This window comes from Bacillus sp. R86525 (assembly GCF_042466195.1).
Classification (GTDB): domain Bacteria; phylum Bacillota; class Bacilli; order Bacillales; family Bacillaceae_G; genus Bacillus_A; species Bacillus_A nitratireducens.
On the sequence record NZ_JAXHPX010000007.1, the window covers coordinates 1553866 to 2476611 of the forward strand.

At 35.2% G+C, this 922746-nt stretch carries 874 protein-coding genes, 38 pseudogenes, 7 riboswitches and 2 other annotated features (2 of these 921 cut by a window edge); of the genes and pseudogenes, 717 read left to right on the forward strand and 195 right to left on the reverse strand.

Translation table 11 applies throughout. The features are described from left to right. The 32 genes from mraY to pyrE form a co-directional block, all read left to right on the forward strand. A protein-coding gene (gene mraY, locus SJY24_RS10715; RefSeq protein ID WP_377864614.1) for a phospho-N-acetylmuramoyl-pentapeptide-transferase crosses the window boundary here: on the forward strand, positions 1 to 526 show its 3' portion. 449 nt of this gene lie to the left of the window's left edge; only the last 526 of its 975 coding nucleotides appear in the window; its start codon lies beyond the left edge, outside the window; it ends in the stop codon at positions 524 to 526. After that, a complete protein-coding gene (gene murD, locus SJY24_RS10720; protein ID WP_377864615.1) occupies positions 527 to 1879 on the forward strand; it encodes a UDP-N-acetylmuramoyl-L-alanine--D-glutamate ligase in 1353 nt (450 codons plus the stop codon). It begins immediately after the preceding gene. A gap of 90 nt (positions 1880 to 1969) precedes the next feature. Beyond that, positions 1970 to 3061, forward strand: coding sequence for a stage V sporulation protein E (spoVE, locus tag SJY24_RS10725; protein ID WP_000753514.1), 1092 nt, complete (start codon positions 1970 to 1972; stop codon positions 3059 to 3061). 101 nt (positions 3062 to 3162) lie between these two features. Continuing rightward, positions 3163 to 4257, forward strand: coding sequence for an undecaprenyldiphospho-muramoylpentapeptide beta-N-acetylglucosaminyltransferase (gene murG / locus SJY24_RS10730; RefSeq protein ID WP_098765092.1), 1095 nt, complete (start codon positions 3163 to 3165; stop codon positions 4255 to 4257). Positions 4258 to 4318: 61 nt separating this feature from the next. Beyond that, the gene (gene murB, locus SJY24_RS10735; protein ID WP_377864616.1) at positions 4319 to 5224 is read left to right on the forward strand and encodes a UDP-N-acetylmuramate dehydrogenase; all 906 of its coding nucleotides are present in this window, start codon (positions 4319 to 4321) and stop codon (positions 5222 to 5224) included. Between the two features lie 98 nt (positions 5225 to 5322). Further along, positions 5323 to 6093: a cell division protein DivIB gene (gene divIB, locus SJY24_RS10740; RefSeq protein WP_377864617.1), complete on the forward strand. Its 771-nt coding sequence runs from the start codon at positions 5323 to 5325 to the stop codon at positions 6091 to 6093. Between the two features lie 400 nt (positions 6094 to 6493). Beyond that, positions 6494 to 7795, forward strand: a complete 1302-nt coding sequence (gene ftsA, locus SJY24_RS10745) for a cell division protein FtsA (RefSeq protein ID WP_098498903.1) — start codon at positions 6494 to 6496, stop codon at positions 7793 to 7795. Positions 7796 to 7834: 39 nt separating this feature from the next. Beyond that, on the forward strand, positions 7835 to 8989 hold the full coding sequence (ftsZ, locus tag SJY24_RS10750; RefSeq protein WP_098498904.1) for a cell division protein FtsZ: 1155 nt from the start codon (positions 7835 to 7837) through the stop codon (positions 8987 to 8989). 302 nt (positions 8990 to 9291) lie between these two features. Further along, positions 9292 to 10209, forward strand: coding sequence for a sigma-E processing peptidase SpoIIGA (spoIIGA, locus tag SJY24_RS10755; RefSeq protein WP_000261968.1), 918 nt, complete (start codon positions 9292 to 9294; stop codon positions 10207 to 10209). A gap of 19 nt (positions 10210 to 10228) precedes the next feature. Then, positions 10229 to 10948: an RNA polymerase sporulation sigma factor SigE gene (gene sigE, locus SJY24_RS10760; RefSeq protein WP_000976948.1), complete on the forward strand. Its 720-nt coding sequence runs from the start codon at positions 10229 to 10231 to the stop codon at positions 10946 to 10948. A 157-nt stretch (positions 10949 to 11105) separates the two neighbouring features. Then, positions 11106 to 11885 carry an RNA polymerase sporulation sigma factor SigG gene (gene sigG, locus SJY24_RS10765; protein ID WP_000197755.1) on the forward strand — a complete coding sequence of 260 codons (780 nt, stop codon included), beginning with the start codon at positions 11106 to 11108 and terminating at the stop codon, positions 11883 to 11885. A 295-nt stretch (positions 11886 to 12180) separates the two neighbouring features. Then, positions 12181 to 12459: a YlmC/YmxH family sporulation protein gene (locus SJY24_RS10770; protein WP_000619396.1), complete on the forward strand. Its 279-nt coding sequence runs from the start codon at positions 12181 to 12183 to the stop codon at positions 12457 to 12459. Positions 12460 to 12579: 120 nt separating this feature from the next. Continuing rightward, a complete protein-coding gene (pgeF, locus tag SJY24_RS10775; RefSeq protein WP_377864618.1) occupies positions 12580 to 13389 on the forward strand; it encodes a peptidoglycan editing factor PgeF in 810 nt (269 codons plus the stop codon). Between the two features lie 5 nt (positions 13390 to 13394). Then, positions 13395 to 14069 carry a YggS family pyridoxal phosphate-dependent enzyme gene (locus SJY24_RS10780; RefSeq protein WP_377867235.1) on the forward strand — a complete coding sequence of 225 codons (675 nt, stop codon included), beginning with the start codon at positions 13395 to 13397 and terminating at the stop codon, positions 14067 to 14069. 19 nt (positions 14070 to 14088) lie between these two features. After that, positions 14089 to 14559, forward strand: a complete 471-nt coding sequence (locus SJY24_RS10785) for a cell division protein SepF (protein ID WP_098498909.1) — start codon at positions 14089 to 14091, stop codon at positions 14557 to 14559. A 6-nt stretch (positions 14560 to 14565) separates the two neighbouring features. Beyond that, complete coding sequence (locus tag SJY24_RS10790; protein ID WP_097830920.1) at positions 14566 to 14829, forward strand: YggT family protein; 264 nt, start codon at positions 14566 to 14568, stop codon at positions 14827 to 14829. A 15-nt stretch (positions 14830 to 14844) separates the two neighbouring features. Beyond that, on the forward strand, positions 14845 to 15612 hold the full coding sequence (locus tag SJY24_RS10795; protein WP_377864619.1) for a YlmH family RNA-binding protein: 768 nt from the start codon (positions 14845 to 14847) through the stop codon (positions 15610 to 15612). 89 nt (positions 15613 to 15701) lie between these two features. Beyond that, complete coding sequence (gene divIVA, locus SJY24_RS10800; protein ID WP_001131611.1) at positions 15702 to 16208, forward strand: septum site-determining protein DivIVA; 507 nt, start codon at positions 15702 to 15704, stop codon at positions 16206 to 16208. Positions 16209 to 16259: 51 nt separating this feature from the next. Beyond that, positions 16260 to 16484: a binding site (T-box leader), on the forward strand. 71 nt (positions 16485 to 16555) lie between these two features. Continuing rightward, positions 16556 to 19321 (forward strand): isoleucine--tRNA ligase, encoded by a 2766-nt coding sequence (gene ileS2, locus SJY24_RS10805; RefSeq protein ID WP_044737812.1) that lies wholly within the window; start codon positions 16556 to 16558, stop codon positions 19319 to 19321. A gap of 167 nt (positions 19322 to 19488) precedes the next feature. Beyond that, positions 19489 to 19818, forward strand: coding sequence for a TraR/DksA C4-type zinc finger protein (locus SJY24_RS10810; protein WP_001004662.1), 330 nt, complete (start codon positions 19489 to 19491; stop codon positions 19816 to 19818). Positions 19819 to 19942: 124 nt separating this feature from the next. Beyond that, positions 19943 to 20401 (forward strand): lipoprotein signal peptidase LspA, encoded by a 459-nt coding sequence (gene lspA / locus SJY24_RS10815; protein ID WP_000642178.1) that lies wholly within the window; start codon positions 19943 to 19945, stop codon positions 20399 to 20401. Positions 20402 to 20405: 4 nt separating this feature from the next. Beyond that, positions 20406 to 21314 (forward strand): RluA family pseudouridine synthase, encoded by a 909-nt coding sequence (locus tag SJY24_RS10820; protein WP_000005850.1) that lies wholly within the window; start codon positions 20406 to 20408, stop codon positions 21312 to 21314. A gap of 203 nt (positions 21315 to 21517) precedes the next feature. After that, the gene (gene pyrR, locus SJY24_RS10825) at positions 21518 to 22060 is read left to right on the forward strand and encodes a bifunctional pyrimidine operon transcriptional regulator/uracil phosphoribosyltransferase (protein WP_001156490.1); all 543 of its coding nucleotides are present in this window, start codon (positions 21518 to 21520) and stop codon (positions 22058 to 22060) included. Between the two features lie 146 nt (positions 22061 to 22206). Then, positions 22207 to 23490 carry a uracil permease gene (uraA, locus tag SJY24_RS10830; protein ID WP_377864620.1) on the forward strand — a complete coding sequence of 428 codons (1284 nt, stop codon included), beginning with the start codon at positions 22207 to 22209 and terminating at the stop codon, positions 23488 to 23490. 148 nt (positions 23491 to 23638) lie between these two features. Continuing rightward, the gene (gene pyrB / locus SJY24_RS10835) at positions 23639 to 24553 is read left to right on the forward strand and encodes an aspartate carbamoyltransferase (protein WP_097844198.1); all 915 of its coding nucleotides are present in this window, start codon (positions 23639 to 23641) and stop codon (positions 24551 to 24553) included. Next, entirely contained in the window at positions 24537 to 25823 is a 1287-nt protein-coding gene (gene pyrC, locus SJY24_RS10840) for a dihydroorotase (RefSeq protein WP_377864621.1), read from the forward strand. Before pyrB ends, pyrC begins: the two co-directional genes overlap by 17 nt. Beyond that, on the forward strand, positions 25820 to 26917 hold the full coding sequence (locus SJY24_RS10845; RefSeq protein ID WP_377864622.1) for a carbamoyl phosphate synthase small subunit: 1098 nt from the start codon (positions 25820 to 25822) through the stop codon (positions 26915 to 26917). Before pyrC ends, SJY24_RS10845 begins: the two co-directional genes overlap by 4 nt. After that, on the forward strand, positions 26902 to 30120 hold the full coding sequence (carB, locus tag SJY24_RS10850) for a carbamoyl-phosphate synthase large subunit (protein WP_377864623.1): 3219 nt from the start codon (positions 26902 to 26904) through the stop codon (positions 30118 to 30120). Before SJY24_RS10845 ends, carB begins: the two co-directional genes overlap by 16 nt. Further along, entirely contained in the window at positions 30117 to 30896 is a 780-nt protein-coding gene (pyrK, locus tag SJY24_RS10855) for a dihydroorotate oxidase B electron transfer subunit (RefSeq protein WP_000983345.1), read from the forward strand. Before carB ends, pyrK begins: the two co-directional genes overlap by 4 nt. Beyond that, positions 30893 to 31822, forward strand: a complete 930-nt coding sequence (gene pyrD, locus SJY24_RS10860; protein ID WP_001081053.1) for a dihydroorotate oxidase B catalytic subunit — start codon at positions 30893 to 30895, stop codon at positions 31820 to 31822. The genes pyrK and pyrD overlap by 4 nt, the downstream gene beginning before the upstream one ends. After that, positions 31807 to 32523: an orotidine-5'-phosphate decarboxylase gene (pyrF, locus tag SJY24_RS10865; RefSeq protein ID WP_000083488.1), complete on the forward strand. Its 717-nt coding sequence runs from the start codon at positions 31807 to 31809 to the stop codon at positions 32521 to 32523. Before pyrD ends, pyrF begins: the two co-directional genes overlap by 16 nt. Further along, positions 32520 to 33152, forward strand: a complete 633-nt coding sequence (gene pyrE, locus SJY24_RS10870) for an orotate phosphoribosyltransferase (RefSeq protein WP_000711457.1) — start codon at positions 32520 to 32522, stop codon at positions 33150 to 33152. Before pyrF ends, pyrE begins: the two co-directional genes overlap by 4 nt. A gap of 40 nt (positions 33153 to 33192) precedes the next feature. Here pyrE and SJY24_RS10875 read toward each other — a convergent pair whose 3' ends face one another. The 3 genes from SJY24_RS10875 to SJY24_RS10885 form a co-directional block, all read right to left on the reverse strand. Then, positions 33193 to 33870, reverse strand: a complete 678-nt coding sequence (locus SJY24_RS10875) for an HAD family hydrolase (protein ID WP_377864624.1) — start codon at positions 33868 to 33870, stop codon at positions 33193 to 33195. Positions 33871 to 33892: 22 nt separating this feature from the next. Further along, positions 33893 to 34147 (reverse strand): YbeF family protein, encoded by a 255-nt coding sequence (locus SJY24_RS10880; protein ID WP_098777360.1) that lies wholly within the window; start codon positions 34145 to 34147, stop codon positions 33893 to 33895. A 164-nt stretch (positions 34148 to 34311) separates the two neighbouring features. Then, entirely contained in the window at positions 34312 to 35697 is a 1386-nt protein-coding gene (locus SJY24_RS10885; protein WP_377864625.1) for a hypothetical protein, read from the reverse strand. Positions 35698 to 35862: 165 nt separating this feature from the next. Between SJY24_RS10885 and SJY24_RS10890 the strand changes: the two genes are divergently transcribed. Together SJY24_RS10890 and SJY24_RS10895 are read left to right on the forward strand one after the other, a co-directional pair. Then, positions 35863 to 36228, forward strand: a complete 366-nt coding sequence (locus tag SJY24_RS10890; RefSeq protein ID WP_377864626.1) for a YoqO family protein — start codon at positions 35863 to 35865, stop codon at positions 36226 to 36228. Then, positions 36213 to 36518: a YoqO family protein gene (locus SJY24_RS10895; protein WP_377867236.1), complete on the forward strand. Its 306-nt coding sequence runs from the start codon at positions 36213 to 36215 to the stop codon at positions 36516 to 36518. Before SJY24_RS10890 ends, SJY24_RS10895 begins: the two co-directional genes overlap by 16 nt. A 32-nt stretch (positions 36519 to 36550) precedes the next feature. On the opposite strand, the gene SJY24_RS10900 is transcribed toward SJY24_RS10895, so the two are convergent. From SJY24_RS10900 to SJY24_RS10910, 3 genes are all read right to left on the reverse strand, one after another. Next, entirely contained in the window at positions 36551 to 37075 is a 525-nt protein-coding gene (locus SJY24_RS10900; RefSeq protein ID WP_377864627.1) for a DinB family protein, read from the reverse strand. A gap of 84 nt (positions 37076 to 37159) precedes the next feature. Beyond that, a complete protein-coding gene (locus SJY24_RS10905; RefSeq protein WP_377864628.1) occupies positions 37160 to 38230 on the reverse strand; it encodes a M24 family metallopeptidase in 1071 nt (356 codons plus the stop codon). Between the two features lie 368 nt (positions 38231 to 38598). Next, positions 38599 to 40308 (reverse strand): Rqc2 family fibronectin-binding protein, encoded by a 1710-nt coding sequence (locus SJY24_RS10910; RefSeq protein ID WP_377864629.1) that lies wholly within the window; start codon positions 40306 to 40308, stop codon positions 38599 to 38601. Between the two features lie 105 nt (positions 40309 to 40413). On the opposite strand from SJY24_RS10910, the gene SJY24_RS10915 reads away from it, so the two are divergent. From SJY24_RS10915 to spoVM, 17 genes are all read left to right on the forward strand, one after another. Then, on the forward strand, positions 40414 to 43137 hold the full coding sequence (locus SJY24_RS10915; protein WP_377864630.1) for a calcium-translocating P-type ATPase, SERCA-type: 2724 nt from the start codon (positions 40414 to 40416) through the stop codon (positions 43135 to 43137). A gap of 99 nt (positions 43138 to 43236) precedes the next feature. After that, on the forward strand, positions 43237 to 44112 hold the full coding sequence (locus tag SJY24_RS10920) for a YicC/YloC family endoribonuclease (RefSeq protein ID WP_377864631.1): 876 nt from the start codon (positions 43237 to 43239) through the stop codon (positions 44110 to 44112). Positions 44113 to 44179: 67 nt separating this feature from the next. Beyond that, on the forward strand, positions 44180 to 44443 hold the full coding sequence (gene remA / locus SJY24_RS10925; protein WP_001251456.1) for an extracellular matrix/biofilm regulator RemA: 264 nt from the start codon (positions 44180 to 44182) through the stop codon (positions 44441 to 44443). A 13-nt stretch (positions 44444 to 44456) separates the two neighbouring features. After that, a complete protein-coding gene (gene gmk, locus SJY24_RS10930; RefSeq protein ID WP_001257739.1) occupies positions 44457 to 45074 on the forward strand; it encodes a guanylate kinase in 618 nt (205 codons plus the stop codon). Between the two features lie 2 nt (positions 45075 to 45076). Beyond that, a complete protein-coding gene (gene rpoZ, locus SJY24_RS10935) occupies positions 45077 to 45289 on the forward strand; it encodes a DNA-directed RNA polymerase subunit omega (protein WP_377864632.1) in 213 nt (70 codons plus the stop codon). A gap of 196 nt (positions 45290 to 45485) precedes the next feature. Further along, the gene (gene coaBC / locus SJY24_RS10940) at positions 45486 to 46691 is read left to right on the forward strand and encodes a bifunctional phosphopantothenoylcysteine decarboxylase/phosphopantothenate--cysteine ligase CoaBC (protein WP_377864633.1); all 1206 of its coding nucleotides are present in this window, start codon (positions 45486 to 45488) and stop codon (positions 46689 to 46691) included. Then, entirely contained in the window at positions 46688 to 49093 is a 2406-nt protein-coding gene (gene priA / locus SJY24_RS10945; protein ID WP_377864634.1) for a primosomal protein N', read from the forward strand. The genes coaBC and priA overlap by 4 nt, the downstream gene beginning before the upstream one ends. A gap of 11 nt (positions 49094 to 49104) precedes the next feature. After that, positions 49105 to 49575, forward strand: coding sequence for a peptide deformylase (gene def / locus SJY24_RS10950; protein ID WP_002014496.1), 471 nt, complete (start codon positions 49105 to 49107; stop codon positions 49573 to 49575). 22 nt (positions 49576 to 49597) lie between these two features. After that, positions 49598 to 50542: a methionyl-tRNA formyltransferase gene (gene fmt / locus SJY24_RS10955; RefSeq protein ID WP_377864635.1), complete on the forward strand. Its 945-nt coding sequence runs from the start codon at positions 49598 to 49600 to the stop codon at positions 50540 to 50542. Further along, positions 50539 to 51873, forward strand: a complete 1335-nt coding sequence (gene rsmB, locus SJY24_RS10960; RefSeq protein WP_377864636.1) for a 16S rRNA (cytosine(967)-C(5))-methyltransferase RsmB — start codon at positions 50539 to 50541, stop codon at positions 51871 to 51873. The genes fmt and rsmB overlap by 4 nt, the downstream gene beginning before the upstream one ends. Before the next feature lie 4 nt (positions 51874 to 51877). After that, on the forward strand, positions 51878 to 52966 hold the full coding sequence (gene rlmN / locus SJY24_RS10965) for a dual-specificity RNA methyltransferase RlmN (protein WP_070144606.1): 1089 nt from the start codon (positions 51878 to 51880) through the stop codon (positions 52964 to 52966). Positions 52967 to 52970: 4 nt separating this feature from the next. Continuing rightward, entirely contained in the window at positions 52971 to 53723 is a 753-nt protein-coding gene (locus tag SJY24_RS10970; protein WP_000648692.1) for a Stp1/IreP family PP2C-type Ser/Thr phosphatase, read from the forward strand. Positions 53724 to 53731: 8 nt separating this feature from the next. Continuing rightward, positions 53732 to 55705 (forward strand): Stk1 family PASTA domain-containing Ser/Thr kinase, encoded by a 1974-nt coding sequence (gene pknB, locus SJY24_RS10975; protein WP_377864637.1) that lies wholly within the window; start codon positions 53732 to 53734, stop codon positions 55703 to 55705. A gap of 423 nt (positions 55706 to 56128) precedes the next feature. Continuing rightward, complete coding sequence (rsgA, locus tag SJY24_RS10980; protein WP_377864638.1) at positions 56129 to 57010, forward strand: ribosome small subunit-dependent GTPase A; 882 nt, start codon at positions 56129 to 56131, stop codon at positions 57008 to 57010. 2 nt (positions 57011 to 57012) lie between these two features. Then, positions 57013 to 57657, forward strand: a complete 645-nt coding sequence (gene rpe, locus SJY24_RS10985; protein ID WP_000589964.1) for a ribulose-phosphate 3-epimerase — start codon at positions 57013 to 57015, stop codon at positions 57655 to 57657. A 139-nt stretch (positions 57658 to 57796) separates the two neighbouring features. Next, complete coding sequence (locus SJY24_RS10990; protein WP_377864639.1) at positions 57797 to 58438, forward strand: thiamine diphosphokinase; 642 nt, start codon at positions 57797 to 57799, stop codon at positions 58436 to 58438. Between the two features lie 66 nt (positions 58439 to 58504). Then, positions 58505 to 58585, forward strand: coding sequence for a stage V sporulation protein SpoVM (gene spoVM / locus SJY24_RS10995; RefSeq protein ID WP_001213599.1), 81 nt, complete (start codon positions 58505 to 58507; stop codon positions 58583 to 58585). A 73-nt stretch (positions 58586 to 58658) separates the two neighbouring features. Here spoVM and rpmB read toward each other — a convergent pair whose 3' ends face one another. After that, positions 58659 to 58847, reverse strand: coding sequence for a 50S ribosomal protein L28 (gene rpmB / locus SJY24_RS11000; protein ID WP_000124776.1), 189 nt, complete (start codon positions 58845 to 58847; stop codon positions 58659 to 58661). A gap of 375 nt (positions 58848 to 59222) precedes the next feature. Between rpmB and SJY24_RS11005 the strand changes: the two genes are divergently transcribed. The 56 genes and pseudogenes from SJY24_RS11005 to dpaB form a co-directional block, all read left to right on the forward strand. After that, complete coding sequence (locus tag SJY24_RS11005) at positions 59223 to 59585, forward strand: Asp23/Gls24 family envelope stress response protein (protein WP_000021109.1); 363 nt, start codon at positions 59223 to 59225, stop codon at positions 59583 to 59585. A gap of 22 nt (positions 59586 to 59607) precedes the next feature. Then, a complete protein-coding gene (locus SJY24_RS11010; protein ID WP_000027116.1) occupies positions 59608 to 61284 on the forward strand; it encodes a DAK2 domain-containing protein in 1677 nt (558 codons plus the stop codon). 466 nt (positions 61285 to 61750) lie between these two features. After that, the gene (recG, locus tag SJY24_RS11015; RefSeq protein ID WP_071771507.1) at positions 61751 to 63799 is read left to right on the forward strand and encodes an ATP-dependent DNA helicase RecG; all 2049 of its coding nucleotides are present in this window, start codon (positions 61751 to 61753) and stop codon (positions 63797 to 63799) included. Between the two features lie 88 nt (positions 63800 to 63887). After that, on the forward strand, positions 63888 to 64481 hold the full coding sequence (fapR, locus tag SJY24_RS11020) for a transcription factor FapR (RefSeq protein WP_377864641.1): 594 nt from the start codon (positions 63888 to 63890) through the stop codon (positions 64479 to 64481). Next, complete coding sequence (plsX, locus tag SJY24_RS11025; protein ID WP_000684105.1) at positions 64478 to 65470, forward strand: phosphate acyltransferase PlsX; 993 nt, start codon at positions 64478 to 64480, stop codon at positions 65468 to 65470. Before fapR ends, plsX begins: the two co-directional genes overlap by 4 nt. A 14-nt stretch (positions 65471 to 65484) precedes the next feature. After that, positions 65485 to 66429 carry an ACP S-malonyltransferase gene (gene fabD / locus SJY24_RS11030; RefSeq protein WP_377864642.1) on the forward strand — a complete coding sequence of 315 codons (945 nt, stop codon included), beginning with the start codon at positions 65485 to 65487 and terminating at the stop codon, positions 66427 to 66429. Then, positions 66429 to 67169: a 3-oxoacyl-[acyl-carrier-protein] reductase gene (fabG, locus tag SJY24_RS11035; RefSeq protein WP_377864643.1), complete on the forward strand. Its 741-nt coding sequence runs from the start codon at positions 66429 to 66431 to the stop codon at positions 67167 to 67169. Before fabD ends, fabG (SJY24_RS11035) begins: the two co-directional genes overlap by 1 nt. A gap of 69 nt (positions 67170 to 67238) precedes the next feature. Continuing rightward, positions 67239 to 67472 carry an acyl carrier protein gene (gene acpP / locus SJY24_RS11040; RefSeq protein ID WP_000786062.1) on the forward strand — a complete coding sequence of 78 codons (234 nt, stop codon included), beginning with the start codon at positions 67239 to 67241 and terminating at the stop codon, positions 67470 to 67472. Positions 67473 to 67530: 58 nt separating this feature from the next. Further along, positions 67531 to 68268 (forward strand): ribonuclease III, encoded by a 738-nt coding sequence (gene rncS, locus SJY24_RS11045; protein ID WP_377864644.1) that lies wholly within the window; start codon positions 67531 to 67533, stop codon positions 68266 to 68268. A 148-nt stretch (positions 68269 to 68416) separates the two neighbouring features. Further along, entirely contained in the window at positions 68417 to 71986 is a 3570-nt protein-coding gene (gene smc / locus SJY24_RS11050) for a chromosome segregation protein SMC (protein WP_377864645.1), read from the forward strand. 14 nt (positions 71987 to 72000) lie between these two features. Then, complete coding sequence (gene ftsY, locus SJY24_RS11055; RefSeq protein ID WP_002173107.1) at positions 72001 to 72990, forward strand: signal recognition particle-docking protein FtsY; 990 nt, start codon at positions 72001 to 72003, stop codon at positions 72988 to 72990. 133 nt (positions 72991 to 73123) lie between these two features. Then, positions 73124 to 73456, forward strand: a complete 333-nt coding sequence (locus SJY24_RS11060; protein WP_000891062.1) for a putative DNA-binding protein — start codon at positions 73124 to 73126, stop codon at positions 73454 to 73456. A gap of 12 nt (positions 73457 to 73468) precedes the next feature. Beyond that, positions 73469 to 74818, forward strand: a complete 1350-nt coding sequence (gene ffh, locus SJY24_RS11065) for a signal recognition particle protein (protein ID WP_377864646.1) — start codon at positions 73469 to 73471, stop codon at positions 74816 to 74818. A 101-nt stretch (positions 74819 to 74919) separates the two neighbouring features. Continuing rightward, positions 74920 to 75192: a 30S ribosomal protein S16 gene (rpsP, locus tag SJY24_RS11070; RefSeq protein WP_000268750.1), complete on the forward strand. Its 273-nt coding sequence runs from the start codon at positions 74920 to 74922 to the stop codon at positions 75190 to 75192. A gap of 14 nt (positions 75193 to 75206) precedes the next feature. Continuing rightward, a complete protein-coding gene (locus SJY24_RS11075; protein ID WP_000737392.1) occupies positions 75207 to 75434 on the forward strand; it encodes a KH domain-containing protein in 228 nt (75 codons plus the stop codon). 121 nt (positions 75435 to 75555) lie between these two features. Next, a complete protein-coding gene (gene rimM / locus SJY24_RS11080) occupies positions 75556 to 76071 on the forward strand; it encodes a ribosome maturation factor RimM (RefSeq protein ID WP_377864647.1) in 516 nt (171 codons plus the stop codon). Beyond that, positions 76071 to 76805, forward strand: a complete 735-nt coding sequence (trmD, locus tag SJY24_RS11085) for a tRNA (guanosine(37)-N1)-methyltransferase TrmD (RefSeq protein WP_000686893.1) — start codon at positions 76071 to 76073, stop codon at positions 76803 to 76805. Before rimM ends, trmD begins: the two co-directional genes overlap by 1 nt. A 146-nt stretch (positions 76806 to 76951) precedes the next feature. Next, positions 76952 to 77296, forward strand: coding sequence for a 50S ribosomal protein L19 (gene rplS / locus SJY24_RS11090; RefSeq protein WP_001186517.1), 345 nt, complete (start codon positions 76952 to 76954; stop codon positions 77294 to 77296). Positions 77297 to 77397: 101 nt separating this feature from the next. Next, positions 77398 to 77949 (forward strand): signal peptidase I, encoded by a 552-nt coding sequence (gene lepB / locus SJY24_RS11095; RefSeq protein ID WP_000711850.1) that lies wholly within the window; start codon positions 77398 to 77400, stop codon positions 77947 to 77949. A 20-nt stretch (positions 77950 to 77969) separates the two neighbouring features. After that, entirely contained in the window at positions 77970 to 78860 is an 891-nt protein-coding gene (gene ylqF, locus SJY24_RS11100) for a ribosome biogenesis GTPase YlqF (RefSeq protein WP_001007645.1), read from the forward strand. A 56-nt stretch (positions 78861 to 78916) separates the two neighbouring features. Continuing rightward, complete coding sequence (locus SJY24_RS11105) at positions 78917 to 79684, forward strand: ribonuclease HII (RefSeq protein ID WP_098500632.1); 768 nt, start codon at positions 78917 to 78919, stop codon at positions 79682 to 79684. Positions 79685 to 79884: 200 nt separating this feature from the next. Next, positions 79885 to 81045 carry an ADP-forming succinate--CoA ligase subunit beta gene (gene sucC, locus SJY24_RS11110; protein WP_098500633.1) on the forward strand — a complete coding sequence of 387 codons (1161 nt, stop codon included), beginning with the start codon at positions 79885 to 79887 and terminating at the stop codon, positions 81043 to 81045. Positions 81046 to 81064: 19 nt separating this feature from the next. Continuing rightward, positions 81065 to 81967 (forward strand): succinate--CoA ligase subunit alpha, encoded by a 903-nt coding sequence (sucD, locus tag SJY24_RS11115; protein WP_000115185.1) that lies wholly within the window; start codon positions 81065 to 81067, stop codon positions 81965 to 81967. Between the two features lie 88 nt (positions 81968 to 82055). Continuing rightward, positions 82056 to 82925 (forward strand): DNA-processing protein DprA, encoded by an 870-nt coding sequence (gene dprA, locus SJY24_RS11120; protein WP_377864648.1) that lies wholly within the window; start codon positions 82056 to 82058, stop codon positions 82923 to 82925. A gap of 144 nt (positions 82926 to 83069) precedes the next feature. Beyond that, positions 83070 to 85148, forward strand: a complete 2079-nt coding sequence (gene topA, locus SJY24_RS11125; RefSeq protein WP_377864649.1) for a type I DNA topoisomerase — start codon at positions 83070 to 83072, stop codon at positions 85146 to 85148. Positions 85149 to 85196: 48 nt separating this feature from the next. After that, positions 85197 to 86501 (forward strand): FADH(2)-oxidizing methylenetetrahydrofolate--tRNA-(uracil(54)-C(5))-methyltransferase TrmFO, encoded by a 1305-nt coding sequence (gene trmFO, locus SJY24_RS11130; protein ID WP_377864650.1) that lies wholly within the window; start codon positions 85197 to 85199, stop codon positions 86499 to 86501. A gap of 65 nt (positions 86502 to 86566) precedes the next feature. Then, positions 86567 to 87466 carry a tyrosine recombinase XerC gene (gene xerC / locus SJY24_RS11135; protein WP_377864651.1) on the forward strand — a complete coding sequence of 300 codons (900 nt, stop codon included), beginning with the start codon at positions 86567 to 86569 and terminating at the stop codon, positions 87464 to 87466. A gap of 42 nt (positions 87467 to 87508) precedes the next feature. After that, positions 87509 to 88051, forward strand: a complete 543-nt coding sequence (hslV, locus tag SJY24_RS11140; RefSeq protein ID WP_000526270.1) for an ATP-dependent protease proteolytic subunit HslV — start codon at positions 87509 to 87511, stop codon at positions 88049 to 88051. Positions 88052 to 88073: 22 nt separating this feature from the next. Further along, positions 88074 to 89465, forward strand: coding sequence for an ATP-dependent protease ATPase subunit HslU (gene hslU / locus SJY24_RS11145; protein ID WP_000550070.1), 1392 nt, complete (start codon positions 88074 to 88076; stop codon positions 89463 to 89465). A 77-nt stretch (positions 89466 to 89542) separates the two neighbouring features. After that, a complete protein-coding gene (gene codY / locus SJY24_RS11150; protein ID WP_000421290.1) occupies positions 89543 to 90322 on the forward strand; it encodes a GTP-sensing pleiotropic transcriptional regulator CodY in 780 nt (259 codons plus the stop codon). A gap of 352 nt (positions 90323 to 90674) precedes the next feature. Beyond that, positions 90675 to 91376, forward strand: coding sequence for a 30S ribosomal protein S2 (gene rpsB / locus SJY24_RS11155; protein WP_000111485.1), 702 nt, complete (start codon positions 90675 to 90677; stop codon positions 91374 to 91376). 104 nt (positions 91377 to 91480) lie between these two features. Beyond that, positions 91481 to 92368: a translation elongation factor Ts gene (gene tsf / locus SJY24_RS11160; RefSeq protein ID WP_001018584.1), complete on the forward strand. Its 888-nt coding sequence runs from the start codon at positions 91481 to 91483 to the stop codon at positions 92366 to 92368. Between the two features lie 66 nt (positions 92369 to 92434). After that, positions 92435 to 93157 carry a UMP kinase gene (gene pyrH, locus SJY24_RS11165; protein WP_000042666.1) on the forward strand — a complete coding sequence of 241 codons (723 nt, stop codon included), beginning with the start codon at positions 92435 to 92437 and terminating at the stop codon, positions 93155 to 93157. A 2-nt stretch (positions 93158 to 93159) separates the two neighbouring features. Further along, a complete protein-coding gene (gene frr / locus SJY24_RS11170; protein WP_000531506.1) occupies positions 93160 to 93717 on the forward strand; it encodes a ribosome recycling factor in 558 nt (185 codons plus the stop codon). 85 nt (positions 93718 to 93802) lie between these two features. After that, positions 93803 to 94579: an undecaprenyl pyrophosphate synthase gene (uppS, locus tag SJY24_RS11175; RefSeq protein WP_000971311.1), complete on the forward strand. Its 777-nt coding sequence runs from the start codon at positions 93803 to 93805 to the stop codon at positions 94577 to 94579. 17 nt (positions 94580 to 94596) lie between these two features. Next, positions 94597 to 95388, forward strand: coding sequence for a phosphatidate cytidylyltransferase (gene cdsA, locus SJY24_RS11180; protein WP_076539685.1), 792 nt, complete (start codon positions 94597 to 94599; stop codon positions 95386 to 95388). 23 nt (positions 95389 to 95411) lie between these two features. Further along, on the forward strand, positions 95412 to 96554 hold the full coding sequence (dxr, locus tag SJY24_RS11185; RefSeq protein WP_377864652.1) for a 1-deoxy-D-xylulose-5-phosphate reductoisomerase: 1143 nt from the start codon (positions 95412 to 95414) through the stop codon (positions 96552 to 96554). 17 nt (positions 96555 to 96571) lie between these two features. Then, entirely contained in the window at positions 96572 to 97828 is a 1257-nt protein-coding gene (rseP, locus tag SJY24_RS11190; RefSeq protein WP_377864653.1) for an RIP metalloprotease RseP, read from the forward strand. A 109-nt stretch (positions 97829 to 97937) separates the two neighbouring features. Beyond that, positions 97938 to 99638, forward strand: a complete 1701-nt coding sequence (locus tag SJY24_RS11195) for a proline--tRNA ligase (RefSeq protein WP_377864654.1) — start codon at positions 97938 to 97940, stop codon at positions 99636 to 99638. Positions 99639 to 99762: 124 nt separating this feature from the next. Further along, positions 99763 to 104064: a PolC-type DNA polymerase III gene (locus tag SJY24_RS11200; RefSeq protein ID WP_377864655.1), complete on the forward strand. Its 4302-nt coding sequence runs from the start codon at positions 99763 to 99765 to the stop codon at positions 104062 to 104064. A gap of 333 nt (positions 104065 to 104397) precedes the next feature. Continuing rightward, positions 104398 to 104868: a ribosome maturation factor RimP gene (gene rimP, locus SJY24_RS11205; RefSeq protein ID WP_000359098.1), complete on the forward strand. Its 471-nt coding sequence runs from the start codon at positions 104398 to 104400 to the stop codon at positions 104866 to 104868. A gap of 17 nt (positions 104869 to 104885) precedes the next feature. Further along, positions 104886 to 105992 (forward strand): transcription termination factor NusA, encoded by a 1107-nt coding sequence (nusA, locus tag SJY24_RS11210; RefSeq protein ID WP_000102601.1) that lies wholly within the window; start codon positions 104886 to 104888, stop codon positions 105990 to 105992. An 11-nt stretch (positions 105993 to 106003) separates the two neighbouring features. Beyond that, positions 106004 to 106276, forward strand: a complete 273-nt coding sequence (gene rnpM / locus SJY24_RS11215) for an RNase P modulator RnpM (protein ID WP_000071123.1) — start codon at positions 106004 to 106006, stop codon at positions 106274 to 106276. Then, positions 106277 to 106588, forward strand: a complete 312-nt coding sequence (locus SJY24_RS11220; protein WP_001286519.1) for a YlxQ family RNA-binding protein — start codon at positions 106277 to 106279, stop codon at positions 106586 to 106588. Positions 106589 to 106592: 4 nt separating this feature from the next. Next, the gene (infB, locus tag SJY24_RS11225) at positions 106593 to 108662 is read left to right on the forward strand and encodes a translation initiation factor IF-2 (RefSeq protein WP_000036350.1); all 2070 of its coding nucleotides are present in this window, start codon (positions 106593 to 106595) and stop codon (positions 108660 to 108662) included. Then, entirely contained in the window at positions 108659 to 108940 is a 282-nt protein-coding gene (locus SJY24_RS11230) for a DUF503 domain-containing protein (protein ID WP_000582364.1), read from the forward strand. The genes infB and SJY24_RS11230 overlap by 4 nt, the downstream gene beginning before the upstream one ends. A gap of 15 nt (positions 108941 to 108955) precedes the next feature. After that, positions 108956 to 109312 (forward strand): 30S ribosome-binding factor RbfA, encoded by a 357-nt coding sequence (rbfA, locus tag SJY24_RS11235; protein ID WP_000776443.1) that lies wholly within the window; start codon positions 108956 to 108958, stop codon positions 109310 to 109312. An 86-nt stretch (positions 109313 to 109398) separates the two neighbouring features. Next, a complete protein-coding gene (gene truB / locus SJY24_RS11240) occupies positions 109399 to 110322 on the forward strand; it encodes a tRNA pseudouridine(55) synthase TruB (RefSeq protein WP_377864656.1) in 924 nt (307 codons plus the stop codon). 43 nt (positions 110323 to 110365) lie between these two features. Continuing rightward, positions 110366 to 111337 carry a bifunctional riboflavin kinase/FAD synthetase gene (gene ribF / locus SJY24_RS11245; RefSeq protein WP_000766725.1) on the forward strand — a complete coding sequence of 324 codons (972 nt, stop codon included), beginning with the start codon at positions 110366 to 110368 and terminating at the stop codon, positions 111335 to 111337. Positions 111338 to 111437: 100 nt separating this feature from the next. Next, a complete protein-coding gene (gene rpsO, locus SJY24_RS11250; RefSeq protein ID WP_001229392.1) occupies positions 111438 to 111707 on the forward strand; it encodes a 30S ribosomal protein S15 in 270 nt (89 codons plus the stop codon). A 161-nt stretch (positions 111708 to 111868) separates the two neighbouring features. Next, entirely contained in the window at positions 111869 to 114007 is a 2139-nt protein-coding gene (gene pnp / locus SJY24_RS11255; protein ID WP_377864657.1) for a polyribonucleotide nucleotidyltransferase, read from the forward strand. Between the two features lie 156 nt (positions 114008 to 114163). Beyond that, on the forward strand, positions 114164 to 115063 hold the full coding sequence (locus SJY24_RS11260) for a polysaccharide deacetylase family protein (RefSeq protein WP_098765023.1): 900 nt from the start codon (positions 114164 to 114166) through the stop codon (positions 115061 to 115063). An 86-nt stretch (positions 115064 to 115149) separates the two neighbouring features. Beyond that, complete coding sequence (locus tag SJY24_RS11265; RefSeq protein ID WP_000593008.1) at positions 115150 to 116391, forward strand: M16 family metallopeptidase; 1242 nt, start codon at positions 115150 to 115152, stop codon at positions 116389 to 116391. Positions 116392 to 116524: 133 nt separating this feature from the next. Further along, the gene (locus SJY24_RS11270) at positions 116525 to 116776 is read left to right on the forward strand and encodes a YlmC/YmxH family sporulation protein (RefSeq protein ID WP_001239742.1); all 252 of its coding nucleotides are present in this window, start codon (positions 116525 to 116527) and stop codon (positions 116774 to 116776) included. Positions 116777 to 116946: 170 nt separating this feature from the next. After that, positions 116947 to 117849, forward strand: a complete 903-nt coding sequence (gene dpaA, locus SJY24_RS11275) for a dipicolinic acid synthetase subunit A (protein WP_377864658.1) — start codon at positions 116947 to 116949, stop codon at positions 117847 to 117849. Then, positions 117846 to 118271 (forward strand): annotated as a pseudogene (gene dpaB, locus SJY24_RS11280) (dipicolinate synthase subunit B); the annotation flags it as partial. The gene dpaA and the pseudogene dpaB, both read left to right, overlap by 4 nt. A 32-nt stretch (positions 118272 to 118303) precedes the next feature. Here the strand turns inward: dpaB and SJY24_RS11285 are convergent. The 4 genes from SJY24_RS11285 to SJY24_RS11300 all read right to left on the reverse strand — a co-directional run bounded on the left by SJY24_RS11285 (position 118304) and on the right by SJY24_RS11300 (position 121679). Continuing rightward, positions 118304 to 119851, reverse strand: coding sequence for a recombinase family protein (locus tag SJY24_RS11285; protein WP_377864659.1), 1548 nt, complete (start codon positions 119849 to 119851; stop codon positions 118304 to 118306). 186 nt (positions 119852 to 120037) lie between these two features. After that, positions 120038 to 120781 (reverse strand): hypothetical protein, encoded by a 744-nt coding sequence (locus SJY24_RS11290; RefSeq protein WP_377864660.1) that lies wholly within the window; start codon positions 120779 to 120781, stop codon positions 120038 to 120040. A gap of 34 nt (positions 120782 to 120815) precedes the next feature. Continuing rightward, on the reverse strand, positions 120816 to 121256 hold the full coding sequence (locus SJY24_RS11295) for an ImmA/IrrE family metallo-endopeptidase (protein ID WP_377864661.1): 441 nt from the start codon (positions 121254 to 121256) through the stop codon (positions 120816 to 120818). Between the two features lie 12 nt (positions 121257 to 121268). Then, the gene (locus SJY24_RS11300; protein WP_377864663.1) at positions 121269 to 121679 is read right to left on the reverse strand and encodes a helix-turn-helix domain-containing protein; all 411 of its coding nucleotides are present in this window, start codon (positions 121677 to 121679) and stop codon (positions 121269 to 121271) included. 170 nt (positions 121680 to 121849) lie between these two features. Between SJY24_RS11300 and SJY24_RS11305 the strand changes: the two genes are divergently transcribed. From SJY24_RS11305 to SJY24_RS11325, 5 genes are all read left to right on the forward strand, one after another. Beyond that, positions 121850 to 122041, forward strand: coding sequence for a helix-turn-helix domain-containing protein (locus tag SJY24_RS11305; protein ID WP_377864664.1), 192 nt, complete (start codon positions 121850 to 121852; stop codon positions 122039 to 122041). Between the two features lie 55 nt (positions 122042 to 122096). Then, on the forward strand, positions 122097 to 122345 hold the full coding sequence (locus tag SJY24_RS11310) for a hypothetical protein (protein ID WP_377864665.1): 249 nt from the start codon (positions 122097 to 122099) through the stop codon (positions 122343 to 122345). Positions 122346 to 122435: 90 nt separating this feature from the next. Continuing rightward, complete coding sequence (locus SJY24_RS11315) at positions 122436 to 123023, forward strand: hypothetical protein (RefSeq protein ID WP_000537277.1); 588 nt, start codon at positions 122436 to 122438, stop codon at positions 123021 to 123023. Positions 123024 to 123036: 13 nt separating this feature from the next. Beyond that, entirely contained in the window at positions 123037 to 123258 is a 222-nt protein-coding gene (locus SJY24_RS11320; RefSeq protein ID WP_377864666.1) for an RNA polymerase subunit sigma, read from the forward strand. Between the two features lie 183 nt (positions 123259 to 123441). Continuing rightward, positions 123442 to 123651, forward strand: a complete 210-nt coding sequence (locus SJY24_RS11325) for a hypothetical protein (RefSeq protein ID WP_071728551.1) — start codon at positions 123442 to 123444, stop codon at positions 123649 to 123651. Here the strand turns inward: SJY24_RS11325 and SJY24_RS11330 are convergent. After that, on the reverse strand, positions 123643 to 123867 hold the full coding sequence (locus tag SJY24_RS11330) for a hypothetical protein (RefSeq protein ID WP_071728550.1): 225 nt from the start codon (positions 123865 to 123867) through the stop codon (positions 123643 to 123645). The genes SJY24_RS11325 and SJY24_RS11330 overlap by 9 nt on opposite strands. A gap of 189 nt (positions 123868 to 124056) precedes the next feature. On the opposite strand from SJY24_RS11330, the gene SJY24_RS11335 reads away from it, so the two are divergent. From SJY24_RS11335 to SJY24_RS11360, 6 genes are all read left to right on the forward strand, one after another. Continuing rightward, positions 124057 to 124341, forward strand: coding sequence for a hypothetical protein (locus SJY24_RS11335; RefSeq protein WP_043937853.1), 285 nt, complete (start codon positions 124057 to 124059; stop codon positions 124339 to 124341). Positions 124342 to 124621: 280 nt separating this feature from the next. After that, on the forward strand, positions 124622 to 125584 hold the full coding sequence (locus SJY24_RS11340) for a DnaD domain-containing protein (protein ID WP_377864667.1): 963 nt from the start codon (positions 124622 to 124624) through the stop codon (positions 125582 to 125584). After that, entirely contained in the window at positions 125581 to 126903 is a 1323-nt protein-coding gene (gene dnaB, locus SJY24_RS11345) for a replicative DNA helicase (protein WP_098520360.1), read from the forward strand. The genes SJY24_RS11340 and dnaB overlap by 4 nt, the downstream gene beginning before the upstream one ends. 2 nt (positions 126904 to 126905) lie before the next feature. After that, entirely contained in the window at positions 126906 to 127094 is a 189-nt protein-coding gene (locus SJY24_RS11350; protein ID WP_001991829.1) for a hypothetical protein, read from the forward strand. Then, positions 127069 to 127431 carry a cell division protein SepF gene (locus SJY24_RS11355; protein ID WP_098875159.1) on the forward strand — a complete coding sequence of 121 codons (363 nt, stop codon included), beginning with the start codon at positions 127069 to 127071 and terminating at the stop codon, positions 127429 to 127431. The genes SJY24_RS11350 and SJY24_RS11355 overlap by 26 nt, the downstream gene beginning before the upstream one ends. 72 nt (positions 127432 to 127503) lie before the next feature. After that, a complete protein-coding gene (locus SJY24_RS11360) occupies positions 127504 to 127695 on the forward strand; it encodes a DUF3954 domain-containing protein (RefSeq protein WP_098615122.1) in 192 nt (63 codons plus the stop codon). 2852 nt (positions 127696 to 130547) lie between these two features. Here the strand turns inward: SJY24_RS11360 and SJY24_RS11365 are convergent. Then, positions 130548 to 130850: a hypothetical protein gene (locus tag SJY24_RS11365; RefSeq protein ID WP_377867237.1), complete on the reverse strand. Its 303-nt coding sequence runs from the start codon at positions 130848 to 130850 to the stop codon at positions 130548 to 130550. A gap of 951 nt (positions 130851 to 131801) precedes the next feature. Then, entirely contained in the window at positions 131802 to 131990 is a 189-nt protein-coding gene (locus tag SJY24_RS11370; protein WP_377864668.1) for a hypothetical protein, read from the reverse strand. Between the two features lie 195 nt (positions 131991 to 132185). On the opposite strand from SJY24_RS11370, the gene SJY24_RS11375 reads away from it, so the two are divergent. From SJY24_RS11375 to SJY24_RS11470, 20 genes are all read left to right on the forward strand, one after another. Then, positions 132186 to 132524 carry a hypothetical protein gene (locus SJY24_RS11375; protein ID WP_377864669.1) on the forward strand — a complete coding sequence of 113 codons (339 nt, stop codon included), beginning with the start codon at positions 132186 to 132188 and terminating at the stop codon, positions 132522 to 132524. A 201-nt stretch (positions 132525 to 132725) separates the two neighbouring features. Beyond that, entirely contained in the window at positions 132726 to 133211 is a 486-nt protein-coding gene (locus tag SJY24_RS11380) for an ArpU family phage packaging/lysis transcriptional regulator (protein WP_377864670.1), read from the forward strand. Further along, a complete protein-coding gene (locus SJY24_RS11385) occupies positions 133208 to 133750 on the forward strand; it encodes a site-specific integrase (protein ID WP_377864671.1) in 543 nt (180 codons plus the stop codon). The genes SJY24_RS11380 and SJY24_RS11385 overlap by 4 nt, the downstream gene beginning before the upstream one ends. Positions 133751 to 133962: 212 nt before the next feature. After that, positions 133963 to 134181, forward strand: a complete 219-nt coding sequence (locus tag SJY24_RS11390) for a hypothetical protein (RefSeq protein WP_000930971.1) — start codon at positions 133963 to 133965, stop codon at positions 134179 to 134181. Positions 134182 to 134733: 552 nt separating this feature from the next. Beyond that, positions 134734 to 135561 (forward strand): DUF1835 domain-containing protein, encoded by an 828-nt coding sequence (locus SJY24_RS11395; protein ID WP_377864672.1) that lies wholly within the window; start codon positions 134734 to 134736, stop codon positions 135559 to 135561. A gap of 214 nt (positions 135562 to 135775) precedes the next feature. After that, positions 135776 to 136111, forward strand: coding sequence for an HNH endonuclease (locus SJY24_RS11400; protein WP_098871168.1), 336 nt, complete (start codon positions 135776 to 135778; stop codon positions 136109 to 136111). Between the two features lie 124 nt (positions 136112 to 136235). Next, a complete protein-coding gene (locus SJY24_RS11405) occupies positions 136236 to 136547 on the forward strand; it encodes a P27 family phage terminase small subunit (protein ID WP_144563570.1) in 312 nt (103 codons plus the stop codon). Next, entirely contained in the window at positions 136544 to 138211 is a 1668-nt protein-coding gene (locus SJY24_RS11410; protein WP_377864673.1) for a terminase TerL endonuclease subunit, read from the forward strand. The genes SJY24_RS11405 and SJY24_RS11410 overlap by 4 nt, the downstream gene beginning before the upstream one ends. 8 nt (positions 138212 to 138219) lie before the next feature. Beyond that, positions 138220 to 139365, forward strand: coding sequence for a phage portal protein (locus tag SJY24_RS11415; RefSeq protein ID WP_377864674.1), 1146 nt, complete (start codon positions 138220 to 138222; stop codon positions 139363 to 139365). Then, the gene (locus SJY24_RS11420) at positions 139365 to 140108 is read left to right on the forward strand and encodes a head maturation protease, ClpP-related (protein ID WP_377864675.1); all 744 of its coding nucleotides are present in this window, start codon (positions 139365 to 139367) and stop codon (positions 140106 to 140108) included. The genes SJY24_RS11415 and SJY24_RS11420 overlap by 1 nt, the downstream gene beginning before the upstream one ends. 3 nt (positions 140109 to 140111) lie before the next feature. Next, positions 140112 to 141269: a phage major capsid protein gene (locus tag SJY24_RS11425; protein ID WP_377864676.1), complete on the forward strand. Its 1158-nt coding sequence runs from the start codon at positions 140112 to 140114 to the stop codon at positions 141267 to 141269. A gap of 5 nt (positions 141270 to 141274) precedes the next feature. Then, the gene (locus SJY24_RS11430; protein ID WP_377864677.1) at positions 141275 to 141568 is read left to right on the forward strand and encodes a hypothetical protein; all 294 of its coding nucleotides are present in this window, start codon (positions 141275 to 141277) and stop codon (positions 141566 to 141568) included. A 1-nt stretch (position 141569) separates the two neighbouring features. Next, entirely contained in the window at positions 141570 to 141923 is a 354-nt protein-coding gene (locus SJY24_RS11435) for a phage head closure protein (protein WP_377864678.1), read from the forward strand. Between the two features lies 1 nt (position 141924). Continuing rightward, positions 141925 to 142266 carry an HK97 gp10 family phage protein gene (locus SJY24_RS11440; protein WP_377864679.1) on the forward strand — a complete coding sequence of 114 codons (342 nt, stop codon included), beginning with the start codon at positions 141925 to 141927 and terminating at the stop codon, positions 142264 to 142266. Beyond that, positions 142266 to 142595 (forward strand): hypothetical protein, encoded by a 330-nt coding sequence (locus SJY24_RS11445; protein ID WP_377864680.1) that lies wholly within the window; start codon positions 142266 to 142268, stop codon positions 142593 to 142595. The genes SJY24_RS11440 and SJY24_RS11445 overlap by 1 nt, the downstream gene beginning before the upstream one ends. Beyond that, a complete protein-coding gene (locus tag SJY24_RS11450; RefSeq protein ID WP_377864681.1) occupies positions 142596 to 143189 on the forward strand; it encodes a major tail protein in 594 nt (197 codons plus the stop codon). Between the two features lie 4 nt (positions 143190 to 143193). After that, complete coding sequence (locus tag SJY24_RS11455) at positions 143194 to 143565, forward strand: hypothetical protein (RefSeq protein WP_377864682.1); 372 nt, start codon at positions 143194 to 143196, stop codon at positions 143563 to 143565. Positions 143566 to 143782: 217 nt separating this feature from the next. Beyond that, entirely contained in the window at positions 143783 to 147424 is a 3642-nt protein-coding gene (locus tag SJY24_RS11460; RefSeq protein ID WP_377864683.1) for a phage tail protein, read from the forward strand. A gap of 41 nt (positions 147425 to 147465) precedes the next feature. Then, positions 147466 to 148953, forward strand: coding sequence for a distal tail protein Dit (locus SJY24_RS11465; RefSeq protein ID WP_377864684.1), 1488 nt, complete (start codon positions 147466 to 147468; stop codon positions 148951 to 148953). After that, the gene (locus tag SJY24_RS11470; RefSeq protein ID WP_377864685.1) at positions 148950 to 153896 is read left to right on the forward strand and encodes a phage tail spike protein; all 4947 of its coding nucleotides are present in this window, start codon (positions 148950 to 148952) and stop codon (positions 153894 to 153896) included. Before SJY24_RS11465 ends, SJY24_RS11470 begins: the two co-directional genes overlap by 4 nt. A gap of 131 nt (positions 153897 to 154027) precedes the next feature. On the opposite strand, the gene SJY24_RS11475 is transcribed toward SJY24_RS11470, so the two are convergent. Next, complete coding sequence (locus SJY24_RS11475; protein ID WP_377864686.1) at positions 154028 to 154378, reverse strand: hypothetical protein; 351 nt, start codon at positions 154376 to 154378, stop codon at positions 154028 to 154030. A gap of 251 nt (positions 154379 to 154629) precedes the next feature. Here SJY24_RS11475 and SJY24_RS11480 point away from each other — a divergent pair, with 251 nt between their 5' ends. Together SJY24_RS11480 and SJY24_RS11485 are read left to right on the forward strand one after the other, a co-directional pair. Further along, complete coding sequence (locus SJY24_RS11480) at positions 154630 to 155055, forward strand: phage holin family protein (protein ID WP_377864687.1); 426 nt, start codon at positions 154630 to 154632, stop codon at positions 155053 to 155055. After that, entirely contained in the window at positions 155055 to 155864 is an 810-nt protein-coding gene (locus tag SJY24_RS11485) for a GH25 family lysozyme (RefSeq protein ID WP_377864688.1), read from the forward strand. The genes SJY24_RS11480 and SJY24_RS11485 overlap by 1 nt, the downstream gene beginning before the upstream one ends. Before the next feature lie 334 nt (positions 155865 to 156198). Here SJY24_RS11485 and SJY24_RS11490 read toward each other — a convergent pair whose 3' ends face one another. The 3 genes from SJY24_RS11490 to SJY24_RS11500 all read right to left on the reverse strand — a co-directional run bounded on the left by SJY24_RS11490 (position 156199) and on the right by SJY24_RS11500 (position 157482). Then, a complete protein-coding gene (locus SJY24_RS11490; RefSeq protein ID WP_377864689.1) occupies positions 156199 to 156924 on the reverse strand; it encodes a hypothetical protein in 726 nt (241 codons plus the stop codon). A 64-nt stretch (positions 156925 to 156988) separates the two neighbouring features. Continuing rightward, the gene (locus SJY24_RS11495) at positions 156989 to 157261 is read right to left on the reverse strand and encodes a hypothetical protein (protein WP_377864690.1); all 273 of its coding nucleotides are present in this window, start codon (positions 157259 to 157261) and stop codon (positions 156989 to 156991) included. Beyond that, positions 157258 to 157482, reverse strand: coding sequence for a LexA family protein (locus SJY24_RS11500; RefSeq protein WP_377864691.1), 225 nt, complete (start codon positions 157480 to 157482; stop codon positions 157258 to 157260). Before SJY24_RS11500 ends, SJY24_RS11495 begins: the two co-directional genes overlap by 4 nt. A gap of 281 nt (positions 157483 to 157763) precedes the next feature. Here SJY24_RS11500 and spoVFB point away from each other — a divergent pair. The 39 genes and pseudogenes from spoVFB to SJY24_RS11695 all read left to right on the forward strand — a co-directional run. Next, positions 157764 to 157952 (forward strand): annotated as a pseudogene (spoVFB, locus tag SJY24_RS11505) (dipicolinate synthase subunit B); the annotation flags it as partial. Between the two features lie 150 nt (positions 157953 to 158102). Continuing rightward, the gene (gene asd / locus SJY24_RS11510; RefSeq protein ID WP_000414857.1) at positions 158103 to 159149 is read left to right on the forward strand and encodes an aspartate-semialdehyde dehydrogenase; all 1047 of its coding nucleotides are present in this window, start codon (positions 158103 to 158105) and stop codon (positions 159147 to 159149) included. A gap of 23 nt (positions 159150 to 159172) precedes the next feature. Next, positions 159173 to 160405, forward strand: coding sequence for an aspartate kinase (dapG, locus tag SJY24_RS11515; RefSeq protein ID WP_098500647.1), 1233 nt, complete (start codon positions 159173 to 159175; stop codon positions 160403 to 160405). A gap of 11 nt (positions 160406 to 160416) precedes the next feature. Further along, positions 160417 to 161295: a 4-hydroxy-tetrahydrodipicolinate synthase gene (dapA, locus tag SJY24_RS11520; RefSeq protein ID WP_071746768.1), complete on the forward strand. Its 879-nt coding sequence runs from the start codon at positions 160417 to 160419 to the stop codon at positions 161293 to 161295. Between the two features lie 611 nt (positions 161296 to 161906). Next, on the forward strand, positions 161907 to 163577 hold the full coding sequence (locus SJY24_RS11525) for a ribonuclease J (RefSeq protein ID WP_377864692.1): 1671 nt from the start codon (positions 161907 to 161909) through the stop codon (positions 163575 to 163577). A gap of 102 nt (positions 163578 to 163679) precedes the next feature. Next, positions 163680 to 164429 (forward strand): translocation-enhancing protein TepA, encoded by a 750-nt coding sequence (gene tepA, locus SJY24_RS11530; protein ID WP_377864694.1) that lies wholly within the window; start codon positions 163680 to 163682, stop codon positions 164427 to 164429. Further along, positions 164426 to 164629, forward strand: a complete 204-nt coding sequence (locus SJY24_RS11535; protein WP_000605032.1) for a YlzJ-like family protein — start codon at positions 164426 to 164428, stop codon at positions 164627 to 164629. The genes tepA and SJY24_RS11535 overlap by 4 nt, the downstream gene beginning before the upstream one ends. Before the next feature lie 212 nt (positions 164630 to 164841). After that, entirely contained in the window at positions 164842 to 167232 is a 2391-nt protein-coding gene (locus SJY24_RS11540) for a DNA translocase FtsK (protein WP_377864695.1), read from the forward strand. Between the two features lie 204 nt (positions 167233 to 167436). After that, positions 167437 to 167538, forward strand: a riboswitch (purine riboswitch). Positions 167539 to 167771: 233 nt separating this feature from the next. Then, positions 167772 to 168497 (forward strand): GntR family transcriptional regulator, encoded by a 726-nt coding sequence (locus SJY24_RS11545; RefSeq protein ID WP_002088063.1) that lies wholly within the window; start codon positions 167772 to 167774, stop codon positions 168495 to 168497. Positions 168498 to 168587: 90 nt separating this feature from the next. Further along, the gene (locus SJY24_RS11550; protein WP_377864696.1) at positions 168588 to 169664 is read left to right on the forward strand and encodes a BMP family lipoprotein; all 1077 of its coding nucleotides are present in this window, start codon (positions 168588 to 168590) and stop codon (positions 169662 to 169664) included. Between the two features lie 108 nt (positions 169665 to 169772). Next, positions 169773 to 171305 carry an ABC transporter ATP-binding protein gene (locus SJY24_RS11555; protein ID WP_377864697.1) on the forward strand — a complete coding sequence of 511 codons (1533 nt, stop codon included), beginning with the start codon at positions 169773 to 169775 and terminating at the stop codon, positions 171303 to 171305. Next, positions 171298 to 172356: an ABC transporter permease gene (locus SJY24_RS11560; protein ID WP_001074492.1), complete on the forward strand. Its 1059-nt coding sequence runs from the start codon at positions 171298 to 171300 to the stop codon at positions 172354 to 172356. The genes SJY24_RS11555 and SJY24_RS11560 overlap by 8 nt, the downstream gene beginning before the upstream one ends. After that, positions 172357 to 173316 (forward strand): ABC transporter permease, encoded by a 960-nt coding sequence (locus SJY24_RS11565; RefSeq protein ID WP_000008847.1) that lies wholly within the window; start codon positions 172357 to 172359, stop codon positions 173314 to 173316. A 210-nt stretch (positions 173317 to 173526) separates the two neighbouring features. Next, on the forward strand, positions 173527 to 174801 hold the full coding sequence (gene yfmF, locus SJY24_RS11570; protein ID WP_377864698.1) for an EF-P 5-aminopentanol modification-associated protein YfmF: 1275 nt from the start codon (positions 173527 to 173529) through the stop codon (positions 174799 to 174801). Continuing rightward, complete coding sequence (gene yfmH, locus SJY24_RS11575; RefSeq protein ID WP_377864699.1) at positions 174802 to 176088, forward strand: EF-P 5-aminopentanol modification-associated protein YfmH; 1287 nt, start codon at positions 174802 to 174804, stop codon at positions 176086 to 176088. A 117-nt stretch (positions 176089 to 176205) separates the two neighbouring features. Further along, entirely contained in the window at positions 176206 to 176919 is a 714-nt protein-coding gene (ymfI, locus tag SJY24_RS11580; RefSeq protein WP_377864701.1) for an elongation factor P 5-aminopentanone reductase, read from the forward strand. A 75-nt stretch (positions 176920 to 176994) separates the two neighbouring features. Then, positions 176995 to 177243, forward strand: coding sequence for a DUF3243 domain-containing protein (locus SJY24_RS11585; protein WP_000114449.1), 249 nt, complete (start codon positions 176995 to 176997; stop codon positions 177241 to 177243). Between the two features lie 139 nt (positions 177244 to 177382). Further along, the gene (locus tag SJY24_RS11590) at positions 177383 to 178168 is read left to right on the forward strand and encodes a DUF3388 domain-containing protein (RefSeq protein WP_071746759.1); all 786 of its coding nucleotides are present in this window, start codon (positions 177383 to 177385) and stop codon (positions 178166 to 178168) included. Positions 178169 to 178189: 21 nt separating this feature from the next. Further along, positions 178190 to 179101, forward strand: coding sequence for a helix-turn-helix domain-containing protein (locus SJY24_RS11595; RefSeq protein ID WP_377864702.1), 912 nt, complete (start codon positions 178190 to 178192; stop codon positions 179099 to 179101). Between the two features lie 63 nt (positions 179102 to 179164). After that, positions 179165 to 179743 carry a CDP-diacylglycerol--glycerol-3-phosphate 3-phosphatidyltransferase gene (pgsA, locus tag SJY24_RS11600; RefSeq protein WP_377864703.1) on the forward strand — a complete coding sequence of 193 codons (579 nt, stop codon included), beginning with the start codon at positions 179165 to 179167 and terminating at the stop codon, positions 179741 to 179743. Positions 179744 to 179764: 21 nt separating this feature from the next. Next, positions 179765 to 181003: a competence/damage-inducible protein A gene (locus SJY24_RS11605; RefSeq protein ID WP_377864705.1), complete on the forward strand. Its 1239-nt coding sequence runs from the start codon at positions 179765 to 179767 to the stop codon at positions 181001 to 181003. Between the two features lie 143 nt (positions 181004 to 181146). Then, complete coding sequence (recA, locus tag SJY24_RS11610; protein WP_377864706.1) at positions 181147 to 182178, forward strand: recombinase RecA; 1032 nt, start codon at positions 181147 to 181149, stop codon at positions 182176 to 182178. Positions 182179 to 182661: 483 nt separating this feature from the next. Continuing rightward, positions 182662 to 184227 (forward strand): ribonuclease Y, encoded by a 1566-nt coding sequence (gene rny / locus SJY24_RS11615; RefSeq protein ID WP_377864707.1) that lies wholly within the window; start codon positions 182662 to 182664, stop codon positions 184225 to 184227. Between the two features lie 171 nt (positions 184228 to 184398). Next, complete coding sequence (locus SJY24_RS11620; protein WP_001221088.1) at positions 184399 to 185193, forward strand: TIGR00282 family metallophosphoesterase; 795 nt, start codon at positions 184399 to 184401, stop codon at positions 185191 to 185193. Positions 185194 to 185342: 149 nt separating this feature from the next. After that, positions 185343 to 185603 carry a stage V sporulation protein SpoVS gene (gene spoVS, locus SJY24_RS11625; RefSeq protein WP_000404341.1) on the forward strand — a complete coding sequence of 87 codons (261 nt, stop codon included), beginning with the start codon at positions 185343 to 185345 and terminating at the stop codon, positions 185601 to 185603. A gap of 59 nt (positions 185604 to 185662) precedes the next feature. Then, a complete protein-coding gene (locus SJY24_RS11630) occupies positions 185663 to 186586 on the forward strand; it encodes a dipeptidase (RefSeq protein WP_377864708.1) in 924 nt (307 codons plus the stop codon). 227 nt (positions 186587 to 186813) lie between these two features. Continuing rightward, positions 186814 to 188571 (forward strand): 2-oxoacid:acceptor oxidoreductase subunit alpha, encoded by a 1758-nt coding sequence (locus SJY24_RS11635; RefSeq protein WP_377864709.1) that lies wholly within the window; start codon positions 186814 to 186816, stop codon positions 188569 to 188571. Next, on the forward strand, positions 188558 to 189424 hold the full coding sequence (locus tag SJY24_RS11640) for a 2-oxoacid:ferredoxin oxidoreductase subunit beta (protein ID WP_002088040.1): 867 nt from the start codon (positions 188558 to 188560) through the stop codon (positions 189422 to 189424). Before SJY24_RS11635 ends, SJY24_RS11640 begins: the two co-directional genes overlap by 14 nt. A 427-nt stretch (positions 189425 to 189851) precedes the next feature. Next, entirely contained in the window at positions 189852 to 191381 is a 1530-nt protein-coding gene (miaB, locus tag SJY24_RS11645; RefSeq protein ID WP_377864710.1) for a tRNA (N6-isopentenyl adenosine(37)-C2)-methylthiotransferase MiaB, read from the forward strand. Positions 191382 to 191384: 3 nt separating this feature from the next. After that, on the forward strand, positions 191385 to 191816 hold the full coding sequence (locus SJY24_RS11650) for a YlbF/YmcA family competence regulator (protein ID WP_000649386.1): 432 nt from the start codon (positions 191385 to 191387) through the stop codon (positions 191814 to 191816). A gap of 125 nt (positions 191817 to 191941) precedes the next feature. Continuing rightward, a complete protein-coding gene (cotE, locus tag SJY24_RS11655; protein ID WP_001288802.1) occupies positions 191942 to 192484 on the forward strand; it encodes an outer spore coat protein CotE in 543 nt (180 codons plus the stop codon). Positions 192485 to 192665: 181 nt separating this feature from the next. Then, positions 192666 to 195338, forward strand: coding sequence for a DNA mismatch repair protein MutS (gene mutS, locus SJY24_RS11660; RefSeq protein WP_377864711.1), 2673 nt, complete (start codon positions 192666 to 192668; stop codon positions 195336 to 195338). Positions 195339 to 195346: 8 nt separating this feature from the next. Then, positions 195347 to 197290 (forward strand): DNA mismatch repair endonuclease MutL, encoded by a 1944-nt coding sequence (mutL, locus tag SJY24_RS11665; protein WP_377864712.1) that lies wholly within the window; start codon positions 195347 to 195349, stop codon positions 197288 to 197290. 256 nt (positions 197291 to 197546) lie between these two features. Next, positions 197547 to 198251 (forward strand): lantibiotic protection ABC transporter ATP-binding protein, encoded by a 705-nt coding sequence (locus SJY24_RS11670; protein ID WP_377864713.1) that lies wholly within the window; start codon positions 197547 to 197549, stop codon positions 198249 to 198251. Between the two features lie 3 nt (positions 198252 to 198254). Beyond that, positions 198255 to 199007 (forward strand): lantibiotic immunity ABC transporter MutE/EpiE family permease subunit, encoded by a 753-nt coding sequence (locus tag SJY24_RS11675; RefSeq protein WP_377864714.1) that lies wholly within the window; start codon positions 198255 to 198257, stop codon positions 199005 to 199007. Position 199008: 1 nt separating this feature from the next. After that, positions 199009 to 199767: a lantibiotic immunity ABC transporter MutG family permease subunit gene (locus SJY24_RS11680; RefSeq protein WP_377864715.1), complete on the forward strand. Its 759-nt coding sequence runs from the start codon at positions 199009 to 199011 to the stop codon at positions 199765 to 199767. A gap of 40 nt (positions 199768 to 199807) precedes the next feature. Beyond that, positions 199808 to 200470, forward strand: coding sequence for a response regulator transcription factor (locus SJY24_RS11685; protein WP_377864716.1), 663 nt, complete (start codon positions 199808 to 199810; stop codon positions 200468 to 200470). Then, positions 200458 to 201819, forward strand: coding sequence for a sensor histidine kinase (locus SJY24_RS11690; RefSeq protein WP_377864717.1), 1362 nt, complete (start codon positions 200458 to 200460; stop codon positions 201817 to 201819). Before SJY24_RS11685 ends, SJY24_RS11690 begins: the two co-directional genes overlap by 13 nt. Before the next feature lie 207 nt (positions 201820 to 202026). Then, the gene (locus tag SJY24_RS11695; protein ID WP_377864718.1) at positions 202027 to 203013 is read left to right on the forward strand and encodes a choloylglycine hydrolase family protein; all 987 of its coding nucleotides are present in this window, start codon (positions 202027 to 202029) and stop codon (positions 203011 to 203013) included. Between the two features lie 519 nt (positions 203014 to 203532). Here the strand turns inward: SJY24_RS11695 and SJY24_RS11700 are convergent. After that, positions 203533 to 203718 (reverse strand): hypothetical protein, encoded by a 186-nt coding sequence (locus SJY24_RS11700; RefSeq protein WP_000461142.1) that lies wholly within the window; start codon positions 203716 to 203718, stop codon positions 203533 to 203535. 486 nt (positions 203719 to 204204) lie between these two features. Between SJY24_RS11700 and SJY24_RS11705 the strand changes: the two genes are divergently transcribed. Then, on the forward strand, positions 204205 to 206988 hold the full coding sequence (locus tag SJY24_RS11705; protein WP_377864719.1) for a dynamin family protein: 2784 nt from the start codon (positions 204205 to 204207) through the stop codon (positions 206986 to 206988). A 101-nt stretch (positions 206989 to 207089) separates the two neighbouring features. Here SJY24_RS11705 and SJY24_RS11710 read toward each other — a convergent pair whose 3' ends face one another. The 3 genes from SJY24_RS11710 to SJY24_RS11720 all read right to left on the reverse strand — a co-directional run bounded on the left by SJY24_RS11710 (position 207090) and on the right by SJY24_RS11720 (position 211999). Continuing rightward, a complete protein-coding gene (locus SJY24_RS11710) occupies positions 207090 to 209009 on the reverse strand; it encodes an LTA synthase family protein (RefSeq protein ID WP_377864720.1) in 1920 nt (639 codons plus the stop codon). 552 nt (positions 209010 to 209561) lie between these two features. Then, a complete protein-coding gene (locus tag SJY24_RS11715) occupies positions 209562 to 210899 on the reverse strand; it encodes an NAD(P)/FAD-dependent oxidoreductase (protein WP_377864721.1) in 1338 nt (445 codons plus the stop codon). A 302-nt stretch (positions 210900 to 211201) separates the two neighbouring features. Next, positions 211202 to 211999, reverse strand: a complete 798-nt coding sequence (locus tag SJY24_RS11720; RefSeq protein WP_377864722.1) for a cell wall hydrolase — start codon at positions 211997 to 211999, stop codon at positions 211202 to 211204. A gap of 381 nt (positions 212000 to 212380) precedes the next feature. Here SJY24_RS11720 and SJY24_RS11725 point away from each other — a divergent pair, with 381 nt between their 5' ends. The 10 genes and pseudogenes from SJY24_RS11725 to SJY24_RS11770 all read left to right on the forward strand — a co-directional run bounded on the left by SJY24_RS11725 (position 212381) and on the right by SJY24_RS11770 (position 220661). Next, positions 212381 to 213370: a phosphatidylinositol-specific phospholipase C gene (locus tag SJY24_RS11725; RefSeq protein ID WP_377864723.1), complete on the forward strand. Its 990-nt coding sequence runs from the start codon at positions 212381 to 212383 to the stop codon at positions 213368 to 213370. Between the two features lie 205 nt (positions 213371 to 213575). Next, entirely contained in the window at positions 213576 to 214985 is a 1410-nt protein-coding gene (locus SJY24_RS11730; RefSeq protein ID WP_377864724.1) for a glycoside hydrolase family 1 protein, read from the forward strand. 30 nt (positions 214986 to 215015) lie between these two features. After that, positions 215016 to 215723, forward strand: a complete 708-nt coding sequence (locus tag SJY24_RS11735; protein WP_002033710.1) for a GntR family transcriptional regulator — start codon at positions 215016 to 215018, stop codon at positions 215721 to 215723. A 193-nt stretch (positions 215724 to 215916) separates the two neighbouring features. After that, positions 215917 to 216111, forward strand: coding sequence for a hypothetical protein (locus SJY24_RS11740; RefSeq protein ID WP_002014626.1), 195 nt, complete (start codon positions 215917 to 215919; stop codon positions 216109 to 216111). Between the two features lie 32 nt (positions 216112 to 216143). After that, positions 216144 to 216824: a bacillithiol biosynthesis deacetylase BshB2 gene (gene bshB2, locus SJY24_RS11745; RefSeq protein WP_377867238.1), complete on the forward strand. Its 681-nt coding sequence runs from the start codon at positions 216144 to 216146 to the stop codon at positions 216822 to 216824. Continuing rightward, a pseudogene (locus tag SJY24_RS11750) lies at positions 216824 to 217586 on the forward strand (alpha/beta fold hydrolase). Before bshB2 (SJY24_RS11745) ends, SJY24_RS11750 begins: the two are co-directional and overlap by 1 nt. A gap of 68 nt (positions 217587 to 217654) precedes the next feature. Next, entirely contained in the window at positions 217655 to 219088 is a 1434-nt protein-coding gene (pdxR, locus tag SJY24_RS11755) for a MocR-like pyridoxine biosynthesis transcription factor PdxR (protein ID WP_377864725.1), read from the forward strand. A 39-nt stretch (positions 219089 to 219127) separates the two neighbouring features. Continuing rightward, entirely contained in the window at positions 219128 to 219484 is a 357-nt protein-coding gene (locus SJY24_RS11760) for a CidA/LrgA family holin-like protein (protein WP_377864726.1), read from the forward strand. A 23-nt stretch (positions 219485 to 219507) separates the two neighbouring features. Beyond that, the gene (locus tag SJY24_RS11765) at positions 219508 to 220179 is read left to right on the forward strand and encodes an LrgB family protein (RefSeq protein WP_377864727.1); all 672 of its coding nucleotides are present in this window, start codon (positions 219508 to 219510) and stop codon (positions 220177 to 220179) included. A gap of 56 nt (positions 220180 to 220235) precedes the next feature. After that, entirely contained in the window at positions 220236 to 220661 is a 426-nt protein-coding gene (locus SJY24_RS11770; protein WP_377864728.1) for a YfmQ family protein, read from the forward strand. Positions 220662 to 220712: 51 nt separating this feature from the next. Here SJY24_RS11770 and SJY24_RS11775 read toward each other — a convergent pair whose 3' ends face one another. Beyond that, complete coding sequence (locus tag SJY24_RS11775) at positions 220713 to 221402, reverse strand: Crp/Fnr family transcriptional regulator (protein WP_377864729.1); 690 nt, start codon at positions 221400 to 221402, stop codon at positions 220713 to 220715. Positions 221403 to 221480: 78 nt separating this feature from the next. Between SJY24_RS11775 and SJY24_RS11780 the strand changes: the two genes are divergently transcribed. Further along, positions 221481 to 222236 (forward strand): HAD-IIB family hydrolase, encoded by a 756-nt coding sequence (locus SJY24_RS11780; protein WP_377867239.1) that lies wholly within the window; start codon positions 221481 to 221483, stop codon positions 222234 to 222236. 53 nt (positions 222237 to 222289) lie between these two features. On the opposite strand, the gene SJY24_RS11785 is transcribed toward SJY24_RS11780, so the two are convergent. Both SJY24_RS11785 and SJY24_RS11790 read right to left on the reverse strand, forming a co-directional pair. Next, entirely contained in the window at positions 222290 to 222703 is a 414-nt protein-coding gene (locus SJY24_RS11785) for a CBO0543 family protein (RefSeq protein ID WP_377867240.1), read from the reverse strand. Beyond that, positions 222678 to 223856 carry a DUF2515 domain-containing protein gene (locus tag SJY24_RS11790; protein ID WP_377864730.1) on the reverse strand — a complete coding sequence of 393 codons (1179 nt, stop codon included), beginning with the start codon at positions 223854 to 223856 and terminating at the stop codon, positions 222678 to 222680. The genes SJY24_RS11785 and SJY24_RS11790 overlap by 26 nt, the downstream gene beginning before the upstream one ends. A 311-nt stretch (positions 223857 to 224167) precedes the next feature. On the opposite strand from SJY24_RS11790, the gene SJY24_RS11795 reads away from it, so the two are divergent. From SJY24_RS11795 to SJY24_RS11810, 4 genes are read left to right on the forward strand one after another with little or no spacing between them, the layout of a single operon-like run. Beyond that, positions 224168 to 225154 carry a UDP-N-acetylglucosamine 4,6-dehydratase family protein gene (locus SJY24_RS11795; RefSeq protein WP_098764941.1) on the forward strand — a complete coding sequence of 329 codons (987 nt, stop codon included), beginning with the start codon at positions 224168 to 224170 and terminating at the stop codon, positions 225152 to 225154. Continuing rightward, a complete protein-coding gene (locus SJY24_RS11800) occupies positions 225151 to 226062 on the forward strand; it encodes an SDR family oxidoreductase (protein WP_377864731.1) in 912 nt (303 codons plus the stop codon). The genes SJY24_RS11795 and SJY24_RS11800 overlap by 4 nt, the downstream gene beginning before the upstream one ends. Next, complete coding sequence (locus tag SJY24_RS11805) at positions 226059 to 226397, forward strand: DUF6572 domain-containing protein (protein WP_377864732.1); 339 nt, start codon at positions 226059 to 226061, stop codon at positions 226395 to 226397. The genes SJY24_RS11800 and SJY24_RS11805 overlap by 4 nt, the downstream gene beginning before the upstream one ends. Before the next feature lie 21 nt (positions 226398 to 226418). Further along, positions 226419 to 227483: an undecaprenyldiphospho-muramoylpentapeptide beta-N-acetylglucosaminyltransferase gene (locus SJY24_RS11810; RefSeq protein WP_377864733.1), complete on the forward strand. Its 1065-nt coding sequence runs from the start codon at positions 226419 to 226421 to the stop codon at positions 227481 to 227483. A 99-nt stretch (positions 227484 to 227582) separates the two neighbouring features. Here the strand turns inward: SJY24_RS11810 and SJY24_RS11815 are convergent, their stop codons facing one another. Continuing rightward, positions 227583 to 230303: a putative bifunctional diguanylate cyclase/phosphodiesterase gene (locus tag SJY24_RS11815; protein ID WP_377864734.1), complete on the reverse strand. Its 2721-nt coding sequence runs from the start codon at positions 230301 to 230303 to the stop codon at positions 227583 to 227585. A 435-nt stretch (positions 230304 to 230738) separates the two neighbouring features. Between SJY24_RS11815 and SJY24_RS11820 the strand changes: the two genes are divergently transcribed. The 4 genes from SJY24_RS11820 (at position 230739) to SJY24_RS11835 (ending at position 233466) form a co-directional block, all read left to right on the forward strand. Next, the gene (locus SJY24_RS11820) at positions 230739 to 231125 is read left to right on the forward strand and encodes a VOC family protein (RefSeq protein WP_377864735.1); all 387 of its coding nucleotides are present in this window, start codon (positions 230739 to 230741) and stop codon (positions 231123 to 231125) included. A gap of 213 nt (positions 231126 to 231338) precedes the next feature. Then, positions 231339 to 232154 carry an alpha/beta fold hydrolase gene (locus SJY24_RS11825; RefSeq protein WP_377864736.1) on the forward strand — a complete coding sequence of 272 codons (816 nt, stop codon included), beginning with the start codon at positions 231339 to 231341 and terminating at the stop codon, positions 232152 to 232154. Between the two features lie 94 nt (positions 232155 to 232248). Continuing rightward, the gene (locus SJY24_RS11830; protein WP_377864738.1) at positions 232249 to 232824 is read left to right on the forward strand and encodes a histidine phosphatase family protein; all 576 of its coding nucleotides are present in this window, start codon (positions 232249 to 232251) and stop codon (positions 232822 to 232824) included. A 324-nt stretch (positions 232825 to 233148) separates the two neighbouring features. After that, on the forward strand, positions 233149 to 233466 hold the full coding sequence (locus SJY24_RS11835; protein WP_377864739.1) for a hypothetical protein: 318 nt from the start codon (positions 233149 to 233151) through the stop codon (positions 233464 to 233466). Between the two features lie 135 nt (positions 233467 to 233601). Here SJY24_RS11835 and SJY24_RS11840 read toward each other — a convergent pair whose 3' ends face one another. Further along, positions 233602 to 234246: a YczE/YyaS/YitT family protein gene (locus SJY24_RS11840; protein ID WP_377864740.1), complete on the reverse strand. Its 645-nt coding sequence runs from the start codon at positions 234244 to 234246 to the stop codon at positions 233602 to 233604. A 182-nt stretch (positions 234247 to 234428) separates the two neighbouring features. Between SJY24_RS11840 and pepT the strand changes: the two genes are divergently transcribed. Both pepT and SJY24_RS11850 read left to right on the forward strand, forming a co-directional pair. Next, positions 234429 to 235661, forward strand: a complete 1233-nt coding sequence (gene pepT, locus SJY24_RS11845) for a peptidase T (protein ID WP_377864741.1) — start codon at positions 234429 to 234431, stop codon at positions 235659 to 235661. 101 nt (positions 235662 to 235762) lie between these two features. Then, the gene (locus SJY24_RS11850) at positions 235763 to 236827 is read left to right on the forward strand and encodes a lactonase family protein (protein WP_377864742.1); all 1065 of its coding nucleotides are present in this window, start codon (positions 235763 to 235765) and stop codon (positions 236825 to 236827) included. A gap of 34 nt (positions 236828 to 236861) precedes the next feature. Here SJY24_RS11850 and SJY24_RS11855 read toward each other — a convergent pair whose 3' ends face one another. The 3 genes from SJY24_RS11855 to SJY24_RS11865 are packed head-to-tail and all read right to left on the reverse strand — an operon-like array spanning position 236862 to position 238886. Next, positions 236862 to 237773 carry a DNA-3-methyladenine glycosylase 2 gene (locus SJY24_RS11855; protein WP_377864743.1) on the reverse strand — a complete coding sequence of 304 codons (912 nt, stop codon included), beginning with the start codon at positions 237771 to 237773 and terminating at the stop codon, positions 236862 to 236864. A 2-nt stretch (positions 237774 to 237775) separates the two neighbouring features. Beyond that, positions 237776 to 238300 (reverse strand): methylated-DNA--[protein]-cysteine S-methyltransferase, encoded by a 525-nt coding sequence (locus SJY24_RS11860; protein ID WP_377864744.1) that lies wholly within the window; start codon positions 238298 to 238300, stop codon positions 237776 to 237778. Beyond that, the gene (locus SJY24_RS11865) at positions 238287 to 238886 is read right to left on the reverse strand and encodes a bifunctional transcriptional activator/DNA repair enzyme AdaA (RefSeq protein ID WP_377864746.1); all 600 of its coding nucleotides are present in this window, start codon (positions 238884 to 238886) and stop codon (positions 238287 to 238289) included. Before SJY24_RS11865 ends, SJY24_RS11860 begins: the two co-directional genes overlap by 14 nt. Positions 238887 to 239040: 154 nt before the next feature. On the opposite strand from SJY24_RS11865, the gene SJY24_RS11870 reads away from it, so the two are divergent. The 6 genes from SJY24_RS11870 to SJY24_RS11895 all read left to right on the forward strand — a co-directional run bounded on the left by SJY24_RS11870 (position 239041) and on the right by SJY24_RS11895 (position 244795). After that, a complete protein-coding gene (locus tag SJY24_RS11870) occupies positions 239041 to 239799 on the forward strand; it encodes an exodeoxyribonuclease III (protein ID WP_377864747.1) in 759 nt (252 codons plus the stop codon). Between the two features lie 309 nt (positions 239800 to 240108). Next, positions 240109 to 241074, forward strand: a complete 966-nt coding sequence (locus tag SJY24_RS11875) for an iron-hydroxamate ABC transporter substrate-binding protein (RefSeq protein WP_377864748.1) — start codon at positions 240109 to 240111, stop codon at positions 241072 to 241074. Between the two features lie 27 nt (positions 241075 to 241101). Continuing rightward, complete coding sequence (locus SJY24_RS11880; protein ID WP_377864749.1) at positions 241102 to 242109, forward strand: FecCD family ABC transporter permease; 1008 nt, start codon at positions 241102 to 241104, stop codon at positions 242107 to 242109. Continuing rightward, a complete protein-coding gene (locus tag SJY24_RS11885; RefSeq protein WP_098500698.1) occupies positions 242102 to 243124 on the forward strand; it encodes a FecCD family ABC transporter permease in 1023 nt (340 codons plus the stop codon). Before SJY24_RS11880 ends, SJY24_RS11885 begins: the two co-directional genes overlap by 8 nt. Before the next feature lie 14 nt (positions 243125 to 243138). Further along, positions 243139 to 243960, forward strand: coding sequence for an ABC transporter ATP-binding protein (locus tag SJY24_RS11890; RefSeq protein ID WP_377864750.1), 822 nt, complete (start codon positions 243139 to 243141; stop codon positions 243958 to 243960). Between the two features lie 16 nt (positions 243961 to 243976). After that, positions 243977 to 244795, forward strand: coding sequence for an alpha/beta hydrolase (locus tag SJY24_RS11895; RefSeq protein WP_377864751.1), 819 nt, complete (start codon positions 243977 to 243979; stop codon positions 244793 to 244795). A gap of 44 nt (positions 244796 to 244839) precedes the next feature. On the opposite strand, the gene SJY24_RS11900 is transcribed toward SJY24_RS11895, so the two are convergent. Continuing rightward, complete coding sequence (locus SJY24_RS11900; RefSeq protein ID WP_377864752.1) at positions 244840 to 245529, reverse strand: class I SAM-dependent methyltransferase; 690 nt, start codon at positions 245527 to 245529, stop codon at positions 244840 to 244842. 88 nt (positions 245530 to 245617) lie between these two features. Between SJY24_RS11900 and SJY24_RS11905 the strand changes: the two genes are divergently transcribed. The 6 genes from SJY24_RS11905 to SJY24_RS11930 all read left to right on the forward strand — a co-directional run bounded on the left by SJY24_RS11905 (position 245618) and on the right by SJY24_RS11930 (position 251576). After that, positions 245618 to 246688 (forward strand): helix-turn-helix transcriptional regulator, encoded by a 1071-nt coding sequence (locus SJY24_RS11905; protein ID WP_377864753.1) that lies wholly within the window; start codon positions 245618 to 245620, stop codon positions 246686 to 246688. A gap of 309 nt (positions 246689 to 246997) precedes the next feature. Then, on the forward strand, positions 246998 to 247225 hold the full coding sequence (locus tag SJY24_RS11910; protein WP_377864754.1) for a hypothetical protein: 228 nt from the start codon (positions 246998 to 247000) through the stop codon (positions 247223 to 247225). A 484-nt stretch (positions 247226 to 247709) separates the two neighbouring features. Then, a complete protein-coding gene (locus SJY24_RS11915; RefSeq protein ID WP_000349636.1) occupies positions 247710 to 248012 on the forward strand; it encodes a metal-sensing transcriptional repressor in 303 nt (100 codons plus the stop codon). 203 nt (positions 248013 to 248215) lie between these two features. Further along, on the forward strand, positions 248216 to 248422 hold the full coding sequence (gene copZ / locus SJY24_RS11920) for a copper chaperone CopZ (protein WP_098500705.1): 207 nt from the start codon (positions 248216 to 248218) through the stop codon (positions 248420 to 248422). Between the two features lie 95 nt (positions 248423 to 248517). Beyond that, complete coding sequence (locus tag SJY24_RS11925) at positions 248518 to 250938, forward strand: heavy metal translocating P-type ATPase (RefSeq protein ID WP_377864756.1); 2421 nt, start codon at positions 248518 to 248520, stop codon at positions 250936 to 250938. Between the two features lie 158 nt (positions 250939 to 251096). Then, complete coding sequence (locus tag SJY24_RS11930) at positions 251097 to 251576, forward strand: GNAT family N-acetyltransferase (protein ID WP_377864757.1); 480 nt, start codon at positions 251097 to 251099, stop codon at positions 251574 to 251576. A gap of 20 nt (positions 251577 to 251596) precedes the next feature. Here the strand turns inward: SJY24_RS11930 and SJY24_RS11935 are convergent, their stop codons facing one another. Together SJY24_RS11935 and SJY24_RS11940 are read right to left on the reverse strand one after the other, a co-directional pair. Beyond that, on the reverse strand, positions 251597 to 251869 hold the full coding sequence (locus tag SJY24_RS11935; protein WP_001043904.1) for an HU family DNA-binding protein: 273 nt from the start codon (positions 251867 to 251869) through the stop codon (positions 251597 to 251599). Between the two features lie 141 nt (positions 251870 to 252010). After that, positions 252011 to 252826 (reverse strand): formate/nitrite transporter family protein, encoded by an 816-nt coding sequence (locus tag SJY24_RS11940; protein ID WP_377864758.1) that lies wholly within the window; start codon positions 252824 to 252826, stop codon positions 252011 to 252013. Between the two features lie 196 nt (positions 252827 to 253022). Between SJY24_RS11940 and SJY24_RS11945 the strand changes: the two genes are divergently transcribed. Continuing rightward, positions 253023 to 253916: a metallophosphoesterase gene (locus tag SJY24_RS11945; RefSeq protein ID WP_377864759.1), complete on the forward strand. Its 894-nt coding sequence runs from the start codon at positions 253023 to 253025 to the stop codon at positions 253914 to 253916. 113 nt (positions 253917 to 254029) lie between these two features. Then, positions 254030 to 255241, forward strand: coding sequence for a M20 metallopeptidase family protein (locus SJY24_RS11950; protein ID WP_377864760.1), 1212 nt, complete (start codon positions 254030 to 254032; stop codon positions 255239 to 255241). 54 nt (positions 255242 to 255295) lie between these two features. Here the strand turns inward: SJY24_RS11950 and SJY24_RS11955 are convergent, their stop codons facing one another. Next, positions 255296 to 256378 carry a chitinase gene (locus tag SJY24_RS11955; protein ID WP_377864761.1) on the reverse strand — a complete coding sequence of 361 codons (1083 nt, stop codon included), beginning with the start codon at positions 256376 to 256378 and terminating at the stop codon, positions 255296 to 255298. A gap of 270 nt (positions 256379 to 256648) precedes the next feature. Between SJY24_RS11955 and gabP the strand changes: the two genes are divergently transcribed. The 8 genes from gabP to entD all read left to right on the forward strand — a co-directional run bounded on the left by gabP (position 256649) and on the right by entD (position 265626). Next, complete coding sequence (gene gabP, locus SJY24_RS11960) at positions 256649 to 258043, forward strand: GABA permease (RefSeq protein ID WP_377864762.1); 1395 nt, start codon at positions 256649 to 256651, stop codon at positions 258041 to 258043. A 133-nt stretch (positions 258044 to 258176) separates the two neighbouring features. Then, a complete protein-coding gene (locus SJY24_RS11965) occupies positions 258177 to 258515 on the forward strand; it encodes a hypothetical protein (RefSeq protein ID WP_377864763.1) in 339 nt (112 codons plus the stop codon). 317 nt (positions 258516 to 258832) lie between these two features. Next, positions 258833 to 259375 (forward strand): DUF420 domain-containing protein, encoded by a 543-nt coding sequence (locus SJY24_RS11970; RefSeq protein WP_000228316.1) that lies wholly within the window; start codon positions 258833 to 258835, stop codon positions 259373 to 259375. A 117-nt stretch (positions 259376 to 259492) separates the two neighbouring features. Further along, the gene (locus SJY24_RS11975; protein ID WP_377864765.1) at positions 259493 to 260656 is read left to right on the forward strand and encodes an iron-containing alcohol dehydrogenase; all 1164 of its coding nucleotides are present in this window, start codon (positions 259493 to 259495) and stop codon (positions 260654 to 260656) included. A 157-nt stretch (positions 260657 to 260813) separates the two neighbouring features. Beyond that, on the forward strand, positions 260814 to 261566 hold the full coding sequence (locus SJY24_RS11980) for a DeoR/GlpR family DNA-binding transcription regulator (RefSeq protein ID WP_377864766.1): 753 nt from the start codon (positions 260814 to 260816) through the stop codon (positions 261564 to 261566). Beyond that, the gene (gene pfkB, locus SJY24_RS11985) at positions 261563 to 262474 is read left to right on the forward strand and encodes a 1-phosphofructokinase (protein ID WP_377864767.1); all 912 of its coding nucleotides are present in this window, start codon (positions 261563 to 261565) and stop codon (positions 262472 to 262474) included. Before SJY24_RS11980 ends, pfkB begins: the two co-directional genes overlap by 4 nt. Before the next feature lie 13 nt (positions 262475 to 262487). Further along, positions 262488 to 264347, forward strand: a complete 1860-nt coding sequence (locus SJY24_RS11990) for a PTS fructose transporter subunit IIABC (protein WP_377864768.1) — start codon at positions 262488 to 262490, stop codon at positions 264345 to 264347. A gap of 346 nt (positions 264348 to 264693) precedes the next feature. Then, a complete protein-coding gene (gene entD, locus SJY24_RS11995) occupies positions 264694 to 265626 on the forward strand; it encodes a cell wall-binding protein EntD (protein WP_377864769.1) in 933 nt (310 codons plus the stop codon). 94 nt (positions 265627 to 265720) lie between these two features. Here entD and SJY24_RS12000 read toward each other — a convergent pair whose 3' ends face one another. Beyond that, positions 265721 to 265966 (reverse strand): hypothetical protein, encoded by a 246-nt coding sequence (locus tag SJY24_RS12000; protein ID WP_071771467.1) that lies wholly within the window; start codon positions 265964 to 265966, stop codon positions 265721 to 265723. Positions 265967 to 266147: 181 nt separating this feature from the next. Here SJY24_RS12000 and miaA point away from each other — a divergent pair, with 181 nt between their 5' ends. Together miaA and hfq are read left to right on the forward strand one after the other, a co-directional pair. Then, the gene (gene miaA, locus SJY24_RS12005) at positions 266148 to 267101 is read left to right on the forward strand and encodes a tRNA (adenosine(37)-N6)-dimethylallyltransferase MiaA (protein WP_377864770.1); all 954 of its coding nucleotides are present in this window, start codon (positions 266148 to 266150) and stop codon (positions 267099 to 267101) included. Positions 267102 to 267122: 21 nt separating this feature from the next. Next, positions 267123 to 267347 (forward strand): RNA chaperone Hfq, encoded by a 225-nt coding sequence (gene hfq / locus SJY24_RS12010; RefSeq protein ID WP_000813896.1) that lies wholly within the window; start codon positions 267123 to 267125, stop codon positions 267345 to 267347. A gap of 80 nt (positions 267348 to 267427) precedes the next feature. On the opposite strand, the gene SJY24_RS12015 is transcribed toward hfq, so the two are convergent. Together SJY24_RS12015 and SJY24_RS12020 are read right to left on the reverse strand one after the other, a co-directional pair. Beyond that, the gene (locus SJY24_RS12015; protein WP_377864771.1) at positions 267428 to 270655 is read right to left on the reverse strand and encodes a Gly-Xaa-Xaa repeat protein; all 3228 of its coding nucleotides are present in this window, start codon (positions 270653 to 270655) and stop codon (positions 267428 to 267430) included. A 114-nt stretch (positions 270656 to 270769) separates the two neighbouring features. Then, positions 270770 to 271735, reverse strand: a complete 966-nt coding sequence (locus tag SJY24_RS12020) for a tyrosine-type recombinase/integrase (protein WP_377864773.1) — start codon at positions 271733 to 271735, stop codon at positions 270770 to 270772. Between the two features lie 113 nt (positions 271736 to 271848). Here SJY24_RS12020 and spoVK point away from each other — a divergent pair, with 113 nt between their 5' ends. Then, positions 271849 to 272805 carry a stage V sporulation protein K gene (gene spoVK / locus SJY24_RS12025; protein WP_098452924.1) on the forward strand — a complete coding sequence of 319 codons (957 nt, stop codon included), beginning with the start codon at positions 271849 to 271851 and terminating at the stop codon, positions 272803 to 272805. A gap of 32 nt (positions 272806 to 272837) precedes the next feature. Here the strand turns inward: spoVK and SJY24_RS12030 are convergent, their stop codons facing one another. Continuing rightward, a complete protein-coding gene (locus SJY24_RS12030; RefSeq protein ID WP_000181506.1) occupies positions 272838 to 272975 on the reverse strand; it encodes a hypothetical protein in 138 nt (45 codons plus the stop codon). Positions 272976 to 273074: 99 nt separating this feature from the next. After that, positions 273075 to 273698, reverse strand: a complete 624-nt coding sequence (locus SJY24_RS12035) for a trimeric intracellular cation channel family protein (RefSeq protein ID WP_377864774.1) — start codon at positions 273696 to 273698, stop codon at positions 273075 to 273077. Positions 273699 to 273790: 92 nt separating this feature from the next. Here SJY24_RS12035 and hflX point away from each other — a divergent pair, with 92 nt between their 5' ends. The 4 genes from hflX (at position 273791) to glnA (ending at position 278276) form a co-directional block, all read left to right on the forward strand. Further along, positions 273791 to 275065 (forward strand): GTPase HflX, encoded by a 1275-nt coding sequence (gene hflX, locus SJY24_RS12040; protein WP_377867241.1) that lies wholly within the window; start codon positions 273791 to 273793, stop codon positions 275063 to 275065. Next, complete coding sequence (locus SJY24_RS12045) at positions 275058 to 276329, forward strand: methionine gamma-lyase family protein (RefSeq protein WP_377864775.1); 1272 nt, start codon at positions 275058 to 275060, stop codon at positions 276327 to 276329. Before hflX ends, SJY24_RS12045 begins: the two co-directional genes overlap by 8 nt. 174 nt (positions 276330 to 276503) lie before the next feature. After that, complete coding sequence (gene glnR / locus SJY24_RS12050) at positions 276504 to 276893, forward strand: transcriptional repressor GlnR (RefSeq protein ID WP_002014475.1); 390 nt, start codon at positions 276504 to 276506, stop codon at positions 276891 to 276893. Between the two features lie 48 nt (positions 276894 to 276941). Continuing rightward, positions 276942 to 278276, forward strand: a complete 1335-nt coding sequence (gene glnA / locus SJY24_RS12055) for a type I glutamate--ammonia ligase (RefSeq protein WP_000135335.1) — start codon at positions 276942 to 276944, stop codon at positions 278274 to 278276. Positions 278277 to 278623: 347 nt separating this feature from the next. Here the strand turns inward: glnA and SJY24_RS12060 are convergent. Continuing rightward, a pseudogene (locus SJY24_RS12060) lies at positions 278624 to 278755 on the reverse strand (LexA family protein); the annotation flags it as partial. A gap of 377 nt (positions 278756 to 279132) precedes the next feature. Here SJY24_RS12060 and SJY24_RS12065 point away from each other — a divergent pair. The 29 genes from SJY24_RS12065 to SJY24_RS12205 all read left to right on the forward strand — a co-directional run bounded on the left by SJY24_RS12065 (position 279133) and on the right by SJY24_RS12205 (position 310997). After that, entirely contained in the window at positions 279133 to 279873 is a 741-nt protein-coding gene (locus tag SJY24_RS12065) for a YveK family protein (protein ID WP_377864776.1), read from the forward strand. Then, positions 279822 to 280484 (forward strand): CpsD/CapB family tyrosine-protein kinase, encoded by a 663-nt coding sequence (locus SJY24_RS12070; protein WP_098665706.1) that lies wholly within the window; start codon positions 279822 to 279824, stop codon positions 280482 to 280484. The genes SJY24_RS12065 and SJY24_RS12070 overlap by 52 nt, the downstream gene beginning before the upstream one ends. A gap of 305 nt (positions 280485 to 280789) precedes the next feature. After that, positions 280790 to 282616 carry a polysaccharide biosynthesis protein gene (locus SJY24_RS12075; RefSeq protein WP_377864777.1) on the forward strand — a complete coding sequence of 609 codons (1827 nt, stop codon included), beginning with the start codon at positions 280790 to 280792 and terminating at the stop codon, positions 282614 to 282616. A gap of 32 nt (positions 282617 to 282648) precedes the next feature. Further along, positions 282649 to 283806, forward strand: coding sequence for a glycosyltransferase family 4 protein (locus tag SJY24_RS12080; RefSeq protein WP_377864778.1), 1158 nt, complete (start codon positions 282649 to 282651; stop codon positions 283804 to 283806). Next, positions 283791 to 284900, forward strand: a complete 1110-nt coding sequence (locus tag SJY24_RS12085; protein WP_098870290.1) for a glycosyltransferase family 1 protein — start codon at positions 283791 to 283793, stop codon at positions 284898 to 284900. Before SJY24_RS12080 ends, SJY24_RS12085 begins: the two co-directional genes overlap by 16 nt. Positions 284901 to 284905: 5 nt before the next feature. Next, a complete protein-coding gene (locus SJY24_RS12090; RefSeq protein ID WP_377864779.1) occupies positions 284906 to 285799 on the forward strand; it encodes a glycosyltransferase family 2 protein in 894 nt (297 codons plus the stop codon). A gap of 35 nt (positions 285800 to 285834) precedes the next feature. Next, entirely contained in the window at positions 285835 to 286899 is a 1065-nt protein-coding gene (locus tag SJY24_RS12095; RefSeq protein WP_377864780.1) for an EpsG family protein, read from the forward strand. Between the two features lie 42 nt (positions 286900 to 286941). Next, the gene (locus SJY24_RS12100; RefSeq protein ID WP_377864781.1) at positions 286942 to 288090 is read left to right on the forward strand and encodes a glycosyltransferase family 1 protein; all 1149 of its coding nucleotides are present in this window, start codon (positions 286942 to 286944) and stop codon (positions 288088 to 288090) included. A 62-nt stretch (positions 288091 to 288152) separates the two neighbouring features. Next, positions 288153 to 289355, forward strand: coding sequence for a glycosyltransferase (locus tag SJY24_RS12105; protein WP_377864782.1), 1203 nt, complete (start codon positions 288153 to 288155; stop codon positions 289353 to 289355). A gap of 67 nt (positions 289356 to 289422) precedes the next feature. After that, on the forward strand, positions 289423 to 290604 hold the full coding sequence (locus tag SJY24_RS12110) for a glycosyltransferase (RefSeq protein WP_377864783.1): 1182 nt from the start codon (positions 289423 to 289425) through the stop codon (positions 290602 to 290604). Positions 290605 to 290636: 32 nt separating this feature from the next. Continuing rightward, positions 290637 to 291836: a glycosyltransferase gene (locus SJY24_RS12115; RefSeq protein ID WP_377864784.1), complete on the forward strand. Its 1200-nt coding sequence runs from the start codon at positions 290637 to 290639 to the stop codon at positions 291834 to 291836. A gap of 138 nt (positions 291837 to 291974) precedes the next feature. Then, positions 291975 to 293153 (forward strand): glycosyltransferase, encoded by a 1179-nt coding sequence (locus SJY24_RS12120; protein WP_377864785.1) that lies wholly within the window; start codon positions 291975 to 291977, stop codon positions 293151 to 293153. A gap of 22 nt (positions 293154 to 293175) precedes the next feature. Then, entirely contained in the window at positions 293176 to 294144 is a 969-nt protein-coding gene (locus tag SJY24_RS12125; protein ID WP_377864786.1) for a glycosyltransferase, read from the forward strand. 2 nt (positions 294145 to 294146) lie between these two features. Beyond that, the gene (locus SJY24_RS12130; protein WP_377864787.1) at positions 294147 to 295046 is read left to right on the forward strand and encodes an SP_1767 family glycosyltransferase; all 900 of its coding nucleotides are present in this window, start codon (positions 294147 to 294149) and stop codon (positions 295044 to 295046) included. Positions 295047 to 295107: 61 nt separating this feature from the next. Further along, positions 295108 to 296646, forward strand: coding sequence for a lipopolysaccharide biosynthesis protein (locus SJY24_RS12135; protein WP_377864788.1), 1539 nt, complete (start codon positions 295108 to 295110; stop codon positions 296644 to 296646). Between the two features lie 262 nt (positions 296647 to 296908). Further along, on the forward strand, positions 296909 to 299239 hold the full coding sequence (locus SJY24_RS12140) for a right-handed parallel beta-helix repeat-containing protein (protein WP_377864789.1): 2331 nt from the start codon (positions 296909 to 296911) through the stop codon (positions 299237 to 299239). A 238-nt stretch (positions 299240 to 299477) separates the two neighbouring features. Then, positions 299478 to 300092, forward strand: coding sequence for a sugar transferase (locus SJY24_RS12145; RefSeq protein ID WP_377864791.1), 615 nt, complete (start codon positions 299478 to 299480; stop codon positions 300090 to 300092). Beyond that, positions 300089 to 300721 carry an acetyltransferase gene (locus SJY24_RS12150; protein ID WP_377864792.1) on the forward strand — a complete coding sequence of 211 codons (633 nt, stop codon included), beginning with the start codon at positions 300089 to 300091 and terminating at the stop codon, positions 300719 to 300721. Before SJY24_RS12145 ends, SJY24_RS12150 begins: the two co-directional genes overlap by 4 nt. 16 nt (positions 300722 to 300737) lie before the next feature. Further along, positions 300738 to 301898, forward strand: a complete 1161-nt coding sequence (locus SJY24_RS12155; protein WP_113936914.1) for an aminotransferase class I/II-fold pyridoxal phosphate-dependent enzyme — start codon at positions 300738 to 300740, stop codon at positions 301896 to 301898. A 231-nt stretch (positions 301899 to 302129) separates the two neighbouring features. Further along, positions 302130 to 304070 carry a lasso peptide isopeptide bond-forming cyclase gene (locus SJY24_RS12160; protein WP_377864793.1) on the forward strand — a complete coding sequence of 647 codons (1941 nt, stop codon included), beginning with the start codon at positions 302130 to 302132 and terminating at the stop codon, positions 304068 to 304070. A 14-nt stretch (positions 304071 to 304084) separates the two neighbouring features. Further along, positions 304085 to 304219 (forward strand): paeninodin family lasso peptide, encoded by a 135-nt coding sequence (locus SJY24_RS12165; RefSeq protein WP_113936916.1) that lies wholly within the window; start codon positions 304085 to 304087, stop codon positions 304217 to 304219. Between the two features lie 136 nt (positions 304220 to 304355). Beyond that, positions 304356 to 305285: a phosphoenolpyruvate carboxykinase (ATP) gene (locus SJY24_RS12170; protein WP_377864794.1), complete on the forward strand. Its 930-nt coding sequence runs from the start codon at positions 304356 to 304358 to the stop codon at positions 305283 to 305285. After that, positions 305286 to 305582, forward strand: coding sequence for a lasso peptide biosynthesis PqqD family chaperone (locus SJY24_RS12175; RefSeq protein ID WP_181777913.1), 297 nt, complete (start codon positions 305286 to 305288; stop codon positions 305580 to 305582). Between the two features lie 47 nt (positions 305583 to 305629). Further along, positions 305630 to 306115 carry a lasso peptide biosynthesis B2 protein gene (locus SJY24_RS12180; protein WP_113936918.1) on the forward strand — a complete coding sequence of 162 codons (486 nt, stop codon included), beginning with the start codon at positions 305630 to 305632 and terminating at the stop codon, positions 306113 to 306115. Next, positions 306108 to 307295: a nucleotidyltransferase domain-containing protein gene (locus SJY24_RS12185; RefSeq protein ID WP_377864795.1), complete on the forward strand. Its 1188-nt coding sequence runs from the start codon at positions 306108 to 306110 to the stop codon at positions 307293 to 307295. Before SJY24_RS12180 ends, SJY24_RS12185 begins: the two co-directional genes overlap by 8 nt. An 11-nt stretch (positions 307296 to 307306) precedes the next feature. Further along, positions 307307 to 309106, forward strand: coding sequence for an ABC transporter ATP-binding protein (locus SJY24_RS12190; RefSeq protein WP_377864796.1), 1800 nt, complete (start codon positions 307307 to 307309; stop codon positions 309104 to 309106). Between the two features lie 228 nt (positions 309107 to 309334). Next, positions 309335 to 309658: a PadR family transcriptional regulator gene (locus tag SJY24_RS12195; protein WP_001102620.1), complete on the forward strand. Its 324-nt coding sequence runs from the start codon at positions 309335 to 309337 to the stop codon at positions 309656 to 309658. Further along, a complete protein-coding gene (locus SJY24_RS12200) occupies positions 309651 to 310193 on the forward strand; it encodes a DUF1700 domain-containing protein (RefSeq protein ID WP_377864797.1) in 543 nt (180 codons plus the stop codon). Before SJY24_RS12195 ends, SJY24_RS12200 begins: the two co-directional genes overlap by 8 nt. After that, complete coding sequence (locus SJY24_RS12205) at positions 310194 to 310997, forward strand: DUF4097 family beta strand repeat-containing protein (protein WP_377864798.1); 804 nt, start codon at positions 310194 to 310196, stop codon at positions 310995 to 310997. Positions 310998 to 311100: 103 nt separating this feature from the next. Here SJY24_RS12205 and lexA read toward each other — a convergent pair whose 3' ends face one another. Then, positions 311101 to 311721: a transcriptional repressor LexA gene (gene lexA, locus SJY24_RS12210; protein ID WP_128853760.1), complete on the reverse strand. Its 621-nt coding sequence runs from the start codon at positions 311719 to 311721 to the stop codon at positions 311101 to 311103. Positions 311722 to 311862: 141 nt separating this feature from the next. On the opposite strand from lexA, the gene SJY24_RS12215 reads away from it, so the two are divergent. Both SJY24_RS12215 and SJY24_RS12220 read left to right on the forward strand, forming a co-directional pair. After that, positions 311863 to 312519, forward strand: a complete 657-nt coding sequence (locus SJY24_RS12215; RefSeq protein WP_097829137.1) for a YneB family resolvase-like protein — start codon at positions 311863 to 311865, stop codon at positions 312517 to 312519. A gap of 45 nt (positions 312520 to 312564) precedes the next feature. Beyond that, complete coding sequence (locus SJY24_RS12220; protein ID WP_097829136.1) at positions 312565 to 312804, forward strand: DUF896 domain-containing protein; 240 nt, start codon at positions 312565 to 312567, stop codon at positions 312802 to 312804. A 41-nt stretch (positions 312805 to 312845) separates the two neighbouring features. Here the strand turns inward: SJY24_RS12220 and SJY24_RS12225 are convergent, their stop codons facing one another. Continuing rightward, positions 312846 to 314429, reverse strand: a complete 1584-nt coding sequence (locus tag SJY24_RS12225; RefSeq protein ID WP_377864799.1) for a bifunctional metallophosphatase/5'-nucleotidase — start codon at positions 314427 to 314429, stop codon at positions 312846 to 312848. Between the two features lie 185 nt (positions 314430 to 314614). On the opposite strand from SJY24_RS12225, the gene SJY24_RS12230 reads away from it, so the two are divergent. From SJY24_RS12230 to SJY24_RS12300, 15 genes are all read left to right on the forward strand, one after another. Further along, positions 314615 to 315553 carry a phosphate/phosphite/phosphonate ABC transporter substrate-binding protein gene (locus SJY24_RS12230; protein ID WP_002137777.1) on the forward strand — a complete coding sequence of 313 codons (939 nt, stop codon included), beginning with the start codon at positions 314615 to 314617 and terminating at the stop codon, positions 315551 to 315553. Between the two features lie 95 nt (positions 315554 to 315648). Further along, a complete protein-coding gene (gene phnC, locus SJY24_RS12235; RefSeq protein ID WP_002033479.1) occupies positions 315649 to 316422 on the forward strand; it encodes a phosphonate ABC transporter ATP-binding protein in 774 nt (257 codons plus the stop codon). Further along, a complete protein-coding gene (gene phnE, locus SJY24_RS12240; RefSeq protein ID WP_377864800.1) occupies positions 316419 to 317213 on the forward strand; it encodes a phosphonate ABC transporter, permease protein PhnE in 795 nt (264 codons plus the stop codon). Before phnC ends, phnE (SJY24_RS12240) begins: the two co-directional genes overlap by 4 nt. Then, positions 317213 to 318016 (forward strand): phosphonate ABC transporter, permease protein PhnE, encoded by an 804-nt coding sequence (gene phnE / locus SJY24_RS12245; protein WP_377864801.1) that lies wholly within the window; start codon positions 317213 to 317215, stop codon positions 318014 to 318016. The genes phnE (SJY24_RS12240) and phnE (SJY24_RS12245) overlap by 1 nt, the downstream gene beginning before the upstream one ends. Positions 318017 to 318319: 303 nt before the next feature. Next, a complete protein-coding gene (gene tkt, locus SJY24_RS12250; protein ID WP_377864803.1) occupies positions 318320 to 320320 on the forward strand; it encodes a transketolase in 2001 nt (666 codons plus the stop codon). A gap of 156 nt (positions 320321 to 320476) precedes the next feature. Then, positions 320477 to 320917, forward strand: coding sequence for a sporulation inhibitor of replication protein SirA (gene sirA / locus SJY24_RS12255; RefSeq protein ID WP_000860649.1), 441 nt, complete (start codon positions 320477 to 320479; stop codon positions 320915 to 320917). A gap of 78 nt (positions 320918 to 320995) precedes the next feature. Continuing rightward, positions 320996 to 321217 (forward strand): YneF family protein, encoded by a 222-nt coding sequence (locus SJY24_RS12260; protein WP_001132292.1) that lies wholly within the window; start codon positions 320996 to 320998, stop codon positions 321215 to 321217. Positions 321218 to 321341: 124 nt separating this feature from the next. Beyond that, entirely contained in the window at positions 321342 to 323093 is a 1752-nt protein-coding gene (locus tag SJY24_RS12265) for an ABC transporter transmembrane domain-containing protein (RefSeq protein WP_377864804.1), read from the forward strand. Further along, positions 323093 to 324856 (forward strand): ABC transporter ATP-binding protein, encoded by a 1764-nt coding sequence (locus SJY24_RS12270; RefSeq protein WP_377864806.1) that lies wholly within the window; start codon positions 323093 to 323095, stop codon positions 324854 to 324856. The genes SJY24_RS12265 and SJY24_RS12270 overlap by 1 nt, the downstream gene beginning before the upstream one ends. Before the next feature lie 198 nt (positions 324857 to 325054). Then, the gene (locus SJY24_RS12275; protein WP_377864807.1) at positions 325055 to 326101 is read left to right on the forward strand and encodes a GH25 family lysozyme; all 1047 of its coding nucleotides are present in this window, start codon (positions 325055 to 325057) and stop codon (positions 326099 to 326101) included. Positions 326102 to 326241: 140 nt separating this feature from the next. Beyond that, complete coding sequence (locus SJY24_RS12280) at positions 326242 to 327276, forward strand: nuclease-related domain-containing protein (RefSeq protein WP_377864809.1); 1035 nt, start codon at positions 326242 to 326244, stop codon at positions 327274 to 327276. A gap of 95 nt (positions 327277 to 327371) precedes the next feature. Further along, positions 327372 to 327941: a hypothetical protein gene (locus SJY24_RS12285; RefSeq protein ID WP_377864810.1), complete on the forward strand. Its 570-nt coding sequence runs from the start codon at positions 327372 to 327374 to the stop codon at positions 327939 to 327941. Positions 327942 to 328161: 220 nt separating this feature from the next. Then, positions 328162 to 329889, forward strand: a complete 1728-nt coding sequence (locus SJY24_RS12290) for an S-layer homology domain-containing protein (protein WP_377864811.1) — start codon at positions 328162 to 328164, stop codon at positions 329887 to 329889. A gap of 158 nt (positions 329890 to 330047) precedes the next feature. Then, entirely contained in the window at positions 330048 to 330194 is a 147-nt protein-coding gene (locus tag SJY24_RS12295; protein WP_000836278.1) for a BC1881 family protein, read from the forward strand. A 109-nt stretch (positions 330195 to 330303) separates the two neighbouring features. Further along, entirely contained in the window at positions 330304 to 331059 is a 756-nt protein-coding gene (locus SJY24_RS12300) for a sulfite exporter TauE/SafE family protein (RefSeq protein ID WP_377864812.1), read from the forward strand. 310 nt (positions 331060 to 331369) lie between these two features. Here the strand turns inward: SJY24_RS12300 and SJY24_RS12305 are convergent, their stop codons facing one another. After that, a complete protein-coding gene (locus tag SJY24_RS12305; RefSeq protein WP_377864813.1) occupies positions 331370 to 331570 on the reverse strand; it encodes a DUF3903 domain-containing protein in 201 nt (66 codons plus the stop codon). A gap of 141 nt (positions 331571 to 331711) precedes the next feature. On the opposite strand from SJY24_RS12305, the gene SJY24_RS12310 reads away from it, so the two are divergent. Then, on the forward strand, positions 331712 to 332143 hold the full coding sequence (locus tag SJY24_RS12310; protein ID WP_377864814.1) for an NUDIX hydrolase: 432 nt from the start codon (positions 331712 to 331714) through the stop codon (positions 332141 to 332143). Here the strand turns inward: SJY24_RS12310 and SJY24_RS12315 are convergent. Continuing rightward, positions 332140 to 332817: an LrgB family protein gene (locus SJY24_RS12315; RefSeq protein ID WP_377864815.1), complete on the reverse strand. Its 678-nt coding sequence runs from the start codon at positions 332815 to 332817 to the stop codon at positions 332140 to 332142. The two genes, SJY24_RS12310 and SJY24_RS12315, sit on opposite strands and share 4 nt — an antisense overlap. Further along, positions 332814 to 333179, reverse strand: coding sequence for a CidA/LrgA family holin-like protein (locus tag SJY24_RS12320; protein ID WP_000872360.1), 366 nt, complete (start codon positions 333177 to 333179; stop codon positions 332814 to 332816). Before SJY24_RS12320 ends, SJY24_RS12315 begins: the two co-directional genes overlap by 4 nt. Positions 333180 to 333331: 152 nt before the next feature. Between SJY24_RS12320 and alsR the strand changes: the two genes are divergently transcribed. The 4 genes from alsR (at position 333332) to SJY24_RS12340 (ending at position 337023) form a co-directional block, all read left to right on the forward strand. After that, a complete protein-coding gene (gene alsR, locus SJY24_RS12325) occupies positions 333332 to 334240 on the forward strand; it encodes an acetoin biosynthesis transcriptional regulator AlsR (RefSeq protein WP_377864817.1) in 909 nt (302 codons plus the stop codon). Between the two features lie 262 nt (positions 334241 to 334502). Beyond that, positions 334503 to 335078, forward strand: coding sequence for an FtsX-like permease family protein (locus tag SJY24_RS12330; RefSeq protein WP_377864818.1), 576 nt, complete (start codon positions 334503 to 334505; stop codon positions 335076 to 335078). A gap of 93 nt (positions 335079 to 335171) precedes the next feature. Beyond that, positions 335172 to 336083, forward strand: coding sequence for an ABC transporter ATP-binding protein (locus tag SJY24_RS12335; RefSeq protein WP_377864819.1), 912 nt, complete (start codon positions 335172 to 335174; stop codon positions 336081 to 336083). Continuing rightward, entirely contained in the window at positions 336076 to 337023 is a 948-nt protein-coding gene (locus SJY24_RS12340; protein ID WP_377864820.1) for an ABC transporter permease, read from the forward strand. Before SJY24_RS12335 ends, SJY24_RS12340 begins: the two co-directional genes overlap by 8 nt. Before the next feature lie 22 nt (positions 337024 to 337045). On the opposite strand, the gene SJY24_RS12345 is transcribed toward SJY24_RS12340, so the two are convergent. Both SJY24_RS12345 and SJY24_RS12350 read right to left on the reverse strand, forming a co-directional pair. Next, positions 337046 to 338206 (reverse strand): M20 peptidase aminoacylase family protein, encoded by a 1161-nt coding sequence (locus SJY24_RS12345; RefSeq protein WP_377864821.1) that lies wholly within the window; start codon positions 338204 to 338206, stop codon positions 337046 to 337048. A gap of 87 nt (positions 338207 to 338293) precedes the next feature. After that, the gene (locus SJY24_RS12350; protein WP_377864822.1) at positions 338294 to 339202 is read right to left on the reverse strand and encodes an EamA family transporter; all 909 of its coding nucleotides are present in this window, start codon (positions 339200 to 339202) and stop codon (positions 338294 to 338296) included. 322 nt (positions 339203 to 339524) lie between these two features. On the opposite strand from SJY24_RS12350, the gene SJY24_RS12355 reads away from it, so the two are divergent. From SJY24_RS12355 to SJY24_RS12365, 3 genes are all read left to right on the forward strand, one after another. Then, positions 339525 to 339674, forward strand: a complete 150-nt coding sequence (locus SJY24_RS12355) for a peptidase T (protein WP_377867242.1) — start codon at positions 339525 to 339527, stop codon at positions 339672 to 339674. Positions 339675 to 339690: 16 nt separating this feature from the next. Beyond that, positions 339691 to 340398 (forward strand): cytochrome c-type biogenesis protein CcdA, encoded by a 708-nt coding sequence (gene ccdA, locus SJY24_RS12360; RefSeq protein ID WP_071747706.1) that lies wholly within the window; start codon positions 339691 to 339693, stop codon positions 340396 to 340398. 90 nt (positions 340399 to 340488) lie between these two features. Beyond that, the gene (locus tag SJY24_RS12365; protein WP_001028439.1) at positions 340489 to 340995 is read left to right on the forward strand and encodes a CcdC family protein; all 507 of its coding nucleotides are present in this window, start codon (positions 340489 to 340491) and stop codon (positions 340993 to 340995) included. Between the two features lie 60 nt (positions 340996 to 341055). On the opposite strand, the pseudogene SJY24_RS12370 reads toward SJY24_RS12365, so the two are convergent. Continuing rightward, positions 341056 to 341724 (reverse strand): annotated as a pseudogene (locus SJY24_RS12370) (hypothetical protein); the annotation flags it as partial. Here SJY24_RS12370 and SJY24_RS12375 point away from each other — a divergent pair. Then, positions 341717 to 342070, forward strand: a pseudogene (locus tag SJY24_RS12375) (hypothetical protein); the annotation flags it as partial. The pseudogenes SJY24_RS12370 and SJY24_RS12375 overlap by 8 nt on opposite strands. Before the next feature lie 50 nt (positions 342071 to 342120). On the opposite strand, the gene SJY24_RS12380 reads toward SJY24_RS12375, so the two are convergent. Together SJY24_RS12380 and SJY24_RS12385 are read right to left on the reverse strand one after the other, a co-directional pair. Then, positions 342121 to 342561: a DUF2621 domain-containing protein gene (locus tag SJY24_RS12380; protein WP_000889392.1), complete on the reverse strand. Its 441-nt coding sequence runs from the start codon at positions 342559 to 342561 to the stop codon at positions 342121 to 342123. A gap of 103 nt (positions 342562 to 342664) precedes the next feature. Beyond that, positions 342665 to 342961: a hypothetical protein gene (locus SJY24_RS12385; protein ID WP_000262392.1), complete on the reverse strand. Its 297-nt coding sequence runs from the start codon at positions 342959 to 342961 to the stop codon at positions 342665 to 342667. 244 nt (positions 342962 to 343205) lie between these two features. Here SJY24_RS12385 and SJY24_RS12390 point away from each other — a divergent pair, with 244 nt between their 5' ends. Together SJY24_RS12390 and SJY24_RS12395 are read left to right on the forward strand one after the other, a co-directional pair. Next, positions 343206 to 343793, forward strand: coding sequence for an AAA family ATPase (locus tag SJY24_RS12390; RefSeq protein WP_377864823.1), 588 nt, complete (start codon positions 343206 to 343208; stop codon positions 343791 to 343793). Continuing rightward, positions 343790 to 344362: a DJ-1/PfpI family protein gene (locus SJY24_RS12395; RefSeq protein WP_000722209.1), complete on the forward strand. Its 573-nt coding sequence runs from the start codon at positions 343790 to 343792 to the stop codon at positions 344360 to 344362. The genes SJY24_RS12390 and SJY24_RS12395 overlap by 4 nt, the downstream gene beginning before the upstream one ends. Before the next feature lie 13 nt (positions 344363 to 344375). Here SJY24_RS12395 and SJY24_RS12400 read toward each other — a convergent pair whose 3' ends face one another. Next, positions 344376 to 345323, reverse strand: a complete 948-nt coding sequence (locus SJY24_RS12400) for a class I SAM-dependent methyltransferase (RefSeq protein WP_377864824.1) — start codon at positions 345321 to 345323, stop codon at positions 344376 to 344378. A gap of 197 nt (positions 345324 to 345520) precedes the next feature. Between SJY24_RS12400 and hutP the strand changes: the two genes are divergently transcribed. The 12 genes from hutP (at position 345521) to SJY24_RS12460 (ending at position 360274) form a co-directional block, all read left to right on the forward strand. Then, positions 345521 to 345961, forward strand: a complete 441-nt coding sequence (gene hutP / locus SJY24_RS12405) for a histidine utilization transcription antiterminator HutP (RefSeq protein WP_000926519.1) — start codon at positions 345521 to 345523, stop codon at positions 345959 to 345961. A 102-nt stretch (positions 345962 to 346063) separates the two neighbouring features. Continuing rightward, entirely contained in the window at positions 346064 to 347581 is a 1518-nt protein-coding gene (gene hutH / locus SJY24_RS12410; protein ID WP_016130081.1) for a histidine ammonia-lyase, read from the forward strand. A 23-nt stretch (positions 347582 to 347604) separates the two neighbouring features. Continuing rightward, the gene (gene hutU / locus SJY24_RS12415) at positions 347605 to 349263 is read left to right on the forward strand and encodes a urocanate hydratase (protein WP_000416940.1); all 1659 of its coding nucleotides are present in this window, start codon (positions 347605 to 347607) and stop codon (positions 349261 to 349263) included. A gap of 12 nt (positions 349264 to 349275) precedes the next feature. Further along, positions 349276 to 350547 (forward strand): imidazolonepropionase, encoded by a 1272-nt coding sequence (gene hutI / locus SJY24_RS12420; RefSeq protein WP_000887559.1) that lies wholly within the window; start codon positions 349276 to 349278, stop codon positions 350545 to 350547. Next, positions 350526 to 351497, forward strand: coding sequence for a formimidoylglutamase (gene hutG / locus SJY24_RS12425; RefSeq protein WP_377864825.1), 972 nt, complete (start codon positions 350526 to 350528; stop codon positions 351495 to 351497). The genes hutI and hutG overlap by 22 nt, the downstream gene beginning before the upstream one ends. 305 nt (positions 351498 to 351802) lie before the next feature. Then, positions 351803 to 352264 (forward strand): CarD family transcriptional regulator, encoded by a 462-nt coding sequence (locus SJY24_RS12430; protein WP_000486322.1) that lies wholly within the window; start codon positions 351803 to 351805, stop codon positions 352262 to 352264. 602 nt (positions 352265 to 352866) lie between these two features. Next, a complete protein-coding gene (locus SJY24_RS12435; RefSeq protein WP_098883629.1) occupies positions 352867 to 353994 on the forward strand; it encodes an alkene reductase in 1128 nt (375 codons plus the stop codon). A 67-nt stretch (positions 353995 to 354061) separates the two neighbouring features. Further along, positions 354062 to 355636 (forward strand): FMN-binding glutamate synthase family protein, encoded by a 1575-nt coding sequence (locus SJY24_RS12440; protein ID WP_212087691.1) that lies wholly within the window; start codon positions 354062 to 354064, stop codon positions 355634 to 355636. A gap of 319 nt (positions 355637 to 355955) precedes the next feature. Beyond that, positions 355956 to 357434 carry a sodium/proline symporter PutP gene (putP, locus tag SJY24_RS12445; protein ID WP_212087683.1) on the forward strand — a complete coding sequence of 493 codons (1479 nt, stop codon included), beginning with the start codon at positions 355956 to 355958 and terminating at the stop codon, positions 357432 to 357434. A gap of 287 nt (positions 357435 to 357721) precedes the next feature. Further along, positions 357722 to 358660: a ring-cleaving dioxygenase gene (locus tag SJY24_RS12450; protein WP_377864826.1), complete on the forward strand. Its 939-nt coding sequence runs from the start codon at positions 357722 to 357724 to the stop codon at positions 358658 to 358660. A gap of 27 nt (positions 358661 to 358687) precedes the next feature. Continuing rightward, positions 358688 to 359302, forward strand: a complete 615-nt coding sequence (locus tag SJY24_RS12455; RefSeq protein WP_377867243.1) for an alpha/beta hydrolase — start codon at positions 358688 to 358690, stop codon at positions 359300 to 359302. A gap of 177 nt (positions 359303 to 359479) precedes the next feature. After that, positions 359480 to 360274 (forward strand): phosphotransferase, encoded by a 795-nt coding sequence (locus SJY24_RS12460; RefSeq protein ID WP_377864827.1) that lies wholly within the window; start codon positions 359480 to 359482, stop codon positions 360272 to 360274. Positions 360275 to 360410: 136 nt separating this feature from the next. Here SJY24_RS12460 and SJY24_RS12465 read toward each other — a convergent pair whose 3' ends face one another. Next, a complete protein-coding gene (locus tag SJY24_RS12465) occupies positions 360411 to 361943 on the reverse strand; it encodes a BA3702 family sensor histidine kinase (protein WP_377864828.1) in 1533 nt (510 codons plus the stop codon). 235 nt (positions 361944 to 362178) lie between these two features. On the opposite strand from SJY24_RS12465, the gene SJY24_RS12470 reads away from it, so the two are divergent. Then, entirely contained in the window at positions 362179 to 362550 is a 372-nt protein-coding gene (locus tag SJY24_RS12470; protein WP_377864829.1) for a VOC family protein, read from the forward strand. A 20-nt stretch (positions 362551 to 362570) separates the two neighbouring features. Here SJY24_RS12470 and SJY24_RS12475 read toward each other — a convergent pair whose 3' ends face one another. Next, positions 362571 to 363380, reverse strand: a complete 810-nt coding sequence (locus SJY24_RS12475; protein ID WP_000251329.1) for a YitT family protein — start codon at positions 363378 to 363380, stop codon at positions 362571 to 362573. A 143-nt stretch (positions 363381 to 363523) separates the two neighbouring features. Here SJY24_RS12475 and SJY24_RS12480 point away from each other — a divergent pair, with 143 nt between their 5' ends. The 12 genes from SJY24_RS12480 to SJY24_RS12535 all read left to right on the forward strand — a co-directional run bounded on the left by SJY24_RS12480 (position 363524) and on the right by SJY24_RS12535 (position 371789). Continuing rightward, positions 363524 to 364327, forward strand: a complete 804-nt coding sequence (locus tag SJY24_RS12480; RefSeq protein ID WP_377864830.1) for a protein phosphatase 2C domain-containing protein — start codon at positions 363524 to 363526, stop codon at positions 364325 to 364327. A gap of 15 nt (positions 364328 to 364342) precedes the next feature. Continuing rightward, positions 364343 to 364795, forward strand: coding sequence for a peptidoglycan recognition protein family protein (locus tag SJY24_RS12485; RefSeq protein ID WP_002014256.1), 453 nt, complete (start codon positions 364343 to 364345; stop codon positions 364793 to 364795). Positions 364796 to 364812: 17 nt separating this feature from the next. Next, positions 364813 to 365064 carry a DUF2164 domain-containing protein gene (locus SJY24_RS12490; RefSeq protein ID WP_377864831.1) on the forward strand — a complete coding sequence of 84 codons (252 nt, stop codon included), beginning with the start codon at positions 364813 to 364815 and terminating at the stop codon, positions 365062 to 365064. A gap of 140 nt (positions 365065 to 365204) precedes the next feature. Then, positions 365205 to 365507 carry an urease subunit gamma gene (locus SJY24_RS12495; protein ID WP_377864832.1) on the forward strand — a complete coding sequence of 101 codons (303 nt, stop codon included), beginning with the start codon at positions 365205 to 365207 and terminating at the stop codon, positions 365505 to 365507. A 14-nt stretch (positions 365508 to 365521) separates the two neighbouring features. Beyond that, positions 365522 to 365851 carry an urease subunit beta gene (locus SJY24_RS12500; protein WP_000612162.1) on the forward strand — a complete coding sequence of 110 codons (330 nt, stop codon included), beginning with the start codon at positions 365522 to 365524 and terminating at the stop codon, positions 365849 to 365851. Position 365852: 1 nt separating this feature from the next. Continuing rightward, entirely contained in the window at positions 365853 to 367565 is a 1713-nt protein-coding gene (gene ureC / locus SJY24_RS12505; RefSeq protein ID WP_377864833.1) for an urease subunit alpha, read from the forward strand. An 18-nt stretch (positions 367566 to 367583) separates the two neighbouring features. After that, a complete protein-coding gene (locus SJY24_RS12510; protein ID WP_000582803.1) occupies positions 367584 to 368039 on the forward strand; it encodes an urease accessory protein UreE in 456 nt (151 codons plus the stop codon). Then, positions 368017 to 368715, forward strand: a complete 699-nt coding sequence (locus SJY24_RS12515; protein WP_377867244.1) for an urease accessory protein UreF — start codon at positions 368017 to 368019, stop codon at positions 368713 to 368715. The genes SJY24_RS12510 and SJY24_RS12515 overlap by 23 nt, the downstream gene beginning before the upstream one ends. Before the next feature lie 14 nt (positions 368716 to 368729). Further along, entirely contained in the window at positions 368730 to 369347 is a 618-nt protein-coding gene (gene ureG / locus SJY24_RS12520; RefSeq protein ID WP_000594929.1) for an urease accessory protein UreG, read from the forward strand. Next, positions 369344 to 370165 carry an urease accessory protein UreD gene (locus SJY24_RS12525; protein WP_377867245.1) on the forward strand — a complete coding sequence of 274 codons (822 nt, stop codon included), beginning with the start codon at positions 369344 to 369346 and terminating at the stop codon, positions 370163 to 370165. The genes ureG and SJY24_RS12525 overlap by 4 nt, the downstream gene beginning before the upstream one ends. Positions 370166 to 370183: 18 nt before the next feature. Then, on the forward strand, positions 370184 to 370816 hold the full coding sequence (locus SJY24_RS12530) for an AmiS/UreI family transporter (RefSeq protein WP_377864834.1): 633 nt from the start codon (positions 370184 to 370186) through the stop codon (positions 370814 to 370816). Further along, positions 370803 to 371789 carry a HoxN/HupN/NixA family nickel/cobalt transporter gene (locus tag SJY24_RS12535; RefSeq protein WP_377864835.1) on the forward strand — a complete coding sequence of 329 codons (987 nt, stop codon included), beginning with the start codon at positions 370803 to 370805 and terminating at the stop codon, positions 371787 to 371789. Before SJY24_RS12530 ends, SJY24_RS12535 begins: the two co-directional genes overlap by 14 nt. Before the next feature lie 87 nt (positions 371790 to 371876). Here SJY24_RS12535 and SJY24_RS12540 read toward each other — a convergent pair whose 3' ends face one another. Both SJY24_RS12540 and SJY24_RS12545 read right to left on the reverse strand, forming a co-directional pair. Beyond that, positions 371877 to 372080 (reverse strand): CsbD family protein, encoded by a 204-nt coding sequence (locus tag SJY24_RS12540; RefSeq protein WP_016092092.1) that lies wholly within the window; start codon positions 372078 to 372080, stop codon positions 371877 to 371879. A gap of 171 nt (positions 372081 to 372251) precedes the next feature. Next, complete coding sequence (locus tag SJY24_RS12545; RefSeq protein WP_377864836.1) at positions 372252 to 373064, reverse strand: GNAT family N-acetyltransferase; 813 nt, start codon at positions 373062 to 373064, stop codon at positions 372252 to 372254. Positions 373065 to 373216: 152 nt separating this feature from the next. Between SJY24_RS12545 and SJY24_RS12550 the strand changes: the two genes are divergently transcribed. From SJY24_RS12550 to SJY24_RS12585, 8 genes and pseudogenes are all read left to right on the forward strand, one after another. Then, a complete protein-coding gene (locus SJY24_RS12550) occupies positions 373217 to 373420 on the forward strand; it encodes a hypothetical protein (RefSeq protein WP_012261408.1) in 204 nt (67 codons plus the stop codon). Positions 373421 to 373854: 434 nt separating this feature from the next. Then, a complete protein-coding gene (locus SJY24_RS12555; protein ID WP_377864837.1) occupies positions 373855 to 374643 on the forward strand; it encodes a helix-turn-helix domain-containing protein in 789 nt (262 codons plus the stop codon). Positions 374644 to 374689: 46 nt separating this feature from the next. After that, on the forward strand, positions 374690 to 375541 hold the full coding sequence (locus SJY24_RS12560) for an ABC transporter ATP-binding protein (RefSeq protein WP_377864838.1): 852 nt from the start codon (positions 374690 to 374692) through the stop codon (positions 375539 to 375541). Next, complete coding sequence (locus SJY24_RS12565) at positions 375542 to 376192, forward strand: ABC-2 transporter permease (protein WP_377864839.1); 651 nt, start codon at positions 375542 to 375544, stop codon at positions 376190 to 376192. A 137-nt stretch (positions 376193 to 376329) separates the two neighbouring features. Then, a complete protein-coding gene (locus SJY24_RS12570; protein WP_377864840.1) occupies positions 376330 to 377943 on the forward strand; it encodes a long-chain fatty acid--CoA ligase in 1614 nt (537 codons plus the stop codon). A 123-nt stretch (positions 377944 to 378066) separates the two neighbouring features. After that, positions 378067 to 378642, forward strand: coding sequence for a biotin transporter BioY (locus tag SJY24_RS12575; protein ID WP_377864841.1), 576 nt, complete (start codon positions 378067 to 378069; stop codon positions 378640 to 378642). A 65-nt stretch (positions 378643 to 378707) separates the two neighbouring features. Continuing rightward, entirely contained in the window at positions 378708 to 380171 is a 1464-nt protein-coding gene (locus tag SJY24_RS12580) for an acyl-CoA synthetase (RefSeq protein ID WP_377864842.1), read from the forward strand. Further along, a pseudogene (locus tag SJY24_RS12585) lies at positions 380164 to 381254 on the forward strand (acetyl-CoA C-acyltransferase). The gene SJY24_RS12580 and the pseudogene SJY24_RS12585 overlap by 8 nt, the downstream one beginning before the upstream one ends. Before the next feature lie 8 nt (positions 381255 to 381262). Here SJY24_RS12585 and SJY24_RS12590 read toward each other — a convergent pair. Beyond that, positions 381263 to 381844 carry a DUF6434 domain-containing protein gene (locus SJY24_RS12590; RefSeq protein ID WP_377864843.1) on the reverse strand — a complete coding sequence of 194 codons (582 nt, stop codon included), beginning with the start codon at positions 381842 to 381844 and terminating at the stop codon, positions 381263 to 381265. Between the two features lie 104 nt (positions 381845 to 381948). Between SJY24_RS12590 and SJY24_RS12595 the strand changes: the two genes are divergently transcribed. Beyond that, positions 381949 to 382392, forward strand: a complete 444-nt coding sequence (locus tag SJY24_RS12595; protein ID WP_377864844.1) for an NUDIX domain-containing protein — start codon at positions 381949 to 381951, stop codon at positions 382390 to 382392. 234 nt (positions 382393 to 382626) lie between these two features. Here SJY24_RS12595 and SJY24_RS12600 read toward each other — a convergent pair whose 3' ends face one another. Continuing rightward, entirely contained in the window at positions 382627 to 383829 is a 1203-nt protein-coding gene (locus SJY24_RS12600) for an alanyl-tRNA editing protein (protein ID WP_377864845.1), read from the reverse strand. 134 nt (positions 383830 to 383963) lie between these two features. Between SJY24_RS12600 and SJY24_RS12605 the strand changes: the two genes are divergently transcribed. Both SJY24_RS12605 and SJY24_RS12610 read left to right on the forward strand, forming a co-directional pair. Then, complete coding sequence (locus tag SJY24_RS12605; protein WP_000119682.1) at positions 383964 to 384371, forward strand: hypothetical protein; 408 nt, start codon at positions 383964 to 383966, stop codon at positions 384369 to 384371. Between the two features lie 65 nt (positions 384372 to 384436). Further along, positions 384437 to 385675, forward strand: a complete 1239-nt coding sequence (locus tag SJY24_RS12610; RefSeq protein ID WP_098763358.1) for an MDR family MFS transporter — start codon at positions 384437 to 384439, stop codon at positions 385673 to 385675. Between the two features lie 50 nt (positions 385676 to 385725). Here the strand turns inward: SJY24_RS12610 and SJY24_RS12615 are convergent, their stop codons facing one another. Continuing rightward, complete coding sequence (locus SJY24_RS12615; protein WP_377864846.1) at positions 385726 to 386106, reverse strand: Hsp20/alpha crystallin family protein; 381 nt, start codon at positions 386104 to 386106, stop codon at positions 385726 to 385728. A 124-nt stretch (positions 386107 to 386230) separates the two neighbouring features. Beyond that, positions 386231 to 386353 (reverse strand): small acid-soluble spore protein P, encoded by a 123-nt coding sequence (locus SJY24_RS12620; RefSeq protein WP_000517651.1) that lies wholly within the window; start codon positions 386351 to 386353, stop codon positions 386231 to 386233. A gap of 121 nt (positions 386354 to 386474) precedes the next feature. On the opposite strand from SJY24_RS12620, the gene SJY24_RS12625 reads away from it, so the two are divergent. Together SJY24_RS12625 and pdaB are read left to right on the forward strand one after the other, a co-directional pair. Further along, entirely contained in the window at positions 386475 to 386738 is a 264-nt protein-coding gene (locus SJY24_RS12625; RefSeq protein ID WP_377864847.1) for a hypothetical protein, read from the forward strand. A 46-nt stretch (positions 386739 to 386784) separates the two neighbouring features. Next, a complete protein-coding gene (gene pdaB, locus SJY24_RS12630) occupies positions 386785 to 387510 on the forward strand; it encodes a polysaccharide deacetylase family sporulation protein PdaB (RefSeq protein WP_377864848.1) in 726 nt (241 codons plus the stop codon). Positions 387511 to 387547: 37 nt separating this feature from the next. Here the strand turns inward: pdaB and sspO are convergent, their stop codons facing one another. Continuing rightward, a complete protein-coding gene (gene sspO, locus SJY24_RS12635; RefSeq protein ID WP_002111139.1) occupies positions 387548 to 387697 on the reverse strand; it encodes an acid-soluble spore protein SspO in 150 nt (49 codons plus the stop codon). Between the two features lie 290 nt (positions 387698 to 387987). Here sspO and acnA point away from each other — a divergent pair, with 290 nt between their 5' ends. Both acnA and SJY24_RS12645 read left to right on the forward strand, forming a co-directional pair. Then, positions 387988 to 390711, forward strand: coding sequence for an aconitate hydratase AcnA (gene acnA, locus SJY24_RS12640; RefSeq protein ID WP_377864849.1), 2724 nt, complete (start codon positions 387988 to 387990; stop codon positions 390709 to 390711). 113 nt (positions 390712 to 390824) lie between these two features. Next, positions 390825 to 392483 (forward strand): ABC transporter ATP-binding protein, encoded by a 1659-nt coding sequence (locus SJY24_RS12645; protein ID WP_377864850.1) that lies wholly within the window; start codon positions 390825 to 390827, stop codon positions 392481 to 392483. Positions 392484 to 392505: 22 nt separating this feature from the next. Here the strand turns inward: SJY24_RS12645 and SJY24_RS12650 are convergent, their stop codons facing one another. Continuing rightward, positions 392506 to 392838: a YmzC family protein gene (locus SJY24_RS12650; RefSeq protein ID WP_098500976.1), complete on the reverse strand. Its 333-nt coding sequence runs from the start codon at positions 392836 to 392838 to the stop codon at positions 392506 to 392508. Between the two features lie 11 nt (positions 392839 to 392849). Beyond that, entirely contained in the window at positions 392850 to 393065 is a 216-nt protein-coding gene (locus SJY24_RS12655) for a hypothetical protein (RefSeq protein ID WP_128853812.1), read from the reverse strand. A gap of 481 nt (positions 393066 to 393546) precedes the next feature. On the opposite strand from SJY24_RS12655, the gene SJY24_RS12660 reads away from it, so the two are divergent. The 4 genes from SJY24_RS12660 (at position 393547) to sspN (ending at position 395651) form a co-directional block, all read left to right on the forward strand. Then, positions 393547 to 394122: a TlpA family protein disulfide reductase gene (locus SJY24_RS12660; RefSeq protein ID WP_377864851.1), complete on the forward strand. Its 576-nt coding sequence runs from the start codon at positions 393547 to 393549 to the stop codon at positions 394120 to 394122. A gap of 117 nt (positions 394123 to 394239) precedes the next feature. Beyond that, positions 394240 to 395187: a 3'-5' exonuclease gene (locus SJY24_RS12665; protein ID WP_377864852.1), complete on the forward strand. Its 948-nt coding sequence runs from the start codon at positions 394240 to 394242 to the stop codon at positions 395185 to 395187. Between the two features lie 142 nt (positions 395188 to 395329). Next, the gene (locus SJY24_RS12670) at positions 395330 to 395473 is read left to right on the forward strand and encodes an FbpB family small basic protein (RefSeq protein WP_377864854.1); all 144 of its coding nucleotides are present in this window, start codon (positions 395330 to 395332) and stop codon (positions 395471 to 395473) included. Positions 395474 to 395516: 43 nt separating this feature from the next. Then, complete coding sequence (gene sspN / locus SJY24_RS12675) at positions 395517 to 395651, forward strand: acid-soluble spore protein SspN (RefSeq protein WP_000527988.1); 135 nt, start codon at positions 395517 to 395519, stop codon at positions 395649 to 395651. An 86-nt stretch (positions 395652 to 395737) separates the two neighbouring features. Here the strand turns inward: sspN and SJY24_RS12680 are convergent, their stop codons facing one another. Next, a complete protein-coding gene (locus SJY24_RS12680; RefSeq protein WP_002066644.1) occupies positions 395738 to 397030 on the reverse strand; it encodes a glycoside hydrolase family 18 protein in 1293 nt (430 codons plus the stop codon). A gap of 109 nt (positions 397031 to 397139) precedes the next feature. Here SJY24_RS12680 and SJY24_RS12685 point away from each other — a divergent pair, with 109 nt between their 5' ends. Further along, positions 397140 to 397559, forward strand: coding sequence for an acyl-CoA thioesterase (locus SJY24_RS12685; RefSeq protein ID WP_000495819.1), 420 nt, complete (start codon positions 397140 to 397142; stop codon positions 397557 to 397559). A gap of 28 nt (positions 397560 to 397587) precedes the next feature. Here the strand turns inward: SJY24_RS12685 and SJY24_RS12690 are convergent, their stop codons facing one another. Both SJY24_RS12690 and plsY read right to left on the reverse strand, forming a co-directional pair. Next, on the reverse strand, positions 397588 to 397878 hold the full coding sequence (locus SJY24_RS12690; protein ID WP_001054449.1) for a HesB/YadR/YfhF family protein: 291 nt from the start codon (positions 397876 to 397878) through the stop codon (positions 397588 to 397590). Positions 397879 to 397986: 108 nt separating this feature from the next. Further along, a complete protein-coding gene (plsY, locus tag SJY24_RS12695; protein WP_000237189.1) occupies positions 397987 to 398583 on the reverse strand; it encodes a glycerol-3-phosphate 1-O-acyltransferase PlsY in 597 nt (198 codons plus the stop codon). 225 nt (positions 398584 to 398808) lie between these two features. On the opposite strand from plsY, the gene SJY24_RS12700 reads away from it, so the two are divergent. The 8 genes from SJY24_RS12700 to SJY24_RS12735 all read left to right on the forward strand — a co-directional run bounded on the left by SJY24_RS12700 (position 398809) and on the right by SJY24_RS12735 (position 409923). Further along, positions 398809 to 400665, forward strand: a complete 1857-nt coding sequence (locus SJY24_RS12700; RefSeq protein ID WP_377864855.1) for an anaerobic ribonucleoside triphosphate reductase — start codon at positions 398809 to 398811, stop codon at positions 400663 to 400665. Further along, positions 400662 to 401114 (forward strand): anaerobic ribonucleoside-triphosphate reductase activating protein, encoded by a 453-nt coding sequence (gene nrdG / locus SJY24_RS12705; RefSeq protein WP_377864856.1) that lies wholly within the window; start codon positions 400662 to 400664, stop codon positions 401112 to 401114. Before SJY24_RS12700 ends, nrdG begins: the two co-directional genes overlap by 4 nt. An 18-nt stretch (positions 401115 to 401132) precedes the next feature. Continuing rightward, on the forward strand, positions 401133 to 401810 hold the full coding sequence (locus SJY24_RS12710) for a response regulator transcription factor (protein WP_377864857.1): 678 nt from the start codon (positions 401133 to 401135) through the stop codon (positions 401808 to 401810). A gap of 204 nt (positions 401811 to 402014) precedes the next feature. Then, positions 402015 to 403253: a S1C family serine protease gene (locus tag SJY24_RS12715; protein WP_377864858.1), complete on the forward strand. Its 1239-nt coding sequence runs from the start codon at positions 402015 to 402017 to the stop codon at positions 403251 to 403253. Between the two features lie 79 nt (positions 403254 to 403332). After that, complete coding sequence (locus SJY24_RS12720; RefSeq protein WP_098763347.1) at positions 403333 to 403746, forward strand: CoA-binding protein; 414 nt, start codon at positions 403333 to 403335, stop codon at positions 403744 to 403746. 372 nt (positions 403747 to 404118) lie between these two features. Next, positions 404119 to 406083 (forward strand): DNA topoisomerase IV subunit B, encoded by a 1965-nt coding sequence (gene parE, locus SJY24_RS12725; protein WP_064476976.1) that lies wholly within the window; start codon positions 404119 to 404121, stop codon positions 406081 to 406083. A gap of 1 nt (position 406084) precedes the next feature. Next, positions 406085 to 408505: a DNA topoisomerase IV subunit A gene (parC, locus tag SJY24_RS12730; protein ID WP_377864859.1), complete on the forward strand. Its 2421-nt coding sequence runs from the start codon at positions 406085 to 406087 to the stop codon at positions 408503 to 408505. A 386-nt stretch (positions 408506 to 408891) separates the two neighbouring features. Further along, complete coding sequence (locus tag SJY24_RS12735; RefSeq protein WP_377864860.1) at positions 408892 to 409923, forward strand: oxidoreductase; 1032 nt, start codon at positions 408892 to 408894, stop codon at positions 409921 to 409923. Positions 409924 to 409948: 25 nt separating this feature from the next. On the opposite strand, the gene SJY24_RS12740 is transcribed toward SJY24_RS12735, so the two are convergent. Next, positions 409949 to 410542, reverse strand: coding sequence for a TetR/AcrR family transcriptional regulator (locus SJY24_RS12740; protein WP_098889673.1), 594 nt, complete (start codon positions 410540 to 410542; stop codon positions 409949 to 409951). 164 nt (positions 410543 to 410706) lie between these two features. Between SJY24_RS12740 and SJY24_RS12745 the strand changes: the two genes are divergently transcribed. From SJY24_RS12745 to SJY24_RS12775, 7 genes are all read left to right on the forward strand, one after another. Continuing rightward, a complete protein-coding gene (locus SJY24_RS12745; RefSeq protein ID WP_377864861.1) occupies positions 410707 to 411600 on the forward strand; it encodes an ABC transporter ATP-binding protein in 894 nt (297 codons plus the stop codon). After that, a complete protein-coding gene (locus tag SJY24_RS12750) occupies positions 411593 to 412399 on the forward strand; it encodes an ABC transporter permease subunit (RefSeq protein WP_377864862.1) in 807 nt (268 codons plus the stop codon). Before SJY24_RS12745 ends, SJY24_RS12750 begins: the two co-directional genes overlap by 8 nt. A 211-nt stretch (positions 412400 to 412610) precedes the next feature. Further along, entirely contained in the window at positions 412611 to 413873 is a 1263-nt protein-coding gene (locus tag SJY24_RS12755) for a dicarboxylate/amino acid:cation symporter (protein WP_377864863.1), read from the forward strand. A gap of 348 nt (positions 413874 to 414221) precedes the next feature. Beyond that, complete coding sequence (locus SJY24_RS12760) at positions 414222 to 415919, forward strand: peptide ABC transporter substrate-binding protein (RefSeq protein WP_377864864.1); 1698 nt, start codon at positions 414222 to 414224, stop codon at positions 415917 to 415919. A gap of 305 nt (positions 415920 to 416224) precedes the next feature. Then, positions 416225 to 417940 (forward strand): peptide ABC transporter substrate-binding protein, encoded by a 1716-nt coding sequence (locus tag SJY24_RS12765; RefSeq protein ID WP_377864865.1) that lies wholly within the window; start codon positions 416225 to 416227, stop codon positions 417938 to 417940. 421 nt (positions 417941 to 418361) lie between these two features. Next, positions 418362 to 420056, forward strand: a complete 1695-nt coding sequence (locus SJY24_RS12770) for a peptide ABC transporter substrate-binding protein (protein ID WP_377864866.1) — start codon at positions 418362 to 418364, stop codon at positions 420054 to 420056. 84 nt (positions 420057 to 420140) lie between these two features. Continuing rightward, on the forward strand, positions 420141 to 420860 hold the full coding sequence (locus SJY24_RS12775) for a class I SAM-dependent methyltransferase (protein ID WP_377864867.1): 720 nt from the start codon (positions 420141 to 420143) through the stop codon (positions 420858 to 420860). A 41-nt stretch (positions 420861 to 420901) separates the two neighbouring features. Here the strand turns inward: SJY24_RS12775 and SJY24_RS12780 are convergent, their stop codons facing one another. Next, positions 420902 to 421303, reverse strand: coding sequence for a hypothetical protein (locus SJY24_RS12780; protein WP_377864868.1), 402 nt, complete (start codon positions 421301 to 421303; stop codon positions 420902 to 420904). Between the two features lie 137 nt (positions 421304 to 421440). Here SJY24_RS12780 and SJY24_RS12785 point away from each other — a divergent pair, with 137 nt between their 5' ends. From SJY24_RS12785 to SJY24_RS12820, 8 genes are all read left to right on the forward strand, one after another. Further along, complete coding sequence (locus tag SJY24_RS12785) at positions 421441 to 421776, forward strand: hypothetical protein (protein ID WP_098636319.1); 336 nt, start codon at positions 421441 to 421443, stop codon at positions 421774 to 421776. 274 nt (positions 421777 to 422050) lie between these two features. After that, positions 422051 to 424147 carry a vWA domain-containing protein gene (locus SJY24_RS12790; protein WP_377864869.1) on the forward strand — a complete coding sequence of 699 codons (2097 nt, stop codon included), beginning with the start codon at positions 422051 to 422053 and terminating at the stop codon, positions 424145 to 424147. A gap of 78 nt (positions 424148 to 424225) precedes the next feature. Next, complete coding sequence (locus SJY24_RS12795; protein WP_377864870.1) at positions 424226 to 427588, forward strand: tubulin-like doman-containing protein; 3363 nt, start codon at positions 424226 to 424228, stop codon at positions 427586 to 427588. Positions 427589 to 427645: 57 nt separating this feature from the next. Continuing rightward, complete coding sequence (locus SJY24_RS12800; protein WP_001116171.1) at positions 427646 to 427780, forward strand: hypothetical protein; 135 nt, start codon at positions 427646 to 427648, stop codon at positions 427778 to 427780. 73 nt (positions 427781 to 427853) lie between these two features. Further along, entirely contained in the window at positions 427854 to 428102 is a 249-nt protein-coding gene (locus tag SJY24_RS12805) for a DUF1294 domain-containing protein (RefSeq protein ID WP_377864871.1), read from the forward strand. A 105-nt stretch (positions 428103 to 428207) separates the two neighbouring features. Next, positions 428208 to 429149 carry an EamA family transporter RarD gene (rarD, locus tag SJY24_RS12810; protein WP_377864872.1) on the forward strand — a complete coding sequence of 314 codons (942 nt, stop codon included), beginning with the start codon at positions 428208 to 428210 and terminating at the stop codon, positions 429147 to 429149. Positions 429150 to 429229: 80 nt separating this feature from the next. Continuing rightward, positions 429230 to 429655 (forward strand): divergent PAP2 family protein, encoded by a 426-nt coding sequence (locus SJY24_RS12815; RefSeq protein ID WP_002111092.1) that lies wholly within the window; start codon positions 429230 to 429232, stop codon positions 429653 to 429655. 100 nt (positions 429656 to 429755) lie between these two features. Next, the gene (locus tag SJY24_RS12820; protein ID WP_377864873.1) at positions 429756 to 431609 is read left to right on the forward strand and encodes a terpene cyclase/mutase family protein; all 1854 of its coding nucleotides are present in this window, start codon (positions 429756 to 429758) and stop codon (positions 431607 to 431609) included. Between the two features lie 73 nt (positions 431610 to 431682). On the opposite strand, the gene SJY24_RS12825 is transcribed toward SJY24_RS12820, so the two are convergent. Further along, positions 431683 to 431832 (reverse strand): YfhD family protein, encoded by a 150-nt coding sequence (locus tag SJY24_RS12825; protein WP_000792006.1) that lies wholly within the window; start codon positions 431830 to 431832, stop codon positions 431683 to 431685. A 286-nt stretch (positions 431833 to 432118) separates the two neighbouring features. On the opposite strand from SJY24_RS12825, the gene fabG (SJY24_RS12830) reads away from it, so the two are divergent. Further along, positions 432119 to 432859, forward strand: coding sequence for a 3-oxoacyl-ACP reductase FabG (gene fabG, locus SJY24_RS12830; protein WP_377864874.1), 741 nt, complete (start codon positions 432119 to 432121; stop codon positions 432857 to 432859). A 50-nt stretch (positions 432860 to 432909) separates the two neighbouring features. Here fabG (SJY24_RS12830) and dhaS read toward each other — a convergent pair whose 3' ends face one another. Continuing rightward, on the reverse strand, positions 432910 to 434394 hold the full coding sequence (dhaS, locus tag SJY24_RS12835; protein ID WP_377864875.1) for an aldehyde dehydrogenase DhaS: 1485 nt from the start codon (positions 434392 to 434394) through the stop codon (positions 432910 to 432912). A 272-nt stretch (positions 434395 to 434666) separates the two neighbouring features. Between dhaS and SJY24_RS12840 the strand changes: the two genes are divergently transcribed. From SJY24_RS12840 to SJY24_RS12865, 6 genes are all read left to right on the forward strand, one after another. Continuing rightward, positions 434667 to 434945 carry a YhdT family protein gene (locus SJY24_RS12840; RefSeq protein WP_002014357.1) on the forward strand — a complete coding sequence of 93 codons (279 nt, stop codon included), beginning with the start codon at positions 434667 to 434669 and terminating at the stop codon, positions 434943 to 434945. Between the two features lie 3 nt (positions 434946 to 434948). Continuing rightward, positions 434949 to 436388: a sodium/pantothenate symporter gene (gene panF / locus SJY24_RS12845; protein WP_377864876.1), complete on the forward strand. Its 1440-nt coding sequence runs from the start codon at positions 434949 to 434951 to the stop codon at positions 436386 to 436388. A gap of 116 nt (positions 436389 to 436504) precedes the next feature. After that, the gene (locus SJY24_RS12850) at positions 436505 to 437437 is read left to right on the forward strand and encodes a nucleoside hydrolase (protein WP_377864877.1); all 933 of its coding nucleotides are present in this window, start codon (positions 436505 to 436507) and stop codon (positions 437435 to 437437) included. Positions 437438 to 437554: 117 nt separating this feature from the next. Next, entirely contained in the window at positions 437555 to 438664 is a 1110-nt protein-coding gene (locus SJY24_RS12855; RefSeq protein WP_098270925.1) for a serine hydrolase, read from the forward strand. Positions 438665 to 438765: 101 nt separating this feature from the next. Then, positions 438766 to 440274: an argininosuccinate lyase gene (gene argH / locus SJY24_RS12860; RefSeq protein ID WP_377864878.1), complete on the forward strand. Its 1509-nt coding sequence runs from the start codon at positions 438766 to 438768 to the stop codon at positions 440272 to 440274. A gap of 66 nt (positions 440275 to 440340) precedes the next feature. After that, entirely contained in the window at positions 440341 to 441168 is an 828-nt protein-coding gene (locus SJY24_RS12865) for a GNAT family N-acetyltransferase (protein ID WP_377867246.1), read from the forward strand. A 35-nt stretch (positions 441169 to 441203) separates the two neighbouring features. On the opposite strand, the gene SJY24_RS12870 is transcribed toward SJY24_RS12865, so the two are convergent. Continuing rightward, positions 441204 to 441953: a (S)-benzoin forming benzil reductase gene (locus tag SJY24_RS12870; protein WP_377864879.1), complete on the reverse strand. Its 750-nt coding sequence runs from the start codon at positions 441951 to 441953 to the stop codon at positions 441204 to 441206. 117 nt (positions 441954 to 442070) lie between these two features. Here SJY24_RS12870 and SJY24_RS12875 point away from each other — a divergent pair. After that, positions 442071 to 449542: pseudogene (locus SJY24_RS12875) on the forward strand (DUF7507 domain-containing protein). 47 nt (positions 449543 to 449589) lie between these two features. Here the strand turns inward: SJY24_RS12875 and SJY24_RS12880 are convergent. Then, positions 449590 to 450147, reverse strand: coding sequence for a CatB-related O-acetyltransferase (locus SJY24_RS12880; protein ID WP_377864880.1), 558 nt, complete (start codon positions 450145 to 450147; stop codon positions 449590 to 449592). A 139-nt stretch (positions 450148 to 450286) separates the two neighbouring features. Between SJY24_RS12880 and SJY24_RS12885 the strand changes: the two genes are divergently transcribed. From SJY24_RS12885 to SJY24_RS12895, 3 genes are all read left to right on the forward strand, one after another. Then, the gene (locus SJY24_RS12885) at positions 450287 to 450628 is read left to right on the forward strand and encodes an ASCH domain-containing protein (protein ID WP_377864881.1); all 342 of its coding nucleotides are present in this window, start codon (positions 450287 to 450289) and stop codon (positions 450626 to 450628) included. Next, a complete protein-coding gene (locus SJY24_RS12890; RefSeq protein WP_377864882.1) occupies positions 450625 to 451020 on the forward strand; it encodes an NUDIX hydrolase in 396 nt (131 codons plus the stop codon). Before SJY24_RS12885 ends, SJY24_RS12890 begins: the two co-directional genes overlap by 4 nt. A gap of 86 nt (positions 451021 to 451106) precedes the next feature. Continuing rightward, the gene (locus tag SJY24_RS12895) at positions 451107 to 451727 is read left to right on the forward strand and encodes an acetate uptake transporter (RefSeq protein ID WP_000070943.1); all 621 of its coding nucleotides are present in this window, start codon (positions 451107 to 451109) and stop codon (positions 451725 to 451727) included. Positions 451728 to 451766: 39 nt separating this feature from the next. Here the strand turns inward: SJY24_RS12895 and SJY24_RS12900 are convergent, their stop codons facing one another. After that, a complete protein-coding gene (locus SJY24_RS12900) occupies positions 451767 to 452864 on the reverse strand; it encodes a phosphodiester glycosidase family protein (RefSeq protein ID WP_377864883.1) in 1098 nt (365 codons plus the stop codon). Positions 452865 to 453176: 312 nt separating this feature from the next. On the opposite strand from SJY24_RS12900, the gene SJY24_RS12905 reads away from it, so the two are divergent. The 6 genes from SJY24_RS12905 to SJY24_RS12930 all read left to right on the forward strand — a co-directional run bounded on the left by SJY24_RS12905 (position 453177) and on the right by SJY24_RS12930 (position 456711). Beyond that, positions 453177 to 453620 (forward strand): flavodoxin, encoded by a 444-nt coding sequence (locus tag SJY24_RS12905; protein WP_001062757.1) that lies wholly within the window; start codon positions 453177 to 453179, stop codon positions 453618 to 453620. Positions 453621 to 453636: 16 nt separating this feature from the next. Continuing rightward, on the forward strand, positions 453637 to 454536 hold the full coding sequence (locus SJY24_RS12910) for a WD40/YVTN/BNR-like repeat-containing protein (protein WP_377864884.1): 900 nt from the start codon (positions 453637 to 453639) through the stop codon (positions 454534 to 454536). Positions 454537 to 454754: 218 nt separating this feature from the next. Then, a complete protein-coding gene (gene cspB, locus SJY24_RS12915) occupies positions 454755 to 454955 on the forward strand; it encodes a cold shock-like protein CspB (RefSeq protein ID WP_001179147.1) in 201 nt (66 codons plus the stop codon). A gap of 189 nt (positions 454956 to 455144) precedes the next feature. After that, the gene (locus SJY24_RS12920; RefSeq protein WP_377864885.1) at positions 455145 to 455990 is read left to right on the forward strand and encodes an exonuclease; all 846 of its coding nucleotides are present in this window, start codon (positions 455145 to 455147) and stop codon (positions 455988 to 455990) included. Positions 455991 to 456170: 180 nt separating this feature from the next. Continuing rightward, positions 456171 to 456332, forward strand: coding sequence for a hypothetical protein (locus SJY24_RS12925; protein WP_212087582.1), 162 nt, complete (start codon positions 456171 to 456173; stop codon positions 456330 to 456332). A 31-nt stretch (positions 456333 to 456363) separates the two neighbouring features. Beyond that, positions 456364 to 456711 (forward strand): hypothetical protein, encoded by a 348-nt coding sequence (locus SJY24_RS12930; protein WP_016092044.1) that lies wholly within the window; start codon positions 456364 to 456366, stop codon positions 456709 to 456711. 348 nt (positions 456712 to 457059) lie between these two features. On the opposite strand, the pseudogene SJY24_RS12935 reads toward SJY24_RS12930, so the two are convergent. Beyond that, positions 457060 to 457185: pseudogene (locus SJY24_RS12935) on the reverse strand (DUF3898 domain-containing protein); the annotation flags it as partial. Between the two features lie 70 nt (positions 457186 to 457255). Here SJY24_RS12935 and SJY24_RS12940 point away from each other — a divergent pair. Both SJY24_RS12940 and SJY24_RS12945 read left to right on the forward strand, forming a co-directional pair. Further along, on the forward strand, positions 457256 to 457921 hold the full coding sequence (locus SJY24_RS12940) for an LbetaH domain-containing protein (protein ID WP_377864886.1): 666 nt from the start codon (positions 457256 to 457258) through the stop codon (positions 457919 to 457921). 32 nt (positions 457922 to 457953) lie between these two features. Then, entirely contained in the window at positions 457954 to 458100 is a 147-nt protein-coding gene (locus SJY24_RS12945; RefSeq protein ID WP_377864887.1) for a hypothetical protein, read from the forward strand. Between the two features lie 50 nt (positions 458101 to 458150). On the opposite strand, the gene SJY24_RS12950 is transcribed toward SJY24_RS12945, so the two are convergent. Continuing rightward, positions 458151 to 459242, reverse strand: a complete 1092-nt coding sequence (locus tag SJY24_RS12950; protein WP_377864888.1) for a DUF3900 domain-containing protein — start codon at positions 459240 to 459242, stop codon at positions 458151 to 458153. Between the two features lie 117 nt (positions 459243 to 459359). Beyond that, positions 459360 to 459686 carry a hypothetical protein gene (locus SJY24_RS12955; protein ID WP_098501387.1) on the reverse strand — a complete coding sequence of 109 codons (327 nt, stop codon included), beginning with the start codon at positions 459684 to 459686 and terminating at the stop codon, positions 459360 to 459362. A gap of 465 nt (positions 459687 to 460151) precedes the next feature. Between SJY24_RS12955 and SJY24_RS12960 the strand changes: the two genes are divergently transcribed. The 7 genes and pseudogenes from SJY24_RS12960 to SJY24_RS12990 form a co-directional block, all read left to right on the forward strand. Further along, positions 460152 to 461063, forward strand: coding sequence for a VanW family protein (locus tag SJY24_RS12960; RefSeq protein WP_377864889.1), 912 nt, complete (start codon positions 460152 to 460154; stop codon positions 461061 to 461063). Positions 461064 to 461287: 224 nt separating this feature from the next. Beyond that, positions 461288 to 461394, forward strand: a riboswitch (SAM riboswitch). A gap of 69 nt (positions 461395 to 461463) precedes the next feature. Then, on the forward strand, positions 461464 to 462132 hold the full coding sequence (locus tag SJY24_RS12965; protein WP_000667173.1) for an amino acid ABC transporter permease: 669 nt from the start codon (positions 461464 to 461466) through the stop codon (positions 462130 to 462132). Positions 462133 to 462151: 19 nt separating this feature from the next. After that, a complete protein-coding gene (locus SJY24_RS12970; protein WP_377864890.1) occupies positions 462152 to 462913 on the forward strand; it encodes an amino acid ABC transporter ATP-binding protein in 762 nt (253 codons plus the stop codon). A gap of 11 nt (positions 462914 to 462924) precedes the next feature. Next, the gene (locus SJY24_RS12975; RefSeq protein WP_098763315.1) at positions 462925 to 463716 is read left to right on the forward strand and encodes an amino acid ABC transporter substrate-binding protein; all 792 of its coding nucleotides are present in this window, start codon (positions 462925 to 462927) and stop codon (positions 463714 to 463716) included. A gap of 75 nt (positions 463717 to 463791) precedes the next feature. Further along, positions 463792 to 464700: a VOC family protein gene (locus SJY24_RS12980; RefSeq protein WP_377864891.1), complete on the forward strand. Its 909-nt coding sequence runs from the start codon at positions 463792 to 463794 to the stop codon at positions 464698 to 464700. 369 nt (positions 464701 to 465069) lie between these two features. Next, the gene (locus tag SJY24_RS12985; protein ID WP_000717620.1) at positions 465070 to 465372 is read left to right on the forward strand and encodes a hypothetical protein; all 303 of its coding nucleotides are present in this window, start codon (positions 465070 to 465072) and stop codon (positions 465370 to 465372) included. A gap of 487 nt (positions 465373 to 465859) precedes the next feature. Next, positions 465860 to 466711: pseudogene (locus SJY24_RS12990) on the forward strand (Tn3 family transposase); the annotation flags it as partial. Between the two features lie 186 nt (positions 466712 to 466897). On the opposite strand, the gene SJY24_RS12995 reads toward SJY24_RS12990, so the two are convergent. The 3 genes from SJY24_RS12995 to SJY24_RS13005 all read right to left on the reverse strand — a co-directional run bounded on the left by SJY24_RS12995 (position 466898) and on the right by SJY24_RS13005 (position 470390). Beyond that, positions 466898 to 468328: an IS4 family transposase gene (locus SJY24_RS12995; protein ID WP_377864892.1), complete on the reverse strand. Its 1431-nt coding sequence runs from the start codon at positions 468326 to 468328 to the stop codon at positions 466898 to 466900. Positions 468329 to 468434: 106 nt separating this feature from the next. Beyond that, positions 468435 to 469304 (reverse strand): PhzF family phenazine biosynthesis protein, encoded by an 870-nt coding sequence (locus SJY24_RS13000; RefSeq protein ID WP_377864893.1) that lies wholly within the window; start codon positions 469302 to 469304, stop codon positions 468435 to 468437. Between the two features lie 30 nt (positions 469305 to 469334). Further along, the gene (locus tag SJY24_RS13005) at positions 469335 to 470390 is read right to left on the reverse strand and encodes an ornithine cyclodeaminase family protein (RefSeq protein WP_377864895.1); all 1056 of its coding nucleotides are present in this window, start codon (positions 470388 to 470390) and stop codon (positions 469335 to 469337) included. Between the two features lie 131 nt (positions 470391 to 470521). Here SJY24_RS13005 and SJY24_RS13010 point away from each other — a divergent pair, with 131 nt between their 5' ends. Further along, positions 470522 to 471973, forward strand: coding sequence for an aminotransferase-like domain-containing protein (locus SJY24_RS13010; protein WP_377864896.1), 1452 nt, complete (start codon positions 470522 to 470524; stop codon positions 471971 to 471973). A gap of 661 nt (positions 471974 to 472634) precedes the next feature. On the opposite strand, the gene SJY24_RS13015 is transcribed toward SJY24_RS13010, so the two are convergent. Beyond that, positions 472635 to 473153 (reverse strand): GNAT family N-acetyltransferase, encoded by a 519-nt coding sequence (locus SJY24_RS13015; RefSeq protein ID WP_377864897.1) that lies wholly within the window; start codon positions 473151 to 473153, stop codon positions 472635 to 472637. A gap of 313 nt (positions 473154 to 473466) precedes the next feature. Here SJY24_RS13015 and SJY24_RS13020 point away from each other — a divergent pair, with 313 nt between their 5' ends. Both SJY24_RS13020 and colA read left to right on the forward strand, forming a co-directional pair. After that, a complete protein-coding gene (locus SJY24_RS13020) occupies positions 473467 to 474144 on the forward strand; it encodes an MgtC/SapB family protein (RefSeq protein ID WP_242399228.1) in 678 nt (225 codons plus the stop codon). A gap of 203 nt (positions 474145 to 474347) precedes the next feature. Then, positions 474348 to 477263, forward strand: a complete 2916-nt coding sequence (gene colA, locus SJY24_RS13025) for a collagenase ColA (RefSeq protein ID WP_377864898.1) — start codon at positions 474348 to 474350, stop codon at positions 477261 to 477263. 34 nt (positions 477264 to 477297) lie between these two features. On the opposite strand, the gene SJY24_RS13030 is transcribed toward colA, so the two are convergent. After that, on the reverse strand, positions 477298 to 477801 hold the full coding sequence (locus SJY24_RS13030) for a GNAT family N-acetyltransferase (protein ID WP_377864899.1): 504 nt from the start codon (positions 477799 to 477801) through the stop codon (positions 477298 to 477300). A gap of 255 nt (positions 477802 to 478056) precedes the next feature. Between SJY24_RS13030 and SJY24_RS13035 the strand changes: the two genes are divergently transcribed. From SJY24_RS13035 to SJY24_RS13060, 6 genes are all read left to right on the forward strand, one after another. Next, positions 478057 to 478455, forward strand: coding sequence for a DUF2871 family protein (locus SJY24_RS13035; protein WP_000737885.1), 399 nt, complete (start codon positions 478057 to 478059; stop codon positions 478453 to 478455). Between the two features lie 171 nt (positions 478456 to 478626). Further along, the gene (locus SJY24_RS13040) at positions 478627 to 480018 is read left to right on the forward strand and encodes an FAD-binding oxidoreductase (protein WP_377864900.1); all 1392 of its coding nucleotides are present in this window, start codon (positions 478627 to 478629) and stop codon (positions 480016 to 480018) included. Between the two features lie 6 nt (positions 480019 to 480024). After that, positions 480025 to 480372 (forward strand): DUF4260 domain-containing protein, encoded by a 348-nt coding sequence (locus tag SJY24_RS13045; protein ID WP_377864901.1) that lies wholly within the window; start codon positions 480025 to 480027, stop codon positions 480370 to 480372. Positions 480373 to 480396: 24 nt separating this feature from the next. Further along, positions 480397 to 480933 carry a GrpB family protein gene (locus SJY24_RS13050; RefSeq protein WP_377864902.1) on the forward strand — a complete coding sequence of 179 codons (537 nt, stop codon included), beginning with the start codon at positions 480397 to 480399 and terminating at the stop codon, positions 480931 to 480933. A 192-nt stretch (positions 480934 to 481125) separates the two neighbouring features. Next, positions 481126 to 481731 carry an FMN-binding negative transcriptional regulator gene (locus tag SJY24_RS13055; protein WP_377864903.1) on the forward strand — a complete coding sequence of 202 codons (606 nt, stop codon included), beginning with the start codon at positions 481126 to 481128 and terminating at the stop codon, positions 481729 to 481731. Positions 481732 to 482085: 354 nt separating this feature from the next. Then, on the forward strand, positions 482086 to 482295 hold the full coding sequence (locus SJY24_RS13060) for a hypothetical protein (RefSeq protein WP_377867247.1): 210 nt from the start codon (positions 482086 to 482088) through the stop codon (positions 482293 to 482295). Positions 482296 to 482341: 46 nt separating this feature from the next. Here SJY24_RS13060 and SJY24_RS13065 read toward each other — a convergent pair whose 3' ends face one another. The 5 genes from SJY24_RS13065 to SJY24_RS13085 all read right to left on the reverse strand — a co-directional run bounded on the left by SJY24_RS13065 (position 482342) and on the right by SJY24_RS13085 (position 486914). Then, positions 482342 to 482530 (reverse strand): Phr family secreted Rap phosphatase inhibitor, encoded by a 189-nt coding sequence (locus SJY24_RS13065; protein WP_377864904.1) that lies wholly within the window; start codon positions 482528 to 482530, stop codon positions 482342 to 482344. Further along, complete coding sequence (locus tag SJY24_RS13070) at positions 482527 to 483621, reverse strand: response regulator aspartate phosphatase (RefSeq protein WP_377864905.1); 1095 nt, start codon at positions 483619 to 483621, stop codon at positions 482527 to 482529. Before SJY24_RS13070 ends, SJY24_RS13065 begins: the two co-directional genes overlap by 4 nt. 276 nt (positions 483622 to 483897) lie before the next feature. Then, a complete protein-coding gene (locus SJY24_RS13075) occupies positions 483898 to 485364 on the reverse strand; it encodes a protein adenylyltransferase SelO (RefSeq protein WP_377864906.1) in 1467 nt (488 codons plus the stop codon). Between the two features lie 188 nt (positions 485365 to 485552). Beyond that, positions 485553 to 486551 carry an NADP-dependent oxidoreductase gene (locus tag SJY24_RS13080; RefSeq protein ID WP_377864907.1) on the reverse strand — a complete coding sequence of 333 codons (999 nt, stop codon included), beginning with the start codon at positions 486549 to 486551 and terminating at the stop codon, positions 485553 to 485555. Positions 486552 to 486569: 18 nt separating this feature from the next. Next, positions 486570 to 486914, reverse strand: a complete 345-nt coding sequence (locus SJY24_RS13085; protein ID WP_377864908.1) for an ArsR/SmtB family transcription factor — start codon at positions 486912 to 486914, stop codon at positions 486570 to 486572. 540 nt (positions 486915 to 487454) lie between these two features. Between SJY24_RS13085 and SJY24_RS13090 the strand changes: the two genes are divergently transcribed. The 4 genes from SJY24_RS13090 (at position 487455) to SJY24_RS13105 (ending at position 492845) form a co-directional block, all read left to right on the forward strand. Next, on the forward strand, positions 487455 to 489071 hold the full coding sequence (locus SJY24_RS13090; RefSeq protein ID WP_377864909.1) for an FAD-dependent oxidoreductase: 1617 nt from the start codon (positions 487455 to 487457) through the stop codon (positions 489069 to 489071). A 213-nt stretch (positions 489072 to 489284) separates the two neighbouring features. Next, the gene (locus tag SJY24_RS13095; RefSeq protein ID WP_377864910.1) at positions 489285 to 489869 is read left to right on the forward strand and encodes a TetR/AcrR family transcriptional regulator; all 585 of its coding nucleotides are present in this window, start codon (positions 489285 to 489287) and stop codon (positions 489867 to 489869) included. A 58-nt stretch (positions 489870 to 489927) separates the two neighbouring features. Beyond that, positions 489928 to 492249, forward strand: a complete 2322-nt coding sequence (helD, locus tag SJY24_RS13100) for an RNA polymerase recycling motor HelD (RefSeq protein WP_377864911.1) — start codon at positions 489928 to 489930, stop codon at positions 492247 to 492249. Next, positions 492249 to 492845 (forward strand): hypothetical protein, encoded by a 597-nt coding sequence (locus SJY24_RS13105; protein ID WP_377864912.1) that lies wholly within the window; start codon positions 492249 to 492251, stop codon positions 492843 to 492845. Before helD ends, SJY24_RS13105 begins: the two co-directional genes overlap by 1 nt. A gap of 235 nt (positions 492846 to 493080) precedes the next feature. Here the strand turns inward: SJY24_RS13105 and SJY24_RS13110 are convergent, their stop codons facing one another. Further along, complete coding sequence (locus SJY24_RS13110) at positions 493081 to 493308, reverse strand: hypothetical protein (protein WP_377864913.1); 228 nt, start codon at positions 493306 to 493308, stop codon at positions 493081 to 493083. Between the two features lie 262 nt (positions 493309 to 493570). On the opposite strand from SJY24_RS13110, the gene SJY24_RS13115 reads away from it, so the two are divergent. The 8 genes and pseudogenes from SJY24_RS13115 (at position 493571) to SJY24_RS13150 (ending at position 502650) form a co-directional block, all read left to right on the forward strand. Beyond that, positions 493571 to 494698 carry a serine hydrolase domain-containing protein gene (locus tag SJY24_RS13115; RefSeq protein WP_377864914.1) on the forward strand — a complete coding sequence of 376 codons (1128 nt, stop codon included), beginning with the start codon at positions 493571 to 493573 and terminating at the stop codon, positions 494696 to 494698. 299 nt (positions 494699 to 494997) lie between these two features. Beyond that, the gene (locus SJY24_RS13120) at positions 494998 to 496155 is read left to right on the forward strand and encodes an agmatine deiminase family protein (RefSeq protein ID WP_377864915.1); all 1158 of its coding nucleotides are present in this window, start codon (positions 494998 to 495000) and stop codon (positions 496153 to 496155) included. A 176-nt stretch (positions 496156 to 496331) separates the two neighbouring features. Further along, positions 496332 to 496535: pseudogene (locus SJY24_RS13125) on the forward strand (phosphate-starvation-inducible protein PsiE); the annotation flags it as partial. A gap of 133 nt (positions 496536 to 496668) precedes the next feature. Beyond that, positions 496669 to 497601 (forward strand): bestrophin family protein, encoded by a 933-nt coding sequence (locus SJY24_RS13130; RefSeq protein WP_377864916.1) that lies wholly within the window; start codon positions 496669 to 496671, stop codon positions 497599 to 497601. A 229-nt stretch (positions 497602 to 497830) separates the two neighbouring features. Continuing rightward, complete coding sequence (locus tag SJY24_RS13135; RefSeq protein ID WP_377864917.1) at positions 497831 to 498808, forward strand: agmatine deiminase family protein; 978 nt, start codon at positions 497831 to 497833, stop codon at positions 498806 to 498808. Between the two features lie 42 nt (positions 498809 to 498850). Then, a complete protein-coding gene (locus SJY24_RS13140; protein ID WP_377864918.1) occupies positions 498851 to 499672 on the forward strand; it encodes a MerR family transcriptional regulator in 822 nt (273 codons plus the stop codon). An 81-nt stretch (positions 499673 to 499753) separates the two neighbouring features. Further along, positions 499754 to 501496 carry an amidohydrolase gene (locus SJY24_RS13145; RefSeq protein WP_377864919.1) on the forward strand — a complete coding sequence of 581 codons (1743 nt, stop codon included), beginning with the start codon at positions 499754 to 499756 and terminating at the stop codon, positions 501494 to 501496. Between the two features lie 107 nt (positions 501497 to 501603). After that, positions 501604 to 502650, forward strand: coding sequence for an agmatine deiminase family protein (locus SJY24_RS13150; protein WP_377864920.1), 1047 nt, complete (start codon positions 501604 to 501606; stop codon positions 502648 to 502650). 48 nt (positions 502651 to 502698) lie between these two features. Here the strand turns inward: SJY24_RS13150 and pepF are convergent, their stop codons facing one another. Together pepF and SJY24_RS13160 are read right to left on the reverse strand one after the other, a co-directional pair. Further along, the gene (gene pepF / locus SJY24_RS13155; protein ID WP_377864921.1) at positions 502699 to 504486 is read right to left on the reverse strand and encodes an oligoendopeptidase F; all 1788 of its coding nucleotides are present in this window, start codon (positions 504484 to 504486) and stop codon (positions 502699 to 502701) included. A 117-nt stretch (positions 504487 to 504603) separates the two neighbouring features. Beyond that, a complete protein-coding gene (locus tag SJY24_RS13160; RefSeq protein WP_377864922.1) occupies positions 504604 to 505395 on the reverse strand; it encodes an arylamine N-acetyltransferase family protein in 792 nt (263 codons plus the stop codon). Positions 505396 to 505611: 216 nt separating this feature from the next. Here SJY24_RS13160 and amyS point away from each other — a divergent pair, with 216 nt between their 5' ends. Beyond that, entirely contained in the window at positions 505612 to 507153 is a 1542-nt protein-coding gene (gene amyS / locus SJY24_RS13165; RefSeq protein WP_377864923.1) for an alpha-amylase, read from the forward strand. A gap of 94 nt (positions 507154 to 507247) precedes the next feature. Here amyS and SJY24_RS13170 read toward each other — a convergent pair. After that, a pseudogene (locus SJY24_RS13170) lies at positions 507248 to 507403 on the reverse strand (exosporium leader peptide); the annotation flags it as partial. Between the two features lie 615 nt (positions 507404 to 508018). On the opposite strand from SJY24_RS13170, the gene SJY24_RS13175 reads away from it, so the two are divergent. The 4 genes from SJY24_RS13175 (at position 508019) to SJY24_RS13190 (ending at position 512526) form a co-directional block, all read left to right on the forward strand. Continuing rightward, the gene (locus SJY24_RS13175) at positions 508019 to 508735 is read left to right on the forward strand and encodes a hypothetical protein (protein WP_377864924.1); all 717 of its coding nucleotides are present in this window, start codon (positions 508019 to 508021) and stop codon (positions 508733 to 508735) included. Between the two features lie 488 nt (positions 508736 to 509223). Further along, the gene (locus SJY24_RS13180; protein WP_377864925.1) at positions 509224 to 511125 is read left to right on the forward strand and encodes an endonuclease MutS2; all 1902 of its coding nucleotides are present in this window, start codon (positions 509224 to 509226) and stop codon (positions 511123 to 511125) included. Between the two features lie 6 nt (positions 511126 to 511131). Further along, positions 511132 to 511656 carry a GNAT family N-acetyltransferase gene (locus SJY24_RS13185; RefSeq protein WP_377864926.1) on the forward strand — a complete coding sequence of 175 codons (525 nt, stop codon included), beginning with the start codon at positions 511132 to 511134 and terminating at the stop codon, positions 511654 to 511656. 159 nt (positions 511657 to 511815) lie between these two features. Beyond that, positions 511816 to 512526: a histidine phosphatase family protein gene (locus SJY24_RS13190; RefSeq protein WP_377864927.1), complete on the forward strand. Its 711-nt coding sequence runs from the start codon at positions 511816 to 511818 to the stop codon at positions 512524 to 512526. 66 nt (positions 512527 to 512592) lie between these two features. Here SJY24_RS13190 and SJY24_RS13195 read toward each other — a convergent pair whose 3' ends face one another. After that, positions 512593 to 513558 (reverse strand): quinone oxidoreductase family protein, encoded by a 966-nt coding sequence (locus tag SJY24_RS13195; RefSeq protein WP_377864928.1) that lies wholly within the window; start codon positions 513556 to 513558, stop codon positions 512593 to 512595. A 123-nt stretch (positions 513559 to 513681) separates the two neighbouring features. Here SJY24_RS13195 and SJY24_RS13200 point away from each other — a divergent pair, with 123 nt between their 5' ends. The 3 genes from SJY24_RS13200 (at position 513682) to SJY24_RS13210 (ending at position 515884) form a co-directional block, all read left to right on the forward strand. Further along, positions 513682 to 514575, forward strand: a complete 894-nt coding sequence (locus SJY24_RS13200) for a LysR family transcriptional regulator (protein ID WP_377864929.1) — start codon at positions 513682 to 513684, stop codon at positions 514573 to 514575. 302 nt (positions 514576 to 514877) lie between these two features. Then, positions 514878 to 515390, forward strand: a complete 513-nt coding sequence (locus tag SJY24_RS13205; RefSeq protein WP_328023764.1) for a DUF2690 domain-containing protein — start codon at positions 514878 to 514880, stop codon at positions 515388 to 515390. Positions 515391 to 515407: 17 nt separating this feature from the next. Further along, positions 515408 to 515884, forward strand: a complete 477-nt coding sequence (locus tag SJY24_RS13210) for a DUF2690 domain-containing protein (RefSeq protein WP_000765247.1) — start codon at positions 515408 to 515410, stop codon at positions 515882 to 515884. Between the two features lie 108 nt (positions 515885 to 515992). On the opposite strand, the gene SJY24_RS13215 is transcribed toward SJY24_RS13210, so the two are convergent. Beyond that, positions 515993 to 516529, reverse strand: coding sequence for a GNAT family N-acetyltransferase (locus tag SJY24_RS13215; RefSeq protein ID WP_377864930.1), 537 nt, complete (start codon positions 516527 to 516529; stop codon positions 515993 to 515995). 552 nt (positions 516530 to 517081) lie between these two features. On the opposite strand from SJY24_RS13215, the gene SJY24_RS13220 reads away from it, so the two are divergent. Continuing rightward, a complete protein-coding gene (locus tag SJY24_RS13220; protein ID WP_377864931.1) occupies positions 517082 to 517843 on the forward strand; it encodes a CPBP family intramembrane glutamic endopeptidase in 762 nt (253 codons plus the stop codon). Between the two features lie 215 nt (positions 517844 to 518058). Here the strand turns inward: SJY24_RS13220 and SJY24_RS13225 are convergent, their stop codons facing one another. Then, entirely contained in the window at positions 518059 to 518547 is a 489-nt protein-coding gene (locus SJY24_RS13225; protein ID WP_377864932.1) for a DinB family protein, read from the reverse strand. A 204-nt stretch (positions 518548 to 518751) separates the two neighbouring features. On the opposite strand from SJY24_RS13225, the gene SJY24_RS13230 reads away from it, so the two are divergent. Both SJY24_RS13230 and SJY24_RS13235 read left to right on the forward strand, forming a co-directional pair. After that, positions 518752 to 519207: a DinB family protein gene (locus SJY24_RS13230; protein WP_377864933.1), complete on the forward strand. Its 456-nt coding sequence runs from the start codon at positions 518752 to 518754 to the stop codon at positions 519205 to 519207. A gap of 278 nt (positions 519208 to 519485) precedes the next feature. Continuing rightward, positions 519486 to 520522 (forward strand): annotated as a pseudogene (locus SJY24_RS13235) (DUF4003 domain-containing protein). 189 nt (positions 520523 to 520711) lie between these two features. On the opposite strand, the gene SJY24_RS13240 reads toward SJY24_RS13235, so the two are convergent. Beyond that, on the reverse strand, positions 520712 to 521476 hold the full coding sequence (locus SJY24_RS13240) for a DUF817 domain-containing protein (RefSeq protein WP_377864934.1): 765 nt from the start codon (positions 521474 to 521476) through the stop codon (positions 520712 to 520714). Between the two features lie 275 nt (positions 521477 to 521751). Here SJY24_RS13240 and SJY24_RS13245 point away from each other — a divergent pair, with 275 nt between their 5' ends. From SJY24_RS13245 to SJY24_RS13265, 5 genes are all read left to right on the forward strand, one after another. Next, complete coding sequence (locus tag SJY24_RS13245; protein ID WP_377864935.1) at positions 521752 to 522786, forward strand: FecCD family ABC transporter permease; 1035 nt, start codon at positions 521752 to 521754, stop codon at positions 522784 to 522786. Then, the gene (locus SJY24_RS13250) at positions 522787 to 523803 is read left to right on the forward strand and encodes a FecCD family ABC transporter permease (protein ID WP_377864936.1); all 1017 of its coding nucleotides are present in this window, start codon (positions 522787 to 522789) and stop codon (positions 523801 to 523803) included. A 21-nt stretch (positions 523804 to 523824) separates the two neighbouring features. Further along, positions 523825 to 524733, forward strand: a complete 909-nt coding sequence (locus tag SJY24_RS13255) for an iron-hydroxamate ABC transporter substrate-binding protein (protein WP_377864938.1) — start codon at positions 523825 to 523827, stop codon at positions 524731 to 524733. Between the two features lie 225 nt (positions 524734 to 524958). After that, complete coding sequence (locus SJY24_RS13260) at positions 524959 to 525510, forward strand: GNAT family N-acetyltransferase (RefSeq protein ID WP_377864939.1); 552 nt, start codon at positions 524959 to 524961, stop codon at positions 525508 to 525510. 98 nt (positions 525511 to 525608) lie between these two features. Further along, positions 525609 to 525836, forward strand: a complete 228-nt coding sequence (locus SJY24_RS13265; RefSeq protein ID WP_001047523.1) for a coiled-coil domain-containing protein — start codon at positions 525609 to 525611, stop codon at positions 525834 to 525836. A gap of 71 nt (positions 525837 to 525907) precedes the next feature. Here the strand turns inward: SJY24_RS13265 and SJY24_RS13270 are convergent, their stop codons facing one another. Then, positions 525908 to 527233 (reverse strand): ArsB/NhaD family transporter, encoded by a 1326-nt coding sequence (locus tag SJY24_RS13270; RefSeq protein ID WP_377864940.1) that lies wholly within the window; start codon positions 527231 to 527233, stop codon positions 525908 to 525910. Positions 527234 to 527637: 404 nt separating this feature from the next. Between SJY24_RS13270 and SJY24_RS13275 the strand changes: the two genes are divergently transcribed. Further along, entirely contained in the window at positions 527638 to 527988 is a 351-nt protein-coding gene (locus SJY24_RS13275) for a YojF family protein (RefSeq protein ID WP_000407039.1), read from the forward strand. Between the two features lie 15 nt (positions 527989 to 528003). Continuing rightward, positions 528004 to 528666, forward strand: coding sequence for a bacillithiol biosynthesis deacetylase BshB2 (bshB2, locus tag SJY24_RS13280; RefSeq protein WP_377864941.1), 663 nt, complete (start codon positions 528004 to 528006; stop codon positions 528664 to 528666). A gap of 70 nt (positions 528667 to 528736) precedes the next feature. Here bshB2 (SJY24_RS13280) and SJY24_RS13285 read toward each other — a convergent pair whose 3' ends face one another. Continuing rightward, a complete protein-coding gene (locus SJY24_RS13285; protein WP_377864942.1) occupies positions 528737 to 529969 on the reverse strand; it encodes a MerR family transcriptional regulator in 1233 nt (410 codons plus the stop codon). Between the two features lie 186 nt (positions 529970 to 530155). Between SJY24_RS13285 and SJY24_RS13290 the strand changes: the two genes are divergently transcribed. From SJY24_RS13290 to SJY24_RS13330, 9 genes are all read left to right on the forward strand, one after another. After that, the gene (locus SJY24_RS13290; protein ID WP_377864943.1) at positions 530156 to 531442 is read left to right on the forward strand and encodes an NAD(P)/FAD-dependent oxidoreductase; all 1287 of its coding nucleotides are present in this window, start codon (positions 530156 to 530158) and stop codon (positions 531440 to 531442) included. A gap of 13 nt (positions 531443 to 531455) precedes the next feature. Continuing rightward, positions 531456 to 532928, forward strand: coding sequence for an aldehyde dehydrogenase family protein (locus tag SJY24_RS13295; protein ID WP_377864944.1), 1473 nt, complete (start codon positions 531456 to 531458; stop codon positions 532926 to 532928). 45 nt (positions 532929 to 532973) lie between these two features. Next, positions 532974 to 534392: an MATE family efflux transporter gene (locus SJY24_RS13300; protein WP_377864945.1), complete on the forward strand. Its 1419-nt coding sequence runs from the start codon at positions 532974 to 532976 to the stop codon at positions 534390 to 534392. Between the two features lie 44 nt (positions 534393 to 534436). Then, positions 534437 to 534718, forward strand: coding sequence for a cupin domain-containing protein (locus tag SJY24_RS13305; RefSeq protein ID WP_377864946.1), 282 nt, complete (start codon positions 534437 to 534439; stop codon positions 534716 to 534718). 185 nt (positions 534719 to 534903) lie between these two features. Next, positions 534904 to 536364 (forward strand): CoA-acylating methylmalonate-semialdehyde dehydrogenase, encoded by a 1461-nt coding sequence (locus tag SJY24_RS13310; RefSeq protein WP_377864947.1) that lies wholly within the window; start codon positions 534904 to 534906, stop codon positions 536362 to 536364. A gap of 30 nt (positions 536365 to 536394) precedes the next feature. Beyond that, positions 536395 to 537750, forward strand: a complete 1356-nt coding sequence (locus SJY24_RS13315; protein ID WP_377864948.1) for an aspartate aminotransferase family protein — start codon at positions 536395 to 536397, stop codon at positions 537748 to 537750. A gap of 107 nt (positions 537751 to 537857) precedes the next feature. After that, positions 537858 to 539477 (forward strand): amidohydrolase, encoded by a 1620-nt coding sequence (locus SJY24_RS13320; protein ID WP_377864949.1) that lies wholly within the window; start codon positions 537858 to 537860, stop codon positions 539475 to 539477. A gap of 356 nt (positions 539478 to 539833) precedes the next feature. Then, positions 539834 to 541033: a multidrug effflux MFS transporter gene (locus SJY24_RS13325; RefSeq protein WP_377864950.1), complete on the forward strand. Its 1200-nt coding sequence runs from the start codon at positions 539834 to 539836 to the stop codon at positions 541031 to 541033. A 579-nt stretch (positions 541034 to 541612) separates the two neighbouring features. Then, the gene (locus SJY24_RS13330) at positions 541613 to 543004 is read left to right on the forward strand and encodes an amino acid permease (protein ID WP_001284401.1); all 1392 of its coding nucleotides are present in this window, start codon (positions 541613 to 541615) and stop codon (positions 543002 to 543004) included. A 44-nt stretch (positions 543005 to 543048) separates the two neighbouring features. Here the strand turns inward: SJY24_RS13330 and SJY24_RS13335 are convergent, their stop codons facing one another. Then, positions 543049 to 544068, reverse strand: coding sequence for a zinc-binding alcohol dehydrogenase family protein (locus SJY24_RS13335; RefSeq protein WP_097809863.1), 1020 nt, complete (start codon positions 544066 to 544068; stop codon positions 543049 to 543051). Positions 544069 to 544375: 307 nt separating this feature from the next. Between SJY24_RS13335 and SJY24_RS13340 the strand changes: the two genes are divergently transcribed. The 4 genes from SJY24_RS13340 (at position 544376) to aiiA (ending at position 547254) form a co-directional block, all read left to right on the forward strand. Then, positions 544376 to 544705 carry a PadR family transcriptional regulator gene (locus tag SJY24_RS13340; RefSeq protein ID WP_016100924.1) on the forward strand — a complete coding sequence of 110 codons (330 nt, stop codon included), beginning with the start codon at positions 544376 to 544378 and terminating at the stop codon, positions 544703 to 544705. Beyond that, complete coding sequence (locus SJY24_RS13345; protein WP_377864951.1) at positions 544692 to 545255, forward strand: HAAS signaling domain-containing protein; 564 nt, start codon at positions 544692 to 544694, stop codon at positions 545253 to 545255. The genes SJY24_RS13340 and SJY24_RS13345 overlap by 14 nt, the downstream gene beginning before the upstream one ends. Then, the gene (locus SJY24_RS13350; RefSeq protein WP_377864952.1) at positions 545245 to 546108 is read left to right on the forward strand and encodes a DUF4097 family beta strand repeat-containing protein; all 864 of its coding nucleotides are present in this window, start codon (positions 545245 to 545247) and stop codon (positions 546106 to 546108) included. Before SJY24_RS13345 ends, SJY24_RS13350 begins: the two co-directional genes overlap by 11 nt. Positions 546109 to 546501: 393 nt before the next feature. Beyond that, positions 546502 to 547254: a quorum-quenching N-acyl homoserine lactonase AiiA gene (gene aiiA / locus SJY24_RS13355; RefSeq protein WP_377864953.1), complete on the forward strand. Its 753-nt coding sequence runs from the start codon at positions 546502 to 546504 to the stop codon at positions 547252 to 547254. Positions 547255 to 547294: 40 nt separating this feature from the next. Here the strand turns inward: aiiA and SJY24_RS13360 are convergent, their stop codons facing one another. The 3 genes from SJY24_RS13360 to SJY24_RS13370 all read right to left on the reverse strand — a co-directional run bounded on the left by SJY24_RS13360 (position 547295) and on the right by SJY24_RS13370 (position 548803). Further along, the gene (locus SJY24_RS13360) at positions 547295 to 547774 is read right to left on the reverse strand and encodes a hypothetical protein (RefSeq protein ID WP_377864955.1); all 480 of its coding nucleotides are present in this window, start codon (positions 547772 to 547774) and stop codon (positions 547295 to 547297) included. 104 nt (positions 547775 to 547878) lie between these two features. Then, positions 547879 to 548343 carry a DMT family transporter gene (locus SJY24_RS13365; RefSeq protein WP_377864956.1) on the reverse strand — a complete coding sequence of 155 codons (465 nt, stop codon included), beginning with the start codon at positions 548341 to 548343 and terminating at the stop codon, positions 547879 to 547881. A 13-nt stretch (positions 548344 to 548356) separates the two neighbouring features. After that, positions 548357 to 548803: a DMT family transporter gene (locus SJY24_RS13370; protein ID WP_377864957.1), complete on the reverse strand. Its 447-nt coding sequence runs from the start codon at positions 548801 to 548803 to the stop codon at positions 548357 to 548359. Between the two features lie 108 nt (positions 548804 to 548911). On the opposite strand from SJY24_RS13370, the gene yeiL reads away from it, so the two are divergent. From yeiL to SJY24_RS13390, 4 genes and pseudogenes are all read left to right on the forward strand, one after another. After that, positions 548912 to 549604, forward strand: a complete 693-nt coding sequence (yeiL, locus tag SJY24_RS13375; RefSeq protein WP_377864958.1) for a transcriptional regulator YeiL — start codon at positions 548912 to 548914, stop codon at positions 549602 to 549604. A 21-nt stretch (positions 549605 to 549625) separates the two neighbouring features. Then, positions 549626 to 550360 (forward strand): annotated as a pseudogene (locus SJY24_RS13380) (metallophosphoesterase family protein). 130 nt (positions 550361 to 550490) lie between these two features. Beyond that, a complete protein-coding gene (locus tag SJY24_RS13385; RefSeq protein WP_377864959.1) occupies positions 550491 to 551534 on the forward strand; it encodes a flavin-containing monooxygenase in 1044 nt (347 codons plus the stop codon). 279 nt (positions 551535 to 551813) lie between these two features. Then, positions 551814 to 552062, forward strand: coding sequence for a hypothetical protein (locus SJY24_RS13390; RefSeq protein WP_000666936.1), 249 nt, complete (start codon positions 551814 to 551816; stop codon positions 552060 to 552062). A 36-nt stretch (positions 552063 to 552098) separates the two neighbouring features. On the opposite strand, the gene SJY24_RS13395 is transcribed toward SJY24_RS13390, so the two are convergent. Together SJY24_RS13395 and SJY24_RS13400 are read right to left on the reverse strand one after the other, a co-directional pair. After that, positions 552099 to 553136, reverse strand: coding sequence for a serine hydrolase domain-containing protein (locus SJY24_RS13395; RefSeq protein ID WP_377864960.1), 1038 nt, complete (start codon positions 553134 to 553136; stop codon positions 552099 to 552101). A gap of 112 nt (positions 553137 to 553248) precedes the next feature. After that, on the reverse strand, positions 553249 to 553443 hold the full coding sequence (locus SJY24_RS13400; protein WP_377864961.1) for a hypothetical protein: 195 nt from the start codon (positions 553441 to 553443) through the stop codon (positions 553249 to 553251). Between the two features lie 134 nt (positions 553444 to 553577). On the opposite strand from SJY24_RS13400, the gene SJY24_RS13405 reads away from it, so the two are divergent. Then, positions 553578 to 553859, forward strand: coding sequence for a hypothetical protein (locus SJY24_RS13405; RefSeq protein WP_000397708.1), 282 nt, complete (start codon positions 553578 to 553580; stop codon positions 553857 to 553859). Between the two features lie 29 nt (positions 553860 to 553888). On the opposite strand, the gene SJY24_RS13410 is transcribed toward SJY24_RS13405, so the two are convergent. Beyond that, entirely contained in the window at positions 553889 to 554179 is a 291-nt protein-coding gene (locus tag SJY24_RS13410) for a DUF3784 domain-containing protein (protein ID WP_377864962.1), read from the reverse strand. A 124-nt stretch (positions 554180 to 554303) separates the two neighbouring features. Here SJY24_RS13410 and SJY24_RS13415 point away from each other — a divergent pair, with 124 nt between their 5' ends. Next, a complete protein-coding gene (locus tag SJY24_RS13415) occupies positions 554304 to 554585 on the forward strand; it encodes a MazG nucleotide pyrophosphohydrolase domain-containing protein (protein ID WP_377864963.1) in 282 nt (93 codons plus the stop codon). Positions 554586 to 554727: 142 nt separating this feature from the next. Beyond that, positions 554728 to 555506, forward strand: a pseudogene (gene bla2, locus SJY24_RS13420) (BcII family subclass B1 metallo-beta-lactamase). Positions 555507 to 555966: 460 nt separating this feature from the next. Here bla2 and SJY24_RS13425 read toward each other — a convergent pair. Further along, positions 555967 to 556998 (reverse strand): hypothetical protein, encoded by a 1032-nt coding sequence (locus tag SJY24_RS13425; RefSeq protein ID WP_377864964.1) that lies wholly within the window; start codon positions 556996 to 556998, stop codon positions 555967 to 555969. Positions 556999 to 557271: 273 nt separating this feature from the next. Here SJY24_RS13425 and hcp point away from each other — a divergent pair, with 273 nt between their 5' ends. From hcp to SJY24_RS13470, 9 genes and pseudogenes are all read left to right on the forward strand, one after another. Beyond that, on the forward strand, positions 557272 to 558558 hold the full coding sequence (gene hcp / locus SJY24_RS13430) for a hydroxylamine reductase (RefSeq protein WP_377864965.1): 1287 nt from the start codon (positions 557272 to 557274) through the stop codon (positions 558556 to 558558). Between the two features lie 494 nt (positions 558559 to 559052). Further along, complete coding sequence (locus SJY24_RS13435) at positions 559053 to 560369, forward strand: condensation domain-containing protein (RefSeq protein ID WP_377864966.1); 1317 nt, start codon at positions 559053 to 559055, stop codon at positions 560367 to 560369. A 537-nt stretch (positions 560370 to 560906) separates the two neighbouring features. Then, positions 560907 to 561227 (forward strand): PadR family transcriptional regulator, encoded by a 321-nt coding sequence (locus tag SJY24_RS13440; RefSeq protein WP_000429485.1) that lies wholly within the window; start codon positions 560907 to 560909, stop codon positions 561225 to 561227. Between the two features lie 76 nt (positions 561228 to 561303). After that, on the forward strand, positions 561304 to 561645 hold the full coding sequence (locus SJY24_RS13445) for a DUF1048 domain-containing protein (RefSeq protein ID WP_193648986.1): 342 nt from the start codon (positions 561304 to 561306) through the stop codon (positions 561643 to 561645). 168 nt (positions 561646 to 561813) lie between these two features. Beyond that, positions 561814 to 562575 (forward strand): ABC transporter ATP-binding protein, encoded by a 762-nt coding sequence (locus tag SJY24_RS13450; RefSeq protein ID WP_000063328.1) that lies wholly within the window; start codon positions 561814 to 561816, stop codon positions 562573 to 562575. Then, positions 562576 to 563325, forward strand: coding sequence for an ABC transporter permease (locus SJY24_RS13455; protein ID WP_377864967.1), 750 nt, complete (start codon positions 562576 to 562578; stop codon positions 563323 to 563325). It begins immediately after the preceding gene. 445 nt (positions 563326 to 563770) lie between these two features. Beyond that, a pseudogene (locus SJY24_RS13460) lies at positions 563771 to 563893 on the forward strand (short-chain dehydrogenase); the annotation flags it as partial. Positions 563894 to 564015: 122 nt separating this feature from the next. Next, positions 564016 to 564978, forward strand: a complete 963-nt coding sequence (locus tag SJY24_RS13465) for a tubby C-terminal domain-like protein (protein ID WP_088009960.1) — start codon at positions 564016 to 564018, stop codon at positions 564976 to 564978. Positions 564979 to 566333: 1355 nt separating this feature from the next. Further along, entirely contained in the window at positions 566334 to 567653 is a 1320-nt protein-coding gene (locus tag SJY24_RS13470; protein ID WP_377864968.1) for an aromatic amino acid transport family protein, read from the forward strand. Between the two features lie 234 nt (positions 567654 to 567887). Here the strand turns inward: SJY24_RS13470 and SJY24_RS13475 are convergent, their stop codons facing one another. Then, positions 567888 to 568850, reverse strand: a complete 963-nt coding sequence (locus tag SJY24_RS13475; RefSeq protein ID WP_377864969.1) for a helix-turn-helix transcriptional regulator — start codon at positions 568848 to 568850, stop codon at positions 567888 to 567890. Positions 568851 to 568960: 110 nt separating this feature from the next. Here SJY24_RS13475 and SJY24_RS13480 point away from each other — a divergent pair, with 110 nt between their 5' ends. The 3 genes and pseudogenes from SJY24_RS13480 (at position 568961) to SJY24_RS13490 (ending at position 570357) form a co-directional block, all read left to right on the forward strand. Next, positions 568961 to 569440, forward strand: a complete 480-nt coding sequence (locus SJY24_RS13480; RefSeq protein ID WP_000801057.1) for a GyrI-like domain-containing protein — start codon at positions 568961 to 568963, stop codon at positions 569438 to 569440. Further along, positions 569427 to 569936: a phage tail protein gene (locus SJY24_RS13485; protein WP_377864970.1), complete on the forward strand. Its 510-nt coding sequence runs from the start codon at positions 569427 to 569429 to the stop codon at positions 569934 to 569936. The genes SJY24_RS13480 and SJY24_RS13485 overlap by 14 nt, the downstream gene beginning before the upstream one ends. 212 nt (positions 569937 to 570148) lie before the next feature. Then, positions 570149 to 570357 (forward strand): annotated as a pseudogene (locus tag SJY24_RS13490) (DUF3963 domain-containing protein). Positions 570358 to 570455: 98 nt separating this feature from the next. Here SJY24_RS13490 and SJY24_RS13495 read toward each other — a convergent pair. Continuing rightward, entirely contained in the window at positions 570456 to 570680 is a 225-nt protein-coding gene (locus tag SJY24_RS13495; protein ID WP_000486795.1) for a hypothetical protein, read from the reverse strand. Positions 570681 to 571050: 370 nt separating this feature from the next. On the opposite strand from SJY24_RS13495, the gene SJY24_RS13500 reads away from it, so the two are divergent. Together SJY24_RS13500 and SJY24_RS13505 are read left to right on the forward strand one after the other, a co-directional pair. Then, on the forward strand, positions 571051 to 571650 hold the full coding sequence (locus SJY24_RS13500; RefSeq protein ID WP_377864971.1) for a TetR/AcrR family transcriptional regulator: 600 nt from the start codon (positions 571051 to 571053) through the stop codon (positions 571648 to 571650). 4 nt (positions 571651 to 571654) lie between these two features. Beyond that, positions 571655 to 572200, forward strand: coding sequence for a hypothetical protein (locus SJY24_RS13505; protein WP_377864972.1), 546 nt, complete (start codon positions 571655 to 571657; stop codon positions 572198 to 572200). Between the two features lie 269 nt (positions 572201 to 572469). Here SJY24_RS13505 and SJY24_RS13510 read toward each other — a convergent pair. Further along, positions 572470 to 573008: pseudogene (locus SJY24_RS13510) on the reverse strand (Tn3 family transposase); the annotation flags it as partial. A gap of 946 nt (positions 573009 to 573954) precedes the next feature. Between SJY24_RS13510 and SJY24_RS13515 the strand changes: the two are divergent. From SJY24_RS13515 to SJY24_RS13560, 10 genes and pseudogenes are all read left to right on the forward strand, one after another. After that, positions 573955 to 574461 carry a hypothetical protein gene (locus tag SJY24_RS13515; RefSeq protein ID WP_002185300.1) on the forward strand — a complete coding sequence of 169 codons (507 nt, stop codon included), beginning with the start codon at positions 573955 to 573957 and terminating at the stop codon, positions 574459 to 574461. Between the two features lie 239 nt (positions 574462 to 574700). After that, positions 574701 to 575858 carry a sensor histidine kinase gene (locus tag SJY24_RS13520; RefSeq protein ID WP_377864973.1) on the forward strand — a complete coding sequence of 386 codons (1158 nt, stop codon included), beginning with the start codon at positions 574701 to 574703 and terminating at the stop codon, positions 575856 to 575858. Next, positions 575855 to 576523, forward strand: a complete 669-nt coding sequence (locus SJY24_RS13525) for a response regulator (protein WP_242310313.1) — start codon at positions 575855 to 575857, stop codon at positions 576521 to 576523. Before SJY24_RS13520 ends, SJY24_RS13525 begins: the two co-directional genes overlap by 4 nt. Positions 576524 to 576623: 100 nt before the next feature. Further along, positions 576624 to 577082: a CcdC protein domain-containing protein gene (locus tag SJY24_RS13530; RefSeq protein ID WP_377864974.1), complete on the forward strand. Its 459-nt coding sequence runs from the start codon at positions 576624 to 576626 to the stop codon at positions 577080 to 577082. Positions 577083 to 577992: 910 nt separating this feature from the next. After that, positions 577993 to 578973, forward strand: a complete 981-nt coding sequence (locus tag SJY24_RS13535; protein ID WP_377864975.1) for an alpha/beta hydrolase — start codon at positions 577993 to 577995, stop codon at positions 578971 to 578973. Positions 578974 to 579265: 292 nt separating this feature from the next. Further along, positions 579266 to 579361, forward strand: a pseudogene (locus tag SJY24_RS13540) (YjcZ family sporulation protein); the annotation flags it as partial. 743 nt (positions 579362 to 580104) lie between these two features. After that, positions 580105 to 580215, forward strand: coding sequence for a YjcZ family sporulation protein (locus SJY24_RS13545; protein WP_000540371.1), 111 nt, complete (start codon positions 580105 to 580107; stop codon positions 580213 to 580215). Positions 580216 to 580527: 312 nt separating this feature from the next. Next, a complete protein-coding gene (locus SJY24_RS13550) occupies positions 580528 to 581274 on the forward strand; it encodes a CPBP family intramembrane glutamic endopeptidase (RefSeq protein WP_377864976.1) in 747 nt (248 codons plus the stop codon). A gap of 404 nt (positions 581275 to 581678) precedes the next feature. Then, on the forward strand, positions 581679 to 582209 hold the full coding sequence (locus SJY24_RS13555) for an RNA polymerase sigma factor SigX (RefSeq protein WP_002016748.1): 531 nt from the start codon (positions 581679 to 581681) through the stop codon (positions 582207 to 582209). 3 nt (positions 582210 to 582212) lie between these two features. After that, positions 582213 to 582506: pseudogene (locus SJY24_RS13560) on the forward strand (anti-sigma factor family protein); the annotation flags it as partial. Positions 582507 to 583162: 656 nt separating this feature from the next. On the opposite strand, the gene SJY24_RS13565 reads toward SJY24_RS13560, so the two are convergent. Then, entirely contained in the window at positions 583163 to 584419 is a 1257-nt protein-coding gene (locus SJY24_RS13565) for an ATP-binding protein (RefSeq protein ID WP_377864977.1), read from the reverse strand. 1006 nt (positions 584420 to 585425) lie between these two features. On the opposite strand from SJY24_RS13565, the gene SJY24_RS13570 reads away from it, so the two are divergent. Then, entirely contained in the window at positions 585426 to 588683 is a 3258-nt protein-coding gene (locus SJY24_RS13570; protein ID WP_377864978.1) for a VaFE repeat-containing surface-anchored protein, read from the forward strand. 514 nt (positions 588684 to 589197) lie between these two features. On the opposite strand, the gene SJY24_RS13575 is transcribed toward SJY24_RS13570, so the two are convergent. Continuing rightward, a complete protein-coding gene (locus SJY24_RS13575; protein ID WP_377864979.1) occupies positions 589198 to 589452 on the reverse strand; it encodes a SunI/YnzG family protein in 255 nt (84 codons plus the stop codon). Between the two features lie 244 nt (positions 589453 to 589696). Here SJY24_RS13575 and SJY24_RS13580 point away from each other — a divergent pair, with 244 nt between their 5' ends. Continuing rightward, a complete protein-coding gene (locus SJY24_RS13580) occupies positions 589697 to 590440 on the forward strand; it encodes a M15 family metallopeptidase (RefSeq protein WP_377867248.1) in 744 nt (247 codons plus the stop codon). Between the two features lie 1371 nt (positions 590441 to 591811). After that, positions 591812 to 592090 (forward strand): hypothetical protein, encoded by a 279-nt coding sequence (locus SJY24_RS13585; RefSeq protein WP_257205913.1) that lies wholly within the window; start codon positions 591812 to 591814, stop codon positions 592088 to 592090. Positions 592091 to 592158: 68 nt separating this feature from the next. Here SJY24_RS13585 and SJY24_RS13590 read toward each other — a convergent pair whose 3' ends face one another. Then, a complete protein-coding gene (locus tag SJY24_RS13590; RefSeq protein ID WP_000834521.1) occupies positions 592159 to 592365 on the reverse strand; it encodes a hypothetical protein in 207 nt (68 codons plus the stop codon). 131 nt (positions 592366 to 592496) lie between these two features. Between SJY24_RS13590 and SJY24_RS13595 the strand changes: the two genes are divergently transcribed. Continuing rightward, complete coding sequence (locus tag SJY24_RS13595) at positions 592497 to 592691, forward strand: hypothetical protein (RefSeq protein ID WP_377864980.1); 195 nt, start codon at positions 592497 to 592499, stop codon at positions 592689 to 592691. A gap of 30 nt (positions 592692 to 592721) precedes the next feature. Here SJY24_RS13595 and SJY24_RS13600 read toward each other — a convergent pair whose 3' ends face one another. From SJY24_RS13600 to SJY24_RS13610, 3 genes are read right to left on the reverse strand one after another with little or no spacing between them, the layout of a single operon-like run. Then, a complete protein-coding gene (locus tag SJY24_RS13600; RefSeq protein WP_377864981.1) occupies positions 592722 to 593054 on the reverse strand; it encodes a hypothetical protein in 333 nt (110 codons plus the stop codon). 45 nt (positions 593055 to 593099) lie between these two features. Then, a complete protein-coding gene (locus tag SJY24_RS13605) occupies positions 593100 to 593486 on the reverse strand; it encodes a hypothetical protein (RefSeq protein ID WP_377864982.1) in 387 nt (128 codons plus the stop codon). 17 nt (positions 593487 to 593503) lie between these two features. After that, complete coding sequence (locus SJY24_RS13610; RefSeq protein WP_033700006.1) at positions 593504 to 593698, reverse strand: helix-turn-helix transcriptional regulator; 195 nt, start codon at positions 593696 to 593698, stop codon at positions 593504 to 593506. A 238-nt stretch (positions 593699 to 593936) separates the two neighbouring features. On the opposite strand from SJY24_RS13610, the gene fosB reads away from it, so the two are divergent. The 5 genes from fosB to SJY24_RS13635 all read left to right on the forward strand — a co-directional run bounded on the left by fosB (position 593937) and on the right by SJY24_RS13635 (position 597672). Further along, positions 593937 to 594344 carry a metallothiol transferase FosB gene (gene fosB, locus SJY24_RS13615; RefSeq protein WP_377864983.1) on the forward strand — a complete coding sequence of 136 codons (408 nt, stop codon included), beginning with the start codon at positions 593937 to 593939 and terminating at the stop codon, positions 594342 to 594344. A gap of 478 nt (positions 594345 to 594822) precedes the next feature. Beyond that, complete coding sequence (locus tag SJY24_RS13620; protein ID WP_377864984.1) at positions 594823 to 595017, forward strand: hypothetical protein; 195 nt, start codon at positions 594823 to 594825, stop codon at positions 595015 to 595017. A gap of 98 nt (positions 595018 to 595115) precedes the next feature. Continuing rightward, entirely contained in the window at positions 595116 to 595838 is a 723-nt protein-coding gene (gene sigI / locus SJY24_RS13625) for an RNA polymerase sigma factor SigI (protein ID WP_377864985.1), read from the forward strand. Continuing rightward, a complete protein-coding gene (locus tag SJY24_RS13630) occupies positions 595831 to 597225 on the forward strand; it encodes an anti-sigma factor domain-containing protein (RefSeq protein WP_377864986.1) in 1395 nt (464 codons plus the stop codon). Before sigI ends, SJY24_RS13630 begins: the two co-directional genes overlap by 8 nt. 180 nt (positions 597226 to 597405) lie before the next feature. After that, on the forward strand, positions 597406 to 597672 hold the full coding sequence (locus SJY24_RS13635; protein ID WP_000661861.1) for an ArsR/SmtB family transcription factor: 267 nt from the start codon (positions 597406 to 597408) through the stop codon (positions 597670 to 597672). 248 nt (positions 597673 to 597920) lie between these two features. Here the strand turns inward: SJY24_RS13635 and SJY24_RS13640 are convergent, their stop codons facing one another. Continuing rightward, the gene (locus tag SJY24_RS13640; protein ID WP_001072959.1) at positions 597921 to 598244 is read right to left on the reverse strand and encodes a winged helix-turn-helix transcriptional regulator; all 324 of its coding nucleotides are present in this window, start codon (positions 598242 to 598244) and stop codon (positions 597921 to 597923) included. Positions 598245 to 598368: 124 nt separating this feature from the next. On the opposite strand from SJY24_RS13640, the gene SJY24_RS13645 reads away from it, so the two are divergent. The 5 genes and pseudogenes from SJY24_RS13645 to SJY24_RS13665 all read left to right on the forward strand — a co-directional run bounded on the left by SJY24_RS13645 (position 598369) and on the right by SJY24_RS13665 (position 602923). After that, positions 598369 to 598902, forward strand: a complete 534-nt coding sequence (locus SJY24_RS13645) for an NAD(P)H-dependent oxidoreductase (RefSeq protein ID WP_377867249.1) — start codon at positions 598369 to 598371, stop codon at positions 598900 to 598902. A gap of 133 nt (positions 598903 to 599035) precedes the next feature. Further along, a pseudogene (locus SJY24_RS13650) lies at positions 599036 to 600539 on the forward strand (class I adenylate-forming enzyme family protein). 144 nt (positions 600540 to 600683) lie between these two features. Then, positions 600684 to 601247, forward strand: a complete 564-nt coding sequence (locus SJY24_RS13655; RefSeq protein WP_377864987.1) for a GNAT family N-acetyltransferase — start codon at positions 600684 to 600686, stop codon at positions 601245 to 601247. After that, positions 601244 to 601948 (forward strand): SDR family NAD(P)-dependent oxidoreductase, encoded by a 705-nt coding sequence (locus SJY24_RS13660; RefSeq protein WP_377864988.1) that lies wholly within the window; start codon positions 601244 to 601246, stop codon positions 601946 to 601948. Before SJY24_RS13655 ends, SJY24_RS13660 begins: the two co-directional genes overlap by 4 nt. Before the next feature lie 75 nt (positions 601949 to 602023). Next, positions 602024 to 602923, forward strand: coding sequence for a PhzF family phenazine biosynthesis isomerase (locus tag SJY24_RS13665; protein WP_377864990.1), 900 nt, complete (start codon positions 602024 to 602026; stop codon positions 602921 to 602923). A gap of 35 nt (positions 602924 to 602958) precedes the next feature. Here SJY24_RS13665 and SJY24_RS13670 read toward each other — a convergent pair whose 3' ends face one another. After that, positions 602959 to 603168 (reverse strand): hypothetical protein, encoded by a 210-nt coding sequence (locus SJY24_RS13670; RefSeq protein WP_000801638.1) that lies wholly within the window; start codon positions 603166 to 603168, stop codon positions 602959 to 602961. An 84-nt stretch (positions 603169 to 603252) separates the two neighbouring features. On the opposite strand from SJY24_RS13670, the gene SJY24_RS13675 reads away from it, so the two are divergent. The 7 genes from SJY24_RS13675 (at position 603253) to SJY24_RS13705 (ending at position 608323) form a co-directional block, all read left to right on the forward strand. Then, positions 603253 to 604002 (forward strand): Nif3-like dinuclear metal center hexameric protein, encoded by a 750-nt coding sequence (locus SJY24_RS13675; protein ID WP_377864991.1) that lies wholly within the window; start codon positions 603253 to 603255, stop codon positions 604000 to 604002. Between the two features lie 5 nt (positions 604003 to 604007). Next, a complete protein-coding gene (locus SJY24_RS13680; RefSeq protein ID WP_377864992.1) occupies positions 604008 to 604499 on the forward strand; it encodes an NUDIX hydrolase in 492 nt (163 codons plus the stop codon). Positions 604500 to 604609: 110 nt separating this feature from the next. Next, complete coding sequence (locus SJY24_RS13685) at positions 604610 to 605476, forward strand: phosphotransferase (RefSeq protein ID WP_377864993.1); 867 nt, start codon at positions 604610 to 604612, stop codon at positions 605474 to 605476. 27 nt (positions 605477 to 605503) lie between these two features. Further along, positions 605504 to 606061: a DUF7010 family protein gene (locus SJY24_RS13690; RefSeq protein ID WP_377864994.1), complete on the forward strand. Its 558-nt coding sequence runs from the start codon at positions 605504 to 605506 to the stop codon at positions 606059 to 606061. A gap of 29 nt (positions 606062 to 606090) precedes the next feature. Then, positions 606091 to 606915 (forward strand): MBL fold metallo-hydrolase, encoded by an 825-nt coding sequence (locus SJY24_RS13695; RefSeq protein ID WP_377864995.1) that lies wholly within the window; start codon positions 606091 to 606093, stop codon positions 606913 to 606915. 16 nt (positions 606916 to 606931) lie between these two features. Continuing rightward, positions 606932 to 607498 carry an SGNH/GDSL hydrolase family protein gene (locus SJY24_RS13700; RefSeq protein ID WP_377864996.1) on the forward strand — a complete coding sequence of 189 codons (567 nt, stop codon included), beginning with the start codon at positions 606932 to 606934 and terminating at the stop codon, positions 607496 to 607498. Between the two features lie 348 nt (positions 607499 to 607846). Further along, on the forward strand, positions 607847 to 608323 hold the full coding sequence (locus tag SJY24_RS13705) for a heme-degrading domain-containing protein (protein WP_377864997.1): 477 nt from the start codon (positions 607847 to 607849) through the stop codon (positions 608321 to 608323). Here SJY24_RS13705 and SJY24_RS13710 read toward each other — a convergent pair. Next, positions 608261 to 608482: a winged helix-turn-helix transcriptional regulator gene (locus SJY24_RS13710; RefSeq protein WP_377867250.1), complete on the reverse strand. Its 222-nt coding sequence runs from the start codon at positions 608480 to 608482 to the stop codon at positions 608261 to 608263. The two genes, SJY24_RS13705 and SJY24_RS13710, sit on opposite strands and share 63 nt — an antisense overlap. Positions 608483 to 608956: 474 nt before the next feature. On the opposite strand from SJY24_RS13710, the pseudogene SJY24_RS13715 reads away from it, so the two are divergent. Together SJY24_RS13715 and SJY24_RS13720 are read left to right on the forward strand one after the other, a co-directional pair. Then, a pseudogene (locus SJY24_RS13715) lies at positions 608957 to 609557 on the forward strand (nitroreductase family protein). Positions 609558 to 609767: 210 nt separating this feature from the next. Then, positions 609768 to 610034, forward strand: a pseudogene (locus SJY24_RS13720) (M4 family metallopeptidase); the annotation flags it as partial. A 208-nt stretch (positions 610035 to 610242) separates the two neighbouring features. On the opposite strand, the gene SJY24_RS13725 reads toward SJY24_RS13720, so the two are convergent. After that, the gene (locus tag SJY24_RS13725) at positions 610243 to 611238 is read right to left on the reverse strand and encodes a zinc-dependent alcohol dehydrogenase family protein (RefSeq protein ID WP_377864998.1); all 996 of its coding nucleotides are present in this window, start codon (positions 611236 to 611238) and stop codon (positions 610243 to 610245) included. Positions 611239 to 611316: 78 nt separating this feature from the next. Between SJY24_RS13725 and SJY24_RS13730 the strand changes: the two are divergent. The 8 genes and pseudogenes from SJY24_RS13730 to SJY24_RS13765 all read left to right on the forward strand — a co-directional run. After that, positions 611317 to 611634: pseudogene (locus SJY24_RS13730) on the forward strand (LLM class flavin-dependent oxidoreductase); the annotation flags it as partial. 648 nt (positions 611635 to 612282) lie between these two features. After that, the gene (gene zwf, locus SJY24_RS13735) at positions 612283 to 613767 is read left to right on the forward strand and encodes a glucose-6-phosphate dehydrogenase (RefSeq protein ID WP_377864999.1); all 1485 of its coding nucleotides are present in this window, start codon (positions 612283 to 612285) and stop codon (positions 613765 to 613767) included. Positions 613768 to 613806: 39 nt separating this feature from the next. Then, positions 613807 to 615801, forward strand: coding sequence for a transketolase (gene tkt / locus SJY24_RS13740; RefSeq protein WP_377865000.1), 1995 nt, complete (start codon positions 613807 to 613809; stop codon positions 615799 to 615801). Positions 615802 to 615913: 112 nt separating this feature from the next. After that, on the forward strand, positions 615914 to 616807 hold the full coding sequence (gene gnd / locus SJY24_RS13745) for a phosphogluconate dehydrogenase (NAD(+)-dependent, decarboxylating) (RefSeq protein ID WP_046954728.1): 894 nt from the start codon (positions 615914 to 615916) through the stop codon (positions 616805 to 616807). A gap of 51 nt (positions 616808 to 616858) precedes the next feature. Continuing rightward, the gene (gene fsa / locus SJY24_RS13750) at positions 616859 to 617527 is read left to right on the forward strand and encodes a fructose-6-phosphate aldolase (RefSeq protein ID WP_377865001.1); all 669 of its coding nucleotides are present in this window, start codon (positions 616859 to 616861) and stop codon (positions 617525 to 617527) included. 368 nt (positions 617528 to 617895) lie between these two features. Further along, positions 617896 to 619221, forward strand: coding sequence for a gluconate permease GntP (gene gntP / locus SJY24_RS13755; RefSeq protein WP_377865002.1), 1326 nt, complete (start codon positions 617896 to 617898; stop codon positions 619219 to 619221). 90 nt (positions 619222 to 619311) lie between these two features. After that, positions 619312 to 620853, forward strand: a complete 1542-nt coding sequence (gntK, locus tag SJY24_RS13760; protein WP_377865003.1) for a gluconokinase — start codon at positions 619312 to 619314, stop codon at positions 620851 to 620853. Positions 620854 to 620979: 126 nt separating this feature from the next. Next, entirely contained in the window at positions 620980 to 622041 is a 1062-nt protein-coding gene (locus SJY24_RS13765) for a lactonase family protein (protein ID WP_377867251.1), read from the forward strand. 70 nt (positions 622042 to 622111) lie between these two features. Here the strand turns inward: SJY24_RS13765 and SJY24_RS13770 are convergent, their stop codons facing one another. Continuing rightward, on the reverse strand, positions 622112 to 622285 hold the full coding sequence (locus SJY24_RS13770) for a DUF1272 domain-containing protein (RefSeq protein WP_001162783.1): 174 nt from the start codon (positions 622283 to 622285) through the stop codon (positions 622112 to 622114). Positions 622286 to 622477: 192 nt separating this feature from the next. On the opposite strand from SJY24_RS13770, the gene SJY24_RS13775 reads away from it, so the two are divergent. After that, positions 622478 to 623332: a pentapeptide repeat-containing protein gene (locus SJY24_RS13775; RefSeq protein ID WP_377865004.1), complete on the forward strand. Its 855-nt coding sequence runs from the start codon at positions 622478 to 622480 to the stop codon at positions 623330 to 623332. A gap of 20 nt (positions 623333 to 623352) precedes the next feature. Then, positions 623353 to 623889: a hypothetical protein gene (locus tag SJY24_RS13780; protein ID WP_377865005.1), complete on the forward strand. Its 537-nt coding sequence runs from the start codon at positions 623353 to 623355 to the stop codon at positions 623887 to 623889. Positions 623890 to 623909: 20 nt separating this feature from the next. Here SJY24_RS13780 and SJY24_RS13785 read toward each other — a convergent pair whose 3' ends face one another. Then, the gene (locus SJY24_RS13785) at positions 623910 to 624797 is read right to left on the reverse strand and encodes a DMT family transporter (RefSeq protein WP_377865006.1); all 888 of its coding nucleotides are present in this window, start codon (positions 624795 to 624797) and stop codon (positions 623910 to 623912) included. Between the two features lie 344 nt (positions 624798 to 625141). Between SJY24_RS13785 and SJY24_RS13790 the strand changes: the two genes are divergently transcribed. Next, positions 625142 to 625927, forward strand: coding sequence for a glycosyltransferase family 2 protein (locus tag SJY24_RS13790; RefSeq protein WP_377867252.1), 786 nt, complete (start codon positions 625142 to 625144; stop codon positions 625925 to 625927). Here SJY24_RS13790 and SJY24_RS13795 read toward each other — a convergent pair. The 4 genes from SJY24_RS13795 to rfbF are packed head-to-tail and all read right to left on the reverse strand — an operon-like array spanning position 625896 to position 629876. Beyond that, positions 625896 to 626819: an NAD-dependent epimerase/dehydratase family protein gene (locus SJY24_RS13795; protein ID WP_377865007.1), complete on the reverse strand. Its 924-nt coding sequence runs from the start codon at positions 626817 to 626819 to the stop codon at positions 625896 to 625898. The genes SJY24_RS13790 and SJY24_RS13795 overlap by 32 nt on opposite strands. Next, positions 626816 to 628039: a methyltransferase domain-containing protein gene (locus SJY24_RS13800; RefSeq protein ID WP_377865008.1), complete on the reverse strand. Its 1224-nt coding sequence runs from the start codon at positions 628037 to 628039 to the stop codon at positions 626816 to 626818. Before SJY24_RS13800 ends, SJY24_RS13795 begins: the two co-directional genes overlap by 4 nt. Before the next feature lie 12 nt (positions 628040 to 628051). Further along, positions 628052 to 629107, reverse strand: coding sequence for a CDP-glucose 4,6-dehydratase (gene rfbG, locus SJY24_RS13805; protein ID WP_377865009.1), 1056 nt, complete (start codon positions 629105 to 629107; stop codon positions 628052 to 628054). Between the two features lies 1 nt (position 629108). After that, positions 629109 to 629876 carry a glucose-1-phosphate cytidylyltransferase gene (rfbF, locus tag SJY24_RS13810; RefSeq protein WP_377865010.1) on the reverse strand — a complete coding sequence of 256 codons (768 nt, stop codon included), beginning with the start codon at positions 629874 to 629876 and terminating at the stop codon, positions 629109 to 629111. 276 nt (positions 629877 to 630152) lie between these two features. Between rfbF and SJY24_RS13815 the strand changes: the two genes are divergently transcribed. From SJY24_RS13815 to SJY24_RS13830, 4 genes are all read left to right on the forward strand, one after another. Further along, positions 630153 to 630560 (forward strand): MerR family transcriptional regulator, encoded by a 408-nt coding sequence (locus SJY24_RS13815; protein ID WP_097884867.1) that lies wholly within the window; start codon positions 630153 to 630155, stop codon positions 630558 to 630560. Between the two features lie 120 nt (positions 630561 to 630680). Beyond that, positions 630681 to 632003 (forward strand): hemolysin family protein, encoded by a 1323-nt coding sequence (locus tag SJY24_RS13820; protein ID WP_377865011.1) that lies wholly within the window; start codon positions 630681 to 630683, stop codon positions 632001 to 632003. A gap of 53 nt (positions 632004 to 632056) precedes the next feature. Next, on the forward strand, positions 632057 to 632470 hold the full coding sequence (locus SJY24_RS13825) for an ATP synthase subunit I (RefSeq protein WP_377865012.1): 414 nt from the start codon (positions 632057 to 632059) through the stop codon (positions 632468 to 632470). Positions 632471 to 632689: 219 nt separating this feature from the next. Then, complete coding sequence (locus SJY24_RS13830; RefSeq protein WP_377865013.1) at positions 632690 to 633241, forward strand: DUF2179 domain-containing protein; 552 nt, start codon at positions 632690 to 632692, stop codon at positions 633239 to 633241. A 145-nt stretch (positions 633242 to 633386) separates the two neighbouring features. Here SJY24_RS13830 and SJY24_RS13835 read toward each other — a convergent pair whose 3' ends face one another. Next, positions 633387 to 633614 carry a DUF3923 family protein gene (locus SJY24_RS13835; protein WP_377865014.1) on the reverse strand — a complete coding sequence of 76 codons (228 nt, stop codon included), beginning with the start codon at positions 633612 to 633614 and terminating at the stop codon, positions 633387 to 633389. Positions 633615 to 633689: 75 nt separating this feature from the next. Next, positions 633690 to 634070: a hypothetical protein gene (locus SJY24_RS13840; RefSeq protein ID WP_377865015.1), complete on the reverse strand. Its 381-nt coding sequence runs from the start codon at positions 634068 to 634070 to the stop codon at positions 633690 to 633692. Between the two features lie 360 nt (positions 634071 to 634430). Between SJY24_RS13840 and SJY24_RS13845 the strand changes: the two genes are divergently transcribed. Next, entirely contained in the window at positions 634431 to 639998 is a 5568-nt protein-coding gene (locus SJY24_RS13845) for a DUF7507 domain-containing protein (protein ID WP_377865016.1), read from the forward strand. After that, positions 639983 to 640234, forward strand: coding sequence for a hypothetical protein (locus SJY24_RS13850; protein WP_377865017.1), 252 nt, complete (start codon positions 639983 to 639985; stop codon positions 640232 to 640234). The genes SJY24_RS13845 and SJY24_RS13850 overlap by 16 nt, the downstream gene beginning before the upstream one ends. 166 nt (positions 640235 to 640400) lie before the next feature. Here the strand turns inward: SJY24_RS13850 and SJY24_RS13855 are convergent, their stop codons facing one another. Continuing rightward, positions 640401 to 641597, reverse strand: coding sequence for an MDR family MFS transporter (locus tag SJY24_RS13855; protein ID WP_377865018.1), 1197 nt, complete (start codon positions 641595 to 641597; stop codon positions 640401 to 640403). A 112-nt stretch (positions 641598 to 641709) separates the two neighbouring features. On the opposite strand from SJY24_RS13855, the gene SJY24_RS13860 reads away from it, so the two are divergent. Genes SJY24_RS13860 through tsaA form a run of 3 tightly spaced genes read left to right on the forward strand, consistent with a single transcriptional unit; the run spans position 641710 to position 643534 of the window. Next, the gene (locus SJY24_RS13860; protein WP_377865019.1) at positions 641710 to 642252 is read left to right on the forward strand and encodes a CGNR zinc finger domain-containing protein; all 543 of its coding nucleotides are present in this window, start codon (positions 641710 to 641712) and stop codon (positions 642250 to 642252) included. A gap of 41 nt (positions 642253 to 642293) precedes the next feature. Further along, positions 642294 to 643049, forward strand: a complete 756-nt coding sequence (locus SJY24_RS13865) for a class I SAM-dependent methyltransferase (protein WP_016091815.1) — start codon at positions 642294 to 642296, stop codon at positions 643047 to 643049. A gap of 26 nt (positions 643050 to 643075) precedes the next feature. Next, complete coding sequence (tsaA, locus tag SJY24_RS13870) at positions 643076 to 643534, forward strand: tRNA (N6-threonylcarbamoyladenosine(37)-N6)-methyltransferase TrmO (protein ID WP_377865020.1); 459 nt, start codon at positions 643076 to 643078, stop codon at positions 643532 to 643534. Positions 643535 to 643608: 74 nt separating this feature from the next. On the opposite strand, the gene SJY24_RS13875 is transcribed toward tsaA, so the two are convergent. Both SJY24_RS13875 and SJY24_RS13880 read right to left on the reverse strand, forming a co-directional pair. Further along, positions 643609 to 643752, reverse strand: a complete 144-nt coding sequence (locus tag SJY24_RS13875) for a hypothetical protein (protein WP_002137343.1) — start codon at positions 643750 to 643752, stop codon at positions 643609 to 643611. A gap of 97 nt (positions 643753 to 643849) precedes the next feature. After that, positions 643850 to 643992: riboswitch (cyclic di-AMP (ydaO/yuaA leader) on the reverse strand. 38 nt (positions 643993 to 644030) lie between these two features. After that, complete coding sequence (locus SJY24_RS13880; protein ID WP_377865021.1) at positions 644031 to 644492, reverse strand: GNAT family N-acetyltransferase; 462 nt, start codon at positions 644490 to 644492, stop codon at positions 644031 to 644033. A gap of 230 nt (positions 644493 to 644722) precedes the next feature. Between SJY24_RS13880 and SJY24_RS13885 the strand changes: the two genes are divergently transcribed. Then, positions 644723 to 644971, forward strand: a complete 249-nt coding sequence (locus SJY24_RS13885; protein WP_377865022.1) for a GlsB/YeaQ/YmgE family stress response membrane protein — start codon at positions 644723 to 644725, stop codon at positions 644969 to 644971. 63 nt (positions 644972 to 645034) lie between these two features. Further along, positions 645035 to 646156 carry an AI-2E family transporter gene (locus SJY24_RS13890; RefSeq protein ID WP_377865023.1) on the forward strand — a complete coding sequence of 374 codons (1122 nt, stop codon included), beginning with the start codon at positions 645035 to 645037 and terminating at the stop codon, positions 646154 to 646156. A 28-nt stretch (positions 646157 to 646184) separates the two neighbouring features. Here the strand turns inward: SJY24_RS13890 and SJY24_RS13895 are convergent, their stop codons facing one another. Continuing rightward, positions 646185 to 647342, reverse strand: a complete 1158-nt coding sequence (locus SJY24_RS13895; RefSeq protein WP_000241776.1) for a 1-deoxy-D-xylulose-5-phosphate reductoisomerase — start codon at positions 647340 to 647342, stop codon at positions 646185 to 646187. A 137-nt stretch (positions 647343 to 647479) separates the two neighbouring features. Then, positions 647480 to 647687, forward strand: a binding site (T-box leader). A gap of 5 nt (positions 647688 to 647692) precedes the next feature. Here SJY24_RS13895 and SJY24_RS13900 point away from each other — a divergent pair. From SJY24_RS13900 to SJY24_RS13915, 4 genes are all read left to right on the forward strand, one after another. Beyond that, positions 647693 to 648736, forward strand: coding sequence for a tryptophan--tRNA ligase (locus SJY24_RS13900; RefSeq protein WP_377865024.1), 1044 nt, complete (start codon positions 647693 to 647695; stop codon positions 648734 to 648736). A gap of 77 nt (positions 648737 to 648813) precedes the next feature. Next, positions 648814 to 648963, forward strand: coding sequence for a hypothetical protein (locus SJY24_RS13905; RefSeq protein WP_377865026.1), 150 nt, complete (start codon positions 648814 to 648816; stop codon positions 648961 to 648963). Continuing rightward, complete coding sequence (locus SJY24_RS13910) at positions 648956 to 649690, forward strand: ABC transporter ATP-binding protein (RefSeq protein WP_377865027.1); 735 nt, start codon at positions 648956 to 648958, stop codon at positions 649688 to 649690. The genes SJY24_RS13905 and SJY24_RS13910 overlap by 8 nt, the downstream gene beginning before the upstream one ends. A gap of 20 nt (positions 649691 to 649710) precedes the next feature. Next, positions 649711 to 652200: an FtsX-like permease family protein gene (locus tag SJY24_RS13915; RefSeq protein WP_377865029.1), complete on the forward strand. Its 2490-nt coding sequence runs from the start codon at positions 649711 to 649713 to the stop codon at positions 652198 to 652200. 42 nt (positions 652201 to 652242) lie between these two features. Here SJY24_RS13915 and SJY24_RS13920 read toward each other — a convergent pair whose 3' ends face one another. Both SJY24_RS13920 and SJY24_RS13925 read right to left on the reverse strand, forming a co-directional pair. Beyond that, positions 652243 to 652692: an NUDIX hydrolase gene (locus tag SJY24_RS13920; protein ID WP_377865031.1), complete on the reverse strand. Its 450-nt coding sequence runs from the start codon at positions 652690 to 652692 to the stop codon at positions 652243 to 652245. A 17-nt stretch (positions 652693 to 652709) separates the two neighbouring features. After that, entirely contained in the window at positions 652710 to 653549 is an 840-nt protein-coding gene (locus SJY24_RS13925) for a DUF2785 domain-containing protein (RefSeq protein WP_377865032.1), read from the reverse strand. Between the two features lie 123 nt (positions 653550 to 653672). On the opposite strand from SJY24_RS13925, the gene SJY24_RS13930 reads away from it, so the two are divergent. The 4 genes from SJY24_RS13930 (at position 653673) to SJY24_RS13945 (ending at position 657196) form a co-directional block, all read left to right on the forward strand. After that, positions 653673 to 654395 (forward strand): GNAT family N-acetyltransferase, encoded by a 723-nt coding sequence (locus SJY24_RS13930; protein ID WP_377865034.1) that lies wholly within the window; start codon positions 653673 to 653675, stop codon positions 654393 to 654395. Between the two features lie 51 nt (positions 654396 to 654446). Then, the gene (locus SJY24_RS13935) at positions 654447 to 655286 is read left to right on the forward strand and encodes a hypothetical protein (protein WP_377865036.1); all 840 of its coding nucleotides are present in this window, start codon (positions 654447 to 654449) and stop codon (positions 655284 to 655286) included. Between the two features lie 90 nt (positions 655287 to 655376). After that, on the forward strand, positions 655377 to 656399 hold the full coding sequence (locus SJY24_RS13940) for a tyrosine-protein phosphatase (protein WP_377865037.1): 1023 nt from the start codon (positions 655377 to 655379) through the stop codon (positions 656397 to 656399). An 86-nt stretch (positions 656400 to 656485) separates the two neighbouring features. After that, a complete protein-coding gene (locus tag SJY24_RS13945; protein ID WP_377865038.1) occupies positions 656486 to 657196 on the forward strand; it encodes a YjjG family noncanonical pyrimidine nucleotidase in 711 nt (236 codons plus the stop codon). Between the two features lie 94 nt (positions 657197 to 657290). On the opposite strand, the gene SJY24_RS13950 is transcribed toward SJY24_RS13945, so the two are convergent. Next, a complete protein-coding gene (locus SJY24_RS13950) occupies positions 657291 to 657491 on the reverse strand; it encodes a helix-turn-helix transcriptional regulator (RefSeq protein WP_000896301.1) in 201 nt (66 codons plus the stop codon). Further along, positions 657479 to 657838 carry a DUF3796 domain-containing protein gene (locus tag SJY24_RS13955; protein ID WP_377865039.1) on the reverse strand — a complete coding sequence of 120 codons (360 nt, stop codon included), beginning with the start codon at positions 657836 to 657838 and terminating at the stop codon, positions 657479 to 657481. The genes SJY24_RS13950 and SJY24_RS13955 overlap by 13 nt, the downstream gene beginning before the upstream one ends. A 331-nt stretch (positions 657839 to 658169) precedes the next feature. Between SJY24_RS13955 and SJY24_RS13960 the strand changes: the two genes are divergently transcribed. The 5 genes from SJY24_RS13960 (at position 658170) to SJY24_RS13980 (ending at position 662719) form a co-directional block, all read left to right on the forward strand. Continuing rightward, positions 658170 to 658364 carry a hypothetical protein gene (locus SJY24_RS13960; protein ID WP_377865040.1) on the forward strand — a complete coding sequence of 65 codons (195 nt, stop codon included), beginning with the start codon at positions 658170 to 658172 and terminating at the stop codon, positions 658362 to 658364. Between the two features lie 89 nt (positions 658365 to 658453). After that, positions 658454 to 659179 (forward strand): ABC transporter ATP-binding protein, encoded by a 726-nt coding sequence (locus SJY24_RS13965; RefSeq protein WP_377865041.1) that lies wholly within the window; start codon positions 658454 to 658456, stop codon positions 659177 to 659179. Continuing rightward, positions 659172 to 660836 carry a putative ABC transporter permease subunit gene (locus tag SJY24_RS13970; RefSeq protein ID WP_377865042.1) on the forward strand — a complete coding sequence of 555 codons (1665 nt, stop codon included), beginning with the start codon at positions 659172 to 659174 and terminating at the stop codon, positions 660834 to 660836. Before SJY24_RS13965 ends, SJY24_RS13970 begins: the two co-directional genes overlap by 8 nt. A 57-nt stretch (positions 660837 to 660893) precedes the next feature. Then, positions 660894 to 661652 carry an SDR family oxidoreductase gene (locus SJY24_RS13975; RefSeq protein ID WP_377867253.1) on the forward strand — a complete coding sequence of 253 codons (759 nt, stop codon included), beginning with the start codon at positions 660894 to 660896 and terminating at the stop codon, positions 661650 to 661652. Between the two features lie 341 nt (positions 661653 to 661993). Next, entirely contained in the window at positions 661994 to 662719 is a 726-nt protein-coding gene (locus tag SJY24_RS13980) for a hypothetical protein (RefSeq protein ID WP_377865044.1), read from the forward strand. A gap of 83 nt (positions 662720 to 662802) precedes the next feature. On the opposite strand, the gene SJY24_RS13985 is transcribed toward SJY24_RS13980, so the two are convergent. Further along, positions 662803 to 663765: a hypothetical protein gene (locus tag SJY24_RS13985; RefSeq protein ID WP_377865045.1), complete on the reverse strand. Its 963-nt coding sequence runs from the start codon at positions 663763 to 663765 to the stop codon at positions 662803 to 662805. Between the two features lie 238 nt (positions 663766 to 664003). Between SJY24_RS13985 and SJY24_RS13990 the strand changes: the two genes are divergently transcribed. Next, on the forward strand, positions 664004 to 664231 hold the full coding sequence (locus tag SJY24_RS13990) for a DUF3947 family protein (protein ID WP_000465948.1): 228 nt from the start codon (positions 664004 to 664006) through the stop codon (positions 664229 to 664231). A gap of 210 nt (positions 664232 to 664441) precedes the next feature. Here SJY24_RS13990 and SJY24_RS13995 read toward each other — a convergent pair whose 3' ends face one another. Further along, positions 664442 to 664816 carry a winged helix-turn-helix transcriptional regulator gene (locus SJY24_RS13995; RefSeq protein ID WP_000625800.1) on the reverse strand — a complete coding sequence of 125 codons (375 nt, stop codon included), beginning with the start codon at positions 664814 to 664816 and terminating at the stop codon, positions 664442 to 664444. Positions 664817 to 664944: 128 nt separating this feature from the next. On the opposite strand from SJY24_RS13995, the gene SJY24_RS14000 reads away from it, so the two are divergent. Then, positions 664945 to 665613 (forward strand): NAD(P)H-dependent oxidoreductase, encoded by a 669-nt coding sequence (locus SJY24_RS14000; protein WP_377865046.1) that lies wholly within the window; start codon positions 664945 to 664947, stop codon positions 665611 to 665613. 85 nt (positions 665614 to 665698) lie between these two features. Here the strand turns inward: SJY24_RS14000 and SJY24_RS14005 are convergent, their stop codons facing one another. Continuing rightward, a complete protein-coding gene (locus SJY24_RS14005; RefSeq protein ID WP_377865047.1) occupies positions 665699 to 667372 on the reverse strand; it encodes an alkaline phosphatase in 1674 nt (557 codons plus the stop codon). Positions 667373 to 667639: 267 nt separating this feature from the next. On the opposite strand from SJY24_RS14005, the gene SJY24_RS14010 reads away from it, so the two are divergent. Together SJY24_RS14010 and SJY24_RS14015 are read left to right on the forward strand one after the other, a co-directional pair. Further along, positions 667640 to 668692 (forward strand): pyruvate kinase, encoded by a 1053-nt coding sequence (locus tag SJY24_RS14010; RefSeq protein ID WP_377865048.1) that lies wholly within the window; start codon positions 667640 to 667642, stop codon positions 668690 to 668692. 363 nt (positions 668693 to 669055) lie between these two features. Beyond that, entirely contained in the window at positions 669056 to 669337 is a 282-nt protein-coding gene (locus SJY24_RS14015; RefSeq protein WP_002013967.1) for a DUF1292 domain-containing protein, read from the forward strand. An 86-nt stretch (positions 669338 to 669423) separates the two neighbouring features. Here the strand turns inward: SJY24_RS14015 and SJY24_RS14020 are convergent, their stop codons facing one another. Both SJY24_RS14020 and SJY24_RS14025 read right to left on the reverse strand, forming a co-directional pair. Next, the gene (locus SJY24_RS14020; RefSeq protein ID WP_377865049.1) at positions 669424 to 669729 is read right to left on the reverse strand and encodes a hypothetical protein; all 306 of its coding nucleotides are present in this window, start codon (positions 669727 to 669729) and stop codon (positions 669424 to 669426) included. 155 nt (positions 669730 to 669884) lie between these two features. Beyond that, on the reverse strand, positions 669885 to 671177 hold the full coding sequence (locus SJY24_RS14025) for a histidine--tRNA ligase (protein WP_377865050.1): 1293 nt from the start codon (positions 671175 to 671177) through the stop codon (positions 669885 to 669887). A 345-nt stretch (positions 671178 to 671522) separates the two neighbouring features. Here SJY24_RS14025 and ybaK point away from each other — a divergent pair, with 345 nt between their 5' ends. Together ybaK and SJY24_RS14035 are read left to right on the forward strand one after the other, a co-directional pair. Beyond that, positions 671523 to 671999: a Cys-tRNA(Pro) deacylase gene (gene ybaK, locus SJY24_RS14030; RefSeq protein ID WP_377865051.1), complete on the forward strand. Its 477-nt coding sequence runs from the start codon at positions 671523 to 671525 to the stop codon at positions 671997 to 671999. A gap of 608 nt (positions 672000 to 672607) precedes the next feature. Next, positions 672608 to 672787, forward strand: coding sequence for a DUF4177 domain-containing protein (locus tag SJY24_RS14035; RefSeq protein ID WP_002171665.1), 180 nt, complete (start codon positions 672608 to 672610; stop codon positions 672785 to 672787). 319 nt (positions 672788 to 673106) lie between these two features. On the opposite strand, the pseudogene SJY24_RS14040 reads toward SJY24_RS14035, so the two are convergent. Then, positions 673107 to 673280: pseudogene (locus SJY24_RS14040) on the reverse strand (cardiolipin synthase); the annotation flags it as partial. Here SJY24_RS14040 and SJY24_RS14045 point away from each other — a divergent pair. The 8 genes and pseudogenes from SJY24_RS14045 to SJY24_RS14080 form a co-directional block, all read left to right on the forward strand. Further along, positions 673274 to 673411 (forward strand): annotated as a pseudogene (locus SJY24_RS14045) (IS6 family transposase); the annotation flags it as partial. The pseudogenes SJY24_RS14040 and SJY24_RS14045 overlap by 7 nt on opposite strands. A gap of 92 nt (positions 673412 to 673503) precedes the next feature. Next, on the forward strand, positions 673504 to 673713 hold the full coding sequence (locus SJY24_RS14050; RefSeq protein WP_000764044.1) for a glycine zipper domain-containing protein: 210 nt from the start codon (positions 673504 to 673506) through the stop codon (positions 673711 to 673713). A gap of 430 nt (positions 673714 to 674143) precedes the next feature. Beyond that, positions 674144 to 674353 (forward strand): annotated as a pseudogene (locus tag SJY24_RS14055) (hypothetical protein). A gap of 320 nt (positions 674354 to 674673) precedes the next feature. Continuing rightward, on the forward strand, positions 674674 to 674784 hold the full coding sequence (locus tag SJY24_RS14060) for a YjcZ family sporulation protein (RefSeq protein WP_000505679.1): 111 nt from the start codon (positions 674674 to 674676) through the stop codon (positions 674782 to 674784). Between the two features lie 533 nt (positions 674785 to 675317). Then, a complete protein-coding gene (locus SJY24_RS14065) occupies positions 675318 to 675734 on the forward strand; it encodes a DUF1259 domain-containing protein (protein ID WP_001061492.1) in 417 nt (138 codons plus the stop codon). 260 nt (positions 675735 to 675994) lie between these two features. After that, a complete protein-coding gene (locus tag SJY24_RS14070) occupies positions 675995 to 677119 on the forward strand; it encodes a helix-turn-helix domain-containing protein (protein ID WP_377865052.1) in 1125 nt (374 codons plus the stop codon). 16 nt (positions 677120 to 677135) lie between these two features. Continuing rightward, positions 677136 to 678161 (forward strand): alpha/beta hydrolase family protein, encoded by a 1026-nt coding sequence (locus tag SJY24_RS14075; RefSeq protein WP_377865053.1) that lies wholly within the window; start codon positions 677136 to 677138, stop codon positions 678159 to 678161. 187 nt (positions 678162 to 678348) lie between these two features. Then, positions 678349 to 678452: riboswitch (purine riboswitch) on the forward strand. A gap of 175 nt (positions 678453 to 678627) precedes the next feature. Continuing rightward, positions 678628 to 679509: a 5'-methylthioadenosine/S-adenosylhomocysteine nucleosidase gene (locus SJY24_RS14080; protein ID WP_377865054.1), complete on the forward strand. Its 882-nt coding sequence runs from the start codon at positions 678628 to 678630 to the stop codon at positions 679507 to 679509. A 164-nt stretch (positions 679510 to 679673) separates the two neighbouring features. Here the strand turns inward: SJY24_RS14080 and SJY24_RS14085 are convergent, their stop codons facing one another. Further along, complete coding sequence (locus SJY24_RS14085) at positions 679674 to 681104, reverse strand: YfcC family protein (RefSeq protein WP_071735414.1); 1431 nt, start codon at positions 681102 to 681104, stop codon at positions 679674 to 679676. A 201-nt stretch (positions 681105 to 681305) separates the two neighbouring features. On the opposite strand from SJY24_RS14085, the gene rraA reads away from it, so the two are divergent. From rraA to SJY24_RS14120, 7 genes are all read left to right on the forward strand, one after another. Further along, positions 681306 to 681791, forward strand: coding sequence for a ribonuclease E activity regulator RraA (gene rraA, locus SJY24_RS14090; protein WP_377865055.1), 486 nt, complete (start codon positions 681306 to 681308; stop codon positions 681789 to 681791). 503 nt (positions 681792 to 682294) lie between these two features. Beyond that, positions 682295 to 684073: a DUF4430 domain-containing protein gene (locus SJY24_RS14095; RefSeq protein ID WP_377865056.1), complete on the forward strand. Its 1779-nt coding sequence runs from the start codon at positions 682295 to 682297 to the stop codon at positions 684071 to 684073. Positions 684074 to 684129: 56 nt separating this feature from the next. After that, positions 684130 to 684939 (forward strand): DUF4430 domain-containing protein, encoded by an 810-nt coding sequence (locus SJY24_RS14100; RefSeq protein WP_377865057.1) that lies wholly within the window; start codon positions 684130 to 684132, stop codon positions 684937 to 684939. 28 nt (positions 684940 to 684967) lie between these two features. Continuing rightward, complete coding sequence (locus SJY24_RS14105; protein ID WP_377865058.1) at positions 684968 to 685846, forward strand: energy-coupling factor transporter transmembrane component T; 879 nt, start codon at positions 684968 to 684970, stop codon at positions 685844 to 685846. After that, positions 685819 to 687480, forward strand: a complete 1662-nt coding sequence (locus SJY24_RS14110; protein WP_377865059.1) for an ABC transporter ATP-binding protein — start codon at positions 685819 to 685821, stop codon at positions 687478 to 687480. The genes SJY24_RS14105 and SJY24_RS14110 overlap by 28 nt, the downstream gene beginning before the upstream one ends. Then, on the forward strand, positions 687453 to 688154 hold the full coding sequence (locus tag SJY24_RS14115) for an ECF transporter S component (RefSeq protein ID WP_377865060.1): 702 nt from the start codon (positions 687453 to 687455) through the stop codon (positions 688152 to 688154). The genes SJY24_RS14110 and SJY24_RS14115 overlap by 28 nt, the downstream gene beginning before the upstream one ends. Before the next feature lie 193 nt (positions 688155 to 688347). Beyond that, positions 688348 to 689070 (forward strand): YwiC-like family protein, encoded by a 723-nt coding sequence (locus SJY24_RS14120; RefSeq protein WP_377865061.1) that lies wholly within the window; start codon positions 688348 to 688350, stop codon positions 689068 to 689070. Between the two features lie 30 nt (positions 689071 to 689100). On the opposite strand, the gene SJY24_RS14125 is transcribed toward SJY24_RS14120, so the two are convergent. Continuing rightward, positions 689101 to 689292, reverse strand: coding sequence for a hypothetical protein (locus SJY24_RS14125; RefSeq protein ID WP_000284538.1), 192 nt, complete (start codon positions 689290 to 689292; stop codon positions 689101 to 689103). A gap of 123 nt (positions 689293 to 689415) precedes the next feature. Further along, a riboswitch (SAM riboswitch) is annotated at positions 689416 to 689514 on the forward strand. A gap of 38 nt (positions 689515 to 689552) precedes the next feature. On the opposite strand from SJY24_RS14125, the gene SJY24_RS14130 reads away from it, so the two are divergent. The 4 genes and pseudogenes from SJY24_RS14130 (at position 689553) to SJY24_RS14145 (ending at position 691484) form a co-directional block, all read left to right on the forward strand. Continuing rightward, positions 689553 to 689873 (forward strand): hypothetical protein, encoded by a 321-nt coding sequence (locus SJY24_RS14130; protein WP_002094492.1) that lies wholly within the window; start codon positions 689553 to 689555, stop codon positions 689871 to 689873. 264 nt (positions 689874 to 690137) lie between these two features. Then, positions 690138 to 690527: an SWIM zinc finger family protein gene (locus tag SJY24_RS14135; RefSeq protein WP_377865062.1), complete on the forward strand. Its 390-nt coding sequence runs from the start codon at positions 690138 to 690140 to the stop codon at positions 690525 to 690527. Between the two features lie 23 nt (positions 690528 to 690550). Beyond that, positions 690551 to 691125, forward strand: a pseudogene (locus tag SJY24_RS14140) (NAD(P)H-dependent oxidoreductase). Next, the gene (locus tag SJY24_RS14145; RefSeq protein WP_377865064.1) at positions 691122 to 691484 is read left to right on the forward strand and encodes a group-specific protein; all 363 of its coding nucleotides are present in this window, start codon (positions 691122 to 691124) and stop codon (positions 691482 to 691484) included. Before SJY24_RS14140 ends, SJY24_RS14145 begins: the two are co-directional and overlap by 4 nt. Before the next feature lie 178 nt (positions 691485 to 691662). On the opposite strand, the gene SJY24_RS14150 is transcribed toward SJY24_RS14145, so the two are convergent. Beyond that, a complete protein-coding gene (locus SJY24_RS14150; protein WP_377865065.1) occupies positions 691663 to 693009 on the reverse strand; it encodes a short-chain fatty acid transporter in 1347 nt (448 codons plus the stop codon). Between the two features lie 423 nt (positions 693010 to 693432). Between SJY24_RS14150 and SJY24_RS14155 the strand changes: the two genes are divergently transcribed. Beyond that, on the forward strand, positions 693433 to 694203 hold the full coding sequence (locus SJY24_RS14155; RefSeq protein ID WP_377865066.1) for a putative protein N(5)-glutamine methyltransferase: 771 nt from the start codon (positions 693433 to 693435) through the stop codon (positions 694201 to 694203). A gap of 83 nt (positions 694204 to 694286) precedes the next feature. Next, positions 694287 to 694748 carry a hypothetical protein gene (locus tag SJY24_RS14160; RefSeq protein ID WP_377865067.1) on the forward strand — a complete coding sequence of 154 codons (462 nt, stop codon included), beginning with the start codon at positions 694287 to 694289 and terminating at the stop codon, positions 694746 to 694748. 112 nt (positions 694749 to 694860) lie between these two features. Here SJY24_RS14160 and SJY24_RS14165 read toward each other — a convergent pair whose 3' ends face one another. The 3 genes from SJY24_RS14165 to SJY24_RS14175 all read right to left on the reverse strand — a co-directional run bounded on the left by SJY24_RS14165 (position 694861) and on the right by SJY24_RS14175 (position 698329). Next, the gene (locus tag SJY24_RS14165; RefSeq protein ID WP_377865068.1) at positions 694861 to 695208 is read right to left on the reverse strand and encodes a VOC family protein; all 348 of its coding nucleotides are present in this window, start codon (positions 695206 to 695208) and stop codon (positions 694861 to 694863) included. Between the two features lie 44 nt (positions 695209 to 695252). Next, positions 695253 to 696182, reverse strand: coding sequence for a phosphotransferase (locus tag SJY24_RS14170; RefSeq protein WP_377867254.1), 930 nt, complete (start codon positions 696180 to 696182; stop codon positions 695253 to 695255). A gap of 722 nt (positions 696183 to 696904) precedes the next feature. Then, positions 696905 to 698329 (reverse strand): amino acid permease, encoded by a 1425-nt coding sequence (locus SJY24_RS14175; protein WP_377865069.1) that lies wholly within the window; start codon positions 698327 to 698329, stop codon positions 696905 to 696907. Positions 698330 to 698593: 264 nt separating this feature from the next. Here SJY24_RS14175 and SJY24_RS14180 point away from each other — a divergent pair, with 264 nt between their 5' ends. The 3 genes from SJY24_RS14180 (at position 698594) to SJY24_RS14190 (ending at position 702273) form a co-directional block, all read left to right on the forward strand. Then, positions 698594 to 699343 (forward strand): IclR family transcriptional regulator, encoded by a 750-nt coding sequence (locus tag SJY24_RS14180; protein ID WP_377865070.1) that lies wholly within the window; start codon positions 698594 to 698596, stop codon positions 699341 to 699343. Between the two features lie 75 nt (positions 699344 to 699418). Next, positions 699419 to 701059 carry a M20/M25/M40 family metallo-hydrolase gene (locus SJY24_RS14185; RefSeq protein WP_377865071.1) on the forward strand — a complete coding sequence of 547 codons (1641 nt, stop codon included), beginning with the start codon at positions 699419 to 699421 and terminating at the stop codon, positions 701057 to 701059. Positions 701060 to 701613: 554 nt separating this feature from the next. Then, a complete protein-coding gene (locus SJY24_RS14190; RefSeq protein WP_377865072.1) occupies positions 701614 to 702273 on the forward strand; it encodes a protein kinase family protein in 660 nt (219 codons plus the stop codon). A 307-nt stretch (positions 702274 to 702580) separates the two neighbouring features. On the opposite strand, the gene SJY24_RS14195 is transcribed toward SJY24_RS14190, so the two are convergent. The 5 genes from SJY24_RS14195 to SJY24_RS14215 all read right to left on the reverse strand — a co-directional run bounded on the left by SJY24_RS14195 (position 702581) and on the right by SJY24_RS14215 (position 707258). Further along, positions 702581 to 703144 (reverse strand): GNAT family N-acetyltransferase, encoded by a 564-nt coding sequence (locus SJY24_RS14195; RefSeq protein WP_377865073.1) that lies wholly within the window; start codon positions 703142 to 703144, stop codon positions 702581 to 702583. A 590-nt stretch (positions 703145 to 703734) separates the two neighbouring features. Next, positions 703735 to 704106, reverse strand: a complete 372-nt coding sequence (locus SJY24_RS14200) for a cupredoxin domain-containing protein (RefSeq protein ID WP_377865074.1) — start codon at positions 704104 to 704106, stop codon at positions 703735 to 703737. 158 nt (positions 704107 to 704264) lie between these two features. Further along, positions 704265 to 705524 (reverse strand): serine hydrolase domain-containing protein, encoded by a 1260-nt coding sequence (locus SJY24_RS14205; protein WP_377865075.1) that lies wholly within the window; start codon positions 705522 to 705524, stop codon positions 704265 to 704267. Positions 705525 to 705623: 99 nt separating this feature from the next. Beyond that, positions 705624 to 706823: an MFS transporter gene (locus SJY24_RS14210; RefSeq protein ID WP_377865076.1), complete on the reverse strand. Its 1200-nt coding sequence runs from the start codon at positions 706821 to 706823 to the stop codon at positions 705624 to 705626. Positions 706824 to 706838: 15 nt separating this feature from the next. After that, the gene (locus SJY24_RS14215; RefSeq protein ID WP_000343683.1) at positions 706839 to 707258 is read right to left on the reverse strand and encodes a MarR family winged helix-turn-helix transcriptional regulator; all 420 of its coding nucleotides are present in this window, start codon (positions 707256 to 707258) and stop codon (positions 706839 to 706841) included. Between the two features lie 173 nt (positions 707259 to 707431). On the opposite strand from SJY24_RS14215, the gene phaZ reads away from it, so the two are divergent. The 5 genes and pseudogenes from phaZ (at position 707432) to SJY24_RS14240 (ending at position 710932) form a co-directional block, all read left to right on the forward strand. Continuing rightward, positions 707432 to 708349, forward strand: coding sequence for an intracellular short-chain-length polyhydroxyalkanoate depolymerase (phaZ, locus tag SJY24_RS14220; RefSeq protein WP_377865077.1), 918 nt, complete (start codon positions 707432 to 707434; stop codon positions 708347 to 708349). Between the two features lie 60 nt (positions 708350 to 708409). Then, a complete protein-coding gene (locus tag SJY24_RS14225; protein ID WP_377865078.1) occupies positions 708410 to 708643 on the forward strand; it encodes a hypothetical protein in 234 nt (77 codons plus the stop codon). A 113-nt stretch (positions 708644 to 708756) separates the two neighbouring features. Continuing rightward, positions 708757 to 709953 carry an MFS transporter gene (locus SJY24_RS14230; RefSeq protein ID WP_377865079.1) on the forward strand — a complete coding sequence of 399 codons (1197 nt, stop codon included), beginning with the start codon at positions 708757 to 708759 and terminating at the stop codon, positions 709951 to 709953. Next, positions 709937 to 710137, forward strand: a complete 201-nt coding sequence (locus SJY24_RS14235) for an NETI motif-containing protein (RefSeq protein WP_000166302.1) — start codon at positions 709937 to 709939, stop codon at positions 710135 to 710137. Before SJY24_RS14230 ends, SJY24_RS14235 begins: the two co-directional genes overlap by 17 nt. Positions 710138 to 710473: 336 nt before the next feature. Continuing rightward, a pseudogene (locus SJY24_RS14240) lies at positions 710474 to 710932 on the forward strand (VOC family protein). 103 nt (positions 710933 to 711035) lie between these two features. Here SJY24_RS14240 and SJY24_RS14245 read toward each other — a convergent pair. Next, positions 711036 to 712136, reverse strand: a complete 1101-nt coding sequence (locus SJY24_RS14245) for an S-layer homology domain-containing protein (RefSeq protein ID WP_377865080.1) — start codon at positions 712134 to 712136, stop codon at positions 711036 to 711038. 480 nt (positions 712137 to 712616) lie between these two features. Between SJY24_RS14245 and SJY24_RS14250 the strand changes: the two genes are divergently transcribed. Next, a complete protein-coding gene (locus SJY24_RS14250; RefSeq protein WP_377865081.1) occupies positions 712617 to 712946 on the forward strand; it encodes a DUF3895 domain-containing protein in 330 nt (109 codons plus the stop codon). Positions 712947 to 713047: 101 nt separating this feature from the next. Here the strand turns inward: SJY24_RS14250 and SJY24_RS14255 are convergent. Beyond that, positions 713048 to 713224 (reverse strand): annotated as a pseudogene (locus SJY24_RS14255) (DNA alkylation repair protein); the annotation flags it as partial. 17 nt (positions 713225 to 713241) lie between these two features. After that, positions 713242 to 714474 carry an MFS transporter gene (locus SJY24_RS14260; RefSeq protein ID WP_377865082.1) on the reverse strand — a complete coding sequence of 411 codons (1233 nt, stop codon included), beginning with the start codon at positions 714472 to 714474 and terminating at the stop codon, positions 713242 to 713244. A 221-nt stretch (positions 714475 to 714695) separates the two neighbouring features. On the opposite strand from SJY24_RS14260, the gene SJY24_RS14265 reads away from it, so the two are divergent. The 4 genes from SJY24_RS14265 to SJY24_RS14280 all read left to right on the forward strand — a co-directional run bounded on the left by SJY24_RS14265 (position 714696) and on the right by SJY24_RS14280 (position 722473). Beyond that, on the forward strand, positions 714696 to 715277 hold the full coding sequence (locus tag SJY24_RS14265) for a TetR/AcrR family transcriptional regulator (RefSeq protein WP_377865083.1): 582 nt from the start codon (positions 714696 to 714698) through the stop codon (positions 715275 to 715277). Positions 715278 to 715649: 372 nt separating this feature from the next. Continuing rightward, positions 715650 to 716420, forward strand: coding sequence for a DnaD domain-containing protein (locus tag SJY24_RS14270; RefSeq protein ID WP_377867255.1), 771 nt, complete (start codon positions 715650 to 715652; stop codon positions 716418 to 716420). Between the two features lie 117 nt (positions 716421 to 716537). Then, positions 716538 to 719975, forward strand: coding sequence for a DUF4132 domain-containing protein (locus tag SJY24_RS14275; protein ID WP_377865084.1), 3438 nt, complete (start codon positions 716538 to 716540; stop codon positions 719973 to 719975). A 107-nt stretch (positions 719976 to 720082) separates the two neighbouring features. Further along, positions 720083 to 722473, forward strand: a complete 2391-nt coding sequence (locus SJY24_RS14280; RefSeq protein ID WP_377867256.1) for a penicillin acylase family protein — start codon at positions 720083 to 720085, stop codon at positions 722471 to 722473. A 263-nt stretch (positions 722474 to 722736) separates the two neighbouring features. Here the strand turns inward: SJY24_RS14280 and SJY24_RS14285 are convergent, their stop codons facing one another. The 3 genes from SJY24_RS14285 to SJY24_RS14295 form a co-directional block, all read right to left on the reverse strand. Next, complete coding sequence (locus SJY24_RS14285) at positions 722737 to 724524, reverse strand: response regulator (RefSeq protein WP_377865085.1); 1788 nt, start codon at positions 724522 to 724524, stop codon at positions 722737 to 722739. A 114-nt stretch (positions 724525 to 724638) separates the two neighbouring features. Next, the gene (locus tag SJY24_RS14290; RefSeq protein WP_097882630.1) at positions 724639 to 725217 is read right to left on the reverse strand and encodes a sensor domain-containing protein; all 579 of its coding nucleotides are present in this window, start codon (positions 725215 to 725217) and stop codon (positions 724639 to 724641) included. A 201-nt stretch (positions 725218 to 725418) separates the two neighbouring features. Continuing rightward, the gene (locus tag SJY24_RS14295) at positions 725419 to 726744 is read right to left on the reverse strand and encodes an erythromycin esterase family protein (protein WP_377865086.1); all 1326 of its coding nucleotides are present in this window, start codon (positions 726742 to 726744) and stop codon (positions 725419 to 725421) included. Positions 726745 to 727104: 360 nt separating this feature from the next. Between SJY24_RS14295 and SJY24_RS14300 the strand changes: the two genes are divergently transcribed. From SJY24_RS14300 to SJY24_RS14330, 7 genes are all read left to right on the forward strand, one after another. After that, positions 727105 to 727983 (forward strand): CPBP family glutamic-type intramembrane protease, encoded by an 879-nt coding sequence (locus SJY24_RS14300; protein WP_377865087.1) that lies wholly within the window; start codon positions 727105 to 727107, stop codon positions 727981 to 727983. Positions 727984 to 728344: 361 nt separating this feature from the next. Then, a complete protein-coding gene (locus SJY24_RS14305; RefSeq protein WP_377865088.1) occupies positions 728345 to 729412 on the forward strand; it encodes a glycoside hydrolase family 113 in 1068 nt (355 codons plus the stop codon). Positions 729413 to 729500: 88 nt separating this feature from the next. Next, entirely contained in the window at positions 729501 to 729692 is a 192-nt protein-coding gene (locus tag SJY24_RS14310; protein ID WP_000670802.1) for a DUF378 domain-containing protein, read from the forward strand. A gap of 210 nt (positions 729693 to 729902) precedes the next feature. Beyond that, on the forward strand, positions 729903 to 730985 hold the full coding sequence (gene serC / locus SJY24_RS14315; protein WP_377865089.1) for a 3-phosphoserine/phosphohydroxythreonine transaminase: 1083 nt from the start codon (positions 729903 to 729905) through the stop codon (positions 730983 to 730985). A 12-nt stretch (positions 730986 to 730997) separates the two neighbouring features. Beyond that, positions 730998 to 732170, forward strand: a complete 1173-nt coding sequence (locus SJY24_RS14320; RefSeq protein WP_377865090.1) for a 3-phosphoglycerate dehydrogenase family protein — start codon at positions 730998 to 731000, stop codon at positions 732168 to 732170. A 15-nt stretch (positions 732171 to 732185) separates the two neighbouring features. Beyond that, entirely contained in the window at positions 732186 to 733433 is a 1248-nt protein-coding gene (locus tag SJY24_RS14325; RefSeq protein WP_377865091.1) for a DUF1015 domain-containing protein, read from the forward strand. A 114-nt stretch (positions 733434 to 733547) separates the two neighbouring features. Beyond that, on the forward strand, positions 733548 to 733925 hold the full coding sequence (locus SJY24_RS14330; RefSeq protein WP_377865092.1) for a hotdog family protein: 378 nt from the start codon (positions 733548 to 733550) through the stop codon (positions 733923 to 733925). 230 nt (positions 733926 to 734155) lie between these two features. On the opposite strand, the gene SJY24_RS14335 is transcribed toward SJY24_RS14330, so the two are convergent. Both SJY24_RS14335 and SJY24_RS14340 read right to left on the reverse strand, forming a co-directional pair. Further along, positions 734156 to 734551 carry a DUF3224 domain-containing protein gene (locus SJY24_RS14335; protein ID WP_377865093.1) on the reverse strand — a complete coding sequence of 132 codons (396 nt, stop codon included), beginning with the start codon at positions 734549 to 734551 and terminating at the stop codon, positions 734156 to 734158. 212 nt (positions 734552 to 734763) lie between these two features. Then, positions 734764 to 735795 carry a S66 family peptidase gene (locus SJY24_RS14340; protein WP_377865094.1) on the reverse strand — a complete coding sequence of 344 codons (1032 nt, stop codon included), beginning with the start codon at positions 735793 to 735795 and terminating at the stop codon, positions 734764 to 734766. A gap of 289 nt (positions 735796 to 736084) precedes the next feature. On the opposite strand from SJY24_RS14340, the gene SJY24_RS14345 reads away from it, so the two are divergent. From SJY24_RS14345 to SJY24_RS14370, 6 genes are all read left to right on the forward strand, one after another. Then, on the forward strand, positions 736085 to 736726 hold the full coding sequence (locus SJY24_RS14345) for a hypothetical protein (RefSeq protein WP_377865095.1): 642 nt from the start codon (positions 736085 to 736087) through the stop codon (positions 736724 to 736726). Between the two features lie 174 nt (positions 736727 to 736900). Then, on the forward strand, positions 736901 to 737170 hold the full coding sequence (locus SJY24_RS14350) for a 2TM domain-containing protein (RefSeq protein ID WP_000438998.1): 270 nt from the start codon (positions 736901 to 736903) through the stop codon (positions 737168 to 737170). A gap of 350 nt (positions 737171 to 737520) precedes the next feature. Beyond that, positions 737521 to 738360, forward strand: a complete 840-nt coding sequence (locus tag SJY24_RS14355; RefSeq protein ID WP_000747487.1) for a YitT family protein — start codon at positions 737521 to 737523, stop codon at positions 738358 to 738360. Between the two features lie 180 nt (positions 738361 to 738540). Beyond that, on the forward strand, positions 738541 to 739218 hold the full coding sequence (locus SJY24_RS14360; RefSeq protein ID WP_000781976.1) for a response regulator transcription factor: 678 nt from the start codon (positions 738541 to 738543) through the stop codon (positions 739216 to 739218). Between the two features lies 1 nt (position 739219). Further along, entirely contained in the window at positions 739220 to 740596 is a 1377-nt protein-coding gene (locus SJY24_RS14365; protein ID WP_377865096.1) for a sensor histidine kinase, read from the forward strand. Positions 740597 to 741127: 531 nt separating this feature from the next. Next, a complete protein-coding gene (locus SJY24_RS14370) occupies positions 741128 to 741628 on the forward strand; it encodes a GNAT family N-acetyltransferase (RefSeq protein WP_377865097.1) in 501 nt (166 codons plus the stop codon). 515 nt (positions 741629 to 742143) lie between these two features. On the opposite strand, the gene SJY24_RS14375 is transcribed toward SJY24_RS14370, so the two are convergent. Then, positions 742144 to 743403 carry an MFS transporter gene (locus SJY24_RS14375; RefSeq protein WP_377865098.1) on the reverse strand — a complete coding sequence of 420 codons (1260 nt, stop codon included), beginning with the start codon at positions 743401 to 743403 and terminating at the stop codon, positions 742144 to 742146. Between the two features lie 216 nt (positions 743404 to 743619). Continuing rightward, entirely contained in the window at positions 743620 to 744243 is a 624-nt protein-coding gene (locus SJY24_RS14380) for an ArsR/SmtB family transcription factor (protein ID WP_377865099.1), read from the reverse strand. A gap of 184 nt (positions 744244 to 744427) precedes the next feature. Between SJY24_RS14380 and SJY24_RS14385 the strand changes: the two genes are divergently transcribed. Both SJY24_RS14385 and SJY24_RS14390 read left to right on the forward strand, forming a co-directional pair. After that, positions 744428 to 745492, forward strand: a complete 1065-nt coding sequence (locus SJY24_RS14385; protein WP_377865100.1) for an ABC transporter permease — start codon at positions 744428 to 744430, stop codon at positions 745490 to 745492. Then, the gene (locus tag SJY24_RS14390; protein ID WP_377865101.1) at positions 745492 to 746163 is read left to right on the forward strand and encodes an ABC transporter ATP-binding protein; all 672 of its coding nucleotides are present in this window, start codon (positions 745492 to 745494) and stop codon (positions 746161 to 746163) included. Before SJY24_RS14385 ends, SJY24_RS14390 begins: the two co-directional genes overlap by 1 nt. Positions 746164 to 746235: 72 nt before the next feature. On the opposite strand, the gene SJY24_RS14395 is transcribed toward SJY24_RS14390, so the two are convergent. Then, complete coding sequence (locus SJY24_RS14395) at positions 746236 to 747366, reverse strand: LPXTG cell wall anchor domain-containing protein (protein WP_377865102.1); 1131 nt, start codon at positions 747364 to 747366, stop codon at positions 746236 to 746238. A gap of 145 nt (positions 747367 to 747511) precedes the next feature. After that, positions 747512 to 748105, reverse strand: coding sequence for an AAA family ATPase (locus tag SJY24_RS14400; RefSeq protein ID WP_377865103.1), 594 nt, complete (start codon positions 748103 to 748105; stop codon positions 747512 to 747514). 425 nt (positions 748106 to 748530) lie between these two features. Here SJY24_RS14400 and SJY24_RS14405 point away from each other — a divergent pair, with 425 nt between their 5' ends. The 3 genes from SJY24_RS14405 (at position 748531) to SJY24_RS14415 (ending at position 750318) form a co-directional block, all read left to right on the forward strand. Next, a complete protein-coding gene (locus tag SJY24_RS14405) occupies positions 748531 to 749004 on the forward strand; it encodes a DUF4188 domain-containing protein (protein WP_215552038.1) in 474 nt (157 codons plus the stop codon). A 190-nt stretch (positions 749005 to 749194) separates the two neighbouring features. Next, positions 749195 to 750115 carry a class I SAM-dependent methyltransferase gene (locus SJY24_RS14410; RefSeq protein ID WP_377865104.1) on the forward strand — a complete coding sequence of 307 codons (921 nt, stop codon included), beginning with the start codon at positions 749195 to 749197 and terminating at the stop codon, positions 750113 to 750115. A gap of 29 nt (positions 750116 to 750144) precedes the next feature. Continuing rightward, the gene (locus SJY24_RS14415) at positions 750145 to 750318 is read left to right on the forward strand and encodes a hypothetical protein (RefSeq protein WP_377865105.1); all 174 of its coding nucleotides are present in this window, start codon (positions 750145 to 750147) and stop codon (positions 750316 to 750318) included. Between the two features lie 95 nt (positions 750319 to 750413). On the opposite strand, the gene SJY24_RS14420 is transcribed toward SJY24_RS14415, so the two are convergent. Next, positions 750414 to 750851 (reverse strand): Lrp/AsnC family transcriptional regulator, encoded by a 438-nt coding sequence (locus tag SJY24_RS14420; protein ID WP_377865106.1) that lies wholly within the window; start codon positions 750849 to 750851, stop codon positions 750414 to 750416. Between the two features lie 142 nt (positions 750852 to 750993). Here SJY24_RS14420 and SJY24_RS14425 point away from each other — a divergent pair, with 142 nt between their 5' ends. From SJY24_RS14425 to SJY24_RS14455, 7 genes and pseudogenes are all read left to right on the forward strand, one after another. Beyond that, complete coding sequence (locus SJY24_RS14425) at positions 750994 to 751575, forward strand: DJ-1/PfpI family protein (RefSeq protein WP_098271866.1); 582 nt, start codon at positions 750994 to 750996, stop codon at positions 751573 to 751575. 216 nt (positions 751576 to 751791) lie between these two features. Beyond that, positions 751792 to 752426: pseudogene (locus tag SJY24_RS14430) on the forward strand (LysE family translocator). Between the two features lie 538 nt (positions 752427 to 752964). Next, a pseudogene (locus tag SJY24_RS14435) lies at positions 752965 to 753420 on the forward strand (VOC family protein); the annotation flags it as partial. A 508-nt stretch (positions 753421 to 753928) separates the two neighbouring features. Beyond that, on the forward strand, positions 753929 to 755041 hold the full coding sequence (locus tag SJY24_RS14440; protein ID WP_377865107.1) for an aminopeptidase: 1113 nt from the start codon (positions 753929 to 753931) through the stop codon (positions 755039 to 755041). A gap of 282 nt (positions 755042 to 755323) precedes the next feature. Beyond that, on the forward strand, positions 755324 to 756562 hold the full coding sequence (locus SJY24_RS14445; RefSeq protein WP_377865108.1) for a DUF4073 domain-containing protein: 1239 nt from the start codon (positions 755324 to 755326) through the stop codon (positions 756560 to 756562). A gap of 243 nt (positions 756563 to 756805) precedes the next feature. Beyond that, on the forward strand, positions 756806 to 757801 hold the full coding sequence (gene cuyA / locus SJY24_RS14450) for a D-cysteate sulfo-lyase (RefSeq protein WP_377865109.1): 996 nt from the start codon (positions 756806 to 756808) through the stop codon (positions 757799 to 757801). Between the two features lie 129 nt (positions 757802 to 757930). Next, on the forward strand, positions 757931 to 758560 hold the full coding sequence (locus SJY24_RS14455; protein WP_377865110.1) for a class I SAM-dependent methyltransferase: 630 nt from the start codon (positions 757931 to 757933) through the stop codon (positions 758558 to 758560). A 290-nt stretch (positions 758561 to 758850) separates the two neighbouring features. Here SJY24_RS14455 and SJY24_RS14460 read toward each other — a convergent pair whose 3' ends face one another. After that, complete coding sequence (locus SJY24_RS14460; protein WP_377865111.1) at positions 758851 to 759093, reverse strand: hypothetical protein; 243 nt, start codon at positions 759091 to 759093, stop codon at positions 758851 to 758853. Positions 759094 to 759169: 76 nt separating this feature from the next. Here SJY24_RS14460 and SJY24_RS14465 point away from each other — a divergent pair, with 76 nt between their 5' ends. The 3 genes from SJY24_RS14465 (at position 759170) to SJY24_RS14475 (ending at position 761789) form a co-directional block, all read left to right on the forward strand. Further along, a complete protein-coding gene (locus SJY24_RS14465; protein WP_377865112.1) occupies positions 759170 to 759592 on the forward strand; it encodes a hypothetical protein in 423 nt (140 codons plus the stop codon). 214 nt (positions 759593 to 759806) lie between these two features. Then, a complete protein-coding gene (locus SJY24_RS14470) occupies positions 759807 to 761252 on the forward strand; it encodes a L,D-transpeptidase family protein (RefSeq protein WP_377865113.1) in 1446 nt (481 codons plus the stop codon). Positions 761253 to 761573: 321 nt separating this feature from the next. After that, complete coding sequence (locus tag SJY24_RS14475; RefSeq protein WP_098501459.1) at positions 761574 to 761789, forward strand: hypothetical protein; 216 nt, start codon at positions 761574 to 761576, stop codon at positions 761787 to 761789. 192 nt (positions 761790 to 761981) lie between these two features. On the opposite strand, the gene SJY24_RS14480 is transcribed toward SJY24_RS14475, so the two are convergent. After that, positions 761982 to 763355: a sensor histidine kinase gene (locus tag SJY24_RS14480; RefSeq protein WP_377865114.1), complete on the reverse strand. Its 1374-nt coding sequence runs from the start codon at positions 763353 to 763355 to the stop codon at positions 761982 to 761984. Continuing rightward, positions 763352 to 764026 (reverse strand): response regulator transcription factor, encoded by a 675-nt coding sequence (locus SJY24_RS14485; RefSeq protein WP_377865115.1) that lies wholly within the window; start codon positions 764024 to 764026, stop codon positions 763352 to 763354. The genes SJY24_RS14480 and SJY24_RS14485 overlap by 4 nt, the downstream gene beginning before the upstream one ends. A 175-nt stretch (positions 764027 to 764201) precedes the next feature. On the opposite strand from SJY24_RS14485, the gene SJY24_RS14490 reads away from it, so the two are divergent. From SJY24_RS14490 to SJY24_RS14505, 4 genes are all read left to right on the forward strand, one after another. After that, positions 764202 to 764672 carry a hypothetical protein gene (locus SJY24_RS14490; RefSeq protein WP_377865116.1) on the forward strand — a complete coding sequence of 157 codons (471 nt, stop codon included), beginning with the start codon at positions 764202 to 764204 and terminating at the stop codon, positions 764670 to 764672. Positions 764673 to 764692: 20 nt separating this feature from the next. Then, complete coding sequence (locus SJY24_RS14495) at positions 764693 to 765016, forward strand: PepSY domain-containing protein (protein WP_377865117.1); 324 nt, start codon at positions 764693 to 764695, stop codon at positions 765014 to 765016. A gap of 394 nt (positions 765017 to 765410) precedes the next feature. Continuing rightward, on the forward strand, positions 765411 to 765572 hold the full coding sequence (locus tag SJY24_RS14500) for a hypothetical protein (RefSeq protein ID WP_000441003.1): 162 nt from the start codon (positions 765411 to 765413) through the stop codon (positions 765570 to 765572). A 319-nt stretch (positions 765573 to 765891) separates the two neighbouring features. Further along, complete coding sequence (locus SJY24_RS14505; RefSeq protein ID WP_377865118.1) at positions 765892 to 766290, forward strand: DUF1259 domain-containing protein; 399 nt, start codon at positions 765892 to 765894, stop codon at positions 766288 to 766290. 545 nt (positions 766291 to 766835) lie between these two features. Here the strand turns inward: SJY24_RS14505 and SJY24_RS14510 are convergent. Continuing rightward, the gene (locus SJY24_RS14510; protein ID WP_377865119.1) at positions 766836 to 767438 is read right to left on the reverse strand and encodes a hypothetical protein; all 603 of its coding nucleotides are present in this window, start codon (positions 767436 to 767438) and stop codon (positions 766836 to 766838) included. A gap of 526 nt (positions 767439 to 767964) precedes the next feature. Here SJY24_RS14510 and SJY24_RS14515 point away from each other — a divergent pair. The 5 genes from SJY24_RS14515 to SJY24_RS14535 all read left to right on the forward strand — a co-directional run bounded on the left by SJY24_RS14515 (position 767965) and on the right by SJY24_RS14535 (position 775525). Beyond that, positions 767965 to 769443 (forward strand): DHA2 family efflux MFS transporter permease subunit, encoded by a 1479-nt coding sequence (locus SJY24_RS14515; protein WP_377867257.1) that lies wholly within the window; start codon positions 767965 to 767967, stop codon positions 769441 to 769443. Positions 769444 to 769952: 509 nt separating this feature from the next. Then, on the forward strand, positions 769953 to 773150 hold the full coding sequence (cypD, locus tag SJY24_RS14520; RefSeq protein ID WP_377865121.1) for a bifunctional P-450/NADPH--P450 reductase: 3198 nt from the start codon (positions 769953 to 769955) through the stop codon (positions 773148 to 773150). 286 nt (positions 773151 to 773436) lie between these two features. Beyond that, positions 773437 to 774180, forward strand: coding sequence for a class I SAM-dependent methyltransferase (locus SJY24_RS14525; RefSeq protein ID WP_377865122.1), 744 nt, complete (start codon positions 773437 to 773439; stop codon positions 774178 to 774180). A gap of 419 nt (positions 774181 to 774599) precedes the next feature. Next, positions 774600 to 774905, forward strand: coding sequence for a monooxygenase (locus tag SJY24_RS14530; RefSeq protein ID WP_377865123.1), 306 nt, complete (start codon positions 774600 to 774602; stop codon positions 774903 to 774905). Between the two features lie 287 nt (positions 774906 to 775192). Further along, entirely contained in the window at positions 775193 to 775525 is a 333-nt protein-coding gene (locus SJY24_RS14535) for a DUF1904 family protein (RefSeq protein ID WP_377865124.1), read from the forward strand. 213 nt (positions 775526 to 775738) lie between these two features. On the opposite strand, the gene SJY24_RS14540 is transcribed toward SJY24_RS14535, so the two are convergent. After that, positions 775739 to 776062, reverse strand: coding sequence for a hypothetical protein (locus SJY24_RS14540; RefSeq protein ID WP_377865125.1), 324 nt, complete (start codon positions 776060 to 776062; stop codon positions 775739 to 775741). A 152-nt stretch (positions 776063 to 776214) separates the two neighbouring features. Then, the gene (locus SJY24_RS14545; protein WP_377865126.1) at positions 776215 to 776607 is read right to left on the reverse strand and encodes a VOC family protein; all 393 of its coding nucleotides are present in this window, start codon (positions 776605 to 776607) and stop codon (positions 776215 to 776217) included. Positions 776608 to 776722: 115 nt separating this feature from the next. Between SJY24_RS14545 and SJY24_RS14550 the strand changes: the two genes are divergently transcribed. Together SJY24_RS14550 and SJY24_RS14555 are read left to right on the forward strand one after the other, a co-directional pair. Then, positions 776723 to 779032: an AAA domain-containing protein gene (locus SJY24_RS14550; protein ID WP_377865127.1), complete on the forward strand. Its 2310-nt coding sequence runs from the start codon at positions 776723 to 776725 to the stop codon at positions 779030 to 779032. 75 nt (positions 779033 to 779107) lie between these two features. Then, positions 779108 to 779209, forward strand: a riboswitch (SAM riboswitch). Positions 779210 to 779297: 88 nt separating this feature from the next. Then, a complete protein-coding gene (locus SJY24_RS14555) occupies positions 779298 to 780503 on the forward strand; it encodes a M20 family metallopeptidase (RefSeq protein ID WP_377865128.1) in 1206 nt (401 codons plus the stop codon). A gap of 326 nt (positions 780504 to 780829) precedes the next feature. Here SJY24_RS14555 and SJY24_RS14560 read toward each other — a convergent pair whose 3' ends face one another. After that, the gene (locus tag SJY24_RS14560; protein ID WP_377865129.1) at positions 780830 to 782266 is read right to left on the reverse strand and encodes an IS4 family transposase; all 1437 of its coding nucleotides are present in this window, start codon (positions 782264 to 782266) and stop codon (positions 780830 to 780832) included. Positions 782267 to 782478: 212 nt separating this feature from the next. On the opposite strand from SJY24_RS14560, the gene SJY24_RS14565 reads away from it, so the two are divergent. The 27 genes and pseudogenes from SJY24_RS14565 (at position 782479) to SJY24_RS14695 (ending at position 810975) form a co-directional block, all read left to right on the forward strand. Beyond that, on the forward strand, positions 782479 to 783051 hold the full coding sequence (locus SJY24_RS14565; RefSeq protein ID WP_377867258.1) for a histidine phosphatase family protein: 573 nt from the start codon (positions 782479 to 782481) through the stop codon (positions 783049 to 783051). A 185-nt stretch (positions 783052 to 783236) separates the two neighbouring features. Beyond that, positions 783237 to 783620, forward strand: coding sequence for a hypothetical protein (locus tag SJY24_RS14570; protein WP_142344464.1), 384 nt, complete (start codon positions 783237 to 783239; stop codon positions 783618 to 783620). A gap of 548 nt (positions 783621 to 784168) precedes the next feature. After that, complete coding sequence (locus tag SJY24_RS14575; protein ID WP_377865130.1) at positions 784169 to 785542, forward strand: sigma-54 interaction domain-containing protein; 1374 nt, start codon at positions 784169 to 784171, stop codon at positions 785540 to 785542. A 276-nt stretch (positions 785543 to 785818) separates the two neighbouring features. Next, complete coding sequence (gene speB, locus SJY24_RS14580; RefSeq protein WP_000277798.1) at positions 785819 to 786775, forward strand: agmatinase; 957 nt, start codon at positions 785819 to 785821, stop codon at positions 786773 to 786775. A gap of 23 nt (positions 786776 to 786798) precedes the next feature. Beyond that, positions 786799 to 788223, forward strand: coding sequence for a sodium:solute symporter family protein (locus SJY24_RS14585; RefSeq protein WP_001098744.1), 1425 nt, complete (start codon positions 786799 to 786801; stop codon positions 788221 to 788223). A 65-nt stretch (positions 788224 to 788288) separates the two neighbouring features. Next, the gene (locus tag SJY24_RS14590) at positions 788289 to 789608 is read left to right on the forward strand and encodes an aspartate aminotransferase family protein (RefSeq protein ID WP_001095744.1); all 1320 of its coding nucleotides are present in this window, start codon (positions 788289 to 788291) and stop codon (positions 789606 to 789608) included. A gap of 146 nt (positions 789609 to 789754) precedes the next feature. After that, positions 789755 to 790739 (forward strand): annotated as a pseudogene (locus tag SJY24_RS14595) (phosphotransferase). A 51-nt stretch (positions 790740 to 790790) separates the two neighbouring features. Continuing rightward, on the forward strand, positions 790791 to 791390 hold the full coding sequence (locus tag SJY24_RS14600) for a DJ-1/PfpI family protein (RefSeq protein ID WP_377865131.1): 600 nt from the start codon (positions 790791 to 790793) through the stop codon (positions 791388 to 791390). Positions 791391 to 791757: 367 nt separating this feature from the next. Beyond that, entirely contained in the window at positions 791758 to 792507 is a 750-nt protein-coding gene (locus tag SJY24_RS14605; protein WP_377865132.1) for a metal ABC transporter ATP-binding protein, read from the forward strand. After that, positions 792504 to 793370 carry a metal ABC transporter permease gene (locus SJY24_RS14610; protein WP_002165479.1) on the forward strand — a complete coding sequence of 289 codons (867 nt, stop codon included), beginning with the start codon at positions 792504 to 792506 and terminating at the stop codon, positions 793368 to 793370. The genes SJY24_RS14605 and SJY24_RS14610 overlap by 4 nt, the downstream gene beginning before the upstream one ends. A 17-nt stretch (positions 793371 to 793387) precedes the next feature. Next, positions 793388 to 794323: a manganese ABC transporter substrate-binding protein/adhesin MntA gene (gene mntA, locus SJY24_RS14615; protein WP_377865133.1), complete on the forward strand. Its 936-nt coding sequence runs from the start codon at positions 793388 to 793390 to the stop codon at positions 794321 to 794323. A gap of 184 nt (positions 794324 to 794507) precedes the next feature. Next, positions 794508 to 794813: pseudogene (locus tag SJY24_RS14620) on the forward strand (glycosyltransferase family protein); the annotation flags it as partial. Between the two features lie 164 nt (positions 794814 to 794977). Next, positions 794978 to 795862, forward strand: coding sequence for an alpha/beta hydrolase (locus SJY24_RS14625; protein ID WP_377865134.1), 885 nt, complete (start codon positions 794978 to 794980; stop codon positions 795860 to 795862). Between the two features lie 238 nt (positions 795863 to 796100). Further along, on the forward strand, positions 796101 to 796376 hold the full coding sequence (locus SJY24_RS14630; RefSeq protein ID WP_377865135.1) for a hypothetical protein: 276 nt from the start codon (positions 796101 to 796103) through the stop codon (positions 796374 to 796376). Positions 796377 to 797406: 1030 nt separating this feature from the next. Beyond that, positions 797407 to 798537: an RNA-guided endonuclease InsQ/TnpB family protein gene (locus SJY24_RS14635; RefSeq protein WP_377865136.1), complete on the forward strand. Its 1131-nt coding sequence runs from the start codon at positions 797407 to 797409 to the stop codon at positions 798535 to 798537. Between the two features lie 158 nt (positions 798538 to 798695). Next, the gene (gene menA / locus SJY24_RS14640; RefSeq protein ID WP_377865137.1) at positions 798696 to 799607 is read left to right on the forward strand and encodes a 1,4-dihydroxy-2-naphthoate polyprenyltransferase; all 912 of its coding nucleotides are present in this window, start codon (positions 798696 to 798698) and stop codon (positions 799605 to 799607) included. Between the two features lie 287 nt (positions 799608 to 799894). Then, on the forward strand, positions 799895 to 800221 hold the full coding sequence (locus tag SJY24_RS14645; RefSeq protein WP_377865138.1) for a hypothetical protein: 327 nt from the start codon (positions 799895 to 799897) through the stop codon (positions 800219 to 800221). A 312-nt stretch (positions 800222 to 800533) separates the two neighbouring features. Next, entirely contained in the window at positions 800534 to 801220 is a 687-nt protein-coding gene (locus tag SJY24_RS14650) for a response regulator transcription factor (protein ID WP_377865139.1), read from the forward strand. Continuing rightward, positions 801217 to 803001 (forward strand): sensor histidine kinase, encoded by a 1785-nt coding sequence (locus SJY24_RS14655; protein WP_377865140.1) that lies wholly within the window; start codon positions 801217 to 801219, stop codon positions 802999 to 803001. Before SJY24_RS14650 ends, SJY24_RS14655 begins: the two co-directional genes overlap by 4 nt. 126 nt (positions 803002 to 803127) lie before the next feature. Then, complete coding sequence (locus tag SJY24_RS14660) at positions 803128 to 803811, forward strand: N-acetylmuramoyl-L-alanine amidase family protein (RefSeq protein ID WP_377865141.1); 684 nt, start codon at positions 803128 to 803130, stop codon at positions 803809 to 803811. A gap of 303 nt (positions 803812 to 804114) precedes the next feature. Beyond that, positions 804115 to 804957, forward strand: a complete 843-nt coding sequence (locus SJY24_RS14665; RefSeq protein WP_377865142.1) for a polysaccharide deacetylase family protein — start codon at positions 804115 to 804117, stop codon at positions 804955 to 804957. Positions 804958 to 805394: 437 nt separating this feature from the next. After that, entirely contained in the window at positions 805395 to 806081 is a 687-nt protein-coding gene (locus SJY24_RS14670; RefSeq protein ID WP_377865143.1) for a GDSL-type esterase/lipase family protein, read from the forward strand. 80 nt (positions 806082 to 806161) lie between these two features. Then, the gene (locus SJY24_RS14675; protein ID WP_377865144.1) at positions 806162 to 807568 is read left to right on the forward strand and encodes an MBOAT family O-acyltransferase; all 1407 of its coding nucleotides are present in this window, start codon (positions 806162 to 806164) and stop codon (positions 807566 to 807568) included. Positions 807569 to 807601: 33 nt separating this feature from the next. Beyond that, positions 807602 to 808741 (forward strand): DHHW family protein, encoded by a 1140-nt coding sequence (locus tag SJY24_RS14680; RefSeq protein ID WP_377865145.1) that lies wholly within the window; start codon positions 807602 to 807604, stop codon positions 808739 to 808741. A gap of 160 nt (positions 808742 to 808901) precedes the next feature. After that, positions 808902 to 809399, forward strand: coding sequence for a DUF4358 domain-containing protein (locus SJY24_RS14685; protein ID WP_377865146.1), 498 nt, complete (start codon positions 808902 to 808904; stop codon positions 809397 to 809399). Positions 809400 to 809783: 384 nt separating this feature from the next. Continuing rightward, complete coding sequence (locus tag SJY24_RS14690) at positions 809784 to 810149, forward strand: YxeA family protein (protein ID WP_377865147.1); 366 nt, start codon at positions 809784 to 809786, stop codon at positions 810147 to 810149. A gap of 115 nt (positions 810150 to 810264) precedes the next feature. Next, positions 810265 to 810975, forward strand: a complete 711-nt coding sequence (locus SJY24_RS14695; RefSeq protein ID WP_377865149.1) for an alpha/beta hydrolase — start codon at positions 810265 to 810267, stop codon at positions 810973 to 810975. A gap of 105 nt (positions 810976 to 811080) precedes the next feature. On the opposite strand, the gene SJY24_RS14700 is transcribed toward SJY24_RS14695, so the two are convergent. Then, positions 811081 to 811446, reverse strand: a complete 366-nt coding sequence (locus SJY24_RS14700) for a YxeA family protein (RefSeq protein WP_377865150.1) — start codon at positions 811444 to 811446, stop codon at positions 811081 to 811083. Between the two features lie 477 nt (positions 811447 to 811923). Between SJY24_RS14700 and SJY24_RS14705 the strand changes: the two genes are divergently transcribed. From SJY24_RS14705 to SJY24_RS14730, 6 genes are all read left to right on the forward strand, one after another. Continuing rightward, positions 811924 to 812691: a C39 family peptidase gene (locus SJY24_RS14705; RefSeq protein WP_377865151.1), complete on the forward strand. Its 768-nt coding sequence runs from the start codon at positions 811924 to 811926 to the stop codon at positions 812689 to 812691. 28 nt (positions 812692 to 812719) lie between these two features. Then, positions 812720 to 813400, forward strand: coding sequence for a response regulator transcription factor (locus SJY24_RS14710; RefSeq protein WP_377865152.1), 681 nt, complete (start codon positions 812720 to 812722; stop codon positions 813398 to 813400). Further along, entirely contained in the window at positions 813400 to 815244 is a 1845-nt protein-coding gene (locus SJY24_RS14715) for a sensor histidine kinase (RefSeq protein ID WP_377867259.1), read from the forward strand. Before SJY24_RS14710 ends, SJY24_RS14715 begins: the two co-directional genes overlap by 1 nt. A 224-nt stretch (positions 815245 to 815468) precedes the next feature. Next, complete coding sequence (locus SJY24_RS14720) at positions 815469 to 816278, forward strand: peptidoglycan-N-acetylglucosamine deacetylase (RefSeq protein ID WP_377865154.1); 810 nt, start codon at positions 815469 to 815471, stop codon at positions 816276 to 816278. A 67-nt stretch (positions 816279 to 816345) separates the two neighbouring features. Continuing rightward, the gene (locus SJY24_RS14725) at positions 816346 to 817062 is read left to right on the forward strand and encodes a M15 family metallopeptidase (RefSeq protein ID WP_377865155.1); all 717 of its coding nucleotides are present in this window, start codon (positions 816346 to 816348) and stop codon (positions 817060 to 817062) included. Between the two features lie 140 nt (positions 817063 to 817202). After that, positions 817203 to 817508, forward strand: coding sequence for a DUF6262 family protein (locus SJY24_RS14730; RefSeq protein ID WP_377865156.1), 306 nt, complete (start codon positions 817203 to 817205; stop codon positions 817506 to 817508). Between the two features lie 94 nt (positions 817509 to 817602). Here SJY24_RS14730 and SJY24_RS14735 read toward each other — a convergent pair whose 3' ends face one another. Both SJY24_RS14735 and SJY24_RS14740 read right to left on the reverse strand, forming a co-directional pair. Then, the gene (locus tag SJY24_RS14735; protein ID WP_377865157.1) at positions 817603 to 818394 is read right to left on the reverse strand and encodes a sulfotransferase family 2 domain-containing protein; all 792 of its coding nucleotides are present in this window, start codon (positions 818392 to 818394) and stop codon (positions 817603 to 817605) included. 41 nt (positions 818395 to 818435) lie between these two features. Then, positions 818436 to 819209 (reverse strand): sulfite exporter TauE/SafE family protein, encoded by a 774-nt coding sequence (locus SJY24_RS14740; RefSeq protein ID WP_377865158.1) that lies wholly within the window; start codon positions 819207 to 819209, stop codon positions 818436 to 818438. A 709-nt stretch (positions 819210 to 819918) separates the two neighbouring features. On the opposite strand from SJY24_RS14740, the gene SJY24_RS14745 reads away from it, so the two are divergent. From SJY24_RS14745 to ppsA, 5 genes and pseudogenes are all read left to right on the forward strand, one after another. Further along, entirely contained in the window at positions 819919 to 821313 is a 1395-nt protein-coding gene (locus tag SJY24_RS14745) for an exosporium glycoprotein BclB-related protein (RefSeq protein WP_483861732.1), read from the forward strand. A 537-nt stretch (positions 821314 to 821850) separates the two neighbouring features. Next, positions 821851 to 822135: pseudogene (locus tag SJY24_RS14750) on the forward strand (DUF6262 family protein); the annotation flags it as partial. Positions 822136 to 822326: 191 nt separating this feature from the next. Continuing rightward, entirely contained in the window at positions 822327 to 822887 is a 561-nt protein-coding gene (locus SJY24_RS14755) for a GNAT family N-acetyltransferase (RefSeq protein WP_377865160.1), read from the forward strand. A 139-nt stretch (positions 822888 to 823026) separates the two neighbouring features. Beyond that, positions 823027 to 823308, forward strand: coding sequence for a YolD-like family protein (locus SJY24_RS14760; RefSeq protein ID WP_377865161.1), 282 nt, complete (start codon positions 823027 to 823029; stop codon positions 823306 to 823308). 132 nt (positions 823309 to 823440) lie between these two features. Next, positions 823441 to 826047, forward strand: coding sequence for a phosphoenolpyruvate synthase (ppsA, locus tag SJY24_RS14765; protein WP_377865162.1), 2607 nt, complete (start codon positions 823441 to 823443; stop codon positions 826045 to 826047). Between the two features lie 55 nt (positions 826048 to 826102). Here the strand turns inward: ppsA and SJY24_RS14770 are convergent, their stop codons facing one another. Further along, entirely contained in the window at positions 826103 to 826720 is a 618-nt protein-coding gene (locus SJY24_RS14770; protein ID WP_377865164.1) for a TetR/AcrR family transcriptional regulator, read from the reverse strand. Between the two features lie 170 nt (positions 826721 to 826890). Between SJY24_RS14770 and SJY24_RS14775 the strand changes: the two genes are divergently transcribed. From SJY24_RS14775 to lepB (SJY24_RS14920), 30 genes are all read left to right on the forward strand, one after another. Then, a complete protein-coding gene (locus SJY24_RS14775) occupies positions 826891 to 828072 on the forward strand; it encodes a YhgE/Pip domain-containing protein (RefSeq protein WP_377865165.1) in 1182 nt (393 codons plus the stop codon). Between the two features lie 425 nt (positions 828073 to 828497). Beyond that, on the forward strand, positions 828498 to 829196 hold the full coding sequence (locus SJY24_RS14780) for a response regulator transcription factor (protein WP_377865166.1): 699 nt from the start codon (positions 828498 to 828500) through the stop codon (positions 829194 to 829196). Beyond that, a complete protein-coding gene (locus SJY24_RS14785) occupies positions 829189 to 830286 on the forward strand; it encodes a HAMP domain-containing sensor histidine kinase (RefSeq protein WP_377865167.1) in 1098 nt (365 codons plus the stop codon). The genes SJY24_RS14780 and SJY24_RS14785 overlap by 8 nt, the downstream gene beginning before the upstream one ends. 223 nt (positions 830287 to 830509) lie before the next feature. Continuing rightward, positions 830510 to 831610, forward strand: a complete 1101-nt coding sequence (locus SJY24_RS14790; RefSeq protein WP_377865168.1) for an efflux RND transporter periplasmic adaptor subunit — start codon at positions 830510 to 830512, stop codon at positions 831608 to 831610. Continuing rightward, positions 831607 to 832281 (forward strand): ABC transporter ATP-binding protein, encoded by a 675-nt coding sequence (locus SJY24_RS14795; RefSeq protein WP_377865169.1) that lies wholly within the window; start codon positions 831607 to 831609, stop codon positions 832279 to 832281. Before SJY24_RS14790 ends, SJY24_RS14795 begins: the two co-directional genes overlap by 4 nt. A 2-nt stretch (positions 832282 to 832283) precedes the next feature. Then, a complete protein-coding gene (locus SJY24_RS14800) occupies positions 832284 to 833468 on the forward strand; it encodes an ABC transporter permease (protein WP_377865170.1) in 1185 nt (394 codons plus the stop codon). Between the two features lie 170 nt (positions 833469 to 833638). Then, the gene (locus tag SJY24_RS14805; RefSeq protein ID WP_242309671.1) at positions 833639 to 834409 is read left to right on the forward strand and encodes an ABC transporter ATP-binding protein; all 771 of its coding nucleotides are present in this window, start codon (positions 833639 to 833641) and stop codon (positions 834407 to 834409) included. Continuing rightward, on the forward strand, positions 834396 to 836339 hold the full coding sequence (locus SJY24_RS14810) for an ABC transporter permease (protein ID WP_377865171.1): 1944 nt from the start codon (positions 834396 to 834398) through the stop codon (positions 836337 to 836339). Before SJY24_RS14805 ends, SJY24_RS14810 begins: the two co-directional genes overlap by 14 nt. A 296-nt stretch (positions 836340 to 836635) precedes the next feature. Continuing rightward, positions 836636 to 837070, forward strand: a complete 435-nt coding sequence (locus tag SJY24_RS14815; protein ID WP_242309667.1) for a ferritin-like domain-containing protein — start codon at positions 836636 to 836638, stop codon at positions 837068 to 837070. 232 nt (positions 837071 to 837302) lie between these two features. Next, positions 837303 to 837764, forward strand: a complete 462-nt coding sequence (locus SJY24_RS14820; protein WP_377865172.1) for a DUF2691 family protein — start codon at positions 837303 to 837305, stop codon at positions 837762 to 837764. Between the two features lie 23 nt (positions 837765 to 837787). After that, positions 837788 to 838666, forward strand: coding sequence for an aminoglycoside phosphotransferase family protein (locus SJY24_RS14825; protein ID WP_377865173.1), 879 nt, complete (start codon positions 837788 to 837790; stop codon positions 838664 to 838666). A 125-nt stretch (positions 838667 to 838791) separates the two neighbouring features. Continuing rightward, complete coding sequence (locus SJY24_RS14830) at positions 838792 to 840120, forward strand: YjiH family protein (protein WP_377865174.1); 1329 nt, start codon at positions 838792 to 838794, stop codon at positions 840118 to 840120. A gap of 798 nt (positions 840121 to 840918) precedes the next feature. Further along, positions 840919 to 841263 (forward strand): ArsR/SmtB family transcription factor, encoded by a 345-nt coding sequence (locus SJY24_RS14835; protein ID WP_377865176.1) that lies wholly within the window; start codon positions 840919 to 840921, stop codon positions 841261 to 841263. Positions 841264 to 841292: 29 nt separating this feature from the next. Then, positions 841293 to 841808, forward strand: a complete 516-nt coding sequence (locus SJY24_RS14840) for an SRPBCC family protein (protein ID WP_377865178.1) — start codon at positions 841293 to 841295, stop codon at positions 841806 to 841808. Between the two features lie 90 nt (positions 841809 to 841898). Further along, entirely contained in the window at positions 841899 to 842279 is a 381-nt protein-coding gene (locus tag SJY24_RS14845; protein ID WP_377865180.1) for a VOC family protein, read from the forward strand. A 159-nt stretch (positions 842280 to 842438) separates the two neighbouring features. Then, positions 842439 to 843026 (forward strand): GNAT family N-acetyltransferase, encoded by a 588-nt coding sequence (locus SJY24_RS14850; protein WP_377865182.1) that lies wholly within the window; start codon positions 842439 to 842441, stop codon positions 843024 to 843026. Positions 843027 to 843358: 332 nt separating this feature from the next. Further along, positions 843359 to 843991 carry a YdcF family protein gene (locus tag SJY24_RS14855; protein ID WP_000662234.1) on the forward strand — a complete coding sequence of 211 codons (633 nt, stop codon included), beginning with the start codon at positions 843359 to 843361 and terminating at the stop codon, positions 843989 to 843991. A gap of 154 nt (positions 843992 to 844145) precedes the next feature. Beyond that, positions 844146 to 845294 (forward strand): acyl-CoA dehydrogenase family protein, encoded by a 1149-nt coding sequence (locus tag SJY24_RS14860; protein ID WP_377865184.1) that lies wholly within the window; start codon positions 844146 to 844148, stop codon positions 845292 to 845294. Positions 845295 to 846185: 891 nt separating this feature from the next. Beyond that, on the forward strand, positions 846186 to 846863 hold the full coding sequence (locus SJY24_RS14865; RefSeq protein ID WP_377865186.1) for a copper homeostasis protein CutC: 678 nt from the start codon (positions 846186 to 846188) through the stop codon (positions 846861 to 846863). Positions 846864 to 846886: 23 nt separating this feature from the next. Beyond that, positions 846887 to 847438 carry a signal peptidase I gene (lepB, locus tag SJY24_RS14870; protein WP_002120448.1) on the forward strand — a complete coding sequence of 184 codons (552 nt, stop codon included), beginning with the start codon at positions 846887 to 846889 and terminating at the stop codon, positions 847436 to 847438. A 152-nt stretch (positions 847439 to 847590) separates the two neighbouring features. Continuing rightward, complete coding sequence (locus SJY24_RS14875; protein ID WP_377865188.1) at positions 847591 to 848343, forward strand: IclR family transcriptional regulator; 753 nt, start codon at positions 847591 to 847593, stop codon at positions 848341 to 848343. A 14-nt stretch (positions 848344 to 848357) separates the two neighbouring features. After that, positions 848358 to 849071: a 5-oxoprolinase subunit PxpB gene (gene pxpB, locus SJY24_RS14880; protein WP_377865191.1), complete on the forward strand. Its 714-nt coding sequence runs from the start codon at positions 848358 to 848360 to the stop codon at positions 849069 to 849071. Further along, complete coding sequence (locus SJY24_RS14885; protein ID WP_377865193.1) at positions 849062 to 850051, forward strand: 5-oxoprolinase subunit C family protein; 990 nt, start codon at positions 849062 to 849064, stop codon at positions 850049 to 850051. The genes pxpB and SJY24_RS14885 overlap by 10 nt, the downstream gene beginning before the upstream one ends. Positions 850052 to 850069: 18 nt before the next feature. Further along, positions 850070 to 850831, forward strand: a complete 762-nt coding sequence (gene pxpA, locus SJY24_RS14890; RefSeq protein WP_377865195.1) for a 5-oxoprolinase subunit PxpA — start codon at positions 850070 to 850072, stop codon at positions 850829 to 850831. A 172-nt stretch (positions 850832 to 851003) separates the two neighbouring features. Next, on the forward strand, positions 851004 to 851699 hold the full coding sequence (locus tag SJY24_RS14895; RefSeq protein ID WP_000593391.1) for a DUF969 domain-containing protein: 696 nt from the start codon (positions 851004 to 851006) through the stop codon (positions 851697 to 851699). Between the two features lies 1 nt (position 851700). Next, the gene (locus SJY24_RS14900; RefSeq protein ID WP_377865197.1) at positions 851701 to 852663 is read left to right on the forward strand and encodes a DUF979 domain-containing protein; all 963 of its coding nucleotides are present in this window, start codon (positions 851701 to 851703) and stop codon (positions 852661 to 852663) included. A 16-nt stretch (positions 852664 to 852679) separates the two neighbouring features. Further along, complete coding sequence (gene pcp, locus SJY24_RS14905; RefSeq protein ID WP_377865199.1) at positions 852680 to 853327, forward strand: pyroglutamyl-peptidase I; 648 nt, start codon at positions 852680 to 852682, stop codon at positions 853325 to 853327. 75 nt (positions 853328 to 853402) lie between these two features. Next, positions 853403 to 854128 carry an NAD-dependent protein deacylase gene (locus SJY24_RS14910; protein ID WP_377865201.1) on the forward strand — a complete coding sequence of 242 codons (726 nt, stop codon included), beginning with the start codon at positions 853403 to 853405 and terminating at the stop codon, positions 854126 to 854128. A gap of 225 nt (positions 854129 to 854353) precedes the next feature. Next, complete coding sequence (locus SJY24_RS14915) at positions 854354 to 856528, forward strand: peptidoglycan D,D-transpeptidase FtsI family protein (RefSeq protein WP_377865203.1); 2175 nt, start codon at positions 854354 to 854356, stop codon at positions 856526 to 856528. Positions 856529 to 856623: 95 nt separating this feature from the next. Beyond that, the gene (gene lepB / locus SJY24_RS14920) at positions 856624 to 857145 is read left to right on the forward strand and encodes a signal peptidase I (RefSeq protein WP_377865205.1); all 522 of its coding nucleotides are present in this window, start codon (positions 856624 to 856626) and stop codon (positions 857143 to 857145) included. 185 nt (positions 857146 to 857330) lie between these two features. On the opposite strand, the pseudogene SJY24_RS14925 reads toward lepB (SJY24_RS14920), so the two are convergent. After that, positions 857331 to 857952, reverse strand: a pseudogene (locus tag SJY24_RS14925) (cephalosporin hydroxylase family protein). Between the two features lie 188 nt (positions 857953 to 858140). Between SJY24_RS14925 and SJY24_RS14930 the strand changes: the two are divergent. Then, positions 858141 to 858664: pseudogene (locus SJY24_RS14930) on the forward strand (NUDIX hydrolase). 81 nt (positions 858665 to 858745) lie between these two features. Here SJY24_RS14930 and SJY24_RS14935 read toward each other — a convergent pair. Then, entirely contained in the window at positions 858746 to 859510 is a 765-nt protein-coding gene (locus SJY24_RS14935; RefSeq protein ID WP_377865207.1) for a class I SAM-dependent methyltransferase, read from the reverse strand. 196 nt (positions 859511 to 859706) lie between these two features. On the opposite strand from SJY24_RS14935, the gene SJY24_RS14940 reads away from it, so the two are divergent. Continuing rightward, complete coding sequence (locus tag SJY24_RS14940; protein ID WP_377865209.1) at positions 859707 to 860198, forward strand: DUF2716 domain-containing protein; 492 nt, start codon at positions 859707 to 859709, stop codon at positions 860196 to 860198. 64 nt (positions 860199 to 860262) lie between these two features. On the opposite strand, the gene SJY24_RS14945 is transcribed toward SJY24_RS14940, so the two are convergent. The 3 genes from SJY24_RS14945 to SJY24_RS14955 form a co-directional block, all read right to left on the reverse strand. Next, positions 860263 to 861033 carry a DNA alkylation repair protein gene (locus SJY24_RS14945; RefSeq protein WP_377865211.1) on the reverse strand — a complete coding sequence of 257 codons (771 nt, stop codon included), beginning with the start codon at positions 861031 to 861033 and terminating at the stop codon, positions 860263 to 860265. A 33-nt stretch (positions 861034 to 861066) separates the two neighbouring features. Next, a complete protein-coding gene (locus SJY24_RS14950) occupies positions 861067 to 861372 on the reverse strand; it encodes an iron-sulfur cluster biosynthesis family protein (RefSeq protein ID WP_377865213.1) in 306 nt (101 codons plus the stop codon). Between the two features lie 119 nt (positions 861373 to 861491). Further along, complete coding sequence (locus SJY24_RS14955) at positions 861492 to 862958, reverse strand: amino acid permease (protein ID WP_001083392.1); 1467 nt, start codon at positions 862956 to 862958, stop codon at positions 861492 to 861494. 112 nt (positions 862959 to 863070) lie between these two features. Next, positions 863071 to 863263, reverse strand: a riboswitch (Lysine riboswitch). Between the two features lie 384 nt (positions 863264 to 863647). On the opposite strand from SJY24_RS14955, the gene SJY24_RS14960 reads away from it, so the two are divergent. After that, positions 863648 to 864097, forward strand: coding sequence for a GNAT family N-acetyltransferase (locus SJY24_RS14960; RefSeq protein ID WP_377865214.1), 450 nt, complete (start codon positions 863648 to 863650; stop codon positions 864095 to 864097). A gap of 40 nt (positions 864098 to 864137) precedes the next feature. Here the strand turns inward: SJY24_RS14960 and SJY24_RS14965 are convergent, their stop codons facing one another. After that, positions 864138 to 865148, reverse strand: a complete 1011-nt coding sequence (locus SJY24_RS14965) for a sulfite exporter TauE/SafE family protein (RefSeq protein WP_002094532.1) — start codon at positions 865146 to 865148, stop codon at positions 864138 to 864140. 98 nt (positions 865149 to 865246) lie between these two features. On the opposite strand from SJY24_RS14965, the gene SJY24_RS14970 reads away from it, so the two are divergent. From SJY24_RS14970 to SJY24_RS15000, 7 genes are all read left to right on the forward strand, one after another. Next, a complete protein-coding gene (locus SJY24_RS14970; protein WP_377865216.1) occupies positions 865247 to 866044 on the forward strand; it encodes a VOC family protein in 798 nt (265 codons plus the stop codon). A 14-nt stretch (positions 866045 to 866058) separates the two neighbouring features. After that, positions 866059 to 866997 carry an aminoglycoside phosphotransferase family protein gene (locus tag SJY24_RS14975; RefSeq protein ID WP_377865218.1) on the forward strand — a complete coding sequence of 313 codons (939 nt, stop codon included), beginning with the start codon at positions 866059 to 866061 and terminating at the stop codon, positions 866995 to 866997. A 13-nt stretch (positions 866998 to 867010) separates the two neighbouring features. Then, positions 867011 to 867754 carry a metallophosphoesterase family protein gene (locus tag SJY24_RS14980; protein ID WP_088009365.1) on the forward strand — a complete coding sequence of 248 codons (744 nt, stop codon included), beginning with the start codon at positions 867011 to 867013 and terminating at the stop codon, positions 867752 to 867754. A 153-nt stretch (positions 867755 to 867907) separates the two neighbouring features. Next, positions 867908 to 868576 (forward strand): nucleoside/nucleotide kinase family protein, encoded by a 669-nt coding sequence (locus SJY24_RS14985; RefSeq protein WP_377865220.1) that lies wholly within the window; start codon positions 867908 to 867910, stop codon positions 868574 to 868576. 43 nt (positions 868577 to 868619) lie between these two features. Beyond that, positions 868620 to 869162, forward strand: a complete 543-nt coding sequence (locus SJY24_RS14990; protein ID WP_377865222.1) for a GrpB family protein — start codon at positions 868620 to 868622, stop codon at positions 869160 to 869162. Positions 869163 to 869439: 277 nt separating this feature from the next. Next, entirely contained in the window at positions 869440 to 870264 is an 825-nt protein-coding gene (locus SJY24_RS14995; protein WP_071734929.1) for a DUF2785 domain-containing protein, read from the forward strand. 128 nt (positions 870265 to 870392) lie between these two features. Next, complete coding sequence (locus SJY24_RS15000) at positions 870393 to 870707, forward strand: DUF3892 domain-containing protein (protein ID WP_097808087.1); 315 nt, start codon at positions 870393 to 870395, stop codon at positions 870705 to 870707. Positions 870708 to 870793: 86 nt separating this feature from the next. Here SJY24_RS15000 and SJY24_RS15005 read toward each other — a convergent pair whose 3' ends face one another. Further along, positions 870794 to 871234: a YaiI/YqxD family protein gene (locus tag SJY24_RS15005; protein WP_000708786.1), complete on the reverse strand. Its 441-nt coding sequence runs from the start codon at positions 871232 to 871234 to the stop codon at positions 870794 to 870796. A gap of 163 nt (positions 871235 to 871397) precedes the next feature. Between SJY24_RS15005 and SJY24_RS15010 the strand changes: the two genes are divergently transcribed. Continuing rightward, positions 871398 to 872171 carry a GNAT family N-acetyltransferase gene (locus SJY24_RS15010; RefSeq protein WP_377865224.1) on the forward strand — a complete coding sequence of 258 codons (774 nt, stop codon included), beginning with the start codon at positions 871398 to 871400 and terminating at the stop codon, positions 872169 to 872171. A 92-nt stretch (positions 872172 to 872263) separates the two neighbouring features. On the opposite strand, the gene pdxR (SJY24_RS15015) is transcribed toward SJY24_RS15010, so the two are convergent. Then, positions 872264 to 873706 carry a MocR-like pyridoxine biosynthesis transcription factor PdxR gene (gene pdxR / locus SJY24_RS15015; RefSeq protein ID WP_088009374.1) on the reverse strand — a complete coding sequence of 481 codons (1443 nt, stop codon included), beginning with the start codon at positions 873704 to 873706 and terminating at the stop codon, positions 872264 to 872266. A 124-nt stretch (positions 873707 to 873830) separates the two neighbouring features. Here pdxR (SJY24_RS15015) and SJY24_RS15020 point away from each other — a divergent pair, with 124 nt between their 5' ends. Further along, on the forward strand, positions 873831 to 874742 hold the full coding sequence (locus tag SJY24_RS15020; RefSeq protein WP_000832979.1) for a DMT family transporter: 912 nt from the start codon (positions 873831 to 873833) through the stop codon (positions 874740 to 874742). Positions 874743 to 874760: 18 nt separating this feature from the next. Here the strand turns inward: SJY24_RS15020 and SJY24_RS15025 are convergent, their stop codons facing one another. Further along, positions 874761 to 875228: an NUDIX hydrolase gene (locus SJY24_RS15025; RefSeq protein WP_377865226.1), complete on the reverse strand. Its 468-nt coding sequence runs from the start codon at positions 875226 to 875228 to the stop codon at positions 874761 to 874763. Positions 875229 to 875324: 96 nt separating this feature from the next. Between SJY24_RS15025 and SJY24_RS15030 the strand changes: the two genes are divergently transcribed. From SJY24_RS15030 to SJY24_RS15045, 4 genes are read left to right on the forward strand one after another with little or no spacing between them, the layout of a single operon-like run. Beyond that, a complete protein-coding gene (locus SJY24_RS15030) occupies positions 875325 to 875726 on the forward strand; it encodes a DUF3980 domain-containing protein (protein ID WP_377865227.1) in 402 nt (133 codons plus the stop codon). Between the two features lie 17 nt (positions 875727 to 875743). Next, entirely contained in the window at positions 875744 to 876214 is a 471-nt protein-coding gene (locus SJY24_RS15035; RefSeq protein WP_377865229.1) for a GNAT family N-acetyltransferase, read from the forward strand. A gap of 47 nt (positions 876215 to 876261) precedes the next feature. Further along, positions 876262 to 877152 (forward strand): AraC family transcriptional regulator, encoded by an 891-nt coding sequence (locus tag SJY24_RS15040; protein WP_377865230.1) that lies wholly within the window; start codon positions 876262 to 876264, stop codon positions 877150 to 877152. Positions 877153 to 877175: 23 nt separating this feature from the next. Continuing rightward, positions 877176 to 878132, forward strand: a complete 957-nt coding sequence (locus SJY24_RS15045) for a serine hydrolase domain-containing protein (RefSeq protein WP_377865232.1) — start codon at positions 877176 to 877178, stop codon at positions 878130 to 878132. Between the two features lie 180 nt (positions 878133 to 878312). On the opposite strand, the gene SJY24_RS15050 is transcribed toward SJY24_RS15045, so the two are convergent. Continuing rightward, positions 878313 to 879068, reverse strand: coding sequence for a CPBP family intramembrane glutamic endopeptidase (locus tag SJY24_RS15050; protein WP_215600544.1), 756 nt, complete (start codon positions 879066 to 879068; stop codon positions 878313 to 878315). Between the two features lie 162 nt (positions 879069 to 879230). Here SJY24_RS15050 and SJY24_RS15055 point away from each other — a divergent pair, with 162 nt between their 5' ends. After that, positions 879231 to 879530, forward strand: coding sequence for a hypothetical protein (locus SJY24_RS15055; protein ID WP_000361375.1), 300 nt, complete (start codon positions 879231 to 879233; stop codon positions 879528 to 879530). 293 nt (positions 879531 to 879823) lie between these two features. Next, complete coding sequence (locus tag SJY24_RS15060; protein ID WP_377865233.1) at positions 879824 to 880861, forward strand: SDR family oxidoreductase; 1038 nt, start codon at positions 879824 to 879826, stop codon at positions 880859 to 880861. Positions 880862 to 880920: 59 nt separating this feature from the next. Here SJY24_RS15060 and SJY24_RS15065 read toward each other — a convergent pair whose 3' ends face one another. Further along, positions 880921 to 881712 carry a DUF4240 domain-containing protein gene (locus SJY24_RS15065; RefSeq protein WP_377865234.1) on the reverse strand — a complete coding sequence of 264 codons (792 nt, stop codon included), beginning with the start codon at positions 881710 to 881712 and terminating at the stop codon, positions 880921 to 880923. A gap of 204 nt (positions 881713 to 881916) precedes the next feature. On the opposite strand from SJY24_RS15065, the gene SJY24_RS15070 reads away from it, so the two are divergent. Both SJY24_RS15070 and SJY24_RS15075 read left to right on the forward strand, forming a co-directional pair. After that, positions 881917 to 882384 (forward strand): NUDIX hydrolase, encoded by a 468-nt coding sequence (locus SJY24_RS15070; RefSeq protein ID WP_377865235.1) that lies wholly within the window; start codon positions 881917 to 881919, stop codon positions 882382 to 882384. A gap of 21 nt (positions 882385 to 882405) precedes the next feature. After that, entirely contained in the window at positions 882406 to 883050 is a 645-nt protein-coding gene (locus tag SJY24_RS15075; protein WP_377865236.1) for an alpha/beta hydrolase, read from the forward strand. Between the two features lie 47 nt (positions 883051 to 883097). Here SJY24_RS15075 and SJY24_RS15080 read toward each other — a convergent pair whose 3' ends face one another. Next, positions 883098 to 885041, reverse strand: coding sequence for a GTP-binding protein (locus SJY24_RS15080; protein ID WP_377865238.1), 1944 nt, complete (start codon positions 885039 to 885041; stop codon positions 883098 to 883100). Positions 885042 to 885307: 266 nt separating this feature from the next. Between SJY24_RS15080 and SJY24_RS15085 the strand changes: the two genes are divergently transcribed. From SJY24_RS15085 to SJY24_RS15145, 13 genes are all read left to right on the forward strand, one after another. Beyond that, positions 885308 to 885736: a MarR family winged helix-turn-helix transcriptional regulator gene (locus tag SJY24_RS15085; protein ID WP_000204168.1), complete on the forward strand. Its 429-nt coding sequence runs from the start codon at positions 885308 to 885310 to the stop codon at positions 885734 to 885736. A gap of 17 nt (positions 885737 to 885753) precedes the next feature. After that, the gene (locus SJY24_RS15090) at positions 885754 to 886392 is read left to right on the forward strand and encodes a nitroreductase family protein (protein ID WP_000185377.1); all 639 of its coding nucleotides are present in this window, start codon (positions 885754 to 885756) and stop codon (positions 886390 to 886392) included. Positions 886393 to 886436: 44 nt separating this feature from the next. Continuing rightward, the gene (locus SJY24_RS15095) at positions 886437 to 886730 is read left to right on the forward strand and encodes a putative quinol monooxygenase (RefSeq protein WP_377865240.1); all 294 of its coding nucleotides are present in this window, start codon (positions 886437 to 886439) and stop codon (positions 886728 to 886730) included. 140 nt (positions 886731 to 886870) lie between these two features. Continuing rightward, the gene (locus tag SJY24_RS15100; RefSeq protein WP_377865241.1) at positions 886871 to 887803 is read left to right on the forward strand and encodes an AAA family ATPase; all 933 of its coding nucleotides are present in this window, start codon (positions 886871 to 886873) and stop codon (positions 887801 to 887803) included. Then, positions 887800 to 888909 (forward strand): DUF58 domain-containing protein, encoded by a 1110-nt coding sequence (locus tag SJY24_RS15105; RefSeq protein ID WP_377865242.1) that lies wholly within the window; start codon positions 887800 to 887802, stop codon positions 888907 to 888909. Before SJY24_RS15100 ends, SJY24_RS15105 begins: the two co-directional genes overlap by 4 nt. Positions 888910 to 888924: 15 nt before the next feature. Then, positions 888925 to 889659 (forward strand): signal peptidase II, encoded by a 735-nt coding sequence (locus SJY24_RS15110; protein ID WP_377865243.1) that lies wholly within the window; start codon positions 888925 to 888927, stop codon positions 889657 to 889659. A gap of 349 nt (positions 889660 to 890008) precedes the next feature. Continuing rightward, positions 890009 to 890515 carry a DUF3902 family protein gene (locus SJY24_RS15115; RefSeq protein WP_377865244.1) on the forward strand — a complete coding sequence of 169 codons (507 nt, stop codon included), beginning with the start codon at positions 890009 to 890011 and terminating at the stop codon, positions 890513 to 890515. A gap of 222 nt (positions 890516 to 890737) precedes the next feature. After that, the gene (locus SJY24_RS15120) at positions 890738 to 891841 is read left to right on the forward strand and encodes an efflux RND transporter periplasmic adaptor subunit (protein WP_377865245.1); all 1104 of its coding nucleotides are present in this window, start codon (positions 890738 to 890740) and stop codon (positions 891839 to 891841) included. After that, a complete protein-coding gene (locus tag SJY24_RS15125) occupies positions 891838 to 892512 on the forward strand; it encodes an ABC transporter ATP-binding protein (RefSeq protein ID WP_328022143.1) in 675 nt (224 codons plus the stop codon). Before SJY24_RS15120 ends, SJY24_RS15125 begins: the two co-directional genes overlap by 4 nt. 2 nt (positions 892513 to 892514) lie before the next feature. Beyond that, on the forward strand, positions 892515 to 893693 hold the full coding sequence (locus SJY24_RS15130) for an ABC transporter permease (protein WP_377865246.1): 1179 nt from the start codon (positions 892515 to 892517) through the stop codon (positions 893691 to 893693). Between the two features lie 189 nt (positions 893694 to 893882). Further along, the gene (locus SJY24_RS15135; protein WP_377865247.1) at positions 893883 to 895049 is read left to right on the forward strand and encodes a serine hydrolase domain-containing protein; all 1167 of its coding nucleotides are present in this window, start codon (positions 893883 to 893885) and stop codon (positions 895047 to 895049) included. 366 nt (positions 895050 to 895415) lie between these two features. Continuing rightward, complete coding sequence (locus SJY24_RS15140) at positions 895416 to 897170, forward strand: adenine deaminase C-terminal domain-containing protein (RefSeq protein ID WP_377865248.1); 1755 nt, start codon at positions 895416 to 895418, stop codon at positions 897168 to 897170. A 113-nt stretch (positions 897171 to 897283) separates the two neighbouring features. Next, on the forward strand, positions 897284 to 897805 hold the full coding sequence (locus SJY24_RS15145) for a hypothetical protein (protein ID WP_377865249.1): 522 nt from the start codon (positions 897284 to 897286) through the stop codon (positions 897803 to 897805). Positions 897806 to 897928: 123 nt separating this feature from the next. Here the strand turns inward: SJY24_RS15145 and SJY24_RS15150 are convergent, their stop codons facing one another. Further along, on the reverse strand, positions 897929 to 899308 hold the full coding sequence (locus tag SJY24_RS15150; RefSeq protein ID WP_377865250.1) for a catalase: 1380 nt from the start codon (positions 899306 to 899308) through the stop codon (positions 897929 to 897931). Positions 899309 to 899597: 289 nt separating this feature from the next. Between SJY24_RS15150 and SJY24_RS15155 the strand changes: the two genes are divergently transcribed. Together SJY24_RS15155 and SJY24_RS15160 are read left to right on the forward strand one after the other, a co-directional pair. Further along, entirely contained in the window at positions 899598 to 900815 is a 1218-nt protein-coding gene (locus tag SJY24_RS15155) for an aspartate aminotransferase family protein (protein ID WP_377865252.1), read from the forward strand. Between the two features lie 302 nt (positions 900816 to 901117). Then, positions 901118 to 902569, forward strand: a complete 1452-nt coding sequence (locus SJY24_RS15160; RefSeq protein ID WP_377865253.1) for an MFS transporter — start codon at positions 901118 to 901120, stop codon at positions 902567 to 902569. A 68-nt stretch (positions 902570 to 902637) separates the two neighbouring features. Here SJY24_RS15160 and SJY24_RS15165 read toward each other — a convergent pair whose 3' ends face one another. From SJY24_RS15165 to SJY24_RS15175, 3 genes are read right to left on the reverse strand one after another with little or no spacing between them, the layout of a single operon-like run. Next, positions 902638 to 903747 (reverse strand): DUF4018 domain-containing protein, encoded by a 1110-nt coding sequence (locus SJY24_RS15165; RefSeq protein WP_377865254.1) that lies wholly within the window; start codon positions 903745 to 903747, stop codon positions 902638 to 902640. After that, positions 903722 to 904885: a DUF58 domain-containing protein gene (locus SJY24_RS15170; protein ID WP_377865255.1), complete on the reverse strand. Its 1164-nt coding sequence runs from the start codon at positions 904883 to 904885 to the stop codon at positions 903722 to 903724. Before SJY24_RS15170 ends, SJY24_RS15165 begins: the two co-directional genes overlap by 26 nt. Beyond that, positions 904882 to 905811, reverse strand: a complete 930-nt coding sequence (locus tag SJY24_RS15175) for an AAA family ATPase (RefSeq protein ID WP_377865256.1) — start codon at positions 905809 to 905811, stop codon at positions 904882 to 904884. The genes SJY24_RS15170 and SJY24_RS15175 overlap by 4 nt, the downstream gene beginning before the upstream one ends. Before the next feature lie 204 nt (positions 905812 to 906015). On the opposite strand from SJY24_RS15175, the gene SJY24_RS15180 reads away from it, so the two are divergent. The 3 genes from SJY24_RS15180 (at position 906016) to SJY24_RS15190 (ending at position 908520) form a co-directional block, all read left to right on the forward strand. Continuing rightward, on the forward strand, positions 906016 to 906333 hold the full coding sequence (locus SJY24_RS15180; protein ID WP_098767605.1) for a PadR family transcriptional regulator: 318 nt from the start codon (positions 906016 to 906018) through the stop codon (positions 906331 to 906333). Between the two features lie 7 nt (positions 906334 to 906340). Continuing rightward, entirely contained in the window at positions 906341 to 906877 is a 537-nt protein-coding gene (locus SJY24_RS15185) for a DUF2812 domain-containing protein (protein WP_098767607.1), read from the forward strand. A gap of 533 nt (positions 906878 to 907410) precedes the next feature. Then, the gene (locus SJY24_RS15190; RefSeq protein ID WP_377865257.1) at positions 907411 to 908520 is read left to right on the forward strand and encodes a lactonase family protein; all 1110 of its coding nucleotides are present in this window, start codon (positions 907411 to 907413) and stop codon (positions 908518 to 908520) included. 167 nt (positions 908521 to 908687) lie between these two features. On the opposite strand, the gene SJY24_RS15195 is transcribed toward SJY24_RS15190, so the two are convergent. After that, on the reverse strand, positions 908688 to 908936 hold the full coding sequence (locus SJY24_RS15195) for a hypothetical protein (RefSeq protein WP_000433610.1): 249 nt from the start codon (positions 908934 to 908936) through the stop codon (positions 908688 to 908690). Positions 908937 to 909217: 281 nt separating this feature from the next. Here SJY24_RS15195 and SJY24_RS15200 point away from each other — a divergent pair, with 281 nt between their 5' ends. From SJY24_RS15200 to SJY24_RS15225, 6 genes are all read left to right on the forward strand, one after another. Beyond that, on the forward strand, positions 909218 to 909601 hold the full coding sequence (locus tag SJY24_RS15200) for a VOC family protein (protein WP_377865258.1): 384 nt from the start codon (positions 909218 to 909220) through the stop codon (positions 909599 to 909601). Between the two features lie 15 nt (positions 909602 to 909616). Then, the gene (locus tag SJY24_RS15205) at positions 909617 to 910159 is read left to right on the forward strand and encodes a GNAT family N-acetyltransferase (protein WP_377865259.1); all 543 of its coding nucleotides are present in this window, start codon (positions 909617 to 909619) and stop codon (positions 910157 to 910159) included. Next, positions 910159 to 910740 (forward strand): kinase, encoded by a 582-nt coding sequence (locus SJY24_RS15210; RefSeq protein WP_377865260.1) that lies wholly within the window; start codon positions 910159 to 910161, stop codon positions 910738 to 910740. The genes SJY24_RS15205 and SJY24_RS15210 overlap by 1 nt, the downstream gene beginning before the upstream one ends. Positions 910741 to 910764: 24 nt before the next feature. After that, the gene (locus SJY24_RS15215; RefSeq protein WP_377865261.1) at positions 910765 to 911343 is read left to right on the forward strand and encodes an HAD-IA family hydrolase; all 579 of its coding nucleotides are present in this window, start codon (positions 910765 to 910767) and stop codon (positions 911341 to 911343) included. Positions 911344 to 911997: 654 nt separating this feature from the next. Then, the gene (locus SJY24_RS15220; protein WP_097808126.1) at positions 911998 to 912165 is read left to right on the forward strand and encodes a hypothetical protein; all 168 of its coding nucleotides are present in this window, start codon (positions 911998 to 912000) and stop codon (positions 912163 to 912165) included. 271 nt (positions 912166 to 912436) lie between these two features. After that, positions 912437 to 912748 carry a hypothetical protein gene (locus tag SJY24_RS15225; protein WP_377865262.1) on the forward strand — a complete coding sequence of 104 codons (312 nt, stop codon included), beginning with the start codon at positions 912437 to 912439 and terminating at the stop codon, positions 912746 to 912748. Positions 912749 to 912789: 41 nt separating this feature from the next. On the opposite strand, the gene SJY24_RS15230 is transcribed toward SJY24_RS15225, so the two are convergent. Both SJY24_RS15230 and SJY24_RS15235 read right to left on the reverse strand, forming a co-directional pair. After that, positions 912790 to 913005 carry a helix-turn-helix domain-containing protein gene (locus SJY24_RS15230; protein WP_098767623.1) on the reverse strand — a complete coding sequence of 72 codons (216 nt, stop codon included), beginning with the start codon at positions 913003 to 913005 and terminating at the stop codon, positions 912790 to 912792. Between the two features lie 10 nt (positions 913006 to 913015). Continuing rightward, positions 913016 to 913498, reverse strand: coding sequence for a DUF2975 domain-containing protein (locus SJY24_RS15235; protein WP_377865263.1), 483 nt, complete (start codon positions 913496 to 913498; stop codon positions 913016 to 913018). 162 nt (positions 913499 to 913660) lie between these two features. Here SJY24_RS15235 and SJY24_RS15240 point away from each other — a divergent pair. Together SJY24_RS15240 and desA are read left to right on the forward strand one after the other, a co-directional pair. Further along, positions 913661 to 914190 (forward strand): annotated as a pseudogene (locus SJY24_RS15240) (ATP-binding cassette domain-containing protein); the annotation flags it as partial. Positions 914191 to 914522: 332 nt separating this feature from the next. Then, the gene (gene desA, locus SJY24_RS15245) at positions 914523 to 915554 is read left to right on the forward strand and encodes a Delta(5) desaturase DesA (RefSeq protein ID WP_141527635.1); all 1032 of its coding nucleotides are present in this window, start codon (positions 914523 to 914525) and stop codon (positions 915552 to 915554) included. Positions 915555 to 915994: 440 nt separating this feature from the next. On the opposite strand, the gene SJY24_RS15250 is transcribed toward desA, so the two are convergent. Together SJY24_RS15250 and SJY24_RS15255 are read right to left on the reverse strand one after the other, a co-directional pair. Continuing rightward, positions 915995 to 916198, reverse strand: a complete 204-nt coding sequence (locus tag SJY24_RS15250; protein WP_377865264.1) for a hypothetical protein — start codon at positions 916196 to 916198, stop codon at positions 915995 to 915997. A 370-nt stretch (positions 916199 to 916568) separates the two neighbouring features. Then, positions 916569 to 917819 carry an AraC family transcriptional regulator gene (locus SJY24_RS15255; RefSeq protein WP_377865266.1) on the reverse strand — a complete coding sequence of 417 codons (1251 nt, stop codon included), beginning with the start codon at positions 917817 to 917819 and terminating at the stop codon, positions 916569 to 916571. A 154-nt stretch (positions 917820 to 917973) separates the two neighbouring features. Between SJY24_RS15255 and SJY24_RS15260 the strand changes: the two genes are divergently transcribed. Beyond that, the gene (locus tag SJY24_RS15260; protein WP_377865267.1) at positions 917974 to 918732 is read left to right on the forward strand and encodes an SDR family NAD(P)-dependent oxidoreductase; all 759 of its coding nucleotides are present in this window, start codon (positions 917974 to 917976) and stop codon (positions 918730 to 918732) included. Between the two features lie 451 nt (positions 918733 to 919183). On the opposite strand, the gene SJY24_RS15265 is transcribed toward SJY24_RS15260, so the two are convergent. Continuing rightward, the gene (locus SJY24_RS15265; RefSeq protein ID WP_377865269.1) at positions 919184 to 920416 is read right to left on the reverse strand and encodes a helix-turn-helix domain-containing protein; all 1233 of its coding nucleotides are present in this window, start codon (positions 920414 to 920416) and stop codon (positions 919184 to 919186) included. Positions 920417 to 920662: 246 nt separating this feature from the next. Here SJY24_RS15265 and SJY24_RS15270 point away from each other — a divergent pair, with 246 nt between their 5' ends. Continuing rightward, positions 920663 to 922746 carry the 5' portion of a glycoside hydrolase family 3 C-terminal domain-containing protein gene (locus tag SJY24_RS15270; protein ID WP_377865270.1) on the forward strand. It continues 208 nt past the right edge of the window, so the window shows 2084 of its 2292 coding nt (coding positions 1-2084); it begins with the start codon at positions 920663 to 920665; its stop codon lies off the right edge, out of view.

Genomic DNA, 922746 nt, shown 5'->3' on the forward strand with positions numbered 1-922746 from the left:
ATTAGGATGGGCATACTTTGTTCTTGTATTATTTATGCTTATTGGTGGATCGAATGCGGTTAACTTAACAGATGGTTTAGATGGTTTATTATCAGGGACAGCTGCTATTGCATTCGGGGCATTTAGTATTATTGCTGTGGCTCAAGAACAATTTGGTGTAGCGATTTTCTGTATGGCAGTTGTAGGAGCTGTACTTGGCTTTTTAGTATTCAATGCGAATCCAGCGAAAGTATTTATGGGCGATACAGGATCTCTAGCTTTAGGGGGAGCAATTGCAGCTGTAGCGATTTTGTTAAAACAAGAATTGTTACTCGTTATTATTGGCGGTGTATTCGTAGCAGAAACTTTATCTGTTATTATCCAAGTTATTTCGTTCAAAACAACAGGAAAGCGTGTCTTTAAAATGAGTCCATTACATCATCATTATGAATTATGTGGTTGGTCAGAATGGCGCGTTGTTGTAACGTTTTGGTCTGTAGGATTTTTACTAGCTGTGTTAGGAATTTATATCGGGGTGTGGATGTAATTGAAAACTATAACTGAATTTGAAAATAAAAATGTTCTTGTATTAGGTATTGCTAAAAGTGGTTATGCAGCAGCTACTTTATTAAAAGAATTAGGTGCAAACGTTATTGTAAATGATGGGAAACCATTAGCGGGTAACGTGCCTGCAGCTGAATTGCAAACGAAGGGTATGGATGTTGTTTGTGGTGGACATCCATTAGAATTGTTGGAAAGAAACATTTCACTTGTCGTAAAAAATCCAGGGATTCCATATTCTAATCCACTACTAGTGGCGGCGAAAGAAAAGCAAATTCCGATTGTCACTGAAGTTGAATTAGCATATCGTATTTCAGAAGCTCCATTTGTTGGAATTACGGGATCTAACGGTAAAACAACAACGACAATGCTTGCGTTTGAAATGTTAAAAGAAGGCAAGAAGCACCCTGTTATTGCGGGAAATATCGGAACAGTAGCTTGTGAAGTTGCACAAGCTGCAAAAGAGAATGAAGTTGTAGTTACAGAACTTTCATCATTCCAGTTGATGGGAGTAGAGACGTTCCAACCTAAAATTGCTGCATTTTTAAATTTATTTGAAGCGCATTTAGATTACCATGGAACGAAGGAAGAGTATGGTTTAGCAAAAGCGAATATTTTCAAAAACCAAACTGAAACAGATTATAGTGTAATTAATGCGGATGATGCAGATGTAATGACGTTATCGGCACAAAGTAAAGGACAAAAAGTACTATTTTCGACTACGAAAGAAATTGAAGATGGTGCATATATAAAAGAAAATGCTCTTTATTTTAAAGGCGAAAAAGTGGTTGAAGTAAGCGATATTGTTTTGCCTGGTAAGCACAATTTAGAAAATATTTTAGCAGCGATGAGTATTGCGAAGTTACTAGGTGTTTCTAATGAAGCAATTACTGCTGTGTTAAAAAGTTTTACAGGTGTAAAGCATCGCTTAGAATATGTAACAACGATTAATAATCGTAAGTTTTATAATGATTCAAAAGCGACGAATATGCTAGCGACAGAAAAAGCATTGTCTGCATTTAAACAACCGATTGTTTTATTAGCTGGCGGACTTGATCGCGGAAATGAATTTGACGATTTAATTCCATACTTTAAACATGTCAAAGCGATTGTAACATTTGGACAAACTGCGCCAAAATTAGTAAGAGCGGCTGAAAAAGCAGGATTAGATGTAATTGAAAGTGTCGATACTTTAGGTGAGGCAGTAGTGAAAGCTTACGCTCATTCAACGGATGGCGATGTAATTCTTCTTTCACCAGCATGTGCAAGCTGGGATCAATTTAAAACATTTGAAGAAAGAGGAGACATTTTTATACAAGCTGTGCATAAACTTATATAAAGTAAATCAAAACATCAGTAGGCTAACACCTACTGATGTTTTGTTACATAGGGCAAAAGGTTCTGCCTAAAGAGGTGGTGTTCATGGGTAATGAAGAAAACGCCTGATTTTATTCTCATCATCGTTACACTTGCGTTGTTAACAATCGGAATGATTATGGTTTATAGTGCGAGTGCGGTTTGGGCCTCTTATAAAATGGGGGATTCATTCTTTTTTGCAAAAAGACAATTGTTGTTTGCGAGTATTGGTGTAGTGGCTATGTTTTTTATAATGAAAATTGATTATTGGGTGTGGCGCACGTATTCAAAAGTAATTTTGCTAGTTTGTTTCGTTCTTCTTATTCTCGTTTTAATTCCAGGAGTAGGTCTCGTTCGTGGGGGAGCACGAAGTTGGATTGGAATCGGGGCATTCTCCATTCAACCGTCAGAGTTTATGAAATTCGCGATGATTATTTTCTTAGCAAAATTTTTAGCGGAACGACAAAAATTAATTACATCTTTTAAACGTGGATTACTACCTGCTCTAAGTTTTGTATTTCTTGCTTTTGGGATGATTATGTTACAGCCAGATCTTGGTACGGGAACGGTAATGGTTGGGACATGTATTATTATGATATTTATCTCGGGAGCAAGGGTCTTTCACTTTGCAATGTTTGGTTTGCTTGGTGCAGCGGGATTTGTAGGGTTAATTGCATCAGCACCATATCGAATGAAACGCATCACATCATATTTAGATCCGTGGTCGGATCCGCTCGGAAGTGGATTTCAAATTATTCAATCGTTACTCGCAATTGGACCTGGTGGTTTATTTGGGCTTGGACTTGGACAAAGTAGACAAAAGTTTCTTTATTTACCGGAACCACAAACAGACTTTATATTTGCAATCTTATCCGAGGAATTAGGTTTTATTGGCGGTTCATTTGTGTTATTATTATTTAGTCTATTACTATGGCGCGGGATTCGTATAGCATTAGGAGCGCCAGATTTATATGGTACGTTTTTAGCAGTAGGTATTGTGGCGATGATTGCGATTCAAGTAATGATTAATGTTGGTGTTGTAACAGGACTGATGCCTGTTACGGGTATTACTTTGCCATTTTTAAGTTATGGTGGATCAAGTTTGACCTTAATGTTAATGGCAGTAGGTGTATTATTGAATATAAGTCGCCATTCTCGCTATTAAACCCTGTTTAAAAGACAGGGTTTTTCGTATGTGTGGAAAATACAATATGTATATAGAAATAAATACGATTGAATAAGAACAGGGAAGTGGAGGAATTAGTAGTGCGAGTATTAGTAAGTGGTGGGGGTACTGGAGGACATATTTATCCAGCTCTTGCTTTAATTAGAGAAATAAAAAAATTAAATCCGGAAGCAAGGTTTTTATACATTGGTACAGAGAATGGATTAGAGAGTACCATCGTACCGAAAGCGGGTATTCCGTTCCAATCTATTGTTATAAGTGGATTTAAACGGAAAATATCTCTTGATAATGTAAAAACGGTGATGCGTTTCCTAAAAGGTGTTCAAGATAGTAAACGATATATTCGTCGTTTTAACCCCGATATTGTTATCGGTACGGGTGGATACGTATGTGGGCCAGTTGTATATGCTGCGGCTAAATTAGGTATTCCGACTATTGTGCATGAACAAAATAGTGTACCTGGTGTAACGAATAAATTTTTAAGTCGTTATGTCGATAAAGTTGCAGTTTGCTTTGAAGCAGCTGCAGAACATTTCCCACAGTCAAAAGTGGTTATGACAGGTAATCCACGTGCATCAGAAGTATTGGACCAAAATGGAATGAAAGGAAAACGTTCGGTAGGACTATCTCTTTCTAAAAAATCCGTACTTATTTTTGGTGGGAGTCGCGGGGCTAGACCGATTAATGATGCTTTCGTAGAGGCAATTGAACAGTTTGGAAATAAAAGTTACGAAATATTGTACGTAACAGGTGAAGTACATTATGACAAAGTGATGGAAGCAGTGAAGCAAAAAGGGAATCCGAATAATGTTATTATTAAACCTTTTATTCATAATATGCCAGAGGTACTGACGGGTGTAGATCTTGTTGTTTCAAGAGCGGGGGCAACAACACTTGCAGAATTAACAGCGTTAGGTAAACCAAGTGTGTTAATTCCGAGTCCTTACGTAACAAATAACCATCAGGAAAAAAATGCACGTTCTGTTGTCGATAAAGGAGCAGCAAAAATGTTGCTTGAAAAAGATTTAACATCTGAAACGCTTATTCGTGATATTGATGAAATTTTATTGGATACACAAACATTACAAAATATGAAACTGGCTGCTAAGCAACTTGGTATTCCAGATGCAGCAAATAAGCTATATGAGGTAATGAACAAGCTTATTAAAAAATAACATTAGGTGAACGCCCTGCATATTACTGTAATAAGGAGACTTAATATGGGGGAGATTGTCTATGGAACAATTAGTAAAAGAGCTTTTAGAAGCAAATGTTGGTCGCGTGTTAGTTAATGAACCGTTAGCGCGTTACACGACTATGAAAATAGGTGGACCAGCTGATATTTTAATTGTGCCAAAGCATGTTGCTGATATTGAGAAAACGCTAAAGTTAGTAAAGAAGTACAAGGCAGGGTGGACTGTAATTGGTCGTGGTTCAAATCTTCTTGTATCTGATCAAGGTATAGAAGGTGTGGTTATTCGTTTAGGAGAAGGATTAGACCACTTAGAAGTCGAAAAACATAAAGTAAGAGTTGGTGCTGGATATCCCCTTATTAAATTGTCAACTTTACTTAGTCGACAGGGATTAGCTGGCTTGGAATTCGCAAGTGGTATTCCAGGAAGTGTCGGTGGTGCAGTGTATATGAATGCAGGCGCTCATAAGTCCGACATATCGAGTGTACTGACGAAAGCTCGTATTTTGTTTGAAAATGGAACAATTAATTGGTTGACGAATGCCGAAATGGGGTTTTCTTATCGTACATCTGTATTGCAAAAAAAACGCCTTGGTATTGTTTTGGAAGCTGAATTCCAATTGGAGGTAGGCGAACGCAAGGAAATTGTAAGAAGCATGCAAAAGAATAAAGATTATCGCCGTGAAACGCAGCCTTGGAATCATCCTTGTGCAGGAAGTATATTTCGAAATCCAGTCCCATATTTTGCAGGAGATTTAATAGAAAAAGCAGGGCTTCGTGGTTATACAATAGGTGGAGCTCAAATTTCTGAAATGCATGGGAATTTTATTGTTAATACTGGTGTGGCCTCAGCGCAAGATGTATTAGACTTGATTGCATTGATAAAGCGTACAATTAAGGATAAATTTAGTGTTGATATGCATACCGAAGTAGAAATAATTGGAAGATAACGGTTATTCGTTCCGCTCATTATCATTTATGTTATAATAAGAAGATAAGAACGGCATGAGGAACATGCCGTTTTTTATGTTACATAGGGGGATCGTACATGAAAAATAGTAAAGTGATTAAACTACAAGATCGTGTACCAAAGTTAAAGAATCAAAAGAAAAAGAATAAAAAACCTGTTAATCATCGGTTAATTTTATACATATCGATTTTATTTTTATTAGTACTCTTTTTAATTTATTTTCGGTCTCCACTTAGTAATATAAAAAAGATAAGTGTGTTTGGAAATCATTATATGACAGATGAACAAGTTATGAAGGAATCAGGTGTGACATATGACACGAGTTATTTCCGAGTAACAGCACATAAAGCAGAAGAAAACTTAACGAAACGAAAAGAAATTAAAGCGGTAAATGTAAAAAAGCGTTTCCCAAACAAAATTGATGTTCATATAGAAGAATATTTAACCATCGGCTATATAAACAAAGATGGAAAATTACAACCGTTATTAGAAAATGGGAAAACACTAGATGTACTTCCGAATGGGAAACTTCCAGTTGCAGCACCAATTTTTGAACCGTTTAAAGAGGAAAAAATGAAGGAGTTAATTGCAGAACTAGAAAAATTAACGCCGACTATTTTAAGGTCTATTTCTGAAATTCGTTATACACCAACGAACGCAAATGAAGATCATCTTACTTTATATATGAATGAAGGATATGAAGTGAGCGCCACTATTCAAAATTTCGCAAAGCGAATGGAAGCTTATCCACTTATTATAAAAACAATTGAACCTGGTAAAAAGGTGTTAATTGACTTAGAAGTGGGGGCTTATACGAAGGAACTAGGTGCTGAAGAAAAGAAAGAATAGAATGATAGTTTTCACTACGTTATTACGTATAAAATGAAACAAATGTTCTTTTGTATGAATGCTAATTTGCAAGAATGCTTAATTTGATGAAAAATATGTAAAAATTATTAGATTCATACTAGGATTGGTACAAGTTTCACTTTTCTATGAGTACATCTTAGTGTAGACTTATACTTGGCGGTAATCTTTACACTTGAAATAGAATTATTTCAAGATAAGCAGTTATTCACAGTTTACTGCGATATTCTTAAATGAATGTTAAATAAAAATAAGAAAAATATAGGGTTAAAAAAGGGAAACGTATAAAGACGTTGAATATTTTTCTTATAAATAGTAAAGTTGCGATTGTTGTTCCATATATTGAGTTGTATGGTATAAATAAAGAAGGAGGTGCCAAAGAATGAACAGCAATGAAATATATGTTAGTCTTGACATCGGTACATCCAATGTTAAAGTCATCATTGGTGAAATGGTTAATGACAGCTTAAACATAATTGGTGTTGGAAATGTAAAATCAAATGGTTTAAAGAAGGGATCGATAGTCGATATAGATGAGACTGTTCGATCAATTAAAAAAGCAATTGAACAAGCTGAGCGCATGGTGGGAATCCACATTGAGCAAGTTGTAGTGGGTGTCAATGCAAACCAGGTACAGCTACTTCCTTGTCATGGTGTAGTCGCTGTTTCAAATGAAGATCGTGAAATCGGAAATGAAGATGTCTTACGCGTTCTAGATGCAGCACAAGTTGTGTCAATTGCTCCTGAACGTGAATTTATTGATGTGGTACCTCGACAGTTCATTGTAGACGGTCTTGACGAGATTAACGATCCACGCGGGATGATCGGTGTAAGATTAGAAATGGAAGGTACACTTATTACAGGCTCGAGAACTTTACTACATAACCTACTTCGTTGTGTAGAAAAAGCAGGTCTTGAAATTGTTGATATTTGTCTTCAACCTTTAGCGGCTGCAACAGTTGCTATATCTTCAGATGAAAAAAATAGAGGAGTGGCCCTTGTTGATATTGGGGGAGGCTCTACAACTTTATCTATTTTTAAAGATGGAGAGTTACAAACAACGAGCGTATTGCCATTAGGTGGAGACCATATAACGAAGGATATTGCGATTGGGCTGAAAACTTCAACTGAAAATGCAGATCAAATTAAGTTAAAATATGGACATGCTTTTTATGATACAGCATCTGAAGAAGAAATGTTTACGGTTCCTATTATGGGAAGCGATCAGACAGAACAGTATTCACAATTGGAATTATCGGATATTATCGAGGCTCGTGTAGAGGAAATTTTAATGTTTGTTCAAGATGAGGTGCATAAGTTAGGAATAAAGCAAGTTGCTTCTGGCTATGTACTAACTGGCGGAATTGCTTCTATGCCAGGTGTTCTTGATCTTGCATATGATATCTTACATGAAAATGTTCGTATAGCAACTCCTGATTATATTGGTGTGCGTGAGCCACAATATACAATCGGAGTAGGTTTAATTAAACACTCATATCAAAAAGCTAAATTACGTGGGAAAAACGTGCAGGAAAAGCAAGAGCATTTTGAACCAGTACCAGCACCAATGCCGGTACAACAGCAACCTGCAAAACAAAAAACTCGTAATCAAAACAATAATAATCAAAATGATGACCGTATGATGTCAAAAGTAAAACGTGCATTCCGTTATTTATGGGATTAAAATTGGACACGAAAAATGAGGTTCTAGGGGGATTTCGACATGTTAGAGTTTGATACTACTCAAGATCAATTAGCGAATATAAAAGTTATCGGTGTCGGCGGCGGCGGAAACAATGCTGTAAACCGTATGATTGAACACGGTGTACAAGGTGTAGACTTTATCGCTGTGAATACTGATGCACAAGCATTAAATCTATCAAAAGCTGAAACAAAAATGCAAATTGGTGGAAAATTAACGCGTGGACTTGGTGCAGGCGCAAACCCTGAAGTAGGGAAAAAAGCGGCAGAAGAAAGTAAAGAACAGATCCAAGAAGCACTTCGTGGTGCAGATATGGTATTCGTAACTGCTGGTATGGGTGGCGGAACTGGAACTGGTGCAGCTCCAGTTGTTGCTCAAGTTGCAAAAGAATTAGGTGCGTTAACAGTTGGTGTTGTAACACGTCCATTTACATTTGAAGGACGTAAGCGTGCGACGCAAGCTGCATCTGGTATTGCGGCATTTAAAGAAAATGTAGATACACTTATTGTAATTCCAAACGATCGCTTATTAGAGATTGTTGATAAAAATACGCCGATGTTAGAAGCATTCCGTGAAGCTGATAACGTATTACGCCAAGGTGTTCAAGGTATTTCTGATTTAATTGCAACACCAGGTTTAATTAACTTAGACTTTGCAGACGTAAAGACAATTATGTCTAATAGAGGTTCTGCTTTAATGGGTATTGGTTCTGGTAATGGTGAAAATCGTGCTGCTGAAGCTGCGAAGAAAGCTATTTCTAGTCCATTACTAGAAACATCTATTGATGGAGCTCAAGGTGTTATTATGAACATTACGGGCGGAGCGAACTTAAGCTTATATGAAGTACAAGAAGCAGCAGACATTGTAGCTTCAGCTTCAGATCCAGAAGTAAATATGATCTTCGGTTCTGTTATTAATGAAGGATTAAAAGATGATATTGTTGTCACTGTAATTGCAACTGGCTTTGATGATAGTGCTGCGACGCAGCCGCCAAAACCAATTATTCGTCCGACTGCGAATCATTCACAACAGCAACAACAACCAGTAGCTCAACCTACAAAACAACGTGAAGTTAAGCGTGAAATGAAACGTGAAGAGCCGGTTGTGCATGATCGTCATACAGATTCAGATGACATCGATATTCCAGCATTCTTACGTAACCGTCGTAGACGATAAAAGAAAAGGAGCTTTCATGCTCCTTTTTTGTTATTGGAATGAAAAAGATCTGCTTAGCAGGTCTTTTTTTATTTGTAGATGAAGTTGTGAGAAAGAGGATGTAAATTTGCTTACATATAATTCAATTATTATGTATATAAGTAAGAAATTCATATTATTCTATGAAAAATACACTTTTATTTTTTACCGACAGATTATGTCTAGAAATCACAAAATAACAAAAAAACCCCTCCACCAATTGACACACTTTCCTATTGGATATGCATTATACTAGTCTCAACTTAAAAAAAGAGGTGAATTGTTTGGTTGTTTACGCCGACATTGTTTGGTTGTTAAACGCCTGCATTGATTTTCTTTTACTTTTATTAACAGCCACCGTGTTAAAAAAGAGAATCAAAAGATGGAGGCTTGTGTTAGGAGCATTTATAGGTTCAACTATTGTTATTTTCGCCTTTACTCCTTTTGCTTCTATGATGACACATCCAATTATGAAACTGTTGTACTCGTTACTTATTGTGTATACAGCATTTGGGTTTTCAACATTTAGAAATTATGCACAAACTGTTTTTACTTTTTATTTTGTAACCTTTATGGTTGGTGGTGGATTAATTGGAACGCATTTCTTTTTGCAAACGAACGAAATGGTAAATGGATTAGTTCAATCTAAATCAGTTTCTTACGGTGATCCAATTAGTTGGTTGTTTGTGATTTTTGGTTTTCCAGTAATTTATTACTTTTCTAAAAAGCGTATAGAAAGCGTAGAAGTCACAAAGATACACTATGATCAAATCGTGAAAGTGAAAATTCAATTAGTTGGAGAGGAATTAGAATTAGCAGGTCTAATTGATAGTGGGAACCAACTTTATGATCCGTTAACAAAAACACCCGTTATGATTATGCATATTTCATCATTAGAGCATTGTTTGCCAGTTTGGTTAACAGAACAAATTTATTCCAAAACAGAAATTCCTCAAATACCAGAAAATGATTCCGGATGGGCGACGAAACTGCGTTTAATTCCTTTCCGAGCGGTAGGAGTAGAGAATCAATTTTTATGGGCAATTAAGCCAGATTGTGTGCAAGTTTATCATGAAGGTAGTTCGATTGTTGTAAATAAAGTATTGATTGGATTAAATACACAACAATTATCTAGCAATGGAGAGTATCAATGCATTGTACATCCGAAAATGTTGATTTCGCAAAAGATGGTAATAGCTTAATTATGAGAGGCGGGATAATATGATGAAATTAAAATTTTACTTGGTATACCTTTGGTATAAAGTATTGCTGAAACTAGGAATTAAGACCGATGAAATTTATTATATTGGTGGAAGTGAAGCGTTGCCACCACCGTTAACGAAAGAAGAAGAGGAAGTTCTTTTGAATAAATTGCCAAAGGGAGATCAAGCTGCGAGGTCACTGCTTATTGAACGTAACTTACGGCTTGTTGTATATATAGCAAGAAAGTTTGAAAATACAGGGATAAATATTGAGGATTTAATTAGTATAGGAACAATTGGTCTTATAAAAGCAGTGAATACATTTAATCCAGAAAAGAAAATTAAATTAGCAACATATGCATCTCGTTGTATAGAAAATGAGATTTTAATGCATTTGCGTCGAAATAATAAAAATCGTTCGGAAGTTTCGTTTGATGAACCTCTTAACATTGATTGGGACGGAAATGAACTGTTATTATCAGATGTTTTAGGTACAGATGATGACATTATTACAAAAGATTTAGAAGCTACAGTAGATCGTCATCTTTTAATGAAAGCATTACATCAATTAAATGATCGTGAAAAACAAATTATGGAGCTTCGGTTTGGACTCGCTGGTGGCGAAGAGAAGACACAAAAAGATGTGGCTGATATGCTTGGAATTTCACAGTCTTATATTTCTCGTTTGGAAAAAAGAATTATAAAAAGATTACGAAAAGAATTTAATAAAATGGTGTGAAGAATAAGACCAGTCGGTATTTAGACTGGTCTTATTCTTTTTTTGTGCATTAGGAAATATGATGTTTGTGAAAAATGATGGAAAAACCACATGCATAAAATCCCCTTCAAAGGAAATACTTTACACTGTACAGCAACTCCCGATAGGAGGGAACACTTTGACGAGAAACAAAGTAGAAATTTGCGGTGTTGATACAGCTAAACTTCCAGTACTAAAAAATGAAGAGATGCGTAAATTATTTCGCGAAATGCAAAGTGGAGAGATAAGCGCAAGAGAGAAATTAGTGAATGGAAACTTACGTCTTGTACTGAGCGTCATCCAAAGATTTAATAACAGAGGAGAATATGTTGATGATTTATTTCAAGTTGGCTGCATTGGACTTATGAAATCCATTGATAATTTTGATTTAGGCCAAAATGTAAAATTTTCAACGTATGCTGTGCCGATGATTATTGGGGAAATACGCAGATATTTGCGTGATAACAATCCAATTCGCGTATCTCGCTCGTTACGAGATATTGCGTATAAAGCATTACAAGTAAGAGAGAAATTGATTGCTGAAAACTCGAAAGAACCGACAGCAATGGATATTGCAAAAGTTCTTGAAGTGACGCATGAAGAAATTGTTTTTGCGTTAGATGCTATTCAAGACCCAGTTTCACTATTTGAACCGATTTATAATGATGGGGGAGATCCTATTTTTGTTATGGATCAGTTAAGTGATGAAAAACAAAAGGACGAGCAGTGGGTTGAAGAACTAGCGTTGAAAGAGGGGATGAAGCGTTTAAATGATCGTGAGAAAATGATTATTCGAAAACGTTTCTTCCAAGGAAAGACACAGATGGAAGTTGCCGAAGAAATTGGGATTTCTCAGGCGCAAGTATCACGTTTGGAGAAGTCTGCTATTAAGCAAATGAATAAGACGATTCAAGGATAAGGCCCTCACCAGTTATGGTGTGGGCTTTTTTTATGTGTAATATTTTGCGCTCATAGTAAAGTAGGTCGGTTCATATAATGAAAATAAAATGGATGTTCTATTAGTAGAAGTTAAATACTGTTTACCTGTTTTAAAATTCGGCTGAAGTAAAGAAGTTAGGTGGAAGTCCGCGGTCCGTAAAAGTCCGATTAGCATGGGGTAATAGTCAGTAGGGAGGAACAAAATCTCCACTGATTAAGGTTGCACTTTATTTGAGAGAGTACTTACAATTCATGATATAAGGGAGAGGATGAATATGATACGAATTTCGGAGTTTCAAATGAAGGATGTTGTGAATATTTCAGATGGAAAAAGGCTTGGAAATATTGGAGATATTGATTTTGATATAGACACAGGAAAGATTAGGGCAGTTATTATTTCTAAGCAGACACGAATGCTTGGACTATTTGGAAAGGAAGTAGAATTTGTAATTCCTTGGGAGAAAATTATGAAAATTGGGGAAGATGTCATACTTGTGAGAGTGGATAATATTAATTCTGTAACAGAATCAATACAAACACCAACAATTTCTTAAAGAATATTACAAATTCCTCTTTTTTTTCAGTTGTCATTATGAAAAAATAAAAGTATGGTAAAATAGACAGGAAGTACCATGCTTTTTTATGTTATTTTAATTAAAAGGAGCCGCTTTGTTATGAGAGAACCATTTAAATATGTGGACGGTATACTGTATTTACAAGCGTGGAAAGAACTTGGAAACATTACTGTTGGATTTACGACAAAAGATGGTGGAGTAAGTACAGGCTCCTTTCATGCGATGAATTTAGGATTACATGTGAATGATATCGTGGAGAATGTTCATGAAAATAGACGCATTTTAGCGAATAAGTTACAAAAACCATTAGAAAAATGGATTTGCTCTGAACAAGTTCATGACCATCATGTTGAGAAAGTAGGATTGCAAGAAAAAGGGAAAGGCGTTTATTCATATGAAGACGGTATTCCAAAAACGGATGGCATTTATACGACGAACAAAGATGTTCTCTTAACATCTTGTTACGCTGATTGTGTTCCGCTCTATTTTTATGCACCATCACATGATATGATAGGACTTGCACATGCTGGGTGGAAAGGGACTGTAACAGAGATTGCGAAAGAAATGATTCAAAAGTGGAATGCAGAAGGTGTTTCAAGTGATGAAATTCATGTCGCAATTGGGCCGGCAATCGGATCATGTTGTTATGTTGTTGATGATCGTGTATTAACAGCAGCACAGCAAGTAGTAAACGGACCTGTTCCTTATAAAGTAATTTCTGATGGTCAGTATGCAATTAATTTAAAAGAAGTTAATCGTATATTATGTGTACAAGCAGGTATAAAAGAAGAACATATTGTAATGTCATCTCTTTGTACAAGCTGTGAAGAACAATTATTTTTCTCACATCGTCGTGATCAAGGTAAGACGGGGAGAATGTTGAGTTTCATAGGTTTTAAGGGGGAGTGAAGCAAGTGACAGTGCAAGTGAATTTAGCAGCTGTAAACGAAGCAATTAAGGAATCTTGTGCACGAGCTGGACGTTCGATGAAAGATATTAAGCTCGTTGCAGTTACAAAAACTGTAGGAATTGAAAAAACAAGCGAAGTAATTGAAGCTGGAATTATTGATTTAGGTGAAAATAGAAATGAAGGTTTCTTACAAAAATACGAGCATTTCGGTTCAAAAGTGAAGTGGCATTTTATTGGCTCATTGCAAACGAGAAAAGTAAAAGAAATCATTAATGAGATTGATTATTTACATTCATTAGATCGCCTTTCGCTTGCAAAAGAAATTCAAAAACGCGCTGAAAAGAAAATTAAATGCTTTATTCAAGTGAAAACATCATCAGAAGAATCAAAGCAAGGATTAGCGATAGAAGAAGCAATTCCATTTATTCAAAGTTTGCAAGAATTGGATAAGATTGAAGTGGTTGGACTAATGACGATGGCGCCTTTTACAGCAGAAGAGGAAGACATTCGTCGCTGCTTTAAGGAATTGCGTATGCTACAAACAGAGGTGCAAGAGCTAGAATTATTACATGCACCATGTAAAGAATTATCAATGGGAATGTCAAATGATTACACGATTGCAATTGAGGAAGGCGCTACATATATTCGTCTGGGAACGGTTTTAGTAGGAAAAGCGTAAGAGGAAGGAGAAAGTTATTATGAGTTGGTCAAAAGTAAAATACTTCTTTTTTGACACACCGGAAGAAAAAGAAGCAGCTCAATATAGTTATGAAAAGGAGCAAACAGACATGAAAAAACAACAAGACCCCCCTGAAAAACAAGATGTTCCGTTTGCCAAAGTGCAACCGAAGCAAAATGTAGTGAGTATTGAAACAGCGAAGCAATCTTCAAAAGTTGTTTTGCTAGAACCACGCACATATTCGGAAGCACAAGGTATTTCGGATCACTTAAAAGGTAGACGAGCTGTTGTAATTAATTTACAAAGAATGTCTACAGATCAAGCTGTACGTATCGTTGACTTTTTAAGTGGTACTGTATACGCTATAGGCGGGGATATTCAAAAGATAGGCCCAAAAACATTTATGTGTACACCTGAAAATGTAGATATTGTTGGTGCAATTTCAGAGTTGTTCGGTGAAGAAGAAGAAACAAATATAAAGAGGTGGTAATACGCCATGGGAACAGTTTTAACAGTTTTACTTTATGCTATCGAGATTTACTCGTGGGCACTTATTATTTATATTCTCCTATCATGGTTTCCTGGTGCAAAGGAATCAACTTTTGGAGAGTTTCTTGCACGTATTTGTGAACCGTATTTAGAACCATTTCGCAGGTTTATTCCGCCGCTTGGTATGATTGACATCTCTCCAATCGTTGCGATTCTTGCGTTAAAGCTTGCTACAAATGGTTTAGTAAGTTTATTCCGCTATTTCTTATAATAAGAGGTTACTTACATGAGCATCTACGAGCATTTTAGACCTGATGAAGAGGTCTTTGTGGATAAAGTATTAGAGTGGAAACAGGCGGCTGAGTATCATCAAGTCAAGTTAACAGATTTTCTTGATCCAAGACAGCAACAAATTGTCTCTATGGTAATAGGGCAAGGAGAGGTTGCTGTATGCTTTGATGGTGCGATGCCTGAATCTGAACGAAAAAGAGCACTAATTTATCCAGACTATCTAGAATTAAATGAAGAGGAATTTCAAGTAGAAGTATTAGAAATTGACTATCCTTCCAAATTTTACACGCTAGAACACAGGCAAATATTAGGTGCATTTATGTCACTTGGTTTAACGAGAGAAAAATGTGGTGATATTTTGCTTCAAGAAAATCGTGCCCAAATTGCAGTTGCAAAAGAAGTTGTATCTTATATTGAAATGAACTTACAATCAATAGGGAAAGTGAAAATATCTCTCACGCCTGTACAAGCAGAACAAATTTTGTGTGTAGGTGAAAAGTGGGGAGAAAAATCTGGAACAGTTTCATCACTTCGTCTAGATGTTTTGCTAGCTGAAATGCTACATATATCCAGGCAGAAAGTACAGCCTCTTATAAAAGGTGGCTTAGTAAAAGTCAATTGGAAAACAGTAGAGCAAACTGCGTATGAATGTTTTCCAGGAGATGTATTCTCGGTTAGAGGATACGGAAGAAGTAAAATATTTTCTGTAGAAGGTAAAACGAAGCGCGACAAATGGAGAATTTTGTATGGTATACTAAAATGATTGGTTTTTTAGAAGGAAATCCTCCTATTTTGTCGAAGAAAAGATATAATTGAAAGAGGAAATTTAGATAACTACTTGGAGGTGGCGTTGTGCCGTTAACACCATTAGATATTCATAACAAAGAATTTGGTCGCGGATTCCGTGGCTATGATGAAGATCAAGTAAATGAGTTTCTTGATCAAATCATCAAAGATTATGAATTAGTCATTCGTGAGAAAAAAGCTTTAGAAGAAAAAGTTGCGCAATTAGAAGGGAAATTAGATCATTTCTCTAATATTGAAGATACGTTAAACAAATCTATCGTCGTTGCACAAGAAGCAGCGGAAGAAGTAAAACGTAATGCGCAAAAAGAAGCAAAATTAATCGTACGTGAAGCTGAAAAGAATGCAGACCGTATTATTAACGAAGCGTTAGTAAAATCAAGAAAAGTTGCTTTTGATATTGAAGAGCTAAAGAAACAAGCGAAAGTATTCCGCACTCGTTTCCGTATGTTATTAGAAACACAGCTTGAAATGTTAAACAACGATGATTGGGATAAACTAATTGAGTTAGAAGACGAAGTGGATGAACTGTTGAAGAAAGAAGAAACAGTGTAAGCTTGACGTTTTTCTCATTATTACATATAATTTTAAACAACATATTTATTAAGAAAAACGAAGATAGGGATAAGTACCTTTTTCATACCTTATATAGCGAACTGAGGATGGTGTAAGCTCAGGATAAGGAGATGATGGGAATATCACCCTGGAGTTCCGCGCTGAACAAATAGAGTAAGCGTAGGCGTATATTCGCGTTAAGAATATAAAGAGGATTGTATACATACGTATAGGATCTACTAGGGTGGTACCGCGGGAGACTTTCTCGTCCCTTTTTGGGATGAGAAGGTCTCTTTTTTATTCCGTTTTTTAAGTGTTTCTTTTATACATGTAAGGAGGAATTGAGCATGGAGTACAAAAATACATTACTAATGCCAAAAACAGAGTTCCCAATGCGTGGGAATTTACCAAAACGTGAGCCTGCAATGCAAGAACAGTGGGCTGAAATGAATATTTATGAAAAGGTACAAGAACATACGAAAGGTCGTCCTTTATTTGTACTGCATGATGGACCTCCATATGCGAATGGTGACATTCATATGGGACATGCATTAAATAAAGTGTTAAAAGACTTTATTGTTCGTTATAAATCAATGACGGGTTACTGCGCACCATATGTACCAGGTTGGGATACACACGGTTTACCAATTGAGCAAGCTTTAACAAATAAAGGTGTAAAGCGTAAAGAAATGACAGTTGCTGAGTTCCGTAAGTTATGTGCAGAGTATGCATATGAACAAGTAGAACGTCAACGTGAACAATTTAAGCGTTTAGGTGTACGTGCAGATTGGGATAATCCATATATTACTTTAGAGCCAGCTTATGAAGCACAACAAATTAAAGTGTTTGGTGACATGGCGAAAAAAGGTTATATCTATAAAGGACAGAAACCAGTTTACTGGTCTCCAACAAGTGAATCAGCTTTAGCAGAAGCTGAAATTGAATATCAAGATAAAAAATCAGCATCTATTTACGTAGCATTCCCTGTAAAAGACGGAAAGAACGTATTAGAAGGTGATGAGAAATACATTATCTGGACAACAACGCCTTGGACGTTACCTGCAAACTTAGGTATTTCTGTTCACCCAGAACTTGAATATGCTATTGTAAAAGTAAATGATGAGAAATATATCATCGCTTCTGAACTATTTGAGACAGTTGCAAAAACGTTAGAGTGGGAAAATGCTGAAGTGGTGAAAACGGTAAAAGGTAGCGAACTTGAGTATACAGTTGCAAAACATCCATTCTACGATCGTGACTCATTAGTTATGCTAGGAGAGCACGTAACAACAGATGCAGGTACAGGTTGTGTTCATACAGCACCAGGACACGGGGAAGATGACTTCGTTGTTGGTAAAAAGTATGGCTTAGAAGTACTTTGCCCAGTTGATGATAAAGGTGTATTAACAAATGAAGCACCTGGATTTGAAGGCTTATTCTATGATAAAGCTAACAAGCCAATTACAGAAAAATTAGAAGAAGTAGGCGCGTTACTGAAACTAACATTCATTACGCATTCATACCCACATGATTGGAGAACGAAAAAACCAATTATTTTCCGTGCGACAGCACAGTGGTTTGCATCTATTGAAGCGTTCCGTAAAGAGTTATTAGAAGCTGTTGCGGAAACAAAATGGGTACCAGCATGGGGAGAAACTCGCCTTCATAATATGGTTCGTGACCGTGGTGACTGGTGTATTTCTCGTCAGCGTGCATGGGGTGTGCCAATTCCTGTATTCTATGCAGAAAATGGTGATCCAATTATTACAGATGAAACAATTAACCATGTAGCAGATTTATTCCGTGAGCACGGTTCTAACGTATGGTTCGAGCGTGAAGCGAAAGATTTATTACCAGAAGGATTTACACATACAGGTAGCCCAAATGGTGAATTCCGTAAAGAAACAGACATCATGGATGTATGGTTCGATTCAGGTTCTTCTCACCAAGCGGTATTAGAAGAGCGCGAAGACTTACAACGTCCAGCTGATTTATATTTAGAAGGATCTGACCAGTATCGTGGTTGGTTTAACTCTTCATTATCAACAGCAGTTGCTGTAACTGGTAAAGCTCCATATAAAGGCGTACTAAGCCATGGTTTCGTACTAGATGGTGAAGGACGTAAAATGAGTAAGTCGATTGGAAACATCGTCGTACCGAAGAAAATTATGGATCAATTAGGCGGAGACATTTTACGCTTATGGGTATCTTCTGTTGACTATCAATCTGATGTACGTATCTCAGATGATATTTTAAAACAAGTAGCAGAAGTGTATCGTAAAATCCGTAATACATTCCGTTTCTTATTAGGAAACTTAGATGACTTTAATCCAAGTGAAAATACAGTAGCGGTAGCTGAACTTCGTGAAGTAGATCGTTACATGTTAGTGAAGTTAAATGACTTAATTACAAAAGTAAAAGATGCATATGAAACATATGACTTTGCTGCTGTATATCATGCAATTCACAACTTCTGTACAATTGATCTAAGTTCATTCTACTTAGACTTTGCAAAAGACATTTTATACATTGAAGGTGCAGATCACGCGGATCGTCGTGCAATTCAAACTGTATTATATGATGTTCTTGTTGCATTAACGAAACTTGTAACGCCAATCTTACCTCATACAGCTGATGAAGTATGGCCATATGTTCCTGGTGCAGAAGAAGAAAGCGTACAGTTAACTAATATGCCAGAAGCTACAGAAGTAGAAGGTTCAGAAGCGTTAAGAGCAAAATGGGATGCATTTATGACATTACGTGATGACGTTTTAAAAGCGTTAGAAGTAGCTCGTAATGAGAAAGTAATTGGTAAGTCATTAAATGCGAGCATTACGCTATATCCGACTGCAGAAATGAAGGCTATGTTAGAGTCTATTAGCGAAGACTTAAAGCAATTATTCATCGTTTCTGAGTATAAACTTGGTGGTACAATTGAAGAAGCGCCAACAGAAGCACCAAAGTATGAGCATACAGCTGTAGTTGTAGCACAGGCGACAGGTGAGACGTGTGAACGTTGTTGGGTTGTTTCAGAAACAATTGGTAAAGATGCAGAACATGAAACATTATGTGAGCGTTGTGCAACAGTTGTTAAAGAAAACTATGTAAAATAATAAAAAACTGATTGCGCGCAAGTGCAGTCAGTTTTTTTGTTTTTTTTTCGTTGATGATATATTAAAATAATTTTCACTCTCTTTCCTATGAAGGAAAAATGTGTGTGAGGTAAGCGTGAGAATTTCGGACACACTAATTGTACATTGCAGCTGGGAGGAATGTACACGTGAATGAAATGTATATGGAAATAAAAGAAGAATTGCAATTGATGAGAAAAGAATTGCAAGAGAGACTAGCTAAAGAAGTCATGCACAAATATGATACAGAGTTCAGCCAAGAACTTGGATATGAAATAAAGGAAGAGATAAAGAAAAAATTGCTATTACATGATATAAAAGAGGATTTAAAAGATGTAGAACGTGCATTGTTTAAAATGGAAATAGATATGTACGGTATTTGTGAAGAAACTGGGAGAGCAATTTCTACAAAACAAATGAAAACAATGCCGACTGCCCGTACGATTCATGAATTTTTCTATGAAAAGGTAAATGTATGAATACGCACAACGATATTATGTTACCTTTTTTTAATTTATTTTATTCTTCTATAAAGGTTCATTGTGAAAAGGTAGCAGCTATGCTAAAATTTTGAGGTACACTGTCTTTGTGGGGGAAATGAAAATGATATATTATGTAATAGCGTTATTTGTCATTGCCATCGATCAAATATCGAAGTGGCTAATTGTAAAGAACATGGAATTGGGTACAAGCATTCCGATTATCGATAATGTATTATACATAACATCACATCGAAATAGAGGAGCTGCCTGGGGTATTTTAGAAAATAAAATGTGGTTCTTCTACATTATTACAGTCGTTTTCGTAGCGTTTATCGTATTTTATATGAAAAAGTATGCGAAAACAGACAAGCTTCTAGGTATTTCATTAGGTCTAATTTTAGGCGGAGCAATTGGCAATTTTATTGATCGTGTATTTAGACAAGAAGTAGTGGATTTCATTCACGTGTATATTTTCTCGTACAACTATCCAGTATTCAATATAGCTGACTCAGCATTGTGTATTGGCGTTGTATTAATTATTATTCAAACAGTATTAGAAGGAAAGAAAACGAAGGAGTAATTGAATGAGTGAAGTAGTACAAGTAACAGTTGCAGAAGAACAAAAAAGTGAGCGAATTGATAAATTCGTTGCAGAAATAAACAGTGAATGGTCACGTTCACAAGTACAACAATGGATTAAAGATGATGTTGTTACAGTTAATGGAAAGTCAGTTAAAGTGAATTATAAAGTAAAAGGAAATGATGAAATTACAGTAACAATTCCTGACCCAGAAGAGTTAGATATTCAACCAGAAGATATGAATTTAGAAATTTATTATGAAGATGCAGATGTACTCGTTGTAAATAAGCCACGTGGTATGGTTGTGCATCCGGCACCAGGACACACAAGCGGTACGCTTGTAAACGGACTTATGCATCATTGTACAGACCTATCAGGTATTAACGGTGTAATGCGTCCTGGTATCGTGCATCGTATTGATAAAGATACATCTGGACTATTAATGGTTGCTAAAAATGATATGGCGCACGAATCACTTGTAAATCAACTTGTAGCAAAAACAGTAACAAGACGCTACAAAGCGATTGTACACGGTGTAATTCCACATGATAAAGGAACGATCGATGCGCCAATTGGTCGCGATAAGAAAGAACGTCAAAGCATGACAGTTGATGAAAATGGTAAGAATGCTGTTACGCACTTCCAAGTGTTAGAACGCTTTAAAGATTTTACACTTGTAGAATGTCGCTTAGAAACGGGACGTACGCACCAAATTCGTGTTCATATGAAATATATTGGCTATCCACTTGCAGGAGATCCGAAGTATGGTCCGAAGAAAACATTAGACATGAATGGACAAGCACTTCACGCAGGCATTTTAGGGTTTGACCATCCTCGTACTGGTGAATATATTCAGTTTGAGGCACCGATTCCAGAAGTGTTTGAAGACGCATTAAATATTTTACGGAAATAGTATTGACAAATCATAAGAAAACTGAGATACTGACAACAGTTAAATAATGATCCTTTAACACAGCCCCGTGAGGTTGAGAAGGTAACGGTTTGAAATACATAGGGTATGCTGTACCCTTTTTTCAAAAGTCCTCTCGCACACGCTGAGAGGACTTTTTTTATACCATTACTCTCACGCAAGAAAAAAGCTTGGAGGTGTAGAGCATGCAAGAGAAAGCTGTCGTTTTAGATGACCAAATGATTCGCCGCGCTTTAACACGAATTAGTCATGAAATCGTGGAACGAAATAAAGGTGTCGATAATTGTGTTCTTGTCGGAATTAAAACTCGTGGAATTTTTATTGCACAACGTTTGGCAGAACGAATTGGTCAAATTGAAGGAAAAGAAATGGAAGTTGGAGAGCTGGATATTACGTTATATCGTGATGATCTAACACTACAATCGAAAAATGAAGAACCACTTGTAAAAGGTTCTGATATCCCTGTAGATATTACGAAGAAAAAAGTTATCCTTGTGGATGATGTATTATATACAGGAAGAACAGTTCGAGCAGCAATGGATGCTCTTATGGATTTAGGTAGACCATCACAAATCCAACTGGCGGTTCTTGTTGATAGAGGTCATCGTGAACTACCAATTCGCGCTGATTATGTAGGAAAGAACATTCCTACATCAAGTGAAGAGCGTATCGAAGTTGATTTGCAAGAGACAGATCAACAAGATCGAGTAAGCATATACGATAAGTAAAGCCCTTTTAAATGTAGTCCTGTGAGGCTGCCAAAGGGTCTTGGCTTTCATATGTCAAATTTGGCATACGAAAGTGTAGGACTCTTTGTGCACAGGCACAAAGAGTTTTTTTATTGCAAAGATTTAAACTGAAGGAGGATGTAACAATGGAACAAAAGCCAGTGTTAGACGTTAATGAAGTACCGAAACCGGGAAAATGGTTATTTTTAAGTATACAACATTTGTTCGCGATGTTTGGATCAACAGTGCTTGTTCCGTTTTTAACAGGATTGAATCCGTCAGTAGCATTAATATCAAGTGGATTAGGAACGCTAGCGTTTCTTCTTATAACGAAAGGTCAAGTACCTGCCTATCTAGGATCATCATTCGCCTTTATCGCACCGATTATAACAGCGAAAACAGCAGGTGGACCTGGAGCAGCAATGCTCGGTGGTTTGTTTGCAGGACTTGTGTACATCTTAATCTCACTCGGAATTAAGAAGTCAGGATCAGAGTGGATTATGAAATTACTTCCGCCAATCGTAGTTGGTCCAGTCGTAATGGTAATCGGTCTAGCTTTAGCGCATACAGCAGTTAATATGGCGATGAACGGTGCAGATGGCAAGTATAGCATGACACACTTTTCAGTAGCATTAGTAACATTAGCAATTACAATTATCTGCTCTATATTCGGAAGAGGATTTTTCAGTATAATACCAGTACTGCTTGGCATCGTCGGCGGATATATCTTCGCTTACTTCCAAGGGCTAGTAGACTTAAAGCCGGTAGCTGAGGCAAAATGGTTTGTTGTACCAGATTTCACAGTACCATTTGTAACATATACTCCGGAGTTTTCGTGGAAGATTGTACTCTTGATGGTACCAGTTGCACTAGTAACAATTTCAGAGCATATCGGACATCAAATTGTACTTGGAAATGTTATTAAAAGAGATTTAATTGAAAAACCAGGTTTACATCGCTCAATCTTCGGTGATGGAGTAGCAACATTAATCGCATCACTAATAGGTGGACCACCGAATACAACGTACGGTGAAAACATCGGTGTGCTAGCAATTACGAGAGCATACAGTGTATACTTATTCATCGGTTCAGCAGTGTTCGCAATCATGTTTGGATTTATCGGGAAAATTTCAGCGCTGATTCATTCGATTCCAACACCGGTTATGGGTGGTGTATCAATCTTACTATTCGGTGTAATCGCATCAAGCGGATTACGCATGATGGTAGATGATAAAACAGACTTAAGTGACAAACGAAACTTAATGATTGCATCAGTAATACTAGTAATCGGTATTGGTGGAGCGGTACTCCACGTAGGAGAATCGTTCCAAGTAGAAGGAATGGCACTAGCAGCAATTGTAGGCGTACTGTTAAATCTACTACTACCGGAAACGAAACAAATAAAACAATCTAAGCAGATTGCTTCATAATAATAACCTTTTAATTCAGTCCTGTGAGACCGGAAAGGGTGGCTTCTTCCTTGCACCCTAGTCTCACATGACTAGGGTATTTTTATGCAGATGTTGTTATAAAAATACAAAAGTGGTAACATAAAAATCAGAAAGATGAGGGATGACGATGAGCCATTTGTTAACGATGAGTGAATTATCGGAAGTAGAAATTTCAGAAATCCTAAAAGACGCAGAAGATTTCGCGAATGGAAAAGAGAGCAAAACGACAGAGCAAACTTTTGTTGCGAACTTGTTCTTTGAGAATAGTACGAGAACGAGATTTAGCTTTGAAGTTGCTGAGAAGAGATTAGGACTTGATGTTTTAAATTTTTCAGCTGATGCATCTAGCGTACAAAAAGGAGAAACTTTATACGATACGATAAGAACACTAGAATCAATCGGAACAAAAGCGGTGATCGTCCGCCATGAGCAAGATCGCTACTTCGATGAACTAAAAGATCAGGTAAATATCCCAATCTTAAACGCTGGAGATGGATGTGGAAACCATCCAACGCAGTGCCTACTCGATCTTCTTACAATTAAACAAGAGTTCGGGAGATTTGAAGGATTAAAGATTGCGATAGTAGGAGATGTTCGTCATAGCCGAGTAGCACGTTCTAATGCAGAAGCATTAACGAAACTGGGTGCAACAATTTACTTTGCAAGTCCAGAAGAGTGGAAAGATGAAGACAGCACGTTTGGAACATACAAACCATTAGATGAACTTGTTCCAGAAGTGGATGTAATGATGTTACTTCGTGTACAACATGAGCGTCATGATCATTATGAAACAGACATTATGAAAGAGTATCATGAGAAACACGGATTAACAGTGGAAAGAGAAAAGCGTATGAAAGAAGGAAGCATTATTATGCATCCAGCTCCTGTAAACCGTGATGTTGAAATTGCAAGTGAACTTGTTGAGTGTGAGCGTTCACGCATATTTAAACAAATGGAAAATGGAGTTTACGTAAGAATGGCTGTACTAAAACGCGCCTTACCAAATGTATTAGGAGGAATGAAACATGAATTACTTGTTTAAAAATGGTCGTTATATGAATGAAGAAGGAAAAATCGTAGCAACAGATCTTCTCGTACAAGACGGTAAAATCGCTAAGGTAGCAGAAAATATTACGGCAGATAATGCTGAAGTAATCGATGTGAACGGAAAGTTAATCGCACCTGGATTAGTAGATGTACACGTACATCTTCGTGAACCAGGTGGTGAACATAAAGAAACAATTGAAACAGGTACACTAGCAGCGGCAAAAGGTGGATTCACTACAATTTGTGCAATGCCAAATACACGCCCAGTACCAGATTGCAGAGAACATATGGAAGACTTGCAAAATCGTATTAAAGAAAAAGCGCATGTCAACGTACTACCATACGGAGCAATTACAGTACGCCAAGCTGGTTCTGAAATGACAGATTTCGAAACATTAAAAGAACTTGGAGCATTTGCTTTCACTGATGACGGTGTAGGCGTACAAGATGCTAGCATGATGTTAGCTGCTATGAAGCGTGCAGCGAAATTAAATATGGCAGTAGTTGCGCACTGTGAAGAGAATACTCTTATTAATAAAGGTTGTGTACATGAAGGGAAGTTTTCTGAGAAACACGGATTAAACGGTATCCCATCAGTATGTGAATCTGTACATATTGCAAGGGATATACTGCTTGCTGAAGCGGCAGATTGTCACTATCACGTATGTCACGTAAGTACGAAAGGTTCTGTACGCGTAATTCGTGATGCGAAACGAGCTGGAATTAAAGTAACAGCAGAGGTAACACCTCATCACCTAGTGTTATGTGAAGATGATATCCCATCAGCTGATCCTAACTTTAAAATGAACCCACCGCTTCGTGGAAAAGACGATCATGCAGCATTAATTGAAGGATTACTAGATGGAACGATCGATATGATCGCAACTGACCATGCACCGCATACAGCGGAAGAGAAAGCACAAGGAATTGAAAGAGCACCATTCGGAATTACTGGTTTTGAAACAGCATTCCCGCTTCTATACACAAACCTTGTGAAAAAAGGAATTATTACACTAGAGCAGTTAATTCAATTCTTAACAGAAAAGCCAGCTGATACATTCGGCTTAGAAGCAGGTCGCCTAAAAGAAGGTAGAACAGCTGATATTACAATCATTGATTTAGAACAAGAAGAAGAGATTGACCCAACAACATTCTTATCAAAAGGAAAAAATACACCATTCGCAGGTTGGAAATGCCAAGGATGGCCGGTAATGACAATCGTTGGTGGTAAGATCGCATGGCAAAAGGAGAGTGCATTAGTATGAAAAGACAACTTATCTTAGAAGATGGAACAGCATTAATTGGAAAAGGTTTCGGAGGAGAAATTGAAAAGTCAGGTGAGGTTGTATTCACAACAGGAATGACTGGATATCAAGAAACATTATCTGATCCATCATATTGCGGTCAAATCGTAACATTTACGTACCCATTAATCGGAAACTACGGCATCAACCGTGACGATTTTGAATCGATTCACCCATCTGTAAATGGTTTAATCGTAAACGAAATTTGTGATCATCCATCAAACTTCCGTAATGAAATTTCGTTAAATGATTACTTAAAAGAAAGAAACATCCCAGGGTTAGCAGGAATTGATACGAGAAAATTAACGAGAAAAATTCGTCAATACGGTACATTACGCGGCCGCCTTTGTAACATGGATGCAGATGTAGAATACATCGTGAGCCAATTAAAAGCGACAGTATTTACAGATCACGTGAAACGCGTATCAACGAAAGATCCATACCCAAGCCCAGGCCGTGGACACCGAGTTGTACTTGTAGACTTCGGAATGAAACATGGTATTTTACGAGAATTAAATAAACGTGACTGTGATGTAATTGTAGTACCTTACAATACAACAGCAGAAGAAATTTTACGCCTTAGCCCAGATGGAATTATGTTAAGTAACGGACCTGGAGATCCGAAAGATGTACCAGAAGCAATTGAAATGTTAAAAGACATTATCGGTAAAGTTCCTTTATTCGGAATTTGCTTAGGACATCAACTATTCGCTCTAGCATCTGGTGCGAATACAAGTAAGTTAAAATTTGGTCACCGTGGTTTAAACCATCCAGTAAAACATCTTGCAACTGGAAAAGTAGCAATTACATCTCAAAATCATGGTTACGCAGTAGAAGAAGAATCAGTTAAAAATACAGAACTTGAAATTACACATGTTGCTTTAAATGATGGAACAGTAGAAGGTCTTCGTCATACGAAGTTCCCAGCATTTACAGTGCAATACCATCCAGAAGCTTCTGCAGGACCAGAAGATGCAAACGATTTATTCGAAGATTTCTTAGAAATGATTGAAAACTTCAAGAAAGAAGGGGAAGAGTTATGCCAAAACGCCTAGACATTAACACAATTTTAGTAATCGGATCAGGACCAATTGTAATTGGGCAAGCAGCAGAGTTTGATTACTCTGGTACACAAGCTTGTCAATCTCTTAGAGAAGAAGGTTACAAAGTAATCCTTGTTAACTCTAACCCAGCAACAATTATGACAGATACTGCAACAGCAGATAAAGTATATATAGAACCATTAACACTAGAATTCGTAAGCCGTATCATTCGTAAAGAACGTCCAGATGCAATCCTACCAACATTAGGTGGTCAAACAGGCCTGAATATGGCTGTTGAACTTGCGAAATCAGGCATACTTGAAGAGTGTGGAGTTGAAATTTTAGGAACAAAATTATCAGCAATCGAGCAAGCGGAAGATCGTGATTTATTCCGTACATTAATGCAGGAATTAAATGAACCAATTCCATCTAGTACGATTATTCATACGCTAGAAGAAGCACATGAATTTGTAAAAGAGATTGGTTATCCAGTTATTGTTCGCCCAGCATTTACAATGGGGGGAACAGGTGGCGGAATCTGTAGTAATGAAGAAGAACTAATTGAAATCGTATCAGGTGGATTAAAACATAGTCCGGTAACACAATGTTTATTAGAAAAGAGCATTGCTGGTTGTAAGGAAATTGAATATGAAGTAATGCGTGATTCAAATGATAACGCGATTGTAGTATGTAACATGGAAAATATCGATCCAGTTGGGGTTCACACAGGTGATTCTATCGTTGTAGCACCGAGCCAAACATTAAGTGACCGTGAATATCAAATGTTACGAAACACTTCATTACGAATTATTCGTGCATTAGGAATTGAAGGTGGATGTAACGTTCAGCTTGCACTTGATCCACATAGCTTCCAATACTATGTAATCGAAGTAAACCCGCGTGTAAGTCGTTCATCTGCACTAGCATCTAAAGCGACTGGATATCCAATTGCGAAGCTAGCGGCAAAAATTGCAGTCGGTTTAACATTAGATGAAATTATAAACCCAGTAACACAAAAAACATACGCTTGTTTCGAACCAGCATTAGACTATGTTGTTTCAAAAATTCCGCGCTGGCCATTTGATAAGTTTGAATCAGCGAACAGAACGCTTGGTACACAAATGAAGGCAACTGGTGAAGTTATGTCAATCGGACGTAATTTAGAGCAATCATTATTAAAAGCGATTCGTTCTTTAGAACTTGGTGTTTATCACTTAGAGTTAGAGCATTTAAAAGAGCTTGATAAAGAGACAATGAAAAAACGCATTATAAAAGCTGATGATGAGAGACTGTTTATTGTAGCGGAAGCAATTCGTCAAGGTGTAACGAAAGAAGAAATCAACGATTGGTGTGAAATGGACTTCTTCTTCTTACAAAAAGTTGAAAATATCGTAAACATGGAACGCGAAGTAAAAGCAAATGCAGGAAATATGGAAGTATTACAATCAGCGAAAGAAATGGGCTTCAGTGACCATTACATCGCCAATGCTTGGAACAAAACAGAGCGTGAAATTTACGATATACGTAAAGAAAGCAATATAACTCCTGTTTATAAAATGGTAGATACTTGTGCGGCAGAGTTTGAATCTGCAACACCATACTACTACAGCACATATGGTGACGAGAATGAATCGGTTAGAACAGATCGTAAGAGTGTTGTCGTACTAGGATCTGGTCCAATCCGTATCGGTCAAGGGGTTGAGTTTGACTATGCAACAGTTCACTCTGTATGGGCAATTAAAGAAGCTGGATATGAGGCAATTATTGTTAATAACAATCCAGAAACAGTTTCAACAGACTTCAGTATTTCTGACAAATTATACTTTGAACCATTAACAATCGAAGATGTAATGCACATTATCGATTTGGAAAAACCAGAAGGTGTTATCGTCCAATTCGGTGGACAAACGGCAATTAACTTAGCTGCTAAATTAGAGGCTCACGGTGTGAAAATCTTAGGAACATCACTTGAAGATTTAGACCGTGCAGAAGATCGTGATAAATTTGAAGCAGCTCTAACACAGCTTGGTATCCCGCAACCAGTTGGTAAAACAGCAACGACTGTAGAGCAAGCAGTAGCAATCGCTGACAAAATTGGTTACCCAGTATTAGTAAGACCATCTTACGTACTAGGTGGACGCGCGATGGAAATCGTATATCGTCAAGAAGAACTGCTGCACTACATGAAAAATGCCGTTAAAGTTCACGCAGATCACCCAGTATTAATCGATCGTTACATGGTTGGTAAAGAAATTGAAGTAGATGCAATTTCAGACGGTGAGAATGTATTCATTCCAGGTATTATGGAACATATTGAACGCGCTGGAGTTCACTCTGGTGACTCAATCGGAGTATATCCACCACAAAGCTTATCTGCAAAACTGAAAGAACAAATTATTGAACATACAATTGCACTTGGAAAAGGTTTAAACATTGTTGGATTACTAAACATTCAGTTTGTAGTATTTAAAGATGAAGTGTATGTAATTGAAGTAAATCCACGTGCGAGCCGTACAGTACCATTCTTAAGTAAAATTACAGGCGTACCGATGGCGAATGTTGCAACGAAAGTTATTTTAGGTCAAGATCTTGTAGAACAAGGATATGGAACTGGTTATCACCCAGAAGAGAAAGAAGTGTATGTAAAAGCACCGGTATTCTCATTTGCGAAGCTACGTTCAGTTGATACAACATTAGGACCTGAAATGAAATCAACAGGGGAAGTAATGGGTAAAGACTTAACACTTGAAAAAGCATTATACAAAGGGTTAGTTGCTTCAGGAATTAACATCCCAACGCACGGATCAGTAATCATCACTGTAGCGGATAAAGATAAAGAAGAAGCAATGGAAATTGCAAAACGTTTCCACGAAATCGGTTATAACTTATTAGCAACAGCTGGAACAGCACAATCGTTAGCAGAGCAAAACATTCCAGTGCAAGTTGTAAATAAAATTGATTCTGAAGAATACAACTTACTTGATATTATCCGTCAAGGAAAAGCACAGTTTGTAATCAATACATTAACAAAAGGCAAACAGCCAGCGCGTGATGGTTTCCGCATTCGCCGTGAATCAGTAGAAAATGGTGTGGCTTGCTTAACATCACTTGATACAACGAGAGCAATCTTACGAGTATTAGAATCTATGACATTCTCAGCTCATTCAATGAAAGAAATTACGCAAACGAAGCGTCACGAGGTGGTACATGCATGATGCAAAAGCAAAATATGATCGTCGTTAACCAAAAAGAAATCGCAAAAAACATTTACGAATTAGTGCTTCAAGGGGATCTTGTGCAGCAAATGAACGACCCAGGGCAGTTTGTACACATTAAGGTAGCAGAGGGCATTGCGCCCCTTCTGCGCCGCCCAATTAGTATTTGTAATGTCGATCAAGATAAGAACGAATTTACAATGCTATATCGTGCGGAAGGACAAGGAACAAAAACATTAGCAAAAAGAAAACAAGGCGAACTTGTAGATGTGCTAGGACCACTTGGACATGGTTTTCCTGTAGAAGAAGCAGAAGCTGGACAAACGGCTCTATTAGTTGGAGGGGGAATTGGTGTACCACCACTATATGAATTGTCACAGCGTCTTGTAGCAAAGGGAGTACGCGTTATTCACATCTTAGGTTTCCAAACGAAAGATGTTGTCTTCTATGAAGAGAAATTTGCAGAGCTTGGTGATACGTATGTTGCAACAGTTGATGGTACGCATGGTACAGAAGGCTTTGTAACAGATGTAATTGATAGCTATGGAATTGACTTTGACATTCTATACTCATGTGGACCTTTAGCGATGCTTCGTGCATTAGAAGGACGCTATAAAGAGAGAAAAGCCTACATTTCATTAGAAGAGCGTATGGGTTGTGGCATTGGAGCATGTTTCGCATGTGTATGCCATCTGCAAGCAGATCCGAGTGGACATTCTTACAAGAAGGTGTGTAGCGACGGACCAGTATTTCCAATCGGGGAGGTTGTACTATGAACAGATTGCAAGTTGAATTACCAGGGTTATCATTAAAAAATCCAATCATCCCAGCATCTGGTTGCTTCGGATTTGGTCGTGAGTATGCACAGTTCTATGATTTAAGTGTACTTGGATCAATTATGATTAAAGCGACGACAGAACAACCACGCTATGGAAATCCGACTCCTCGTGTTGCTGAAACACCAGGCGGAATGCTAAATGCAATCGGGCTTCAAAATCCTGGATTAGAAAAGGTAATGAATTCTGAATTACCTTTTCTCGAGCAATTTGATCTTCCGATTATTGCAAATGTTGCTGGCTCACAAGCTGAGGATTATGTAGCAGTTGCGAAGGAAATTTCAAAGGCACCTAATGTTCATGCGCTAGAATTAAATATTTCTTGTCCAAACGTAAAAACGGGTGGTATCGCTTTTGGTACGAATCCTGAAATTGCTGCTGATTTAACGAAGCGAGTAAAAGAGGTTTCTGAAGTACCGGTATATGTGAAATTGTCACCGAACGTGGCAAACATTGTGGAGATTGCAAAAGCAATTGAAAATGCGGGTGCGGACGGTTTAACGATGATTAATACATTGCTTGGTATGCGTCTAGATTTAAAAACTGCAAAACCAATTTTAGCAAACCGTACAGGCGGACTATCAGGGCCAGCGATTAAGCCAGTAGCAATTCGTATGGTACATGAAGTAAGTCAAGCGGTTAACATTCCGATTATCGGAATGGGTGGTATTGAAACTGCGGAAGATGTAATTGAATTCTTCTATGCTGGCGCAAGTGCGGTTGCAGTAGGTACAGCGAACTTCATAGACCCGTTCGTATGTCCGACAATTATTGAAGAGTTACCAGCATTACTAGATGAATTAGGATTTGATCATATTTCGGAGTGTCAAGGAAGGAGCTGGAAGCAAACATGTCACAGTCGTTAATTGTTGCACTAGATTTTCCAGGGAAACAAGATGTAGAACAATTCTTACACCACTTTGAAGGGGAAGAGTTATTTGTCAAAGTTGGTATGGAGTTATTTTACAAAGAAGGCCCTGCAATTATTACGTACTTAAAAGAAAAAGGGCATAAGATCTTCCTAGATTTAAAACTTCATGATATTCCGAATACAGTAAAAAGTGCTATGCGTAGCCTAGCTAGTCTAGATGTTGATATGGTAAATGTTCATGCTGCTGGGGGAAGCAGTATGATGAAAGCTGCGATTGAGGGATTAGAGGAAGGTAAGCAAGAAGGAAAAGAGAGACCGATTTGTATTGCAGTTACACAACTAACAAGCACTTCGGAAGCTATGATGAAAAAAGAGATCGGCATTGAGAAAACGTTAGAAGAAGCGGTTGCTCATTATGCAAAATTAACGAAAGAAAGTGGACTTGATGGAGTTGTTTGTTCAACACTTGAAGTTCCAAAATTACGTGAAGTATGCGGAAATGAATTTGTAACAGTAACACCGGGGATTCGTCTTGCAAGCGATGATGTAAATGACCAAGTGCGCGTAGCAACACCGAAACGTGCGAGGGAACTTGGTTCAAGCTACATCGTAGTTGGACGTAGTATTACAAAAGCAGAAAATCCGCTTGAAGCGTATAAAACAGTAAAACAACAGTGGGAAGGTGTAACAGTATGAAAAAAGAAATCGCATCGCATTTATTAGAAATTGGAGCAGTATTTTTACAGCCGAATGATCCATTTACTTGGTCTTCTGGTATGAAATCACCAATTTATTGTGATAATCGTTTAACTTTATCTTATCCAAAAGTACGCCAAGCGATTGCAGCTGGATTAGAAGAGTTAATTAAAGAGCACTTCCCAACTGTAGAAGTTATTGCAGGAACAGCAACTGCTGGTATTGCGCACGCTGCATGGGTAAGCGATCGTATGGATTTACCGATGTGCTACGTACGTAGTAAAGCAAAAGGTCACGGTAAAGGGAACCAAATCGAAGGAAAAGCTGAAAAAGGTCAAAAAGTAGTAGTAGTAGAAGACTTAATTTCAACTGGCGGTAGTGCAATTACATGTGTAGAAGCACTTCGCGAAGCTGGCTGTGAAGTATTAGGAATCGTATCAATCTTCACATACGAGCTAGAGTCAGGAAAAGAAAAATTAGAAGCAGCTAACGTAGCGTCATATTCTTTAAGTGATTACAGTGCATTAACTGAAGTTGCAGCAGAAAAAGGTATGATCGGACAAGCTGAAACGAAAAAATTACAAGAGTGGCGTAAAAATCCAGCTAATGAAGCTTGGATCACAGCGTAACACGAAAAAAGACGACCGCGGGGGAACGCGGTCGTTTTTTTTATATAATTGTTAAAATTTCATGTAAAGAATAGATAGTAGGAACATCACACTTGAGTTGCAAGTTATCCCGATTTAACCATATCCCTCGCATTCCAGCTGCTGTACTACTAATTGCATCTGTTTCTAATCGATCACCAATATAATAGCAATTTTTCATTTCAAGATTCGATTGTAATACAGTTCTTTGAAAAATTTCAGGGTCTGGTTTCGATATACCAATTTCACTAGAGGTAAATATGTATTTGAAATATTGTAGAATGTTTAGAGCAGTTAATTTTTCGACTTGTTGCTCATAATCACCATTGCTAATGATACCTAATGAGTGCCCTCCTTGCTGCAAGGTCTGTAATGTATAGTGTACATCTTCAAACGCGGCCCAGTTGTTCTTATATAGTTCTATATATTGATTGAATTTGTGCTGAGATTCCCCGGGTGATAAGTTTACTCCATATGTTTTAAATAAATGATACATTCGCATCCCTTGTTGTTCTTGAAAAGATAATTCTTTGGATAAAAATTTGTTGAAATATTGTTCGGATAATTCATGCCATAGTTTCGTGGCCTCTAATTCATTACCTGAAAAAATAGTATTATATATTTGAAAGAAATCTATAATACCATTTCTTTCAGCAGTCTCATAATCAAGTAAAGTTCCATCGACATCAAAGAAAATCATATTACAATCTCCTTATTAAGTATTACTTCGTGCTTTCTACAACTTCATATCCTCTCACAAACAATAGAGTCATATAAGAAACGATAAACGAGAAGATGCTGTACATGCCAACCCAAAAGAAAAATTTTGGAGTAAAGGCGATAACACCTATTATTAAAAAACTAGCAAACGTTACAATCGGCATTACGTAATACGTTTTCGTTCTACGTGTTCCAATAACAGAAACGATAAAGATAAGTAATGGACAAATTAATAAGACGAAAATCAATTCATTCATAGTTATGTCCCCTTTTCTGGTAGAAGTAATATGTTCCGTGTAAACGTTTTGAAATAATTACTCTCTTAATATAATTTCGCTACGTAATAAATAAACCCTTTTGAAGGTTAGTATATTTCAATATTTAGCCTAAAAAGGCGTAAGCAAGTATTATCTTGCTTACGTTACAGGATAAACATCGCAACGATAGTGGTGACGATTAAGCCGATAATAACTGGCAAAAAATTTCGGCGTGCGAGTTCAAATGGATCTACTTTACAAATAGCAGCGGCAGGAATAAGCGCCCAAGGAATTAAAGTCCCGCCTCCGGTCCAGATGGCAGCAATTTGCCCGAGTGCTGTTAATGTAGCTGTTCCATGCCCAAGTGCTGTTCCGAAAAGATTGGCAATCGAACCAGCAAGTGATATACCGGAAAAGCCAGATCCATCTAAGCCTGTTATGACACCAACGATAGTTAATGTTCCTGCCGATACATATTGGCTTAAAGGAACAGTTTGAGATAAGGCGATTCCTAAGTCGTTAATGATTCCATGTGAACCTTTCGGTAAATAGTCCCCGATAATTTTCACAAAGCCGCTATCTCCTAAATAAAAGAGTGCAGCAATTGGGATAACTGGACCGAAGATTTTAAATCCAAATTGGAGCCCTTCTATAAAATAATCGGTCGTTTTATTTAGCCCATTTCCTTTGTAGGCGATGAGGGAAATGATGATAATCATAATAACAGTCGTCCCGCCGATAAGTGCAGTTGCGTCGCTTCCTTGTAGGTTAAATTGAATCATGCAAAGGATATCGATGGCATATACGATCGGAATACAAATAGCGAGCCATTTTTTTGTCTGAGGAGATAATATAGTGAGCGTTTTAGAAGACTCAGTTGATGGAATAGATTCTTGTATAGATAAGCCTGTATGAAATTCTTTTCGTAAGAAGAAAAATGCGACGGAAGTTGTCACAATGCCCATAACAATTACGAGGGGAACACTGGCAGAAACAACGCTGGAAACAGGAAGACCAGCAGCGTCTGCAGTTAATTTCGGTGCACCTTGAATTACGAAGTCACCAGATAAGGCGATGCCATGTCCGAATAAGTTCATAGCAATGGCAACTCCAATTGGCGGAAGGCCGACGCGTACAGCGACAGGTAATAAAATAGCCCCCATTAAGGCAACAGCTGGAGAAGGCCAAAAAAAGAAAGAAATTGTCATCATCAAAAGGCCGATAATCCAGTAGGCGAGGGTAGGGGTACGAATCATTTTTGTAAATGGTGAAATCATCGTATCATTTATGCCAGTATGAACGAGTAGATTGCTCATTGATACGATAATGGAGATGATCAATATTGTTGGTAATAGCTCAGTAATGGCGTAAATGAAACTTTGAAAAATACCGCTAATAGCAAGAGGGATAGAACCTGTAGCGGTTAATGCTAATAAAAAGATAAAAACAATACAAATAATTGTCGTATCTTTTCGAAGAATAAAAAAGGTAATAATAGTGAGTAAACAAAGAATATAGAGAGCGTGCAACAGCGTTAATTCAACTCCCATAACATTCACATCCTTTAGGCATTCGTGTAGTTCATTGTATGAAAGCGGTGAAGGTATGTGAGTATAGGAAAAAGAAAAAGTGAAATTTCATGTACTGTAATGGTAAGAATAATAAATGGATGTTACAATACAATTAATCCTAAAAATGGAATTTGAGGAGGGCTTATGCGCAAAAAAATTGGATTTTGGGGATTCATCATATCTTGTAGTCTATTAATCATTTTAAATCTGTTTACAAGCAATGAATGGATAAGTATCATACCTGTTTTCGGGTTTGTATTTATACTTTTATATAACTGGGATGATATGAAACAATATAGTAAGAAAAGTATCGGAATTATGATAGGTATCATTGTTGTTTGCTCATTTTTCATAGGGTTTATTTTAATAGAAGGGCAGAAACAGATGGAGAAAATGTCTATTTTTCAAGAATGGATGTCTTCTGCAAAAGGTCTTTATATTGTACTTGTAGTTGTTATTTTTCTAAGAATTGTTATAAGCATAGCAAGTTACATATTAAAGGAGAAGTAGGATGGGTACCAGTTATATTATGTATAGGAGTATTGATTTTTGCTCCTATGTATCGCTGGGATGAATGGAAAGCATATAGTCGAAAAAAGAAAATTGTTTTCAGTATCGAGTTTGTTATTATAATTAGCACGATTCCGTTTTTGTTATTGAAAGGAAATGAGATAATAGATGGAATTGTAATGTTTGAAGGGTGGTTGTTTATTGCGAAATTGCTATATTTAATATGCATTTTAATTTCGGTAGCGGTAGTCGCTAAAAAAGTAAACGAAAAGTTATTCGTTAATGAATAAAAGAAAATGCCACCTTATTCGGTGGCATTTTCTTACTTTACTGAATGAGCTTTTTGCATCTTTTTAATTAAACGAATTTGTCCGCGATGGTTGATCTCATCTTCAAATACGTGAAACCACTTAAAGTAGTTATTTGCTGGTTTGTCATGCCAAAAGTCTGTCGTTTTAAATAGCCATTCATTAGGTAACGATTGAAAAGTTTCAATCGTTTTGGAACGTACTTCTTGTAACATATTTATGTAAAATTCTATTGAGTTCCCTTTTATTTGCTCACGTCCAAGATTTCCTAACTCAACAGCAGGTAACCAACGTTCTAATTCAGCCTCCGTTGGTTCACGGTCTTCAAAAGTATGAATCTGGTAGTAAAATTCAATAGCGGCCATATGGTACAATAACATGCCAATTGAATTTGCTTCCTCATCATATAAATAATCAAGTTCTTCAATTGTTAAGCCTTCGACAGCTTGCATTGTTGTATAACGAGCGTAATTCATCATGGAAACAAGTTTTGAAAACTCAACTTGTAAACCATCTATCTTATCGATTACAAAGTTCAATTAAAATTCCCCCTCTTTAAACAATTACTCCAGAGAAGGAATTCTATGTGTAAAGAAAAACTCCTGTTAAAAAGTTCATGATTTTTAACAGGGAATGACAATTAGTTCCCGATTTGCCTTTGTAATAACCTCATATCCCTCTTTTGTGATGACAATATCATCTTCAATTCTACAGCCGCCCCAGTTCGGTATGTAAATACCAGGTTCAACAGTAACAACCATACCTTCCTCTAAAGTAGCCTTACTTTCTTGGGATAGGCGAAGAGGTTCATGTATTTCTAACCCAAGACCATGACCGGTAGAGTGTCCGAAATATTGACCGTATCCATGTTCTATAATGTAATCTCTCGTTATATCATCGATACTTTTCGCAGTTTCTCCAGGTTTAATTGCTTCAGTTCCACGCTTTAATGCTTCTAATACAACATTATATATTTTTTTGAATTCTTCCGATGGTTCGCCGATCGCTACAGTACGTGTTAAATCGGAACAATATCCGTTATAAAGTGCACCGAAATCTAATGTAACGATATCGCCGTGCTCGATTATTTTATTCGATGCAACGCCATGAGGTAGAGAAGAGCGAACGCCAGAAGCTACAATAATTTGAAATGATGAGGATGTAGCCCCTTTTTTTCGCATGAAAAATTCTAATTCATCTCGGACATCAGTTTCACTTATTCCTGGTTTTAGAAATGTAAGGATGTGGTGAAATGCTTCGTCAGCAATATTAGCCGCAGTTTTCATTGTTTCTATTTCAGGTGTGTCTTTAATAATACGAATATTTTCGATGATTTCGCACACTTGCACCATTTCCACATGTATATACTTTTGTAAGTTCTTATATTGTTGTAATGTCATGTTATTTTCTTCAATCCCAAGTTTTTGAATGTTTAATTTCGATACTTGATTTGCAACTTCTTTCTCTAAATTTCCTATATGCATAACAATTTCAGCGTCTTTTATTTGTGATTTCGCTTGATCTACATAGCGAAAATCAGTTGTAAAAACCGCTTTATCCGCAGAGATTAAGACGACGCCAGCGCTGCCTGTAAATCCTGTTGCATATTGGCGATTTTCTTTTTTTGTAATAAGTAATCCGTCAATTTCATATTTTTGTAGTTGATTTTGGATTTTATTAATTCTTAAAGTCATGTTAATTTCCCCCTTTTCACAGTATTGAATAAAGCAAATAGCGTGCCAAAATGTATATTTGAAGAAAAGATAGTAGGAACTACATATGTTTTAGGGGAGATAAAAAATTAGCCCGCTATTTGTGGGAGGCGGTTTGTTCATAAAATCAAGATTACTTCAATAATCAGTGGGGGGATGAAAAAATATTGATTGGAGGTGCACTTTATATACATACTGTAAAAAAATTTATACAGATGTGAAATGACACTGTCAATTTTTTTGACAATATTGAAGGGAAGAAGGATGTTATGAATGAGTGAATGGATATATGAACTAAATTGAAACCATAAAAAAAATGCGTCGCTTGCAAGCAACGCATTTTTTAATATTTATGCTTTTAATTTCATTACAGTATCAGCATCTGGTGTTACATATACAGTTTGCTGATTGTCATATGTAACAAAGCCAAGTTTTGCACCACTCGGTTTTTTGACATGACGTATTTTCGTGAAATCAACAGGTACAGAGCTAGACTCTTTTGCTTTACTGTAATAAGCGGCGATTTTTGCAGCCTCTAGTAAAGTTTCTTCAGCGGGTTCCAAAGAACGAATGACAACATGAGAGCCAGGTATGTCTTTCGTATGTAACCAAATTTCATCACGACGGGCAAATTTCGTTGTTAAATAATCATTTTGTTTATTGTTTTTGCCGACGAAAATTTCTGTTCCATCACTAGCTAAATATTTGTCCAATACCGGTTTAGTTGGTTTCTTCTTAGCATTTTTTGCTTTGCGATTGCGCATATAACCTTCTTCGGCTAATTCCTCGCGAATTTCTTCGATATCTTTTGAAGAAGCAGCTTCCATTTGTTGAAGTAAGCTATCAAAATAAAGAATTTCTTCATTTGTTTTTTCGATTTGTTCTTCTACAACAACAACTGAATTTTTTGCTTTTTGATATTTTTGGAAATAGCGTTGTGCATTGTCGGATGGTGTTCTTAAAGGATCTAATGTGATTTTTACAGTCCCACCATTTTCATCGTAATAGTTAACGACTTCAATATCTTTATCACCTTTTTTCAAAGCATACATATTGGCTGTAAGTAGCTCTCCAAAAAGTTGATATTTATCTGCTTTCCCGGCATCTTGTAATGTTTTTTCTAGCTTAATGAGTTTTTTCTCATTTTTATTTTTTTCGTTTTGCATAAAGCGTTCTAAATCATGAGCTTGTTGTTTTACACGGTCGCGCTCCGCTTTCCCGAAGAAGAAGCGATCTAACAATTCGCTTACTGATGAGAATGTTTTTTCTGCTCCTTGCAAGTGCGTAAGAGGGAAAAGATAAAAGAATTCTTTCCCGTTTGCAGTACTCATTGTTGGTGAATATGTATGAGTTAGTAATGGCTTTTGTATGGAGAAAAATGCTTCAGATAATGCTTTTTCATTTACCATACCAGCTTTTGTCACTACTTCTTTTGCGAATAACGGTGATATTCCAGTAAAGGTACCGACAAGCTGTTTATCCATGTTTCCAGATAGAAAGTCTAGCGGTCTAATAAATTCATCATCTGTTTCAATCTGAAGCGGGTTAATTTTATGTTGTGCTGGTGGTGCAATATATTCAGCTCCAGCGTATACAGTTCGATGTCGGTTTACTGCTAAAGAAACGTGTTTTAGGCTATCTAAAATATTGTTTGTTTTTGTGTCTATTAAAATGATGTTACTATGTCGTCCCATGATTTCAATTACTAATGTCTTTAGTGATTCATCACCAATTTCATTTCTGCTGCGAACTGTAATTTGAATAATGCGCTCTAAATCAATTTGTTCAATCTTTTCAATGAAACCACCTTCTAAATGCTTGCGGAGAAGCATACAAAACATTGGTGGAAGTGCAGGTGAATCGTAATTTTGGTTTGTTAAGTGTAAACGTGCATATGTCGGATGAGCGGAGAGAATCAGTTTTTGATTCTTTCCGTTTGCGCGAATATGTAATAAAATCTCGTATTTTGAAGGTTGATATATTTTGGAAATTCTTCCCGTGTAAAGAGAATTTGCAATTTCATGTGTAATCGCTCTTGTAAATAATCCATCGAATGCCATAAATGAACACTCCTTTCTAACTAAAAGTTAATTATAGCATTTTTTTGGACGAGGCTGAATAAGCTTTCATTAGAGTATGTCTGGAATCAGGAGGTCGATGGCAGGATGAATTGGTATGAAATGCGAGCACATGAAGTGGAGGAAAGAACGAATACGAATGTGGAGGTAGGTCTTACAGAGCAAGAAGCAGAGGGGCGATTAAGGAAATTTGGTACAAATGAATTGCAAGAAGCAAAGCGGCCTTCTGCACTTATGGTGTTTTTAGCGCAATTTAAAGATTTTATGGTACTTGTTTTATTTGGTGCAACAATTATTTCAGCTTTTTTAGGAGAATATATCGATTCAATTGCAATTGTTGCAATCGTTATTATCAATGGTATCCTCGGTTTCTTTCAAGAAAGGAAAGCTGAAAAATCGTTGGAAGCTTTAAAAGAGTTGGCAGCTCCTCAAGTTACGGTACTAAGAAATGGAAAGTGGATAAAAGCACCGTCTAAAGCGCTTGTCTTAGGTGATATTATTAAGTTTTCTAGTGGTGATCGTATTGGCGCGGATGTTCGTCTTGTGGAATCTTCAAGTTTATATATCGAAGAGTCTGCTCTTACGGGGGAGTCAGTACCGGTACAAAAGAAGGTAGAAGCATTACAAGGCCAGGATGTTTCAATTGGTGATCAAAAAAACATGGCATTTATGGGGACGATGATAACGAGAGGTGCTGGAACAGGGGTAGTCATAGCGACTGGAATGAATACAGCTATGGGCCAAATTGCAAATATGTTGCAAAATGCTGAGCAAATGGAAACACCATTACAAAGAAGGTTAGAACAGCTAGGGAAAATTTTAATTATTGTCGCTCTTATTTTGACAGCTCTTGTAGTATTAGCTGGTGTATATCAGGGGAATGAAGTGTATCACATGTTTTTGGCTGGGGTTTCGCTCGCAGTTGCTGCTATTCCGGAAGGATTACCAGCTATTGTTACAGTTGCGCTATCACTTGGTGTACAGCGCATGATTAAAAAGAGAGCAATTGTGCGAAAGTTGCCAGCTGTAGAAACGTTAGGGTGTGCTTCTGTTATTTGCTCAGATAAAACAGGAACAATGACACAAAACAAAATGATGGTAACACATATGTGGTCAGGCGGAGAATTGTGGAAAGTAACAGGTCAAGGCTATGAGCCAACGGGTTCGTTTATGAAAGGTGAAGAAGTAATTGACCCTACTAAGACGAAATCACTGTATCAACTACTCACATTTGGCTGTTTATGTAATAATGCGAATGTTATTCAAAAGAAAAAGACGTATGTGTTAGATGGAGATCCAACAGAGGGAGCTCTCGTAGCTGCTGCAATGAAGGCGGGAATATCACGTGAAGCTCTCAAAGGAAAGTTTGAAGTCATTCGTGAATTTCCTTTTGATTCAACTAGAAAAATGATGAGCGTTATCGTTCGTGATCGTGAAGGGAAAAAATTTGTTATTACAAAAGGAGCGCCAGATGTTCTATTACAAATGAGCCAAACGATTTTATGGGGGAATAAACAGCAGCCTTTAAGTGAAATGTATCGAAAAGAAGTGCAGGCAGCGATTCATAGTTTAGGAAGTCAAGCTTTACGAACGATTGCGGTGGCATTTAAACCGTTAAAAGCTACAGATTCAATTGAGCATGAAAGAGAAGTAGAGCAGGATTTTATGCTTGTTGGAATACAAGGAATGATAGATCCGCCAAGACCAGAAGTGGCGCAAGCGGTGAAGGAGTGTAAGGAAGCTGGTATTAGAACGGTAATGATTACAGGAGATCATAAAGTGACAGCAATGGCAATTGCGGAACAGTTAGGGGTTTTACCAGCGGGTGGACGCGTTGTTGAAGGTGTAGAACTTGCGAATATGGATGTAGAGGCATTAGAAGATATTGTAGAAGATACGTATGTATTCGCTCGAGTGTCTCCTGAGCATAAATTGAAAATCGTTAAGGCGCTGCAAAATAAGGGGCATATAGTAGCTATGACAGGTGATGGAGTGAACGATGCTCCAGCTATTAAAACAGCTGATATAGGGATTGCGATGGGAATTACAGGAACAGATGTTGCAAAAGAAGCTTCTTCACTTGTTTTGTTAGATGATAACTTTGCTACGATTAAATCGGCGATTAAAGAAGGTAGAAACATATATGAAAATATTCGGAAGTTTATTCGATATTTGCTAGCATCTAACGTTGGTGAAATCTTAGTTATGTTATTTGCGATGTTACTTGCACTGCCATTGCCAATGGTTCCAATTCAAATTTTATGGGTGAACTTAGTTACTGACGGTTTACCAGCGATGGCATTAGGTTTGGATAAGCCTGAAGGAGATGTCATGAAGAGAACACCACGCCATCCGAAAGAAGGGGTGTTCGCTAGAGGGCTTGCGTGGAAAATTATAAGTCGTGGTTTTCTAATCGGAGCAGTGACATTAGTAGCGTTTATTATTGCATTTAACCAGCATCCAAATGAATTAAAGTATGCACAAACGGTAGCCTTCGCAACATTAGTACTTGCTCAGCTTATTCATGTATTTGATTGTCGTAGTGAACATTCTATATTTCATCGTAACCCGTTTGGAAATGTATATTTAGTAGGGGCGGTTATTATTTCTTTACTGTTAATGCTTGTAGTTATATATTATCCACCATTACAGCCGATTTTTAGCACAATGCCGATACAAGCACGAGATTGGTTGTTAATTGTAGGATTATCATCTATTCCGACTTTCTTATTAGTAGGATCTTTATTAACAAGAAAAAAGGATAAAAAGAAAAAGCCACTGTTATATAAGAAGGGATTAAACTTGAAATAGTCAATGATATGAAAATATGATATAATTTACAGAAGGTAGTAGAGCCTTGTCTCTATTACCTTTTTCATTGAGTTATTTCATGGCTTGGATGTGATAAAGATGATTTGTAGTATGACAGGATTTGGAAGGTCGAAAGTAGAAAATGATACTTTTCAAATAACAGTAGAAATGAAGTCGGTGAACCATCGCTTTTTAGAAATGAGTATTCGACTTCCGAAGCAAATGATGGTGTTTGAAGACAAAATTCGTAAAATAATTGCAGAACAAGTTCGCCGTGGACGTATTGAAGTGTCTATTAGTATAACAGGTGAAGGGCTTGTTGAAAGAAAATTAAGTGTGAATTGGGAGCTTCTCAAGCAGTACCAATCCATTATGGAAGATATAAAAGGGAAATTTCAATTACAAGATTCTATTACACTCGGGCAACTAATGGGAATGCCAGAAGTAACGGCAATTGAAGAAATAGAAAATGTAAATGAACAATTTGAAAACAGTTTATATGAGGCTGTTCGTCAAGCTGCTCATATGTTAAAAACGATGAGAGATGGCGAAGGAGAACGATTACATAAAGATATAGCGTATCGTTTGCAAGAGATTCACAATTGTGTAAATGCAATTATTCCACATGCACCAATTGTTACACAAAAATATCGTGAACGATTAGAAAATCGCTTAAAAGAATTACATAATCAAGATTTAGATGAACAAAGATTGCTAACAGAAGTTGCAATGTTTGCAGAGCGTTGTGATATTCACGAGGAGTTAGTTCGTTTACAAAGTCATTTAGATCAATTTCGTGAAACACTGCAGATTGGAGAGCCTGTTGGAAGGAAAATGGACTTCATCGTGCAAGAGATGCATAGAGAAATTAATACGATTGGTTCTAAGGCAAATGACTTAACAATTTCAAAATATGTTGTAGAAATGAAAAATAACCTTGAAAAAATTCGTGAACAAGTACAAAATATTGAGTAGCTTTCAAAAAATATATAAAGTTATACGTGGTGGAGAAATCGGATAGACTTACTAGGAGGCGCAAACTATGGCCATGCGGTTTTTAAATATTGGATACGGAAATATTGTATCTGCTCATCGAATTATTGCTATTGTAAGTCCGGAGTCAGCTCCTATTAAACGAACAGTACAGGAAGCACGTGAACATAATGCTTTGCTTGATGCTACGTATGGGAGAAAAACAAGGGCGGTTATTGTGATGGATGATGGGCATGTAGTATTAAGTCCAATTCAGCCAGAGACGATTGCACATCGTTTGAATAATAAAGAAGATTTAAGTGAGGAAGGGTAGGTTTTACATATTTATGAGAAGTAGAAGAGGATTGCTCATCGTTCTTTCAGGACCTTCTGGGGTTGGTAAAGGAACGGTTCGAAAAGAGCTGTTTAGCCATGAGGATACACGTTTTCAGTACTCTATTTCAGTAACGACGCGTAAACCGCGTGAAGGTGAAGTAGATGGTGTAGATTATTTCTTTAAAGAGAGAGAAGAATTTGAAGAAATGATTCGTAATGAAAAGTTACTTGAATGGGCTGAGTTTGTTGGTAATTATTACGGAACACCAATTGATTATGTTGAAAAAACATTACAAGAAGGAAAAGACGTGTTCCTAGAAATTGAAGTACAAGGAGCAATTCAAGTTAAGAAAGCCTTCCCTGAAGGTGTATTTATTTTCTTAGCACCTCCAAGTTTATCTGAACTAAAGAACCGAATTGTCGGTCGTGGTACAGAAACTGAAGATGTTATTGAAAATCGTTTAACTGTAGCGAAAGAAGAAATCGAAATGATGGACGCTTATGACTATGTTGTAGAAAACGATCAAGTTGAATTAGCTTGCGACAGAATTAAAGCAATTGTGGTTGGCGAACATTGCCGCCGCGAAAGAGTAGCAAAATATTATAAAGAAATGACGGAGGGTCTATAATTATGTTAAATCCATCAATTGATTCATTATTAACAAAAATCGATTCTAAATATACGCTTGTAACAGTAGCTGCAAAGCGTGCGCGTGAAATGCAACTTGCGAACAATTGTGTTCTTGAGCAACCTGTTTCTCATAAATGTGTAGGTAAATCATTAGAAGAAATCGATGCAGAAGTATTAAAATATGTACCAAGCGAAGACAAAATCATCGATTAAGACATTCTTTTCGACAAATTAAAACATAGACTTTATAATTTTCTATGTAACGGTAACAACCTATTTACAAGTAGGTTGTTATTTTTTTATGATAGGGAAGAAATAATCGTAAAAAGGTGGAACAACATATTGGTACTGACGAGCTGAAAATTCTATTTCAGTAGAATAAGTTTGAAAAAGAAAGAGGACGAGTCATATGCTAAAAGGGAAAAAGATACTTCTATGTGTAACAGGAGGCATTGCAGTTTTTAAGGCAGCTGCGTTAACGAGTAAATTGACACAAGCGGGTGCTACTGTAAAAGTAATGATGAGTGAATCGGCAATGAAGTTTGTTACACCTCTTACATTTCAAGCGCTTTCTCGCCACGATGTATATACGGATACGTTTGATGAAAAAGACTCAGCGGTTATCGCTCACATTGATTTAGCGGATTGGGCAGATGTTGTACTTGTGGCACCTGCTACAGCGAATTGCATTGGGAAGTTAGCGAATGGTATTGCGGATGATATGATAACGACTACGTTGTTGGCTACTACAGCTCCAGTTTGGATTGCGCCTGCTATGAATGTGCATATGTATGAAAATAAAATTGTTCAAAAAAATATGATGGCGTTAAAAGCGTTAGGATATACATTTATTGAGCCTGGCGAAGGCTTTTTAGCATGTGGTTATATAGCTAAGGGAAGACTGGAAGAACCTGAGGTGATTATTGGAAGGTTAGAAGAGGTTTTCTCAGAACAAAAACCATTGCAAGGAAAGCGAATATTAATAACGGCTGGTCCGACACGTGAAAAGATTGACCCAGTCCGTTTTATGACGAATTTTTCTTCTGGAAAGATGGGGTATGCGATTGCAGAAGTTGCAGCAAGCTTAGGTGCTGATGTCATACTTGTGTCAGGACCGACAGCATTAAATCCGCCATTACATGTAACAACAATACAAGTAGAATCTGCACAAGATATGTTAGAGGCAGTTCTTCAAAATTATCAGAATGTAGATGTTGTTATCAAGACAGCGGCAGTTGCAGATTATCGCCCAAAATATGTTCACGATAATAAAATGAAAAAGAAAAATGGCGATGCTGTTATTGAATTGGAAAGAACAGTAGATATTTTAAGAACATTAGGTGAGAAAAAAGAGCGACAGTTACTTATCGGATTTGCAGCTGAAACGACGAATATAGAGGAATATGCGACGAGAAAATTACGTGAGAAAAATGCAAATATGATTGTTGCGAACGATGTGAAGGCGCAAGGAGCTGGCTTTGGTACAGATACGAATATTGTAACAATGTATAGAAAAGATGGAGAGATTATTGAGTTACCACTTTTAACGAAGAAAGAAGTGGCTCGTGAAATATTAAAGCAAATCGAAATGATGTTAGAAGATGATCGTGTATGAAGTTTGCAAGTGTAGTTGTTGATGTACCTGCACGTCAAACAGATCGACCGTTTGATTATATTATCCCTAAAAAATGGGAAGATATCGTGCAAACAGGAATGCGTGTAGTAGTTCCATTCGGTCCAAGAAAATTGCAAGGTTTTATTATTGGCATAAAGGACTCGGCTGAGGTAGAAAGTAAAAAATTAAAGGCACTCCATGAAATATTAGATGTTACTCCTGTTTTAAATGAGGAATTATTAAGGCTTGGATATTGGCTTACAAGTGAAACGTTATGTTATATGATTTCAGCTTTTCAAGTGATGCTTCCGACAGCGATAAAAGCGACGTATAAAAAACGGCTACAACTTCGTAAACAAGAAGAAGTAACGCCAGAAATTCTTAGTTTATTCCATGGGAAGGAAACGATAGATTGGGAAGCTGTCGAGATGCAGCCGCATCTATATCGCACTATTCAACAAGAAATTAAAAATGGAACGATTGAAGTTGTTTATCAGGTAAAGGATAAAGTTCAGAAAAAGAAACAAAGAGTAGTACAGCCGGAGTTGCCAGAAGATAAATTAGAATTAGCGGCATTTGAACTGAAAAGTAAAAAACAGCAAGATGTACTCTATTATTTTGTGGAAAATTATAAAAGTGTACCGTTGAAAGTGATAACAGAAGAGTTGCAAATAACAGATGCTCCAATAAAAGCACTTGTTAAAAAGGGGCTAATCTCAGAAAAGTATGTGGAAGTATATCGGAATCCATATGACGATGATGATTTTGAACAAACGAAACCATTTCCCCTTACTGAGGAACAAAAGCAAGTTATTACACCGATCTTATCATCAATTGCAAATGAAACTTATAATCCATTTTTACTATATGGTGTTACAGGAAGTGGGAAGACAGAAGTATATTTACAATCTATAGCAGCGGTGTTGAAAAAGGGAAAAGAAGCTATTGTACTTGTTCCGGAAATCGCGTTAACGCCTCAGATGGTAGATCGTTTCAAAGGTAGGTTCGGTTCGCAAGTTGCGGTTCTTCATAGTGCGCTTTCAGTTGGTGAAAAATATGATGAATGGCGAAAGATTTTAAGAAAAGAAGTGAAAGTTGTAGTTGGTGCACGTTCAGCTATTTTTGCTCCTTTTGAAAATTTAGGAATTATCATTATAGATGAAGAGCATGAATCGAGTTATAAGCAAGAAGATAATCCGAGATATCATGCAAGAGATGTAGCGGTGTGGAGAGGGCAATATCATAAGTGCCCAATCGTTCTTGGAAGTGCAACCCCAACACTTGAATCATTTGCTAGAGCAAAAAAGGGTGTCTATGAGCTACTGACGATGGAGAAACGTATGAATGAACAAGCTTTGCCGACCGTAGAAATTGTAGATATGCGTGAAGAACTTCGTGATGGAAATCGCTCAATGTTTTCAAAGGCACTCCATGAGAAAATAGCAGATCGATTAGAAAAGAAAGAACAAATGGTTCTCTTTTTAAATAGAAGGGGACATTCTACGTTTGTGATGTGCCGTGATTGTGGATATGTCGTACAATGTCCGCATTGTGATATTTCGTTGACATACCACAAAATGAATCATCGTTTAAAATGTCATTATTGTAGCCATGAGGAAAATATGCCAACAGAGTGTCCGGCTTGTAATAGTACATATATTCGTTTCTTTGGTACTGGTACACAAAAGGTAGAAGAAGAAATCACAAAACTATTTCCACAGGCGCGAGTCATTCGAATGGACGTAGATACAACAAGCCGTAAAGGAATGCATGAAAAATTATTAAAGGCATTTGGGGAAGAGAAAGCAGATATATTACTGGGAACACAAATGATTGCAAAAGGACTTGATTTTCCGAAAGTGACGCTTGTAGGTGTATTAACAGCAGATACGATGCTTCACTTACCTGATTTTCGAGCGAGTGAAAAGACCTATCAGCTATTGACGCAAGTGAGTGGACGTGCTGGAAGGCATGAATTGCCAGGGGAAGTTGTAATTCAAACGTATACACCGGAACATTACAGTGTAGAATTAGCAAAGAATCAGCAATATGATGTGTTTTTTGAATATGAAATGCAAATGAGACGAACAAGACAATATCCGCCGTATTATTACGTTGTACTTGTAACCGTATCTCATCCAGAATTATTAAAGGCAGTCCAAGTGACGGAAAAAATTGTCGGTCATTTACGAACGCATTGCTCACAACAAACAATGGTGTTAGGCCCAGTTGCTTCAGCGATTCCAAGGATAAAAGATAGATATCGTTACCAATGCATGATAAAATACAAACGGGAACCAAACTTAAAGAACGTGCTCAAAATGGTAAATGAACATTATCAAGCAGAAATGCAAAAAGAGCTACAAATCTCAATTGATTTTAATCCAACAATGTTAATGTAGCGGAGGGAAATATGGCAGTTTTAGAAATTGTAAAGCATCCAAATGAAGTATTAGAAACACCATGCGAAAGAGTAATTAACTTTGATAAAAAGTTAGTGAAATTGTTAAAAGATATGCATGAAACAATGTTAATTGCAGACGGCGTTGGTCTAGCTGCGCCACAAGTAGGTGTAAGCTTACAAGTTGCTGTTGTTGATATCGGTGATGATACGGGTAAAATTGAATTAATTAATCCTGTTATTTTAGAAAAACGTGGTGAACAAGTAGGTCCCGAAGGTTGCTTAAGCTTTCCGGGACTTTATGGTGAAGTGGAGCGTGCAGATTACATTAAAGTACGTGCGCAAAATCGTCGCGGTAAAATATTTTTATTAGAAGCGGATGACTTCTTAGCGCGTGCAATTCAGCATGAAATCGATCATTTACACGGTGTTTTATTTACATCTAAAGTGAAGAGATATTATGAAGCAGGCGAATTAGAATAGGTTTAAAAGGAGCGGTTTTTGAATGATGAAAGCAGTATTTATGGGGACACCGGACTTTTCTGTGCCGGTGCTTCGTCGTCTTATCGAGGACGGATATGACGTAGTTGGTGTTGTAACGCAACCTGATCGTCCAGTTGGTAGAAAAAAGGTTTTAACACCTACTCCTGTTAAAGTAGAAGCGGAGAAACATGGTATTCCAGTATTGCAGCCGTTAAAAATTCGTGAAAAAGACGAATATGAAAAAGTATTAGCACTAGAGCCAGACTTAATTGTAACAGCGGCATTTGGACAAATCGTGCCGAATGAAATTTTAGAAGCGCCAAAGTATGGATGTATTAATGTCCACGCGTCATTACTTCCAGAACTTCGCGGTGGTGCACCAATTCATTATGCGATCATGGAAGGTAAAGAGAAAACAGGTATTACAATTATGTATATGGTAGAAAAATTAGATGCTGGTGATATATTAACGCAAGTAGAAGTAGAAATTGAAGAGCGTGAAACAACAGGTTCATTATTTGACAAGTTAAGCGAAGCAGGAGCACACCTTTTATCTAAAACGGTTCCTTTACTAATTCAGGGTAAACTAGAACCAATTAAACAAAGTGAAGCTGAAGTGACGTTTGCATATAATATTAAACGTGAGCAAGAGATAATTGATTGGACAAAAACAGGTGAAGAAGTATACAATCACATTCGCGGATTGAATCCATGGCCAGTTGCTTATACAACTTTGGCAGGACAAGTTATTAAAGTATGGTGGGGAGAGAAGGTCTCTATTACAGAGAAAGCTGAACCAGGTACAATAGTAGCTCTTGAAGAAGATGGATTTGTTGTTGCAACAGGGAATGAGACAGGTGTTAAAATCACTGAATTGCAACCGTCTGGTAAAAAGCGTATGAGTTGTTCACAATTTTTACGTGGAACAAAACCTGAAATTGGTACGAAGTTAGGAGAAAATGAATGAGACAAAATGTTCGTGAGTTAGCTCTGGATGGCTTAATTCAAGTAGAAAAAAGTGGTGCATATAGCAACCTACTTTTAAATAATCTGATTGAAAAAAATACAATTGATAGAAAAGATATTGGTTTATTAACTGAAATGGTATATGGAACGATTCAACGTCGTGACACATTAGACTACTATTTACAACCATTTTTAAAAAAGAAGGTTGAAGCATGGGTAAGAGTGCTGCTTCGCCTATCTTTATATCAAATGCTATATTTAGACCGAGTTCCAGAAAGAGCGGCTATTCATGAAGCTGTTGAGATTGCGAAGCGTCGTGGACATAAAGGGATTTCAGGCATGGTGAACGGAGTATTGCGTTCAATTCAGCGAGAAGGTGTACCTTCGTTAGAAGAAATCAATAATCCAGTAGAACGACTTGCGATTGCAACAAGTCATCCAATGTGGCTTGTACAAGAATGGGCATCCGAATATGGTTTAGAGACAGCAGAGAAAATGTGTGAAGTAAATATGTTGCCACCTGTACCAACAGCGCGTGTAAATGTTGATAAAGTAACGGTAGAAGAAGCGGTTGCGTTATTAGCTGATGAGGGTATAGAAGCAAAACGTGGCGAATTGTCAGAGGATGCAATTCAAATTGAAAGAGGAAATGTCGCACATACAGAAGCGTTCAAAAAAGGTTTCCTTTCTATTCAAGATGAAAGCTCAATGCTTGTAGCACGTGCTTTAGAACCGAATAAAGGAGATGCAGTTCTAGATAGTTGTGCTGCTCCTGGCGGAAAAACAACTCATATTGCAGAGCGTTTGGACGGAACAGGTAAGGTAATGTCGCTTGATTTACACGCACATAAAGTACGTTTAATTGAACAACAAGCAAAGAGACTTGGTTTAGAAAATGTAGAAACGATGGCTTTAGATGCTAGAAAAGTTCAAGAGCATTTTGAAAATGAAACCTTTGATAAAATATTAGTAGATGCGCCATGTTCAGGATTCGGTGTTATAAGACGTAAACCTGATATTAAGTTAGGGAAAGATAAGGGCGATAGTGAAAGATTATCAACGATTCAACTTGCGATACTAGAAAAAATAGCACCATTGTTAAAACAAGGTGGTCGCCTTGTTTATAGTACGTGCACAATTGAAAAAATAGAGAATGAACAAGTAATAAAGCAATTTTTACAAGAGCATCCTGAATTTGAATGGGATACTACGATAAAAGATCGCATGCCAGAAAAGTTAAGTCCGTACATTGATGAAGGTCAAGTACGAATTTTACCGCATTATTTTGCAACAGATGGCTTTTATATTGCTTGTTTAAGAAAGAAGGTGTAGCATCATGGAAACGACTGTAAAAAAACAAAAGAAAAATCTAGAAACAAAGAAACCATCAATTTATTCTTTACAACTTCATGAAATGCAAGATTGGTTAAAGGAACAAGGAGAACCTAAGTTCCGTGCAGGACAAATTTTTGATTGGCTATATAAAAAACGTGTAAAAAATTATGAGGATATGTCAAACCTTGCTAAAGGATTGCGCGATAAATTGTCGAATTCCTTTGATATTACTACTTTAAATACTTTAGTAAAACAAACGTCTTCGGATGGAACGATTAAATTCCTATTCCAGTTATACGATGGGTACTCTATTGAAACGGTACTAATGCGACATGAATATGGAAATTCCATTTGTGTAACAACACAAGTGGGTTGCCGCATTGGCTGTACGTTCTGTGCTTCTACACTTGGTGGGTTAAAACGAAACTTAGAGGCTGGAGAAATTGTAGCGCAAGTAGTAGAAGTTCAGCGTGCGCTTGATGAAACAGAAGAACGTGTAAGTTCTCTTGTTGTTATGGGAATCGGAGAGCCATTTGATAATTACGACAACTTAATGTCATTCTTACGCATTGTAAATCATGAAAAAGGAATTCATATTGGTGCAAGACATATGACAGTTTCAACAAGTGGAATTGTTCCAAAAATTTATAAGTTCGCTGAAGAAGATATGCAAATTAATTTTGCGATTTCATTGCATTCTGCAAATACAGAGTTACGTTCAAAATTAATGCCGATTAACCGTGCTTATAAGCTACCAGATTTAATGGAAGCTGTTAAATACTATGTAAATAGAACAGGGCGTCGTATTACGTTTGAATATGGCTTATTTGGAGGAGAAAATGACCAAGTTGAGCAAGCTGAAGAACTTGCTGCGCTCTTAAAAGGTGTAAAATGTCATGTAAACTTAATTCCGGTAAACTACGTGCCAGAACGTGATTATGTACGTACGCCACGAGAGCAAATTTTCTTATTTGAAAAGACGCTAAAAGATCGTGGAGTGAATGTAACAATTCGCCGTGAACAAGGTCATGATATTGATGCAGCCTGCGGTCAGTTGCGTGCAAAGGAGCGCAAAGAAGAGACGAGGTGACGAGATGAAAGCCGTGTTTCTATCGGATAAAGGGAAAGTTCGTCAACATAATGAAGATAGTGCAGGAGTTTTTCACAATTTAGATGGAAATATTTTAGCGGTAGTAGCAGATGGAATGGGAGGTCATCGAGCTGGCGATGTAGCTAGCTCGATGGCTATTCAATTATTCCATGATTATTGGAAGCAAACGCATAATATGAATGAGCCTAAAAAGGTAGAAAAGTGGTTACATACTAACGTTGGAATTATTAATGAGCGCATATATGCTTACTCTAAGCAGCATGTAGAATGTAATGGCATGGGAACAACGGTTATCGTAGCGATTTGTACACCTAGTTTTGTAACAATAGGTCATATAGGAGATAGTCGTTGTTATATGGTATCAGAGGGAGAAATATCGCTTATAACGGAAGATCACTCACTTGTAAATGAACTTGTTAGGCACGGTGAAATTTCAAAAGAAGATGCAGAATATCACCCGAAAAAGAATGTTCTATTAAGAGCGTTAGGTACAGAAGAAACAGTCGGATTAGATGTTAAAACATTAGTTCTCGAAGAAGATGATCAATTGCTTCTTTGCTCTGATGGATTGTCTAACAAAGTCCCTATGGCTGATATGCAACAAATTTTACAATTGAATGAACAGCTCGAGGCGAAGGGAGAGCATTTCATTCAATTAGCAAATGATCGTGGTGGAGAAGATAATATCACCCTCGTTATTATTGATTATGCGGATTCGGCAAACGAAAGTAGGTGAAGTGCAACGTGCTGATTGGAAAACGCTTAAATGACCGTTATAAGCTGCTGAAAATGATTGGCGGTGGAGGAATGGCCAATGTATATTTAGCTCATGATGAAATACTTGGCCGAGATGTAGCGGTAAAAATATTAAGACTCGACTATTCAAATAATGAAGAGTTTATTAAACGTTTCCATCGAGAAGCGCAATCTGTTACAACGTTGTCGCATCCAAATATTGTGAATATGTATGATGTTGGGGAAGAGGATGGTATATATTATCTTGTAATGGAATATGTACCTGGACGAACATTGAAACAATACATAATTGATCGAGGGATGTTACCGATAGGAGAAGCTCTTGATATAATGGAGCAGTTAACATCCGCCATGGCACACGCCCATCATTTTGAGATTGTGCATCGCGATATTAAACCGCACAATATTTTGATCCGAGATGATGGAGTGATAAAAGTCACAGACTTTGGAATTGCGACAGCTACAAGTGCAGCAACGATTACACATACAAATTCGGTGCTCGGTTCGGTGCATTATTTATCACCAGAACAAGCACGTGGTGGTATAGCGAATAAACAATCAGATATTTATTCACTTGGGATTGTTATGTTTGAATTGTTAACAGGAAGACAACCGTTTTCGGGTGAATCTGCTGTTGCAATAGCTTTAAAACATCTACAAAATGAAATACCATCTCCAAAAAGATGGAATGAAAATATTCCACAAAGTGTTGAAAATATTATATTAAAGGCAACTGCGAAAGATCCGTTCCATCGATATCAATCTGCTAACGCGATGAAACGAGATATTGAAACAGCGCTATATCCAGAAAGAATAAATGAACAACCATTTTACATACCAGAAGATATGGAAGCAACGAAAGCGATTCCAATCATTCAACAAGAACAATTATTCCAAAATGTGAGTGATGAAACAATTGTGCTAAAAGGAAGTAAAGTGGATGAACAAGCAAGAAAAGAAGAGACCGAATCAGGTAAGAAGAAAAAGCGCAGTAACAAATGGCTGAAGGTTTTAATTACAACATTTTTACTTTTAGCAATAGGGATAACATTAGCGCTTACTGTTATTCCAGGCTTCTTTATTCCGAAAGATGTGAAGGTTCCTGATGTGGCTGGTATGAAGTATACGACAGCTGTAAATACATTAGTTGAAAAAGGCTTTGAAGTTACAGAACCTAACATTGTATATACAGATAATGTTGAAGTGGGAAAAGTGATAAAAACAGATCCAATAGCCGGAAGAGTAGTGAAAGAAAGCTCTAAAATTACTATCTATCAATCAGGTGGAAAAAAGAAAAGTAAAATGAGTGATTTCACAGGAAAAGATTTCGAGAGTATAAGAGCTGAGTTAGAAGAAAAATATAAACAGGTTACCATTAATTTTATTGAAAATGATAAGCCGAAAGGTGAAATCGTAGAGCAAATACCAACGCCTGATCAAATGGTTATAGAGGCAGAACAAGAACTGAAGATTTGGGTAAGTAAAGGGCCTTATCAAATTAGGCCAGGTGATTTTTCAGGATGGACTGAAAATAGTGTAAAAGGTTACTTAAATGAAAGAAAGCTTGTTTCTGATATAAAAAGGGAGTATTCAGATACTGTTGAAAAGGGACTTGTTATTTCTCAATCTCCAAAACCTGGGACGCCTTTAAAAGAAGGAGATAAAGTAACGATTGTTATCTCTGATGGCCCGAAGCCCAAAGTGACGAAAACAGTAAAAGTGGATAATATTTCTATCCCATATGAAGCTTCTGCAACAGGTGAGAAAAAACCGCAAACAATAGAAATTTATAAAGAAGATATGCAGCAAAAAATGGATAGACCAGTTGAAACGAGAACGATTACTGAGTCAGCGACTATTTCTTTAGAATTTGTAATTCAAGAAGGTTCAAAGGGACATTATAAAATTGTTCGAGATGGAGTAACGATTATAGAAAAAGAAGTACCATATCCAGCTCAATAATAATGGATTCCATTCTTGTTTTATAGGGGATGGAATTTGTCCTGCTATCTGTTGGTAGTAAGACTCCCGCCTCAAAATTCGGCTGTAAAGCAAAGAAGGTAGGCAGGAATTGACTGCCCGTAAAAGCCCGATTGGTGAGGGTTTTTACTAATCAGAGGGGATCGATAAAACCCCAATGATTAAAGTTTCACTTTATTACTCTTGCCTGTTAGCTGTCTATATAATGGATGGTATAGCAGGCAAAAATATATGATTCAAAAGCTATAAAGGTGATATGATTGTGAATAATATTTTGAATGTGATGGTAGTTTAAATATATTAACTGGGTGTATATTTAGTTAGTTTTTAAATAATTGTTTAAAGAACTCTAGTCAATTCATTATTAATTACAGTTGCACTTTATACAAAATAAAGGAGAATTATATGCCAGAAGGAAAAATTGTAAAAGCTCTAAGTGGATTTTATTATGTGCAGCATGAAGAAGGAATTACACAATGTCGCGGGCGTGGTGTATTTAGAAAGAATAAAATTACGCCACTTGTAGGAGACCAAGTCGTTTTTCAAGCAGATAATCCGAGTGAAGGATATGTGTTAGAAGTATTTGATCGAAAAAATGAACTTGTTAGACCTCCTATTGCTAATGTTGATCAAGCGATTCTCGTTTTCTCTGCAGTAGAACCAGATTTTAATCCCGGACTGTTAGATCGATTTTTAGTACAGATTGAATATCATAATATTAAGCCGATTATTTGTATTAGTAAGATGGATTTAGTGAATGAAAAAATGAAGGAAACTGTTGAAGCTTTTGCAAATGATTATCGTGAAATCGGTTATGATGTATTATTTACTTCTATAAATACATCGGAAAGTATCGATATTTTGAAACCATTCTTAGAAGGCTGTATTTCTGTCGTTGCAGGACAATCTGGTGTTGGAAAATCTTCAATGTTAAACGTTTTACGTCCAGATTTAGAATTGAAAACAAATGATATTTCTTCACATTTAGGGCGCGGGAAACATACGACAAGACACGTGGAATTAATTACAGTTGGGAGCGGACTTGTTGCGGATACACCTGGTTTTAGTTCGCTTGATTTCATAGATATAGAGGTAGAAGATCTTACATATTGTTTTCCAGAGTTGAAAGAAGCGAGCCAATACTGTAAATTTAGAGGGTGTACACATCTTTCTGAGCCGAAATGTGCGGTGAAAGCTGCGGTTGAAGAAGGAAAGATAACCGAATATCGTTATAAGAATTACAAACAATTCGTAGAAGAAATTAGAGAGAGAAAGCCGAGGTATTAGTCATGATTAAAATTGCGCCATCGATTTTATCAGCAGATTTTTCAAAATTAGGGGAAGAAATTAAAGATGTAGAAAAAGGTGGAGCTGATTACATTCACGTCGATGTAATGGATGGACATTTCGTACCAAATATTACGATTGGACCATTAATTGTAGAAGCTATCCGTCCGATTACATCATTACCATTAGATGTACATTTAATGATTGAAAATCCTGATAACTATATCCCGACTTTCGCAAAAGCGGGAGCGGATATTATTACTGTTCACGTAGAGGCGTGTCCTCATCTACATCGTACAATTCAGTTAATTAAATCTCATGGCATTAAAGCAGGGGTTGTATTAAATCCGCATACGCCAGTATCGGTAATTGAACATGTATTAGAAGATATAGATATGGTATTACTAATGACAGTAAATCCTGGATTTGGTGGACAGAAGTTTATTCATTCTGTATTACCGAAGATTAAAGAAGTTGCAGAAATGGTTAAAGAGCGAAATCTAGAAGTAGAAATTGAAGTTGATGGTGGTGTAAACGCTGAAACGGCAAGACTTTGTGTTGAAGCAGGAGCGAATGTTCTTGTAGCAGGATCAGCAGTATACAATCAAAAAGACCGCGGTGAAGCAATTCGTATAATTCGTGGATAAAGAATGAATGGCCTTTATTCTAGTGAAGCATCTAGTTAATTAAGACTTCACTATTTTATACAGGATAGGGCGAAAAATAAGGAGAAAGGCAATCTACCGAAAGGCAGATTGCCTTTTTACAATAGAAGGGGAAGAAAAAATGATTGTTCATATTTTGGCAGGAGGACCTGTAGAATACTGCGCAGATTTTTCTCGATATGAAAATGAAGAAGTAGTGTGGGCGGCGGTTGATAGGGGAGTGTACCGTTTGTTAAAAAGTGGAATCACTCCGACTGTCGCGTTTGGGGATTACGATTCGGTTACTGAGGATGAGTTAGCATGGATGAGGCAGCAAACAAATGAGTTACATATTGTTCCGCGAGAAAAAGATCAAACAGATTTAGAAATTGCAATTAGCTGGGCTTTAGAACAAAAACCGAAATTAATTCGTATTTTTGGCGCGACTGGTGGAAGACTTGATCATGGTTTGGCAAATATACAAATGCTTTTAAAAGGTTTAGCGGCAGAGATAGAAATGTGTATTGTAGACAATAAAAATGAAATAACAGTAAAAAAAGTTGGTACACATATAATTGAAGAAAATGAAAACTTTCCTTATGTATCCTTTGTACCGGTTACTGAAACAGTTGAAGGTATTACATTACGTGGATTTAAGTACTCTCTTACTAATAAAACAATAGAGTGGGGATCGACACTTTGTATTAGTAATGAACTCATTGTGGAAAAAGGTAATTTTTCATTTACCTCTGGCATATTAATGATGATAAGAAGCACTGATTGAAGAAACAATTTTGCTCCTTGCATCATATAGTAAACAAGTGGAGTAATGGGGATTAGGAGGGAAACCATGAGATTTTATACAATTAAGTTACCTAAATTTCTTGGTGGAATTGTACGTGCGATGTTAAATACCTTCAAAAAAGACTAAAAAAAGCACCTATTACCGGTGCTTTTTCCATTGGTATAATAAAAAAAGAGCCTAGCGGCTCTTTTTTTTATTATTAAACACGTTCGATTTTGCCAGATTTTAATGCTCTAGCAGAAACGTAAACACGTTGAACTTTTCCGTCGATGCGTACGCGAACTTTTTGAAGGTTAGCGCCCCATTTACGTTTTGTAGCGTTCATTGCGTGAGAACGAGAGTTACCAGAACGAGCTTTTCTTCCAGTGATAGCACAAACACGAGCCATTTATATTTCCCTCCCTTGATACCTTACCATGCGTAATTTTTCAATGTTAGTCTTTTTTGCGATGCTAAAAACACTACTATAATTTAACACAACTAAAAAGAGAATGCAACACCGTAGAAAAAAGAAATCAAGAAAAATTACTTGACACCATATATCAATGAAGAAAAGCTGAAATCAAGAAAAATTGCTTGACATATTATAGTGGTACATGTTGTATAATAACAATGGACTATTTTGCTCATCATAGAAAAGTGTAGTATAAACATAAAATATGAGAGTGAAAAGAAAGAACGATGGAATTTTCTTTAAAAAGATTATATGATAGTAACTAAAGTAGTCTAGCTCACTTTCACCATTTATGAAGGGGGAAACGAGATGTCAATTGAAATTAAAACGAAGTACGGTCAAATTGATATTAGTACAGATGTAATTGCAACAATTGCTGGAGGTGCCGCAGTAGATTGCTACGGTATCGTAGGTATGGCATCAAAAAATCAGTTAAAAGATGGATTAACAGACATTTTACGAAAAGAAAACTTCACTAGAGGTGTTATTGTTCGTAAAGATGAAGATGAAGTACATATTGATATGTATATTATTGTGAGCTATGGTACGAAAATTTCAGAAGTAGCACATAACGTGCAGACTAAAGTGAAATATACATTAGATCAAACTGTAGGACTAGCAGTAGATTCTGTAAACATCTACGTACAAGGAGTTAAAGTAATAAACTTGTAATGTGCATTAAGGAGGAAAATCTGTGTCAATTCAAAAAATTGATGGAAAACGTTTATCACAAATGATCATTCAAGGAGCAAATAATTTAACAAATAATGTTCAGCTTGTTGATGCATTAAACGTATTTCCAGTTCCAGATGGCGATACCGGTACAAACATGAACTTATCAATGACTTCAGGCGCACGTGAAGTGAAAGAAAATCCTTCACAGCATGCTGGTAAAGTCGGCGTAAGTTTAGCCAAAGGATTATTAATGGGAGCTCGTGGTAACTCTGGGGTTATTTTGTCTCAGTTATTCCGTGGTTTTTCTAAATCCATTGAACAAAAAGAAGAATTAACAACAGTTGATTTTGCTGCAGCTTTAGAAGCTGGAGTAGAGGCAGCATATAAAGCGGTTATGAAACCAATTGAAGGAACGATTTTAACGGTTGCAAGAGAAACGGGTAAATATGCAGTGACAGTTGCGAAAAAACAGCGCGACTTTGTTTTGTTTATGGAAGACGTTGTAAAAGAAGCGAATGCATCGTTAAATCGTACGCCAGATTTATTACCTGTATTAAAACAAGTTGGCGTTGTAGATAGCGGTGGTAAAGGTCTAGTTGTTGTATATGAAGGATTTTTAGCTGACTTAAAAGGAGAAACGATTTCTTCTAATGTGCAGACGCAACCATCTATGAATGACATGGTACGCGCAGAACATCACCGTAGTGTACAAAGCCAATTGAGTACAGAAGATATTAAGTATGGATATTGTACGGAATTCATGGTGAAATTAGAGCCTGAAAAAATGAAGGAACATAATTTCTCTGAACAAAAATTCCGTGAAGATATTAGTGTGTACGGAGATTCACTACTTGTTGTATCAGATGATGAGGTTGTTAAGGTTCATATTCATGCGGAACATCCTGGAGATCCTATGAACTATGGACAACGCTACGGTAGTCTAATTAAGATCAAAGTAGAAAATATGCGTGAACAGCATACGGCTTTATTAGATGAACCTACTATGGTGCCTGAACAAACGAATCAACCAAAAGAGAAACAACCGTATGGTATTGTGACTGTAGCTATGGGATCTGGTATTAAAACTTTATTTGAGAGCATTGGCGCAACGAAAGTTATCGAAGGTGGCCAAACGATGAATCCAAGTACGGAGGATATCGTGAAGGCGATTGAAGAGGCGAATGCTGAAAAGATCATCATTTTACCAAATAACGGGAATATCGTAATGGCAGCAGAACAAGCAGCTTCAGTAGTAGATCAAGAAGTGATTGTTGTTCGTTCGAAAACAGTTCCTCAAGGTATGGCTGCAATGTTAGCATTTAATCCAGTTGGAACGTTAGAAGAGAATAAAGAAAACATGAACGAAGCTTTATCTCATGTGAAAACAGGTCAAATTACGTATGCTGTTCGTGATACGGAAATTGACGGTGTGGCAATTCAAAAAGATGATTTCATGTGTATTGCAGATGGGAAAATCGTGTCAACAAACGCTGAAAAAGTAGGAGCTGCGAAGCAATTACTAGAAGCACTAATTGATGAGGATTCTGAAATCGTAACGATTCTACAAGGTGAAGATGCAACAGACGAAGAAGTGGCTGAATTAGTCGCGTTTGTTGAAGAGAACTTTGAAGATGCAGAAGTAGAAGTACATGCAGGGAACCAACCGGTGTATTCTTTCATCTTCTCTGTAGAATAAGAAAAGATTCGTTTTAAAAATAAATGGATTACTTACTTGCTAATGGATGAAAAGTAGTGATATGAAATTTATTACTAGTTTTTATTCAAAAGGCTAGCATATTGATGATAGAAAAGAGCCTTGCTGCTAATAGTGAGGCTCTTTTCTTACGTGCTGTATATCTTTGTTTTGTCCCGCTATTTGTGGGTAGTAAAATTTCCACTCCTAAATTCGGCTGGAGCAAAGAAGTTAGGGGGAGATTAATTGCCTGTAAAAGCCCGATTGGTAAAGGCTAATAATCAGTGGGGGATGAACAAAACCCCCACTGATTATAGTTTCACTTTATATAGAGGGATTAGAGTAGTTTCTCTTAGAATGCCTATGATAGAATATATAGGGTGAAAGAGAGCGATTACGGATGTCGATGATGTTAATGGAGAATCAATAGAATGAATCGAAGAAAATAATGTGACGGAGCGTGAGAATCTTGAATGAAGTTGTACAAGTTCCTGTTACGGATGTAAAGGGAATCGGAGGAGAAACATCTGAGTTATTACACGAGATGGGGATTTATACAGTTTCTCATCTATTAGAACATTTTCCGTACCGTTATGAAGACTATGCGATGAAAGATCTTGCTGAAGTGAAGCATGATGAGCGTGTGACGGTTGAAGGGAAAGTACATAGTGCTCCTTTACTTCAATATTATGGAAAGAAAAAGTCGCGTCTTACAGTTCGTGTTCTTGTCGGGCGTTATTTAATTACAGCCGTATGTTTTAATAGACCATATTATAAACAAAAGTTAAAGCTAGATGAAACGGTAACGATTACTGGTAAATGGGATCAGCATCGTCAAACGATCGCTGTATCAGAACTTCATTTTGGACCGGTTGTGCGTCAACAAGAAGTAGAGCCAGTATATTCAGTGAAAGGGAAGTTGACAGTAAAGCAGATGCGCCGTTTTATTGCCCAGGCTTTAAAGGAATATGGAGACTCTATAATTGAAGTGTTACCTGACGGTTTGTTAAGTAGGTATAAATTATTACCACGTTATGAAGCACTTCGAGCGTTACATTTTCCAGTGGGACAGGAAGACTTAAAGCAAGCGCGGCGCCGATTTGTATATGAGGAGTTTTTCTTGTTCCAGTTGAAAATGCAAACATTGCGGAAAATGGAAAGGGAAAATTCAAAGGGCACGAAAAAAGAAATTTCGTCAGTAGAATTGCAAGAGTTTACTGATGCACTTCCGTTTCCGTTAACTGGCGCACAAAGCCGGGTTGTAGATGAAATAATGAAAGATATGACATCTCCCTATCGCATGAATCGATTATTGCAAGGGGATGTAGGCTCTGGGAAAACAGTTGTTGCTGCGATTGCCCTTTATGGAGCGAAATTAGCTCATTATCAAGGTGCTATGATGGTTCCTACGGAAATTTTAGCTGAACAACATTATCAGTCGCTCGCTGAGACGTTTTCACATTTCGGTATGAAGGTTGAACTGCTAACAAGTTCTGTTAAAGGTGCGAGACGACGAGAAATTTTGGCGAGATTAGAGCAAGGGGAAGTAGATATCCTTGTTGGGACGCACGCTTTAATTCAAGATGAAGTTATATTTCATAGGTTAGGTCTCGTTATTACTGATGAACAGCATCGATTTGGTGTAGCGCAGCGCCGGGTTTTACGTGAGAAAGGTGAAAGTCCAGATGTGTTGTTTATGACGGCGACCCCAATCCCGCGTACGTTAGCTATCACTGCATTTGGAGAGATGGACGTTTCTATTATCGATGAAATGCCAGCTGGTAGAAAGGTGATCGAAACGTATTGGGCAAAACATGATATGTTAGATCGCGTTCTCGGTTTTGTGGAGAAAGAGATAAAAAAAGGAAGACAGGCATATGTTATTTGTCCTCTAATTGAAGAGTCTGAGAAATTGGATGTACAAAATGCTATCGACTTACATAGTATGCTGACTCATCATTATCAAGGCAAATGCCAAGTTGGATTAATGCATGGGAGACTATCATCTCAAGAAAAAGAAGAGATAATGGGACAGTTTAGTGAAAATAAAGTGCAAATTCTTGTATCGACAACAGTTGTTGAAGTAGGTGTGAATGTACCGAATGCGACTGTTATGGTTATTTATGACGCGGAGCGTTTCGGTTTATCGCAGCTTCATCAGCTCAGGGGGCGCGTTGGGCGTGGTAGTGAACAATCGTATTGTTTATTAATTGCGGACCCGAAATCAGAAACGGGAAAAGAAAGAATGCGCATTATGACTGAAACAAATGATGGATTTGTATTGTCAGAAAAAGATTTAGAGTTACGAGGTCCTGGAGATTTCTTTGGAAGTAAGCAAAGTGGTCTACCAGAGTTTAAGGTTGCTGATATGGTACATGATTATCGAGCGTTAGAAACAGCGAGGCAAGATGCGGCGATACTAGTTGATTCAGAAGCGTTTTGGCACAATGATCAGTATGCTTCGTTGCGTACTTATCTTGATGGAACAGGTGTGTTCCAGGGAGAGAAGCTCGACTAAGAGTAGTCTGCAAAAGTTTTTGTTGCATTCTACTTTTAATGATTATATACTACTGTTAGTACCTAGTCATAAAAATGGATGGTGCGGTATGAAAAAAAGAAGAAGTAAAAAAGAAAGACAAGAATTATTACAACAAACAATAGAAACGAATCCTTTTATAACAGATGAAGATTTAGCGGAAAAATTTCAAGTGAGCATACAAACTGTTCGTCTTGATCGTATGGAATTATCTATTCCTGAATTAAGAGAGCGAATTAAGCATGTGGCTACAAAACAACATGAAGAAGATGTGAAATCTTTACCGTTAGAAGAGGTTGTCGGAGAAATTATCGATATAGAATTAGATAGACATGCGATTTCTATCTTTGAAGTAAAGGTAGAACATGTATTTAAAAGAAATCAAATTGCTCGTGGGCATCATTTGTTTGCGCAAGCAAACTCACTAGCTGTTGCAGTTATTGATGAAGAATTAGCTTTAACTGCAAAGTCTACCATTCGATACATTCGTCCTGTAAAATTAGGAGAGCGTGTTGTTGCAAAAGCACGTGTTGAAGATGTAGAGAATGATAAAGGACGGACGGTTGTCAAAGTGCGTAGCTATGTTGGAGAAGAACTTGTTTTTACAGGCACTTTTGAAATGTATCGATCTAGTAATTATAGTGAGGAAGGTAACAACTTATGAAAATCGCAATAGATGCAATGGGAGGCGATCATGCTCCAAAGGCTGTAGTACTAGGAGCAATGAAAGCTATTAAGGAATACTCAGATTTACATATTACGTTAGTAGGGAAAGAAGAGGAAATTCGTCAATACTTAACGAGTGAAGAGCGGATTACTATACTTCATACAGACGAAAAAATCGAATCGACAGATGAACCAGTAAGAGCGGTTCGCCGAAAAAAACAAGCTTCAATGGTACTAGCAGCAGAGCAAGTAAAGAACGGCGTAGCGGATGCTTGTATATCAGCAGGAAGTACAGGAGCTTTAATGGCAGCTGGATTGTTTGTTGTTGGTCGTATGGAAGGAATTGAACGACCAGCTTTATCACCTACAATGCCAACTGTTGATGGAGAAGGTTTTGTGATGTTAGATGTTGGAGCAAACGTTGATGCAAAACCAATTCATTTATATCAATATGCAGTAATGGGCTCTGTTTATGCAGAGAAGGTAAGAGGAATTAAAAATCCTCGCGTTGGACTTTTAAACGTTGGAACAGAGGATGGCAAAGGAAACGAGCTTTCAAAACAAGTCTTTGCTATGCTCAAGGATGCACCAATTAATTTTGTTGGAAACGTTGAATCAAGAGACTTATTGCAAGGTGTAGCAGATGTTGTTGTATGTGATGGTTTTACAGGTAACGTAGCTCTAAAATCATTAGAAGGAACAGCACTTGCATTATTCTCTATGTTAAAAGAGCAATTAATGAGTTCGTTTACGAGCAAATTAGCAGCAGCGGTATTAAAACCAAAACTTATGGTATTAAAAGATAAAATGGATTATTCGGAGTATGGAGGAGCGGCATTGTTTGGGTTAAAAGCTCCTGTCATTAAGGCTCACGGTTCTTCAAATGACCAATCGATATTTAGTGCGATTCGTCAAACAAGAGAAATGGTAGCGAAAGAAGTAATTCCTACAATTTCAAGTGTAATGGAGAAAGAGCCGCTTCAATAAGAGGAGGATTTGAAATGGGAAAACTAGCATTTCTTTTTCCGGGCCAAGGTTCACAGGCAGTTGGAATGGGTAGACAGTTAGCGGAGAATAATAACGAGGTTGCGAAAGTGTTTGCAAAAGCGGATGAGGTGCTGCAAGATTCACTTTCAGAAGTGATTTTTGAAGGGCCACAGGAAAAACTAACATTAACGACAAATGCGCAACCTGCTTTATTAACGACGAGTTTTGCAATTTTAACAGCTTTGAAGGAGTATGATATTACACCAGATTTTGTCGCGGGACATAGTTTAGGTGAATATAGCGCTCTTGTAGCAGCAGGTGCATTAACTTTTGAAGATGCTGTATATGCTGTAAGGAAACGCGGGGAATATATGGAAGAAGCAGTTCCGGGTGGGGAAGGTGCGATGGCAGCTATTTTAGGTGCTGATCCGGAAATGCTGAAACAAGTTACAGAAGAAGTAACAAGTGAAGGATATGCGGTGCAAATTGCTAATATGAATAGCACGAAGCAAATTGTTATTTCTGGAACAAATCAAGGAGTAGAACTTGCTTCTCAAAGAGCGAAAGAAAATGGTGCTAAAAGAGCAATTCCTCTTAAAGTAAGTGGACCATTTCATTCCTCACTTATGAAGCCAGCTGCTGAGAGGTTCCAAAGTGTTTTAAATGAAATTACAATTCAAGACACGAATATTCCTGTTATTGCAAATGTTACAGCGGACGTTATTACACGTGGTACAGATATTAAAGAAAAGCTGATTGAACAGCTCTATTCGCCTGTATTATGGTATCCATCCATTGAGTATATGGTGAATCAAGGGGTAGATACATTTATTGAAATCGGCCCTGGAAAAGTACTTGCTGGTCTTATGAAGTCGATTGACTCTTCTGTGAAAGCATATGCGATATATGACGAAGAGACATTAAAAGATACCATTTCAAATTTGAGAGGAGAAAACTGATGTTAAAAGGGAAAGTAGCATTAGTAACTGGCGCTTCACGTGGAATTGGTCGTGCGATTGCGATTGATTTAGCAAAACAAGGGGCAAATGTGGTAGTAAATTATGCCGGTAATGAGCAAAAGGCGAATGAAGTAGTCGATGAAATAAAGAAATTAGGTTCAGATGCTATTGCAGTAAGAGCAGATGTTGCAAATGCTGAAGATGTTACGAATATGGTGAAACAAACTGTAGATACGTTTGGACAAGTAGATATTCTTGTAAATAACGCTGGTGTAACAAAAGATAATTTATTAATGCGTATGAAAGAAGAAGAATGGGATACAGTTATTAATACAAACTTAAAAGGTGTTTTCTTATGTACGAAGGCAGTATCTCGTTATATGATGCGTCAACGTCATGGACGTATTATTAATATCGCTTCTGTTGTCGGAGTAACAGGAAACCCGGGACAAGCAAACTATGTTGCTGCTAAAGCTGGTGTAATTGGATTAACAAAAACATCAGCAAAAGAATTAGCGAGCCGAAATATTACTGTAAATGCAATTGCTCCAGGGTTTATTGCGACTGATATGACGGATGTATTAGATGAACATATAAAAGCCGAAATGTTAAAGTTAATTCCTGCTGCTCAGTTTGGTGAAGCGCAAGATATCGCAAATACTGTAACGTTTTTTGCTTCTGATCAAAGCAAATATATTACAGGACAAACGTTAAATGTTGATGGCGGAATGGTAATGTAATAAAAGAATCGATTTCACCTAGTTTTTTTGGACAATATTTTATATAATATTTGAGGGGAGGTGAATGGAATGGCAGATGTTTTAGAGCGTGTAACAAAAATCATCGTTGATCGTTTAGGTGTAGAAGAAACTGAAGTAGTACCAGCTGCGAGCTTTAAAGAAGATTTAGGCGCAGACTCCCTAGATGTAGTAGAACTTGTAATGCAATTGGAAGATGAATTCGAAATGGAAATTTCTGATGAAGATGCTGAAAAGATTGCTACTGTTGGCGATGCTGTGACTTACATAGAGAGTCATCTATAATGCTTAAGTGAAGTCCCGTTTTTTAGCGGGGCTTCTCGGCTTATATCTGGAGGGACCTATGCCGTACCGAAAACATAGAGAAAAAAAATACGAAACAAAATATCGTGAAGCGTTTAAAGTATTTCAAGAAGAGATAGGTATTACGTTTTCAGATGAAAAATTATTGATTCAAGCATTTACGCATTCATCGTATGTGAATGAGCATCGAAAAAAACCGCATGAGGACAATGAGCGTCTTGAATTTCTTGGTGATGCTGTATTGGAACTCACTGTATCACAGTATCTGTTTCAAAAATATCCGACAATGAGCGAAGGAGAGTTAACAAAACTACGTGCAGCTATTGTATGTGAGCCATCTCTTGTTCGTTTTGCAAACGAATTGTCATTTGGTAGCCTTGTTTTATTAGGGAAAGGTGAGGAAATGACGGGTGGACGTGAACGACCAGCTTTATTAGCGGATGTCTTTGAAGCGTTTATTGGTGCCCTTTATCTTGATCAAGGGCTTGAAACAGTTTGGGGATTCTTAAAAGAAGTTGTATATCCGAAAATTAATGAAGGTGCTTTTTCTCATGTGATGGATTATAAGAGTCAATTGCAAGAATTGATTCAGCGTGATGGTAGTGGCAATATTGAGTATCAAATTTTGCAAGAAAAAGGACCTGCCTATAACCGAGAATTTGTGTCACGTGTAACTTTAAATAATGAGGCATTAGGTCTTGGAAGTGGTAAGTCAAAAAAAGAGGCAGAGCAACAAGCTGCTGCAGAAGCATTGAAAAAATTAAAAGAACAATCATGAGGAATCCCCCTTTGAATGAGGGGGATTCCTTATGCATAGAATGAAACTTTCCTTTTGTTTTTAAATAAAAGGAGTGGGAAATCCGTGTAGTAACTTGTTTTCGTACAGACAATGTTTACAACAACGGAGAATAGGAGGAAGGCCTTTCGTGTTTTTAAAAAGATTAGAAATAGCAGGATTTAAATCTTTTGCTGAGCGTGTATCTGTCGATTTTGTTCCAGGTGTAACTTCTGTAGTAGGACCTAACGGGAGCGGGAAAAGTAATATTACTGATGCGATTCGCTGGGTACTTGGTGAACAATCTGCAAAGTCATTACGCGGTGCAAAAATGGAGGATATTATTTTTGCGGGTAGTGATACGAGAAGAGCGGTTAATATTGCTGAAGTAACATTAACTTTAAATAATGAAGACCAACGATTACCGATTGAATATAACGAGGTGTGTGTAACACGTCGTGTATCTCGTTCGGGTGATAGTGATTTTTATATTAATAAACAATCTTGTAGACTGAAAGATATTATTGATTTATTTATGGACTCTGGTATGGGAAGAGAAGCTTTTTCAATTATTAGCCAGGGGAAAGTCGAAGAGATTTTAAGTAGTAAATCGGAAGAACGTCGTGGTGTATTTGAGGAAGCTGCGGGTGTGCTGAAATACAAACTTCGTAAAAAGAAAGCCGAAGGGAAATTAGCAGAAACACAAGAAAACTTAAATCGTGTGCAAGATATTATACATGAATTGAGTAGTCAAGTAGAACCACTAGAAAGACAAGCTTCTATAGCGAAAGATTTTCTTGAGAAAAAAGAAGAATTAGAAAAAGTAGAAGCGGCGCTTATTGTACATGAAATTGAAGAATTACATGAAAAGTGGGAAGCGCTTCGAAATCAATTTGGGCATAATAAAGATGAAGAAGTTAAGATGTCGACGAATTTACAAAAAAGTGAAGAAGAGCTTGAGGAATTACGTGGACAATTACAAGCGGTTGATGAATCTGTAAACTCCTTACAAGAAGTTCTTCTTCTTTCTAGTAAAGAACTAGAAAAACTAGAAGGGCAGCGTGAGTTGTTAAAGGAAAGAAAGCAAAATGCGACGACACATTGTGCGCAGCTTGAAAAGCTAATTGTTGAATTGGTAGAGAAAGCTAAAAGTTATGATGGCGAAATTGAAACAAGTACCGAAGCGTTAATGCAATTTGTGAATCAAGTAAAAGAGTTGGAGAAGAAATTGCATGATAATGAGCAACTACTTGCAACTTTTGCTGTGAATCTAGAGGAACAGATTGAGAATTTAAAAGGTGATTATATCGAACTTTTAAATCAACAAGCAAGTCTTCGTAATGAATTATCTATGATTGAAGAGCAATCTAAACAGCAAAATTCTAAAAATGAACGCCTTGATGAAGAAAATGAAAAATATGTACAGATGCGTATGGAAATTACAGCGAAAAAGGCGAAACTTGTAGAAAGTTATGAACAAGTGAAGGAGAAAGTAGCTGGCATTATTTCTAACATACAGAAGACAGAAACGGCACTTGGGAAATGTAAGTCTCAGTATAGTGAAAATGAAACAAAATTGTATCAAGCGTATCAATTTGTGCAACAGGCGCGTTCACGAAAAGAAATGCTAGAAGAAATGCAAGAGGACTATTCTGGTTTCTATCAAGGGGTACGTGAAGTATTAAAGGCTAGAGAAAATAGATTACAAGGTATCGAGGGAGCTGTTGCAGAACTGCTAACGGTACCGAAAGAATATGAAATTGCAATGGAAATTGCTCTAGGTGCAGCAATGCAGCATATTGTCGTACAAACAGAAGAACATGCTCGTAATGCAATTACATTTTTAAAGCAAAATAAACATGGTCGTGCAACGTTTTTACCTCAAGCTGTTATTAAAAGTAGATCGTTATCATTTGAACAATTACGCATTGTGAATCAACATCCAGCGTTTGTCGGTGTGGCGGCAGAACTTGTGCAGTACAACAATAAATATGAGAATGTAGTTTCAAGCCTATTAGGTACTGTTGTTGTTGCGAAAGATTTACGCGGTGCAAATGAATTAGCGAAACAATTACAATATCGCTATCGTATTGTAACGCTTGAAGGTGACGTAGTGAATCCTGGTGGTTCTATGACTGGTGGAGCTGTAAAACAGGCGAAATCTTCTTTATTAGGGCGCCAGCGTGAACTTGAAGAATGGACTAAAAAGCTAGCTGATATGGAAGAAAAAACAACGAAGCTAGAAAACTTTGTTAAAGCAGTAAAGCAAGAGATTCAAGAAAAAGAAGTACAAATACGCGAACTACGCCAAGGTGTAGAAACTGAGCGTGTAGATGAACAGAAATTAAGAGGAGAAATTAATCGATTAGAATTAGAAGAACATCGAATTAACGATCGTTTATCTATATACGATTTAGAGATAGAAGGATTTTTACAAGATCAGGTGAAAATGCAAGGGCGTAAAGGAGAGTTAGAAAAGATTTTAGCAACTCTTCAAGCGGAGATTTCGGAATTAGATGGTAAAATCATCGCATTAACGAAACAAAAAAGTGAGCAACATTCTTCTAAAGAAAAAGTTCAGAAGGAAATGACTGAGCTGAAAGTACAAGCAGCTGAACAACAACAACGTTTATCTAATCAAAAAGAAAAAGTTGAACGATTAACGAAAGAAAAAGAAGAGACTGATACGACGCTTGTAAAAACGAAAGAAGATTTAGCGTTCTTAAAACAAGAAATGACGTCTAATTCAAGTGGCGAAGACCAAATTACGAATATGATAGAGAAGAAAGCGTATGATCGTAATCAAACTTCGGATTTAATTCGTTCGCGTCGTGAACAACGCGTATCATTGCAAGAGAGAGTGGAGCATTTAGAGCGCGGTGTGAAAGAAACAATAGGTAAACATAAATATATTCTTGAGATGTTGAAAGATCAAGAAGTGAAAATTAACCGACTTGATGTAGAGTTGGAAAATAGATTGCAGCATTTACGTGAAACATATACTATTTCATTTGAAGCAGCAAAACTGAAGTATACAATGACGATGCCTGCAGAAGATGCGCGTAAAAAGGTGAAATTAATTAAACTATCCATTGAAGAGTTAGGCGCAGTAAACTTAGGGGCAATTGATGAATACGAACGTGTAGCAGAACGTCACACATTCTTACTAGAGCAAAGAGATGACCTGGAAGAAGCGAAATCGACGTTACATCAACTTATTACGGAAATGGATGAAGAGATGAAAAAACGCTTTTCTACTACATTCGAAGGAATTCGAACGGAGTTTCAATCTGTATTCTCTGAATTATTCGGAGGCGGAAGAGCGGATTTAGTAATGACAAATCCAGAAGATTTATTAAATACTGGTATTGATATTGTGGCGCAACCGCCAGGGAAGAAACTACAAAACTTAGGTTTACTTTCAGGTGGAGAGCGTGCTTTGACGGCAATTGCGCTCTTATTTGGTATTTTAAAAGTACGTCCAGTCCCATTCTGTGTGCTAGATGAAGTAGAAGCGGCTCTTGATGAGGCTAATGTTGCTCGTTTTGCGCAGTATTTAAAGAAATTTAGTGATGAAACGCAGTTTATTGTAATTACACACCGAAAAGGTACAATGGAAGAGTCCGATGTATTGTACGGTGTAACAATGCAAGAATCAGGGGTATCTAAGCTTGTTTCTGTTCGTTTAGGTGATGGCGAAGAACTTGTAGCAAGTAAATAGGAAGGATGGGAAGTATGAGCTTTTTTAAAAAATTAAAAGAAAAAATTTCAAAACAAACGGATACAGTAACAGAGAAGTTTAAACAAGGATTGGAAAAAACAAGGAATTCATTTGCTGATAAAGTAAATGATTTAGTGTATCGTTACCGTAAAATAGACGAAGACTTCTTTGAGGAATTAGAAGAAATTTTAATTAGTGCAGATGTCGGAGTCTCGACAGTAATGGAATTAATTGATCAGTTGAAAGAAGAAGTGCAACGTCGTAACATTCAAGATCCAAAAGAAGTACAGGCTGTGATTTCTGAGAAGTTAGTGGGAATTTACAAAGGTGATAGCGACTTTAGTAATGAAGTTAATATACAAGAGAATCAATTAACAGTTGTTTTATTTGTGGGTGTTAATGGTGTAGGAAAAACGACGACAATTGGTAAGCTTGCGCATAAATTTAAATCGGAAGGTAAGTCTGTCCTATTGGCGGCAGGAGATACATTCCGTGCTGGAGCGATTGAACAATTAGAAGTATGGGGCGATCGTGTTGGTGTAGAAGTAATTAAACAAGGATCAGGGTCTGACCCGGCGGCTGTTATGTACGATGCTGTACAGGCAGCGAAGGCTCGTAAAGTGGATGTATTGCTATGTGATACAGCAGGGCGTCTGCAAAACAAAGTCAACTTAATGAAAGAGTTAGAGAAAGTGAAGCGTGTAATTGAGCGTGAAGTACCAGGAGCTCCTCATGAAGTATTACTTGTTATTGATGCAACAACAGGACAAAATGGTTTAAGTCAAGCGAAAACATTCCGTGAAGCAACGAATGTTACGGGTATTGTTTTAACGAAGTTAGACGGAACTGCTAAAGGTGGTATCGTATTAGCAATTCGTAACGAAATGGATGTACCGGTGAAGTTTGTTGGACTAGGAGAACAAATGGATGATCTGCAGCAGTTTGATCCAGAACAATATGTGTATGGCTTATTCGCGAACTTGGTAGAAACTGAAGAAGTGTAAGTGAAAGAAGCGGTATTTCCGCTTTTTTTTCTATAAAAAATATGTGATGTTAAGAAAAAAACTTGACACTCTTTTATACTCCATGTAAACTAATTCATGTAAAGGGAAATCACTTAACAAAGGATGATCCAACATGCTCGAAAAAACAACGAGAATGAACTATTTATTTGATTTTTATCAATCGTTGTTAACGCAAAAACAAAGAAGTTATATGTCGCTTTATTATCTAGATGATTTATCTCTTGGTGAAATTGCGGAAGAATTTGATGTAAGCCGCCAAGCCGTGTATGATAACATTAAACGGACTGAAGCGATGCTTGAAGAATATGAAGAAAAATTAGTATTACTTCAAAAGTTTCAAGAGCGACAGCGACTTGTTGCAAAGCTAAAACAGCTAATCAGCGAAGAAGAGCATGTGAATGAAGAAATGAAACAAGTTGTTGAAGCTATCGAAAAATTAGATTAGGAGGGCGGCAATATGGCATTTGAAGGATTAGCCGACCGACTTCAACAGACAATGCAAAAAATCCGCGGCAAAGGAAAAGTTTCTGAAGCCGATGTGAAAGAAATGATGAGAGAAGTTCGTCTAGCTCTTTTAGAAGCAGATGTTAACTTTAAAGTAGTAAAAGATTTTATAAAGCGTGTGTCTGAGCGTGCTGTCGGACAAGATGTAATGAAAAGTTTGACACCTGGACAACAAGTAATTAAAATCGTACAGGAAGAACTTACAGAACTTATGGGCGGAGAGCAAAGCAAAATTGCTGTTGCTAATAAGCCACCGACTGTTATTATGATGGTTGGTCTGCAAGGTGCTGGTAAAACAACGACAACTGGTAAGCTTGCGAATTTACTTCGTAAAAAGTATAATCGTAAACCGATGCTTGTTGCAGCAGATATTTACCGTCCAGCAGCGATTAAACAGCTTGAAACATTAGGGAAGCAATTGGACATGCCTGTTTTCTCTTTAGGAGATCAAGTAAGTCCAGTTGAAATTGCGAAACAAGCGATTGCAAAAGCAAAAGAAGATCATCACGATTATGTTTTAATTGATACAGCGGGTCGCCTGCATATTGATGAAGAACTAATGGATGAATTAGCGAAAGTTAAAGAAGTTGCGAAACCGGATGAAATTTTCCTTGTTGTCGATGCGATGACAGGACAAGACGCGGTAAATGTAGCACAAAGTTTCCATGAGCAGTTAGGTTTAACAGGTGTTGTATTAACGAAATTAGATGGTGACACGCGCGGTGGTGCGGCATTATCTATTAAGGCTGTAACAAACACACCGATTAAATTTGCTGGTATGGGTGAAAAGCTAGATGCGATTGAAGCGTTCCATCCAGAACGTATGGCATCCCGTATTTTAGGGATGGGTGACGTCTTAACATTAATTGAAAAAGCGCAGGCTACAGTTGATGAAGAGAAAGCAAAAGAACTTGAGCAAAAAATGCGTACGCTTGCGTTTACGCTTGACGATTTCCTAGAACAACTTGGACAAGTGCGTCAACTTGGACCGCTTGACGAATTGTTAGGAATGCTTCCTGGTGCAAATAAAATTAAAGGGCTGAAAAATGCACAAGTTGATGAAAAACAAATTGGGCATATTGAGGCAATTATTCGTTCTATGACTAAATTAGAGCGAGAACAACCGGAAATAATCAATGCTAGTCGTAAAAAACGCATTGCCAAAGGTAGCGGTACAACCGTACAAGAAATTAATCGTCTAATCAAGCAATTTGATGATATGAAAAAAATGATGAAGACGATGACTGGAATGCAAAAAGGTAAGAAAAAAGGACTAGGTGGATTGAAGTTTCCATTCATGTAAGGAAAAAAAGATGGCTCTGTTAAGAAAAAATACTTTACAAAGCAATAGTCTTTTTGCTAATATAATTATCTGTGTGAAATAAATTCGGAGGTGCTTTATAAATGGCAGTTAAAATTCGTTTAAAACGTATGGGAGCTAAAAAAACTCCTTTCTATCGTGTAGTTGTTGCAGATTCTCGTTCTCCTCGTGACGGACGTTTCATTGAGGAAATCGGTACTTACAATCCGGTTGCTCAACCAGCTGAAGTTAAGATCAACGAAGAAGCAGCATTAAAATGGTTAGGAAACGGTGCTAAACCGTCTGATACAGTTCGTAACCTATTCTCTAACCAAGGTATCATGGAGAAATTCCACTTATCTAAACAAGGTAAGTAATTGAGGCAATGACTATGAAGAAGTTAGTCGAGACGATTGTCAAGCCTCTTGTCGATCATCCTGAAGATGTAAAAGTTACACAGGAACTTTGCAACGGAGAGATAAAGTATCGATTAACTGTACATCCTGAGGATGTTGGAAAAGTCATTGGAAAGCAAGGGAAGGTTGCGAAAGCAATTCGAATGCTCTTGTATTCAGTGGGACATCATAATGATGAAAAAGTAACACTGGAAATTCAATAAACGTAAAAAGGGCGAGGAGTTAATTCCTCTCCCTTTTTTAACATTTAAAGAGAAGTTGCATGTTCCATATATGAAATGGAGATGCTTAATTTATATAGAAACCAGGGGTGACATACTATTTATGACAAAATGGTTTAACGTAGGGAAAATTGTAAATACTCATGGCGTAAAAGGAGAAATTCGTGTGATTTCTCGTACTGATTTTCCGGAAGAGCGATATAAAGTAGGAAACACGTTATACATATGTAATGAGAAAGGTACAGACTATCTTCCAGTGAAGGTAACTTCTCATCGTCAACATAAGACATTTGATTTATTAACACTTGAAGGATACAACAATGTAGATGAAGTAGAGAAGTTGAAAGGTTCTTTAATAAAAGTACCAGAAGAGCAGTTAGGCGAACTAGCTGAAGGTGAATACTACTATCATGAAATTATTGGTTGTAACGTTGTAACGGAAGAAGGAGAAGCGTTAGGAACGATCAAAGAGATCTTATCTCCTGGTGCGAATGATGTATGGGTGATTAAACGTCCAAAAGGTCAAGATCTTTTAATTCCTTATATTGATGACGTTGTGCTTCAAGTTAACATTGAGAATAAATTAGTAACCATTCATGTAATGGAAGGGTTACTATAATGAAAATTGACATTTTAACATTGTTTCCAGATATGTTTACGGGTGTGTTTGGGTCTTCAATTTTAAAGAAAGCACAAGAAAAAGAAGCGGTAGAGCTTCGTGTTGTCAATTTCCGTGATTATACAACTAGTAAGCATAATAGTGTAGATGATTATCCGTATGGTGGGGGCGCTGGGATGGTATTAACCCCTCAGCCTATCTTTGATGCGGTGGAAGAGTTAACGAAGGAAACAGACCGTAAACCGAGAATCGTCTTAATGTGTCCACAAGGAGAGCGTTTTACGCAGAGAAAAGCAGAAGAGCTTGCTGAAGAAGAGCATGTTATTTTTGTATGTGGCCATTATGAAGGGTACGATGAACGAATTCGTGAACATCTTGTAACAGATGAGATTTCTATTGGTGATTACGTGTTGACGGGTGGAGAACTAGCCTCAATGGTGATTACTGATAGTGTTGTACGTCTCCTGCCAGGAGTACTAGGGAATCAAACGTCACAAGTGGAAGATTCTTTTAGCACAGGTTTGTTAGAACACCCACATTATACACGTCCTGCTGATTTTCGTGGTATGAAGGTACCGGATGTATTAATGTCAGGAAATCATAAAAACATTGATGAATGGCGTCATAAAGAATCCTTGCGTCGTACGTATACGCGTAGACCAGATTTACTAGAAGAGCGAGAATTATCTAAGCAGGAAGAGAAATGGCTGGAGCAAATTAAAAAAGACCAATAAGGGCTTGATATATTTTCTGTTGCAACAGTCCTAGCAATATGCTATTATAACATTTGTGCTACTGAAATCAGTAGCCGTATTAACGATGTTCCGCTGTAATTTATTAAGACTTTATAAGAGCATCTGTTTAAAGGAGAGAATTTAATATGCAACAATTAATCGCAGAAATTACAAAAGGCCAATTAAAAACTGACCTTCCTTCATTCCGTCCTGGAGACACTTTACGTGTACACGTAAAAGTAGTTGAGGGAACTCGTGAAAGAATTCAGCTTTTCGAAGGTGTTGTAATCAAACGTCGTGGTGGCGGAATCAGTGAAACATTCACAGTTCGTAAGATTTCTTACGGCGTAGGTGTTGAGCGTACATTCCCAGTTCACACGCCAAGAATCGCGAACATCGAAGTACTTCGCCGTGGTAAAGTACGTCGTGCTAAGTTATACTACTTACGTAACCTTCGCGGTAAAAAAGCACGTATTAAAGAAATTCGATAAGACATGTATGGGAGCTTGTAAATGCGCAAGCTCCCTTTTTCCAATCTATATAAAATTTTGATATAATACGAGCAGCTTACATAACTGTGGAGGGGAAATGCATGAAGAAAGAAAAGAGTTCACTTTGGGAATGGATCAAAGCAATTTTGATTGCAATTGTATTAGCGGGCGTTATTAGACAGTTTTTCTTTGCGCCAATTCTCGTAGATGGTGTATCGATGTCACCAACTTTACATGACCGTGATCGAATGATTGTTAATAAAATAGGTTATCACATAGGTGATCCGAAGCGCTTTGATATTATTGTATTTCGAGCGACGGAAGAAAAAGATTATATTAAGCGTATTATCGGCCTACCAGGCGATGAAATCGAATATCGTAATGATAAACTATACGTTAATGGAAAAGCTTATGAGGAGCCGTACTTAGACAAACAGAAAAAACAAATTTCTGACGGACCGCTTACATATGATTTTACTCTGGAAGAAATGACTGGAAAGAAAACTGTCCCAGAAGGTCAATTATTTGTTTTAGGTGATAATCGCCGTTTTAGTAAAGATAGCCGGACAATTGGTACAATTTCAGTGGACCAAGTAATTGGTAATGCAAATATGTTGTATTGGCCGTTAAAAGATGCACGTATTGTGAAATAACAGAAAAAGAAGGTGGCAACATGGCAATTCAATGGTTCCCAGGACATATGGCAAAGGCTAGACGCCAAGTAACAGAAAAATTAAAGTTAATCGATGTTGTAATTGAGCTTGTAGATGCTCGATTACCTTTATCTTCTCGAAATCCGATGATTGATGAAATTATTACACATAAACCAAGGCTGGTTGTTTTAAATAAGGCGGATATGGCAGATGATCGTTTAACGAAACAATGGATCGCATATTTTAAAGAAAAGGGCCATAAGGCAATTTCAATTAATGCGCAAGCTGGACAAGGTATGAAAGAAATTGCAGCAGCTTGTAAAATCCTTGTTAAAGAAAAATTCGATAAAATGGTTGCTAAAGGTATTAGACCGAGAGCAATTCGTGCTTTAATTGTAGGTATTCCAAATGTTGGTAAATCTACTTTGATTAATAAATTAGCGAAGAAGAATATCGCGAAAACAGGAGATCGTCCTGGAGTAACTACAGCTCAGCAGTGGATTAAAGTTGGAAAAGAAATGGAGCTACTTGATACACCAGGTATTTTGTGGCCTAAATTTGAAGATCAATTAGTTGGTTTACGTCTAGCTACGACTGGTGCAATTAAAGACTCTATTTTAAATCTACAAGATGTAGCTGTTTATGCATTACGTTTTATGGAGAAACATTATCCAGAACGATTAAAAGAGCGCTATAATTTAAATGACATTCCAGAAGATATTGTGGAGTTATTTGATGCAATCGGAAAAAACAGAGGTTGCCTAATGGGTGGCGGTATGATTGATTATGATAAAACATCTGAACTTATACTTCGTGAGCTTCGTGGTGGTAAACTTGGAAAAATGACGTTTGAAACACCAGAAGAGTTTGCAGAGCAGGTAGAAGATGTGGAAAAAGTAGAAGAAGTATAAGACGTGCGTTTGTGCGTCTTTTCTTTTTGGATACGTTTAAAAAGGAGTATAGATAGATGCAAAAAATGACTATACAAGAAGCCGAATGTTTGCTACAAGAAATTATAAATGAAGAAGATGAGCGTTTTCAAATGTTAGTGAAAGACGAGAGAAAAGGTGTTCAAAAGTTAATTTTGAAGTGGTATAAACAAAAAGAGTTGGCACACAAGGAAAAAGAAAAATTTCTAGAAATGTCTAAGTATGAACATGCTTTGCGTGAAAAAGGAATCATGTACATTGCTGGCATTGATGAAGTGGGACGGGGACCGTTAGCTGGACCTGTTGTGACGGCTGCTGTTGTCCTTCCAGAAGAGTTTTATATTCCAGGGTTAAATGACTCGAAAAAGTTGAGTGAAGCGAAACGAGAGCGTTTTTATGATGAAATTAAAGAGCATGCAATTGCAATTGGAGTTGGAATTGTATCACCACAAATTATTGATGAAATCAATATTTATCAAGCAACGAAGCAAGCGATGTTAGATGCAATTGCCAATTTATCATGTACACCAGAATATTTATTAATCGATGCGATGAAGTTGCCTACATCAATTCCGCAAACATCAATCATTAAAGGTGATGCGAAAAGTATATCTATTTCAGCTGCATCTATTATTGCGAAAGTGACAAGAGATCGTATGATGAAAGAGTTAGGTAAAAAGTATCCTGCATATGGATTTGAACAACATATGGGATATGGGACGAAACAGCATTTAGAAGCGATTGAATCACATGGAGTGTTAGAGGAACATCGGAAATCATTTGCGCCAATTAAAGATATGATTTAAAAATAAGCTGTGAATATACAGCTTATTTTTTTATTTTGGTATATGAACATTATTATTTTCAAAAAAGAATAAAGCGATTTCAGTTTTCTGACACTTTATTGTAGACAGCGTGCCAATCATCTTATACAATGGCAATGTGATGTTTTTTAAACATTAAAAAACTTTTCGAGTAAAACAGGAAAACAGGGGAGGATGGGACCATGAATATCCATGAGTACCAAGGTAAGGCAGTCCTTAGAAGCTATGGGGTTAGCGTTCCGAACGGGAAGGTTGCATTTACAGTAGAAGAAGCTGTAGAAGCAGCTAAAGAATTAGGAACGGAAGTATGTGTAGTTAAAGCGCAAATTCACGCTGGTGGACGCGGCAAAGCTGGCGGAGTAAAAGTTGCGAAAAATTTAGAAGAAGTTCGTACATATGCAGAAAGCATTTTAGGAACTACACTTGTGACGCATCAAACAGGTCCTGAAGGTAAGGAAGTAAAACGCTTACTTATCGAAGAAGGTTGCGATATTAAAAAAGAATATTATGTAGGTCTTGTGTTAGATCGTGCAACTTCTCAAGTTGTTTTAATGGCATCTGAAGAAGGTGGAACAGAAATTGAAGAAGTAGCAGAAAAAACACCTGAAAAAATCTTTAAAGAATATATTGATCCAGCAGTAGGTTTACAAGGTTTCCAAGCACGTCGAATCGCGTTTAACATCAATATTCCAAAAGAGCTTGTAGGACAAGCTGTGAAGTTTATGATGGGCTTATATAGTGCGTTTATCGAAAAAGATTGCTCTATCGCTGAGATTAATCCACTTGTTACAACAGGTGACGGTAAAGTTATGGCTTTAGATGCGAAATTAAACTTCGATTCTAATGCGTTATATCGCCATAAAGACATTTTAGAACTTCGTGATCTTGAAGAAGAAGATTCAAAAGAAATTGAAGCTTCTAAATATGACTTAAACTACATTCCTTTAGATGGAAATATCGGTTGTATGGTTAATGGTGCAGGTTTAGCAATGGCTACAATGGATATCATTAAACATTACCATGGTGATCCAGCTAACTTCTTAGATGTTGGTGGCGGCGCAACAGCTGAAAAAGTTACAGAAGCATTCAAAATTATCCTTTCTGACAAAAATGTAAAAGGTATCTTCGTTAACATTTTTGGTGGCATTATGAAGTGTGATGTTATTGCAGAAGGTGTTATTGAAGCAACGAAGCAAGTGGGTCTTGAGTTACCTTTAGTTGTACGTCTTGAAGGTACAAACGTAGAGTTAGGTAAGAAGATTTTAAATGAGTCTGGCTTAAATATTGTTGCAGCAGAATCTATGGCAGACGGTGCACAAAAAATTGTTTCACTAGTGGGCTAATAGAAAGCGGGGGAGAAAAATGAGCGTATTAGTTAATAAAGATACAAAAGTTATTGTTCAAGGTATTACAGGTTCTCAAGGATTATTCCATACAAAACAAATGATTGAATACGGTACGAAAATTGTCGGTGGTGTAACGCCAGGTAAAGGTGGCACTGATATTGAAGGTGTACCAGTATTTGATACTGTAGAAGATGCAGTGAAAGCAACAGGCGCAAATGCTTCAGTTGTATACGTTCCACCCGCTTTTGCGGCTGATGCAATTATGGAAGCAGTTGATGCAAAGATTGATTTAGTAGTATGTATTACTGAAGGAATCCCTGTATTAGATATGGTAAATGTAAAGAGATATATGGCAGGTAAACATACACGTTTACTTGGACCAAACTGTCCTGGTGTCATTACACCTGATGAATGTAAAATTGGTATTATGCCAGGATATATTCATAAAAAAGGTCATGTAGGTATCGTATCTCGCTCTGGTACATTAACGTATGAAGCTGTACATCAGTTAACACAAGAAGGTATTGGCCAATCTACTGCTGTAGGTATCGGTGGGGACCCTGTTAACGGTACAGACTTTATTGATGCGTTAAAAGCATTTAATGAAGATGAAGAAACACATGCTGTAATTATGATTGGTGAAATCGGCGGTACGGCAGAAGAAGAAGCAGCTGAGTGGGTAAAAGCTAATATGACAAAACCAGTTGTCGGCTTCATTGGTGGCCAAACTGCGCCTGAAGGCAAACGTATGGGCCATGCTGGTGCAATCATTTCTGGCGGTAAAGGAACTGCTGCGGAAAAGATTAAAACAATGGAAGCTTGTGGTATTAAAGTAGCTGAAACGCCAGCTGTTATGGGTGAAACATTAATCTCTGTTTTAAAAGAAAAGGGATTATTTGAAACTTGTAAAAACTATTAATCTTTTTGAAAGACACCTTCTTGTTTGAGGGTGTCTTTTTACACTTTTCCTGTTTACATAATAAAAATTATGGGTAAGGAGAATTAAGATGAAAAGAGAACGATTATTGCACCTACATTACGTGTTGGCGGATCATTGGAAAGCGATGGAGAGGATACTATATGTTGATCCGGAATTGAATAGGATGTACACTTTTAGTGTAAAGCAATTTGAATATTACGCTGGAATATCCTCGAAAAAATCTTCAGAACTAGTAAATTTTCTTCAGAATGCAAGTCTCCCACAATATATCTCCTATTTAGAAAAAAATCGAATGTTTTATATGACTATATGGGATGAGGATTATCCAAAATTATTGCGAGAAATACAAGATCCCCCTTTTGTTTTATATGGAAAAGGGGAGAGGGATTTTCTTAGTAAAGTAAATAAATTAGCGATTGTTGGGACGAGAGATCCGTCTTTATACGGAAAGAAGAGTATGAAATTTATTTTACACCCTTTACTTGAAAAGGAATGGCTTATTGTTAGTGGGTTTGCAAGAGGGATAGATACAATTGCTCACGAAGTTACAGTAAGTCAGCATTGCCCGACTATTGCAATCTTAGGACATGGGTTATCTTATATGTATCCGAAAGAGAATAGACGTTTATATGACATGTGGAAAGACTATATATTGTTATTGACAGAGTATCCTCCGCATTATGCACCGAAAAAATGGTATTTTCCAAAAAGAAATCGAATTATTAGTGGGATAAGTAAAGGGGTTTTAGTTGTAGAAGCAAAATCGAGAAGTGGATCACTTATTACTGCAGACCTTGCATTAGAGCAAAATAGAGAGGTATTTGCCCTTCCTGGACCAATATTTATAGATAGTGCATCAGGAACGAATCATCTGATTCAACAAGGAGCAAAACTAGTAAGAAATGCAGAAGATATCTTGGAAGAGATTTTAAATTAACCTTATATTTTTATGTTTTTATTAAACAATTATTGACAAATGGTAGATAGGCGCTGTATGGTATATTCATTCTTGATTGACAAAAACAAGAGAAATCAATAAGATTGATGAAGACTTGAATCCACCTCTTAAGGAGGCACTAGCATGTCAGATTACCTCGTAATCGTGGAGTCGCCTTCTAAGGCGAAGACCATTGAGAAATATTTAGGGAAAAAATACAAAGTCGTTGCGTCCATGGGACATGTTCGCGATTTACCTAAAAGCCAAATGGGGATAGAAGTAAAGAATAACTTCACCCCGAAGTATATTACCATTCGTGGTAAAGGTCCCGTTTTAAAAGATTTAAAATCAGCGGCAAAAAAAGCAAAGAAAGTCTATCTCGCGGCCGATCCAGACCGCGAAGGGGAAGCAATTGCTTGGCATTTAGCGAATACGTTAAATGTGGACGTTGAATCAGATTGTCGAGTGGTATTTAATGAGATTACAAAAGATGCAATAAAAGAATCATTTAAACATCCTCGGGCAATTAATATGGATTTAGTAGATGCGCAACAAGCAAGGCGTATACTCGATCGTCTTGTTGGTTACAATATTAGTCCTTTATTATGGAAGAAAGTAAAAAAAGGATTAAGTGCAGGACGTGTACAATCTGTAGCAGTTCGTTTAATTATCGAACGTGAAAGAGAAATTCAAAACTTTGAACCTGAAGAGTTCTGGACAATTAAAACAGAATTTGTGAAAGGTAAAGACACATTTGAAGCAAGCTTTTACGGTGTAGATGGTGAAAAAGTTCAATTAACGAACGAAGAACAAGTGAACGAAATAATCGAAAAGATGAAAGATAATGCGTTTTCAGTTGAAAATGTAACGCGAAAAGAGCGAAAGCGTAATCCGGCATTACCGTTTACAACATCTTCCTTGCAACAAGAAGCCGCACGTAAATTAAATATGCGAGCAAAGAAAACAATGATGCTTGCGCAGCAATTGTATGAAGGGATAGATCTTGGAAAGCAAGGGACTGTAGGTCTTATTACGTATATGAGAACCGATTCAACAAGGATCTCAGAAACAGCTCAAACAGAGGCTCGTGCTTATATTACAGAGTCGTTTGGTGCGGAATACATAGGGACAGAGAAGAAGAAAGAAACGAAAAAGTCGAATGCACAAGATGCGCATGAGGCGATTCGTCCTACTTCGGTAATGAGAAAGCCAGAGGAACTAAAAAGTTTCTTAGGTCGTGATCAATTACGTTTGTATAAACTGATTTGGGAGCGATTTGTTGCAAGTCAAATGGCATCTGCTATAATGGATACTGTTACAGCGAGACTCATTAATAACAATGTTCAGTTCCGTGCAAGTGGATCGGTTGTAAAGTTCCCAGGATTTATGAAAGTGTATGTGGAGTCGAAAGATGATGGTGCGGAAGAAAAAGATAAAATGTTGCCACCTTTAGAAGTAGGGGAAACTGTATTTTCAAAAGATATAGAACCGAAGCAACATTACACACAACCTCCGCCGCGTTATACAGAGGCTCGTCTAGTAAGAACACTTGAGGAACTTGGAATTGGGAGACCATCTACATATGTACCGACACTTGAAACGATTCAAAAACGTGGATACGTTGGTTTAGATAATAAACGCTTCGTTCCGACTGAACTTGGTGGAATAGTAATCGAACTTATTTTAGAGTTTTTCCCGGAAATTATTAACATTGAATTTACTGCCAATATGGAGCAAAGCCTTGATGAAGTAGAAGAAGGAAATGCGAATTGGGTGAAAATTGTTGATGATTTCTACGTAGGATTTGAACCGCGCTTAGAGAAAGCGGAAAAAGAAATGCGTGAAGTGGAAATTAAAGATGAACCAGCTGGGGAAGACTGTGAATTATGTGAGCACCCAATGGTCTTTAAAATGGGTAAATACGGGAAGTTTATGGCATGTTCGAATTTCCCTGATTGTCGTAATACAAAGCCGATTGTGAAAGAAATCGGTGTTACTTGTCCGAAGTGTGATAAAGGGCAAATTATTGAACGCCGTAGTAATAAAAAGAAACGTCTTTTCTATGGGTGCGGTACGTATCCAGAGTGTGACTTTGTATCTTGGGATAAGCCAATTGGCCGTAAATGTCCGAAGTGCGAAGGTATGCTTGTAGAGAAGAAGTTGAAAAAAGGCGTGCAAGTACAATGTATTTCGTGTGATTATGAAGAAGAACAACAAATGTGAGCGTAACTGCTCACATTTTTTTCGGGAAGAAAAGGAAAGGTGATATATATGACAACACAAGTAGTAAACGTCATTGGCGCAGGTCTTGCAGGAAGCGAAGCAGCTTACCAAATTGCAAAACGTGGTGTCCAAGTAAGATTATATGAAATGAGACCAGTAAGGCAAACGCCAGCTCATCACACAGATAAATTTGCAGAGCTAGTATGCAGTAACTCGCTTCGCGCGAACACATTAACAAATGCTGTTGGTGTTATTAAAGAAGAGATGCGCCTAATGGACTCTGTTATTATTCGTGCAGCTGATGAGTGCTCTGTACCAGCAGGAGGAGCTTTAGCTGTAGATCGTCATGAATTTGCGGCAAAGGTAACTGAGTATGTGAAAAATCATCCAAACGTAACTGTGATGAATGAAGAAATCACTGAAATTCCAGAAGGACCAACTGTTATCGCGACAGGTCCACTTACGTCTCCTGATCTTGCTGCACAATTAAAAGAATTAACAGGTGAAGATTATTTTTATTTCTATGATGCTGCAGCACCAATTGTTGAGAAAGACAGCATTGATATGAATAAAGTATATTTAAAATCTCGTTATGATAAAGGTGAAGCTGCATATTTAAACTGTCCAATGACAGAAGAAGAGTTTAATCGCTTTTATGAAGCGTTAATTGCTGCTGAGACAGTGCCTTTAAAAGAATTTGAAAAAGAAATTTTCTTTGAAGGTTGTATGCCAGTAGAAGTTATGGCGAGTAGAGGAAGACAGACGTTAGTATTTGGACCGATGAAACCTGTTGGATTAGAAGATCCGAAAACAGGAAAAACACCATATGCAGTTGTTCAGCTACGTCAAGATGATGCAGCAGGAACGTTATACAATATTGTAGGCTTCCAAACACATTTAAAGTGGGGGCCACAAAAAGAAGTATTACAGCTAATTCCAGGACTAGAAAACGCAGAAATTGTACGTTATGGTGTAATGCATCGTAATACGTTTATTAATTCGCCTAACTTACTTCGTCCAACATATCAATATAAACAACGCGATGATTTATTCTTCGCCGGTCAAATGACTGGAGTAGAGGGATATGTTGAATCAGCAGCATCAGGATTATTGGCAGGTATTAACGCTGCTCGACTTGTAAAAGGTGAAGAGCCAGTTGTACTACCATCTGTAACGGCGATGGGAAGTATGGCAAATTATATTACAGCGACTAATGCGAAAAACTTCCAACCAATGAATGCAAACTTCGGTCTATTTGCACCGTTAGAGAAGAAAATTAAAAAGAAACAAGAGCGAAATGAAGCGTATGCTACACGCGCTTTAGAAACAATTCAAAATTTTGTAAATATTTAGTTAAATTTCTTGCAAAGGCTACTGAGTTGTGATACGATTTAGTAGCCTTTATTGAGGTGAGTTATGTGAATGTGAAGAAATTGTTACAATTATTCGTAGGATATTTACAAATTGAAAGAAATTATTCAAAATATACAATTGCAAGTTATCAAAATGATTTAGAACATTTTGTGCAATTTATGGAGCGAGAAGGCATATCCTCTTTTTTAGATGTTACATACGCGGATGTTCGTTTATACTTGACGACGTTGCACGATGAAAAGTTAGCCCGTAAATCTGTCGCAAGAAAAGTATCAAGCTTACGAAGTTTATATCGTTTTTTGATGCGTGAAGGTTATCAAAAAGATAATCCGTTTGCACTTGCGTCACTCCCCAAGAAAGAATTGTCCATCCCAAAGTTTTTATATGCTGAAGAGTTAGAGGAATTATTTGAAGTTTCTGATACAGAGACGCCACTAGGTCAAAGGAATCAAGCTTTGTTAGAGCTAATGTATGCAACTGGGATTCGTGTAAGTGAATGCGTTAACATACAGCTTACTGACATTGACTTTGCGGTAGGAACAATTTTAGTGATGGGAAAAGGGAAAAAACAAAGATATATTCCGTTCGGAAGCTATGCACAAGATGCTTTAATTACTTATATCGAGAACGGGAGAAAACAGTTAGTTCAAAAGACTGAAGAACACTCTCATATGGTATTTTTAAATGCGAAAGGTACGCCGTTAACAGATCGGGGTGTACGTTATGTTTTAAACGAACTCATTAAGAAGGCTTCGCTTACAATGCGGATAAGTCCCCATATGTTAAGGCATACATTTGCTACACATATGTTGGATGAAGGAGCGGATTTACGTACTGTACAGGAGCTATTAGGTCATGAAAATTTGTCTACGACACAAATTTATACGCATGTCTCTAAAGAAAGATTGCGTTCTGTTTACATGAAGCATCACCCACGGGCATAAATTGCTTTAAGAGCTATAAAAACATATAAAGGAGTTTTTTCTATGGGAAATTTCCACGCTACAACGATATTTGCAGTTCATCATAATGGAGAATGTGCAATGGCTGGAGATGGTCAGGTGACGATGGGAAATGCTGTTGTAATGAAGCATACAGCTCGCAAAGTTCGCAAACTTTTCCAAGGGAAAGTTTTAGCTGGTTTTGCAGGTTCAGTTGCAGATGCATTTACTCTTTTTGAAATGTTTGAAGGAAAATTAGAAGAGTACAATGGCAATTTGCAGCGTGCTGCAGTTGAGATGGCAAAACAATGGCGTGGCGACAAAATGTTACGTCAGCTAGAAGCGATGCTCATTGTCATGGATAAAACAACTATGCTTCTTGTTTCAGGTACAGGAGAAGTGATTGAACCGGATGATGGTATTTTAGCAATTGGATCTGGCGGGAATTATGCGCTTTCTGCAGGTCGTGCTTTAAAGCAATATGCAAGTGAACATTTAACAGCGAAGGAAATTGCGAAAGCGAGTTTAGACATTGCTGGCGATATTTGTGTTTATACGAACCACAATATAATTGTGGAAGAATTGTAGAATCGTAAGGGAGGCATTTTATATGCATTTACATTTTACTCCGCGTCAAATTGTGGAAAAATTAGATCAATACATTATCGGTCAAAAAGATGCGAAGAAAGCGGTTGCTGTAGCTTTAAGAAATCGATATCGTCGAAGTAAATTAGCTGAAAATCTACGTGATGAAATTGCGCCTAAAAATATTTTAATGATTGGACCGACAGGTGTTGGTAAAACAGAGGTAGCACGACGAATGGCGAAACTCGTTGGAGCACCTTTTATTAAGGTTGAAGCTACGAAATTTACAGAAGTTGGATATGTAGGTAGAGATGTAGAATCGATGGTACGTGACCTTGTGGAAACGTCAGTTCGTATCGTGAAAGAAGAAATGGTAATTAAAGTGCAAGACAAAGCAGAAGAACAAGCGAACCAACGTCTTGTTGAAATTTTAGTGCCGAGTCCGGAGAAACAATCTGGATTTAAAAATCCATTAGAAATGCTATTTGGCGGTGCTCAAAATTCGAATCAAACATCTGATGCACAGGAAGATGTTGAAATCGAAAAGAAACGTCAAGACGTGGAAAGAAAGCTTGCTGCAGGACTTCTTGAAGATGAAATTGTATCGATTGAAGTGACTGAGCAACAGTCTTCCATGTTCGATATGCTACAAGGAACTGGCATGGAACAAATGGGAATGAATTTCCAAGATGCATTAGGAAGTTTTATGCCGAAAAAAACAAAAAAACGTAAACTTTCTGTAAAAGAAGCAAGAAAACTCTTGACAAATGAGGAAGCACAGCGCTTAATTGATATGGATGAAGTTACACAAGAGGCTGTTTATCGTGCTGAACAGCTCGGGATTATTTTTATCGATGAAATTGACAAAATTGCTGGTAAGCAGTCGAATAGCGTAGATGTATCACGTGAAGGTGTGCAACGTGACATTCTGCCGATTGTAGAAGGGTCAAATGTCGCGACAAAATACGGATCAGTAAAAACGGATTATATTTTATTCGTTGCAGCTGGAGCGTTTCATATGTCTAAACCGTCGGATTTAATTCCGGAACTGCAAGGGAGATTTCCGATTCGAGTAGAATTAACAAAATTATCGACAGATGATTTTGTTAAAATATTAATCGAGCCTGACAATGCGTTAATTAAACAATATATGGCTTTATTAGCGACTGAAGGTATAGAAATTGAATTTTCAGACGAAGCTATTCGTAAGATTGCTGAGATTGCTTATCAAGTTAATCAGGATACAGATAATATTGGAGCAAGAAGACTTCATACGATTATGGAGAAGCTCCTTGAAGATTTATCGTTTGAAGCATCTGAAATAACGTTAGAGAAAATAACGATAACACCTCAATACGTTGAGGAGAAATTAGCAACGATTGCTAAAAATAAAGATGTGAGCCAGTTTATTTTGTAATTGTGTCATCAGGTGACTCGCCCTAGTTTCCAAGTGATGAAAAAATATGTGAGTAATATGTAGGAGGAACTTTTGAAATGGAATTATTAGCAAAAACAAGAAAATTAAATGCGTTATTACAGAGCGCAGCAGGAAAGCCTGTAAACTTTAGAGAAATGTCTGACACAATGTGTGAAGTAATCGAAGCGAACGTATTCGTAGTAAGTCGTCGTGGTAAATTACTAGGTTATGCAATTCACCAACAAATTGAGAATGAGCGTATGAAACAAATGCTTGCAGAGCGTCAATTCCCGGAAGAATACACACAAAGCTTATTCAACATTACAGAAACATCTTCTAACTTAGATGTAAACAGTGCTTACACAGCATTCCCAGTAGAAAATAGAGAATTATTCGGTCAAGGTTTAACTACAATCGTACCAATCGTTGGTGGCGGTGAGCGTCTAGGCACATTAGTGTTAGCTCGTCTTGGTCAAGAGTTCTTAGACGATGATTTAATCCTTGCTGAATACAGTTCAACTGTAGTAGGTATGGAAATCTTACGTGAAAAAGCAGAAGAAATCGAAGAGGAAGCACGTAGTAAAGCTGTTGTTCAAATGGCGATTAGCTCATTATCTTACAGTGAGTTAGAAGCAATCGAGCATATCTTCGAAGAATTAAATGGAACAGAAGGTTTACTTGTTGCAAGTAAAATTGCTGATCGCGTAGGAATTACTCGTTCTGTAATCGTAAATGCACTTCGTAAATTAGAAAGTGCTGGTGTTATTGAGTCTCGCTCTTTAGGTATGAAAGGAACATACATTAAAGTGCTAAACGACAAGTTTCTACAGGAACTTGCTAAATTAAAAACAAACTAATTTATATAAAAACTCTCCTCGGTTGAGGAGAGTTTTTTGTTTTTTTAAGAGAATGATTTTGCTTACGTAAGGCTTCATGACAACGTTCATTAGAAAACTATTAATTAGCCTTCACCTCCTTGCTTAAAGGAAGTGAAGGTTGGGAATACTAGAATTCGAGCGTGAAAAAAAGAAAGTTTTACATTGTTCGCATTTTCGACTTGATTGTAATATTTCAGTATGATATAGTAAGCAGTGGTGTCAGTACAAAGTACACACGTTTACTGATTTAAGTGTTGGTGCTACGTTTGTAGTTTCGCTTAGAGATGAAGTAAACGGAGGATATCAAAAACCATTTAGGAGGAACTAAATTATGTCAGTAATTTCTATGAAGCAATTGCTTGAAGCTGGTGTTCATTTCGGACATCAAACTCGTCGTTGGAACCCAAAAATGAAGCGTTACATTTTCACAGAGCGTAACGGTATCTACATCATCGACTTACAAAAAACTGTGAAAAAAGTTGAGGAAGCTTACAGAACGATGCGCGACATCGCTGCTGAAGGTGGAGACATTTTATTCGTAGGTACTAAAAAACAAGCACAAGAAGCTATTAAAGAAGAAGCAACTCGTGCTGGTATGTACTTCGTTAACCAACGTTGGTTAGGTGGAACTTTAACAAACTTCCAAACAATCCAAAAGCGTATCAAGCGTCTTAAAGACATCGAAAGAATGCAAGAAGATGGTACTTTCGAAGTACTTCCTAAGAAAGAAGTTGTTCAACTTAAAAAAGAGTTAGAGCGTCTTGAGAAATTCTTAGGCGGTATTAAAGATATGAAAGGTCTTCCAAGTGCATTATTCGTAGTAGACCCTCGTAAAGAGCGTATTGCAGTTGCTGAAGCACGCAAATTACACATTCCAATCATCGGTATCGTTGATACAAACTGTGATCCAGACGAAATCGATCACGTTATCCCAGCAAACGATGATGCAATTCGTGCTGTAAAACTTCTTACATCTAAAATGGCAGACGCGATCCTTGAAGCAAAACAAGGTGAAGAAACTGTTACTGCGTAACAAATTTGGAAAGGTGATAAGGGGTTCGGCCTTTTATCACCTTTTTTAAGGTATAAACACCTTTTTAAAAAGGTATAAATACATATTTTAGGAGGATGAAAAATATGGCAATCACTGCACAAATGGTAAAAGAACTTCGTGAAAAAACAGGCGCAGGTATGATGGACTGCAAAAAAGCGTTAACTGAAACTAATGGCGACATGGAGAAGGCAATTGACTTCTTACGTGAAAAAGGTATTGCAAAAGCTGCTAAAAAAGCAGACCGCATTGCTGCTGAAGGTTTAACTTTCATCGAAACAAACGGTAACGAAGGTTTAATCTTAGAATTAAACTCTGAAACTGATTTCGTTGCGAAAAACGAAGGTTTCCAAGCGTTAATTAAAGAATTAGCTGCTCACTTATTAGCTAACAAACCAGCTAACATTGAAGAAGCTATGGCTCAAACAATCGAAGGCGGCAAAACAGTAGAAGAGCACATCAACGAAGCAATCGCTAAAATTGGTGAAAAACTTACACTTCGTCGTTTCGAAATCGTATCAAAAACTGATGCTGATGCATTCGGCGCTTACCTACACATGGGTGGACGTATTGGTGTATTAACAGTTCTTGAAGGTTCTACTGACGAAGCTGCTGCTAAAGATGTAGCAATGCACATCGCAGCAGTTAACCCAAAATACATCGACCGCGATGCTGTAACTGCTGAAGAAGTTGAGCATGAGCGTCAAGTATTAACACAACAAGCTTTAAACGAAGGCAAGCCTGAAAAAATCGTTGCAAAAATGGTTGAAGGCCGTCTAGGCAAATTCTTCGAAGAGATTTGCTTACTTGACCAAGCATTCGTTAAAAACCCTGATATGAAAGTTCGTCAGTTCGTTGAGTCTAAAGGTGGAACATTAAAAGGATTCGTTCGCTACGCTGTTGGTGAAGGTATCGAAAAACGCGAAGACAACTTTGCTGAAGAAGTAATGAACCAAGTAAAAGGTAGCAACTAATAAAGATTAGGGAACACATTGTGTTCCCTTTTTTAAAATAAAGATGTAAGCAATTGGAGGTTCATTATGAGTAAACCGAAATATAATCGTGTCGTATTAAAGCTAAGCGGAGAAGCGTTAGCTGGCGAACAAGGATTTGGAATTAACCCATCTGTTATAAAATCAGTTGCGGAACAAGTGAAAGAAATTGCAGAACTTGATGTAGAAGTTGCTGTTGTTGTTGGTGGCGGAAACATTTGGCGTGGAAAAATCGGAAGTGAAATGGGAATGGATCGTGCTGGAGCAGATTACATGGGTATGTTAGCAACAGTTATGAACTCATTAGCTCTTCAAGATAGCTTAGAGAACATTGGAATTCAAACTCGTGTTCAAACTTCAATCGAAATGCGTCAAGTAGCAGAGCCTTACATTCGTCGTAAAGCAATTCGTCACTTAGAGAAGAAACGTGTTGTTATCTTTGCAGCGGGTACAGGTAATCCTTACTTCTCTACAGATACAACGGCAGCATTACGTGCAGCAGAAATCGAAGCTGATGTTATCTTAATGGCGAAAAACAACGTAGATGGCGTATATAATGCAGATCCATCTCTTGACCCAACAGCTACGAAATACGAAACACTTACTTACTTAGATGTATTAAAAGAAGGTTTAGGTGTAATGGATTCAACAGCTTCTTCTTTATGTATGGACAATGATATTCCATTAATTGTATTCTCGGTTATGGAAAAAGGTAACATTAAACGTGCCGTTTTAGGCGAAAATATTGGAACAGTTGTAAGGGGGAAATAAATATGGGACAACAAGTATTGAAGTCTTCAAATGAAAAAATGGAAAAAGCAGTTGCTGCTTACTCTCGTGAATTAGCAACAGTTCGCGCTGGTCGTGCAAGCTCGTCTGTATTAGATAAGGTACAAGTTGATTACTATGGTGCACCAACACCTGTTGTGCAATTAGCGAACATTACAGTTCCAGAAGCACGTTTACTTGTAATTCAACCTTATGATAAAACTTCTATCGGTGATATTGAAAAAGCAATCTTAAAAGCAGATTTAGGCTTAAATCCTTCTAATGATGGAACTGTAATTCGTATTGCATTCCCTGCATTAACAGAAGAGCGTCGTCGCGATCTTGTAAAAGTTGTGAAAAAATATGCTGAAGAAGCAAAAGTTGCTGTTCGTAACGTACGTCGTGACAGTAACGATGATCTTAAGAAGCTTGAAAAAGCTGGCGATATTACAGAAGATGATTTAAGAGGATATACTGAAGATATCCAAAAAGAAACAGATAAATATATTGCAAAAGTTGACGAAATCGCAAAAAACAAAGAAAAAGAAATCATGGAAGTGTAATAGCGATACCTTCGCAAATATGACCCTCTTCTTAAGGGGGTCTTTTTACACTTTTAGGCATACGTCTGCTTGCTGGAGGGTATGAATGATGTTTAAAAACTTTCCTTTTTTTAAAAGTAAAAAGGTCGCATCGTTTGATCATCTCGTTGAAAAAGTGAAAAAAGGATACATCCCAGAACATATTGCAATCATTATGGATGGTAATGGAAGATGGGCAAAGAGGAGAGCGATGCCTCGTATTGCGGGACATCATGAAGGCATGCAAGTTGTAAAGAAAATCACAAAATTTGCAAGCAAACTTAATGTGAAAGTATTAACTCTTTATGCTTTTTCAACTGAGAACTGGAAAAGACCGAAAAAGGAAGTTGACTATTTAATGAGGCTTCCAGAAGAATTTCTAGGTACATTTTTACCAGAATTGATTGAAGAGAACGTACAAGTCCGAGTAATAGGACAACAAGATCGTCTTCCTACGCATACACGCAGAGCGATGGAAAAGGCCATGGAAGATACGAAAGAGAATACGGGATTAATTCTTAATTTCGCGTTAAACTATGGAAGTCGAGATGAGATCGTTTCTGCTGTGCAACATATGGTGAAAGATAGTGAGGAAGGAAAAATTCGTGTTGAAGATGTAAGTGAAGAAATGCTTTCTTCTTATTTAATGACGAGTTCTTTACCTGACCCAGAGTTGTTAATCCGTACGAGCGGAGAGCTACGTATTAGTAATTTCATGTTATGGCAAATTGCATATTCGGAATTTTGGTTTACAGATGTGTATTGGCCAGATTTTACCGAGGAACATTTGCTAAATGCGATTACAGACTTTCAGCATAGAGGGCGCAGATTCGGAGGCGTGTAGAAAGAGAGGGTTTGGTAGTGAAACAGAGAATTATTACTGGAGTGGTTGCTGCCGCGCTATTCATTCCCATCGTAATTTACGGTGGCGTGCCTTTTACGGTTTTAGTGTATGCACTTGCTTCTATAGGTTTATATGAATTAATTCGTATGAATAAGCTTACGCTTATTTCAATACCAACAGTTTTAGCTGCAGTATTATTATGGATTATTTTAATTCCAAGTAGTGCATCAGAACTGTTTACGCAGATTGGATTAGGTAAATTAGAAATCACATTTGTGATTGTTTTATTACTTTTATCATATACAGTCCTTTCTAAGAATACATTTACTTTTGACAATGCTTCATTTTTACTAATGGCAACAACATATGTTGGAATGGGATTCCTATATTTGAATGAAACGAGAATATTAGGAATTAAATATGTGTTTTGTGCATTATTTGTTATATGGGCTACTGATTCAGGCGCATATTTTGTAGGAAAGGCATTAGGAAAGAGGAAATTGTGGCCAGAAATTAGTCCAAATAAAACGATTGAAGGTTCGTTAGGTGGCATCGTTTGTGGAATTGTTGTGGCACTTGTTTACAATATGTTCTTCCCAGTTGAGGCTAATGTAGGGATTTTAATTGTGTTGACAATTATCATTTCTATTTTTGGACAAATTGGTGATTTAGTACAATCTGCATTTAAACGTCATTATGGCGTAAAGGATTCAGGTACAATTTTACCTGGACATGGTGGTATATTAGATCGAACAGATAGTTGGTTATTCGTTTTACCAATTCTCTACTTCTTATTACAATACAATTAATAAATGAACGAGGGGTTGGAGTCATGAAAAACATTAGTTTATTAGGTGCAAGCGGATCAATTGGTACACAAACTTTAGATGTATTACGCTCGCACCCAGACCAATTCCGTCTCGTTGCTTTTTCTGTAGGGAAAAATATTGACTACGCAGTAAAGGTAATTCAAGAATTTTCTCCGCAAATCGTCTCTGTGCAAAGAGAGGAAGATGTTTTAAAATTACAAGCTGTCTCTGGTAATACAAAAGTTGTATATGGTAGTGAAGGGCTTTTAGAAGTAGCATTACATCCAGATGCGGAGATTGTAGTAAATGCTGTTGTAGGTAGCGTAGGGTTGTTACCAACACTTCGTGCAATTGAGGCGAAAAAAACAATTGGAATTGCAAACAAAGAAACGTTAGTAACTGCAGGGCATCTTGTAATGGAAGCGGCACGAAAACATAATGTTTCGTTACTTCCAGTAGATAGTGAACATTCAGCTATTTTTCAATGTTTGAATGGTGAAAATGAAAAAAGAATTTCTCGACTAATTATAACGGCTTCCGGTGGAAGTTTCCGTGATAAAACGAGAGATGAATTGCATCATGTGACCGTAGAAGATGCGCTTCGACATCCAAACTGGTCAATGGGTTCGAAAATTACAATTGATTCTGCTACAATGATGAATAAGGGGCTAGAAGTAATTGAAGCACATTGGCTTTTTGGTATCCCTTATGAGCAAATCGATGTTGTTTTACATAAAGAAAGTATTATCCATTCTATGGTTGAATTTGAAGATCGTAGTGTAATGGCACAGCTTGGCTCACCTGATATGCGAGTACCAATTCAATACGCACTTACATATCCTGATCGATTGCCTCTATCAGACACAAAACAGTTAAACTTATGGGAAATAGGGGCGTTGCATTTTGAGAAAATGAACCAAGAACGATTCCGTTGCCTACGTTTTGCGTATGAAGCCGGAAAAGCAGGTGGAAGTATGCCAGCTGTAATGAACGCCGCGAATGAAGTAGCTGTTGAAGCTTTTTTACAAAAGAGAATTGGTTTCTTAACAGTGGAAGACCTCATTGAAAAAGCAATGAACCATCACAATGTCATTGCACGTCCGAGCTTAGAGGAAATTCTGGAAATTGATGCAGCCACAAGACGGTTTGTGATGGAACAAATTTAGCAAAGGTGGTTATGGAATTGAATACAGCGATTGCCTTTATATTAATTTTCGGTGCACTCGTATTTTTCCATGAGCTAGGGCATCTATATTTCGCAAAAAGAGCAGGTATTTTATGCCGTGAGTTTGCGATTGGTTTTGGTCCGAAAATATTCTCATTTGAAAAGAATGAAACGGTGTATACGATTCGATTACTGCCCCTTGGTGGCTATGTAAGAATGGCTGGCGAGGATGCAGACACAGTTGAGTTAAAGCCTGGGAAAAAGGTTGGCCTTGTATTAAATGAAAAAGACGAAGTTGCAAAATTAGTTTTTGATGGATATGAAAAGTATCCAAATGTTCGTGTCATTGAAGTCGAACAAGCTGATTTAGAGCATAATTTAACAATTTCGGGCTATGAAGAATACGAGGAAGAGCTGCAAACATTCCGAGTGAATGAAAAGGCTCGTATCATTACTGCTGGTGAAGAAATTCAAATTGCTCCGTATAATAGGCAGTTTGGCTCCAAGAAATTGGGTCAACGTGCTTTAACAATCTTTGCGGGTCCTGCGATGAACTTCATTTTAGCATTTGTTATTTTTGTGATTCTAGGATTTGTACAAGGTGTTCCTGTTGACAAGCCAATGGTCGGAAAAGTGATGGAGAATAGTGCAGCACAGCAAGCTGGATTAAAAGAAAATGATACAATTCAAGCAATCAATGGGAAAAACACAAGTACATGGAAAGAAGTTGTTACCATTGTACGTGAAAACCCAAATAAAGAAATTACGTTACAAGTAAAGCGTGATAGTGAACAGTTTAATGTAAAAGTAACGCCAACGCTCGATAAAGAAGGAAAAGACGAAGTAGGTAGAATTGGTGTTTACTCTCCAGTAGAGAAAACAGTGATGGGTTCTATTAAATCAGGCTTTGAACAAACTTACGAATGGACGAAACTAATTTTTGATTCTCTTGTGAAATTAGTAACTGGTCAATTTTCTATTAATGAGTTGTCAGGTCCAGTAGGAATTTATAATCTAACAGATCAAGTTGTAGATTATGGATTTACGCGTGTACTAAGTTTAGCGGCAGTTTTAAGTATTAACCTTGGTTTATTTAATTTATTACCAGTTCCAGCTTTAGACGGTGGACGTTTGTTCTTCTTCTTAATTGAGGCATTAAGAGGGAAACCGATTGATCGTCAAAAAGAAGGAATGGTTCACTTTATTGGATTTGCATTATTAATGTTGCTTATGTTAGTTGTAACATGGAATGACATCCGTAAGTTTTTCTTGTAAAATAAGAAGAAGTTTATAATGAAATAGAGCTCGTACAATAAAATCCCTCACCTAACTCGAGGTGAGGGGTTTTGTTGCGTGTAAGAGTAAAATGAAGAGGTGCGAATAAATGAAACAAAGTATGGTATTCAGTCCTACATTACGTGAAGTTCCAGCTGATGCTGAAATTAAAAGTCATCAATTATTACTTCGCGCAGGGTTTATGCGTCAAAATGCTTCTGGTATTTATAGTTTTCTACCATTTGGTTTAAAAGTATTACACAAAGTAGAACGTATTGTTCGTGAAGAAATGGAGCGTGCAGGAGCTGTAGAATTATTAATGCCAGCTATGCAAGCTGCGGAATTATGGCAAGAGTCAGGGCGTTGGTATTCTTACGGATCTGAATTAATGCGTATGAAAGATCGTAACGCTCGTGAATTTGCATTAGGAGCTACACACGAAGAAGTAATTACTGATCTTGTACGTGATGAAGTGAAATCATATAAAAAATTACCGTTAACATTATACCAAATCCAAACAAAGTTCCGTGACGAACAAAGACCTCGTTTCGGTCTATTACGTGGAAGAGAGTTTCTAATGAAAGATGCATATTCTTTCCATGCTAAGCAAGAGAGCTTAGATGAAGTGTATGATCGCTTATACAATGCATACTCTAACATTTTTGCTCGTTGTGGCTTGAACTTCCGCGCTGTTATTGCGGACTCGGGAGCAATGGGTGGAAAAGATACACATGAATTTATGGTATTATCTGATGTTGGTGAAGATACAATTGCATACTCTGATACATCTAATTATGCAGCGAACATCGAAATGGCTCCTGTGGTAGCTACGTATACGAAAAGTGATGATGCTGAACAAGCGCTTGAAAAAGTAGCAACTCCGGATCAAAAGGCTATTGAAGAAGTATCTGCATTCTTAAATATTGCAGCGGAAAAATGCATTAAATCTATGGTGTTTAAAGTAGATGAGAAACTAGTAATTGTACTTGTTCGTGGCGATCATGAAGTAAACGATGTAAAAGTGAAGAATCTATACGGAGCTTCAGTCGTTGAGCTTGCTTCGCATGAAGAAGTAAAAGAGTTATTAAACTGTGAAGTTGGTTCTTTAGGACCGATTGGTGTAACAGGTGATATCGAAATTATTGCTGACCATGCTGTAGCATCAATTGTTAACGGATGTTCAGGAGCGAACGAAGAAGGATTCCATTATGTAAATGTAAATCCAGAACGCGACTTTAAAGTAAGTCAATATACAGATTTACGCTTCATTCAAGAAGGAGACCAGTCTCCAGACGGAAATGGAACAATTCTTTTCGCACGCGGAATTGAAGTAGGTCACGTATTCAAATTAGGAACACGTTATAGTGAAGCAATGAACGCAACATTCCTAGATGAAAACGGAAAAACACAACCACTTATTATGGGTTGTTACGGCATCGGTGTATCTCGTACAGTGGCAGCAATCGCAGAGCAGTTTAATGATGAGAACGGTTTAGTTTGGCCAAAAGCTGTAGCACCATTCCATGTGCATGTAATTCCAGTAAATATGAAATCTGATGCGCAACGTGAAATGGGTGAAAACATCTACAACTCATTACAAGAGCAAGGGTACGAAGTATTACTAGATGATCGTGCAGAACGTGCAGGTGTTAAATTTGCAGATGCAGATTTATTCGGCCTTCCAGTTCGCGTGACAGTTGGTAAAAAAGCAGACGAAGGTATTGTAGAAGTGAAAGTACGTGCTACAGGCGAGTCTGAAGAAGTGAAAGTAGAAGAACTTCAAACATATATTGCAAATATTTTAAAATAAGAAGAGGTACCTCGTAATGAGGTACCTTCTCTTTCTTTGTAAACGTATTTTGTAAAAGAAGAAGGGAGAAATCTTTCTTTGTAGTACGTTTCAATTTATAATAGCAAATGGAAGGAGAGTGCTTATGTCTTTAACAAATGAACAACAAGAGCGATTTCAAATTTTGCTCCAGCAGTTGCAAATACCAGACGACCTTATAAATCAATATTTACAAGGTGGTGGTATTGAAAGGCTCGTTATTGATAAAGCGAATAAAAGTTGGCATTTTGATTTACAAGTGCCACGTATTTTGCCTACAGAATTATATGAATTGCTAGAAACAAAGCTTAAGCAATCATTTTCTCATATTGCAAGAACAACATTTGCATTAGAAACAGAGAATAAACAATTTACAGAAGAAGAAGTGAGGGCGTATTGGCCGCTTTGTACGGAACGAATTACATTTTCACCTATGTTTGCTTACTTAAAGAAGCAGCTTCCGCAGGTGAATGGAGTGAAGTTGCTAATAAATGTGAATAATGAGCTGGAATCTACTGCTTTAAAGAAAAACGTTGCGAAACCAGTAGGGGATCAATACGAAACTTTTGGATTCCCGCGTTTTCAGTTAGACACACATATACAGCAAAATACAGAAGAAATGCAAAAGTTTCGTGAGCAAACGCAGCAAGAAGATCGTGAACGTGTTATACAAGCTATGGAAGAAATGGCGAAGAAGCAAGCTGAAGAAAGTAGCGTTGTACATGAAGGACCGATTGTACTCGGGTATCTTATTAAGCCAGACGAAGAGATTACACCGATGCGAGAAATTCAAGATGAAGAAAGAAGAAAAACGGTCCAAGGATATGTCTTCCATGTGGAAACGAAAGAGCTTCGTAGTGGACGTACGTTATTAACTTTAAAAATAACAGATTATACGGATTCTATTATGATAAAAATGTTCTCACGTGATAAAGAAGATATTCCAATGTTGCAATCCTTGAAAAAAGGAATGTGGGTGAAAGCGCGTGGTTCTGTCCAAAATGATACATTTGTTCGAGATTTAGTAATGATTGCAAATGATATTAATGAAATAACAGGACCATCTCGTAAAGATAAAGCAAATGAAGGAGAAAAACGTGTAGAGCTTCACCTTCACACTCCAATGAGCCAAATGGATGCTGTTACTCCTGTTTCTAGGCTTGTTGCTCAAGCAGGTAAATGGGGGCATGAGGCTATTGCAGTTACAGACCATGCCGTTGCTCAGTCTTTCCCAGAAGCGTATTCCGCGGGGAAAAAGGCTGGGGTTAAAGTTATATATGGTGTAGAGGCAAATTTAGTTAATGATGGTGTACCGATAGCGTATAACGAAGCACATCGTCAACTTGCAGATGAAACATATGTTGTCTTTGACGTTGAGACAACAGGGTTATCTGCTGTGTATGACACAGTCATTGAGTTAGCTGCCGTAAAGATAAAAGGCGGCGAAATCATTGATCGCTTTGAATCTTTCGCAAATCCACATCAACCATTATCTGCAACAATTATTGAATTAACAGGTATTACAGATGATATGTTAACTGATGCTCCAGAAGTGGACGAAGTGTTCAAAAAGTTTGAGGAATGGATGGGTGACCATACACTTGTTGCCCATAACGCAAGCTTTGATATGGGCTTTATTAACGTAGGTTTTAAAAAGGCCGGGATAGAAAAAACGAAAAACCCAGTTATTGATACGTTAGAACTTGCACGGTTCTTATTCCCAGAAATGAAAAATCATCGATTAAATACAATGTGTAAAAAGCTTGATATTGAATTAACGCAACATCACCGTGCGATTTATGATACAGAAGCAACGGGATATTTACTTGTGAAAATGTTAAAAGATGTGATTGAAAAGGGATTTGAATATCACGATCAACTAAACGATAGTATGGGGCAAGGGGATGCATATAAGCGTGGGCGTCCAAGTCATATGACATTACTTGCCACATCAGACGTTGGATTAAAAAATTTATATAAACTTGTTTCATATTCTCATCTGAATTACTTTTACCGCGTACCACGAGTGCCAAGGTCTTTATTAAAAAAATATCGTGAAGGCATTATAGTAGGAACGGCTTGTGATAAAGGTGAAGTGTTTGAAGCGATGATGCAAAAAGCACCTGAAGAAGTAGAAGAAATTGCCCAGTTTTATGACTATATTGAGGTTATGCCTCCAGAGGTGTTACGTCATTTAGTAGAACGTGAACTCGTTAGAGATGAAGGTCAATTAAAAACAATTATTTCTAATTTAGTAAAACTAGGTGAGACGTTAGATAAACCAGTTGTTGCTACAGGGAACGTGCATTATTTAGAGCCAGAGGATGCAATGTATCGTAAAATTTTAGTAAGTTCGCAGGGCGGAGCAAATCCGTTAAATCGACATTCTTTACCGCCTGTACATTTCCGTACAACAGATGAGATGTTAGAGTGTTTTTCATTTTTAGGTGAAGACAAAGCGAAAGAAATTGTAGTAACGAATACACAAAAGGTTGCGTCATTAATTGGTGATGTTCATCCAGTAAAAGATGATCTATACACACCGAAAATTGAGGGTGCCGATGATGAAACGCGTGATATGAGTTATAAAATGGCACGTAGCATTTATGGGGAAGAGCTACCAGAAATTGTAGAGGCTCGTTTGGAAAAAGAATTGAAAAGTATTATTGGACATGGATTCGCCGTTATTTATTTAATTTCACATAAGCTTGTGAAAAAATCGTTAGTAGACGGATATCTAGTAGGTTCGCGTGGATCGGTAGGGTCATCATTTGTTGCAACAATGATGGAAATTACAGAAGTAAACCCATTACCACCGCATTACGTATGTCCAAAGTGTAAGCAATCAGAATTCTTTAATGACGGTTCTGTAGGTTCTGGTTTTGATCTACCAGATAAAGAATGTCCAACGTGTAATGTGTCATACGTAAAAGATGGACATGATATTCCGTTCGAAACGTTCCTTGGATTTAAAGGAGATAAGGTGCCCGATATCGATTTGAACTTCTCCGGGGAATATCAACCACGTGCCCATAACTATACGAAAATATTGTTCGGTGAAGATTATGTATACCGTGCGGGAACGATAGGTACAGTTGCGGAAAAAACCGCTTATGGGTATGTAAAAGGTTATGCGAATGATCATAATTTAACGATTCGAAATGCGGAGATAGATCGGCTAGTTGCAGGTTGTACAGGGGTAAAACGTACAACTGGACAGCATCCAGGCGGTATTATTGTAGTACCAGATTACATGGACATCTTTGATTTCTCACCAATACAGTTTCCGGCGGATTCAATAGGGGCTGAGTGGAGAACAACGCACTTTGATTTCCACTCGATTCATGATAATTTATTAAAACTTGATATACTTGGACACGATGATCCGACCGTTATTCGTATGTTACAAGATTTAAGTGGTATTGATCCAAAAACAATACCAACGGATGATCCAGAAGTGATGAAAATTTTCTCTGGTCCAGAATCGTTAGGGGTAACGGAAGAACAAATCAACTGTAAAACAGGTACACTTGGTATACCAGAGTTTGGTACGAAATTCGTAAGACAAATGTTAGAAGAGACAAAACCAACGACATTCTCAGAGCTAGTCCAAATCTCTGGACTATCACATGGTACTGACGTATGGCTCGGTAATGCAAACGAGTTAATTTATAATGGTACATGTACACTGAGTGAGGTTATTGGTTGTCGTGATGACATCATGGTATATTTAATTTATCAAGGTTTAGATCCATCTTTAGCCTTCAAAATCATGGAGTCAGTTCGTAAAGGTAAAGGTGTACCGGAAGAATGGGAAGATGACATGAAAAGTAATAATGTACCAGGTTGGTATATTGATTCATGTAAGAAAATAAAGTACATGTTCCCTAAAGCCCATGCGGCCGCTTACGTACTTATGGCTGTACGTATTGCATACTTTAAAGTACATTTCGCGCTTCTATTCTATGCGGCATACTTTACAGTTCGTGCAGATGACTTTGATGTAGAAGCGATGGCGAAAGGTTCAGCATCCATACGCGTAAAAATTGACGAAATTGCTCAAAAAGGATTGGATGCAGCGCCGAAAGAGAAGAGTTTATTAACTGTACTAGAAATGACACTTGAAATGTGTGAGCGTGGATACTCATTCCAAAAGGTTGATTTATACCGCTCGCATGCAACAGAATTTATTATTGATGGAGACTCATTAATTCCTCCATTTAATGCAGTGCCTGGTCTTGGTACAAACGCAGCTTTAAGTATTGTAGAAGCACGTAAAAATGGAGACTTCCTATCAAAAGAAGACTTACAGCAGCGCAGTAAGGTTTCAAAAACAATTATTGAGTATTTAGATAGTCAAGGTTGTCTAGGAGATTTACCGGATCAAAACCAATTATCACTGTTCTAACAGGTAGGAAAAGTCTTTGCAAATCAATATTTGCTATGGTATACTATAAACCGAGATAACCATGTCATGTATATTTTGTGAAAAAGAGAGTGGGGAAACCCACTCTTTCGTGTTACTATCTACATTTTATCTATGTGGATAGTAAAGATATTTCTGTCGTATATACATATTTTGTTACAAGTTTTACTTCTTAAATTTGGTAATACTAAGACAGATATTCCCTGCTTAACGGCAGGGGCTTTTGTTAGCTAACGAGAAAGAATAAGATAGACCGTCTTAATGAACGGAATCTTTTCTTGTAAATGGTACATGGCGGCAGGAAGGAGGCTGTTTATGGATAAGAAAGTCACAGAAGTTGTAGAAGCATTTGCGCAGCCGATCGTTGAAGAGTTAAATCTTGAACTTGTAGATGTAGAGTATGTGCAAGAAGGACAAGACTGGTTCTTACGCGTATTCATCGATTCTGAAAAGGGAGTCGACATTGAAGAATGCGGTGCGGTAAGTGAACGTTTAAGCGAAGCTTTAGATAAAGAGGATCCAATTCCTCATCTTTACTTTTTGGATGTATCATCTCCTGGAGCGGAACGCCCATTAAAGAAAGAGAAAGACTTCCAGCAAGCGGTAGGGAAACAAGTGGCAATTAAAACATATGAGCCGATTGATGGTGAAAAGATGTTTGAAGGAAAGCTACTTTCCTACGACGGTACTACAATTACACTACTATTAACAATTAAAACACGTAAAAAAGAAATCCAAATTCCAATGGATAAAGTTGCCAATGCGCGACTTGCTGTTACGTTTTAGTAAGAAGGGGGATCTTCATGAGCACTGAGTTGTTAGATGCTTTGCTCGTTTTAGAGTCAGAAAAAGGTATAAGCAAAGATATTATTATTGATGCGATTGAAGCAGCATTAATCTCTGCGTATAAACGCAATTTTAACCAAGCACAAAACGTTCGTGTGAGCTTTAACCCAGAAGTGGGAACAATTCAAGTTTTAGCACGTAAAGACGTTGTTGATAATGTGTTTGATCCACGTCTTGAAATCTCTGTAGAAGAGGCAAGACAAATTAATCCAAACTACCAAGATGGCGACGTACTAGAAATTGAAGTAACGCCAAAAGATTTTGGTCGTATTGCAGCACAAACTGCAAAACAAGTTGTAACACAACGAGTTCGTGAGGCGGAACGTGGTGTTATTTATTCAGAATTTAGTGATCGTGAAGAAGACATTATGGTTGGTATTGTACAGCGCCAAGATGCTCGTTTCATCTATGTAAGCTTAGGGAAAGTAGAAGCTTTATTACCTGTAAGTGAGCAAATGCCAAATGAGCAATATAAACCACATGATCGTATTCGCGTATTTATTACAAAAGTAGAAAAAACAACGAAAGGACCACAAATTTACGTATCACGTACACATCCTGGTCTTTTAAAACGTTTATTCGAAATGGAAGTTCCAGAAATTTATGATGGAACTGTAGAAATTCGCTCTGTAGCGCGTGAAGCAGGCGATCGTTCGAAAATTTCTGTGTATGCAGAGAATATCGATGTTGATCCAGTAGGTTCTTGTGTAGGACCGAAAGGACAACGTGTACAACGCATTGTAGATGAACTAAAAGGTGAAAAAATTGACATCGTTCGCTGGTCAAATGATCCAGTTGAATATGTTGCAAATGCTTTAAGTCCATCACAAGTTGTTAAAGTACTTGTAGATGAAGAGGAAAAAGCAACAACTGTTGTTGTTCCAGACCACCAGCTTTCATTAGCAATTGGTAAGCGTGGACAAAATGCACGTCTTGCAGCTAAATTAACAGGCTGGAAAATTGATATTAAAAGTGAGTCTGATGCGAAACAACTTGGTATTGTAACAGAAGAAGATAGCGTAATCGCATTCGGATTCGATTCAGTTGAAGACGAAATCGAATAGAGGTGATGAGCATGAGCAATCGAAAAGTTCCGTTACGAAAATGTATTGCGACGCAAGAGATGAAATCAAAACGAGAGCTCGTTCGCATTGTTCGTTCCAAAGAGGGCGAAGTGTCTATTGATTTATCAGGAAAAAAATCAGGACGAGGTGCATATTTGTCAAAAGATAAAGAATGCATTATTCAAGCCCAAAAGAAAAATATTTTGGAACATCATCTAAAAGCGAAAATCGACAGTTCTCTGTACGAAGAGCTTCTTGAGCTTGTTGAGAAGGAGTCGAAGTAAGTGTCCGATTGGAAATCGTTTTTAGGACTAGCAAACCGCGCTCGAAAAATTATTTCGGGTGAAGAACTCGTTTTAAAAGAAGTACGAAGTGGCAAAGCAAAGCTAGTATTGCTTTCTGAAGATGCGTCAGCGAACACTACAAAACGTATCATTGATAAAACCACGTACTACAACATACCAATGAGAAAAGTCGAAAATCGACAACAATTAGGGCATGCGATTGGGAGAGACGAGCGAGTCGTTGTAGCTGTGTTAGATGAAGGCTTTGCGAAAAAGCTACGTAGCATGCTCGATACAAATTACCGGGGGTGAAGGTATGAGTAAAATTCGAGTACATGAATATGCAAAAAAAAATAATATCTCAAGTAAAGATCTTATGACAAAACTAAAAGAGATGAATATCGAGGTTTCGAATCATATGACAATGTTAGAAGATGAAGTAGTAAACAAATTAGATAATCAATATAACACTGGAGCAGAAAAACCTTCTGTTGCAGATGAGTTTGAAGTAGAAGAGAAAGTTGTTCGCAGTAAAAAGAACAGTAATAATAAGAAGAAGAAAAAAGGCAAAGGAAATGAAGACAAACGTCAAGATAACTTTGCTGGAAGACAACAAACACAAATAGTAGAAACACCAGATAAAATCACTTTCTCTGGAAGCCTTACAGTAGGTGACCTTGCTAAGAAGTTAAGCAAAGAGCCATCTGAAATTATTAAAAAGCTCTTCATGCTAGGAATTATGGCGACAATTAACCAAGACTTAGATAAAGATACAATTGAGTTAATTGCTACTGATTACGGTATTGAAGTAGAAGAAGAAGTAGTTGTAAGTGAAACTGAATTTGAAACATTCATCGATGAGCAAGATGATGAAGAAAACTTACAAGAACGTCCAGCTGTTGTTACAATTATGGGACACGTTGACCATGGTAAAACAACACTGCTTGACTCTATCCGTAATTCAAAAGTAACTGCTGGCGAAGCTGGTGGAATTACTCAGCATATCGGTGCATACCAAGTTGATGTAAATGATAAGAAAATTACGTTCTTAGATACACCAGGTCACGCGGCATTTACAACAATGCGTGCTCGTGGTGCACAAGTAACAGATATTACAATTCTTGTTGTTGCAGCTGATGACGGTGTTATGCCACAAACAGTTGAAGCAATTAGCCATGCGAAAGCAGCTGGAGTACCAATTATTGTTGCTGTGAATAAAATGGATAAACCAGCGGCAAATCCTGATCGTGTAATGCAAGAATTAACAGAATATGAATTAGTTCCAGAAGCTTGGGGCGGAGACACAATTTTCGTACCAATTTCTGCAATTCAAGGCGAGGGAATTGACAACTTGCTAGAAATGATTCTTCTTGTGAGTGAAGTAGAAGAATATAAAGCAAATCCAAATCGCTATGCAGCTGGTACTGTAATTGAAGCGCAGCTTGATAAAGGTAAAGGAACTATCGCGACATTACTTGTTCAAAACGGTACACTTCGAGTTGGAGATCCAATTGTTGTTGGAACATCATTCGGTCGTGTTCGTGCGATGGTAAGTGATATTGGTCGTCGTGTAAAAGTTGCTGGTCCATCAACTCCTGTTGAAATTACAGGTTTAAATGAAGTACCACAAGCGGGAGATCGTTTCATGGCATTCGCTGATGAGAAGAAAGCTCGTCAAATCGGTGAATCACGTGCACAAGAAGCGTTACTTGCTCAACGTGGTGAGAAATCTAAATTAAGCCTTGAAGATTTATTCCAACAAATCCAAGAGGGCGATGTAAAAGAAATTAACTTAATTGTGAAAGCAGACGTACAAGGTTCTGTAGAAGCAATGGCAGCATCACTTCGTAAAATTGATGTTGAAGGCGTAAAAGTGAAAATTATCCATACAGGCGTAGGTGCGATTACAGAATCTGATGTTATTTTAGCTTCTGCATCTAATGCAATTATAATTGGATTTAACGTACGCCCTGATGTGAATGCGAAGCGTACAGCTGAATTAGAGAACGTTGATGTTCGTTTACACCGTATTATCTATAAAGTAATCGAAGAAATCGAATCAGCAATGCAAGGTATGCTGGATCCAGAATTCGAAGAAAAAGTAATCGGTCAAGCGGAAGTACGTCAAACGTTCAAAGTAACAAAAGTTGGAACAATCGCAGGTTGTTACGTAATCGACGGTAAAATTACACGTGATAGTGGCGTTCGTATTATCCGTGATGGCGTAGTAGTCTTCGAAGGACAACTTGATACGTTAAAACGTTTCAAAGACGACGTAAAAGAAGTTGCACAAAACTATGAGTGTGGTATTACAATTGAGAGATATAATGATCTTAAAGAAGGGGACATCATTGAAGCGTACATTATGGAAGAAGTGAAGCGATGATTATCGCTTCACTCTCATTCGAGTGTATGATTTACGATGTGCATTCTTTAAAAGAGAAACGAGCAATTTTGCAAAGGGTGCTAACTCGTGTGAAGCAGCGTTATAACGTAGCTGTTTCAGAAGTAGGGCATCAAGATGTATGGCAACGTACAGAAATTGCAATTGTTTCCGTATCCTCAAATCGTGTTATCTGTGAAAAAGAAATGAATCGTGTACTCGAGTACATCGATTCATTTCCTGAAATTGAACGTACGATAACACAATTGGAATGGTACTGAATGAGGTGAAGAATTATGAAATTACGTGCAAACCGTGTAGGCGAGCAAATGAAAAAAGAATTAGGCGACATCATCAGTCGTAAAATTAAAGATCCACGTGTCGGATTTGTTACAGTAACAGATGTACAAGTGAGTGGAGATTTACAAATTGCTACAGTATATATTTCTGTTTTAGGTGATGAAGAACAGAAAGAAAGTACATTAAAAGGTTTAGCGAAGGCAAAAGGCTTCATTCGTTCAGAAATTGGCCAACGTATTCGTCTTCGTAAAACACCGGAAATTTCTTTTGAATTTGATGAGTCTATCGGATATGGTCATCGAATTGATACACTTTTACATGAAATTAATAAAGAAGGTAAACGTGAAGAATAATGGATAGACATATGTCTATCCATTTTTTCAATGCAAAATAAGTTTTGGATATTTATTATGAAAGAATTATGATGAGGTGAACATATATGGAAGGTGTAGTATTATTACATAAGCCAAAAGGCATGACATCACATGATTGTGTATTTAAATTAAGAAAGATTTTACGTGAGAAACGAATTGGTCATACGGGAACATTAGATCCAGATGTAACGGGCGTATTACCGATTTGTGTTGGTAAAGCAACGAAAATTGCACAATTTTTAACAAGTGAGACGAAAACGTATGAAGGTGAAGTAACATTAGGATTTTCTACGACGACTGAAGACGCTTCGGGTGAAGTTGTAGAAACGAAAAATGTGGATCGTGTTATTACACGAAAAGAAGTAGAAAATGTTCTTGCAAAGTTAACAGGAACAATTGAACAAATGCCACCGATGTTTTCAGCTGTAAAAGTAAATGGGAAAAAACTATACGAATATGCTAGAGCAGGTCAAGAGGTAGAACGTCCAGTTCGTACAATTACAATTCACGAATTTGTATTACTTGATGAACGTGAAGTTTTTGAAGGGGAAAACATTTCATTCCGTTTCCGTGTAACGTGTAGTAAAGGAACATATGTAAGAACGCTAGCAGTAATGATTGGTGAAAAACTTGGTTTTCCATCACACATGTCCTATCTTGTAAGAACAGCATCTGGTGAATTTTTATTAGAAGATTGCATATCATTTGAAGAAATTGAAGAAAACGTGCAAAATGGAACAGTAGAGTCTATCTTCATTTCAATTGATGAAGCGTTAAGTAAGTTTCCAAAAATGGTTGTAGATGAAAAGCAAGCAGAAAAAATAAAAAATGGTATGTTCTTAAAGAATGAATTAGAATTAACAGCACCATTTATTACAGTATTTGATAAAAATGATTGCTGCTTAGCGATTTATGAGCACCATCCAAAACACCCTGGTATGCTAAAGCCAATGAAAGTACTTGTGAATAATCAAGAACTAAAGCTATAATGAATTATCGGAAGGATTATTACAGAAAAAGGTGAATTCAAGCGTGAAACTTATTCATTTAACTCATCCACATGAACAAAATAAATTAGAATTACCACCTACTGTAATGGCATTAGGATTTTTTGATGGCATTCATTTAGGACATCAATGTGTGATTCGAACTGCGAAGCAAATAGCGGATGAACGGGGATATAAAAGTGCAGTTATGACATTTTATCCTCATCCATCTGTTGTTTTAGGAAAAAAGGAAGCGCATGTGGAGTATATTACACCAATGCGTGATAAAGAAAAAATAGTCGAAAGTTTAGGAATCGATATATTATATGTTATTAAATTTGATGAATCATTTGCAGGATTATTACCACAACAATTTGTAGATGATTATATTATTGATTTAAACGTAAAGCATGTAGTAGCAGGATTTGATTATTCATATGGACGTTTAGGGAAAGGGAAGATGGAGACTTTACCATTTCATGCAAGAGGGGAGTTTACACAGACCGTGATCGAAAAAGTTGAATATCAAGAAGAAAAAGTAAGTTCTACTTCATTACGAAAGTTAATTCGAAATGGAGAAATGGAGCAGATTCCATCTATTTTAGGGAGAGCTTATACGGTAGAAGGAACAGTTGTGCACGGTGATAAGCGTGGACGCCAAATTGGCTTTCCAACTGCAAATGTAGGTTTAAGTGATGAATATCTACTCCCACCTGTAGGTGTATATGCAGTGAGATTGAAAGTTCACGATGAATGGCACGATGGCGTATGTAATATTGGATATAAACCAACTTTTAAAGAGAATGAGCGCCAATTATCTATTGAAGTACATCTATTTGAATTTAATAAAGATATATACGATCAAAGTGTCACGGTGGAGTGGCATATGCGTATAAGAGAAGAAAAAAAGTTTAATGGTATTGATGAGTTAGTCGCACAAATCGCGAAAGATAAGAAAATCGCCCAAGAATATTTTTCAAGCGCAAAGAATATACTTGCTTTTTCAAATGAAAAGTAGTATTCTATGTTATGTACTTTATGACAACCATTGCTTGGCATTGCGACTCACCGACGCTTGCTAGGTAATTGGGGGTTTAATTAATAGGAGGTGAAATAGGATGGCTTTAACACAAGAGCGTAAAAATGAAATCATTGCACAATTTAGAACTCATGAGACTGATACTGGTTCTCCAGAGGTTCAAATTGCTGTCCTAACGGAGCAAATTAACACTCTAAACGAGCACTTACGTACTCACAAGAAGGATCATCATTCACGTCGTGGTCTATTAAAGATGGTTGGTAAACGTCGTAACTTACTTACTTACCTTCGTAATAGCGATATCACACGTTACCGTGAATTAATCACAAAGCTTGGCTTACGTCGATAGTCAAAGAAGCGGGAATATTCCCGCTTTTTTGTTAGGTAAAAATATATCTTCTACTCTTTATAGCTTATTAAATTTTCGGCAATACTAGAGGAAAGAATATTGTGATATACTATCCATTTACATAGAAGAATTGAATATTTTAAATTGAGAGGGGTACTTAAATGAGTCAGGAAAAGCAAGTCTTCTCGATAGATTTAGCTGGTCGTCAGCTAACAATTGAAACAAGTCAGCTTGCAAAACAAGCGAACGGAGCAGTATTAGTAAGATATGGCGACACAGCAGTTCTATCTACAGCAACTGCATCAAAAGAGCCAAAAAATGTAGATTTCTTCCCACTTACAGTAAACTATGAAGAGCGTTTATATGCAGTCGGAAAAATTCCAGGCGGCTTTATTAAGCGTGAAGGCCGTCCAAGTGAAAAAGCAATTTTGGCAAGTCGTTTAATCGACCGTCCAATTCGCCCACTTTTCGCAGATGGTTTCCGTAACGAAGTACAAGTTGTCAGCATTGTAATGAGTGTTGATCAAGATTGTTCTTCTGAAATGGCAGCTATGTTTGGTTCTTCATTAGCGTTATCGATTTCAGATATTCCATTTGAAGGCCCAATCGCTGGTGCAACAGTTGGTCGTATTAATGGCGAGTTCGTTATTAATCCAACAGTAGAACAGCAAGAACAAAGTGATATTCACCTAGTTGTAGCTGGTACGAAAGATGCAATTAACATGGTTGAAGCAGGAGCAGATCAAGTACCTGAAGAAACAATGTTAGAAGCAATTATGTTTGGTCATGACGAAATTAAACGTCTAATTGCATTCCAAGAAGAGATTGTACAAGCTGTAGGTAAAGAGAAATTAGCAGTAAAACTGTATGAAGTTGACGCTGATCTTAATCAAGCTGTACGTGAAATGTCTGAGAAGGATATGCATTCTGCAATTCAAGTACATGAGAAACATGCACGTGAAGATGCAATTAACGAAGTGAAAAAGCGTGTAATTGAACATTACGAAGCTCAGGAAGCTGACGCTGACACATTAGGACAAGTAAATGAGATTTTATATAAAATTGTAAAAGAAGAAGTACGTCGTCTTATTACAGTTGAAAAAATCCGCCCAGATGGCCGTAAAGGTGACGAAATCCGTCCATTAGCATCAGAGGTTGGCATTTTATCTCGTACACACGGTTCTGGTCTGTTCACACGTGGACAAACACAAGCATTAAGTATTTGTACGTTAGGTGCATTAGGCGATGTACAAATTTTAGATGGTCTTGGTGTAGAAGAATCAAAACGCTTTATGCACCATTACAATTTCCCATCATTTAGTGTTGGTGAAACAAGACCGATGCGTGGACCAGGTCGTCGTGAAATTGGTCACGGTGCACTAGGAGAACGTGCTCTTGAGCCTGTAATTCCATCTGAAAAAGATTTCCCATATACAGTACGTCTTGTATCTGAAGTTTTAGAATCAAATGGTTCTACTTCACAAGCAAGTATTTGTGGTAGTACTTTAGCAATGATGGATGCGGGTGTTCCACTGAAAGCTCCAGTTGCAGGTATTGCAATGGGTCTAGTTAAATCTGGTGAGCATTACACAATTTTATCTGATATTCAAGGTATGGAAGATCATTTAGGTGATATGGACTTTAAAGTAGCAGGTACAGCAAAAGGTGTAACTGCACTGCAAATGGACATTAAAATCGATGGTCTATCTCGTGAAATTTTAGAAGAGGCATTACAACAAGCGAAAATTGGTCGTGTGCACATTCTAAATCATATGTTATCTGTTATCGAGGAACCTCGTACTGAGTTATCTGCGTATGCTCCAAAGATTATTACAATGACAATTAACCCAGATAAAATCCGTGACGTTATTGGACCGAGCGGTAAACAAATTAATAAAATTATTGAAGAAACTGGAGTTAAAATTGACATCGAGCAAGATGGTACAGTATTTATTTCTTCAATAAATCAAGAAATGAATGACAAAGCTAAGAAAATTATCGAAGATATCGTTCGTGAAGTACAAGTAGGTGAAATCTACGAAGGAAAAGTGAAACGTGTTGAGAAATTCGGTGCTTTCGTTGAATTATTCAGCGGTAAAGATGGATTAGTCCACATTTCTGAACTGGCACTTGAGCGTGTAGGTAAAGTAGAAGACGTTGTGAAAATCGGTGATGTAATTACAGTTAAAGTTATCGAGATTGACAAGCAAGGTCGTGTGAACCTATCTAGAAAAGTATTGCTAAAAGAAGAGCAAGAAAAAGAAGCTGCGAAAGAAGAAAATAAACAAGAGCAGCAATAAGTAAAAGCCAGTTAAACTGGCTTTTTTTGTTATGTAAAAAACATGATTTGCATATATTTTTATGTCAGTATAGGTATAGTTTTCATCATAACGCTCAAATTAACAAAGATAAGAAGAAAATGGTTTTCTTTTTATATAGTTAATGGGAGGGTTTATATGAAAGTTCGTATATTTGCATACATATTAATATTTTCTTTATATGTTGGTTTAGGCTCTTATTCCGTTTTTGCTCAAGATAGTTTGTATGAAGAAATTCAAAAACATGCAAAACAGTATGAGGTTGTCCCACAAAATGCGGTGATTGATAAAATTTGGAAAGCGACACCAGGATATAATGGAAGACAAGTGGATGTAGAAGCATCCTACAATAATATGAAGACACTCAAGAAGTTTGATCAACAACAACTTAAATTCAAGGAAGTATCACCGAGTGTCCATCTAAAAGATTTACCACCAGCTCCCATTTATCGAGGGCACCCAAATAAAAAAATGGTGGGATTAACAATTAATGTGGCATGGGGCAATGAGTATTTACCTCGTATATTAGAGATATTGAAAAAACATGATGTGAAGGCGACTTTCTTTTTAGAAGGACGTTGGGTGAAAGAAAATTTGAGGTTTGCAAAAATGATTGTAGATGCGAATCAAGAAGTAGGAAATCATTCTTACACACACCCGAATATGAAAACGTTATCTTCGGAGGAAATACGAGAGCAATTGCAAAAAACGAATCAAATGATAGAAGTAGCTACGAATCAAAAGGTGAGATGGTTTGCTCCTCCGAGTGGAAGTTTTCGGGATGAGGTAGTAAAGATAGCAGATGATTTTCAAATGGGTACGATTATGTGGACGGTAGATACAATTGATTGGAAGCGACCAGAACCAGACGTACTATTGCAAAGAGTAATGCGAAAAATACATCCAGGTGCTATCGTGCTGATGCATCCTACTTCATCTACAACGGAAGCATTAGAAACTATGATTAAAAATTTGAAGGAACAAGGATATAAAGTGGGGAATATAACAGAATTACTGGATGAAAAACGTGTAGATTAAATACATTTGCATGACATTCATCCTTAAACTTGTTATCATTAAATAATAGCAATTATTTAGAGAAACTGGCATTAGGAGGAAAGTTTTTGATTAAAAAATATACGTGTAAAAATGGTGTAAGAATTGTTATGGAGAATATTCCAACTGTACGCTCAGTTGCGATTGGTATATGGATCCATGCAGGTTCAAGAAATGAAAATGAAAAAAACAATGGGGTTTCGCACTTTTTAGAGCACATGTTCTTTAAAGGGACAGAAACACGTAGCGCGCGAGAAATTGCAGAATCATTTGATAGCATTGGCGGACAAGTAAATGCTTTTACTTCAAAAGAATATACATGTTACTATGCAAAGGTGTTAGATGAGCATGCTAAATACGCGTTAGATGTTTTAGCAGACATGTTCTTTAATTCAACATTTGATGAGGAAGAACTGAAAAAAGAGAAGAATGTTGTATGTGAAGAAATAAAAATGTACGAAGATGCGCCAGATGATATTGTGCATGATATGTTAACGAAAGCAACATATGAAACGCATCCGCTTGGATATCCTATTTTAGGAACAGAAGAAACACTTGAAACATTTACAGGTGATACGTTACGTCAATATATAAAAGATCATTACACACCTGAAAATGTAGTTGTATCAATTGCAGGAAATATTGATGAATCATTTTTACAAATTGTAGAGCAATATTTCGGTAATTACGAAGGCACAACAAATCGTGAACAAGTACATAGCCCAATTTTCCATTTCAATAAAGTATCACGTAAGAAGGAAACAGAACAAGCTCATTTATGCTTAGGATATAAAGGCTTGCAAATGGGACACGAAGATATTTATAACTTAATTGTATTAAATAATGTTTTAGGCGGTAGTATGAGTAGCCGTTTATTCCAAGAAGTACGTGAGCAACGTGGATTGGCGTACTCAGTATTCTCTTATCACTCTTCTTATGAAGATACAGGGATGTTAACGCTTTACGGTGGAACAGGTAGCCAACAATTAGATACACTGTATGAAACAATGCAAGAGACGTTAAATACGTTGAAAAATACAGGTATTACAGAAAAAGAGCTTGTTAATAGTAAAGAGCAATTAAAAGGAAACTTAATGTTAAGTTTAGAAAGTACGAATAGTCGTATGAGCCGTAACGGTAAAAACGAATTACTTCTTCGTAAACATCGTTCTCTTGATGAAATAATTGAAAGTGTAAATACTGTAACAAAACAAAATGTAGACGAATTAATTCGTAACATGTTTACAGATGAATTCTCTGCGGCACTTATTAGTCCAGATGGAAAATTACCAAAAGGAATGAAACTTTAGTTGGTTTTATGATTCATTCCTTTTCGAGAATAATCGTATCTCATTTATATGAGGTACGGTTATTTTTTTTATATATGCAGAATAGGTACTTATTATAGGAGGCTTTTATAAAAAAGATAAGGGGGGAGATTTCATGCGTTTAAGTGAATTAAGTGGTAAAGAGATTGTGGATTTAGAAAGAGCGGAAAAAATGGGAGTTTTAGGTCACGCAGATGTAGAAATTAATGAGCGAGACGGGCGAATACAAGCTCTTATAATACCGCTTGGGAAATGGGGAGGCTTTAAAAGGGAACAACAAGAAGTGAGGGTGGAATGGAACCAAATTAAGAAAGTGGGACACGATATGGTAATTTGCGATTTTACAAATCATACAAAGTCAGAATGAAAGATGACCGTTTTGGTTGTCTTTTTTCTTATTTTTATATAGAGCAGATAAAACATGTGTGCTTTTTGTTTTTCAATCACCTCAAACTCGTACATTACATATGATGTGGAGGAAAAAGAAAAAGTAGGCATTTTTCTTATAAATGAAAGAAAAAGAAGGTGAATTAGGGGATGTTGACTGAGATGCATATCGCTGTCATAGGAGGAGATGCACGGCAGCTAGAAGTAATTCGCAAGTTAGTTGAACTAGATGCGAAACTTTCATTAATAGGGTTTGAACAGCTAGATCATGGCTTCACTGGGGCAGCAAAAGAAAGTATACAAGATTTAAATTTCGCTGCTTTAGATGCCATTATTTTGCCAGTTGCAGGGACGAATGCCAAAGGAGAAGTAGATACTATTTTTTCAAATGAAAAAGTTTCTATAACGCAAGAGCAAATTGAAAAGACACCAGAACACTTTACTATATATTCAGGTATCGGAACACCTTATTTGGAGAATCTTGTATCTGCTACGAATCGAAAACTTGTAAAATTATTTGATCGTGATGATGTTGCAATTTATAACTCTATTCCGACTGTAGAAGGTACACTAATGATGGTTATTCAACATACTGATTATACAATCCATGGATCGAATGTAATGGTTTTAGGGTTTGGTAGAACTGGTATGAGTGTAGCAAGAGCCTTTCAATCATTAGGAGCACATGTCAAAGTAGGAGCGAGACGATCGGAACATATTGCTCGTATTACAGAAATGATGTTTTCTCCTTTTCATATGCAAGACGTAGAAAAAGAAGTAGGAAATATCGATATTGTGATTAACACAATTCCGCATCTCGTTGTGACAGCGAATGTTATTTCAAAAATGCCAGCTCATACGTTAGTAATTGATTTAGCTTCGAAACCAGGCGGTACCGACTTTAGATATGCGGAAAAAAGAGGAGTCAAGGCGTTGTTAGCACCTGGTTTGCCGGGTATTGTTGCTCCGAAAACAGCCGGACAAATTTTAGCGAACGTTCTTTCTCAGTTACTAGCAGAAGGTGCAATAGCAAGAAAGGAGAATGGGGAATGAATTTAAAAGGGAAAAGAATAGGATTTGGTTTTACAGGTTCACATTGTACGTATGAGGAAGTGATGCCTCATTTAGAAAAATTAATTGCTGAGGGAGCAGAAGTACGTCCCGTTGTTTCTTACACTGTTCAATCAACAAATACTAGATTTGGAGAAGGAGAAGAGTGGATTAAAAAGATTGAAGAAATAACAGGTTTTAAGGCAATTAATTCAATCGTTGGCGCAGAACCACTAGGACCTAAAATTCCACTAGATTGCATGGTGATTGCACCACTAACAGGAAATTCTATGAGTAAATTTGCAAATGCAATGACAGACTCTCCAGTACTAATGGCAGCAAAAGCGACGCTAAGAAATGGAAAGCCTGTTGTGTTAGCTGTTTCGACGAATGATGCTTTAGGGCTTAACGGGGTTAATCTAATTACACCAACAAGGTGACGACAAAGCGCGAACGCTTATATGTCGCCATCTTGAGGGAGCTTAGGGTAAAGCACAAGTTCGAAATCATCAAGCCTTTGCCACTTTTCTTTCTTATAAACAGCCTTTTCTAAAACCGACTTTAGGAGGTTGTTTTTCTTTTTTGGATCATCTGTTTTAAAGTACAGATCAAGAACATGCTCCACTTGAGGTATTGTATCTTTCTGCACTTTTTCCTTCTTAATTTCTGTTTTTATTTCTTTCTTTAATTTTTCCATCGTGGAAGTAATTTCATTAATGCGATCAGAAACCACATTCGAACGTTCTAAAAACATATCGACAGTATAAACGCCACGCTCTAATAAATCGTGTAAATTATTTTTTTGTTTTTGGATATCCACTAATTCTTTCTCAAGCTTACGTAATGCAGCTTCATTCATTTGAATAACTTGTGTTTCTTTTAATTTGTCATCTTGCTTATGTTTTTCAAAATCAGCTTTATAATCGATATACCATTCTTTTAAAGCCTCGAGTAAACGCTTCTCGATTAATTCAGTATAGCTTGATTTGTTTTCGCAACCGCGGTGTTTACAATCCATAGTTTCCTTTCGGTTTTTCGGATAACGTTGGACCATACTATAACTACACTTAGCGCATTTAATAATACCAGCCAATGGATTCTTTATTCCGTTCGTATTGTAAGGAACGTGATACCTTGAGTTTAATTTTTCTTGCACTTGCCTAAACAAACTTTCAGGTATGATTGGTTCATGTTTACCATCAGCAATAATCCAATCTGATTTATCTTGACGTGCACAACTTCTTTTTACAGCATCAGGACGTTTTACTTCTTTTCGCTTTTGCCATGTTACTTTTCCGATGTACACATTGTTCTTTAATATATCTAAGATGCTATAAGGATTCCATTCATTCCCTAACTTACTCTTATAGCCAAGATCGTTTAACTTGTTCCTAATTGCACTCGCACCCATATCCTCATTTGCATACCAATCAAATATCATTCTTACAACAGAAGCTTCTTCTGAATTAATCGTCAAAGTACGCTCTCGCTTATTTAAACGATGGATATCATATCCGAATGGTGCATGTGTACCAAGGTAATTCCCGGCTTCTACACTAGCAACACGACCTCTTTGCATACGGCGTGTAATAATCTTTAATTCCTTACGTGCCATAAACGCTTCAAATTCACTGTATTCTTCGTCCCACTCATCATTAAGGTCATAAGTCTTCCTAGGTGTCATAATCTTCGTATTCGAGCGTTTAAACGTTTCTAAAATGATTCCTTGCTCTTTCATACCACCACGACCTAAACGGTCCATATCCATACAAAGAACAACATCATATTTGTTATCTTCAATTTCTTCAAGCAGCGCTAACATCTCAGGACGTTTCACTAAGCTCTCACCAGATACGATTTCCTCACGGACAGATAAAACATTTAAGTTCATTTCCTTGGCAATTTTCAGCAGGGTAGAGCGGTGCTTTGCTAAAGTTTCGCCTTCGCCACGAGCTTCAGCTTCGAGATCGGCGCGGGATTTTCTTAGGTAGATTGCGGTTTTCATAGCGGGAAAACCTCCTTTGTATTATTCATTATATAAAAAATCATACGAATAAATATATATTTTTTGAGTTCGGAATAAAAACATATGTTCGTTATTTGTGTAAAAATAAAAGGCGTGAGGATATCAGCCTTTTATTTTGGCATATATTAGTGATATTAGATAAGGCAAGGTTTTTTAAGGGGAATATTATTGTATAGTAACAAATTTCATAAAGAATGCCTTACGTTTTTCCTTATCATACACGTATGGATCGTTAAACTTTTTGACCCAAGATTTGTCTTCAACTTTTAAATCTTCAATTTTAAAGCCTAAGTATGTATTTAAAGATTTTCTATCTAAGTTGACACTGTATGTTTTGCCTTCAAATGGAACAGTCATTTTTACAGCATCTAAATCTGGAAATTGTCTTAGTAATCTTGCAGGCTCACTTACAAGCATTTTTTCAATAGCATCTCCAGTTGAAAAATATTCTTTATATAGTTTTTCGGGTACACCATTAGGTTTTGCAGAATTATAAGATGCAAAAGAATCATAGTATGTAATTTCTGCTTCTTTTGCATTTAATTTAATATCTTTAATAAAAGTACCGCCCTTAATGTTTTGAGCATAAGAAACAAAAGCATCTTCACTAATTTCTACCTGTTTTGGTTGTTCTTGTTGCGTTGTTTCTTTTTTCTTTGTTTCATTATCTTTATTGTTTGCAGTTGTTTTTACATTTTCAGTAGAAGTTGCTTCCTTCTTTTCCTGTGGTTTGTGAGTTGAAACTGCTGTAATAAGAAAAATGATAGCTAAAATAGAGGCAATACCAGTGAATTTGAAAAACTTTTTGGCATTTTGTTTTTTTCTAATAACAAAAACAAATGATGTGACTAGTAAAACTAGTGCAACTAAAACTGTTAATAAGAATAATGTTGAAAATAGAGCGTTCATTTTTAGTTCTCCTATCCTTAATTTATGTATTTAATTATTTTAATTTATTAAATGATTTTAAGCGAGCAAAATTTCCTGGAATTTCATAAATTTCTGCTACTTCTCGAATTGAGAGGGTAGTATTTTGATGCTCAGAAATCATTTCATCAGATAGTAGGAGTTCGACTGCAAATGTATTTGCTTCAATTTCTAATCGGTCTACAGAAAATAGAGTTTTATTTCTTAAAAATGGAGTATTTGCTTTGGGGTGTAATAGAGCATGCCCTAATTCATGAGCACAGACAAAGCGTTGAGTATTTTCGTCAATTTTATTATTAACATGAATGAATTTAAAACGTTTATATGTGTTGTAAAAACCAAGAGTATTCCCAAGGTCTTCAAACAACACTATAATATTTTTTCGTCTAGCAATTTCAAATGGATTTGTTGTTTCATGCTTTTCTGCGATTTTAAGTGCGTATTCTTTAATGTTCATTTCTCGCCCCGTTCAATCTTTTTTGTACTTGTTTGGAGTGAATTTTTGTTTTGCTAATTGCTTTGCCATGCGCATAGAGTTTTCTAGAGAAATACGAATCATTTCTTTTGTATGCTCGTCTATTGGTTCCCCGTCAAACATTAATGCTTCTTCACTATTTTCTAATTCTTCTAATGTTTTTTCTAAATCACGTGCAATATCGCGTTCTTCGTTTTTCGAAAGCTTGCTCGACCTACCCAATAATTCATCTGTAGATATTTCATATAAATCAGCTAATTTTCCTAATGTTGTTGTATCAGGGTCACGATAGTCGCGTTCATAATTTGAAAGGACAGTATTTGTAATGCCGATTTTTTCAGCGACAAACTTTTGAGACCAATTGCGTCTTTCTCTTTCTTTTTTTAATCTATAGCCTAAAGTCATAGTTTATCCTTCCATTCTTCTATTTGTCTTTTCGTTAATTATTTTAACAATATTTCACGTTATGTGAAACTTTATTCACTAAAAGTTAATTTTAATCATTGACTTTCACTTTACGTGGAATTATTATTGATACATAAGGTTCACTTTACGTGGAATGAGGTGGTGTTAAAATGGAGATTAATCAAAGGATACGAGAATTAAGAATTTCTAAAGGCATTTCACAAGTGTTTATGGCTAAAAAACTTAGTGTTTCTGTATCAGCTTATAACATGAAAGAAGCAGGGAAACGTTCGTTTAAAGTACAAGAATTAAAGTGTGTGGCAAAAGCATTAAATGAACATCCATCAATTTTTTTTGAGTAATAATTACACGTAAAGTGGAATTGGTGGTGAAACTTGTATAAAAGTAGGTGAAAAAATGCCATCAGCTAACATGGCAGTACCAACAGATTCGTCGCATAAACATATAGAAAGTACTTCAAGAGGTGACACCATGAGCCAACAAGAAGAATATGCAGCGACTTATGAATTTGGAAAAACGAAAGTCCATGTTGTGGCTCCTGAGCCAAAATCACAAAAGGATATTGATAAACTCATTCAAGCATATTATAAGGCTGGTTGGGCCATCATCAAAGAAATGCAAGTGAAAGAAAACATTGAGGAATAGCTCCTCTCTTTTTACATGAATAATAGACAAGTTAAGTATGTACTAGATTCATTGTAACCATTTGAAAACTAAATATGGAGGCGAACAGATATGGGAACAAGCATATACTGCAATTCAGCAATAGGGGAATTATTACAGAATGCTAGAGAATGTTGTGATAATGTTCAGCTGAAAACGAAGAAAGGACTATCTAAGTACCTTGGCATTACCCATGAACGCTTAACTCGTATTGAATCTGGACTTTCTAAACCAGAATTTGAGCTTGCGATGGATTGGTGTCATGCAACAGGAGCAAAGTTGAATCAACAAGCGATCAAACATATTTATGGTGTTGGTTTACCGCCTACAGATCCGCGATTAACTCAAGATGTAAATCTACAGTTAATGAACTACATTAAACAAGCCGAAGAGGGGATTGCGGCAGCAAAGGAAATCATGAACTTACAAGTTACAACAAGATCATGGAAGCATGATGAAAAGAAGAAACATGAATATGCAGTTCATGCAAAAGAAATCTTCGATACAATCCAAGCTACTCAATGTGTAGTTCAAGCTCTTGAACAAGTTCATTTTGGCATTATGGAACAAATACAAAGAAGTTGGTTGCAAAAGGCTATGGCGGAGAACGTTATTATTCAATCGGTGGATAGCTTAATGAATTTAACAAAGGTGCTGTAAAGGAGGAAGAAAAATGACAGTAGATTATAAGAAACCTAGTTTAAAAGAATATAAGGAATTAATTCGATATGACGCAAAACTAACTGGTGAAATAAAAATAGCAGAATTACTTAATGAGAATTCAAAAACAGTTGAATTAAAGCAAGAGAAGAAATTATTGGGGATTCGAATCAAAATTATTGAAGCATCATTTATTTTGAAACATAAATGGGTAAATAAAAAAGCTACCGCCTAGACAACAGTAGCTCTGAAAAATATCGTAAAGCAATTATAACATTATATAAATCATTTGGACAAGCCACTGTGCTTGTCGTTATGACCAGAAAGGGGATTGTTCCTCATACCCCTACAATGTTCCTTTCTGGTTGTAACGATGCGTGCAGCATCAGTCAAAACTGTATGGGGGAGGAAAGTGAAGATGAAAAGGATTCAATTAACAGACGGACAACCAACAAGTGTTAGGAGAGAAGATCTCAAATCAGGGGCCGTCGAGCTATTAGAGATAATTAAGACGGCATGTTTGAATAGTAGTTTGAGTTATGTGGAAGTAAATAAAGCTCTTCATGTGGTAGATGAAGAGCTTTATAAAAGGGTTATTAATAGTTCTTGTGAAAAATCATTAAATTAAACTGAGGTTATCTTCTTCTAACTCTTTTTTGTACTTGTCGTATTGCTCTTGGTTAGCACCTACAACATAAGTAGTGTTGTAGTATGCTTGTTCGTTATGGATGTCGATTAGCTTTGTACCAACATGCAATAGCGTCCAACCTTGTTCTAAATAATCATTGGCACGTGAGTTAGCTATGTCGTCATCAAATTCTAAAGTAAATACAATGTCTTTCATATGTAACACCTCCCTCTATGGGAGATTATACCAAAGTAATAGGTTTTTAGATGTTTTTAGTAATTAGACAAGCCACTGTGCTTGTCGTTATGACCAGAAAGGGATTGTTCCTCCCATACCCCTACAATGTTCCTTTCTGGTTGTAACGATGCGTACAGCATTAATTTAATTAGAAAGGAGATGTAATTCATGAACGATAAAAACAATCGTCTTCATGATCTTGTTCTTCCTGGAGATTTTTCATTTGCGAATAAACTTCGTAACTGTATGAGTGAATGTATTTATAACATGTTTAATGCAGAATCAACCGAAGAATCAAATCACTGGGAAGAAGAGCTGGAGCGATGTATAAGGGAATTTAAAATGCTTCGTGATACAAAAGAGGAACATGAGGCATCGATGAGTTATCGTGTGGTGATTAAAGATTTAAGAGCAAGAGGAGTTAACGCTTCGTTAGTAACACGTAGAAAATAAAAAAGATCTATCACTTGGCAGAGTGATAGACAAACGGTTTTGCAAAAGATCTTAGGATTAATTATATCAAATTAGCATTCGTATAACAACGGAGTGTGCTACATGCTTTTAGACAAATCGTTACATAGAGTGTTGCTGAACTCTAAAGTGTTTCAACAAGCAACATCAGAGCAACACCTAATTTACTTAGTAAAACAATATCTCAAAATAGGATACAAGAATTATCGCTTATTACGTGTAGAGGACGGATTCGCGATATGTAAACGGGAGGATGAATAATATGGCAGTTTATAGACCAGTACATGTTTCATTTTGGCAGGATTCATTTGTTTTAGATCTTACACCGGAGGAGAAGTATTTCTACTTATATTTGATGACAAACAGTAAGACGTCTCAATCAGGAATTTATGAGCTTCCACTTCGTATCATTGAAACTGATACAGGATATAACCGTGAAACTGTTATGAAGCTATTAGAACGCTTTGCAGAATACGGAAAAATTAATTACAACCAAAAAACAAAAGAGTTGTTCTTAATCAACTGGTTGAAATTCAATCCAATTAAAAATGTAAACATTGAAAAGTGTGTCTTAAAAGAGATTCAATCTGTGAAGGACCAGGATTTTTTAGTTGATTTCTATGAAACCTGTTTGCAATTAGAAAAAGAGCAAGATTTTAAAATTCCTCGTATTAAGGAGTATCTGTCAGTCCGTTTGGAGGGGCTTATAAGGGGCTTCCAAGACCCTAGCAAGGAAGAAGAAAAAGAAGAAGAAAAAGAAGAAGAAAAAGAAAAAGAACAACAACAAGAAGAACGCGCAAGCGCGGAAGAAGTTGTTGAGGTTAATCCAATTTCTTTTTACGAGCAAAACTTCGGATTCATTACACCTTTTATCGCAGATGGTATTTATGCTTGGATAGACGATTTAAATGCAGAGCTAGTTATTAAGGCTATGGAGATTGCTTTAGAGAAGAATACGAGAAACATGTCTTACGTAAATACGATTTTAAGAGATTGGCATCTTAAAGGTTTTAAAACAGTAACTGATGTTGAGGCAGCTGATAAAGCATTCCGTGCTCAACGATTAACAAAATCGCAGCAACAAACAAAAGCACCTGATCAACAAAAAGGTCTATCGGAATCTACTAAAAACGTAATACAGCAGCAACAAGCATGGGAGCAGAACATTCCAACAGAAGAAGAACTTGCAGTACTTAACCAACAGAATGCGTGGTTGGCCAAATGAGTAACGATATGATTCGCAATGTTGAAGCTGAACAAAGTGTTCTAGGTAGCATAATCCAAGAAGGTGATCTAATTAAAGATTGTCAGCTAAAGGTAAAACAGTTTTCTTTACCAACACACCAAGTAATTTTCAAGGCAATGAGAGAATTAGAGGATGCTGAGGTTCCGATAGATCTTGTTGCTCTCATTGGAAAATTCGATGAAAGCTTTATGCATCAAATTGGCGGAATCGAATTCTTTGTAAACCTGACGGAAGTTGTAACAACAACTAAGAATTTCTCATATCACGAAGGTTTAGTGATTGAAGCTTGGAAGATGAGACATGCTCAAGAGGTTGCTGGTAATTTATATAACCGGCTTCAGCAAGATAGGGATATGAGTGCTATTAGTACATCAATTGATGAATTAAGCGCCATTGAAGAAACGGGTTACTCAGATGAATTTAACTTGAAAGATACGCTTGTTGATTTGTATAAGAACATGCAAATTGATGTAGGAGATTTAACCGGTATACCAACTGGTTATGACGACTTGAACAGAATGACAGCAGGGTTGCAAGAAGGTGATTTAATCATTGTTGGTGCCCGTCCTTCAATGGGAAAAACAGCATTTGTATTAAACGTTGCTTTTCATGCAGCAAGTGCTCATACAGCAACAGGAATCTTTTCATTAGAAATGGGAGAAGAGCAGTTACTTAAACGTATGATTTCAAGTACTGGAAATATAGATGCTACGAAATTAAAGAATCCTAAGAAGCTATGTAATTTAAAGGATTGGGAAAAAATTAGTCAAGCGATGGGATTAATTAATGATTTGCCATTAGAAATTTACGATAAGGCAAATGTAACGATGCAAGAAATTTATGCAAAGGCTAGGAAATTAAAGCGTAAGTACCCTGATAAAAAGGTTTTAATTGCAATTGATTATTTGCAGCTCATTGTAGGGGATCCAAAGCATAGAGGGAACCGCATGCAAGAAATAGGTGAGATTAGTCGTAAGTTAAAACTGATGGCAAGAGAATTAAATGTATGTGTAGTTGCATTATCACAGTTAAGCCGTGCGGTAGAAAGTAGGCAAGATAAGAGACCGTTGCTATCAGATTTACGTGAGAATGGTCAAATTGAGCAGGATGCAGATTTAATAGCATTCTTATACCGTGAAGACTACTATGACCGCGAGACAGAAAATAAAAATATAACGGAAATTATTTTAGCGAAACAGAGGAACGGTCCAGTTGGTGTAGTTGAACTAGCATTTATTAAAGAATTTAGTAAGTTTGTAAATTTAGAGAGAAAGTTCATCCATCAACAGGAGGCTTAATCATATTGTTACGTCAGGAAGTAGAACGTAGAAAACTAATTATCATTCGTAAATTATTGGGATTAGGTTTAACTGAAATTAACGGACAAACATTGGATCAACTAACGTTAACGCAGCTTGAAGGAATTTTAATTGCAAGCTTGCAGGTATTGGAGGGGAAAAATAATGCCAAAGCAATTAACAATTTTTGACGTGGAGCCAGTTGTATCATTTGATCCTAAGAAAGCTCATATTCACCGTTTGAATTCAAAATTACGGTATGCAGATGTGGTTGTGCAAATACCACGTCAAGCCAAAGCGATTGATGAATTAAAACCAACCACAGCGTCTGATGAGCGTTATGAGTTGTTTGAAGAGTATACGATTGGGATTTGGCGTTATAAACGAGCGGAGGATAAACAATTTGTATGGGAAGAAGCTGAAGAAATGTGTAAGCGAGCAAGAGATGAAAAAAAGCCGATTCCAATTCGGCTCCATCTATCACTGGAACAATCATTTGTTCCGGAAAATGTTATGCAATATTTGTAGACAAATAAAAAAAGCCGAGATCACTCTCAACTTACTTCGACAAAGTAATTATAACATATGGGAGTGATTTTGGTGGGAATTAGAAAAGAAAATCTTGTTGAAATGACAGCTGAAATAGATTTGAAAACAAACGGAATATATATTGTAAAAAATGGTCAGGTTCATCTAATAGAACCACCTCAAGGTGGATTTGGTGAACAATCATTTGTATATCAAAGTGGAAAAGTAATTCGTATGGAAGAACGAAAAACACAGTTATTATAATCAAATTTGAATTTTGTACAAAAATACACAAAGTGATAAGTACAGTTCTATAAATAAAAGCTCCACTCTCAAAAGGGTGAGAGTGGAGCCTATGGATGAAATTACTGAGTTCTTGGGATGGTGAACATCATCACATAAATAATAGCATGAGTATTCAGAAAAAGCATTGAATAAATATTTCCGATTTTTCAAATTATAGTTAATTAATTTGTATTAAATAAAAGCGCTATTTTAATCGTAAATGGCAGGTAATTGACTAAGTTACCTGTCGTGTGCCTAAACAGTTCGGAGGGAAAGTCTCCGTTTTGAAAGAGTGTAGTCATGGGAAGTTGACTTGTAGTTAGTATGTGTAAGGTAAAAAAGATTATTCGTAAAGGAGAATGAAAAAAGAGTACATATCAAATATGTACTCTTGAAAAAAGGAGAACCCTATGAGAGTGATAGTACAACATATGCTTGTCCAAATAAAAGGTGAGAAGTTTTTAACAAAATAGTTATTTTATGATGAATAAATAAAAGAACCCATTTGTTATAAACGGATTCTCCCCACAAGGTTTGCAAGAAATTCAAGGTAACTAGACCGGAGCACTTATAGAATTTCTTGTGATAATACTGTATGCAAAGGAATTAATAAGGTTAATAAATTTCAAACAAAATCCTTAATTAAAAGGAAAAAGAGCGCCCGGGAAAGCACTCTTTGACCAAGACTCATATCATATTGAGATGTAATAATGTGACAGCAATATATCTTATGTATGTTTTGAGTGTATGTGCAAGTTTAAAACAAAGTTCTCATTGAGATAGTAAAAAGAAAAAGACAACGACCGGAGGGCTTGTTGTCTAAAAAAAGTGGAGTGTCATCAAAATATTAGTTGAAGACATATCAGGTTATTTAATGTATATGAATTGTGTATAAAAATATGCATTAGAAATAAAAAAGAACGCTGATCGAGAGCTCTCCTTATACCCAATCGTAATGGAGATGACGTGCTCACATTATATAGAAAAGGTAGTGATTATAATATGTACAAGTATGAGATTAGTGAATAGATGTAGAGGTAATTTGTATTTAACAACAAATACAAAGAGCGCATTTTTTTATGCACTCTTAGTAAGGTAGGTGAATGTCTCATGAGATAGAAAAATCTGTAGATTGTAATCAGATTTTCATGAGTGAATTTTTAATATTGTATGCTTTGCTTGGAGTTATGGAGCCTGTCATTAAAGGAAAGAGGCAAGGTGGAATTTTAACACAAACGATATTCCATAATAAGCGAAAAAGAGCACACATATAAGTATGCTCTTAGATAAGAAAGGTAGAACTCTATGAGCGGAGAGTCTACATACAATAGCGTATGTTTGTTTCTCTTAAATGTGCAGAAAAAAATCAACAAAATGTCAACAAAAAATCAACAAAAGCGCTATATTAGTAAACAAATGAAAAAGGACCTGCTGTGGGAGAACAGGTCCTTTACACAAAATGCTTATGAGGAAAATCAATGTCACCAATATAGTATCAATAAACGAGAATTCATTCTAGGTGCTAAGTATTGAGAAATAAAAAATATTTGGCACAACAAAGTGGTCAACTTTATTAGCTAACCACTTGTTACACAAAAGAAAATTAGGCCCTGCAAGTTAGGATGTGTAACTTAAAGTTACAACGATAGTATCAAGCGAATTTAGGAATTTTATGCAGGGAGATATAGCCTGAATTTTATTTTGTAACAAAGGGAAATAAAAAGAGCACTTGCTTACGGTGCTCAAAAGATAGGAGGTAACTAATTCTGAGAATAAAATGAACTTACTGAAAATGTATGTTGTATGTAAAAAAAGACACTGTTTAACAGTGTCAATTGGCGCTAAGAGTGTGACGGGAGTGCTCTAAGCACTTGGAACTATAGGGCTCTAAACAATTTATGAAATGAATTTTAAAAAGATGTTATTCCACATAAAAAGAGCACTTTCGCAAGTGCCCTTTAGAGGAGTGAACAACCTATAGAGTTTTAATGAGCGTTCATTAATAAATTTCGAATTTCCCCAACGGGTTATGAATAAGTAGGATCTCAAATTAAATATATGTGTTAACTAACAAAAAGTGTATGTACACAGAAAAGCAGCTAGCAAAAGCTAACTGCTTCCTTGTCCAACAAAAACATTACCACAATGTTTTGTAACTTAGAAGTTACAGTTATAGTATGAACAAAATTGAAAATGTTATGCGGGAAAAGCCTAATAAAAATTTTATTTTGTAGATCAAAATAATTAGAAAAGAGCACCATGCACAAGTGCTCTTTAGGAAAGGAGGTAACTCAGTGAACAAAGCGTCTGGATTAGAATTATATGTTGTAAAAAAGAAAAAAGAACAATGATTTTTTATTATCCCAATACAAAAGAGCAGCTAGCTAAACTAACTGCTCAAGTAGCAAGTAGATACAATTTGGGTAAGAAGCAAATTGTACTGTGAATTAGTATTACTAGAATCTTGAATTTTATTCAATTTTAATAAAACCTTTATTTGAATAGAAATAGCACCGTTAGGGCGTATGACGCTATTTGACCAAGAATTGTATTGAAAAAGGTACTTAATAAATAATTCTGAGATGATCATGATTATTGTATGTACGTTTTTAATATATGTATTTTCTTATGAAGTGTGAAAAAAGAGCACTGTATACAAGTGCTCTTAAAAAGGAAACCCCATGAGTGAAAGAAAGCTATGTTAATAATATATATGCTAGTCTAATCAAATGGTGACAAGTTAATAAAAAACTTCATATTATAGAAATTCTCCATACTCAAAATAGCACTATATAGTAATGCTTTTCAAATTAAAGACTTTATTAATAACTTTAGTACGGCGTAGGAAGTTGAGTCCCTGGTGGTCTCCACCAAGACTCAACGGTTTTCCAAGCGGCATTATAATTGTAACCTCTTCCCATCAAGTATCCTATGGCAACAGCTTCTGTTAATGCATGTCGATAGCCAAGATGCTGGGCTTCTCGTAACCCATGACTAACAGCTGGAGTTATTATAGTAAGAGTTTGTTGTTGAAGGCTATGTGATTGTGGATATAAGGCTTGCTGAGGCTCTCGATAATAATCAATAGGGGGATAAGATTGTTGATTGTTAATGTCCATATTAACACTCCTCACTTTCAATTAAAATAATTACCAATTATGGATTTTAGATACTTAATAATTTATGCGGGTATGGGTTGTTTGAGGAATGGGCAATAAACATGTGTTTTTAATTTTCAAAAATAAATTTATTAGAAGGTAAGTTATGGGATATAGCTATATTAAAATGAATTGGCTAAAAGAAGAAGACAAGAGGCGACATAATTGATATAACACTTGGTGAGGATTGGTATAAATATTTCATTTTAATATAAAGCAGAATTATTAAATGGCTTAGGCAGACAATTTATTAAATAAACTGTCCGCCAAGTGAATGAACGATTATTTGAGCTATAAAGCCCAAGTTTAGTATGGATAGAATCATGAAAATTTATTTATAAAACAGATAAATTATTTTATAGAAAACCTTCAATTAAAAAAGAGCAGTTAGCTTTTGCTAACCGCTCGGTTCTCGACCAAGAAAGCTAGAGTGGGAGAAATCGACTTTTTAAAGTCTTGTCTACAGTGTTAGACAATGTTTAGAATTTTATTCACTTAAAACATAAAAAGAGCAGCTAGCAAAAGCTAACTGCTCTCCAGAAAAACATTAAGAAGGAAGTTCAGAACTCAAGTGTATTTATAGTATGGACATAATTTGAAGATTTATTCAGAAAAAATTATAAAGAGCAACCATTTAGGTTGCTCTACAGATAGGAGGTAACTCAGTGAACAAAATGAACACGTTAAAAATGTATGTAACAAATAGAAAAATAAGAACAAAAAAGCAGCTAACAAAAGCTAACTGCTTTGGTGAATAAGAAGAACACAATGGTTATTCGTATTCAACCTTGGTGTATCTATATTGTTAACAATTTTTAGAAATTTATTCAATAAAAGAGCAGCTAGTAAAAACTAGCCGCTAAGCCCTCGGGTATGAAGGGAAATCAGAAACTGTATTTACATTATTGACGGAATATTGAATTTTATTCACGAGAGATTATATTCTAAAATTTGGATTATGATAGTCGATATTCTCCATATTGACCAGAAAAGAATTAAAAGTTCTAGTGAAATTCCAAGGGTTCTTTTCTTAGTTTTTTGAGATTCTTTTATCAAATAGCCAACAGCACTAATTGCTATAAGAATGAAAAGAATAAGTTCGAGTGTAACTGGCATTTTATCTACTCCTAAAAACAAGTTTATATATAAAGATTATAAGATGTTTTTATGATTGATAGTAAAAAATTCAACAAAATAATCCTTCGTTAAAAAGAAGAGAATGAATTGAAAGCAATCATTATTAAAAATTCGCAATTATTTAAATGTAATATACAATTATATAAATATTATTTTGTATGGAGGTTGCTTGTAGTGAATGTAGAAGTTTTTAAGGTATCAATAGAAATTGGATGGCCAGTGTTAAAAGGCTTTTTTTCAATAATTGGTTTTTACTTTATAATATGTATAGGTATGAGCCTTGTTTGGGGGAGAAAAGCATTAATAGCCAAAAAAATGTTTTTGGTATTTAAAGTGGCTTTTAGTTTAATATTATTTGCGTCTACTTTATTGTTCCAATATACCCCTGAAACGAATAAAATCTTTTTCGATTGGCCTAATGAAATAACGTTGATCCAATTTTTTTTATTACCTATTATTTTGATAGAGATTTGTTTAAGTTTGATTGAAATTTTCACTCCGGAAAAATATTGAATTTTAAATATAATTGGAAATGATTATATGGATATGAGAGAGTAAAAAACATAAGAAAATGATATAATAATATCACTTACAAATTTATTCCTACTGGAAGAACCAGCGGACACTAAACTAAAAAGAGCATTTTCGATATTGCTCTGTAGTTTGATGTCCGCTTTTTGTATTTTATTTGTAAAATAGACAAGGAGCGTTTATATGAATCAATTAACTTTCTTATCTAAAATAAACCGTCCGGCTACCCAGTCGAAATTAGAAAGTCTTCTGGAAGAAATACGCATTTATAAACAATTTGGAATGGTTCGAGAAGAAATGAAAGTAACTCCTTCATATGAAGTGAGATATCATGGTCCTACAAATATGGTAGGAAATCCATTAGAAAAGGTAGCTTTAGAAAATATAAAGCGTAGCGAACGTGAAGAGTATCTTAAAGATATGTCATTCCGTGTTAATCAGTTTTTAAGTCGTTTAGGTAATGGTCGAGCGGGAAAAATTCAGAGGGATATTATTAATAAGCGTTATTTAGAGGAAGAAGATGTATGTGATTATATGGTTTATAACGAGGTTGGAATGGCAGAACGTACTTATCGACGTTGGAAATCCAGAGCATTTTACAACTTAGCTTTTGCTCTTAGACTAGAGGTATATGAAACAGAAGAGGGTATGGGAGGGAACGAACGATGAATTTTGTCCAACCTATTCGAGATCCAGAACAAGTACAACAGATTAAGCAATATTTGAGGGAAAACAATGAACGGAATTATATTTTATTTGTAATGGGAATTAATACAGGATTACGTATTAGTGATATTCTTAAATTGAGGATAGGTGATTTGAAAGGTAGCCATATCTCAATGAGAGAAAAAAAGACAGGAAAACAAAAACGTATCCAATTAACTCCAGCGTTAAAGAGAGAATTACATTGGTACATTGAAGAACGAGATGACAGTGAGTATGTAATTAAAAGTCGCGAAGGTATTAATAGACCAATTGGACGCAGTATGGCTTATAAGATACTTAGAAGTACTGCAGAAGAGTTCGGGTTGAAGGAAATAGGAACTCATACGTTACGGAAAACATTCGGATATCATATGTACATGCAAACAAAAAATATTGCTTTACTAATGGAGATATTCAATCATTCATCAGAGAAAGTTACATTAAGATATATTGGAGTGAATCAAGATGCAATGGATAAAGCTATGACACGATTTAAAATATAGCAATTTCCTTTTTATTTTTTGATTTTAATAATTACCCATTTTTTATGCGTTGTGTAACTCGAAAGAGAAAGTGTTATGAAGCTATGAATATCAAGGGCTTTAGCGTTTGGATTAATTACACAAAATATAAGATATGGGTAAGTGGTAGTAGCAAGGAATTGCATGGTGTATATACATAAATATAAAATATAAGGGGGAGGTAATGGTGATTCATGTTAAATGAAGAACTATTAGAAGTAATAATTAGATACAAAAGGAATACTGGAAAAAATCCTGATGTGTTAAAGCTAAATCCAACTTATTTTAGAAATATTTTAGAAGAATTGAATTATCCAAAGTGGATTATTAAAAAGAAAATGACAGAAATGAAAAAAAGTATATTTGGTGTACCAGTGGAATTAACAGATGCAGTGGAAAAATTTGAACTATGAAAAGGTTGGCATAGTCGTGACCGCTTTTTGGCAGGAAATGTGTCGGTTATTTTGGAATTAACGTGTTATATTTGTATTGTGGGAAGTGGCGGGAAACACAACTCACTATGTTGTTTCTAAAATTCTAAACGGTTCGTAATGACGGCACATAAAATCCGAAACCAGCAGATGGTAGTGATTGAATGATACCGCTATTAGGGAGAGCTTTTGCTCTTCTTCTAGTTACTTAGTATTGTGCAAGCAGATTGTTGTAGCAGCATTAGGTGACTGGAAGAAGAATAAAACTTCATTTACCGTACTTAAAGTACAAAATAATAATTGATAACAAAGCATCCAGTCGGGTGTTTTTTATTTTGGAACAAGAATAAAAGAAAGAACATTACCAGAGGATTATCTATGATGAATAGTGCTGATTACCTTACAAAAGTGTAATGTAATGGCGCTAGTTATTTTTTTGTGTACCATCTATAATAAAGCTTGTAAGAGAACAGATGTACCGACTCTTACAGAAAAATAAATAGATATATTGATTTAATAAGGAGATTAAACATTATGAATGTTACACATATTACCTTCGGGGATTCGGCATATGGAAATTTAAAGTATGTTTTTCAAAAAAATAATGAATACAAAAATGAAAAAGTTATTTGTATTAATGAGGATTTTTCAATAGGTCCGATTTATAAATTAGAATCTACTAAAGGAATACAAGAAAGAAAACAATGGCTAAAAGAAGTACTAACAACAATAGGTCCAACTTCAGAAATAGATTATTTAGATTGGATTGAAACTACACTTAAACAAAATCCACAAATTGTAGAAGAAATCCCTAGTGGTAGTAAGGTAATCTTATGGCATGGGGAAAACGTATCTGATGCTATCGGTTTAAGGTTTGTGTTATCACTTCTTCAAAATAAAAATATTCATTTTGAAGAAGTGAATGTTACAGATTTTAGCCATCATATCGAATATAAAGTACAGGATTTACAAGACAAAGAGATTCCGTATGTACTAAAAAGTTTAAGAGAAATGCCTTCTGAATTAATTTTAGAAGCTCTTCAAATGAAAAAAGAATTATCTCAAGTACAAGTTCACAGTCTAATACAAGATTGGGAAAAATGGTCTCAAACTAATGGCGTATTAAGAATAATAGAAGATGGACAAATAACTACTGTATCTGAAGATTATTATGATGTGTCCATCTTAGAAAATACATCAAATGAATATCAACGTGTATCTCGAATTGTTGGAGAGGTAATGGGGAAAAATGAACAGCGTATAGGTGATACTTACTTAACTTTCCGAGTACATCAACTAATTCAACAAGGAAAATTAAATTACCAAGGTGATCAAGCGAAGATGGAGATTCAATTACCTTAAATAATCGACTATCTAGAACAGATAAAAAACACTATTTCTTTTAGAGGTTTTTAATTAAAGAAATAGTGTTTTTACTTTTGTGCGGAGAGTAAAACTTCATTTTCTATATTCATAATAAAAGTATAGCGTTTTGAGAAAGGAGCATCCAATTGGATGCTTTTTATTATATAAAAATTACAAGGATGGCGGAGAGGATGTGTGAATGTAAATACTAATGAAAGAGTTTAAAACAAAAGAACAGAAGCGTAAGTTCTATGATAGTGGAGCTTGGAAACAATTACGTGAACAAGTAAAGAAGCGAGACAATTATGAGTGCCAGGAATGTAAACGAAATGGTCGTGTTCAAACAGACACCAATGAATACAGTGAGAGTGCAAAGCGTAAGAAGATACAGCTCGTTGTCCATCATATAAAAGAACTCGAACATCATCCAGAACTTGCATTAGAAAAAGATAATCTCGAAACAGTATGTGTGGATTGCCACAATAAAGAACACGGTAGAACATTCAAAAAGAAACAGAATAAATGGGAACACGATGAAAAGTGGTAAAAATGATTCGATAATAACACCCCCCCCTTAAAATATTTCATCAAAAAATGATCTAAGGGGCACCGGAGGAGGGGGTTAACTGTCAGGTTTTTTTCGGAATTACGCACGTAAGGGGGGTGGGTAGATGGCTGTTAGTATTGTGAGGTTAAAAGAACAGCTTATGAATAGTATTGATATTACAGATTTAGTCGAAGTTGAAAAAGTAGAAAGATACATTGATTTAGTTAAAGCGTTTAGAAAAATAAATAAAACCATTAATAAAGAAGGCGAGTCTGTAACCGTAAAAAACGGTGCTCAAGTTTTTGTTAAAGCCCACCCTCTTATAGGTGAGAGGAATAAAATTAACAGTTCTTTAATTGCGTTAGGCAAAGATATAAAGTTTGTTGCTAAGGCTAACATTCCTAATGCGGGTTATAGTGAAAGTGATCTAACATGATTAAGCAAAAGTACATTGATGAATATATTGAGTTTTATCGAAGTGGAAAAGTAAAGTTCAATAAAGAAAGAGAATTGTTAATTGAATATCTAGAAAAATATGTTTTGAACAGAGACGATTTATATTTTGATGATGAAATGATTGAGAAGTGTATCCGCTTTGGTGAGAAGTGGTACTTTCCTTTACAATCTTTTCAGAAATTCTTAATAGCATTCGTCTTTTTATTTTACAAGAAAAATAGTCGCGTATTTTATCGTAAATTCCTATGGATGCTTGGACGTGGAGGTGGTAAAAACGGATTAATATCAGTCATCATTCACTTTTTAATTAGTGAAATGCATGGTATTCCGGAGTATAACATTTCCGTTGTTGCAAACAGTGAAGAGCAGGCGAAAACGAGTCCTGATGAAGTTCATAAATGCGTTAAACGAAATGAAATATTGCAACGAGCATTTAAAACCACACTAACTCAAACAGTTTCTAAAGCTACTGGAAGTATATTGAAGTTTAGAACATCAAACGGAGATACAAAAGATGGTTTGCGTGATGGTGCGGTTGTATTTGATGAAATACATCAATATGAAGGCAATAAAGATGTTCGAGTTCACATAAGCGGTTTAGGGAAAAAGAAAAACCCACGAGAATTTTACATTGGTACAGATGGATATGTCCGTGATGGCTTCTTAGATAAACAAAAAGAAAAAGCAATGAAAGTATTAAATGGTGAAGCGCGTCCTAATGCCATTTTCCCATTCATTTGTAAATTAAATGATGAAAACGAAGTTGATGATCCAGAAAATTGGGGAATGGCAAACCCTATGTTATCGCAGCCGTTAAGTGAGTATGCAGAAGGGTTACTTGAAACGATAAAGGAAGAATATGAAGATTTAGAAGATGATCCAAGTAATCGAGAAGAGTTTATGACAAAGCGTATGAACTTACCTGTTACAAACTTAGAAAGGTCTGTAGCAAAATGGGAAGAAATCGTTGCTACAAATCGTCCATTTCCTGATTTATACGGTCGAGAATGTATTGGGGCTTTAGACTTTGCGAGTATTAGAGATTTCGCAGCTTGTGGTCTTTTATTTAGAGTAGACGGTGAATACATTTTTAAAACACATTCTTTTGTACGTAAAGAGTTTGTTGATATTTATTATGGATACTCAAAAAAGGCAAATGAGTATAAAAAGGAAAAATTTGCACCTATAAAAGATTGGGAAGAACAGGGACTTCTAACAGTTGTGGACGAGCCGACTATTAATCCAACACATATTGTAAATTGGTTTGTAGAAATGCGCGAAATGTATGGATTAAAAAAAATTATAGGTGATAATTATCGATTAGAAGCTATAAAGCCATTATTAATAGATGCAGGATTTGAAGTAGAGATTATTAGAAATCCTAAAGCAATCCACGGTTTATTAGCACCACGGATTGAAATGGCATTTGCCAATCGTCAAATTGTTTTTGATGACAACCCTCTAATGCGTTGGTATACACAAAACGTCTTGGTTGTCATCAAGGGCGATGGAAACAAAATATACGAGAAAAAAGAGCCAGTTCGTAGAAAAACTGATGGATTCCAATGTTTTGTCCACGCTCTTTATAGAGCTGATGAAATACAAGAAGTAACTGACTTCGTTATAGGTGATATTAAATTCTAATAAAGGGGGTGATAACCATTGGATGGTTAGGTTCAGTATTTAAAAGAAATAAAGAACTAGGATTTATGGTGGATCTAGACATAATTGCTGATACAGCAAACAGACTTCATATGAAACGATTGGCAATTGATACATGTGTATCATTTTTGGGAAGAACAATAAGTCAATCCGAATTCAGAGTAAGACAGGGGAAAGCATTTGAGAAGAATGAACTTTATTACCGATTAAACGTTAGACCAAACAAGAATATGACAGCAAGTACCTTCTGGGAAAGGTTTATTCGCAAACTTATTTATGATAATGAGTGTTTAGTTATACAGGCTGATGATGGTGATTTACTTATTGCAGATGGATTTCAACATAATGAATATGCTGTGTTTGAGGATACTTTTACTGATGTAATAGTAAAAGATTATACGTTTAAGAGAAGTTTTAGGCAAAGTGAAGTAATTCATTTAAAGTATCGAAATGATAAACTATCTCCGCTTATTGATGGTTTATTTGCAGATTACGGGGACTTATTTGGTAGAATTCTAAGCTCTCAAAAGCGTAAAAATCAAGTTCGTGGAACAGTTGATATGGATATGACAGGAGCTAAGACGGAAGAGAATATAGCAAAATTACAAAAGTTTATTGATGATATGTATCAGGCGTTTGGTAATAAGGATATTGCTATTGTTCCACAACAAAAGGGTTTTAATTATAACGAAATATACAATGGCGTTGCGAATGGCCCCAGTGTGGAAGAAATCAATAAGGTTACAAATGGTTTCTTAAATCAGGTAGCTATGGCAATTGGTATTCCAACAGCTTTGATACATGGTGAAATGGCTGATGTAGAGAAGCAAACGAAAAACTACATGCTTTTCACAGTACGGCCGTTATTAAAAAAGCTATCTGATGAAGCGAATGTTAAATTCTTTGAAATGAATGAGTATCTTTCAGGGAAAAAGATTGAAGTTAAATCTGTTTCTTATCAGAGTATATTTGACCTTGCAACAAGTATTGATAAACTCATTTCTTCAAGTGCATTTACAGGAAATGAGATTCGTTCAGAAGTAGATTATGAAGGTTCTGATGATCCAAACTTAAATATCCATCATATTACGAAGAACTATACGAAACTAAATGAATCTGAAGGAGGTGATAAATGATGGAACATTTGAACATGAATAAGCTTTTAAATTTAAAACGAGATATTCGCTTTGAATCTAAAGGTGAGAATGAGTACAAATTAACCGTTTATGGATCAATCGGTGGATGGTTTAGTGAAAATAACGCTGAAGCTGTAAGAAGAAAAATCCAAGATGTAAAAGCAGAAAAAATTCACGTTCATATTAATTCGGGTGGAGGTTCCGCATTTGATGGTGTAGCAATTTGCAATCAGTTAAAGCAACATGATGCAGAAATCATAGTTCATATTGATGGTTGGGCCGCTAGTGCCGCGTCTGTAATTGCAATGGCTGGTGATAAAATCATTATGCCTAGTAATACTATGATGATGATTCATCAAGCGAGTACTTTTGAATATGGAAATGCAGACCTTTTTGAAAAAACCGCACGAGATTTACGAAAGATTGATTCAGCTTTAGCGGCATCTTATAAGAAACGTTTTGTTGGAACAGACGAAGAATTAAAACAGCTTTTAAAGGATGAAACTTGGCTAACAGCAGAGGAAGCAGTTGCTCTTGGTTTAGCTGATGAAATTGCTGATGAAATCGAAATAGATGATACGCAAGAAGATGAAGAAGAGGGAGTTGTGGAAAACTTCAAAGAAGATTTAGTAGCTAAGTATATGAAACAACCAAATAATCAAAATCCAAAAGAGCCTATTCAAGAGCCTGTTAATACAAAACAGAATCTGAGTACGCTCTTTTTAACTTTAGGAGGAAAATAAAATATGGTGATAAAATTTAATAATTTTGAAGAGAAGAAAATGGCATTTGCAAAAGCAACACAGGAAGGTACAGCGGAAGAACAATCAGCAGCATTAAACTCGATGATTGAAGCACTTGCAACAGATGTACGAGTAGATATTTTAAATCAAGTAAATGAATCAATGGTAGATCGCTCTATTATGCAGTCTCGTGGCGCTAATGTCCTAACAAGTGAAGAAATGAAGTTCTTTAATGCAGTTGTTGAAGAAGGTGGTTTTAAGTCTACTGAGACTTTACCTAAAACAACTCAAGAACGTATTTTTGATGATTTGGTTCAAGATCATCCTCTATTACAACATATTGGTTTAGAGAATTTAGGAGCTGTGACGGAGTTTATTTACGGAGATTCAGAGGGGGCAGCTGTATGGGGACCACTATTTGATGGTATTAAAGGGCAATTAAATGCTACATTCCATAAAGATAGCATTGCCCAGCTTAAATTAACAGCATTTATTCCATTAGCAAATGACATGCTGAAACTTGGGCCGGTATGGGTTGAACGTTATGTTCGTACAATGATTGAAGAAGCAATGAAAGTGGGATTAGAACGTGGATTTGTAGCTGGAACAGGTAAAAATGAGCCTATCGGATTATTAAAAGATCCAAGTGGAAGTGTTACGAATGGAATATATCCAGATAAAAAACCAGTGGGTACTTTAACGTTCGAACCAGGTCGTAAAACAATCAATGAATTAAAAGGTGTAGTTAAATTATTGGCTAAAAAGTTAAATGCTGATGGTAAAACGGATGCAGACAGACCAAAAAATATTGCTGGAAAAGTAGTTATGGTAACAAACCCATTTGATACTTTTGATATTCAGGCAAACGCGACAATTCAAAATGCAGCTGGAGCATATGTGACTAGCTTGCCATTTAACCCGATCCTTACGGAATCAGTGTTTGTACCACAAGGGAAAGTATTATTCTTTGTTAAAGGTCAGTATGTTGCAGCGATGGGCGGTACAGAGCCTATTAAAAAGTTTGAAGAAACACTAGCTTTAGAAGATGCAACTGTTTATATTGCTAAACAATATGCTACAGGTAAGCCAAAGGATAAATATACATCTCAAGTTTACACATTGAAGATTGAAGAAACACCAACGTCTCCAGCTCAAGGGTGATGTGAATGGATAAAGTAATTTCAGATGTAATATTACAGCAATTCAAAGATAGGATGCACTTAGGTGATGAGGAAGATGATAACCTAAAGCGCATCCTTTCTACGTCTAACAAGGCATTACTTAGGGTTTGTGGGAATTATGATTTAAATAATGACGAAGAGTTCAAGGAATTAGTCTTTGAACGTTCTCGTTATGTCTATAACGATGCATTAGAGTATTTTGACAAGAATTTTTTAAGTCAGATTAATAGTTTAGGCATCGATAAAGCATTAGAAGAAATTAAGTTGGACGGTGATTAATATGCGTCCTTTTCAGTATAAAAAACCATTGAATACTGGCGATTGTAGAAATCGAATTATCATTGAACAACCTGAAGTAATAAAAGATGAATTGAATCAAGAAGTTGAAACAGGTGATTGGCAAGAAGTTAAAAAGGCATGGGCGATGATAAAAACGGTAAAAGGTTCGGAGTATATTGAAGCTTCGGCTTCTCAGTCTACACGAATTTATCGGTTTGTAATTCCTTATACAACAGGTATTACAGAATTAATGCGAATTACTATGAAGGGTCGTATCTTTGACATTATTGAACCGCCAATGAATGATGATGAAGTGTATCAAACATTGACCATTATCGCAAAGGAGCATGTTTAGTATGAATGATTTTGCGAGTGATCTTGCTAGAGAATTACAAAGATATGCAAATGTTGTGGAAGAAGAATTGTTAACAGCACAAGAAGAAGTGGCTGATGTTGCTGTAAGTAAATTAAGACAAAGTGGTCCTAAAAAAACAGGGGCTTATCGTAAAGGGTGGCGTAAGAAAAAAGAAGGTAATGGCGTTGTCGTCCACAATATAAAAGGGCAACTAACGCATCTCTTGGAAAATGGCCATGCAAAGGCTGGTGGTGGACGTGTTCCGGCTCAAGTTCATATTCGTCCTGTTGAAGAGTATGTAATTAATGAAGTACCAAGACGGATTGAAAGGGCGCTTGAATAATGACATTAGGTGAATTAATAAAAACCCTTGAAGCTACAGGTTATCCTGTGGCTTATTCGCATTTTACAGCCACACCAACTAAGCCAGTACCAGCGCCACCTTATATTTGTATCCTTGTGGATGGATCGGCAAATTTAATGGCTGATAACAAGGTTTATCACAAGATAAACGATTTAAATATAGAGCTTTATACAACTAAAAAGGATTTAGTTGTTGAAGCCAAACTTGAAAAAGTCTTAGGCGATCATGAGATTCCTTATGATTCGTATGGGACTTTTATTGAATCTGAAAAAATGTATCAAAGAATATATGAAACGAGGTTGATGTAAATGAATGAAAACAAGGTAACATTCGGTTTGAAAAATGTACATTATGTACCATTAGATACTAAGGATTTTTTAGTTAAATTCGGGACACCAATTCCATTACCTGGTGGAGTTGAACTAACTTTTGAGCCACGCGGTGATTTAATTGAATTCTATGCAGATGACATGCTTTATTACGCGGCAAGTAATAACCAGGGTTACGATGGAACATTAAGTATTGCTACTATCTCAGAGCAATTTGCTATTGATGCACTTGGTGAGGAATTAGACGAAACGGATGGCGTATTAAATGAATTGGCTGATGCAAAAGGGAAACCATTCGCATTATTATTTGAGTTTGATGGTGATGTGAATGCAACCCGTCATGTTATGTATAACTGTTCAGCAAGTCGTCCAACGATTGCATCTAAAACAAAAACAAGTTCTGCTGAACCAAATACAAATGAACTGAAGTTTGTTTCTAGCCCAATTGTTTTAGCGCCTGGTGGAAGACCAATGGTTAAAACGAAAACGACTGCTAAAACGACACCAGCAATTTATAACGACTGGTACAAAAAAGTATATGTAAAAACACCAGCAGCACCAAAAGGAGCGTAAGCAGATGGAAAAGACGATTGCTATAGACGGTAAACAGGTTCGGTTAAAAGGTACAGCAGCAACAGTTAAAAAGTATAAAGCACAATTTAGACGTGATTTATTTGCGGATATGTTTGGATTAGGAATCATTTCACCAATTACACCTCAAGATGGTTCGCAACCTACTATCGATTTAGCAAATGCTGATTTAAGTAAAGTAGATTTTGAGGTTATTTATGATTTAGTTTGGTTATATGCAAAAACAGCAAACCCAGAAATCGCTGATCCGATTACATGGTTAGATGGATTTGATGAATTCCCTATTTCTGAAATTATTCCAGAAATCATGGATCTGATCCAAAGTACGATGGGGGCAAAAAAAAATAAAGAAAACTAATGAAGAGCAAGAGACTTTCGGTGATGAAGAGTTAACAACCGATACGTTCCTTGCTCTTTGTTATAAAGCGAAATTATCACATGGTGATTTAGAAGAAATGACTATTGGTGATTGTTTTGATTATATTGCTGAATTCGCTGAGATGGAAAATCCGGACAAAGACAAAACTCGTACAGCAAATCAAAAAGACTTCGATTCGTTCTAAGAAAGGGGTGAGATGATGGCAGGAGGAAGAATCAAAGGAATTACAATTGAAATCAACGGTAATACTCAACCGTTACAAAATGCCCTAAAAGATGTAAATAAACAAAGTGATTCTTTGGCTAAAGAGTTAAAAGATGTTGAACGGTTGCTAAAGTTTGATCCTGGTAATGTGGAAGCGTTGGCGCAAAAACAACAGTTGCTTACACAACAAATTGAAAATACAACACAAAAGCTAGATAAATTAAAGGCTGCTGAACAACAAGTCCAAGCTCAATTTCAAAACGGTAAAATTTCTGAAGAACAATATCGTGCATTTCGCCGTGAAATTGAATTTACAGAAGGATCTCTTAATGGTCTGAAAAATAAACTCGGAAACATGAAAGCAGAACAAGACAATGTAGCTAATTCCACCCGGCAATTAGAAACATTGTTTAGTGCTACAGGAAAAAGCGTTGATGATTTTGCAGGAGCATTAGGAAATCGTCTTGTGAATGCAATTAGAAGCGGAACAGCTACAAGTCGGCAGTTAGAGCAAGCGATTGGAATAATCGGTCGTGAAGCATTAGGAACTGAAGCAGATATTGAAAAATTACAGCGAGCACTCCGATCTGTGGATGCGGGGAACTCAATACAACAAGTACGAAATGAGTTAAGAGATTTACAACAAGAAGCTGGAAGAACAGAGAAAAAATTTGAAGGCTTAAAGATTGGACTAGAAAATGTCATAGGTGGTATGGCCGCTGGTGGCGGTATTGCAACTGCCGTTGAAAAAGCGATGGATATGTCAAAGTTGCAAACGAAAATTGATATAAGCTTTGATGTTCTAGAGTCCTCAAAAAAATCGGTAGAAGAAGCTATAAGGGGAGTAACTACTTATGGTGTGGATGCAGAAGAAGCCTTAGAGGGTGTTCGAAAACAATGGGCATTGAATAAGGATGCTTCTGATGAAACAAATGCTGCTGTAGTTAAAGGAGCGGCAACTATCGCTTCAAGTTATGCAGGGATTGATTTTAATGAGCTTATACAGGAAACAAATGAGATTGGTGCAACATTAGGAATTACTAATGAAGAGGCTTTAGGATTAGTTAACACTTTATTAAAAACAGGTTTTCCACCTGAACAATTAGACATTATTGCTGAATATGGTGACCAAATGGTCCAAGCCGGCTTTACAGCTAAAGAGGTCCAAGGCATAATGTCAGCTGGGGTCGATACGAAAAGTTGGAATATCGATAACCTTTTAGACGGAGTTAAAGAAGGCCGTATTAAAATGGCTGAATTCGGTGCCGGTGTAGATAAGTCCATGCAAGCGGTTTTAGATAAAACAAAGATTTCGGCAGATCAGTTTGAAAACTGGGGTCAAGCTATCGCTAAAGGTGGCGAGGGCGGACAAAAAGCGATGCTTGAAGCAACCAAAGCTTTAGCTGGTGTTGAAAATGCGACAGACAGAAATGCGCTTGGTACAAAGATGTTTGGTACCCTTTGGGAAGACCAAGGAAAGAAAATTATCGATACGATTTTGAAAGCAGAAGGGAAGCAAGTAGATCTCAAAAAAGGAGTAGAAGATTTACACGGTGCTACTTCTAAAATAGATGCAAGTCCAGCTGTTAAATTCCAAAAAGCAATGCAAGATTTACAAGTAGCTCTCAAGCCGGTTCTTAGTGTGATAGCTGATGTTGTCGCTAAAATCGCTGATTGGATTTCTAATAATCCTAAATTAGCAGCTACATTGGCAGCCATAGCGGTAGCTATCGGGGTAATTTCGGGTGCATTTATGGCTTTAGCACCAATTGTTGTTGTCATATCCACCATAGGGGCTGCAATGATGGGATGGGTAGCATTAATTGCTATTGTTGTAGCCGCAGTTGTTGCTTTAGGTATTGCCATTTATCAAAATTGGGATTCTATACAGAAATGGACTATTGATGCTTGGAATGCTATTGGAGATTTTTTAATAGGAATATGGGATGGGATAGCCCAATGGGCAAGTGAAACATGGAATAGTATTAGTGAATCTACATCAGCAGTTTGGAACTCAATTAAAAAGTTTTTAGTAGAACTATGGAATGGAATAACGGAGTACTTAACTGAAACATGGAATTCGATGGTTGAAACTACTATGGAAACATGGAATTCAATTGTTGAATATTTGACCGGTATTTGGAATGGGGTAGTTGAGACATTATCAGAAGTTTGGAATAGTATCAGTCAAACCACTTCAGAAGTGTGGACAGCGATTAGTGAGTTTTTCATTAGCACCTGGAATGGGATAGTTGCTTTTTTAACACCAATTTTACAAGGAATCGCTGATTTTTTCTCTATGATTTGGAATGGCATTTCCACAGTGATCCAATCCGTATGGAATTTCATTACTCAATATTTACAAGCGATTTGGACGGCTATTTTATACTTTGCTACTCCAATATTTGAAAGTATCAAGAATTTCATTTCTGAATGTTGGAATACCATTAGTTCTACTACAAGCTTTGTATGGGAAACGATTAAGAATTTCTTAGTTTCCTGTTGGAATGGGCTTGTAGCATTTGTTATGCCGATTTTTGAACAAATCAAGTCATGGATCATTACTGTGTGGAATACAATCAGTTCAGCAACAGTGGCTGTGTGGAATGCAGTTAGGAATTTCTTGCAAACATGCTGGAATGGATTAGTTGCTTTTGTGGTACCAATTTTTAGTTCAATAAAAGAATGGATCATAAATACATGGAACACGATTAGTTCTACAACAAGTGCGGTATGGAACGCTGTAAAAAACTACTTGTCTAGTTTATGGAGTTCAATCGCTTCTACAGCAAGTTCTATTTTTAATAACATTAAAGAAGCTATATCAACAGTTTGGAATATGATTAGTAGTACAAGCACCAGTGTGTGGAATGGTATTAAATCCACACTTTTAAATATTTGGGAAGGAATTAAATACACAGCAGCATCAGTATGGAGTGGATTAACAGATGCAATTATGACACCTGTACGTTGGGTAACAAGGGCTGTTAGTGGTGCATTCGAAGGTATGCAATCGGCTATACTCGGTGTGTGGAGTGGAATCAAAAGTGGTATAAAATCGGCTATAAATGGAATTATTAGTATGATAAATAAATTCATTTATGCTTTCAATACACCAGCTCAATTATTAAATCAAATTCCAGGAGTAAGCGCTCCTACAATTCCATATGTTCCGATGCTTGCTAAAGGTGGAAAGCCTGTAGGGGATGGCTCATTTATTACGGGTGAAGCTGGACCTGAGATGTTTACGAAAAAAGGTAATTCAATTACAGTTACTCCGTTATCTTCGAAAGAAAAATCACTTGGTATCACTGGAACTATGAATCAATTAATGGGTGATATGAGTCGTATGATGGCTAATTCTATGAGTCAGCTATCAGGATTAAAAGGTGTTATGAGTGGTGTGTATGGAAACATGTCAAATAGTAGACAAGCTATGACAAGTAGCGTCGCAAATCAAGTATTCAATTACTCTCCTGGAACATCCGGGGCTAATGGAGTAATGCCAATGCAAGGTGGCGATTTAGTAATTGAGGTTCCTGTTGTTTTAGAGGGGCGAGATGTGGCGCGCGGCACTTATCGATATACAAAAGAGTATCAAGAACGAGAAGAACAAAGAAACTCAGCCTTTTAGGTTTGGGTTTCTTTTATTTTATAAGGAAATGAGGTGTCAAAATGAGTTCTTTTACATTTAACAAGGAACGTAAAGATTTCGTTCAATTAGAAAAAGGATGGAAAAGACCCGCATGGGCGTCATTGAAGAGAAATTTATTAAGTGTTCCAGGTTATCCTGGTGCAAGATTATTAAATACGCAAACTGAAATTCGTGTTCTTTCTATTCCTGTCGGAATTATTGTTCCTGATGGTGGAAACTTAGAACTATTAAAAGAAGAAATCGCAAATTGGTTAATTACAGAGCAACCAGTAGAGCTTACTTTCGATGTAGAACCAAATAGAACATATTTAGCTGTTGTGGATGATGGTTTTGATCCAGATGAGTTTGTAACACTTGGACAAGGAGTTATTAAATTCATTTGTCCAATGCCTTATAAATTAGGGAAAACAAACACACACACCTTTACTCAAATTTGGTCTACAGAAATAACCTCTAATTTTACTAATAAAGGCAGCGTAGAAGCGCCACCAATAATTGAAATGACTGTAAAAAAACCAAGCACTTTTTTAGATGTATGGTTTGGCGTATATCCGTATGATCGAAATTACTTTCGAATTGGTTACCCATTAACTGTGGAAGAATCCACTGTACAAGAGCGAGAACGGGTCTTGTGGGATGAAATGTCATCCGTTGTAGGTTGGACTCCTGTTACGGGGGTTTTTGATGACATGAAAGGTACAGGGGAACTTAAAGTAAAAGATGGGACGGCTATTTATTGTCCGTATTACGGTGAAGAGGGCACGAAAGGATATCATGGTGGTATTTCAAAGAAAAGTATACCTGGTGGACCAATGCAAGATTTTGAAATGGAAGCCCGAGTACATTTGCAGTCTAAAAACATAGATCAAATGGGACGGGTGGAAGTTTTACTTTTGGATGAAGCGAGTAATATTGTATCTCGAATAAACATCAATGATTTATATTGGGATGCTGAAATTACAAAGGCATATATGAGAGTTGGGAATAATGGAACACCTAATAGTATTCGGAAGTTAGTTGATACAAGTGGAGCGCATCCTAATACTTTCAACAATTTTTACGGAAGGTTGCGTATTGCAAGACGTGGGAAAGAATGGTCTGTTTATGTGGCACGTTTTAAGGATGGCACGGAAATAGACGATGCTTCACTTGTTGAACGTTGGATTGACGAAACAGGGAATCCGATGACGGAAAGAAAGATTGCACAAGTCATGATTGCTATTTGTCGATACGATAGAAATACACCTGTTTATACCATGCAGATTGATGATTTAAAGATTTGGAAGATAAACAAAGTCCCTTCAAATACTAAACCTTATATTTTCGATGCAGGCGACAAAGTAATTATCGATACAGAAAGAAGCCTTGTTACGATTAATGGAAAAGATGCTATTAACATTAAAGATATATTTAGTGAGTTTCCTAAGATCATACGTGGAGATAATCGTATTGATATTATGCCGCCAGATGTAAATGCAACAATCAGTTATAGGGAGAGATACAGATGAGAACGCCAAGTGGTGAATTGCATGTTGTTGATTTTAAAACAGAACAAATCGTAGCATCCATTCAGCCTAAAGATTATTGGGATGATAAAAGACATTGGGAAATCAAAAATAACATTGATACATTAGAGTTTCGAGTATTTGATAATACAAGGCATTCATCCACACTTATGCAGCAAAACTTAGTATTAAAAGAAGTGCGTGATGGTCGTATCGTTCCTTATGTAATCACTGAAATAGAAAAAGACTCTGATGATAGATCGGTAGTTGCTTATGCATCTGGTGAATGGGTTCAACTTGCTAAAGCTGGAATTATCCCTCCACAAAAGCTAGAAGGTAAGACAGTAATTGAAATGGTGGATATAGCTCTTGCGGGCACGAAGTGGAAGAAAGGGAATTTGGAATATGCTAGTTTCCGTTCCATGACTATTGATGAATTTATTGATCCATTGACTCTCCTTAAAAAGATAGCTTCATTATTTGAATTAGAAATCCAATATCGCGCTGAAGTTGTAGGATCACAAGTCGTTGGTCGTTATGTTGACATGATTAAGAAGCGCGGTCGAGAAACAGGGAAAGAAGTAACTCTCGGCAAAGATTTGATGGGGATTAAACGGATTGAAAACTCTCAAAATATTTGTACAGCCTTATTAGGTTTCGTGAAAAAAGAAGGTGGAGAGTTTGTTACTATTACGGAAATAAATAACGGTGTCCCTTATCTTGTGGACAGTGATGCTTTCCAAAGATGGAATGAGAAAGGACAGCATAAATTCGGTTTCTATAGTCCAGAGACAGAAGACCAAGATATGAATTCGAAACGCTTAATGACTCTTATGAATACAGAGTTAAAAAAGCGTGTAAATACATCCGTTTTGTATGAAGTTCAAGCACAAAGCATCGGACGAGTATTTGGATTAGCACATGAACTAATTAATGAAGGCGATACAATCAAAATCAAAGATACAGGCTTTACGCCTAAATTGTATTTAGAAGCAAGAACAATCGCTGGTGATGAATCATTTAAAGACCCTACACAAGATAAATATGTGTACGGAGATTATCATGAAATCGTTGATCCAAATGAAGAATTAAGAAAGATTTATAATCGTATCCTTAGTTCATTAGGCAATAAGCAAGAAATGATAGATCAGTTAGATAAGTTGGTAAAAGAAGCTAACGAAACGGCTAGTAATGCACAGAAAGAATCAGAAGCGGCAAAAGCACTTGCTGAAAAGGTGCAAGAGAATATTAAAAATAATACCGCCGAAATCATTGAATCTAAGAGCCCACCGACAACAGGTCTTAAAGATAGAAAAACACTATGGCTAGATATTTCTAACGGTAAACCTGGTATTTTAAAACTTTGGAAAGATGGTATTTGGGACCCGGTTGTCCCTGATGTAGAAAAGGTGAAGAAAGAAACATTAGAGCAGGTAAATAAAGATATTGAGTCCACAAAAACAGAGTTAAATCAAAAGGTTCAAACCGTGGACAATAAAGCGCAAGAAATAGCTGGGCAAATTTCTGATGTGAAAAAAGAGGTTCAGGGAAAAGTAGACTCAAATTTTGTTAAGGAACAAATTAAAGATAAAGCCGATAAATCAGGTGTTTTCACAAAAGATGAGATTAATAATGGATTTGTCGGCAAACAAATTTATGAAACTGATAAACAAGGGAACGTGCAGAAGTTCCAAGACATTAATACATCTATTACACAAACAAATGAAACTATTGGACAAAAAGCTGAGAAGTCAGAGTTAAAAATTCTTTCTAATAATGTAGTAGAAGTCACAAAAACAGTGAATGAAACGAAACAAATGGCTGAAGGGACAAAAGAATCATTGTCTCAAGTCACATCAAAAGTTGATAACGCTAAAGTTGCAGAACGCAACGTAATTACAAATTCAAACTTTGGTACGGGTGATGCTACGGGTTGGACTATATGGGATAAACAAAGTGGGAACGGTGCTGTGGAACAAGCTACCGATATACCTGAGTTTGCATATTGCGGAAAGTTAACGCGAACAAACAATATAGCTGATTTATGGTTTATGAGAGATATTAAAGTAACACCTGGTCAATATATTATTTCAGCGTTCTTTAAGTCTAGTAATCTAACTATGGCGATGGGAGTACGTGACGGAAGCACTACACCTACGTATAAAATTGTTAATTTACCTAAGGATTTATCTGATGGGAAATGGCACCATTTTAAATTAGAAGTAGAATTTAAGACAAATGAAGCGCGGATTTATTTTGGAACGCAAAAAAATAAAGAGACTACTGGTGAAGTGTTTATTGCAGGAACAAAGTTAGCTGAAGGAACTGTTTTTTCCACATGGTCACCAGCTCCTGAAGATCAGCTAACAAACAGTGAATTTACTAAAAAAGCAGTTGAAATAGAGAAAAATATCAATGGTGTGACAACATCCGTTTCAAATATAAAAAACGAACAAGGGAAGCTAACTGAACGTATGACGAAATCAGAGCAAACCGCCGATGGATTTAAAACTTCTATTGAATCGTTAACGAAAAAAGATACTGAAATCAGTAATAAATTAAATACGGTTGAATCCACTGTAGAAGGTACAAAAAAGACTATTTCTGATGTGCAGCAAACAACAAGTGAACTTAAGAAAACAACAACTGAAATTAAAGAACAAGCAGGGAAGATCAGTGAAAAGCTTACAAGTTTAGAAACAAGGGAAGTTAATGTTCGAAACTATGCAATTAACTCGGATTTTTCGAATGATAAAAACGGATGGGTCGGAATTACAAATGCGGTTACTACCAAAATTGTCGATGTTGCAATACCAGGTGTCCCAGATATTAAGAAAGGTTTGCAATTAACAAGTAACACAGCGTTTATTACTCAGATTTTACAGAAAGAACTATTTGTGAATAAAAAAGGCGTTGCTTCTTGCTATATTAATGTAAAAACGGTGACTTCTACTAATGAATATCCACGCCTATATATGAGATTCACATATGACCAAAACGGAACAGATAAAAATTATTACGCTATTATTTCGCAAAAAGAAGTAACAGATGGATGGAAACGTATTTCAGTTTCTTTTGATACAACAAAATATACTGGTACTTTAAAAGATGTCCGTGTAAACGTAGCGACCGCTAATACTACTACTGCTGATGCAACATTCACTGGAATTTTGGTTACATTTGGTGACTTACTTGAAGCCTGGAATCTTGCTCCCGAAGATGGAGTAACACAAGGTGCATTCCAGTCTAAAACAACCGAGATTGAAAAAAGTGTGGATGGCGTTAAAACTACGGTAACAGATGTACAAAACAGCCAATCTGGATTTGAAAAGCGTATGACTACAGTAGAACAAACAGCAAGCGGATTATCTTCCACAGTTAGTAATTTAAATAATGTAGTAGATTCTCAAGGGAAAAAACTTACTGATGCAAATTCTAAAATTGAGCAACAGGCAAAAGAAATCGGGGCTAAAGTAGCAATCAAGGAAGTAGAGGATTATGTTGCTGGATTTAAGATACCTGAGTTGAAGCAGACTGTTAATAAAAATAAAGAAGATTTGCTTGGAGAATTAGCTAATAAACTTGCAACTGAACAATACAATCAAAAGATGACTCTGATCGATAACCGTTTTAGCGTTAATGAGAAAGGTATCGATTTAGCAGCAAAAAAGACAGAGGTGTATACACAAACCCAATCTGATGGTAAATTCGCTACGAATGCTTATGTAAGGGATATGGAAGGTCGTATTCAAGTTACTGAGAAAAATATTCTTAGTACCGTTAAACAAGGTGAAATCATATCATCCATAAATCAAACGGCAGAAACCATTAAAATTAAAGCGGGTAAAATAGAATTAGATGGAACAACTATAGCAAAGAATTTAGAAGCACAGGAACTTAAAGGAACCACAATACGGACAGACAATGGCGTTAATTATGTTCATATTCAAAAGCAATTTATCCGTTTAATGGAATCAAATTTAAGCAGAGTTTACCTTGGATACTATACAAATTCCGCAAACCAACTCCAACCAACGATTGTATTAGGGGGAGATTCAAGTTTTCAAGATGGTTCTGTTGTCTTCAGTCAACAACCATCGCAAGGATTTTTAGGAATAATAAACGGAAAAGATTTTAACGGAGATCCTTATTTTGTAAGTTCGCTTGCATTCAAAAGATCAGGAGATTTGACTCTGAATGCAGGTATGAATGGGAATGTAACTGTTAACTCCGGTAAAGGTATAGGTCATTATGCGAAAGGTGGTTCGTTCTGGGCAGAAGCAACAGACGGAGTCACATTAAAAGGTGGAGCTAAATCTGTATGGATGGACTGTCAGTCTTCTATTGTTTTTAACTTAAAAGGTAAAAATATGCTTGATATAGTTGCAACACCTAACTCCGAAACGGATCTTCGCTTCCAAACAGTAACTTTGCGTAACGGTAACGTTGATGGCTATAAAACACTTCAGGTTAAAGATGGAACAGGGAACGCTTTTAATGCTGTCACAGCATCGTCATTCCAAACGGCATCGAAACGGGAGTACAAAACAAATATTCGCGATGTACAGTTTAGTGCAATAGAAAAAATTATGGCACTCCAAATCCAACAATACAACTTGAAAACAGATATAGAAGACCTGTATGAGAAACGAATGAATCGTGTTGAAGGAGACCCGATTCTTACAACAAACGATATAGAAACTCACTATGGTTGGATTGCGGATGATAAAAATACTCCTGGGTGTTTCGTTACAAAAGAAAAAAATGCAGCTGAAATATATTCTTCTTTAGCAATTCAAATAAAAGCATTCCAGGAAGAAAAACATGCTAAAGATGCTGAAATTCAAGGGTTAAAAGAAGAAAATAAGCAGATGAACCGTAGAATTGAAGTGTTAGAACAATTATTAGTTCGAAAATTAATAAACGAGAAACCGGAGCAGCTATAAGCTGTTTTTATTTTGAACAAAATACGGCATCTATAACAAAACGAGGCGTGCTTATAACAGTTTTGTTATTTTGCATATAGGAGTGATTTAATAAACGCTAGGAATGGTGTTTATTAAATCACTAAGCTACATCAATCTTGTGAATCTGCATCTTCAAAGGAGTCATTATGAATCGATGAATCAGAACCGTGGTCATTACTTTCTGAGTTTTCATTAGCGCTTTTCATAGCTGCCGTAACAAATGCTGTTGTCATTACTACATTCATCCAACTTGCTTCAGCATCATTAGCATTTGTTCCTGAATCGTTATGACTGCCAGTTTCTTGTGTTGAGGAAAGATTTTTTAATTCCTTTTCAATAGATCTGGCATGTGTTTTCTTCCTTCCAAAAATTCTCATGAATACTTGTAATATAAAGCATGCAATGAATACTATTAGAAGAAAGAAAAAGAAAATTAAGGACAAATTCATTATCTCTTCCATATTTATACCTGCTTTCTAATTTAAGAGATAATGAATATCCTTAAATGAATTAGCGTTTTATGTTTTTAAATATCAGTATACCAGTCATTAAGACATATGTACTATTAAACGATAACAAAAAATTTAGTTCGATAAAACATTAAGAGGAAAATAAAGAATAGTAAAATCATTCTGAACAAAATATGGATTTTATAACAAAACGAAGTGTGCTTATAGCAGGCTTTTTTATTCTTAGAAAAGGAGAGGAAAAGATGGATCGTATTGATGTATTACTGAAAGCATTTGTAGCTACATTTGGTGGCTTTTGTGGGTATTTCTTGGGAGGATGGGATGCAACAGTGAAGATCTTAGTAACAATGGCAGTTATTGATTATTTAACTGGCATGATAGCAGCAGGATATAACGGAGAATTAAAAAGTAAAGTTGGTTTCAAAGGCATCGCCAAAAAGGTGGTGCTTTTTCTTTTGGTCGGAGCAGCTACTCAAGCAGATGCGATTGTGGGAACAAATAGCGCGATTCGTGAAGCAACAATCTTTTTCTTTGTCAGGAATGAGCTTCTTTCGCTTTTAGAAAATGCTGGTCGTATGGGGATTCCTTTACCTTCAGCGCTAACAAATGCAGTTGAGATTTTAGGCGGTAAACAAAAACAAGAAGATAGAAAAGGAGATGCTAAGTAATGGGACATATTATTGATATTTCAAAATGGAATGGTGACATTAATTGGCCTATAGCAAAGGAATACGTAGAATTCATCATCGCTCGTGTACAAGATGGTTCAAATTATGTAGATCCATTGTATAAAGGCTATGTACAAGCTATGAAGCAGCATGACGTTCCGTTTGGTAACTATGCATTCTGTCGTTTTGTTTCTGAAAACGATGCACGCGTAGAAGCCCGTGATTTCTGGAATCGTGGTGATAAGAATGCGACAGTCTGGGTGGCGGATGTTGAAGTTAAAACAATGAATGATATGCGAGCTGGTACACAAGCATTTATCAATGAATTACGCCGATTAGGTGCTAAAAAAGTTGGTTTATATGTTGGCCATCATATGTATGCTCCATTCGGAATGGCAAATGTTAATTGTGATTTCGTATGGATTCCACGCTATGGAGGGAATAAACCAGCATACCCTTGTGATATTTGGCAGTACTCTGAAACTGGTAATGTACCTGGTATCGGTAAGTGTGATTTGAATTCTCTAATTGGTAGCAAACCGTTAGCTTGGTTTACAGAAGAGAAACAGCTAGAACAAGCTGTTTCCAACGGTGGCTATCAATATGTTAAATCTGGTGGTTTTGGTATTTCATTGGTTCAGGAAGTCGTAAACGCTATGAATGAGCGTGGAACAAAAGGGAAGGTTGTCTCTGATCCATTAACTGGTTTAGCATACTTACAAACTGAAGTACTACCTAATGGCGAGCTTGATAAGATTACAGCTTGGATGGATGAAAGAAACTGGTGGTATGAGTACATTAAAAAATAAAAGAATAGTTTTATGAACAAAAATTATTATCTGGTTCTATATGTAGATAATTATATATTGATTTTCATCTTTATAAATGTTAGGGTAAATATACACCGTTTCTTATTTTTATATTTATATTCAATGTCTGTAGAATAAATAGAATAAGAGAAAGATCCCCTTGTGCACTCATATGCAGAAGGGGATCTTAATTTTTATGAGATTTAAAATTTACTTTTAGATAATGCTTTAAGAATTGGTTTTACAATTAAACCTATTAAGCGAAAACCTTTAAATACAGATCGGACAACCTTCATAATTTATCCTCCTAAAATTTAAGTGGACTATGTTAGTGTTATTTATTCATTTTACTTAAAGCTTTATCCATTTGGCGCTCATTAGCTAATGTTGCACTACTTGTTGCATTTTCCACACCGCGATAGTTGTATTTAGAGTTTTGCCAAAAATCGAAAGCGAAATCTTTTAATGGCTTTTCTGATGCGTTTTTATCGACTACTTGTGACTTGAAAAGATTAGTTAACATATATTCATGATTAGATACATCTTTAATGTAATTTTTATCTTTATATTCTTTAATAATTTCAGTACCAAAAGTGTTTACTTCATCATTAGATGGTTTGTAGCCATTAGCGTACTTACTCACTTCATCAAATTTTTCGGTTGTAGATTTATCACTTGACGCTACTTCTTTAATTTTACTTTCCCAAGTTGTTTCTACTTTAACTGTCTCTTTTGCGACTGTGTCTTCTTGTCTAGGTTGTTCTTTCTTTTGCAATAATCCAAAGTCTAAAATAACATCTACATTGCTATCGTTAAACAATATGTAAACATAACCATCTTCTTCTACACCATCTAATGCAGGATATTTATATTCAACAAGTGATGGATTGAATTGATTAACGTTTTCTTCTCCTTTTCCGCCTACAATTTTCTCGACCTCTTTCATACTCATTCCGTTTTTAATCTGTTTAAATTCTTCTTTGGAAATTTTTCCATCACCTGTGCTGCATGCTGAAAGCACAGATACTATGACGAGTAATGCTATAATTAATTTCTTCATGAATTGTTCCCCTTAATTGATATAAATAACTGTATCATTATATCAAACTTTAGAGATTTTGGGGTTATTTATCAATATTAATCTCAACTGTGTACGTCTTCGCATGCTCAAGTAGTTCTTCAACTTGGTTATATCTTTCTCTTAGTTCAGTTAAAGATATTTTTGTGATGGCAGCGTTTTGTATAAAAAAGTTTTTGTGAGAATGCCATTTATAAATAAGGTGTGCAATTTCCTGGTGGTTTTCATGCTTTAATAATAAAGCGGCAATTCCTTTTTGTTTCGAATAAATCTCCCTAATTAATTGGTCTTTTTCATATGCTACTGGATTGGTTATCATATAAGTCCTCCTTTTAAAATTTTAATTGCTCTTGGTTTCGATGGGTCACGCTGGATATATCCTTTTTCCTCTAGATGCATTAAATGACTATGTACAGTAGAAGGGGATGAAACACCTATAGCTTCTCCAATTTCACGTACAGTTGGTGGATATCCGTTTTCTATTACCTCTTGTTGCATAAAAGTTAGTACTTGAGCTTGTCTAGGAGTTAATGGTTTCATGATGTATACCTCACTTTATGTATGGAATATCTAACCATATAATAGCAAGGTATTGATAATAAATCAAACATTTGTTCGTGTTTTTCGTGGGATATTATGCTCCCATGAACTCACTATCAAAGTAGAAATTGTCCATTAAGTTATCTACAATTCCATTGAATTGGTTTATTGCGTTAAAAAAGAATGCAGTATACGTGTTTGGAAATGAAAAAAATTTACAGGCTGTGAAATGAGTATATAATAGAAGAAAAAAGAAATGTTTATATTGTCATCACCCTGTTGGCGTCAACCTAATGCGCCTAATGGCTACAAAAAACATCTACTTCGTCCCATTCGGCCAAGATGCACCAGAGAAAAAACCGAACTCAATGGTAGCTCGTATGGAGTTACTTGAAGATACAGTATTAGAAGCATTGCAAGGGAAGCAATTGCAACCTGTTGTTGTAGAAAAATTCAGATATATGAATTAAAAAACGAAAAAAAACGGACAATTTTTGATGAAACCATCATTCTTACTGTAGAATATGATAAAATTAACGTTATTAAGATTGGGAGGGGCATTTTATGCTCCTTCTAATTCTAAGTTATAGAAGGATTGGTATCTAGAAAGGGGCATAGTGATGGAAAAGCAAAAAACTTTTCATGTCGCTGTAGTTGGAGCAACCGGCGCAGTTGGTGAACAAATGTTAAATACTTTAGAGAAACGAGAATTTCCAATCGGGAAATTAACGTTACTTTCATCTAAACGATCTGCAGGTAAGAAACTTGTATTTAAAGGCGAAGAATTTACAGTTCAAGAGGCAACTCCTGAAAGTTTTGAAGGAGTAGATATCGCACTATTTAGTGCTGGTGGATCTGTATCGAAACAATTAGCGCCAGAAGCAGCAAAGCGCGGTGCGATTGTTGTTGATAATACAAGTGCATTCCGTATGACAGAAAACGTGCCACTTGTTGTACCTGAAGTAAATGAAAACGACTTAAAAGAACATAATGGTATTATTGCAAATCCGAACTGTTCTACAATTCAAATGGTAGTAGCTCTTGAGCCAGTTCGTCAGCAATATGGTTTAAAACGAGTAATCGTTTCCACATATCAAGCTGTATCAGGTGCTGGTGCGGCAGCGATTGAAGAACTTCATGAACAATCACAAGCAATCTTAAATGGCGAAGAAGTTAAGGCGAATGTTTTACCTGTATCAGGTGATAAAAAACATTACCAAATTGCTTTTAATGCGATTCCACAGATTGATAAGTTCCAAGATAATGGATTTACGTTTGAAGAAATGAAAATGATTAATGAAACGAAAAAAATTATGCATATGCCTGAATTAGAAGTAGCGGCAACATGTGTACGTTTACCAGTTGTATCAGGGCATTCTGAGTCTGTTTACATCGAAGTAGAAAAAGAAGGCGTAACAGTAGCAGAATTAAAGAGCTTACTTGCAAATGCGGAAGGTATTGTTCTGCAAGATAATCCAGAAGAGCAGTTATATCCAATGCCAGCTACTGCAGTAGGTAAAAACGAAGTATTCGTTGGAAGAATCCGTAAAGATTTAAATAACGATAAAGGATTCCATCTTTGGGTCGTATCTGATAACTTATTAAAAGGCGCTGCATGGAATTCTGTTCAAATTGCAGAGCGCTTAGTAAAATTACAATTAGTGTAAACGGCTAAGAGAAGGTGCAAAATATGAAAATAATTGTTCAAAAATTTGGTGGCACATCAGTACGTGATGAAAATGGACGTAAGCATGCGCTTCATCATATAAAAAAATCGTTAGCTGCAGGTTATAAAGTAGTTACTGTCGTATCTGCTATGGGCCGTAAAGGTGAACCGTATGCAACGGATACGTTATTAAGTCTTGTAAATCAAGAGGAATCTAATATTTCTAAACGTGAGCAAGATTTATTATTATCATGTGGAGAGTTAATCTCTGCAATTGTTTTCTCTAATATGTTGAATGAGAACGGCATTAAAGCAGCGGCATTAAATGGTGCACAAGCTGGTTTTGTAACAAATGATGACTTTACGAATGCGAAGATTATTGAAATGAATTGCGATCGTATACATGAAGAGTTACAAAGTTTAGATGTAATCGTCGTTACAGGATTCCAAGGGCAAACGAAAAAAGGTGATACGACAACACTTGGACGCGGAGGTAGCGATACTTCGGCTTCAGCATTAGGTGTTGCGCTTCATGCTGAATTTATTGATATATTCACAGATGTAGAAGGTGTTATGACTGCGGATCCTCGTATCGTGAAAGATGCACGTCATCTTCAAACTGTAACGTATAACGAAATTTGTAACATGGCATATCAAGGTGCAAAAGTCGTTCATCCACGTGCAGTTGAAATTGCGATGCATGCAAAAGTGCCGCTTCGTGTACGTTCTACGTATTCTGATAGTGAAGGTACGCTTATTTCAGCATCTGACGGGGCTACAAAAGGCCGTGATGTAGAAGAACGGCCTGTTACAGGTATCGCTCACGTATCAAATGTGACGCAAATTAAAGTGCTTGCAAAAGAAACGGCATATGATTTGCAACAGCATGTGTTTAAAGAAATGGCGAATGAAGGAATAAGTGTCGATTTAATTAACATTTCACCTACTGGAGTAGCTTATACGGTGAGTGATAATGTATCAAGTCGTGCAGTTGAATTATTAAAGAACCTTGGATATGAGCCAATTGTGACAGAGCATTGTGCAAAAGTATCTATTGTAGGAGCTGGAATGGCAGGATACCCAGGGGTTACTGCGAAAATCGTTACAGCTTTAGCGGAAAAAGGTATTCAAATTCTGCAATCAGCAGATAGTCATACGACAATCTGGGTTCTTGTAAAAGAAACCGATTTAGTGGAGGCTGTAAATGCATTACATAGTGCGTTTGAGCTTTCAAAAGAAAAGCAACTGGAACAATAAGGAGTGAGACCATGATAGATTTTGGGACAATTGCAACCGCGATGGTAACACCGTTTGATATAAACGGGAATATCGATTTTGCAAAGACAACGAAATTGGTAAATTATTTAATTGATAACGGTACAACGGCAATTGTGGTAGGAGGAACGACAGGTGAATCTCCTACACTAACATCAGAAGAAAAAGTAGCGTTATATCGCCATGTCGTATCTGTTGTCGATAAAAGGGTGCCCGTAATCGCTGGAACAGGTAGCAATAATACACATGCCTCTGTTGACTTAACTAAAAAGGCAACAGAAGTTGGTGTTGATGCAGTTATGCTAGTGGCGCCGTATTATAACAAACCGAGTCAAGAAGGAATGTATCAGCACTTTAAAACGATTGCTGAAAGCACGCCACTTCCGGTTATGCTATATAACGTTCCAGGGCGATCTATTGTACAAATCTCCGTTGATACAGTTGTTCGTTTATCAGAAATCGAAAACATTGTTGCGATTAAAGATGCAGGCGGCGATGTGTTAACAATGACAGAAATCATTGAAAAAACAGCGGACGACTTTGCAGTATACAGCGGTGATGACGGTTTAACGTTACCGGCTATGGCAGTTGGAGCGAAAGGTATCGTTTCAGTAGCATCTCATGTTATTGGAAACGAAATGCAAGAAATGATTGCAGCGTTCCAAGCAGGAGAATTTAAGAAGGCGCAAAAGTTACATCAATTACTTGTAAGAGTAACGGATTCATTATTTATGGCGCCAAGCCCAACTCCAGTAAAAACAGCGTTACAAATGGTTGGATTAGATGTAGGTTCGGTACGTTTACCACTTCTTCCATTAACAGAAGAAGAAAGAGTAACGTTACAATCTGTAATGCAATCCATTCCTCGTTAATAAAAAATGACCTAGTGTGAAACTAGGTCATTTTTATTTTTTTTAACTAATTGTAGTAACATTCCTTGGAGTTAATAGGATGTAGGGGGAAGAGGAAATAACATTTAATTAGTTATATACTGATTGCATAGTTAATATATTATGGAACATTTTTAGTGCATATAGTCTTATATTCATGCAAAGAAATCACATGAATATTTTTCCATAAAACTCTTGTGGAGTAGGAAAAGTAATAAAGATGAAATGAATTTCACCCTCGTAAATTATAACCTCATTTTAGTGTCTTCTCTTGTCTTTCGCATAATTTAACTTGTGTTCTATTTCTTGTATCAGGTATAATATGGCTAAGTAGCTTAGTACGGGTATGCTTAGCAAAATTGGGAAAAATTATGATTCAATGAAATTTTCATATCATATCGAATAAGATATTTGATTTATATAATGAAAGAGAGGTGAAACCTGGTTTAAAAAATAAACAAGGACATGATATCGCATAACGGTAAGGACATTCGTCTTGGACGGTGAATATATGGTGGTTGTAGAGTTTCCCCTGGTGTCTCTACAATTTTAGTGAAATCAGTGTTTGCAAGATTTTTAAACCAGGCAACAACATGAAGAGAAAAGAGAATGAGTCTGTTAAAGTATTTGCTCTTGGTGGAGTAGGTGAAATCGGGAAAAACATGTACTGTGTTGAAATTGATTCTGAAATCTTTATTGTAGATGCAGGATTAATGTTCCCAGGAGATGAAATGTTTGGAATTGATATCGTTATTCCTGATATTACATACTTAGTGGAAAATCAAGAGCGAGTAAAAGGTTTATTTATTACTCACGGTCATGAAGATCATATTGGTGGAATTGTTTATGTACTTCGTAAATTATCTATTCCAGTGTATGCAACGAAATTAACAGTAGGACTTATACAAGAAAAACTTGGCGAAGCGGGCATGTTAGGCCGTGTAGACTTAAAAACAATCGATTCAAATTCAACAGTAGATTTTAATACTACAACGGTGTCATTCTTTGGAACGACACATAGTATTCCGGATTCTGTTGGTGTTTGTTTCCATACATCAAAAGGTGCTGTAGTGTATACAGGGGACTTTAAATTTGATCAAACTCCAATTGGAAATAATGGAGCAGATCTTGGGAAAATGGCGCAAATCGGAAATGAAGGCGTACTTTGCTTATTATCTGATAGTACAAACGCTGAGCGTCCAGGCTACACAGGTTCGGAAAAAGAAGTTGGTGTAGAAATTTCTAAAGTGTTCTACGGTGCAGAAGGTCGTATTATCGTTGCTTCATTTGCATCGAATGTACATCGTATTCAACAAGTATTTGACGCGGCTGCTGAAACAGGAAGAAAAGTAGCGGTAGTAGGACGTAGTATGGTGAAAGTAGTAGACATTGCAAGACGTCTTGGTTATTTAGATGTTCCAGAAGGTATGGTTATTTCATTACAAGAAATAGACAATTTCCCGGAAAAAAAGGTAGCTATTTTAACGACTGGTAGTCAAGGGGAACCGATGGCAGCCCTTTCTAGAATGGCGAAGCAAGCTCATAAACAAATTTCAATTCGTAAAGGTGATACTGTTATTATTGCAGCTTCTCCAATTCCAGGAAATGAAATATCTGTATCAAAAATTATTGACTTGTTATTTAGATCTGGGGCTGAGGTTATTTATTACGGTGAAAGAAAAGTTCACGTTTCAGGTCACGGTAGCCAAGAAGAATTAAAGCTGATGATAAATTTAATGAAGCCGAAGTATTTTGTACCCGTACATGGTGAGTTCCGTATGCAAAAAGCACATGCATATTTAGCGGAAGATGTAGGTATTGCGAGAGAAAATATCTTTATTGTAGAAAAAGGCGATGTAATTGCTTTTGGCGATGAAGAAGCAAACTTAGTTGGTAAAGTGCAAGCTGGCAATGTTTTAATTGATGGATTAGGTGTTGGCGACGTTGGTAATATTGTTCTTCGAGATAGAAAGATGTTATCTCAAGATGGAATTTTAGTTGTTGTTGTGACACTTGGTAAAGATGAAAAGAAAATTATCTCTGGTCCAGAAATTATTTCACGCGGTTTCGTATATGTACGTGAATCAGAAGCATTGATCGAACGATCTACAGATATTGTACGTATGATTGTTGAACAATCTATTAAAGAATATTCAATTGAATGGTCTATGTTAAAACAAAATATTCGTGAATTATTAGGGCAGTTCTTGTACGAAGAAACGAAGAGAAAGCCAATGATTTTACCGATTATTATGGAAGTATAAAGAAGATCACCTTTACAGGTGATCTTTTTCTTTTTTAACCCCATCGAATGAAATTTATAACTTAAGAAATAATAGTTATATACGAGTGAAAGGGGATGCGATATGACAGAACGTGATCGTTATACAAATGAAGAAAAAGAAGCTGAGCCGAAAGAAATTCCGAAAGAAGCTTCTATAGTGGAGAAAATCCAACAACTTGGACAGACGAATGTCCCGCAAATGAATGAATCGCGTATTCATTGTTTAACAATTGTTGGGCAGGTTGAAGGCCATATTCAGTTGCCACCACAAAATAAAACAACAAAATATGAGCACATCATTCCGCAAATTGTCGCGATCGAACAAAATCCGAAAATTGAAGGCTTACTTTTAATATTAAATACAGTTGGAGGTGACGTTGAAGCTGGGTTAGCAATTTCTGAAATGGTGGCTTCGCTTTCAAAACCAACTGTCTCTCTTGTTTTAGGAGGAGGGCATTCAATTGGTGTACCGATTGCGGTCTCAACTGATTATTCATTTATTGCCGAAACAGCGACGATGACAATTCATCCGATTCGTTTAACAGGTCTTGTTATAGGTGTGCCGCAAACATTTGAGTATTTGGATAAAATGCAAGAAAGAGTCATTCGATTTGTGACAAAGCATTCGAAAGTAACGGAAGATCGTTTTAAAGAGCTTATGTTTGCAAAAGGGAATTTGACGCGAGATATTGGGACGAATGTAATAGGTGGAGATGCAGTGAAGTATGGTCTTATAGATGGTGTCGGCGGTATTGGTAGCGCGCTGCGGAAATTAAACGAATTAATTGATACGCGTGTGGACAATCAGACAGAAGGGACAATGCTACAATGATTTTATATACAATTATGCCAGAGCAACTTGTATATCCGGCCGATTATTCACAATGCGAAAGTCAAAAAGTTGTGAATGTAAATGGCGTGGAATTAATGGTCTCTGAGGAGGATAATCAATGTTACTCTATTGTACGTGTGCTAAGTACGAATCCGTCTCACTACCTAGAGTTTGAGCCTGGACAGAAAATTACCTTTTAGCAAAAAGAAGGATTTTGTTTAGAAGCTATGGTATAATATAAAAAACAAGACGGTTGAGCAGCCATGAGTAGGCTGCTTTCTTCTGTTTATTTAACATTTTACAAGAAGTGTAAAAATAGAAGATATAAAGACCAGAAAAATAGAGAGAAAGACATATAAGTAGAGCTTTTTTTAGGAAGTTGTACTTAATTTTTAGAACACGAGGTGAAGAAATGGCAAAACAAAAGCAAAGAGGGACGAAGGCAAAAGCAAGGCGTACGATAAAGCCAACTTTGTATTATGAAATCGTCGGGTTGACTCTTTTTGCACTTTCGATTATTACGATTTTACAGCTAGGTGTAGTAGGGAAATCGTTTGTGTTATTTTTTCGCTTCTTCTTTGGTGAGTGGTACATAATTGGTGTGTTAGGTGTAATAGCTTTATCTGTTGCTTTTGTTATAAAGCGTGGATGGCCAAACCTTTTAAATAAACGGTTAATAGGTGTTTATTTAATTGTATTAGCAATATTAATGTTTAGTCATATTACATTATTTAATCTTCTTACGAAAGATGGAGCTGTGCAAAATACTTCTGTAATTGTTAGTACAAAAGATTACTTCTTCCTTGAAATGAAAAAGGGCCCAGATAGTGTTCATTTAGGTGGTGGTATGTTCGGTGCGCTTATGTTCGCAACGTGTTATTTCTTATTTGACGAAGTAGGAGCATATATCATTGGAATTATTTTAGTTATTCTCGGGATACTGTGTATAACAAATAAGCATATTGGAGAAGTGCTGGCTCCTGTAGGGCGAATTCTTAGAAGTCAATTCGAAGTAATGCAAGGGGATTATAAAGATTGGAGATCTAAAAGGGTCGCTGAGCAAACTGAAAAGAAAAAAACAACAAGAAGTACGAGGCGTGAACGAGTTACCGAACAAGAAGAGGCTATTGAGCCAGTAGAAGAGATAGAAATCGGTCCGCCGATTATTTCAAATTTTACTGAGAATTATCCAGTAAGTGAAGAGGCGGAAAAACAGATAAAAGAAAATGAAAATGATTTAATCACTCCTCCGCTGATTGAAGAGGCAGTTCCGGCTACACCAGAAGAGCAACCTCAGAAGAAACGAGGAGAAAAAATCGTTGAATCGCTAGAAGGTGAAACGAAAACACCTCCTATGCAATTTTCTAATGTGGAAAATAAAGATTATAAGCTTCCTTCGCTTGATATATTAAAGTTTCCAAAAAATAAGCAAGTTACAAATGAAAATGCAGAAATTTATGAAAATGCTCGTAAATTGGAACGTACATTCCAAAGTTTTGGTGTGAAAGCGAAAGTAACAAAAGTACATAGAGGTCCCGCAGTTACGAAGTATGAAGTGTATCCTGATATGGGAGTAAAAGTAAGCAAAATTGTTAGTTTAAGTGATGATTTAGCGCTTGCCTTAGCAGCGAAAGACATTCGTATTGAAGCACCTATTCCCGGGAAATCAGCTGTTGGGATTGAGGTTCCGAATTCAGAAGTTTCTATGGTAACGCTTAGAGAAGTTCTTGATTCAAAGGCGAATAACCACCCAGAAGAGAAGTTATTAATTGGTCTTGGACGTGATATTACAGGAGAGGCTGTATTGGCACGTTTAAATAAAATGCCCCATTTATTAGTAGCTGGTGCGACTGGTAGCGGAAAGAGTGTATGTATTAATGGGATTATTGTAAGTATTTTAATGCGTGCGAAACCGCATGAAGTAAAATTAATGATGATTGATCCAAAAATGGTAGAGTTAAATGTATATAACGGTGTACCGCATTTATTAACGCCAGTTGTAACTGATCCGAAAAAAGCGTCACAGGCTTTGAAGAAAGTTGTGAGTGAAATGGAGCGTCGTTATGAATTATTCGCGCATAGCGGTACGCGTAACATTGAAGGGTATAACGATCATATTAAAGAGCATAATAGCCAATCGGAAGCGAAACAACCTGAATTACCATATATTGTAGTGATCGTGGACGAGCTAGCTGATTTAATGATGGTTGCATCTTCTGATGTAGAAGATGCGATTATGCGTTTAGCTCAAATGGCACGTGCTGCTGGTATTCATTTAATTATTGCGACTCAGCGTCCGTCAGTTGATGTTATTACGGGTGTTATTAAAGCGAATATTCCATCGCGTATTGCATTTGCTGTTTCTTCCCAAACAGACTCTCGAACGATTCTTGACGGTGGTGGTGCAGAGAAGCTACTGGGGCGTGGAGATATGCTGTTCATACCAATTGGTGCATCGAAACCTGTTCGTGTACAAGGAGCATTTTTATCAGATGATGAAGTTGAGAGAGTCGTAGAATATGTTGTTGCGCAACAAAAAGCGCAATATCAAGAGGATATGATTCCGCAAGATATTCCTGAAACAAAGCAGGAAGTAGAAGATGAATTATACGATGAAGCGATTCAGCTTGTAGTAGAAATGCAAACAGCATCTGTGTCTATGTTACAACGTAGATTTAGAGTAGGATATACGCGAGCAGCTCGTTTAATTGATGCCATGGAAATGAATGGTGTAGTAGGTCCTTATGAAGGTAGTAAACCGAGGGAAGTACTCATTAAAGATGTACAAGAAAAAAGTTCTTGAAAAAAAGCCTAATTGTTTTTACAATTAGGCTTTTTTATATGCTATTTTTGTTATATACTATAGTCAATATAAAAGAAAGGGCTTACATTGAAGGGTGCTCTTTAGAATACGAATGCTTATTGTTTTGGTTTTCGAAACGTTCGATATTTAATGTAGAAAAATGTTGAATTCTGTTGACACATATGGGAGCAAGTGGTAAGATTACTTCGAAAAGAATCACTGCCTCATATAATCTTGGAGATAAGGTCCATAAGTTTCTACCTGGCAACCATGAATTGCTAGACTATGAGGGGAAAAGTGTGTAACAAAGGATGTAAGGAATCTTTGTGCCGAACTTTTTCTCGATATGAGGAATGTTTATGGTGCAAAGTTTTTTTTATGGAATAAAGTGTGAAAATTTCATCTTGAAAAATTATTAATATTTATTCGATAATTACGCTTATTTTTAGTATTTAGTAATTTATACTATGTTGTAAGTTGAAAAAAGAGAGAAGAAGTCTTACATCAGAGGTCGAATAATTGAAATGCGGGGGAGTCTTATGTCAGTAAAATCCGATAGTCGTCACCTATATTTGCGGGTGATTGATCACATCAAAGGAAAAATTAAAGATGGGGCTTACAAAGAAAAACAAAAGTTACCTTCAGAGTTTGATCTAGCGAAAGAGCTTGGTGTAAGTAGGGCAACTTTAAGGGAGGCACTACGTATTTTAGAAGAAGAAAATGTTGTTATTCGTAGACATGGTGTAGGGACATTTGTAAATGCGAAGCCGTTATTTTCTTCTGGAATAGAGCAACTTTCTAGTATTACAGATATGATTTCTAGTGTGGGGAAAACACCAGGAACAATCTTTTTATCATCATCTACAACAACTTTAACAGAAGAAGAAAAAGAGAAATTTAATTGTGAAGATGCTTTTAGCGCAGTAATGATTGAACGTGTTCGTACAGCGGATGGGGAACCAGTTGTATATTGCATTGATAAACTGGCAAAAGAGATATTACCAGATTTATCGGGATACAATGAGGAATCGCTGCTTACAGTAATACATAATAATACGCACAAGCGTATCACATACGCAGTTGCTCACATTGAACCGATTGGTTATCATCCGAAAATCTCACCGATTTTAGAATGTGAACCAGAAACGGCACTGCTAGTTTTAAAACAAATGCACTATGATCAAAATGATGAGCCAATCTTATATTCTATTAATTACTTTAGGGCTGATAAGTTTAGCTTCCACGTATTAAGAAAGCGTATGTAAGGAAGTTCCTATTTAGGGAGGTGACAGCAAGAAGTAAGGGACAGCAGCGTATGAATCATTAGATAAAACATTTCAGGAGGGGTTTCTAGTATGAAGAAAAAAACAGGTCTTTTATTATCGTTAACGTTAGCAGCAAGTACAGTGTTAGGTGCATGTGGTAACTCGGATAAAGCGGATAGTGACAAAAAAGGGGATAAAGAGTTTAAGGTTGGTATGGTTACAGATGTTGGGGGCGTTGATGACAAATCATTCAACCAATCAGCTTGGGAAGGTTTAACGAAATTTGGTAAAGACAATGATTTAAAGAAAAATGAAGGATATCGTTATCTTCAATCAAGTAAAGATGCAGACTATATTCCAAACTTAACAAAATTTGCGAAAGATCATTATAGCACAACATTTGGAATTGGATTTTTAATGCAAGACTCGATTGAAAAAGTTGCAAAACAATATCCGAAAGAGCAATTTGCTATTGTAGATACTGTTGTGAAAGAACCGAATGTAACAAGTATTACATTTAAAGACCATGAAGGTTCATTCCTAGTTGGTGCTGTAGCAGCAATGACAACAAAATCAAATAAAGTTGGTTTTGTTGGTGGTGTGAAGAGCCCATTAATTACAAAGTTTGAATCAGGTTTTAAAGCGGGAGCGAAAGCAGTAAATCCAAATATCGAAATTGTAGCGCAATATGCAGATGCATTTGACAAACCAGAAAAAGGATCTGTATTAGCTTCAGCAATGTACGGTGGTGGAGTTGACGTAATTTATCATGCTTCAGGTGCAACTGGTAACGGTGTATTCACAGAAGCGAAAAACCGTAAGAAAAAAGGTGAAAACGTTTGGGTAATCGGTGTTGACCGTGACCAAAATCAAGAAGGTATGCCTGAAAACGTAACTTTAACTTCTATGGTAAAACGTGTTGATATTGCAGTAGCAAAAGTAGCACAAGAAGCGAAAAATGGTAAATTAAAAGGCGGTAAAGTAGAAGAGTTCGGATTAAAAGATGACGGTGTTGGTATTGCGAAAACTACTGACAATGTGAAAAAAGTAAATCCAGAAATCTTAACAAAAGTAGGAGAGTTTGAGAAGAAAATCACTGACGGTGAAATTAAAGTACCTGCAACTGACGAAGAATATAAAACATATGAAGCTTCTCTAAAGAAATAATAATAGAGAAATAGCAAAGGTTAGTTCTTAGAACTAACCTTTGTATATATAAAAATACCTTTAATAGACTGCAATTGGGGAGTGTTCCCTGCTAGAAGGAGGAACAAAATGGAATACGTAATTGAGATGAACAATATTACAAAAGTATTCCCAGGCATTGTAGCGAATGATGATATTACGCTGCAAGTAAAACAGGGAGAGATACACGCTTTACTTGGAGAAAATGGTGCAGGGAAATCAACATTGATGAATGTACTGTTCGGTTTGTATCAACCAGAACAGGGAGAAATTAAGATTAAAGGAAAACCTGTAAAAATTACAAATCCGAATATAGCAAATGACCTTGGTATTGGGATGGTCCATCAGCATTTTATGCTTGTTCATAATTTTACAGTTACAGAGAATATTATTCTTGGAAATGAGCCGAAGAAAAAAGGAAGAATTGCTGTTGAAGAGGCTGCGAAAGAAATTAAACAATTGTCTGAACAGTACGGTTTAGCGGTTGATCCAAATGCAAAGATTGAAGATATTTCGGTTGGGATGCAGCAAAGGGTTGAAATATTAAAAACGCTTTATCGTGGCGCGGAGATTTTAATATTTGATGAACCAACTGCGGTGTTAACTCCTCAAGAAATTCACGAGTTGATTCAAATTATGAAAAAGCTTGTGCAAGAAGGAAAATCTATCGTTCTTATTACACATAAATTGAAAGAAATTATGGAAGTTTGCGATCGTTGCACAATTATTCGTAAAGGTAAAGGAATTGGTACAGTTGACGTTGCGGAAATGAATGAACATAAACTTGCAGAATTAATGGTCGGACGTCAAGTGAATTTTAAAACAGAAAAAATAGAGGCTAAACCGAAAGAAGAGGTTCTATCTGTTTCGAATATTGTCGTTCATGATGCACGCCAATTACCTGCTGTAAAAGGCCTTGACTTAACTGTTCGTGCAGGAGAAATCGTTGGTATTGCAGGGATTGATGGAAATGGACAAAGTGAATTAATAGAGGCAATTACTGGTTTACGAAAAGTTGAGTCAGGTTCTATTGCAATTAAAGGAAAAGAAATAACAAATTGGCCTGTTCGAAGAATTACTGAGGAAGGAATTGGTCATATTCCAGAAGATCGTCATAAACACGGTCTTGTGCTTGATTTTTCTGTTAGAGATAATATAGTTTTGCAAACGTACTATAAAAATCCATTCTCAAAGAAAGGGATTTTAAACTTTAGTCAAATCACACAAAAAGCAAAAGCGCTTATTGAACAGTTTGATGTGCGTACACCTGGTGAACACACATTAACTCGTGCACTATCTGGTGGGAACCAGCAGAAGGCAATTATCGCACGTGAAGTGGATCGTAATCCAGATGTATTGATTGCAGCACAGCCAACACGTGGTTTAGATGTAGGTGCGATTGAATTTATTCATAAAAAATTAATCGAGCAAAGAGATAAGGGGAAAGCAGTATTGCTTCTATCGCTAGAACTGGATGAAATTTTAAATGTAAGTGATCGAGTTGCTGTTATATATGAAGGGAAAATTGTAGCAATTGTTGATGCGAAAGAAACAAATGAACAACAGCTTGGTTTGTTGATGGCTGGCGGAACGGAGAAAGAGAAGGTGAATACAAATGGCTAAAAAATTTTTAACGGAGCGAACAATTAATATCTTAGTTCCTGTATTATCCGTTATTTTTGGTTTACTTGTTGGTGCCATTGTAATGTTATTTAGTGGATATGATCCAATTGTTGGGTATGCAGCGCTTTGGGAAGGAATGGTTGGAAATCCACAAGCAATTGGTGAAACATTACGTACGATGATTCCGCTTGTATTAGCAGGACTTTCTGTAGCATTTGCATTCCGTACAGGCCTTTTTAACATCGGAGTAGAAGGGCAGTTATTAGTCGGGTGGCTTGCTGCTGTTTGGTTTGGATATGCAGTATCATTACCGGCAATTTTACATATTCCGTTGTCAATTTTAGTAGCGGCAATAGCTGGTGGGCTATGGGGATTTATCCCGGGATATTTGAAAGGGAAATTTAAAGTAAATGAAGTAATCGTAACGATTATGATGAATTATATTGCACTTTACGTGACGTATGATTTAATTAAGCGCTTTTTACATGAGGCGAATGAGAAGTCATATGATATAAAATCTAGTGCTTCTTTATCTTCTGAATGGTTATCTTCTTTAACAGATGGTTCTCGTTTGCACTGGGGGATTGTCGTAGCGATATTAGTAGCAATTATTATGTGGTTCTTATTGGACAGAACGACATTGGGATACGAATTGAAATCTGTTGGATTTAATCAACATGCTTCTCAGTATGCGGGGATGAAAGTTTCTCGAAATGTTGTACTATCTATGACGATTGCGGGTGCATTTGCAGGGATTGGTGGTGCTATGGAAGGGCTTGGTACATTCCAAAACATGACAGCGATGTCTTCGTTTACTGGTATCGGATTTGATGGGATTGCGGTAGCTCTACTTGGGGGGAATAATCCGTTTGGTATATTATTAGCGGCTTTACTGTTCGGTGGCTTGAAAAGTGCAGCCCCACAAATGAATTTTGAAGCAGATGTACCTTCTGAGTTAATTAACGTTATTATTGCATGTATTATTTTCTTTGTAGCGTGCAGTTATGTTTTACGCTGGGCACTTACACGCATGAGCAAGGAGGGGAAATAAATGAGCTTTTTAGATATTTTAGCCATTCTTGTGACGGGTACGTTATATACGGCAGCGCCACTTATTTTTACGGCGTTAGGTGGAGTGTTTAGTGAACGTTCTGGGGTTGTAAATATAGCGTTAGAAGGTTTAATGTTATTTGGTGCATTTACTGGTATCGTTACAACGTTATTAATGGGTGATACGTGGGGAGCGATGACTCCTTGGATAGCGCTATTATTTGCAGCGATTGGTAGTGGGTTATTTGCACTTCTTCATGCGGTAGCATCCATTACATTCCGTGCGGATCAAGTAGTGAGCGGGGTAGCGATTAATTTCTTAGCTCTTGGTTTAACAGTATTTGCGATTAAGAAAATCTTTGGCAAAGGACAAACTGATTTCATTCAATACCGTATTGAAAAAATCGATGTTCCGGGTCTTTCGGATATTCCGGTAATCGGAAAAATCTTTTTCTCAAATGTACCGTTAACATCGTATATTGCTATTATTTTAGCGTTTGTCGTTTGGTATGTCATTTATAAAACGCCGTTCGGTCTTCGTCTTCGTGCGGTTGGTGAACATCCAATGGCAGCAGATACGATGGGTATTAATGTATATAAAATGCGTTATATTGCAGTTGCTATATCTGGAATGTTTGCAGGGGTTGGTGGAGCGGTCTTCGCTATGTCGATTTCTGGTAACTTCTCAGGTGCTACAATTACTGGACAAGGTTTCTTAGCGCTAGCAGCTATGATTTTCGGTAAATGGAATCCACTCGGTGCTCTTGGAGCGGCTCTGTTCTTCGGATTTGCTCAATCACTTGGGATAACAGGTGGTACAATTCCTGTATTAAAAGAAATTCCAAGTGTATTCTTAACGATATTACCGTATGTATTTACAATATTAGCACTTGTTGGTTTTGTAGGCCGATCTGAAGCTCCGAAAGCATTAGGAACGCCTTATGAAAAAGGAAAACGATGAGTATTTAGAAAGTATAAGAAAAGCTCGCACATTAGTGCGGGCTTTTTTACATAGAATATATTTAATACGGAAATTTACTATGTTCCTTACATATTAAAGTTTTTAGAAAGACTCAAATGTAAGCATAATAAGGAAGAAAAGTTGATTTTTTATTTCTAAAAACTGTATATTGAAGAGGAATATTCCTACATACGTAAAGGAGGGCTATTAATGAAACTAATGGAACAGCAACTACATGAATTAGGTGGTTTGCGAGTACATATTATTCCGACTGATAAATATAAAACAAATACCTTTGTATTTCGTTTTAAAGCACCTTTAAATGAGGAGACGGTGACAGAGCGTGCCCTATTGCCATACGTATTGCAAAGTGCGACAGAAAAACTGCCTTCTGTAATTCGCCTTCGTCAATATTTAGAAGAATTATATGGATCTTCTTTAGCGGTAGATGTAAGTAAAAAAGGGGAAGACCATATTATCTCTATTTATGTAGACATCGCAAATGAAACATATTTACGCGATGCACCACCGTTATTTGAAAAAGCGCTTTCTATGTTATCTGATATTGTTTTACATCCAGCAACAGAAGGCGAAGGTTTTCTACCTGCTATTGTAGAAAGTGAGAAACGAGCACTCTTGCAACGAATTGAAGCTACTTATGATGATAAAATGCGTTATGCAAACGAGCGTTTAATTGAAGAAATGTGCAAAGTAGAACCATATCGTTTAAGTGTAAATGGGAAAAAAGAAAGTGTTGCTTCTATTACAAATGAAAGTTTGTATCAATATTATCAAAAAGTGTTAGCTGAAGATGAAATGGATTTATATATCATTGGTGACATTTCAGAAGATGCTGTGGAGCTTGTAAATAAGTATTTTTCGATTTCGCCTCGTGTTGTGAAAGAAAGAAATGTACTTCTTCATAAACGAAATAATGAAGAGAAAGAAATTGTTGAAAAACAAGAACTAAAGCAAAGTAAATTAAATATCGGCTATCGCACATTCATTACGTATAAAGATGAAGATTATTTTGCCCTACAATTGTTTAACGGATTATTTGGAGGATTTTCTCATTCAAAGTTATTCGTAAACGTCCGTGAAAAAAATAGTTTAGCGTACTATGCAGCATCAAGATTTGAAAGTCATAAAGGTTTGCTCTTCGTTATGTCTGGAATTGAAGCGAAGAACTTTGAAAAAGCGGTTGAAATTATTAAAGAACAGATGAAAGCAATGCAAAACGGTGATTTTTCAGAGGAAGAGATGCAACAAACGAAAAGTGTAATTCAAAATCAAATCTTAGAGGCTGTTGATACGCCACGTGGTTTTGTTGAAATGCTTTATCATGGCGTTATTTCAGAACGTACGCGTCCAGTTGAAGAGTGGCTAACAGGTATAGAAGGCGTGACGAAAGAAGAAATTGTGAAAGTTGCTAATAATATTGAATTAGATACAATTTACTTTTTACATGGAACGGAGGGAGAGTAAATGGAGAAAATTGTGTATGAGCAATTAAAAGAGACACTATATTATGAAAAACTGCCGAATGGATTAGACGTATACATTTTACCGAAGCAAGGATTCAATAAAACATTTGCGACATTTACGACGAAGTACGGTTCTGTTGATAATACGTTTGTCCCACTTGGAAAAGAAGAAATGACTCGTGTGCCAGATGGGATTGCTCATTTTCTTGAGCATAAATTGTTCGAAAAGGAGGACCATGACGCATTTCAATTGTTTAGTAAACAAGGTGCTTCAGCAAATGCTTTTACGTCCTTTACGAGAACTGCCTATCTCTTTTCTTGTACATCAAATGTAGAGCAAAATTTAAATACGTTGTTAAATTTTGTTCAAGAACCGTATTTCTCGGAAAAAACGGTTGAAAAAGAAAAAGGTATTATCGGCCAAGAAATTCAAATGTACCAAGATAATCCAGATTGGCGTTTATATTTTGGATTAATCGATAGCTTGTTTGTGAAACATCCAATTAAAATTGATATTGCAGGGACGATTGAGTCTATTAGTAAAATTACAAAAGACCTATTGTATGAATGTTATGAGACTTTTTACCATCCAAGCAATATGTTATTGTTTGTTGTTGGAGCGATTGATCCTGAAAAAACAATGGATTTAGTTCGTGAAAATCAAGCGAAAAAAGATTACGAAAATCAACCGGAAATCGTTCGTTCTTTTGAAGAGGAACCAGAAGAAGTAAATGAAAAGAAAAAGATTATTTTAATGCCTGTTCAAACTCCAAAATGTTTAGTCGGTATTAAAGCAACGAATTTACAAGAAAAAGGGCAAGCTCTTTTAAAACAAGAAATTGCGCTTACATTACTTTTAGATTATTTATTTGGAAAAGGGTCAGTTCATTATGAATCTTTATATAATGAAGGTCTTATTGATGATTCGTTCTCGTATGACTATACAGAAGAAAATAACTTCGGTTTTGCAATGGTTGGTGGAGATACGAAGCAACCTGATGAATTGGCAGATCGATTAAAAGGTATTTTACTGCAAACGAATTATGATCAGTTAGATGAGGCTGCGTTGGGACGGGTGAAGAAAAAGAAAATAGGTGGATTTTTACGATCATTGAATTCACCTGAATATATTGCAAATCAGTTTACACGATATGCGTTTAATGAATCTAGTTTATTTGATGCTCTTACAGTGTTAGAAGGATTAACTGTTCAAGACCTACAACAAGCAGCAAAAACATTATTAATTGAAGAGAAAATGAGCGTCTGCCAAGTGCTACCAAAAAAGTAAATTGATATTTGAATAAAAAACGCAGTATCTATATCCCTCATCTAAACGTTTGGTTATTGTCAAATGGTAAGATGAGGGTATTATTTATTTATACATAAAAGATAAGAGAGGGAACTTATGAAAAAATATGCATTAGTAACTGGAGGGAGCGGAGGGATTGGCTCTGCTATTTCGAAGCAGTTAATCGAGGATGGTTATACAGTCTATATTCATTACAATAAAAGCGAAGAGAAGGTAAAGGAGTTACAAAAGGAATTTGATGTAGTGATTCCTGTGCAAGCAAATTTAGCTTCTATCGATGGAGCGGAGAAATTGTGGGGACAAATCGAACATCCTATTGATGTTATTGTATACGCAGCTGGAAAGAGTATCTTTGGATTAGTAACAGATGTTACGAATAAAGAATTAGATTATATGGTGGAGCTTCAAGTGAAGAGTGTATATAGACTTCTATCGATGGCGCTTCCACCGATGATCGGGCGGAGAAGTGGTAATGTTGTCATTATTTCATCCATTTGGGGGCAAATAGGAGCGTCTTGTGAGGTGCTGTACTCAATGGTGAAAGGTGCACAAAATTCATATGTGAAAGCTTTAGCGAAAGAAGTTTCTTTAAGTGGATTGCGCGTTAATGCGGTAGCGCCAGGTGCAATCGAAACAGAAATGTTAAATGTATTTTCAGAAGATGATAAAAATGAAATTGCTGAAGATATTCCATTAGGTAGAATAGGACTACCGGAAGAGGTAGCAAAAACAGTCTCCTTCCTTGTTTCACCAGGAGCTTCTTATATTACGGGGCAGGTTATTGGAGTCAATGGCGGTTGGCATTGTTAAAAATACTTACATAAAAAACAAGAAATTGCACAAATTAAGCATGATTCTATTACTCAATAGTGAGGTGCTTAAAACATGTCAGTGTTAGATAATTTTGATCAGTGGAAGAGCTTTTTGGGAGAACGTTTAGAACAAGCGGGGGGAAAAGGGCTTGATGGTGGTGCCGTATCAGATATGGCATTTCGTGTTGGAGATTATTTAGCTAATGAAGTAGAAGCGCGCAACGATCAAGAAAAATTATTGTCTGAGCTTTGGAAAGTTGCTGATGAACAAGAGCAACATACAATCGCAAATTTAATGGTGAAGTTCGTACAACATAAGTAAAAGTAGAGAGGAGAAACTCCTCTCTACTTTTTTTGTATAATAATTAAGAGGGATAGATTATACATTTAGCTTCCCTATTAAGGTGAAATCATATAATATAGTACTTAGGTGTAAAGTAAGCGTGGGGGAGTGATCTTGGGTGATTGAATGGTATTTTGAATATGAAATACATAAAAACCGACCTGGCTTACTTGGTGACGTTTCTTCGTTAATCGGTATGCTTGGCATCAATATTGTCACAATTAATGGTGTAGATAATGCACGACGTGGACTTCTGCTTATGTGTGATAATCAAGAGCAAATCTCTAGACTTGAATCAATTCTAAATACGATGGATAATATAACGGTAACGAAATATCGTCCGCCAAAGCTTAGAGATAAGCTAGCAGTTAGACATGGTAGGTACATACAACGAGATGCAGATGATAAGAAGACATTTCGATTTGTACGTGATGAATTAGGATTACTTGTAGACTTTATGGCGGAGATAATGAAAAAAGAAGGTCATAAGCTAATTGGGATACGGGGAATGCCTCGTGTCGGAAAAACAGAATCCATTGTTGCCGCAAGTGTTTGTGCAAATAAGAGATGGCTATTCGTATCATCGACTCTTATTAAGCAAACTGTTCGTAGCCAATTGATTGAAGATGAGTATAGCGACGATAATATTTTCATACTAGATGGAATTGTATCAACAAAGCGTGCAAATGAAAGACATTGGCAGCTTGTTCGTGAAATCATGAGGTTGCCTGCAACGAAAGTTGTGGAACATCCAGATGTATTTGTGACTCAGTCGGAATACACATTGGATGATTTTGATTATATTATCGAATTGCGTAACGATTATGATGAAGAAATTCAATATAATTTAGTAGATGAAATTGAGCAAGGTACGCAAAATAATTTCTCTATGTTTGACTTTTAAAGAAATATTGAGGTGTTAGTAGTGACGGAATTAGGACAAAAGCTGACAGAAGCAAGAGAAGCGAAAGGCTTGTCTATTGATCAGCTGCATGAAATTACAAAAATTCAAAAACGCCATTTAGTAGCGATTGAAGAAGGCAATTATGATGTATTGCCAGGAGCTTTTTATGCGCGTGCATTCATTAAACAATACGCAGATGCGGTTGGATTAAATGGAGAGGAACTGCTTGTAGAATATCAGAGTACGATACCACAATCTGAAAAACACGATGTTCCACAAGTATCAACTGGACAGAAAACACAAGAAACAATGCAAAAATCTTCATCATGGCCAATTGCAGATCATATGCCAAAAATTTTGATTGCGTTATTAGTGATTGCATTTGGAGTGGTAGTCTGGTTTGTTATTCAAGCGTTAACTGGAAAAGATGATAGGCAAGTTCCAAATGCTCAAAGTGAAAAAATTGAAGTTCAAAAAGCAAAAAATTCTCCGCTAGATACGAAGAAAGATGAAGAGAAAGCGGAAGAACCAAAAAAAGAAGAACCAAAAAAAGAAGAGCCAAAGAAAGAGGAACAACCAGCACAACCGACTGGACAGCAAGAGATAAAAGTAGTTGGAACAACTGGTAAGGTATCTACTTTGGAAATTCATAATAATAAAACATTAGAACTGGAAATATCGGGTAAAGGTGCGAGTTATGTAGATGTTAAAGATGATGCGGGTAACGAAATTCTAAACACTACAGTACAAGGTGGTCAAACAGAAAAACGTGATTTATCAACAGTAAAAGAAGTGCGACTTAATATCGGAAGTGCACCGAATGTTGAAATTAAACTGAATGGCCAAGTGGTTGCTTTCCCATTGGATCCAGAAAAAGAATATCACCAAAGATTGGTGATAAAAAACCAAGGGATAGGGCAACCTGCACAATAACAGTCATCGCTTCGATGACTTTTTTCAATGAACAAATGTTTTTGATATGATGGAGGAATAGCTGTGAATTTACCAAATAAAATTACAATATCTAGAATCTTCTTAATTCCAATTTTTATGGTAATTATGTTAGCGCCCTTTGAGTGGGGCTCATTTATAATTGGTGATGTAGAGTTACCAATTCAACATTTAGTAGGGGCACTTATCTTTATTATTGCTTCGGCTACAGATTGGATTGATGGACATTATGCAAGAAAATATAATCTTGTAACGAATTTAGGGAAATTCCTTGACCCGTTAGCAGATAAATTACTTGTTTCGGCAGCACTTATCACATTGGTAGAAATGCAATATGTACCTGCTTGGATCGTTATTGTAATTATAAGCCGTGAGTTTGCAGTAACAGGTTTACGCCTTGTACTTGCTGGGACAGGGGAAGTAGTGGCAGCAAATCAGTTAGGGAAAATTAAGACATGGACACAAATTATTGCGATTGCAGCGTATTTATTACACGATGTACCTTTAAATTTAATCCATATCCCAGTTGCTGATATTTTCATATGGATTGCATTAATCTTCACTGTTATTTCAGGATGGGATTATTTCTGGAAAAATAGGGATGCTTTTGTAAACTCAAAATAGAAGTTTTATGGGGGAATTGGGATGAATGCTGAGATTATTGCGGTTGGAACTGAATTGTTACTTGGACAAATTGCAAATACAAATGCCCAGTTTTTATCTGAAAAGTTAGCTTCAATTGGAATAAATGTGTACTATCATACTGTTGTGGGTGATAATAACAAGCGATTACAAAGGGCAATTGAATTGGCTGAAGAGCGCGCTGATATGCTTATTTTTACAGGCGGATTAGGGCCGACAAAAGACGATTTGACGAAAGAAACAATAGCGTCTAGCTTAGGTGAAGAGCTTGTGTATGATGAAACAGCATTAACATCCATAAGCGATTATTTTAAGCGTACAGGCCGTGAATTTACGGAAAATAATAAAAAGCAGGCGCTCGTTCTAAGTGGTTCGACTGTATTTGCGAATGATCACGGTATGGCACCTGGCATGGGGTTAAATAAAAACGGAAAAGTTTATATTTTATTACCAGGGCCACCAAAAGAAATGAAGCCGATGTATGTAAGTTATGTAGAGCCTTTTTTACGTAACTTTACAACAGGGGAAAATATTTATTCTCGCGTTCTTCGCTTTTTCGGTATTGGGGAATCTCAATTAGAGGTAAAAGTTCAAGATTTAATTGATGGACAAACGAACCCGACCATTGCACCACTCGCAAATGATGGAGAAGTGACATTACGTTTAACTGCAAAACATCATGATGCGAATGAGGCGGAGAAACTAATTCAACATGTGGAAAATTTGATTTTAGAAAGAGTAGGAGAATTTTTCTACGGATATGACCAAGATTTTCTTCATTACAAGGCAATAGAGTTATTGAAGCAAAAAGGGTTAACTTTAGCATGTGCAGAAAGTTTAACAGGCGGTCTCTTTGGAAATCAAGTAACAGAAAATGCGGGTGTTTCGTCTATGTTTAAAGGCGGTGTCATTTGTTATCAAAATGAAGTAAAGCAACAAATTTTACATGTACCTGAAGAAGTATTACGTACTGACGGCGCGGTTAGTAAACAATGTGCTCGTTATCTTGCCGAAAATGTAAAGAAACTGTTAAAAGCAGATATCGGAATTAGTTTTACTGGGGTGGCAGGACCTGATGCTTCAGAGTATAAAGAACCAGGAACAGTATTTGTTGGATTGGCGATTAAGGATGAACCGACTGAAGTCTTCTCTCTTAATTTAAGTGGAAGTCGTCAACAAATTAGAGAACGCTCTACAAAATATGGATTTTATCATTTATACAAAAAACTAGAAGAGATATAAATTTCTTCTAGTTTTTTTGTGTGGGAAAGTCTAGTTTTATTCGATATAAAATAAAAAATCGAATAAATGTTCGATTTTTGTTGGCAAATTGAATTGAAAATAGGTATAATAAGATTAGCAGTTCAGTTAAGGAGGAATTTTGAATGAGTGATCGTCAAGCGGCATTAGATATGGCGTTAAAACAAATAGAGAAGCAATTCGGTAAAGGTTCAATTATGAAATTAGGAGAACAAGCGGAGCGTAGAATTTCTACAATTTCAAGTGGTTCTTTAGCACTAGATGTGGCACTAGGGGTAGGCGGATACCCACGTGGCCGTATTATTGAAATTTACGGACCTGAAAGTTCAGGTAAAACAACAGTTTCATTACATGCAATCGCGGAAGTACAGCGACAAGGTGGACAAGCAGCATTTATCGATGCGGAGCATGCGATGGATCCTGTTTATGCACAAAAATTAGGTGTTAACATCGATGAATTACTATTATCACAGCCTGATACAGGGGAGCAAGGACTAGAAATCGCAGAAGCACTTGTACGAAGTGGCGCGGTTGATATTATCGTAATTGACTCTGTAGCAGCTCTTGTACCGAAAGCTGAGATCGAAGGGGACATGGGTGACTCTCACGTTGGTTTACAAGCACGTTTAATGTCACAAGCACTTCGTAAACTTTCAGGTGCAATCAACAAATCAAAAACAATCGCAATCTTTATCAACCAAATTCGTGAAAAAGTTGGGGTTATGTTTGGAAACCCAGAAACAACTCCAGGTGGTCGCGCGTTGAAATTCTATTCAACTGTCCGTCTTGAAGTGCGTCGTGCTGAGCAGTTAAAACAAGGTAACGACATCGTTGGTAATAAAACGAAAGTAAAAGTAGTTAAAAATAAAGTAGCACCACCATTCCGTGTTGCTGAGGTTGATATTATGTACGGAGAAGGTATTTCAAGAGAAGGTGAAATCTTAGATATGGCTTCTGAACTTGATATCGTGCAAAAGAGTGGTGCTTGGTACTCTTATAATGAAGAACGCTTGGGACAAGGTCGTGAAAATTCGAAACAATTCTTAAAAGAGAATACGGATTTAAGAGAGGAAATTGCCTTCTTTGTTCGTGAACATCATGGAATTGGTGAAGGCTCTGGTGTTGAAGACACGGAAGATTCAACTCTTCAAGATTAAAAAATAAAAGACACGGAAGCGTGTCTTTTATTTTTTAATTCACTATGAAAGCGTTGTATATAGCTGGAGATAAAATATTTATTCTATCCAAAAGGCTATGTGTAAATAGGAATATTCATATATTTTACGTGAAGGCAATGGAATTTACTAAGGTTTTCCAGGATAATATGCTACCTACTTTTCGAATTCAGATCAGATTCAGGGCTGAAGGTAAAGAAAGTAAAAGTAGACAACGCTTGACAATGAAAATTGCGATAGATACAATGAGAATGTATATTTTTTCTTATATACGATACACTCTTCTCAAGAAGAGAAGTAATATTCGGAGTAAGACTTAAATCTTGCCGAAATAATAATATGACATTTTAATTGTGAAATGAAGAAAGTCCCTTAAAAAAGCGGGACGACGGTCTTTGCTGTACGTTGCTATTCAATGTACATGCCGACAGTCTTTTTTCATTCATAGCAAGGGGAGGTGAAATCATGAGTAGTACAGTTTGGATACTCATCTCCATTTTGCTTGCAACAACAGTCGGTGCAGTTGTTGGCTTTTTTGTTCGAAAGTCTATTGCTGAAGCGAAGATTAATGGTGCAACTAATGAAGCGAAACGTATTCTAGACGAAGCGAATCGTGAGGCAGAAGCACTTAAGAAAGAAGCGCTTTTAGAAGCAAAGGATGAAATTCATACACTTCGTACAGAAGCTGAATTAGAAATTCGTGACCGTAGAAGCGAATTACAAAAACAAGAAAATCGTTTAATGCAAAGAGAAGAGAACCTTGATCGTAAAGACGAAACGCTCGATAAGCGCGAGCAACAGTTGGAAAAGAAAGAGGATTCTCTTGTAGCGAAACAACAACAGATTGAAGAGTTGGAAAGCAAAGTGGGAGAGTTAGTTCAAAAGCAACAAACAGAATTAGAGCGCATTTCCAATCTGACACGCGAACAAGCGAAAGCAATTATTCTTGGTAAAGTAGAAAGTGAAATTTCTCATGAAATTGCCGTTATGGTAAAAGAAAGTGAAGTTCGTGCGAAAGAAGAAGCGGATAAGAAAGCAAAAGAGATTTTATCTCTTGCAATGCAAAGATGTGCAGCTGATCATGTTGCTGAAACAACCGTTTCGGTTGTAAATCTTCCAAACGACGAAATGAAGGGACGTATTATCGGACGTGAAGGTCGTAATATTCGTACGCTAGAAACGTTAACAGGTATTGACCTTATTATCGATGATACACCAGAAGCGGTAATTCTATCTGGATTCGACCCGATTCGTCGTGAAACAGCTCGTATCGCTCTTGATAAACTAGTACAGGACGGACGTATTCACCCAGCGCGTATTGAAGAGATGGTCGAAAAATCAAGACGTGAAGTGGACGAGTATATTCGTGAAGTCGGAGAGCAAACAACGTTTGAAGTGGGTGTTCATGGCTTACATCCAGATTTAATTAAGATTTTAGGTCGTTTAAAATACCGTACAAGTTATGGACAAAACGTCTTAAAACACTCTATGGAAGTTGCATATTTAACTGGACTTATGGCAGCGGAGCTTGGTGAGGATGAAAAACTAGCAAGACGTGCTGGTCTATTACATGATATCGGAAAAGCAATTGATCATGAAGTAGAAGGTAGCCACGTTGAAATTGGTGTTGAACTCGCAACGAAATATAAAGAGCATCCTGTTGTAATAAACAGTATCGCATCTCACCATGGTGACACAGAACCAACTTCTATCATTGCAGTTCTAGTTGCAGCAGCAGATGCATTATCAGCTGCAAGACCGGGAGCTCGTAGTGAAACACTTGAGAACTACATTCGTCGTCTTGAAAAGTTAGAAGAAATTTCAGAGTCTTATGAAGGCGTAGAAAAATCTTTCGCAATTCAAGCAGGACGTGAAGTTCGTATTCTGGTAAAACCAGATACAATTGATGATTTAGAAGCTCATCGTTTAGCTCGTGATATTCGAAAACGTATTGAAAATGAACTGGATTATCCAGGACATATTAAAGTTACTGTTATTCGTGAAACACGTGCAGTGGAATACGCAAAATAAAGTGGTGAAACACCACTTTATTTTTTTGTGTTGGAATTGGGTAAAATAAAATTATTTATGAGAAGTATGCAAGTGAAAGAAACTTATAATAGGTAAATTTTTAATATTATAAGGAAATTGCTTGTTAGAGTAAGAAAATAAAAAATGCAGTACATAGAAAGGGTAAGACATATGAGAATATTATTTGTTGGGGATGTAGTAGGATCTCCTGGTAGAGACATGATTCAACAGTACGTACCGGCATTAAAGAAAAAATATACACCTACAGTAACAATCATTAATGGAGAAAATGCTGCGGGTGGACGTGGAATTACGGAAAAAATATATCGAAACTTTTTGGAGTGCGGGGCACAGGCAGTTACGCTTGGAAACCATGCTTGGGATAATCGTGAAGTATTTGAATTTATTGATGATGCTAAATATCTTGCAAGACCAGCTAACTTCCCAGAAGGAACGCCAGGAAAAGGTCTTATCTTTGTGAACTGTAACGGAACAGAAGTTGCGGTTATTAACTTACAAGGACGTACTTTCCTTCCTCCAATTGATTGTCCATTCCGTAAAGTGGATGAATTAATCAATATTGCAAAAAAACGTACGAATATTATCTTTGTTGATTTTCATGCTGAAACAACAAGTGAGAAGCAGGCGTTAGGTTGGTACGTAGATGGTCGTGCTACAGCTGTAGTAGGTACACATACACACGTTCCTACAGCTGATAATCGTATTTTACCAAGCGGAACAGCTTATATTACAGATGTTGGTATGACAGGACCGTATGATGGTATTTTAGGTATGGATCGCGAAGCGGTATTGAAGAAGTTTTTAACGAACTTACCAGTACGTTTTGAAGTAACAAATGGCAGAACGCAATTAAGTGCAGTTTTAATCGATGTGGATCCAAATACAGGGAAAGCGAAGAAAATTGAACGCATTTTAATTAATGATGATCAGCCGTTTTTTGAGTAATTTTTAACGGAAAGTTAAAGAAGTCATTATATTTTAATTTTTTAGAAAAATTACAGAAATTTAGCAGGAATACGTGCCATTCCTCGTGAATATAAGTTAAAGTGAAATAATTGCTATTACTTTTTATAAAAACGAGGAGGAAACGCGGAATGGAAATATTAAAAGTTAAAGCAACGTCGGTCCCTAATTCTGTAGCTGGTGCACTTGCAGGTGTTATTCGCGAACGCGGAACAGCAGAAATTCAAGCTATTGGTGCAGGTGCATTGAACCAAGCGGTAAAGGCAGTAGCAATTGCAAGAGGATTTGTAGCGCCTAGTGGTTTGGATCTGATTTGTATCCCAGCGTTTACAGATATTATGATCGATGGTGAAGAGCGTACAGCGATAAAATTAATTGTAGAACCTCGTTAAGTTGAAACAACCTGTTTGCATGTATGCAAACAGGTTGTTTTTGTAATGGAGGAATGAAAATGAAAATTTTTGATGCTCATTGCGATGTGCTCTTTCAGTTATGGAGTGCAAAGGGAAAAAAAGACTTTCAAAACGATTCACAATTACATATTACATTTGAACAATTAAAGAAAAGAAAAGGAAGTATACAATGCTTTGCTATATATGTACCAGAAACAGTAGCGTATGAAAAGCGTTTTGAAGTTGCGCTGCAAATGATAGATATTTTTCATAATGAAATTCTATCGCTACCAGGAATGAAGTTTATTCAGACAAAAAACGATATTAACATGCTAAAACAGGACGAGATTGGAGCATTATTAACATTAGAAGGATGCGAAGCAATTGGAAAAGAAGCGATGAAATTACGTTTGTTTTATCGCTTAGGTGTACGTTCCTTTGGATTGACATGGAACTATGCCAATCTGTTAGCTGATGGAGCGCTAGAGGCACGTGGAGCAGGTTTAACTATATTTGGTAGACAAGTTGTACAAGAACTTAATACGTTACATTTATGGACCGATGTGTCGCATTTAAATGAAAGAAGCTTTTGGGATGTTATTGAAATTGCTAAAAACCCAATTGCATCTCACTCAAACTGTTATCAACTTTGTGGGCATCCACGCAATTTAACCGATGAACAAATAAGAGCCCTCATAAAGAAAAATAGCATTATTGGTATTACATTCGTACCGCAGTTTTTAACGAATGAAAGACAAGCGAATATAGCAGATATATTAAGACATGTGGAATATGTTTGTTCATTAGGTGGAGAAAAAAATATAGGATTCGGTTCTGATTTTGATGGGATTTTAGAAACTGTTGTAGGTGTAGAAGCATATAGGGATTATGAAAATATAATTAATCATCTGTGCAAAAAGTATAGTGAATCGACTGTAGATCGATTTTTGTATAAAAATTTTGTTGACTGTGTAACGTTCTAAATGTTATGTTTTAAAAATTCAGAAAAATTAAAATGAATTCACTTGAATTTATTGATTTTTTTAAGACCTAATACTAGAATGGTAAACGAAATAGCTTTATACTAAAGATTCAGGGAAATCAGAAGAGGCATAATTTGCGTCCATTGTAGTTTATTTGTATAAAAAATGCTAAACTAATACTGTAAAAAAATACACTACAATGAATGCAGCCAAAAGGGGTGTAGGAGATGATTAGTCAACTTTCATGGAAAGTTGGAGGCCAACAAGGTGAAGGAATTGAAAGTACAGGGGAAATCTTCTGTATTGCATTAAACCGATTAGGATATTACCTATACGGTTACCGCCACTTCTCATCACGTATTAAAGGCGGCCATACAAATAATAAAATTCGTGTAAGTACAACAGAAGTACGCGCGATCTCAGATGATTTAGATATTTTAATTGCTTTTGATCAAGAAACAATTGATTTTAACTTCCACGAACTACGTCCGGGCGGAATTGTAGTTGCGGATGCGAAATTTAATCCAACAATACCTGATAACACAGATGTAAATCTATATGTGATACCGTTTACAGAAATTGCTTCAGAATTAGGCACATCATTAATGAAAAACATGGTTGCTGTTGGGGCATCTAGCGCGGTATTAGGATTAGACGAAACAGCGTATTTAGAGGTTGTTGAAGAAATCTTTGGTCGTAAAGGAGAGCAAGTCGTTCAAAAGAATATGGAAGCCATTAAACGCGGCTCTCAATATATGAAAGAATTGCTTGGTGAAAAAGTAAACATGATGCAGCTTGAAAAAGCTGACGGTAAGAAACGCATGTTTATGATTGGGAACGACGCAATCGCATTTGGTGCGGTAGCTGGTGGTGCTCGCTTTATGTCTGCATATCCAATCACACCTGCATCTGAAATTATGGAATACTTAATTAAAAAGTTACCGAAAGTCGGCGGGACAGTAATCCAAACTGAGGATGAAATCGCAGCTTGTACAATGGCAATCGGTGCAAACTACGCTGGTGTTCGTACATTAACAGCATCTGCTGGTCCTGGTCTTTCTTTAATGATGGAAGCAATAGGTTTAGCAGGTATTACTGAAACACCGCTAGTTATCATTGATACACAACGTGGTGGCCCAAGTACGGGCTTACCAACAAAACAAGAGCAGTCTGACTTAATGGCTATGATTTACGGAACGCATGGTGAAATTCCAAAAATCGTAATGGCGCCAAGTACAGTTGAAGAAGCTTTCTATGATATTGTAGAAGCGTTTAACTTAGCAGAAGAATATCAAGTGCCTGTTATCTTCTTAACAGATCTACAGCTTTCTTTAGGAAAGCAAACAGTAGAACCACTTAGGTTAGATAAAGTTGAAATTCGTCGCGGTAAGCTTGATTTAGAAGTAGAATTACCAGAACGTGAAAATAAAGCATACTTTAAGCGTTATGAAGTAACAGAAGATGGAATTTCACCACGTGTTTTACCTGGTATGAAAAATGGTATTCACCATGTTACAGGTGTAGAACATGATGAAACGGGTAAACCATCTGAATCAGCGTTAAATCGTAAAGATCAAATGGACAAACGTTTCCGTAAAATGGCGAACTTGCAGTTTAATACCCCTATTTACAAAAATGCTAAGCATGATGACGCAGACGTATTGTTAGTTGGCTTTAACTCAACTCGTGGTGCGATCGAAGAGGCAATGCAGCGTTTGGAACAAGAAGGAATGAAAGTAAACCATGCCCATGTACGTTTAATTCATCCGTTCCCAACAGCTGAAATCGATCCACTTGTGAGAAAAGCGAAGCGTGTTGTAGTAGTAGAAAACAATGCAACTGGTCAGCTTGCTAACATTATGAAAATGAATCTTGGCAGTGGTGAGAAAATTTCTAGTCTTTTAAAATACGATGGAAATCCATTCTTGCCGAAAGAGATTTACAACGAATGTAAAAAAGGGGTTGTATTAAATGGCAACATTTAAGGACTTTCGTAACAGTGTAAAACCAAACTGGTGCCCAGGTTGCGGAGACTTCTCGGTGCAGGCTGCGATTCAGCGTGCGGCAGCTAACGTTGGTTTAAATCCAGATGAGCTAGCTGTTATTTCTGGTATCGGCTGTTCAGGTCGTATTTCAGGGTATATTAATTCATATGGTTTGCATAGTATTCACGGACGTGCTCTTCCGATTGCACAAGGTGTGAAAATGGCAAATCGTGATTTAACAGTTATTGCATCCGGTGGTGACGGTGATGGTTTTGCGATTGGTATGGGACATACAATCCATTCTATTCGTCGTAACATTGACATTACGTACATCGTAATGGATAACCAAATTTACGGATTAACAAAAGGTCAAACTTCACCGCGTAGTGAAGCTGGATTTAAAACGAAGAGCACACCACAAGGTTCAATTGAACCGTCACTAAATGTTATGGAAATGGCTTTAACAGCTGGTGCGACATTTGTGGCGCAAAGCTTTTCAAGTGATTTAAAAGAATTAACGCAAATTATTGAAGCTGGTATTAACCATAAAGGCTTTTCATTAATTAATGTATTTAGTCCATGTGTTACTTACAATAAAGTAAATACGTATGATTGGTTTAAAGAGAATTTAACGAAACTAAGTACAGTAGAAGGATATGATCCATCTAACCGCATGATGGCTATGCAAACATTAATGGAAAAGAACGGGTTAGTAACAGGTTTAATTTATCAAAATACAAAGCAGCCTTCTTACCAAGAGCTTGTAAAAGACTATAGTGAAAAGCCTTTAGTGCAAGCTGATTTAAATATGGATCAGAAAATGTTTGATGAGCTTGTTGCTGAATTTATGTAATGTAAGAAAAGGAGGTTGCCATTTGGCAACCTTTTTTTATGAGAAAAATATTGGGTAGTCTTGTTTACTTAGAAAATTCAGAATGGTAAAATAATATATAAATCGTTGTATGAAAATGGCGAGTTCATTGCTTATGAAATGTAAGATCAGACAGAGCCTCTTTCTTGTTAAAATTGGCGCAACGCTTCATACTATGGTAATGTTTATAGGGATAAAGCAATATGCTTTTGGATAGGACAAAAAGAAGTATGAAAAGGGAATGTCTATTTGTGTGGGGAAGACTTCATTCTTATGAATGATTAGATTGATTACTCAAGTTTCAAAGGACAAGTTATCTCTCAAGCTATCTAACCATTTTTGAGGTGAGTCAAAGCGCATTAAAATGGACTATAGAGTGTGTATAGTTAAGGGTGAAAGGAGATTACCGATGAACGAGCAACAACGATTAGCAAGTCAACAAGCAAATTCCTCTACGAAAAAAGAAGAGAAAGATTATAGTAAATACTTTGAAAGTGTATACCAACCACCTTCCTTAAAAGACGCGAAAAAACGAGGGAAAGAAGAAGTTAAAATTGAACGGGATTTTGGCTTACCTGAAGAATTTCGCAATTTTGGTACAGGAAGAAAGTTCTATATTCGTACATATGGTTGTCAAATGAATGAGCATGATACGGAAGTAATGGCGGGTATTTTCACCGCACTTGGATATGATCCAACCTTTTCAACTGAAGATGCAGATGTAGTTTTATTAAATACTTGTGCAATTCGTGAAAATGCTGAAAATAAAGTGTTCGGTGAACTAGGTCATTTAAAGTCATTAAAAAGAAGAAATCCGGACCTTTTAATTGGTGTATGTGGTTGTATGTCTCAAGAAGAATCTGTTGTAAATAAAATTATGCAAAAAAACCAGCATGTAGATATGGTGTTTGGAACGCATAATATTCATAGATTGCCGTATATTCTAAAAGATGCAATGTTCTCGAAGGAGACGGTAGTTGAAGTTTGGTCAAAAGAAGGGGATGTAATTGAAAACCTTCCGAAAGTACGCCGTGGTGATATTAAAGCTTGGGTAAATATTATGTATGGCTGTGATAAGTTCTGTACATATTGTATCGTGCCGTATACACGTGGAAAAGAGCGAAGCAGACGTCCTGAAGATATTATCCAAGAAATTCGTCATTTAGCTGCGAATGGTTATAAAGAAATTACATTACTTGGCCAGAACGTAAATGCATATGGTAAAGACTTTGAAGATTTTGAATATGGACTTGGCGATTTAATGGACGAACTCCGTAAAGTCGATATTGCCCGTATTCGTTTTACAACGAGCCATCCACGTGATTTCGATGATCACTTAATTGAAGTGCTTGGAAAAGCTGGAAACTTAGTAGAACATATTCACTTACCGGTTCAATCTGGAAGCACAGAGATGTTAAAAATTATGGCGCGTAAATATTCACGTGAGCATTATTTAGAACTTGTAAGAAAAATTAAAGAAGCAATTCCAAATGCAGTATTCACAACTGATATTATCGTTGGTTTCCCAAATGAAACAGATGAGCAATTTGAAGAAACGATGTCGTTATATCGTGAAGTAGGATTTGATACTGCCTTTACCTTTATTTATTCTCCGCGCGAAGGTACACCAGCTGCAAAAATGAAAGATAATGTACCGATGGAAGTGAAAAAAGAACGTCTTCAACGCTTAAATACACTAGTAAATACGTTGGCAATTGAAAAGAATAATCGTTACAAAGATCAAATTGTAGAAGTGTTAGTTGATGGGGAAAGTAAAAATAATCCAGAAGTACTCGCAGGTTATACTCGTACGAATAAACTTGTAAACTTCGTCGCTTCAAAATCTTTAATTGGTCAGCTTGTGAAAGTAAAAGTAACGGAAGCAAAAACTTGGTCTCTTAACGGGGAATTAGTTGAAGAGCCGATTGAGGTGGAATAATAGATGAAAGCATATTCGAAAGATGAAATTGTTGAACAAGCGAAAGAATTAGCAAAAATGATTTCTGAAACAGAAGAAGTTGATTTCTTTAAGAAAGCAGAGGCGCAAATTCATAAAAATGAAAATGTAAAGCGTGCAATTGATGAAATTAAAGCTTTGCAAAAACAAGCAGTAAACTTACAACATTATGGGAAATGGGAAGCTTTGAAAAAAGTAGAAGCTGACATTGATGCATTGCAAGATAAGTTGGATAGTATCCCAGTTGTGCAAGAATTTAAATCTTCACAAACATATGTAAATGACTTACTACAGCTAGTTGCAAGTACGATTTCTAACAACGTAACAGATGAAATATTAATTTCAACTAATGGCGATGTATTGAAGGGTGAAACGGGCGCAGCGGTAGAAAGTAAAAAAGGAAATTGTGGTTGTTAAAGAGATGTCGAATTGACATCTCTTTTTTTAGTGGGTTAAACGTAAGTTCTTCTCGAAAAAAGAATGACACATTCCGCTATTGTCACGCATATGATTAAGTGAATAGTGATTGAGGAGGGTTACGAATGTCCGAATTTAGAGAGATTATTACAAAAGCAGTGGTTGGAAAAGGACGTAAGTATACAAAGTCAACGCATACATGTGAATCGAATAATGAGCCAACAAGTATTTTAGGGTGCTGGGTAATTAACCACTCGTACGAAGCAAGAAAGAATGGAAAGCATGTGGAAATTGAAGGTTTCTATGATGTGAACACTTGGTATTCATTTGATGGTAATACAAAGACAGAAGTTGTAACAGAACGTGTGAACTACACTGATGAAGTGAGCATTGGGTATCGTGATAAAAACTTTTCTGGTGATGATTTAGAAATTATTGCTCGTGTCATTCAGCCACCAAATTGTTTAGAAGCTCTTGTATCGCCAAATGGTAATAAAATTGTTGTGACGGTAGAACGTGAATTTGTAACAGAAGTAGTTGGGGAAACGAAAATTTGTGTAAGTGTAAATCCTGAAGGTTGCGTAGAATCAGACGAGGATTTTCAAGTCGATGATGATGAGTTTGAAGAATTAGATCCGAACTTTATCGTCGATGCAGAAGAAGAGTAATAGAAAGCTAGGGAGAAGTTCTTCCTAGCTTTTTACTTTACATAAGTGATGCTTGAATGAACATGATTCATTATGAAATGTGCTATAATGAGGAAAGACTCCTGAAATAGGAGATATGGATGTCCGTGAAGTGTGACATATATGAAAATTGATTACTATGTAAGAATTATGGAGGAAAAGTATGACGCAATATACCCCTATGATACAGCAATATTTAAAGGTTAAGGCAGACTATCAAGATGCCTTTTTATTTTTCCGATTAGGTGATTTTTATGAAATGTTCTTTGAAGATGCGGTTAAAGCAGCTCATGAACTTGAAATTACATTAACGAGCCGAGATGGTGGCAGTAGTGATCGTATACCGATGTGCGGTGTACCGCATCATGCAGCTAAAAATTATATTGAACAACTTGTTGAAAAAGGATATAAAGTAGCTGTTTGTGAGCAAGTGGAAGATCCAAAAACAGCTAAAGGTGTAGTACGTCGTGAAGTCGTACAACTAATTACGCCAGGAACAATGATGGAAGGGCGTACAATAGACGAGAAAGAGAATAACTTCTTAGCAGCATTAACACATTTCGAAGATGGATCTTATGCGCTAGCTTGTAATGACTTAACGACTGGACAAAATACAGTGACGTTGTTAACAGGTTCAGTAGAAGATATTCTATTAGAAGTGTATGCAACTGGTTCAAAAGAAATTGTTGTAGATTCTACATTTTCAAAAGATGAATTAAATAAATTAACTGAAACATTAAAAATGACGATTTCGTATGAAGATGCAACAACTATTCCGGAAGGGTTAGAACATCTTGTGAAAAATGTTTCACAAGCAAAGTTAATTAAAGCAATTGGACGCTTATTTAACTATGTGATAAGAACACAAAAACGTTCGTTAGATCACTTGCAACCAGTGGAAATTTATTATACGAACCAGTTTATGAAAATTGATGTGCATTCAAAGCGAAATTTAGAACTGACAGAAACACTTCGAACAAAAGAAAAAACAGGATCATTATTATGGCTATTAGATAAAACAAAAACAGCTATGGGTGGTCGTATGTTAAAACAGTGGATGGAACGTCCACTTATTCAGAAAGAAAAAGTTGAAGAGCGTTTAGAAATGGTTGAAACGTTTGTAAATGATTACTTCTTACGTGAAGATTTAAAAGAAAAGTTAAAAGAAGTATATGATTTAGAGCGTTTAGCAGGAAAAGTTGCATTTGGTAATGTAAATGCACGGGACTTATTACAGTTAAGACGTTCTTTACTTCAAGTACCAGCTATTTTAGAAGCGATTAGCCTTTTAGATAATGCTTATGCAGCTAGATTAATTCAAGGTGCGGATCCATGTGAGAGCTTAACAGAATTGCTAGGAAGAAGTATTCAAGAAAACCCACCGCTTTCTATTAAAGATGGAGATATTATTAAAGACGGTTATAATGACAAGCTTGATCAATATCGTTACGTTAGTAAAAACGGGAAAACGTGGATCGCTGAGCTTGAAAAACGAGAGCGTGATATTACAGGGGTTAAATCATTAAAAATTGGATACAACCGTATTTTTGGCTACTACATTGAAGTGACGAAGGCGAATCTTGCAGCACTTCCAGAAGGGCGCTATGAGCGAAAACAAACACTTGCAAATGCAGAGCGTTTCATAACAGATGAACTAAAAGAAAAAGAAACATTAATCTTAGAAGCGGAAGAGAAAATTGTACAATTAGAATATGATTTATTTACAGCACTTCGCGAAGAAGTTAAAGTATTCATTCCGAAATTACAGCATTTAGCGAAAGTAATTAGTGAGTTAGATGTACTGCAAAGTTTTGCGACAGTTAGTGAAGAAGAGCAGTTTGTAAAACCTGTTTTAACAACTAAGCGCGAAATCTTTATTAAAGATGGTCGTCATCCTGTCGTTGAAAAAGTATTGAACGGGAAATTGTATGTACCTAATGATTGTATTATGCCGGAGAAGATGGATGTCTTTTTAATTACAGGACCGAACATGTCTGGTAAAAGTACGTATATGAGACAATTAGCACTTGTTACTGTTATGTCACAAATTGGTTGCTTTGTACCAGCGACAGAAGCAGTATTACCCGTCTTCGATCAAATCTTTACGAGAATTGGTGCAGCGGATGATTTAATTTCAGGTCAAAGTACATTTATGGTTGAAATGTTAGAAGCGAAAAATGCAATTGCAAATGCATCAGAAAGAAGTTTAATTTTATTCGATGAAATTGGACGCGGTACATCTACGTATGATGGTATGGCACTTGCACAAGCAATCATTGAACATATTCATGACCAAATTGGTGCGAAAACATTATTCTCTACACATTATCATGAATTAACAGTGTTAGAAGAAAGTTTAGACCAACTAAAGAATGTACATGTTTCAGCTATTGAAGAAAATGGAAAAGTAGTTTTCCTTCATAAAATTCAAGATGGAGCAGCGGATAAAAGTTATGGAATTCACGTTGCGCAACTTGCTGAGCTTCCAGATAGCTTAATCGCTCGCGCGAAAGAAGTGTTAGCACAACTAGAAGGACAGGAAGAAATTGTTATTCCAAAGCGCACAGAAGTGAAAGTGCAAGAAGTTGCTCCAGAACCTGTAGTTGTAAAAGAAGAACAAGCAGAAATACAAGAAAAGCAAGAAGAGACAGACGAAGAATCACAACTATCTTTCTTTGGAGGAGAACAGTCTTCGAAAAAACAAGACAAGCCTGTGCTCGATCAAAAAGAAACGGCAGTACTTGCACAAATTAAAAAGATTGATTTACTCGATATGACGCCTTTAGAAGCGATGAACGAACTGTATCGTTTACAAAAAAAGTTAAAGAAAGGATGAGTAAGTAGATGGGGAAAATTCGCAAACTCGATGATCAACTCTCTAACTTAATTGCGGCAGGGGAAGTAGTAGAGCGCCCTGCCTCAGTTGTAAAAGAACTCGTGGAAAATTCCATCGATGCGAATAGTACATCTATTGAAATCCACTTAGAGGAAGCTGGGTTATCGAAAATTCGCATCATTGATAATGGAGATGGCATTGCAGAAGAAGATTGTATCGTTGCATTTGAACGCCACGCAACGAGCAAAATTAAAGATGAAAATGATTTGTTTCGTATAAGAACGCTCGGTTTCCGCGGAGAGGCCCTGCCGAGTATTGCTTCTGTAAGTGAATTAGAATTAATCACAAGCACAGGTGATGCGCCTGGTACACACCTTATTATTAAAGGTGGAGACATTATAAAACAAGAGAAAACGGCGAGCCGAAAAGGAACAGATATTACAGTACAAAACTTATTCTTTAATACACCAGCGCGCCTTAAATATATGAAAACGATTCATACAGAGCTTGGGAACATTACAGATATCGTGTATCGTATTGCAATGTCTCATCCAGAAGTATCGCTAAAACTGTTTCATAATGAAAAGAAATTGCTTCATACGTCAGGAAACGGTGATGTAAGACAAGTACTTGCATCGATTTACAGCATTCAAGTTGCGAAGAAGCTTATTCCAATTGAAGCCGAATCTTTAGACTTCACAATTAAAGGGTATGTAACATTACCAGAAGTAACGAGAGCGTCTCGTAATTATATGTCAACGATCGTAAATGGTCGTTACGTTCGAAATTTCGTATTAATGAAAGCAGTTCAGCAAGGATACCATACATTACTGCCAGTTGGACGATACCCAATCGGCTTCTTATCGATTGAAATGGACCCAATGCTTGTTGACGTTAACGTACATCCAGCGAAATTAGAAGTTCGTTTTAGTAAAGAACAAGAATTGCTAAAGCTTATCGAAGAAACATTGCAAGCTGCATTCAAAAAAATACAACTCATTCCAGATGCTGGTGTAACAACGAAGAAAAAAGAAAAAGATGAAAGTGTGCAGGAACAGTTCAAGTTTGAGCATACAAAACCGAGAGAATCATCTATGCCTAACATCGTTTTACCGACTGGTATGGATGAAAAACAAGAAGAAACAACGACTGTGAAACAACCAGCACAACTTTGGCAACCGCCGAAGCAAGAATGGCAACCACCACAGTCACTAGTAAGAGAAGAGCAAAGCTGGCAGCCATCCTCTAAGCCGGTAATAGAAAAAACGGTTCGGGAGGAAAAGGAATGGACTAGCAACGATGACGATTTTGAATTAGAGGAATTGGAAGAAGAAGTTCAGGAAATAGAAGAGATTGAAATGAACGGTAATGACTTACCACCGCTTTATCCAATTGGACAAATGCACGGAACATATATTTTCGCTCAAAATGATAATGGGTTATATATGATTGATCAGCATGCAGCGCAGGAACGTATTAATTATGAATACTTCCGTGATAAAGTAGGGCGAGTTACGCAAGAAGTACAAGAACTACTTGTACCGTACCGTATCGATTTATCTCTTACCGAATTTTTACGTGTCGAAGAGCAGTTAGAAGAACTAAAAAAAGTTGGTCTATTTTTAGAGCAATTCGGCCATCAATCCTTTATCGTCCGCTCGCATCCAACGTGGTTCCCGAAAGGTCAAGAAACAGAAATTATTGATGAAATGATGGAGCAAGTCGTAAAACTAAAAAAAGTTGATATTAAAAAATTACGTGAAGAAGCAGCTATTATGATGAGCTGTAAAGCATCCATTAAAGCAAATCAATATTTAACAAACGATCAAATATTTGCTTTACTGGAAGAACTACGTACAACAACAAACCCGTACACATGCCCGCACGGAAGACCAATTCTTGTGCATCATTCTACTTATGAGTTGGAGAAGATGTTTAAGAGGGTTATGTAGGGACACTGTGATTTTATAAAAAAGAAGCGATGAAATAAATCGCTTCTTTTTTATTTGCATTTAGTTTAAAAGTTTTTCGTTCTTTAATAAATTCATTATTTGTAACCAAGTATAGAAAAATTATGTGAATACATAGTCTCATACATATCGCATTTGAAAAACATTCCCTTTCTCTCTATGTTTTTTTATTTTCCTTATAGAATCCTTATAATTGTCGTTTACTCTAGAATTACAATATACGAGGAGGAAGTTTAGGATGACTGAGATGATGTTAGAAACAAAAAATCTTTGCAAAACATTTAGAAAGCAAAGTGTGGTACAAAACATTTCGCTTTCGGTACCGAAATATGCAATCTATGGATTGTTAGGTCCTAATGGGGCGGGAAAATCAACCACTTTAAAAATGATAACAGGCATGCTTATACCTACTTCTGGTGAGATTTATTTTGATGGTCATAAATGGACGCGGCACGATTTACATTCTATTGGTGCTTTAATTGAGTCTCCTCCACTTTATGAAAATTTAACAGCAAGAGAAAATCTGCAGGTTCGTACGACTGTTTTAGGTTTGCCTAAATCAAGGATTGATGAAGTGTTGCATGTTGTGGAGCTAGAGAATACAGATCGGAAAAAAGCGAGAGAATTTTCTATGGGGATGAAGCAACGATTGGGAATTGCGATTGCATTGCTGAATCATCCGAAGTTTTTAATATTAGATGAACCGATGAATGGACTAGATCCTTTTGGGATTCAGGAATTAAGAAAACTAATCCTTTCCTTTCCTGCAAAAGGAATTACTGTCATTTTATCCAGTCATATTTTAAGCGAAGTAAGTCAAATTGCAGATCATGTTGGGATTATATCAGGCGGTGTATTGGGGTATCAGGGGAAGCTGAATAAGGATGATGACCTGGAAGATTTATTTGTACAAGTGGCTGGAAAGTATAGAAGGGAGGCATAAGAAATGAATTTATATATTGCATCTGAAAAAATTAAAATTAAACACACTTTTTTGAACAAACTTATATGGCTAGTTCCATTTGCTACAATACTAATTGCTTTTTTATTATCGGCGGATTATTTTCAATTATCTAGTTACAACTGGTGGTACGTTACGATGCTTCCAGGAATGATTTCTTTAAGTTGTGTACTTCTTGCGGAGAAAGATAAGAAAATGAATAATCGTTCCATCTTATCGTTACCAGTTTCATTAAAACGAGTGTGGATTTCTAAAGTATTATTAATTTTAGGGATTTTGAGCTTTTCATGCATACTTTTTTTCTGTGGAATCCAGTTATCTAATTTACTATTAAATAAGGAGAATTTCCGAATCATACCTACAGTAAATGCGCTATTAGGAAGTGTTTTTTTAATCGTTACTTTTATGTGGCAAATTCCGATATGCTTGTTTTTAGGTAGTAAAATAGGTCTATTTCCGACACTTCTATTGAATATAGGGGCAAATGGACTTTTGGGGGTTGTATTAGCAACAGAAAATATTTGGATGATTAGTCCATACACATATCCAAGTAGACTTATGATTCCTATTTTAAAAATATTACCAAATGGTTTATATGCAGAAACCGGAAGTGTAACGTTCAAACAAGAACTCCTTTCCTACGATGCAATTCTGCCAGGTGTGGCAATTTCTGTCGTGTTGTTCCTTTTGTTCACTTATATGACGGCAAAATGGTTTGAAAAGCAGGAGGCAAAATAATATGACAGTCTTGTCGAGAATATTAAGAGCGGACTTTATAAAAATGAAACATACGATTTTTTTTTGGATACATATAGCGATGCCAATCATCGGTATTGCTCTTTTTTTAAGTTATTATTCCTTTTCACAAGTTGATTCTATAAATAAGGTTTCAGGATATATCCAAGTATTATCAATATCTTTTCCGTTGCTAATTAGCATTGTGTGTTCTTCTGTTGTGGAACAAGAGGCTTTTGCAGGGGATTTTAAAGAACTTTTATCAACGGAATACGGAAGGCGTAAAGCATTTATTAGTAAAGTATGTTTACTTTTAATATGTGGCTTTTGTTCAACTATGTTGGCAGTCGTTGGGTTTGCGGCAGGGTTTCATTTTTGGTTAGGACAAAATGAATTTCAATTTGCTTTGTATGTTGAAATTTCCTTCATTCTTTTTGGTTGCCAAATCTTTATGTATATATGTCATCTGTTTTTAAATTTTCGCTTTAGTAAAGGTGCTTCCATTGGGGTTGGAATTATAGAAAGTTTATTGGCAGCTTTAATGCTTACAGGGATGGGAGATGTGATTTGGAAATACACGCCATGTGCGTGGGGTGTGAGATTATGCAATTATTTTTTGGAACACAAATTGAGTCCCGATTCTATTCATGTCTTACAAGTAGAGGCAAAAATTGGAGCGGTGATTTGCGTTTGTTTCACGATCATTGCATTTGTTATTTCCCTTATGTGGTTTTCCTTTTATGAAGGACGCAAAGAAATGTAAGTATATTTGTATTATAATGGAAACGAGGGGGAGATTCTATATGGCAAGAATATTAGCAATTGATGATGAGGACGGTATCCTTTATATTATAAAAAATGCTTTAGAGAAAGAAGGTCATGAGGTAACTGCCGTTAGTAATCCTCTTACAATATCAAAGGATAAATTTTGTCATTATGATTTAATTCTATTAGATGTCATGATGCCAGAAATAGATGGATTTACACTTTGTAAGGAGATACGAGATTTGGTCGATAGTCCAATTGTGTTTCTAACTGCGAAAACAATGGAGAAGGATCTGATTACAGGGCTTAGCCTCGGCGGAGATGACTATATTACAAAACCTTTTGGAATTGGAGAACTGCGTGCGAGGGTGTCCGCACATGTAAGGCGTGAGCATAGAGAAAAGCAAAATGCATTTTTTCTATCAGGTCTTACATTTCATCTATTATGTAAAGAAATATGGCATGACGATACATCTATCGCATTTACGAAAAGTGAGTACGGAATTTGTGAATATTTAGCTTTGAATCATGGGCAAGTATTTTCAAGAGAAAAGATTTACGAAAATGTTTTTGGATATGAGGGAGAAAGCGATAACCAAGTAATTGTAGAACATATTAAAAATATCCGTCAAAAATTGTGTAAACACGACATGAATCCAATAGAAACAGTATGGGGAATTGGTTATAAATGGAGAAAGTGAAAAAACAAGTCAACCTTAGCAAAATATTAATCCAGTATATCTTTGCATTTTCAATAGGGACGATTGCGTTAGTTACTTTTTTTATGATTCTATTCCAAATTGGAGTTAACGCAGAAATAATCCTTCCAGCAAATTATTATGAAAAACAGATTGAGTTGCAAAGAGACGCCATAGTTAAAGCGGAACAGGACGATGATCAAATCTTAAAACAATATAAATATGCCGTGTATGATTTTTCAGGAAACGTTATTCAAGGGAGTATAAATAAAGATTATGCGGAGCAAATATGGAATAACATACAGAATGATGAAAAAGGCGATGGTAAGTACTACTATGCAATTATAGAACGCGATAAAGATGTTTGTGTCATTCTATATACTTTACATGCTAATTTTAAAAATCCTTTTTTGCAGAAGTATTTACCGAGTCCGGAAGTTTGTGAAATTGTTCTTTTTATTCTATTATTTGTTGCTGAAGTGATATTTCTATCTCGCTATTTTGGCAAATCATTGTCAAAGGAAATGCTAATTTTGAGAAATGTAACGGATAAAATTCAAAAGGAAGATTTAGATTTTCAAGTAGAACAATCTAAAATAATAGAAGTGAATGAAGTATTAAATTCTTTAGTAAAAATGAAAGATGAATTGAATAGTTCCTTACGTACACAGTGGGATATGGAAACGAATAGAAGAGAGCAGATTGCTGCTTTGGCACATGATATTAAGACGCCATTAACGATACTGAGAGGGAATGCCGAGCTATTAAATGAATCAACGCTAGATTCAAATCAGAAGAAATGTAATGAGCATATTTTGAAAAGTGTTGATGAGATGGAACTGTATATGAAAACTTTACTCGACATTACGAAATGTGAGGAAGGTACTTCACTTCAATTTAAGCAAATAGATTTACATAACTTTATTCGTAATATTATAGAAGAAAGTGCAATTTGTGTTTTGGGCAAACAGTTAAATCTAATTAAAAATGTTCAGGATATACCAAATTTGATTCATGTTGACGAGACTGCTTTGAAAAGGGCTATTATGAATATAATGATGAATGCAATTGAATATTCTCCAACAAATGGTGACTTGATGTTTTCAGTGGAAATGATTAGTGAAAAACTGCAATTTATTGTAGAGGACTCGGGAAGAGGATTTACAGAAGAGGAAATAAATTCAGCTACAGAGCAGTTTTACAGAGGAGATAAAAGTAGAAACTCTAAAAATCATCATGGAATGGGTTTATACATTGCTAAAAACTTTGCAAAGCAGCACGGTGGAAACCTTTACTTAAGTAATTCGGAAAAGCTGCGCGGTGCAAAAGTTGTTTTGGAAATATCAGTGTAGTAGAGAGGGTACAGATTATAACAAGTCGCTCCTTTTTAATATAATTCTTTTGCAACTATATTTTAAAAATTCATTTATAAACTAGAGATAACCTATTTGTAATTTATATGTGCTTTCTCATTTTTTTGTAAGGAAAGTGGTTTTTAATTTACAGATTTATCGGAATTATGTAAAGTGTAGATAAAACCATAAAATGGGGTGTTCTTTATGTGTACTAGTTTGACATTACAGACAAAAAACGGTCAGCACCTTTTTGCAAGAACGATGGATTTTACATTAGATTTGAATCAAGAAGTAATAATCATTCCTCGACATTACCAGTGGAATAATATAACTGGTGAAATCATCAATACGAAACATGCTACGGTCGGAATGGGGATTAATCATCAAGGAAGGGTCATTATGGCGGACGGAGTAAATGAAGCAGGTATGACATGTGCAACACTCTATTTTCCAGGATTCGCTACTTATAGTAAAAGCATAGATAATAACAAAACGAATTTGGCTCCATTTGATTTTGTGACTTGGAGTCTCACACAATTCAATTCTGTCAAAGAGTTAAAGAAATCTGTAGATAGCATTACCTTTTTGGATATACCATTACCGGATTTAGGACTTACGCCGCCACTCCATTGGATTTTAGCGGATAAATGGGGAGATTGCATTGTACTGGAGCCAACAAATGAAGGATTAAAAATGTATGACAACTCACTAGGAGTGATGACTAATAGTCCGGAGTTTAGTTGGCATTTACAAAATTTAAGACAATATATTGGCCTTAAATCGCAGCCATTCGCGCCAACAGAGTGGAGTAATGTACCATTAAGTGCTTTTGGTCAGGGCTCAGGTTCAATGGGACTTCCAGGGGATTTCACCCCGCCATCAAGATTTGTGCGGGCAGCATATGGCAAACAAAACATTCAAGGTATAGATAGTGAAGAAAAGGGAGTATCGGCCCTTTTTCATATCTTATCAAATTGTGAGGTTCCTAAAGGCGGAGTAATAACGGAAGAAGGTACATTAGATAATACCATATATACAAGCGTAATGTGTATGGAGTCTGGAACATATTATTATCACACCTACGATTGTAGACAAATTATAGCTATTCATTTATTTCATGAAAATTTAGATACAGATGAGATTAAAGCCTATCCGTTTCAACGGAAACAAAAAATATTTTATGAAAACTAAGTAGCTTTGAAACCACGTTTGGAAAATTTTTAAATATATATAATAGAGCAATAATGGCCTATAAAAAGCAGGGATCCGAAGGGATATAATTGATAATCTAATACGTAACCTGAATAAATATCCCTTAAGAAAAAATAGACGTAAAATATTCAAGGTATTATATAAATTCAATCCAATGACTCCTACCAGTAAAATTCTGCTGGTAGGGGTATTGGCTAAGAAACTTATTTTTTCATTAAACTAGCTTTTATTTCTTCTAGAAGGCCCATTAAAGTGCTATTAGGTAAAATAAACATGGACGTACTACTCCATTTATAAATAGCAAAGAACAAAAAAGGTGTGGAAAATATCCATACCTTTTTTGTTCTTCTATTATCTATGTATAAAAAAGCGCCGTATATCAGCACTTTTTAAAGGTACGTAAATTGTATAATAAGGATTTCTACATTATTAAACACATAACTATGCATGGCCAAATATTGATTCTTATTTGGTTAATTGTTATAAGAATCTATACGGTTATTTATTTTTATTATTATTAATTTTTTCAGTATATAAAACCTGCTCTTTATAATGCTTTTTAATTGGGAAGTTATGTGTACCAGAGCCGTTTTTGAAAGTTTTATTGATGGGATTTTTTAGAGGGACTGTTGTAGTTTCAGTAAATTCATATGGGTAATTTATTTTAGATTTATCTTCAAACATGAAAATGCCTCCTTTTTAGGATTTCCTGAATTCTTTACTATAACATGATATGCATATAGATTTTTTTTGGACTAGTTATTTATATAGGTTAATGGAATTTAATTACGTAACTACTGAAATATTTCAAAGGAAAACAATGTGAGAAATATATTATAATGATTTCTTTTATTTATTAGCGAAGGGAGTCTTGCATATATATTCGTTATAGATTGTTTTTATAATGTAATATATATAGAGTTTTCCTGATAATATAATGTGGAATATTATAGTTTTATTAGGTTATTAGGAACATTTAATGTTGTTTCACAACTGAAAGGGAATTGAAAAAAAACTGAAACTTTTCTCATAAAAATTCAATCTTACTTGAAAAATGAAAGGAAAATGAAATTTTCCAAAAGGAATTCTTTGTTAAGATAAAAAGCATACATACAAAAAAGTATTGACATATCTCAAAAAATGTATTTTCGAGATATAGTGGGGGAAAAGATGAGATTAGAAAAACAATTAATAAAAAAGATGTATTATGAAACATTCCTAATGGAGAATGAAACGCACCCACCTCTTCAAGTACTTGGAGAAGCTTATGTAAACGAAGAAAAAAATGAGATTTCTGATGGATCTTATATTCGTTTTGCACAAGGTGAATTTTATTATCACCATCAAGATTTTGAAGCGGCTATTTTTAAATGGGAGAAAGTTAGTAATGAATTAGCGCCATGGGCACAAAAAAATATTGCGGATGCTTACTTCGAACTTAACCAATTATCAGTTGCTGAAAATGTGTATACTTCCATTACTACTGATAACAAAATACTTATGACCGAAATTGTACTGCAATTACTGTCTCTTTACATCGAGCAAAATAATTTTGAAGCAGCTTTCGCTGTTATAAAAGAAGCGGTTTCTTTAAATCCCGATTATCCAAACGTCACAACAATTGCACGTTCCTTTTATGAAGAACAGCAAGATTTTGATAGTGCAGTAGAGCTTGCTGTGAACGAGTTAATTCGAACAGAATCTTATCCGTGGTTTGAGGTTCTAAAAGAATATATCGATAAAGGATTTACTAAAAATATTTCACCAGATTATTTTTATAAAGTATTAATAACATTAAATAATGTAGATCAAGTACAATTTACGCAAATAGTTTCATCACTTTGGCGCAGCTATAAAGATGAACAAAATTACTTATTATGGCTTAACACAATAAATGAATTTTTCATACATATCGAAATACATTCGTCCGATATATGGGACGAAATTTCTTCTCTTTACGAAGAAACATACTTTGAATTAATTCAAGGTCAATATATGCTTAGACAATTACACGATATCATTCCAAATCTTTTAACAAATTGGTTAAAGGTAGTCAATCCCTCTCATGCTGTATTTCCATCTGCAGCAGTATTGGCATGGGATGAGATTTTTCCTTCTAAAATAGATTCAGCGGATATAAAAGATGCGGAAAACCTACTGTCATATTCTATTAATCATGTGAATGGCTTAGAGTATAGTTTACATCTTTTTGAATCTATTACATACTGGGCACAAGAACATGATTTAGAAATGGGTCACCGATTTAGCTGGTTAGTTGGCGAGCTTGCAGATTTAAGAACAAATTGCCTATTAGTAACGGGAACTTCAGGAAACGGAAAAGCGTCATTTATTAACTCTATTTTAGGAGAAAATATATTAGAGAACTCAATCTCAAATGTAGTTGTTTTTAAAAATGACGCTTATACAGAAATTAACGCTATAACAGATTCGGAAATTACAACAACTGAGAATTTCTCTGATTTCCATAACATGATGGCAGTGCACCGTCAAACATATAGAGATAGAGCATGTGTTGAATTTAAGTTACCATGCAGATTTTTAAGTAAAAACAAACTTACATGCGTTGTTACACCTAGCTTTAATAGGAACAATGATGCGAGAGATGAGGTGTTTGAATATTTAAATTCTGTAGATGAATTATTATTCGTATTGAATGCGGATTCACCTTTTACTGACAAAGAACGTGACATTCTATTAAGTATCCAAGAACATACACCAAATCTACAAGTTCATTTTTTATTAAATAAAATTGATAATATTTACAATGAAGCAGAAGCAAAAAGAGTTATACAAGATACGCAAGTGAGAATTAACACATATTTCCCTAATGCAAGAGTTTTCCCTTATTCTTCGTTATATACAAATAGTAAACAACTAAACGATTTAACTGAGTTTATTCATTTTAACTTTAACTATAAAAATATCGATGCAGAACGTACTGAAAAGCTATTGTTTTTCATTCGAAAAACAATTACATATCTTTTGGATAAGCGCGTCGAGAGGGAAAAAGATTTAGTGGATTCTATTAATTGGAATGAAGATATGTTAGTTAAACTTAATGGTTGTATTAATAACCTTACTGCTTTTGAGAAGGAAAAAATTCATTTAATTACAGAATCATATCGTACGATGAAAAACGAAATTACTAATGATCTTACAGAACATATTCCGAAACTATTGCAGAGTTGTTCCGATTTAATTAGTGAAGAAAGCGATTTTAGTCACATTGATATTGAACTAAACACAGCGATGAATGGAAGAGTGCAACAATATCTAGAACAAACTGTATTACCTATTCTTGCTCGCTCTATGCAAAATTGGATTGCGAACTCTAATAATGAGCTCCTTCAAAGTCAATTGTACCTAGAAGAAACTAGTGAAGGACTTAATTCTTTATTTGGAGAAAATCGAATACAGTTAGAATGTGACTTTAAAGTAATTGATGACTGGCGCAGAGATACTGATAGAATGACAACTAGAATACAAATGGAAGAAGTAAATATTTTACGCCGATTTACGCCAGCGCAATTTTTACTGAAAAGTGCCGGTAAATTATTTGGAGTTCTTCCTAAAAATAAAGCTATGCTATATAACAAATACAAACAGTATTTAGAAAATGAAGATTATACCGATGTAACGGCTTCTACTATGAAGAAGTTTTTCTTGCAATTTGAGCTGTTTGAAAACACACAAGAGCGGGATATTAATATGTTCTTTAGAAATCCATTTGGTGCGTTGGAACAAGCTGTAGAAAACACTCATTTAGAAATAAAAGAAAAACAAGATAAATTGCATAAAATGAAATCAAACCCTGAAGTTTACCATGATCCTATAAAGCTCTTTGAATTGAGATTACGTCAATGTGAAGTAATTTTAAATATAGGTGATGATAATACCTATACAGATGTAACTTTAGAAACAAGCGTAGAATAAAAGTAAAATATATCAGTTTTTTTATATGAAATTGCACCATGTGTTATAAAAAAGTAAAAAGGGAGCAACTTTTAATAAGTTGCTCCCTTCGCATATATAGATTATTTTTCAGTTTCTTTAATTTTAGTTTTTACTTCTCCAGTTTTAATTTTATTACTTTCTGAGAAACGTAATAAATCACCTTCAATAATTTTGTCAGACATTCGTAATTCATTTTGTGCACGGTTAATCATTTCTTGGGCTTCTTTTTTGGGTAAATCTACAACCTCACCTGTTTCTCGATTATAAAAAGTATGATTTGTATATGCATACTTGTCTGTAATAAAGCTACCATCACGTAAAATAACAAAACCGGTATATTGATCTGAAAACATATCATGGCCAAAACGGATATCGTTAGTAGTATCAATCCCTAATAAATTTAGAATAGTAGGTTTCATATCGATTTGTCCCGTAGGCTTTGAAATAGTTTGACCTTCTGTTTGGCCAGGGATATGAATATATAAAGGTGTGCGTTGTAAATTTAAAGTATCAAATTCTGTTATTTGATCTTTTTCTAAAAACTGTGCCATTGCGCGATTGTGTTTTTCAGAAATGCCATAATGATCACCATACAACACAATAATAGAATCATCATACATTCCCTCGGCTTTTAAACGCTCAATAAATTTTTTAATTGATTCGTCTAAGTAACGTGCTGTTACGATATAACGATCAAATACGCCATTACCAGAGTTGTATGGTTCAATGAATTTTGTATCTTCATCATACGTAAATGGATAATGGTTCGTTAAAGTAAGAAAACGAGCGTAAAATGGTTGATCAACAGTTTTTAATATATCTACTGATTGATCAAAGTATTCGATATCTTTTAATCCCCAATTTAAATTTGTTTCGGGCGTAATTTTGTAATCAAGTTCGTTATAGTAACGATCATAACCGAGAGCAGAGTACATAATGTTACGATTCCAAAATGTTGCGTTATTCGCATGGAATACAGAAGTGAAATAACCTTGCTGACGTAAAATTTCTGGAGTCGCAGTATAATCGTTGTTACCGTGCGTGAAGAATACAGCACCTCGATTTAATGGATACAACGATGTATCTATTAGAAATTCAGAATCCGATGTTTTTCCTTGACCAGTTTGGTGGAAAAAGTTATCGAAATAATAGCTTTCATTTATGAATTCATTTAAGAATGGCGTAACTTCTTGACCGTTAACTGATGCACCTATTAAAAAGGTTTGCAAAGATTCAAGAGTAACGACAATTACGTTTTTTCCTTTCGCTGCACCAAACATATTAGGATTTGGTTCACTTTGGTTTGATTTTACGTAGTTTTCAGTTTCTTGTAATTTACTACTATCTGCAAGTGCCTTTTGGGATCCAGCTTTTACTTGTAGTGTTAAATCATATACTTGATGAGTGTATAGTCCTAAATTTTTCACAAGCATTACGCGGTCGAAGGATCTCGTTAATAATTCAGGTCGTTCTTTTTCTGCAAGCTGTAGATTTGCAAAAAATACACCAATTGTTAAAAGAAAATATAATAAGCGTGCAGAATGAGTTACACGTTCTGTTTTAAAGACTATTGCTTTCTTTTTTAATAAAATAAAGAAGAAAATAATGTCTACGAATGTGAGTATAATTTTGTAGTTCAATATTTCTATAATACTGCCGCCTAATTGGCCGAAGTTTGATGTTTGTCCAAGTACTGGTAACGTAACGAAATCATTATAAAAATCATAGAACATGACATTCCCAACAAGTACGATTGTTAATAAGAGATTAATACATAGCGCTATATAATTTCTCTTTTCACCGGTTGCAAATAATGCTAATCCAACAAATGCTAACGATGCAGCGAGAGGGCTAATAAACAAAATAAGTTCTTGTGTAGAAGACTCAATTTTTAAATCAAAACTGAATCGCGTAATAAGATATGTTTTTAACCATACTGCTAAAGCAATTATTATAACAAAGCTTATATTTTGCAGTTGTAAATTTATTTTATTCTTCATTTTTACACCTTCTTTATAGAATTTATTTAACCAATGTTATATATTGTATTTTTATAACTATTAGAGTGTGGTGAACCATTTAGATTATATTTTTCTAAAGGTAATAATTTGAAGTATTCATATACATACAATGGAGAATTTTAAAGCGAAGTAACATAAATCTAATTTTTTTTTAGAAACGGAGCAAAAAAAGTCATAGTTGTAGTGAAATTGACTTATAGACATCCTAACATATTAAACACTATGATGATGTTACAAAATATCGAACAAATGAAAGTGAAAGTGAATAGATGATTTTTAAACTATTGACATTCAATTGGTTTAAATTTTTGGAAAGGCCAGTTTTAAGCGAACGGTTATATTAATTAGTAGAAAACCACATTCTATATAGAATGTAGTTTTTTCATGTGTTTTCAATATATCCCTCCCCCGCTGATTCTTTGTGGCTTAATCATCAGCGGGGGAGGGATAATAATTTCGTTAAAGCTATTATTAGATAAGTAAAGTGTTGGTGAAACTTAAAACATTTGACTGGCATCTTAATTAAAAAGTTTAAATACCTGATAAATATTTTCCAACATAGAGACCGCTTGCGGCTGCTTGAGATAATGAATGAGTGACGCCTGAACAATCTCCAATTAAAAATAGCCCATTCATACTTGTTTCAAAATGGTTATTGATTTTTATTGTAGGAGCATAGAACTTTCCATCAATTCCATATAATAAAGTATCTTGATCGATAGGTTCTTGGATAAATTGTTCTAAACGTAATAAAAATTTTTTGAGCCCTTCAATATATAATGGAGGAATTTCTTTATTCAAGTCTCCATAATCTCCGTGTAGTGTAGGCTGTATACGATTATGTTTCATGTTGTTCTCCACTGTAGGTTGTTTCTTTATTAAGTCCTCTAAACGTTGTATAACAATCCGATCTCGTCCTTGGTTAATGTTTTTAATAATTGAACTTGCGTATACATTTGCTTCTTTGAGAGTTGGAAAATAGCGCGGGATAAATAAAGTGAAATTTAAGTTAGAAGTGCCAGTTTCTTGCTCTCGGAAATTTTGACCGTCAGGCATAATCAAGCCGTCTTCGTACTTTCGAATAATGCGTCCTTTTGGATTCATACAGTAAGTAGTAGCCGTGAAAAGTTCATGCTCATAAGAGAGTTTCGTCTCAAATGTATCTTTTAATATAGAACGTAATTGGTGTTCTTTCATCTCTACTCTAATACCTAAATCTACACGAGTTTGCTCTTGAGAAATATTTAGAGAAGTGCACATTTCTTTTAGCCAATCCGCTCCGGAACGCCCAGTTGCAAATACTAGTTGCTTAGATTGAACTGTTCCTTCATTTGTCTCTATTGTAAAGTGATCTTTCTGTTTCATAATATGGTGTACATCTATATGAAATTGGATATTTATTTTCGTAAGTAAAAATTCATAGAGCTGCTGAAAAATGTCACTTGAAAGTGTAGTACCAAGATGCCTTACTTCTGTTGTTAGCATTTGTAAACCACACGTTTCAGCTATCTTATTAAGAGTTGGATTTTCTGTAGAATATTTTGAAACAGAATTTCCTCCGAACTGACATAGAATCTCATCTACTTCAGCCATAAGTTGTAAAAAGCCTTCTTTACCGACTTTTTGCTCAAGTTCTCCGCCAAATCCGTTTGTATAATTAAATTTTCCTTCAGATTTTCCTAAACCACCAAACCCGAAATATTTATCACATGTAGTACAATTACACACTTTTCCTTGGTCTAAAGGACAATGGCGATCTTCTAGCGCTTTACCTTTATCAAGAATTAAAACCTTTTTGTTACTTTTAGCTAGTGAATAAGCCATAAAAATGCTACTCACTCCAGCTCCGATAATTGTAACATCATACATATTCTTTCACCTGCTAACGAATAGTTTGTTTTTTATTTTCTTAGTGTATAACACTTTTATGAAGTTAAGAAATAGCTTTTATTAATAAAGAGGGAGTTTTTGAACTTGATGCGATTTTAATTTCTCCGAGTGGTGGAGTAAATACAAATGTTTTTATTTGAAAGAAGAAATAGTTTTAAATGATCACTATGTCATATGATTAATAAAATCTTACATATAAAAAAACAGACCTTTTAAGTGAAGAGGTCTGCTAATCATTTGAAATAGTTGTTAAGTGCATAAATTTGAAGAGAATTATAGTTTTATTTAGCGAAGACGTGGTTACCGATTACCGCTACTGTTTGACGTGTCGTAATCCATTTGTTTGTTGAAGTTTTTGGATTGTAAAAATAAAGCCAATCAGAATGTATTCCATTTGTAGAGATAGCCTCTTCTACTGCCATTTTTGCTTCTGCGCTTGCAGGCTGATTAATTCTACCATCGGTAACAGGAGTAAATGCATATCCGCGTTTAATAGGTTCATAAATAACACCTGTTATTGTATTTGGAAATCCTTTTGCATTTACTCGATTTAGGATAACTTTTGCTACAGCTACTTTTCCTTTATATGATTCGCCACCTGCCTCCGCGGTAACTAAGCGTGCCATTAAGTCTTTTTCTTTTTCGGAAATACTGGAATTAATTTTCAAATGTTGTCCTGTATAAAGCTTGTTACCGACTGTGTTGTTAATTTGTTTTATAGATTGAACGGTTACGTCGTAGCGCTTTGCTATCGTTTCTAATGAATCTCCCGGTTGTACTTGGTAAATAATTTGTCCAGAAGTGTTCGTAGTTTTTTCGTTTTGATGAACTGTAACCTCATTTGATTTCATAGATTCTGGAATATGTAACTGTTCTCCAATAAAAGCTTGATCGTTTCCTTTATTATTCGCTTGTTTAATGGCCTGTATGGAAACGCCATATTGCTTACTGATGCCCCAAAGTGTATCATTCTTTTTTACTGTATGTATGGTGGAAGCTTCAGCTGTACTTTGATTACATACGAATGTAAGTGCTACTGCAGATAAAGGAATTATATGTTTTATTTTTAATAATTTCATTGTAAATCCTCCTAATAAAAAATTAAGTTTTAGCTGTTGAATAATGTAGTTCAGAGTATATAAGGTACGTATTTATATTTTAATATAAGTATATTAGCACGTATGGAATAAATAATCATCATAAGTTTTTTATTTATATCATGTAGGACCCAAATATGAAATATTGCATATGAAAGCCCGTTGAAGTTTATGTTGTTGATTACTATAATTTATCTAGTGAAAAGGGATATTAAATTTTTTTAATGCATTGAGATGAGAATATGTGGATGTTTTTAAATTTTACTTATATGCAATATTCCATATTTATGAAATGTTATTTATTAAGTAGCTTATTCTATATTCAATAAGTGTGATATAAAATAGAAAGAGAGAGGAATAAAAATGAGCAATAAGAAGTTTATTTTGAAATTATTTATATGTAGTACTATACTTAGCACATTTGTATTTGCTTTCAATGATAAGCAAGCAGTTGCTGCTAGCGCTGGTAATGGGCTTGAAAACTGGTCAAAATGGATGCAACCTATACCCGATAACGTACCGTTAGCACGAATTTCAATTCCAGGAACACATGATAGTGGAACGTTCAAGTTGCAAAATCCGATAAAGCAAGTATGGGGAATGACGCAAGAATATAATGTTCGTTACCAAATGGATCACGGAGCTAGAATTTTTGATATTAGAGGGCGTTTAACAGATGATAATACGATAGTTCTTCATCATGGGCCATTATATCTTTATGTAACATTGCATGAATTTATAAATGAAGCGAAACAATTTTTAAAAGATAATCCAAGTGAAACGATTATTATGTCTTTAAAAAAAGAGTATGAGGATATGAAAGGGGCAGAAGATTCATTTAGTAGTACGTTTGAAAAAAATTATTTTCTTGATCCTATCTTTTTAAAAACAGAAGGGAATATAAGACTTGGAGATGCTCGAGGGAAAATTGTGCTACTAAAAAGATACAGTGGTAGTAATGAATCTGGAGGATATAATAATTTTTATTGGTCAGATAATGACACGTTTACGACAACTGTAAATCAAAATGTAAATGTAACAGTACAAGATAAATATAAAGTGAGTTATGATGAGAAAGTAACATCTATTAAAGATACTATAAATGAAACGATTAACAACAGTGAAGATTGTAATCATCTATATATTAATTTTACAAGCTTGTCTTCTGGTGGTACAGCATGGAATAGTCCATATTATTATGCGTCCTACATAAATCCTGAAATTGCAAGCTATATAAAGCAAAAGAATCCTACGAGAGTGGGCTGGGTAATTCAAGATTATATAAATGAAAAATGGTCCCCAATACTTTATCAAGAAGTTATAAGAGCGAATAAGTCACTTGTAAAAGAGTAAAGATTGTCATAGTAAGAAGCGATGAAATACGTCGCTTCTTTTTTGTTTTCTAAAAATTAACATCAAATATAGTTTTACATATCGTACGTTCATGATAGAAAAAAATCGAAACTTAAGCTATAATTACTACATATAAAATTTGTACCTATAAATTTTATATGTAGTAATGAATTTGATTTATTGTAATGAAACGGAGGTATATATTATGAAGTTTCCACATGATTTTTTATTCGGGGCTGCTTCAGCTTCTTATCAAGTAGAAGGTGCATGGAATGAGGATGGAAAAGGTGTTACGAATTGGGATGAGTTTTCAAAAATTCCTGGCAAAACATACGATGGAACAAATGGTGATGTAGCGGTTGATCATTATCATCGATATAAGGAAGATGTTCGTTTAATGGCTGAGATGGGATTGGAATCGTATCGTTTTTCGATTTCTTGGGCGAGAATATTGCCGACTGGAGATGGAGAGGTAAATGAAAAAGGAATTGAATTTTATAACAATTTAATTGATGAATGTTTAAAGTACGGGATTGTACCGTTTGCCACTTTATATCATTGGGATCTACCATTACCGTTAGAAAAAGATGGTGGGTGGACGAATAAACGAACAGCAGAGGCTTTTGTAAAGTATGCAGAAATTTGCTTTAAGGCATTTGGTGATAGAGTGAAACATTGGATTACTTTCAATGAAACAGTAATGTTTTGTGGATTAGGCTATTTAAAAGGTGCACATCCACCAGGAATACAAAATGATGTTCCAAAGTATTTTCAAGCGACTCATTATGTATTTTATGCGCATGCGAAAACAGTTGCGGTGTACAAGCAGCTGAAACAGTATGGGGAGATAGGGATTACACATGTTTTCTTACCTGCTTATAGTGTGGATGATCAAAAAGAAAATATACTAGCAGCAAATCATGCGAATGAATATGAAACGCATTGGTACTACGATCCAGTTTTAAAAGGTGAGTATCCGTCTTATGTTGTACAGCAATTAAAGGAAAAAGGATGGACTCCTAATTGGACGGGTGAAGAATTAGAAATCATTAAACAAAATGCCGGGAAAAATGATTTTATTGGCTTGAATTATTATCAACCGATACGAGTGGAAAGATACGATATGGATCTAAAGAATGAAGAACATTCTCGAGAAAACTCAACACTTGCTCCAGGTAATCCTTCTTTTGATGGTTTTTATCGAACAGTTAAAATGGATGATAAAACATATACAAAATGGGGATGGGAAATATCTCCCGAAGGTTTCTTAGATGGATTGCATATGTTGAAAGCACGTTACGGCGACATAAAGATGTATGTAACGGAAAATGGACTTGGTGATGAAGATCCAATCATTGACGGAGAAATTGTAGATGTTCCGAGAATTAAATTTATTGAAGAGCATTTAAAAGTAATGAAGCGTGCAATTCAAGAGGGAATTAATTTAAAAGGTTATTATGCATGGTCAGTTATTGATTTGTTAAGTTGGTTAAATGGATATAAAAAGCAATATGGCTTTATTTTTGTCGATCATAATGATAACTTAAAACGTAAGAAGAAACTTTCGTTTCATTGGTATAAACATGTGATCGAAACGAGAGGAGAAGAGTTATAACAGATAAAAGAGTATTTTAGGAGAAAGTGTATGAGTGCAAAGTATAAACAAATTGCAGATGTGTTAGAGCAAAACATTCGAGATGGGCTTTTTAATGAAACGAAAAAATTACCTACAGAAGAAGCGTTGATGAATCGATTTGAAGTAAGCCGTAATACGATACGTAAAGTAATTAGTCAACTTGTGAATAGAGGTTATATTTTTCAAGTGCAAGGTAGTGGGATGTTTTTACGTGAAACTTCTGTAACAGATTACATTAATTTAGGAAGTTTACGTGGATTAACGAAAAATCTCGTTTCACAAAATATTGAAACGAAAGTGCTAGAGATTGAAGTAATAGAGGCAAATGAAGAGATAGTAGAACGGATGCAATGTGAGATTGGAACTAGACTATATTTTTTGAAGCGTTTAAGAATTGTAGATGGTAAACCATTCTCTATTGAAGTAAGTTATTTCAAAAAAGATATCATCCCATATTTGAATGAAGAAATAGCATTAAGTTCTGTATACAGTTATTTCATTGAGGATTTACGATTAAATATTGGCTTTGCCGATAAAGTTATTAGTTGTGAAAAAATAAATAAAGAAAATGCAAAGCTTTTAGAACTAAATGAAGGTGATCCAGCGCTTCTTATTGAAAATACAGTTTATCTTGTAAATGGAACAATTTTCGAGCTATCTCAATCAATGTTTCATTATGAAAAGACTAAACTTTTAAATCGAATTAATTTTAATTGAAAATGAATATGAGTAGCCTTGTAAAAAAGCAACTGGTCCTAAGTGAGCAGTTGCTTTTTATTTTTAAAGTGGATGAGCAAAAAAATACAAAAGTGGTTGGTCCGTTTTTTACAAACTTCTATTATGATAAGAGAAGAAAGGTAGTATTTTATTCATGCTTTAAAATAGACTGGCCTTAGAGAGGTGGAAGACAATGAGTTTTGCGATTTCACTAGTTGTTATTATTGTAGTTGTATCACTATTTGGGACCGTACTAGTCGCACGAAATGTAGAAGAGAATTACGGTAAGTCTACAAAGAGGAATGTAAAAAACTTATCTGCTATCTATATCATTCTTCTTTTAGGGCTTCTTGTGGGAGTTACTTGGTATGCGGTCGTTATTTTATAGAGTGTGTATATGATGAAGGAGTTAATGCATTGATGAAAAATGAGCGCCATGTTTTAGTTGTTTTCCCGCATCCAGATGATGAGTCGTATTGTGTGGCTGGCACAATTTTGGCTTATACGGAGCAGAAAGTCCCTCTTACCTATGTTTGCTTAACACTTGGTGAAATGGGGAGAGCGATGGGGAATCCACCTTTTGCAACTCGTGAATCTTTATATACTATTAGGGAGAAAGAGTTAAAGCGAGCTACAAATATTTTAGGGATTGAAGATTTACGTATGATGGGATATCGTGATAAAACTCTTGAATTTGAAGAGCCTGGAAAATTAAGAAGCGTGATTCAAAACTGTATTGAAGAATTGAATCCTTCTGTAGTTATTTCTTTCTATCCTGGGTATGCAGTTCATCCGGATCACGATGCAACAGGGGAAGCGGTAGTAGAGGCCTTAGCTAATATTTCGGAAAGTAAACGACCAGCCTTTTATGCTGTAGCTTTTTCGAAAAATCATGAAGACGAAATAGGACCTCCAGATTTTAAAAATGAAGTGAAAAAATATGTTCCGAAAAAATTGGAGGCATTACGAGCACATGCATCACAATTTGCAACTAAAGTGAATGAGCTGGAAAGAGAGTATGAAGACGGTATTTCAAGCACAGTTGAGTGGTTAGAAAGAGAACCGTTTTGGATATATTCATTCAAAGATAAAAATATGTGATGCTACATCTGAAGGTGATGAATATGTATTTTGAATATAAGAATCGAAAGGTTTTTTACAATATAGAAGGATCGGGGCCTGTCATATTGTTTTTACATGGTCTTGGAGGGAATTCGAATAATTGGTTATACCAAAGAAAACACTTCAAGGAAAGATGGACAGTAATCTCACTCGATTTACCTGGACATGGGAAATCCGAAGGGATTGAAATTACTTTTAAAGAATATTCAAATGTTTTATATGAGTTATGTAATCATTTAAAGCTAAAATCAGTAATAATCTGCGGTCTTTCAAAAGGGGCTAGAGTCGGTATCGATTTTTCCATTCAATATCCAAGTTTCGTTTCTAGCTTAATTGTTGTAAATGCATTTCCCTATTTAGAACCGGCAGATCGTAAAGAACGACTTGAAGTATATGATTTACTTAGCTTGCATGATAAAGGGAAAACTTGGGCGGATACGTTATTGAGAGCGATGGGAGTAGAAGATAATGATGTAATTGTCCGAGGATTTCATCAATCCCTACAAACTATACATCCGATGCATATTCAAAGGCTATTTACTGAATTAGTTGATTACGATCAAAGACCATACCTCTCTAATATTGCATGCCCTGTATTAATAATACGAGGAGAGAATGATTATTTTGTTCCGGAAAAGTATGTGAGAGAATTTGAAAAATAGTGGGCATTTGCCTTATTTAGAACAGCCTACTAATTTTAATGTGACGGTTGAGGTATTTTTAAACCATGTGCTTGATTAATACCATTTTTACAGTGAATACTGTTGTTAATGAATTCAGGACACTAGCTTGGAGAGGGGGGGAACTAAATGGAATGGAAACCGAATCGTGCAGATAAGATACCAGTATATAAACAAATTGCTGATTACATTGAAAGAGGCATTTCTACCGGTGAATTCCCTTCTGATAGAAAATTACCTTCTGAGCGCATGTTAGCACAGAAGTTACAGGTGAACCGGAGTACGGTAGTAGCTGCTTATGAGGAATTAAAATCCCTTGGGGTAGTAGAACGACAAAAAGGAAGCGGCACCCGGGTGAATACAGACATATGGGGTGTGTCACATAAACGAATACCGAACTGGGGGAGGTATGTTGAGGATGGATCGTTCTTACCTAATGTACCACTTGTTCAACAAATTCGAACGGAAACACAAAAAGATGATTTAATCAATTTAGCGAGTGGTGAATTGTCACCAGAATTAATTCCGAGTGATAGATTTCGAACGATTTTGTCGGAGAAAACATTTATGGAAAATCTCGGTTATGACCATCCACTTGGAAATGAAATGTTGCGAAAAACAATTGCGGCACATGTTGAGCAATATAAACAAATAGAAGCAGATTCAAGCTCTATTCTGATTACATCTGGAGCTCAGCAGGCACTTAATCTTATCGTTCAATGTTTGTTAAAGCCTGGCGATGCGATTGCAATTGAGGATCCTTCATATTGTTATTCACTTCCGATGTTTAAATCAGCAGGTTTAAAAATATTCCGTTTACCAGTTGATCAGCATGGTATGAATCCAGATGACTTAATCAATTTGCACAAAAAGCATCGCATTCGTATGGTGTTTTTAAATCCGGATTATCAAAATCCAACTGGAACGGTACTTTCATTGGTAAGACGTAAAAAGGTTTTAGAACTATCTTCTGAATTTGGTATACCGATTGTAGAAGATGATCCGTATAGTTTGACTTCTTTTAATGGAGAAGTGAATCCAACATTGAAATCGATGGATCAAAATGGAAATGTTCTTTATGTAAGCTCATTATCAAAAATTGTTGCATCAGGATTACGGATTGGTTGGGTAATTGGCCCCACGCGCGTAATTGAGCGATTGGCAGATGCAAAGCAGCAAGTTGATTTCGGTCATAGTGTATTTACACAGTGGGTAGCGAACCAATTTTTAGAATCTGAGGATTTTCATACGCATATTACGATGCTCCGTGGACAACTGAAGCAAAGAAGAGATGAGCTAATTAGAAAGCTCGAAGAAATATTAGGGGATCAGGTTGAATTTTTTGTTCCTGAGGGCGGAATCCATTTATGGTGCAAAGTGCAAGGAACGTTTGATGAATATCATTTACTAGGTGAATCTATACAAAATGGTGTAGCATTTGTCCCAGGAAGCGTCCTAGGTTCGAAAAGTGAATATATCCGATTTACTTTTGGCAGAGCGAATGTAGAACAAATTCAGCTTGGAATTACAAGATTTGCAGAGACATTAAACGAGATTCAATAATAAATTGTGGGAATTTGGTATTGAAATGGGGAGTAGCAATTGAAGTTTTTGACGCTTTTACTTCAAGTAGGAGTGCTATATATGTTTAGTTTGGTTGGTGTATGGATTCAGGAAGTATTTCATCTATCTATGCCAGGAAGTTTAATAGGGATGTTAATATTGTTCCTACTCCTTTCTACTCGTATTTTGCCATTAAAGTGGTTTGAGGTAGGTGCAGAAAAGTTAATAGTATTTTTACCGTTATTTCTAATTCCTTCGACAACAGGATTAATGGAATATGGATCTTTTCTTTTAAGTAAGAGGAGTATTATATTCCTTTTAGTAGTTGCAAGTACGGTAGTAACATTGATTGTTTCAGGGTATGTAAGTCAATTATTAGTAACATCAAAAAAATAAAATCGACAAGGTGCACGATTCAAATGGTCTTAATTATTATTACTGTAGTAATTTATTTATTGGCGACAAAGTTATATAAAAAATTTACGTTTCCATTTACGTTACCGGTATTAACAGTTACAGCAATTATGATTTGTTTATTTTTGATATTTGGTATTTCTCATCATGAGTATAAGGAAAATGGGGGAGACATTCTTTCAGGCTTTTTGAGTCCTGCAATTGTAGCGTTAGCCATACCTCTATTTAAAGAGCGAAAGATACTTATGAAAAACTTTTTAGCGATACTAATCGGCGTAGTGATAGGTATAGTGGCTTTAACGAGTATGAATGTAGTGATTGGTGGAATTTTAAATATAGATAAGGAACTTATATTAACAACTTTACCACAATTAGCGACAATGCCTATTGCCATTTCATTAGCGGATCAAATTGGTGGCATTCCATCTATGACTTCTAGTTTTGTAGTTGTTGCAGGAATAACAGGTGCTATTATCGGACCGACAGTACTAAAGTTTTTCCATATAACAAGTACGATTGGAAAAGGAGTTGGAATGGGCTGTGCATCACATATTATCGGTGTGAGTCGTCTAGTGAGGGAAGGCGAGAAAGAAGCGACTATCGGTTCGGTAACGATGATTGTAACAGGAATACTCATTAGTATATTAATACCGTATGGAACGAAATTTATATTTTAAAAATTGTAATAAGAAGTATAATACTACTTATTTTAAAATGTATGGAGATGATAAAAGTGACAACATGGTTTATAGTTACATTATTTATTTTTGGTGCTCTTAAAGTACTAGTTTCTAGTATGCCTACTTCTGTTGTAGAATCAATTATTAGTAGATTTGAGTTACATCAAAAACTAGATGAGGAAAATACGACTATATCGCTAGATGGAATGAATATAGAGGGCGAGATGAAACTTCAAATTATAAACGACTTTAATGAGGCTTTATTTTTAGATAAACATTATTTTCCGCCGCACGGAGAAGGGAAGCCGATCATCATTGAAACGAAGAAAGGGAAAAGAACAATTACATTATCGATATATAGTTATGAAGAACATGTTGATGTAGTAAAGCAATATAAGAAGAAAGTCGTTGCCTATCGTTTACGCTCTAAAAGTCTTCAAACTCTTGTACCATTAGCGATAACTGAAGATTATGCTTAAGGAGAGACCGTTGTAAAAACGGTCTCTTTATTATAGGTAGGATGTATATAATTATTCATATCGTAGTCCATTGGAAAGTTCTTCAATAGCTTTCCAATCATCAACAATAATTTGTTTGTTATTTTTATGAATTATATCGTTAGCTATTAGTTTTTCAATGACTCGATTAAGATGACGGGTAGTAGTTCCGATTAATGAGGCGATTTCATGATGATCTTTAGTATGAATTTCTCGCCCAAATAAATTAGAAGGATTTCGGGCTGTACATAAATAACTAGCAAAGCGTGTCTCCACAGAAGCCAGTAAATTGATACGTGAAGCTGTTGTGCAAGTTTGAAGTTTATAAGTGACATGATGAATTAGCTCTTGAAGAAAGACTACATCGTGTAATAAGTAACTTGTTACATAATTTTTATCGATAAAAAGAAAATCAGACTGTTGTTCGGAAGTTACATGAGATTGTATGTCTACGGATTGAATTAATTCAATATCCCCCATGATAGAAACTGCAGAACAAAATCGTAGTAATAATGCTTTACCTGTAATTACACTTGAAGTTATTTTTGTACGTCCCGACATTTGAATGTAAAGGCCGTCGATAGCTGCACCTTCTTGTAATATAGTTTCTTTTGCTGCATATCTGCGAATCTCAAATGGATGATTGAATTGTTGGAATAGCTTCTTTATGTACTCATTATTTAAGTAGCTTAATAATAAGGTATTATCTGCAATCTTTTGCATAATGTTTCTCCTTTTGGGACATCTGTCCTGTCTATTATAAAATAATTCATATACATTAAAAAGAAAGGAGTGATGTATATGAAATTTATTTTTGATATTGATGGTACTATTTGTTTTAAAGGAAACGCAGTAACGAAAGAGATTATTCAAGCGCTAGACGTTTGTCATAGTATAGGACATGAGATTATATTTGCATCTGCTAGACCAATTAGAGATTTATTACCTGTTCTACCAACTCATATGCATCATTATTCAATGATTGGTGGAAATGGTGCTTTTATCGCAAAGGATAGAGAAATTGTTGAAGTTATACGTTTTGACATTGAAACAGTAAGTGCTATGCGTTCAATCATAGAAAAGTATAGCCTTTCCTATTTGGTAGATAGTCAATGGAACTATGCTTATACAGGCAGTGAGAGTCACCCTATATACAAAAACATAGACCCTAATCAATTGGCTATTAATATGAATATTGATGAAATTGGTGAAGTAGTAAAAGTGGTTTTATTTCCTGATAATATAAAAAAAGAATTAATCATAAATGCATTGGAAGAACTTCCTATAAGAATATATGAGCACGATAAAGAGGGGATTATTGATATAAGTCCGCCACATATTGATAAATGGGAAGGTTTAAAACGATTAGGTATAAAAGAAGGAGAATTCGTAGTGTTTGGTAATGATTCGAACGACTTATCAATGTTTATACATGCTAAGGAAAGTATTTGTGTTGGGAGTCATGAAGTATTAATAAATCATGCGTCCGTATGTTTAAAGATTGACGAGCAAAGTATTGTTGATAAAATTATTGAGTTAGCAGAGTCATATGCATAAAAATGTGTATGTGAAACATAATAAAAGCGGGTACTAAAAGGATTGTTAGCCTTTTAGTACCCGCTTTTATTAATAATTGACTGATAGACTTTCCATATGAAAAATAAAAACAACATATATCCAAACAAAGAATAACTATGCTGCCAATCCGCACTATGTACAAATAAGCCTAGCCTCTCAGCAACTTGCTCAAAAATGCTAGCACAAACGCCTATTGAAATAATAAATAGAGTTCTAGAAATGGTAGATAATTTCTTTGAAATTTGAATAAAAGAGGCTGTTAAAATCGGTAGTACGAGTAACGTGAAAGCTATGTTAACTGAAAATGTGGATGAGAAGGGTCTAACCGGAAAAGAATATATTTGTTTATTAACAAAGAAAGCATCTAAACAAGTTCCAATAATAGCAGAGAAAAAAACTGTAATTATTAAAGCTAGAAATTCATTCTTCCTCTCGGAGGAGGACATTTTTCTTTGCGAGAATGGCAAGTTCAATTTTTTCGAGTGTTTTGCAGTAGTCTTCTGAAATTTGTCCACTTATATTTTCCTCCTTATCAACTAAGTAATTTACAACTTGCCAATCAGTAAACCAATCTTTACTTTCATCTTCTTCATGTTTCATATCGCGCCATGCATAGATGAGTGCAGGGCTGTATATACGATATGCGCCACTACGCAACTGGCATTTTTTTATTCGGCGTTTATAAAACTCACGGGAAAAAGATTCATTTACACTTGAAAATAAATGAGGCCAGTAATCTTTCCTTGAGCCTGTGTGTGGATGATGCTCGGCCCAACTTATTATTTGAGATAAAATATGTGTATCCCGAAATAATAGTGAATACAACCTTTTTCCAATTAAGATTCGTTCATGCAAGGACGTAAAATGTTGCATTGTATCACCAAATAGTAATACTTTTTGTTTCTTATCATTTTCGTAGAATGGGAAAAGGATATGATTAAACTGAAAGAAATCAAAGAGTTTAAATCCAATACTATTTAGTACAGTCTTTTTAAAGTGTACATTTTGAATAACTCTTTTTTCTAAGTAGTTTTGTTCATTAATAATAGTTGCAATCGCTAACGTTTTTTTGTTACCTGTTTTCCAAAAATCGTTCCACATCGTTTCCATAAATGTAGAAACATTTAGGTGAGGGAGAAGGTGAAATAGCCTTTGCGATCTTTTTACACTTTGTTCATATAGTAAAAATTGAGGATATACATCTTGGAAAATAAGCCAATTTCCCCTTTCTAAAAAAGAAAAAAATGTGATTTGATCTTTCTCTGATAAAATTCTCGTATATAAATCTCCCTTTAAATCGGTCATATTCCAACCACCGTTACGTGATACCATATGCCCAAGTAGCGCCCAATGTATTTCTGGATATTGAATGTAAAATTGGTAGTATGCACGTGTTCTTGTTACATTATTTTTATTTAGTTGTTTTGTTTGTGCTTTTATGTTGTCGATGATGAGTTGCTCTTCTTTCGTTAATTTATACATGGTTCCAGAATGAATGAGTTTGCATTTTTGTTTTAACTCATTTTTTACATCAAATAGGGAGAGGGGAAGTGCTTTGGAAGCTTCATTATATGTATTATTTGAGTTGCTTTGGTACATTCCATTACCTCCCTTTTCATGAATTTAAACATGATATTGGTTATGAATCATTCTATTTATTTTATTACGAGTATATGAAATAAATGAGCGGTGTTTTTTTATAAGTAATATAGTTATCGTGCAAACGGCATGGAAAAAATCTTACTGTCAAGAGGTGGAATGAAAAACAGAAACTATGTTTAATAGTTTCTGTTTTTTTATTTTGTCAATTTAATGTAACAAACGACGATTATGATTTGAATCAATTGAAAATAATTCAATAGCTTTGGTAAGTACAATTTTTATTGAAATGTATGGTAGGAGGAAAAAGAATGCTTAATAAAATAATTTTAATTACTGGTGGCACAGGTTCGTGGGGACATGAACTTATAAAACAACTATTAGAAAAATCGCCGAAAGAAATTAGGGTTTTTTCAAGGAATGAAACGGTTCAGTTTGAAATGCAGCAACAGTTTATAAATGACGATAGATTAAAATTTATTATTGGAGATATTCGTGATAAAGACCAACTAGTCTATGCGTGCCAAGGTGTACATTATGTATTCCATCTTGCAGCTTTAAAACATGTTCCAGTATGTGAGTATTATCCTTATGAAGCTATAAAAACAAATATACATGGTACGCAAAATGTAATTGAAGCATCAATCCAGGAGCAAGTTGAGAAAGTTATATATGTTTCAACTGATAAAGCGGCCGACCCATCAAATACGTATGGGATGACAAAAGCAATTGGTGAAAAGTTAATGGTTCATGCGAATGTGCAAACGAAGAAAACAAAATTCATTTGTGTTCGTGGTGGAAATGTTTTAGGGACGAGTGGAAGTGTGGTACCGCTCTTTAAAAAGCAAATTAAAAAGTCTTCACAGGTAGGGATTACTGATGAGAATATGACTAGATTTTTCTTAACAATTGAAGATGCTGTTGGATTGTTATTTAAAGCAGCATCTGAAGGAAGAGGAGGGGAAATCTTTGTTATGAAAATGCCGGCATGTAAAATAACGGATTTAGCAAAAGTATTAATTGAAGATTCGAAAAAAGAAAACGTGAAGATAAAAGAGGTAGGGATAAGACCTGGTGAAAAATTAAGTGAAATGCTTTTATCTGAGGTAGAGAGTAAAACAAGTATTAGTTTTGATCAAAATTATTTTGTAGTACTACCAACTATTCCTATAGAAGGACTTCAAGAATATTATGCTAGTTATCCGCTTGTGGATGTGAAGAGTTTTAGTTCTCAACAAGACCTACTTGCAAAACATGAGGTGAAACAAATGTTAGAAAAAGGAGGATTCTTACTATGAAAAAAAATGCGAGCCTTTTAATAACTGGTGCAAATGGCTTTACTGGGCGCCATGCTTGCCAATATTTTTTAGAGCAGGGCTTTCATGTAATTCCTATGTTTCAAAATCGTTCACATGGAGAAAAATGCAGGAATGGAATTACTTGTAATTTAACTAATAAGGGCGAAGTAATGAAGGTAATTAAACAAATAAAGCCAGACTATGTATTGCATTTAGCAGGAAGAAATTCGGTCATAGAGTCTTGGACAGCTGCTCTTGAATACATGGAGATTAATGTGATAGGGACGTTATATTTATTAGAAGCAATTAAGCAAGAAGCACCCCATTGTAGAACATTAGTTATAGGATCTGCATTGCAAGCAGATAGTACGAAAAACATAAAATTTTCAAATCCATATAGTTTAAGTAAAACTATGCAAGTAATCGTCGCAGAGGCTTGGGGTGGGTTAATGGATTCAAATATTATCATTGCAAAGCCCTCGAACTTAATTGGTCCAGGAGTATCAAATGGTATTTGTTCTATTCTCGCAAAAAAAATGATAGATATAGAATCGGGTAAAAGTGAACCAATTATTGAAGTAAACAGTTTGAAAGATAGTAGGGATTTTCTAGATGTACGTGATGTAGTTAAAGCGTATCATGTGTTATTACGTGATGGTATAAATGGAAAAGAATATAATATTGGATCAGGAGTAAAACGATCTTTATTAGATGTACTAGAACAATATAAAGGATTAACACAGCTGAACTTTACTATAAAAGAAACAGATAATTTTGAGAGTGACTCAAATAAAAGTTTAGTGTTAGAGGATATAAAAAAGTTAGGTTGGGTCCCAAAAATCCAATTTCATCAATCATTGAAAGATGTATTTGAGTATGCGAAGCACAGTGACATTTGCATTCAATGAAAAATAAAAAAGGGTGTAAGAAGTATATGAATGGTTATGAAGCAATAGATAATCAAAGTACGCTATTTCTTTCGATTGTTGATACGCTGGATTGGAAAGATGAAGAAGCGCATGTATTGCACCTCTGTGAGGTAATAAATCAATATCGAGCGTATGTGGAAGAGAAAAAGGTTGATCGAATAAAGCCAGCACTAGAGATTAGAACTAGGCATGTGATTCAAGTTTTTGCTCAGTATGAGTGTAGTGAGTATGGAAATGATTTTTATGAACTCATCAAAGATCTTTTAGAAGATATAGGACTTGAGTTAAAGATTAATATAAAGCGAGATTTTTAATGATAAAGGTGGATATAAGTTATGAATAAAAAGATTCTCTTTACTGGGGGCGGTACAGCCGGACACGTAATGATTAATATGGTATTGATTCCTAAATTTATGGAAAAAGGATGGGGAGTTGAGTATATTGGATCTCAAAATGGAATTGAAAAATTATTAGTTCAAAATGTTAAATACAATAGTATTTCGACGGGGAAGCTTAGGAGATATTGGGATTGGGAGAACTTTAAAGATCCTTTTAAAATTATACACGGTTGTTTACAAAGTTATAAATTAATTAAGAAAATGAAGCCTGACGTTATCTTTTCAGCAGGAGGATTTGTGTCAGTCCCTGTAGTTATAGGAGCATGGTTAAATCGTGTACCTATAATAATACGTGAACCAGATAGTACGTTAGGGTTGGCAAATAAAATAGCATTACCTTTTTCTAAAAAACTATGCACAACATTTCCTCAAACAGGGGGTAATGTAAGTACTGAGAAGAAGGTTTATGTAGGGCCAATTATAAGGGAAGAAATTGAGAGAGGTAACGTATTACGAGGAAGAAGCTATTGTAAATTTCAGCAAGATAAACCGGTATTGTTAATAATGGGTGGGAGTCAAGGTGCTAAGTGGATAAATGATATGGTAAGGAAAAGTTTAGATACATTATTATTAAATTTTAATATTGTTCATATGTGTGGTAAAGGGAAGGTGGACCCAGCTATTGGAATGGAAGGTTATATGCAATTTGAATATATAGGGGAAGAGTTACCGCATATACTGAATATGGCAAGTGTTGTAGTTTCCAGAGCGGGTTCTACTGCTATTTCTGAATTGTTATTTTTGAAGAAACCGATGTTGCTTATTCCGTTAACTAATGGTTCCAGTAGAGGGGATCAAGTTTTAAATGCTGACCATTTTGCACGACAAGGATATGCGGAAGTTTTACTTCAAGATAGAGTAAACAGTAGTACATTTACACACGCAGTAAATAAGTTGTATACAAATAAGGAGAGATATATTCAAAACATGAATGGATTTAAGAAAACAAATGAGGAGGGAATTCATCAATTAATAGATATAATAAATGAAGTGGTGAAGTAATAGAAATTTAAATAGAAAAACAAAAGGAAAGAAGGTATCTTCTTTCCTTTTTACTATAGTTGTTCAAATTCATTATTACTTATACCGATTAGCTATGTACTATTGGTGAATACCGATTTCTAATAGTTCAGTAAATGCATTAGTATGAATAGGTTTACTGTAATAATAACCTTGAATAAACTGACATTTATTTTTTTGAAGGAAATTTACGTGTTCTTTCGTTTCTACACCTTCAGCAATGACAGACATTCCTAATGTATTTGCTAATGTGATGATCGTTTTAATGATTTCCATTCCATCTTCACATGTTTCAGACATTGTAATAAATTCTCTTGGGATTTTTAACGTATCGATTGGATATAAAGGTAAGTAGGCTAGGGAAGAATAGCCTGTACCAAAGTCGTCGATTGAAATGTGAATCCCTAAACTTTTTAGTGTACGCAGTTTTATCAATGTTTCTCTCTCATCCATCATTGCAATTCGTTCTGTTAATTCTAAATCAAGGGAACTTGCTGGTAAGCCTGTAGTTGCTAAAGTAGAAGAAATAGATTTTACAAAGCCTTCTTGTCCAAATTCTTTAGCAGATAAATTTACCCCTATTTTTAAATGCGAATATCCGAGTGCGTGCCAACGTTTCATTTGCTCACAAGCCTGCTGTAATGTCCATTTTCCTATTGGAATAATTTGTAGTGTTTCTTCTGCAATCGGAATAAACTCGTATGGAGAAATAACACCTAATTCAGGATGATTCCACCTGATTAAAGCTTCTGCACCGATAATTTTATTAGATTCACTATCAACTTGAGGTTGATACAAAAGGAACAATTCTTCATTTTGTATTGCGTTTGGTAAATCTTTTTCTAATCGTAATCGTCTTTCGATTTTTTTAGCGATTACATCGTCATAAATAGAGACAGAGTTAAGCTCTTTTGCCTTTGCATCATACATTGCAACATTAGCGTTTTTCAGAAGTGTAGCGGTATCGATTCCGGAATGTGGATAAATGGAGATACCGATACTCAGTGATAAAGTTAATTTATGCTCATGTATGACAAACGGCTTTTCCATGCTTTCAAATAATTGGTTACATAACTCGAATAAGGAATCTTCGTCAGTATAGTTTTCAATTAAGATTGTAAACTCATCACCACCGATTCTTGACAGATGAGTATGTGATGGAAGACATGATTGGAAACGTTTTGCTACTTCTTCTAATATGTAATCACCTGACGAATGTCCAAGTGTATCGTTAATTACTTTAAAGCGATCTAAATCTAAATATAATAATGCAAACTCACTTTGTGTTGTTTGAGCATTTTTTATAAATTTTCTTAACTTCCTATGGAAAAAGGATCGGTTCCCAATTTTCGTTACAGTATCGTGGAATGCTAAATATTTTATTTCTTCTTGTTGTTTTTTTAGTGCGGTAATATCCTTTACCATAATATAGCTTCCTGAAATTTGTCCATCTATCATAATAGGAACGATGGTAACGTATAAAAAATAAGTAAAGCCATCTTTATATTGAGAACTAAGTTGTAAGGATGCTGATTCTTGTTGTTTAACTTTTTCTAATGCAGATATCAGTTTATGTTTATCTGCATCTAAAATAATAGAAAAACATGTCTCACCAAGTAACTCGTTCGTTGGTGCTCCAAGTAGTATACTTCCTGCTTTATTTACATTTAAGAATATTCCATTTAAATCAATCGTAAAAATGGGATCAGGATGATATTCATATAATGATTTGAATTTTTGTTGTTTCTGAGATAGGGCCTCTGATTTATGGACTAAATCAGAAGTTCTTAAAGTAACTTTTTCTTCTAGTTGAGCATTAAATACTTGTAAACGTTTTGTTAGGGTGTCGTTTTGCATACGCACAATAGAATGGCGAATAAGTACGAAAACAAAAGCGATACAATTTCCTGTAATGAGAGTTGAAGACGATGTTTGTTCTTTTAATGTAAACCCGATTAGTATTGCAACAGCAAGATAGGGAAATACGACTAATACTTTTTTTCCTAGTATAGGGTTTACAATGAAATACTTTTTATGGCTATTATCATCTTCTGAAATAGACCCAGCTATTGCGATAAGCAATATAGGTATTCTATATAAAAGACGTAAAAATGTTATAGTGTCAGTTGATAAATGGGTATTTAAGTAAAAATAAATATAGTTAAAAGTTGCAGAACTAATCAATACAAAAATAAAGATATAAATTTTCCGCTTGGACTTAAAAATTGTTGGGCGGAAAAAGAGACTAACACCTAGTAGAAGAAATAATAGATCTGCAATTGGATATAGAAATGAAAGGAAAATATCTCCGAGTGAAAGTGAGAATATATTTAAATTTGGCTGATTAAATAAATACCATTCTAATGTGAATATGGAAGTAAGTACTATACATATATCACAAATAAAGAAAGCTCTTTCCCATTTAGTGCATTCTTTTAAGATCTTATAGCAAAAAGCGATAAGGCAGAAGAATAGAAAAAACATGTAAAATACATCAGAAATAGTAAAATGATGTATTGGAAGTTCGAAAAAGGTATCTTGATACGTATATACTACTTTTCCTAATAAAAAACTACCAATTGCAATTGTAATACATATCCAAAAAGGATTTGAACTAACTTTTTTAGAGTATATAGAGTAAATTAGCGATATAAATGTAATAACTTCAACGATGAATGAAGCGAAGCGTACATTGAAATTTGAAAAATTAGTAGGGAACAGAAAGAAAAACATAAAATAGATTGAATAGCATATTAATGTTGTGATTAATATACATAGCTGTAAATTTTCATTTAATTTCAAAAAAATCACCTTCTTTAAGTATGTACTATATTCGTAATATCTGTACATAATAATATTACTTAAGGATTGTATCAGATTTCCTTATAAAAAGCATGCTTATAAGAAAAAAATGAAGAATGTAATACTTCTTAAAATTGAAAAAGTATTGAGTTCAATAATTTTTCAATTTATAAGGAATACAGATAGAATTTGTATATTTAGTCATCCTTTAGAGTCTAAAGGTTTTTTAGTGATTTGCAAGCGGAGATGTAAAATTGCATATAAAGTGATGGGAACTTCTCTCTAGATGAGGGGAGTTATTCGTTATTAAAGTGTATTAAGTAAGACCTTTGTATGTACCTATTCTCATACTAATGAGGGATTAAAGAAACGTGTTGATTATATACAATAATATGTAATACAGTAATTGATTTTTAATATGGAGGGAAAATCACGATGAAATGGGTGAAGTTTAGAATAGCACGTCCAACTGATAAATTTGAAGCGGTTATTGCATTCTATGAAAAAGGGTTAGGTTTAAAACGTATAGGTGAATTCTACGATCATGAAGGCTATGATGGGATCATGTTCGGTCTACCAGATGAAGAGTATCATTTAGAATTTACAAGACATATAGATGGGAGCCCTTGTCCGGCTCCAACAAAAGACAATTTACTTGTATTTTACATGCGTGAAGATAGTGAAATGAAAAAAGTGAGTAAAAGGCTGCATGCAATGGGATACGATGAAGTAGAACCAGAAAATCCATATTGGAAAGAAAAGGGGATTACTATAGAGGACCCAGATGGTTGGAGAATTGTATTGATGCAAATAGAAGAATGAGGCTAGCGAAGTTTCGAATTTTGATAGAGTATAAGAAAATATAAAAAAGTTTCCTTGGAGGAGATACACTCATAGGGAAGCTTTTTTGTATTTATAATCTGAAAATTAAGATTTGAAATTAACTTCTGAAAAGATGTAAAATGAGAACGTGTATTCTTTTGAGTTTGAGCGGGTTGTTTTTAAAGGTGAATATAAAAATAGGGAGGTTTTTTTATGATATGCCGGATTAGTGATGCAGAAGTATACTATGAAATCATTGGAGAAGGAAAGCCAGTACTTATCATACATGGGTGTTCTCCTGACCATAGATTAATGAAGAAATGTATGGAAACAGTGTTTCAGAAGTCTATAGGATATCAACGAATTTATATTGATTTACCTGGAATGGGGAAATCGAATGCCCCAGATTGGATAAATAGTTCAGCTTGTATATTAGAACTGTTAACTGCATTTATTGAGAAAATCATCCCAACTAAAGATTTTTTACTAGTAGGAGAGTCTTACGGGGGATATTTAGCTAGCGGGATACTTTCAAAGATGTTCGATAGAGTTAATGGATTATTGTTAGTATGTCCTGTTGTTGTAGCGCAACGAGAAAAAAGACTTCTCCCAGATAAACAGGTAATTATAAGAGAGGAAGAATTTTTAAATACGCTTACTTCAACCGAAAGGGAAGAATTTTGTGAGTTAGCAGTGGTTGCGAATGAGTATACATATAAGCGTTTCAAAGAAGAAATTAAGCCAGGGCTAGATATTGCTAATGATGGGTTTATTGAAAGATTACAAAAGAATTACTCTCTTACTTTGGACTTCCAGCATAAAAAATATGAGAAACCCGTTCTTTTATTAGCTGGAAGACAAGATACATCGGTAGGTTATCAAGATATTGTAGGAATCATCGAAGATTATCCAAGAGCGACATTAGCGGTATTAGATATGGCGGGACATAATTTACAAATCGAACAGCCTGAATTATTTGAGAGTTTAGTTTCGGAGTGGGTTAGACGAACTGCTCAGCAAAGTTCATAAAAAAGAATAAATTAATATTTTGATTGTATTCAAGTTTTGATACAGAAAAGATTAAAGTAAGTAATTAACTTATAAATATTTTCAAGGAGGAATTATGAATACATATATCTATATGGTTAGGCATGGTGAATCACCAAAGTTAGAAGGAGATGAAAGAACACGTGGATTAACTGAGAAGGGAATTTTAGATGCTCATAGAGTAACTGAGATATTAGAAACAGAGGGAATTGATACTTTCATTTCAAGTCCATATAAGAGGGCTATGTTAACGATAGAAAAGTCAGCTAATTACCATGAAAAAGAAATAGTAGTATATGAAAATCTCAAAGAGTGTAGGTTTTTAAGTGAGGATAAGATTATATCAGATAAGGAAGTGTATCCACTCGTAAAGAAGATGTTCTCTAATCCAGATTTCACACTAACTGGAGGAGAATCGAATGTGGATTGTCAGAGAAGAGTAGTGAAAATACTAAAAGAAATATTAATGGATTTTCAAGGACATAAAATTGTAGTTGGTACACATGGGCTTGTAATGACATTGATGATGAACTATTTTGATAACCAATATGGGCTTGAATTTTTAATGAATACATCAAAACCAGACGTATATAAGCTAGAATTTAAAGACGAGCAATTAATAAATGTAGAGAGATTATGGAGAGAAGAATGAAATGGGGTATATGGAGTGTGTTTTAAAAGTTACTTTGTGAAACACACTCTTTTTTTGAAGAGAAAGCATCTTTATCAACTATTTTTAGAATGTTAAATCAATAAGTAATTATTCAGTTTTTGAATAGTTTATTGAGAAATTGGTTTAGGGAAACAGTTTTAAATGTGACAAAACTCCAAACGCTGGATTTATATTCAATAGGAGAAAAAGATGTAGAATTTTGTCTTGTTGTACGTGTTTACTTTTCATTTCGTTACATATAGGCTTTGTGGTGTAAGGGGGGAGAAATTGCCTTTACACTAAAATTATAAGGGGGTCATTGTGATGAAAAAAATGAAAAAATTTGCAGGAGTAGCTCTAGCGGGTTCAATTGGATTAAGTGGACTACTATTTTTAGAACCAAGTGTAAGTACTGCAGAAACGCCACAAGCGAAAGAGGAGAAGTTCAATGCTATTAATGTAGCGATGAATCAAAGTGAATCTTATTTATTGAGTGGTAGAAGTATTGATATTCTTTCAGGAGATAAAGAAGCGGTACAATTAAGTAATTATACAGTTCAGTTCAATAAACCAGGTAAGTATGTTATTAGAGTAAATGGTTGTATTTATAATGATGTATATACTTTTATTGTGAATAAGTAGTATGTGCTTTTGATGTTTAATTAAATATATATTATCGGATGAAAAAGAAACACCCTATTTGCGGTGGGAATCGTAAATAGGGTGAATTATTTGTAAGAAAGTTAATGAAAAGAGTAATTGGTATTAAGTTATGTTTTATATATTTTCATTAATTTGCTCTTTGTTTTTGTTATGTAAAATATGTAAGAGTGCTTGAAATATCTTAAATGATTGCTGAAAGATTGGACTTTGAATAAAAGTGTATAGAAAAGTTACGATGAAAACAGGACCTCCTAGCATGTATCCAATGACTAGTACAACGCATTCTACAATGATTCGAGCACGGCTAATAGACAGTCCAGTTTTGTCAGAAATAGTAAGCATGAATCCATCGCGGGGTCCAGCACCAATTCCAGCCGCAACGTACATGCCGCCCCCAATACCTGTAATTACAATACCAGAAAACAAAATGGATAAGTTTATCCATAAATAATTAGTAGCGTTTGGAAGGATGTTTGATTGTAAGAAAAAGTCCATAATAGGACCGATAAGTAGTGCATTTAAAAATGTGCCCACGTTTATATATTTTCGATCTACTAGTAAAGAGATAAGAACGAGACATAATCCACATATGACACTCCAAGTACCAATTGTCCACCCAAATCTTTGGTAGAGAGCCATATTTAAAACTTCCCAAGGGTGTAAACCGAGGAATTTAACTTTGACTGCGAGAGCATTTCCAAGTCCAAAAAAAATTAATCCTAGGAAAAAAAGAAAATAGCGAAAGAGAGTTAGCCTCATCTTTAAAACCTCCCAATATATAATGATGTATATTACATGTTTGAATTTCAATGTACAAATATTATGTCTTTTTATGATTTATTAAAAATGTAAATGGATATATATTTTCACAGTCAAAAAAGTTAAAATATTTCGTTATAAGGATTATAATAGAGAAAGAACTATAAAAGGAGTGAACGAATTTGAAACAAGAACTTATTGAAAGATTTACGAGATATGTGAAGATTGATACACAATCAAATGAAGAAAGTCATACAGTGCCAACAACACCAGGGCAAATTGAGTTTGGTAAGTTATTAGTGGAAGAGTTAAAAGAGATTGGGTTATCAGAAGTGACGATGGATGATAATGGTTATGTAATGGCAACACTGCCTGCTAATACAGATAAGGATGTTCCTGTAATCGGCTTTTTAGCTCATTTAGACACAGCAACAGATTTTACAGGGAAAAACGTAAAACCACAAATTCATGAAAACTTTGATGGTAATGCGATTACGTTAAATGAAGAATTAAATGTTGTGTTAACACCTGAACAGTTCCCGGAATTACCATCATATAAAGGACATACAATTATTACAACTGATGGTACAACACTTCTTGGAGCAGATGATAAAGCTGGTCTTACAGAAATCATGGTCGCAATGAATTATTTAATACATAATCCGCAAATTAAGCATGGGAAAATAAGAGTAGCATTCACACCGGATGAAGAGATTGGTCGTGGGCCAGCTCATTTTGATGTAGAAGCGTTTGGTGCATCGTTTGCTTATACGATGGACGGAGGTCCATTAGGCGGTTTAGAATATGAGAGTTTTAACGCTGCAAGCGCTAAATTAACTTTTAAAGGGACAAATACACATCCTGGAACAGCGAAAAATAAAATGCGTAACGCAAGTAAACTTGCTATGGAATTCGATAGACAGTTGCCAGTAGAAGAGGCGCCAGAATATACAGAGGGATATGAAGGGTTTTATCATTTACTCTCTTTAAATGGTGATGTCGAGCAAAGTAAAGCTTACTATATTATTCGAGATTTTGATCGTAATCATTTTGAAGCGCGTAAAAATAACATTAAAGATATTGTGAAAAACATGCAAGAGAAGTACGGTGAAGATGCGATTGTTTTAGAGATGAATGATCAGTACTATAACATGCTTGAAAAAATTGAACCAGTGCGAGAGATTGTTGATATTGCATATGAAGCGATGAAAAGTTTAAATATCGAACCGAACATCCATCCAATTCGTGGTGGAACAGATGGATCACAATTATCGTATATGGGATTACCAACGCCAAATATTTTCACTGGTGGTGAAAACTATCACGGTAAATTTGAGTATGTTTCAGTAGATACTATGGAAAAAGCTGTTCAAGTAATTGTAGAAATCGCAAGACGATTTGAAGAACAAGCTTAAAAAGAGAACCAAGTAGTAATGAAGTACTACTTGGTTCTTTTCTATAGTAAGAAATACAAAGTGAAACTTGTTACAAGATGTTTGTAAAAGGGGGAAATGTTATGAGTGAAAATCAGTTTCATGGTTATATAGGGACATATACAAAAGCAGAGAGTAAGGGGCTTTATAAATTTATACTTGATACGAACATCGGAAAAATTAAAGGGATCGAATTAGCAGCTCAAATAGGAAGTCTGACATATGTAACGATTAGTCATAACAACGAATACCTTTATTCTGTTGCGAAAGATAATGGGTTAGGTGGAATTGCTAGTTTTTCCATTCATAATAAATCCGGTAATCTAAATTCGATTAACATGCAAGTTTTAGAAGGGGCATCGCCGTGCTATGTAAGTGTGAATCGGGAGAATAATATAGTAGTAGCAGCTAATTATCATAAAGGAACAGTAGAATCCTATTTAGTGAAAAAGGATAATGGAAGTGTAAATGCTGCTACGGTAATTGTAGAACATAAAGGGTCAGGACCAAATAAGGAAAGACAAGAAAAGGCACATGCTCATTATATGGATTTTACTCCTGATGAAAAATATGTAGTAGCAGTTGATTTAGGAATAGACAAGGTGATTACATATAAAGAAAGTGATGGAGAACTAATAGAAGTTGCACAGTTATCTGTAAAACATGGTAGTGGTCCAAGGCATCTTATATTTCATCCAAGTGCGCAGTATGCATATGTTATGACAGAATTCAGTTCGGAAATTATTGTACTGCAATATGATGCACAGAGTGGCAGTTTTAAAGAAAAACAATACATCTCGACATTACCTGAGGAGTATAGTGAAGATAGTTATGGAAGTGCAATTTATATTTCTTCTGATGGCAAATTCGTTTACGCAGCAAACAGAGGCCATAATAGTATCGTAGTTTTTCAAGTGAATGAGCATAATGGGAAGCTCACTTTTATTGAAACGGTATCGACAGAAGGAGATTGGCCACGGGACTTTTCTTTAGATCCGACAGAAAGATTTTTAATTGCTGCGAATGAAAGATCTAATACATTGACTTTATTTACTAGGAATGAACCTACAGGCAAGTTAACGCTTGTACAGAAGGGCGTAAATGTTCCAGAACCAGTATGTGTGATGTTTTTACATGTGAAAAAATAGATAGGTTTGCCTATCTATTTTTTATTAGGAAATTTTAATATAGTACCCGCCACAAATAAAAAGTCGCGTAAGACTCCCAACTTGTCCAATTTGCAGCAAATTCTTTTATTTCGTTTTTAGTAGGTTTCTTTTCGGCACCTGTAATAAATTTGATAGCATTATGCAGGCCGACATCATCAATTGGAAAGGCTGAAGGGAATCGTAAGCAGCGCATTAAAACATAGTGAGCCGTCCATGGCCCTATACCGCGAATGCTAGTTAATTGTTTTTCAGCTTGCTTCACATCTTGTATTTGTAATAGAGATTCTTTTGAAAATTTACCTTCTGTAATGAGCTGTGCGATGTCAATTATGTATTCACATTTTCTTGTAGTCATTTTTAATATTGCGAGATCTTCTACACGTAGATTTGCTATTACTTCAGGTGAGGGGAATATCCAATGTTTTCTATCGTGCCAATCTACATAATCGCCAAAATTTTCGACTAATCTTCTTTTTAGAGTATAGGCATATGTGAGGTTGATTTGTTGACCTAGAATCCCCCAGCACAGTCCTTCAAATAAATCTGGAATACCTAAAGTGCGAAGCCCATAATACTTTTCAAGGGGTTTTTGAAGGAGCGGATCATGTGTTGCTAATTTATAAAAAGGTGCTAAATCAGTAGTTAAATCAAACCACTCTTTTACATAGTCAGCTACAGCATCGCGGACTCGTTTTTCAAAGATGTATGGTTCTTCTAAAAAACGTATTTGAATATTACTATCGGCATTCAAACTAATTTCAACGAAAGGATTTACGTCTTGAATAGGAATGACTTTATAGATTTTATTGTTTTCAATATGAAACATACATTCATTTTTAGAACGCGATAGATAGCGTAAGTTTTCTTGAAAACTAAATTCTTTTGGAACGACTAAAGACAATATTTCATTACAATCCTCTGTCATATTTACTCCTCCCGAAGCGCTTCTAATTTGAGCAATTCTTTTTTCATTTCTAAACCACCTCTAAAACCGGTAAGTTTCCCATTTTTCCCAATAACGCGGTGACAAGGAATAGTGATAAGTAGAGGATTTGCCCCAACGGCAGTCCCAACTGCACGGACAGCGTTAGGTTTTTGAATTCTTTCCGCAATCTTTGAATAAGAATGTGTCTCTCCATAAGGAATTTCACGTACCGTATTCCAAACAGCTAATTGAAATGCAGTTCCGTAAACATCGATAGGAATTGTAAAGGTTTCTAGTTTGGTTTCCAAATACTCGATAAGTTCTTTTGTATATGTTTGCAGATAATCTGGATTTTGGATGAATGTATGTTGTGGCAGTTTTCTTTTAGCCCACGTATTTAGTTCTTCAAAATTTTCGTTTTGAGATCCGATAAAGCATAATCCGTTTGAAGTGGCTGCAATATGCATACGCCAATTTTCATGAACAAGTAATGTCCAATATATAGTTTTATTTTCATATGGTTTCATAATCCGATGCCTCTTTTATTCTATTCTTTTTTCGATATTCAGTAGGGGTAAATCCTATCTTTTTTTTTAATAAAGTCGCGAAATACTCTGGGTTTTCTATTCCAACAGCAATACTAATTTCCATAATAGATTGATTTGTATGCGAAAGGTATTCTGTCGCTTTTGTAATTCTGCATTGTTGTATATATTCAATTGGACTAATCCCTACAATTTTCTTGAAAGTGCGTTGTAAATGATAAGGGCTACCATGACACATTTCTGCGAGTATATCGAGAGTTAATGCGTCACAATAATGATTTTGAATATATTCTTTAATTTGATCTATCCACTCTTCATTAGGTAAAGTAACTCCATTTGGTTTACAACGTTTGCACGGACGAAAATTTTCATGTGACGCTTGTTGTACATTAAGAAATATTTTCACATTATCTTTATTAGGTACTCGTGATTTACATGATGGACGACAAAAAATACGAGTTGATTTTACAGCATAAAAGAATTTGTCATCATAGGAAGAGTCATTATGAATAATTGCTTGCCAATACTCATCTGTTAATTCGTATCTTTGTAATTTCTCATTGTTCATAGAATGTCACCTCTGAGATTAGTATAACCTGAATAAAGTACGTATGTACGCAATTACGGATGTAAGAGCAAGATTACAAAGATGAAACTATGATAGGTTATCTATTTTGTGTTAGCATGAACTTTGAAAGTGAACATCAAGAGGAGGACTATAAGTGAAGTTAATTTCATGGAATGTAAATGGTTTGCGTGCAGTTATCGCGAAGGGTGGTTTTTTAGAATATCTTGAGGAATCCAATGCAGATATATTTTGTTTACAAGAGATTAAATTACAAGATGGGCAAATTGATTTAAATCCCGAGGGATATTATACATATTGGAATTATGCTGTGAAAAAAGGCTACTCAGGAACGGCTATTTTCACGAAAAAAGAACCGCTTTCTGTTACATACGGTTTAGGGATTGAAGAACATGATCAAGAAGGACGAGTTATTACGTTAGAATTCGAAGATTTTTATATGATAACGTTATATACACCAAATTCAAAACGTGGATTAGAACGATTAGATTACAGAATGAAATGGGAAGATGATTTCCGGGCGTATATTAAGCGGTTAGATGAGAAGAAACCAGTTGTTTTTTGCGGTGATTTAAACGTTGCTCATAAAGAAATCGATTTAAAAAATCCGAAAAGTAATCGGAAAAATCCTGGTTTTTCGGATGAAGAAAGAGAGAAGTTTACAAATATTTTAGAGAAAGGCTTTGTTGATACATATCGCTTTTTATACCCTGAGCAAGAAGGCGCATATTCATGGTGGTCATACCGTATGGGAGCAAGAGCGAAAAATATCGGGTGGCGCTTAGACTACTTTGTAACTTCTGAAAGGCTAAAACATAAAATTACCGATGCGAAAATTAATAGTGAAGTGATGGGATCGGACCATTGTCCAGTTGAATTACATATAGATTTCTAAAAAAAGAAGTATCTTCCTGAAAAAAGGAGATACTTCTTTTTTGTTCAGTTTGTTAAAATTTTTCAAATCATTCTTGAAATAATCTGATATTAAATATATACTTAATAACGATAATCATTATCATTGATAGTGATTATCGTGGGATGAGGGTTGTAAAGAATTTAATACTAGGGGAAGTGAACGAGAATGGCTCTCCATTTTACGTAGATTTATTAATGATGTGAAATATAGATGAGGATTATGTTTCATATAATTAAGTTTCATGGTTGAAATAATATATTTGAAGATTTCGAGAGGAGATATATAAAGATGAACAAGAAGTTATTTACATTAGGGATGGTTACAGTATTAAGTGTAGGATTAGCAGCGTGTAATAGTGCTGATAAAACTTCTGGGGAGCAAAAGCAACAAACAAAAGCTACGGAAACGAAAAAAGACGAAAAACGAAAAATTACATATTTAGGTAAAGAATATACAGTGCCAGCAAAAGTAGATAAAATTGCGACAGCTAGTTTAGAGTCAATGGAAGATGCGGCAGTACTTGGAATTAAACCGGTAGGTGCTATTACTGTTGGTGGTAAATTACCGAAGTATCTTGAAAAAGATTTAGAAGGTGCAAAATCTGTTGGTGAGAAGATGGAACCAAATTTTGAAACATTACTACAATTAAAACCAGATGTTATTACATCAAGTACGAAATTCCCAGCAGAAACAGCTGAGAAGTTTACGAAAGTAGCTCCGACGTTCCCAGTATCACACGTTTCAACAAATTGGGAAGATAACTTAAAATTAATGGGAGAATTAACTGGTAAAAAGGACAAAGCAGAAAAAATTATTAAAGATTACAATACAGACGCTGAAAAAGCAAAAGCAAAACTTGGAGATAAGTTAAAAAATAAAAAAGTACTTGTAATTAGATTAAGAGCAAATGACTTATTCCTATACCCAGAAGGAGTATACTTTAATCCTGTAATTTATAAAGACCTTGGACTAACTGCACCAGAACAACTAAAAACTGTAAAAGCACAAGAAAAGATTTCTTTAGAAAAACTTGCTGAAGTTAATCCTGATTATATCTTCTTACAATACGAGGCAAGCGAAAACAATAAACCAAAAGTGTTAGAAGATATTGAAAATAATCCAATTTGGCAAAGTATGAATGCTGCGAAAGAAAAGAAAGTATTTGTAAACGTTGTAGATCCAATGGCACAAGGTGGTACAGCTTGGAGTAAAACAGCATTCTTAAAAGAAGCAGTGAAAAACTTATCTAAATAATATAATAAGTAAGGTGCGTTGAATGATATGCAGAAAACAAATGCAGTACCAGTAACCATATTATGTATAGCACCCATACTCATCCTATTTACAGTTATACTTTCTATTTTGTATGGGGCGAAAAGTATTGATGCTGAAACAGTGTGGAACGCATTATTTCATTTTGATTCAAGCGATGTAAATCATAATATTATTATTACTTCACGTTTACCAAGGGTAGTTGCAGCTCTTTTAGTCGGAGCATTTCTAGCCATATCAGGAGCACTTATGCAGGGGATGACAAGAAACTATCTTGCATCCCCTTCTATTATGGGTGTGACGGATGGTGCAGCCTTTGTTATTACACTTAGTATGATTTTCCTTCCAGGAATGTCATCGATCGGTATGGTTTTATGTTCAATGATTGGATCTGCACTAGGAGCCGGTATCGTGTTTGGTTTTGGTTCGCTCCTTCAAAATGGCTTATCACCAGTTAGGTTAGCAATTATAGGAACAGTTATTGGAACATTTTTAAGCAGTGTATCGGCCGCGATGGCTTCGTATTTCCAAATTTCTCAAAATGTTAGTTTTTGGTTTAATGCAAAGTTAGATCAAGTGGATCCTAATATAATTAAAATTACGATACCTTTTGGGATAATTGGGATAATTTTAGCACTGTTCATATCAAAATCTATTACCATTCTGTCTTTAGGAGAAGAAGTTTCTATTAATCTAGGACAGCGTACAAAACTAGTTAAAGCAATGGCGATTTTATCAGTAATTTTTTTAACTGGAACGGCAGTTGCTTTAGTTGGGAAAATTGGTTTTGTAGGTTTAATTATTCCGCACATTACTCGCTTTATAATTGGGGTAGATTATAAGTGGATTTTGCCATGTGCAGGCGTTATTGGTGGAATTTTCTTAGCGTTATGTGATGTATTAAGTAGATTTGTAAACTATCCATTTGAAACGCCAATTGGAGTTGTTACATCTTTAATTGGAATTCCATTCTTCCTGTATTTAATCCGTACAAGAGGAGGAGAGAGACATGCCTAAAAGTTCAAGTCAACGTTTTGGAATGACGATGGGGATTATTATATTTTTAATTTTTAGTGCAATTTATATTAGTCTAACGAATGGTACGTTCGACATTACGATTACAGATGTATTTAAAACACTCTTTAGAATAGACCCAGTACCAGAGCATGATTTAGTTATTTTTGATTTTCGTCTTCCGCGCATTATAATTGCTGGATTAGTAGGATTAGGATTAGGCGTTGCGGGTGCCGTTATTCAAGGGATTACGAGAAATGGATTGGCAGATCCAGGTATTTTAGGAGTAAATGCCGGGGCAGGAACAGCCATCGTCATTTTTATGTTTTTCTTTCAAGGACAATTAAAGAGCACAGACTGGGTTTCTATTATGATGATGCCAATGTTTGGTTTAGTTGGTGGATTAGGTGCAGCTATCATAATCTATCTGTTTTCTTGGAAAAACGGTAAGTTAGATTCACAGCGACTTTTATTAACAGGGATTGCAATTGGATCAGGATTTGGAGCATTCTCTATGTATTTATCACTCAAAATGAAGTCAACTGATTTTGAAATGGCTGCAGTTTGGGTATCTGGAAGTATATATAGTGCAAACTGGAAGTATATTGTTGCTATGTTACCGTGGCTTATCATTTTAATTCCGCTTATACAAAAGAAAGCTTATTTATTAGATTTATTTCAATTGGAAGAAACGAGTATTACAAGTTTAGGTGTTGCAGTAGAACGAGAGAAATCCATTTTATTATTAAGTAGTATCGGACTTGTGAGTGCATGTGTTGCTGTTTCAGGAAGTATTGGTTTCATCGGATTAATGGCACCGCATATAGCGAAAAGGCTCGTCGGTATTCAGCATAAATATATAATTCCTACGTGCGGAGTAATCGGAATGTTTCTTGTAATTGCTTCAGACTTTATTGCAAAAACAGTTTTCACACCTGTAGAGTTACCAGTTGGAATTGTTATTTCTATTGTCGGTGTACCGTATTTCTTATATTTACTTTATAAGGCGAAAGCGTAAGAGGGGGAATAAAAGTGAGTATTTTAAGTGCAAAAAATTTAGAAACGAGTTATGAAAAGCTTACAGTGTTTCGCGATTTAAATGTGGAAATACAAGAAGGAAAAGTAACGACAATTATAGGACCAAACGGGTGCGGTAAATCGACATTGTTAAAAACAATGGGAAGAATTTTAAAGCAAAAGAGCGGTAAAGTATATTTGCAAGGACAGGATTTAAATACAATTCCAACGAAAGAAATTGCGAAGCAGTTAGCTTTACTTCCGCAAACTCCAATTGCGCCAGGAGAGCTTAAAGTAGAAGAATTAATTTCTTATGGACGCTATCCACATCGAAATAACGTAAATAAGTTAACTTCAAAAGATAAAGATATGATTGATTGGGCATTAGAAATAACGAAAACATCTGCTTTTCGAACGAGACAAATAGCAAATCTATCAGGTGGTCAACGACAAAAAGTATGGCTAGCGATGGCTTTAGCGCAAGAGACAGAAGTGTTACTACTAGATGAACCAACGACATATCTTGATATGTCTCATCAATTAGATGTATTACAAATTGTGGAGAAGCTAAATAAAGAACATAATTGTACGGTGGTTATGGTATTACATGATATTAACCATGCAGCAAGATTTTCAGATGAAATTATTGCAATGAAGGAAGGGGAAATCGTTACAACTGGTAGCCCAGAAGACATCATTACAAATGAAGTGTTAAAAGAAGTATTTCATATTGATGCGCGTGTCATGATTGATCCGTATAATGGGTCTCCTGTTTGTTTCGGCTACGATAGTGTTGTATCTCAAGAAGAGAAAGTAGAAATATATGTAACGAGTTAAGAAGGGGGGATATAAGATGAATACTACTATTGAAAAACAGCAGATTATTACATCTAATACAGAACAGTGGAAAATGTATTCGAAATTAGAAGGTAAGGAATATCAAATTCATATTTCAAAGCCGAAGCAACCAGCACCAGAGTCCGGATATCCTGCTATATACGTATTAGATGGCAATGCCTTTTTTCAAACATTCCATGAAGCGGTTAAAATACAATCAGTTAGAGCAGAAAAAACAGGTGTTTCACCAGCCATTATAGTCGGTATTGGTTATCCAATTGAAGGGGCATTTTCAGGAGAAGAAAGATGCTATGATTTTACGCCTAGCGTAATTTCAAAAGATGCGCCTTTAAAACCGGACGGTAAACCGTGGCCTAAAACAGGGGGAGCACATAACTTCTTTACTTTTATAGAAGAAGAACTGAAACCTCAAATCGAAAATAATTATGAGATTGATAAAAGAAAACAAACGTTATTTGGACATTCTTTAGGTGGTCTATTTGCTTTACATATACTATTCACAAACGTAAATGCCTTTCAAAATTATTTTATAAGTAGTCCATCTATTTGGTGGAATAACCAATCCGTGCTTGAAAAAGAAAAGAATCTTATAAATGAATTAAACAATGCTAAGGTTGAAACGGGAGTATTTCTTACAGTTGGGTCATTGGAACGAGAGCACATGGTTGTAGGGGCAAATGAATTATCAGAGCGCCTTCTCCTAGTAAAACACGATCAGTTTAAATTTAAATTCTATGAGGCTGAAGGGGAGAATCATGCATCTGTTGTGCCGACATCTTTAAGTAAAGGGTTAAGATTTATTAGTCACGTATAGAAGACGTATATGAAAAGAGGTAAGCAATTGCTTACCTTTTTTCATTATTGTTTAAAGGCAACGTATCCATCAATTAAAAAACTAGTGAAAAAGCGAGTAATTTGAGTAAAGCCACATTCCTCCATAATAGTTAGTAAATTAGCTTCGGAAATAGGGAATATTTCTGTTTCAAAAGAATGTTCAAATCGGTCCCAATCTTCTAATGGAATTTGATTTTGCATCATGTGGTTGCGCCAAGCATTCAATTGTGCAAAAAACATACTTGTACGGGGTACACCGTTTATTGTAGAGAGAAAGAATGGAGCACCGGGCTTTAAGCGACTACTAATTTCATTAAGTAACTCTTTTTTCTCCTTAATAGTTGGGATGAAGTGAAGGACAAGCATACAAGTAGCAGCGTCAAATAATGGATTGGTTAATAATGAATGAACAGTTCCATGTACAAAGTGAATTTGATTTTGTATGCCTTCGTTTTCAATTCTTTTTTTAGCTAACTGTAGCATGCTTTCAGATGGATCAACACCTGTAAAAGATAAGTTGCTATTTTGTTTGCCTATTGAGAGAATTTCTTGTCCACCACCAGCACCTATAACTAGTAACTTTGGATTCATATTTTCTTTAGGGAGTGTAGTAAACAAGAAATGATTCATCATTTCATATAGGTTGTAGTAGCCTGGGATTTTACATGGAATTCTTTGTTCATATGAATTTACGGTAGTATCATTCCAATTCATTTTTAACCTCCTAAGTATGTGTATTATAGGTTTATTATGGAATGAAATTATGAAGGGAAACAATCCCGTAAATCTGGGGGGGAAGAGGATGTATGAAAAAACAACGAAAGAAATTACAATGGTAGCGAATCGTATAAGTTCTATAAGGATATTTCAAGAGTCATTTCTCCACTTAATACGTAAAGTCATTGATTTTGACGCCGCTTGTTTTACAGCTATAGATCCAATTTCTTTTTTATCTACTGGGGCATTTACGGATGCAAGTGTTGAAAAGATTCATCCACAATTGTTTATGAATGAATTTCTAGAAGATGATTTTAATAAATTTAAATATTTATCAGAACACTCTCCTCATGTTGCTTCTCTTAGTATGGCGACAAATGGTGAACAAAAGAAAAGCTCTAGATACCGAAATATTTTAAAACCAGCAAGTTTTGGAGATGAATTAAGGGGCATTTGTATGAGTAAGGGGAACTGTTTTGGGCATCTTAGTTTATTTCGAGGGAGTACAAGTCCCGCTTTTCATATCGAAGATTGTAAGTACTTAGCAACGATAGTACCAATTGCTGGAGAGGCCTTAAAAAAGGCATTTCCTAAACCTTTTTCAGAAGAGAAGGTAATAGGAACAGGCACGATTATATTAAGTTATGATTTTAATTTATTATATTGGAATCAAGATGGCAGCGATTGGCTCTCAAATCTTAGAAAGTATGAACAGTTAAATATAAAAGAAATACCAAGGCCAATCCGTGCGGTTTGTTCGAAAGTAAAGGCTAACGAATATAATGTAGGTTGTATGAATAGAGAAGAAAAAGTTTGTATACCTTTAGCCTATGGATATTTTTTAATCATTCGGGCCAGTAAGTTAGAACGTACAAGTAGTTTTCATGGTGGTTATGTTGTTCTATTCGAAAGAGCAAGACCGGAAGAAATCTTTCCGCTTATTACGGAAGCGTATAGTTTTACAACACGTGAGAAGCAAGTAATACGTAAAATTCTTACAGGTATGTCGACAAAGGAGTTAGCCCATGAACTTTGTATATCTATATACACGGTACAAGATCATTTAAAATCCATTTTTGAAAAGACTGGGGTAAGTAGTAGAAATGAACTCGTGTGGGAAGTTTTTTCAAGATTTTGTTTTGATGTTGATGAATAAAAATAAAATAAGTCTACAAAAATCACATGAATTACGGTGGATGAGTTGTAGAATAGGGCTGAAAAAAGGTTATGGATGAAACATTCCATAACCCTTTTTTTATAAGTAGAATTGTCCTTTTTGAAAGTTTTGTTTCAACTTTTCGTCTAAAGAGACAAAAAGTTGTCACAATTCGGTCACAATTAGCATAAACATAAAATAGACGAAATGAACTTACTTCCAAAAGGGCTTGGTTAATTCAATTCATAATTAGTAGAGCTGAAAAAGCGCGGATTTAAAGTTCACTATATTCTCAAGGAGGTAGATCGTATGAAAACTATTCTTGCTATCGCTGGGCTTATTTGGGTTTTATCACATGGCATTCCAATTTATGAAGGAGAACAAATTCGCAGTGCTTTGAATAAAAATTTTGATGAATATCATATCATTGATCGGCAAGATAATGTTGTGACAGTTCGAGTAAATGACTGTTTTCATACGGTAACCGTTGAAGGAACTTCAGTAGTGAATGATACAAAAGTATGTGACCAGCAATAATTATATATAGGAAGAAAAAAGCCTCAATTTAAATGTGCGAAGATTGAGGCTTTTATATTTGTGGGCGAATAATAAGTGAGGAATGGACAATCCCCGCTTATTATTGTTTCATTTTATCTCGCTATTTGTGGGCAGTAGGAATCCTACCTCAAAATTCGGCATATGTAAGGAAGTTATTTGGGAGATTAACTGCCCGTAAAAGCCAAAATTGGTGAGGGCTAATAATCAGAGGGGGATGGACAAAACCCCATCTGATTAAAGTTTCACTTTATTGAGTTTTGATGGGAGATGTAATGCTTTTTTGAGAAAAAGAGAAGGGTATAATGATAATTGGGACTGAGAAGCTAATAATGTGTTAAGAATAATCATAAAGAGGAAATATACTCATATGGGGTATCATACGTAGATATTTAATGCTATAATTGGTATACTCGTAAAAGTAATTGTTTTATTGGATGAAGAGAAACTTTGAGAAGGTGATAATATGGATCATAAAGAGCATGAAGCAGTAACACATAGATCAGAAAAAGAAAAAGAACAAATTATAAATAGATTAAAGAGAATTGAAGGACAAGTCCGCGGTATTCAAAATATGATTGAAAATGATCGTTATTGCGTGGATATTTTAGTGCAAATTTCAGCAATTAATGCAGCGATGAAAAAAGTAGGAATGGGTGTATTAAAAAACCATACAAGTCATTGTGTTTCAGGTGCTATTAAAGATGGCAATGGTGATGAAGCAATTGAAGAATTAATGACAGTATTTGAACGTTTTTCAAAAGCGTAAAAACAAGCTAGTATGTAACTGGCTTGTTTTTTTGTTTACCTCTATATAGGATTTCGAGGTATTGATGTGAAAAAGTGTGTGTAAAATAAATTTTTAGAAAATAATTGAAAAATCATGATACAAAACCATTGATTACCTTAGGGGGGTATGGTAAGATGTGGTTATGATTAACAAACAATGAAGAAACAAGAGGAGGATTTTAAATGGAACAGTTAACATTACAAGTTGAAGGTATGTCTTGTGGACATTGTGTAAATTCTATCGAAGGCAGCGTGAAAGAACTAAACGGTGTTGAACAAGTGAAAGTTCAATTAGCAGAAGGAACTGTTGAAGTTACGATCGACTCATCAGTTGTAACGTTAAAAGATATCGTTGCTGTAATTGAAGATCAAGGATACGATGTTCAATAATTATTTTTAGATATGGAAATAAATCGTACTTTATAGGAAGTACGATTTATTTTGCTAATAATTATACCTCATAAGGGTATATAGAGGTGAGAGACATGAATGAGCAAAGAGAGGCCAATCTTCAAATATCAGGAATGACATGTGCGGCATGTGCAAATAGAATTGAAAAAGGCCTGAAAAAAGTAGAAGGTGTTCATGATGCAAATGTAAATTTTGCACTTGAAAAAACAAAAATAATGTATGATCCCCAAAAAACAAATCCACAACAATTTAAGGAAAAAGTTGAATCGTTAGGATATGGAATTGTAAGTGATAAAGCTGAATTTACTGTTTCAGGGATGACATGCGCAGCATGTGCGAATAGAGTAGAAAAGCGTTTAAATAAGTTAGAAGGTGTGAACGGAGCGACAGTAAATTTCGCTTTGGAATCGGCTACAGTAGATTTTAATCCTGATGAAATTAATGTAAATGAAATGAAGAGTGCAATTACGAAATTAGGATATAAATTGGAAGTGAAATCAGATGAGAAAGATGGATCAACTGATCATCGCTTACAAGAAATTGAGCGACAAAAGAAGAAGTTTATCATTTCGTTTATTTTATCATTCCCGTTATTGTGGGCAATGGTAAGTCACTTCTCATTTACATCGTTTATTTATTTACCTGATGTGCTTATGAACCCTTGGGTGCAGCTAGCTCTTGCAACTCCGGTTCAGTTTATCATTGGTGGGCAGTTTTATGTTGGGGCTTATAAAGCGTTACGTAATAAAAGCGCTAATATGGATGTTCTCGTGGCACTTGGAACGTCTGCAGCGTATTTCTACAGTGTGTATTTAAGTATTCAATCAATTGGTTCTTCGGAACATATGACAGACTTGTATTTTGAAACGAGCGCAGTACTTATTACGTTAATTATTTTAGGTAAATTATTTGAAGCAAAAGCAAAAGGACGTTCATCAGAAGCAATTAAAAAGTTGATGGGTTTACAAGCGAAGACAGCTACAGTTGTGCGAGATGGAACGGAAATGAAAATTTTAATCGAAGAAGTAGTAGCTGGTGATATCGTTTATGTAAAGCCTGGTGAAAAAATACCAGTAGATGGTGAGATTGTAGAAGGAAAGTCAGCGATTGATGAATCGATGTTGACAGGCGAGAGTATTCCAGTTGATAAAACAATTGGGGATGTAGTAATCGGTTCTACAATGAATAAAAATGGATTTTTAAAAGTTAAGGCTACTAAGGTAGGTAGAGATACTGCATTAGCTCAAATCATTAAAGTAGTAGAAGAAGCTCAAGGATCGAAAGCTCCTATTCAAAGGGTAGCGGATCAAATTTCAGGTATTTTCGTACCGGTTGTAGTTGTGATTGCTATTATCACATTTGCAGTGTGGATGCTATTTGTTACACCAGGTGATTTTGGTGGAGCGCTTGAGAAAATGATAGCCGTACTTGTTATCGCTTGTCCATGTGCATTAGGTCTTGCGACACCTACATCTATTATGGCTGGATCAGGAAGGTCAGCTGAGTATGGTATTTTATTTAAAGGTGGAGAGCATTTAGAAGCAACGCATCGATTAGATACAGTTATTCTAGATAAAACAGGTACTGTGACAAATGGGAAGCCGGTGTTAACAGATGTACTTGTAGCAGATGGATTCCACGAAGAAGAAATACTACGTTTAGTAGGTGCGGCAGAAAAAAATTCTGAACATCCACTTGCAGAAGCGATTGTAGAAGGAATTAAAGAAAAGAAAATTGATATCCCAAGTTCAGAAACGTTTGAAGCAATTCCGGGATTCGGTATCGAATCAGTTGTAGAAGGGAAACAATTATTAATTGGTACACGCCGATTAATGAAGAAATTCGATATTGATATTGAAGAAGTTTCTAAATCGATGGAAGAGCTAGAACGAGAAGGGAAAACAGCAATGCTTATTGCGATAGATAAGGACTATGCTGGAATTGTTGCTGTTGCAGATACTGTAAAAGATACTTCAAAAGCAGCTATCGCAAGACTTAAGAAAATGGGTCTAGACGTTGTTATGATTACAGGAGATAATACACAAACTGCGCAGGCAATTGCTAAGCAAGTTGGTATTGATCACGTAATTGCAGAAGTATTACCAGAAGGAAAAGCAGAAGAAGTGAAAAAACTGCAAGCGCAAGGTAAGAAAGTAGCGATGGTTGGAGATGGAATAAATGATGCTCCTGCTCTTGCTACGGCGGATATCGGTATGGCAATTGGAACAGGAACGGATGTAGCGATGGAAGCAGCGGATATTACGTTAATCCGTGGTGATTTAAATAGTATTGCTGATGCGATCTTTATGAGTAAGATGACGATAAGAAATATTAAACAAAATTTATTCTGGGCACTAGCTTATAACGGCTTAGGAATCCCGATTGCGGCGCTTGGTTTCTTAGCACCTTGGGTTGCAGGAGCGGCGATGGCATTTAGTTCTGTATCGGTCGTATTAAATGCATTACGATTGCAAAGAGTTAAATTAAAATCTTAAAAAGCTCATTAAATAATTGTATATGATTTTTACAAAAACAATACTTATTCAAAGTATTGTTTTTGTTCATATAGAAAATAAAAAGATATAATAAAGCAAAAATATTGAATTGTAGATAGTAGAAAAACTAAGTGTTAGTTTGATAAGGAGATTTACATATGTTGAAGGATATTATAATTAGAACATTCCAGAAAGAGGATTTAGACCAAGTATTACAGTTGTTCTATGAAACAGTTCATACGGTTAATGCAAAAGATTATAACGTGTTACAGCTACAGGCATGGGCACCAGATCGACTAGATAGAGAAAGATGGTTAGAGTCTTTAGAAAAGAATATTTGTTATGTTGCCGATTATAAAGGAGTAATAGTGGGATTTGGGGATTATAATGATGAGCATTACTTAGATCGCTTATTTACACATAAAGGTTATCAAGGAAAAGGCATAGCTTCTTATATACTACAGAAGTTAGAAAAAGAAGCAGTGAAATTACAGCATAAGGAGATATATACTGAGGTGAGTATTACAGCAAAACCTTTCTTTGAAAGAAACGGTTATATTTGCTTAAAGGAACAAAAAAAGCAGCATAATGGTCAAATTTTTATTAATTATGTAATGAAAAAAATAGCCTTCTCATAAACGAGAAGGCTATTTTTTCATTATTTTACAGCTTCTTTAAGCTCTTTACCAGCTTTGAAAGCAGGTACTTTAGAAGCTGCGATTTGCATTTCTTCACCAGTTTGTGGGTTACGGCCTGTACGAGCAGCTCTTTCACGAACTTCAAATGTACCGAATCCGATAAGTTGTACTTTTTCACCAGCAGCTAAAGTGTTAGTGATTGATTCTACTACAGTTTGTACAACTACAGTAGCTTCTTTTTGAGAAATCTCAGCGTTTTGTGCTACGTTTTTAATTAATTCTGTTTTATTCATGTTTTTCACCTCATATGTAAATAATGCTATTTAAGTTGTTATTATAACGTATAAAACATTCGAGAACAAGTGTACGCACATATATTCGCAAAAAAAATGAAATTTGTAATATTTTTTAGGATCACTTTATAGACATTCAATTTAAGCGGATACAGATTTTTTCTTTAATGCAGTTTGCTCTTTATTGGAAGGTAGTTTCTTATTATAAGATATGAAATAAGGTAATGCTACAAATAACATACCCCCTACTAAGTTTCCGAAGAAAACAAAAATGAAGTTTGGAAAATATTCAATCCAAGTTAAATGACCAGCAAAAATTGCAGCTGGGATGACGAACATATTGGCTACAACGTGTTGAAATCCAATCGCAACAAAAGTCATAACTGGGAACCAAATACCGACAATCTTTCCGATAAATTCTTTACTTCCCATACTGAGCCAAACAGCTAAACAAACGAGCCAATTACACCCGATTGCAGAAATGAAGGCTTGCAGTGGTGTATCTTGTAGTTTAGCTTGTGCAATAGAAACTGTTTTTGCTAAAAAAGCTCCCTCCGTTAAGCCGACGATATGACCGAAAAAATAAGCGACGAATACAGCACCTATGAAGTTGCTAAACGTAACAATAACTAAATTTCGTATGAAGTGAAATAAGTCGATTTTTTTGTGAAGCCAAGCCATTGAAACGGTCATCATATTGCCAGTTACTAATTCACCGCCTGCAAGGATAACGAGTATAAGACCGATAGGGAATACGGCAGCACCTAGAAAACTAGTAAATGATCCCCAAGATTTTGGGATTGTTCCGATAACATGGATATCAAGTAAATATCCTAATGCTATGAAAGCACCACCAAAAAAACCGAGAATTAGCATAGGGAGCAATGATAAATGAGCTTTTTTTCTTCCAGAATTAGCAGCAAGTTCCGTAATTTCTTCTGGTGTAAATACAGACATGAATAACCTCTCCTTAATAGAATGATGGAATGAATAGAAGAAACATTTTAAAGAATCTATGTATTATAAAAATATGTTATGACTTCTGTATAAATTTGTCAAAGTGAGTGTAGATAAAATTGGATATAACGAACATTGTTCATGTTGTCACATTAATGTAACAATAAGGCTTTAAAGTGATTTTAGAGGTGAAAACATGAATACGCATCATGTAAAAAAAGAACAAAAAAAATCAATCGTAAAAATATTTATTATTAGTTTCATAAGTATATTAATGATACCAGTAAGTTTGTATTTCTATGCGACAGAAATAGAAAGAAGACTAGTAACAGTTACGTGGAATGAAATAGAAGCTCCTACAATTCCTAAAGAGTTTAATAATAAAAAAATATTGCAGTTCTCAGATGTACATTTAGGACCAGATTTTACATTGAAACAACTAGAAAATTTGGTGGAGAAGATGAATGAATTACATCCAGATATAGTAGTTTTCACAGGAGATTTAATAGATAAGTTTGGATCCTATAGTGAGGAAAGAGAAGAAGCAAAGATTATTTTGCAGAAAATTAAAGCTCCCCTAGGAAAATATGCTGTGTTTGGGAATCATGATAGAGGTGGGGGCGGTAGTTTATTTTACAAAAAGTATATGGAGGAAGCTGGTTTTTCTGTGTTAGTAAATGAAGTGCAGAAAATTAAAGCGGAAAACGGCAAGTATATTACAATATCAGGTTTGGATGATTTTTTATTAGGGAAGCCACAAATAGACTCGACTTTAAAAAACTTAAGACAACAAGATTTCAATATGCTGTTAATACATGAGCCGGATGTTGTAGATAAAGTATCTCGTTATCCAGTCGATTTTCAAATGTCAGGACATAGTCATGGAGGACAAGTTCAGATTCCTTTTGTAGGTCCTTTAATTACTACAAAATTAGCTGAGAGCTATGTTGAGGGTATGTATGAGTTAGAAGGGAAGAATAAGCTGTTACATTTATACGTAAATCGTGGTATTGGGACAACCCGAACGCCTGTTAGATTTTGGAGTGTACCTGAGCTTTCAGTATTTGTGTTGAAGCAAAATAGTAACTAGACTATTACTAGAATAGTAAGAGGATTTTCAGAGAAAGTTTTCTTTTTTATTGATTAAATACAGAATATTATGTAACTTTTATTTAAAGTGTTAAAAAAGAAAGGGGCATTTCTATGATAGAAACATGGCATAAAGAATTGGAAAGTATATATAACCAAATGGTTTCGTGGCGAAGAGATTTTCATCAATACCCAGAGCTATCGTTTCAAGAAATAGAAACACCGAAAAAAATAGCTGAAATCTTAAAAAGTTTTCATATTGATGTGAAAACAGATGTTGGGGGAAGAGGGGTAATCGGCGTAATTGAAGGCGGAAGACCTGGGAAGACGATAGCGATACGTGCTGATTTTGATGCACTACCTATTCAAGATGAAAAGAAAGTTTCATATAAATCAAAGGTTCCTGGCGTAATGCACGCTTGTGGCCATGATGGACATACAGCAACACTTTTAGGAGTTGCAAAAATATTAAGTGATAACAGAGACCAACTTTCAGGAAAAATAGTCCTTATTCATCAACATGCAGAAGAGAAAGAGCCTGGCGGAGCAATTGCCATGATTGAGGATGGTTGTTTAGAAGGAGTAGATGTTGTTTTTGGGACACATTTATCTTCTCAGATGCCTTTAGGAATTGTTGGAGCGAAAGCTGGAGTAATGATGGCGGCAGCTGATACTTTTGAAGTGAAGATTCAAGGGCAAGGCGGTCACGGCGGTATGCCGCATCATACTGTTGATGCTATTATCGTTGCAACACAAGTGATTAATCAGTTGCAACTTTTAGTGAGTCGAAAAATAGATCCGCTTCAATCTGCGGTATTAACAGTTGGTACGTTCCATGCTGGTCAAGCGGATAATATTATTGCGGATACTGCTACGTTTACAGGAACCATTCGAACGTTAGATCCTGAAGTGAGAGAATATATGGAGGAGGAATTTAGACGAGTTGTTGAGGGGATTTGTCAGTCCCTTCATGCTGAAGTTAATATTCAATATAAACGAGGCTATCCAATATTAATAAATCATGTAGCTGAAACACGTCATTTTATGACGGTTGCGGAACACGATCTTGGCAAAGAAAGGGTCATGGAAGTACCACCTATTATGGGCGGAGAAGATTTTGCATACTACTTAGAACATGTTCCAGGAGCATTTTTCTTCACAGGTGCCGGTAATGAAGAAATAGGGGCAACATATCCACACCATCATCCTCAATTCGATTTTGATGAACGTGCGATGTTGGTTGGTGGGAAGTTGCTTTTAAGTCTTGTGAATAGTTATTCAAGAAATGGAAAAGAATTTCTTCATCATGTAGAGGTGAAAAAGTAATTTACATAACTAAAAAACAACAATAGGTCATATAAAACCTATTGTTGTTTTTTATTATTTTTGCAAGGAAAGACTATCAAAATATGTTCTATAGTTACTAGAGAATTCAAAGTTGTTTTTTGCATCCCAATTAATGGACCAAGACATTAAGCCGCGGAATGCAGGGTAGCCACTCTGACTTGAAAGTTTATACTTTCCTCCGAAAGGAATTCCTCTAATGATATAATCTAAAGCTTTTTTCATTTCAGTTGGAGAAATATATCCGCCACTTGGAGCGGCCGCTGGTGCTGCAGGAAGTCCGATCATGACTTGATCCGAACGAAGAGCTGGGAAAATGTTATTTGCATTACCACCTACAGGAAAACCATGTAAGAGCATATCTGCCATAGCGACCTCGTAGTCTGCAGTACCTTGATTGTAGTTATTACCGTCCATTCCAATGCCGCTGCCAGCGTTGTAGTGTTGAACGTGAATGTATGTTAGTTTGTCTTGCACTCCGTAAATAATCGGTAAATATGCACCCCATATGCTTCCATACGCGCTAAAACCGCCTTGAACATAAGCTGTTTCAGGGGCCATGCTTAATAGGAAATCTGGACCGTAATGGTCTGAAATCGTTCGAATTGCTGAGATAAGATTCACGATTTGAGGAGTTGTTGGGTTTTTAAAATTAGTGTCATTACCGTTTAAGTAAATACCTGATTCAAGGTCAATATCTATTCCATCAAAACCGTATTTATCGATTAGAGATTGTATGGAATTAATAAAACGTTGTTTAGCAGCATTGTCAGGAAGTAAAACGACCCCATTTTGTCCACCTATTGAAAGAACTACTTTTTTTCCTTTACTTTTTAAATAGGAAATATCAGATTTGAATTCTGCATCTGTACCATACACAGGGGAAAATTCAACAGTGGAACGATCACCACCAGTTTCACCGAAAGATACATTTATTACATCCCATTTTGGTGAAACATCTTTTAATTTAATAATGCCAGTACCGTTATCAAAGTTATGCCAATATCCAACGAGTAATTTTGACCCTAAATTGTTTGCTGCTTTTGTTTGGAAGGGAGCTAGCGGTAGCAGTAAGAAAATTACTAAAATACAACAAATGAATTTGAACTTGTTTAACATATCAACACTCCTATACAAAAAGTTGTCTAGATGTATAATCTTGTTCCTTTAATGATATCTAAAAATTCTTTCTTTTGTAAGGCGAGTATAATTTTCTCAACAATTGTGTATGGAAAATTATTAAACCTAATGTAATAATTTCTGTAGGAGCTTGTATTGCAATTGTTAAATTCAGAATATTTTGATATATTTTAAAGTGTAGGACAAGATTTTTCGCATAATACTCTTACATAAATTTCAAAATCAAGTTTGGAAGGGGATGTACAAGAGTTGGATAAAAATCTTAAGAAAGATCTCAAAATACGCCACATTACAATGATCTCAATTGGCGGCGTAATAGGAGCTGGTTTGTTTGTCGGAAGTGGTGCGGTTGTGCATTCAGCAGGGCCAGGTTCTATCGTTTCATATGCATTAGCAGGACTTCTAGTTATTTTCGTTATGAGAATGCTGGGGGAAATGGCAGCTATTAATCCGACAAGTGGTTCATTTGCAACATATGCAAGAGAAGCAATTGGTCCATGGGCAGGTTATACAATTGGGTGGCTATATTGGTTTTTCTGGGTAATTGTTATTGCAATAGAAGCTACAGCAGGTGCTGGTATTATTCAATACTGGATTCCAGAAATCCCGCTCTGGTTATTAAGCTTACTATTAACGATTTTATTAACGTTGACGAATGTTTTCTCGGTGAAATCATTTGGAGAATTTGAATATTGGTTTTCATTTATTAAAGTAATAAGTATTGTTTTGTTCCTATGCCTTGGTCTTGCTGTGATTTTAGGATTTGTACCAGGAACGGAAGCACCTGGCACTTCAAATTTAGTAGGGAAAGGGGGATTTATGCCAAATGGTATCAGTTCGGTGCTGCTTGGAATCACCGTCGTTATATTTTCATTTATGGGGTCAGAGATTGTTGCAGTAGCGGCTGGTGAATCTGCCGAACCTGTAAAAGCAGTAAAAACAGCAACAAATAGTGTAATTTGGCGTATTCTTGTATTTTTTATTGGATCTATCGCAGTAGTTGTTACACTTCTTCCATGGAATTCAGCAAACATATTAAAAAGTCCGTTTGTAGCGGTACTTGAACATATAGGAATACCAGCGGCAGCGCAAATTATGAATTTTATCGTTTTAACAGCTGTACTTTCTTGCTTGAATTCAGGTTTATATACAAACTCAAGAATGCTTTTTTCGATGGCAGAAAGAGGAGATGCTCCAAAGGCATTTTTAAAATTGAACAGTAGTGGTGTTCCAGTTCGGGCAGTTTTATTTGGAACGTTCTTTGCTTATATTGGAGTTGTTTTTAGTTACATATCCCCAGATAAAGTCTTTTTATTTTTAGTGAATGCATCTGGTGGGATTGCGTTACTAGTTTATCTCGTTATAGCAGTTTCACATTTAAAGATACGTAAAAAAATGGGGAAAGTAGAACAACAAAATTTGAAAGTGAAAATGTGGCTTTTCCCGTATGTAACGTATGTTACAATTGCCGCTATTATAGCAGTTTTAGTTGCAATGGTTGCAATTGAATCTTTACGTTCACAAGCACTTTTAACGATGCTTGTTACTGTTCTTATTATAGTTTCTTATTTTATTTTTAATAGAAATAGAAATAGTTCGGTTTTGAATCCTAAAAGTGAGGATAAAGAGCCCGTTCAATTCTAATTTATTGTTTTGGAAGAGAGTTACACCCAATCATTGCTATAAAAGAATCATATATAATCATAGAAACAAGTAATTACTATTGTCATAGTGAATATAAACTTTTTTCTTGACTTTTTATACGAAGGCGAGCAAAATGGTAAAAAAGGAAGGGGGGATGATGATGGAAGAGTACGTATTGGAGCTGTATAACTTTTTATATACGACAGAATGGCAAGATATTGTTTCGTTTCTAGGAATAGTATTTTGTATGAAAATTGTAATTGTATATATGGAAGAGCAAGGTATGTTCTATTCCTTCTCATCTCCGTTCGATGTGCAGCGCGAGCCGTTGCTGAACTATGCCAAGGTAAATTACGAACAATTTCCTTTTGTGATTTTCTTTATGATTCGATTTATAACAGCAATTGTAAAGAAGAAGGAAAGTGACGATGAAGAGTGCCACTCAACTTGTAATATAGCGACTGCTTTATAAGCTAAATACAAGGAGGAGATTTATATGTGGTTTCGATTTCTTATGATTGGTTTCTTTTCATTAACAGCAATTTCTTTAATGGGATATCAAGTGTCTGAAATTTTTCAAGCATATAGCAATACGTTTTTCAACAAAAACTAATTACATTGCTATTTAAATAATAAAGCGATAAAATCCTTCTTAAGAAGTTTTATTAAGAAGGATTTTTTTCTTTGCTCTGTCTTACTGTGTCAAACTATTGTCACATTTACACTGTGAATAATATGTTAAAATAGTGAGGTTACGTATACATATTTGAAGGAAGAGGAGTGACCATTTTGGTGGATCAATCAACGAATCAGAAAAGCTATGCTCCTATTGTGATAACGCTTTCTGTAATTGTAAATGCGATTATTTTATTTTTGTTCTTTGGACCTGTTGGCTATGAAGGAGAAGTACATTTTGATGTAACAATTTTACCAATGTTAAATGCAATTTTTAATAGCTTTACGTTCGTATTCTTATTAGCAGCTTTATACTCTATTATTAAGAAGAATGTGAAAATGCACCGTGGTTTCATCCTAGCAGCATTTACAACGACGTTGCTATTTTGTGTTTCTTATTTATCGTATCACTACTTGGCGCCAGCAACACATTTTGGCGGAGAAGGATTCATTAAATATGTGTATTTCATCATTTTAATTACACATATTATCCTTGCAGCAATTATTGTACCGCTTGCATTGTTTGCACTTGTATTTGGTTTTACAAATCAATTAACACGTCACCGTAAAATTGTACGTTGGACGATGCCGATTTGGTTATATGTAAGTTTATCTGGTGTTATTGTTTACTTAATGATCTCACCTTATTATCAATAAAAAAATCCCAGCCTGTAGGCTGGGATTTTTTTATTAGGCAAATATTTTTGTGAAATGAAAAAATTGTGGTATACAAAAGTATAGTTGCTTTTTATATAGAAGGGATGGTAAAGGTATATGCAAAATTTTGTATTTCGTAATCCGACAAAACTTATTTTTGGTAAAGGTCAATTAGAACAGTTAAAAGCTGAAATTCCACAGCTCGGTAAAAAGGTTCTTCTCGTATATGGGGGAGGCAGTATTAAAAGAAATGGTATTTATGATAATGTACTTTCTATTTTAAAAGATATAAATGCAGAAGTATTTGAATTGACAGGCGTTGAACCGAATCCTCGTGTATCAACTGTAAAGAAAGGGATTCAAATTTGTAAAGATAATGGTGTTGAATTTATTTTAGCAGTTGGCGGAGGAAGTGTAATCGACTGTACGAAGGCGATTGCGGCTGGTAGTAAGTACGATGGAGATGTATGGGATATTGTAACGAAAAAAGCATTTGCTAGTGAGGCATTACCATTTGGTACTGTGCTTACTCTTGCGGCAACAGGATCTGAAATGAATGCTGGTTCTGTAATTACAAACTGGAAAACGAATGAAAAATATGGCTGGGGTAGCCCGGTTACTTTCCCACAGTTTTCGATTTTAGATCCAGTTCATACTGCGTCTGTACCGAAAGATCAAACAATTTACGGTATGGTAGATATTATGTCACATGTATTAGAGCAATATTTCCATCATGGAACAAATACAGAATTACAAGATCGTTATTGTGAATCTGTTTTAAAAACAGTAATTGAGACAGCTCCTAAGCTTTTAAGTGATCTAGAAAATTATGAGCATAGAGAAACCATTTTATATTGCGGTACTATGGCGTTAAACGGCATTTTAGCGATGGGAGTAAAAGGAGACTGGGCAACTCATAATATTGAACATGCAGTTTCAGCTGTTCACGATATACCGCATGGAGGCGGTTTAGCAATTCTATTCCCGAACTGGATGAAGCATGTTGTAGACGAAAATGTAAGTCGTTTTAAACAGTTCGCTATTCGCGTATTTAATGTAGACACAGATGGAAAGACTGATCGAGAAGTAGCGTTAGAAGGAATTGAGGCGTTACGTCAATTTTGGACTTCAATTGAAGCGCCGGTAACATTAGCGGATTATGCTATTGGAGAAAATGAAATTGATTTAATGGCGGATAAAGCGATGGCTTATGGTGAATTTGGTAACTTTAAAAAATTAAATAAAGATGATGTTTTGAATATATATAAAGCTTCTTTATAAGTGAATCGAGCAAAGAAACCCATTTGATTGCTATATCAAATGGGTTTCTTTTTGTTGTTTATAACTGGTTTTGATTGTTTTTGATTATTAATGAATGTTTATGGTTGATTTTTGTGATCGTTTTCATTATACTGTAATCAAAGAAGAGGTGAATAAAATGTTAACTCCTGAACGTCATCAAATGATATTGCAACTTGTAAAAGAGCAGAAGGTTGTTAAATTACAACAATTAGTGGAAAGAACAGAAAGCTCTGAATCAACAATTCGTCGCGATTTAGCACAATTGGAAAAGCAAAGGTTACTAAAAAGAGTTCATGGTGGCGCTGCTGTTTTAACAGGAAAAGGGCAAGAGCCAACGATGGTTGAAAAATCATCCAAAAACATTCAAATAAAACAACAAATTGCGAAGTATGCAGCTAACATTGCTGAACAAGGTGATTGTATTTATTTAGATGCAGGAAGTACAACATTTGAAATGATTCCATTTTTAATAAATAAAGACGTTACAGTCGTTACGAATGGACTTATGCATATTGAAGCTTTAGTTGAAAATAATATTCGTGCGTATTTACTAGGCGGGATGATGAAGAGTAGGACGAAAGCTTTAATTGGTGCTATGGCACAGGAAAGTATGCAGAAGTATCGCTTTGATAAATGTTTTTTAGGAGCGAATGGTGTACATGAACAGCTTGGTTTTACAACTCCAGATCCAGAAGAGGCACTTTTAAAACAAATGGCATTAACATTAGCAAACGAAGGATATTTCTTAATTGATGAAAGTAAGTTTTCAGAAGTTGCGTTTGCGAAAATTGCCAATGTTGAAGAGGCAAATATTATTACAAACCATTTAGAAATTGATTTAGAAAAATATAAAAGACAAACCAATGTAATTGAGGCTGATAAACAATGATCTATACAGTTACTTTAAACCCATCTATTGATTATGTAGTACAAGTTAATTCCTTCGATTTAGGCGCAGTAAATCGAGCGGAGAAAGATATGAAGTTTCCTGGAGGAAAAGGGATTAATGTTTCTCGCGTTCTTCATCGTTTAGGTGTTGAAAATGTAGCGCTTGGATTTACTGGTGGATTTACTGGTCAATTTATTAAAGATGTATTACAGGCGGAAGGTGTAAAAACAAACTTCGTTCAAGTAGACGGAGATTCCCGAATTAATGTGAAAATAAAAGGTCAAGAAGAGACAGAATTAAACGGGCAAGGTCCTAGTGTGACAAATGAGCAATTTGAGCAATTAATGAAAAAAATTGAAAGTATTAAGCCTGGAGATAGTGTTGTATTAGCTGGAAGTGTACCTTCTTCTATTCCAAATACATTTTATGAATCAATCGCAGAGTTTGGAGCGGAAAAAGGTATTCGTGTAGTGGTAGATGCAAGCGGTAGTGCACTGCAGCATGTAATTAAAAATAAGCCGTTTTTAATAAAGCCTAATCATCATGAACTTGGTGAGTTATTCGGAGTAGAGATTTCAACAGTAGAAGATATTTTACCGTATGGAAGAAAATTAATCGAACAAGGTGTAGAGCACGTTATCGTATCAATGGCAGGAGATGGAGCTTTATTATTTACGGCGGAAGCTATATATGAAGCAACTGTTCCGAAAGGTGTTGTAATTAATTCGGTTGGGGCAGGAGATTCTCTCGTTGCAGGGTTTGTAGGTAAATACGAACAGACAAAGGATATTGAAAAGGCATTTCAATATGGTGTTGCAACAGGGAGTGCAACAGCATTCTCGGCAGATTTATGTGCGAAGGAAAAGGTAGAAGAATTATTGTCGCAAGTAATTGTAGCTAAGCGATAGGGGGAAGCAACATATGAAAATTACAGAACTATTAAAAAGGGATACAGTCATTATGAATTTGACAGCTTCAAATAAAGAAGCTGTCATAGATGAATTAGTTGAGAAATTAAATGGGGCAAATCGTTTAAATAGTAAAGACGAATTCAAAGAAGCTATTTTAAAGCGGGAGTTACAAAGTACAACTGGAATTGGTGAAGGTATTGCTATACCTCATGCGAAGACGAATGCCGTTAAGCAACCGGCGATTTGTTTTGGTAGAAGTGTAAGCGGTATCAACTATGAATCACTTGACGGACAGCCTGCACATTTATTCTTTATGATTGCTGCAAGTGAAGGCGCGAATAATACGCATTTAGAAACGTTGTCTCGTCTTTCCACATTATTAATGGATGAAGGGTTTCGTAAGCAATTATTAGAAGCAAAGGATGAAGAGGAGCTACTTCGTTTATTTGATGAAAAAGAGAATGAAAAAGAAGAAGCTGACATTGAAGTTGCAAAACCAGAAGGAAATGAACCGTACGTATTAGCAGTTACCGCATGCCCAACTGGAATCGCTCACACATATATGGCTGCGGATAGCTTGAAAGCAAAAGCAGCAGAGTTAGGAATAGCAATTAAAGTTGAGACGAACGGATCAACAGGTATAAAAAATGGTTTAACGAAAGAGGACATTGAACGAGCAACAGCTATTATCGTAGCAGCAGATAAACAAGTAGAAATGAACCGTTTTGCTGGGAAGCATGTCATTCAAGTGCCAGTCTCTGATGGAATTAGAAAAACGGAAGTACTTCTTAATCGTGCTGTAAAACAAGATGCACCAATCTTTAAAGGCGTCAAAGAGAACGGGAAGATAGAAAGTGTTGAGAAAGAAAAAGGATTAGGAATCTATAAGCATTTAATGAACGGTGTAAGTAATATGCTTCCATTCGTTGTTGGTGGAGGAATTTTAATTGCACTAGCATTTTGGGTTGGTGGTATAAAAGCAGAAGGACCATTAGCTGAATTGTTAATGTCTATTGGTGGAGGAAAAACAGGGGCGTTTTTATTCCTCGTACCAATTTTAGCTGGATTTATTGCGAGTTCTATTGCTGATCGTCCTGGTTTTATGCCTGGTGTTGTCGGTGGATTTTTAGCAGCACATGCGAATGCTGGATTTTTAGGGGGATTAATTGCTGGTTTCTTAGCTGGGTATGTTGTTTTAGGATTGAAAAGATTGTTTTCAGGATTACCAGCACAGTTAGAAGGAATTAAACCTGTATTGTTATATCCGGTCTTTGGATTGTTGATTACAGGAGTTGTTATGCAAAAAGTAGTAATTCCGCCTGTAGTAGCATTGAATGAAGTGTTAACAGGCTGGTTAAATGGTTTGAACGGTACAAATGCTATATTACTAGGTCTTATATTAGGTGGTATGATGGCAATTGATATGGGTGGTCCAATTAACAAAGCTGCATTTACATTTGGTATTGCTGCAATAGAAGCGCAGAACTTTGGCGTGCACTCTGCCGTTATGGCTGGTGGTATGGTACCACCATTAGCGATTGCATTCGCAACTACTTTCTTTAAATCAAAGTTTACTGAAGCAGAACGTAAATCTGGTTTAACAAATTATATTATGGGAGCGTCGTTTATTACAGAAGGCGCGATTCCATTTGCAGCTGCAGATCCGATTCGAGTTATTGTAAGTTGTGTTGTTGGTTCAAGTATTGCGGGTGCGTCATCTATGTTATTCCAAATTACATTACCAGCACCGCATGGTGGGTTGTTTGTTATCGCATTAGTAAATAAACCGTTGCTATATATTTTCTCTATATTAATTGGAACGATTGTTTCAGCGGTTATGATAGGTGTTTGGAAAAAGAAAGTTAAATAAATGATAAAAGGGACAGCTAATAGGAGTTGTTCCTTTTTTATTACAAAAAAGTAGGTTAATAGTTGGAGAATGATGAATTTTGGTAAAAGATGTAATGAAACGTGATTTTTTTGTAACAAAACAGTAATACTGTAATTTTTTCTGGGAAAAATTCTCATACTTTTATGTGGAAAATATATGAAAACTATTGGGGATTCTATTGGAAATGCACTTTATGAATATGGAAATTTATGTTACAGCTCATTAATCGTATATTACGAATGCTTTGTAATTGTGTGATTTCTAAAAATCCCCAAAATCTGTTGCTATAATGAAAATACGAAAACAAAGCAAATGGAGGCTATTCATGAAAAAATTATTAGGTATAGCAACAGCAGCAGTTTTTGGTCTTGGGATTTTTGCAGGTTCTGCGAAAGCGGAAACGATTGTAACAACGGATGTATTAAACGTTAGAGAAAACCCAACTGTAGAGTCAAAGCTTGTAGGTAAAATGTTAAATGGGAATAAATTAGATGTGATAAATACAGAAAACGGATGGGCAAAAATTAAGTTAGATGGCAAGGAAGCTTTTGTCAATGCTGAATTTACAAAAAGTAAGTATTATGTAACGGCGGGCGTATTAAATGTTCGCGCTGGAGCGAATACTGACTCTGAAATCTTTGGCAAACTTAATAAAGATGATGTGATTGAAACGACAAATCAAGTTCAAAATGAATGGTTACAGTTCGACTACAATGGAAAAGTCGGATATGTTCACGTGCCATTTTTAACAGGAACGGCACCTGTGATTGAAAAGAAAGAAGTGGTAACTCAAGAAGAAGCACCGGCTAGAGTAAATACGTCGGTTAAAAATAATACGGCAGTTAAGAGTAAAGAAGCTGTTAAGAGTGTAGAATCAAGTAAACCTGTAGAAAAAGCACAGCCAGCTGCGAAACCAGTTGCGAAATCTACTGAAACTAGTGCACTTGCTGGTGGGCGTGAAATAACAGTAGAAGCGACAGCATATACAGCGAATCCAAGTGAGAATGGTACGTATGGTGGACGTGTGTTAACTGCGATGGGTCATGATTTAACAGCGAATCCAAATATGAAAGTTATTGCTGTGGATCCCAAAGTAATCCCTCTTGGATCAAAAGTGTGGGTGGAAGGATATGGAGAAGCGATTGCTGGAGATACTGGTGGCGCGATTAAAGGGAACCGTATTGATGTTTTAGTTGGTTCAGATAGCAATGCTGATAGTTGGGGGCGTAAATCAGTTAAAGTGAAAGTTATAAAATAGTTTATCTTTATTAGTGTAAAAAAGCGGTTGCTTGAAAATATGTAAGCAACCGCTTTTTATCATTTTGTAATAACAATATCGCTTCAAAGAATGGTTATTGAAATGGATAAATTGTTTTACCTGTAATAATTTTATATGCGCTGCAAAATTGAGTTTGCATATACTCTGTATGTGTGTTTTCCGAGTGTAACGTTGTTTCTTGAAGAGTAGAATGAAAAGAACGTAGTAAACAATTTAAGGCGAAGTATAATTCGTCTTGTGAACAATTTTGTTCTTTTGTAGCTGTAGCCAAAATGAGGTCATTTGTAAGTGTTGAAAAATTGATAGTGGATTGTTTCATAGTCAACCCATCCTCTCCGAGCGATTTTTATCATGTATATGCAGAATTGGACAAACTATGTTCTTTTTTTATTTATAATTTCATTTACCGAAATGAAAGAACTTGCAATCATGTCGTTAAAATTGGTAAGATTGGGTATAATCAATAGATGGAGTACATTACATAAAGAGAGTTGAATGATATGGGAGAAGTGCAACGTGAAAAAGTTGCTGTCATAATTGGACCCACTGCTGTTGGGAAGACGAAGTTAAGTATCGATCTTGCAAAAGCGTTGAACGGTGAAATTATAAGTGGCGATTCCATGCAGATTTATCGCACGATGGATATTGGAACTGCAAAGGTAACAAAAGAAGAGATGGATGGAATTCCACATTATATGGTCGATATAAAAGATCCGGAAGAATCATTTTCCGTTGCGGAATTTCAAGAACGTGTTCGTAAACATATTCGAGAAATTACAAAGCGTGGTAAATTACCAATTATAGTTGGTGGAACCGGTCTTTATATACAATCTGTTTTATTCGATTATCAGTTTACAGATGATGCTGGTGATGCTACATACCGAGAACAAATGGAAAAGTTGGCTTTAGAACGCGGTGTGGAATATGTACATAAAAAATTGCAAGAAGTAGATCCAGAAAGCGCGGAGCGTATTCATGCAAATAATGTGCGACGTGTCATTCGTGCGTTAGAAATTTTCCACACGACGGGCGAAAAAATGAGTGATCAACTTGAAAAACAAGAAAACGAGTTATTATATGATGTTTCATTGATTGGCTTGACAATGGATCGAGAAATGCTATACGATCGCATTAACTTGCGAGTGGATTTAATGATGGAACAAGGTTTATTAGAAGAAGTAGAAGTGCTGTATAATAGAGGGATGCGAGATTGTCAATCTATTCAAGCGATTGGGTATAAGGAGATATATGGTTATTTTGAGAATCGTGTCTCTTTAGAAGAAGCGGTGTCACAATTAAAGACGAATTCACGCCGTTATGCCAAACGTCAATTAACATGGTTCCGCAATAAAATGGATGTCACATGGTTTGATGTTACGGATGGTGAAAAAACGTCAGAAATTTTACGATACATAGAAGGAAAGTTACAACTAAAGTCGAATAATATTAAGTAGAGAAAAAGAGGAGGATTCGACATGAAGCAATCAATCAATATTCAAGATCAGTTTTTAAATCAACTCCGTAAAGAGAATACGTTCGTTACGCTGTACTTATTAAATGGTTTCCAGCTTCGTGGATTAATTAAAGGATTTGATAATTTTACAGTCCTACTGGAAACAGAAGGTAAGCAACAGCTTATTTATAAACATGCAATTTCTACATTTGTACCACAAAAAAATGTTTCGATTGAACTAGAGTAGTAATGAATTATTGTACATAACAAAAAAAGAGCGAATTTCTCGCTCTTTTTTTATTTGCCATAAACAATAAATAGTGAAATTTAAGCGATTCTAAATACAGTAAGACGAATGTTAGTGTTTCCTGTTGCAGGGACCGTAATCTCGTTAAGAGTAGATTGGACAGAAATGTTTGCTCCAGCAGCTAATGCTTCGATTGTAGTAAATGAAAGTGAGTCGCCTATGAGATTTGAAGAGAAGTTGTCAGTAGCAACTGCTCCATTAATTGAAATTCCTACTCCAAGTGGAGCGCATCCTGGAGCAGTTGTAGAAATAGATACGCTAATTACATAAATACCAGCGTTAATAACAGTAACTGTATTTATGCCGTTAAAGATAATATTGTTTACGTTAATTGCAGTACTAAAAATAAAGTTATTAAATTGGAGTACTGTTTGTTGGATGTTGTTTGTTACAACGATTGTCGCTACTGGGAAGCTAGGTCCAGTAGGTCCGGTAACTCCTATACCAGTAGCACCCGTGTTACCTTGAACACCTTGAGGTCCAGTGGCACCCGTGTTACCTTGAACACCTTGAGGTCCAGTGGTACCAGTAGCACCTGTGTTACCTCTAGGTCCAGTAGCACCCGTGTTACCTTGAACACCTTGAGATCCAGTGGCACCAGTAGCACCTGTGTTACCTTGAACACCTTGAGGTCCAGTGGCACCCGTGTTACCTTGAACACCTTGAGGTCCAGTGGTACCAGTAGCACCTGTGTTACCTCTAGGTCCAGTAGCACCCGTGTTACCTTGAACACCTTGAGATCCAGTGGCACCCGTGTTACCTTGAATACCTTGAGGTCCAGTAGCACCCGTGTTACCTTGAACACCTTGAGGTCCAGTAGCACCCGTGTTACCTTGAACACCTTGAGGTCCGGTAGGTCCAGGAGGCCCACCAGAAGGTCCAGTAGGTCCGGTAACTCCTATACCAGTAGCACCCGTGTTACCTTGAGCGCCTTGAGGTCCAGTAGCACCCGTGTTACCTTGAGCGCCTTGAGGTCCAGTAGCACCCGTGTTACCTTGAGCGCCTTGAGGTCCAGTAGCACCCGTGTTACCTTGAGCGCCTTGAGGTCCAGTAGCACCCGTGTTACCTTGAGCGCCTTGAGATCCAGTGGCACCGGTAGCGCCCGTGTTACCTTGAGCGCCTTGAGGTCCAGTAGCACCCGTGTTACCTTGAGCGCCTTGAGATCCAGTGGCACCGGTAGCGCCCGTGTTACCTTGAACACCTTGAGGTCCAGTGGCACCCGTGTTACCTTGAACACCTTGAGATCCAGTGGCACCCGTGTTACCTTGAATACCTTGAGGTCCAGTAGCACCCGTGTTACCTTGAACACCTTGAGGTCCAGTGGCACCGGTAGCACCTGTGTTACCTCTAGGTCCAGTAGCACCCGTGTTACCTTGAACACCTTGAGATCCAGTGGCACCAGTAGCACCTGTGTTACCTCTAGGTCCGGTAGCACCCGTGTTACCTTGAACACCTTGAGATCCAGTGGCACCAGTAGCACCCGTGTTACCTTGAATACCTTGAGATCCAGTGGCACCAGTAGCACCTGTGTTACCTCTAGGTCCGGTAGCACCCGTGTTACCTTGAACACCTTGAGGTCCAGTGGCGCCGGTAGCGCCCGTGTTACCTTGAACACCTTGAGGTCCAGTAGCACCCGTGTTACCTTGAACACCTTGAGATCCAGTGGCACCAGTAGCACCCGTGTTACCTCTAGGTCCAGTGGCACCAGTAGCACCCGTGTTACCTTGAGCGCCTTGAGGTCCAGTAGCACCCGTGTTACCTTGAGCGCCTTGAGGTCCAGTAGCACCCGTGTTACCTTGAGCGCCTTGAGGTCCAGTAGCACCTGTGTTACCTCTAGGTCCAGTGGCACCTGTGTTACCTCTAGGTCCAGTGGCACCAGTAGCACCCGTGTTACCTTGAACACCTTGAGATCCAGTGGCACCAGTAGCACCTGTGTTACCTCTAGGTCCGGTAGCACCCGTGTTACCTTGAACACCTTGAGATCCAGTGGCACCAGTAGCACCTGTGTTACCTCTAGGTCCGGTAGCACCCGTGTTACCTTGAGCGCCTTGAGGTCCAGTAGCACCCGTGTTACCTTGAATACCTTGAGATCCAGTGGCACCAGTAGCACCTGTGTTACCTCTAGGTCCGGTAGCACCCGTGTTACCTTGAACACCTTGAGGTCCAGTAGCACCCGTGTTACCTTGAACACCTTGAGATCCAGTGGCACCAGTAGCACCCGTGTTACCTCTAGGTCCAGTGGCACCAGTAGCACCCGTGTTACCTTGAGCGCCTTGAGGTCCAGTAGCACCCGTGTTACCTTGAGCGCCTTGAGGTCCAGTAGCACCCGTGTTACCTTGAGCGCCTTGAGGTCCAGTAGCACCTGTGTTACCTCTAGGTCCAGTGGCACCTGTGTTACCTCTAGGTCCAGTGGCACCAGTAGCACCTGTGTTACCTCTAGGTCCAGTGGCACCTGTGTTACCTCTAGGTCCAGTGGCACCAGTAGCACCTGTGTTACCTCTAGGTCCAGTGGCACCAGTAGCACCAGTGTTACCTCTAGGTCCGGTAGCACCAGTAGCACCAGTGTTACCTCTAGGTCCGGTAGCACCAGTAGCACCAGTGTTACCTCTAGGTCCGGTAGCACCAGTAGCACCAGTGTTACCTCTAGGTCCGGTAGCACCAGTGGCGCCCGTGTTACCTCTAGGTCCGGTAGCACCAGTAGCACCCGTGTTACCTCTAGGGCCAGTGACACCAGTCACGCCCGTATTACCTTGAGGTCCAGTAGGTCCAGTAGGTCCTCTGCCGAACGAAGCTGAATTAACTAGAGTAGTTTGTAACTCTGCAATTAATTTAAGGAGTTCTTGGAGTGTACAAGAATCAATTCGGAATAACTTTGTAATGTAAAGTAAATAATTAATTAAAATTTGAAGTTCAACAAATACGGCACTTGCTACGAAGGTCGGATTTTTTAATATAGTTATTAAGTTTTTGATAATGGCGAATCCTTGTGCTTTCAGAGCAGAAGTAGCGTCTAGTGAACAAATGAATTTGCTTAGTAGGTGCAATGTATCTATTAGATCTTCTATGTTTTTTGGGGATGGATTGGCGAAAAGTTTAGGGATTATTTTTATTAAATCGTTAATGATTGCGCGGAATTTTCTAATTTGTGCTTTAGTAATTGGAATTGTTGGGGTAGTTGGAATTCGTCCGGCACTAGTTGGAAAGCATGGATTGGAGTATTTATTTTGATTGTCGTTAAAGCGAGACATTAAATCTCTCCTTTCTAATGAGAATGTGAACGAAACTCATCATAGTAGATGCAGAGAATAGTTAAATGGTCATAGTGAAATTGATTGTTTCGAAAAAAATAAAAAAAAAACGCCTTATAATAGGGCGTTTTTTTTATTTTCAGCATATTGATAATATCGTTTTAGTGAGACTTTTGATTTGAAGCCAACTAATTTTATGATCTCTGGTTCTGGGGTTTGTTTTTTTATTAGGCGTAAAATAAAAGTGTTTCGGAAGTGTTGTCCAGAAATGCCTTTACGTAAATTCGCTCTTGCTACTTCAAGTCGGATCATTTTTTGGATAGCGATTTCTGTTAATGCCTTTGGTGCGTCGTTTTCATATACCCATCTGTATGTTCCTCGGTTAAAATCGAATGCAACAAACAATGGATCGTTACTATGGTATTTAGGGCGAACTGGTTCTGGAATACTTTTATAATATGTGTACAGTTGCTTTTTATCTTCGGTTGTTAATGTGATTGATCTTTCTACTCCTGCGGTTGCTGGAATAGAAAATGTATTAGTTTCGAAATGAACGTGATGCATAGTTAGTGCTGTGAGTTCCTGTAAGGATAGTCCGTAGTCGATTAATAGACTTAAAATGGAGATATTACGATCCATTAATAATGGACGAACAGGACGTTGTTTTTCTGAAAGTCCTTCTAATGAAGTGACTATATGCTTTAATCTTTTTTCTTCATCGGATGAAATGAAATCTTCATCGCGTAATGCACGGTCTGGTTGAATAGTGATTTCCATATTCTTTAATGGGTTGGGGATATTTAGAAAATGATGCATTCTATTTAGAACAATAAATACACGATGCATCGTTTTTTCTGAGTAGTGTCGATTCTTTTTTAAGTCGGAAAAGTAATCTTCATAGTCTTTTGTACAAAGTGTTGCCCATATATTACTGGAAGGGAGCTTTTGGTTTTTTTCTAACCAATGTCCGAAATCTTCAATGTCATAAACATAACGTTTAATGGTTGAAGGCTTTCGACCTTTATTCAATAAAAAAATAGAAAAGGCTTGTATTGTATCATGGAATTCCGTTGTTTCCATAGTCCCACCACCCTAATTATTTCTTATATTATAGCAAACTTTTCTGAAAATAGGCATTTGAAAGAGAGACTGGAATAATAATATTTGGTGAGTGGATAAAATGAGGTGATTGTATGGAACAATCGATGCGTAAGAAAAATAACAATCAAATTAATATTGTATTAAACCATCGAAAAAAAATTTCGTTACCGGCATCAGAAAATAAAGCCGTAATTTCAAGTGAAACCACTACTAAACATGAAATGTTGCAGAGAATTGAAGAAGAAATGGGAAAACTTGTTGGGATGGATGAAATAAAAAAAATAATAAAAGAAATTTATGCTTGGATTTTTGTGAATAAAAAAAGGCAAGAGGTGGGGTTGAAGTCTGAGAAGCAAGTGCTTCATATGTTATTTAAGGGGAATCCCGGTACTGGGAAGACAACCGTTGCTAGAATGATAGGAAAATTGTTGTTTGAGATGAATATTTTATCGAAAGGGCATTTAGTTGAAGCTGAACGTGCTGATCTTGTAGGTGAGTACATCGGTCATACAGCACAAAAGACAAGGGATTTAATAAAGAAGGCTATGGGAGGAATTTTATTTATTGATGAGGCGTATTCATTAGCGAGGGGTGGAGAGAAGGATTTTGGGAAGGAAGCTATTGATACACTTGTGAAGCATATGGAAGATAAGCAACACGGTTTTGTATTAATTTTAGCTGGATATTCAAGAGAGATGAATCATTTTCTTTCATTAAATCCAGGATTACAATCTCGTTTTCCGTTTATTATTGAATTTGCGGATTACTCGGTAAATCAGTTGTTGGAAATTGGGAAGAGAATGTATGAAGAGCGTGAATATCAGTTGTCGAAAGAAGCAGAGTGGAAATTTAGAGATCATTTACACGCGGTAAAGTATTCGTCACAAATTACATCGTTTAGTAATGGGCGATACGTACGGAATATTGTTGAAAAATCAATTCGCACACAAGCTATGCGATTGTTACAAGAGGATACGTATGATAAATATGATTTGATTGGGATATCAAGTATGGATTTGATGCTTGAAGAGGAGACGCACAGTACATAAACTGTGCGTCTGTTTTTTGTGCATAAGTTCGTTTATTCTTTTTTTTCTTTTTCTTGGTGAGATTTATGGAAGCGTTCCATTTTAGCGCTCTTTTCGTGTGCTGAATTAGGATCGTGTCCAAATTGGTTTACTGAGCTTTTTTGAGCGCCTTTGTTAACATGGTTTGTCATTGGTATTCACCTCGCTTTAAAAATTAGTATAAACATTATGTGAAGAAAAACTCGTTAGAAAAGAAAAACCTCTTTACGATATGTAAAGAGGTTAGAGTGTTATTTATGCATTGAACGTTCCTTTGTATCAATACGTCTATGCGGTAAATGCCATTTGTAATGAATAGAAATCATGCGGAAGCAAACAATTAAAATGAATAAGGTGTATAGAGCCCAATCGCTAACGATAATTTGAGCGCCAATTAAGAAACCTGCTAAAATCGTCCAAAACGCATATACTTCAGCTCGGAGGACAAGAGGTTTTCTGCGAGCTAAAAGGTCGCGGATAATACCGCCGCCGATGCCTGTTAAAACAGCAGCTACGATTGTAGCGCTAATTGGTAAATCTAGTTTTTGAGCATAGAGTGCTCCTTGTACAGCGAATGCTGATAAGCCAATGGCGTCTGTGATGTTTTCCCACTTTTTCCAATGTCTAATTAATTTATTTGGAAAAAGAAAAATAATCGTCATTGATAAAAGTGCGATTTGGAATAACATGTCTTGTTGCCAAAATGCGACGATTGGATAACCAATCAATAAATTACGAAGGGCACCTCCCCCAAATGCGGTTGCCATTCCTAAAATATATACCCCGAAAATATCATAATCTTCTTCCATTGCAACAATGGCTCCGCTTAGTGCGAAGGCGATTGTGCCTATGATGCTAAAAATCTCCCATGCCATGAATTTTCTCCCCCGCTAACTAGATGAAATATGCTTCCTCTGCTATTATATTAGAAGGTTTAAATTTCGAAAAGGATGAGTGAACATATTTGATGGAAGAAAAAGAAAAAGTCATATTAGTTGGCTGTCAATTGTCGCAAGATGATGATGAAAAATTTATGCATTCCATGAAAGAACTTGCATCGCTAGCGAAGACTGCTCGAGCGGAAGTGTTAGTATCAACGACGCAAAAACGTCCGAAGTTCCATCCGGCGACTTATATAGGGAAAGGTAAATTAGAAGAGCTTGCAGCTTTAACTGAAGAATTAGAACCAGCTGTTATTATATTTAATAACGAGTTAACACCGAGTCAAATTCGGAATCTATCGTCAGTGTTAGATGCAAGAGTAATTGACCGAACGCAACTAATATTAGATATTTTTGCGCAACGTGCGAAATCGAGAGAAGGTAAGCTTCAAGTAGAATTAGCTCAGTTGCAATATACAATGCCGCGCCTTATGGGACAAGGTCTTGCTTTATCACGTCTTGGTGGTGGAATTGGTACAAGGGGACCGGGAGAGACGAAGCTTGAGACAGATCGTCGTCATATTCGATCTCGTATTGATGAAATAAAGAGACAACTTGCGGTTGTTGTGGAGCATCGAAAAAGATATCGTGAGAGAAGAAAAGATAATAAAGTATTTCAAATTTCGTTAATTGGGTATACAAATGCAGGGAAATCTACGTTGTTTAATAGATTAACGGAAGCTGATACGTTTGAAGAAAACTTATTGTTTGCAACGCTAGATCCGACAACAAGGAAAATGCCGTTACCTTCTGGTTATACCGTGCTTCTGACTGATACGGTTGGTTTTATACAAGATTTACCTACGTCACTAATCGCTGCTTTTCGATCTACGTTAGAAGAAGCTGGTGAAGCGGATGTTATTTTACATGTTGTTGATTCGGCAGACCCTAATTACGTAGGGCATGAACAAACGGTAAAAGAATTATTGTCAGACCTTGAAATTAATCATATTCCTATTATTACGCTTTATAATAAAAAAGATAAGTTGCATCAAAATTTCATTCCATTTCCGAAAAGTGACTTCTTAATGACTAGTGCTTTTGAAGAAAGTGACTTATTACATATAAAAGAAGCGATAGAAAAACAGATGAAGGAAGAAATGGATTGTTATCAAGTGGAAATTCCTCCGAGTGAAGGTAAGTTGTTAACGCTATTAAAGACGGAAACACTATTAACAAAGATGGAGTTTCTAGAAGATAAATTTGTATATGATTGTGCAGGTTATATTTTTGCTCATTCATCGCTTAATGGGCAATTAAAGAGATTTTTAGTGGAAAAAGGAGAAAATAAAAATGTTTGATCGATTGAAAAATGGAGAAAAAATTGCTCCAATCGTAAAAGAAGTAGAGAGCCAGATTACAGAAGTACATAAACGTGCGGATGAAGTAATTGAAAGTAATCAGTTTCGTGTATTAGAAAGTTTTCGTAAACATAAAATTAGCGATTCGCATTTTATTCCGACGACAGGTTATGGTTATGATGATATTGGCCGTGACACGCTAGAGAAAGTGTACGCTGATGTATTTGGAGCGGAAGCTGGTCTTGTTCGTCCGCAAATCATTTCAGGAACTCACGCTATTTCAACAGCTTTATTTGGTATTTTACGTCCGGGAGATGAGCTACTATACATAACGGGGAAACCGTATGATACGTTAGAAGAAATCGTTGGTGTACGCGGAAAAGGTGTAGGTTCATTTAAAGAATATAATATTGGTTATAATGCAGTTCCACTTACTGAAGAGGGGCTTGTTGATTTTGAAGCTGTTGCAGCCGCAATTCATAGTAATACGAAGATGATTGGTATTCAGCGCTCGAAAGGTTATGCTACTCGTCCGTCATTTACTGTTTCACAAATTAAAGAGATGATTGCGTTTGTGAAAGAGATTAAACCTGATGTTGTTGTATTTGTAGATAACTGTTATGGCGAGTTTATTGAAGAGCAAGAGCCATGTCATGTTGGTGCAGATTTAATGGCAGGTTCGCTTATAAAGAACCCTGGCGGTGGAATTGTTAAAACTGGTGGTTACATTGTGGGTAAAGAGCAGTATGTTGAAGCGTGTGCATATCGTTTAACATCTCCAGGAATCGGTGCGGAAGCAGGGGCATCTTTATACAGTTTGCAAGAAATGTATCAAGGTTTCTTCTTAGCGCCGCATGTAGCGGGACAAGCGCTAAAAGGTGCGGTTTTTACAGCTGCATTTTTAGAAAAGTTAGGGATGAATACATCGCCAGCTTGGAATGCGCCAAGAACAGATTTAATTCAGTCTGTTCAATTTGATGATAAAGATCGTATGGTTGCTTTCTGTCAAGCGATTCAATACGCATCTCCGATTAATTCTCATTTCACTCCGTACGCAAACTATATGCCGGGTTATGAAGATGATGTAATTATGGCTGCGGGGACGTTTATTCAAGGTGCAAGTATCGAATTGTCGGCAGATGGCCCGATTCGTCCACCTTATGTTGCTTACGTACAAGGTGGGTTAACTTATTCGCATGTAAAGATTGCGATTTGTTCTGCGATTGATGCGTTAATTGAAAAAAAACTATTAACAATTTCTTAAAGGAAAGCTGTCGATTTCGGCAGCTTTTTTCGTGTGAAAGTAATGATTTGTGCCATTAGAAAAAAGAATGAAAAAATTTACAAAAAATCATGTAAGAAAAGCTAACATCTATTGACACTAAACATAACATGGTATAAAATGAGAAACAGTTAAGGCGAAGGAGGAACTGAAACAATGAAAGAAGATAGACGTTCTGCTCCGCTGTTTCCAATTGGTATTGTAATGGATTTAACACAATTATCTGCACGTCAAATTCGCTACTATGAAGAGCATAATCTTATTTTTCCAACCCGTACAAAAGGGAATCGTAGGTTATTTTCATTTAACGATGTAGATAAATTGTTGGAAATTAAAGATTTGTTAGATCAAGGCTTAAATATGGCCGGAATTAAACAAGTATTGCAAATGAAAGAAAATCAAACAGAAGCAGTGAAAGTAAAAGAAGAAACGAAAGAAATTTCAAAATCCGAGCTTCGCAAAATACTTCGAGACGAACTACAACATACAGGTAGATTTAATCGAACTTCATTGCGACAAGGCGATATTTCAAGGTTTTTTCACTAAAGATAACTGATTCTGAAGGTGTTTAGAGGGACTAAGGAGGAATTTATAATGGCTAGGTACACAAGAGAAGATATTTTCCGTTTGGCGGAAGAAGAGAATGTAAAGTATATCCGTTTACAATTTACAGACCTTTTAGGAGTAATTAAAAACGTAGAGATTCCAGTGAGACAATTAACGAAAGCTCTTGATAACAAAATGATGTTTGATGGATCTTCTATTGAAGGTTTCGTACGTATTGAAGAATCTGATATGTATTTATATCCTGACTTAGATACTTGGGTAATTTTCCCTTGGACAGCTGAAAAAGGTAAAGTTGCTCGTCTAATTTGTGACATTTACAATGCGGATGGCACTCCATTTGATGGAGACCCACGTAACAACTTAAAACGTGTGTTAAAAGAAATGGAAGCTTTAGGATTCTCAGATTTCAATCTTGGACCAGAGCCAGAATTCTTCCTATTTAAAGTAGATGAAAAAGGAAATCCAACATTAGAATTAAACGATAACGGTGGATACTTCGACCTTGCGCCGATGGATCTAGGGGAAAACTGTCGTCGTGATATCGTTCTTGAACTAGAAGAGATGGGCTTTGAAATTGAAGCGTCTCACCATGAAGTTGCTCCAGGGCAACATGAAATTGACTTTAAATATGCAAGTGCAATTCGCTCATGTGATGATATTCAAACATTCAAACTTGTTGTAAAAACAATTGCTCGTAAACACGGTTTACACGCAACATTTATGCCAAAACCATTATACGGTGTGAACGGTTCAGGTATGCACTGTAACTTATCACTATTCAAAAATGGTGAGAACGTATTCTTCGATCAAAACGGTGACTTACAATTAAGTGATGATGCTCGTCACTTCATCGCAGGTATTTTAAAACACGCACCAGCATTTACAGCGGTAGCAAACCCAACTGTAAACTCTTACAAGCGTTTAGTGCCTGGATACGAAGCTCCTTGTTACGTAGCATGGTCTGCACAAAACCGTAGCCCATTAGTACGTATCCCTGCATCTCGTGGTATTAGTACACGCGTAGAAGTACGTAGTGTTGACCCAGCTGCAAACCCATATTTAGTAATGGCTACATTATTAGCAGCAGGTCTTGACGGAATTAAAAACAAATTAACTCCGCCAGCTGCAGTAGATCGTAACATCTATGTAATGACAAAAGAAGAGCGCGAAGAAGCAGGTATCGTTGACTTACCAGCAACATTAGCGCAAGCGTTAGTTACTTTACAATCTAATGAAATCGTATGTGGCGCATTAGGTGATCATTTACTTGAGCACTTCATTGAAGCAAAAGAAATTGAGTGGGATATTTTCCGCACGCAAGTTCACCAATGGGAACGCGATCAATATATGTCTCTATACTAAGAGAGAAAAAAGCCCTAATACTACGGTATTAGGGCTTTTTCTTTTTTATAAAGATAACTTCAAGTGGATGTAAAATGAAAAGCGGCCACAAAATAGCCACTAAAATTTTTAGTCTAAAACATTACTCATAAGCTTTTCAAATTCAGAAATAGAACCTTTACTGATTTTGTCGCTAATATGAAAATAGATATTAGAAGTTACTTCAATGGATATATGACGGAGTCTTTCTTATATTTTTCTTAAGGTGTTCTACTAAGAGTATTTTGATATTAGGATTGGTTCTTTTTTATTTAAAAAGAGTAGACTGTCGTCTACTCTTTTGATGCTAAATTTCTAGCGTTAGAAATTTAATAATTTTTTACTGCTTGTACAACGCGACCAATGATTTTTACATCTTCAGCTGAAAGGTCGTAGGTCTGTGGTTCATGGATAGGATCATTACTCAATGGTATTAAAGTAATGATGTTTCCGGATAATGAAGTTACAAGGAATCTTAAAGAGGTTGCACAAACTCTTACTGCTGTGAAAAACACACAAGGCGAAATAGATAAAACAGTTACTAAAATGAAACAGTTACTAAAATACGTTTGGCTACTAAGAAAAAAAGCCCTGATATTACGGCATCAGGGCTTTTTCGTCATTTATCTACAGCGAATTACAGTGAATTTTGTCGTAATTTTTGCGGTGTAATTAAGAAGTGATTTAACAAGAATAATTTGTATTGACTCGTTCTATATAAAGAACTAAAATGGCATTAATTAGTAATGTTTGTATATTTGAAAGAATGAAAATGTCATTGTACTGGAGTTTTTAATTTCAATTTCAAGCTCATTGGTTTTAAATGAGGAGGAGAATTATGGATAAAGAAATAAATTTGAAAAATATATTTACCATTATACGAAAAAGAATTTGGATACTTCTATTATTTACAACTTTCACAACATTAGGAGGAGCGATTTATAGTATATATGTAAAAACGCCATTATATGCCTCTTCGGCAAGAGTTATTGTCCAAGCTAACGCTGAAACTATGAATACACTGAAAGCAATGGTAAATGAGCCTGTAGTTTTAGAAAAAGTAGCCGCTGAATTGAATATTAATAGATCCGTAGGTGCATTAAGTGGACAAATAAGTACGGAAAGTGTACAAGGTTCTCAAATAATAAGGATTAATGTGGTAGATACTGATCCTCTGCTTGCGCATAAAATTGCAAATACTACTGCAACTGTTTATAAGAAGGAAGTAGCTAATATATTGAATTTTAATAATGTGAGTATATTACCAGAAGATCCGGTCCAAAAACATTCAATGCCGATCAATGTAAATCACACTAAGACGATTGCAATTGCATTCTTGGTAGGTATGGTGCTAAGTATCGGTTTTATTTTTTTATTGGATTCTCTCGATGAGACAATCAAAACGGAAAGACGCATTGAGCAATTATTAGATATCCCGGTTTTAGGTGGAATTTCTAAAATGAATAAGAAAAATAAGAAAGACAGATATAGTGAAAAGAATACGTTGCCATTGAGGGAGGAAGCGGAGTGGATTACAAAAGTAGACGAAAAACAAATAAAGCTAAAAGAGAAAGTGTAATTGTTCATACCGCTCCAAGATCAAAAATTTCAGAGCAGTATCGTTCGCTTCGAACAAATCTTCAATTATCGTCTTCTATTCATAAAAATAGAAGTATAGTTATTACTTCTCCAAGGTATGGAGAAGGAAAATCAACTATTACAGTTAATTTAGCAGCTTCGATAGCACAAAAAGGTGAAAAAGTATTGGTGATCGATGCAAATTTGCGAACACCGATTATTCATGAAATATTTGGGGTTGAGAATACAATTGGATTAACTGATATACTGAACGGGAAAATGACTTTAGAAGGCGCAGTGAAAAAAACAGAGGTGGTAAGGCTTGATGTATTAACTAGCGGACCAGTACCATTTAATCCATCTGAAGTGCTTAGTTCAAATGCAATGGATATGTTAGTTCAAAAGGCGCTGGAACGATATGATATTATTTTATTTGATTCTTCTCCTGTGCTAGAAGTAACGGATACAAGTGTATTGGCTGATAAATGTGAAGGTGTATTATTGGTGATCCGTTATAATCATACTATGAATGAAGATGCACTTGAAACGAAAAGGGCGTTAAGTTTTACGAAAAGTAGGATATTAGGTGCGATTTTGAATGGAAAAGTATAAATAACAAAAATGTACTTTAGAAAAATAAATTCAATATCCTTATATTTAGATGTTCTTTATAAAGAATTTTTTAAAGGGATACGATGTGGTGATGTCTCCTTACCGCTATCAACGGAGGCACTCGATTATGCTGTGGGTTGTGAAAACAACCTTAGATGCGAGTCATCAAGAGTGTAATGTGAGGCCGGGTTAGATGCCCATGTTTTATTAAAGTTTCTAACTATGTGTTTTTAATAAAGAGAATATAGTTAGAAACTTTAAATTTGAAAGAGTTAAGTATGGAATTGATTAAAGGAGGAACTTACATGACGTATCGGCGGAGGATATCGTTATTACTTTTAATGGATTCAATGATTGTGTTAAGTGCTATTTTTTTTAGTTATTTCTTTGTAAATGCTAGCTTTAGTGTTATCACTTTATCATCAATTATTAGCTCTATCACTTTATTAGTCAGTCATCATTTGTTTGCTTTAATGTATAAGTTGTATAACAAAGCTTGGGAATATGCAAGTATAGGAGAATTACTCATTATATGCAAAGTTGTTACATTTTCTATAATTGCTACAGCAGTTGTGCAGCAACTAATCATGCCAAAAATGTATTTTCGGCTGTTAGTTGTAACTTGGATGATTCATATTTTATTAATTGGTGGTTCACGTTTTATATGGAGAATGTATAGAGATACTTATTATGTAAAAAGGGGTGATAAAAAAAGAACGTTAATTGTTGGTGCGGGATCTGCTGGGACAATGGTTGCAAGGCAGTTGTTGAAGAATAGTGCCGCTGAATTAATGCCAGTCGCATTTATCGATGATAATGCAAAAAAACATAATCTTGATATTTGGGGTATTCCAGTAATTGGTGGTATAAATCAAATTGAGTACGTTGCTAAAAAACTGAAAATTGAAATAATTATTTTGGCAATCCCCTCATTAAACAAAAGAGAGCAAAATGTTATTTTGAAAAGATGTTTAAAAACAGAAGTGAAAACTCAAATTCTTCCGATGTTAGAAGACTTAGTAACGGGTAAAGTTTCGGTGAATGAATTTAGGGATGTTCAAGTAGAAGACTTATTAGGGCGTGATACCGTAGAACTTGATGTGGATATTATTTCAGATTATATAACTGACAAGGTTATTTTAGTTACTGGTGCAGGAGGTTCGATTGGTTCGGAAATTTGTAGACAAATTGCAAAATTTAGGCCGGAAAAGTTGGTTTTACTAGGGCATGGGGAGAACAGTATTTATTCTATAGAAATGGAATTAAACAGAAAATATGGAGATATGAAAGGCACGTTTATTCCTGAAATCGCAGATATACAAGATGAAAAGAAGATGCAATTAATTATGAGCAAACATCTTCCGAGTGTTGTATATCATGCAGCTGCACATAAACATGTACCACTAATGGAGAATAATCCTGAAGAGGCTGTTAAAAATAATTTGATTGGGACTATGAATATAGCAGAGGCAGCGAGAGCGCATGGAGTGGGAACATTTGTCATGATTTCTTCGGATAAAGCAGTGAATCCGACGAGTGTTATGGGAGCAACGAAAAAATTGGCGGAGATGGTTATTCAAAATAAAGATAAATTAAGTCATACAAAATTTGTTACTGTACGCTTTGGGAATGTCTTAGGAAGTAGAGGGAGTGTTATACCTTTATTTAAGAAGCAAATTCAAAATGGTGGACCAGTTACAGTTACTCATCCTGATATGGTTCGGTATTTTATGACAATTCCGGAAGCATCAAGACTTGTAGTGCAAGCTGGTGCTTTAGCTAAAGGTGGAGAGATTTTTGTATTGGACATGGGAGAACCAGTAAAAATTGTCGATCTTGCCAAAAATCTAATTCGATTATCAGGAAATTCTGTAGATGAAATAGGAATAGAATTTACTGGTATACGTCCAGGGGAGAAACTTTTTGAAGAATTGTTAAAAGAAGATGAAATGAATGAGAAGCAAGTTCATCCGAGAATTTACGTAGGACAAGAAATGAATGTTCGTATAGAAGAAATTGAAGAGTTCATTTCAAGTTATACAGATTTAAACGAAGTAGAATTAAGAAAACGATTGTTAAAGTTAGTAAATCAGCGTAAAACTTTAAAGCTGTTAATACCGGTATCAGGTTAAAAGAAAAAAATTATATAAGACGGGTGCGTGAGATGGTGTCTAAAAAAGTTCTGTTTTGTGCAACTGTGGATTATCATTTTAAGGCTTTTCATTTACCGTATTTGAAATGGTTTGCAGAACAAGGATGGGAAGTACATGTTGCAGCGAATGGGAATATACATCTTCCGTACGTAACTCAAAAATATAATATTCCTATTCAAAGATCACCTCTTAGCATACAAAACCTTCATGCATATAAAAAACTAAAATCAATTATTCATCAAAATAAATATCATATCATCCATTGTCATACGCCTATGGGAGGAGTGATTGCTCGTTTAGCTGCTCGAAAAGCAAGGCAGCAAGGAACAAAAGTTGCATATACAGCACATGGGTTTCATTTTTGTAAAGGGTCACCATTCATAAATTGGCTCCTATATTATCCAATTGAAAGAAGTTTAGCGATTAATACGGACTGCCTAATAACAATTAACGAAGAAGATTACAATTTAGCAGTTAAACATCGTTTTCAAGCGAAAGATATTAAACTCGTTCATGGTGTAGGAGTAGATATAGAACGATATATTCCTGTTACTGAAAGAGAAAAGGAGAAACTAAGACATAAAAATGGTTATAAGTCTAAAGATTTTTTAATGTTTTATGCAGCTGAATTTAATAAGAACAAAAATCAAAGCTTTTTAATTCGATTGTTGGCACAATTGAAAAATGAAATTCCGCATGCGAAGCTACTACTTGCTGGTGAAGGGCCTTTAATGGAAGAGTGCAAAAAAATAGCGACGCAACTAGGCGTGAGTAGTATGGTGCACTTTCTTGGTTATAGAAATGATATAGCCTCTTTGCTACAGATGTGTGATCTAGCTGTTGCATCGAGTTATCGGGAAGGTTTACCAGTTAATATTATGGAAGCTATGGCTTGTGGGCTTCCGGTTGTAGCTACTGATAACCGGGGGCATAGGGAATTGATTATTAATAATAAAAATGGTTGGATTGTAGATCGTGATGATATAAACGCAATGGCTGACAGGATAAAGGGTATTTCTATAAATCCTAAATTATTAGCTCAGATGGGGCAGTATGGATGTACTAGTATTAAAAATCAATATTCAGTAAATGAAGTGTTAAAGGAGAAACAAGAAATCTATACAACATTCATGGGTGAAATGGAGGAGTTAAGGTGGGTACTCCATTAAGAGTATTGCACGTAGTCGTAAATATGAATAGAGGCGGCGCCGAAACGCTAATTATGAATTTATATCGCAATATAGATCGTTCCAAAGTTCAATTTGATTTTTTAACATGTAAAGAAGGAGTGTTTGATGATGAGGTAGTAAAGTTGGGCGGAAAAGTTCATAGAATTCCATATGTTACGGATGTTGGTCATAGAGGCTATATAAAGGCATTAAATACCTTCTTTAGCTCTCATCCACAATATAAAATCGTTCATTCACATATGGATAAAATGAGTGGATTGGTACTTCGTTCAGCCAAGAAGGCGGGAATACCGGTTAGAATTTCACATAGCCATAGTACAAGTAGTGAAGGCGGAACTATAGCGAAGATATATAAATGGTATGCAGGAGCATTTATTGTGCCATGTGCAACACATTTTTTAGCATGTTCAATTACAGCGGCAAAATGGTTGTTTGCTGATAGGGTAAGTACAACTGAAATTTTAAAGAATGGAATTGAATGTGATAAGTTTGCATTTTCTTCAGAAATTAGAGAACAAGTAAGAAAAGAACTGAAACTTCATGAAGATGCCTTTGTGATCGGACATGTCGGAAGATTTGCATATCCTAAAAATCATACTTTTCTAATAGACATTTTTGCCCAATTAATAGAATCCCGACCGAAATCTATTCTTTTGTTAGTGGGAGATGGGCCACTTCGGGTAGAAATGGAGAAGAAAGTAGAGAAACTAAATTTAACAGATAGGGTTAAATTTTTAGGGATACGTAGTGATATTAATTGTTTATTACAAGCATTTGATACGTTTATATTCCCATCTATTTATGAAGGCTTGCCAGTTACTCTTATTGAAGCACAAGGAGCCGGTTTACCGTGTATTATATCAGACACTATTACGCAAGATGTAGATCTGGGTTTGAATTTAGTTGAACAGTGCTCTTTGTTAGAGGTAAGAGAGTGGACAGGGAAATTACAAAGTATAGCGGATAGGAAGATATCGAGGAGCATTGCACAATTTGCGTTAGCTGAAAAAGGATACGATATAAAAAATATTACTGGGTTCACTCAAAAATTCTATGTAGCAGTATCGAGGTGAGAAATTTGAAAAAACTAACGGTTTTTACCCCTACATATAATAGAGCGTATTGTCTTCAGGGGTGTTATGAAAGCTTGAAGCAGCAAACGTGTAAAGATTTTATATGGCTTATTATAGATGATGGATCTGATGATAATACAAAGGAGTTAGTGCATTCTTGGATTTCTGAAGATTATATAGACATACGGTATTATTGGCAACCAAATCAAGGGATGCACGGTGCTCATAATACAGCTTATGAAATGATTGATACAGAACTCAATGTATGTATTGATTCAGATGATTCAATGCCCAGTGATGCCGTAGAGAAAATCATTAATTTTTGGAATAAAAATGGAAATGAACAGGTAAGTGGGATAATCGCTCTTGATTTATATAAAGATGAGAAGGTAATTGGTTCAAAGTTACCATTACATCTTAACCGTTCTACACTTTTTAATCTCTACAATAAACATGGTGTAACTGGAGATAAGAAATTAGTATATCGTACAGAACTAACAAAGAAGTATCCATATCCGATTTTTAAAAATGAGAAGTATGTAGGTTTGGCATATAAATATTATATGTTGGATCAGAAATATGAGATGTTACTGATGAATGAAGCTCTTTGCTATGTTGAATATCTACCTGATGGTTCTTCGATGAATATGTTAAATCAGTATCGTCAGAATCCAAAAGGTTTTGCTTTTTATCGTAAAGAACTGATGAAGCTACCATTTACAAATAGGTTATTTAAATATAGGCAAGCTGTACATTATGTATCAAGTAGCTTTATAGCAAAAAACATAAGATTTATAAAAGAGTCACCATGCAAAGTGCTTACACTTTGCGCACTGCCATTTGGAGTTATTCTTTATAGTTATATAACAGTAAAAACAAGAGTGAAAGCAAATATATAGAAATTTATTTGGTAGTTAAATGAGAGGGAATAATAATGACTATACTTTGGATGAATCTTTTTATAGTGTTCATACTCGCATTTTTTGCAAGGTATTTTGCTATGCCGGTAACTACAGGAATTGTGATGTTAAAACCAAATCGATTATTGATTTTAATGGCGACTACCTCTCTTGTACTAGTATCTGGTTTTAGAAATAATATTGGTGATACGTATTTTTATATGCATGCTTTTAAAGTTACTGATTTCAATTGGGGGTATATTCAAAATAGTAAGGATGTTGGATTTAGTATTTTACAAATGATATTAAAAGTATATACGGATGATCCCCAAGTTCTAATTTTTATAACAGCGTTAATAACAAATATATTAATAGTAGCAGTTTTATATAAATATTCAAGAATGATTGAGTTAAGTTTATATGTATATATAGCATCGGGTATGTACTTAGTTTCAATGAATGGAGTGAGGCAGTATTTAACAGCAGCAATTATTTTTACCGCCACAAAATATATTTTAGATGGGAATTGGAAAAAATATTTTTTAATAGTCCTGTTTGCATCTACTTTTCATCAAAGTGCTCTTGTATTAATTCCTATTTATTTTGTAGTCCGAAGAAAAGCTTGGTCGACAATAACATTTATACTACTCTTTCTTGCGGTGCTTATTGTGATAGGATTTAATCAATTTGCAGAAGCGTTCTTTGCGACTATAGGAGATACTCAATATGGACATTATAAGGATTTTCAAGAAGGGGGAGCTAATATTCTTCGAGTTGCTGTGGAAGCAACCCCGCTCATCCTTGCTTTTATTGGGAGGCATAAACTAAGAGAGCTTTTTCCGAAGAGTGATTATATCGTAAATATGGCATTACTAGGTCTAGTTTTTATGATTATTTCAACTCAAAATTGGATTTTTGCTAGATTCTCCATATATTTTGGATTATACCAATTGATATTGATATCGTGGGTTATAAAGGTATTTATTGAAAAGGACCAAAAGTTAATTTATTATGCAGTAATATTATGTTACTTTATTTATTTTGTATATGAACATGTTATTACTTTAGGGATAGTTTATAAGAGTAATTTTTTGGGATGAAATGTATATTTGAAAATCATTCTTAGATGGGAGTAATTTTCAATGTGTAAACTAGAACGACCTAAAAGGGTGTTGCATATCGTTAGTGCGATGGACCGAGGTGGTGCAGAGGCGTTGCTAATGAATGTATATAGGAATGTAGATAGAGAAAAGGTACAATTTGATTTTGTTTCCCATAAAAGTGAAGAATGTGATTATGATAAGGAAATAATTGCATTGGGTGGGAAAATATATCGAATATCTAGCTTAGGACAGGCAGGCCCTCTTTCGTACATTAAAGAGCTTGTTAAGGTAATGTCTAGTAATCAATATGTGGCAGCACATGCACATACTGATTACCAAGGGGGATTTGTTGCTGTTGCTGCTAAAATAGCGGGTATAAAAATAAGGATTTGTCATTCACATAGTAATAATTGGCCGATGGGATCGGGGGTAAAAGGGAAAGTTTTATTGAGTTTTTTACGAACAATTATTACTTATGCGGGAACAAATTATTGTGCGTGCAGTGTAGAATCTGCACGTTTTTTATTTCAAAAAAACATTGATAATTCAAAGGTAAAGATAATGAAAAACGCAATAGATATTAACCAATTTGCTAATGCAAATATACAGGATGATAATGCAGTAAGGAATGAATTCAATATACCAGTTGAACAGAAAGTTATTGGTCATATTGGGCGTTTTTCTGAATCTAAAAATCATATATTTATATTGAAAGTTTTCAATGAGGTATTAAAATATGATCCTAATTTTATGCTTGTTTTAGTAGGAGATGGACCGTTAAAGAACTCTATTGAGCTAGAATCTAAAAGACTAGGTATCTATGAAAAAGTTAGATTTTTAGGAGTAAGAAAAGACATTCCAAGAATTATAAGGATGTTTGATGTTTTTCTTTTTCCGTCACTTTTTGAGGGATTTGGAATTGTTGCATTAGAAGCACAGTGTGCAGGTGTTCCGTGTGTAGTGGCAAATACAATAACTAAAAATGTTGATATGGGATTAGGGATAATATCATTTGTTAGCTTAGATGAAAATCTTAAAATATGGTCTGCAGAAATTCAAAGGGTTTTGGAAAAAGAAAAATTAAATACAGAAATAATAGCTGATACGATCTCGAAGCTCGGTTTTGATATAAAGAGTAATATTCCAGAGTGGTTATTATTGTATGGATTAGAGTATAGGGAATCATAGTTAAATGTAATTACTTTCATAAGAATAAAACTAGTAAAATAAATCGGATGAGGGAGTAAGAAATGAAAAAGAAAAAAATTCTCATTACATCATTTGATATGGCAATTGGAGGAGTAGAAAGAAGTTTAATTGGTTTATTGAATACAATCGACTATAGCAAATATGATGTAGATTTAATGTTATTTAAACATGAGGGAGAGTTTCTTTTTTTATTACCTAAACTGCCTAATTTGTTAAAGGAAGTAAAACAATATACTACTTTTAGAAAATCAATTAAACAAATATTGCAAGAAGGGCAAATTACAATTGGGATGGCAAGGACTTTAGGGAAAATTTTGGGGGATGTGCATGGGAGATATGTGAAAAGTGCAGAGGTGGGATATTTCGTTATTCAGTATGGATGGAGAATAACTTTACCATTTATACCGAAACTGGAAGAGGAGTATGATATAGCAATTAGTTTTTTATGGCCCCATTATTTTGTTGGAGATAAAGTTCGAGCGAAACGAAAGATTGGTTGGATTCATACAGATTATTCAAATATAAACCTTAATGCAAACATGGAGTATAAAATGTGGAGCAAAATGGATAACATCGTAGCAGTTTCAGAAGGATGTCGAGATTCATTTCTTAGTATTTTACCAAATGTAAATAAGGATGTTGAAATTATAGAAAATATATTATCTCCGGAGTTCGTACGTGAGCAAGCACACAGGGAAGATGTTATGAAAGAACTACAGATGAAACCAGGAAAAATAAAGCTTGTTACTGTAGGGCGGTTATCATATGCAAAAGGAATAGACGTTGCTATGCATGCCTTAAGAAAGTTATTAGATGAGGGATATGATATGGAATGGTATGTAGTTGGGTATGGAGCGCTAGAAGCTGAACTTAGAAAATTATTAGTGGAACTTAACCTGGGAAAACATTTTTTTTTATTGGGTAAAAAGACAAATCCCTATCCATATATAAAAGCATGTGATATATATGTGCAGCCATCAAGGTATGAGGGGAAAGCTGTAACAGTTCGTGAAGCACAAATTATCGGAAAGCCAGTACTTATTACTAATTTTTCAACTGCTAAAAGTCAGGTACAGGATGGAATTGATGGATTAATAACTGAGATGGGAATAAACGGGATAGTTAATGGAATAAAGAAACTTATTGAAGATAAAGAATTAAGGGAAGCACTGGTAGAAAATACTCTTAAAGGTGAATATGGAAATCGTAATGAAATCAATAAATTATACGCATTATTTTCGTAAAGGGAGAATAAGTAAATGATTTTTAATATTTTGAGCGCAATAAAAACACTTTAGGGTAGTGATAGTGATGAAGAAAAAAATTTTATTCGTTATAGATTCGCTACAAAGTGGAGGAGCTGAAAAAAGTTTGGTTTCTTTACTTTCTTTATTTGATTATACGAAATATGAAGTTGATTTGTTAATGTTCTCTGCCAGTGGATTGTATTTACCATTACTTCCAAAACAGGTAAAGGTTTTAGAAGTACCGACAATTATTAAAAGACAGGCTGAGAAATATAATTATTTAATCAAACATAAATACTTTAAAGAGTTATTTCTTAGAGTTGGGGCTTCTATATCTCTTAGAAATCCATACATAAATAAAAAATTACATGCAGCTCAAGTAGTTTGGAGATGGGTGTCTAAAGGGATGGATAGTTTAAAGGGGACATATGATGTTGCCATAGCTTATAGTCAAGGAATGCCAACATATTTTGTGGCAAATAAGGTTTACGCGTGCAAAAAAATCGCTTGGGTGAATACGGATTATAGGCTAGCTGCATATAATAAAGATTTTGACTTGAACTATTATGAGGAATTTAATGAAATAGTAGCTGTTTCCGATTGTTGTAAGGAAGTATTGATTCAAGAAATTCCCAAAATAGAGTCGAAAATTCAGGTTGTCTATGATATTATATCGCCGACGTTAATTAAATCGATGGCAAATGAGAGTAAAGGATTTAGTGATCAGTTTGAGGGATTACGAATATTAACGATTGGTAGGTTAGTCTATGAAAAAGGATATGAATTGGCCATAGAAGCTTGTTATAAATTAAAGCAAAAAGGCTATAGATTTAAGTGGTATGTAATCGGCGAAGGAAATCTTCAAAGTGAACTCGAGGATAGGATAAGTAAATATAATTTACACGATACTTTCATATTATTAGGTACATACAAGAATCCCTATCCCTTTATAAAACACAGTGATATATATGTACAACCCTCTAGGTATGAAGGATTTGGCTTGGCAATAGCAGAGGCTAGAATATTTCAAAAACCTATAGTAGTAACCGATTTTGTTACAGTTCATAATCAAATCAAACATAGAGAGAATGGTTTAATAGTGAAGATGGATTCGGAAGCAATATATGAAGGAGTGAAAGAAATTATAGAAAACGATTTGCTAAAAAAACGGTTATTTGAAAATTTAAGGAAAGAAAAGGTTGGAACGGAAGAGGAAATTGAGAAGATATATGCTTCTTTCAATTAAAGGATTTTATAAATAGAAAGAATGGGGGAACTATGAAAAAGAAAATACTTTTTATGATTATAAATATGAATATAGGTGGTACGGAGAAGGCCTTATTAAATATGGTAGCAGAAATCCCAAAAGAAAAATATGAAGTGACAATTTTAATGTCAGAGAAAAAAGGAGATTTTTTGAATTCTATTCCAAAGGAGGTTCATATTGAGTACGTAAAGGGTTACAAGGAAATGCAATATATATTGAATAAACCAACACGATTAGTTATAGCAGATTTTATAAAACAAAGAAAAATTGTAAAAGCGCTGCAACTGGCAGTGTTGTACATAATCTCTAAGATTATGAAAGAACGGAGTGTTATTTTTAAATATTGTTTACAGAATTATGAAGGTACTTATAAAAATTATGATATTGCTATCGCTTATGCTGGACCAATGGATTTTATTAGTTACTTTGTGGCAAATAAAGTAGAGGCTAGACGAAAGATTCAATGGATCCATTTCGATATTGAAAAGATATATTTTAATAAGCATTTTGTTAACAAAGTATATAAAAAATTTCAACATGTTTTTGTAGTTTCAGATTTAGGAAAGATGAAACTTACTCAAGCTGTTCCAGAATTGATAAATAAAACAGAGACCTTTTTAAATATTATTTCACCTGAAATGATATGTAAAATGGCAAATGAAGGAATTGGGTTTACGGATGATTTTGAGGGCGTAAGAATCCTTACTGTTGGTAGATTGAGTATAGAAAAGGGGCAGGATTTAACAATATCTGTGTTAGCTAAGCTTAAAGAAGCTGGCTTCAATGTTAGATGGTATTGTATAGGAGATGGGAAGGAAAGAGGAATGTATGAAAAGCTTGTGGAAAATTACGATGTCCAGGGTGATTATATATTTTTAGGAGCAGTTTCGAATCCCTATCCATTTATGAAACAATGTGATTTATATGTTCAACCGTCTCGATATGAGGGATACTGCATAACACTTGCAGAAGCTAGATGTTTTAATAACCCAATTATTAGTACAGATTTTACAGGAGCAAGTGAACAGATAATCCATAACCACAATGGATTAATAGTTCAATTTGATGAGCAGCAAATGTATGATTCTATTGTACAGATATTAAGTGATAAATTGCTGGATGAACGGTTGAGAAAAAATATAGAAAAAGAAGTGGTAGATACGAGAGAAGAGTTAAAAAAGTTATATAGAATAGCCAATTCTAATAGGTAACTTATTTTAGAAGGTATTATTATCGCATTACAGAAATATGGGCGGTTCGCTATTATAAATTATGTTTTTTGTGAAAACATCTTCGAGGGTGTTTTTTTATTTTGATATAAAACTTTTAGGTGGTAGAAGGAGATAGTTATGAAGAGAGTGCTATTTATGGTAAGTAGTATGAATATAGGTGGTGTAGAAAAATCACTTCTTTCTTTGTTATCTGTAATACCAAAAGAAAAGTATGATGTCACAGTATTGATGCTGGAGAAGCGAGGGGGATTTTTAAAACAATTACCAAGTTGGGTAAAGATAGAAGAAGTTACTTGGTTTGAAAATATAAAGCCTAAAATTATGCAACCACCAAAGAAAACGATTAAAGAGTACTTTGAAAATGCAAAGTATATAAAGGGTTTAAATTTTTTACTCACTTATGTGGTATCAAAAAATTTAAAGGATAGATATGTTTTCTATAAAGAGATTTTTAAAGATATTCCACATAATAAGAATAATTATGATATTGCAATAGCATATCAAGGTCCTACTGACATAATTGATTATTATATAGTTAATAGAGTGACTTCAGAAAAGAAAATTTCTTGGATCCATTTTGATGTTTTTCAACATCAAGTTAATACAAAATTATATGAAAAATTATATAATCAGCTGGATAATATATATGTAGTTTCTAAAGAAGCACAAAAACATTTAATAGAGAAGTTTCCTAAAGTAAAAAGTAAGACAAGTGTCTTTTTAAATATTGTACTTCCAGATTTAATAAATGAAATGGCGAAAGAAAAAGTAGAATTTGATAATGAATATAAAGGTATGAAGATAGTAACAGTAGGTAGACTTTCAAAAGAAAAAGGTCAAGACCTTGCAATTAAAGTTTTATCAATGCTACGTAAGGAGGGATACGAAGTACGATGGTACTGTATCGGAGAAGGAGAGAATAGAGAGTATTATGAGACATTAATATGTAAGTATAATTTGAAACAGGATTTTCTATTATTAGGATCAGCAATAAATCCGTATCCATATGTAAATCAATCAGATATATATGTTCAAACTTCTAGGCATGAAGGCTATTGCCTCACGTTAGCTGAGGCGAAATGTTTAAAAAAACCTATTGTAACGACTAATTTTACAGGAGCATATGAGCAAATAAAAGATGGATATAATGGTTTTGTTGCTGAATGTAATGAGGAAAGCCTATATTACAAGATTAAATATCTTTTGGATCAACCAAGAGTGCGTGAAGAGGTAACGACTAATTTGTTAAAAGAGGAATTTAACAACTTAGAAAAGGTAAATCGTTTTCTAAGTTAATTGTAAATGAAAGGATGCAATTATGAATCCTAAAATTAGTATTATTGTTCCCGTTTATAAAGTTGAGCAATATATTCATAAATGTATTGATTCTATATTAAAGCAAACGTTCAAAGAGTTTGAGTTGATACTTGTTGATGATGGATCACCTGATAGTTGTGGTGAGATTTGTGAAGGGTATGCGACTCAAGATAGTCGAATTAAAGTAATCCATAAGGAGAATGGTGGGTTATCTTCTGCAAGAAATGCTGGATTAGAAATAGCGCAGGGGGATTATATAGGATTTGTTGATAGTGATGATTGGATAGAAGTGGATATGTATGAATTGTTATATGGTATGTGTTTAGAACAGGATTGTGATATAGCTATTTGTAGTAGTGAAATTCATTACAAGGATAAAACGGTAATTTCAAGCAATCATCCGTTTGTTATTCATGATAGATATAGTGCGATGAAAGCGATGCTAGAAGGGAATTTGTATGATGAAGTTGTTTGGACTAAACTTTTCAAAAGACAGTTATTAGAGGGTATTAAATTTCCAGTAGGTATGTCATATGAAGATACAGCATTTACGTATAAAGTTATTCATAAGTGTAACAAAGTATGTTTTATAGGAGAACCTAAATATCATTATATAAAGCGTGATAATAGTATGATGGATCAGGCTGTAAAAGAGATTAAAATTGACTCAGTCTTAATTTATGATGAAATGTGTAAATTTATGGAGCGATATTATAAGGAGTTATATAACTTAGTTATATTAAAACTAGGAAATTGTTCGATGGTAGTATTAAATTTAATATCATTGAGTGGAAGACTTAATGAGCATAAGAGTAAATATTATAAGGTTATTGGTATATTGAATCGTTATTTTTATAAAACAATACGTTTAAAAGAGTATGGGAAAAGTGTAAAGTTTTTATTATTGGCGACCAAGCTACATCCATTATTATATAAAATTTTAATTAATAATTTTGCAAAAAGGGGATAGGTATGAAGAAGTCTTTGTTGAAATTATATTATTTATATATTGGAACGAAGAATAAAGTGACTATTCAATATAATAGGGTGATTACTATGAAAAGGAAGCCTCCAATAGTGAAAAGTGTTGATGAAACACTTGACTATATTATAAGTAATAATTGTTCAGTAAGTAGATTTGGTGATGGTGAATTTGCTCTTATAAATGGAGAAAATTTAATTTTTCAGCCGTATTCAAAAGAATTAAAGGATAGACTGGATGAAGTTATTAAGAGTAATAAGATGGGCCATTTAGTTTGTATTCCAAATGTTTTTGAAAATTTAAATTGGTGTACGGACAAATCAAGAGGGTATTGGGAAAAATATTTAGAGTTAAATCGTAGCAGAATTTATAAGAGTATACGTATGAATAAAGAATATTACGATGCATTAGTTACAAGGTTATATATAGATCATCAAGATAAAAGTATGGTTGGAATTCGTTTTGATAAAATGAAAGATATATGGAATGGTAGAGAAATAATCATTATTGAAGGGGCTCAAAGTAGACTAGGGGTAGGAAACGATCTTTTTAAAAATGTTAAAACAATTGATAGAATAATATGCCCATCGAAAAATGCTTTTGCGAAGTATAGGGAAATTTTAGAGCTAGCAAAGAGTCAACAAAAATCGAAATTAATATTAATTGCACTAGGCCCAACAGCTACGGTATTAGCGTATGATTTATCTTCTGCTGGATATCAAACGTTAGATATTGGTCATATTGATATAGAGTATGAATGGTTTTTGAAGAAAGCGACAGAAAAACAACCTATAAAAAATAAGTATGTTGGTGAAGTAGATGCTGGAATTAATGTGAATGCAATTAGTGACTTGGATTATGAGAGTGAAATTATTGCCAGGATAATATAACTTTATTGTTATGAGGATTCTTTCTACTTAGAGATGATCTAGTTAATGAAGGGGATTAATCATGCGAACAATGTATTCAATTAAAAACATAGCAATAAGTATATTTTCTCAAATAGTTATTGTTATTCTAGGTTTTATATCTAGGAAAGTTTTTTTGGATAGTTTAGGAATAGAGTATTTAGGGATAGATGGTTTGTTAATTAATGTATTATCCATGTTAGCGTTAATTGAAGCTGGCATAGGAGCGAGTATAGTATACAATTTGTATAAACCATTGGCAGAAAATAATCAGTATAAAATTATAGCCCTTGTTCAATTATATAAAAAAATTTATCAGATTTTAGCAATCATTATTTTAGTAATAAGTGCTATGATATATCCCTTTTTAAGTTATTTAATGAAAGATGGGGAGTCTATATCGAATGTTGCGATAATCTATTCGATATTCGTGGTGAAAAATGTCGTTACCTATTTAAATGCTCACAAGAGGTCTTTAATACAAGCTGATCAAAGAGGGTACATATTGGCTAGGGTGGATCTCTTATTCCAAGTGGTAACTACAATATTTAAAATATTTATACTAATGTACACAAAAAATTATATATTGTATTTAATTATAGAGTTGAGTATATATGTAATTCAAAATGTCGTAAACGGTAGGATTGTGAATAAGAACTATTCTTATATAAAGACAAAAAAGAAGTATTCTATAGATAATGATACGAAAGAAAAATTAATTATAAATGTAAAGGCGATGTTTTTGCATAATATTGGAGGATATATTGTATTTGGAACGGATAATATACTGATTTCATCTTTTGTAGGTCTTGCTACGGTCGGGGTATATTCGAATTATACAATGATAATAAATCAATTAGCAGCTGTAGTAAATCCTATATTAAATGGTATTGAAGCAAGTGTAGGAAATCTAATCGCAACTGAGAATAGTGACAAAAATTATGCAATATTTAAAGTGACTTATTTAGTGAATTTTTGGATTTTTTCTTTTTGTACCATATTTTTATTTAATCTGTTAGAGCCATTTATAGGGTGGTGGCTTGATAAGAAGTATTTATTAAATAACATGGTTTTTGTAGTGATACTCATAAACTTTTATTTAACAGGGATGCGAACCGCGATAGCTATTTTTAAAAATAAAGCGGGATTATTTGTACAAGATAAGTATATTCCATTAGTTGAAGCGATAATCAATTTAAGTTTATCCATTCTATTAGCTAAAATGTTAGGATTGGTAGGTATATTCATAGGAACGGCGATTAGTACAATTACTACGATACTTTGGATTCAGCCTTATATTGTATATAAAAATCTTTTTAAGAAATCAGTTTGGAAGTATTTCACAGCATATGTATTTTATATATTTTTAACTGTCGTGACAGGTTTCATTACTACAAGTATATGTAATTATTTCATAGAAGGTAGTACCTTTATTTCGTTAGTCGGAAAAGGTATGATTTGCTTATTAGTACCAAATGTAATATACATTTTAATTTTTTATAAAAGCACAGAATTTCATTATATAAGAAATATCTTTAGTGTGATGTTTTTACAAATTAAAAAGAAACGAAACGTTATTTAGGTATAAAAAGTATGGATATTATATTGGTTTGAATTATTAAGGAAGTATATTGTTGTTGAAGCCTGTTAGCATGAAATGAAACTTGATATTAATTAGAAAACGTGAATCATTAGCCCTAACATAGCATTTATATAATGCATAGTATTCTATTAAAGGGATACGTATGTAAGCAGAATATAAAATATTTGTCCCTATGCACTGGTATAAGTTTGAATTTTCTGTCAAAATTCAACTTCTATCTTAGTTGGAGGTTATATAAATCATGGCAAAATTTCAAGTGACATGTGTGTTAAAAGGGAATCTTCCTGTGTTAAGCGAGGGAGAATTTTGTTTTTGTATAGATACTTGTGAGTTATTTATTGGGACGAAAAAAGGGAATATAAAAGTATCAACGGAGAATAAGTTTGAGAGGTTAGTAAGTAAACTTAAAAGCAATACATTTGGAAGTTCTAATTCTAGAAAATCACTGATTGGAGAAACAGAATCTGCTAATGTGGTTTCGGGCACGTATTTTCTTGAGTTAGAGAGATGGAATGTTAAAAATGATGGAACGGACGCGGATAATACTTCTAAAGGGATTAATAATGCATTATTATGGGCATTTCAACAAGGATTTATAGAAGTTGTTTTACCCATGGGGACATATTTAATTGATGAAAATACACCAATTGAGCCACAAAGTTTTATGACTTTAAATTTAGGTGGATCAACTTTAAAAATAAGAAGTAATGGATTAGTTAAATATGCAATCGTACGATATCAAAGAAATCAAAAATTTTCTCGGGTTACCAATGGAAGGGTTGAAGGAGATAAAGATACACACGATTATACAACGATTCCTCATACTCATGAATGGGGATATGGGATTGAAGTAGGAAATACGACTCCTGCTGAGGGGAGTAATATGAATTATATTTCAATAGATAATATGGAAATTTTAAATTGTACTGGCGATGGGATAGCAATGGAAAGTACATGGGGGCAAATTGGAGAATATGATTTTGCCAGTACATTTGAAGTGGGGGGGATTAGTGATGTCAATGGTTCCCTAATAGTAGATGATAATAAAATTAGATCCAATTTAAAAATAGATTTACATCATAGTAGCATTATAAAATGGGGATATTTCGGTTTGTATGGAGATGGCTATGGTGGAATTGGTTCAGAAATATATACAGAATTATATGATGTGTTATTTTATAAAGCTGATAATACTTTTGTAACGGCTGCGAATAGAGTAAAGTTTTTTGAAGAAGTGAGTGTTCCAAAAGAAGCAGATTATGCGAAAATAGTTCTTCATCAAGGTACAATACCTACAGAAAACGGTTGTAAAATAACTGTTAGAATTCCAGAATTTTCCCGAAGTGTATTTATCGAAAAATGTAAAATACATGATTGTAGAAGGCTTGGGATAAGTGTATCTGGAGCGAAACAAATTTATATTAGAGATTGTGAAATTTACAAAATGAAAGGTACAGCACCTCAGGGAGCAATAGATATTGAAGATGGATATCGATTAAATCAATATATAAACATTGAGCGTAATAACATATATGATAATCAGGGATATAACGTTGTTGTAGTCGGTGGTAGATATATTAATATCATTCAAAATAAATTAGCTAATAATTCATTAGTAGTAGGTGAAAATGTAGAGAAAGTGATTATAAACAATAATCACTTAAGGGAAGTAAGTTGTGTTTTAAGCGGAGAAGTAACTTTTACGAATAATCAAATGTATGCTACTCGAGTCACGATAGATCAAGGAGATAAGGAAGCGCTTATTGGTAACTGTATTTTCCATAATAGCGCATTGTTAATGGGAAGAGATAAAGCATATTGTATTCAAGTGAACCAATGTGAATTTTTTAGTGATCGAGATTTATTTCATTCTTTTTCACAGTTGGGTTCAATAATTGGTTTTTCAGCAGAACCGCAAACTATATCAAATTGTGTTATTAAAGGAGGGGCTGTAGAGGGTACAAGTTTGACAGGCGTATCACCTGGTATGAAAAATGGATGGAGATTAAATAATATTGCTTTTATAGATACGAAACACCCGCAAGGAATCATTACGAATTTACCACCAGGAGTATATACGGGATGTAAATTTGAGAACAGCGGTACAATATCATTTGTTACAAAAACTCCTCAAGCAGAATATGAATTTAATGGATGTTCATTTAGTTGGGATGCTTATAATCTGTTTACTGTTGAGTCTTCTCAAAGGATAGCGATGCTAAAAGTGAAAAATAGTAATTTTAGAGGTGGAAGATGGGGCTCAGCATTTTTTTTATGGGACATTGGGGGAAGAATAGAATTTAATAATAATGTATTTGAATACCTTAATTCAGAATCGACAGACAGTATAATGAATTTTTGGAATGAAACATTTACGAGTGAGTTTATGTTAATAGAAAATAATATATTTAGGTCAAATAAAAGTATGATAGGCGTGAATGCAAATCAAATTTCATCCTCAATTACTTTGATTTTTAAAGATAATATTGTGGACACAGTAGTTATAAAGTTAAGGGATGAACATATAAAAAAGGATAATTATATTAATGGCGTCTTTGATCCATACATGTAAAGTTATAGAAACTAATGGAGTAACGGGTCCTTTGTAAATAAGCAGTGATATCGCATGGAAATATTCATATAGGCTAGCTATGTTTAAACTATTTGATGAGATAGAATTAATGAAAGATGACGTAATTAAACAAAACAAGGGGCAACTAACTGTAGTTGCCTTTTGTTTTGTTTAATTGCATATAAAGTTTTAAATGGTCCTAGGGGTATTAAACGTAAATGAGTAAGGAGGATAGTACATGAAAAGAATTTTTGATGTATGTATTTCTTTATTGTTATTATTTGTATGTTTGCTTCCTATTCTTGTTATAGCAATCTTAGTTAGGCTGAAAATAGGATCTCCTGTACTGTTTAAGCAACAGCGTCCAGGACTACATGGAAAACCGTTTAATGTTTATAAGTTTCGAACTATGCTAGATAAGAAGGGGAGTGATGGGGAATTACTTCCAGATCAAAATAGATTGACTACTTTTGGGGCAATTCTTAGAAAATATAGTTTAGATGAGTTACCGCAACTGATGAATGTTCTATGGGGTGATTTAAGTTTAGTAGGTCCAAGGCCATTATTGATGGAATACTTACCCCTATATTCTAGTAAACAGGCTAAAAGGCATAATGTAAAACCAGGAATTACGGGATGGGCACAAATAAATGGTAGGAATTTGATTACCTGGGAAGAAAAATTTGAATTGGATGTATGGTATGTGGAGAATCACTCTTTTTTATTAGACTTGAAAATAATTGTACTTACAATATTAAAACTATTTAAAACAGAGGGAATAAATCATGTAGGGCATGTGACAATGGAGAGATTTACTGGAGGGAAAATAGAAATAAAGGGGGAGGGAAAATGAAAATTTTAATAATAGGATGTGGTGGGCATAGCAAGGTTGTGAGGGATATAATCTTATCAAATGAAGGATATGAAATAGTCGGTTATTTAGATGATTTGTACACAGGGATAAATATTGTAGACAATCTTTATTTTGGAGCAATTGCAGATGCAAGGGAAATTATCAATAATTTTAATGATGTAAAGCTCGTGATTGCTATAGGAAATAATAAAATAAGAAGAGAAATTTCAGAAATATTAAATCAACAAAGTAGCATATATGCTACTTTAATTCATAAAACAGCCATTATAAGTTCAAATGCTAATATAGGAAACGGAACGGTAATTATGCCAAATGTGGTTGTTAATGCGGATACGTTCATCGGTAACCATACTATAATAAATACGGGCTCAATAATAGAACATGATAATATAATTGATGATTTTGTTCATATTTCACCACATGCTACACTTACAGGTTCTGTCACTATAGCAGAGGGGGCACATATAGGAGCATCAGCTACTATAATTCCAGGTGTTCAAATTGGTAAGTGGTCTATTGTTGGAGCTGGTTCTGTAGTCATAAATGATTTTCCATCTAATTGTACTGCTGCTGGTATTCCAGCAAAAGTTATTAATGTAGTAAATTAAGAGGAGATGAAGAGTGATGATAAAAAATAAGGAGAAAATCTACCTTTCCTCTCCGCACATGAGTGGAAATGAACAAAAATATATAAAAGATGCTTTTGACTCAAATTGGATTGCGCCTCTAGGCCCAAATGTAGATGGATTTGAAAGAGAGCTTGCTTCTTTTGTAGGAGTTAAAGGTGGGGCTGCGGTTAGTTCAGGTACTGCGGCCATTCATTTAGCTTTACGATTATTAAACGTTCAAGAGGGTGATACAGTGTTTTGTTCAAGTTTCACTTTTGTAGCAAGTGCGAATCCGATTGTTTATTTGGGAGCAGAACCGGTATTTATTGACTCAGAACCGGAAACATGGAATATGTCACCACAAGCTCTAGCACTTGCGTTGCATGATGCTGATAAAGCAGGGAAATTACCTAAGGCTGTCATTCTTGTTCATTTATATGGTCAGAGTGCAAAATTAGATGAAATTCTTTCGCTTTGTAATCATTATGGTGTTCCCATAATTGAGGATGCAGCAGAATCCCTAGGTTCTACATATAAAGGAAAAGCAAGTGGTACATTCGGAAGATTTGGTATTTATTCATTTAATGGAAATAAAATTATTACAACTTCGGGCGGTGGAATGTTAATTTCTGATGATGTGGAAGCGTTAGAAAGAGCGAGATTTTTAGCAACACAAGCAAAGGATCCAGCACCACATTATGAGCATAGTAAGGTAGGGTATAATTATCGAATGAGTAATATATTGGCTGGTATTGGAAGAGGACAATTAGAAGTGTTAGAAGACAGGGTGAGAGCTAGAAGATCTGTATATAAACGTTATTACGAAGAGTTATCTCTCATACCAGGATTTTATTTTATGCCTGAATTAGAAAATACTCGCTCGAATCGATGGCTTACTACATTAACAATTGATGAAAAGGAATCCGGGATCTCTGTTGGGAACTTATTGAGGGATTTAGAGGAAGCAAATATTGAAGCGCGTCCTATGTGGAAGCCATTGCATATACAATCGCTCTTTAAAAGGAAGAAGTATTATCCGCATAGCAAAAATGAAGATGTGTCGCAGTGTCTGTTTCAAAGTGGAATTTGTTTACCTTCAGGATCTAATATGTTAATCGAAGATCAACAACGGGTGATTCAGTGTGTTTTAAATGTAGTGTTAAAGAAAAGCAAATAAAACAACAAATAAGAATGAAATTAGGCATTGTAATTTGTTCTTTATAATGAAAATAAGTGCATGATAATAGTTTTGACATACCCGTAATCTACTGGTTTATAGGACCATATAATGGAGGAAGTGTGAGAATAAATGTTTTTGTTCTTTAAAAAGAATGATATAAGGGTATGTTTAACGAAATAAATATAAAAGCAGTATTTATAGAAATTCCTTATATATTAGGAGGAAAACATGAGCGCAATAACTGGTATTGTTCATCTTACTAATGAACCCGTATTAATTGAGCATGGAAGAAGGATAATGGATTGTTTATATAAATATCCTGCTAATGACATTGGAATTTTCCATAAAGAGAACACATTTTTTGGGTGTCATGCACAATGGATTACACCAGAAGCTATTGGTGAACAGTTACCTTACTATAATGAAACAGCAAAATTAGTGATTACAGCAGATGCAATTATTGATAATCGAAATGAACTATTTGATAGGTTGCAAGTAAATTATAACGAGAGAAAGGTAATACCTGATAGTAAATTAATTTTACTAGCTTATCAAAAGTGGGGAGAAGATGCTCCAAAATATTTAGTCGGTAATTTTGCTTTTATGATTTGGGATGAACGTAATCAAAAATTATTTGGAGCTAGAGATTTTTCAGGAAGTCGAACTCTGTATTATTACTATGATAAGCAACGGGTTGTTTTTTGTACGACGATAAGTCCTTTGTTAACATTACCTTATATACGAAGAGAATTAAACGAACAATGGATTGCTGAGTATTTAGCAATTTCAACAGTAGTTGATACGGTAGATACCTCAATAACACCCTATAAAAAAATAGAACAAATACCTCCAGCTCACAGCATTACAATTGACAGAGGTAAGATAAAGTTAACAAAATATTGTACTTTGGACTTGGGCCAGAAGTTAAAGCTCAAGACAGATGAAGAGTATGTAGAAGCGTTTCAAGAAGTTTTTCAACAGGCTGTAACATCTTGTACACGTACTTATCGTCAAATTGGGGCTCATTTAAGTGGTGGACTAGATTCTGGCGCAGTTGTTAGTTTCGCTGTAAAGGCGTTAAGTACAGAAAATAAACAATTGCATACATTCAGCTATATTCCTTCGGATGATTTTGAAGATTATACTCCTAAGTCTTTAATGCCAGATGAAAGGGCATTTATTCAATCAACTGTCCAATACGTAGGCGGAATTAAAGCGCATTATTTAGATTTTAAAGAGAAAAATTCTTTCTCTGAAATTGATAGTCTATTAGAAATGATGGAGATGCCGTATAAATTTTTCGAAAATTCTTTTTGGTTGAAGGGGATGTATGAGAAAGGACAAGAAGAAAAAGTTGGGGTGCTTTTAAGTGGGGCAAGAGGTAATTTAAGTATATCTTGGGGAGCTGCCTTAGATTATTATGCAATTTTACTGAAAAGAATGAAATGGTTTCGTCTTATTTATGAATTACATCAGTACAGTAAAAATGCAGGTGGGGCTAGATTAAGAAGAATACCCGTTGTTGCAAGAGTAGCATTTCCATTTATTGATCAAATATTTCCGATGGGTGAACCGTATGGAATTCCATCATTCATTAATCAAGAATTTGCAAAGAGAACAGGTGTCTACAATAAACTTGAAAATTATGGAATGGATCAGAAGGGATGGTTTGCTACTACAAATATATATGAACAAAGAATTAGGCATTTTGAAGATGGTTTCCATTGGAATGCTACTAGTACATTAGGAAGTAAATTATCTTTACATTATTCGTTATGGACACGTGACCCTACTAATGATATACGTGTAATTCGTTTTTGCTTATCCGTTCCAGAGAAACAATTTGTTCAAAATGGAATGGACCGAGCGCTTATTAGAAGAGCTACTGAAAAGTATTTACCTGATAAAGTTAGATTGAATCAACGAATTCGTGGTGTCCAAGGAGCTGATTGGCTTCATCGAATGATTCCACATTGGGATATGGTTATAGAAGAGTTACAGCAGCTTAGTGAAGATGAAAGAATTTTAGAATTTATAGATGGCAAGATAATTAAGGGAGCGTTAACTGAAGTTAGCAAAGGTGTTCGACCAGAGTATGCAACGGATCCGAATTATAAGATATTAATGCGTTGTTTAATATTATATAGATTTATGAAAAAATTTGTTTGAAAGGAGGTGATAATATGAAAAAAGAATGGAAAACACCTGTATTAGAAGTGCTTGATGTGAATATGACAATGCTTGATCCGAAAAATGGAAGACATCTTGATCATACTTATGAGGCAGGAACAGATCGAGATGATTTAACTTGGAGTTAGGTGAAAAGAGTTTTTTATTGAGTGTATTTAGTTATTCGAATCTACTTAGATTTTATATGACCGGTTGTTGTTAAAAAACCCTTATATGAAAAAATATAAGGGTTTTTAACATAAAACTAAATAGGAGGTGAAAAGGATGCTAATAATTCAGAAGGAAACGGTGTATCAAGCCTTTGGTTTGTCGGTTGTTAGTGATATTCCTCTACCAGAATTACCTTATGCGAATAATAAACTAGACAAAATAGATGTAGAAATAAAAATAGAAGATCTATCAAAAATTTGGTTTGACTTATCAGATAAACAAAGGACTTTTATAGTCGATGAAAACAGAGTTATGTTTCAGGTTCCTAATGTAGTAATTTTTTCGATACAAGGTGGAAAGACGATAACTGTTTCACCTTTGGAAAAGTATGAAGAAGATATGATTCGACTTTGGATTCTTGGAACTTGTATGGGTGCAATACTAATGCAAAGAAAGATTTTTCCATTGCATGGTAGTGCAGTGGTGATTAACGGAAAAGCATATGCATTCATAGGAGATTCAGGTGCAGGAAAGTCTACATTAGCGTCAGGGTTTATAAAAGAAGGATATCAGTTTTTAAGTGATGATGTGATTGCAGTATCTTTTTCGCAAGAAACATATGCGCCGATAGTTATCCCTTCTTATCCTCAACAGAAGTTATGGCAGGATAGTTTGACCAACTTTGGAATGGAAATAGGAAAGTATCAATCCATATGTGGTCGAGAGAAGAAATATAGTGTTCCAGTTACCTCTCAATACTTTAGTGAAATATTGCCTTTGGCAGGTATATTTGAATTGGTGAAAACGGAAAGTGAGGAAATAGAGGTCCAAAAAATTGAAAATCTGGAGCGTTTTTATGCTTTATTCCGACATACTTTTCGCAACTTTCTTATTCATGATTTAGGGCTAACGGAATGGCACTTTAACAAATCAGCAGATATTTTAAGTAAAGTTAATATGTATCAGTTGTGTAGACCGATTTCTAGATTCAGTGCACCGAAACTAGTTGATATCATAATAAATACTATAAACAAAGGAGAATGAGTGATTATGGAAAAACAAGGTATCTCATTAAATCAATTCATTACACAAGTTCAAGGGAATATAGTAAGCGATATGAACGGGGAGAAAGTAATGTTAAGTATACGGAATGGTAAATATTACAATTTAGGTGAGTTAGGAGGGGTTATATGGGGATTAATTGAGAAACCACTAGCAGTTACTCAATTGGTTAAGGAATTAACATTAGAATATGAGGTAGAACAATCGAAATGTGAGAAAGAAGTGGTATCTTATTTGGAGATTTTATTAGAGGAAGGGTTAATTGAGGTCAGTAAATAAGTTTAGTGTATTCTTTTATTTTCGAAAAGAAGTAGGAGGATATGGAAATGGAAATGTTGAGAAAAGTAGGGGCTTTTATTTCATTAGATAGGCAGGTAATGTTTTTATTTGCAGAGGCATGTGTGTATTTAGGATGGGCACGGATTTTAAAGGTAATGCCATTCTCTAAAGTTTCATCGGCCTTAGGTATTCATATGGAAGAAACACCTTTAAGTTATATAGAATTTAATAAACCAATAATCGGGAGAGTTTCTGAGGCTATACAAATTGTGAGCCAGCATACTTTATGGGACAGTATGTGTTTTGAGAAATCGATAGCCGCAATGAAAATGTTAGAGAGGCGACGAATAGAAAGTACTTTATATTTTGGAACTGCAAAGGATAAGGATGGAAAGCTGGTCGCTCATGCGTGGTTACGTAGTGGTCCTTTTTATATTACTGGAATGGAAAGTATGGATCAATTTACTGTTGTTAGTACATTTGCAAAGAAAATAGATGAGAAGAATCCAAAAAAAGGAGACTACGATGCATAAGAGTTTCTGTCTAGACACAGATGATTTTTCTAAGGAGTTAAAATTGCTTTTGGAGATTTTGAAAATGGAAGATGGTGATGATGGATTTCAAAATCGAAGTGAATGGCTGCTGGATATTGATTGGCATGAGTTTGTTGCACTTGCAATGCATCACCGTGTTTACCCAAGCATATATTCGAAATTAAAAGGCATGGGAGAAGAACGGATACCTGATTGTGTAGTGGAATTGTTGTACCAACAGTTTAAAAAGAATACTTTTCAAATGCTGTATTTGAGTGCTGAAATGGAACGGTTGAGTAAAATGTTTTTTGGAAATGAGATTCGTACACTTTTTTTAAAAGGGCCAATACTTGCGCATGATCTATATGGTGATATTTCTTTACGTACATCTTGTGATCTGGACATTCTTATTCCGATTCAACAGTTAGAAAAAGTGGAGAAACTCCTTGTGGAAGAAGGTTATGTGAAAGATGAGTACATTCAAACAATATTAAATGATTGGAAATGGAGACATCATCATGTAACATTTTTTCATCATCAGAAGCATATTAAAGTAGAAATTCATTGGAGATTACACCCTGGCCCTGGGAAAGAACCAAATTTTGAAGCGCTTTGGGAGAGGAAAAGGAAGAGCTTGCTGGGAAGTTATCCTGTTTATATGTTAGGAAGAGAGGATTTATTTTGGTTTCTTGTTTCTCATGGAGCGCGTCATGGTTGGTCTCGATTACGTTGGTTAGTTGATATTCATCAGATGTTAAAGCAAGATCTCAATCGGCCAGTTATTAAAAAGTTATTTAAAAAATATCAAAATGAGAATGTGGGAGGACAAGCGTTAATTTTAGTTAGCGAACTTTTAAATGCCATAACTACCGAGGAAATGATAGGGTTGATGAATCGGAGTCGTACGAAGCGGTTAGCGAAAGGAGCATTGTTTTATTTGAAGCAAAAGATAAACTTGCATACACCTCCTGTTCCGGATGATGTAGCAGAATATCACAGTCGACATCTATTTTTGCTAATGTCAAATAGGCAAAGGGTTGTATTTATGATAAGTCATTTTTATCCCTATCCAATTGATGCAAAGACGTTACCGTTACCAAAGTCACTTCATTTTCTATACTTTCCTTTACGACCCATTTTATGTGCTTGGAGAAAAACGAAAAAATATGTATTCTCATAGGAGGATAAAAATTGAACTACCTCTTATATTTTATGAAAAAATTACATTCTTTTGCTGGGAAAAAATTATATATAAATTTATTAGGGATGACAGTAGTGAGTCTTTTGGAAGGAATGGGGATACTTTTATTGATTCCAATGATAAGTGTAAGTGGAGTTGTAAACATGAAAAGTGATTCGAGTTCCTTTATGGAGATGTTTAGTTTTTTTCATAATATCCCTGGAACAATAAGTTTACTACTCATCTTAGGTATCTATATTTTTCTAGTAGTTTTTCAAGCGTTTCTACAACAACATTTGAGTCTTCAAAATATGAAGATTATTATTCGCTTTACAAATTATATAAGATTAGAAACGTATAGTTCTCTACTAAAAGTGAATTGGGAATTCTTTGTGAAAAAGAGAAAGTCTGACTTGATTAACTCTTTAACTGAAGAATTAGGAAGAATCATACAAGGGACAAATTTATGTTTTCAAATGTTAACCGCCTTAGTATTTACTTTCATCCAAATTGGTATTGCATTATGGCTCTCTGCAACAATAACGATTTTTGTACTATTTGCGGGTCTAATACTTGCATTTTTGTTGAGAGGTTTTATAAAAAAGTTTAGAGATTTAGGAAATAAAAAGACAGAGATATCCAAAAGTTATCTTGCTGGTATTACAGATCATTTTAACGGGATTAAAGATATTAAGAGTAATACGCTAGAAGAGTCTAGGTATGAATGGTTATATTATTGGTGTCAAAAAATAGAGAGCGAGCAATTGGGGTTTATGAGATTGAAAAATAAATCACAACTTTTTTATAGAGCTGCATCATCTGTTTTAATAGCATTGCTCGTTTTTATATCTGTTAAACTATTTCAATCGCAACCAACCCAATTATTATTAATCATTCTCATTTTTTCCAGATTGTGGCCAAGATTTATGACGATTCAATCAAATTTAGAACAACTAGCTGCAAGTATTCCTGCTTTTAAGTCATTATGGGAGTTGCAAGAGGAATGTAAGGAAGCGATTGAAATACAGGATATACATCAGCACAAACAAATAAAGCCGATTTGTATTGAACAAGGTATTGAGTGTAAGGATGTTCACTTTCGTTATAATAAGCAAGAATCTTTATACGCACTTCAAAATATTAATGTACAAATTCCAATAAATAGTATGACGGCCATTGTGGGGCATTCTGGTGCAGGAAAAAGTACATTAATTGATGTATTAATGGGATTAATCCAGCCAGAAAAAGGTCAAGTGTTAATAGATGGTACTCCCCTTACAACTGATAATTTATTGTCATTAAGGCGGGCTATTAGTTATGTACCACAAGATCCTTTCTTATTTAATGCGAGCATAAGAGATAATTTATTGATGATTGAACCGAATGCAAATGAGGAAGAAATTTGGGATGCATTAAGTTTTGCGGCCGCCGCTGAATTTGTACAAACGCTACCAAATGGGCTTGAAACACTGATTGGAGATCGTGGGGTGAGGCTTTCAGGTGGTGAACGTCAGCGACTTGTACTAGCTCGGGCTATTTTAAGAAGGCCATCGATTTTAGTATTAGATGAAGCTACGAGTGCATTAGATACTGAAAATGAAGTGAAAATCCAATCAGCAATAGAAAGGTTGAAAGGAACAATGACAATTATTGTGATTGCGCATCGTTTATCTACTATACGCAATGCAGATCAAGTCATTGTCTTAGGAAAAGGTGAAATTGTCCAAAAAGGTGAATTTAATCAATTGGCTAAAGAGAGAAAAGGTGTATTTCGAAGTTTGTTAGGGGCACAAATGGAAGTTGGTTCTTAGAAGGGAAAGAGTGAATGAATTTTTGTATTCATACAGTTCGAATCGAATAAAAGCCCGAGTAATGGTCAGTTATAACAAGATCTTATTCGGGCTTTTATTTGTACGTTTTCTACATTTAGGGAGTAAATATAAATGAGTACCTTGCAATGGATAATACTAAGTGGTATATTATGGATATAACGGGTACCGTGTATTGAACAGTACTGGAATGAGAAAGGGGGATTGACCCTGAACGTTCAGTTTAAAAAAGGCGTGTTAGAACTGTGTGTTTTGGCACTTGTGAAACGTAAAGATTGTTACGGTTATGAACTTGTTCAGCAAATCTCAAATAAATTTTTAATATCGGAAGGATCAGTGTATCCTTTATTACGTCGTTTAACGAAAGAAGGGTATTTTCAAACGTATTTAAAGGAATCTACGGAAGGACCGCCTCGTAAATATTATCAACTAACGGAGCAAGGGGAAACGCAACTGAATTTGTTAGTAACAGAGTGGCGCGATTTTGCTAAAGGCGTTCAAGAAATTATTGAAGGGGTGGAATGGGATGAGTAAAGAACGGTTTCTTAAAGAATTATCAAGTTATCTTAGGAAGTTACCAGAAGAAGAGAGACAAGATATTTTATTCGATTATGAAGAGCACTTTCAGTTTGGGATAGAAGAGGGGAAAACTGAATCAGAAATAATAAAGGGTCTTGGCTCTCCGAAAGTAATTGCGAAAGACTTACTTGCGATGTATCGATTTGATGAAATGAAAAAAGATCCGTCGACTTCAAATGTGACAAGAGCTGTCATGGCAGCGGTTGGACTTAGTTTGTTTAATTTTATTATTGTGTTAGGCCCGTTAGTTGCAATTATAGCTTTTATATTTTCCTTTTGGGTTGGTGGTATTGCTAGTGTAGTGACACCATTTTTCGTTATTTTAAAAGTGTTTATGGGTACTTTTATATGGTTGGATCTTTTCGTTAGTATAACGTTTGTTGGAGTAGGTTTATTGTTATGTATTGTAGCTTATTATAGTACGAAGTGGTTTAAAAGATTATGCGTACGTTATGTAATATGGAACTTCAAAATGATAAAAGGGGAGTAGATGATGAAAAAAATATTATTAATAGCTATCGCTTGTATCATTATTGGAGTAATAGGGATTTCACAAACATATAAAAAAGCAGTAGAAAATGTAGAGAAAGGGAATAAGGAAGAAATTGTTAAAAACGAAACGCTAAAAAACGTAGAAGTTAAGTTAGATGCTGGAGATGTTGTTGTCCGAGAATCTCCGGATTCCTCTTTTTATGTAAAGCAATCAGGTGATTTACGTAAGCAAGAGATTCATATTGCGGAGGATGGTGACACATTAAAAATTAAAGGGGAAATAGAGAAAGGTGTCTCATTTGATTTTTCATTTTTTACTTTCAATTTTCAAACGCCTACATTGACTATACTTGTGCCTGAACGTTCTTACCAAGAGATAAAAGTGAATTCATCCGCTGGACAAATAGAGATAAGTGATGTGAAAAGTGATCGCGTAAGTGTTGGAACACTCGCTGGAGAAGTAGATTTGAAACATGTAACAGCTAAGAGTGTGGAGGGATCTACAAAAGCTGGTGAGGTGAGCTTTAAAAAAGTAATAGGGAAAGTAACAGTAAAAACGGCCAGCGGGGATGTATATATTATGGATCATGATCCTAAATATGATGTAGAGGCAAGTTCAACTGCTGGAGATGTGGATATTACTTTATTGGAAAAACCACAGGATGCAGTTATAACTGGGCAAACCGCTGCCGGAGATGTGACAATTTTTAAAGAAGAAAATAAAAATGTAACGATTGGTAATGGTAGTAAAAAAATTAGCGGTAAAACAGCTGCTGGAGATGTTACTATTGAAACGCGTTGATAATTAAGGTAATGCATTCTTTTGAATGAACGGAAATCTATCAAAATATAAAAAGAAGATAATGCCCTATATAAATAAGGGGATTATCTTCTTTTTATTATTTTTAATGTAAATCACGATATACGCCAATTACTTTTCCGATAACTGACACTTGTTTTAAAATGATAGGTTCTAGAGAAGAGTTTTCCGGTTGTAGACGGAAGTGGTCTTTTTCTTTGTAGAAACGTTTAACAGTTGCTTCGTTATCTTCTGTTAAAGCAACTACAATTTCACCGTTGTATGCAGACTGTTGCTGGCGAACAACAACTAAATCACCATCAAAGATACCAGCTTCAATCATGCTATCTCCAGAAATGCGTAACATAAACACTTGATCTGCTCCAGCAACAATACTAGCTGGAAGTGGGAAGTGATCTTCTACACTTTCGACTGCTGTAATCGGTAAACCGGCAGTAACCTTTCCGACGATTGGAACTTGAATAACAGATTGTGTTTCTGTTTCCATTCGGTTGTCACCTAAAATTTCAATTGCGCGTGGTTTTGTTGGATCGCGTCGAATATATCCTTTTTCTTCTAGTCGTGATAAATGTCCGTGCACTGTAGAACTAGAAGCGAGGCCGACTGCTTGACCGATTTCACGTACGGAAGGTGGATATCCTTTTTCTTGTACTTTTAGCTTAATAAAGTCGAGAATGTCTTGCTGGCGTTTCGTTAACTTTTCCATGTTTTCTAACACCTCGTTTTCTTTCATTTTTCTTATTATTAAGTATAACATGCGAAAAAACATTCTACAAACATAAGTTCGAACGAAAGGCGAATTTATGATACACTATAAGGAAAATATAGTGAGAAAGAAGGGTTCAAAATGAATGCAATTATTTATGCACGTGTGAGCACAACAAAAGAAGCGCAGGAAACATCATTATTGCGTCAAAAAGATGAATTATTGCATTTAGCTGAGCGCTATCAAATGAATGTTACAAAGGTGATTGAGGAGCAGGCTAGCGGTTATACAATTGAACGTGATGGCATATTAGAAGTGCTAGATACAATTCGCGATGAACAAGTTGATGTACTTCTAATACAAGATGAAACACGCCTTGGTAGAGGGAATGCGAAAATTGCATTAATGCACTGTTTACATAAAGAGGGAATAAAAGTATATACGCATACGCATAATGGAGAATTAGAACTCTCTGACTCTGATTCGATGGTGCTAGATATAATAGGGATTGTTGAAGAGTATCAAAGAAAGATCCACAATTTAAAAATTAAACGTGGCATGCAAAGGGCGGTAGAGAAAGGATTTCGTCCAGAGAATAATTTGAAAAATCGTCATTTAAGTATAGGACGTGAGAAAAAAGAAGTACCAATTGAGGAAATTGTACGTTTACGCCGGAATGAATTAACTTTTGAAGAAATTGCAGCAACACTTCGTGGTTTTGGTCATGATGTTTCAAAAGCAACTGTACATCGAAGGTATGTAGAATATACAAAGCAATTGCTTGATAAAGAAGACTAACTATTGTATGATAATAATCAGTTTTGAGTAGAAGGGGGATTCGAGATGCCAAGTCAAGAACTCATTGAACGCATTAACTTCTTAGCGAAAAAAGCAAAAGCTGAAGGCTTAACTGAAGAAGAACAACGTGAGCGCCAATCGCTACGTGAACAATATTTAAAAGGATTTCGTCAAAATATGTTAAACGAATTAAAAGGAATTAAAGTCGTTAACGAAGAAGGAACGGATGTTACACCGACGAAATTAAAAGCTTTAAAAAAGCAAGATAATGCAAAATTAAATTAAAAGATGGGCGCAGCCCATCTTTTTTTTATTTGTTAAAATCGTTATTTAATAACTTTCCAGTTGTCATTTTTCGTTGCTTCTATCCTTTTATGCTTCAATATATAGTTAGCGATAAGTTCAGACATATCTGTTGGTATGTCTTTTACTATTGGTTTATTTTGAAACATAAAGAAGTTCCCGCCACCGCTTGCACGATAATTATTCATAACAACGTCATATTCTTCATTCATATTAAGAGAAGCGCCTTTATACTGTAAAGACTCTATTCTCTCCCCAATAGGTTTTGAAATGTTTAATACATACGAAATCCCTTCCCACATATCGTAATTATAGTGCGCAGGTTTTGGTTCTATGAATGCAGGATTAACAATTATATCTCCATCTTCATTTAATGTGAAATAAGTAGCAGAGAGTTCGAGAGCATCTTTTATATCTGCTCCAGTCACTCGAATAACCTGTAATGTGTTTGGATAAATATAATTGGTAACGATATCCCGCATTGTGACATGTTGCGGGAAACCTGGAGATGTATTTTGGAACAAACTTGTACAAGAAATAGAGACATTAGCTATTTCCATCTGTATTTTATTTATGAATTCAATAAAAGGATGGTCTTGCAAACGAGTTTGCATAGCATCTGAAATTCGCATGTCCCCATGAATGATTCCAATAGGTTGATCAAGCCATTTTTGTGTTTTCTCTTCATAATCAGCTACCAAGGAAAGAACATCTTTGTCTGCCTCAATTCCTTGCAAAGGCAATAATTGTGAATAACTCTCTTTCTTCACCCATTTTTGTTCCGTTTTTTCAAATGTTACTGTTACTTTTCCAACTGAATGTCCATTGCATCCGGTCTGTAAAATGGTTACACCATTAATGACTGTGTGAGCGATTTCTCGGTGTTGGTGGCCTGTTAGTAAAATATCTATGCCTTCAATTTCATGGCATATTGCATATCCTTGGTTTTCACCTGTTAAAACTTCAGTCGGTTCTCCAGTTTGTAAATCACGTTCAAATCCTCCGTGATAGGCGACGACTAGTAAATCTGGTTCTTCATGTTCGCGGATGTAAGAAACCCATTTTCTTGTAGTTTCGAATGCGTCTTCGAATAGTAAATCTTTAATGTGATGGGCTTGTTCCCAATTTGGGATGTAATGCGTTGTTACCCCTAAAATAGCAATTTTCATATTTGATCCGATATGTTTTATTATATATGGTTTCCCGAAATAAGGTTCTTTTATGTTTTTATCTAAAATGTTTGCTGCTAGGTACGGGAAGTTTGCAGTATCTACAGCATGATTTAATATATCCATTCCATAATTAAATTCATGATTGCCGATAATTGCAGTGTCATACTCTAAGTAGTTAGCTAATAAGGACATTGGATTTTTCTTATCTTTTTCGTATGTAGCGTAATGATAAGTAAATGGTGTTCCTTGTATAAAGTCACCGTTATCAATCAAAAGAACGTTTGCATTTTGAGAACGTTCTTTTTTTATGAGAGTAGAAATTTTAGCTAAACCAATTTCTGCTTTGGAGTTATCTTGGTAGTGAATTGGATACACAGTACCATGTACATCGCTTGTTAATAAAATATTTAAAGTTACAATTTGATTTTGATTCAACACCATTCACCTTTTCTCTTGTTATCTTTCAATTAATCATATCAAATATATGAAAAGAATTTTAATGTGAATGTATAGAATGTGTAAAGATTCTGTAAATAAGCAATTATTTGTAAAAAATTGTGATATATTTCTTCATGTTTATGGAAGGTTATTTTATAACAACGAAAAATGGAGGCATTAACATGTTGAAAAAAGTTTTTGCAATGAGCACAACAGTTGTACTAGCAGCGGGATTATTAAGTGGATGTGGAACGAAGGAATCAAGTGCAAGTAAAAATGAAGATACGAAAAAAGGTTATGTACCGAAGACGCTAAATGTTCAATTTGTTCCTTCTCAAAATGCAGATACGTTAGAGGCGAAGGCAAAACCATTGGAAAAGCTATTAAGTGATAAATTAAACATTCCGGTAAAAGTTAGTATTTCAACGAATTACAATACAATTGTAGAAGCGATGGCATCTAAGCAAGTAGATGTAGGCTTTTTACCTCCAACAGCGTATGTGTTAGCGCATGAGAAAAAGGCTGCAAACGTAATTTTACAGGCGCAACGTTTTGGGGTAGATGATGAAACTGGAGCTCCCACAAAGGATTTAGTAGATGTTTATAAATCAGAGTTTGTTGTTAAGAAAGATTCTAATATTAATAGTGTAAAAGATTTAAAAGGTAAAAAAATTGGCTATCAAGATGTAACATCATCAGCGGGTTATGTATGGCCTGCGGCTGTATTGTTAAAAGAGGGAATCGATCCGCTAAAGGATGTGAAACCTGTTACATTAAAAGGTCATGATCAGTCACTTATTGCTCTTTTAAATGGTGATGTAGATGCAGCTGTTGTATTCCAAGATGCTCGTAATATTGTAAAAAAAGATTATCCGAATATATTCGATCAAACAAAAATAGTAAAATTTACGGAGAAAATTCCAAACGATACGATTTCTGTACGCTCTGATTTAGATGCAGAGTGGAGCAAGAAATTACAAGATGCTTTCATTGAAATAGGAAAGAATGAGGAAGGGCACAAAATCATTAAAGAAGTATACTCACATGAAGGATATGTTAAATCTGATGATAGTAAATTTGATATCGTTCGTGAATATGGAAAGAAAGTGAAAACGCAATAATACATATGGAAATGGCGACTAACTGGAAAGTGTGTGATTTCAGTTAGTTTGCCGTTTTTCAGTTATTGATAATACATAGAAGGTAGGTAAGATGTGTGATAGAGTTTCGAAATGTTTCCAAAGTGTATCCGAATGGTACAAAAGGATTGAATAATATAAACTTGAAAATTCAAAAAGGTGAGTTTGTTGTAATGGTCGGGCTATCCGGGGCTGGAAAATCTACACTTCTCAGATCGGTAAATCGCCTTCATGAGATCACAGAAGGAGAAATCATTATTGAAGGGGAGTCTATTACTGCTGCAAAAGGAAAAGGATTACGACGCATGCGCCGAGATATTGGTATGATTTTTCAAAGCTTTAACCTTGTGAAGCGATCAACAGTACTGAAGAATGTATTAGCTGGGCGGGTTGGATATCATTCTACATTGCGTACAACGTTAGGTCTGTTTCCGAAAGAGGATGTGGAGCTTGCATTCCAGGCGTTGAATAGAGTGAATATCTCAGAAAAAGCATATGCACGAGCTGATGAATTATCAGGGGGACAACAGCAACGTGTATCAATTGCTAGAGCATTGGCACAAGAAGCAAAAATCATATTGGCAGATGAGCCTGTTGCTTCGTTAGATCCACTGACAACAAAGCAAGTAATGGATGATTTGAAGAAAATTAATGAAGATTTTGGAATTACGACAATTGTAAATTTACATTCTATTGATTTAGCGAGGCAATATGCTACTCGTATTATTGGATTACATGCTGGTGAAATTGTTTTTGATGGATTAGTAGAAGAGGCAACGGATGAAAAGTTCGCTGAAATTTATGGGGACGTAGCTCAGAAAAGCGCATTATTAGAGGTGGCAGCAAAATGAATGAAGTGACGATATATTCGAAATCGATACCGAAGCCGCCGAGTAAATTGAAACATATGTTAACGGTTATTCTAGTTATTTTACTGTTGTGGGGTAGTAGTGTACAGGTCGACGCATCATTTTCAAAACTAGTAGTTGGTTTTCCAAATATGATGGATTTATTGAAGGAAATGGTGCCACCAGATTGGAGTTATTTTCAAATTATTACAACAGCGATGTTAGATACAATACGTATGGCGATTATTGGAACGACTTTAGGGGCGATTTTAGCCATTCCACTTGCACTATTTGCGGCAAGTAATGTATTTACTAGTGCATTTTTGTACAGTCCAGCTCGATTGGTTTTAAATTTTATACGAACAATACCAGATTTATTATTAGCGGCTATTTTTGTAGCGATTTTTGGAATAGGACCACTTCCAGGTATTTTGGCTCTTACTTGTTTCTCGGTTGGACTCGTAGCGAAATTATTGTATGAGTCAATTGAATCAATTGATCCAGGTCCATTAGAAGCGATGACAGCTGTAGGAGCGAATAAGGTGCAATGGATAGTTTATGGGGTCATTCCGCAAGTGAAAGCGCACTTCGTCTCCTATGTACTTTATACATTTGAGGTGAATGTACGTGCAGCAGCTGTTCTAGGTTTAGTAGGAGCAGGTGGTATTGGATTATATTATGATCGTACACTTGGGTTTTTACAATATCAACAAACTGCTTCCATTATTATTTATACCCTTGTTGTTGTATTGCTAATTGATTATATAAGTACATTGTTGCGGGAGAAATTATAATGAGTAAAACGACGATAATCATACCAAAACCGAAGAAACTGAGTGTAAATCGCTGGATTATTTTTATAGCACTTACAGTTGTATATGTATGGGCCTTTTCAGGAGTCCCGTTAGAGGGAATAAAGAATACGGCGGGAGAAATTACAAAAGCAATTATGACAGGCGTATTGAACCCAGATTGGTCGTATGTATCTTTGCCAGATGGTGAAGATTTATTACATGGTTTAATTGATACGTTGGCAATTGCGATATTAGGTACATTTATTTCTGCTTTTTTATCTGTTCCATTTGCTTTTTGGGCGGCAACGAATATGAGTAGTGGAAAATTAACTTCAGGAACTGGGAAATTTGTACTTAGTTTTGTTCGTACATTTCCAGAATTAGTTATGGCCCTTTTATTTATAAAAGCTGTTGGTCCAGGCTCTTTTGCCGGAGTTCTAGCTTTAGGGTTACACTCTATCGGAATGTTAGGGAAACTATATTCGGAAGGAATTGAAAATATAGATAAGGGACCGACGGAAGCGTTAATTGCAACGGGTGTAAATCGGTTTCAAATACTTTGGTATGCGGTATTACCACAAGTGTTACCGGATTTTCTATCGTATACGTTATACAGGTTCGAAATTAATGTACGATCCGCTGCGATTTTAGGTGTTATTGGAGCAGGTGGTATTGGTACGCCATTAATTTTTGCACTTAGTTCACGTAATTGGTCTCGTGTGGGAATTATTTTATTAGGTATCATTTTAATGGTAATTATAATTGATTTTATTTCAAGTTCTATTCGTAAGCGAATTATTTAACTTATTTTAAAAGCGTCTAATTCAGATGCTTTTTTGTATTTTTAAGTGTTTATCAAAAAAGTTGGTATAGAATAAATTAGTGTATTTGTATAAAAATGCAGATAATTCCCTTTCTTCCTAAAATAAAAACAATAAAAAAGTATGTCATATTGAATGCCCATACATTACCGGAATCATTGATTTTTTTATAAAATATCAAAAAAACATCAACATATTTGTCGATACATGTTGTATAATCTTGCGTGGGAAGCTATCATATAAATGTATAAAACGTTTACTAACATACGCGAAGGGAAGAATAGCATGTCACATTCAATCGAACAACTTTCTATCAACACGATTCGCACATTATCCATTGATGCGATTGAAAAAGCAAACTCTGGTCACCCAGGAATGCCAATGGGTGCAGCACCAATGGCTTATACATTATGGACTCAATTTATGAAACACAATCCAAATAACCCAACGTGGTTTAACCGCGATCGTTTCGTATTATCTGCAGGTCATGGTTCAATGTTACTATACAGCCTACTTCACCTATCTGGTTATGATGTAACAATGGATGACTTAAAGAACTTCCGTCAATGGGGAAGCAAAACTCCAGGACATCCTGAGTACGGTCATACAGCAGGTGTAGACGCAACTACTGGTCCACTTGGACAAGGTATTGCAACTGCTGTAGGTATGGCAATGGCTGAAAGACATTTAGCGGCTAAATACAACCGTGATGCGTATAATGTAGTAGATCATCATACATACGCTATTTGTGGTGATGGAGATTTAATGGAAGGCGTTTCTGCTGAAGCATCTTCATTAGCTGCTCATTTACAATTAGGTCGTCTTGTTGTACTTTACGATTCAAACGATATTTCATTAGATGGCGATTTAAATCGTTCATTCTCTGAAAGTGTAGAAGATCGTTACAAAGCATACGGCTGGCAAGTAATCCGTGTTGAGGATGGAAACGATATTGAAGCAATCGCAAAAGCAATTGAAGAAGCGAAAGCTGACGAAAAACGCCCAACGCTAATTGAAGTAAGAACGACAATTGGTTTCGGTTCTCCAAACAAATCAGGAAAATCAGCTTCACATGGTTCTCCACTTGGTGTAGACGAAACAAAATTAACGAAAGAAGCATACGCTTGGACTGCTGAACAAGACTTCCATGTAGCAGAAGAAGTATATGACAACTTCCGTAAAACAGTACAAGATGTTGGTGAAACGACGCAAGCTGCGTGGAACACGATGCTCGGTGAATATGCACAAGCATATCCAGAATTAGCAAACGAACTGCAAGCAGCAATGAACGGTCTTCTTCCAGAAGGTTGGGAACAAAGCTTACCAACTTATGAATTAGGATCAAAAGCAGCAACACGTAATTCTTCAGGTGCTGTAATTAATGCAATTGCAGAGTCTGTACCATCGTTCTTCGGTGGATCTGCTGACCTTGCTGGTTCTAACAAAACATACATGAATAACGAAAAAGACTTTACAAGAGCTGATTACAGCGGAAAAAACATTTGGTACGGTGTGCGTGAGTTTGCGATGGGTGCAGCAATGAACGGTATCGCACTTCATGGCGGTTTAAAAACTTACGGTGGTACGTTCTTCGTATTCTCTGACTACTTACGTCCAGCAATTCGTCTTGCAGCATTAATGCAATTGCCTGTAACGTATGTATTTACACATGACAGTATTGCTGTTGGTGAAGATGGTCCAACACATGAACCAATCGAACAATTAGCAGCACTTCGTGCAATGCCAAACGTTTCTGTTATTCGTCCAGCAGACGGTAACGAATCAGTTGCAGCTTGGAGACTAGCTCTAGAATCAACGAAAACACCAACTGCATTAGTGTTAACTCGTCAAGATCTTCCAACATTAGAAGGTGCAAAAGACGACACTTATGAAAAAGTAGCAAAAGGTGCATATGTAGTTTCTGCAAGCAAAAAAGAAACTGCTGATGTAATCTTAATTGCAACTGGATCTGAAGTAAGCTTAGCAATTGAAGCGCAAAAAGCTCTAGCAGCAGACGGCGTTGATGCAGCTGTTGTTAGCATGCCATCTATGGATCGCTTTGAAGCTCAAACTGCTGAGTACAAAGAATCTGTACTACCAAAAGCGGTAACGAAACGTTTCGCAATTGAAATGGGTGCTACAATCGGATGGCACCGTTACGTAGGTCTTGATGGAGATGTACTAGGTATCGATACATTCGGTGCTTCTGCTCCTGGTGAGAAGATTATGGAAGAGTATGGATTTACTGTAGAGAACGTTGTTCGTAAAGTAAAAGAAATGCTTTAATGATTTTAGAAAAATCTCTCCAGCATGGGGAGATTTTTCTATGTAGTTGAGTTTTTTCGACAGAAAAAGTTTTTTCTCTCTCCGTAGTCAGACAATCATTGCAAATTTTCTCTTATATAATGTAGGGAAAAGGTTGTCCAGATTGGGAGGGGAAAAATGAAAACGTATGAATTGTATTTAATTCAAGAGGATATTGCGAAAGCTTACTTTGGTCGTGAATATTTGTTTTTTGATTTATTTGCTCGATTTTCAGAATCTGGGTCCCTTTCGGAGAAGAAAGTATTATATAAACAAATGACGTATATTACGATGCCGTTACAAGTAATGAAAATTCATCATAAATTAGAACAAGCTTTGCGTGTTCTTGGCAAATATGAAAGAACGAATTATACTCATACGCTTTATACAGGAGCTGAATACGGCGAAATAGTCGTGAAATCACAATATATTCGAATGAATACTTCTGGAAATGTATCCATGGAAACAACTTTCTTTGAGGTGCTTAGAAAGTGTGAGTTAACATTTTTAGCGATGGATTATGAAAATAAAAAGTACGGCTGGTTAAATCCTCTAAAACAAGTACGAACATATGTGTAAAAAATGTCGAATAGTATCTTGTCTTATTGAAAAGGTTTTAGTACACTGTAAGGTAGACAACATGAAGGAGGAAAAGATATGCCAATGTGGTTAGGTATTCTAGTGGGCGTAGTAGCACTAGTAGCAGGCGTGGCGTTAGGATTTTTCATTGCCCGCAAATATATGATGAATTACTTACAAAAAAATCCACCAATTAACGAACAAATGCTAAAAATGATGATGATGCAAATGGGGCAAAAACCTTCCCAAAAGAAAATCAATCAAATGATGAGCGCGATGAACAAGCAACAAACGAAATAAGCGCTAAAGGGCACTCTTACCGAGTGTCCTTTTCTTTTGGGTATAATAAGTGTTTAAAACTTTTAAAAATTCTGTGTTTTTGATAAACTGAAAACATCGCTCATTTTAAGGGAGGAGGATAAATATGAAAGTGTTTTTTAATTTAGCTTGGTTTTTTAAGCAAGAAAAACGAGCGTACATAATCGGCATTATTATGTTATTTGGTGTCGCGCTTCTTGAACTTGTAGCGCCAAGAGTACTAGGGATTGTAGTAGATGAAATTAATAATGGAACATTAACGTCTGAAAAATTGTTGAACTGGGTTATTCTATTAGTAGTTGTAGGAATTGCGATGTATATATTACGTTACTTATGGCGTATTATGATTTTTGGATCTTCTTTAAAACTAGCTCGTCAACTGCGAAAGAATCTATATGAACATTTTACTAAGATGAGCCCATCCTTTTATCAATCACGTCGCACAGGCGATTTGATGGCACATGCGACAAATGATATTCAGGCGATTCAGCAAACTGCGGGGTCAGGTGTTTTAACACTCGTTGATTCATTAGCTGTTGGAGGATGTGTACTCGTAGCGATGGGATTTACAATTAGTTGGAAGTTAACGTTATTAAGTTTAATTCCGATGCCAATTGTAGCTATTTCTACAAATTATTATGGAACTTTATTGCATAGAAGATTTCATAAGGCACAGCAATCGTTTTCTGAAATCAACGATAAAGTACAAGAAAGTATGAGTGGGATGAAGGTAATTCGCTCACTTGGACAAGAGAAAGAGGATTTACAAGCGTTTCGGAAAAAATCTGAAGATGTCGTACATAAAAATATGCTAGTTGCACGTATTGACTCGTTATTCGATCCAACGATTTCCTTAATTGTCGGATTTTCATTTTTGATCGCAATTTGTTACGGATCATTATTAGTCGTACGGGGTGAATTAACTGTAGGGGAATTGGTAACATTTACAACGTACTTAGGGACACTTGTATGGCCAATGTTAGCGTTTGGATGGCTATTTAATATTATGGAGCGTGGACGTGCTTCGTATGATCGTGTGGAGAAAATACTTTCACAAACTTCAGATGTAGTGAATAGGGACAATGCTATAAATACTATAGCAAGTGGTGATGTTTCGTTCGCTGTTGATTCGTTTTCTTATAAAAAGAATGAACTATTAAACTTAAAAGATATTTACTTTAATTTAAGAAAAGGTGAAACGTTAGGAATTGTAGGACGTACCGGTTCAGGGAAGACGACGTTGTTAAAATGTTTAATTCGAGAGTATGATCATTTTAATGGTGAATTAAAAGTTGGGGAGCGGGATATTCGAGATTTAACACTTCACGGTGTGCGTTCTGCAATTTCATATGTACCACAAGATCACTTTTTATTTTCAGCGAGTATTGGGGAGAACATTGCTTTTGGAAAGGCCGATGCTACATATAAAGAAATTAGCCGAGCTGCTGATATTGCTTGTATTCATAATGATATATTTCAATTTCCAGAAGGGTATGACACTGTAGTAGGTGAAAGGGGCGTTTCACTATCGGGAGGTCAAAAACAGAGAATCTCTATTGCGCGTGCATTATTAACGAATGCTGAAATTTTAATATTAGATGATTGTTTATCAGCCGTAGATGCAAAAACAGAAGAAACTATTTTAACTGCATTGAAACGAGAAAGGGCAGAGAAAACGACGATTATTACTGCCCATCGTTTAAGTGCTATTCAGCATGCAAATCTTATTCTTGTTATTGATGAAGGTAGGGTTATGCAGCGAGGGAAACATGAGCAATTAATGAAAGAAAATGGTTGGTATAAAGAAATGTACGAAAGCCAGCAGTTAGAGGCATTAGTAGAGAAAGGAGGCGTATGATGGCTGAGAAAAAACGGAGTGATTTAAGAAGGTTGCTTTCTTATATGAGGCCTTATAAAGGGTTATTAGCGTTAGCATTTTTATTTCTAGTTGGTGCAACTGTAACTGAAATGATGGGTCCTTTTTTAATTAAACAATTTCTTGATGAACACTTAGTGCCAGGTAACTTTGAACAATCAGCACTTGTAACCCTATTTGTAGTGTATATTATTGCTCATTTATTAAAAGTATTATTTACTTATTTAGACTTATTGTACTTTCAAAATATCGCTTTTAAGATTGTCCAAGATATGCGAGTTGAAGTGTATGAACATGTTCAAAAATTGTCATTAAGCTTCTTTGATCGTACGCCGATTGGTACGCTCGTATCCCGCATAACGAATGATACAGAAGCGATTAAGGATTTTTATGTTAGTGTACTATCAACATTCGTAAAAAATGTAGTCTTTTTAGTAGGGATTTTAGTAGCGATGTTTTTATTAGATGTAAAATTAGCGCTGTTTTCGCTCATATTAATTCCGATAATGTTTGCAATTATGGTGTTGTATCAACGGAAAAGTGCAGCTTTTTATTTAGAGGTACGTAATCAGCTGAGTATATTAAATGCAAAGTTAAATGAGTCCATTCAAGGTATGAATATTGTTCAGGTATTCCGGCAAGAAAAGCGGATGAGAAAAGAATTTGAAGAAGTGAACAATAAACATTTTAGTGCTGGACGTCGTACATTGAAATTAGATGCATTACTTTTACGTCCAGCAACAGATCTTGTTCATATTGTAGCAATTGCGTTAGTACTTGGTTTATTCGGAATCGATGCTTTAAAGAGTCCTGTTGAAGTAGGGGTTTTATATGCTTTCGTTAACTATATTCATCGTTTCTTCCAGCCGATAAATGAGATGATGATGAAACTATCTTTCTTCCAGCAAGCGCTTGTTTCATCATCGCGTGTATTTCATTTAATGGATGATAAAGATTTAGCGCCTGTTCAAATGGGGAGTGAACAGCCACGAGTAGATAATGGGGAAATTCAGTTTAAAGATGTTACTTTTTCATATGATGGAAAGCGTGACGTTTTAAAAAATGTATCTTTTCACGTAAAGCCAGGGCAAACGGTTGCTTTCGTAGGGCATACTGGTAGCGGAAAGAGTACGATTATGAATTTATTAATGAGATTTTACAATATTAAATCAGGAAACATTGTAATAGACGGAGTAGATTTAGAGAAGTTTGAAGAACAAGAAATTCGAAAGAAAATTGGTCTTGTGCTGCAAGATGCATTTTTATTTGCTGGAAATGTAAAGCAAAACATTCGTATGTATAATGAAGAGATTACGGATGAAGAGATAGAGGAAGCGGCAAAGTTTGTGCAAGCGAATACGTTTATTGAAAAATTACCAGAGCAGTATGATACAGAAGTTGTCGAAAGAGGAGCCGCATTTTCTAGTGGTCAAAGGCAATTAATTGCTTTTGCTAGAACGATAGCAACCAATCCGAAAGTATTAGTGTTAGATGAAGCGACGGCAAATATTGATACAGAAACAGAGGAGGCTATCCAAACGGCATTGCAGCAAATGCGAAAAGGTAGAACAACGATAGCGATTGCGCACAGATTGTCTACAATCCAAGATGCGGATCAAATATTTGTTATGCATGAAGGGGAAATTGTAGAAAGCGGAACACATCAAGAGTTACTTAGTAAACAAGGACTTTATTACAATATGTACTTACTGCAAAATAAAGGTAGTTTGCAAAAGGCTTTGTAATTACAAGGCCTTTTTTGCGGTGTTAAAAGTGTATTAATGGAGTTTCTGGTGTAGGGTGGTTTCAATTTCACTTTTTTCTTAAACATCTCCACAAAATAAATACATTAGAACTTTATTACTATAGCATAAAAGTCGTGTCCACTAACTGAAGTTGTACATATTGTATACGGAATAAAAAAATTTGATAGGAGCTTTTATATGCAAAATAGATCCAGTTCAAATGTTACGTTTATCGATGTGTCTCATTGGGAAGGAAACATCGATTGGAATGCTGTGAAGTCATCTGGTATTCCAGCGGCGTATGCAAAAGCGACGGAAGGTGTGAACTATATTGACCCTACTTTCGTTCAAAATGTACAAGCTGCGAGAAATGCGAATGTATTAATTGGTGCATATCATTTTGCGCACCCAGAACAAAATGATGCCATTTCAGAAGCGAAATATTTTGTGAATATATTACAGAGTAATCAGACGGACTTAATTCCTGTTTTAGATTTAGAATCGCCAACGGATACTAGCAATAGTAGTTTAACGGGTGCGACTATATCGAATTGGGCAAGAAGTTTCGTAAATTATGTGAAACAAGCTACTGGGAAAAATGTAATGTTATATACAGGAGTTTGGTATATTAATGAATTTGGAATTAGCGGGTTAAGTGACATTCCACTATGGATTTCCAGATATTCTAGTATACCGCCTGCTGATGCTGGTGGATGGACAGAGTGGACAGCATGGCAGTACACAGATTCTGGGCAAATTTCAGGTGTAGGAAATTGTGATGTATCAGCAGCTGTTTCATTAGAAGCTTTACAAGGAAATGGAGCAAGTGGTGGAGGTAATGTTCCCACGCCTAATAATGCGACTCCAGTATACGGAGTTGCTGTAATTAATGGAGATAATGTGAATTTACGAAGTGGACCATCTTTACAATCTAGTGTAATTCGCCATTTGAATCGTGGCGAATCATATGAAGTTTGGGGAGAACAAGATGGATGGCTCTGTTTAGGGACAAATCAGTGGGTATATAATGATTCAAGTTATATTCAGTATAAACATTATGTGGCAACTATTACTGGCGATAATGTGAATCTGCGAGACGCTCCATCATTAAACGGGAATGTTATAAGACAGTTACATCATGGTGAATCATATCGAGTATGGAGTAAGCAAGATGGATGGCTTTGCTTAGGGACAAATCAATGGGTATACTATGATTCAAGTTATATTCAGTATGGTGTACAATAAAGTGAACTTAAAAGGTATCTCGACTGAGGTGCCTTTTATTAAAAATATATAATTTTTACAAAGTGTATATTGAAAGCATAGTATAATATAATGGATATATTTATAAAAAATAATCGAAAATGAAATAAAGGAGTAGAAGTATGGATTATGTGCTAATAGGTGGAATTTTAATATTATTAGCTGCAGTGTTTGTACTGTTTTATAAAAATAAACAGTTAGAATCAGAGAGTCAGCAAGTAGAATTTGAAAAGAAAAAAGCGATTGAAACGTATGAAAGTGAAATTGCAGCTACGATTACAGAGCATAAAGAACAACAAAGTACTTTAAAGAATATGGAACAGAAAAAATATAATGATTTACAAGTTAGTACAGCTAGAGAACTTGAAAATATGCGTATGATGAAAAATCAACTAGCTGTTCAACATAGTAAAGAACGTAGTGAAATGCAAGATAAGCATAGTAATGAACTACATATGTTTCAAAATTTAATTGCGGATTTACGAGAGTATACCAAAAATGGTGCTGAAGTGAATACACATGAAACATTACATTATATGAAACGAGGTTTTGTTGAGCAAGGAATCATACTAGAAGATGAATTTCATATTATGCCGAACGTTTTTATGATACGCAATAAATCTAGACATAAACGTGATATAAACGAAAATCGAATCCATCACCTCATTTTATGTAAAACCGGTATTTATCTACTTGAGACGAAAAAATGGACAGGGAAATTAATCCATGGCTTAACGAGAGAAAATGCAGGTATATATTCATTTATGATTGAGGAAATTGGCAAGTATCAACATGAAATTGAAAAAGAAGAGACATTTGAATTTATTACGGATGGAACGTCATTAACTTTGCAAGTAAGAAATGAAGGAAATCCAGCGTATAAAGCAAAAATATTATCTCAAACTTTATATAATTGTTTGGAAGAAATGCAAATAGATATTGTAAAGGAAAAAATAAAACCGATTGTATATTTTGAAAATGAGAGTGGAAAAGAAGTTATTGATCTTTCTAATGAAGAATTGCCGAGATTTAAAGATAGAGAGCAAATTGTAACGTTTTTCAGAAATGAAGTTTTGACAAGTAAAGTAATATATACCGCACAAGAACTAGGAAAGATTAGAGATATGATTGGTCAGATGAATTATGTTTCGAAGTGAAACTGTAATTAGCAGAGCTATTATAGGTAGCACGACTTCCACCTAACATAGCAAGGCTTGAAGTTGTAAATAGCGGGATAAAGTAGGTGCTTTAGGTGGAGAAAGGTAAAAGCTCTATATTGTGGGGAATATTGTACATTTATTTTTGTTTGTATATATTAATGTATCTTGTGTTTATCTTTGTTATTGATATGGTTCATGTGTCATTGAGTGTAATGAGTATTTTTGTAGTAGCAATGCCTTTTATTCTACTAGTTATTATTCAAAAGGCTGTCTTACATGTATCAGCAAGACGTGATAAAGATAAGAAACAGCTGTTCACTGTAATGATGGTTGCTCTCATTCCATTGATAGTATGCACTTTACAATTAAGTTTAAATAAATACACTTCAAATTTTAATCAGGATCGGTGGTTAAATGATGAAGAAAAACGGGTATATATGATAGATGACTTATTAAAGCGGCATAAATTGATAGGGAAATCAAACGAGGAAATCATAAAATTGTTAGGGGCCCCTACGAAAACAAGCAGTTTGGAAACGGGAATTACTACACTATACTATCTTGGGAATGAACGTAGTTTCATTCCTATAGATAGTGAATGTCTTGTTTTGCAATTTGATAAAGATGGTAGAGTTATAGAGTATAAGGTACAACGAGATTGAAATAGTGAGAGGAGAAGCTATATCTTTTATAGCTTCTTTTCTATATTCCAATATAGAAAAAACAGGCAAATAGTAGTCATTCCTATCTATACGGATGAGATAGAGTTTGTTATATTGTAAAGGGTTATTTAGTTTAGAAGTTTGCTAGATAGCCTTAAATATTTTAGAGTAGGGAGGGAAGTTAACACGAATTAAGATATAAACGTGTTAAATAATTAGTATGAAAAAAGGATTTTATAATGTTTTAGCTGCATCAATTGTATTTAGTTTGGTAACGATTCCAAGTTCTTCCTATGCTGACACAGTAGAAAAGACTGTAACAATTTCAACTGACGAGCAAGCTTTAAAAAGTATTGAAACCCATATGAAAGATGAAGATGGGCGTGGAGAGGACAAAGGAATAACAAATGAAACGCAAGGAGATTTTCTTGTACATATAATAAGTTCAGCATCTTTATTTGATTCTGCTGATTTACAAAAAGCGACAGGTGTTCAGCTTTCTAATCAAGTCGTGAAAGCCGAAAAACGAAAAGGAAACGCTTACTATGTACAAACAGAATCTGGAGCTGGGTGGATACAAAGTAGTGAAGGAAATGTAGAGGTTAAGGAAGTTTATCGCTTGGCAAACGAAAAGTTAGTAATTAATGAAGAGACAGCTACATATTCCGCACCATTTAATTCATATAAAGATGAGAAAGTGTTACAACCGCAAACAATTATTGCAATTGGACAAGTTGGAGAGTGGTTCCAAGTCCAAATAGATAATGAGGTGAAATGGATTTATTCACCTTCAGCAAAATTTGAGGGTACAAAAGCATCTCTTATTCAAAGCACAACTCCAACTCGTACGAAACGTGCAGCAGTTATGTATGCAGCGCCATCAGCAGAGAAAACAACGGATATTTACGGTGTACCATTAAAGGAAATGATTGTACCAACAGGTAATGAAAATATTCGTCCAGGTTATGCGATGAAACCAAAATACATTACAATTCATGAGACAGATAATTATAGTGTTGGAGCAAATGCTAGAAACCATGCACAATATTTATACAGCCAAGCAACAGGAACGACTGATCGTTCAGCATCTTGGCATTTTACAGTAGATGATAAAGAAATTTATCAACATCTACCATTAAATGAAAATGGTTGGCATGCTGGAGATGGATCGGAAGGAACTGGTAATAGAGAATCAATTGCAATTGAAATTGCTGTCAACCAAGATGGTGATTATAATAAAGCTGTGGAAAATGCTCGCAAACTAGCAGCATATTTAATGGGGGAATTAAATATTCCTTTAGAAAATGTGAAAAAACATCAATTTTGGAGCGGAAAGAATTGTCCGGCCATTATGATAAAGAATAATGCGTGGGAGCCATTTTTACAAGGAACGAAAGCTTATTATGATGCGAATCATAAAGATGATATAACTGGTGGTTGGTATGAAGCGGATATTCGTGAATTAGATAAAAGAGGTATTATGGTTGGAGACGGAAAGGGTTCTTACTGGCCAGAACGCCTTGTAACACGTGGTGAATTTGCGAATTTAGTTTCAAGATCATTGCAATTACCAGAGGGGAAATCGAATTTCAAAGATTTAAGCACAGCTCATCCATCGCTAGTAGATGGTATTAATCGTGCAGCTAGTGCTGGGATTATAAGTGGACGAGGAAATGATATATTTGCTCCGAATGATACGATTAAACGTGATGAAGCTGTCATTATGATTGATCGTGCATTGCAATACAAAAATATAAAAGGTAATTTAGTTCCATTACCATTTACGGATCAAAATTTAGCGTATGATAAACAGGCAGTTCAGCGTGTTTATGGGCTAGGTATCGTAAAAGGGAATGAGAATAATGAGTTTATGCCAAAAGGTTCTGCAACACGTGGGGAATCCGCAGCATTTATTAATAGAATGTTAAAAGTAATAGAGAGTAAATAATGGAAAGGCATTCGCTTTGGCGAGTGCTTTTTTATTTTTCAATATGTTATAGAAAGGGGATGTGAATTTTGACTGGAATAAGGAATGAAAGTGGAGGTGATGCATATATTTAGAGGCATTGGGTAGTTTTTTGTATAAAATGAAAAGGAGGTAGGACGGTGAAATCAATACCGACTGAAGTCCTGAGTAAGGAATTGATGGAAAGAGAAGGGGTTATATCTATTACAGTGATGGAATTTGAAAAGATAGAAGTGGCCGGAGTAGTTGTTTCTGGTCCCGCTGTTATTTTGATTAATCAAGAGTAAGTACATATTATTAATATAGAAAAAGTAGAAAGAGCATCCATTTAGGATGCTTTTTGTTTGTATAGAAGTGCGTATGTGATAGATAATTGGAATATTGGAGGGGGAATATGTGGCAATTATTATAACAATGTTATTAATGGGAGTTTTATTAGGGTTTGTCGGAGCAGGAGGAGCAGGATTTATCATCGCGATACTCACGTTAGTATTCCATATCCCTATTCACGTTGCTCTTGCAACATCTTTAACTGCTATGGCATTTACGACATTATCTGGGGTAGTAAGTCATTATAGAGAAGGGAATGTTGTGCTTGTAATAGGCGGAATTGTTGGGGGATTTGGAGCGATTGGTTCCTTTATTGGTTCGAAGTTTGGTTCGCTAATACCAGCGAATCTTCTACACTGGTTTACAGCGGGAATGTTATTTTTATCTGCAATTTTTATGTTTATTCGATTAATTATATTTCAAAAAAAGGAACGGTCGTTTTTAAAAGGGCATAACGAACTTTCGAAAGATAACTTGATTAAATGTATATGTCTCGGATTAGTTACTGGAATGTTAGCTGGTTCATTTGGGATTGGTTCAGCACCCTTTATCCAACTTGGATTAATAGTTCTATTAGGATTAACAATTCAGCAATCTATAGGGACGACAATGCTTGTTATATTACCAATCGCAATTGGAGGTGGGCTTGGATATAGTTCGGAAGGGTATTTAGATTATGTATTATTAGTACAAGTTTTAATTGGAACAATGTTAGGGGCATATATAGGAGCTAAGTTTACAAATTATGCACCTCGGATGCTTTTAAGGTTTTCAATGATTATGACACCGATACTAGCTGGATGTATGTTGTTAGTAGAGTAAAGAAAACTATTAATATATTTTACGAATGAATTATGTAGGTAATTCATATTTCCCATATAAAAGGATTTGCTTTAATATAATGAGTGTAAAGTTCGAGTATTCGAAGTATTACTTGAATTATATCCCTATCCCTTTTCTAAAAAATGCGAACAAGTTTTGCCCTATTCTATTCAATAGTTTATTGTATAGAAATATATTGTTCGATGACCATTATGGAACGCACATAATGGGTAAATCCCGATCCTTAAAGAGGATGCCCCTAATCTTCATGTGAAAATATGATCGGATAAGAAAGCTGGCCAATTTATGGTCAGCTTTCTTTTTGTTCAATGAGTAATTCTTCTTTAATTTCTGTTTGCAATAATAAAGTTTTTCCGAAGCGCCGTGTGCATTCAGTTCGTACTTTTTGGATTGCTAGTAGCTGAGAAGTGGCGGGAACTGTGACGATAGCCTGCCGAGGTTTTCGATTTTCTTCACAAAAAATACATTCCACAACATATTTAGAAATCATAATTTCATCCTTCCGGTTTGAATTTCTAAGAAGGGATCGCTCATGAAGTTGTTGTAATCTTTCGTCATCGTTTTACTTTATTCCTCTTTTTTCAAGGATATATATAAAGAAAGATCGAAATTTAGTATGGGGGGAGATAGGATGAAAAGATGGATTGGTGCGGCAGCTATATGTATGAATGAAAAGAATGAATTTTTAATGGTACTACAAGGAAAAGTAGATGAAGAAAAACGATGGACTGTGCCAAGCGGGGGACAAGAAGAGGGAGAAACACTTGAGGACTGCTGTGCTCGTGAAGTGTGGGAAGAAACGGGTTATCAAGTGAAAATTATAGAAAAACTATGTGAAAAGAAAGGGATAACATATGGGGTGCCAGTTCATGTGCATTACTATATTGTAAAGTTAATAGGCGGTAACATGAAAATACAGGACCCTGATGAGCTAATACATGAAATAGCTTGGAAAGGAATTGATGAAGTAAAAGAATTATCCTTATCTTTTCCGGAGGACCAGGAGATTTTAAATAAATATATAAATAAAAAAAGCAAGTGTTTAAACACTTGCTTTTTTTAGTGTAACCAAGATAAAAAAAGCGGAACGATAACTAAACTAGCTCCAGCTGTTAAAAGCATTGATAAACTTGCAATTGTACCTTCTACAGGACCGATTTCAAATGCTTTTGATGTTCCGGTGCCATTCGCGCTAGTACCTAGCATTATACCTTTTGCGAGCGCTGTTTTAATACGACATATGCGTATGAGCGTAGGACCGAGTAACGCTCCAGTTAAGGCAGTTAATACGACGAAAACTGCTGTTAATTGTGACATGCCGCCAATCATTTCTGAAATAGCCATTGCAATAGGTGTTGTTACAATGTGCGGTGCTAAACTTTGTTCTATTGTAGAGTCAATTTGAAAAAAATTAGCTAGTAGTGCTGAAGTAATAACTGAAAGAAAAGAACCGACAATGACATTAATTAAAATAGCAGTGCCATGTTTTTTTAATAGATCAAAATACTTATAGATTGGCCACGCGAAAGCAACCGTTGCAGGCTTTAATAATTCTGTTAGCCAATGACTACCAGATTCGTAGGTTTCGTATGATGTATCTAGTCCGAGCAATAAAGCAATTAAAATGATTGGGCATACAAGCAGGGGAGAAAGTAAGCTCCAATTCCAGCGTTGATACATTTTTTTAGATACCCAATATGTGAATAGTGTTAATAGCAAACAAAGAAAGCCGATCATTGTGTTGATCCTTTCCGCTTTAATAGCAATTCGGTTAATAGTCCTGTTACGAGAGTGACACAAAGTGTACTAATCACGATAATTAAAATGAGATCGATTCCATACTGTGATAATGTATCTTTGTAACGAATGACAGCGACTGCAGAAGGGATGAAAAATAAAATAAGTTCTTTTAATAAAAAGTCTGCACCGTCTTGTATCCATTCTTTTTTCACTATGTTAAATTTTAATGAGATTAATAATAGAAAAATACCGATTATACTTCCTGGAACCGGGAGGTGTGCCTGTTTTGCAATCCATTCACCTGTCCAAGCAAAACAAAATAATAATAATATTTGTCCGCTTAACTTCCACCATTTCATACAGTAACCACCTCTTTCTTTTTTTACATAAAAATTGTAAAAAAGAATTAACAGTTTCTACTATACGTTCATTCGAAATATTTGTCTAATATATAAATTATATGTTATTAATATATTAGATGTATTAATCGAAAGTGAAAAGGGTGTCCAAAATGGAATTACGGCATTTGCAATATTTTGTTGTAGTGGCAGAGGAGTTACACTTTGGACGAGCAGCTGCTCGTTTACAAATGACACAACCACCGCTTAGTCAACAAATTCAGCAATTAGAAAAAGAAATGGGAGTTATGTTATTTTCAAGAACAAAGAGAAAGGTTGAATTAACAGAAGCAGGAGAAATGTTTTTAAAAGAAGTAAAAAAAGCGTTTGAACAAATTGAAAAAGCAGTAGAAGTCGCACAAAGTGCGCAAAGGGGAGAAGTTGGATCACTTTCAATTGGTTTTGTAGGTGCGGCGATATATGATATTTTACCGTCAATCGTCAGAGAGTATAGAAATAAATTTCCGAGAGTGTCTGTAGCATTACATGAATTGTCAACACCGGATCAGGTGCATGCACTTCATGATAATCGAATTGATATTGGATTTTTACGTCCGCCAATTCCAACGCAATTACTTGAGTTAGAACCAATTCAAAAACTTTCGTGTACGTTATGCTTACCAAAGGCACATCCGCTTGCTGAAAAGGACGAAATACATATCGAAGATTTAAGGGATGAACCGTTCGTATTTATTACGAGACCAGTATGGCCAGCGTTATATGATACAATTTTATCACTTTGCCGCGATGTAGGTTTTAGCCCGCACATTGTACAAGAAGCAACGGAGTATCAAACTGTCATGGGTCTTGTAGCAGCAGGTATTGGAATTACGGTAATACCTGTATCAGCAAATAAATTGTATAAAACAGAAGTTGTATATAAGGAACTATGCGATTCTAATTTTGTAGCAGAAATGTCGGTGGCTTACAAAAAAATGAATACTAATCCAGAGCTGTTAGAGTTTTTGAAAATTGCAAGAGAGAAAAAAAGGATTGAAGTGGAAGATGCGAAGGTTGAATAATTGATGGAGTTATAAGGCATTCATGATAATTAAGTTATATAAAGATTCACCTCATTAAACAAAAGGTGGAAATGCAATGAAAGTGCATTTCCACCTTTTGTTTCTTTTTTATGTTCAACTGTAAAGAGGTAAACATGTCCGTTCTCTAGGACTAAAGGCTTAGTAAAGATTCCGATTGAAGTGCGATGTTTAAAATGTCATATTTTTATACACTATTATTATAGAAGGAGTATGTTATGAAGTGAGGTAGGGGAAGAAATCTATGTCTTTATTTCGGTTGGCGAGAAAAAATATACAAAAATTTGCTACCAGAAGGTTAAAACAATTTATATGGATTGCTATGAATACAATGATTTGTTTTTTTATGATATCATTCCGGTTCAATGAAGCTGTAATAAGTAAAGCGGAATATACACCTATATTTGTAAAATGGTTTTATGCAATATTTCTATTTGTAGTTTTTGTGTGTATGTTCATTACTTATAAAATGACAGCCTCTCTTTTACAGAGTAGAAGAGAGGAGTTTAGATCGTATGAAGTAGTGAATATGAAGAGAAAAGAAATATTATGTTTATTATGCCAGGAGCAATTATTAACTTACGGAGGAGCGTTCGTTTTCGGATTAATTCATGGTATGTTATTTTTGAAATTATTTATTATTGTTTTTATGAAAGTAGTAGGAATCCAAGGAGCAATAAATGCACCAATTACGGTGTATGCGATAACGGTAACAGCAGTTGTTATGATAACCGTCATTATAATATCGATGTGGCAATGTTGTAGATTTATACAAAGGTTAAAGTATGAGAAGTCACATGAAACAAGGAGAAAGGCATGAGAAATCATGGCTTTTTCTTCATTTTACACATGTTATTAATCATGATACAGTGGGAAGAACTGAAAAAAGAGTTAAGAAGAAAGGTTGTATGGAATGATAAATGAGCAAGCGATCGTAAAAGTTGATCGATTAACAAAGCGAATTGGTTCAAAGACGTTAGTAGAAAATATTAGTTTTGAAGTGAAAAAAGGTGAAGTAGTTGGCTTATTAGGACCAAATGGTGCTGGAAAAACGACTTTAATGAGAATGATGGTCGGCATGATTCGTATGACAGAGGGCGAAGTTTGGATTGACGGTCAATCTGTAAAACAGCAATTTGAGAGTACTGCTGCGAAAATTGGAGCAGTAATTGAGGCACCGGAATTTTATCCTTTCTTAAGCGGCTATGAAAATTTAACATATTTCGGACGAATGAATGGCAATGTGACAGAAGAACGTATCGATGAAGTAGTTCAATTGCTAGGGATGGGACAAGTAATTGATCGCAAAGTAAAAGCATATTCACTCGGCATGAGACAACGTTTAGGAATTGCTCAAGCGCTTATTCACGATCCAGATGTATTGATATTAGATGAACCAACGAATGGATTAGACCCTAGTGGAATACATGAAATGAGAATGTACATAAAGAAAATTGCACATGAACAAGGAAAAGCGGTACTTGTATCTAGTCACTTACTTTCAGAAGTTGAATTAATGTGTGACAGAGTTATCATTATTCAGCACGGAGAATATGTCGCGACGCAAAATATTCAGCATAATCAAAGCGAAGAGATGGAGACAATCCGTATACGTGTAGATGATGCGAAGAGAGCGGCAGAAATGTTAGATCAAGATGTTTTAATAAAAGGTAATGATCTACTTATTAATGTAAAAGATGAAGAAATCCCGAATGTTATTCGTACATTGCTTGAGAAAAATATTCAAGTGTATCGTGTATATGAAGAAAGAAAAACGTTAGAAGAGCAATTTCTAGAATTAACAGGGGGAAAAGATATTGTTTAATTTAGTTTATAACGAGTTGTATAAAATATTTAAGCGAAAGCGAACGATTATTCCATTTGCAGTTATTGCAGTATTAATTATTGGATTAGGATGGGTTACGGTAAAGTATTTAGAGCCAGAAACAAAAGGGTGGAAAGCCGATTATACAGAACGAACTGTAGAAATTGAGAAAAAACTAGGCATGAAAAAAGAAGTTATTTTAGCAGAACGGTCTGGGGACGAGCTGGTAAAGGAATATCAGCTTAAGATGAAGCATTTAGATACAGATACAGCACCGGCAAGCAGCTCTCCGCTTTCTTTCATGAGAGATACAGGTTTTATCGTATTTCCAATTTTGCTTCCGTTTATTCTCGTGTATGCAAGTACAATTTTTGCGAATGAATATAACTGGGGAACATATAAATTTTTAACGATCCGTCCGGCAAATCGATTTAAAATATTAACAGCTAAATTTTTAGCGATCGTTATATTTGCAGCGTTATTGTTTATATTTAATATGATTTTCTCCGCTTTATGTGGACTTGTTATTTATAAATTCCAACAGCCTGCATGGAGTGAATTTATTTTCCAAGATGGAAATATTATAAAACAAAATATTTTTATGGAAGCAAGTAAGTATTACGTTTTATCGTGGCTACCAACTCTTGTGTATGCTGCATTTGCCTTTATGATTTCCGTTTTAACTAGATCGAGCGGGGGTGCAATCGGGATTTCTCTATTTCTCGCATTATCAGGGGGGATAGCGCTAATTCCGGCAGCAAGATATGAATGGGCGAAATATTTATTACCAGCGAATACAGATTTATATGGGCTTTCAAAGGGTGGGAGCTTTATTGATGGGGTAACATTCCCATTCGCTTCTTGTATGCTTCTTCTGTATTTAATTGTATTTCTAGGGATTTCCTATACAGTATTTATAAAACGAGATTTAACCGCATAAGCAAAAGCCGTTAAGGATTAACTTAACGGCTTTTTGTATGTGCTAATTGATGAATAGCCTTTTCGACTAATAAGGCGAAATACTCCGCGCTAATAGGTAATGCTTGTTCATCTACTGTAAAAGCTGGATGATGCCATTCATGTGTACCACTTGTTCCCATAAAGACGAATGAACCTGGTGTTTCTTGTTGGTAAAAAGAAAAATCTTCTCCGGCCATTGATGGTGTAGGAGAGATAACGTTTAGATTCATTTGCTCTGCAATTTGAATAGAAAGATTAGTGAGTGTTTTATCGTTATGAACAGCAGGAGGACCTGGGTAAAATCGGAATGTTGTTTTTACACCTAGTGCATCAGAAACCCCTTTAATAATACGCTCCATTAATGCGGGAATCTTTTCACGTGTTTCAGCTTGGAATGTACGTACAGTTCCTTCTAACGTAGCTTTTTCAGGAATAACGTTCCACGTATTTCCTGAATGGATATTTGTAACACTAACAACTGCATTATGAGATGAACTTATATTTCGACTTACAATTGTCTGCAGTGCCATAACAATTTGAGAGGATGCGACAATAGGGTCTACGCCAGCATCTGGTACAGCTGCATGTGTACCAACTCCGTGAATTTCAATTTCAAATCGATCAACTCCGGCCATTAGTGGCCCATCTTTAATACCAATTGTACCTACTGGTAAATCAGGTTTATTATGCATACCAAAGATAGCTTGTACATCCTGTAAATGTCCAGCTTCAATAACTTTGCAAGCGCCATTACCACTTTCTTCAGCTGGCTGGAATATAAAGCGGACAGTTCCGTTTAGAGAAGACTTTTTTTCCTTTAATAAATAGGCTGCACCAATAATAGCAGCTGTATGAAAATCATGCCCGCAAGCATGCATTTTACCGTGAATTTTCGAAGTGTATGGTAAATTTGTTTCTTCTTGAATAGGAAGGGCATCAATATCAGCACGAACTGCTACAACGGGCCCGTTTTTATTACCAGAAATTTCAGCGATAATTCCTGTTTCTAAATTGGAATCAATAATAGTAATGTTTGCTTCTTCTAACCAATCTTTTATCGCTTTTGTTGTTTCGAACTCTTCATACGATAGTTCTGGATACTCATGTAAATGTCGACGAATAGAAATAAGTTTTTCTGTTAATTGATTTGGAATAGATGCCACGTATTATGCCCTCTTTCTTAAACGAAGTATTTACTATAAGTATACAACAATAAAAGAGAGGATTCTCAAGTGAAAATCCTCTCTCGTTTATGCAGCTACTTTTTTATGTGTATGATGTTTTTGATAGCGTCCACGCATTGCATAGGCAATTTGCGGGATTGCGATACCGATTAAAATAAGTGATACACCGAACCATTGTGAAGATAGTACAGCTTCTTTTAAAACGAATACAGACATAATAGTTGTAACTGGTAGCTCTGCTGCACCAAGAATAGTTGCTAATCCAGAACCGATTTTTGGAATGCCAATTGTAAAGGCAATAGATGGAATAACGATACTAAATATTCCTAATCCTAAGCCATATTTCCAAAGCCCTTGAGAAATGGCACCGTTCATAATAAATGTTGGCGGGAATACGATCATTACTAAAGTTAAAGCACCAGCCATTAAAAGAACACCGCGCGGTAATGAAGGCACTTCAACAGCAACTTTTCCGCTCACGAAAATGTATGTTGCGAATGTAACGGCAGATAATAAACCTAAAATGATTCCAGTCGTATCGAAATCACCTGCTGATTTTTCTAGTAAACCACTTGATAAAAATGTACCTATAAGTAAGAAAATAACCGAAATAACTTTTTCTCTTGAAGGTAATGTTTTCGTTGCGACTGCTTCAATGATAATCCCAACCCAAACGAACTGGAATAAAAGTATAATTGCAATAGATGCTGGTACAGTTTTTAATGAAGCATAATAAAAAATTCCAGTAAAGCTTGCCGATGTTCCTGCAACGAATAAAATTAACGCTTGTTTTAATGGGACGCGATGTCTAGAAAATAGAAGTGTAATAGTAAGCAAAATAATCCAACCGAACAAATATTGGCTGCCAATTACCTCTCCAAGTGAAAATCCTTCTGCATATGCAAGTTTAACAAAAATAGCTAAAATCCCATAACTACACGCTCCTAATAGAACTAAAAGAGAATAACGAAGCATGAAAAATTCCTCCCATCTATATGAAATTGTTCCGTAACGGACATATATAACTAGAGGGAAGTATACAAAATTAAAAATAAAGGGTCAACTGAAAGAAAAGTGCGACATTTTATAGAATAATAATAAAAGTATGATATTTATGCATAATCTTGAAATTAATAATAATAAAAGTATTGTAAAATCAGTGTTGCATTGTATAAAGAGAGCATTTGAAAAAAATATTTTTTAGGTCAATATGTGTGAAGGTAATTGTAATGTGCTAAGTATTTGAGAAACTGTGAAACCTTTGTTATGTTAGTAACAAATTAGAAAGAGCTTCATAATTCAATTGAGATTGTTCTATATAATAGAAGGGAATGAAAACGTTTTATTAGAAATTGTTTGTAAGGGTAGTTTTTCTTATTATCACGTTGTTAAAGTGAGTTCACGAATTGTTCATAGTATTTTTATGTGTTTTTGCTACAATATGTAAGGAGAGGAGTGGAATCATGCAAGATATTAGTATTTTTTTAGCGTTTGGCGCTGGTTTTTTATCATTTATTTCCCCATGTTGCTTACCGCTTTACCCGGCATTTTTATCATACATAACAGGTATGTCGGTTTCTGAATTGAAAGAAGAAAATGCAATGCTTCGCAAAAGAAGTATGATACATACAGCGTTTTTCTTACTTGGTTTTTCAATTATTTTTATTGCGATTGGATTTGGTACAAGTTTTATCGGAGGCATCTTTACGGATTATAAAGATTTAATTAGACAGTTAGGTGGTATATTTATCATCGTGTTCGGTCTTATAATTGTCGGTGTGTTTAAGCCGAAGTTTTTAATGCAAGATCGTAAATTTACTTTTAAGAATCGTCCGAGTGGTTATTTTGGTTCAGTTCTAATTGGATTAGCATTTGCTGCAGGGTGGACACCATGTACTGGACCTATTTTAGTGTCTGTAATTGGATTAGCTGCAACAAATCCAGAATCGGCAATGATTTATATGATTGCTTACATACTTGGATTTGCTATCCCGTTTTTCGTACTTTCATTCTTTATTACGAAAATGTCTTGGATTAAAAGAAATAGTATGGCTTTCATGAAAATCGGAGGATACATTATGATTGTCATGGGGATATTCTTATATTTTAATTGGATGACGAAAATTATCGTATATTTCTCAAGTTTATTTGGTGGATTTACCGGTTTTTAGTATTATTCTGTGAAAATGTTGGAAATACTAACGGAAAAGCATATAATGAAAGTATATTTTGCATATAGCCACAAAAAAGGATGAGAAAATATGAACATAGTTCTTTTATCAAGTATCGTTGCTGTTTGTATGGCTGTCGGTGCGATGTTTATTCGTTTAAAAGCAGCTAAGAAACCCGCAACATTGAAAAAAATTATACTTCCACCATTTTTTATGAGTACGGGAGCATTGATGTATGTTTTTCCTGAATTTCGATTAACTCCAGCGGAAATGTTAGAAGCTATTGGCGTTGGTTTGTTTTTCTCTATTTTTCTTATTAAAACATCTAAATTTGAAATTAGAGGGCAAGAGATTTATTTGAAGCGTTCAAAAGCATTTGTTTTTATATTAATTGGATTACTTGTAGTGCGAATTGTATTTAAAACATACTTAAGCCAATCTCTTGATTTAGGACAACTTAGTGGCATGTTCTTCTTACTTGCGTTTGCGATGATTGTGTCATGGAGAATTGCGATGTACCGTTCCTTTACGAAATTACAGAAGGAAATGGAAAAAGAAGACGGTTTTTATAATGAAAAAGATATGAAGCTAACTTAAAACTGTATATGTATTAAATAAAAAGACAGCGCCAAAAACGCTGTCTTTTTATTTATATTGTTAACATCCTCTGTTCCAACCGCGACGTATAAAACGTTCCCCATTAAAGAAACAATTTAAATTTGGTGATACAAACGGACCGATAAACGGAATAATATTTGGTTCTGTAGTCTCATCGACAGGAATCAGTGGTTTAGTAGGATCAGGTCTAAGTGTATAGCGAATGCGGGCGGTATTTCGAATGAGACTGTTTCGGGGCTCTGCTGTTACTTGAACGATAAAACGGACAACAACGGATTCACCAGGATTAACAGTTCCAATAAGGATACCGATAGTTAGATTACTACCAGGACGAGATACACCGTTTACTGTTACAGAATTCGGATAGAAAGTGACTTCGGGAGGTAAAACATCAGTAATGAGTACATTATTTGCCGGTATAGTGCCATTGTTAGTAAAGGTAAGTGTATATGTTGTGAAATCACCTAGCTGAACGTTATTTATATCTGCAGTCTTAATAAATGTGTTTGGCTCATTCGGGTTTACTTCTATCGTAATTGGTGTTGTTGTTGTTGTTGTTGTTGTGACGGGTGGTCTAGTAGGATCAGGTTGAGAAGTATACGTAACTGTTGCGATATTTGTAATCATTCTATTAGCTGGAAGTGTAATAACCTGTACTTGGAATGAAATAGTTACTGATTCTGATGGATTCAAGGTTCCAACTGGAATTCATAATGGTGATACGGATGCGACTGCAGATATATTTGTTTTAAATGGTAGAGCACTTTCAGGACCTAACAATGCAAATCCTAACTTTTTTGCTTCACAAGTCAATAATTATTTAGGAAATTTAGATACAGTCGGAGGTTTTGGGGATAGAAATATGCTGATTGGAACAGTTGCAACGAATCGGCGTGCTGAATTTGATGTGACGAATGTTCCTACTAATGGTGTGTTAACAGCGGGATCAACTTCTACGACAGTTACCATTCCAAATACGTTTGATTATCTTTATGCAGGTGCTGTAGGTTTGCAAATAGAGTTAGGAGAAGCTCGCCTATCTGCTACAAAATAGGTAACGGTGAGTTAAAATAAAAAAGATTGCTATAGGCTAGCAATCTTTTTTTACGAAGGGTATTTTGTTAGTAAAGATTGATAATGAGAATAATCAATCTCTTTTTCTTGTAGTTTTTTAACTAAAAATTTATGATCACGCTTTGGTGTGGCGATGATATATCCTTTAATAATTAAATCTTGTGTAATTTTAGAGGCATTTTCTTGTAATGCTAGTTCTCCGATTTTGCCAGCAATTTTTGATTTGGCAACATCGCGAAACAGTTCTGGAACGGGACTTACGAGCTCTTCTAACAATTGTTTTTGTTCGTCATTCCATAAATGTCTCGTTTTATTTATGTAATGCTCTTCCCAATCTAAAATGGACATACCGTCTTCTTTCGGTAATCGTTTTAAAAATTTTCTGAACATAAAGTATCCACCGATAGACATAAGTCCTAATAAAATAACAGTCCATAATACAATAAACCAACTGAACCATCCTTCGAGCAAGTATATCCCCCCTTAATGATTGCGGTTTTCTTTTATTCATATTATAAACAGTGAGATTCGTAGAAAGCAAGAACGCTTGGTCAATTTGACCAAGCGTTATAGTTTAAACGAAGTATAGTTGTTCAACACATAAATTATTATTATCGTCTTCAACGTACTCAATAATAAGTGTGCCAACTTTACGATCTTTATCTTCAGTTGTGAAAATAGAGTAAGAAGTAAAACGCGCTGTTGATAGGCCGCTTATATGTGTAGGTAAAGAAATGTAGTCGTTATCGCGGAAGAATTCCATTAGTTCAATATCTTCAAATTCTTTTCGGTCAACTTGTTTGTTTGTATAGCGGCGTTGAAGTTGTTTTAAAGATGCATTCCAAGAAATTGCTTTTGTGTCGTATACCATTGTTCTATCTCCTTACTGTATGTAATTATTAAGAACATACGTTCTGATCTAGTATACTCTTTTTATAAGAAAAGGGAAAGCAAAAAATAATGTAAGCTTGGATTTCCAAGCTTACATTATTTTGCGTCCGTCATAATCTCTATTTTTTATTATAAGTTACATAAGAATAAGAAACAAGATGCTATATATTATGTTGATAGTTTTCAAAATTCTGTATATTATCAATGTATTATAAGAAAAGGGAATGAGAGGGATGGTATACGTAATTTCACTTCAAGGACCGATGGCAAGTGGAAAAACAACATTGGCCAAAAGCTTAGAGCGATGTGGGCTTTCAGTTATATATGAAAATCCTTATCCAATTGTAGAAAAGCGAAAAAAATTAAATTTGGATATGTGTACAAAAGAGGGGTTTATTACAAATCAAAAAATGTTTATTGAAGCAAAAATAAAAGAGTTTCAAAATGTGAAAAGTTCAGTCGTGATTTTTGATCGTGGGCCAGAAGATATTGAATTTTATACACTCTTTTATCCGAAAGTGATAGGGAAAGAGTGGGATATAGAAACAAAATTAAAAGATGAATTATATAAATTAAGAGAATGCCGTTCGGATGCAATTTTTTATTTAGATGTTTCGAAAGAAAATTTATATGATAGAAAAAATAATGACAGGGAAAGAAATCGAAGTACATTTGAGGAACAATTTAAATTAGTAGAAACTGAAAAAGAATGGTATAAACAATTTCCTGTAACTTATGTGGACACGAATACATTAACAGTGGATGAGTTAGAAGCATATTTTATGGGCTGGCTAAAGGAGAAAGGGCTATGAAAAAAATATTATTATTCGTATACCCAACATTTGCGGAGTTTGAAATTACAGTAGCAACAGCATTGCTGAAAAATAAATATGAGATTATTACAGCGGGTTTAACAAAAGAAATGGTTATAAGTGAAACAGGCTTGCAAGTACAGCCGCACATAGTACTAAATGAAGTGCGTGTAGAAGAGTATGAGGGGATTCTTATTCCAGGTGGAGATGAAATACATATGGAAGAGGCAGAACTGCTTTTTTCAGTTATTCGTCAATTTTCTGAGCAAGAAAAATTAGTGGCAGCGATTTGCGCTGGACCGTATGCGTTAGCAAGAGCAGGTTTATTAAAAGAAATCTCTTATACAGTCACCATAGATTATCAAAAATTAGATTGTTTTTCAGTAGAAAATTTTGTGTATACAGAAGTTGTACAGCACGCAAATATTATTACAGCACAAGGACATGCATTTGTACCATTTGGACTAGCGATTGCCTCTTATTTTGGAGTGGCGAATGAACATGATACAAATTTTTATCGTGGTAAGGGCAATATAATGATGGAGAATCTTTTACCGGAAAACGTGTAAAAGCTAGCATTTGCTAGCTTTTTTCTTTTTTACATTGATAAATCGCTATCGTTTTCGGATCGCGCCATATACCGTTGTGAAGTGATAATTCATTTTCTATTTCTTGTTTTAGCCATTTCTTCATTTCAGTGTGAAGATATATATTATCAGGTATATTCAGTGACGGAAACATGCTAGAAATATAGTTTATAATTGGAGAGGCATGATGGAAAACGAGTGCATTATGAATAATTGTTTCTTCAACAGTTGAAAAAACAGATTGTAGTATCTTTTTACCATTTTCTAAACAAAATGGAGCTACTGACGGTGATGTTTTTGGTAAATCAAATGCAATTAACATTCTGTTACACATTTCATCTATACGAGGTAATGAAACTTTAGAATTTGTTGTAGCTAAAAGTGAGCCGCCGGGACGAATTACTTTATGGAATCCTTGAATTGTTTTTTCGACATCTTTCATGTGATATAACATATGTCTTGCGACAATCCAGTCATAGCAATTAGCGTCGAAAGGAAGTTTACTAGCATCTCCCAGTTTCCATTCAATTATGTTATTCTTTATTGCAGCTTCAGAAAGCATAGTTTCCGATTGATCAAATCCGGTTAGATGTCCTTTATGACCGTTCGTTTGTAAAAGGGAAAGGAATTTTCCATTAGCGCATCCGACCTCTAATATTTTTTCTTCTCCTTGAAGTTGTAAATGTTCCATGACGACTTCATCTACATTCACTCGTTTCTCTTCAAAATGTTTATGTGTATCGATACGTGTTTGTAAATGGTTGCTTACGCTGTATTGGCGTTTTACATCATTCATTTTTTCACATTCCACCTTCGTGCAAAATTGCTGGACCGCATGTGTTAATACGTCTGTTTTATTTAAACCTTCGTAATGGAGTGCCGATTCAAATCTTTCAAGTAATTTTTCTTCAATTCGAAAATGAATATCTTTACGCTTTGCCACTGAAATCTCGCTCCTTTGCATCTGTTAGTGAGACTATAGCACGTCTGAAAAAAATCTGTAAATAAATTGTGTACACAAGTATGAGAGGGATAAAAAAATTACTTGAATACTATTTTAAACTATTGACGATTTAAACGTTTTCATATATTCTTAAATTAAGTAATATTCAAATAATTCAAAAGAAATGAGAGAGTCACATGCTTCTTCAAGGAACACATCGAATTGGTCGTATGGCCATGTTGTTGGCACTTGCGGATGAGAATGAAAGCCCTGTATTATCTATTCCAAAAGGTTGGAAATATTGTACGGGGAAAGTTGGTTCGATGAATTCGCAAAAAGTTGTAGCAGCAATGGAAACAGCGGCTAAGAGCAACCGAGTTATTGAAACAGACGTTTACAGAGAAACACATGCACTTTATCATGCAATTATGGAAGCTTTGTACGGAGTGACGAGAGGACAAATTCAGTTAGCAGACGTTCTTCGTACAGTAGGACTTCGCTTTGCGATTGTGCGCGGTACACCATACGACGGAAAGAAAGAAGGCGAATGGGTTGCTGTTGCATTATATGGAACGATTGGTGCACCTGTAAAAGGATCTGAGCATGAGGCGATTGGTTTAGGAATTAATCACATATGATTTGCCCATAGTCTATTAGTTAGAAGGGGCCTTACTTTTTTAGGACAGAAGTCTGTCTTAAAAAGATAAGGTCCCCTTTTGCCTTTATAAGGAGGAAAAAGAATGATTACGCTAACAGGACACACATTGACAGTTGAAGAAATGAAGAGGTTGTTACTTGAAGGTGAAGGTGTAACAGCTTGCCCAACTAGTATGCAAAAGGTGGCAGAATGCCGCGAAGTTGTCGAGAAAATTGTAGAGGACGGAAAAGTCGTTTACGGTATTACAACTGGTTTTGGAAAGTTTAGTGATGTGCTTATTCAAAAAGATGATGTAAAGGCACTTCAGCACAACTTAATTCAATCACATGCATGCGGTATAGGTGATCCATTCCCTGAAGAAGTATCACGCGGTATGTTAATTTTACGAGCGAACACGATGCTTAAAGGAGTATCTGGTGTTAGACCGCTTGTTGTAAATATGCTTCTTGAGTTTGTAAATCGTAAAATTCACCCAGTCGTTCCGCAACAAGGTTCACTTGGTGCGAGTGGCGATTTAGCACCTCTATCTCATCTTGCTCTTGTTTTATTAGGTGAAGGTGAAGTGTTCTATAAAGGGAAAAGAGTTCATGCGATGGTTGCTCTTACAGAAGAGGGCCTTGAGCCGATTGAACTTGAAGCAAAAGAAGGTCTTGCATTAATTAATGGCACGCAGGCGATGACAGCGCAAGGAGTACTATCTTATATAGAAGCAGAAGCAACGGCTTATCAAGCTGAATTAATTGCCTCTATGACAATTGAGGGATTACAAGGCATTATTGATGCATTTGATGAAAATGTGCATAAAGCACGCGGTTATAAAGAGCAAGTGGAAGTAGCGAGCAGAATTCGTGACATCCTTCAAGATAGTAAGTTAGTGACAAAACAAGGAGAACTTCGTGTACAGGATGCATATTCACTTCGTTGTATCCCACAAGTACACGGTGCTTCTTGGCAAGTTTTAAATTACGTGAAAGAAAAATTAGAAATTGAAATGAATGCAGCGACAGATAACCCACTTATTTTTGATGGCGGGGAAAAAGTAATTTCAGGTGGTAACTTCCACGGACAACCGATTGCATTTGCGATGGACTTCTTGAAAGTTGGAATGGCAGAACTTGCAAATATTTCAGAGCGCCGTATTGAACGCTTAGTAAATCCGCAATTAAATGACCTACCACCATTTTTAAGTCCAGAGCCAGGACTTCAGTCTGGTGCAATGATTATGCAATATGCAGCGGCTTCACTCGTTTCAGAAAATAAAACGTTAGCACATCCGGCGAGTGTAGATTCAATTCCGTCGTCAGCTAACCAAGAAGATCACGTGAGTATGGGGACAATCGCTTCACGTCACGCACATCAAATTATTCAAAATGCAAGACGCGTTCTTGCGATCGAGATGATTTGTGCGATGCAAGCAGCGGAGTATCGAGGAATCGAAAATATGAGTACAGTGACGAAGAGCTTCTACCATCAAGGTCGTCAACAAGTACCTTCTATTACAAATGACCGCATATTCTCAACGGATATTGAAAATATTACACATTGGTTAAAAACGAATTATTCGATAAAAGAAAGATTAGATGTAAACGCAGCACTATAAAACGAGAAAAGGGAGAGATTGAAATGGAAAAAGTACAACAAACAATTCGCGCGCCAAGAGGCACTGAGTTACAAACGAAAGGATGGGTTCAAGAAGCTGCACTTCGTATGTTAATGAACAATTTAGATCCTGAAGTTGCTGAAAAACCAGAAGAATTAGTTGTATATGGTGGAATTGGCCGTGCAGCTCGTAACTGGGAAAGCTACAATGCAATTGTTGATTCATTAAAAACGTTAGAGAGCGATGAAACGTTACTTGTTCAATCAGGAAAACCAGTTGCAATTTTCAAATCACATGAAGATGCACCTCGCGTTCTGTTAGCGAACTCAAACTTAGTACCAAAGTGGGCGAACTGGGATCACTTCCGTGAACTAGAGAAAAAAGGTCTTATGATGTACGGCCAAATGACAGCTGGTAGCTGGATTTACATTGGAACACAAGGGATTTTACAAGGAACATATGAAACATTTGGTGAAGCGGCACGTCAACATTTCGATGGATCATTAAAAGGTACAGTAACACTTACTGCTGGTTTAGGTGGTATGGGCGGTGCACAGCCTCTTGCTGTAACGATGAACGGCGGTGTTGTAATTGCTATTGATGTTGATAAGCGCAGCATCGATCGTCGTATTGAAAAGAGATATTGTGATCTGTATACAGAGTCTTTAGAAGAAGCATTAACTATTGCGAACGAGTATAAAGAGAAGAAAGAACCGATTTCAATCGGATTGTTAGGAAATGCAGCGGAGATTTTACCAGAACTAGTGAAGCGTAATATCACGCCAGACTTAGTTACGGATCAAACATCTGCTCATGATCCATTAAACGGTTATATTCCAGTAGGTTACACGTTAGAAGAAGCAGCGAAACTTCGTGAAGAAGATCCAGAACGTTACGTACAATTATCAAAAGAAAGTATGAAAAAACATGTGGAAGCAATGCTTGCTATGCAAGAAAAAGGCGCGATTACATTTGATTACGGAAATAACATTCGCCAAGTTGCTTTTGATGAAGGTTTGAAAAATGCATTCGATTTCCCAGGATTCGTTCCAGCATTTATCCGTCCGTTATTCTGTGAAGGAAAAGGACCGTTCCGCTGGGTAGCGCTTTCTGGTGATCCAGAAGATATTTATAAAACTGATGAAGTAATTTTACGTGAGTTTGCTGATAATGAGCATTTATGTAACTGGATTCGTATGGCTCGTCAGCAAGTTGAGTTCCAAGGTCTTCCATCACGTATTTGTTGGCTTGGTTACGGTGAGCGCGCGAAGTTTGGTCGCATCATTAATGAAATGGTGGCGAATGGTGAATTATCAGCACCAATCGTTATCGGTCGTGACCATTTAGATTGCGGATCAGTAGCATCTCCAAACCGTGAGACAGAATCGATGAAAGACGGCAGTGATGCAGTAGCAGACTGGCCAATTTTAAATGCATTAATTAACAGTGTAAACGGTGCGAGCTGGGTATCTGTTCACCACGGTGGTGGCGTTGGTATGGGTTATTCACTTCACGCTGGAATGGTTATTGTTGCAGATGGAACAGAAGCAGCAGCAAAACGTATTGAGCGCGTATTAACGTCTGACCCTGGTATGGGTGTTGTTCGTCACGTTGATGCAGGATATGACTTAGCTGTGGAAACTGCGAAAGAAAAAGGCGTTAACATTCCGATGATGAAATAAGGAGGAGAAAACATGCTGGACACTTTACTAATAAATATCGGTCAATTACTAACAATGGATCAAGAAGATGGCTTGTTAAGACGGGAAGCGATGAACACGCTTCCTGTTATTGAAAACGGTGTGGTTGGAATTGAAAACGGCGTAATTACTTTCGTTGGAACAGCGGAAGAAGCAAAAGGGCTTCAGGCGAAAGAAGTTATTGATTGCGGTGGGAAAATGGTTTCTCCTGGTCTTGTTGATCCGCATACTCATCTTGTATTTGGTGGATCTCGTGAAAATGAGATCGCGCTGAAATTACAAGGAGTTCCGTACCTAGAAATTTTAGAACAAGGCGGAGGTATTCTTTCAACTGTAAATGCAACGAAGCAGGCGACGAAAGAAGAACTTGTTCAAAAAGCAAAATTTCATTTAGACCGTATGCTATCTTTCGGTGTGACAACTGTAGAAGCTAAGAGTGGTTACGGATTAGATGATGAGACAGAATGGAAACAATTAGAGGCAACGGCGCAATTACAAAAAGAGCATCCAATCGATTTAGTTTCCACATTTTTAGGTGCTCATGCAGTTCCGAAAGAGTATAAAGGTAGATCAAAAGAATTTTTACAATGGATGTTAGACCTACTGCCAGAAATGAAAGAGAAGCAATTAGCTGAATTCGTCGATATTTTCTGCGAAACAGGTGTGTTCTCTGTAGAAGAATCAAAAGAATTTTTATTAAAAGCGAAAGAGCTTGGCTTTGACGTGAAAATCCACGCAGATGAAATTGATCCTCTTGGTGGTGCGGAAGCAGCGGCTGAAATTGGTGCAGCATCGGCGGACCATTTAGTTGGCGCTTCTGATAAAGGAATTGAAATGCTTGCAAACTCTAATACAGTAGCAACGTTATTACCAGGAACAACTTTCTATTTAAATAAAGAAAGCTTCGCTCGTGGTCGTAAAATGATTGATGAAGGTGTTGCAGTTGCGTTAGCTACAGACTTTAATCCAGGTAGCTGTCCAACTGAAAACATTCAGCTTATTATGAGCATTGCGATGCTAAAACTGAAGATGACACCAGAAGAAGTTTGGAATGCCGTAACGGTTAACTCATCTTATGCTATTAATCGAGGCGATGTAGCTGGGAAGATTAGAGTTGGTCGTAAGGCAGATTTAGTTTTATGGGATGCTTACAATTATGCTTACGTACCGTACCATTACGGCGTAAGTCATGTAAATACAGTGTGGAAGAACGGTAATATCGCATATACAAGAGGTGAACAATCGTGGAGCACGGCCACTATTTAAAGAAAAATGCAAAATTTATTGATCGTGAAGTAACGAAATGGAGTGAGATGATTAAAGATTGGGAGGAAGGCGTAGAGATATTCGGTGCAGCCTTAATTGGTGCACCCCTTTCTAAACCATCTATTAGTCATTCAGGAGCAAGTTTTGCACCGAAAACTATTCGTACGATGTTAGATGCATATAGCACGTACGCAATTACAGAAGAACACGATATGAAAGAAAGTGTTCTTCATGATTGCGGTGATATTACGATGCATGTGACAGATATAAAAGAAAGTCATAACCGGATTGCGAAAACAGTTGGTCATTTGACGAAAGTAAACCCGAAAATGATTCCAATCGTTCTTGGTGGTGACCACTCGATTAGTTTTCCGAGTATCACTGGTTTTGCAAATAGTAAAGGAAAGGTCGGTATTATTCAATTTGATGCCCATCATGATTTACGCAATTTAGATGATGGTGGTCCATCAAATGGTACACCGTTCCGTAGTTTACTAGAAAATGATGTGATTACAGGAAAACAACTCGTTCAAATCGGAATTCGTAATTTTTCAAATGCACGTACGTACCATGAGTATGCAAAAGAACATGGCGTGACAGTGTATACAATGAAAGATGTAAGAGAGCGAGAAATAAAAGATCTTATTTCAGAAAGTATTGAAGTATTAAGAAAACAAGGTGTGGCTTCTATTTATATTTCTCTTGATATGGACGTATTAGACCAAGCGTTTGCGCCAGGCTGTCCAGCAATTGGCCCTGGTGGAATGGATAGTACAACTTTACTTGATGCAATTGAATTCCTTGGTAAAGAGCCACTCGTTCAAGGGATGGATATAGTAGAAATTGATCCAACTCTTGATTTTAGGGATATGACGAGTAGAATAGCTGCGCAAGTGATTATGAGTTTTCTGTTAGCGCGAGAAACGATTAGTAAACAGGTTAGTATATAAGCTATTAATCGTGTGTGTGAAGTTTTGAAGTAACTGTTTTTGTCTTTCGTGTTGCACATTATATAAAAATACATCGCTACTTATATGTAGTGATGTATTTTTTGTTTTACAAGGTATATAAAATTGGAGGAAATGGGCGTGAAAAGGTAACAAAAATGCGGGTTTTTTAGTGTTTTTGTACAGATTGAATTTTTATGTGTAAATAAATTGACATGGAAAATAATTTTATGATATTATAAAAATTTTGCTAAAAAAATAAATGTGTGTTATGCTTGAGAAGGTTACCATATATGGAGGTGGATTATTTGTTTCAAATTGGCGATAACATTGTTTATCCAATGCACGGAGCAGGTATAATTAAAGCCATAGAAGAGAAGGAAATTTCAGGAGAAAAACAACAGTATTATGTTATAAAAATGTCGGCTAGTAATATGGAAGTAATGATTCCTATGGGGAAAATATTGAATTCAAATATACGACCAGTTACAACTCTAAAGGCATTAACACACATAATAGATGTTTTTCAACATGGAGAATCAGATAGATTACTTACGTGGAAACAAAGGTATAAATTGAACACTGATAAAATAAAAACGGGTAAAATACAAGAAGGTGCTGAAGTTGTACGTGATTTATTACGTATGCAGAAAGAAAAAGCACTTAATGCAAGCGAAAAGAAAATGTTAGATAACGCACATGAGTTTTTGATTAGTGAACTGGGATTAATTGAAGGTATCACAGAAAATCAAATAAAAAGCTTTTGTTAAGATTCATTACAAATAATGTATTACATCCCAAAAAAGAACTTGAATTTTTTGGGAGCATAATTATAGAGAATCAATCATTTCAAAGACATTCAACTCTTTCAAACCACTTTTAGAGCATTAACCTCTTTTGTTATTACTACAATCAAATCCATTTTTATTTTTTAATTTCTTTTACGAATGTTCGAAGTTTAATTAAATACTTCGATAAAATAGTTACTTGATTTTTGCAATCCTGATTCACACTGGCACGGACGAGGAGCCGTAAGGATGAAAGAGAGGTAGGGCTTTCATTGTTTTAGGTATATATAAGTTATTATTTTTAGAAGAATACTGAGCCACTTTCATTTCTATTGTTAAGAAATTTTCCATATGTGGGGAGATAATAATTGTTTATTTTCTTTATGTAAAAGAGATAAACGAATTGTTAGCCTTATATGGTCAACTAAAAAAGGTTTCCTACTTAGGAAACCTTTTTAATTTTTGTTTTTACCATTCTATTTATTTAATATTCGAATGTTAAATGGTAAAGACGTATAAATTGACGTTACTATCTAAAAGTAAGTATGATGCGATTATAGTTAGATTTTTTAGGGGGAAGAAAAATGACAAGTTCAAATAATAAAGCGGCAAGTATTTATGAAGGAACAAATATAAACGCTTGGGGGTCTTTTGAAAATATTGAAGAAACGAAGTTATTTCATCCGATTCAAATTGGATCTTGGTCTCTTCGTAATCGCATAGCGATGGCACCGATGACGAGATGTTTTGCAAATAATGAGACTGGAGTCGTTGGTGCTGACGTAGTCGAATATTACCGAAAACGTGCTGCTGATGGGATTGGACTAATTATTACAGAAGGAATTGTCATTAGTCAGAGAGCAAAAGGGAATCCAGGAGTACCAGGTATTTATACACAAGCGCAAGTCGATTCTTGGAAACCTGTTACAGAGGCAGTACATAAAGAAGGCGGAACGATTATTGCTCAAATATGGCATGTTGGACGTATGAGTCATCACGAAATAATTGGTGGTCAAATGCCGCAAGCACCTTCTGCTATTGCTGCGGAGGGGAATGTTCCGCGTTTTCGTAAACCATTTGATACACCAGAAGCAATGACAATAGAAGAAATAAATGAAGTTGTCGGTCAATATGCACAAGCTGCAAAAAACGCAATCGAAGCTGGGTTTGATGGAGTAGAAATTCATGGTGCACACGGCTATTTAATAGATCAATTTACTTATGAATTTGCGAATAAGCGTACTGATAAATACGGCGGTGACTTAAAACAAAGGTTAACGTTTATGAAAGAAGTTGTTCAGGCTGTAATTGAAGCAGTTGGAGCTGATAAAACGCTTCTTCGCTTCTCTGCCTTTAAAGGCGATAATCCTACTTATATGTGGGAACATCCTGAACTTGCAATTGAAACGTTTGTAAATATGTTTAAAGAAGTTGGATTAACGATGATTCACCCTTCAACGATGAATTATACGCAAGTTATTGCTGACGGCAAGAATTTTCATCAATTAGTAAGAAAGTATTGGGATAGTACTATCGTAGGAGTAGGTAATTTGAATCCGAAAGAGGCAGAGGAAGCACTGCAAGAAGGAACAATTGATGTAGCGGCATTCGGAAGACCATTAATCGCTAATCCGGATTTTGTTCATCGAATTAAAAATGCTGAAAGTTTAGTTGAATATGATGCGAAAGAGCATCTTGCTACGTTAATCTGAATAAGGATAAAAGGAGAACACATGAAGTGTTCTCCTTTTATTATGGAATTTCATAGGGGGAAGCGGGATGAGTGAAACTCTACTCGTTATTATTAGTATATTGCTCTTTTTGATGTTACTTTTAATTGTTTTTTTTATTATTACATTTTTTATAAAAAAACGGACGCACCATTCTATATTAAAACTGCATCCATACTTAGGAAGAATGCGCTATTTACTTGAAAAGATAGGACCGGAATTCCGGCAATACTGGTTTGATCATGACACGGATGGAAAACCTTTTTCACGTTACGATTTTCAAAGTGTTATGTTCTTAGCGAAATATCGTTCTGAAATACTTGGTTTTGGATCGAAACGAGATTTTGATGCATCTGGCTATTATATTGCTAATACATTGTTTCCGATTTTAACAGATGAATTAAGTGTAAATCTCACGAAAGAAAGTGAGGGGAAAAAGTATGTAATTCATAAAGAAGGATTATTTTCAAGAAGAGAGAAATTGACAGCGGATACAACAAATCTTTGGTTATATGAAGATGACGATGCAATTATAGTTGGTGAAAATCGTAAATACCCATGGAAGCTACATGGAATGTTTGGAGCATCAGCGACATCTTACGGTGCGATTGGAGAGAATTATATTTTAGCGAGCGGTTTTGGTGCGAAAATGGCAGGTGGATCGTGGATTAATACTGGAGAAGGGGGTGTAATTCCAGAACATTTACATACAGGTGCGAATATCGTTGCACAAATTGGTCCAGGGTTATTCGGATACCGTGATGAAGACGGGAATTTTTCAATGGAGAAATTTATGGATAAAGCGAAAGAAAGTAATATTAAGGCGTTCGAGTTAAAATTTGGGCAAGGTGCTAAAATACGTGGTGGCCATCTAGAGGGACAAAAAGTAAATGAGAAAATTGCTTCTGTTCGGAACGTACGAGAAGGGGAGACAATTAATTCACCGAATCGATTTTCATTTTTAAAAAATGCAGCGGATACACTTTACTTTATTCAAAAGTTGCAAGAAAACGGTGGTAAGCCAGTCGGGATGAAAATCGTAATTGGACAGCAGAAGCCTCTGGAAGATTTATTAAAAACAATGAGTGAATTAAATATTTATCCAGATTTTATTACAATTGATGGTTCAGAAGGTGGATCGGGTGCTACGTATAAATCGATGGCAGATAGTATGGGGCTTCCGCTTCTACCGGCATTACTTACATTTATTGATACAGCAAATCATTTTGGTGTCCGGGATAAATTAAAGGTGTTTGCCTCTGGGAAATTAGTCACACCAGATAAAGTGGCGATTGCTTTAGCTATCGGTGCGGATGCCGTAAATTCAGCACGCGGATTTATGATGGCAAGCGGTTGTATTATGGCGCTTCAATGTAATTCAGGACAATGCCCATCGGGGGTTGCAACTACGAATCCACACTACCAAAAAGCATTAGACCCGTATGAGAAAAAATGGCGAGTAATGAACTATGTTATTAGTATGAGATATAGTTTGTTTTCATTAGCGGCAGCAGCAGGGGTAAAGAGCCCACGCCACTTAACGAGGGAGCATATTGTATTTAAAGATGAGGTGGGGAGAGTAGTACCTCTTTCGGAATTGTTTCCTATAGTAAATAGAAGATAAGCTATGTTTAATAGATGAAAAAGTCATACATTTGTATGGCTTTTTTCTTTTAAAATTTGTCGGATAAATGAATGGAAATAAGGTGTAAAAAAACGGTATTTTATTTTCTGAATATTTTTATTTTAATTTATTTGGAAAACCAGGTAATCCACTGGGATAAAGGCGTTTATAAAGGTTTTTACATATAGTGAAAAGGGCTTGTTCACTTGAAAGAACAAAAAATGTTTGTTAAGGTAGGGAACCATAAGCGAAAACAAGAAAATAGAAAAAGTCATTTTTCGAAATTTTGAATGGCTTATGTAACTAAGGGAGAGATTTGGTGAAGATTGAGATTATGGTTTCGCTTGCTATTTATATGGCAGGTATGTTGTATATCGGTTATTGGTCTTATAAGAAGACATCCGATTTATCAGATTATATGTTAGGCGGAAGGGGACTCGGTCCAGCAGTTACAGCTTTATCAGCTGGTGCTTCTGATATGAGTGGTTGGATGCTAATGGGATTACCTGGTGCGATGTATGCAACAGGATTATCAAGTGTATGGATTGCGATAGGTTTATTAATAGGTGCTTATGCAAACTATTTAATTCTTGCCCCACGTTTGCGAACGTATACAGAAGTGGCAAATGATTCAATTACGATTCCGGATTTTTTAGAAAATCGGTTTAAAGATCGTACGAAAGTACTTCGTTTTGTCTCCGCTATCGTCATTTTAGTATTTTTCACATTTTATGCGTCGGCTGGTTTAGTTTCAGGTGGACGTTTGTTTGAAAATGCTTTCAACCTGGATTATAAAATTGGTTTATTTGTAACTGTGGGTGTCGTTGTTGCTTATACACTATTCGGTGGCTTTTTAGCAGTAAGTTGGACCGACTTTGTGCAAGGCTGTATTATGTTTATTGCTCTTGTATTAGTTCCAATTGTAGCTTTTACAGATGTGGGCGGTGTAACAGAAACATTCAATACAATTAAGCAAGTTGATGCATCGCATTTAGATATGTTTAAAGGGACTACAATTCTTGGGATTATTTCATTTTTAGCATGGGGTCTCGGGTATTTTGGTCAACCGCATATTATTGTCCGCTTTATGGCAATTACCTCTATTAAAGATTTAAAAACTTCTCGTAGAATCGGTATCGGTTGGATGACGATTTCAATTATAGGTGCAATGCTTACTGGTCTAGTTGGTATTGCTTATTACGCTAAAAATAATACGACATTACAAGACCCAGAAATGGTCTTTGTAACATTCTCAAATATTTTATTCCATCCGTACATTACTGGATTTTTATTATCAGCTATTTTGGCTTCGATTATGAGTAGTATTTCCTCGCAATTACTTGTTATTTCAAGTGCAGTAACGGAAGATTTCTATAAAACATTCTTCCGTCGTAACGCAAGTGACAGAGAACTTGTATTTATTGGTCGCTTGTCAGTATTAATAGTAGCTATGATTGCAGTTGTTTTAGCGTATCATCCAAGTGATACAATTTTAACACTTGTTGGATATGCTTGGGCAGGATTTGGTTCAGCATTCGGACCCGCCATTTTATTAAGCTTACATTGGAAGAGAACGAACAAATGGGGCGTTCTTGCAGGGATGATTGTAGGTGCGGTAGTTGTTATTACTTGGGTACAAATTCCAAGTTTAAAAGCGACTATGTATGAAATGGTACCTGGATTCTTCTGTAGCTTATTAGCTGTTATTGTGGTGAGTTTATTAACGAAAGAACCAGTTAAAGCAATTCATCGTGAATTTAATGAGATGGAAGCAGTGCTGGAAGAGGAAACGAAATAATTAGCGAAGAGAGTAAATGATAACTAGCATTTACTCTCTTTTGATTTAAAATGAAAATAAGGAACTTGTTGACAACTAAAAGTAAGTAACTTATAATAAATATTGAGTTCAAGATAATTTGTGTTCCGAATAAAGATTTCAGATGTAGTAAATATTTTTTTGGAAATTATCTCGAATTCGAGATAAAATTATAACGATGGATTTTACTTTGCAGTATGGACAAAATGAATAATGAATTTTAGCGAATAAATGTTTTTTGTAATGAAATAAAAAAAGAGGTGGAGAAAATGGAAAAGAAAACGATGGGAATTCATCACATTACAGCAATCGTAGGTCATCCACAAGAAAATGTAGATTTTTATGCAGGTGTATTGGGATTGCGTTTAGTGAAACAAACAGTGAATTTTGATGATCCAGGTACGTATCATCTTTATTTTGGTAATGCAGGAGGAAAGCCTGGAACAATTATTACGTTTTTCCCATGGGCAGGTGCTCGTCAAGGTATCATTGGGGACGGTCAAGTAGGCATTACGTCTTATGTCGTACCAAAAGGTGCAATGGAGTTTTGGGAAAATAGATTAGAAAAATTCGACGTACCGTATACAAAAATGACTCGGTTTGGAGAAAAGTATATAGAATTTGATGATCCACATGGTTTGCATATAGAATTAGTTGAAAGAGAAGAGGGCGAATTAAATAATTGGACTTTTGGGGAAGTTACGCCAGAAGTAGCAATTAAAGGATTTGGCGGTGCTGTTCTTTTATCGGCACAACCTCAAAAAACTGCTGAATTGTTAGAGCATGTTATGGGTCTTGAGAAAATTGGAGAAGAAGGTGAATTTATTCGATTCCGTTCTTCTGCTGATATTGGAAATATTATCGACTTGAGGTCATCAACAATCGGGCGTGGTCAGATGGGTGTTGGTACAGTCCATCATATTGCTTGGAGAGCGAGTGACGATGCTGATCAACTAGACTGGAAAGAGCATGTGTCTCGTTTTGGATATGGTGTAACGCCTGTACAAGATCGAAATTATTTTAACGCGATTTACTTTAGAGAACACGGCGAAATCTTATTTGAAATTGCAACAGACCCTCCTGGTTTTGCCCATGACGAATCTTTAGAGACGATGGGTGAGGAGTTAAAATTACCGGACCGATATGAACAACATAGAAAACAAATTGAACAGACACTCTTACCATTTGAAGTGAGAAATCTAGATTAAAGTGATTGAAAGGGGAAAAGGAATATGATGAAACATGTTTTTCAAAAAGGAAAAGATACATCAAAACCAGTATTGTTATTGCTTCATGGTACAGGAGGAAATGAATTAGATTTATTACCGCTTGCAGAAAGAATTGATCCAAAAGCTTCTGTATTAAGTGTTCGTGGAAATGTATTAGAAAATGGGATGCCTCGTTTCTTCCGCCGATTAGCAGAAGGTATTTTTGATGAAGAGGATCTTGTTTTCCGTACGAAGGAATTAAATGAATTTTTAAATGAAGCAGCAAAAACATATGAATTTGATAGAGATAATATCGTAGCTGTTGGGTATTCAAATGGAGCAAATATTGCAGCGAGTTTATTATTCCATTATGAAAATGCATTAAAAGGTGCTATTCTTCATCATCCAATGGTCCCAAGAAGAGGGATAGAACTTCCTGATTTAGTAGAGAAAGCAGTGTTTATTGCTGCTGGAACAAATGATCCAATTTGTTCACCTTCGGAGTCAGAGGAATTGAAGATGCTATTAGAAAATGCAAATGCTAGTGTAACAATGCATTGGGAAAATAGAGGACATCAATTAACGATTGGTGAAGTAGAGAAGGCAACGGAATGGTATGAAAAAATGGTTTCACAGGCATAAATGATAGACTAAAACGGGTATAAAATCATAAAGATTTTATACCCGTTTTTTGTTGTAATTTAAGGGGTTAAAAGAGAATAGGAAAACTATGTTAAAATATAAAGAAAAGTAAAGGGGTTCCTGTTTGTTAATGAGCAGGAGCGTGGATTTTTCTAATAATGAGGGGGAAACTATTAGGTGGCAAACTACGAAAATGAAGAAATGCTAACGGGAGGGAATGTTTCAAACGTATATCGTTCGAAAGATACTGTTCGACGGGAATTAAAGAAAGGCAGTACCCAAATTCATAAGCTATTAAATCATTTGGAAAACAAAGGTTTTAGTTATGCACCAAAGTTTTTAGGAATTGATGATAAAGATAGAGAGATATTATCATTTATTGAAGGGAAAGCCGGTAATTATCCTTTAAAAGAGTATATGTGGTCTAATGATGTTTTAAAAGAAATAGCGAAGATGCTTCGGCTTTATCATGATGCTGTAAGTGATTTTCCTTTATCAGATGATTGGAAACCGATGGATAATACGCCAAATAATATAGAGGTTGTATGCCACAATGATTTTGCAATATACAACATTATTTTTAATAACGAAAAACCAGTAGGTATTATTGATTTTGATGTTGCTGGTCCTGGGCCAAGACTTTGGGACATAGCCTATACTCTTTACACTTGTGTCCCATTAAGTAGAGTTTATTATAAGGAAACAGGTGAGGCGGTTTATTATAATTCATTACAGCATGCAGACCGCATAAAGCAAAGAGTTAAATTGTTTTTTGAGTCCTATAAAAGTGATGGCATCGCCGAGGATTATTTGGAGATGGTACTTCTACGATTAGAAGGATTATGTAAATACATGAAAAGAAAAGCACTAGAAGGCGATAGGAACTTCCAAAAGATGATAGATGAAGGGCATCTTGAACATTATGAAAATGATATTCAGTTTATTCGTAAACATGGAAAAGAGTGGATTTAATAAAATAAATTGTATACAAAAATAAAGCTCAGAGTCATATAGGGACTTTGAGCTTTTTAACGTATTAGTGTAGATGTTTTCCACAATAACCCGACTACTTATAACAGATGTCTTTTACTATATTAATGTAGCATAGTTAAGAGTTTGTTACAGGCTGAGCTGTAGCAATCGGTAATTGGATATCGACAGTTGTTCCTATGTTTAATTCACTGGAAATGAATAATTTTCCGTGATGCTCTTGAATGATTTTATAGCACATCATTAAGCCAAGGCCAGTTCCTTTTTCTTTCAAGCTATAAAAAGGTTCGCCAAGACGAGCCATACGCTCTTCAGGAATCCCACAACCTTCATCAATAATGCGTATTGAAACAAAATCATTTTCTAACGAAGCTGTTTGAATGAATATGTTACCACCATCGGGCATCGCCTCGATTGCATTTTTTAATATGTTAATCAAAACTTGTTTTAATTGATTACTGTCACATTGAATGTCAGAAATATAATCGAAATGATCCATGATGATATGAACGCTATGCATAATTGCTGTTGGTAAAATAAAAGTTACAACTTCTTCAATTAATGCTTGTACGTTGCATGTATGAATAGATAACACTTGTGGTTTAGACATCGCCATAAATTGGCTTGTTATAGATTCCATTTGTGAAATTTCACTCAACATAACGTCCACATACCATTTATTTTCTTCATTTATTTCTGGATGTAATAATGTTAAAAATCCTTTTAATGAAGTGAGTGGGTTTCTAATTTCATGGGCAATTCCAGCTGTCAGTTGTCCTACTACTGCAAGCTTTTCGGATTTTCGTAATAGCTTTTCAGTTTCTTTTAGTTCGGTAACGTCTCTTCCCATCACTATAAGACCTTTGCGTGAGCCATCAGGGTGGAAGAGCGGGACTTTTGAAATACTTAAAACTAGGTCGAAATCATCTCTATGTATAATAAATTCCTCTCCGTGAAGAATTTGTCCTTTTTGCCATGTTAGTTCATCAACTTCTTCACAATGCAAAAAAGATTCGCGGTACGCTTCGTTATATTGAATGAGTTCATTATCTCTTTTTCCACGATAAGGAACGTTATGGAAATTGAAACAAGAAAGCGCATAGTCATTTGCTTCAAGCCAGCGCCCTTCATGATCCTTAAAAATAACAAACGCAGGCATTGAATTCATTAATGTGCGTAATCGTTTCTCACTCTCTTGTAATACTTTCTCAATTCTTTCTGATTTTTCAAGGGGTTTCATAATGGCGTATACACCTGTTAAACGGTTTTCAACAAAAATAGGAACTAATTTTGTTACGACATCTAGTGAATATCCGTCTTTATGATAAATAGAGACGATATACTCTTTTTGATTGTCAGCTGCAGTATTTTTTATGTATTGTAGTACTTGCTCAGAAATATGTGCTTCTAAAATAGAAGTGATTATTTTTCGCTCTAATTCGCTAGAAGTATAACCTAATATTCTTTCAGCAGCGGGGTTAATATGTAAAATAACTCCTTCTAAATTCAATGAAATAATACTATCAGGATTATGTTCAAAAAGAGATGCATACATTTCTGCTAAAGAACGATTTTGTATATGGTTTCGCAAGCGTCCTGATACGTTTGGATGACGCTTTTTTTGAGTAGATGAATATTTTTTACGACTCATAATATTTCCTCCGTACAACTGGCATCTAAAAAAGATGGATCTATTAATAACTATAATATAGGTGTGATGTGTATTTCTATAAAAAATGGAAATTACCGAATAAAATTTATTTTCTTGATTTTGGTATGGGATATAAAATAAATAATAAGAGAATCTTATATTGCTTTATTAATTTTTTCTAAGTTACATGAATGTATTTTCGTTATAACATTAGAATAGAAGAGGGGGAAGGAATATGAAAAATTATATTCAAGGAATTGATCATGTACAAGTAGCGGCGCCAGTAGGATGTGAAGAAGAAGCACGAGAATTTTATGGTAATAAAATTGGTATGGAGGAAATCCCAAAGCCAGAGGAATTAAAGAAGCGTGGTGGGTGTTGGTTTAAGTGTGGAAATCAAGAGATTCATATCGGAGTTGAGCAAAATTTTAATCCAGCTAAAAAAGCGCATCCAGCCTTTTATGTTTTGAAAATTAATGAATTTAAACAAGGGTTACTAAAGCAAGGTATTGAAGTAATAGATGATCATGCGCGACCAGATATAATCAGATTTTACGTGTCAGATCCGTTTGGAAATCGAATTGAATTTATGGAAAATAAAAACTAGGTGGAGATCCACCTAGTTTTTTACACTTTTCTAAACAATCCTAATACTTCAACAGTCTCCGTAATATTAACGAATGCATGAGGATCAATTTCCGAAATCGTTAGTTTCATACTTGCCAATTCTTCACGTGAAACGACTGTCATAAGTACACGTTTTTTCTCGTTTGAATAAGCACCTTCACCATCAAGTAACGTAATTCCACGTACTACAGTTGAAAGAAGCTTTTTTTTCATTTCTTCTGCTTGATTTGTTACAATCATAAGTGTAACTTTACGATGTTTCGTATGAACGGCATCAATTACTTTACCAGTTACATAAATTGAAAGTAAGCTTGTAAGGGCAACATCCCAAGTGAAGAAAAATCCTGCAATGACAACAACAACAGTATTTAATGCAATAAGGAATCCACCAAGTTTAATATCTCGCTTACGAGATAACAACATACCGATAATATCAAATCCACCAGTTGAACCATGGCAGTTAAAGACAAGACCGATACCAGCTCCGGCGATGACACCGCCAAATACAGATGATAAAAGTGGATCTGTTGCTACGACTTTTACTGGAACATAGTATAATGCAACAGATAATACAATTACAGAAACAACCGTGTTAAAAATTACTTTTTTTCCAAGACCTATGTATCCTAAAATAAGGATAGGTAAGTTCAATACAAAGTTAATAATACCTGTGTTTACAGGGGTTACAATCCCTAAAATAATAGCAATTCCGCCAATTCCACTACTTAATATTTTATGGGGGATAAGGAAAAGATTAAAGGCAATTGCAATAATAATAGAACCAAAAATAACACCAAGAAATCTGACCATCTCTTTCCCGTCCTTCACTAAATAATCATATTATTTCAAGATTATATATGAAATTGAAAGTTTTTTGGGAAAACAGTTTATTTTGGAGAATTAGATTAATCTAAATGGTTTGAGTCTTCAGTGAATTGGGAGGGGATACAGATATGAAGATAACAACGTACCAACAGAAGAGTCCTTTAAAACAAGAGTGTGAGGATTCATTTTTTTGTAATGAAGATAAAATGATTTATGGTGTATGTGATGGAGCAACACCGTTAGTTCCATTTTGTGATGAAGAAGGGCATAATGGAGCATACATCGCTTCACATTTATTTGCAAGTCATTTTACTTCGCTACGAGAGATCAATAGTTTACAAGGTGAAGTTGCAAAGGCGAATGAATTATTGCAAAACAAGATGCTAGAGTACAAGGTTGATACGAGAAAAAAAGACCAACTGTGGTGTACATGTATTGCAGCAGTTCAAATAGAAGGCGAGAAACTTGAATATGCACAATTAGGTGATTGTATGATCGTTGCAATACTTCAGGATGGAGCGATAAGAGTATTAACGAAAGATACAGTTAAGGGAATTAGTAAACGTGCAAAAAAGAAGAGAGAAGAAGATCGTAAAAAAGGATTACCAGTCCCGGAAGAACATGCTTTTCAAGATGTTCGGGAGCAGTTGAAATACAACCGCTATCTTGCGAATGTACCAAACGGTTACTCAGTTGCAAATGGGATGAAAGAGTCAATGACTTATTTACAACATGGGGAATTACATGTAGCTGATGTAAGTGGGATCTTTATTTGTTCGGACGGATTGTTCCATCCGGAGTGGTCGTTAGAACAAATTGTGGTATATATAAGAAAGAATAGCATAAAAGAGTATGTAGCAATCATTGAAAGGCTAGAAGGAGAAAATAGAATAAGACCAGATGATAAAACAATTATTATAATTGATTTTTAAGGGGAGGAAGTTCAAATGGAAATTAAATGTGTAAATTTAACATTTCAAGATGAATTAGTTCCTTTAGAGAAAGTAAATAAACTGATTGTCCACCATACGTCAGAAGATGGATGGGATGTGTATAAAACCCACGAATTTCATCAAAAGGTAAGAGGATGGAGCGGGATTGGTTACAATTATTTTATTGAAGAAGATGGAACTGTAGTCGAAGGGCGAGGTTTACATATTGGAGCACATGCGAAAGATAATAATAGTGACACAATTGGAATATGTATGACGGGAAATTTTGATAAATATGATCCAACTACTGCACAAATGAATTCATTATATTCTTTATGTAAAATGTTTATGAAGCAGTTTGCCATAGAGAAAGGAAATATACTCGGCCATAGGGAGTTAGAAGGGGTTACAAAAACTTGTCCAGGAAATCGCTTTTCTATGGTAGAGTTAAGAAAAGTATTATCTTAAATATAGAGGAGTAACGAATGATGATGGACATAAAAATACCGAATGATAAAAAAGAAGAGCTTGTAGCACAAATTCAGCAATTTTTCGTTGAAGAAGATTTAGATGAAATTGGACGTTTCCAAGCAGAACGTTTAATAGAAGAAATGATAAAGTTAGTAGGACCATTTGCATACAATCAAGCGATTGGAGATGCAAGAAAACTTGTAACTGAAAAATTAACAAATATTGAAGAAGATTTGTATGTGTTAGAGAAGAATGAAGGGAAATAAAAAAAAAGACTAGAAATTCTAGTCTTTTTTTATTTGATTAGCAGAAAAAACATGGAGAAAACACCGAAAGGACATTGGAAGTACATCTTTTATTTTTAGAATATTCTTAGTTTTAAAATACTTCAGAAAGGAAGATTGTAATGAGATTAACGCCAAGAGAAATTGATAAACTGCTGGTAGTTGTTGCGGCTGATTTAGCTTATCGACGAAAGGAGAGGGGGCTTAAGTTAAACTATCCAGAAAGTATCGCTATTATTACGTATGAAATTTTGGAAGGAGCAAGAGATGGTAAAAATGTAGCGGAATTAATGGAGCTTGGAAAAAATATTTTAAGTGCTGAAGATGTTATGGATGGTATTACAGACATGATATCAGATATTCAGGTTGAGGCAACTTTTCCTGATGGAACAAAATTAGTAACTATTCATCAACCAATTCATTAAAGGAAGTGAATGTTATGATTCCAGGGCAATATATCCTTGCGAAAGAAGACATAGTATGTAATGGAAATAAAAAAGCAACGAAAGTTAAGGTGTTAAATCAGGGAGATAGACCGATTCAAATTGGATCTCATTACCACTTTTATGAAGTGAATGAGGCGTTAAAGTTCAATCGTAGTGTAGCAATTGGACAACATTTAAATATTCCAGCGGGTACAGCGGTAAGATTCGAGCCTGGGGATGAAAAAACGATTGAATTAGTTCCATACTCAGGGAAGCAAGAAGTATATGGATTTAAAAATAAAGTGGATGGCGATATTCAATCTTACAAAAAAAGAGGGAGATAGCATGAGTTTTAAGATGTCACGTAAACAATATGCTGATTTATATGGTCCAACAACAGGGGATTCTATTCGTTTAGCGGATACACAATTATTCGCACATATTGATCAGAATTACACCGTATATGGTGATGAAGCTGTCTTTGGTGGAGGAAAATCAATTAGGGATGGTATGGGACAAAATTCGCAACTTACAAGGGAACAGGGTGTTGTGGATGTTGTTATTACGAATGCAATTATTATTGATTATACAGGAGTATATAAAGCGGATATTGGTATAAAAGATGGAAAGATTTCAGCAATTGGTAAGAGTGGTAATCCTTCAGTTATGGATAATATTGATATCATTATTGGAACATCAACGGAAGTAATTTCTGGCGAGCGAAAAATCGTTACAGCTGGAGGTATTGATACACACGTGCATTTCATATCCCCACAACAAATTGATACAGCATTAGCTTCAGGTATAACAACTTTAATTGGTGGAGGAACTGGACCGGCAGAGGGTACTAAGGCAACTACAATAACGCCTGGATCTTGGAATTTAAGAAAAATGCTAGAGGCAGCAGAAGCTTTTCCTATAAATCTTGGGTTTTTAGGGAAAGGAAATAGTTCAAGTTTACCTGCCCTGGAAGAACAAATATTTGCAGGAGCTATTGGATTAAAAATTCATGAAGATTGGGGAGCGACTTCTTCAGCAATTAATCACTCGTTACAGATTGCTGATAAATATGATATTCAAGTTGCTATTCATACTGATACGTTAAATGAATGTGGTTTTGTGGAAGAAACGATAAAGGCTATTGATAATCGTGTTATTCATACGTACCACACTGAAGGGGCTGGTGGTGGGCATGCACCAGATATTATAAAGATTGCTGCACTGAATAATATTTTACCTTCTTCAACGAACCCGACCTTGCCATATACAGTGAATACGTTGGATGAGCATTTAGATATGCTCATGGTATGTCATCATTTAAAAGCAAATATTCCAGAAGATGTAATGTTTGCGGATTCAAGGATTCGAAAAGAAACAATTGCGGCAGAGGATATTTTGCAAGATTTAGGGGTTTTCAGCATGATTAGCTCTGACTCGCAGGCGATGGGAAGGGTTGGAGAGGTTATTATTCGCAATTGGCAAACCGCCGATAAAATGAAAAAGCAGATTGGAAGTTTAGAGGGAGATAAAGAATATAACGATAATAATAGAATTCAACGCTATATAGCTAAGTATACAATTAATCCAGCTATTACACATGGGATTTCAGAATATGTCGGCTCTATTGAAGCTGGGAAATATGCAGACCTTGTAATATGGGATCCACAATTTTTCGGTGTTAAGCCAGATATGGTTTTGAAAAACGGGATGGTAGTGATGGCATTAATGGGAGACGAGAATGCTTCGATCCCCACACCACAACCATATTATGAAAAAAAGATGTTTGGTGCATATGGAAAAGCGGTACAGTCAAGTTCGATTACATTTGTATCTAAAGTAGCTTATGAGAATAATATTAAAGAAAAATTAGGTTTAAATAAAGTTGTATTACCTGTTAGAAATACGAGAGAGATTTCTAAGCAAGATATGAAGTTGAATAATGCAACACCAGAAATTGAAGTAGATCCGCAGACATATGAAGTTAAAGTTGATGGACAAGTTATTACGTGTGAAGCAGTAGATGTATTACCTATGGCTCAAAGATATTTTTTATTTTGATATAACGGGGGAGATAAAATGATTATTGAAAAAATTAATAACAACGTATGCAATATGAATGATTTTGCAAATACAAAAAAGCATCTTGATAGAATATTGATTTCTAGTGAGCTTTTACTAAAGAGGGTTCAGAAATTATATTCAGAATCTGGTTTTGAAATTGGGGTGTCTTTAGATAATGGAGAAACATTAAAGAACGGTGATATTTTATATGAAGATGAACATCGTATTGTATATATTGAAGTGTTACCAGAAGAGGTAATTGTAATTACTCCAACGTCAATAAAAGAAATGGGAATTATTGCGCATAACTTAGGAAATAGACATTTGCCAGCACAATTCGATGAAGGGTGTATGATTTTGGCGAACGACTACTTAGTAGAAGATTTACTCAAAAAGGAAGGTGTTCCTTATCAAAAAGAAAATAGAGTATTACCCAAACCGTTCAAGCATGCTTCACACAAACATATTTAACCTACTTAACCTACTCCAAATTAGTGATTCGAACTTCCCAACAGGAAGTTTTAGTCACTCTTTTGGATTAGAAACATTTATTCAAGAGGGACAAGTTACAAATAAAGGCGAATTTTTCAAATGGATTAATCGATATGTAAAAGTGCAATTAACACACACGGACGGCTTAATTTGCAAATATACTTACGAAGCCACTAAGAATAATGATGGAAAACAAATTACATTTTTAGATGATTTAATAACAGCACAAACATTGCCTTTTGAATGTAGAAGAGCAAATAGAATGATTAGTAAAAGTACTTCTAAACTATTGTGTGAACTGTTCTCATTTGTAAATTTAAATATATACAAAGAAGATGTTATGGGTAATAAATTACAAGGTCATCCGAGTATCGTATACGGAATATTAGGGGCGGAATTGAAAATGACAATAGAAGAAACGCTCTTAGTTTTCTTATATTCAAGTGTTGGAAGCATAATTCAAAATGGTGTGAGAGCCATTCCTCTTGGACAAACAGATGGTCAAAAACTATTACAAGAATGCCATGAATTGATCTGTGAATCTATTGATAGAATTCAAATACTTTCATTAGAGAATTTTGGATTGAATGATCCTGAATTCGAAATAAATCAAATGCAACATGAAGATGTAAATGTAAGAGTCTTCATGTCATAGGGAGGAAAAATAAAATGATAAAACCTATCAAAATTGGTATTGGTGGCCCCGTAGGTGCTGGGAAAACAATGTTAGTTGAAAAGTTAACAAAATATTTAAATACAGATTATGAAATTGCAGCAATTACAAACGATATTTATACGAAAGAAGATGCAAAGATTTTATTGAAAACGGGTGTTTTACCAGAAGATAGAATTATTGGTGTAGAGACAGGAGGGTGTCCACATACAGCAATTCGAGAGGATGCTTCTATGAATTTTGAAGCAATTGAAGAGCTCATGATTAGACATAGTAATTTGGATATTATTTTTATTGAAAGTGGGGGTGATAATTTAGCTGCCACATTTAGTCCAGAGCTAGTGGATTTTTCAATTTATATTATTGATGTAGCACAAGGAGAAAAGATTCCTCGTAAAGGTGGACAAGGAATGATCAAATCTGATGTATTTGTGATTAATAAAACGGATTTGGCACCTTATGTAGGGGCTGATCTTGGAGTTATGGAGCAGGATACGAAAAATTACCGACATAATAAACCATATTTTTTTACAAATTTGAAGGATGAGGAAGGCTTACAGGGATTAATAAATTGGATGCGACAAAACATCATGTTAGAAGGATTGAAGAAATGAAAGCCCCTACAGGTGTCTTAAACATTGATGTGATGGAAAAGAGACATAAAACGGTACCTATTAAGGTTTATCATAAAGATGCCTTAAAAGTAACGCAGCCAATATATTTGGACGATTATGGTAGAGCATATTACTATATCATGAATTCTGGTGGAGGTTATTTAAAAGGAGACTTCTATTCTATAAATATAAATGTTCATGCAGATGCGAAAACATATATAACAAGCCAATCAGCAACGAAAGTTTACAAGACTCCAAATAGTTATGCTTTGCAAGAATTGAATATTTATATTGGTGAAAATGCTGTTATGGAGTATTTACCAGATCCGTTGATTATGTACAAGGATGCAGCATATAAGCAAAAAACAAATATATATATGCAAAATAATTCTACATTGATTTTATGCGATTCAGTTACGCCTGGTTGGTCTCCAAATATGGAGAAGTTCACATACCAGTATTTTGATTCGCTAACAAAAATATATATGGAAAACAAACTTGTAGTTTACGATCATCTATTGTTAAACCCTTTCAAAGAGTCGTTAGATCAAATGGGAATATTAAATCAATATTCCCATTATGGTACTTTCATAGTTATTAATGAGAACATTACAAATGATTTAATTGCAGCATTGAAAACTTCGCTTTCTAACACTAACAATATGAAGATTGGAATATCTTCTATGCCATGTAAAGGCTTTGTCATACGCATACTTAGTCATAATACAGAGGATATGGAGTCTATATTTTTTCAGTGTCATCGTTTTGTTAGAGAGAATTGTCTGCATGAAGAATTAACATCCTATCGAAAATATTAAGTAGGAGAAGGGGATACTATGACTAATGTGGGATTATTATTTGTCGGTGCAGTTCTATTTATGAATGCACTAGCAGCTTTTAAACTCATTGATAGCAAAAGTGTAGGGTACTTCAATTTATTTGTAGGGGCATTACAAACTTTGACACCATTATATTTATTATTTACAGGAAGTCAATCTGATGAGTGGACTATCCTATCTAATGGAACTATTTTTTTATTTGGTTTTACTTATTTATATGTTGGCCTTACGAATATATTAGAACTTGATTCTTCAGGTGTAGGTTACTATTCTCTTTGGGTTGCTATTATTGCAACGGTTATGGGAATAGCGAATCAATTACATGAGAGTGGAAGTCTACAAAGTACAATAATTTGGTTCTTTTGGGCGTTCCTTTGGTTTTTATTTTTCCTGCAAGATGGGTTGAAAAAGAAGATTCATATTTATGTAGGGATTGTTTGCTTCATTGAATCTTGGATTACTGCAACGATACCGGCCCTGTTAACACTTACAAATCATACAGGCATGTTAAATGATTTTGTAATTATTTTAGTGACTATTATAACGATTGTAGTTTTTATTATGGCACTTTTCTTTTTCAAGAGTATCCAATCTAAAGTAGAAAGGGTTAGTAACTATGTGGAAAAGTGAACTGAAAAAAGCAACTAATTTTTTTGTTATTATTATATTTCTTCATGTGCTTGGAATTCTCTTATTATTACCTGCACTGTATAAAGGTAATGGCATAATTGGAATGGCTATTATTGCATATTCTTTAGGATTGCGTCATGCGTTTGATAGTGATCATATTGTCGCAATTGATAATACTGTTCGGAAATTAATTGAAAAAGGTAAAAACTCACAGGGGGTGGGGTTTTACTTCTCATTAGGACACTCTACTGTAGTATTTGTGATGATCGTATTAATTGCTTTAATTGGAAAAACAGCAAAACATGGAATGGAGAGTTTTTCTACTATAGGCGGTATTATCGGCACAATTGTTTCTAGTACATTTCTTATTATTATTGGGCTTACCAATCTGTTGTATCTTATTAAAGTGTTACGAAGCGAAGAGGATAAGCAGCCAGAAAACTTAGGGTTTATATACCGTTTTACGCAGCGCTTATTTACGTTTATTGATAGTCAAAAGCAATTGTATATGATCGGTTTTTTATTTGGTCTTGGTTTTGATACAGCAAGTGAAATCGGATTAATTGCTCTTTCTACAGTAACTGCAACAAGTCAATCTATCCCGCTTGTAAGTATATTTGCTTTTCCCATTTTGTTTGCTGCAGGAATGTCGTTGATGGATACATTAGATAGTACATTCATGAATACGAATTATAAGTGGGCAATGGAAAATAGTCGAATTAGAAATTCATATAACGTATTAATTACCTCAATATCTGTTATAACGGCTTTTTTAATAGGGGGTTATCAACTATTATCTTTACTTATTGAAAGCTATAATTTACAGGGACCGTTTTGGAATCTTATTCAGGTAGTTAATTTTGATTATTTGGGTATATGTCTTGTTGTATTCTTTATTATTTCTCTTATTGTTTTTGCTGTGTGGAATAGAAATGCATTTAAAGAACCACTTACAAAGAGTATAGAGAAATAAAAATATATCGTATGATATTTGGTTGATTATGTATATAAAGTGAAATAAAAAACACGTTAGATGAAAATGCATCTAACGTGTTTTTTATTATTTATGTTCCTTATATTCATGTGCTTTTTCTTTTACATTACCAACCGTATCTTTAGCGGTGCCTTTCACCTTATCCCATTTTCCTTCAGCTTGTAATTTTTTATTGTCAGTTACTTTCCCGACAACTTCTTTTACTTCACCTTTTACTTTATCAATGGCACCTTCTACTTTTTCTTTTAAACCATGATCATGTTTAGTCATACATTTTTCCTCCTTGTAGTTTGATTAGAATTCTCTTTTCATATTGCAAGTTGAATGATGTATCTAATAATAGCGTAACGAATATAATTTGAATATTCAAGTGATTAATAGAATAGAAAAGGAATTGTCATAAAATGTATAAGATTGTAACGGAAGGAGAAAGAATGTTAATTACATGTCTTTCGCAGTCCATATTGATTTCGTATAAGCGATTTTCAAATGAGCGCGTTCCATATTATTTTGACTACCGCTACCAAACCGAGCTTGTCCAACTATTAAATTACAATTGGACTCAATAGCTGTCTCAATTCGTTTTTGAATTAATGCAGTGTGGCAGCCTATACGCTGAAATTCTGGCAAAGTAGCAGAAGCAGCTAATGATGCAATTCTCTTATTTATATACAGGACACCAATGCCCGCAGGAATATTTTGAACTTCTGCCATGAAAAAATACCAGCCTGGTTTATTGTAAAGAATTTCGTTATTTTGACGTACACCATCCTTTGTAAAGGAGGGCATATTAAATCCGCGTACATATATGTCTGCAAAAATATCAAATTCATTTTCTTTTAGTTGGCGTACTGAAATGTTAGAAGGAATAAGGGATGGATCTGCTCTCGGTATACTATATAAAGCAGTATGGAAGCTAGATTGATAAAAACCTTTTTGAGATAAATGTTGAAATAGTTCAGCTGTACCTTGCGCTGGTGTAATTTCAAAACGGCAAGGGATTTGTAGTGATTGATAATAAGAGATAATTTCATCTATCTCATCTGTATTTGTAAATGTAATACCTTTTACCGTATTAAAAGCAGGACCAGCAATTATTTTTGATGAAAAGGCAGTGGCGCTCCCAAACTTTTTCATGTGTACTTGCATTGGATTTCCGCTTGTTGCTTGTAGTAACGCTAATCTAGAAGAAAGCATATGTATTTCTGCGTTTTCTATTTCTTGTGCTGTATTGAGCGTCATAATTGTACTCATAAAATTCCTCCGCTAATTAATATATTTCATAGTACATATACGATGTTTGTTCTGAGATTCCTGTTGAAATATAAGAGAATAAGAGGTTTTTTGGAAGGGGAATGGAAGTGAACTGTCGAAGGGAGTGAAAACAGATTAAAGGTGGTGCTCTCATGAAACAGAAAGACGTGCAGACATGCTCTCATTGCGGTTCTCAAAACATAGGAGAAGGTGAGTTTATCGGTTATGCACAAATACGGAAAAAGGAAACGATGTTCACATCTTCACCAGTAGATGCTTATATTTGTACAGATTGCGGGAATATCCTTTCATTAAAGGTACGGAATTATGAAAAGTTTAAGCAGAAGCCGTTATGATCATTGAGAAGTGTTTTTATTATGGAAGTTAATAGGAGTAATATTTTACATATATATGAGTATGCGTTATATAAAGAGATGATAACTTATACTGTCGCTATATGACATACAAAAATGTATAGAAGAAATTGTGAATCAATATGAGGAAGAAAAATTAGTCCTCTTGGAATATTTTATATCGAAAACTCCTTTAAATGAATAAGGGAGTTTTTGACTTTTTCATAACAATAATTACCTTTAATTGTTATGATTGGTTATTAGGAGAGAGTGTTTTATTAACGCGATAATCACAGAAGAAAACTAGCTAAATCGTATAGAAAACCGCTATATAACACAATCGCAACCGTAAGTTGACAAAGTGCAACCGCAGGAAGATAGAGATAAGGGCAATGTTTACATACAATTTAGGTAAGAAAACAAAGGGGGACACACATATGGGATTTGGTGAAAAGCTTTTTAAATTAAGAAAGGAAAAGGGCCTTTCTCAAGAAGCATTAGCTGAAAAATTAAGCACAACAAGGCAAGCGGTTAGTAAATGGGAAAACGGTCAAGGTTTTCCTGAAACTGAAAAGTTAATAATGATTGGGAATGTATTTGAAGTATCACTCGACTATTTATTAAAAGAAACTGCTGAGCAAAGTAATGAAAATGTGGAGGGCTATTACGTAAGTCAGGAAATGGCAGAAGGGTATATAGTGTATGGGCAAAAAATTTCTAAATATATTGCGTTAGGATTTAGTTTGCTCATTTTATCGACAATACCGTATTTATTATTTAAAGAAAATGCAACAATGTCGACATTCCTTGTCATTATTATTGCTGTCCTTGGAATTGGAGCAATGATGGTACCGGCAACGATAGAAGAGAGTCGATACAATGTATTGAAAAAAGAAGAACTACTATTTGATCAAAACTTTCTAAAAGAATTGACAAAAAGATATGAAGTAATTAAGAAGAAGTATGCTGCAGTAATGATCGTTGGCTTTTGTTTTATAGCGGCAGGAGCGATACCATTTTTATTTGAGAAAAAACGAATTACTTCTGGAGAGCTCGTGCAGTATTATCCGTACTGTGTTGTACTTATTGCGATTGGAGTCTATCTTTTTGTTCGTGTTGTAGGAGTGTGGGAGATGTATCGAATTTTAGTAGAAAATAAGGAATATAGTAATCGTATTATTTTTAAACTAAAAAAGAAAGTGAGAGACAAAGTGGATAATTTTTAATAGTAGAAAACCTATTTTTATTAAAAGCTAAGATAGGAGTGAAATGATGTCAAACGTTCTAGAAATTAGAAATTTAAGTAAATCATTTGGAAACAAAGTTATTTTGAAAAATATTACATTCAATGTGCCATCAGGGTCAATAGTGGGATTCATTGGTGACAATGGGGCAGGTAAATCAACAACATTTAAAACAGTATTAGAATTAATTTCTAAAGATAGCGGTACAGTAAAAATATTAGGTGAAGAAAATATAAATAAAGATGCCAAGATTAAGGGAAAGATTGGAGTCGTATTTGATGCTATGAATCTACCGGCTCATCTTACAATAAAACAACTAAATAAGGTTTTTGAAAAGATGTTTGAATCTTGGGATAGAGAAAATTTTTACCGATTAGTTCATTCTTTCTCTTTACCTACTAATGAAAAAGTAGGTAGATTTTCCCGTGGAATGTCGATGAAACTATCTATAGCTGTTGCATTATCGCATAATGCAAAATTATTAATCCTAGATGAAGCGACGGGAGGTCTTGATCCTTCATCTAGGGAGGAGGTATTAGAGGAATTAAAAAGTTTTGTGAATAAAAGTAATGGTGGTATATTACTTTCTTCACATATTATGAGTGATGTAGAAAAAATAGCTAGTCACCTTATTGTGATAAAAGATGGAGAAATTTTATTGAATGCAGAAAAGGATAAGGTTTTGGACAATTATGCCATTGTAGATGTTGATGAGGAACAACTAACTTTAATCAACAAAGATATAGTTGTGGTGAAAAGGAATAATGGTTCTTATTTCAATGTACTTGTATCAGATGTGCATAAATTACCAAGTGGGATTGCTCATAGAACCATTTCGATAGAAGAAATAAGTGTTTTATTAACGAGGAGTGAAAAATAAATGAAAGGTTTATTATTGACAAACTATTATCTAGTGTATCGAACTTTCTTTATGTTCATGGGAATAGCGATATTAGGATCGGGATTTGTTTTTTATTTTGGTAATGCTTCAATGTACCGTTTAATTGCTACGTTCATTATCTTATTTGCTGCGATTCCTGCACTTGAAGTTATTAAATATGAGAGTAAGTCGGGGTATGAAAAATATGTACTTACTTTACCGGTTACTAGAAATAATATTGTACAAAGTCACTATCTTTTCTATTTTTTAGTTGTAATTATTGGTACGTTACTATCGTACGGCATATTTTATGTACATGGTTTAGTTTCAGATACACCAATTGATGATGGTATATTTAAGAGTGTTTCTTTAGGGACGTTCATCATTCTTAATGCCGGAGCAATAGCTTATCCGCTTCTCTATGTTTTTGGAGCAGAAAAATCTGATGCTATTACAATTGGAGGCGCATGTGGGGGACTTGTTACTTATTTTGGATTACAAAGTGTAATTGGATATCTAATAGAACAATTTCCAATATCAAATTTAAATTCATCTGTATACGTTTCAATTCTATATACAATATTTGGCGTTATCATATATATCTTTTCTTATTTCATTTCGGTATTTATATATTGTAAGAAGGAATTTTAGTATATTTTCTCTTAGTATTTTCTGAATTATTTCCAAAGAAATAATTCAGAAAATACAGAAAAATGTCGTAATTATTTATAAAAGTCTGCTATAATAAACAAAAAAATGAAAACGCTTTAAAGGGGGATATAACCAATATGATGATGAATGTACCGCTAACAATTAGTTCTATGATGGAAAGAGCAGAAAAACTGTTTTCAAAGAAAGAAATTGTTTCACGGACACATGATACAGTTACGACGTTAACGTATAAGCAGTTAGGTGAAAGGACGAGAAGGCTTGCTAGTGCATTAAAAAAATTAGGAATTAAAGAAGGCGAGCGTATAGGAACGTTAGCGTGGAATCATCATCGACATGTGGAAGCATATTTTGCTATTCCTGGTATTGCTTCTGTTTTGCACACAATTAATATTCGTTTATCTCCTCAACATATTTCATACATTATTCAGCACGCAGAAGATCGCATTCTACTTATAGATGAAGATCTCGTACCACTCGTTGAAAATATTCAATCGCAATTATCAACTGTACAAGCCTACATTATTATGACTGATAAAGATGAACTTCCAAATACTACGCTAGAACCTGTATATCATTATGAAAAGCTATTAGAAGAAGGCGATCCAACTTTCCAATTTGTAAAAGATATTGATGAAAATACACCTGCTGGTATGTGTTATACGTCAGCGACTACAGGAAGCCCAAAAGGTGTTGTATATACGCATCGTAGTACTGTATTGCATTGTATGGCACTCGGTTTAGCGGATACAGCTGCTTTATCGGAAAGTGATGCGGCGATGGCAATTGTACCGATGTTCCATGTGAACGCTTGGGGGCTTCCTTTTGCAGCTACTTGGTTTGGAACTAAACAAGTTCTGCCAGGACCAATGTTTACTCCGAAAATTTTATTAGAGATGATTCAAGCTGAAAAAGTAACGATAGCAGCAGGTGTGCCGACAATTTGGCTCGGTGTATTACAAGAGTTAGAAAATAATAGTTACGATTTATCTAGTGTAACGAGACTTCTATGCGGAGGCGCAGCTGCACCGAAAAGTGTTATTAAAGCATTTGAGCAAAAATATAATGTTCCTTTCGTACATGCATATGGTATGACTGAAACAAGCCCACTCGTAACACTTGCACGTTTAAAAAGTTATGAAACAGAATTATCATATGAAGAGCAATTAGAAATCCGCTCAAAACAAGGATATCTTGTCCCTGGTGTAGAGATGAAAGTAGTCGGTACAAACGGTGAAGTGAAGTGGGATGGTACTGAGATGGGAGAGTTATGTTTACGAGCACCTTGGATCGCTGAAAGCTATTATAACGATGATCGTACTGTCGAAGGATTCCGAGACGGTTGGTTATATACTGGTGATGTTGTTACAGTTGATGAGGAAGGCTGCGTGAAAATTGTTGATCGTACGAAAGATGTTATTAAAAGCGGGGGAGAATGGATTTCTTCAGTGGATCTTGAAAATGCTTTAATGGCACATGATGCTATATTTGAAGCGGCCGTTGTTGCAGTTCCACACCCGCAGTGGCAAGAGCGTCCAGTTGCCTGCGTTGTACAAAAGGCAAATAGCACTGTTACAAAAGAAGAACTATATGAATTTTTAAAACCACAGTTTGCGAAGTGGTGGTTACCAGACGATATTGTATTTATGCAGGAAATTCCGAAAACATCTGTTGGGAAGTTTTTAAAACAGGCGCTTCGGAAAGAACTTGAGCATTTGCATAAAGGGAAATAATTGAATTTATATTTGTAAACCTATTATGAAAATAAGTTGACAAATGCTAAATAGAAAGATAATATAACTCCTATAATATGTTATCTGAAAAACATTTTAAGTTTACAAATAGGAGAAGCAAACATGAATACAAAAAACTTAGTTTTCGTCGCGTTATTTAGTTCTATTATGGGAGTGTTAGGGTTAATACCTCCAATTGCTCTTGCTATTACACCAGTTCCGATTACATTACAATCACTCGGTGTTATGCTTGCTGGTGGGTTGTTAGGCTCACGTCTTGGTGCGTTAAGTCAGCTTATTTTCTTACTTATTGTTGGAGTTGGGGCACCATTACTTGCTGGTGGACGAGGTGGTCCAGGTGTATTTGTTGGGCCAAGCGCAGGATATTTACTTGGTTATATCGTTGGAGCGTTTGTCATTGGTTATTTAATTGAGCGTTTACGTGAAGTTTCTATAATAAAGGTATTATGTATTAATATAATTGGTGGTATTTTCGTAGTTTATGTATTTGGTATTACTGTACAAGCTTTCTTAATGGGGGTTTCCGTATGGGAAACGATGAAAGTGAGTGCTGTGTTCTTACCGGGGGATTGCATAAAAGCAATTATAGCAGCAATTCTCGTGACCAAATTACATCGTTCATTGAAACACATTATTACGCCCGCTTTAAAGAATGGAAAATATACAAATGCGGGATAAGAAAGAGAAGAAACACGTTCATTGCGTGTTTCTTTTTATTATTTTGTAGAGAAAGGACATTTCATATGGGAATTACAAAAGAATACAAAAAGTATGCCTCTTTACAACCGAATAAAGTAGCAATTAAAGAAAATGATAGAGTGTTAACATATAAAGATTGGTACGAGTCGGTTTGTAAAGTAGCAAACTGGTTGAAGGAAAGTGAATCGCAGAATAAAACGATAGCAATTTTATTAGAGAATAGTATGGAATTTTTACAACTATTTGCTGGTGCTGCTATGGCTGGATGGGTTTGTGTACCACTGGATATAAAATGGAAACGAGATGAACTTAAAGACAGACTAGTGATTAGTAAACCGGATGTTATTGTGGCGGAGCAGTATAGGCTCAATGATATATCCTGCGAAGAAGGAAGGATTATTGAGATTGAAGAATGGAAAGAAATGATTGAGAACTACCTTCCTACCTATCATTCTGTAGAAAATGTACAAGACGCTCCTTTTTATATGGGATTTACATCGGGATCAACAGGAAAGGCAAAAGCATTTTTACGTGCGCAACAGTCGTGGGTTCATAGTTTTGATTGTAATGTACATGACTTTCATATGAAAAAGGAGGATTCTATTTTAATAGCTGGGACGCTTGTTCATTCTCTTTTCTTATACGGGGCAATAAGTGCATTATTTCTAGGACAAACGGTACACTTAACGAGAAAATTTGTACCAGTTCAAGTGCTATCTAGTATAAAGATAGAGAATATTTCTGTAATGTATACAGTCCCTACAATGCTTGAGTCTTTGTATAAAGAAAATAAAGTAATTGAAAGCGAAATGAAAATTATTTCGTCAGGAGCGAAATGGGAAGCTGAAGCGAAAGAAAAGATGAAGAATATTTTGCCTTATGCAAAAAGATATGAGTTTTATGGTGCGTCTGAGCTAAGCTTTGTAACAGCATTGGTCGATGAAGAGAGCGATAGAAGGCCAAATTCAGTAGGGAAACCTTGTCATAATGTACAAGTTCGAATATGTAATGACGCAGGAGAAGAAGTACAGACAGGCGAGATAGGAACTGTGTATGTGAAAAGTGATCAGTTTTTTATGGGGTATATATCGGATGGAGATATATACCCGCAATTGACCAAAGATGGTTGGATGACAGTACAAGATGTGGGCTACCAAGATGGAGAAGGATTTATATATATTGTTGGTAGAGAGAAGAACATGATTTTATTTGGAGGAATCAATATTTACCCAGAAGAGATAGAAAGTTTGCTATATACGCATCCGGCTGTTGAAGAAATTGTTGTTGTCGGTATAAAAGATAGTTATTGGGGTGAAAGGCCTGTCGCTATCGTAAAAGGAAGTGCTACAAAGCAACAATTAAAGAGCTTTTGCCTACAACGATTATCATCTTTTAAAATACCGAAAGAATGGCATTTTGTTGATGAAATACCGTATACAAATAGCGGGAAGATTGCTCGTATCGAAGCAAAAAGTATGATTGAAAATCGGGAGAAAATATATGAATAGGGCGGTTATTGTAGAGGCGAAAAGAACACCCATCGGTAAGAAGAATGGGATGTTAAAAGATTATGAAGTTCAGCAATTAGCAGCACCACTTCTGACGTTTTTAAGTAAAGGGATTGAGAGAGAAATAGACGATGTTATATTAGGAAATGTTGTTGGGCCGGGAGGTAATGTTGCAAGATTATCTGCTTTAGAGGCAGGACTTGGCTATCATATTCCTGGTGTAACGATTGATCGGCAATGTGGTGCTGGATTGGAAGCTATTCGCACCGCATGTCATTTCATTCAAGGCGGGGCAGGTAATTGTTATATTGCAGGAGGAGTAGAGAGTACAAGTACATCACCTTTTCAAAATAGAGCGCGATTTTCACCTGAAACAATTGGTGATCCTGATATGGGACTAGCGGCTGAATATGTTGCAGAGCGTTATAATATAACGCGAGAAATGCAAGACGAATACGCTTGTCTTAGTTATAAAAGGACACTGCAAGCATTAGAGAATGGATATTTACAAGATGAAATAATGTCGTTTAATGGATCTTTAGACGAGGCTATAAAACGAGAAATAAATTATGAAAGAATGATTAAAAGAACAAAACCCGCATTTTTACAAAATGGTACAGTAACGGCAGGTAATTCGTGCGGTGTAAATGATGGAGCATGTGCCGTTCTTGTAATGGAAGAGGAGCAAGCCCGAAAATTAGGATACAAGCCTGTTCTTCGTTTCGTTCGTAGTGCTGTAGTTGGAGTAGATCCAAATTTTCCGGGGACTGGCCGATATTTGCGGTGAACAAATTATTAAACGAAATGAATGTAAAAATAGAAGACATCGATTACTTTGAAATAAATGAAGCATTCGCCTCGAAAGTTGTTGCTTGTGCAAAAGAGTTACAAATCCCATATGAAAAATTAAATATAAATGGTGGTGCAATAGCACTTGGTCATCCGTACGGTGCGTCTGGAGCTATGCTTGTAACACGCTTGTTTTATCAGGCTAAAAGAGAGCATATGAAATATGGAGTTGCGACATTAGGAATTGGTGGGGGAATTGGACTTGCTCTATTATTTGAAAAAGTAGAAGACTAGCAAGATAACTAGTTTTCTACTTTTTGAGGAACATAAACATTGCTACCAGGTTTTGCTTTTATTTCATTCCAAGCAGCGATAGCATCAGCTTTTGATTTTCCTTTATTGTATGGGTCTTCGAAAAAGTCACGAGTAAAACGATTGTATTCAAATTGTGTGCCGATGGTTGTTTTATAGGATGGGTCTTTTTTACGTTCGTTTTCTTCATACCAAAACGTTATAGCGTCTTCATATGTTTTTCCGATATTCTCTTTGAAAAACTTTTGAAGTGCTACTGTAAAGCGGAAGTTTGCTCCGATTTTTTCTTTGAAAAAAGCACGAACATCTTCGCTACAGTGGTGATTGTTAGTAATAATCGTTTGAAGAGAAAGGTCTTTATAAGAGAGGGAAGCTTTACTCACCTTTTGACCAGAGCTGTTTTTTAATATTTTACCAGTATTTAAATAATGTGAGATACGCTCGGTTATTTCGATTTTAGAGCCACTAGCTGGCAAACCATGCTTACGACAAAATGTTTGGAGTTCTGCTTTTAACCAATAATAGTTTTGGAAATCTTCAAGTGATATAGACTTTGTTAAAGGTGGACGCATGAATGTAACAACTACTTTCTTCCATAATTTTCTTTAATTATAAAACGTACGTTCTTTTAGTGGAAGAATTAATTTGTAAATATAATGGGAAGAGGAGATTACATATGGAAAATGTAATGCAAGTTCGTGTTACTGGAATTTTAATTGAAGATGAAAAGGTATTGCTAGTAAACCAAAAAGTTGCTAATCGGAATTGGTCTTTACCTGGAGGGAGGGTAGAGAACGGTGAAATGTTAGAAGAAGCGATGATTCGAGAAATGAAAGAAGAAACAGGGTTAGAAGTTAAAATTAAGAAGCTACTCTATGTTTGTGATAAACCAGATGCTAGCCCATCTTTATTACATATTACGTTTCTGCTTGAAAAGATTACAGGGGAAATCACGTTACCATCAAATGAATTTGATCATAACCCAATTCAAGATGTGCAAATGGTACCGATCAAAGAATTGAGTAGATATGGTTTTTCTGAGAAGTTCATTAAACTTGCATCTGAAAAGTTCTTGAACGCAGGAAGTTATCAAGGCTTAAAACAAAATATTGGTTTGTAAACATAAGAGGAGGCTGTTATTTTGGAACAGCCTCCTCTTACTCTATAAGTTGTGTTTATATTCGTATTTTGTCGGTAAATCGATATTTCTTATAGAATCGTTGATATATTGCGAGTTGTGATAGAGATATTTGCAGAATTGTTCATATAATTTCATTTACTGTACTACTTTGCAAGAAGCAGAAAAGAGAAGTGGATGTCACACAGTTCAATGACACCCACTTCATAAAATAATCTACACTGCAGATTGTAAAGAAGAAACAAGTTGATTTAAAAACTCGTCCCCAGTCATAATCGCTTTTCCACCGCCGCGAGCACTTTTTTTATTTCCGCCACCTTTTCCTTCAATAGAAGGAAGGGCATCTTTTAAAAGAGCATTCATATCGAGTGTCACTGCTTTACCACAAGCAAGAATACATTGTAATTTGTCTTCATTTTCAATAACGAAGTATGTAATTGCATGTTCTTGTTGTTCTGTAATAATAGCGGAAAGTTTTGCGGTTTCTTGCATAGAGCGATTTATAAATGCTTTAGAGATAAGTGTTCCAGCATGTATTTCTTCCGATTGTTGTAATAGTTCACTTGCCTCTGCAAATAATAATTTTTCATTCATTGTTTGCATTGCTTTTTCGTTTTCTTTTTGGGATGTAAGAAGTTGGGATACTTTTGCTGGAATATCAGCTTCGCTACTGTTTAATTGTTTAGAAACATCTTTCAAAATTTGTTGTTGTTGTCCCATTAATTTTAGTGTGCGCCAGCCAGCGATAAACGTTAAGCGTATACCACCTTTATTGCGATCCCATCCTAGTACTTGAATAGGCCCTACTTCACCTGTATGTTTCGGATGTGTTCCGCCACAGCCGTTATAATCGAAGTTTTCGATTATAACAACGCGTATATTTTCTGTCATAGTCGGTTCTTTGCGAAGGGGTAATGTTTTCGCTTCTTCTAAGTTCATCCACTCTATACGGATCGGATGGTTTTCAAAAACAATTTTGTTGGCAATTTGCACTGCTTTTTCAACTGTTTCTGCATGCAGATTTTCCGTTTCTAAATCAATTGTTATCGTTTCTTTTCCGAGATGGAACCCAATTGTTGGTATGTTAAAATGATCCCAAAAAGCAGCAGATAAAATGTGCTGAGCTGTATGTTGCTGCATATGATCAAAACGGCGATCCCAATCTATTTTACCCTCTACTTCGTCTGTATGTAATGGTTCTACTATGAAATGACGAATTTCTCCATCTACTTCTTCAACGTTACTTACCGGAATACCATTTAAAGTTCCAGTGTCGTTTGGTTGTCCGCCGCCTGTTGGATAAAATGCAGTTTCATTTAAGACAACATATAAGTTTCCTTCTGTACAATAATCTTGCTTTATAACTTTAGTAGTAAAGTCTTTCTTATAAGCGTCGATGTAATATAATTTTTGCTCCAATTTTCTTTCCCCCTTCGTGTTAGCTAGTTTCATTGTAAAGCAATTGAAATTAGTTTCCTAATATTTCAGAAGAAAGAAACTATTTTTAGAATTTTCTTGCTATAATAAGAAGAAAATGCGGGGGTGGAATAAATATGTCATATGAAAACGGCGTAGATAAACTGCTTAGTTTAAGCAGAAATATTTCTGAATTATATCGAGAACTAAATGAAATGACCCGGATTTTAACGGACTGTAACCGAGAAAGTGTGAAATTTGATCGGTTATATGTAAAGGAGTTACTTTGGAAGAAAGAAGATGTACTAGAAAAATATGACCAACTACTTGTACAACTTTGTATGAATGAATGCTTTGATTTAAAAAGTGTCATTACAGGAGAATATAAGTATACATACGAAGAAGTAGAAAGCATAGTTTTACAATTTAATGAAACGTATAATGTCGCAATTTTAATTAAAGATGTTTGTAAGGAATTACAGTTTACATATGGAATTGATATGGACATAACGAGAACAGCTCGGGTACAAACATCTCAAGTATAAAAAGGGAAAAGAAAGCAGATCCTTTGCTTTCTTTTTTTTGTAGGAAAAGGGAGAGTAGGTTAGAGATGAAGGGGAAGTTACAACAGATTCATCCGCTTGGAATGACAATTATAATAGGGACTCTATTTGCGAGGTTCGCCACTTCAATGAGTATTCCTTTTTTAGCAATTTATTTAACGACTGTTAAAGGGGTATCAGCTGGTATGACAGGTGCTATTATTGGAACGAGTGCACTTGTTGGGGTGTTTGCTAGTTTTATTGGGGGCAATTTATCGGATCGATTCGGCCGAAAGATGATTATAATATGGTCCATGATCGTTTGGGTGTTTGTATTTATAGGTTTTTCAGTTGCAGATCATGTTTTAAGTTTCTTTTTATTAAATGCTTTGAATGGATTATGTAGGTCCTTTTTTGAACCGACATCAAGAGCCTTATTATCAGATTTAACAAAGCCAGAGTATCGGTTGCTCGTCTATAACTTACGATATGGTGCAATAAATGTTGGGGTGGCGATTGGTCCACTTGTCGGATTACAGATTGGAAGCGCGAAATCAACAATTCCTTTTTTAGTAGCAGCTGGAGTATACATTTTATATACAGCTATATTGGCGTTCCAATTTAAGAAGTATCCACTGGAACGAAAGAAAATAAATAAAGAAAAACCTGTTACAATGTTAAATGCAATTCGTATTTTGCGAAAGGATGTAGTATTTTTAGTTGCTTTAGTCGGTATTATTTTGAGTAATTGTGGCTTTTCGCATTTAACGACGACAGTATCTCAATACTTTGCAAATGCACATATATTTCAGGATGGAGTAAAGTTGTTCTCATATATGCTAGCTTTAAATGCAATTACGGTAGTAGTTATTCAATACCCTGTTATTCAAATGTGTAAAAAGTATACGCCATTAGCGTCTATTATGGTTGGAACGTTATTTGTGAGCGGGGGATTGTTTGGATTTGGACTAGTAGAATCCATGTTAGGGGCAGCTATTTGTACAATTATTTTTACATTTGGAGAAGTTTTAATGTTTTCAATGACAGATGTATTTATTGATGAGATCGCTGATTCCAATCTGAAAGGAACATACTTCGGAGCGATGGGCTTTTCAGGAATTGGAGGAGTAATTGGTCCTTGGTTTGGGGGAGTACTTCTCGATTATTACGGGTATCAAAATGGATTTGTAGTATTTTTAGCGCTAGCTATATTTTCAACTGTAGCATTTCCTGTACTTTTAGTTACAAAAGGCTTATTGAAAAAAAGATATGATAGAAATTCTAATATAGAAATGCATGCGAAATAAAATAAGCCCCAGCAAGTTACTGGGGCTTATTTTTGTATTTATATTAACTCTCAATTTGAAAAAAGAACCTTCTTTTCATGCTTATCGGCAACTTCGCTTTTGGAAATATGAATGGCTAAAAATCCATTCTCTAAGCAGGCTAGCATCTTCTTATAAATAATATTAGCGGGTAAAGGAATGATCCGCTGTAAAGAAGTGTTTTTATGAAGTATGCATATGTTTAGGCCTGTCTCCATCTTTTTAATGATTACCTTTTGTTCGATCACATTTGGTACATCTGTTTCCAAAATATATTCTTGTTCTGTTTCACAAAGGTCAATATGAATTTGATTTGGAAAACTAAAATTACTACAAGAATCAGAACAAAATTGATCCATCCATTCTTCGAAACCATCAACATGAAAAAGACAATCCTTCTTTTTCTTGCCCATGTAAGACACCCTCCGTAAAATCTCAATTCATACTATGTTATGCATGAATGAACCAGGGGTGAAGAATAAATGGAAAAATATAAACATTGTATGTGGCAAAGGTAGCTAGTGTGAATGTTTTGTTTTACATATCATGATGCGCATGATTTTTTTGACGAGAATGATTACGGTTTTTTACCTTATGAGATCCGCTTAATGGTTCAGGTTGTCCTTTTTTTTCTTTAGATTCACGATTGTTTTTGCCCATTGTATATAACACCTCCTCTTCCTATTTAGAATGAGAGAAGTTTGCGAATTTATACGAGAATGTTTTTAGAAAAAAGGGTAAAGATAAATGGGACTAACTATTACAGAAAGGGGATCATATAATGCCATATCATAAAGATAAACAACAAGCTTTTCAAGCTGCACAGCAAGGAGTTACACAAGCAGAAAATATATTCAATAACATTGTGAAAAATGATCCAAACTACGGTCATGATTTAAAAGAGTTACGCCAAGAGGTCCAGGAAGCGTATGAACAGATTCAAAATGCGCTAGAAGTAGCTTCGGAAACACAACGTCCACAACTTGAGCAATATGAAAACAATCTCCAAAATATTATGCGAAATGTAGATCGATTAGAAAAGTAAATGAGGTTGTTGTGAATTCAACAACCTCAAAACTTTTAGAGCTAATATGAAGAAACAAAAAATTATACTACTAATTTTTTCTTTAATTTGTGCAGTACATATATTTCAAGTGGATAAAGTGGAAGCTAAAATGTTGCTCAGAAAAGAGCTAGAACCAACTGGCTATGTAACTTGGGAAGTACCTAATAATGAAAAGATTATTGCCATTACATTTGATGATGGACCAGATTCGACTTATACACCACAAGTATTGGATTTATTACGCCAATATAAAGCAGAAGCGACTTTTTTTATGATCGGATTTCGAGTTCAGCGTAATCCATATTTAGTAAAACAAGTGTTGAAAGAGGGACATGAAATTGGAAATCATACGATGAATCATTTATATGCGAATAGTTCATCAGATGAAAAATTAAAAAAAGATATTTTAGATGGAAAGAAATATTTTGAGAAATGGGTAAAGGAACCTTTGTTATTCCGTCCCCCAGGTGGTTATATTAACGATGCTGTATTTAAAACAGCAAAAGAAGCTGGTTATCAAACTGTTCTTTGGTCGTGGCATCAAGACCCTCGTGATTGGGCGAATCCAGGTACTGAATCCATTGTAAATCATGTTGTGAAAAATGCTAAAAGTGGAGATATTGTACTGTTACACGATGGGGGAAGTGATCGTAGTCAAACAGTGGCGGCATTAGCAAAAATTTTACCTGAGCTGAAAAAGCAGGGTTATCGATTTGTAACAGTTTCGGAGTTGTTACGTTATAAACATTAGAGAAAATCCCAAAAGGTATACCTTTTGGGATTTTTCGTTACTGATTCTTTTTTCTTTTCTTATTATTTTGTCGCTCTGCTGGTGTTAAAGGTTCATTTGCGAACTCTTCGTTATAACCAGCTCCTTGTCCTTGTGCGGATGCAGCATTCATTCCTGAAATAATATGATTGGCTTTTCTTTTACCCATTTTTTTCACCTCTATAATGTTTTTTTATAGACGAACCATGAGTTGTTCATAGCGTATATGAACGTAAAGTAAAACGCTGAAAGAGCGCTTTACTTTATGGTAATAGTATTCATAAAGAGCATGGACACTATTCAAATTTAGAAAGATAAAGAAAACTTATGGTAATCCATAAGTTTCTTATTATTTACTTATTTAGAAAGTTGTAATAAGATATTATCGTAAGGTATTGAAAAGTTTGTCTACATTTTATATTCAGACAACTTAGTCACGTTTAACAGGGGGGAAACATAATGGTCAAACATAATCCATTTCAATCACGTGCAACTTTCGAAGTAGATGGAAAAACGTATCATTATTATCAATTGAAAGCGCTTGAAAATACAGGGGTTGGCAACGTATCTCAATTACCATATTCTGTGAAAGTTTTACTTGAATCTGTACTTCGTCAAGTAGATGGACGCGTAATTACAGAAGAACATGTTACAAATTTAGCAAAATGGGGAACGAAAGATGTTCAAGATATCGATGTTCCATTTAAACCATCTCGTGTAATTTTACAAGATTTCACTGGCGTTCCAGCTGTTGTAGATTTGGCTTCACTTCGTAAAGCAATGGCAGACATGGGCGGAGATCCTGATAAAATTAATCCGGAAATTACTGTAGACCTTGTAATTGACCACTCTGTACAGGTTGATAGAGCGGGTACGGCAGACGCGCTTGCATTCAACATGGACTTAGAGTTTAAACGTAATGAAGAACGTTATAAATTTTTAAGCTGGGCACAAAAATCATTTGATAACTATCGTGCAGTTCCGCCAGCAACAGGTATCGTACACCAAGTAAACCTTGAGTATTTAGCACCAGTTGTTCATGCTGTGAAAAATGCTGAAGGTGACTTAGTTGCATACCCGGATTCATTAGTTGGAACAGACTCGCATACAACAATGATTAACGGTATCGGTGTTCTTGGATGGGGCGTTGGTGGTATTGAAGCAGAAGCAGGAATGCTTGGACAGCCTTCATACTTCCCAGTACCTGAAGTAATCGGTGTGAAATTAACTGGTACACTTCCAAGTGGTACTACAGCAACAGACGTTGCATTAAAAGTAACGCAAGTGTTACGTCAAAAAGGTGTAGTTGGTAAATTCGTTGAGTTCTTCGGTAATGGACTACAGAGCATGCCTTTAGCTGACCGTGCAACAATTTCAAATATGGCACCAGAATACGGCGCAACTTGTGGATTCTTCCCAATCGACGACATTTCATTAGAATACTTACGTTTAACAGGTAGAGATGAAGAGCAAATTCGCGTTGTTGAAGAATACTGTAAAACGAACGGTTTATTCTATACAGCAGACAGTAAGGATCCAATTTACACTGATCTTGTTGAAATTGATTTAAATACAATCGAATCTAACCTTTCTGGACCGAAACGCCCACAAGATTTAGTTCCACTTTCAGATATGAAAGATGCGTTCCACAAAGCTGTTGTAGCACCAGTTGGAACACAAGGACTTGGATTTAATGAGCAAGAGTTCGATAAAGAAGTGAAGGTTACATTAGAAGATAAAGAAGTAACGATGAAGACAGGTGCAATTGCAATCGCTGCAATTACAAGCTGTACAAATACATCAAACCCATACGTATTAATTGGGGCAGGTCTAGTTGCGAAGAAAGCAATTGAAAAAGGACTTGAAGTACCTGATTACGTAAAAACATCATTAGCACCAGGATCTAAAGTTGTTACAGAGTACTTAGATAAGTCTGGATTAACAACATATTTAGATCAATTAGGTTTCCAAACAGTTGGTTACGGCTGTACGACTTGTATCGGTAACTCTGGTCCATTAGCAGATGAATTAGAAGAAGCGATCGCAGCAAACGATTTATTAGTAACATCTGTTTTATCTGGTAACCGTAACTTTGAAGGTCGTATTCATCCGCTTGTAAAAGCGAACTACTTAGCATCACCACCACTTGTTGTGGCATATGCACTTGCAGGTACTGTTGATATCGACCTGAAAAATGATGAAATCGGTAAAGATGCAAATGGCAATGCTGTTTACTTCAACGATATTTGGCCATCAGCTAAAGAAATTGAAGACGTAGTTCAAAGTGTTGTTACATCTGAACTGTTCAAGAAAGAATATGCGCAAGTATTTAACAGCAATGAGCGTTGGAATGAAATCCAAACTTCAAATGAAGCTTTATATACTTGGGATAATGACTCAACATACATTCAAAACCCACCATTCTTTGAAGGTTTATCTAAAGAGCCAGGTGAAGTCGAAACATTATCAGGTTTACGCATAGTTGGTAAATTTGGTGACTCTGTAACGACAGACCACATCTCACCAGCAGGTTCAATCGGTAAGCATACACCAGCTGGACGCTACTTATTAGAAAACGGCGTACAACCAGTTGACTTCAACTCTTACGGTTCTCGTCGTGGTAACCATGAAGTTATGATGCGTGGTACATTTGCAAACATCCGTATTAAAAACCAAATCGCACCAGGAACAGAAGGCGGATATACAACATATTGGCCAACTGGTGAAGTAACATCTATCTATGATGCTGCTATGAAATATAAAGAAGATGGCACAGGTCTTCTAGTTGTTGCTGGTAAAGACTACGGTATGGGAAGTTCTCGTGACTGGGCTGCAAAAGGTACAAACTTATTAGGTATTAAAGCAGTAATCGCAGAAAGCTTCGAGCGTATTCACCGCAGTAACTTAGTATTAATGGGTGTATTACCATTACAATTTAAAGATGGCGACAGCGCTGAAACATTAGGTCTTGTTGGTGACGAGTCATTTGAAATTCAAATTGACAAAACGGTTAGACCACGCGATCTTGTAAAAGTAGTTGCAATCGATGCAGAAGGCAAAGAAAAACAATTCGAAGTAGTGGCTCGTTTCGATAGTGAAGTTGAAATTGATTACTACCGTCACGGTGGTATCCTGCAAATGGTTCTTCGTGAGAAAATTGAAGAGTCAAAAGTGTCAAACTAAATAATTGAAATGAATGATAAGGAAGCTAACGTATGTTAGCTTCCTTATTTTATGGAAAGGGATGAAACCAATTGGTTTCATCCCTTTTTTTTACTAAAAATGGAGGGAACGTCATGAAAGAGTATAAAAGAATATTGTTACCGTTACGACAAGAGAAAATATTAGTAGTAGCAGCCATATGTAGTGGAATAATTGCTGCCATTTTAAATTTATCTAGACCACTTTTAATGGGATTAATTGTTGATAATCTTATTCAGAGGGAGTTAAAAGATGCATATATGTACATTGCATTGTTTGCGGGGAGTAGATTTATGATGTGGACGAATGCACTTGTGTTTGGTTATATAAGTGCAAAAGCGAGTCAACGTATATTACAAAAGAAGCGTATAGACTTACTGCGTCACTTTTTTTCATTACCCTTTGAAGAAAGCGAGAAGGTAAAACAAGGAGAGCTAGAAACATTAGTCGTTTCTGATATCCCGAACTGGATAAGGTTATATGGATCTATATTAATCGAATATATTCATGCACTTGCGCAATTTATTGGTGCGCTCATAGCACTACAACATATAGATATACAGTTCATATGGTGGGTAGCACCGTTTTTATTTTTCAGTGCAATTGTTCCGATGCTTATGGGGAAAAAGGTAAGGAATATTGCGGGGATTGCTCAAAAAAATCAATCAAGTGTTGTAGAGATGATGTCACAGTTCGTAAAAGGTATACAAGATTTGCGCAGTTTACAAAAAGAGAGCTGGGCAATTGGCTTATTTAAGGGAGTTACAGTAACAGCTTATAAAACAGAAGTAAAGAAGACGATGTTGCAACATTGTATTGGGATAGTTGGAACGGTAATAGAAACAGGAGCATATGTAGTCGTTCTTATTATAGGTGTACAAAAAATCATGAAGGGGGAAATGGAAGTAGGTTCGCTTGTGGCGGTATTAGCTACAATTGAGATGTTATTTTTTCCTGTTCGTTATGCAAGTGATTTATTGATGATGACACAAGTTGCTATTGCTTCGGCAAATCGAGTTTTTTGTTTTTTAAATATAGGAGCTGAATACAGAAATGTAGAGAGAGCGATGGGAATGAGATTAACAAATGTTTCATTTCAAGAGAACGGTGAAGAGAGATGTAGAATTAAAAATATTCATTTGCAAATTAATCCTGGCGAACTCGTTATCATTGTGGGGGAAAGTGGTGCAGGAAAAACGACGCTTTTAAAATTAATCACGAGTTTATATAAACCATCTAATGGTAGTATTGCTTATTACGGTAATAAAGCTTGTATGACTACTATATGGCAGGAGCCTCGTTTTTTTCGAACGACAGTAAAAGAGAATATGTATTTCGGGAAAGAGTGCCTAGAAAAACAATTAGAAAAAAATATTGAACTTGTAAATGCGAAGCCGATTATCAGGGATTTACCTGAAGGGATTCAAACTGTACTACATAAAAGCGGTGAAGAGTTTTCGGGAGGAGAGAGAAAACGTCTGGCGTTATTGCGAGCGATTGTATCAAATCCCAATCTAATTGTTTTAGATGAACCGACTGCGGGATTAGATCCGAGTAATCAAGGAGTGGTTTGGAATATGCTGAAAGGGTTAGGAGGGAATGTAACGAGAATTGTGACGACACATGATGTCGAGAGGGCGATGATAGCAGATCGAGTTGTGGTCATGAAGAATGGAATTGTTGTGGAATGCGGGGATCCTAGAGAATTATTAACGTATAAGTCATTGTTTAAAGAGATGTTAATAAAAAGATAAGAGCTATATAGCGCTCTTATCTTTATTCACTCTTATTAAGTTGATACGTATAAGACTCAGTATCGTTAGTGCTAAACTCTTTGACTAGAGTAAGTTGATTTGTATCCGGATTATATTTGAAAATTTTGACCGTACGTTCGCTACTTAGTGATGGATTATATTCTTGAATAGCAAATGTATTTTCAGCAATCTGTGTCATATTACTGGTTGAAACGTTTTCTACGGCATCATGATTTGTAGAAATTTCAACGACTCTTTCACCGTTGAAAAATAAAAGAACGATTACTAAAACAACTAAACATATTCGTATATAGCGAAGTTCTTTACTAATAGGATGTTCTCCCAAAACAATCATCCTTTCTATAACTATTGTATAGTAGTGGTGGTAGTCATCGTGAAGAAACTAAGAATACCGAGACCGGCTAAAAGGATAAATGAGATTAAAGCGATAAAGAGACAAATACGCCCAACTTGCTTTTTTTCAGGATCTTTACTGAAGAGCGAGATGATCCAAGTGATAATCCCGATTGGGGAAAATATAAAACTAAGAATATATAATAGTATTTTTTCAAATAGATTCATAAAAATCCCCCTTTTTGAAAGTTCTACATGTGCAATTTTCTTCGTATTAGCGCTGCCGTTATGTAGGAAAGTACAGAATAAACAGCACTATAAACAATCCAAACGTCTAAGTTTTGTAAAGTTAGGTGTATATCAAATCCCGAGACGATGATGAAAAAAATAAGTGGAACAGTAAAAGAAATAATAATAGCAGCCCATTTGAATTTGTATAGCAAGCCGCTAAAACAAATACATAGTAACGGTAAAGTGAAGAAAACAAAAGTAAAAGGGTTGATAAGTAATTGTAAAATACATATCACCTCGCAGGTTTTGTATTTATTTCTAATTATATGATAAAAAGGTAAATATTTCATCTTAACTGAAAACATTCTAACTATTTCGAATGTGAATATTTCCAAGCTTGTCCGTATAAGCTAAAATAAGGTATATAGTATTTTGGTGATTATGTTATAAGAAGATAAACACGTTAGGGTGATATAAAATGTGGCAGAAGCTTACGATTATTGTAGTGTTACTTTGTTTAGCGGGATATGCAGCTTATGATCAGTTTGGTAAAAAGGATCAAGTGGTACAAGAAAAGCCAGCAAAAAGTGAAGCTGCTATGAAAGAGATGATCGCAAGGAATGGTATTGAAATAGGAAAGAGTGCACCAGACTTTGAATTGACAAAGTTAGATGGAGCAAAGGTAAAGTTATCGGATTTAAAAGGGAAGAAAGTTATTTTAAATTTTTGGGCAACATGGTGTGGACCTTGTCAGCAAGAAATGCCTGATATGGAGGCTTTCTATAAAGAACATAAAGAAAACGTAGAAATTTTAGCAATAAATTATACGCCTTCAGAAAAAGGTGGGGGAGAAGAAAAAGTAAGCAATTTTGCTAAAGAAAAAGGAATTACTTTTCCCATTTTATTAGACAAGAACATTGATGTGACAACAGCATATAAAGTAATTACAATCCCGACTTCGTATTTTATAGATACGAAAGGTGTCATTCAAGATAAGTTCATTGGACCGATGACGCAAAAAGAAATGGAGAAACGGATTGCTAAATTAAAATAACGGTGAAAAGGTAGAGGTGGAAAGTGGTCATTTCTGCCTTTTCTTTTTCACGTGGTGATAACAGCATGTTATGATAAAAGAAATATAAACGTTTAGAGATAAAGGAGTGTATTTGGAGTGGGGAATGTATCCTTACCGTTAGATTATGTTGTAATCGATTTTGAAACAACAGGATTTAACCCTTATAACGATAAAATTATTCAAGTAGCAGCTGTAAAATATCATAATCATGAGCTGGTTGATCAATTTGTTTCGTACGTGAATCCAGAACGTCCAATTCCGAGCCGGATAACGAGTTTAACAGGTATTACAAATTATCGTGTTTCGGATGCACCGACGATTGAAGAAGTGTTACCTTTATTTTTAGCATTTTTACATACAAATGTTATTGTCGCTCATAATGCGTCTTTTGATATGCGTTTTTTGAAAAGTAATGTAAATATGCTTGGGCTGCCTGAACCTAAAAATAAAGTAATTGATACTGTATTTTTAGCAAAGAAATATATGAAGCACGCGCCTAATCATAAACTTGAAACGTTAAAGCGAATGCTTGGAATTCGTCTAAGTTCTCATAATGCATTTGATGACTGTATTACGTGTGCTGCTGTTTATCGAAATTGTGCAGCTATTGAAGAAGAAGGGAAGCGAAAAGTAAATAAGGAAGTACTTGATGAAACTGTAGTATACGAAGCAGTAAGAGAAATACTTGTACGCAATAAACGAAATGTAGAATGGCTACGTTGTATGAACGTAGGTAGTTATCTAGATATAAAAGCTTTTTATCCAGTTATGAGATTAAAGGTAAAAGGGCGAAAGAAATACGTATTAACAGAGATATTAGAAGATGATGTAAAGGGAATATGTACGAGCTTAATATGTGAACCGACGTTAAAAAGTGAAGTTGGTAATACGCGAATTATGCTTAATAGCTTAGAGGATGTCTTGAAATTAGAAAGTTATATTTTAGAACAGTATGATTTTGTATTACAGGCGCTTCATGATTATAAAGAAAATGAAAAGAATGCAGATGAAAAACTGAAAGAGTATTTAAATGTTATGGTATAAAAAAACTCCGTGTGCAAAATATTGTACACGGAGTTTTTTTAGGAGTATTAAAACATAAAATTTTCTTACAAATCTGATTAAAGAGTTTTTCATTTGCTCATACTATGTATAGTAAGAATGCGAAGGAGAGAGGGTGAACAGGGTGAGAAGAAGTCGCCGTAAATCATTTGACGAACTTGTGAAAGAAAATAAACAACAATTATTAAGTGATCGTGATGCAATCGATCGCATTGAAGAGCGTATTGAAAAACGTTATGAAATGAGACTTTTTAAGCAGGCTGAATAATTCTTAACACTAGTACGATACTAGTGTTAAGGAGGCGATAGTAATGGGTAATCCGAAAAAGAATTCAAAAGACTTTGCACCAAATCAAATTGGAACACAATCGAAAAAAGCTGGTGGCAATAAAGGGAAGCAAATGCAAGACCAAACTGGCAAACAACCAATTGTAGATAACGGTTAGAAAAGAAGGATATTATCATTCTTCTTTTTTGTGAGGGAATTAAAGGTGTATTTTCAACAGCAATATGAAAAAAGGGCTGACATAAGTCAGCCCTTTTTCGTGATTGTGAAGTTTTCAACGAGTAAACGCCAATTTTGTGGAAATGGTAGACCAATCTTCCAGTAACTAATACCGCCAATGCCTTGTTCTTTCATTAAATTGAATTTACTTTGAATAGACCTCGAATCTTCAAACCAAACCTCGTGTTGTACGCCGTTTTCATCAAAGTAATTAAAATGTGGAGCTTGGGCTGTGAAATCATAGCGGATAGGAACATTGTATTTACGAGCAAGTGCAACAGCTGCGACAGAGCTAACTGCTTTTGCGGGTGGATTCCCTTGTTTGAAAGGAAGTTTCCAATCAAATCCATATAAATTTTGCCCCATCATAATTTTTTGTGGAGGCATTTGAGATTTTGCATATTGAAGTACTTCTTTTACAGGACCGATAGGGGAAATCGCCATCGGTGGTCCACCTTGCCAACCCCAGTCGTATGTCATAATGACGACGAAATCAACAATTTGTCCTTGTGCTTTATAATCGTGAGCCTCAAAAAATTTCCCTTTTTGATTTGAGCTCGTTTTCGGTACAAGTGTTGTACTTAATGTGTACCCGCTAGGTAAGCGTGTTTTCACATTTCGTAAAAAACGATTATACGCTTCGCGATCTTCAGGTGCCACACTCTCGAAATCGAAATGAATGTCTCGCATGCCATATTTTTCAGCTGTTTGCAAAATGTTAGTAATAAACTTGTTTTGAATTGTTGCATCGCGTAAAATAACCGAGGTCAGATCGGCACTGAAATTTCCATTTTCAATATTTGTAATAACGAGCATAGGGATGGTGTTACCTTGCGTTGCAATATTAGCGATTTTCGCTGTTTCCGTCGGTTCTTTTAAAGTGCCGTCTCTTTTTGCTTCAAAGCTGAAGTAGGCTAAATATGTTAAAAATGGATTAATAGCACGTGTAGCATTTACTAAACTTTCTTTTATCGGTATTGTTGAAGGCTGTAAATAAGCGATGGATTCTACTGCTCGTTTTGTACCTTTTGGTATATATAATTGTTGTCCGACATGGAGAATAGATTTTAATGAAAGATTATTAACTTTAGCTAAGCTAGCGAGAGGAACGTTATACGTTTGAGAAATTCGATATAAGCTGTCACCAGGCTGTACATAATAATTATTGCCTTTTGTATTAACGATAAGTGCCTGACCAACAACGAGTGTTTCAGCTGGATTTAGTCCATTGTCTTTTACAATTTCTTCAGGTGTAGATCCGTACTTTGATGCTAAACCATAAACACTATCACCGCTACGAACAGTTACAATTTGGATCATGTGCTTGCCCCTTTCAGTAAAAGATTCACTGTTTTTATTTTATTTTTGATTCCACTGTATTATGATTAAATGTATGCAAGGTAGCAGAAGTGAAAGAAGGCGAATAGAAATGTTTGTAGCAGAACATGAAGTTGAAATCCGCTATGCGGAAACAGACCAGATGGGTGTTGTTTACCATTCAAACTATTTAGTGTGGCTGGAACTTGGGCGCACTAAACTTATACAAGAATTAGGATTTTCATATGTTGAAATGGAGAAAGAGGGAATTATTTCTCCTGTATTAGACTTGCAAATTTCATATCGTAAAGCGATGCGTTACGGAGAAAAAGCGATTGTGAAAACGTGGATTGATACTGTGAGCCCACTTCGTGTTGTATATGGTTATGAAATATATAACGGTGATGGTGAGCTTTGCATTACTGCAAGTACAACGAATATTTGTGCGAAAAAAGAAGGGTTCCGCCCTGTATCATTTAAAAAATTATATCCTGAGTGGTATGCGAAATATGAGGAAATTAAAAAGAAATAAAAAAAGCGTGGCAGAAGCCACGCTTTTTTTATTTTTCATAATTAAATTGGGGGAAATCATCACCGTCGTTAAATGTAACAGATAAATTATGTCCATCGAAGAACCACTCATCATCGCCTTCAATAAAGAAGTTAATACCTTCTTCTTGAGTTTGAACAGCAGGGTGCGCAGGGTCATCTTTACGAATACCTAAAGAAAGTCCTTTTTGTACAGTACTGCAACCGCCGTATTGTACGAAAAGGCGTAGTGTTTCACCCGATTGTAAGTTTAATTCGTTTTTATACCATTGTGCTGCTTCTTTTGTTACGGAAAGATTCATGTATAGTTCCTCCAAATTATGTTGCTTTTTCTTTAGTATAAAAAATAACGCAAAAAGACGCTATTAATATGCTTCACGTTTTCTTTTTGCGTTATGTGGGTCACGATCTTATTTTTGCTTTTTTGAAAAATTTGCTTTCGGTTCAGTTTTATTTATAATTCGTCCGATATTTGCACGGTGTTTATAAATAACCATACCTGCTAATAAACACATTGCAATAATAAAGATTTTATCCCCGCTAACAATTGATGCAATAACAGCAACGACAGCTGTTACCATAGAAGAAAGTGATACGTATCTTGTTGTAAATAACAGGCTGAAAAAGACAACAGCTAATATTGCAAAAACAACTGGTGAGTAGCATAATAGCACGCCAGCAGAAGTTGCAACTGCTTTCCCCCCGCGGAATTTCGCGAAGATTGGATATACATGTCCAAGAACAGCGGCTAATCCAAACCATAGTGGGTGAACATCTAACCCGAAAATAATCGGTAGACTTGTTGCTAATGTACCTTTTAAAATGTCAGCAATTGTAACGATGAAACCTGCTTTTTTCCCTAGTGTACGGAATGTATTTGTTCCGCCTAAATTACCGCTTCCATGCTCACGAATGTCAATTCCATAGCCAATTTTTCCAACGACTAATGCAAACGGAATCGAGCCAAGTAAGTAGGCAACGATAAATAAAAGATATGTAATAACCATAAGTTCAGTCTCCTTTATACAAATGTGTTGATAAAGGGTAAAAAGAGTTTTTCCCGTATATTGTACCATACATTTGTAAAGAGCACATTTCTTTTTTACAAATGAAAAAGTCATTAATTTTTAAAAAAACTTTCACAGGAATGTTACATTTTTCACAAATACACCAGAACTATATGTTGTATGATTTTAATCAAAAGACAACAACATGTTGGTGGAGGGTTATGAATGTTGAAACAAAATGTACGTGGAGAAGAATTAATGAAAGTATTTGAGACAATTATCCACGGTAATGAACAAGATTTAATGCAGGAAAATGCAAATGTAGATGGCCGATCTCCAATGGGAGTGATGGGAACGTTCGCATCTGAGAGCGCAAAGTATTATGCTGTAGCAAATTTACTATCAGATCAAGTGAAAAAAGCAATAGATCAAAATATATTATATCCACATGATTTGGATTTTTATGCAACAGGAACGACGACTTGTTCGCAAATTCCTTTAGCACAAATGCTTGCTACCGGTTTTCATACTGGACATGGACATATGAGACAACCGCAAGACATTAAAAGTGCGTTGGCGCTTTCTTCAATTATTTTTCAAGCGAATCAAAACATGCAGCATGGTGGTCAATCGTTTGCACTCTTTGATATTGATTTAGCTCCATATGTGCGAAAAACAGTAGCGAGACATAAGAAACGATTACAGTCATATCCGCTTACGAAAGAACAAATAGAAGAATTTGCATGGAAAGAAACAGAAAATGATACGTATCAGGCGTGTGAAGCTTTCATTCATAATTCAAATAGTATGCACAGTAGGGGCGGGGGACAAGTACCGTTTATTTCTATTAATTATGGAACAGACACATCAAAAGAGGGACGGTTATTAGTTAGACAGCTTTTAAAAGCGACACAGGCTGGTCTTGGTAAAGGAGAAACACCGATTTTTCCTATTCAAATTTTCAAAATGAAAAAAGGTGTGAACTTTGAAGAGTGTGATCCGAACTATGATCTATTTGAATTAGCGTTAGAGACAACGGCTGAACGATTATTCCCTAACTTTTCATTTTTAGATGCGCCATTTAATGCAGTGCATTATGATGGAAGACCGGAAAGTGAAGTATGTTACATGGGATGCCGTACCCGTGTTATGTCTAACATACATGGAGAAGAAACAGCAATAGGAAGAGGTAATCTGTCGTTTACTTCTATTAATTTAGTGAAATTAGGGCTAATTAGTGGATCGAAAGAAGCGTTTTTTGAAGCGCTAAATTATTACTTAGATTTAGGAATTAAGCAATTATTAGAGAGATTTGAGTATCAATGTACGAAGCGAGCGAGAGATTTTCGATTTTTATATTCACAAGGTGTATGGCGCGGTGGAGAAAAGTTACAGCCTGAAGATTCTGTAGCATCCATTTTAAAACAAGGGACGTTAAGTCTTGGTTTTATCGGACTTGCGGAATGTTTAGTAGCTTTAACAGGAAAGCATCATGGAGAAGATGAAGAATCATGGAAACTCGGGTATGAAATCATTTCCTTTATGAGAGATAGAATGGATAAAGCGACAGAAGAACATGAACTGAATTTCTCAGTAATTGCAACGCCTGCCGAAGGTTTATCAGGTAAGTTTGTGAAAAAAGATAGAGAAGAATTTGGTGAGATTAGCGGTATAACGAACCATAATTACTATACGAATTCATTCCATATTCCAGTTTATTATAACATTCAAGCGATAAATAAAATTCGTTTAGAAGGGCCTTTCCATGCCCTATGTAACGGGGGACATATTACGTATATTGAACTAGACGGAGCAGCTATGCATAACAAAAAGGCATTAAAGCAAATTGTGCAAGCGATGGCAGAGAATGGCGTTGGGTACGGTTCAATAAATCATCCCGTTGATCGTTGTAAGTGCTGTAGTTATCATGGAGTTATTGGGAATGAATGTCCAAGCTGTGGAAATGAAGATGAGGCTAATATAGAAAGAATTCGCCGTATAACGGGCTATCTTGTAGGAGATATGTCGAAGTGGAATAGTGCGAAACGTAGTGAAGAGATGGATCGGGTGAAGCATAAATGAAAGTTATGAATATCATTCATGATAGTGTAGTAGATGGAGAAGGGTTGCGGACAGTCGTGTTTTTTGCGGGCTGTCCGCATCGTTGTTTCGGGTGTCATAACCCGAAATCTTGGAATGTTTGCAATGGAACTGAAATGACAGTAGAAGAAATTGTGAAAGAGATTGAAAGTAATTCATTAACTGATGTAACATTTTCAGGTGGAGATCCATTTTTCCAAGCTGCTGAAGTGAAAAAAGTAGCAAAAGCTGTGAAAGATTTGAAAAAAAATCTATGGATGTATACAGGTTATACGTTAGAAGAGATACAGAGTTCTCAAAATAATGATATGATAGAGTTGTTACATTATGGGGATGTTTTAGTCGATGGAAGATTTGAAATCGAGAAAAAAGATTTAACACTTCCATTTCGCGGAAGCTCCAATCAACGTATTATTCGATTGAAAGAGTAAAAAGGCGGGATAGATTATATGAATAAAACAGTATTACTTGTTGAAGATGAAAGAAGATTACGTGAAATCGTTAGTGATTATTTTCGTAATGAAGGCTTTGAAGTAATTGAAGCAGAAGACGGGAAAAAAGCGTTAGAATTATTTGCAGAGCATGAAATTGATTTAATTATGTTAGATATTATGTTACCAGAAATAGATGGATGGTCTGTTTGTAGACGAATTAGAAAAGAGTCAGCAGTACCAATTATTATGCTGACAGCACGTTCTGATGAGGATGATACGTTACTAGGATTTGAACTAGGTGCAGATGAGTATGTAACAAAACCTTTTAGTCCAAAAGTGTTAGTAGCTCGAGCAAAGACATTATTGAAACGTGCGGATGGTGCGGTAGGAGTAACTGAAGAAAATACTATGTCTTTAGCTGGAATAGAAGTGAATCGTCTATCTAGAACCGTTTTAGTAGACGGAGAAGAAATTATATTGACGCATAAAGAATTTGAACTTCTCGTTTATTTAATGGAGAACAAAGGAATTGTGTTGTCACGTCAACATTTATTAGATCAGTTATGGGGATATGATTACTACGGTGATGACCGAACAGTTGATACACATATTAAAAAATTGCGAAATAAGCTAGGAGATAAAGCGAAGCATATCGGTACTGTTATTCGAGTTGGTTATAAATTCGAAGAATAATCTGGAACGAATTGTGCACTTTAGCCCGGGAATGTAGCAATTTTATATCCTCTTTCTGAAGGTAGAATGTTCAAAAAATACTTTTCTTGTCTACAATGGTAGATAGGAGTATTTTTTTAATTGGATTTCACGATGAGTTCACAAGAAGGACACAAAACGTGACTATACTGAAAATACGAATTCACCAGAGAGGGGAAATAAAAAATGGGATATTACGACGGACCAAATTTGAATGAAGAGCATAGTGAAACGAGAGAAGTGAGAAAATCAGGCAGTAAAAAAGGTTATTTCTTCACGGGTTTAGTGGGAGCTGTAGTCGGGGCGGTTTCGATTAGTTTTGCAGCACCTTATATGCCATGGGTGCAAAATAATGGAGCTGCAGTTTCATCATTCAATTCTAATAAACAAGTAGAAGGTACTGTAGTTCCTGTTGTCAATAAATCAAAAAACGAAACTGATTTGCCAGGTATGGTTGAAGGTGCAAAGGATGTTGTTGTAGGTGTTATTAATATGCAACAAAGTATTGATCCGTTTGCAATGCAACCTACAGGTCAAGAGCAACAAGCTGGTTCAGGATCAGGTGTAATTTATAAAAAAGCAGGAAATAAAGCATATATCGTAACGAACAACCACGTAGTAGATGGAGCGAATAAACTTGCTGTGAAACTAAGTGATGGAAAGCAAGTTGATGCAAAACTAGTTGGTAAGGATCCTTGGTTAGACTTAGCTGTTGTTGAAATTGACGGATCTAATGTAAATAAAGTTGCAAGTCTAGGTGACTCCAGTAAACTTCGTGCTGGTGAAAAAGCGATTGCAATCGGAAACCCACTTGGATTTGATGGCAGTGTAACGGAAGGTATAATCAGTAGTAAAGAACGCGAAATTCCGGTGGATATTGATGGGGACAAACGCCCAGATTGGCAAGCACAAGTTATTCAAACAGATGCAGCGATTAACCCTGGTAATAGTGGTGGTGCATTATTTAACCAAAACGGTGAAGTAATCGGTATTAACTCAAGTAAAATTGCGCAGCAAGAAGTTGAAGGTATTGGATTTGCAATTCCGATTAATATTGCAAAACCAGTCATCGAATCGCTTGAAAAAGATGGAGTAGTGAAACGTCCAGCGCTTGGAGTAGGTGTCGTTTCATTAGAAGATGTGCAGGCTGCAGTAAACCAATTAAAAGTACCTAAAGAAGTAACAAATGGCGTTGTATTAGGTAAAATTTATCCAATATCACCGGCAGAAAAAGCTGGTTTAGAGCAATATGATGTTGTAGTAGCATTAGATAATCAAAAGGTAGAGAATGCTCTTCAATTCCGTAAATATTTATATGAAAAGAAAAAAGTAGGCGAGAAAGTAGAAGTTACATTCTATCGCAATGGTCAAAAAATGACGAAAACAGCTACATTAGCAGATAATTCAGCTACAAAGAATCAATAATCGGAATAAAAGAAAGTCTCTTTCATGTTGAAAGAGACTTTCTTTATCGGCTATACTAAAGGAATAGGAGGGATAAATTATGACAATTGAAAACCCAACTCGTACGGAAATTGGTGAAGTATTGAAGAAAAGTAAAACAATCGCAGTTGTTGGATTATCAGATAAACCAGAACGTACATCGTATATGGTTTCAAAAGCAATGCAAGACGCGGGGTACCGCATTATACCGGTAAATCCAACAGTTGATGAAGTACTTGGAGAAAAGGCAGTTCCTTCACTAAAGGATATTAAAGAACATGTTGATATCGTAAATGTATTCCGCCGTTCAGAATTTTTAATGGATGTTGCGAAAGAGTTTGTAGAGATTGATGCAGATGTTTTTTGGGCACAATTAGGAGTACAAGATGAAGATACATATAAACTTTTACAAGAAAAAGGCTATACTGTAATAATGGATCGTTGTATTAAAGTAGAGCATGCGATGACAAAGTAGTTTATGTCATGGCAACGGAAATGTTAATTTCGCCCCCTTATATATGATGGGGGAGATGGACGAGGTGTTCATCATGAGATTTTTTAAAGGCTGTTTTTGGGGATTGTTACTTGTTATCCCGTTTTGGATATTGATCATTTGGATCATGATAAAGGTTTGGAATGTGTAATCTTGGAATACATATCCATTTCTCGTTGACAAACGATTATTTTTCTGAAATAGTAGCCTAGAGGAATCCTTGTGAAAAAACAAGGATTTTTCTATTGAAAATGGTATATAAAATAGATAAGATAACTTGCCAAAACTATAGTCGAGGCGTTATTCTATAATAGAAACATATGTTCTGATTTGATTAGGAAAGGGGCAAGGAGTTTGGCAAAGCATCAGTTCCAATATAATGAAGATGCAATTCAAGTGCTAGAAGGACTTGAAGCCGTTCGAAAACGCCCGGGTATGTATATCGGGAGTACGGATAGCCGTGGATTGCATCATTTAGTATATGAAATAGTAGATAACTCCGTTGACGAAGCGCTAGCGGGATTTGGCGACGAAATTTCTGTCGTAATACATAAAGATAATAGTATTAGTGTTATTGATAAAGGGCGAGGAATGCCTACGGGAATGCATAAACTTGGGAAACCGACACCTGAAGTTATTTTAACTGTACTTCATGCTGGTGGTAAGTTTGGTCAAGGTGGCTATAAAACAAGTGGTGGTTTACACGGTGTTGGGGCATCAGTTGTAAATGCCTTGTCAGAATGGTTAGTAGTAACGATTAAACGTGACGGAAACATTTATGAACAACGCTTTGAAAATGGTGGTATTCCCGCAACGACGTTAGAGAAAATCGGGAAGACAAAAGAGTCTGGTACAACAATACATTTTAAACCAGATACAACTATTTTCAGTACAACAAATTACAATTATGAAACGTTATGTGAGAGATTACGTGAATCTGCATTCTTATTAAAAGGAATGAAAATCTCGATAAAAGATGAACGTAATGATTTAGAGGATGTATTTCATTATGAAACAGGAATTGAAGCTTTCGTTTCATACTTAAACGAAGAGAAAGATTCGATTCATCCAGTTGTATATTTTACTGGTGAACAAAACGGAATTGAAGCAGAGTTAGCATTCCAGTTTAACGATGGGTATTCAGAAAACATTCTTTCGTTTGTAAATAATGTACGTACAAAAGACGGTGGAACACACGAAGCTGGATTTAAAACAGCAATGACGCGTGTGTTTAATGAGTATGCTCGTAAAGTTTCACTATTAAAAGAAAAAGATAAAAACTTAGAAGGTACAGATATTCGTGAAGGTGTAGCGGCTATCGTTTCTGTACGTGTACCAGAAGAAGTACTTCAGTTTGAAGGGCAAACGAAAGGGAAACTAGGTACAAGTGAAGCTCGTTCTTCAATTGATGCAATTGTATCTGAGCATTTAGCTTACTTTTTAGAAGAAAATCCGGATGTTGCTACACTTCTTGTGAGAAAGGCAGTTAAAGCAGCGCAGGCACGTGAGGCGGCTCGTAAAGCGAGAGAAGAAGCGCGTACTGGTAAGAAGAAGAAAAAATCAGAAGGCACTTTAAGCGGAAAGTTAACCCCTGCGCAATCACGTAATCCGCAGAAAAATGAATTATATTTAGTAGAGGGTGACTCTGCCGGTGGTTCTGCGAAACAAGGGCGAGATCGCCGTTTTCAAGCTGTATTGCCATTACGTGGTAAAGTAATTAACACGGAAAAAGCAAAGCTTGCTGATATTTTTAAGAATGAAGAGATTAATACGATTATATACGCAATTGGCGGTGGCGTAGGGAATGAGTTCGCTGTTGAAGATATTAACTACGATAAAGTTGTTATTATGACCGATGCAGATACGGACGGAGCACATATTCAAGTGTTACTATTGACGTTCTTCTACCGCTATATGAAACCACTTATTGAAGCTGGTAAAGTATTTATCGCACTTCCACCTTTATATAAAGTAAGTAAAGGAAAAGGGAAAAGTGAAGTAATTGAATATGCATGGTCTGATGAAGAATTAGAGGGTGTAACAAAAAAGGTCGGTAAAGGCTATATGTTGCAGCGCTATAAAGGACTTGGCGAAATGAATGCCGATCAATTATGGGAGACAACGATGAATCCCGAAACACGTACGTTAATTCGTGTGAAAATTGACGATGCATCAAGAGCTGAGCGTCGAGTTACGACATTGATGGGTGATAAAGTAGAACCTCGCCGTAAATGGATCGAACGAAATGTACAATTTGGTATGCAAGAAGAGGGAAATATTTTAGAAAATGAAATGATTATGGAGACGGAGGTGGAATAACATGCAGGCAGAGAAGTTTCATGACCTCCCGCTTGAAGACGTGTTAGGTGACCGCTTTGCACGTTATAGTAAATATATTATTCAAGACCGTGCGCTTCCAGATGCGCGTGACGGTTTAAAACCGGTACAAAGACGTATTTTATATTCTATGTATGTAGAAGGAAATGTACATGATAAAGCGTTTCGTAAATCAGCTAAAACAGTAGGTAATGTTATTGGTAACTACCATCCACACGGAGATTCCTCTGTATATGAGGCGATGGTACGTTTAAGTCAAACCTGGAAAGTACGTAATGTTTTAGTTGAAATGCATGGTAATAATGGTAGTGTTGATGGCGATCCAGCAGCGGCAATGCGTTATACAGAAGCACGTTTATCACCAATCGCATCTGAGTTATTACGTGATCTTGATAAAGAAACAGTAGAATTTGTGTCAAACTTCGATGATACGAGTGAAGAACCAGTTGTATTACCGGCAATGTTCCCGAACTTATTAGTGAACGGATCGACAGGGATTTCAGCTGGTTATGCAACAGAAATTCCTCCGCATCACCTTGGAGAAGTAATTGATGCGACGATGATGCGAATTGATAAGCCGAATAGTACTGTTGATGATTTATTAACAGTCATTAAAGGGCCAGATTTCCCAACAGGTGGTATTATTCAAGGGATTGATGGTATTAAAAAAGCGTACGAAACAGGGAAAGGTAAAATTATTATTCGCGGAAAAGCAGAAGTTGAAACGATTCGTGGTGGGAAGCAACAAATCGTTATTACAGAAATTCCGTATGAAGTAAATAAAGCAAACCTTGTTAAGAAAATGGATGAATTACGTCTAGATAAAAAGCTAGATGGAATTGCTGAAGTGCGTGATGAGACGGACCGTACAGGTCTTCGTATCGTTGTAGAATTAAAAAAAGAAGTAAATGCTGAAGGTATTTTAAATTATTTATATAAGAATACAGATTTACAAATTCCATATAATTTTAATATGGTAGCGATAAATCATCGTCGTCCAACACTTATGACATTACCTAAAATTTTGGATGCATATATTGGACACCAAAAAGAAGTTGTTACGAGACGTTCACAATATGAATTACGAAAAGCAGAAAATCGTCAGCATATTGTAGAAGGTTTAAAGAAAGCATTATCAATTTTAGATGAAGTGATTGAAACAATCCGTGGGTCTAAAGATAAGCGTAATGCGAAAGATAATTTAAGTGCGAAATTTGGATTTACAGAGGCTCAGTCAGAAGCAATTGTTTCGTTGCAACTATATCGTTTAACGAATACAGATATTACAGCGCTAGAGCAAGAAGCAGCTGAACTTAGTAATAAAATTATAGAGTTACAGTCGATTTTACAAAGTGAAAAAAGACTTCTTCAAGTTATTAAAACAGATTTGAAGAGAGTAAAGAAAACATATAGTGATGATCGCCGTGCGATAATTGAAGAGGAAATTGAAGAGATTAAAATTGATGTGGAAGTTATGATTCCGCAAGAAGATGTCATCGTTACTGTAACGAAAGAAGGATATGTGAAACGAACAGGGTGGCGTTCGCATAATGCATCGAACGGGAAAGACTTCGGTATGAAAGAGGGTGACATCTTACTTGAGCGTTTCGATACAAACACGACAGAAACCGTTCTTTTATTTACGAGCAAAGGAAATTATATTTATCTTCCTGTATATGAAATGCCAGAAATTCGTTGGAAAGATTTAGGTCAACACGTTGCGAATCTTGTTACACTCGAGCGAGATGAAACGTTAATTTGGGCAACAGTCGTACCGAATTTTGAAGAAGAAAAACGATTTATCGTATTTGTTACACGAAACGGTATGATTAAGAAAACCGAATTAAACCAATATAAAGTGCAACGTTATTCAAGAGCGTTCGTCGCTGTAAACTTGAAAAAAGAAGATGAAGTTGTTGATATATTTGCGACAGATGGAACGAGTGATATTGTTCTTGCAACTCATGGTGCATATGCACTTATTTTCCATGAAGATGAAGTAAGTCCAGTTGGTGTAAGGGCCGCTGGTGTAAAAGCAATTAATTTAAAAGAAGATGATTATGTTGCTTCTGGTAAACCGTTAAATGGTGAAAAAGATCAACTTATTCTCGTGACGCAGCGAGGTGCTGTAAAACGTCTAAAAGCATCAGAAATTGAGAAATCAACGAGGGCGAAGCGAGGTCTTGTTATTTTCAAAGAGTTAAAGCGTAATCCGTACCGCATTGTCGGTATTGAAATTGTGCGAGACGATGAACTAATTTACATGAAGACAGAGAAACATATTGTAGAAGAGATTGATCCGAAAGCGTATCGAAATAAAGACCGGTATAGTAACGGTAGTTTAGTATTAGATGTTAATGATACTGGTGAAGTTGTAGAAACGTGGACGAAGAAAAGAACGTAATAAAGTGAAGCTTTAATCAGTGGGGGTTTTATCCATCCCCACTGATTATTAGCCTTCACCAATCGGGCTTTAACGGGCAGTTGGTATCCCGCCTAACTCCCCGTTAATACGGGATAAAGGAAGCATCTTGCTATGAATGATAGCAAGATGCTTTTTTATAAGCAAATCGTTATGTATATAAAAATAATCTTGTTATAATAGTGGAATGAAATCGTTCTCATAAAGTGAAACATTAATCAGTGGGGTTTTCTTCATCCCCACTGATTATTCGTTGAACCAATCGGGCTTTTACGAGCAGTTGATCCCTCACCTAACTTCTTTGTTTTCGCTGAATTTTGAGGTAGGGGTCTTACTGTCCGTTAGTGCGGGATAAATGGAGGGGCAACATGAAAAAAATAGGTGTAGGGATTGTAGGATTTGGATTTTCTAGTACAACATTTCACATCCCGTTATTACAAACGATAGAAGAATATGATATTCGTGCTATTTTATCATCAAAAGAAGAAGTAGTGAAACGAGCATTACCAAATGCTGAAGTTGTTGGCACAATTGAGGAATTAGTGAATCGTGCTGATATTGACTTAGTAGTTATTACTTCACCGAATACAACTCATTTTCCATATGTAAAAGAAGCGATTGTACATGGTAAGCATGTTGTTGTGGAAAAACCATTCGTTGTTTCAATTGAAGAAGGAGAAGAACTTATTTCATTAGCGAAGCAATATAATGTCGTTTTAAGTGTGTATCACAATCGCCGTTTTGATAATGATTTCTTAACGATAAAGAAATTGTTAGAAGAAAAAAGAATAGGGAATGTATACGCATATGAAGCGCATTTCGATCGTTTCCGCCCACATGTACGTGATCGCTGGAGAGAAAAGGATTTACCAGGATCAGGAATTTTGTATGATTTAGGCTCACATTTAATTGATCAAGCATTATCATTATTTGGGAAACCAGATGCGATACATGCTGATGTAATAAAGCAACGACCAGGTGCAGAAATTGATGACTACTTCCATGTTGTACTTCATTACGGAGTAAAGCGTGTCATTTTACATAGTAGCAGTTACGTAAAGCAAGCAGGTCCACATTTTACACTGCATGGAGATAAAGGTTCTATCGTGAAGTATGGTATGGATTCACAGGAAGAACAATTAAAAGAAGGAATGAAGCCAGGAGATAAAGGTTATGGAGTAGACTCTGAAGAGAATTTTGCTACTTTAGATACGGAAGAAAAGCTAGAGCGTATTCCGACAGAAGTTGGCTGTTATGACATGTATTATAAAGGTGTAAGAGATAGTATTGTAAATGGTGAGAAACTACCTGTAACAGCAGAAGAAGGTTTAGATGTTATTAAAGTGATTCAATTAGCTATTGAAAGTAGTGAAACGGGTAGAGTTATTCCTGTAAAATAAAAAAGACACGAAATTCGTGTCTTTTTTATTTTTGTGGAACAGAAAGACCGTAAAAAAACATAGTGACTATATCTTGTATATGTTTTTCTCGATCTCCTTCAAGAAGTTGTGCCCCGAAATCATCACCTAACTTAGTGAACATTTGAATGTAAAGTAACATCATTTCTTTTGAAAGGTGTGGATTAATTTCATTTTTTTGCTGTGCTTGTTCTAATATTTCTAAATACCAAGGCAGAATTTTTTCGTTTTGATAACTATAAATAAATTCTCTGAGCGCTTCGTCTCTTTGCATCATTTGTAGTAACATATCAGGCTGAAATAACCCGCCAGTATTCATTTTTCTTACAATCATTTTTTGCATCATATCATGAAATGGTAAGTTTTCTTCTGCAAGATCTTTATAATATTGAAATTCAGATATTATAAATTCTTGTATAAGCTCCCTAAATAACGCATCTTTACTTCCAAAATGATTATAAATTGTAACTTGAGAAACGTTTGCTTTTTTTGCAATATGTTCTATTTTCACTTCATTAAATCCACGTTCTGAAAATAATTTAAAGGCCGCATCTTTAATGGCACGTTTTTTCTTTTCTTTCACTTTTTCAAAGCCGTTCAAAGCAATCACCTCATTTAAAATATACAAGAAAAAATAATTGAAAACAATATTTTTGAAATATGGACATATAAATATTTCAAAAAGTTGTTGCGAATATGAAAGATGAGGAGTACAATAATTTTGAAATATCATACATTAAATATTTCAAAAAATGAGGTGGGCTTATGATTTCAGTTCAAAATGTCACAAAACAGTTTTCAAATGGGAAAGGCTTGTTTGATATTACATTTGAAGTGAAAGAAGGGGAAGTGTTTGGCTACTTAGGACCAAATGGTGCTGGGAAATCAACAACAATTCGAAATTTAATGGGATTTATAAAACCGACAGCTGGTAAAGCGACAATTTTCGGATTAGATTGTTGGGAAGATGCTGCGAAAATTCAAAGAGAAGTTGGCTATTTACCAGGAGAAATTTCTTTTATTGAAGGAATGAATGGATTAGAGTTTTTAAATTTGATGCAAGGAATGCGTGGGCTAAAGGAAACGAAGAGACGTGATGACTTGATAGAGCGTCTGCAATTCGATGTGAAAACACCAATTCGAAAAATGTCTAAAGGAATGAAACAAAAAGTAGGGATTGTTGCTGCATTTATGCATGATCCAGAAGTACTAATTTTAGATGAACCGACATCAGGACTAGATCCACTTATGCAGCAACTATTTATAGATTTAATATTAGAGGAAAAGCAAAGAGGGAAAACGATTCTTATGTCGTCGCATATTTTCACTGAAATTGAGAGAACTTGTGACAGAGTAGCTATTATTAAAGATGGACGTCTTGTAACGGTAGAAGATATTCATGATTTACAAGGAATGCGAAGACAAGTAATAGATGTAACAGTATCATCTCAAGAAGAAATCGAGTCTCTTAAACAATGTGATTTGCAATTTGAAGGAGTGAAAGGTAGAGAGGCGTCAATTATTGTGCAAGGAAATTATCAAACTGTTTTACAAATACTTTCAAACTATAATGTAACTGCACTACAAACGAGAGCGACGGATTTAGAACATTTATTTATGCATTATTACGATAAGAAAGAAGGGGTAAAGCATGAATAAGCAACTATTTTTAGCTAGTTTGAAAGAAACGCAAAAAAGTATTTTGAGTTATGCTACTGGTGCAGCTCTTTATTTATGGTTATTAATTTGGATATTCCCATCGATGGTTTCAGCGAAAGGGTTAAATGAATTAATAAGTGCCATGCCTGATAGTGTAAAAAAAATCGTTGGAATGGAGAGTCCAATTCAAAACGTAATGGATTTTTTAGCTGGTGAATATTATAGCCTATTGTTTATTATCATTTTAACAATTTTTTGCGTCACGGTTGCAACGCATTTAATTGCTCGTCATGTAGATAAAGGAGCGATGGCATATTTATTAGCAACACCTGTATCCAGAGTGAAAATTGCAATTACGCAAGCTACTGTTCTCATATTGGGGCTATTAATTATTGTAATTGTTACTTATGTAGCTGGTATATTAGGTGCAGAATGGTTTTTAAAAGATAATAATTTAAATAAAGAATTATTTTTAAAAATAAATGTAGTCGGAGGGCTAATATTTTTAGTAGTTAGTGCTTATTCATTTTTCTTTTCTTGTATATGTAATGACGAAAGAAAGGCACTAAGTTATTCAGCAAGTTTAACTATCTTATTTTTCGTATTAGATATGGTAGGTAAATTAAGTGATAAGTTAGAATGGATGAGAAATATATCCTTGATTACATTGTTTCGTCCGAAAGAAATTGCTGAAGGAACATATAATATATGGCCAGTAAGCTTAGGCTTAACTGTTGGGGCACTATGTATTTTTATATTAGCAATTGTAGTGTTTAGGAAGAGAGATTTGCCGTTGTAAAGTAGAAAGTCCACTTAATTAGTGGGCTTTTTTTGTTTAATAGTACATCCTTTATATTTAATTGTTATATACTATTTAAAAATTTCGCATAATAGTGTAACATAATAACAGGGGTTCAAGTTAAATAACAAGGGGGCTATCATATAAAATAAATGATTGTCATCGATAGAAATAGTATGGGAGAAATGAAAGAAACAGGGGAGTATTAAAAATGAAAATTGTAAAGAATTTAACATTCCAAGTTATTGTGGCAATTATTTGTGGTATTGCAGTAGGAGCGATTTGGCCTAGTGTTGGACAACAAATGAAGCCAATTGGTGAGACGTTCATTAATATGATAAAAATGGTCATCGCACCAATTATCTTTTTAACAATTGTGCTTGGTATTGCAAGTATGGGAAGTATGAAAAAGGTAGGACGCGTCGGTGGGAAAGCGTTATTATATTTTGAGATTGTTACAACTTTTGCTCTTGTCATTGGTATTATCGTAGCGAATGTCGTACGTCCTGGAGATGGATTAGATCCTTCAAAGTTAAAGGGCGGAGATGTTTCACAATATGTACAAAGCGGGCAAGAAATGCAATGGATGGACTTCTTTTTACATATCGTACCTTCTAATATGTTTGAGGCATTTGCAAAAGGTGATATATTACAAGTATTATTCTTCTCTATTTTATTTGGCGCAGGTTTAACGATGCTTGGGAAAAATGGACAACCTCTTATCGACTTTTTTGATAGGTTGTCGAAAGTGTTCTTTAACATATTATCAATTGTTATGAAATTGGCACCAATTGGGGCGTTTGGTGGAATGGCGTTTACAATTGGGAAATACGGTTTAAGCACATTAATACCGCTTGGTAAATTAATGATTTGCGTATATGCGACAATGGCATTATTTGTTTTTATCGTTTTAAATTTTATTTGTAAAATGTATAAGTTTAGTTTGTGGAAATATTTAGCACATATTAAAGAGGAATTACTCATTGTTTTAGGGACATCATCATCGGAATCTGTACTACCACGAATGATGACAAAGATGGAAGACTTCGGGTGTTCAAAGCCAGTAGTAGGCTTAGTTATTCCGACGGGCTACTCATTTAATTTAGATGGAACGACAATATATTTATCAATGGCAACCATATTCTTAGCGCAAGTTTTTCACATTGATCTTTCACTAGGTCAACAATTAACTATAATAGCTATTTTATTAGTTACATCGAAAGGAGCAGCAGCAGTAACAGGTGGAGGATTTATCGTATTAGCATCTACTTTATCTGCACTGAATGTTATCCCGTTAGAAGGGTTAGCACTTTTACTGGGTGTTGATCGTTTCATGTCAGAAGCAAGAGCGATTGTAAATTTAATTGGTAACGGTGTAGCGACTGTAGTTGTTGCAAAAAGTGAAAATGAATTCAATGATGAGAAGTATACGAGAGTGTTAGATGAAATGAAAAAAGAGAAAATGGCCGGATAAAAAAGTCAGCTTTGCTGACTTTTTTATTTTTGTAGGAAAAGAGTTTCTAAAAATATACATTATTTATTAACAATAATTCACAGAGATTTAATGTGTAAATATAATAAAGACTATTAAAATGGTACATTTATATGAATGAGAAATAGAATTTGAACATTATATGGAATTTTTATGAATATTACTGTAAGAAAATAATTTTTTAAAAATTTTTAATAATAATACTTTACAAATTTTAAAAAATTAGTAGAATAAGAATTAGTAAGAATCGTCTGATAAATATATAGAGAAAAACAGAATTATCAGAAAATTCTTGATTAGATATCGTTTAGAATTAGGGAGGGTACAAAAATGAAAAAGAAAAAAATGAAAAAACTAACAGCAGTTGTAGTACCGGTTTTAGCAATGAGCATGGCACTAACAGCATGTTCTACATCAGGCGGAGATAAAAAGACAAGCACAAACTCAAGTGGAGATAGCAAGTCAGAGGGGAAATTAGCGGCAAAACAAGTGTTGAATCGAACAGTAAACCAAGAGATTCCAACGATGGATTCTTCTAAATCAACAGATACAGTATCTTCACAAATACTAGGGAATACGATGGAAGGATTATATCGTCTGGATAAAGATAATAAGCCTATTCCAGCTGCAGCAGAATCTAGCACGAAAAGTGAAGATGGTAAAAAATATACATTTAAACTACGTAAAGATGCAAAATGGTCAAATGGAGATCCAGTAACGGCGAAAGATTTCGTATATGCTTGGCAACGTCTATTAGATCCAAAAACAGCTGCTGAGTATGCATTTATCGCATTTCCAATTAAAAATGCAGAAGTGGTTAATAAAGGTGAAAAACCTGTAGCTGAATTAGGAGTGAAAGCGGTAGATGATCTTACGCTTGAAGTTGAATTAGAGCAAGCGGTACCGTACTTCTTAAACTTAGTAGCATTCCCATCGTACTACCCATTAAATGAAAAATTCGTAAAAGAAAAAGGGGAGAAGTTCGGTATAGAGTCTGATACAACAGTTTATAATGGACCGTTCGTTCTTAAAGATTGGAAGCATGAACAAGGATGGCAATTAAAGAAAAATGATCAATATTGGGATAAAAAGACTGTAAAACTTGAAGAAGTTAACTTCAGTGTTGTTAAAGAACCAGCAACTCTTATCAATTTATATGATAGCGGACAAGTTGATTTCGCTTTATTAAACGGAGAGTTCGTTGACAAATATAGAAGTAAGAAAGATGAATTTGGCACATATTCACAAGTAAGTACGTACTTCATTCGTATGAACCAAAAACGTGCTGGACAAGACACACCATTAAAGAGCAAAAAATTACGTGAAGCAATTGCACTTTCAATTGATAAAAAGAATTTAGCAAACGTAATTTTAAATGATGGATCAAAAGAAGCTGACTTCTTAGTACCAAAAGGATTAGCAACTGGACCAGACGGTAAAGACTTCCAAGAAACATTTAAAAACGGTTTGAAACCAGATGCTAAAAAGGCTGCTGCAGCTTGGGAAGAAGCGAAAAAAGAGCTTGGCAAAGATCAAGTTACAATTGAATTCTTAAACTATGATACTGGTAATGCGAAAAAAGTTGGAGAATATGTAAAAGATCAAATCGAGAAAAACTTAAAAGGTGTAACAGTTAACATTAAACTTCAACCATTTAAGCAAAAACTAAAATTAGAATCTGAGCAACAATATGATATTTCGTATGGCGGATGGAATCCAGATTATGCAGATCCAATGACGTTCTTAGATATGTTTGAGACTGGACATTCTCATAACCAAATGAGCTTCTCTGACCCTAAATATGACGGCATGGTGAAAAAAGCCGGTACTGAATTAATGGGTGATGCGAAAAAACGTTGGGAAGAGTTAGGGAAAGCTGAAAAAACATTACTTGAAGAAGATGTAGCGATTGTACCTTTATATCAACGTGGAGATTCTTATGTTTTACAACCAAATGTAAAAGGTGTAGTAAAACATAATATCAGTCCAGAATTTAGCTTTAAGTGGGCATACGTGACTGAAAAATAATAGAGTTAAAAAAGCATTTTAAAGTAGCTTAGCTACTTTGAAATGCTTTTTTTAGTGAGCTAAAAATACTAATTTTTAGTTCAGTTAAATAGAGAAGAATAAGGCGCATAGTACGTACATATAGTAGATGGGGGATAAATTATACTAATTTATGAAGATAAAAATCAGAATATTTAAAATAAAACTATTTACAAACGTGAAAAAAAGAGTAGAATAACATTAGTTATAATTTTCTGAAAAATAAATCATTAACGAGGGGTCTCTCAAGGGTTGGTAATGTACATATAATTAGGGAGGGTATAAAAATGAAGAGAAAAAAGATGAAAAAGTTAACAGCGGTTGTAGTACCGGTTTTAGCAATGAGTGTTGCATTGACAGCATGCTCTGGGTCAGGTGGGGAAAAGAAGACGACTACTACATCTAATAGTGGGGAAGAAAAAAAATCTGATATTAAATATGCAGCGAAGCAAGTATTAAATCGTACGGAAAACCAAGAGATTCCGACGATGGACACTTCTAAATCTACTGATACATTAGGGGCACAAATTTTAGGGAACACGATGGAAGGGTTATACCGTCTTGATAAAGATAATAAGCCTATTCCGGCTGCTGCAGAATCTAGTACGAAAAGCGAAGATGGCAAAAAATATACGTTTAAACTGCGTAAAGATGCGAAATGGTCAAATGGAGATCCTGTAACAGCAAAAGATTTCGTGTACGGATGGCAGCGCTTACTTGATAAAAACACAGCTGCAGAATATGCATTTATTGCTTACTATATAAAAAATGCAGAAGCGATTAATAAAGGAGAAAAACCTTTAACTGAATTAGGAGCGAAGGCGGTAGATGATTACACGCTAGAAGTAGAATTAGAAAAACCGGTACCGTACTTCTTAAATTTATTAGCATTCCCGTCATACTATCCTTTAAATGAGAAATTCGTAAAAGAAAAAGGAGAGAAGTTTGGTTTGGAAGCGGATACAACGGTGTATAACGGGCCGTTCGTAATGTCTTCATGGAAACATGAACAAGGCTGGCAATTGAAGAAAAATGATAAGTATTGGGATAATAAGACTGTGAAATTAGAAGAAATTAATTACAGCGTTGTAAAAGAAGTGGCTACAAAAGTAAATTTATATGATACAGGATCGATTGACTTTACATTACTATCAGGTGAATTTGTAGATAAATATAAATCGAATAAAGATGAGTATGGTGAGTATGCAGAATCAAGTACATTCTTCTTACGCTTAAATCAAAAGCGTAACGGACAAGATACGCCGTTAAAGAGCAAAAAGCTTCGTGAAGCAATTGCGTTATCAGTTGATAAAAAAGGTTTAGCAAACGTTATTTTAAATAATGGATCAAAAGCAACAGATCAATTGGTTCCAAAAGGGCTTGCGGCAGGACCGGATGGAAAAGATTATCAAGATACATTTAAAAATGGTCTGAAATATGATCTGAAAAAAGGCGCAGCTGCTTGGGAAGAAGCGAAAAAAGAACTTGGAAAAGATCAAGTTACAATCGAATTACTAAGCTATGATGATGGAACTGCGAAAAAGATTGCTGATTATGTAAAAGATCAAATTGAGAAGAATTTAAAAGGTGTAACAATTAACACGAAAATTCAACCATTCAAACAAAAATTAAAATTAGAGACTGCACAAGATTATGAAATTTCTTATGCAGGTTGGAGTCCAGATTATGCGGATCCAATGACATTTATTGATATGTTTGAATCGAAGAGCCCATATAACCAAATGAGTTATTCAAACCCGAAATACGATGAAATGGTACAAAAAGCAGGTAATGAATTACTGTCTGATCCGAAGAAACGTTGGGAAGCGTTAGGAAAAGCAGAAAAATTATTCCTTGAAGAAGATGCTGGATTAGTTCCTTTATATCAAACAGGAAGATCATATGTAATGAAACCGAATGTCAAAGGAATTGTGAAACACAACATTAGTCCAGAATATAGCTTTAAGTGGGCGTATGTAACTGAGGATGGCGGCAAGAAATAATATGAAAGCATTTCAAAAGTGGCTAATATGCTTTTGAAATGCTTTTTTTTATGAATAGGAGAATAAGGCACATGGGAATTTTGAGGCCACTTTTAAAATTTGACTGTAGGAATAGTAGAAGGGATTCAATAAGACAGCTAGTGATATCACTTTTATAAGAAAAATCTAGAACTTAGCGATAGAGAAGAATAAGAGGAGGTATGTTTACATATAGTAGATGGGGGATAATTCATATAGTAGTAATAGTAAAATAACAAGTTACTATCATAAAAAAATAAATATTTAGAAAATTTACAAAACTACTTTACAAAACTCAAAAAAATAGTAGAATATTAATTAATAAGAATTTTCTGATAACGAAAGTTAATAGGGAATCTCTAAATGTTAATATCGTACATATAATTGGGGAGGGTACAAAAAAATGAAGAGAAAAAAGATGACAAAATTAACAGCGGTTGTAGCACCAGTTCTAGTAATGAGTATGGCATTAACAGCTTGCTCGGGATCAGGGGATAAAGATAAGGCAAGCACAACGCCGAAAAGTGGCGAAAAAGAAGGCGGGAAATTAGCTGCAAAGCAAGTACTTAATTTAACGGAGAGCCAAGAGATTCCATCTATGGATTCTTCTAAAGCGACAGACCAAGTATCGTTTCTTGCTTTAAATAACGTAATGGAAGGTTTATATCGACTCGACAAAGATAATAAAGCAGCACCAGGGGTTGCTGAATCATATAAAAAGAGTGATGATGGTAAAAAATATACATTCACATTAAATAAAAATGCAAAATGGTCAAATGGAGAACCTGTAACAGCGAAGGATTTCGTGTTTTCTTGGAAACGTGCAGTGGATAAAAATACAGCAGCGGAATATGCATACATTATGTTTGATTTAAAGAACGCAAAAGCAATTAATGAAGGAAAAGCACCACTTGATACGTTAGGAGTAAAAGCTGTAGATGATTACACATTAGAAGTAGAATTAGAAAATCCAGTTCCTTACTTTGTAGAATTAACTTCATTCGGAACATTCTATCCATTAAATGAAAAATTCGTAAAAGAAAAAGGTGAAAAATACGGTTTAGAGTCGGATACAACGTTGTATAACGGACCGTTTACATTAACAGATTGGAAACATGAAGAAGGTTGGAAATTAAAGAAAAATGCACAATACTGGGATAATAAAACAGTTAAATTAGAAGAAATCAACTTTAACGTAGTAAAAGATAGCGGTACACGTGTCAACTTATATGAAAGTGGACAAATCGATCGTGCAGCACTTGCATCTGAAATGGTTGACAAATATAAATCAAATCCAGATTTCTTTACACAAAAAACACCGTCAACGTTCTTCTTACGATTAAATCAAAAACGTGGTAATCAAGATACAGTGTTAAAGAGTAAAGATTTACGTTTAGCGATTGCAATGGCATATGATAAAAAAGGCTTAACGAATGTAATTTTAAATGACGGATCTACACCTGCAGATTACTTAGTACCAAAAGAATTTGCGAAGAGTCCAGATGGAAAAGACTTCCGTAAAGATAACGGAGATATTTTAAAAACAGATGTGAAAAAAGCAAAAGAGCATTGGGAAAAAGCGAAAAAAGAACTTGGAAAAGAGCAAGTAACTGTAGAGCTATTAAACTACGATAGCGATAATGCGAAAAAAGTAGGTGAGTTCTTAAAAGGAGAGCTTGAGAAGAACTTACCGGGCTTAACAGTGAATTTGAAAAACCAACCGTTTAAACAAAAATTAAAATTAGAATCAGATCTAGATTATGATTTATCTTACGCTGGTTGGGGGCCTGATTACTTAGATCCAATGACATTCATTGATATGTTCGTTACAAATGGACCTCATAACCAAACTGGATATTCAAATCCGAAATATGATGAAATTGTAGAAAAAGGTAAAGGCGAGCTATTAACGAAAACGAAAGAGCGTTGGGATAGCTTACTGAAAGCTGAGAAAATGTTACTTGATGATGCTGTAATTGCACCGTTATATCAACGTGGTGATGCTCTTGTTCAAAGACCGAAAGTAAAAGGTATTATTCACCATCCAGTTGGTGGAGATTACAGCTACAAATGGGCATATATTTCTGAAGATAAGTAAGAGAGAGGGCGCGAGCGATGCGCCCTTTTTTCTATGCACTTTTCTGCCTGCATGGAATATATAAAATAAAAAAGGGAGAATCCCATGAAAAGAAATTCGTACATTGATTTTTTAGCTTATTACGGAATAGGGAGTGCTCATCCTGGTGGTTTTACGTTAACGAAGCAATTGTTATCTCAATTGCCACTTAGACATGGAGCAAATGTTCTTGAGATAGGTTGCGGCACGGGGAAAACAGCGGCGTATATGACAAAAGAATTGGGTTATAAAGTGACCGCAGTTGAAAAGAATGAAATTATGATTCAAAAAGCGAAAGATAGATGGTTGTTTGATGGTTTAAATATACAATTGATTCAAGGCGATGTAGAAGGATTACCGTGTTTAAATGATTCATTTGAGCTTGTACTTGGAGAATCTATACTCGCTTTTACAAATAAAGAAAAGGTTATTTCGGAATGTTATCGTGTATTACAGAAGGATGGAAAGCTTGTTGTCATTGAAATGATTACCGAAAAACATATTGAGAAGAAAGAGGAAGAAAAGATTGGACAGTTATATGGTATGAAAGAATTATTAACTGAGAATGAGTGGATTCATTTATTTAAAGCAGCAAATTTTAAAAGAATTACAATTGCAGGTGGCGGAACTATTGCAGAAACAGTTGCAGGACATATGGAAGAGCCAGAGTGGAATGTATCACCGTTTATTCCGGAAGAATTGTATGAGGCGTGGGTGCAACACGAACAAGTACTGCTTATGTATCGACATATTTTAGGGCATCGCATTTTTATATGTGAAAAATAGAGAAAAAGAGTTGGCTAAAGATAGTCAACTCTTTATTATAGTTAGATGAAAAATAATGCAGCTAAAGTAATTCCAAAAATAAAACCAAATCCGAGTTCAAGGCCCCAGCCGCCACCAAATCCACAACCGCCGCAACCACGACGGCCGCATCCGCAGCCACCGAATCCACCACCGAATCCACCACCAGACCCACCGCCGCATCCAAATCCACAGCTGTCACATCTACTAAGGCCACCGCAAATATCACATCCACCGTTTGAATATGCGTCATAGTATCCGAATCCTGTATCAAAAGATGAGCGCTGCTGTACTGGCTCAATCCAAACAGAATCGTTTGTTACATCGATTATTTTGCCTAAGTGAATGCGACCGTCACGATCTTCAATTCGAACTACTTTTCCGAAATAACGTTGGCATGTATCATAACATTTTTGTCTATGCATGTTCTTTCCTCCTTCCCCATTACAGTAATACGATATGTAGGGGGGACAAGTGCGGCTTGTATGAATGACCTATCTATCATAATTGTTATAGGAAAGGGGAAATATATGAAAAGGATATATAGTGAGGAGGAAATGAAATGAAATCTACAGACCAATTTCAGACATACGAAGTTCCTTGGGAAGAATTTATTGAAGCATTGCGGGGAGAAATGAAGAAACAAGTAGGAGCGGATATTATAGACACAGTAGTCTGTAATTTAGAAGATGGTTTTGAAGTGTATACATATGTGCAAGGAGATTTGGATTTTGAGTATACAGAAGCTCTTGAACGAAAATACGGGAGTGACGGGAAAATCCCTAATTTGTTAACAATTATGCTGGTAGCTAGCATTTATAATACGCCGGAAGAGAATATACGTTTACATGCAGATCAGAAGGAAAATCCGATCGTTGAAGTGTATGTGAAGAAATAAAGAGTGCGCTAATTATAGCGTGCTCTTTATTTCTTGTATTGAAAAGAAAATCAAACTTTAGTGGTGGAATTTATAGCGGGAAAAGTATGAAAGCTATGTGTTATTTCAGATATATAATAAGGAAAAAACTCGAAATACAATATGTGAGTAGTTCATTTTTATTTACATAATGTACTCGTTGTGAACTGTTGTCCTAAAATACAAGTCATATATCTTGTTTCCTCTCATAAATTTAAACATAGGAATTTGTCTACAAAGGTGGCGAAGCCTCATCATGAAAATTCGAATTTGTGCCACGTTCATGCTGTTTCTATTTATATGTTTACCTTTTTCAGTTTTTGCAAAAGGAGAGGAGGCAAAGGAAAGGGTCGTTTCACTTGTATATGATGATTCGGGCAGCATGAGAAATAACGATCGCTGGAAGTATGCCAATTACGCCTTGCAAAGTTTAGTTGCGCTATTAGATGAGAAAGATAAATTTTCTTACGTTCCAATGAGTAAGCCGAATGCTCCATTAAACATTTCATTAACAAAGGATCAAAGGCAAACAGAAATTGAGGGGATTGGGGCGTGGAAAACATATTTAAATACTCCATTTAGCGCAGTAGAAACGGCGATGCAATCTATAAAAAAGGAAGCAGATATAGATGGGAAACGTGAATTTTGGCTTATTGTATTAACTGACGGGGCATTTAATGATTTGGAGAAAGATAAGATTGGCGGAAAAGAACAAATTACACAGAAGTTAGCGCAGTTTAAGAAAGAAATGGATTCGAAAAAGATCTCTTTACATCCAGTCTTAATCACGATGGAAGAGGATTTAGGACAGCAAGAAAAAGAACAGCTAAATACGTTTAAAGAAATATGGAAGAAAGAGATAAATGGTGTAACGATGCCATCTAGTGGTGAGGATGGCATTGTAAAAAGTGTAAATCAAGTGGCAGCATTAGTTGCAAATCGTGATCCGTTCTCCTCTGTTGAATCGATTGTAAAAACGAAAGTAGTAGGGAAGAAAATAGAGATTACAACACCGTTCCCATTAAAGCGTATGACACTTGTACGACAATCGCCTTCTTTGTCTAATTATCAGGTCACACAAATTTCTAAACCATTACAATTACAATCTTCTTATTCCATACATGCACCAGGAGAAGCGAAATTGTTTGGAAATATAGTTCATATAAGTACGGAAAATCAGGAAGTTATTAAACCAGGAACTTATACGATAGAAGTGGATCGAGATATTGAGAAAGAAGGACTACAAGTACTAGTTGAACCAGCGCTTAACTATACTGTTTCTACTTATGACAAAGATGATAAAGATAGAAAAAATGTTGAGAAAATGTACGAAGGAGTAACGGCTGTTATTGAAGCAAAACCTACGGAGCTACCAATTCAAATTTCTTATTTTGAAGCAGAAGTAGAAATAGACGGAAAGCAGTATCCGATGAAGTGGGATGATAAAAGACATGTGTTTTATTATGAGACAAAAGTTGGCAAAGAGTTAGTACGCGGAAAAGTTCATATGAACATAAAGGGATTTTATCGGCAGACGAAAGAATTCAAAATTGATACATCCGTAAAACCGAAATTAACACTTCAAACTGTTACAAAAGGTTACGAAGAAAAGGTAACGAATTTGGAAAATAGTAAACCATTTATTTTACAGCCGCAGTTAGATGGTAAACCGATGACAGAAGAGGCTGTAAAGAAACTATTAAAATCTACTGGTGTCACATCCAATCAATCAATCAACTATGAAGTAAAACAACATGATAATCAAATTTACGTTTATCCTCGACCTTATTACTCCGACACATTCAATTTTACAGATACAGGCACCGTAGAAGCTACCATCACGATTAATGATTCAAAATTACAAGAAGTAAAGGAAAAGATTGTACTTCACATAGAAAATGCACCATTTTTTGAGAAATATGCGCTCATTTTTCAATTTGTAATTCCTATCACTTTATTACTTTTAGTAGTAGGAATTATTATTTTAGGATGGATTGTTCGTCCGAGATTTCACCGAAAAGCGTTATTATATTATGAATGGGATCAAGAAGTAGCGAAAGATTGGCTTTATCAATCCGAACCAGAGTTACTTAAAAATAAATGGTGGAAGCACTATTTTGGTATTCCATTCCGAGCAGAAAGAAAGACGGTGCAATCTGTAACGTTAATAGCGAAAAAAGGATCGAAATCTATATTTGTAGCGAAGGAGTCACAAGTAGTTGGGATGATTATTGATGGAATGTTTATAACAGAGGATGAGGTTGGAATGGGACATAAGACACTGTATCCAAATGAACTTTTAGTAATTGATAGAGGATATGGTAAGGAGATTTACCGGTACGAATGTGAATAGTAGATAGGGAAAAGAGGAGGGGTCTTAGTGTTCTTTCCCCTCTCTTTTCAAACAAGCAAGAATAGGAAGGTGGTTCACATGACATTACAAGTTCCAACAATTTTAATTGGCTTAGGTGGAATCGGTAGTACTGTCACACATCAAATATATGAAAGATTACCTGAGGAGCGTCGTAAAAAGGTAGCGATGCATGTATTTGATACAGATGTGAATACATTGAGTAAATTTGATCATATTCGGAAGTTTAAGACGCAAACGAGCTCGAGTAAAACACCGAGAGAGTATATTGCGGGAGATCCAACGATTCCAGAGTGGTTTCCGATGGACCCGACTATACTTGATAAACCGTTAACAGAAGGGGCTGGACAGTTACGCGTCATTTCACGGTTAGCGTTACGTGCTGCGATGAAAGAAGATAAACTCACATCGTTTTGGCAAGAAATAGAGAAGATTTTTCCAGTTACAAGTGATCAGACCGAATATGGTGTACGTGTCATTATTGTAACATCACTAGCTGGCGGAACAGGTTCAGGGATGTTTTTACAAATCGCATTATATTTGCGTGAGATGCTCCGGAAGAAATTGCAGCATCATAACATTTTAATTCGCGGTGCGTTTTTAATGCCAGATGTTTTAGTGAAGACGAGAACGGTTAGTGCGAAAGAGTTTGAAACTGTGCAAGCGAATGGTTACGCATCGTTAAAAGAGTTGCACGCTATTACGCTGGGGTCGACTGGTGAATTATCAAAACGAGGCGGCGTAACGATTGAATTAGAATATCGTCCTGATCAAGTGGATGAAGATGGAAGAACGAATCATACGATAAAGCAGCATCATTTACCGTACAATTATTGCTTCTTATATGATTATGAAAATTTACATGGGCACCATTTGCACAATTTATCAGATTATATGGAGCAAATGGCAAATACAATTCATTTACAGTTATTTAGTCCAATGTCTGCAAATCATTTTGCACAAGAAGATAATCAAATTCAGCAATTGGCAGAATCGAGCGGGAAAGGTAGATATTGTGGGGCAGGAACGGCGAAACTTATTTATCCGTATGAGCACGTTTTGAAATATTGTGCTTTAAAATGGGCGGTTCAAGGTTTAGATGAGTCTTGGCTTCATTTAGATCAACTGTTTCAAGAAAAGAAGCAAAGATACGACCAAGATGTCAAACGTGGTATGCAGCGTGAAAAGCCAGAGCGCGGGAAAAGTTATTTAGAAGATTTAGAGCATCTTGCTACTCGTCCAGAGCAGGCCCATATTTTTTATAGACAAATGTTCAATGAAACGCGTGAAGGAGCAGAGGGCGGTAAGGTCGGTGTCGCAAAGTCTAAGTTGTTTTTAGAGGCTGTTGAAAGCTATGTACACCGTACAGTGCAAAAAGATGAAGAATTAAACCGCCTGCAGCATGAGTGCAAAATATCAGCTGCGAAACTTAAAATAATGGAACAAATGAAGGGTGAAGTAGCGAGAGTTGATCATGCGGTGCGTTTATATGCTTATGCGATTCCAAGTCGTGTACATGAGCATGTGACTACACTTTTATATGATATGGTCGAATCAGACCGCTTTATACCGAGTGGCTCAGAAGGACAGTCTTACCAATTAAATACATGGTTTTTAAAGAAAACGGATCCAGTTCATCCAGTTGCAGCACGTTTCATGCTGTATGAAATTCGTAAGCAGTTAGTAGAGAAGATGAATCGACTACATGAAAATAATGAACAAAAGCGTAATTTAATTCAAAACTACGATAAGAAATTTAATGTGAGTAATATTGATGGAACGGTAACAGCTGTTCGCCGAGTAGAAATCGCGCAGCAACAAGGCTGGTTTGGAAAAATGATTAATAATCAGCAGCGTTTGTTTAAAAAAGAATTTGAAGATATTGTAACGCAGTACGTACACAAATTAAGTGAGTATCGTAAAGAGATGTTGCTAGAACTCGTGTATCAATCGCTATACCAAGCAGTTGATAAAATGATTCAATATTGGGAAAGGTTTTTTGATAACTTACACGAAACACGTGAAAATTTATTGTTTGAAATTCAAAAGCGAAGCAAAGAATTTGAGGGGAAAACGAACCCGACGAATGTATACGTATTAGCTGAAGAGAAATTACAAGAAAAGATTTGGCAAGATATGCAGCAACATTTAAATTTAGGTGTATTACCGAAAGATATATCAGCAGAAATTTATATGAGCTTGTACGGGGAATATTGTCGTGATGCGAAGGCCGAAGAAATTCAGTCGAAAAAGGTTGAAGACTTCTATCGTGAACATATATTGAGTTATTGTTATGACGAACTTCAAGTGCGCTATCGTGACAAATTAGAGCTTAATATCGTTGAAGCATTGCGAAAAGAAGCAGATTTCAAGAAGCGTGATCGTGATGAATACGTTCGTGAAAAAATTGAAGATCTCTTCCATTTAGCAAGTCCGTTCGTTCCGAAAGTTTCTCATCACAGGGAATTACAATATTGGGGCGTACATCCATCTTTAAAACAAGAATTGCAAGAAGAGTTATTGCAAGAAATGTTCAAAGAAAAAGATACGGTAAACGAGACGTTTTCACCATTTGAAGTGATTTGTTATCGTGCTCATTACGGATTATCGCTACAAGATTTTCCTAAGCTTTCATCTGGGCATATTTCAAATGGTTTTATGAATGATAAAGGTGATTACTTCCAATCGTATTATCGCCGCGTGAACAAATTAAATAGTAAAAAATCTAGTTTGACGCCGCATTTAGATAAATATTGGCATTTGCCAGCCTTTATGCCAGACTTGAATGCAACGCAAACGAAGTTAGATTACGATAAATGTAATCGTGCTCTTCTATACGCGTATATGTACCGCTGGATTAGTTTAGTTGCTGTGGATGGACAATTCGTGTATCAATATAACGGTGTCGGCCGTAGCTTTTTAATCCAGTCGATGGGGAAAAATATTTCAAGCGAAAGTTATAAGTTGCACAGAGCGTTGCTTCATAATCCGTTCATTTATGAAAACATCTTGTCCAGGTTTGAAGAAGAACAAGACAAAGCGATGATACAAGGTGGACATTTATATACACATCCATTTGTATTAGGTGCTCAAGATATTAGATGGCTTCGTAAAGAGCATGTCCATAATATTTTAGATATGATTTTAATGTATGACCGTGAGGCGAAATATGACCCGACGTTAGAAGAAACATCCGACGAGTTGTTAAGATTATTCCTTGATGAAATTGAGTTGTATTTCCAAAATTACTACGGAACAGGCGCGGATATGGTTGCGAAGAAAGAAAAAGAGATGTTTATTAAGCAATTGTGGGATCGTTCGTATGCGAAAGGGTATGTAGATCCAAATAGTGCACCTTATAAAAAATGGCAAAATGTATTACATGTTCACGATGAAGAAGAAGCACCAAAAACGAATGTATAATGAGCGAAAAGGGAATCCTTAAGAATGGCAATACAACTTTAGAAAAGAGGGATTCCGATGCCGTTTTTAGGGAGTGTATATCAAATATTTGGATTATATCCAGAAATTTATTATGGAATGATTTCAGCGGAGATTGCAGAGCAACAAATGGAAGAACAAAAAGAACAAGAAAATCATGAGACTGAAGTATAAAACCATGCAGGCTACTCGCCTGCGTGGTTTTTTCGTGTTACAATAAAGCGAATTTTTTAAGGGAGAGAAAGAGATGAAATGGATTTATTTTATTATTATCAACGTTATAGCATTTAGTATGATGGGGCTTGATAAGCGAAAAGCAAAGAAAAAGCAGTGGAGAACGCCAGAAAGTACGTTATTTTTATCAGCTGTAGCTGGAGGAGCGGTTGGAGCTTGGATTGGTATGTATATGTTTCATCATAAGACACATAAAAGTAAATTTATCTTCGGTATTCCAGTGCTCGTGATTATAACAGTAGGAGTGTTTTTATACATATAAGGGATTTGTAAGAGGAATGTCGAAAGAAATGCAGATTGAATATTGGTAAAGTAAGCATGTGAGACCTTATAATGAAGAAAAAAAGAGAAGAGGAGAACAGGGAAGATGGGGAGTCAAGCAGCACAACAAAAGCAGGGGATTATATATGCGGCGGGTGCGTATACGATGTGGGGAGTCCTTCCGATTTATTGGAAATGGGTGGAGGAAGTACCGGCAGATGAAATATTAGCGCATCGCATCGTTTGGGCATTTGTTTTTATGTTGTTAGTTTTAGGAGTAACAAAGAGATTTCGTCAGTTTGGTGGGGAGTTAGTGGCCCTTTTTAAACGACCTAAATTATTAATGTCATTAACAATTGCTTCGGTACTTATTAGTGGAAACTGGTTTGTATACATATGGGCAGTAAATCATAACCATGTAATCGAAGCGAGTCTTGGGTATTATATTAATCCACTTATAAGTATTTTACTTGGTACAGTTGTTTTAAAAGAGAAGCTGAATTTTTGGCAATATGTTGCGGTCGGTTTAGCTGGATTAGGTGTTGTTATTTTAACGGTACGTTTCGGATCAATTCCATGGGTTTCTCTTTCACTTGCTTTTTCATTTGGATTATATGGATTAACGAAAAAATTATTAAATTACGACGCAACAATCGGGCTTACGATGGAAACGATGTTAGTGACGCCATTTGCACTTATATATTTGTTTATGACAGGAGTGCATGGTTTCGGTTCGTTCGGTTCTATTTCGGCAGTATCAACGTTTCTTTTAATAGGTGCGGGTATTGTTACAGCATTACCACTCTTTTATTTTGCTAAAGGGGCACAACTTATTCCGCTCTATATGATAGGATTTTTACAATACATCGCGCCGACTATTAGTTTAATTTTAGGTGTGTTCGTTTTTGGTGAACATTTCACATCTACTCATATGATTGCGTTTTTCTGTATATGGGTTGCTTTATTTGTCTTTTCAATGGCAAAAACAAAGTTTCTATTACAGAAACAACCGAAATTTATTAAAAATAAATCAGCAAAAGTATCATAATGCGTAGTATTTTCTACGCATTTTTCTTTATACTTATATTATATAGAAATTCCATTATAGTCAGTGAGGAGCTGAAAAACATGGAAACAATTTTACATAATGACCCACTTATAGCAGCTGTAATTTCTTGGTTTTTAGCACAGTTAACGAAAGTTGTTTTTAAATTAATAAAAACAGGTGAGTTTGATTTTGCTAAGTTTTTCGCTTCAGGTGGAATGCCAAGTTCGCATGCTTCGACTGTTACTGCACTTGCTACAGGTGTCGGAGTGGTGGAAGGGGTGGAGAGTCCAATATTTGCGGTTGCCGCTATTTTTGCCATTATTGTTATGTACGATGCTTCAGGAGTAAGGCTTGCGGTAAGTAAGCAAGCGAAAATATTGAATGATTTTTTTCATGGTAGACAAACAGAATATAAAAAGTTAAATGAGCTCGTTGGACATACACCGTATCAAGTTGTTGTTGGTGCACTATTAGGAATTGTTGTCGGGGTTGGGTATTGTTTGTAAGCAGAATGTGTAATACACGTTCTGCTTTTCTTTGTTTTCATACATATTTAGCTAGCTTTTCGAATATCGTATACGGACTTAGAAAGGGTGGGTGAGCGGTGTGCTACTATATGACAAAGTGCGTGAGGAGATAGAGCGGAGAACGACTGCACTTCAAACGATGCAAAGGCAAGACGGAACGTGGTCATTTTGTTTTGAAGGAGCATTGCTAACGGATTGTCACATGATTTTTTTACTCAAATTATTAGGGCGAAATGACGAAATAGAGCCGTTTGTGAAAAGGTTAGCATCTCTTCAAACAAATGAAGGGACTTGGAAATTATACGAAGATGAAAAGGGAGGGAATTTATCCGCGACGATTCAAGCATATGCTGCTTTACTTGCTTCGGAAAAATATTCGAAAGACGATATGAATATGAGGCGTGCTGAAATGTTTATTAAGGAACACGGAGGAGTTTCTCGTGCCCATTTTATGACGAAATTTTTATTAGCGATTCATGGAGAATATGAATTTCCTGCGCTTTTTCACTTTCCAACACCAATATTATTTTTACAAGATGACTCCCCCCTCAGTATATTTGGGCTAAGCAGCTCAGCACGTATACATTTAATTCCGATGATGATTTGTATGAATAAGAGATTCAGTGTAGAGAAAAAGTTATTGCCAAATTTAAATCATATTGCAGGCGGGGGTGGGCACTGGTTTCGAGAGGAGCGGTCTCCGCTGTTTCAATCGTTTTTAGGTGATGTGAAAAAGGTGATATCTTATCCATTATCGTTACATCATAAAGGATACGAAGAAGTAGAGCGCTTTATGAAGGAGCGTATAGATGAAAATGGAACATTATATAGTTACGCGAGTGCTACGTTTTATATGATTTATGCTTTGCTTGCATTAGGGCACTCTATGCAGTCTCCAATTATTGAGAAAGCTGTGATAGGATTAAAATCTTATATATGGAAGATGGACAGAGGAAGTCATTTGCAAAATTCTCCTTCTACCGTATGGGATACCGCTTTACTTAGCTATTCATTGCAAGAAGCTAATGTAATAAAAGAAAATAAGATGATTCAAAAGGCGACGGAATATTTACTACAAAGACAACAAGCTAAGAAAATGGATTGGAGTGTACACGCACCGTCCATTATAGCTGGCGGCTGGGGATTTTCAGATGTGAATACGACGATCCCTGATGTAGACGATACAACAGCTGCTCTTAGAGCGTTAGCGCGAAGTAGAGGGAATAGTAAAGTAGATGGTGCATGGGATAGAGGCGTCGGATGGATAAAAGGATTGCAAAACAATGATGGAGGCTGGGGAGCTTTTGAACGAGAGGTAACGAGCAAGTTACTAGCGAATTTACCGATTGAAAATGCGAGTGATATGATAACTGATCCGTCTACACCAGATATTACAGGTAGGGTGTTAGAGTTTTTCGGAACGTATGCGCCGAATGAATTGTCTGAAGAGAAAAAAAAGAAAGCAGTCAAATGGTTAATGGATGTACAAGAGTCGAATGGGTCATGGTATGGGAAATGGGGGATATGCTATATATACGGTACATGGGCAGCAATGACAGGCTTACGTGCATTAGGAGTGCCTTCTAATCATCCATCGTTGAAAAAAGCAGCTTCATGGCTCGAGCATTTGCAGCATGAAGACGGAGGGTGGGGAGAATCCTGTCAAAGTAGTGTAGAGAAAAAATTTATTTCTTTACCTTTTAGCACGCCGTCACAAACAGCGTGGGCGCTTGATGCACTCATTTCTTACTATGATCAAGAAACACCAATTATTCGAAAAGGAATTTCATATTTGCTTGCGCAGCCTACTATGAATGAAAAATATCCTACTGGTACAGGGTTACCGGGTGGCTTTTATATTCGGTATCATAGTTACGGACATATATATCCGTTGCTCGCTTTGGCACATTATATAAAAAAATATAAAAAATAAACCGAGAGTAGCTCTCGGTTTATTTTTCGGGTAGTAGGTCCCTGTTGAAAAGAATAAGGAACGTTGTAGTGCCTTATTTTTCTGATGACTGGCGTTTTTGACGTGCATCAGCGGCATTTGCACGTGCGTTTGCTTCTAAGTCATTGTGGTCAGCGAGCTCGCGAGAGAACTCAACATCAATGCCATCAGCAGATTTGTTTCGGTTTACATTTTTGTTTTTCATTCGACACAATCTCCTTGTGTTTTATCCCGCATAAACGGTTAGTAAAACTCCCACCTCAAAATTCAGATGGAACAAAGAAGCTAGGTGGGAGATTAACTGCCCGTAAATGCCCGATTGGTGAGGGCTAATAATCAGCGGGGGATGAACAAAATCCCCACTGATTAAAGTTTCACTTTATGCGGCGTTGCAAAGTTAGTTTGACACAAATAGACTTTTTTATACAAAGAGGATTTGGAAAGCATAGAGCCGAAATATACAGTATAGCTAATAGAAATGGGGGATAGGGATGGACTTGTTAAATGGAAAAACAGCAGTTGTAACAGGTGCTGCGCAGGGAATTGGAAAAGAAATTGCACGAGTTTTTGCAAAACTAGGGGCTAAAGTATTAATTAGTGATGTAAATGAAGAGAAGCTACAAAAAACGACACGTGAGTTATTGGATGAAGGATATGAAGTGAGCTTATATCGATGTGATGTGAGCAATCAAAATGAAGCGAAGTCGTTAATTGAATATGCGGTTCAAAAATTTGGTACACTACATATTTTAGTGAATAACGCTGGGGTTACAAGAGATGCAATGTTACATAAGATGGAGAAGTCTGCTTGGGAGCAAGTATTACAAGTTAATTTAACAGGCGTTTTTTATTGTATGCAGCCAGCACTTCTTTATATGAGGCAGCAAGGATATGGGCGTATTATTAATATATCTTCAATTAGTAGAGAAGGAAACATAGGACAAGCAAATTATGCAGCTACAAAAGCAGGTGTTGTAGGCTTAACAAAAACAGCAGCGAAAGAGGTTGGGAGTTTCGGTATTACTTGTAATGCGATTTGTCCAGGATTTATGGATACAGATATGACAAAAACGATACCAGATAAAGTAAAAGAAAAGATGGTTGGTGCGATTCCGATTGGTAGAATTGGAACGCCAGAAGATATTGCAAATGCTGCAGCCTTTTTAGCATCAGAATACGCTTCCTATATTACAGGAGAAGTGTTAAATGTAAGCGGGGGATTGCAAGTTTAAATGAATACATAATGAAAAGAACCTGACCGGATAGGTCAGGTTCTTTTTCGTTAGTTTAAGTTGAGCCAAACGCTCTTCACTTCTGTATAGTTATTTAATGCGTAAGATCCCATTTCACGGCCAAGGCCGGATTGTTTAAATCCTCCAAATGGAGATGCTGCATCAAAGACGTTATAGCAGTTTACCCATACAGTGCCAGCACGTACTTTACTTGCAACATAGTGTGCTGTTTTAACATTTTCTGTCCACACACCAGCCGCTAAGCCGAATTGTGATTTATTTGCACGTTCAATTACTTCATCAATATCGTTAAAAGGTATTGCAGAAATAACTGGACCGAAAATTTCTTCTTTTGCGATCGTCATTTCGTCATTTACGTCAGCGAATACTGTAGGAGAAACGAAGTAGCCTTGATCGAATGGATTACTTCCTCCGCAAAGTACTTCAGCGCCTTCTTCAATCCCTTTTTCAATGTAGCCCATTACACGTTTTTGTTGTTCTTCGGAAACGAGAGGACCGATTGTAGTTTCTGGACTTAGACCAGCGCCTTGATTTAATTTTTTAGAATAAAGGACGAGATCAGCCATGACATTATCGTACATTTTCTTTGGAACAAATAAGCGTGATCCAGCAGAGCATACTTGTCCTTGGTTAAACATAACACCAGAAAGTGCACCAGGAATCGCGCGAGATAAGTCGGCGTTTGGTAAAATAATGTTCGGTGATTTACCGCCAAGCTCTAAAGTAACACGTTTCAATGATTCAGATGCTTGTCGCATAATTTGTTTACCGACTGGAGTAGAGCCAGTAAATGCAATTTTATCAACGAGTGGATGAGTAACAAGAGCTTGTCCAGCTGATTCACCGAATCCAGGAACGATATTAATAACACCTTTCGGGAATCCAGCTTCTTCAATTAATTCAGCTAAGTATAGAGCGGATAGTGGAGTTTGTTCTGCAGGTTTTAAAACGATTGTACATCCTGTAGCAAGCGCTGCTCCCATTTTCCACATTGCCATAAGAAGTGGGAAGTTCCAAGGAATAATTTGACCGACGACACCAACAGCCTCATGGCGTGTATAGTTAAAGTAATTACCAGAAACAGGAATTGTTTGACCGACGATTTTCGTAGCCCAGCCAGCATAATAGCGCATATGTTCAATTGCAAGTGGTATGTCTGCTGCCATTGTTTCACGGATTGGCTTTCCGTTATCTAATGTTTCGAGCTGTGCAAGCTCTTCTTTATGTTCTTCCATTAAATCAGCTAACTTGTACATAAGACGGCTTCGCTCAGCAGTGCTCATGCGAGACCAAGGACCTTCGTCAAAAGCCATGCGAGCTGCAACAACAGCTTTATGAATATCTTCGCGACCAGCCTCAGAAACGACGGCAAGTGTTTCGCCGGTTGCTGGGTTAGGTGTTTTAAATGTTTTACCGGAAGCGCTTTCAATGAAAGATCCATTCACATATAACTTTTTTGTACCTTGAAGAAACTTTTCTACCTTTTCATGAAGATTTACAGCTAGTTGACTCATTGTATAACCCCCTTGAAAATATAATGTAAACGCAGTACAAGACGGCGTTTATTCCGAAATCAAGGATGTGGGAACTAGATGGAAAGCCTCTAATTTAAATCATAATTAATAAATACTGAAAATTCAAATTTCATTTGTGTTACAATTGTAAAAAATATGTAATGTAAGAAAATCTTCTATATGAATATAAAAAATCCTGCTTGTTTTTGCTTTCTAGTAGGAAAAACTAGAAGAACAGTGGTACAATTATACATCGTGAGAGGGGGGAGAAAATGAAGAATTATCATGATGATCCACGCTTTCGAGTTGCCCATAGAGAAGCGTTAATCGGTCTTGGATTAGCTATTATTAATTTTATAATATGGTATGGATTTGCTTATGGGCTTGGAAGTAAGGATCCGAGTGAATATACATATGTATTAGGTTTTCCAGCGTGGTTTTTTTATAGCTGTATCGTTGGATTTATCGTAATGGTTATTTTGCTTATTTTAGTTGTTCGTTTTTTATTTCAAGATATTTCACTCGATGAGGAAGAAAAAAGTGAGGAATGATAGATGAATTGGTATGTAATAATTCCAATGATAATTTCTTTTATCGTTGTGTTTTTAATCGGTGTATACGCATCAAGACGTGTACAAGCAACCGCTAATAATAAATTTTTACAAGAATATTTTCTTGGTGGACGTGAGCTCGGCGGCTTATTATTAGCTATGACAATGATTGCTACGTACGGTAGTGCAAGTAGCTTTATCGGCGGGCCTGGTATTGCTTACAATATGGGTCTTGGATGGGTGTTGTTATCAGCGATTCAAGTTGTAACAGGATATATCGTTTTAACGGTTATCGGTAAAAAGTTTGCTATTATCGCTAGGAAGATGGAAGCAATTACTCTTATTGATTATTTGAAGGGCAGATACAATAATAAAGCGGTAGTTGTTCTTTCTGCGCTATGTATTATAGTCTTTTTGTTCTCAGCAACAGTAGCCCAGTGGGTTGGCGGCGGACGATTAATTGAGTCACTAACAGGACTTTCTTATACAACGGCACTATTTTTATTTACATTTTCTGTACTAGTGTACGTGCTAATTGGTGGATTTCGTGCAGTTGCTTTATCAGATACGTTATTAGGAATCATTATGTTAGTCGGAACAACAATCATTTTAATTGCTACTGTCATTGCTGGTGGTGGAGTTGAAAAGATTATGCAGGAACTTATTCAAATTAATCCGAATTTAATTACACCATTCGGAGCAGACGGCAGTTTAACGAAATCATATGTGGCATCGTTTTGGATTTTAATTGGAATCGGAGTCGTTGGGTTACCACAAATTAGTGTGCGTGCTATGTCTTATAAAAATTCAAAAGCTATGCATCAAGCGCTTATCATTGGGACGATTGTCGTTGGTACAATTATGATTGGTATGCATTTAACTGGTGTATTTGCACGAGTAGTACTTCCTGGTATAACGGTACCAGATAAAGTGATGCCGCTACTCGCGATGGAAGTGTTACCACCTTGGCTAGCTGGAATTTTCTTAGCTGCACCAATGGCAGCGATAATGTCTACAGTAAACTCATTACTTTTACTTGTAAGTTCGTCAATTATTAAGGACATATATGTGAATTACATAAATAAAGATGCAGCAGATAGTACGATAAAGAAAGGTAGTCTATGGATTACTGGTATCGTAGGATTACTCGTATATGCTGCAGCTATTAAGCCACCAGATTTTTTAATATGGTTAAATTTATTTTCCTTCGGTGGTTTAGAAGCGGCATTCATTTGGCCGATTGTACTAGGTTTATATTGGAGAAAGGGAAATGCAACTGGAGCTCTTGCATCTATTCTAGTTGGAGTAGGCTCCTATATGTTAATTCATCTTTGCTTCCCTAATCCATTTGGTATACATACAGTTGTTTTCCCAATTTGCTTGGCGTTTATCGCTTACATCATTGGAAGTATGAGTACTGTGAAGAAAAACAGTATAAGTTAGAGGAAAAACGTAGTCCATATAGGACTACGTTTTTCTTGTGAATTTGTTCTTTTCTATTCTGTATATCCATGGCTATTCATAAATTAATAACAACTGAGGGGATGGAGTTGAGGTCGATGAAAAAAGTGTTATTTTTGGGAGACCCGGGAATTGATGACTCTTTAGCAATTATGTATGGATTGTTGCATCCTGATATTGATATCGTTGGAGTCGTAACTGGATATGGGAATGTAACGCAGGAAAAGGCGACGAGTAATGCGGCGTATTTATTGCAAATAGCTGGCAGGGAAGATATACCTGTTATTAATGGTGCTAAAATACCTTTGTCTGGTGATTTTGTGACGTATTATCCAGAAATTCACGGCGTAGATGGCTTAGGACCTATTAAACCCCCAAAAGCTTTTTCACCAAATATAAAACCCTTTTGTGCATTTTTCGATATTCTTGAAAAGTATAAAGGAGAATTAATTATTGTTGATGCTGGTAGGTCAACAACATTGGCAACAGCTTTTATTTTAGAAAAACCGATGATGAAGTATGTGAAAGAATATTATATAATGGGCGGTGCGTTCTTAATGCCTGGAAATGTTACACCAGTCGCAGAGGCGAATTTTCATGGTGATCCTATTGCGTCACAATTAGTTATGCAAAATGCGAAAAATGTGACAGTAGTGCCGCTTAACGTTACATCCGAAGCAATTATTACACCAGAGATGGTAAAATATATTACGAAACACTCTAAAACAAGTTTTAATAAGTTAATCGAACCGATATTTACGTATTATTATAAAGCTTATAAAAAGTTAAATCCCAAAATAACAGGTAATCCAGTACATGACGTTGTTACAATGATGGTAGCGGCAAATCCATCTCTTTTAGATTACGTGTATCGCCGTGTTGATGTCGATACGGTTGGAGTTGCAAAAGGAGAAAGTATCGCTGATTTTCGCCCGCAACCTGATGCGAAAGCATTGAAAAATTGGGTGAGAATTGGTTGGTCATTACATTATAAAAAGTTTCTTGAAGATTTTGTGAAAATTATGACGTAGACATAATAGGAACATACAAGTTAAAATAATGGAGATGATTATTTAAATAATCATCTCCATTATTTTGTTTTTAAGAGATAAATAGAGAAGAGTTACACAATAGGAGAGGAATGTTACTTGAAAAAAACTATAGTATGCGCAGTGATTTTGGGTATTTTTGTTTTGCTGATATCGGGTAACTTTTTAGTGAAAAAAGTGTGGAGTTCAAATAATGATGATGCGCAGTACATAGCATCCTTTATTGAAGAACATAAAGATGAAAAAAATAGTGCTCTTCTGGTAAAGAGAAATGATAAAGTTGTGTATTCTGTAAATCCAGATGTTGTATTGCCAGTTGCTAGTACGATGAAGTTAATTGTGGCGCTTGAATATACGAAACAAGTTACAGAGGGGAAAATTGATCCGTCTAGTTTCGTTTCAATTAATGATGTGAATCGTTATTATGTGCCGAGTACAGATGGTGGTGCACAAGATAGATGGCAAAATTATTTGCAAAAAAAAGAAAAGATAACTGAAGGAGCGGTTTCTTTAGAAGAAGTTGCAAAAGGAATGGTTAAGTTTAGTTCTAATGCAAATACTGAATATTTAATGGAGGTATTAGGATTAGACAATATTAATCGAAATTTACAAAGTTTAGCGCTTCCTGCACATCAACCGCTATTTCCGATTGTTTCATCTTTATACATTCCGGGATATTTGCATAAAGAATTACATGTTCCAAAATATAAAATAGAGAAAAAGTTAAAAGAAATGTCTCAAGAGCAATATCGTGAATATGCTATGATTATTCACGAACGCTTAAAAAAGAAGGGGCCATTATTACAGAAGGAAATTCCTCTTTATTTAGAGGAACGATATGATAAAATTTGGTCGGATAGATTGCCGGCTGCTTCCGCTAACGATTATATGGTACTGCTTCAAAAGGCCAATCATCAAGGTGGTCTTACAGAAGCGGAAGAAAAAGTGTGGGCGAATATCGTTGAAACAGATATGAGTGCGAAGAAATATCGTAAAACATTCAGGCATGCCGGGCAAAAGAATGGTTATACACCATGGACGGTAACTAAAGCAGTTTATGCAATGGATAAACGCGGAAACTGTACAGAAATTGTTTTCTTGGCAAATAATTTAAATGAAGATGACAGTGCTGAAATACGTAAACATTTAGCAAATTTACATTTCCAAGTGTTGCAAAGTGATAAGTATGATGCGACTTTTATTAAATAAACTCGGTGCTATAAGCACCGAGTTTATTTTTACGTACAAGCACTTTTTTTCCATCCCTGGGTATGATGGGTAGTAATACTTAGGTGAGAGGGGAAAAGGTGATGAAACAGAGTAAAGAAGAGTTTATAAAGAGTGAAGGCGCTGATTTCCCTGGGAAAACATATGTGGATTGTGTATTACAGCATGTATTTGATTTTCAACGCAATTATTTATTGAAAGATATGTTTCAAGTGCATAGGGCACATATTATTATGTTAACTGAAGAAAAGTTAATGAAAAGAGAAGAAGCGAAAGTTATATTAACAGCACTTAAAAAGGTAGGGGCAATTCCAAAGGATCAGTTGCTATATACAGAGCAACATGAAGATCTTTTTTTCTTAGTTGAACATTTACTTTCTCAAGAAGCAAAGTGTGAATTTGTCAGTAATATGCATATCGGTAGGAGTAGAAATGATATGGGTGTAACGATGTATCGCATGAGTTTGCGGCAATATGTATTACAGTTAATGGAACATCATTTATTGCTGCAAGAAAGTATGCTGGAGCTCGCTGAGGAACATATGGAAACAATTATGCCTGCGTATACACATACACAACCAGCGCAACCAACAACATTTGGTCATTATGTTTTGGCAATTTACGATACGATGCAAAGAGACTTAGAACGAACGAGAAAAGCGTATCATCTTGTAAATCATTCTCCAATGGGGGCAGCTGCCCTTTCTACAACAAGTTTTCCGATTAAGCGAGAACGAGTGGCACAGCTATTGGGATTTACAAATGTAATTGAGAACTCATATGATGCTGTCGCTGGGGCGGATTATTTATTAGAAATTAGTTCGTTGCTAATGGTTATTATGACGAACACAAGTAGATGGATTCATGATTTTTTACTATTAGCGACGAAAGAATATGATGGGATTACTGTAGCAAAGCCATATGTACAAATAAGTAGTATTATGCCGCAAAAACGAAATCCTGTTTCAATTGAACATGCCCGCGCTATTACGAGTAGTGCTTTAGGGGAAGCCTTTACTGTATTTCAAATGATTCATAATACACCATTTGGCGATATTGTCGATACGGAGGATGACTTGCAGCCGTATTTATATAAAGGAATCGAAAAGGCGATTCGTGTTTTTTGTATTATGAACGCAGTTATTCGAACGATGAAAGTAGAAGCGGAAACGTTAAAAAGCCGTTCATATAAACACGCGATTACGATTACAGATTTCGCAGATGTTTTAACAAAAAACTATGAAATACCTTTTCGACATGCACACCATGCAGCAAGTACGATTGCGAATATGTCTATGCAGCAGAAGAAAGAATTACATGAATTACATTTCAAAGAAGTAAATATGTACTTGCAAGAAAAGTTAAGAGTAAATTTATTAGAAGAAGAGTGGAAAGAAATTATATCACCAGAAGCTTTTATTCAAAAAAGAAATGTATATGGTGGTCCGAGTAAAAAAGAGATGGAGCGTATGATTCAAAAACGCAAAGAATCTTTTCGAAAAGAAGCAGAGATATTTGAGAAGGAAAAGAAGAGAGTTTTGCATGCTGAAAATGATTTGAGCACATTAGTTTCAAATATTATTGAATCGTAAAAGAAGGATTTAATGAATTAATCGCCAATACTTAATTAAAATATAAATGGAGAGAAGAGATTGTCGATGATTCATTTGCACGTATATGAAGAAATACTTCGCTTTAAAGAAGATGTTACATCATTTTTAGAAAAGAATGAGCAGGCGAATAATTTAATATTAGGCGTTTTACAAGTTGTTCAAGAACCGATATTTATGGCGGTAGCGAAACGAGGAGAAGAAATTGCAGTTGTATTTCTTCAAACTGTGGAGAAACAAATGATTGTTGCAACTTCTGAAATTGCGGAAGAGGATATAGTGGAACTTGCAAAGGAGTTAACAAAAGTGTATCCGGATATTCCTGGTTTCATTGGTAATAAGAAAGTCATACAGAAGTTAGCTGAAGAGATTGCGATATTAGAACAGAAAAAAATGGTAGTTGGAATGGAGCAAGGTGTATATGAATTAAAACGAGTAAAGAAGTGGAACAAGGATGGGGTTTTTCGTACGATAAATAGTGATGAGCTACCATTAATAGAAAAATGGATATATCAATTTTGCGAAGACGTGAAGTTACCTACTACGAAAGAGGAAGCGAAACAAACCGCGCATACATTAATAACTACCAACCGTTTATTTGGTCTGGAGATTGGCGGGAAATTAGTCTCTGTAGCTGCAAAAACAAGACCAACTACAAATAATATAACAGTTAATTTCGTATATACGCCGAAAGAAGAACGGAAAAAAGGGTACGCATCAAATTGTGTAGCTGCACTTAGTCAACGTATGTTAGATGAAGGTTACAAAACAACGACATTATATACTGACCTGGCAAATCCAATATCGAATAAAATTTATCAAGAAATCGGTTATGAACAGATTATGGAGTCTGTACTTATATTTTTAGAGAAGTAGAATGAAAAGGCACACTAGTATAGCGTGCCTTTTTGTTATTCATCAATTCTAATTACCCCACCTTGCGGGAAGTCCTCTGTTTCTAGTAAGCTACGAATTGCTTTCGCAACATATTCAGGTGACAGTAGCTTTCCTTCTTCTTTTAATGCGATGAAGCGGTCTAAATTTATGAAGTCTTCTTTATTTGTTTCGCGAATTTGTGCTTGCATATTTGTATCAACAACACCAGGTGCAAAAGCGACGATTTTTACTGGATATTCTTTTGCCTCTTCTTCAGTCGCTACGCATTGTGTAAACATATTTACACCAGCTTTCGTTGTACAATAAGCGCCCCAGCCAAAGTAAGGATTTTTTCCTGCACCAGATGAAATGTTAATAACGCGTTTATCTACTTTCCAGTCTTTCGTATGTTTCATGAACGTAGATGTAAGAATCATAGGGGCAAGTAAATTAATGTGAACGTTCGTAATGAATTGGTCGCTTTCTGCTTTTTCAATCGGCTTCATAGGTGCAACTGTACCGGCATTATTAATTAAATGAATAGAAGATACATTGTCTTCTTTAATGGATGAAATGATTTCGTTAAAGTTAGTTTCTAAATGATGTACATCTTGAAGATCTAAGGAATGGAAAATGCAATTGCTGTTATATTGTTCTGCGAGTTTAGTAAGCTCTTTATTTTCTCTTCTAGAAATAGAGATGATACTCGTGTTTTCTTCTAACAATTGCGCGGCGATTGCCTCACCTAAACCTTGTGAAGTTCCTGTTACGATAACGTAGCGCATAGTGTAATAAACTCCTCTCCATATATGTGGAATTTTGTTGGACAACGTACGTTGCATAGTTTGTCTACATTTTATAGTATAGAGCACGTTTTACTAAAAATGAAATGAGATGATTATGTGCCTTTTATGAATCGTTTTACAACAACAGTAACTGGTGCCGTCACGTTCACTGGGAACACGTTGGGACTAAGTCCTACATCACCTGCACCAAACAATAACTTCGGTACGATTGATGTGTTTACAACGATAAATACATCGCTTCAAATACCTGGATTCCCGGCAGGAACAACGAATGACTGGCCATTAAATTCTTCAAGTGCAATTTTGAACCTTCCAGCAGGGAGTAGTGTTTTATACGCAGAACTAGTATGGGCCGGCACATACCGGACCGATACAGAGGATGTTACAGCATTTTTAAATGATAATATTTCATTTACAACACCAGCAGGAACATTTTCTGTTACGCCAGATCCTGCAACGGCGCAGCAAGGTTCAGTTGGGAACCAGTTTTATTATGTTCGCTCTGCTAATGTAACGAATCTTGTTAACGCAGGTGGAGCAGGAACATATACAACGGGTGCGGTACCGGCTACAAGAACTTCTGCTGATCCAACAGTCAGTCGTTCAGCTGGTTGGACGCTTGAGGTAGTTTATCAAAATGCAAGTTTACCTCTTAGGAATTTGTCAGTGTATGCAGGTCAAGAAATTATCGATGCTTCATCGCCACCAGTTGATGCTACTATTTCAGGTTTTGCAACGCCATCTACAGGATCTGTTACAGGAAGAGTACTTGTAACTGCTCAAGAAGGTGATTCTAACATTGTTGGAGACCAACTTCGCTTTGGCCGAACGCTAATGCTACAGTTGCATTATTCGGACCGAGAAACCCCGCAAATAATTTCTTTCAGTCACAAATTTGTAATGACAGCGGGAATTTAGATACAACAGGCACATTTGGAGATTTGAATCAGCCGTTAGGAATCGCTTTAGCCGTTCGAAGACAAGGATGGGATATTACGAATGTAGATGCCTCATCATCATTAGTAAATAATCAAACGTCAGCGACAGTTCGCTTCATTACAAATGGAGATGGATATGCTGCAGCTGGTTTTGGTGTTCAAATTGATGCGACGGGGCCAATTATTAACCCTGTTAAATCGGTTGATAGAACAGTTGCAGGGGTAGGGGATATTCTCACATATACGATTACCGTTCCGAATACAGGAACAGGAAGTGCAGAAAACGTTGTATTACAAGATAATATTCCGAATGGAACAACATTTATAGCTGGTAGTGTAACAGTGGGGGGAATAACACAGCCGAGCGCAAATCCAGCTAGTGGAATAAATTTAGGTACAATCCCAAATAACGCTCAAAGAATTGTTACATTTCAAGTGAGAGTTACGTCATTCCCAAATCCAAATCCAATTTCCAATCGTGCAATGGTGTCGTACCAATTCCGTCCTTTCGTCGGAAGTCCTCCTATCACAAGTACAGCTTCTTCAAATACAGTACAGACGACGGTAAACCGTGCAAATCTTAGTTTGCAAAAATCTGTAGATCTACAGACGGCAACACTTAATGACGTATTAACGTACACAGTGAATGTCACGAACAATGGGAATGTCGCTGCAAATAATGTTATTTTTGTTGATAGTATACCTGCTGGAACAACGTTTGTAACAAATAGTGTTACGGTAAATGGAGTAGTGCGACCAGGAGCGAATCCAGCAAGTAGTATTAATCTTGGAAGTATTAATGCTTCGCAAACGACTGTAGTACGTTTTCAAGTTCGAGTAACATCTAATCCTCTTGTAAATCCAATTCCGAACCGTGCAAGTGCAACGTTTAACTTTATTCCAGTTCCTGGTCAACAACCAGTTTCAGGCCAAGCGACAAGTAATACAGTATTTACTACAATAAATATAGCCGATATAAGAACGAGAAAAACAGTAGATAGAGCTTTTGCGACAATTAATGACGTTCTTACGTATACCGTTACAATTGAAAATACAGGAAATGTACTGGCGACGAACGTTATTTTTCAAGATCCAATCCCAATTGGAACGACGTTTATACCAAATAGTGTAACTGTTGATGGAGTTTCGCAACCTGGGGCAAATCCAGCGACTGGGTTTACGGTAGCGAATATATCTCCAGGTGGGAGTAGAACGGTGACTTTTCAAGTACGAGTTACATCTACCCCATCAGGAGGCACGATTGCGAATCGCGGTAATGTATCTGCTAATTTCGTCGTTATTCCGAATCAACCGCCAGTAACGATTAATAGGCAAACGAATACCGTTGTAACACAAGTTAATACAGGTGGTTTAAATATAATAAAAGAAGTAAATACAGCTCAAGCAGCAGTAGGGGATACTTTAACGTACACGATTGCCGTTCAAAATACAGGTAACGTTCCGTTAACAAATGTATTTTTCCAAGACACTACTTCTTCAGCGGTTTCTTTCGTTGCAAACTCTGTAACAATTAATGGAACACCACAAAGTGGACTAAATCCAAATTCAGGATTTTCTCTTCCGAATATCCCTGCGGCTCAGACAGTTGTAGTTACATTTGAAGTATTAATTGAGCAGGATCCGCCAAATGAAGATATTTTAAATCAAGCAAATGTAACAGCAAGTTTTCAAGTGAATCCGAGTGAACCACCAGTAACAATTAATGTTCCTAGTAACATTGTTAACACAACTGTACAATCAGGGAATTTTGAAGTTGTGAAATCAGTCAATACGGATGTTGCAACGGTAGGTGATGTTTTAGTATATACAATCGAAATCATAAATGCAGGTAGTGTACCAGCGACCAATGTATTTTTCCAAGATTCAATTCCGCAAGGGACATTATTTATTGAAAACAGTGTATTAGTTAATGGTGTTTTACAAGAAGGGGCAGATCCAGAACTTGGATTCCCACTAAATAATTTGCCTACTGGCGCAAGTGTAATTGTTTCGTTTGAAGTATTAATTGATGAAATTCCCCAAGGAAATAATGTCGTAAATAATGCGAATGTCACTGGAGATTTCCTTGTAAATCCAACAGAGCCACCAATTACTGTAACAGTACCAAGTAATACTGTTATGACAGTTGTGAATTCTTCAGGGTTAAATGTAATGAAGAGTGTAAGTGCTAGTGAAGCCGGTGTAGGAGATACGTTAACGTATACAGTTCGTATACAAAATAGTGGAACAGTAGCAGCAACAAATGTATCATTCCTTGATCCGATTCCATCAGGAACAACGTTTGTTGCGAATAGTGTAACAATAAACGGGATATCTCAACCTGGTTTAGATCCGACAACTGGATTTCCACTTGCTAATATTCCGGTAGGTACGATGGTAACAGTTACTTTCCAAGTGTTAATTACAAGTGTACCATCAAATAGAGTTCTTCCGAATAATGCGAATGTCACTGCTGATTTCCAAGTAAGTCCTCTCCAGCCACCAATTACAATTGTAACGATTAGTAATATTGTTGTGACGCGAGTGAATGTAGGATCACTTAATGTAATGAAGAGTGTAAATACACCACAAGCAGGTATAGGAGATACGTTAACGTATACGATTCTTATTCAAAATACAGGAACTGTACCCGCAACAAATATTATTTTTCAAGATCCAATTCCATCTGGAGCTACATTTATAGCGAACAGTGTCACGATAAATGGAGTTGTTCAGCAAGGTGCTAACCCTATGATAGGTTTCTCAGTACCAAATATTCCAGTCGGGCAAACCGCTACAATTACGTTTCAAGTTACAGTGACGAGTGTTCCAAGTGGAGGGAATATAAGAAATCAATCGAACGTTACTGCAAGTTTCCTTATAAATCCGGCAGGACCTCCTATAACGACTGTTACAAATAGTAATTTTGTAGTGACACAAGTAAATACGGCACAGTTAAATATACAAAAATCTTCATCTGTACAACAAGCAGCACTTGGAGAGACTTACACGTATTCTGTTGTCATTCGAAATAATGGCACAGTACTAGCGACGAATGCTTCTTTCATTGATCCGATTGCAACAGAAACAACATTTGTCGCAAATAGTGTAACGATAAATGGAACGCCTCAACCTGGCTTCGACCCAAATGTTGGTTTCCCGCTCCCTAATATCGCAGCTGGAACATCATTGACAGTAACGTTCCAAGTTACGGTAGTTGCACCGTCTACACGTGGAGCAGTATTAAACACAGCATCTGCTACAGCCACTTTCTTATTAAATCCTTTACAACCACCTGTAACAACGACAAATTCAAGTAATACGACGGTAGTTACAATACCATTACCACCTCCTGGTGAGGTGACAGCAACAAAAACAGTAAATGTTGCTGCTGGAGCTGTTGGAGATGTATTAACGTATACCGTTCTAATAACGAATGTAGGAATTATACCTGTTACAGATGTACTCTTCCAAGATGTCATTCCAGAAGGAACAACATTTGTAGCAAATAGTGTAACGATAGGTGGAATACAGCAACTTGGTGTAAATCCTGAAATAGGATTTACAGTTACTCCGTCATTAAATGCTGGTGGAAGTATTACGGTAACATTCCAAGTGACGATTACAGAGATTCCAGATAATGAAGTCATATTAAACGATGCTGACGTTACATTTACTTCACAACCAAATCCGCAGGAACCACCGATTACGCAAACGATATTAACAAATTTAGTCGTTACGACGATTAATATAGCGTCTATTTTCCCATTAAAACTAGTAGATAAAGAGGCAGCGACGGTTGGAGAAATATTAACTTACGATGTACTAATTTTTAACTTTGGAACAGTGCCGGCAACAAATGTTCAATTTCTTGATTCTAGTACGAGTGGTGTAGCATTTGTTCCAGGAAGTGTGAGTATAAACGGAATACCAGAACCTGGATTAGATCCGTTCATAGGCTTTACAGTTCCAAATATACCTGTAGGTGATTTTGTACTTGTCACATACCAAGAGATGATAACGAGCATACCTCAAGGTGGAACAGTTGTTAACTTTGTGGATGTTACGGCTACATTTGCTGTAAGTGAAACAGAGCCGCCTATTACTGAAACAACGACAAGTAACACGACATTAACGAAAATAAATGAATCTGGTTTGAATGTTTTAAAATCAGTAAGTGAGCCGGTTGTTGCAGTAGGAGATACAATCACATATACAACAGTAGTTCAAAATACGGGAACAGTGACAGCGACGAATGCTCAATATAGTGATGTATTACCTTCCTCTATAACATTCATACCGAACAGTGTAACGATAGACGGTGTGTTACAACCTGGATTCAATCCTAATAATGGATTCTCGCTTCCAAATATAAATCCAGGGGAAAGTGTAGAAGTCACATTCCAAGTAACAGTTGTCAGTGTTCCATCAAACGGAACGATTGCCAATACAGCAAATGTGACTGGAAGCTTTATATTAGTACCAGGAGAACCACCAGTTATAGTAAACCAACCAAGCAATACAACACTCACAACTGTAAATAGAGGACGATTTAATGTTATAAAACAGGTGAACAGGGCTGCGACTCTCGTTGGCGATGTATTAACGTATACAGTGCAAATAACGAATACGGGAACAGTAACAGCTAACAATGTTCAGTTTATTGATACAATTTCAGCAGGAGCGTCATTTGTCCCAAATAGTGTAACGGTAAATGGAACTCCGCAACCTGGTTTGAATCCGATTACTGGGTTTGGAATTGGCGATATACTTGTTGGCGATACGACTATAGTGACGTTCCAAGCGACAGTGACAAATATTCCATCTTCAGGAACGATAACGAATGTTGCAAATATAACAGGAAGTTTTACTTTAGTACCAGGAGAACCACCAGTTGTAGTAACAGAGCCGAGTAATACGACAATAACAAGAGTAAATAGAGGGCGATTCAATGTTATAAAAACTGTCAACAAACAGGCGACACGATTAGGAGATACGTTAACGTATAGTGTGCAAGTTACAAATACAGGAACGGTAACAGCGACAAATGTGCAATTTATAGACGTTCCATCACCTAGTTTAGAATTCGTTCCAGGTAGTGTACAGATAAATGGAATTCCGCAAGTAGGTTTAGATCCTTTTGTAGGCTTTTCATTACCGGATCTCCCAGTAGGAGGTAGTGTACTCACAACGTTTGAAGTAACTGTAATCTCAATCCCGCCTTCTAATAGCATTATGAATTCGGCGAGTGTAACGGGTAGTTTTGAACTGATTCCAGGAGAACCACCGTTTACAATTACGAGTTCAAGTAATACGACAGTAACTCCAGTAAATAGAGGTAGTTTAGATATGCTAAAAGAAGTAGATCATCCAATTGTTGGAGTAGGAGAAACGGTAACGTATACTGTTCGTATATTAAATACTGGTACGGCTGATGCGATGAATGTTCAATTTATAGACGTGTTATCTCAGGAAGCTGATTTTGTCCCAAATAGTGTAACGATAAATGGAATACCACAGTCGGGGTTAAATCCACAGATTGGATTTACGATACCAGATATCCCAGTCGGTGAAACGGTGATTGTAACATATGAAGCTACGATTACAAGTTTTCCTGATGGTGGTACGGTAGTGAACGTTGCTGGGGCATTAGCAGAGTATATTTTAGTACCAGGAGAGCCACCAGTTACAGTGATGGACACAAGTAATACAGTTATTGTAACGGTAAATACTGCAATTTTGTTTGTTGCAAAAGGAGCGGATTTTGAAGTAGCAATGGTAGGAGATGTTGTCACTTACGGAATTGCTGTTATAAATGATAGTACAGTTCCTGTGACGAATATTATTTTAACAGACATCATTGACCCAAATACGTTATTTATAAATGGCACGGTAACAGTAAATGATGTACCTCTTCCATTTGCCAATCCGAATACTGGTATCCCTTTAGGTGATTTTCAGCCAAATGATGCAGCAATTATTAATTTCCAAGTTGTAATAACAGGAGGGCAAATAAATAATTTAGTTACAAATACAGCTACAGCAAGTGGGCTTGCAACTGTAAATCCTAATGAGCCGCCAGTAGTAGTTGAAGGCGATAGTAATACAGTTGTTATCCCGTTTATTCCTCAAAATGTTTCAACAACAGTCGTAAAAACGGCAGATCTTCAATCAGCAACGATAGGCGATGTTATTACGTTTACGACAGTTATTACGAATACGGGGGATACAGCGATACAAAATATTCGTTTTCAAGATATGTTAGATAGTAGTTTTCGATTTGTTCCTGGAAGTGTAACTGTTGATAATACGCCAGTGCCAAATGTAAGCCCAGTATCAGGGTTTCTTATAGGAAGTTTAAATCCAGGTGAAGCACGGACAGTTTCGTTCCAAGTAACAGTTCAGAGCGCGCCAAGTGGTTCAGGAAATTATATTAATCAAGCGAGTATTCGCTTCGAACATCAAGTAGGCACAGTATTGCCACCAGTTACACAAATAATAGATAGTAACATAGTTGTCATTCCATTCGTTCCAACGATAGAACAAATTTGTGAAACAAACTTTAATTGTTTAGACAAAATTCCATTTCACTGTTCTCCGTGTAATCAGTTGCGAATAAATAAAAAATAAACACAAGAAGAGCATCCTGAAAGAATAGGATGCTCTTTTTGTTTAGATCAAGTAGCTTCTTCTTCGGGAGAAGTGAAAAATTCGTTGACTTTGTTGGAGAGTAGAAATGGAATAGCTCCTTTTATAACGGAAATGTCCCAGTCCCACCATGCAAGGTTTTCTAGTTTTTCAATGATTTCTTGCGGGAAACGATATCGAACTAGTTTGGCAGGATTACCAGCGACGATTGCATATGGAGGTACGTCTTTTGTAACAACACTCTTGGCCCCGATAATGGCCCCGTTACCAATTGTAACACCAGATAAAATGCAGGTTTGATAACCAATCCATACATCATTGCCGACTACGATATCACCTTTTGAAGAAGGATGACCAGTAATGTGTGCTCCTTCTTCGAAGAGGACATTAAATGGATAAGTTGTTATCCAATCAGCACGATGTTCACCGCCAAGTACGAAAACGACTTCTTCTCCTAATGAACAAAACTTACCTATTTTTAATTTTGTTTCATCATTCCAAGAAAAAATAATAGGGCCTACTTTACTGTAAGTATAATCACCGATATCATATTTATTATATTCAGGTTTTTGATTTAAATATAACATACCAATTTTAGCATCCTCTCTAAAGAAAGTAATGGATATGGAACATTATATGCAAGGTGAAGTAAGGCGAACTATGTTGTATGAAATAGTAATGTGCAAAAATGTTAGTAGGCAAGATGAATAAAAGGGAGTGGAATGTATGAGATACGAAATGGGATTATATAATAAACCTTTTCAGTCGATTCAATCAGGAAAAAAAGTATATGAAGTACGCTTATACGATAAAAAACGTCAACGTATAAAACAAGACGATGAAATTGTATTTACGAACCTTACGACAGCAGAAACGATGGCTGTAAAAGTAACGGAGATAAAACGATACGAAAGCTTTAAAGCAATGTACGAACAAATTGATAAAAAATTATTTGATTGTGAAGAACTTAGTATAAAAGAAATGTTAGAAAGTACATACGAAATATATACGAAAGAACAAGAAAATGAATGGGGAACAGTTGCGATTGGGGTTGAGCTAATAAAGTGAGAAAAAATCGTGGTGCAGCTATTATTGTAGAGGACGGTAAAATCGCTCTTATAAAACGTGTTCGAGAAGGTGAGATGTATTTTGTTTTTCCAGGCGGGGGAATTGAAGAAGGAGAAACACCTGAAGAAGCAACGAAGCGAGAGGTCTATGAAGAATTAGGGGTACATATACAAGTGGAGCATCTGATTGCAAAGGTGGAGTATAAAGGTACGGAGTATTATTATAATGCCCATATTATAGGTGGAGTTTTCGGAAGTGGTAAAGGCGAGGAGTTCGAGCTGAAAGATAGAGGGAGTTATATTCCTTTATGGATGCCGGTAAATGAGTTGCCAAATGTAAATATAAAACCGTATGAAATCGCCCAAAGTATATTCGATTATTATAGGGAATAAGGTCTGATAACATACAAAAAAAACCATTGACATAGCCTTCTGATTTAAGTATTGTATTCGAGTATGTTTATAATCAGGAGGTTTATATGAGCAATCAAACTACTACACATCATGTGAAAATGACAACAGCAGATCCATCTGGAATCGGTCTCTTTGGATTAGCGATGGTAACACTTGTAGCATCGTCTCAAAAGTTAGGCTTAACAGATGGCGTTTCACTTGTATTACCATGGGCAATCTTTTTAGGAGGATTTGCACAAATCTTTGCATGCATTCACGATGCAAAGCACAACAATACGTTCGGTACAACAGCATTTGGTGCGTACGGCCTATTTTGGTTAGGTGTTGGAATGACTTGGTTAATTCAACTCGGAGTATTTGGCGAAAAATTAGCCCAAACTGCAGATTCAAAACAGCTTGGTGTAGCCTTTATCGGATACTTGATTTTCACGATCTTTATGACAATTGGTGCAATGGAAACACATAAAGTATTATTTATGATTTTCGTCCTTATTGATTTCTTATTTATCGGTCTTTCATTAAGTACTTTAGGTGTTATGCCGCACGCAATGCATAATTTAGCAGCGTATTCTGAACTATGTATTTCATTATTATCATTCTATGGTTCAGCAGCAGCTGTGTTAAATACACACTTCGGAAAAGTTGTATTACCAGTTGGAAAACCATTTGGTATTTTTAAAAAGTAATAAAAAAGAACGGATGATTGTATAGTCATCCGTTCTTTTTTATTTATTTATTGCTACAGCAGTAGATCCTGTCATTTCGGAAATCTTTTGAGAGCTTGCTGGGTTGCCATCTATCGTTACATGAACTTGTTGTTTAGGGTTCGTGGTAACAACCCAGGCGTTTGGTAAATAGCGTGATTTATGAGATAAGGTTGAAGGGATGTTTAAAATGTCTCCCATTGCGTACAATGTTGCTGACGAGCCCCCGTCCATTGCCATTGCATTTATGGCCCCTTTTTCATAAAGAATATCTTGGCAGTCTCTTAAAGAAGCTCCGATACTATGAGGTTGCCTTCCATCAATGATGAAAAACATAATTGATCCATCTTTTTTCTGAGCCATAATACTGCGGGGACCATAGCCCCATCCGCCATCATTTGTAATCATTTTTTCGCCATTTACAATTAGTTGAGGCATGAAGCCGGCCGCAGAAACGACATTCTTATTTAACAGTTGATTAGCAGAAAACTCTCCTGAAACCATTTGTCCATATTTTGTAAGCCCACTGACGAGAGTAGGGGTATTAATGTCTTGCGGTGTGTTTATAACTTTCCCGTTTTCAATAACAATACCGATGCCTGTTTTACCACCACCATGACCCGTTTCATCCCAAAATCCACTAGCATTTACAGCAGCAAGTGCATGGTTTCGCTTTGCCATGACATATATTTTTTCTCCAACGTCTTTCCCTTCTGAACCTTGTTGTGTAACGAGCTTTACATTTAATGGATTACTAATAGTCATTAATTTACCTTCAAAAAAATGATCATTGTATTTTTTCTTTATCGTTTCAATCGAAACGTTTAATGGTGCATTTTTTTTTCGCTCTAATTCTTGTTTTGAAAGTTTAGTATTGGCAAAATCGCTATTTTTCCATTTTGGATTTGTAATGGATTGAGAAATATCATTTAACTCGTTATCAGACAGCAATGTAATTTTTGCGTATTGCGGATGTTGAGACGTTAAAATACTTTCCGCTGCGATGACACGTAAATTATGGCCGTATGAAGTGCCAAATAGAATAATGGCACCCACTGTTAATAATAGTGCTGTCAAAAGGGATGATATTTTTAAAAGTCTAATAAAAAATTTTTTCATTATAAAGACTCCTCTTTTTGTAAGATCGAAATTGTTTGTTACCTGAAAATAATGAAATGGGTAAATGGTCTTTCGCATTATATATGCAACATATTAAATGTGAAAGGATGTATATACAATAAGTTGAGAAATCAGATTTGGCAATAGATGAATATGAATGTTAATACTCAAAATGAAAAGGTAATAGTCAGATGTACGATTTCTTTTAACATAAAAAAGGATATAGATCGGATGAAAATAATAATTGAAATTGATTCTCATTATTAATATAATGAGAATGAGAATCATTTATTGTAAGAGGGGGATGCCAAAGTGGCGAAAATTTTAATAGCGTATGCAAGTATGTCAGGGAATACAGAGAGTATTGCTGATTTAATTAAAGTAAGTTTAGATGCCTTTGATCATGAAGTAGTATTACAAGAGATGGAAGGTATGGATGCTGAAGAATTATTAGCTTATGATGGAATCATTTTAGGATCTTATACGTGGGGTGATGGTGAATTACCATTTGAAGCGGAAGATTTCCATGATGAGTTAGAAAATATAGATTTAACGGGTAAAAAAGTGGCTGTTTTTGGATCAGGTGATACGGCGTATGAGCTGTTTTGTGAAGCGGTAACGATATTTGAAGAACGTCTTGTAAAATGCGGGGCAGAACTTGTACAAGAAGGATTGAAAATTGAATTAGCTCCAGAAGATAAAGAAGACGTTGAAAAATGCAGTGATTTTGCAATTGCTTTTGCCGAGAAGTTCTAGGAATGGGAGTGTCAACGTGGAAACAGAGTTCAGTGCAACCGCTATTACAAAGTTAAGAGATGGAAAGCTTTTGTTAGCTACTACATATAATGGTTTATTCATTGAAAAAGATGGAGAATGGAAACAGATTTTAACTGGATTCCAAAAACGAATTCGAGATTTACATAGTGAAGATAACGTAGTTTACGGAGTAGGAGACGCAGGAGTTTTTATTCGTAGTATGAATGGTGGAGAAACGTGGACGATCCAGCGCTTTCCAACGAAAGCAACGAGCTGGAATGTATGTAGTAATGAAAATGGAACAGTAATTGCTCATGGAGATAAAACACTGTATCATTCTAATAATTTTGGTTCCACATGGGAGACTATTCAGCCATTTCTTGATTACGCTAGCGAGGCACCATCTATTCGATCATTATTTTTATATAAACATTACTTATTTATCGGTACGAAAATACATACTAAATATGGTGGTGTTTGGCTGTTTGATTTAGAGACACGTAAATTAAAGCGGATTAAAATAGCGATGAACCAGATGATTTCTGCGTTGACTATACATCATTCCTATTTAGTAGCGGCAAGTGGATCGTGCAGGGGAATTAGTGGGAATATTTCTTTTTGTAAAATAGATGAGAGTATTGAGAATGAAAAAATATGTTGGCATACATGTCAAAGTGAACAAAAAGCGAGTAGCTATTTAGATTTAAGTGTAGATCAACATGTGTTATATACAACGTCAACGCAAAATAAGGCGGGAATTAGCACTGTTTGCCGTGTGCTTCTTGAAGAAGGAATTGTTACAGTATGTGATTCGGTTAAAGGGCATGGTTGGCGCATTGTGAATGAAAAAGAAGACTATGTTGTAGCTGGATCAGGTGAATTAAAAGCGATGCAATGGAAGAAAAAAGCTGTATAGCTTAAAAAGACTTTACTTTTATTATATTGATATGATATAGTTACTTTAAACCATTTTACTTTTAATAATATAGAGATTTAAATGAGCTGTAACTTCCAAGGGGGTAGCAATGTTAAATCTCCTTCGGGGGGTTGCAGTTTTTTAAATTATGACGTATTATTGTAAAGTGGTTGAAAATGAATATGTACATATAGGTACATTGTAGGAGGATTTTTTAAATGCAAAACGGTAAAGTAAAATGGTTTAACGCAGAAAAAGGTTTCGGTTTCATCGAAGTTGAAGGCGGAGAAGACGTATTCGTTCATTTCTCAGCTATCCAAGGCGACGGCTTCAAATCTTTAGAAGAAGGTCAAGAAGTTACTTTCGAAGTAGAACAAGGTAACCGTGGACCTCAAGCTACAAACGTAAACAAGAAGTAATTATGAAAAAAAGAAGGGCTTGCCCTTCTTTTTTTTGCGTTCTTATTGAATATCCTCCAATGTACATATGATAATAAGACTGAATTTTTGTTTTTTTACACGAGGTATTTCATGCATAAAGTGCATTAATAAATAAATACTGAAAATAAAGTATTTGCGTGAAAAGGAATTTAGAAAGAGGTAAATAAATTGAAAAACGCTACACATTTCATTGTGTTTGATATTGAAAGGAATTTTAGGCCGTATAAATCGGAAGATCCGTCAGAAATAGTTGATATTGGAGCTGTAAAAATAGATGCGAGTACAATGAAGATTATTGGAGAATTTTCAGAGTTAGTAAAACCAAGTGCCCCATTAACTCGTCATACAACAAAATTAACTGGAATTACAAAGAAAGATTTAATTGGTGTAGAGAAGTTCCCTCAAATTATAGAGAAATTTATTAAGTTTATCGGAGAAGATTCTATATTTATTTCATGGGGAAAAGAAGATTATCGTTTTCTATCTCACGATTGTACATTACATGGTGTAGAATGCCCATGCATGGAAAAAGAGAGCAGATTTGATGTGCAAAAATTTGTTTTCCAAGCGTATGAAGAATTATTTGAGCATACACCAAGTTTACAATTTGCAGTGGAGCAGCTTAATTTAACGTGGGAAGGTAGGCAACATCGTGCTTTCGCAGATGCTGAGAATACAGCGAATATATTTCTTAAAGCATATAGTGAGAGAGATATTAATAAGCGATACAAGAGACATGGTGAGCTTGAACTTGTAAAGAACGGAAAACTAACAGAAAAAGCGAAAAAAAAGATGCGAAAATGGGCATTTAAAGAAATGAAAAAAAGTGCAGAGCGTCCTTTTGTATGGAGTGCATTTGAAAGTAGTGACACGTGGGAAAGTATAACGGAAAGATATTATATAAGTGAATCTGCAGTAGAACTTCTAAAAAAACACTTTCCTACTGCAGTGAGAAAGGCAGAGCGGCAACTTAGGTATTTGGCTGAGATGGAGGAGAATACAGAGGTTAAATGAGATTCTCCTCCATTTCTAACTACATAAATTTAATTTTATCGCTTTGACGGTGGATAAAGTCTTCATATTAAATAGAAATTAATTTGTTGTTATAATTGCTTTGAAAATAAAGGCGTAGTAAGAATTGTAAAATGTATTAATAAAATAAGAACTCATAGAAATGAAAGAGTGGACAGTAAAATGGAAGCGATCTTTAATATTTTAACCGTTTTAGTTTTTGGTGTAATATTCACGTTACTTTTAGCAGTAATTACACTTCCTCTTATAGCAAAGAAGAAGAATTGGAAAAAACTTAACATATCTTTAAACCGTGGGGTATTAACGATTAAAATAGAAGAGTAAGATAAGATTTTTATACAAGGGAGGTGTGATAGTGATAGACTTGGATATTAAAGACGTCAACGTACAGATGGAATTAAACGGAGTCTTTTGGAATGAGGATGGGATTGCTGAAATGATGGTGACTACAAAAGCGGAACATTCTCTTATTCTTCGTCTAGTAGTTGACCTAGAAAGTAAAACTATTCGTGCGATGAATGCCGAGATAGTGAGTGGGTTCTGCCCTCTATGCAAACAGAAAAAGAATGAATGTAGTGAACTTAATGACGCGCAAAATATAATGGATATTTTAGAAGAAGCCTACGATTGGGTGAGAGAGCATCCAGAATATCGTTTTCAATTATCTTTTTACGAGTACAATAAATTTGAGGTAGTGAAGTGAAATTTTAATTTTACCAACATACATAGTGACTAAAAGGACACCCAAAACTTATAGAAGGACCTTGGTCAGCTAGAAATATTGAAGTGAATATCTGTAATGGAAATACGCTTGTAGAGTAAGGAAGGGATCTACTTGACCTTACAAAAAAATTAAAAATAAGCATATTTTGTTGTAAAGCAGAGAAACCGATTCTTAGTAGAATCGGTTTTTAATATAAATGACAACTATGTTCCAAATAGCGAGCATGTAATGCTGTAAAACAAAAAGATATTAAATAGTTTGTTTATGTAAATAACGTTTAGTACATGGAAGCATTTATTCACTCCCGTTCGAATCATAAGAATACTGCTACTTCTTTTCAATCCGCTCAATTACATCCTGCAATTCATCTGGCCTCAGAAATTCGATAGGAGAGAACCCCTTCTCAAACGTAACCGAATCCATCAGCAAGTCTCTATAATACTTATTAATCTTTTAACAACTTGTCTCCAAAATAGCAGGGCGAACATAAAATGCTATATATGATTTTAAAGGAGATGTTTTCTTGACGAAAAGAAATTGTAGGAGTCATCAGCAGTCATTTGCCCCCTTTATCAGCCCAAATCCAATCACTTCATTTAATCCGATTCAACGTTATCCAAAAATTGATAAAACAGCTTTTATAAGTCCTTTTTCTAGTGTAATAGGCGATGTGAGAATAAAAGATAACGTATATGTTGCTCCTAATGTAAGCATTCGTGCGGATGAAGGAACTCCATTTTATATTAGTTCAAACACAAATCTGCAAGATGGAGTTATCTTACATGGTTTATTGAATAAATTTGTTTTTGTTGATGATAAAAAGTATTCGATTTATATTGGGAAAAAAGTAAGTGTTGCGCATGGCGCCCTCATTCACGGTCCTTGTTATATAGGAAATAAGGTGTTCGTTGGTTTTAAAGCAATTGTGTACAATGCGATTATTGGAGAAGGCACAGTTATTTCATACAATGCAGTAGTAACAAACGGTGTGCGTGTTTCGGCGAACAGATTTGTACCGCCTGGAGCCAATATAGACACACAAGAAAAAGCAGATGCGCTCATTCGAGTACCGAAAGACGAAGAGGAGTTTGCAAGAGAAGTACAACGTGTAAATCAAGAATTTCCTGCTTCTTATAACTTATTATTTGGTTCGCATCGCTGTTCTTGTGGAATGCCGTACAATCATTAAAAATCAGCAGTTTTTGAGATGAAGTGTTTATTATGCATGACAGTGGTTTAAAAGACTCGTATCCATTGAGAGATCGTGCTTCATTTGAAAAAAATGCCGGATTATACAATATAACATTAACAGATATACAAGACGGACACGTTACAGCGCATGTTCTTGATACGAAATGTTTTCGATAATAAAAAGACAATGATGGAATTTAACCCGTCATTGTCTTTTTTGCATTATTCTATTCGATTTCTCCTGGACTATAGCTATACTGTTGCTTATTCTCAATCCGCTCAATCACGTCTTGCAACTCATCCGGCTTCAGAAACTCAATGGGAGAGAAGCCTTTTTCAAACGTAAGTGTGTCAGCCTCAATCATTAATACATAGCGGTCGTTTACCTTTGCGATATGTATTAAGTCTCCGAAATCAGCAAGCAACGCCTTTACAGAGATATGATCTGCTTTTAACTTTAATTCTACTTCAGGAGCATGCTCGACGATTTGAGCGGTAGCTTCCATTACTTCTTCGGTTGAAAATTGTTCCATAATTTCGCGTTTCGGACTGGCAGCCCATACTTCCATCGCTTGGTCGAATTGTTCGCGTTCTTCAGTACCTTCTTCAAATACATCTTCAATTTGGTCGTATACCATGTCCATTACTTGTGTTTTCATAATTTCAGGCATAGAGCGTTCGTATTCGACGAATTTTAAGAAGTCTTCAAAGTAGCGGGCATGTGATGCTTGGTGAATTTTTAGCTCGCCTACTTCGACCATACCTTCTTCAGGCATGTATGGATATTGGATAGATTTCATATTCTTTGTTGTGATGGCCATTTCAACGTTACGAATAAGCGTTGATTCATCAGAAATGGAAGCAACCTTTGGTTCGAAGTCACATTTCATAACGAAAACGAATGAATCATCAAAGTATTTGCGTAGTTTTGCTTGCGCAATTAAAAATACACCACCGCGTACAGCGCTTGTGTCAAGATATGTATAAACGAGAGGTTCGCTCATATCTTTGAAGTTTTCCTTAGTTTCTGCAAAGCGAATGCGATTAAATAGGTTGTAATGAGGGTTTGAATCAAGTTCGTGTCCTTCTTCTACAATGAAGCGACCGATCTTTGTCGGAGCTTGTTCTGTTTTCGCATGACGTTCTACTTTTCGCTTTGAAATTTTTAATAATTCGCCATTCAAAAATTCTTTTAAGGAGCTATCTTCATATTCTTCAGCGTCTAATGTTTGAAAATGTTTGTAGCGTTTATCAACAGCTTCACCTTTTCCTTCTACTTGTACAACATAAAAGGAAAGATAATTTATTTCAAAATCCATATTTATCACCTTGTTTCATTTCATTAACTCTTATCAGTATAGAGATGGAAAAAACTTTCGTCAATTTATATAAGGAAGGGGGAAGTCCCTTCCTTATATATTTTTTAGTTTTCGAAATTAAAATCCATCTTCTAATGCTGAAAATGGAATGTTTAGTCTGTTTTCAACTGTACGTAAACGCTGGTTTAAGCGATTTAATCTACGCGTATGTCGCTCAACTGTGTTTTCTAGTTGTCGTACTCTTTGCTCAAGCTCATTTACTCGTCGTTCTAGTTGACGGTTTCCAGTACCGGGGAAAGAGATTGGAAGTTGAAATTGGCGATTTTGATCATATGGATTAACTTGTTCGGATTGATCTATATATTGTTGGTATTGTGCCTGTAAATCATACTGAGGTTGGTAACCATATTGGTTATATGGATCATAAGGATTGTAGGGATACATAAAAACATCCTCCATTTCTTTATAATTAGGTTGAATTCACCATAATGTATGTGCAAAAGCGGAGTAGTGGCACGGCAAATACCTATATGTGCTGAAGGAATTGATTGTTTGGATCTATAAAAATTCGGTTTCAGTTGTTTAATAATGATCATATATGAGAAATCAGCATTACGTTTTATGAAGCATGTAGGTAAATAAAGAGGTGAAATGAAAGAGTTTTACAATTGTATTCCACCCGTTAAATGGTATATACTGGATGGGGATAGGTTACATAAAAGTTACAATCTTATCAAACTCAAAAATTTATATAAATATGTATAGACATTTACAAAAGAAAAGAGTAATTTAAATAGAGTAAAAACAATTTGTAACATTTTCTAAATATATTGTAAAACGATTGTAACAAAACATACATAAAATGAAATAAAACTTAAGAAATAATGTTGGGGAAAAGGAGAGAGTATATTGTTCCGAAAAGTAAAGGGTATATTAGTAGGGGTACTATGCGTAGCTGTAGTAAGTGGCTGTGGCGCAAAAGTAAGTGATGTGGCATTAGTGAGTGATATTGGTGGGAACGTTGTTGAAGCTAAGGCTGATGTACAGGATACAATTAGCTTGGTTGATGGGCGTACTGGTACTGAAGTGAAAAAATTAGATTTATCGAGCTTAGGTTATTTTGAAGATGAAGCGAAATTCAAAAAATCGGTAACGAAGGTTGCAAGTGAAGTTGGGAAAAGCGTTGACAAAAAGATGGTTCCTTCACGTATAGCTCCTGATGGATCATGGCAAGAAGGAAAGCCTTCTTATGAATTAATGGAAAAAGAATTAGTAGACAAATTATTAAATGTAGGTATGTGGGATTCATCTTATCAGTTGCCAATTGTGGAGAAAAAACCTGTCGCAGCATTAAGTGATGGGCAAGGAAGTGGTACTGTAATTGGTAGATACGAAACAAATTTAGGTGGCTCAACAGGTGGCCGAATTGAAAATATTCGTTTGTCTGCAGCGAGCATAAACGGAGTTGTATTGGCAAAGGGAGACAGTTTCTCTTTCAATGCATTAATCGGTGATACAACGCCAGATAAAGGATATCAATTAGGAAAAGAAATTGTGGATGGTAAATTAGTAGATGGTTATGGTGGTGGTGTTTGTCAAACATCATCAACTCTATACAATGCAGCCGATCAAGCTGGTTTGAAAATGGTAGAGAGAACTACACATTCTAAAACAGTAGGTTATGTCCCGCAGGGAAGAGATGCTACAATTGCGTATCCATATTTAGATTTAGTATTTGAAAATACAAATGATGCGCCTGTTAAGCTTTATATGGGCATACAAGGCGGAAAGTTAGTTGCTGAAGTACATAAGATGAAATAAATATCATAAGTTATAAGAATAAAAGATTGGAAGCCGGTATTTCTAAGTTTGTTAGAAGTACCGGCTTTTTGTGTACGGTGTATAAAGAAGAGTAGTTTTGATGGCATATTGTTTGTATGTACGAAATAAGTATAAATTTAATTCTTAGTTTTCCTATTGACATTGTTTTAATTTAGCTGTATTCTTCATAATAACAACTTAATAAATGGAAAAATTTATTAGTTTTCTTATCAAGAGAGATGGAGGGACTGGCCCGATGAAATCTCAGCAACAGGCTACAAAAGTACTGTGCTAATTCCAGCAAACGTATGAAGCGTTTGGAAGATGGGGGGAAATGGATTAACATTCAACTCTTCTTATATGTGTAAGAAGAGTTTTTTGTTTAGAGAGGGGGGATAGAATGAAATTTGATGTAACGTATTTTTTAGAAAGTTTCCCGCAATTATTTAAGTATGTATACATAACTTTAGGGATTACTGTTGTTTCCATGATTATTTCTTTCTTTATAGGGATTGGCTTGGCAATCATAACAAAAAACAAAACAAAATTTTTATATCCAATTGCAAGGGTATATATCTCTTTTTTTAGAGGAACACCGTTATTGGTTCAATTGTTTGTGTTGTATTTTGGATTGCCACAAATATCTCCGGTTTTTACAGTACTTACAGCTATGCAAGCAACTTTAATTGGTCTCAGTTTAAATAATGCTGCTTATTTGTCAGAGATAATTCGAGGTTCATTAAATGCTGTTGAATCAGGGCAAATGGATGCTTGTTTATCAGTAGGGATGACAAAAGCACAAGCGATGCGGCAAATTATCTTTCCGCAGGCTATTCGTGTAGCAGTGCCGTCACTTGGAAATAATTTTGTTGGATTGTTAAAAGAATCTTCGTTATCTTTTGCGCTTGGGGTGGCTGAAATTTTAGCACAAGCAAAAATGCTAGCGGCGCAATCGTATCGTTATATGGAAAGTTATTTAGCGGTAGCGATTGTGTACTGGGTTATAACAATTGTAATTAGCTGGGGGCAGAAAAGGTTAGAAAAGAAACTTGATGCACCGTATTTATAGCAGAAATGAGGTGAAGTATGTGATTGAGATAAGTGATTTGTATAAATCCTACAAACATAATGAAGTGTTAAAGGGAATTTCGCTTACTGTGAAAAAGGGGGAAGTGGTAGTAATTATTGGACCTTCTGGTTCAGGGAAATCGACATTACTACGATGTTTAAATTTATTAGAACAACCGAATGATGGAAGTATTAGAATTGAAGATTTAGAGATTCATACGAAAAAAATTTATAAAAAAGAAATAATACAATTACGGCAAAAAACAGCTATGGTTTTTCAAAACTATAATTTATTTAAAAATAAAACAGCATTGCAAAATATTACAACTCCATTAACGGTTGTACAGAAAAAAAGTGAAGAAGAGGCAAAGGGAATAGCGAGAGAAATATTAAAACAAGTAGGGTTAGCTGATAAAGAAGATTTTTATCCAACGATGTTATCAGGGGGGCAACAGCAAAGGGTAGGGATTGCTAGAGCAATGGCTTTAAATCCCGCTGTATTATTGTTTGATGAACCGACTTCTGCGCTTGACCCAGAATTAGTTAATGAGGTACTGCAAGTTATTAAAGACCTGGCAAGACAGAATATAACGATGGTTATTGTTACACATGAAATGAATTTTGCAAAAGAGGTGGCTGATCGCATTATATTTATGGCGGATGGAATTATCGTAGAGCAGGGAACGCCAGAAGAGATTTTTCGAAATCCAAAAAATGGACGTACGAAAAAGTTTTTACGACAATTAAATGCATCTGAAGAAGGAAATCATTTCGTTATTTAGGAGGAAGGGTTATGAGAAAATCGTCATTGTTACTAACAATAGCATTAACACTATCAGTTGGAGCTTTGTCTGCATGTGGTTCTAACGTATCAAGTGAAAAAACGAATGAAAAAGTAGTGAAAGTTGGGACTTCAGCAGGTCGTAGTCCATTTATTTTTAAAGAGGGTGAGAAAGTAAAAGGTTTTGATGCTGAAATTATTGAAGCGGCTGCTAAAAAAGCTGGATATAAAGTAGAATGGAATGTTTCTGATTTTGAAGGATTATTTGGTTTATTAGATTCTGGTCGTATTGATACGATTGCAAATGAACTATCCGTTTCTCCGGAAAGAAAAAAGAAATATGATTTTTCGATCCCATATGTGTATTCAGGATCTGTTTTCGCGGTGAAGAAAGATAATAATACAATTAAATCGATAGAGGATCTGAAAGGGAAGACTGTAGGTGTTGGACTTGGTACAGCAGGAGAGCAAGAGTTAAAAGCTTTAAATAAAAATAATGCTTTTACGATTAAAACGTACTCAGAGGATCCGACAGCGGAATTGAATGAAGTAGGATTTGGACGCGTCGATGCTTATTATAATGATAAAGTTCAAGTGGAAACAACAATAACAAAGGCAAAACTAGATAATGTCAAAGTTGGATTTGGTCCACTTGAATGGGGAGAGATTGCATTTCCATTTGCAAAAAAGAGTGAAAAGTTAGAAGATATAAATAAGGCGTTAAAAGAATTAGAACAAGATGGAACATTAAGCGATATATCGAAAAAATGGCTAAAAGTTGATGCTACAAAAAAACAAAATTAAGGTGTATTCGTTGAATGGGCCTATTGCCTATCAACTTACATAAAAAACTAAAGGGAACTGGAGAGGAAGTTATTCATGGTACAAATTCATCCGAAAACACGTATTGGTCATGTTGCATTTAAAGTAAAAGATCTAGAGCGTCAAATTGCCTTCTATGAAAATGTAGTAGGATTAGAAGTAATTAAACAAGAGGAGAACAAAGCACACTTAGCTGGAAAGGGTGGTAAGAATACGTTACTTGTTCTTGAGCAGTTGGAAGATGCAGCGCTACAAGAACCGCGTACGACGGGTATATATCACGTTGCCTTTTTAGTTCCGACTCGTGAAGCTTTTGCTTCGGCACTATTTGGTGTTATTCGCAATAAAAAGGTAATTGATAGTCCGGCTGAGCAAGAAGGGCGTTATACATATTCAAATGAAATTTTACCAATTTCAAGGTTTAATAGCGCAAGTGATCATACGTATAGTGAGGCATTTTATTTACAAGACTTAGAGGGTAATGGTATCGAAATATATGCAGACCGTCCGAGTGATCAGTGGGGAGAAGGGCCAGGAGGAAGTACGCCACTTGATTTAAAAGAACTAGCAGTGCTCGTTGATTATGAGTTTGATGGCTTACCAGCCGAAACGGTGGTTGGACACGTACATTTACGAATAGCTGATGTGGAGAAGTCACATGAGTTTTATGTAGATACAGTAGGTTTTGAAGTACAACAGCGTGAAGATGATTGCTTATTCATTTCGGCAGGAGGCTATCATCACCATATTGGTGCAAATACGTGGAACGGGGTAAATAATCCACATCCACCAGCACATGCAACGGGACTAAAAGTGTATACGATAGTACTACCGCATAAAGAAGCGTTAGATGAAGTGAAAGAAAGATTAATAGAAAAACAACATGAAATAAATGAAACTACAAATGGATTTACTGTAGTAGATCCAAGTGGTATTACAGTGCAGTTTGAAATAGAAGCAGTATAAAGTGAAACTTTAATTAGTGGGGGTTTTGTTCATCCCCCACTGATTATTAGCCTTCACCAATCGGGTGTTTATGAGCAGTTAATCTCCCACCACTATGAGAGGTAAGTGAAGGAAACCGATACAGCTTGTGCGTATGCAGTGCATTTTGGTCTGGGTCACAGTCTTTTAACGTGGTCGAACTACAGGAGGAGTAAGCATATTCCCGATGGATCCATTTCCATACTTCCATTATCTAGGGAAATCCCCCAGTATCCAAGACTAAATTTTACCCATACATCATTTTTTTGATGTAGCTCTTGAAGATAAAAACTATTTAATTTTCAAGGAACAGTTATTAACTTAAAACCTATTATACGAGGAGGGTGTATCATGAAAAAAATATGCTTTGTATTAATTGTCGACGCTGGTATAAATTATGGTTCAATATTTTCTCTACCATTTTTAAGGAATCAGGATGATTTGAAGGGATATTTTTCTAAGTATTATGATGTTTCAATTAATTATATTAGGGATAAAAACTCAGTTGACTATTTGGTAGTTCCCAAACCGTGTCCACCTTTTGATAATGAAAATAATCTTCCAATAATTGAAGTACCAGCAATCTTATTTATGGAAAAGGATTTTGAAAAAATAAAGACTTATATAGACAATTATTTTTCTAATAACTCATAAAGAAAATAAAAGTACAGTAAAAAGAAGTCCGATAAAAAACGAGTGGCGTAGAATATTTCTATTAATCATTCGTTTTTTATTATATTTACATATATTTTTTAAAAGAGGATTATAGACGTTCTGAAAAAAATTAATTATAACAAGAACAGTGTTCGTGCTACTATCTACGGTTATTTTTTGTACTAAGTACCCCTTTAACTAACAAGACAACAAAAAATAATTAACATATTAAAGTGAATAATGTTACAAACAATGTAAGGGCTTTCTCTTTGAGTTTTAGCTCTGAATAATAAAGATAGTTAAATCACTAAATGGAGGAGCAGGTCAATTTTGTTCCTTGTATAGTAAATTGTTACCTATCTCTATTGCAGGTTGTATGGCAGGTAACAGTAGCAGTTGTAGCGAAATGCAGCATTACACAGAATATCTTCATAAATACTGTTAATAATAATTATTTTTTCAAAGTAAGATAATACAATAATATGGAGGAGCAGGTAAAGGTGCTACCATTTATCGCTTTGTGAGTGATCAATTCTCTAGCTTTTATACAAAAGTGATTAATACGAATGCTAGGGATACCGTTCATGTCATTGATGGTTTACTACATCACGAAACAGATTTACATATTGAAGAGCATTATACTGATACAGCTGGATATATAGATCAAGTATTCGGTCTTACTCATTTGCTAGGGTATCGCTTTGCCCCAAGATTAAGAGATATTTTGGACTCGAAACTCTACACATTTGAAAAGCCTGAACAATATCCTGATATGGAGAAATTGTTACGCGGAAGGATTCATAAAAAAGTCATTCAAGAGAATTACGATGATGTGTTAAGGTTAGCACATTCCGTTCGGGAAGGAACAGCGTCTGCGTCTCTTATTATGGGGAAGATTGGTTCTTATTCTAGGCAGAATAGTCTTGCAAAAGCGATAAGAGAAATGGGACGAGTTGAAAAAACTTTATTTATTTTAGACTATATTTCTAGTGAAACGTTACGCCGGCGCATTCAAAAGGGATTAAATAAAGGAGAAGCAATGAATGCCTTAGCAAGAGCTATTTTCTTTGGAAAACATGGTGAACTTCGAGAGCGTGCACTGCAAGACCAATTACAGCGTGCCAGTGCATTAAATCTTATTATAAATGCAATTAGCATTTGGAATACCGTATATTTATCCCGAGCGATTGAGCATATGATGGAAGTAGGAAAACATCAGGAGTCTTTACTTGCCCATATTTCACCTTTAGGTTGGGAGCATATAAATTTCTTAGGTCAACATAAATTCGATATTAACAGTTCCCATTCTATTCGATCATTACGCCCCCTTAGAACATAAATGAAGCCCTTGATTTTCTGCTTAGCGTATAATTTCCGCGTTTTGTCGGCAGGACCCCATGCCCATCAAGCTAAGCTTATATAAGTTTAATTTCATGTGAAATCCTTTCTTTTTTCTAAAGATCCAGTGTAAGTTCTTTAAAGACTTGCATACCAAATAAACCCTAACGGGTTTCATTTTTTTTAATTAAGCTACATGATTATGAGTAACTAAACAAGTGTATATGACACCCAATATATCAAAGACTGTTTTCTTCTCGTATCGATGAGATTTTCTTCCGTTTTTCTGCAAAAAATTAAACAAACGAAGCAAGATTTTTGATAGTTCTTGAGTATCTTTTTGTAGAGCTTGATAAAGAAGTAGAAAGTAATCTTTAATAATATAAACCGCCTTATATTCACTCAGCTCTCGTTTCTTCTTGGTGAGGAGTAATTGACGCATTTGAAACATGGTGGAGGAACAAAGAAGGATACTAATTAATTGTCCATATAAATGACATTCTAGCCGTTCTAATTTTACAGAATTACAATGATGAATATGAAAAAATGATTTCCATGTTTTAAATATCAATTCAATTTGCCATCGTAAGGAGTAAAAATCATATACTTGTTCTTTTGGTAGGTATTCCGAAGGGATATTTGTAATGTAGAAGTTGATTTCACTAAGTCGCTTACTGCGTTCTTTATAGGTGATTTGCTTCTTGTGTTCTTTAGAAGCTAAGTTCTTTTGTCTACGTTTCATTTGTGTTTCAGTTAATTTATACAGAATAAGTCTTGCAGGGAGTTTTTGATACATTCCAATATAAATCTCAGGAATCTCATATGTTTCACCAGACTGTAATTGGTCAATAAATTGCTCCATATCTAGTTGGACGTACTCAGAGTGTTTTTTTATTGTTCCATTTTGAAAGTATTTAGGCTCTCTATTCTTCTGATATATACGAGTATTGAGCTTTAATCGAGAAATAAAATAAGCACCACACTCGTCTATCGTATGCAGATCTTTCAAATCAAAATATCCTAAATCACGTATACATACATCGTGCGGTTGAAGAGACGTTAAGCAAGTAGAACCATAATTTTTATCATTGTGCTTTCCAGACCCTACATGAACATGTAAAAACTGACCACTAAGTAAATTGTACTCTAGTTGAATTTTTACACCAGCACTATGACCACTACCTCCTGAACCTTGATATGTAGAAGCAAATTTATCTGGAATCTGAAAATGTGTAGAATCCAATACACGAATACTGCGAAAATGGTTTGTATATAGAGTTGAAATCTTATTAGATGTACAGAGTTGTTGGTGGAGTAAATAGGTTAATATTTGTTGTAAAAACTGCACAGCCTGAGAATTAAATCGTTGATTGAGTCCTTCTGGACTCATAGAAACACCTGTATTCGTTTCTAAGCGACTACATAATTGTGTCAATGAAGTATGAGCTATATTTTGACTTAACCAAACACATAAAGCCACTAAATCTTGAGCACGGTATTTACTTTTTCGTTGAACAAACCCTATCTCTCTAGCTAACTGTTCTAAAACATGCGGTGACATATATCGTTGTAATTCTTTAGAAAACAATTCTAGTTCATCTAAAATCGATAAATTCATACAAAAACGCCATCCTTTCTGTATATTTCTACAAAAAGAATAACGTTTTCTGTGAATTATGGATATAAATTTATCTTAGGTTGATAGTGATGTGGCGGGACCCCAATTATATTTCAACCTCTGTTTCAGATAAATTCAATGCTTTTCCGCCTACCTTTACCTCAATAATTTCTTTCCCTTGAGTGGTTAACGCTATAACTATTTCCGAAGGTTTTTTCATAGAGTAACCTTGCTCAACAGATATATTAATAACATGTTCAGGTTTGATTTTACCATATTTATATAGATAACATGAAAGGGCACCATTGGATGTACCAGTTGCAGATTCTTCGGGAACTCCATATAAAGGTGCCAAATTTCTACAGTGAGCATTTGAACCCTTTAGTGATTCAAGGGTAAAAATATGATAACCAATGGTATTATATTTACTGCTGATATTTGTTACTTTTTCAAAATCTGGCTTTATAGAATTTAATATATCTAAGTTTTTAATCGGTACAAGTATATCCCTAAGGCCAGTAGATACAATTTGCACTGGTAGATCCCCCAACATTTCATCTATAGTAATATTTAAGGAATCTGCAATTTCCTCCTTGTCTATTATTTCATAATAGCTTGGAGCATTTTGATCCATCATAATTGATAGGTCTTCCATTACTTCTACATTTAAAATTCCAGCCTTTGTTTCTTGAGAATATTTTCCTGGTTTAATATATCCTTGGCTTGAAAGTGTATAGAACGCTGCTATCGTTGCATGGCCACAAAGATCAACCTCTTCATTAGGTGTAAAGAATCTAACCATGAAGTCAGCAAGGTCTGACTTCATGACAAAAGCAGTCTCACTAAAACCGATGATACCTGCTATTTTTTTCATGTCCTCATCTGATAGATAATCAGCGTTAAGTACCACTCCGGCAGGGTTCCCTCCCTCAATGGATTTTGCAAATGAATTCAATGTATAAACTTTTAACTTCATAATATGATCCCTCCAAATTGTATATCGATTTTATATTTTCACGATTGTCCCAACATTCATTTCTTCTGCTTTTGATACAATATATTTTGAAACTGCAAGATCCTGCAATGCTATGCCAGTATTATCAAAAATCGTAATTTCTTCATCACTTGTACGTCCTTTCGCATTTCCAAGTATGAATTGTCCGATTTCAGTCAAATTATTTTTGCCTAATATACCAGCCCTTATAGCACTTTGTGTTTCTCCGACTGTCGATGCTTGTGTAATATCATCTACATATACAGAAGCTACTTCAAAGATCTTTTCATCTATTTCCTGTTTTCCAGTCATGTCTGCCCCCACACAGCTGAAATGTATGCCTGGCTTAATCCACTCCTTAAAAATCTGTGGTTTTCGCGAAGGCGTTATCGTAATTACTGCATCGGTTTCTTCCAAAGCTTTCACTGGATTTTCTACAGCTACAAACTGAACTGACTCAATTCTTTGTTTCCAGCTCTTATTATAAGTATCGTTGATATCATTTATGATTTTTTCTAGTTCCGTCTTTATTGAATACTGGAATTTTGATGCATTTTCATATTTTACGGGGTCATATATATATACCTTGGTTATTGTCTGAACTTGAGATAGAGTGGCTGCTATTTGAAAAATCGCCTGAACTCCTGTACCAACAATCATTAGTGTTTTTGAATCTTGTTTTGACAGGTGTTTCACGCCTATTGAACCTGCTGCTCCAGTACGCATTCCTGTCAAATAACTTGCGTTGATCATTGCCTTAGGAAATCCATTCTTCAAATCAAATAACATAGTCAGCCCTGTTATAGCTGGAAGTCCTTGGTTTTTATTATCACCAAACCATGAAACGAGTTTTAATCCAAACACATCTTCTTCATTAAGTATCCCTGATTTAATATCCATTTCTGCCCTATCCTCAAAAATCACCTCAGATACCATGGAGAATAGTCTCGCCTGATTGTTGGCTTTAAGCGCATAGGCTTTTTCTACACATGCTACTGTATTCTTGATATCAAGAATGTTCTTAACATCTTTATCACTTAGAATTCTTATTGGTACTATAGTTATCATTCTCCTTTTAAATTTTAATATCTGTTAATGTAATTGTATTTGAACAACAACAAAAAGTCTCCAACCATCCTTGGTTGTTATTTAACCAACCAAATGATATGGTAAAAGTACTATGATTTTGGAGGAATTTCATGTTAGATATCAACTGGAGACCTGATAGAAATAATCCTACTCGATTGAATATACAGATTGTTAACTTCATAAAGGACAAAATAGCAACTGGAGAATGGCCGGTTGGTTTCAAATTGCCAAGTCAGCGGACACTTTCTGAAATTTTCAGTGTAAACAGAAGTACCGTAGTATCTGCCCTTGAAGAGCTGGCAGCTGAAGGCCTTATTAACGGTAACGCTGGTGGAGGTACAAAAGTAATAAACAATACATGGACATTAATGTCCATTAATCATTCACATAATTGGCTTCCCTATATATCTTCGGGATTACATCAAACAAATCAAAAGATAATGCAGCAGATCAATCAGGCTGAATTCCAACCTGATATCATCCGAATGGGGTCCTGCGAACCTTCCCCTGAATTGATACCTAACAAAATGATTCAGGGAGTACTAAAAAAACTGTCTAAGTCTATGGGATCGCTGGGTTATGAAGAACCAAACGGAAATATCCATCTAAGAAGAGAGGTATGCACATACCTTAAAACAATAGGAATAGAAGCTGATCCATCCTCAGTTTTGATTACCTCTGGTGTTTTGCAGGCACTGCAGCTTATTTCCCTTGGCCTTTTGCACACGAACTCAGTAGTATATGTTGAAAAGCCATCCTACCTATACTCTCTTAGAACCTTTCAATCCTTCGGAATGCAGCTTTCGGGAATTAAGCTGGATAAAGAAGGTATAGAAATAAAAGAATTGATTGATCGACATAGGCGGAAAAAAGGAGCAATGCTTTTTACAATACCTACTTTTCAAAATCCTACCGGAAGCGTCATGTCACTTGAAAGAAGAAAAACGCTTGTTGATGCGTGTGATAGGGAACGTTTGCCTATTATCGAGGATGATGTATATAGGGAGCTTTGGTTTGATGAACAACCTCCACAGCCAATAAAGGCATTTGATAACAATGGACTTGTATTATACATTGGTGGGATATCGAAGAATTTAAGTCCTGGTCTTAGGATTGGATGGATTGTTGGATCAGAAAAAGTCATTGAAAGATTGGCAGATATAAAAATGCAAACTGATTATGGAACCAGCTCACTCTCCCAGAATGTAACCACAGAACTATTCTCTAGTGGTCTTTATTATCAGCATAACGATATAATGAGGAAAAATGTTAAGCTCCGAAGAGATGTTGCTCTTGAAGCATTAAAGAAATATTTTACCAGCATCGGTACATGGAATATCCCTAGGGGCGGATATTTCATCTGGCTTAAGTTAAATAAAGGTATATCCATGTACCAGCTTTTTACTAAAGCCTTAAGTCGGAAAATACTTGTTCACCCTGGAGATTTGTATGAGTTTCACTCTGATCAATATTTAAGAATTTCTTATTCTTATGCATCCTTAAATGAAATTGACTACGGAATTAAAACTCTTTCAGAATTGGTAGCAGAACAAATTTTTTAAGTTTTATATAGAGATTTAAATATTGCAGATAATTATAAAAATGAGTATTGAATAACCACTGTATGAGATTCGAAAGCATCATCAACTCCTCTAGTTCCTGAAGTTTTGAATCATTAATCTTGCTAATTTTCTAAAAAATCAATTGTCTTATAACTCAAATAACCTATGCCCAGAACCCGAACTTTAACACAAATATCCATAGTTCTGCGTATTTGTTCGGCCCCCATGCCCATCAATTTAAGAACTTTATAACGCCCCGAAACAAAAGACTTGTACTTTTTCACCTGGGATGTCAATTTTCTCGTTTTGGGGTATTTGCTTTTCTTAGCTTGATGGTGATGCGGCAGGACCCCTTAAAGGGCACTATTGTTGAATAAACCTTAGATTTTTAAACGACTTTATTGTTATATTTTCGAGTACAGTGAATTATCTTATATCGAAAATTAAACAACTATATTTTAACCCCGTCCTAAATTTAGAACGGGGTTATGCTTGTTTTAGTCTTTAAAATTTAATAGCTTTATTGTCTTTTTACAGTTAATTGAAGAAGAAAGGACATAACATATTAGTTATATAAAATATGTTATGTCCTTTAATTTATCAACTTTTTTTCAATTTAGGTCTTGATAAGGGATTCACTTTCTGGCTTGTTTTTGATTATTTAGAGCTCAATCCAATACCTTCTCACAACATTCCCATCTTCTTCAGTGTAATCTTCATCCCGGAGACCGCCGTTATGTAAAATCGTTTTCTCAGAAGCCGTATTCACTTCGTCACAAACGACAAGTGCTTTCGTGATGTTTAATTCTTTCGTTTTTTCTAATGATAACTCTAGTAACTTTGTAGCATAACCTTTTCTTCTTTCAGAAGGGCGAATACCATAACCGATATGGCCTCCAGCATTAAATAGATGATCAGTTAAACTATGACGTATATTAACAACTCCTACAATTTTATTTTCATCTGTCACGAGCCAATAAGTAGAATCTGGTACCCAAGTTTCAGGAATATTTATTCCGTTATGTGCGTCGTGTAATTCTTGAATCATTGCCGTGAAATTAGAAGGATTTTTTGAAATAACCCATGGAATCATCGTTTCACCGCTATCTTTCCATTCGGTATAAAAATCTAAGTATTCTTCTTGTAAATCAGTAATAGGTGTAAGTAAAGAGACGTTCATTGTTAGTAAGCTCCTTTTATTTATGTTTTATTTCACAAAAATTATGATATAAAATGAAAGCGTTTTCTGACTTTCTCAACCTCATTTCACGCAACTCATATGCCATTTTTAACTGGAAATAAGTTAGACGTTGAACTTTAAAGTTTTTTTGTATGAGAAGTAGGTTATTTTATTTATGTTAATATTTAAAATATTAACATAAAATCACTGGGATATTAAATGTATTTTAATAAAATGCTTTTATATCGATGGATAGATGCATGTGATAATTTTTGTTTTATCTCTCTATAATGAATAAAGGGGGGAAGTGCCCGTGAGCTTACATATTGATTTAATTATACGAATCGGTGTTGCTGGTTTGTTAGGGGCGATAATCGGTATTGAAAGGGAAATTCGCTCAAAAGAAGCTGGATTAAAAACACATTTCCTAGTAGCCGTAGGGAGTGCTTTAATAATGGTCGTTTCGAAATATGCTTTTTCGGATATTGTGTTTGAAGAACATATGGCTCTTGATCCGAGCCGGATTGCAGCGCAAGTTGTTAGTGGAGTTGGATTTTTAGGTGCAGGTACAATCATTATTCAAAAGCAGGCAGTGAAAGGATTAACGACAGCGGCTGGTTTATGGGCTACAGCAGGAATAGGGTTAGCAATTGGAGCAGGTATGTATGTTGTAGGGATTGGAGCGATGATTCTCGTTTTGATTGGTTTAGAGATTGTAAGTCGTATTTTTAAGGTGCCATTTTTATTTCCGCAAAATATAACAGTGCAAATGTGTATAAATAAACAGGAAGCGGTACAACAAATAGTAGAGACGCTACAAGTGAAAGGTATTCCAATACTTTCATATGAAGTTGAAGCTTTACAGCAAGATACAGAAATAGTTTATAAGGTAGGAATACAATTGAAAAATATATCGTCAGAAGAAAAGAATGCATTTATTCAGCATATGCAAACATTGCCGGGAATTACGTTTATAAAGTTAAAATCATAGTGTTGAAATAGAGGATAGATGTAGCAGGAATTTCGCTATTATCTATCCTTTTTTGACATGAATCATATGTGAAGTCAAGTGTTAATTTCACTTTGAATGGATACATGTGTGAACGTTCCCTTCTTTTTTCTCAATACAGAATAAATAGTCAGAATAGTAAAATAATGGTGCGGGACACTAAAAAATGTAAGGTAGGGGAGAGCATGAAAGGCTATTCAAAAAAAGTTTTAGTAGGGGTAAGTTTTGCTAGTTTAATGTTAGGGAGTTTACAAGGAAGCATATTGGCGGAAGATACTAAAGGAGAGCAAGTTTCATATCGAAATGTGCTAAAAATGGAGCCGGTTGGTGTACAACTGCCAGTGGAAGAATTAGCTCATTCATCGAAAGTATTAGAAAGCAAGTCTTTTGAGAAAAGGCTACAATTTGCTGATTTATCGCAAAGACCGCCTGAAGTAAAAAAGGAAAGTAAACAATTAGCTGTAGCGAAAACTTATACAATTGCTGAATTAAATCAATTAAGCAATCAACAATTAGTAGATTTACTTGTAACAATCGATTGGGAGCAAATTACGGGGCTATTTCAGTTTAATAAGGACAGCCTTGCATTCTATCAAAATGATAGTAGGATGCAGGCGATTATTGATAAATTGAAGCAGCAAGGACAGGCTTATACGCAAGACGATTCAAAAGGGATTGAGACATTAGTGGAAGTTTTGCGATCAGGGTTTTATTTAGGGTTTTATAATACAGAATTAAGTAAACTAAATGAACGTAGCTATCATGACAAGTGCTTACCTGCATTAAAAACGATTGCGAACAATCCAAATTTCAAGCTAGGTACATTGGAACAAAATAAAGTTGTATCATCATACGGGAAATTAATAGGAAACGCTTCGAGCGATGTGGAAACGATAACATCGGCTGCAAAGATTTTTAAACAATATAATGATAATTTTTCTACATTGGTAGACAATCGTTCAGCTGGGAATGCGATTTACGATATTATGCAAGGTGTCGATTACGATATTCAATCGTATTTGTACGATACGGGAAAAGTACCGAAAGATACAGTATGGTACCAAAAAATAGATAGCTATATTAATGAATTAAGTAGATTCGCGTTAATGGGAACAGTTACAGAGAAAAATGGATGGCTTATTAATAATGGTATTTATTATACAGGTAGACTCGGCACATTCCATAGTACAGGGACAAAAGGATTACAAGTTGTAACAGATGCGATGAAAATCTATCCTTATTTAGGTGAGCAATATTTCGTAGCAGCTGAGCAAATTACGACGAATTATGGCGGAAAAGATGCAAACGGTAACGTTGTTAATTTAGATCAAATACGAGAAGATGGGAAGAAAAAGTACTTGCCGAAAACGTATACGTTTGATGATGGTGCAATTGTTTTAAAAGCCGGAGATAAAGTGACTGAGGAAAAAGTTAAACGTTTATATTGGGCAGCAAAAGAAGTGAAGGCACAATTTCATCGTACGGTTGAAAGTGATCAACCGTTAGAAAAAGGAAATCCAGATGATGTATTAACGATGGTTATTTATAATAGCCCAGCTGAATACCAATTTAACCGTCAATTGTACGGATATGAAACGAATAACGGCGGTCTTTATATAGAAGGAACAGGTACGTTCTTTACTTATGAACGTACGCCACAAGAAAGTATTTATAGTTTAGAGGAATTGTTCCGCCATGAGTTTACGCATTATTTACAAGGTAGATATGAAGTGCCAGGACTTTGGGGGCAAGGTAAGATGTATGAGAATGAGAGATTATCTTGGTTTGAAGAAGGGAATGCTGAGTTTTTTGCAGGGGCAACGAGAACAGATAATGTTGTACCGAGAAAGAGTATTATAGGAGGACTATCTTCAAATCCAGCAGAACGTTATACGGCAGAGCGAACGTTAAATGCAAAGTATGGAACGTGGGATTTCTACAATTATTCCTTTGCGTTACAATCGTATATGTACAATAAGAGATACGATATGTTTGATAAAGTTCATGATCTTATTAGGAAAAATGATGTGACAGCATATGATGCATACCGCTCTGCATTAAGTCAAGATGCGAATTTAAATAAAGAGTATCAGGACTATATGCAAATGTTAATAGATAATCGTGAGAAATATAACGTTCCATTAGTATCAGATGATTATTTAGCAACTCATGCACCGAAACCAGTTTCGGATATTGCGGCAGAAATTACAGCGGAAGCAAAATTAAGTAATGTATCAGTTAAGAAAAATAAATCACAGTTCTTTAATACATTTACACTACAAGGAACGTATACAGGTACTACTGCAAAAGGAGAATATGAAGACTGGAAAACAATTACACAAAACGTGAATGATACGTTAAAGCGTTTAAGTGCAAAAGAATGGACAGGCTATAAAACAGTAACAGCGTACTTTGTAAATTACCGTGTGAATGCATCAGGACAATTTGAATATGATGTTGTATTCCATGGTATTAATACAGAAGAAGGTGCTGTGAATAAAGCACCAGTTGCGGTAATAAATGGTCCGTATAGCGGAAATGTAAATGAAGCAATCTCGTTTAAAAGCGATGGATCAAAAGATGAAGATGGAAAAATTGTTTCTTATAAATGGGAGTTTGGCGATGGTGCTGAAAGTAGTGAACAAAATCCAACTCACGTATATACAAAAGAAGGAACATATACAGCGAAATTAACAGTAACAGATGATAAAGGAGAAGTTAATACAAATACAACGAGTGTAACAGTTCAACAGAAAGAAGATAACAGTGTAGAAAAAGAGCCAAATAATTCTTTTAAAATGGCGAATAAACTGCAGTTAAATCAATTGTTACGTGCAAGTTTAGGAAACGGTGATACAAGTGATTACTTTGAAATTAATGTGGAAACAGCTAGGAATCTCCAAATTAAAGTAACGAAGGAAAATAATATTGGAGTAAACTGGGTTCTTTATTCAGCAGCAGATTTAAATAATTATGTTACGTATGCTAAGACGCAAGGAAGTAAATTAGAGGGTAGCTACAATGCGCATCCAGGTAAGTATTATTTACATGTATATCAATATGGTGGGGGAACAGGGAATTATACGGTAGAAGTGAAATAGTAAAAGGGTCGCCGTGAATGGCGACCTTTTTTTATTATACGTTATACCCGAATAATTTTAGATCTTCTCCGGAGTCTGAAATTATTTTTTCGAATCGCAATCCTACTTTTTCTAACAGATTGCCTGAAGCAGCATTGTCTATAGAAGTAATTGCTACAATTCGTTTCAGTCCGAGCTTTTGTACACCGTATTCGATTACTGCAGAAGCTGATTCATAGCCGTACCCTTTTGAACGGAATTTTTCTAAAAAAGCAAAGCCGATATCAACATCTTCTAATGAATCTCTTTTAATAAGGCCGCACATACCAAGTGGAGTGAGATCTTCTTTTCGTTCTACTAAGTAAAGGCCGAATCCAATTTTGTTATACATATCAACGGGCCCGTTTAAGATGTATTTGGTTGCATCTTCTAAGTTTTTAATCCTTTTATCACCAATAAACTGGATCCATGCAGGATCGTTTACTAATTCTAGAATAAATGGAGCGTCTTTTATATCAAACCAGCGAAGAACGAGTCGTTCAGTTTCAAGAACTATCAATCTATTGCACCACCTTTAATAGTTATAACAATTAGTATGGATTGCGAAATACAAAAGTGCAACATATTTTAATTATGCTCTACTTGTTCACATAAAGTTCGTTTGTTTTGTATAAAAGGATATTTTATAATTAGAATTGATTGTAAAGAGTGAGATACTTATACAATGACTCCTAGGTAACTAGGAGTTTTTACTATATAACTATCATTATTACTAAATATGACGCACTACACATTCTACTTAAGGAGGTACATAATGAAGAAATTATATAATGCATCGTTTACTTATTTGATTATCGGTTTATTGTCAGGAATATTCGCTAGGGAGTATGGGAAATTTAAAGGAATACTAGGATCTACACTATTAAATCTTTTGCATACACATACGTTAGTACTTGGCTTTTTCTTCTTTTTAATTGCTTTAGGATTAGCGAAAGTATTCGCTTTTCATGAAGTGAAAGGATTTAATAAATGGTTTGTTTTACATAATATCGCATTAACTTTAATGTTAGGTTCATTGGCAGCGAGAGGGCTCCTTCAGCTAAATGGAGCGGACTTTAAAGGGTTAACTTATATTGTAGGGTTTTCTCATTCGTTGATGGCAGTTACTTTAATTTGGTTTATGTTGTTAATAAAGAAGTCATTTAAAATATAGTTTTATTGAAAAGAACTTGCACTAATTAGTGCAAGTTCTTTTTGTTTATTCGACAGTAGGAAGCGAATTTTATATATGTAAAACTTGAATTATTTAATTTTTCGGATTATTATGTATAAAATAGTTAACATATTTTGTAATTCTAATTTGTAGAAAGTAGGAGAGTGTACGATGGAAATAACGGTAGAGCGTTTAGTAAACGAATTAAAGGATGTACTTCCTGAAGATCAAGTAGTGGTAAATAAGACAGTAAGAGAGTTACATAGTAAAGATGAATCTTACCATACTAGTAGTTTACCTGATGTAGTTGTTTTTCCAACAACGACGGAAGAGGTTAGAGCAATAATGAAAGTAGCGAGTGAGCATAAAAAACCTGTCATTCCATTTGGAGTAGGTTCTAGTTTAGAAGGTCATATAATTCCTTATGAAAAGGGGATTACAGTTGATTTTTCATTAATGAACAAAATACTTGAAATAAGAGAGAAAGATTTTCTTGTGAAAGTACAACCAGGAGTGACTCGTTCTCAGCTCAATAAAGAATTGAAAAAGTACGGTTTGTTTTTTAGTGTAGATCCAGGTGCAGATGCAACGTTAGGAGGCATGGCTGCTACGAATGCAAGCGGAACGACAGCGGTGAGATATGGAGTTATGCGTGATCAAGTTCGTGATTTAGAGGTGGTACTTGCTGATGGACAAGTGATACATACTGGTAATTTAGCGGCGAAGTCATCATCAGGTTATCATTTAAATGGAATTTTCGTAGGATCAGAGGGTACGCTTGGATGCTTTACAGAGCTAACATTAAAAGTATACGGCATACCAGAACATGTTATGGCTGCGAGAGCATCGTTTCCAACTATAAATGATGCGGTAGAAGCTGTTATTAATATACTGCAAGCTGGTATTCCAATTGCGAGAATAGAACTTGTTGATGAACTATCTATGAAACAAGTAAATCATTATAACGAAACGAATTACAGAGAAGAACCAACACTGTTTTTAGAGTTTCACGGAAATGAAGTGGGATTAACGCAAGATATCGAGTTTACGAAGGAAATTGTTTTTGATCATAAATGTAAAGAAGTTGCTTTTGAAACTGAAACTGCGGCGAGAAATAAATTATGGGATGCAAGACATAACTTAGCTTACTCTTACGTTCATAGTTATCCTGGTAAAAAACTAATGAGTACGGATGCTTGTGTACCAATTTCAGAATTAGCTGGTGCAATACAGCATGCGAAAGAGACATTAGATAAAGTGGGTCTTGTTGGTGGTATTCTTGGCCATGTAGGAGATGGGAATTTCCATGTGCTATTAATGATTGATCCAAATGATAAAGATGAAGTGAGAAAAGGGGACGAAATAAACGAAAGTATTGTACTGTATGCTATTAAACGTGGTGGAACGTGCACAGGAGAGCATGGCGTTGGGATAGGGAAGCAGAAGTATCAAGAAGAAGAACATGGGGCTGCGCTTTTAGTAATGGAGAAAATAAAGAAAGCTCTTGATCCGCAAAATATTTTAAATCCGAATAAAATTTTCAAGCTCACAGATAAGGAATGATGAAGTTTGGAGAAACGAATTATACATTTTGAAGGATTGATTGTCTTATTAGCTGCAGTATATATATATGCATTATGTGGATTTAGTTGGTTATTATTTATCGTATTACTTTTTGTACCTGATTTAGCAATGGTGGCGTACGCTATTAACAAACGTGTTGGTGCACAAATTTATAATTTATTTCACACATATATCATATCAATATTACTTGTTTTAATAGGGGTCTATTTAAAGATGGATACGATTTTAATGGTTGGTTTAATATGGACAGCACATATTGGAATGGATCGAATGCTTGGGTATGGATTGAAGTATGAAACTGATTTTAAGGATACGCATATTCAGAGGTTATAAAAATGATTTGAGAAGGGTGGTCAATTGAAACAATTTATTACTGTTGAGAAATATAATGCACAATGGGAAAGTGAATTTTGTAAATTACAGACGTTGATTAATAACGTAATGAGAGAACTCATTTTTTCTATAGAGCACGTTGGGAGTACATCTGTTAAAGGCCTTGCCTCTAAACCGATATTAGATGTCGATGTTGTAATAGAAGATTATGATGTTTTTCCAAAAGTAATAAAGAGGCTTGAACAGATAGGTTATTTTCATCAAGAAGAGTGGAGTTTTAATGGGAGAGAAGCCTTTGGGAGAAAGGATCAATATGTTCCGAGGGACGGGAAGAATACAATTTGGATGGAACATCATTTATATGTATGCGATAAGAATAGTGAAGAGTTAAGAAAACATGTGGTGTTTCGTGATTACCTTCGTGGAAATCCAAACGTTGTTATTGAATATGGAAAGCTAAAGAAAGAATTAGCAGAAACGGCGGAAAACCGCTTAAATTATAGCTTAGGTAAAACGGCATTTATTGAATATGTATTAGAAAAAGCTATGAAGGATCGTTGAATAGGGGAGTTTGTATAACTGAAAAAATTGACTAGACTAAGGTGGCAGAGATTATATAATGCCACCTATTATTTTTGAAGAAGAGGTTTCACTATATGAACTGACCTTATAAAACTATTAAAATCTGCCCCTGCCCAATAATAAATTTCATAAATATAATGAGAAATAAGAAGATAAGAAAAGAGGGAGCTTATGTACATACCAAAACATTTCACTATACACGATGAAGAGAAGAAGTACGAAATTATTGAACAAAATAGCTTTGCAACTTTATTTTCTCAACATAACGGAGCACCGTACGCAACGCATTTACCGTTATTGTTAAATAGGGAAACACTTATTTTATCCAGGCATTTTGCACGTCCAAATGAGCAGTGGAAAGATAGTGGGAATCAACAAGTGTTAGCTGTTTTTCAAGGGCCACATAGCTACATCTCTCCGTCATGGTATGAAACAAATAAAGCAGTACCAACATGGAATTATGTTGCGGTGCATGTATATGGAGAGTTAGAAATTGTTGAAGATGAACAGGGATTAATAGATTCTCTTCAAGATTTAGTACATAAATATGAAAATCCAAAGAGCACCTACTCACTGAATGATGTAGATCCGAATTATATGGAAGGATTAAGTAGGGGAATAGTTGGATTTAGAATAAAGATAAATAAAATAGAAGGAAAAGCGAAGTTAAGTCAAAATCATTCTGTGGAGAGACGAGAATTAGTTGTAGAAGAACTTGAGAAAGTTGGGAGTGAGGGGAGTAGGGGGATTGCTGATTTGATGAAAGAAATAGAGTGAGAGAGAGAATTCATGTGAAATAAAGGGATGATTCTATTTTTGTAGAAATATATTTTACTTGAAAAACTGCCTCCGTAGCTCTAGAAGGGAAGAGCGCTGGAAAACAGTGTGGAACCGGGTCGCAAGGCGAAGGTTTCAGAAGCACAGAAAAGCAAATAAGCTGAGACAGTTGAAACTCCTGTCGGTGAAATTCCGTAGGGAGGCGTGTTCCCCTTAGCCTATGCTTACGAAAGGAGTGCGGGTTCAAATCCCGTCGGAGGCATATAGAAAACCGTATATTAAGAAATAGTTTGTCCTTGTTATACTCATTTAATGGTAAAATTAAAGTTAGGATATTTTATAGTGGGAAACAAAATGGAAGTGTTTTTAGTAGCCACTTTTTCAGCTATTACCATAATGATGACCGTTTTTGTTATAATAAAAGCTTGTTTTACCGGGGATAAGAGGAATGATATATCATTTCGGAAATTTATTCTTTTATCAAGTGTTTCAATTGTTATAGGCTGTTTAGTGTCATTTGTACTACCATTTGGCTATGAAAAAATATTCGATTACATTAACTAAATAAGCGTATTTAAAAAGACCTTCTTAATTGAAGGTCTTTCATTTTTTAAAGTGCCTTTTCAGCTGTTGTTGTGTTGTAATCTTTACTTACGTCAACTGATTGAACAAAGTCAGGTCTTTGTGGTGCCGGGAAATCTGCATGACTTGCTTGATATGTAAATGAACCATTTATTCCAAGGGACACAATTCCGATGACAGATAATCCTAAAATAGCAGAACTAATTTTTTTAATCATTTTAATGCTCCTTTCTCAAATGTTTTTTCTTTTGCTTGTAACGCTTTATGAAAATATTCACTAGCCTTTACATGATTATTTTCATCATAAAGTTTGACGGCGAATTTCTCTGAATATTCTTGAGTGTAGTTATATAAAGATTCTTTGTCGAAATACGTAATTCCTTCAATAATAATTTTTTCTAAGTCTTCAGTTGAATCATTATTGCTTAAAGACTTTAAAATTTTAAAGTGGAGTATATATTCCTCATTATTTAGTTCTGTACAAAGCTTTAATCCTTTTGTAATAAATTCTTCTGCAATATTTGTTTCGCCAAGTTTAGAATGTTCTCGTGCTTGTAAGAAAATCGCTTTAAAATGGGTTGGCATTTTTGTTGTTACTTCAGATAAGTGACGAATAGCTAACGTTGATAGGTTTTGATTGGCATATAGCCAACCTAAGTTATTACGTACTCTTAAAAGTAAAGATTCTTCATTTTGTTTTTGTAAAACATTTATTGCTGAATTGTAGTGTTCTTCAGCTTGTTCGTATTGTCTTAATTGTACACAGGAGGCACCTAAAACGCTGTCACATGAAGCAACAGTTTTTTCATAATCTCTATGTGTGATAAGTACTTCTCGAGCTTTATTAGCATATTGAATCGCTTCAATAGGTTTATAAAAATGTTGATTAAAGATAGCGAATCGGTAATTAAATTCTGCTTCCTCTAGTTTATCTGAAATATTGACTAATAGTTTCTCAGCCTCTTCATAATGTTCACATGCTAAGTTATAATTTGTTGTTAAAGTAGCATAAATTCCTTTAAACAAATGATAATAATAAGAAAGTTGATTGTTAGAAGAGATAGAATAAGAATCAATTTTTTCAAAACTATCTTTTGTAATGCTTAAACTATCTGTTAAAATTTTATAGCGAAAATCTAGTAAGGAATAGTATAATGCTAAATTTTCGTCTTCTTTAAAGTCTAGTTCCTTTTCCTCAATTTCATGCTTTAAATTCTTCGCCTGTGAAACATCTTGCTTTAGCATAGCTAAATACCAATCATTAAATAATTTTGTAACTTGTTCATTACCTTGTAGTTGAACGTTCATAAAATCCCCTCACTTTTTGAATATTCTTATAAAATATATTATCAAAAATAACAATATTTAGAAATGGAGTTTTATATTTCTCAATATTTGTTTGGTAGATTTACTATTAAATAAATTGGAATAAAGATAGTTTTGATATTTAGTTTAAGGAAGGAGGGAGTGGAATATAGTAAGGGTAGCTAAAGAGTGATTCAGTCTGTTTATTTGGAAGGGAAATGTATAAAAAAGGTGCGTTCACACAATTTGTATGAACACACCTTTTTACATATGAAACAATCACGTCCCACAAAAAGTACGATAAGGACGATTCGACGGCGCTGGAGGCGTGCAGTAATCCGCTTGTTCTTGAGAATATTCATAAGGATTTGCTAAAGCTTGAAGAAGTTTCTCCATTACGCTATAGTCTCTATCTTTAACAGCTGCTTCTAGTGCTTCTTCTACTCTGTGGTTTCGAGGGATGATTACTGGGTTGTTATTTTTCATCAACTTGTAGGCATCATCTTGTGATTCTTTTTGTCTTTCTAACCGAGATTGCCATAGCTCGTACCATTCTTTAAATTCAGGACTTTCAAATAAAGGTGCATTTTCTAATATATTGTCAGCTAATGCACGGAATGTATTTGTATAATCAGCTTTATATTTTTCCATTGCTTTTAAAAGTTTCTCAATAAGTGATTGATCTTGCTCTTCATTGCTAAATAGTCCTAATTTCTTCTTCATTCCGAGGAACCAATCGTTTTCGTACTGCACACTGAACTTTGAAATTTTATCTTGTGCAATTTTTAGTGCTTCTTCTTCATCTTCATGTAGTATTGGTATTAAAGATTCAGCTAAACGTGCGAGATCCCATGCAGCCATATATGGTTGATTTCCGTATGCATAACGGCCTTGTGTGTCAATAGAGCTAAATACTGTTCCTTGATTATAATTATCCATAAAGGCACATGGACCGTAATCAATCGTTTCACCGCTAATCGTTATATTGTCAGTGTTCATTACGCCGTGAATGAAGCCAACGAGTTGCCATTTTGCGATAAGGCTTGCTTGTTTCTTAATGACTTCTTGTAGTAGTGCGACATATGGATTTTCAGTAGATTCAACCTCTGGATAATGTCTTTTTATCGTATAATCAGCTAAAGCTTTGAGATCTTCGATTGAGCCTCGAGCTGCGGCGTATTGGAATGTTCCAACGCGTATATGACTGCTTGCAACTCTAGTTAAAATAGCTCCAGGTAACTTCGTTTCGCGATAGATTGGCTCGCCAGTTGAGACTACTGCTAAACTGCGAGTAGTTGGAATATCAAGCGCGTACATCGCTTCACTAATAATATACTCACGTAGCATTGGACCGAGTGCAGCGCGGCCATCACCACGGCGCGAATATGGAGTTGGACCGGAACCTTTCAATTGAATATCAAACCGTTCGCCTGAAGGAGTAATTTGTTCTCCAATTAAAAGGGCACGACCATCTCCTAACATGTTGAAATGACCAAATTGGTGCCCAGCATACGCCTGAGCTAGTGGATGAGCTCCTTCTGGGATTTCGTTACCAGCTAAAATGGCAACTTCGGTTTCCTTTTTTAATTCCTCAGGAGTAAAGCCAAGAGATATTGCTAAAGAATTATTTAGTTTAATTAACTCCGGTGAGTGTACAGGAGTTGGGGGGATTTCTGTATAAAATGATTGTGGTAAAGTCGTATAACTATGTTCTAAATTCCAACCAGCTTCCTTATTTTTAGTCATTTTATCTCCACCTTTTTTGTATTTTGAATATGTATTTGTACGTATGTATTCTTTGTAAAGTTAACTAAAAGTATAATTTATTATTTACCCTTGCAATCTATTGTAAGGACTTCAGTGCATTGTGTCTATTTAACAGCAAATACAAAAACTCCATTTTTATAAAGATTGATTAAAATGGAGTTTTATTATTATTTGATTTTTACAATTATCTTTCCTTTTGCTCTTCCAGACTCTGAATATTCCATTGCTTTTTGAGTATCTTCAAAAGGGAAAATGAGATCGATTACAGGTTTGATTTGTCCAGATTCAATATACTTTGCAATTATACGTAATTGATCTCCGCTTGGTTTCATAAACAAAAACGAATATTGAGCATTATGTTTTTTTTCAAGTGCAGTAAGTTTTTTACTTGCTAATGAAAATAAGAGTGTTTTGAAAAATCCTGAGCCAAATTCTTTACCGAACCGAGCATTCGGCATTCCTGAAACGGAAACAATGTTCCCTTCGCTTTTTATAATATCGAATGATTTTTCAAGTGTTGTACCGCCAAGTGTATCAAATACCGCATCATAATTTTTCAGTATATCTTCAAACTTTTCTGTTTTGTAATTAATAATTTCATCTGCGCCAAGAGACTTTACTAAATTTTCACCAGCTTCACTAGCAGTTGTTTCAACAGTGGCACCCATTATTTTTGCTAACTGAATTGCGAAAGTACCAACACCGCCGGATCCAGCGTGAATCAAAATCTTTTGTCCTTTTTGTAATTGCATGATGTCATGTAATGCTTGATATGATGTTAAGCCAACCAGTGGAATCGACGCCGCTTCCTCAAAAGTTAAATTTTTCGGTTTTAAGGCTATATCATCTTCATGAATGGCTATATATTCCGCAAAAGTACCGATCTTATTTTTTCTTGGACGTGCATATATTTCATCATCAACTTTAAATTGAGTCACCTTAGTTCCGACTTTTACAATGACACCAGAAAAGTCATTACCAAGAATAAGGGGCATTTTATATTTAAGTAACAACTTCACTTTTCCATCGCGTATTTTAAAATCAATTGGGTTAATGCTAGCTGCATGAATTTCTGCGAGCACCTCATACTCATTTATTTCAGGGATGGGTATCTCAGTCATACGCATTGGAACTTTCCCGTACTTATCAATCACCATTGCTCTCATTTCTTATACCTCCAAATTTCAATAAAAGTTTTGCAGTAGCTTCTCAATATCTAATACAAGATTTTTTAATAATCCTAATTTTGTACGTATGTCAATATAATAAAAGTTCTTTGTGCCTTCTTTACGCATTAAAATAATACCAGCTTCTCGTAAAATCTTAAGGTGATGTGATACTGCTGGTCGAGAAAGGTGTGTTTGTTTAGTGATTTTTCCAACACGTAATCCAGTTTGACATTCTGTTTTCATTAGAACTAACAAAATAGCTTGACGTGTTTCATCACCAATTGCCACTAATACTTTTTGACAATTAATAAAATCTTCTTTAATAACATTTAATTGTTCTTGTTTATTCATTTCAATCACTTTACCTCCAATAAGTAGTCGAAAGGTTTAAGATGATGAACCATTATATCGATACGGTAATGCTACATGAATGTTGTATGTGCTGCAATATTGAGAAAGAAAATCGAGACGAATCAATCTTTACGTATTGAAAATTAGGGAGTATTTATTATAGGTAATAGAAAAAACATTGTAATTAATGGATTTTGAAGGTAGAAAATGATTTAACAATGCGTTGTCTGCGGGGGAAAGGGTAGCCATTTAACAATAAAATAAGCGGTCGTAACCTTGTATAATTTAAAAGGTTACGACCGCTTATAATGTTTTTATTATTTTTGATGTCTACATCAGAAAATAGTTCAACGTAAAGTCGCCTTCTTTTTTATCCTTTCATACACACACAAATTAAGTGAATTGTAGATGTATGAAAGGATAAAAGTAATTTGGGGCGTAATCTATCTATATGATAATTCAAAATGAAATATAAGTCTATATTTTTGTTGGTTTTTTGATTATATTTATGTCACTGAGCTCAGAAGAATATATGTGGAGGGAAAATATATGAAATCGAAACATGTACCAGTTTTAATTGTTGGAGGAGGATTATCAGGATTATCGTCTGCATTATTTCTTGCAAAACATAACATTGATTATTTACTTATTGAAAGGCATCCGTCTACTGCGATTCATCCGAAAGCAGGTGGAATCACTTTTCGTACGATGGAATTATTTCGAGAATTAGGTCTAGAAAAAAGGATTAGATTAGCTGGTAAAGCGTTAGAGAATTGTCGCGGAAGAATTGCGGTTCAAACAATAGCTGAGGTAAATAATGAAGAGGTGGAACAAAAAAGGGCGGCTCAGTACGAAAATAATGAAAATTTAGTTCGTAAAGTGGAAGAGATTAGCCCATCAAAACAAACTGCTTGTTATCAAATTACTTTAGAAGAGATGATGTTACAATACGGGCAAAAGTTAGGCGGAAATCTGTCTTTTAATCATGAACTGGTTTCTTATGAGCAAAATGAAAACGGGGTAATAGCAACTATTCGAAATCGTGACACGAAAGAAGAGAGTACTATTTATTGTGATTATGTAATCGCAGCAGATGGAGCGAAAAGTAAAATACGTGAACAGTTAGGTATTTTAACCGAAGGCCGTGGTACAATCGGTGGTTATTATATGAACATATATTTTGAAGCAGATTTAAGTGAATGTATTAAAGGAGACGCATTCGGTTTTACTATGATACTACATCCAGAAGTTCTTGGTGCGCTTATTCCGGTCGATAACGAAAGTAAATGGATTTATCATGTAGCTTATGATCCAGTAAAAGGGGAGCGATCAGAGGATTTCTCTATAGAACGCTGTAGACAAATTATTCAAACTGCAATTGGAAGTATGGATATTAAGCCAGAAATATTAAGTGTTTTACCGTGGGAAGCGAGTGAAAGTACAGCGGTAAAATTTCAGGACAATCGCATTTTTTTAGTTGGTGACTCGGCACATATTATGCCGCCTACAGGAGGATTCGGTTCAAATACAGGAATGCAAGATGCACATAATTTAGCTTGGAAATTGGCGGCTGTAATAAAAGGTCAAGCAAATCCAAAATTGTTAGAAACGTATCATGACGAGAGATACCCTGTTGCGAAATTAACGACGGACCATGCGAGTAGTATATTATTTCGTGCTGCGGGCAGAGAAGAAGGTAATTTGAGTAATATGGATAGTTTAGCTGTCACTGCTGGTTATCAGTATTGCTCAGAAGCAATTATAGACGAATGTAACACACCGCATAGAATGAATATAGTTGATTTGAACGGACGCCCGGGAACGCGTGCACCACATTTTTGGGGAACTTATGAAGGAAAAGAAGTTTCTATACTTGATCTATTTGGTAGCAACTTTGTGTTACTTACTGGAGCAGAGCCTAGTGCTTGGAATGAAGCTGCAAATGTTGTTTCATCTGGATTAGGAGTAAAGATAAAAGTGTATCAGGTAGGTTTAACTGGTGATTTTATCGATCAAGGTAACTTTTTTAGAAAACTATACGGGATAGAAAATGGAGGAGCGGTAGTAATAAGACCAGATGGATTTATTGGATGGCGTACGGAAAATGAGGTAGCAAAGCCGGGTATATTACTTGAAGAGATAATGAATCGTTTATTATGTAATTAAATATAAAACCACTGCTTGTATTTCAAAAGCGGTGGTTTTATTGCTTACAACTTACAAAAATAAAATATTGTAAGTTGTGAGCAGATGTGCTAATCTTATAACCTACTTGAAAGATGAATTTTTTTGATTGCAACTTACAAATAATAAAAAATGTAAGTTGTTGAAATAAGAGAAGATAATTTTATTATGTAAATAAAATGGACGGTGAGAAAAATGACAGAAAAAGCATTAACGAGAAATGTTGTTTTGGATGCAGCGGAAAAGGAATTGATTAAATATGGATGGAGTAGGACGACACTCGTTAGTATTGCGAAATCGCTTGATGTTAGTCATGCAGCTTTATACTCTTATTTTCGTAGTAAGGCAGCACTTCGCGACGCTATTTTGGAAAGATGGTTATTAAAGTATTCGGATCAACTTGAGAAAATTAGTGAGAAAGACGGAGAAACAGCAGTGATTTTACAAGAGTGGTTCTTATGTTTGTTCCAACTTAAACAGAAAGAGTTACTGGAAAATGAAGAGCTATTTACATTGAATAGTTCGTTAGTGCAGCAAAAGAATGCTGTTATCCAAAAACACGAAGAAAGATTAGTTAGGCAACTGGAGAAGGTTATAAATCAAGGGATAGAGCGTAACGAGATTGAAAAACAAGACAGTTTATTTTTAGCGCATACGATTTTTGGACTCCTATCATCGTTTTATCATCCTGCTTTTTCTGAGCGATGGAAAGAAGAGAAGATAAACGAAGAATTTCAAAAGTCATGGGAAATTGTTGCGCGTGGTATTTTTCAAAAGTAAAGAACTTCGTATCATATAAGGCTTTCAATCAGGAAACGTAATGAGAAGGGGAGATTATATGAGTCATTATAAAGAAGAACAACAACGTGTAAATGTAGTCATTGAAAAAGTGGACGAGGAACTGAAAGAACTGGATAGCCGAGTTGGTTCGGTGAAGTCTGAAATTGTAAATATAAGAAAAAATTTTTGGGAAGATGTAAAAGTAAATATAGATAATATTAAAGAGGCGGTTGAAACGGCGGCCAGTATTAGGCAAGAGGCCGAGATTCTTTCAGAAAGGGAGCATACCCATCGCCATGCGAAAAATGAATATAATCTTTTAAGGAAAATAAAAGATACACCGTACTTTGGAAGAATTGATTTTAAAGAAGAACAAGAGGCGGATACTGATGAGATCTATATTGGTATCGGCTCTTTTTATGATAAAGAGACAGATGAATTTTTAGTATATGATTGGCGCGCACCTATTTCTAGTCTTTATTACGATTATTCTTTAGGAAGTGCAAAGTATATAGCGCCAATGGGGACAATATCAGGTGATGTACTTTTGAAACGTCAATATATTATCCGGAATGGTAACATTCAAAGTATGTTCGATACAGGTGTAACGATAGGGGATGAACTACTTCAAGAAGCGCTAGGAAGAAATGCAAGTGAACAAATGAAAAGTATTGTAGCGACAATTCAAAAGGAACAAAACAAAATTATTCGAAACGATAAAAGTGATGTATTACTTGTGCAAGGGACGGCTGGAAGTGGAAAAACTTCAGCAGCTCTGCAACGGGTTGCGTATTTATTATATCGTTACCGCGGGACAGTAAACGTGGATCAAATTTTGCTATTTTCTCCGAATGAGTTGTTCAATAGCTATATTGCTAACGTCTTACCAGAGCTTGGTGAGGAAAATATGCAGCAAACGACTTTTCAGGCGTATGTGGAGCATATGATCAGCAAAAGTTTTATTGTAGAAGATTCTTTTTCACAGCTAGAATACATGTTAACGAAAGAACAGGAAAACATGTATGAAACGAGGCTAAAAGGAATTCAATATAAATCATCGATTGAATTTATGGGACTGATTGAGAAATATGCGAGAAGTCTAAGTGAAAAAGGACTAGGTTTTCATGATGTCACATTTAAAGGTGAAGTGCTGATTGAGGCAAGAACGATATATGATTATTTTTATGCGCTAGAAACGTCTATTTCCATACCGAATCGAATGCAGCTTACAGCGGAATGGATTCGTAAGAAGATAAATGAATTTGAAAAGAAAGAAGCGAAAAAAGACTGGGTAGAACAAGAAATTCAGTATTTAAATAAAGAAGATTACAATCATTTTTATGAAAAATTAGAGAAGGATAACCAATTTGATTATTATGAACAGGAACATGAATTATTAACGAAATATGTAGTGAGAAAACATTTTCGTTCATTGCGAAGAAAGGTAAAATCTTTAGCTTTTGTAAATCATTCTGCAATATTTCAGCAGTTCTTTGAAACGGTTCAGAAAGATGTTTTTGTACCAGAGGGTTGGGAAGAGATATGTAAACAAACAGTAAATCGGTTGGTGAGAAAACAATTAGCGTATGAAGATGCAGCGCCGTATTTGTTTTTAAAAGAATTAATTGAAGGATTTAAAACGAATCACCTTGTGAAATTTGTATTTATTGATGAAGTACAAGATTATACACCATTTCAGTTAGCGTTTATGAAGCGGCTGTTTCCTAAGGCGAAATGGACAATGCTTGGGGATGTAAATCAAAACATTTTCGCTCATGCTAGTAATAGAGGAACAAATATAATTTCAACGTTGTTTGCAAATAGCAAAGTAGAAACCATTCAGTTAAATCGTAGTTATCGCTCAGCAAAACCTATTATTGAACTTACAAAACATATCATTCCGAACGGGAAAGAAATCGAAGCTTTTAATCGGGATGGTAAGAAGCCGTTATGTATAAAAGTGAGTGATGAACAAGAGCGTGTGGAAAGTATCATTGATAAAGCAAGAGATTTGCAAGAGAAAGGTTATAAATCAATTGCGATCATTTGTAAAACAAATGAAGAATGTATGAAGGCTATGGAGTTAATAGGGGATAAATTAGACTACCATCTTGTGCAGAAAGAAAATACGACTTATGAGAAGGGCGTTGTTATTATTCCTGCTTATTTAGCGAAAGGGATAGAGTTCGACGCTGTTATTATATTTGATGCTTCAAGTGATATTTACAGTAAAGAATCTGAACGGAATTTATTTTATGTAGCAAGTACACGAGCGATGCATGAATTATATGTATATTATGCAGGAGAGATTACGACAATGCTTTCGAAAGTACCGAAAGCATTATTTCAAAACGAAACGAGTAAAGGGAGAGATGCTTAATGGCTAATCAATTAAATGCTTTTCAAAACTGTAGTAAGGAAGTTTTAATGTTATTACCAATTCCGAAGTATGTAAAATTAGTGCATGAGCATGAAGAACTACGTGACGGTGTAAATGTTGAAATTCAGCGTTATCAAGCAGAAGAACCACTGAATTATGGTGGCTCTCATATAACAACTATTACTTCTCAAAAGGATAAGCATCTTTTAAGTTATACGAATATGATGCCAGTATACTCTAATAAACTACCTCATAAGGATGAGACAGAGAAAATAGCGATGGATGTAATGGAAAAGGTTGATCGACAATATGCAAAGGGCCTAACTTTACTTCGTATAGAAAAGCAAACGAGACATTATGTTGATGGGGGACAAACTGTGGAGTTTCCTGTTCTATGGATAAAGATGATGCATAATAACGGAAGTTTTAACTGGGTGACAATTGGTGGTGACGGACAAATCATTGAATTTGAGCGGGAAGTACGCTGGGATTATATGATGAGTCGTCGCCAAACAGAAATGTGGTATTACGATGAGTGGGTATTAGCACGAATGGGGAAAGGACCACAATTATTGCCGCCAGCTGCTTTAGCTTAATATGTAATAGGTAGGACTCTATGATAATATACCGCTAGCAATATTGTATTTATATAATAAACTGCACATAAAGGACTGAGAAATATGAGAAGAAAAGGTTATTTTATAGACAATGAGAGTAAACGAATATTAAAAATGTAAATCTTTTATAAAGAAAATCTAAAGAAATGTCATGGGAGTGACATTTCTTTTTTAATATGCTGTATAATCAATTTAGAAATGAGATTCGTTTTCATTAACGCTCATTTCCTCTTTTGAAATTACCTGTAATTTTAGCCATAATAAGTTGTTTTTCGTTTTCGTTATTTGCCCGATTTATTTTGTTTAAAAATTTGTCAGCATCATTTCCTTTTAAAATCATAATTTGTTTTCCGTAATATTCAATTGAAACTATATCGTTTTTTGTTACTCGATAATGAAACATCATATCATCTAAACGATTGCGTTTATCGGTCTTTTTCAAATTGCCACCTCCATTTTTGTTAATGTGTAACGAATGTTACATAAAAAATTTAAATTAAAGTTGGATCTATCCGATTGTAAGGTGGAAATTTTGTAAAAAAGAACTACAATAGAGAGTAGTTAAAATTTGAAGGTTAGAAAAAAGGAATCTAGTTTACTATGAGGAATAATAGAGTAGATAGATTATAAAATATTTAAAAATAAAAAGATATAGAATAGAATGGAAAAGTATAAAGTGAAACTAGATAAAAGAGGGTTCCCATATGTTTAAGAAATGGTTAATCGTTTTCTTTGTTTGTGCTATTTTTTGTGGGAGTGTCGCTGCACTCATACATGCAAATAAAGAAAAGAAATATAGTTTGAAGGCATTTTCAAACTTTGAAGATAAGGTTGGGAATAATCAACCGAAAGTTGATGCGAATCAGCAAAAACGTTATGATATTGCAGCAACGAAACTCGATCAATATTTAAAAGATAAAGGATTTAACGGAACGGTTCTCGTAACGGATAAAAATAATGTAGTTTTACGAAAAGGCTACGGATATGCGAATATAAAAGATAAACTTTTAACAACGCCAAGAACAAAATATCGCATCGGTTCCATAACAAAAACAGTAGTTGCAATATCTATATTACAGCTAAGAGAAAAAGGGAAATTAAATATAGAGGATAATGTGAATAAATATATTCCGTCGTTTCCGGCAGATAAAAATATTACGTTAAGAAATTTGTTAACACACACTTCCGGATTGCCAGAGCAGGGACAAGGTGGTGTTGATGCAGCATCACGCTTAAAGTTAGTAACATGGATTGGATCACAAAAGCTTGAATTTCCTGCAGGAACGGGATGGAGATATACAGATTATAATTATATGGTGCTTGCGTATATTGTAGAAAAGTTATCGAATAAACCGCTTTCTGAATATGTGAAAGAAAATATTTTTACTCCTGTTGGGATGTATGAATCTGGGATGGGGGCAACTTTTCCTGGAGATATGTTTTTAGCAACAGGGTATACAAAAAAAGATAATGAGTTAGTAACTACGCCTCGTTTACGAATGAATTGGCTATATGGTTGTGGTGAAATGTACACTACTGTTGATGATATGAAAAGGTTAGATGAGGCAATTATGGATGGTAAGCTACTTTCTAAACAAAATTTATTAGATATGTTTACTGTATCACCCGCTAGGAAGTATGGATTTAGTTTCTACATTAATGCAGATTATAATCATAATCATGGAGTATTAGCTGGATGGAACACATTTAATAATTTTAATGGAGATAAACGAATTTTTGTGATTCTTTTCTCTAACGTACAAAATGGAATGAATGATGCATTTAATCAAGAGTTTAGAAAGATGGCGAAAGATTTAATAGAAGGAAAATAATTATTTAAAAATCGGTATTGATATAAAATTATCAATACCGATTTTTTTATTTAGTAATGCTTTATTTAGTGAACAACATGTATGAGAGGGGATTAATATTAGAATAAATTTATGAAGGAAGTTAAATGATATTAATGTTAAATATAGGGAATTTATTTTGTGAATGTCATCTATTTGTATTGAAATTATGTGATTATCATGCAAAAGAATAATTGGTAATTTTTACATTGATGAAAAAGCTTGAGCTTAACACTATGTTAAGCCTTACATTATTGTAGACATGAACAGGAGGTTGAAAAATGAAAAAAGTAGTAAAGTTTTGTTTAATAGCTACATTATCAATAACGATTATTAGTGGATGTTCTTTTGAAGGGAATAATGAAAATGTCAAAGGGAAAGAGGATAAAAAAGTAGAGGTACAGAAAAACGCTGGAAAATATACGATGCCGGATGAAAAAGATAAACATGAAGGTACATGGCTACAATGGCCTCATGAATACACATATGGTCAAGAGTATAAACAAGAAGTCGAACCTATTTGGATTAAGATGGCAAGTGCTTTAACTGAGGGTGAAAAAGTTCACATTGTTGCATATGATGAGGAGGAGAAAGAGCGAATCAATAAGCTTTTAATAGATAAAGGGCTGAATATGGATAAAGTTGATTTCTTTATCGCTCCTACAGATGATGTGTGGGCAAGAGATAGTGGACCGATTTTTGTTTATGACAATAATAAAAATCTAAAAATATTAGATCCAGCATTTAATGGTTGGGGAAAGAAAACTCCTTATAAAAATGATGCCCGTATACGTGAGAATGTTAGTAAACAATTAGGGATTGAAAGAATTGATTGGGGGGGATTTGTCCTTGAAGGTGGCGCAATTGAATTAGACAGCAATGGGACTGCTTTATTAACTCGAAGCGCAGTAACGAATAAAAATAGAAATCCTGATTTATCAGAAGAGGAAATTGAAAAATATATAAGTGACCTTGGGGTGACAAACTTTATTTGGTTAGATGGAGTGCCTAATTTAGATATTACTGATTTTCATATTGATGGATTTGCTAAATTTCATGATAAATCTACAATCGTAACGATGGCAGAAAATGACTTGGCTGAATGGGGCTTGTCAAACAAAGATATGGATAAATTGTTAGATGCAAAAAATGCTTCAGGGCAGAAATATAAGTATGAATACTTACCGCTTAGTAAAGATAAAGTTACTTTAGAAGATGGAAAAACTCTTGATTATAAAGGGTCGTATATCAATTATTATATTGGAAATAAAGTTGTATTGGTGCCTAACTATAACGATCCAAATGACAAAATCGCAAACGATACGATTCAGAAGTTATATCCGGATCGTAAAGTAGTGGGAATTGATGTGAGAGAACTTTATAAAAATGGCGGAATGATCCATTGTGTGACACAGCAACAACCGATTCAATTGAAGTAATCGATTATAGTTTTGTTATGTTGCTTTACAGACAAAATAGGTGAAATGCTATCTTTACTTATTTTGTCTTGTTTTAACATCTGTAACAAGAATGGAATGTATAATTTTAATGTAATGATAATTAAATGAAAGTATATTGTCATTATTGTTTTATATGGAAAAGGAGAAAAATCTTTGTGTTAAAGAATTTAAAGAGAGTATTTTCGTTTTTCCCTATCGTTCTACAGTACATTATAAATGTAGCTTTGATCTGTTTGGGAATTGTTTTAAGTGTGTTTCTTATGAAAGAAGTCATTCAATTTATACAAGAACTGAAATTGAGTGGTGAGGAATCTAGTTATCATTTAATTGATAGCATTGTCGTATTCTTTTTATCTTTTGGTAAAAAGGAGTAATGGTATTGAAAGAAATAATCTTAACCAGTTTCATAATAATAGGGTTTATGATTCTACTATTTAATTGTATACTTTCATAATTTAAAGAAAGTTAATAAAGAAAGAGGTTTTTGTAAATATGGTACATTACAATAATCAAAATAGTTCACATCAAATATTTACATTAAAGGGAACGGTTATAAGAGATATTTTCCCGCAAGTTTTATTATATATATGTGTTTCAACGATAGTAACTGTGATTCATTATTATTATGTAGAAATAAAAATGAATCAAACTCCTTGGGTAATTGTTGGAGGGGCTTTAGGTCTACTGTTAGTTTTTCGTACTAACACTGCTTATGATAGGTATTGGGAAGGTAGAAAGTTATTTGGCACGGTTGGTGCTTGTACTAGAAATTTGGCAGTTAGTTTTTTATGTTATTGGGAGTCTGAAGGGAAAAAGACGGATCAGGAAAAATTAAAATTTTTACATTTGTTAATTGCTTTTCCAAAGATAGCGAAAGGACATTTGAGAGACGAAAAAGATTTATCCGAAATAAAAGCATTGTTTGATATTTGTTCTGAGAAGGAAAAAGAGATGTTGGCTGAGTCTATTCATTTACCGATTAGTATAGTTTTTATGTTAAAAACTATACTATCAAAAGGTTTAAAAACGGGTCAAATTCACCCAAATACAATAATTAATATGGAAGCTGATTTGAATACTCTGCTCACGGCTGTGGGTGGATGTGATCGGATCAAAACAACGCCTATTCCTTTTGCATATTTTGCTCATATTAAAATTTTACTGCTCATATTTTGTGGGACTTTACCGATTGGCCTTGTTGATAGTCTTGGATGGTTTACAGTACTTGCAACTACGTTTATAAGTTTTGCATTTATAGGGATTGAAGCAATAGGGGTTGAAATTGAGGATCCATTTGGTCAGGATCCAAATGATCTTCCGCTAGAAGGGATTTGCATAGAGGTAGAAACGCATTTAGTGAATTTATATAATCAAAACGCCCTGTTAGAAGTAATGGATTTGAATCTTGATAAAAAAATCATCTAATCCGTCATTGTGTACGACGATTAAAATTTAAAAATCTTGTCAAGAGTCAGTTTACCGCTTAATGACGGCTTTATATTTTTTATATAAATATATAATATTTCTCCGTGCTATAATCCATTCATGAAATGTGCACGTTTCAAAAATTGTAATGAAAAGAGAAATAAATTGGGGAATAGTTCGCTTATTGAAAACAGTTATTCAATCATTATTAAAAAGCGAGGTAAATAATATGGAACAAAAACATAATGGAATTATTTTTAGTGCAATACCAGATAAATCGAATGAATATTATCGACCATTTTATGAAGACATTATTTATTTTAATGAATACTTAAATGAAAATAAAGCATTTACCGATCAACTTATATCTTTATCTGTTGAAGAGCAAGACTTTCATACAAGCTTTTTTGAGTATGATGATATTTGGCTAAGAGATGTTGCACCAGTTGTCACAAATCATTTAGTTAAATTTAAATATCAACCAAATTACTTACCGAAAGATCAATGGAGATATTTAGATCAACAATTTAATAAATGGTTGAAAAAGAACGACTTTGAATATGTGAAATCTCCATTGATATTAGACGGTGGAAATCTTATTTGGAATAAAAAAGATACTGTTATATTAACGGAACGCATATTTGATGATAATTATGATTGGACGGAAGAAGAAATTATAGAGCAACTGGAATGGGATTTAGATGTGAGTCGGGTTATTATTATTCCTGCTGAAGAAGGAGATGTACTTGCACACGCAGACGGAATGGTTAAATTTATTGATGAGCATACAATGTTTATTAGTGATTTTTTAGGAGACCGTGAATTTAGATATAATGTTCAAGAGATTATTCAAGAGCAAATGCCAGAGGCTGAATTTATAGTTGTTCCTTCGTCATATACAGAGAAGGGTCAATACGATGAAGAGATAGCGTCAGCAAAAGGTTTATATATAAATATGTTAGAAACATGTGATACGCTTTACGTTCCTAAGTTTGGATTAGCTAAAGATGAGGAAGTTTTACGATATATTCAACAGCATACGGAGAAACAAGTTATTCAAAGTCATGTAGGAGAAATATCGACAATGGGAGGCGCGATGAATTGTTTAACGTGGTATTGTCCTAGTCATTTGTTACCTTCAAAAATGAAAAGGCTGAACGATCAGAATGAAGGTTCTTCAATCAGAAAAATATTTGATTGGTTTTAATAAATAAGCTTATATAAGAAAATGTATTCAAGGGGTATTTATATGTATACAATTACTGAATTTTCACGGATTTGTAAAATGAGTACACGAATGCTAAGGCATTATGACAAAGAAGATATATTAAAACCAGCATATGTGAACCCGGAAAATGGGTATAGATATTATGAGCAAGGGCAGCTTGAAATAGCGCTGAAAATTAAAAAGCTAAGGGAGTACAAGTTCCCTTTACCGAAAATTAAAATAATTCTTCAATCATCAGATCAAGATTCATTTATTAAACATATGCAATCGCAAATTATAGAGTTGTCTCATGAGGTGAAACAAAATTTACAGGTTATTTCAGAAATGAATGAAATGGTAAATATGAATCATGATTTAAATACTGCTTGCCATAGAAATTACGATATATTAATTGGGATGAGAAATGAAATAACAGTAATTGCTCAAAGATTACAAATAAATATAGATGATATGGATGATTATTTTTATGACTTATATGAAAACGTACAAAAGAGTAACTTTCAAATAGTCGGTTCGCCCTCTACAGTCTTTTATGATGAAGAGTATATTCCAAATGAAAGTGATGTTGAATTAAGGATTCCGGTCATGCATAGGAACAATAAAGATGTAGTACAAGAATATGAAATAAAAAAACTAAATCCGCATCAAATCGTTACTACTATGCATTATGGAAGTTATGACTATATAGGTTACGCTTATATAGCGTTAGAAAAATGGATTGAAAGAAATGGTTATGTAATAGATGATTCACCATATGAGGTTTACATCAAGGGACCTGAATGTGATTGTTTAGTAGAGGAATACGTGACACAAATTTGTTTTTTAGTGATGAAAATAGAATGAAGATAAGGATTGACATTAACATTATGTCAATCCTTATTCTATTTATGTAAGTAATTCATCATAATAAAAAGGAGAAAGAATATGAAAAAAACAATCATGATTATTTGCCTGATTCTAAGTATGACATGGGTTTCAGCATGTACTCCTGGAGGAGGAGAAGGTGAGAATGGTAGCTTTGTTCTACCTAAGGAATTGCCCGAAAATGTAGTGTTTAAAAATGGTACAATCTATACTTCAAATGGCAAGCAAGACATTGTAGAGGCTGTAGCCGTTAAAGATGGGAAAATTACATTTGTTGGTTCAAACAAAGATGTAGAAGAATTTATAAATGAAGATACGAAAGTGGTGGATTTACAAGGACGTTTTATTCTTCCTGGTTTTGTGGACAATCATAATCATATATTTGAGGCGAAATCACCAGCAGCAGGGAATTGTAGTGTCTCACCAGATGCTTCGCTGCAAGAACAACGCTCGTATTTAAAGGCTTGTAAAAAAGATGTGAAAGATGGCGAATGGGTAAGTGGAACAGGATTTAGTTTGGAAGAGCTGTTAAAAGATATGGACGAAAAATCAGAACAGCAAACGCCATTACAAGTTCTTGATGAGTTATTTCCTAATAACCCTGTATTAATTATGGAAAGAACTTCTCATTCTGTATGGGTTAACTCAAAAGCATTGGAAGTAGCGGGAATAAATAAAGAGACGAAAGATCCGCAAGGCGGAAGAATCATTCGGGATCCAGAGACAGGAGAACCATTTGGGATTCTTTATGATACAGCAGGGGATATTGTGATGGAAAAAGCATGGAATTCCCAACCAAATCTCTTTGAAAAAAATTATGAAGGTTTGTTAGACGGTTTAGATGAAGTTGCGAAGAATGGTATTACTACAGTCGGCGATGGACGTCTCTATTGGAAACGAGGCTGGTTAGATGTTTGGAATAAAGTTAACGATGAGAAAAAGTTAACGTCACGAGTAGTACTGCGTCCGTGGGTATATCCGAACTTAAATGAAGCAGAACAAATTGAGTATTTCAAAAAAATTAAGCGAGATGATGTATCATCTCGAATGCTTATTAATCAAGTGAAGATGTATAGTGATGGAATTAGCATTAACAGCACAGCTAAAATACTAGAAAAATATAAATTTGAGTGGTTTAAAGGAACACCGTACGGTTTAAATTATATTCCAGAAGAAAAAATGAAATGGTGGTTGACGGAACTGAATAAACTTGGTTACGGTGCACTCATTCATACGATTGGAGATGGCGGGGTAAGAGAGAGTTTAAATGCAATTGAAGCAGCGAAAAAAGAAGGGGCGAATCAGCCTTATACGCTTACGCATGTTGAAATGGTAGAGGATAGTGATATAAATCGTTTTGCAAAATTAGGAATTAGTGCTGATTTCCAAGTAGGTCATGATTTTGCAGAAGATCCTAAACAAAGCTGGGCAAGTGCGTATTTTACAAATAAACAGATGGAACGAATTATGCCGTTAGGACGCATTTGGAAAACAGGAGCAAACGTATCACTTAGTAGTGATTGGGATGTAAATGAACTAAATCCACTTGTGACGATTTCAAATGCACTAAGCATTGATGAAAAGGGCTTGTCTGATGTATACGCAGCTATTGATGCTTATACAATTAAGCCCGCCAAAGCGTTAGGTCTTGATAATATTACTGGTTCAATTGAAGTAGGTAAATCAGCCGATATGATATTACTAAATGAAGATATTACTAAAATGAGTGTCGATAAGATTCCAGATGCAAAAGTTTTAGTGACGGTTTTACAAGGAGAAGTAGTGTATCACAAGGGAGAATAAAGAGTCAGCATATGAAGTAGTTACTAGTAAATGAATATATTTCTGTTGACCTTAACACGATGTCAAAGTTTAGACTGGACTTACAATCGGAGAAAGGGTGAACATGTATGAGAAATATGGAAAATAGTTTATATTATATGCCTGCTGAGTCGGAAAAACATGAGGGAACATGGCTCCAATGGCCTCATGATAAGGCTCATAGAGGTGAAGGTTACAGAGCTAAGCTAGATGATATTTGGGTAACGATGGCAAAGGAGCTACATTACGGAGAAAATGTGCATATTGTTGTATATGATGAGGAAGAAAAAGTACATGTACAATCGAAGTTAAATGAAGCGAACGTGGATATGGATAAAATTGATTTTTTAATTGAAGAAACTGATGATGTTTGGATAAGAGATAATGGACCGATTTTTGTAAAAGATAAGGAGGAAAATCTCTGCTTAACACACTGGATTTTTAATGGTTGGGGAAATAAATATCCGTATGAAAATGATGCTGTTATTCCGGAAAAAATAAGTGAAATGTATAGCATTCCAAAAGTTAAATCTAATGTTTGTATAGAAGGTGGAGGAATAGAGATAAATGGAAATGGCACCTTAATGGCGGCAAAAACTTCTATTATAAATGAAAATCGAAATCCTACACTAAGTCAGGAAGAGATTGAAATAGAGTTAACGAAGTATTTGGGAGTAACGAATTTTATATGGATAACTGGTATTCGCGGAGAGGATAATTACGATGAAGATACAGATTACCATATTGATGGGGCAGCGCGTTTTGTAAATGAAAATACAATTCTTTATGAATATGATCCTTTCGGGGAAAGCGAATCATACCTTTTGGAGGCGTACGAAAAGCATTATCAAGAATTGCGACAAGCAAGAAATATAGATGGAAAGCCATTTCAGCTCATACCAGTACCGGTAACAAGAAAAGTGGTAAAAGAAGCGGACTGTAAGGGCTCGTATTTGAACTTTTATATTGGAAATGAAGTTGTATTGGTTCCTATATATGGTGATGAACATGACAAGTTAGGACTTCAAATCATTGAAGGGCAGTTTCCTGGAAGAAGAATTGTCGGTATTTATGTAAATGAACTGTTTGCGTATGGTGGCATGATTCACTGTGTGACGCAGCAACATTTAGCATAAAGTAACCGAAATGAAAAAAGCATGCAGAGTATATACTCTGCATGCTTTTTATAATGCTGAAAACTCTTCAACAAGTTGGGTAAATCGATTCAATGCACTTTCAATCGGTTCTGGTGTAGTTAAATCCACACCAGCTTTTTTAAGTAGGTTTAATGGATAATCAGAGCTTCCACCTTTAAGGAATTCGATATAATTTTTCTGAGCATTTGGGTCACCACTTAATAATTTATCAGCGATTTGGATTGCAGAGGCAAATCCAGTTGCGTATTTGTACACGTAAAATGGACGATAGAAGTGTGGAATTCTAGACCAGCCGTATTTTACTTCTTCGTCAAATACGAGAGAGTCGCCATTATATTCTCTAAATAAGTTTTCGTAAACTTCACTAAAGACTTTGGCATTTAATGGTTTACCTTGTTCGGTCATTTCATGTGTGATTTTTTCAAACTCAGCAAACATGATTTGTGTAAAGAAAGTACCTTTAAAGCTCTCAATAAAGTGGTTAATTAAATGATTACGCACGTTCGTTTCTTTTGCTTCTTTTAATAAATAGTGAATTAATAACACTTCATTTACTGTAGAAGCGACTTCTGCAACAAAGATAGTATAGTGTGCAGAAATTCTTGGTTGGTATCCGTGTGAGTAATGCGTATGCATACCGTGACCGCATTCATGAGTAAGAGTGAAAAGGCTATTTAAATCATCATGATGATTTAAAAGAATGAAAGGATGAACACCGTATACACCAAAGTTATAAGCGCCAGAACGTTTTCCAGGTGTTTCTCTCACGTCTATATAGCGTTTATCTTTAAAGCTTTTTAATGTTTCAATATATTCTTCACCTAAAGGAGCGAGTGACGCGATCATTATGCCAAACGCTTCGTCGTATGGAATGTCTTGTTTTACACCTTTTACTAGATCAACACTCAAGTCGTATTGTCTTAGTTCATCTACATTTATTTTTTCTTTTCTAAGTTCATTATATGTATGTAATGATTGAATGTTTTTTTTCGTCGTATCGATTAAATTTTCATATACTTCTTTCGGAACCATATCGCCAAATAATGATTTTTCTAAAGCTGATGGATATTTTCTTAGCTTTGAAACAGTAACATTATTTTTAATAGCAGCAGATAAAGTAGAAGCGATAGAGTTTTTTAACTGAACGTATGGTTTGTAATAAGCTTTATAGGCTTCTTTACGTTTCTCACGATTCTCATCTTCTATTAACTTTGCATACATGCCGCGCGTTAAATTTACTTTTTTTCCATCATCAGTAGTCACGTCACCAAATAGAATATCTGCATTATTTAACATGCCAAATGTATGCTGCGGGAAGGAGAGTGCTTCGCCCATTTGTGATAAAATCTCTTCTTGGTCCTTATTCAATACGTGTTTTTTATAACGGTATAATTCAAATAAGTCTTCTTTATAATATTGTAAACCTTCTGCTTCTTCTATGTAAGAATGTAATGTGTTTTCATCTACGCTAAGTAAGAATGGGGAAAAGAAAGATTTAGCCGCACTTACTTTCACGTGTAATTGTGATACTTTATCGACAAGAGATTGGGCGTCAGTATCGCGTGTATCAAGATCAGATTGTAATCGTGCATAAGCGAACATTAAAGATATTATGCTAGAAATTTCTTCACTCTTTGTTAAATAAGCTAATAAACTATTGCCATCGTGAATATTTCCATTAAACTCGTGTAACTCATTCGTTAATACTTCAATTTTATGAAAATCGCTTTCCCAATCTTCAATTGTATGGTAAATATCGGTTAAATCCCATTTTTCCTTATCAGCTACTTGTAATCGATCTTTAAGTTCTGTCATAATCATTTCCTTTCTAAATATGTAGTTATATTCCTATATAACTATGAAATACAACAAATTGCAAAAAATCCCTGCTGAAAATTAAAAAGCCTTGCTAAAATGGCAAGGCTTAAAAAATTATAATGTAATTCCGAATTTTGAATGTAAAAGATTTGTATATTGCACATCTGTAACGGTTTCTTTCGTTTTTTTACCGTTTTTCACTATTGTCAGACTATCCTTTGTTAAAGATGCATGCCCATCTTCAGTTAGTTTTACAATAAGAGGTACTTTATTAAATGGTGAGCCATCATGTTCAACGATAATTTTTTGTGCTGCATTTGCTTTTTCTTCAGCCACTTCTTCTAAATAAAATGCGTAACCTAACGTCCAATCATTCGCAGAAGATTGATCCAAAAACTCATTATTTTTACGCATCTCTAAAATGTAGTTTCCTTTTTCGGTCATTTCTTTACGAATATGATAATCTCCTGTAACGGAGTGAATGACTTCACCTGAGAAAGGGACAGGTGCAAGAGGTAAGTATGAGCCGAATCCCACTTCAATTAAATAAAGTTCATTATGATGTGTTAAAACAGTTGCGATATGACCAGAATCAACAGCCCATATAGAATTTGCAACATTGTACACTGTTCCTGAAACGAGATGAACATTAAATCCAGCGTCTTTAAGGAAGTAATACATAGTAGGATTGAGTTCATAACAAAGACCGCCACGGTTGTTTACTAAAATTTTTTCTTTTAGATTTTCTTTTGATATTTCTGTAAAGTTGTTTTTGAGAATATTTAAGTTTTCAAAAGGGACAGTTTGTGCCATTGCGTACATAATGTCAGATAAATCTTCAAATGAAACTGTGTCTTTTTCTTCTATATGTAATCGTGCGAAAAATTGTTTTTGAAAGTCGGTCATAGAAATCCCTCCGTTATGCTTTTATAGGTAAATTGTAAACAATCTTGAATAAGATGTGAAATGAAAACTACGTTGAAGTATTTGTTGAATATTTGAAGTTAGACTAAAAAATAATATGAGAGAGTGAGAGATTGCTACTTTACTAATCGTAGAACGAATATTATAATAATTCAGATAAACTATGCAAACGTTTTCTTATAAGGAGATGGTGTAAATATGTTGAAAAAAATAACAGTAGTCGGCTTGTCGGTTGTTTTGTTTTTACCTAGTATATATGAGGGGAGTAAAGCGTATGCAGATACGGTTAACAATGGAACGTTAATGCAGTATTTTGAGTGGTATGCTCCGAATGATGGGAATCATTGGAACCGCTTGCATTCAGATGCCGGTAATTTAGCTCAGAAAGGAATTACATCTGTCTGGATACCGCCTGCATATAAAGGAACTACGCAAAATGACGTAGGATATGGAGCATATGATTTATATGACTTAGGGGAATTCAATCAAAAAGAAACGGTACGAACGAAATATGGGACGAAAGCACAATTGAAATCTGCAATTGAAGCTTTACATAAGCAGAACATCGATGTATACGGTGATGTAGTTATGAATCATAAAGGTGGAGCAGATTATACTGAAACTGTAACAGCTGTTGAGGTAGACCGTAACAATCGAAATATTGAGGTATCAGGTGATTATGAAATTAATGCATGGACGGGGTTTAACTTTCCAGGGCGCGGAGATACTTATTCTAATTTCAAATGGAAATGGTATCATTTTGACGGAACGGATTGGGATGAAGGAAGAAAATTAAATCGAATTTATAAATTTAGGGGTATAGGTAAAGCATGGGACTCGGAAGTGTCTAGCGAGAATGGAAATTATGATTATTTGATGTATGCAGATCTTGATTTTGATCATCCAGATGTTGCGAATGAGATGAAAAATTGGGGGATGTGGTATGCGAATGAATTAAATTTAGATGGCTTTCGTTTAGATGCTGTTAAACATATTGATCATGAATATTTACGCGATTGGGTAAATCATGTCAGACAGCAAACGGGGAAAGAAATGTTTACAGTAGCTGAATATTGGCAAAATGATATCCAGACTTTAAATAATTATTTAGCGAAGGTCAATTATAATCAATCTGTATTTGATGCACCGCTTCATTACAATTTTCATTACGCTTCAAAAGGAAATGGGAATTATGATATGAGAAATATTTTAAATGGAACAGTAATGCAAAATCACCCTGCACTCGCAGTTACTCTCGTTGAGAATCATGATTCTCAGCCTGGGCAGTCATTGGAATCTGTAGTAAGTCCGTGGTTTAAACCGTTAGCATATGCATTTATTTTAACTCGTGCAGAGGGCTATCCTTCAGTTTTCTATGGTGATTACTATGGGACAAACGGAAATAGTAGTTATGAAATTCCAGCGTTAAAAGATAAAATTGATCCGATTTTGACGGCACGAAAAAACTTTGCATATGGTACGCAGCGTGATTATTTAGACCATCCAGATGTAATTGGATGGACAAGAGAAGGTGATGGTGTACATACGGATTCCGGTCTAGCGACATTAATCTCAGATGGACCAGGAGGATCAAAGTGGATGGAAGTTGGAAAGAATAACGCAGGGGAAGTATGGTACGATATGACGGGTAATCAAACAAATACAGTAACAATTAATAAGGACGGATGGGGGCAGTTCTATGTAAGTGGAGGATCAGTTTCCATATATGTTCAGCAGTGAATTGGTGATAGAAAAGAAGAGGTAGACTGAAATATAAGTCTTCCTCTTCTTTTTATATTGTTATCATTCCTAAATCTTTATTTTAATAAATGAACTAGTCGACTTTTGAAACAACAAGAGATGCGTTGGAATAAATAATGTCACCCATCGCTTCTCTTATTCGTACTCGAAGAACATCTCCTTAGCTTAAAGGTAATAGGTCAGTTCTGGCGGATGTAGCTCTTACCCCATAATCACCACCAACTCGTGTAATTCTTTCGTTAATACTTCAATTTTATGAAAAATGCTTTCTTGATCTTCAATTATATGGTAAATATCCATTAAATTCTATTTCTCTTTATCAGCTACTTGTAGTCGATCATTAAGTTCAATCATAATCATTTCCTTTCTAAATATGAGTTATATTCCTATATAGCTATGAAATACAACAAATTGCAAAAAATCCCTGATGGAAATTAAAAAGCCTCGCCTGAAATAGCAAGGCTTTAAAAATTATGATGTACTACCGAACGTTAAATATAAAAGATTTATATATTGTTTTTCGTAATAATAAAAATCGTACTGTGATTGCTATAGAACTAAATATTAGTATGCTTTTAACGTGATTTTAATAGATGTTATATTTGCTTTACGATAAAATGATTATAGTGTAAAATTACACTATAAGTGTAAAGTGGAAATAAATGAGTGTTTTTACACTTGTGGTTATTAGAGCTTTCTAAAGCAAGATGAGGAATTTTTATTATTCATGTCAGAGAAGGCAAAGTGGTGTAGCAATTATTAGAAGAAGTTTTTTATATACATTGTAATTTCAAATCTATAAGGACATTTCTGTATAGGCAGTAGTAGCGAAAGGAGAGGAAATATGAAAAAAAGAAAAATGAAATATAGCATAGTATTTAGTTTATTACTATTAACATCATGTGATATAACGGATGAAGAACTTGAACAAACAGCACAAAGTTATACAAAATCGGAGTATGGTATTTCTGTTAAACTAAACCAAGTTGAAACACTGGATAACGGAAAGGATTTCCTTGGTCCAAGGTGGCGGATAGTTTCTGTACAGCAAGTCGATGAACCGTATTTGCAATTTCAACTTTCTTTCGAGGGACAAATCTCTCCAAAAGTAAATAATGATAACTATAAAATAAAAAAAGAAGCGAATGATTTACAAGAAAGATTCAATACATATTATGAAAAAAAAGAGAATAATACTATCCTTATTTTCGCTCAAATACAGGCGGGGGATACTGTTTTCGATAAGAATGCCGAGAAAGAAATAGCGAAGAAAAATTTGAAGCAGTATTATACGGCAGTTTTTAGAAGTAATACTGTTTTAGATGTAAACAATCCTGTACATATGGAAACATTAGCGGAGGCTGCAAGAAGTATTAAGGAATTTAATAAAATGATTGAAAATAGTAAGAGTAGTGTGGAAGATATAACGATTCAGCTGCCAGACGTTAATAAGGATGTATTAAAAAATATTGCAGTAGATTATATATTAACGGCTGAAGACGCGAAAAAGACCCTTGAGAAAAAGGCTGATTATATGAAAGTTTTACAGTCTACGAAGTGAAAAAAGGGACCATTCTCAGGTGTGAAAGGCAATAGTCTGACACCTTTACTTCTTGCAAAACATATAGTATGATGATTTCAGTAAATTAGATTTCAATGACTATAATATAAATTAATGAGAGGTGCTTTTTGTGAGTGCGGTAGGTACTAAATAGGAAAAATTTAATGAAATAAATCGGATAAGACCAGGGGATTTTTATGTACATCATACCCCTAATTTTGTCATGGATTTATTTCGAAACCTATGAAGATACCTACAATACTTTATAAAGCGTGTAATAAGGGGATTGCCATCTGTTTTTTATGGCGTATTTCCCCATATGTTATTACACTTGCCTTGTAAATGTAAAAGCTGCGGTATCCCCGCAGCTTTTTTGTATATATTTTTAATGTATAAAAATGGTAATTCAATAATGTAGAACTCATTGGAATCTAATGAGTAGGTATCTTCATTTATGATAAAAATCAATCATAGTGAGGAGAAACAAAATGAATACGATAACTTTTGAAAAGTTACAATATAACGAATTAAAGGAAATAGTGAAATCATATTGTGTAAGTGGATTAGGAAAAGAATTATTAAATAAATTAGAGCCGAGTACGAATATAAAAGTAGTGAGAAGTCGTTTAAATGAAACGACAGAAGCACGAGCTATAGTAGATGCAGAAGGGCATGTTCCTTTCTTCGGCATTTCAAATATTGCTAGTACAATTCAAAAATTAGAAAAAGGGATGATTTTAGATCCTGAAGAGTTAGTAAGTGTTTCAGACTTTTTACGTGGCTGTAGAAAGATTAAAAAGTTTATGTTAGATAAAGAATTTTTTGCGCCAGTATTAGCTTCTTATGCAAATTCAATGACTGAATTTAAAAGTATTGAAGAGGAAATTAATTTTTCAATAAAAGGCAATAGTATTGATGCAGCTGCGAGTAAAGAGTTAAAACGAATTCGAAATAACATTGATTCTGTAGACGGAAAAATAAAAGAGCGCTTAACGAAGTTTTTAAATAGTAGTGCAAATAAGAAATATATTCAGGAATTCTTTATTAGTAAGAAGGACGATAGGTATACGATTCCAATTAAATCCTCTTATAAAAATCAGGTTGCGGGAAGTATAATTGAAGCTTCCGCTAAAGGTTCGACTGTATTTATAGAACCGCATACGGTTACAAAGTTAAATGCGGAACTCGCAAGTTTGAAAGCAGAAGAAGCGATGGAAGAGTATCAAATTTTAGCAACTTTATCAGGAATGGTAGTAGAAAACATTTATCATATAAAAATTAATATGGAATTGATTAGTCAATATGATATGGTATTTGCGAAAGCGAAGTTTAGTAAGTCAATTGATGGAATAGAGCCGAAATTAAATGATCATGGTTACGTTCATTTAGTAAATTGTAAGCATCCGCTTTTAAGTGGAAAAGTAGTACCATTAAACTTTGAAATTGGTCAACACTACCGTAGTTTAATTATTACAGGACCGAATGCAGGCGGGAAAACAATTGTATTAAAAACAATTGGACTACTAACATTAGCGACAATGTCAGGCCTTCATATCGCTGGTGATAAAGAAACAGAAATTGCTATTTTCGACAACGTATTTGTAGATATTGGTGATAATCAAAGTATTGAAAATGCACTAAGTACATTTTCATCTCATATGAAAAATCTTTCGGAGATTATGAGGATGTCAAATAATAATACGTTGCTATTATTTGATGAAATAGGAAGCGGGACTGAACCGAATGAAGGGGCAGCACTTGCAATTTCTATTTTAGAGGAGTTTTATCTTGCGGGATGTATTACAGTTGCGAGTACGCATTACGGTGAAATTAAACGCTTCTCAGAAATGCACGATGATTTTATGAATGCAGCAATGCAATTTAATAGTGAAACGTTAGAACCACTTTATAAATTAGTGATCGGTAAATCAGGTGAAAGTAATGCACTTTGGATTGCGAATAAAATGAACGTAAGAGAACATGTACTGCAAAGAGCGAAAGAGTATATGGGAAATAAAGAATACGCTATAGAAAAAGTGAATGAAAGTAAAATAAGAAAACCGAAAATGGTGCAAGAAAAAAGAGAACATGAAAATGAATATAAAATCGGCGACCGTGTGAATTTGTTAGATCATAACGATTTCGGGATTGTATATAAGGAAAAAGATAATTTCTATAACGTCGTTGTATATTATAACGGTGAATTCGTTGAAGTGAATGTGAAACGTATTACTTTAGAGGTAGCAGCAAAAGAATTATACCCAGAGGGATACGATTTAAATACACTATTTGTCGATTATAAAGAAAGAAAAATGCAACACGATATTGAGCGCGGGTCGAAAAAAGCGCTTCGTAAAATTGAAAAAGAAATAAGAAAGAATAGAGGATAATATAGAATGGTAACGATTAGACAAGAACAAAAAAATGATTATAGTAAGACAGAAGAAGTTGTAAAACAAGCATTTTTAAATGAAGAATTTAGTGATAAAACAGAACATGAACTTGTAAAACGTATTAGAAAATGTGATGCATTTATTCCAGAATTATCATTAGTTGCGGTTGATGAGGGAATAGTGGGGCACATTTTGTTATCAAAAATTACAATAGAACAGGATGGAACTTCTGTAGAATCATTAGCACTTGCACCAGTATCAGTTGCTAGGGGCCATCAGAAAAAAGGAATTGGCGGAAAACTGATCGTAGCTGCTTTAGAAAAAGCGAAAGAACTAGGGTATGAATCTGTTGTGGTATTAGGGCATCCAGAGTACTATCCGAAATTCGGATTTAAAAAAGCAAGTGATTGGAATATAAAAGCACCATTTGAAGTGCCAGATGAAGTGTTTATGGTGATGGAGCTAAGAGAGAATGCTCTTCAAGGTGTAGAAGGAATTGTACAATATTCGAGTGCTTTTGCTGAGTAGGAGTATCGATTAAGAAATGTAATCATAAAAGATGCTATCTTTTTGTAGGGATATACAGAAAGATAGCTTTTTTATTAAGCAAATTCACTTACGTATATTTTGCTCAATGAATAATTGAGGTGGTAAAATTGATATAGAAATGTAAAGGGAGAGAATAGAATGAAGAAGCGAGAAACAGATAGCAATGAGAATGTAGTTACGTTATATGTTACAAGACACGGTAAAACAATATTAAATACGAATCATCGCGCGCAAGGTTGGGCAGATTCGCCGTTAGTAGAAAAAGGCGTGGAAGTTGCCTCTAATTTAGGAACAGGATTAAAAGATGTTCATTTTACGGATGTGTATAGTAGTGATAGCGGCCGAGTGATTGAAACTGCTAATTTAGTATTAAAATATAGTGAGCAATCAAAATTGAAACTTGAGCAAAGGAAAAATTTACGAGAATTAAATTTTGGTATTTTTGAAGGTGAAAAACTTGAAAATATGTGGGATGTGGTTGGAAAAGCTGCGGGCGTTGCATCACCAGAAGAACTCATGAAGTTTTCTATTCAAGAAGTGATTAATCTTATTAGAGCAGCAGACCCTACGAAACAGGCGGAAGATTGGGAATTATTTTCTACTCGTATAAAAGCAGAGATTGATAAGATTAGTGAAGAAGCTGCTGCAAATGGTGGCGGTAACGTTTTAGTTGTCGTTCATGGGCTTTTGATTACTACATTAATAGAAATGTTAGACAGTAGTAAAACAAAACTTGGAGTGGAAAATGCTAGTGTGACGAAGATTGTATATCAAGATGGAACATACACAGTCGAGTCGGTTGGAGATATGAGCTATGTTGCAAAAGGGAAAGAAAGTGTGGAAATATAATTAAATCTCAAATAGAAATAAGAAAAGGAGGCTAGAAAATCTAGCTTCCTTTTTAAATGGGAACGATTAAGGGATTAATAAAATCTTCCCAGTACTTTTTCGGCTCTCTAATAATTCATGTGCAAGAGCACCATCTTGCAAAGAGAATGTAGTAGCATTCGCGATGTTTAATTTTCCAGTCGTAATCCAATCAAATAATTGAGTAGAGCGTTGCTTACGTTCTTCATACGTAGTAAGAACGTTCCAAAGGTCTCCGCCAGTTAAAGTTTTTGAAGTATCCATAAGCATACGTGGATCTACAGGCGCGGGATTACCGCCAGCCATTCCATAGAATACAACGGTACCACCAACTTTAGTAGCTTTAAAACTTTCTTCTAAAGTAGAACCTACTGATTCATACACAACATTTACTCCGGCACCATTAGTTAATTCAAGTATTTTCATATGCCATGCTTCAGTATATAAAAATACGTGATTAGCACCAGCTAACGTAGCTACTTGTGCTTTTTCTTTTGATGATGTAAGACCGATTACTGTTCCGCCCAGTAGTTTAATCATTTGAACGAGAAGTTGACCAACGCCACCAGCTGCAGCGTGTACTAAAGCTATATCGCCTTGTTTTATTTGATAGCTATCTTTCGTTAAATAATGTGCTGTTAATCCTTGTAATAAGACAGAAGCGGCTGTTTCAAAAGAAATAGAGTCTGAAAGTGTAATTGCTTTTTCAGATGGAACGGCAACTAATTCTGCATTTGAGAATGGAACGTCAGCAAATGCAATACGGTCTCCGGGATTGATAGTAGTAATGTTAGCTCCTACTTTTTCAACAATACCAGCGCCTTCATAACCTAATATATAAGGCGGATTACCAGCGAGATGATAATCACCGCGGCGTCTATAAATATCAGCGAAATTTAAACCGATTGCTTGCATGCGAACAAGAATTTCATTTGGATTTATGATTGGATCAGGTATTTCTTTATATTGTAGTACATTAGCGTCTCCGAATGCTTCGAAACAAAGTGCTTTCATATGGAATACCTCCATTTATATTGTTTGTCGATGTTCTTTATCATACAATACAAATATCAATAGGCAAAGAGGGTTATTTCGATAAAATCAATCGGAAATACCGATTGAAAAGAGGGATGATAAATGGAGATAAAACAATTAATTACATTTAAAGTAGCAGCAGAAAGTTTGAATTTTACACAAACTGCGAAGAAATTAAGCTTCGCTCAGTCGAGCGTGACAGCGCAAATTAAAACGTTAGAGGCTGAGCTCGGTACACCATTATTTGAGAGATTAGGAAAACGTCTTTTCTTAACTGAGGCAGGAAAGAAGTTTCAACTATATGCCGATAAGATGATTGCGCTTAGTAACGAAGCGAAAATGGCTGTGAAAGATGATGAGGAAATGGCGGGTACGTTAATAATTGGTGCACAAGAAAGTCAATGTACATACAGGCTTCCATCTATATTAAAGAAATTTAAAGCGCAATTTCCGCAAATAAAACTTATATTTAAACCAGCACATTCCAATAAAGATGCGAAGGAACAATTGATGGAGGGGAAAGTAGATCTTGTATTTATTTTAGACGAATGTAAAACAGAGGATGTTTTACATGTGGAGCGACTTATGAAAGAAGAATTAAAAGTAGTAGCTGCTCCTACGCATCGTTTACTTGAACAACCTTCCGTTTCTACAAAAGATTTAGAAAGCGAAACACTTTTACTAACAGAACTAGGTTGCTCGTATCGAACTTTATTTGAAGAGTTATTTCACGCAGAAGATGTATATCCGGCAAATAAAATCGAGTTTGTTAGTGTAGAGGCAATTAAACAATGTGTCATTGCAGATTTAGGTATAGCAGTTTTGCCAGCAATAGTAGTAGAAAAAGATATAGGAGAGGGAACGATAAAGGAGTTAGTTTTAAAGAATACAATCACTCCGATCTATACGCAAATCGCTTGGCATAAAGATAAATGGATGACATCGCCGTTACAGCAATTTATTGAGGTAACGAGGGAGTCTTTTACAACAGATTAAGTGGAGAAATATTTATTTTATATAAAAGAAAAAATGGCACTTTTGTATAAAGAACCGATGCTTGAATGAAACAAGTATCGGTTCTTTTATGTTTTAAATAAAGAATGCTATAAAATGTGTATTTCTCAACTTTTTTTCTTACAAGGATAAGTAAATTTCTTCGTATATTCCAATAACCATAAGGGAATTTACAACGTTTATTCGTTTCTGTAAGATGCCTCTAGGAAGAATGAAAGGAGGGCTTACATAGCGGTATAGCTTGTCTTTATGATACGTACTTATTTTGAGGGAGGAGATTTACAATGTTTAAAAAGTTAATGAAAGTATGTGTGTTAAGTGCAGCGAGTGTAGGGGTATTATTTAGTTTTCAAGGAAGTACATTTGCAGCTACTGATTTAAGTAGTTATTATGACGGGAAAAATCCAGCTACAACGAAAGTATATGGGGGAAGTACAACGTGTGATGCAGATGGATTTAATGCAAAATCTACAGCAGTTTATGAAGGTAGTAAAAAAGTAGGGACAGTGTATTTACGTTACAGTAATAAATGTCACGCAGCATGGTCTAAGCTTGTTTTAGATCAACCAGCACCTTCCGTTTCTGGAGGGATATATGCTTACGCTGTTATTAATAAATATAAAAACGGTGTATTTCAAAAATCAGTAGACTCAAATAGTGGTAATGGAGCAATAAAAACAGGTCAAACGAGCACGTATACAGGAATGGTATTTGATTTAACTGCTGATTTTGGTTATACAGCTGATGCTGAAGCGGTGACGATTAATAACGGTTACGGAAAAACAGGACGTTATTAATAAAGGAGTGGAATACTATGAAACTTTTTAAAAATGTGGGAGCATTTCTTTTTCTATCTGTGTTTGTTTTAACAAGTGTGTTTAGTACAACTAGTAATGATAAAGCATATGCAGAAGATCATTCATATGATGGAAAAAGTCCATACTATAATAGCTGTGATCAATCCGCTGTAACGAAAGAAAAGAAGTGGATTGATTCAAATTCTTATGTAGAATTAAAGTTTAGTACAACGTGTAAGACGGCGTGGGCAAAAGTTACTGTAACTCGTCCAGCAGTTTATAATAACGAAGCTGATGCAAGGATTGTCAGAAAAACAGATGGAAAAGCATATACTTGCGGGAGTGCTGGAGGAAATGGTGTTGTAAATAAAGGGCAAACATCATGCTATACGCCAATGGTATATGATTTAGATCCAAGAAAGGCGCAAGCGCAGGGGAAACATGCTATTCCGAATAGTGATGCATATAATTATGCTGAGACTATTTGGTATTGATATAATACATGAGTTAAGAGTTGTTATTTGATATGAAAATGAAAGAACCTTACTGCATTTTATTGTGGTAAGGTTCTTTCAAGTTGTTAATAGTTTAAGAACAGTTATTTACAATGACATATCTTTATAATCACTTTTAAGTATCGCCATAATAATTTCATCCGAGAATGTATCGTTATAAAATAAAGATTGACGTAAGGTTCCTTCTTTTACAAACCCAACCTTTTCATAAGCTCTAATTCCACGTAAATTATGGCTAAATACTTCTAACTGTAACCGATTTAAATATAGTTGTTCAAAAACAAATTTTAAAACAATTGTAATAGCTTCAGTTCCATATCCTTGTCCTGTTAATGCTATGGAAAGCATTGATATTCTGAATACTGCTCTTTTGTTCTCCTCATCGATATCTAAAATCGACAACTCTCCAATCATTTCCTCAGTGCTTTTTAAACAAATAGCGAAATCATAGCGACTTGAATCATTATTTATGTGATCTATATGTGTTTTAATTTGCTCCAATGAAAAAGTAGACTTGGTTCCAGTCATATATCTTATTTCATCATCCATTGTACTTTCTAATATAATAGGCGCATCTAGCTGACAAAGAGGTCTTAAATAAATTCTGTCACTCTCTAATCTCATTATAAATTTCTCCTTAAGGTTGGTGATAGAGTATCTAAATATTTTTGAAAAGAGTTGTATTGTTTGAAAAGTATGAGTCTTACTTTAATGTTACATGAATTTTATAATGATATGGTATACCTAAAACAAATAATAAAGGTTTTATACACAACAAAATACATCATTAAACTTTTTGCTATTATCATTATTATTGTTTTGCATTCCGCTTTTAAATGAACACGAGTTTTTCTAGATAGTTTAAGTCGAAAATAAGTATGTACCACTAATCTGCATCGTAGTTCAACAAGAACTAAATAATTTTATCGGCACTTTAAAAGAGCGTGTTTTGATCATTTTTCAAAATAAGCTCTTTCTTTTTGTTTATTCCCGATTAACGGATAGTAAGACACCATATTCGAGTCGCGAATGAAGCAAAGTAGGTAGAGGGAAGTTTGTCCACTCATAAAAGCTGGATTGAGTATGGATGTTCCTTTAGGGATTTGGGATAATTTAACATAAGATGTTTTCTTTCATCCAAATTTATGCTGTAATTAAAATAAAGGAGGCAAGTAAATGGGGAAAGAAATTAAACGATATGTAATGTGCACTTTAATATTTACATGGATACTATGGGGGCTACTAATTAACTTAATAAAATTTAACATTACGACATTTGGTACACCGCTAGCGATGATAGTATTTGTTTTTGGGGGAATCATGCCGGCAATCGTTGCAATTAGCTTAAAGAAAAAATATGGATCAAAAGAAGAGTTCAGAGTGTTTATAAAAAATGTTGTTAATCCTAAGTATCATTTTTTATGGTATATTCTAATCGTTGTTTTGGTTTTTATTAGTTGTTATCTGCCAATAATATTTGGTGGAGCAACGATGCAAAAACCATTATACGTGGCATTGCTTAGTTTTCCAATAATGATCGTTGGTGGTGGTCTTGAAGAAATCGGATGGAGAGGATTCTTACAGCCTGCCCTTCAGAAAAGGTTTTCGGCATTTTTTAGTACGATTATTGTGAGCTTTATATGGGCTATTTGGCACTGGCCGTTATGGTTTATTCCGGGCACGAATCAAACTCAAAGGGATTTTATAGCTTTTATAATTACGACAATTGCCATATCGTTCTTATTAACTACAATTTATAACGCAACTAAAAGTATTTTTATGTGTCTAATTTTCCATGCGCTTCTTAATTCTTTTTGGAGTGTGTACGTGCCAAATGATAAAGTGTTACCAGCATTTCCAACTTTTATTTTCGGAATTTTCGTGTTTATTGTGTATAAAGTCGTAATAAAAAGAAAGAACCTCTTATTGATTAGGTAACTGAAATAATAAAAGGAAACATATTAATATATTTTTTTATGGATATGAAACTAATTAATAAGAACACGACACAAACATAATTAAAATATAATACAGGTTTGCGCCGCAAAAAAATTGCAAAACTATAAACAACGTCAAAAAGAATGAAGAGCCTTTCCGTATACATAAACAATGTTAACGACAGTTATAGTAGTTCATTTGTTAAAACAATCGAATTAACTAAGATCTGTATCAGGAGGAGTGTACCCAAGGTGACGAGCCATTGATACAATTTGTCCTTTATGATGAAACTCATGTGTCTCTGTATGAGTTAAAAGCCATAGCGGAGTTGTACTCCAAGGTTCTTTTTGCCATTTCACTTCATTTGCTATATTTTCGAGCCAACGGTCATTGTATTCATCTAAAAAACGTTGTACAGTCGCATCTACTAACTTAAATCTATCACGGACTTTGGTGACATCTGCATGCTCAATTTCATCATCACTAGCGAATGAAAAATCCGCTCGTTTTTGATTGAATGCGAATGATCCAAGCCAGTATCGATAGCAATCGGCTACATGAATATGCGTCTTCATAATGCTACCGCTTCCGAAATTAGGAACAGTGCTATGTAATTTTTCTAGTGGGATTTTTTCCAAAAACGAAAATAGAGTTTCTCTTGTAGAGCTAATAAGATGATATTGTTGTTTTAAAACATGTAACATGCAACTACACTCCTCTTTTATTTACTAAACTATTTGTGTAGTAAGTAATTCTATATTTATGAGAGGTGAACCTTTTTATTATTTTTACTAAGCATATTAGATGTTTTTCTTAATTGTTTCTGATAAATTAAACAAGGTGAAACTTTAATAAGTGGAACATTTTTAATTCATAATAAACTGTACATAAAAAAGGGGAACGATAAAATGAATAGAATAGTTGGTTTGAAACAATTTGAAATGACGCGCGGGGCATTACTTAAATTTATGGAGACGCTTGATGATAAAACTGCGGATACGCAGCCGGAGGGCTTTAACAATACAATTCGCTGGCATATTGGTCACGTGTTAACGGCAGCAGAAATTTTCATGTTTGGAAGAGAATTTAAGCAATTGCCAACTGAATATCCAGGTATGTTTGGATATGGATCAAGACCATCTAAATGGAAAACAGAAGGGCCATCATTAGAAGTGCTAACGGTTCAATTAAAAGAACAAGCGAAGCGCATTCAAGAAATTCCAGCAGAAGCATTTGAAAATAAACTTCCAGAGCCATTTTTAGGGTTGGAAACAGTTGGAGAGCTTTACGGTATGATGCTTTATCATGAAGCAGACCATATTGGGCAAATGAAGGCGATGGAACGTATTATTAAGGCTCTTTAGTTTTTGGTAATGTTAAATAATATATAGACAAAAAAGGATAGATAATTTATTATCTATCCTTTTTTGTTGTTGAACTTCTTGAAGGATTAAGGATTATGAACGCTAATCATCGTGATGCTGATGAAGAAGGAAAGAAAATTAACCTATTAGGATAAAGAAACATCCTAAATTTTATGGTAGTTATTATTTTTTTGTATTACTTAATAGAAAAATATTGAAAATAATACAGAAGAAAGTATAAGGTTGCAAAATCTGTATGAAATAGGGTATTCCTAAATATGGAATATACGTATAATAAAAGAGAGGAACTAGAAAATGGGGGAATACTATGATTACATCGAAAAAAAAGTTGGGGCAATACACACATACATATGCACAGTTAAAGGGAGAACTAAAATGGAAAACGAGTGATTCTCGAACCGGTATGATGATTGCTGCTATGTATGCAGGTAGTGATAAATTGTTTGATATCGGCCGTTTTTTAGAAATTAGTAGTTATATTAAGAATCAGGTAGGGATGTTTTCATACTTAAAGTCTTATCATCGCTTTGTGGTGGCCGCAACATTAGATATTCACTTTACAGATTATAAGAAAGCTTTTCGGGAGTTTTTAGATTTATATGAACAATTGGTCGCTGGTGGTTTTAGCCGAAGTATATTTACTTATCTCGCAGCAGCTGTGCTTTTAACAGAAGAAAATGAACAGCATGGCACGCACATTCAGCGTTCGATGCAAGTATATAAACGTATGAAAGAGGATCACCTTTTTCTTACAGGTACAAATGATTATCCGCTCGCGGTTTTACTAGCAGGACAATCAGAGAATGTAGAAACACTTATGGATCGAGTAGAACGTCTTTATCAAAAACTAGCGAAAGCTGGTTTGCGTAAAGGGAATGATCTTCAATTTTTAAGTCATATACTTTCATTAAAGAAGGATGTCCGTGAAGAAATGTTAGTTGCAACATGCACAAACATTTGGAATTTGTTAAAGCAGGAAAAGATAAAAGTAAAACAGATGCATTACCCAGCTATCGGGCTATTAACGTTACTTGAGGATGGAGAAAAAGAGATTCATTCTATTAAAGCGTTGATTGAAAAATTGCAGGGGGAGAAATTATTCCGTTGGCATACAGATACGAATATTCTTATTGCTATTCAACTGTTCGTAAGTCAGAAAGGTGAGGAAAGTAAAGCTACCAACACAGGTTTACAAACAATGATAGAAGTCCTCATACAAGCACAACAAGCAGCTATGATAGCAACGATTGCCGCTTCATCTGCAGCAACTTCTTCTGCTAGTAGTAGTTCATAATGTGCAACGGTTTATGCTCTTGTAAATTATGATGAACCTATAACCTCTTTGATGAGAACGGTTTAAAAAATATTAATAAAAAAGGCCCATCACTCTCTAATGAGTGATGGGCTAACTGTTTTTACAGAGTGGATTTTTTATTGGGTAAGGAAGATAAGTTGTTATTTTAATGTTTTTACATAATTAGCATTATCTTTTCGACGCCTTCAAATGTTTGAGTTGTGTAACAATCATAATGCTAATAACAACGAGTAAAAACCATGAGCTAATTTTGCTTAGGTGAACGAGATTCCACGTTTCCCGTTGATTTGGATATTGCCACGCTCCAAAAAATGTTGCGATGTTCTCGGCAATCCAAATAAAGAAACCGATAAGGAAAAAGGAGAGAACGAGTGGCATTTTATATGTAATGCCTCGTAATGAAAATTCCACAAATGTGCGAAAGAAAACAATGAATAAAATTAAAGTTAATACCCATCTAAAGTCATATAGAAAATGATGGGTAAAAAAATTAAAGTAAATCATTGCTCCTAGAGGTATTGTAAAAATAGCTTTCGGCCAATGATGCATTTGTAAATGCAATCTTCTCCACGCTTGGCATATGTAACTTGCAACACTTGCATACATAAAACCACTGTAAAGCGGAACCCCCAAAATCTTCGAATACGCCTCTTCGGGGTAACTCCATGAACCGAAATGTACTTTATATATTTCTAGCAAAAGGCCGATGAGGTGGAAGACAGTAATTACTTTTAGTTCGTCTTTCGTTTCAAGACCAGTCTTATACATCACCCACTGCATAAGAAGACATACGATAAGTATGAAATCATAGCGATATAATCCCGGAATAGAAATGATTTTTGAAAGGGCTAGTGTTAAGAAAATAACAACAGGGAACAAGCAGGATAATGCTTGTTCGTAAGTAAAGTGTAGTAGTTGTTTTACATAAAACATTGTTTCACCTTCAATGAATATATTTAGAAAATTGAAATAATAACTTAGTATACTACAAATATGGAAATAAAACAGTACGTCATTTTGCATGTATTTGGAAGTTTTAGAAGGGAATTGTAATAAGTATTTTAATATTTTAGCAAAGTAAAAAAATAGTTTGCTATTTAAAAAAAGTGGGGATATAATATCTAAATGAAAATGATAATTAATATCAATAATGATTATAAATAAAAAATAATTATAAAAACAACTGAATATAAAGGATGAAATGAAACATGTTACATAAGTCTACTGTACATGCTGGCAATAATCGCTGGATACATATTAAGTTCGTATGTTTCATGAGCTTAACAATTTTATGTTTAATCGGATCTATATTTTTAGCTATTGCATTCGGGGCAAAGGATATTCATTTGCAAACGGTGTGGACAGCGGTTTTTGATTATAATCTGAAATTAACGCAGCATCAAATTATTTATGAATTAAGGCTTCCGAGGGTAATTGGTGCGGCAATTGTAGGAGCAGCTTTTGCAGTCGCTGGTGCTGTAATGCAAGGGGTAACACGAAATCCGTTAGCGGATGCAGGAGTGCTTGGGATAAATGCAGGCGCAATGTTTGTAGTAGCGCTTAGTTTTGCTTTTTTCCCGCATATGCCGTATTCCTACTTAATGATTGTTTCCTTTATTGGAGCAGTTTTAAGTACAGTACTCATTTTTATTATCGGATCAGCAACATCAGGCGGATTAACACCGATGAGGTTAACGATTGCAGGGGCAGTTATGGCCGCGCTTTTACATTCGTTAAGTTCAGGTGTCGCGATTTATTATGACTTAAGTCAAGATTTAGCGTTTTGGTACGCTGGTGGTGTTGCAGGCGTTAAGTGGGAACACTTGAAATTTTTAGTGCCTATTATTCTCATAACAATTGTTTTTGCGACAGCGCTAGGGCGATCTATTTCACTCATATCAATGGGGGATGATGTCGCTACAAATTTAGGTGTAAAAACGAACCGAACGAGAATACTCGGGATGATTATAGTAGTGATTCTAGCAGGTGTTTCTGTTTCAGCTGTTGGTTCCATTGGATTTGTAGGACTAGTCATTCCGCATATTGCTAGAAAATTAGTTGGCGTTAATTATCAACTTATTATTCCTATGTCAGCATTATTAGGAGCTATGTTATTGGTTTTAGCTGATTTAGGAGCAAGAACAGTAAATCCTCCTAAAGAACTTGCGATAGGAATTATGGTAGCCCTTGTTGGAGTTCCGTTCTTCCTTTATATAGCACGTAAAGTTGGGAGGGAGTTATAAGTGAAGGATCTTTTTAACACGGATAAAAAGAGAGCTATTACTGTAACTACAATTTTCGGATGTATAAGTATCGCTGTAATTTTGATTAGCTTAAATACGGGAACGCTGAGCATCGCACCGCTCAAAGTAATTCAAACGCTTTTTGGCTATGGTGATTTTGAGAGTGCAACCGTGCTATACGATTATCGTATGCCAAGAATTATAATCACAATGTTAGCAGGTATTGGCCTTGGGGTTTCAGGTGCGATTTTGCAAGGGCTATCTCGTAATGCACTCGCAGATCCTGGTATTCTCGGATTACATTCGGGTGCATCTTTCGGGCTTATTGTATTTGTTACTTTCTTTCATTCTATTAACGAGAGTGCATCGATTTTAATACCGTTATTTACATTTGGCGGAGGAGTGTTAGCTGCATTTCTTATTGTTTTGCTTGCGAGTGATCGGTCAAAAGGTTTACTTCCCATTAGACTTATTCTTGTTGGTATTGCAGTTTCAGCTGGTTTTAGTGCACTTTCGTTATTTTTCTCGCTCAAGTTAAATGATGAGACGTATACATTCGCTTCTAGGTGGTTAGTTGGTAACGTGTGGGGAAGAGATTGGATTCATGTCCTAGCATTATTACCTTGGATTTTGATACTAACTCCGTACGCATGGCTGAAATCTAAAACGTTAAATGCACTATCACTAGGTGATAGTGTAGCAGCAGGACTTGGTGTATCTGTTCAAAAGGAACGGTTACTGCTTTTAGCTACAGCGGTAGGATTGTCTTGTGCAAGTGTATCAATGGCAGGGGGAATTGGCTTTATCGGCTTAGTTTCTCCGCATATCGCAAGAAAGTTAGTAGGTAGTACATATCAACATTTCCTTCCGTTAGCTGGCATAATTGGAATGATTATTTTAGTACTCGCGGATACGATAGGGCGATCTTTATTTGAGCCAAACTCTATTCCAGCTGGCGTAGTAGTAGCGGCTTTAGGTGCGCCATATTTTCTTTATTTACTTACAAAAACAAAATAAATACTTCAAAGAGGAGAACATATGAAAAAGAAACTTACTATTTTATTTAGCATTATGTTTATTTTAGTATTATCAGCATGTGGTCAAACGAAATCTAGTGAAGAGGCAACTAAAAAAACTGAAAAAAGTAATGATCCAAAAATTGCTTCTATGTCTATTCATTTAACGAATAACTTACTTGCATTAGGAATTACACCGGTAGGTTCTGTTATTGGTGGTGATTTAAAAGATTTCTTACCGCACGTAAAAGAACAGCTGAAAGATACGAAGAAACTTGGCGTTGTAACAGATCCGAATATGGAAGCGTTACTTCAATTAAAGCCAACTGACATTTATGTTGATGAAAAATATGCTGGTAAAGATTTAGCGAAATACGAAAAAATTGCAAAAACACATACTTTTAATTTAGATGAAGGTACGTGGAGAGATCATTTAAAAGAAGTAGGTAAACTTGTAAACCGTGAGAAAGAAGCAGATAAATATATTCAAGACTATGAAGAACAATCAAAACGAGTAAAAAGTTTGATAGATAAAGAACTAGGTAATAACGAAAAAGTAATGGCAATTCGCGTGACTGCAAAAGAATTACGTGTATTTAGCACGAAAAGACCGATGGGACCAATTTTATTCCAAGACTTAGGGTTACAACCTGCAAATGGTGTAGAAAAAATTGATGGAAACCGTCCTTTCGAAGTCATTTCACAAGAAGTATTACCTGACTTTGACGCAGATGCTATTTTCGTTGTTGTAAATAGAGATGATAAAGCGAAAGCAGCATTTAAACAACTTCAAGAAACACCAATTTGGAAAGACTTAAAAGCTGTTAAAGGCAAGCACGTATACATTATCAATGACCAACCATGGCTTGACTATTCTGCTTTAGGCAACAAAATGGCAATGGATGAAGCGGAGAAAATGTTTACGAAATAATACAGTTTTACTATTAGGAAAGGCCCTCTAAATTTGGAGGGCCTTTTTATTGTTGTTATTGTTAGAATAAATGAAAAATTATACAATGAAGTTAATTTAATGCAAGGGAGATGTGCCAATGTCAGCGCTTATTGTGAGTATCCCGTTAATACAACAGTTCAAAGGACAAGGGGATAATAGGCTAGAATAATTGTCCCCGCTATTTTAAAAAAAGGGGAGTTTTAGATGACAAAGAATCTTTTTCAAAATAAAACTATTAAATTATCAGCTATTAGAGAAACGGATGCTAAAGTAATGGCTATGTGGCAAGAGGATAGTGAGTATTTAAGAAATGTAGATACAGACTTAGCATTCCCGCAATCATTACATGAAATAGAAAGTGATGGGCTATTAAAGGGACGGAGATCGAATAGTGTTTCTTTCATGGTAAGGAAAGTTCAAGATGATCGCTTAATTGGTTTTGTGGCGATTCATGGCATAGAGTGGAATAACAGAACAGGTTTATTAGCAATTGGTATAGGAGATGCGAATGATAGAGGGAAGGGATATGGAAGGGAAACAATACACCTTATTCTAAAGTATGCTTTCTATGAATTGAATTTACACCGCATCGGTCTCGATGTTATTTCGTATAATAAACCTGCCATTACACTGTATAAAAAGATGGGTTTTCAGATGGAAGGTTGTATGAGAGAAGCGGTGCAAAGAGATGGGAAGTGTTTTGATCGTATGATTATGGGGATATTGAGGGATGAATGGATAGAGCTGCAAGATTAAAAGTACATTCCATATTATATATGTAGTATGCAGGAGATATACCGGTAATTGGCGAAATTTTACAGTGCACTGATTGAATTTATAAGGAGTTATGCAAAATGAATTTAGAAAAAAGTAAACCAGTAAATGAAGAGGTCGCTGAATTAAAAGAACTAATTAAAGAATTACATGGAAGTGTACACCAACTTCAAAGTGAAGTGCAGCAATTAAGGCACGAAAGACCAGTTGTTGAAGTGAGAAAAGGTGTTCAATTATCACCGGCAATAGTCGGACAAATTGGTGGTATGATTTTAGGTGGATTAGCAATTATAGGTATATTTTGGTGATGGAAAAAGGTATGCGGCGTAGTGCTGCATACCTTTTTTGTTTGAAGATATAATTTCATATAATACAACTTTTACATTAAATAACGTAAATATATATAAGCATGTGATAACAATAGCGCAATGATCGTTAAGGGGAAACCAATTTTTAAGAAGTCCATATAAGAGAACCCATGTCCTTCACGTTTTGCAATACCAGCAACGACTACGTTTGCGGATGCTCCGATTAATGTTCCGTTTCCTCCTAAGCAAGCTCCAAGTGATAACGCCCACCATAGTACTTCGATTTGCGGAGAATCGACAGATAGTCCGAGTCCTGTAGCTAAGTCTTGAATAAGTGGGATCATCGTTGCGACAAATGGGATATTGTCAATTGTCGCAGATGCGATGCCTGATACCCATAAAATAAGTATCGCAGCGAAACCGATATCGCCATTTGTTACGTCGAGTACTTCTTTTGCGAGTGAAGAAATAAGTCCGATATCAATTAACCCGCCAACTAGAACGAATAGTCCAGCGAAGAAGAAAATGGTTACCCATTCAACGTGGGCAAATACATCTTCAATATCATGTTCTTTTACTCCGATTAGCATAAGAAGTGTAGCGCCTGTCATCGCAATTACGGCAGCGTCTACATGAATAATAGAATGAAGTACAAAGCCTAAAATAGTTAGTCCTAAAATCGAAATGGATTTTAAAAGGAGGCCTTGATCTTTAATATAATCTTTTTCATTTAATGCCATTAATTTTTCGATTTGTTCAGGTGTTGTTTTTAGTTTGTTACGATACATGAAGTAAATAATGCCAAGTGTAACGATAGAAATAATAATTACGATGGGAGCTAAGTTTAGTAAGAAGGCATTAAAGTCTAAATGCTTATTAGCTGATCCAATCATAATGTTCGGCGGGTCACCAATTAATGTTGCTGTTCCGCCTATGTTTGAAAATAGAACTTCTGAAATTAAATAAGGAACAGGATTTACTTTTAAAATACGTGTAATGGATAGCGTAACAGGCACGATTAATAATACGGTTGTTACATTGTCCAAAAATGCAGAACCGACAGCGGTTAATAGGGATAGCAATAATAAAATGCGGATTGGTTTTCCGCTAGCTGCTTTAGCTGCTTTAATGGCCACGAATTCAAACACGCCTGATTGACTCGTAATATGTACGAGAATCATCATCCCAATTAAAAGGGTGATCGTTTCCCATTGAATATGTGATGTGAAAGCAGTATGTAAATCTACAATTCCAAAAATAATCATAATAGCAGCACCGAATAGTGCGATTACAGCACGATTCAATTTCTCAGAAATAATAAATCCGTACGTGACTAAAAATACGGCAATTGCAAAATAATATTGCCAATTTGCTACTTCATGTGCTGAATGTTCCAAACATGTCACCTTCTTTAAAGTATGTATTCAATTGTAAAAATGCATCCCTCTGCGTAATTTATATTGTAGCAAATTCAAAAAAGAAAGAAAACTATTTAACAAAGTGAAGGAAAAAATATGATTTTTACATATCATATAAAGTGAAACTTTAAACAGTGGGGGTTTTTGTTCATCCCCCACTGATTATTAGTTGAACCAATCGGGCATTTACGGATAGTTGATTTCCCACCTAGCTGACGTGTGTTCGCTGGATTTTGAGGTGGGAATCTTACTATCCGTTAATGCGGGATAAAAAATATAAAAAACACAGTGCAAATTATTAGGAAAAGTGGGCGTTGTCCTCTAATATAGAGATAGCAATTTACATTATTTTTGCGTAAAATGGTTTAAAGAGGTGAATTCCGATGGAAATAGTAAAAGATAGTTCTCTTATTCAAAATGAAATTGAACGTTTTGTAAATAAAGATGTATATATTCATTTAGAAACGACGAACGGAGCGTATGCGTCACACTTTAATGAAAAGATGATGACAGTTGGAGCATTCATTCGAAATGCAATTATTCGCTTTGAGCGCGGGAAAATAACTGGAACAAATCCATACCGAGTTGGTTTGAAAATGGATCATGGCTGGGTATATGCAGAAGGCATTACGCACTGGGAAGTAGACGATAAAGAGCGTTTATTACTAGCAGGGCATGATAACCAAGGCCGCTTAGCGGTAGCACTTGAGTTAAGCTTAACGCCATTTAAGTAAGAAGGAGGGAAACTTATGGAGAGACATGTACTTGTTGTATTTCCGCATCCAGATGATGAAGCATTTGCTGCGGGAGGAACAATTCGCTTATTAACAGATCAAGGAGTACCTGTAACGTACGCATGTGGTACTCTTGGACAAATGGGACGTAATATGGGGAAAAATGTATTCGCTAACCGTGAAACGATTCCAAATATCCGTGAAAAAGAATTAAAAGATGCGTGTGAAGCGATGGGGATTCAAGATTTAAGAATGCTCGGTTTCCATGATAAAACGTTAGAATTTGAAGATGTTGATTTTGTTGCAGATAAAATCGAAGCGATAATTCAAGAAGTAAATCCATCTCGAATTATTACATTTTATCCAGAACATGGCGTACATCCAGATCATGATGCATTTGGCCGTGCTGTAGTTCGCGCTGTATCACGTATGCCAAAAGGAGAACGTCCAGCCATTCATGCGGTTGCGATTACGAGAAATCGCGAAGCAGTACTCGGTGAACCGGATGTTGTAAATAATATTAGTGAAGTATTTGAGCATAAATTAGCTGCACTAGGCGCGCACCGTTCACAAACAGAAGCAATGCTTGAAGAAACACATGCAAAAATAAAAAACAAAGACGCAGCAACATTAAAATGGCTGCAACTTGAACAATTTTGGACTTATAAATGGGAGTAGGCTAGAAGGATACCTTCTAGTAGCTCTTACATAGAAAAAAGCGCCGTCACTTGTGATGGCGCTTTTTGTACTATTGTTTCGTACTAGCCAAATACATGAGCATGTGGAATTTTTCGTCTCTTACATGATAATCGAAATAAGGTCCTGGATTTGTACAGTAACCAATATTTTCATTTTGCATGATTTGAAATCCGTTAACTGATAAATTTTCTTCTAAGTATTTTGGATGTAAAATATGCTCATGGGAATTTGGATATAAGGCTGAAATATTTTTCAAGGATTTGGCCGAGTTATCATAATACGAGTATCCACCGACAATTGTTGAACTGTTATGTAAATAGTTTTTTAGAACGTGACTTGGGAACTCTGGGTTGAGCAGTGAAAAATCAGTTATTGTAAAACTATCCACAAAAACATCGATGCTAAGTGGTTTCAATGGTAGATTTAAATCGGAATTCAAAATATAAAGGACGCGTGGCTTTGGATTCATACGCTCAATTCTATTTCTAACCTTCTTGAGCATTGCAAGCGAATAGCCACTGAATACATAGGATGCGCTCGGTTCAAGAATATCGATATATTTCGGTAGTGACACAAAAGCGTCAACGTTTGTTTCCACGACTAATTTGTTTTTTAAATCTATATTTTGTAGAACTTTTTGAAATTGAAAATTACTTTTTTCAAATAAGTTAATCATTTTGGGATTAATCTCTTTAATCGTTTCTTTATCGTAAAAATAAGATGGATAAGGAGACGTCTCGTACAAGTTCGCGGTAATGATAATACCCTCCTCGATAGCTGCTTCGTATCCACAGCTACAAGTTAAACTCCCCGTGTTAATGTAGACTTTTTTAATCGTTACATCTTTCATTTCAAGTGGAATGCGGCACTTCGGACAATAGAGCAAATTTGCAAAATCAAGCGGGATTCCTGTAATATTCTCTTCTTTGGATGAAGGTGAGCTAGTTTGAACCGCTTTTTCAATCAATTGGACAGTTTTTGATATATCTTCTTTCTTTTGGATTAGTTCGTTCTTTTTATCAATGAGCAAGTTGTTATAGTAGTCGATATCCTCATGGTCCGAGAAGTTTGTAACACGCCGATACGATAAAATTCGTTGGATTTCTATCAATGAAAAATGAAATTTTTTCAGCTCAGTAATAAAAGCCATGTCGTCTAAACACAATTGGTTCATTTGATACTGGGTGTTTTTTTTGTCTGGTATTAATAATCCTAGTTCAATGTAATAACGTACGGTATCAGTTGTAACATGAAAAAGCTTCGCAAATGTACCAATTTTCATAGATGTCCCCCCAATGAAAAAAATGGAGTTACTCCATTTTTTTCGCAAAATGAATAAAAAAAACTCTTAAATGGCTATTGACTTGGAGGAAACTCCAAGTCATATTATTAATTCAATAAATGTGAATATTTTGAATATTTTTGAGTGTATTGTAACATACATGTCACGAAAGGAGAAGGATTAGCTATGGATAAGATGGATCGAATGGATACTCTCTCATTGTGGAAAGCGACTGCCAACAGATATGACAAAGGAAAACCTCTTGAAGGAAATGAAGAGGCGGATGTTGTCATTATTGGCGCAGGTTTCACAGGTCTTTCTTCTGCATATCATTTGCAAAAATTAGGGAAGAGTGTCATTGTCCTTGAGCAGGAAATAATTGGGTATGGCGCAAGTGGTCGTAACGGCGGGATGGTATTGCCAGGCTATAAGCCAACGATGCAGGAGCTTGCTAAGAAGTATGGTGCTGAAGAGGCGAGACAACTTAACGATCTTTCGCTGCTTAGTGTTGAACTAGTTAAAAACATCATCGATGAGCATCAAATCCACTGTAACTTTAGAAAGACAGGTCACATTGTGGCGGCTTACAAAGCCAAGCATTTTGAAGGATTGAAACTTGAAAGTGAATACTTAAACAAAAATTTTGGATATGAATGTAGCGTGCTTAATCGAAGTCAGTTGCATCAAGAAATTGATTCCCCGCAATATTATGGTTGCTTAGTCGACGACTCGAGTTACTCGTTCCAACCACTGAACTATGCAATTGGTTTGGGAGAAGCAGCTAAATCAATCGGTGCAAAAATCTTTGAGCATTCGAAAGCACTATCTATTGAGTACGGTCGAAACAGTGTGAAAGTTGTTACAGAAAAAGGTGCTGTTACAGCGAAAGACATTATTGTTGCTACAGATGGTTACTCCGGAAAAATTATGGCTGAATTGAATAAAGGTGTACTGCCAATTTCGGCACGTATTATTGCTACTGAACAGCTTCCAGAATCATTGGTGAATAGCCTCATTCCTAAAGATCGCATGGTTTTTGATACAAGCAGTTTCCTTTACTATTTCAGACGTACACCAGATAATCGGATTGTATTTGGTGGTGGTGATATTCGTCCGAACTTAGGCGATGCTGTTTATCAAAGTGTTTATGATGCCATGGTTAAAATAATGCCCAAACTAGAAGGAAGCAAGATTGATTACAGGTGGGGTGGATTTATCGGCGTGACAATTGATACGTTCCCGGTTATCGGTAGATCCAAAGAAGGCGCATATTTCGCAACCGGTTATACGGGCCATGGCGCGTCTCTCTCAACATTGTTTGGTAAGTTATTGGCACAATGGATTGTTACAGGAAGTGCAGGTGGATATCGATTTGAAAAGGAACGCCTTAAATCATTCCCATTCTATAATCAGAAAACGATGCTGGTCAATATAGCACATATTGGCTTTAAACTGGTAGATATTATTGCGTAAAGGAGAGAGGTTTATGGAGATTAACATGTTCATTGACGGGAAATGGGTAGAAGCATTATCAGGTGCTAGACGAAACATAATTAACCCTGCAACCGGAGAGGTTATGGCAACTTCTGCTCATGGATCGGCGGATGATGCGAAGATAGCAATCAAGGCAGCGCGTAAAGCGTTTGACAGCGGAATCTGGTCGAACTTATCGGCTGATGAAAGAGCCGACTATCTATATAAGATTGCAGACCGTCTTGAAGAGAAGACAGCTGAAATTGCCCGTTTGGAAACTGAAAATAACGGTAAGGTTATCCGTGCAACAACCTATGTAGATATTCCTGTATCGATTCAATGCTTCCGCTATTATGCTGACTTGATTAAAGGTATGAAAAAAGAATCTTACACTCGTGATGATGCTTCAGAAACGATTATTATTCATGAACCGATTGGTGTTTGTGGACTTATTGTACCTTGGAATTTCCCGCTTATGTTAGCTGTTTGGCAAATTGCTCCTGCACTTGCCGCAGGAAATACAATTGTAATTAAGCCTGCTGACGTCACTCCTGTAAGCGTATACAAATTATTTGAAATTATTGAAGAGATTGGACTGCCAGACGGAGTGGCAAACTTAGTATTGGGACCTGGATCAAAGGTTGGGAATGAGCTTGCAGAGAGCCATGATGTTGACAAAGTTGCCTTTACCGGTGGAACAAAAACAGGTCAAAGTATTATGCGCGCAGCTGCGGGCAATATGAAAAAAATCACACTTGAACTAGGTGGGAAATCTCCACTTATTGTGTTCGACGATGTGGATTTTGAAACCGCAGTCGATAATGCGATGTTTGGCATTTTCCACAATGCTGGGCAAGTTTGTTCAGCTGCATCTCGTTTGCTTGTACAAGAGACTATTTACGATAAGTTTGTTGAAAGATTGGCCGAGCGTGCGAACAAAATTGTAGTTGGCAACGGGGAAAGTGAGAACATTGAAATGGGAGCTCTCACAACTGAGTCTCATATGAATGAAGTTTTACATTATATCCAGAGAGGAATCGAAGAAGGTGCAAAATTAGTTTGCGGTGGTAAGCGCCTAACAGAAAATAGGCTTGATCGAGGGTTTTTCATTGCACCAACCATCTTCGCTGATGTAAATGAGAATATGTGTATCGTTAAGGAAGAGATTTTTGGTCCAGTTCTTGTTGTACAGAAATTTAAAGATGAGGAAGATGCCATTCAAAAAGCGAATGATTCCATTTATGGATTAGCCGGTGCTGTATTTACTGAAGATATGGCCCGAGCAAAACGTGTCATTAGTAAATTACGTGCGGGAATTACTTGGATTAATAGTTATCATCTCGCTTATGTTGAAGGCCCTTGGGGAGGGTATAAGCAAAGTGGTATCGGCAGAGCGTTAGGTACTGTTGGACTGGAGCACTTTATGGAAACGAAGCAAATCAATATCCACCAGCATGCAAATCCGGTAGGGTGGTATGCGAATTAATTGAGCTTAACTTGCTATATAAATTATTTGTAAGGGGATATGCTCATGAAAATAGTGGACAACCGTCCGTCATCGAAAATAGAGAAACGAGAAGTAATGAATAAACCGATAGACGATTCAGTGCTGGGAACCAAAAGTATTCCGTTACTATATTTACGGTTTGCTTTGGCAGGAATTATGGCTAACGTAATTCTAGGGGTTGTATCGGTTATCGATGGCTATTTCGTCAGTGGCTTTCAGGAGCTAGAAATCGAAGGAATCGGAATTGGATTTACGGTCATGGTTATTACCCGTATGATTGGTGTTCTTTTGGGTGTGGGAGCTGGAGCGGTCATTTCACTTCGACTGGGGAAAGGGAAAATCGAAGAAGCTAGAAGTATTATGGGACAAACTTTATGGTTTACTCTTTTCCTGTCTTCTTTGTTAGCTATACTTGGGTTGGCCTTTGAAAATGATATTATGATTTTATTTGGAGCAAGTGATGAAGCACTTCCGTATGCGGTGCAATATAGCCGACTGCTATGGATTTCGTTGCCATTAACAATATTGGCTGTTGTATTAAGTATTTTAACTAATATCGATGAAAAACCTATATTATCAATGAACAGTTGGTTAGCTGCAGCGGTTGTTGCTGGGACTATGGAATGGATTATGGTAGTGAAGTATGACATGGGGATGATGGGTTCTTCAAGGGCTAATACGATTTCGCAATCGATTCCTGTTCTCTTAATCTTTTATTTCTGGTTTGGTAAAACAAAGCTTAAGCCAAAAATGAAAGACATGATGATTAATTTTAAGAAAATTGGTGAAGTAGTTTGGACGGGCTTTGCATCTTTCTCGAGTCAGTTCATGATGTTTATTGCGATTATTTTCACCAACAACTTACTGCAAAGCTACGGTGGTGGTCTGCACGTTGCAGCTTTCACGATTCAAAACGGTTACATTACAAATCTCCTCGCCTTAGCGGCGCTCGGTGGGATGACAGGACTTCAACCAATTATTAGTTATAATTACGGTGCGGGCAACCTTGATCGTGTGAAACAAGCAATTAAGATGGGACTCATTTTTACAGTTTCCTTCTTTGTGATTGTGACAGCCATACTAATCATTTTTGCAGATCCAATTGTGTCATTTTTTTCCGGTGGTAATCCTGAATTACAGAAATTGGGCATTTGGACGACAGTTATATTCAATTGTTTGTTTACGCTTAGTGCAGTTAGCCTGCTTATCTCTGGTTATTTCGAATCACAAGAGAGAAACTGGTCCGCAACGTTTATTAGTGTAAGCAAAATATTGTTGTTCATGTTACCGTTTCTATTTATTTTCCCGAAATTCTGGGGTGTAGAAGGTGTATGGTACGCTGCCCCTGCTGCAGAAATTCCAGGTGTTCTCATTGCCATATACTTTATGACGAAAGAGTTTAAACGTTTAAAAGATCCAAATGTTAAGACGGTAGATTTATAGACATATTCCTTCAAAATTACCAATACGAAAGAGAGAGGGTTTTCATGTTTTTTGCGAAAAAACTTACAGTAGAAGAAGCAGAGCAACTAGGTGCCTACACATGGGAACCATGGATAGGCGAACCGAATAAAGGTACTTGGCATGTGGAGGAACAGGAAGTTTTCTATGTGACAGACGGTGAAGTGTTTATTACTGTTGATGGGAAAAAGTATCATATTACAAAAGACTGGGTCGTTTCTTTGGCTAAGGATCTTGTTTGTGAATGGGATTGCCCAGTGTTCTTGAAAAAGAATTATAAAATGAACCACGAGATTATTCTGAAATAATGTGAACTGGGGAGTGGACAAATGCTAAGCAGATGACTGCTCCTGTATATTCAATGGATAAGAAATTAAGATTAGTAATATTGAAGAAATGTATGTAAATAAGTTTATATACCACCTAATGAAATTTGCTTTCTTTTTTAGGTGCAATAACATAGGATGGTTATCTTAAAATAGGCGGCTTCACCATGGTAGTAACGAAAAATGTACAAACGTTGAAAAATTATATTGGCGGACAATGGATAGAATCCACAAGTAAGCAAGCTGAAGATGTACCAAATCCAGCAACAGGAGAGATTATTGCTCGTGTGCCTCTTTCGACTAAAGAAGATTTAGATAGAGCTGTAGCAACTGCGAAAGAAGCATTCAAAACATGGAGAAAGATCGCTGTACCTCGGCGTGCTAGAATTCTATTTCGCTATCAACAGCTATTGATTGAAAATTGGGAAGAGTTAGCTAAACTCGTAACCTTGGAAAACGGAAAAAGTTATCAAGAAGCATACGGTGAAGTACAGCGGGGGATTGAATGTGTTGAATTTGCCGCAGGAGCCCCAACTTTAATGATGGGAGAGCAACTTCCCGATATTGCAACCGGTGTTGAATCAGGGATGTATCGTTACCCGATCGGAGTAATCGCAGGAATAACGCCATTTAATTTTCCGATGATGGTACCATGCTGGATGTTTCCACTCGCGATTGCATGCGGAAATACGTTTGTATTAAAACCATCTGAAAGAACACCGCTATTGGCTAATCGTATAGCTGAACTGTTTAAAGAAGCAGGTCTTCCAGATGGAGTGCTAAACATTGTGCATGGTGCACATGACGTCGTTAACGGCATTCTTGACAATGAGGATGTGAAGGCTGTATCTTTCGTTGGTTCTCAACCTGTGGCTGAGTATATATATAAAACAGCAGCAGCTAACGGTAAACGTGTACAAGCTCTTGCGGGGGCAAAAAATCATTCGATCGTATTAAAAGATGCGGACCTTAGTTCTACAGTGAAAGAAATTATAAATGCTGCCTTCGGTTCAGCTGGTGAACGATGCATGGCAGCGGCAGTTGTTGTCGTGGAAGAAGACGTTGCAGATGAGCTTGTTAATAGGCTGCTTCAAGAGGCTAATGCTATTACGATTGGTAATGGTTTGGAAGAAGGTGTGTTCCTTGGTCCTGTTATTCGTGAAGGACATAAAGAGCGGACACTTGGATACATTCAATCCGGAGTAGAGCAGGGTGCGACACTTATTCGTGACGGACGTGAAGACGATGCAGCAAACAGCCAAGGTTATTTTGTTGGTCCAACGATTTTTGACAATGTGACACAGGAAATGAAAATCTGGCAAGATGAAATTTTCGCACCGGTTCTTTCTATTGTACGCGTAAAAGACTTGATGGAAGCGATTCATGTTGCTAATGCATCGCCATTCGCAAATGGTGCATGTCTGTACACAAATAGCGCGAAAGCTATTCGTGAATTCCGTGAAGAAATTGATGCCGGTATGCTTGGGGTTAATCTTGGAGTTCCTGCTCCAATGGCATTCTTCCCATTCTCAGGTTATAAGAAATCTTTCTATGGTGATCTCCATGCAAATGGAAAAGATGGCGTAGAATTCTATACTCGCAAGAAAATGCTTACGGCTCGTTATTAAAAGATTCATGTGAAATCATAAAAGAATAGAATGGAGCTGATGATTGTGCAAGTGACAGAGCAAACACAAAGTTTGAAAAAAACAGATGAAAAGTACCTTTGGCATGCGATGAGAGGAGCAGCCCCTAGTCCAACGAATTTAATTATCACAAAAGCAGAAGGGGCATGGGTGACGGATATTGATGGAAACCGTTATTTAGACGGTATGTCTGGTCTTTGGTGTGTGAATGTTGGATACGGCCGAAAAGAACTTGCAAGAGCGGCATTTGAGCAGCTTGAAGAAATGCCATATTTCCCTCTGACACAAAGTCATGTTCCTGCTATTAAATTAGCAGAGAAATTGAATGAATGGCTTGATGATGAATACGTCATTTTCTTTTCTAACAGTGGATCGGAAGCGAATGAAACAGCGTTTAAAATTGCTCGTCAATATCATCAACAAAAGGGTGATCATGGACGCTATAAGTTTATTTCCCGCTACCGCGCTTATCACGGTAACTCAATGGGTGCTCTTGCAGCAACAGGGCAAGCACAAAGAAAGTATAAATATGAGCCATTAGGACAAGGTTTTTTGCATGTAGCACCGCCTGATACGTATCGCAATCCAGAGGATGTTCATACACTGGCAAGTGCTGAGGAAATCAATCGTGTCATGACATGGGAGTTAAGCCAAACAGTAGCCGGTGTGATTATGGAGCCAATCATTACTGGGGGCGGAATTTTAATGCCTCCTGATGGATATATGAAAAAAGTAAAAGAAATTTGCGAGAAGCACGGTGCGTTGCTCATTTGTGATGAAGTTATATGTGGATTTGGACGAACAGGGAAGCCGTTTGGATTTATGAATTATGGCGTCAAACCAGATATCATAACAATGGCAAAAGGTATTACAAGTGCGTATCTTCCTTTGTCAGCAACAGCAGTTAGACGAGAGGTTTATGAGGCATTCGTAGGCAGTGATGATTATGATCGCTTCCGCCATGTAAATACGTTCGGAGGAAATCCTGCTGCTTGCGCCTTAGCTTTGAAGAATTTAGAAATTATGGAGAATGAGAAACTCATTGAACGTTCCAAAGAATTGGGTGAACGACTGTTATATGAACTAGAGGATGTAAAAGAACATCCAAACGTAGGAGATGTTCGTGGAAAAGGCCTTCTTTTAGGTATTGAACTAGTGGAAGATAAGCAAACGAAAGAACCGGCTTCCATTGAAAAGATGAACAAAGTCATCAATGCGTGTAAAGAAAAAGGTCTAATTATTGGTAAAAATGGTGACACTGTTGCAGGTTACAATAATATTTTACAGCTTGCACCTCCATTAAGCATCACAGAGGAAGACTTTACTTTTATCGTTAAAACAATGAAAGAATGTTTAGCTCAACTTTAATTAATTATTGATAAATCTTGTTAAAAAGCGGATGAGCCTATTAGGAGATATAACTTTAAATACTGAATGAATTACTCAAAAAGAGTAATTCCGAAAGGGTTGAGTTTATGAAAGCTGATGTTGTATTGATAAATGGAGAAGTTATTACAGTAGACCAAAAGAATGCAGTAGTCGAGGCTGTAGCAATAAAAGAAAATCATATCGTAGTTGTTGGCTCAAATCAGGAGGTTAAGAGTTTTATAGGAGAAAACACGGATGTAATTGACCTGCAAGGGAAAACGCTTCTTCCTGGATTCATTGATTCCCATCTTCACATCATTTCTTATGGACTAAATCAGTTGGCTGTCAGTTGTAAAGCTGAACATATTGATTCTATCGATGCTTTGTTAGATGATCTGAAAAAGAAGGCATCAGAGACGCCAAAAGGTGAATGGATACGTGCTTGGGGCTTTAATGAAACCGCTGTGAAAGAAAAGCGTTATCCAACAATTACTGAGTTGGATGAAATTTCAGTTGAACACCCTATTATTATAACTCGTACTTGTCACCACATAAGCGTGGTGAACAGCAAAGCATTAGAAATTGCGCAAATTAACGAGAACACACCGAACACGAGTGGGGGAGTTATTGAAAAAAATCAGGCAGGAAGGCTTACAGGAAAGTTAATTGAAGCAGCAAATATGAGTATGAGCGAGGTTGCAAGTTATACAGAAAGTGAAATGATGAAGGCTGTGAAAATTGCATCAGATCATTTCGTTGCAGCTGGCATAACAAGTATACATGACGCAGGTGGAGATGGACCTGAGAGTTTTCGTTTACTACAACGAGCTGTGAAGAGTAGGGATATTCGTGTCCGAATATATGCAATGATATGTCAAATAAATAACTCTCATGAATTTGTTAATAAAATGATCGAAGCTGGTGTGATAACTGGTACCGGAGATGAGAGATTCAAAGTTGGACCGGCTAAATTGTTTACAGATGGAAGTAGCACTGGCCCTACAATTGCAACCCGTAAGTCATATTCAAGCGACCCTAACAATTACGGCATTCTTTATTATAGTGAGGAAGAAATCTATAAGGTTTTAGGTGAAGCACATAAAAAGGGTTATCAAATCACTGTACATGCACAAGGTGATAAAGCTATTGAAATGTATTTGAATTGTGTAGAAAGGGCGCTAGAGGAATCACCAAGAAAAAATCATCGCCATCGAATCGAGCACGCGGGAATTTCTTCACCGGATTTACAAGAGAGAATGAAAAAACTAGAGATGGTTCCAATTCCAAATCCTCCATTTCCGTATGAATTTGGAGAGATATATGTCCGACATTATGGTGATCGTGTTAATCACATGTACGCTGCTCGTGATTTTATTGATCGTGGTATCATTGCAGCAGGTAGTTCGGATGCACCAGTTACTGACTATAATCCTTTATTAGGAATTCATGTTGCTGTCAATAGAAAAACCAAGTCTGGAATAGAGGTTGGTGCTAATCAATCTATAAGCGTAATGGAAGCTATTAAACTATACACATGGAATGGTGCTTATGCGAGTTTTGAAGAAGAGATAAAAGGAAGCATAGAGGTCGGAAAACTGGCGGATTTAGTTATATTAAATGACAGTATTTTAAGTGTCAATCCAAACCAAATTAAAGATTTAAAAGTAGAAACAACTATTATTGATGGTGAAATTATCTATCAAAAAGAACAATCAGTGAAAATTTAGCAATAAAAAAACGCCCCTTCAATTGTGAGACTGATTTTAACAATTGAAGGGGCGTTTTAGTTGTTTAGTTACGCTTTTTAAATCGTATTAATTTTCCGAGAGAATTGAAAGGACATTCGTCTACTAACAAATATTCAGATCATGAACACTAGAAAACGAACACAACCTATCATATAATTGAAAGAATATATTTTAAAATCAATGTTAATATTACCCTCCTATAAGTATTAACATGCGTAATTGAGGTGTTTTCTTTGTTGTTTTATGATCGGATTTCTATAATGGCCCCTCCTGTTCCGTAGCTAAGAAAGTCTATTCGTTTCTGAGATTTTCAAAGTTATAGGAGGGTATTAAAAATGAAAAAGGTCTCAGTACCATCGCTTTTGTTAATGATAATTCTTGTGGCATTTCCGCAAATTAGTGAAACGATTTACACGCCGTCTTTACCTGACATTTCAAAGGCGTTGCACGTAAGTAATAATGAGGTACAGTTAACGCTTAGTGTTTATTTTGCTGGATTTGCTTTAGGTGTATTTTTTATTGGATGGTTATCAGATATAATTGGTTGTCGCCCAGCAATGTTATTTGGAATTGTAGTATATGGCGCTGGAAGTTTCTTATGCTATATCGCAAATTCAATTGAATTTTTATTGTTTAGTCGTTTTATTCAAGCATTTGGAGCAAGTGCTGGTTCAGTTGTCACACAAACGATTCTTCGTGAAAGTGTAGATGGGCATAAACGTCATGTTATGTTTGCTCAAATTTCAGCAGTTATTGCCTTTACACCAGCGATAGGACCGTTAATTGGTGGCTTTCTTGATCAAATGTTTGGATTTAAAATAGTATTTTTAAGTTTAGTTGTTATGAGTGTTGGGATTTTGCTGTATACGTTTGTTTCTCTTCCGGAAACAAAAACGGGCGCAGTAACGGATAAAATAAATGTGTTTTCAGTATTGAAAAGGTTAATTACAAATCCGAAAGTAGTAACATATGGGTTATTAATTGGAGGAGCGAATGGTGTTTTATTTAGCTATTATGCGGAAGCGCCGTTTATCTTTATCGAATACTTTCAGTTATCACCTAGTATGTACGGGTTTCTAGGAATTGTTGTCGCTTCCGCTTCTATTATTGGAGCGAAAGTTTCAAAGCGGTTACTTGCTACTTATAAACCAGAGAAAATTATATATATTGGTTGTCTTGTAATGACAGGGGGAGCTATCTTCTTAACTGTTATTACTTCATTTGGATCAAATCCAAACATAATATATATGAGTGGATTTTTAGTAGCGATGTTTATATTGCTATTAGGAATTGGGGTAGCATTACCTAACTGTCTAAGCTTAGCGTTAGTAGATTTTCAAGATGTCATTGGCACAGCTGGAGCATTGTTTAGCTTAGGCTACTATGTAATTGTAACGATGACAATTTGGGGAATGAGCCAGCTGCATACGGGTTCGTTAATAGTGATGCCGCTTTATTTTCTGATTATTGTAGTTATAATGGCAGTGTGTACTAAAGTGTTTATTATTGGTAAACAAACTTCAAAGATGATTTAAATATGAAATGGTAAAAGAGTCTCATTAAAAAATGAGACTCTTTTATATTTTATCCCGCTGTTTTGAGGTGGTAAGATTCCTACCTCAAAATTGGGCTGGAGTAAAGAAGTTAGTAGTTTATTAATATATTAAATTTCTGATTGGTATATGAAACGGACGTGTGGGAAATTACGTTATCAACTATAAATATTGAGGTATATGATATATGAAACCGAGGAAGAAATACTCTCCCCGGTTATTTATATTGTAATAACATTCATACCGGAATCATATTGAATAGATGTATTTTATTGTTAATTTAGTTAAAAATTAATCAAACTAATATATAATAATTTACTGAAAAAATAATTGAACTTTTCAGATAAATGAATTAATATAAGGTAAGTAATTTTAAGATTTATAGAATATTGGAAGATGAGAGGTTTTGAGAATTTTATTAGGGGCAAAAAACGATTTTAGGATAGCTTTAAAGCTAGTGTAAAATGACGTTTGCTTCATCATTTTCAGGGCCGAAAGGAATTAGGGGAAAGCATCTTGTTTTAAAATGCGGCTATAAATCATCTAAGAGGGGGAAATGAAGTGGCAAACAAAGAATTGAAAAGGGGCTTAGAAGCACGTCATATTCAAATGATCGCTTTAGGTGGAACAATTGGTGTTGGTTTGTTTATGGGGTCAGCCAGCACGATTAAATGGACAGGTCCGTCAGTAATGCTTGCCTATGCGATTGCAGGTATTTTTATCTTCTTCATTATGCGTGCCATGGGAGAAATGTTGTATATGGAGCCAAGTACAGGTTCATTTGCGACATTTGGCCACAAGTATATTCATCCGCTAGCTGGTTATATGACAGCGTGGAGTAACTGGTTCCAGTGGGTTATCGTTGGGATGTCAGAGATTATCGCAGTTGGAGCGTATATGAACTATTGGTTCCCGGATTTACCAGCTTGGATACCAGGTGTTATCGCAATGGTCATTCTTGGTGCGGCTAACTTAATTTCAGTTAAATCATTTGGTGAATTTGAATTTTGGTTTGCGATGATTAAAATCGTTACGATTTTATTAATGATTATTGCCGGATTCGGTCTCATTTTCTTCGGAATTGGGAACGGAGGAGAAGCAATTGGTATATCTAATCTATGGAAAAATGGTGGTTTCTTCACAGGTGGTTTTTCAGGATTCTTCTTTGCCTTATCACTTGTAGTTGGAGCGTATCAAGGTGTGGAATTAATCGGGATTACTGCTGGTGAAGCGAAAAATCCGAAGAAGACACTTACAAGAGCAATTCAAAGTACAATTTGGCGTATTCTAATTTTCTATATTGGTGCTATTTTCGTTATTGTAACTGTTTATCCTTGGGATCAATTAAGTTCAATTGGTAGTCCGTTCGTAGCAACTTTTGCGAAAGTTGGTATTACAGCAGCTGCGGGACTTATTAACTTCGTTGTTATTACAGCAGCAATGTCTGGTTGTAACAGTGGTATTTATAGTGCTGGGCGTATGCTGTATACGTTAGGTGTAAATGGACAAGCGCCGAAATACTTTACGAAAATTTCTAGTAACGGTGTACCTTTATTCGGTACAGTTGGTGTAATTATCGGTTTAGCGGTTGGTGTTGTATTAAGTTATATTGCACCGAAAAATTTATTCGTATACGTATATAGTGCAAGTGTACTTCCTGGTATGGTACCATGGTTCGTCATTTTAATTAGTCAAATTAATTTTAGAAAAGAAAAAGGAGCAGCGATGAAAGATCATCCGTTCAAAATGCCATTTGCTCCTGTTACAAACTATTTAACAATTGCCTTTTTAATTATGGTATTAATCGGTATGTGGTTTAACGATGATACTCGTATTTCACTAATTGTAGGTATTGTTTTCTTAGCTATCGTAACAATTAGTTTCTATGCTTTCGGAATAGGGAAGAGAGCTCCGTTAGACGCTCAAGATGATCAAGGGATTTCAAGTAAATAAAGGTAAAAAAGGCCGATTTCATATTTAGAAATCGGCCTTTTTTATTAAAACTTTTCTAATACAATTTTTCCAATTGTACGTCCACTCTCAAGCAATGCATGTGCTTTTTTAAGGTTTTCTGCATTTATTGGTGTTAACGTGTCGTTTAAAGTTGTATGAAGGATACCTTCATCTAATAGCTCACTCACTTTATTTAATAGTTCGTGCTGCGTAATCATATCACCAGTTTCATACATCGCTTTTGTGAACATAAACTCCCAAACGAATGTAGCACTTTTACTTTTCAAAATCCCCATTTCAAGAGGGTGTTCATTTTCTACGATAGAGCAAATTTTTCCTTGTGGTTTAATGAGGTCACATATTGCTTGCCAATGTTGATCTGTATTGTTTAAGCAGAAAATATAATCTACATCTTTTAGCCCAAACTCTAATATTTGATCTTTTAAAGGTTGGTGATGGTTAACGATATAATCGGCACCGAATTTTTCGACCCAGTGTATCGTTTCATTGCGGGATGCAGTTGTGATTACATTCAGTCCAGCCCATTTTGCTAATTGAATAGCAATCGAGCCAACACCACCAGCTCCGCCAATAATTAAAATGTTTTTGAATGTATTTGTATCTTTCTTATTATAATCAATTCCTAAACGCTCAAATAAACCTTCCCATGCTGTAATAGCTGTTAAAGGAATTGCTGCAGATTCAGCATCACTTAACGTTTTTGGTTTTTTACCAACGATTCTTTCATCAACTAGATGGTATTCACTGTATGTACCTTGCCTTGTAATGCTTCCAGCGTAAAACACTTCATCGCCTTCTTTAAATAACGTACAACCATCGCCAGTTTGCACGACAACACCACTAGCATCCCAGCCGAGTATTTTTGCTATATCTTCTTTTTTATCTTTCGGAGATCGAACTTTTGTATCAACTGGATTAACGGAAATAGCGTTAATTTTTACAAGTATATCTCTTCCTGTGGCAACAGGTCTTTCAACTTCAATATCAATTAAACTGTTTTCTTCTTCAATAGGTAAGTATTCATGTAAACCAATTGCTTTCATTTCTATTCCCTCCATTAAAGTAAGAGTTTTTCTCTTTTATTATAGTAGGTAAAGTGTCATTATGTAAAAAGTTGAGTCCTTTCCATTTTCTAAAAGGCCTGTTTCAGCCGCATTTAGTACTTTGTAACTGGAGAGGACCAGCCATCGTTTTGATTTTATAAGCGTCGGATGAAAGGTATACTTATTTTTCCAGTGTACCTTGCAATGAACAATACCGAGTGTTATATTATACTTGTAGTTACTTATTATAAAACAGTACTAAATAATAAATAGTAGTAGATGTCAATTAGAATAGGGTGAATGAATATTGAATGTACAATTTAAAAAAGGAGTTTTAGAACTTTGTGTTCTTGTCTTACTTGATCAGCAAGACCGTTATGGGTATGAATTAGTTCGAAGTATTTCCAATCAAATTGAAATATCAGAAGGGTCTGTTTATCCTCTACTTCGTAGATTAACTAAAGAAGAATATTTTACAACGTATTTACAGGAGTCTTCAGAAGGGCCTTCAAGGAAGTATTATACACTGACGGATAAAGGTAGAACGTATTTGTACCAACTTTTGGAGGAATGGAATGAGTTCTCACAAGGTGTCAATCAATTAATAAAAGAAGGTGTACGTAATGACGAAAAATAAATTTTTACAACAATTAAATGCATCTCTAAAAAGATTATCTGAAAAAGAGCGTGCAGATATTTTAAAAGATTATGAAGAACATTTTACTTTCGGATTAGAGGAAGGGAAAAGTGAAGAAGAAATTGTAGCTTCATTAGGTTCTCCAGTTCAAATCGCCAAAGAGTTATTAGCAGATTATCATATTGAGAAAGTAACAACAAGTGCAACAACAGGAAATGTTTTTCGGGCAATTTGGGCAGTAATTGGATTAGGTTTTTTCAATTTGTTAATCGTACTTGGACCTGCAATTACAATAGCGGCATTGATTTTTTCAGGATGGGTTCTAGGTATCTCATTTTTAGGTGCACCATTACTTGCTTTAGTTGATACTATTATACATCCAAATACATTCTTGTTATTTAATCTTTTCGTTTGTTTAGCACTTTGTGGACTTGGATATTTCATTGTTATTGCTATGTTATTTTTGACGAAGCTGGCAAAGATTGGATTTGTTCGTTATTTAAAGTTCAATATAGCACTAGTAAAAGGTGGTTTGAAGCATGATAAATAAAAAAAGTCTTTCAATTATTGCAGGTATTATTTTCATTATTGGTATTATCGGAAGTTTATTCACTTATCGTTCAATTGCTGCAGTACCAATTTCAGAAGAAAAGGTCATTAATAATAATTTGTCAAGCGTCATTATCGATACGAATAACGTTCGTGTTAACATCAATCCTACAACAGATAGTAACATTAAAGTAAAATTAGATGGCGAAGTTAATCCTAACATAAAAAGAACATTAGCTACGGATGAGAAAGATTCGACGCTTCTTATTTCTTACAAAGAAAAACAACAGAGCTGGTTCAATTTTAATATTTCTGAAGTATTGGCGCCATTAACATTAAATGTGTATCTACCCGAAAAACAATATGATTCATTAAAAGTTTCTAATAGTAATGGTTTCGTTTCTATAAAAAAATTAAACACAACGCATTTGAATGCAAATACAAACAATGGACGTGTTGAATTAAGAGAAATCAATTCGCCAAAAATTATCGCGGAAACAAACAATGGAATTATGGATTTCAAAGATATATTGGCACAAAATATTCATGTGAAATCGAGCAACGGACGAATAATGCTAGACCATGTTGAAGGTGAAATAGAGGGGCAAACTAAAAATGGAAGTCTTACTCTGAAAACGAATGAACTGGATCGAAATCTCAATTTTACGGCTCACAATGGAAAAATTAATATTGAAACCGAAAAAGAACCAACTAATGTGCAATTTAATGTTTCTGTCGACAATGGCAACGCGAATATCCTGGATAAATATAACGGGAATACGGTTATTGGAAAGGGAGAAAATGTAATTAAATTAAACACACATAACGGAAATATTACAGTAAAAAAACAATAGCATATTATCTTTTATAAACTCAGCTCGCCACACATAAAGAGCAATAATAAATAAGAAAAATAACCGACTCCTTTTCTCAACATGTAGGTAGTCGGTTATTTTATATGTAACATTCGTTTAAGTGTGTATCCTTTCCATTCGTATATTAGCGTTTGTTTCTGTATTGCTTAAAGTGCTTTCTTACTTCGAACTTTATTTCAGAATACAAACAGTTGTTTTATTACTCTCGATTTTTAGGAGGGTAACGAATAGTAATTAACGATGTAAGGAGAATTTGTGAATGAATCAAAAATAATAGTTGAAACAATGAAAAAAGAGAAGGAGTTTATTTCTAACAGGAGGAATTTTTTACTGTGCACTTTACCTAAAACTAAATGTAAAGGTGGATACATAATGACAGTAAAGAAGCTTTACTTCATCCCAGCAGGTCGTTGTATGTTGGATCATTCGTCTGTTAACAGTACATTAACACCAGGAAAATTATTAGACTTACCGGTTTGGTGTTATCTTTTGGAGACTGAAGAAGGACTTATTTTAGTAGATACAGGTATGCCAGAAAGTGCGGTTAATAATGAAGGCCTTTTTAACGGTACATTTGTTGAGGGGCAGATTTTACCGAAAATGAATGAAGAAGATAGAATTGTAAATATTTTAAAGCGTGCAGGGTATGAGCCAGAAGACCTTCTATATATTATTAGTTCTCACTTGCATTTTGATCATGCAGGAGGAAATGGCGCTTTTACAAATACACCGATTATTGTGCAGTGTGCTGAATATGAGGCGGCACAACATAGTGAAGAATATATGAAAGAGTGTATATTGCCGAATTTGAAATACAAGATCATTGAAGGTGATTATGAAGTCGTACCAGGAGTTCAATTATTGTATACACCAGGACATACTCCGGGGCATCAGTCACTATTCATTGAGACAGAGAACTCTGGCCCAGTGTTATTGACGATCGATGCATCGTATACGAAAGAAAATTTTGAAGATGAAGTGCCGTTCGCAGGATTTGATCCAGAATTAGCTTTATCTTCAATTAAACGTTTAAAAGAAGTTGTTAGGAAAGAGAACCCAATTGTTTTCTTTGGACATGATATAGAGCAGGAAAAGAGCTGTAAAGTGTTCCCTGAATATACATAAAAGAGAAAGTCATGAGCTAATGTGCCCATGACTTTCTTTTTTATATAATTTTTTTAAATAAATTATATACTTTTTTTGAATTGCCTTCATTTAATTGATAATAAGTAAGATCTACGTCATCAGGATTGTTTTGATGGGCAATCATAATTTCACTACTGTTGTTATCTACTATCCAAAGTAAATATTGTTTATAAGTCCCATCTTGGAAAGTAATCCACATGTTACAATCTACTAAATCAGAACCTTCTTCATCTAATGTTAAATCGCCTTTTTTTGCTGTGTCCATACTGTTAATGAATGTTTTCAACTCATCTGTTTTTGTGAGAAAGATATCCTTTTTTGTTTTAATTGACTCTACATGTATATCTTTTATTTCCTGTTTCCCTAAAAAAACAGGAGGTGCATCTGGGTCTCTTTGAGTTGAAATAATAGTAGCTTTCTTCTTTGGTTTACTTACTGTATAGAGATCTTGAATAGATTTTCCAGAGTTTAAAAACCATACGGTTCCAAAAATAATCAATGCGCTACCTATCAATAAAATGATTTTCTTAATAGGGTATTCTCCTCTCTATTACTTCGTGTGAAGAGCTTTTCTATTAATATATGATAGGTAAGCGCAAAGTATTATAGTTGAACGTGTTTATTATGCACAGTTTTAATAGGGCGATCAACGAGTAAATTGTAAGTAAGCCCAATTAATACGAAAATCCCACCGACAACTTTTCCTATAGAGAGTTCGTTTGACAGGAAGAAATCAATGATAGTCCCCGCAAATAATTGTCCGATAAAGATGAGCAACGTTAAATAAAATGCCGATATTTTAGGAGTAATATAGTTTGATAATGAAATAACGATAACGCCTACTAATCCGCCTAAGTAAACAGCGATAGGAATAGATTGTAACGTATGACTAGGGATGTACATTACATCTGAACTGAAAATTAAAAATAACATAGAGAAAAATAATCCCGTAATATAATTAAAAAACGTGCCTTCCCAATTTCCAATCTTCGCTGCTAAATTCGCGTTAATAATTCTAGCAACAACGATAGAAACACCAGCTAAAATAGCGATAGTAATATATAACATTTTCTTACCCCCATTAATAAATTGTCATGACTATAATCCCAGAAGAGATGAATAATAATCCAATTAGTTTTTTCTTTTCAAACTTTGCAACTTTCATTCCTAATAAGCCGAAGTGATCAATAACAATTGCAGCAATGGATTGACCGAGTAAACTTAATGCAATCGTAATAGAGGCACCAAGGGCGGAGAAACTTATGTTGTTAAAAAGAACAGTGAATACCCCAATCGCTCCAGCGCTATATAAAAAAAGCGGAATACCTTTATCAAAATGGATTTTATTTTTGTTTATGATTAAAACGAAAATAACTGCAATTAGACCGACAAGGTGAATGATAACGCTTGCTGTATACTTGCCAATTAACTCAGATAAAATTCCGTTCAAAGGAAGCATAATGGCGATAAGCACGCCAATAAAGACAGAAAAAAAGTTATACAATGTAATATCCCCTTTATATTTCATATTTGTAATGACTGTATCATGCTGAAATTGTCTATTACTATGACATATGTCATAGTGGAAGATGAAAATTTTAATTACAATGGGGATAGTTGTAAAGGCGGGGGAACTATGAAGAAAGTATGTAATTCTAATAAATTAGCAGAGTATATGAAACAAAATAATATCGATTCATTTTTTAGTAGTGATATGAAACCGTATATGGAACTTATATTTTTTAAAAAGAATGAGTTTATTTGTAGAGAAAATGAAGAGATAGATTATTTATATTTCTTTGTTGAAGGAAAAGCGAAAGCGTTTAATACATTAAGTAACGGGAAGTCTGTATTATTATGCTTTTATGATAGCTTGCAGCTGTTAGGAGATGTGGAGTTAATTCATTCTCAAAAGACTGCTTCAAACGTACAAGTGATGGCAGATTCATATTGTGTTGGTTTACCTTTAGGAAAAGTGAGAAATCAACTATTTCATGATGCGAAATTTCTACGATGTATTTGTGGATCGTTAGCACATAAGTTAAATCGGCTTTCAAAAAATAGTACAATTAATTTACTATATCCACTTGAAAATAGACTTGCGAGTTATATGTTAGCAGCAGGGGAACGAGCTGCTCAGCACGGAAATAGAATTGTGTTTAGTGGGAATTTAACGGAAATAGCTGAATTGTTAGGAACAAGTTATCGACATTTATTACGAACATTAAATATCTTTTGTGATAAAGGGGTAATACAGAAAAACAATGGATGCTTTGAAGTAGTAAACGTGGATGTTTTGAGGGAATTGGCGGCGGACGTATATAAATAATATATTAAAGTGGGGATTTAGATGGAAATAGCTATAATTTCAGATATTCATGGGAACAGTCACGCATTAAAAGCAGTATTAAAAGATATTGAACGTCGCAAGGCCGAAATGATAATCAATTTAGGGGATAGTGTGTATGGGCCGTTAGATCCTTTAGGGACAATTGAAATATTAATGAATAACGAGATGATGATACATATTAAGGGTAATTGTGATCGCATGCTTTGGGAACCTATACAAGAGCAGTCTGCCACACTAACTTTTGTCTAAAATCAATTAACAAAAAATCATATAGATTGGTTAAAACAACATCATTCCCAATTTATTGTAGACGATATTTTATTTTGTCATGGTACGCCAACTTCAGATGAGGGGTATTTATTAGAAGAGATGGATGAGAATGGTGCAGTATTAAAGAGTGAAAAAAATATAATGGATCAACTCCAAAATATAGAACAAAAAATAATAGTATGTGGTCATACGCATATTCCTAGAGTTGTTTATTTAGCGAACGGAAAAATCATTATAAATCCAGGGAGTGTAGGACTTCCTGCATACAAAGATGAATTACCCGTTTTGCATAAAATGGAGTCAGGAACTCCGCACGCAAAATATGTAGTGATAGAAAAAAATTTGGGAGAATGGATAATTGAACAAATTTCAGTTCCTTATAATTGGGAAGAAGCAGCTGGGTTAGCTGTTCAACAGGAAAGGCATGACTGGGCACAAGCGCTAAAGACTGGAAAGGTAGAATGAAGAGGAGTTATAGTAAGCTCCTCTTTTTATTTTATGTAGATGTTGGATTATATAAAAATAAAATGTTATGGTTATGGAAACACATGAATATATGAACATGTATTCATATATAAGAGGAGGAGGGATTAGAATGAAAGACCTAATTATTATTGGAGCTGGTCAAGCTGGATTAACAATAGGATATTACTTGAAGCAAGAAGGGTATAATTTTTTATTACTTGAGGCAGGGAACCGAATTGGTGATTCATGGAGAAACCGATATGATTCTTTACAACTCTTTACACCGAGGGAATATAGTAGTTTACCAGGTATGATATTAGAGGGAGAAGGAAATGGATTTCCATGTAAAGATGAAATGGCAACGTATTTAGAAGAATATGCAAGGCACTTTAAATTACCGGTCCAATTGCAAACCGAAGTTTTAAAAATAAAGAAAGAAAAAGATATATTCGAATTACATACTCCTACAGAAACTTTACAATCAAAAAAGGTTGTTACCGCAACAGGTGGTTTTCAGCAACCATTCATCCCCTCATTTTCACAACATCTTTCATCGCATTTTTTTCAAATACATTCATCACAATATAAATCACCATCACAAATTCCTAAGGGGAAAGTCCTAGTAGTAGGTGGCGGGAATTCAGGAATGCAAATCGCAGTAGAACTTGCAAAAACTCATGAAGTAACAATATCTATCGGTCATCCATTAACATTTTTACCGTTACATCTTTTTAGAAAAAGCATTTTTAATTGGTTAGAAAAATTAGGTTTATTGTATGCTGAAGTAAATACCAAGAGGGGAAAATGGTTTCAGAAGAGAAAGGATCCCGTTTTCGGTTTTGAAGGTAAGGAACTTATTCGTAATGGAGCAATTAAACTAGAGGAAAAAGTGGTTAGTGCAGCAGAAAATAGCATTATGTTTCAAAATGGTGGCACGTATAGTGGGGAAAGTATTGTATGGTCAACTGGTTTTAACCAGAACTATAAATGGATTGAGATAGAAAAGGCAGTGAATGAGAATGGATTTCCTAATCATCTAAAGGGAATGAGTCCAGTAAGAGGATTATATTATATCGGATTGCCATGGCAATCTCAAAGGGGGTCTGCACTTATTTGTGGTGTAAGAAAGGATGCAGCGTATTTGCTTTCTGAAATCAAAAAAATAGATCAGTAGCAACAACTACTGATCATCCATATGTACATGAATTAGGAGAGGTCAAACATTTATTAACTTTATTATAATAGATTTTCATAAGAATAAAAACTGAAAATTCTAATTTTATATTGAGAAAGTTTTTTGTATCGAAATATATGAAAGAATAGGAATTTTTATTAAAAGGAAAAATGATATTTATATTTTAGTAAATTATGATATAGTCTAAAAAAGAGTATTATCCATAAATGTAATTATTCTCATTTTTGTTTCATTTATGTGAGGGAAGGAGAAGTAATTATGAAGTTTGATGATCAACGCTTATTAGGAGTACGATTAGGATCGATACTCGTAACAGAAGAAAATCAATATTTAGTAATTAAGAAAAAAGATCATTATGCATTATTAAACATACATAATTTAGAATGCACACATGTCGAAGTGCAGCTAGAACATATTGAAGAACTGTTGCATGAAGATTTCCAAGAAAGTATAACGGAGATTATCGCACCAGAACATATAAAAATTGTTGCGAAAAATGTTATATAAAGAAAGAAGCTGGAAGGAACAGCTTCTTTCTTTTCATTATAAGGATAATGTTTTTAAAACCTCGCCAATAATCCCTTCCATTTGATGAACACCTAAGTCAGCGTTCGTCATAATAACAGCACCATTACCTCGGTAGGGATAGCATACCATCATACATTGAAATCCAACGCCCCATCCAAGTGAAAAAATTTGTAAGTCTTTATTAAAATCATCTAGAAAAACACCTAGTCCAGTCCATTTTGAGCAACCTTGAGGAGAAATCATGTCTTGTACTGTTTTTTGAGAAAGTTTTAGTTCGCTCTTTCCTTGTAAAGAATGAATGAGTTCAATTACTAAAGTTGATAAGTCTGTTGGTGTTGTCCAAATACCTGAAGCAGCTGCGAATTGATAAAATGGATACTTCTCATTTGTAACGGTGGCATCTTTATTATGTCCACAAGAGAATGTGTCTAATTTATTTATATCTTCAGTAGAGAATACCGTACTATTCTTCAGCTGGAGTGGCTGAAAGATATATTCTTCGAGTAAAAGGTTGAATGGTTTTCCAGTTATATCTTCAAGTAGTAGTTCGATAATACAAAAGTTTGCATCAGAGTAGTGAAATTCGCTTTCTGGTTTATAAGTCACTTCTATCGGTACTGGACAATATGATGTTTTACCGGTAAGGAGTTCAGACATGTTTGGTCGCTCTTGTGCAAATGTATAGTGTTCAAAACTATTAGGAGGGTCAATAATTCCAGATTGGTGACTTAATAAATTTCGCAACGTGACTTTGTTCTGTGAGGTAAATAGATTGGTAGGTATGTTCCAAGACGTGAGTCTATCATTTACGTCTTCATCTAAATGCACGATTTCTTGATTTGATAACGTTAGTACGAGTATTGTAGTGATGAATTTACTAATAGAACAAGAATTGAATATAGAATTCGTAGTTACAGTTCTAGTTGTTCCAGATTCAAGTGTTCCGAAAGCAGTTGCTTCGTCTAGTTTGCCGTCACGTATAACGGCAAGACTTAAACCTGCAACAGAATATAGGTTCATTTTCTCGTATATATTGTTACTTTTTAAGTTCATAGTGGCTCCCTTCTTTGGAAAGACAGAATGTTAGTTCTATTATACAGTAGTTAATAGAGAGAATGAGAGAAAAAGAAAAAACTTCATCGTTTATTGATGAAGTTTTTTTTAGTTAATTCGGAGTGAATGCTTTAAAAAATTTATCTCGGTACATGTACATTAACCATGAGGCTGTTAGTAAGGAAATAATACTTTGTTTGTTTTTAATTGGCGCATTGAAAATAAGCCAGCCAACGATATCAAATAATAAATGTAGTGCAATTGAAAGAACTACAAATTGTAGTAACGTCTTAAAAAATCTTTTCATAAAGTGTCCCCCTTAAAATAAAAGGTTTTATCAACAGTGTTGTATATTACTATTATACATTAAATGTGTCCTGTGGTAAAAATTACATAATTCACTTAAATAAAACATATGAAAGCTAGTGAGGAGGAATAGTCATGGAATTTTGGATGATCATACCGATAGCGGTCTTTGGGTTTATTTATATCGTTGAAAAATTAAATAAAATCGAAAAGAAAACGGATGCGCGTTTAAAGCGGATGGAAGATAGATTACAGCTAATTACGAAAGAAATGGGAATTATAGATAGAGAACCCGAAATTAATAAAGAGTTGCGGCAGCTTATGGAAGAAGGAAAAACAGTTACGGCAGTTAAGAGAGTAAGAGAGGCTTTTGGGTTTTCCTTACTAGAAGCGAAGCAATATGTTGATAAATTATAAAAAAGATCATCCATTTGGGTGATCTTTTTTCACTGCACCATACGTGTATTTACATAAGCAGCTATTATAACGTGGCCAATTATAATGATAGGAAATACGATTTTTGCATTAGGGGTAGTGAAGGCACTACCAATTGTGGCGATAACACCAGCGGTTAAATTATAAAGACCAACTATCTTCGATAACTTAACTTTATCTGACACACGGCGTTCATTGAAACCTGATAAGAGCCAAGTGTATTGTTTTACTCCGATGAAATAAGCTAGTGCAAATGAAATGATTGCTAGTATGAATAATGATGGGGAAGCGAAGAGAGTCATTGAAAACACCTCCGTTAAAGGGTTATAAATAAATTATAGTATGAATGTTATAATTTAACAAAATACATTTTTGATTTTAGATGTAATAGAAAAACGGAGTATTTGTGATGAAGGGAGATTAAGTATGAATATTGTGGAATTCCAGAGATATGTATTAAATTTCAGTAAAGAAAAAGGATTTCAAGATATAACAATTGAAGAGCGTACGATGTATGCGATGGCGGAATTAGGTGAATTAGTGGAAGTTATATTAAAGCGTGATAAAATACAAGATTCGAAAAGAGAGATTGGTTTAGAAATGTTTGATGTAATTTGGAATGTATGTGATTTAGCAAACAAGTTAGAAATTGATTTAGAGAAGGCATTCGAAGAAAAAATGATAATTAATAAAAAACGTGAATGGTAAAAGGAAATTTAAAAAGCGTACAAAATTTTGTACGCTTTTTATTAATTGTATGAAAAATATGTAAGAAAAATGGAACAAACTGTTAAGGTGAATTGTCTAATATAGGTAATAACTATTTAGTTTGAAAGAAAGGGTGGAGAAAATGAAAAAGAATACATTATTAAAAGTAGGGGTATGTGTTAGTTTACTAGGAACAATTCAATTTGTTAGCACAATTTCTTCTGTGAAAGCGGAACAAAAGCTAGAGCAAAAAGTAATAAAGAATGAGACCGAACTATTTCACTTTCTCAGTTAAACAAAAATGTATGGGTTCATACTGAGCTAGGTTATTTTAATGGAGTAGCAGTTCCTTCGAACGGTCTAGTTCTTACTACTTCTAAAGGGTTAGTACTTGTCGATTCTTCTTGGGATGATAAGTTAATGAAGGAATTAATAGAGATGGTAGAAAAGAAATTTAAGAAGCGCGTAACGGATGTCATTATTACACATGCGCATGCTGATCGAATTGGCGGAATGAAAACGTTGAAAGAAAGAGGCATTAAAGCGCATAGTACAGCATTAACTGCGGAACTAGCAAAGAAAAATGGATATGAAGAACCAATTGGAGACTTACAAACGATTACGAATTTGAAGTTTGGAAATATGAAAGTAGAAACGTTCTATCCAGGGAAAGGACATACAGAAGATAATATCGTCGTATGGTTACCGCAATACAACATTTTAGCGGGAGGCTGTTTAGTAAAATCTGCGGAAGCTAAAGATTTAGGAAACGTTGCTGATGCTTATGTAAATGAATGGTCTACATCGATTGAGAATGTGCTGAAACGATATGGAAATATAAAAATAAATTCAGTAGTGCCTGGTCATGGGGAAGTAGGGGACAGAGGGTTACTTATACATACATTGGATTTATTGAAATAAGAAACTGTGGGAATATAAAAGCGAGGAGAAACAATTTTCTCCTCGCTTTCTTCTAACTATATTTAAATGCGAAGCTATCAATTATGCCTGCATACGTTACTGAGATTTTAATTCCAAGTATACAAATACCAGTACCGTCATAATTGCTATAACAACGTAAGTAACATCAAGCATTATAAGTGTTTTTAAAGTTTCAGTCATCCTCATTCACCCCTGGTATGAAAATATAACATAATCTCTTATCAATCAGATCAGAGATTATAAAGATAACAATGTACATGAAATTTCTTAAGTAGATTCTATATAAATATATCATATAAATAATGTAAGTAATGTTAAGATAGTGTAAATGTATTGTAAAGAAAGGGGCGGTTCATCATGTCTATAAATCTTTTAATTTATAAATACTATGTATCTCTCGTGTGCCGGATAGAACACAGTTATAATATGTGGAAAAAATTCACTTTGACAAATCAATCACGATGTTAGCTGTTTCTCCATTTCCCTTTAATACATCTACCTGTACTTGTTCATCGTTTCTCCAATTGATATTGAAGTTCTCTGTCGTATACATTTCCTTAAGAGTGACCTCTTTATATTTTTCTAAAATGCTACCTCTTTTCCCATAATAGATTCTTACAGTTGAACTGGGACTCGGTCCTTTTGATTTTATTGTTTCTCTAAACTCAATAATATTTATTAGATTTGGAGATTCACTTTTTTGAAAGGTAAAGGAACTGACCACTTTTTGTACCTTCTTAAAAACAGGACCATTGGATTTATTTGATATGTTAAATTCCACAACTTCAGGTACGGATTCTTTTTCTCGTAGAGTTATTGTTGCTTCGTAATCGTTTTTCCAATCTACGGAAACGTTTGAGGAATCGAGACGTTCTCCCTCATTTGCAATACTTGTGTCAAAATGTTCCCATAAGCCGTATTTAATTCTGACGGGAGAGGAACCATGAGAAGAGTCTGAATCTATTTTCACTACTTTAATCGTATTTTTATTATTTGGAGAATGACTTTTTTTAAGTGTAATGTCCTGTAAATACAAAATGTAAGACAAACAGCCTACTACTAAAATAATTGGAATTACAACCCGTAAGGCAGTAATGGGACGTCCCCGTGTCGCTTTTTTCTTAGTGCTTTTACTATTTTGTTCAAGTTCTTTTTCAATACTCGTTTGAATCGTTACTTTTGGCGGGCGAATAAGCCACCAAATGAAAGCTATAAGTAGTAAGAAAAGAGGTATTCCTTGAATAAAGAGAAATCCTTTCCAAAAATCTAGTCTAGTACTATATGGAGAATCTGTTGCCATCACCCCTATAAAAAGTGCCATTGGACTTGCAAGTATATTTATCCCTAAACCGATCAATACGAATGAAAGATTTTTATTCCTAATTTTTCGTGACCCAGCCATAATAAACAGAAATACTGCAATACCGAGTATAAGAAACAGTGTTCCGTAATAAAACATCATATATACCATATTATCCCTCCATAACTTTAATTGTACCATCAGTAAGGAAAATTTTGTGAAATGTTAGGTGGATATGATATTTGTATTCCTTAAAAGTGCGCTGATATATGATGCAAATAAATCATGTGTAAGTATGAATATCAGGATACAGTAAAAACATTATGTCAACAATGTGAACTATCACAAATTTTTATATGTTATTGTGATTGATATCACATCCCTTTTCTTCAATGGGTATTATGCTTGATTTGTAAGGAATGATTGGGAGAGGGTGGGATGATCATGTTTTGTTATCAATGTGAACAAACGCCAACAGGCGGATGTAAAGTAATAGGTGTTTGCGGTAAAAATGAAACAATAGCAAGTTTACAAGATACAATTGTATTTGGCTTAAAAGGAATTGCCGCTTATCGTACACATGCTGCTCAGCTAGGGTATACTGATGCATTTGTAGATGCTACGACGCAAGAAGCACTGTATATGACATTAACAAATTCTAATTTTAATGAACAAGAACATATTGATATGGCTATGAAAGTAGGGAAATCAGCTTTACGAGTAATGGAGTTATTAGATGAGGCGCATACGAATTACTTTGGTGTTCCAGAGCCTGTTCAAATTACACAAAACTATGTAGAAGGTAAAGCAATTGTAGTTACTGGTCATAATTTATTTGCGTTAGAAGAATTATTAAAACAAACAGAAGGAAAAGAAATTAATATTTATACGCATTCTGAAATGTTACCAGCACACGGTTATCCTCAGCTGAAAAAATATAAACATTTAAAAGGAAACATTGGTAAGGCATGGTATGATCAACGACGTCTTTTTGAAAAATTTACAGGTGCCATATTAGCGACAACGAACTGTGTTATGCCAATTAAAGGATCATACTCTGATCGATTCTTTTCATATGATATTGCAGGTCTAGAGGGTGTACAAAAAATTGAAAATGATGATTTTGCACCGTTGATTGAAAAAGCGCTAGAACTTCCAGAAGTACATATGGAATCGGATGAGCAGTTAGTAACAGGTTTCCATCACGATACAGTGTTATCATTAGCTCCGGAAATTATTGATGCAGTAAAGGAAGGAAAAATAAAACGTTTCTTTGTTATCGCAGGTTGTGATGCACCAGGAAAAGGCGGGGAATATTATCGTGAATTGGCAACGTCACTTCCGCCAGAAACAGTTATTTTAACGACTTCTTGCGGGAAATTCCGTTTTAATGATGTGAGTTATGGTGTTGTACCTGGTACGGAGATTCCGCGTTACATTGACTTAGGGCAATGCAATAATTCAATTTCAACAGTGAAAATAGCAGCCGCTTTAGCAGATGCATTTGAATGCGAAGTGAACGAATTGCCAGTTAGTATTGTTCTATCATGGTTTGAACAAAAAGCGGTTGCGATTTTACTTGGATTATTTAGTCTTGGTATTCAAGATATTCGCATCGGCCCAAAGGCGCCTGAATTTATTTCACCTGGCGTGCTTGATATATTACAAGAAACATTCGGTTTGAAACTGATTACAAATGCAGCGGAAGATATGGAAATGATGTTATCGTAACAGAAAAGATGTTTGCATTTAATTGTGCCTTTATAAATCATTTGTATGTGCGTGAATAAACGTACATACAAATGATTTATTTTATTAATAAAGAGAATCTGCTATATCTATAAATTTCATGATTTTATAAAAATATTAAAATATCCACCATATGCTCATCAACCTTTTAGTATGAAGTAGCCCATGAATATATTGTTTTTTACTGACAGATATAAAAATGATTCATTTGCCTTGTTGATAATTCGTAAACGATATTATAAAATGTTTATGTATATTCAAACTTAACTTATTTTCGTTTAGTTTTTTAAGTTGGATAATGTTAAGGGAATGATGGGTATATCATCTGCAAGAAGAATGAAACCAATACGGAGAAGATGATTTCGTTAAAAAGTTCAAAAAATAAGCGTTATTAGTTCTTGAAGAAAAATGGCTAGAAAAGTTACAAGCATATGGAAAATAGGGTTATACAAAAAGTCCTAAAGGGGGACGGGATTATGGAACAAAGAAAGTATTCAGTAACACCTCAAGATCGAATGAATTATGTATTAGGTCTTTATTCTGCAGATCAACAAATTAATGCAGTTCTTTATTTTCCTGTAGGTATATCAAAGGAAATACTTGAAGAAACAGTAAGGATAACGTTACAATTGCAGCCAGTTTTGAACAGCCGGTTTGTAGAAAATGATATTCCTTACTGGGAGGAACATTCATCTGACACTAACTCATCTATTTGCTTTTTTGCAGAAGGAAATAATCAAGAACTTGAAATAATGGCAATAGATTTTATTAAGGAACCTGGTGATCGTATTCAGGGGCCTATGGTTCAAACGAAATTATTACGGGGCACTACAACAGATATGTTAGTTGTGAAATTATCTCATCTATGTTCAGATGGTGCAGGAGTCAAGGAATATATTAAATTGCTTGGAACAATATATACTCACCTTTCATTTGGGCGATCTAAGAAGCAAATTATAAAGGAATTTGGTGAAGGAAATGAGAGTTGTCGAGATCAATCACATGTATTCAAATATGCTGGAGTATCGGACATAAAAAGTGCGTATCGTCCTAATCAAGAACAACAGGCATCGTTATGGTCTTTTCCATCTCAACCTAACAAAAATAAATTCCCACAAATGTCCGTACGGCGGTTGAGCCATGATCAAACTCTATGTTTAACCCAATGGACAAAAGTACAACAGGCTACCTTGAATGATGTAATCATGACTGCATACTTCCAAGCTTTATCACATTTCACTGTGTATGCAGAACCTCGCACCGCAGAAAAAATGATCGGTTTGACAATTGATTTACGTCGATATCTGCCTAATAATACAACCGGTGCTATTTGCAACTTATCCGGTATGGAAATGCCAGTGATTAAAATGGAAGACGATGAAACATTTAATCAGACTCTTGTTCGAGTTAAACAATCAATGGATAAAATAAAGTCTCAAAATCCAGGTCTTTCTTCAGCAGCAGGAATGGAGCTACTGGCAGAAATGAAGCTATCTACAGTGAAGGAAATGTATAATCAGCAATACGAACAGGCTGTACAGATGGGGATGGCGTTGCCATTACTGACAAATTTGGGAGTGATTGCTGATGAACCTATTCAGTTTGGTGAAATTCAAGCTGAGGACGGGTATATGACATCACCTATTATGTATGCACCATTCTTTTCAATGGGAGCAAGCTCTTATAATGGAAGACTTACATTTACGATTGGTTATCACGCGCCGGATACATCAAAAGAAAAGGTAGACAAATTTTTAGATAGTGTTGTTAATCAACTATCACAAATAAAATAAAAGAGAATATAAGAGCAAAAATTTCTAGCAGAATTGTATTTTAAGGGCTCGTATCATGTACGACTAATCTCTGGGAATTTTCTCTGATCGCACTTGCCTTTATGCTTTATATGTATGGGAAATCGTAGTGAGAAACAATTTGCATTGTGAAAAAACAAGATATATCGGTATAAAAACAATAAAAAAGAGAAAACAGAGCTGATTTAAATTACACTTTGAATCAGCTCTGTTTAGCTAGTTTGATGGCCCTTACAACAAAAAATGTACATATTTTTGTTGTAGAGCTTTCTTTAGCTTACTAGCTATATGGATAGTTCATCATAAAAAAGTAGGTTGTATCCGGTTAGGGTAAAGCGGATTTTTAATTTTTTTGAAAATCGAGTTGACATTCTCTCTACTTAGTCATACAATGTAGTTGTAATAAGTAATACTGAATAGTGTGGTTTTACTCAGAAGCTATTCAGTAAAAATTCGCCTTAGTACTCTGTGATACTGAATATAAGTCAGACAGAATAGGGGGTAGAGGAGGATCAGAACATGGAAAATTTAACTGAAATGCTGAAAGGTTCACTGGAAGGGTGTGTACTGGAAATTATTAGCCGCCGTGAAACGTACGGCTATGAGATTACCCGCCACCTGAATGATCTTGGGTTTACCGAAGTCGTGGAAGGGACGGTTTATACCATCCTCGTACGATTAGAAAAGAAAAAGCTTGTGAATATTGAAAAGAAACCATCAGATATGGGACCGCCTCGTAAGTTTTATTCACTAAATGAGGATGGCCGTCAGGAGCTTGAATTGTTTTGGGAAAAATGGGATTTTGTATCTTCAAAAATTAACGTCTTGAAGTCAAACTAGCTTCATAAGATAAGTTATTGTGTCTAATGTTTTTGAAGTTTCTTGTTCTGCTTTATAAAAAAGGAGGAAAAATAATATGATGGAAATGTTCAAAAAATTAATTGGCGATAAAAGAGAGTACAAAATGATGATGGCACGGGTTGGAGCTCTGCCAGAGGACTATCAGTTTGTGTTTAAGAAAATTCAAAACTACATGTGGAATTTTTCAGCGGGTAACGGGATGGATATGCTACACATACAGTATGAATTAATCGATTTGTTTGAAGCCGGTGCGGCGGAAGGCAGACAAGTGCTGGAAATCACTGGGGAGGACGTGGCATCCTTTGCTGACGAACTAGTGGCAAACGCTAAAACGTATGTCTCTAAGTATCGTGAAGATTTGAATGAAAGTATCATGAAGCAATTGAGAAAAAAATAAATGTAATAAGTAATACCGACTGATTAGCTGGTTACAAATGTGAATTTCCGCCATCGCTATTCAGTTATATTTTTAAACCACTACTAAGTAATACAGATTATCAGTGATACTAAATAGGGGTCGTAAGTATTTTATCTTTGCAAATTATTTTAATAAGGGGGAAAAAGTATGAGCAATGCAGCGATTTCTGTAAAAGGGTTAAAAAAATCCTTTAAAGACAAGGAAGTATTAAAAGGGGTGGATTTTGAGGTGCAGCGTGGCGAAATTTTCGCACTGCTGGGCTCAAATGGAGCGGGCAAGACGACGACGGTGAACATACTCTCGACGCTGATGAAGCAAGATGGCGGTGAAGTAGGTATTTGCGGTTTTGACGTCCAGCGTCAACCGGATCATGTTCGTCAAAGCATCAGCCTGACAGGACAGTTCGCAGCTTTAGACGGCATGCTCACTGGGAGAGAAAACTTAATAATGATCGCCAAGTTGCGTGGAGTTTCTAGTCCTGCTCAAGTCGCTGATAATTTACTTGCAAGATTTAGCCTGACCGATGCAGCCAACCAGAGGGCAGATCAGTATTCAGGTGGGATGAAGCGCCGTCTTGATATCGCTATGAGCTTGATCGGGACGCCAGCAGTCATTTTTCTCGACGAACCAACGACAGGGCTTGACCCTGAAGCGCGGATTGAAGTGTGGGATACAGTCAAGGAACTTGCCGGCGGCGGCACAACGATCTTGCTCACGACTCAGTACTTGGAGGAAGCAGAACAACTAGCGGACCGTATTGCGATCTTGCATGGCGGAAAAATCATTACGACTGGTACTCTTACTGAACTGAAAGAGATGTTCCCACCAGCAAAAGTGGAGTATATCGAGAAGCAGCCGACATTGGAAGAAATTTTCCTTGCGATCATCGGCAAAAAGGAGGAGATGTAAATGAAAAGCAAAACAGGGGTATTACTAGGGCGCTTAATGCGCAACATCATGGGCAGTCCGGATACGATTATTACGGTAGCGATTACACCGATTATGATGATGCTGTTGTTTGTCTATGTATTTGGTGGGGCAATAAAGACAGGGACGGATAACTACGTTAATTATTTATTGCCGGGAATTTTGCTAATGGCTATCGCATCCGGTGTGGCTTACACTTCTGTGCGGTTGTTTACGGATGTAAAGAGCGGACTGATGGCACGTTTCATTACGATGCCCATCAAGCGCTCGTCGGTATTATGGGCTCACGTATTAACATCACTTGTTGCTAATGCGCTTACTATCGTGGTGGTTATCCTTGTTGCGCTCTTAATGGGATTCCGTTCCAGCGCTAATATTCTCGATTGGCTCGCGGTAGCTGGAATACTCGGGATGTTTACGCTGGCACTGACATGGTTGGCTGTCATTCCCGGGTTGACGGCGAAGTCTATGGAAGGGGCGACAGCCTACTCGTACCCGCTAATTTTTCTACCATTTATTAGTTCGGCCTTTGTTCCTACCGAAACGATGCCAAAAATTGTTCGTGCGTTCGCTGAGAACCAGCCTGTGACTTCAATCGTGAATGCGATTCGTGCTCTCCTATATGAAGGGACTGTTGGCAACGATATTTGGATTGCACTTGCTTGGTGTGTGGGCATTATGGTTATCGCTTACTTCTTCGCCGGTAAAGCATTTAAACGTCAGTTAGGGTAAATGCACCATCGGTTCGGTTCTCTATGGAAACTAAACTTTCCGGAAAAATATATGTGGGAAAATGGATTTAAATCACATGCTTCTTAGTTATTGCTATAATTATTGGTATTCTTACTGGTTACGCAGTTGGTACGTAAGTAGGTTCAGGCGTTGAGAAAAATCAGCCTGAGAGAGTTAAATGGGAAGAGATAATGTTTTGACTGCAATTCTAATCGTCATAAAATCAATGCACAAAATGCCTCTGTAAAAGAAAGGGTCCTGACTAATCAGGATCCTTTTTTATAGTACTAGTATAAGTATATCTAAGTTCAGATGGTTACTTACAAACGTTGTGGAGTGTTTGCACCAGAATCAGCTACCGCACTACATCTTGCGGAACATATACAAATTGAACAATTAGATGTACACTCATTACATGCATTTCAATTGTTTCTATTACAATCGTAAAAAAACTACGCTCCGTTATCCGATTGGAAAAGGGGTAAAGTTTGCTATTGTGATGAAAAAATTACTTCCTTGGAGATGGTGGGGGTATATTGTTTTGAGGGAGTTCGCGAAGAAAAAATAGCGCTACTATGCTAAAGTCATTCACGCGTTATAGTGCATTAATTAAATATATGTATATACATAGTTTCTCAGAGTGATGCGATGTCAGGTGTGAGCTGTGTAACAACTAGAGGTGAGTAAAGGATGTTAACGTTTTCGTTTGAAATAGACAAGGATATTCCACAGAAGGATGAGCCACGGTATGTTGCTTATGCAAAGGGCTTTATCGAAGGGGATTTAACGATTTGTGTGGGTGACAGAGTGTTTTTTCAAAAGTCATGCATGAAGGTCGCAGAGCTGGGCATTTATTTAGGACAGTGGATGGAACAAGTTCAACACGGTCAGAACTTGCAAATGAATTATGAAACGAGTGACCGTGATGACGTAGTTCTTGGTTTCTTCTATGAAGAGGACAATCAGTGGAGGGTTTCTTCCAGTGGGCAACAATTTGAACTTCAGGAGCGTATATCTACTACAACATTAGTAGAGAGCGTCCAACGCTATTTGTATGGGCTCAATAAGGAACTCCGCGCGATAGAATATCCTGTGACGTTTGATCAGTATTTAAGAGGAGAGCGAATGATGCAGCTTTCTTACAAACGACTGTGTGATAGTAAAGCGGACACGACGTCGATAGAGGTTTACAATGAAAGCGAGCAAGTAGGCGTAGTACGGGGGTATTATAAAAATGCGCTGATGAAAGTGCTAGACTTCATTCCGAAAGTTGGTAGTAATATCATTTATGAAATAAAGGATAGTAAGGACAATATTCGCGTTATTGCAAAGGATATAAGTAGGCAGCGTCAAAGAAAGATTTTAGTAACGTACATCGATAATAATGATGCAGAGCATGAAATAATTGTATGTGACGGAAAGTTATTGGATGCAAATTTCTTATTTACCTTTACATATAAGACAGAAGAATATGTTGTTCACAAAACTTCACTTGGGCTTGGAAAGCTATTACGAAAGGGCTATGTAATCGCAGATTGGAATATTCGTCTTGAGGAAGATATGTATTATATCGAGATGAATGTATATGATGAGGATTATATACAAGATCAATACTTACTGTTAGGCGTATTTCATGCGGTTTTGTATGGGTGATATAAAGTGAAACTTTAATCAGTGGGAGTCTTACTGCCCACAAATAGCGGGATAAATGAGAAGTACCGGTATTCTTCATGGGAAGGATGCCGGTACTTTTTATCTTTCTGATATTTCAGGAGGTGTATCATCTGCTAGCGTCAAACTTCCTCCAACTACTGTGGGTTTAAAATAAGGTTCGATAATTTATAAATCAGTCTGATCATTAAGAATAAAGATTGATAATTTGTAAAAACTTTAATCAGAAGATCTATTTTGTAGCTTATTTCTTTGTTCAACAATCGGGTCAGCTCGACAAGTTTTGTTATACATGCATTTAGCATGAAAGACAAGAGATTATGCGAGACAAATCTCCACAGGATTTGCTGAAAGAAGTGGTTCCGTTGCAAAGTTCTGAACAGCATAAACCCGTTTGCAAAATACGTTTATAAAGGGGTACAACCACATCGCTATCAAGCCAACAAAATAAAATCCCCCTTTTATTACACAATACGAAAGTATACTATCTTTTTCTAAATATGCAATTATGCATATTTAGAAAAAAACTACACTTAATAAATATTACATATGGTAAATGGAAACTTATGGTGTTATCCTTTTAAAAGGCGTAACATGTCAATCATTATAGAAGATGTGGTGGCTCCTCCGTAAAGAAGTTCTTTTTTTCTGAAAAATGTATATTGATTCGAAATTAGTAATAAATATTCATCTATATGATTTTATGTTTTCTTAATTTATTCCTTTATATCTACAATGATTATTTATTATAACAGTTTTTACGTCTAAAATAAGATATTTCAGCAAAGGGGAATATAACTATCTTTATAATGAGTTCCCAATATAATCAACGTGTTAACAAAAATGATATCTGTATTATTTTCCCCTTTTTACTAACTAATACAGCTTCAAACAATGGACACAATCGCTACATACCAATTGTGATTTATTATCTATTCATTATTCTGTTTATTCAGTCTTTCTAAAAATAAAAAAATATTAGACTCGCAAATATAAACGTTATAATGAGGGCGTCGAGAGGTAACCGATTACCTACGGAGAAAATATCAAACATTTTAAAGTTGGACAGACTGAAACGATTAATTACAGAAGGGTGTGTGACCAGAAGGGGAATTTATTCAAAAAAGTTTAGTAGTAGCGGACATCGTATTAGCTGGTGTACACAATATCATCAATGTTGACGAAGTATAGGGTTGGAGGATAAATGCCTCACAACAGGTTTAGGTGGAATCGTTTACAATGTGACGCACCTAGTAAGTGATTCATTTTTTAAGAATGGTCTATATTCTTAAGCCTAAAGAGAGACATAAGAATAGGATACAAGGGGGATTTATTATATGAATGGGAATACTGCAAAAAAAATAGAATTTCAAGCTGAAAATACTGCAGTGAAAAATGAGAACTATCTAGATCCTAAAAAGTGGCATAAACAAGATACTACCTGGGCATTGAGCCTTTTTGGAACAGCAATTGGAGCAGGAGTACTCTTTTTACCTATTAATGCAGGTTCAGGTGGTTTATTATCATTACTGTTAATTACCATACTTGCATTTCCTGTTATGTATTATTCACATAGAGCACTTGCTAAAATGATATACGCTTCTAATTCTGCTGATGAGGGGATTACAGGTACAATAAGAGAGTATTTCGGAAATAAGGCAAGTATCATTTTTAACATAGTATATTTCGTTTCAATTTATACGATCGTGCTGATGTATTCGGTTGCACTTACAAATACTGCAAGTAGTTTTATCGTGCATCAATTGCACATGCAGGAGCCTCCAAGGGCCATTTTATCGCTTGTATTAGTACTCGGTCTTATCGCTATACTAAATTTTGGTCAAGATATCATTGTAAAGATAATGAGCATGTTAGTATATCCGTTTATTGCTTCTTTACTTTTTATTTCAATATCTTTAATTCCACAGTGGAATACGTCAATGCTTAGTTTTTCAAGTGCTACTACTGCTTCAACAGGAACAGGGTATTTTGGGGTGCTATTGATGATACTACCAATCATAGTATTTTCATTTAATCATTCTCCTCTTATTTCGTCATTTGTTATAAAGCAGAGAGCTACCTATGGAATAGAAGCTACTGATGCCAAATGTGCTCAAATACAAAAAGTTTGTTATATCATGACTTTCGTAGTAGTTATGTTCTTTGTTTGGAGTAGTGCACTGAGTTTAACTCCAAAAGATCTTATGATGGCTAAAGAACAAAACCTATCAATCCTATCGTATCTTGCGAATGAGCTTAATTCACCAGTAATCACTATTGCAGCTCCTATCATTGCTTTTGTGGCAATAACTAAGTCTTTCCTTGGCCATTATATAGGAGCATATGAGGTAATGCGTGACGTGATTATGAAGTTTGGTAAAACACGCGGAAAAAATTTAGAAGAAAAAACAATTAAGACAGTGATCCTTACTTTTGTCGTATTAACATGTTGGTATGTTGCTTATGCAAATCCAAGTATTCTTGGAATCATTGATGCCCTTAGTGGTCCGTTAGTTGCTGCTATCTTATGTCTATTACCAATGTATGCGATTCGTAAAGTACCAGTACTAGCTAAATACAGAGGGAAAATGAGCAATGTGTTTGTCATTGTTGTAGGTATACTTACTGTCCTAGCAAGTATTAAGTCATTATTCTAATTCGCTATTGTTGGTTGTAGTTCAAAAATAGTGGAATATGAAAAAAGAATGAAAGATCTTATGGGTAAGATAAATCCACACTCGAATTTTAACGAAGGTTAAACTCTAATATAAAAAGACATGAACAAAGATTAGTTCATGTCTTTTTTTTGTTGGCTTTATTCCTAGAAGAGCAGCGGTAGTAAATAAAATATTTTCTCTATGTGCTTGAAAATAGAGGTAACTGGTCACTGCTTATGGGCAGTATAAACATAATCTCTCTTTTAAGCCTTTTAACACTTCTTCAGGCACTGCCTTCATTTTGATATCCTTACCTAGGAAAAGTAGCCAATTTGTTATCTCTGTTAATTCATCGAGATTGTTAACATTGATAAAAGTCTTTAGAATGGCTGTGGATTGGTAAGGATTTGTATAGGAAATTGAAACTTTTAAAGGATGATATTTTTTGAACTGGACAATTGCTTTTGGACCGAGTTCAAGTACAAGGTTGATTGCTTCGTCTTTCTTACTGAGTTTTTCTAAAATCTTTTTCTTACTTAATCTCTTTTTTGTCGTATAGGGTTCGACATTGATGAGATGATCGACAGGAAACATCTTCTTCTTTTCTTCTTTTACGTCAAAGCCTTCAATTATCCAATGGCTTTTTTCTTGATAAAGGTGTAATAGATAAATTGGATAAGACTTGATTTCCGCCTCTTCTTTTAGGGTAATCAATAAATGGCTATCCAAAAGAAGGATTTGGATGAGTTTTTCTAACATAGGATGTGGGAGGTCAGAAAGCTCAAGTAAGTCGGGATTGTGGGGATTAGTCCCTTCAAAAAGTAAGAGTTGATTTAAAAGAACAAGGTCATCCTGCTGGATTTCTGAGATAAGTCCTAGTAGTTTTTCAGCTAAAGACTGACGACTCTTTAGATAGGGAAGTTGTTGATTTCTTGTGGCCATAAAGGCAATAAAAAGAGCTTTGACCTCGTTATCAGTAAAGCGAACAACGGGCAGAATAGAGTTATGCATAACAGAATATCCCCCATCTCTCCCAACTTCAGCGACAAGTGGCATCCCCATGGCTTCAATCTCTCTAATGTCTCTAATAGCTGTCGATCGAGAGATGTTAAATTCTCGTATGATTTCAGAAATTGTAAAGTGAGAGCGGTTATTGATATACCGCATGATCGTATTAATTCGTTCAACTTTGTTCATGTTGGTCTCCTAAACAGTATCATTTTTTGACATGATTTAAGGTTATTATAAACTCATCAAGAGAAAAGATAAATTACTTGATTAATTTAAAAGTGAGGAAGGTTTTGAATATGAAAAATTATACTTTAGAAGAAAAAGATAGCTTTATCGTGTTAGGTATTGGGACTGAAATTAAGAGTGAATACACAGATTTTGCTGGAATAAATAAAGAAAAAGAAGACTTTTGGTCAGCTGTTAAAGAAGATGGAAGGTTGGACACTTTAAAAGCTTTAGCCACAAATGATTACATTTTTTCTGTGAGTGAAGCGGTGAATAACAAGATGATGTATTATGCTGGTGTCATGACAGAGGAAACGATACAAGAAGAATCTAGAGTTATTCAGTTTCCTAGGGGAAAATATTTAGTAGTTAAAGGGGAAGGTAAGACGGCTGAGGAGCTAAGTAATAAGCTTACTGGCATTGCCTTTGGTCAAGTCTTACCAGAAGTAAATGATTTTGCCTATGTTGGTGGACCAAATACAACGGTTGAGATGGGGCAGCAAAACGGTTTAGTATTTGGTGAAATGTGGATTCCAGTTGTTAGGAAGTAAAGAGATTAAAGGAGGGGTGGAATTGTCCTGTATCGTTGATTTTAAAAATGTAACTATAGCTAGCTTAGAGTCTTCACCTGTCGCAGAAACACTTTCTGGTTTACGTGCTCATGAAGCACGTTACTTTATGAACAAATATAAGCATGAATTTACGGTTGTACCAGCTAATGAAAGCGGGGAGACTCTTGATTATGTGAATCACATTTTGAAAGAAGAACGTGATATTGAGTTTGTGGCCAAACCTTTAGAAACATCACGTTTTCAAGTGGAGAATATCAAATTTGCCTATGTCTTCTACGAGGATGGTCTTGCAGTCAATGTCATGTATACGTTGGATAACCCGAAGAAGCGAGCTGTCGGATTTAAGCTTTCTGAAGGAATGGAGATACCAAAGGAGTTAGAAGATAAGTTTAAATTTGCTAGGCAAAAGTCTAAACTTGCTGGAACAATTCGAGGTTCGTTTTTTGTAATAAAAGGAGAATATAGTGTAAGTTGAAGAATCATTCATTTGTTATATTGAGTTATTTTTTAAAAGGCGCGATTAAGGCTAACGATCTTGAATTGTTAGCCTTTTTTTACATAAGTAAATAATATTTACAGTCTGCTACACACTACGTTCAGATAAAATAAAACGAAAGGAAATTACTGTAAGGTGGTGGTGGGAGCAAAAAAAGGCTATTTGAGTTATTCTTAGTAACTTTTGCTTTACTGTTCCTTCATGTAAGTACATTTACTAATGAAAAATTGAACGATAAATTTGGTAACTTAACTTTCTTTGTTGTATTTCTCATGTTTTATATCAACGTTGCATTTATAGAACGGTATTTGATGATATACAAAAGTGGATTCGAAATATCATATTTCTTCTTGCCTTGTTAGTAGTAACTTTAATATCACTATGGATAGGTTACTTTTAAAGCCTTGTGATTAAGGAAATTTTGTTTTGTTATCTTTCCTTAACAACAAACAAGACGCCAACCAGGTCATGGTAGCGCCTACGATAATTACTATTGGTTTAATCATTAACAAGTATATCTGGCCCCTTTTTCAACATATACGAGAAACCCGAAATAAATACGATGCTAAATATAATAATAGAAGACCATATATTAAAATGAAATTCTTTACCTACAACTAAATAGTAGATGTTATGGACCAAGAAATTAGCACCTATGATAATCCCACCTAACATTGAACTAATTACAAAACTAATTAAATAAAATTTGAGCTTCTGAAACATTTCCCCTCTACTCCTTTTCTAAAATTAACTTTATTCAGGATGTTTTAGAAAATTATACTATTTATTTTTCTAATATTCTTAAATTTATAATATATTTAAGGTTATTTTAAGAGAAGAAGAATTGCCTACCAAAATGTCCATTTCGGGGTTTCACCAATATGCCCATCAAGCTAATGAAACTAGTTGCCCCAAAGCAAAAAATGTATATTTTCACCTGGAGATGCCAATTTTCTCGTTTTGGGGATATTATAAAATTTTAGGTTGATAGCCATGTGGCAAGAGCCCTATTGTATCTAAAGCAATATGTTCATATTGTTTTAGGTACTCTTTTTATAATATGATCATATTATAAAAAAGGAGGAGGATATGAGTGCCTAAAATAGTTGATCAAATACAAAGGAAGAATCAGATAGCCACTGCTACTTGGCGTGTAATATTAGAAAAAGGTATTGATAAAGCTTCTATACAGCAAATCGCTGACGAAGCAAACATTTCGGTTGGACTTGTTCAGCATCATTTTTCGTCTAAAAATGAATTAATTCATTATGCAATGAATTTAGTATTGAATCGAATGGAAGAACGGGCAAACACTCGTACAAGTGAATTTAAGGGAACGAAAGAAGAAGCACTTAGAAGATTAATGAAATTTATTATTCCTTCTAATAAAGAAGAAATGTTGGAAGGGAAGGTTTGGATTACATTTCTGGGTATATCCTTTAGTTCCCCAGAACTTATTGAACTTCGGAAGAAAATGGATGACCATACGAGGTATCTTATGGAGATAATTCTAGATTTAATGAGGGATCTAGGATACGTTACACCAGGTCACAATAGAGAATTTGAATTAGAGATACTGTACGGATTTATCGATGGGCTAGTAATTCATGTCCTTCAAACACCAGAATCATATCCAGAAGAAAAAGTAAATCAACTTATCGAGTATTATTTAAAAGAAAAAAAGAGGGATTAATCGCATGAATAAAGTTTTCATTATTATTCTTGTAGTCGTTATTGTATTGATTATTAGGCAGCTTATCCCGAAGAAAGTAGATAGCTTCGATCTTCTTGGTATACCAATCATGGCTATAATTAGAACTTATATGGGTCTTCCAAATAGATTGGACTATATTATTACAATTGAATTAATTAGCTTGCTTATATTAGGAGCGATAGTTGGTTATTGGCAAGCTAAGAGGGTGAAAGTTTTTCATCATAATAATCAATTATGTAGTGTTGGAGGCTATACGTATATTATCGGATGGATTATTATGCTTTTGGGCAGGATTGTTATTTTATTGTTGTTCAATCTTAACTCGCTCGTATCGACATTTCAAGCGGGACAGGAACAGTTTACGAGTGAAGTAATTAAAGTTCTTTCTCATGCTGGAGATTGGTTAATATGGTCTACTATTCTTGCATCTTCCATCATGTATACCGTTACCTTATATAAGGATCACCCGGATATCAAGAAATTAATACATGATCGTTTTAAAGAAATAAAACAACGAATAAAATATTAATGTAACTAATTGTTGTTATATGGGCCATTGCCACATGCCCATCAACTTAAGGAAACAAATCAGCCCAAAAACGAAAAAATGAGCTTTTTTATTACAAATTAGCACAAAATCTCGTTCTGGGGATAGCTGTATTTTCTTAGCTTAATAGCGATGTGACTCTACCCCTATTAGGGGGTCCTGACGTCAAAACGTGGATATTATACGCTAAGACATTTTTTTGAGAGATAAGACCCTGATTTCCTTACGCTAAGCAGGAAATCAGGGTCTTTTTATGTTCTTAAAGGACGGAACGAATGATAATTGCTGACAGTAAAGTTGTACTCACCTAGAAAATTAATATGCTCCCAACCAAGAGGTGGGATATGAGGAAGCAACTCTTCATGATGTTTTCCGATTTTTTCCATATGTTCAATAGCTTGAGATAGATACACAGTATTCCAGATACTGGTTGCATTGATAATTAGATTTGATGCACTGGCGCGCTGTAATTGGTCTTGTAGTGCCCGTTTTCGAAGTTCACCGTGTTTCCCGAAAAAAAATGCGCGTGCTAATGCATTCATAGCTTCTCCTTTATTCAACCCCTTTGAATCCGCCGGCGTAAAGTTTCGCTAGAAATATAGTCTAGGATAAACAGTGTTTTTTCAATGCGTCCCATCTCTCTTAGTGCTGTTGCAAGACTGTTTTGCCGGGAGTAAGAGCACATTTTGCTCATGACAAGGGAAGCTGACGATGTTCCTTCGCGAATGGAATGTGCCAATCGAAGGACATCGTCATAATTATCTCGAATGACTTTTGTAGGGGTTCGACCGAGATACATGTAATTTCGGGTCATATCCTGTATTTTATTTCCAATAACCATATTTTATTATAACAAAAAGGTTTGAAATCAATAATGTTATGAATTATTTTTGATACAGTATTTTGTTACAGCCAGTTCAACAGTTAGGAAGTTTCGTATTTTTAAATACAAAACGTAACAAAAATGAACGTTTATGTTACAAATATCTCCGAAAAATAACATCTAGGAAAAAATGTATCGCCACGACCTATTTTTACACCTATCTCGGCCGAACCCCACTATGATTTCACTTATTGATAAAGAAAAAATCAATGATGCTAAAAAGATGTTACATCGAGGGTTACGAACTACAAAAAACAAATATCCTAAATTATACTGTTTATTTTCCTATCAAAATCATTTATATTTTGACCAAATAAATTTTAAAAAATTTCTCGAAAAAACAGCCATTCCCTTTTTCAAAAATGAAAATAATAATAAACAATTATCCATATTTTATATTGACTTAGCGACCTGTTATCAAAAGGAAAATCAATTCGAAAAAGCTTGTTTATATTACCCAAAAGGCATCTCTTGTATAAGGATAGTCAAAAGTTTAAATATCATCTCATAAAAATGTTTAGTTACAATTTTAATAAGAAAACATATTCAAAACTCCTATTTTTTACATAGCAAATAACATTTTTCCATGTGCTGTTGTTGTATCTACCGTAATAATAATTGGCTTTTGGTTAAAATATTTCGGTTGATGAAGATATGCTGCTGTCCCATATATCCAGTTATATATATTCAAGTGGCTTTTTTCACAATAGAATCAAAAAAAACTCTATCTATAGATAGAGGGTATTCAAAAAAAATCATCTTTCAGATAGATGTTCTAAAATAGTAGGGATGTTACAATCCTCCAGTAAGTAAGCAAATAAACAATAAATTTATACTTTATGGGGGTTTTAATTTGAATACTCAAGCTTGGATAATGATTGGTGCATTTTTAACAATTGTATTATTAACACAAATTGGAAGAAAGGTATTTACAACCACAAAGGCTGTATTGCCATTTATTCTTTGTGGTATAAGTGTTTATTTATTCGTCGAGGAAATACCTACCTCAGGTTCAAATATGACCGCACTCATAATCATGACAATGGTCGGCATGATCATGGGAGGGCTAATGCTTTTTACAGTGAAAGTAGAATATGGTTCTGACAATAAAGCGTACGTAACTGCTGGTATTCCTTATTTATGTTTATGGATTATTGGACTTGGATGGCGTGTCGTATTAGCTTATGTAGCGACAGACTGGTATCCACAACAATTTATAGATTTCATGGTATCGAATCACTTGGATTTTAATGTTATAGCCCCTGCTTTCGTATTTTTTACAATTGCGATGGTAGTTATTCGTACTATTGGAATTGTGATTAGGATACAAAGATATAGAAAAAATCTAAAAGCAAATTAAAGAAATAGGTTAAGAAAAACAACTTCTTTTGTCTAATGAAGTAGGTAAAACAAACACACTATAATAACTACTTCATTATTCTTTTAATTTCAGATGATATGCATTAAAGGAATTTAACTCGACTATGAACTATAATAATTGGGATTTGTAAATTTCCAGTCTTTAAATCAAGAAATGGATGTTCATCTATAGCCAAGAAATATAGAAACTAAACAGTAAGGTTGCGAGGGAATAAGTACATGGAAAAAGTATTTTTAAAAATGATTGATAGTCATGCAGGAAATGCGATAGGAAGCATCTTAATATGCGTATTTTTTTATAAAGGTTTCGCACCTCATGGTACCTTTGCAATATGGGTTTGTAGCGTTTTTGTAACAATTTATCTATGGATGTTGTATTCACCAAAATCTTGGTGGAATGCAAGGAAGTACGCTTTATTTACGAGTATATTAATAAGCATATCATGTGTATTATATTTTTCTTATCCGAATTTTCCGAATTATACGTTATGGCCACTCATAGTTTTTCTTACCGCTGCAGAACCCAAGTGGACACGAGTAACGACAATTTTAGCTGCTATAACGGGGATAGTTATCATTCTATTTATACATGCGAATACGTTTCCTTATCAAGAAACATTAATTATTATCGGCCTCTATGTCTCGATCCGAAGTACATCCAGGCTAAGAGACGCATATCAAAAAAATCAAAAACAACTAAAAGAATTAGACGAAGCACATGCTGAACTACAAGAAACAACGGTATTTTCTATGCGATATGCAGCTTTTACGGAAAGAACAAAATTAGCAAGAGAGATTCATGATGGACTTGGACATCAAATGACCTCACTTATTATTCAATTACAGGTTCTTAAGATTATCTTAAGGAAAAATCCTACTGATGCCCAAGATCATGTTGAAGAACTTTTAAAGGTGGCACGAAAAGGAATGGAAGAAATCCGCGTCGCTGTTAAGGAATGGACAAGTGATGAAAAAGATCTCGGGCTTACTTCATTAAAAGGATTGATTTCACAGGTTCAAGCGAATTCTTTATTACAAATTGAGTTCATTCAAGCTGGAAATATAACAGAGTGGACGATGGAGGAAAGTACAATTCTGTATCGCATTCTACAAGAGTCTTTAACTAATGTCTTACGACATTCTAATGCAGATTCTGTTATTGTAAACGTAACAGAAATAGACGGAGTAGTAAAACTCACAATTGATGATAATGGTATATATACAGGGGATAAGCCATTAAAATATGGCTTTGGACTCAATGGTATGATAAAACGCTGTAAATCAGTTGGAGGTAATTGTTCCTTTTTTCTAAATGAACCAAAAGGACTTCGAGTTGAAGCTACTATTCCAATTCAGAAAAATGGAGGAGAAGTATGACAGAAAAGATTCGTATTGTGCTAGCTGATGATGAACCATTTGTTCGAAAAGGCCTATGCTATATTATTGAAATGCAAGATGACATGGAGATAGTAGGGGAATGTAAAGACGGTAAGGAAGCAATTAAAGTGGCTTTAGAAACTGCACCAGATATGGTAATTATGGACATTCAAATGCCTGACTTATCAGGCATTTTGGCTACTAAAAATATTATGAGTATATTACCAAACACAAAGGTTGTCCTATTAACAACATTTGATGTACAACAATATGTCTTAGATGGTATTCGAGCTGGTGCAGTGGGTTATATATTAAAAGATACTGAAACGGAGGAAATGCTAGATAGTATTCGATCTATGAATAGAGGGGCAATGATTTATAATAGCACGACAGCAAATCAAGCTTTTACACAATTTATAAAACACGATAATAATGATTATAATTTAGCTGGCGAAGAACTTGAATATACGGAAACTCTAACTAAGCGGGAGATTGATGTTTTACAATTATTAGCTTATGGAAAACAAAACCATGAAATAGCTAAAATCCTTTATGTTTCCGAAGGGACAGTCAAAACTCATATCCATAATATTCTTCAAAAACTAGGTGTAACAGATCGTACACAAGCAGCTGTAATGGCAATTCGAAAAAAAATTGTAAAGTGATATCTGCTGTATGTAGTAAAAAGAATAAAATTTTAAATTAACATAGTGTTTTTCTAATTGAAATTAAACAGATCATAATAAAAAAGAAAGAGAGTATAGCATGGATAATACAACTGGTCTTATTATTTTAATTCTTATAATTCTCCTTCAACTAAAAGAAAGGGAATTGAAAGTTCAACGAATGTGGATTGCTCCTGTATTAATCGCATACTATACATTTATTCATGTATTTAACGATCTCGTATTAATAGAAACAGGTCTATTTGTAGTATTACTTGCTCTTGGAGGAATTGTAGGAGCTGTGCGTGGTTCTACAACTATAATACGAATCGATAAAAATAATGGGAAGGTTTATGCTAAAAATTCTTATATCGCCTTAGGTATATGGATTGTTGTATTTATTTTACGTTTTATTGTAACGTATATTTTTAAAGGTTCAAGTCAGTATGCGCTAGGTTTAGTAACGAATGGTATTTTTTGCTTTATTGCGGCGAGTGAGTGTATAAGAAAAGTGATTCTATACTTAAAAGCAAAAAGTTTGATGCATTCAAAACATTAAGTATTGCTAAGGGTAATTTTTGTAGTATAGCAAATTTCAGTGTTTTTCTAACACCAACACATTGCTATCAAGCTAAGAAAAGCAAATACCTCAGAATGAAAATTTTGTGCACTTTGCTCGTATTTATTGTTTTGGGGTAATTCGTACTTTTAGCTTGATGGGCATGTGGTGCTACCCAAAATATGAGTATGTAGTCAATGTATTCATTTCGAAACGTAAAAAAAGACACTATAGAAAGTGTCTTTTTTTACGTTGACATACTATGAAAGAAAATGTAGTGATTAATCATAATTTGTTGGATACTTCTTGGTTAATCCTAGTATAACATTAATATAGGTGTTTTTAAATGCAACTTTACATATATTCAGATTTAATTATATCGGTAGATTCGTCTCAAATATTATTAGGAAAATCAAATACTTCTTCATAATATTAACGAAACAATTAATAAAATCACTCCATAATCTGGCCCAAATGCTGAATAACATGACCGGCATTTTTACAACAACTTTATTATGTTTTAAACGACTTTATTAATTGTTTCTCTAAGACTGTAAAGAAGTGTACTTAAGCCAACGTGGCAATTTAGTCGGATATAAGTGTTATAATATTATTAAAATTCAAGAAAAGTAGGGGTGAAAAATGAAGAGTATTAAAAGATTGATTCAAGTTATCTTAGTAAGTACACCAATCCTAATTCTTAGTGGATGTTTCTCTAATTTCTCTAAAGATGATCTGAATCAACCAATACAAGTCATATGCAAGCTTACTTGCATATAGAGCCGTAGCATTTTTTTGGCAGTTCATATTCAGTTCATATTGTCGTCATGGTGAGTACATCTTCATTGGTTAAGTTTTCATTACAGGCACATGAAGGAAGGCAAACTGATCAGGACAGGAGAAGATGACAGTGACACAACAAGAGGAAAAGAACACGCTGAGTGGAATGAAAATAAAGAAAGTGCGAAACATCTTACTTAAAATCATAGGAGCAATCGTTCTAGCCATTGTACTTTTTTTAGGTATTGTTTATATCGTAAATGTGATGAGTAGTCATTCGGAGCAAAAACGAATAGTGCCCTACGGGCAGCACGTATCTGTAGACGGGAAAAACATGAATGTGTTAATTCAAGGCGAGGGCGAGGAAACGATCGTGCTCCTGCCTGGTTATGGAACAGCTACTCCAGGGCTTGATTTTAAGCTTCTTATCGATGAATTATCTCCATTTTACAAAGTTGTTGCGGTAGAGCCTTTCGGTTATGGATTAAGTGATGAAACTGTAAAAGAGCGAACCACGGAGAATATGGTAAGTGAAGTTCATGAAGCTCTACAGCAGCTTAATATTAACAGATACATGCTCATGGGCCACTCCATTACAGGCATTTATGGAATTGATTATGTGAACAAATATCCAAACGAGGTGACTGCATTTGTCGGAATCGATAGCAGTGTTGCAACACAACCGGGTATGGATATCAATTTCCCATTAAAAACGTTTGCATATCTCAAAAAATCAGGTCTCTTAAGATTGGCTATGAAAATCAGTGCTGACCCCTATGCTGGACTGGCATTTGATGAAAAAATCGTAGAGCAAATGAAAATGATTTCGAATAAAAACATGTATAATGACACAACCTTGAATGAGATGGATCATATTTCGTCTAATTTTAAAGGGGCTCAAGGTTTAATCTTCCCTAAATATCTTCCACTTCTTCTCTTTGTACAAGCGAATAATGAAGATGTAGCAGGATGGATACCTCTGCATGAAGGGCAGATCAAAGACTCGGTACATGGAAAAGTAGTAACCATGGATGGATCACATTATTTACACCATACCAAATTCAAAGAAATCGCTGAAAACGTTAGACTATTTATGAAAGAAGTAAAGTAAGTGTTCAGAGAAAGGTTCATTCGTTATTTTATGCATTTGTCTACAGTCTGCAAGACCATCATTTCGATGGTCTTTTTTATGTCCAAACAGTTGTATATTTCCAACCCAAGATTATACTTTCGCCTGAAAGACATTGGGTCTCATTTTCATATTAACTAACGAGGCAGGTGTGCGGCCGAGCCTAGGTCGTATCATATAACGGGTGGGTCCCGTCGAGTAAGAACTAGCCATTCGCTCGTAGCGAGTCTTGGAGGGCTAAAGGTAACTTTTAGTCTTTAAGCGTAGACAGTTAGGTGGCGGATTTGCTTTACTGATCGTTCTATTCATCCTGTTAATCATTATAGGATGTAGTTGTTGGGGCCACGGTAGCGGCGAATTCGGTTACTAAAAAAAGGGACACTCATAAGAGTGTCTTTTTTCTCAATATAAGAACTCTAAGAATATGATATTATTTTAATGCAAATTCCCTATTGTGCAATGAGATAGTAATGCCCAATAAAAAACCCACCTATTTCCGTAGGTGGGCCTTATCTTTATTACACAATATCAAAGTATACTCTCTTTTTCTCGTAAATTTTATGTAATTATACATATTTGTAAAAATTACATAAAATAAATATTACATGTAGTAAAATATAAATTGTGGACACGTTCTATAAAGCTGATTCTCCGATTAGAAGGCGTAACACATCTCAACCATATAGGTGTGGCGTTGCTTTAATCTAGCCAAACAAACGATCTCGATTCTCTTGTATTTGTACACTAACAATCTGTTGAAAATAAATGATTCTGTTTTATAGGACGTGTTTACTTAATGTCCAATACATATTATTAAATTAAAGTGGTTCAAGTCGGAGGAAGGCACCGGCACCTTAGGGTGTCTTTTTTTTATGTAATAATGCATAGAATATTAAATTTAACAGATATTATGATATACTCTCAAGGTGTGATACATAATTTCTTTAAATTGGAAAACTAAACCTTATCTACCCAATTGTGGGGGACGCCTTATGGTGTCTTTTTTTAGGACCTGCTCAATTCAGGCGTAAAAACATAAGGTAAAGTGAACCCGTTAAAATACATGGTATGAACCCTAGTTTCACCCTCTTATCTAAAGGAGGAAATATTATTATGGGATATGGTGGTAGTTGCGGCGAAGGCTGCGGTTTTGCTGGAGGATTTGCTTTACTTGTTGTATTATTTATTTTATTAATCATTATCGGATGCAGTTGCTTCTGCTAAAAAACTATTGGAAAAGACACTCTTATATGGGTGTCTTTTCTTTATGGGGTCTCCCCACATCGCCATCAACTAAAAAAATATATAAAACCCCCAAAAAGGAATTTTATATATTTTCAATTTGAAGAGATCAATTTTCTCGTTTGAGGTATTTGTTTACCTTATCATGAGGACAATAAAGTGTTTTATGCTATATTTTTCGAAAAATCAGTAAATTATTTGATGAATTAATAAGTTACTATTAATCTATAAATAGTAACAGTGCAGTAATCCAAAAGAAAAATGCTCAAATCGATAAATAGGGGAGGATTCTAGATGAAGGTAAATCAGAATATTGTTTTAAAAATCATTGGGTTAGAATTTTTATTAATGATTTTTTACACGCTTAACGGGGCCTATCAAATTATTACTAAGCCATCCAGTCCAGTATTACAATTTATTGGACTTGTTCCTTTAGCAGTGGGAATTTTAATATATTTAACAATAAAGAACAAGTGGAAATTCTATTTCTTTGATATTAAGTTAAATAATTCAATGAAGAATACCATTTTATTAAATTCCCCATTAGTGCTTGTTCTATTAGTAATACTACTTGGTAATAAAGGATTAAACACAACATCGGTATCTGACTTATTTTTTATGTTTATCATGCAATTTTTTGTTGTTGCATTTATTGAGGAAATCTTTTTTCGTGGATTTATGCTCAAAATGTTGTTTTCAAAGGGGATAAAAAAATCAGTTTTGATTTCAAGTTTTTTGTTTGGTATCACCCATTTATTACAACTAATTGGTGGGCAGTCTATTGAAGATACCATTTTACAAATCATATATGCATTTTTAGTTGGACTTGTTCTGTCCTTACTTATCGTAAATAAGCAATCAATTATTATCCCCATTACTTTCCACACTTTTAATAATTTCTTTAATTTTATGGGGAATGTTCAAGCCTCGTCACTTTTTGCATATATTATTATTGCAATTTTATTCTTCTACACCATATATTTATGGAAACGTGCTAATAAAAAAGAGTGTATTCGACAGGAAATAAATATAGCAGTTTGAGTTGTGATATTACCTTTTCAGTATAGAGGGCAGCCTGGTACCACAATATTACCTTTAAAGGGGCTTGCTGCATGCTCATCAACTTAAGAGATTAATTATTCCCCTAAAATGAAAAAATACGTTATTCTTTCTGTAGAATCATAGAAAAGGATGGCGTTTTTTTCATTCTAGGGGGCATTTCTTTTTATTAGCTTGATAGCGATGTGGCGGTACCCCATTAATAGAAAACTACTGAAAGAGTTATAGTTTTATGTTTTCATTTCCCTTTTTGCATTTATCTTTTAATCAGATGAATGCTTTTTTTAGTACATAATAAAAAAATAACCAGAAAAACTGTCACAAAATCCGTTTTTCTGGTTTCTCTATAATACAGGCATCAAATTGAAAGTGAGGTTTAAACTAACATGTTAACCATAGAAAATGAAGAAAGTCATGCTTCTGATATGCCTTTTGAAGATTTATTTAAGCAGTACTATGCTTATGCTGTGAAACAGATTATATGGATTGTTAAAGATCAATCTATCGCTGAAGAGTTAGCACAAGAAGTGTTTTTACAATTATATCGTAGCGACTGGAAAGTAATTGAAAACATACCTGGATGGTTGATTAAATCTTCTACTTATGTAGCTTATAACCATTTGCGATCTGAAAAAAGGCAACAAGCGAAGATTGATAAAGAAATACAATACCATGAAGTACAAAATGTTTCATCATTAGACGATGATTGGATAAGAAAAGAAGAAATTACAAAGGTACAAACGATACTAAATAAAATGAATGATCGAGAACGAACCCTTTTACTAATGAAATTCTCTGGTTTTCAATATAAAGAAATTGCAGAAATACTTCAAATTGAAATATCTTCTATTGGAACATTATTGGTCCGAGCCAAAATGAAATTTCGCAAGATTTATAAACAAATGGAGGAGGCATAACAAATGAAATGTTATGATATCGGATTTATTCAAACATATATTGATGGAGAACTTTCTCATGATATAAGAAAGGAATTCACAAAGCACCTAGATACATGTGAAGCATGCCAAGATTTATTAGTAGAAATTAGTAAATTAAATCAATGGGAAAACGTAATGCTAGATGAAGAATCTGCAAGTTCACCACAAGAAATCAAAATTGATATAGAACAAGCATGGAAAACATTTGAAAGTCGTTCCAAGCTAGACAATGTTTCTAATATAAATCACAAAAAACAACAGAAGAAGGGACTCTTTTTATAATTCATACTTAGACTAATAAATTAATTACTAATAAATTAAATACGCTATATTTAATAGAGTATAATACGGAATATTTAACTTTAATATTCCATATTATATATAATTATGAATCATTTAACATATTAGTTGCGGAAAATTTTGACATAAGATATTTTAAATATTAAGCACAGAAACATTTCAAAGAAAAAGAGCTATTTTAAAATGTACCCTAAAAACGTTTTTCCTAAAAAGTAGTAAGATTTTGCAAAGCGTTTCTGTGCCTAATTAGATGAAAATAAGTTGCTTTTATGGAGAAATATACATCCCATACTATTAGAATTATGTCAAATTGTAGTTTGTAAATTACATTTCAAAGTATAAAAGGGGCATTTATTGCAGCTCGAATATCTATTACTGATTTATTACATAAAAAAGTAGCTGTACAAAAGTACAGCTACTTTTTTCTTGAAAACATTATTATGCAAATAGCATACTTAACGTAAACTTGCGCTTAACGGTACTTGTGAATAAATTGTGAAATTGCTACTCTATGTTTCTAACTAACATTTTTGCACCAGAACCATATAAAAAGAGGACGAATAGTTACGTCTTCTTTTTATATGGTTATATTAGCTACAAAATAATATCATTTAAATAAATCTTCTATTATATTAGCAGGGGATAGTGATAGAAAAGTGTGTTCCTTTTCCTAGTTCACTTTCTATCTCTATATCTCCGTTTAATTCTTTAATAATACTGTACGCAATCATAGTACCAAGCCCAGTACCTTTTTCTGTTGTTGAATAAAATGGCAAGGCAATACGTTTTATTTGTTGGGAAGACATTCCTATTCCTGTATCAATAATATCAATTACAATATTATCTTTTATTTTTTGTATATTTATTTGTAATACGCCACCATTTTTCATAGCCTCAATTCCATTTTGTATGATGTTGGTTAGACATATTTTTAATTTTTCAGTATTAGCATTTATGTAAAGGGAATCTGTTGTAATATGCTGTTTTATTTCAACATTATATGAAAGAGCGAGTGGTGAAATATTATCTTTCACTTGATTTAATATGTAATTAATATCTACTTCCTCTTTTATAATGTTTTGTGGTTTGGTTAAAGATAAATAGTTATTAATAGTAGATTGTATTTGCTGCATTTCAAGTAACATAATTTCTAAGTACTTATCTTGAGACATCTTAGCACTCTCATCTTCATTTAGTAATTGAGTGAATCCACGTACCGTGGTCAGTGGATTATGAATTTCATGCGCGATCGATGCAGCTAGTTCGCTAGCTATATAAAATTTTTCTGCTCTTTGCATTCTTTCTTTTATTTTATATTTCTCGATCATTCCTTCTATTAAATAAACTGATAATAATACTGTGAAAATATTTATGATTATATAATTGAATAAAAATTCAATGAGAGTAGAGTCAATTTTACCACCTGTATTTATTTGCGTTACAATACCGCAGATAGAAAGGGAAGTTGTACATATCAAAATAAGTAGAATACTTAATAATATCTTCTTTTCCTTGAAATAAGTAGGTGACAAGTAACGAAACATGATTGTAATAACAGAAATAATAGTAAAGATAATAAATGATGGGAAGACTCCGCTTCCACCTAAGTAAAATCTATAAGAAAGATATAAAACTCCAATACAAATAATGCTCTTTGTATTTCCATATAGAAAAACTAATATAATGGGAATAAAACGTAAATCATAAATGAACCCAGCGTGTAAATGAAAAGGAAAAGTCATACAAAAAATAATTGCAATGGAGGAAAGTACAGAAATTAATATATTATTACATGCCATTTTTTCTTTATGTTCTAGCCAAAATACTTGGTAACTAAGGATACAAATAATAATAATAAATGTATTTAATAATAGTGTAGGAATTCCCATAGTTTATACCTCTCTGAGAGTTTGTAAGTAGGATTATGTATGTGTTTAATTTTATTAGATTTTCTATCTTGAAAAAAGAAAAGGAAGGGCACTTGAAAAAGTGCTTTTTTACCATTTATATTAAAATCGATGAGGAAGATAGAATAAAAAGTTACTTTTACTTATGAACAAAAAAATTGAAGTAGCCCTTGTATAGGTAAAAGATGAAGCAAATTACTGAAATAGTTACGTTTCTCTGGAGTGAATATTCCGAAAAAACATTGTGTATGGCGAAATCCATTTTATAACCTTCGCTATATTAACATGCAACTTATTAAATTACAAAGAAAAAATTAAAAATTATTATTTTTTTGTTATTTTAATTTATTTAAAAACGTAAAAGTATTCAAGAGGTTACCATTGAGATGCTAGGGTACTTAGACCAATATTCGAACTTTGTAATAACGTTGTTACTTTTTTACTAATATTCTTAATACTAATTTTAGTATAATTAATTGATTGAAATTTCTAATAATTATCTGCGTACCCCCTTTTTTTATATTAAATACAATGATAGTTATTGTCACATAATAATGCAAATTTCCAGTAAACTAATAGAAAAAATCCTATAAAAACATAATTTACTATCTTTTATATAAACATTGCAGGTGTAAATGCAATAAAATTTCATTATTAATACATATATTCAATCTGAAAATATTTGTTTACATATTAAAATATCTTTGTAGTGGTCCTTCATGCCAAGAATCGTTTCCGTACTCCAACTACCGTTATTCTAGTATTTTACCAAGTTTCTTATTTTGTTAAGGTATCCTAATATTGTTACTTTTGTGAAATGGAATGTTTTAATATTATAATTTATAGTGGATGTTGAGAAAATGAATAATTTGTAAAAATAATATAATATTTGTAACTTTATGTCTTATAATATGAAATATCTTCGTTGTGATTATTTTAAATATTTGAATAATACATCGGATTTATTTTATCTAGGGAGGTTTTAAAATTGGGGAGAAGAGTTGTTAAAAGAGTTTTTGCATTATTATCAGTACTAGCATTATTCTTTAATGTGTTTCTACCGAAGGCAAATGCGGAGGTTATGACGCATGAAAAGTATTCAATGAACTGGAGTTATAGCAACAGTTTAGGTAAGTACATTCGAACTGAAATTATTAAAAATTCAAGCGGTCAAATTGCTTATTGTTTAACTCTTGGCTTAAAATCACCAAATGGTGAAGATCTTCCTGAAATGGGGAAAACAGATAATGTAGTATATAGGGTTCTATTAAATGGTTTCCCACAAAAAAGTATAGAACAACTGGGAGTAGCTAATAAGAATGAAGCACATTATGCAACACAGCTTGCGGTTTGGAATGCATTAGGTCAACTTGATGTAAATGAATTAAAGCATGAAAATAAAAATGTTGAAAAAGCGGCTAAGACAATTATTAATGCTGCAAATACAAGTGAAGATACTCAAGATATTTTTATGAATGTGATTCCTGCTGAAAAGCAAAAGGCAGAATTAAAGGGTGAGTTTTTTGAAACAAACCTATACACAGTACAAACAAATGCTAAGAGTGGTTCTTATAAAGTAGTAGCGAAAAATGCACCTAATGGAGTTAAAATTGTTAGTGAAAATGGAGAAGTGAAAGATCAGCTTTCACTTGGGGAAAAATTCCGTATCCAAATTCCTAAAGATACAAAAACGGGTGAATTTAATCTAAGTGTTGCTGCAAATGTAACTAAAGTTCAAGCAATTGCTTATCGCGGTACTGATACTGTTCAGAATGCTACAGTGCTACTAGAAAGAAATGAGGAAAAGCTTAGTAGTGACCTTGCAGTAAATTGGGAAGCTGCTGGTTCTTTAAAAATTAAAAAGGTTGGGGAAAATGGAGAAATATTAGCTGGTGCAGTATTTGAAGTCTTTAATGCAAATAATGAATCAGTTGGAAAAATCACGACGGGTGCTGATGGTACTGCAGAATTAAATAACCTACCAATTGGTACCTACACAGTAAAAGAAATTAAAGCACCAACAGGTTATGTTTCAGGTGATAAACCACAAACTATTGAAGTTAAGACAGGGGAAATAGGAGCTGTTCAAGTAGTAAACAACAAAGTAAAAGGTAACATCGAAATAAAAAAACTTAGTGATTCAGGTAAGATGTTACCTAATGTTGAATTCACGGTCTTTACTGAAGATGGAAAAGAAGTGAAAAAAGTAGTAACAAAAGAAAATGGAATTGCAAATGTTGATGGTCTTACGTATGGTAAATATTATTTCTTAGAGACAAAAACACCTAATGGATATATTGGAAATAACACAAAGTATCCTTTTGAAATTAAAGAGCACAATAAAACACTTACTTTTACAGTGGAAAATACAGAAGTGAAAGGTAGTGTGAAATTACTAAAAGTAGATAATGAAGATATCAGTAAAAAATTAGAAGGTGCAGTATTCGAGCTAAAAGATGCAAGCGGGAAAGTAATTGGGGAATATAAGACAGATAAAAATGGTGAAGTTAACGTCAAAGATTTAGCGTATGGTAAATATTCATTTGTAGAAAAGGCTTCTCCAAATGGTTACGTTCTTATTACAGAACCAATTGTGTTCGAAATAAAGGAACACGGAAAAATTATTGAGCTATTAGCAGTTAATCATCTTATCAAAGGTGATCTAGAAATTACAAAAGTTGATGTAGCTGATGGAAACAATAAGCTTCCGAATGCAGAGTTTACTATTTATAATGAAGCAGGAAAAGAAGTAGTTAAAGGGAAAACAGACGATAAAGGTATCGCGAAGTTTGAAAAGTTACCATTTGGAAAATACACATATAAAGAAACTGTTGCACCAAAAGGTTATGTATTGAATGAAGAAATATTCTCTTTTGAGATCAAAGAGAATGGTCAAATCATTAAACATATTGTCAAAGATGAAAAGATTCCATCAGTAAAAACAACAGCTACTGATAAAACCGATGGTACAAAAGAAATGCACACTTCTAAGTCTGTAACAATCCAAGATAAAGTGGAATACAAAGACCTACAAGTAGGTAAAGAGTACACTTTAAAAGGTAAATTAATGGATAAAGAGACTAATAAACCATTAGTTGTAAATGGTAACGAAGTAACTGCTGAAACTAAGTTTACACCAAAAGAAGCAAACGGTTCTATTACACTAGATTTCACTTTTGATGCAACTGGTTTAGAAGAAAAAGAAGTAGTAGTATTCGAAGAGTTACTGAAAGACGGTAAAGTTGTTACTACACATACTGATATCAATGATAAAGGTCAAACAGTTAAGTTCGTTAAGCCATCAGTAAAAACAACTGCTACAAACAAAGCTGATGGTGGAAAAGAGATTCATTCAAAGGATTCTATCACTATTCAAGATAAAGTAGAGTATACTAACTTAGTTGTTGGTAAAGAGTACACTGTAAAAGGTAAATTAATGAACAAAGCTATTAACAAACCATTATTAATTGATGGTAAAGAAATAACATCAGAGACTAAGTTCATTGCAAAAGAAAAAAATGGTTTTGTAACATTAGACTTTACTTTCGTTGGTGCTGAACAGCAAGGAAGAGAAGTAGTTGTGTTTGAAGACTTATTGCATGAAGGTCAAGTAATTGCAACTCACACTGACATTAACGATATAGGTCAAACAGTTCGATTTGTAGAGCCTTCTATTAAAACGACAGCTACAAACAAAGCTGATGGTTCTAAAGAGTTAGACGCTTCTAAATCTGTAACAATCCAAGATAAAGTGGAATACAAAGATTTAATCGTGGGTAAAGAGTACGTTGTAAAAGGCAAACTAATGGATAAAGCAACAAAAAAATCATTATTAGTTGATGATAAAGAAGTAACAGTCGAATCTAAGTTTACTGCAAAAGAAAAAAATGGTTTTATCACATTAGATTTCACATTTAATGCATCTGCATTACAAGGTAAAGAAGTGGTAGTGTTTGAAGAATTGTATCAAGATAATGTCTTGGTTGCTATTCACGTTGACATCGAAGATAAGGGTCAAACGGTGAAATTTAAAGAAGTAAAACCGGAACAACCAAAACCAGAACAGCCGCATCAAGATAAAAATACTCCAACTTCAGAGCAACCACAACCTAAGAAAGAAATTCAATCTAAAATTGGATGGTTACCGCAAACAGGCGCTGACCTTACAAGTTGGATCTCTATGGCTGCAGGTGCATTATTGTTAATTGTTGGTGGAGTGATTTTCCTAAAACGTAAAAATGCATAAAAATTAAAAAATAAGCACATCTGTTTTTTTACAAGATGTGCTTATTTTTTATGTTAATAATTTAGTCCTATTTACAGTATTTTAATCTATTTGCTTATTTTTGAGTTGTTGTAATAATTCCCTGTTTTCTTTTCCTTAGCTTCCAAAGTGTCAGCTTCTAAATTCACTGTGAGACAAAATCCCTTAGCTATTTCAAAAGGTCTCATAGAGAACTGGGGGATATAATGCTCTTTTTTTACAAACTGTGTTTTTTCTGCCGTGATAAAGCAACAAATCCTTTCCTGCTATCATTATAGAGATAATTTTATCAAAAAAAGAGAGCGTTATCTCTTCAATTTAGATAAATGGGACACAAAGTAGTATGGTGTGACAGAAGTGGCTTTGGCCTTACTGAAATGTTAAAGGGAATTTTCATTCATATAGATTGTTTTAAAAAAGGTGCGAAGTCAATTTTATGACTTTGCACTTTCATATTTCACTTGAACTTTGTTTAAGTGCGTTTATCTACTCATTGTTACGCGTGAATTGCGTTTAAAATAGATACTTTATTCGTAGTAAATAATACATAATTTTGTTTTACTGTTTTGATTAAAATGCGGTCCGTTGTCCCATATGCTGTTCCAATACGAATTGCACTAGGATCTTCAACGCCAGCATAGGTAGTATCTTCTGTAACCTCAATTACATCATGAAGTGGAATTGTAATCTTCGCTAATTGCCATGAAATAATTAATTCTTCCTTGTTTTTTTTTACATCAATACCTAGCATTATACCAAGACCTTTCTATAATAGAATGTTGCACTTCTTATCTTATTATACAAATTTTTAGATTGTTTTTCTACATGTATGAATAGAGCTGATATTTTAAGGGTGCCAAAAGAAAGGGAAGATATACTATCAATCTATTAAGGAATACGTTATGAAGAAAAGTTCACAAGGAATTAATATGGATTTGATATGGTTGAAGTATGATGAATGAGTAACAGTAGGAGTTGCAGGAAGGAAATGAATGATGAGACTTAAATTAGTAGGAACCTTAACTTGTATAGTAGTAATGCTAGGTATCTTTATCATTTACACCAATATATCTATTGGTAAAGAACCATATAAGACAAACCATGAAACTAGTGAAAACCCCATAAATAAAGAAAAAAATAGTAAGCAAAATGGGACTTCAAATAAGATAGCAAGTTCCTTTGCTAGTATACAGGCTGTAGTAAATAAGGAATATGGTTTACCCGAAGACTATATGCCAGAGGATTTAGTTGTACCAAATGTACCGTTCTCATTTAGTGGAACGGTAGAAAAGAGTCATCTTCGTAAAGAAGCAGCGGGAGCGTTAGAAAAACTATTCCTTTTAGCTAAGCAAGATGGGATCCAGTTGAATGCTGTTTCAGGATTTCGTTCCTATGAGTATCAAAAAGGTCTGTATGCCAATAATGTTAAAAAGAAAGGGCAAGAGCATACGGATCGCTTCTCTGCAAAGCCAGGGCATAGCGAACATCAAACAGGGTTAACGATGGATGTTTCTTCTAAAAGTGCGAACAATGAACTAGAGCTATCCTTTGCGAATACGAAGGAAGGAAAATGGCTGAAAGAAAACGCGCATCGTGCAGGGTTTATCATTCGTTATCCTAAGGGGAAGGAAAGTATTACGGGTTATGCATATGAACCTTGGCATATTCGCTATGTAGGAGATATTGCTGGAAATATATATAAGGAAAAACTGACTTTAGAAGAATATATGAATCTGTGAAAATAGAATTGAAGAGTTAAATTGTATTCATTGTTTATAGATGCTACTTTTTCTATTAAAAAGCCTAATTTCTCAATGTTTTGTAGAGAAATTAGGTTTTTTTCATCACTTCATTAGAGTTTTTTAGGCTTCGTTCGTTGGTATACTTCATACAATATTATAAAGGAAATAGAACTTACTGAAGATAACATATGAATGTTTTATAAATGTATCAAAAAAGTGAACAAAATCGTTATTTTGCACAACAAGATAGTCAGCGTAATGAAATAACTGCTTGTAAAAAAGAAGCCCTATAGGAAATATTACAGGGCTTCACCAAGTTGAGTTATGTCGTATTCACAAGGGATTTTAACATGATATTTGTGTTGAATAAACTGGTAAATGTGTCCAAGTAATTTGGAGCTATTTTATAAAAAAAGAGAAGCGCTTAATCAGGACGCTCCTCTTAATGCCAATACACAATAACTATCCCATTATACTGTATAAGCGTAAAATATTTAACAATTACCTTCATGGTAAATATTTCATTTTGTCTTAGTGCCTTTAAATCACGAAAAAAGGTTCCGCTGTTTCCAACAGAACCTTTCCTAAAATGGCAAAGAGTAACTCTTACCTTACTCTTTGTTTATATACTATAAGATTGTTAACGAAAATCCAGGACTCCTTATATTGAGAAATAAAGAAGAATCATTATAAAAAATTTTATCTTTTTTCATAAATAAAAGAGCAGCTAGCAAAAACTAACTGCTCAATACAAGGAGATACAGAGAAAACTAAATAGATTTTGGCATACAGCCTATCAACATTATGGACATAATATTGATTTTTATTCGAAGGAATTCATGTTTTACAAATCAGATTATGATAGTCGATATTCTCCATATTGACCAGAAAAGAACCAAGAATTCTAGTGAAATTCCAAGTGTTCTTTTCCTAGTTTTTTGAAATTCTTTTACTAAATAGCCAATAGCGCTAATTGCTAGAAGAATGAAAAGAATAAGTTCTAGTGTAACTGGCATTTGATCTACTCCTAATCCATTATTTTAATTTAGTATATAACGATTATAAGATATTTTTTGTGGTTAGTGGTGAGAAATTAAACAAAACCATCTCTTTACGAAAAAAGGTCCTGTTGTCTCCAACAGAACCTCTCCGAAAATGGCAAAGAGTAACTCTTACCTTACTCTTTGTTCATATACTACAGGAGTTTTAATGAAAATCCAAGGCTCCTTATATTGAGAAATAAAGAAGAATCATTTAAATTGTTTTTGAGTAGAAATGAAAATAGGGGTTTGCCTTAAACATTTATTATTAATCAAGAATATGAATATAGAAACAGGCTTGAATTTTGTAATGGTGGGGGTGATTGCTGTGGACATAACTCAAAGTGTGGCAAGAATAGTGGTTAATGGGAAAGACCTTCCGTTCACTTCAGTTCAAACCTCTTCATGGAATCATGGACCAGTAAATGATTTAATCGTTTCGACGAATCAGAGAGTGAATGAGCTTTATCAATTCATGTGGTCACAAGTACCAGTTACGATTTCGGTGTATTTTCTTCAAGGGGCGGACTTAATGAGATTCGCTAGGATTGCTGGAATTAATGAACGTGTAACGGGAGAATATATATATCATTTCATTTGGGGATAAGAAGAATTCAAAGTAGCTTAATAGCTGCTTTTTTATTTTGCATAGAAAAAGGAACCATAATAGGCTCCTTAATTCGATTCAGAAGTTGTGTAGTTTTTCTTGATGATATCTTTTATGTTGATAATTAAGGATATAAGGAATCCAGCAGCTAGGATACCGTTCACCCAGTAATATGTATTCCCGGATGTAAATTTATTATAAAAGGAATCAATATTATAATATACTAAGCCTGCTGAAATGACGGTAGAGATTACTAACGTGCCAAAACTTTTCATGACGCTGCCCTCCGATTCTGAAATTTTAGGCTTTTAATACAATTATACATTTAAATAAAAAGGTTTACAAAGGAATTACCATAAGGAGGAGTTATAACGGGTTTTTTTCGATTATATAGAGGGGGGATGATGTGATTTCCAAAATTGAAACTCGTATTGATAAATCGAAATTAGAGCGTGAAAAGCTGCAAGCACAGTTAGGGGTAGCACCCCATCGCTATCAAGCTAAGAAAAGCAAATACCCCAAAACGAAAAAATGGACTAAAATCTCATATACACCTATGAAAAGACCAAATTTTCTTTTTGGGGGCGCTTCAAAATGTTAGCTAGATGGGTCTGTTGCGTAACCTCTACTATCAAATTTGCGTACGCTTTATATAACTACCAAAAATCCCTATCGTATATCCTAATAAACCGACAACTAAGATATCTCCACCATTTGTAAAAAAAGAATTGGATAAAAGGATGGATGTTTTTTCATTAACAAATAATTGCTTTATAAATGGTGTGATTGCCAATAGACGTACTAAAGCATAAAAAAGGATAACTTGCCAACTTGTAATGGAAGCGTCCTTAAATATTATTTTTTGACGTTCATCGCCCTTTGATAATCCTCCACCTTCCCCTGCTAAGTTGCGTGTAAATAAGCTGAATATTCCGACTGAAATAATTATTAAAATAATTTCCATTCTAATCTTTCCTTTACAAATAAATTTATTGTTTATGCATCCAAATTAAGAATTACGACTTCCGACGAATATATGGATAATTTGGTAAATGGTAGGGTATAAAAAGACTAAAAAGATTAACGGTTTGTTATGCATATGGTTAAAGTTCCATGTTCCTTCTGATATAAATAAAATACCTACAGTTAATACATACATTATAAAACAACAAATTGATAAGCTTTTCTGTCTGATATGTAAAAACATTTCATCGATAAAATGATCGTTCTCTTTTTTACCTTTTAAAATTCTCTTCATGAATAATGATTGTAAAATGAGCGTAGCTACAAATAACGTGGTGATAGAGAGTTGTTGCTTCTGATACCACTCAAGCGCGAGTAAACCCATAATCAAAATGTAAAAACTAGTAAATACGATATTAATTCCATTCTTCATTTGTTTTTTCTCCTCATCTAGCTTTTATAAATAAACAATTGATCAACTGTTACACCAAGATTTTTCGCCAAACTAAAAGCAAGTTCCAATGTAGGATCATATTTATTATTTTCTATCGCATTAATCGTTTGTCTTGAAACATGACATAGTTTAGCTAAATCATCTTGGGACAGTTTTTTCTCCTTGCGTAAAATCCGAATTACGTTCTCCATTTATATAAACATCACCCCTAATTTTGTCAAAAACTTTTTACATTATTAGTTTACCTACTTAAGTAATGAATGTCAAAAACTTTTTACATTTATAAAATACAAACGATGCTCCTCCTACATTTTAGAGAGGATTTTATTTTATTATCTTGATAGTGATAGGTCTGTACTCATAGTAGAAAAATGCCTTTTTGCTTATAATGAAATATATAACTTAATCAATTAATAAGGAGAATGTAGCATGGGACAAAGTATTAATCACATTTGTTTTTCAGTCTCAAATCTAGAGAAAGCCATTGAGTTTTATCAAAATATACTTCAAGCAAAATTATTAGTAACAGGTAGAAAGTTAGCTTATTTTGATTTAAATGGTTTATGGATTGCTTTAAATGTTGAAGAAAGTATACCAAGAAATGAAATTCAGCACTCATACACACATATAGCTTTTACTGTAACAGATAATGAATTTGATTCTTTAAAAGAAATATTAATTCAAAATCATGCTAATATCTTACCTGGACGAGAGAGAGATAAACGGTCTATTTATTTTACAGATCCAGATGGTCACAAGTTTGAGTTTCATACTGGTACTTTACAAGATCGTTTACAATATTATAAAGAAGATAAAAAGCATATGACTTTTTACTGATAAAAAAAGCTAGTAAAATACTAGCTTTTCGCACTTTTATTTACTGTTTAAACTATGAAGACTTTTTCAGTGACTCCTTAAATAAAATTATCAATTTTCAAAAAGTTATTTATATAAATTTAACTCATTTTTTTCGTTTTGGAGGTAATATAAAGTTTTAGCTTGATAGCGATGAGCCATTGCCAGCAAACTAAGAAAAACTAATACTCCAAAATAAGCTGTTTTGCTACAAGTTAGTACAATATTTCGTTCTGGGGGTACTATGGAATTTTAGTTTAATAGAGATAATAAATTAAAGAAATGATTAACCTTAGTTATGAAAAATTAATATATATAACAATAAAACCATCAATTTGAACAATCTTTTTTCAAATTGATGGTTTTTATTTTTGAAACAATAACTATTTTATAAAAAATATTTTTTTGACCCCCATAAAATTATTTATTCCTTCGAATATATATAAGTAGAAGAAAATAAATGAAAGAAAAAGCTAAAATTACCAAAAATATAGCGAAGAGTTATTCAAAGATTGCAGCTAAAATAGAAAAGAGCAAGTGGTATTGCAAAAGAAAACAAGAAAGTAGTACAAAATACAGACTTCACTTTAGTACAAGTGGAAAAAATAGTCATATAAAAAAGTCGGCCTCGAAAAATATGGGCAACAGCAAGTAGACAAGCCAAAAGAAAAGTACTAAGAAAATGTGGTTAAATGGTCACTTGTTTAGTGACCATTTTGCTATTTGAAGCAGAAGGAGGCAGGGAGATTACTAGTGTTGAGTTTAGTAATGAAAATCTTAAAAAAAACGAAAATAGAAGATATCGTATTTAACATACAAAACAACGGTGGAGATAAGGAAGCTTTTATCGTACAGTATCAGCCGTTTATTAGAAAATCAATCTCGTCTGTCTGCCGCCGATATATTACAGAGCAGGATGATGAATATAGCATTGGATTATTTGCATTTAACGAAGCAATTGAACAGTATTCATATAAAAAAGGAAAATCTTTTCTAGCGTTTGCTGATCTTCTTATAAAAAGAGATGTAATTGACTATATACGCAAGGAGTCTAAATATAACCTTGTCTTTTTAAAAGAAGATAAGCAAGAGGAAATGTTAGAAATGCAAGTGTCGCTTACGGAGTATATGAAAGAGATAGAAAATAGTAACCGTAAGGAGGAAATTCTTCATTTTCAAAGTGTACTAGCTGAGTTTAAAATCACATTTTCAGAGCTTGCTAAGGAATCTCCTAAGCATCGTGATACGCGTGAGCACTTAATAGAAATTGTAAAGATTATTATAAAAGACGAGAAAATGATGGAAGAGCTGTTCCGAAAGAAAAAGTTACCCCTTAAACATATTGAACCACGTGTTAGGGTAAGTCGTAAAACGTTGGAGCGACATAGAAAATACATTATTGCGATGTGTATTATCTTTGCAAACAACTATACATATATTCTGGATTATATAAGAGGGGAGAAGCATGATGAATAAAGGAATTGTGATGGATATAAAAAAACATAACGTAGTTGTTTTAACTCCAAATGGAGAGTTTATTACGTTTAAAAGAAAAGTACACTCTTACATGATTGGAGAGGAAATCTCGTTTAATGAACAAGAGCAAAGAGCACCGCGTTTTTCAATCCCTACTTACTTAAAGCCTGCATCATTACTTGTTACTTGTTTTCTATGTGTGTTGCTGTTTTTCTACAACCAACCGGAAGAAAAAGTATTTGCTTATGTCTCAGTGGATATAAATCCAAGTTTAGAGGTGAGCGTAACAAAGGATCTTCGTGTTATAGATTTGCGAGCTTGTAATGATGATGGAAGGCGTATTTTAAAAGAAATGAAACGATGGGAAAATAAACACCTGCAAGACGTAATACGTACTATTATAAAGCAGAGTCAAGAGGATAAGTACTTAACGAATGATAAGCAAGTTATGCTAACAGCTGTTACAAAGGACAAGTCGCTAGAACCACAGTTGGAAAAGGCTATGCAGGAATTGAAGAAAGAGTATGAGATAAAACATATTACAGTCGAATATCAAAGCAGTACGATGCAAATACGAGAGAATGCTAAGAAAGCAGGAATTGGCACAGGTGTTTATATAAAGCAAGAGAATGAGAAGCGGAAATCGCTTACTCCTCCTGTACCGCCGTCTAATCAAGAGCAACCAAAGTCATCTCCTGATGTATCATCGGATTCGTCTCCTGTAGAAGAAGAAAGATACGAGAAGCAGGGGCATATAGAACAAAAGCAATCCAAGGAACAGCAATCGAAGCAAATAAAAGAAAATAATGGACACCAGCAAGAGGACAACGGAAGAGAGTCACAAGGAAATAATGGAAATGGTCAAGGAAACAACGGAAGAGAGTCACAAGGAAATAATGGAAATGGTCAAGGAAACAACGGCAGAGGGTCCCAAGGGAATAATGGGAATGGTCAAGGGAACAACGGAAGAGAATCGCAAGGGAATAATGGAAATGGTCAAGGGAACAACGGAAGAGAATCGCAAGGGAATAATGGAAATGGTCAAGGGAACAACGGAAGAGAATCGCAAGGGAATAATGGGAATGGTCAAGGGAACAACGGAAGAGAATCGCAAGGGAATAATGGGAATGGTCAAGGGAACAACGGAAGAGAATCGCAAGGGAATAATGGAAATGGTCAAGGGAACAACGGAAGAGAATCGCAAGGGAATAATGGGAATGGTCAAGGGAACAACGGAAGAGAATCACAAGGGAATAATGGGAATGGTCAAGGGAACAACGGAAGAGAATCGCAAGGGAATAATGGAAATCAGCAAGAGAACAACGGTAGAGGATCACAAGGAAATAATGGGAATCAGCAAGGGAACAATGGTAGAGGGTCTCAGTAAGGAAAGCTCCTACCACATAATATCGAGTGAAAGAAAAATCTATAGAATATTGAACAGAGGGATTCCTTCCATCTGAAGGGATTTCTTAATATTTTTTAAAATGACGGACATAAAATCGTATATCCTTTCGAATTATATATATGGATATCATTAATAGTTATATAAAAGGGGAGAAAAAATATGAAAGAAATGTATGAAGAAATCACTGAAGTATTAAAGGTGTTGGCGCATCCTGTCCGTTTATCATTAGTAAAGATAATGCTTGCAAAAGGTCCTATTAACGTAACGACAATGTATGAAACATTACAAATGCCTCAAAGTACAATTAGTCAACATTTATCTAAACTAAAAGCTACTAAAGTCGTTACAGGTACTCGGAAAGGATTAGAAATTTATTATGAAGTAACAGATAATCGTACAAAAGCGATATTATTAAGCTTGGCTTAAAGGGTAACTGTTTAGATTTCAAAATTAAGTAAGCAATTCAGCGACTATAATTTTCTTATTAACATTAGTCGTATGTGTTGTTGTTTTTAATTTGTTTAATACATTTCTTTATTAGGGTCTTGCCGTATCACTATCAAGCTAAAGTTTAAATGGATTATAAAAATGAAAGTTTTCTTATTAGAGTCTTTTTGTTAGCTTGATAGTGATGTGCCATTCCCACTAGTATGTGAAGAATTTGGTAGTTTTTTTTAGTCATTTAATCTTTTGATCTGATGGTCTTTTCCCCATTCAAATAGTTCATCCATAATTTGCATTAAAGATTTTCCATGTTCGCTTATTGTGTACTCAACCTTTGGTGGTACTTCTTGATATACAGTACGATGGATAATCCCATCAGCCTCAAGTTGCCGAAGTTGCTGTGTGAGAACTTTTTGTGTAATATTTGGAATTTCTCGTTTTATTTCATTTGTTCGCATTTTTCCATCCGCCAAAACACATAAAATATGAACTTTCCATTTTCCGCCAATCACGTCGAGTGTCGTTGCGATTGGGCAGTCATCATTTTGATTCATATAACACCTCCAAAGGTACTTTAAGGTTCCTATAGCACTTTAAAGTACGTACTTTTCAATTATATGTGACTCACTCATACTAATACGTAAAGGATTGAATAATTTAAAAAGGGGCTGGGGAATGATGAGAACACTTGTAATTGTAGCACACCCTGATATTGAAAAATCAAAAATTAATAAAAGATGGATCGAAGAACTTGAGAAACATTCGGATGAAATAACGGTGCATGAATTATATAAAGTGGCACCGAATTGGGAGTTTAATATTGAAGAAGAGCAAAAGCTGTTAGTAGAACACGACCGATATATATTTCAATTCCCGCTCTACTGGTACAGCTCACCACCATTATTAAAAAAATGGTTCGATGATGTATTAACATATGGATTTGCGTACGGATCAAAAGGAGATAAAGTGAAGGGGAAAGAATTTGGTCTAGCTATTTCTATAGGTGGATTAGAAAAAGACTATGAAAATAGCGGAATTACGATGGATGAGTTGACGAAACCATTTCAAGCTACTTGCTTATATACAGACATGAAATTTATACCTTCATTTTATTTATATGGTGCAGAATATAAACTAAGTGATGAAGAGATTAATAAAAGTACACCTGAGTATGTACGATATGTGATGAATAAGCAGTATACTAATATATAAGAAGAAATAGCCATTTACTTGTTAAGTAGATGGCTATTTTTATTGATTTTATATTCACTAAGTGTAATCTTTAGTAAATTAATAATTAATCTGATAAAATAAAAAACCTAACATATATAAAGGGGAGTTTTACTTGAGAACGATGCAAAAATTATTACAAAAAAGAGCAATGCAGTCACCAGATTTGGAAGCGCTTATCAGTGGAGAGAAAAGGTATTCGTTTCAGCAGTATAATGAACGAGTAAATCAGCTTGCGCATTATTTGTTACATATCGGTGTGAAAAGAGGGGATCGCATAGGAATTCTATGCAAAAATAATCATCCGTTTCCAAGTGTTATGATGGCAAGCTTAAAAATTGGAGCGGTATTTATTCCGCTTAATCATCAGCTTACTGCTTATGAATTAGAATCGATTGTAAAAGAAGCGAGATTAAAAGTATTAGTTATTGATGATGAATTTAGTGAAGTTGTATTAAAGATCGATGCAGTTAAAGAAATTCCTTATGTAATTGAGACGACAAAAGAAGGATTTGGCTCATTTGAATTAAAATTAAAGGAACAGCCAATAACAGAGCCGAATGTGGAAGTTCATGAAGATGATGATGCCATTTACTTATTTACTTCAGGAACGACTGGACAGGCAAAAGCATGTGTAATTGGTCATAAAAACTTACACCATTATTTTACTGAAATTGCGGGGCAAAGAGAAATTCCAGCAGGTGAACGCTTTTTATCAGTGCACCCATTGTTTCATATGAGTGGCGTGCTTTCAATTTTAAATTGTATTTATCATGGCGTTACGATGGTCTTTTTAGCTGATTCGAATCCTACTCTTATTTGGGATAAGATTGAAGAAGAGAAAATTACGACGATGCTTGCGTTCCCAGCTGTTTATAGTTACATGCTTGATAAATTAGATAAAAAAGAGCGCAACATTTCGGCCTTTAAAGTAGCGCAAAGTGGTGGTACAAAAGTGCCAGAAACACTCATTCAAAAATATATGGAAAAAGGCATTTATATGGTGCAAGGTTATGGGAGTACAGAAGGTTGGGTAGTAACTTCTTGGCATCCAAATATGGGAAAAGAAAAAATGTCTTCTGTAGGGAAAACTTTGAAACATGTAGAGCTGAAAATTGTTCATCCAGAAACAGGTGATGAGCTAACAACAAATGAAGTTGGAGAGATTCACGTGAAAAGCCCCCTACATGTTTAAAGGATATTGGAATAATGAAGAGGCAACAAAGAAGGTAGTAAAAGATAATTGGTTTAACATGGGTGATGCCGGTATGATAGATGATGATGGATTTCTACATATTATGGGAAGATATAAAGACGTTATCGTACGCGGTGGTGACAACGTATATCCAGATCAAGTAGAAGATGTAATTCATGAAATAAATGGCGTTTTAGAAGTTGCAGTAGTTGGGATTCCAAATGACTTTTGGGGGGAGGTTCCAACAGCTTACATTGTAAAGGACATTCAAACGTCTTTAACAGAAGAAGAGATTATTCAGCATTGTAAAGAAAAACTAGCAAGCTATAAAATACCAGAAGTTGTATTTATGGACGAATTACCGAAAAACGCTTTAGGGAAAGTGTTGAAGAGGGAATTAAGGGATGTTTTTCTTGTAAAATAAAAGGTTATTAATTAATGAAGAATCCAGTTATGTATAAAGCATAACTGGATTTTTGTTTATAAAAAACATAATGATTTACTAGATTTTGTATTTTGTGTAAGATAATAAAGAATATTTAATTAACAATTAAAGGAAGAGATATAAATGAAGCTGCCACTATTACAAGTAGAGACAGAGAGACTTATTATTCGTCCATTTCAAAAAGAGGATTATGAAAGTTGGTTAGATGGATTCAATAAGAGGTTACCATCTCAATATAAATACGATGATGGCTATCATGATATGTCGTCTTCAACAAAAGAATGGTTCACGGAATGGATAAGAGGATTTGATGAGGCGGCAAGACGGGATGAAATGTACGTTCTAGGTATTTTTCAGAAAGAAGATGGTGCCAATATTGGAAAGCTAGAACTTATAAAAATTTTACGTATGGACTATCAATGGGCGATGATGGGCTACTCTATTCATAATCAATATTGGAAAAATGGATACGGAGCAGAAAGTGTAATAGCTGCGCTGCCGTTATTTTTTAATAGCCTTCAATTTCATAGAATTGAATTACATATACATATCGATAATGAGCCATCTATTCGTCTTGCAGAAAGAGCTGGTTTTTCATTTGAATGTATGAGAGAGGCATTTTCTATGGAGAATGGCAAGTGGGCAGATTTTCTTATTTATTATAAAAATAAGGAGATGGATAGATGAGGGTACTTATTACAGGTGGAAATCGTGGATTAGGGCTAGAGTTAGTAAAAGTATTTCATGAAAATGGACATGTTGTTTATCCGTTAGTTAGAACTGAGGTTTCGGTAATGAAATTGAAGAAAATGTTTAGTTCTAGATGTTTTCCTATATTAGCAGATTTATCGGCTGATGAGAGCACTGAGCAAATTAAGAACCAGCTGGAGGAATATACAAAGTATATTGATCTAGTTATAAATAACGCTGGAATTACTGGTAAGGAAACCGAGATTTTACGTACAAATTCAGAAGAGTTAATGGAACTATTTAATGTTCATTGCTTAGGAGTTATTCGAGCTGTAAAAGGTACATATGTGGCTTTAACTAAGTCGAATCAACCAAGAATAATAAATGTATCCTCTCGTTTAGGTTCATTACATAAAATGGCTGGAAAAGAATTTCCACAAGGGCAGTTCTCATATTCATATCGGATCGCAAAAGCTGCACAAAATATGTTAACGCTCTGCTTACAACAGGAGTTTGAGAATGAAGGAATTGGTGTAACCGCAATTCACCCTGGGAAGTTAAAGACTGACATTGGTGCTTTTGATGCGAATATGACTCCTGCTGAAGGAGCACAAAATATATATGATTGGGTAATAGATTCAAATGAGGATGTGTCAGGGAAGTTTATTGAGCCGGGCGTAGGGGAATTGAAGTGGTAAAGTGCGATCTTACAACCATTCAAAATATATTTGGGCCTTCAAAAAAATTTAAAAAAAGGATTAGGGGATATGAGAATGAAAAAAGTAAGCGTAGTCCATTATGATGCATTTAGTAATAAACCGAATATGGGAAATCCAGCAGGTATTGTATTAGAAGGAGATGGATTAACGGAAGAGGAAATGCAGCGTATTGCTGAAAAGGTTGGATTTAACGAAACAGCTTTCGTTCTTTCTTCAGAAGTAGCAGATATAAGAATTCGCTATTTTACGCCTGGTCATGAAAATGATTTATGTGGTCATGCGACAGTAGGGACTATATATGCACTTCATGAAAGAGGATTAATAGAAGGGAAACACAATTTAACAATTGAAACAAAGGCGGGGGTTTTGCCAATACATATAGGTGCGAATAAAAGCGGGGAAACTTTTATTAAAATGAGACAAGCAACACCGCGGTTTCAAAATTTTACAGGTCCCAAAGAGGCAGTAGCTTACAGTATTGGTCTTGAAGTAAATGATTTAGATGAAAAATTACCGATTGTATATGGAAGTACTGGTATTTGGACTTTAATTGTACCTATTAAAAAACTTGAAGCATGTGAAAGGATGAAGCCTAATAATAGTGAATTTCCATCTGTATTAAAAGAAATGCCAAAGGTTGCTATTCATCCACTTTGCTTGGAAACATATGATGCAGAAGCAAAAATGCACGGTCGTCATTTCTCATCACCTTATTCTGGAACAATAGAAGATCCTGTGACAGGGACAGCTTCAGGTGTAATGGGAGCGTATTATGCAACGTATTTGGAGAAAGATTTTGACCATGAACTGGAGTTAATCGTTGAGCAAGGACAGGAAATAAATAAAGATGGTCGTGTAACGGTTTATGTAACGAAAGATGTGGAGGAAGAGAAGTTACAAATAGATATTGCGGGAACAGCGGTATATGTGAAAGAGTTTGAAATTTCAATATAAAAGAATGAAGCCCAGCACATAGCTGGGACTTCTCTTTATCTGTTCAACACTTCAATATACGAAGCATCTCCAGTTGTTCTAATAGTAGAGCGGAAATTGTTGTGTTCTAACGTTTCAGCAACTTGTTTTAATTGCTGTGCATCATCATGATGAATGAGTAAACTATCTGCACCACTTTCTTCTATATGAATATGCTCAACATTTCCAATCGCTTCATGTATAGCTTTTAAAAATTCAGGTTTCATATTGTCCTCCTATATGTATGTAACGTCGTTAAATAGTATTTCCTTATTTTTGAAATATAAAAGTAAATGAAAGGAGAAATGAAAATGAATATAACACAGTTTAAAGAACATATTACATCACTTTTTGAAGAGCACCTTAATAAATACGGTGATGACGAGTATGGCTTCACTCACATTAGTAAAGAGGAATTTCACAAAATAGGTTACACGACAAATTTGACACTAGAGACAATTGAAGAAGCGTATAGAAATGGTGTCGATATGATAGTTACACATCATGCGCCATGGAGCTTTTTATTCGGTATGGAAGGGGCTTGTATTGAGAAATTAAAAGAATATGAAATGAATCATTTTTGGATTCATTTGCCGTTAGATTTTGTAAAGTTTGGCACGTGTACGTCATTATTTAACGAAATTGAGATAGATACAATACTGGCGTATTCCACGTATGAGAAAGAAGAGCTACCGGGAATAGGAGAATATAAAGAAGCGATTCCCTTTTCAAATTTAGTTGAAAAACTTGAAGAGAGAATGGAAGAGAAAGTGAAGAGCTGGAAAAATCATGACAGACCAGTGAAACGGATTGCGATTTTAACGGGTGCAGGGAACAATACAAATTTGATTGAGCGTGCGCTAGAAAAAGGTTGTGATACGTACATAACAGGAGAAAAAACATTATATACGGTGCAACATGCAAAATTTAAAAGGATAAATTTAATTGTAGGTAGTCACACATTTACAGAAGTGTTTGGTGTAGAAAGTTTGGCTCGTAAGTTAAAAGAAAGAGATAATTCAATAGAAATTACTAGATTAAATGAAGATCATTTGGAGTGAGGGAAATGGTAACTGTATATGCAAATTATGGGGAATCAAAAGTGAAGTTAACGTGGAAAAAAGATTGTATATTGCCAGAATACGAAAAAATCACGAGTGTTCACGGTTTTTGTTTTCATAATAATAAGATTTTACTAATAGACCATGAGCAGCGTGGTTGGGACTTTCCTGGTGGGCATATAGAAGAAGGGGAACTACCAGAAGAATGTTTTAAAAGAGAAGCGTGGGAAGAAGGTTATGTAAAAGGAGAATGTACTTTATTTGGATATATTATCGTTGACCATAGTGGTAATCCAAATTGGAATGAAAATAGTCCATATCCAAAAGTAGGGTATCAGCCGTTCTACCGGATGGAGATTAATGAAGTGCATAAGTTTGACGGTGAGTATGAATCCGATAAAAGGATGTTTGTTAGAGTAGAAGAGAGTGCAGCGCATCATTATAAATGGAATGAATTATATGATGAAATCTTGAAGGAAGCCGTTTTGATAAAATAAAAATTAATTTCTGCAATATTAAGATGTTAGAAGGGATTCTCTTGCAATTGTCAAATAATAGTAAAGTTGTCTTTTGAATTGAGGGAATCTTCAAATACGAGGGTGAGTGAATGAACATTTCAGTAATCGCTGAACAACTAGTTAATGAGAAGATTATTTCACATTATCCAAATAGCATGAAAGTGTTGAGCGGAGGAACGACAAGTACTGTATATTTGTTGGATGAAAGATATGTTGTGAAATCGAATGAAGCGAAAGTAATACGTGAAGAAGCTAATTTTCTTTCTTTTTATGAGGGGAATGCGTTATTTTCAAAGCTTTTGTATAAAGAAGCTTTACATACATATTTCGTGTATTCTTTCCTTGAAGGTAGTACTTCGTGCGAACAAGGACATAAACGAAGTACGCTTATTACACTTGTAAAAGAAGTTATCAATAAGTATAAAATTGTTCCGGGTGCAGATGGCTGGGGATGGAAAGAAAGTCTGGTTCAATCTTGGAATGAATTTTTAACGGCAAATGTGATGGAAGCTTATGAAAATGTAAGACGTTACATAAGTGAGGAAGAGTATAGAATTGTTCTTAAACTAGCGAATAGTCCAAATAGGGGGACTGGAATAAATCAGCCATTTTTATTACATGGTGATTTCGGATTCCATAACTTTATATTTCGAGAAAATAAGTTATATGGCGTGATAGACCCTTTACCAGTGTTAGGGGATCCTATATATGATTTAATTTACGCGTTCTGTTCAACTCCGGAAGATTTAACAAAAGAAACGATTGATTATGTGATGAAACAATGTGTATTTCATAAAAAAGAACGAGATTTATATGAGGAAATAGTCATAGGCTTATATTTACGTATAGATACGTGTATAAGACACCACCCAAAAGATTTAGAAGATTACTTAGTAGCTTGGCGTTATTGGATGAATGAGATTATGTTCGATAGCGAAAATAAGACGACATTATAGCACTTATATTTTGGGGGAGATATAGAAATGAACATTTCAGAAGCAAAAAGAGATTTAGCACAAAAAACGAAGAAGGGATTTCCTATTATAATAGCTGGTCTTTTATTTTGGATTGTAGCGAGCATAACTGGTGTTCTTCTTTCAGAAAAACAAGTTGTGTGGGTATATTTAATTGGTATGGGCTGTGTGTTTCCTTTCGGCTTAATGATAGCTGCTATATTAAAAATTGACATGTTTGCGAAAGGAAATCCGCTAGGGACTTTAGCTGGAGTAATTGGTGGGATAAATGTATTGAATATTCCGTTTGTATTACTTGCATATTTTCAATTTCCGGAGTGGTTACCTTTTGTAGTAGCGATGTTAATAGGTGTTCATTTTTTACCATATGTATGGATTTATGAAAGTAAAAGTTATGGTTTTTTATCAGTAGGAACTGTATTAGTAACGTCAGTATGTGGGATTCTTTTTGCGGAAAAAGGATTTATTGTAATTCCTATGGCGGTTACAGTTGTCTACTTTATTACTCTTATAAGCGTATCACTTGAAAATAAAAAAGCAGAAAACGATCAACAAATATCAGCTTAATAAAAAATTAAAGGGATAGGGGAATAACTATGAATAATTTCGTTTGTACAACGTGTGGCGTGCAGTATGCAGCGAGTGTGGAAGAACCGGTAAGTTGTGTTATTTGTGATGAGGAGAGACAATATGTTAATCCGAAAGGGCAGTCATGGACAACTTTAGAAAACTTGAGAACGAGTGATATGTATAAAAATGAAATTATAGAAGAAGAAAATGGACTGTATAGTATTACGACAAAACCAGGATTTGCGATCGGTCAAACGGCATTTGTAGTAAAAACAGAGTCATATCGTTTGTTATGGGATTGTATTACTTATTTAGATGACACGACAATTGAGAAGATAAAAGAGTGGGGCGGATTAGATGCGATTGCACTATCCCATCCGCATTATTATTCAACGCAAGTAGAATGGGCAGAAACATTCGATGTACCAATTTATATACATGAAGACGATAAAGAGTGGGTGATGCGTCCAAGTAGTCGTATTATTTATTGGTCTGGTGAGTCTTTACAATTAGCGGATGGGATTACTGTACATCGTCTCGGGGGGCATTTTAGTGGCGGTTCTGTATTACATTGGGAAGAAGGTAATGATGGGAAAGGTATTTTATTAACAGGTGATATTATTCAAGTTGTAGCGGATGAGCGGTGGGTGAGCTTCATGTACAGCTATCCGAACTTAATTCCACTACCAGCAAGGAAAGTGGAAAAAATGGCGAATCGAGTGAAACCGTTACAATTTAATCGTCTATATAACGCCTTTCACCGAGTAGTAAAAGAAAATGCAAATGAGGCAGTTGAACGTTCTGCGGAAAGATATGTGAAAGCGGTAGAAGGAAAGTTGTTTCATACGTAAAAGGAGTGCTAGATTAATGAAAACGTTAGTATGTTTTGGTGATAGTATTACAGCTGAAGAAACGTTTTTTGGTGGAACGCCTAGGTTAACACCGCGTTTGCAAGAGATGTTTCCAAATTGGAAAGTGGTTAATGCGGGTGTTCCAGGTGATAATACGTTCGATGGGTTACATAGGATTGAAGGTGATGTATTATCACATAAACCAGACTTTGTAACAGTTTTTCTTGGTACGAATGATTCGGTGTTATTTGATCCAGTGCCATTACAATCTTACAAAGAAAATTTAGAGGAAATTGTAAGTACGATTTCATCAGAAAAAGTATTACTTATTAGTCCTGCACCAGTTGATGAAGCAAGGCAACATAATAGAACGAATGAAGTACTCGGTCAATATGCAAATGTGGTTGAGGAAGTGGCGAAAGAAACAGGAAGTCATTTTCTAAATTTGTACGCTGAAATGATTCAAGAAAAGGATTATAAGAGATTTGTAGAAGATGATGAAAAAGACGGTTTACACTTCGGACCACAAGGTTATGAATATTTAGCGAAGTTAATTTGTGAAAAGTTAAAAGGGATTTTGTAGGAAGCAAAGCGTGGGCGCTTTGCTTTTTTGTATTTCTTGTAATGAATTCGCGTGTATTAAGTTGGCTTTTTCGGTATTCACACGAGTAAAATATAGTATCTTTTCGCAAGGACATTGTAGCACTGTAAAAATGCAAACACTTTAATATATTTTAATTAATCAAGGAAGTAGACAATTCTTGTACTAAATGTTTAGTATCTATAGCACTTTAAAGAACATACATTTTTAAAGTGTTAAATATAATTCATAATAGCACCATTAAGAAGCAAACAAGCGTTACAGTACTATAGAGTCTGGTAATTCTAAAAAGTGCCAATGTGGTATAAGACAATTAGGGAGGTTAAAGATATGAGTACTTCAAATTTGAGTGAAATAAGTAAACAAATATTAATAGAGGAGGAAACACTTCAATTTTCCTCTTTTACAAATGAAGATGCCTTGCAATTAGGTTTATTTATCGTTGAAACAGCAAAGCGAGAGGGGAAATTGATTGCTGTTGATATAGCAAAAAATGGTGTGCAATTATTTCATTTCAAGATGACAGGGACAACTGAGGAAAATACGAAATGGATTGAGCGTAAAAAACGGGTCGTTTCCCTGCATAATCATAGCTCGTATTATATGCAGATAGAAAGTGAGATAAGCGGAGTTCCATATCATGAAAAATACCGTTTAGATGGCTCGGAATATGCTGCGTTTGGTGGATGCTTTCCTATCCAAATAAAAAACGTAAGGGTTATTGGGATGATAACAGTCTCAGGATTACCACCAGAAGTAGATCATGAATTGGTTATAAGAGCAGTTAAAAATCATTTGAAGCAATAATAAAAAGGCAAAACTGAACAAGAATATGTTCGGTTTTGCCTTTTTATTATACTTTTTTGTAAACAGCAAATAGGATTCCATTATAGGAGGTACTTGATTGTACACTGTTTTTTGAATTACATTGTCTTCTTTCAGTTTGCGAAATTGCTGTATTAGTATCTCTTTTGTAAGGCATTAAAATTTTTAATTCACCTGTCACTTTTGTTAAATGACAAAGGAGAGTAGCTTAAATGTAATAAGTCAGGTAATGAGTTGTTAATGATTCCTGTATTTCTTGGTGATTACAATAAATTAATTCAATGTTACTATTTCCCATTAAAGACATGTCGCTTCAAGATAAAATTTGATGATTAAAATAGCTACATTTCATATTTGTGTAAATATGAAACACCTAGGATACATTAATAGAGAATGGGTAAAATAGTACCGAATGCTGATTCGATTTTATTAATGATGTTATAAGACTTTTTAAGTAAACTGAAGCGTCTTGGATAAGAAGTAGAGTGTTTAGATTTAGAATAATTCGCAACTGGTGTTAAGGAGTTCAATAATTAAAAATGAACTTCTTTAAACTCATATTATCTTCGAGATGTATCATTTTGGAGGATATTAGAACTCAGGAGGAAATAAATTATGACAAAAGATTTCTATACTGCACTGAAAGAAAGACGTACTTAATTATGGGATTAATAAAGAGGTACAAGTATCAGATGAAAAAATTAAAGAAATTGTGGAGTTTGCTGTGAAATATACTCCGTCAGCTTTTAATTCTCAAACTGCGCGATTAGTTGTATTATTTGGTGAAGCTCATAATAAATTATGGGATATTACAACTGAAACATTAAGAAAAGTAGTTGGAGATGGAGATTTTTCAGGAACGCAACAAAAAATGGATTCCTTTAAAGCTGGTTATGGAACCGTACTATACTTTGAAGATGAAGCTATAGTTAAATCGCTTCAAGAAAAATTTGCTGCATATGCTGAAAACTTCCCGATTTGGTCAAACCAAGCATCAGGTATGCACCAATTAGTTGTGTGGGCAGCATTAGAAGCTGAGGGATTAGGGGCATCTTTACAACATTATAATCCATTAATTGACGATGAAGTGAAAAAAGAATGGGATATCCCTGCCAATTGGAAACTAATTGCACAAATGCCATTTGGTAATCCAACAGCTGCATCAGGTGAAAAAGAATTCCAACCGCTTGAAGAGCGTGTGAAATTTCATAAATAATATTTAATGGACATCATCCGTAAGGGAATTGACTTTTTCATGAGTAAAAAGATTTTAGTTATGAATTCAATGACAAGTGTAACAATATGTATATTTCAAAAAACACGAAGGATTTTAAGTCTTCGTGTTTTTTGATTAATTTCTGAAAGAGAAGAAATAGAAGCGTAAAGGAAATTATATGATATTTAAACACTTGATATGAATTAATGTAACTATAATAATTATACTGATGAGAAACTGACTGACCACGATCATGGTGGTGTACACACGAACTCTAGCATTATTAATAAAGTAGCTTATTTGATTGCTAGTGGTGGAAATCATAATGGAGTAGATGTACCAAGTATTGGTGAAGATGAAATGTTTGATATTTTCTATTATGCAAATACGGATGAATTAAATATGATTTCTGATTTTAAAGAATTAAAAGAAGCTTGTATTCGTGTAGAAACGAACTTATATGGTAAAGACTCATGAGAAGTACAAGCTGTCCAACAAGTCTTTAAAGTAGCTTATATTTAAGACTATTAGGATGAATTATAAACCTTTTATTTTAATATGCAGAAAAAAATTGGGATTTCCCTGCAAGTTTTTTTGTTACGCATGGCATTTTATTTTATGTATCATTATCTCATGTTAATTGGTAATTAGGATAACTAATAAGTTATTTTTTATCGGGTCAAAATTACCAAACGTTTTTTAACACTATTTTTCCTATTGCTTTATTTGACTCCATATACTCATGTGCTTGTTCGACTTCATCAAACGTAAAAGACTTAGCATCTAGCAATGGGTGAAGTTTTCCTTCTTTTACTATTTGAGTTAACTTAGTTAAAATTTCTCCACAAGCGTCACGTTTATCTGTATGTAATATTTTTAATGCCATAAAAGTAACGTGCAGAGTAAGTCCTTTTGCATGTAAAGAAGAGAGGACATGTGTTGAACGAGCGGCAATTGTTACGACAGTTCCATTGACTGCAGCAGCTTCAAAAGAATTATCGAGATTCTTGCCACCTACTGTATCAAATATAACTTCAAATCCGTTTCCATCCGTATGTTTTTGCACATATTCTTGAACAGATTCTTCCTTATAATTAATAGCTATGTCGGCCCCTAGACGATGGGCTATTTCAATTTTGTTTTGCTGAGAAGCTGTTGTGAAAACTGTAGCACCTGCCCATTTAGCTAATTGAATGGCTACGTGTCCAACGCCACCAGTAGCTCCATGAATGAGCACATTTTGACCAGATTTAATATTTGCACGATCAAATAAAGATTCCCAAGCCGTAATTGCAACTAATGGCAGGGCAGCTGCTTCTTCCATTGTTAAATTGTTAGGTTTGTGAGCAATCAATCGTGCATCAGCAAGCATAAATTCTGCAAGTGCACCACTAATTTCTTTAAAACCTCCGGCACACCCATATACTTCATCGTCAGTTTTGAATTGCGAAACGCCTTCCCCCACTTCAATAACAATACCAGCTACATCCCCGTGTAATATAGCTGGAAATTCAGGAGCAACTGATGAAACAGCGCCACTACGCATTTTCGTATCGATTGGATTTACACTTGCTGCTTTTACATGGATTAGAACATGACCTGGTAAAAGTGTCGGTTTTGAAACTTCTTCTAATTGAAATATAGATGAATCCCCAAAAGAATGGATAATTTGTGCTTTCATTGTTTTTTACCTCCTGTTCGTGGCTATAGCATAGCAAAGTACAAAAAATAAGTATAATATTTTGAATTTGGCTAGCATGTTCCGACCTTTTTCACAGGTTTTAGTCAGCGAAATATGGAATGGTTTGCTGAATATAGCGAGGGGTGTATTATCCCCGTAGTCCGGTACATCAGGCAGTAGCAATTGGACAATAGTGAAAACTAGTAGAAGAATATCATCCAAATGTATTCAAACCATTTATACAGCCGATGTATATAGAGTTGTCTGAAAATCCAAACGAACGTCCTACACCAATACGTGTAGGTTACCTTACAGGTGTTAAAGCGCTGCTTGATGTATACGGAAGTATTGGATGAGCTAGAGGAAGAAGTGCTTCCACATTTTCTTGCATTGTAAAGGGAGGAATGGGAATTCTTTCAGGAAATTCGTCAAATATTAAGTAGAGTGGACTGTAGGCTATAAAAGGATTGAATCGTCTTATTATAGAAATAACTCTTGGTCATAATTTAAAATCCGCTTGCGAATTAAATACGAAGTTAAGTAAAAGTTTTTGATGAAACTAATATTTATTGTATGAGCATTATCTTTGAAAATGAATGGATATAGAATGAGTTAGTAATCCACAAAAAGTAATCTTTATGTGGATTTACGTTCAAGTTTTTGCGGGTGATGAAGTTAATAGGAGTTTTAATAAATAGATAAAGACTAAATAGTATTACAGAATAAAAACTCTTCAATCCAAGACATTTTTATTGACGATAATAATTTATGTGGTTAATATACTAGACATAATGTTATTAGATTACTAAAAGTAATTAGATAAATATTTTTCTGTAAGATCTAATAAATAAGTAATTTGCAGTACAAATGCTTTGAATTTCCACTATTAATATTGGGGACAATGAGAGAGCGAAAGGTATAAAAAGAATTGGAATTAGACAACTCTTTGTTTTTTATAAAAACAGGAAGTATAAGAGTATGAGCTTCTGTACAATTCATTTTTAATATATTGACTAATGTTATACACCACGAGGGGGACTAAAATTGGAATCAATGACCTTTGTTTTATTTGGAGCGACAGGGGACTTAGCGAAACGCAAAATTTACCCCGCACTATATAACTTATATAGAGATCAAAAGCTTCCAAAGCAAATATCTGTTATCGGGCTTGGGAGACGTGAAGTATCTCATATAGATTTTCAAAAAAGAATAGAAGAATCAATAGAGACGTTTTCCCGTCAGAGGGAAGAAGGTACTCCAGAACTCGAAGGTTTTTTAGATAATTTTCGTTATTGCCCATTAGATGTGAGTAAGCCGGAAGACTATGAGAGGTTATTACAAGTCGTTCGTGAAAGGGAAGAAGAACTACATATAAAAGGTAATAGGATGTTCTATCTTTCAGTTGCACCTGAATTTTTTGAGACAATTGCTTTAAATATTAAGAAAAGCGGACTTGATAAAACGGATGGATGGAAACGCTTGATGATTGAGAAACCGTTCGGGCACGATCTCAAATCTGCTCGTGAGCTTAATGATAAGCTTAGTCGAACGTTTGAAGAAGACGAGATATACCGTATTGATCATTATTTAGGTAAGCCGATGATCCAAAACCTTGAAGCACTAGAATTTGCAAATCCTGTTCTCCAATCGATTTGGAATAAAGAACATATTGCGAATGTACAAATCACAGCTAGTGAAACAGTTGGGGTTGAAGAAAGGGCAGGATATTATGATCAGGCTGGAGCCATTCGAGATATGGTTCAAAATCATATGTTACAAATATTAATGATGACTGCTATGAATCTGCCGGAAAAAATTAATGCATGTGAAATTCGAGAGGAAAAACGAAAGGTAATGGAGACGCTTCGTAAAGTGAAAAAAGAAGACGTTCAGAACCATATCATTCGCGGCCAGTACTCTTTAGGAGAGATAAACGGTCAACAAGTTGTAGCATATAAAGAGGAACCAGGAGTAAATCCTTCTTCTAACATAGACACATTTGTTGCTGCACGATTATGGATCGATAATCCGTTTTGGACTGGCGTTCCCTTCTATATAAGAACAGGCAAAAGAATGAAAGAAAAGTCTACTCGTATTGTAATCGAATTTAAAAATACGTTAAAACAACAATATCAAGATAATAATCCAAATGCAGAACCTAACTTATTAATAATTGAAATTAGCCCAGGTGAGAATGTTTCATTACAGTTAAATAGTAAAAATCCATTGAAAAATGGAGAGATTGAACCAATCCGTATTAACTTTACTTGTGAGCAAGCGGATGTGGGAGTACCTGAAGCCTATGAAAGACTTATCCATGATGCTGTAAGTGGAGACGCTACATTCTTTGCACATTGGAGGGAAGTTGAATTGTCATGGGAATGGGTACAACCAATTCTTGAAGCATTCGAGGAAAACTTATTGCCACTTCATGAATATGAGTCTGGTTCATATGGTCCAGATGCGTCTAATGAACTATTACAAGAAAGTGAATTTAAATGGTGGTTAGATCAAAAAACGGAAAAATAAGTACATTCTTAAATGAAAGTATTTAGGGGGACAATTACTATGGCACAAAACATGAGTCAATTAGCAGTGAATACACTTCGTACGTTATCGATTGATGCTATTAATGCGGCAAATTCAGGTCATCCAGGTCTTCCGATGGGAGCAGCACCAATGGCTTATGCATTATGGGCAAAGCATTTAAATTACAATCCTAATCATCCAGAATGGTTTAACCGTGATCGATTCGTTTTATCGGCGGGACATGGATCGAGTCTATTATATAGCCTACTTCATTTAGCTGGATATGACGTTTCAATCGATGACTTGAAAAGTTTCAGAAAGTTAAATAGTAAAACACCAGGACATCCTGAGTTTGGTCATACTCCTGGAGTTGAAGCGACTACAGGACCGTTAGGACAAGGGATTGCCAATGCTGTCGGAATGGCAATGGCAGAAGCGCATTTAGCAGCGAAGTTTAATAAGGATGGTCACTCTATTATAGATCACAATACGTATGCTTTAGTTGGAGACGGTGACTTAATGGAGGGTGTCGCTTATGAGGCGATGTCAATGGCAGGGCATATGAAACTTGGTAAGTTAATTGTACTGTATGATTCAAATGAAATTTCACTTGATGGTGAATTAAACATTGCTTTTTCTGAAGATATTCAGAAAAGGGTAGAGTCGGCACATTGGCAATATGTACGAGTTGAAGATGGAAATGATGTTGAGGCTATTACTAAAGCTATTCAATTAGCGAAAGAAAATACGGACCAACCTACTCTTATAGAAATTAGAACCATTATAGGTTATGGAAGTCCAAAAGTTGCTGGAACGAACAAAGCACATGGTAATCCGCTTGGATTAGAAGAGGCAACAGCGACAAAACAAGTGTATGGTTGGCATTATGAGGAAGATTTCTTTGTACCTGAAGAAGTGAAAGCTCATTTTAATGAGCTGAAACAAAAAGGTATTGAAAAAGATAACGAATGGAATGAGCAGTTCAACTTATACAGAGAAGCGAATCCTGCACTAGCAGATGAATTAGAAAAAGCGATTACAGGTGAAGTTTTAATCGAAGCGAAAGACATTCTGTCCTTCGATACAGATAAAACAATTTCGACTCGCGTTGCAAGTGGAGAAGCTATTAATCATTATGTGAAATCGATACCTTCTATTTTCGGTGGAAGTGCGGATCTTTCGCATTCCACTATGACAGATATAAAAGGTGAAGCGGTGTATGCAGTAGAATCGTATGCTGGCCGAAATATATACTTCGGTGTACGTGAGCATGCAATGGGCGCGGCAGCGAATGGGCTTGCACTTCATGGAGGAGTAAAACCTTTCGTTAGTACATTCTTTGTATTTAATGATTATCTTCGCCCATCAATTCGACTTGCTGCATTACAAAAGTTACCTGTTACTTACGTATTTACACATGATTCGATTGCTGTAGGAGAAGATGGTCCAACGCATGAACCAATTGAACAATTAGCAGCTCTTCGGGCAATTCCTGGTCTAACAGTTATCCGCCCATCAGATGCAAATGAAACAGCGAGTGCTTGGGCTTATGCTTTACAGCAAACGGATGGCCCAGTCGTTTTAGTACTTAGCCGTCAAAATTTACCGGTATTTAATGAAACGAAAGCGAACATAGAGAATCTTTCTAAAGGAGCTTACGTATTAGCACAAACAAATGAAAATCCGGATGTAATTTTAATTGCGACAGGTTCTGAAGTATCCTTAGCTGCTAGTGCAAAAGCGAAACTAGAAGAAGACAATGTCTCTGTTCGTATCGTTGCAATGCCAAGCTGGGAGTTATTCGATCACCAATCGAAAGAATATAAAGAATCAGTTCTTCCGTCTTCTGTAACAAAACGAGTATCTCTTGAGATGGGCGTATCTCTCGGTTGGGAGCGTTATGTAGGACAAGAAGGAAAAGTGCTATCAATTGAAACATTCGGAGCTTCAGGAACTGGGGCTGAAGTCATGAATCTATTTGGATTTACGACAGAAAATGTTGTTCGAATTACAAAAAATGTATTAAATTCTTAAGCCATGACTGTGAATACCTTTCTGTACATACCAACTTATCAGTGCTGAAAGGTATTCAAGATCGTAGTGATATGAATTTTTAATAAAAGATGATTTGAGGAGGAATTATATTATGCAAGTAGGATTAATCGGTTTAGGTAAAATGGGATTAAATTTAGGGAAAAATTTAATGGATCATAAACATGAAGTAGCAGCATTCGATTTAAATTCAAGTGCAGTGGAAGAAATGAAAGAGTACGGGGCTACAGGTGTATCTAGCTTAAACGAACTTGTTCAATCATTACAATCACCAAGAATTCTTTGGGTTATGGTTCCACACGCTGTTGTTGATTCTGTTATTGAAGAGGTTACACCGCTGTTATCAAAAGGAGATATATTAATTGAAGCTGGTAATTCACATTATAAAGAGTCTATCCGCCGATATGAACAACTAAAGAAAGATGGTATTCACTTTATGGATGCAGGAACTTCTGGTGGAATGGAAGGGGCTCGTAATGGTGCTTGTTATATGATCGGAGGAGATCAAGAAGCTTGGGACATCGTTGAACCTATCTTCCGTGATACAGCTGTAGAGAATGGATACTTATATGCTGGAAAAGCTGGTAGTGGTCACTTCTTAAAAATGGTTCATAACGGAATTGAATACGGTATGATGGCTGCTATTGGTGAAGGATTTGAGATTTTAGAGAAAAGTGAATTTGATTACGATTATGAAAAAGTATCAAGAGTATGGAACAATGGTTCAGTAATTCGCTCTTGGTTAATGGAATTAACTGAAAATGCATTTTCTAAAGATGCAAAACTTGATGAAATTAAGGGAGTTATGCATTCTTCTGGTGAAGGGAAATGGACAGTAGAAACAGCATTAGACCTTCAAACAGCAACTCCTGTTATCGCAATGTCTCTATTAATGCGCTACCGCTCATTAGACAATGATACATTTACAGGAAAAGTTGTAGCAGCTCTGCGCAATGAATTTGGCGGACATGCAGTAGAAAAGAAATAAACATCTTAAAAATTTAACTCGTTAACGTTTAAAAAATGGAGGGAATGGATCATGAAGTTTTTTATTGATACTGCAAATCTTGAGGACATAAAAAAAGCATATAAACTTGGAGTTTTAGCTGGTGTTACAACGAATCCTTCTTTAGTAGCAAAAGAGGGCGTTAAGTTTGAAGACCGTATCGCAGAAATTTGTCAGGCAGTACCTAAAGTTGAGTCTGTTTCGGCAGAAGTAACGCCAGATGCTATTACAGCTGAAGAAATGATTGCTCAAGCAGAAGAATTAATTAAAATTAACGGTGGCGATAAAAACGTCACGATAAAACTTCCGATGACGTTAGCAGGATTAGAAGCTTGTCGCTATCTTACTGAAAAAGGTGTGAAAACGAACGTTACACTTATTTTCACTGTGAACCAAGCTCTTTTAGCGGCCCGAGCAGGTGCAACGTACGTTTCTCCATTTTTAGGACGTTTAGATGATATTTCTGAAGATGGTGTACTATTAGTTGCGAAAATTGCTGAACTATTCGATGTTCATCAATTAGATACACAAATTATTGCAGCTTCTGTCAGACACCCAGATCATGTAACTCGTGTAGCGATGGCAGGTGCTCACATTGCAACAATTCCTTATAAAGTAATTGAACAACTTGCCATGCATCCATTAACGGACCAAGGTATTGAAAAGTTTGCTGCTGATTGGGCGAAAGCGCCTAAGTTATAATGTATGAAAGTGAAGGAGGCTTTCCGAAAATTGCTTTTCATGAGAGGACAGATCTTAAGTAACTTCATCGTTTAAACTGGATCCCGAGTTTGTAGTCCTACTACGTGAAAACAGTAAGAGACGAAAGTGTCATTCACTTTTAAAGAAGGAAAATTTGCTCGCATGAAGCATGTATCACAATAACATTATAATTATTAAAGAGAAATCCCCTTATCAGAGAGAGTAGTTAAAATGTATCTCTGATAAGGGAGATTCTTTTTATATAAATCATTATTATGTGAAAATATCTCTTACTCAAGAAAACTATATAAGTTCTCTTAATTGTATATTAATTTTGAAAGGGTTTACATAAAGGGGTGGAATTGAGTATGAATATGTACCTTTTAATTATTACATTATTATCAATTGTAATTGTTATTTTAGGGGTATCGTGGTGGAGATGGCATGCGTTTATTAGTTTAACAATTGCAAGTTTGTTTTTAGCAGTTATGTCTGGAATGCCAATGGATAAAATAGTGAGTGCTTATGAAACGGGAGTCGGAAGCGTTCTCGGACATTTAGTAGGTATTTTAGTATTAGGTACAATTTTAGGGAAAATGATGGCAGAGTCAGGTGCTGGAATGCAAGTGGCAGAGTTCTTTATTAAATCCTTTGGGATAAAAAACTTACCATGGGCTATGTTAATTGCAGGTTTTATTATTGGAATTCCGGTATTTTTTGAAGTAGGCATTTTAATATTATTGCCGTTGGTAATTTCAATTCATAAAACAACGAAACAAAATATTCTATTGATTGCGTTACCAGCGATTGCTGGGCTATCTGTAGTACACGGCCTTGTTCCTCCGCATCCAGGGGCAATCGTTGCAATTGGTATTTATAAAGCGAATCTTGGGAAGGTACTTCTTTATTCACTCATTATTACATTTTTTGCAGCTATTATTGCAGGTCCTATATTTGCTAAATGGATTCACAAACGTGTAATCCCTGAAAATGAGCCAGAATTGATCCGTGTAAATACAAAATCAACAAAATTACCAGGAACAGGAGTTTCATTCTTAGTTATATTGTTACCTGTTATGTTAATGGTTTTAGCTGCAGCAGCTCCTTATGTTCCCCTTTCTAATACTTTGATGAAGATTGTCACATTAATCGGTAGTCCTATAATTGCGCTTTTGATTGCATGTTTTACAGCGTTCTATTTTCTTGGATTTCGTCAAGGTATCGATAAAAAGGCTATTAAGAAGATAACAGAAGATAGCTTATTACCAATCGGTTCTATTGTTGCGATTATTGGTGCTGGTGGCGGATTTAAGCAGATTCTTATCGATAGTGGCGTAGGTAATGCTATTGCTCAAATGTCTGAGCATTTAGCTCTATCTCCAATTGTATTAGCATTTATGGTAGCTGGATTAATTCGAATTGCGACAGGGTCAGCGACAGTCGCCTTAACAACAGCAGCGGGTATTGTTTCGCCAATCGTTGAAAATACGACAGGTGTGAATTTAGAGTTACTCGTCATTGCGACGGGTGCAGGAGCACTCATGTTTTCACACGTAAACGATGCTGGATTTTGGATGGTAAAAGAATACCTAGGGTTAACAGTGAAAGAAACATTTAAAACATGGACAGTACTAGAAACATTACTTTCATTTATTGCTTTTGGAGGAGTTTTACTACTCAATATGTTTGTTTAAAATAAGGATATTTTTATTTGGATTTACAAAGATAAAATGAATGTATTTTTATGGTGGGATACTGTAGCGATTTTTTGTTAGGAGGAGGAAATGGTGAGTTCAAAATATATGATTGGTGTAGATATTGGGACAACTAGTACAAAATCAGTTCTGTTTTCGATTGATGGATCTGTTATTGCAAGTCATGGAATTGAATATCCTTTATATTCTCCCACGCCGGAAACAGCAGAACAAGACCCAGAAGAAATTTTTCGTGCGGTAATAAATACGATTAAAGAAACTGTACAGTCAAGTAGTGTACAGCCGAATGATATTCTCTGTGTCTCTTTTAGTTCGGCGATGCATAGTATCATTGCTGTAGATGAAAAGGGAAATCCATTAACGAGATGTATTACTTGGGCAGATAATAGAAGCGCAAGCTGGGCAGAAAAAATAAAGAATGATATGAATGGTCATGAAATTTATCTTCGTACTGGCACACCAATTCATCCTATGTCACCACTTTCGAAATTAGTTTGGCTACAGAATGAGCAGGCAGAATTGTTTGCAAAAAGTTATAAATTTATTTCGATCAAAGAATATGTTTTTTATAAGTTATATAAGGAATATGTAATTGATTATTCAATAGCATCAGCAACAGGAATGTTTAATTTGAAATCTTTAAAATGGGATGAAGAGGCTTTACATGTTGCAGGAATTACAGATGAAAAGCTTTCTAAACTTGTTCCAACGACGCACAGCTTAATAGGATTAGATGAAGGACTTGCAAAAGAGATGAATGTACTTGTTTCTACGCCTTTTGTAGTAGGAGCGAGTGATGGAGTACTATCAAATTTAGGTGTAAATGCAATAGATCCTGGGGTTGTAGCTGTTACAATTGGTACAAGCGGTGCGATACGTGCTGTGACAAATCGTCCTGTAACAGATCCAAAAGGTAGAATTTTTTGTTATGCCTTAACTGAAGACTATTGGGTAATCGGTGGACCAGTTAATAACGGTGGTATGATTTTTAGGTGGGCTCGTGATCAATTAGGTACTTCAGAGATTGAACTTGCGAAGCGTTTAGGAAAAGATCCATATGAAGTGCTTACTGAAATAGCAGCAAAAGTTAATCCGGGATCTGACGGTTTATTATTTCACCCGTATTTAGCAGGGGAAAGAGCTCCTTTATGGAATGCAAATGCGCGAGGATCTTTCTTTGGACTTGGATTGCATCATAAGAAAGAACATCTTATCCGTGCTGTTTTAGAAGGGGTAATTTATAACTTGTATACCGTTCTTCTCGCTTTAAAAGAGCTAATTGGTGAACCGAAAAAAATTCAAGCGACAGGCGGTTTTGCAAGGTCGGAACTTTGGAGACAGATGATGGCGGATATTTTTCATCAAGACGTATATGTTCCCGAACGCTTCGAAAGCTCTTGCTTAGGAGCTGCGATCCTCGGTTTATATAGTTTAGGTGAAGTAGATACGTTACATGTAGTTTCTGAAATGGTAGGTGCAAATTTTTATCATGAGCCAAACATGGAAAGTGTGGAAAAATATAAAGATTTAACGCCAATCTATATTCGTCTGTCCCGTCAATTGGAAGAAGAATATGAAAGTATAGCAGCTTATCAAAAAAAGTGGGTTTAAAGACTATACAGCAGGAAAATATGGTAACGTATAAAGAGGTACTCCAATTTTTTAGGATACTCTTTCAACACAAAATATTTTAAGAAGTATGATGAACGAAAAATATAGGGAGAGAGGGTAATGAAAATGAAGGATAACAAAGATTTTATTGGATATGTTGGAACATACACGAAAGAAAATAGTGAAGGAATATATAAGTTTACGTTAGACACGGAAGCAAAAAAAATTAGTAATGTAACACTTGCGGCCAAGCTGGATAACCCTACATATGTAACGATTAACCGAAATAATGAATATCTTTATTCCGTTGTTAAGGAAGGTGAGTCGGGTGGTATAGCTGCTTATTCGATTGACAGTCATACTGGAGAGCTAAAGGAAGAAAACAGACAAGTAGTAGAAGGGGCTTCTCCTTGTCATGTGAGTGTTGATAGTGGAAATCATACAGTAGTTACAGCAAATTACCATAAAGGAACAATTGAGTCTTTCGTAGTTAATGAAGAAAATGGAACTATAAATCCTGCCGCATCTATTATGACACATGAAGGTTCGGGTCCGAATAAAGAAAGACAAGAAAAACCACATGCACATTATGCGGGATATACTCCTGATGAAAAATATGTGATAGGTGTTGATTTAGGAATTGATAAATTAATTACGTATGGAATAAAAGATAGTACATTAAAAGAAGTGAATAGCTTGTCTGTGAACCCAGGAAGCGGTCCAAGACATATTACTTTTCACCCGGACGGAAAGTACGCTTATGTAATGACTGAACTTAGTTCGGAAGTCATTGTGTTAACATATAATCCGGAAGAAGGGTCTTTTACAGAGTTGCAGTATATTTCTACTGTTCCAGAAGAGTTTGATGGAAATAGTCAAGGAAGTGCTATTCATATTTCTTCTGATGGCTGTTTTGTATATGTAGCGAATCGTGGTCATAATAGTATTACTGTTTTCAGTGTGGATCAAAAATCAGGTCAGCTTACATTTGTGGAACATACATCTACAGAAGGAAATTGGCCGAGGGACTTTGTGTTAGATCCTACTGGAAAATTTCTTATTGCTACAAATGAAAAGTCACATAATCTTGTGCTATTTTCAAGAAATGAAACGACAGGGAAGTTAACACTGTTACAATCTGATGTTGTTGTACCAGAGCCTGTTTGTGTTAAGTTTTTAAACGTTTAATTTGTGATTGGTAGAATTTCTATATACCCCAAAAACAGAAAAAAGCAAAGCGATATCGCTTTGCTTTTTTCTATTTCTTCTTCGGCCTACGTACGAGTTCGCCGCCACAATTTGGGCAAACGTTTTGTCTTTCCTCTGTACATGGTGCACAAAATGTACATTCATACACGCATATGTATGCTTCAGAATCGGGCTGAAGGGAATGATCGCAAATTTGACAGTTTGTTTTCATTTCTAATGCCATCTTAATCCTCCTTATTATTTGAAAGTTCATAATTTAATTATAATTAATATTGTAGTGGGTGTCCTTTTTAAATGAAAAGAAATAGATGGATTATGTTGTTTGAAATGAAATAGGTCCATTTGTTTTAAAATTGATTATTTAGTGCAGTTGGAATATTATGAAATAGTCAAAAGACAACAGGGGGTATATATTTTGACTAATCATAACGACGATTTTCGTGTAGAAGAGGATGTAAATTACAATAGTTTAAAAGCGGATTGTGAAAAATGTTTTGGATTATGTTGTGTAGCATTACCGTTTGCAGCATCAGTAGATTTTGCGGTGAATAAAGATGGTGGTAAACCTTGTACAAATTTACAATCAGATTATAAATGTAGTATACATAGAGATCTTAGAGGAAAAGGGTATAAAGGTTGTACAGTATTTGAATGTTTCGGTGCTGGACAAAAGATTTCTCAAGTTACGTTTAAAGGAATTGATTGGAGGAAAGATGCCGAGCATGCGAAGAAAATGTATAATGCTTTTCCGGTTATGCATCAGCTTCATGAAATGCTTTGGTATTTGAATGAGGCTATTCTATTAAAGGCGACGCAGACAATTCATAAAGAGCTGAAGGAAGCAATTGAAGAGACAGAGCGTCTTTCTAATTTAAGTCCAGATGAGTTAATGGAAGTAAATGTGCCATTACACCGTGCAGAAGTGAACATTCTCCTTTTAGAGACGAGTGAATTAGTATGGAAGGAAATGAATGCTGCACGTAAAAAACGAATCAGTCACCGCGGAGCAGATCTTATGGGAGCTAACCTTAAAAAAAGGGATTTACAAGGAGCAAATTTAAGAGGAGCTTATCTTATTGCGGCTAATTTACGAGATGCAAATTTAAGGGGCACGGATCTCATCGGAGCAGATTTGCGAGATGCAGATATTCGCGGGACGGATTTTACAAATAGTATTTTTCTTACGCAAGTTCAAATTAACGCGGCGAAAGGGGACAAACATACGAAATTGCCGAAATTGTTGTCTCGTCCAGCGCATTGGCCTGCGTAAAGAGTATGGAGTGAAATAGTTTGGATATTTTTCAGTATTTAGAGGAAATGCAGGAAGATGTATTTTCGTTATCAGTATCTCAAATAGAATCGAAGTATTATGATATTTGTCGCACACTAGCGTCAAGTGAGGATGCGGAGCGCATTACATTGATTCCATTAGACTTATACAAGAAAAGTATGAGAATAGGTTTGAAAGAAGCGTTAGAAATTGCAAAAAGTGAAGAAGCAAAGGCGATTTATTTTGAGTATGACCTTGATAATGAATGGGATAGTCAGTTCTATATTTGTGCCGATTACATGTTTCTTGAAGAAGATGATGAGGATTGGGCAAGTGATTGGACGGATGAAGTAGAAGGACCGTCTTTAGGAGAGTTAGCTGATATTTATGGTGAAAATGGCTTTGATTCAGATAAAAAGGCTGTAGGTATTACTTTATATTTAATTGCAAGAACAGTGTGTAGTTTTATAAGTGCATGTAGTGGATTACAAAGTAATATACCAATTTGCATCGGTTTTCACGATCAAGAGCCAATTATGCGAACAGGCAGAGACTAAGTCTCTGCCTGTTTTTTATACTATTTTTGCTTTTCAAAAGTCGTAATTATAACGCTACATATAATAAGGATACCACCAATGAAAAAGTTACTGTTTAACGTCTCATTTAATAGGAACCAGCCAAGTATTGAACCGACGATCGGTTGAAAGAAGAAAAATAATGAGCCGATGCTAGCATCCATTAATTCTAATCCTTTATTCCAAAGAAAAAATGCACCTGCTGTTGAGACAATTCCTAAATAAAGTATGCCTAATAATACATACATGTTCATATGTTCAATAGAGATTGATTGGAATTCCCATATCATAGAAGGTGTAATGAAAAAGAGTGAAAAAAATATTGCGTACGTTGTAATAATTAAAGATGAAAATCGAGCTGAAGCGATTTTTACATAAATGGACAGTAAAGCCCACGTAATAGCAGCTCCAACTAAAATGATTGTACCGATAAAATAGGAGCCGATTTCAATATCCCATCCGATAACGATAATGACACCGATTGTCGCTATTATAGTTGATAAAAGTCTACGAGTAGTTAGTTTCTCTTTTAAAATGAGCGCTGCAAATATAACCATAAATGCAGGTGTGGCTGATGTCACTAAGGAGCCTGTATGAGCATCGGATAATTTCGTTCCGATAAATTGACATGTGATTGAAATGAAATACCCGATGAATCCAATCCAAGTAAATAATAGCCAATCTTTTTTGTGGATGGTTACTTTTTTCTTTTGCTTTTTTTCAGTTATTTTCAAAATCACATATAAAACAACAAAAGCGATAATAAAGCGTAGCCAAACGAGTGTAAGCGGCGGGATAAAGTCGAGTACGTATTTACTAACAACGTACATACCGCCCCATATACTTGCTGCTAGAGATAAACATATAGCTCCTAAAATTGTTTGTTTCATTTGAATTACCTCCGTCTATTTTTAGGGTTATGATTTATTCCCTAAGACGAGGCATAGTGCACTTGTTATATGAATGCCCGTCTTAGATTATAGACGGCCTACAGGTTGATCGTTTTCGAATGAAGTGTTGTAGTACATGAGCGCATTCCTCCTTCATAATTTTATAATGATATTATAACTTAATTTTCAGTTTATTGGGATGGTTATTGTACGGAGTTGATTCTTTAGAAAATAGTAGTTGTCTAAGAAAGCATAGTATATGGTAGAAAAACATATTTTTAAAATAAAAGAAACCAATTACATAACTGATAAGTATATTAAGAGTAGGATGAAAAAGTAGATTAATAGAGAAAGAGGAGGAGATTGTTATAACTACAACCGTTATTTCTCATTTTTACAACGAAGAGTATTTATTGCCCTGGTGGCTTATGCATCATACGAAACTGTTTGAGCATGGTATTTTAATTAATAAAGGTTCAACAGATCGTTCGGTTGAAATTTGCAAAAAATTCGCACCGCATTGGGAAGTGCGAGATTCTACAAATCCAGAGTTTGATGCAATAGCGACAGATCATGAAGTGATGAGGGCGGAACAAGAAGTAGAAGGTTGGAAAATGATTTTAAATACGACTGAGTTTCTTTGTGTGCAAGATAAAAATCAGTTCTGGAAATCACTGAATGAATTGGGAGGGAGGATGTATTGGCTGGAAGGGCTTATTATGGTCGATAATCTTAACTATAATTATCCGGACCTTAACTTTGGAATACCTTTAATGAAACAGCGATTTCACGGTTATTTACCAGAAGATTGGGCGTTATGGAGAAGAGGTAGATTTATTCATAATCATGAACACGGAAGTTATACGGTTGGAAGACATTTATCTGCGCATGAATCTATGACTTACCCACCACTTGCGTGTATTGCATGGTTTGGTTTCAGCCCTTGGAACGATGCGATGAGAAAGAGGAAATTACAAATTGGCCCGACTCTTTCTGAAGCTAGTAAGCATGCGGGAATGGGAACGCATCATATTATTACACCTGAAAGATTAGAAGAATGGTATAAGGAATTAGCAAGAGGGACGAAGGATTTACGTTTTAGTGCTGCATATCGTTATGCTTTTTTATAAATGATTCCCACCATAAAATTGTTTCTTCGATTCCAGTATTTAGATCGTATGTCGGTTTCCAGTTTACTTCAGTTTTTAAACGTTCTACATTAACGCCGACGAATAAAGGTTCATCTTTAGAGAAAGGAATCGCACCTAGTTTAATTAAATTTTCTTTTCCTATCTTTTTAGCAATGATAGAAGCTAATTCTTTAATTTGTACAGATTGACCAGAAGCGATATTGATTGTGCCTGTAACATTGCGTTCTAATACTGTTACGAGAGCATCAGCGACGTCACTCACATGGAGGAAATCTCTTGATTGTTTTCCATGTGTACATAGTGCCTCCTCATTTTTTAATAAGGACGTGATAATGTTAGAAACGAGTCGATTCCCTTGTTCGTGAGGGCCATACATATGAAAAATGCGGCCCCAACACATGCTGAGGCTGGTTTGCCCAGCGTATGATTGTAGCCAGGAATGTAGTGTGTTTTTACATAATGAATACGGGGTTTTATAGGAAAGAAGCGGTGAGTCTTCAAATAATACGCCGTTAAACCATTCATACTCTGCGCCAGTACCTGCAACAATGACGCGCTTTCCACCGCATGTTGTGAAGTGTTGAATCAATGAGATACTGGATGTAAGCCAATAGTAATTATGAATAGATACATAACACGCTGGCGGCACTGCTTCCCAAGCTAAATGAATAAGATGACTAGGCTTAATGTCGTAAATGAGTTTTTTTACTTCTTCATCGCAAAGTAAGTTTACTTTATGCCAATCGCAAGAAAGGTGAGAAGGCTTATTTGTATGGAAAGTGGCGTGCACTTCATAGCCCTTTTGTATAAGAGAATTTACAACATATTTACCAATCCATCCACTACCGCCTGTTACAAGGATTTTTTTCATGGCTCAATTACCTCAACTTCTGGAATCGTTACTAAAAATTTGCCGCCCCATTCACGAATGAAAGAGCATTCTTTCATAATTTCGTCTTTCAAATTCCAAGGAAGTATGAGAATGTAATCAGGTTTTGTACGTTTTATTTCTTCAGGAGATTGTATTGGAATGCGGGTTCCTGGTAGAAGGAGATTTTGTTTGTGAGGGTTTTTATCTACAGTATAATTTAGAAACTCTTTTCCTATCCCGCAATAATTTAAAAGGGTGTTTCCTTTAGCTGGAGCGCCGTAACCGATAATTTGTTTGTTTAAAGCTTTTGCTTCGATGAAAAACTTTAAAATACTTATTTTCAATTGTTCGATGCGTTTAGAAAAAAGGAGATAGCAATCTAATGTATCTAGCCCGTAATCTACTTCTTTTTGGATTAATTTTGTAACATTGGAATGGATAGTGGATGAGGCACTATGATGGTTTATAAAAATACGCAAGGAACCACCGTGCGTTGAAAGTTCTTCTACATCGACAATTTGTAAATGATGATGAGCTAAAACTTTTTGAAGGCTTATAAGTGAAAAATAGGAGAAGTGCTCATGATAGATTGTGTCAAACTGTTTAAAAGATATGAGGTTTAATAAGTGCGGGAATTCAATTGTTATCGTGCCATCTTGTTTTAATAATGTTTTTAAACCGGCAACAAAATCATGTAAGTTCGGAACGTGTGCTAATACGTTATTTGCGACGATTAAATCAGCTTGTGGTAACTTTTTTGCTAAATCATTGCTAAAAAAACTCACTTCAGTTGGAATTCCTTTTTGGATAGCGATTTCTGCTACATTTTTTGCTGGTTCAATTCCTAACGTTTCGATATTTTCTTTTTGAAAGTATTGTAATAAGTACCCGTCGTTACTCGCGATTTCAATCACTTTCGAATGGTTTGTTAAGTTAAAACGCTTAATAGCCATTTCTACATATTGCTTAGCGTGTAGTAGCCAGCTGGAGGAGTAAGAGCTAAAGTATAAATAGTCATGAAAAATATTGTGCGGAGATTCAAATTCATCTAATTGTACAAGTAAACAAGAGTTACAAACAAACGTGTGCAGCGGATAAAATGGCTCCATTTTATATGAGTGTTCTGGAACTACAAATGAGTTAGCGAGAGGAGAAACGCCTAAATCTAAAAAAGTATTTGTTAGTAATGAGTGGCAAAAACGGCATTTTTTCTGTTCCATTTTATAGCCCCCTTATAAATTTTTGAATGCATCGATTTGTTGTCGCGTGAAAGATTCCATATTTTCACCAGATGCATATTTTTTGTACCAATCAACAGTCCAAGCGATAGAATGATCTGTTGATAACTTAGGAGTCCAACCGAGTTTAATTACTGCTTTTGTACTATCGAGTGTTAAAATAGGTGATTCATAAGGAGTATTTGTATGAGGGGAAAGGATTGTTAGTGGTTGATTCCATAATTTAATTATAGATTGAATGACATCATGAACGGTTCTGTTAGGTTCATTTATCGGGCCGAAATTCCACGCGGCTGCATATTCGGCGTCTTTCCAAAGCTTCTCAGCTAAAAGAATATAGCCATGTAAAGGATCTAATACGTGTTGCCACGGACGAATAGCGTTTTTGTTTCTAATATTTAATGTATTATCTTGTAAATATGCACGAATGATATCTGGGAATAATCGGTCTTCTGCCCAATCACCGCCGCCGATGACATTACCTGCTCTTACTGAGGCAAGTTGCTGAGGATTAGTGCGGAAGAATGATTTTTGATATGATGTTGCAACTAGTTCAGCACAAGCTTTACTAGCACTATAAGGGTCGAAACCTCCTAGTCGGTCAGTTTCCACGAATGCCCGGTTACCGCTCCCGTCATTTTCATAGCATTTATCACTTGTAACATTAATAATGCCACGTATACTTTCTATATGCTTTGCCGCTTCTAATACGTGAACAGTACCTAAAACATTCGTTTTAAATGTTTCGATAGGATTTTTGTATGAAGTGGTGACGATTGGCTGAGCTGCTAAATGAAATAGTATGTCAGGGTTATGTTGTTTCAGGGCATGGAATAAAGAATCGTAATCTGTAATATCGCCTTTAATTGTTATGCACTCTTTTGATACGTTACATTGTTCAAAAAGGTTAGGGGTGGATGGGGGGTGAGAAGAATAGCCAACTACTTCTGCACCTAATGAAGTTAAAAAAAGGGTAAGCCATGAGCCTTTAAAGCCAGTATGTCCTGTAATAAATACTTTTTTCTTATTCCAAAAAGATGATGAAGTCATATTACCAAACCTTCCACGGAGCGTTATTACTTTCCCATAGCTCGACTAATTTATTTTTATCGCGCACTGTATCCATTGGATGCCAAAAACCAGTATGTTGATATGCGGCCAATTCGTTTTTGTTTACTAACTGAACTAAAGTGTCTGTTTCAAAAACAGACTTATCTCCACTAATGTAATTGAAAATATCAGGATTTAAAACGAAAAATCCACCGTTAACCCATCCGCCATCACCTAATGGTTTCTCTTGAAAGGATGTTACAGACTGTTTATCTAATACGAGAGAACCAAATCTGCCTGGAGGTTGTACGGCAGTAACAGTAGCTATTTTGCTGTGTTTTTTATGAAATGCAATGAGTTCTTTTATATTTACATTACTTAATCCATCGCCATAAGTGAGGCAAAAAGGTTCGTCCCCGACGTAATTTTGTATTTTTTTAACTCGTCCACCCGTTTCAGTATTTAGACCAGTATCGATTAGTGTAACTTTCCAAGGTTCTATACGATGAGAGTGGCTAGTAATTGTGTTATCGCTTAACTGTATCGTGAAATTGGACATGTGTAAGTTATAATTTAGAAAGAATTCTTTAATTGCATATCCTTTATAGCCTAAGCAAATAATAAACTCAGTAATGCCGTAATGACTATACAAACTCATAATGTGCCATAGAATAGGCCTTGTTCCAATTTCAATCATAGGTTTTGGTTTTAAATGAGTTTCTTCCCCAATCCTTGTTCCGTATCCACCTGCAAGAATAACAGCTTTCATTTTTTTCCTCCTAATTATAAAAAGAATTTGATATCGATGTTATTATGATATGTACTTAACTTAGAAAGGAACGGGCAATTTCATGGTTATATTTCGTTCGTTTTGGTTTTTAAATTCGAATATTTTATTATATAATCAAATTAATGTATTAGATTGTATAAGATGAGACGATAAATTTTGTATAAATTATGAATGATAAACCGTCACGTTTGACTGTACAGTTTATGTATTGTATGATGTTAGTAATATAAACAAGGGGGGAAGATCGTTGGGAAGGTGTATCGAATCGGACAGTTGGCTCTCATGGCTCACGTGTCGAAACGAACGATTGATTATTATACGAATCTAGGTATCTTAAAAGCGGAGCGATCTCAATCTAATTATCGCTATTACGATGAAACAGCATTTGAGACATTACAATTTATTGAGAAGTGCAAAGAAATGCATATGCCGCTTTGTGAGATTAAAGAGAAGATCGAGGAGAAGAAGAAGCTGCTCGGTATCAATGAACACGTTTCGAAACATGTGAATGAAGTGACAGACCATATTCATAAATTAGAAGCAGAACTAACAGAGTTAAAGCCTCTTTTAGATGAATTGACTGATTCACAACGTGAAAAAATATCGAAATCTTTATCAGGTCAAACGACAGCTTTATTACAGACACTTGCTCTATTATTATAGAATAAGTGAAATCCGACCTCTTTAATTTTTGTATCGGGCTATGTTTTCTAACGAACAAATAAGAAAACATTATAGTATACAGGAGGTGGACACCTTAGTTTTTTTAACTAAGGGGATTCATTGGAAATATTTAATTTAGTCATGGTTGCGATTTTAATCGCATTTACTGGATTTTTCGTAGCAGCAGAGTTTGCGATTGTAAAAATACGTTCAAGTCGCATTGATCAGCTTGTTGCGGAAGGGAAACGCGGCGCATTAGCAGCGAAAAAAGTAACAACAAATTTAGACGAATATTTATCTGCTTGTCAATTAGGTATTACAGTTACAGCGATGGGACTTGGTTGGTTAGGTGAACCGACGATAGAAAAATTATTACACCCGTTATTTGAGAAGTGGAACTTAAATCCGTCTATCTCATCAGTATTAACATTTGGTCTTGCATTTATGACGATGACGTACTTGCACGTTGTAGTCGGGGAATTAGCTCCGAAAACGATGGCAATTCAAAAAGCTGAAAAGGTGACATTGTTATTAGCAGGTCCGTTAATGATATTCTATAAAGCTATGTATCCATTTATTTGGGTATTGAATGGTTCTGCGCGTGTTGTAACTGGTTTATTCGGTTTGAAGCCAGCTTCTGAACATGAAGTAGCTCATACAGAAGAAGAGTTACGTCTTATTCTTTCAGAGAGCTACGAAAGTGGAGAAATTAATCAAGCTGAATACAAGTATGTAAATAATATCTTTGAATTTGATAATCGCATTGCGAAAGAAATCATGGTACCGCGTACAGAAATCGTTGGTTTCTATCTTGAAGATTCAGTAGAAGAACACATGAAAGTAATCCAAAATGAACGATACACACGCTATCCGATTTTTGGAGAAGATAAAGATGATATTATCGGTATGGTCAATGTAAAAGATTTCTTTATTCGATATATGAACAACGATAAAGAAGATTTATCATCGATTCGCACGTATATGCGTCCGATTATTGAAGTTATGGAAACTACTCCAATTCATGATTTATTACTGCAAATGCAGAAGAAGCGAATTCCAATGGCTGTTTTATATGATGAGTACGGAGGAACAGCTGGAATTGTAACGCTTGAAGATATATTGGAGGAAATCGTCGGCGAAATTCGTGATGAATATGATGAAGATGAAGCACCACCAATTCAACATGTGAACGAATACCATAAAATTGTTGATGGAAAAGTGCTTATATCAGAAGTAAAAGATTTGTTTGGATTACACATTGAAGAAGACGATGTGGATACAATCGGTGGATGGATTATGATGCAAAATCATGAAATCGAAGAAGGACAATACGTTGAAGCAGAAGGTTATGAATTTAAAGTGTTAGAAAAAGATGCTTATCAAATTAAACGTGTTGAAATTCAAAAAATGGAACAAGAACAAGAGAAAGCAGCAACTGTGTAAGTTGCTGCTTTTTTTCTGACACATAATAAAATGTGAAATTAGGAGCGGATATTTTGATTCAAGTAGCCTTACGTGTATATCGATTACAATTGTATACAATCTTTAGTGGTTTACTACTAATGTGGGCGATTACTCCATTTGGAAAACAAGTGACAGGGTTCGGTATCGGTTTAGCAGTTAGCGCATATTGTCTTTGGTTATTAGCTCGTAGAGTGGAGAAACTAGGAAGAAGTATCGTGATGAAAGAAAAGGCTCCTGGATTAGGAGTTTTAAACCGATTTGCAGCCGCAATATTAGGGGCTATCATTATGTATGAAATTGAGCATGAAATGGAAATGTGGGCATTTGGTACGGGTATTTTAGGTGGACACTTTTTAATGATTGCGAATTTAGCCTATGCAAATATGCAGCTAGTAAAAGAAGAAGAGAAGCAAAGGGCAAATGCTTCGAAAAACATAGAGTTATGAGGAAAGGGACCTAATGGGGTTCCTTTTTTGAGTTTGAAAATAAATGATATAATACGAGGACTTACTGGTACTTATCGAATTTACGCCAAACATAATACGCTTATTTTTGAGGCATTTCAATAGTGTGAAAAAAAATTAAAAAAAATTTAAAAACCCATCGATTTCTAAAGCTTATGTATGTTATCATGACAAAAGAATTTGCGAAAGAGGTGGATACCAATGTTACAAGCTTTACTTATTTTTGTGCTTCAAATTATTTACGTTCCAACTTTAACAATCCGTACGATTTTGCTTGTAAAGAATCAAACAAGATCCGCTGCAGGTGTTGGATTGTTAGAAGGGGCTATTTACATTGTTAGTTTAGGTATTGTGTTTCAAGATTTATCAAATTGGATGAACATTGTTGCCTATGTCATCGGTTTTAGTACGGGACTATTATTAGGCGGTTATATAGAGAATAAATTAGCAATTGGATATATTACGTATCAAGTTAGTTTGCTAGACCGTTGTAATGAATTAGTAGATGAACTACGTCACTCTGGATTTGGTGTTACAGTATTTGAAGGTGAAGGAATTAATTCAATACGTTATCGCTTAGATATCGTTGCAAAGCGTTCTAGAGAAAAAGAACTGTTAGAAATTATTAATGAAATTGCACCAAAAGCATTTATGTCTTCTTATGAAATCCGTTCGTTTAAAGGCGGATACTTAACGAAAGCGATGAAGAAGAGAGCGTTGTTGAAGAAGAAGAAAGATGAACATGCATCGTAAGAAAAAGGAGTAGTATGGCTTAAAAATAAGTTTATAACCATAATCCTATATGAATACGAAAATGTAAAAGAGAGGAATCTAATTTTTAAAAATTCCTCTCTTTTTTTATGGTTTCTCGTATAATTCTAAAAAAAATTATGTATGATTATTTTTTATTGCTCTTTCTCAAATTAACAATTAGCCATATAGATTGAATAATTATCGGTAATATAAATGCAATTAATAAAACGATAAATGCCACTAGTTTAAGCTCTGGTGTTTGAGTAACACCAGTACCATCAGCCTCTCTTAGCCAAATAATAGCTGCCAATATCCCAAAAATGGTAATCCAAAATATGTTACCAATCCACCAAAAAATCCATCGTCTTTTCATATTAGTACCTCTTATATTTACCCCCTGTTAAAAGTATATTTTCGTTTGTTATATTTAAATGAAATAACTATAAAACTACTTTTTTTCAACTGTATATCTAACTTGTTTAAAGGTTGCCATGTCTCCATCTTCGTTATCATCTTTTGTTTGCAAAAGTTGAACTCTTGGCTTGTAGTCCGTCCTATGAGCGTGTTCGATATCTTTAATGTTGAGTTTGTAGGATTGACCATTATTTATTTTTTGTTCCAATACTTTTTTATTGGCAACATAAATAAACGTCACTTTATTTTCATCAATGCCTTCAGTTTTAATTTCTAATTCATTATCTGTTGTTGCAATCGTTGGTGTTAATAATTCAATACTGCCGTTTCCAGTTTCTAAAGAATTTTCTACTATAGTGGAACATCCGGATAATATGATTCCGATGAATAGTAGAACACTTAATTTCTTTTTCATAATCTCCCCCCGATTTCGAAAAAATTTTGATTTGTTCATTTCTAGAAAATTAGTGTGGAACGTAGATGAATAGCTATCAATCTCTTTAAATTATACCATAATATGTAAAATGGATGTAGGTATATATGTTTTAGAAGGTAGCATCAAAATTTGTGCTTTTACATCGTTAGGGGATAAGAAGTCTTGTATATAAATCATTCACATAATGTACTAAATGTGCATAAAATACGTGGAATAGTTATGTCTTTATTAGCAAGGTATCAATAAGAATTAGGACAGCTTTTTATAATACATTTGGCCTAATGAAATATTTTTTGATTGAGATATATAAGATGGTAAGTGAGACGGGAGTGATAATGTTTGGCAGCAACAATATCGGGAATTGTATTTAATGATTTAAATCACAATGGTCAATTTGATCCTGGAGAGCCAGGAATACCTAATGTTTTTGTTGTTTTATTTAGCAGTACAGCAGCAACATGTATAACTACCCAAACAGATATAAATGGAAATTATAGTTTTACTGTCACTGCGGCAGGAACTTATACTGTATATGAACCTGTCGCTAATCCAGGCGATACTTGCCCACCTACAAATTTCACTCAACCTGATGGATTTACTATGTCGAATGGACCGAGAAAACTAACAATTACAGTTACCGCAGCTCAAATTAATAATGGTGCAACAATTGCGAATCAAAATTTTAGCCACGATACTGTTAATAATCCTTTAGATTGTACGACAACTATGATTCAGTTTGCAGGTACCCCATCTATTTGGTATAACATCAATGTTGTCACTGGTGCAACATTGATTCAAGGAACGGTAAATCCGCCTGTAAATATAAATGCTATTGCATATAATACTTTGGATAATTATATTTATGGATATGATCAATTAAATAATAACATTGTACGTGTAGATAACAATGGAAATGTAACAGCTCTATTTCCTCTACCGACAGGATTACCTGTGGATAATTATAACGTTGGAGCTTTTGATCTTAATGGATTTCTATATATTTCTGTAAATGATATTGCAAGATTCTATGTAATTGATTTGCGTCCAAATTCTGCAACATTTATGAAACTAGTTAATCCAGCGACTGGATATACAGAACAAACTAGTAATTTTGGCGTTGGTTTAAGTACAACACTAAACGTAAGTGATTGGGTATATAATCCGTCAGATAATTTTTTATACGGCATAACACCTACCGGTATTGCTATAAGGATAAGCCCTACGACAGGACAAATTACAAATTTAACGACAACACCTCATAATACGGGACCTTTTGGGGCAATTGCGTTAGACTCGAATGGTATAATCTATGCGATTGCTAATCCAACCGGTAACATATACCGATATATTATCGCTGGTAATACGGCAACTGCGGCATTGTTTTCTAGTACAGTTACAACCTCATTTAATGATGCAACTATGTGCTTACTAGCTGAAATTAACGTAGATTTTGGTGACGCCCCAAATACTGCTCCGGGTAACGGACCAGATAATTATTCTACGTTACTAGCTAATAATGGACCACGTCACGGAATTGTAAATGAACTAGTATTAGGGACAAAAGTTACAGCGGAAACAGATGCTTATCAAAATCCCACAGCAACAGGTGACGATATTTCAAAAGGTATTCAAGATGACGGCTTAACGGTTCCTCTTGCTACACTTTCTATTAGTGCCACTAGTTATTCGTTAAATGTAACCGTAACGAATGAAACAGGAAGTGATGCTAATTTATATGGCTGGATAGATTTTAATGAGGATGGAATATTTCAAGGGAATGAGGGAGCGGCTGTTCAAGTTGTGCCTTCAGCTGCCGGGACTCAAACCGTTATCTTGAACTTCACGGTACCACCGGGTGTAACATTAACTCCTGGTCACACTTTTGTAAGACTTAGATTAACAACAGATAATCTTATTAATCAGAATGCTGGAACTCCAACATCAGTGGATACAAGGAGTGTAGGTCCTGCTTCTGATGGAGAAGTAGAAGATTATATTTTACAAGTGAGTAATGTTGCTGATTTAATGGTTGTGAAAACGAATAGCCCAGTACCAGTACAGCCGGGACAGGAACTCACCTACACGATACAAGTAACGAATAATGGTCCTGATGCGGCTCAAGATGTTACGTTAACGGATGATATTCCATCTGAGATTTTAAATCCAGAGTATAGTTTAGATGGAGGAATTACTTTTCAGAGTTGGACAGGAAGTTTAAGTCTAGGAACGTTACCGCCAGGTGGTTCGGTACAAATTATAATTCGAGGAACAGTTAGTCCTTCTGCTACAGGAATTATCGTGAATACCGCAACTGTTAGCAGTACAACATTCGATCCAGATTTGAGCAATAACACTGATACCTCTTTTGCTCCTATTAGTTTCTCGGCGGATATTTCTGTTGTTAAAACAGCAAGTCCGACACCTGTTGTAGCTGGTGAGCTACTCACTTATACAATAGTAGTTTCGAATGCAGGACCAAATGCAGCACAGAATGTAACGTTAACGGACGTTATACCAAGTGAAATTTTGAGTCCGGAATATTCAATAGACGGAGGGGTAACGTTTAATCCATGGCCTGGTACTCTTTCTCTAGGAACTTTGGCAAATGGTGCAACGGAAACGGTATTGATCCGAGGGACAGTAAGTACCTCTGCTACTGATTCTATCACAAACACAGCAACTGTAGATTCGACTACCCCAGACCCAGATCCAACGAATAACACCTCAACAGTTATTACTCCTGTTAATGCTTCAGCAGATGTTGCTATTATTAAAACGGCAAGTCCAAACCCAGTAAGCGGTGGAAACTTACTAACTTACACGCTTTTCATATCTAATTTGGGTCCATCAGATGCGCAGAATGTAATAGTAACAGACGCAGTGCCAAGTGTTGTTTTAAATCCGGAATATTCAACAGACGGAGGAGTAACGTTTAATCCGTGGTCTGGTACTCTTTCTTTAGGAACTTTAGTAAATGGTGCAAGAGAAACGATTTTGATTCAAGGGACGGTAAGTACCTCTGCTACTGGAACTATTACAAACACAGCAACGGTAGAATCAACAACCCCAGACCCAGATCCAACGAATAACACTTCAACAGTCGTTACAACAGTAAGTGAATCGGCGGATATTTCAGTGGTGAAATTGGGGAATCCAAATCCGGTGATTGCGGGGCAGGTAATCACGTATACAATTGTAGTATCAAATGCAGGTCCATCAGATGCGGAAAATGTAACGTTAACAGATGCTATACCAAGTGTTGTTTTAAATCCAGAATATTCGATAGATGGAGGAGTAACGTTTAATCCGTGGCCAGGTTCAATCAATTTAGGTACATTGGTAAATGGTACAGCAGAAACAGTGTTGATCCGAGGAACGGTAAGTGCTAATGTAACTGGATCGATAATAAACACAGCAACGGTAGAATCAACAACCCCAGACCCGGACTTAACGAATAACACCTCAACTTTCGAAACACCAGTGGAAGCTTTAGCGGATATTTCAGTGGTGAAAACAGGAAGTCCAAATCCAGTACTTGCAGGAAATGTGCTGACCTACACAATTGTAGTATCGAATGCGGGACCATCAGATGCAGAAAATGTAATGCTCATAGATAAGGTGCCGAATAAGATTTTGAATCCGGAATATTCGACAGACGGAGGAGTAACGTTTAATCTATGGCCGGGTTCAATCAATTTAGGTACACTAGCAAATGGGGCTTCACAAACAATTATACTAAGGGGAACGGTAAACCCTTCGGCAACGGGATTAATTACGAACACAGCCGTAGTTAATAGTACGACGCCGGATCCAGATCCAACAAACAATATTTCTACGGAGTTTAGCGCGATAAATACGTCAGCAGATATTTCAGTAGTAAAGACAGCGAATCCGAGTCCAGTACTTGCAGGAGGGATATTAACTTATACTGTAGTAGTGTCAAATGCAGGACCAAATGATGCATTGAATGTTACGGTGATGGATGCTATACCAAGTAAACTTTTAAATCCGGAATATTCAACAGACGGAGGAATAACGTTTAATCCGTGGCCGGGTTCTATTAATATAGGTACGCTAGCAAATGGGGCTTCACAAACAATTATACTAAGGGGAACGGTAAATCCTTTGGCTACGGGGTTAATTACGAATTCAGTAACTGTAGATTCAACGACCCCAGACCCAGATCCAGACAATAACACCTCAACGATCGTTACGCCTGTGAATACTGAAGCGGATATTTCTGTGACGAAGTTAGCTAATCCATCACCTGCGATTGCTGGTGAATTACTAACTTATAGTGTAGTAGTGTCAAATGCAGGCCCAAATGATGCGCTGAATGTAACGTTAACAGATGCTATACCAAGTGTGGTATTAAATCCGGAATATTCAATAGACGGAGGAGTAACGTTTAATCCATGGCCGGGTTCAATCAATTTAGGTACGCTAGCAAATGGGTCTTCCATTACTGTCTTCATTCGAGGAACAGTAAGTGCCTCTGCTACGGAAACAATTAGAAACACCGCAACCGTAGATTCAACGACCCCGGATCCAGATCAAACGAATAACACAACAACGATTGATACGCCTGTGAATGCATTAGCAGATATTTCAGTGGTGAAAACAGGAAACCCGAACCCAGTAAACGCAGGTGAGATACTCACTTATACTTTAGTTGTCTCGAATTTAGGGCCGTCAGATGCAGAAGCTGTTACAGTAATAGATGCTGTATCAAGAAAAATTTCAAATCCAGAATTTTCAACAGATGGAGGGGTAACGTTTAGTCCATGGCCTGGTACTACGAATATAGGTACATTGCCAAATGGCTCTTCCGCAACGATCTTAATTCGGGGAACAGTAAAATCATCAGTTACTGGTTTCATTAGGAATACGGCAGTAGTCAGCTCGCCGACACCAGATCCAAATTTAGCAAATAACAGATCAACTATTGTTACACCAGTAACTGAGTCAGCGGATATTTCAGTAGTGAAAATAGGTCGTCCGAATCCAGTGAATGCGGGAGAGATACTCACTTATAGGTTGGTTGTAGCAAATGCAGGACCATCCGATGCTCAAAATGTTACACTCACAGATACAGTACCGAGCGAGATTTTGAATCCGGAATATTCAGTAGATGGAGGGAATACGTTCAATCCATGGCCTGGTTCTATTGTATTAGGAACATTAGCTAGCGGGTCATCAGTGACTGTCTTTATTCGAGGAATGGTAAGTTCCTCTGCTAGGGGAATCATTAGAAACACCGCAACCGTAAGTTCAACAACACCAGATCCAGATCCAACGAATAACACCTCAACTACTATGACATTAGTGACTACTTCTGCTGATATTTCTGTTGTAAAAGTGGCAAGCACAGTGCCAGTGTCGGTAGGTCAGGTACTCACATATACGATATTAGTATCGAATGCTGGCCCGTCAGATGCGGCGGCTGTAACGGTAACTGATGCAGTACCGAGAGAACTTTCGAATGTAGAATTTTCAGTAGATGGAGGAATCACGTTTAATCCATGGCTTGGTACTACGAATATAGGTGACTTACCAAAAGGTGAAACATCAATCATTTTAATAAGAGGGATATTGACTTCTGCTGCTAACGGATTTATTACGAATACTGTAACCGTAAGCTCACCGACCCCAGATCCAAATCCTGACAACAATACATCTACCGTTGTTACGCCTGTAGGTGAATCAGCAGACGTTTCAATAATAAAAACAGTGAATGCAAACACAATACCTCCAGGTGGATTCCTAACTTACACATTATTTGTATCGAATGCCGGACCATCAAGTGCGCAGAATGTCGTTGTAACAGATACGATACCGACTCAGCTCAACAATGCGGAGTTTTCAGTAGATGGAGGAGTAACGTTTAGTCCGTGGACGGGACACTAAATTTAGGAACATTGGCTAGTGGTGCCTTTGTTACTATAATTATTAGAGGATTTGTAAGTCCGAATGCAATCGGGTTTATAATAAATACGGCTACTGTAAGTAGTGACACACCAGATCCAAATCCTTCTAATAATACGTCAACGGTTATAACACCAATAGTCCCTGAGGTTATACCAGTTCGACCGTGTTTCCCGCGGCATGATTGTATGAAGCACAAGCATAGAAAATGTAAATAATAATGTTAATGTGGATTAGTTTCACAAAATGGCACATTTGCAAAGCTCCAAAAGCGGAGTCTCTTCTGAGGCTTCGCTTTTGTTTATGTGACTTCTACTCGTTTTTTCGTCCTGGCAAACAACTTGTAATTTGATGACAATGTGATTCTACCAAACTTGAAAATTTTTAAAGAGATTTCGTATCTTTACGTAGGTATATATCCTCTGTAGAGTCCGTTTTTTTAATATTTAAAATATGTAGTGAAATAAAACCAATAAGTCCTATTCCGCCGAAAATAAGCCATGGTGTATACATTCCGTTTAAGTTGGATGTAAAAGATGTACCGGTATAATTACCGATGATAAAACCAAATGCGAGTGATAGTTGATAGAATCCGAAGTAAGTAGCTGTATATGATTCGTTACTGTAATTTGCAATAGCGATATCAACGTTAGGTAATACGAGTGTTTCACCGATTGTAAATAAAATTACACAAATGAATAGCCAATATGGGTGTTGAAATAAAGGAATGAGTAAAAAGGAAATACTCATTAATAAAACACCGTATTTAATAATCGAAAGTGTGTTGTATTTGTGAAATAGTTTTCGGAATAACACCATAAATATGACGCCTGTTATTGCATTCATCGTAATAACTAGTGTAGCAAGCTGGTTGCTATTACTAATGTTTTTCATATGAAGTGGAAGTGCGACAGTAAGCTGAGTAAACATAATATAGAAGAAAATCATAATAAGTGAAAACAAAAGGAAAGATTTGTTTTGTAAGATAGCCTGTATCCCTAATGTAATAGACGTGTTTTCAGTAGTGACTTGGAAGTGATTTTTAAGGAAGTAAAAGATAAAAGCGAATAGCAGCATAAGAGATCCTGTTAGAGAGAAGGCATAAATTGGATCAAGTAAGAGTAAGAACCCTCCTGCGATTGGTCCGATTATTGCACCGCAATTAAAACTAAGGTTTAAATATGTAAATAAATTTTTTCTCATATGAGCTGGCTGTGAGCCGAATATGGCGCGAGCAGCAGGTTCGTAGAATGCAGTTCCGAAGCCGATAAGTGCAGAAGAAATAGAAAGCGTATAGAAATCGGAGCATATTCCTAAAGCGATAAATCCGATTCCTCTTAAAAATAATCCGGCTATCATCATAATGATATAGCCTATTTTGTCAGCAATTAATCCTGAGAATAATGGGATAACTCGTGATGTGATTGTCATAACCGTCAACACTGTTCCTACTTGAACAGCAGAAAAATGAAGAAAGCTTAATAGATAAATAGCTAAAAATGCGTATACTGCAAAGTACCCAAAAGACATAAAAAATGAAGAAATAAGCATGAAACGTATCGGTATTGAGAAACTTTTCATAGAACTCCTCCTAATATTGTAACCAGTAAAATTATTTAATGGTTAACTATTTTATATTATAATTATACATAAAGTCAGAAAAAAGTAAATTTTAAGAAGAAGGTGGATGGAATTGAATCAAAATGCACCAAATGAATTAGAATATATTCGAGAATTTTTAAATACATGGAAAATACCAAACGATACGAGAGAGCCAATTGATATGCTGCAAACAGAAGAGGATATCATGCTCTTTATGAAAGAATATTTTCATGAAGAGGTTCCATTTCATACGATAGAGGAATTAAAAAGTTTTCGAGAAGATATTCGGGTGACAATTGAAGGTGGAGAATCATTGCAAAAGTGGTTAGAGAAATACCCATTTCATGTACATGTAAAGGAAGATATGAAAGGTATTACATATGAGCCTGTGCACGAAGAGAATGTATATACAAAAGTATTAAGCATTGTTTTAATGACGATTCAAGAAAATTTGTGGGGAAGGTTAAAAGCATGCCCAGATTGTCGTTGGGTATTTTATGATCATTCGCGAAATGGAAGTAAAAGATGGTGCGGTATGTATGCTGGAGAAGCAGGAGGAAGAGCGTGCGGAACGATCGCGAAAGTGAAAAATTACCGGGCGAAGAGAAAAGGGAGATCGGGTTATAATGTGTAATTTATAGTAGGGCAAGAAAATTGGATGGGGGAATGTAGAATATGAAAGGTACACAAATGTTAGCTTTGAATAAGAAGTGTTGGGATACAGTTGCGCCTTATTTCTTTCAAGTGGATTGTTTACCGAAATATGGTCCGTATACAGCGTCTGAAGATGAGATTCATTTGTTCGATTCAATAAGAAATAAAAAGGTTCTTGATATTGGATGTGGAAGTGGGCATTCGTTGCAATATATGGCAGAACATGGGGCAGAGGAAGTATGGGGTCTTGATCTTTCAAGTGAACAAATTAAAACAGCGAATGAAACGTTAAAGTGTTGGAATCCAAAGTTAATATGCGGAGCAATGGAAGAAGAAGGAGATATTCCGAAAGGGTATTTTGATATTGTATACTCCATTTATGCATTAGGTTGGACTTCGAATTTACGAAAAACGTTGGAACTGATTTATTCATATGTAAAGCCAGGAGGAAGTTTTATTTTTAGCTGGGAGCATCCAGTGTATTCAAATTTACAGTATGGTACAGAAGAAATTACTTTTAAGTCTTCTTATCATGAAGAAACTCCTATTACGTTTGAAACATTTAAAGGGGAAAATGTACAAGCGACATTATATAAGAGAAAAATAAGTACATACATAAATGAGTTAAATAGAGCGGGATTTACAATTGAGAGAATAGAAGAGCCGGAACCATCTTGTGTATTTGATGAAGAAATAGCTGAACCTTCTACGAAATATTATTCTTTATATAAAGCTAGAATGGTGCCGACTACTTTTATTATTAAGGCGAGGAAATAAGTAGTGTTATATAAAGGAGGAGGAAAATGGTCCATGTTAGTATGGTGAAGATTGGAGAAGTACAATCTTCTATAGACGAGAAAGTGTATCGTAATTGGGGAAGTGTTATTTCAAACATCAAAATATATCCAGAGTATATTGGAGGATTAGCAGGTCTTGAGGATTATTCTCATGCAATTGTTATTTTTTATATGAATGATTTTCAGGAAGAAAATAAACAGTCGTGGGCTAGAAAGCCAAGGGGATTAAGTGATTTTGATGAAAAGGGATGTTTTGCTCAGCGGACAAAGCATCGTCCAAACCCTATTGGAATTACTACTGTTGAAATATTGTCGATTGAAAATAACGTTATGACTGTGCAAGGATTAGACGCTAATGATCGAACAGCTATTTTAGATATAAAACCATATATTGCTGTTTTTGATACAAGAGAAAATGCTCGTGTGCCAGATTGGATGAATAAGTTAATGGAAAATTATTTTTAATAGTAATACAAAAAGCTTTGCGATTATGAATCGCAAAGCTTTTTGTATTAAATTATATTGTACGTATGGTTTCCTTATCTTTTCGGTTGGAAAATATGCTGAAAGAAGTATTTGTGATGTAAGTTATCTATAACTTTATTTGCTTGATATGTGCGGTGTTGTTCTAGTCGAAGTCTTTGCTCCATCATTTTTATTGCGTGATCTGATAAACGTAACATTATACATTTCTCCTTTTCTATAAATATAGGTTTTTAATTGATATCGTTCCCATATTTATAACTAAGGAGGTACACTGTGTAACATAGGCAAAAAGCACCTTCCTCTCCCATTACGCTTACGAGGTTAGCTGTCGGACTCGGGAAGTGAGAGTTTCCCTACTTAAAAAAGATTCGCCCCAAGTAGCATAGCTACAAAAATGGTTCCCCCGCTCCAAAATTTGGACTCAGCAAAAGGTTTTATAAATTAAAAGATAACATAAAGAGATGAACAAGTCAAATTATTTTGTGTTTTCTGTCTTTTTTAATTGCGTAAGAATCATACCGTCAGGAAGTATTGTATCTGATACTGTAATGAATCCGTGTTTTTTATATAATGTAATAGCAGGGGTATTCGCTTTACCTGTGTGTACAATGTATGTCATTGAAGAAGGGAACATGCTAAAAATATAAAGTAGCAGTTTCGTTGCGATTCCTTTTTTTAAAAAATCGGGCGATACAACGAGTCGGTGAATATCAATTGAATTTTCTTCTTGTATAAAAGAAATAAAGCCGACAAGTTTATTTGCAGAAAAATATCCATAGAATGTTTCGTCACAACTTTGAATATCGTTTACAGTATCATATAAACGGGGTATTGCAGTATTGTTTAAATAGACTGCTTCAACTTTATAGGCTGGGATTTGAACTTGTAATATGGATGATGCTACCTCAAAAGAACTGGCATGTAATTTGTGAATCATAGATCAGGAAACCTCCTTTATATATGGTATATTAATATAATTACTTTTGGCTAAGTTTGACAATGTTTTTCTTTTTTGCATATAATATATGTATCTCCATACATATATGATTCTAAGTTATATTTCTATAGTAGAATATATTTAGTGTAAATGAATTTATAATCTCATATAAGAGTTTTGTTACTCTTATGTTTGATCATACAAACTATAATAGAAATGGAGGACTAAAGATGGGATGGATTATCACATTAATAGTTGGTGCTATTATAGGTGCAATTGCTAGTTCTATAACGGGTAAAAATTTTCCAGGTGGTATGTTCGGAAATATTATCGCAGGTTTATTAGGTGCTTCGTTAGGTGGTAGATTATTTGGATCTTTTGGACCATCATTTGGTGGGATTCATGTCGTGCCAGCATTATTAGGTGCAATTGTATTAATTCTTATTGTATCATTTGTAGTGAAATCTGCAAGGAAATAAAGATATAGATCATGACGAAAAGCCCTGAATAAGGGCTTTTCATCATTCGAAGAGGTGGTTTAGTTGGAAAAAGTAAATATAAGAAAAAGAGATAAGTTGAAAAAGTTTTTTAGAGAACAAAATTATTTAGCGGTGCTACTTGGGTTTGCATTATTGTTTATCAACATATTATTGCTAACGAAAATTTCTTTTGTTTTTACTCCGTTTATCGTCTTTTTAAAAACAATTTTCTTCCCGGTATTATTGGCGGGAGTGCTATTTTATATTTTACATCCATTCGTTTCCCTTTTAGAAAAGAAAGGTGTTTCACGAATCGTATCAATAGCTTCTATATATATAATAGTACTAGGATTATTTGTATTTTTAGTTGTAACGGTAATCCCGATTATTAAAGATCAAATCGATGCATTAATAGATAACTTGCCGTATTTCGGTCATGAAATTGAACGAGCAGCACGTAGATTCGGAGAAAGTAATTTACTAGGCAAAATTCAGGAGAATTTAAATATTGATGTAGCGAGTATGGTAAAAGACTACACAGTTGATTTTACGAAGTCGTTATCATCAGTAACAGGAAATGTAACTGGATTTTTAAGTACTGTTACAGAGGTCGTTTTAACGTTTGTAATGGTTCCGTTTATATTGTTCTATCTTTTAAAAGATGGTGAGCAATTACCGAATAACTTTTTAAAGTTTATTTCAGAGCAAAGACAACCAGCAGCGATGAGAATACTAGATGATATGCATTATGCGATTAGCTCGTATATTAGAGGGCAAATTATTGTTAGCTTGTTTATCGGTATTATGCTATTAATCGGTTATCTTATTATTGGTATTAAATATGCGGTACTACTCGCTATTTTGGCAATGATTGTAAATATCGTTCCGTACGTAGGACCAATCATTGCAATTACACCAGCTTTAATTATCGCATTTATCGACTCGCCATCAATGGTGTTAAAAGTAATTATCGTTATGATGATTGTACAATTAGCAGAAGGTAAATTTATTTCTCCGCAAGTCATGGGGAAAAAGCTAGACATTCACCCGATTACTATCATTTTTATTATTTTAACTGCCGGAAATTTATTTGGAATTATGGGGATTATTTTAGCAATTCCAGGATATGCGATATTAAAAGTGTTAGTAACGCATGGGTATAGATTTGTTAAGTTGAATACGTGAAAAAAGAGCTAAAACAGATAAAACTGTTTTAGCTCTTTTTCATTAACAATTGATTTGCGTATTGGCGTGCCCATTGATCAGCTTCTAATATAGCATCGAGTGAAGGATCTTTTACGTTATGATGAGCTTCAATTGTATTGTAAATTGTTTTTTCGATATCGAAAAATGCAATTTCATTTTTAAGAAATAGTGCATTTGCAATTTCGTTCGCTGCATTTAATACGGCTGGAGTTGTACCACCAATTTTTCCACATTCAAATGCATATTGTAGACAGGGGAACTTCTCTAAATTTGGTTTTTCAAAATGCAAACTACCAATTTCTAATAAATTTAATTTTTCATAGGATGAAGGTAGTCGAGTAGGGTAGTGAAACGCATATTGAATCGGCATTCTCATATCAGGAGCACCGAGCTGTGCCATGACTGATCCATCAATAAATTCCACTAAAGAGTGAATGATACTTTCTTTATGAATCATAACATCAATTTTTTCATAAGGAATATCGAATAGCCACTTAGCTTCCATCACTTCAAACCCTTTATTCATTAACGTGGCAGAATCTATCGTTAGTTTTGCGCCCATTAACCAGTTTGGGTGTTTTAAAGCATCCTTGGCTTGTAATGTTTTCATTTCTTCACGTGTTTTATCACGAAAAGCGCCGCCAGAAGCTGTAACAATTAATTTTTCGATTTCCTTATTATTTTCCCCATTTAAACATTGGAAAATAGCTGAATGTTCACTATCAACTGGAATTAGGCGGCATCCGTTTTGTTTCGCTAGTTCGGTGACGATATGCCCAGCCGCAACTAAAGTTTCTTTGTTAGCGATAGCGATATCTTTCTTCGCCTTTAGTGCTTCAATTGTTGGGAGTAAACCTGAAACACCGACAACTGAACTTAATACAAGATTTGTATCAGGATGGGTAGATACTTCAATTAAACCATCAGTTCCATATGTAATTTTTGTATTTGTTGAAATACGAGAACGTAATGTGTCCGCTAATTCTTTTGTCGCTACGCTTACAATACGAGGCTGAAAAGATTCGATTTGTTTTTCGAGAAGATCGATATTATAATTTGCGGTTAAACCGACGATTTTAAAATGTTCAGGATGAGCGGAAACGACATCTAATGCAGATGTGCCAATGGATCCTGTTGAACCTAAAATGGATATATATTTTACCATGAAAAAACCTCCAAAGTTGTTTCGAGTATTTCTGCAAACCTATTTATTATTAGACAATTAAGGTAGAAATTCCTGCTATATAAAACAGAAAATTAGGGTTTAATTGGAAAGGGAATGTGATAAACTGTAAAAAATAACTAAAAGCAATGAAAGAGAAGAGTACATATTCGAAACTTTTTAGAGAGCTGATGTGTGGTGGAAATCAGTAAGGGATGAATATGGAATGGGCTCTGGAGCTTCTCGCTGAAATGAGTAGGTAAAGACGGTTACTTCACGTTATCGAAGTATGAAGTGAGCTAATGATAGCTAATTAAGGTGGTACCGCGGGAGTTTCTCGTCCTTTTTATAGGATGAGGGGCTCTTTTTATTTTTATTTTGAGGAAGGAGGAGTTAGTGTGAGTGAAAAAATAATGTTAACAGGAATTAAGCCGACAGGTTACCCGCATTTAGGAAATTATATTGGTGCAATTAAACCAGCATTACAAATGTCAAAAAATAATGAAGGAAAAGCATTATATTTTATAGCTGACTATCATGCGTTAAATGCTGTGCATGATCCGGCGAAGTTCAATAATTATACGAAAGAGGTAGCAGCAACTTGGTTATCGCTTGGACTTAGTGAAGACGTTATTTTTTATCGCCAAACAGAAATACCGGAGATTTTAGAATTAACGTGGATACTATCTTGCCTAACTCCGAAAGGTCTTATGAACCGTGCCCATGCGTACAAAGCGAAGGTAGAGCATAATAAAGAAGCAGGATTAGAGATCGATGCAGGTGTGAATATGGGGTTATACACGTATCCCATTTTAATGGCGGCTGACATATTATTATTTCAAGCTACTCATGTACCTGTCGGAAAGGATCAAATTCAGCATATTGAAATCGCTCGTGACATTGCGACGTATTTTAATCATACATTTGGCATGACATTTACGCTTCCAGAGTTTGTGATACAAGAAGATGGTGCAATTTTACCGGGGCTTGATGGAAGAAAAATGAGTAAAAGTTATGGGAATGTCATCCCGTTATTTGCAGAGCAAGAAAAACTACGAAAATTAATTTTTAAAATCAAAACAGATTCTTCACTTCCAAATGAATCGAAAGAGCTAGAAACGTTATTTACAATTTATAAAGAATTTGCGACAGAAGATGAAATTCAGTCGATGCGTGAAAAGTATGAGACTGGCATTGGATGGGGTGATGTGAAAAAAGAATTGTTTCGCGTTGTAGACCGTGAATTAGCCGGACCTCGTGAGAAATATGAGATGTATATGAATGAGCCGCATTTATTATATGAAGCGTTAGAAAAAGGTGCTGAGCGGGCAAGAGAAATCGCGAAGGTAAATTTAGCGGAAATTAAAAAACGGATTGGATTTGAGAGGGAACGTTAAGCGTTCCCTTGTTTTTTTATAAAAAAATCGAACGAAATTTAAATTTGTTACCAATATAGATTGAGGGAGGGATAGAAATGGATGCAATTCTCGAATTAAAAATGTTGTTATTTCAAATAGGAACAGAAATTGTACCACCTAGTAATCTAAAAGAAAAAATTTTAATTCAAGTTAATCTAATGGAGGAAATAACATTTAATAATGTTGAGGTGAATAAAGATGAGTGAAGTTGTGTTAGCAGTTCAAGGTTTAAGTAAGACTTATGAGAGTGTAGATACAAATGTTAGAGCCTTACAAAATGTATCTTTGGAGTTAAATAAAGGGGAGCTCCTTGCCGTGATGGGAACGAGTGGGTCTGGGAAGAGTACATTACTTAACATACTTGGTGCTTTAGACAAGCCTGATGAGGGTGTTGTATATGTAAATGGTGAAGTGCCTAACAATATGTTTGTTGAACCATATGCGACGGAGTACAGACGGGATAACATAGGATTTATTTTTCAGTCATTCCATTTATTAAAGGATTTATCTGTAGAAGAAAATATTGCATTACCCCTCATATTATCAGCCGATTCAGAAGAGGAGATACGAGAAAAAACAAATAAAATATTAGATGTTCTTGGTTTAGTAAATTGGAGAAATCATCGACCAGCTCAACTTTCTGGGGGACAACAACAACGTGTTGCAATTGGTAGGGCATTAATAACATCTCCTCCAATTGTTCTTGCAGATGAGCCTACTGGAAATTTAGATTTCAATACGTCTAATGATATTTTACGAGTACTAGTTGATATGAAACAAAGATTTAATCAAAGTATGATTCTTGTTACTCATGATCCTCATATCGCTACGTATGCAGATCGGGTTCTCTTCTTTCATAATGGAGAAGTTGTTGATGATTATACGTGTTCTCATGGAGTAAATGATATGAATATTATTTTAGATAAATTTTAAAAATTAATGGAGAAATCAAAATGATAAAATCAGTACGGGGATTAAGTTTACGCTTTTTTAAGACGAATAAATTTACTGCTATTTCCTCTATAGTTAGTGTTATGTTGGCTGTTTCTCTAATTGTTACGATGATTGTATTTTCGAATCATGCGAAACAGTCTGTTATAAATGAAGTTAAAAATTTATATGGAGATATGGACTTATCTGTTGGATATAACCCTGATCAAAATAAATTGATGGATAAATCTTTACTAAAAAATATTAAGGAACAAGAAAATATTGAATACATGTCAAAAGTATTAGTAAATCATTTGCAAGTGAATAAATTGAATACAGCTATTTATTCAGTAGGTGTTCAAAATGATTCGTTATCTAAAAGTCGATATCACTTCTCTAAAAATCTATCAAATGAGGAAGTAACATTAAATGATGGATTAGCCGAAACTTTACAAGTAGAAGTTGGGGAAAGGATTGAAATAGAAAATAAATCCTATGTAGTAAAAGAAGTGTTACCTGATATAGAAGCTGGAGGTTCAGCTCCGGATATACTTGTTTTATCAGAAGGTGCAGTGAAACAGCACGTATATGAAAAAACAGGTAAACACAATGAGGCTACTTATGTGTTGATAAAAGCAAAAGAGAATGCCGATGTATTAGCATTGTCTAGTCAAATTCATAAAATAGACAAAGAATTAAGAATCGATATTGCGGAGGAAGATGAGTTTTTAAAAAGTAACTTAGCGTCATTACATATTTTTATAGTTATTGTATCTGTATTAATACTTATTATTACATCGTTATTATTAATGTCTAATTTTGAAGTGTTTTTATATAAATATAAAAACCAATTTGCTATTATGCGATCAATGGGAGCAACAACGAAACAAATGTTTAAAGTTATATTTATTCAATGTAGTGTAATTAATTTCTTTGGTGGAATATTTGGTTTGTTACTAGCTGTAATAAGTAACCGTTTTTTACAAAGTTGGCTAGAACAGTTATTTGCTTTTCAAATTAATTCGATGAGTTTTGACTATAAAATAGCGATTGTAACAATGATTTGTAGTATCTTTTTTATTGAACTGTTTATGTTATATCCTTCATACAGAAGTTCGAAAATATTACCAGTAAAGCTTATGCGCGAAAATGAAGAATCCGACTTTTCTAATGAAAAAACACGCAGTATGATGGGGAAAGTCCTTTTAATTAGTAGTATATTTTTAACTGTTTTTGGTGGCTTTGTAGCAAATACAGGAGACACGCAGGCGATAGTGATAGTAATTGGATCTATATTTCTCGTTTTAGGATTGTATGTTTTATTTCCTATTTATCTTTCTTCGATATTAGAATTATGTCTACTTATGATGAAAAAAATATTTGGAAGGAATACATTTGTTGCTATTAAAAATGTAATTCCGCAAGTAAGGAAAAATACATTTGTTATCTTAATGATAAGTACAATGATGGTGATAGTTGTCTTCGGCTTCACTATATTTAAAACGATGCAAAAAAATCATGAAAGATATTTAAAACGAGAATTTCCAACACATATTGTTGTGGAAAATCGTTTGACTAATGATTCAACCATTACCTTACCTCATATACAAAATATATTTAAAGAAATAAGTAGTGTAAAAGGAGCTAGTACAATTAGTACGAACTCACTGGCAGAATTAAAACAAGGTAAAAATTATATTACTTTTGACTATAATTTAGGTGATTTAAAGGAAATGGAAAAGCAAGGATTACTGCCAGAAGTACCTGCCAATTTGGAGAATAGTATAATTGTTACAAAAGAGTTAGCGGAGCGGTATAAACTTCATGTAGGTGATATCGTTCAATTGGGTCTATTTTCAGAACAGGAACAAAAAGTTAGACCGACTAGTAAGGTAAAAATCGGATTAATTGTTAATGAGCTACCGAATTCTCCTTCAGTACTTATGGATTGGAGTAATGTAACATATAAACAAGATTATACAGTTTTTGAGCGTGCATTTATTAGTTCAAATAATGAGAGGGAGACGTTGGAGCAATTAAAGAAATTGAAAGGGCAATATCCACAATTAAAAATAAGTAGTTATACTCAATCGTTAAAACAATCTAATTTAATGTTTCAGCAAAGGTGGTCCATCTTTATCGTTGTTATTGTAGTAATTTTGTTTAGTGTAACATTAGGGGTATGTAATACACTTATAAATAATATTCAATCTAAAAGACAAGAGTTTGCTATTTTACGAGCAATAACAGTTAAGAAAAAAGGGATTGTACAAGTTATTTTGACGCAAGTTAATTTATATGTACTTATTGGGATTATACTAGGGGCTGTTATAGGCATATTATTAACCTACATGGTAAGTATAATAGATCGTACACCTTTATTTTTTGATTTCAAACTTATTGTAACGGTAATAGCGGGGATGTTCGGAATAGTCCTTATTATTTTTATACCTTTTGCTAATAGAATAGGAAAAAGGGATATTGTTCAAGAGTTAAATAGGGATAATAAATAAAAATATAGTCAAGATGAATTCCATCTTGACTATATTAATAATTCAATTCGAATTCCGAAAGTCTGTAACAATCCTCTCAATAACAGAAGGAAGATGACTAGGTAATTCATCAAGTGAAAAGAAGCGCAGTTCTTTCGATTCCGTTTGATCGCATACAAGCTCACCGTGGAATTCTCGGCAAATATAAACAACGAGTACACCATGTACTTGATCACCGTTTGGATAGATTTGAAAGAAATCAGCTCCTGAGTATGTACGGAAAAGTTCTGGATTTTTAATGATAAGTCCGGTTTCTTCATATACTTCTCGTTTTAAAGCGTCTTCTAACGTTTCGTTATATTCTAAGGCGCCTCCAATAATGCCCCAGCGATTAAAATCTGTACGGAGCTGCAGTAATATTTCATTTTTCTCATTTAATATAATGGCGTGTGAACCTATTAAAATAAGTGGATGATTTCCTACTAGATTTCTCATGTCTTCAATATAGCCCATATTTCTTCTCCTTATATTTAATAATAATTAGGCAGTTCTTTTAACATTTTTTCTGTTTTACGTGCTGTAAATGCTAAGTTATGATCATCTTTTGTTCTAAAAAATAATGTGCGTAAAAAGATTTTAATGTTTGCGCATAAAATACAATATTCATTAAGGGAAAGGCGTTTTCTAATTTGAGGAAGCCTTTTTATTTTTTTATAAATAATTGAAACTAACTCATCTTGCGGGAAATCATGATATAGCATAGATAGTAACGGTGTAACAATTCGTTCATCTTCATTATTATGAAAAAGATCCGATGGGATGAAAATTTTATTTAATAAGCAATGAATTAATTCCTCGTACCATTCAAAGGTCGTATAGGAATTGTGAACAATTTCAGAAAAGGCATCAGATACGTGGGCAAGACAATGAGCCCATCCTTTATTTTCAATATAGCCTCGAAAATCCATTTCTAAGTTTGTGTATGTAATGAGTTTGTGTTTTATTTCTTCGATATCCTCCTCTGTAAAAAAGTAGTGCGAGTTAGCGAATTGGAGTATTAATGCAATTAACGAAACAGTATAAGAACGTGTGAAAACCCCATCTGTAAGTGGGGAGTAAATGTCACAATATAAATACTCATCACTTAAACAAGTTTGTAGAAGTAATTTCAGTTGATCGTCCATAAGGAATTCATGATGAATGAAATGTGCAAAACATTTATATATAAGTTGGTAACGAACGTAACTATCAGTTGTTCCGATAAACTGAAGCATGTTCAACGTTAACTCATTAATATCTATATGTTGCAGTTGCGTATAGTCATTTTGTTGTATAAGCTCTAACTGTTGTTGCAGCGCTGTAATATCCAATGGAGAACCTCCTCCGCACTTTAAAGATGCGATGTTTTCTAGTATTCTATATATTCAAGGACAATCCTGCTCATGCAAGGAGAACAAGTAGAAATTCGAGTATGACATAGATGAGGGAAGTATATGATGACTATAGAACAGTTAGAAAAACATTTTAAAATAAGAAGAAATGCTTCTTCTATAATGATAAAAGAAAATAATGCAGAGGTTTTTACAGAAGAGCAATTAGAAGAGATAATGCAATATTGCGTTGTTGAAGCTGAAAAAGATGGAATAGAAGAATTGCAATTTGAGATTTCTTCAAAAAGCCCAAATTATGATGTGTATAAGAAATGTTTCGAAACGTATTCGTTTGAATATATTACTGAAAACATGATTGTATTTAAGGATATATATGAAGTAGAAGATGTAGAAAGTGAAATCGATTTTAAGCTTATTGAAGAAGTAGGAGAAGATATATTTTATTCTCTTTGGAACGAAATGACGGAAGAACAAGTCACTTATGATCAATTTGTAAATACGATGCTACAAGAAATTGGTGGGCAATGGAAAGAACATTGTTTAACAGCGAGTATCGCTGAAGAGCCAATAGGAATTGTAATCCCGCATATTGAGAGAGGTACGTTAGAAGAAGGAAAACTCATGTATTTCGCAGTCGCTCCAAATATGCGAAATAAAGGGTATGAAACGGCATTCTTTACAGGAGCAATGTTTGTTTTAAAAGAAATAGGTGCATCTTATTATATTGGCGAGATAAATGTACAAAATGAGTGGATGAAGGATGTTTTTGAAAAGAACGGATGTCAGTTGTTAAGTTCTACCGAGCGATATGTGAGGAAGTTTTAGGAGGATGAATGGTGTATACTCTCGAACTCGTATAGCGGGAGGGGACTATATATGTTAAAACAATTCATGCATTCATTCGTTTTACTGTATCCAGATGTATTGTTAGAAGACTGGAAAGTTGAAAAGGTTTCAGAACGTTATGAAGGTGAAAAGTGGGAAACATTTTGGTTTCAAGTTGTTACGCCAACTAGTATATTTCGGGTGAAAGAGTTTTTCCTCGATATAATGGAGCCGGTATTTCCAGATAGTTGTATTTCTCAAGCAAAAGGAGCTTGTTTTCAATATAAAGGGCTTGTGTATTGGAAAGGTGTAAATTATAAGGGAAAAGAAAGTTACGTTACATCTAAATGGAAAACACAAATTGAAATTTCTATTGATCGTGGATATGTAAACCAAGATGAAATGGAAAGATTTCTATTTGGGTTACAACCTGTAAATATGGAGTTGGCGAAAACGATATTACATACACCATTTCATTTATTAAGCTTTCAAGCAAAAAGAGGTGAAATTGGTGAAATAGGAAGATGTCGAGAGTGGAATTTTCCACATGATGCATCATATTCGAAATTGTCAATTCATGAAAAGTTAAGTTGGAAGCTTGAATCGGCCGGATTAGGAAATGACGAAACGCAGTATGTATACTGGGATGAAAATAGTAAACTATATGCACTTTGGGTTTGTAGGCATAAAAACAAAGCGTACTATCCTGTTTCTTCATGGACAACGAATTATAGTGTTAAAAAGATGATAAACGGGTTAGAGTTTTATTCGCATCCAGATCGTGGAACAGTTGTATATGAAGATTTAGATGATGAGCAAATCGCATATGTATTTCGTGGGAATCCGTGTACAACTTATGAACAAATAAAAGAACTTTTTGCATGTTTGTAAGATAAAAAGAAAAATCGAAACGACAAAGTAAGCGTTCCTATAATACAATAGAGAAGGATTAGACTATACAAAGAAAGTGTTGGTGAGAGAATGGAGCAGCAAAGAAATTGGCTACAAGCAACTGTAGAACGAAATGAAGATAATACGTTACATATAAAGTGGGAAAATAATATAGAAGAAGTTCGCATTTATTGGAGTACTTCACCAGATCATATTGAAGAAAATGGAGAATTACTTGCAACGGTAAATGGAGAATCATCATGTACAATTCAAAACCCGAGTGAAACTGAACGTCCATATTTTAGGTTAGTAGGAAGTAATGGACAAGCAGTGACGGTAGCTGAGCGTAGATTACCATTACAAGGTGCGTTTAACTTCCGTGATATGGGAGGATATGAAACGACTGAAGGCCGTAAAGTAAAATGGGGTAAATTGTATCGTTCTGAAGAATTAGCAGGATTAACAGAATGGGATATCGAGTATTTACAGAAGTCTAGCTTAAAATTAATTTGTGATTATCGTACAGATTTTGAAGTGAAACATAAGCCAAATCCAGATATTACAGGCGCTCGCCAAGTATGCTTACCAGTGATGCAAGACTTAGCGAAAGATTTAAATATAAATGAGTTTTTCCAAGTTGGTGATTTATCAGTATTAGGTAAACCAGGCGAATACCTTGTGAAAATGAATCAAGATTTTGTAAGTGGTAATGAGGCGTTTGTGAGCTTCTTAAAACTCGCTCAAAATCCAGAAAACTTACCGTTAGTAAACCACTGTACAGCTGGAAAAGACCGTACTGGATTTGGTTCTGCATTATTATTACTTCTATTAGGTGTATCAGAAGAAACAGTAATGAAAGACTACTTACTAAGTAACGGTTTCCGTGAAAAGTTAAATGAAAAAATGATGGCATTTTTAGGTGCGAAATTACAGAACGACGAAAGTAGAGCAATATTAGGTGCAATGTTTGAAGCACGTGCTGAGTATTTACAAGCTGCGATTGATGAAGTTAAAAAGCAATATGGATCAGTTGAAGTATACGCTGAAAAAGCTCTTGGCTTTACGAAGGAATCGTTAGAGGAAATGAAAGAATTATTGCTAGAAGATAAATAATGAGGAGGGAGGCTGATTGGATTAGCCTCCTTTTATTATTGTTGCTATAATTAAGCTATGAGAATATAGGAATTGAGGCGAACATCATGAAATACAAAGTAATACTATTCGACGTAGACGATACATTATTAGATTTCCCTGAAACGGAAAGAAACGCATTACATAACGCGTTTGTACAGTTCGGCATGCCTACAGGATATGATGATTATCTTGCAAGTTATAAAGAGATTAGTAATGGATTATGGAGAGATTTAGAGAATAAAATGATTACGCTAAGTGAATTAGCGGTAGACCGATTTAGACAATTATTTGCACTTCATAATATAGAAGTAGATGCGCAGCAATTTAGTGATGTATACCTTGAAAACTTAGGGAAAGAAGTACATCTTATAGAAGGTGCAGTGCAATTATGTGAGAACCTTCAAGATTGCAAGCTAGGTATTATTACGAATGGATATACTAAGGTGCAACAATCGAGAATTGGAAATTCGCCTTTATGTAACTTCTTTGATCATATTATTATTTCAGAAGAGGTTGGCCATCAAAAACCGGCACGTGAGATTTTCGACTATGCATTTGAAAAACTTGGGATTACTGATAAATCCAGTGTACTAATGGTTGGAGATTCGCTAACTTCTGATATGAAAGGCGGAGAAGATTACGGTATTGATACTTGTTGGTATAATCCGAGTCTGAAAGAAAACAAGACAAGTGTTAAGCCGACCTATGAAGTGGAGAGTTTGCTGCAAATTTTAGGGATTGTGGATATTGCGGAAAAAAGTGTAGTCTGTTCCTAATCTGAATGAAATTATATCGACGTTTCGACAAGAGATATTGATTTAACCGCATGTTATGACAAAAAAGTCCCTTATTATAGGGGCTTTTTTTACATTAATCCTCAAAAATAAAAATCTCATCAATCGTACTATGAAGTGCCTTCGCAATATCGTGGGCGAGTTGCAAGGAAGGATTATATTTTCCTTTTTCAAGGTGGCTAATTGTTTCACGGCGTACACCAACGCTCTTCGCTAAATCTTCTTGTGTCATATTCAATTTGGCACGGTATTCTTTTATCTTCGTTACGAACGCCATGGCGTATCTTCCATTTCATCAACTGGTTTATCGTAAAAGAACATAGAGAATCCGAATGTAAGAATGAGTGTGCCGAAAATAATAGCGATATCAAGTTCTTGCAACACTGGATTAGGAAATAACATTTCAATAAACATAATGATAGCGGCAGTTAATAACGTAACGATAAAAGCATTTCGGCACGATTTATTGACGATTTGTTCAAACAGTTCATCGTGTTGAACCGTTCTATATGTTGTGAAAAAGGAGAAGAAACAGAACATAGTAAACAATCCTTTTTCATAAAAAAATCCGAGAAAACCGAAGAAACCGAGAAATCCTAAATATTTTATCCAAGTTGTTTTCACGATAGATTCTCCTTTCAATGTTAGAAATAAAGTGAAACTTTAATCAGTGGGGGGGTGTTCATCCCCCACTGATTATTAGCCTTCACCAAGCGGGCGTTTACGGGCAGTTGATCTCCCACCTAACCTCTTTGCTACAGCCGAATTTTGAGGTGGGAGTCTTACTGCCAGTTAATGCGGGATAAATCACGTTATGTTAGAAATATATCGCATATGGATATGAATGGTAATAATAGTTTTCCAATTTTTTTCATAATAATAGTAAAAAGACTAAATATACTGCGAAATAAAGAGGATAATATTGTAAAATGATTGTAAGGAGGGGGAGGAAGGAATGTTAACTTGGATAATGATTGTTGTATTACTTGTAGTGATTACTGTAATTGCGACGGTATTAATTGGACGAAATGGTGATGCGAATTATAGTAAAGCGACAAAAGGGAATATTAAACGGCTGACGTTGATTTATATTATATTAGCTGTCGTTTTAATCGTTGGATTAGGCGTGTATATCTATTTTAAAGGTTAAGAAAACTGAAAAAATATAAAAATCTAAAAATAGAAGTATGCTATAATATCAATATAGTTATTTGGTAATTAAGGAAAGGATTGGATGGAATGATTGAAATTACGAATGTGTCAAAAAGTTATAATGGGTCTACCTATGCAGTAAAAGATTTAAGTTTATCTGTGCCTAGCGGAGAAATCTTTGGATTTTTAGGACCGAATGGTGCTGGTAAATCAACGACAATTAAGATGATTACTGGTGTTCATGGGGTGGATAAAGGGACCATTACGATTAACGGTAAAGATATTATGAAAGAGCCGATGGAAGCGAAAAAGACGTTTGGTTATGTTCCAGATAGTCCAGATATGTTTTTGCGATTAAAAGGAATTGAATATTTAAATTTTATGGCAGATATGTATGAGGTGCCGAAAGAAGTACGACAAGAACGAATAGAGTCTTTAGCGAAGAAATTTGATCTTTATAATGCTTTATCGGATCAAATTCAAAGTTATTCACACGGTATGAGACAAAAAATCGTTATTATTGGTGTGCTTATACATGAGCCGGATGTATGGATTTTAGACGAACCGTTAACTGGTCTTGATCCGAAATCTGCATATATTTTAAAAGAAATGATGAGAGAGCATGCGGATAAAGGAAAGATTGTATTTTTCTCTACACACGTATTAGAAGTAGCAGAAAAAATATGTGACCGCGTCGCGATTATTAATAAGGGAAATCTTCAGTTTAAAGGGAATTTAAATGAAATGAGAGACCATTTTGAATCCAATGAATCACTTGAAAAAATGTTCTTGGAGATGACGGGAAATGAGTAAAATTTGGACGTTAACGAAGGTATTATTGAAATTAAATTATGCAGATTTCATAACAGATAAAAAGAAAAGATGGGCGTATTTATTTTCATTTGCAGCCATTTTATTTGTTGGCTTTTTAATATTTGGTTCGATGACGCATGGAATATATGAAGGGATGATACACCTCGGACAGGATCCAGGAATTGTTATTGCGATGGGATTAGCAGTTGCTAGTATATGGGTATTTTTGATGAGTATTATGAACATTTTAACAGTGTTTTACTATAGTAATGATGTTGAAATGTTACTACCGTTACCGTTAAAACCAGCGCAAATTATTTCGGCAAAGTTCTTTACAGTGTTAATTACACAATACGTAATGAGCTCGTTTATTTTATTGCCTATCTTTATTACTTATGGTTTAAAGAGTGGTGCTTTCATTACATATTACATTTATATGATTGTCATTTACTTATTCTTCCCGATCATTCCGCTAGTTTTAGCTTCGTTAATTATGACAATTATTATGAGGTATACGAATATAGCGAAAAACAAAGATCGAGGAAGTATATTTATTGGAATCGTAAGTATACTATTTATCGTCGGAATCAATGTATTTATGCAATGGAGAAATAAAAGTGCAGTATCTGGAGCTGGAGATTCAGTTGCGAATTATCTTACAAATAATCAATCCTCCCTTTTCATACAAATGACAAATTATTTTCCGACTACATATTTTGGTGCAATGGGATTAGTAGAAAATGCATCGTGGAAAGGAATATTATACGTACTAATATACATTCTTATTTCTATCGCATTTTTCGGTCTGTTTTATTACATTGCAGAGCGTACATATTTAAAAGGGGTTATTGGACTTTCAACGAGTACAGCAAAGAAAGAGGTAATTTCAGCAGAAGGCTTACAGAAATCAACGGTACAAAGTTCACATTTAAAAGCGTATGTGAAAAAAGAATTTAAAACGTTATTCCGCACGCCACAATTTTTCTTAAATTGTATTGTGCAAACTTTCGTTATGCCAATTATGCTGTTCTTTGTTTTATTTGTACAAGATGGAAATTTAAAATGGATTACAGGGTATATTAATAATCCAGAATCAGCAGGTTTTGCAATTGGTGTTGGCCTTTGTGCGTCGTTATTTTTAATGGGAAATAACGTAATTGCAACAACGTCATTCTCACGAGAGGGAAGCTCTTGGTTTGTGAATCGTTACTTACCAGTAAAGGCTTCGGATATCTTTTTTGCGAAAGCAATAACTGCTTGGTTAATTAATGTGTTCATTTTAGCAGTATTCGGTATTACGATGGCAGTTGTAGCAGGTATTTCGCCGGTCTTCATGATACTTTGGTTCTTACTAAGTGCGAACGGTTTATTGTTAATTAATTTAATCGGTACGCGCTGGGATGCACAAACTGCAGATATTCATTGGGATACCGAGCAGAAATTATTTAAAAGTCGGTATACAACTCTGTGGAATTTTTTAGCTAATATTTTAATAGCTTTAGTTATTGTAGCGGGTGTAAGTGTATTATACTTCTTCCTTCAAGTAGGACTTTGGATTATGTTTATCGTTTTATTTGTAATGTTTACGATTGTAAATTATATCTTTATTAAAATGTTAAAATTAGGTGCTGAACGTATACTGTCAAATATTCAATAAGAAGATAGATCCTCTGTATTCATGCAGGGGATCTGTGTATAGATGGAGGAGAAAAAGGTGAAGAAAATAGCAATTGTAACAGGGGCAACTCGTCTGAATGGAATTGGTGCAGCTGTATGCAAGGTGCTTGCTCAAAATGGGATAGACATTTTTTTCACGTACTGGCCTCGGTATGATAAAGCGATGCCATGGGGAATGAATGATCAAGAGCCCTTTTTGTTGAAAAAGGAAATTGAAAGTTACGGCGTTCGATGTGAAATGGCAGAAATCAACTTATCGCAGTCTTATTCGCCTAATCGTGTATTGTATATGGTATCAGAATGTTTAGGTGATCCATCTATTCTTATTAATAATGCGGCGTATTCTACTCATACGAAAATTGAAGAGTTAGATGTAGAACAGTTAGATAAACATTATACGGTCAATGTTCGTGCTCCAATGCTATTAAGTTCATTATTTATTAAACATTTTTCACTTAAAACGAGTGGAAGTATTATTAATCTTACTTCTGGGCAGTCATTGGGGCCAATACCGGATGAACTTGCATACGCAGCAACGAAAGGAGCAATAGAGGCATTTACAAAGTCAGTTGCACCAGTTGCTATGGAGAAGGGGATTACAGTCAATGCTGTTAATCCAGGACCAACGAATACAGGATGGATTACAGAGGAATTACAGCATCATTTAGTATGGAAATTCCCGCAAGGTAGAGTTGGAGAACCGGTGGATGCTGCCCGTTTAATTTCCTTTTTAGTAAGTGAAGAAGCGAAGTGGATTACTGGGCAAGTCATTCATTCGAACGGAGGTTATTCATAATGATATTATGTTAATAAGTGTTGAGAAACAAAAATATTATAAAATATTTAATTTTTTTGCATAAATAAAATGTCAAGAAAGATAAAAATTTGATAGGAGAGTATGTTGTCATTTGTAGATTGTAAATCTTCATGTGACAATATACTCTTTTTCTTTTGCTACAGAGGAGAAAAATGAAGTAGAAGAAACTCGAATATTAAAATGAATTTATCGTTTTTTGTACGTATTATTATGAAGATTACTGTCGGAAAGATGGTGATTCGTGTGAAAAGGGATTTTTTAAGGAGGAATAGAATCGTAAAGGGGAGGATAAATAATTAAGTAAACATAGGGGGATTTATATGAAAATGAAAAAGATCGCTATCGCATCAGTAGCAATTGGTACAATGCTTACAATGGCAGCTTGTAGTACCTCCACAGATAAAGATGCAGCGAAGAAGGATCAAGCTACTACACAAAATGAAGAGCAATCAAAAACGACAAGTGCAGATGAAGCGTCAAAAACAACGAAAGATAGTGAAAAAGACACAAATACTTCTTCGAATGAAAAAACAGATAAAGATACAAAAAATACAAAGGAATCATCAGGAACAGAAAGTAACGGTAAAACAACAAAAGAAAAAGAAACGACAGGAAAAACGAATGATCAAACTACTAGCGGGAAAACAACAGATCAAAGCACAAGTACAAACAATAACGGAAAGACAACGGATCAAAGTACAAGTACAAACAATAACGGAAAAACAACGAAAGATCCGAAGAAAAGCGTAGCTGTAAAAACAAATGTAAAAGAAGTCGTTACATTAATTGAAAGCTTGGACAAGCAATTAGCTGCAAATCCTAAATTAGAAACAGTTAATAAACTTGGAAAACAAATTAATGAGAAGTGGGATGTCATTGAAAAAGAGTTAGAAGCATCACATCCGACTGAATATAAAACAATTGGCCAAAGTATGTATCCGTTAATTGTAGGAGCGGAGAAAGAAAAGATCGATGTTAATAAAATGAAGTCATTAACGACGAAAACGAAAAAAGATTTAAATCAATTATTAACGAAGCTTTCATAGTTTCAAAAGCCTACTCGTGTGAGTAGGCCTTTTTAGTTTGTGGAGGTAGTATAGGGGGCTCGCTAGATCCAGTCTGACTTAAGTTATCGTTCATTTTTAATTACGATGCGAAATGAACCGAATGCTTGTTGACTCATATAATTATTTTTGCTGACTTTATAAGGAAATGGAAAAGCAACTAACTGGAAATTACTTTCTTGTTCTACTATAGGTAATGTGAATTTAAAAATTTGTCTCGTTTCAGGAGCGACCGTAGTATAAGCAACTTTTTTGTTATTTAATAGTTCAACTTGCTCCCAATTGTTAAAGGCCACGATTGCATAATTTATTTCTTCTGTCGTTTCATTTCCGTTAGATAAAGTTAGCTCTTTACCTTTATTCTCAGAAAGCACCGCTTGTAGTTTTTCCTCATTTCTAGTAACAAATAATGGTTCATAAAGATCATCTTTTAAAACAGTTTTCGGCTGTACAGGAGTAAGTTGTATTTTCTCATTATCTTTATGATGAGTATTAATCGAATATCGCATACTTAGAACTTCTTCTAATATAGCGGCTTTATTTAGGTCATTATCTTTTAATTTATATTCAGGTTTTTTAATTATTAAAAAGGTTAATTCTCTGGCAGTAGGAGAAATCTGTAAATGAATTTTAGTAGTGATCGAACTGTTTGGCTTTATATCGAAAGAATAGTGGGATACCGCATTTGGAGTGTCATCTATTTTAAAAGGCTTTTGTTCGTAATCTTCTAAAACAATTAATCCATATTTTCGGTCTTCATTAATATTATGTACAAATGATAACGATACGTTGATCTTATTATTCTCACTAGTAATTTCACTTCCATTGTCGATATGTTGACCTTGATCATTCTTTAAGCCATAAGAAACGGTGTTAGCTTGTGGCTCTCTCTGTTTTTCTTTTTTCATATTTTCTTTAGAAGGTGCATGAGATAAATTCGGGCTTTGTATAATTGAAGTATTGAATAAAATATAAATTATAAGTATCGAAACTAGTAAAATACCGATAATTATATATATCTTTTTCATAAATAACACCTCTTACATTCGAGAGTCTAAACCCAATTAAAACAATATATGAAAATTTCAAAAATCTCAATAATTTGTCTTGAAATTAACTTTTATTTTACATTTGATTCATCTTATTGAATAGAAAGAAATTTAGGGATTGCAAGATGATAAGTTTTAGGAATTATCCACTTTAATTCAATATTCATAGTATGAAACATGAAGACAAAAATATATGCAGAGGTGAGGTGAATAAAGAATGTTTTTCAATTATTTTTACAATGAAACGCAAATGCGCCCTTTAGGAGGGCAGGGTCCTGCGCAAAGTACTATTCAAGCTGTTCATCATGCTATACAAGCACAGCAACAAGCATTACAAGCGCAACACATGCAACACAGTTATTATCCACCACAATCGTATCATTCATTACAGTCTTATTATCCACCACAGGTGTATTACCCATCACAATCATATTACCCGATGTAGATTACACAAGAATGGAATTTGTTTTCGATCGTTACCGTATGAAACTGTATATGTTTTATAGCGAACAATGACAAAACAAAAATAGCTCTTTGATGGGGATAGGCTGCAAAAACATAAATTTCATATTTAAAAAAAGAAAAAAGATTGCCTGTATCCTAAGAGGCAATCTTTTTTGAGTTGTTTGTAGTGGCTAATTACAGGTTTTAAATACTATTTAGTGTTATTTCTACTTTCCAAAACCTGCTCCATATTATTAGTCGCCCATTCCATCATTAAAAGGATAATTGGACGTAGTGACTCGCCGAGTTCGGTTAGCGAATATTCTACTTTAGGAGGTACTTCACGATATACCTCCCGATGTACGATGCCATCTGCTTCAAGTTCTCTAAGTTGAAGTGTTAACATTCTCTGGGTGATATTAGGTTTTAACCTTTTTAATTCATTAAATCGTTTTTTACCATCTAACAAATGATAAAGAATAACCCCTTTCCATTTCCCACCAATAACCTCGACGATAGCTTCTACGGGACAAGAATATTTATTTAAAAATGGATAATTTATATCATCTTCTTTTGAACTAATCATAAAAAGACTCTCCCTTAACAATAGTATCTTTTTTAATACTATAGCACATAAATGTGCGTACTTGTAACATTGATACTTAAAAAATATAATTGAGTTGAGTAATAAATTAATGAAAAGAGGATTTTTTTATGAATAACACAAAACAAAAAATTATAGAAGCTTTTAACTTTAGACATGCATGTAAAGAGTTTGACCCTATGAAGAAAATTTCAGAAGATGATTTTAACTTTATTTTAGAAACAGGAAGATTATCTCCTTCTTCTTTTGGATATGAGCCTTGGAAATTTATTGTGGTACAAAATAAAGAATTAAGAGAAAAACTATTACCATATTCATGGGGAGCAGGTGGGCAACTTTCAACAGCGAGTCATTTTGTCATTGTTCTTTCAAGAAACATCAAAGATATGCACTATGATGCAGAGTATATTCAGTACATGATGAAAGAAATTATTGGATTGCCTGAAGAAGCTCAACAGATGAGATATGAATTCTTCAGAAAATTCCAAGAATCGGATTTTAAATTGTTAGACTCCGAACGTGCTGTATTTGATTGGTCATCAAAGCAATCTTATATTGCTTTAGCTAATATGATGACTAGTGCAGCTCAAATCGGTATTGATTCTTGTCCAATGGAAGGATTCGATAAAGAAAAAGTAGATTCTTTACTTCGTCAAGAAGGAATTTTAAAAGATGACAATCTTGAGGTGTCAGTTATGGTTGCATTCGGATACCGTAAAGGAGAACCAAAATTTAATAAAACAAGACAAACTTTGGATACTATTGTTGAATGGATTTAATAAGATAAATTTGTATCCATATAACGAAGAAAAACGCTATCCTTTCTATAGAAAGGATAGCGTTTTTTTATGTCTGTTTTTAAATTTAGCGAGAATACTTTGTGAATAGTTGAATTGCTTTTTCAGGTACATAGAATTTCCCGTTGCTTTCTACAACGATGCCTCCTAATTCATAATCTTTCCCACCAATATAGATAATGTTTTTATTAACAAACAATTTGGCTTCCGTATTATTGCGCTTTATTACAAGCACCGGGTTAAGTGTATCTTGCTTGTCAATCATTACATTTGCACCAATTTGTTTAAATGATGTTTCAGCATCTAAGAATAATTTTTTAGTTAGTTCTTCTAATTGAAAGCCCATTGCTTTAGCCATTATTTTCGCAATGTCTGTATTTTGGACTAAACCGTATGGCTTTTGAGGACCGTAAGAGTATAAGAATACATCTTCACCCGTATGACCACCAGTTGTAAAACCGATGTTCGCACGGTTGGCCAATAATTTAGTAAGAAGTGGACCTACATCAGTTTTCTTATTTGCAGTTTTTAACTTTTCTCTTTCATCATTAGTTAGGTTGTCTAAACCATAAAGTGCAGCGACCTCTTTTATATTAGATAAATCATCTTTTAGTTTATTTGTAGCACCTTCAAGTGTCATTTTCGCCTTTTTCAGTGGGGCAATGTAAGCTGATACTGGTGTGGTATCATATCCTTTTGTGGTATTACTGTTGCCAATGGAAATACCGCTATTACCATGATCCGCTAAAGCAATAACCATAGTGTTACCATCTTTCTTCGCAAATTCTAATGCTTCTGTAACCGCATCATCAAACGCCAATACATCGCTAATCATCCCGATTGGGTCATTTGCATGTGCTGCCCAATCTGCCTTACTGCCTTCTACGAATAAGAAGAAACCATCTTTATCTTTTGATAATGTTTGAATGGCTTTTCTCGTCATTTGGGAAAGAGTTGGCTGCTTAGGATTGGTTATTCTACGATCCATATCGAACGCAAGGGCAGTATTAGAGAAAGAACCCCAGATTTTCTTTGATTTGGAGTTTAATAACGCATCTTTTGTTTCGACAAAGTCGTAGCCTTTATCTTGAATCACTTTTACTAAATCTTCGTTGTCTTTACGAATTCCGTTGCTTGTCGTAGGCTGAAGTGCTGCCTTTCCACCACCTAATACAACTTCTATATTTTGATAAACTTGCTGTTCACCAAGTACTTCGAAATTTTTACGGTTAGCATGGTGGGCAGAGAAACTAGCAGGAGTAGCATGCTGAATTTCTGAGGTAGCAATGATTCCTGTCGCGCGGCCGGAACGTTTTGCGCCTTCTAAGACGTTGGCAACTGGACGAAACTTGCATTCTTCTTTAATGGGTTCTAGGCCAGGTGAGTTCACAACAGAAGGTAATACGCCCACATAGCCTGAATTTGATTTATTTCCTGTCGCTAAAGCTGTGGCTGCTGGTGCAGAGTCCGTAATAGCCGATTCTGCTGAGTATGTACGAACACCTCCGGATACAATTTGATCTAGTGCAAGAGGTGAACCTTTGTACCACCGGGCTAATGTTGTAGCAGAAGAACTTGTCCCATCTATAACCATGAAAATTACATTTTTAGGTTGCTTTCCTACTTTTTTCACCTCAGCTTTTACCTCATTATTGTTCATTATGCTTCCTGTTGCTAATGTAAATAATGCTACCGTTCCCGCTAATGTTAGTCCCATTATTTTTTTTCGAAGAGTAGTCATTGTGGTTCCTCCATAGGTCGTTTTTCGATATCCCAATCTAACGTTCGTATGTAAACAAGATTTATTATTAGTAGTACCCCATTGCAACGAAACTAACAATAACGATTGAGTCAAAATGTTGGGCACAAAAAATTAAATTCAAGCTATTTCTTCGCAAAATATTCTCTTCATATAAAACCTCTTTGCACCCTTAGTTACACGGTCTTTCCTATAAAAAGAATCTTCTCTTTATTTTATGGGAAACATTTAAAAAAGGATGGTGGGGACATGACAATTGATCGAGTTTGTACAATTGGGCCAGCGAGTAATAATGAAGAAACATTAGCGCAGTTAATAAACAATGGTATGAAAATTGTTCGGTTAAATTTATCACATGGCACGCATGAAAGTCATAAAACAATCATGCGTTTAGTAAAATCGTTAGACGATTCTATTAAAATTCTAGGGGATGTACAAGGTCCTAAAATAAGATTGGGTGAAATGAAAGAGGAACAAATTACACTTGAAGCAGGGGAGTTATTTACTTTACATACCAATCCAGTTCAAGGGAATAAAGAAGAAGCAAGTGTTGATTATGTGGGGATTGCGAATGACGTAAAAGTTGGAAGTAGAATTCTTATTAATGATGGAGAAGTTGAATTAATTGTTGAAAAGATAAGTGCGGACAAAATAGAAACGAGGATAAAAACAGGTGGCAATATTTCTTCTCATAAAGGGGTGAACTTACCAGGTACAATTGTTAGTTTACCAGCTATTACGGAGAAAGATAAAAAAGATATTCAATTTCTTCTAGAAGAGGAAGTTGATTTTATTGCGTGTTCTTTCGTTCGAAAACCTAGTCATATAAAGGAAATACGAAGTTTTATACATGAACATAAAGAAACATCTCCTAATTTAATTGCAAAAATAGAAACGATGGAAGCAATCGAGAATTTTCAAGACATATGCAAAGAAGCGGATGGCATTATGATCGCAAGGGGAGATTTAGGTGTGGAATTACCGTATCAATTTATTCCGCTTTTGCAAAAAATGATGATTCGTGAATGTAATCGAACGAATACATATGTCATTACAGCGACACAAATGCTTCAATCTATGGTAGATCATTCTATTCCTACAAGAGCTGAGGTGACGGATGTATTTCAAGCTGTACTGGACGGGACGAATGCTGTTATGCTTTCTGCTGAAAGTGCGTCAGGGGAGCATCCAATCGAAAGTGTGAAAACGTTACGTCTCGTTTCGGAATTCGCTGAGCATGTGAAAAAAGATGGGCCTTTTGCGATGAAAGATGTACTGGAATTGCTGCATAAGTCACTTTAGTTTATATAGAAAAATTTATCTCTCATCCTAAAAACGTATGGAAACGAATCAGGATAGGAGGTGCCATTTTAGTATTTACTTACAGATTGAAAGTTGGCATATCTGCTTCCTATATGAAAGAATCATTATGGAACATGGAGGTCTCTCGAAAAGCAAAAGGAGGATTTTAAATTAGTTAATCCAATTATCTAATTTAAAATATGTTCATTCCTATTCATAGATGTTATCCTTATAGTTGAATACTTTTGCTGAATCAGCAAAAATTTGTTGTTCTTTCTGTATGAATTCAACTTTTTTATGGAAAGATATGCTAGTAAGTATACGATTTGAACGTTTTATTTTTTAGAGTATGATAGGAGGAGAATGAATATGGAAGCAATTGAAGTAGGCGAAATTTTTAGTCTTACCGATGAGAATAATGAAGAACAGGAAGTTGAAGTGCTTGGAGCGATGGATGTCGAAGGTGCAGAATACATTGCGGTTGCCTTTGTAGAAGACATTCAAACAGAAACTGAGGAAGACATTGATATCTTCTTTTTAAAAGTAGAAGAAGATAATGAATTCTCATACATAGAGAATGACGAGGAATTTGAAAAAGTATCTGCGGCGTTCGAGAAGATTATGGACGAGCAAGAACAAGAATAATAATAAAAAGAGTTAGACAAAAGAGGGAGATGCATATCTGCCCTCTTTTTTTTATATGGTTGAAAAATATTTCTCTAATTTCTGTTTTAATCATAAAATTCTTTTGTGTTCACGGAAGCCGCATCTAATAGAAGGAAAATCGACGCTATAATATGTATAGCGATTTGTATATAGGGAAAGAAAGCAACTAGAATAGTGAGGATTCCTATATAATTAGCATAGGTTTTCATGCCTTCCTTTTTAGCTAATAAAATTGTAATGATATGTAAAGTAATTACTATAAGTAGTGGTATCCCGTATAAGTCAACTAGTCCTTGAAATAAATAACAAGGAATTAATAAAAGGTGAGAGATACCTGTAGTCCACTTCAATGCTTTTACGACTGCCCTCAAAGTTAATTCCTCCGAAATAATATGTTACCAAATATAGTGGTGAGTGGATATGTTTTTTGTGATTCACATTTTTAGAATTCTATAATAATATTATGTAAACTGAATAGTTCTTTATTTGTGCACTAGAAAAACCACCCAAATGAGGGTGGCACTTATTATATATAGTTATTAAATGTGTTATTTTCCAAGGAAGAGAGGGGAATCTTCACTTCAGTACATTCCTTCATATTACGCAATACAACTGTTTCTGTAGATAGTTCCTCTTCACCAATTATTAACACATACGGGATATTTTCTTTATTAGCATAATTAAGGGCACGTTTCAATTTACGTCCGGCTAGTTCAAGTTCGATTTTTAAGGAAGTAGTAGAACGTAATTGCTGGGCAATTTGTAAGCATTGTAATTCTGTCCCGAGTGGGATGATAAATAAATCCGCTGTAGATGATATGGTTTCTTTCTGTGATAGTGCTGTATAAATAACGTCTAATCCGAATGAAATCCCTACAGTCGGATAGTTCATATTATCACCACGGAATGCTCCAATAATATTATCGTATCGACCACCGCTACCGATGCTAGATGTAATGCTAGCGTCTTTTAGAAAGATTTCATAGACGGTACCTGTATACATCGTGAGTCCTCTTGCTAAAAACGGATTGAATATCGTATTTTCATTTATTCCGAGGGCGCTTAAATATTGCTGTAGTTGTTGTAGTTCCTCTACTCCATCGGTGACAAGTGTATTATTGAAAGTGTCTTTAAAGTCGGCTATAGGGAGCTTTAGGCAAGATAAAACAGTATTACATATTGTATCGGCCATTTCTACAGTAATCCCGCGCTCCAATACATCTTTTCGTACACCATTAATCCCAATCTTTTCGATTTTATCCAATGATAAAATTACGTCACTCGTTAATTCGGTAGGGATGTTAATAGACTGGAGAATACCGTTTAATAATTTTCGGTTATTATATTGAATTGTTACTTCTAAGTTTAACGTTCGGAATAGTTCAAATGCCATGCTCATGAGCTCAGCTTCCGCCATGACTGATTCTACACCGACTATATCAACGTCACATTGAATGAACTCACGGAATCTTCCTTGTTTAATTGGCCCATCTCGAAATACTTTCCCAATTTCATAACGTTTAAAAGGAAGGCGGATGTTCGGATTCATTGCCACGACTTTTGCGAATGGGATTGTTAAATCGTAACGTAAGGCAAGATCGCGTTTTCCTTGATCCTTAAGTGTATATATTTCTTTTAAAATTTCATCGCCACCACCGTATTTGTAAGACATAAGCTCATACATATTTAACGTTGGTGTTTCTAACGGTTTACAGCCATAACGTTCAAACGTATCTTCACAAGCTCTTTTAATTTGATTTCGTAGTACTTGTTCCTCTGGTAAATAGTCTTTCGTTCCTTTTACATTTTTCATTTCCATTGTAATCACTCCTTTTTTAAATTAAAAAAAGCTATGCAGGTATAAAAATACCCACATAGCTTTATGAACGCTTCGTGGGTCAACAGGAAAAGCCCTGTACCCACGAAGAAAAATTTTTCTTCGGATACACGGCGTTACGTATGATGATGAAGTTGGAAAGAAGTATTAACATTTCGCATGACAAATCTCTCCTTAACATAAGTTTTTCCAAATTATATCAGATGCTTTTTGAATTATCAATATTTTTAGTTTTGAAATATACGTGAAGTTATGTAGGAGGAATGGAAAAGGGTGTATAATATAATAAAACTTAATAATATGAAATAACCTTTTAAGGAGACCGCTATGAAAAAAGATAAAACTAATGCGATGCGAATATTAGATAAAGAAAAAATTGAATATTCGATGATGTCATATGATCCAGACGATGGGAAAATTGATGGCGTATCAGTAGCCGGGAAAATTGGACGAGAAGTGAGAGAAGTATATAAAACGTTAATCGCTCAAGGGAATAGTAAAAATTATCATGTATTTATCATTCCAGTAGATGAGGAACTAAATTTAAAAGCTGCCGCAAAAGCAGTAAGTGAAAAGAAAATTGAGATGATTCCAGTAAAAGATATTACGAAAGTGTCAGGATATATTCGCGGCGGTTGTTCACCAGTAGGAATGAAGAAGTTATTTTCTACATGTATTGATGAAAGCGCCCAATCGCTTGATACGATCATAGTAAGTGGCGGGAAAATTGGTATACAAGTTGAGTTGAAAGTGGATGACTTGGCGAAAGTGACGAGAGCGCAGTTTAGTGAAATAACGAAATAATGATACATAGGGAAAGAAGTTCTAATTTTATTAAATTTAGATAAAGATTTATAGGATAATTAGTCCATTATGAGGGCGGATTATCCTTTTTTATTTACATAATGAATGAAATAAAAAGAGATTAAATTTTTAGTTTAATCAGTATAATATGGATGTGTAATTTTAATCATTTGTTTGGCCTTAGGAGAAGTACAATGCCTCGTTGCAAGGACTTTAAATAAACAAGCAGAGTGACCTTTAAAGATAGACAAAGGACGGGAGAGTGTTTTAATGAGGGTTCAAGAAATATCCATAAGAAAGCACATATTGGGAGATGCCAGTATTTTGGAAACCCCCCACGCTAAGAGCATGCAAGATTTTATACAGTTTTTTGGCTAATCTAGTAACAAACAAGAGTCCTAAAACCGTGCCAGGATAGGAATGTATAAAAGAATGTATAGATTCATAGAACTAAAAAAGAAGGTTCCCTTGTGAGAGCAGGGTTCTTCTTTTTCCTTGCTATCGATAATGTTACGTTATGTCAACCTCACATGTATAGAGTATACAGTCAAAAAGGTACAATACATCGCTTCTTCTAAATGGTACAATTAGGAAAAGGGGGAAAGAATATGTACGATTACAAATTCGTGAAAGTCGAAATTGATGGATGGAAAGGGCAACCTAAAGAAGATTATAAACGTATTATTACCGAACATGCTGAAGATGGTTGGGAATTTGTTCAAGTCCTTACTCTAACAATGGCAGGATACACGAGTTCTTTGGAGATTATCTTCAAACGAACCAAATAACTCCTTTCAAAAACAAGAGAGGTTTGCTTTAAATAACATACAAAAAGAACTGGAATATTTTGGGGTCTAATTGTTCTCAATTTAACTTATAAGACAAATAAGCTAATATTAATCAACTTCTAATAACAAAAATTATGTAAATGAGCTGTCCATATGGACAGCTCATTGTATTTTTGCTTAGCGTGGTTTTTTGATGCATGTTGATCGTTTTTATCGTTTTGGGGTAACTCCTCCTTGTTAGCTTGATGGATATGGGGTATTTGCATTTCTTATCTTGATGGCAATGTGAAACTATCCCTAATATAAAAATACTTTGTCTTTACAAATAATACTCAAACATTTTTGCAACCTTTTCTTTCATTTTTTCTTTTATAGATAATTGATTGACGTCAGAGGATGTTACTTGCTTTGAATTTTGTAAGTCTGCATTAATCACTGGTTTTATTCTCGAAATATAGATAGGGTCATGAATATAACAGTTCATTTCTTCATTGTTCACTCAAAAAATTAAAGGTGAATGACTTTTATAAAAGTACTACTCATTCTACAATCAAACATTTCAATAATTACATAGAACAAGATCATTCCTATGTAAAGCGCCGGTTTGCTAAATCCTCAGGATTCTAACACTTTGAATAAATCTGTCCTTATAGGTCAAAATATGTAAGGTATTGTGCTGGAATGCACTTGCCTATTCTAAATAAGGAGTGAGATGAGTGGCTGATAAAAACGAACGTAACCGTGTTGATAATGATGCTGGCGAAGCGGTAGGAACTGGTGTCGGTGCTGTTGCAGGAGCTGCTTTGGGTTCTGTTCTTGGTCCACTTGGTACCGTTGCAGGAGCTGTTGCAGGAGGAGCGATGGGTAACAAAGTCGGCGAAGGTGCCGATGAGGCTAATGACAGTGTTGCGAACCGAGAAGATTAGACTTTAACCAAAGTGACACTGAATGAATTGGATTCCCAAAAAGGGAGTCCTTTTTTTTATTAAGTTAATCCAGATTTTTCGAGTAAATTACCGGTGAGATTTTGAATCAATTCACTTAAAGTAACGGGTGCGTTAGTTCAACAAGCTATAAGCAGCAATCATACTCATTTTCTTGATTTTCCGCAATCGGGCGCCTGAATAAACCTTAGATTTTTAATCGACTTTATTGTTATATTTTTGAGTACAGTGAAGTATCTTATATTGGAAATTAAACAACTATATTTTAACCCCGTCCTAAATTTAGAACGGGGTTATGCTTGTTTTAGCTTTTAAAATTTAATAGCACCACCTAAATGGAAGTTTTATCTCGCAACGAAGAGGTAACTCCAGTTCTAAAAGAAGGGTCTGAAGTATTTTGGAGTTTGTAGAGTTGATAGCTGCTTTAAAATATGTTTCACCAAGTCGTGATAAACCTTTTAAAGCTTATAAGCATATTACTGAAAATTGGGATGATAACTGGGATAGTGTAAATTCACAGTAGAAAAATATAATTGGAGGATTATCAATTTCTAGTGTCCAAGGTGAAGCATTCAAGGCAGTTGCTAGTACTATAGAATGTTTCTTTAAGGAAAAGGAATGACTTAATAGTCATTCCTGTTTGTTTTTTTGCGGTATCAAGTTAAGAAGCACATTCTTCCCAAAAAATCATAAAAATGAACTTCGGTGCTATAAAAAAATTCCATTTAGGGGGTACTTTAAAATCTTAGTTTGATGGGCATGTGGCGGTACCCCTTATTAAAATTAAAGTGGTTCAAGTTGGGGGAAGGCACCCTAGGCTGTCTTTTCTTTATTTTCAAAAGGACCTGCTCAATTCATGCGTAAAATCATAAAGTAATTTGAATCCGTTAAAATACATGAGTGACCCTGTGTTTTACCCTCCAATCTAAAGGAGGAACTATTATGGGTTTTGGTGGTAGTTGTGGTGGAGGCTGCGGCTTTGCTGGAGGATTTGCATTACTAGTTGTATTGTTTATTTTATTAATCATCGTTGGAGCAGCTTGCTTCTGCTAAAAAACTATTAGAAAAGACACTCTTATATGAGTGTCTTTTCTTTATGCGTTAAAAAGCCTACCTATTTCCGTAGGTGGGCTTTATCTTTATTACACAATACCAAAGTATACTCTCTTTTTCTCGTAAGCTTAATGCAATTATACATATTCGGTAAAAATACACCAAATAAATATTACATGTAGTAAAGTATAACTTGTGGACACGTTCTATAAAGCAGATTCTCCGATTAGAAGGCGTAACACATCTCAACCATATAGATGTGGCGTTGCTTTAATCTAGCCAAACAAACGATTTCGATTTTCTTGTATTTGTACACTAACAATCTGGTGAAAATAAATAATTCTGTTTTATAGGACGTGTTTACTTAATGTTTAATACATATTATTAAAAGTAAAGTGGTTCAAGTCGGAGGAAGGCACCTTAGGGTGTCTTTTCTTTATGGGAATTTCTTGAATTACTTATATAAAAGTTACTTCATAAGTATTAATACTTATGAAGTAACTTTTATCTGATAAGAAAGGGGCATCAGATTTATGAACAACCTTAATTTCCTTTGTGAGCAATTTGCTAAAATTCTTAATGGAAAAAGCAACATAAATCAGGGTGTTTGTTCTGTCTCCTTGCGTCGTAATATTAAAGTGTTTGTTCAAGGACGACCAAGCACCTCAGTGATACCGGTTGGGCTATCTTTTGAATCGTTAGATCAAAGTGGCAATGCGTTGAACTTTGGAGAAATCGCTATTTTACAAGAAGAAATTCCTTTGTTTATACAATCAATTGTTCAACAAGGGATTATTGTTAGCGCCTTACATAATCATTGGTTATATATGAAACCATTGATTATGTATATTCATATCCAATCTGTTGAACCACCATTAAGTTTTGCAAAAAAATTGGCAAATTCCTTTTCGGTTTTAAGTAGTTATCCAATTACTGATAACGGGAGCTAATGTTAAGTAGATCCTATTTATTCATTTCTCATAGAAAACTGTGGTGAGATGCAAGTTTTGATTTTGAAGCACTTCAAAATCTTAGTTAGATGGCTATGTATCGGTACCCCACAATAAAAAGGCAGGAACATATCAAATATGTTCCTGCCTTTGATTTTAGAGAGATGTTTCCTAACAGTTGATTTTGTTAACGAAAGTCGACTTTAAATCCATATTCTGTATAGAATATAGTACATATAATAAAAGTATGAGGTGATACAGTGAGAGAGATTAATATTCATAAAATCATTGCGGATAAGAGAAAAGAAAAGGGAATTACACAAGAAGAGTTAGCGGCGTATATCGGTATTACAAAGGCATCTGTTTCCAAATGGGAGACGGGGCAGAGTTATCCGGATATTACATTTTTACCACTGTTAGCATCGTACTTTAACATAAGTATAGATGAACTAATCTGTTATACACCGCAAATGAAACAGGAAGATATTAAAAATTTATATCATAGACTAGCGGAAGCTTTTAGTGAAGAACCGTTTGATGAAGTAATGATGGAGTGCAGGGAAATAATCAAAAAATATTATTCTTGTTTTCCATTATTACTTCAAATGGGACTACTTTTTATTAACCACCATATGTTAACAGAGGATACAGATAAAAGAATTGAAATTTTAGAAGAAGCAATGTATCTCTTTAGCAGGGTACAGGAAGAAAGTGATGATGTTTCTCTTGTGAAAGAGGCGGCATTGTTTCAAGCAACTTGCTATCTTATACTCAATAGACCAAATGATGTGCTTCAAATACTTGGCGAAACGATACGTCCTAACTTTCCAGAGGAAGATCTAATCGCGCAGGCGTATCAAATGCTTGGAAATACTGAGAAGGCGAATGAAATGATGCAAATTAGTATGTACCAACATTTAATACACCTCGTTGCGACAATACCGAATTATGTAGTAATAAATGCCTCAAGCGCTGAAAAGGTAGAGGTAATTTTAAATAGAGCTTTTATGCTAATAGACATGTATGAAATAGAAAAACTACATCCCAATATGACTTTAAAAGTATACTATGCTGCTGCGCAAGTATATTGCATGCAAGAAAATTTTGAAGGTTCATTAGAAATACTACGGAAATATGCAGCTGTTTGTACAGATAGCTTAACAGTAAATAGTCTGCATTTACACGGTGATTCATATTTTGATGCGATTGATGGATGGTTTGCAGATTTTCCGCTTGGTGCTAAAACGGTTAGAAATGAAGAGATTATAAAGCGAAGCATGCTACAAGGTATTGCAGAGAACCCGATTTTCGCATCGATGAAAGATATAAGAGAGTACAAAAATATAATAGCGAGTTTGAAATTTAAATTGGATATAAAAGAATAGAGGGAGGATAAATATAATGACCTTTGACGAATATGAAGTAGCGATAAATAGTGAATTTACTTTGCGCGGTACGATTACTAAACCGAAAGCTGACGGGAAGTATGCTGCAGTTGTCATTATCGCTGGATCTGGAGAAGTTGATCGTGATGGAACGATAGTGCCACTGAATATGAAAGGGAATATGTATAAAGACTTGGCACATCTGATTACAAACCTCGGAGTAGTTACATTACGTTTTGATAAACGTGGTGTTGGAGCAAGTAGGGGTGAATTTATGAAAGCTGGGATGTGGGATTTAGTATCCGATATAGAAGCTGTTATTGCGTATTTGAAAGAGCAACCATTTGTTGATCTGGAAAATATCATTTTAGCTGGTCATAGTGAAGGGTGTATGTTAGCGACTGTAGTAAACGCAAGAACACCAGTTAATGGACTCATACTTCTTACAGGAGCTGCGGAATCGTTAGAAGAAGCTACTAAAAGACAAAGAGAGATTATTTATAAAGAGTTAAAAGAGCAAAAAGGAATAAAAGGAAAGTTAATGCGTCTTCTCAATATTGAGAAACGAGGAGAAAAGCAGGCACAAAAAGCAACAGAGAAAATGATAAACTCCAAAAAAGATATTGTTAAAATTGGTTTTAAGCCAATGAATGCAAAATGGTTTAGAGAGCATTTTCAGCATGACATTTATAAAGATTTACAACAAGTAACATGTCCAGTACTAGCAATTGCTGGTGATAAAGACTTTCAGGCGAATCCTGAAAAAGCGAAGAGAATTGGTGATTATGTGCAAGGTGATTCTGAAGTATATGTAATAAAAAATATGGATCATACCTTAAAATATTTTGAAGGTGATTTTAAAGCGTTAGAATTTAAAAAGATTTATGCGGAAGGTGCAGATAAGCCGCTTCATCCAAAGCTAGAAGGAATTATTGTGAATTGGATGGATACGCATTTTATTTCGCAATATGCGGACAGTAAGACTCTCAGCTCAATATTAGGCGAAGGTGAGGAAGTTGGAAGGGAGAGTAATTGTCTGTAAAAGATCGGTTGTTGTAGGCTAATCTAGTTTAGTATATGGATTATAAGTTTTTTTAGCGTCGTTATCCATTTAGGAATGATAAATCCTAACTATTTAAGTTGTAAAAACGAACATTTTTATTGTTTTCATTAAAAATGTTCGTTTTTAGATTGCGTATACACTAAAAGTTTGTTATATTACCAATATAATAATTTAAAATAACATCACTCGTATATACTCGGTAATATGGTCCGAGCGTTTCTACCTAGTTCCCAATGAAAGAACTGGACTACGGGTTAAAGTATTCGGTCGTTCGGTGTATTGAGCCGCTACCGATCTATAATTTAGCATTGGCCTCATCTTTTGCTTAATTAACTTTGACTACCGTAGTTCTAGAAAGTAGAGATTCTTCTACAATTTCTAGAACTTTTTTCTTTGGACTAAAACTCCGAGTATATGAAACAACAAGAGAAAGAGGAGATTATTTATGAAGAAAAACCCGTTAAAAAAATATGCTTCCCTAGCAACTACTATCGCATTGTCATTCGCAATACTTGCAGGATGTAATGCTAGTCCAAAACAAGTAGCTGAGGCAAAAAGCAATCAAAACCCTATCTTGATTCAAGGCCCAATGCCAATAGAAGCTGAAAAATTTGCAAAAAGGTTAAAAAATGTGAAAGAAGAAAAATCTGGGAGTTTTGTATTTTATAAAGGAACTGTAGACAATTATCCTGTAATCGTTGCGAAAACAGGTAAAGGAATGGAAAATACAGCAGCCGCTACAGCAGTGGCTATTGAAAAATATAAGCCTATAGCGATTATTAACCAAGGAACATCAGGTGGACATGATCCTAATTTAAATGTATTTGATATTGTGTTAGGAAAACAAGTCGCGAATATAGGTTCACTAAAAACAACAAATATGAATGAGAACCAAGGAATTGAACCGGAAAAATGGATATCTATGGACCTGATGGCTTCTGAAGGGAGTGCAGGAGAAGATCCAAATGCTGAGAAAATCAGATACTACGAGGGAGATAAGGGTTTACTTGCAGCAGCTAATGCAGTAAAAGATAAATATACAAAAGGTAAAGTGGTGGAAGGTACTATAGGTTCAGCAGACGTTTGGAATAATGAAGTTGATAGAATTAAGTGGTTCCATACAAAATACGGTACATCAGTAGAAGAAATGGAAGGCGCTGCCGCAGCGCAAATCGCCAAAGCTTATGACGTACCATTTTTAGGGATTCGCGTATTATCTAACAATAAAACAAACGGTGGAAAATACAATCCAAATACAGCAGCGGCAAATCAAGAATATGTATATGAAGTAGTTAAAAAGTATATAGATTCGATGCCAAATAAATAGGAATAGCTCTATTCTGAATATAAACGTCGAGTAACTTTAAAAGTTTCCGAGACGGATAAACTTATCTTAGGAATGGTAGTTGAAAAAGAAAAGCTTGTTTCTTATTAAAAAATATAAGAAACAAGCTTTTTTATTTAAAATAAATTGAGTAATATATGAGTCTTTTAATAAGGTCCCCATTCAATATTCACGCCAACAATAAGAAAAATAAGTCCAATGATAAACCAAATGAATGCAAGTGGAGCCATGAATCGAATCCATTTTCCGTAAGAAATGCCGCTCGCTGCGAGAACACCCATTAAAACACCGGAAGTTGGGTTGAGGCAGTTCACAACACCTTCGCCAAGCATAACAGCCTGTACTGTAACTTGGCGTGTAATATGCATGAAATCAGCTAATGGAGCTAATATCGGAATAAAAATAACAGATTCTCCTGTTCCGGATGAAATGAGGAAATGTAATGCGGCACTACTTACATACATACCGATAACGCCAAATACAGGGCTATGTCCTTCGAGAGACTGTGCTAGCTGATTAACAATTGTATCAAGTAATTTGCCTTGTTCTAAAATGACTGAAATACAACGAGCCATTCCGACGATCAAAGCACCGTATATGAGATTTTGGCAACCTGATAGAAAAGTAGAAGCGATATCGTTTGCTTTCATACCACCTATTATTCCCGCTGTAATTGCTATGAATATAAAAGTAGCGGTCATTTCTGCGTCCGTCCAATGTAGACGAAAAGCGCCTATTAAAAATGCAATTAATGATAAAGCTGAAACGAGTAAAATTAATTTATGACGTATTGTCCAAGGAACTTCTGTTTTCTCTGTTTCTTTCTCACTTGAAAGAGCATTACTTGGAAACCAGTTATCTCCGAGTATGCTTCCTTTATTCGATTTTTTTAAGCGTTTTACATACCAATTAATATACAAAATGGTAGCAATTAAAAAAGAGATATAAATTGCCGTACGTAAACCAATTCCTGAAAACATCGGGAGTTCTGCGATTTTTTGTGAAATGCCTAAAGGTGAGGGAGATAAAATAGTAGCATTAAAACCAGCATAAGTGCCTAAATAAATAATTGCTACGCCGACGATAGCGTCCCATTTTAATGTGCGTGCAACGATGATGCCGATGGGGATAAAGCCGATAACTGAGTTCACGATAATACCAGTCGTTCCGAGAATAGAAAAGAGTGCGGCGACAATACAAATGAAAAGTAATTGCTGATTCCGAAATTTGTTAATTACATGATAGATTAAACCGTCAAGAGCACCTGTTTTTTCAAGAATTGCAATGGCTCCACCTGTAAATAAAATTAAGAAGATGATAGGAGCAGCAAGTGTCATTCCTTTTTCAATAGCGGTAAAAAAAGAAACAAACCCTACCGGCGATTGTGGAACAGAATGATAACTTCCTGGTATTGTCGTTGTAACAGTACCGTTTGTGACTCTTTTAAATTCTCCAGCAGGAACGAAATATGTAGCTATTGCACAAAGTAAAGCAATAAAAAATAGTAGTACGTACGCATCAGGCATTTTAAACTTTCGTTTACTAGGCTGTTTTTTTGCCTCGGTCTGTAATTGCATAAAACCCCTCCTTTTTCACTTGGTTAATTTTTAATATTCTGAAATTTATCTGTGAAATAGATTATAATAAAGGTGGCTTCTTAAGGCAATAGTTTTTCTATGCTTTTCCTGCACATACAAATTATTGCAACGTTAGACAGGGAAAAGAAAATAACCCAAGAATATGTTATATAGAAGGAATAAGGAAAAGAGGGGAAAGAGATGTGGAAAACTACGGATCTATGTGATGAATTTGAAAAGGAATTACAAATATGTCGCCAGTCTTTTCAATCTTATGGAAAGAAAGAACAATTCTATGGGAAAATCGCAACGGTAAAAGTGAAGGATGATAATGTACTAGTAAAAGAGGGGTTACAAACACTGCCGGAAGGTACAGTATTAATTGTTGATGGCGGAGCTTCTAAAAATTGTGCGTTACTCGGTGATAATTTGGCAGCTATTGCGGAAGAAAGAAACTTAGCAGGAATTATTGTAAATGGGTATGTTCGTGATTCTAGTGAATTAAAAAATATTAATATTGGTATTGTAGCGTTAGGGACAATGCCAAATAGAAGTGTAAAAGAAGGAAAAGGAGAAAGAAATATTCCGGTGCAATTTGGTGAAGTTGAATGGAAGCCGAATGAATATGTTTATGTAGATGAAGATGGGATTATTGTTAGTGATAAAAGCTTACATAGCGAGGGATGACTTCTATTAATGGAGGCTTATTAATCTATTATTCTTAGAAAATAAATCTGATAAATCATGGACAAAATTCTTTGTCAATAGTAAAATAATACAGAAAATCAAAATTTGCAGAATGTATAGGTTTATCGTTTTACGATAAAGTGAAACTTTAATCAGTGGGGATTTTGTTCATCCCCACTGATTATTAGCCTTCACCAATCGGGCATTTACGGGCAGTTAATCCCCACCTAACTTCTTTGCTTTCGCTGAATTTGAGGGAGGGTCTTCCTGCTCGTTAATGCGGGATAACTTGAAAAGGGAGTGAATTTTGCCTAGAAAAGTGAATGTTATCACAATGGTGCGTTCATAAACGAAATTATTTTTCCTATACAAATATAGCCGCGAATAATGCGGGTAGGAGGTGTTGTGCGTTTTGTTCGACACTTACAAAAAGAGAGTGTCAATCACACGCCCTTAAAGGGTCTTTTTTTGTGTAAATGTTAGTAAAGGGAGGGAATTTTGGAATGGCAATGTTAAAGAAATGGCTGCTTACATCATTAATGGCAGTGGCACTTGTATTTGTTTCTTTTGCGAATACAGTACATATTACGTTTGCTGAAGGAAAGACAGCGAAGCTTGCAATTGTTGGTGAATCACAAAAAGGAATTATGTTATGTCCAAAAGAAGTTTCCATTGAAGATGGAGAAACAGCTTTTAGTTTGTTACAAAAAGTCATGGGTGACAAAGTAATATCTGAAAGTATGTCATTTGGAACGTATATAAAGGGCATCGACGGATTAATGGCCGGAGCAACGAGCGGTTGGTTGTATGATGTAAATGACAAATCTGCAGAAGTTGGGGCAGATAGTTATAAATTAGAGTCTGGGGATGTTGTTGCATTTCGTTACGTTGCGGACTGGAGCAATATGAGTCAAGAAACGTTGCAACAAACGTTAGATAAATTTGGCACTTGTAAAACTGTAGAAGAGCCAAAGACAGAGGAACCGAAAACAGAAAAACCAGATGATAAAACAGAGGAACCGAGACCAGAGGAACCGAAAACAGAAAAACCAGATGGTAAAACAGAGGAAGCAAAATCAGAAGAACCGAAAACAGAAAAACCAGACGGTAAAACAGAAGATAAAACAACAGAACAACCAAAGCAAGAGAAAGTTGAAATTCCAGCAGCACAATTAAATGAAGCAATTTCTAAAACGTCAGAAAAGATGTTACTAGATGGAATTGGTAGTGATTGGGTTGCGATTGGACTCGCTCGTTCAGGTGTAAATATTCCACTTGAAACGAAAATCAGCTATGTTCAGCCAGTAGCTGAAAAGGTTAAGAAGCGTTTAAATCGTTTTTCAGCAACAGATTTAGCTAGAACGATTATTATGATGAATGCAATGGATGTAGATCCTACAAAGGTAGAGGGACAAAATTTAGTACAAAATTTATTTGAATCAGATAAAGTGAATTCTGTTACAGGATACGCATTTACATTACTTGCATTAGATACAAAGAAATATGAGATTCCGGCCGAAGCAAAATGGAATCGAGCTACTTTAGTACAAGTACTTTTACAGTCACAGCATATAGACGGTGGCTGGACGTATGATAGTTCAAGTAGTAATGAAAGTGTTAGTAGCGTTGATGTAACAAGTATGGTATTAGCAGCATTAGCTCCTTATCAAGATCAAACAGATGTAAAGCCAGCTATCCAAAAAGCTGTTGATTATTTATACAAGCAGCAGCTAGGTAATGGTGGTTTTGCCGCTGATGGACAAGAGAATTCTAATAGTACTGCACAAGCAATTATTGGACTATCGCTAGTTAAAGATGTAGATCAAGATCGTCTTAATAAAGCAGTACAAAATTTAATGTCATACCAGCTTCCAAATGGTGAGTTCAAATGGTTACCGAGTGATCAAAAAGGTAGCGGAATGGCTACAGAGCAAGCATTTTTAGCGTTACTTCAGTTTAAAGATCTTGGAAAATCGATTTATGATTGGTCAAATGTAGTAGAGAATGAAATCGATACGAAACCAATTGTAGAGCCAGAGACAACTGTAGAAGAAAAAGAAGTTGTAGAACAGCCGAAACAACAAGAAGAGTTACAAAAACAACAAAAAGATGAAAATCTAAAAGTTGTTGTAGATAACGAACGAGTTAATAAAGAAACAAACAAGAAAAAGAATCAATTACCACAAACAGGAGCTTCTTCTCATAGTGCAGCTACAGAAGTAGGTATGGGTGTATTATGTATCGCTTCTGCATATGTATTATGGAGACGTAAAGCAGCTTAACAAAAATTAGGAGCAATCATTTGCTCCTAATTTTATTATGAAAGGTGAGGGACAGCATGAGTAAGATGAAATGGTTCATTTCTTTAATTCTTTCATTGGGATTATTAGCCGGATGTGAAGAAACGGCTGTAAAGCCTGAGAAGAAGGCAGAACCGAAGCAAGAAGAGCAAAAAGAAGTAGCGAAACAGGAAGAACAAAAAGATATACCGAAACCGGAAGAGAAACAAGCTGAACCGGAACAGAAACCACAAGAAGAGCAGAAAGATAAACAAGAACAAAAAGTAGAAGAGAAACAAAAAGAAGAAAAGGCGCAGGAACAACCTGAGGTAAAGAAAGAAGAACAACCTGCTGCAAATAAACAACCGGAACAAAAAGTACAAGAAGAGAAACCTCAGCCGCCGAAAGCGCCAGAAGCAAAAGAAGAAGCAAAGGTTGTTAATCAGCCAAAAGAAACACCAAAGCAGGAGCAAAAAGAAGATCCAAATAAAGGACAAAAGGTAACTGTTCCGGTTCCACCAACACCGGTACCAGATCCAGTACCGTCAGTGCCAGATCCAGTAATACCAAAACCAAAACAAGTTACTATCTCCGTAAAAGGAAATGAAGGATACTTATTAGGTGCGAAAAAGATTGATGTTCAAGAAGGCGACACAGTGTATAGTGTGTTAAAGAGCACAGGATTAGATGTTGATGCAATGGGCTCTAAAGGAGATGTTTACGTAAAAGGTATTGAAAATTTATATGAAAAAGATGTAAATGATAATAGCGGATGGAAATATCGTGTGAACGGATCGTTTCCAAACCGTAGTGCTGGTGTAGTTACAGTTAAACCAGGAGATACAGTTGAATGGGTGTATGTATACTAAATTAAGAAAGGATCTTCGGTAAAGGACTATGAAAATAAGTTTTTCTTCTTTACATCCTTTTGTGAATTTTTTCTATTATATTGGGGTGATGATACTATGTATGATGTGTCTTCATCCTCTTTTTTTAATTGGAGCGATTATACTAATAGTAATCTTAAATATAGTACAGGGAAATGGTGAGAAAATCAGAAAGATGCTACCTAGTACTATCGTATTCTTCTTGATGGTTATTTTATTTAACTCTTTATTAACACATAGAGGAGCAACTACGTTATTTCATTTAGGAGATAGCCGGATTAAGCTTGAGGCCTGTATGTATGGACTTGTTATGGGGTTATTATTAGTTGCGATTATGTTTACGTTTGCTTCTTATAACGATATTATTTCGAGTCATAAATTTTTATATTTATTTTCAAGAATTTCACCGAAAGTAGCATTGTTAACGATGATTACAGTGAGGTTTGTTCCTTTGTTTATTAGGCGGTTAAAGAAAATTACACTCGTCCAAAAAACGAAAGGTGTACAATTAGATTCAGGTTCACTCATTGAGCGTATAAAAAATGGGATGAAATTACTGCAAGTGTTATTGGTTTGTTCGTTAGAAGATGCACTACAAACAGCAGATTCTATGCAAGCTCGTGGATTTGGTGTAACAAAGCGTACGACTTATATTCGGTATAGAATGGAAAGACGCGATTGGTACACGCTAAGTTATTTAAGTATTCTATTTATAGCCTCATTCATATTTAGTTATTGTGGCGGAGGGAAATTGATTATCTATCCTAAAGTGGAATCAATACTGTTCCAGCAACACGATGGAATTATGTTTTTATTATTTATGATGTTTATTAGTTTGCCAGTTATGATGGAAGGAAGGGAATGGATATGGTGGCGCATGCAGAAATAAAGAATTTATCATTTATATATGCTGATGAAAATGAAGAAGCGTTACAGCATATTTCTCTTTCTGTTCAAAAAGGAGAATTTATAGTACTTGCTGGCGGTTCAGGTTCTGGGAAGACAACTTTATTAAAGCATTTTAAAAAGGAGTTACTTCCAATTGGCACGCGTTCTGGATATACATATTATGATGGTGCTTTATTAGAAGATGTACCAGATTTATTATCCGCACAAGAAATTGGTATGGTATTTCAAAACCCAGAAAATCAGCTCGTGATGGATACTGTTATTCAAGAACTAGCATTTTCTTTAGAAAATATTGGGTTACCATCACATATTATTCAAAAAAGAATAGCGGAACTCATTAGCTTTTTAGGATTTCAAGATTTATTGCACCAATCTGTTCATACGTTATCTGGTGGTCAAAAACAACTAGTAAATTTAGCAGCAGTATTAGTCATGCAGCCGAAGCTACTATTACTGGATGAACCGACAGCGCAGCTAGATCCGATTGCTGCAAAAGAGTTTTTAGGATTGTTAAAACGTATTAATGAAGAACTTGGAATTACGATAGTTTTAAGTGAACATCGTTTAGATGAAGTTATACCGCTCGCAACACGCGTTGTTTGTATGGATAATGGTAGAATCATTTATGATGGTACCTCTAAAAGTGTGATAGCGAACATGTGGGAAGTAGAAAAGTTCCATCCATTCATTCCGCAAATTCCAAGATTGTTTTTAGAGTGGAATGTAGAAGATATTCCGTTTACAGTACGAGAAGCGCAAATGAAAATGAATGATTTTTCAGCGATATCATATAGGAATGGGCAAGTAGAACAATGTGAAAAGCAAGAAGTAATTTTAAGTGCAGAACATATATCTTTTCAATATGAGAAAAATAGTCCACTTATTTTACGAGATTTAACAGTAAACATCGAAAAAGGAAAATGGACAGCTCTAGTTGGGAAAAACGGAACTGGGAAGTCTACACTGTTAACGATTTTAGCAGGATTGCAAAAAGCTAGAAGAGGTAAGGTGAAGTGGAATGGAAAAGTGATACATAAAATTGATTCAAAAGAACGGTTTAAAAGTATAGGGTATGTATCACAGCATCCGTATTATCATTTTACATTTGATACAGTGTGGGAAGAGGTTTATGAGCGTGCTCGTGAATTATATGGCGAAGAGGGGAAAGGCGTAGCAGAAGAAATGTTGGAAAAGTTCTGGTTACATTCGCTTAAAGAGCGCCATCCGCATGATTGTAGTGGCGGGGAGCAACAACTACTTGCATTATGTACAACGTTACTATCAAAGCCAACTTTATTATTACTCGATGAGCCGACAAAGGGACTAGATCCATGGAAAAAGGAAAGAGTAGGAGAGCTGTTTAAACAGTTGCAAAAAGAAGGTACAACAATTGTAATGGCAACGCACGATATTGAGTTTGCAGCAAAATATGTAGATCAATGCATGATGTTATTTGATGGGAAAGTTATTATGAATGATGCACCGAAAGAGTTCTTTAGTGGTAACTTCTTTTATACAACATCTATTAATCGATTCATCCGTAACGAGTTACCGTTTGCATTAACGTGGGAGGATGTGTACGAAGCGTGTCCAAACGATATGTTGCATTCATAATTTGTATTTTTACAGTAATAATAGGCACATTACTCTTTACTACACTTATCATGGACGGATATTACATGTTAAGTAGTTTGTTTTTATTAGCTGTTATTATGTTACCCTTCTATGTCCGTTTTGAAAGGAAGGCGTTTGTTTCACGTGAAATTGTTATCGTTGCTGTGTTAGCAGCAATCGCAGCGGTTAGCCGGGTACCATTTTCGATATTACCGAGTGTACAACCGACTTCTTTTGTTATTATCGTTTCTGCAATTGTGTTTGGGAGCGAAACTGGTTTTATGATTGGGGCAACGGCAGCTATCGTTTCTAACATTTTTTTAGGTCAAGGTCCGTGGACGCCGTGGCAAATGTTCTCTTGGGGCATGATCGGTTTTATAGCAGGATTACTCCAAAATACATTTTTGATGAAAAAACTATGGGGAAGATTGTTGTACGGATTCGTCGTTGGATTTCTATTTGGATGGATCATGAATTTTTGGGGTCTTCTCGGTTTTATACAGGAGGCAACGTGGGAAACTGTCATTGCGTACTATGCCGCAAGTTTTTCATTCGATCTTAGTCATGCGATATCGAATGTTATTTTCCTTCTGCTATTTAGTACGTCATGGATTACGATCCTCACAAGATTTAAAAAGAAATACGGTATATTAGATGAGCATAACGTGACATAAAAAAGCATACTCATATAAGGTAGGGTCGCGACTTACATATTCGTTTGCCTCTTTCATGCTTCTTACATATTGTAAGGAGCATTTTTTTATTGTAAAAGTGTCAAAGAATAGATGTAATATATCTTCGTTTTCATATGATGTTATTTGTATAATAGTAGGTGAGAATTCTTTTCAAGAGGGGGGTGTATAGTTAATGAAGTTAGTTATTCCGAAGCAGCATGGAGCATGGGCCATGCTTGTTATACCATTTCTATTAAGTATCATACTTGGGAAACCTACTATTTATCATATCCCACTGTTTTTAGCCTGGTTCTTTATCTATCTCGCTACGTATCCATTTCTCATGTACATAAGGCAAAGACGAAAAAAAGAGTTTTTACACGCTGCAATTGTTTATTCTATCACTGCATTTGTATTTGGGATGATTTCTTTATTATATGAATGGCGAATTCTTTTATTCGCAGTATTAATGATTCCATTGTTTATTGTAAATATGTATTACGCTCGTCAAAAAAATGAACGAGCATTACTAAATGATATTTGTGCGATTATAGTGTTTTGTATAGGTGGTTTAATCAGTTATTATTTTTCAATGAAGCAAATCGATAAAACAGCAGTATTCATTGCGCTTATTTCATTTTTGTATTTTTTAGGAAGTACGTTTTATGTGAAAACAATGATTCGTGAGAAAAATAATCCGAAGTATCGTCTCATATCTTGGGGGTATCATATTGTATTGACGGTAATTGTATTTGTTATCAATCCATGGTGTTCTCTTATATTCGTACCAAGTGTCATTCGAGCAATTATATTGTATGGCAAAAAAATTTCTATATTAAAAGTAGGGGTTTTAGAAATTGTTAATTCTGTATATTTTTTAATCATAACGGCAATAATAATGAAGTATGCCATTTGAAAAAACTTCCCATCTATTGATGGGAAGCTTTCAATCTTGTTCTAAAATGTGAACGGTATAATCGCATCTTTGCAATGCTTGCTCTACGGCGTAAAGGGATTGTTCAATACGTGCGCGATTAAAATCTTTTTCAACTGTTTGTAGTGCTTCTTCTAAACAATGTTTTGCTTCTTTTAATGATTGAAAAGAATCTTGTACATATCCGCGGGCGTTTTGATACATTTCATAATCCTCCTTTTTTACTCATATACATGTAGTATGAACACTGAAGAAAAAAATATAATTTGTTATATTTATTTGACAATTAAAATGAAATTACGTATAGTTTATTATAAAGTGAATATTTTCTTATCCAGAGAGGTGGAGGGACTGGCCCGATGAAACCCAGCAACCGCGATGCAGGTGCTAATTCCAGCAGAACATTTTTGTTCTGGGAGATAAGACGAAGATATACGTAACTTCTTCTTATCGGAGAGGTTTTTTTGTTGCAAAAAAACCGATTACGAAAACATATAATAAGAAGAAAGGGGTTGCGAAGTACTGTGACACTCGAAAAATACGTAAAACTGCGTAGTACAGTTTATGAATATATGATAGAGCAAGATAAGCCAATATCATTGTTAGATATTCAAGAACATATCGTTTCGCATCATGAAGGAAAATTCACGAAAAAAATGTTACATCAATTTTATTTATCAAGATTATTAGATGAACTCAAACTGGATGGGAAAATTACTTTAGCTGATGATGAATATCGCTTTACTGAAAAAGGGGTATTTTATAAAGCGGGAAAAGGGAGCTAGGCTCTCTTTTTTTCTTGAAATAACGAAGTATGTAGAGTAAAAGACTGCTAAAGCAGCCTGATACAAGGGAATGGTGTTGAGTGTGTAGTGTCAAAGATTGAATGTGCCTGAAAGAGGCACTTCATTATCGGCTGCAAATGAAAAGAGACACCTTCGCCGAATAGGTGTCAGTCGTTTTGTCATGTAGACTCGCTACTTGACAGTAATTAGAATAACATGCAGGGTTTTTGAAGTCAAAAGGGAATTAAAGGAAGGATTGTTGTTATGTACGCTTACTTATTAAATGATATAACGAGATGGATTCCAAAGTACATTATGGATAAAGGTTATGAATATTATGAAGAGGGACATGTAGAAGATGTTGAAATACAAGACAAGAAAGCATTTGCTTTCGTTACTGGAAATGCAGGAAACTATGATGTGATTATTGACCTTACTGATTTTACAAAAAGTAGCTGCGAGTGTCCGTATGAAAATTATTGTAAGCATATGGCGGCAGTTGTGTATGATATTCAAGGTGCTGGTGAGAGTACAGTTAAAGAACAACTGAAAGGTTTAGAAAAAGAAGAGTTACTAACAGTACTAAATCGTTTGTTACAAAGTTCGAAAAATGTCCAAATCGTAGAGAAGATGTTAAAGAAAGGGAATATTTAACTGTAGAGGGGAGTTGCTTTGTAGTGAACGTACTAATTATATACGCTCACCCTAGTCCTTCAAGCTTTAACGCAGCAATATTAAAGCATGTGCAAAAAGGACTTGGGGAAACAAATCATTCTGTTACGTTACTTGATTTATATAAAGAACAATTTGATCCAGTGCTTGTATTTAATGAAGAGAAAAAAGACGGGATTTACTATATGAAGAAGAGACGAAGCGATATAGAGAATTAGTGAAAGCGGCGGATACTCTTCTTTTCATATATCCGATATGGTGGTGGGGCATGCCTGCTATTTTAAAAGGATTTATCGATCGTATTTTTGTAGCTGGATTTGCTTATAAATATGAAGGAGCCCTGCCGAAAGGTTTATTGAAAGGAAAGAAAGCATGGGCTATTAATACGTTAGACTCACCGTTATGGTACGTGGCACTATTATATCGATCAGCGGATTGGATTATGATGAAGCGAGGTGTTTTACGTTTTTGCGGCATTCGTGATATAAAAAGGTCTGTTTTTCAATCTGTGAAAACGAGTAAACTAGAGAAGCGGGAAAAGTGGTTATTACAAATAGAAGAAAAGGCTCGTACATTATGAATGAACTTGATCGTATTATAAATTGTTGTCAGTATGATAATGAACTTTTTCGGACGTATATTACATGTTTAATTCAATTGAAAAAATGTAGTGAAACGTTTCAACAAATGAAGATTCAATTAAGAAATGATTACTTAATAAGAGGGATTTGTGAAAGAGAAGTTGATGAGGTAGTACGGGGAAGTAAAGAATATGAAATGTATTGTCTTCCTAAAGCGTTACAGTGGAATTTCTTGAGGGAAAATCCACATCAGATTGAAAAAGTATGTGAAGATTTTTTTGCATTTGCGGCATTAAATCTTACGGAGATAGAGTGGAAGACGATTATAAATTGCATGGGAAATAAAGTGAAACTTTAATCAGTGGGGGGTGTTCCCTCCCACTGATTATTAGTTGAACCAATCGGGCATTTACGGGCAGTTGATCTCCCGCCTAACTCCTTTGCTTCAGGTGGATTATAGGTGGGAGTTTACTGCCCGTTAATGCGGGGTAAATGAATTATTATGTAAAAAAGCTAGTATAAAACTAGCTTTTCGTTTAAATAAATAAGAAGCACAGACTAATGATAAATCCTGCATAAAGTAAATTAACAACACAAAATCCCATAATATCACGAGCGCCTAAACCAGCTATCGCTAATGCCGGTAATGCCCAGAAAGGTTGAATTAAATTTGTCCAAGCATCGCCCCATGCAATTGCCATCGCTGTTTTCGCAGCAGGTACACCAAGTTCAGCGCCAGCTGGAATCATAATTGGTGCTTGCACTGCCCATTGACCGCCTCCAGATGGAACGAAAATATTAACAATTCCAGCACTTAAAAATGTAAAGAGCGGGAATGTGGTTTCATTTGAAATGCTAATAAAGAAAGTAGAAATGGCTCCCCCAAGCGAAAGCCCTTCACTATTTGCTCCAATCATCATGCCCATAATTCCAGCATAGAACGGAAACTGAAGTAAAATACCAGAAGCGCTCTTTGTTGAGTCAGAGAAAGCGCGAATATATTGAATCGGAGTACGGTGGAAAATAAGACCCGCAATTAATAACATAAAAATAACGATATCAAGTGTAAGGTTAAAGCCTTTCGTACTAAAATAGTTAAAAATATAAATAAGACCTAATAATCCAATGCAAAGTGTAATAATCATACTATTTTCCATTTTTTCAGCGAATGTTTCTTGTCCTACTTCTTGAGCTGCAGCTTCTTCATGGAATACACTTGGATCCACTGTAATCGTATGTTTTTCATCTGGATGCATTGCTTTATTAATGAGAGGCATCGTAATTAAAAAGATAATAACTGGAACGAGAGCGTATGGTGAGAATAAAGTTTCTGTTATTGGAATCGCTTCTTTAATACTTCCAGCCGTCGTTTTGATTAAAGTTTCGCCGCCTGTTGCTAACGTAAGAGGGATAGAAGCAGAAAGGCCTGCATGCCAAATGAGAAATCCGGAGTAAGAAGAAGCGATTGCTAACCTATAATCTAATCCTTCTAACTGTCTTGCCACTTCTTTTGCATATAAAACAGAGACAACAATACCAAATCCCCAGTTTATGTATGCTCCTAGTAAACTTACAATTGAGATTGCGATAATACCTTGGCCATTCGTTTTCGGTAGTTTCGCTGCTCTCGTTAATCCTTTTTTAATAAGTGGGGCATTTGCTAAAGCAGATCCTGTCACGAGTACAAGAGCCATTTGCATAGAAAAGGCGAGAAGTCCCCAAATGCCATTGCCCCAGTGCGTAATCATTTCTACCGGTGTTTGGTGCGTGGCAAACATGCCGAAGAAGATAACGAAAACAGTTAATAAACATGATAAAATAAACGGTTCTGGTAAGAAACGCTGCACAAGGGCAACACATCCATTTGTAAATGAACGAAACAAAATAGATCAACCTCCTTATGTATGTTTATCCCGCTATTTGCGGGCTAATAACCAGTGGGAGATGAACAAAGCCCCCTGCTGATTAAAGTTTCACTGTATTACAATATTCGAGGTTGTTTGAGTAATACCCTTTAATATATAGAAAATTCAGATATTTAAGGTGGTTGTCATAATGTCTAGGTAGATTGATAGTCTATATTGAAATGTTATTTCATTTTGAACTGAAATTGAAAAGAGTGCTCTATATACAAAGGAAAGAGGTGGTCATAGACGAATATGTCCATCAAATTACAGTTGATGTAAGAGCCAGATTATTGAAGAAGGATATTAGCTATTTTTAACGAATTTTGAATTACAAACAAACTTTATCAAAAGTGGTGAGATAATATAGAGAATAAAACAAATTTCTTTTTGGATATGAAAATGGAAAAATGTATAGTTAGCAAGCTTCGGAGTGCTGGTTGTGTTTTCGCAGAAGATGAGACCCAGTTACTTATGTCAGAGGCACTAACTCCAGAGGACCTTATGAAAATGGTAGAAATGCGAGTCAACGGTCTACCTCTGGAATACGTTGTTGGATACACTGAGTTTTGTGGTCTACGAATAGAAGTGGATCGAGGCGTTTTTGTCCCGCTTAAACGTACCGAGTTCCTTGTTCATCAAACAGAGGTCCTGTTGCGTTCTAGCGATATCATTGTTGATCTATGTTGTGGATCAGGTGCTGTGGGTGCCGCACTGGCATCAGCTTTGGGACGAGTTGAATTATATTCTGTTGACATTGACCCTATCGCAGTACAATGCGCTAGCCGCAATGTAACGAATTTTGGCGGTCATGCTTTTGAAGGTGACTTGTATAAAGCTCTACCCGACTCACTTAAGGGCCATGTAAATATCCTAGTCGCGAACGTACCTTACGTTCCTACCGAAATAATAAAGTTTCTCCCCCGGGAGGCACGCCTATATGAACCAAATGTAACGCCTGACGGAGGTGACGATGGTCTTAACATTCTGCGAAGAGTAGCAGAAGAAGCTTTACTCTGGTTAGCTTTGGATGGACATCTTTTGATAGAGACGAGCGAAGTTCAGGCACCCCAGGCCTTTGAAATCTTTGCTGCTGCTGGGCTTAGCACAAAAGTCGCTAAAAACAAGGAACTGGACGCTACTGTCATTATCGGTTCTAATTCTAGCTTTTAGAGTATTACTAGTGTTACGTACGTTTCAAATGGTATGACAATCCAAAGAGAATATAGTGTTTACTGATAGGTGGTAATAGATCAATGAAAAAAGAATGTGGAATAATCATATTGGTTTTGTTTTTTATTTTGAGTGCTTGTTCTAGTAAAAATAATATTACTTTTAAACAAGCAGATATTGAAAATGGAATAGTGTATGAATTAATTTCTAAAAATATTAATATGAACACTGAAATATCTTATAAAATAAAAATGACTAATAATACGGATTATATTATTGCACAAAATAATGTTATGTTTTCATTTTCTAAATCACCTACTGTTTCTGGACAAACAACAAATCCATTTAGAGTGTTAGCTAAAGGTAATAAGTTAAATATTAAACCTGGGGATAGTATTGTTTTAGAAGTATCATTTTCTCCTGATTTTTATTCTGAATTTAAGAATACAGAAGTATCTAAAGCAAATCTGTATATAACTGGTTATATCGATAAATTAGCTGATGAAAATCATTTTGATTTTATTAAAAGTATTAATTTAGAGTGAAAAAGTGCACCTCCGATTGTTAGACTGTGTTTAATAAACGGAGATGCACTTTTTTTATTTACTTTATTGAACTAAAGCATCTGTTAGCTTAATAGCAAAGGATTAAAATCCACTATTTCTCCCAAAGTTCGATCAATCGACCTTCAGGATCTTTAATCCAAATAAACTTTCCAAATTCACTAATCTCTTCTTTCTTTTCAAGAGGTATACCAATATGTTCAAGATGCTGAATAGTCTCGTTTAGATTATGTACTTGGAAATTTAACATTACTTGTTGTTCTGTTGGAAAATAATTGTCATTTTCCGTGAAGAAAGAAAAGATAGTTTCAGTTCCTAATTCGGGTTTAATCACAGTCCCGTTCCAATTTTCTATTTCAATCTTCAACACTTCACTGTACCATTTTTTTATAACATCAAGATTGTTAGTTCTCCAAAATATTCCTCCAAAACCTTTTATCATTGTATTTAACTCCTGTCTGTCTTTTAATTTTTAATGACATAAGTTCAACCTTCAATAAAATGCAGTGCACAACGGGAATGGTGATCGGTTAGATCTTTTGCAAATTGTTGATTAGGAAATCCTCTGTGAAGCAATCTCAACCCGCCGGAAGTTAAGGATATATGATGATGGAATCGATAGAATAACATCCTGTTGGGATCGAGAGTATCATTCTTTAAATATCGATAATGATCCCCAAATCGAAACTGCAAAAAACTGTGCTCATGCTCAATATCAAAGAACTCGGCTCCTTCGATATCAATCAAATAAGGTTCTAGTTTGTCATTAATTAATACATGATCAGGGCCGAGTTCCCCATGTATAAATCCATAACGACTTCTTGGTTCAATTTTTGATTCAAGCTCGTACAATGTATCGAGTAGATTGCTATGACTAGCCCTGATGCTGTCAATATGTTGGCATGCGTAATCTAAATCTCTTTTTGCATTCTTCATTTGCAAGTGATGACATTTTTCCGTGTTGATCCCACTTTGATTCGCTTTCCCATGAGTAAGTCTCTCGTTGGCATGCATGTCTGCCAGCATATCTCCTATCCGCTGAAACACTTTATCTTTAACATATGAATCGGAATGTTGAAAATAAACTTCTGCTTTTTGTCCATTTACATATTCAACGAGAGCATAATCATAAGGATAACGGTTTCTTTCCTTATTCAGATCATATAGAAGGGGAGTTTGAATTCCTTGTTGGATTAAATACTTGTTATTTAATTCAAATAAATCACTACTATAGGAGTGATCATGTATATCTCCGTTTGCTATTTCTTCTTGAAAATAATTCATGGTAAGATCCCAAACATACAGAACGCAGGAAAATCCATTGCTGCAGTCAATCTTATAGACTACCTTTTGTGCACCACCATGCATTTTCGTTACACTAGAAACCAAATAACTGGTACCAAAGACTTTTTGCATATACTCCTGTAAATCAGATTGATCAAGGTGACAAGTGATTTTCAATGAATAACACCCCTTTTTTTAGGTTTTGCTGCCAATCAAACTATATAAAAAATCTAACCGAAAGTATAGACTGTTTATTTATAATTTGTTATGATATTAAATTGGGTTTGAAAAAATAGTCATATAAAAACAGGTTGGAGCTCCAATGGTTTTTTGATGAAATCATTCTTACTTCTCAAATACCTCGCCACACAAAAACTTAAAATGTCTTACAATGAATGAATCTATACGATTTTCAATCCTTCTTCTTTTCACTAACTTTACCATTATTTTTAAGTGAGTATTACTGCCCCGTCAGTTTAAGTGAAAACCTTCGCAATCTCAATTATCTATTCAAACTTGAATAATCTAATTGCCTGAAAACGTTCCTCAACAATCGGGCCCTTTAGTGGAGTAACTGTATTGCTACTTAGCAGTTTCTTAATCCGCCTTTCAGTTCAGATCTTCTTTTCACTATAAAAACAGCTCTTTAGATAAACAGATACAAAGGGACAAAACATCGCGTCTTTTTTATAAACACCGTGACTTTATTTAAAAGCGATATTAAAAATATTCTTCAAATCCTGGAAGCATATGTTTGCCGCAAATAAAAAGAACCATAAGCTTGCCAAACGGCAAAATTATGGTTCTTATCACAAAGTAAAAGCAATGTGCGGTCTTTTAAATATCGTACAGTATTACGAAGTTTCGCTAATTTTAGTATCTGTATGAGTGTTAGTAGCAATTCTTTTCTTTACCTTAAAGTGATAGTAGGTGTAGCAAAAGATGATAAATGGTACAGTGCAATAGATTCCTAGTCTTTGATTCGGGATAAAGATAAGACTTATTAATATAATGCCATACAATCCAAAACCAAGAATTGGTACAAGAGGATAAAGTGGAGTTTTAAATTTTAAGTCTTCTAATTTTCCACCGTCGGCTAAATAATGTTTACGGAAAAAGAATTGAGAAACACAAATTGACATCCAAACAATAATTGTAATGACTCCAGAAATTGAAATCAGCCATAAGTATACTGTTTCAGCAGCTACAACGCTTGTCAAAAGAGAAAAAGCAGAAATAGCTATCGTCAAGATTAAAGCGTTTAGAGGTATCCCTCGTGATGATAATTTCTTTAAGAAGGCTGGAGCCATATCATTTTTTGATAATGACCAAAGCATTCGAGTTGCAGCGTACAGTCCTGAGTTTGCGACAGAAAGAACAGCAGTAAGAATAACAAAGTTCATAATATCAGCTGCATATGGAATACCGATATTATCAAATACAGCAACAAACGGACTCTTAGTTAATCCTGCCTCTTCCCAAGGAATTAAGGCCACAAGAACAAAGATTGCTAAGACGAAGAAAAACATCGTGCGCCATATTATATTTCTAATAGAACGAGGTAAAGTCTTTGCTGGATCTTCACTTTCACCAGCTGCGATTCCAACAAGTTCGGTACCTTGGAAGGAATAATTGACTGTAACCATTGTTAATAAGATAGCGGCAAGTCCATTTGGGAATAAACCACCGTGATTTACGAAATTTGAAAGAAGCGGAGCAGGTTCGTTTCCTTTTAAATCAATAAAGCCGAACATAGCGGCGCCGCCAAGAATAATGAAAGCGATAATGGCAGATACTTTTATACTTGAAAACCAAAATTCTGTTTCTGCATAACTACGAGCGGATAATGCGTTAATAGTGAATATTGTAACACCAAATATTAAACACCAAACCCAGACAGGAATATCAGGAAACCAGCGCTGCATTGTAATACCAGCAGTTGTAAATTCAAGACCGGTCGTATTCGCCCAGCTTAACCAATACAACCAGCCGATTGTAAACCCAGTTGCAGGGTTAATGAATTTGGTAGCATATTCCTGGAAAGATCCTGAAACAGGCATTGCAACAGCAAGCTCACCAAGACATAACATAACAAGATACATTAATAATCCACCGGCCATAAAGGCAAGTACAGATCCACCAGGTCCAGCTTGACTTATAATAAAGCCAGATCCGTTAAATAACCCCGTTCCAATCACACCACCGAGTGCAATCATGAATAAATGTCTACTTTTCATCGTGCGCTTTAATTCATTGTTTGAATTGTTTACTTGCGTCATTGTTTTCCTCACTTTCAAAATTGGTAGTATGAAAATTGATGTTTTTCCGTATTATGGAATGTATTCCGTGATGTGAAATCCTGTTATAATTTTCAGATAATTAAGATAAAAAGTCAATATTTTTTTGTTTGCGTTTTCAAAACGTTGATAGCGTATCTTTTGTTTATTTTGAAAATTAAATAAATTAATTGATTTCAGTTTAAATTTTTGTTAAATTGATAGTTAATTAGGCTAAACATACTACAAGTAAAGTTGAGGCGAGTTATGGTACAGTCCATTGATCGAGCGATAGGTATTATTAAGTTGTTGAATTCTACAAATGAAAAAGAGTATTGGGCTATTTCTGATATAGCTGATAGAACACATCTCCCGGTTAGTACAGTACATAGGTTACTGAACTCTCTAATGGAGCATGGATTAGTTACGCAAATTTCAGAAACAAAACAGTACAAGATTGGACCAATGTGGATGGAAATAGGGTTACGTCAATTGGAGAAGGTGGACTACAGATCTGTTGCAAGAGAAGTGATGAAGCGTTTGGCCTCTGAAGTTGAAGAAAGTGTTTATTTGAACATCCCAAATGGAACACATTCTATTATCATTGAAAGAATTGATAGCCCTTTAAAAATTCGAGTTATCGATAATTTAGGGGAACAGATTCCACTTTCGATTGGAGCCGCAAATAAAACGATGCTTGCCAATATGAACACGAATGAAATGGAACACATTGTAGAAAATTTACTTTCTTCTTTACCAGAACAAAAGCAAATTCTTTTCGATCAAATAAAGCAAATAAGAAACGAAGGATATGCTGTGAGTTATGGTGAAAAAACAGAAGGGACAGCTTCAGTAGCTGCACCTATTATCGGGTTTAATCATAAAGTAGTAGGAGCATTAAGTGTTGGGTTAATTAGTCATCGTATTAATGATGATCGACTATCTTTTCTTATTAGTAAGGTAAAACAAGCAGCTCATGAAATATCAATAAAAATCGGCAGTACATCAGAATTATAATTTTGATAGCTGTCGTCATTTTTTATTCATATATTGGAATTGATTTTCATAATGCGGAAAAATAGGGGGATTTATATGTCAAAGTGGCAATCTAAAGAACAATTGGTGCAATTATTAAGCGATCTTGTTGAAATTCCTAGTATTACAGGTTCAGAAGCTGAAGTTATATTGCCAGACTTTGTTGTAGAACAATTATCTGATTTACAGTATTTCAAACAAAATCCGCATCATTTGCAAAAAAATCCGACGGGGGATGGACGATATTTTGTTACAGCCCTAGTAAAGAAAAGTGATAGTACGAAAAACAGCGTAATTCTTGTTAGTCACTTTGATGTTGTAGATGTACAAGATTACGGAGTGTGGAAAGAAGATGCATTTAACCCTAAAAAGTTAACATCTATGTTTTATTCTCATAAAGATGAGCTACCGGATCACGTACGTGAAGATATTGAACAAGGAGATTGGCTCTTTGGTAGAGGAACAATGGATATGAAATGTGGTCTAGCATTACAAATGGCGATGGTTGAGCAAGCTTGTGAAGGAAGATTTGATGGGAATGTTCTTTTATTGGCTGTTCCAGATGAAGAAGTGAACTCTGTAGGGATGAGAGCTGCTGTTCCGAGATTATTAGATTTAGCAAAAGAACACGACTTAGATTATAAAACGGTCCTAAATTCAGAGCCTATGTTTTCAAGACATCCTGGTGACCAAAATAAGTATATTTATACTGGTTCTATTGGTAAAGTGTTACCTGGTTTCCTTTGCTATGGAAAAGAGACACATGTAGGCGAACCTTTTGCAGGGTTAAATGGGAGTTATATGGCTGCATTATTAACAGCAGAATTAGAGTTGAATACTGACCTTTGTGATATTGTAGAAGGGGAAGCGAGTCCACCACCAACTAACTTGCTTCAAAGAGACTTAAAGGAGGATTATTCTGTACAAATTCCTCATCGTGCTGTCACATTATTTAATTTGTTTTTACTAGAAAAAACGATGACAGATGTCGTTTCATTGTTACGCCAAAAAGTAACGAAAGTAGCAGAGAAAATCGAAGAATCGTATGAGGAGCGCGCGTATCATTTTTCTAAGTATAATCCGTTCATACCGCCGAATCTCAAAGTAAATGTATTAACGTATGAAGAGCTTATCGCGTATGCAATTGAACAACATGGAAGAGAAAAAATAGATGAAATTCAATCTGAAATTATTAAAAATAGAGAAGATAAAGATGATCGTGCGGTAACTATTGATTTAGTAGACAAATTAGCTATCTTATGTAAAGAAAAGGCTCCGATGATTGTACTTTTCTTTGCGCCGCCATATTATCCAGCTGTGAGTTCACGCAACAATCCTTTAATTAAAGAGGTAGTTGTAGAAATGGAAAAGTATGCCCACTACAATCATAGCATTACATTTGAAAATCAAAATTATTTTGGAGGAATTTCAGATTTAAGCTATGTGGGCTTACAGAACCCATTGGATTCAATGAGTTCTCTTGTAGACAATATGCCATTATGGGATAAAGGCTATTCGATTCCACTTCAGGAATTAGAAGAGTTTGACATTCCAGTATTAAATATGGGACCGGTAGGAAAAGATGCACATCAATGGACGGAGCGTCTGGACGTAAATTACGCATTTGAAACGTTATTAGATATGTTACCTATATGTATTGAAAAACTACTTGTTTCTAATAAAGTTACACAGTCATAGTGTTTGCATAAGAGCGAGAAAAGGACCGTAGTGATACGGTCTTTTTTGCTTAATAATTAGTGTGAATCCTTAGCTTTATGAGAATGTGACGGTACCTCATTTATTAATGTTACTTGATAAGTAGAGAAAATTGTGATGTGAGAATTTTCTTGTCCTCTTTTTTATATTAATTATTGAACATAAAAAGTTAGCATTTTTGGCAACAAATATATTTAAGCCTACATAATATGCCATTTACTTATCTCCTTAAAGTAGATTCGCAATAAACTATTTAGAGAGAGTAAATATGACTTGTAAACTTTTCGTAACGGTATTTGCTGAGTTTTTGTATAATATAATTATGTGAAGTTAACATAACTTATTGTATCAATAATATATATTTGCGTAAAATATCCATTTTAAGGTTTTGAAGTACCCCCTAAATGAAAAATTTATTTCGCTAAAGTTAGTTACTTAGTGAAGTCTATTCATTTTTTTCGTATTAGGGAAGAAGGTACTTTTTAACTTGATGGGTATGGGGTAGTACCCCTTGTAGCAAAACCGGAGTGGAAATGATGAGTATAAATAGTTTTGTGAGATTGATAAAGGACGAATTATTAAAAGAGGTAAGCATAAGAAGTGAGGATGAATTCGAGCCTATAGTAGTTAAAGATATTCCTAGACTTTGGAAGTGTTTAGGGACAGGTAATTATGCCGCAGTATTTATGCACAAAGAATACAAAGATTGGGTAGTGAAAGTTTACGCGCGAGAAGGAGAAGGAATTGAAAAAGAGTCAGAAGTATACCGAAGAATCGGAAATCATCCTTCTTATTCGAAGCTTATGTATAAAGGAGAGAATTTCATAGTATTGAAACGTTTAAAAGAGATTACCTTATACGATGCTATTCATAAGGGGATTAAAATTCCTAAGCAGGTAATCCTTGATATCAATGAAGCTATAGAGTATGCAAGGGAACAAGGATTAACTCCTTGTGATGTTCACGGGAAAAATGTGATGATGGAAAACGGAAGGGGATATGTAGTCGATGTATCTGATTTCTTAAAAACAAAAGAAGATAGTAAGTGGAGAGACTTAGAAAAGGCATATTTTACATTTTACTTGCCTTTCATTTATAAATTGCCTTTCCCTGTTAAAATACCGTATTTCATGTTAAACATTGTTAGACATTCATATAGAAAATATAAGAAGCTTACAAAGAAATTCAAATTGTAAAAGGAGCACATACTTATCTTTAGGTTAGATAAGTACTAGTAAACAAAAGGACCGTACATATTTCTAATATGTACGGTCCTAATTTCATCACTTCATGAAGTAATTTATTTATAAAATGATTGTAACATTTGTATATAATACTGATATTATTATGAGAAGTAAATATTCTTATTTTAATAGAAAATACCCATTTCAGTACAGTTCATTTTAAACATATTGATGTACTAAAGTTCTAAACAAATCACAATAACGGATTAGAAGGGGATAAACTATGTACACAGAATCAATTGAGTATTAAAATTTTAATCTAATTTACCTTTGCAAAGATGCAGGTATCAATTAGTTTTTTACCGTCAGCTGAAAGATCTTCATTACGTAATATCCCTTCAAGCTCAAAACCTAGTTTTTCAGGGGTCGTACGACTTTTCGTGTTAGTAGATTCACATCTTATTTCAATCCTTCTAAATTTGAGTAACTGAAATCCAAGGTTTGTTAACTCACTTACTACCTCTGTCATATATCCATTGCCACTAAATTGCGTGTTAATCCAGTATCCAATTTCACATTTAGAAATCTTCCAATTAATTCCGTGAAGGCTAGCAGTTCCAATAAAATCATTAGTATCCTTATGATAGATAAGATAGCGAAAGCTTTCTCTTTTTAAAAAATCTATATGGGCATTTCTTAGGATAATTTCAGTTTCTTCAATAGTAGGAATTGACTGGAATAAAAGCAACCAGTGTTTTAACTCATTAATTGAATCCTTAATAGCTTGGTGTACGACATTCCCGTCACCAGCTTGAAGTGGTGCTCGAAGAATTAGTCTGTCTGTTTCTATTTGTAACGGAACATCTAATAAAATAGGATTCATATCATTTCTCCTCTCGCAAACTTTAAATTATGACAGAATGAAACTTATATAATAAAAAAACTTTCACCCCAAAAAAATTCTTGAGGACGAGAGTTGCAATTTCGTGGTACGTTACTATAATAAATTAAAAAATACTCTATCTCACTAACAAGAAGTCCCGTCACAGCATCACTATAAGTTATTATAGAACTGTGCGGAGCTCCTAGTCTTTCTTCATTAAGAACTTGATATGCAGCAATACAGTAAAGCTTATCTCCTAAAAATTAGTAAATAATAAATATATATTCAATTAATCACTTAGAAATCCCTTTTCACATATTGAAAACTAGACTGCCAGTTGGTACAAAAAAATGGCTACCGAAGCAGCCTTAGGTTGTTCAACTAATGCATGCGTTAGTTGAATAAGGAATTATTATTTCGCATCTATTGGCTTCCGATTTTTATTTTTTACATAATGGGGTAGCGTCACATCGCCATCAAGTTAAGAAAAGAAAATGCCCCAAAACGAAAAAATGAGTTTTTTTGTTACAAGTTAGTACAAAATTTCGTTCTGGGGTACTATAAAAGTTTAGCTTGATGGGCATTGCTTTTTATTTGACTATTACTTTCCCATCCATTCCTTTCAAGTAGTGGAACCGACATATTAGTTCATATGTACCGGGAGTTTCAGGTTTTACGGTAATTGTTATTTCTTTTCCTGACGGGACTTCGGCGTCAATTCCGAGTTTTTTCACCGTAAAGGTATGTTCTCTATTTCCTTTGTTTTTCAATAGCAACGTTGTCGTTTTCCCAACCGGAACAGTGATGGTACTCGGATTAAAGTAATCATCATTCAATTCAACCTCAATAGGCTGTCCCACAGCGTCGGATTCGGCAAATACACGGAGTGAACCTAAAGTAGTCATAACTACAATCATCGCAAGTGAAATGATTAATCCAGTTAATGGCTTTTTCACAGACATTCGTAATCCCTCCTTTCCTAAGCACTAGTGTTTTCAAATTACTAAAATATTATCAATATAAATGGGGTTTAGGAGTGGTTCAAATAGTAATTCTTTCGGCAACTCCTACTAACTAAGTACTAACTGGAATAGGATTTGGATAAATAAAAAAGCCTCCACTACTGTGGAAGCTTCTCTAAATGATGTGCAATATCAATATACATATCGGAATAAACCGAATGGATTTCATTACTAGGCGCAGCGTTAGAAGAGAAGTGGACGATTACCATATTTGCTTTCGGATCGATGTAAAGAGTTTGTCCATAACTGCCTAACACTTCGAAAGCACCTTGTTCATTGTGCGGAATCCACCATTGATTATGATAAGAAATGGAAGCACCACGACCAATTGCGAGCTCACCTTCTTGTACATTTTTCACACTTTCTGTAATAGCAGAAGGGACGATTTGTTTTCCGTTATATTGACCATTATTTAATAGTAATTGTCCGAACCTTGCCATATCTCTAGCAGTTGCATTTAAACCAGCGCTTGCTTGTTCTACTTTTGTTTCATCTGTAACGTAATACGCGTTTTCTTCCATATCAATTTGAGACCAAATTCGTTCGCTTACATTTTCAGCTAACGATTTCCCTGTAATCGTTCGGATAATCCAAGCGAGTGTTTCTGTTGATCCGTTATTGTAAGAAAAAGCGGAACCGGGTGGTGCAGTTTCTTCTGCTTCTAGTAACATATCATAAATTTTCATAGGGCCCTCGTAGTTTTTACCTCGGGGTAAAATATTACTAGCTAAATATAGTTGTGCATCTTGATTTTCTAGTCCTAGCTGCATATATCCGTGAGTAGGGTATTCAGCGGAAACTTGCATATCCAGTAATTGCTGAAGTGTAGCTGTTCCGAATGGTGTATTTTTTAATTCTTTTATGTAAGTTTCAGCTGTTTTCTCTACATCAATTCGATTTTCTTCAGCGAGAGATTGTATAATTGCACCGGTAAACACCTTTGCTAACGATGCCATTCCATGAGGTTCACTCTCGTTATATTCATTGAAGTATCGTTCATAAACAAGTTGACCATTCTGTACAACGACAAAAGCATCTGTTTTGTTTTCGTCTAAAAGTTTTTTTAAAGGAGTCGTATTTCCAAATCCACGTTGGACTGCAAAATCGTCTAAGTTTTGTAACGCGGTAGGGAATTGAGCAATTTGTTCAGGGGTGTTTTTTACTTCATTAATTAGAGTGAATTCTTTCATATGTGTATACGACCAACGTAAGTAAGGATCATCTAACCAGTTCTCTTTTGTGACATTATCTTTAGTGGGGGTCGTTTTATTATTTTTTAAAACAGTAAACCCAAGCCCTGTAACTACGAATAGTAATACTAGTAACAGTAATAGCAGGGGAGATTTCTTTACATTCATGCATGTACCTCCTTTAGTTTCTATTATAAGTATACGCTCGTCTTAAAAGAAATACAAAATAAGGAAAGTAAACGGGTAAGTTTACTTTCCTTATGAACGTTAAGCGGATATTTGTCCATCTGTACTTTGCTTTTTGAATTTTTGTTTTCGTCCGTGTAATCCATAATAAAGTAGTAAAGTGAACGCAACGATAATAGCTGCGATAAAATACATATTATGATAACTTGACCTAGCTGCGACTATACCTAAAATGAAAGAACCAAAACCGAGACCACTATCAAAGAATGAGAAGTACGTAGCTGTCGCAGAACCACGTCGATGGTTTGCAGCGGCAGAGATTGCAATCGTTTGGAAACTTGGAATTAATGTTCCGTAACCTAAACCGATTAACATACCTGCACCAAGGAACCAAAACGGAGTTTGTGCTTGACTTAAAATGAACATCCCAATTGTGAAAATAATGATAGCTGGGTAAACAAGTACATTTTCACCGAAGCGATCAAAAATCTTTCCTGTAAATGGACGAGAAATTACAACAACGAGTGCGTATACAATAAAGAAGTAACTAGCAACTTCTCCTAAACCGATTTCTTTCGCATAAATAGGAATAAAGGATAAAATACCACTATAAGAAAAGGCTAAAACAAATCCTGTCAGAGCGATCGGAATAGAGGATGGTTCAATTAAGTCCTTCCATTTCATTTTTTCTCGTTTTTGTTTGCTCACTGGTACTTCATGCGGAATATTTACAAGTAGTCCTAATAAAAATGCAAGCAATGAAAATACGGAACAAACGATAAATAGTACAGTAAATGAAAAATGAGAAATAATTGTTAAACCTAAAAAAGGACCAATTACCATCGGCAAACTCATGAATACGCCGAAATATGCAAGTGCTTCGCCTCGTCTATGAGCTGGCGCAACATCAGTTACAATTGTTCCTGTGGCTGTTGTTGCCATACCGAACCCAATACCATGTAAGAAGCGAAGGGCAAGTAATAAAAATAAACTTTGTGCACCGAAATACATAACGGTAGCAGCTAAAAATAATGAAAGTGAAATAAATAAAATTTTCTTTCTCCCTAATTCATCGAGCCATTTTCCTGTAAATGGTCTACATAAAACAGAAGAAATAAGAAAAACAGTTGCAACTAAACCAATTTCCTCAGGTTTTCCTTTTAGGCCGTCTATAACGTAGACGGGCAGAGTAGTCATAAGCATGTAAAATGTTAAAAAGAGAAACAGACTACTAAAACAAGTTCCGAGGAAATCCTTCGTCCAAAGTTTTTCACTTTGCATCGTCATCCCTCCAATTTAATCATCTAAATTTTTTATAATTTTTTGTAGTACTTCAAATGCTTGGTGTAAATCTTCTTCGTTAATACTTTCTAGCGTCTTTTCTTCGAAAGCATCAACTTCTTCTTGCCATACTGGAATCATTTCTAGTGCTGTTTCCGATAAGGAAATGAGCTTCTCACGGCGGTCTTTTCCTTCTGTACGAATAATCCAGCCCATCGTTTCCATACGTGTTAACGTGCGGGTCATCGTTGGTGATTCCACATTTAAATATTGACATAATTCTGTTTGAGTACAAGATCCAGTTTGATTAATGCGGAAAATAACAGCCCATTGCGCACTAAATAATCCTGTTGGAGATACACGTTCATTAAATTTCTTCGTAAACTTACGAGAAGTTTGACTGACAATGTGGAAAAAATGTTGTTTTTCGTCCATGTATTTTGATCCTTTCAAATTAGTTACCTAGCTAACTATATACCTTTTTATTTTAATTGTCTAGTAATAGACATGTTGTTTTATGTGGAAATTTCGTATAGATTTTGTGTTGAGAACATACATTCTACATGGTATTCTTTAATTAAGTAAAGAATTTTCTTTCTATTAAAAGAATGGGGGAACTTGTGATGATTAAGCCTGCAACAATGGAGTTTGTTTCACTATCGAACGGAGAAACGATTGCGTATCAAGAAGTTGGAAGGCAAAATGAAGAAATGCTCGTACTCATTCATGGGAATATGACATCGTCACAACACTTTGATTTAGTTCTTGAGAAACTACAAAAGCAATATCATATTTACGCAATTGATTTAAGAGGATTTGGACAATCAACGTATAATAAGGCGATAGATTCTTTACAAGACTTTGCAGAAGATGTGAAACTTTTTATAGATAAATTAAATTTGAAGAAATTTTCATTAATGGGATGGTCAATGGGCGGCGGTGTTGCGATGGAGTTTACAGCGAGCCACCCAACTTTTGTAGAAAAACTAATATTAGTAGAATCGGTAGGGATGAAAGGATACCCGATATTTAAAAAAGATATTAACGGGCAACCAATCGTATCGAGTTTATTAAAAACGAAAGAAGAAATTGCGCAAGACCCAGTGCAAATTGCACCAGTACTAGATGCAATAAAAAATATGAATAAATTATATTACCGTACAGTATGGAATCTATTAATATATACACATAATCAACCTGAACTGGATCGTTATGAAAAGTATTTAGACGATATGTTAACGCAGCGTAATTTCGTAGATGTGAATTATGCGCTCATTACATTTAATATTTCGGATGAACATAATGGGGTTGTAGAAGGAAATAAGCAAATTCATCATATTAAAGCTCCAACACTCGTCATACAAGGTGACCGCGATTATGTCGTACCACAAGTAGTTGGCGAGGAATTAGCGAAACATTTGCCAAATGCGGAGTTGAAGGTGTTAGAAGATTGCGGACATTCACCGTTTATTGATTGTTTAGATGTATTTATTGGGCATGTAGAGGATTGGTTAGAAAATAAATAATTCCCGAAATATAAAACTTGCATATACTATAGCATTTGTATGTATAAGGGGAGAGAGTCAATGCATAATCCATTTTTGATGTATCATCCTCCATATAATAATCATCAATATATAAAAATTATTATTGATCCGCTGTATATGCAAGTTTCACCAGCTGTAGTTCCTTTACAAATGCAATATCCGCAGCCACTAATTGCTAGTGCACAGCAATACGCATATGGAACTGCATTTTATAAAAGTCCGTATTTTAAGCAATTTCATAACAACGTGAAAGCACAAGTTTGGGAAGGATAAGAAGCTAAAAGATTCATTCTTTTAGCTTCTTTTTTATTGCGAATATTCGTACACGCATTTGAAGAAACAGTTTATAATGAAAGGTGGACAGCGTGAGAAGGAGAGGGAAAGAGATGTCGATGCGTTTTACATTTTGGATTATGGTTGGGATTGTAGCAATTTCTGGATTATCACAAGGGATGCTCTTACCAGCCATTGCAATGATTTTTGAACAAGAAGGGGTTAGTTCAAGTATTAACGGTATTCATGCGACGGCATTATACATCGGGATATTATTTATTTCACCGTTTCTTGAAAAGCCGATGCAAAAGTTTGGAATGAAGCCAATTATCGTCATTGGTGGGTTTCTTGTTATTATTTCATTATTCTTTTTTACACAAACTTTTTCATTTTGGGTATGGTTCGTTCTTAGATTTTTAGTTGGAGTCGGAGATCATATGCTTCATGTCGGAACTCAAACATGGATTACGACAACATCAGACCCGAGTAAAATAGGGAGACAAGTATCGATATACGGTGTATTCTTCGGAATTGGTTTCGCCGTTGGTCCGTATTTAGCAAGCACTGTTCAGTACGGTCTTGCAACACCATTTATTATATCTACTATACTTTGCTTAATAGGTTGGCTTTTGTTACTGCCAACGAAAAATGCATTTCCAGCACAAGATGAAAGAGAAGTGAAGAGTGAATCATCATTTTCTCGTTATAAACAAGTTGTTGGATTAGGATGGATTGCGTTACTAGGACCACTTGCATATGGCGTACTGGAAGCTATGTTAAATAGTAACTTACCAGTATACGCGCTTCGTAAAGGATGGTCTGTTTCAGATGTATCCTTCTTATTACCAGCGTTTGCAGTTGGGGGCATTATTACACAAATTCCACTCGGTATATTAAGTGATAAATACGGAAGAGATCGTATTTTAACGTGGACGTTCAGCGTAAGTACGGGCATTTTCCTACTTGCAGCAGTATTTGATCAATATTACTGGATCGTCTTTGTCTGTATGCTGTTGGCTGGTATGGTCATTGGATCGTGCTTCTCATTAGGTCTAGGATTTATGACAGATTTATTACCGAGACATTTACTACCAGCAGGTAATATATTATCTGGAATCGCCTTTAGTTTAGGAAGTATTATGGGACCTGTATTAGGAGGCGTATTTATAGAAAAAATACAGTATACAAGCTTTTTTATTGCGGTTATGATTATAATGGGAATTCTCGCAATGGTATATATGGTCTACATGAAGAATCAATTCGCATCAAGAAAAATAGAAAGTAGGTTAGGGCATGACAAAACAACCTAATAAGAAAAAATTTGAAGTACTCGAAAACGAAACAATTACAGACTGCTTAGCACGTATGGAACAAGAAGGCTACGCACCGTCACGTCGTATGGAAGAGCCAATCTTTCATGAAGTGAAGAAAGACGGGAAAACAGAAGTTGAACCATGCGGTAGGAAGATTGTTTTTGAGGGGAAATTGAAGTAATCAATTAACAAATTCTCTTTATGGTATATGGCCACCCAATTCATTTGAATTGGGTGGCTTGTTTTTTTACTGACCAATGAAAGACTTAGCTAAGTGATCTTTGTTAGTAAAGATAGTATGGAGAAAAATAACTACATAAAAATGTAAATTGAAGGATGCTTAATTTATTGAATTCCAGTGCCGGGACATGAATGAGAAAGCTGGACAATGTATACTTATACCTTTGTAGGAAAGAACAATTATACAAAAGTGGGATGATTTAAAATATATTTATTTGTATTATAAAAACAAAATATACTTTTAAAAATCAGAATGTAGGGGAGAGAGAAATATATAATGATACAAAGCATATATGAAACTCATTTACATGTAAGAAATTTAGGAAAGGCGATAGGTTTCTATCAAAATAAGTTAGGTTTATCATTAGCAAAAAGACTATCGAAAAGACGAGTTGCGTTCTTTTGGGTAGGAGAAAATAAAAAACAAATGCTCGGATTATGGGAAGTACATACCAATGAAGAGTTTGAGACGAAACACTTCGCTTTTCGTGTAGATTTAGAGTTTTTAAAGACTTCTAAATCGTGGTTAGAGAAGCGTGGAATAGAGGTAGTAGGGAGTCAGGGGAAAGGAAATCGAGAGCCAATTGTCCAAAGGTGGATGCCAGCTGCAAGCGTATATTTTCTAGATTGTGATTGAAATAAATTAGAGCTTATTTCCATGTTATATGATGATCCAGATGAATTAGAGTATGCAACTTATTTAAGTGAATGGGATGCGGAGCACCAGGAAAAATAAAGTCAAACTTTAATAAATAGGAACAAAATAAAATCCCTCAAGAATAAGGGTGTTCTTGAAGGATTTTTTTATGCTGTATATATTTTATATTGCTTGTAATGTATTAATGATGTTCAATTTTAGATATTTCAGCGCGTTGAATATAACCATCAGAGAAGCTGAAATAAAGAGAATAGCTTCCTCGATTATATATAAAGCCTTCACTAGTCATATCCTCTCCGATTCCATCTGGTTCACCAAACCACTCTTTTAATTCGTTGATAGAGATATCCATTTTCACCCATATATATCTAGCGTCCGAAGGGTACATATCAATATTATAATCTCCGTATACCGCTGTAGTAGGTGCATCACATTCTGTACATGGTGCTTGCTTCCAAACATCAGGCGCTCCAAATTCTTTTTTTACCTCAGATATATCTTTACCTAGTGCATCTAATTTAAATGGACCAAACGTCCCATTCTGTAAAGCTGTTGTTAACATTTGTTTCAATTCTTCTTTTGAATTGATGTTGAAATTATAAGATCTGTTCTTTGCTATTGCATTATAGAAAAATTGGGCATACTGTTCACGCTTCACAAGCATGTTGCCATTAAAATTAGCTGCCTCGTCACCTTGTGCTATACGGTTACTACGCAGTGCATTTGCAGATTCGTAGGCCCAATGACCTTTTGGTACATCTTTAAAGTTCTCTTGTCCTTTTGATTCTAAATGAAATGCTTTTTGTAACACTACTGCCATCTCATACCGAGTTAATACATCATCTGGACGAAATGTACCTGTTCCATCACCTGTCATAATTCCAGCTTGCGCAATGGCTTTAATATCCTTTTCAAACATATGATTTGTAATGTCACTAAACATATTCGCCTGTTTATCGTCTGCTATTAAACCTAAATGTCGATTGACTAAAGAAGCTACCTGTCCTCTAGTAACGTTGTCCCCAAAACCAAATTTCCCATTTCCATATCCTTTAAAAAGCCCTGCTGCCGCTAAGTAATCGATAGCATCTTTTGACCAGTGGTCCTTTGGTACATCTGTAAATACAGTGTCATTATTGCTAACTACCTTATAGCTATTTTCATTAAAGTTTGTTTTCGTAGTTGTTTCTGCATTTACTGTGCCTACCATCGTTGTAGTTGCTAGTGCTGCAGTTATTACTAATCCGAAAATTTTTTTAACTTTACTTGTTTTAAAGCCCATTTTGGAACCCCCCTGTTATATTAGATATTTACATCGTGATTATAACATGTAAACGATAAGTATTTACCATAAATTTCTATGGAATAAATATCTATTTTACTAATCTGCATGAAACTTAATCATAATATCTATAAATATTCACCTCTATTTAAAAATGGTATATAGAGTGAAATGTAAAGTAATTCAAAAATATACAATAAAAGTTGATTTTGAAGTTATTTTTGCTTAATTTACTTTTATAAATCCATTCAACAAAAACATCTAAATACCTTTTCACTATTTGTGGACAGTAAAATGCTTCTTTTTTCAATCTACAATAGAAGGCAGAACGTATATTTGGTATAATCAAAACATACTATATGAAACGATGTACATGAGTTTGAGATTTATGTAATAAGGTAAGTAATACATAACAATAACTACTCTTTATAGGATTCAGTTCATGTTATACAAATCAATCGTTAGAAAGGAAAAGAAGTAATGAATCAAATTTCATTTGAAGATTTATTTGAAGAAGAAAACGAAAAAGAAAAAGAAAAGGTGGAGGTAGCTGAGATACCAGTACCTTTATCACCATTGCAAAAAGATATATTGGAATTAATGGATTCTGAAGAAATAAGTGCACTTGAGCTATGCGAACAATTAATACGATCTGGTAAAATATCAGATGAAAGATTCACAACGAATAAGCCGAAAGCATATGGACAAGTATGCTTAATATTAGAGGGTTTTGTTACGGAAGGGAAGCTTACTTTCATCAAAAATGATGAGAAAAGAGATAGGGTATATAAAGCGAAAGAAGAAATATAAGTTGTACAGAGATAAATGAATGATTTCTAAGGAGCTAGTTCAGTAACCAAAGTAAAAAGGGGTATCAATCAAGAAAGGTTGATACCCTTTTTTGCTGTTTTTTAACATCTTACATATTTACGTTTGAAACCGAGTCTTCCTCTATCAAGTTCTTTCTGAAGCATTTAGCAAACTGTTTTTTTGTTGTCACGTATTACTTCTGCTATACCAACTTCTTTTGCAGTCTCGACTGCCTTTTCGTGTAGTGGCGCACATGAAATCCCCACAGTGTTTAGAAAAATCATTCTCCTTTTATTTATGATGATCGCCGTAAGGTCATTGCCCAAAATAAAAGAGCACAAGCACTAACGGATGCACCTAATATACAAACTCCGTTCCATCCGTAGCTTGTATAAATGTTTGTGGAAAGAATTGCACCTGTTGCACTGCCGATAGAATAGAAAATCATATAACTAGCAGTGAGTCGACTTCTCGCTTCAGAACGCACTGTGAAAAGTATACTTTGGTTCGTGACATGTACAGCTTGCACAGCTAAATCTAAAAGGATAACACCGATAACTAGTAGGAATAGAGAATGGTTCATTAATTTAATTAGGAGCCATGAAAGTAATAATACGAATAAGGCTATGCCAGTAGTTCTTTCTCCGAATCCGCGATCAGCAAGTTGTCCGGCCTTAGTGGCAGCTAATGCACCAGCAACTCCAGCAAGACCAAATGCTCCGACAGCTATATGTGATAGATTATATGGTGCAGCACTTAGAGGTAAAACTAATGAAGTCCATAAAATACTGAATGAAGTGAAAATGAGCAATGCTAATATTCCGCGAATGCGTAAGAGGCGCTCTTCTACAAATAATAAGAGAACGGAACGTAATAATTTACGATAGGTCATAGCTGTTTTTTTATGTTCAAGATTAGGTAAATTACGATATAACAAACCAATTACGAAGAGCATAAGTATAGCAGAGGTAAGATAAACGGAACGCCATCCGGCTAGATCTGTTAATGTTCCGGCAAATGTACGTGCAAGTAGAATTCCTATTACGACACCACTCGTGACGAAACCTACTATTCGCCCACGGTCTTTTGGATTAGCTAAAATGGATGCGTATGCGACGAGTGTCTGCGTAACAGTCGCAAGAATTCCGACTAAGGCTATACCTATAAAAAGTACGGTACTTGAAGGGGCGACTCCGACCACAATTAAAGCGAAAACGGATAAAAGCATTTGAACAATAATAAGTCTTTTTTTGTTTAACAAATCACCAAGTGGAACTAATAAAAGTAATCCGAGTGCATAACAAACTTGAGTAATCGTAATAACGACACCAATAGTTGAATGGTTGATCTTAAACTCATTTGATAAAGAATCAAGTAGAGGGTGAGCGAAGTATATATTCGCCACAGCCATCCCGCAAGCTATTGAAAATAATAGAGTTATATAGCGGGGCATGATTGTATTGATAGGTGATTGGAACTGATCATTATTCTGTGTAAGAGCAGTTGTCATTTTTTCTTTAGCATCCATAATATCATCTCCTTTTGTTTTTAAAATAATGTACCGAATGGTATGTTATTTGTTAAATAAAATCTAATCAGGGATAAGTTATTTTGTCAAGTGAATTGTGGATTGATTTCAGTTTATTTTGACATATCATTTACAATTTAATACGATATATAATATACTGATTAGTACATAAAAATGTGATTTATAATTTAGAAAACAGGTGAAGAAAGAGGGGGGATTAAATGGCTCGACTACGTGAATTTGATAAAGAAAAAGCTTTGGATGCTGCTATGCAACTTTTTTGGGAAAAAGGATACGCTGCTACTTCATTAAGTGATCTAACTGCTAAAATGGAAATACAAAGACCGAGTTTATATGCGGCATTTGGTGATAAAGAAGGGCTGTTTGAAGCTGCATTACGGAGATACACGAATTTACACGCAGCTAGCATTCGAACAAAACTTCAAAAAGAACAATCTGTAAAAGAGGCCATTCGTATATTTTTTGAAAATATGGTGGAAGAGGAATATAAAAAAGAATCAAATAAAGGCTGTTTTTGTATTAATACAATGGTTGAGATTGCCCCTCATAATGAAAAATTTGAAGTGCTGACTAGAGAACATCAAATGTATCTTTCAGTTATATTTCAAGAATTAATCGCCAAAGGTATTCAGTCTGGAGAACTGCAAAGTGATGTGAATGCTAAAGCATTGGCGCAAACGCTAGTCACTTCATTAATTGGATTAACAGTGTTAATGAAATCTCGCCCAGAACGTTCAGTTGTAGATAATACGGTATGTATCATGTTATCGTTACTAAAATAAATGTAACAGAATTGTATTTCAATCAACTATGTCGATTATAGACACTTTTATTTATAAACTTTTAACCTTAAGCACTGAATTGTCTACGAAGGCAACGGGTGCTTTTTGTTTTCGGATAAATACGAGTAGGTGAATGAAAACACTATATAAGTCCCTTCAAAGCCCCTCATAAGCCCCTACCAAGTAATAAATCACTAAGAAAAAACAAAACAAAAACAACTACAAGAACAAAACAAGTGCGAAAAAATAAAACCGGCGTGGTAGTAGTAAAAAAATTGGAACTCGAATGCCAAAACCTTTTGCTCATTCCTATATTTATATTGAAGGATTGGAATTTTCCTATTTGCTAGTAAAGAGCGGGAGGGAAAAATGATGGCGGTGTACCGTAATGTGCAGGTGAACTTTTGGCAAGATGAATTCATATTAGATTTAACGCCAGAAGAGCGTTATTTTTACATATATTTGTTAACTGGTACGAAAACGAAGCAATGTGGTATTTACATATTGCCAAAGCGTTTAGCAGAGCTTGAAACTGGTTACAGTATGGAGACTGTTGAGAAGTTATTGAACCGGTTTGTGGAATACGGGAAGATTTTATATGATGCGGAAACGAAAGAGTTATTCATTATAAATTGGCTACACTATAATCCTATTTTTAATGCGAACATAGAGAAATGTGTATTACGTGAGCTGAAACTGGTGAAAAGTAAAGAGTTCCTACATAAGTTTTTGCGTAAATGTCTTGAAGAAGAATGCAAGATTCCCTTATTACTTCAGTATTTTGGTATGCCAGAGGAAGAGATTGATAGTAATTCACAACAAGTAATTATTCAAGAGAAGGAAGAGGTAGAAGTAGTAGAGGAGGTCACTCCGCATAGTGAAATTCACAAATTTTACGAACAAAATATAAGTAGTCTAACTCCATATATCGTGAAGGAATTAAAGGAATGGATGCAAAGGATTTCAGGAGATAGAGTATTAGAGGCACTTAAAATTGCGTTTGAAAATAATAAGGGGACGTTCGCTTATGTGCAGGGGATTTTGAGGAATTGGTGTAATAAAAAGGCGGAGAATGCTGGTGAAGAAAAGAGTGTGAGGGGAAATTTAGAGCGAAGGAGAAGTATTTTGAGTAGTGTTTTTTAATTTATATAAACATAATTCGGAATATACGTTCGTATCCGATGGGGTATATGCTATACTATTTTTGAATGATAGAGGAATTATATATGGGTATTTTATCTTTTATAAATAGATAAAAAGATGCGGGAGGAACAGAGTTTGACAAATAGTTCATCAAAGTTGTTTCAATATATTAATATGACAGAAGAGCAGAAACAATTAGCACTGCGATATTTAGAATCGAGAGAAGAAGCAATTTTAAAAGATATTCAACTAACGACAATTAGAGATCAAAAGAGAGCCGATTTTGCAGAGCAGTTTATAAGCGATTTTAGGAAAGTACATAAACAAGATCCGGCTTTCTTTCGGTTATTTTATCATATAATCGAGGGGCAATTATTAAATGTTCTTGTAGTACGTTTTGCACATGTAAGTTTTCCTAAAATGAAGGTTTATTTAGAAAAAAGTGAACTTCCTTTGGAGAAACTTGTAGCAAGTGCATGCAAATATTTATCCAATATTTCAAGTTATGTGAATGAAGCAGATGTTTTTCTTAGAGAATTAATAAGTGAGAATCCGAACTATATAGATGAACAATTACACACTTTACCAACTCAGCAGCAATTAATATTACTTCTCGTAATGTTTGAAGTAGATTATGAGAGATTCTGTACATATAGCTCTTTATTGGACGAGAGATTAAAAGAACATGCTGAATTTATATTGAATTTGAATGGAGAAAAGGAAAAGATTGAAGCAGTTGAAAGATATATAAAAGGTGAAAGTGATAGGGAATTATTTTTAGGTGGAAGCTTACCAGAATACATTTGGCGGCTATTATTTAGTATTCATCAGTATTCAAATATTGCGAGGCGGTATGTTGAAATATTAGCGAAGAAAAACGTTTGGGGTTTTATGAATCATGCTACGCGTTACGTGTGTCAAGCTCTCAATCAGCCTCAAAACTATAAACGAACAGGGAGTGTAAATAAGAAAACCTATGATGAAATTCAAAGTTTTTGTAAACAGTTTTGGATTTCTGAGGAAAGATTCTTTGCACACCGGCTGAGGCAACATGATTTAAATAATGAAGGGTTTTGTAAGACGTATGAATATGAAATGTTATGCTCCGTGGCGGAAGAAAATCCTGAATTTGTTCAACGCACTTTGCAATATGTAAGTAAAATTAATTATCTCATTATCGCACGAACGTTAGCTGAAAAAGGGTATGAGTTAAATAGAGGGAGAATGCGAGAAGAATTTTTTGTCGCTGCTTTGCAAATTAAATTGTCTACAATACGTGATACATATCGTGATTATTTACTAGGGAAATTGTCACTTGAGGATATGGAGCAAATACTTAAAGATCCTAAGTATAGAAGTATGTATTGGGGGATGCCAGTATTAGAGGTTGCACTCTTTTGGGATGTAGATGATGTAGCGAAGAGGGAAGCTGTACTTACACTGCAATTCGGAGATGAATATAACGTTAATTTATACGAACTTCTGTACGAATGCTCTGTCAGAGGGGTAGAACCGAAACAAGTATTAGAAGATCTTCTTTCGTATGGATTAAGTAAGGAAAAGCTTATCACTTATGCAGTTGAACAAGCTGCATGCTACAGTGAAGAGAGAAACAAGGCGAAGGAAGCGCTTGTTCATGTCATTGTAAAAGAACAAGCATACATAATTGAACGATTTGATGAGTATTCTGCTGTGGCCAAAGCGTATATTTTAGAAGAGTTAGCAAAGGATAACATGATTAAAATGCGTCCCATTTTGATCAAATGCTTAGGAGATTCATCTAAAAAAATGCGCGAGTCTGTAGTGAAAATTCTTTCGAAAGATGAAGGAGCTGCGGCAGATGTAGCAGCTGAACTTCATAATAAAAAGAAAATTGTTCGTGAAAATGTGATGAAAATACTAATAGAGTATAAGATTGAAAAATATATACAACTTGTACAGGAAGCTTTACAAGAAAAGAAGAATGCTTCTTTTGTTGAGAAATTTGCTCCGTTACTTGAAGTGGGTGGAGATTCAGAAAATATAGAAGAACTTTGCAGTCGTATAGTAACGGAACAAAAAAGAAATTCATTTGTGCAATGGATTGGGAACGAACCACAAATTCGTCTTCGCAATTCAAATGAAATAGCCGATGTAAAACTTCCGCTAGCATATGTAAATCAGTATGTATCAGATTCCGTTATTGAGAAGAAAGATGCGGCTGAAGTAATTAGTACTATTTTAAATGAACAAGACTTGAAGGAATATGTACAAGAAATATATCAAGTATGGATTTCTCAAGATGCAGATGTAAAGAAACGTGGTATTCTTTCGTTATATGGCATGTATAGTGATGATAAAATGGTCGGTATACTTAAAAAGCAAATTGATGAATGGGTGCTTGATATGAGAGGAAAGATTGCAGCAGATGCTGTTCGGGCTCTAGGGTTGTCTTCATCTAAGCTTGCACTTGTGTCTATTCAAGCGATGGCATTTAAATATAAGCATAAGTTAGTGCGTAATGCGGCAAAAGAAGCACTAATTCTTGCTGCGAAAACACGTGGTATAACAGAAGAAGAGCTGGAAGATCAACTGGCACCAGATCTTGGCTTCAATATATATGGTGAGAAGGAGATTGATTTTGGGAATAGATGTTTTACTGCTATTTTAACTTCTGAGTCAAAAATTGAATTAGAGACAGAAGAAGGAAAACGTATGAAGTCACTTCCAAAGCCGAATGCAAAAGATGATATAGAAAAAGCTGAAGCGGCTAAGAAAGAGTTAGCTGTATTAAAGAAAGAACTTCGAAGTGCTGTTTCTATGCAGAAACAACGTTTGGAAGACGCTCTATCACGAAAACGCTACTGGTCATATGATACGTGGAAATCGGTATTTTTGGAAAATCCAATTATGAAGCAATTTGCTATTTCGCTTGTTTGGGGTGAATATCCGGAAGGAACGTTGCGGAAAATGTTCCGTTATGCGGCGGATGGTTCGTTTTATTCAATGATAGGAGAGAATCATGAACTTTCACCTGGAACTATTATTGGTTTAATTCATCCGTTAGAATTATCAGGAGCGGAAAAGGAGCTATGGAAAGAGCAACTGACAAATTCCGGAATTGTGCAGCCATTTCTACAAATTGAACGGCCAGTGTTTGTAGTAGAAGAAAATGATAAGATTGATGTTGAGAGATTTGGCGGTATTTTATTAAATGGTCGCTCGTTATTTGGCAAGATGACGAAACTTGGATGGACTCGCGGATCGGTTCAAGATGGCGGTGTTTATTATACATTTTATAAAGAAGATACTCGCACTGGATTAGGGGCGCAACTGTCATTTAGCGGAGCGCCGATTGGATATGAAGGTGAAGAAGATGTATGTGTATTTGAGATTCAATTTTATAAAGCGGGTACAGTGAACCGTGGTTCATATGAATATGACGAAATTGATGATGAGAGACGCATTGTACCAAAACAAGTAGATAAGCGCTTCTTTAGTGAAGTATTATATGATGTGCAAGTAGCGACCGAGTCAAATCTTGGTCATAATGAAAGCTGGCGTAACAAACGTTAAGAATTCCCCCTTCATTTGTAGGAAAATGAAGGGGGTTTTTCAACTTTTCTAAAAGGTTCTTCCTTAAATGGAAGCGAATAGTTTGAGAAAGGAGGGGTTATATGGATATGGAAGTCGTCATAAAGAAAAAACGAACTAGGGGTAAGAGAATTTTTATTTGGTCTAGTAGTATCGTTCTTTTGTTAGTTATCTGCACAGCGATTTTTTTGAACATATATACGCTGAGATCTATGCCAAAGATAGATGGAACGATAAAGCTAGAGGATATACAACATGCTGTTACGGTGAAGCGGGATGGTAAAGGTGTACCGCATATTAAAGCGGAAAATGCGCATGATTTATATTTCTCGCAAGGGTATGTACAAGCGCAAGATCGTTTGTTTCAAATGGATTTAAGTAGAAGACAAGCTTCTGGTATGTTAAGTGAGGTTGTTGGAGAAGCAGCTGTTGATCGAGATAAGTTGTTTCGAACGCTCGGTTTACGGCGAGCAGCAGAAGCGTCTGTTAGTCAATATGACGGAGAAGCGAAATATGCCCTGCAGTCATTTGCTGATGGGGTGAACGCTTTTATACGCGAGGCAAAAGAGGAAAAGAGATTGCCAGTTGAGTTTACTATATTAGGTTATGAGCCTACTGAATGGTCAATCGTGGATTCTTTAACGATTGGAAAGTACATGGCGTTTGATTTAGGAGGACATTGGCACGGACAGGCGTTTCGATATTGGGCGCTGAAAAATCTTTCGAAAGAGCAAGCAAATGAGTTATTTCCTACATATCCGAAAGATGCACCTAGATTGCTAGCTGAACTGAAAAATACAAATGTGGATGTAGCACAAAGTTTTGCAAAAACGATCATTCCACCAGAGTTTAATGGTAGTAATAACTGGGTCATAGGCGGTGAGAAGAGTGCGTCTGGTAAGCCGATTTTAGCGGATGATCCTCATTTATCGCTTGCGACGCCTTCCATATGGTATCAATCGAAACTTGAAATGAAAGATTTAAATGTAAGTGGCGTTATTTTCGCGGGAGTGCCAGGTGTTATATTAGGCCACAATGACAAAATAGCATGGGGCGTTACGAATACTGGTCCTGATGTGCAAGATTTATATATTGAGAAGCGAAATCCTACTAATGAAAATGAATTTTTGTATAACGATAAGTGGGAAAAAGCTACGGTTGTTGATGAATCTATTAAAGTAAAAGGCGGGAAAACAATTCCGTATAACGTGACGGTTACGAGGCATGGTCCAGTCATTTCAGAGTTTGCAGATAAAGGGAAAGAGAAAACGAAAACAGTATTCGCTTTGAAATGGACTGCTTTAGAGCCATCAGCTGAATTAAAGGCTGTATTAAATATGAATAAAGCGAAAGACTGGAATGAGTTTGAAACTGCTCTTCAAGATTTTCAAACACCAACTCAAAACTTTGTGTTTGCATCAAATGACGGAACCATTGCTTACAAAGCGAACGGAAATATACCAGTGCGTAAAAAAGGTGATGGTAGTTTGCCAGTGCCAGGATGGACAGATGAATATGAATGGGAAGGGTATATTCCGTTTGATCAGCTACCGAAAGTAATAAATCCAAAACAAGGGTTTATTTCAACTGCAAATAATAAAATTGTTGATGATAATTATCCGTACCATATTAGTAATACGTGGGCGCAACCGTATAGGCAAATGCGTATTCAAGAGTTTTTGCAAGAGAAGGATAAGTATACGGTAAAAGATTTAGAAGAGTTACAGATGGATCAAAAAAATTTATACGGGAAAGAATTTGCTCCTATATTTTTAAAAGAGTTAAATAAGGCATCTTTAAATGAAGTAGAGAAAGAAGGCGTAAAACAATTAACAAAGTGGAATTTTTACGATAGTAAAGATGAAGCGGCACCATTAATATTTCATTTGTTAATGAAAGAGATTTCGAATACTTTATTTTCAAAAGAAATACCAAAAGATGTGATGGAGTTATTTGAAGGGAAGTCACAAGTTGTTGATGAATTGATTCGAAAAGAAGTAGCAGGAGAAAATAGCGCTTGGTTTACGAAGTACGGAGGCTTCACGAAAGTTGTGCATACATCGTACGAGAATGTAATGAAGAAATTACAGAAGGAGTATGGACCTGATGTTGCGGAGTGGAAGTGGGGCGATTACCATCAACTTGCTTTTACACATCCAATTTCGAGATCATCTAGTATATTAGCATTACTCGCATTTAATCGTGAGAAACCAGTTTCAATAGGCGGAAGTCAAGTTACCGTTCAAGCAGCGAGTTACGGAGATAACGGTATTGTCAATCACGGGGCATCTTGGAGATTTGTTATTGATACGAAAGATATGTCAAACGGTTATCATATAGTAGGACCAGGACAATCAGGAAACTTTAGAAGCGATTGGTATCACGATCAAATAGATGATTGGGTAAATGGAACGTATCATACGACTACATTGAATACGGAGGGGATAGAGGGGAAGGTGTTAAATTTAGAGCCGAAGTGATAATATTTCCTCTGATGAAAGCTTATAAATTAGAGCATAACCCAGTTCTTAAATAATTTTAATAGCCTACTATCAGTTAAGTGGATAGTAGGCTATTGTAGCTTAGAGGATAAGATTCTATGATTTTATTATTACAAAACAGTAAGTGTTTTAACATTTACTTATACAATAACGGGCCTTATTTACTCTGTTACAAAAGAAACCACACAAAGCGTTTGTTCTGTTTCTTTGTTACTCATTTTTATACACCGCAAAACATTTTGTTATTCAATAATTCCAATTTCTAGAGCCTTGAGGATAGCTTCTTCCTTGTTACGAACTCCTAGCTTTGTATAAGCTGTGGAAGCATAATTTCTGACCGTACCATTCGATAAATATAACCTTGATGCTATGGTAGTGTATCGAAGTCCTTTTGCTACTAGCTGCAATATTTCTATCTCCCTAGCTGTTAGCTCATAAGCGGTTGCTTTTGATTGTGGTGTCTCTTTTTGCTCATCAAACTTCTCAAATATTTTGTGAGACATTCCCTGATCAATTAGTGTCCCACCTTTGTGAATAAGTCGGATCGTATTAGCTAGCTCCAACGTTTCAATAGATTTAAGTAAAAAACCATCCGCACCGTTGCGAAGTGATTCCAATGCCTGTTCGGTATCTTGAAACGTTGTAAAAATCAATACGCGGATATGTGGCCATTGTTGCTTAATCTTTTTGGTTGCTTCGATTCCATCCATGTGCTGCATATCTAAATCCATAAGTATAACATGTGGTTGAAGGCGCCCGCACAAATCGATGGCTTGATTGCCATCCTCAGCCAAACCGACTACATTTAAATCTTCATATCTATCGAGTAGTGTCCTCAAACTTTCCCGAACAAATGGCTGATCGTCTACAATTAACAAACGAATAAGTCCATCTTTTATTTCAGTTTGTCGCGGTATGGTACAAGTAACAAGCATTCCTTCCTCTGGCTTTGTATATACAGACAATTGACCTTGCAAGTTTATTGCCCGTTCTTTCATCGCATTCATACCGAAGCCTTCCTGCCATTCTACATTTCCTTTTCCGTTATCTTGAACTTCTAACCTCGTATATTGTTGTTCAAACTGCAATGAAACTATAATTTCAGTCCCCTGACCATGACGTACTGCATTCGTTAGAGACTCTTGTAAGCAACGAATGAATGCGATCTTCGCTTGCCGAGACAGTTGATATTCTTCTCCGAATGTCCTAAAACTTACATTTACCTGAGCGTGCTCCTGAAATTCGGCTCCAAGATTTTGTAGAGATTGAATTAAGGAAGACGATTGACACGGAGAATCCATTTGATGTAGGTAACCTCTCACGTCCTCGATGCTTTTACGTCCCATTTCAAGCAGAGAATCTAGCCTCTGTATACCCATTTCAGTAGCAAGTTCGGTACGCAACGTTTCCATCCCCATAATAATAGAAGTATAAGCGTGACCAACTGTATCATGAAGCTCACTCGACAGTCTGTTCCGTTCTTCTGCCAGTGTAATGCGTTCAATCTGAGACATATATTGCTCAAGTACCGCGTTTTGTTTACGAATCGCTTCATTTTGCTTATGATTGACGATTAATAAATGGAAAGCGAAGCCCATTACATAAGCAAGTCCATAGTAGGTAACCATAATCCAATAGCTATTACTTGGCGCAACCGCATAGAAAATTCCAGTTGTTATAAAAACTGTTATTGGAGCTGTCCAATAATAGGACAAATGCTGACTATTCGCAGCAATCAGAAAAGCCGATATAAGAAATGTAACGTTAGCTCCCGGAAATAAAGAAGTTAAATATATACACAGTCCACCATATAGCAGTATTTCTGTGAACAAATAATATTTATAATTGAATAGTAAGGCTACCCATGGAACAGAGAAGGCAATAATTTCCCAAAGAATAATAATCCAAAGTGGCAATGTTAAACTATCCTGAAAATCTAATGTGGTTATGGCGATAGAGACACTAACAAGTATACGGACTCCTAACATAATCCAATCGTACCAAAACCAATACTTAACCATATCTAACAAGTTATTTACCCCCTAAATAGCCTACCTTTTTACTTCCTATATTATAAATTAATCCTTCATACATTGTTGTACTTTTTAATTTTACACTGCAATTCTCTCACAGAAGGCAAACTTCTATCGATTTAGTTGCCGAATCATGCTACGTGTATAGCCCCCAATTTTCTTTGTCAAACCATCTACTATTCTAATACTTATGGCGGTAAATACTATACCCATAAACATTACAAAGAGTGACTTGGCAAACGTATCTATCTGTATGAATATAATATTCATTTCAATGTAGCGATACAGTAGGGGTGCCAACAGCAACATAAGTGGCATTACATAAAAAATGATTGCACCAATGAGACTGAAAATGCCAATCACTAATTTCTGCATTAACCAAAAGACAGCAGACCAAGTGCGACGATCAGTCAGCACTAATTTCACCTGAGTCCAGTTCGATGTATCTATTGTTATACTTCTATCATAAGAGTCTGTTGAAATATCTGTATAAATTTTCGTCTGTATGCGCTCGAATTGGATAAAAGGTGTAGTAGTCTGTAGCACGCGTATAACTAGTGGAATCCCAATTACCGTAAATGAAAGGGTGAAGCTGAATAGCAGAGCTATTAGATAAAAACAAAAATAAAACAATCCTGTAACGAAAGTTAGCAATAAAAAATAACCATTCTGGATGAATCTTGATTTCATAAAGTTCTCGCTCCTATCTATGTAATAACCGAATTGTACTGCTTTTTTTGTCATTCTCACTAGTGTAAAAGTGTCATATGACATTTCTAAATGATGCTAAAAAGGGGAGAGTAACCTACTTCTGGTTAAAAAAGATGCTTATATGAATCACCATAAAACAATCCCGTTCTTGCAGATGCAAGAAGGGATTGTTTTGTACTTTTATTGAATATGAGATGGACTTGTTTTTCGAATATGAAAAATAATATCAAATTGCTCAAGCAATGACTTATCAAAGTATGCCGATTCGTTCGGTAAGAGTCGTGCCCCTATACTTAGTAATGGTCTTTTTCCTTTAACCCATTTCTCTGCTGGTCCTTTAAGGTGACGGTTATCCAATAAAAACATTTTATATGGTACTTTTCCGAGGGTATAATTGAAACTATTTACATTTTGTGGAATCGGATCCGTTATAATCTTATCTTGGGTGTCGTTGTATAAGGTGAAATTCCCCTCCGTAGTTGTACTGCCAATTGTGACATAATTATTGTCTAAACGTTCCTTCAAATACTGCCCCGCAACATAAGGGTATAATTTCTCATCGATAATTCCTTTAGCTATATGAATATTGTGTCCCCATACCATCGTTTTACCACCCAATGTCTCTTGTGCCCACATTGCATGATCGGCCAAGTATTGCTCATGAAGCTTTAACACACTTGGATAGTCGTTAGGAATTAGCATTGTGGTATATTTCTCTATTACACTTGCCGTTGCTTTCGCCCAGATGTACTCGGGTGAAACTAATTCTGTTTTGGCTTGCCCATTCTCATCTTTTAGTAATTGGGCTACTCTCTCAGCGTTTACTTTGAACTTTTCCTTTATTTCAGGAGCAAGGTCCATATATTCCTGTAAACCTCCATTAAAAGCCGACAATTCTTTATAATTTTCTTCTACTTCTGCCAGCAAATCTGGTCGATGCAGCCTTACATAATCAATTACTTTATTAAAGCAACCTTGGTCCAACTCCTTGAAGTCGAGCCCGATAAATTGGATCTTTTTTTTATTGGATGGATCAGCATTATAATCTTTCATCCACTCAACCATGGCTATAATTTCATCAGTAGGATATAACAAGTTTAAAAATTCCCTAGGGTTTCCTTTTCCTGTTTGGATATATTCATTTAGTTTTAAGCCGTTTCCCCAATCTTCTTCCATTGTGAAATTTGTAAAACCCATCTCAGTAACCAAATATTTCACAAGGCGAAACTTCATAGTGAAAATTTCAGAGCTTCCATGAGTATTCTCTCCTAATCCTACATATTGTGCGCTCCCAATCATTTTCTTAAGTGGTTTTAAATCCTCAAATGATTTTGACGGCTCTATCGTTTTTAATGGGTAAGCCTGTGATTGTATTGATTTAACTATATTTTTTTGGATTGATTGACCTGAATTTTCGACTGCTACTGTTTGAGCCTTTCCTATTTCTACACATCCTGTGACTAATAAAGCTGTACTAACCATTGCAATTATTCTTTTCTTATTCATTTTTTCCACCTCAATTGAATTATTTGTAAAAGCAAGATTGATTCATGTACTTGCACGAATCAATTGCCTTAATTCAATTGTTATTTATTCCATATCATATTTTCTAGTTACATATTGTCATAAGGTTAATTGACACAGGTCATAGGTTAATCATTACATTTTTGCACTATCGGTTATGACAACTTATAAATAATAATTACATGGATGAGTCGCAAGTAAAACTAGATTATGAATTGGGGAGGGATGTTAAAGATGAATGAATCTGTATGCCAAAATATTTTTATTCTAAGTTGTGTCTGTAGAAATGACAAGAAGTAAATTCGATAAACAAGTGAATGAAAAGGGGAAGGGCGGATTACAATGATATTACACGCAAAATCGTTTCACAATAAAGGTAAAATCCAACGTGCTAAAATAGGACTTCAACTCTTTCTGAGTATCTTAATCATTACTTCTATTATCCTAAATGTAGTAGTAATAATTACGAAAAGTATGCCGCTTATTGTGGTATATATGTTTACCCCAGCATTATCTTCTATTTTGACTCGCATAATACTGAAAGAAGGGTTTAAAGATGTATCTTTTAGTCTCGGTAACTTAAAGATATGGAAGGGTATTGGTTTTGCTCTGCTAATCCCTATGATTATTTGCGGAATTACTTATTCTATCGCCTGGTTGAGCGGAATTGCGGGGTTTCAGCATCCCGAAGGTGGTATGTTAGAACCAATCTACAATATGCTTGGACTTCAGTATGTAACGGCACCATTCAGTTTCATTTATCTAGTAGTATTGAGCGGCATTTTCGGAAGTTTGCTTGGCTTAATCCCAGCTTTGGGAGAAGAAATGGGGTGGCGAGGTTATATGCTCACAAGGCTAGTCGATGCAGAGTTTTCACGGCCCATCCTTATTAGTGGATTGATTTGGGCAACGTGGCATGTTCCAATTGTTATTGCTGGCCTATATGTAGCGGGACCATCTGTCGTTCTTTCAGTACTTGGTATCTATCTTTGTATTGTGCCATTCGGTTATATTACAGCTTATTTACGACTTATCACAGGTAGCATTTGGCCTTCGGTTATCATCCATGCTACTTGGAATGCCATTATTCAAGGACCTTTCACACGTGCAAGTACAGGATATCAAACTGAGATTTGGATTGGAGAATCTGGATTGATAACCGCTATTATTATCTTAATTACTGCAATAATTACGTCTCGAATAGTAAATTTCACGAAATAGCATACGGATGTGTTGTAAATTCAATTAGTGAAATATGACGAGGCGCAATTATGAATGTTCAAAGACATGAAAGTAATACAAATGAAGTAAATGTGAAATTAATAAAAAAAGCGAATATAGATAAAAATTTTTTTATATGAAAAAATAGATGTGATTAGATTATCAGAGAAAATTCAATAACTTCAATTGTGAAAAGATAAAAAAGGAGCGGAAATACGCTCCTTTTTTATTTACCTTACTATTTTTAGGGGGATTATATGGATAACACTTTTATTAATGGAAATGTATTTAATTTTTTCTGGAATATATGTGAAATGTTGTATAAAATAATCAAGAAAGTCAAAAATTATGGGGGAAAGTTGTGAAAAAAAATAAGAGTTTAATAAGTTTTTTAGGAGTGTGTATCATGTTGTTTTCTTTTTGTTTCCAGGGAAATGTACAGGCTGATGTAAATACTGTTCAATCTGGAAAAATAAAATCAGGAAACGTAACGGTATGGGAAGTAGGAAATGTAGCGAAAGTGTTAGCTGATGTAGAACGTTTGAATTTAAATACGGTGAATGTACCGATTCAAGTTGATATTCCGAATGTGAATTCGGCTAATATGGTAATTAATCAGGCGCAAAAGCAACAAGCTATTATTTTAATTCAAGAATTATTAAAGCGTAATATTCAAGTTGTATTGGAACCGTTCCCGTTTATTCAGCAAGGAAATATTGGAGAGACGGAATGGAACCCGAGTAATATTAACGATTTCTTCTGGAATTGGAAAACGGTTGTTTTACAAGATATTTTTGATTCCATTACTAATAAATACAATGTGTATGGACTCAAGATTGCTTCTAATTTCGTGAATATGGAATATGCAGAAGGATACTGGAGCGATACAATTGATTTTGTTCGTAAACAGTATAAAGGAAATGTTCTGTATCAAATGAACTGGTGGTTAACTGCAAGTTGGGATCCATCTTATGAAGCGAAGTTTCTGACAAAAATAAATCGTCCGTATTTAAAAAAGGTGGACATCGTAAGTATTGATAGTTGGTTTGAAGTTTCAGGCGAAAGAAATCCATCATACGAAGAAGTAAAACAAAGTTTATTTGCGACGACAGTATACAATCGTGGCCAAAATGTCGTGCAGCAACTTGAGAAATTACATAAAACAACAGGAAAACCAGTGTATTTTGGTGGATTTAACGTTCCGGCACGTGAACTTGGACTGCAAAATCCGTGGAACCCAGATGTTACGAATGTGTTTTCAAAAGATGTACAACTTAACGGGTGGCGTGCTTACCGTGATGTATTAGAACCGAAGCCGTATTTTAAAGGGTTTTCAATATGGTTTATTGGCTCTAATGATAGTAATCATTCGTATCAAATACATAGTAAAGAAGCAGAGGCAGTTATTAATGGATGGTATCGAAAATAATTTTTATAAAATAGGTAAGTTTTAGAATCTATTACATATATTTTAGTGAAAGGCCTTTCACCATCTTATCACCTAGGGGGCAATCATAATGAAATTTTTGTCTTACCTTACAGTAATATTGGTGATTCTTGGCGGTTTGAATTGGTTGTTTGTGGCGTTAGATTACAATGTAGTTGAGAAATGGTTTGGTTCTATGCCGGCGCTTGTGGACACTATTTATTGGCTCTTTGGTCTTTCTGCTATTTATCAAATTTTCGATCGGTTCTTTACGAACAATTAGCTATTATTCTTCTATTATTGGAGTGTTAAGTACGATTATGTACTTAACACTTTTTTGTATGTTTATAAAAAATAGGGTGCACATGCAAGCGATTCCATTGCGTCTTACGCCATAATAATGGAAAACAAATTGACCGTATATTGTATATGGGTTATAATTCAGAAAGTTTAAATAATAATAAAAAAGAGAAATAGGGAGGTTATCTGGGTGATGGAGAGAGTGTATAATTTTTCAGCAGGACCATCTATACTCCCTTTGCCAGTTTTAGAGAAAGTGCAAAAGGAGCTTGTGAATTATAACGGGACAGGCATGTCTGTTATGGAAATGAGCCATAGATCTTCTTATTTCCAAAGTATTATTGGTGAAGCCAGTAGCTTACTTCGTGAATTAATGAACATTCCTGATGAGTATGAAGTTTTGTTTTTACAAGGTGGTGCGTCATTACAATTTTCTATGATACCGTTAAATTTAATGAGTACGTATAAAAAAGCTGGGTACGTGCTGACAGGATCATGGTCTAAAAAGGCGCTGCAAGAAGCCGAAAAAGTAGGGGAAGTACGAGTGATTGCTTCTTCTGCAAAAGAGAAGTTTACTATGATTCCTAAAATGGATGATTTACCAAATGATGATGAACTAGATTATGTACATATTACAACGAACAATACAATTGAGGGAACAAAATATGTGGACATTCCACATTTAGAAAGAGTGCCGCTCGTTGCGGATATGTCCTCAAATATTTTATCAGAACAATATGATGTTACGAAGTTTGGCCTCATATATGCAGGTGCGCAAAAGAATTTAGGGCCAGCGGGCTTAACGATTGTAATTATAAAAAGAGATTTAATTGGCCGTGCAAATAGTGCTTGTCCTACAATGTTAAACTATGAAACTTATAGTAAAAATAACTCCTTATATAATACACCGCCATCTTTTAGCATCTATGTAGCGAAACTTGTACTAGAGTGGTTGAAAGAACAAGGCGGAGTATCTGCGATTGAAGAACAAAATAGAATGAAATCTTCACTTCTTTACAATTTTTTAGATGAATCTAAATTGTTTACTTCACCAGTTGATTCTACGTATCGATCACTTATGAATATTCCGTTTACAACACCGTCAGAAGAGCTTAACAAACAGTTTTTACAAAAAGCGAAAGAACACGGTTTCGTTACGCTAAAGGGACATCGCTCAGTAGGTGGTATGCGTGCAAGTATTTACAATGCGATGCCAGTGGAAGGTGTTGGGCAATTAGTAGCTTATATGAAGGAATTTGAGCTTGAAAATAGATAGGGAGATGGGGATATGTTTCGTGTTCAGACGTTAAATCAAATTGCGGAAAAGGGTTTGCAAATTTTTGATGGAAATCACTATGAAATTGGAGACAAAATAGGTCATCCAGATGGTATTTTACTTCGCAGCTATTCTTTACATCAAGAAGCGTTTTCAGAAGATTTAAAGGCAATTGCAAGAGCTGGTGCCGGTGTAAATAATATTCCTGTTGAGCGTTGTACGGAAAAAGGGATTGTAGTATTTAATACGCCAGGGGCTAATGCGAATGCAGTGAAGGAACTTATTATCGCAAGTCTTATTATGTCTTCCCGTAATATTATAAACGGAGTGAGCTGGACGAAAGAGTTGGATGGAGAAGAAGTACCACAGCTTGTTGAAGCTGGGAAGAAGCAATTCGTTGGATCAGAAATTGCAGGGAAACGTTTAGGTGTTATCGGTCTTGGCGCAATCGGTGCTTTAGTTGCGAACGATGCGTTAGCTTTAGGGATGGACGTTGTCGGATACGATCCGTATATATCTGTTGAAACAGCATGGCGTCTTTCTACGCAAGTACAAAGAGCGTTTAGCTTAGATGAAATTTTTGCAACTTGTGATTATATTACACTGCATATTCCACTTACGAATCAAACGAAGGGGATTGTTGGTGAACACGCTATAGAGACGATGAAAAAAGGAATGCGTCTATTCAATTTCTCAAGAGGAGAACTTGTAGATGAAAATGCTCTTCAAAAAGCGTTAGAAGAAGATATTATTACACATTACGTAACAGATTTCCCGAATGAAAATGTTATAAAGATGAAAAATGTAACAGCGACGCCTCACCTTGGTGCATCTACGTCTGAGTCTGAAGAGAATTGTGCAGTAATGGCAGCTCGTCAATTACGTGAATATTTAGAGACAGGAAATATTCGTAATTCAGTAAACTATCCAAACGTAGAGCTGCCGTATATCGGAAAGAAACGTATTACAATTATGCATCAAAACGTTCCGAACATGGTAGGACAAATTACAGGATGTTTAGCAGAACATCATATTAATATTGCCGATATGATTAATCGTAGTAAACATTCTTGGGCATACACAATGATTGATATTGATAACGGAATTGATGATATAATTAAAGAGAATATTGTAGAAAATATAAGCAAAATTACAGGTGTTGTAGCCGTTCGAATGATTGTGTAAAGGAGTGAGGAAAACTTGGCAAAAATCCGACCGTTTCGGGCCATTCGTCCAGTAGGAGAAAAAACAGCGGAAGTTGCAGCTTTACCGTATGACGTATTAAATAGTGAAGAAGCAAGAGAGGTTGTAAAAGGGAATCCGTATTCTTTCTTACACGTTGATAAAGCAGAAATTGATTTAGACCCGGCACTTTCACCGTACGATGATCGTGTATATGAAAAAGCGGGTGAAAATTTAAATCGATTTATACGAGAAGAAGTATTCATTCAAGACGAAGAGCCAGCATTATACATTTATGAACTGACGATGCAAGGAAGAACACAATCAGGCCTTGTCGTTTGTACATCGATTGACGAGTATGAAGATGATACAATTAAAAAACATGAAAGAACGCGTCATGAAAAAGAACTAGATCGCATTCGCCACGTAGATGTGTGCGATGCAAATACGGGTCCTATCTTTTTAACGTATCGTACAAAAGAAGAAGTGAAACGTTTAATTGCAAGCTGGAAAGAAGAACATACGCCAATCTATACATTTACAGCAGAAGATGGTGTGAAGCATGTTGCGTGGAAGATTACAGATGAAGAAGTAATTACGACTTTAGTAAACGCATTTGAAGACATTCCTAATCTTTACATTGCAGATGGACATCACCGTTCTGCATCAGCTGCAAAAGTAGGGCTAATGCGAAGAGAACAATATCCGAATTACACAGGAGAAGAGGAATTTAATTTCTTCTTATCTGTTTTATTCCCTCATGATGAATTATCCATTTGGGACTATAACCGAGTTGTGAAAGATTTAAATGGCTTATCAGAAGAACAGTTTTTAAAGCAAATTGCACAATACTTTTATGTAGAAGAAGCAGGGATATCTCCATATAAACCAAATGAGCCAAAAACATTTGGGATGTATGTAAACGAGAAATGGTATAGGCTCACAGTGAAAGAGGAAACATTTGACGCGAATGATCTCGTGAAAGGTTTAGATGTATCTATTTTACAAGATCATTTATTAAGCCAAGTACTTGCAATACATGATCCGCGTTCCGATTCACGCATTGATTTTGTCGGAGGAATCCGCGGGTTAGAAGAACTAGAACGTCTTGTGAAAAGTGGTGATTATAAAGCAGCGTTCTCATTATATCCGACATCAATGGAAGCTTTATTAGCAATCGCAGATGCTGGAGAAGTGATGCCACCAAAATCAACGTGGTTTGAACCGAAACTGCGCAGTGGGTTGTTTGTTCATTCGCTAAAATAAATATAGACTTCTATAGTTTTGAAAAACCGAGATGATTTTTAATTTCGGTTTTTCTTATATAAAAAAGAAACATCAGTTTAGTTAATTAGGAACTGTTTTTAAGGAGGGGAATGAATGAAATTGCAAGTAGGCGAAAAAATCACCTTTGAACGAACTTTTACAAAAAAAGATGTTGTTTTATTTACAGAAGTATCTAAGGATGAGGGTATCCATCATGTTACACCAGATGAGCAAGGACGATTTGTTGTACAAGGACTTTTAACATCAACACTGCCTACGAAAGTGGGCGGTGATTATAACGTATTAGCGCGCAAGATGGATTTTGAATTTTTACGCCCTGTTTATAGTGGTGATACGATTCGTTGTGACGTAACCATTGAACAATTTGAGCCCGATGAAAAAAATCGAACAAAAATTATTGCGCTATTTACATGTAGGAATCAACTTGAAAAAAAAGTAATGAAGGGGAGTTTTTCGGGGATTATTCTTTAGTTAGTAGGAAAAGTAATGAATAAGTGGGGGCCCATGCCTCTCAGGCTTAGATTTTTAATTCCCCCCTAACGAAAATTTTATGCATCGTTGAATACTGATAATAAGACGTTATGTAATATACTCTGTTCTTTTCTTAACTATTAGAAGAATAGTTGAATAAGCTCGTCAACAAAAAGGACATTCCTAGTATTACAAGAAATGTCCTTTCCACTAAATTATAGGATATTTTGCTAAAATTCAAACTCTAAAATTAGTTTACTAGTTTGACCTGTAAACTGATAATTATAGGACCCTCTCAGATTTTCTAAGTTACCGGTAGCTTTAATAATTGTTCCTGGAGAATCTAGATTTCCTTTATCAAATATTCCTTGCTCTATAGCTGTAAATGTCCCTTGTTGCCCCTTATAAATTCCTTCAAAGTGTAAAAATCCAGAAATTTTAGCAGTAGCCAAGTGACCATCATTTATATTTGAGTCTAAATAATATAATAAGTATTCAACAAAAGCTTTTCCTTTTAATTCACCATCAATATCATATTCAACATGGGCGATATTAATAGGGAAATATTTTCTAGTATCATCGATTAGTTTTTCATCCCATTTACTTACTGTAAATGTTACTTCCATACACGTAATCTCCCTCCAATTATATACTTTTAAAAAGTATCAATTCACTGTCATATCTCATAGGAGTGTTTTTATTTATTGGGGTCCTACCATATCGCTATCAAGCTAACAAAATAAAATACTCCCTAAAATGAAAAAACACGCTATTTTTTCTGTAGGATCAGGAAAACATAATTATAAAACTTATGGCTATACTTATTTAAAGTTTTCTTTTACTCCACGCCACTCTCTAAAATAGAGAAAGACCCATTTTCACAATCAATTTCTGCCATCGCACCGTAAGGTAAAATAAACTTCGGCTCGGTATGGCCAAAATTTAAATTATAAAGAATCGGCAAATCTTCTAAATTATGCTCCTTCATTACTTGCAGTATTTCGTGTTTATATTCTTCATAATATGTTTCGTCTTTTGGTTTACCAAAAATGATGCCTTTTGCTTTTTGCAGAATACCTTGCGCTGCATAATTTCGTAACCAATACTTTATATAACTTGGTTCTGGATGATCTTCAGAGGTTTCAAAGAAAAGGATACTATTCTCCCAATGTTTTTTCTCAGGCCAAAGTTCCGTTCCTTTTGCAAATTCCAGTACTTCTATACAACCACCAATTAAACGCCCTTGTACAGTAGTAGAGCCTTGAAGTAGCTCATATCCATTGTTTTGCTGCATTGTACGCCTTTTATCCTTATTTACCTCTATCCATTCTAAACGCTCGCTCGTCCATTCATGAGCTGGTTGAATTTCGCCAATAACTTCATTTGAAAAGAGAGTCCGATTTACCATTTCAATTGTATATGGATCCATCTCTACATTTTCGGCAAAATCAGTTAAAATTGCTGGACCATAAAAAGAGGAAATTCCTGCTTTATGACAAAACAAGTGTGAAACGGTAACGTCAGAGTACCCCATAAAAATTTTCGGGTTTTCACGTATCACATTAAAATCTATATAAGGAAGTAAGCGGATGCTATCTTCACCGCCAATATTCGCAATAATTGCTTTCACGCGCGTATCCTTAAAAGCTGTCATTAAATCTTCCGCACGAGCCTGTGGATTGTTATAAATGAATTCGCTACCTTTTAAACTATTTGGCAGTGGGATAACCGTAAGACCGAAAACTTCTTCTAATCTCTTTACCCCTTGTTCATAACGCCATCTTATCTCAGAATCGCCTGCGCCTCCCCATGAAGGGCTTACTGTTGCCACGATATCACCTGGCTGTAATCTGTTTGGTTTTATTAACATGTTAACTCCGCTCCTACATAATGTAATGGACTACGACTATACAAACTGTAGCTTTGAAAAAATATGATGCATCACATTATTTTCTTCATCATCAATCCGTTTACCTGCTGTGATTCAAGAATTTAGCATTCGTGTTGAATATAGGAATAATCGATTTAAATTTAAAAATTATAGTATGCAACATTGCATAAGAAAGATGGTTGCTATTTTCTACAACCTGTAACTATAATAGTTACAGGTTGGTCGTATCCAATCAAAAATACAATCATCATGAATGGAGATGTTACATATGGGTATGAAAAAATTAATTTTAGCTGGTGCTTTAGGTATCGCAGCATTATCAGGAACGAATTTACCAGGGTTAGAACTGTCAAAAGCGAGTGCAGCTTCTATTGAATCAAATTTCTCGATGTTAGAAGGGCGAGTAGTAGAAGTAGATAACGGTGTAATTGTTGTAAAATCTAAGCAATATGAGGAACCTGTTAGTGTGTATATAGATTCCCTTTCAAATGTGAAAGTAGGGGATGAGGTTAAAGCTACTGGATCTATGATGCGTAATTTTACGGAATATATGATTGCAAGTACAGTTGAAAATACTTCAAATAAATTAGGCATGCACATGAAAGAAGACGGTTCTCCTGATTATGTAATTGGGGAAGTATCAAAAGTAGGAACGATGGAAGATGAAGGAGATAGTTCTACTAAATATGTCGTAGTTGAGTATCCATCGCTAAACGGGAAAAAAGATATTATTGATGTTTTCTTAACGAAGGGACAAGTATTTCATACAGGTGAGAAAGTGAAAATTGATATGAAGTATGTAGGTTGGGGCGGAAGTTCTATTAACTGGAACACAACGGACAACATTGAAAAAGTTCATGAGGTAAAGAGCGACGTTGAAAATAATGATGATGTTTGGATTTGGTCTTAATTAGACTTCTGTAAAAATGTATCATGCAGTACCCATCGAATGATCATATGTATGACAATTCGATGGGTACTTTTTTGTTTTATGTTTTTTTGAGAATAATGGATTTCCGATTAGAATATGATGTTAATACTGGAGCGAAGGTGAAAAAAACAATATGGAAAGAGGTGTTTAAGGGTGGAGCGAGATGAGGTTTATTTACGGGCTAAAAAAAGGGTAGAGAATTTACAAGCGTTTTATATTCATTTAACGGTCTATATTCTAGTGAACTTAATGCTTTTTATTATAAATATAAGCTCTGATTCAAGTAAATTATGGTTTTTATATCCACTTGCAGGTTGGGGGATTGGTATTGTTATACACGGATTGACAACTTTTCCATTTGGGATATTCGGAAAAGAGTGGGAAGAACGAAAGATTAAAGAATATATGGAGAAAGATAAGTAATTTTATTTCTGGAATGCATGAATATAAAATTTCATATAAATCTTTATGAACACACGCTTGATGCGAAGCCTATTCTATAGCTTCGCCTATTTGTTTTGTATTCGAAGTTTGTGCGAGTGAGTATTCATATTCATTTTTAAGCGTCAATTGCGTGTGAAATCAAAACTTTATTTGTAGTACATAATAAATACAGTTGTTTTACTTTTTTAATTACATGTGGATCTAAGATGAAGTTGATTTATTACCCTATATTAAAATAAAAATAAACCACTGTTCGATTTGAATATTCCACGATATAATGGTGAGAGTTTATGACAGAATAAATATTTACATAAGAAGTGAGGTACTGTATGAAAAAAAGAACGACAGACATTATTTTTATTATTATCGGTGCATTTCTTTTTGCGTTAGGTGTCAATTTGTTTGTTATCCCGAACGAGTTTGGTGAGGGTGGAGTAACTGGTATCACGATTATTACGTATTATTTATTTGAATGGTCACCAGGCTTAGTTAACTTAATTTTAAATGCGATTTTGTTAATAGCTGGTTATAAATTTTTGAATAAGATTACAACAATTTATACGATTATCGCTGTAGTTACGAACTCGCTATTTCTTCATTTAACAGAAGGATGGACAATTGCTTCGGATGAAATGCTCGTAAATGCCATTTTCGGAGGAATATTTATTGGGTGCGGGATTGGTCTTATTATTCGCGTTGGCGGAACAACAGCAGGTACTACCATCTTAGCAAGGATGACGCATAAATATTTAGGATGGAGCATTAGCTATGGTTTACTGTTCTTCGATTTAATTGTTGCGTTTTCATCTTATTTCATCATTGGTGCGGAAAAACTGATGATAACAATTATTATGCTATATGTAGCAACGAAAGTGATGGAATTTGTAATTGAAGGTTTAAATCCGAAGAAGGCCATTACGATTATTTCTGATAACCCGAATGAAATTGCCGGGAAGGTGACTACCTTAATGGGCAGAGGAGTTACCGTGTACTCAGGTCATGGCTATTACACGAAAACTCCGAAAGAAATTCTGTATATTGTTATTAATAAGCAAGAAGTAGTGAAGCTAAAACGGATTGTTCAAACTACAGATCCAGCTGCGTTCATCGCTATACACGATGTTCGTGACGTATTTGGAGAAGGATTTGTTGATATTTCTAAGGCTTAGAACTTATTTTTCATTAAAATAATCTTAATACTAAAACGTAAGAATCTATTTTGAATAATCTTTTTTCAAAATAGATTCTTTTTATTTATCTTAAAATGTTGGTTCGTTTTTCTTTTTCTTGCAAAAAAACCAATTGTTTCTTAATGTAAGAATGTAGAAGGATGAACAAGAGAGGGTTTAATGAAGATGATACATATTTTATTAGCTGATGATGACAAGCATATTAGAGAGTTATTACATTACCATGTACAAAAAGAGGGGTTTAAAGTTTTTGAGGCTGAAGATGGAAAGGTAGCTCAAGGCATATTAGAGAAAGAAAATATTCATCTTGCGATAGTGGATATTATGATGCCGTTTATTGATGGCTATACGTTATGTGAGGAAATTAGGAAGTATCATGATATACCTGTAATTTTATTGACCGCGAAAGATCAGTTAGTTGATAAAGAAAAAGGATTCATTTCTGGCACGGACGATTATATTGTAAAGCCATTTGAACCAGCTGAAGTAATTTTCCGCATGAAAGCACTATTGCGTCGTTATCAAATGCTTAGTGCTGATATTATTAAACTCCACGGAACGACAATTGACCGAAAAGGGTTTGAGGTGAAGTGTAACGGTCAAACGATTTTACTACCGCTGAAGGAATTTGAGTTATTATCACAACTTGCTAGTTATCCTGGAAGAACATTCTCGAGAGAAGAATTAATTGAATTAGTATGGGGAATGGATTTTGAAGGGGACGAACGAACAGTTGATGTTCATGTAAAACGTCTTAGAGATCGTTTCTCAAAACGAACAGATGATTTTCAAATTACGACAGTGCGCGGGCTCGGTTATAAGTTGGAGTTGAAATAAGATGAAATCATTGTATTCTAGATTTGTTTTTATGACGGTGGGGATTATGCTACTTAGTAGTGTAATTGGCTTTTTATTAACAAATGTATATTATCAAGTAAAGTTAAAACCGTACAATAGTGAAAAGATTTTAATGTATGCTGAGGAAGTAAAATCATTATATGAAAAGCAAAGTGAAGAAAATAAAGAGGCATACTTACAGTCTATTGCGAAATTAGGGTATGAAATTTATATTGTCGATGATCAAAAGAATGGAAAACGTATCGGTAATGCGTTTCGTAAGACGTCTATTAGTGATGATACCGTTCATAAAGTATTGAATGGCGAAACGTTTAATGGTGTTTCTACGTATCCAACACGTCTCTTTATTACAGGTTTTTTCGATAATGAATTAATAAATAGTGTCGGCGTACCAGTGCAACACGGTGATAAACAGTACGCTTTATTTATTCGTCCTGACATTCAGAACCAATTTGGCGAGATGCGAATTTTCTTAGCGGTATTACTTGGGTTTATCGTACTATTAAGTATTATCTTTATAGCGATTGCAGCAGGTTATATCGTTCGTCCAATTCGAACATTTACGAGAGCGACTCAAAAGATTGCAAGTGGTGAATATGATATCGAATTAGATGAAAATCGAAAAGATGAAATTGGTACACTAGCGACTAATTTTCAAAAGATGACAAAGAGCATTAAAGAATTAGACCAAATGAGACAAGAGTTCGTTTCTAACGTGTCGCATGAATTTCAATCGCCGCTTTCTTCCATACAAGGTTTTTCGAAAACATTACAATCGGAGAATATGAGTGAAGAGGAAAGAAAACGTTACTTGAAAATTATTGAGGGCGAAAGTAAGCGGATGTCTAGTTTATGTAAACAGTTACTTACGCTCGCTTCATTAGATAAAGAAGAGAAAGTTCTACAAATGAAAGAGTTTCACTTACAAAAGCAAATTAAAGACGTCATTTTTATGCTCGAATGGAAATGGCGTGAAAAAGATATAGCTGTCGAATTTGATGTGCCGGACATCATCATAAACGGTGATGAAAACTTACTTCATCAAGTATGGAGTAATATTTTTACGAATAGCATTAAGTTTTCAAATGATGGCGGAACCGTTGAATTTGTTGTAGAAGAATTAGAATCAAGTGTGATGATTTCTATATCAGACAACGGAATTGGTATGGAAAGAGAAGAAATGGACCGTATATTTGATCGTTTTTACAAAGTAGATACAGCTAGGGCAAGAAACGTAGAAGGTAGCGGTTTAGGGTTGTCAATTGTGCAGAAGATTGTTGAACTGCATCAAGGAACCGTTTCGGTATATAGTACGAAAGGGGAAGGGACGACTGTTCAGGTGGAGCTTCCTAAATAAATGAAAAAGAAGACATGTGAATGTACATCATGATTATCATTGTAGTAACGTGTATTCAATGTCACACATAATATCAAAAAAGTACATCACTTATATATTTAAAGACACATAAATATCAATAGTAAAGATAGTACGGGGTGAATGCCCCTACTATCTTTTTTTATCTAAACAGATAAATTTAAAATACATAGTCATAATAGATAATCTATGATATTAGGTATATTATTTTATGGTGGAGGACGTAGCCTTGGTGCGAGGACCTTGACTTTAAGTATTTAAAGGAGTTAGTAGTTAAATGACAATATCCCTTAAGCAAAAAAATAAAGGATAAATAGCATGAGGTTGTATCCATTAGAGAAGCACAAACAGATAATGGGACAATGTACTATCTTAGGGATGAAAACTTGGACTTTATACCATTGGCCAATAAATAAACTTTTTAATTCAACTAACTGGCATAGTTGAAGAAGGAATTTCTCTAAACTTTGAAGAATTTATATTCAAAAATATGTTAAGGAGCTTGTCAATTATATGGAATCCATTAGCAAAAGCGAAGTGAAGCTACGAGATATCATAGAGGAAGATCTTCCTATCTTTTTCGAACAACAACTAGATTCAACGGCGAACTATATGGCTGCCTTTACAGCTAAAGACCCCACTGATAAGGACTCATTTTTTGACCATTGGACAAAAATTATCGCTGACGAGACCATCACAATTAAGACTATATTATTCAATGGCATTGTCACTGGACACGTCTCGAACTTTGAACAGTTCAGCGAACCCGTAGTAAGCTACTGGATTGGGAAGGAATATTGGGGTCAAGGTATTGCAACTTTAGCGTTGTCAGAGTTTCTGGAGTATATTAAGATACGCCCACTCTATGCTCGTTCCGCTAAAGATAACCTCGCCTCCATCAGGGTATTGGAAAAATGCGGGTTTAAAATCATCTCTGAAGATAAGGGTTTTTCCAACGCAAGAGGCAAGGATGTTGAAGAATTTATTTTGAAGCTTGAACCTTATGATATGTAATTTAATACCTCAATTCGTATTTGATGAAGATGAATATAGGACAGAGATTAATAAAATCTTATTGAACTAACGCATGGCATGCGTTAGTTCAACAAAAATTAAAAAAGCCTGTATCAACGATTACTTGGTAATCAACGATACAGGCTTTACCTTTTCCGAAAAAGAGCTTGAACAAAATTCATTTGAGGGTAAATTACTGGACATCATGCTTCATGATGCGTATCATACAGGCCAAATTATTCAATTAAGGAAGATGCAGAGGGTATGGCCATCAAATCGTAAACTGAACGTTTTAGTTATTCCATTAAAGGGCGCTATTGTTGAATAAAACTTAGATTTTTAAACAACTTTATTGATATATTTTTTAGTGAAGTGAAGTATCTTACATACAAAATGAAATAACTATATTTTTAACCCCGTCCTATATTTAGAACGGGGTTATGCTTGTTTGAGATAAAAAAATAAATAATTTTATTATCACTACACATTACGGATTAGATAATATTTTCTTTCTGCTATAAAGCCGCACCTTTCCCGCGCTCTTCCTTAAAACGAACTCCAAAAGTATCCGCTGTAATTTCATCAGCTTTCGGCAATGAATGTAATTTCGGATGAAGTAGCCATACGAGAGAAATGAATAAAATCCCGATGCTAGCGAGCGCGAAAATGAGTTGGCTACTAAATACATTTGCAGTGTATCCACCAATTAAAGAACCGAACGGCATAGCGATTGTGCCCATACTCCGTGTGACTGAATTGATGCGTCCAAGGTATTGATTTGGAATTACAATTTGACTAATTGTCGCAAATAATATGTTGGTGGCACCAATTGGAATCCAAGCTAGGCCGAATAAGAAAATAGACAGCCATTGAAACGGTACAATCGTAGAGAGAAACCAAAAGATAGCGCCAGTCGCAAAGCCAATAATAGAGACACGGCCAACATTACGTTTGCCAACCCATGAACTGAATAATGCACCAATGAGACTACCTGCTGATATAGCAGCTAAGAAGAAGCCATATGATTTCACGCCTCCTAAAGAATCAGCGAAAGAAGGGAGTATCGCCATCGTCATACCGATTGAAAAATTAGCGACGACTGAACCGATTAAGAATACGCCCATTAATGAACGGAAGACGATTGAAAAACCTTCTTTTAAATCAAAGAAATATTGCTTAGTTGACAGTGATGTGCCCGTTTCGGTTTGTTTTGGCATTTTTAATGAAAAGAACAAAAGGGCAGTAATCGCGAATGTGAAGGAGTCGATTACATATAAAGTGATTGCGCCAAGTAGAGCGACTAATATTCCAGAAAGAGTCGTGCAAATTAAATCAATGCCTTGATACGCAAATGAAAAGAGTGAATTTCCTTTTAATAATTGTGTTTTATTCAGTAGAAGTGGTAAAGCTTTTGATTGTGCGGGATAGGCGAATTGTTCGATAAAGGCTACGATGGGCATGATGATGAGTAGTAGTTGGACTGTTAGTAGGTCGAAGTAGTGTGTAATAGGAATAATCAAAATAAGAATGCATTGCAAAACTTGTGTGATGACGAGGGTGTTTTTAATCGACCATCTATCAACGAATGGACCAGTAAGAAATTGAAGTGCAGAAGGTAATAATGTAAGGAAACCAGCCAATCCAGAATAAAAAGGATTACCACTAAGTTCATATACGAGCCACATCGCTGCTACATAATACAAGCTATCTCCTATGTTTGTAAAAATTCTCCCTAAAAATAATAAGAGGAAATTCCGGTTCTTTAATAAGTCCATTTTATCTACTCCTTTATAATAAAGTGAAACTTTAATCAGTGGGAGGTTCATCCCCACTGATTATTAGTTGAACCAATCGGGCGTTTACGGGCAGTTAATCTCCCACCTAACTTCTTTGCTCCAGCTGAATTTTGAGGTGGGAGTCTTACTGCCCGTTAATGCGGGATAAATTTATTCGGTAAAATAAAATTGACCGTTGGTGTAAAAAAAATCGTATCACGATTTTTCTTCTTTTTTAACAAATCGCTGCATTGCTCGCTCATCGATTTGCAGTGCAGTAGTAGAAATGTAATAAGATTTACTATTTGGATCTTTATCCGCATCTTTTGTGATCTCGTTTAATTCAGCCATCACTTCATAAAACTTTTTCACCCACACTTGAAATTGTTCTGGCGTGGCATCAAACTCCCAGCAGGATGAAACGTAATTCCACTCAGCAGGGTCTTCACTTACTTTTCGTAATGTAAAAGCTTCTTCTGGCGCAGCGAGAATATGGCTTTTCGTCATTTCCGTCATTTGTAAAAAGATTTGGCGACCTGATTCGCTTAATATTTCTACATGAGGTAATAGTTCTGCAGCAGGGGTAAAGCCTTTAGCGACAGATTGATAAAACTTTTGAATGATGCCATTCTTTTCTTCTGTATATACGATTTCTATAAGGCCATTCTTCTCTAATTCTTTTAAATGATAATGAATTTTTGCCCTTGAAATGCCGAATTTCTCAGATAGCAGTTGTCCTGTATAAGGACGTTCGCATAGACGCATCATCATTTTGGCACGTAGTGGATCGCTTATTGCTTTTAGTTGGCTATAAGTAGTTAGTGTTAACATGGGCTTCAAAATGATCAACTCCTCAAATAAAATTACTCGGTCAAGATTATTTGACTGAATTGTATCAAGGATTTCAATTATTTTCAATACTTTCTGAAAATTTAATCTTTCTTCTGTAATCTTCCGTTCATACTCCGTTCATATTTCTTTTTTATGATAAGTGCATAGAAAGTAATAGGAAGGAGCGAGCAAAATGTTTTTAGCTCTGCGTGAATTAAAACAATCAAAATTAAGATACGGATTAATCGGACTTATTATGGTGTTATTATCATTTTTAGTCCTTGTCATTTCAGGATTAGCAAATGGACTATCATATGATAATGCTTCATCGATTCAAAATATGGAGGCAAATAAGTTTGTACTAGCGGATGATGCGGAAAATAAATTACTTCGTTCACAAATTCAGAAAGACGATGTAGATAACGTAGTAAATCAAGTAGGTGAAAAAGAGGCCGTTCCGTTTCGTGTGAAAGTTTCAACGTATGAAAAGAAAGATAGTTCGAAAAAAGTTGATGTCGCTATTTTCTCAAGTGAACGTGATTCATTTTTAGAACCGAAAATTGTAGAAGGCGAGAAATTAGGTACAGCAAACAACGAAATGGTTGCTGATGAATCAATTAAAGAAAAAGGAATCGATATTGGAGATACAATTATCGACCCTGTTTCAAAGAAAGAATTTAAAATTGTTGGATTTACGAAAGATCAAATGTTTAGCCATACACCAGTCGTTTATGTAAATGAAGACGTATGGGGCGCTATTTCACAACCAAACCAAAAAGATTATAGTGCAATTGCGCTGAATACAGATAAAGAAATTAAAAATGCACATGTTATCGACAAAAAAGAAGTATTACAAAGTATTCCAGGATTTAAAGAAGAGCAAGGGACATTAACGATGATCATTGCATTCTTACTTGTTATCGCTGCGTTACTAATCGGTGTATTCTTCTACGTCATTACACTGCAAAAAACACAGCAATTAGGTGTACTAAAAGCAATTGGAACGAAAAATTCTTATTTAGCAAATAGCTTAGTCGTGCAGGCGTTATTCTTATCAGTCGTTGCGATGGTAATCAGTATTGTTCTTGTACAAGGATTAGAACAGATTTTACCAGCGGGTATGCCATTCTTATTAACAACACCGATGATTGCACAATATGCAGCAATCTTTATCGTCATTAGTATTTTAGGAACACTTATTTCGTTATACCAAGTATTAAAAGTTGATGCATTAGAAGCAATTGGAGGCGGGATGTAATGACTTCATTATTAAAATTAGACAAAGTAAGTAAAGTGTACGGAGAAGGGAATACGGAAGTAACAGCCCTTCATCCGATGTCGCTTGATGTGAAAGCTGGAGAATTTATCGGGATCGTCGGTCCTTCTGGATCAGGGAAAAGTACGTTATTATCAATCGCGGGTGCTTTACTATCACCGTCAAAAGGGGATATTTACATTCGTGAACAAAATATTACGCAGTTATCAGAAAAGGAAATGACAGACATTCGTTTGAAAAAAATCGGCTTCATTTTCCAATTCGCAAATCTTGTTCCATATTTAAATGTAAAAGAACAATTGCTTTACATTGCAAAGCTTAAAAAAGAAAACAAACAAGAATCAGAAAAGCGTGCGGATCATTTATTAGCGGCATTTGGATTAGGCGAAAGAAAAAAACATTATCCAAATCAACTATCTGGCGGGGAAAAACAAAGGGTAGCAATCGCTCGTGCGTTCATGAACAACCCAGATTTAATATTAGCTGATGAACCAACTGCAAGCTTAGACTCAAAACGCGCACGTGAAGTTGTTGAAATGATGAAACGTGAAGTGAAAGAGAGCCAAAAAGCAGCTATTATGATTACGCATGATGAAAGAATGCTTGATGTATGTGATCGTATATTGACACTTAGAGATGGACAGTTAATATAAAGAAAAAAGGCCAACCGTACATATATGTGCAGTTGGCCTTTGTATGATTATTTTAAAATAGATATAATGGCTTTATTTTGAGAATAACGTTTTAATTTTATTGCGTGTTACTAATAAAATTCCACCTAGAATAGATAACATACCTAAAGCCATATTATTTGATTGCTCACTACCAGCGTTAGGAAGTTCTTTAGCATTGTTTTTCGCTGGAACAGTAGTAGTTGTAGTGTTATTATTCACTGTCGATTGTTTAGGCTGTGATACTTCATTAATTTTGTTATCTACATTTTGCTTTGTTGTATGTAACTCAGCTAATTTGTCATCAATTTTTTTCTCAGTATGTTTAAAATCGTTTATTTTAATATCTAAGTCTTGTTTTTTCTTTGTTAAATCATCTGAAACAGTTTGTTTCGCTTGTTTCATTTCGTTTATTTTATTTAGTAAATCTTGTCTAGCTTCTTGTAATTCAGCAAGTTTGTTTTTTACATCTTGTTTAGCTAGTTCTAAGTTAGCGGAAAGACTATCTAAATTGCCTTTAATTTTCTTAAGCTCCTCTAACGTGTTCCCAGTATTCGGCTTATTTTCTTTTAGCTCAGCAAGTTTGTCCTCAGCAGTTTGTTTCGCTTTCTTTAACTCAGCTAATTTTTCATCTACCTGTTTTTTTACTTCCTTAAGTTCATTAACCTTCTGATCGATGTTCTCTTTATGTTGCTTAATTTCATTCACTTTTTCATCTACAGTTTGTTTATGTTCTTTAATCTCAGTAACCTTATTATCGATATTTTGCTTATGTTCTTTAATTTCAGCAACTTTATCATCTACTTGTTTTTTATGCTCTTTAATTTCCGCGATTTTATCCTCGGCAATTTGTTTGTCTTGCTGAAGTTTTGCATCTAACTCTTGTTTATGTTGTTTAATCTCGCCAATTTTTTCATCTGCAACTTGTTTACGTTCATGTAGTTCATTAACCTTTGTATCAACATTTTCCTTAACTTGGTTAAGTTCATTTAATGTTTGATCCACATTTTCTTTGTGCTGCTGTAATTTCGCATCTAACTCTTGTCTATGTTGCTTAATTTCAGCTAAGCGATCTCCCGTACTTTGCTGGGGAGTAGCTTCATTTACTTCTGCATGAGTAGGGGTAGATCCCGCAATCATTGCTAAAGCTAGTGTAGAAGCAGCGATTGTTTGTTTTGTTTTCATATTTTTGTACCTCTTTCCTATGAGTGAACTCTATTGTGTAAAATTGAGCATATAGAAGTAGATTATTTTATCATTATATACCATGTTCGGCGCTTAGAGGAAGTATTTGCATAATAATCTATGATTATGTGATTCTTATAGTCTCTTATTTTGGGATAGGGGACAAATCTTCAGCAAGATGAACAATTTCTTCTATAGTAGATTTTACATCTTTACTATCGCGAATAACAAACAAATAATCAGCCTCATCTTCTACAGGATCTACTACATCTTCATGTTGAGATTCAGCCTGTTGCCGAACGAGTACTTCTTTGAAACTGGAATAGTTACCTCTAAATATATTTGTACTTCGCTTATTACGAGCTACTCTTTCATAAAGAATATCATCTGGAATGTCAAAACGAACGAGTATGCGTACATATTCCTCTTCCTTAAACAGCTCATTCAGCAAATACATCCGGCCGTTTCGGCTTCTATTTGAGTTGCAAATGATAAGGTGTAAATTTGTATGTTCTTTTGCATAATCAATAATGAATTTCGAAAGACCGTGCTTAAATGTATTAGGGCCTTCAGTAGGCTGTAATTTTTCATAATGCGTATTAATAAATTCTGCTTGGTTATCTTGATCCATAACGAAAGAGTGGGGTAACTCTTTTTCTAGTGCTTTAGCGAATGTAGTTTTTCCGCTGTGCGTTTTTCCTACTGTAATAATGACTAATCGTTTCATATTGGCCTCCATATGTATTGTTATAATTTGGAATATTCAATGTGAATCGACAATTTTCCTGCCGGAGAATATACAAAGTGGCTGAGTAGTAATGGGCTGAAAATTTCACCAAAAAACTTATTTATCCAATAATTCCCTAATGTGAAAAGTGTGATGTTGTCCTAACTCAAATGAACTAAAAAATATTCTGTTTAGAAAGGGGGCGGCAATGCTATCGTTATTGAAATATATTATGGAAATGTTCCTGGTGAAAAGGAGGTTTAGAACAAATATTAAAAATAGCTGTTAATAATAAAAAGGTAGGAAACATATACCCGTTATTGTTAAGTACAGCCTTTCATAATCTATGTTGAATCAATTGGAAAATTCATGGAAAAGTGTTATGGTTTATTTGGAAGCTGCACATTATTTATGTTCAGTAAAAAAGGGGGATTAAAGTGGGGGCTAAAATTTTTAACGGCAGGCATATAGCCAATAGCAAGGATCAAGAATTTGTTGTTTTTATTATTGGTATGCGTATTAATAACCTATTAAAATTTTGGAAGTGGATACCAGTTTTTAATGCTATGGGACCTATGATTAAAGAATTGTATCAAAACCCACAATGGGGTTTCTTACATACAGAATTCTTATTTAGTTGGAGAAAGGTGGTCTTAATTCAATACTGGAAGGGATTCGATGAATTAGTAAACTACGCTCACGGAAAAAACCATTCATCTGCTTGGAAATCCTACAATAATAAGATTAAAGATAATGGGAGTGTCGGTGTTTTTCACGAAACTTATCAAATAGAAAAAGGTGCTTCTGAAGCGATCTATGTTAATATGCCAAAAACAGGTTTATCTAGAGCTACCGAACATATACCAGTATCTCAAGATACTAATACTGCTCAAAAAAGAATGGATAAATAATTCAGAAAGTTCTGTATATAGTTTCGATTTTCCTGCCAGAGAATATACAAAGTGTCGGAGTAGTAGCAGGTTAAAAACTTGACAAAAAAACTTATTTATGCTATAATTTACCAATATAAAAATAAGGTGTATAATAGGGTTCTCCTGGCCAGGGGAACCCTATTTTTGTTGTGGAAATGAAGGAGAGTGTATGTGCGTGAAAAAAGGTGAAGCAAGTGTAACGTCGTTAGTATCAGCTTTCGGAAGGGCGTATCATAGTGAATTTGATAGTTCTAAAATCTTTGATGATTATGTAGCTAAAGATCTTATTTCACAAAAAGAACGTAATGATATTGAAACGAACATGGTTCAAGGAATACATTTTTTCAATAAAGGCATTGCACAGCAGTTTCAAGACAATCCGAAAGAAATTTTAAAATGGATTACACAAGTTCAATTATCACCAACACCTTTGGCACGCGCGGCATATTGTGAAAGAGTGCTATTACATGAAATTACATTAGGCGCGAAGCAATACGTCATACTCGGTGCAGGCTTAGACACGTTTAGTTTTAGACACCGAGAATTAGAAAATAAAATAGAAATATTTGAAGTGGATCATCCTTCTACGCAAGCGTTTAAAATACAAAGAGTGAAAGAATCAGGTCTAGAAATCCCAAGCAATCTTCATTTTGTTTCAATGGATTTTACTAAAGATTTCTCGGAGCAAAAATTAGTAAATGCAGGATTTGAAAATAAAAAGACGTTCTTTAGCCTATTAGGTGTTACGTATTATTTAACGAAAGAGGAGCTTTCTAGTTTAATAGAATATCTATTCGAGATGGTTCCAGAGGGAAGTTCTATCGTTTTTGATTACCCTGATGAAAACTTATTTACGGAAAAAGGATTATCCAATCGAGTTGAAAATATGATAAAGATGGCTGAGATAGGCGGGGAGCCGATGAAATCTTGTTTTTCTTATACCGAAATGGAAGCACTGTTAGAGAAGGCGGGCTTACTCATTTATGAGCACTTATCACCAGAGGATATTAATAAACTATATTTTGAGGGACGAAACGATTATTTAGAAGTTTTTGAGACGGTGCATTATGTGCATGCGGTGAAGAAATAAGGAATTAGTGGACATGGGGAGAAATCTCTGTGTTTTTTTTTGTGGGAAAAAGGAAATGGGGTGTAGTGATGGGAAGTAATAAGCATGTTGCTATTGGAAGTAGAGGGATTGTGAAGAATAATTTAAATGTTTATATAGGGGTAATTGCACATCGTTATCCAGCTAATAAAAATGGGTTACCCAAAAATGATAAAAATGATTAGAGACCCTGATTTTTATACAGTCAAAAAATCAGGGCTATTTTTAAAGGATTAAGGATTATTGAGTAAGTAATAGTTAATTGATTGTGCCAGTATTTTTATTCTTCACTAATAAAAGGAGCAATTATTTTTTTTTCATAAGAAGATAACACGATATTCGTTGATGGTGTACCATATTGCATTGTATCATCAATAAATTTTTCTAAACTTTCTACAGAATACGTTGCTAATTTGACAATATAGCTAATTTCCCCTGCTACTCTGTAACACTCAAGTACATCTGGATGATTATAGCAAAAGTTAGCTAATGATTTACAATCCTTTGATTTAAACAATATAAGTGCAGAAATTGGACGGTTTATTTTTTTTAGAGAAACATGTGCATGGTAACCTTCAATAATTTTTTGCTCCTCTAACTTCCGTACTCGCTCAGTTACTGACGGAGCAGATAAGTGAACGGCTTCTGCTAGATCCTTCATTGAAATTTTTGCATTTGACTGTAATAATCCCACGATTTTTTTATCAATTTGATCCATAAATCATCCAACCTTTTTTTATAAAATAGAATAACCTAAATTCCTTATATAATAAAGCCAAATGATCGAATATCCTTATTGAACTTATTTATCAGCCTTATATATTTGTATAAAATAAGGATAACAGGAGGCGATTTAGGATATGAAAAAGGTTTTATTATTATTAGCTGATGGATTTGAAGCAGTAGAAGCTAGTGTATTTACAGATGTACTAGGTTGGAATAAATGGGAGGGAGATGGATCAACTGAGGTCGTAACAGTTGGTCTTCGGAATAAATTAACCTGTACTTGGAATTTTACTGTTATACCCGAAAAAACGGTTGATGATATTCAATTAGATGAGTTTGATGCATTAGCTATTCCAGGAGGTTTTGAAGAAGCTGGTTTTTATCGGGATGCATATAGTAGAGAATTCTTACATGTTATTCAACATTTTTATGCCAAGCAGAAGCCTATTGCCAGTATATGTGTCGCATCATTAGCGCTTGGAAAAAGCGGAATTCTTACAGATAAAAAAGCCACCACATACAGTCATCCAACGAGTAAACGAAAAGAGCAGTTAAAGAATTTCGGTGCAATAGTACAAAATGATTTAATCGTTCAAGATGGAAACATTATTACATCTTCAAATCCAGGTACAGCTTTTGATGTTGCATTTTTATTACTTGAAAAACTAACATCTAAAAAGAACGCTAAACATGTAAAGGATCTTATGGGGTTTTAGGCATTGCTCTTCAACAAAGGGGTACTTGGAGTATTTTAAAATATCTTAACGAGCATGGTCCAAAAGAGTGGTCATCTAATTGGGTGACTGCTCCAGATAAAAGGGAATGGAAATAATATGTAATAACAGATGGTAATGAATCGATCAAAGGTAAGTGCCCTTTTCATGCATAATTTAATAAAAAGAATAATAATTGATTAAAATAGGAGAATTTTTATGATTGTAACACTCTTTACATATATATTGTTAGGTTTATCTTTATCAATACCTGCAGGTGCTATGACTGTCCAAATGACTAAACAAGGAATGAGAAATGGTTTCGTACATGGTTGGTTTGTAGGTATAGGAGGAATGACTGTAGATTTATCTTTAATAGTTCTGATTTATCTAGGGTTCTCTAGTGTATTAACCAATCCGTGGGTGGAAGCAGTTATGTGGTTACTAGGTTTTGGGTTTTTAATGTTTATTGGAATAGAAAGTATTAAAGAAGCAAAGTCAGAAGTTAACATAGAGGGAGAAGATCCTAATAAATCTTTATTAACAGCTTATTTGTCTGGTTTTATGATTGCTATATCACCGGCTAATATTGTCTTCTGGATAGGGGTCTTTGGCAGGTTCTAGTTTCTTCATTAGGTAGTGCAAGTACATCAACATTTATATTAATAGCTGTAGGTATTTTATTAGGTATCTTTATGCATGATATGGTCTTATTAAGCTTTGTTCATTTTACTAGACGGTTTCTAAATCCAACCTTTATTAAATGGGTATCTATATTTGCCGCAATAGTACTATTCGGATTTAGTGGTTATTTTGGTTACGAGTTTATAAAACAAGTAATTACTTTTATTTAAAAAGCATAACTCTTATAAACTTAAATATGGTAGTTGAAATATAGATGAAAAAGATACGCATTTTAAACCTAAAAGCAACGTAATTGTAAATATGTTATATTACGTAGGCATCCCCTTAGGAATTCTTTGATTTCTAGGGGAAGGTTAAATTTCTTACATATAGCCTTTAGAAAAAGAAACAACCTCTACTATAATTGACGGTGTATGAACTTAGCTTGATAGTGATGGGGTAATTGCACATACCTATTTACTGAAAAATATTAACTAACTCCAAGAGTCAAAAACGCTATTCTTACTAAAAGAATAACGTTTTTTTTATTATTTAAATATGATTTCATCTGAATGTATTGGAGATTTTCCCTCCAAAATTAGTAGAATTTTCACTTGAATTTACTACCCCAGTTGGATTTATCATATTTCAATTTCGATAGAATAGTAAATAGGTATATCGGATATGAAGATAAATTACAATGATTATACATACTTCAGATTTAGAATTACAGTAACTACTTAACTAATAAAGAAAGGAATAAGCAGAATGATACAGAACATATATGAAACACATTTACATGTAAGAGATTTAGAAAAGGCGATAGATTTCTATCAAAATAAATTGGGGTTAGCATTAGCAAGAAGACTATCCAAAAGAAAGGTGGCCTTCTTTTGGGTAGGAGAAAGTAAAAAGCAAATGCTTGGACTATGGGAAGTACATAATATTGAAGATTTTGAGATAAAACACTTTGCTTTTGGTGTAGATTTAGAATTTCTAAAGACTTCTAAATTGTGGTTAGAGAATCGTGGAATAGAAGTGGTGGGAAGCCAAGGGAAAGGAAATCAAGAGCCAATTGTCCAAAGGTGGATGCCAGCTGCAAGTGTATACTTTCTGGATTGTGATGGGAATAAATTAGAGTTTATTTCTATGTTACATGATAATCCAGATGAATTAGAATACGCATCTTATTTAAGTGAATGGGATGCGGAGCACCTGGCTAAAAAACAGGATTCGTTCAACGAAAAAGTAAATATCAAGCACAAGAATTAATTGCTTTATGTGTATGGCTTAGTCGTACTCCATTCAGCGGTACACTTTCTTCAACAAGTTTCAGCTAACCTTTGAACTCAAAAGATACGTTCAGTACAAAAAATTGCTATTGGAAGTAGGGGATTATGAAAAAAATCCAATGTTTATATAGAGGTAGTGGCGGCCGTAAGCATTTTTATCCTTTCAATTGTTTTTCTATATTTTAACCCTCACAGCAATCAAACACTTAATAAGGAACTATATATCACTGTATTTTTCATGTTTTTGCTTCCTTTTTTTTTTGCAGTAATTGCGGCAGTTGCAAAGAAAAAGGATTTTATGATTGCTTGTAGCATTTGATTGTTACCAGGAACTCTTTATTTTGGTGTAGCGGTGATTCCGGGTGTTTGGAATTTATATATTGTTTTTTTATTATTTATTGTGTATCTATTGTTTGGATGAAAAAGGGGTGAAGAGTCAAATGAAGCGAGAACTATCGAAGTTAGCGGATGTACTAGTCAACCATTCGACTAAAGTTAAGCCTGGCGATCAAGTATTAATTCAAAGTGTTACTGAAATAGATCCTGTAGTAGTTCGCGAAATTATTAAGTCGGTGGAAAAAGCAGGGGGATATGCGCATGTATCAATGCGCGATGTTTCTGTTACAAGGCAATTAATTCTATCAGGATCTGAAGAACAATTTAAGTTATTTGCAGATTGGGAATGTTATCGATTAAGTAAGATGCAGGTATATATTAATCTCCGTAGTCCTAGAAATGCATATGAATTAGCAGATGTGCCAGCAGAAAAAATGAAATTATATCAAAAGATATTTGGAAAGGCACATAGTGAGGCAGTGTATAAAACGAGATGGGTGACAACAAGAATTCCGAATGCGGCTTCTGCTCAAGAAGCGAATATGAGCACTGAGGCTTATGAAAAATTTTATTATGATGTATGTACGTTAGATTACAATAACATGTCGAAAGCAATGGAGCCATTAAAAGAATTAATGGAAAAGGCAAAACGAGTGAGGATTATTGGAGAAGGGACGGATTTGAATTTTTCAATTGAAGGAATAGGCGTTTTAAAGGGAGATGGTACGGATAATATCCCTGATGGCGAAATATATACAGCGCCTGTTAAAGATTCTGTAAATGGAGTAATAACGTTTAACACAGTATCTGTTCAACAAGGTTATGCGTTTCAAAATATAAAGTTACATGTCAGACAAGGGAAAATAATAGAGGCATATGCAAATGATACTGAGCGAATGAATCGAATTCTTGATACGGATGAGGGAGCAAGATATGTGGGAGAATTTGCACTGGCGTTTAATCCCTATATATTACACCCGATGAATAATACGTTATTTGATGAAAAAATAAACGGTAGTTTTCATCTAGCAATTGGAGATTCGTTACAAGGTGCAGACAATGGGAATAAATCAGCAATACATTGGGATTTAGTAAACATTCAAAGGCCAGAGTATGGCGGTGGTGAAATTTGGTTTGATGACGTATTGATAAGAAAAGATGGACGTTTTACTTTACCAGAGTTGTTCGGATTAAATGAAGAGAACTTAAAAAGGTAGAGTATTTTGTTGTAGTAATGTAACTGAGATTAAAAGACAACGTATTAAACTAAAAGATGTATTAAATAAATTTACATTTATTTAATGTTAAAAGCTAGAAAGTTAGATTGGCACGAATCGGTAATTGTGGAATGCGAAAAAAAGACAAAATCTCTTAAAAAATACTTAAATTTTTACTCCATTAATCTTTACAATCCCTCCTTATAATGTGAATTGGGCAAGCATCTAAGAGAAAGCAGAACATGTTAGTTTATACATTTTATTATTAGGGGGAGAAATTGTATGAAAAAGGTAGTTGCTTCGTTAGCCGTTATGGCAGTGTTATTACCAACGTTTTCGATGAATGCTGAGGGAAAAGAACAAGCACAAGCACGAAAAACAGCGACGATGTTTAATGTTATTAGTGATATTCAAGGGGATTTAGGGGATTTTGATCACGTATTAAAAGATATGAACAAAGTGACACCACTTTCTAGAGCGCTTATTATGAATGGGGATATAACGTCAACTGGACAGCAGTCACAATATGATGATGTAAAGCGCGTGCTAAACAAAAATAAGCATCCGGAAAATGTATGGTCAACTGTTGGGAATCATGAATTTTACGCTGGTAAATGGACAGCTGATGGGAAACTCTCTCAAAATACATGGCCAAATGGTGTAACGGAAGAGACATTGTTTAATCGATATTTAAAATTTAGCGGACAAGATAAGGTATATCATAAAAAAGAATTAGATGGTTATCCGCTTTTATTTTTAGGAACTGAAAAATATATGAAATACCACGATTCAAAAATGTGGGATGAAGTATATATGAGTGATGAGCAATTAGGATGGTTAAAACAAAATTTAGAAGAGTATAGTCAAAAAAATAAAAATAAGCCGATTTTCATTTTCTCTCATCACGTTTTACCTGATACAGTATCTGGATCAAGACAAAATCCGTATTTACAAGATTATTTAAACGTTGATAAATTGTACGATATATTAAAAGACTATCCGCAAGTCGTTTTCTTTACGAGTCATACACATTGGGATTTAAACTTACCAGATTGGGCTGGTAAAAAGAAAATTACAGGCGGAGATGAAAAAGGATTTACGGTTGTAAATACGGGCGGAATTGAAACTGGTTGGATGTCGGCTGGACCAAATGGTGGCGAGAAGACTGCGCCGGATGGATATTCTTTCAAACAAGGATTACAAATAAAAGCATATGGTAGCGATGTAGTCGTAACGGCTTACGATTATAAACGTGATAAGGATATAAAGAAATTATCAATTAGTGATGCAAAAATCGCACAAATGGCACCAGATGTGACGGCTGATGATAGAAATAATGTAATCGTTGGTGCAACAGAATATATGGAGTACTCTGTAGAAGGAACGAACGAGTGGAATACGTATAATCCAGGAAAACCGCCAAAATTTGATGGCGACAAAATCGTATACGTACGTCACAAAGGAGAAATGAATTTAGAGCCAGGATTAACACAGCTTCTTCGTTTTTCGGCAAATAGGTGATTGGTAAGGCTGCTTCTTAATGAGTGGGCTCTTTTTATTTTGTCATTTTTTATCGGCAAGTCGATATATTTGAAAAATCGCTGATATAAATTTCATGTACCGTACTGAAGTTAAAATCGTTAATGCAATTGCATGTACCGAATTTTGATACATTTTTATCCCAGAAAGGTGACTTCATCATTTTTCCATGCAATAATAGTATGGTGACATATATTGTGAAAGAAGTACAAAAGGAGCGTTACAATGAATTTAGCTAAATTCCCGAGAAAAAAATATACAGAATCATATACACCAATTGAAAAATTAAACAATTTTTCTGAAGCACTTGGTGGGCCGACTATTTATTTTAAACGAGATGATTTACTTGGTTTAACAGCTGGCGGTAATAAGACGAGAAAGTTAGAGTTTCTAGTTGCGGATGCACAGGAAAAGGGTGCAGATACGTTAATTACAGCTGGTGGTATTCAGTCAAACCATTGCCGTCTAACACTTGCAGCTGCGGTAAAAGAAAAAATGAAATGTATTCTTGTGTTAGAAGAAGGGCTTGAGCCAGAAGAAAAGCGAGACTTTAACGGAAACTATTTCTTATATCATTTATTAGGTGCTGAAAACGTAATTGTTGTGCCAAACGGAGCAGATCTTATGGAAGAGATGCATAAAGTAGCGAAAGAAGTTAGTGAAAAAGGTAATACACCATATGTAATACCAGTTGGTGGATCAAATCCTACTGGTGCAATGGGATACATTGCTTGTGCGCAAGAAATTATGGCGCAATCATTCGAGCAAGGAATTGATTTCAGTTCAGTTGTTTGTGTAAGTGGTAGCGCTGGTATGCATGCTGGTTTAATTACTGGTTTTTCCGGAACGCAAAGCAAAATTCCTGTAATCGGAATAAATGTAAGTAGGGGAAAAGCGGAGCAAGAAGAGAAAGTAGCAAAACTTGTAGATGAAACTTCAGCTCACGTAGGTATTCCAAACTCCATTTCACGCAAAGAGGTTACATGCTTGGATGAATATGTAGGACCAGGTTACGCTTTACCAACATCAGAAATGGTTGAAGCAGTACAGTTACTTGCGAAAACTGAAGGTATTTTACTTGACCCAGTTTATACAGGTAAAGCGGTAGCGGGACTAATCGACTTAATTAGAAAAGGTAAATTTAATAAAGAAGACAACATTTTATTCGTACATTCAGGTGGCTCGCCAGCTTTATATGCGAATACTTCTCTATTTGCGTAAGTGTAAAAAGCATTGGGTATCCAATGCTTTTTGTTTTGAATAAATGTTGAAATTTGATACAATTTCGTGAATATGTGATGATTTTTCAACATTCAACGGTAAACAACGATATATAAAGGAGATTGATGTATGACAGAATTTTGGGAAGCAAGTTTTATAGAAAATCAAATGATGTGGGGATTTGAAGCTGCAGATTCCGCAATTTTGACGAAGGATTTTTTCCTTGAAAAGCAAGTGAAGGATATATTGATTCCTGGTATTGGATACGGTAGAAATGCAAAGGTTTTTATTGATAACGGAATACATGTAACAGGTATTGAAATTTCAAAAACGGCGATTGAATTGGCGAGGGAAAATGAAATTAATGCTAATTTATTCCATGGTTCAGTTACGGATATGCCTTTTGATAACAAACTGTATGATGGCATATTTTCTTATGCACTTATTCATTTGTTGAATAAGGATGAGAGAGAGAAGTTTATTAAAGATTGTTATAGTCAGTTAAAACCAAACGGATATATGATTTTTACTACTATTTCTAAAGATGCCCCAATGTTTGGGAAGGGGAAACAACTTGGTAAAGACTACTTCGAGATAATGGAAGGGGTAAAAATGTATTTTTATGATGTTGACTCGGTACAACAAGACTTTGGAAAATATGGACTGATGGAAACTACGGAAATTGTGGAGCCACATAAAAATATGGCAAGTAAACCTCCATTTAAATTTATAATGATCAAATGTCAAAAAACACTATAATTACCATTATGTAAAAATAGTGAAAGGTTACTTAATAAGCTGGTTGAGTAAGCTATTCACTCATTGTTCTTTAAAGGCGAAGTAAGGGGAGTCAAATGGCGTCCCTTACTTCGCTTAATTTATTTTAAAGCACGTTTTAAACGTTCAATGAATCATTTGTTATATAATGGAATTATTGGGACGTGAGAGGGGTGATTATATGAGTACAACATTAAGATGGGTCATATACACGATACTCAGCATTTCTATAATACTAATACTTCTTTTAGGTTACGGATTATATTTATATTTTACGTGAAATGGTAACCGAACCAAAGGGAAAATAAAATAATTGCTGTGTTAAATAGAGTAAAACACAAAACGATAACCGCTAATATAATTGCTATAACAGCAAAAGTTACTATGAAATATGCGAAAGGAACTACGTAATCTACTCCAACTTTTTCTAAAATAGGGAGAAAGAGATTAATAGTAACGAATATACTTACAATGAGAAACGTATAACTTTTCCAAGTGTATGTTTTCAGTTGCATGGAATAGCACTCCTTCCTTATTAATGTTTATATGTAAAATTAAAAGGTACCTTTTATTAAAAAGAGGGGGACTAATATGCGAATTAGAAAATTGGTTTTAGTTTTTGTTGCTATATGTATATTCATAGTAACCGGCTGTTCAAATAGACTAGGAAATGAAGATCAAAGAATCGAAGTGCAAAAACATATTGGTGATGATAAACATAAAGATTTTAAGATAGTGACAGACAATAATCAGGTGTTGCAAGTAAAGAAAATATTAACTGATATTCATTTTGAAAATAAAAAAGCGGAAATGTCGCGTTCAGCTGATTATCAGTTTATTTTTCAGTTTAAAAATCCGAAAATAGAGGCGAAAGCTGTGTCATATCAAATTTGGATTAGTCCTAATAAAGATAAAGTAGAAGTAATGGCGGGGGATAATCGGTATGCTCAATTAGAAGGGAAAAATGCAGCCACCTTGTTTCAGATTGTTACCGGAGAGAAGTTAGCTAAATAAAAGTATATGGTACTTAACTTTTTGGTGTTTATTGTAATGATTTATTACTTGTAAGGGACTATTCAATGTGTTGTTCTATTAAAAAACTAAAGTTGATTAATTAAATGCGATAAAATCTAGTCAAAAATAATGAAATTTCAGGAAAAATAAGGTACACTAGTCAATGGTTTTGGTTTAAAATCGATTGACGTTAATGTATATGGGGGAAAGATTGATGAACAACAATACTGTAAATGAATCAGTTGAAGAAGTTGATAGAAAACGAGTAAGATCAAGCAAACGTTTTACAAATTGGAAGTTTATCGCAGCGGGTGTTGGTATAATTGCACTTCTTATTGGGGGAATGAGTTATTATCAGGCAACTCACTTCAATTCGAATGTTACGATTAACGACACAAAAGTCGGTGGTCTGAACGCTGATCAGGCAATACAGAAATTAAAAACATCTGGACTAGCAAACAAAGTCTATGTTGATCAACAACAAATTTTAGATGAAAAAGATACAAAAACGGAACTTACGGAAAAAGATTTGCCTCAAGTTAAGAAACTATTAAAAAGCCAGTGGACATTTTTCCCTTCTTCAAAGGAAAAAAATTATTCATTGCTACCGGACGAGGCGGATCAGTATCGTAGTGAAACGATGAAACAACTTGTAGAAGAAAAGCTCATCTCTATGAATGAAAAATTACAAGCGCCTCAAGATGCTATGGCGAAGCTTGAACAAGGAAAAGTTGTTATTTCGAAGAGCATTGATGGAAAACAATATGACGTTACTAGTCTACTGAAAGATTACGACAAGCAGAAGTATAAAAGTGAAATTCATCTGAAGTCTACATACATAAAGCCTATTAAAGAAGACGATCCGATTGTCAAAAAAGAGGAGGAAGCACTACAAAATCTTCTTCAACAGTCAGTTGAATATAAAGTGCAGAATGAAGTTTATCCTTTAAAAGCGAAAGATTTAATTCAAAATGCTTCTATGTCAAAGGATATGAAGGTTACAATCGATGCGAGCGATATTAAGAATAAGATTGCTGAAATTAATAATGCTAAATCAACATTAAATAAAAATTTTAGCTTTAAAACCCATTCCGGTTCGGTCATATCAGTAAAAGGACAAGGCTACGGCTGGGCACTAGATGTTGAAAAAGAAACAAAACAAGTTCAACAAGCTTTTGAAAAGGGTGAAAAATCGCTATCTGCTTCTAATATCCATGGAAATGGTTGGGAGAAGGAAGGTATCGGTTATGAAACAACATCGAATAATGGCATCGGAGACACATATGCGGAAGTTTCCATTGCAGATCAACAAATTTGGATTTACAAAGATGGGAAATTAGTCGTCACAACAAATGTAGTAACGGGTAAACATAGCACGGCTGAAGATACATCTCCAGGTGTATGGTACGTTCTATATAAACGAACTCCATACACGCTGAGAGGCAGCGCAGTAGGTAAAGCTGATTATGCAGTTAAAGTAGATTACTGGGTTCCATTCACAAATAGCGGTCAAGGATTCCATGATGCTGGCTGGCGAAAAGATTGGGCAAATAATGCTTATTTAACAGGGGGATCAGGCGGGTGTGTAAACCTTCTTCCTAATGTTGCAAAAACTGTATATGATAGTTTGAACACTAATGATCCAGTTATTGTGTACTAGAAAATAGCTACGTATCAAGAAATAAATAAAGCAGGAAATCTTACCTGATGGTACATGAAAAAACACCTCTTGAATTCGCATGCAAATTCAAGAGGTGTTTTTTGTTTGAAGACAAGAGTTCATTGCCTATAAGAAACAAATTGGAAAGAGATTGAGATGAAAAATAGGTGTTCAAATAGTCAATAAAATTGACACTGAATATCATTTTCATTTATTATGAAATCGTCGCATTTAATTAGACATGACTTTTTTATTAATATAATAGATTTCTATTAAGGTGTCCCATTTAAGAATTTAAAAGTAGGAAAGGGTAATATAAAAATGAACTGGAAAAAAGGCGGATTATGGATTATTATTTTTTTCATTGTAAAAGGTACGATTTCTACACTTTTAATCGTTACAGGTGCTAAATATTTTAATTTATCATTTATGCAACTTTTCGCACTAGTACTGATCTTATTACTGATTTCTCTCATAAGTCGAAAATTGCTGTATAGACATAAACAAAATAAAAAGCAAAAAGAGCTAAATATATAATGAAGCCCCAGAGACCTTTGGATTTCTGGGGTTTTATTTCGATATTTTTTTCAATATGCATATCAACTTAACAGAGCAGGTTGCCCCAAATGATAAAATCAATGCTGTTTAAAATGCGTCGGTTACTTTTATATAAGGATTGAAGAGAGCTTTTGAATCAATCTTTATTCTGAAGCTACAGACACTCATAAATTATTCTCGTTTTTCAATTGGTAGTTTAAATGTAAAAGTACTGCCTTCTCCTAATTTACTTTCAACCGTAATTTCTCCTCCGTGTAGTTCGACAATCCATTTTACCATCGACAATCCTAAGCCTGTGTTTCCGATGTTTGAAGATGTTCGTGCTGCGTCAACTCGATAGAAGCGGTCCCATATTTTATTAATATGTTGCTCGCTGATGCCTATGCCATTATCGGAGACTTTACCTATTATGTTGGCTTCATCGCCGAACAATTGCACATGTACAGTTCCGTTCGCTTTGCTATAAGCAATCGCATTCGTTAGTAAATTCATTAATAAACGCATCATCAATGTTTGATCTGCTTTCATAAACAGGTCTTCCTCTATATTAGTTGTGATATCAACCGAAGCTTCTTGAACCATTAATGAAAGCTCTTCTACAACGATTTCCGTTAATTCACTCATATTGATACATTCAAATTGGAAAGTATTGTGATTTCCTTGATCAGCTCTTGCTAATAATAAGAGTTGTGAGATTAGCGCGGACATTTTATGTGATTGTTTTAAAATTACTTCTAACGATTCTTCCATTTCTTTCGGATTATTCCTCTGCAATAAAGCGTATTCGCATTGCGAAATAATAACAGATGTTGGTGTTCTTAATTCATGAGATGCGTCAGATGTAAATTGTTTTTCACTTTCAAATGATGTTTCCAATCGCTCAAACATTTTGTCAAAGGTTTGTGCTAAATGATACATTTCGTCTTTCGGTGAACCGTGTAAATTAATTCTCTTGGAAAGGTCTTTACCATCACCAATTTTACTGGCTGAATCACTCATTTGTTGCACAGGTCGAAACGCTCTTTGCGTAATAAAATATCCTCCCACTGCGGCAATGAGAATAAGTAACGGGAATGAGATGAGTGTTATCACAATAAGCGTATTCATCGTTGATGATAATTGGCTCATAGTCATTATTCCACGAATCCAGATTTGCTCATCGCCGCCTGCATTATGGAGAAAATCATATACAATCCATTCTTTATTACCGTCTGTAATGGTTTGTATTTCATCGGATTTAAGCGATATCTTTTTATTAAAGCTTGTTGGACTATTTCCTGCCAGCAGCTCACCTTGTTTATTATAAATGATGATATTTACTCCATCTTCTAAGGTTTTAAAATCATCGTCCATCTTTAATTGTCCATGCTTATATTCGATATCTTCAATGCTTTCTTTTACGGTGCTCTTTAATTGAACTTTCATATTAAAAAGCAAAACTTTATCTGAAGAAGTTAAAATAAAAGCTAACACGAGTGCCATAATAATTACAATTAGCCCCGTATACCACAGGGTTACTCTCATTTTGATTGATAGTCTTTTCATGATTCTACTCGCAATACGTAACCAGTTCCTCGTACTGTATGAATTAACTTCGTTTCAAACTGGCTATCAATTTTTTTGCGAAGATAGCGGACATAAACATCAATAATATTCGAGCCACCTTCATAGTCGTAATTCCACACATGTTGCTCAATTTTATCTCGTGTCAACACAACTTCCTTATTACGAATCATATATTCTAAAATAGCAAATTCTTTACTGGAAAGGGTGATAACCTGGTCTCCTCTTGTTACTTTATGCATATTGCAATCTACCACTAGGTCAGCGATTTCAAACACATTAGATGTGTTTCCTGTATTTCTTCGCATTAACACTCGAATTCTTGCTAACAGCTCATCAAAAGCAAAGGGCTTTACTAAATAATCGTCCGCACCTAAATCGAGTCCTGTTACGCGATCATCAATTGTATCTTTAGCTGTAAGAAGCAAGACAGGAGTTGTATTATTGTCCGCGCGTAATCTTTGTAATACTTGTAAACCATCTATTCCGGGAATCATAATGTCAAGCACAATCAAATCGTAGGTAGCCATGTTTATATAATCCAAGGCATCTTCTCCATTCCCACATGCATCGACACTATAATGTTCTGTATTTAATCGTTTTACCAATATATTTTGTAAGTCTTGTTCATCTTCGACAATAAGAACTCGCATTAACATTCTCCTTTTTTCCTTATTTATATGTATCACTATAATTCCGAAACATTAAAGAAAGATTAGAAACTATTTAATTATATCATTTTATTTTTTGTACATTAATCTTCCTTTAATGTTTGTTCAGTAATATAAAGGCAAGGATAAGGTGCACATGTAAAGGGAGGAAAACAGAATGGGAAAATGGATGTTGATTGGAGCAATCTCTTGTTTATTCTTAACAGCTTGTTCTACTCAAGCTGAGAACGATACAGAAGTACAACAACTGAAAGTGGAAAATGATACATTGCAAAAAGAAAGTGCTCAACTACAACAAGAACCACACAAACCAGGGCCTGCTACGAATGATACGAAGCAAATACAAGATTTTAAAAACGAAGTCACATCTATCGTTGAAAAGGCAAATAACACGAAACCAGTTGGAGCAAAAGAAGAAAACTTAAATACGTACTTAGCAACAAAAAAAGAAATTGATCAATTAGATGACAAGATAGATCTATCTGATAATCAGCTAGAAGCAGATTATCACGCCGGAACGATAACTATTGAACAATATAAAGCGCAAGAAAGAGAACACGATATACTGGAAGATCAATTAGAGCAAGTAGAAAATGCACTTGAAGCAAGATTTGGAATAGATGATTAATTATTAAGGAGTGGATGAAAATGTTAAAACATAAAAAGAAAATAATTATAAGTGTAATTGCTATTTTAGTAAGTGGTATTGCTATTGTTGGTGGATATTATGGTTTGGGCTACAATTACGCCAAGAAGAATGAAAACTACACAGAGAAACAAGTTCGTGAAATTTCTTTAGCTCATACAAATGGAGAAATTATTAATGTGAAAAGAGAATTCGAATTAGAAGATGACTACTTAGCACAATCAAAATTTGAATATGAAGTGGAAATCAAGACACCTGATAATCTGTTAAATATTTTAAAGGTTAGTGCTAGAACAGGTACAATAGAAATCAATAATGAAGATTAAAAAATTATTGACAAATAAAATATCGCGTATTTGAAAAAAATAAATAAGTTGTCCATATGGACAGCTTATTTACATAATTCTCGTTAACAGTAGTCAATGATGCATATAATTTTCGTTTTGGGGGTATTTGCTTTTCTTAGCTTGATAGTGATGGGACGAGCTTCCGATTGTGGAAAATCTCCAGGCTTCTATTAGTTGGTTAGTGGAAGAAAAATTTGTTCCACAGCCTGTAAGTTATTATAATACATAAAAATTAAATTCTTCTTCTGCAATTCATTCAAATCGGCCAATCTCCGCATCTTTTGATAAACCTAAGCAAAATAATTAACTATCCTATGCAAGAAAGTTAGGCTAGTTAATCGCATATGTTTTATTGAAGGGATGTGATTGAATTATGGAACGGCCGAATTGGGGAATTGGAGGATTAGTATTCGTTGGCTGCATGTTTCTTGGCGGAGGAGTGGGATCTATATTAGGTGATACTCATGCTGGATGGCTAATAGGGATGGGTGCTGGATTTATTGGGATGGCTTTAACGAGACTGATCAGAAAGTAATATAACGGGATTCTTCTTCGGGTAAATAAGGAAATATGTATGTAAGTAATTCATGGTATAAGAGCTCTATAAATTATAGTTAGAAGTTTCTCTTTTCTAAATTTCTCCATACATAGATATGATTCTCGGGTCGGAGGATGGCACCTTAGGGTGTCTTTTTTATGCTCTCTAAAAATGTCTTAACATATAATAGCCGAGTCAATTCACATAATCAAGCTAAAAGATTTTGGCAGATTGCCATCATCTTTTTTGTAATAGAATAGATTCATTACCGTTTCAGACCTATGTATTCATTCATACCCTAACAGTAAAAGGGGGGATGATTAAAGGTATGGCGTTTCATGATGAATTAATTTGTCAACAGTTTGCAAGAATTATCGGTGGTCAAGAAGGGTTCGCCGGTGGGAAATGTGTGGCAACAATAAATCGAGATGAAATACAAGCGACAATCTTAGGAAAACGTTTTAGAGTAACAACTTCCTTCTCATTCGAATCAAGAGATAATAAAACTGGACGGGCATTATGTCTAGGCCGGGTAGCGCTATTGCAAAAAGAAGTCAATGCATTTGTTGCTACAATTATTAAACAAGGAATAATCGTTTCGTCTATACACAATGAGTGGTTATGTGATGATCCAAACTTGATTTACGTTAATATTGAAGACGTTGAGGATCCACTAAATTTCGCAAGAAAAGTTAGAAGAGCGTTATGCAATTAACTAATTTCTTTCGTTAAATGTGTGATTTTGTTAATTAGAATATTTCGGATTGTTGAATGGTTTTATAAAGTGAAAGAAGACGTTCCATATTTGGAATGTCTTTTCTTGTTGTTTTTTCTAATGTGGGTTGTTACATTATTTTAATTGATTATATGCTACTTATTTTACAACAAAAAGAACTGGGTGAGGTATTCTTAGAGGTGTGTCCTTCTTCATTTATTTTAGCTGGTATTGTACTTTTTATTATGTTTTGCCCAGATTCATTAGATATTTCAAAAAAGATTTGACTACTTTTCAAATAAATAAAAATTAAAAAACCGGTTCTTTCGTAAAGGAACCGGTTTTTTGTAGCGTTTTGCTTAGCGTACGAAATTTGTGTTTTGTTGATGTCACCACACCTCTATCAAGTTATCACATACAAGGTAATAGATGTTTTTTATAATTTGAAAGGAGAGGAAACGAACTTGGAGGGAGTACTGGAACCATACAATAAATACATTGAGGGGCATCTTTGAGCTATGGATTTATCCTCCGGTTCTAATTAACTAAAAGAAGAACTTCCCCATACCGATTAAACTACTAAGCATTCCGATTCCATTCATGGTGCCTTTTCCTACTGTCAGTAAGTTTCCAAGCATTCCTGGCTGACCGTTACCTCCGTTATTCCCCCATCCCATGGGACTTACCTGTCCTCCCCAACCTGGATGGTTTCCAAAATTACCCCAGTTATTATTGGTATTAAAATTAAAAGCTTTGGCTGGCGGCGATAGTAAAGCGGCAAGATGACCTTGTGCGAACATCCCTGTATGATTGAATGGTTGGGCCCAAGGGAAGGGAGATTTTTGAAAATTAAAACCTGCATGGCCTGGTAATGGAGTCCAATTAGCAGGATGTCCTTGGGGCATCATCCCTGCATAATGGATTGGCTGACCCCAAGAGAAAGGGGGTTGGGGATTGAAACCCGTATAATTGGCTGGTGAATCCCAACCAAATGGATAGACTCGACAACTCCAATTCTCAGGAATCTTCAGACCATTCATTTCCTCAGCTTTAGTTATTTGGGGCTGTGAATATAATGATGACATTGAAATTTGGTTATTATATTGCTCACCGTTTCCCTCTGCATTCAAATACCAATATTGGTGCATAAGCTTATTCCCCTCACTTTAAAAATGTAATGTTAGACTTAGCCTATGTAATATTCCTTTTTATGGATGGTTACATAACTAGATTTACAAGCCCGTATTTAAAAGAATGGGTGTGTGGTCTTGTTGAGTTATCCCGCTATTTGTGGACAGTAAGACGCCGCCACCTCAAAATTCAGCGAAAGCAAAGAAGTTTGATGGGGGGGCTGCCTGTAATAGTCCCACTAATTAAAGTTTCACTTTATTTTAGAAGGGTATTTTCAGTTGCTCCTTTTGTTTATTTCAGCCTAATTTAATTTCGGTTAACAAACGTATTTAAATATTCATTCAAAATCTTATTTAAATGTTTATAAAGGTTTAATCAATAAAAAAGACTTTAAAATGTTATGTTGAGTAATTAGAATTGCTAAAAAGAGAATATCCCTTCGAAGAGTTTGGCAAAATACTGCAAGGACAATGTATTCTTGTGCAGATATGCAAACGACTTAAACGAATTAATGGAATTTATAATGAAGGGGCAAATAAATATATGAGTGAAACATTACATAAAAGAAAACCACCATATTTAATGCTTGTAATCCTTTTTATTGGGGCATTTGTTTCATTTCTAAACAACTCGCTTTTAAATGTAGCCTTGCCATCAATAATGAAGGATTTAGACATTAAAGATTATTCAACGATCCAGTGGCTTTCTACAGGGTATATGCTTGTAAGTGGTATATTAATTCCGGCATCAGCATTTTTAATAACCCGCTTCTCCAATAGGAGCTTATTTATTACATCTATGGTGATTTTTATTCTTGGTACGGCCTTAGCGGCTTTAGCACCGAACTTTAGTTTATTACTTACTGGCCGGATGGTTCAAGCAGCAGGCTCTTCAGTCATGGGGCCTTTGTTAATGAATATTATGCTAGTAAGCTTTCCAAGAGAAAAAAGGGGAACAGCAATGGGGATTTTTGGATTAGTTATGATTACAGCTCCAGCAATTGGACCGACACTATCAGGTTATATTGTAGAGTATTATGACTGGCGTTTGCTTTTTGAAATGATTTTACCGTTAGCAATCATTAGCTTACTGTTAGGGATTTGGAAATCGGAGAATGTCATGAGACAAAACAAAAATGCAAAACTTGATTATCTCTCATTACTATTATCTTCTGCCGGTTTTGGCGGTTTGTTATATGGATTCAGTTCTGCAAGCTCCGATGGTTGGACGAATAAAGTTGTTTTAACAACCTTAATCATAGGCGCTATTTCTCTAATTGCTTTCATTATCCGTCAATTAAAAATGAATGAACCGTTATTGGATTTACGTGTTTACAAGTACCCAATGTTTGCACTTGCGTCTGTAATTGCCATTGTCAACGCAGTGGCCATGTTTTCGGGTATGATTTTGACACCAGCTTATGTACAAAACGTCCGCGGTATTTCGCCGTTGAGCTCTGGGCTGATGATGCTTCCAGGTGCGGTAATAATGGGGGTTATGTCACCAATTACAGGTAAACTATTTGATAAATATGGCCCTCGGATTCTTGGTATAGTAGGACTTTCCATTACAGCTGTTTCAACTTATATGCTGGCAAACCTGCAAATCGATTCTAGTCACACACATATTATTCTTATTTACACACTGCGGATGTTTGGGATGGCGATGGTGATGATGCCGCTTATGACAAATGGCCTTAATCAATTGCCAACGCGCTTAAATCCGCATGGTACAGCTGTTAATAATACAGCCCAACAAGTGTCCGGTTCGATTGGTACTGCTATTCTTGTTACGATTATGAATTCTGTAACAAAAACAAAAGCTGAAAGTCTAATGGCTGATGTAGATCCAACAACCTTCACAGAAACTACGAAGGCAATATTAACTCAGAAGGCTTTATTATCCGGAATTCAATATTCATTCTATGTAGCGCTTGGCATGAATGTTGTTGCCCTACTATTAGTTTTTTTCGTTAAACGTGTAGATACAAGCGCGGAAGCTGTCGAGAGGTTAAATCGGTAGAGCAAAATAAAACTCTAGATAATGATTCCTACAAGTTTTTTTGCTGTTTAGTTAGACTATGAAGAAATGCAAATTTCTGCTGCTAAGGCGCGGTATTTAAATTTGGAAAAGAACCAGTGAAATAATTATATATAGTAAAAAGGATCTGATATTCATATCAGATCCTTTTTCATTAGTAACACAACAGTATACTTGCTTATCGTATTTGTTTGAATTGACATTAGAAACTACTGATTTTCTCAATACTACAATCTTTAGCTCTCAATTTCTGATAAACATTATAATAATACGCTTCATTTTAATTTAGTATTTTCTCTGCAAGTTATAAATCTAATATCAACAAACAACTTAGATTACCAACCTTATAAGCAATATCATAATCGTGAATAGTTAGGGAAAAGATAAAATAAGGTAATCAATTACATATCTTTATCCCAGGCGATTCATTGCTATCTTCTTTTTATTGAATGGGATATTTTATTTCATGCTTTTTTGAAAGGGTGTTTTTAATGGATAAAAAAGTATCTGCCATTCCTCAACCGAAAACATATGGATTGCTGGGGAATCTCCCATTAATCGATAAAGATAAACCGACCCTATCCTTTATCAAGATAGCGGAAGAGTATGGTCCCATTTTTCGAATTCAAACTTTAAGTGATACCATCATTGTCGTTTCTGGACATGAACTGGTAGCAGAAGTCTGTGACGAAACAAGATTTGATAAAAGTATAGAGGGTGCTTTAGCGAAAGTTCGCGCCTTTGCTGGAGACGGATTATTTACAAGCGAGACTCACGAGCCTAACTGGAAAAAAGCTCATAATATTTTGATGCCTACATTCAGCCAACGAGCAATGAAAGATTATCATGCTATGATGGTCGATATTGCTGTACAACTCGTTCAAAAATGGGCACGGCTTAATCCGAATGAAAACGTAGATGTTCCGGAGGATATGACTCGCCTTACATTGGATACAATTGGTCTATGTGGTTTTAATTATCGATTTAATAGCTATTATCGTGAGACCCCTCATCCTTTTATTACTAGCATGAGCCGTGCTCTAGATGAGGCGATGCACCAATTACAGCGGCTGGATATAGAAGATAAACTCATGTGGAGAACGAAACGTCAATTTCAACATGATATTCAATCTATGTTTTCTTTAGTAGATAATATTATTGCTGAACGTAAAAGTAGTGGAAATCAGGAAGAAAATGATTTACTTTCCCGTATGTTAAATGTGCAGGATCCGGAAACTGGTGAAAAATTAGATGATGAAAATATTCGTTTCCAAATTATCACTTTTTTAATAGCTGGGCATGAAACAACAAGTGGATTATTATCTTTTGCAATCTATTTTTTATTAAAGAATCCAGATAAATTGAAAAAAGCCTATGAAGAAGTAGATCGGGTTTTAACAGATCCCACTCCAACATACCAACAAGTTATGAAATTAAAGTATATCCGGATGATTTTAAATGAATCGCTACGTCTATGGCCTACTGCTCCAGCATTCAGTCTCTATACAAAAGAGGATACAGTGATTGGTGGGAAATATCCAATTAAAAAAGGAGAAGATCGTATTTCTGTTCTGATTCCACAGCTACATAGGGATAAAGACGCGTGGGGAGACAATGTGGAAGAATTCCAACCTGAACGATTTGAAGAGCTGGATAAGATTCCTCATCATGCTTATAAGCCATTTGGAAATGGTCAACGAGCATGTATCGGTATGCAGTTTGCACTTCATGAAGCCACACTCGTAATGGGAATGCTTCTTCAACATTTTGAATTAATTGATTATCAAGACTATCAGCTGGACGTAAAACAAACATTAACGCTAAAGCCTGGTGATTTTAAAATTAGGATTATACCCCGAAATCAAACTATTAGCCATACTACTGTTCTTGCGCCTATAGAGGAGAAACTGAAAAACCATGAAATCGAACAGCAACTTCAGAAGACACCTTCTATTATTGGAGCCGATAATCTTTCGCTTCTTGTTCTGTATGGATCGGATACAGGGGTAGCAGAAGGTATTGCAAGAGAACTAGCAGATACAGCTAGTTTAGAAGGTGTTCAAACGGAAGTGGTAGCTCTTAACGATCGAATTGGAAGTCTGCCAAAAGAAGGGGCGGTTCTTATTGTAACTTCTTCTTATAATGGAAAACCACCAAGTAATGCAGGGCAGTTTGTTCAGTGGTTGGAGGAATTAAAACCGGATGAGCTAAAAGGTGTTCAATACGCAGTTTTTGGTTGTGGAGATCATAATTGGGCTAGTACTTATCAGCGAATTCCAAGATACATTGATGAGCAAATGGCTCAAAAAGGAGCAACAAGATTTTCTACACGTGGAGAAGCGGATGCAAGTGGTGATTTCGAGGAACAGCTCGAGCAATGGAAACAAAGTATGTGGTCTGATGCGATGAAGGCATTTGGATTGAAACTTAACAAAAACATTGAGAAAGAACGCAGTACATTAAGTTTACAATTTGTTAGTCGTCTTGGAGGATCTCCTCTTGCGCGAACATATGAAGCAGTTTATGCATCTATACTAGAAAATCGTGAACTTCAATCATCTAGCAGTGAAAGAAGCACGCGACATATTGAGATATCCTTGCCAGAAGGCGCTACGTATCAAGAAGGTGAGCACCTTGGGGTGCTGCCAATTAATAGTGAGAAAAATGTCAACCGAATTTTAAAACGCTTCGGATTAAACGGGAAGGATCAAGTCATATTGAGCGCAAGTGGGCGTAGTGTAAATCACATACCTTTAGACAGTCCTGTTAGTTTATTTGACCTTTTTAGTTATAGTGTAGAAGTTCAAGAAGCAGCCACTCGAGCACAAATACGAGAAATGGTGACATTCACAGCATGCCCTCCTCATAAAAAGGAATTGGAATCATTATTGGAAGAGGGAGTTTATCATGAACAAATATTAAAGAAACGTATGTCAATGTTGGATCTTCTTGAAAAGTATGAGGCTTGTGAAATCCGATTTGAACGCTTTTTAGAACTTCTTCCTGCGCTCAAACCGCGTTACTATTCTATTTCAAGCTCTCCACTCGTTGCACAGGATCGTCTGAGCATTACGGTTGGTGTTGTTAATGCACCTGCATGGAGTGGGGGAGGGACATATGAAGGAGTCGCTTCTAATTATTTAGCTCAGCGTCATAATAAAGATGAGATTATCTGTTTCATTCGAACGCCACAATCAAACTTTCAATTACCTGAAAATCCAGAAACACCAATTATCATGGTTGGACCAGGTACTGGAGTTGCACCATTCCGTGGATTCTTACAAGCGCGTCGTGTTCAAAAGCAAAAAGGTATTAACTTAGGACAAGCACATTTATATTTTGGTTGTCGTCATCCTGAAAAGGATTATCTCTATCGTACAGAACTAGAAAGTGATGAAAGAGATGGATTAATCTCTTTACACACAGCTTTTTCTCGCCTAGAAGGATATCCTAAAACATATGTACAGCATTTAATAAAACAAGATAGAATCAATTTAATTTCGTTATTAGATAATGGGGCGCATCTTTATATATGTGGTGATGGAAGTAAAATGGCTCCTGACGTAGAAGACACCCTTTGTCAAGCATATCAAGAAATTCATGAAGTCAGTGAACAAGAAGCAAGGGATTGGTTGGAACGTGTGCAAGATGAAGGGCGATATGGAAAAGATGTTTGGACTGGAATCTAAATTCTTCTTAATTAGATAAGTAATATTTAATTCACGAACTTCTTTCGACTAAGTATAACTGTAAACAAAATAAACAGCTTTATAAAAACCCTGTATTTTTTATTAAATATAGGGTTTTCTTATTTCTGAATAAAAGGGACGTATATGTTGATTCAAAATCCAATAATTTTTATGCTTTATATACACAACATGAATAAAAGGATGATAAAATTTTTATGGTTAGTATGATAATTTGGAAACAGAAGTCAGCTTAATCTATGAAAACCTTATCAGAGGAGTGATGTAAGTGAAACAAAATGTTTACGATAATCCGAATTTCTTCAAAAACTACACAGCGTTGCGTGAAAGTGGAATAAACGCTAATGACTTCATAGAACAGCCAGCAATCAAATCATTAATTCTGTGTTTGAAAGGAAAATCGGTATTAGACTTGGGTTGCGGTGATGGTCATTTTTCAAAGTATTGTATAGAAAATGGTGCAAAAAACGTAATAGGTGTAGATATATCCAAAAATATGATTGAACGTGCTAAAAAGTTAAATCAGGATGATAACATAGAATTTATGTGTCTTCCTATGGAGGATATGGGACTAACCAATCAAAAGTTCGACCTGATTATAAGTGCTCTCTCTATACATTACATTGAAGATTACTCGGCAATGATTCAAAAGATTAATGAACTATTAAAAAGCGGTGGAGAATTTATTTTTTCAACCGAACATCCAATAGCAACAGCTCGCAAAGGAAGCAATCATTGGATAAAAACTGAGGATGGTAATAAATCACACTGGGCATTAGATAATTATCAAGAAGAAGGAATCAGAGTACACAACTGGTTTGTTGACGATAGTGTGGTTATTTATCATAGAACTGTTGCCACATTAATAAATACTTTAATTGAACACGGGCTTTCGCTGGATAAAATAATCGAACCGCAATCAACTTTGGCAGGGATAGAGAAAATGCCAGATTTAATAAACGAATCGCGAAGTCCATCTTTTATTATAATCAAGTCAAAAAAAACAAAATAATATTTAAAAATATCTACCGCAATCTGGGAGCTTTTATTGAATTACGAAAACAGCCGTTTCACTAAGGAATGGCTGTTTTTTTAAAAACATAACCTAAAGCCGTTAAACTGTATGCGTTCAAGTTGCTATCATTTTTTAATTATTTTATCCCGCATTAACGGGCAGTAAGAATCCTACCTCAAAATTCGGCGAATGCGAGGGAGTTAGGAGGGAGTCGGGCTACCCGTAAAAGCCCGATTGGTGAAGGCTAATAATCAGTGGGGGATGGACAAAACCCCCACTGATTAAAGTTTTACTTTCTAAAAGGGGTTGTGAAAATACAGGTGAAATTTCAATTGAGTGCAGGAATAATAACCGTACTCATTTAAGATATTACCATCATTCGAATTGAAAAATATTGAACATAGGAGTGAGTGAAAATGGCATATTTATTACAAGTTGATTTTCCGTTTGAAGGTCCTTTTGGTGAAGAAATGGAAAAAGCATTTTGGGATTTAGCAAAAAGTATTAATGAAGAAGAAGGATTCCATTCGAAAATATGGACGGAGAATCAAGAAACGAAAGAAGCTGGAGGCATCTATGTATTTGAAGAAAAACAAGATGCTGAAAAATATGCCGAAATGCACAAAAACAGACTGCAAGCATCTGGTGTTAAAGATATTAGAGTAAGAATTTTTGCCATCAATGAAAAGTTAACTAAAGTGAATCGTGGTTATAGTAAATAATAGGGGACACGGAATTCAAAAAAGAAGGGGGGAATCCCTTCTTTTTTTGAATTGATGCTACAGAAAGAATAGCGTGTTTTTTAATTTAGGGTCATCTCTTTTTGATAGTTTGATATCGATGTGACAATACCCCTTTATTATTTTTTAGGTTACAATACATGTATTGCTTCAATAACATATGATCATTCTTAAGAATGTCATTGAAATGTACCAATAGATGTTAGTGCAGCAAAATAAATTGTGTTATGATGTGAGCAAATATAAAGCTATCTAACGGAGGGATTCATATGCCGCATGTTGTGTTTCGTGGAATTACTACTGAACAATTAAAAAGCATAAGCAAGCCATTAGTAGAAGAGCTCGCAGATATCTGTGAGTGTGGTACGGATAATTTCACCTTGGAACTACCAAGTTCTACGTTTGTATTTAATGGAGAAGAAATAGAAGTGTTTCCTCTTATTAAAGTGAAATGGTTCGAGCGTGGACAGGAAATTCGTGATCGAGTTGCCAAGGCCATTACTACATATGTAATGGATTTTGGACTTCCAGAAGTAGAGGTTGTATTTACGGTTTTCACAGAATCAGCGTATTATATTAACGGGAAGCATTGTGCAAGTTAGAGCTATTTGAAAGATTTTTATAACATTTATAAGGGGGAGAACCACATTGCTATCAAGCTAAGTAAAGTAAATATCCAAAAACAAAAAAATGAACTCAATTCTCATAGACAACTAACTTTGAAGAGATAAAATTTTTATTTTTGGGGACATCAAAATATTAGCTTAATGGATATGTGGCGCTACCCCATTAAGAAAAGAAATAGGAAAAACATCCTATTTCTTTTTATTAATATAATAAAATGTAAATAATAAATCTAAAGTAATGATAATAATTAGAAGTGATAAGTGTATAAGTGCATCAGTTTTTCCGTTTAATAAAGACTTTATAAAGAAATCCCATTCTTTTTCATAGGGAGGCTCTGCCCAATTTCGTTGCAGTCCTAACACTATTCCATTTATGAAAAAGATAATACTTAATAGGATTCTTCCAACAAATACGGCAACTACTTTTAAATTCCAATGCTTTATTTTAATTACATACAGGATTGGAAAGAGTATAAGTATCCAAAAAATAATAATATAGATTGTATTTACCATTCTCTACTCCTAACAAAATGATTGTTTTGAATATAGGTGAGTCTTCAAGTTGAAGGTATGATTCATTATTACTGGTTGCGTACTTGCAAAGAAAAGGGCCGGAATTCCGGCCTTTTTCTATCCCGCAAAAGCTCCCTAATTAAAGTCTTACTTTATCTCTCCGTCTCAAAAAACTCAATCCACTCTCCATCAGGTCCAGCAAAAAATATGTAACGTGTTCCATCTGGTAATGTTTCAATTTCTTCTCCTAGTAAAAAGGTTACTTTGTATTTCTTTAGTCTTTTAATTTCATCTTCTAATGAATCTACTTTAAAACAAATGTGATGTACTTTTCCTTCTGCCGGAAGAGAAGAGTTATAACCTTCAATTAGTTCAAGTATCGTTTCCTTCGATTCTTCCACACCTAAAAAAGCGAGTTTTAAGTTTGGGTTTGGATGTCCCATACGTTTAATGAGCTGTAAGCCGACTACTTCTTCATAAAATGAGATAGATGTTTCTAAGTTTGCAACCATAAGTCCAACGTGTTCGATTCTTCTAACTGGCATGTAGATTCCTTCCTTCTTTCTGAAAATTATATACAATATATTATTGAAAATTAAGAAAATAAGCAAGATAAAAACCTTACAAATTTTAGCGTGTTATATGGTATAGTGAGAAAGTATGTTTGGGGAGAAGGAAGGAGATTATACGATGAATACACCTACTCAAACTCCTTCATTATCGGAAACGATGAAAGAGTGGCATTATGCGTTAGCATATGAAATTAAACATTGGAAAACGATAGGTGGTAGTAAAATTTCTATCATTAACGGTCGTTTCTTATATACAGATTATGAAAGTACAGTATATGTATTTCAGCTTATTTCAGAGGTAAGCTTACCTGAAGGTTCACCAATTCGAATTGAGTTTGATGGTGAGGAAGCGACAGGAGAAGTATTATCTGTACATGGATTAGAAATCGAATTGAAGTTAAATGATTATATACAAGGCGAAATACGAGAAGCCGTTTTATACAGTGAACCGTGGCAATTGTTAGAGCAACTGCAAGAGCGATTGAAAGAGGCACATAAAGATAAGCTGAAACGTAATCGTATAAAGCGTCTTGTTGATGGGACGAGCAGTCCAAAGCATATTGAGAAGATGAAAAATCCGAAAAATGAATTGGCGTATCGTTCGTTTTACAATCCGACAACGTACGTGTGGGGACCGCCTGGAACAGGGAAGTCTTACAATTTATCACGTATTATTTCGGCTCATTATCAAAAAGGAAAATCGGTACTTGTATTGGCTCATAGTAATGCGGCAGTAGACGTATTAATGAGCGAGGTAACGAAGCAAATTGAGAAGAAAAAGAAATGGACACCTGGCGAAATTGTTCGTTACGGTTATAGTCAACATGAACATATACGAAATCATGAAACATTACTTACGTCGAAGCTAGTTGAAACGACGAACGGATCATGGGGAGAAGAAAGACTCTATTTAGAAGAGACACGACAAGATCTTCGTGAAAAGATTTTATCATATAAAGCGACTTCCGCTGATAAGAAGCGTATACAAGAGATTGAAAGTGATCTTCGAAAGCAAAAAGCGAAAATTAAAGAAGTAGAAAAGGAATATATTGAAAATGCAAAAGTAATCGGCGCAACTTTATCGAAATGTGCCATTGATTCACTTATTTATGAGCGTACATTTGATTTAGTTGTCGTAGATGAAGTGAGTATGGCATATGTGCCGCAAATTGCATTAGCTGCTTCACTTGGAAAACGTATTGTCGTTTGTGGTGACTTTTTACAATTACCTCCAATTGCGATGGCGAACCATGAACTCGTTCGCAAATGGCTTGGGGAAGATATGTTTTACCATGCTGGGATTGTTGAGTCTGTCAATAAATCAGAAGCACATCCGAACCTCTTTATGTTGCAGGAACAAAGGCGTATGCATGCGGATATATCGAAGTTTACAAATTCATTTATTTATAAAAATAGAGTATACGACCATCCGTCTGTTTCAGAGCGTAAGGAACTTGCGCAGCTACACCCGTTCGCAAATGAGGCAAGTGTTTTATTTGATACGAGCTTAATGGGCGCCTTTTCGTTAAAAGACGCTGCTTCAGGTTCTCGTTTTAACATTATGTCTGGTTTAGTAGCGATGCAAATGATGTTAATCGGACTGTTAGATGGTGTTCAATCGATCGGTGTTGTTACACCTTACAGGGCACAATCCCGCTTTTTATCAACGTGTATTAGAGAAATGTTGCAGAGAACGAAATATCAAAATATACCAGTTTTAGCGGCGACGGTTCATAAGTTTCAAGGTTCTGAAAGAGATATGATGATATTTGATACGGTTGATAGTTATCCGCAAGAACGACCAGGCGTGTTATTCTTTGACCATAAAAATCATCGCCTCGTCAATGTTGCAGTGACAAGGGCGAGAGGGAAATTCATTCAATTATCAGATTGTCATTATATGCGTAAAAACCTTTCGAGAAAACAAGCGTTATCACAATTAACGGCGCATATAGAACGTCACGGAGATGTGTATGATCGTACGACATCAAGACAATTGTGGGAGCGGAAAATTTCGAAACGTTTACGCTGGTTTATGGAAATGAATCTTGAAGAACCGAAAGGGTTATTGAAAGATATTTTAGCCGCAAAACGAAAAATTATTATTTCACTTCCAAGTACAAAGCAAGTGGATAAACGAGTATGGCAAGCGTTAATGCGTACAAATGCGCAAATAACGGTGTATAGTGACGGACCAGTTCCGTTGAAAAATGTAAAGCTACAAAGACAAAATAAAGCATTCCCGTTTATCGTAATCGATGATGAAATCTTTTGGGCAGGGGCACCGCTCACATCTCAAATGATGTTTGAAGGTAGTATGGAATTTCCGTACGTATGTGCAAGACTGCAAGCACCAGAAACAATTGGTGTATTAAAAGGATTTTTAGATATCCGGTAAATTCGGATAGGAATTCCTTGACTTTTAATCGGAATGAACTTAGAATGAATGTAATTTAATATAATTTTATGAAAATTCTTATCGTGAGAGGTTGAGGGACTGGCCCTATGACACCTCGGCAGCGGATTCTTTATGAATACTGTGCCAATTCCAGCAAGGTAACTTGAAAGATAAGAAAGAAGCTCATTTTGACTGTATATACAGAAGCCTCTTTCTATCTTTTAGAAAGAGGCTTTTTTACGTGAAAATATAAGGGGGAAGAAGAATGGGAGCGACAGGAGTAACGTCACAAAGAAAAACAATTGAAGAGAGTATTGAAAGAAATAAGGAAAAGTACATAGAAACAAGTCACGATATTCATGCGAATCCGGAGATTGGTAACCAAGAGTTTTACGCATCAAGAACGTTAAGTTTATTACTAGGTAGTGCAGGGTTTCAATTACAACACAATATAGCTGGACATGAAACAGGATTTATCGCGCGAAAAAGTTCAGGAAAACAAGGGCCGGTCATTGCATTTTTAGCTGAGTATGATGCTTTACCAGGACTCGGTCATGCATGTGGTCACAATTTAATCGGAACAATTAGCGTTGCAGCAGCGATCGCGTTATCAGAAACGCTTGAGGAAATAGGCGGAGAAGTTGTCGTGTTCGGAACACCAGCAGAAGAGGGTGGTCCAAATGGTAGCGCCAAAGCGAGTTATGTAAAAGCTGGTTTATTTAAAAATGTTGATGCAGCACTTATGATTCATCCGAGCGGAAAAACAGCGACAACGAGCCCTTCATTAGCAGTCGATCCACTTGATTTTCATTTTTACGGAAAAACAGCTCATGCCGCAGCTTCACCGGAAGAAGGAATTAACGCATTAGATGCGATTATTCAGCTGTATAACAGCATTAACGCACTTCGCCAACAACTTCCGTCAGATGTGAAAATTCATGGTGTTATTACAGAAGGCGGAAAAGCACCGAATATTATTCCTGACTACGCCGCAGCAAGGTTCTTCATCCGAGCAGCAACGAGAAAAAGATGTGCGGAAGTAGCAGAGAAAGTAAGAAAAATCGCAGAGGGAGCAGCATTAGCAACAGGTACGAAAGTGAAAATTCATCAATTCCAAAATGAAATTGATGAACTACTCGTAACAAAAACATTTAATGATGTCGTAGCCGAAGAACTAGAATTACAAGGCGAAGACGTAAATCGGAAAGAAAGATTTGGTATCGGCTCAACAGATGCAGGAAACGTAAGCCAAGTCGTACCGACCATTCACCCGTACATTAAAATCGGTCCAGACGATTTAATTGCACATACGAATGAATTTAGAGAAGCAGCACGTTCAGAATTTGGAGATAAAGCATTAATTACATCGGCAAAAGCACTGGCAAATACGGCGTATCGATTAATTATAGAAGAAGGGTTGTTAGAGAAGGTGAAGGAGGAGTTTAGAGAGGCACAGAGGAATCAGGGATAGATGATTAAAAGGAGCGGGTTTGACGAGGGAAATGAAAAACATATGCACAATGCAAAAAGGCGACTTTCCGTTCAAACTTGAACGGAAAGTCGCCTTTTTCTTATGCTTTTTTACCTTTAAATCTATGTTCAATAACATAGGGTTTTCTGGACAAATGTGTCTAAACGTACAATTTTAAACTTTTGGTGACGTGCCCCCATGCCCATCAACTTAAGAGTGTAAACAAATTGAACTCTTGTTCAGCCGGGTTAAAACATTGTTAAAATAAAAGTATATTCTTAAAAATGCGCATTTCAAATAAACCCTAACGGGTCTCACCTTTTTAATTATGCAATTTTCTTTTGTTTCCTCAATCCACTATATTCATACACAACACCCATAATATCAAAGACAGTTTTCTTCTCATATTTGTGAGATTTCCGTCCGTTCTTCTGTAGAAGATGGAACAGGCGAATTAAAATTTTTGTTATTTCTCGGGTGTTTTGCTGTATAGCTTGATAAAGAATGTATAGATGGTCTTGAATCATTCCAATGGCTTTATATTCGCTTAATTCTCTTTTTTTCTTTCTTAAAATTAACTGTCGCATCTTAAACATAGTAGAAGAACATAGAAAAATAGCGATGAGTTTTCCATAAATGTGGCATTCTAATCGCTCTCGTTTGATATTGTGCCAATCATGAATTTGAAATAAGGATTTCCAAGTTTTAAAGATAATTTCAACCTGCCAGCGGAGGGAATAAAAATCATGTATTTGTTCCATCGGAACCCATTCCAAAGGTGTATTGGTAACATAAATGTTCATACCAGTTAATCGTTTGCTTTTCTCTGAGTACGTAATACCCTTTTTCTTTTCCGTATACACTTGTTTTTTCTTACGCTCTCGAAGTTGTTTTTCAGTTAATCGATATATAATAACTCGTGTAAATAGTTTTTTATCCTTTCCGATATAAGCATCTGATATTTCATAGACCTGTCCCGGTTTTAAGGTATTCATAATGTGTTCTAAATCAACTTTGATGTACTGAGACTGTTTTTTTACTGTTCCATTTCGAAAGTATTCAGGAAACTCATTTTTGATATACACCATATTATTTAGTTTAAGTCGCGATATATAATACACGCCTCGTTGGTCCATTTGATCTAAATTTTCCAGTGAATAATAGCCTAAATCCCGAATACATAAATCGCCAGGTCGTAATGTTGCTAAACATTCTGTTCCAAAGGTCTTATCATTGTTCTTACCCGGTTCAACTTGAAAATTTAAAACCTGTCCACTATGTAAATCATATTCTAATTGAATCTTTATACCTGCTGTTTGTGCACAACCACCTGATCCAGGATACACACTAGCTAAATGTTTTGGTACTTGAAAAATCGTCGCATCTAAAATACGAATCCGTTGAAAATAGGTAATTGAAGAGCTTGGAATCACTGATGTTTCACAAATTTTATTTTTTAATAATATAGAGAAGATATGTTTTAAAAAGCAAACAGCCTTCTTATTGAAGCGTTTATTTAGTCCTTCTGGACTCATAAGAGTTCCTGTAACAGCATGAAGTTGACTACACAGTCGAACTAAGGAATCACTCGCTACACGTTGACTAATCCACACACAAATAATAGCTAAATCACGTCCTGAAAATTTACGCTTTCTTTGTACAAAAGCTAGTTCTCTAGCGAGTTTTTCTAAAAATGATGGGGTAAGATGTTGATGTAATTCTTCAGCAAATAATTGTAGCTCGCTTCGAATTGAAAGATTCATAAAAATCTCATCCTTTCTAATAATCAAGCTTGTTTAGAAAGAATAACGTTTTTTTATACCTGAGGATAGTGAAAACTTCGAGTTTTTCTTACAAATATCGTGAATTCATTTCGAATTCGCGCATTTTTCTGTTAATTAAAAGACACAAACTTGGATATATATGCTAATATCAGGGAGGAATTGTGAATAAAACTAGAAAAATGGAGAAAATTATGAAAACTTTCATATATATGGTGAGACACGGGGATTCACCGAAATTTGGAAAAGAAGAGACAAGAGGATTAACTGAAAAAGGAAAATTAGATGTTCAACGAATAACAGATGGATTACAAGGTGAGGAAATCGACGTTGTTATCTCGAGTCCATACAATCGCTCAATTCTAACTGTTCAGCAGTTAGCGAAGCAAATAGGACAAGAAGTTATAGTATTTGAGGACTTAAAAGAGAGAATTTTTATTGCTGAAGAGGAACGAATGTCGGATAAAGAATTATTCCCTTTGATAGAAAAGTCATTCATAGACCCCGACTTTGCTTTAAAGGGAGGAGAGTCGAATGTCGACTGTCAGAAACGTGCTATAAAAGTTTTAAAAGAATTATTAAACACCTATCGAGGACAGAAAGTAGTATTAGGCACTCATGGAGCTGTAATGACTTTGATGATGGGGTATTATGACAGTAAGTATGATTTGAATTTTTTACTACAGACATCAAAACCAGATATATATAGAATGGAATTCAATGGGCAGGAATTGGTGGAAGTTAAAAGATTGTGGGGAATTTCATAGATTGACTTTATTCATCCATAGCTTACCTAAATGACGTGTATTATAAGAAAAAGGGTTACTGCGGTAACCCTTTTTCTTATGGCATTGATGGGGATTGAGTTCAACAATATAAAAATTCGGTTTCTTAGTGTACAAAACTCACGTTTTGTTCTTGCTATCCCGAGGTGAAATGGGAGGGAATGTTTTTGGGCAGGATATTTTTAAAGTTATTTTTTAAATCAATCCTATTTGTTTTCTTATGCGGTATTGTTGTTTTTTCTATATTTCAGATTATTTTTGTCTGGAGTGTTTCGACAGGATTAGGAAGAGATGATATAGTCGGGTTTTCTGATAATAAGTATGTAATTGGTCGTCCACCTGTTAGCTATAATTTATATAAAAAAGATAGTGGGGAAACTATATTAGATAATGTTATTGGTTATAAAAAAGGAAAAACTAAAAGCTATATTCGGAATGAAATTGAATTTGTAGTGATAAATGAGACAAAGGGTAGCTATGAATTGTATAAAATAGAAAAGGCTTCAGAAAAGGATATAAAACGGCTGAAAGAAATGAAGAAATTAGAATAAAAGAGACTATCTCAAAGGTAAAAATGTATACTTGTTATGGTTAGATCTAAAAAATGGTTTAGACAGATAACTGGGTTTTATTTTATAAAAAGAATTATTATTAAAATAAAGCATTAGGGGTTCAGTCCCATGCTCTCAAGCTAATATTTTGAAGTGTCCTCAAAACGAAAATTTTCTTCGTTTTGGGGAACTACCAATTTCTTAAGTTGATGGGCATGTGACGTGCCCCCTATAATCTCACTCCTAAGTTTAATTATGTGAATCGTGAAAATATTCACGATGTCTAAAACGTGAACATTTTTGTATTTCTTTTAAATGTGAGAAATGTTTATCATTTTAGCCAAGAAGACACCTTCCTCAAGGAACTTGAAGGGTCACAGCCTAGTGAGTAGGTGGGAGATAAATTGAAAATGGGAGGTTTTTTTGTTGTATCAAGTGCAAGAAAAATAATATGAGAAAACTTATGCTTTACATTTCTATACAAAATCAAATAAAATATTCATTAATAAATAGACTGAATTTTCTTTATTTTGAACGGTGGTGAAAAATTGTTATATACAGAATTTATTTCTGAAACAGAGACGATATTGGAATCTTTAATGGATGATTTAATCGTAACAGATGTAAATGGGACGATTCTAAAAGCGACACAATTTACCGCTGATAGATATGGAATTAAGTATGAAAGTTTAATCGGTGCTTCTATTTATGAATTGGAACGAACAGGTATTATTACTCCGATTGTGACACCGTTAATCATACAAAAAAAAGAGAAAATCACAGTTGTTCAGCTTACAAAGACAGGAAATAAATTGCTAGTAACAGGAGTACCCCTATTGGATGAGGAAGGTGAAGTATATCGAGTTGTAAGCTACTCTTATGATGTTTCGGATTTGATAGAAATTCAGAAATATTTAGATCATATGCAAGAGGAACTGGAACGTGTGAAAGAGGAAGCTCAACTTGCACTGCGTGAAAAAATTACATCAGTAGGGCTAATTGCTGATGATCCTGCTATGTATAAAGCAATGGAGACAATACATCAAGTTGCAGAGGTGGATGTAAATACAGTTCTACTTGGAGAATCAGGAGTAGGAAAAACAGCTATTGCTCGTTATATTCATGATAAAAGTCCAAGAACATATGGACCTTTTATTGAAGTCAATTGTGCTGCTATACCTGAGTCTTTATTTGAGGCTGAATTCTTTGGGTATGAAGCTGGCTCTTTTACAGGGGCGAAAAAAAATGGGAAACCCGGATTTGCAGAACTTGCTCATGGGGGAACTTTGTTTCTTGATGAAGTAGGAGAGCTTTCACTTGAACAACAAGTAAAACTTCTTAAGCTAATTGAAGAAAGACAATTTTATCGAGTTGGTGGAACAAAGCTGAAGAATGCAGATTTTCGTCTTATTGTCGCAACAAATCGCGATTTAGAAGAGCTGGTAGAGAATAAAAAATTTAGACAAGATTTATATTTTCGTTTATACGTTGTACCAATTTTGATTCCTCCATTACGTGAACGACCTCAAGATATTATGAATTTGATTTATTTATTTTTGAATAAATTTTGTACTCAATATAAAAGGGAGAGGGAATTGGATCAGGCGGTCATACAAATTTTATTACAGCAAAAGTGGAAAGGAAATGTAAGAGAATTAATGAATATAATAGAACGGCTCGTGATTACATCACATTCAAAGCTTATTACGATTGAAAATATACCAGATTACTATAAATCTAAGAGTGGTGATGAATTCGTTACAAAATCGTCTCAAACTCTTACAGAAATACTAGAAATGGTAGAGAAGCAAGTATTATTTGATGCTAAGAGAAAATATAAAACGACTGTGAAAATAGCAGAGAATTTAGCGATAAGTCAGCCCTCTGTAGTAAGAAAATTGAAGAAGTATAAGATAAATTGAAGTTATGAATGGTGAGAAGGTGGATGAAACATTTTTGTCCATCTTCTTCTTTTTTTCTGAATTGGCATGATATTTGCATTAATAAACAATACAAAGGAGGAGAGAACATTGCCTTATATATAAATACTTATTTTCAATGCTTTAAGATTTAGCACAAGAAAAATAAGTAGGGGATAAATTGATAAGTCAACCTTTATGAGTATGAGGCAAAGAATACCCTAATGTAAGATTTATTTTATTTAAAGTTGTAGAAAAATAAATGGTAGGAGTGAGAAGATGTATAAACCTAAGGATTCTGCTATGTCACCTCGTTTTTGTGGAGTGAAAACGTTTATGAGACTAGAACAAAAAAATACTACTGAAAATGTAGATTTTGCAGTGCTAGGGATTCCTTTTGATACTGCACAGTCGTATCGTGTGGGAGCGCGTTTAGGACCGAATCATATTCGGAATTTTTCAAGTTTATTACGTCCATATAATCCAGATCAAGCAATTGATATTTTTGATTATTGTTCAGGGGTAGACTATGGAGATTTAGATATTGTACCTGGTAATATTCATCGTACATATGACAACATCGTAGAAGGTTTAACACCTTTATTAGAAAAAAGGATTGTACCTATTATATTAGGCGGGGATCATTCTATTTCATTAGGAAATTTAAGAGCATTCGCAAAGCAATTTGGCCCTATAGCTCTTGTTCATTTTGATTCGCATAGTGATACATGGGATCATTACTATGGAGAAAAATATATGCATGGAACTCCATTTCGACGGGCGGTTGAAGAAGGGCTTATTAATGTCGATCATTCTATTCAAGTAGGAATGCGTGGTCCTTTGTATGGACCAAATGATATAGAGGATGCAAGAGAGTTAGGTTTTGAAGTTATTCCAATGAGAGAAGTGCGGAAAATTGGATATACAGAAGTGTTACGGAGAATTCATGAACGAGTAAAGGATGCAGTAACTTTCGTTTCATTTGATATTGATTTTATAGATCCTGCATACGCACCCGGAACGGGAACGCCTGAAATTGGTGGACCTACAACGATTGAAGCAGTGGAACTTATGCAAGGATTAGATGGATTACATATTGCTGGATTTGACTTAGTCGAAGTGTTACCTGCGTATGATAGTGGAGAAATTACAGCAATTGCAGCATCAAGTATTGCATATGAAATGATTACTCTTGTAGCGATGCAAAAAAGACGTAATTTAGTAAGGTTAACATAGTATGTATTGAAAAGGAGGATGTTATGAATACAGTAGATATATTACTAATGGCTGGTTATTTTATAATTATTATTGGTATTGGTTTGATAGGGGCAAGGAAAGCAAAAACATCTGAAGATTTTATGGTTGCTGGTCGTAGTTTAGGTTTAGTGATGTATCTAGCCTGTTTAGCCGCAGTAATTCTTGGTGGGGCATCTACAATTGGAACTGCAAGATTAGGATATGAATTTGGTATTTCAGGGATATGGCTCGTTGTTATGATTGGAATCGGAATTATTCTATTAGGAATATTTTTAGTGAAAAAAGTATCAAGATTTAAAATAATTACAATCAGTGAACTGTTAGGATTACGTTTTAATTCACAAACAAGAGTGATTACTTCATTGATTACATTTATATATGTAACGATGATTACTGTAACGCAAGTAATTGGAATGGGGACTATATTAAATGTACTACTAGGATGGGATATTAAACTTTGTATGTTATTAGGCGGTAGTGTAGTTGTTATGTATACATTACTGGGGGGCATGTGGTCTGTAACGATGACCGATATATTTCAGTTTATTGTAATGACAATTGGAGTATTTGCAATTATGTTACCTCTTAGTTTAGATAAGGCTGGAGGTTGGTCTGCTCTTCAAGAAAAATTACCACATAGTTATTTTGAAATAGCCAACATTGGTGGAGATAAAATTTTCTCGTACTTTCTCTTATATTGTTTAGGGGTACTAATCGGCCAAGATATATGGCAGCGGATTTTTACTGCCAAGACTGTAGGGATTGCGAAAAAAGGTACAATTGGCGCAGGGGTATACTGTCTTTTATATGCTGTTGCAATCAGTATAATTGGCATGTGCGCTGCTGTAGTTTTTCCAAATTTAAGTGATCCACAAAGTGCGTTTATAACAATGGCCATTACAATTTTACCAGTAGGCTTATTAGGGATTGTCATTGCAAGCGTTGTTTCAGCTCTGATGTCAACTGCATCTGCAACACTATTAGCGTCTTCAACATTAATTGTAAACGACATAATAAAAAGTACTACATCTAAGAATATGAGTGAAAAGGCTGTAATTAGAACTTCAAGAATTTTAACATTAATTATCGGAATATTCGTAATGATTAGCGCTGTCTGGATTCAGGATGTTATTGTAGCGTTAGATGTTGCATATGCAATATTATCTGGATCGGTATTCTTTCCGATAATTTTAGGGCTGTTTTGGAAACGCGTAACAGACAAAGCGGCATTTTACTCTATTATTTTAAGTGCAATTGTCACGATAGTTGGTTTAATTGTACAAGGTCTTTCGGCTACAGATCCAATCTTATATGGGATGGTATGTAGTGTTTTATCAATTTTCATCATTTCGTATTTAACGTCACCAGAATTTGAAAAGTATGAAGAGTGGAAAGAACAGCATACAAATGCAGATGTAGATGCATAAACAGATGAATCAATGATTTTTATATGCAATGGGAAACTGATGCACAATGATAAGGAGGAGTTCAAATGAATACAAATTGGAATCATTTAATTGAAAGAATGCCACAATTACTAGCACCAAGTATGGCAAAAGACCATCCGAATTTACCGGTCGTGAAAGAAGAAGGATGTTACTATTTTGGGTTAGATGGGAGGAAATACCTTGATTTTACATCAGGTATTGCAACGACCAATGTTGGACATCGTCACCCAAAGGTCGTACAAGCAATTAAGGATAGTGCAGAGTGTCTGACTCACGGCCCATCTGGAGTTATCATGTATGAGTCAATTTTATGTCTTGCGGAAGAACTTGGGAAGGTATTGCCTCCTAAGTTAGATTGTTTCTTTTTTGCAAATAGTGGTACAGAAGCGATTGAAGGGGCGATTAAGTTAGCAAAATATGTGACGAAAAGACCATATGTTATTTCTTTTTTAGGGTGTTTCCATGGGCGATCAATGGGGGCATTAAGTGTAACAACTTCCAAAAGTAAATATCGTAAGTTTTTGCAACCTAATGGGCTAACGTATCAAATTCCATATGCAAATATTAAAGGTTGTCCGGAAGGGATTGATCCTGAGGAACACTGTGTTGAAAAACTAGAAAGAGATTTTGAAACTCTGTTTAATCATCAAGTTACACCAGAAGAGGTTGCATGTGTAATTGTAGAGCCTGTGCTAGGGGAAGGGGGATATATTGTTCCACCAGCTGGATGGCTAAAGAAAGTTCGTGAAATTTGTAATCAGCATGGAATTCTATTAATCTTTGATGAAGTACAAACAGGATTTGGTCGTACAGGTGAATGGTTCGCAGCACAAACATTTGGAGTAACACCAGATATTATGGCAATCGCAAAAGGAATTGCATCAGGATTACCTCTTAGTGCAACGGTTGCGTCAAAAGAGTTGATGCAGCAGTGGCCATTAGGAACACATGGTACAACTTTCGGAGGGAATCCAATTGCATGTGCAGCGGCACTGGCAACTCTTGAGGTAATGAAAGAAGAACGGTTGGTTGAAAATGCGAAAGAAATGGGTGCTTACGCAGTTCGGAAATTGTATAACTTAAAACAAAAACATTCTGTTATTGGAAGTATACGAGCTGTTGGGTTAATGATTGGAATTGAAATTATTAGCCCTGAAACAGGTACACCTAATGGTGAGGGATTATTTAAAATATTAGACATCGCATTAAAAAAAGGTGTACTATTTTACTTCTGTGGAAATTCAAGTGAAGTAATTCGAATGATTCCACCGCTTTCTATAAACAAAGATCAGATTGATGATGGATTAGCAATTTTAGATGAGGCACTTACAGAATATGAGGAAGAGTTGAAGGTCTTGGTGTAGAATTAAAAAATAATAGATTTCGTTAGATTGAGGGAGAAAAAAGAGGAGAATGGTATAGTACATTTAAGTAAATGGCATCCATTTGAGTAAATTAGATGTACTTTACAAACCTCTCACCAAAGATTTTTACATGGAAGCAGAATAGTGTGAAACACATAATAAAAGATGTATTAATGAATTATTTTAAAGAAATTCATTCATTAGTACTGGAAGAAGAATTACATAAGGGACAGTTGGCATACAGATCTACACTATAAAATCATGGTGAATGGAAATCGGTATTCTGCACGGTTTATGAATAGCAATCGAACAATCAATCCGGCCTTTGGGACGTTATCAAATGAACAATTGAAAGAGCAAGTACGGTTTACGTATTATTTACGAGAGCATGGAATACCATTTATGCAGATTAAGGAGAATAGGGTGGGAGATTCATTTACATTTGTCACTTGGAATGATGAACAGTATCGATTTGTATTGTCTACTTGGATTGAAGGGGAGCATGTTACTCATTGTACAGAAACTATGGCAGAAGTCTTTGGAAAGGAAGCAAGAAAGGTTCATGATATTTCTAGTGCATTTCAAAGCGCGATTTTTCAGAAGAAATCTCATTTGGACGGGTATGTTGAGTTTATTAATATGTTAGAAAGCAAGACAAGCGCATGTAAGGAATTGCGGGAGTATATAGATCTTGCTAAATATCATATAGAGTGCGCATATACGAGTGAATTAGAGTTTATTGTACAAACAGACTTAAATCCTTTGAATGTTTTATGGGGCTCAAGTCAACAGGTAAAAGGAATTGTAGATTTTGAATCTATTAGTTATGTTGATCGTATTGAAGGAGTAGCCTTTTTAATAAAGTGGTATTCCCGGATAGAAGGAATAGAGTCACATAAAGTATGTTCGAAAGTTGCTAGAGCATTTTTAGAAGGGTATAAAGCTAGTAACATTTTAACTTCAAATGATTATGAAAGACTTTCTTCACTGCTATGGTTATCCGGTAGTTTGAATTGGAATTTTGTGAAGAAAACGCTAAGTGTGTTAGAGGATGCGAGACGGTTAGAGGAACATTTGAAAGTTTATAAAATAAGAGGAGAAAGACTGTCTTCATTGTTAATTTGTAGATAACATTTCTTCTCTTTTGGGATTTATAAAACAAAGCATATGAGGTGTTCAAAAATGAAAATACAAATTGTATTGTTTGACGGTTTTGGAGAACTTGTCTCCTTTGCACCTTTTGAAGTACTGAAAAGAGCGATAGAAGAAGGGGCTCCGTTTACAGTTGAACTCGTATCAAGTGAACGAAAGGAAGAGGTTACTACTTCGTTTGGAGTGACGGTGAAACTACATGATTTTTTACGAATGGATAATCGCCCAGATTTGTTAATTGTACCTGGTGGTGGCTGGAATCATAAAGCTAAACACGGGGCGCGAAAGCAAGCTGAGCTTGGTACTTTGACTAAAAAAATTAGAGAGATGCACAACGAAGGAACGATTGTTGCGGGAGTTTGTACTGGAGGTATGTTACTAGCTGCATCCGGTATATTGAATGATAAAAAGGCAACAATGCATCATTTGGCGCAGAGTGAAATTAGTCAATATGGGGCCGAAATTCTTCCTTATAGAATTGTGGATCAAGGGAATGTTATTACTGCAAGAGGAGTTACTTCAGGAGTTGACTTAGGTCTCTGGATTACGGAAAGGTTCGCAAGTCCCAAAATTGCAGCTGCTGTTGAATATAGAATGGAATACGAGCGGCGAGGTGTTGTTTGGAAGTAATTTGACTGTAATTATAGTTTTTGCTGTAGAGCGTATTACATATTTTAAAAGAAAAAGAGCCTACTCGTATGAGTTGGCTCTTTCGTTTATGCACTACTATTTTTTACAGTAATATCCTTTCCGGAAGAGCATAGAATGGATCATGTATTTTGTTTCATAGTGATAATGATTTTTATTATATATTCATAAATTAGTAAAAAGTAGTTTACAAATTTGTATCCGGCTTATATAATTTGACTCATATAAAAAAGTTTCCTTAAGGAAACTTAAGTGTGAATTTACATTCATGTTATATTTTTTTGTTTAAAAGTTGCCTTTGCGCAAAATAATTATATTAACAAAAAAAAGAAGGGGGAATACACAAAAAATGAGTGAGGCTATAATCGTCAAAGATTTGTTTGTATCCTATCAAGGGAATCAAGTAGTTCAAAACGTTTCTTTTGAAATTGAAAAAGGAAAACTCGTTGGAATTATCGGTCCAAACGGTGCGGGGAAATCTACTTTAATGAAAGCTGTTTTAGATTTAATCCCAAGTGATAAGGGATATGTTCGGATTCTTGGAGAGGATATTCGAAGCGCTAGAAAATATGTTGCGTATGTACCGCAAAGAAGTGATATAGATTGGGATTTCCCGATCACAGTTATAGATGTCGTACTAATTGGAACGTATCCATCTTTAGGGATGATGAAAAGGCCGAAGAAAGAGCATCGGGATTGGGCGTATGAATGTTTAAAAAAGGTCGGAATGGAAGAGTTTAAAAATCGTCAAATTGGTGAGCTTTCAGGTGGACAACAACAACGTGTCTTTTTGGCGAGAGCTTTAGCGCAAAAGGCAGAAATATTTTTCTTAGATGAACCGTTTGTTGGAATAGATGTAACAAGTGAAGAGACAATTATTAAAATTCTTAGAGAATTACGTATAGAAGGGAAAACGATTGTTGTTGTACATCACGATTTAAGTAAAGCAGAGTCCTATTTTGATAAATTACTATTACTGAATAGAAGCTTAATTCATTACGGGGAAGTACGACAAGTATTAGAACCAACTGTTATGTCAAAAGCATATGTGAATCAAGGAATATTGTTTAATAATGCAACGGGGGTACATTCATCATGAAGATTGTAGAATTTATAGATGCATTAACGCAGTACAGTTTTCTGCAGAAGGCGCTTTTAACTTCCGTTATGGTAGGAGTGATTTGTGGGGTAATAGGATGTTTTATTATTTTACGAGGTATGGCATTAATGGGTGATGCGATCTCACATGCCGTTCTTCCTGGAGTAGCACTTTCTTATATGATCGGTATGAACTATTTCATAGGGGCGGTTTTAACAGGTGTTATTACTGCAGTTGGAATTGGATTTGTAAGTCAAAATAGTAGAATTAAACATGATATGGCGATAGGGATTATGTTCACATCTGTTTTCGCTATAGGGATTATTTTAATTACCTTTATGAAGAGTAGTTCTGATTTGTATCATATTTTATTCGGGAATGTCCTATCAGTTCGTTCTTCTGATATGTGGATGACACTTATTATCGGAGTGGTTATTATCGGGCTTGTGATGCTGTTTTACAAAGAATTACTCGTATCCACTTTTGATCCAACGATGGCGCAAAGTTACGGATTACCGAACAAATGGATTCATTATGGCTTAATGATTCTACTTACAATGGTTACAGTAGCATCACTTCAAACTGTAGGAATTATTTTAGTTGTCGCTATGCTTATTACACCAGCGGCTACAGCGTATTTATTAACAAATCGTTTATGGGTCATGATTTATTTAGCTGCAGGTATTGGTGCACTTTCATCTGTAGTAGGGCTATATTTTAGTTTCTCTTATAATCTTGCTTCAGGTGCAACAATTGTTCTTGTCGCAACATTCTTGTTCGCATTGGCATTCTTTTTCTCACCGTCACAAGGTTTGTTTTGGAGAGCTATCAAAATTAGAAAAAATAGAGCAGAGTTGTCATAATTGATTGGAGGATAAAGATGAAATTCAAAAATGTTTTATTATCGATACTTTGTATTTTCGTATTTGCATTAACTGCGTGTTCGAGTAACACCAATGGAAAAGAAGAGGGCAGTGGAAAATTAAAAGTTGTAACTACATACTCCATTATATATGATATGGTGAAGCAAATTGGTGGAGATAAAGTTGAGATTCATAGTCTTGTTCCGATTGGAGCTAACCCGCATGAATATGATCCGCTACCAAAAGATGTTATGAAAATGACAGATGCAGATATGGTATTTTACAATGGGCTAAACCTAGAAGAAGGCGGAGCATGGTTTAAAAAACTATTAAAAACGGCAAATAAATCAGAAAAAGATGCACCTGTTTATAAAGTAAGTGAAGGTGTAGAAGCTATTTATTTAGAAACAAAAGGATTAGAAAAAGAACCAGACCCACATGCATGGATGAATATTAAAAACGGTATTGTATATGCTGAAAATGTGAAAAAGGCATTAATTAAAGAAGATCCTAAAAATAAAGAGTTCTATACTAAAAATGCCGACAAGTATGTAGCAGATCTTCAAAAGTTACACGATGAGACAGTGAATAGAATTCATCAAATTCCTGAAGAAAAACGTTTCTTAATCTCTAGTGAAGGTGCTTTTAAATACTTTGGAAAAGCATATGATATGAAGACGGGATACATTTGGGAAATTAACTCGGAAAACCAAGGTACGCCAGACCAAATTAGAGATGTTGTAAGTGTAATTCAAACAAACAAAGTACCAGCTTTATTTGTTGAAACAAGTGTAGATCGACGTAGCATGGAAACTGTTTCAAAAGAAACAAACGTGCCAATTGGAGGGACAATTTTTACAGACTCACTAGGTAAATCAGGTGAGGATGGGGATACGTATTTGAAAATGATGAAATGGAATACAGATACAATTATTAATGGGTTACAAAAGTAAAATCTATCTAGTGTAACTATTGAAGTTTTATAAAATCAGAAAGAGCCAACTCATGTGAATTGGCTCTTTTTTTATGTATCATGTCTGATTAATAATTAGGCTGAATATAACCTAATTTTATTCCCTTCGTGCCAGCTTCCAAAATGAGAGGAGTTCAACATAATGGACATAAACAGTGCTTATAAATATCCAAGCATATTCAGTAAATAATAGGACGTTTGAAATTAATGCTGTAGGTTCTTTTCAATTAACTGATATACGATCAGATGTAGCAAAGCATTACATACCAGGTGTTGAAATAGAAACATTTTACAGTGCACCGGAGTTTATACAAAAAGCGGAGTATTATTTGGAACATGTACAAGAAAGAAAACAAATAGCAAAAAATGGTTTGAATAGAACTTTGAGAAATCACACATATGATCAACGTATATTACAATTATTAAACTATATTCATTTCATAGGCGTGAAGATGTGGTCTAACCATTAACTGAAATGATAAGCGTTTCGTGCTTTCAACTAGAGTTAACTCTCGTATTCTATAAAATCATTTACGAAAAAGGGGTTTGGAAAATTTTATTGAATCTATTTATACAGAAAAAAATAATTTCGTATTCAAACTAATTTATATCTAATACTTAGAGGAGATTAGAAATGAATCACTTTTTTGTAGAATTTGGCGAATATGAAGCAAGTGTTTGTGAATGGGGGGATAAAAGAAATCCTCAAATCATTTGTTTTCATGGTTTAGGAAGTACAAAATTAAGTTTTATCGAAATAGCGCAACTTTTACAGGATAAATATCATATTGTATCGTTTGATCTACCTGGACATGGGAAAACACCAAGTTTTGGGAAGGATGAAGATTACGGTGCATCCCATTTAACAAATTGGGTAGTAGCATTACTTGAGCAGATAGGAAAAGACACATTTCATATAGTAGCACATTCATGGGGAGCAAGCGTTGCGCTTCACTATGCAGCAGAATGTCCAGAAAAAGTGAATAAAATGGTTTTGTTAGATGGTGGTTATCATCATGGCAAAATGAATGCAAATTATTTTACGGAGCTATATAAAGATGCGAAAGAAGGAGATTGCCCACCGCGATCATTAGAAGAAGAAATTACTCATTACGAAAACGATTTTGATGAATATATTTTTGACAGTAAAGAAGCATTCATCCAAGCAGAAAAAATGGTTTACAGCAGGTGGTCACCATTAATAGAACATGCGGTTTATGATTTAATGCGAGAAGAAGATAATAAAGTGAAATGGCATGCTACTGGCGATACCGCTAGAAGTGTAATTGAGTTTCAATATACGGTGTATAAAACGTTGAAATCGCATAAAATTAAAAACGATATTTTGTTATTGTATTGTGATCTGCCACATAATTATTTAGAAATAAGAGAATTGCAAATTGCGGAATTTAAGAAGCATATTGATATTACGACTAAGCTTTATACAGATACAGGGCATTTAATGCATTGGGATAGACCGGAAGAGATTGCTGCGGATGTTTTAAATTGGTTCATATAAAGAAGGTCCGTTGTTCGAATTTGAGCAATGGATTTTCTTGATACGTTACCTGAAAAAGAAACAAGGATCTCTAAACTAGAGGAAAGTAAAAAATAAAGAAAAGAGGTTGCCTAAAAGTAACTATTCAGCGACTTTTGGGACAACCTCTTCTTTTTGTTATATATTTTCAAGAAAATTTAGAATAAAATAAAAATATAGTCACCTACCTATTATTCACTAATGAAAAGAGGCTAGCGAAATGCAACTGAAGTATGGGAAGCACATTAATATATTATCTATTGTTCTAACTTTGTTCTCTTTTTCTGTAATTGTAAGTTTCTCTACCTGGTTGAGTGGATATTCAATTCCCAACCTTTTTACAATGCTTAAGGTAACAATGTTGAGTGCATTTATTCTTGGAATTATAGGGTTTAGACAAGAGAAAAGCGCACTAGCAATTATAATTATGGGAATATGTGCCTTTGCTCTAGTCGTTCTATATACTTATGCGATTATAAGTTTTCTTGAGCATTAAACACCATAAAAAAGAAACGAACATTTTTGTTCGTTTCTTTTTTTGAGATGATTATTATAAAATAGCCTCTTCTAATGATTGAGTGTTGAATCCAAGAATTAATTTTTGAATGTTATTTTCATGATCTTTTACAATGATATATGGAACGCCCTGTACGTTAAAGGATTCAAACTCTTCTTTTTCTTCTGGGGTATTAGGGGTACCCCCCATATTAGAAAAAAAAATATTTTGATGCAAATTTATGGTGTAAGCAAGAGCATGAAAGTTCTATTACCAATTCATTTTTTGATATAATAGATGTGAAGCAGGAAATAGATAGAAAGATACTGCTAGTAATTTATACTTAAATGTAGGGTAACTAACTGTTACGATTTATTTAACCAATTATAACGAAAGTTAATTAAATATATCAGTAAGCCCTGCTAGTCAAGTGATTGGCTAGTAGTGAGGGTTAACTGCGGGCAATCCCTAAAGCTGATTGAACTACAACGTGGCTAGAAATAGCGAGCGTGAATGTTGCGAAAGCAGAAAAAATCAATCAGATGGTGTAAGGTTAAATCCTAAACACTAGAACAATGGGTCTTCCGCCTCGAATCATCTAAGTCAAAATGGATAAGATGAACGTTCAACGACTATCTCGTATAACTGACGAGAGTACATCACAAGCCTATGGTGATGGAAAAATCCTCTATCTCTAAAGAGATAAACATATAGTCTGCGCTCATGTGAAAACATGAGAAGTTCATAAGAGAACTGGCTAAGGAATTGCGCCCTTAGTTGAACGAGATAAATTTAATTAAATCTATCAAATCCAATTGAAGCTACCGAACCTATGCATTGTGGTAAATTCAATGGGGTGAGAATATTAATGAAATTTTCACGAGTTAGTCAAGTATCGGAATTAACAGGTTTGTATCCTAGTAGTCTTAGGAGAATGCTGATGGAACACGCTACAATTCAGAAGAATCAATCTTTCATTATCTAAAAGATGAGTGCCCGAATAATCGCACAGTAAAGGAGTTAAATTCTGATGATATTGGCGAAGAAAGTCAGACTGATTCCAACGCCTGAACAAGAACAAGTGCTTAGAAACCATGCTGGTGCTGCAAGATTCGCTTATAACTATTGTAAAAGAATGAGTGATAGATACTATAAGCTATTTGGAAAATCTGTTTCACAGTTAGCTTTACAGAAACGATTTACAAAGATCAAGAAGCGAAAGAGATATGAGTGGTTAAATAACATCAACGCACAAGTTCCTAAACAGGCTTCAAAAGATTTTGATAAGGCGAGGAAAAATTCGTTCAAAAAGTACAAAAATGGTTCTCACACTTCTTATAAATCCAAAAAAGATTTAATCCAAGGATTTTATGCCAATTATGAAAGACTGGTTATAGGAAAGAAAGTAGTTCATATTCAGTCTATCGGAGAAGTGAAAACAAGCCAACAACTACCAAGAAACAAAAAAACATCCAATCCAAGAGTTACATTTGACGGTCGTCACTGGTGGATTAGTGTAGGATTCCAAGAAGACTTTGAATTACAAGAACTAACCAATGAGTCGATTGGTGTGGATGTTGGTTTAAAAGAGCTTTTTGTAGCTTCTAATGGTATGAAAGAACGAAATATAAACAAAGATGCCAAGGTTAAAAAACTTTTGAAAAGGAAAAGGTTAGCACAAAGAGATATGTCTAGGAGATTTAAAAAAGGTGTAAAAATTCAATCTGCGGGATATGAAAAAGCTAAAGCTGAGCACCTGCGGTTATCTAGGAAAATTACAAATATCCGAAATAACCATATCCATCAAGCAACAGCTAAATTGGTGAAAACCAAACCAATGAGAATTGTTGTGGAAGACTTACCTATCTCAAACCTGTTAAAAAACAAAAAACTATCGAAAGCATTTTCATTTCAAAAATTAAACTTCTTCTTTCAATGTTTATCATACAAGTGCGAGAAGTATGGCATTGAGTATGTAAAAGCTGATAAATGGTTCGCCTCAAGCAAGATTTGTTCATGTTGCGGAGTAAAATACGACCATTCAGTTCAACCAGAAGGACAGTGGAGTTTAAAAATACGTGAATGGTGTTGTGTTGGGTGCAATAGCCATCACGATAGGGATGTAAATGCGTCGATAAATTTATCAAGATGGGTAAAATAAATGCTTGATAATAGGAGGTAACGATACTGCCTCGTGTGGAGTGTTATACCCCTCGTCCCTTCGGGGTTGCGAGAACACGATGAAGCACTAACTTGTGTAAATTTGATTGAATTGTATAGATTTAGTTAAGTTTATCGTATCGGAGATTGAACAGAGTTATGGGGAATGAAAAAGAAATTAGTTCCGCTAAATTAATATGGAAGATGACGCGCCCGCATACATTAACGGCGACGTTTTCTCCTGTAATTTTAGGGACAGTGGCATCACTTTATGTTACAGACATTCATTGGCTTTTATTTATTGCGATGATGGTTGCATGTTTAGCATTGCAAATAGCAACGAATTTATTTAACGAGTACTATGATTTCAAACGTGGACTAGATACCGCTGATTCTGTTGGCATCGGTGGTGGAATTGTCCGTCATGGATTGAAACCGAAAAATGTGTTAACAGTTGCGCTTTTATTGTATGTGGTAGCGGCATTTATTGGCATTTATATTTGTATGAATAGCAGCTGGTGGTTAGTCGTCATTGGTTTAATTGGGATGGCGGTTGGCTATTTATATACAGGTGGTCCATTACCAATTGCGTACACTCCATTTGGAGAATTAGTTTCTGGATTGTTAATGGGGACATGTTTTGTACTCATTGCTTTCTTTATTCAAACGAATACGATAACGATTGAAAGTATATTGATTTCCATTCCAATTGGAATTTTAGTCGGTGCAATCAACATGTCGAATAACATCCGAGATATCGAAGAAGATATTAAAGGTGGAAGAAAGACATTGGTAATCCTCCTTGGGAGAGAAAAAGCAATAGTAACACTAGCTGTAGCCTTTTTCATTGCTTATTTATGGATCGCGGTGATTGTATTAATGGGTTATATAAGCCCTTGGGCATTAGTTATGTTCCTAGGTTTGAGAAAGCCAATCTCTGCAATTCAAAGTTTCCAAAAGGGAGCAAAGGATCCTGGGTATATGCGCATCGCAATGAAATCAACAGCGATGACAAATACGATTTTTGGCTTCTTATTATCGGCAGGATTATTAATTAGTTACTGGTTTTAAATAAAAAATATTGTTAAAAAACTTAACCCCAATTTCTCGATTTTAATATAGAGAAATTGGGGTTTTTATTTTTGTATTTCTTTAATAATGATCAAACTCTTTTATAAATCTACATTATTTAATAGATTAGTTGAGATAAAGATCAGGATAGTTAGAGGAATGCTTTTTATATTTGTCTAAGTTATAGATGTTTTCAATAAAAAAATAACAAAATACAATATTTTTTTATTGAAAAACGATAAATAACATGTTAATCTTTAAAAAAAGATAGACAAGGATGAAGAAGAATGAAAAAAATATTTTTAATTGGACTTTCTACCATAACTTTAATTATTGCTGGTTTTGTCTCTTACATTACATTAACAACGAAAGATCCATTAAGTGACAAAGAATTTCCAAAAACTCAAGAAAAAGCAAAGGCAACTGCTATTGAATATTTTCAAAAAGAAAAACAGTTAGATGTTGTTATAACTAAAGTTGGAGTAGTGGGAGAAATAGGATATAAAGTTTGGATTGAAGGACATGAGCTGAATAATGAACAACAAAAAATTGATGCAATTATAGATGTTGCAAAAGAAGATAAATATAAAGTAATAAGTTCTAATATCAATTAAATATCAAGTATTACGTATAATTGATATTACCTTATAATTCTACCTTTAATATGAAAAAACGCTATCCTGTTTGTAGAAATATACAGAAAGGATGGCGTTTTTGTATGGATCTTTCGATTCAAGATGAGTTTCATTATTTGCTGAAGAATTACAGTTATCTCTGCATTTTATCTTTATATCAGCATGCTATTATCTTGATATAACTATGTTACATTTAGTAGTGACAGAAATAGTGAAAGATTTCTAATTGGTTAAAATATAAAATGAACTATTTCTTTATAAAAATAAAATTAATCGTGGGGAAGATGAAATATGCAAAGAACAATTTTAATTGTAGAAGATGAAGATATTTTACGTGAAATCATGAAGGATTACCTACTAAACGAAGGGTATAACGTCTTAGAGGCGATTGATGGGAAAGAAGCGTTATCTATATTTGAAGAACATGAGGTACATTTAATTATTCTAGACATTATGTTACCGGAATTAGATGGCTGGGCGGTTTGCCGGCGAATTCGGAAGAAATCTAATGTACCTATTATTATGCTAACGGCTCGGGTGGATGAGGATGATACTTTACTGGGATTTGAACTGGGAGCAGATGATTATGTTACAAAACCATATAGTCCTCCTATTTTATTGGCAAGAGCAAAACGATTAATTGAAAGCCGATATACTTCTACTGTTAATGTATCTATTGAAGACACATTAACTAGTAGTGGTATTCATGTACATTTCCCTTCTCGTACAGTAAATATAGATGAGGAAGAAATAAATCTGACGTATACAGAATTTGAAATATTAACGTATTTCATGCGAAATCAAGGGATTGTAATTTCGAGAGAACAACTAATCACTAAAATTTGGGGTTATGAATTCGCTGGGGATGATCGTACTGTTAATAGTCATATCCGTAATTTGCGTCATAAATTAGGGCAAAAAGCGACTTGTATTGTAACCGTTGTGCGAACTGGTTATAAATTTGAGGGACAGGTATGAAGAAGGGAATTGTATTAAAACTATTTATATTAACAACGGCATTATGCACACTTATTTTAGTGACTATTTTTATTGGACAAACCATATTTTTTAAGCAATATTATTCGAATCGAAAAGTTAATGATATTAAAACGAATATTCAATCCTTTGAAAAGGCATATATAAAAGCTGGAGATGACGCGAAAAGGATTCAAGAGTTGGAACAAAATTTCTACCAAGATAATGCGACATGGATTACAACGTTAGATAGTGTAGGGAATATAAAATATGCAAATGATTTTTCTTTAGAAATTCAGTTAGATCCTAACGAAAATAAGACCTTTTCTGAACGTTCAATTCAGATACCGTTGTATAGTTTTATTAATTTAGAAGATATACAACGGATAAAATATAGTTTAGAACAGGGGAATCATATTATTATCGATGGAGTACAGAAGGGGGATATAGTCGTCCCTGCGATGTTAACAATAAAAGAGAAGAATGTTGGGCTAGAGAACAAGCAACTATCAGAAATGTTATATGGACAAAAAAACGCATCTTCAAAAGAAAGTTCGCAATTATATTTAGCAGGAAGCATTAAGAACGTGCAATTACCGGAGGGGACTGTAGGTACTAACTCTATTTATGGAAATCGTGTGTTAATAGATAGAATAAAAAAATTTCAGATTGATTTAATATTAAATCAAAAACCAAACAATATTACTTCTACAGAAATAGTGGATTATGAAGAAAATGATATCAAATATAAACTATTAATCAAACCAACAATAGATGCAGATGGTAAGGTAAATTACATATTTGCTATGACATCATTGCAACCAGTTGATGAAGCTGTGCAAATGATAAAGGATTATTATGTATATTTAATTATATTTGTATTGGTTCTAATCGTTTTGATATCGTTCTATTATTCAAATAAAATCGCCAAACCACTATTACAAATAAATGATACTACAAAAAAAATCGCTGGTTTAGATTTCTCAGAGACGATACCTATTACTACAAAGGATGAAATAGGCGATTTATCAAAAAATATTAATACACTTTCTAAAGCTTTGCATTCGTATATTAATCAATTGCAGCAAGATATAGAGAAAGAAAAGCAATTAGAAAATACACGTAAAGAATTTATTGCGGGTGTTTCACATGAGTTAAAAACGCCTTTAAGTATTATGAAGAGCTGTATTTCAATTTTGGAGGATGGTGTTGCTAGTAATAAAAAGGATTATTACTTTAAAGCAATGTCAAAAGAAGTAGATAAAATGGATATGCTCATTATTGATATGCTGGAGTTAGCAAAATTCGAGTCTGGTACGTATAAAATGGAAATGGATGTATTCCATATTGATGAGATGATTGATTACATATGTGAGCAATTAACCTCGGATATAACAGCTAAGCAATTACATGTGCATAAACAACTTTCTAAAATTGAGGTAGTTGCAAATCCACATCGAATAGAACAGGTGGTTACTAACTTTATTACGAATGCGATTCGTTACACACCAGAACATGAGAATATTATTATTTCTACAATAGAAGAGAATGAACGTGTAAAAGTATGTGTAGAAAATAAAGGAGCACATATTGAACTAGAACATTTAGAGAAAATATGGGATCGTTTTTATCGAGGAGATACGTCTCGTCAACGCTCCAAAGGCGGAACAGGATTGGGCCTTGCTATTTCAAAAAATATATTAGAGCTGCATGGCGCGGAATATGGTGTTTTGAATACAGAAGATGGAGTATTATTTTTCTTTTATTTAAATAAAAACGTGTAGAATTTTCGTTCTACACGTTTTTATCATTTTTAAACAAAATCGACATTATCTGCATTTTATCTTTATCAGCATTCATTACTATTTTCATTAGAAACGGAATGAAAAGCTGATAAGGAGATTATTAAAATGAAAAAAAGAGCGACATTGCTTTTGTTTATTATATTAATAATGGGCACTGGTGTTAGTTTCATACATGCTAAGGGGCACAAAAATATATCAAAAGAGAATTTACGATTAAAAGGAAAAACTATTGTAATTGATCCGGGGCATGGTGGAGGAGATAGAGGGACGAAAGGAAAGAAATTTGGAACGATTGAAAAAGAGCTTAATTTAAAAGTAGCGCAAAATATAAAGAAAGAATTAGAAGCAAGAACGGATGCAAAAGTTATATTAACACGTGAAAAAGATACGAGTTTACTTCCAGAAACGAAGCAAAAGGAAGAATTACAAACGCGTGTCAAAGTAGCTAACGACCATTCGGCTGACCTGTATATCAGCATTCATCATGATGCTTTTGAGGATACAAATGTAAAAGGAATAACAACTCATTATGGATCTAATAAAAGGCAAGATAAAAAGTTAGCTAAGATCGTACAAGAATCTATTTTTGATCAAAATATAGACAGTCGAGATAGAGGCATTCATGGAAGTGATTTTCTTGTCTTACGAGAAAATCCTTCTCCGGCTATCTTAATTGAGTTAGGGTTTACATCTAATGCCAGTGATGAAAAAAGAATGAATTCAGAAGAATTCCAAACAAAATCGCAAAAAGGTATTGTGGATGGCATTATTAATTATTTTATTATGTAATAAAATAGGCAAATAGAAAAATACTATTCTTTCTAAATCTTAATTAGGAAGAGTAGTATTTTTTATTTTAGGTGTATATCCAGTTTTCAAATTTAATTATATTAGAGAAACAAATACGTTTCTAAAGAGTGGATGCGATACGCTATTCTTTAACTGATTTCGACATTATCTGCATTTTATCTTTATTCGTCTCTATTAATCTATTTATTGTAAATACCGGTTGAAACAAATGATTCAGTCGAGTAAAGGCTCAGCCTTATAAATAATGAATATGAAAATTAATAGGGAAAGGATCGAAAAATAATGAAAGAATCACAAAGTAAGAAAAAAACAAGTCGATTAACTAAAGTAATAATATCTCTAGGAGTTGTTTTAGCAACGACCTTTTTCACTTTCTTTTTAATTGGAAAATGGAACTCTATCCCAGCGAAGGGAGTAGCTAATGAAAGTAGTAAACAAGTTAATACGCAACAACAAGAAAAGAAAAAGGAAACACCACCGACAAAACAAAAAAGACCTGATGGAAAGCCAGTAGGAAAAGTTGTGTATTTGACATTTGATGATGGTCCTAGCGAACTGACTGGGAAATTTTTAGATGTACTAAAGGAGCAAAATGTTGCTTCGACATTTTTTATGCAAGGTAGTAATTTACAAAATACAGGTTTTCAGGAAAATGTAAAACGAGCAGTAAAAGAAGGACATTATATTGGTGCACATAGTATGACACATAATAGTGATAAGCTATACAAAAAGGGACAATTTGTACCAGAAATGAAAGAAACGTTAGATCTTATCCATAATATTACGGGTACAACTCCTAAACTAGTCCGTCCACCATATGGATCTGCACCAGGATTAAAGGGCGAGGAAATTCGTAATCAAATTGTAGAAGCAGCAATAAAAGTTTGGGATTGGACAATAGACTCAAATGATTGGAAATTAAAAGATAATCCAACTCAGATTATCGAAAATGTAAAGAAACAGACAACAGAAGAAGTAGATGTTGTTTTAATGCATGAAAAGGCGCAAACATTACAAGCTCTCCCTGAAATTATTAAATTTTATAAAGAGCAAGGGTATGAATTTGGGGTATATAATGATGAAGATCATTTTTGTTTAAACTTCCAGAAAGATCAACGTCTATAGTATATACATGGTTGTCTTTAAAAAGTGATTTTTAATTATTAAGTTACTACTTTTAATGTGTGTAATATTTATATAAAAGGAAGTGAACTAGTGCAACTAGCAATAATTCACTTCCTTTTTATTTATATCAATTCATATTCCGTACCATGAAATCGACCGTTAACAAACCATTTCAGGGGTTATTAAACACATTTTTTTCAATCAAATTTCATATTCAATCTCAGAAATATAAGCATCAAATTATTCTTCTGTTAAGTTATTTAATAACTAATTTTCAAACTGTTGATTTTTTAAATTATATCTATATAATCTGCATCTCATCTTTACCTATAACGCTTAATCTATATTTTGTAAACGAAAGGTTCGCATAGAAAACAAAAATAACATTGCTATATACACCATCGCTTACGAAATAATGACTTGAGAGGAAGATAGAAATGTTAAAGAAAGTATGTGTTTGTCTACTTACGGGGGCCATTGCAATTACCTCCGCAGCCTGTGTAAATAATGAGAGCGAAAAAAAATCAAATGAGGTTACACAAAATGCTACAGAAGAAAAAAAATCGAAAAATAGCGCGTATCAATCGACCTTTAAAAACAGTTTATTCTTTGGAGATTCAATGATAGAAGCTATATCTCATTATGAATTTTTAGATGATAAAAATGTATTAGGATCAGCAGGTGGAGCTACAATGTTCGCTCTAGATGAAGTAGAAAATGTAGTGAAAAGAAAACCTGAACATATTTTCATGAATTTTGGAAGTAATGATTTATTACTTCCTATGGACCTCGAAGGAAAAACTATCGAAAATCCAGTTAAGTTTTCAATAGATAACTATTCCAAATTAATACAAAAAATAAAGGAACAACTTCCAAATGTAAAAATACACCTTTTATCTGTTACACCAGTTACAGATAAGAATATAGAGGAAAAGCCACAATATAAACATATTAATGAATATAATTCAGCACTTAAAGAACTGGCAAAAACTGAGAAAGTAGAGTGCATTGATTTATCCCCAATCTTTGAAAAAAACAAAGATGTTCATGATTCCGATGGCGTGCATTTTAAAGCTGATTATTACAAGATGCTACTTGAACAATTGAAAGGTTCTGTTAAGTAGTACCTATACTGAAAATTTACAGTTCTTATGCAAGGACTGTAAATTTTTAAGAAAAAATAATTGTAGGAGGTGAAAAAACAATGGTGTTCAGTAGTTTGATTTTTCTTTTCATATTCTTACCGTTAGCACTTATTGTTTATTACGTATCACCTAAGGTTCTTCGAAATTTGATATTATTTATGATCAGTCTCATTTTTTATGCATGGGGTGAGCCTGTTTATATAGTCATTATGATATTCTCCACTATATTTGACTATGTTAATGGCATACTTATCGATAAGTATAGTGATCGTAAAGGTATTAAAAAGGCGATATTTATTAACTCTATTGTAATAAACTTAGGAATACTGGGGTTCTTCAAATATTATGGTTTCGTAATAGAGAATATCAATACCCTTTTCAATTTAAATATTCAGGTCGAGACGCTTCCTCTTCCGGTGGGAATCTCATTCTATACTTTCCAAACGATGTCTTATGTGATTGATGTTTATTTAGGGAAAGTACAAGCGCAAAAAAATATTATTTCTTTTGGTACTTATGTTACGATGTTCCCTCAACTTGTTGCAGGACCTATTGTAAAATACAGTGATATTGACAAACAATTACAAGAAAGAAAAGTAACATTTGATCGTTTTGGTGAAGGAATGGAATTGTTTATTAGAGGCCTTGCATTAAAAGTACTTTTAGCTAATAATATAGGACTTCTTTGGACAAGTATAAAAACAACTTCTATATCAGAACTTACGATCCTTACAGCATGGATTGGGATTATTGCTTTTGCTTTCCAAATATATTTTGACTTTAGAGGATATTCAGCTATGGCTCAAGGGTTAGGCAAAATGTTTGGGTTTGATTTTCCAGAAAACTTTAATTATCCCTATATATCAAAAAGTGTAACTGAGTTTTGGCGTAGATGGCACATATCGTTAGGCTCATGGTTTAGAGAGTATGTATATATTCCTCTTGGCGGAAATCGGACTGGATTGCTCAAACAACTTAGAAATTTGTTTATAGTTTGGTTCCTAACAGGATTATGGCATGGAGCAAACTGGAATTTTATTATTTGGGGATTGTATTTTGGATTATTTGTAACAATAGAAAAACTCTTCCTTTTAAAATGGCTTAAAAATAGAATGAGCTTTATCGGACATGTGTATACACTTATCATTGTTTTAATCGGGTGGGTATTTTTTGAATTTGAAAACTTATCGGTAGCAATGAATTTCATAGGAACAATGTTTGGCTTTAATCAATCCGTTTTCTTAGATAATAAAACTCTATATTATTTAACAACTAATTTTATACTATTTATTGTCCTTGCATGTTGTTCAACACCATTACCAAAAAGGGCAATTGTATGTGTTAGAGAAAAGCTGAAGTTACTAGGTGCTATTGGCATTCCAGTTTTGTATGTCATACTAGCAGTTCTTTCAACGGCGTATTTAGTGAATGACACATATAATCCATTCTTATACTTTAGGTTTTAATGATATCGCATTAGTTTGAAAGGGGTGAGTTACTTGAATCAGTATGAAAAAATATACACACACACAATGGCAGGGTTATTGACACTCTTTATAGGGGGAATGTTCAGTGTAAATTTACTAACTCCCAATAAAACATTTTCAGATGAAGAGAATAGAAAGCTAGAACAGTTTCCGGCGTTCTCTTTCCAAAATCTTATAGAGAAAAAGTTCACTTCTAACTACGAAAAATATATTTCTGATCAGTTTGCATTCAGGGACTTTTGGATAAACGTGAAATCTGATATGGACTACACACTAGGAAAGAAGGAGAATAATGGTGTATATATCGGTAAAGATGGTTTTTTACTTCAAAAGTTTAGTAAGCCTAAAGAACAAGATGTAAATAGCAAAATAGAAGCAATAAATGATTTTCATCTTGCAAATCCTAATGTAAAAATGCAAGTCATGTTAGTACCTACAGCAAGTAGTATTTTAGAAAATAAACTCCCAAACTATGCTTCTCATAGTGATGAGCTTACGTATATTAATAAAGTAAAAAAATCTTTAGATAAGGATATAAACTTTATTGATGTATATCCTGTATTGAGCTCTAAAAAGGATGAATATATATATTATAAAACCGATCATCATTGGACTACTAAAGGCGCATATTATGCCTATCAAGAGCTAGGTAAAAATATGAATTTTGCTCCTAATAAAGATAGTTCATTCAACATTAAACAAATTACAAATAGCTTTTATGGATCCCTATATTCAAAAGCAGGCTTTAAAAATATAGATCCTGATAGTATTGAATTATATGAACAAAAGAAAGCGACCAAATATAAAGTAGAGTATATAGATGAAAGCAAAACGTCAACAACTCTTTATGAAATGGAAAATATTAAGAAAAAAGATAAATATACTGTATTTTTCAATGGGAATCATCCACTAATAAAAATAAAAACTGATAATACGAATGGGAAAAAATTATTAGTTGTTAAAGATTCTTATGCAAATTCTTTATTGCCTTTTTTAATACCGCATTTTAGTGAAATCCATATAGTCGACCTTAGGTACTATACAGATAGTTTAAATATGTTGGTACAGAAAAATAAAATCAATGATATGTTAGTGCTTTATAACGGAAATACCTTCTTTGAAGATACATCCGTAAATTATTTATCTGAATAAATGAATTGATTATATTTAATGTATATCCTATCTATAACGAGCAGTATCCTCGTCTTTAATTTATTTATGTCAATGGCCGTATTCATTAAATATAAATTGCTACAATCCTGATTCAAATTAAATGTTTGAACCAACTAAACGAAAAGGAGAATTTAAACTAATGATAAATGTGTTGAAACCTTTTAATATAAAATTCGTTATTACTATTATTGTTTGTACGATTACCTTAGGAGCTTTAAGTGGCTGTTTTGGAAAAAAAGAAAGTGCCAATAGCCTTTCAGCTACAGAAATAGGGGAGAAAATGAAACATGTTACTAACTTAGAAGAAATGAAAGAAGGAGATAGTAAAAAACTTCAAAAGCTATATAACATAAATACTGATGAAGTCGAAAGTTTTGTGCTATATACCGCTATTACAAATATTAAAGCTGATGAAATTGTTGTTATGAAAGTAAAAGATATGAAAAATGTAGAAAGCATTAAAGAGAAAATTTCAAATAGGATTGAAAAAAAATCAAAAAGTTTTAAAGACTATCTTCCAGAAGAATATTTCTTAATAGAAAAACGTGTCTTAAAAACAAAAGATAATTATATCCTTTTAGCAATATCAAAGGATGCTGATAAAATTGAAAAAACGTTCGATGAAATTTTTAAGTAATATAGATTTGAAAAGAAAGGGATTAAATAAAAATATTTTCATATCGTGATTTTTTATTACTAAATCAATCACTAAGCCAAAAGCCGATTTCCTATACGATAAGGAAATCGGCTTTTTCTTTCGCTACTGATATCTACTTTGAGAGGCTCGCTTATTTTTTCGATAGCTTTCATTCACCATTACAGTATCTATGTCCGTTATGATAATGACTCATTTGAAAATTAAAAATGGGATATTAAGAAAAACTTAAGTTATTTATTCACTTTTTATTAAGATATACCCATTATATTTAGAAATGTCTTATACAACATATTTATCCTTTCAAAATTCAAAGATATAAATGTTGTCATAAATATATTAATTAACGAAAGGTGAAATTTACACATGAAAGAATTATTATTTAAAATTGCTGGAGCAATTGTAGTGCTAATCATAGCGTTTTGGGGATTAACTTTTACAGAAAACGAGATTATAGATAGATTTAATCCACTTGTAATAGAAAAAGATGTGTATGTCCTTACTAAGGGCCCAGCAGAACCTGATCCTGATTTGCCTAGAAGATTTATGTACGTGTTAAATGGAGTGGATGAATCAGGAAATGAATCGGAAATTAAAGTAGGGGTTGCTGGACAAACTGAATATCAAGACACTTATATAAAAGTTCGAGTAAAAGGAAATTATGTTTTCTCAATAGAGGGAGTAAAAGAAAGTGATATTCCAGAAAAGGCTAAAGAAAAATTAAAAAAATAATCAAGAAATAGTTACCTCAAGACAAGATGTATATAATAAAAAGGGTTCCCCATTTGTGGAGGAATCCTTTTTCATTTAAAGTATAGAATATATACATCTTAGGGAGGGCATATATATGAAGAAGTGGATGAAGATTGTTCTATACTCTTTATTAGGGATTTTATTTATGGGAAGTATTACGTTTTTTGTTTGGTCTCAGTTTACTTATAAACCAACGAAAGAGGCTTTGTCGTTAGTAGATGATAAAAAAGATGAAGAGAATATAGTTTTTGGAAAGAAAGATGCTAAAATAGGGGTTATTTTTTATCAAGGAGCTAAAGTAGAAGCTGAGGCTTATAGTTACTTAGGGGAAGCTCTTGCAAAAGATGGGCATTTTGTAGTGATGCCTAAGTTACCATTAAATTTAGCGATATTTGGAATCAATGTGGTAGACAGTGTAATCGAACAGTATCCAGAAGTTCAAAAATGGTATGTTGCGGGGCATTCAATGGGGGGAGCTATGATTTCTAAGTATGCCTTTCAACATGAAGACAAGGTAGATGGGATCATTTTCTTAGGTTCTTATCCTGCAGAGGATTTCTCTACTAAATCGATTCCGATGTTATCAATTTATGGGGAAGTAGATGCTTTAGCAACTGTAGAAAAAATAGAGAACAATAAAAAGTTAATGTCAAAGAATACAACTATGCACATGATAAAAGGCGGAAATCATGCTCATTTTGGCATGTATGGTGAGCAAAAAGGTGATAATGCGAGTTTAATTACATCAAAAGCACAACGAGATGAAACAGTGAAAGTAATTGAACAATGGTTATTAAAACAATGATAATTAATTTAATAAATTTATCGAAAGAATTCTCTTTCCTCGAGTGTGTGAAGGGCAATAGATGAGAGAGGGAATAAAAGAGCCAACTCATACGAGTAGGCTCTTTTATTTGTTTGGTACTTTCACTTTTCCCCTTATTTTCTCCGGAATATCCTTTTCAAAAATAACATCGTAAGAATAGACGTATCTTCCTTTTACATGAATTCTCAAGTAAGTTTTTCTTATAAAGTCATTAGGAGTATTCGTTCCTACTGTATACTCTTCCTCATTTCCAGATTCATCAACGCCTTTTAGTGAGTACATAGCTCTTCCGTTCGTATGATAATCTGGAACACCATATCCCTCCGCGACGGCATATACATTTTTTTCTTCTGCGAGTGGATTAAATATGTCCAGATCCCCGCGTAACATGAAAGGGAGTAAGTATATAAGGAGGCCTATTCCTATTATGCAAAGTAAAAATTTTTTCATGATTGTTTCTCCTTTTGTCTATTTACATTTTCAGTATAGAAAAAAGTTCTTATGAATATAGAAGGGAATTCCTTAAGTTTTTCTTAAACAGATTTTTAAAGTGCGATAAAGGAACGAATGTTCACATCGTTAGCGTGATAACCTTGTATGATTATTCTTTTTTTACATAACGAACGGGTTTAGCTCTGCAATATACTGCACTAGAAGACTTTCATCAATATAGTATTTGGGATGTTACGGATCAATGTATGTAAAATAGTTAAATATTACTTCTTGAAAGCACAATTTATTACCCATACGATTGTTTAGGATAGTATGTATCTTTCTGAAACGTGCTAAACCTATGAATGATGAGCGGAACTGTAAGCATCTTTATATAATCTTGATATAGATTTCTCTTTATCTTTCTATGAACATGAGATTATCTAAATATGAACAAGCTACACTCTCCTTAGAAAGAAGTAAGGAGAGGTATTTATGAAATATATTAGGAAAGAAACATTTTGTTTATTAACTATCGCAGGACTAGGTATATGTATAGGTATGTCAAATAGTGAAAGTCCTATAAGTGAAAGAAAACAACCAGTTATTATGCAAGAAGTCCAACAAAAACCAGAAGTAATTGAAAAAGAAAATATATCAATAGAAAAAGAGGTAATAAAGCCATTAGATGTTCCGCTGATCTTACAAAAACCAGAATTGATGCGCGGTTGTGAGGTAACAAGTCTCGCTATGGTATTACAATTTTCAGGAGTGCAAGTAGATAAAATGGAATTGGCTTCTAAAATAAAGCATGTACCATTTCAAATAAATGATTTAAAAGGAAATATGCATAAGGGGTTTATTGGAGATATGTCTACTTTTGATAAACACGGATTAGGTGTTTATGTAGAGCCGATTTTAGAATTGGCAAAGTTGTATGTTTCAGATGAGAAAGTATTGGATTTAAGTCATAAAGAACCTGAACATATATATAACATGATAGATCAGGCACAACCTGTATGGGTAATAACAAATGCTCTGTTTAAACACTTACCAGATAACCAATTTTATACTTGGAAAACAGATGCAGGGGAAATGAAAGTGACATATCAACAACATAGTGTGGTTGTGACAGATTATGATGAACAATATGTATATATTAACGATCCACTAAAGAAAGACAAACATAGAGCGATTAATCGGAATGATTTTGAACAATCTTGGATTCAGATGGGAAAACAAGCGATGACCATTTCGATTTAAAGTGAACGTAGATGGGATGAGAATAGAAATGAAAAAAGTTTTAATCATAGAAGATGAAAAAATTATACGAGAGACTGTAGCACATTATTTTTCGCATGATGGATATGAAGTAGTAACAGCAGAAGATGGCCAAATTGGATTAGAATTGTTTGCTGCGCATGATAGTGATATCAGTTTAATCATACTAGATATTATGCTCCCAGTAATGGATGGGTGGTCAGTTTGTAGACGTATTCGCAAGAACTCTAACGTTCCTATTATTTTATTAACGGCTCGAAGTGATGAGGATGATACATTGCTTGGATTTGAACTAGGGGCAGATGATTATGTAACGAAACCATTTAAACCTACAATTTTATTAGCGAGAGCAAAGCGCTTATTCAAAGGTACAAATCAAAATGTACAATTTCAGGACTGCATTGATTTATGTGGTATTCACTTAGATAAATCGGCACGTTCTGTTTCAATAGATGGTCAAAAGATAGATTTTACACATACTGAGTATGAAATTTTACAATCTTTAATGCAGCATAAGGAACAAGTGCTAACAAGAGAGCAATTAATCACGAATATTTGGGGGTATGATTATGATGGAGATGATAAAACATTAACTGCACATATGCGTAATGTACGTTTAAAACTTGGTGAGAAAGCAAAGCACATCACTACTGTTGTTCGTACGGGATATAAGTTCGAGGTAGAGAAATGATGAGAAAGAAAATCGTGTTTCAGTTATTTACACTTACATTTTTACTATGTTGCATGATCATCGCAACTATCTTTTTCGGACAAATGTATGTGATGAAATACTTGTATATAGATAAAGAAAAAGAAAATGTTCAGAAGCAATTACAACAGTATTATACATTTTATGAAGGTCATAAACAGGATGAAAATAAACTTCAGAACAAGGAACTTTCCTATGCGAATCAGCAAGGTATTATGATTGCACGGCTCGATGAAGAAGCAAATATTAAGAAGCTACCATCAGGAGATTACTATATTAAAGTAGCTGATAAAAATGATCCAAGTCGGACTACTAAAGTTGTATTTAATAATTTAATGAATGCAAAGAGAGATATGGATTCTAATTTCAGTATTTTAATTACAAGTTTGATCAACAAGACAAATAAGATAGCTATTATGGATACAGCAAGTAAAGGGCCGAATAAGGATATCGTCGTTCCTACAACATTGAAAATAAAAGGCTATGATGGAGGATTTGTTTCGCCTTTATATTATCAAATCAATAAACACATGATGCATGGTGCTAAAAATGGTTTTAAGATTTTTTCAAGAGAAGAAAGCGAAAAGTATTATTTTTTGGAAGGAATTGTAAAAGAAATTAGTTTCCCTGTTTACTCCAATCCAGAAATTAACAATACGTTGTATAGTAATGAAGTGTTTGCAAATCGTATTTTGCAATTTCAATCGGAATGGATTATGGATAAAGTGAAATTACAAGGAGACGAATGGGTTCAGAATGAAATTAGTATAGACGGAATCAAGTATTTAGAAACGATAAAACCACTCATGAAAGATGGACAAGTAAAGGAATTTATTTATACTTTGTCTTCGCTACAACCAATTACAAAAGCAACAGATGTAATGAGTGATTATTATGTATATATTATTGCATTTGTGTTGGTACTATCACTGATTGTAAGTTTGTATTATTCAAGAATTATTACGAAACCGTTATTGAAGATAAATGAAGCAACGAAGAAAATTATGGAGTTTGAGTTTCAAGACAAGCTTTCTATTAAATCTGAAAATGAAATTGGAGAGCTTTCCTCTAACATTAATCAGCTTTCAGAAAGAATGGAAGGGTATATCAATCGGCTAAAAACAGACTTAGAGAAAGAGAAGAAATTAGAACAGACAAGAAAAGATTTTATTGCAGGCGTTTCACATGAATTAAAAACACCACTCAGTGTGATGCAAATATCTGCATCTATGCTGCAAGATGGTATTGCACCTGAAATGAATCAATATTATTGGGAAGCATTAGAAAAAGAAATAGAGAAAATGAATGTACTAATTGATGAAATGCTAAATTTAGCTAAATATGAATCAGGAACGTATCAAATACAGATGGAGCAAGTTAACATAGGTGATTTAATTCAAAAGGCAGAACAAGATTTACATGTTCAAATTGATGAAAAATCACTACAAATCAAATTGAATATAGATCGAGTGTGTGTGAAGGGGAAACCGAATTTATTGGAACAGGTTATAACAAACTTGTTTACAAATGCGATTCGTTATACAGATGCGAAACAAATCATTGTGATTGATGTAAAAGAGGAACAACAAGGCGTATATATAGGGTTTGAAAATAAAGGCTCACATATAGCAGAAGAAAATATAGATAAAATATGGGATCAGTTCTATAGGGTGGATAAATCAAGAAAACGAGTATGTGGTGGAACGGGTCTTGGGCTTTCTATTGTAAAAAACATATTTGATTTACATGGTGCAAAGTACGGCGTTACCAATACTGAGGATGGTGTATTGTTCTATTTCCGTTTAGAAAAGTGGGATGGAAAGTAGTAATATAAAACAGTTGTAGTAAACAGCAAAGGTGCGAAGTCTAATTTAAGGCTTCGCACCTTTTTTGTTTAATGATTGTTATTACGAAGCTACTAATAATAGAATGATCGAACTGTAGATTCATTATTTTTTAAAAGTAAAATTCATTTTAACTTGATATGAACTTGATGTGCCTTAAGTATGATTGAAAAGGAACATAAAGATGTAAAGAAAGGAATTTTTAGATGATTAGGTATAAAAAAATTGTAAGTATGATGGCTATACTTATTTGTATTACTGGAGGTTTTTTTCTATTTCAATGTATTATTTCTCCAGCTAAAGCTATACGAGGTCAAGTGAACTCTGTTCAACTAGTAAGTAATCAAATGAAGGTAGAGAATGAAAAAAGCGTACCGGATATATACAACGGTAAAGTACGAAAGGTAGCATATTTAACATTTGATGATGGTCCTGGTAAATATACTTCTGAGTTATTAAATATTTTAAAAGAAAATGACGTGAAAGCTACTTTCTTTTTAATCGGTCCAAATATTCATCAATATGTAAAAGAGGTAAAGAGAGAGTCAATGGAAGGGCATTATGTAGGAATGCACAGTATGACTCACAACTATAAGCCGTTATATAAAGAAAATAAATATGTAATTGAAATGAAAGAGACTCAAAAAGTTATAGAAAATATTCTTGATTATAAACCAACATTGACAAGACCGCCTTATGGTTCTACAGGATTTACAGAAAATATAAGGAATCAAATTGTTGAAAATCAGTTAAAAGTATGGGACTGGACGATTGATTCATTTGATTGGAAATTTACCAAATTACCACTAGAGCAATCCGTGCCTCAAATAGTCAATAATGTCGTTTCAAAGGCAACTCAAAATAGAGAAGTAATACTATTACATGATATTCACCAGCAATCTGTTAAAGCAGTGCCGTTTATTATTAAGGGGTTAAAGGAAAAAGGTTATGAATTTGAGACGTATAGTGAGTCATCACATTTTGCGTTAAATTTCTGGCATGATAGTCGGCTATAAATATAAAAGTTTAGTATGGATAGGAAGGAAATGAATAGTGAGAAATAAGTTAATAGGTATAAGTTGTATGATTGTGATGATATGTATTTCCATTACTTATATCGACCAATCTATTGGTAAAGCATCTGAAAATAAAAACTATGAATCTAATAAGCACGCTGTAAAGAAAGATAATAGGGAGAATGAGGCTTTGAAAGATGAAGGAAGTTCTTCTGATCATATATATATGGTAGTAAATAAAGAGTATGGGCTACCTGCTAATTATAAACCTGAAGATTTAGTAGTACCAAATGTACCATTCTCGTTTAAAGGAACTTTAGAAAAGAGTCATCTACGTAAAGAAGCAGCTGAAGCGTTAGAAACGTTATTTAGTTTAGCAAATCAAGAAGGTATCCAGTTGAATGCTGTTTCAGGCTTTCGTTCGTATGACTATCAAAAAAGACTGTATGAAAATAATGTGAAAAGAAAGGGGCAAGAGCATACAGATCGGTTTTCAGCAAAACCAGGACATAGCGAACATCAAACAGGGTTAACGATAGATGTTTCTTCAAAAAGTGCAAATAATGAACTAGAGCTATTTTTTGCTAAAACTAAGGAAGGGAAATGGCTGAAAGAAAATGCGCATCGTGCAGGATTTATTATTCGTTATCCAAAGGAAAAGGAGAATGTAACTGGTTATGCGTATGAACCTTGGCACATTCGCTATGTAGGGGATATCGCTGAAAAAATATACAAGGAAAACCTCACTTTAGAAGAATATATGAATGAGAGACAGGAAAGCTGAAGTGAATCGGAATCTTCGATATGCCAAAACATAAACGTGAATACATAGGAGAAGAACGAAAAATTAATGGTTAATAAACATCCGAATACAACGGGGTTATTGAATTAAGCTTCTAAAAAAAGAAGAAAACGCAATATTGAGTGGATAAAGTAATACAGTTAATGATTAAAGAAGGAGTAAAAATCAATTTTAATTCAGTTTCAGAAAAAGCACTTGTTTCTAAAGTATATTTATATAGAGAACCCTTAATCAAAAAAACGATTGAAGAGTTACGTCAACAGCAAGAAGGCATATATGATTTTAAAAAGGTAAAAAGAAGGACATCTGATGCCCAAAAAGATGTAATCATAGAAACTTTAAAGAATAAGATCAACCTTTTAAAACATAAGAACAAGCTATTAGAAAGTGAAAATGAGCACCTAAAAACACAACTAAAAAAGAATTAGAAAAAGTGTATGAAAATTTATAAATATATGATATCGTCGTATCAGTTTTAAGATAACACACTTAATAGAGCCAGTGACTTTGAACACTTTTATTTTAAGAAAAAGAATTTAAAGCATAATGATACATATTAAAATCTTTTGCAAATATCTCTTGAACCAATTGAATTGTTTCTGTGTCATAAAAACTATCATAAGTAGGTAGTCTCGGGAAAAGAGGTGTTGTAATATCACCTTCTGCATAAACGCCTTTGTAAATCATCTTACTCCCTTGATAATGCCAAGATTTTGATAACAGATCTAATGGTGATTTTTTTAATTTATATACTTCTTCTAGTTTCGAAATTCCTGTGTTGAAATTTTCTAGATAAATATAGTTCGTAACAAATTCCTCTTCCCCTTGTATATATTGTTGTGTAAAGTGAGGATCTACTTGATCTAATTTCGTCATGTGTGCTTTTAAATAATACAAAAATAGTTTAAAGGAAATGGGTTTATTGCAGGTTTCATCACCATACAGAAATTGTCGAATGGGTTTCCATGCAGGATTCTCGATATTTGGTGGCGGAATCAGAGCAACAAAAGAACTTACTGCTCTTCTATAGGGATTTCTTACTAGTTTGTAAGTATTATTCTCTTTAGCTTGTAATCCACTCGCTAATTGTGCTAAATAATGTGTAGAGTTCTTATATACTTCATACTCATAGTTGTGAATGAACGGGTTGTATTTTATCGCTTCTTTAAATAAATTAATTTGATAAAAAAACCAGTGTGCTAGCGACGTACAACCACTTTTTTGGCTCCAAAACAAGATTAGAGGGAAATCTTTATGAAAATGAGGTATACGTTCTTGCTTAAGGATAAAATTATATAGTTCTGTATGATTCATTTTGAACCTCCGTTCTTATATAGTAAAAACATAAAACGTTTTCAATAAGGGATAACTAGCTTTAGTCCACTGATACAAATAATGATAGCTAAAAATATTTGAAGAGGTTTAACAGGGATTTTAGTGGAGAATTTACTACCAAGTATGACTCCTGGAATAGAACCGATAAGTAAATTAATTGTTAATATATAATCTACGTTTCCTAAATTTATATTTAATATGCTTGCAACTGTTACTAATAAAAAAGCATGTGTAATATCTGTGCCTACTAATTCGGATGGTCTCAGTTGATATAAATATATCATTGCAATAGCAAATAAAGAGCCTGATCCAACAGAAGTAAGTCCCACGATAAAACCGAGTATTGCACCAATAAGAATTGTTAGGCTCTTTTTTTGTGCCATAGTCTGTTTTTGAAAAAAATTTTGTGTAGATTCATTATAGAAAAATGTTTTTATAAAAATAGAAATTGCTGCAAAGATTAAAACATATCCTAATATATATTTTATGATTCCCTCTCGATTGTAATGAAAAATTGGCAAAAAATGAATAGTTACTATTGCGATAACTGCACTAGGGATGCTCCCAATAGCTAGATATTTTACTAATCTAAAATTGATAGTCTTCTGTTTCCAGTGTTGGGATATTCCAAACATTTTAGTGATAGAATTATATACTAGATCTGTTCCAACAGCTACGGAAGGATTTATACCCAATGTTAGGAGAAATGGAGTCAATAATGCTGCGCCTCCTATCCCTGTTACCCCAACTAACACTCCTATGATGAAACCCATCATTATAATAGAAATACTCATTATATTCCCCTTCCATACTGATGGCTCTTACTATTCGTTACCATTTTTAAATAGCCGTTATATATGGGGATTTATAAGGGATATTTGGTGAAAAAATTCTATTTTTCTTATATCCATACATATCAAAAGAAAGAGTAACTAAATGAAAAATGATAACTAGTCATACCATTGTATTTAAATACCAATGTAAGGGTGCTTAATTTTGTAGATGAAATGTTAGTGTATTAAAAATAACTCATATATGTATCTGAAATTTCTAGTCACATTGAAATTTAAATAGCGGTACAGCCGACATACGTGTGAAAATAGTTATAAGGATACGCTCTTTTGTGAATTTGTTTATCTTGAGGTTAGGCTATATAGATTACATAAAGCTAAAAAGTTGTTGTCATTCAAGAATTAAACGAAGATCTTCAGTTTGTTGTGCATATTGCATGAACCTGTCCCATGCGCATAAAGAAAGTATAAAAAATGTTTAAAAAATATTCCTTTTTAATGGTGAAAATAACATCAGTATTTGAATATTGAAGGGAGGTTAACATCTTAATAAAATAATTTAATAGTACCTAAAAAGTTAGCTATGATATAAGGAGCATAATAGTAGCGGGAACACATATTATATAAAGATAAATGAAGTGTAATATAATCTCGCATATCAATATAATGCAGTCGTATTATAGGAGTTGATGATGTGGCTGATAAAAATGAAATGCAAAAAATATATGAATTGCTTCAAGCTCATGCAATAGATCCTGATTTAATTGGGCCTACTTTTCCACCAATTCCATCAATAACATTTCCTACAGGACCGACAGGAGACACGGGAGCAACCGGAAGTACAGGAGCAACAGGGGATACGGGAACAACCGGAAGTACGGGTCCAACAGGACCAACGGGAGCAACCGGAAGTACGGGTCCAACCGGAAGTACGGGTCCAACAGGAGATACGGGAGCAACAGGAAATACAGGACCAACAGGAGATACGGGAGCAACAGGGGATACGGGAACAACCGGAAGTACGGGTCCAACAGGAGATACGGGAGCAACAGGAAATACAGGACCGACAGGACCAACGGGAGCAACCGGAAGTACAGGACCAACAGGGGGAACGGGAGGAACGGGAGCAACCGGAAGTACGGGTTCAACAGGAGATACGGGAGCAACAGGAAATACAGGACCGACAGGACCAACGGGAGCAACCGGAAGTACGGGTTCAACAGGAGATACGGGAGCAACAGGAAATACAGGACCGACAGGACCAACGGGAGCAACCGGAAGTACGGGTTCAACAGGAGATACGGGAGCAACAGGAAATACAGGACCGACAGGACCAACGGGAGCAACCGGAAGTACGGGTTCAACAGGAGATACGGGAGCAACAGGAAATACAGGACCGACAGGACCAACGGGAGCAACCGGAAGTACGGGAGCAACAGGAGACACGGGAGCAACCGGAAGTACAGGTCCAACAGGAGGAACGGGAACAACCGGAAGTACGGGAGCAACCGGAAGTACAGGTCCAACAGGAGGAACGGGAACAACAGGAAATACAGGACCAACGGGAGGAACGGGAGCAACCGGAAGCGGAGCGATTATACCATTTGCTTCTGGTGGCCCGGTAATTCTGACTACAATTGTGGGTGGACTGATAGGGACAACAAGTCTAGTTGGATTTGGGAATTCAGCAACAGGTATATCGCTTGTTGGTGGGAATATTGATTTGACTGGTACGGCATTAGGACCCATTATAAATTTTGCATTTTCAATGCCGCGTAGTGGTACCATTACTTCGTTAGCAGCATATTTTAGTATTACTGTCGCATTAAGCTTGGTTGGTACGACAGTGACATTAACTGCGCAATTGTATCAGTCAACTACTCCAGATAATACTTTTAGCCCGATTCCAGGGGCAATAGTTACTTTAGCCCCCCCTTTAACGGGTGCATTAGCTCTAGGAACTATATCATCTGGGATAATAACAGGATTGAATATTCCGGTAACCCCAGCAACAAGGCTTTTATTAGTTTTTTCTGCTACAGCTTCTGGTGTTTCACTTGTTAATACTATTACGGGTTATGCAAGTGCAGGATTAGGCATTAATTAAATGCATTTAAGGTTACTATTTTGATCTTTATACAAGTCTCGAATGAGGTTTTAATATTTATAAATCAAATTAACCAATGTAATAACTCATTTAAAAGCGATAGAAATGAAAAAATACACCTTCATTTATTGAAGGTGTATTTTTATTTTAATACTGCATGGGTTTATATACCCATATCGTATATCAAATCTTTTTTATAAGTACATAACATAAATTGAATTTTGAATCATTCTTTTTTAGTAAGTAAAAAGAATATCGTTAATAGTTAGTCTTCTTCCTAAAAATATCGACGTCAATCAGTTGTTATTACTCCGTTCTTTAAAGAGTTTAAGTGATCTGCACATAGAACGTGACATTTTTTGCAAAGTGTACGTAAATTTCGAATGCTATTACTGCTCTTTAAACACCTGACCTTTTAAAATGAAGTTATACTTAAAAATTCAAATAGTGTATTTAAGTGAGAAATAATATTGACAACGGAATAGATGAGTTTTTCATGGATATGACCGCAAGTATCCATTTGTTTGCGAGTAATCCGTGCCAGCTAATCAGAACATCAATTTTAATAGCGTAGCAAGTGAGGCAGGTGTTGCTAAAGCAACGCTCTACAACAATACTGGAGTACGTGAACGGATTGAATCCTTACGTCAGCAACAAGCCCAAGTTTCTACCCAAAAGCAAATTAAACGGGAAACGGATGAAAACAATAAGGACGCCATTATTGCTTCATTAAAACGTAAAATTAAGAAATTAGATGAGGAAAATAAAGAACTACGTGAGCAGTTAAAATTTGCTTATGCAGAAGTTTATAAAAAAAACTGAGGGCAATCCGTTTCCTACTTGTTCAACAAACGGGTCATATAACGGAATAAATTCTTGTTAAAATTAAAAATATTTGAAATAATTGTTATTAAGTTAAAGGAGAGCAATTGCAGAAAAAGGTGACACGACTTTCTCTTACTTAAGAATTGTGGAATAGTTAAAAAATCCGATTAATTATATTTCGAAAGGGTGTGTGTAATATATTATCAACTAATGTTTTTACTTATAAATCTAAGGATGGAAAAACAGTAATAATTAGAGAAGCTAAAGAACAGGATGCAGAAAGAATGCTAAATTCTGCTTCAAAGGCTTTAATAAACGCTCCATACATGTTAAGTACGGTTGAGGATGTAAAAAAGATGAGTGTTGATGGTATTCAAAAAACGTTAAAAGCTTATCATAAAAATCCAAATTATGTACAGTTTATTGCTGAAGTTGATGGTAAGTTAGTCGGTACAATAGATTTTAAGAACGGAAACAAAGAAAAAATTAATCATCAAGGGGCTTTTGCGATGACCATACTACCTGAATATCGAAATTATGGTATTGGAAGAGCTCTTCTAGAAACGTTAATCAATTGGGCTAAAAATAACAGTAAGATTGAAAAAGTTTGTCTTGAGGTAATGGAAGATAATTTAGGTGCAATCCAGTTATATAAGAATCTAGGCTTTTTTGAAGAGGGTAGAAAAGCAAAGGGTGTAAAATTGGATGATGGCTATCAAGATTTAATATTAATGGCTTTATTCGTTTGAAATTGAACATTATTCAACAATAGGGCGCGATTGTTGAACATGAAGTAAAAGGGCGATACATATTAGTCATGTCTAATATGTATCGCCCTTTATTTTTTATGACTTTTTACAATTTAGGTCTTGATAACGAACGGCCAGTATGCCAGAGCAGTTCGCAGTTATTAAAGAAATTATAAGTGAACAAACGAAAGTCCCACGTCCAATCTTAACGCGGGATGCAAAGGAAATGATTGAAAATAAGCTGCTATGTTCATTTTTAGGTGAAGAAGAGGTTTTACTTACATATTATAAGGATGGCTATCTATATAAAAATTACATAACAGTAGTCAATATTAATCCAATAAATGAGACGATTATATGTACTGATGTATTTTATAATAAACGAATGTTTAAGTTTGTTGATGTAATTGAAGTGAATTAGAGGGGGAGAAATAAAAATAATTATCTCTTCCTAACTTAATTATATCATGTAAATCAAGTTCGAAATAGACTGTTTATTCTCATTTACTACTGCTACAATCAAGAACACACGCATAGTAAGGAGAGATGTTACATGAGTTCTTTCGTTCTCGATTTTCAGGAAATAGAAAACACACAGCTTTCGCTCGTTGGTGGAAAAGGTTTGAATTTAGGGGAGTTATCCAAAATTCAAGGTTTACAAGTGCCAGAAGGATTTTGTGTTACAACGGTAGGGTATGAAAAGGCCATCGAGCAAAATGAAGAGCTTCACACTTTGTTGCAGCAGCTAACAAAGCTGAAAATGGAAGAGCGAGCTCAAATTGGTGAAATTAGTAAGAAGATTAGAGATGTTATTATGGCAGTAGAAATCCCTTCTGATGTAGTGGAAGCGGTAGCTCATTATCTCTCATGTTTTGGAAATGAACATGCGTATGCCGTGCGTTCTAGTGCCACGGCTGAAGATTTACCGTATGCCTCGTTTGCTGGTCAACAAGATACGTATTTAAATATTATCGGAGAAGAAGCAATTTTACAGCATGTAAGAAAGTGTTGGGCTTCTTTATTTACAGAGCGAGCAGTCATGTACCGAATACAAAATGGTTTTGAACATAGCCAAGTTTCTATATATGTTGTCGTTCAAAAAATGGTTTTCCCGCAGGCTTCGGGCATTTTATTTACTGCTGATCCGGTTACTTCTAACCGAAAGGTGTTATCAATTGATGCTAGTTTTGGGCTTGGTGAGGCGTTAGTATCAGGACTGGTCTCTGCCGATAATTATAAAGTAAAAGAAGGCGAAATTATCGGAACGATGATCGCGACTAAAAAATTAGCTATCTATGCTTTAAAAGAGGGCGGAACAGAGACGAAACAGATTGATCCGGTTCAGCAAAAGCTTCAAACATTGTCTGAACAACAAATTTTACAACTAGCACAGATAGGAAGGCAGATCGAAGCTTATTTTGGCTGTCCGCAAGATATTGAATGGTGTTTAGTGGATGATACATTTTATATTGTCCAAAGTCGCCCAATTACGACTTTATATCCAATTCCTGAAGAAAATGATGGGGAGAATCATGTGTATATATCGGTTGGCCATCAACAAATGATGACCGATGCGATGAAACCACTAGGGTTATCTTTTTTCCTGTTAACGACTAATGCTCCTATGCGTAAAGCGGGAGGAAGGCTGTTTGTGGATGCTACACAAAGATTAGCTTCACCTGCTAGCAGAGATTTCTTAATAAATACTTTAGGAAAATCGGATCCGCTCATAAGAGATGCATTAACGACTGTAGTCGAGCGAGATGATTTTATTAAATTGTTACCGGATGATGAAAAAGAAAAGAGTGTTGGTAAAAGTGTGCCACCTACAAGCTCGCAACCACAAATCGAAAACGATCCGGCAATCGTTACGGATTTAATAAAGACTAGTCAAGCATCACTTGAAGAGTTAAAACGAAATATGCAAACAAAATCAGGGGTGGATGTACTTGAGTTTATTTTGGAAGATATTCAGCAATTAAAGAAAGTATTATTTAATCCGCAAAGTATTGCTGTCATTATGGCTGGTATGAATGCTTCAACATGGATGAATGAAAAGATGGAGCAATGGCTAGGCGAAAAGAATGCAGCAGACACACTCTCTCAATCCGTACAAAACAATATTACGTCTGAAATGGGGCTAGCATTACTAGACGTTGCTGATATGATTCGGCCGTATCCAGAAGTTATTGCGTATTTACAACATGTAGAAAATGATAGTTTTTTAGATGAATTAGTTCAATTTAAAGGCGGAGAAAAAGCTCGAGATGCCATTCGAACTTTTCTAAATAAATACGGGATGAGGTGTAGCGGAGAAATTGACATTACGAAAACGCGCTGGAGTGAAAAGCCAACAACTATTATCCCGATGATTTTAAATAATATAAGAGATTTTGAAACTGGCGCGAGTAAGCGGAAGTTTGAAGAAGGACTGCAAGAGGCTTTGAAAAAAGAAGAAGAGTTAGTAGATCGATTACAGCATTTGCCGGATGGTAAACAAAAAATAGAAGAGACGAAGCGAATGATTCGTAACATCCGGAATTTTATCGGTTATCGTGAATATCCAAAATACGGCATGATTAATCGCTATTTCATATATAAGCAGGCAATATTGAAAGAAGCCGAGCAACTCGTGCAAAATAGCGTTATTGATGAAAGAGAAGATATATACTATCTAACTTTTGAAGAACTTCTCGAAGTCGTCCGCACGAATAAACTAGATTACGGGGTTATTAATAAACGGAAAAATGAGTACAAATTATATGAAAAACTAACGCCTCCACGTGTTATCACGTCTGATGGAGAAATCATTACAGGTAAATATAAACGAGAAAATCTCCCGGCTGAAGCAATCGTAGGTGTGCCTGTTTCTTCAGGAGTGATTGAGGGGAGAGCACGCATTATTTTAAATATGGAAGATGCGAATTTAGAAGATGGAGATATATTAGTTACTGCCTTTACTGACCCTGGATGGACACCATTGTTTGTGTCTATAAAAGGGTTAGTTACTGAAGTTGGCGGGCTCATGACGCACGGGGCAGTGATTGCACGTGAATACGGATTGCCAGCAGTCGTTGGGGTAGAGAATGCTACGAAACGAATAAAAGACGGACAGCGAATTCGGGTACATGGAACAGAAGGGTATATTGAAGTATTGTAATGAAATAAAAGATCATCCGCTATTATAGTGGATGATCTTTTATTATATAGCTGACTTATTTCTTTAAACCAGCCGCATAAAAAGGTCCATGAACTGCGATTGTTGATAAAATACGAGCAATTTCCTCAGGTGTTTCTTTTTGCCCGTTATTTAACCATTGCTGAATAACACCTATATGAGCAGATGCCATATAAGAAGTTAAGTATTGGCTTGGGACAAGCAAATACTCCTTATTAATGAGAGGACCATTCGTATCTTCAAATAGTGTTTTCCACATAAAGTCTTTCAGTTTTGTTTGGAAAGATAAATCTCCTTTTGGGCTTAGTACAGCTTTCATAAAATCGCTATTTTCGTTTAGAAATTCAAGGATAGAAGCGATAAGTATAAATGGCATTGTTGGGGAAGGGCTTGATCCAAGATCAGCAATAACTTCAGGCAATCTCTGTTTGGCAATGCTAGAAAACTCATGCATAATTTCCTCTTGGCATTTCGTCATTAAATCAAATTTATCTTGATAATGTGCATAGAAAGTGCCTCGATTTATGTTTGCTTTCGTTGTAATATCTTTCACTGTAATGGCGTCAAAACCTTTTTCCTCAATTAATTCCACTAATGCATTTCGTATGGCAGTTTTCGTACGAATAACACGTAAATCTAAATTACTATCGCGCAAAGTATGTCCCTCCTTCATTTTAGCCAACACATTTCAAGGATGTGTCTTATAACCGACACATTCACGATTTTTGATTATTGTATAAGGTTCAACTCGAACATATAATTCAAATATAAATAAACAACACGTTGTTGGTTATTATAAATCAAATTAAAGGAGGAGAAAAGAAAATGTTTAAAAATAAACTTTTATTGTTATCTCCAGTTATTGCACTACTTGTTGTTTTTATTTTTTCATTAACATTATTTCCAACCGTTCAACCTAAGCCGAAAAACTTACCAATCGCAGTTGTAAATGAGGATCAAGGAGTAGAAATTCCGAATCAACCGAAGATGAATATGGGGCAAACGATTGTTGATAATATGAAAAAGACATCAAAATCAGATGAAGAACCTGCGGTGAAGTGGGTAGAAGTGAAAAATAAAGAAGCAGTTCAAAAAGGCTTAAATAATCAAGAGTATTACGCAGCGTTAGTTATTCCGAAAGACTTTAGCACAAAACAAGCATCATTACGAACACCACAGCCATCTTCGCCAGAGATAGAAATATTAATAAATCAAGGAATGAATACAGCGGCATCAACTATGGCAGGACAAATGTTAAATGGTATAGTTGATAATATGAACAATACTGTTCGTACACAACTATTAGAAGGATTGAAAGCAAAAGGAGCTACATTAACAGCAGATCAAGTTTCAAATGTAGTCACACCTATTACGAAGAAAGTGACAAATGTGAATGAAATCGGCAAAAATAGTGCGAACGGTAACTCGCCAATGTCTTTATTCCAGCCGTTATGGATTGCAAGTTTAGCGAGCGCAGCAATTATCTTTATTGCGATAAGTAAAATGCCAGTAGGTACAAGAAAAGAAAACTTCGTATTAAAACTAAAACAAATAATAACAGGAGCTATTGCGACACTTGTCATTGGATTTGGGCTTACATGGATCGCAGATGGCATGGTAGGTTTAAATATTTCGAATTTCACGGATACAGCGTTGTTCTTATCTATTACATCCTTTAGTTTCTTCTTAATGATATCGGCGGTACTTTCAATAGTTGGACTAAAGGGAATCGGTTTATTTGCTCTCTTACTATTCTTCGGAGCACCGTTATTATCGTTAGCACCTGAAATGTTGTCGCCATTTTACCAAGACTGGGTGTACGCATGGTTGCCAATGCGATTTATGATTGAAGGGCTTAGAGAAATATTCTTCTTTGGAAAAGGGTTAAGTTGGAGTATACCTGTTACTGTGCTCGTTTGGATTGGTGTGATAAGTATGGTTATCATTCTAGCGACTGCTTTCAAACGTACGGTAGTAAAGGAACAAAAAACTGAAGTGAATGCATAAAAATAAGTAAAGAAAAAACCGTTTCACTAGTAGTGAAGCGGTTTTTATGTTGAAATACAAGTAAGGGTGCAAAATATATTGATATAATGAAAGGGAGTTAGTTGCTTTTTAAGCTAACTGTCCATTATCTAGGCTTGGGATGAAGAAATCCTACTAAAAAATTTGTTGTGATATATAATTATTATCTCTGATATACTTTAGTTTTGTTAGTTTTTCTACATTTTTTACTATACAACGTGAAATCGTAGAGGGTGTTGCAAAGTTAACAAAACATAAACATGCAAAAATAAATGCATAAGAAATATAGTACTCGAGATTATCTCTAAAAAATAAGGATCTCATAATAATGTTCTTTTAAGATGGTATAAACAAAATAGACTAGTTTAAAATTGAACGTATGAAAAAGGAATGAGAGGAAGAGCGAAATGAAGCAGATTTCAATATTAATAGTGGATGATGAGGTGGAAATTGCTGAATTAATTGGGATACATTTAGAAAAAGAAGGTTATCATGTTGTGAAAGCTACTGATGGAGAAGAAGCTGTTCTTATCATTCAATCGCAACCAATTGATTTAGTTATTTTAGATATTATGATGCCAAAAATGGATGGTTATGAAGTAACACGGCAAATTCGTGTGAAGCATAATATGCCAATCATTTTTCTAAGCGCGAAAACATCTGATTTTGATAAGGTGACAGGTCTTGTACTAGGTGCGGATGATTATATGACAAAGCCTTTTGCACCAATTGAATTAGTTGCGCGTGTAAATGCACAATTACGTCGATTTTTTACGTTAAATCAACCGAAAGTAGAGGAGAATAAATCCGTTTTAGAAGTAGGCGGAGTGGTTATTAATCTTGAGCAACGAAAGCTAAATGTATACGGAGAACAAATTGAATTAACCCCAAAAGAGTTTGATATTTTATATTTATTAGTGAGCCATCCGAAAAAAGTATACAGTGTGGAAAATATCCTTCAGCAAGTGTGGGCGGATGATTATTACGATGGTGGAAGTACAGTTGCGGTACATATTCGTACTTTACGAAAAAAAATTGGGGAGGATACAAGAAAGAATAAGTTAATAAAAACGGTATGGGGGGTAGGTTATACTTTCAATGGCTAACATGATGAGAAGTTTTCGTTTTAAAATGATTGCTTTGTTTGCACTAAGTATGGTGTTAGCAGCTGGTGTTACATATATACTTGTTAAAATAGTAGGTTTCTGTTTAAGAATGAGGTTTAGTCATGAAGATTATATACACATTTTACTTCTGGTTAGAGGAAATATTTATCTTTCTTTTATTTCCGTCGCACTACTATCTACTTTGTTTTTTTTCTTTTTAACAAAACAATATTTAAAGTATTTTGATGAAATTTCTAATGGCATTCATCATCTGGCTAAAGGAGATTTTGCAAATAAGGTTTATATTTCATCAAATGATGAATTTGGCGATATTGCACGTGAAATTAATATAGCGAGTGGAAAATTAAAAGAGGCGGTTGAAAGAGGCGACTTCGCTGAAAGTAGTAAAGATCAGCTTGTTGTAAACTTAGCCCATGATTTAAGAACGCCATTGACATCTGTGCTTGGTTATTTAGATTTAATTCTCAAACAGGAGAATTTAACGAAGGAACAGATTGAATATTATTCTACAATTGCATTTGCAAAATCACAACGACTTGAAAGTTTAATTGATGAGTTGTTTGAAATCACACGAATGAATTATGGCGTACAAAAATTAGATAAAGAATCCATTAATATACGTGAATTACTCATTCAGCTAGATGAGGAATTATACCCATTACTGGAAAAGAATCAATTAGAGGTGAGATCAAATATTGAACCTCATTTATTTATTAATGGTGATGGGAATTTGTTAGCTCGTGTATTTGAAAATCTTGTAACAAATGCGGTTCGATACGGAAATAAAGGACACTTTATTGATATGAATGGATATATTGAAGATGGAGATGTTGTTGTACAGATTGTTAATTATGGAGAAAGCATTCCAGAAGAAGATTTGCCCTATCTTTTCGATATGTTTTATACAGGTGATAAAGCAAGAACAGTCCATAAAAACAGTACGGGCCTTGGATTATATATTGCTAGAAATATTATTGAGCAACATAATGGGAAGATTTCTGCTGAGAGTAATGTAATTAGAACAATATTTGAAGTAAGATTGCCAAAAGAAGAGAGTTCAAGAATTTAATAAAAATTTAATGTTTACCCCACTTTTTATTTAATTAGTTTTTTCTATCCTATACGTATGTTAGGTAAAGGAGGAACTGGTAATGAAAAAGTGGGGCTTTTTATATTGTACATAGTATGTACGGGGCTTTATATATCATTTTCAAAAACGTTCAAAAATTATTAAAGAAAAGGACGTACAGTTTCTAAAAGTAAAACACATGAAAAAGTGAGGATATTATGATATGAAGAAAGCAAAAAAACTAGTCATCGTTGGTGTGATCACAATTGGTTTAGGAGTCGGGTCGTATATGACATTTGCAGGAGAATCTGAACCAGTTAAAACTTATAAAACATATGAAGTGACAGAAAAACAAATAGAGAATGAGCAAAAATTAGGTGGCGAAGTTATCCCAAATGGTATAGAAATAATTTCATTTGATCCAACAAAAGGTACGGATGAATTAGCTGCTAAAAAAGGTGATGAAGTAAAAAAAGGACAGCTTCTTTTTAAATATAATGACCCTATTACTAAACAAGGTGTAACAGAAGCGGAAATGCAAAAGAAAATTGCACAAAAAGAAGTAACATTGCATCAGAAACAAATTGATGCAGCGAAGCAGAAACTAAAAAAAGATAAAAACGCTGGTCTTCCTGAGGAAGCGTTAAAAGCATCAGAAATCGAAGTTCAACAATTAGAACCACAACTTGAAATGAAAAAGTTTGAGGTAGAAAAAGCTGATGAAATGATTAAAGCAGCAAAAGAGAAATTAAATACTCTTTCTGTAACAAGCCCGGCCGATGGTGTAATTGACGATATTGTGAAAATTGCAGATGAGAAATCCGGTATGAGTGGCATTACACTTCATCACGCTGGCCCCTTTAAAGTAAAAGGTCAACTGTCTGAATATGAGCTTACTAATATGAAAGTTGGGCAAGAAGTAACGGTTTCATCAAAAGTGGTTGCCGGTAAGACTTGGACAGGAAAAGTAACAGAAATCGGCTCTACACCACTAATGAGTATGGATGAAAACAAAACAGTTTCTAATTATCCATTCACTGTCACATTAGATAATAGTGAAGGATTACAAAATGGTTTCCACGTATATGTAATGAGTAAATCTGGCGAAGCAACAGGCACAATCGTTCCAAAAACTAGCATCTTGAAAAAAGGAGATAAAACGGTTGTTTACGTAGTAAAAGACGGAAAAGCAAAAGAGCAAGTTGTTACGGTTGAATTTGAAACAGGTAGTGAAGCGAAAGTTTCAGGAGTGAAAAAAGGAGAGCAAATTATCTCTACACCTACTGTAAATCTAAAAGATGGTATGGAGGTTGTCGCTCAATGATTAACTTACAAGGAATCACAAAATCTTTCCAAAATGGTTCAGAATCCATTCAAATATTACACGGGATTGATGTAACGCTGAATCAAAGAGATTTTACTTCTATCATGGGACCGTCTGGTTCTGGTAAATCTACATTAATGAATATTATCGGTTGCTTAGATAAGCCCACGGCGGGTACGTATGAATTAGCTGGTCAAAATATTTCAAACATGTCTGAAACAGAACTCGCACATGTTCGAAATAAAGAGATTGGATTCGTGTTCCAAAACTTCATGTTACTTCCAAGACTTACAGCGCTACAAAACGTTGAATTACCGCTTATTTATGCAGGAGTCGATAAAAAAGAAAGACGTGAGCGTTCGTTAGCGGCTTTAACAAAAGTCGGTTTAGCTGATCGCGCTACCCATCTTCCAAATGAATTGTCAGGTGGTCAAAAACAGCGTGTTGCAGTCGCACGCGCAATTGTAAATAACCCGAAATTTATTTTGGCAGATGAACCAACAGGTGCACTAGATACGAAAACAAGTGAACAAATTGTAAATCTATTTTACGAATTAAACAAACAGGGATCAACTATTATTATGATTACCCACGATCGTGAAATAGGGGAAGCCGCAGCGCGTCGAATTGTCATTCGTGATGGAATCGTTGTTCAGGATTGGAGAGAATAAATTTGAATATAAATGAAAATATACGTATGGCTATAGCTTCTATCTTTACACATAAAATGCGATCCATTTTAACGATGCTGGGAATTATTGTTGGAATCAGTGCGATTATTACGATTCTCGCAATGGGTGATGGACAAACCGCAAAGATGCAAAAAGAGTTTGAAGAAAACAACCATATGGATGAAATGGATATAGAGTATAACAATCCGGATTTCCCACTAGAGAAAGCGAAAATTACACCAGATATGGTAAAGCAATTACAAGTGATACCAGGTGTAAAGGATGTGTATCCACAGGTATACATGTCCATAAAAGCATATACAGGGTCGCAAGATGTTGCTTTTAGTTTGGCTGTGGGAACAGGTAATTTTATGCAGGACCGTAAAATGAAAATTGTACATGGGCGTGAGTTAACAGAGGATGAACTAAAAAAACCAATCCCTGTAGTCATTCTCCATGAAGATTTATTTACAAAGCTATTTGGTACTTGGAAAGATGATTTATATATAGACATAAAAGGAAAACCATACAAGATTGTTGGAGCGTACAAAAATGAGGGGAGTTTTGCGCGGCCATTTAAAGTGTATGAAGGATATACATCGATTGACAATGCAATGTTGATTTCAGGAATCGAGGAATACGAATCAGTGAAAATTAAATTATCTTCTGCTAATGATCGTGAAGAAGTAGGGAAACAAGCTGTATCTGTATTAAATGAATTGAAATCACCGGAATTTGAGCATCCATTTACAGTAGTGGATACGGGAACATATAGGCAAGGGTTTGAAGAAAATGCCCAAATGATGAAAATGGTATTCGCTAGTATCGCTGGGATTTCTTTAATCGTAGGTGGTATTGGTGTAATGAATATCATGCTTGTATCTGTTACAGAGCGTACGCGTGAAATAGGTGTTCGAAAAGCACTTGGCGCAACGAGAAGGAAAATATTAATGCAATTTCTCATTGAAGCTTGTATTTTAACAGCATTGGGCGGAGTAATTGGTTTTGGATTAGGTATTATCTTTGCTTGGGTAGCGGCAATCACTGGTGGATGGCCACTCGTTATTTCCGTAAATCTCGGTCTACTATCTGTTGGAATATCTATATTTATTGGTATTGCCTCTGGTATACTTCCAGCAAATAAAGCAGCTAAATTGGACCCAATTGATTGTCTTCGATATGAATAATAGTGTAGGTGAAAGGTAAGATGTTTTAAAAAAGAGTAAATACCCCTATGGGTATTCACTCTTTTTTAAATAAGGACTTTCATAAGGTAACCCAAAAGTTAAGTAATTTTAATTCTAATTTTATATAGATTTTTTGGCTATAGATATGAAGAAAAGAAAGGAATATAAAAATGAAAACAGTATTAGAAGCAAAAAATATTAAAAAAGTATATGACACAGGCGGAAATACATTTGAAGCGTTGAAAGGTATTAACTTACAAGTAATAGAAGGTGAATTCGTTGGAATTATGGGACCTTCTGGTTCAGGTAAGACGACTCTATTAAATGTTCTTTCTACAATCGATAATGTGACGAACGGTGAGATTTTAATTGATGGAGAAGATATCGTGAAGATGAATGATGATACGTTGGCATTATTCCGTCGCAATCATTTAGGTTTCATTTTCCAAGATTATAATTTATTAGATACGCTAACGGTGAAAGAGAATATTGCCCTTCCACTTGCGCTATCAAAAGTGGAAGCGAGCGAAATTGATCGACTCGTTTTGGAAATTGCGAAGAAGTTTGGGATTGAGCATATTTTAAATCAATTCCCATACCAAGTATCTGGGGGACAGAAGCAGCGCTGCGCAGCATCTCGTGCAATAGTTACAAATCCAAGTATGATTTTTGGAGACGAGCCAACAGGAGCGCTTGACTCTAAGTCAGCAACAAATTTATTAGAAAGTATGAAGTTATTAAATGAACAGGATAACTCAACCATTTTAATGGTGACGCATGACGCGTTTGCGGCAAGTTACTGTAAACGAGTGGTTTTCATTAAAGATGGTGAGTTATGTAAAGAATTACATCGCGGGGAATTAACACGTAAACAGTTCTTCCAACAAGTAGTTGACGTAATGTCCGTCATTTCCGGAGGTGCAATTGATGACGTTATTTGACATCGTTCAACGGAATATACGACGTAATTTTAAAGAGTATATAATCTATTTTGTGTCCCTAACTGCGAGTATAGTTATCTATTTTATGTTTGCATCACTTCGCTATAATACACAAATAAATGCAGCATTGACTAATAGTGTGGAGACTAAGAACCTTCTTCAATCTGCAAAAGTAGTTCTTATTGTTTTTATTGCCATATTTATTATTTACTCTACAAATTTCTTTATAAAGAAGCGTAAAAAAGAAGTAGGGTTATACTCTTTACTAGGTATAACTAAAAAACAAATCGGTACAATGTTATTTTGTGAAACCATAATAATGGGGAGCGTAGCTTTAGTAATGGGAGTACTAATTGGTAGTTGGAGTTCAAAGCTAGCTTTTGAAATACTAATGAGTTTAATGAAATTAAAGGTGCCCGTTCATTTTGAGTTTTCTATAAAGGCGCTGATAGACACATCCGTAGTTTTTTTAGCTATTTTATTATATACGGCTTGGAGAAACTCTCGCATAATTTATCAATTTTCTTTAATTGAGATGTTTCAAGCTGATCATCAAGGGGAAAGTATGCCAAAAGTATCTAGAATCATGGCATACATGAGCATTATTTTAATAGGATTAGGTTATTTGTCAGCCTTTTTTATTCGTGAAATCATAAAAATTGTGCAGACCCCTACGGATAAGCAACCTATGTATATTCCGGCCATTATTTTAATTGCAATTGTTCTTGGGACATATTTATTATTCACGTCTTATACAGTTGTTATATTAAAGAAAATGAGAAGTAGAAGGACAATGTTTTATAATGGTATGAGCATACTGAACATTTCACAGTCATTATATCGAGTAAAAGGAAATGCAAGGTTACTTGCGACAATTGCTATATTAAGTGCCGTAGCTTTAACAGCGATTGGGACTGTTACATCGGCATATTTTTATGGAGAAGCTGAAGCAAAAAACAAGGCACCGTACAGTTTTTCATATGAAAAACAAGAGGATGCAATTGAAAAGGGCATACAGGGTGTTTTCGAAGAGAACAAGAAAAAAAATTCAATTATCCGTGATTTTGAAGTTGAAATGGTAACAGTTAAGGGAGGGCCTTTTGAGGAAGAAGGAAATACAAGTCTACCCAATCCCCCTTATAAAATAGCATATGATTTTCAGCTTATATCCCAATCTATTTTGAATAATAATGCTAAAAATTTAGGAGTGAAGAAAGTCAAATTAAATCCAGGAGAAGTAGTTATATATAATCTACAGCCTGATAAGAATTTTGAAAAGGGAAATAGAATTCAATTACCCCTTGAAGTTGAGCCGAAAATATCTGTCATTCAGGGTATCGAAATGCGTAAACTAACAAATTTAGGAGATTTGGTTGTCATTGTACCTGATCAGCTCTATGAAAGGGTTAAGCAAACACATCAGACCTATATTGTGAAAAATATTGATGTAACGCAACAAAAGGATAGTAAAGAGTTGACAGAAGGTTTATTAAAGATAGTTCCTGCTGCTGATGATATTAAAATCAATACTTTCTATAAAACAAATTTAGATGTTATGGAGACGTATGGGACTATATTATTTATTGGAGGTTTTTTAGGGGTTGTATTTGTACTGGCAACAGGTTCTATTATCTATTACAAACAATTATCTGAAGCGCATGCTAATCAGAGATATTATGAGACTCTTCGTAAGATTGGTGTTACGAAAAAAGAGGTAAGAAAGTCAATTTCAAAACAAGTTCGTTTTAGTTTTATTTTACCCGTGATAATTGGACTTGTTCATAGCTTATTTGCTTTACCAGTAATAAGCAACATGCCTATATTTAATATCATAATTCCTATTTTAATTAGTAGCAGTGTATATTGCATAATTTATTTCGGATATTATGTGTTAACTGTTTATTCGTATTTTAAAATTGTATATAAATAAGAATCAATAAATTTTTTGATGTGATATCAATAAAATAAGAAGAGGAAATAAAACTGAATTAAACATTTAAAAGATAAAAACGTTTCACTAGTAGTGAAGCGTTTTTTTGTGGTGAAATCATTATAGAGTATTTAATCGACAGGAAATGAAAGTAGTGATAGCTAGATTGTTTCAATGTTTTAAAAGGATTGGAGTAAAAGGGCTATAAGAATGAGTCCATGCTGTTCTTTTATGTATACATGCTCCTACTATTTCGAAATGCATAAAATGTTATGTGAAATAATGGAGGGGATACGATGTATAATTCGAATTATGATGATTGGTATAGGCAAAATGATAAGCTGATTCGTGATATTGAAAAAGCTATAAACGGAGAGTATAGCGCTATAAGTTGTTATGCAAAATTAGCTAACATGGCTCCAAATCAAGTAGAACAAAAACAAATTCTTGAAATCCGTAATGATGAAATAAGGCATTTTCATCATTTTGTACAAATCTATACGAATTTAACTGGCAGACAGCCGAAACCACAGATTACGGAAAATTGCCCTAATACGTACTTACAGGGATTAGAGTTCGCTATACAAGATGAGCAAAAGACCGTAGATTTTTACTTGGAAATTTCAGATGAAGCAGCAGATGCATCTATGAAAGAGTTATTGCGCAGAATAGCTGCAGATGAACAAAATCATGCGGTGTGGTTTTTATATTATTTTGTGAAGTCGAAGTGAGTGTTAAAAATGAATAGCTGATGTGCTGAACATATTAGAAATTATTTTAAAACGCAGTGCAATAATTGAATGACAAACTTAAATATAAGCAGAAAGAAACCGTCTCATAAGTAGTGGGACGGTTTTTTCGCGGTGAAATACAAGTTACATAGGTATCGACAAAATATAGTAGTTGAATTAGGTATATAATGTATGAAAGGCAGACGGAAATAAATAAGCTAGGAGCAAACAAATGAAAAGAGGAATTACAGTAGATATTCCAAATGAATATGATAATTTACTTTGGAAAGTGTTAAAGCCAATTGATATTTCTTCATTTGATTGGTGGGTGGGGAGTGAGGAGTCATACTTAGTAGCACGTGGTGGATTGGATGAGGCATTATTTCCAGAAGAACCAAGTATAGTGGAAGGATCAGATTTGAAAAGGTTATTTAAAGACAATATATATTATGTTATTTTTGCAGATTTAAAAGCGTATCCAAAAGGAGAGGAAGTAGTAGATATTGAAACATATGAAGAATTTAAAGAGAGTAAGTGTGAATTAGTTTTACTAGTTGCGGATTGTACATACGTCACAGTTTACGCTAAAGACCAAGAAGCGATTGAATTGATGTATGAAAATGCAATTGATCAAGGGTTTTATGTTGAATATGTTACAGACGAAAATGACGGTAAAACGCGTTTATCCGTGTGATAGGTATATAAAGGGGGAAGTAAATGAATCATATTAATGCTGATTTAGTTAAAAGGTTAATAGGGGAACAGTTTCCTGAATGGGCACATTTAGAAGTGAAGCCTGTAAAGTTTAGTGGGCATGATAATAGAACGTTTCATCTAGGGGATGAGATGAGTGTAAGATTGCCAAGTGACGCGGCATATGCACCGCAAGTAGAGAAAGAAAATAAGTGGCTACCTATATTAAGTAAGGAGCTTTCATTACCGATTTCTGCACCATTTGCGAAAGGAAATCCATCTGAAGAGTATCCGTGGCCTTGGTCTATTAATAAGTGGATAGAAGGAGATACTGTTACGAAACAAAATGTTCGTGATCTAAATGAATTTGCGGAGGACTTAGGATCATTTTTAGTGGAATTGCAATCCATTGATGCGAGTAATGGCCCAATAGCTGGAGCACATAATTTTTACCGAGGCGGGCTTATATCTGTATATGATGAAGAGGCGAGAGGTGCGATCGAAAATAATAAGGACGTTTTTGATGAAACAGTATTAGAGCATCTTTGGGATTTAGCACTTCAGTCAACGTGGAACCGTAAGCCAGTTTGGATTCATGGAGATGTTGCACCTGGAAACTTACTCGTTAAAGATGGAAAGCTTTGTGCCGTAATTGATTTTGGTATATTAGGAGTAGGAGATCCGGCTTGTGATGCAGCGATGGCATGGACATTTTTTGATAAGAATAGCAGAAACGTATTTAAAGAAGTATTGTGCATAGATGAAGAAACGTGGAATAGAGCGAGAGGATGGGCACTTTGGAAAGCGTTAATTACATATGATGCGAATAAGACTAGTAATAAAATAGTGGCAGAAGAATCGTATCGTGTTATTCAAGTAATTGTGGATGATTATAAGAAGTAATAGAAAAAGCTTATTTTGATTGTATATTTCAAAATAGGCTTTTTTGTATGATTAAATATTCAGAATTGAAAGAAGGAATCTGACATTATTATACAGAATATTTAGATAATAGGGGGTATCGAATTTTGAGTGAAATTGAGTTAAAAAGTAATGTAATTAAGACAGGGCGAGAGAAGGGGATTATACTTCGGTTTATACTTGCTAGTCTAGTTGGTGTGTTTATGTTTTTTGTTCCTGTTACGATAAACGGTGCTTCGTCAATTATGATTGATCATATCGTATCGTGGATAAGAGCTACGGTTCCTTCGGTAGTACCTTATTATGCACTGCTTGTTATGGTAATTGGTGCGATTTATCCATTTTATACGAAGAAGTGGAATGCATCTATCGTAGACATTTGTTTTTCTTTATTAAAAGTAGTTGGTGTTGTTTTTGGTATATTATATTGTTTGAAAGTAGGGCCAGCTTGGTTCTTTGCGCCAGATGTTGGACCGTTTTTGTATGAGAAGTTAGTTATATCAGTAAGTTTACTCGTACCAATTGGCTCGGCATTTTTAGCGTTATTAGTCGGGTATGGATTGCTTGAGTTTATCGGCACATTTTGTCGCCCGATTATGAGACCGTTATGGAAAACACCTGGGCGCTCAGCAATCGATGCGGTTGCTTCCTTTGTGGGGAGTTATTCGCTTGCACTTCTTATTACGAATCGAGTGTACAAAGAAGGAAAGTATACGACGAAAGAAGCAGCAATTATCGCTACAGGCTTTTCTACAGTATCCGCTACATTTATGATCATCATCGCAAAAACATTAGATATTATGCATTTATGGAATGTTTACTTTTGGACTACTCTTGTTGTAACATTCATCGTGACCGCTATCACCGTAAGAATCCCGCCTCTTAGTAGAAAACCAGATACATACATTACGAAAGAAGGGTTCCCAGAGCCTGTTTATAAAGAAAAAATGCTAGAACGCGCTTGGGAAGATGCATTAGAAGTGTCAAAATCTGCACCGGGCATTATGAAAAATATCGCAGTGAACCTAAAAGACGGTTTTATTATGACGATGGGAATTTTACCATCCATAATGTCAGTAGGATTTATTGGCATCGTCTTAGCAAAGTTTACGCCAATATTTGATTGGATTAGTTATATTTTTTATCCATTTACATGGGCTTTACAACTTCCAGAAGCAGAACTAGCTGCAAAAGCAGCATCAGTTGGTATTGCGGAAATGTTTTTACCTTCTCTTTTAGTTGTAAGTGCACCGCTTGTTACAAAGTTTGTTATTGCGGTTGTGTCCGTTTCATCCATTTTGTTTTTCTCCGCATCAATCCCTTGTATATTATCGACAGATATTCCGTTAAAAGTATCTGAACTTATTATTTTATATGTGCAAAGAACGATATTAACGTTGCTAATTATTACGCCGATTGCTTATTTGTTACTTTAAACATGTAGCCTTAAGTTTCTGAAGTTATGCCATTTTCTGATTATTTAAATCAGAAAATGGCATAACGTTAATTATGTTCTAAAGTAACTCTAGATGATTTTTTCATAAATAAAGTAGGAGCTAAGTATATAATCATACCAATACTTGTGATTAAAACTCCTACGAGTAGAACAACTACGCTTAATTTTATCCATAGGGCTAAAATTGAACCTAATGTAGGTGAAATAACCATAGCGCCGTGCACCATTGTATTTGTGGTACTAGTTACTCTTCCCATTAATCTTGCAGGGGGGATTTGAAGTAAGTAACTATAGTATACAGAGATAGAAGTGATAAAAATACCAATAAAAACCAAAATGATTAACCATAAAAATAATTGCTCGATAAAAGGCCGAACCGTTTAAGATATTCATTTTGTTTATTGTATTTCCCCATTTTCCAATGGTTATAGCTCCGACTAAAGCACCTAACCTATCAAATAAAAATATGACAAAAAATACTATAGCGTTAAATAGTATTAAAAATGTTAAAGCTTTCTTGGACCAAATAAAAACAAAGCCTTCGCGGAAATCGTTCCTAAACCCACTGACTAAAGCATCGCTTTATCGTAAAACATAGGTTTGTGAAATGTTTTTAATCTATTCTTATTATTAAGTAACGATTTGATATTACTTTAGCTTCGAATATTCCTTGACGGGAATATTCCTCTTTGGGTATAATCGATTCAACAGGAAAATAATATTAGTGATGATATTGATGTGTTATAACCGGAGACCATCACTTAACGAGGTGAGTGATATGTCGGGGAAAATTCCGGGTGTGAATATGACGACGTTGAGCGCTTTATCTGAACCGAATCGTATGAATATCGTTGAACTCTTGCGTGACGGTCCCTTAACCGTTGGGGAAATCGCCGAACATTTGGGATTAAGGCAACCACAAACTTCGAAACATTTAAAAGTGTTAAGCGATACAGGGATTGTGGAAGTGCAGGCTGAAGCTAATCGCCGGATTTACAAGCTCCGACCTGAGCCTTTCCAAGCACTGGATTGTTGGGTGCAGTCATTTAAGTGTGTGATGGAAGAGAGATTCGATAATTTAGATGAGTATTTGAAGGAATTGCAAAACAAGGAAAAGTCATAAAATCAGTTCATATTTAAGGAGGAATTAAAATGTCAAACAATACAATGGTATCGAGAGTAGAGAACGATCGGGTATTAGTACTGGAGCGCGTTTTCGATGCGCCGCGTGATCTTGTATTCAGTATGTTTAAAGAAGCAGAGCATTTGAAACACTGGTGGGGACCAAGGGGCTGGGAAATTCCTGCATGCACTGTCGACTTCCGTCCGGGAGGCGTTTGGCACTACTGTATGAAGTGTGTTGATCAGAACCTGGGGCAATTTTTTGGTATGGAATCATGGGGCAAAGGAGTTTATAAAGAGATTATTGAGCCAGAGAAAATTGTCTACACCGATTACTTTTCGGATGCTGAAGGCAATGTAAATGATTCTATGCCGTCAACCGAGATGACATTGGAATTCATCGATTTAGGTGGAAAGACAAAGCTAATAAACCGTGCTGAATATGTTTCCGAAGAAGCTCTTAAGACTGTTATGGAAATGGGCATGCTACAAGGTATCACCGAAACTTGGGATCGTTTGAACGAGCGATTGGAGTCGCTGAAATAGATTTTTGTACCACAACTTTATTTTCGGTGATAATTAGATGTAAGTGTATGGAGTTTAATAAAAATTGTTTATAAAGGAGCGTTAAAATAAATGATTAATAATGTTGGTCAAATCATGTTGTATGTAAATAACCAAGATGAAGTGAAGGAATTCTGGACAGAAAAAATAGGATTTATTGTAATTTCAGAGGAAGATAACGGTCAAGGAATGCGATGGATTGAAATTGCTCCAACTAAAGAAGCTGAAACAAGTATTATTCTCCATAATAAGGAGCTAATTGCTAAAATGCAGCCGGAGTTAAATCTTGGTACACCTTCTTTAATGTTCTTCTCAAAAGAATTCGACAGTTTATATCGTGATTTAGTAAACAAAAACGTTACAGTCGGAGAAATTGTAAATATGCCTTCAGGTAGAATATTTAATTTTGCAGATAGCGAAAATAATTATTTTGCAGTAATGGAAAAGAAGTAAATTTCAATTCAATTTATGAGTGCGATGCTTGAATAAAGGCATCGCATTTTTTATTTTAAAGATATATTTTATTCCTTAACATAAATATAATTTTATGTTCTTATATAGCGATTAAACGGTAATAGAGTATGATATAGTTACAACAAAGGGGGCTTAAAAATGGAAATAATTCACGAAAGAGCAAAGTTACGGTTAATGGATAGCAATGATGTCGAAAAAATGTTTTCAATCGTGGAAGGAAATCGAGAAATTTGGGCGTATTTAATCTCTAAAATGGATACTGTTCAAGATATGCAGCAGTATGTTCAAAAGGCGATAAAAGCTTATGGGGCAGGGAAGGATTTGCCATTTGTTGTTGTAGATCAAAAGACAAATGAAATAGTAGGGAGTACACGCTTATATAACATTTCAGTTGAAGATAAGACGGTGGAATTAGGGAAAACGTGGTATGACCCAAGTGTGCAACGTACGAGTATGAATACAGAATGTAAGTACATGTTATTACAATATGCTTTTGAAAAGTTGCATATGCGGAGGGTACAAATTAAGACGGATGCACGGAATGAAAAAGCACAAAGAGCAATTGAAAGACTCGGCGCAGTAAAAGAGGGTGTACTTAGAAACGAAAGAAAATTACCGAGTGGGCATGTTAGAGATGCAGTTGTATATAGTGTTATTGCAAGTGAATGGCCAGCTGTAAAGGAACGGTTATTAGAAAAATTAGAATCGTATAAAGAAAAACGATAATTCATATTAAGAAAGGTGTATTGATCGTCTAGTTGAAAAATATACCTTTTTTCTTACAAAACAGTTACTTCTTTTATTTACTTTTGTTTCATCATTCCATTATGATAAAAAATTCGTTACAATGTAGTTGTATGGTAATAAACTTATAAATTACATAAATGTAATGAAAACCGCAAACGAAAAATGAATTGATAATCCTCAATTTTAAATGAAAACCCTTTAATGAATATAAATGACAAGAAAAATTCCTTCTTTTAAACAAATTCAAACAAAATGATTTGATATATACGTTTTTATATAGAAGTATGGATGATGTGCGGAGGCAGTTATAAATGAAAGAAAATAAGAAGAGTAAGAAAAGAAGAATCTTGCAAGTATTCTTGCTTATGATTTGTTCTATTATTTTATATGTAAGTTATGCAGCTTACGATATTTGGAGTTATCGCTTTAAAACAGATGATGGAATGAAGACAGATGCTGGTATCGTGCTGGGAGCAGCTTCATGGAACGGAAAACCATCTCCTGTATTTAAAGAGAGAATTAATCATGCAATTTCATTATATAAGAACGGTAATATTAAAAAGATTATTTTCACAGGTGGTACAAAGTTTGAGGCAGAGCTTGAAGAAGCTCGTACTGCTCGAGTGTATGCAATGAAAAATGGTGTAAAAGAAGAGGATATTTTAATTGAAACAAAATCCCTTTTCACAGAGGATAATTTAAAGAATGCAAAGCAAGTTGGAATAGAGAACGGAATACGCACATATACGATTGTAAGTGATCCACTTCATATGAAACGTGCGATGAGAATTGCAAAACATATTAAAATTGAAGCGTATGCATCACCAACTCCAACGTCAGCGTATAAAACGTTAGATACAGAGATTCCATTCTTTTTTAAAGAATTATGCTCGTATATTGGATATGTAACCTCATTGCCATTAAAGGCATTGAAAGGAGATTAATATAAGGAAAGAACCTATCTATAATAGGGAATTTTCTTATTGTTCAAAAACATTGTATTTTTATCGGAATAGTGAAACAATAGAGAGGTAGCTTCATATAATCATAATGACAAAATGAACGGTTTATGAATCGAACATAAAAGGAGATTATAGTATGGCACTCTCATTTGTTGAAACAGAAGAACAATCTTTAATTATTGAACAGATAAATAAATTGATTCCGAAGTTCATGGAAAGGGAGCATCAACTAAGTGAATTAGGAGCATTTCCGTATGAAAATATTAATAATTTGAAAGATATCGGATATACGAAATTAACGTTGCCAAAAGAAGTGGGAGGCAATGCGATTTCTTTATATGACTTCGTTTTATTTCAAGAGAAAATAGCAGAAGGTTGCGGTGCTACCGCATTATCGATTGGATGGCATCTTGGCATCGTAAAAGAGTTAGCTGAAAATCATTCTTGGAATGAAGAAATGTTCACTTGGTTTTGTGAAGAAGTGCGTAATGGCGCGCTTTTTAATAGAGCTGCAACAGAACCGAATACGGGTAGTCCTACGCGCGGTGGGAAACCAGAGACGCTAGCTGTCCAAAAAGGTGAGAAGTGGATAATAAATGGAAGAAAAACGTTTACGACAATGGCACCAGTACTTGATTATTTTATCATTTCAGCAAGTATTGAAGGCCGAGAAGAAATCGGAGAGTTTGTTATTCCGAAGAATACGATAGGCGTAACAATTGAAGAAACGTGGGATAGTATCGCAATGCGAGGAACTGCGAGCCATGATCTCGTTTTACAAAATGTAGAGATAGAGAACCGCTTTTTTACGGATGTATGGGGCGGAAAAGTGAAACAAAAGGGTATTGGCTGGTTGCTACATATACCAGCATGTTATTTAGGAATCGCACAATCAGCAAGAAATTATGCAGTTCAGTTTGCGGTATCATACAAGCCAAACAGTTTAAATCATTCTATAAGTTTATTACCGAATGTTAGAAGATTAGTTGGAGAATTAGAACTTGAGCTTATGCAAGCTCGCGTCTTTTTATATCAAATTGCGAAAAAATACGATGAGGCAGAAGATAAATTATCATTGCAAGCCGAACTAGCAGCAGCGAAATATGTTGTAACGAACGCGGCAATATCTATTGTAGATAAAGCAATGCGCATCGTAGGAGCGAAAAGTTTATCAGAAAAAAATCCGCTTCATCGCTATTATTTAAACGTCAGAGCAGGACTACACAATCCGCCGATGGATGATGCAACACTATCTATACTGGCGGATGCGGCGTTTCGGTCGTAATGAAGAAATATAAAGTCTGTTCCGTTCTGGAGCAGACTTTTTGTTGTCGGTGAATTGGAATGCTATGTTGAATCGTTGATATAATTCCGTGTATTATGTCATTGTTCGAAGGAGAGGAAGATATCGTTTTTTGGACATCGAAAAAACGCCCCTTAAGATAAAACAGATTTTTATTTTTTAATCTGTCTACCTTAAGGGGAGCATATCAAAGAGGATAGTCTTTTTATTTTGGTCTATTGTGGCTGTACTTAAAGATTCATACTACTTTCAGAACCGTCTTGATTATGTGCAAATAATGAATAATCACCTGGTAAAGGATTGGCGATGAGTGAACGTAAAGTAAAGGATTTACTTTCATTTGGCTGTAACGTGTATTTTACTAAACGATCTTCTTTGAATTTAATTGAATAAGTAAAACTGTTTGTACCAGTATTTTTAATTGTAATATGTAAGTCACCTTGGCCGCTAAAGTCAAAACCAGTACCTGTGCCACCTCTGAATACAGTTGAATTATTAAATGAAGATGAATGAAATGTTCGGATTTCTTCTTTATTGCTTGATGAAAGGGTAATTGTTTCTGTTTCTATACTTGAAGTTGAGGAATCTAGTTTTGTATTTGGTTTTGTTAAAAAAGTAATCGCGCAAAGTGATGTAATTACAATAAATGAACTAGAGATAACGAACCGTTTTTTTATAAGAAATATATGTTTATCTCCTTTTATAATAATATAAGAATGTATAATCCTAAGAAAAACGTAACATATATGCCATTTATTATCAATTTAAAAAATCTTTCTTTTCATTCTTCTTTTTATAGTTTTATAGTGGAATGCTATGTTTCTTATTTCACCTACTGTATAATAAGAAAAAAGTACGAAAAGAGGTTATTTCATGCTAGAGGTTATTGCAACATGTTTAGAAGATGTGAAGCGAATTGAAAAGGCTGGTGGAAATCGAATTGAACTCATTTCATCATATACAGAAGGTGGTTTAACACCGAGCTATGCTTTTATAAAAAAAGCAGTAGAAGCAGTGCAAATACCAGTTCATGTTATGATTCGTCCGCATGCAAAGTCTTTTACATATACGGAAGAAGAAATTGAAATGATGAAAGAAGATATTGTAGTTGCTCAAAATCTAGGGGCTGCTGGTGTTGTATTAGGTGTGTTAAATGAACAAAATGAAGTTGCTGAAGAGGAATTAGCAGATTTATTATCTGTTGTAGATGGAATAAATGTAACGTATCATCGTGCGATAGATGATACAGAAAATCCAGTAGAAGCGATGAAAGTTTTGAAGAAATTCAATAAAGTTACTCACGTGTTAACTTCAGGCGGACAAGGAAATGTAGTAGATAATATTCCAGTACTTAGAGAGATGCAAATGGAAAGTGAAGGGAATATACAGCTTGTTGTCGGAAGCGGAGTAACGAAAGAGAATGTAAAACAATTGCTAGATGAAACTGGAATTACGCAGGCGCATGTAGGTACAGCGGTTAGAGAAGGTAAGTCATGTTTTTCTGAAATTGACCTAAAGTTAGTACAAGAATTAGTTGAAATAATACAGTAAGTATGTAAGAAAGAGGAGAGACGATGAAGACAAATACGAAGAAAGAATTGATCTCATGGATTAAAACGATAGGTATTACACTTGCGATTGCCTTTATCGTTCGCGGGGTGCTATTTACGCCGTCATTAGTACAAGGTGAGTCGATGATGCCAACTTTAGAAAATAATGAGCGAGTTCTCGTGAATAAGATTGGTTATAGTATAAACGGATTAGACCGTTTTGACGTTATCGTCTTCCACGGAAAAGAAGGGTATGATTTAGTAAAACGAGTAATTGGTTTACCAGGTGATACAGTTGAGTATAAAGATGATGTTTTATATGTAAACGGAAAAGCGATGGAAGAACCATATTTAAAAGAATTTAAAGAAAAGGCGTCTGGTCGTGTATTAACTCCTGATTTCACGTTAGAACAAATAACAGGGAAAACGAAAGTGCCAGAAGGCCAAGTATTTGTTTTAGGAGATAATCGTGAAGTTTCTAAAGACGGTCGTATGTTTGGGTTTATTTCAGAAGATGAAATTGTCGGAAAAGGACAAGCTGTTTTCTGGCCGTTGAAACAAGTAAGAGCATTATAAACAAAAAGTATGGAAGAAATATTCTTCCATACTTTTTTTGTTTGTGAAAAATATATTGATAGAATTGAAAGAATATTTTATAATTTTAAATTATATGTTTGTTTCGAAAAACGGAATTGAAGTTCCGAAATTCGGAACGAAAAGGGGATAGGATGAGTATAAATAAAACGGCAGTTAAGACAATGGATATTTTAGAGTTGTTTTATGAGCATGAGGAGCTAAGTTTGACAGAGATGGTTCAGCTTACGAATATGCCGAAAACATCTGTTTATCGTTTAATTGGTTCGTTAGAAGAAATGGACTTTTTACAAAAAACAGAAAAGGGCAAGTATCGTCTTGGAGTCATTTTTTTACGATTTGGTCAACTTGTTTCACAAAGGTTATCCGTAAGAAATATTGCGATTCCTTATATGAAAGAGCTTAGGGATAGTTTAGGGCAAGCAGTAAATTTAATTATTCAAGATGGTAATGACGCAATTTACGTTGAGAAGATGGAAGGAGTTCAGCCAGTACGTGTTTATACGGCGGTTGGAAGAAGAGCACCGCTTTATGCGGGTGCATGTCCGAGAATTTTACTATCATATTTTTCTGAGGAAGAGAAAAGAAAGTACGTAGAGGAAACGGATTTAAAGCAGTTTGCAGATGGAACGATTGTGAATAAGGAGCATTTACTAGAAGTGTTACATATGGCAAAACAAGCTGGATATACAATTAGTTATTCTGAATTAGAAAATCATACAGCGGCTATAGCAGCTCCAATTTTTGCAAGTGATGGAACGGTTGTAGCAGGCATTAGTATTTCGGGATTGGCAATTGAGTACAGCGAAAGTAACGTTGCGTATTTTACTGCGAAAGTGAAAGAAACAGCGAACCGCATTTCGAAAGAACTCGGCTTTTTGGCATAGAAAGAGGGAGTGGGATGAAATTTTCTGCGTTAGGGGATCAAGCAATTATTGTTACATTTGGTGAAGAAATTGGGATGGATATATACGAAAAAGTGCAACGATTATTTCAAGCGTTGAGGCAACATCCGTTTGCAGGAATAGTTGAATGCGTTCCGTCGTTTACTTCATTAGCGGTGTACTACAATTTGTACGAAGTATGGAAGGAGAATGATAGAAATATAAGACCATATGATTACGTTTGCCAGTATATACGGGAGCTGTCTGATTCTTATAAAGAAGAAGTGAACCGAGATGTGAAACATATTTCTATACCAGTGTGTTACGGGGGAGAGTATGGACCTGATTTAGAAGAGGTTGCGCATTATCAAGGCTTACAAGTAGAGGATGTTATTCGAATACATAGTGAAACAACATATTTCGTGTATATGTTAGGCTTTACGCCTGGGTTCCCGTATTTAGGCGGATTACCGAAAGAACTAGAAACACCTAGAAAAGAAACACCGCGATTACAAATTGCTCCTGGTTCAGTAGGTATTGGCGGAAATCAAACAGGTATTTATCCGCTAGAAACACCAGGAGGCTGGAATATTATCGGCCGAACACCGATTTCTCTATTTAATCCAAAAGAAGAAACACCAACATATATTCAAAGTGGTATGTATTTACGATTTATACCAATAACAAAGGAAGAGTACGTATCGCTTGAGGGGGCTAAAGAATGGATGTAGAGGCTTTGCATGCAGGAATGTTTACAACAGTCCAAGATTTAGGGAGATTTCATTATCAGCAATACGGTGTGCCTGTTGGCGGTGCTATGGATAAAAGTGCGCTCAGGATGATTAATATGTTAGTAGGTAATGAAGAGAATGAGGCTGGACTCGAAATTACAATAATGGGACCTAAATTGTTAATAAAGAAAACGACGTTGCTCGCGATTGGCGGTGCGGATATGGAACCGTTATTAAATGGAGAACGCATTCCGTTATGGCGCCCTATATTAGCTGAGGAAGGAAGCATGCTTTGCCTCGGAAAAGCGAAAAGTGGTTGCAGAGCATATGTGACTTTTGCGGGCGGTATAAATATTGATCGTACGATGGGAAGTAAAAGTACTTACATACGTGCTGCTCTTGGCGGTATTGAAGGGAGAATGCTGAAAAAAGGAGATTATTTTCAAATTGGTACAGGGGCAGAAGTTGCGAGTCGTTTCATTCAAAATTTACAAGAAGAAGAGCGTATAAAAACGAAGTGGGCAATTTGTAACGATGCTTTACCAAAATATAAGAAGTATCCTATTCTTCGCGTCATAACAGACTTTGAATATGATCAATTTACAGAAGAAAGTATAAAGTCGTTTTTTTCGAAAGAGTATAAAGTATCCAATTATGCTGATCGCATGGGATATAGACTTGACGGAGATGTTTTAAATAGAGTTGAAGAGATAGAAATTTTATCGAGCCCAGTTACATTCGGAACAATTCAAGTGCCGAATGGTGGACAACCTATTATATTAATGGCGGATAGACAAACGACAGGTGGTTATCCGAGAATTGGAAATGTAGTTTCAGTAGATTTACCTCTTCTAGCGCAGCTGAAACCAGGAGACTATGTAACTTTTGAAAAAATAACCATGGAAGAAGCTGCACAATTATATATAAAGCAGGAAACAGGTATGAGTCTATTAAAGAAATTCATCGCTTTACGAAGCTGAGATTAGGAGGAAAACATCGTGACTACAATCGATTTAAATTGTGATTTAGGAGAAAGTTTTGGAGCTTATAAAATAGGGAATGATGATGAGATTCTTCCGTTCGTTTCCTCTATAAACGTTGCTTGTGGTTTTCATGCGGGTGATCCGTCCGTTATGAGGCAAACGGTTGAAAAAGCCCTGCAGCAAAACGTAGCAATAGGGGCACACCCTGGATTTCCTGATTTAATTGGATTTGGAAGAAGGAACATGCATGTTTCAGCAAGTGAAGTATACGATTATGTTTTATATCAAATTGGCGCATTAGACGGATTTGTTAAAGCGGCAGGCGGGAAAATGCAACATGTAAAACTGCACGGTGCACTATATAATATGGCCGCAGCTGATTCGGAAATTGCAGATGCAATCGCAAAGGCAATTTATCATATTAACCCTGGATTATTACTTTACGGATTAGCGAATAGTGAGGCGTTTATAAAGGCAACAGAAAAATATAAAATAACTCTCGTACAAGAAGCTTTTGCTGATCGTACGTATAAGCAGGATGGAACGTTAACGAGCCGTACAGAAGAAAATGCTCTTATAAAAAATGAAGATGAAGCGATAAAACAAGTGCTTCAAATGGTAAAGGAAGGGTATGTAGAAGCTGTTAATGGAGGAAAAGTAGCAGTTCAGGCGCAAACGATATGTTTACACGGTGATGGGGAGAAAGCAGTCCAATTTGCGGAGAGAATATACAGAACATTCGAACTTAACGGTGTTTCTATAAATGCACCGAAATAAAGTGAAACTTTAATCAGTGGGGAGGTCATCCCCCACTGATTATTAGCCCGCACCAATCGGGCGTTTACGGGCAGCCCGACTCCCATCTAAATTTCTTTGCCCCAGCCGAATTTTGAGGTGAGAGTTATACTGCCCGTTAATGCGGGATAAAAAATGAGGGGAAGTGCTGGAAATGATTAAATTAATTGGGATACTACTTGTTGCAGTTGGGTTTTTATTTAGATTAAATACACTGTTAGTAGTAATGGTTGCAGGTATTGTTACTGGTATGGTTTCAGGCTTAAGTTTTTATGATGTAATCAGCATGTTCGGTAAATTTTTCATAGAAAACAGATATATGTCTATGCCAATCATATTAACTTTACCGGTAATCGGAATTTTAGAGCGCTATGGTTTAAAAGAAAGGGCAGAAGCACTTATAACGAAATCAAAAGGCGCAACAACTGGAAGAGTATTAATGTCATATTTTACGATAAGAGAATCATCAGCAGCACTTGGACTAAATATTGGTGGGCATGCGCAAACAGTAAGACCGCTTGTTGCGCCAATGGCAGAAGGAGCTGCGCAAGGTAAATATGGTAAACTCCCTGAAAAATTGAGAGAAAAGATTAAAGCAAACGCAGCAGCTGCGGAAAACACAGCTTGGTTTTTCGGAGAAGATATTTTCATCGCAACTGGTGCCATTTTATTAATGAAAGGATTCTTCGATTCAGTAGGTATGCATGTCGGTGTATGGGATATGGCGCTTTGGGGAATTCCAACTGCAATATCTGCCCTTATTGTGAGCTGGATCAGGTTTAGAAGGTTTGATAAGTATATAGAGAAAACAATGAAAGCAGAAGAAAAACAAGAGAAGGAGGCTATATAAGATGAACATCATCACAATGGATACAATTTATTATGTATTGGGTATAATCGTTGCCTTTATCGCTGTTCGTATTGCATTTGATCGTGAACATCCAAATAGATTTGGTTCTAGTTTATTTTGGGCATTGTTTGCAGTTACATTTTTATTTGGAAATGTAATCCCTTCGTTTTACGTTGGCTGTATCGTGCTCGCTATGGTCGTTTTAGCTTCATTGAATAAAGTAACAAAATCTCAGGAGAAAGAAGTATCAGTACAAGAACGTGTGAAACATGCTGAGAAATTAAAAAATAAAATTTTTATGCCTGCAATATTAATTCCTATTTTTACAATTATCGGTACGTTAACGTTAGGGAAAATCAAATGGGGAAATGTCGCGCTTGTTGATCCAGATAAAGTAACATTAGTTGCATTAGCGTTAGGAGCATTACTCGCATTCATTGCGGCGATGCGTATTACGAAATCCAAAATAACAACGCCTGTTCAAGAAGGAAGTAGGTTATTACAAGCTGTTGGTTGGGCAGTTATTTTACCACAAATGTTAGCAGCTCTTGGCGGTATTTTCGCGAAGTCTGGCGTTGGGCAAGTTGTTTCTGATTTAGTAGGACAAGTGTTACCGACAGAGTATCCATTCGTTGCTGTTATGGCGTATTGTTTAGGAATGATGCTATTTACAGTCGTAATGGGGAATGCATTCGCAGCATTTGCCGTTATTACTGGAGGAATTGGCTTACCTTTAATTGTGCAAATGCACGGAGGAAACCCAGCAATTATGGCAGCACTAGGTATGTTTGCTGGATATTGCGGAACGCTGCTTACTCCAATGGCAGCAAACTTTAATATCGTACCTGCGATGCTTTTAGAACTGAAAGATAAAAATGCAGTCATTAAAGCACAAGTACCAATTGCTCTTTCAATTTTTATCATAAATATGTTTATAATGTACGGCCTTGTATATCGTTTCTAATTAGGAGAGTGAAACTATGAAAACAGTATTAGTAACAGGATTTGATCCGTTCGGCGGAGAAAGTATCAATCCAGCTTGGGAAGTCGCAAAAAGTTTGCATGAAAAAACAATCGGAGAGTACAAGATTATTAGTAAACAAGTTCCAACCGTATTTCATAAATCAATAAGAGTATTAAAAGAGTATATAGAAGAGTTGTCACCGGAAATGATTATATGTATTGGACAAGCTGGGGGCAGACCAGATATTACGATAGAGCGAATAGCAATTAATATTGATGATGCAAGAATTGCTGACAATGAAGGGAATCAGCCAGTAGATGTACCAGTTGTAGAAGAAGGACCAGCTGCGTATTGGTCTACACTTCCGATGAAAGCAATCGTAAAAAAACTTCGCGAAGAAGGTATACCGTCATCTGTTTCACAAACTGCAGGTACATTTGTTTGTAATCATCTATTCTATGGTCTCATGCACGAACTAGAGAAACATGATAAGAAAATAAAAGGTGGATTTGTTCATATTCCGTTCTTACCAGAGCAAGCGAGCAATTATCCAGGTCAACCGAGTATGTCACTTTCTACGATTAGTAAAGGTATAGAATTGGCAATTGAGGTAGCGACGGAAGTGGAATTAGATATTGTAGAATGTGGTGGCGCGACGCATTAAGTAAAATGAATTGTACAACACCTTCTGTAAACAACTGGTATAATAAGTATAGCAATATACATAGAGGTGATTTTTGTGCAATTTGAGGAAGTACGTTCGATATTAGAAAAAGCAAAGAAAATTACAGTGTTAACAGGTGCTGGTGCAAGCACAGAAAGTGGAATCCCTGATTTTCGTTCAGCAAATGGATTGTATGCTGATGCAAATGTAGAGATGTACTTGTCGAGAGGTTATTATAATAGAAATCCGAAAGAGTTTTGGAAGCATTATAAGGAAATCTTTCAAATTAATACGTTTCATCAATATAAACCAAATCGTGGGCATCTTTTTTTAGCTGAGCTAGAAGAACGAGGGAAAGACATAACGATTTTAACGCAAAATATTGATGGTTTGCATCAAGTAGGTGGTAGTAAGCATGTAATTGATTTACATGGAACACTTCAAACAGCGCATTGCCCGAAGTGTAAAGCGGGATATGATTTACAATATATGATTGATCATGAAGTGCCGCGTTGTGAAAAATGTAATTTCATTCTAAATCCAGATGTTGTTTTATACGGAGATACGTTACCTCAATATCAAAATGCGATAAAACGTTTATATGAAACAGATGTACTTCTCGTAATGGGAACGTCATTAAAAGTACAGCCTGTCGCTTCATTCCCAGAAATCGCAAAGAGAGAAGTAGGAGCAACAACAATTTTAGTAAATGAAGAATTAACGGGACAAGAATACAATTTTGATTTTATTTTTCAAAATAAGATTGGTGAATTTGCCCAAGGGTTATCTTCGATTAAATAAGTTTTTGATTTCGTAAAGAAACTGAGGTGAATGATGTCCACCTCAGTTTTTTGTATGCATTATATTCATGTTATTACGTATTAAGGGGAATGGTAATAAATAGGGTGTAAAATACGAAAACTGAAAATTAAATCTTTTCTTTCTTTTGTAACTAATATAAAATTCTATATATATCATATAAATAAATTTAATACATAATGATTTTTGCGCAGAAATGTTAAAAGAATGAAGCGAGGGAGCAAAATGAGACAAAAAAAGGAGAAGCAGAAACAGTCGAAAAAGAAAAAGACTCATATTCCGTTTCGGTTAAATGTACTATTTTTTATCGTTTTTCTTTTATTTTCAGCTATTATTATTCAATTAGGTAAAGTACAAATTATTGACGGAGAAACGTATCGAAATGAAGTGAATAAAAAGGAAGATGTAACGGTGAGTACTCCAGTTCCGAGAGGGAAGATGTTTGACCGGGAAGGGAAAGTTATTGTAAATAATAAACCGTTACGAACAGTTACATATACGAAGATGAAAGGAGTGGACTCAAAAGAGGTTTTAATAGTGGCAAGAAATTTAGCAAAGCTAATTGAAATGCCGCAAGAAGATATGGACAAGTTAACAGAGACAGATAAAAAAGATTTTTGGATGCAGTTAAACGAAAAACGTGCAGCAACAAAAGTAACGAAAGAAGATGAGAGTAAATTTAGGAAACAGGAAATTGAAGGAAAAGAATTAGATAAAAAAGTAGAAGAGCTGAGACGAGAAAGAATTACACAAGAAGAACTAAACGAGCTTTCGAAAGAGGATATAGAAGTACTAGCAATTAAAAGCAAAATGAATGCGGGATATAAAATGACGCCACAAATCGTCAAAAAAGATGTAAGTCAAAATGAATATGCAGTAGTGAGTGAAAGATTATCGATTTTGCCAGGCGTAGATACGACTGTGGATTGGGAGCGTGAATACCCAAATGACAAAATACTACGTTCTGTACTTGGTAGTGTTTCGAGTGAGAATGAAGGATTACCAAGGGAACAATTAGACTACTATTTAGTACGAGATTATAACCGAAATGATCGTATTGGTAAGAGTTACATCGAAAAACAATACGAAGATGTGTTACATGGAACGAAAGAACAGTCTAAAAATATTACTGATAGAGCTGGAAATATTATTCGGACTGAAAAAGTGACACAAGGAAAAAGTGGAAATAATTTAATGTTAACAGTTGATATGGATTTACAGAAAAAGGTGGAGGAAAGTCTTGAAAAGAATTTAAGGGCATTCCATTCTTCTGAACCGATGATGGATCGTGCATTCGTCGTTATGATGAATCCGAAAAATGGTCAAATTCTATCATTAGCAGGAAAGAAAATTGTAAATAAAGATGGCGGGATGCAAATAGAAGACTACGCTTTAGGAACGATGATAAGTTCTTACGAGTTAGGATCAACTGTGAAAGGAGCTACGGTATTAGCGGGATATCAAACAGAAGCGATTAAGCCATATACGCATTTCTTTGATGCGCCAATGTACTTTAAAGGAAGTTCGAAGCCGAAGAAATCTTGGAAAGACTTTGGAGATATTGATGATTTAAGAGCATTGCAAGTTTCATCCAATGTCTACATGTTTAATACGGCGTTAAAGATTGCGGGGATTGATTATGTACCAAACAATCCGTTAGATATTAGACAAGAAGCGTTTAATAAGATGCGTTATTATTTTAGACAATTTGGTTTAGGTGTGCCAACTGGTATTGACTTGCCAAATGAATCGATTGGTCAAATGGGTAGAACCGATAATATACCTGGTTTTTTACTTGATTATGCCATTGGACAATATGATACATATACGCCGTTGCAGCTTGCTCAATATATTTCAACGATTGCAAATGGCGGTTACCGAATGAAACCACAAATTGTACAAGAAATTAGAGAGCAACCAAATAGACCCGAGGAAGTCGGAAAAGTTATGCAATCGATGGAACCAGTCGTGTTAAATCGAGTGGATATGGACCTTTCATATATAAATCATGTGAAAGAAGGATTTAGAAGGGTTTTCCAAGAGGTAGATGGGACCGGTACTGGAACTTTTAAAGGACTACCGTATAAACCGGCTGGAAAAACAGGAACAGCAGAGACAGTGTACGGTGGAGAAAGTGATATTGGAAGAGATGAAAACAACTATCGAAAAAAATGTTATAATTTAACTCTCGCCGGGTATGCGCCATATGACGCTGATCCGGAAGTCGCTTTTTCTGTTGTTGTGCCATGGGTGAATAATGATAAATCAGGTATTAATTCTACAATTGGTAAAGAAATTTTGGATGCGTATTTTGATTTAAAAGCGCAGCGATCGGGTGTAAGTCTAGTCCCAGTAGCACAACAGCCGAGTACGGCACAGTAAAATAAAATTCAAATTGTAGTATATCACTGCGCAAATGAACAGGTGCAGTGATATATTTTTGAATTGAAAAGTGTTTTGATAAGGTGGGAATAGATATGAAAGAGGAGATTAAGAGAGGTTGGGGAAAATACATACTATTTATATTTGTCATGGTAGTAACGTACCAGTCTTTTACTTTATGTAAGGTGGAAGGAAAATCGATGCAGCCGACTTTACATGAAGAAGACTACGTATTTGTAAATAAAGCTGCTGTACATTTTTCTAGCTTGCAGCACGGAGAAATTGTCATTATTAAGGAAGAGGATGAGTCGAAATATTATGTGAAACGCGTAATAGGACTTCCTGGTGACATAATTAACATAACGAATGGAACTGTATACGTAAATGACAAAAAGCAAGATGAATCTTATATAAATAAAGATTTATATAACAATACGCAAGTGTTTTACAATTTTCAAAAGGCAAAGATTCCACCAAATAAGTTATTTGTAATGGGAGACAATCGTGAACAAAGTAAGGATAGTCGAAATGGTTTAGGTTATATTGAAGAAGAAAATATAATAGGAAAAGTGGAATTTGTGTACTATCCTTTTTCGAAAATGAAAATCATAAAATAAGTGGGGATTCATAAAACCCCACTTATTAAAGTTTCACTTTATCCCGCATTAACGGGCAGTAAGACTCCCACCTCAAAATTTGGAAAATACGAGGGGATTAGGTGGGAGATCAACTGCCCGTAAAAGCCCGATTGGTTCAACTAATAATAAGTGGGGGATGGACAAAGCCCCCACTTATTAAAGTTTCACTTTATCTTCTTTAAAAAACCTTTTGGATTAAATGAAATGAAAAACTTATGCTTAGATTCATCGATTATGAAATTGCTATTTTTAGTTGAAAACTCTTCTACAGCTTCCATTGGCGAGGGCCCCAATCAGGAGAGAGGGGATTTCCATTAATACTTGTATCCTCTACAATCATGTAACTGCCTGTTGTTACAATAGATTTATAAAGTAAAAGTTCTTTTGAGACATGCTCTTTACTATGATCAGAATCTAAAATAACTAAAATCACATCATCAGGTTTGCGCATACTTAAAATTGTTTGGACGGCCTGTACAGAAACAGAAGAGGCTGTTAAATACGTAATCCGATTATGTGATGGCCGATTTGGTTGTGGGAATATATCGATAGTAAGTACATGACCTTTTCCAATTAAATCTAACATAGAAGCTAAATACAGTGCGCTACCACCATAGAAGGTTCCACATTCAATAATTAAATCGGGTTTTAATTCGTGAATGATCTCTTGGTACAAAAAAGATCAGAGGGAAGTTTACAGATTGGAACCCCGAGCCAGTGTGTACCATGTAACCAAACGTTGCTGTCGTAATATTGTTTTAGAAATTCGCTACTAATGTTATCGATTTTGAATTCTCCTTTCTAAAAAGAATTCTTTCATACGTAAAGAGTATACGTATGAAAGTTGTACTATATATTATGTGGTAAGGGATTATAAGGCGAGTGTTTTCACATGAAAATAAGCCAAATAACACATGTGGAAAATGAATTGCTTACAAAAGAAGATGTAGATGTAAATAAAAGGAAATGATTGTATGTATAAATACACAATCTGCTTCATTAGAAAAGGAGATAATATACTGCTATTAAATAGAAACAAAAAGCCAACAATGGGAATGTGGAATGGTGTCGGAGGGAAAATAGAGGAGTATGAAACGCCATACGAAGGAGTCATTAGAGAAACGTTTGAGGAAACGGGTATAGAGCTTCCAAGTGTAACGTATAAAGGGAGTGTTATCTTTCAAGATAAAGACGACCCTCAGGGTAGTGAGGGAATGTATGTATTTCTTGCTGACCTACCAGTAGGAGTACATATTGACACACCACTAAGCACGGCTGAAGGTATATTAGAATGGAAGTCAATTGATTGGATATTAGATGGTGATAATAGAGGTGTAGTTAGCAATTTGCAAAGATATTTGCCAAGAGTATTAAAAGAAGAAAACAATTTAGAGCATACATTCACATATGATAACCGGAATATTATTGATTACACAACTGCTGTTTTGACAGAATATGATACGAAAAACGATATGTAAAACATCTCGTTTCTCAATAGGAAAAGATGCGTTAAAATACTAAAAAAAGCCAAATCCCTTATTGGGATTTGGCTTTTTTGCAAGGAATTCTAATTCAAGGTTTACTCTACATGATTCGCTTTTATAATAAAACGGTGTTGCTTCACATCGAAATATCCCTTTTGTAAGATAATTTCATGTATACGATACAATTCCTCGGTATAGCTGTCTACTGTAAAATCAGGAATTTGCCACGGAATTGCTTTTAAGTAATAGACAACAGCACCGACATCATAAAAACGCTGAAGAGGGAACTCTTCCTTCGCTTCCAAAATAGTAAATCCATTCTCCTTTAGTTCATTACATGCCATTTTGAGTGACCAACTTGAAAATTCGCTATTAAGTGGTGTGCCAAACTGCTCATTAAGCTCCGCACAATCAAGACCGCCAACTTGTTGTGTAAGAAATGTTCCATTGGTGGAAAGAATTCTTTTCACTTCAGAAGCAGCATATGATTCATGTTGATTCACAATTAAATCAAACTGACCATCTTGAAATGGTAAAGCAGTATCATCAGTCACTTCTACGACTGTAACTCCTAAAGATTCTAATTTCTTTCGTGCAATTGGGACATTCGGAGCGTAGCTTTCAGTCGCATAAATAGTTGGCGGGAACGGTTGTAACATAGATAAAAACTCACCGCCGCCAGTCCCCATATCTAGCATTGATTTTGCACGCTGCATAAGCTGGAAGGCTGTGCTACCGTACGACCATGATAAAGGCTCGCTATTCATACGGCCAGTTCCTGAAATGAAAGAAAAATCCCAACCACTAAAGTTTGTCTTTGCACTTTCTAATAGTGCCGAAAATAATGGATCACGTTTCATATTATGTCCTCCTATTTCGTTAATGAATGATATAGTAAGAACAGAGAAAGGGAGGACCTCTCGTAAAGATGAAGCGGTTTTACGTTTCGTGTTCGAATAGATTCATATAAATTCGCTCCTTGTGAGAATAGTTATTTTTATATTCGGGATAATCGAGTGAAAATCCTTTGAAGTTATAAGGGAAGGTAGTTGTTTAATGGGAAACTGGATGGGGTTTACAGACAAAGAGGACGATCAAATTTGGAACAAGATATATAGTGAACTTGAGTTTTCACCAAGTGATTCTACATTTCCATCTTTTAAGGTGCCAAGTCCTTTTGTTACATATGATATTTCTCATTACTTTGGAGAATCGATAGATTTAAATGTATATGATGATTTGGAAGAAAAAGCATTACTAGTTTTTAAAGAAAATGCAGCATCGAATGAATATATTATGGCACTTGATTGGCAACATGAATGCTATTGGGTGAATCCACACTTAGAGTTTGAAAGAAATGAATTTGAAGAGTGGATTATCCCCGTATTTCCGAATGGAGATTACTACTTCTTTATTCAGAAGGACTTTAAGTGGGGCTATTTAGGCCACCCTTGGGAGAAGAGTATAACGATATTTGGAAAAGAACTAATAGAGAAATTTGAACAAAATAAGCCGGAAATTTTTCGAAATATTTTAAGGAAAGGATAATGTTTGAAAGAGAAAAAACGCTTATACTTCATTTTTGAAGCATAGGCGTTTTTGTTTAAAATACTTAAAAACAAAAATCTTTTGGTAAAGTACCATTTTTTATTACCGTTCTTAACCCATGTTTTATAATCCAAGGGTTAACAGGAAGTTTGTTATCACGTAATTGTTGTAACCATTGAAAAACGAGTTCCTTATCCTCTTTCGTAATATCGTTAATATGATTGGCTACCGATTTTTGGACATATTTAGAAGGATCATTCATTAATGACTCTAAAAGTTTTAAATTGTGCTTAAAATCACCTTTTAGAGCTCCTATTTTTTTAGCCCAAGGAAGTCTTGGTCTTGTACCTTCGGAAACTAATCTTCTAATGTGGCTGTTTTCGTCATGAATCCACTGTTGTAATATATCTAGTGTGTCTTCATGGTATGTTTCGAGAAAAGGCCGAATGGCATATTCAGCAGTATTCCTTTTTGTTATTTCATACATTGCGTTAAATGAGGTTTCAAAATCGTTAAGCCCATATTTTTCAACGTATTTTGCAATAGGCATATACATATAACCATTTGTAAATGTGCCTACTTCTGTAGTATTTTCTGTTCCCAATGTTTTCAGTAATATATGTATTGCTTCATTAAATTCTTTTTGTAATGCATAGTGTAATTCATCTGCTATTACTTCTATACGTTGCTTTAACTCTAAATTTTCAACTTTACATGTTACGGAAGATACAAAGTTTCTTTTAGAGAAATTAGGATCGTGTTTACAAATAGAATCAGCCATTTTTTCTGCTAATTCTTCGTTGAATAAAAATTTTAACGGAACATATTTGCCCATTTTTCCACCCCATTGGTCGGATAAAAACAATGTTTATTTTTTAATCGACAATCCATACACCAAAGTCTCACTAGGAGTCGTAATACTAAAACCTGTCGTCTTATAATCAAGTTTCACAGTATCACCAGTGTAATCTGTCGTGAATGAATCCATTTGTACGATAAGCTCCGCATCTTCATATACAACATCATCTGCATGATATATATCCCAAATTAAATCGACATCAATGAAAATGCTACAAGAGTTTGTCATTGTCCCTCTAATGCGAATAATTTTTTTGTCTTCACGTTCTAATCTATGTATAGCAACTTTTGCTTCATCAGTAATACGAATGTTCATGTGATCCCAACCTTTAAGTGTATTTACTTTATTATTGCAAAAAGATAAGAAATAGGGAAGTAAATGGGATTGTAATAAAAAAACGAGCAAACAAATTTGTTTGCTCGTTTTACTATACTCTATTTTAGTTCACATTTATCAAGTGGAATTACTTTCGTTTTCTTAGTAAATTTATATCCTAACCATAGTACTAAGAAGAGTGGTAAACCGATGTAAGAAACGAGTACACCGTTCCAATCGATAGATGCTCCCATAAATGCTCCGTAGTTTTGTCCTAAAATAACGATAACACAAAGTGTAAATGCAAAGATTGGACCGAATGGGAACCATTTTGCTCTATACGGTAAGTCTTTTAAATCTTTTCCTTGTGCAACATAAGCTTTTCGGAAACGGTAATGACTAATAGCAATTCCTACCCAAGCAATAAATCCTGACATCCCAGAAGCATTTAATAACCAAATGTATACAACACCGTCACCGTATAAAGAAGCGATGAAAGCGACGCTACCAACAACTGATGTTGCGATTAATGCGTTAACAGGTACACCGCGGCTATCTAATTTGCCTAAGAACTTTGGTGCTTTTCCTTGACGAGCTAAATCCCAAAGCATACGAGTTGATGCGTACATTCCAGAGTTACCAGCAGATAGAACTGCAGTTAAAATAACAGCGTTCATAACAGAAGCAGCGAAGGCAACGCCCGCTTTTTCAAATACTAGTGTAAATGGACTTACTGTAACATCACTTGCTGCAAGGCTATCAGTCGTATAAGGAATTAATAAACCGATAACAAGAATTGCTAAAATGTAGAATAATATAATGCGCCAAAAGATAGAACGAATTGCTTTCGGAATATTGCGTTCTGGATCAGCAGTTTCACCAGCAGCCACTCCTAATAATTCAGTTCCTTGGAATGAGAAACCAGCAGCCATAAATACACCGATAATTGCCATGATACCGCCATTAAATGGTGCATCTGCAACAGTGAAGTTTTTAAAACCGACAGCTTCGCCGCCCATAATTCCAAAAATCATCATAAAACCGACAATTAAAAAGATAATAATAGTAACTACTTTAATAAGTGCGAACCAATATTCAGATTCACCAAATCCTTTAACAGATAAATAGTTTAAGAGAAAAATAATAGCTAAACAAAGTCCACTCCAAATAAGAGAAGGGGTATCTGGGAACCAAAATTTCATAATTAATGTTACGGCCGCTAGTTCAGCAGCAATCGTAATCGCCCAGTTATACCAATAGTTCCATCCAAGTGCAAAACCAAGTGATGGATCAACAAATTTTGTTGCATAGGTGCTAAAAGATCCAGTAACAGGCATGTAAGCTGCGAGTTCTGCTAAGCTTGTCATTAAAAAATAAACCATAATTCCAATTGCGGCATATGCGACTAATGCACCGCCAGGACCAGCTGAATGGATAACACCACCACTGGCAAGAAATAATCCGGTACCGATTGTACCACCGAGAGAAATCATCGTAAGGTGACGAGATTTTAATCCGCGTTTTAATTCACCTTGTCCTTGTGTAGTTTGCGTTTTAGAGGTAGATTGATTTGTTGCGCTATTCATGTTCAACACTCCTTTTCTTGTAGGTTAGGAAGGAGCGGGGGAGAAAAATACAAAAAGCCGCCAAAGTAATTAGGCGGAACGTTTCACAAATAACCACCCCATCATACCCTTCCGTTAAGATAGCACCCCACGTTTACACGGTAATTTTGTAAACGTGACAGTTCTGTTCCTTTCGGAGACAGCCCCAGCTCATATTTCCAGAGAAGAAATATAAACTTCGGCAACTTTTCCTTTCAAACGGAGTCAGTGACATTCCCTGTGTCTCGTCCATTTTACTTTTAAAAGTCGCAACCTCTACCTCATCGGATTGATGAGGATTTATATATTGCTAAGATATTTAATATATGGCAATTGTAATGACTTTCTGAATATATTGCAAGGAATTTTGTTAGGAAAAGTCAAAAAATATCGGTTATTGTATAGGAAACGCTTGCATAACTCCACCCGAACCTACTATTATGTAGCAATAAGCAAAGAAAAAATTGTTATACAAATGTTTCGCAAAAAATATTGAAAAACCCTTTAAATTAAAAGAAAATTCAGAAAAATATAATTCGACATAACTATCAGAAGGGGATTATTTCTTAAATTCGTTTCAAAGAATAAGTATAAATTCGATAAATAGAATGAATATTCTTTTTATTAATGATAAAATTGAGGTATTGTTTAATTGAAAAGGGGATATCATTATGAAATTAGAAACGGAAAGATTACATATAGTACCGTGTACAGAAGAATGGATTCAAATTGCGGATAATCAAGGATACAATAGTGGTCCGCATATTGTAGGACATATAGAAAATGTGAAACGAGATGCGGCTTCATTACCGTGGGGCCCGTGGTATGTTATTCGGAAAGAGGATGATGTTGTTTTAGGTGATATAGGATTTAAAGGGAAACCGAACGAGGAACATACAGTAGAGATTGGTTATGGATTTATTGAGAAATATTGGAATAAAGGGTATGCAACAGAAGCAGTTAGTGAATTAATGAAATGGGCTTTTCAAACAGGGGAAGTGGAAACGATTATAGCGGAGACACTCCTTGATAACTATAGCTCCATTCGTGTATTAGAGAAATTACATATGAAAAGAGTAAATAGTACTGAAACGATGGTCAATTGGAAAATAGAAAAATAAAAAATACCGCTCGAAGTAAATCGGGCGGTATTATTATTAATTATGGTAGCATTTGTTTTTGATCTTTCGGATAACCGGCTGTCGATACGTTAGAACGATTGGAATGATTACGAACAGCAATAAAAATAGATATAATAACGACAAGACCAACTGCAACGTAAGAAAGTGAAATAATAGTTGGATCCACTTTAAATGTAGTAAGTAGTGTACGAATGTTTGTAAAGATTATAAGGCCACCAACTAATACGCCAAGTAAATGAGAAGGAACGATGCGTACTAGCCATGCAGCGATTGGTGCCGCAACGATACCACCGAGCATGAGAGAAAATACCCAAACCCAGCTTACTTGTTCCCAGCCAAGTGAAATGAAAAAGCCAATCGTTGCAGCGAGTGAAACAGGAAATTCACTCGTATCTACAGATCCAATAACTTTTCTAGCTTCATTTCCCCTTGCAAGAAGAACAGGTGTCGTAATCGGCCCCCAGCCACCACCACCAGTTGAATCGACGAATCCAGCGAATAAGCCAAGTGGTACAAGTTGTTTTGCAGACATACGTTTATTTGAAGCGACAATTTGTTTTTGAATGAGGAATCGTAATAAAATATAAACCCCTAAAGTAAATAAAAATATGGAAATGTACGGTTTAATTACATCACCAGGTAAATTGCTTAAAAAACATGCCCCAATAAATGCGCCAATTGCTCCTGGTAATGTAAGCCTAGAAACTGTATATTTATCAACGTTTCCAAATTTGATGTGAGATGCACCCGAAGCGGCGGTTGTAACGACTTCAGCTAAATGAACTGATGCAGATGCAACGGCTGGTGCGATACCAAACATTAATAATAGTGAGGTAGACGTTACCCCGTACGCCATACCAAGTGCTCCATCGATCAATTGAGCGAAAAATCCGATAATAGCAAAGACAATTAATTTCTGCATAAATAATCCCCCTGTAATAATAAATGAAAAAGACACTTTTCCCGTATGAGAAAAGTGCCTTTGGTTTTTCCAATCAGCAATAATTAAATTTGTTTTATTATAATACATATTAATCGTATAAATCAACTGGGTTTTAAAGTTTTTGAATTGAATGAAAGAAAAATAAAATATACAATAAAAGGATGGAGAGAAAGGGGAGAAAGAATATGTTAGCATTTGACCATCTTGTTCACGCAGTGCATGGTACACCAGAGGAAGCGGCAAAACAAATGCAGGAGCTTGGATTTCATACTGCACTAGGCGGAGAGCATACGAACTGGGGTACTTGGAATAGTTTATGTTATTTTGATTTATCATATATAGAATTTCTGGCAGTTCAGCATAAAGAAAAAGCGAAAGAAGCAGAAAATCCATTAGTGCGGGAAACGGTTGTTAAATTGCAAAATGGAGAAGGGATGCTACAAATCGCAATTCGAACAAATGAAATTGAAGAACTAGCAGTGAATTTAAGCAAAAATGGCTTACAATCGATTGGACCATTCGAAGGGAAACGTGTGAGAAAAGATGGCCGTCTTTTAGAATGGAAAATGTTATTTGTAAAGCAGGAAGAAAGTGGACCGAAATTACCTTTCTTTATACAGTGGAATGAAACGGATGAAGAAAGAAGAAACGATTTACGGAACATAGGGACGATCACTGAACATAAAAATAAAGTACAACAAATTGAAACGATTCATTATGCGGTGAAAAATGTTCGAGAAACAGTGCGGAAATGGAAAGAAGTAATGGGGCTTACAGCAAACTCGGTCACAAAAAATGTAAAGTGGAATGCTGAGTGTCAAAGCGTATCATTTGGAGATATTCATGTGCAGTTTTGTGAACCAATTGGGGAAGGTCTAGTGCAAGATCGCCTGAAGAACCAGGGCGAATATCCATTTGCAGTGGAATTTAAAGGAGAAAATAAACGAAAGCATGAAGTGCTAGGTAGTTTGTACATATATTGATAGAGGTGAACGATGTGGAAGAAATGCTTAGAGAGATAGAGAGAAAACTAGAATGGCCTCGTATTGTAAAGTGTACAGCTATTTCGAAAGGTTTTTCACATGAAGAGAAATATAAAGTTGAATTAGAGAATCGAGAAACGTATTTTGTCAAAGTGTGTGATTCTGCTAATTTTGAACGAAAACAAGAAGAATATACGTATATGAAACAGTTGGAGTCATTACATATCCCGACGCCAAAATTAATTTATTTCATAAGACTCGAAGAATTAAATAAATGCGTTCAAATATTTGAATGGATTAACGGTGTAAATGGAGAAGAGAGTTTAGGTAAGTTATCGGTGAAAGAGCAGTATGCTGCGGGGAAAAGAGCTGGAGAAGTTTTAAAAAGAATTCATGCAATAGAAAAAGAGAATGTCATTGATTCATGGGAAACGTTTCGGTGGAACAAGTATGAGAGATACTTGAAAGCATTAGCAGACTTTGAGGTAGACTTTCTCGATATGAAGCCAGTATCAACCTTTGTAGAGGATCATAAAGACTTATTGAAAAATCGTCCTATCACATTTTTACACGATGATTACCACCCAGCAAATAGTATGATTCACAATAAGGAGTTTATCGTTATCGATTTTGGTGGATATGATTTTGGCGATCCAATACACGATTTTTATAACGTAGCGATTTTTACTACAAGAATAAGCAAACCATTTGCGGTTGGTCAAGTTCACGGTTATTGCGGAGGTGAACCTTCACTCCATTTTTGGAAATTGTATTCATTATATGCAGCAATGACATTCCCAGCGGATATCGTATGGACAAACCGAAGCACGCCACATTTAGTAGATGATATGAAAGAGAGATTAAACAGAATTTTAGAAGATCATAATCATTTTTCATCCTATATTCCGAAATGGTATCAATCACATCATGTGGATATAATAAACAATAGATAATGGAGGGGTTCATTTGGATAAAATAGCGGTAATTTCAGATATTCACGGTAATATTCCGGCATTAGAATCTGTGCTGAAAGATATTAAATTAAGAGGAATCGAGCGCATTATTTGTCTTGGAGATTTAGTAGGAAAGGGTCCTCATTCTAGCGAAGTAATTGAAATCATTCGTAAAGAGTGTGAAGGAGTTGTTATGGGGAACTGGGATGATTTCATTACAAAACCGACTGAATTTGAATCGTTAAAATGGCATCAAAAACAATTGTCAGAAGAACAAAATGAGTATTTAAGAAGCTTACCATTTTCAATCGAATTTTTTATGAGCGGCAAACTCATTCGTATGTTCCACGCTTCACCAAGAAGTTTATATGAAAGAATTCAACCACATGCAACAAGAGAAGAGCGTATTAGTATGTTCGAAAATAGTGAGCTCACAGAGAATATAGAAGGGGAAAGAAAACCAGATGTCGTTTGCTACGGTGACGTTCACCAGGCGTATGTGCAAAATTTTAGAGGGAAAACGTTATGTAATGCTGGTAGCGTAGGAAATCCTCTTGAAATTACACAAGCTTCCTATTTAATTTTCGAAGGAACTTACAATGAAAAAGAAGCAGCGAGTTTTTCTATTCAACTCGTACGTGTACCGTATGATATTGAATTAGCAATTCGATTAGCGGAAGAACTCGATATGCCAGAAATCGAGGAATACAAGCAAGAATTACGGACTGCTTTGTATCGAGGGTTTAAGGGGAAGTAAGGAAAAGTAAGGAAAATATATATCAATAAAAATATATCTATCGTAACTTAAAATATATCAACGATTTTTTCAATATATCGATTTACCAACCAATAGCGACGAATTTAATTTACTGCAATTATATTATGTAAACAGTATACAGGAGGGAATGTCATGCTCCGAAAACAATACATGAAAGAAATTGCTAATCATATTTTAACGTTAAACTTAATCCATCCAATAAGAGTTGGAGTAAGTGGTATTACAGCTTCAGGAAAGACAACATTTGCAAACGAACTGGCAGAGGAAATGAAAAACCGAGGAGTACAAGCAACACGCGCAAGCGTTGACGATTTTCATAACCCGAGAGTGATTCGTTATGCACAAGGAAAAGAGTCTGCAAGAGGGTATTACGAAGACGCACACGATTATACCTCTTTTAAAGAAAGGCTATTAAAGCCTTTAGGACCTAACGGGAATTTACAGTATGAAACGATTTCTCATAACTTAATAACGGACATGCCTATACATAATACGCCGTTAGTGGCGCCGCCAAATATGGTGCTAATAGTAGATGGAACATTTTTATTGAAAAAAGAAATTGAGTATCTATTTGACTATAAAATTTTCGTAGATACAGATTTTGAGATTGCGAGAAAACGTGGTGCAAATCGGGAGACTAAAGCTTTTGGAAGTTATGAAGAAGCAGAGAAAATGTTTATAAACAGATATCATGCGGCTTGTAAGATGTATATAGATGAGCATAGTCCGAAAGAATGTGCGAATGTTATATTTCAGAATAGTAATTTTGATGATCCGGTAGTTGTATTTAAAGGAATTTAAAATCGTTTATATAGCAAAAAGTCCGTGAAAGGGGATGGGTTGGGTGGATAAAAAAGATAATCCGAACGATTGGCCTGTATGGGCGAATGAGTCAGTAGAGATAGTTAATGCAAATCCTGATTGGCAAGATAAAGGCCGATGTGAAGAACAGCAACTTTATGAACTGCTTACTCCTCTCGGTATTAGCAAAGTAATACATATAGGCAGTACATCCATACCTGGTTTACCTGCAAAACCCATCATTGATCTAATGGCTGAAACAGACTCATTTGATAGAGTACTAGATATTTCAGCAAAATTGGCTATATATGATTGGCATTATGTAGGCCCGGAATTAGATGAAAGACCTTGGAGAAGGTTCTTTGTGAAAGTGAAGAATAATAGGCGTGTAGCTCATCTGCATTTGATGGTTAAAGGAACTGAGCGATGGGAGCAACAATTTTTATTTCGTAACCGCTTACGAGAAAATCCACAATTAGTTTATGAGTATTCAAATTTAAAGCAAGAGTTAGCTAAAAGGTTTAACCAAGATAGAGAAGCATACACAAAAGCTAAAGCAAAATTTATTAAACAAGTTCTAAAATAATTCGAATTTTGATTGTAACTACGTTTGAATATGAATGAAAAAACATACTTTATTTTATAACCTAAACTTACATGAAATGCATGTAAACAAAGTGAGAAGCTTTGGTGTTCCAATGTATTTCCTTTTATTTCTCGGGAGAAATTTTATATAATTGAATCAAGTTCATAGAAAGATAGGGACTAAAGCTATATTAAAAGTCGACTTGATTTTATGAGGGAAATTACAGGGGATAAGGCGAAAATAAGTTAAAAAACGTAAAAAGGGGACAGGGAATATAATGACAGAAGTACTAGAATTAAAAGAAGAACTACTACAAATTAAAAATAATAATTATGCTGTGCCAGAAGACGTAGACGCGTATCCATATGCACAGTGGATGCTAGATTATATCGGATCACCTGATGCTGAATTACGTGATGATTTGATATATAGTACGCTTCACACATGGATTACAAATGATGTATTTAGACAAAAAGAATTACGAGGATTAATGTTACAAGCGATTAGTCCTGATTATTTATTTTATAAAATTGGTGAAAAGGGAACTGATTCTGTATTTAAACGTGCATTCTCCGTATTAATTCCGCCACTTATTTTATCTGTTCATGAAAGAGAACCGTTGTTATCTGAAGAACAACTGTACAGTGTAGCAGAACAAGTTCTGGAATATGTCTATTTAGAAGAAGATGTAAGAGGTTACGTAGAAGGAAAAGGTTGGGCACATTCTACGGCTCACGCGGCTGATGCACTAGATGCGTTAGCACGTACAATACAAAATCGTGAGTTTTCATATGCAATATTAGCTGCTGTTCGTCAGAAGATTCGATTGAATGATTACGTATACATACATTTTGAGGATGAGAGATTAGTAGCGCCAATTATGTCGTTACGAAACCAAAATCTTTTAACTGAAGAAGAGTGGGGCAACTGGTTACATAGTATAGCAATTGTTGAAGACATCCCGCATCCTCAGTATGATATTTTAGTACAAAATATTAGAGCCTTCTTAAGAAGTTTATATTTTAGAGTTTTAGAGACAGAGGGTAGTACAGCCTTTACAGATGATATATTGGAGACTTTGAAGGATTTGCGTAGGTATTAAAAAAAGCATTTGAATTAGAATATATGATTCAAAACTTATAATAAATAAAAATACATTTTGTTAAGAGAAAGGTACATAAAACCAACACCTCACAACCATACTAATAAAATGTGTTGGAGGTGAAATTTATGGACAAAAAAGACTTTGAAAAAGTTTATAATGATTACTTACATCAAGGAGAAGAGCAAGCGCAATTTGAAGTAGACCATGAAGTCAATTCAGGAGCAGAACAAATTGTTGCCGTTCGTAAAAATGATGATGGGGATTTAATTGCTTTTAAAACAAGTAGCGGAAGAGAGTTAGATTATATAGCTGCTCTTAGTGAAGCGAAATCAGGGAAGTTAGCTCATGTGGACGTATTTCATAAGTATGGTAGAGATATTATACGTAGTGAACCTGATGGAATAAAGGAAAATAACTTAGATAATTTACCTTCATTTTAAACAGGTAAACCTCAAGAAGAGAATATTCATTTGGATATTCTCTTCTTTGTTTTGCGAAGTTTTCCTTGCAAATAGACGGTTCATTTTTAAAGTGCGATTATACTTTTAAAGAGCGCTCTAAACTTCTCTTTATCTTCTGCTGTAAATGGTTTCGGTCCCTTTGTACGCTTACCGCTTTTTCGAACCATTGCACTTAAATACCGTGTTTGTAACAATTGTTCAATATTTTCATTCGTATACTTATAGCCTTTATGGTGTAGAACGATACAGCCTTTTGCTAAAGCGAGTGAAGCAAGACCGTAATCTTGGGTTACGATTAAATCTTCTTTTTTTGCTAACTGCATTATTCGGTAATCCGCAGCATCCGCTCCGGAATCAACATAAATTGTTTCTACTCCTGATGGCTGTTCCGCATTAGAATAATGAGAAAAGCTAGTAACGAGGGTAACAGGAATTTCAGCATTCGTAGCTTCATAAATAATCACATCTTTTACAGGACAAGCATCTGCATCAACGTAAATTTTCATTTTTATCACTCCTAAAACTAGGTTCGTGTTGATGATAATGGTAGATTTAGGTTTTGTCAAACGAGGATTTTGTATTTTAATTTACAAAAATTGTATATATTTTAAAATATATGCTAACATATAATTGATGAAATAATAATAATTTTTAGAAAGAAGGAATGGAATGATTTATAAAGCAGATAACAATGTAAGGAAAAAGTTAATTGAGATGTTTGGGAATTTCGATAGTACTATTGTACTTTCCTATCTCCAAGGGCATATGGGAAGTGCGTGGGTAGACAATCCTGAAAATCCAACTGTTGCTCAAATAACTGTAGGAATTTTTGTGTTTTACGCAGGGAATCCAAACGCAGAAGAGGCGGATGAATTACTATATAATCTACCTGATTTTACTCTTGCCATTGTTGATTCGGATGAATGGAAAAAACGGATAGAGACTGTTCACAAAGGATCAATTGAGAAGTTTCAAAGGTTTAGATTTAATAAGAACCCCGGCGATTTAGATAAAGAATACATACGGGATATTTTGTCTACATTACCCCAAAATTATGAAGTGAAAAAAATCGATAAAGATATAGCAAAGTCTTCTTCATTTCATGCACTATCAGAAGATTTTACTAGTCAGTTTAATTCAATTGATGATTTTATTGATAGGGGCGTAGGGTACGCCATTTTAAATGAAGGACAAGTTGTATCTGCTGCAACATCATTTAGTATATTTGATGATGGAATCGAGATTGAAATTGCGAGTCATCCTGAACATAGAAGAAAAGGTTTAGCTAAGATTGTAGCATCAGCACTTATATTAGATTGTTTAGATAGAGGGAAATATCCTAGTTGGGATGGAGCAAATTCTGAATCTGTTGAACTAGCAAAAAAGATAGGCTACACTTTTAAAGAATCTTATGATACATATTTTATTGAAATAAAAAAATGAACCAATACAAGTACATAAACTAAAGTGGTTTTTAGTTTATGTACTTAGTTAAAAATTAATTAAATTCTATTGACGATATGTAAGGATGCTACTTATTTTCCACAAACCAAAATAGCCTCACGTAAACGAGAAATACCTTCCTCAATTTGATCAATATTCACTTTTCCATATGATAAACGAATATAACCATCTTTCGCACCGAAAATACTACCGGGCATAAAGGCGATTTCTTGTTTTAAACTCTGCATAATAAGTTGTTTTTCGTTTATCGGTTCGTTTAATTTTCCCCATATGTATATACCACCGGTCGGGTTTGAAAAAGAGATTTTATCGTGAAGTTGCTCGTTTAGGGCGCGAACGATAACGTCTCTTTTTTCTGCTAGTTGTTTTCGTAACGGTACGATATGAGACTGAAATGGTACAGTTTCGAAAAATTGCTGCATAAGCCACTGCGGGAAAATGCTCATACCTAATTCCATTTGATGCCTTGCGTCGGATAACCTTTCTACTACAGACTGCGGAGCGACAAGCCAGCCAACTCGTAAACCTGGTGCAATCATTTTAGATAAGGAATGTACATAAATGACTGTTCCATTTTCATCAATTGATTTCAAAGTAGGGCAAGGTTGTTTCTTTTCTAGCGTAAGTAAACTAGAAGGGTCATCTTCAACAATCGCAATTCGTAAGTCTGCGCAAAGTGATAATAGTTTTTTTCTACGGTTAGGATGAAGCATTGTGCCCGTAGGATTTTGGAAGTTTGGATTTAAAAAGATCATTTTAATACGATGCTTTCTATATAATTCTTGCACATCGTCTGGATTAATACCGTGTTCATCGACAGGTAACGGGAAAATACGGATACCTGCTGATTGGAATAACGGTAAGGAATAACAGTGTGAAGGACTTTCGAAAGCAACTGCATCACCTGGATTTAATAAACATTGCACGATAAGATGAAGTGCTTGTTGTGCGCCAGATGTAATCATGATGGATTGTTCAGTCGCTTCAACTTTTAAATACTCCTTCATATATTTCACTACTGCTTGTCTTAGCGGGAGATACCCTTGCGGATGGTCGTAACTTAATGAATGTGTTAACGGTTGTTCTCGCAAAATTGTTTGTAGCTGATCGTGAGGATAGAGGTTACAACCGAGCTCTCCGTTTGCGAAATCTATAATATTTTCATTTTGTTGTACTTCTGCTCGAATATGGCGAAGTAACGGTAAGTTTGGTAAAAACGTACCACCTTCTACGAAATTTCTCCAGTTCGGTGTTAATGTTGGAGAAACGCCCCACATATGTGTACTTACACGTGTACCTTTACCGGTCGTACTTTCTACAATTCCCATAGCACGTAGTTCATTATAAGCAGTAGTTACCGTACTTCGGTTTACATTTAACTGTGTAGCTAATTTCCGTTCTGAAGGGAGGAAGCTTCCTGGAGGAAGTTCTCCGTATGTAATACGTTTCTCAATAAAGTCAACAACTTGTTGATAAATTGGGATTTTACTGTCGTTATCTAGCTTCCATTCCATACAAACGCCTCCGCATCTCTTATATACATTAAGTATAACAAATTGGCTGGGTAAAAAAACAGCCAATTGGACGGTGTTATATCCAGCCAATTTTACTATGCTAAATATGGAAGGGGAGATTCGGATGAAACGATGGCAAATGGAATGGCTCCTAGTATCAGTAGCATTAGTATGGGGAGCAAATTATACAATTGGAAAGTATGGCGTGGCATATATGTCATCCATTCAATTTAATAGTTTACGATTTTTAGTAGCATCACCGGTATTATTACTTATTACTTTTATGATGGAACGCTCATTACGTATTGAAAGAAAAGATTGGTTACGATTAGTAGCAGTCGGTATCGTTGGTACGGCAATGTATCAAACGATGTTTATGCTATCTGTAAAATATACTTCAGCAACGAACGCCTCATTATTAATTGCGATGTCACCTATTTTTACAGGAATATTAGCAGTATTACACAAACAAGAACGTTTTTCGATGAAAGTTCAAATTGGTTCAATAATAGCGTTTATTGGTGCAGCATTCGTTTTATTAACAGGGCATACAGGAGGAGCTACATACGAGTATGCATGGCTCGGAAATGTAATTGGATTAGTCGCAGCAATTGCGTGGGGATGGTATCCAATATTAGCACAACCTCTTATTACAAAATACTCCGCAATGAGAGTCACATCATGGTCTACTTTAATTGGAATTGTACCTCTCGTTATATACTGTTTATTCAACGTAAATTCTTTAACGTGGCCAGTAGATACGCCAAGCTGGGGTTCTCTAGCATATTCAATCGTCTTTGCGACAATCTTCGGACTTGCAATGTGGTATGTCGGTATTAGTAAAATTGGCTCAACGAAAGTAATGGTTTATATGTATCTAGTACCATTGTTCGCAGTTATCTTTGCAGCTGTAACAATTGGAGAGCAAATCAATATGATGCAACTCGTTGGCGGACTTATTATCTTTATCGGCTTATATGTTGTAAAAAAAGGCGGAATCAAAAAGCCAGCTCTCAATTTGAAAAAAGTAAGCTAACAGTAAAAAGGATCTCTTTCATATAGAAGGAGATCCTTTTTTATTTCGTAATAAAAGCGCTTGTTCAACAGCCCATTTTTGATGATCATGAATGAGAAGTTCTACAGCGAGTATAGGAGACATCCACTTTAAAACATGATCCCCTTCACAGTTATCAGTTTGCTGATGTACCATGGTTGCGCTATAAAAGAACCCATCGTTTAAATAATATGTATCTTCCTTTTCTGCATAAAAATATCGTGCTGCATTACCGATATAACGATTAATTTCAATCGCCCAACCTAATTCCTCTAGTAATTCCCGCTGTAAACATGCTTCTTTCGTTTCCGTACCTTCCATACCGCCACCAGGTAAAAAGTAATGTTCTCCTTTTTCGATGATAGCTATTTTTGAGCAAGTATTGTTAAAAATAACCGCATAGCAACTAGGCCGTAATACATACTGAACAGTAAGCTCTTTATAACCAAATGTAAGTTTTCCAATCATAAAATACGACCTTTCTCTATAAAATACATAAAAGGAATATTAAGGCAAATGTAGAATTATATAAGTATAATCTTATAGGAGTGGAGTGATAACAACATGATAAATCGAAAATGTTCAAGGTGTAAAGAAATAACAGGTACAATACATGGTGGTAAAAAAATAAATGAAGAATTTTTGTGTGAGGATTGTCTTCAAAAAGGAATTGCGAGTGGGGAAATCGAATTATCACAAGTGGAAGAAGAACAAACTTCGTATCTTTCTATAAAAATATTAAAAATAACGAGTGTTATTTATTTAATAGTATCTATTATAACTGCTTTTTCTGCTGGAGCACTTATACAGGATCCAGGGCTTGGTGGAATATCATTTTCAATAACAGGTGCAGTTGGTGTTATGGTAATTGGATCGATATTTCAGTCTGTTCTTGTATTTTCAGGTATTTGGGTATTCATTCTGTTAGTCGAAACGGTTATTAAAATATATGAAAAAATGAAGTGAGTGAGAGGGAGAAATACATGCGAGTAAGAAATATTCAAGGGGAAGATTATGTAAAGATTCATTCTGTATTAAATGATTGGTGGGGCGGAAGAGATATGGCTAGTATGTTGCCGAAGTTGTTTTTCGTCCATTTTCAAGAAACGAGTTTTATCATTGAAGAAGATGGCGAAACGTTAGGTTTTCTATGTGGTTTCTTTTCACAAACTCATAAAGATGAAGCGTACGTTCATTTTATCGGTGTAAATCCGAAGTTTAGACGAAAAGGAATCGCATCGACGTTATATTCTTATTTCTTCGATAGCGCTCGTGCAAATAACCGTAAAGTTGTAAAAGCGATAACGTCACCAGTTAATAAAAAGTCAATACAATTTCATCAAGAAATCGGATTTCAAATTGAAGTTGGGGATGATGAGATAGATGGTGTATCCGTACATACAAATTATGATGGGAACGGCGGGAGTAGAGTTTTATTTTTAAAAAATGTGTAAAGTAGGCTGACGTAAAGTTAGCCTTTTTGTTGTGAGGAGTGATAAATATGGAGAGTTCTCAAAGTCGAAACGAGTATTTACGACGTGTTTATAAAGTGCAAGACTATATAGAATCACATATAAATGATTCACTTTCAATTGAAGAGTTAGCGGATGTAGCAGGATTTTCAAAGTTTCATTTTCATCGGATTTTTAAGGGGATAGTAGACGAGCCATTATCACGGTATGTAAACCGATTAAAGTTAGAAAGGGCAACAAATCTACTTACATATCGCACAGATATGACGATTACACATATTGCGTATCACTTTGGGTTTACAGATTCAGCAGTTTTCTCCCGTACATTTAAAAGTTATTACGGAGTAAGTCCGTCTCACTATAGAAATCACAATAGCAAGAATTGCAAAGACGTAAGCGGAACTTCTCAATACAATGAATGTAAGAAGGTTCGAGGAGAGGTCGAAATTGTAACAGCGGACAAAGTAAACGTCGCATACATAAGACATGTAGGTACATATAAAGATTTAGCTATAGATTTTCCGAAAATGATAGAAAAACTATTTCATTACGCATCGGAGCAAAACTATCATGCATTCGAGGATACAAAGGTATTAACAATTTACCATGATCATCATGAGTTCACAGAAGACTATCATTTAAGAACAAGTCTATGCATAACGATTCTAGATGAAGTAGTAGAAGGAAATAGCGATATTGGATTGATGACAATACCATCAGGGAAATATGCAGTAGGCCACTTTGAAATATTGCCAGATGAATATAAAGGAGCATGGGATTTTTTATACGGCGAGTGGCTACCAAATAGTGGATATAAACCGAGAGATTCGTATCCTTTTGAAGTATATAGAAATGATCCAAGGCAGCACCCGGAAAATAAACATATAGTCGATATATATGTACCTATCGAACCTTTTTAATCATAGATTAAGGGGGAAGAAAGATGAAAACTGCTGAACAGTTAGATTGGACTATAAAAGAAAACTATAAAAATATAAATGGTGTATTAGTTGTACAAAAAGGTAATGTTACTTTTGAAAATTATTATAATGGTTACGGTCCAGATGATGCACGTCATGTAGCATCTGTCACAAAGACGATAATCTCCGCGTTAATTGGGATATGTGTAGATAAAGGGTATATAAAGAGCGTTGATCAAAAAGTAATAGAATTTTTCCCAAAATATAATTGTAATTCATCTGAAATAACAGTACGACACCTTCTTACAATGACAGCTCCATATCCTTATATAGACTGGCAGGAACCGTTAGAAGAACTATGTACACAAATGGACTGGGTGAAGTATACGTTAAATAGGGCAGGAAAAGGTGGAGAAATTGGACCTTTTAAATATTCATCGGCAGGCGCACATGTACTATCAGCAATTATTACGAGTGTAACAGGGAAAAGTGCTCGTGAGTTTGCGAACGAATATCTATTCCAGCCTATCGGCATAAGAGAAATTCCAAACTACAATATGAAAGCATTTGGATTTGATGACTTATTCGGAAAAGATGTAAAGGGATGGGTTCACGATCCAAATGGTATTTCAACTGGCGGATGGGGACTTACGTTAGCAGCTAGAGATATGGCTAAGTTTGGACAGATGTATTTGAATGAAGGTATTCATAATGGAAAGGAAATTCTTTCAAAATCGTGGGTACAAGAATCAATAGCGATGAATTCAAATCAATACGGTTACTTATGGTGGTTACGAGAAGAAGATGGGGTCTTTTCATACTGTGCCATGGGTGATGGTGGGAATATGATTTGTTGTATTCCGGAGAAGGAATTGGTGGTGGTGATTGCATCTGAGATTATACCGGAAGCGCAGGATAGATGGAGATTAGTCAAAGAGTGTATATTTCCTTATTTAAAAGTTTTACAAAAGTTACAATAAGAGAAATAGTTAAACTTGCTATGTTCTACATAATTGAAATAAGTGCTGTGAGAACGGAGTCGTTCAATTAAAATTAGAAAACTTCAACACCTATACGATTATTGAATAATTGAAAGGTGTTGAAGTACTTAATGAGCTAATTAAGGTACATTAAACTGAAACACTTTTTTTAATTGTTAACTATTTTTTAACTTTTCGATGTATAAGATATATAATGCAGAGCGCAATTGCTAAAAAGATAAATTTAATTAACTCCATTAGACTGGCATCCCACTTGTTTTGCAATCCATCTGTTAAAAAAAATACATTAAACACACCATGTAAAATTGCGGGTGGTAGTACAGAACGACCGTACTCTCTCGTGTACGTCAAAATTATAGATAATATAAATAATAACGATAGATAACTTAATATTCCTACAAACCATAACTCATAGTTTTTATAAAAGAGTGCTACTGGTAAATGCCATAAAGACCAAAGTGAAGCTGTAATTATTGCGGTTTGTATTAATGAATATTTTTTTCGTAAATAGTAATGAAGATTCCCGCGCCAAATAATTTCCTCTAAAAATGCAGACAAAGCTGCAATTGTAAGACCAATGAGTAAGAGAAATCCCAATTCATTGCAGTGATTAAATAAGAACTTTATATTATAAATATAAAAATAGAAATGGAGACATAGACCTAGAAGTAGTGGGAATAAAATGGAGAAAATTAGTGATTTTAATGTTGGACGTGAAATGCCAAATGTATGGAAAATTTCTTGTTTCTTATATGCTTTTTGATATAAAATAACGGCTAACAACGGAACAACCATCGTGAAACCCAAATAACTACGACCATTTTCTATGTTTAGCAAAAAGATATAAAAGAACGATGTGAGAGAATAAATGTAAAATGTTGAATGATAAACTATGTTTTTATTAATATTTATCACCTACCTAAGTACGTATAATTTGTTAATCAAATATTGGATATTTTAATTATATATGAAATGGAAATAGACAGAATGAATATTTTCATATTGTTGATTCTAGTAATAGAGAAGGGGATTAAATTATATCCCTTTTTTTGCTAGTATAGTAAGAGATTTCACTAGATGGATAAAAGACGTTGTTTGAAAGGTGAGGGTATGATGACAAAGTCTAATGTTGTAGAAATCATTTCAGCTTTAGTAGCTATTATCGGTGTGTATGTACTAATAAATGCACCAGAAATGGGGAGTAAGGCAACAAGTGAATCTGTTGCAGAGCAGGGCGGTCATATGGATACAAGTACGTATTTAGCTTTATTACAAGGATACGGAAATTCTTATACAATTCTAGGCGCGACTTGTTTATTTATGGGGTTGCTCAGTTTAATTTCGATCATTTCAATTCAAGTATATAAAAGTAAATAGAGGTTGAAAAAACAATGCTCCTGCCAAATTGACAGGAGCATTGCTCGTATAAATAAGTATTTTCGTAGATGTGTACTTATCACTATGACTTAGTTGAAATATTTTTTAACCCCTCTTTATCGTCTTCATTACTGTCGAATTCGATAAAAAGTTATGTCACAAGTTGCAAATTTGGATGACGTTATATTAACTATAGAAAAAAATGAAAAATACCCGTAACTTTTTACAAGGGAAAATCGTTAAACAAAAGAAAAGGTTTTTAATCATGCGCTTGATTGAATGGGGGAAAAAGAATGAAGATTCTAATACTGGGCGGTACACGTTTTTTAGGAAGGGCTTTCGTAGAAGAGGCTTTAAAAAGAGGGCATGAAGTTACATTATTTAATCGCGGAACAAATAAAGAAATTTTTCCTGAAGTAGAGCAGTTAATCGGTGACAGAAATGATGATGTTTCAAGTTTAGAAAATCGAAAATGGGACGCGGTAGTCGACACGTGTGGATTTTCTCCTCATCACATTAGAAATGTTGGAGAAGTACTTAAAGATAATATAAAGCATTATATATTCATTTCAAGTCTTTCCGTATATAAAGATTGGATCCCGTATCATATAAAAGAAGATTATATATTACAACCTGAACCAACGGGTGATCAAATAAAGGCTGTGGAGAATGGTGAAGTATCTCCTTATGAGTATTACGGCGCGCTTAAAGTACTATGTGAAAAAGAAGCAGAGAAGTATTGGCCGGGGCGTGTTTTACACGTAAGAGCAGGACTTCTTTCGGGAATGTTTGATTATACAGATCGGCTTCCATACTGGATTGGGCGTGTAGCAAAGGGGGGAGAAGTGTTAGTTCCAGGAAGGAAAGACCGTCCAGTGCAGTTCGTTGATATAAAAGACGTCGCAAGCTTTGGACTAAACATGGCAGAAAACAATAAAGTGGGCACAATTAATATAACAGGTCCGAATTATAAATTGACGATGGAAGAACTATTAAATACGTGTAAAAAAGTTACGAATAGTGATGCTGCATTCGTTTGGGTTGATGAATCGTTTATGCATGAGAATAAAGTGCAGCCATGGACAGAAATGCCATTATGGCTTCCCGAAACTTTTGCATTAGAAGGTGAAACGAAGCCGTGGAAAGGTGGATTTTCTATTAATATAGAGAGCGCAGTTAAAGAGGGTCTTACTTTTAGAAGGTTAGAAGATACTGTTAAAGACGTGTATGAGTGGATGAGAGAAATGAAAGGTAGGGAATTTAAGGCAGGTATTTCAATTGAAAGAGAAAAGGTGCTGTTAGATAAGTGGTATGAAATAAAGAGAGCTTAAATAGGAAACTTATGAAAAAAGGACTCTGTCTATTGGCTAAACAGAGTCCTAATATAAGTCTACCACTCAATCGAATTTTCCCCGTACATTTCCCATAGCTTAGGAAACATCTTTTTCAAACCTTCTTCGTCATCTTCATCCCAGTCTAACTCGATATCAACTTCCTCAAATCCTTCATTTGATAAGACATGGTATAGTGTAAAGTATGTATCATCTTCATCCCCAGTCTTCTCCATATATACTTCTTGTCCGAAATATAGTGTAAGTTCTTCTATTTCTGGAACATCATACTCGCTCAAATTTTCTAATACAGGAATTAACCGTTCTGGATCTTCAATACACGCTTCGTATGTTTCTTTTCCTTGATATAATAACCATCCACGGAAGTAATCAAAACAATCATCCGAACAACCGCCTAAAATAATATAGGCAGCTGCCCATAAACGAGATGTATAGGAAGCTTTTAATATGCGATGCATATGCGTATCAAAAGCTACAATTTCATGTACTGTACGTTTAGCGAGATGAGAAGTAAGCCATTCTATTTGTTCTTCCTGGTCTTCACCTTTCGTTTTTGCACGATCAAGTAGTTCCCAAAATTCTTCTTCTGTCATCGTTTTTTCTTTTATGTAAATTTCCCCAAGACACGGGTCTGTATATCCTTTTTTTCGTTTGGAAGCGATTAGTTTGTTAGCTTCTTTCATACATTCTTCTTCTGTGTCAAACTCTTTCGCTTTCACACTACCAGCTGTGCCGATTTTTCCGTAAAACACAACGTAGTCTCTATCTTTCACAACGATTTTCCAAAACTTATTTGATTTCTCAGTTTGTTGGATTAATAACGTTTCCATTTGTACCCCCATATTGCTTTTCTAATGTGCATTGTGATTGTAACATATGTATAAATACCTGTAATGACAAAAGGTAAGTGTTTTTTCGGAAAGTTCGAAAAATGTTGAGCGAAATAGAAAAATTTAGTAATCTTATTTGTACAGCACATACATACTAGTTTTGTAATGATTCGATATTTAAATAATATATAGGGGGCATTCAGGATGGATCTTACGTTTAAAGTAGAAGAAACATGTTTTAATTACCGAGTCGGAGCAATTTGTAAACATGATAATAAAATACTTATCCTTCAAGATGAAGGTGAAGATTATTGGTACGTGCCAGGTGGACGAGTGAAAATTCTAGAAAATAGTGAGGACGCGTTAAAACGAGAACTTGCTGAAGAAGTAGGTGTTCCTATTGAGGTGAAGAGATTAATATGGTCAGTAGAAAATTTCTTTACACTTTCTGAGCGAAAGTTTCATGAGATTAGTTTTTATTATGAAGTAGAATTGCATGAATTACCTGCAAATGGGGCTGATCAATATATTCTAGAAGAAGAAGGTAGAAGGTATTTATTTATGTGGGTGCCGGTAGAAGAGTTAGATGCGTATAACTTACAGCCAGCGTTTATAAAAGATAAAGTAAAGGATATATCAATTCATACAGAACATATCGTTTTGCAAAAATAAGCGTGTTTGGAGGGGAAAACGGTGAAGGGGACTAAAAAAGAGATACATATAGATAATAAAGTCATTCGTTACACACATATCGAAAAAGGTTCTAATACAATCTGTTTTATGTTCTCAGGTTCAGGCTACAATTATGACAAGCCGTTATTTTATTATGCAACGATGTTTATGCTTGAAAATAAAATAGATGTAGTACATATTCATTATTCCTATGATGGACAGTTAATGGAAAAACCAATGGAAGAAGTAACGAAAGTAATGATGGATGATATTAATCCTATCATTAATGAAGTGCTAAAAAGTGGACAATACAACGATTCGATGTTTTTAGGAAAATCACTCGGAACAATCCCGATTGCGAATGATTTAATGAAGAGAGAAGAATTTGCACAGTCAAAAATGATATTACTTACACCTTTACTGACGTTTGATACGATTTTTGATTCCATCTTACATAGTGATCATGAAGGGCTATTAGTAATTGGGGATAAAGATCATCAATATAATGCAAATCAAATCGATCAGTTACATAAAACGAATTTACAGATTGAAGTTGTCAAAAACGCTAATCATTCTGTAAATGTTGGAGAATTTGAAACTGAGAATTCGATCGAAGCGATAGCAAAAATAATAGAAAAACTTAAAGAAGTTGTTAGGAAAAACTAACCTATCAATACATGCAAAAAGAGGTGCAATCTGCACCTCTTTTTTATTTAATAAGCCTTCAGCACATGAAGTAAATAATCCTTACGATTCAGCGGATTATAATCAACACGTTTTCGAGTAGGGAAGGGAGCCGTAAGTTTTGTAAAACCACCTGGCCTTGTTGTAAAGATTCCTTCTCCTTCAGTAAATGAATGGAGTATTCGTTTAAAATCCTCTGTTTTCGCAACAGGTAATGATCCTGTTAAATGGTAGGAGTCATTATATAATCTAGGCTCTCTAAAAGTTGCTGAAATAGCAGCAAGCTTATACATTGCGGTACTAATTGCGTGCTCTGGTACAGTTAATTCAAATTCGTTTAATGGCTCATATACACATGTTTCAGCTTGCTTTAAAGCATCCATTAATACGAGCGGTGTTAAGTTTCTAAAGTCACTCGCAGTTGTAACAGGGCTTGCATAACCAGTATGTGTTAACGTGACGATAATGTCTGTAACTTCCCATCCGTATAAACCTTGTTTTAACGTTTGAAATACAGTATCTTCAATTGCTTTATGAAATGCTAAAGGCAATGATCCAAGTTCAACACCTAAGTTATACGTTATCCCAGAGTTAAGTTCACCACGTTCAACTTTGAAACCGATTGTCGCGTAAAATGGATTCGCTTTTTCGCCCATTACTTCAACGCTATTCCCTAAGCCAATTGGTTTTTCAATACATACAACTCGCGTGTTTGAAAAGGTAACTTGTAGACGGTATTTTTCATAAAGTGTTGTTTCAATAACTTCTTTTTGCACTTCACCGAAAAGGCGAATGTATAGTTCATTATGAACATTGTCTTTCCGAACCTTAATGAGAGGATCTTCTTCGCATAGTTCCATAAGTGCAGCGTATAAATCATGAATTCGCTCTCTAGGCACTGCATCAATAGCAGCTTCCATTTGCGGTTCGGCAAAGTGAATATCCTTTATATAATCCGTCCACTCACCGATAATATCACCAATTTTAATATTCGTAAGTCCCCACACTTTGCAAAACTCTCCGCTTTGAACAGTAGAAGATTGAACGGCATCTCCATTATGAAACATGCACATTTTTTTAATCTTTTCCTTATGTGGTAGAGACTCTTCACACTGTATATCAACATATTTTCTAGCGTGTAAACTACCTGAAAAAACTCTTACGTAAGCAATCTTTTCGCCAGAAGGTTCACGTTCAATTTTAAAAACAACACCGGATAATGTTTTATCTTGCGTCGGTTTATTAACTGGAATTAGCGCTGAAAGATTTTCAAGTAGTTCAGTTACACCTACACCTGTCATTGCTGAGCCAAAAAAGATGGGGAACACATTTGCTTGTTGTATTTGTTTTTCTAGTTCTTTTCTTAATGGCGTATCTGATATTATTTCGTTATTTACATATGACTCAAGCAATGATTCGTTAAATGGTGCTAACAGTTCCATACAATCGTCATAGGATTTATATTCAATAATCCGAGCGTCCTTTGTACCTTCGTTTACTACAGAGTAGAAGGGGGATGCTTCATTTGAAAGAAGCTCTTTTATTTGTTTCATAACTTTTTCAGTATTTGCGCCACTACGATCAATTTTATTAACAAATAAAATAGTCGGTATGTTTAGTTTCTGTAATGTCCGCATTAAAATCTTAGTTTGTGCTTGCACACCTTCAACGGCAGAAATAACTAAAATCGCACCGTCTAAAACGCGGAATGATCGCTCCACTTCAGCGATAAAATCAGCGTGTCCAGGTGTATCAATGACATTTACTTTTAAGTTATCAATAAAGAAAGAAACGACAGATGCTTTAATCGTAATTCCGCGTTGTCTCTCTAATTCCATTGAGTCAGTTTGCGTATTACCACTATCTACTCGGCCAATTTCTTTAATCACATTCGTTTCATAAAGAATACGCTCAGTCAAACTCGTCTTGCCAGCGTCTACGTGCGCGACAATCCCTATATTTATTGTTGTCATATGTGAATATCCTCATTTCATTTTCCATTTTTATTTCCTCATTTCTATTTGTGTATTGCCGCATTACAATCACTCTCCAGTCATTTAAATTATTACTATTATAATGTAATTTACATTTTTTGTAACGCGACAAAGCGCCTTAATTTGGAAAAAATAAAAATGAAAACAAAATGCTTGCATTCTAAATCGATATAGATTATATTAATTGACATATCAACTATTGATACATCAAATGTTTTTTGTATTGGATGTAAAGGAGGGGTAATTTGACAAGTTCATGCTCAAAAGAAGCAATAATTTTATATAAATTACACTTTCTAAACAAAGAAGTAAGTTCAAAATTTGAAGGGTGTACGGGTATGAGTCAGTCTAGATTAGAGCTCATACTTCAGTTATATGAAGTAGATGAAATTAGTCAAAAAGCACTTCAGCAAGAAGTGAATATTGATAATGCCGCGATTACGAGGCATTTAAAACAGCTGGAAGCAAACGGAATGATTACAAGACGTAAAAATCCAGATGATAACAGAATTACGTTAGTTTCTCTTACAGAAGAGGGACGAAATAAAATTCAAGTGTATCAAGAGGAAAAAGAGCGTTTCGCTACTTCAGCATTTAAAGGATTAAGTGAAGAAGAACGCGACAATCTTTTAACGATGTTAGACCGCATTCAAGAAAATATAAAAGAACTTTAAAAAGGGAGAATACAACTATGACTAACTCAGTAAAAACAAATGATTTTAACGAAATTTTAACAGGACGTCGTTCAATTCGCAAGTACGATCCTTCAGTGAAAATTAGCAAAGAAGAGATGACAGAAATTCTTACAGAAGCAACACTTGCACCATCATCTGTAAACATGCAACCATGGAGATTCCTTGTTATTGAAAGTGACGAAGCAAAAGCAACTCTTGCGCCACTTGCGAAATTCAATCAATCTCAAGTAGAAACATCTTCAGCGATGATTGCTGTATTTGGTGACTTAAACAACTTTGATAACGCAGAAGAAATTTACGGCACAGCGGTTGAACGTGGTTTAATGCCAGCTGAAGTAAAAGAAGATCAAATGAAAAAACTTTCAGGTTACTTCTCAATGGTTACACCAGAAGTAATGAAAGATACTGTACTAATTGACGGTGGTCTTGTAGCGATGCAATTTATGTTAGCAGCACGTGCTCACGGCTATGATACTTGCCCAATTGGTGGATTTGAAAAAGACCAAATCGCAGAAGCTTTCGGATTAGACAAAGAGCGTCACGTACCAGTTATGTTAATTTCAATCGGAAAAGCTGCTGATAGTGGTTATCCATCAGTACGTCTTCCAATTGAAAAAGTTGCTGAGTGGAAGTAATTTTATAAAAACAGAAATAAGTGAGATATGAGAGGGGAAACACCATGATTATAATTCACGCAATATTTCAAGTAGATCCAGCAAAACAACAATCATTTTTAGAAGAAATTCAGCCACTACTTCATGATTCAAGAGAAGAAAGTGGAAATGTATCTTATGATCTTTATAAAGATACGGAAAAAGAGAGTGTTTACACGATGGTAGAAGTATGGAAAGATGAAGCAGCAGTTGCGAGTCATAATACGAGTGAACACTTCACATCTTTCGTTAGCAATGCACGACAATTTTTAACTGCGCCACTTGATATAAAAGTTTATAGTGGTGAACTAGTAAAATAATTAGTAGAAAAAGATGACTTTAGCGTATGGCTGAGGTCATCTTTTTTATTTTGATAGGAATATATTTACTTATAATGTGTTATAATTTGGAAAATAAATATTCTTAATTTTAAAAATATTTAAAGGTGGTAGTGAGATATATGAACATATTAAAGAAAATCACTAACAATATTTCAAAGGTCATTATAGGAAAAGATGAATCGATTGAACTCGCAGCGATAGCCCTTATAGCAAGAGGACATATTTTATTAGAAGATGTACCTGGGACAGGAAAAACAACATTAGCGAAAAGTTTGGCTAAAAGTGTAGACGCTAAATTTCAAAGAATTCAATTCACAGCGGATACTTTGCCTGGAGATGTTATTGGTCTCGAATATTTTGACGTGAAAGAATCGGAATTTAAAACGAGGTTAGGTCCTATTTTTGCAAATATAGTATTAGTGGATGAAATTAATCGAGCTGTACCGAGAACACAATCTTCGTTACTTGAAGTTATGGAAGAACGTACTGTTACAATTGCGAAACAGACACATTCATTACCAGAACCTTTTTTAGTAATTGCAACGCAAAATCCTCTTGAATCCGCTGGTACATTTCCTTTACCTGATGCTCAATTAGACCGATTTTTACTTACTATACGACAAGGTTATCCTACGAGAGAAGCAGAAAAGGAAATGATGAATCGCTTCCAAACGAATGATCCATTAGAAACGCTACATTCTATTATTTCGAGTGAAGAAATAATAAATATACAAAAACGTGCAAGGGAAGTGTTAGTAGGGAATGATGTGCAAGATTATCTTCTTGAAATTATTGAAGCAACCCGTATGCATGAGTTAATTGAAATTGGTGTAAGCCCGCGAGGCACATTGGCATTTATGCGGGCAATCCAAGCGCGAGCAATATTAAATGAAAGAGATTACTGTACACCAGATGATATAAAACTACTAGCTGCATCCGTTTGCGCTCATCGGTTAACGTTAACGATTGAAGGGGAGATGAAAACGACAAAAGAACAAATCATGAAAGAAATTCTTCATACGATTAGTGTGCCAGTGGAGAATGTACGATGAATCAACAGCTTGTGTATACACCTTTAGCGGAGCCTTTCGTAATAGGAGTTATGTCAGTTGTAGCCGTTATTTTATGTGTATTTTCAAGTAATTTACTCATATTATCTCTCGTATTTTTGTATTTAATTTTAATAGGCGCTACGCATATATATATTCGGAAAGTATCTCGCGTTAACTGGAAATACAATCAAGGTAATTCGAACGTTTTTATAGGTGAAACAAATATGTGCAAATTGAAAATTTCAAACAAGTCGATATTTCCTATTTTCAATATCGTATTTCGATTTAAATGTGAAAACAAGCTAACTTGGAATCATGATGAACTAAACAAAAATCATAGTACAGGTTCAAATTATTATTTGAATTTCAATATAAAAGGTGGAGAGACCGTTTTATTTGATTTACAAGCTGTAGCATTAAAAAGAGGTATCGCGAAATGGGAAGAAGTTGAAATTGTTATTACTGATCCATTTGGATTCATAACGAAACATATAACATATAAACAGGTTGAAACGCCGTCCTATTTAGTCTTACCAGCTGTTCCGAAAATGCAAGTTCCTGAATTACAAGAATGGTCACGAGGATTTCGAAAAGCGATGTCATCACCCTTATATGATGAGACGAAAGTAATGGGAGTGAAGTCGTATGAAAATGAAGATTTTCGTTCTATTCACTGGAGCGCAACAGCGAAAACAGGGACAATAATTGGGAAAAAATATGAACGAACACAATCTGATAAATATGCGATTTATCTCAATTTACAAAATAAAAGTGGCGTTTCTTTACGAAATGATATTGAAGAGCTTATTGAATTAACCGCAGGCATATGCAAACAACTGCTCATGCAAGATTGTTCATTTGAGTTATGGATTAACAGTGTGAAAGGTAACGGATTGTTACATGTAAAGAACGGGGATAATCGGAAACATTTGCAAAATGTATTAAAGGTACTTGCCTCAATATCGGATCAAGATACGCCTGTATCATCTTCTTATTTTTATACAGCAGGATTTCGTCGTAAGGAATTGGATGCAGTTCCTTTAATTCTTGGTACTTCACCTAGGGAATACAGTAGAACGAATAAATGGATTGTAATTAAAGAATAAGAAGGGATTTATGTCATGTTGAATAAAAAGAGGCATATGAAAGTAAAGTTTTGGAGTGTAAGAGCTTTAATCATACTTTTCTTTGCGATTAGTGCAATCTCGTTATCAAAAGGTGTTGTGCATGTACAAGACATAGTAAAAGAGCGTTTTTTTAGTGAAAAGAAACCTAAAGAAATTTATAAGGAAACAATAAACAATGAAAATAATGAAGATTATGGCAGACCTTTGGAAGAGACAAAAGTGGGAGATAATGGGAATGGAACGACAACGGGTAAAAAATTTAAAGGTTTTGAAAGGGAAAGTTCATGGGGAGACGTATTTTCTATGCTCTCAAGCTCATGGATTAGTATAGCTTTTTATGTGATTATTGTAATGTCAATTATATATTCCATCTACAAGTACATTAGGAAAAGGTTGACGAAAACTGAAATAATACAGGAGAAAGAATCGGTCACAAAGCAAACTGTGGTAAGAACCATAAAGGATGAAAAAGTCATTGATCAGTCAGAAAAGTCATTGTCTGCAGATACGATAAGGAAAACGTTAGTTGAATGGGAAAGAACTTTACCATTTCATGAACAGCGAAGGTCCTATGAAACGATGCAACAATGGTTAAAACGAATATGTCGAACGAGAGATATTATTCCGATATATGAGTCTGTTCGATATGGTGAAAAGACGTATACGGAGTTAGATGTTAAGAAGACTATGCGGTGGATAGAGCGGGATGGAAAAGGGCGATATGAATAGTAGAATGTATTATATGAAAATAAAATAATCGCTGAGTTAATCTGAATATGAAAGTTATATAAGTAAATAAAATTAGCTGTAAATTAATTTTATTTACTTATATTTAATTGCATGTTAATGTATACTTAATTTTTTAATATCTCTACCAATGGAAAAAGAATATACAAGCTATATGGAACTCTTTGTAGAGTATTGCTTCTTTAATTGTTCATGAGTATATCTTTGTTTTATTAATATAGAATGAAAAAAGGATGCATTAGAGCTAAACGATTAATGGGTAGCATGTTAATAAAAAATTACATGAGTTTAGTAAAAACTTATAATTTATTTTTAAGGGTGTGAAAATATAATGAAACCGGTATTGAAAAGCATACTTATTTCCTTTGCTTTTTCTGCAGTAGGGATGTGTTGGTTGCTGTTCATGTTATTTAGAGGAGGCGGAGACTGGTTATTGTCTTGGATAGGTGTATTAATGGCATATTTATCTTTATACACTTTAATAGATTTATATTGTAAGTATACATACGATAAAAAATTAAGTAAATTGTTTATCAAAGCAACAGTTACTACCTTTAGTTTTGCAGTATTGGGAATCACCTTTGGTATTGTACACGAGCTATTACAGCCATGGAGTCTCAGTTTAATGGTTTGGTATTGGTTGTTAGTGTTACTTTTATTTGTAACGACCATAATATTATTAGTTTTTGTAGTATTTGTTAATCGTAAAAATTATAATATCCCTGGAAGATATAGAATACTTATATTGCTAAATCTATTTCTTACGTTAGGGCCAGTACTATGGCCACTACTTCTTACTATTATCGGAAACGGTATAAACGCTAGTGCAGGATGGTAAAAGTGAATGAAATAAAAAGTTGATATAGGGTTTTAAGTATGTAAGAGAACGTGTTTTCATAAATTGAAAACACGTTCTTTTTTATTGTTAACCTTTATACGAACTTCTTATATTAAGAAAAACTTAAGAAAACATACGAGAAATTATTAAGAAACCAAATATATACTAAAAATCGTCTTCTCCAAAAGAAGAAATACAAGTATATGAAAAGGTGACATGTAGATGAAAAAGAAAAAGAAAGTATTACTTATCGGTGTATTAATTGCCGGGATTGGGGCTGGAACATATTTTGGTTTAGCAGGTAGTAGTCCGGAAGTAGGGAGGGCATATGATACGTATAAAATTACAGAGAAAAAAATTGAAAATGCTCAGAAATTTGGCGGAGAAGTTATTCCGAATGGTATTGAAATGATTGCGTTTGATCTATCAAAAGGGAATTATGAGCTCGCAGTGAAAAAAGGTGATGAAGTAAAAAAAGGACAGTTACTTTTTAAATACAGTGATGCATCTATAAAACTAGAAAAAAGTGAAGCAGATATGCAAAAAAAGTTAGCTGAAAAAGAAGTAGCGTTACTGCAGAAGCAAATTGATAATGCGAAACAAAAGCTGCAAAAAGATAAAGCAAGTGGTGCAGAAAAAGCGATGCTACAAGCAGCTGAGCAAGAAATGCAAGGACAGGAAACACAACTTGAAATGAAGAAGTTTGAAGTTGAAAATGCTAATCAAATGATACAGGCAATTAAAGAAAAGACGAATGCTTTAGCGGTTACTAGTCCTGCTGATGGTGTGATTGAAGAGATTAGCAAAGAAGCAGATGAGAAAGCAGGAATGAGCGGAGTTACGATTCGAACAGCTGGTTCTTTGAAAGTGAAAGGTCAACTATCTGAATATGAATTATCTCAAGTGAAAGTCGGACAAGAGGTTTCTATTACGTCAAAAATAATAAAAGATAAAGCGTGGACAGGAGCTGTGACGGAAATTGGCACAACACCAATAAAAAGTGCGGATGAGAATAACACAATTTCTAATTATCCATTTGTAGTTACACTAAACAACTCTGAAGAATTACAAACGGGTTTTCATGTCAATGTAATAAGTAAAACCGGCGAAGCAAACGGAACAGTGATTCCGAAAAGCAGCATCGTGAAAAAGGGTGATAAAAACGTTGTATTTATTGTGAAAGACGGTAAAGCAAAGGAACAACCTATCAATATTGATTTTGAAACAGACAACGAGGCGAAGGTTTCTGGTGTGAAAAAAGATGATCAAATTATTTCTAAACCGGAAAAGGATATGGCTGATGGTATGGAGGTTACCACTCAATGATCGAATTAAAAGACATCACGAAATCTTTTCAAAATGGGGAAGAAACAGTTGAAATATTACATGGTATAAATGTAACACTTAACGAAGGGGAATTTACTTCGATTATGGGTCCGTCTGGTTCAGGGAAATCAACGCTTATGAATATTATTGGTTGTTTAGATAAACCGACGGCTGGGATTTATTCATTAGCGGGTCAAAATATATCAAGCATGTCTGAAACAAAATTAGCGCACATTCGAAATGAAGAAATTGGCTTTGTGTTCCAAAATTTCATGTTACTTCCGCGTTTAACGGCATTACAAAATGTAGAATTGCCCCTTATATATGCAGGAGTAGATAAAAAGGAAAGACGTGAGCGTGCATTAGCAGCCCTAATGAAAGTAGGACTTGCCGAACGATCAAACCATCTTCCAAATGAACTATCAGGCGGGCAAAAGCAGCGTGTCGCTGTTGCTCGGGCGATTGTAAATAATCCGAAATTTATATTAGCTGATGAACCAACGGGTGCACTGGATACGAAAACAAGTAAACAAATTATGGACCTTTTTTATGAGTTAAACAAACAGGGTGCAACAATTATTATTATTACTCATGACCGTGAAATAGGGGAAGCGGCAGCGCGCCAAATTGTAATTCGTGACGGAAATATTGTTCAAGATTGGAGAGGATAAAGTTGAATATGAGTGAAAATATACGTATGGCTATATCTTCTATCTTTGCACATAAAATGCGCTCTATATTAACGATGCTCGGAATCATAATTGGAATTAGTGCAATCATCACAATTATTTCAATGGGCGATGGATCTAATGAGAAGCTGAAAGCAGAGTTAAGCCAAGGGAAAGATGATGAAGTAACCATCTTTTACGAAAATCTTGATTACGGTACAGAGAATGCAAAAATTACCCCTGAAATGATAAAGCGGATCGAGTCCGTTCAAGGAGTAAAGGCTGTGTATCCGAATGTAAGTATGGACGTGAAAGTATTTGCTGGTGCAAAAGAAACAAAATTAAGTTTAAATGGTGGAACAGGTAACTTTATGAAGGATAATAAACTCGCAATTATTCATGGCCGCGAGTTAAATGATCGTGAGCTAGAACAACCAACGCCGGTTGTTATTATAAACGAAGCGGCATTTACAAAATTATTTCATGAGTGGGAAGATGATCTGTACATTGATATAAAGGGAAAACCTTATAAAGTTATTGGAGTTTACAAAAGTGAAGAAAGGTTTATTTCTCCAAGTCCTGCAGGGTATACATCACTTGAAAATACGCCACTAATTTCAGGTGTAAGTGAATACGATACAATCACAGTGAAATTACATGCTAGGGACGAGCGAGAAAGCGTTGCAAAAGAAGCAGTAGCACGAATGAATGAAATTAAATCGCCAAAATTTGAACATAAATTCAAAGCTTCAGAGGATGGAAACGAATTTATGGGAGATTTAGAAGAATCTACGAATATGATGAAAATGGTCTTTGGCGGAATTGCTGGAATATCCTTATTAGTAGGTGGCATAGGTGTTATGAATATAATGCTTGTATCTGTTACAGAACGTACGCGTGAAATTGGCATCCGAAAAGCGCTTGGTGCAACACGTAGTAAAGTATTAATGCAGTTTCTTATTGAATCTTGTATTTTAACAGCACTAGGTGGCTTAATTGGATTTATACTTGGCGTATTCTTTGCGTGGTTAATTGCGATATTTGCAGAATGGCCATTAATTGTTTCAGTAAATTTAGGACTGATTTCGGTTGGGATATCTATGTTTATCGGTATTGTATTCGGTATACTGCCTGCGAATAAAGCGGCGAAATTAGATCCAATTGAATGTTTGCGATATGAATAAGTAGGGAAGAGAATATAACTTTGGTTATGTTCTCTTTTTATTTTCATACATAACGTTTTCTCAGCATATCGTATCAAAATTTGAACGTAAGTATTTCGTAAGGAATGGATAAGAAAAAAGAGAGTTTTATCATATAGGATTAAAGTATAACTTGAATCAATCAGATATTAATAGAGGAGATGGAGCCTTATGAAAAAATGTAATTCAATTAAGTTAGCAAGTTTGGCAGTTATATTAGCGGGTACTACTCTATTCACACCAGGTTTTACTGTGAAAGCAGAGTCTACTCAAAAGATCTCTAGTCCGTCAGAAATGCATGATCAAAAGAATCGGAATGGTTGGAAACAAGTAATGCAGGAAACAGTACAGCTTGGAACGCCAGGGGTATTAGCTAAAACGTCTAACAACGGAAAAACTAGTAGTTATACAGCTGGTGTGGCGGATTTAAGTACAAAGCAACCGATAAAATCAGAATATCGCTTTCGGATTGGTAGTGTGACGAAGACTTTTACAGCTACGACTGTTCTTCAATTAGTAGGAGAAAATCGCATACAACTAGACGATCCAATTGAAAAGTGGCTACCGGGCCTCATTCAAGGAAATTGGTATGATGGCAATCAAATTACGATACGTCAACTTTTAAATCATACGAGTGGTATAGCTGAATATTTAAAGTCAAAAGACGCTGACATAATGAATTCGAAAAAAACATATACAGCAGAAGAAATAGTGAAAATAGGACTTTCTCTACCTCCAGATTTTTCGCCAGGTAAGGGATGGTTGTATTCAAACACAGGATACGTAATACTAGGAATGCTTATTGAAAAAATAACTGGAAATAGTTATGCGGAAGAAATTGAAAAGCGAATTATTGAGCCTTTGGATCTGTCAAATACGTTTTTACCAGGGAATTCACCCGTAATTCCAGGTAAGAATCATGCTCGTGGGTATATGAAAATTGACGAAACAAGTGAATTGAAAGACATGACGAATTATAATCCGAGTTTAGCTAACGCAGCTGGAGATATGATTTCAAATGCGGACGATTTAAATACGTTCTTTGCATCTTTACTCGGTGGTAAGTTACTGAAAGAACGCGAGCTAAAAGAAATGCTTACTACAGTTCCTATAGAAGGAAAAGGTCTTGGTGATGGATATGGCCTTGGAATCTATGAGACGAAACTTTCAAACGGTGTTTCAATTTGGGGTCATGGAGGGTCGATTCCTGGATTTACAACTTTTGTTGGCGGAGTAATGGGAGGCAAACATACATTAGCTGTCAATATTAACTCTTTAGGTGCGATGGATGTTTTTACACAGTTTAATAAAATGATGCAAATTGAATTTAAGAAATAGATGAAAAGAAAACGAATGGGATCCGGCTTTAGTTGTAAATAAAAGAGATGCTTTTTAATTTTGCAAATAAGGGCAGTATTAGCATTCATGGTATGGCAGCAATCAAGTATATGTAGAACATAAATACGGATACAAGTGTAATTCAATCTTATAGTCTAGTATAAAAAAGATGTCAGTTGCATGACATCTTTTTTATTTTGGATCAAAGAGATATATCATAAATTTTGAAAATTGTTATTTTTGTAATCATTACATATAATAAAGAGTATAGGGGATATACAGGGGAGTTAGGAATGGATAATACTTTAGTTAGTTAATTATTTTTGTTTTACTAAATAAAAGTAAATTGATGTGGAGTGAAATACATTGGGACAAAATCAGTTTAGATGGAGTAACACACAATTACGAGAACATGTTGAAGTAATTGATGGCACAAGAAGCCCGCACATTTTATTCAAGAATGCAACATATTTAAATTCCTATATGCGCGAGTGGGTGCAAGCAAATATTTGGATCTACGATGACCGCATTATATATGTAGGAGAAAAACTACCAGAGCAACTACACGAATGTGAAGTCATTGATTGTGATGGAAAGTATGTAGTTCCTAGTTACATAGAACCGCATGCACATCCATATCAATTATATAATCCTGAAACTTTAGCAAATCATGCGATGCAATTTGGGACAACGACGTTTATTAATGATAATTTAACTTTATTTTTTACCTTACAACGTGAAGAAGCATTTCGTGTATTAGATGAATTTGAAAAGATTCCAGCAAGTATGTATTGGTGGTGTCGTTTTGATGGACAAAGTGAATTGCAAAACGGGGAATCTTTATTTAATCGTGAAGAAATAATAGAGTGGCTAAAGCATAAAGCGGTTCTTCAAGGCGGCGAGCTAACGGCGTGGCCAAAGTTATTACATGGCGATGATGAAATGTTACATTGGGTGCAGGAAACGAAACGATTACATAAAAAGGTGGAAGGGCATTTCCCAGGAGCATCTGAAACGACTTTAGCGAAGTTAAAACTGTTAGGTACAGATTGTGATCATGAAGCGATGACAGGGCAGGAAGCTTTCGCACGTCTTATGCAAGGTTACACTGTTTCTCTTAGGAATTCTTCAATCCGCCCAGATTTAGAAGTTTTACTGAAAGAATTGTTGGAACTAGGAGTAAAGCAGTTTGATAGATTCATTCTCACTACAGACGGCTCACATCCTTCATTTTATGAAAATGGAATGACAAACGTTATGATTTCTACCGCGATAAAACAAGGAGTGCCAGTAATAGATGCTTATAATATGGCAAGCTATAATATCGCTCGTTATTATAATATGGAACATTTACATGGTTCGATTGCGACAGGTAGAATTGCAAATATTAATATTTTGGAAAGTAAAGAAAATCCGATTCCAATAAGTGTAATTGCAAAGGGGAAATGGATGAAGCGTGACGGAATAAACAAAAATGCATCATTACATATAGACTGGAGTAAATTCAAAGTAACTCCATTATCATTAGACTGGTCTTTAAAGAAAGAAGATATGATTTTTTCTGAAACAACAGGTATAAAATTATTAAATGATGTTATTTCAAAACCATATGTAACTGAAATCGACTTAAACGGTGAGGAACTTTCTATTGAGCATGATGAATGTTTCCTTATGATGATTGCTCGTGATGGCACTTGGCGAGTGAATACAGTTGTGAAAGGTTTTGCGAATGGATTAGGAGGTCTTGCTAGCTCTTATTCTGGTACCGGCGATATTATTCTTATTGGAAAGAGTAAAGAAGATATGCTTACAGCTTTTCATAGAGTAAAAGCGCTAGGTGGCGGTATGGTAATAGCGGAAAGAAATGAAGTGTTACACGAAATTGCATTACCGTTGCTCGGGATTATGTCCGATTTAAAAATGAGCGAATTAATACAGAAAGAGAAAAAAATGGTGGAATTACTACAAGAGCGAGGATACACCTATAACGATCCAGCATTTACGATTTTATTCTTTTCTGCGACGCACTTGCCTTTTATACGAGTAACACCTATAGGATTATATGATGTGAAAAGTAGTAAGGTACTTGCTTCGCCGATGAAACTAATAAATCAATATTAAAAGAAAAGGTCCTATAAAAAGTCTATTTTATAGGACCTTTCTCATTCTTAGCATAAGAATATCCTAAGCCTCAAATAATATAGTATCTAAATCATTTGAGGTGATACTTAAATATGAAAAAACTATTGTATGTTTTAAGTGTATTTATTTTGTGCGTATCTATACAGCATGTGGTACATTCTCAGTCAAATGCACCAAGGTTATCTTCAGATTGTCTGGAAGAAAGTAAAATTCGTGATGAAAAGTATGTAAAAAATATTATGAATGACATTATATCTACATTTGATTTAAAGATTGATGAAAATAATTTTTGGGAAGTTAGTAAAAGAGACCTAGAGGCTGCACATTTGATGTATGGCGGAAGGGAAAATGATTCTTATTATAATTCGCTCACTAAAGTTTATGATAGTGGTGGATATAGGGGAGAGCCTAGATTATTTGTGAAGGCGCAAGAAGCATTGTTACTTTATAAAGAAATAGACGATACAAATGTAATGAAACGCCTAAGCCTTGAAAAAGGGGAATGGATCGTTACTGAAACGAAAAAGAAGCAAGGGAAGATAGTGGAATACAAGCCGTTACAATGTGAAAAAGATTATTTGAAAAAGAAAAATGAGTACCATAATTTAAAATGATGTAACGAAAATCTTGAAGGGGAAAGCTATCATTAATAAATGTAAATAGATCTGTAGAAATCACTAGTAAGTTCGCATAAAAAAACGTCATTTTAATCATTAAAAATGACGTTTTTTATATTCTTAAAACCTTTGAATCGCACTCTCAATCCTCTTTGTCAAATCATCGGACACTTCATGGAAATACCCCATAACTACCTTTCTTATATCATCGGAGATAACTTTTAAATCACTAGCTAAGTTTTCAGCAAGATGTTCTTTTTCGATTTGTGATAACTTCGCATAATATTCACCAGGCTGCACAAAATCGTCTTTCTTAGTTATGGAAGTTCTTTCAAGCTTTCCTTCAACGTATCTTCCGTCACCGCTAGTTGCTTGATTAGCAGGTGTCCAATCTTGCTGTTGGTTGATCGCTATTTTACGAAATTCAGGTCCAATTCTTCTTCTTTGAGAATCACTATAAATGTTAGCACGACCTTGTAGCATTTTATCATCTGATAGTTCTGCACCGTCTAGTAAATTAGAAGGGGAGAAAGCGACTTTTTCTACTTGTTCTTTATAGTTTTCAGGATTTTTATTTAATACCATTTTGCCTACTGGTATAAGAGGATACTTCTTTTCATCCCATACTTTTGTATCATCTAAAGGGTCATAAGAAAGGTGTGCTTCATCTTTAGGATCCATGAGCTGGACATATAAACCATATTCCACTGCTTTACCAGCCTCAATTGCATCGTATAAATCTTTCCCGCTATAATCAGGATTTTCGGCAGCTAGTTTATTTGCTTCCTCACTAGTAATGAATTGTACACCTTCAAATGGATACCAATGATACTTTACGTACTTTCGATAACCTTGAGCATTTCTCCAAACATATGTATTTACACTATGTCCTGGGATGTGGCGAAGACTTTTTGCCGTACCAGCATCAGAGTATAAACGGACAACAAAGTGAATGGATTCGGGTGCTCTAGCAACAAAATTCCAAAATCTATCCGGGTCTATTAAGTTATTTTTAGGTGAAGGCAACAACGCATTAATAGTTTCAGGGAAACGCATCGGATCACGAACAGAAAAGACAGGAAGGTGATTACATAAAAGATCAAATACGCCTTCTTTTGTATAAAATTTTGTAGCAAAACCGCGTACATTTCTAGCAGTATCAGGTGTTCCTTTCGTACTAACAGCTAATGAAAATCGCACCATAACAGGAATTTTCTCATTAGAATTTTGTAAAAAGCTTAGTTTTGTATGTTCAGACATCGGATATATCGTTTGAAAATAACCGAATGCACCAAATCCTTTTGCATGAACAGGTCTTTCTAAAATTTTTTCATGTATAAATTCTTGTAACGCCTCGTGCAGTACATTATCTTGCTTTAAAATAGGTCCACGTGAACCAACTGTTTGAGAGTGAAGTTTAGCTGGTTCATTAAGTTCTCGATTGCTATTAAAGGATTCTCCTAATAAAGATTCCCTCTGTTTATCGTGTTTTTCATTCATCGACATAGCCTCCAAAATTTTTTCGTTGATTGTTACTAAATATGATTCTGTAGCCTCGATTATGTATTACATACGAAGTTCAAATTTGTAACATACCGCTAGATGAAAAAAACGCACATATAGTGGACCTGTTGAAATAGAAGAAATTATGGAAAAATGAATATCGGGAAGAGAAATAACACGTTTTAGAAAACCACAATTAAAATTTCAATCTTAAAAATGAATTTATACATGACTTTATAGAGAATGAACATAAATAAACAGGGAAAATAACTAGGAGGAATTTAAAATGTCGGATTGGTTTCAATTGGATAAAGAATATATGATGCCTACGTATTGTCGTACGAAGGTTGCAATAGAAAGAGGAGAAGGGTGCAAGCTTTATGATGTGGATGGTAAAGAGTATGTAGACTTATTTTCTGGTGTCGGAGTAAACGTATTAGGGTATAATCACCCGAAAATTGTGCAAACGACAATGGAACAAGTTACGAAATCGCTGCATCTACCGTTTCATTTTTTAAACCCAGTTGCGATTGAGTATGCAAAGAGATTAGTTGATTGCTCTTTAAAAAACGGAAAGGTCTTTTTTACAAACTCAGGTACGGAAGCGACAGAAACAACGTTGAAATTAATTGATAAGTATAGAGCTAATACGCATGAGGAACGTGAAGGAATCGTAGTGTTGAAGAATAGTTTCCACGGGCGTACGTTAGGAGCACTTCATTTTACGAGACAAGAAAGTGTATATCAAAATTTCCCTAAAACATCGATTCCTGTATATGAAGTGGAACGTGAAAATATAGAACAATTAGAAGAAATAATTATTAACGAAAATCCGATTGCAATTATGTTAGAGCCCGTTTTAGGAAGCGGGGGGATCTATCCTTTATCAAGTGAATATTTACATGGTGTTCAAAACTTATGTGAGAAATATAATGTACTACTTATTGTTGATGAAGTACAAAGTGGTATGGGGAGAACAGGAAAACTATTCGCTTATCAAAATTTCAATATTACACCCGATATTATTCAAATTGGCAAAGGAGCAGGAGGCGGGATACCGCTAGGGGGAATTATTGTAGGTGAAAAATTATGTGATGTATTTGCACCAGGGGATCACGGTACAACATTTGCTCATTCATCAATGGGAACTGCTTTAGGTTTAACCGTATTAAATATATTGATTGACGATGGTTTAATGCAAGAAGCGTATGAAATGTCACAGTATTTCAATGAAAAATTGCAAGAAATTCAGAAAGAAAATTCTTATCTTATTAAAGAAGTACGTCATGCTGGGATGATGTTTGGAATTAGTATGAATGATACAAATGAAAATGTGAAGAAATTACAGGCAGAGCTAATGGAGAAAGGGATGCTAGTTGACGTTACACAAGGGAACATCATTCGTTTACTTCCTCCATATATAATTACTAAAGAAGAAATTGATGCATTTATTTATGAGTTTATCTCCTGTATTCATAGCTTATCAGCTATAGCAAGTGTTTAAAAATCTTTATGAAAAAGCACCTTATTTTTAATTCAAATAGGAAGAAAATAGGGGTGAAAAAATAAATTTACGTATTAAAATAAAAAGCTGAAAAAGGTACTCGTATAGCGCCTTCTTCAGCTTTTTAAAATACTAAATTACTTAACCTAGGGAGCATCTCATTGGACAAATAATTAATTATGTGAAACAATAATAACAGATAAGGAGACGTTGCTTTTCCTTAAGTGCTTCGTATTGAATTTATTCTAGTAAGAGAAGGTGTGCTTAAAGAAGTTAAATTAAATAAGGAGCTGTTTTACTATATGCAACAAAATAATGATTTGAATTTTGAACCTCAAGACGTTAATATTGTCAATCCTAAACAAGCGAGGAAAGCAGTTATTGCTACTGGCATTGGGAATGCAATGGAGTGGTTTGACTTTGGATTATACGCATATTTAGCGGTAATATTAAGTCAATTATTCTTCTCAGGTGTGGATAATAGTGGTTTGCAACTTGTACTTACATTTGGTACATTTGCAGCGGCCTTTCTCGTTCGACCAATCGGAGGTATTTTCTTTGGTAGAATAGGAGATAAGTATGGCCGAAAGATTGTTTTAAGTACAACTATTATTTTAATGGCACTTTCTACATTATTCATCGCATTACTACCAACCTATGAACAAATTGGTGTATGGGCACCAATACTACTTTTAATTGCTCGAATGATTCAAGGCTTCTCTACAGGCGGCGAATATTCAGGAGCAATGGTTTATATCGCAGAATCTTCTCCAGATAAAAAGCGTGGTATACTCGGTAGTGGTCTTGAAATTGGAACACTCTCAGGTTACATTGCTGCCTCGGTAATTGTTACCATTTTAACGTTATTATTAACAGATGAGCAAATGCTCAGCTGGGGATGGCGTATTCCTTTCTTAATTGCTGCACCAATTGGTTTGGTCGGTTTATATTTACGACGTCATTTAGATGAATCTCCAATCTTTGAAGAGATGGAAAAGGCACAAGAGGAATCTGAAGACAACGAACAATTTTCATTTATTGATATATTAAAATATCATAAAAAAGACTTCTTATTAAGCACAGTAATTGTTGCCTTCTTTAACATTACAAACTATATGATCCTTTCGTATATTCCTTCTTATTTAACACAAGTATTAAAAGTCAAAGAAACAACAGGCTTATTAATCATTTCAATTACGATGGCACTTATGATTCCACTGGCACTTTATTTCGGTAAATTAAGTGATAAAGTAGGTAATAAATGCGTAGTACAAATTGGTTTACTTGGTTTAGCATTATGTTCAATTCCAGCATTTTTATTAATTGGTAACGGACATATTGTAGCCATGTTTGCGGGTATTTTCGTCTTAGGTTTCTTCCTTAGTGTATATGAAGGAACATTGCCTTCGTTATTACCAGCACTCTTTTTCACCGATGTACGTTATCGTGCACTTTCTATCTCCTTTAATATTTCTGTATCTATATTTGGCGGGACGACACCGCTCGTATGTTCATACTTAGTTCATGCTACTGGTAATCCACTAGCACCAGCATTTTATTTAACAGGTGTAAGTGTGATTGGATTAATTGTATTTAGTGTACTATTTGTCACAACATCAGGACGTGCACTAAAAGGTTCTTATCCTACTGTAGAATCGAAAAAAGAAGCACATCAAATCGCTAAAGAGGATCCTGAAGAAACACTTTGGTGGCATGAAGAATCTTTAGAAATTGAAGCAGGAAAAAAAGCATAATTTGTGAAAAGCAACGTGGACTTTTACACAAAAAGACTCCTAGTTTAATAGGAGTCTTTTTGTATACATTATTTTCTCTTCTTCTTTAAACTCTTCTGATATGCATAAAGCTTATGAATCTCTTCCTTAAATTTATGCAAAAGTACAGTGTTTTCACCATTTGAATACCGTACTGTATTATAAGCATCTATAATAATATGACTCTGAATATTTGCACCTTCTTCAAGATTTATTCTTTCTAACCAAGCCTCAACCGTTTCTCCTCGCTCTCGGTTTAAAGGGGGGGATAGTTTGCTCTCGAGTTTGAAAATTTCTTTCCGAATTTCGTTATTTGGTGGTTTATTTCGTTTGAACCGTTTTTGACCTATTCCTTCTTTATCAGTAATGATAGTAGATTCGAAGATAGGCATATTTGGTAAACTTAAATGTTTTCGATTTTTTATTATTTTCCTTACGACATAAATAGCGATGACTGTACAGACTATTATTGTAGCGGTATTTATGAGTATTGGGTCAAAATCAGGAAGTTTTTTCCCGTCTTCAATTCGTGGCTTTAAGAGATGTCCTTTATTTGCCCAAACTCCTTCTGTATCTTTCATTTCAGCTGCTTTAATTAATGGCATTAGAGCATAGCCGACTCCTAATGCGATAAATTCTGTCAAAAAACCAAACATAAGTCGAATAAAAGGGAACACTTGAACAATTAACATACTCATTACACCAATCGTAATGATAGAAGCGAAACGTAATAGTTGTTGTTTACGATTTGCCCCGGTTAGCCAAAAGGTAATCATAATGTGTAAAGCTAATAGTAACACTTTCCACAATGGCGGAAAGGGGGCATAAAATATAGCTGAAACGACAAACCATACAATACCGCCTAACGATTTTTGAACCGGATAGCCAGGTCCGACCGCGTGTACGATAAAGAAGAAAAGCGGTAACATAATTGTTCCAAATAGAGAGAAAGGGAGAAGGAAAGAAAAAGCGACTATTTGAATAACTAGCAGTATTACAAACCCTGTTGTTTTTTTCTTCATTAATTTATGAATAAGAAATAACCCTACATAGCCTGTTGTTAAAAATATTGCAATACCAATGAGTTCATCTCTTTCTGTTAATAATGAAAGAAGGAGGAGTAGAATAAAGTCATTAACGTGAAAGAGCCAAGTTTTCAACTGGTTCCACCATCCTTTCATTATTAATGAGAAACGTAGGCTGAGATAGAAGAGGGAGCTCATGCTTCTGCGTGCCAATGTATATCATTGTAGATGAGCGCTCTCTTTTTCTCGTTATATAGTGAAGAAATCCTTGTTTCGGAAGTAACGTACTATCATCTGAAATACGTGCTAATTCCTCTAAAGCCTTCCCGTAATGTGTTTGTCCTTCATTTAATGGTAAATGCAATGCACCAGTTTCTGCTAATACACTAATAAATAATTCAAACGGTATTTGATGCTTCGTTGCGAATTGACAAATGTATGTTGTAAATGAAATAAGGTCTTCTACATTTTCTTTCCAACCGAATCCGCGATCAGCAGCTAAAGAAAGACAAATCGTCCAACTATAATTTTTTACAGGTTCATATTGCTTCGCTTGTAACGCCTGCATTTTAGCAGATGCTTTCCAATGAATAGAGCGGAAAGACTCACGTTCATATCGCTTTACACCGATAATGGATGTTTCATCATTGTAAAAAGAGAAATTCGTTCGATACGAACCTGTTAATAATTGCTGAAGTTCTTGTAAACCGGCTACTTCTTTAGGAGTAGGGTATACAATAATTTCAGTCTTTAATTTATCGAAAACAGGTAAATGGACAGTTAATAAATGAAAAGGGTCTTTTAAAACACATTCAAATTGTTCAATTTGAAAGACACCACGCTTCGTTGCGGTTAATGTTAAATCCCATTTTTGCGCTGAATGAGCAGGTTGTGAAAATGGGAAAGAAAATAACGTTTTTGATATTTGTTCAATCCCTTGATCTTTATGCGGTATAAGGGACGAATTTAAATGAAAATAACAAACACCATTAACGAGTGGTATATTTGCTCCATTTTTTAAATGAATAAAAAACTGTCCGGATTCATCAGGGAAAAGCCGAGTTGTTTGTTTTTCATTTATAACTTGAAATCTTTTCTCTATGTAAGCGACATATTTATAAATGAAAATCGCAAATAAATAGTAGAAGAAAAAGAGAAACATAATAATTCGTTGCGGCAGAAAAAACGTAAAAAGTAAAGCGATGGGCACAGTTAATTGAATAATGTGGATTTGAAAAAATAAAGGTACAGTTACAACGCGCTGTCCATTCATGCTTGTTCAATCTCCACGGGTACGTCCACTTCTTTTAAAATCCTTTGCATTAATTCATTTTTTGTCGTACGTAAAGCTCCTTCCATTGACAAGACGATACGGTGATTCCAAACAGAAGGAACTAAAAATTGAATATCTTCAGGCGTACAATATTCTCTCCCGCGTAAAAAGGCTAATGCTTGAACGGCACGCACTAAAGCTAAAGTGGCACGCGGGCTTACACCGTTAGCGATGTAATCATGATTTCTTGTAGCATGAGCAAGTTTAATAATGTAGTGTTCTAACGGTTCTGATACGAAAATTTCTTTCACTTGTTTCTGCGCTTCTAAAATGTCCTCTAAAGAAATGACAGATGTGACGCTTTCTAAAGGTGTATTGTTACGAAAACGACGCATCATTTTTAATTCATCTTCAGGAGCCGGATAACCAATTGAAATCGTCATTAAAAAACGATCAAGTTGTGCATCTGGAAGAGGAAAAGTTCCTTGTGATTCAATCGGGTTTTGCGTCGCAATAACAAAGAATGGTTTCGGAAGAGGAGTAGACTGCTTTTCAAGCGTTACTTGTCGTTCTTCCATAGCTTCTAACAAACTAGATTGTGTTCTCGGCATCGTGCGGTTAATTTCATCTGCAAGTAGTATATTTGTCATAACTGGTCCAAGTCTTAATTCGAATTCACTAGTTTTTGGATTAAAATATTCAATACCTGTTACATCACTCGGAAGTACATCAGGGGTAAATTGAACGCGAGAAAAATTACCACCAATGCTTTTTGAAATTGTTTTTGCAAGTAATGTTTTTCCGGTGCCAGGCACATCTTCCAGAAGTACATGTCCGTCAGCAAGCAATGAAACGAGTAGTAAATCAATAACATTTTCCTTACCGACAAAAACAGATCCTATGTTTTCTTTCAATTTAGTTATCATATGTATCATTCCTTTCAAAGTAAAAGTGGATATTTCTATATTTTAACAAATTATTCAGAAAATTGATATGATTTCTTAATTTGAAGAAATAGATATTTAATTATTACATTACTCTTGCATATTTTGGAATATGATTATACAATATCGATATACGATGTATCGTTAGTCGATATATCATAAAGCGATGTATCGGAGGTGGTTATAATGAATGCGAAAGCGCAAAAATATATTCCGTTAACTGAGGCAACATATTACATATTATTGTCACTTGTGAAGCCAATGCATGGTTACGGAATTATGCAAATGGTAGAAGAGATGACAAATGGGGAAGTAAAACTCGGTCCTGGTACTTTATATGGGAATACGACGAAGTTATTAAAAGAGAAATTGATTGTTGAAGTTGCCTCTACAGACAGAAAGAAGTGCTATGAGTTAACACCATTTGGTAGAGAAGTGTTAGAGCTAGAGTATAGCAGACTGCAGAGATCTGTAAGAAATGGAAACAGTATATTAGGGGAGTGAATGGAAGATGGAGACAAAGAAGATATTCAAACCTTTCGCGGTATGGAGCTTAGAAAAAGAAGAAGCTTTTTTACGGAATATGCACCAACAAGGCTGGGCATTACAAAAATATAATATAATGTATACGTTTCAGAAAACTAAGCCGAAAGATGTAGTATATAAAGCGGATTTTAGATTGGATTATAAAGATTCAAAGGAAAAACAAAAAGAATATATTGAAATATATGAAATGTGTGGATGGAAACATGTAACGAGTTTTGCAAAATGGAATTATTTTTGTAAAGATGTAGAAGAGGAAAAAGAGTTGCCTGATATTTATTCAGAAAAGGAAACGAAGGTACAAAAAATGAAGGAATTACTACAATTTTTTGCCTTTATTTCAATAACTATATTACCCTCAATGTATAACGCATTTTTAAGTTCAACAGAATCAAGAGTGCCAATTTGGGCGAAAGTTATGCTGGGGTTTGTTGGTTGTATGTATATGTATCTCTTTATAAGACTCTCTTGGAAAATTAAGAAATTAAAAAGTGAAATATTATAATAAAGAGTGGATTTTAAAAGAAGATGATTTCGTAGATAATTATACGGGAATCATCTTCTTTCATTTCTATGTAATTTTATTTTGTTCACTCTTTTTTACATAATAAAAGACTATATATTTAAGGAATATAACTAACAGTTACAAAGAATAATTACTAGTAATAATACCTAAAAAAATCATAAATAATCAAGAAACGACGCAAACAGTAGAAACAGTCCATATAGCTAGACCGTAAGGAGTTGTTATCTTCTTCCAATCGAAAATCCAAAAGTAGAGTATGATCATGTGGCAAACTAATAGTAGTAATGCGGATGGAATCATTAATCTGTTATTAAATATCATTTATTTCACCTCTCTTATGTAAATATTACTAAAAGAGTATGGAGTTTAAAATATAATATGGAAGTGAATAAGGTTTTCACTTAAAGAAACTACGAGATGAGTAAGAGATAATTTTAAAACAATTTCCATTTGCGTGGGAATTTAAATGGAAAAAGAACCATATAAAATTATGAAGGGAGGAGGGTCCTAAAATGCAGAGAATGAACAATTATTTTCGTGCTCGTGCGAGTATGGTATACATGATGACTAATAATGAAGTAATGAATCACATTGTTGCTTTTCATATGGATACGAATGGAATGCTCACCTTTGTGGGTTCTTACCGAACTTACGGAAGAGGTACTGGTATAAAGGAAGTTTCTACAGAAACGGCAAACGATGGTATAGATCCTCTAGCATCACAAGGTTCTCTGATTTTGTCCCGTGATGGTCGTTTCCTATTTGCAGTTAACGCAGGCAGCCATAGTATCAGTAGTTTTATCATAGCAGATAACGGGGTGCCGACTTTCGTGGATGTAAAGTCATCAGGAGGTGCTCAGCCCAATAGCATTGGTGTGTATGATAATCTTCTCTATGTCTCCAATGTAGGTAATGCTGCAAACAATTTTGCATCAAATATTACTGGATTTCACATAGATGATAAGGGAAACCTTACACCTATTCCAGGATCCACTCATGCTCTCAGTACCTTTAATGCTCAGCCCGCACAAGTTCTCTTCACCCCGGATGGTAGTAAAATTGTTGTCTCCGAGCTTACATCAAACCATCTCAGTGTCTTCCATGTAAATAAAGATGGTACGGTTACAGGACCAATTGTTAATGATTCTTACGGTAAAGGCCCATTGGGTGCTTACTTTCTATCGTCCGGAATTCTCTTAGTTACAGAAGCGGTTTCAAATGCGTTGTCATCTTATTCATTGAGCAATGACGGTACTCTTCACGTAATCAGCGGCTCTGTACAAAACGGATATAAAACTGCCTGTTGGGTTATAACAACGAAGGATGAACGTTTTGCCTACACTACGAACACTTTAAGTGGCACCATCTCCACCTACCAAATCGCCCCCAATGGAGTACTGTCAGTAGTAAGGCATATTACTAGTACGCCGTCGGGGACAGCACCGGGTCTTCCGATGGATGTTGGAGTGAGTAAAGATGGACGACATTTTTACACCCTTAATGGAAATCAGGGCACAGTGTCAGTATTTAATATTCAAAGTGATGGTAGTCTAGTAAGGTTGCAGGTTGTTGCTTCATCAAATTTTCCTTACTTTGGGTCGCAAGGCTTAGCTGTTCTTTGATTCTATTGGGCCGCTATATTTGTGTGGAAAAGAAAAATATATGACGGTGTATGAATAGTAGACATGTAGATGAATTAGGAACCTTTGATTAAACAGCAATTGTCCACCTTGCTTACGTAAACCGAAAAAACCCCCTATAGAAAATTGGTAGGGGGTAATAAAAATGTTTAAGAAAAAGACTGATTTTGCGCAGGTTTAATAAATTGTTCTGGGTTTTCAACAAGTCCACATACAGCACATTGGACGCGGTAAGTTGGTCCTTGATAAGCCATATGAAAAGCGTTCATCGTTTCATTTGTGTATTCTTCTTCTACTTGACCAGTTTGTGGATTTAATTTGACTGGTTTTACTTGTTGCTCAAGAATATTAAAGCGAGTACGGTTCGTTTTACAGCTTGGACATAGCATTGGTTCCATATGTATACACCTCCATTTGTAGCATTTCTTAAGCGGTATGATTTTATGCAAGTAAAAAAACTTTCTCAATATAAATAGGTGTTTAATGCATTTAAAATTCAGAAAAAATAAAATATAATAAAAGTACGAACTGGTTATGTCCAAACCAAATCTCCTGTTTTATGCCAATAAGCTGGGGGGCCAGAAATCGGCCTCATTTTTTTTTGCCCGGCTCTATGAGGTACAAGGTTTTTAAAAACATTTGTCGAATTTTTAGTGGTGAAGGTAAAGGGGGAATAATTATGAACTTAAAAATGAAATACATTATTTTATATGTAGAAAAGTTTGAACAATGTCTTCAGTTTTATAAAGAAATTTTAAAATTACCAATAAGAGCTGAACACGGTACATATATTGAATTTGAAACAGGATCAACAATTTTAGCGATGAATACACGAGAGGATGTTAAGGAGTTAACAGGACTACCTCTCACAGAAGGTGTACTACAATCTTCGCATTTTGAGTTAGGGTTTGTTGTAGAGGATGTAAAGGAAACGATTGAGAAATTAAAAGAACAAGGGGTTAAAGTTCTAGTTGAGCCAATCGTAAAACCGTGGGGACAAACAATTGCTTACATTGCTGATCCAGACGGTAATTATATTGAAATTTGTAGTTCATTAGAATAGAAGGAGAAAAAGAGGATGGGGTTTCCAAAATTAGAAACAGAGCGTTTACTATTAAGAGAACTTACACTGTTAGATGCAGAAACGATGTTCCATTATTTTTCAAAAGAATCCGTTATTCGTTATTTTGGGATGGATGCTTTCGAAAATATTGAGCAAGCGAAAACGACTATTCAAACGTTTAGAAAGCGTAATGAAGAGGGAAATGTGTTTCGCTGGGGGATAGAGAAGAAAGGTACGGATCAATTAATCGGTACGTGTGGGTTTCATTTAATTAACAATCATCATAAACGAGCTGAAATTGGTTATGAGCTAGATGATACATATTGGGGACAAGGATACGCAACTGAAGCACTGCAAGCAATGCTAGCTTACGGATTTGAAACGTTGCAATTTATAAGAATTGCAGCTGTCGTATATATAGAAAATGAAGCTTCCCGTAATTTATTAAAAAAATCTGGGTTTCAAGAAGAAGGATTACTTCGAAAATATATGATTCAAAATGATGTTGCTCATGACACGGTCGTTTATTCATTATTAAAAGAAGATTGGCAAAAGTAATGAGCACAAATGAAATAATGAAAGTTATTCAGGAACATAAAGATGAGCGATTTATAATCGGTATAGACGGACTAAGTCGTTCGGGTAAAACAACATTGGTAAAAAAATTAGTAGAAAATATGAAACGAAGTGGAATCTCGTTTCATATTTTTCATATTGATGATCACATTACCGAGCGAAATAAGCGATATAATACTGGATTTGCAGGGTGGTACGAGTACTATAACCTTCAATGGGATATTGATTGGTTGCTGCGAAACCTTTTTCAAAAGTTACAAAGCGACATTGAATTAGAATTACCTTTTTATCATGATGAAACCGACTCATGTGAAATGAAAGAAATACATCTTCCTTTAGTAGGTGTAATAATTGTAGAAGGAGTTTTTCTACAGCGAAAAGAATGGAGAGATTTCTTTCATTATATGGTGTACTTGGATTGCCCAAGAGAGAAAAGATTTCTGCGAGAAAGCGAAGAGACACGAAAGAAACTTTCGAAGTTTCAAAATAGGTATTGGAGAGCAGAGGATTATTATTTGAAGATGGAATTGCCGAAGGATGGGGCGGATTTAGTCATACAATGATTGGAAAATAGAAAGGTGAATACAATGAATATTTTATGGGACTTTGATGGGACGTTATTTGATACGTATCCAGTTTATACAAAGATTCTTTCTCAAGTTTTAGGGGAGGAAATAAGTGAAGAAGAAATCTATACAAATTTAAAGGTTTCATTTTCTCACGCAATTGATTATTATGAAGTATCTAAAAAACAATTAAGTGAAATTGATGTATTAGAGAGTCGCATTATCATAGAAGATATAAAACCATTTGAAAAAGTGGAAGAGGTTTTAAAGTTTGCCGATAAAAATGTAATTATGACTCACAAAGATAGAGCGGGGGTATTATCTATATTAAATCATTACGGCTGGGACAAATACTTCGTAGACATGGTTACAATTGACGATGGCTTCCCACGAAAACCGAACTCTTTAGCTTATGATCATCTGCATAAAAAGCACAATATCGATTTAGCTATTGGAGATAGAGAATTAGATTTATTACCTGCAAAAGAATTAGGTATTTCAACATGTATGTTTCAAGGGAACTGTGACGTAGCTGATTATTATTTATCGAATTATTCGGAATTTTTTAAGATAGTGATTGATAGAGAATTTTCTTTGTAAAATAAGTTATTATTAAAGACTGTATCTTTCAATTTAAAGGTACAGTCTTTATTTTTTAGAGCGATTGTATTTTTATTTTCTATATACTTTAATACGTTCTTTCCCCCATGTATGCAACAAGGTATCTATATTTACTTATTGCCAAGGATTAAAGAATGATTGTCCATCTTTATTAAAAAAAATAGCCGTCACCTACATGAAAAGAAGCGTGTATTACACCGTTCTATTTATTTCTCCATACCCGAATATCAGTAGGTAATAATAACTCTAGTGGTATTGAAGTTAATTCATATTTAAACTCATTATGTAAACTATCTCATAGCGATTTATGAATACTTAAATAACACTTCGAGTGACACTCGAATGAGTACAGTGATAAATAATGAAAAATGAAGTTTACCTGATAAGTTCACCTAGAATGTCTATCATGGTTGTTAGCTGAGGGAAGAATAAAACTTCATATTCCGTAATTATAGTAATTGACGAATTAGAAATTATGATTTGAATGAAGATGTTTTTTTAGTAACTATTTGGTGGCTCTTTTATTATGTGAAAATTATATAAGCTATGTGAGAGTTGAAAAAATAGCATAGTATCTTTCTCAATGTACATATTAAGTGAAGTGCTTCATATGTACATAAAAGGCGGGATAATATGGATAAAAATAAGAGGAATGAAGAATTGGATGAGTTTAAGAAACGTTGGTTTAATGAAGATAATCAACCAGTAGCTGGTATAGAGTTAGCTTTGCCACCTGATATTGGAAGCATGTTAGACTCGAAACCCATTAATGATGAAAGTAGAGAAAGTAAAAATGAATAACTTTTATCTAAGCATCCATTCGGGTGCTTTTTATTTTGGAGGAGAAAGTAAAGTGGAACTAACTAAACAAGAACAAATAGTTATTATCGGTAGGTTAATTATACGTATGGAAAGGGTATACGTCACTGTAACAAGTGTCTTGTTAATTTTGTAGCGTTATATGTCCCAGGGGAAAATGGGATAATTGCTGCAGAAGTATCTGCTATCTTAACCGAATTATGGTTATTCATGCTAATATGAACTCATAGCTATATAGAAGGGGTGGGTTAATATGAAAACTGAAATAGTTCCCAAAAAGAAGTATAGCATAATAAGCTATGTATCTTTACTCATCGGGATTATGTGTTTTTTATTCGTTTTTATAACTCCGACGAGGATAGCAAATGCGGGTAATATAGTGGGTGATTATATTACAATTGCTCTTACAGGTGTAGGTATTATACTTTCAATAATCACAATGACGAAAAAAACAGAGAAAAAGGGGATAGCTATTATTTCATTAGTACTGTCCTCATCATTTTTTATATTTTGGATCATCGCAATTATTTTAGTTTTGACGGGTCAAGTTAGCTTCGCGCCGTAATGAGCAATAAAAAGAGTCCTTCATTAATAGAAGGACTCTTTTTATTCGCTATCTTCAGGTTGATATTCTAAAATATCCCCAGGTTGGCATTCTAATGCTTTACAAATAGCATCTAAAGTTGAAATTCTAATTGCTTTTGCTTTTCCATTTTTTAATATAGAAAGGTTAGCCATTGTAATTCCAACCTTCTCTGAAAGCTCTGTTACGCTCATTTTTCTTTTAGCTAACATTACATCAATATTAATTATTATTGCCATGTTATTCACCTCAGACCGTTAAATCATTTTCTGATTTTATATCTATCGCATCTTTTAAAAGTCTTTGGAGAACGGCAGCAAAGACTGCGATAACCATTGAAGCAAAGATTAGAAGCATCCCAAGTATAATAATACCAGGTGCGTCATCTCTCTCTGCCACAAGATAGAAGAGTGGCATGCCTACTACATATAATATACTAATTGTTACTGCGCAGTGTTTTATCTTCTTTAAAGCTCTAACAGATAATTTCGAGAAGGCGTTACCCTTGTCAATGTAGCTTACAAGTTTAAAGGCTTGATATAGAGCAAAATAAAAAGGTATCACTGTTGCATATAGAGTAAGTAACACCAGATATTTTATTAATGCAAAATTGGGGTACAATTCCGCTGCATAATTCCCTATGTTAGGAACTAAAAATATACATAAAGCAAGAACAGGGATACCGATAAGGATAATAGCTGTCTTTAAAAAGAGTGTTGATCCTTGTTTCATATAAAGCACCTCATTTAAATATTATCTATTTAATCTAACATGAAATTTATCGTTTAACAATAAACTTTTATTTATTTTAATCTTGTTTTTATTGTTAAGTAAATTTAAATTTTAGATGAAAATAAAAAGTACTGCTCTTTATGAAAAAAGGCACCGAACACAGTTACTCACGATCAAATAGAAGCTATGACGATGGCACTCGCCTTGTTGTGCTAAAAGACGGGATTGTACAACAAGTCGCTACATCGAAAGAAGTGTATGATAATCCAGAGAATGTATTTGTTGGCGGATTTATTGGTTCTCCTGGAATGAATTTTTTCAAAGGAGTATTAACAGATAATGCAGTTATGATTGATAAGTGGAAATTTGAAGTGCCAGAAGAGAAGATGAAGAGTTTGCGAAACAATGGATATACGAATAAAGAAATCATAATAGGGATACGTCTAGAAGATTTTTATTATGGAAAAGCAATCGAGGCTTTACCGTATAACGCAAAAGTAACGGTATCTATTGATGTAGCAGAATTAATGGGGGCAGAAACATATTTATATTCTAACATTAATGGTCAATCTTTTGTTGCACGTGTGGACACATCTTTAGATGTGCAAAGTCAATCAAATATAGAGCTCGGTTTCAACATGGATAAAGTGCATTATTTCGATTCAGAAACTGAGAAACGGATTGTTTTATAGATAATACTTTTAAAATGTCTTCAAATACTACAATTAAATAAATAATAAAGAAGTCGATTATCCTTAAATTTATGGGGAATCGGCTTTTTTACGGTTTTAGGAAACAGGTTGTTGTTAACTTCATGAAAATGAGGGATTACTATTATCAACTTCCACAAATGCTTTTTCTATCGTATTATAGAAGCTTTTTGGACGTAAGCAATTTGTAAGGGATGAGTAAGAAAAAAGAGATTTTTATATTATAAAATATTTATTATACCTACATATAACACCTACTACTAATAATGTGTTATAATACGAATTAGCAACAAAACGGAAAGGAATTAGAAAAAATGAACTTACAAAATACTAAAAATTTAAAAAAACAAGTTGCTCCTTTTGAAAAATCAACGGCAAAAAAAAGTATTTGGCAAATCATCAATACGGTAGTGCCATTTATTATCTTATGGTACCTTGCTTATAAAAGTTTGTCCGTTTCTTATTGGTTATCATTAGTTCCATCACTGTTAGCCGCTGGATTTATGACACGGATTTTCATTATTTTTCATGATTGTACCCATCATTCTTTTTTTAAAAGTCGCCGTGTAAATAGAATAGTAGGGACGTGTATGGGTGTTTTAACTTTATTCCCGTTTGATCAATGGGGGCATGAGCATTCCGTTCATCACGCTACAAGTGGTAATTTGGATAAGCGAGGTACAGGAGATATTTGGACGCTTACAGTGAATGAATATTTAGCAGCACCATTTAGACTCCGTTTAGCGTATCGTTTATATCGCAATCCGTTGGTTATGTTTGGATTAGGTCCGATTTATGTTTTCCTTCTTAAAAATAGATTTAACAGAAAAGGTGCTAGAAAGAAAGAACGCATGAACACTTATTTGACGAATGTTTTAATTGTTGCTTTAATAGGGGTACTTTGCTGGGCAATCGGATGGCAATCGTTTCTTTTAGTACATGGTACGATATTCTTAATAGCAGGTTCAGTAGGTATTTGGCTGTTTTACGTACAGCACACATTCGAAGATTCTTATTTTGAAGAAGATAAAGAGTGGGAATATGTGAAAGCGGCAGTGGAAGGAAGTTCATTTTATAAACTTCCAAAAATCCTGCAATTTCTAACTGGTAATATTGGATTTCATCATGTTCACCATTTGAGTCCAAGAGTACCTAACTATAAATTAGAAGAGGCACACAATAATACGCTTCCTTTAAAAAATGTACCAACGATTACTCTTGCTACAAGCTTGCGTTCAATTCGTTTCCGTCTTTGGGATGAGCAAAGTAACAATTTTGTTACCTTTAAAGACGTCAAAAATTTAATTAAAAACAATGTTTCTGTTCAAGTGAAATCTGAACTATAACTTCATCATATTTAACTGACTCCTCTTAATCATTTTTGATTTAAGGGGAGTTTTTGTTTAAATAGTAGATGCCCGATATGGAGAAATTTTAAATGATTCAAATAATAATTGCGGTGGATTAGGAAATGCCGTTAGGGATTGTTGGTTCCCTACTGGATTTGATAGGAAATAGGATATTAAATCGATAATATAATGAAAGTAAAAACGAGCACGCCTATTTATAGCGATAGGGTGCTCGTTTTCCTATCTATGCACAGAAAGAAAAATTCATCTTTCACCTACCGTTTGGCTATTGATCTGTCCATGTTTGAGGAAGGAGAATTCTTTCGTGAATTAGGCTAAAATAAATCCCTGATTTTGAAATTTGCACCTGAGCGGTTCGTTATAAATAAATGAAAAAGAATCAAGTTTACTCGTTCTTAAAATTTTTTCGTTGCAATTTACTTTTTGTTTGTTGTTCTTTCTACATCTGAAATGGGTAAGTCTGTGCCATATAGGTCTTGGGTAATATCTATTTTGTTGTCGAGGGGTTGTTTCTCTTGAGATGACGTTTCTAGCATTTCTTCTTGGGCTTTACTAGGGGTATTAAGAGCATCTGATGGGACGTGATTAATCGGTCGGTTTAATAGATTTTCTTTATCCATGCTATACAGCTCCTTTTTTTATTATGACAAAAATAATGTAAGTATAAATGGTCACTTAAATATTTTGTGTTCTTGAATGATATTATATACAAAGCTTATTTTGCAAAGTTAACTAAATGAAAAATGAATAATTATTAAGATGCACAAAATCAAAATTCTTAGTAAAAACTAAAAAAGAGCACCACACACAAGCGCTCTTTAACATAATACCTAGCCCAGTACCTTTTTCTGTTCGGTATTGGATACAGTGTACTGATAAACGACACCTAAAATATCAAGATGGTCTTTTCGTCCATTTTTTTTTGAATTATGGATATAAATTTATCTTAGGTCGATAGTGATGTGCTGGCACCCCTATTTGATAGAATAATTATGTCGTTGTATGATCGGGAAAATGATCATTTCTAAACTGCCTGGGGGTTAAACCAGTGTATTTTTTAAAGATTTTTATAAAATAACTTTGGTCGTTGAAATTCAGCCACATGCTGATGTCTAAAATCGAATAATTAGTTAAAAGTAATAGTTTTTTTGCTTCGTCAACTCGTTGCTGTTGAATGTAATCACTTAGTGGTTTACCAACCTCTTTTTTAAAAAGTGATGATAAGTAATTTGGGCTTAAATGACACATTTGTGCAAGCTGATTAAGTCTGATGTCGTCATAAAGATGGTCATAAATATAATGTTGACAAGCTGTAATTGTTGCAGAATATTTTTCTTCATTTAATTGGTGCACACGATTGGTAAAATCCATTATGGCTTCTTCCATTAATTTTAAAATTGCTTTTAAGCTTCCTAATTCCTCGAGTTGTTGAATATAGAAATCACTTAAGGTAAAGGCCGCTTCAGTATTTAAACCACCTTCAATGGCCGCTCTGCAAACAAGAGCAATTCCAGTTATCATTAAATTTTTTTCACTTCTTAGGCGATTTCGTTTCGATAATAACCCTAATTCCGCCTCGCCGACAATAGAGTAATCAAAGATATCCTTTATTTTATTTATTCGTCCTTTTTTGACATAATCAAGCAAAACTCGTTCATATGAAAGATTGGAATGGAAAATGAAATTCCTTCTCCCTTTTGAAAGCTCAAGATCCGGATTCTCTAATTCAATCATATCAAGGGTCAGCGCTTTATTGTTTTGGATGACCATCGTTTTATCAAGCTTTTTATGATACATCAAATAATAAACTAATAGACTAATGGTTAGGAATTGTTGACTATCAATAATGGGGATGGAACGATAGTATTCAATGAGTTTCCTTTTATTCAGGTTTCCGTTAAAAGCATCAAGGATTTTGCTAATATTTTCATCAGATATTTCTGACTCAAGGGTAGGGCCTAAAATAATAGTGCCTAAAAATAGGTTCGTTTTTTGTAGATTGACAAAGAAAAAGTTCAAATTTGAATTCGAAAAGAAGATAGGAAAATCCTTTGAATTCTCTTCATAAGTATAGACACTGATTTGCTCCTTGAACTGGCTGTAATATGAATGCCCCTGTAAGTCTCTACTTGAAAATTCGTATTCAATCTCACTAAATTGATTGACATAATAAACAGGTATTTGATGAGCTTCATAAATAAGCTCACATATATATTGTAAATCTTGTATGACCGTTTCCATCTAGTCCATAAACTCCATTCATTTTTTTGGAATTGGCTATATTTTTATAATACTTAAATAAATACTATTATTCGTAAGATAATACAATATTCCTTTTTATACAAGCAATAAAATGATTGTATAAAAAGGAATATTAACTAGGGAGGAATTAAACATGGAATTATCAAATAAAATTGCTGTCTTAACTGGTGCAGGAAGTGGAATCGGAAGAGCAAGCAGTTTGAAACTTGCTAGTAACGGTGCAACAGTTGTATTAGTCGATTTCAATGAGGAAACAGGAGAAGAAACGTTAAAACTTGTGAAAGAACAGGGCGGAGAAGGTATCTTTGTCCAGGCCGATGTCTCGAAAACTGAAGATGTGCAAAACTATGTAAAGAAAGCAGTCGAAACATATGGACGTATCGACATATTTTTCAACAATGCAGGTGTTATCCAAAAGTTCGCACCTTTCACTTCAATAGAAGAATCCGAATTTGACCGCATTATGTCTATCAATGTAAAAGGGGTCTTCCTTGGAATGAAATATGTGTTAAAAGTGATGGAGGAGCAAGGAAGTGGCTCAATTATTAATACTGCTTCTACTGCAGGGGTTCGTCCTGAGCACAGTGTAGCTGCATATTCTGCAAGCAAACATGCGGTTGTAGGCTTAACCAAGGGTGCTGCATTAGAATATACGAAAAAAGGAATTCTTATAAATGCACTCTGTCCTGGTGGTGTGAAAACAGCATTAACAACAAGTGTTGAAGCTCAGTTTGCAAAAGGTGGATACGTTCCAGAAGAGATTTCCAATATGAGAATGGGTCGTTATGCTGATCCGAAAGAACTCGCTGAAATGGTTGCTTACTTAGCATCAGATAAGGCGAGCTATATGTCCGGTTCAATTGTTCTTGTAGATGGCGGGCTAACTTTATAGTCAATAAAAACATCGAGTAGGGTTTTTCCCATTTAATAATTAGGGGCAGTTATGACTGTCCCTAATTTATTTTTTTAACCTGACTCAATCATTCATGTATGCTGTTAAAAGATTAGCAAAGTTTCACACATTTAGTGTAATTGTGTGGTTAATTCCATATATTTCAGGATTTGTATATTGGATGACCAACAACTAATAAAAAGAATTTGAACTTTCTAAACGTATTATACATTAGGAGATATAAGAAGAAGCTAGAGAAATATTTACACCATTTATTTTCCTTTAGCTCAAAAGCCATGTATTGAGAATGGAAAGGAAACAGAAAAAACGTATATCATTAATAAAAATCCTCTCAACACGAGTCGAGGGGATTTTTATTAATAATATAAAGCAACAAAAATAAATCTATTGGTCGAACGAGAGAAGGTTGCTCTTAGTAGGACGATAAGCATTAAAAACATCCATTTTTAAATTGTTTAGGTGAAACACCAGTATGTTTTTTGAAGACCTTTGTAAAATGGCTCTGATCATGGAAATTTAATAATGAAGAAATTTCGGATATAGAATGTCTCGTATAAGTCATTAAACTTTTTGACTCATCAATTTTAGCACGCTGTATATATTCGCCTAGTGAAATTCCAATTTCTTTTTTGAAAAGGGAAGATAGATAGCTAGGGTTTAATGCGACTATTTCGGCTAGATGGGATAGCGTGATTTCTTCGTAAAGATGAGTAAATATATAATTTTGACATACGTTTATAGGTTTTGAATGTTTTTGCATCGTCCCATTTTTAACTCGTTCTGAGAACTCAAGTAAAGCATTCTCCAAAAATGGAGAAATGGCTTCACTTTTATTTATTTCTTCGAGTTTTTGAATAAATAAATCACTGAGGGTATATGCGATTTCAGGGAATAGTCCACCATCTATAGCTGATCTAGTCGCAAGTGTAATTGCCGCGATGGCAGAATTCTTCTGGCTTCGCAAATGACTTGTTTTTGATAACACCCCAAGATCCCCTGATTCAGGCAATTTCTTTAGATTTTTAATTAAATTATCCTTTTTCCCCAGCTTAATACACTCGAAAATTTCCCTTTCAATTAGTGGATCGATATGAGTTAATGTACTTTGACGTTGCTCTGATATTTGTACGTCAGGCTGCTCTATTTCAAATTCTGCCTTTTTTACAAGTATATTTTTTTGCAGAATATCAGCAATGTCTAATTTTTGTTGATACAGCATGTAATAAAGAACCATACTCACATTTAAAAAATTCAAATTACTTAAGATGGGGAGAGAATGATAATATCGAATCATTTTCTCTTTGTCTATTTTTAGTTGAAGATCATTAATGAGTCCTTTAATTGAGGTTTCTGATAACCTGGAATAAAGGACTGGTCCAACGATGATATTCCCACTCAGTTGATCGTTTAAACGCAAGTTAATTGAGAAAAAATTTTCAAGAAAAGAAGTCTCTTCAAGTATCGGAAAAGTATAGGGAGGATTGTCCCTAAATACTTGGTTAAGCAACTCCTCTTTTGAAGAATACAAAGGGTTATGCTGAAAATTTGGAGAGATTTCAAATGCTAAATTTCCTTTGTTATCAATGAAAAAGATAGGTGTTTTATGTATGTCAAAGACTAGCCTACAAATATAATATAGATCTTCTAGTTTGGAGCAATTCATTATTTTAACCTCTATTCATTAAACATTAGCCAATATATTTACAAGTTAAAGGCAACATAAAATCCTCTCTTGAGCAATGGTTTCACAATAAGAGGGTACATCTTATGTTACTCTGCAAAATAATCATAAATATAATAAGCCAAAATTTTTACAAGTATTCTAAAGAATATACCATAATATCTAAAAAATAATAACTATAATGACATCAAGAAAGCGTTTACTTAATTGTTTTTTAGGAGGGCTATCATGAAAAGAGATATTAAGAAAATCATTTCACAAATGACGTTAGAAGAAAAGGCAAGTCTATGTTCTGGATTAGACTTTTGGAATACAAAAGGGATTGAGCGATTAGGAATTCCTTCTATTATGGTAACTGATGGACCACATGGGCTTAGAAAACAAGCAGAGGGAGCAGATCACTTAGGGATTTATAACAGTATTCCATCGACTTGTTTCCCATCAGCAGTAGGGTTAGCAAGTACATGGAATAAAGACTTAATAAATCAAGTAGGAGTTGCATTAGGAGAAGAATGTCAGGCTGAAAATGTAGGTGTTCTCCTTGGACCAGGTGCAAACATAAAACGTACGCCACTTTGCGGAAGAAACTTTGAGTACTTTTCAGAGGACCCGTATTTATCATCTCAAATGGCTGCAAACCATGTGAAAGGCGTACAAAGTCAAGGGATTGGAACGTCATTAAAACATTTCGCTGCTAATAATCAGGAGCACCGCAGAATGTCTGTAGATGCAATTGTTGATGAAAGAACTTTGCGTGAAATCTATCTTGCTAGCTTTGAAGATGTCATTAAGGAAGCACAGCCTTGGACAGTGATGAGTGCTTACAACAAGATAAATGGTGAATATGCTTCGGAAAATAACTATTTATTAAATGATATTTTAAAAGATGAATGGGGATTTGAAGGTTTTGTCGTTTCTGATTGGGGTGCAGTAAATGAGCGTGTTGCAGGTTTAGCTAACGGTTTGGAGTTAGAAATGCCTTCAAGCTTTGGAATTGGTGAGAAGAAGATTGTTGATGCAGTTAATGGTGGTGAGCTATCTGTAGAAAAGCTTGAGCAAGCAGTAGAGCGATTACTTTACATTATTTTTAAAGCTTATGATAACCAAATAGAAAACGCTGTGTATAGTAAGGACGTGCATCATCAGCTTGCTAGAGAAGTTGCAAATGAAAGTATGGTTATGTTAAAAAATGAAGATTCCATCCTTCCGCTGAAAAAAGAGGGGATGGTAGCGATAATTGGAGAATTTGCAAAGCAACCACGTTATCAAGGAGGCGGAAGCTCTCATATTAATCCAACAAAGCTTGAAAGTATTCTCGAAGAAATCGAAATGGTATCAGATGAAAAAACAAACATATTATTTGCACAAGGCTATGACCTTGCAAGCGATGATGTAAATGAAAACATGATTAATGAAGCAAAAAAGATTGCAGAGCAAGCAGATACAGTAGTCCTTTTTGTTGGACTTCCAGATCGTTATGAGTCAGAAGGTTTTGATCGAAGGCATTTACAGATGCCAGAAAATCACGTGCAATTAATTGAGGCTATTGCTGAAGTTCAAAGTAATATCGTTGTAGTTTTAAGTAATGGTGCTCCAATTGAAATGCCATGGATAGGTAAAGTAAAAGGCATACTTGAAGGCTATTTAGGTGGACAAGCATTAGGCGGAGCAATTGCTGATTTATTATTTGGTGATGCGAATCCAAGCGGGAAATTAGCAGAAACATTCCCGAAAGTTTTAAGCGATAATCCTTCTTACTTAAACTTCCCTGGTGAAGGTGACAAAGTGGAATACAAAGAAGGTGTCTTCGTCGGATACCGTTATTACGATAAGAAAAATATTGAACCATTGTTCCCATTTGGTTTTGGGTTAAGCTATACAAACTTTGAGTATAGTAATCTTTCAGTAGATAAGAAAGAAATAAAGGATACGGAGACAGTTTCTGTCACTGTAAACGTGAAAAATATTGGTAGTACGGCAGGGAAAGAAATTGTTCAACTCTATATAAAAGATGTTGAAAGTACAATGATTCGTCCTGAAAAAGAATTAAAAGGATTTGAAAAAGTAGAATTGCAGCCGGGAGAAGAAAAAACGGTTAACTTTACTTTAAATAAAAGATCATTTGCTTATTATAATGTTGAGTTGAAGGACTGGCATGTTGAAACAGGTGAATTTGAGATTTTAGTAGGTAAGTCTTCAAGAGAGATAGTTTTACAAGATAACATGTATGTACAATCAACGACTATAATTCAAAAAACAGTGCATCGTAATACTTTGCTAGGAGATATATTTGCAGACCCAATTTTAGCACC

Bases quoted from the DNA above. Each gene is read 5' to 3' on its own strand.
- SJY24_RS12500 (WP_000612162.1), top strand. From the start codon at position 365,522: ATGATTCCAGGGCAATATATCCTTGCGAAAGAAGACATAGTATGTAAT.
- SJY24_RS11320 (WP_377864666.1), top strand. From the start codon at position 123,037: ATGACAGTAGATTATAAGAAACCTAGTTTAAAAGAATATAAGGAATTA.
- SJY24_RS14175 (WP_377865069.1), bottom strand. From the start codon at position 698,329: ATGACGCAAGTAAACAATTCAAACAATGAATTAAAGCGCACGATGAAA.
- SJY24_RS12555 (WP_377864837.1), top strand. From the start codon at position 373,855: ATGGGATTTGGTGAAAAGCTTTTTAAATTAAGAAAGGAAAAGGGCCTT.
- tkt (WP_377864803.1), top strand. From the start codon at position 318,320: ATGTCACATTCAATCGAACAACTTTCTATCAACACGATTCGCACATTA.
- speB (WP_000277798.1), top strand. From the start codon at position 785,819: ATGTATAAACCTAAGGATTCTGCTATGTCACCTCGTTTTTGTGGAGTG.
- SJY24_RS12700 (WP_377864855.1), top strand. From the start codon at position 398,809: ATGTTGAAACAAAATGTACGTGGAGAAGAATTAATGAAAGTATTTGAG.
- rpmB (WP_000124776.1), bottom strand. From the start codon at position 58,847: ATGGCTCGTGTTTGTGCTATCACTGGAAGAAAAGCTCGTTCTGGTAAC.
- SJY24_RS11990 (WP_377864768.1), top strand. From the start codon at position 262,488: ATGAAAATTACAGAACTATTAAAAAGGGATACAGTCATTATGAATTTG.
- menA (WP_377865137.1), top strand. From the start codon at position 798,696: ATGGGGAATGAAAAAGAAATTAGTTCCGCTAAATTAATATGGAAGATG.
- SJY24_RS14105 (WP_377865058.1), top strand. From the start codon at position 684,968: ATGAAAATAAGTTTTTCTTCTTTACATCCTTTTGTGAATTTTTTCTAT.
- SJY24_RS14385 (WP_377865100.1), top strand. From the start codon at position 744,428: ATGTTTTTAGCTCTGCGTGAATTAAAACAATCAAAATTAAGATACGGA.
- SJY24_RS14290 (WP_097882630.1), bottom strand. From the start codon at position 725,217: ATGAAATCAAGATTCATCCAGAATGGTTATTTTTTATTGCTAACTTTC.
- SJY24_RS14300 (WP_377865087.1), top strand. From the start codon at position 727,105: ATGATATTACACGCAAAATCGTTTCACAATAAAGGTAAAATCCAACGT.
- pcp (WP_377865199.1), top strand. From the start codon at position 852,680: ATGAAAACAGTATTAGTAACAGGATTTGATCCGTTCGGCGGAGAAAGT.
- SJY24_RS12540 (WP_016092092.1), bottom strand. From the start codon at position 372,080: ATGACTAAACATGATCATGGTTTAAAAGAAAAAGTAGAAGGTGCCATT.
- SJY24_RS12980 (WP_377864891.1), top strand. From the start codon at position 463,792: ATGGTACAAATTCATCCGAAAACACGTATTGGTCATGTTGCATTTAAA.
- SJY24_RS13415 (WP_377864963.1), top strand. From the start codon at position 554,304: ATGAATATTGTGGAATTCCAGAGATATGTATTAAATTTCAGTAAAGAA.
- ftsZ (WP_098498904.1), top strand. From the start codon at position 7,835: ATGTTAGAGTTTGATACTACTCAAGATCAATTAGCGAATATAAAAGTT.
- SJY24_RS13580 (WP_377867248.1), top strand. From the start codon at position 589,697: ATGAGACTTAAATTAGTAGGAACCTTAACTTGTATAGTAGTAATGCTA.
- SJY24_RS11430 (WP_377864677.1), top strand. From the start codon at position 141,275: ATGGATAAAGTAATTTCAGATGTAATATTACAGCAATTCAAAGATAGG.
- SJY24_RS14125 (WP_000284538.1), bottom strand. From the start codon at position 689,292: ATGTATCAAAACGCCCGCGGATATGTACAAGATTCTTTTCAATCATTA.
- SJY24_RS11450 (WP_377864681.1), top strand. From the start codon at position 142,596: ATGAATGAAAACAAGGTAACATTCGGTTTGAAAAATGTACATTATGTA.
- SJY24_RS14850 (WP_377865182.1), top strand. From the start codon at position 842,439: ATGGAAATAATTCACGAAAGAGCAAAGTTACGGTTAATGGATAGCAAT.
- SJY24_RS14470 (WP_377865113.1), top strand. From the start codon at position 759,807: ATGAACAACAATACTGTAAATGAATCAGTTGAAGAAGTTGATAGAAAA.
- miaB (WP_377864710.1), top strand. From the start codon at position 189,852: ATGAACGAGCAACAACGATTAGCAAGTCAACAAGCAAATTCCTCTACG.
- SJY24_RS14760 (WP_377865161.1), top strand. From the start codon at position 823,027: ATGCCAGAGCAGTTCGCAGTTATTAAAGAAATTATAAGTGAACAAACG.
- SJY24_RS13300 (WP_377864945.1), top strand. From the start codon at position 532,974: ATGAAAATAGTGGACAACCGTCCGTCATCGAAAATAGAGAAACGAGAA.
- pdxR (WP_088009374.1), bottom strand. From the start codon at position 873,706: ATGGAATGGAAGCTAGATAACGACAGTAAAATCCCAATTTATCAACAA.
- SJY24_RS14625 (WP_377865134.1), top strand. From the start codon at position 794,978: ATGAATCACTTTTTTGTAGAATTTGGCGAATATGAAGCAAGTGTTTGT.
- SJY24_RS15070 (WP_377865235.1), top strand. From the start codon at position 881,917: ATGGATCTTACGTTTAAAGTAGAAGAAACATGTTTTAATTACCGAGTC.
- SJY24_RS14805 (WP_242309671.1), top strand. From the start codon at position 833,639: ATGAAAACAGTATTAGAAGCAAAAAATATTAAAAAAGTATATGACACA.
- SJY24_RS13990 (WP_000465948.1), top strand. From the start codon at position 664,004: ATGTTTTTCAATTATTTTTACAATGAAACGCAAATGCGCCCTTTAGGA.
- SJY24_RS11955 (WP_377864761.1), bottom strand. From the start codon at position 256,378: ATGTTAAACAAGTTCAAATTCATTTGTTGTATTTTAGTAATTTTCTTA.
- lepB (WP_000711850.1), top strand. From the start codon at position 77,398: ATGAAGAAAGAAAAGAGTTCACTTTGGGAATGGATCAAAGCAATTTTG.
- SJY24_RS11805 (WP_377864732.1), top strand. From the start codon at position 226,059: ATGAAAAATAAAAAAGGGTGTAAGAAGTATATGAATGGTTATGAAGCA.
- SJY24_RS12310 (WP_377864814.1), top strand. From the start codon at position 331,712: ATGAAAAGATGGATTGGTGCGGCAGCTATATGTATGAATGAAAAGAAT.
- SJY24_RS12480 (WP_377864830.1), top strand. From the start codon at position 363,524: ATGAAGATAACAACGTACCAACAGAAGAGTCCTTTAAAACAAGAGTGT.
- pdaB (WP_377864848.1), top strand. From the start codon at position 386,785: ATGAAGAAACAAAAAATTATACTACTAATTTTTTCTTTAATTTGTGCA.
- SJY24_RS11605 (WP_377864705.1), top strand. From the start codon at position 179,765: ATGAATGCTGAGATTATTGCGGTTGGAACTGAATTGTTACTTGGACAA.
- coaBC (WP_377864633.1), top strand. From the start codon at position 45,486: ATGCTAAAAGGGAAAAAGATACTTCTATGTGTAACAGGAGGCATTGCA.
- SJY24_RS12165 (WP_113936916.1), top strand. From the start codon at position 304,085: ATGAAAAAAGAATGGAAAACACCTGTATTAGAAGTGCTTGATGTGAAT.
- SJY24_RS12385 (WP_000262392.1), bottom strand. From the start codon at position 342,961: ATGGTATACGACACAAAAGCAATTTCTTGGAATGCATCTTTAAAACAA.
- ureC (WP_377864833.1), top strand. From the start codon at position 365,853: ATGAGTTTTAAGATGTCACGTAAACAATATGCTGATTTATATGGTCCA.
- SJY24_RS15170 (WP_377865255.1), bottom strand. From the start codon at position 904,885: ATGAATGGACAGCGCGTTGTAACTGTACCTTTATTTTTTCAAATCCAC.
- SJY24_RS15135 (WP_377865247.1), top strand. From the start codon at position 893,883: ATGAAAAAATGTAATTCAATTAAGTTAGCAAGTTTGGCAGTTATATTA.
- SJY24_RS11300 (WP_377864663.1), bottom strand. From the start codon at position 121,679: ATGACTTTAGGCTATAGATTAAAAAAAGAAAGAGAAAGACGCAATTGG.
- SJY24_RS14660 (WP_377865141.1), top strand. From the start codon at position 803,128: ATGAAAAAAAGAGCGACATTGCTTTTGTTTATTATATTAATAATGGGC.
- SJY24_RS15265 (WP_377865269.1), bottom strand. From the start codon at position 920,416: ATGAATTGCTCCAAACTAGAAGATCTATATTATATTTGTAGGCTAGTC.
- SJY24_RS13945 (WP_377865038.1), top strand. From the start codon at position 656,486: ATGAAATACAAAGTAATACTATTCGACGTAGACGATACATTATTAGAT.
- SJY24_RS14725 (WP_377865155.1), top strand. From the start codon at position 816,346: ATGATTGTGATGATATGTATTTCCATTACTTATATCGACCAATCTATT.
- SJY24_RS12625 (WP_377864847.1), top strand. From the start codon at position 386,475: ATGCCATATCATAAAGATAAACAACAAGCTTTTCAAGCTGCACAGCAA.
- SJY24_RS10845 (WP_377864622.1), top strand. From the start codon at position 25,820: ATGAAAAGACAACTTATCTTAGAAGATGGAACAGCATTAATTGGAAAA.
- SJY24_RS13320 (WP_377864949.1), top strand. From the start codon at position 537,858: ATGAAAGCTGATGTTGTATTGATAAATGGAGAAGTTATTACAGTAGAC.
- SJY24_RS11730 (WP_377864724.1), top strand. From the start codon at position 213,576: ATGAAGTTTCCACATGATTTTTTATTCGGGGCTGCTTCAGCTTCTTAT.
- asd (WP_000414857.1), top strand. From the start codon at position 158,103: ATGGAAAAGCAAAAAACTTTTCATGTCGCTGTAGTTGGAGCAACCGGC.
- sirA (WP_000860649.1), top strand. From the start codon at position 320,477: ATGAAAACGTATGAATTGTATTTAATTCAAGAGGATATTGCGAAAGCT.
- SJY24_RS12690 (WP_001054449.1), bottom strand. From the start codon at position 397,878: ATGAATCTTTCCGTAACAAAAGAAGCAGCACAATGGTATAAAAACGAA.
- SJY24_RS12230 (WP_002137777.1), top strand. From the start codon at position 314,615: ATGTTGAAAAAAGTTTTTGCAATGAGCACAACAGTTGTACTAGCAGCG.
- SJY24_RS11410 (WP_377864673.1), top strand. From the start codon at position 136,544: ATGATTAAGCAAAAGTACATTGATGAATATATTGAGTTTTATCGAAGT.
- SJY24_RS13370 (WP_377864957.1), bottom strand. From the start codon at position 548,803: ATGAAATATAAAGGGGATATTACATTGTATAACTTTTTTTCTGTCTTT.
- dhaS (WP_377864875.1), bottom strand. From the start codon at position 434,394: ATGAGTCAACTAGCTGTAAATCTTCATGAAAAGGTAGAAAAGTTTCTT.
- SJY24_RS14940 (WP_377865209.1), top strand. From the start codon at position 859,707: ATGGGAAACTGGATGGGGTTTACAGACAAAGAGGACGATCAAATTTGG.
- serC (WP_377865089.1), top strand. From the start codon at position 729,903: ATGGAGAGAGTGTATAATTTTTCAGCAGGACCATCTATACTCCCTTTG.
- pfkB (WP_377864767.1), top strand. From the start codon at position 261,563: ATGATCTATACAGTTACTTTAAACCCATCTATTGATTATGTAGTACAA.
- SJY24_RS11470 (WP_377864685.1), top strand. From the start codon at position 148,950: ATGAGAACGCCAAGTGGTGAATTGCATGTTGTTGATTTTAAAACAGAA.
- SJY24_RS14720 (WP_377865154.1), top strand. From the start codon at position 815,469: ATGATTAGGTATAAAAAAATTGTAAGTATGATGGCTATACTTATTTGT.
- SJY24_RS13960 (WP_377865040.1), top strand. From the start codon at position 658,170: ATGTTAACTTGGATAATGATTGTTGTATTACTTGTAGTGATTACTGTA.
- SJY24_RS11800 (WP_377864731.1), top strand. From the start codon at position 225,151: ATGAAAAAAAATGCGAGCCTTTTAATAACTGGTGCAAATGGCTTTACT.
- SJY24_RS12000 (WP_071771467.1), bottom strand. From the start codon at position 265,966: ATGAAACAATCCACTATCAATTTTTCAACACTTACAAATGACCTCATT.
- SJY24_RS13795 (WP_377865007.1), bottom strand. From the start codon at position 626,819: ATGAAAAAAATCCTTGTAACAGGCGGTAGTGGATGGATTGGTAAATAT.
- phaZ (WP_377865077.1), top strand. From the start codon at position 707,432: ATGGGGGAACTTGTGATGATTAAGCCTGCAACAATGGAGTTTGTTTCA.
- SJY24_RS12650 (WP_098500976.1), bottom strand. From the start codon at position 392,838: ATGATTGTTTTGGGAGAACATCCTATTAGTAAAGAACTTCGCTATATA.
- SJY24_RS14795 (WP_377865169.1), top strand. From the start codon at position 831,607: ATGATTAACTTACAAGGAATCACAAAATCTTTCCAAAATGGTTCAGAA.
- SJY24_RS13350 (WP_377864952.1), top strand. From the start codon at position 545,245: ATGATAAATAAAAAAAGTCTTTCAATTATTGCAGGTATTATTTTCATT.
- glnA (WP_000135335.1), top strand. From the start codon at position 276,942: ATGGCTAGGTACACAAGAGAAGATATTTTCCGTTTGGCGGAAGAAGAG.
- SJY24_RS13425 (WP_377864964.1), bottom strand. From the start codon at position 556,998: ATGGTATATATGATGTTTTATTACGGAACACTGTTTCTTATACTCGGT.
- SJY24_RS11440 (WP_377864679.1), top strand. From the start codon at position 141,925: ATGAATGATTTTGCGAGTGATCTTGCTAGAGAATTACAAAGATATGCA.
- SJY24_RS11720 (WP_377864722.1), bottom strand. From the start codon at position 211,999: ATGAAATTATTAAAAATAAAACATATAATTCCTTTATCTGCAGTAGCA.
- SJY24_RS14330 (WP_377865092.1), top strand. From the start codon at position 733,548: ATGAAATTGCAAGTAGGCGAAAAAATCACCTTTGAACGAACTTTTACA.
- SJY24_RS14950 (WP_377865213.1), bottom strand. From the start codon at position 861,372: ATGAACATTCGTATTACTGATGAAGCAAAAGTTGCTATACATAGATTA.
- SJY24_RS15195 (WP_000433610.1), bottom strand. From the start codon at position 908,936: ATGGAACCAATGCTATGTCCAAGCTGTAAAACGAACCGTACTCGCTTT.
- SJY24_RS14895 (WP_000593391.1), top strand. From the start codon at position 851,004: ATGATTAAATTAATTGGGATACTACTTGTTGCAGTTGGGTTTTTATTT.
- SJY24_RS14545 (WP_377865126.1), bottom strand. From the start codon at position 776,607: ATGCCAGTTAGAAGAATCGAACACGTTGGACTTATGGTTGCAAACTTA.
- acnA (WP_377864849.1), top strand. From the start codon at position 387,988: ATGGTCAAACATAATCCATTTCAATCACGTGCAACTTTCGAAGTAGAT.
- SJY24_RS12620 (WP_000517651.1), bottom strand. From the start codon at position 386,353: ATGGGCAAAAACAATCGTGAATCTAAAGAAAAAAAAGGACAACCTGAA.
- SJY24_RS12815 (WP_002111092.1), top strand. From the start codon at position 429,230: ATGGAAACAATTTTACATAATGACCCACTTATAGCAGCTGTAATTTCT.
- SJY24_RS13005 (WP_377864895.1), bottom strand. From the start codon at position 470,390: ATGATAACTATAGTACCAATAAGAATTCTAAGTGATAAAGATGTTAAG.
- SJY24_RS13390 (WP_000666936.1), top strand. From the start codon at position 551,814: ATGAAGTTTGATGATCAACGCTTATTAGGAGTACGATTAGGATCGATA.
- argH (WP_377864878.1), top strand. From the start codon at position 438,766: ATGAAACAGAGTAAAGAAGAGTTTATAAAGAGTGAAGGCGCTGATTTC.
- SJY24_RS13525 (WP_242310313.1), top strand. From the start codon at position 575,855: ATGACAGAAAAGATTCGTATTGTGCTAGCTGATGATGAACCATTTGTT.
- SJY24_RS14785 (WP_377865167.1), top strand. From the start codon at position 829,189: ATGGCTAACATGATGAGAAGTTTTCGTTTTAAAATGATTGCTTTGTTT.
- SJY24_RS13660 (WP_377864988.1), top strand. From the start codon at position 601,244: ATGAGGGTACTTATTACAGGTGGAAATCGTGGATTAGGGCTAGAGTTA.
- SJY24_RS13935 (WP_377865036.1), top strand. From the start codon at position 654,447: ATGTTAAAACAATTCATGCATTCATTCGTTTTACTGTATCCAGATGTA.
- SJY24_RS12965 (WP_000667173.1), top strand. From the start codon at position 461,464: ATGAAATTTGATGTAACGTATTTTTTAGAAAGTTTCCCGCAATTATTT.
- SJY24_RS13545 (WP_000540371.1), top strand. From the start codon at position 580,105: ATGGGATATGGTGGTAGTTGCGGCGAAGGCTGCGGTTTTGCTGGAGGA.
- SJY24_RS11290 (WP_377864660.1), bottom strand. From the start codon at position 120,781: ATGAACGCTCTATTTTCAACATTATTCTTATTAACAGTTTTAGTTGCA.
- ffh (WP_377864646.1), top strand. From the start codon at position 73,469: ATGGCATTTGAAGGATTAGCCGACCGACTTCAACAGACAATGCAAAAA.
- tepA (WP_377864694.1), top strand. From the start codon at position 163,680: ATGACAGAACGTGATCGTTATACAAATGAAGAAAAAGAAGCTGAGCCG.
- SJY24_RS15230 (WP_098767623.1), bottom strand. From the start codon at position 913,005: ATGGCAATAATAATTAATATTGATGTAATGTTAGCTAAAAGAAAAATG.
- SJY24_RS13255 (WP_377864938.1), top strand. From the start codon at position 523,825: ATGAAAAAGAAACTTACTATTTTATTTAGCATTATGTTTATTTTAGTA.
- SJY24_RS14160 (WP_377865067.1), top strand. From the start codon at position 694,287: ATGAAAAAAGAATGTGGAATAATCATATTGGTTTTGTTTTTTATTTTG.
- mutL (WP_377864712.1), top strand. From the start codon at position 195,347: ATGGGGAAAATTCGCAAACTCGATGATCAACTCTCTAACTTAATTGCG.
- SJY24_RS14280 (WP_377867256.1), top strand. From the start codon at position 720,083: ATGGAAGTCGTCATAAAGAAAAAACGAACTAGGGGTAAGAGAATTTTT.
- SJY24_RS13965 (WP_377865041.1), top strand. From the start codon at position 658,454: ATGATTGAAATTACGAATGTGTCAAAAAGTTATAATGGGTCTACCTAT.
- SJY24_RS12335 (WP_377864819.1), top strand. From the start codon at position 335,172: ATGATAAATGAGCAAGCGATCGTAAAAGTTGATCGATTAACAAAGCGA.
- SJY24_RS12045 (WP_377864775.1), top strand. From the start codon at position 275,058: ATGTTTGATCGATTGAAAAATGGAGAAAAAATTGCTCCAATCGTAAAA.
- SJY24_RS14970 (WP_377865216.1), top strand. From the start codon at position 865,247: ATGTTAGCATTTGACCATCTTGTTCACGCAGTGCATGGTACACCAGAG.
- SJY24_RS13665 (WP_377864990.1), top strand. From the start codon at position 602,024: ATGAAAAAAGTAAGCGTAGTCCATTATGATGCATTTAGTAATAAACCG.
- SJY24_RS13530 (WP_377864974.1), top strand. From the start codon at position 576,624: ATGGATAATACAACTGGTCTTATTATTTTAATTCTTATAATTCTCCTT.
- SJY24_RS12030 (WP_000181506.1), bottom strand. From the start codon at position 272,975: ATGACAAACCATGTTAACAAAGGCGCTCAAAAAAGCTCAGTAAACCAA.
- SJY24_RS12170 (WP_377864794.1), top strand. From the start codon at position 304,356: ATGCTAATAATTCAGAAGGAAACGGTGTATCAAGCCTTTGGTTTGTCG.
- bshB2 (WP_377864941.1), top strand. From the start codon at position 528,004: ATGGAGAGACATGTACTTGTTGTATTTCCGCATCCAGATGATGAAGCA.
- SJY24_RS12200 (WP_377864797.1), top strand. From the start codon at position 309,651: ATGAGTAAAGAACGGTTTCTTAAAGAATTATCAAGTTATCTTAGGAAG.
- SJY24_RS14310 (WP_000670802.1), top strand. From the start codon at position 729,501: ATGAAATTTTTGTCTTACCTTACAGTAATATTGGTGATTCTTGGCGGT.
- fapR (WP_377864641.1), top strand. From the start codon at position 63,888: ATGAAAAAAAGAAGAAGTAAAAAAGAAAGACAAGAATTATTACAACAA.
- SJY24_RS13160 (WP_377864922.1), bottom strand. From the start codon at position 505,395: ATGACCGACTTTCAAAAACAATTTTTCGCACGATTACATATAGAAGAA.
- hslU (WP_000550070.1), top strand. From the start codon at position 88,074: ATGCATTTACATTTTACTCCGCGTCAAATTGTGGAAAAATTAGATCAA.
- truB (WP_377864656.1), top strand. From the start codon at position 109,399: ATGGAAGGTGTAGTATTATTACATAAGCCAAAAGGCATGACATCACAT.
- SJY24_RS14190 (WP_377865072.1), top strand. From the start codon at position 701,614: ATGAGTATAAATAGTTTTGTGAGATTGATAAAGGACGAATTATTAAAA.
- hutP (WP_000926519.1), top strand. From the start codon at position 345,521: ATGCTTCTTCAAGGAACACATCGAATTGGTCGTATGGCCATGTTGTTG.
- SJY24_RS11785 (WP_377867240.1), bottom strand. From the start codon at position 222,703: ATGTCCTCCTCCGAGAGGAAGAATGAATTTCTAGCTTTAATAATTACA.
- SJY24_RS14945 (WP_377865211.1), bottom strand. From the start codon at position 861,033: ATGGGCAAATATGTTCCGTTAAAATTTTTATTCAACGAAGAATTAGCA.
- SJY24_RS14185 (WP_377865071.1), top strand. From the start codon at position 699,419: ATGTCAAAGTGGCAATCTAAAGAACAATTGGTGCAATTATTAAGCGAT.
- uraA (WP_377864620.1), top strand. From the start codon at position 22,207: ATGGAACAAAAGCCAGTGTTAGACGTTAATGAAGTACCGAAACCGGGA.
- SJY24_RS11705 (WP_377864719.1), top strand. From the start codon at position 204,205: ATGAGATTAGAAAAACAATTAATAAAAAAGATGTATTATGAAACATTC.
- SJY24_RS15120 (WP_377865245.1), top strand. From the start codon at position 890,738: ATGAAAAAGAAAAAGAAAGTATTACTTATCGGTGTATTAATTGCCGGG.
- SJY24_RS11840 (WP_377864740.1), bottom strand. From the start codon at position 234,246: ATGAGGCTAACTCTCTTTCGCTATTTTCTTTTTTTCCTAGGATTAATT.
- yfmF (WP_377864698.1), top strand. From the start codon at position 173,527: ATGAAACTAATGGAACAGCAACTACATGAATTAGGTGGTTTGCGAGTA.
- SJY24_RS12945 (WP_377864887.1), top strand. From the start codon at position 457,954: ATGCATGACAGTGGTTTAAAAGACTCGTATCCATTGAGAGATCGTGCT.
- SJY24_RS14695 (WP_377865149.1), top strand. From the start codon at position 810,265: ATGAAGAAGTGGATGAAGATTGTTCTATACTCTTTATTAGGGATTTTA.
- SJY24_RS11005 (WP_000021109.1), top strand. From the start codon at position 59,223: ATGTCAATTGAAATTAAAACGAAGTACGGTCAAATTGATATTAGTACA.
- SJY24_RS12515 (WP_377867244.1), top strand. From the start codon at position 368,017: ATGCTTCACACAAACATATTTAACCTACTTAACCTACTCCAAATTAGT.
- rarD (WP_377864872.1), top strand. From the start codon at position 428,208: ATGGGGAGTCAAGCAGCACAACAAAAGCAGGGGATTATATATGCGGCG.
- SJY24_RS14360 (WP_000781976.1), top strand. From the start codon at position 738,541: ATGAAGATGATACATATTTTATTAGCTGATGATGACAAGCATATTAGA.
- pyrB (WP_097844198.1), top strand. From the start codon at position 23,639: ATGAGCCATTTGTTAACGATGAGTGAATTATCGGAAGTAGAAATTTCA.
- rnpM (WP_000071123.1), top strand. From the start codon at position 106,004: ATGAGCAATCGAAAAGTTCCGTTACGAAAATGTATTGCGACGCAAGAG.
- SJY24_RS11825 (WP_377864736.1), top strand. From the start codon at position 231,339: ATGATATGCCGGATTAGTGATGCAGAAGTATACTATGAAATCATTGGA.
- SJY24_RS15210 (WP_377865260.1), top strand. From the start codon at position 910,159: ATGAGCACAAATGAAATAATGAAAGTTATTCAGGAACATAAAGATGAG.
- SJY24_RS14365 (WP_377865096.1), top strand. From the start codon at position 739,220: ATGAAATCATTGTATTCTAGATTTGTTTTTATGACGGTGGGGATTATG.
- SJY24_RS13855 (WP_377865018.1), bottom strand. From the start codon at position 641,597: ATGAAAAGTTTCTCAATACCGATACGTTTCATGCTTATTTCTTCATTT.
- SJY24_RS12465 (WP_377864828.1), bottom strand. From the start codon at position 361,943: ATGAGTCGTAAAAAATATTCATCTACTCAAAAAAAGCGTCATCCAAAC.
- dnaB (WP_098520360.1), top strand. From the start codon at position 125,581: ATGAGTAACGATATGATTCGCAATGTTGAAGCTGAACAAAGTGTTCTA.
- SJY24_RS15060 (WP_377865233.1), top strand. From the start codon at position 879,824: ATGAAGATTCTAATACTGGGCGGTACACGTTTTTTAGGAAGGGCTTTC.
- SJY24_RS11565 (WP_000008847.1), top strand. From the start codon at position 172,357: ATGAGCTTTTTAGATATTTTAGCCATTCTTGTGACGGGTACGTTATAT.
- SJY24_RS15185 (WP_098767607.1), top strand. From the start codon at position 906,341: ATGGAGACAAAGAAGATATTCAAACCTTTCGCGGTATGGAGCTTAGAA.
- SJY24_RS14480 (WP_377865114.1), bottom strand. From the start codon at position 763,355: ATGAAAAGACTATCAATCAAAATGAGAGTAACCCTGTGGTATACGGGG.
- SJY24_RS15250 (WP_377865264.1), bottom strand. From the start codon at position 916,198: ATGGATAAAGAAAATCTATTAAACCGACCGATTAATCACGTCCCATCA.
- SJY24_RS10915 (WP_377864630.1), top strand. From the start codon at position 40,414: ATGAATTGGTATGAAATGCGAGCACATGAAGTGGAGGAAAGAACGAAT.
- fabG (WP_377864874.1), top strand. From the start codon at position 432,119: ATGGACTTGTTAAATGGAAAAACAGCAGTTGTAACAGGTGCTGCGCAG.
- SJY24_RS14500 (WP_000441003.1), top strand. From the start codon at position 765,411: ATGGAACGGCCGAATTGGGGAATTGGAGGATTAGTATTCGTTGGCTGC.
- SJY24_RS13930 (WP_377865034.1), top strand. From the start codon at position 653,673: ATGATGACTATAGAACAGTTAGAAAAACATTTTAAAATAAGAAGAAAT.
- SJY24_RS14210 (WP_377865076.1), bottom strand. From the start codon at position 706,823: ATGCAAAGTGAAAAACTTTGGACGAAGGATTTCCTCGGAACTTGTTTT.
- SJY24_RS13770 (WP_001162783.1), bottom strand. From the start codon at position 622,285: ATGGCATTAGAAATGAAAACAAACTGTCAAATTTGCGATCATTCCCTT.
- SJY24_RS13675 (WP_377864991.1), top strand. From the start codon at position 603,253: ATGAATATAACACAGTTTAAAGAACATATTACATCACTTTTTGAAGAG.
- SJY24_RS11675 (WP_377864714.1), top strand. From the start codon at position 198,255: ATGAATTTATATATTGCATCTGAAAAAATTAAAATTAAACACACTTTT.
- SJY24_RS13325 (WP_377864950.1), top strand. From the start codon at position 539,834: ATGAAAAAGGTCTCAGTACCATCGCTTTTGTTAATGATAATTCTTGTG.
- pgeF (WP_377864618.1), top strand. From the start codon at position 12,580: ATGAGAGAACCATTTAAATATGTGGACGGTATACTGTATTTACAAGCG.
- SJY24_RS13405 (WP_000397708.1), top strand. From the start codon at position 553,578: ATGGAATTTTGGATGATCATACCGATAGCGGTCTTTGGGTTTATTTAT.
- aiiA (WP_377864953.1), top strand. From the start codon at position 546,502: ATGACAGTAAAGAAGCTTTACTTCATCCCAGCAGGTCGTTGTATGTTG.
- SJY24_RS13185 (WP_377864926.1), top strand. From the start codon at position 511,132: ATGGTAACGATTAGACAAGAACAAAAAAATGATTATAGTAAGACAGAA.
- SJY24_RS12135 (WP_377864788.1), top strand. From the start codon at position 295,108: ATGCGAACAATGTATTCAATTAAAAACATAGCAATAAGTATATTTTCT.
- copZ (WP_098500705.1), top strand. From the start codon at position 248,216: ATGGAACAGTTAACATTACAAGTTGAAGGTATGTCTTGTGGACATTGT.
- SJY24_RS12435 (WP_098883629.1), top strand. From the start codon at position 352,867: ATGACAAGTTCAAATAATAAAGCGGCAAGTATTTATGAAGGAACAAAT.
- SJY24_RS14745 (WP_483861732.1), top strand. From the start codon at position 819,919: ATGCAAAAAATATATGAATTGCTTCAAGCTCATGCAATAGATCCTGAT.
- SJY24_RS11380 (WP_377864670.1), top strand. From the start codon at position 132,726: ATGAATCAATTAACTTTCTTATCTAAAATAAACCGTCCGGCTACCCAG.
- SJY24_RS15010 (WP_377865224.1), top strand. From the start codon at position 871,398: ATGATTTATAAAGCAGATAACAATGTAAGGAAAAAGTTAATTGAGATG.
- SJY24_RS14400 (WP_377865103.1), bottom strand. From the start codon at position 748,105: ATGGAGGCCAATATGAAACGATTAGTCATTATTACAGTAGGAAAAACG.
- pyrF (WP_000083488.1), top strand. From the start codon at position 31,807: ATGTCACAGTCGTTAATTGTTGCACTAGATTTTCCAGGGAAACAAGAT.
- SJY24_RS11690 (WP_377864717.1), top strand. From the start codon at position 200,458: ATGGAGAAAGTGAAAAAACAAGTCAACCTTAGCAAAATATTAATCCAG.
- SJY24_RS11325 (WP_071728551.1), top strand. From the start codon at position 123,442: ATGAAAAGGATTCAATTAACAGACGGACAACCAACAAGTGTTAGGAGA.
- def (WP_002014496.1), top strand. From the start codon at position 49,105: ATGGCAGTTTTAGAAATTGTAAAGCATCCAAATGAAGTATTAGAAACA.
- pyrC (WP_377864621.1), top strand. From the start codon at position 24,537: ATGAATTACTTGTTTAAAAATGGTCGTTATATGAATGAAGAAGGAAAA.
- lspA (WP_000642178.1), top strand. From the start codon at position 19,943: ATGATATATTATGTAATAGCGTTATTTGTCATTGCCATCGATCAAATA.
- SJY24_RS13550 (WP_377864976.1), top strand. From the start codon at position 580,528: ATGAAGGTAAATCAGAATATTGTTTTAAAAATCATTGGGTTAGAATTT.
- SJY24_RS12590 (WP_377864843.1), bottom strand. From the start codon at position 381,844: ATGCGTCCACCTTTAACAAAGTCTATATCACTTGAAGATTTCCAAAAC.
- SJY24_RS11650 (WP_000649386.1), top strand. From the start codon at position 191,385: ATGAAAGCATATTCGAAAGATGAAATTGTTGAACAAGCGAAAGAATTA.
- SJY24_RS12140 (WP_377864789.1), top strand. From the start codon at position 296,909: ATGGCAAAATTTCAAGTGACATGTGTGTTAAAAGGGAATCTTCCTGTG.
- remA (WP_001251456.1), top strand. From the start codon at position 44,180: ATGGCCATGCGGTTTTTAAATATTGGATACGGAAATATTGTATCTGCT.
- SJY24_RS10920 (WP_377864631.1), top strand. From the start codon at position 43,237: ATGATTTGTAGTATGACAGGATTTGGAAGGTCGAAAGTAGAAAATGAT.
- SJY24_RS11390 (WP_000930971.1), top strand. From the start codon at position 133,963: ATGTTAAATGAAGAACTATTAGAAGTAATAATTAGATACAAAAGGAAT.
- helD (WP_377864911.1), top strand. From the start codon at position 489,928: ATGAGTCATTATAAAGAAGAACAACAACGTGTAAATGTAGTCATTGAA.
- SJY24_RS13410 (WP_377864962.1), bottom strand. From the start codon at position 554,179: ATGACTCTCTTCGCTTCCCCATCATTATTCATACTAGCAATCATTTCA.
- pyrR (WP_001156490.1), top strand. From the start codon at position 21,518: ATGCAAGAGAAAGCTGTCGTTTTAGATGACCAAATGATTCGCCGCGCT.
- SJY24_RS11775 (WP_377864729.1), bottom strand. From the start codon at position 221,402: ATGCAAAAGATTGCAGATAATACCTTATTATTAAGCTACTTAAATAAT.
- SJY24_RS11975 (WP_377864765.1), top strand. From the start codon at position 259,493: ATGCAAAATTTTGTATTTCGTAATCCGACAAAACTTATTTTTGGTAAA.
- SJY24_RS12100 (WP_377864781.1), top strand. From the start codon at position 286,942: ATGTGTAAACTAGAACGACCTAAAAGGGTGTTGCATATCGTTAGTGCG.
- hslV (WP_000526270.1), top strand. From the start codon at position 87,509: ATGGGAAATTTCCACGCTACAACGATATTTGCAGTTCATCATAATGGA.
- SJY24_RS14855 (WP_000662234.1), top strand. From the start codon at position 843,359: ATGAAAGAAAATAAGAAGAGTAAGAAAAGAAGAATCTTGCAAGTATTC.
- SJY24_RS13640 (WP_001072959.1), bottom strand. From the start codon at position 598,244: ATGAATCAAAATGATGACTGCCCAATCGCAACGACACTCGACGTGATT.
- SJY24_RS14025 (WP_377865050.1), bottom strand. From the start codon at position 671,177: ATGGAAATGAAAAATGTAAAAGGAACGAAAGACTATTTACCAGAGGAA.
- SJY24_RS13865 (WP_016091815.1), top strand. From the start codon at position 642,294: ATGAAAGGTACACAAATGTTAGCTTTGAATAAGAAGTGTTGGGATACA.
- SJY24_RS12995 (WP_377864892.1), bottom strand. From the start codon at position 468,328: ATGAATTTATCGATTTTAGATGAACTAGAATTGTTTTCTAAAGAATTA.
- trmFO (WP_377864650.1), top strand. From the start codon at position 85,197: ATGACAACACAAGTAGTAAACGTCATTGGCGCAGGTCTTGCAGGAAGC.
- SJY24_RS13840 (WP_377865015.1), bottom strand. From the start codon at position 634,070: ATGAAAAAGAAATTAAGTGTTCTACTATTCATCGGAATCATATTATCC.
- SJY24_RS12260 (WP_001132292.1), top strand. From the start codon at position 320,996: ATGCCAATGTGGTTAGGTATTCTAGTGGGCGTAGTAGCACTAGTAGCA.
- SJY24_RS13305 (WP_377864946.1), top strand. From the start codon at position 534,437: ATGTTTTTTGCGAAAAAACTTACAGTAGAAGAAGCAGAGCAACTAGGT.
- SJY24_RS14705 (WP_377865151.1), top strand. From the start codon at position 811,924: ATGAAATATATTAGGAAAGAAACATTTTGTTTATTAACTATCGCAGGA.
- SJY24_RS12790 (WP_377864869.1), top strand. From the start codon at position 422,051: ATGAAAATTCGAATTTGTGCCACGTTCATGCTGTTTCTATTTATATGT.
- SJY24_RS12450 (WP_377864826.1), top strand. From the start codon at position 357,722: ATGGAAAAGAAAACGATGGGAATTCATCACATTACAGCAATCGTAGGT.
- SJY24_RS14865 (WP_377865186.1), top strand. From the start codon at position 846,186: ATGCTAGAGGTTATTGCAACATGTTTAGAAGATGTGAAGCGAATTGAA.
- SJY24_RS11260 (WP_098765023.1), top strand. From the start codon at position 114,164: ATGAAAGTTCGTATATTTGCATACATATTAATATTTTCTTTATATGTT.
- SJY24_RS11895 (WP_377864751.1), top strand. From the start codon at position 243,977: ATGAATACTACTATTGAAAAACAGCAGATTATTACATCTAATACAGAA.
- SJY24_RS13555 (WP_002016748.1), top strand. From the start codon at position 581,679: ATGTTAACCATAGAAAATGAAGAAAGTCATGCTTCTGATATGCCTTTT.
- gnd (WP_046954728.1), top strand. From the start codon at position 615,914: ATGCAAGTAGGATTAATCGGTTTAGGTAAAATGGGATTAAATTTAGGG.
- SJY24_RS14900 (WP_377865197.1), top strand. From the start codon at position 851,701: ATGAACATCATCACAATGGATACAATTTATTATGTATTGGGTATAATC.
- SJY24_RS13150 (WP_377864920.1), top strand. From the start codon at position 501,604: ATGAGAAATATGGAAAATAGTTTATATTATATGCCTGCTGAGTCGGAA.
- SJY24_RS14965 (WP_002094532.1), bottom strand. From the start codon at position 865,148: ATGTATTATAATAAAACAAATTTAATTATTGCTGATTGGAAAAACCAA.
- SJY24_RS13245 (WP_377864935.1), top strand. From the start codon at position 521,752: ATGTTACATAAGTCTACTGTACATGCTGGCAATAATCGCTGGATACAT.
- SJY24_RS13445 (WP_193648986.1), top strand. From the start codon at position 561,304: ATGATGGAAATGTTCAAAAAATTAATTGGCGATAAAAGAGAGTACAAA.
- SJY24_RS14440 (WP_377865107.1), top strand. From the start codon at position 753,929: ATGAAGCGAGAACTATCGAAGTTAGCGGATGTACTAGTCAACCATTCG.
- dapA (WP_071746768.1), top strand. From the start codon at position 160,417: ATGATAGATTTTGGGACAATTGCAACCGCGATGGTAACACCGTTTGAT.
- dapG (WP_098500647.1), top strand. From the start codon at position 159,173: ATGAAAATAATTGTTCAAAAATTTGGTGGCACATCAGTACGTGATGAA.
- SJY24_RS14320 (WP_377865090.1), top strand. From the start codon at position 730,998: ATGTTTCGTGTTCAGACGTTAAATCAAATTGCGGAAAAGGGTTTGCAA.
- yfmH (WP_377864699.1), top strand. From the start codon at position 174,802: ATGGAGAAAATTGTGTATGAGCAATTAAAAGAGACACTATATTATGAA.
- SJY24_RS10910 (WP_377864629.1), bottom strand. From the start codon at position 40,308: ATGGCATTCGATGGATTATTTACAAGAGCGATTACACATGAAATTGCA.
- SJY24_RS11525 (WP_377864692.1), top strand. From the start codon at position 161,907: ATGAAGAGAAAAGAGAATGAGTCTGTTAAAGTATTTGCTCTTGGTGGA.
- SJY24_RS11860 (WP_377864744.1), bottom strand. From the start codon at position 238,300: ATGAAACCATATGAAAATAAAACTATATATTGGACATTACTTGTTCAT.
- SJY24_RS14700 (WP_377865150.1), bottom strand. From the start codon at position 811,446: ATGAAAAAATTTTTACTTTGCATAATAGGAATAGGCCTCCTTATATAC.
- SJY24_RS14335 (WP_377865093.1), bottom strand. From the start codon at position 734,551: ATGGAAGTAACATTTACAGTAAGTAAATGGGATGAAAAACTAATCGAT.
- SJY24_RS13885 (WP_377865022.1), top strand. From the start codon at position 644,723: ATGGGATGGATTATCACATTAATAGTTGGTGCTATTATAGGTGCAATT.
- SJY24_RS12155 (WP_113936914.1), top strand. From the start codon at position 300,738: ATGATAAAAAATAAGGAGAAAATCTACCTTTCCTCTCCGCACATGAGT.
- SJY24_RS12145 (WP_377864791.1), top strand. From the start codon at position 299,478: ATGAAAAGAATTTTTGATGTATGTATTTCTTTATTGTTATTATTTGTA.
- divIB (WP_377864617.1), top strand. From the start codon at position 5,323: ATGAAAAATAGTAAAGTGATTAAACTACAAGATCGTGTACCAAAGTTA.
- SJY24_RS12745 (WP_377864861.1), top strand. From the start codon at position 410,707: ATGATTTCAGTTCAAAATGTCACAAAACAGTTTTCAAATGGGAAAGGC.
- SJY24_RS13285 (WP_377864942.1), bottom strand. From the start codon at position 529,969: ATGAAAATTGGTACATTTGCGAAGCTTTTTCATGTTACAACTGATACC.
- SJY24_RS13210 (WP_000765247.1), top strand. From the start codon at position 515,408: ATGAAACTTTTTAAAAATGTGGGAGCATTTCTTTTTCTATCTGTGTTT.
- SJY24_RS14555 (WP_377865128.1), top strand. From the start codon at position 779,298: ATGGGAGCGACAGGAGTAACGTCACAAAGAAAAACAATTGAAGAGAGT.
- SJY24_RS12185 (WP_377864795.1), top strand. From the start codon at position 306,108: ATGCATAAGAGTTTCTGTCTAGACACAGATGATTTTTCTAAGGAGTTA.
- SJY24_RS11635 (WP_377864709.1), top strand. From the start codon at position 186,814: ATGATTAGTCAACTTTCATGGAAAGTTGGAGGCCAACAAGGTGAAGGA.
- SJY24_RS12535 (WP_377864835.1), top strand. From the start codon at position 370,803: ATGTGGAAAAGTGAACTGAAAAAAGCAACTAATTTTTTTGTTATTATT.
- infB (WP_000036350.1), top strand. From the start codon at position 106,593: ATGAGTAAAATTCGAGTACATGAATATGCAAAAAAAAATAATATCTCA.
- SJY24_RS11060 (WP_000891062.1), top strand. From the start codon at position 73,124: ATGCTCGAAAAAACAACGAGAATGAACTATTTATTTGATTTTTATCAA.
- SJY24_RS15080 (WP_377865238.1), bottom strand. From the start codon at position 885,041: ATGACAACAATAAATATAGGGATTGTCGCGCACGTAGACGCTGGCAAG.
- SJY24_RS11545 (WP_002088063.1), top strand. From the start codon at position 167,772: ATGTCAGTAAAATCCGATAGTCGTCACCTATATTTGCGGGTGATTGAT.
- SJY24_RS12880 (WP_377864880.1), bottom strand. From the start codon at position 450,147: ATGTTATATTTAAATCAAAAACCTGAATATAATAAATATGATATCGGT.
- SJY24_RS14685 (WP_377865146.1), top strand. From the start codon at position 808,902: ATGATAAATGTGTTGAAACCTTTTAATATAAAATTCGTTATTACTATT.
- SJY24_RS11270 (WP_001239742.1), top strand. From the start codon at position 116,525: ATGCGTTTAAGTGAATTAAGTGGTAAAGAGATTGTGGATTTAGAAAGA.
- SJY24_RS11910 (WP_377864754.1), top strand. From the start codon at position 246,998: ATGAAAACTATTCTTGCTATCGCTGGGCTTATTTGGGTTTTATCACAT.
- SJY24_RS12475 (WP_000251329.1), bottom strand. From the start codon at position 363,380: ATGGTCAGATTTCTTGGTGTTATTTTTGGTTCTATTATTATTGCAATT.
- SJY24_RS14780 (WP_377865166.1), top strand. From the start codon at position 828,498: ATGAAGCAGATTTCAATATTAATAGTGGATGATGAGGTGGAAATTGCT.
- fabD (WP_377864642.1), top strand. From the start codon at position 65,485: ATGGGAAAACTAGCATTTCTTTTTCCGGGCCAAGGTTCACAGGCAGTT.
- SJY24_RS12720 (WP_098763347.1), top strand. From the start codon at position 403,333: ATGACAATTGAAAACCCAACTCGTACGGAAATTGGTGAAGTATTGAAG.
- SJY24_RS11315 (WP_000537277.1), top strand. From the start codon at position 122,436: ATGGGAACAAGCATATACTGCAATTCAGCAATAGGGGAATTATTACAG.
- SJY24_RS12985 (WP_000717620.1), top strand. From the start codon at position 465,070: ATGAAAAAAATATGCTTTGTATTAATTGTCGACGCTGGTATAAATTAT.
- SJY24_RS14710 (WP_377865152.1), top strand. From the start codon at position 812,720: ATGAAAAAAGTTTTAATCATAGAAGATGAAAAAATTATACGAGAGACT.
- SJY24_RS11310 (WP_377864665.1), top strand. From the start codon at position 122,097: ATGCCATCAGCTAACATGGCAGTACCAACAGATTCGTCGCATAAACAT.
- frr (WP_000531506.1), top strand. From the start codon at position 93,160: ATGGGACAACAAGTATTGAAGTCTTCAAATGAAAAAATGGAAAAAGCA.
- SJY24_RS14790 (WP_377865168.1), top strand. From the start codon at position 830,510: ATGAAGAAAGCAAAAAAACTAGTCATCGTTGGTGTGATCACAATTGGT.
- tsaA (WP_377865020.1), top strand. From the start codon at position 643,076: ATGGTCCATGTTAGTATGGTGAAGATTGGAGAAGTACAATCTTCTATA.
- SJY24_RS12365 (WP_001028439.1), top strand. From the start codon at position 340,489: ATGAACATAGTTCTTTTATCAAGTATCGTTGCTGTTTGTATGGCTGTC.
- SJY24_RS14530 (WP_377865123.1), top strand. From the start codon at position 774,600: ATGGCATATTTATTACAAGTTGATTTTCCGTTTGAAGGTCCTTTTGGT.
- SJY24_RS10785 (WP_098498909.1), top strand. From the start codon at position 14,089: ATGAGTTGGTCAAAAGTAAAATACTTCTTTTTTGACACACCGGAAGAA.
- SJY24_RS13470 (WP_377864968.1), top strand. From the start codon at position 566,334: ATGAATGGGAATACTGCAAAAAAAATAGAATTTCAAGCTGAAAATACT.
- SJY24_RS12900 (WP_377864883.1), bottom strand. From the start codon at position 452,864: ATGAAAAAATTTTTTATTAGACTTTTAAAAATATCATCCCTTTTGACA.
- codY (WP_000421290.1), top strand. From the start codon at position 89,543: ATGGAATTATTAGCAAAAACAAGAAAATTAAATGCGTTATTACAGAGC.
- SJY24_RS14610 (WP_002165479.1), top strand. From the start codon at position 792,504: ATGAAGATTGTAGAATTTATAGATGCATTAACGCAGTACAGTTTTCTG.
- rpoZ (WP_377864632.1), top strand. From the start codon at position 45,077: ATGTTAAATCCATCAATTGATTCATTATTAACAAAAATCGATTCTAAA.
- SJY24_RS13055 (WP_377864903.1), top strand. From the start codon at position 481,126: ATGTACATACCAAAACATTTCACTATACACGATGAAGAGAAGAAGTAC.
- SJY24_RS14065 (WP_001061492.1), top strand. From the start codon at position 675,318: ATGAACAACCTTAATTTCCTTTGTGAGCAATTTGCTAAAATTCTTAAT.
- SJY24_RS14060 (WP_000505679.1), top strand. From the start codon at position 674,674: ATGGGTTTTGGTGGTAGTTGTGGTGGAGGCTGCGGCTTTGCTGGAGGA.
- SJY24_RS13240 (WP_377864934.1), bottom strand. From the start codon at position 521,476: ATGTTTTATGTAAAACAACTACTACACTTTACTTACGAACAAGCATTA.
- acpP (WP_000786062.1), top strand. From the start codon at position 67,239: ATGGCAGATGTTTTAGAGCGTGTAACAAAAATCATCGTTGATCGTTTA.
- SJY24_RS12020 (WP_377864773.1), bottom strand. From the start codon at position 271,735: ATGGAAACAACGGAATTCCATGATACAATACAAGCCTTTTCTATTTTT.
- SJY24_RS13465 (WP_088009960.1), top strand. From the start codon at position 564,016: ATGTTAACGTTTTCGTTTGAAATAGACAAGGATATTCCACAGAAGGAT.
- SJY24_RS14015 (WP_002013967.1), top strand. From the start codon at position 669,056: ATGAATATGGAAGCAATTGAAGTAGGCGAAATTTTTAGTCTTACCGAT.
- SJY24_RS15065 (WP_377865234.1), bottom strand. From the start codon at position 881,712: ATGGAAACGTTATTAATCCAACAAACTGAGAAATCAAATAAGTTTTGG.
- rpsO (WP_001229392.1), top strand. From the start codon at position 111,438: ATGGCTTTAACACAAGAGCGTAAAAATGAAATCATTGCACAATTTAGA.
- SJY24_RS11700 (WP_000461142.1), bottom strand. From the start codon at position 203,718: ATGTTTGAAGATAAATCTAAAATAAATTACCCATATGAATTTACTGAA.
- fsa (WP_377865001.1), top strand. From the start codon at position 616,859: ATGAAGTTTTTTATTGATACTGCAAATCTTGAGGACATAAAAAAAGCA.
- SJY24_RS14960 (WP_377865214.1), top strand. From the start codon at position 863,648: ATGAAATTAGAAACGGAAAGATTACATATAGTACCGTGTACAGAAGAA.
- cuyA (WP_377865109.1), top strand. From the start codon at position 756,806: ATGAATTTAGCTAAATTCCCGAGAAAAAAATATACAGAATCATATACA.
- SJY24_RS13345 (WP_377864951.1), top strand. From the start codon at position 544,692: ATGACGAAAAATAAATTTTTACAACAATTAAATGCATCTCTAAAAAGA.
- SJY24_RS13115 (WP_377864914.1), top strand. From the start codon at position 493,571: ATGTTTAAGAAATGGTTAATCGTTTTCTTTGTTTGTGCTATTTTTTGT.
- SJY24_RS15155 (WP_377865252.1), top strand. From the start codon at position 899,598: ATGTCGGATTGGTTTCAATTGGATAAAGAATATATGATGCCTACGTAT.
- SJY24_RS14005 (WP_377865047.1), bottom strand. From the start codon at position 667,372: ATGACTACTCTTCGAAAAAAAATAATGGGACTAACATTAGCGGGAACG.
- SJY24_RS14455 (WP_377865110.1), top strand. From the start codon at position 757,931: ATGACAGAATTTTGGGAAGCAAGTTTTATAGAAAATCAAATGATGTGG.
- SJY24_RS11935 (WP_001043904.1), bottom strand. From the start codon at position 251,869: ATGAATAAAACAGAATTAATTAAAAACGTAGCACAAAACGCTGAGATT.
- SJY24_RS14390 (WP_377865101.1), top strand. From the start codon at position 745,492: ATGACTTCATTATTAAAATTAGACAAAGTAAGTAAAGTGTACGGAGAA.
- SJY24_RS12605 (WP_000119682.1), top strand. From the start codon at position 383,964: ATGTCATATGAAAACGGCGTAGATAAACTGCTTAGTTTAAGCAGAAAT.
- SJY24_RS14110 (WP_377865059.1), top strand. From the start codon at position 685,819: ATGGATATGGTGGCGCATGCAGAAATAAAGAATTTATCATTTATATAT.
- rfbF (WP_377865010.1), bottom strand. From the start codon at position 629,876: ATGAAAGCTGTTATTCTTGCAGGTGGATACGGAACAAGGATTGGGGAA.
- SJY24_RS12840 (WP_002014357.1), top strand. From the start codon at position 434,667: ATGAAGAATTATCATGATGATCCACGCTTTCGAGTTGCCCATAGAGAA.
- SJY24_RS13705 (WP_377864997.1), top strand. From the start codon at position 607,847: ATGAGTACTTCAAATTTGAGTGAAATAAGTAAACAAATATTAATAGAG.
- pdxR (WP_377864725.1), top strand. From the start codon at position 217,655: ATGGAATGGAAACCGAATCGTGCAGATAAGATACCAGTATATAAACAA.
- SJY24_RS12760 (WP_377864864.1), top strand. From the start codon at position 414,222: ATGAAAAAGAAAAAAATGAAAAAACTAACAGCAGTTGTAGTACCGGTT.
- SJY24_RS13475 (WP_377864969.1), bottom strand. From the start codon at position 568,850: ATGAACAAAGTTGAACGAATTAATACGATCATGCGGTATATCAATAAC.
- pepF (WP_377864921.1), bottom strand. From the start codon at position 504,486: ATGACAGAACTTAAAGATCGATTACAAGTAGCTGATAAGGAAAAATGG.
- SJY24_RS13095 (WP_377864910.1), top strand. From the start codon at position 489,285: ATGACAGAAAAAGCATTAACGAGAAATGTTGTTTTGGATGCAGCGGAA.
- SJY24_RS12470 (WP_377864829.1), top strand. From the start codon at position 362,179: ATGAAAAATTATATTCAAGGAATTGATCATGTACAAGTAGCGGCGCCA.
- SJY24_RS10820 (WP_000005850.1), top strand. From the start codon at position 20,406: ATGAGTGAAGTAGTACAAGTAACAGTTGCAGAAGAACAAAAAAGTGAG.
- spoVM (WP_001213599.1), top strand. From the start codon at position 58,505: ATGAGATTTTATACAATTAAGTTACCTAAATTTCTTGGTGGAATTGTA.
- SJY24_RS13090 (WP_377864909.1), top strand. From the start codon at position 487,455: ATGAAATCGAAACATGTACCAGTTTTAATTGTTGGAGGAGGATTATCA.
- SJY24_RS12560 (WP_377864838.1), top strand. From the start codon at position 374,690: ATGTCAAACGTTCTAGAAATTAGAAATTTAAGTAAATCATTTGGAAAC.
- SJY24_RS11735 (WP_002033710.1), top strand. From the start codon at position 215,016: ATGAGTGCAAAGTATAAACAAATTGCAGATGTGTTAGAGCAAAACATT.
- lepB (WP_377865205.1), top strand. From the start codon at position 856,624: ATGAAAGAGGAGATTAAGAGAGGTTGGGGAAAATACATACTATTTATA.
- miaA (WP_377864770.1), top strand. From the start codon at position 266,148: ATGGGAGAAGTGCAACGTGAAAAAGTTGCTGTCATAATTGGACCCACT.
- SJY24_RS10890 (WP_377864626.1), top strand. From the start codon at position 35,863: ATGCGCAAAAAAATTGGATTTTGGGGATTCATCATATCTTGTAGTCTA.
- SJY24_RS11900 (WP_377864752.1), bottom strand. From the start codon at position 245,529: ATGAATTGGAATGATACTACCGTAAATTCATATGAACAAAGAATTCCA.
- SJY24_RS12775 (WP_377864867.1), top strand. From the start codon at position 420,141: ATGAAAAGAAATTCGTACATTGATTTTTTAGCTTATTACGGAATAGGG.
- SJY24_RS12770 (WP_377864866.1), top strand. From the start codon at position 418,362: ATGAAGAGAAAAAAGATGACAAAATTAACAGCGGTTGTAGCACCAGTT.
- SJY24_RS15175 (WP_377865256.1), bottom strand. From the start codon at position 905,811: ATGATAACTAAATTGAAAGAAAACATAGGATCTGTTTTTGTCGGTAAG.
- parC (WP_377864859.1), top strand. From the start codon at position 406,085: ATGCAGGCAGAGAAGTTTCATGACCTCCCGCTTGAAGACGTGTTAGGT.
- SJY24_RS13400 (WP_377864961.1), bottom strand. From the start codon at position 553,443: ATGAAAAGATTTTTTAAGACGTTACTACAATTTGTAGTTCTTTCAATT.
- SJY24_RS11725 (WP_377864723.1), top strand. From the start codon at position 212,381: ATGAGCAATAAGAAGTTTATTTTGAAATTATTTATATGTAGTACTATA.
- SJY24_RS12785 (WP_098636319.1), top strand. From the start codon at position 421,441: ATGAAATCTACAGACCAATTTCAGACATACGAAGTTCCTTGGGAAGAA.
- SJY24_RS13295 (WP_377864944.1), top strand. From the start codon at position 531,456: ATGGAGATTAACATGTTCATTGACGGGAAATGGGTAGAAGCATTATCA.
- SJY24_RS14715 (WP_377867259.1), top strand. From the start codon at position 813,400: ATGAGAAAGAAAATCGTGTTTCAGTTATTTACACTTACATTTTTACTA.
- SJY24_RS12265 (WP_377864804.1), top strand. From the start codon at position 321,342: ATGAAAGTGTTTTTTAATTTAGCTTGGTTTTTTAAGCAAGAAAAACGA.
- SJY24_RS14375 (WP_377865098.1), bottom strand. From the start codon at position 743,403: ATGGACTTATTAAAGAACCGGAATTTCCTCTTATTATTTTTAGGGAGA.
- SJY24_RS14425 (WP_098271866.1), top strand. From the start codon at position 750,994: ATGAAAAAGGTTTTATTATTATTAGCTGATGGATTTGAAGCAGTAGAA.
- priA (WP_377864634.1), top strand. From the start codon at position 46,688: ATGAAGTTTGCAAGTGTAGTTGTTGATGTACCTGCACGTCAAACAGAT.
- SJY24_RS11945 (WP_377864759.1), top strand. From the start codon at position 253,023: ATGAATACGCATCATGTAAAAAAAGAACAAAAAAAATCAATCGTAAAA.
- SJY24_RS11640 (WP_002088040.1), top strand. From the start codon at position 188,558: ATGGCAACATTTAAGGACTTTCGTAACAGTGTAAAACCAAACTGGTGC.
- rpsB (WP_000111485.1), top strand. From the start codon at position 90,675: ATGTCAGTAATTTCTATGAAGCAATTGCTTGAAGCTGGTGTTCATTTC.
- SJY24_RS15020 (WP_000832979.1), top strand. From the start codon at position 873,831: ATGAAACGATGGCAAATGGAATGGCTCCTAGTATCAGTAGCATTAGTA.
- SJY24_RS11850 (WP_377864742.1), top strand. From the start codon at position 235,763: ATGAGTGAAAATCAGTTTCATGGTTATATAGGGACATATACAAAAGCA.
- SJY24_RS11355 (WP_098875159.1), top strand. From the start codon at position 127,069: ATGCCAAAGCAATTAACAATTTTTGACGTGGAGCCAGTTGTATCATTT.
- hutI (WP_000887559.1), top strand. From the start codon at position 349,276: ATGCTGGACACTTTACTAATAAATATCGGTCAATTACTAACAATGGAT.
- SJY24_RS14180 (WP_377865070.1), top strand. From the start codon at position 698,594: ATGGTACAGTCCATTGATCGAGCGATAGGTATTATTAAGTTGTTGAAT.
- SJY24_RS15205 (WP_377865259.1), top strand. From the start codon at position 909,617: ATGGGGTTTCCAAAATTAGAAACAGAGCGTTTACTATTAAGAGAACTT.
- SJY24_RS14295 (WP_377865086.1), bottom strand. From the start codon at position 726,744: ATGAATAAGAAAAGAATAATTGCAATGGTTAGTACAGCTTTATTAGTC.
- SJY24_RS15005 (WP_000708786.1), bottom strand. From the start codon at position 871,234: ATGAAAATTTACGTTGATGCAGATGCTTGTCCTGTAAAAGATGTGATT.
- SJY24_RS11795 (WP_098764941.1), top strand. From the start codon at position 224,168: ATGCTTAATAAAATAATTTTAATTACTGGTGGCACAGGTTCGTGGGGA.
- SJY24_RS15090 (WP_000185377.1), top strand. From the start codon at position 885,754: ATGACTAACTCAGTAAAAACAAATGATTTTAACGAAATTTTAACAGGA.
- SJY24_RS14420 (WP_377865106.1), bottom strand. From the start codon at position 750,851: ATGGATCAAATTGATAAAAAAATCGTGGGATTATTACAGTCAAATGCA.
- SJY24_RS12215 (WP_097829137.1), top strand. From the start codon at position 311,863: ATGAATGCAATTATTTATGCACGTGTGAGCACAACAAAAGAAGCGCAG.
- SJY24_RS13035 (WP_000737885.1), top strand. From the start codon at position 478,057: ATGAAGAAATTATATAATGCATCGTTTACTTATTTGATTATCGGTTTA.
- SJY24_RS10770 (WP_000619396.1), top strand. From the start codon at position 12,181: ATGATACGAATTTCGGAGTTTCAAATGAAGGATGTTGTGAATATTTCA.
- rsgA (WP_377864638.1), top strand. From the start codon at position 56,129: ATGCCAGAAGGAAAAATTGTAAAAGCTCTAAGTGGATTTTATTATGTG.
- SJY24_RS11680 (WP_377864715.1), top strand. From the start codon at position 199,009: ATGACAGTCTTGTCGAGAATATTAAGAGCGGACTTTATAAAAATGAAA.
- SJY24_RS13070 (WP_377864905.1), bottom strand. From the start codon at position 483,621: ATGAACGTTCAACTACAAGGTAATGAACAAGTTACAAAATTATTTAAT.
- SJY24_RS13060 (WP_377867247.1), top strand. From the start codon at position 482,086: ATGGAAGTGTTTTTAGTAGCCACTTTTTCAGCTATTACCATAATGATG.
- hfq (WP_000813896.1), top strand. From the start codon at position 267,123: ATGAAGCAATCAATCAATATTCAAGATCAGTTTTTAAATCAACTCCGT.
- SJY24_RS13065 (WP_377864904.1), bottom strand. From the start codon at position 482,530: ATGATTAAAAAAATTAGTTCTGCTATTTTAGGATTATCTGTCATCGGA.
- SJY24_RS11915 (WP_000349636.1), top strand. From the start codon at position 247,710: ATGGATCATAAAGAGCATGAAGCAGTAACACATAGATCAGAAAAAGAA.
- SJY24_RS14835 (WP_377865176.1), top strand. From the start codon at position 840,919: ATGTCGGGGAAAATTCCGGGTGTGAATATGACGACGTTGAGCGCTTTA.
- rncS (WP_377864644.1), top strand. From the start codon at position 67,531: ATGCCGTACCGAAAACATAGAGAAAAAAAATACGAAACAAAATATCGT.
- SJY24_RS12565 (WP_377864839.1), top strand. From the start codon at position 375,542: ATGAAAGGTTTATTATTGACAAACTATTATCTAGTGTATCGAACTTTC.
- SJY24_RS13880 (WP_377865021.1), bottom strand. From the start codon at position 644,492: ATGATTCACAAATTACATGCCAGTTCTTTTGAGGTAGCATCATCCATA.
- SJY24_RS12595 (WP_377864844.1), top strand. From the start codon at position 381,949: ATGGAAAATGTAATGCAAGTTCGTGTTACTGGAATTTTAATTGAAGAT.
- SJY24_RS13985 (WP_377865045.1), bottom strand. From the start codon at position 663,765: ATGAAAAAGATATATATAATTATCGGTATTTTACTAGTTTCGATACTT.
- SJY24_RS14215 (WP_000343683.1), bottom strand. From the start codon at position 707,258: ATGGACGAAAAACAACATTTTTTCCACATTGTCAGTCAAACTTCTCGT.
- SJY24_RS12075 (WP_377864777.1), top strand. From the start codon at position 280,790: ATGACGTATCGGCGGAGGATATCGTTATTACTTTTAATGGATTCAATG.
- SJY24_RS11980 (WP_377864766.1), top strand. From the start codon at position 260,814: ATGTTAACTCCTGAACGTCATCAAATGATATTGCAACTTGTAAAAGAG.
- plsX (WP_000684105.1), top strand. From the start codon at position 64,478: ATGAAAATCGCAATAGATGCAATGGGAGGCGATCATGCTCCAAAGGCT.
- SJY24_RS13195 (WP_377864928.1), bottom strand. From the start codon at position 513,558: ATGAAAGCACTTTGTTTCGAAGCATTCGGAGACGCTAATGTACTACAA.
- SJY24_RS14955 (WP_001083392.1), bottom strand. From the start codon at position 862,958: ATGAATAGCGCAACAAATCAATCTACCTCTAAAACGCAAACTACACAA.
- SJY24_RS12575 (WP_377864841.1), top strand. From the start codon at position 378,067: ATGAATACAAAAAACTTAGTTTTCGTCGCGTTATTTAGTTCTATTATG.
- SJY24_RS13200 (WP_377864929.1), top strand. From the start codon at position 513,682: ATGGAGATAAAACAATTAATTACATTTAAAGTAGCAGCAGAAAGTTTG.
- SJY24_RS11455 (WP_377864682.1), top strand. From the start codon at position 143,194: ATGGAAAAGACGATTGCTATAGACGGTAAACAGGTTCGGTTAAAAGGT.
- SJY24_RS14815 (WP_242309667.1), top strand. From the start codon at position 836,636: ATGTATAATTCGAATTATGATGATTGGTATAGGCAAAATGATAAGCTG.
- SJY24_RS12095 (WP_377864780.1), top strand. From the start codon at position 285,835: ATGACTATACTTTGGATGAATCTTTTTATAGTGTTCATACTCGCATTT.
- SJY24_RS15150 (WP_377865250.1), bottom strand. From the start codon at position 899,308: ATGAATGAAAAACACGATAAACAGAGGGAATCTTTATTAGGAGAATCC.
- SJY24_RS13395 (WP_377864960.1), bottom strand. From the start codon at position 553,136: ATGAACTTAAAAAGTAACAATATATACGAGAAAATGAACCTATATTCT.
- sucC (WP_098500633.1), top strand. From the start codon at position 79,885: ATGAATATCCATGAGTACCAAGGTAAGGCAGTCCTTAGAAGCTATGGG.
- SJY24_RS14840 (WP_377865178.1), top strand. From the start codon at position 841,293: ATGTCAAACAATACAATGGTATCGAGAGTAGAGAACGATCGGGTATTA.
- topA (WP_377864649.1), top strand. From the start codon at position 83,070: ATGTCAGATTACCTCGTAATCGTGGAGTCGCCTTCTAAGGCGAAGACC.
- SJY24_RS11550 (WP_377864696.1), top strand. From the start codon at position 168,588: ATGAAGAAAAAAACAGGTCTTTTATTATCGTTAACGTTAGCAGCAAGT.
- SJY24_RS11685 (WP_377864716.1), top strand. From the start codon at position 199,808: ATGGCAAGAATATTAGCAATTGATGATGAGGACGGTATCCTTTATATT.
- SJY24_RS12220 (WP_097829136.1), top strand. From the start codon at position 312,565: ATGCCAAGTCAAGAACTCATTGAACGCATTAACTTCTTAGCGAAAAAA.
- mutS (WP_377864711.1), top strand. From the start codon at position 192,666: ATGACGCAATATACCCCTATGATACAGCAATATTTAAAGGTTAAGGCA.
- SJY24_RS14690 (WP_377865147.1), top strand. From the start codon at position 809,784: ATGAAAGAATTATTATTTAAAATTGCTGGAGCAATTGTAGTGCTAATC.
- spoVS (WP_000404341.1), top strand. From the start codon at position 185,343: ATGGAAATATTAAAAGTTAAAGCAACGTCGGTCCCTAATTCTGTAGCT.
- SJY24_RS12125 (WP_377864786.1), top strand. From the start codon at position 293,176: ATGAATCCTAAAATTAGTATTATTGTTCCCGTTTATAAAGTTGAGCAA.
- uppS (WP_000971311.1), top strand. From the start codon at position 93,803: ATGATGTTTAAAAACTTTCCTTTTTTTAAAAGTAAAAAGGTCGCATCG.
- SJY24_RS13575 (WP_377864979.1), bottom strand. From the start codon at position 589,452: ATGCTAGGTATTGATGTAAAAAAAAACAAGGAAGAATTAATTATTTCA.
- SJY24_RS13215 (WP_377864930.1), bottom strand. From the start codon at position 516,529: ATGAGATTAGAGAGTGACAGAATTTATTTAAGACCTCTTTGTCAGCTA.
- SJY24_RS12390 (WP_377864823.1), top strand. From the start codon at position 343,206: ATGAGAGGGATGGTATACGTAATTTCACTTCAAGGACCGATGGCAAGT.
- SJY24_RS14915 (WP_377865203.1), top strand. From the start codon at position 854,354: ATGAAGCGAGGGAGCAAAATGAGACAAAAAAAGGAGAAGCAGAAACAG.
- SJY24_RS14510 (WP_377865119.1), bottom strand. From the start codon at position 767,438: ATGCACCAATATTGGTATTTGAATGCAGAGGGAAACGGTGAGCAATAT.
- SJY24_RS13260 (WP_377864939.1), top strand. From the start codon at position 524,959: ATGACAAAGAATCTTTTTCAAAATAAAACTATTAAATTATCAGCTATT.
- SJY24_RS12160 (WP_377864793.1), top strand. From the start codon at position 302,130: ATGAGCGCAATAACTGGTATTGTTCATCTTACTAATGAACCCGTATTA.
- yeiL (WP_377864958.1), top strand. From the start codon at position 548,912: ATGAAGAAAGTATGTAATTCTAATAAATTAGCAGAGTATATGAAACAA.
- SJY24_RS15190 (WP_377865257.1), top strand. From the start codon at position 907,411: ATGCAGAGAATGAACAATTATTTTCGTGCTCGTGCGAGTATGGTATAC.
- SJY24_RS15045 (WP_377865232.1), top strand. From the start codon at position 877,176: ATGAAAACTGCTGAACAGTTAGATTGGACTATAAAAGAAAACTATAAA.
- SJY24_RS14495 (WP_377865117.1), top strand. From the start codon at position 764,693: ATGTTAAAACATAAAAAGAAAATAATTATAAGTGTAATTGCTATTTTA.
- SJY24_RS12330 (WP_377864818.1), top strand. From the start codon at position 334,503: ATGTCTTTATTTCGGTTGGCGAGAAAAAATATACAAAAATTTGCTACC.
- rpsP (WP_000268750.1), top strand. From the start codon at position 74,920: ATGGCAGTTAAAATTCGTTTAAAACGTATGGGAGCTAAAAAAACTCCT.
- SJY24_RS12080 (WP_377864778.1), top strand. From the start codon at position 282,649: ATGGTGTCTAAAAAAGTTCTGTTTTGTGCAACTGTGGATTATCATTTT.
- rimP (WP_000359098.1), top strand. From the start codon at position 104,398: ATGGATAAGAAAGTCACAGAAGTTGTAGAAGCATTTGCGCAGCCGATC.
- SJY24_RS11370 (WP_377864668.1), bottom strand. From the start codon at position 131,990: ATGCCAGTTACACTCGAACTTATTCTTTTCATTCTTATAGCAATTAGT.
- SJY24_RS11340 (WP_377864667.1), top strand. From the start codon at position 124,622: ATGGCAGTTTATAGACCAGTACATGTTTCATTTTGGCAGGATTCATTT.
- colA (WP_377864898.1), top strand. From the start codon at position 474,348: ATGAAAGGCTATTCAAAAAAAGTTTTAGTAGGGGTAAGTTTTGCTAGT.
- SJY24_RS11560 (WP_001074492.1), top strand. From the start codon at position 171,298: ATGGCTAAAAAATTTTTAACGGAGCGAACAATTAATATCTTAGTTCCT.
- SJY24_RS13135 (WP_377864917.1), top strand. From the start codon at position 497,831: ATGGAACAAAAACATAATGGAATTATTTTTAGTGCAATACCAGATAAA.
- SJY24_RS12870 (WP_377864879.1), bottom strand. From the start codon at position 441,953: ATGCGCTACGTTATCGTAACAGGAACTTCACAAGGTTTAGGTGAGGCA.
- SJY24_RS12065 (WP_377864776.1), top strand. From the start codon at position 279,133: ATGGATAAAGAAATAAATTTGAAAAATATATTTACCATTATACGAAAA.
- SJY24_RS12765 (WP_377864865.1), top strand. From the start codon at position 416,225: ATGAAGAGAAAAAAGATGAAAAAGTTAACAGCGGTTGTAGTACCGGTT.
- SJY24_RS13700 (WP_377864996.1), top strand. From the start codon at position 606,932: ATGAAAACGTTAGTATGTTTTGGTGATAGTATTACAGCTGAAGAAACG.
- SJY24_RS14200 (WP_377865074.1), bottom strand. From the start codon at position 704,106: ATGTCTGTGAAAAAGCCATTAACTGGATTAATCATTTCACTTGCGATG.
- SJY24_RS11880 (WP_377864749.1), top strand. From the start codon at position 241,102: ATGCAGAAAACAAATGCAGTACCAGTAACCATATTATGTATAGCACCC.
- SJY24_RS14355 (WP_000747487.1), top strand. From the start codon at position 737,521: ATGAAAAAAAGAACGACAGACATTATTTTTATTATTATCGGTGCATTT.
- mntA (WP_377865133.1), top strand. From the start codon at position 793,388: ATGAAATTCAAAAATGTTTTATTATCGATACTTTGTATTTTCGTATTT.
- lepB (WP_002120448.1), top strand. From the start codon at position 846,887: ATGAAGACAAATACGAAGAAAGAATTGATCTCATGGATTAAAACGATA.
- SJY24_RS15100 (WP_377865241.1), top strand. From the start codon at position 886,871: ATGAACATATTAAAGAAAATCACTAACAATATTTCAAAGGTCATTATA.
- SJY24_RS14410 (WP_377865104.1), top strand. From the start codon at position 749,195: ATGTGCGTGAAAAAAGGTGAAGCAAGTGTAACGTCGTTAGTATCAGCT.
- SJY24_RS12800 (WP_001116171.1), top strand. From the start codon at position 427,646: ATGCCGTTTTTAGGGAGTGTATATCAAATATTTGGATTATATCCAGAA.
- ileS2 (WP_044737812.1), top strand. From the start codon at position 16,556: ATGGAGTACAAAAATACATTACTAATGCCAAAAACAGAGTTCCCAATG.
- SJY24_RS11855 (WP_377864743.1), bottom strand. From the start codon at position 237,773: ATGACAGAGGATTGTAATGAAATATTGTCTTTAGTCGTTCCAAAAGAA.
- SJY24_RS13695 (WP_377864995.1), top strand. From the start codon at position 606,091: ATGAATAATTTCGTTTGTACAACGTGTGGCGTGCAGTATGCAGCGAGT.
- SJY24_RS12545 (WP_377864836.1), bottom strand. From the start codon at position 373,064: ATGAGTACAATTATGACGCTCAATACAGCACAAGAAATAGAAAACGCA.
- SJY24_RS13875 (WP_002137343.1), bottom strand. From the start codon at position 643,752: ATGTTACGTTTATCAGATCACGCAATAAAAATGATGGAGCAAAGACTT.
- tsf (WP_001018584.1), top strand. From the start codon at position 91,481: ATGGCAATCACTGCACAAATGGTAAAAGAACTTCGTGAAAAAACAGGC.
- SJY24_RS13915 (WP_377865029.1), top strand. From the start codon at position 649,711: ATGATAAAATCAGTACGGGGATTAAGTTTACGCTTTTTTAAGACGAAT.
- SJY24_RS13275 (WP_000407039.1), top strand. From the start codon at position 527,638: ATGGAAATAGTAAAAGATAGTTCTCTTATTCAAAATGAAATTGAACGT.
- SJY24_RS14080 (WP_377865054.1), top strand. From the start codon at position 678,628: ATGAAGAAAAACCCGTTAAAAAAATATGCTTCCCTAGCAACTACTATC.
- SJY24_RS11445 (WP_377864680.1), top strand. From the start codon at position 142,266: ATGACATTAGGTGAATTAATAAAAACCCTTGAAGCTACAGGTTATCCT.
- SJY24_RS12955 (WP_098501387.1), bottom strand. From the start codon at position 459,686: ATGTATCCCTACAATCCTTATGATCCATATAACCAATATGGTTACCAA.
- SJY24_RS10990 (WP_377864639.1), top strand. From the start codon at position 57,797: ATGATTGTTCATATTTTGGCAGGAGGACCTGTAGAATACTGCGCAGAT.
- SJY24_RS14515 (WP_377867257.1), top strand. From the start codon at position 767,965: ATGAGTGAAACATTACATAAAAGAAAACCACCATATTTAATGCTTGTA.
- SJY24_RS10875 (WP_377864624.1), bottom strand. From the start codon at position 33,870: ATGATTTTCTTTGATGTCGATGGAACTTTACTTGATTATGAGACTGCT.
- SJY24_RS11230 (WP_000582364.1), top strand. From the start codon at position 108,659: ATGATTATCGCTTCACTCTCATTCGAGTGTATGATTTACGATGTGCAT.
- SJY24_RS14675 (WP_377865144.1), top strand. From the start codon at position 806,162: ATGGTGTTCAGTAGTTTGATTTTTCTTTTCATATTCTTACCGTTAGCA.
- SJY24_RS14205 (WP_377865075.1), bottom strand. From the start codon at position 705,524: ATGAATGTAAAGAAATCTCCCCTGCTATTACTGTTACTAGTATTACTA.
- SJY24_RS14820 (WP_377865172.1), top strand. From the start codon at position 837,303: ATGAAAAGAGGAATTACAGTAGATATTCCAAATGAATATGATAATTTA.
- SJY24_RS14505 (WP_377865118.1), top strand. From the start codon at position 765,892: ATGATTAAAGGTATGGCGTTTCATGATGAATTAATTTGTCAACAGTTT.
- spoVE (WP_000753514.1), top strand. From the start codon at position 1,970: ATGAAGAAAACGCCTGATTTTATTCTCATCATCGTTACACTTGCGTTG.
- SJY24_RS13630 (WP_377864986.1), top strand. From the start codon at position 595,831: ATGAATAAAGGAATTGTGATGGATATAAAAAAACATAACGTAGTTGTT.
- SJY24_RS12925 (WP_212087582.1), top strand. From the start codon at position 456,171: ATGGAAGCGATCTTTAATATTTTAACCGTTTTAGTTTTTGGTGTAATA.
- SJY24_RS12655 (WP_128853812.1), bottom strand. From the start codon at position 393,065: ATGAATCTATTTGAAAAAATACTATTATATATTCTTAGTTTTATATTT.
- SJY24_RS13505 (WP_377864972.1), top strand. From the start codon at position 571,655: ATGAATAAAGTTTTCATTATTATTCTTGTAGTCGTTATTGTATTGATT.
- SJY24_RS11400 (WP_098871168.1), top strand. From the start codon at position 135,776: ATGAAAGAGTTTAAAACAAAAGAACAGAAGCGTAAGTTCTATGATAGT.
- SJY24_RS15255 (WP_377865266.1), bottom strand. From the start codon at position 917,819: ATGGAAACGGTCATACAAGATTTACAATATATATGTGAGCTTATTTAT.
- SJY24_RS14650 (WP_377865139.1), top strand. From the start codon at position 800,534: ATGCAAAGAACAATTTTAATTGTAGAAGATGAAGATATTTTACGTGAA.
- SJY24_RS14000 (WP_377865046.1), top strand. From the start codon at position 664,945: ATGAATAACACAAAACAAAAAATTATAGAAGCTTTTAACTTTAGACAT.
- SJY24_RS12550 (WP_012261408.1), top strand. From the start codon at position 373,217: ATGAAACAGAAAGACGTGCAGACATGCTCTCATTGCGGTTCTCAAAAC.
- SJY24_RS13645 (WP_377867249.1), top strand. From the start codon at position 598,369: ATGAGAACACTTGTAATTGTAGCACACCCTGATATTGAAAAATCAAAA.
- SJY24_RS12490 (WP_377864831.1), top strand. From the start codon at position 364,813: ATGATGATGGACATAAAAATACCGAATGATAAAAAAGAAGAGCTTGTA.
- ureG (WP_000594929.1), top strand. From the start codon at position 368,730: ATGATAAAACCTATCAAAATTGGTATTGGTGGCCCCGTAGGTGCTGGG.
- SJY24_RS15095 (WP_377865240.1), top strand. From the start codon at position 886,437: ATGATTATAATTCACGCAATATTTCAAGTAGATCCAGCAAAACAACAA.
- SJY24_RS12685 (WP_000495819.1), top strand. From the start codon at position 397,140: ATGTTTGTAGCAGAACATGAAGTTGAAATCCGCTATGCGGAAACAGAC.
- SJY24_RS11460 (WP_377864683.1), top strand. From the start codon at position 143,783: ATGATGGCAGGAGGAAGAATCAAAGGAATTACAATTGAAATCAACGGT.
- SJY24_RS13590 (WP_000834521.1), bottom strand. From the start codon at position 592,365: ATGAAAAGTTTTGGCACGTTAGTAATCTCTACCGTCATTTCAGCAGGC.
- SJY24_RS15160 (WP_377865253.1), top strand. From the start codon at position 901,118: ATGCAACAAAATAATGATTTGAATTTTGAACCTCAAGACGTTAATATT.
- SJY24_RS14260 (WP_377865082.1), bottom strand. From the start codon at position 714,474: ATGGATGCTAAAGAAAAAATGACAACTGCTCTTACACAGAATAATGAT.
- SJY24_RS11820 (WP_377864735.1), top strand. From the start codon at position 230,739: ATGAAATGGGTGAAGTTTAGAATAGCACGTCCAACTGATAAATTTGAA.
- SJY24_RS13765 (WP_377867251.1), top strand. From the start codon at position 620,980: ATGAAGGATAACAAAGATTTTATTGGATATGTTGGAACATACACGAAA.
- hutH (WP_016130081.1), top strand. From the start codon at position 346,064: ATGATTACGCTAACAGGACACACATTGACAGTTGAAGAAATGAAGAGG.
- SJY24_RS13970 (WP_377865042.1), top strand. From the start codon at position 659,172: ATGAGTAAAATTTGGACGTTAACGAAGGTATTATTGAAATTAAATTAT.
- SJY24_RS13140 (WP_377864918.1), top strand. From the start codon at position 498,851: ATGTATACAATTACTGAATTTTCACGGATTTGTAAAATGAGTACACGA.
- pnp (WP_377864657.1), top strand. From the start codon at position 111,869: ATGAGTCAGGAAAAGCAAGTCTTCTCGATAGATTTAGCTGGTCGTCAG.
- SJY24_RS13520 (WP_377864973.1), top strand. From the start codon at position 574,701: ATGGAAAAAGTATTTTTAAAAATGATTGATAGTCATGCAGGAAATGCG.
- SJY24_RS13685 (WP_377864993.1), top strand. From the start codon at position 604,610: ATGAACATTTCAGTAATCGCTGAACAACTAGTTAATGAGAAGATTATT.
- alsR (WP_377864817.1), top strand. From the start codon at position 333,332: ATGGAATTACGGCATTTGCAATATTTTGTTGTAGTGGCAGAGGAGTTA.
- hutU (WP_000416940.1), top strand. From the start codon at position 347,605: ATGGAAAAAGTACAACAAACAATTCGCGCGCCAAGAGGCACTGAGTTA.
- SJY24_RS13180 (WP_377864925.1), top strand. From the start codon at position 509,224: ATGAATACGATAACTTTTGAAAAGTTACAATATAACGAATTAAAGGAA.
- nusA (WP_000102601.1), top strand. From the start codon at position 104,886: ATGAGCACTGAGTTGTTAGATGCTTTGCTCGTTTTAGAGTCAGAAAAA.
- tkt (WP_377865000.1), top strand. From the start codon at position 613,807: ATGGCACAAAACATGAGTCAATTAGCAGTGAATACACTTCGTACGTTA.
- rplS (WP_001186517.1), top strand. From the start codon at position 76,952: ATGCAACAATTAATCGCAGAAATTACAAAAGGCCAATTAAAAACTGAC.
- SJY24_RS12885 (WP_377864881.1), top strand. From the start codon at position 450,287: ATGAGATACGAAATGGGATTATATAATAAACCTTTTCAGTCGATTCAA.
- SJY24_RS12120 (WP_377864785.1), top strand. From the start codon at position 291,975: ATGAAGAGAGTGCTATTTATGGTAAGTAGTATGAATATAGGTGGTGTA.
- phnE (WP_377864801.1), top strand. From the start codon at position 317,213: ATGAGTAAAACGACGATAATCATACCAAAACCGAAGAAACTGAGTGTA.
- SJY24_RS11495 (WP_377864690.1), bottom strand. From the start codon at position 157,261: ATGATAACCAATCCAGTAGCATATGAAAAAGACCAATTAATTAGGGAG.
- SJY24_RS13480 (WP_000801057.1), top strand. From the start codon at position 568,961: ATGAAAAATTATACTTTAGAAGAAAAAGATAGCTTTATCGTGTTAGGT.
- gntK (WP_377865003.1), top strand. From the start codon at position 619,312: ATGGTGAGTTCAAAATATATGATTGGTGTAGATATTGGGACAACTAGT.
- SJY24_RS11965 (WP_377864763.1), top strand. From the start codon at position 258,177: ATGGTAAAAAAGGAAGGGGGGATGATGATGGAAGAGTACGTATTGGAG.
- SJY24_RS14230 (WP_377865079.1), top strand. From the start codon at position 708,757: ATGTCGATGCGTTTTACATTTTGGATTATGGTTGGGATTGTAGCAATT.
- SJY24_RS12305 (WP_377864813.1), bottom strand. From the start codon at position 331,570: ATGATTTCTAAATATGTTGTGGAATGTATTTTTTGTGAAGAAAATCGA.
- SJY24_RS13335 (WP_097809863.1), bottom strand. From the start codon at position 544,068: ATGAAAGCAATTGGTTTACATGAATACTTACCTATTGAAGAAGAAAAC.
- SJY24_RS14995 (WP_071734929.1), top strand. From the start codon at position 869,440: ATGACAGAAGTACTAGAATTAAAAGAAGAACTACTACAAATTAAAAAT.
- SJY24_RS14810 (WP_377865171.1), top strand. From the start codon at position 834,396: ATGACGTTATTTGACATCGTTCAACGGAATATACGACGTAATTTTAAA.
- SJY24_RS15235 (WP_377865263.1), bottom strand. From the start codon at position 913,498: ATGAAACAAGGATCAACACTCTTTTTAAAGACAGCTATTATCCTTATC.
- SJY24_RS14635 (WP_377865136.1), top strand. From the start codon at position 797,407: ATGATATTGGCGAAGAAAGTCAGACTGATTCCAACGCCTGAACAAGAA.
- SJY24_RS12015 (WP_377864771.1), bottom strand. From the start codon at position 270,655: ATGTCTCGCTTTAACGACAATCAAAATAAATACTCCAATCCATGCTTT.
- SJY24_RS12270 (WP_377864806.1), top strand. From the start codon at position 323,093: ATGGCTGAGAAAAAACGGAGTGATTTAAGAAGGTTGCTTTCTTATATG.
- SJY24_RS15225 (WP_377865262.1), top strand. From the start codon at position 912,437: ATGAAAACTGAAATAGTTCCCAAAAAGAAGTATAGCATAATAAGCTAT.
- SJY24_RS14600 (WP_377865131.1), top strand. From the start codon at position 790,791: ATGAAAATACAAATTGTATTGTTTGACGGTTTTGGAGAACTTGTCTCC.
- SJY24_RS11940 (WP_377864758.1), bottom strand. From the start codon at position 252,826: ATGTCTGTATTTACACCAGAAGAAATTACGGAACTTGCTGCTAATTCT.
- SJY24_RS12290 (WP_377864811.1), top strand. From the start codon at position 328,162: ATGAAAAAAGGATTTTATAATGTTTTAGCTGCATCAATTGTATTTAGT.
- amyS (WP_377864923.1), top strand. From the start codon at position 505,612: ATGTTGAAAAAAATAACAGTAGTCGGCTTGTCGGTTGTTTTGTTTTTA.
- SJY24_RS12780 (WP_377864868.1), bottom strand. From the start codon at position 421,303: ATGCATAGACAAAAATGTTATGATACATGCCAACGTTATTTCGGAAAA.
- SJY24_RS13190 (WP_377864927.1), top strand. From the start codon at position 511,816: ATGAAGAAGCGAGAAACAGATAGCAATGAGAATGTAGTTACGTTATAT.
- SJY24_RS13130 (WP_377864916.1), top strand. From the start codon at position 496,669: ATGGTACATTACAATAATCAAAATAGTTCACATCAAATATTTACATTA.
- SJY24_RS12580 (WP_377864842.1), top strand. From the start codon at position 378,708: ATGGGAATTACAAAAGAATACAAAAAGTATGCCTCTTTACAACCGAAT.
- sucD (WP_000115185.1), top strand. From the start codon at position 81,065: ATGAGCGTATTAGTTAATAAAGATACAAAAGTTATTGTTCAAGGTATT.
- SJY24_RS14165 (WP_377865068.1), bottom strand. From the start codon at position 695,208: ATGATAAAAGGTTTTGGAGGAATATTTTGGAGAACTAACAATCTTGAT.
- SJY24_RS14155 (WP_377865066.1), top strand. From the start codon at position 693,433: ATGGAAAAATGTATAGTTAGCAAGCTTCGGAGTGCTGGTTGTGTTTTC.
- pyrD (WP_001081053.1), top strand. From the start codon at position 30,893: ATGAACAGATTGCAAGTTGAATTACCAGGGTTATCATTAAAAAATCCA.
- SJY24_RS12570 (WP_377864840.1), top strand. From the start codon at position 376,330: ATGATGATGAATGTACCGCTAACAATTAGTTCTATGATGGAAAGAGCA.
- fabG (WP_377864643.1), top strand. From the start codon at position 66,429: ATGTTAAAAGGGAAAGTAGCATTAGTAACTGGCGCTTCACGTGGAATT.
- SJY24_RS13105 (WP_377864912.1), top strand. From the start codon at position 492,249: ATGGCTAATCAATTAAATGCTTTTCAAAACTGTAGTAAGGAAGTTTTA.
- SJY24_RS13800 (WP_377865008.1), bottom strand. From the start codon at position 628,039: ATGGAACAGAAAAAATGCCGTTTTTGCCACTCATTACTAACAAATACT.
- SJY24_RS14235 (WP_000166302.1), top strand. From the start codon at position 709,937: ATGACAAAACAACCTAATAAGAAAAAATTTGAAGTACTCGAAAACGAA.
- gntP (WP_377865002.1), top strand. From the start codon at position 617,896: ATGAATATGTACCTTTTAATTATTACATTATTATCAATTGTAATTGTT.
- SJY24_RS11835 (WP_377864739.1), top strand. From the start codon at position 233,149: ATGAAAAAAATGAAAAAATTTGCAGGAGTAGCTCTAGCGGGTTCAATT.
- ftsA (WP_098498903.1), top strand. From the start codon at position 6,494: ATGAACAGCAATGAAATATATGTTAGTCTTGACATCGGTACATCCAAT.
- SJY24_RS14540 (WP_377865125.1), bottom strand. From the start codon at position 776,062: ATGGTAAATACAATCTATATTATTATTTTTTGGATACTTATACTCTTT.
- SJY24_RS13015 (WP_377864897.1), bottom strand. From the start codon at position 473,153: ATGAACGTCTCTTTACTTACACCTATTACTGATTTACAAGAAGAATAC.
- SJY24_RS11585 (WP_000114449.1), top strand. From the start codon at position 176,995: ATGTCAGTGTTAGATAATTTTGATCAGTGGAAGAGCTTTTTGGGAGAA.
- SJY24_RS13265 (WP_001047523.1), top strand. From the start codon at position 525,609: ATGAATTTAGAAAAAAGTAAACCAGTAAATGAAGAGGTCGCTGAATTA.
- SJY24_RS14100 (WP_377865057.1), top strand. From the start codon at position 684,130: ATGAGTAAGATGAAATGGTTCATTTCTTTAATTCTTTCATTGGGATTA.
- SJY24_RS14585 (WP_001098744.1), top strand. From the start codon at position 786,799: ATGAATACAGTAGATATATTACTAATGGCTGGTTATTTTATAATTATT.
- SJY24_RS11930 (WP_377864757.1), top strand. From the start codon at position 251,097: ATGTTGAAGGATATTATAATTAGAACATTCCAGAAAGAGGATTTAGAC.
- SJY24_RS14985 (WP_377865220.1), top strand. From the start codon at position 867,908: ATGCTCCGAAAACAATACATGAAAGAAATTGCTAATCATATTTTAACG.
- rny (WP_377864707.1), top strand. From the start codon at position 182,662: ATGAGTAGTACAGTTTGGATACTCATCTCCATTTTGCTTGCAACAACA.
- SJY24_RS12865 (WP_377867246.1), top strand. From the start codon at position 440,341: ATGATTCATTTGCACGTATATGAAGAAATACTTCGCTTTAAAGAAGAT.
- SJY24_RS12795 (WP_377864870.1), top strand. From the start codon at position 424,226: ATGACATTACAAGTTCCAACAATTTTAATTGGCTTAGGTGGAATCGGT.
- SJY24_RS13040 (WP_377864900.1), top strand. From the start codon at position 478,627: ATGGAAATAACGGTAGAGCGTTTAGTAAACGAATTAAAGGATGTACTT.
- SJY24_RS14475 (WP_098501459.1), top strand. From the start codon at position 761,574: ATGAACTGGAAAAAAGGCGGATTATGGATTATTATTTTTTTCATTGTA.
- dxr (WP_377864652.1), top strand. From the start codon at position 95,412: ATGAAAAACATTAGTTTATTAGGTGCAAGCGGATCAATTGGTACACAA.
- SJY24_RS12180 (WP_113936918.1), top strand. From the start codon at position 305,630: ATGGAAATGTTGAGAAAAGTAGGGGCTTTTATTTCATTAGATAGGCAG.
- SJY24_RS11810 (WP_377864733.1), top strand. From the start codon at position 226,419: ATGAATAAAAAGATTCTCTTTACTGGGGGCGGTACAGCCGGACACGTA.
- SJY24_RS12150 (WP_377864792.1), top strand. From the start codon at position 300,089: ATGAAAATTTTAATAATAGGATGTGGTGGGCATAGCAAGGTTGTGAGG.
- SJY24_RS12660 (WP_377864851.1), top strand. From the start codon at position 393,547: ATGTGGCAGAAGCTTACGATTATTGTAGTGTTACTTTGTTTAGCGGGA.
- SJY24_RS14095 (WP_377865056.1), top strand. From the start codon at position 682,295: ATGGCAATGTTAAAGAAATGGCTGCTTACATCATTAATGGCAGTGGCA.
- SJY24_RS14135 (WP_377865062.1), top strand. From the start codon at position 690,138: ATGTACGCTTACTTATTAAATGATATAACGAGATGGATTCCAAAGTAC.
- ftsY (WP_002173107.1), top strand. From the start codon at position 72,001: ATGAGCTTTTTTAAAAAATTAAAAGAAAAAATTTCAAAACAAACGGAT.
- SJY24_RS11715 (WP_377864721.1), bottom strand. From the start codon at position 210,899: ATGTATGATGTTACAATTATCGGAGCTGGAGTGAGTAGCATTTTTATG.
- SJY24_RS13910 (WP_377865027.1), top strand. From the start codon at position 648,956: ATGAGTGAAGTTGTGTTAGCAGTTCAAGGTTTAAGTAAGACTTATGAG.
- SJY24_RS12710 (WP_377864857.1), top strand. From the start codon at position 401,133: ATGAATAAAACAGTATTACTTGTTGAAGATGAAAGAAGATTACGTGAA.
- SJY24_RS13725 (WP_377864998.1), bottom strand. From the start codon at position 611,238: ATGAAAGCACAAATTATCCATTCTTTTGGGGATTCATCTATATTTCAA.
- SJY24_RS14245 (WP_377865080.1), bottom strand. From the start codon at position 712,136: ATGGGCTTTAAAACAAGTAAAGTTAAAAAAATTTTCGGATTAGTAATA.
- ymfI (WP_377864701.1), top strand. From the start codon at position 176,206: ATGAAAAAATATGCATTAGTAACTGGAGGGAGCGGAGGGATTGGCTCT.
- SJY24_RS13010 (WP_377864896.1), top strand. From the start codon at position 470,522: ATGTTAGATATCAACTGGAGACCTGATAGAAATAATCCTACTCGATTG.
- SJY24_RS14340 (WP_377865094.1), bottom strand. From the start codon at position 735,795: ATGTTAATAAAACCAAACAGATTACAGCCAGGTGATATCGTGGCAACA.
- SJY24_RS12510 (WP_000582803.1), top strand. From the start codon at position 367,584: ATGATTATTGAAAAAATTAATAACAACGTATGCAATATGAATGATTTT.
- SJY24_RS14445 (WP_377865108.1), top strand. From the start codon at position 755,324: ATGAAAAAGGTAGTTGCTTCGTTAGCCGTTATGGCAGTGTTATTACCA.
- SJY24_RS15260 (WP_377865267.1), top strand. From the start codon at position 917,974: ATGGAATTATCAAATAAAATTGCTGTCTTAACTGGTGCAGGAAGTGGA.
- pxpB (WP_377865191.1), top strand. From the start codon at position 848,358: ATGAAATTTTCTGCGTTAGGGGATCAAGCAATTATTGTTACATTTGGT.
- SJY24_RS11500 (WP_377864691.1), bottom strand. From the start codon at position 157,482: ATGAAACCATTAACTCCTAGACAAGCTCAAGTACTAACTTTTATGCAA.
- SJY24_RS12485 (WP_002014256.1), top strand. From the start codon at position 364,343: ATGGAAATTAAATGTGTAAATTTAACATTTCAAGATGAATTAGTTCCT.
- SJY24_RS11695 (WP_377864718.1), top strand. From the start codon at position 202,027: ATGTGTACTAGTTTGACATTACAGACAAAAAACGGTCAGCACCTTTTT.
- SJY24_RS14825 (WP_377865173.1), top strand. From the start codon at position 837,788: ATGAATCATATTAATGCTGATTTAGTTAAAAGGTTAATAGGGGAACAG.
- spoVK (WP_098452924.1), top strand. From the start codon at position 271,849: ATGGAACAATCGATGCGTAAGAAAAATAACAATCAAATTAATATTGTA.
- SJY24_RS12895 (WP_000070943.1), top strand. From the start codon at position 451,107: ATGAGCAATCAAACTACTACACATCATGTGAAAATGACAACAGCAGAT.
- sspO (WP_002111139.1), bottom strand. From the start codon at position 387,697: ATGGGTAAAAGAAAAGCCAATCATATTATTTCAGGAATGAATGCTGCA.
- SJY24_RS14085 (WP_071735414.1), bottom strand. From the start codon at position 681,104: ATGCAATTACAGACCGAGGCAAAAAAACAGCCTAGTAAACGAAAGTTT.
- SJY24_RS13000 (WP_377864893.1), bottom strand. From the start codon at position 469,304: ATGAAGTTAAAAGTTTATACATTGAATTCATTTGCAAAATCCATTGAG.
- rpe (WP_000589964.1), top strand. From the start codon at position 57,013: ATGATTAAAATTGCGCCATCGATTTTATCAGCAGATTTTTCAAAATTA.
- SJY24_RS11405 (WP_144563570.1), top strand. From the start codon at position 136,236: ATGGCTGTTAGTATTGTGAGGTTAAAAGAACAGCTTATGAATAGTATT.
- ccdA (WP_071747706.1), top strand. From the start codon at position 339,691: ATGCAAGATATTAGTATTTTTTTAGCGTTTGGCGCTGGTTTTTTATCA.
- SJY24_RS15105 (WP_377865242.1), top strand. From the start codon at position 887,800: ATGAATCAACAGCTTGTGTATACACCTTTAGCGGAGCCTTTCGTAATA.
- SJY24_RS12950 (WP_377864888.1), bottom strand. From the start codon at position 459,242: ATGGATTTTGAAATAAATTATCTTTCCTTTTATGTTGTACAAGTAGAA.
- SJY24_RS12805 (WP_377864871.1), top strand. From the start codon at position 427,854: ATGAAATGGATTTATTTTATTATTATCAACGTTATAGCATTTAGTATG.
- SJY24_RS14465 (WP_377865112.1), top strand. From the start codon at position 759,170: ATGCGAATTAGAAAATTGGTTTTAGTTTTTGTTGCTATATGTATATTC.
- SJY24_RS13495 (WP_000486795.1), bottom strand. From the start codon at position 570,680: ATGTTTCAGAAGCTCAAATTTTATTTAATTAGTTTTGTAATTAGTTCA.
- SJY24_RS14120 (WP_377865061.1), top strand. From the start codon at position 688,348: ATGAAGTTAGTTATTCCGAAGCAGCATGGAGCATGGGCCATGCTTGTT.
- desA (WP_141527635.1), top strand. From the start codon at position 914,523: ATGAACTTACAAAATACTAAAAATTTAAAAAAACAAGTTGCTCCTTTT.
- SJY24_RS11830 (WP_377864738.1), top strand. From the start codon at position 232,249: ATGAATACATATATCTATATGGTTAGGCATGGTGAATCACCAAAGTTA.
- SJY24_RS12715 (WP_377864858.1), top strand. From the start codon at position 402,015: ATGGGATATTACGACGGACCAAATTTGAATGAAGAGCATAGTGAAACG.
- SJY24_RS13075 (WP_377864906.1), bottom strand. From the start codon at position 485,364: ATGACTAAAAATAAGGAAGCTGGTTGGAATTTAGAACATAGTTATACG.
- ybaK (WP_377865051.1), top strand. From the start codon at position 671,523: ATGAAAAAAGATAAAACTAATGCGATGCGAATATTAGATAAAGAAAAA.
- SJY24_RS11865 (WP_377864746.1), bottom strand. From the start codon at position 238,886: ATGAACAATGAGAAATTACAAAGATACGAATTAACAGATGAGTATTGG.
- SJY24_RS11385 (WP_377864671.1), top strand. From the start codon at position 133,208: ATGAATTTTGTCCAACCTATTCGAGATCCAGAACAAGTACAACAGATT.
- SJY24_RS14075 (WP_377865053.1), top strand. From the start codon at position 677,136: ATGACCTTTGACGAATATGAAGTAGCGATAAATAGTGAATTTACTTTG.
- SJY24_RS13950 (WP_000896301.1), bottom strand. From the start codon at position 657,491: ATGGCGTTCGTAACGAAGATAAAAGAATACCGTGCCAAATTGAATATG.
- SJY24_RS11200 (WP_377864655.1), top strand. From the start codon at position 99,763: ATGTCTTTAACAAATGAACAACAAGAGCGATTTCAAATTTTGCTCCAG.
- SJY24_RS11295 (WP_377864661.1), bottom strand. From the start codon at position 121,256: ATGAACATTAAAGAATACGCACTTAAAATCGCAGAAAAGCATGAAACA.
- SJY24_RS15035 (WP_377865229.1), top strand. From the start codon at position 875,744: ATGCGAGTAAGAAATATTCAAGGGGAAGATTATGTAAAGATTCATTCT.
- ylqF (WP_001007645.1), top strand. From the start codon at position 77,970: ATGGCAATTCAATGGTTCCCAGGACATATGGCAAAGGCTAGACGCCAA.
- SJY24_RS12455 (WP_377867243.1), top strand. From the start codon at position 358,688: ATGAAACATGTTTTTCAAAAAGGAAAAGATACATCAAAACCAGTATTG.
- SJY24_RS12275 (WP_377864807.1), top strand. From the start codon at position 325,055: ATGCAAAATAGATCCAGTTCAAATGTTACGTTTATCGATGTGTCTCAT.
- SJY24_RS13905 (WP_377865026.1), top strand. From the start codon at position 648,814: ATGGATGCAATTCTCGAATTAAAAATGTTGTTATTTCAAATAGGAACA.
- plsY (WP_000237189.1), bottom strand. From the start codon at position 398,583: ATGGTTATTACATATCTTTTATTTATCGTTGCCTACTTACTTGGCTCG.
- SJY24_RS15180 (WP_098767605.1), top strand. From the start codon at position 906,016: ATGAATGCGAAAGCGCAAAAATATATTCCGTTAACTGAGGCAACATAT.
- SJY24_RS12615 (WP_377864846.1), bottom strand. From the start codon at position 386,106: ATGGGCAAGAAAAAGAAGGATTGTCTTTTTCATGTTGATGGTTTCGAA.
- SJY24_RS13655 (WP_377864987.1), top strand. From the start codon at position 600,684: ATGAAGCTGCCACTATTACAAGTAGAGACAGAGAGACTTATTATTCGT.
- SJY24_RS12115 (WP_377864784.1), top strand. From the start codon at position 290,637: ATGAAAAAGAAAATACTTTTTATGATTATAAATATGAATATAGGTGGT.
- SJY24_RS13830 (WP_377865013.1), top strand. From the start codon at position 632,690: ATGTTACAAGCTTTACTTATTTTTGTGCTTCAAATTATTTACGTTCCA.
- SJY24_RS11335 (WP_043937853.1), top strand. From the start codon at position 124,057: ATGAACGATAAAAACAATCGTCTTCATGATCTTGTTCTTCCTGGAGAT.
- SJY24_RS14740 (WP_377865158.1), bottom strand. From the start codon at position 819,209: ATGAGTATTTCTATTATAATGATGGGTTTCATCATAGGAGTGTTAGTT.
- ppsA (WP_377865162.1), top strand. From the start codon at position 823,441: ATGAGTTCTTTCGTTCTCGATTTTCAGGAAATAGAAAACACACAGCTT.
- SJY24_RS12105 (WP_377864782.1), top strand. From the start codon at position 288,153: ATGAAAAAGAAAAAAATTCTCATTACATCATTTGATATGGCAATTGGA.
- SJY24_RS12350 (WP_377864822.1), bottom strand. From the start codon at position 339,202: ATGCTTCGTTATTCTCTTTTAGTTCTATTAGGAGCGTGTAGTTATGGG.
- SJY24_RS14630 (WP_377865135.1), top strand. From the start codon at position 796,101: ATGCAACTGAAGTATGGGAAGCACATTAATATATTATCTATTGTTCTA.
- cotE (WP_001288802.1), top strand. From the start codon at position 191,942: ATGTCCGAATTTAGAGAGATTATTACAAAAGCAGTGGTTGGAAAAGGA.
- SJY24_RS14590 (WP_001095744.1), top strand. From the start codon at position 788,289: ATGAATACAAATTGGAATCATTTAATTGAAAGAATGCCACAATTACTA.
- carB (WP_377864623.1), top strand. From the start codon at position 26,902: ATGCCAAAACGCCTAGACATTAACACAATTTTAGTAATCGGATCAGGA.
- SJY24_RS10970 (WP_000648692.1), top strand. From the start codon at position 52,971: ATGAAAGCCGTGTTTCTATCGGATAAAGGGAAAGTTCGTCAACATAAT.
- SJY24_RS14395 (WP_377865102.1), bottom strand. From the start codon at position 747,366: ATGAAAACAAAACAAACAATCGCTGCTTCTACACTAGCTTTAGCAATG.
- fosB (WP_377864983.1), top strand. From the start codon at position 593,937: ATGGGACAAAGTATTAATCACATTTGTTTTTCAGTCTCAAATCTAGAG.
- SJY24_RS11540 (WP_377864695.1), top strand. From the start codon at position 164,842: ATGGCAAAACAAAAGCAAAGAGGGACGAAGGCAAAAGCAAGGCGTACG.
- SJY24_RS11425 (WP_377864676.1), top strand. From the start codon at position 140,112: ATGGTGATAAAATTTAATAATTTTGAAGAGAAGAAAATGGCATTTGCA.
- SJY24_RS13175 (WP_377864924.1), top strand. From the start codon at position 508,019: ATGAAAAAAAGAAAAATGAAATATAGCATAGTATTTAGTTTATTACTA.
- SJY24_RS11475 (WP_377864686.1), bottom strand. From the start codon at position 154,378: ATGGAAGAGATAATGAATTTGTCCTTAATTTTCTTTTTCTTTCTTCTA.
- SJY24_RS13310 (WP_377864947.1), top strand. From the start codon at position 534,904: ATGGTAGTAACGAAAAATGTACAAACGTTGAAAAATTATATTGGCGGA.
- SJY24_RS11490 (WP_377864689.1), bottom strand. From the start codon at position 156,924: ATGAAGAAATTAATTATAGCATTACTCGTCATAGTATCTGTGCTTTCA.
- SJY24_RS14845 (WP_377865180.1), top strand. From the start codon at position 841,899: ATGATTAATAATGTTGGTCAAATCATGTTGTATGTAAATAACCAAGAT.
- SJY24_RS14035 (WP_002171665.1), top strand. From the start codon at position 672,608: ATGTACGATTACAAATTCGTGAAAGTCGAAATTGATGGATGGAAAGGG.
- SJY24_RS11535 (WP_000605032.1), top strand. From the start codon at position 164,426: ATGATTTTATATACAATTATGCCAGAGCAACTTGTATATCCGGCCGAT.
- SJY24_RS11630 (WP_377864708.1), top strand. From the start codon at position 185,663: ATGAAAATTTTTGATGCTCATTGCGATGTGCTCTTTCAGTTATGGAGT.
- SJY24_RS14195 (WP_377865073.1), bottom strand. From the start codon at position 703,144: ATGAATCCTATTTTATTAGATGTTCCGTTACAAATAGAAACAGACAGA.
- SJY24_RS12110 (WP_377864783.1), top strand. From the start codon at position 289,423: ATGAAGAAAAAAATTTTATTCGTTATAGATTCGCTACAAAGTGGAGGA.
- hflX (WP_377867241.1), top strand. From the start codon at position 273,791: ATGGAAGAAAAAGAAAAAGTCATATTAGTTGGCTGTCAATTGTCGCAA.
- SJY24_RS11465 (WP_377864684.1), top strand. From the start codon at position 147,466: ATGAGTTCTTTTACATTTAACAAGGAACGTAAAGATTTCGTTCAATTA.
- SJY24_RS13920 (WP_377865031.1), bottom strand. From the start codon at position 652,692: ATGGGCTATATTGAAGACATGAGAAATCTAGTAGGAAATCATCCACTT.
- cspB (WP_001179147.1), top strand. From the start codon at position 454,755: ATGCAAAACGGTAAAGTAAAATGGTTTAACGCAGAAAAAGGTTTCGGT.
- SJY24_RS14665 (WP_377865142.1), top strand. From the start codon at position 804,115: ATGAAAGAATCACAAAGTAAGAAAAAAACAAGTCGATTAACTAAAGTA.
- SJY24_RS12530 (WP_377864834.1), top strand. From the start codon at position 370,184: ATGACTAATGTGGGATTATTATTTGTCGGTGCAGTTCTATTTATGAAT.
- SJY24_RS15030 (WP_377865227.1), top strand. From the start codon at position 875,325: ATGATAAATCGAAAATGTTCAAGGTGTAAAGAAATAACAGGTACAATA.
- SJY24_RS14345 (WP_377865095.1), top strand. From the start codon at position 736,085: ATGGGTATGAAAAAATTAATTTTAGCTGGTGCTTTAGGTATCGCAGCA.
- SJY24_RS13610 (WP_033700006.1), bottom strand. From the start codon at position 593,698: ATGGAGAACGTAATTCGGATTTTACGCAAGGAGAAAAAACTGTCCCAA.
- glnR (WP_002014475.1), top strand. From the start codon at position 276,504: ATGAAAGAAGATAGACGTTCTGCTCCGCTGTTTCCAATTGGTATTGTA.
- sigE (WP_000976948.1), top strand. From the start codon at position 10,229: ATGATGAAATTAAAATTTTACTTGGTATACCTTTGGTATAAAGTATTG.
- SJY24_RS12645 (WP_377864850.1), top strand. From the start codon at position 390,825: ATGAAAGAGTATAAAAGAATATTGTTACCGTTACGACAAGAGAAAATA.
- SJY24_RS11195 (WP_377864654.1), top strand. From the start codon at position 97,938: ATGAAACAAAGTATGGTATTCAGTCCTACATTACGTGAAGTTCCAGCT.
- lexA (WP_128853760.1), bottom strand. From the start codon at position 311,721: ATGGAAAAGTTAACGAAACGCCAGCAAGACATTCTCGACTTTATTAAG.
- SJY24_RS11330 (WP_071728550.1), bottom strand. From the start codon at position 123,867: ATGAAAGACATTGTATTTACTTTAGAATTTGATGACGACATAGCTAAC.
- SJY24_RS13455 (WP_377864967.1), top strand. From the start codon at position 562,576: ATGAAAAGCAAAACAGGGGTATTACTAGGGCGCTTAATGCGCAACATC.
- SJY24_RS12130 (WP_377864787.1), top strand. From the start codon at position 294,147: ATGAAGAAGTCTTTGTTGAAATTATATTATTTATATATTGGAACGAAG.
- SJY24_RS14250 (WP_377865081.1), top strand. From the start codon at position 712,617: ATGAATCAAATTTCATTTGAAGATTTATTTGAAGAAGAAAACGAAAAA.
- SJY24_RS14875 (WP_377865188.1), top strand. From the start codon at position 847,591: ATGAGTATAAATAAAACGGCAGTTAAGACAATGGATATTTTAGAGTTG.
- SJY24_RS14225 (WP_377865078.1), top strand. From the start codon at position 708,410: ATGCATAATCCATTTTTGATGTATCATCCTCCATATAATAATCATCAA.
- SJY24_RS11480 (WP_377864687.1), top strand. From the start codon at position 154,630: ATGGATCGTATTGATGTATTACTGAAAGCATTTGTAGCTACATTTGGT.
- SJY24_RS11285 (WP_377864659.1), bottom strand. From the start codon at position 119,851: ATGAAAACCGCAATCTACCTAAGAAAATCCCGCGCCGATCTCGAAGCT.
- SJY24_RS13435 (WP_377864966.1), top strand. From the start codon at position 559,053: ATGGAACAAAGAAAGTATTCAGTAACACCTCAAGATCGAATGAATTAT.
- SJY24_RS11420 (WP_377864675.1), top strand. From the start codon at position 139,365: ATGGAACATTTGAACATGAATAAGCTTTTAAATTTAAAACGAGATATT.
- SJY24_RS10795 (WP_377864619.1), top strand. From the start codon at position 14,845: ATGAGCATCTACGAGCATTTTAGACCTGATGAAGAGGTCTTTGTGGAT.
- SJY24_RS13995 (WP_000625800.1), bottom strand. From the start codon at position 664,816: ATGATTAGTTCAAAAGAAGATGATATAAATTATCCATTTTTAAATAAA.
- SJY24_RS12315 (WP_377864815.1), bottom strand. From the start codon at position 332,817: ATGATCGGCTTTCTTTGTTTGCTATTAACACTATTCACATATTGGGTA.
- murB (WP_377864616.1), top strand. From the start codon at position 4,319: ATGGAACAATTAGTAAAAGAGCTTTTAGAAGCAAATGTTGGTCGCGTG.
- SJY24_RS13450 (WP_000063328.1), top strand. From the start codon at position 561,814: ATGAGCAATGCAGCGATTTCTGTAAAAGGGTTAAAAAAATCCTTTAAA.
- SJY24_RS12035 (WP_377864774.1), bottom strand. From the start codon at position 273,698: ATGGCATGGGAGATTTTTAGCATCATAGGCACAATCGCCTTCGCACTA.
- SJY24_RS15125 (WP_328022143.1), top strand. From the start codon at position 891,838: ATGATCGAATTAAAAGACATCACGAAATCTTTTCAAAATGGGGAAGAA.
- rfbG (WP_377865009.1), bottom strand. From the start codon at position 629,107: ATGACTTCATCATCTTTTTGGAATAAGAAAAAAGTATTTATTACAGGA.
- SJY24_RS13145 (WP_377864919.1), top strand. From the start codon at position 499,754: ATGAAAAAAACAATCATGATTATTTGCCTGATTCTAAGTATGACATGG.
- SJY24_RS14370 (WP_377865097.1), top strand. From the start codon at position 741,128: ATGGAATCCATTAGCAAAAGCGAAGTGAAGCTACGAGATATCATAGAG.
- SJY24_RS12525 (WP_377867245.1), top strand. From the start codon at position 369,344: ATGAAAGCCCCTACAGGTGTCTTAAACATTGATGTGATGGAAAAGAGA.
- SJY24_RS13980 (WP_377865044.1), top strand. From the start codon at position 661,994: ATGAAAATGAAAAAGATCGCTATCGCATCAGTAGCAATTGGTACAATG.
- SJY24_RS12440 (WP_212087691.1), top strand. From the start codon at position 354,062: ATGAGTGAAACTCTACTCGTTATTATTAGTATATTGCTCTTTTTGATG.
- SJY24_RS10885 (WP_377864625.1), bottom strand. From the start codon at position 35,697: ATGGGAGTTGAATTAACGCTGTTGCACGCTCTCTATATTCTTTGTTTA.
- nrdG (WP_377864856.1), top strand. From the start codon at position 400,662: ATGAAAGTTATGAATATCATTCATGATAGTGTAGTAGATGGAGAAGGG.
- fmt (WP_377864635.1), top strand. From the start codon at position 49,598: ATGATGAAAGCAGTATTTATGGGGACACCGGACTTTTCTGTGCCGGTG.
- SJY24_RS14775 (WP_377865165.1), top strand. From the start codon at position 826,891: ATGTTTAAAAATAAACTTTTATTGTTATCTCCAGTTATTGCACTACTT.
- SJY24_RS15115 (WP_377865244.1), top strand. From the start codon at position 890,009: ATGAAACCGGTATTGAAAAGCATACTTATTTCCTTTGCTTTTTCTGCA.
- SJY24_RS15110 (WP_377865243.1), top strand. From the start codon at position 888,925: ATGTTGAATAAAAAGAGGCATATGAAAGTAAAGTTTTGGAGTGTAAGA.
- SJY24_RS13565 (WP_377864977.1), bottom strand. From the start codon at position 584,419: ATGGGAATTCCTACACTATTATTAAATACATTTATTATTATTATTTGT.
- SJY24_RS13220 (WP_377864931.1), top strand. From the start codon at position 517,082: ATGGGGAAAGAAATTAAACGATATGTAATGTGCACTTTAATATTTACA.
- panF (WP_377864876.1), top strand. From the start codon at position 434,949: ATGAATTGGTATGTAATAATTCCAATGATAATTTCTTTTATCGTTGTG.
- SJY24_RS11395 (WP_377864672.1), top strand. From the start codon at position 134,734: ATGAATGTTACACATATTACCTTCGGGGATTCGGCATATGGAAATTTA.
- SJY24_RS12735 (WP_377864860.1), top strand. From the start codon at position 408,892: ATGAAAAAAATAGGTGTAGGGATTGTAGGATTTGGATTTTCTAGTACA.
- rsmB (WP_377864636.1), top strand. From the start codon at position 50,539: ATGAGACAAAATGTTCGTGAGTTAGCTCTGGATGGCTTAATTCAAGTA.
- SJY24_RS12750 (WP_377864862.1), top strand. From the start codon at position 411,593: ATGAATAAGCAACTATTTTTAGCTAGTTTGAAAGAAACGCAAAAAAGT.
- SJY24_RS10905 (WP_377864628.1), bottom strand. From the start codon at position 38,230: ATGACTTTAAGAATTAATAAAATCCAAAATCAACTACAAAAATATGAA.
- SJY24_RS11780 (WP_377867239.1), top strand. From the start codon at position 221,481: ATGAAATTTATTTTTGATATTGATGGTACTATTTGTTTTAAAGGAAAC.
- SJY24_RS11105 (WP_098500632.1), top strand. From the start codon at position 78,917: ATGCAAAAAATGACTATACAAGAAGCCGAATGTTTGCTACAAGAAATT.
- SJY24_RS11555 (WP_377864697.1), top strand. From the start codon at position 169,773: ATGGAATACGTAATTGAGATGAACAATATTACAAAAGTATTCCCAGGC.
- SJY24_RS11950 (WP_377864760.1), top strand. From the start codon at position 254,030: ATGATAGAAACATGGCATAAAGAATTGGAAAGTATATATAACCAAATG.
- SJY24_RS14645 (WP_377865138.1), top strand. From the start codon at position 799,895: ATGAAAAAAATATTTTTAATTGGACTTTCTACCATAACTTTAATTATT.
- phnE (WP_377864800.1), top strand. From the start codon at position 316,419: ATGAATGAAGTGACGATATATTCGAAATCGATACCGAAGCCGCCGAGT.
- dpaA (WP_377864658.1), top strand. From the start codon at position 116,947: ATGTTGACTGAGATGCATATCGCTGTCATAGGAGGAGATGCACGGCAG.
- SJY24_RS14275 (WP_377865084.1), top strand. From the start codon at position 716,538: ATGCGGGAGGAACAGAGTTTGACAAATAGTTCATCAAAGTTGTTTCAA.
- dprA (WP_377864648.1), top strand. From the start codon at position 82,056: ATGAAAAGAGAACGATTATTGCACCTACATTACGTGTTGGCGGATCAT.
- rlmN (WP_070144606.1), top strand. From the start codon at position 51,878: ATGGAAACGACTGTAAAAAAACAAAAGAAAAATCTAGAAACAAAGAAA.
- SJY24_RS11905 (WP_377864753.1), top strand. From the start codon at position 245,618: ATGTATGAAAAAACAACGAAAGAAATTACAATGGTAGCGAATCGTATA.
- SJY24_RS11875 (WP_377864748.1), top strand. From the start codon at position 240,109: ATGAACAAGAAGTTATTTACATTAGGGATGGTTACAGTATTAAGTGTA.
- gmk (WP_001257739.1), top strand. From the start codon at position 44,457: ATGAGAAGTAGAAGAGGATTGCTCATCGTTCTTTCAGGACCTTCTGGG.
- SJY24_RS11710 (WP_377864720.1), bottom strand. From the start codon at position 209,009: ATGAAGAATAAAATAAATTTACAACTGCAAAATATAAGCTTTGTTATA.
- entD (WP_377864769.1), top strand. From the start codon at position 264,694: ATGAAAAAATTATTAGGTATAGCAACAGCAGCAGTTTTTGGTCTTGGG.
- SJY24_RS14655 (WP_377865140.1), top strand. From the start codon at position 801,217: ATGAAGAAGGGAATTGTATTAAAACTATTTATATTAACAACGGCATTA.
- SJY24_RS14460 (WP_377865111.1), bottom strand. From the start codon at position 759,093: ATGCAACTGAAAACATACACTTGGAAAAGTTATACGTTTCTCATTGTA.
- SJY24_RS11620 (WP_001221088.1), top strand. From the start codon at position 184,399: ATGAGAATATTATTTGTTGGGGATGTAGTAGGATCTCCTGGTAGAGAC.
- SJY24_RS15215 (WP_377865261.1), top strand. From the start codon at position 910,765: ATGAATATTTTATGGGACTTTGATGGGACGTTATTTGATACGTATCCA.
- SJY24_RS11485 (WP_377864688.1), top strand. From the start codon at position 155,055: ATGGGACATATTATTGATATTTCAAAATGGAATGGTGACATTAATTGG.
- SJY24_RS11435 (WP_377864678.1), top strand. From the start codon at position 141,570: ATGCGTCCTTTTCAGTATAAAAAACCATTGAATACTGGCGATTGTAGA.
- SJY24_RS11790 (WP_377864730.1), bottom strand. From the start codon at position 223,856: ATGTACCAAAGCAACTCAAATAATACATATAATGAAGCTTCCAAAGCA.
- SJY24_RS14735 (WP_377865157.1), bottom strand. From the start codon at position 818,394: ATGAATCATACAGAACTATATAATTTTATCCTTAAGCAAGAACGTATA.
- SJY24_RS13365 (WP_377864956.1), bottom strand. From the start codon at position 548,343: ATGTTATATATTACTATCGCTATTTTAGCTGGTGTTTCTATCGTTGTT.
- SJY24_RS14550 (WP_377865127.1), top strand. From the start codon at position 776,723: ATGTTTGGGGAGAAGGAAGGAGATTATACGATGAATACACCTACTCAA.
- SJY24_RS14935 (WP_377865207.1), bottom strand. From the start codon at position 859,510: ATGAAACGTGATCCATTATTTTCGGCACTATTAGAAAGTGCAAAGACA.
- SJY24_RS15200 (WP_377865258.1), top strand. From the start codon at position 909,218: ATGAACTTAAAAATGAAATACATTATTTTATATGTAGAAAAGTTTGAA.
- SJY24_RS12395 (WP_000722209.1), top strand. From the start codon at position 343,790: ATGAAAAAAATATTATTATTCGTATACCCAACATTTGCGGAGTTTGAA.
- SJY24_RS14270 (WP_377867255.1), top strand. From the start codon at position 715,650: ATGGCGGTGTACCGTAATGTGCAGGTGAACTTTTGGCAAGATGAATTC.
- rimM (WP_377864647.1), top strand. From the start codon at position 75,556: ATGACAAAATGGTTTAACGTAGGGAAAATTGTAAATACTCATGGCGTA.
- SJY24_RS11670 (WP_377864713.1), top strand. From the start codon at position 197,547: ATGACTGAGATGATGTTAGAAACAAAAAATCTTTGCAAAACATTTAGA.
- pyrK (WP_000983345.1), top strand. From the start codon at position 30,117: ATGATGCAAAAGCAAAATATGATCGTCGTTAACCAAAAAGAAATCGCA.
- cypD (WP_377865121.1), top strand. From the start codon at position 769,953: ATGGATAAAAAAGTATCTGCCATTCCTCAACCGAAAACATATGGATTG.
- SJY24_RS13230 (WP_377864933.1), top strand. From the start codon at position 518,752: ATGAATAGAATAGTTGGTTTGAAACAATTTGAAATGACGCGCGGGGCA.
- SJY24_RS14860 (WP_377865184.1), top strand. From the start codon at position 844,146: ATGGCACTCTCATTTGTTGAAACAGAAGAACAATCTTTAATTATTGAA.
- SJY24_RS13225 (WP_377864932.1), bottom strand. From the start codon at position 518,547: ATGTTACATGTTTTAAAACAACAATATCATCTTATTAGCTCTACAAGA.
- SJY24_RS14010 (WP_377865048.1), top strand. From the start codon at position 667,640: ATGACAATTGATCGAGTTTGTACAATTGGGCCAGCGAGTAATAATGAA.
- SJY24_RS13440 (WP_000429485.1), top strand. From the start codon at position 560,907: ATGGAAAATTTAACTGAAATGCTGAAAGGTTCACTGGAAGGGTGTGTA.
- SJY24_RS13385 (WP_377864959.1), top strand. From the start codon at position 550,491: ATGAAAGACCTAATTATTATTGGAGCTGGTCAAGCTGGATTAACAATA.
- SJY24_RS12755 (WP_377864863.1), top strand. From the start codon at position 412,611: ATGAAAATTGTAAAGAATTTAACATTCCAAGTTATTGTGGCAATTATT.
- sspN (WP_000527988.1), top strand. From the start codon at position 395,517: ATGGGTAATCCGAAAAAGAATTCAAAAGACTTTGCACCAAATCAAATT.
- SJY24_RS11765 (WP_377864727.1), top strand. From the start codon at position 219,508: ATGGTCTTAATTATTATTACTGTAGTAATTTATTTATTGGCGACAAAG.
- SJY24_RS13635 (WP_000661861.1), top strand. From the start codon at position 597,406: ATGAAAGAAATGTATGAAGAAATCACTGAAGTATTAAAGGTGTTGGCG.
- SJY24_RS12825 (WP_000792006.1), bottom strand. From the start codon at position 431,832: ATGAAAAACAAAAATGTAAACCGAAACAAATCTGCTGATGGCATTGAT.
- SJY24_RS15055 (WP_000361375.1), top strand. From the start codon at position 879,231: ATGGATAAAAGACGTTGTTTGAAAGGTGAGGGTATGATGACAAAGTCT.
- SJY24_RS14535 (WP_377865124.1), top strand. From the start codon at position 775,193: ATGCCGCATGTTGTGTTTCGTGGAATTACTACTGAACAATTAAAAAGC.
- SJY24_RS13895 (WP_000241776.1), bottom strand. From the start codon at position 647,342: ATGGTAAAATATATATCCATTTTAGGTTCAACAGGATCCATTGGCACA.
- SJY24_RS14605 (WP_377865132.1), top strand. From the start codon at position 791,758: ATGAGTGAGGCTATAATCGTCAAAGATTTGTTTGTATCCTATCAAGGG.
- SJY24_RS11925 (WP_377864756.1), top strand. From the start codon at position 248,518: ATGAATGAGCAAAGAGAGGCCAATCTTCAAATATCAGGAATGACATGT.
- SJY24_RS15220 (WP_097808126.1), top strand. From the start codon at position 911,998: ATGGATAAAAATAAGAGGAATGAAGAATTGGATGAGTTTAAGAAACGT.
- SJY24_RS12280 (WP_377864809.1), top strand. From the start codon at position 326,242: ATGGATTATGTGCTAATAGGTGGAATTTTAATATTATTAGCTGCAGTG.
- SJY24_RS14145 (WP_377865064.1), top strand. From the start codon at position 691,122: ATGAATGAACTTGATCGTATTATAAATTGTTGTCAGTATGATAATGAA.
- SJY24_RS15000 (WP_097808087.1), top strand. From the start codon at position 870,393: ATGGACAAAAAAGACTTTGAAAAAGTTTATAATGATTACTTACATCAA.
- SJY24_RS15145 (WP_377865249.1), top strand. From the start codon at position 897,284: ATGAAAAAACTATTGTATGTTTTAAGTGTATTTATTTTGTGCGTATCT.
- SJY24_RS14670 (WP_377865143.1), top strand. From the start codon at position 805,395: ATGTTAAAGAAAGTATGTGTTTGTCTACTTACGGGGGCCATTGCAATT.
- SJY24_RS12205 (WP_377864798.1), top strand. From the start codon at position 310,194: ATGATGAAAAAAATATTATTAATAGCTATCGCTTGTATCATTATTGGA.
- SJY24_RS15025 (WP_377865226.1), bottom strand. From the start codon at position 875,228: ATGATTGGAAAACTTACATTTGGTTATAAAGAGCTTACTGTTCAGTAT.
- rbfA (WP_000776443.1), top strand. From the start codon at position 108,956: ATGAAATTACGTGCAAACCGTGTAGGCGAGCAAATGAAAAAAGAATTA.
- SJY24_RS12975 (WP_098763315.1), top strand. From the start codon at position 462,925: ATGAGAAAATCGTCATTGTTACTAACAATAGCATTAACACTATCAGTT.
- bshB2 (WP_377867238.1), top strand. From the start codon at position 216,144: ATGAAAAATGAGCGCCATGTTTTAGTTGTTTTCCCGCATCCAGATGAT.
- SJY24_RS13080 (WP_377864907.1), bottom strand. From the start codon at position 486,551: ATGAGAGCAATGGTGATTGATAAGTACGGGAAAGTTCCAATGCGTATG.
- rraA (WP_377865055.1), top strand. From the start codon at position 681,306: ATGTGGAAAACTACGGATCTATGTGATGAATTTGAAAAGGAATTACAA.
- SJY24_RS14490 (WP_377865116.1), top strand. From the start codon at position 764,202: ATGGGAAAATGGATGTTGATTGGAGCAATCTCTTGTTTATTCTTAACA.
- SJY24_RS14485 (WP_377865115.1), bottom strand. From the start codon at position 764,026: ATGCGAGTTCTTATTGTCGAAGATGAACAAGACTTACAAAATATATTG.
- SJY24_RS13900 (WP_377865024.1), top strand. From the start codon at position 647,693: ATGAGGGGCTCTTTTTATTTTTATTTTGAGGAAGGAGGAGTTAGTGTG.
- SJY24_RS10790 (WP_097830920.1), top strand. From the start codon at position 14,566: ATGGGAACAGTTTTAACAGTTTTACTTTATGCTATCGAGATTTACTCG.
- SJY24_RS14885 (WP_377865193.1), top strand. From the start codon at position 849,062: ATGGATGTAGAGGCTTTGCATGCAGGAATGTTTACAACAGTCCAAGAT.
- SJY24_RS12610 (WP_098763358.1), top strand. From the start codon at position 384,437: ATGAAGGGGAAGTTACAACAGATTCATCCGCTTGGAATGACAATTATA.
- SJY24_RS14560 (WP_377865129.1), bottom strand. From the start codon at position 782,266: ATGAATCTTTCAATTCGAAGCGAGCTACAATTATTTGCTGAAGAATTA.
- SJY24_RS13205 (WP_328023764.1), top strand. From the start codon at position 514,878: ATGTTTAAAAAGTTAATGAAAGTATGTGTGTTAAGTGCAGCGAGTGTA.
- pyrE (WP_000711457.1), top strand. From the start codon at position 32,520: ATGAAAAAAGAAATCGCATCGCATTTATTAGAAATTGGAGCAGTATTT.
- SJY24_RS13120 (WP_377864915.1), top strand. From the start codon at position 494,998: ATGAAAAAAGTAGTAAAGTTTTGTTTAATAGCTACATTATCAATAACG.
- SJY24_RS11740 (WP_002014626.1), top strand. From the start codon at position 215,917: ATGAGTTTTGCGATTTCACTAGTTGTTATTATTGTAGTTGTATCACTA.
- SJY24_RS13605 (WP_377864982.1), bottom strand. From the start codon at position 593,486: ATGAAGAATGGAATTAATATCGTATTTACTAGTTTTTACATTTTGATT.
- SJY24_RS15040 (WP_377865230.1), top strand. From the start codon at position 876,262: ATGGAGAGTTCTCAAAGTCGAAACGAGTATTTACGACGTGTTTATAAA.
- SJY24_RS12320 (WP_000872360.1), bottom strand. From the start codon at position 333,179: ATGAAATGGTGGAAGTTAAGCGGACAAATATTATTATTATTTTGTTTT.
- SJY24_RS13670 (WP_000801638.1), bottom strand. From the start codon at position 603,168: ATGAAACCTGAATTTTTAAAAGCTATACATGAAGCGATTGGAAATGTT.
- SJY24_RS13680 (WP_377864992.1), top strand. From the start codon at position 604,008: ATGGTAACTGTATATGCAAATTATGGGGAATCAAAAGTGAAGTTAACG.
- SJY24_RS13315 (WP_377864948.1), top strand. From the start codon at position 536,395: ATGGAGCTGATGATTGTGCAAGTGACAGAGCAAACACAAAGTTTGAAA.
- SJY24_RS13620 (WP_377864984.1), top strand. From the start codon at position 594,823: ATGAAAGAAAAAGCTAAAATTACCAAAAATATAGCGAAGAGTTATTCA.
- SJY24_RS13290 (WP_377864943.1), top strand. From the start codon at position 530,156: ATGGATAAGATGGATCGAATGGATACTCTCTCATTGTGGAAAGCGACT.
- SJY24_RS11075 (WP_000737392.1), top strand. From the start codon at position 75,207: ATGAAGAAGTTAGTCGAGACGATTGTCAAGCCTCTTGTCGATCATCCT.
- SJY24_RS14170 (WP_377867254.1), bottom strand. From the start codon at position 696,182: ATGCAAAAAGTCTTTGGTACCAGTTATTTGGTTTCTAGTGTAACGAAA.
- hcp (WP_377864965.1), top strand. From the start codon at position 557,272: ATGTTTTGTTATCAATGTGAACAAACGCCAACAGGCGGATGTAAAGTA.
- pyrH (WP_000042666.1), top strand. From the start codon at position 92,435: ATGAGTAAACCGAAATATAATCGTGTCGTATTAAAGCTAAGCGGAGAA.
- SJY24_RS12680 (WP_002066644.1), bottom strand. From the start codon at position 397,030: ATGATCCAAATTGTAACTGTTCGTAGCGGTGATAGTGTTTATGGTTTA.
- SJY24_RS14265 (WP_377865083.1), top strand. From the start codon at position 714,696: ATGGCTCGACTACGTGAATTTGATAAAGAAAAAGCTTTGGATGCTGCT.
- SJY24_RS10880 (WP_098777360.1), bottom strand. From the start codon at position 34,147: ATGAATGAATTGATTTTCGTCTTATTAATTTGTCCATTACTTATCTTT.
- SJY24_RS11885 (WP_098500698.1), top strand. From the start codon at position 242,102: ATGCCTAAAAGTTCAAGTCAACGTTTTGGAATGACGATGGGGATTATT.
- recA (WP_377864706.1), top strand. From the start codon at position 181,147: ATGAGTGATCGTCAAGCGGCATTAGATATGGCGTTAAAACAAATAGAG.
- SJY24_RS12495 (WP_377864832.1), top strand. From the start codon at position 365,205: ATGAGATTAACGCCAAGAGAAATTGATAAACTGCTGGTAGTTGTTGCG.
- trmD (WP_000686893.1), top strand. From the start codon at position 76,071: ATGAAAATTGACATTTTAACATTGTTTCCAGATATGTTTACGGGTGTG.
- SJY24_RS12850 (WP_377864877.1), top strand. From the start codon at position 436,505: ATGAAAAAAGTGTTATTTTTGGGAGACCCGGGAATTGATGACTCTTTA.
- SJY24_RS13600 (WP_377864981.1), bottom strand. From the start codon at position 593,054: ATGGAAATTATTTTAATAATTATTTCAGTCGGAATATTCAGCTTATTT.
- SJY24_RS13835 (WP_377865014.1), bottom strand. From the start codon at position 633,614: ATGAAAAGACGATGGATTTTTTGGTGGATTGGTAACATATTTTGGATT.
- SJY24_RS14565 (WP_377867258.1), top strand. From the start codon at position 782,479: ATGAAAACTTTCATATATATGGTGAGACACGGGGATTCACCGAAATTT.
- SJY24_RS11305 (WP_377864664.1), top strand. From the start codon at position 121,850: ATGGAGATTAATCAAAGGATACGAGAATTAAGAATTTCTAAAGGCATT.
- SJY24_RS13690 (WP_377864994.1), top strand. From the start codon at position 605,504: ATGAACATTTCAGAAGCAAAAAGAGATTTAGCACAAAAAACGAAGAAG.
- SJY24_RS13785 (WP_377865006.1), bottom strand. From the start codon at position 624,797: ATGAAACAAACAATTTTAGGAGCTATATGTTTATCTCTAGCAGCAAGT.
- SJY24_RS13940 (WP_377865037.1), top strand. From the start codon at position 655,377: ATGGAGCAGCAAAGAAATTGGCTACAAGCAACTGTAGAACGAAATGAA.